The following is a 676,031-nucleotide window of genomic DNA, read 5'->3' as shown; positions in this document are numbered from 1 at the left end:
ATAACCCAAGTCACCCCAATAACTTTTGAGCTCAGATGTAGACAACCCCTTTTCGTCTTTCAGTTTCCCAAAAAGCGTTTGTACTTCTTTTTGAACCTCCGGTCCGGCTTTGTTTAGTGATTCTGCCAGCCCCGTCGAAATATTCATTCCAAACTGTTTGTAAGACGCCTGTAACACCTGCGCTGCTGTTTGCTATGTCGTAAGTCGCTGCTGTATGATTTTTCCAGATGAATCTTTTATAATACCGTAATCTTTGTTAAGAGCATTCTGTACGCCTTTCGGAAGGGTATCAAATTCTTCCTGCAATTTTTTCATGACAGTTGATTTATCGTTGCTATCCATGATGCTTTTGGCAATGACGTGGTAGGGCGTGCCATGTGTTGCAATGGCTCTGGCGAGGTCCATTTTTAAGTAGCCGTCCATAAAAGCTTTATTTGGCACTTCACCGGCCTTGACAATATCCTGGTAACTGTTTTCCATTTGGTCGCAACTTTTCTTGCAGTTGTTGTATGCTGTTGATAGGCTATTGCGTTCCGTCAAGCTCATGTTATCCCAGATTTGATTGTCTACTTGTCCATTTCATCTTGGATAGTTGACGCTTTAGAAGAAAACAGTTCTGTGATGCTGCTCCCGACTTTATTCAAATCAGATTCAAAACTGCGCATATTTGTGTCAAAGGATACTGTGAATCCCTTTAGCACAATATCTGTTTTTTGTGCATTTAATTGGCCTTGCGCCTCAGTTGTGAGTTCTTTTGCATCACTTTGGCTTATGGCCCCCTGCGAAAGTGCAAATTGAATTTCATCAACCGTCAACTGATATGATTGATTATATTTGTCCAGCTGAGACTGCGTTTTCTTTACTAACTTCTGCCGCAAGTTGCCCAGCACTTTGCAGACTAAGTCGTGTGTCAGTTGTTGTAATTTCCAATGCTTTAAGATGCGCATCGTACTTTTCATAACTAACCGTATCAACGACCGTCTGCATCTTGCTTTTGAGAGCTTCAATAGCTTTGCTCTCGTCCGCGTCAATCACACCGTCTTTCAGCGCAGCTGTAGTCAAGTTGTTCATCTGTTTTGACAGCTGAGACAACTTTGCGTTGTATGTACTATACAGACCATCCAGCGCGCTATTCAAACTACTGTAACTTTTAGATGTAGGGATAAATGAAGCGCTGATAGCAAGTTCCCCAGTTACTTGCTTTTGTCTCAAATATTCCTGGCAATCGCTTATGTACTTGCCTATAGCAGATTTGTATGACTGAGATTCATTGCCGGTAAGCTTAATACCGGCTGTTGCCATATAGTGATACTTCTCAATCTCTTTACCAGTGTCCTGTACTTGCTTTTTTGTTTCGTCCAATTTTTTCTTTGCATCGGTAACTAAACTTAACTTTGCGGACCATTTTGTATCAACAAAGTCCTTTGCTGCAGTGCTGCATTCTTCAGCAGAAAGAGTGATTTCCCCGAACCGTTTTGCCAAATCGGCTTGTGTAAGATGCTTTTCGAGTGCATAAGCAGCAATACCTAATGCAGCAACGCCTCCGGCAAAGGCACCGACACCGGCGGCAGATAGACCCGCAGATTTGGCTACGCCAGACAGTGCAAGATTTAATCCACTAGTTGATCCAGTTGCCTCCCCAGTAACAGCTGTCGCGGTTTTTGCGGCAGAGGATGCTCCTCCAGCCGCTTTTGCCGCTTCTTCCGCGGCGGCCGCAACGCCTTTTTTTCCGAGCTTTTCAGAAAGTTTTCCGACAGTTTTAGCCGCTTTTCCAGCACCAGAGATTACTCCACCGATGCCTTTCACAACAGGGCCAGTTGCAATCGCAAGCGCCCCTAGCTTTACAATGTTAGCTTGTATAGGTGAAGGAAGTTTTGAAAAGCTGTTTGCAAGATTAGTCACATCATCTGCAATCATTTTGACAGACGGCGCCATTACTTTCTGTAAAGTGATTCCGGCCGTTTCCAGAGAGCCTTTCATAGCTTCTATACTTCCTGCCGTATTGTCAAGCATGGTATTCGCCATGTCTTTTGCGGCCCCGTCACAATTCTTTAAACCGTTTGTTAATTTATCCAGCTCTGGTTTACTGGATCCCAGCAGCACCTTCCAACCGCTGAGCGACTCTGTACCGAAAATAGTTGCTAAAGCGTTATCGCGCTGCTGATCTGTCATCTTTGCAGTGCCTTTTTGCAAATCGTCAATGATTGTTGACAACGGTTTCATTTTGCCCTGGGCATCATAAAATTCTGTGCTGCACTGCTTCGTAGCCTTTTTCATGGCTTTGGTCGGCTGCATGAGTCGTGCCAATCCGCCGCGCAACGTAGTGCCTGCCTGATCACCTTTAATACCTGCGTCTGCAAGCTTGCCAATTGCGGTTGTAACTTCCTCCAAAGACCACCCCGCAGAATGCGCGACCGGGGCGATGTATTTCATTGCAGTGCCAGTATCTGAAATGGCCGCGTTTGTGTCTGCGACGTTCTTTGCCAACACATCCGCAACATGACCTGCTTGTCCTGCTTCTAGCCCAAAGCCTCTCAATGTTGAAGCCGCAATATCTGCACTGCTGGCAAGGTCTTCACCCGATGATGCGGCTAAATCGAGCATTCCCGGCATGGCTTCCATAATTTCATTTGTTCCAAAACCAGCCGAAGCTAAATTTTCCATCGCTTCTGCCGATTCGGTAGCTGAAAATGATGTTTGCGCGCCTAGGTCAATCGCTTGCTTTTCTAGTTTTTCGAACTCGGTTCCTGTTGCACCGGAAATTGCTTTGATGCGGCTCATTTGCGACTCAAAGTCATTGCCAACTTTCAATGCAGCCCCGCCTACGGCCAGAAGGGGAGTGGATACACCAAGGGTCAGCCCGTTTCCTATTTCGTTGACCTTTTTGCCCGCAGCTTCCCATTTTTTACCCACCTGCTGCGCTGCTGTGCCAAATGTAATAAGTTTGCTCTGCGCCGTTGCCAACTGACTGGACAGATTCTTTATTTCCGCCTGTGACCTGTTAAGTGCTGTCTGAAACTCAACAGTCTTGTCTTTGGCTCCTTCAATATCTAGCCTATAAGCTTCCTGCTTGCCATTTAGCTGCAGCAACTCATTTTTATACTTTTCCACGCTGCTGCGGGCGGAATTATAAGATTTTCCTGCTGCTTCTTCCGCCTGCGCCGCTGCCTTCGCTTCTTCGCTGTCTTCCCCGTGCGCTTTAACCGCTTCTTTGGTGGCGTTTGCAGCGGCCTTGTAGGTCTCTGATGCAGCTTTTATTTTGGCCTGCGCCCGTTCATATTGTGCGCTTACTTTTTCAATTTTCGGCGCCAGCTCCGCCTGCGCGGCCTTTGATTTCTCAATGACTGCATTAAGCCCCGCAATGCTCCGATTGTAAGTTTCAGCTTTTGCTTTGGCGGACTGTAGTTCATTTGAAAGGTATTGTGAGTGCTGTGCCGCCTGTTGAAAAGCGCAGCCAGACTGTTTTAACCCGGCCTCCAACTTTTTTAGGGACGATTCCTGCAGATTGTATTCGCTGCTTAGTCTTTTAAGTTGCTTAGTGGCAGATGCAACGCCGGTTTGCAAATTCCGAAAATCAATGTCGATATGGCCCTTTGCAACACCCATATCAATAGGCATCTAATCGCCCCCTGTTTGTTTCGCTCTTATCCCATGGTATATCGTCTTCTGATAATCCGTAAAATTCAGCAAGAGTAGACGCTTCTGACACGTAAACTGGTTCCTCCCCATCCTCCCGGCGCCTCTGTAAATATAGAGCTGCCTCATCGAAGCAATAGGCTGTGTAGTCGTCTAATCCTCCGACCAGTTCACTCGGCCTTTTGTGATACACTTGCGATACCGCCATCAGATTCAGCATCCGCTTTGACGCCACGAAATCGACGCATAGCGTCTACCCCCGTCTGTGTAAAGTTCCAAATGTACAAAAGTTGTTCGTCTGTTAAACTAACACCTGCTTTTTCAAGTTCCGTGTACGTCGGTTTAACAAGCGCAACCTTCGCCATCATGATATAAATTTCGGACATTTCCTTGAAGTTTTCGCCCATTTCCTTCTCAGTGTATTTCTTCTCATCACCGAAAAGCTTTGCAACAGGCCCTAACAAACCATTCGGAATCTTTCCTTCAGATACGAGGGCAAACATGGATGGGCGCCGCAAACTTGCAACAAATGGTGCATCAGGATCCCACCCCGGCAATTCAACTTCTCTATCGGAATATTTTTTATACTTTCAATTGACGTCACAGCCATATGATTACCTCATTTCTTCACTTAGTTGTAAACTGGTAAAGATTCCACTTTCGTGATTTTGTATGGCGCTTCATCCTTGCCGGGGGTGCTGTTGACCGTATACTCAGGAGCGAAGAATGTGTTATCCTCTGCGTTAATCGAAATTGGAGTGCCCTTGCAATGCAGGTAGGAAACCTTGTGATAATACATTACGTTGCTGCCTTCCATGACAGCCTCATATACATTTGTCGTAAACGCCGCACCGGATACTTGGCCGTTTATTGGTGGTGTATAAGATTTAAAAGACGTTCCATCCTCATCTTTTTCAATCGCGCCGCCCTGTAAAAGCGGCAGAGCATCCAGTAATAATGTGACACCGGTAAGCGTCAGTTTTGTTCCAGTTACAGTTGTTGTTTCGGGAATTGTTGCAAGAATTTGTCCCTTGCATTCGTTTGATACGGCATCTGTGGTCTTTGTCTGTGGCTCTGCACTGACCTTGTTGATAGTTTCTGTCGCAAACCCGGGGCTTGTACTATCCTCGGGAACAAATTCCACCATAGAGGCGTGTATTTCTGACTGCCCGGTCATTTTGCTAATTGTCTGTGTCATTTATATCATCCTTTCAAACTCTGTTTGTTGCTGAAAATTTTTGTACTTGGTAAGTCAGGCTCGTCATATATGCGTTTATGTCTGTGTCAAGGTAATGGACTCCCGGTCCGTCGGTCAGCTTGAGAGTGGGGAAGAGGGGGTTCAGAGCTTTTTCTATCCCATCAATGTAGCTTTCAAAATTGCTGTACTCTGCGGTGGGATAGTATAGCAGCAGCTCATACAGCGAATATTCTATGACGCCTGTTCTTGTCGACCCGTTATTACATAAAACAATATAAGGTGCGGTGCATTTCCCTTTGTGCTGCCCCATACTGTAAACGTCGTAACCGTGTTCCTTTAAGTACAGATAAAGTCGTTTCCAGTCCATAGACATTACAACCTCTCAAACAGCCCTGTAAGGCCATGCATAACTTTTCCCGAAAACAAGACGCAAAATTTGATACAATTCAGCGATTGCCCTCTGAGGGGTGTCGCTTGAGCTGAAGGGGTGTCGGTTTTTCCAGGCAGCAGAATTGACCCGAATTGGTAAAGGTTATAGGAATGTAAATGACACTGAAAGAGGCTAAACACAATTACTTAACGAGTCCAAATGATGAGACCTACCGGGATTTTTGCGCGGCATTGCAGAATTCCAAGATGTTCATGCTCGCAGAGTGGAATTTAACAAAGAGTGAGGAGCAACAATTCAAGGATTTCGAACCCGACGATGTGATACACATCGATACCAAGATGCTTCCGGTTGCATTTGAATTTGATGAGAACAGATGGATCATCCCGGTTTTTTCAGATAGGTCAAGCATAACTGACAGATACAGCAAGAAATATACAGTGCTGGAATGCAATTCGAGAACTGTACTTGTGACGTATAACGCTTATAAAAAAGTCACAGGGAAAGAGATACGCATATTATTGGATATGAATTCGGAGCCTCTGGATTTTGACGATGAGGAATTGTTGTATTCTAAATGAGAAATAGAAGTTCATTTTACAGACAGCAAAACAGCCCGACCGCCAGCATCGTTCACTGGTTGTCAGGCTGTTTTCTTATGCGCGGATTTCCTGTCCGTTGCGGAAAGTGAAGCGGATGTCGTCCTTGGCGTAGACGGTCAGGTGGTCGACCAGTCCGTTGAAGGCGTCGAGGGAGAATTCCGTCAGGCTGTCGGACGTGTTTTCAAAGGCTTTAAGGAAATCCTCATACCCGGCTTTCCGGGATTGGGTCTCTTCGATTTTCTCGCTGAGCTCGTCAATCCGTGCCTTGAGCTTGTCGTACCGGTCGGCAAGGTCGTCGTAACGCTTCTGGTAGGCGCTCTGGTCAAGGGCCGTCCGGGCGTTCTCCTCGATGTTCTTCTGGACTGCATCGGCTACGACCTGCGCCTCGTCCATGAGCCTGTCGCGCTCGGCTTCCAGCTCGTCGGTTTTGAAGAGGAGCGGAAGCATCGCTTTGCCGTTTGCGATGACCTCGGATTTCGTTTCGAGGAGCTTGTTTACCGCTGACAGGAACGCGGTCTTCACTTCGCTGTCGTCGATGGCTGGCGTCGTGCATTTCTTGCCGCCGTCGTACTTGTGGTTGCACCGCCAGATGGTCTTTCGGTATTTGCTGTTGCTGTGCCAGACCTTTGAGCCGTAGAAGGAGCCGCACTGGCCGCAGCGGATCTTGCTGGAGAAGACGTGGACGCCGCTGTGGTACATGACGCCGTTGCCGCGCTTCTTCATCTCGCGCTGAACAAGGTCGAACGTCTCCGGCGCGATGATCGCCTCATGGTCACCTTCCACGTAGTACTGCGGAATCTCGCCCTCGTTCATTTTCGTTTTCTTGGTCAGGTAGTCGACCGTATAGGATTTCTGCAGCAGGGCATCGCCCTTGTACTTCTCGTTTCCGAGGATGGACTTGACGGTGCTGATGCTCCAGTGGTCCATGCCGCCGGGCGTCTTGATGCCGTCATTGGTAAGCTGTCTGGCGATGCCGTTGTAGGTCAGGCCCTGCAGGAAAAGCCGGTAGATGCGTTTGACGGTTTCGGCCTCCTCGGGGTTTACGACGAGCTCGCCATGCGGTCCGCGATCGTATCCGAGGAACCGGTGGAACGGAACCGTCACCTTGCCGTCAGCGAATCGCTTCCGCTGTCCCCAGGTGCAGTTCTCGGAAATGCTCCGGGATTCCTCCTGAGCAAGGCTGCTCATGATGGTGATGAGAAGTTCTCCCTTGCCGTCGAAGGTCCAGATGTTCTCCTTCTCGAAGTAGCATTCGACGCCGTTTTCCTTGAGTTTCCGGATGGTGGTGAGGCTGTCGACGGTGTTCCGGGCGAATCGGCTAACGCTCTTGGTGACAATCAGGTCGATCTTTCCGGCGAGCGCGTCTTCGATCATGGTCTGGAAGCCGATTCTTTTCTTGATGCCGGTTCCGCTGATTCCCTCGTCCGTGTAGACGTTGACGAATTCCCAGTCGTCGCGGCCTTTGATGTAGTTCGTATAGTAGTCGATCTGCGCTTCGTAGCTGGTGAACTGGTCGTCATGGTCGGTTGAGACGCGGGCGTATCCGGCGACGCGGCGTTTCTTCTTCTCAGTGATGGGAGTGGAGGAAAATCGCGTCCGGGATGCCGGGATTGTGGTTACTTTCTTTTGCTGCTCCAATGTTTCTCACTCCTTATTCTCTTCATGTTTTCGCTGATTTTCTGCCTGCGCTCCGGTGTGAAGCTGTCCCGGATTGCCTCGGTCTGTTTTTCCCGGCGCTCATCTGTCCACGGCACGCCTTCCTTGCTGAACTCGTAGTCCCGCTCGGCGGTGCTGCCGTCCTTGAAATGGAAGGTCAGGTGCGTCAAGTCCCGGACGCTGATGTGGTCGATTCGTTCGAGGAAGATGTTCTCGTCGAATTCGTCGATGCCGAGGACCTCGGTGATGATTTCCTTCAAATGGTCCTCGCGCAGGCTCTTTCCCGGATGGTTCTTCTTATCGGCGCATTTCCAGTAGGCGTTCCTGTGCCCGTCGGCCATGACGCATGTCTGCTTCCGGTAGTTGCAGCCGCATTCCTCGCAGCGGATCTTCGTGGTGAAGCAGGTGATGTCGTCCCGTGTGGCCGGATGCCGTCTGCGGTACTGTGATGCGCGTTGCCGGTTCTCCTCGGTCCATGCTTCCTTCTTGGCGTTCCTGTACCAGTGGTGCTCCAGCGTGGTTCCGTCGGTAAATTCGAAGATCATGGTTCCGGTTTCTGGAACGGTGATCTGCTTGACTCTTTCGGAGAAGATGTCCTCGTCGAATTCCGGGATGCTGAGCACCTTGGCGCATTCCTCTTTCAGCACATCCTCGCGGATGATTCCGCTTGAGCAGGAGGAGCAGTTTGTCTTCTTGTGTGAGGTGCAGGTCCAGAAGGTATATTTCTCGCCGAGTCTGCTCATCTTCGCGCGGTTCCTTCGGGTGGAGCGGACGAAGCTGCGTCCGCAGAGTCCGCATTTGATTTTCGTGGAGAAGCAGTTCAGGTTGAGCGCCTTGTTGCCGAAGCAGCCGAGTTCCCTGCGCCGCGCCATCTCGGCCTGCACGTAGTCGAACGTCTCCTTGCTGATGATGGCCGGATGCGTGTTCTCCACGTAGTATTGCGGCAGCTCGCCGTGGTTCTTCCTGACCTTCTTCGTAATCGGGTCGGTGACGTATTCCTTCTGGTAGAGCATGTTGCCCGTGTAGGTGACGTTCGTGAGGATCACCTTCAGGTTGGAATCCACCCACGGAGCTCCGGCCCGTGTCTTGATTCCCTCGGCGGCGAATTCCTTCTCGGTCTCCTGACGGGATTTCCCGTCGAGGAAGTTCTGGTAGATGCGTCGCACGATGGCGGCCTCCTCCGGGACGATGACCATCTCATCGCCTTCCCAGCGGTAACCGTAGACGTTCATGTGTCCGTTCGCGTAGGGGATGCCCGCCTGCATGCGCTTCCGGATTCCCCATTTCACATTGTTGGAGATGCTCTCGGTTTCGGACTGCGCGAACGAGGCAAGCAGAGTGAGCATGACCTCGCCGTCGCCGGACAGCGAATTGATGTGCTCCTTCTCGAACCGCACCTCGATGCCCAGCTCCTTCAATTGCCGGACGGTTTCCAGCAGGTCGACCGTGTTTCGGGCGAATCGGCTGATGCTCTTGGTGAGGATGATGTCGATCTTCCCGGCCTCGCAGTCGGCGAGCATGCGCTGGAACTCTGGTCGCTTCATGGTGCTTGTTCCGGTGATGCCTTCGTCGGCGTAGACGCCAGCGTACTGCCATTCCGGATTCTTCTGGATCAGCTCCGAATAGTAGCTGACCTGCGCGGAAAGGGAGTGGTGCAAGCGCTCGGTCTCCATCGAGACTCTCGCGTATGCCGCCACCTTCTTCCGCTGTGGCAGAGCCTTGATTTTCGGCTCGATTTTCGTGATTTTCGGCATTGTATCACTCCTTTCGTCTTGTCTATCTATCACTCTGTTTCAGACACATAGCAAGCGTTACGGGGATAATAATGTGCCGATTATCGGCGTGTATTTCTCCTTCATTTTGGTGTCTATGACCGCGTATTCGTCCTCGGTGATGAGGCCCTGATCCAGCATCTTTTTGAACATCTCCATGCTGGCCTGATAGAGCTTTTCGCGTTCGAACTGCTCGTCACTCATGGCCGTCACCGCTTTTGAACCTGTCTGCGATATAGCAGGCGTGCGAGCAGTATTTCCGGTGCCGGTTCCCGTAGGCCGTGAACCTTCTGCCGCATCCGGCGCAGGTGAAGAAGTAGACGGCCTTCCGGTTGACCTGCTCGGGATGTGCGTTCCACCAGCTGAGGCGGCAGGCGTCACAGCAGAACCTGGCTTCCTTCCGTCCGGGCTTTTGCCGGATCGGTTTCCCGCAGAAACGGCAGTAGGAGCCGTCCGGCGTATTCTCGTCACCTGAGTCGGCGATCTGTCCGGTAAGGTTGTTCCTGCGGCAGAAGGCGGATACCTGATTCTTCGTAAGTCCCAGTGCATTAGCAATCGCAGCGTACCCGTGGCCGGAGCTGCGCAGTTTTCTGATCTGTTCTTTTTGCTCTGTATTCATGAGAAAACCTCCAGTCACTTTCCACTGGAGGCGAGCGGACCGTTTTGACGAAGCGGAAACGAAAAAAGGCCCACCGGCGATCCAAATAAAGGAAAGCCAGTGGGCCTGAGAAGGTGATGTGTTTATTTCACGCGAATCCGCCATCCGACCTGGATGAGGTTCACGTTCTTGATAAGCGAGCTGTTCAGCTTCTGGATCGCGGAGACGGTCGTGCCGTACTTCTTCGCGATGCCGGAGAGCGTGTCGCCGCGCTGAACCGTGTAATATGTTGCGGTTGATTTCTTGGAGGTTCCGAGCTTCTCGTTGACCTTGGCCTGCACGACGGCGTAGTCATATCCGGCTGCGGTCAGGCGGGACTTGCGGTCGGAGCCATTGCCCCATTTACCGGCGATGACCTCTGCCGCAATCTCGTCCACAGACTTCTTTGCGGTCGCTGTGCTGGCTGCGGCGCTCTTGCCGTACCCGTTGAATCCGCCGTTCCTGATCGCTGACGGGAAGTCAATGTACGAGTAGTCCATATCGACGTTTCCGCTGATGCCGCTGACCTTGCCTTTGGACGAGTACTGCCAGATTCCGTAGGAGCCGGAATAGCTGCACTTGCTCGACCACTGCGCCACCCAGACGGTGAAGCGCTTCTTGACGGCGTCCGACACCACGGAGTTCAGGCTTGAAAGCGAGGTGTAGAATCCGGCGTAGTAGCCGAGCTTCTCCAGCTCCGTGCAGAATGCGTTGATGAGCGATGAGCAGAAATCCTTCCCGCCCGAGAGCTGAGACTTCTCCTCGATGTCGAAGTAGACCGGATAATCCAGCGGCTTGCCGGACAGAACCTTGGCGCAGGACTGCGCTTCCTGAGTCGCTCCCACGGAGGATGTGGCATATGAATACCAGTACGCTCCAATGTGAAGCTCCGCGGCTTTTGCCTTCCGGTAGTTCTCCTCGAACCACTTGTCTTTGTTCCCGTTGCCGTATCCTGCGCGGATGATTACAAAATCAATACCGGCTGACTTGACCTTATTGAAGTCGATGTTTCCCTGCCAGACCGATACGTCGATGCCTTTGAATGCCATTACTGTTCCTCCTTGTCGTTTCTGTCGTGAAGCTGTTCGAGCACATCTTTGAGTTTTCCGGGAATCGGAAGCCCGAGGTGCGCGGCGTTCTCAGTGAGCGATAAACCTTCATTACTGATGTAGAAGAATATGATCGCGGTTCTCAGCACGCCCTCGTGACCGAGCACGTGGATGTCGAGGATGTTGGCGATGCCGACCAGAATGAAGATCAAAACTTTGCGGCAGATTCCCTTGAATCCGACTGCCGACGAGAGCTTCTTGTCCGCGATGGCGCAGAGCACGCCCGTGATGTAGTCGCAGACCACGAAGATGATCAGCGCAATGAGCAGTCCGTCGCATCCTCCGAGAAAGTATCCGAGCCATCCTCCGATTGCCGCGAAGATGAGCTGTATGGTGTTCCAGAATTCCTTCATCAATGTTTCCCTCCTTTGATTTTGAGCAAAAGTAAAGGCCGCCAGCGGTGTGCTGACAGCCTTGAAAAACTGCGTGATTTATGAAGTTATGAGGTGTCCGTTTGCTTTGGTAATGCCTCCCATAGTCGGAGATCTTCCTGTCCGAGCGACCAGATCGCGATGCCGCGGAGTCCCCAGTGGTAGGCGGCCTGATTTGCCCAGTAAACGAGCGAGTCCACATCCTGATAGTAGAGGATGGAGAAACCGTCCGCGTCTCCAAGGAACAGGCGCGATATCCAGATGTCGATGTCCTTCGGCGTGATCGTCATCGTGTAGTCCTTGCCGCATTCGAGGTCGAGCTGTTGCGAGTGGTAGAACTCGTAGTCCATCGATATGGATTCGCTTCTTGTCGCGGATTCCTCGACATCCGAGGTCAGCGTGAACACCTGGAATTCGTCGTCCCAGGTGCAGTTCGAGCGGCTGATTCTTCCGTACTGCGTAATGGTGCCGTCCGGGAAGGTGACGTCGAACCGTTCGTATGGCTCGTATGTCCATGCGTCGCCCATACGGAGCAGCTCGCAGATTGTCCTCTGGTCAGACTGGTAACCGGCGGTTCCTCCGGAGAATCCGCTGACCGTCGCCGTGAACCGGAGCGTGTTGGACGCGCCGGAGTAAACTCTGACGGTGCTGCCGCGAATCCGCATCTCGATGGTGTAGGTGGTCGGATCAGTGCGGAGACTTGCGGTCGCCGTCTGCTGAATCGACTGCGAATAGCTTCCGAGCTTGGTGCTGCCGTTCCACAGCTCCACGGTCTGACTGCTGTAGTTGAGACAGCAGAACAAACTGCCGCAGAAGATGCCCGCCTTGCCGGTGCTTCCCGCGGGAAAAGCAAGACGCGCCCGAAGGTGGACGTCCTTGAATCCGTCATAGTTCCACGCGAACTTGCCGCTGCCGTCGAGCTGCGAATAAACTCTGGACTCGGAGTATTCGTCCGACCGCCAGATTTTCCATGAGCCGGACAGCGTCTGCCAGTAGTTCGTTTCGAGCATGCCGTAGTCCTCGAAATCCTCGTACCAGATGAGCGCGGAGTCCGGCTTGCGGCGGAGCATTTCGCAGGTGAGTTTGAAGCCCTTGTCCGGCTGGCACTCGTTCCCGTCTACATCGATGAGGTGGCGCGGAGACAGGGTAAACGAAGCTGAACCGGCTGACGGCTCCTCGCTGAACGCCGAGCAGACGCGGAATCCGTAGAACTGCACGCCCTTTACATCGACCGAAACCGTGATGGTGTGCGTTCCGGCTGACAGGCTGATGCCGTCCGCGAGGCACGTCCAGAAGGTGCTGCGCCAGTACGGCCACCAGAGCCGCGACTCGTTGAAATGCTTCTGACTGCCGTCAATGCTGACGTAGATCCCGTTCTTGTCCCAGAAGGGATAGCAGAGCCGGACGGCAATATCGTAGGTTCCGGCAGAACTTACCGTAAAGGAATATGTCGCTTCTCCTGCGTCGCCCATGACTGCGATACCGTTCTCCGAGGAGACGATGCCCGTGTAGCTGTCCGGCATGCCGTCATGATCCACGTAGATGGTTCCGAACGAGGTCTTTTGCGTCTTGCTGTACGCGGTAAGATAACGCCTGCGATTGTAGGTTCCGGTCATCAGCGGGTATTCGTAGCTCGATGCGTCCTGACCTTCGGCGAAGTCGTAGACCTGCGGAAAGGCATATGGAACCTTGTTGTAATCGTCCCAGTAGGCCAGAATCGGGATGAATGGCTGCGGCGGCTTGTCGTCCGTGAAGTTGTACTTGCCCGTCATCCAGTTCTTTGCCGCGTAGTAGGTGTTCGATGTTCCGCGATAGGTTTTGCCGAGGTTCTCCGGCGTATCGTAGATCTGCCAGTTCCAGCCGTACGCGGGAAGTCCCATGAACACCTTTTCCGGCGTCATCGCCTTGACGGCGTAGTCGTAGATCCCGTCGAGCCAGTCCTTTGGGGAAACCGGCCCCGGAGCACTTCCAGCCCACGCCATCCCATAGCTCATGATGGCCGCCGTGTCGCAGTACTGATTCAGGTCCGCGTACACGCACCAGTTCTCGCCGCCGACCGAGCCGTTGACAGCGTTCATGCCGGGCAGGCAGATGTTGATCTTCTTCGTATTGTCGTAATTCTTGACCGCGTTCCAGATATTGCGGAACATCGCCGTCGACTTGGCGTGCGTGGAATAATCGCCGCCGCGCTCGAGGTCGATGTCGACGCCCGCGCACCACGGATACTTCTCCATGATCCGCACGAGCTCGGTGAGAAACTTGTCCTGTGCGCCGTCCGTATTCTCCCGAAGAGCTGTGAACACGCTCGACACGCCGTCGTTGCGGACGGTCAGAAGCCAAGTAATATGCAGGTATTTATTGATGTAGGTCAGCATGTCGCTGATGGCCACGCCGGTTTCGGTAATCGTTCCGGTCGCGTCCACCTTAAAAGAAAAGAGACCTACCTGTGACAGGCGGTCTCCGTAATTCTTCAGCGCGGTGTACATGCGGGCGTTTCCCATGAACGTCCAGACCATGCACTTGCGGCCCTTCAGTATATCCAATGCCATAGGCAGTCACCTCCGTGAGGGCATGAAAAAAGCGCCTCCGAAGAGACGCTTCTTTTGTCAAGCAGCCAAAACGTAATTCAGCCAATCTACAAACCGCTTATAAGCTAACGAGAAGAGATCTGCTCCAAGCTTTTCGACCTTGGGTTTTGCATCTTCCGCACAATCCTTAATAAAAGTAGAGCCGATTCTCTTCATTTCAGCATTATAGTCAATTCCGTTTTTCTGGGTTTTTGTTAATTCTGTGTTTGTCATAAGTTCTCCTCTGGTCTTTGCCGTAAGGGGAGGCATATAACTGCCAGCGGCCGTCCGGTCCCTGCTGCACTTTCGCATAATGACCTGTGGCAATGGCATCACAGCCCAGTTCTTCTGCACGGCGAAGCATTGCACCGAATTTAAGCCAGCGATTACAGCGGATGCAGGGATTTGGTGTGCGGCCGACGGCATATTCGGAGACAAAATTGTCAATTACTTTTTGCTCAAAGAGTTCTGTAAAATTAAAGACAAAATGGTCAATGCCAAGCGCATAACAAACACGGCGTGCATCCTGCACATCCTGAAAGGAACAGCATCCGCCTTCCCGCGGCGGGAAAGACGGGTCATCCAAGTGCAGGCGCAGCGTGCAGCCAACAACTTCCCAGCCGCTTTTCTGCAGCAAAAGAGCGGCGACGCTGCTGTCCACGCCGCCGCTCATGCCGACTAAAACTTTTCCCTTCAAGTTTCCGGCTCCTCTGGCGCAGCTTCTTCATCAGCCGGGGTTACGGCTGGCGCTGGCTGTGCGGAAGAAGCGGGTTTCTGCTGCGGCTGCTCAGTAGAAGGCTCCTGAACTGGCGGAGCAGATTTTTTATCCTTATCGGAGGATTCCGCATCCTGCTCGTCATCGTTATCCTCATAGAATTTGCAGGTACCGCAGTCATCTTTACAGTCGGTGCATTCTGTTTCATCAACAGAAGCAAAATTGGATTCGCGGATTTCATCCATGTGATCAAAGGCACGTTTCATACGGCGGTCGCTGTCATCGATGCAGGCGCAGAGCGCGTCCGTCTCAGCATTACCCTGATCGCGGAGGTGTTCATAAAAATATTTTCCGAGTGCAACATAAGCACGGGCACTGTTTTCGCGCTCATTTTGAATGACAATATGCAGGCGGTTAATCACAGCGGAGCGGTGGTTCTTTTCCCGCAGGCTGTTAAATGTGCTGGCCATCTGGCTTCCAAGAGAATCAAGTAATCCCATTTTGTTCCCTCCGTACCGCGACCGGAAACACTGCCGGTGCGGAAAAATTAAGACCTGCTTTTATTATAACGCATCTATCAGCTATTTAACAGCATAATTTATGGAGAAGAAAAATTTTTCTGAATATCCATGAAAAATTTCCAGAAAGAACGCTTTTGGGTAGGAAAGCTGGGTCACATGTGATATAATACAATTATTATTTTGAGAAGAAACACGGAGGTGTTTTTGCTTTATGTCTACTCAGGTAAGCAAGGATGTCTGCTGCCCGCAGTGTGGAAAGCCGGTACGCACAAAATTATGGACAGGCATCAGCGCAAATACAGAGCCGGTTTTGCGGCAGAAAGTTCTGGATGAAACGCTTTTTGACTGGCAGTGTCCGCACTGTGGCTATCAGGCAGAATTGGTCTATCCCTGTCTGTACCACGATAAAGAGAAAAAATTTATGGTGTATCTGGTGCCGGAGGGCAGTAAACAGGCTTTGCGGAAAGTTGAAGTAGACACGCGCTTCCCACAGCTTGCCGGGGTGCGGAAACGCGCGGTGACGTCCCCAATGGAGCTTAAGGAAAAAGTCCTGATTTTTGAGGCTGGGCTGGATGACGTTGGGGTGGAACTTGTCAAAGCCGGTCTTGCTGCAATTGTAGAGGAAAAACAGAATAAAACAGTGGAAATCGGCTGCTTCTGTTTTGCAAATCAGGAAAAGGACCGTATCGGGTTCCTGTTCTTTCTAGAGGGAGAAGAGAATCCCCTAAAAAAGGCAACCCGTTTTGCCACTTATCAGGAAGCGATGGAGATCAGCAAACAGTGCGGCGGCGAACTAGGCGACGACTTTGTTCGCGTGGACAGTCAGTTGGCGGCCCGTCTGCTGGAAAAATACCGGAGGCTATAACAGAGTTTGTCCTCTTAAAAATTTTTTAAAAACTATTGACAGATTTTTGAAGATGTGTATAATATAAAATAAAATTAATAATTTTCTTGCTAAACCGATGAAATGGAGATAAAAACGGCACAAGCGCGTACAGAGAGTCCGGGCAGATGAGAGCCGGACCGTGAGCGGGCTGTTAAATGGACCATTGAGGGCACAGCGAAAGGTGCTTCGCACTGAGTATCCTGTGACGCAGGGCCTGCGTAATGGGCTAGGGGTATGTTGGTACTCCGCAAAGGGTGCGGTTTTCATAACCGCAAAGCAAGGTGGCACCGCGAGCCGGATTTTTCAGGCCCGTCCTTGACAGACAGTATTCTGTTTGTCCTGGGCGGGCCTTTTTGTATGCCCCCCGGGAAAATCTATCGGGAGGGATCATCTATGATAAAACCAACCTTGGAAGAAGTCAAACGTTTTGCAGCACAGGGACAGTACCGGATTTTGCCGGTCAGCCGGGAAATTTATGCAGACATTAAAACACCGATCGAGGTACTGCGTATTCTGCAGGCGGAAAGCCACCACTGTTTCCTGTTGGAAAGTGCAGAGAGCAAACGGCATTGGGGCCGCTATACATTCCTCGGTTTTGACCCCAAACAGGAGATTACCTGTGCAGACGGAGAAATGTGTGTGCGGGGGGAAACAGAAGAGCACTTTCACACACAGGACCCGGGCGCTGTGCTGAAAAAGATTCTTGCAGCCAATAAAAGCCCGCGGTTTTCGGAACTGCCTCCCTTTACCGGTGGCTTAGTCGGTTATTTCTCCTATGACTATGTGAAATACAGTGAACCGGAACTGAAGCTGGATGCCGAAGATCAGGAAAATTTCAATGATGTGGACCTAATGCTCTTTGACCGTGTGATTGCATTTGACCATTTCCGCCAGAAAATTGTGCTGATTGCGAATATCCGCTTAGACGGGAATGTGGAAGCTGCCTATGCAGATGCACAGGAAGAATTAAAATACTTAGCCAACCTGATTCGGAACGGAACACCTGCGCAGCGGAAACCGGGCCGTATGACTTCTCCGGTGCGTCACCTTTTCACGAAAGAGGCATATTGCCAGATGGTGGAACGTGCAAAGCAGTATATTCGGGAAGGCGATATTTTTCAGGCTGTACTCAGCAACCGGCTGGATGCTGACTTTGAGGGCAGCCTGCTCAATACCTACCGGGTGCTGCGCACGTTGAACCCGTCTCCATACATGTTCTATTTCTCCAGTGATGACATTGAAATTGCGGGTGCTTCCCCAGAAACATTAGTAAAACTTGATAACGGCGTGCTGCAGACTTTTCCGCTGGCAGGTTCCCGGCCCCGCGGAGAAACAGAGGAACAGGACCGCCAGCTGGAACACGATTTACTGACGGATCCCAAAGAGCTTGCCGAACACAACATGTTGGTGGACCTCGGCCGCAATGATCTGGGCCGTATCAGCGAATTCGGTTCCGTAAAAGTAGAAAGGCATCTGCAGGTACTGCGGTTTTCCCACATCATGCACCTTGGTTCCACAGTCACCGGAACCATCAAGGACGGATTTACGGCACCGGATGTCATTGGCTCCGTCCTGCCGGCCGGGACCCTTTCCGGTGCGCCGAAGTTCCGTGCCTGCCAGATTATCAATGAACTGGAAAATAACCGGCGCGGGATTTACGGCGGCGCAATTGGCTATTTGGATTTTACCGGAAACTTGGATACCTGCATCGCCATCCGCATCGCGTTTAAAAAGAACGGAAAGGTCTTTGTCCGTTCTGGCGCAGGCATTGTGGCAGACAGCATTCCGGAGCAGGAATATCAAGAATGCATTAACAAAGCAAAGGCGGTTGTGGCTGCCCTGCAGGAAGCACAGGAGGAGATTGACGATGATTCTGCTGATTGATAATTATGACAGCTTTTCCTATAATCTTTACCAGATGATCGGTGCCATGGAGCCGAATATCCGGGTTGTGCGCAACAGCGAATTTCCAGTCAAGCAGCTGGCAGAGATGCAGCCGGATGCAGTGATTTTAAGTCCCGGCCCCGGTCGGCCGGAAAATGCAGGGGTGTGTGAAGAAGCGGTGCGCTTTTTCACCGGCAAAGTGCCGCTGCTGGGCGTGTGTCTTGGACACCAAGCAATCTGTCAGGCATTCGGAGGAAAAATCGGGTATGCGAAGCAGTTGATGCATGGCAAGCAGTCACAGGTGAAACTCAGCCAAGATTGTCCGCTGTTCTGCGGGCTGCCGGAAGTGATCGGTGCGGCGCGGTATCATTCCCTGTCCGTTCAGGAAGCAAACCTGCCGCCTGAACTGAAGGTTGCGGCACGCAGTTTGGATGACGGCGAAATCATGGCAGTGCAGTACCAGACCCAACCGGTATTCGGCCTGCAGTTTCACCCGGAGTCCATCCTGACACCGCAGGGGGAAAAAATCCTGCAGAACTTTTTAAAGCTTTGTCCCCAAAAATAAATTTTCATCTATCTAACCGAATCCGTGTTGAATGATTTTTATAGGAGGCTGCCGAAATGATTAAAGAAGCGATTGCACAGCTTGTTGAAAAAAAAGATCTTGACTACAAAACCGCCAATGAAGTCATGAACGAAATTATGAGCGGAAAAACGACACAGGCACAGATGGGGGCCTATCTGACTGCTCTGCGCATAAAAGGGGAGACGATTGAGGAGATTACCGCTTCTGCTGCGGGGATGCGTGCCCACTGCGTCAAATTGCTGCATGATATGGATGTGCTGGAAATCGTGGGAACCGGCGGGGACAACGCCAATTCTTTCAACATTTCGACTACATCCGCAATTGTGGCATCGGCGGCCGGTGTACCGGTAGCAAAACACGGCAATCGTGCCGCTTCCAGTAAATGCGGCGCTGCAGATGTGCTGGAAGCACTGGGCGTCAATATTACCCTGCCGCCGGAAAAAAGCACGGAATTGCTCAAAAAGATTAATTTGTGTTTCCTGTTTGCGCAGAATTATCATATTGCCATGAAATATGTTGCACCCGTCCGGAAAGAACTTGGAATCCGCACCGTGTTTAACATTCTCGGCCCACTTTCCAATCCGGCAGGCGCCAATATGGAGCTGATGGGTGTTTATGAGGAAGCGCTGGTGGAACCGCTGGCACGTGTGCTGACAAACCTCGGGGTTAAAAGCGGCATGGTCGTGTATGGGCAGGATCGGTTGGATGAAATTTCACTTTCTGCTCCCACTACCGTTTGTGAGCTGCAGGGGGGTCAGTATTGCTCCTATGTGATTCAGCCGGAAGATTTTGGCTTGACGCGCTGTCAGAAAGAAGACCTGGTCGGTGGTACACCGGAGCAGAATGCTGCTATTACCCGTGCAGTTCTGTCTGGTGAAAAAGGGCCAAAGCGAGATGCTGTGCTGCTGAATACCGCTGCTGCGCTGAAAATTGCGGGAAAAGTTTCCAGTATTGGCGGAGGTGTGCAGCTTGCTGCACAGACAATCGACAGCGGAGCGGCAAAAGCACAGTTGGAACAGTTTATCCGGCTTTCTAACGGAGAAAACGTATGATTTTGGATGATCTTGCCGCCGCCGCAAGAGAACGGGTGGCACAGCGGAAAACAAAGAAATCGTATGAATCTTTATTGGCAGAAGCGGAAGCGCTGCCGGCGGACCGGACATTCCCATTTGAGCGTGCACTGAAACAGCCGGGACTTTCTTTTATCTGTGAAGTGAAAAAAGCTTCCCCCAGCAAAGGGCTGATTATGCCGGATTTTCCGTATCTGCAGATTGCAAAAGATTATGAGGAAGCGGGTGCGGCTGCCATTTCTGTGCTGACAGAACCAAAGTGGTTTCTGGGAAGCGACCGGTATCTGCAGGAAATTGCACAAACGGTACAAATTCCTGTACTGCGCAAGGATTTTACGGTGGACCCGTACATGATCTGCGAAGCAAAGCTGCTGGGCGCATCGGCTGTGCTGCTGATTTGTGCCATCCTAACAGACCGGGAACTGCGGGACTATCGGGAGTTGGCACAGCGACTGGGCCTTTCCGCTTTAGTAGAAGCCCATACGGAAGAAGAAGTGCAGCGGGCACTGGCATCTGGTGCAAGGATTGTCGGTGTCAACAATCGGAATTTGAAAAATTTTACCATTGACCTTTCTGCAGGAGAACGGCTGCGCAGGCTGGTGCCGTCGGATGTGGCTTTTGTTTCAGAAAGCGGCGTGAAAGGGTCAAAAGAAATTGCCGACGTTTGCCGGATGCAGGCGGATGCTGTCTTAGTTGGGGAAGCGCTCATGCGTGCCCCGAACCGGAAACAGCGTCTGCGGGAACTGCGTGGGAAGGGGGGAGCCGAATGTGACGAAAATTAAAGTATGCGGTCTGACACGGATGCAGGATATTCAGGCTGTAAATGAGGCAGAACCGGACTATGTCGGGTTTGTATTTGCAGAAAGCCGCCGGAAAGTAACACCACGGCAGGCGGCAGAACTCCGTGCCGCACTTGCACCGGAAATTCTGCCGGTTGGTATCTTTGTCAATGCTGCAGTGGCAGAAATTTTGGCACTGCTGCAAAGCGGCACAATCACCATTGCCCAGCTGCATGGGCAGGAACCGGCAGAAAGCGTTCGGCAGATTCAGCAGGCCGGATTTCCAGTGATTCAGGCATTCCGCATACAAAGCGCGGCGGATATTGCCCGTGCGGAAGCCAGCCCGGCGGATTTTTTGCTGCTGGACAGCGGCGGCGGAACCGGAACGGCATTTGACTGGAGTTTGGTACCGCCGATTAACCGCCCGTGGTTCCTTGCAGGCGGGCTGACACCGGAAAATGTGCAGGAAGCGGTGCGGAAGCTGCATCCTTGGGGGATGGATGTTTCCAGCGGTGTCGAGACTGACGGAAAGAAAGACAGAAATAAGATCTTTACGATAATCAGGAGGATACGAAATGGCTAAAGGAAGATATGGCGAATTCGGTGGGCAGTATGTTCCGGAAACGCTGATGCATGAGCTGCACCGGCTGGAAGACGCCTACGAATATTATAAAAAAGACCCGCAGTTCAGGAAAGAACTGCATGACCTTTTCTGTAATTATGCAAACCGTCCGTCCCTGCTTTATTATGCAGAGAAAATGACAAAAGACCTCGGCGGTGCAAAAATTTACCTTAAGCGTGAGGACCTGAACCATACGGGTTCCCATAAAATCAATAACGTGCTTGGGCAGACGCTGCTTGCCAAAAAAATGGGCAAAACACGTATTATTGCAGAAACTGGCGCGGGCCAGCACGGTGTTGCGGCTGCAACCGGAGCGGCACTGCTTGACATGGAATGTGAAGTCTTTATGGGTGTGAAAGATACCGAACGGCAGGCGCTCAATGTTTACCGCATGGAGCTGCTGGGTGCCAAGGTACATCCGGTCACGACAGGAACAGGGACACTGAAGGATGCGGTCAATGAAGCCATGCGGAACTGGACCACCCGTGTGGACGACACCGCCTATGTAATAGGTTCGGTTATGGGGCCGCACCCCTATCCCATGATGGTGCGTGACTTTCAAAGTATCATCAGCAAAGAAGCAAGAGAACAGATCCTGAAGACAGAGGGCAAACTGCCGGATGCGGTGCTTGCCTGTGTCGGCGGCGGAAGCAATGCGATGGGGATGTTTTACAATTTTATACCCGATAAAGAAGTTAAACTCATTGGCTGCGAAGCGGCCGGTCGCGGTGTGAATACCGCGCAGACGGCAGCAACGATTGCCACCGGAAAATACGGCGTTTTTCATGGCATGAAGTCCTATTTCTGCCAGAACAAATATGGCCAGATTGCGCCGGTCTATTCGATTTCCGCCGGCTTGGATTATCCGGGAATCGGGCCGGAACATGCCTATCTTTACGAAACCGGTCGTGCGCAGTATGTGCCCATCACCGATGATGAAGCAGTGGACGCATTTGAGTACCTTGCCCGTACAGAAGGAATTATCTGTGCAATTGAGAGTGCACATGCAGTGGCCTATGCGAGAAAATTGGCCCCAACCATGCGGAAAGACCAAAGCATGATTATTTGTCTTTCCGGACGGGGCGACAAAGATGTGGCGGCAATGGCGCGTTACAGGGGGAGGAACGTTACAGAATGAACAGAATAGGAAAAGCATTTGAACATGGGAAAGCATTTATTGGGTTTCTCACAGCGGGGGATCCTTCCCTGGAAAAAACAGAAGAGTTTGCGCTGGAAATGGCCCGGGCCGGCTGTGATTTGATTGAAATCGGCATCCCGTTTTCCGACCCGATTGCAGAGGGGTCGGTTATTCAGGAGGCAGATTTGCGCTCACTTTCCGCCGGTACCACAACTGACGGGGTTTTTAAGATGGCTGCGGATCTGCGCAGTAAAACAGACGTTCCGCTGGTATTTATGACTTACTATAATCCGGTTTTCAGCTATGGCAACGAGAAATTTTTTGCCAACTGTCGGGAAAGCGGTATTGACGGAATTATTGTGCCGGATCTGCCCTTTGAAGAGAAAGGCGAAATTACAGAAGTTGCTGCAAAAAACGGCATTCAGGTCATTTCTATGATTGCGCCGACTTCTCAGGAACGAATCCGGATGATTGCTAAAGAATCGGAAGGATTTTTATATGTGGTGTCCTCTCTCGGTGTAACAGGTGTGCGGACAAAAATTGAGACAGACCTTAGTGCAATTCTGAAAATTGTGCGGGAAAGTACCGATACTCCTGCGGCGGTCGGTTTTGGTATCAGTACGCCGGAACAGGCGGAAAAAATCGGCAGGACTGCAGACGGCGTCATTGTGGGCAGCGCCATTGTGAAGCTGATTGCCAAATATGGGACGGATGCCGGAAAGTACGTTTATGATTATGTCAAGTCCATGAAAGATGCCCTGAAACGTATTTAGGCCTTCTCTTTGCAATAATATTGATACGCAGCGCCTATCTCTTTGATCCAGTCAGATCCAAGTTCCGTAGTTTCCTGAATATTCCCATCTCCATTAAATAGGTCGCCAAGTAATCGAAGCACATTTCGAGCAGATTCTTTCGAGGCGTATTTTTCAATAACCTGCTCGGCTTCTGCAACTGCCTGTTGAATCTCTGGCGAGCTCTTAGAATATCCTTCGGCATATAACTTTTTGATGTCAGAACAAGAATTGTTATAGTCGGGATCATTCAGGATCTTATTGATCATCTGCTCGCCGCGTTTAATAGTTTTCGGATCATCAAACTGCTTAAAATATGCTGCGTCCATGATGTCCTTCATTTTCATGAAATCTGGTGGGAGCAATCCGGTTTCATAAATGATTCTCGCCAGCTTGGTCAAGTGATCTAAACGAATGAGAAGATCATGGAGCATTTGATTGCGACTTCCTGCAGGACCATTCAGCAGCTTGCTAATGTCATCGTATGAGTAACCAAATTCTCTGTACCTTACAATTAACCATAGAGTGGTAATTGCTTCATCGTCATAGAAGCAATATTCCATGGTTCCATGCTGCTCCGTGCGAGAAGGGGAAATCAGTCCAGCTTGTTTAATCTTAAAAAGAACTTTTCTCTCTATATGAAGCTGCTTGGCGACTTCGGTTTCTCTGTAATCAGCCATTTGCTCACCTCCTTTCGTTGCTTGATGAGGCAAGTAAAACACTGCGACGACGTCGCAGTCAATGGCTTTTGTAAAAAAGTGAAGAAGGAAATTATGTTATTTCTCCATCCTCCATCTCCTGAAACTCCACATAGAGTCTTGCTGATTTCTTCTCCTCGACCGTAACCGGGTGCTTGCTGTCTCCGGCAGCGGAGTACTGGAAGAATCCGTCCTTCGAGGTGGTCGAGCCGTTTTTCAGGCACTGCCGGGTTGAGGCGAGAAGATCCAGTTCATCACCGGCGTTCGTTGATTCCGTGAACGTTGCCTTGTGCGCTCCGGCGCCGAGGGCGAGAGAAACGCTGCCTGCTTTCATGTTCTGGTTCGGATAGATCTTCCAGTCGAGACCGGTCGATGTTTTTCCGAGATTGAAGATAATGCAGGTCGCACTGCCGCGGACGACGCCGTTGAAGAACCGTTTTCCAGATACGGCGTACTCGTCGCCGGTCGCGTATTTCTTCTGCACAGTCTCTGTGTTGATGACATACCCGGAGAGCATCGCGCCTTCCTGCAGCATGAGATCGGTGAACCAGATGGTGCCGGTGCAGTCCGTGACGATTGGCTTTACGGATACGCTCACGATGCGTTTCTTTTCCTTTTTGTCGATTGTCTCTGTAAATCGTGTGAATATCGGCATAATCAGTCACCGTCCTGCGTCCATTGAATCTCGGAAACGTGTCCCACCCAGCCGGTCGCGATGGAGCCGCCTAGCAGGAACATGTCCGTGATGTAGATTGTGCCGGTGCAGTCGGTCACGCAGACGCGGATGCGGATTTTCTTCACGCGCCCGTTCTGAGGGCTGACCGCCTGTCCGACATGAGTAAATGATGCCACCTGCGCACCTCCTTAAATCAGGTCGATAAAACGTGTCTCCGTGGTCCCGTCTTCGTACTCGAACGTGACCTCGACGCCGACCTGCCCATTGTCTCCCATCTTCAAGTCTTCCGAAGCTATCTGGCAGGAGAAGGTGTAGCTGTCGCGATTTGCTGGAGTGACGGTCTGCGTCAGGCTCTTTGTCGTGTTCAGTGCTCCTTCGCATTTGAAGGAGGCTGTGCCGGACACGCCGTTCTCGGCATCCACCTCGAAGCCGGAGTTCTCCCAGTAGTTGAGACCGGAATCTGCTCTCGAATTCCTGAGATGGTTGAACGGCACAAGGTCCTTCATTTCCTGACTGTCCACCAGATCCGCACCGGAAAGCATGTCTGCGGCGGCGTCCCACTGCGAGGAGGAATCGCCGAGTTCACGGAGCGTTGTAGACAGTTCGAGAACCGTGTTCCATGGCTCCATCAGGTTGTATTCGCGGCGCACGATTCTGGTTTTGACGCTGATATTCAGCTCGTCGTCCCTGACCGTCACGATGTCGCCGAGCTTCCACGACTCATGCTCATAGCCAGTGAGAACCGACAGATCCATCGCGTTGAGAACATACGAGATCCTCGGCGCGGCGTAATCCGCAAGCCGCATCTCCGCGTATTCGAGCATCTGATACGGATTCGTGAAGTTGGAGCAGTCGAGCGTCGATACACGGATTTCATTGGTGTGGGTCGTGTCCTCCACATATTCCTTGCCGTCGTTGATGGACGCGAACGTCATGCCGTCCTTGCCGTAGGCATAGAGCCGGGTGATGAGGCTCTGCGTATCGATGACGCGCTTGATGGACTTCATGTTCTTCTTGTAGCAGAACAGCGCGCCGGAATCCGTGCCGCTGAAGGTCAGCAGGCTCACGGTCTTGTTCGCGTTGTCGAAGATCAGGTCTCCGCCGTGCAGATCCTGCACCTTGCGCAGAATCGCGAGCGCGTTTTTCTCCTGACAGGTCCAGGTGCGTTTCGTGCGCTTGTTGACGGTTCCGACTGTCCATCCGGTGTCCTGCAGCGCGTACGCCATCGGCACGTCCGCGGTGTCGGCATTGAAGGTGATCTCTGCTTTCTTCGTCGAGAATCCAAGGTCGTAGAAAGCGGCCTCGGCGTAAACTGAGGTGATAGCGGTTCCTTGCTCGTTCTTCTCGTCGGTGATTGTCCTAATCCTATAGGAATCATCCCCGACCTTGACCTGCTTCTCGTTCTCCAGATATTTGCGTTTCTCGTCCCGGAAGGGCAGGTTGAATTCCAAGGTGTCGATGCCGTTGATCTCGCCGGTGATAATGACGTCGTAGGCGTTTTCGAGCACAGCTTCCTGTTCGCCATTCAGATCGAGAACGGCCAGTAATTTCTTTTCAGCAGCCACGCGATCACCTCCATCTGCTGCGAGCCTGAATGGTCAGTTTCTTGAACGCCGACTCGCCGGGCGTCGAAAGCGCAATTCTTCTTACCGTCGGCGTTACCGATGAATCCGTTGTAGCAAGCGTTAGTCTGAATTTGATGTACTTTGCGGAATCCGACTGCACGGTGTTGTCCGCGCCGGGAGTCGCCCAGTCGCTCCACGTCGAGAGATCGTCTGAGGTAGAAGTCTCTATTGCCACAGCCGTTCCGGTCGGCGTATCAGCAGTCAGGGAGACATAGCACTTTCCGGTTATCCCGTATTCCACAGCGGCGGTTGTGAGGTAGCTGCTCGAAGCATAGGTCCCGCTTGTCGCCTTGAGCGTGACGGCGTTCTCAGTCGTCAGCCCGTCCACATCCGCGGTTGAATCCGCCGCGTTGCAGGTGAGAGATTCCTGGAACCAGAGTGCGATATCGTCCGCAGTCAGACTGGAATTGCAGTTCAGGAACCAGTCGTCGAAGTTGCCCGCGTACCAGTAGGATTCCGCGTGCATGCCCCAGATGAGGTCGGCTGTGCAGGAGCGGTTGAGCTCGCCAGTGAAGCTGACGGAATCCGATATCCAGACTTCGCCGGAGGATCTCGCACCAAGCACATACTGCGCCGTATGGTCGTCCGGCTTGATAACAGCCGCAATGAAGTACCACAGCCCGTTTGTCAGCGTGAAGCTCGGCGTGAAATCCTGGTCGAGGATCAGCGTGCCGGACGAGTTGTACAGCATCAGGCGCGGCTTCCCGGAATGGAGCGACAGGTAGAATATCGGGTTGCCGGTTCCCTGCCGGGTGTTGAGCAGCGGGCAGAAGGTGTTCCCGACCGAGTAGGTTGTCGGCATGAACCATCCGCCGACCGCGATTGTCTTTCCGATATTCGAGAACATCGTGCCGTCGTTGCTGACTTTGAGGTACGTCTGCTCGGTCGACGGGTTGTTGATGTTCATACGGAAGGAACGTCCGAGGTGTCCTGCCTGCAGGGACGCGGTGGTGCCGCTCCATTTATTGATATATGCGTTTCTGCCTTTGCCAGAACTGTCCGCGAGATTTGTGTCAGCGTCCGGCGCGGATTCGTTGAACCGCCACAGACCGTCCGTTCCCCATGATGCGGGAACCTGCCCGGTGAACTCGTCCTGTGTGTTGAGCGTCTGAACCGTCGTTTCCGTTGTGCTGTCGGCTTCTATCGTGATGGTGTTTGCGCCGACCTTGAGCGACGGGAAGTCGAGGCTTTCCAGCAGCGGCAGGCCGTTGCGCAGCGTGTTGCCGTCCGCGTCCGTGACCTTAGCCGTCATGAGCGAGGAGTCGATGACGAGCACTTCATCCTCGGTAAGAACGCCGTCGATTTTCAGGCTGCTCCCGTTGGTGGTGATGACCGCGTTCTTGCCCTTGGCGAGATCCGCCACAAGCGAATAGACCGGCAGGGAGTCTGCGTTGCCGAGCGTCCGGTTCAGTGAGAATGTTCCTGCCTCGGTTATCTCGAACGTCTCGTCCTTCTCCGCGTAGGCGTAGGGATCTGGGCAGAGGAACGTCAGGTCAAAGGTGCAGGAGTTCCGCACGACCTTGTCGAAGGAGAACCCGCTCTCGAGCCTTGCCCGGTAGACGCGGTTCGGCTCCTTGTCGAGAACCAGATCGCACAGCCCGATGTCCGGGTTCAGCCACGCGATGATCTCGTCCTTGCGCGTGAGAAAGTCGGCGTCGCTTTTGCCGGGAGGGATGAAGCAGGATATCTCGATCTTGCGCTCGCCGATAGTTTCCCCGAAGTCAAACACGCCCTCGCGTCCGGGAACGGTGATCGTGTTGTTGGTGAAGTCCGGCATGCGGTTTTCTTTTGTCATTCGGGTAGCCAGGCCAAAACTCTGACTTGTTCTGCCATTGAATTTGAATCCCATTAGATCACCGATCCTTTCGCGCGTCTGCTTCCGACAAGCAGAGTGTTGAGCTGCTGAGAAATCTTGCGGATGTCGTCGTCGCTTCGGACGCTCATGTTTTCGATGTTGATGAGCGGGCCGGAGTTCCCGGCGGTCTCGCTGACGGCGTCCCGGATCATGTTTTTGAGACTGTTCACGCCGACCACTGCTTCATCGCCCGCTTCTCCGCCACCGAGGAGCGTATTGCCGGACTGTCCGAAGATGGTCGCGTCCTTCAGGATCATGCCGCCGTCCATCGCCTTCTTGTACCAGGAGACGCTGAAATGCGGAATGCTCGGCGGGTTCAGGCTGAAAGAGCCGGAAACCGAGAAATGCGGGAGTTTGATTTTCGGCAGGCTCCACTTGAAGTTGAACACGCCTTTCAGCTTGTTCACAATGCCGGAGACGAAGCTCCAGATGTTGTTGAACACCGATGTGAAGGTGCTCTTGATGCCGTTCAGGATGCCGCTGATCGTGCTCTTGATCGTGTTGAAAGCAGAGGTGATCCCGGACTTCATCGTGTTCACGACGCTCATCACGGCAGACTTGATGCCGTTCCAGACCGAGGTCGCGACGGATTTTATCCCGTTGAACACGGTCGAGGTGACGGTCTTTATTCCGTTCCACGCGGTTGTGACGGCGGTCTTGATGCCATTCACCACAGTCGTAATCGCGGTTTTAATGGCGTTCCATACGGTGGTGACGACAGTCTGAATGGCGGTGCAGACCGTCGAAATCACAGTCTTTATCGCGTTCCATATCGTGGCCACCACGGTCTGAATTGCTGTGAGAACCGTCGTGATGACCGTCTTGTAGATATTGAAGTAGGTCGTAACGACCGTCTGTATCGCTGTAAAAATCGTGGTGAAGAATGTCTTGATGCCATTCCACACAGTCTGAATCACCGTGCTTATCGCATTCATCACAGTTGTGACGACAGATTGGATTCCGTTCCACGCGCCGGACAGGAAGCTTCTGATGCCGTTCACCGCAGAAGTGAATACGCCGGAAATCGCGCTCCAGATGGTCACGAAGAAGTCCTTGATCGCCGTCCAGACGGTTACCGCGACTTCCTTGATGTTGTCCCACAGGTTGATCCAGAAATTGCGGAAGCTCTCGCAGTTGTTCCACAGATAGATGAACGCCGCGACAAGCAGTCCGATTGCCGTGATAATCAGTCCTATCGGGTTCGCCGCCATTGTGGCGTTGAGCGCAGTCATGCCGGTTTTCACGACATTTATCGCCGAGACTATTTTCGGAGCAAGTGTCATCAGGGCTCCGACACCGGTCGCCATCTTGCCGACGACAATCAGCACGGGACCGATGGCAGCGACGATTGCCGTGATGGTCAGGATCATTTTCTGCGTCGCCGGGTCCATGTCCATGATGGCGTTCATCACGTCGATGATCTTCTCCATCAGACTCTGGAAGGCGGGAGCGACCGCCTGTCCGATGGTGACGGTCAGCACGTCAAAGGTGGATTTAAGCTGCTCGATCGTGCCGCCGGTCCCCGACATCAGGGCGTTCGACATGTTCTCTGCCGAGCCGCCGCAGTCGTCGAGCGCGTCACGGAGAGAAGAAACTTCCGACGGCGAGGTCTGGATCAGCGTCAGCCACTTGGACATCTGGTTCTTGCCGAAGATGTTGGCCGCGGCCTCGAGCTTCTCCTGATCGGTCAGCCCGGAGAACGCGGAGTTGAGGTTCGCCAGCACGGTCGGCATATCCTTCAAGGTGCCGTTCTCGTTGAAAATGGCGTAGGTCTGCCCGGTGGAAAGTCCGAGCTGATCCATCGCCGTCGCGCCTTCCTTGGCCGGAGAAGCGAGACGAGCGAGTCCGGTTTTCAGAGCGTTCGCGCCTTCACTTCCGGAAATGCCTGCGTTGCCGAACACGTCCGTAATCGTCGCGAGATCTTTGACGTCCCATCCAACGGTTTTGCAGATAGGGCCTGCGACGGACATCGCCTCGAACAGCTCCGAGGTCGTTGTGTTCGCCTGCGCCTGTGCCTTGGCGAGAACGTCGGCGTAGTTTGCCGCTTCAGAGGAGTCCGCGCCGAACATCTTCATGGCGTTGCCAAGTCCAGAGGTGGTCTCGGAAAGATCTGTGCCGGTACCGGCGGCGAGGTTCATCGCCGGAGTCAGCATGTCCGTGGCTTCCTTGGCGGTGAAGCCCTGACGCGCGAAGTTCAGCGTTGCGTCGGCTGCGTCCTGCATGCCGTAGACAGAGTTCTTCGCGGACGTTCCGATCTGGTCCCACAAGCCCTCGAAGTCCTCGGCGGAGTTCGCCGTGTCGCCCATCGTCTGCTTGACGAGGTTGAACTGCTTGTCCACATCGCCATAGGCTGTTACGGCGGCGGTTGCTCCTGCTACGACGGGCGCAGTGAAGCCCATCGTCATTTTCGTTCCGGCGCTCGAAAGGCTCTCGCCGACGGACTTGACCTTCTCACCGGCTGCCGCGATTTTCTGCGCGGAGACGGAGCCGAAGTTCTCATATTCCTTGGTCAGGCTTTTGAGATCCTGCTCGGTTTCGACGATTTCTCGCTGAAGCGCGTCATACTGGCTTTGCGACATGTCGCCGTTCGCGAGTGCCTGATCTGCCTGCTTTGCCGCTTCCTTGAGTGCTTCGAGACGCTCCTTGGTGGCGGCGATTTCCGTCTGGAGTCCTTTCTGCTTCTGGGAGAGGAGTTCCGTGTTGCCGGGATCGAGCTTCAGGAGCTTGTTCACGTCCCGCAGGCTTTTTTGCGTATTCGATATCTGTTTGTCGACCGATTTCAGCGATTCGGTCAGTTTGGTGGTGTCGCCGCCGATCTCGACGGTGATGCCCTTGATTCTGTTCGCCATGCGGATACACCTCCCTTCAAGGCTTTACATAGAATTAGCTGAACTTATACCCTCTGCTGGTAGCAGAGAAAAGCGTGAATTGTTATCCTCCAGACAGGAGGTAGTGCATATGTATAAGACATTTGTTATCGGATACAATCCGAAAGCACATAAAATGGCCGAAGAAATCGAGAAAAAGGCAAATGAGCTCGCTCAGGACGGCTACAAGGTTCTCTCGTTCTCCATCACGAACAGTGGGAAAGCCATCATTCTTGCGGATAATGGAAAGCCCAAGGATGATTAAAATCAGAATCTGTCCATCATTTCCTGCGTCGCGATTTCCGGGTAATCCCAGTCGTCGTTGCTCATTTCTGCGTACATGTCGTTGACCGTGCCGATGGTCAGCAGATCAAGCTCCGAAATGTGAAGCCCGATCTGCACGCAGCGCAAAAGAAAGAGCGGGGTTGTCATTTCCCGCTCTGTCGCGTGAGGTTTTTTTTAGCGGAAACCTGCTGCTCCGTGTTGATTCCCCACAGTTCGATAATCTGCGGTAGCACCTCATAGATCGAGAACGTATTGAAGCTGTCGAGCCATTCCTCCGGCGTATCCGGCACATCCTTGTCGGCGTGCTTTGCCATCAGCCACGCGATATTCTCGAACAGCTCCAGACTGAACGTATCCAGATTTGAGCTCTTCGCGTCGTTCTCGCTGATGCCTTTCTGCAGCTCATTCAGGTCACGGTAGATGTCCCGGTGGAACTTGTTCCGGTAGAGCCGCGGTATAGCAGCCGATGCTCTGAAAGTCACCGGCTGCCCGTCAATTTCTATTGTCTTTGTAACCGCCATCGCTTACTCCTCCTCGGTTGAATAGCTCGTGCTTGCCTTGGCACCGGATGAGGTGCCGGAGCCTGCCGCGGTGTCGCTCGGCTCGTAGACCTTGTCGTACCAGGCGTTGTAAACGGACTCGGCTGTGTTCGTTCCGGTCTTAACCTTCACAAGCCCTGACGGCAGCGGAGAAACCGTAATCGATAGCGTATCTGTCTGCACCTCGGTCGAGTCCTCCTTGGTCTGGCCGGAAACGGAAGGGCGAGTCGCTGAGCAGTAGTACATGCAGTGGCGGATCTTGCGCTGGTCGCCGGAGAACTCGAACAGGAGCGCGAAATGCTCCGGCTCCACATCCTTGTTCTCGGCGATGACGCCGTTGGCATCCTCGGTTTCGTGCATAACGTCCGTGAGGAAGCTCTCCGGGATGAGTGCCAGCTCGAAGTCGCCGGAGTACCCGTTGTTGTTCGACACCATGTAATAAACCGTGTCGTCAGCGTAGAACGGCTCGTTGTCGCCCTCGGCGTCAAGGGAAAGACTGACCGCGCCGGGCATCGCCACAGGCGTGCCGAATGTCACCGTTCCATCCTCGGCAAGCGTCGCGATGGCGTAGTGGCAGTTCTTCAGGCCAAACTTGACCTTGTTCTTCTTATTAGCCATATTCTTTAACCTCCAATAATCTGTGTTTGGTAGAGAACCTCGTACATCTTCTCGTCCTCGATCCAGACCTCCGACTTCTCATACGGCAATTCGTGAGAGGTGAGAATGTCCTCGATTTTCGATTCAGTGTCCGGGTCCTTTTTGTCTGTGTAAAGCTCGATGTTCAGCTCGTCGACCTTCTGCCAGACCACGTTGTCCGCGAAAATGTTGTCCGTTCCCGGAAACAGGAAGCAGATGAACGGCGGGTCCGGAGACTCGCCCTCGGCAAAGTGGTCGTAGGCGACGGGAAGTCCGGCTTCCTCGAGCATGGTTACGATCTCGTCATAGTTCATAGGCGTCATCCTTTCAGTTTGGATTCAATCTCGCGCACCAGCTTCTCATTGCCTGCCTGCTCGGCAGGAGCGATATGCGGTCTTGCGGCCACACGGCCTCCGCCGCGCTTGGCGTGACCATGCTCCAGAAGGTGCGCAATCTGATAGCGGTTCCGCGAATGAACCACCATGTCGATGGAGTCCGCACTTTCGCTGACGGTCTTGACCGACCATGACTTCTTGTACTTGCCGGTACGCACAGGAGCGTTCGCCTGAATATCCTTGCGGACGGATTTCGCCGTATCCCTGACCGCATCCTTCATGTCGTCGGCGGCAAGGTCGGCGTATTCCTGCAGGCCCTTCATCACGGCGTCACGCAGGCCGTCAATTGATACCTTCTCGTTCATGTCGTTTTCTCCAATGCGCAGTTGAATTTCAGCGTGTTCTTCTTGTAGCCCATCGGGTTCACATAGGTGATGTTGTACGTTTTGCCTTCCGCGAGAATCCGGTACTTCGTGGAGACGACCTCGGCAAGCTCGGAGCACCAGCGGCAGGTGAAGTTCAGCGATTCCTCCGAGTTGATCACCTCGCCGGAAGTCTCCGAACCGTAGGAGTCCGTACCGACCGTCGCCCAGCACTTGAAGTAGTCTGTCCACGACGCCGTATGGTTTCCGTACTTGTCCGTGGTTATTTCATTCTTCTGGAATGTGACCGGCACACGCATATTGGCGATCTTCATCAAAATCCCTCCTTGCGCACGCCGAACAGAAGCGCCCGGAGCGTCAGATTCAGCTGATTGTGGTCAGCGTCCTCGCGGTGCTCGTAGAGATAAGCCACGGTGTAGAGGATGGCGATGCGCATGCGGATGAGGATTTTCTCCTCGCCCGATTCCCATTCCTCATCGGAGAAGCGTGCGATGTCCTGAACGGTCGCGGTGGCCGATGTTATGAGATTCTGGATCAGCTCGTCCTCATCGGAAGAACTAACTCGCAGATAGGTTTTTGCTTCCTCAAGCGTTACTTCCATGAGACACCTCCAATAAAAGTGAAGCGGACACCCGTAATGGATGCCCGCCCACAACAAAGCGAAATCAATCAGCCCGCCGCCTTGACGGAAAGACCGCGCACGGCTTCCGGCAGGATCAGCTTGCCATCTACGCGCTCAGACGCGAGGAATCCGATCTGGCCGTTCGCCGCGTAGAGCTCCGACAGGCGCTTGAAGCTGCGTCCCTGACGGTCGGCAATCCAGTAATAGGAGAAGTCTCCGAACAGGATCGGCACATTTCCGGCTGCCAGCTCCGGCGCGTAGATGCTCGTGTGGTACGGACGGTTCAGGATGGTATCCGGCTGACCGGCTACGACGCTCGGCTGCCAGATGTAGTTTCCGTTGCCGTCCTTGATCTTGCGCAGCGCCTTGACGGTGGAGTCGTTCAGAATCCACACAGCGCGGTTGCGGTAGACCGAACGCAGGGAGTGGAACACGTCCATGATCTCGTCGAAGGTGATGTTCGTATTGGCAATTTCCGTAGTCGCGCCCTCAGTCGCCTTGACCTTGGTGAAGACGCCTTCCGGCTTCTTCTGGCCGTCGCCCACGAGGAATGCCTCCTCCTCGGCAGCGCCGATTCTGCGGGCAAACTCCGTGGAGATGTAGCTCTGCAGGTCGAACACCGAATCGTTCATCAGCTCCTCGGATACCTTGATCGCCGTTCCCAGCTTGTACGCGGAAAGCGTGATCTGGTCGAAGGTGTCGTCGGATTCCGGATAGAGCCCATTCTCCTCCATCCAGCTTGCCGTTCCGTGAGATGCGACAATCGGAATCGTGTGCGTTCCGCTGTCGGTCTGAATGACGTGCGCGAGACTTCTGAAGAAGTTCTCGTCGGTCAGCGCCTGCACCAGCTGATGCTCGTACTCATCCGGTACGAGGTACCCGCCGTTCGCGTCAGTGCCGACTTCGAGTACATTCTGTACGTCGTACCAGTTGCGCTTGCGGATCGAATCCCAGAAGGCGGTCTTGTACGCCTTGGAAGCAATGCCGGGCTTGTCGTCCGGTTCGTCCTTGGCACCGGGCTTGCCGGTGAGCGGTGCGGATGTCGGCGCGGAGAGCATCTTGTCGATCTGCTCCTGTCGCTGCAGGCGCTCGATGTCGTGCGTCAGATCGGTGACTTCCTTTTCCATCTTGTCGTAGGTGGCGGCGTCCTCCGCGGATACGTTGCCGCCGTTATCGGAGTGGGTGTCGAGAAAGTTCTTAGCCGCGTCCCACGCCTTGGCGCGTCTGTCCATGAGTTCCATAATCTTGGTCATAATAATTTCCTCCATTCATTAGTGGCTGAGAAGCGAGAGCCGCTTCTCAAGATCTGCGGCCTTCACAGTCGCTGTTTTCTTTTCAGGTTTACGTTTCGGTATCAGCTTCGAAAGCAGGGAGTCGGTGACGGCCTTGCGGGAGAAAAGCATCTCGATTTCCGTATCGTCGTCAGGCTCCTTGGTGTCGTCATCCGGCTCAGTGCCATCGGTGAAGAGTATCTCGTCGGCGAATCCCAGCTTCTTGGCTTCCTTCGCGTTCATCCAGGTCTCAGCGTCCATGAGCTTGCTGATCTTGTTCCGGGAGAGACCGGACTTGATCTCGTAGGCGTTCATGATGGATTCCTTGACCTCGGACAGCATGTCGATGGCTTTCTGCATCTCCTCGGAATCGCCGATTGCGATGGTCGCGGGATTATGCACCATCAGCATCGCGACAGGGCTCATGCAGACCTTCGTTCCGGCCATCGCGATGACACTTGCCGCCGAAGCCGCGAGTGCGTCGATCTTGACGGTTACGTCATACGGGTAGTCCATCAGCATGTTGTAGATCTGCGCCGCCGCGAAGACGTCGCCGCCGGGCGAATTGATCCAGAGCGTGATGTTGCCTTTTCCGCTGTTCAGCTCGTCCTTGAAGACCTGCGGCGTGACTTCGTCGCCGTACCAGGTCTCATCGGATATTTCCCCGTCGAGGTAGAGCGTGCGGTCGCTGCCGAAGCTGTCCGGCGTTTCGTTTCTGGTCCATCGCCAGAATTTTCTTGTCATAGGGACTTCCTCCTTTCCCGGAGCCGATTATCAGACTCCGATTGTTCCTGTGATTCTGTCTGTTCTTCCTGCGTTTCATCAGGCTGTTCCTCCGTTTCTGTTGAAGCTGATGCTGCGAAGATTCCGGCATCCTCGAGCTTGGTCATGTTGCCGTTGATGAGATACAGGTCGCCGCCCTTGTTCTCCGGAATGCGGTCGAGATTTTCAAGCTCGCGTATGTCGTTTGCCGACATCCATCCGTTCTGCCTTGCAGTGGCGTAGCCGTTCATGCGGCTTTCGTAGTCGCCGCGAAGCAGGCCGTCTACATTGAACTTGAAGAAGTATTCCTTCTTTTCCTCGGGCCGGAGGAGAGCACGTCGCATCGACTGCTCCCAGCGGGATACCCACGGGTCGAGCGTGTATTTGACGAATTCCAGCGACTGCTGTTCGATGTTCGAGAAGCTCGACTTCTCCAGGTCGCCGATCATGTGCGGCGGGATGCGGAATATCCTCGCGATCTCGTCGATCTGGAACTTGCGCGTCTCGAGGAACTGCGCCTGCTCCGGTGAAATGGAGATCGGCGTGTATTTCATGCCTTCCTCGAGAACCGCCACCTTGTTGGAGTTGGCGGAGCCGCCGAAGGCTGAGTTCCACGATTCGCGGACGCGCTCCGGATCTTTGACCACGCCGGGATGCTCCAGAATGCCGCCCGGCGTCGCGCCATTGGCAAAGAACTTACTGCCGTACTCCTCGGTGGCAATGGCAAGCCCTATGGCGTTCTTGGCCATCGCAATCGGCGAGTAGCCGACTAAGCCGTCGAAGCCGAGACCGGGAATATGCAGCACATCCATCGGAGACAGCCTTACCAGACTGCCGTTCATCGTGTGCGCCTCATCGGTCGAGGTCTGGTATTCGTAATAAAGCTGGCCGTTTTCGTCGCGGTCGACCGTCATGCGGTTTGGCATCAGCGGGTAGAGAGCCACGACTTCGCCTTTGCCGTTGCGGATGATCTGCGCGTAGGCATTGCCCCAGAGGAGCAGGTGCGTCATGAGCGTCTCGCGGAACACGAAGCTCGTCATCTCCGGATTCGGCTCGTCGTGCAGCAGCTCATAAAGCGGATGGTCAATGGCTTTCTCCTTCGAGCCGTTATCGGTGTAGCGATACAAGTGCAGCGGCAGGCCCGCGATTGCTTCCGAGAGGATTCGCACGCACGAGTAGACCGCCGTCATCTGCATGGCGGAGCGTTCCGTCACAGCTTTGCCGGAAGTGGTGCCTCCGAAGAAGAAGCGGTAACTACTCCCGGCGGTTGAATCTTTGGGAGCGTCTCGTCCTCTGAACCATCTGTTGAAAATGCTCATATCAAGTCCTCCATTTGATTAAGGGCCTCCCGCAGAAGCAGGAAGCCCATGATTGCTATCAAAAACATGCATTTGTACCTCAGATAAAAAGAATTCCGCGGCTGTCATAGACAGAAGCGGTGTTATCATTGCCCATTCGTATTGCCCGGTCGAGCGCCATGATCGTGGCGATTGCGCCGTCGATCTTCTCCGTGGATTTCTCCTTGTCGGCCTTAATGTTGCCCGCCGGATCGGTTCGGATGAAGATGTTGTCCATCATCCAGCGGAGCACCGGATGGCCTCCATGTGCTATTCGTTTCTCCAAGACCAGCTTCATCAGCTCCTTGGTCGGCGGAGACATGTCCTTGAAGCCCTGTCCGAAGGGAACGACGGTGAAGCCCATGCCCTCGAGATTCTGCACCATCTGGACGGCTCCCCAGCGGTCGAATGCGATCTCGCGGATGTTGAACCGTTCGCCGAGGTTCTCGATGAACTTTTCGATGTATCCGTAGTGGATGACATTGCCCTCGGTCGTTTCGAGGACGCCTTGTTTCTGCCAGAGGTCGTAGGGAACGTGATCGCGCCGGACGCGCAAATCCAATGTGTCCTCCGGCACCCAGAAGTATGGGAGAACCACATATTTGTCGTCCTCATCCTGCGGCGGGAAGACCAGCACGAACGCTGTAATATCCGTCGTGGATGACAGGTCGAGTCCGCCGTAGCAGACGCGGCCTTCCAAATCGTCCTCATTCACCGGGAATGCGCAGGCATCCCATTTGTCCATTGGCATCCACCTGACAGACTGTTTCACCCACTGGTTCAGGCGAAGCTGCCGGAATGCGTTCTCTTCGCCGGGATTCTGCTTTGCCGACTCACACGCGGCCTTGACCTTGTCGATGCCGACCGTGATGCCGAGGCTCGGATTGGCTTTCTTCCAGACCTTCGGGTCCGTCCAGTCCTCGGATTCATCGGCACCGAAGATAACCGGGTAGAAAGTCGGATCATGCTTGCGCCCGTTCATGATGTCAAGCGCCTTCTGGTGCTGCTCATAGCAGATCGAGTTCGTGTCGTTTCCGGCGGTCGTGATCAGGAAGAACAGCGGCTGCATCCGAGCATCGCCGCTTCCTTTTGTCATGACGTCAAACAGCTTCCGGTTCGGCTGCGTGTGCAGCTCGTCAAAGATCACGCCATGCGTATTGAATCCGTGCTTGTTTGCGACGTCGGCGGAGAGCACCTGGTAGAAGCTGTGCGTCGGAAGGTATTCGAGCCGCTTCTGCGATTCGAGAATCTTCACGCGCTTACTGAGTGCCGGGCAGAAGCGCACCATATCGACCGCCACGTCAAAGACGATCTTTGCCTGATTCCGGTCAGCAGCACAGCCGTAGACTTCAGCGCGTTCCTCACCATCGCCGCAGGTGAGCAGCAGCGCGATTGCCGCGGCAAGCTCACTCTTGCCTTGTTTCTTTGGGATCTCCACGTAGGCGGTGTTGAATTGCCGGTAGCCGTTCTCCTTGATCACGCCGAACAGATCGCGCACGATCTGCTCCTGCCAGTCGATCAGCTCGAACGGCTTTCCCGCCCATGTGCCTTTGGTGTGGCAGAGCTGCTCGATAAAGAGGCAGGCGTAATCAGCAAGATTCTGATCATAATGGGAGGTTTTCTCCATAAAGCGCGTGACCTTGTATTTCTTCAGCTTTCGTACTGCCAATGGAAAATCACTCCCTTCATGGCATAAAAATAACCGCATCGCTGCGGCTTCTATCAGTACGAGAGCGAGAGCCCGGTTGGGCTCTGCTTTCGGAATATTCAAATTCAGGTTGATGCTTAGTTGTACTGCTTCATGAGTACCGCGTAGGCAAGCTGACTGGCTTCGTCCTCGGGCTCGATGTCCCATCCGCGGTCGTAGTTGAGTGTGACCTTGCCGCCGACACGCAGTTCCATCTTGGAAATGCGTCCGCCGTCGATTCCGTAATCCTCGGAAGGCTCCGGGTAGTGCTTTACCCAGTACTTTACAACCGCTCCTTCGATGAGCAGTGATCCTTTTTCCCACATTGTCTTGTCCTCCTTCAGGCTTTTCTGACTTCGACCAGCCATCCGGTAGTCGGGTGCTGTTCGCCGGTTTCCTTTTCCGTTACCATCCAGTCTTCGTCGATGAAGCAAAGGTGCTTTCCGACCTTGATGAAGCGGATGCTCTCGAATCCGGGAATGTTGCAGCGGATGACCTTTGCGCTGCGACTTTCTCCGTCGTAGCTTTTGCCGTCCCAGCCGTTGAAGGTGAAGCGGATGCTTTCCTTTGTCTTTGTGAAGGCTTCCTCGAAATCCTCCCGGCTGATGCTGGTGTTGTAATCTCCAAGTGTGAAGTGGCTTCTGAGTTCGTCGTAAATGTTTGTCATGGTGGTTTCCTCCGTTTGCTTTGTTTTCCCTTTCGGTGTGTACATATATCACTCTGAACGGCCTTTATAGCAAGTCGTTTCCGGAGAATATATGTGACAATCTTCAGGGCAGTTTCGGCGGAGAAAATTGTATAGTTTACAGCTCGAATTCGATGCCGTTCTTGCGTTCCGGCTCCTTGCTGCCGAAGCGGTGGTTGTCCACTCTGGTGACGGTCTTGAGTCCGTTCATCCGGCAGCCGAATGCCGTCAGTCCATAGATGCCGTCCATCAGGCCGGTGCTCTGGTCGGTCACCACAATCGCGGTGATTCCGGCTTCCCGGAGCGTCCTGACGAAATCCTCAAGCTCGTAGTCCCAGGGCAGGTCGTCGGCCTCGAAGGCGTCCGCGCCGTTCCTGAGGCTCCGGTCGTAAAGGACCAGCGCCTTGTTCTGACCGGCGGTGAAGGGGTACGGAAATTCCTCTTTCTCGCGCCTGTCAAAGGCTTTCACGCTGTCCCAGTCGTCCGCGGCGATCATCGTGTCGCGTTCCTTTTCACGGATGGCCTGCGCCTCGTTGTAGGCGATCGCTGTGTCTCTCATCTGTTCGAAGTATGTGTTCTTTTCCATCGTGTTTTCCTCCTGATTTTCGCTTGTTTTCTGTGCCTTTCGGCATGTATATACATCACTCTTTCGAGGGGATATAGCAAGTCAATTCGGCCAGATAAATTGATAACTTTCTGTGTCTGAAAATCAGGATTCCTGCGTTTCGCCGGTCATGATGAAATGCACGTATTCTTTGCGATGCTCTTCGATGAAGATCACCAGCTCGTAGTAGTTCCGGTCGAAGGCGAGGCGCTGCACGTAGGGCAGGTCGAACATGTTCGCCAGCCCGGTGTCGCGGATCGCGAGGATCTGCTCTTTGACCTTCTCATCCATGTCAGTCCACCACCTTCCGCACGATGTCTTCGCCGTAGATCACGTTGAGTCCGCTGCCGTTGTCCCAGTGGACCAGCAGGCTGCCGGTGTCGTCGATGCCGTAGACGGTTCCGCGGGTTCCGGCAGGCGGTGCCTGAATGTCGTCCATTTGGACGAGCTCCACGCGCGTGCCATTCGGGTAGGTTTCCTTGAGCCTCTTGAGCTGTTCCGGTCTGATTATCCTCATGCCTGCACCTCCTCGGTATCCGTAGCTTCCGCAGCAGGTTCTTCGGTGGCTTCTTTCTTGGGAGCGCCGTTCTTCCAGCTTGAGTTGCCCTCAAGGTTCTGGAGCAGGATCTTGCGTTCCTGTTTGTATTCGCTGCCGATGAATCCAAGGCGGAGCAGGAAGCAGCGGAATGCGTATTTCTCGTTGGTGACCGGCGTTTCGGTCGAGCTCGCGCGTTTCAGTTCCTTGGAAAGCTTGCAGAGCTGGGCGATGAACATCGTGTACGCTCTGGTTTCCTCCGGCGTGGGCAGTTCCTTGAACCAGGGGAAGGCGATCTTGTCGTCCCTAATCTCGAACCGAAGGTCGTCGATGCCGAGCGCCTTCTTGATGAGCGTTCCCTTGGCTTCGAGGATGTTGGTCAATGTTCCGACCGCAACCTTGTCGAGCGGAAGCTCAACCGTCAGGCCCGCTTCGTTGCCCTGTGGCGCGTCCTGTTCGCTTGTTTCCGGCTCTTCGGATACTTCTCCGGCTTCGGCTTCAGCCGTTTCCTGCAGCTCGGGCTCGAATCCCGCGGCAGCGATGGCTTCGAGAACCTTCTCGACCTCCTCGGAATCCGCCATGTCGTCGAACTCGAGCGTGCCGTCCTTGGTGACGGTGAAATAGTCGATCTCGTAGTTGCAGGTCGGCATGAATTTGTATTCTGCCTTGGCTCCGGTGGTGTCGGAGATGACCTTGACCAGTTCTTTCCTCTGTGCTCCTGTTACGTTGTAGTTGATTCGCATTGTGTTTACCTCCTTGGTATGCGTCTGTCCGGAAGGCCCTGTGCCTTTCGGCATGTCTATACATCACTCTGAAGGCCTGTAATAGCAAGCGAATCTGCGATATTTCTCTGGTAGAAAATCTTCTGATTATCCGGCTCTGAAACTGTGCTTAGTACACAAAGGGATCACTCGCCGTCCGGCAGCTCGACCTCCTTCACAAGGTCGGAGTACATGAGTTTCTTGCCGTCGCGGACGACATGCACGTTCCCGGAATCGCCGGTGTCCTCGACGTAGCGTCGGAGGATGACGGAGGCGTATTTCGGATCAAGCTCGCACATATAGCAGGTGCGGTTGAGCTGCTCGCAGGCCATGAGCGTGGAACCGGAGCCGCCGAAAGTGTCGATGACGATGGCGTTCTCCTGCGTGGAGTTCTGGATCGGATAGCCGAGCAGGTCGAGAGGCTTGCTGGTCGGATGATCCTTGTTGCGCTTGGGTTTGTCGAAGTTCCATATGGTGGTTTCCGCGCGTCCTGCGTACCACGGATGCTTGCCGTTCTGGAGGAATCCATAGAGCACGGGCTCATGCTGCCACTGGTAATCGGAGCGACCGAGTACGAGGCTGTTCTTCACCCAGATGCACACGCCTGCGAGATGGAATCCAGCGTCGACGAAAGCACGCCGGAAGGTCAGGCCCTCGGTGTCCGCATGGAAGCAGTATGCCGCGCCGCCTTTCTCCAGATGGTCGGCCATGTTCTTGAATGCGGAGAGCAGGAAGTTGTAGAATTCCTCGCCCTTGAGGCTGTCGTTCTGGATCGTCAGGCCATCGGATGCCTTGAAGGAAACGCCGTACGGCGGGTCCGTGAGTACGAGGTTCGCTCGCTTGCCGTCCATGAGTGTATCTACATCTTCAGCGCTGGTGGCGTCGCCACACATCAGCCTGTGCCGTCCGACCGCCCAGATGTCGTCGCGCTCCACGAAGGAGGCCTTCTCAAGTGCAGCGGACAGGTCGAAGTCGTCATCCTCGATGTCCTTGTCGGATTCTCCTTTCAGCAGCTTCTCAAGTTCCTTGTCGTCGAATCCGAGCAGGGAGAGGTCGAAGGCGTTCTCCTGCAAATCGGAGAGTTCGACGGAAAGCATCTCCTCATCCCAACCGGCGTTCAGCGCGAGCTGATTGTCGGCGAGGATGTAGGCGCGTTTCTGCGCGTCCGTCAGATCCTCCGCAAACACGCAGGGGACGGTCTTGTATCCTTCCTCGCGAGCAGCAGCAATACGTCCGTGGCCGACGAGGATGTTGTAATCCTGATCAATGACCGCAGGCGATACGAATCCGAACTCCCGAAGAGAGGATCGCAGCTGCGCGATCTGTTCTTTTGAATGCGTCCGGGCGTTCCGGGCGTAAGGCACCAGCTTGTCAATTGGCACCTGTTCAAGTCTTTGTGTGTTCATTTACATTCCCTTTCTGGCGCGGAGCAGTCTTTCCATCACGTCGTCCTGCGGATTTGTGCCGCCGTACTCGGCGGAGCAGTTCTCCTTCACGATCTGGAAGATCTCGTCCCACAGTCGGTTTGCCTGATTCATGTAGTTGATGCCGATATTGATGAACGGCGACGGGATCGGCTTCCCGGTCGTCGGATGCTTCGACAGGTATCCGAGCTTGGTCGTCATTTCCTCGCACTGAATCCAGCGAGCCGAGCACATCGCATAGCGTTCCAGCAGCTGCGGCGATACGGCTTTCGCGACGCCGAGCTTGTCGAGCCATTCCCAGGTCTCTCGGTAGATGTCAGCCGCCTCCAGAGTGGAGCCATCATGCTGACGCGCCGAGAGGAACTCGTGCGGTTCTGGCATGTCCTCGCCCTCGGTGTCCGGGATGTCGAGCACTTCGAGCTTTCTGCCGCCCGGATTCCCGGCCTCGAACTTCTCCTTGACGGCGGTTTTCTTCCGGCCAGCGCCGGGACGTCTGCCGCCGCGACCGCCTGTGTTATTCGATTTTGTTGGCATTTCGTCACCGCCTTTCATGCGCACACGCGCGTAATAGATATAAGGACCGGGTTATTACCCGTTTGATTTCGCTTTTTTCGCACAGAAAGCCCCGCGCCGTTTTCCGGGAGGCCGCCTCGCAGAGATTTCGACCGCCCCTGATCCGTACCCCGAAATTTGGACAGTCATTGATTGAAATTCGAGAGTGTGAAATCAAAATCATCACACAAATCGCAGAGTTGGAAATCAAGTTTTCGGACAGATAATATAGTTTGCATCCACAGACCGGACAGATAATGCTATAATATCTGTATTTGAAATCATTTCTCTCTGCAAAAGGAGGAATTATCAATGGCAAACAGCAGTAATCGTGGGGGTTCACGTCCTGGTGCAGGCCGTAAGAAAAAGAATCCTGACGGCACATATGAGCATGCTGCGTTCTCTGCAGAACAACTCAAGGAACTCACGGACTCGCCTCATGTGGCATATGTCTCAAGCAAAACAGTGTCATACACAAAAGCTTTTAAAGATGCAGCTTGGCAACGGTACTGCGATGGGGTCGATCCGATACAGATTTTTTCTGAGGTCGGCCTCAACCCGGAGACATTAGGACGTGCACGCATTCTCGGCTTTTTTAAGCTTCTGCGGCAAGCAAAAGGACGTGGCCTCGAGTTTACCGAAGGAAATGATCCTTATCCGGATGACAACGAGGATGCACCTCCACTGCCAGCGCCGCCTCGTAGGGCAAACAAAGGGCATCCTCCATTGATGAGCGAGTCAGAAATAAACCATCTCGCTGCGAAGGTTGCCTACATGTCCCAAGAGATTGAGTTTATAAAAAAAATTATATTTGCGGAGAAGAAAGGGAAATAGCCATGTATATGAATGGTTCCCCAGAAGTCCGCTACCGCATCATAAATGAAACCATTAGCCAGGATGACAATCTTCTGAATATTTCTTATCTTTGTGAAATAGCAGGCGTATCTCGTTCGGGATTTTATTACTGGCGTGGACATCAGACCGAGCGGACAGCATCCGATGAGGCCGATCAAAGAGACTTTGACCTCATTGTGGCTGCATACAATTTCCGCGGATATTCAAAAGGCGCACGCGGTATACACATGAGACTGCGGCATCAGGATCCCCCGGTGCTTATGAACACAAAGAAGATTCGCAGACTGATGAAAAAGTATCACCTCGTATGTCCGGTACGAAAGGTAAATCCGTACCGCAAGCTCGGCAAGCGTCTACAGGAAAACAGGACAGCTCCGAACATACTAAACAGACAGTTTAAGTCATTTGGACCGCGCACTGTTCTGCTGACGGACATTACATATATTCCGAGACCGGTACACCGAGATAGCAGCCAACGAGCTTACTATTATTCATACGTCTGTGTGATCATGGACGCATTCACAAAAGAAGTTTTGGCCTGTACCTGCAGTAACTCCTGTGATACAGATTTCGTCTTGGACACCGTAAATCAACTGATGGAAAAGCATGGGTCTGAACTTCACACGGACGCCCTGATCCATTCAGATCAAGGATGCCAATACACCAGTTCTAAATTCGTTGCCATTCTGAATGATTACAACCTCCGTCAATCCATGTCCCGCAGAGGAAATTGTTGGGACAATGCACCGCAGGAAAGCCTATTTGGACACATGAAGGATGAACTGCCACCGGTTGGATCTTATGGACATGCAGTAATTGCTGAACGTGTTTACGCTTGGATTGAGTATTATAACAACGACCGGTATCAATGGAGCCTTGCCAAGCTCTCGCCGTGTGAGTACTACAAGTTTGTCATGACGGGAATTTATCCGTTGGATACATTTGGGGGCGCTGCCCCCAACCCCCCGGAGTTTAACGCTTTTGTTTCCGGGAAAGGCAAAGAAAAAGACGAAGCCAAAGCTCCGCCTTCCCCGCAAACCTGACAGCCCGCTCGGGTCGCTCTCCAGCGTTGCCCTATCCTGTCTGTCAGTAAAGCAGGAACATTATATCACGGATTCAGCTTTCGGATTTCAAGTTTGATTATTTTGTCCGAACAACGGGGTACACTTCACCCTGCAGCTTCTCGGCAGCAGTCTTGTCCTTCGTGTCATTAAGACTCAGGGAGTCAGAGAACCATTCGCCTGCGAGCCTCGCAATGAGTGTCGATTTCCCGATTCCCTGCGGGCCATTCAAAACCAACATGGAATCAAACTTGCAGCCGGGGTTTAAGACCCGGCATACAGCAGCACAGAGCGTTTTCCTTGTGACCGCTTTGACATAGTCGTTATTATCCGCACCTAGATAGTCAATCAAAAGCGTGTCCACACGCGGGATTCCGTCCCAGGTAGGCAGGTGCTTCAGATATTCTCGTATGGGATGGTAGGAACGGTCGTCGGCGACTTTCGTTACAGCAATCTGGTAGTTCCGCTGAGAGAAGGTTCCGTAATTCGTATCGATGTAACTCACGAGCTGCGCATCATCAGCGTCCCTCCAGTATTTGGACGGATGCTTCCAAGGCACATCGCCCTTGATCTCCATGCCATCGAGCTGCTGATTGAAGACGATGGATTTCAGGTTCTCGTCGTGCTCAAGAATCAGTGTCAGGTTCCGGAGACTGTTTTTCAGATTCCCGGCCTTGTCATATGTAAGCTGACCCTGCCAGTTGGAATCCGAGAAGTCTTCCTTGGCCTCGGCCTTTCGTTCCTCTGCGAGAAGTGTTTTGACCTTTGCATCCTTCAGGACTAGATCGGACATAGCCTTATAGGAAGGCAGCTTCGTAACCGGTGTATCCTCTGGGCAGTTGTCATCAAACTCCGAGAATTTGTGGAGTCGGACCAGATCGAATGCATTCAGGAGCTTTCCGCAGACAGGATCAGTGGCGTGGTGCGAATACACGAACTTATCATCGTAGATCACGACACCAGCGGCGGCCTCACCCGGAATATAGTCATAACGACCTTCCGTGGAAGAAGGCGCATAGATATCTGGCAGAAACGTGTCGATGGCATCCGTCATGGTGTAGGCGCGGCAGAAGGTTCCGATGATACCCGGCTTTGCCAGTGGATCGGCCATTTCCTTTGTGCCATGATGCTCGATAGCTGACTGCCGCGAAGATACCGGCCATGTGGACTCATCCTGCCAATCGTCGTAGCGGGAGAGATAATCGTCCGGATTCAGCTCCGGGCCGTCCTTTTCCTTATAGAAGAATACGCCGTTAATACTGGTGCTGGGCCAATACATCAGACGGTGAGCTTCGTAGGTGGAGTCATCGAATAGGTCGATACCGAGATCCTTTGCAATCATTCTGCCAAGGGCAGGGTATTCCGCTTCGCTGACTTCACGGGAGAGTGGAATGATGATACGGAGCCTCGGATTCTCCGGGGTATGCTTGTGCGTACTGTAGGCGCAGCAGCGGTAGGGCTGCTTAGCAATGACACTGTCCCAGACGCCAGGTGTTCCATAATCCATATCCAGTGTGACGGCGGAACGGCAGAGAACGTGCTTCTTCTTACGCCTGCCACCGCTTAAGTGACCGAAAACATAGCCGCCGACATCCTTGATTTCGGCCTGCTGGGCCTTTGTCATCTTTTTGAATTCTTCGATGGTCTCTGTGGTATTGATTGTATGGCTGACACGCTTATTGAAATCGTCCCAGCCGATATCGCTGTTTCGCCAGTGCGTTTCTTTGCGGCTGTTCCCGTAGGAGATCTTCATAATTCTGCCTCCTTGATTTGATCCTCGAGGACCTTGGTGATAAATTTCAGTGCTTCGATAATGGTGGAGAGTTCAGAATCACCGCCTAGTGCGATTTCCACACCGTGTGTATCTCCAAACCGGTCGGTGATGGTTCTGGCGCTGATATCTGTGCCTCCTTCATCAGAGATGCGAATATAGGTGCGGCTTCCATGACCGGTATCGCCGCCTTGATAGCCGTTTGTTCCGGCTTCGACAGACAGAATGTTCGCATCATAGATTTCACGCTCCCATGTCTCGATCTCCTTGCCATTGACTTTTCTGGTGTTCAGCTTTGTTTCGTACATTCCGATACCTCCTTGCATTCCGACGTGAAGTGCCGGATAGTCATGCTCTTTTGTTTTGCTTTTGTAATTTCGATTCCCATACCGGTTGAGATCCGGTCTCCGAATACCCAGAGCTCTGCGCACTTACTGAGCAGGACCAGATCCATGAAAATGGCGAGATCATGTTCTACCGGATCGTTGTCTCGCATGAACTGCGGAAGCAGCAGGTGCGGCGCAATCGGAATACATCCCTGATCGACGGCAAAGCGGCAGTAACGCCTTGCGTTCATGACATTCGTTTCGACGTCGCCTGAATAGGGGCTGCAGATGTAGACGACCGGCATGAACTTATGAGCAGAGACGTTCTTCAGGGCCTGATAAGCGGTCGGGTCAGGATAACCTTCAGAATTTCTCATTGACATGCATCGTTCCTCCTTTCCAAAAAGACTCAGAAGGTAAAAATTCCTCCTGAGTCTTCCGTCAAAGGTTTAGAGTCGAATTCGTACCCCTTACTTCATTAATCTGTTAAGTTCCGGGTCTTCCGCGATGGCTTTGCGGATCTTGTTGGTCGTCTTACGAACAGCAGATTCATTGACATCGCGCTCGCGGGCAATGGACACAATGGACTCTCCGCCAAGAAGGACGCGGTCATAGATTTCTTTCCAGCTATCCGACCAGGTATCCCGGAGCTCTGCCAGACGTTCCTCGGCAGGCGTTTTCTTGTGCGGGGCACCGAAGATGCTGCGTGCGCTGTCCATGATGGAGCTCTTGTCACCAAGACAGTCATCGTCTGCCTCACCTTCTGTGAGCTCCTCGATAGAAGCAGTCCAGTTCTTCGGAAAGATCTCGTCAAGAATGCTTGCAACATAAGCGGGGTCAGGATCATATCCGTTACGCTCTTTGAACTTCTTAATAAAGTCAGCTTGGTAATCGTCGATGATTTTCTGTTCCCAATCCTCGCGTTTCGGCTTTTTGGCCTTGAGATTCTCGTAGACATCGTGGTCGTCAAGCGAATGCAGAAACTTGATATCATCCTTTGTCACACCATCTTCACCAGGAATGAAAGTGACTTCCTCTGTGATGTCCTGAACCTTGGCGCCGTTTTTCTCTGTTCTGTGATAGCGATAGGTATATGTGGTTCTGTTCTTACGATCAGTTTTCTTGAGCTGATCAGCTCTGTTTTCAGTGCGGACATATACGTTTTTACGTTTCAACTTGTTTACCTCCTGTCCGTTGCCCGGACCGGAGGTTCCGCACGAAAAAAGAGCGTGGTTGACCATCCGGAACCGGGAATTGAATGGTTCCGAAAAGGCCAGCACACGCTCGTAGGCTGGTTTCTCTATTCAGTAGTGACCTTCACATCCGCTCGAGCCACTCTGTGCACCGGGTGAACGTTTGTGAGGGTGGGACGGTTTAACGACATGTCCGAGGTCAATTGGCTCCATCACTATACGGACAAATGCAGTCTGAATTGATGGGGCTTTCTATCAGTGCCGTTAAACTACTGATAAAATGAAATCAGAAGAATAATTAAGCGATAACACAAATAATTCTCAAAAAACGTAGAAATTACTTCGATAATTTGGTAAAATAAAAATACGTTTTAAGGTTTGTTCCCGCCTTCTGATTACATCTCAAGGATAAGGTTTTCAGAGGAGAAAGTATTTGCCTCCGTTTTGCCACTGTTTTGCCAGTGTTTGTCCGGAGCATGAGAAGGGAGATAGGTTTGATGAACGAATTGAACATGTCGTCTTATATCCAGATCATGCAGGAAGGACTGATGGAGCATGATAAACAGGAGGCGGCAGGTGTATTTTTACTGAGTTCGATAAATGATCAGGATTATGTGGCTGAGAATGGTTACAGCACAACAATTCTGAGCTCGAAAAAGATCAGTAGGATTGTCAGCAGGGAGGACAACGTACCGGATGGAATTAAGCAGGCTTCTGCAAAGCAGAATGTCATAGACGATACGATCAAATATTTCAGGGATGTGGTAGCCAAGGATCTGAATCCGCACATGACTGATGACACCATTGATAAATTGGTGAAGGTCATCGAGGCAGACGACAACATTCCTGTTAGCAAAAAGAAAAAGCTCATCGCCTTCCATGAGAAAGGTGACGAGCCAGGATTCCTGGCAGAGGTTTTCCTTTATGCTGTCAACAAGCCGAATAAAAAGGTCGGCGCAGAGGTAGAGTATGCCGATGCACCATTACTTGCGGAAGCAAACTACGAATGCCCGCTATGCCATAAGAAACTCGTAGATACGATTAAAGGGAAGGCAATCAAGCGGTATACGATTACACAAATCTTCCCTGATGATTTAGACGAAGATACCGCTGCAGCATTTAAAGCATTGCATCCTGCTCCTGCACATCTTGATAAGCCGGAAAACCTGATAGCGTTGGATGATGACTGTTCAGAAAAATATTCCATCGATCCTACGGTTGAAGAGTACGGCCAGCTTTATGAAATAAAGAAGGAGTTATCTCAAAACTATAAGGCCAAGATGGAAGTAAACGGTGTCCAGCTTGAAGAAGATATCCGAACTGTACTTGATGCACTTAGCCAGATAAAGGATGCATCTGAGCTTGTTGAGCTCGAATACAATGCGCTCCGGATTGATGAAAAGTTCAAGCCAGAGAATTTCATCCTGAAGAATGAGACCCAGGTGCAGGTGGTTACATACTACCGGTATATAGAGAAGGTCTTTTCAAATTCGACATCAGATTTTGACACCATTGCGGCTGAGGTGAAAATCAGTTCTTCAAAGTTGGAAAAGGCGGGACTACCGCAGGCGGATGTTATTACCAATCTGTCAGAGTGGATTCGTAACAAAGCAGGATTAGGAACGGAAAGCATACTGGCGTGCAATATTGTCGTTGCTTTCTTTATACAGAATTGTGAGGTGTTCCATAATGAAGCTTCCTAGTAAAGTGACTCCATACAAAGAGAGCACCATCGCGAAATTTCCGGTCGTGCTGGAGCTTCTTGAGAAAAGTGATATGACGCCGCAAGAACTTTATGCAAAAGTTCGAAAAAGCAAGATTAAGGATATAAGCGAGTTCGTAGAAGTCCTCGATTGTCTTTATGCCATGAACAAAATAGAAATTGACGAGGAGGTGCTCCACTATGTTGGTTGAAATTCAATGCGACAAATTTCAAAAGAACGGAGAAATGCGAGCACCGATTCGCTTTCATAAAGGATTGAATGCTGTTCTCGGTGATGACAACGGCTCAAATTCAATAGGAAAATCGACATTCCTTATGATTCTCGATTTCGTTTTTGGCGGTGACGATTATGTGAAGAAGTGCACTGATGTCCAAGATAATGTGGGCGAGCACACGATTAATTTTACATTCCGATTTGATAACAAGGATTATCACTTCTCCAGAAACACGGTCAAATATAAGGAAATCGTGAAGTGTGATGCAAATTATCAACCATTGCCGGATGAAGAACCATTATCAGAAAAAGCCTATGGTGCATTCTTATGTGAAAAATATGGCTTGACTGCTGACGGGATTACGTGGCGCGGGGCTGTTGGTCGATTTATCAGAGTTTATAAAAGAGAAACACTGGATGAAGAAAGACCTCTTCAGGCGGCAAAGGACGAAAAAGTATCTGATGCGATTAAGAGCTATATGAAGCTTTTCGACAGATATGCTGCGGTAGAAGCACAGATCAAACAGGCTGCGGCTGCAGATGATGAAAAAGAAGCATTCCGAAAAACCACCCAGCAGTACAACCACGTCAGAGCCGCGAAAACCCCGAAGGAAAAAGAAGCAAATGAGCTCCGAATTGCTGAGCTTGAAGAACAAGAGAAGAAACTTGCCCAGGAAAATAATCAGGGTCTGCTCGACCTAGATAGTATGACGGCGCAGCATTTGTCTGACCTTCAGGAAAAACTCATCAATTATCGACGGCAAAAGGCGGCTGTTCAGACGCAGCTTAATGCCGTAAGGCGTGATATGACCGGTCAGAAGAAAGGGTTCAAGAGAACATTCTCGGCATTGGAGAAGTTCTTCCCGGCAGAGGATTTTAAGACTCTTGAAGATATAGAAAAATTCCATCAGAAGCTGTCGAAGATTCTGAATGACGAATTCCAGGAGACAGAAAAGGATCTCTCAACCACATATGTTCTTCTGAATAATGAGATCGTGAAGATTAAGGATGAGATAACCAAGACGAAAACCGTCCCAAATGTGTCGCAGGCAATCCTGAAGGAATATGCAAGAATCACTACAGAGCTGAATAATCTGCATGAAGCCAACGACAACTTTGATAAACTAGAACGTCTGAAGAAAGTGGCATCAGATTATGCTTGGACTCGCGATGAAGTCATCAACCAGCAGCTTATGCAGATAGAGAGTTCTGTAAATCAGAAGATGCGTGAAATAACGCTGGAAATACTGCATGACGAACGGCACATGCCACCGATACTGCGTCTGGAAAAGTTGAATAGGTATACATTCAAAACACCAAACGATGGAGGAACCGGTGCACAGTACCGGGGATTGATAACATTTGATCTGGCGAACATGGCGATAGCACCTGTTCCGTTTGTGGTTCATGATTCAGTTCTTCTCAAGAATATAGAGAAGCCTGTGTTCTCGGAAATAATCAAGGTTTACGAGAAGCAAAAGGAAAGCGGCAAACAGGTTTTTATGGCTTATGACACGTTGGATTCATATAGCAAAGAGACGCAACGTATTGTGAACGAGAACGCTGTGTTGGAACTATCGCCTGAAGGAAATGAGCTCTTCGGATGGGCTTGGAATAAGGAGAGGAATGATGGCACAGACGAGAAATAAGAAAGAACTTAAATCTGAATTCAGTTACAACCGCTTATGGAAGCTGCTTATTGATAGGGATATCAAGAAAAAGGAGCTTCAAAAAATGAGTGACGTAAGTGCCACTTCCATTGCGAAGATGGGCCGTTGCGAGAATGTCACAACAGATGTTCTTTTAAGAATCTGTGAGGCTCTCGACTGTCAGGCCGAGGACATCATGGAGCGTGTTGACAAAGAAAAATGATTCGGCTGTAAAGCCGTTTGGAGGAATAAAACGATGGATAACCAGGAATACAATTCGATAGTCAGCTTTATTTGGGGAATAGCTGATGACTGCCTGCGCGATGTGTATGTGCGCGGAAAGTATCGTGACGTTATTCTGCCTATGACTGTTATCAGAAGATTAGATGCCATGCTTGAGGATACAAAGCAGGATGTCCTTGCAATGAAGAAACAGCTCGATGCTGCAAAAATTGATAATCAGTGGCCAGCACTTTGCAATGCAGCAGGACAAGCCTTCTGTAATAATTCGCCATTCCTTCTAAAAGATCTGACCGCAAAGGGCAAGAAGCAGACATTGCGGGCTGACTTTACAGCTTACCTGGATGGTTTCTCTCCCAATGTTCAGGAAATCCTAGATAAGTTCAAATTCCGTGATCAGATTAAAACAATGGTCGATGCAGACATCCTCGGAGCAGTTATTGAGAAGTTCACATCCTCTGATATAAATCTCAGCCCTAACCCGGTGTATAAGGATGCTGAAAAAAAGATAGTGAAACTGCCAGGACTCGATAACCACGGTATGGGAACGATCTTCGAAGAACTCATTCGTCGCTTTAATGAAGAGAACAATGAGGAAGCTGGAGAACACTGGACTCCTCGAGATGTTGTTGAACTGATGGCTGATCTTGCCTTTTATCCGGTGGAGGACAAGATTCTGGATGCCTCGTACTCTTGCTATGACGGAGCATGCGGCACAGGCGGAATGCTCACCGTGGCACAGTCACGACTTCTGACGCTTGCGGGCCGCCGTGGCAAAAACGTATCCATTCACCTGTTCGGTCAGGAAATCAATCCAGAGACATACGCCATCTGCAAGGCAGACATGCTCCTGAAAGGTGATGGTGAAGAGGCGGAGCATATCGCTTATGGATCTACTCTGTCGCTTGACGCTAATCCGTCACGGCAGTTCGACTTCATGCTTTCCAATCCGCCATATGGAAAAAGCTGGAAAACAGACGCAGACAAGATGGGTGGCAAGAGTGAAATCCTCGACACTCGTTTCAATGCATATCTTCCCGGAGGAGAGGAACTGAAGATGATCCCGCGCACAAGCGACGGTCAGCTTCTCTTCCTGCTCAACAACGTATCCAAGATGAAAACCGATACGGAGCTCGGCAGCAGGATTATAGAAGTACATAACGGCTCCAGCCTGTTCACTGGTGACGCGGGCAGCGGCGAAAGCAACGCCCGCCGGTACATGATTGAGCGTGACCTTGTGGAGGCTATCATCGCCTTGCCGGACAACATGTTCTACAACACCGGAATTGGCACATATATCTGGGTACTTTCCAATAAGAAGGAAGAACGTCGCAAAGGCAAGATACAGCTCATTGACGCTACGAATATGAAGTCTTCGCTGCGCAAGAACATGGGCAACAAGAACTGCGAGTTCACGCCGGAGATTCGTAAGGAAATAGTGCGCATCTTCCTTGACATGGAGGAAAGCAACGTCAGCATGATCTTCGACAACAGCGAGTTCGGATACTGGAACGTTACAGTAGAGAGACCGCTCCGCCTGCGCGTATTCCCGGAACGGGAAATCCCGGAAGACACGTTCAAGAAGCAGCCAGAACTTGATTCTGTCCGTAAAGCTATCGCCAGTGTTTCGGCAGGCACGCCTCTCGACGACTGGGACACATTCGCCAAGGCCACCGGCCTCAAGAAAACGCAGCTTAAGAAGATCCGTCCTTTCATAACTGAGGTTGATCCTGACGCGAAGGAAGTCGAAGGCGAATCCGATCCAAACCTGCGCGACTCGGAAAATATCCCGTTCAACTACGAAGGCGGCATTGACGCGTTCATCGAAAAGGAAGTCAAACCCTATGCGCCGGACGCCTATGTCGACGAAAGTAAGACCAGAATCGGCTACGAGATCAGCTTCACGAAGTACTTCTACAAGCCGGTGCAACTCCGTGATATGAAAGACATCCTTGCCTCACTTGAAGAGCTCGAAAAGGAATCGGATGGCGTCATGGGTGAGATCATGGAGGGACTGGAGTAATGGTTGAATACACAGATGTTATTAACACAGATGTAGCATGGCTCCCGCAGATCCCAGCGCATTGGCAATTGCAAAAAATAGACGTCCTCTTCACAGAGCGGAAGACAAAAGTATCGGACCAGGATTACGCGCCACTGTCAGTAACGAAAAAAGGTATTCTTCCTCAACTTGAGCACGCCGCAAAATCAAATGACAGCGATAACCGCAAACTGGTGAAAGCTGGAGATTTTGTTATCAATGGCCGTTCAGATCGAAAAGGCTCCTGTGGTGTATCCAAACTAGACGGATCAGTTTCACTTATCAATCTTGTTCTGACACCACGAAGCAAGCTGAACAATGACTATGTACATTACCTGCTTCGCAACTATAGATTCTCGGAAGAATACTATAGGAATGGCAGAGGAATTGTTGCTGATCTTTGGACCACTCGCTACAGCGAGATGAGGACCATTCTCCTTCCTGTTCCTCCCCGCGCCGAGCAGGATCAGATTGTGCGGTTCCTCGACTGGAAGGTCTCCGAGATCAACAAACTGATCGGAATCCGTCGGAAAGAAATACAGGAATTCAATCAACTGAAGAACACGGTTATTACTAAAACTGTAACTACAGGACTAAAACGAGAAGAACTTTGTGGGACAGATAATAGCTACTATCGGATGATTCCAAAAGGATGGCGAATTACGAAAACACTCCGTGTCCTTTCACAACCGCTGACGGACGGCCCACATACAACTCCACAGTTATATGAGGAGGGTATCCCCTTTGTTTCTGCAGAAGCTGTTTCGTGTGGTAATGGAAAAATTGATTTTAATCATATTCGAGGATTTATTTCTCAGGACTTTTATGAAGAATGTTGTAAGAAATATGTGCCTAAGATTGATGATATATACATGATCAAATCTGGCGCGACTACTGGACGAGTATCAATTGTAGATACAGACAGAATATTTACTATATGGTCTCCACTTGCCGTTTTCCGTTGCAATCAAGAAGTGATGTTACCGCGTTTTCTCTTTTACGCTTTGCAGGCTTTGCCATATCAACAACAGGTGCAGGATGGTTGGTCATATGGTACTCAGCAAAACATCGGCATGAGAGTATTGGAACAGTTAAAACTTGCTTATCCTGATGTTACTGAGCAAGAGAAAATTGCTTGTTATTTGGACGATAAATGCGACATGCTTGATAAAGCTATTCAATTAGCAGAAAGCAAAATAAAAGCGCTTCAGGAGCTAAAGTCAACAATCATCTCGGATGCTGTCACCGGAAAAATCGATGTCCGCAATGTCACTATTCCCGAGTATGAACACGTGGATGACATCGTTGACGATGATTCGGAGAATAACGAAGGAACAGAGACCGACGGAGAGGAGGCTTGATCATGGCTTTTACGGATAAAACCGAGAGGGGATTTGAGACGATCATCGTGAACTGGCTCGTGGAGCAGAATGGCTACGAGCAGGGAACGAATGACGACTACAGTAAGGAATACGCCGTAGACGAAACCCGCCTCTTCCGGTTCCTGAATGATACGCAGCCGAGGGAAATGGCAAAGCTTGGTGTAAATAACAGCGATCAGAAGAAGCGGCAGTTCCTAAACCGCCTTTCCGGAGAGATTGCCAAGCGCGGCATTATTGATGTGTTGCGAAACGGTGTGAAAGCGTATCCGGCTGACCTCATCATGTTCTACTTCACGCCGACTGAGAACAACGAGAAGTCAAAGGAGATGTTCGAGAAGAACATCTTCAGCGTGACACGGCAGCTCCGGTACTCATCCGACGCGACAAAACTTGCACTTGACTTGTGCCTGTTTATCAACGGTCTGCCGGTCATCACAATCGAGCTCAAGAACCACTTCACCGGGCAGACTACGGCGGACGCTGTCGAGCAGTATAAGGAAGACCGTAGTCCGCGCGACACGTTGTTCTCGTTCAAGCGGTGCATGGTGCATTTCGCGGTGGACGATCAGAGCATAATGTTCTGCACGAAGCTCGCCGGGAAGGACAGCTGGTTCCTTCCATTCAACAAGGGCTATAACGATGGTACAGGCAATCCGCCGAACCCGGACGGCATCATGACAGACTATCTGTGGAAGGACATTCTGACAAAGTGGAAGCTCTCCCGCATTATCGAGAACTACGCACAGGTTGTTGTAGATGAAGATCCGGATACGAAGAAGAAAACGGTGAAGCAGATTTGGCCGCGCTATCATCAACTTGACTGCGTGGAGAAGCTCCTCGCGGACGTGAAGCAGAATGGTGTCGGCAAACGGTACCTCATCCAGCACAGCGCAGGCTCCGGAAAATCAAACTCTATCGCTTGGCTTGCTCATCAGCTGATCGGGCTTGAGCAGGACGGCCACCCGATGATCGACTCTGTAATTGTGGTTACCGACCGGCGGATTCTGGACAAACAGATCCGCGACACGATCAAGCAGTTCATGCAGGTAAAGAACACGGTCGTGTGGGCGCAGCATTCTGGCGACCTCAAAAAGGCAATTCAGGACGGTAAGCGGATTATTATTACGACGGTTGAGAAGTTTCCGTACATCTCGCAGGAAATCGGTCAGGAGCACATTCATAATAAATTCGCTATCATTATCGATGAGGCGCACTCCGGCCAGAGCGGGCGCAATTCCGCGAATATGAATCTGGCGCTTTCCGGCATGGCTTCTGATAATGAAATGGACAACGAGGACAAGATAAATGCCATCGTCGAAGGTCGGAAGCTCGTAAAGACCGCGAGCTATTTTGCGTTCACCGCGACTCCAAAGAACAAGACCGAGGAGGTTTTCGGAACGCCATATGAAGAGGATGGCGAAATCAAGCACAGGCCTTTCCATGTTTACACGATGAAGCAGGCCATTCAGGAAGGCTTCATTCTTGACGTACTGAAGAACTATACGACGATCGACAGCTGGTACAAGATTGCCAAGAAGGTCGAGGACGATCCAATGTTCGACAAAAAGCGCGCTCAGAAGAAGCTGCGTTCCTTTGTCGAGGGGAATCCGGATGTCATTGCCAAGAAGGCTGCTATGATGGTGGATCACTTCCACGAGCAGATCATTGCCAAGAAGAAGCTGAATGGGAAGTCCCGCGCAATGGTCGTGACTGCGAGCATCCCTCGCTGCATCGAGACCTACTATGCGATCAACAAGTGCCTAGCCGAACGACACAGCCCGTATAAGGCAATTATCGCTTTCTCCGGCGAGTGCAAGTACAACGGACAGGAGCCAGCTCTTACCTCCGCCGATATGAATGGATTCCCGGATGCTAAGATACCAAAGGAGTTCAAGAAGGACCCTTACAGGCTGCTTGTCGTTGCGGACATGTTCCAAACCGGATTCGATGAGCCGCTTTTGCAGACCATGTATGTGGACAAACCGCTCTACGATATTGCAGCGGTACAGACATTGTCCAGATTAAACAGGGCCTGCCCGGGCAAGGATGAGGTCTACGTGTTGGATTTTGCTAACAAGACTTCGACGATCGAGGAAGCATTTTCTAAGTTCTACAGGACAACGATTCTGTCCGGAGAGACTGATCCAAACAAGCTATATGACTTGATATCAATAATGGAAGGATATCAGGTTTATGACAAGGATGATGTTGAGCATGTGATTGACTTGTTCCTGAATGGTGCAGAGAGAGATAGACTTGATCCGCTGCTTGATCCGTGCGTGGCCACCTATAACGAACTCCAAACGGACGATCAGATCAAGTTCAAGAGCGCAGCAAAGTCATTTGTCCGTACATACGGTTTCCTTGGTTCCATTCTTCCCTATGGGAATGTGGACTGGGAAAAGCTGTCGATCTTCCTGAATCTGCTAATACCGAAACTTCCGTCACCTCGTGAGGATGATTTGTCAGAAGGCATTTTGCCTACGATCGATCTGGACAGTTATCGGAATGAGGCACAGGAGGCAGTGGCTATAAAGCTGGAGGATGAGGATGCAGAGATCGCACCGGTTCCGGCTGGGAAGGTAGGCCATATCGTCGAGCCCGAGATGGATCCATTGTCCCAGATTATCTCTGACTTCAACGACCTTTTCGGAAATATCAACTGGAATGATGCAGACAATGTGCAGAGACAGATTCTGGAAATTCCAGTCATGGTTTCACACGATGAGAAGTACCAGAATGCAATGAAAAACTCTGACGAGCAAGAGGCCCGCACAGAGAGTGAACGTGCATTACAGAAGGTTATCTTCTCGATTATGGCCGATAACATGGAGCTGTTTAAACAGTTTCAGGATAATCTTTCATTCAAAAAGTGGCTCACAAATATGGTCTTCAACCTAACATACAACAAGGAAGGCAAACCATATGAGGAGCCCAAAGAAACTTCTATGTTAAGAACTATGAAAGGAAATCCGTCTAATTACAAATATCCTATTCATAGTTCAACTACAGCACAGATGGTAGCGGAACAACATAAAACATTCGGTGAAACAAAGGATAAGGAAAAACGGTAATGCAGAAAATCAATAAAACCGATACCCTTAGGAAGGTGCTAGAAAAACAACGTTTTACGGTGGATTATTTCCAGCGTGAATATCGCTGGGGGCAGAAGCAAATTGAACAGATGCTCGATGATTTTCAGAGCACATTCGAGGAATTTTATGATCCGGAGAAACATGATACGCCGGAAGAGGTAGCTGGGTATGGCTACTACTATATGGGGTGCATCATCTGTACCGGTGATTCGGTGAAGAAAATTATAGACGGGCAGCAGCGGCTTACTTCGTTAACGCTTCTGCTGATTTACTTGAATCATCTTCAGAAGAAAAATGTGAAGAACGAAGATGACCAGGTTCCGCTCGATGACATGATTTATTCGAAGCAGTTCAGCAAGAAGAGCTTCAATATTGACGTCGCTGACAGAACAGACTGTATGCGGGCACTGCTGAACGAGGATTCCACCTATGTTCCAACGAACGAGAGCTCAGAGAATATGCTTGTCCGCTATTCAGATATAGAGGATTACTTTCCTGATAAACTTAAGGGTGAGGCGTTACCGTTCTTCATTAACTGGGTGGTAGAGAAGGTTTTGCTGCTGGAAATAGATACACCCTCTGAAGACGAAGCACACACTATTTTCCTGACCATGAACGACAGAGGACTTAGCCTGAACAGTGCTGAAATGATGAAGGCATACATTATTCAGCAGGTCGCCGAGCAGGATCGGTTAGAAGCAAATCATAAGTGGCAGGAGAATATTAATAAAATCAAGAATGCTTCTTCCTATGACACAAGTGGCGTGGTTAATACCCAGGATGTAGAGTTTATCTCCATATGGCTGCGTGCCAAGTATGCCAATTCTATGCGTGACACGAAACGTGGCGCGAAGGATGAGGACTATGAACTTCTCGGTGATAAATTTCACACATGGGTACGAAACAATGCTCATGCCAAGATGGACCTTATCAAGCCGAAGGACTACAAAGAATTTGTACTCACTGAGATGACGAGAGTTACAGACCTGTATCTTCGTATGAAGAAGTATGGAACGAAACTTACGCCAGGATATGAAGAGGTCTTTTACAACGCAAATCGTGACCTTACATACCAGACAATGTTTGCTATTGCTGCTATTAGGAATGATGATCCGGAGGATATTGTAGAAAAGAAAATTCAGATGACGGCAAAATTTGTAGATGACTTTGCCACCATACGAATTCTGAATTTTAAGAAGGTCAACTGGAACACGAATAAATACCTCTTGTTCCATGTGATGCAGGATATTCGCAATGCCGACTGTAAGACAATCGGTATGGTTTATGTGCGGACATTGCGTCGTATGGATGTTTCGATTGAAGGAATAACTCGATTCAGTTTGAACCAGTTCTCTGGCCGGTACATGCTGCATATCCTTGCCCGTTTTACATCGTATGTAAATGTATTGATGGGCAACCCGTCACATTTCGAGGAATATGTTGACCGTAAGCGCCAGGGAAACACCTACGATATTGAGCATATTCTTCCGGACAAATACGAGGATTACAAAGACAGCTTCAAAGACTATGACGATTTTGAAGCTACTAGGAATCAAATCGGCAATCTGATCCTTCTTACGAGGGATAAGAACAGAAGCTACCAGGCGATGAAGTATACGGAGAAGGTACAGAAATACGCTGGTGATAATATTCTCGCGCAGGCACTGAATGATACGGCTTATACGAATAATCCGCAGTTTCTCCTTGTTGCAAATGAGTATGGTTTTCATGCCATTTCTGATTTTGAAAAACAAAGCATTGCAGATCGGGCAGAAATCTACCTGAAGATGGCCAGTGACATTTGGAATCCGGATGCAATTAAGCAGCTTGCTGGTGGCTGGTCGGATGATGAAGAAAAGGACTTTTTCAAGAATGAGAAGGGCCGTGATTTCACGGTCGGTTATGCGGACCGAAGCTGGCCAGACGCTTTAAAGTATGGATTCCTTTCCGCAAATCTAGGCGGCAGCGGAAAGTCAATCTATAACGTTCAAGTTGGAGATACTGTGTACTGCCATATTGCGGGCTCAGGTTTTGTCGGAATTGGCGAATGCACATCGACCGCCGTGCCAATGAAGAACTTTGTGGTGCAAGTCGACGGCAAGCCTACACCTATAGCGGATGCTCCTTGGGTATCTGAAGAAGCAAAACAAAAACTTGATTCAAACAAAGAGGTGTTTATTGGCGTTGATTGGAAGAAGTATGTAACTGATCCATCTGAGGGATACTGGGAAAAGGGCATGACCACAGTCCCTCTCGTGGCGTATATGCTTAATGATAAGACAACACACCAGAAGGTAAGAGAACATTTCGGGTATTCCAATGATGCGGAATAAACGATTTAACGAATTAACACTTTTTAACGTAATACATACATTTTAACGAATAGCAGATTCCACAGGAAGGAGGGGTGCAAAATGCCAAGTACAGCGACAGCGGGAAGAACACCTTTCCTTCCTTTTTGCTGCAATCAGGCAGCGGCGCGAGATGCCATGAACGCTGGAATCCTTTTATTTCAGGCTTTTACGCCCATTCTAGTGCAGAGGTCTACATACTGCGATTGTATCAAAGTCGGAGTGAAGATCGATCCTTCACGCAGCACCGGGTAAATTATGGCATACCTTTTTTCGTGCGCAAATTCGAGGTATACACCATAGGCAACACCATGCGAAAGGCTGATGCGAATTCCAGTATCAATGTGGGTGCAATCACCATGAAGGCGCTGCCTCGCCTGGGCTGTTCGGTCTGTCCAAGGGCGGTCCTTTTTAGCGTTGGCCTCGATTGCTTTGGCGGTGGTTTGGCCATAAGCTGCTACCGCTTTTTCAACTCTGCCCGGCAACGCGTTCAGGCTTGTATAAATCTCTGATAAATCAAGTGGCATTTTAAACCTCCTGCAGCGATATGTCGGTACACAGGTGAAGACCACCGACATCATCTGTACCGGTTACGCTGTACTTCCTGTTGTCCAGCGTGACGGTGTCACCCTGCTGTACTTTGTCGGTCGACAGAGTAAGCAGCCGCAACTCTTTCGCGGTACTGACAGCAGCAGATTCTTGAAGCGTAATGTTAAGGTATCTGCTGGATGTGTGGAACAGCCCGCGAAAAGAGCCCACCGGAATATTTCCGATGGGCTCCCCGTATTCGTTTGTGCCGAAACGTGTGACGGTGAAGTCTTTGCCCCAATGCTTTATGGCCTGTGTCAGCGTATAAGCGTTTTGTGTCAGCATGGTATCGTCACCCGCCTTTGATAATACAGGAAGCGGTAGGGCGCACCATAGCCGCCAGCCGCAGCCAATAGCGTGAAGTATCGGGGATGGTCATGCCGGACAGCTGCACAGTAGTGTTTTCAGCCTTTGCAATAAGACAGTGATATGCCGCAAATCTTATGTCACCCTGTGCAATGTCAAGCTGAAACTGTAGCTGTTCATCCGTAAAGTAGGGGACACGGTCTTCCTGACACAGCATTCTAAGCTGTCCAAGCGGGGTCATGTCAGCCATAATATGCCACCTTATTTCTTTCTTGAACTTTGCGAGGATAACACGGTTTTGGTCGGAGAGCGCCGCCGTATAGAACTTATCGGCGGAGATGTCTGTGGTCCGTGACAATGTGTGACGCTCAGTTTCAACATTGGTGTCGCGTTTGAGGTAGATGGTGAGCGCTGCAGTGTCGTCTTCGGTCTCGGTGTCATTGGTCAGCTTGACGAGTGGGCAGGTATAAAAAGCGCCGGTGCTGTCAAGCGTTACACGCCGAGTAGGTACAATATGAGTCTTTGCAATCATGCCGACCTCCCCAGTGACCATGACAAGGTTCGCCGCACCGTACTTATCCGCGCTGAGAAAATTGCTGTCTTTGCGTAGCTGGGTGAGCTGCTTCGGATTGATGAACAGGACCTTTTCGCTGTTGACTTCCTCATTGAATTCATCGATTGAGTCGATGATGCCGTTGTAGGAAATCTGTGCAGCAGAACCGTCGCGGTCAGCAGAGCGGAAATTGCGTCCGCATCGATGTGGGAAGCCATCGCTTTGGAAAGCTGCGACGTTGCTTCACCGACAGGATTGCCGAGACCGGAGAGAACCGACTCATCCGTGATAGAAACGGCCTTCATAGCCTTTTTGATTTTCACCTGAGTGGTGGAGGCTGTCAGCTTGCAGGTCGTAGCACTTGCTCCCTCGGCCACATCCTCGGCATCGCCGATGTAGGCATACTGCGGCACGGTGATGGTGTCGCCGGGCACACCAACAAGGGAACGGTCAATCTTTGCAAATGGGGTTACGACGATCTTGTTTTCAATCTTTGCCGAGATCATGTCGGACATGACTTGCGGGTCAATTAAATCGGTAAGTTTAGTTATTTGGTTTGTTGCCATTTAAAACAGTCCTTTCATTCTTTGGACAGCTCAGCATAAACATTGGGCTGCTCTATATGGAGCTTCAGGCGCTCCATATAGCCCATTTTGTCAAACTGTTCTTTTGTTACTTCCGGTTTAGCAGGTTCGCGAGAGCGGGGAAAGTTTCCCGCACTGCCGGTGCCGCCTGCGGGCTGCGGCTCTGCTTCAAACATTGCGGCGTAGTTCGTCTTGCAGTCCGTAATCAACTTTTCAACATTTTTCAGATTGCCGTCATCTGCATACTCAACTGTATCACCAAGCTTGTACATGACATAATCAGAGTCTTTACAGCCCGCTTTTGCAAGCGCAGCTTTCAGATTCCAATTCTGCCGGTCAGCTTTGCAGCCGGCCTTTTCCTCGTCCAGCTGCTTCTGCAAACCGGCAGTGTCCACCTTTTCAAGGTCTGCAACCTTGCCGTTGGTGGCTGTAAGGTCAGTGCGTAGGGTACTGATTTCGGTGTCCTTGGTTTTAAGCTGGGTGCGCAGCGCGGTTGTTTCCGCGCCGTTCTGGTCAAGAATTTTGTCAATAACATCTTTCTCAAGACCGAGGTCAGCTAAAAACTTTCTGTCCATAAAGTTCTCCTTTCACAACACACGTTTTTAACGAGGTTCCGATCCTCCGTTGCCCCGTAGTTTTGCGACTTCGGGCCGGTCAAATTTTGATATGAAAAAAGCAGCCTTTACAGGGCTGCTTCGTTCTGAAATTAGGCATAAAAATACCACCCTGCCATTTGGGGGGTGGTTTACTGATCTGGATTTGGCCAGTCTGTTAATTTTCTGCTTTCTTCGTCCGCTTTTCGGATACGTTCTTCGCGCTCTTCCGGGGTTAAATTGGGATGGGATATAAAGGTATCCGGCTGTTTTGGTGGGCTACCCTTTACATGGATTTTATTTCTGTCCATTTAATATCATACTCCTTTGCTACTTCATTAAGCGTTTGTTGAAAAGCCTGTTTAACATCTAAATCATACGGTGGGTGTTTGTATTTGTCAATGCGTTCATCAATAATTCGGGGCCCAAAAGCCTTACTACCCGGTGCGTACTTAAATACCTGCCCGTCATGGGTTACAACGATTCCAAAACAATATCTACGGTATCCAGATGCTGAAAAGTCAGCGCCGGTGGGAGGTAAATTTGTCGGGTGATTATGTAGTCCAATCATTTGGCCGCTATAATTTTTTCTCAAGAACTCAATCCTATCTGCTGGCGGAGATACTCCAAGTGCGTTCTTTGGCCCCTGTGCATTCAATAATAGTTTGCCCGTTTTAGCGTCAATAATGCATAAGTCCTCGCCATCCGTTCCGTTCTGATTAATCAGCATGGCCGTGGCGTGTCGGCGGATACTGTCATTGACTGCGCTGTTCTCTGTCAAACGGCTAAATTTGCTACGGAATTCGGTAGATTTTATATAGCTTAGATCAACTCTGTTGGAACCAATGCGGGAAATGTTTGTACCGGTATACCCGGATTCAGAAGGAAATATTCCCAGCCACCTATCGAGCGCCGGATTATCGCTTTCCCCGGCGGCCCAGTCGCCGAGTTCCGCACCGATTTCATCATAGCTTTTCGAAATGACCGCCGTTATGACACACATTCCGTTCGGGTGGTCAAGCGGTAGTTTGTCTCTGTCGTACAGTCTGCCATCGCGCTGACGGCAAAGGGGGCAGACGCGCCCACTGTTGCTGCTGTGCCACTGATACTTTTCAACGAATGGATTATCCTGTGTAGTGCGCTGAAAAGACAGCTGATAGGCATGAGAAACAGAGGTGCGGGCAAGGCGCTGTGCACAGTAGTCAACCTTCTGCGCACAACCGGGGTAAACAATTCCCCAGTTCCACGGTTTCTTTGCTTCCGGCCTTAAGTACAGTTCAAGATCCTTTGACAAGTCGAATGCCGACTTCTGCTGACTGATGCCCTGCGTGATAATAGTGCTGATGTCGCGCTTGTATTTCTTTTGGTAGTCCCATATTTTCGTAGATAACCCAACAAAGTTTTTATAGATTCCACCGGACATCAGTTCATCCGTCACTTGCTGCGGAATATTGGAGAACACATCCGAAAATTGGCGGGAGAGATAAGGTGCCATACTGGAATAAAATTGCCGTTCTGCCCCTGCGGCGGCCTGTGCGGCTTCCAAAGCAGAAGCCGCGGTTATCTTACCAATCTTTGAGTAAAGCACACGGGATCCACGCTGCAGCGCCCGCGCGTAATCGGTAAGCCAACGGTAAGTAAGAGAATCATGATCGTAATGAGATGCAGCTCTTGCGTATTCGTCCGCAGTCTGCAAATAGATTTTTGCAATCTGTTTTTCCTGTCGTAAAGTGATTTCAAGCCGCTTTTTCTGTGCCGTGGCAACAAGGTCAAGGTAATTTCCAAGGCGTCCCGACATTACTCAGCACCACCGATCAGCTCTGGTTCAGCAACAAAACTGTCGTTGAACATCTGCTGCTCCTTTGCAATCTGCTCCAGCTCTGCGTCTGCATCATCCGGGTCAGTGCCCTTGGTGGCGGCGCCACCCCATTTCATGATATAACTTTTTGCACTGCGTGTTTTATCGTTGACTTCGGACAGATCAAGCTGCTTTTCGTCGCCTTCATCTTCTGGCAGAGGATACTGATTGTCAATCGTAATAGCGTACGGTGCCGCCTTAAAGTCCCCATACACCTGATGCAGGGCAGGGAAGGCATCAGCAGCACTAAGCAGTAGCTCGGCAAGCCATTCAAGCGCTGGTTTCCAGGAAGCCATCTTTTCCTCGCAGCGGCAAATAAGCGGCCAGTACAATGCTTTCAGTCCTTTTCCGGAAGTAATCATATCTTTCGTGCTTTCCTGGTTAAGGTCTGGTATTCCCAGCAGGTCACGCATATCCTGCTTAATATTTGAAAGGCTGTTTTGAAAAGCAGCAGAATATTCAAACCCATTTGAGATTGTACCAACATGGACTGTCGCGGCGTTGCTGTCGCCGGAAGCTTGTGACGGGTCTGCCTTTATATCCCACAGTGCACCCGGAACGTAGCGGAAATTTTGACTCGACTCCGGGTCAACGCCGGACATCCAGGTGATCTGGTTCATTCCCTTGCGCAAGGCATCAATGTTGTAGCTTTTCAGTTTTCCGTACCAGGCATCATCATCGGAAAGCTCGGCAACTTCAGATTCACCATCGGTGTCGCCTGAAAGACCGTCATTCAAAATAACGTATGCCGGTATGCGGTCAAACTTTGTGTCAACATTTTCTTTTGTGCCGCCCCACTGCTGCTGCGCGCCGTAACCGTCTGTAATACGTTCACTGGTGAAACAGCGGCCGTTGTCCATCCAGTACTTTTGTACCCACATCCGCTATCGAGAACGGTCTTCATCATCAACCATGGTGTAGAAGAATACAATGCGTTCCAGTGTGTCAACGTCATCCATGGCGGTTTCGTAAACAAAGCCGTCGGCGGGCACAAACATAATTGACAATTTTTCTTCTGATACACTCACCTTTAGCGCTACTCGGCCACCAATACAGCAGTCATGCGCGCCCTGCACAAGCTTAACCGGCATTCGGTTCGATTTCATAACAGCATTTATGTAAGTTTGCATGGCAGCTTCGTTTGGCTTGTTGCCGTCCACTTTTGCTTCATCAGGGCAGGAGACAAGGAAGTCAGGAAACTTGCCGAACATAAACTGAGTTTCACGGCGTATAAGCTGCTTGATTTGGTGGCTGCGCAGCTTTGCCGGTGTGTAGTCGGCTGAACTGTCAACGGTAAAATCTGCACCGTTCTGATATGTATCATAGTAGGCTTCAATCTTTCCGAGTTTGTTAAGGACATCGTAACCATATGGACCAACTAATTCAGACTGTATAAAATCTGGTATCACATAATCACCTCCCATATTTTTTGTCTGTATAAATTCCGTATCTTATTGCATCTTGCACATCATCGTTTGTCTTTTCCGGTTTGTTAGCGTCTTTTTCCCAAACATAACCGTAAATTTCTTTTTGAAACTGCGGGGCAGAATCCTTAACGATAAACAGTTTCTTTTGCTTGTACAGTGTTGCAACCTCGGCAATTCCCGCCAGCACGTCTTTTCGTGCGTTGATTGCACGCAGACCGCCGACACGAAGCTGCTGAATTAAGTCCGGCCGTGCTGAATCACAGTAAAAGTTGATATTGCCGTGGCACTCTTTAATCTTTAGGCCAATTGCAATCCAGTCATTAATGTGCCGATGCTGTGCCGCCCACTCCTTTGTGAGGTAATACCGCCCGTCCTGGGTGCGGCCAATCAGCACGAATGCGCCCCAGTGCTCCCAGCCAAAATCAACGCCGACAAACCAGCGGCTGATTTCATCAATTGGAACCTGCTTAGCCGTGATATAGTGAATTTTTTCGTCAAAATCAGGGTATACCATGCCATCTGCGGACACCCATGCGCCATTGATATCACGGTCATAAAACATCCCGGACGGGGTGGATTCTTTGATATTTTGCCGATACCGGTCCGACAAGAATGTGTTGTCGTCAAGCGTCCAGTGAAATTCCACAATCGTTTTGCCGTTGGCTCTGTCAATGTAATCGGTTTTCATCCAGTGCGCCGGATTATCCGGGTTCGTGTCCATGATGATGCAGGCGCCGTCGCCGGAACAGCGGCACTGGGTAACTGATACACCACACCGCGCACAGCGGGCAGCCATGCTCATGATGTACGCTGGGCTGCGCAGGGGGGAGGCGACTGCGCTTACTTGGGCAGATGTTGATCTGCAGGCGGATACAATCAGAGTTGATAAAGCCGTAGAGATGATTGGGGGCAAGCCAAAACTTAAAAGCACCAAAACGGCTGCTGGTGTCCGCATCGTACAAATTCCGCAGATACTGACGAATTTTCTGACTACCGAAAAGGCCTCCGAACATCCTATTTGTATGTACGTTGTGCATACGGCAAAAAATCAAATGATGACTAATCAGGCATGGCGTGTACTCTGGCGCAGCTATATGACTGACCTAAACGTCAAGTACGGATACGGTGGAAAGAAAAATAAATTAGCGGCGCATAAAAAAGACGCGAATGGGAACTTACAGGGTCAGCTCCCTATGCGGATACAGACATTTACGCCGCACCAACTGCGCCATACGTTTTGCACGTTGATGTACCTTGCCAGCGTGGATGTGATGACCGCCCGTGACCAAATGGGGGCATAGTGATATTAAAATCACGTTAGAGATTTACACCCATCTTGACAAACTGTATAAGCGCAGCAGTATGCAAAAGCTTGATTCCTATTTATCTGATGCAAGTCAGATGCAAGTCAAGCAAGGATGAAAAGTCGCATAGCACCGCCGTTTTTAAGGCTTTTTAAGTTCGGCTCATAATCCGGTCGGTCCGGGGTTTGAATCCCTGATGGCCCACCAAATAAAAAAGCCCCGAAAATGGCAATCGCTGTTTTCAGGACCTTTTGCATGGACCCGAAAGGAAGAGAGCAAAGTGCAGGAACAAATTCTAACGATAGAGCAAATAATGCTTCACGCCATGCCAGCGGAAAAAGACCTCCAGGTAGGGGACTGGAAGCTTCGGCTGAATGGCCGGTATACGTATCGTGCAAATTGCGTATGTCCCTTTCATTATATGAAAACGGAGCAGACAGTGCAAAAAATCAGCTTATGTGAGAAAATCTTTTATCAGAACCGAATACCGGCTGTTTTTAAAGTGACACCGGTGCGGCAGCCTGGTCTTGCTGAACTGCTTACTGCCCGTGACTATCAGAAAGTAAAGACGGTCCATGTAATGGCTGCTTCTCTGAATATGATGTCCGCTGGCAGGTCGGCGGACATTTATGTTCAGTCAAGGCCCAGCGAAGAATGGATCTCCGCTTCTCTTGCCCTGTCAGGTGTATGGGAATCACATATGGCTGCGCTGCATTCGCAGATGATTTGCAGATGGTTTTTAGCCCTGTCCGTGTGCCGGAAGAAAAAGAAAAGGCCGATATTGCTACCAGCAAAGTAAATGCGATTGTACAGGCGCACAGCGAGGGCATTATCAGCACACAAATAGCACTGAAAGAGTTAAGTGAGCTTTCAGATGAAGACATTAAAGATGCAGACAATATGCCTGACATTGGAGATATTCCAACTGACACGCCAACAGATATACCAGAAAATACGCCAGATGAAGAATTTGCTGATGATGCGGATTTTGATGAAAATAAGCACCCGCGGCGGGAAGATGGAAAGTTTGGAGCAAAAGGAGAAAGCCCTGACGGTAAATTACCGAAAAGCCCCAACGAACAGTTGACAAATGAAGAAAATAGTGGTAAACTTAAATCTTATCAAAAAATAAGTGCCATAGGGAAAAACACTTTTCTTAAAGGATTTTCTAAGAGGAACCTTAACAGGCATTGGGATGGAGACAGCAAGCACCACGGCCATAAAGACATGTATCCAGAAATGACGAAAGAACAATATGCAAAAAGGGCGTTAGACTTAGTCCAAAGTGAAACTAATGAGCATATTCTTGGGTATGCTACAAAAGCAGGAGCGGTTGCAAGATACGATGTAAGGACCAACGATTTTGCAAAAGGAGATCCTAATGGCGGAATAGCCACAATGTTTAAACCAACATTAGGAAAGAAATATTTTGATAAATGGAAGAAAAGGGAGGGGATTTAATATGACTCGTAACAATCCTCGAGTTTGCCCTGTATGTGGCAAAGCGGTTTTTAAACATGCAGATGATTTCGAAATTTGTCCTGTATGTGGCTGGGAAGATGATGGGGTTCAATTAGATGAGCCCGACCTTGAAGGCGGTGCCAACGAAATGAGTCTGAATGAGGCACGAGAGGCATATCGGCAAGGAAAGCAATTAAGATAATTTCAGCAGAACAATTAACCGCCTTTCGAGGCGGCTTTTTTATGCCCTGCGTGAGGAAGTGAGATAAAGGATGAAGTTCAAGGCATGGGAAGCTAGAAAGCATATAGAAGCTTCTTATAAATCTGCCCTGCGGAAATTGGGCGGCTTTTTGTCAGATGGAATATTGGAAGGCGATACTTTCGACAAAGTCTTTAAAAAGCTGACTCATGCGCAGCAGTCAAAGCCTTTTAACCAATGGCCACCCTTCCGAAGATGTAACGGCAGATAATATACAGCTGTATGAAAAAGGGCACACACAAAACATAAGAAAAGGGACAGGTCCAAACGCTGGAATGACGGTAGCGGACCTATTCATAACAGACCCACAGCTGATTGACGAAATCCATAATATTGAGAGCAACGCACCAATTCAAGCGCTGTATGACCTTGGTGTGGAAATACAGGAAAACAGTGAATTTGACTTGCTGGTATCCAACTGTGCCCATAAGGATGATAGCCGCATGAACACCCGTGGCATTCCGGTTTCCTGTGAAGTGGACATTTGTGGCGCTCTGCTTGGGTACATCGGAATGTGCGTAACCGGTAGTACGGTGACTCTGCTGGATATTAACAATTCCGTGTCATGGGGCGGTGATTTTCCATCATTGGGGCAAAGCACTTTACAGTGCGTAAAATTTTTTAAAATTTCCGTGCAGTTTTATTCAAGTGCTTAACAAAATCATGGGAATGGTAAAAAATCCCGCGGCACCTGAATCTTTTTTGAATTTGGCTACTTAACAAAAATTAAGTTAAGTTAAATTTCAGTGCAATTTGTACACTTAAAATTGAAATAAATAGAAATAATTATGCAAAATGCTTGACAAAGAAAGGCACAAATGTTATATTTGTTTCGTACCGAGGAATCGAAAGTGGTGATAAAAATGGAAATACGTGATGGATGGATTTCAGAATAAGGGAAAGATGTCCCAGCCAAGGGGAAAGCTTCTGCTCCTCTTCCTGATTATTTTTGCAGCCTGCACGGTATGGCTGATTGCCTACCATGTCAGTGCCGCAGAGAATGAAGCGCAGATGACCGCTCTGCAGAAAGCTGCATTTTCTTCTCAGCAGGCTTCTTCTAGCCGGGAAATTCCCTCCGGCAGTTCTGCATGTAATTCTGCCACACTTTCTTCTAAAGTATCCAAAGCATCCAAGGCTTCCACTGCTTCCTCATCGGTACGCGCCCAACCGCGGTTTAAAAAGCTGCAGGAGCAGAACAGCGACATAGAAGCATGGATACAGATTGAGGGTACAAAGGTGAATTATCCGGTTATGCAGACGCCTAAGAATCCTGAATTTTACCTGCATCGCAATCTAAAAAAACAGGAGGAAAGCCGCGGACTTCCGTTTCTGGATGCAAAGTCCACACTGAAAAAGAGCAGAAACTACTTGGTGTATGGTCACAATATGAAGGATGGTACCGCCTTTGCCGGACTATTAGGATATTTGAACCAGAACTTTTGCAAAGAACACCCGATTATCCGTTTTGATACACCATACGGCATGGGGGACTATCGAGTAATAGCGGTTTTTCGTTCCAGAATTTACACAACAGACAGTAAAGCATTTAAGTATTATCAGTATGCGGATATTGAAACGCAGGAGGCTTTCAATACTTACATAACGAATGTGAAGAAGCGGGAGGACTACACTACCGGCATGACCGCTTCTTACGGAGACCAGCTGCTGACCCTTTCCACCTGTTATAAATATGTGGAAGATGGCCGGCTTGTAATCGTAGCCAAAAAGGTTAGATGAACTCCTAAAAGTTCACCTGACTCATTGGAAATAAAAACATTATTGATTCGGAAGGAGATTACAAATGAAAAGGTTTAAGAAGCTGGTAGCGGGCATCATGGCAATGGCTATGGTGATGACATCTGCGATTGCAATGACTGCTGTTCCCGCGTCGGCAGCAGGCAAGGAGGTAACCATCTATTTCCAGAACACAGAAAAATGGAGCAATGTATACGCCTATATGTGGGCAGGCTCCGGAAATATCAAAGGTACTCCGGCATGGCCCGGCAAACAGATGACCAAGGTTTCCGGCACAGATAACTGGTATGAACTGAAGTACACAGCAGGCACGGCTTTCAATGTTATCTTCAATGACAATGTGCAGCCAAAGCCGCACCAGACCGCAAATCACACACCGAAGGACCTTGCAGCTGACAAGGACGCTTACTGGTTTGTGCCGGGCGGTGCAACCGAATCCAACAACAATAATTATACACCGGCGGGTGCGGCAATTACCGTGTACACCGAAGCAAAGTCCGGATTCCCAAAGCCTGCAGCTACAGCGGCAACGACGAAAAACGGCACCACCGCGGCTTCCAGCAAGGCAGGCAGCACAGCCGCCGCAACAACTTCCACAGATTCTACGGCAACAACTGATGCTTCCCCGAAGACCGGTGACGCAAATGAAAACGCACCGATTATTGTTACAACCGCTGCGCTGCTTGCGCTTGCCGGTATGGGTACTATTCTCATCCGCAAAAGAGTAAAGGCTTAACAAATTTTACAGCCAAAGTTGCAAAAGCCGGGGGCACAGTAAAACACTGCAGCCCCCGGCTTTTATGAGAGTCATTCACTTTCCAGCAGAACACAGTTGGTGCTGTTGGCCTGATAATCCAGTGAGAGCATATCCAGCAGAATCTCCGTGGCGACCACCGCTTTGGTCCGGTTGGATATGTGTAGAATTTGTGAGCCGGTTTGGAAAAGGCCAGCACTTCCCAGACTCGCACAAATGACAAGGTCTTTGCAGGGGAAAAGCTGCTGTGCCTGCACACCTAGCAAATCCCCCAGCACAATACCGCGGCGCCCCCCGTGACTTTGCAGAAAAGCCGGGAGGCTGGCACTTGGGGAATTGATGAAGATGTCTTTTGTCAGAAAATACTGAGAAAATTCATCCATCAGGTACTGACAGCAGAAATCCTCCGTCAGAAGAAAGGGCTGCTTCGTTTGCAGCAGTGCTTTTGCCGTTGTAAACAGAGAACCATAGTTGGGTCGGATTTCACAGAATAGCGGGTCGTTCACCATACAGTCCATGAACAGGATGGGTACATAATAACCTTCGGTGATTTTTCGCACTGTCCGGTTGTCGGTGTCAATCATAAAGACGGCATCCAAACTGTGCTTTTTCACAACGCCCATATCCTGTGAAAGATTTCGGGTGGTGATGAGAATCGTTTCGTAACCCATGGTTCGCAGCTGATTGCTCAGTTCGGCGGCAAGGTCGTAGTAAAGCATTTTCTTTCCGGCGGAGTTGCTTTCTTTCAGGTTAATGATGACGCCAATCAGACCGCTTCTGGTCTTGCTGGAAGCACGCACTGCATGCGGTTCATAGTGCAGCCGTGTGGCAGATTCCATCACTTTCAGCCGTGTTTCATGGCTGATTTTCTCCTTCTCGGAATGATTTAGAACGTAGGATACCGTGGCGACGGAGATACCACAGTCTTTTGCAATATCTCGCATGGTGACTTTACGATTTTCCATATATAGCGCTCTCTTCCTTGTACTTATGTGGCTATTATAGCACCGGTAAAAATGAATGGCAATTTGAAAATTGTTTTTGTGGGAAGATATTTAGGGAGGTTGAAAAATGAAGAAAAAAGTCAGTTCTGTTATCCTTTCCTGCATTTTTTGGGGAAGCGGACAGTTTTTCATTGCAAAAAAGAAAGTTCGGGGAATTTTGTTCTTTGCGGTGCAGATATTGCTGGTGGCGATTGAGCTGCTTTCCGGCTATTGGCTCAACTGGTTTACCGGTGAAATTCAGAACTTTGACATAGGGATTTACGGCGGCTACTTCACCAAAGGGCTGTGGGGGTTGTTCACACTTGGCACAGTGCCGGGGGTTGGCGGCGACCATTCCACGATGCTGCTTATCAACGGAATTTTAGCGCTGATGGGACTGCTGGTGTTTGTGGGCATTTTCATCTGGAATATCCGGGACGCGTACCGGCTTGGACGGCAGCTGGATGAAACTGGGAAGATTGAAACGGTGTCAGGCCGTATCCAGCGGCGCAAGGCGTTTCCATATTTGGTGCTGCTGCCAATCGGTATCATTATTGCATTGGTCGTTTTTATGCCGATTGTGTTTTCTGTGCTGACAGCCTTTACGAACTATGATGCAAACCATATGCCACCGGCACAGCTGGTCAGCTGGGTGGGACTGAAAAACTTCGCCAAGCTTTTCAATGTGCCGATTTGGTCACAAACTTTCTTCAGTGTGCTGGGCTGGACAGTTGTCTGGGCAGTGTGCGCAACTTTTTCCACATACTTTCTCGGCTTGTTTCAGGCGCTTATTCTGAACAGCCGCCATGTCAAACACCGCGGTATTTTTCAGGCAATCTTTATCCTGCCATGGGCAATTCCGGGTATGATTTCACTTCTGGTATTCCGCAATCTGCTTAACGGGCAGTTTGGGCCACTGAATCAGTTCCTGATGGATATACACCTGATTCACAGCCGTATTCCGTTTCTGACTGACCCGACAATTGCGAAGATTTCTATAATTCTGGTAAACCTGTGGATGGGTTTCCCACAGTTTATGGTTATGCTGCTTGGCATTATGTCCAATCAGGATACCAATTTGTACGAAGCGGCAGAAATTGACGGTGCAAATAAGATGCAGGTGTTTGCACATATCAAGCTGCCGCTGCTGACCAACGCGACCGCACCGCTGATTGTTATGAACCTTGCGGGTAATTTCAATGCTTTTGGTTCCATCTACTTCCTGACAAACGGCGGACCGACCAATCCTTCCTACCAGTTCGCGGGCGATACGGATATTCTTATTTCATGGATTTACAAGCTAACACTGGACCAGCGGATGTACAATATGGCAGCGGTCATGAACATTCTGATTTTCCTCTTTATTGCTGCTGTGTCCATCTGGAACTTCCGCCGTACCAATGCATTTAAGGAGATGTGAGGTATGAAAAAAAGAGTAGATTCCTTTTTTGTGCATCTGGAACTAATACTTATGTCGGCGCTGGTGCTGATACCGATTGTCTGGATTGTGCTTTCCGCATTTAATCCGGGCAACGGTCTTGCAACCACCTCGCTGATTCCAAAAACACTGACGCTTGATAATTTCCGCCATTTGTTTCAGCAAACGAATTATAAGCGGTGGTTTTTAAATTCCCTGACAATCGCAGTGCTGAATACAGTTTTCAGTGTGGCACTGATTCTGATTACAGCATGGATTATGTCCCGGTTTAAATTCAAGGGCAAAAAGACCAGCCTGATGACGATTCTACTGTTGTCCATGTTTCCGACTTTTTTGTCCATGACAGCGCTGTATACGCTGTTCCTGAACTTCGGCCTGCTGGATAAACCTGTTGCATTGGTAATCATCTATGTGGCTGGTGCCATTCCTTATAATGTCTGGCTGGTGAAGGGCTACTTGGACGGCTTGCCGAAAGAAGTGGACGAAGCAGCCTACATTGACGGATGTTCGTATTTTGGAACATTTCGTAAAATTGTACTGCCGCTTTCTACGCCTATCATTACATATTGCGCGGTTTCCCAGTTTATGATGCCGTGGATGGACTATATTTTGCCGAATATGCTGCTTTCCAGCGATACCAGCAAAACACTGGCTGTTGGCCTGTATGGTCTGATTACCGGTCGTGAAAACACAAACTTCACCATGTTTGCCGCCGGTGCTGTAATTATTGCCGTGCCGATTACGATTCTGTTCATTGTTTTCCAGAAATATCTGGTACAGGGTATTACGGCAGGTGCAAACAAAGGCTGAAGTTATTTATACTAGGAGGCTATGATTATGAAATCGAAAAGAGTGCTTGCATTAACACTCAGCGTATTGATGGCTGGTTCTATGGCGGGCTGCGGAAAGCCTTTGCCGCAAAACGCAAAAACCGTTTCTGCGGCGGGCAGCGCAGCCGCTTCCTCCGCGACCGGTGAACTGAAACCGGAAAGCGGCGCAAAACTGACGTTCCGTACCAGCAGCGCAAGCCAGCTGAATTTTGCAAAAGCGATTGCAAAGAAATTTGAGGCAAAGTACGGTGTGCCGGTTACTGCTGAGGACGGCAGCGTCTATGACCAGAACAAAACGAATCTGGAAACTGTCTCTGGCAAAGGACCGGATGTCTTTATGAGCCCGCATGACAAAACCATTGAGAATCAGCGGGCGGGGCTTCTGCTGAAGTTGGATGGCCGCATTACTGCAAAAATGAAGCAGGATGTCAGCGACATTGCCATGAAGACGGTCACCGTGGACGGCGGTGTTTACGGTGTCCCGGTCTCCGTTGAAACCTATGTGATGTTCTACAACAAGAAGCTGGTCAAAGGTGCTCCGGCGACAAGTTTTGAACAGCTATTGAAGGAGTCAAAGAGCTTTAACAACGCATCACAGAATAAATTCTGGTTCCTTTCTAATGTCAGTGAAGGTGCAACTATTTATCCAATGCTGAGTACATACGGCTACAAGCCTTTTGGAAAAGACGGCACAGACAATGACAAACCTGATTTTGATACACCAGAATTTGAAAAGGGCTTGGAGGTACTTAAAAAGTATCATGATTTGATGCCTGCCGCGTCCGGTGACCTTGCAAACTGGGATTTCCTGACCAATCAGTTTGTTACTGGTAAGACTGCCTATCTTATCAGCGGCCCATGGAACGTCAAGACATTACGTGACTCCAAGACCGATTTTGGTGTAGCGCCGCTGCCAACATATGACGGTAAGAAAGAAACTTCCTTCGCCTTTGTACAGAATGCACAGGTTTCCGCTTACAGCAAGTATCCGAATGCGGCACAGCTTTTTGCACAGTATCTGGTTTCTGATGAGGGTGCAGAACTGCTTTACTCTGATGCTTCCTGCGTTACTTCCCGCAAAGACATTTCCAAGATTAAGGGACTGGCACAGGACAAACAGCTCAGTGCCATTGTAAAATGCTTCAACGAATCCACTCCAATGCCGACGGCCAAGCGCATCAGTTACTTCTGGACGATTTGTGCCAACGTTGGACCTTCAGTTTTTGACGGCCAGATGACGCCGAAGGCTGCTGCGACCAAGGCAAAAAGCGATTGGGATTCTTTCCTGAAAGAAGAATAAAATCTCGAATTTAGCTGCGGCTTCACGTTCCAAATAACAGGAAAGAAGGATAATATTTTGAATCTCCAGGGTTTTTGTCATATTCCAAAAAGCAACTACGCTTATGCGTACACAGACAAGGATTTAGACATCCGGCTGCGTACGGCGAAGGACGACTGTACAGAGGTGTGGGTAGTAATTTCGCTGAAGCATCGCTGGCAGGATAAAAAAGCATATAAAATGGAGAAAATTTTCTCCGACCGGCTGTTTGATTACTACCAGTATCGTTTTCATACAGAGGATTCACGGCTGGGGTACTACTTTGAAGTGAGCGATGGTACCCAGACGCTGGTTTACTCGGAATCCGGTTTTACGGATACGTTTGATGACCAGAATGCCTATTTCCATTACTTTCAGTACCCGTATATCAATGAAACCGACCTGCACCGCATTCCGGACTGGGTACATTCCACCATTTTTTATCAGATTTTTGTGGAGCGCTTCTGCAATGGTGACCGCACGAATGACCCTAAACCGCTGACACCGTGGGGACAGCCGCCAAAATCGCAGAGCTTTTACGGCGGTGATTTGCAGGGGGTGCTGGACAAATTGCCATATCTGCAGGAACTTGGTGTGAGTGGAATTTACCTGACACCGATTTTCCAGTCACCCAGTAATCATAAATATGATACAACGGATTACCGTAAAGTGGATGAGATGTTCGGCAGCAAAAAACTGCTCTGTAAACTGGTGCAGCGGGCACATGAGATGGGCATCCGCGTTGTGCTGGATGGTGTGTTCAACCACAGCAGCTGGTCATTTGCACCGTTTCAGGATGTGCTGGAGCGCGGGGAGCAATCTCCTTACAAAGATTGGTTCCACATCGACAGCTTTCCGGTGGGGCGCTTCACTGAGGAAGAAGCGCATGATTACACCAAGCCGCTTGACCTTTCCCGCCTGAATTACCGCGTCTTTGGTACCAGCCCCAGTATGCCAAAACTCAACACGGAAAATCCGGAACTGGAAGCGTACCTTTTGAATACTGTTTCCATGTGGACAAAGGACACTGGCATTGACGGTTGGCGGTTGGATGTATCAGACGAAGTGAACCATGGCTTCTGGCGCGATTTTCGCAAGACCGTAAAGGCGATAAATCCAGAAGCATTGATTATAGGAGAAAATTGGCACAATGCTTTTCCATGGCTGCAGGGTGACCAGTTTGATAGCGTAATGAACTACCCAGTCACAAAGTCGTGCATCCAGTTTTTTGCCCGGCGGGAGGTGGACGCCGCACAGTTTACGGAAGACCTTTCCGGCTTCCTAATGTGCAATTCCGAGCAAGCCGATTTTGCCATGCTTAATCTTCTGGACAGTCATGATACTATGCGCTTTTTAACATGGTGCGGCGGGGATAAGCGCCTGCTGCGTATGGCAGTATTATTTTTGTTCAGTTATGTGGGGATGCCCTGCATTTATTATGGAAGTGAGATTGGCATGGAAGGCGGCGGTGACCCGGACTGCCGGCGAACATTTGACTGGAACCGTGCAAACTGGGACGAGGATTTGTTTCACTTCTATCAGAGAATCATTGCACTGCGCAAAAAAGAAAAAGCACTGCAGTATGGAACAATTCGTATGTATGCAGAAGAAGGTGTGTTTTACCTAATCAGAGCCTGCGGAGAAAGCAGGTTGGCAACTGTGCTGAATAACACGGACCAGAAAAAAACGATTGCCCTGCAGGATGATTTTGAACCGTTAATCAGTACAGAGAGTTGGGAAAATGGGGTTTTAGAGCCATTTAGCGGATGTATTTGCAGGCTGTTTTAACCGGGAAGTGAGGCAGGCACACACAGGTTTTAGGCCGTTTTTAGGCGAACAATGCATCTGCTGACTATGGTGACGGCATCAATGTTTATCTGGTCGGCAGTGCCGCGCTGAATGCAGTTATATGGGAGCTGGCAAAAATAGTTGTGACCGCCAAAGCTGTTACGCCGCTTGCAGACACGATTGCCGATGGGGCAATTTGTATATATTAGCTTAGGACAGAACGACTGACGGCAGAATAGAATAGTTTGCTGCTGCAAACATAAAAAATGGACCAGGTGGGGAAAATACCGCCTGGTCCATTTTGATATCTGCTGTTTTTATTTAAGAAAGATAGGCTTGTTCCAAATGCAGCATCATGCAGGTGTAGCGCTGCAGGCAGCGAGCGTTTCTTCCTGCATGGACATCCTGCACACAGGGGAATATAGCCTGTTCCCAAAGGGAACGGTAAGTCTGTGCGCGGCTGGGGGAAGCATCAATGGCTTCTGCAATCGTCGGTGCAAACGTGTAGTATTCCTGTACCAGAAGATGACCTCCCGGCTGATGCAGAAGCCAGCTGTCACGAAAGCGGCGCAGCGTCTGCAGTTCGTCACAGTTGTCCGGCTTGCGCAGGGAGTGACAGACAGCCGTGGTAATATAGCACCCGTGCTTGCGCCAACCAGTGTTAATTTTATCAAAGCCAACGGCATTCAGCGGTTCTTCAGGATACCTGCTGTTCCATATTTTCAGGAAAGATTCCAGCACAGGGGACGCCTCCGGTACCGGACTGTCATGCAGTACGGGCAGCAGATAGACCGTTATCATCATGCGGTAAGCAAAAAAAGCACCGCTGCGGCTGCTACGGACATGGCGTGTTACCAGCTCGTCCGCAATGCGGGACATTATGGCATGGGCAAAGGACTCACAGTCTTCCTCTGTACCGCCGTGCAGGGCATTCAGGGCAATGCCAAGGCGGCTGCTGTAGGCGGCAAAACAGGTGGGATAGTCTTTTTTGGTAAAAGCGGGTTCTTCCTTTTCAAACCGGAACAAAGAGGGCTCCAGTGCGGTGAGGGCATGCTGCAGCCGCATTCCTCCGTCTGGTTCCAGCGTTGTGGAAGCAAACAGGGACTTAAGGTCAATCGGCTTGGCACAATACATACAGACGATTTTTCCGGTTTCTTCCGGCACATGCAGTTCCAGCCCGCAGTAAGGGCAGTGTATGATTTGATAATTCATAAAGGAGCCTCCTTTCGGCGGGATTTTTTATAAAATGAAATAATTATAGTATAACAGAATTCCTATATGAAAACAAGCGGGATGCCGTACATAGAAAAGTACGGCCCCGCCTGTTTACAAAAAATTTACATTGCACACATAAAGGCGTATTTGATTTCCTTTATACTAATTTTATAATTTTTTGCGGTAAAGCAAAAAGCAGTCATCAAACAGAAGGGATTTTTGAGAAAGAGAGTGAGCCACTTGGTTAAAACAAATACTGCCGGTGATTTCTTTGAAATTACACCAAAAATTAGAGAACTGACACAGCTAAGTGTACAGCATGATGCCCTTGACCCCTCCCTTTACATGAAGTACGATGTAAAACGCGGCCTGCGTGATATCAATGGGGAAGGCGTGCTCTGCGGACTGACTGACATCAGTGAGGTACGGGCAAAGAAGATTGTAAACGACAAAAAGGTTCCTATCCCCGGCGAATTATACTACCGCGGCATTTCCATCAATGACCTAACACGCGGCTTTCTTACGGAAAACCGCTTCGGTTTTGAAGAAACAGCATATCTTCTGCTGTTTGGTGAGCTGCCTTCAGCCGGTCAGCTGGAGGAATTTCGCGGATTGCTGAACAAATACCGCACACTTCCGACCAATTTTGTGCGGGATATTATTATGAAAGCGCCCAGCTGCGACATGATGAATACATTGGCACGCAGTGTGCTGACACTGTATGCCTATGACGAGCGCGCCAATGACACCAGTGTGGAAAATACGCTGCGTCAGTGTATTGAGATGATTGCGCTGTTCCCGCAGCTGGCGGTTTACGGCTATCAGGCGTATGCCCATAATGCGGACTCCAGTCAGCCGTTTTTCATTCATACCCCGCGTGATAACCTTTCCACGGCGGAAAATATTCTGTATATGCTACGTATCGACAACAAATACAGTGAGCTGGAGGCACGTATTCTGGACCTCGCTTTGGTGCTGCACGCTGAGCACGGCGGCGGCAACAACTCTACCTTTACAACACACGTTGTCGCCTCTTCCGGTACAGATTCTTACTCTGTCATTGCGGCGGCGCTCAGTTCCCTGAAAGGCCCGAAACACGGCGGTGCCAATATCAAGGTCGTGCAGATGTTTTCAGACATGATGGAAAAAGTGCATGACTGGAACGATGAGGAAGAGGTCGGCTGTTATCTGCGGAAGCTGCTGCACGGCGAAGCCTTTGACCACAAGGGACTAATATATGGCATGGGACACGCTGTATACAGCATCAGTGACCCGCGCGCCCTCATTTTCCAGAAATTCGTTGAAAAACTGTCCGAGGAAAAGGGCAGGCAGAAAGAGTACGACCTGTATGCTATGGTGGCGCAGCTGGCACCCAAAATTATCGGACAGGAACGGAAAACATACAAAGGCGTCAGCGCAAATATCGATTTTTATTCCGGCTTCGTTTATTATATGCTGGGCCTGCCTATCGAGCTGTTTACGCCAGTCTTTGCCATGGCGCGTATCGCGGGCTGGAGTGCACATTTGCTGGAGGAACGCATTAACGGCGGCAAAATTATCCGTCCGGCCTACAAATCGGTTGCACAGCACCGGCCGTATGTGCCGTTTTCGCAGCGGCAGTAATCGTTGCCTTGTACGAAATCAAAAAGGTGACTTGACAGCTTGCGAGAAAACTCGTATACTGTTCTAAACCCGCTCTGCAGGCGGCGCCGTTTTGTGCTGCCCAAAAGACTGGATTCCTTTATTCCCATCAAAAAGATAAGACCGCGGTACGGCAGTACCGTTTGTAAAGGAAAGGCTCATCCGAAGAGCAGGTTTCTTCGGGTGAGTTTTTTTTCTGCGCAGAAAAAGCCGTCCGCGGGAAAGGAGAAACAATGACTGTTGCTGAAAAATTAGAGGCGCTGCGTCAGCAGATGACACAGCATGGGGCAGATGCGGTAATTTTGCCGACCAGCGACCCGCACATGAGTGAATACATTCCGGCACACTGGGAGTCTCGGCGGTGGTTTTCCGGTTTTACCGGAGATGCCGGCACACTGGTTGTTACGAAAAAGGAGAGCTGTTTGTGGACAGACGGCCGCTTCTTTATTCAGGCGGACCAACAGCTGAAGGGCACACCGATTCGGCTGATGCGTATGCGTGAACCCGGTGTTCCTACTGTTGGCGCCTATCTTGCAAAGGCAATTCCCGGGGGAAAAGTGGCGGTGGACGGCCGCATTTTTTCGGAGCTGGAAGCTGAAAATGTACAGAAGGAACTGGATACCACCGGTGCTAAACTCATCAGTTTGGACCTCGTAGCGGACGTGTGGAAAGAGGACCGTCCGGCGCTGCCGGAAACACCGGTTTACTTGCTGGAGGACCGCTATTCGGGCTGCACCTGTGCGGACAAGCTGGCACAGGTTCGTGCAGAGCTTAAAAAGGCCGGAGCAGATGCACAGCTGTATAGCCTGCTGGACGATGTTGCGTGGGCAACCAATCTACGTGCCGCAGATGTTGACTATAATCCTTTTGCCATTGCATTCCTACTGGTCACGACAGAAAAAGCATACCTGTATCTTGACAAAAAGCGGATTCAGGCATCAGCCGCGGATTATCTTGCAAAATCCGGCGTAGAGGTACGTCCCTACAACAAGCTGGAAGAGGACCTGCGTGCTGGTGCTGCTGCCGGAACCGTGCTGGTCAGCCGGGCAAACACCAGTTTTGATATTTGCACCTGCTTAGCAGAAAACAAGGACCGGAAGTTAGTGGCCGGCGGGGACATCATTACCAACCTGAAGGCAGTGAAAAACAAGACAGAATGTGCCAATATGCGCATTTGCCATGTTTACGACGGTGTTGCACTGGTACGCTTCAAAATGGAACTGGAGCGCCGCATGGCAGCGGGGGAGCCACTGACCGAATGGGATGCTGCGGAAATTGCCCACAAGTACCGTGCACAGCAGCCGGACAACCGCGGCGAAAGCTTTGAAACCATTGCGGCCTACGGCCCGAATGCAGCGATGATGCACTATGGCCCCACAAAAGAGCAGCACTCTGACCTACAGCCGAAGAGCTTTCTGCTGGTGGATTCCGGCGGACAGTACCTGACCGGCACGACGGACGTGACGCGTACATTCGCCATGGGCCCGCTGACACAGGAAGAAAAAGAATGCTTTACATGGGTGCTGAAGTGCCATATCGATTTGGCAGACGCCAAATTCCCGCAGGGCACTACCGGTCATGAGCTGGACGCTCTTTCCCGTGTGCAGGTGTGGAAGCACGGGCTGGATTATCGCTGCGGCACCGGCCACGGCGTGGGATACATGGGTGCTGTACATGAAGGCCCGCACAGCTTCCGGTCCGCGATTCCGCTGGTTCCCGGCATGACTATCACCGATGAACCGGGTATCTATATGGAAGGCAAGTTCGGCATTCGTACGGAAAATACGCTGGAAGTTGTTATGGACGAAAAAACGGAATACGGTCAGTTTTACGCGTTCCACCCGCTGACCATGTTCCCCATAGACCATACGGCTATTCTGCCGGAGCTGCTTTCCAGTGATGAAATTGCTTATCTCGACCGCTACCATGCCACTGTTTACCAAACACTGGCACCGCATCTGACAGCGGAGGAACAGGCATGGCTGAAGAACGCCTGCCGTCCGCTTTGCCAAAAATAAAACCGCAGGAAAGCTTGTATGCCCAGAAAGCGGAACACAGATGACTGGCTCCCTTTCACCGCAGTCTGTTTCATGCAGGCAGGCTGCAAAAATACAGGAGGAAATATGGTAAGACATCTAATCGACCCGTTAGACCTGTCCGTTTCTGAAATTGATGATTTGCTGAACCTTGCAGATGACATTTCTGCGCATCCCCAGAAGTACGCACATGCCTGCGACGGAAAAAAGCTGGCAACTTTGTTCTATGAACCAAGTACCCGCACCCGCCTCAGCTTTGAAACCGCCATGCTGAACATGGGCGGCAGCGTTATGGGCTTTCATTCTGCTTCAACCTCCTCCGCAACCAAAGGGGAAAGTGTAGCAGACACCATTCGAGTAGTTTCCTGCTTCGCGGATATCTGTGCTATGCGTCACCCCAAAGAGGGTGCACCCCGCCGAGCCGCACACTTTTCCAAAATTCCGGTTATCAATGCCGGTGACGGTGGTCACCAGCACCCCACACAGACACTGACGGACCTGATGACCATTCGCTGCAAAAAAAGCCGCTTGCATGACTTAACCATCGGTTTGTGCGGTGACCTGAAGTTTGGCCGTACGGTACATTCCCTGATAAAGTCATTGGCACGCTATTCTGGCATTCGGTTTATCCTCATTTCACCGGAAGAGCTGCGGGTACCCGGCTATATTATTGACGAAGTCCTGCGGCCGCAGAATATTCCATTCCAAGAGGTCAGAAGTCTGGATGAGGTCCTGCCAAAGCTGGATATCCTGTATATGACCCGAGTCCAGAAGGAACGCTTCTTTAACGAAGAGGACTATGTCCGTCTGAAGGACAGCTATGTGCTAACGGCGGAAAAAATGAAAGCAGCCAAACCGGATATGTACGTTCTGCACCCGCTGCCGCGTGTCAATGAAATCTCACTGGACGTAGATGACGACCCGCGTGCCGCCTACTTTGACCAGGTCCAGAACGGTGTTTATGTGCGCCAGGCTTTGATTTTAAGACTGCTGGGGGTGAAGCTGCCATGCTGAATATTGATTCTTTACAGACAGGCATTGTCATAGACCATATCGAGGCCGGCACCAGTATGCGTATTTACGACCTGCTGCAGCTGGAAAAGCTGGACTGCTGTGTTGCTGTCATTAAAAATGCGCGCAGCAGCAAGTACGGCCGCAAAGATATTATTAAAATAGAGGGCAACGTAGATGTCGATTTGGACGTCCTGGGCTTTTTGGATCCAAACGTAACCGTTAACTATATTGAAAACGGACATATTGCGAAGAAAAAAACGCCGACACTGCCCAAGTATATTAAGAATGTTATCAAATGTAAAAATCCCCGCTGTATTACAACCATAGAAGAAGGCATTGACCAGGTTTTTCAGCTGTGTGACGAAAAAACACGCCGCTACCGCTGCATTTACTGCGAACAGGAATACAAGCGTCCTGTGGATTGATTAGAAAGAATGCAACAAAAGAGGAAAGGCAGACCACTAAAGCGGTGGCTTGCCTTTCCTCTTTTTCTATAATAAAGCGGCCGTGAATTATTTGCGAATCTTTTCTTTGCACTGGCCGGAACGGTAAGCTGCCAGGAGGTCTTCCAATTCCGCTATTTGCTGACGCAGTTCGGCGCCGGTGTCTGTGTCACCGACGGTCACGCGCTTTTTAACCGCTTCTACAATCTGTACCTTGGGGCTTTGCTCTTCCATTCGTTTGCCAGGAGCCAGCGGCATGTGCTGCGCCAGTGCTAGATAGTGTGAGTTGTAAACCAACGTATAGCCGCCGATGCCGGTCTGATTTTGGTAGGCTTTGCTGATGCCGCCGTCTATCATAAAGAGTTTTCCGCCAGCCTTAATGGGGGACTCTCCCTCTTTCAGACGAACGGGCACATGGCCGTTGATAATATGGCTGGTGGCGGGGTCCAGTCCGAACTCTTCCAGAATATTTTCACAGACTTTTTGGTCATCCAGATGGGTATAATAAGGATTCATGACCTCCACGCGTGTTTTCGGGTCGTCCAGAAAATACCGTTCAAACATGGACAGCTTGCTCTTTCCGAACAGAGGAGAAAGCGGACCGCACCACAGGTACCATGCGAAATCGGCGGCGTTTTGTTGGACGTGGCTGCCATGCGGCGAGAAGAACATCTGCCGCACAGTCGTATCTATGTAGTCAAAATAGGACTTGCCGCTGTATGTTTTGCCGTTAATGGAAACAGTGGCAAAGGAACCGTCCTTTTTCAGTGGAATGCAGCCATGATACAGCAGGTTTGAGTTACAGGACAGATACATGCTGCCGTTGGAGAACAGGAAGCGAATATGCCGCTGCAAGCGTTCCGAATGACTGAAAGAAGAAACCAGTGCGTGCATAAGCTCCTGCTCTTCCGCTGTCAGTTTCAGCGGGGATTTGGGGTTTACAGTGGGGAAGAGGGTGTCCCGCAGCGGATAGGTAGTACCATCTACCCGAGTGGTATTTGCGGTGAAGTCAATGCGTTCCAGCAGCAGACGGTTTTCCATATGGTATTCGGGGTGCCGGTGAATCAGCTGCTCTTCCAGCTTCAGCTGGATAATCGTGATGGCTTTGTGCATTTTTGCCGCCAGCGGCAGGTCAACGGGGTCATATTCGTTTGCATCCAGTGTGTGGGGAGAGAAGCAGGAGCAGGGGTCATCGGCATAAATGCGGGCTGCAAAATCGGACAGCGGGCGCAGGTTAATACCATAGCCGTCTTCCAGCACATCAAAGTTGTTGTAGCTAATGCCGAGGCGCACCACGTTGGCAACCAATGCCGGACTTCCGCAGGCGGCACCCATCCAGGACATATCGTGGTTGCCCCACTGAATGTCGATGTCTCGCTGCTCCATTAAGGCATCCATAATCACGTCCGCGTGTGGGCCGCGGTCGAACACGTCGCCGATAATATGTAGGCGGTCTACTAAAATGCTTTGAATCAGGTAGCACAGCGCAATAATGAAATCGTCCCCCATGCCGGTTTCCACAATCGTAAAAATGATTTCATGGGTATAATGCTGTTTGTTGCTGCCGCTTGCGTGCATCAATTCGTCTATGATGTAGGCAAAGTTTTCCGGCATTTTTTTACGGACTTTGCTGCGGGTGTACTTGCTTCCGGCATCTTTGCACAGCTCTACTAGGCGGTAAATAGTAATGCGTGACCAGTCGTCATAATTTTCTTTTTGGCGGTGTGCTTTTTCCAGTCCGGATTCCGGGTAATAGATGAGTGCAGCAAGCTCGTCCTGCTCATCGGTGCCAAGGCTCTGTTCAAATAAGTCGTTGATTTTCCGGCGGACAACACCGCTGGCGCTGCGCAGTTGGTATAGGAACGCACCGCTTTCCCCGTGCAGGTCACTGAAAAAGTATTCGGTTCCCTTTGGTAGGGTGAGAATGGCCTTTAGGTTAATAATCTCAGCGGCGGTGGCCTGTGCAGTTGGGTAGGTTCGGCTCATTAGCTTTAGGAAGCGTTCATCCTTCATGGTTACAAATCCTCTCCTTTTTTGGTGGCCTAATGCCGCCATGTCGAATGATTTTGTGACTGAAAAAAAGAAACAAATAAAATTTGCAAGCACTTTTTATAGATATTATACAATCTATTCATTATTGTAACCGCAAAGCACTAAAAAATCAATCTTAATCTGAATCTAATCCGCATTTAACATGGATTTTACACAGGATAAATAAAATGAAAATCGAACGCAGAGGGCAGAATAAAAGGAAACAAACAGAAAAGAGGGCCTTGGTTATGAAAAAAAAAGTAGGTTCTGTTTTAACAGGAGCCATGTGTATGGCGGTTTTCTTTGCGGGGTGTCAGTCGGCCGCGCCGTATTCCGGAACAGGCAGCGGTACAGGTGCTGTTTCCGGTACAGTGATTGGCTCCGGCTCCTCCGCACTGCTGCCGCTGGCGCAGAATGCGGCAAAAGCTTTTAAAGCCAAGAATCCGAATGTTTCGGTTACACTGAATGCCGGCGGTTCCGGCACAGGCCTAAAGCAGGTTGCCGACGGTTCGGTTGATATCGGCAATTCGGACGTTGCCGCCGCGGCCAAGCTTTCATCTGATAGAGCATCTGTACTGGTTGACCACAAAGTTTGTGTTGTTTCCATGGCAACGATTGTCAACAAGGACGTGGGGGACAAGGTTAAAAACCTGACCAAAGAGCAGTTAATTGATATTTTCACGGCAAAGACAAAGAACTGGAAAGAAGTTGGCGGGCCGGATGAACCGATTGTTCTGATGACGCGTCCAAAGACCTCCGGAACCCGCGCACTGTTTGCAAAATATGCGCTGGGGGGTAAGGAAGAGGCCTCAAATGCAGCCCTCGAAACTGACAACTCCGGAATTTTGCTGAAAAGCATTGAAGAGAATAAAGGCGCCGTCGGTTATGTTGCGCTCAGCTATCTGGTGGGCAACAACAAGGACCGTGTTTCCACCATTTCGATTGACGGGACGGCACCGACACTAGAAAATACCTACAACGGAAAATACCCAGTTTGGGGCTACGAGCATATGTACACAAAGGGTGAAGCCAAAGGCGCCGTAAAAGCATATCTCAATTATATTGTATCCAGTGAATACAGCGGCAAAATGGAGGAACTTGGCTATGGCGTAACTTCCAAAATACAATCGTCTGTTACCAACAGCCGCAACGCGGAAGAAAACAAATCCAGCAAGTAAAGAAACCCAGCGGAAAAAGGCGGACGTGCGCTGCCTTTTTTCATTGCAGAGAAAAGAGGAATGCAGAGCAAATGAAGGGAAAGCATAAGGTCAGGAAGGACAACGCCGGCCGTATTGTGGTGACCGCCTTCGGCATTTTTATGATTGCCATTACGTTCGCCATTGGAATTTTCCTTGCGTACAAAGGGCTGGGTACGTTTACAAAGTATGGACACAGTGTGGGGGAATTCCTGTTTTCTTCCCACTGGGACCCGGCGGATGATTTTACGGGCGGCGGCTCGGTCGGTGCGGCGGTTTTCATTGTCGGCTCACTGCTGACCTGCGGCTTGGCTTTGCTCATTGCGCTGCCGGGCAGCATCGCTTCCGCGGTGTTTATGACTGAAATTTCCCCGCGCTTTGGGGAACGTGTCTTTCAGCCCGCGGCGGAAATCTTTGTTGGAATCCCGTCCGTTGTGTACGGCTGGGTTGGCATGAGTGTGCTGGTGCCGTTTATCCGTCGTGTGTTTCACCTGCAGATGGGATACGGTGTACTCACGGCGGCAATCGTATTGGCAATTATGATATATCCGTCTATTACGACCGTTTCGGCGGATGCCATTCGCGGTGTTTCGCGCAGCTGCCGGGAGGCTTCCTATGGCTTGGGGGCCACCCGTTGGCAGACCATTTATAAAACGGTGCTGCCATCGGCTAAGTCCGGAATTTTTACGGGCATTATATTGGGGCTGGCACGCGCCTTTGGCGAAGCGCTGGCGGTGGCCATGGTCATTGGTCAGCGCAAAGCTTTTCCGGTCAATATCTTTTCACCGACGACCAACCTGACTGCGGCCATTGCCGCGGATATGGGCGGCGCGGCGGAAGGCGGCGAGTATAACACAGCATTGTGGACCATGGCACTGCTGCTGCTGCTGATTTCCCTCCTGTTCATTTTTCTGGTACATCTTATTTTGGGAAAGGCGGAAAAGGGAAAATGAAAAATAAAGAACAAGCACAGGCAGCAAGCCGACGCAGCCGCACAGCGGACCGCTTCATGACCGGTGTGTTTTACGCAGTGGCGGGCTTTTTCCTACTGTTGCTGCTCGCTTTTGTGGCGTACATTTTGATTAATGGCTTTCGGGATGCAACACCGCAGATGCTTTCCTTTACAGAGGACGGCGTGGGCAACCAACTGTTTAATACGCTTTATCTCGTCTTTTTAGCACTGCTTATCAGTGTCCCAATTGGCATTTTGGCGGGTATTTATTTGGCTGAGTACGCGAAGGACGGCCCACTAACACATTTTGTCCGCATTTGTGTGGAAGCGCTTTCTTCACTGCCCTCAATTGTCATCGGCCTGTTCGGCTATCTGGTATTCATTTTAATGACGCATTCCCAGTGGAACCTGTTTGCCGGTGCGCTGGCTGTTTCCCTTTTGTGTCTGCCGCTGATTACCACAACAACAGCAGACGCTTTTCGTGCACTGCCACAGGAGTATAAAGAGGGAAGCCTGGCGCTGGGCGCAACACACTGGCAGTCCATTACCAAAATGCTGCTGCCGGCCTGTGTCCCGCGCATTATGACCGGCGTCATTTTGGCCGCCGGCCGCGGATTTGGGGAAGCGGCAGCGTTGCTGTACACGGCGGGTATGAGTACCGACATCAACTGGAGCAACTGGAATTTGGCCTCGCCAACCTGTGCGCTCAACCCATTCCGCCCCGGTGAAACGCTGGCTTTGCAGGTATGGGCTTCCCGAACGGAATCGATTGCCGCCAATGCGACGCAGATTGCCAACTTCAGTTCCGCCATTCTTATCCTGTTGGTGCTGCTTTTCAGCCTGCTGGCACGTCTGCTTAACCGCCATTTGGACCGGAAAGCAACCGGTACCGAGTCATGAACCGAAAAATAGGGAGGTTGCGTATGAATAACGGAGAAATGACATGGAGCAGCAGTATCCGCACAGCGGCCGCTCCGCAGACAACGCAGCAGGAAAAAACTGCTGCACAGCTGGCAGATGGGGAAGAGGACAAAACGGTTTATGGGGAACTTTCCGGTATCGACCACGTCAAAGTCGGCATTGAAAATCTTAACCTGTACTATGAAAGTGCACAGGATTCCCTGCACGCGCTGAAAAATCTAACTATGCGGATTGCATCAAACCGCATTACGGCTTTTATCGGGCCTTCTGGATGCGGCAAGTCCACTTGCCTGAAAACGCTGAACCGTATGAATGATTTGGTCCCTGGCTGCCGCATTACCGGCTCCATTACAATAGACGGACAGGACATTTATGCACCGGATATGGATGTAACCCTGCTGCGCAAACGGGCAGGCATGGTCTTTCAAAAAGCCAACCCCTTTCCCATGAGCATTTATGATAATATTGCCTATGGACCACGCATTCACGGTACTAAGAACAAGGCAAAACTGGACGAGATTGTGGAAACCAGCCTAAAGGCAGCGGCCCTGTGGGACGAAGTAAAAGACCGGCTGAAAAAAAGCGCGCTGGGTATGTCCGGCGGGCAGCAACAGCGGCTGTGCATTGCACGGGCGCTGGCTGTGCAGCCAGAAATTCTATTGATGGATGAACCCACCAGTGCGCTGGACCCAATCTCTACACTGAAGATAGAGGACCTGATGGACGACCTGCGCAAAAAGTATACGGTCGTTATTGTGACACATAATATGCAGCAGGCGGCCCGCATTGCGGACAATACAGCATTTTTTCTGATGGGGCATTTGGTGGAATACACAAATACAACCGCTATGTTTAATAACCCCACAGACGCACGCACCGAGCGCTATATTACAGGCCGTTTCGGCTGACAAAGACCGGGCGGAGATTTGGACAGAATGCAGTCAGTATGCTATGATAAGGGAGGCAGTCAAGTTGCCCAGAAAACATTTTGACCAGGAGCTGGAACAGCTTACACAGAGAATTACCGAAATGGGAGATGCCATTCACGAACGGATTGTGTCTACTATCCGTGTGCTTCGTACCGGGGATACCGAACTTGCCCGGCAGATTGCAGGAAGTGACGGCAGCATTGACCATATGGAAAATGAAAACGAGAAGCTTTGCCTGAACCTAATTGTCAGTCAGCAGCCGATTGCCAGTGACCTGCGCACCATTGCCGGCAGTTTAAAAATCCTGACGGATATGGAGCGGGAAGCGGACCAGTGTGCGGACATCTGTGAAATGGTTGCTGCCGAGGGGTTGTCGGACAGCCAAAGCTTGCCGCTTAGCCATATCGTTGCCACACTGGAAAAAGTGGATAATATGTTTTCTGGAGCGATGGATGTTTTCCTAAGCCAAGATGTGGAGCGGGCCAGAGAAATTTGCCAAGCCGATGACGAAGTGGACGCTCTGTTTGGGAAAATTGTATTGGAAGTTTGCACGTCCATTGCGCAGAATTCGTCCCATGTCATGCGTGACGCGGATTTATTGTTCATTATTAAATATGTGGAACGCATGGGAGACCACGCAACCAATATCGCGGAATGGGTTATCTATATGGTAACAGGGGAACACAAAGATTTAAATAAAGGTGGGAAAATTATTCCCTGACGGGCTTTCCTGTAAGAGAAATGCCGGAAGAGGAGGAACAGGCAGTGGCACTGGTGTATATCGCAGATGATGAACGGAATATTCGAAAGCTGATTGCATTTGGCTTAAAAGACGCCGGCTTTGAAACCGGCGAATTTCCGGACGGAGAAACGCTGCTGCAGGGCATCCGTCTGCGGCGGCCGGATGCCGTCCTGCTGGACTGGATGATGCCGGGAATGGATGGTCTGCAGATATGTCGTGCTCTGCGGCAGAACGAGAAAACACACGCGATTCCCATTTTGATGCTGACCGCAAAAGGGGAGGAAATTGATAAAGTTCTGGGCCTGGAAATGGGCGCAGATGACTACATAACAAAACCGTTCGGCATAAAGGAATTGTGTGCCCGTGTGCGTGCGGTGCTGCGGCGTGCTTCTCGGCAGCCGAACGTGCCGGAGTCGGTCCTGAATGGGGCGGGCATTCATGTGGACGTTACCCGCCATACCGTACAAAAAGTTGGGCAGGAAGTGGAGCTGACCGCAAAAGAATTTGACCTTTTGTGTATGTTGATGCGTCACGCGGGCAAGGTTCTTACACGGGACACCCTGTTGGACAAAGTCTGGGGTGTGGCCTATTTTGGCGATACCCGCACTGTGGACGTTCATGTGCGTTACCTGCGTCAGAAAATAGAAGATAATCCGGACAATCCCACTCGAATCCTGACTGTGCGCGGTGTAGGCTACAAATTTTGTACACAGGAGGCGGCTGAGAACACTTGAAAAAGAAAATGGCGCTGCTGAATGTTCTGATTGTTGTGGTCAGCTTTGTGGCAGCTTTTTTGTTATGCGCTTTTCAGCTGCGCAGCCAGTATCAGCGGGAATTCAGCCGACGGCTGGACGCGGTTCTGTCCCTTTCTTCGTTGGAGTCCGAGCAGTTTGCAGAAAATCCGCAGAAGGAAGCACAGAGGCTTGGCAGTGCCCTGCAAAAAGCAGGGCAGCAGGTGCGTGTCAGCATTATTGAACGAAGCGGCCGTGTGATTGGGGACAGCGAATGTAAGGATATCCACGAAAACCACTTGCAGCGGCCGGAGGTACAGCAAGCCCTGCACAGCGGCCGCGGCTATGACCTGCGTCAGAGTGAAACCACACATGAAGGGTATTTGTATGCGGCACAGCGCGTGAATGCCCAGTATATTCTGCGTGCAGCGCTGCGCACAACCGAAATGGATACGGCCATGCGGAATTTGGCGGTCACAGCGGGTATTTGTTTGGCTGTCGGCATTTTCATTGCATGTGCGGCAACACTGCCGATGCTGTCCCACACGTTTCAGCCGCTTCAGGAACTGACCAGTGCGGCGGAGGAAATCAGCCGGGGAAATTACAGCAGCCGAATGTCTGTAAAGAATCCCAATGATGAGGTAGGCAGACTGGCACGCTCGTTTAATCGAATGAGCTGCAGTACCGAAAATGCCATACTAGAGCTGCGCCACAGCCAAAGCCGTCTGAAAAGTTTGCTGGAAGGCATGGACGACGGTGTACTTGCCATTGACGGGGAGGGACGCGTCCTGTTCTTTAATGAACGGCTTCGAAAGTTGCTTTCCTGTCCCAATCTGGCGGTCGGTTCGTCCCTTGACAGCAGCCTGCTGTTAAATCATGTTGGCAGAGTTATGCAGCAGGCACGAATAAGCGGCGTACCCTATAAGGAACAAATTGCCGGTGTGACGGAGGGCCAGCAGTTTACCGTGTATGCGGCGGTGGCGGAAGAGGATAAATGTGTTTTGGCTGTTGTCAGTGACATCAGCCGCATGAAGCGCTTAGAGCAGATGCGCAGTGAATTTGTGGGCAATGTCACCCATGAGCTGAAAACACCGCTGACCTCTATCCGTGCCAGCATCGAGCTGCTGAAAAGCGAAAATCGTGATGCCGAAACCCGAGCCTATTTTTACGATGTGCTGGATATGGAAGCGGAACGTTTGCAGCACCTGATTGACGATATGCTGGCGCTTTCCCGTTTGGAAAATATGCGGGAGGACCCGGCGGCGCACCCTGTCAGTGTAGCGAAAGCGGTTGCTGCCAGCGTGAAGCGGCTGAAGCCCGCCGCACAGAAAAATGAGGTCACTGTCAGCTGTCAGGTGGACCCTGCGCTTTATGTCTGCTGTTCTCCCATGCGGCTGGAGCAGCTGTTTGGCAACCTGATTGAAAATGCGGTCAAGTATAACCGGCCCGGCGGCACCGTTACGGTGACGGGTGCAGTACAGCGGGAGGCCGCTGCTGTGCGGGTACAGGATACGGGAATAGGGATTGCGCCGCAGCATATTCCGCGTCTGTTTGAGCGGTTTTACCGGGTAGATACCAGCCGATCCCGTGAAATCGGCGGTACGGGATTGGGACTTTCTATCGTGAAGCACATCGCCGTTTTATACGGCGGTGATATCAGTGTGGAAAGCAAGGTCGGGGAAGGCTCCACCTTTACGGTACGTCTGCCGCTGGCCTGCCCGAAAGCAGAAAACAATAGCCTGCCGGATTAAAAAAGAAGGTCCTCGCTGTTTTGCGAAGACCTTCTTTTACGCTTTTTTAATAAATTCTGTTTTACAGACTGGACATTTAATGCAGATCTTTCCGCGTCCACGCGGAACACGTAGGGTGGCTTTGCACTTTGGGCAACGGTAGTAGCGATAGACCTTGCGGTCTGCCCAGCGTGCGCGCCCGGTTTGAAAAGAACGGAAAACTGGCTGCATGATAGAAAGGAATTTTTGATTTTCCGCCCAGCGCTTTTCATTTTTACGGGACAGCATACGGTACAGTGCGAACAGCAGGACCGCAGTCGACAGAACTGCAAAAATCAGGTAGGGCAAACCGTGAAGGAACAGACAGACAACATTGAGGATAAGGAACAGTACAAACAGCCCCAGCATCAGTTGGTCAGGACCATGGCGCCCGTACATGAACCTCTGCAGCCAATTCATATAATACCACCTTCTATAAAAATGAAAAAATTCGTCTTTGTTATCGATTGTACAACAGGGACGGCGCTATTTCAATGAGATATAAAGTAATTTTAAACATTCTTTACAACTTGTTCAAGAAAGCCGGACAGGAATTTATCTGCATCTGCGGGAATGACTTTATATTTCAATAAAGGAATTATATATCCCTTTCCCATGCGGTATAATGTAGGAAAAGAAAATTTATACAGCCGAGGTGTTCGTGTTTTGGAAACTGCAAAACTGTATTATGAAAATAGCTATCAGCGTACTTTTCGTGCAAAGGTGCTTTCCTGTGAAAAAACAAAGTCTGGCTGGCAGATTGTCTTGAACCGCACTGCTTTTTATCCGGAAGGCGGCGGACAGCCGGGCGACCAAGGTGTGTTGGACCGCGTAAATGTGCTGGATACACATATCAAGGACGGCTTGATTCTGCACCAAACAGACGCACCTCTTCCGGTTGGCAAGCAGGTGACCGGCGGCATTAACTGGCCACTGCGCCGTTCGCGTATGCAGGAACATACAGGTGAGCATATTCTTTCCGGTGTGCTGCACCGCTTTTTCGGTGTTACCAATGTCGGCTTTCACATGGGCAGTACCTGTGTGACGCTGGATTTGGACAAGCCGCTGGATGAAAGCCAGATTCTGCTGGGGGAGCGTCTTGCCAATGAGGCCGTTTACCAAGACCTGCCGGTGCAGATAAGTTACCCGGACGCGGAAACATTGAAAACGCTGGACTATCGCAGCAAAAAGGAACTGACCGGCCGTGTGCGCATTGTAACGATTCCCGGCTATGATGTCTGCGCTTGCTGCGGCACACACGTCGCGCACACCGGTGAAGTCGGTATGGTCAAGGTGCTGAATTGGATGCACTACAAGGGCGGTGTACGCATCTTTATGCTGTGCGGCAGCCGCGCGCTGAAAGATTACAGCGGCCGCCTTGCTGACATCAGTGCGGTTTCCAATCTGCTTTCCGCAAAACCGGAGAAGGCGGCGGAAGCCGTACAGCATGTTCTCGAAGAAAAAGACACCCTGCAGCGCCGGCTGGATAGCGTACAGAACGAACTTTTCACTGTCAAGGCAAACGAAGCCACACCGGGTGAAAATGGCCTTCTGTGTTGTTTTGAAGATGGTTTGCGGCCGGATGATCTGCGCCATTATGCGTCACTGCTGGCGTCCAAGTGTCCGCGTGCAGCAGCTGTTTTCAGCGGAAAAGACGGCAGGTATCGTTTTGTTTTGGCCAGCGAAAAAGAGGACGTGCGTCCGCTGGGCAAAGAAATGAGTGCGGCGCTGAACGGCCGCGGCGGCGGCAAACCAAATTTCATACAGGGACAGGTACAGGCTTCCTGCACCAAAATTGAAAACTGGTTTGCACAAAAATAATCAATCAATTTTTGTCCTTTGGAAGGCAGCAAAGACTGGACAGAAAAAAGGCCTTGCAGAGAATACTCTGGCAAGACCTTTTTGTTTCAAAAATTTCTGCTTTTTATGACAAGGGACCGGAATAATTAGATGTCTTCCGGGTCGACAACTGTCTTATCTTCTGTCTTTGCGTAGGTCAGTTTATCAACAATGTCACGGGTATCGCGGGCAATCATCAGTTCCTCGTTGGTATTGATGACATACACTGGTACCAGAGAATCAAATGCGCTGATTTTGCCTTCTTTGCCAAGCTTTGTTGCATCGTTTGCCACACCGTCAATCTTAACACCCATGTAGTGCAGATAACGGCAGACGTTGTAACGCATGACAGGCTGGTTTTCACCGATGCCTGCTTCAAAGGTAATGACATCTACGCCGTTCATAGCAGCAGCGTATGCGCCGATGAACTTTGCAATCTGATAGTTCAGAATCTGATGAGTCAGGATTGAACGGTGTTCGCCGCGGATTTCTGCATTGGTGACATCACGGTCATCCGCATAGCCGGAAACACCCAGCATACCGGATTTGCGGTTCAGGATGTTGTCCATCTGGTCCGGTGTCAGGTTTTCTTCTTTCATAATATATGTAACAACGGAGGGGTCCAGGGAGCCGGAACGTGTGCCCATCATGAAGCCGTCCAGAGGCGTCAGGCCCATGCTGGTATCTACTACTTTGCCGCCCTCAATAGCTGTAATGGAGGAGCCGTTGCCAATGTGGCAGCTGATAATCTTCAGGTCTTCAATTGGTTCATGCATCAGGTGGGCAACATGCATGGAAACATAACGGTGGCTGGTGCCGTGGAAGCCGTAGCGACGGATTTTGTACTTTTCGTAGTATTCCCACGGAATCGGATAGATAAAGGCCTTTGCGGGCATGGTAGAATGGAAGCTGGTATCAAATACAACAACTTCCGGCATGTCTTTGCCAAAAACTTCCTGGCAGGCATTGATGCCGTCCAGTTCGGGGCGGTTGTGCAGTGGTGCCAGCGGAATAAGGCTTTCAATGCCTTTCTTCACTTCATCAGTGACAAGAACAGAGGACTTAAACAAATCGCCGCCCTGCACAATGCGGTGGCCAATCGCGGAAACCTCACTCAGGTCTTTGATGACGCCATAAGTTTTGTCCACCAGAACTTTTGTGACCATCTCAAAAGCGGCCTTATGATTGGGAATGGAAACATCCTCACCCATTTTGCGGCCGTCAGCAGTGGTCACACCAAAGTGACCATTTTCCTGACCGATGCGCTCACAGTTGCCTTTGCACATCATTTTTTCCGTATCCATATCAATCAGCTGATATTTCAAAGAAGAACTGCCCGCATTGATGACAAGAACTTTCATTTTTGGAACCTCCATTATTCATTTATTCATTTTCTATGTCATTCAGCTTGGAAAGAGCCTAAATACGGTATTATAATAATACAAAAAGCATAGAAATTCAAGTCCGGTAATTGTTAAAAAGGGAGAAAGGAACCCATGCAGCTGGCAATCATTATTGCAGAATATGACCCATTCCACCGCGGCCATATGGCGCTGGTGCGTGCGGTGCGTGCGGCGGGTGCCACCCATGTGGCGGCCATTATGAGCGGCAGCTTTTTGCAGCGGGGCGCGGCGGCCTGCTTTTCCAAGTGGGCGCGAACCCGACAGGCCCTTGCGGGCGGCGTGGATTTGGTCGCCGAGCTGCCGGTTCCATGGGCTGTTTCCGGTGCGGAAACTTTTGCGCGGGGCGGGGTGGCACTGGCGGATGCGCTGGGCGCGGATATGCTGGCCTTTGGAAGTGAATGCGGCAGTGCAGACCAGTTGCAGCGTGCCGCGGAAGTGCTGCTGTGCCCGGAATTCGGTTCCCGGCTGCGGCGGCTGATGAAAGACGGCACGCCGTTTGCCGTGGCCCGGGAAGCAGCCGTGACTGCGCTGGCAGGGGCGGATACGGCTGCACTGCTGCGTACGCCCAACAACATTTTGGGAATTGAGTATTGTAAGGCAATGAAAATACAGCAAAGCCGTATGCAGCCATTTACCATCTGCCGGCAGGGAGCAGAACACGGCAGTATGTCCGAAAGCAGCATTCCTTCTGCCAGCCGTATCCGAACATTGGTGCAGAGCCATGGAAACTGGGCCGATGCACTGCCGGAAGGAAGCGCCGCCGTTGTGCGGCGGGAACTGCAGGCGGGCAGGGCACCAGCCTCTCTTGACCGGCTGGAGCGTGCAGTCCTGTATCGTCTGCGCACTATGTCACGCGCGGAATATGCCAGCTTGCCCGACCTTTCCGAGGGGCTGGAAAACCGGATCTTCAAGGCGGCACAAAGGGCGTGTTCGCTGGAAGAATTGTTTCGCCTCACAAAAACCCGGCGCTACAGTCTGGCACGGCTGCATCGGGTGGTGCTTTCTGCTTTTCTTGGCTTGCGTGCGGCAGACAGTACCGATTATCCGCCCTATCTGCACATCTTGGGCTTCGGTCCCGGCGGCCGGCAGGTCCTTGCCTGTGCCGCGGGGAAGGGTGCACTGCCTCTGCTGACACATACTTCCGACAAACAAAGACTTGACAGCACGGGGCAAAACGTGCTTTCATTAGAACGCAGAGCAACAAATATCTGGGCACTGTGCTGCCCAAGACCATGTCCGGCAGGGCTGGATGAAACTGCTGGAATACTGGTACTTGAAAAAGGTGAGTGTTGTACATGAGTATCGATGTCAAGGAAGTGGAGTACAGTAACTACGGCCGATGCCTGCGCATCAGCAACCACTTTATTGATGTACTGGTTACCATTGACTTTGGCCCGCGCATTGCCCGTATCGGCTTTTTGGACGGTCCCAACCTGCTTTACTGGGATGAGGAGAGAAGCCACGTCTTTGCCAATGAAAAGCTAAAAGCCTATTATGGACCGAAAGCGGCATTTTATGAATATGGCGGTCACCGTATCTGCCCTGCGCCGGACCGAATGCCGCAAAGCTATTACCCGGACAACGAACCGGTTGTTTACGGCCTGCTGAACGGCGGTGTCAGCTTTACACCGCCGCAGCAGAAAAAAAATGACCTGCAGCTGTCCTTTGACGTTATGATGGGGGCAGATGCCTCTGACCTAATGATTGTCAATAAGCTGCGGAACTGTTCCCATGAAAAGAAGCGTTTGTCTTTATGCGGCAGCACCATGCTGGCGCCGGGCGGTATAGTGGTTATTCCGCAGAACGTTGGCAGTGAGGAAAAACACATGCCGAACCGGAACTTCAGCCTATGGCCTTTTTCCAGTTTCCGGGATGAGCGGCTGTCACTGGGGGATAAGTATATTTTGGTACGGCAGTCCCTGTATGGAAAGAATTTAAAATTCGGTGTGAATGACCTGCAGGGCTGGGTTGGATACTCCAATCACGGCTGTACGCTGGTTAAGCGCTTTGTTCATGCGGTGGGGCAGCCGTATCCAGACTTTGGTTCTTCGCTGGAAACGTATATCTGCGACGACTACGCGGACCTGCGCACGCTTTCGCCTCTCTACACAGTAGAGCCGGGGGAGGGCATTCGTCATGTGGAAAATATCGCATTGTTTCATTCGCCGGACCTGCAGATGAATCTGCCGGAAGCAACGGTAGATGACTTTGTGTGTCATTTGGGTATCTAGGTGTTTCCCGGCGGCAAAGTACAGCGGACGCACGTTTGCGGGCCTATTCGGTGGAATCGACGTCATTGCTTTCGGGTATGAAGAACCTCCTATATCCAGACGAAAATCTATTTGAAACGGCCGATTGATAGGCAAAACAGCACTTCGATATTTTATCGAAGTGCTGTTCTTTATCTAATCACATCAATTTAGTTTTTCAGGCTCTGCATGGGTGCGGGCAGACGGCCGCCGCGGTCGATAAATTTCTTTGGAGACCAGCGGTTGACTTCCATAACTGGGCTGTGACCAAACAGGCCGCCAAAGTTGAGGTCGTCGCCGGCTTTTTTGCCGATGGCCGGAATCACACGCACAGCGGTCGTTTTGAGGTTGACCATGCCGATGGCGGCTTCATCCGCAATAATACCAGAAATCACTTCAGGAGGCGTATCGCCCGGGATGGCTATCATATCCAGTCCAACACTGCACACGGCCGTCATGGCTTCCAGTTTGTTGATTGTCAGACAGCCGCACTTTGCCGCGTCAATCATACCGGCATCTTCTGATACAGGGATAAAGGCACCGGACAGACCGCCAACATGGGAGCTTGCCATAATGCCGCCTTTCTTTACAGCGTCATTCAGCAAGGCAAGGCAGGCGGTCGTTCCACAGGCACCACAGCGCTCCAGTCCCATTTCCTCCAGAATATGCGCGACTGAATCACCCACGGCTGGCGTCGGTGCAAGGGATAGGTCCACAATGCCAAACGGCACACATAGGCGGCGGCTGGCTTCCTGTGCCACCAGCTGTCCCATACGGGTGATTTTAAAAGCGGTCTTTTTCACAATATCCGCCACTTCACTAAGGTCGCCGTCCGGGCACTTGTGCAGTGCAGCGCGCACGACACCGGGGCCGGATACGCCGACGTTAATGACGCAGTCCGGCTCGCCAATGCCATGCATGGCGCCTGCCATAAAGGGGTTGTCCTCGGGTGCGTTGCAGAAAACGACCAGCTTGGAGGGACCGATGCAGCCCTGGTCCACGGTTGCTTCTGAACATTTCAGGACGATTTGCCCCATTTTTTTAATGGCGTCCATATTCAGGCCGGCTTTGGTGGTGCCGACGTTGACACTGGAGCAGACACAGTCTGTTTCCGCCAGAGCCTGCGGAATGCTGTCAATTAAAGCATAGTCGCCGGGACCGAAGCCTTTCTGCACCAGTGCGGAGTAGCCGCCAATGAGGTTGACGCCGACCGCTTTGGCGGCACGGTCCAGTGTCTTGGCAAAGCGCACGGGATTCCGGTCCTGACAGGCACCGGCCACAATGGCAATCGGTGTGACGGAAATACGCTTATGAATAATGGGAATTCCGTAGTCCTTGCTGATTTCTTCGCCGGTCTGCACCAGCTTGCCGGCATAGCGGCAAATTTTGTCGTAAATTTTATCACACGCGCGGTCCGGGTCGCTGTCGATACAGTCTAGCAGCGAAATACCCATGGTGATGGTGCGTATGTCGAGGTTATCATTGTCAATCATCTGGATAGTTTCCAGGATATCATGGGTGTCGATCATAATTCTTTATACCGCCTCACTACTGTATTTGCAGGTATTCAAATCTTGTGCATGGCATCGAAAATATCTTCATGCATAACGTGAATGGTCAGGTTCTCTTTCTTGCCCATTGCACTGAAAGAGTCAATCAGCTGGCTGAAAGGAACTTTCAGGTCAGTAATGTCTACCAGCATAATCATAGCAAACAGGTCCTGCAGAACGGACTGGGTGACCTCCAGCACATTCACACTGTTTTCCGCACAGATGGCTGAAACCTTTGCGAGAATTCCCACCATGTCCTTGCCCAGTACAGTTATAACGGCACGCCGCATAGATTTTTCCCTCCACTTTCTCTTTCTGCGCTTTTTTGTACGCAGAAGCCGGTATAGATTGCGTTTTGTGATTGAAATGACTGAAAGAAACAATAAAAATGCATAAGTTTATTATGAACGTGAATCGGTAAATTGTCAATGCCCTGTCAAAGTGTTCAAAATATTCGGTGGCATCTATGGCAAAAAAGGAACCTTGAAGGTAGGATTTTCTTTTTGGTTATGCTACAATAAAAAGAGTTGTTTTTGTACAGAAAGGTTTCTGTTATGGGGCGGAGGCCGTTCTGCGTTTATGTTATACCAGAGAGGAGCATTTGGTTTATGCGGTATCGCTATACATCGGATTCCCACTGCCATACGGACTGCAGCTTTGACGGCCACGACTCGGCTATGATGCTGTGCGACAGTGCTGCACGGCAGGGCCTCTTTTCTTTGACAATAGCAGACCACTGCGAGTGTAATGAGTACTGGACCAAAGAATACGACCGAGTAGCGCTGCAGTCTTATTTCGAGGCGCGCCGGGCACAGGCTGCCTTCCGCGGCAGATTGCATGTACGTGCGGGCATAGAGCTGGGGCAGCCGCTGCAGGACGTAAAGGCTGCACAGCATGTGTTGAGCCAGTGCAATTATGATTTCATTTTGGCCAGCATTCACAACGTCACGGGACAGCCGGATTTTTATGATTTGGATTATTCCACCTGTGACATTTATGCCCTTCTGCACCGTTATTTTGCGGAAATGCTGGAAACAGTGAAGTGGGGACAGTTCGATTCACTGGCACATATGACTTATCCATGGCGCTATACCGGCGGCGAGCATAATGCCATGCACATCGATTATGCACCCTTTCGGGAGGAAATCGATGCCGTGCTGCGGGAACTGATTGTCCGCGGAAAAAGTTTGGAGGTCAACACCAGCGGCCTGCGCCAGCGTATTGGGCGCACCCTGCCGGACAGCCCGATTCTGAAGCGCTACCAAGAGCTTGGCGGTAAGCGGGTAACACTGGGCAGCGACGCCCATCGCTGGGCCGACGTGGCCAGCGGCATTGAAGATGGCCTGCGTATGCTGGAAAATCTAGGATTTACACATTTTGCCCTTTATACAGGTCGGCAGGCGGAGATGTACCCGATTTCCTGAATAAAAAAGCGGCGAAAAGCAAAAAATGCAGCTGCTTATGAGGAACCGGTGTGCTATAATGGAGCAAATAAAAGAGAAACTGCATTTTTCTGTTTCAGACTGGAATAGAAAAACAACCTGAGGAGTGAATGAAATCAATGGATAGACTGCTGACTTTGCTGAATGAGAATGCTCGCCTGACAACCCACCAGCTGGCGGTTATGCTGGACAAAACCGAAGAAGAAGTGAGCAACGCCATCACCCAGTACGAAAAGAGCGGCGTTATCCGCGGCTACAAAGCTGTTATCAACTGGGAAAAGGTGGATGGGAACAACGCCATTGCCATTATAGAACTGCGGGTTTCTCCCAAACGGGAGCGTGGTTTTGATGAAATTGCCGGCAAAATTATGAGCCTGCCGGAAGTGGACAGTGTTTACCTTGTTTCCGGCGGCTATGACCTCGGTGTCATTATGCACGGCGGCAGTATGCAGGAGATTGCCATGTTTGTCATGCGCCGGCTTTCCACGCTGGACAGTGTCCTTTCTACTACCACGCACTTCGTCCTGACACGCTATAAGGCGGACGGTATTGTCATGAATGCCGCCGAGGAAAAGGACGAGAGGAGGGACCTGTTCTGTGATTGACTACACAGAACGCCTGAACTCAAATATTCAGGCACTGAAGCCTTCCGGCATCCGTAAATTCTTTGATATTGCGAGCGAGATGGAAGACGTCATATCCCTTTCTATCGGCGAGCCGGATTTTGTTACGCCGTGGCATATTCGGCAGACGGGCATTCGCTCTTTGGAGGACGGTAAAACATTCTACAGTCCAAACCGCGGTTTTATGGAACTGCGGGAGGAAATCTGCCGGTGGTTTCAGCGGCACTACCATATTGCCTATGAACCAAAAACCGAATGCTTGGTCACTGTTGGGGGAAGCGAAGCAATCGACAACTGTATTCGTGCACTGATTCAGCCCGGAGACGAGGTGTTGATTCCGCAGCCCAGTTTTGTCTGCTATCAGCCTTTAACGGAAATGGCAGGCGGTGTGCCGGTTATTCTGGAAACGAAAGCGGAAAACGGTTTTCGTCTGACACCTAAGGAATTGAAGGCAGCCATTACGCCCCGCACTAAACTGCTGATTCTGCCTTACCCCAACAATCCGACCGGTGCTGTTATGCGCCGGGAAAACCTGAATGCCCTTGCCGACGTGCTGCGCGGGACGGATATTCTTGTCATGTCCGATGAAATTTACAGTGAGCTGACATACGGGGATACCCGCCACGTCACTTTTTCAGATATTCCGGATATGCGTGAGCGCACAATTGTTGTCAACGGCTTTTCCAAGGCATTTGCAATGACCGGATGGCGCCTGGGCTATGCACTCGGGCCGGCACCTATTATTCAGCAGATGACAAAGCTGCACCAGTATGCTATTATGAGCGCGCCGACCATGAGCCAGCTGGCGGCGGTCGAAGCTATGCGCAACGGGGACAATGACTGCGTTTATATGCGGGAACAGTACGATATGCGCCGCCGTTTGATTGTAGATGGGTTCAACAAGCTGGGTCTGTCCTGCTTCGAGCCGGAAGGGGCTTTTTATGTATTTCCATGTATTCGTTCGTCCGGCCTTTCCAGTGAGGATTTTTGTGAAAAATTGATTCATGAAGAACATGTGGCCGTTGTGCCGGGCAATGCGTTTGGGGACTGTGGCGAGGGCTTTGTTCGTGTGTCCTATTCCTATAGTATTAAACATATTACAGAGGCCCTGTCCCGCATCAGGCATTTTATGCAGAGCCATCACGCGAATACATTGTAAGGAGGATGCTTCATGCTGCAGGAACCGGCTTTTGCCAAGCTGAATCTTTCGCTGGATATTACCGGCCGGCGCGTGGACGGGTATCATCTTCTTTCCATGGTCAATGTCAGTATTTCCCTGCATGACACGCTTTCTTTTTCCCGCGGCGGAGAGGGACTGCAGGTCCTTTGCAAACCGGATTCCGCTTTGTCCGCCGTACCCGGTGCCCCTAATGTGCCGGAAGGAAAAGACAACCTGGTCTTTCGTGCGGCGGAGGTGTTTTTTCAGCTAAGCGGCATACAGGACCAAGATGTGTGCATTGCAGTTCAAAAACGGATTCCCAGTCAGGCGGGGCTTGGCGGCGGCAGTGCAGATGCAGCGGCGGCGCTGCGCGGTTTGTGCCGTCTGTATGGTTGTGCGATTCCGGCGCCGCGGCTGTGCCGTGCGGCAGAGTCCATTGGTGCAGACGTACCGTTTTGTGTACAGGGAGGTACGGCACGTGTGGAAGGCATTGGGGAACAGCTGACGGAGCTGCCGGCCCTGCCGCCCTGCTGGTTTGTGGTCTGTAAACCTGCTGCCGGTATCAGCACAGCTATGGCATACCGCCGTGCCGATGAAGATGGCCTGCCCCCGCAGCGTGGAACACCAAGAGTGGAAGCGGCTCTGCGCCGCGGCAGCCTGGCAGCAGTGGGGCAATCTTTGTGCAATGCCTTTCAGACACTGATTCCATTGCCGGAAACAGCGGATATTCGTGCGCGGCTGTTGCGGGCCGGTGCGCTGGGTGCCTGTATGACGGGTTCCGGCTCTGCCGTTTTCGGTTTGTTCTGTACAAAACCGACGGCACAGAAGGCGCTTGAAGAGGTGCAGCAGAAGTATCCCTGCGCATTCCTATGCATACCGCAGGATAAGCTGCAGTTTTAATTAAAACCCATCAGAAAGCTTATCTGCCGAGCCTTTGGCCCGGCAGATTTTTTATGCTATTTTCTAAGCAGGGCGCCGCCTGATTCCATCAGGACCTGCTTCGGCAGGTCCATTTTATGCGCAAAAGGGATATGCAAGGCAGAAAAAATTCAAATATTGACAGAATAAATGGTTCGGTTTTCTGTGCAAAAACAATATGCCGTGGAATGGATGGGAAAATCTGGGATGCAATCAGCGCCATCAGCACGCTGACAATCACGGCCATTATCTTCGGATGAGATTTTTGATTTGTTAGCTGGGAAAAACCAGACAGCAGAACAGATTCAAGAAGTGCGATTTTGAAAAATTCAAGGGTTATCAGAATAACCGCATAAACAACGTCCATTCCCTGAAAAACTTCTGAAAATCCGGACAGGCGAAGTGTCTCATAAGCTGGAACAACAAACGACTTTGCCATATTTCCCCATACAGCAGTATCTCTGATAATTACTGCAATCATAAACAAGCTTCCAGTCCAAAGCCCTTTGGTCAGTATTTTGGAAATCTCATTAGGTTTGCAGACATTGGGAGCAACCATCTGTAAAACGGCACTGCTAAGCGGAATAAAGGAAGTAATCCAAGCACTTTGCAGGATGCTTTTCGGCGCAGTTGTTAAAACTGGAAGTAAGTTGTGCCAGTTCACTTTGCTGCTGACTAATATTGTTGTTACAATGAAAGCAATAAAAGTTATCCATGAGAAAGCGGCACTGTACCGAACAATAACCCTTAAACCTTTCATGACTGCCCAGCCGCAAACAATCATAAAGGAAACAAGGATTACAACAGTGGGTGTTTCAGGCAGAATGCTCAGGCCTACAAAGTCACCTATATCGTGTAAATTAACAGATGACAGGAACAGAAAATAAAGCAGATAAAAAAGCGAAAGGATTTTTCCAACTTTGCGACCATAAAGAATAGAATTGATCTCAACCAAAGTTTTACCGGGAAAATGTTGCATAATGGCTATATTTATTCGCAGAGACAGGAAGGCAATTCCGCTTCCTAAAAGGAGTGCAAACCAAGTATCTCTGCCGGAAATGCCGAATGAGAAATTCATAACAATCGAAAATGATTGTATATAGCATATTATGGTATAAAATAGTTGTGAACTGCTGATTTTCGTCTTTTTCATAGCCGCCCCTGATTAGCCGTAAGTTTTAGAAATTTCACCAGAATCTTTCACCTTGACCTCAACGCTCACTTCAGGAATGCTGTTCCGGTATAAAGTGTCCCATTTATCTTTGATATTGTCCCAATCCTGCGGATATTTTTCCTCTACCAACTTTCCAACTCCATAAATATCTGTTCCGTACAGCTGCGTTTCATGAAAACAGTCTGAAATCTTTTTCTGAATGAGGTGACTGACATCCTGTTCCAGTTGTTTGGACAACTCGTCATAACTGATGCCATCCTGATTTTTAATTTCGCGAATGCCAAGTTTGACACTGATGGGAAAATGAACGGTTAAATGATGATTCGCCTGCAGCACAGGTTTTATAGCCGCCCGGCTGCCTAGTATTTCAAGGCAGACAGGCTGAGAATGGGATTGAATATTTACAACACCGTTTTTCACTTTATTCATTGCCCACAAATATCCCCGTGTTTTTTCTTCATCCAATGTGCCAACCAATTTATCCTTTTTGAATACGGCAGTACCGGAAACAACAAATCTTGGTTTGCCATTGCTTTTGGAAAGATGAATCATGGATGCAACAGGACAGGTGGTTTCGCTGGCGAGAGCTAAGGAGAAGTCCATCAAATCAGTACTGACGGATTCAGCATTTGCCTGCTGCATTTCTAAAAGCTGTTTAATGCCCACTGCAGGCATATCATAGTCTTCTGTCTGTGTGCTTAAAATTTCTTCTGCGGTAGAATCGGAAACCAGAATGTTGACATCCATCCTAGCTTCGGAGTCACGCAGAAAAAAATCCAGCTGATTTTTAACACCTTTTTGTGCATCTTCCTTTCCAAAAACAATGCACTGGTTATGTCCTATAAACAGTCTGCGATTGCTTTCGTGTGTAATATCCCGAACCATGTCAAAAATTCCGTTCCCAGTTTTTTGATATAAAATTATCTGTGACTCGGCACTTTTCTTTTTGTTATCTGACTTAGAAGTGCTGGCGCTTCCAGCCTGAACGGTCAGTTTGGTTTGTCCGTTTTCTGCATTGTCAAGTCCGGTGCCGATAACCTGAACCATGTCCGTAAGTTCTTTACTGCCCCAGCAGCCGGTACAAGAGCAAAGAATTAGCACAGCTGCAAGAAATACGCCAATATATTTTTTTCGTTTCATTTTATCTCCTGCCGTTATGATTTATGATGAAAAAAAGGTGGCTTGGATCCCTTTTGACGCGTCCGGTCTTTACGCGCAAACTCTGGTGGACGTTCAGTCATTGACCAGAGCGGTGCCCGAACGAACAAATCTTCCATATCATGCGAGTGTGCCGGTGCTATGCCGGCAAAATAGGGGACACCAAAAGATTCCAGTGATGCCAAATCAATCAGCATTCCCAATGTACCGAGCATAATTCCGTAGCCACCTAAGGCTGCACTCAAAAGAAGAAATATTAGCCGCAGCAAAGTAATGGAGTCCTGATTTTCCGGAGTAACGAATTCAGCCATTGCAGATATGGCAACGGTGACAACGACCGGAGCCCCTACCAAACCAGCCGAAATTGCGGCATCTCCCATAACCAGTGCACCAACAATGCTTACCGCTTGTCCGACAGGCCGAGGCAATCGAAGTCCTGCTTCACGGAGTACTTCAAATGCAAGCAGCAAAATAAGGCTTTCTACTACTGCAGGGAAAGGTGTGCCCTCTCTTGCAGCGGCAATGGTAAAAAGAAGTTTGGTAGGAATCATTTCTTGGTGGAATATGGTCGCTGCCACATAAAATGCCGGAGCAAAGACAGCAATCAAAAAAGATAAGAAACGCATCAGCCGGATGGCGCTGGCGTAAAGAGTTCGGCTGTAATAATCCTCTGCGGTTTGAAAACTTTCTGTAAACAGCATGGGAGCGGTTAGAACAAATGGTGTACCATCTACAATGATTGCGGCACGTCCCTCTAAAATTTTTCCCGCAATTACATCGGGCTTTTCGCTTTTTCCGATTGTTGGGAATAGACTGAATGGTGCATCCTCGATATATTGCTCGATATAGCCAGATTCGAGTATGGCATCTACTTTCAGTGTGTTCAGTCTGCGCTTTATTTCTTCTATTAGTTTTTCGTCGGCAACTCCTTTTAGATAAGCCACGCAGACCATCGTGTGTGTCTTTTCGCCTATTGTAAAGCTGTCCATTCGCAGCGCGGGACTGCGAATTTTTCTGCGAAGAAGAGAAGTATTAGTTCTGAAATTTTCTGTAAAGCCTTCTCTGGGACCTCTTGCTACAGATTCTGTCTGCGGTTCCGTTACACTGCGTTTATCCCAACCTTTGCTGCTTACGACCAGACCCTGACAGGTTCCATCTAGCAGCAGAACTGTATCGCCGCGCAGACAGCTGGTAACTAAGTCTTCCACATAGGAATTTGCCGTTACATCGCCGGAACAAAGAACGCGCCTTTGTATCTGATTCATCAAATCATGGGCATTGTTTGTGGGAGTCTCCTGTAATGATTCATCATAGAGCAGAAGAGGTTTCATGATGCTTTCAGTGATGATTTCATTGCTGACCAGACCGTCAATGAAAATCAAAGCAGCATTTACAACACGTTTGTTTCCAAATGTAAATTCGCGAACCTTAATATCATCGCTTTTTCCCAGAAGCTCCTTAAACCATTTTATATTTGTGCTTAATGACAGACTGAGCTTCTTTTTTTCCTTCTTCACAGGTTTTTCGTCAGTGTTATTTGAATTTTTGATAAGCTGCCAGTATCTGATTTTTTTCAAAATTGCTTGTATCATGATTTTGTCTACACCTTTATTTTTAAAGCGATTTTTATTATTGTTTCAACTTTAAGGTCAAAAATACAGTGCTGACATTTATTAAGTGTAAATAAAAAATGTCCCCGGTAAAAAACCGGGGACAAAACATTAAAATTTCACTCGAGAAGCACAGCAGTCAATCCAGAAAAAGCCGCTGCCCAATATTATTCCGTTTGCGGTGGACCGCTACGCTTTCCACAAGGCCAAAGCCAAAATACAGGCACATGACAGAGGAACCGCCGGAACTAAAGAACGGCAGGGTTACGCCCATGACCGGCAGCAGATTAAGACACATGCCAATGTTAAACAGTGTCTGCGAAAAGATTATGGCGAAAAAGCCGACACAAATGCTACTGCCCAGCAGGTCTTCTGCGCGGCGCGCGTTGCGCAGGCATACAAGCATTAAGGCAATCAGCAGGACCAAAATGCCGACGCAGCCGACAAAGCCCAGTTCTTCACCAGCAACGGAGAAAATAAAGTCACTCCACTGCAGCGGTACGGAACTGGAATTGACACGTGGAGAAACGAAAAGCCCGCGGCCGGTCAGCTGTCCGCTGGAAATGCTCAGCTTGCCGGCAAGCTGCTGAAAGCCGTACCCTTGCGGGTCCGCTTCCGGGTGCTGGAAAGTTAGCAGCCGCGTCTTTTGATAATCTTCCAGCCCAAATTTCCACACAATTGGAATCATAACTGCCAGAACGCCCGCCAGCGCGGCGAAATAACGCAGCTGTACACCGGCGGCAAAGGCCATAAATAGGAACATAAAGGCAAAGATAACGGCAGCACCATCATCTTTCTGCAGGTGCGTCAAGACAATGGGGATCATTGCGTGGGCCGCCAACAGCAACACCTGCAGCGGCTGGTCCAGTTCTTCCCGGCGCCGCAGCTCGTCCAGATGCTTGCCGAAGGTGATGAGGAAACCGATTTTTACAAGCTCACTGGACTGGAACGTCATGCCGCCCGGCAGTTTCAGCCACGCCTTGGCGGCAACACCAGCCGTGCCCTCTATGGTAACACCCTTTACCAAAGTCAGCAAAATCAAGAAAATGCAGAAGCCACCTACCATGTACCAATAGTTTCCAATGGTGTGGTAGTCAACAAGGGAAAGAAGCACAGCACCAATATACCCCACAATTATAGCCATAAGCTGCACGGAAAGCCAGCTGCGGCCGCCGTCGGTTCGGGGGACGGTTTTCAGCAGAAGCAGGTTGTAGGTGGAGATTAAAAGCATGACTACCCACAGAAATTTGTCAGTGCGCCGAAAGTAATCGGCCGCACGGGCACCAAAGTGATTCATTACACACGTCCTTTCACCGCAGTGTGTGCGGCAGATTTCCTGTGCTATTATAGCACAAAACAGACCCGTACACTAGCCTGCGGCAGCCGCCGCTGCAGTTTGTTTTTCGGCTGTTCCAGCGGGAAAATGTCGCAAAAGCACAGAATCTGTACTTCCACCAGGGCCGCAGTTGTGTTATACTTAAAAACAAGAATGTGCTAGGAGGAATCGCATCGTGACGGATATCGAAATTGCACAGCAGGCAAAACTGCAGCCAATCACTGCAGTTGCCTCAAAACTTGGAATTCGGGAAGAAGAGCTGGAGCCTTACGGCCGATATAAGGCCAAACTGGACCAGTCGCTGTTTGACCGCCTGCAGGACCGGCCAAATGGAAAGCTGGTATTGGTGACAGCAATCAACCCGACTCCTGCCGGAGAGGGAAAAACCACTACCAGCATCGGTCTCGGCGAAGCAATGGGCAGAATCGGGAAGAAAGCGGTCATCGCTCTGCGTGAACCGAGCCTTGGTCCGGTGTTCGGCATTAAGGGCGGCGCGGCTGGCGGCGGCTATGCACAGGTTGTCCCTATGGAGGACATCAACCTACACTTTACCGGTGATATGCACGCCATTACAGCGGCAAACAATCTGCTCTGCGCCATGCTGGACAACCACATTCATCAGGGAAATGCTCTGCATATTGACACTCGCCGCATCCTGATTACCCGCTGCATGGACATGAACGACCGCGCCCTGCGCAGTGTTGTTGTTGGGCTGGGCGGAAAGCCGAACGGATTTGTCCGTGAGGATGGATTCTGCATTACCGTTGCCAGCGAAGTGATGGCTATTTTCTGCCTTGCTTCGGATATGCATGACCTTAAAGAGCGTTTGGGCCGTATCTTGGTGGCTTATTCTGTAGAGGGCAAACCGATTTATGCCAGCGACCTGCACGCACAGGGCGCCATGGCAGCTTTGCTGAAAGACGCTATTAACCCGAATCTAGTACAGACGCTGGAGAATACACCAGCTATTATGCACGGCGGACCGTTTGCCAATATTGCCCATGGCTGCAACAGTGTGCGTGCAACACAGATTGCGCTGAAGCTCGGCGACTACTGCATTACGGAGGCCGGATTCGGCAGTGACCTTGGTGCGGAAAAGTTCTTGGATATTAAGTGCCGTTTAACCGGACTGCATCCTTCGGCAATCGTGCTGGTGGCAACGGACCGTGCGCTAAAATATAACGGCGGCGTATCTAAGACCGACACGGCGGCACCAAATATGGAAGCGCTGAAGAAAGGCATTGTCAATCTGGGCGCACATATCGACAATATGAATCAGTACGGCGTGCCGGTCGTTGTCGCTATCAACCGCTTTAACAATGACCCGGAGGAAGAACTGCAGTATATCGGGAAATACTGTCATGAGCGCGGCGCTGATTTTGCGCTGTCAGAAGTTTTCGCCAAAGGCGGAGAAGGCGGCATAGCAGTGGCCGAAAAAGTAGTCAAGGCATGCGAACAGCCGAATCATTTCCATTTTCTCTATGAGGGTGACAGCCCGCTGGAAGATAAGATTTCCCGTATTGCCTCGGAAATTTACGGAGCCAAAGATGTGGTATATACCAAAAAGGCAAAGAAAGCGCTGAAAGAAATTAAGACACTCGGCGGGGACAAGCTGCCGGTCTGCATAGCCAAAACGCAGTACAGCCTTTCGGATGACCCATCGCTGCTGGGCCGGCCGCATGACTTTACACTGCATATCCGTGACCTGAAGCTTTCCAACGGCGCAGGTTTTGTGGTTGCTTATGCCGGCAATATCATGGTGATGCCGGGCCTGCCGAAGTCGCCTGCGGCAGAGCGTATCGACGTAACCGACGACGGCCGCATTATCGGGCTGTTTTAATATGAAAATGGAAAACAATCATACAGCTGTCCTGCAGACACACTCGGCCGCTGAAACGGAAACTTTGGGCAAAAAAATGGCGAAGGCCTTTTCCGGCGGCGAAGTACTGGCACTGTTTGGGCCGATGGGTATGGGAAAAACGGCTTTCACCCGCGGCATTGCGGCGGGATTGGGTACAGGGGGCGTTTCCAGCCCAACCTTTGCGCTGGTGCATGTCTATGACGGTGGCCGTCTGCCGCTTTATCACTTTGATATGTATCGGGTAGAGGGCTGGGATGACCTTTCCTCCACTGGATATTTTGATTATCTGGAGGACGGCGGCGTTATGGTCATTGAGTGGAGTGAAAATATCGAGGAAGCTCTGCCGCCGGAAGCCATACACATTACTTTTGCGCGCGGCAGCGGTGACGATGACCGCACCATTACCATGACTGGTCTGTCCGCTGCAGTTGTAGATTCTTTAAAGTAAGGACGATAGCATGAATATATTAGCAATAGACTGCTCGGCAGGGGCGGCTTCCGCCTGCGTTTGGCAGGATGGAAAAGTACTGGGTGAATGCTACACGAATGTAAAGCTGACACACAGCCAGACGCTGATGCCCATGATATGTGGTGTTTTGGAATACGCAAAAATACCGCTTGAGCAGGTTGACCTGTTTGCGGTTACGGCCGGACCTGGCTCCTTTACCGGTGTGCGTATCGGTGTTGCCAGCATCAAAGGAATGGCGTTTGCGGCAAACAAACCGTGCGCGGGTGTTTCCTCACTGGAGGCCATGGCGGAAAATCTGCGTGTATTGGACTGCACCGCCTGCTGTGTCATGGATGCCCGCTGCGCGCAGGTATACAATGCTGTTTTTTCCATTCGTAATGGAGAAATAAAGCGTCTGACACCGGACCGTGCTTTTTCCATTGAAGCACTTGCGAAAGAGTGTGCTTCTTATCCACAGCCGGTTGTGCTGGTAGGGGACGGCGCACAGCTTTGCGCACAATCGGCAGCTTTTGCACAGGCCGGTGTACATCTTGCGCCGGAGCCGATTCGCTTTCAGCGTGCCAGCGGTGCAGCCGAATGTGCCGCGCGTGCGGCCAAAGAGGGAAAGCTGGTTTCTGCCCGTGAGCTGATGCCGATTTACTTGCGTCCACCGCAGGCACAGCGTTCCTTAAAAAAGCGCCGCGCGGCAGAAAAACAATCATGACCGTGGATGCTGTCATTTCGGACATGAATGTGTTTCCCTTGGTCCGTCTTGCTTATAAAGCAGGCTGCATACAAAACATCTATTGAAAATGTGGTTTGCTTTAAAAATGATAATAACAATCAAACGGAGGAATCGAAAATGTTAGCAATCGGTTGCGACCACGGCGGTTTTCAGCTAAAAAAAGAAATTGAAGCATATTTGGAAAGCCGCAAAATCGAATACCGTGATTTTGGAACAGACAGTGAGGAAAGTGTTGACTACCCGCTGTTTGCGGCAAAGGTTGCACACAGTGTTGCCGACGGTACCTGTGACCGGGCAATCCTTTGCTGTGGGACAGGCATTGGCATGTCGATTGCGGCAAATAAAGTTCATGGAATAAGGGCGGCTGTTGTAACAGAGCCTTATGGCACTGAATTTACACGCCGTCACAACAACTGCAACTGCCTGTGCCTTGGCGGCCGCGTGTTAACAACAGAAAAGGCACTGGAGCTGGTGCGCATTTATCTGGATACGCCGTTTGAAGGCGGCCGCCACCAGCGCCGTATCGACGAAATTGCAAAAATTGAAAATGGAGAACTGTAAACATATCGGGAGGAGTATCATCTTTTATGCAGTACCCTGAAAATGTATTTGTTATGGACCACCCGCTGATTCAGCATAAACTGACCTACCTGCGGGATAAAAACACCGGCAGTAAGGATTTTCGTCAGCTGGTCAGTGAAATTGCCATGCTGGAGTGCTACGAGGCAACCCGTGACCTGCCGCTGGAAGAAACAGCCACGGAAACACCGGTCGCTACGGCAACAACGAAAGTGATTGCCGGCCGCAAGCTGGCTTTCGTGCCCATTCTGCGCGCGGGACTCGGCATGGTGGAAGGCGTGCTGTCCATGGTGCCGGCCGCCAAGGTTGGCCATATCGGCCTGTATCGAGACCCCAAAACACTGCAGCCGGTCGAATATTACAGCAAGTTGCCGCACGATATTGAGGAGCGGGAGGTCATTGTACTGGACCCCATGCTGGCAACCGGTGGTTCCGGCAAGGACGCTGTTTCCATCATTAAAAAGAGCCATCCGAAGAGCATTAAGTTTATGTGCATCATTGCCGCGCCGGAAGGCATTAAAGCCTTTACGGAGGCACACCCGGATGTACAGTTGTACTGTGCAGCGGTCGATGACCACCTGAACGAAAATGGATACATTGTGCCCGGCTTGGGCGATGCGGGCGACCGTATTTTTGGCACGCTTTAATCTTTACAGCAAACAAAAGAACACCTGCTTCTCGTTTCCAGATTGGAAATAGAAGCAGGTGTTCTTTTATATGTTAGTCAAAAATAGTTGCCGCGTAGCGGACCGCACCCATGGCGTCTTTGCTGTAGTTGTCCGCGTGAATTTTGTCGGCGTATTCCTGCGTCAGCACGGCACCGCCGATCATTACTTTGCACCACGGGCACTCTTTTTGCAGCCGTGTAATTGTCTTTTCCATGTTTACAACGGTGGTTGTCATCAGGGCGGAAAGGCCGCACAGCGGCGCATGGTGCTTTTTCACCGCATCTACAACTACCTGTGGGTCCACGTCACGTCCCAAATCAATGACTTCATAGCCGTAGTTTTCCAACAGCACCTTGACGATGTTTTTCCCAATGTCATGAATGTCACCCAGAACGGTGGCAAGCACGATAGTTCCCTTTTTGGTGTCACCCTTTCCCTGTGCCTGCAGAGAAGAACGAATGACGTCAAAGGCGGCGGTGGCGGCGTCCGCACTCATCAAAAGCTGTGGCAAAAACAGTTTTCCGCTTTCATAGCCGCTGCCCACTTCGTCCAGTGCCGGAATCAATTCGTTTTGAATAACGTCCAGCGGAGCGGTCGTTTTCAGGGATTCCGCGGCAGCAATACGGGCGCTGTCCTGCAGCCCTTTTGCAACCGCACGGTATAGTTCACTTTTTTGGTTTGGCTGGGCGGCAGGGGATTTTTTCGGGGCAGGGGAGGGGGAGATTGCCGCGCATGACTGCAAAGGTGCGCCGCCGGCTGCAGCGGACAATGCATTGCCGGAAGCAGCGGAAACAGGAGCTGCCGGTTTGGGTGTACCGGCTTTCGGCAGGTCTTTGTAGTATGCGATATACTGTACACAATTTTTATCATAGCACATCAGGGCGTTGAAACTGCGCCACGCGTCCATAACTGCCGCACTTTTCGGGTTAATAATGGCGGCGGACAGACCGGCCTGCATGGCCATGGTGAAAAAGGCGGCGGTTACCCGTTCACGGTGCGGCAGGCCAAAGGAAATGTTGGAAACACCCAGACTGGTGTGCAGGCCCATCTGCTGTGCCATCCGCAGCGCTTTCAGCGTGACCTGGGCGGCACCCTGCACCGCGGAAATGGTCATAGCCAGCGTGTCCACAATGATGTCCTTTTTCGGAATACCGTATTTTTCCGCTTCCCGCACAATCTTTTTGGCGATTGCCAACCGGCCTTCGGCGGTATCGGGAATGCCGCCTTCGTCCAGTGTCAGCGCAATGACCGTGCAGCCGTATTTTTTAACCAATGGGAAAACAGCGTCCATCACTTCCTGCTTGCCGTTTACCGAGTTCAGCAGCGGTTTACCATTGTAAATGCGCAGGGCCTGTTCCATAGCCAGCGGGTCGCTGGTGTCTATCTGCAGCGGCAGGTCCGTCACGCTCTGCAGGGACTGGACCGCTTTGGTAAGCAGCCGGGGTTCGTCGATGTCCGGCAGGCCGACGTTTACATCGAGAATATCGGCACCAGCGTCCTGCTGGGCAATGCCCTCACGCAGGATATAGTCAATATCCTCTTCGTGCAGCGCTTTTTGCAGGCGCTTTTTTCCGGTTGGGTTAATGCGTTCCCCAATCAGCTGAGCCCTGCCGCCGAACGTGACGGTATGACTGTAAGAGGAAACGATGGTGCGGTTGTGTACGGGCAGAGGCTTGGGAGCTTTTTCTTGCATTTGCCGCACCAGTGCCCGAATGTGTTTCGGTGTTGTGCCGCAGCAGCCGCCCAAGACCCAGGCACCGCCTTCCCAAAGGCTTTCTGCGTCCTGTGCAAATTCTTCCGGACCAACGCAGAATACAGTTTTTCCGTTTTCCACCTGCGGCAGTCCGGCATTTGGCTGAATGAGAATCGGCAGGTCCGTGTATTCCCTCAGTGTCGGCAGAAAGTCAATCATCTGTTTTGGTCCCAGCCCGCAGTTAAAGCCGATTGCATCCGCGTGCAGGCTTTCCAGCAGGACCACGGCCGCGGGAATGTCACCGCCGGTCAGCAGCTTACCTTTTTCATCACAGGTCATGGTCGCGAAGACAGGCAGGTTTGTGCTTTCCTTGCAGGCAAGAAGGGCGGCTTTCATTTCCAGCGTATCGCTCATGGTTTCAATAAGAATCAGGTCGGCACCGGCTTTTTCACCGGCCTTTGCCGCTTCGGTGAAAGCATGGTAGGCATCGTAAAAAGAGAGGTCCCCCATGGGTTCCAGCAGCCGTCCAGTCGGGCCGATGTCCAGTGCGGTCCATTTTCCAAGCGGTGTAGCCACCTGTTTTGCAAGGCGGATTCCTTGTGCGATAATCTCTGGGACAGAATATGTTTTGTCCTCCAGCTTTATCCCATTTGCACCGAATGTGTTGGCGGTTAGAATGTCAGCGCCCGCCTGTGCGTATGCGGTGTGAATCTGTGTCAGAACTTCCGGGTGGGAAAAGTTCCACAGTTCCGTTGTTTCGCCCGCTGTCAGGCCGGCCTGCTGCAGCATTGTGCCCATTGCGCCGTCACAGATGAGCATTCTTTTTCCCAGCTGACTGTGTACAGATACCATTTGCGGCCCCTCCTCTTATTGGATTCTTTTATATTTTTCGCAGTATAGATTGCAGTTTTGCAAAGTTGGCAGGAATGCCGTCATTTCGGTCAAAGTGCGGCGGCTTTGCAGCAAGTGTCTGCAGTGCCGCTTCTTCCGGGGCGAGTTCGGCGAGAAAAGTGAGTGCCTGCTGCAAATCGCTGAAATAGTAGAGCAGGGCAGGTTTTCCGCATGAAGTCTGCCAGTAAACAGGCCGCTTTTTGTATTGTTGGCAGTGGCTGCGAAAGAAAGTGCGGGTAAAGCGCCGCTTGAATACATAAGCAGTGCTGCCTTTTCCAAGGAAAGGTGCCAGTTCGTCCGCCGCGCCGGTGCCAAAGCGTGCTTCCAGAAAATCGGCAAAGAGCTGCGGTGCTTCCTCCAGCAGCAGGACCGGTTTTCGTTCTTTTGGCTGCCAGAAACGGCAGAACCAGCGGCCAAAGTAAACGCCGACAAAGTAGGAAAGCAAACTTTCCGCGTCCCGTTCTCGGCTGACGGGCGCAATGGACAAATCCCGTTCCGGTACGGTGGTAGGTGCGCCGGTTCCGTACAGGGTAGCAAAGTGCCGGTTGATGGTTTCCTCATTCTGTCGCAGCCGGTTCCAGCGTATGTTTGCTTCCTGTTCACGATTTGCCTGAGCTTCCGCCAGTGTATTACCTTCAGCAGTCAGCAGCGGCGGCATAGTAAAGTCCCAGCTTAATTCGCTGTCGTTCCAGTCAGCTTTGGAAAGTTCAATATTTTCCTGTACCAAATGGTCAATTTCCGTGTGGTCGTCTGCTTCCAGAACGGGCAGGCGGGAAATGTCGCCGACCTGGCAGTTCAGGGTTGGGTTCAGAATCTGCAAAAGCTGAAAAGCGGTGGAACTGCCCAGGAAGCCCAGCCGGTACAGCCGGTCCTTTGGTTCCGGGAACAAAGAAGAACCGGCAATATCAAAGACAAATCCGGGCGGATAGGCACGGACACCGAACCGGCTGGAACTAACAAAGCTCCAGCTTAGGCTCTCATGAAAATAGTATTGCCGTCCCGGCATGGCGGCACTCTGGCCGCTTGCTGTGCGGTAGCGCTGAATTTCCGCACCAAAGTCGGAAAAATCCACAACCCATTCCTGATTGCCGTACCATTTTCGGTAGGCGCCGCCTTTGTTGTAGGGGAACCAGCGGCAGGCGCTGCTGCGGCAGTCCTGCGCACTGGTACAGTAAAAGTCAATCGCAGTTCGGTCCACTTCCCACCATTTTCGCAGGAAGCGCCGGTTGCTGCAGGTGAAGAGTCCGTTGCAGACCGGCGTCATGCGGCCAAGAGGAGTGCCCTGCCGAAAGACACGAGCAATGCTGCCGCTGGCCCAGTAAGCAAAGGGACTGCCCGGTATCTGGCGGAAGTCGGACAGGCGTGCCTCAAAGTCCCAGCTATTTCCGGGATGTGCGGCTGCCTCCTGAACATATCGGCCCATTTCATCCATGCCGCCGGAAAAGCCGGTCAGCCTTAGATAACGTCCGGGGTCTTCCTCTTTTTTATTTTGCAGGACAAAGGTACACAGCGGCACAGTTGCTTCCTCGAAAGCGGAATATGCCAGCTGCACCAGTGACGAAACGGATTTTTCCTTTACTAGGAAGCGGCGCAGATTGACATAGCTTTTAATAAACATCCATACAAATGGGGTCATAAAACCGCAGTAGCTGCCGGGCTTGCAAAAGCCGAAACAGCGTACCATGAATACCGCGAACAGGTCATTGTTGCAGTGCGGCCAGTGCTTGTCAACAAAGCGGCGCAGCGGGCGGTCCATGTGGCTTAGGTAGGGGGGATTGGTTACCACGGCGTCATACTGTCCGGCAAGCACTTCCGTTTGTTTTACCAGCGGCAGCAGTGTTTCCAGTGCCAGCCGGCGGCCTTCCATTTGAAACAAGTTTCCGGTCTGCTGTGTCTGTTGAATCTCTTGAAATCGTTTTTTCAAAGCGGGCAGTTCTACCCGGGGTGCGGAAATCAGCGAACCGTATTGTTCCGCGCCGTGATACGCGTAAAGAATGCGCTGCAGGTCATCTTGCAGTGCTTCGTCGTGCTTTGAGGCAAAGTGCACCGCCCGGCGGGGTACATTTTTGCTGCTGTGAATGGTACACAGATGCAGAAGAGGATGCTGATTGAAAATATCTTTGTCACAGGCATATGCCCGCATCATCAATGCAAAAGCGGCCAGCTGCCTGCTGTGTTCGTCAATATCCAGTCCCCACAGATTCTTTTCCAGAATCAGCGGCGCAGCCTTTTGTGCAGGGATGCCGCATTCCGCGTATATATTTAACAATAGGTCAAAGGCATAAACCAAAATATGTCCGCTGCCCATGCAGGGGTCCAGCAGGTGCAGGTCCTCGGGATTCATAGGACTGCGTGTGGCTTTCTGGGGCGTATCCAAAAAATAGGGCATTTTTGTGCGCAGACGGCTGTCCGGGTGACCCTCCAGCCACACACGGCCAAGCGTATTCTGCACCATGTATTTTACAACCCAGTCGGTCGTGAAAAATTGCGTTGCGGCTGGTACGTCACGCATTTTCACGGCACCACGGTAAACATCAATAGCGGCATTCTTTTCCTGCAGGTGATAATATTGATACAGCCAGCCGATGATTTCAATTTGGTCTTTCCACGCGTCTTCCGGAAGGCTGTCCCGGAAAAGCGCCGCTGCGCCGTGCCGATAGCTTAAGGAAAGGAGCAGGTCTGTACAATCGGGCTTCGGGAAAAAATCGGGAACCAGCTGATGCAGGCGGGCACATTCCCGCCGGAAAAGCCGGGTGTATATCTCATCCCGGTCCAGTGTATCCGCATGGGTGGAAAGCCAGCTTTCCAGTATCTGCGGAAGTTCGTTTCCGGCGGCGGGGGAAAGAACACGCTGCGGCAGACAGCCGTTTACTTCCATATAGCGGATACCCGCCAGCTCCATAAAATAGCGGCAGGCAGCCTTCCGGCAGACGGTATCTTCACCGCGGCGGGATACCAGATGCAGCAGTTGGTCCTGCCGCAGGCCGGTACCGCCCGGCAGGCGTGGTCCCCGCAGTGCCTGTAGGCACAGATGTGCTTTTTTTTCAAGGTCCGTGCGTGCTGCCTGTGCCAGCGCACATATCGCTGCCTTATCCAATATTGGTTCCCCCTGTTTTGCGAATTCCTGTCTATTATAATAGAAAAGACAGGATTTGTCACGTTTGGCGCGAGGAAACTTCTGCGCTTTGCAGTAAAAAAGAATAGCACGTTTTTAGAATGTATGATATACTAAACGACATAGTTAAGGTTCACAACGCTTTACTGCAGACAAGAGAGGAAAATGAGGGACGGCAGATGAAAATTAAGAATTTACTGAAACCGGGGCAGGTTACTGTCAGCTGTGAGATTTTTCCGCCCAAACAAGGCACCGGACTGCCGCATGCGCGGGAGGTCGTTCACGCCATTGCGGCCCTGCAGCCCGCCTTTGTCAGTGTGACTTACGGGGCAGGCGGCACCAACTGTGCAAATTCCATTGAACTTGCGGCGGAAGTGGAAAAATGCGGGGTGCCGGCCCTTGCACATTTGACCTGCGTCTCCGCGGAAAAGCAGGAAGTTCTTGCGGTTGCACGCCGTTTTGCGGCAAACGGCATTGAGAACATTCTGGCACTGCGGGGAGATTTGCCCAAGGACGATTCCTTTCCGCGGGACGGGCAATACCGCCATGCCTGTGAACTGATTACAGACCTGAAGGAAATGGGAAACTTCTGCATTGGCGGTGCGTGCTATCCGGAAGGCCATGTGGAAAGCGCCAATAAGGCGGAAGATTTGCAGTATCTGAAGGAAAAAGCCGATGCCGGCTGTGACTTCTTTACCAGCCAGATGTTTTTTGACAATGACCTTTTTTATAATTTTCTTTACCGTGCGCTTGCGGTGGGAATTCATGTGCCTATCCTTGCGGGCATTATGCCGCTGACCAGCGCCAAGCAGATGCGCCGCTGCGTGGAACTTTCCGGCACTTATCTGCCGCGCCGCTTTTTAAGTTTGGTTGACCGTTTCGGCAGTGACCCGGCCACCATGAAACAGGCCGGCATTGCCTACGCGACCGAACAGATTATTGATTTGATTGCCAACGGCGTGGAACACATTCATATTTACACCATGAATAAGCCGGATGTGGCGGCTAAGATTCTCAGCAACCTGTCCCATGTCATTTCCAGTCATGCAGACTGACCGGCGGGAAATCTACCGCTACCTCGGCTGCGGCAGAGCGGACCCCGGCCCCACCATTCGGCAGCAGGTGGAGCGGGCGCTGGAATTGCTGCAAAAAACATGCACGCCACACTGGATATGGGCTTCTTATCCGGTTACTGTGCGGGGAAACCACACATTTGCGGCGAGGCTTAACCTTGTCAGCCAAAATCTGGCAGAACATCTGCAGGGGTGTACACAGGTGTGCCTGTTTGCGGCAACACTGGGGCCTGCACCGGACCGTCTGATGCAGCGTGCAGCGGCTTCAGCGGTGACACCGGCAGCGGTGCTGCAGGCTGCCGCCGCTGCTATGACGGAAACTTTTTGTGATGAATGCTGTGAAAAATTAGCGTCGCATTTTGCAAAGGAATCTCTGTTCCTGCGTCCGCGGTACAGCCCCGGGTACGGGGATTTGGACCTTTCCTGTCAGGACCGGCTGCTGCAGATTTTAGATGCACAAAAACGCATTGGCCTTTCCTGCACGCGGAGCCTTTTATTGGTGCCGACAAAAAGTGTAACGGCTATCGTTGGCGTTTCCCCGCAGCCGGTGAAGACGGGCGGAAAAGCCTGCGATGGGAAATGCGCGGCTTGTTCCAGAACAGACTGTGCCTATCGGCTTATTTAAATGGAAAAGATGCTATGGCACACAGCAAAAGAAAGGTGCGCCTTTTTGCTGTGTGAAAGCAGATAAAAGAAAATGCTTGACAAGATGAAAACGCTCTATTATAATAACAAAGTTTGTGTCAAACTGGATTGCATGCTGTAAAAGCATTGACAGAGCGAAAGGATAAGAAATGAAAAATACATATGATGTACTCATTATTGGTGCAGGCCCTGCCGGTATCTTTACGGCATTGGAGCTGGACCGTTTGGCGCCGGACAAAACCGTTCTGATGGTCGACAGCGGCAGTGCAATCGACGACCGGCGCTGTCCGGCAAGAACCGGCGGACGCTGTATGCACTGCAAAACCTGTAGCATTATGAACGGCTGGGCGGGAGCAGGCGCTTTTTCGGACGGCAAACTGTCCCTAAATGAAGACGTCGGCGGCAACTTGGTTGACTATATGCCGCGGGAACAGGCACAGGCGCTCATTCATTACTGTGACAGCATTTACCTGCACTTTGGCGCACCGGAAAAAGTGTTCGGCCTTGGTGACCGCACCGCGGACAAAATTGCCTATGAAGCGCGCCGGCAGAATATTCAGCTTATCCGATGCCCGGTACGGCACATGGGCACTGAGTACAGCTATCAGGTCCTGAAAGCCATGTACGATTACCTTGCGGAAAAACCACAGTTTACTTTTTTACCGCATACGACAGCGGAACGGATTCTTGTGGAAAATGGCCGTGCGGCCGGTGCGGAATTATCCCTTGCGGACGGGACTATCCGCCGTGTTGCGGCCGGAACGGTCGTTGCGGCACCGGGACGCGGGGGCGCCGCGTGGCTTACCCGCATTGCGCACGAAACCGGTTTGCAGCTGACCAACAACGAGGTGGACATCGGTGTTCGGGTAGAGGTGCCAAACGGCGTCATGGACTGCCTGACCAAAAGTTTATATGAGGCAAAATTGGTTTATTATTCGGATACTTTTGAAAATAAAGTCCGTACTTTCTGCATGAATCCGGGCGGTATTGTCAGCGAGGAACACTATGACGGTCCGGACGGCGGCCTGGCAGTGGTTAACGGACATTCCTACGCAAACGATGAACGTCACAGCGACAATACCAACTTTGCACTGCTTGTTTCCACAAAGTTTACGGAACCATTCCATCAGCCGATTGAGTACGGCCGTTACATTGCAAAGCTGGGCAATATGCTGACAGGCGGCGGCATTATGGTACAGCGTCTGGGCGACCTGCTTTTGGGACGCCGCAGCAGTGCTTCCCGTTTGGCAAAATCCACAACCGTCCCGACCTTAAAAACAGCCGTGCCCGGCGACCTCTCCTTTGTGCTGCCGCATCGGCATCTGACTTCGATTGTAGAAGCACTGAAAGCGTTTGATGCACTTGCACCCGGTTTGTACAGCAAGAATACACTGCTGTACGGCGTGGAGGTTAAATTCTATTCCTCAAAAATGGCGGTGGACAACACATTTTCCACCAAGATTCCGGGACTGTACGCGATTGGTGACGGCGCGGGCATTACCCGCGGTTTAATGCAGGCCTCTGCGACAGGTGTCGTTGTTGCCCGCACGCTTTCCGGAAAAGAACTGCCCAAAACCGAACATACAGGCAAATAAATTTCATAGGTGCATAAAAGGACCGGGTTCCACTTTTTGCGGTGGAATCCGGTCTTCTTTCTTGACTTTTTTTGCCCGTTACGATATAATCAGGGAGTAGAAAGATAGTATAGACTAACTATAGGTAGCATAGGCTAACACAAGGAGGAAACCATGACTTTAGATAAGCTTCCCATCAGCCATTCAGCTGTGATTGCCCAGGTAGGCGGGCAGGGTGCGCTGCGCCGCCACATGCTGGAAATGGGTCTTACCCCGCACACCCGTGTGACCATGCGTAAAGTTGCCCCAATGGGGGACCCTATTCAGCTGGAACTGCGCGGATATGAGCTGACCCTGCGGTTGGAAGACGCCCGCAATATTACTTTGGAAGCAGAAAAGGGGACTGAGAAATGATTTTTGCACTGGCAGGTAACCAAAACTGCGGGAAGACGACCTTATTCAATCAGCTGACCGGCAGCAACCAGCACGTCGGCAATTTTCCCGGTGTTACGGTGGAAAGAAAGGACGGCGTTATCCGCGGGCACAAGGGTGCAGTGGTGGTTGACCTTCCGGGTATCTATTCTCTGTCACCTTATACCAGTGAAGAAATCGTAACGCGTGACTTTATTTTTAAAAATCATCCGGACGGAATTATCAATATCGTGGATGCCACCAATATCGAGCGGAACCTGTATTTGACAATGCAGCTTATCGAATTGGATTTGCCCATGGTTGTGTGCCTCAATATGATGGACGAGGTACGCAACAACGGCGGAACCATACATATACAGGAACTGCAGAAAGAACTGGGCGTACCGGTCATTCCGATTGCCGCCAGCAAAAATGAGGGCATTGATGAACTGATTGAAGTTGCCCTGGAAACGGCAGAGGAAAAGCGCCGACCACAGCGGCAGGATTTTTGCAGCGGCCCCATGCATCGCTGCATTCACGCGGTGGCACACTTGATAGAGGACCATGCCCAGCGTGCAGGCATTCCACCCCGTTTCGCGGCAACCAAGCTGGTAGAGGGTGATGAACCCATGCTGAAGGTCTTGAAACTCAACCAGAATGAAATAGAGCTGCTGGGACATACCGTAAAAGAAATGGAATACGATATGAATACCGACCGGGAAGCGGCTGTGGCCGATATGCGGTATACCTTTATTGAAAAGCTGTGCGGCAATACCGTGATTAAGCCGAAGGAGAGTGCGGAGCACCGACGCAGTGTGCGGATTGATGAGGTCCTGACCAACAAATATGCGGCCATTCCCATTTTCCTCGGCATTATGCTCCTCATTTTTTGGCTGACCTTCAGCGTTATCGGCGCGGCGCTCAGCGACTTGATGACAATGGGAATCAGCGCACTTACTGACCTGACAGATACCGCATTAAAAGCCTACGGCATTAACCCTGTTGTCGAGTCACTGGTTGTCAACGGCGTTTTTTCCGGTGTGGGCAGTGTGCTTTCCTTCCTGCCGACCATTGTGGTGCTGTTCTTCTTCCTTTCTCTGTTGGAGGACAGCGGCTATATGGCGCGTGTAGCGTTTGTCATGGACAGCCTGCTGCGAAAAATCGGCCTTTCCGGCCGCAGCTTTGTTCCTATGCTGATTGGCTTTGGTTGTTCAGTTCCAGCAATTATGTCCACCCGTACACTTTCCAGTGAACGGGACCGCAAAATGACCATTTTCCTAACACCTTTTATGAGCTGCAGTGCCAAGCTGCCCATTTATACCATGTTCACCATGGCCTTTTTCCCGAAATATCGTTCGTTGGTCATGATTTGCCTGTATGTAGGTGGTATCCTCATGGGCATTCTCAGTGCTCTGCTGATGAAGCATACGGTTTTTCACGGGGAACCAGTTCCCTTTGTTATGGAGCTGCCGAATTATCGTCTGCCCACTCCGCGCAACACGGGCCTGCTGGTGTGGGAAAAGGCAAAAGATTTTCTGCAGCGCGCCTTCACCGTGATTTTCATGGCTTCGATTATCATCTGGTTCCTACAGACCTTTGACACGCACCTAAATCCCGTTTCTTCCAGCGGCAGCAGTATGTTGGCCGACATTGGCCGTTTTATCTCGCCGATTTTCGCGCCGCTTGGTTTCGGCGACTGGCGTACAAGCACGGCCCTGCTGGCGGGGTTCACCGCCAAGGAAGCAGTGATCAGCACATTCGCTGTTCTGACCGGTGCTACGGGCGCTGCTCTGCCGCATATGCTTTCCCAGATGTTCACACCGCTTGCGGCGGTTTCTTTCCTTGCTTTTACACTGCTGTATACACCCTGTGTGGCGGCTATCACAGCGGTCCGCCGCGAAATGCATTCCCGCCTTTCTGCACTGTCCGTTGTGCTGTACCAGACTGGCATTGGCTGGCTGGTGGCCTTCGCCATTTATCAGATTGGCTCCCGTGTGATTTGAGTGTTTCTCAGAAAGGAAACAAGATATGCAGATACAGGACTGGATTGTTCTGCTGATTCTATTGGTGCTGGCAGTATGTGCGGCGCGTTCCAGTTGGAAGCACCGCGGCTGCTGTGGCAGCTGCTCCCAGTGCAGTGCCTGCGGGAAATGCCACCGGGCTGCCGGCAAAAAAGAGAATGACCGCAGAAAATAGAAAACAGATTCCGCAGCTTTTGACTGCGGAATTTTTTCTGTTTACTTTCAAAACATAGAAAAAGAGGAAAACAGAAACACCCGTATTTTATACATCCCGTGCAGGGAAACCACGGTTCCGTTTGTGTAATATGACAAATTTTTATCTAAAGAAACAACTTTTTATATCCCAGCGTATTTTTATGTTATAATAAACCCAATATCGGTATGTTCCTGGCTGATATATTTTAGATAAATTCATCACTGTTAGAACAGAGGAGGTAACGTCATTATGGTAAAGCATATCGTTTTGTGGAAGCTGAAAAAAGCCCAGAGCGACAACGCTGCGGGGATTGCCGCTAGCCTGCGCAGCCGTTTCAAGGCTCTGTTGGGTATAGTGGATGGTTTGACCGCCATCGACGTCGGTGTCAACTATAACGGTGGCGAATATGATTTGTGCCTGGTTGCAGATTTTACAGATAAAAAGGCACAGGAAGCTTATCAGACACACCCGGAGCATCTGAAAATTAAGGAACTGGTGCATCAGGTTATCTGTGGGCGTACTTCGTTCGATTATGAATATACGGCATAAAAATTTCATTCAGACATAATAATGGATACGGCAGATGCCACGGAGAGTTTCTCTGTGGTATCTGCCGTTTTTTTGCTTTTGGACGGCAGTTCTAAGCAGTGCCTGTCCCTCATAAGATGTAGGGACATAGGAAAGGTGGGACAAACCAAAATGGCAGGAAAATTAGAAAATGCACAGAAGTTTAATCAGGCAGCAGGGGCACTTTGCCCGCGTTTACGGGCACTGCTGCTGCGTCTGCCGGAGGAAATTCGCAGCCGTGTGTCCGAGATACGTCTGCATGTAGGGCAACCGGTCTGCCTGTGGGACGGCGGCAGTACATGGTTCTTAAAGGAAGGCGGTGTCACGCTGTTGCCGCGGGACGGCCTGTGCGCCTCTAAGGCGGATTTGTACGAGAGCTTTCGGACTTTGTGCAGCTTTTCGGTTTACAGTTATCAGGAACAGATACGAAAAGGATACGTAACCCTGCGGGGCGGCCACCGCGCGGGGCTTGCCGGCACGGCGGTGATGACCGGCGGCACCATTACCGGTATGCGGGATATCACTTCCATTAACCTGCGGGTCGCACGGCAGGTAGACGGCTGTGCACAAGCACTGTTGCAGCGTGCAGGGAACCTAAGCGGCGGGCTGCTGCTGGCGGGACCGCCTGCCTGCGGCAAAACGACATTGCTGCGGGATATTGCGCGTCAGCTTTCCAGTGGTGCATGCGGGCGAATTCACAAGGTGACAGTGGTGGACGAACGCGGTGAATTGTGCGGAGCAAACCGTGCTGAGTACGGCAATAACCTTGGTCCCTGCTGCGACGTTTTGGACGGCTTTCCTAAAGCAGAGGGAATGCTGCTGGCACTGCGGTCCCTTTCACCGGAGTACCTTATTTGCGACGAACTCGGCAGCGGGCAGGAAGCGGAAGCGTTGCTGCAAAGCGTAAATGCCGGCGCCAGTGTGATTGCCAGTATACATGCGGGCAGTTTGGAACAGCTGGCCGCCCGGCCGCAGGCAAGGGCTTTGCTGCAGAGCGGGGCCTTTGCACAGGTAGCACTGCTGTCCGGCGGCCGGCCGGGGCGTGTTGCCAAATTGGTGAAGGCGGGTGATGTGCTTGCTCAGAATACTGGGAGCGCTCTGCCTTGTCTTCGCGGGAACGGCGGCGGGTTGCCTGCAATCGCGTAAGCTGCGCCTGCGGCGGGACCGTGCACAGGATTTTCTGCAGTTTTTGTCCGCGGCAAAGGCGGAAATATCCTGTACGGCGGCACCGGTGCAGGACATTGTTGAGCACCACGGCCGAAAGCTGGATTTTTTAGCACCGTATTTTACAGCAATTGAAGCAGGAGAACCTTTTACACAGGCGTGGCAGAAGGCATCGTCCGATTCCTCATTGACACCGCAGGAAAGGGTACTGCTGCGAAACTTTGGCGAAGGGTTCGGCGCAACGGATATGCAGGGGCAGCTGGCCCACTGTACTTTATATGAAGAACTAACACGGCAGGAACTGGAAGAATCACAAAAAACGTATCAGAAGGACGGAAAGCTTTACCGGATGCTGGGCGTCTGCGGCGGACTGATTTTTGCGCTGGTATTGCTGTAAAAAGAGCGGAGGTGCGCTGCATGAATGTGGACCTGATTTTTAAGATTGCCGCCATCGGCATTATTGTGGCAGTGCTGAACCAGCTGCTGATTCGCTCCGGCCGAGAGGAGCAGGCGATGATGACGACACTGGCCGGACTGATTGTGGTACTGATGATGATTATCCAGCAGATTGATGTTCTGTTCCGTACCATTAAGTCCACTTTTGGCTTATGAGTATTCATTTGGCGGGCGTTATCGGCGCGGCCCTTACGGCGGCAGTCTTTGCAGCCCTGCTGCGCCGGACAAACAGCGAATATGCCGTGGTGCTGCGCACAGCGGCTGGTGTGCTGATTGTGCTGGAGATTCTGCAGGCGGTGCTGCCTGCCCTGCGGGAGATTTCTGGTTTGCTGTCCTCAGCGGGTGTGGGCGGGGAATACAGCGGTATTCTTCTGCGCGCACTGGGGGTGGTGTTCCTTACACAGTTTGCGGCGGATGCCTGCCGGGATGCCGAAGAAACAGCATTGGCCAGCAAGGTGGAGCTGGCCGGCCGAGTGGGCATTCTGGTACTGGCGCTGCCGCTGTTTGCACGCGTGGCGTCCATTGCGTCAGCTTTGGTGAAAAAGTAGGGGGAAGTATGAAAAGCAAGGAGTGGAGGAAACGGTGCAGATTCCTTTTTGCGGGACTTGCTGCGGCCATGGTGCTTTTGTGTACCTGCATACCATGTACGGCGGCGGGAACGTCTTCTCTGCCGCCGTACTATGCACAGCAAATGCAGGGAAGCGGTGCGGACCAGCTGCCGGAAAAACTGCCGGCAGAAACACGGCGGCAAATTGCCGGCCTTGGTGTAGATGACAGCAATTTTCAAAGCGTTGGGGATATTAACCCCAAGACTTTCTTTTCCGCTGTCTTTGGTCTGGCCGGTACAGAAGGCAAAGGGCCGCTGCATGCGGCGGGCAGCTGTTTAGGCATTATCCTTCTCTGTGCGCTGGTCAATTCTATGAAATTGTCCTTTGGGGACCGACCGCTGGGAGGAGTAGCGGATGTCGTGGCGGCACTGTGCATCTGTGTTGGCATTGTGGAACCGGTTATCAATGTACTGGTGCGGGCATCTTCCGTTATTCATACGGCGTGCGGTTTTACGCTGGCGTCTGTACCGGTTGGCGCAGCCGTTTTGGCGGCGGCAGGACGGCCGGCTTCCGCTGCTTCTATGCAGCTTTTGCTGACAACGGCCGGGAATGCGGTACAGCTTTTGTCTGCCTGCGTGTTTGCTCCAGCGATGAAAATATGCCTTGCTATGGCCATTGTGTCCTCCATTTCGCCGGACGTAAATCTGCTTGGACTTTTCCGCTGTTTCAGCAAAGCAGTTAAGTGGCTGCTGGGCCTTTCCATGACATTGTTTACCGGTATTTTAGCGATGAAGCAGCTGACAGCGGACGGCGCGGATACACTGGCCGGTCGTGCGGCACGCTTTGTAGTCAGCAGTGCTGTGCCGGTGGTGGGCGGTACGCTCAGTGATGCCATGAATACCGTGACGGGCTGTATACAAATGCTTCGGTCAGGCGTCGGGGCGTTTATTCTTTTGGCACTGCTGGTTATGTTCCTGCCGGTCTTGATTAGCAGCCTTTTGTGGATGATGATGTTGCAGATATGCGCGGCGGTCAGCAAAGTGTTTTCCCTGCAGGAAGTGGCCGGCTTGCTGCAGGCGTGCAGCAGTGTACTGGAAATCCTTCTGGCTATTTTGCTGTGCTCCATGACGGTACTGATTGTTTCCAGTACCGTGCTGCTGAACATGGGGGGCGGAGCCACATGATACGCACATGGGCAAGCGGACTGTGCGCTCTGGCAGTGGCGGCAGCCATGGTACGGATTTTGGCACCGAGTGGCTCCATGGGAAAAATGCTGAAACTCATACTGGGTACCATGATGCTGTGTGTGGCAATTGGTCCATTTTTGCAGGGCGTTCCAAAGATGAATTTATCCAGCCTGCAGGACTCTGCCGCTTCTAATACTTCCAGCTTTTCCGCATTGGTGCAGCAACAGAAAACAGATGCCGCAAAAAAGCAAATACAGGAGATGGCAGAGGTGCGGCTGCAGCAGTCGGGCATTGCTTTTCGAAAAGTCGAGGTACAGCTGCTGTCCGGTACAGCGGAGGGTTCACATACCGCAAAAGTGACCGTAACGCTGCCGGACAGCAGCAATCAAGCGCGTGCGGAATCTCTACTGCGGGAGTCGCTGGGCATGGAAGTGGAGGTGAAAACCGTTGAATGACAGTGAAGCGAAAAAGACAGGCGTTCTGCAAAAGCTGGCCAACAATGATACTGGGCGGAAGGTAGTTTTCATTCTCGGCATTCTCGGCATTGCACTGCTGTTCCTTTCCAGCCTTTTCAGCGGCAGCGGCCATTCCTCTGCGCGGACGACACAAACAGCTTCCAGCGCGGCGGCCAGTTCGGTTTCCGATGACGCGTATGCGCAGACACTGGAACAAGAACTGACTTCTATAATAGGACAGATACAGGGGGCGGGTAAGCCGCACATTTTGGTGACGCTGGAAGAGGGAGAAACCGAGGTATACGCGCAAGGGGAAAAGCATGCGGCGCAGCAGCAGCAGGGCTCCTCCGGACAGAACACAAACAGTCAGGAAACCAGCTGCATTATTGTAAAGGATGCCGACGGCAGCGAACACGCACTGACGGTCACCCGCCGCCGTCCCAAGGTACAGGGCGTGGTGGTCGCCTGCCCGGGCGCTTCACAGCCCGCCGTGCAGCAGGCCGTACTGGACGCTGTTTCAGCGGCGGCCGGTATCAGCAGTGCCCGCATATGTGTTGTGCCATCAGCATAAGACATTGCTTTTCCTTGTCATCTTTTTACGGGCATACACATAAACATATTCATATAGAACGATTATGTATCCGGACAGAAAACAGGTTCCGGGAAAGCGAATGGAGGAGTACAGCATGAAAGTAGAAAAACGTCAGCTGGTACTGGCCGCACTGGTCGTGGCGCTCGGCGCGGCTGTTTATTTGAACTGGAGATTCTCAAACGGGAACCAGATTCTTGCCAAAGATGCAGCCGCGTCCCACGACTTGGGGCAGGTGCAGCTGGTCAATGCGGGGGAGGCATCCTCTGCCAGTTCGTCCCGGGCGCCGTCGTCCGCCGTTTCTTCTGCCAAAGCGGCCGCTTCTTCCAGCAGCGATTACTTTTCGGAAGCACGTCTAAACCGCCAAAAAGCGCGCGACAATGCTTCGCAGATGCTGGAAAAGACGCTGACCGATGCAGGTTCCAATGATGCGGCGAAAAAAGAAGCAGTGCAGCAGTCGGCAGCTTTGGCACAAATTGAGCTGCAGGAAAGCAACGCGGAAAATATCCTGAAAGCAAAGGGCTTTTCCGACTGTGTCGTATTTGTGCAAAATGGCGAATGCAGCGCAGTTGTAAAAGAGGGGAGCGCCAATATGGGAAATGCCGCTTTGCTGGTGAAAGACACGGTTTCCGGACAGACTGGCGTTTCCTTCGATAAAATTAAAGTGATTGAAAAAAAATCCTCTTAAGGCTGAAAACCACAGCTTCTGCCGTTTCTCTTGCAACTCTGCCGGAAAGCGTGGTATACTGTTTTTAGTGGAGTTTGACAAAATAACAGAAACAGATAGAAAGAATCCTCCACAGCGGAGGATTCTTTCTTTTTTGGGGGTAACTAATGAAACGACATGAAGCGCGCAGACAGGCTTTCTTCCTTTTGTTTGAGCAGAGCCTGAACGGCGGCACGATTGATGAATTGATTGATTACGCAAATGAAGCGGGTTCTTTTCAGGAAGAGGACAGCCCTGCACCGGTGCCGGTGGACGATTTTGCCGTACGGGTAGCACTGGGTGTTGAGCAGCACCAAAAAGAGCTGGACGAGTGCATCGGAAAATATGCCCGCGGCTGGTCCGTAAAGCGCCTGTCCCGTGTTTGCCTGGCACTGGCACGGCTGGCACTGTATGAAATGAAATGGGAGGCGGACATCCCAGTCAGCGTTTCCATCAATGAAGTAGTGGAACTTGCCAAACAGTACGGCGATGCCGGCGACGCACCTTTCCTTAACGGCATTTTGGGAAGCGCTGCAAAGGAGCTGCCGCGGAATGCCTGACATTTTAGCTTTTGATACCAGCAATTATACGACCAGCACGGCCCTGTTTCGGGACAGGAAAATTTATCAGCAGAAACATCTGCTTCCCGTTAAAAAAGGGGAGCTTGGCCTGCGCCAAAGTGACGCGGTTTTTCACCATGTGCAGCAGCTGCCGGACCTGCTGGAAGAACTTTTGAGGCAGACACCGCTGCAGGACCTAAAAGCGGTGGGCTGTTCCACCCGCCCGCGTACACAGCCGGGCAGCTATATGCCGTGCTTTACGGTAGGGCACGGTGCGGCGCGCCAGACGGCCGCCTGCTTTGGTGTGCCGCTGCATACCTTTTCCCATCAGCAGGGACACATCGCCGCGGCACTGTGGTCCGCCGGCCGGCTGGATTTGTTTGAGCGTCCGTTTCTCGCTTTTCATGTTTCCGGCGGAACGACCGAAGCAGTCTTGACTCAGCCGGGGACAGAGGAGCCGTTTACTGTCACACTGCTTGCACAGTCGCTGGACCTGAAAGGCGGGCAGGCTGTGGACCGGGTGGGCCGCATGCTTGGCCTGCCATTTCCGGCCGGACCGGAACTGGAAAAGCTGGCGGCGCAGTCGCAGGTACAGTTCCGCATTCATCCTTCTATGAAGGGAGCCGACTGCTCCCTCTCCGGCATTGAAAATAAATGCCTAAAAATGCAGAGCGATGGCCGACCGGCGGCGGACACGGCAAAATATTGTCTGTGCAGTCTGCTGGCTGCGCTGGATGCCATGGCGGCGGCTCTGCTGAAAGAACATCCCGGCCTGCCGCTGGTTTTTGCCGGCGGCGTGATGGCCAATCAGTTTATTCGGAAGGCGCTGACGGAAAAATACGGAGCCTGTTTTGCGGAACCGGCTTTTTCGGCGGACAATGCCGCAGGCGTGGCGGTGCTGACCGCATGCAGGGAGGGACTGCTATGATACCGAGCTGTGTGCTGACCGTCACACAAATCAATCTATATGTGAAATCCCTGCTGGAAGGGGACGAAAAGCTTCACTGCGTTTATGTGACCGGAGAAATCAGCAACTTTACGGACCACTACCGTTCCGGCCACTTGTACTTTTCCCTAAAAGACGAAAAGTGCGCAGTGAAGGCGGTTATGTTCGCTTCCTCCGCCCGCCGGCTGCGTTTTCACCCGCAGAACGGTATAAAAGTACTGGTGCGAGGCAGAATCTCTTCCTATGAGGTTTCCGGACAGTATCAGCTGTACGTGGAGGAGATGCAGCCGGTTGGCGCGGGGGAACGCGCACTGGCCTATGAGCAGCTGAAAGAAAAGCTCCGCCGAGAAGGTTTGTTTGATGCGGAGCGCAAAAAAGAACTGCCCCGTTATCCCACGAAAATCGGTGTGATTACGTCCCCGACCGGCGCGGTTATCCACGACATACAAAATGTAACAGCCAGACGTTGGCCGCTGGCGGAAATTCTCTTGTATCCGGTCGCTGTACAGGGAGAAGGGGCTGCACCGCAGCTGGTGCAGGCGCTGCAGTATTTCAGCAGCCGCAGCTGTGCCGATGTCCTGATTATCGGACGCGGCGGCGGCAGCGCGGAAGACCTGTGGGCTTTCAATGAAGAAGCGGTCGTGCGGGCCGTAGCTGCCTGTCCGCTTCCGGTTATTTCCGCGGTCGGTCATGAAACGGACGTTACATTGACGGACTTTGCCGCGGACCTGCGGGCACCTACCCCAAGTGCTGCGGCGGAACTGGCTGTGCCGGACGGTGAGAAGCTGAAAAACGCACTGCTGCAAACAGCGGTTTCTATGCACATGGGGCTGGAAAACCGTCTGAATGATGAGCGTATGCAGCTTGACTTATTATCGCAGTCCCTGCAGGAAGCGCTGGAAAAACCGACACAGCTGCGCCAGCAGGAACTGGGCGTACTTGCGGGTCGGCTGGAAGATTTGAATCCGCTGCGGGTGCTCCGCCGCGGTTATTCCGTTGTGACCAGCATAGATGGACAAGTCCTCATGAGCCCTGAAAAAATTCACACAGGGGAGCAGGTACAGGTTCGTATGGACCAGGGAACGCTGCTGTGTACAGTAGATAAAAAGGAGAACCTGCATGAATCAGAAAATGACATTTGAACAGGCTATGGATAAGCTGTCCGATATTGTGCAGCAGTTGGAAAGCGCCAGTGCGCCGCTGGACAAGACGATGAAACTTTACGATGAAGGTGTAAAACTGACAGCATTCTGCTACCACAAACTGCAGACAGCCGAACAGAAGCTGAAAACCATTTCCGAAGGAAAAGATAAAAACGAAACGGCGGATTGACTGCTTTTGACAGGGGGTATTTTTTATGCGCAACGAACAGGGATTTGATGAGTGGGCAGAAACCTACGACGAAAGTGTCAGCAAAAACGAACAGGAGGAATCCTATCCTTTTGCGGGGTATCATACCGTTCTGCAGACCATTTATAAAACCGTTACTACGGGTAAAGCACCGGCTGTGCTGGACATTGGCTTTGGCACCGGTGTCCTTACCAAAAAGCTGTATGACGCCGGCTGCCGGATTTCCGGTATTGACTTTTCTCGTAAAATGATTGACACTGCGCAGCCAAAGATGCCGAAAGCTACCTTGGTGCAGGCGGACTTTTCCAAGGGTGTGCCGCCGCAGCTTGCCGGGCAGACTTATGATGATATCATCAGCACCTACGCGTTTCATCACCTGACAGATGAACAAAAAGCGGTATTCCTTCGGGAACTGCTGCAAACACTCAATCCCGGCGGCCGTATTCTAATAGGGGACGTCATGTTTCCAACGGATAAAGAACGGCAGGCATGCCGTGAAAAAAGCGGGAGTACCTGGGACGAGAACGAACATTATCTGGATATTGCTTCCTTTACAAAACAGTTTCCAGAGGCTTCGTTCCACCGCATTTCCTTCTGTGCGGGTATCCTGACTTTTACAAAGGACGAAAAGTAAAAATATGCAATGACGGCAAAATGCCGGGGGAGCGGAAAAACATGAATCAGACAGAATTTCAGGCACAGATGAAAGAGTATGCGTGTCTGACGGAAGAAAAACTGAAAGAACTGGTGCCGGAGCAGCCACAACTGACGGAGGCCGTTTTGTACCAAGCCATGCGTTACAGTCTGCTGGCCGGCGGCAAGCGGGTACGTCCGGTGATGCTGCTTGCTTTCTGCTCGCTGTGCGGCGGGAACGCACAGGCAGCTGTGCCATTTGCTTGTGCGCTGGAAATGGTCCACACATATTCACTTATTCATGATGACCTGCCCTGTATGGACGACGACGACCTACGCCGTGGCAGACCTTCCAGCCACAAGGCTTTCGGCGAAGCCAATGCGCTGCTGGCTGGGGATGCCCTGCTGACCAAAGCATTTGAAGTGGCGACGGATGAAAAACAGGCGGCCGCTGTCGGAAGCAGCCGCGCATTGCAGGCAGCCTCCATTTTGGCGCAGGCCGCCGGTGACCACGGCATGGTGGCCGGTCAGGTGCTGGATTTACTGAATGAAAACAAAGACATCCGTGTGGAAGAGCTGGCGGACATCGATGCAAAAAAAACGGGTGCCATGATTCGTGCGGCGGCACATATGGGCTGTGCACTGGCCGGCGCTTCCCAGGAACAGACCGATGCCGCCGACCGCTATGCCCGGGCACTGGGGCTTGCTTTCCAGATTCAGGACGACATTCTGGACGTTGCGGGCAGCACGGAAGCACTTGGCAAGCCGACCGGCAGTGACGCACAGAACGAAAAGGGCACATATGTTACGCTGCTTGGCCTGACGAAGGCCCGTCAGGTGGCCGCGGACCTTACCCGTCAGGCGGAACAGGCGCTTTCTGTTTTCGGCGAACAGGCGGAATTCCTGCGTATGCTGGCGGACAGTCTTGCGGCGCGCAGACACTGAAAACAAAAGTTGACAAATAAAAAGCGGCATGTTAGAATATAAGAGCCGCATATTTTGGGTATAAGTGGGCCCGAATGGCTCCGCCCACGATAGCGAGTCTAAGGAAAGCAGGTTTTCTGTTTATGTATGCAATTATTGAAACCGGCGGCAAGCAGTATAAAGTAGAGAAAGACGATGTTGTCTTTGTCGAAAAGCTTGCAGCTGATGTCGACAGCTCCGTTGAATTCAAGGTCCTTGCGGTTGGCGGCGACGACGGCCTGAAGGTTGGCAAACCCTATGTCGAGGGCGTTGCAGTTAAGGGTAAGGTCCTGAAAAACGGCAAATCCAAGAAAATTAACATCTGGACTTACAAGCCGAAGAAGGGTGAGTCCCGCAAGATGGGCCATCGTCAGCCTTACACAAAGGTACAGATTGAATCTATTGAAGCCTGATGATTCGGTGCAGCTTTCTTTTAGATACTGACACACAGCAGCTGATTGGCTTTTCCTTTCGGGGACATGCCAATGACGCGGAAAGCGGGAACAGCATTGTGTGCGCGGCGGTTTCTTCCGCGGCTTACCTGACAGCAAACGGGATAACAGATGTTCTCCATGTTCCGGCCCGGGTAAGTGAGCAGGACGGCCTGCTTACCGTGCAGGTTTCAAATACAGCTGCACAGCAGTGCGGTCCTTTGCTGGAATCGCTGCGGCTGCATATCATCGGCCTAAAAGAACAGTATCCGAAACAGATTTGCATGAGAAATAAAGAGGTGTAAAAAATGCTGAAAGTAAATATTCAGTTATTTGCTCATAAAAAAGGTATGGGTTCCACAAAGAACGGCCGTGATTCCGAGTCTAAGCGCCTCGGTGTCAAGCGTGCGGACGGTCAGTTCGTTCTGGCCGGAAATGTTCTGGTTAAGCAGCGCGGTACACACATCCATCCCGGCCTGAACGTCGGCATTGGTTCTGATGACACACTGTTTGCAAAAATCAGCGGCACTGTTAAGTTTGAGCGCCTGGGCGCAGACCGCAAGAAGGTCAGCGTTTACGAAGTAGAACAGTAAACCGGCAAAGTAAATCCCAGGCCGTATGGCCTGGGATTTTTGTTGTATATCGGGCAGAATAAATTTCTGACGAAGTTCAAACAAGCTGATGAATGTTCTTTATCTTTTCTGCGGGGGACTGCAGTGCCGACTGGAGGTTTTTTATGTTTATTGACCAAGCAAAAATCCATATCAAAGCAGGTGACGGCGGCGCTGGCGCAGTTTCTTTCCGTAGAGAAAAGTATGTTGCCGCAGGCGGACCGGACGGCGGCGACGGTGGCCGCGGCGGAAACGTCCTGTTTCAGGCAGATGACAGTATTTCAACACTGTCGGATTACCGGTACCGCCATAAATTTGTGGCAAAGAGCGGGGAAGCCGGCCGCGGCAAACGCTGCTTCGGGAAAAAAGGAGAGGACCTTCTGCTGAAGGTTCCGCGCGGCACACTGGTAAAAGATGCGGCAAGCGGTCGGCTGCTGGCGGATGTTTCCAACGATGAGCCACAGGTTGTACTGCAGGGTGGCCGCGGCGGCTGGGGGAATACACATTTTGCCACCCCAACCCGTCAGGTGCCGCGCTTTGCAAAACCGGGTATGCCCGGGCAGGAAGCAGATGTTCAACTGGAACTCAAACTTCTGGCTGACGTTGGGCTGGTTGGTTTTCCGAACGTTGGCAAAAGTACACTGGTCAGTGTTGTCAGTGAAGCAAAGCCAAATATTGCAGACTATCATTTCACAACGTTAACGCCGGTTTTGGGTGTTGTTCACCTCCCGCAGGGACGTTCCTTTGTCATGGCGGATATTCCCGGTCTGGTGGAAGGCGCATGGAAAGGCGTTGGTCTGGGGCACCAGTTCCTGCGCCATGTGGAGCGCTGCCGTCTGCTTCTGCATATTGTCGATGTTTCCGGCAGTGAGGGCCGTGACCCGAAAGAGGATTTTCGCATTATCAATGAAGAACTGCGCCGCTTTAATCCGGAACTTGCGGAGCGTCCTATGATTGTGGCCGGCAATAAATGTGACTTGACAGATGAAGCGCACGTTGCCGATTTCCGTGATTTCATCGAGAAGCAGGGGTATTCTTTCTTCCCCATTATGGCGCCTATTCATGAGGGTGTGGACTCATTAATCAATAAAATCAGTGAGGAACTCAGCAAGCTGCCACCGGTCCGCCGCTATGAGCCGGATCCGGTGCCGCTGACAAAGCCGGAGGAAATTCCGCGCGGCGAGGTAAAAATCACCAAACAGGATGGCATTTATGTTGTGGAGGCACCGTGGCTTTTGCAGGTTATACAGTCCGTTAATTTTGACGATTATGAATCACTGCAGTATTTCCAGCGTGTACTTCTCAAGACCGGCGTGGACCAGCATCTGCGGGAAGCAGGTGTGCAGGACGGCGACACGGTTTCTATTTATGACGTACAGTTTGATTATGTTGAATAAATGAAAGAAATGAATGCTGTACGAGTGCCATGCAGGGACGCTCTGCACGGTGTCAGATGGAGAAAGGCGAAACATGGAACGTTTTTTAGATATCCCCTGTGACCCCAAAAAACTTAGCCCGCTAACGCTGGCTTTTGTGGGTGACTGTGTATTTGAACTTTTTGTGCGGGAAAAATTGGTTTGCGATTCCAACTGTTCCGTAAATACACTGCACGGAAAAGCTGTACAGCAGGTGTGCTGCACGGCACAGGCACAGGACTGTAAAATCCTGCAGCCAATATTAACAGAAGAAGAAATAGCTGTCCTGCATCGGGGACGAAACGCACATACGCATCATATTCCGAAAAATGCTTCTGTGGCAGACTATCATGCGGCAACCGGATTGGAAGCACTGTTTGGCTACCTGTACCTGCAGAGCCGTTTGCCACGTCTGCGCGAACTTTTTCAGGTTCTGCAGAATGCCAGAGAAAACAGGGGAGAGGTGTAGGTGGAAAATTGTCGGTAAAACAGAAAAACACTGTAAAAATAATGATAACGGATGTACTGTTGTATTTTGTCAGCGGCTGCATTTTTGCGGTGGCCGTCCGCGTTTTTACGGCTCCAAATAAAATTGCACCGGGCGGTGTTACCGGTATCTCTACAATGCTGAACTATGCGTTCGGTTTACCCATTGGCCTCGTGACCTTCCTGCTCAATGTACCAATTTTTATTTTCTCACTGATGGAGATTGGCTATAAAATTGTGACAAAGACGATTGTGGCATCTTTCCTGACCTCCTTTGCCATTGACTGGTTTGGCTCCATGCTGCCAGCCTATAAAGGGGACCCTATGCTGGCGGCCATTTTTGGCGGCCTGCTGGAAGGAGTCAGTTTGGCCATGGTCTTTCGGCGCGGCGCTACGACCGGGGGAACCGATATGGTGGCGCGTTTGCTGCAGCGTCACTTCCGACATTTAAGTACAGGCAGACTGATGATGTCTGTAGATGTTGTGGTCGTTATCAGTTCCGCAATCGTGTATCGTCGGATAGAAAGTGTCCTGTATGCAGTTATTTATCTGTTTGTTTCTACCAACGTGATTGATGAAATCTTGTACGGTTCAGACATTGGCCGGGGAAAGATCTTGTGGATTGTCACACAGTATCCGGACGGAATTTCCCAGCGTATCTTTAAGGAAGTGGACCGCGGCGTAACCGCTATTCATTCCAAGGGAATGTACAGCGGCCGTGAGGGCGAAGTCCTTATGTGTGCTGTCAGCCGGTCAGAGATTTATCAGGTCATGGATTTGGTGAAGGATGAGGATAAAGATGCGTTTATTATCGCCGGCGAGGCGGCCCAAATCCGCGGAGAAGGTTTTCGCAGTTCTGCCCCTGTGGACAAGACACTGCCGGAAATCTTGGCGGAACGCAAAAATAACGGGACACGAAAAAAATAATTTTTATATCCCATAAAATGGGGCCGGAGAGCGCCGCAGATTGTGTTCTGCAGTGCTCTCCGGCCCGGTTTGTTTTGTTACAAAAGGCTTCAGCCTTCTGTGTTAGAGGAAGAATTCTTGTTCTGTGCATTCTGCGCCTTTTTGTTCTGCGCATTCTGATTGCAACGATTCTGTGCGTTCTGGTTGTTACGGTTCTGTGCGTTCTGCTGTGCCTTATTCTGGCTGTTGGTGTGGGTGCAATTCTCGTATTTGTCAGAAGAGTAATTCTGGTTATCCAAGATACTCACCTCCTTACAACGTGTAGTATGGTCTGTCCTGAAAAAAATATACGAAATGAGTGATAAAATTGCAGCTGCCTACCGCTTTTATACAGCGCATGAAGGAACAGTTAGGTACTGAAGCTGAGGAGTTTTTTCCCAAATATCAGTGCCCAGCACTGCGTGCCCTGCGGCGAAATCCGCTGAAGTGTTCTCAAAAAATTTTGGAAGAATCGTTGCCTTTTCCGCTTAGGCAGGCGCCGTTTTCACCGCTTTCTTATTATGTGCCAGCTGAGTTCCGGCCCGGCAGGGAACCGCTGCATCATGCCGGCGCTTTTTATATGCAGGAACCAAGCGCCGCGGCAGCCGTGACGGCACTCAATCCGCAGCCGGGGGAACGGGTGCTCGACCTGTGCGCGGCGCCCGGAGGGAAAAGCACCCAGATTGCCGGTCAGCTCAGCGGACAGGGCCTTTTGTGGAGCAACGAATTGGTGCGTGGGCGCGCAAAAATTTTGCTCTCCAATATGGAAAGAATCGGTGTGCCCAATGCAGTTGTCAGTTCGTGTCAACCGGAAACATTGTGCAGTGCCCTGCAGGAGTTTTTCGACCGTGTGCTGGTGGACGCTCCCTGCTCTGGGGAAGGTATGTTCCGGCGTGACGCGAAAGCTATGGAAGAATGGAGCCCAGAGCACGTTTCTGCCTGCGCGGTGCGGCAGAAAGCCATTTTGGAGAGCGCGCAAAAAGCGGTGCGGCCGGGCGGTGTTCTGACATATTCTACCTGTACTTTCTCTGAAGAGGAAAATGAGGGCGTTGTCACGGCGTTTTTGCAGCGGCACCCCGACTTTCACCTGGTTGATACCGGCCTGCAGGGCGGCCGCCCTGCTCTGCGCTTTGCGCGGCGCATTTATCCCATGGATGGCGGCGAAGGACATTTTGTTGCCGTCATGCGGCGGGACGGGAAAACACCCGATACGACCTTTTCAGCATCCGGGCAAGCTTTTTCCACGGCGGCGGAACAGCTTGCGGCATCCTTATACAAGGGAACGCGCCCTGGTGTGCCGGCGCAAGTCGGAGAACGGCTGTACCTGCTGCCGGAAGGTCTGCCGCCGCTGCAGGGACTTGGCGTTCTGCGTGCGGGTATTCTGCTGGGCGAGGCAAAGCCAGTGCATCGCAAAAACGCACCGCCGCGGCTGGAGCCGGCACACGCGGCTTTTTTGGCATCACGGCCGGAACAGCTGCGGCAGTGCCTGCAGCTTGTTCATGATGACCCACGCGTATTTGCTTTTTTGCGCGGTGAGGAAATAGAAGTGCCAGATACCTTCCGCGGCTATTGCGGCGTTTCCGTTGCAGGCGTCACCGTTGGGTTCGGAAAATGCAGCGGCGGACGCCTTAAAAATCATTATCCCAAAGGTTTGCGTATGCTGCCGGAAAGCGAAAACAGAGGAACAGACAGGGAATAGTGCGCCGTTTGTTCCGATGCGATGGCAGAAAGGAATTGCCCATTTATGCATTTTCTTGAAAAAAGGAAGCAAAAACTGTAACACGCTTTACATTTTTTTCTCCGCGTTTGTGTCATAATACCTAATGTGCTGAAAAGCTTGTCAGCAGCGTGCTGACGTGATAAAATAATAGGCAATCAATAGAAAGAGGGCTTTTTTTATGCAGGAGATCCGCTATGAACTGACAAAAACGCCAAAGAAGAAACCGGCCCCGGGCGACCCGCTGCCGTTTGGTTCTATTTTTACGGACCATATGTTTGTCATGGACTATACAGCCGGCACCGGCTGGCACGACCCACGAATTGTGCCTTACGCGCCGCTGCAGCTGGACCCCGCTGCGATTGTACTGCACTATGCGCAGGAGTCTTTTGAGGGCCTGAAGGCTTACCGTACACCGGATGGTTCCATTCAGCTGTTCCGTCCGGACCGCAACGCGGTACGTTTTAAATCCACCAACGAACGTATGGTTATGCCGGTTGTACCGGAAGAGGACTTCGTCACGGCCGTTAAGGCACTGGTCAAGACAGAAAAAGACTGGGTTCCCAGCCAGCCGGGTGAATCCCTATACATTCGTCCTTTCTGCATTGCTACAGAAGCACACTTGGGCGTAAAGCCGTCCAATACTTATAAATTTATGGTTATCTGCTGCCCGGTGGCTGCCTATTATCCGACAGGCCTGAATCCGGTTAAGATTTATGTGGAGGACAAATATGTCCGTGCTACTCCCGGCGGAACAGGCTACATCAAGTGCGGCGGAAACTATGCGGCTTCTCTTATTTCCCAGGAGATTGCGGAATCCATAGGTTACAGCCAGACACTTTGGCTGGACGGTGTCGAGCGGAAGTACGTTGAAGAGGTTGGCTCTATGAACTGCTTCTTTAAGATTGACGGTACAATTTATACAGCGCCGACCATCGGCACGGTTCTGCCGGGAGTTACCCGTATGTCCTGCATTGACCTGCTGAAAAAATGGGGTTACAATGTTTCTGAGGAGCGTCTGCCGGTCGCTGACGTGATGAAGGCTTCCCGTGAAGGCAAGCTGGAGGAAGTTTTTGGCACAGGCACCGCAGCGGTTATTTCTCCGGTTGGAGTCCTGAAGTATAAGGATGAAGTTGCACAGATTAACAACGGTGAAATCGGTGAAGTGACACAGCGCCTGTATGATACCTTGACAGGCATTCAGTGGGGCCGTCTGCCGGACGATATGCACTGGACGACAAAAGTCTGCTGAGAAAACAACGAAAATAACGCAATGCCACTCTGCGTCTGCGGAGCGGCATTTTTTTGTGGAGGAAATATGCGTCAGTTATCTTTTACAGTACCGCCAAATTATGACGGCGTCAGTGTACGCGGCTTCCTGCGCGGGCCATGCGGCGTGTCGTCACGTCTGCTGGCACAATGCAAACGGGTGGAGCACGGCATTACCGCGGCGGGCCATCAAAAAATTGCTACGGACAAACTGCACGCCGGTGAAGTGATTACGCTGCGTCTGCCGCAGGAAAAAGAAAAGCTGGCGGTACATCCGAACGGCGCACCACCGCTTTCTGTTCTATATGAGGACGACTCCCTTATTGCGGCTGATAAGCCCGCCGGTATGATTATCTATGCACGCGCCGGTCAGCTGACCGGCACGCTGCGGGATATCACGCTGGATTATCTGCAAAAGAAAGGAGAAACACCGTCTTTTCATCCGCTGTATCGGCTGGACCGCGACACCACCGGTTTGGTTTTGCTGGCCAAAGACCGTTACACCGCCTGTTCGGTACCGCCAACCATACAGAAAACGTATTGGGCTGTGTGCGAAGGAATTCTTCACGGCAGCGGAACCATTTCGGCACCGATTGGTACAGCATCCGGCAGTAAAACGCGACAGCAGGTGATGCAGCAGGGACGTACGGCTGTCACGCATTGGCAGGCAGTGGGAAGCGCAAAGGAACATACATTGGTGCGCTGTGTGCTGGAAACCGGCCGTACACATCAAATTCGTGTGCATATGGCATACATAGGCCATCCGCTTGCCGGCGATGATTTTTACGGCGGCAGCCGAAAGTGGATTCCCCGTCAGGCGCTGCATTGCGGCAGCGCTCGCTTTCTTTCTCCTGCCGGCGGAGAAAAAACAGTAATCGCTCCTTTTCCAGCTGATTTCCGCGGCCTGCTGAAAGCACTTGACCTTTCCGCGGACGTGGCAAACCTGCAGGCATTTCTGCACAGTGGGATATAGTGGTATTCTTAGCTGGAATATGCTACAATGAACAGCGGCAAGGGAGGAATAACAATGCCTGCAGCGATTGTACAGTATCTGTTCGCGGAGCGCGAAAAAGCGGCTCTGGAAGCGTGTGGTCTGCCCGTACCTGATGAAAACAGTTTTCTTTGGGGTGCACAGGGAACGGCAGTTTTATCGGGTGAATCGAATTTGCAGGACTGCGCAAAAGCACTTCGTTCTCTGCCGCCGGAGCGGCGGCGCGCGCTGCTGTGCCAATATGCCGGCCAGCATTCGGAAGATACAGCAGTCTCCTGTGTATATGGCTTTTTGTGCGGCACAGAATTAGAAAGTGCGGCATCACCATTTGTCCGCTGGGCCGCCGTACAGCTTTCCGGTACGGATTCCTCTCAGCCAACGGAAGTTTGGGAGAAGGAAGAGGAGTCCGCACTGGACACCATTTTGCTGCGGTATGAGCGTGGTATGCTGCCTACGGAGTTCCCGCTTGTGCGGACATTGCCAAAGTCGGAAACGGCTTGCCGGCAAACCGCACATCTGTGCGCATTTTTGCTGGAAAGTTTGACCGGACATGCGGACGGTCAAGACCTTTGTGAAGCGGCAGCCGCGGAATGTCGTCGGCGGTACCGAAAAATGACAGACCGCACAGGACTAAAACGCATTTTCTTCCAACATAAAGAGGGCAGAGGCCCACACGAAAAGTCCAGCTGTCTGCATAGCTTTATGGAGGACGGCGGCTTCGATTATGCCAATCTGCAGGGGGCCGACTGGGGCACACCGGCGTGTCCGGACCGCCGTACTTTTTTGCAGTTATACGGGGATACAGTAACGCAGGTACAAAAAACCATTTGTGCCTGCGTCCCGTCCTGATTTTATGATGTCAATCCGTTAGAAAGGAAATTTAAAAATGAAACGCATTGCCAGTTTTTGTGTCAATCATAATACCCTGACACCCGGAATTTATACTTCCCGCATTGACGGGGATATTACTACGTATGATATTCGGATGCGCACACCCAATCAGCCGCCTTTTCTGGAGCAGGGCAGTTTGCATACCATTGAGCATTTGTTCGCAACAGCGGCACGCAACAGCCGGTTTAAAAATCAGGTTATCTACTTCGGTCCGATGGGCTGCCGGACAGGATTTTACCTACTGGTACGGGATATGAAACCTGCGGACGTCATTGCGCTGATTACGGAAACGTTCCGCCAAATTGCGGACTGGAGCGGAGAAATTCCCGGCGCAAAAAAGGCGGAGTGCGGCAACTATTTAGAGCACAACCTTGCGGGGGCCAAAAAAGAAGCGGAAAACTTCCTTCCGGTTATCGATAATTGGAAAACGGCGGATTTGGCTTACCGTCCGTAAACCAGTCCCAGAGTTCGTCAGCAGAGTCGAGAACGGCGCTTTTTGTCGACAAAAAATAATTGCAAAATTGTAATCTCTGCCTTATAATAGGAGCAATGAATGCAAATACTCTATTCAACCATTAAAAAGTCAGAAAGGATAATTCTATGCAGCAAAACAATCCAAAACAGCAGACAAAACCTGTGCTGTCTGAGAATGACTCTTTTCCGCCAAAGGCAGAAAAAACAGCAAATAATGGGCTGAAGCATAAAGCACGGTTCCTGGTTCCGATTCTTGCTTTGTTTGTGGCAGCGGGTGCCGCTTATGCGGCGCACACAGCATGGGAAAAACCACGTACAGCTAGTGTTTCGCTGCACGGTGCGGGCCAGCAGTTTTCCCAGAACTTTGCATCGGTCCGTCCAGCACAGCAGTACCGTCTGCGCTTTGCGCTGACGGAGAGTTCTGCCGCAAATCGGGCAGCGGAACAATCCCTTTTGCTTAACATCAATAAACCGGTTGTCAAACAGCAGGCGGTTGGTGTCTATGTGGACAACACCTTCATCGGCGCGGTTCAGGACGGCAGCGAACTGCAGTCTATGCTGAACACATTTCTTTCCCGTGCAGAATCCAACACGGGGTGTACAACTGCTTCTATCCTCAACAAAATCCGGCTTGTGCCGGGACAATATGACAAATCGGTTATCGTTACGGAAAATGCCATGCAGGTTCTGCTTTCCGGCGAAAAAACGGCGAGCAAAACTTATACAGTGGAGAACGGCGATACCATTGATAAAATAGCGAAGAAAAGCGGCGTAACGGCGGCACGACTGGCCGCAGTCAATCCGGGTCTTAACGTGAAAAGTCTGCAGCCGGGCGACGTTATTTATCTGGAGCCGCAGAAAAAACTGCTTTCCATTCAAACTGTTGGCAGCAAAACGGAAACTTCCAGTATCGCCTATTCGAAACAGACAGTGCCTTCCGCTTCTTTGAATAAAGGACAGAGGGTTCTGAAAACAAAGGGCACAGCCGGAACGAAGGCAACAACGTATCAGGTAACGTATGTCAATGGTGTGGAAACAGCCCGCAAAATAATCAGCCAAAAGACCGTGCCCCCTGTCACGGAAGTGACAGAACAGGGGACCAAAGAGCAGCCTAAGGCGCAGACGGTGACAACCAGTGCGGTTGGTATGGCGACCGGCAGTTTTCTGTGGCCGGTGCCAACGCTGACAACAGTTACTTCCGGCTATAGCGCGCGGTGGGGCAGATTCCACTACGGACTGGATATTTCCGGTGAGAACGCAATGGGACAGCCAATTTACGCGGCTGATGGCGGCACCGTGCAGTTTTCGGGTGTCGACCCGGGCGGATTTGGCAACTACGTTGTTATTGACCATGGCAACGGCTACTGCAGCATTTACGGACACGCCTGCAAACTGCTGGTTTCTCAGGGCCAAAAGGTTGCACAGGGCCAGCTGATTGCAATGGTGGGAAGCACGGGACATTCCACCGGTGCGCATTGTCATTTTGAGGTGCATAAAAACGGCGAAAAAGTGAACCCAACAAACCTAGTCCATGCTGATGTGGCCAAAACGGTTTCCTATTTGGGAAATAAGCTTACAGCGGAACAGATTACGGCGATGGATAAAGCGGCACAGCAAACCGCCAAACTGACACTGGAAACTTATCAAAAAAGTATCAGCACAGCTGCAGCCACCGCCGCAAATCAGTAAAAATAACGACTTTTTTCACAAAACCTGTTTCCCATGAAAAAGAAACGGCACTCTGTCTGTTTTTTGCAGGCGGAGCGCTGTTTTTTCGTCTGTTCCTCCATGCTGTTTTCTGTTGACAAGCGCCATTCCTTGCGTTATTATCATAAAGGTATATTTACATAATTCTAAATTGAGAATGAATATAATGGATACGGCACAGAATTTGGCAGCTCTTTCGAAAAAATGCCCTGTGCATCGGTAGCCATACCATAGATAAAGCCCAGAGTGGTGAAAAATGGCACAGCTTTTTATTCAAGTTATTGTAGGTTTGCGTCATACTATGAACGGAAGCCATGCGGGCGTGATTGCAGAAAGATTATCATGGAATGGAGTGGCGGAACTTGGATAAGCTCTTAATTAATGGTGGAAAACGGCTGGAAGGCAAAGTGCGAATTAGTGGTGCAAAAAATGCTGCACTTGCGATTATTCCTGCCGTTCTTTTATGTGACGATGTTTGCAGAATTGAAAATGTTCCCAATATTACAGATGTGAACGCAATGATTCACATTTTACACGATATGGGTGTCAATATTCACTGGATTAATCGCTCTACGCTAATTATTGACCCGCGGTCGTTGTCCACTTATGTGGCACCGGATGAACTGGCACGGCAGATGCGCGGTTCTTATTACCTTTTGGGGGCACTTTTGGGCCGCTGCCACCATGCGGTTGTTTCCATGCCGGGCGGCTGCAACTTTGGTGTGCGCCCTATTGACCTGCATTTAAAGGGTTTTGCTGCTTTGGGGGCAAGCCATACAGTTGAGGGCGGCATGGTCAATGTTTCCGCGGCGAAGCTAGTTGGCAGCAGCATTTATTTGGATGTTGTTTCCGTCGGCGCAACCATCAATATTATGCTGGCTGCTGTGAAGGCAGACGGCATGACAGTGATTGAAAATGCGGCAAAAGAGCCGCATATTGTCGATCTTGCCAATTTCCTGAATTCCATGGGTGCGGATATCCGCGGCGCCGGTACGGACGTCATTAAGGTATACGGCGTTAAACACATGCATGGTGTCACTTATCCCATTATTCCAGACCAGATTGAGGCGGGCACATACATGGTCGCGGGGGCAGCAACGCACGGTGATGTGACGGTCACCAGTGTCATCCCCAAACATTTGGAATCTATTATGGCGAAGCTTGAGGAAATGGGCTTAGAGATTACCGAATATGATGAGGCCGTACGGGTACGGTATACCGGGAAACTGGAAAAATGCAACATCAAGACCATGCCGCATCCCGGATTCCCAACGGATATGCAGCCGCAGATTACGGCACTGTTGTCTATCGCCAACGGCACCAGCATTGTCAACGAAAGCGTGTGGGACAACCGCTTCCGTTATGTTGAGGAACTCAAGCGTATGGGTGCGCAGATTTCTGTAAACGGCCGTTTGGCTGTGGTGGAGGGTGTGGACCACCTGACCGCTGCCCCAGTGAAGGCAACGGATCTGCGTGCTGGTGCAGCGATGATTATTGCTGCCCTTTCGGCAGAAGGTACTACAGAAATTGAACAGATTCGCAACATTGAGCGCGGCTATGAGAACATTGTGGAAAAGCTGCAGGAACTGGGTGCGGATATTCGCCGCGTCACTGTAAAGGACGGCGCGGCCGAGCAGGAAGCAGTATAAAACCATATAGCGGAAAATAAATAGACGGGGCGGGCGAAAAACAGCAGCGCAGTCCCGTCTTTTCTGCGTGGGATGGGGGACAGGCTTAGTTTATGGCAATTTTTTGTCCATTGTTTAGCGGCAGCAGCGGAAACAGCTATTACATAGGTTCTAAAACGGAAGGCATTTTGGTGGACGCCGGACGCAGCGCGAAACAAATCACGCTGAAGCTGGAAGCCTGCGGCATTTCGCAGAAGGCGGTACAGGCTATTTTTGTTACACATGAGCACACGGACCATGTGCAGGGCCTGCGGGTATTGGCGGGTCGACTGGGTGTACCGGTATATGCTTCTCCGGGAACGCTGCAGGCATTGGACCGGATGAAAATCCTCAATGGGAAATTTCCGTATCAAGTTATTGACCAGCAGGGTATGCAGTGCGCGGATATGTACATACAGCCTTTTCATACCTCACATGATTGCGCAGAAGGATACGGCTATTGTGTGGAAACAGCGGATGGCCGTCACGCTGCCTTTGCCACGGACCTCGGCTGTTTTTCAGAAGAGGTGCAGAAGAATATTACGGGCGCTGGGCTGGTCGTGTTGGAATCCAACCATGATGTGGGTATGCTGCAGAACGGCCCATATCCTTATCCGCTGAAACGGCGTATTTTGTCGAATCGTGGGCATCTTTCCAATGCGGCGTGTTCACAGGCCGTTACAGGGCTGGTGCACAGCGGCACGCAGCGTATTTTTCTGGCACACCTCAGCAAAGAAAATAATACGCCAGATTTGGCACACGCTACCAGTTTGTGTGCATTGACACAGATGGGCGCGCAGCAGGGCCGCGATTTCTTTTTAGAGGTTGCCCCACGGGAAAACCAGGGAAAGGTTACGGAATTTTAATGCAGAAAGTACAGATTGTCTGTGTTGGCGGACTGAAGGAAGCTTATTGGCGGCAGGCCTGCGCCGAATATGAAAAGCGTCTGCGTCCGTTTGCACAGTTCCGCATTGTCGAACTGTCAGAAAGCCGGCTTCCGGAAAATCCTTCACCGGCACAAATAGAGGCTGCCCTGCAAAAGGAAGGCAAACAAATTTTGGCTGCCTGCGGCAGCGGCGTTATCGTTCCTCTGTGTATTGAGGGAAAAGAAATGGATTCGCCATCTTTGGCAGCCTATCTGCAGAAGGCGGGTGTACGCGGGGCCGGCCGTATTTCCTTTGTTATAGGCAGCAGCTACGGCCTTGTGCAGGAAGTGAAGCAGGCCGGGCAGATGCGCCTATCTATGTCACCTATGACGTTCCCGCATCAGCTAACACGAGTCATGCTGTGTGAACAGATTTATCGCGCATATGAAATTTTGAATCACGGGAAATATCATAAATAAAAGGATAAGACGTCTCCAGGCACGCAATGGCTTGAAGACGTCTTGTCCTTTTATTTTCAATACAGCTCCTGCACAATCCCCAAAAAGGCAGGGTGTGGAAAAATGTAAACATTCCTCTGTCCTCTCCTTGGCAGAGGATGACCTGTTCGTTTGCTTTCTTCACAAAGCCAGGCAACTTTTTTCCATTGCTTAGTGTACCATAGCAAAACCGGAAATGCAATCGAAAATTCATAGAACGTCCATATTTATTGACTGTATTCATATATTTTTATAGCATTTCACCCTGCGGGCGGCGACAGGTACCGTGTGTTTTCCGAAGACTCCCTGTAAAATGCGTAGCATTGTGTAAAATCCTGCAAAATCAATTCAGCGTCTTTCTAAAATACAGCAGTTTTTCAGACAAAATGAGGGAAAGGCACAGCCTGCGACAGCAGTCTGAATGGGCAGCCGAGCAACTTTCCCTGCAAAAATGATTGACAGCTTACACAAAATAGAATAGAATAGGGAAAGCAGTCAAACAGACAGAAATACGGATTTTTGCGGCAGGGAGGTGCAGTTTTCGGACAGCAGCCTTGCCGCATTCTTTATTTTTACAGCTGGAGGCAATACATGAAGTTTACAAAGATGCAGGGAATCGGTAATGATTATATCTATGTCAACTGTTTTGAGGAGCAGGTTACGGACCCGGGCAAATTGAGCATTCGCCTGAGTGACCGCCATTTTGGCATTGGCTCTGATGGTGTGATTTTGATTAAACCCAGCAAAACGGCTGACTGTGAAATGGATATGTATAATGCGGACGGCTCCCGCGGAAAAATGTGCGGCAATGGGATTCGGTGCGTTGGCAAATATGTTTACGACCGCGGCATCTGCCGAAAAAATCCGCTGCGGGTAGATACCCAAAGCGGCATTAAAACACTGTATCTGCAGGTGGAAAATGGTGCCGTTCAATCCGTGCGGGTGGACATGGGTGCACCCGTTTTGGAGCCGGAAAACATTCCGGTACAGCTGCCGGGCAGCCATGCCGTGAATGTGCCGTACTCTGTTGCGGGAAAAGAACAGCATATTACCTGCGTTTCCATGGGGAACCCGCATTGTGTCCTGTTTGTGCCGGATACGGACAGCCTGGATCTGGAGAAAATTGGGCCGAACTTTGAAAACGCGCCGATTTTTCCGGAACGTGTCAATACAGAGTTTATCCAGCTCATCAGCCGAACAGAAATCAAAATGCGTGTTTGGGAGCGCGGCTCCGGCGAAACACTGGCCTGCGGAACAGGCGCATGCGCTTCTGTTGTTGCCTGTGTCCTCAACGATAAAACAGAGCGCCGGGTTCGGCTGCATCTGCTGGGCGGCGACCTTGTGGTCACATGGGACGAAAAGACCGGTCATGTTTTTCTGGAAGGGCCTGCAGCGTTTGTCTTTGACGGAACAGTAGAAGTATAACAGCCTTATTTTGAATAATGTTTTTTATTTGCAGAAAGGGGAACTGAACGAATGGTAAAAGTGAACGAAAACTTTGCGAAACTGCCTGCAAATTACCTGTTTGTTGATATTGCCAAGAAAGTGGACGCTTATCAGAAAGAGAATCCGGGCCGCGAGATTCTGCGGCTCGGTATTGGTGACGTAACCCGTCCGCTGGTAAAGCCAGTTGTGGATGCCATGAAAAAGGCTGCCGACGAAATGGGGTACGCGGAAACATTCCGCGGCTATGGTCCGGAAGCCGGATATGGCTTTCTGCGGGAAACCATCGCGGCGCATGATTATCAGAATCTGGATATTTCTCCGGATGAGATTTTCATCAGCGACGGTGCCAAGAGTGACACCAGTTCCATCGGTGATATTTTTGGACTGGATAATATCGTTGCTGTCTGCGACCCGGTTTATCCGGTGTATGTGGACTCCAACGTAATGGCAAGCCGCGCGGGTGATTACAAGGAAGGCAGCGGGTGGAGCAAAATTGTATATATGCCCTGCATGGAGGAAAATTCTTTTCTGCCGACGTTTCCCAAAACGGTACCAGACATGATTTATCTGTGCTTTCCCAACAACCCCTCTGGTGTCAGCATTCCGAAGGAACAGCTGCAGGCATGGGTGGATTACGCCAACCTGCACGGTTCGGTTATCCTGTATGACGCCGCATACGAGGCATTTATTCAGACACCTGGTGTGCCGCACAGCATTTACGAGTGCCAGGGTGCCAAGACCTGTGCCATTGAGTTCCGCAGCTTTTCCAAAACCGCTGGCTTTACCGGCGTGCGCTGCGCATTTACTGTTGTGCCAAAGGCGCTGCAGTTTGGCGGCACTTCTCTGAACCAGATGTGGGCACGTCACCAGTCTACCAAAATGAATGGTGTTTCATACCCTGTGCAGCGTGCCGCGGAAGCAGTCTACACAGAGGAAGGGCAGAAACTGGTCCGTGAGAATTTAGCGTATTATCACAAGAACGCAAAGATTATTCTGCAGGGACTGCAGCACGCCGGCTTTACCGTTTACGGCGGCGTAGATTCTCCCTATGTATGGATGAAAGTACCGGAAGGCCTGACCAGCTGGCAGTTCTTTGATGAACTGCTCAAACGCTGTGCTGTTGTTGGTACACCAGGTTCCGGATTTGGTACCCATGGTGAGGGCTATTTCCGCCTTACTTCCTTTAATACAACCGAAAATACAGAAAAGGCTGTTCAACGTATTGTGGAACAGTTCACATGAATCAATGAAAAAGCTCCCTCAGACCGCCTGACAGGTTTTGCCCGCGACTGAGGGAATCGTTCTGTCCGCGGTAAAGAACCTTTGCCTGCGGAAAAAGCTTGAGGATGTCTTCTGCGAAAATTGTTAAGCAGAATTGAATTTTATAGAAATGGCTGGTGATTTCATGAAAGGACTGCTGATGCTGGAAAATGGGGCGACCTTTGCCGGCACCGGTTTTGGCGATGAACACGATATCTTATGTGAAGTAGTGTTCAACAGCGCCATGTGCGGCTATCCGGAGCTGCTGACGGACCCCTCGTATGCGGGACAGGGAGTCGTCATGACGTATCCCATGATTGGCAATTATGGCATCTGCTATGAAGATGCAGAATCTGCAAAACCGTGGCTGCGGGCTTATATTGTCCGCTCCGTTTCCAATGTGGCAAGCAATTTCCGCTGCGACATTGACCTGAACAGCTATCTTACGGCACATCATGTGCCGGGCCTGCAGGGCATCGATACACGCGCGCTGACACGTATTCTGCGTGAAAGCGGCACCATGCGCGGCATGATTGCCTATGCCGACCGGCTGGAAGACATTGACCAGCAGGCAATGAAACAGAAGATTGCGGCTTATCGGCTGGAATCCTGTGTACCGCAGGTCAGTGTACGGGGAGGCAATGTGTACGGCGACGGTGCGGTGAAAGTTGCGCTGATGGACTATGGCGTTAAGAGCAACATCATTCGTTCCCTGGTGGCGCACGGCTGTACCGTGAAGTGTTTCCCGTGGGACGCTGCCTTCGAGCAGGTGATGGAGTGGAAGCCGGACGGCATCATGCTCAGCAACGGCCCGGGCGACCCCAAAGAGTGCAAAAAAGCGATTGCGGAATTAAAGAAAGTATATGCGGCGGATGTGCCGACCTTTGCCATTTGCCTGGGACATCAGCTGATGGCGCTGGCACAGGGCTTTGACACTTATAAGCTGAAGTATGGCCACCGTGGCATCAATCATCCGGTCAAGGACCTTGCGACCAACCGCGTTTATATTACGTCCCAAAACCATGGCTATGTTGTAGATGAAAAGACAGTGGACCCGGCAGTCGCCAGCATCAGCTTCGTCAGCATGAACGACGGCAGCATTGAGGGCCTGCGTTATAAGAATGGCCGGTGCTTCTCTGTGCAGTTCCACCCAGAAGCCTGCGGCGGCCCGCGTGATACGGCATTCTTGTTTGACCGTTTTATGAAAGTACTTGGAGGTGAGCGGCTTTGAGTAAACGTCCGGAAATTAAAAAAGTCATCATCATTGGGTCCGGCCCTATCGTGATTGGACAGGCGGCCGAATTTGACTATGCTGGCACACAGGCGTGCCGTGCCCTGCGGGAAGAGGGCGTGGAAGTCGTTCTAATTAACTCCAACCCTGCTACCATTATGACGGACAAGCAGATTGCCGATAAGGTCTATATTGAGCCGCTGACAACGGATACAGTCAAAAAAGTCATCATCAAAGAAAAGCCGGACAGCATTCTGCCGACACTCGGCGGACAGAATGCCCTGAACCTGGCAGTGGAACTGGAGGAGTCCGGCTTTCTGAAAGAGCACCATGTTGAGATGATTGGTACTAGTGCCAACACCATTCGTATGGCAGAAGATCGGGAACTGTTTAAAGAAGCCATGGAGCGCATTGACCAGCCCTGTGCGGACAGCGCGGTGGCGGAAGACTTGGACACCTGCTTTAAGATTGCTGACAAGATAGGCTATCCGGTTGTTGTCCGTCCGGCGTACACGCTGGGCGGTAGCGGCGGCGGTATCGCTGCCGACAAAAAAGAGCTGGAAGAAATCGCTACCCTTGGCCTGCAGCGCAGCCGCGTGCATCAGGTACTGATTGAACGCAGCATTGCCGGTTGGAAAGAAATCGAATACGAAGTTATGCGTGACCATAACGGCAACTGCATCACTGTGTGCAACATGGAAAACCTGGACCCGGTCGGTGTGCATACCGGCGACTCCATTGTGGTGGCACCCTGTCAAACACTGGAAGATAAAGAAACACAAATGCTGCGCACAGCGGCTTTGGATATTATCACGGAATTGGGCGTAGAGGGCGGCTGTAATGTACAGTTTGCATTAAATCCAGACAGTTTTGAGTATAGCGTCATTGAAGTCAATCCACGTGTCAGCCGTTCCTCTGCTTTGGCAAGTAAAGCAACCGGCTACCCGATTGCAAAGGTGGCCAGCAAGATTGCACTGGGCTATACGCTGGATGAAGTTAAGAACGCCATTACCAAAAAGACGTACGCCTGCTTTGAGCCGACACTGGACTACTGTGTCGTTAAGATTCCAAAGTGGCCGTTTGATAAATTTATCGGTGCCCGCCATACGCTGGGTACACAGATGCAGGCAACCGGCGAAGTGATGGGGATTGCCCCTAACTTTGAGATGGCACTGATGAAGGCTGTACGCTGCCTGGAGCAGAATCTTTACAGCCTGCGGGACCCATCACTGGCCAAGCTTTCTGATGAAGAAATCGTCAAGCGCCTGCACAATATTGACGACCGCCGTCTGTGGGTTTGTGCGGAAGCACTGCGCCGCCATGTACCCGTTCAGCAGATTCATGACATTACCAAAATTGACCTGTGGTTTATCGGCAAACTGCAGGCAATCGTCGAAACAGAAAATGATCTGCAGGCACAGCCGTTAACACAGGAACTGCTGCTGCACGCCAAAAACTTCGGTTTCCTGGACAGCACCATCAGTGAGCTTTGCGGAAAATCCGTGGAAGAAATCCGCAAGCTGGAGGACGACTGGAAGATTCATCCGGTTTATAAAATGGTCGATACCTGCGCGGCAGAGTTTGATGCCGAAACGCCATATTATTACTCCTGCTACGGCACGCAGAATGAATCCAGTCCCCGTTCTGACCGTAAGAAGATTATGGTCATTGGTTCCGGCCCTATCCGTATTGGACAGGGCATTGAGTTTGATTTCTGCTCGGTGCACAGCGTTTGGGCACTGCGTGACCTCGGCTATGAAACCATCATTGTCAACAATAATCCTGAAACGGTTTCCACTGACTTTGATATTGCAGACAAACTGTACTTTGAGCCGCTGACAGAAGAGGACGTCCTGCATATTGTACAACTGGAAAAGCCGGACGGCGCAGTGTGCCAGTTCGGCGGCCAGACGGCCATTAAGCTGGCAGCGTCCATTGAGCAGATGGGTGTTCCGGTGCTGGGCACTTCCAGTGACAGCATTGACCTTGCGGAGGACCGTGAACGCTTTGATGAGATTCTGAATGCCTGCCAGATTCCGCGTGCGGCAGGCCGTACCGTCTTTACCTGTGAAGAAGCTATTGCTGCGGCCCATGAACTGGGTTATCCAGTTTTGGTGCGCCCCTCCTATGTGCTGGGCGGACAGGGCATGCAGATTGCCTATACGGACCAGGATATTATCAATCAGATTGGCATTATCAATCGTATCGCACAGGAGCACCCCATCTTGGTGGATAAGTACCTGATGGGTACTGAAGTAGAAGTAGATGCAGTTTGTGACGGTACCGATTCGGTCATTCCCGGCATTATGCAGCATGTGGAACGTGCCGGCATTCATTCCGGCGACAGTATCTCGGTGTATCCTCCGATTAGCCTAAGCGAAGAGGCGCAGGAAACCATTGTTTCCTACACCCGCCAGCTGGCAAAAGCACTGCATGTAAAGGGCCTGCTCAATGTGCAGTTCATTGTCAAGGATGATCTTGTGTACATTATTGAGGCAAATCCGCGTTCTTCCCGTACGGTGCCGTACATCAGCAAGGTAACAGGTATTCCGATTGTCCCGCTGGCAGTCAATACTTTCTTCGGAAAGACGCTGCCGGAAATGGGGTATCGGTATGGTCTGCAGCGTCCGCACGATTATGTCGCTGTTAAAATGCCGGTGTTCTCCTTTGAAAAAATCCGTGAGGCGGAAATTAACCTCGGACCGGAGATGAAGTCGACCGGTGAAGTGCTGGGCATTGCCCGCACATTTGACGAGGCGCTGATTAAGGCATTTTACGGTGCAGGTGTACACCTCATTCAGAACGGCCGTGTCATCATCACCGTGAAGAACAGCGACAAGCCGGAAGTGCTGCCGATTGCCAAGGGCCTATATGACCTCGGCTGGACCATTTATGCTACGGCCGGTACGTCTGATTACCTGAACGACCACGACATTCCGACTATCCGTGTGTGTAAAATTGGGCAGGGAGAACGGGATACGCTTTCGCTGGTCACTTCCGGCAAAGCGGACCTCATTATCAATACACCCACTACAACCGCACAGCACAGCCGTGACGGTTTTACCATTCGGCGTGCCGCGGTGGAGTGCGGTGTTACCTGCCTGACTTCTCTGGATACGGCCAACGCATTCCTTACCTGCGCACGTCATGTGCAGACCACTCAGCTGAGTGTTGTGGATATTACCAGTGTCAACAGATTCCTGAATTTTGTCTGAACGGAACTCATTCCGTCAGACATTTCCCTTCGCCTTCCCGTAAATTTTATATAGATTTTCAAGCATAACGGAGGTATTTTTCATGGAAAAGACAGAACAGCTGTACGAAGGCAAAGCCAAAAAAGTTTTCGCTACGGATGACCTGGATTACTGCATCGTTTCTTACAAGGATGACGCAACCGCATTCAATGGCAAGAAAAAGGGAACCATCACTGGCAAGGGCGTTGTCAATAATAAGATGAGCAACTATATGTTCAAAATGTTGGAGAAACATGGCATCCTAACACATTATGTCAAGGAACTCAGCGACCGCGATACACTGGTGAAAAAAGTGCAGATTGTTCCGCTGGAAGTTATCATTCGCAATGTGGCAGCCGGCTCTTTCTCCAAGCGCCTTGGCGTGCCAGAAGGCAGCGTACTGAAGTGCCCAGTTCTGGAGTTCTGCTATAAGTCCGATGCTCTGGATGACCCAATGGTCAACGATTCCCATGTTCTGGCTATGGGCTGGGCAACCGAAGCAGAAGTGAACACCATTAAGGAAATGGCACTGCGTATCAATGAACTGATGAAGAAGTTCTTCCTGAGCGTCAACATTGACCTTATCGACTTTAAGCTGGAATTCGGCCGCTACAAGGGCCAGATTATTCTGGCGGACGAAATCAGCCCGGATACCTGCCGTTTCTGGGACGTTAAAACACATGAGAAGCTGGACAAGGACCGCTTCCGCCGCAACCTTGGCGGTGTGGAAGAAGCTTATGCCGAAGTTATGAAGCGCATTGGCCTGTAAAGCAGGGAGCACCTGCTTTGCTGACCTGACAAGGAGGGGAACCTTTTTGCTCAATGAATTTGCGTACGAACAGAAACCACATGAAGAGTGCGGCGTCTTTGGCATTTGCAGTCCGGACGCCTCCGTAAACGTCGCTTACGCTTCTTACAATGGTCTGCTGGCACAGCAGCACCGTGGACAGGAAAGCTGCGGCATTGTCACCAACGACCGCGGGGTTTTTTCTTCTTCCAAAAGCATGGGGCTGGTAACGGAGGCGTTTGACCAGCAGGTATTGGACAGCCTGCTGGGGCAAATGGCCTGTGCCCATGTACGTTATTCTACAGCCGGTGCCAGTGTGCGTGAAAACGCACAGCCGCTTGTTATGCGCTATATAAAGGGGACGATTGCCATTGCGCACAACGGCAACCTGACCAACGCCTACGAACTGCACGAAGAGCTGATACAGAAAGGCTGCATCTTCCAAACAACAATCGACACAGAAGCGATTGCTTATATCATTGCACAACAGCGCGTCACATCTTCTTCCATAGAAGAAGCAGTAATACGTACACTGCCGTACCTGCGGGGTTCCTATTCGCTGGTTGTTATGAGCCCGCAGAAGCTGATTGCCGCACGTGACCCCAACGGCTTCCGCCCACTGGTCATTGGCCGGATAGGGGAGAGGACCTACGTTTTCGCCTCTGAAACCTGCGCATTGGACGCCTGCGGCGCGACTTTTGTGCGGGACGTTGAGCCAGGTGAAGTTGTTATGGCGGACCGGGACGGTTTGCACGTTGTGCAGAAACCGACGGGACGGCACAAATCCCTGTGTGTATTTGAGTACATTTACTTTGCACGGCCGGACAGCGTCATTGATGGTATCAATGTCTATGAAGCGCGCAAGCGTGCGGGCTGTCTGCTGTGGAAGCAGAAACCTGTGGATGCTGATGTAGTCATCGGTGTGCCGGAATCCGGTATTGATGCGGCGATTGGCTATGCGGAAGCCAGCGGAATTCCTTACCAGAAGGGCATTGTTAAGAATTCTTACATTGGCCGTACGTTCATTAAACCAACACAGGGAGAGCGTGAAAAGAGTGTTCGGCTGAAACTGAACCTGATTCCACACGCCTTCCGTGGCAAGCGTGTGGTGTTGTTGGATGACTCCATTGTGCGCGGGACAACCTGTGCACGTTTGGTCAGTGTCCTGCGGGACGCGGGTGCCAAAGAAGTACATCTGCGCATCAGCTCGCCGCCGTTCCGGTGGCCCTGCTATTACGGCACGGATATTCCGGACAAGGACTGCCTGATTGCCTGCCAGCATACAGTTGAGGAAATTGGCAAAATGAGCGGTGCTGACTCGATTGACTACCTGCGTGTGGAAAATCTTGCGCCTATGCTTGGTGTAGAGGGCGGCTTCTGTGACGCCTGCTTCACCGGACATTACCCCGCGCCAATACCGAATGTTTCCGTTGCGGATAAAATGTATGATTATACCAAGCCTATCCAGCGGGTAAAGTAAAAGGAGGAACTCTGCACTTGAAAGATACGTATGAATCGCCGCTTTCTGCGCGGTATGCGGACAAGGAAATGAAATATCTGTTTTCCCCGGACAAAAAATTCCGTACTTGGCGGCGGCTGTGGATTGCGCTGGCTGAGTCGGAAAAAGAACTGGGCCTTTCCATTACGCAGGAGCAGATCGATGAAATGAAAGCGCACCGGGACGATATTAACTATGACGTTGCGGAAGCCCGTGAAAAAGAAGTCCGTCACGACGTTATGAGCCATGTTTATGCGTTTGGCGTACAGTGCCCAAAGGCAGAGCCTATTATCCACCTCGGTGCCACTTCCTGCTATGTTGGCGATAATACTGATATTATTATTATGACGGAAGCATTGCAGCTGGTTGAAAAGAAGATTGTCAGCGTGCTGCGGGTGCTGGCGAAGTTTGCTGAAAAGGAAAAGGACCAACCGACACTGGCATTTACGCATTTTCAGCCGGCCCAGCCAACTACAGTCGGCAAACGCGCTACACTGTGGATGCAGGACCTTCTGATGGACTTGGAAGATGTGCGCTACCAGCTGAGTAAGGCAAAGCTGCTGGGCAGCAAGGGAACCACCGGTACACAGGCAAGCTTTCTCGAGCTGTTTGACGGGGACCATAAGAAGGTAAAAGCGGTGGACTGCAAGATTGCGGAAAAGATGGGCTTCTCCGGTGTTTTCCCGGTTTCTGGTCAGACCTACTCCCGCAAACTGGACAGTCAGGTGCTGAATGTCCTTTCTGGTGTTGCCCAAAGCGCGGCGAAGTTCAGCAATGACATTCGCCTGCTGCAGCATTTGAAAGAGGTGGAAGAGCCGTTCGAGAAAAAGCAGATTGGCTCTTCTGCGATGGCCTATAAACGCAATCCTATGCGCAGTGAACGTATTGCGTCCCTTGCCCGCTATGTCATTGCCGATGCACTGAATCCGGCTATGACGGCTTCCACACAGTGGTTTGAACGTACATTGGACGATTCCGCAAACAAGCGAATTTCTGTGCCGGAAGCATTCCTGGCAGTGGACGGTATCTTGAACCTGTACCGCAATGTTGCGGACGGTCTGGTCGTATATCCAAAGGTGATTATGCAGCATTTGCAGCGAGAACTGCCCTTTATGGCAACAGAAAATATCATGATGGACGCTGTCAAGCGCGGCGGCGACCGTCAGCAGCTGCATGAGCATATTCGGCAGCATTCCATGGCGGCCAGCAAGGTTGTCAAGGAAGAGGGCGGGGAAAACGACCTTCTGCAGCGCATTGCGGATGACCCGATTTTTGGTGTCACACTGGAGCAGCTACAGGAAGTGGTGAAACCCGAAAAGTATGTGGGGTGTGCACCGCAACAGACAGAAGAATTTTTGAAGGAAACCGTGGCGCCGGTGCTGGCACAGTATGCGGAGTTTCCGGACGATGCGGTGGCCATAACGGTTTAATGGTTTACGAAAGATGATTTATGTGGTAGAATAAATTCTGTTCTGCTTCGTTAAATAAGCCGTGGACGGAGCAGTGACAGAGGCCGGATCCCTGTGTTCAGGAAAAGGACCATACTGTTACTTGTCAAGTGGCTGCAGCGGCGCAGCTGGATAGGAGTACTCTTATGGTAAAAGCTATTGTTGGCGCAAACTGGGGCGATGAGGGCAAAGGAAAAATCACCGATGTGGAAGCAGAGAAAGCAGATCTTGTTGTCCGCTTTCAGGGTGGCTGCAATGCGGGTCATACGATTGTTAACCAGTATGGAAAATTCGCACTGCATCAGCTGCCTTCCGGTGTCTTTTATGACCACGTCACCAATGTTATCGGCAATGGCGTAGCGCTCAGTCCGGAAAAACTGGTACAGGAAATTGCCGGTTTGGAGTCCCGCGGTGTGCCAAAACCGCACGTGGTCGTTTCTGACCGCGCGCAGGTTGTCATGCCGTATCATATTCAGCAGGACACCTTTGAAGAGGCGCGTCTGGCGGGAAAGTCTTTTGGCTCTACCAAAAGCGGCATTGCGCCTTTCTATTCGGATAAATATGCGAAAATTGGTTTTCAGGTAGCGGAACTTTTTGACGATGAAGCCAGCATTCGTGAAAAGATTGACCATGTGCTGTCGATTAAGAATGTCCTTTTCCGTGAGCTGTATCATCAGCCGGAACTGAAAGCGGACGATGTTTATAATCAGCTGATGCAGTACAGAGAAATGCTGGAGCCTTATGTGGCGGATACATTCTCACTGCTGCATGAGGCGCTGCAGGGTGGAAAGACCATTCTGCTGGAAGGCCAGCTTGGCTCTTTGAAGGACCCGGATTGGGGCATTTACCCCATGGTTACCTCCAGCTCCACGCTGGCGGGCTATGGTGCGGTTGGCGCCGGTTTGCCGCCGTATGCCATTCAGGATATCATCACGGTTGTAAAGGCATACTCCAGCGCGGTTGGCGCCGGCGAGTTTGTCAGTGAAGTCTTTGGCGATGAAGCAGACGAGCTGCGTCACCGCGGCGGTGACGGCGGAGAGTTCGGTGCAACAACTGGCCGTCCGCGCCGTATGGGCTGGCTGGACCTTGTGGCTACCCGTTATGGCTGCCGTGCGCAGGGCGCCACACAAGTTGCCTTTACCGTGCTGGACGTGCTGGGATATCTGGACGAAATCCCGGTGTGTGTTGCCTATGACCTGAACGGCAAGCGTATTGAGTCCTTCCCGCCGACACCACTGCTGAAACACTGTAAGCCGATTTACGAAAAGCTGCCCGGCTGGAAGTGTGACATCCGTGGTATTAAGAAGTATGAGGACCTGCCGGAAAATTGCCGCAAGTATATCGAGTTTGCGGAAAAAGCGGTCGGTGTGCCTTTTAAGATGATTTCCAACGGTCCCAGCCGCGATGACATTATCTACCGCTAAATTTTATAAAATCGAAGCGTCAGCACAGGGCAGAACCGGGTGCTGACGCCCTTTTATTTCAAAAGAGAAAGGGGCTATCAGGATGGTAAAGAATGAGGCCGTACTGGTGCTGGATTTTGGTGGCCAGTACTGCCAGCTCATTGCACGCCGTGTGCGTGAATGTAAAGTTTACTGTGAAATTAAAAGTTATAAGACACCTGTTACCGAACTTGCTAAAAAGCATTATAAAGGGATTATTTTAACTGGCGGACCAAAGTCCGTGTATGATGAAAAATCCCCGCACTGTGACAAAGCGCTTTTCGAAATGGGCGTTCCGGTATTGGGTATTTGCTATGGTGCTCAGTTAATGGCTTATACTTTAAACGGTAAAGTCAGCAGCAGCGAAGTGCGTGAATATGGAAAAACGCCGTTTCAGGTTAAAAATCTGCAGAGCCCGCTGATGCAGGAAGTGCCGGAAACTTCGGTTTGTTGGATGAGTCACACAGACCACATCAGCGAGGTGCCGGAAGGCTTTGAGACCATCGCTTCCACAAAGACCTGCCCGATTGCGGCCATGGAAAATCGTTCAGAAAAACTGTATGCTGTGCAGTTCCATCCGGAAGTGGAGCATACTGAATATGGTCAGCAGATTCTGCGCAATTTTCTGTTTCAGGTATGCGATTGCAGCGGGGACTGGATTATGTCTTCCTTTATTGAGCAGACTGTTGCAGATATTCGTGAGAAGGTCGGCAGCAAGAAAGTGCTCTGTGCGCTTTCCGGCGGCGTAGACAGTTCCGTTGCGGCGGTACTGATGCATAAAGCAATCGGCAAAAACTTAACCTGTATTTTTGTGGACCATGGTATGCTGCGCAAAGATGAGGGTGACCAGGTGGAAACTGTTTTCCGGAAACAGTTTGATATGAACCTGATTCGTGTCAATGCCGGCCCGCAGTTTTTAGAGAAACTGAAGGGCGTAACGGACCCAGAAAAGAAACGCAAAATTATTGGTGAGGGTTTTATCCGTACCTTTGAGATGGAATCCCGTAAATTGGGAAAGATTGAGTTTCTCTGTCAGGGCACCATTTATCCGGACGTTGTTGAAAGCGGCACCGGGGATGCGGCGGTTATCAAAAGCCACCACAATGTCGGCGGTCTGCCGAAAGATATTGGCTTTGAAGGCATTATTGAGCCGCTGCGGAACTTGTTTAAGGATGAAGTACGGGAAGTCGGCACACAGCTGGGCATTCCGGAAAACTTAGTCTGGCGGCAGCCGTTCCCGGGCCCAGGACTCGGCATTCGTATTCTCGGGGAAATCACCGCTGAAAAAATTGCAGTTCTGCAGGAAGCGGATGCTATTTTCCGTGAAGAGGTAGCGAAAGCGGGGCTGTCTAAAAAAATTAGCCAGTATTTTGCAGTGCTTACTAATATGCGCAGTGTTGGCGTTATGGGTGACGGACGTACGTATGATTATACGATTGCACTGCGCGGTGTTACGACCAGCGATTTTATGACTGCGGACTGGGCACGTATTCCATATCCTGTGCTGGAGCGTACCTCCGACCGTATTATCAATGAAGTAAAAGGCATTAACCGGGTGGTTTATGACATTACCAGTAAACCTCCGGCCACAATCGAGTGGGAATAACAAAACGAAACCCCAAAAGCCTTGTTCTTTCTAGGCTTTTGGGGTTCTTTTTTGTTTGTGAGTGCATTTTGAGTACACTTAATAGCAAATTACAACTTAACAGTGGTGCCATGATGTATCAAGATAAACAGATGCTTCTTTTTCAAACTCCCATTTTTCTAATAAAGTTTTAATAGATTTATCATGATTGCAGCGGAACTTTCAAAAATGCTTAATGTACCAGAAAGCCATGCATATAAAATTATTTGGAGCATGAATACTGAAATTAGAAAAGCAGGTTGCAACGGTATTGCTGTTCAGCTTTGCCATTAAAAAAGTCCAGTATAGCTGTCAATTGGAAAAAGAGTGGGTTTTACTGATTCTGTTTGTTAGACTAATCTTATTTGTTATGGTCAATCTTGTACGTAGCAATTTGGAAAAGCAATTGTTTTCACAGACGGATATTTTAAGCCGGTTTGCTCTTCTTGTACTACTTTGCCTTATCTTTTATATCATCCAAAGCATACGCCATTGACGCAATTATAGCGGTCGGTGATTTATCACAGAAAAAGCAAATAAGCTTCGGCATGGCGTTGGATTGAAAAATGTGCAGATGGTCGTCGATAAATATATCATGGAGATTTATCTTACCTGGACAGGATACATTTGGATTTTTAGTGCCTTTTTCGGATTATTCAGCAAAAAATCTACCAATTATTACAATCTGGCTTGAAATGGAAAAATTGGTGGTATAATATTAAAGAACAATGGTAGAAAGATGCGTTGAAAGCATGGAATGAAAGACTTGCGGATGAACTTGCTCCGAAAACGTTCCGTACAGAAGAGAAAAAAAGAATCTACCAATACGGGACTTCTCTTTTTAATTGGCGGTGTACGCTGCTCCTGCTTTTGCGGGAAGTGACGGTTGGACAAACTGTGAACTGAAAGAATGGCGGACACCAAACACTTTGGTTATTGCACCGGTTAGCGGGCATTATGAAAAAGGGGTTGGTGCAGTTTCAGATGCGTATTTGAATGACAAGCTTGATTGGAACAAAAAAATATATTTGGATATATATCAACTTGTTTGCAATGAACGTGTAGTAGATACATTTACAATGGGAAAAGGATCGGGGCATGCTCATTATAACTATCCCTGTGTTAAAAATCTAACACTCCATTATCCGGAACGTGTGATTTCGGTTAATTTAATGTAGTAGCTTGGAAGAGAGAAATTGCTTACAGGCAATTCCTCTCTTTATGCTTATAAATGCGCTTTTATGGGAGGAATTTTATGTTACGGCAAGAATTGAAACGAGATTTTAAAGACATGATGCGATGTAGAGAATTTTATTTTGCATTGTTGCTGTCTTTCGCACTTATTTTTGGTGTGCTTTTCTTTTGTCTATTTTCATTTTATAAAACCGATGTTACATATTTAAATCCAGCTTATGTTTACTGGGGACCGAATGGGACTGGTTTTTATTGGGGCGATAGTTATGGGGGAAATACATTTCCCAATTCAATTATGAATCAAGTCTTTGTGAGAATGGCAATGCCTTTCCTTGCTGCATTAGCCTATGCATATCACAGCTTTGATGACCGAAAGAGCGGCGTTGCCAATGTGGTGATTCCAAGGGTAGGAAAGCAAAATTATTATCTTGGCAATCTGCTGACTTCTTTTTTAGGTGCATTTCTAATTGTGCTGATTCCACTGGTTTTGGAGCAGGTCGTTTTGTTGATTTGCTGCCCTGCTAGTACACCATATATGATTGCGGACAGACCATATATAGACAATTACAGCCATATGTTTGGCAATACAATTGGTGGCAGCTTTACCGCATTTCAGCTAAACCATCCGTATCTAAATAATATCTAAATAATTTTTTGTATTGCCTCGTTCCAGCATTAACATCTGGCTTGTTTGGAGTCGTTGCATTTGCTCTATCCTTATTTTTACGCAAAAGTCGCTTTTTAGTGCTGACTTTGCCGGGAATTGTGTGGATGGTTGTGGGTTTCCTGATTGGGAAGTTCAACTTTAAAATGGATCCCAGTTATGCTTTATTTGCAAGTGGCAACATTATGCTGTTTCCAATTGTTGCGGCGGTGCTTGCTGGAATTTGTGCACTACTTGTGGTGTTGTACAAGCGCTTTCAGAAGGATGAGTCGTTATGATAAAAAAATATCTAGAACTGCGAATTCGTGAGCGAAAGTTGTGGGCTATCGTAGTACTTTTGCCGCTCTATTTTTCCTTATTCCTTTATTCTCTGATTTATTAAATGCAGCAACTTGGGACGAAGGAAAATTTGTTTTCTTCGACGCTACTTATGAATCTGTTTTTGGAATGTGGAGCGTTGCATTTATTGAGGTTCCATTTTTTATTCTCTGCCTGCTTTTTAGTCAAGACTTTTTCCTGAATTCTGCTGTGCGTGTCCGATTTGGAAGCAATCAGAAGTTTTGGTGCCAGTGGTTGAAAGTGATGCTGTTGGAAAGCGCTGCTTATGTAATTTATCTGTATCTGTTGCTTTTCCTTCGACTGGCAGTTGCAGGCCAGTGGAGCGGTATGCGGGGACAGAGAACCTTTTTACTGCAGGGATTTATCCTGCAAGTGTTGACTTTTCTTTTGATGGATATTCTATTTTGCGCGATTACTTTTATTGGAAGAAATAGTGTATTAGGTGCTGCAGTAGTGTATGCATTCGTGTTGTTGGATTATGTGGTTTCATCTACAAAAGCACTTATAGACCTCAAATTCTTTTTGAAAACTATTTGTGTTGCACCACCTTTTATGGATGACTTTCTGCCAGAGTTGTTGTTGCTGGTTGGTTTGACGGTGGGGCTATTTCTATTACTTCCGGTAATGTCTGACCATGTGGACAGCCTGAAAAAAGAGGTATCCTAGTATGCGCCGAAAGAAATATTTACGTGATTTTTTAGAGTGTTTGGCAGCTGCGGCTCTGTTTTTATTTATTATGGTTCGCAATTTATCCACGGTGCAGGACAGCCATATGGAACAGTATTTTATACAGAATTTTATGGGTATCGTTGTTTATGGTACAGATATATCACAGGTTTTGTTGCAAATTGTCCCGGAAATTGTTGTCTTTTATATCTTTTCAGGCGTGTTTTTGGCAGATTACGAGATTAACTTTGTGTATGTTTTTACAAGGGTTGGCAGCAAGCAACGTTGGTTGCTGAAAAAAGCAGTGGAACTTTTAATGAAAGTTGTTGTTTTATGGTTGCTGATTTTTGTCCTCAGTTTTCTTTTTGGAACGGTGGGTGGATTCACTCTATCTTCGGAAAGTATGAGTATATATGGACGGCTGTTCTTATTTCAAACGGTGTCGATGTTTTTTATGCTGTTTGTTCAGAATTTTGCTTCGTTGTCGATTGGCAGAAGCAAATCTTTTTTACTGCTTCTAATTTTTTATGCTGCCAGTTTGGCACTGGGAGTATTATTTTATAATAAGAGTTCACAAATTAATTTAATTCTTTCATTACTGCCGCCCAGTAGCCAGATGTATATCTGGCACAGCGACAGCCCGCTTGCAAATCTTTGGGATAAGCCACTCAAGGGATTTACCACTGCTTTTTCTATGATATGGATGGCAGTTTTGTTTGTTGTTTCTTATGTCCTATCAGCTGTTATTTTACAGAAAAAAGACCTAATCGAACTCGTGAAAGGGGAATCTGCATGACCGCGATTGAGATTCAGAATATGTCAAAAACAATAAAAGGCCAAACAGTATTATCCAATATTAACTTAACGCTGGAGACAGGAGGAAGCTACGAATTTTACGGTCACAATGGCTCTGGAAAATCCATGCTGTTTCGTGCAGTTTCCGGTTTAATTCATCCAACAGAAGGCAGTGTTAAGGTGTTTGGAAAAGAATTAGGAAAAGAAATCTCGTTTCCTGAAAGTATGGGACTAATTATAGAGAATGTTGGATTTTGGCCTTATTACACAGGTTTTGAAAATTTGCAGGTGCTGGCGTCCATCCGCCACATTATTTCAGATGAGGAGATTAAAGAAAGCATTCGCCGTGTAGGATTGAACCCGGAGGACAAGCGCACCTATAAAAAATACTCGCTCGGTATGAAACAGCGTCTTGCAATTGCGCAAGTGGTAATGGAAAAACCAGAGCTAATTATTCTGGATGAACCAACAAATGCTTTGGACGAAGAAGCAGTGGAAGCCGTGCGACATTTGATTCGTGAGGAACAGAAACGCGGGGCAACTATTTTGATTGCAAGCCATAATAGGGAAGATCTTAAACAGATGTGCGACCAGTACTATAAAATGACAGATGGCAAATTGGAAGAAGGCGAACTGCAGGAATGAAGTGGAAATGGTATCTGATACCTGCGGCTCTATGCTTGGCTTGCGTCGTCTTTGCGGGAATCATTCGTTTTTCCTATACGGACAGTGTGAAAAATGAAATTTCTTCTTATCTTTATTTGCCGGTTACAGAAAAAAGTTGGGAAACAGTTTTTAAAGATGCAGGTGTGAAAAATACGAACGATTTAGTAAAGCAGGCTGATTTAATTGCACGAGTTCAATTCAATGGAGAACGACTGGTTCGGGATAACGGCTTATATTCAACCATTCATGTGCAAAAAATTTATAAGGGCAACATACAAAAGGAAGGGCAGAATATTATTTTAACAGAAAGTATGTCCGTCTTTCAAAAAACGAAATTTTTTAAATTGTAATATGCCAATGTGGATTCCATTGCAAAAAAATTCGGAATATCTTGTGTTGCTTAAAAAATTACCTTTTGATAAGGCAAGAAAACTGAATGATTTTCAACAAAGACAATATTATCCTGTTACAAACAGTCCTGCAGGCTGCTTCTTACTTGGAAGTGCAAAAAAGACTTTTTTATCAAGTGACAAGGATGCCAAAAGTCCGAATCTGCAGACACTGGCTGGAGAGTCCCTATTTGCTTCCAGCCAGCAACAGATTGATGAGTATTATCAAATAAAGGAGCAAGTACTCCAGGAACTGAAAATTGCCGAAACAGGAGCATGATATCTGTTTGGGTATCCATAGACAGTTGGTCCAGTCTATCGTTCCAGTTGTGAAGTACATATTAAGTGCATTTTTCTGATAATCGTTATTTGTAAAAGTACAAAAGGTTTATATGAGCACAAAAAATTATATATATCAATTGTTTGGAATCAGATTGGATTTTCAAACACCGAGTGGGAATCACAGCAGGAGACTTATAATTTAATATAGTTTATTTCAAATGACAGGTAGTCCTCGGATTATCTGTCATTTTTATATTATCCCGAAGCAGACTCTTTCTTTATTTTTAAAACTTTCTCTAAAACTATTGACTGTTACGTTACGTAATAGTGTAAAGTATGATGATGGTTTGAACATAACACGAGAGATGTAAAAAGATGGGGACAGTTGGAATTGAAAATAAACGAGGTTGCAAAGCTGACAGGTGTTTCGGTTCGCACTTTGCACTATTATGATGAAATCGGCCTATTTGTGCAAACTGAGCATATATTATAGTTAAAGCCGAAATCCCGGAGATTTCAAGGGATTTCAGCTTTTTATCATGCCAAATGCATATGGAAAATTTTATTCAAAGAAGTCCTCGGATTTTTTATCCACAGCAATGGTAAGGCGCGGCCTTTTACATGGAGAGAATTTTATTTTAGGAGGCTTTTTGTGCGGCCCGTCTGACCATGTCCAGAAAATATGCGTGCACACGTGTATCCGCGGTTAATTCCGGGTGGAACGCGGTGACCAGCATATTTCCCTGCTGTGCGGCAACGATTTTGCCGTTTACTTCGGCCAACGGCTGGGCGGCACCAAAGGTGCGGGAAATATAGGGCGCACGGATAAACGTCATTGGGATGCTGTCAATGCCAGCGAACGGTGCTACAGTTGTGAAGCTGCCCAACTGCCGCCCATAGGCATTCCGCTTTGCCGCAATGTCCATTCGGGAAAGACAGGTGGGTCCATTTTCCACCTGCTTTGCAAGCAGCAGCAGACCGGCACAGGTTCCGAAAATCGGTACACCGTGGTCAAGCTGTTCTGAAAGCGGCTGTTGCAGACCGAGTTCCAGCAGCAGTTTACGCATGACTGTGCTTTCACCGCCGGGAAGAATAAACCCATCAAAAGAATCGTTCATATCTGCACGCTGACGAATTTCACGGCTTTCCACACCCAGACGGTGCAGCATGGCACTGTGTTCCGCAAAAGCACCCTGCAGTGCAAAAACACCTATTTTCATTTTTACAGTGCCTCCTTATTTGCCGCGTTCCGCCATTAACAGCGCAATTTCATCTGCGTTAATGCCGACCATTGCTTCACCCAAGTCCGTGGAAAGTTCAGCGAGCATTTTGGGGTCCTTGTAATTTGTCACAGCTTTTACGATAGCAGAAGCACGTTTGGCAGGGTTGCCGGATTTAAAAATGCCGGAACCGACAAATACGCCTTCAGCGCCCAGCTGCATCATCAGCGCGGCGTCCGCCGGAGTTGCAATGCCGCCGGCCGCAAAGTTGACAACAGGCAGACGGCCGTTATCGTGTACCGAGCGTACCATACGGTAGGGGACCTCCAGCTGTTTGGCGGCCTCGTACAGTTCATCTTCCCGCATACTTTGAATGCGGCGAATTTCACTGTTCATTTTCCGCATATGCCGCACGGCCTGTACAACATCTCCCGTGCCGGGTTCCCCTTTGGTGCGAATCATGGAAGCACCTTCCGCAATGCGCCGCAGTGCTTCACCGAGGTCCTTTGCGCCGCAGACAAAGGGGACTTGAAACTTTGTTTTGTCGATATGATAGACATCATCGGCAGGGGAGAGCACTTCACTTTCATCGATGAAGTCTATTTCAATTGCCTGCAAAATTTGGGCTTCTACAAAGTGCCCAATACGCACTTTGGCCATCACAGGAATGGACACAGCCTGCTGAATGCTGCGAATCATTTTGGGGTCACTCATACGGGAAACACCGCCGGCGGCCCGAATATCGGCAGGAATGCGTTCCAGCGCCATCACCGCACAGGCACCAGCCTGTTCCGCAATTTTGGCCTGTTCCGGGGATGTAACGTCCATAATGACGCCGCCCTTCAGCATCTGTGCAAGGTCTTTGTTCAGCTCATACCGGTTTTCCATAGCTCTATCCTCCATTATTTTCTTTAATTGCATTATATTATACAAGAATCTGTACTGATTACAATACACAGAAGATAGAAAACAATAGGTAACAGTTCATGTACAGCGCCGAACCGTGAATATCCGCTGCAATCATCCATTTCATAGAAACGCTTCTTTTTTGATAGGGTCAGTGTTCTTCCGGCAGCATTTGTTTCAGTGCCTTTGCCGCCATGCTCAGCGGTCGGGCAGTATCTTCAATTAAGCAGACCGAACGGGTAGGAACCGGTTCCGTCAGCGGAATTTGTACAATGCGTTTCTGTGCGATTTCCGGCTCGGCTAGCTCCGCCGGATAGAAGCCAATGCCGAGGTCGTACTGCACCATCGGCAGTACTTGGTCCATTGTCGCGGCTTCTACATCTGCCTGTAGAGGAAGGCCGTACTCTGCGAACCAGTGCCGGTACAGTTCACGGGTGCCGGTGCCTTCTCCCAGGCAAATGAACGGGCAATCCAGCAGGTCTCGCAGGGAGTGGGGCTTTTTTGCCAGTTCGGCATACTGCGGTCCGCCGATGAGAACTTCCCGAAAAGAATAGAGAATGCCTTCGTTCAGCGGCTTTCGCACATCAGCTGGAGTTGTCACAACCGCAAAGTCCGCCAGCCCATTCTGCAGGGCGGCGACAGCCTGCGGCGTAGAGTGATTGGAAATACGCAGACGAATGCCCGGATACTGCCGGTGAAACCGCTGCAGCTGTTTCAGTAAAAGCAGGTGCAGTGCTGTTTCACTGGCGGCGATGGAAACAAGCCCGTGCTTCATGCTGTGTTCACCCGCCAGCTCCTGCTGTCCGGCGAGGAGCTGCTCATAAGCAATGGAAACGTGCGCGTACAACCGACGCCCCTCCGGCGTCAGCTTTGTTCCCTTGTTGGAACGAACAAACAGGGTGCACCCCAGCTGCTGCTCCAACGCGTTCATGCAGCGTGTGATGTTTGGCTGACTGTTGTGCATAGCCCGCGCCGCTCTGGTAAAGCTGTGGTATTGTGCCGCGTAGTAAAAAATGCGGTAATAATCATAAGTGATTTCCATAAGCATTTCCGTCCTATCCATATCAATATCATATAGAAGCAATAGCAAATATAGTTTTTACAGACTGCGCTGTGCTTAGTATAATAAAAAGTACAGAGAAATGCAAATGGGTAGCAGAGAGTCATCTTTGTGGCAAAAGGAGCGTAAATGAATGATTGACGTTGTGCAAATCTGTGAAATTGCGATGCTTTGTACGTTTGGGGTATCCTGGCCGTTTAACATTGCCAAGTCGGTACATTCCCGTACTGCAAAAGGCAAAAGCGTTTTGTTCGAGATTTTGGTGGTCACCGGCTATGGATTTGGCTTGTTCAGCAAGTTGTGGACATGGGCACAAGGCGGTCAGTTAGCCTATTCTGTATGGTTCTACCTTGCGGATATTGCTATGGTCTGTATTGACCTGGTTCTGTATGCCCGCAACGTAAAGCTGGATAAACTTCGTGATGCCGCTGAAGAAGAGGCCATGGAAATGGGCGCCGTGGAATAAATCAAATATTGCTTCTTCAATGCACAAAAGCCGCTCCCTATACAGAAGGGAACGGCTTTTGCTATATAGCACATTTTATTTTGCTGTCATCTTTGCGGAGGAAAGCACATCTGCAAGGTCGGTGTCCGCAGCAAATGTATTCAGATTGTAGAGGAACAGAACATCGGTAACATTTTCGCCGGACATGATTTTTCCGACGTTTTCGTAGTAATACCGCGGGTCTACCAAAATGATTTCCTCATAGTAGGGAGTTAGGAACTGCACGAAGCAGTTGGCATAGGAATCCTTAAACAACAGTAGGCATTTGCGGTTGTTGTTGGTAGTGTGAATGGTCACAAGCGGGTGGTTACCGCCCAGAAATACCGTGTATTTGTCTTTTGCTTTCAGCGCCGCGCTTTGGTAAAGGGAGGCGCTTTTTTTATGGCTGTCCTCATAGGTTACATAGTAGCTGTTTTCACTGTTTTTAGGTATGTACACCTCGATGCTGTCCTGATAATCGTAACAGCCGCTTTTGGAAGCCATGGTGCCCTCAAAACGGTTGGTAACCGTGTAGATGTCGCATTTTTTCGGTGGATTTTGTATGCCGAGGCCGCCTGCCATGGCGTGAAACGCATAACTTGCACCTAGGCTGGTCCAATGGTGGTCGGTGTGGTAATAAATATTTTCCTTCTTGTGTGCGGAGAGGGCACTGGTCACATCGGTAAAAGAAACCTGCTGATTCAGGTGTGCCTTGATGTTTGCGAGGTCCGCTTTTTGGTCCCGTACTGGTGCGTTTTTTGGCAGTTTGTCGGATAAAACGCAGGCGGCATTGGGCACAACTGTCATGTGCATATGAACGCTGTTGTATTTTTCGGCAAAAGAATTGATAGCATCTATGCTTTTCTGCACCGCGCTGTTATCCGGTTCCGCCGGCTTTTCCATCAGATAGCCGTCTTTTCCGAGGTATACGCCGTTGGATTCCTGTACACCTTTTATCCGGTCCTGCTTCAGTTTGAATGTAATCCAGCCATCCCTGCCGAAGAACTGGTCTGAAACGTAGGACTGCAGCCCGGTGGTATAGCTGCCGTCTAATAGGCTCTGTACGGAAAACTTCGGCCATTCTGCCAGATTCCTGTTTTCGTTTACGGAAAAGCTTTTATCAGGCACTACAAGGTTTATGATTACTGTCAGCAAAACCACCACAAGCAGTGTCATTCCGGTTAAAATGGACAGACGTTTCTGCAGCAGTGCGCGCTTTTTCTGCGTTGCCCGACGCCGTGTTTCAATGGTCTCCTTCCCGGAGGCTTCTGTATCACTATCAATCATTTTTATAGCCTCCTGTCAGAATTTGAAGTAAAGGAATGTGCTGTAGGTTGAATTGACCATATAGGCCATGGACAGGACCAAAATCAAACAGCAGCTGACAATTCGCAATGCCAGCCGGTACTTTCCGCGTGCCATGGCGGAAATGCCGCGGCCGATTCGTGCGGCGGCCGGCGTGGCACCGAAGGCACCAATGATAATCAATGCCAGACTTTGTGTAAGATAATAGCGGCCGGCCGCGTCCGCTGCGGCGGGGGCACCGATGCCGAACATTCTTCCAACCCAGAGCAGACCAGAGGGGAGGGTGGGCGAGAAGAAAAAGACCCAGCCAATCATTACCATCAGCATGGTGAATATGTGCTTTACAGCCGCAGGTATCTTGGGCAAAAAATCTTTCAGAACAAATTTTTCAAGAAGCAGCAGCGCACCGTAGAAACCGCCCCAGAAAATGAAGTTCCAGGCGGCGCCATGCCACAGGCCGGTCAGCAGCCAGACAATGATGATATTCCGGATATTTTTGGCAAGGCCGTTCCGGTTGCCGCCCAGTGGAATATAGACATAGTCGCGGAACCACCGTCCAAGGGAGATGTGCCATCTCCTCCAGTATTCTGTAACGCTTTCAGAAATATAAGGGTAATCAAAGTTTTTGGCAAAGTCAAAGCCGAACATTTTCGCAAGGCCAATCGCCATGTCGGAATATCCGCTGAAATCAAAATAAATGACCAGTGTGTAAGTAATGCAGCCCACCCAGGCTGTCAGTGTGGAAATACCGTTTGCCGGCAGAGCTGAAACCGCAGTAAAGGTTGTGTTTAGGCCGTCGGCCAAAAGCACTTTTTTGCCAAGGCCGATAATAAAGAGTTTGGCGCCTTCACCGAACTTTACAAGGTCACAGCTGCGGTGAGTCAGCTGGTCCACCATGTCATGGTACTGCACAATCGGTCCGGAGGTGATTTTCGGGAAAAAGCTGACATAAACCGCAAAATTGATGAAATTTTCCTGTACAGGTGCTTTTTCCATGTAAATGTCAAAAAGATAAGAGAGCGCCTGGAATGTATAAAAAGAAATGCCAATCGGCAGCGGCAGCGGCGTATAGGTGAGGGACAGATGAAAAAGATGATTGATGTTTTCAATTAGAAATCCGTCATATTTAAAGAAGCCGAGCAGCAGCAGATTCACTACAGTGGCTATAACCATATAGGTCAGTGCCGCGTGTCGTTTGTCCGCTGCTTTGCTGCGGGCAATGCCAAGGCCGGCAAAATAGTTAAAAAAGATGCTGAAAGCAAGGAGCACCATGTATTTTGGCATGCCCCAGGCGTAAAAAAGTAGGCTGATTACAACGAGGGCCGTGTTCTTTGCTTTCTGCGGTACCAAATAGTACAGCAGAAGGCTGATGGGGAAGAAAGCAAAAAGGAAAATAAGACTGCTAAATGTCATTGCTTCTGCCCCCATTAGAGTGTTTTCTGAAAAGCAGCGTCCGCCGCTTTTGCGTTTTTGGTTGCTGCGAACAAGACATAGTTTCCGGAAATATCTGTAACGCTGTTTTGCAGCATTTCATATTGTCCGACACCATAGCCGTTAAAATTCTTTTTCTGCACGGCCAGCCGTGCTTCCACAGCGGCCTTTACTTCATCCTGCTGTTTGATGTCCGTCAACTTTACAATTAAAATTTCATTGGCAGTGGCGGCGGAAGTCGGGTAATAAAGCACAGTCCCGTTGTATTTCCCGGGTTCTAGACCATACAGCCGCTTTACCATGCTGTTGTCGCCCTCTTCCATCTGGGACATATCCGTAACCGAGGTAACGGCGTGCGAAACAGTCTTTATATCCGCTTTGCTGATTTTTCCCGATTTTTGCAGGAAACCTATAAATAGCAGAAGAACAGCGACACATACGGCCATCGCTGCAGGAATCAGAAAGCGTTCAGTCTTTTTCATGATTATAAACCTCAGATAAAATGGTGTTGGCCCAGAAGGGGTAAAATGTTTCTTTATAGTGAATGCCGTCCGGTTCAAACAGGTCAGTGTGCGCTTCACAGACAGCGGTTGCATCAATATAAGAAATGGAATTCTTTTTGCAGTATGCTTTGATGGCTGTGTTATATTCCGCTAGGCGGTAATAAGATGTTGACTCCTGATAGGCAGGGGACTGCACCGGCAGAATAGAGTTTACATAAACCGTTGCGCGCGGGCAAAGCTGCTTTAAAATAGATACAGTTTGACCAAGCTCTTCCGTATAGGCCTGTATGTTGTTCCAGTCACCGGATTCGATATCATTTAAACCATACATCAGAAAAATGCGGGACGGGTTGAGCGCTTTTAGCGCAGTAACCTGATTTTTTACATCTGTAATTTGAGAGCCGATTTTTGCGAGGACACGTCCTTTTTCCAGCAATCCATTTTCATAAAATGCAGATGCACGGGAGTCACCCAAAATCGCATAGTCCTGAAACTGGTCCCAAATGGAACCTTTCCCAGACGCGATTTTTGCCATCGTTTCCTGCTCCCGCATGGCCGAAACCTTTGCTTCCACAGCGGAAGTGCTCGCCTTTTCCATCTGCTCCAGATGTGCCGCACCAGCGGCCGCCGCGCGGTCCGAGGCGCTTTGCTTCTGCGCGCTTTTGTAGGCGGCGGAAACCGATGCCGGCACAATGATGACAATCAACAGGGCGGCTGCCGCCGCAAGAAAGACAGGCAAAATGTGCTTTATTTGTTTTTTCATAATACTTGATTCATTCTTCCTCTTCTATGAAGATAGCTATAGCCTGACAGGATTTCCCACCTATATATAGGATAGGCAGGACACGGAAATCCTGAGAAAATCTAAAGAACATTATGGCATATCTGACAGGTCGCGTCAAGGAAAGATGATGGCTTCATGCATCTGCATAAAAGTTGACCGCTTATTTTCCAATATACCGCATAGTTGCCCGCAAAGGCATAAAGATTTATTCGGGGCAGACAGCTGCCCATGCTTCCGGGTCGAATTTTTTGTCCCGATAGTAAAATCTTTTATCGTCTTCTGTAATGGGGCGCAGGACGCGGCACGGATTTCCCGCGGCCACAACATTGTCGGGAATGTCATGGGTAACAACACTGCCGGCACCGATAACGCTTCCGCTCCCAATGGTGACGCCGGGCAGAACAACAGCACTGCCGCCAATCCACACATCATCCCCAATTTTTACAGGTATGCCGTATTCGTACTGGGAGCGGCGGGCCGCCGGGTGAATGGGGTGGCCGGCCGTATAAATGGCAACGTTTGGGGCCAAAAGAACGTGATTCCCTATTTCAACACTTGCCACGTCCAGGATAGTGCAGTTGTAGTTAATAAATAGGTGACTCCCGACGGAAATGTGTGTTCCATAATCACAGTGAAAAGGCGGAATAATGTACAGCCCTTTTCCGGCTTTCCCGATGATTCGATAGGCCAGAGATGTTAGCTGGTCGGTCTGTTCTGCGTCCGTGTGATTGAAGGCATAAAGCAGTTTTTGAGTTGCTTTCATTTCGTTCTGTACGGCGTTGTCAGCTATATAAGCGAGCCCAAGGTCACGGCGAGTGCGGTTATCCATAATATAGCTTCCTTTCTGTTATGTTTTTACTTCTATTATAGCAGGTACGGTTGGACGGCAGCAAGTTACTGCAGCGCTTTTGGTGACACGGCCGGGGCCAGCAAAAATGCTCCCTGCTACAGGACAGCCTGTAAACAGAGAGCATTTAAGTGTCTTTATGCGGAAAGAGCGCTTATCTGCGGCGTTCCAGTTTCCGCTGGAAAAACTTTACGATTTCAACAACCGGAATGACCGAGAACGCCAGCAGCATAGCTGTGAAGTATTCTTCGGCGGAAATTTTCATGAAGCCAAAAGCGTTTGCCAACGGCGGAACAAAGATAACAACGGAAGTCAGTACCAGGGAGCCAAGCATAGCTCCAAGCAGGGCTTTGTTCTGACAGTGCAGGCTGAAAATAGAGTTGCGCTGCGAGCGCATATTAAAGGAGTGGAAAATTTCAGCCATAGACAGTGTCAGGAACGCCATGGTCATACCGTCCGGGCTTTCCGCAATCTCCCATACACCGTGTTCCATAAAATGGCCGACAAAGTAAGACACCAGTGTCACAATGGAAATTAAAACGCCCTGATAAATCAGGTCGGCGCCCATACCGCGCGCGAAAAATCCTTCTTTGGGGTTCCGCGGACTGCGGCTCATTAAGCCATTCTCTTTCTTTTCCAAGCCAAGAGCCAGCGCGGGGAAGCAGTCGGTAATTAGGTTAATCCACAAAAGGTGGGCAGGCTTCAAAATCGTGAAGCCAATCATGGTGGCTACAAAGATGGAGATAACTTCACTTATGTTGGAGCTTAATAGGAACTGAATAGCTTTGCGGATATTATCGTAAACGCGGCGGCCTTCTTCTACAGCAGAAACAATAGTTGCGAAGTTGTCGTCTGCCAGAATCATATCCGCGACGTTTTTAGTTACGTCCGTGCCGGTGATGCCCATACCAACGCCGATGTCGGCGCTCTTAATAGCGGGCGCATCATTGACGCCGTCACCGGTCATGGCGGTAATCATGCCGCGTTTTTTCCATGCGTTGACAATACGAACTTTATGTTCCGGCTGAACTCGTGCGAATACCGTATATTTATCAACGTTCTTTTCCAGCTTTTCATCACTTAGGTCGTCCAGTTCAGCACCGGTAATGGCCTGGGAAGGGTCCTTCAAAATGCCCAGCTGAGAGGCAATCGCCGCGGCGGTGTCCTTGTGGTCACCGGTAATCATGTTAACACGGATGCCAGCGCCCCGGCATTCGTTTACAGCAGCTTCCACTTCTGGACGGACAGGGTCAATCATACCGACAAGGCCAATAAAAGTAAGCTTTTCTTCCATATCACTGGATTTGTAAGAACTTGGTTTGGTGCTATACCTGCGGAATGCCGAACCTAGCACACGCAGCGCCTTATCTGCCATGCGCTTATTTTCGCCTAGAATCTGGCTGCGCATTTCCGGTGTCAGGGGAATTTCACGGCCGCCTTTGTAAACACAGGTGCAGTGTTTCAAAATAACGTCCGGTGCACCTTTTGTATACTGAATGAAGCCTTCCTGCGTGGGGTGTACGGTAGACATCATTTTTCTGCCAGAGTCAAACGGAATTTCACCTACACGCGGTGCGCTTTCTTCCAGTTCATTCTTTTTCAGGCCGAGAGAGGTCGCGTAGTTGACCAGCGCATTTTCTGTCGGTTCACCTACGGCTTTTCCATCGTGACCAAGGCGGGAGTCACTGCACAGTGCCAGCGCCGTAGCAAGCACACTTTCACTGTCCGTAAAATGGTCCACAACGGTCATGCGGTTTTGGGTAAGCGTTCCGGTTTTATCCGTGCAGATGACCTGCGCGCAGCCCAGTGTTTCCACAGCGGTTAAGCGGCGGATAATGGCATTGCGTTTTGACATATTAGAAACGCCGATGGAAAGCACAATGGTGACCACAGCGGCCAGACCTTCCGGAATGGCAGCAACAGCCAGGCTAATCGCAATCATAAAGACGTTAATGATAGATTTTTCGCTGAAGTTTCCGGAACGTATCAGGCTGAAAACGAAAATCACGGCACAGATACCGATAACCAGCCATGTCAGGATTTTGCTGAGCTGCTTCATCTTAATCTGCAGCGGCGTCAGGTTATGCTTGGCGTTGACAAGGACCGAGGCAATTTTGCCCATTTCTGTGTCCATGCCAACGGCGGTGACTACCGCTTTGCCGCGTCCGTAGACGATGGTGCTACCCATAAAGACCATATTGGTCCGGTCGCCAAGCGAAATGTCTTTTTGACCGTTTAAAGGAAGCGCGTCCGTCGCTTTTTCAACCGGCACTGATTCGCCGGTCAGGGAAGACTCCTCTGCCTTCATGCTGACGCTTTCCAGAACACGGCAGTCGGCGGGGACAGAGTCGCCGGCCTCCAGAAGGACCACATCGCCAACGGCAAGGTCTTCGCTCTTTACAGATGTGATTTCTCCGTTTCTGTAAACTTTGGAGGTCGCCGCAGTCATCTTTTTCAGCGCTTCCATCGCTTTTTCCGCTTTGCTTTCCTGTAATACACCCAATATAGCGTTGACAATTACGACAAACAGAATAATGAATACATCCGCGTAGGATTCGCCCGAATAAGCGGCTGTCACGCCGGATAGGATTGCTGCGACAAGCAGAATAATGGTCATCGGGTCACTCAGCTGTGCCAACAGCCGCTTCCACAATGGCACACGGTTTTCCTCTGCCAGCTTATTTTTTCCGTTTCGTTCCAGCCGTGCGGCGGCTTCCTCCGAGGAAAGGCCTTTCGATGTGCTTTTGCACTTCTGTAGGACGGAATCCTTGTTTTCCAGATAGAATCTCATATAGATCCTCCTTATAAAATATAGACAAAAAAACAAGACTCATGCGTTGGTAGCAAACCAGGCATGAGTCTCGTTTATCAGGGCAAGCCAGACCATTTTGGCCATGTATGTTGACTTGGCGCACGCATCGGCTGATGCGTGTAAACTACTCCCTCATTACACAGCTATTCTATCAGCTGTATGGCCTTTTGTCAATCTCTGACAGGAGTTTTCTGCATGAGACTTTTCTATTGTTCCATTCGGATGGGGGGATATACCGCCAGCGGAGCAGAAAATGCGGATGCAGGCCATATAGCGGAAAGAGTGTTTCGGAACGAAAAACTTTATAACGAAATAAATATAAAAGGCAGAGTGGTTGGCTCCGCCTTTCTCTTTAGGGCCTATAGAATTGTTTCATCATTCCCATGGCCATATAGTCACCCATTTGCAGGGCCTGTGCACTGATATCATCAAATTCCGCAATATCTTTTTCGTAGAGGCCGTCAATACGATAGTTTGTTTCTGCTTCGATCATTTTCAAATGGCAGTGCAGCATTTCTTCCCATTTTTCTTGTGACCAGAAACAGTTAATGCTGGCAAGAAAGCAGGCGATCTCACCTGCATTGACATACCATTTCTTTCGCGCATCGTCCGCAAGGTCCGTTTTGCCGTCCTTTGCGGCGTTGACGAGCTTTGACCCAATCATAAGGTGCTCTGTCAATAGGTCCTGAAATTTCTTTGCCTTTTGCCTGCCGTAATATTGACATAGAACCTTGGCAAAATCGTTTGGATTGCGCAAAAGGCGGTTGGTCACATATTTTAGGTCATTTAATTCGGACAACGTACTAATGATAAATAGCCTCGTCCATATAACGTGCTGTGTCCATAGGTCACGAAAGACAAGTGTCAAATTTTTCTGACTGCAACAGGTATTCATAGAACCTCCTTATCACATTTGGTTGCTGCTACGTTAAACGCATGGGTCATTATAGAATATGCAGCAATCAGAAACAGCGCAATAAAAAATTATGCTATGATAAAGAGGGCATACATAGAGCCGACGTCGCCGAGACCAAGCAAAGGGCTGCCTGCCGAGAGCATTTTTATTTGAAAAGTAGTCAAACTGTAGTCAAAACTCAAAACGGGTAAAAAACAACCGCACGGAAAAACCATGAAAAACGGCTTAACCATGCGGCTTATCGCTTTGGTGGAGCATAGGGGAATCGAACCCCTGACCTCAAGATTGCGAACCTTGCGCTCTCCCAGCTGAGCTAATGCCCCAAATGCAACAAGCTATATTATTGCATACTATTGGTATCTTGTCAAGGGATTTTACAAAAATTGCGACCAGCAAAAAACTAAAGAGAAATAAAGCGCCTGACTGCTTTCGCCAGCCCGTCATGGTCACAGTCGTCCGTTACGAAAGCAGCATGCTGCCGAATCTGCGCGTTGGCGTTTCCCATGGCAACACTTGTGCCGGCCCAATCCAACATTGTAATATCATTGTGTCCGTCGCCGACTGCCATGACCGCTTCCTGCGGGATATGCAGCAGACCGGCCAGCACCTGCAGACCATTTCCCTTAGTGGCGGTCGCGCTGGTAAGCTCTATCACGTTTTCCAGTGAAGTGGTCACAGCCAGCTCCGGCCATGTGCAGAACTGGTCCCAGCAGTGGCGGCATTCCTGCATTTCCTGGAAAATAGAAAAAACTTTTTCCGGACGCAGATGCTGGCTGCGGACAAACTGCTGCAGGTCGGGGACTGGTGTGCGGGAATCGAGAAAGCTCTTTAAATGAACGGGACTAATGCCGTATTTCATCGGGTCCTGATAATGCTCGATTGTGGTGTACGCTTTTCCGCCGATATATACGTCACAAGATACGTCGGGATAGCAACTTAGTTCATCCAGTACACGCAAAGCAAGGCTGCAGTCCATCAAATCCTGATACAATACCTTTTTTTGTAAGCAGTCATAAACCACGGCGCCGTTGCTGCAAAGGCAGTAACGAATGCCGTGTACTTTCTGCAGTTCCGGCGGCAGGCCGGAGTACTGCCGCCCAGTTGTGGGGACAACGTAAACGCCCGACTGAATGGCGCATTCCAGTGCGGCCTGGTTTTCGGCGGAAAGTGTGTTTTTGCTGTTCAGTGTGGTGCCATCCATATCAATTGCCAGTAACTTAATGTTCATAGGAATCCCCCACGATATGTATTTGCATTCCTTCCATGCAGTGAAGAGCTTCTACATTTTGACGGGCGTCTGCTGCGGCAGTACAGGAAGCATCCACAAAAACGGTGGCTTCCGGCAAGGCGGCTTTTGCAAGGACCGCATTAGAAAGAACACAAATGTTGCTGACTAGGCCCCCAAGTTCCACCTCATCATATTGCTTTTCCTGAAGAAAGGGGATAAGGTCCGCACAGCCAAAGCATGGCTTTTCAAATCTTCGGCAGCCCTGCAGCAGCTTTGCAGTGCGGCCATACAATTCCCACCCGGGTGTGCCTTTGACACAGTGGACTATCGGCAGTGCGTACCCTTCCGCGGTCTGCAGGTAAGAATCTGTGTGTGTATCCATAGTATAAATAACGTCCTGCCCGGCAGTACGGTACGCTTCAATCTTTTGGCAGATAGGCGCTTCCAGCTGTTCCGCACCGGGAAAACCAAGCGTGCCTGTTACAAAATCATTTTGGAAATCGACAACAATAAAAAGCCGTTTCATTTTTTGCTGTTTTCCTCCTGTTCCGCTAAATATGTTTTACAGAATGTGCGCATACAGCACAGATGACATTTCGGACTGCGGGCGGTACACACAGCCCGTCCGTGCAGAACCAACCGGTGGCAGAAAAGATTGCTTTCCTCCGGCGGGAGAACGGCACGAAGCTGTGTTTCCACCTTTCGGGGGTCCTTTCCGGAGGAAAGGCCCAGCCTGCCGCAAATGCGGATGCAGTGTGTATCGGTTACAATGGCCGGCTTGTGATAAATGTCGCCGAGGATTAGGTTGGCTGTCTTGCGGCCCACGCCAGGCAGCTTTGTCAGCTGCTCCATTGTGTCCGGCACTTTACCGCCGAAGCTATCCCGCAGCATACGGCACATGGCACAGATATCACGCGCTTTGGTCTTATAGAGTCCGCAAGAGTGGATATATTCACCGACTTCTTCCGGTTCCGCTTCACAGAATGTTTCCAGGGTGGGGAAGCGCGCAAACAGTGCCGGCGTTACTTTGTTGACACGGGCATCCGTGCACTGCGCAGATAGGCGGGTGGCAATCAGCAGCTGCAGCGGGTCCGTATAGGTCAGCGAGCAGGCCCCGTTCGGATATTCTTTTTTTAGGGCCTCTACTGCCAGTTGTGCCCGCTCCTTTGTAGCCATTTTGGTATCACCCTTTCCGATTTGTTTGCTGTACTATATCTTATCGCAAAAGAGAAAAATAGTAAAGGAAGCAAGGCCAAACGCGTAAAAATTCCTTTTCTGTACTTTCCCGCGGAGATGTGTTGAGTTTTTTTGCATCAAACGGTATAATGAAAAGAAAACTCAACAGGCAAGGAGAATGGATATGTACAAGGATTTGATAGACACCATTGGATTCGTCAAAAATGCCGACCCCGAAGTTGGCAATGCCATGCAGGACGAGCTTTCCCGGCAGCGCCGCAACCTGGAGCTGATTGCCTCTGAAAATATCGTTTCTCCAGCAGTTATGGCAGCCATGGGCAGTGTTCTTACCAATAAGTACGCGGAAGGTTATCCCGGAAAGCGGTACTACGGCGGCTGCCAGTATGTTGATGTGGTAGAAGAAATTGCCCGCAAGCGTGCCTGCCAGCTTTTTGGCGCTGAGCATGCCAATGTACAGCCGCATTCCGGCGCACAGGCAAACATTGCCGTTTATTTTGCGTTGCTGAAGCCCGGTGATACTGTCATGGGCATGAATCTTAATGAAGGCGGACACCTAACACATGGTTCTCCTGTCAACATTTCCGGCACTTATTTTAACTTCGTTCCGTATGGAGTCGATTCCAAAACCGGACGAATTGACTATGACAAGCTAATTGAACAGGCACAGCTGGTAAAGCCGAAGATGATTGTCGGCGGTGCCAGTGCCTATCCGCGTATCATTGACTTTAAAAAATTCCGGGAAGCGGCGGATTCCTGCGGTGCTATCCTGATGATTGACATGGCACATATTGCCGGACTGGTCGCCGCGGGCGTGCATCCCAACCCGGTAGAGTACGCCGATATTGTCACCACTACCACCCACAAGACACTGCGCGGCCCGCGCGGCGGCATGATTCTATGCAAAGAGAAATACGCGAAAGCCATTGACAAGGCTATCTTCCCGGGCACGCAGGGCGGCCCACTCATGCACATCATTGCTGGCAAGGCAGTTTGCCTGGGCGAGGCTATGAAGCCTTCCTTTAAGGAATATGGCAAAAAGATTGTTGAAAACGCACAGGCACTGGCCAAGGGCCTTCTGGACCGCGGCGTCAAGCTGGTTTCCGGCGGCACAGACAACCACCTTCTGCTGGTGGACCTGACCGGTATGGACCTGACCGGCAAAGAGCTGGAAACCCGCCTCGATTCCATCCGCATTACCGCGAATAAGAACACTGTGCCGGGCGAAACACGCAGCCCCTTTAAGACTTCCGGCCTGCGTTTGGGTACGCCGGCCGTTACCACACGCGGTATGCAGCCGAAGGACATGGATATTATTGCTTCCTGCATTGCGGACACCATTCGTGACTTTGACGGCACCAAGGAAGCTTCTTTGGCCAAAGTGGGCGCCCTGTGCAAAAAATACCCGCTGTACGAATAAAAAACGGATGTTTGTGCCCAAGCACGCATAAGAATAAAAGAACGGACAGCCGCCTGCCGGAAAGGATGTGTTCCTATGTCAGCTCCTCTCGCAGACCGTATCCGGCCCAAAACGCTGGATGACATTGTCGGTCAGCAGCATCTTTTGGGACCGGGACGGCCGCTGCGCCGCATTATTGAAAGCGGAGAGATTCCCAACCTGGTTTTTTATGGACCTTCCGGTGTAGGGAAGACAACGCTTGCTTCGATTATTGCCCGGCGTACTAAAAAGCATTTGTGTAAGCTAAATGGTACTTCCGCTTCCACTGCGGATATTCGTGCCGTCGTCAGCAAAGTTGGTACGCTGGAAGCTGTCAACGGGATTCTGCTGTATTTAGATGAGATTCAGTATTTTAATAAGAAGCAGCAGCAAACTCTTTTGGAGTTCATTGAAAACGGCGATATTACACTGATTGCCTCTACCACAGAAAATCCGTATTTCTATGTATACAATGCCATACTCAGCCGTTCAACGGTGTTTGAATTTAAGCCGGTTGAGCCGAAAGATATTGTTCCCGCTGTCGAACGGGCTTTCCGCTTCCTTTCACAGGAACGCGGGAAACCGATTAAAGCGGAGCCGGAAGCGGTTCGCCGCATTGCATTTTCCTGTGGCGGCGATGTACGCAAGGCGATGAATGCGGCGGAACTGTGCGCGCTGGCCGCGGAAGAAACGGACGATGCACTGCAGGTTACGCCGGAATTGGCTGCAGAGCTGACACAAAGCAGTGCGCCTCGTTATGACCGGGAAGGCGACGAACATTACGATATTGTTTCAGCCTACCAGAAATCCATGCGCGGTTCGGACCCGGATGCGGCACTGCATTATCTGGCGCGTCTGCTGGCTGCGGGTGACTTGCCGTCTGCCTGCCGCCGCCTAATGGTTTGTGCGTGCGAGGATGTTGGCCTTGCCTATCCGCAGATTATTCCAATCGTCAAAGCTGCCGTGGATGCGGCACAGATGGTTGGTTTGCCGGAGGCACGCATTCCGCTGTCCGATGCGGTCATTTTGGTTTCTCTGGCACCCAAAAGCAATTCTGGGGAAGCTGCCATTGATGCGGCGCTGACGGATGTCAAAGCGGGCAGAGCCGGTCCGGTTCCGCGCTGCCTGCAGAACAAACATTACGACAGTGCCGAAGTAAAGCGCAAAGGTCAGTTTTATAAATACCCGCACATATACCCGAATCACTGGGTGCAGCAGCAGTACCTGCCCGACACCCTGCAGGGAGCTGCTTATTACACCCCGGGGGAAAACAAGACAGAGCAGTCCTATGCGGCATATTGGCGCCACATTAAAAAGGAAGAAACACCGGATAAATAGGGTGGTGAATTTCTGCCTTTTGAAAAAGGGAGGTACAGGCTGCCATGAAAAATGAATCTCTTTTCAGTTTCACATATGGAATGTATGCCATTGGTGTGACAGACGGGAAACACCCTTCAGCCAGTATCGTCAACACCGTTTCACAGGTTTCCAATCATCCGAATTTGCTGACGGTCAGCATTCACCGCAGCAGTTACAGCTATGCGTGTATTCACAAAAACGGCCTGTTTACGGTCAGCGTGCTTAGTGAGGACACTTCCGGAGCGGTTATCGGGGCACTGGGGCTTACTTCCGGCCGCAGCAGCAGAAAGCTGGATAATATCCGCTACAAAATGCTGCGCGAAGGTGTACCGGTTATCCGGGAAAACAGCTGCTGCTGGTTCCTGTGCAAAGTGATTGATTCTATGGAAACGCCTTCCTACACTGTTTTTCTTGCGAAAGTCCTTGCTGGGAGCGATAGGGTTGTCGGCACACCAATGACTTATTCGTACTACCGCAACGTGATTAAAGGAAGCGCACCCCGCAATGCCCCGACATATCAGGAGCCGACACCGGATCGCTCCAACAGTGACGGCGAAGCGTTTGCCTGCACGGTGTGCGGTTATTTGTATCACGACGCCATTACACCCTTTGAGGAGCTGCCGGAGGATTGGGCTTGCCCTATCTGCGGCGCAACAAAATCTGCTTTTGTCCGCCAAACAGCGGAAATATAAAAAGACCGGCTGCGGCAATTCTAATTTGCCGCAGTCGGCTTTTGTGTTTTCTGCATAAAATACTTGTATGAAAAACGACATTAGAGTATAATGAAATCGCAAATGTGTTACATAACCTTCAGGAGGGATATCATGAACAGCACGGAAAAAAAAGCACTTGCGGTGACTGCCTGTAAAGTTCGTATGGGCATCATCGAGGGCGTTTATCATGCAAAGTCCGGCCATCCCGGCGGTTCCCTTTCAGCAGCCGATATGTTTACATATCTATACTTCCGGGAACTGCACGTTGACCCGAAAAATCCGAAGGACCCACAGCGCGACCGTTTTGTCCTGAGCAAAGGTCATGCTTGCCCAGGTCTGTACGCTGCTTTGGCGGAACGCGGCTTCTTCCCGCGTGAAGAGCTCAAGTCCCTGCGGCACATTGGTGCCATGCTTCAGGGCCATCCGGACATGAAACATACACCCGGCATTGATATGAGCACAGGTTCCTTGGGACAAGGTATTTCCGCTGCCTGCGGTATGGCTTTGGCTGGTAAAATGGACAAAAAAGATTACCGCGTTTATGCCCTGCTGGGGGACGGCGAAGTGGAGGAAGGTCAGGTCTGGGAGGCTGCTATGTTTGCCGGCCACCACGACCTGGACAACCTGTGCGAAATTGTAGATTCCAACAAGCTGCAAATTGACGGTCCTGTTTCTGAAGTTGGCGGTTCATATCCGATAGACAAAAAATTCGAGGCATTTGGCTTTGATGTACAGACCATTGACGGCCATGACTTTGACGCAATAGAAAAAGCCTTTGCGCACGCACGCACCGTTAAGGGCAAGCCTTCCTGCATCATTATGAATACCATTAAGGGCAAAGGTGTTTCCTATATGGAGAATCAGGTTGGCTGGCATGGAAAAGCCCCGGATGAAGAACAGTATCACCAGGCAATGACAGAACTTAAGGCAGAACTTGCCAGACTGGAGGCAGAATGATGGCTGAGATGATAAAAAAAGCAACTCGTGAATCGTTTGGTCTGGCTGTTACAGCTGCCGCAAAAGAAAATCCGAACATCGTCGTGCTGGACGCTGACCTTGCGCAGGCTACGAAGACCGCTATTTTTAAGAAAGCTTTTCCGGAGCGCTTTGTCGATGTTGGCATTGCGGAGTGCAATATGATTGGCATTGCGGCCGGTTTAGCGACTTGCGGCAAGATTCCGTTTGCGGCTAGCTTTGCCATGTTCAGTGCCGGCCGCGCCTTTGAGCAGGTCCGCAACTCCATTGGGTACCCTCACTTGAACGTGAAAGTGGTTGGTTCCCATGCAGGTGTTTCAGTTGGTGAGGACGGTGCAACGCATCAGTGCCTGGAGGATATTGCTTTAATGCGCTCTATTCCGGGCATGGTTGTTATCAATCCGGCGGATCACTATGAGATGACCGCGGCAGTTCGTGCACTTGTGGATTATCAGGGCCCCGCTTATCTGCGCTTATGCCGCCTGCCTGTGGAAAGCGTCAACAACAACGACGATTATCGTTTTGAACTTGGCAAGGGCATTACCCTGCGGGACGGCAGTGATATCACGGTCGCAGCCACGGGCTTGATGGTTTCGGAAGCGGTAAAAGCTGCGGATGCGCTGAAAGCAGAGGGCATTTCTGTTCGTGTGTTGGATATCCACACCATTAAGCCGCTGGACAAAGAACTGATTGCCAAGGCTGCACGCGAAACCGGAAAGATTATTACCGTTGAAGAACACAACATCATTGGTGGACTGGGTGAAGCGGTCTGCAGTGCGCTGTGTGAATCTTATCCAGCTCCGGTTATCCGCATGGGTACACATGACTGCTTTGGTCATTCCGGCCCTGGTGCAGAGCTGCTGAAAGAGTTTGGCCTTTGTGCAGAGGGCATTGCAAAAACGGTCAAGCAGGCACTTGGTAAATAAAGGAAAATATATATTTAGCAAGAATATAATAAAAGGACCGCTGCGTATTGCAAAACGCGGCGGTTCTTTTGCTGTTTTAACAGCTATTTTTTCTTTTTGAATGGCAAATGCAACTTTTTTCTCCCGCTTAGTACAGTGGGAAATAAAACTGTATGCCTGTCAGTATTTGGCTTTTCCCCGGACGTTTCGGTATGATAAAACAGCGGACAGGCTTTCCACAGAAAAATGCGGTTTCGCAACACAGGGTCCGTCTTGCTGCCGGTCAGCAGCAGCTTATCATAACCGTTTTGCTGCAGATACAGGTGAATCGTGCTGCGGCGAAACCCCTCATTCAGCAGGGTGTCAATGCAGGACAAAACTGTTTTGGGAATATACTCCTCTTGAAAAAGCGCCATGAGTTCTGGTGTACCGCACGAATATGTATGTAGAATGTCCAATACACGAACCATAGCATCCACTTTTTGCAGGACAGCGGTCCCGCGGCTGTGGCCGTCCGGCATCTGCGGCAGTTCATGTGCTGTGCCACGCTCCAAAAATACGGGGGACTGATACACGGTATCTGCCATAAATAGACAGCGCAGCAAAAATTCCTCCGCATAGCCGCAGCGGCATTCTTCCGAAAAAGTGATTCCGTTTTTCACAAGAAATTGAGAGCGAATCAAGACAGCGGAAAGGTCAAGCGCCAAACTGCCTTTCAGCAGCTGCCGAGCAAAGTCCGTTGTATCCGGTCCGGCACCGGGCAGCCGCTTTGCAGCATGACTGGCGGCTTCCGGTGTCCAGCAGCCGAAAATCAGGTCAGCGTGTGTGCGGGCGGCGGCCTGACAGTAGGCTGGCAAACTGTTTTTATAAAGCTTGTGTGCAAACAAAAAAGAAACATAGGTGCCGTTGGCACGTGCCAGCCCCGTATTCAAACCGGCGGCAACAGTGGTATCACCGTTTTGCATGACGCAGCCGCACAGGTCCTCTGCGTGCAGGGACTGAACCGCGGCTAGGACCGTGTTATCGGTAGAACCAATATCAATCATAATCAGTTCCGTTTTCGGCAACTGTTTTATCTGTGTTGCCAGAAAATGCATCAAGTCCTTCATTCCTGTTTCTGCATTTTTAATAGGCAGGATTAGGGACAGCGAAAAACGAGGTGTTGCTTCTTCGTCGGACACAGGTCAATCCTCCTTCTTCTGCAGGGGCCGCCTGTTCTGCACAACAATCTGCACAGCATGACGGGCAGAAGTTTTTGTTACAGTAATGATATTGTCGCCGTATACAAAGGAATCTCCTACGGCAGGAATTTTTCCAAGCTGTTCCATTATCCAGCCGCTGACGGTCATATAGTCAAAATCCTCTGCATCCAGTGGAATGCGGAAATACGTAAAAAAGTCATCCAGGTCGGCACTGCAGTTGACGGCATAGCGCTGGTTGCCAACTTTGCGGAAATATTGAATTGCCTGGTCGTGCTCGTCCCAAATTTCACCGACCAGTTCTTCTACAATGTCTTCAATGGTTACAATGCCCTCTGTTCCGCCGAACTCGTCCACTACAACGGCCATGTGTGTTTGGCTCTGCTGCAGTTCATGCAGCAGGTCGCTGACGGAAATGCCGGTTCCGACATAAATGATTTTTTTGATAATGCCGGAAATGGAAGTCATGCCGGTGTGCAGCCCGCGAAAGAAGTCTTTTTCGTGAATCATGCCAATGATATTGTCAATGGTTTCTTCATAAACCGGAATGCGGGAAAAGCCGTTGTGCAGGAACAAATCCGTAATTTCGTCCAAAGAAGCATCTTGGCTGATTGCCACCACGTCTACGCGCGGTGTCAGAATATCGCCGGCGTCCAGGTCGTTGAATTCAATAGCGGAACGAATCAAGTCACCGTTGCGTTCGTCAATGCCGCCGTCACTTTGCGCTTCGTCTACAATCGTCATCAGGTCATCCTGTGTCATCTTTGCCTCATCTGGGTGCTTGAACGCATGGGACAGCAGCGCTTTCCACAAAGAAAACAGCCAGTTCAGCGGGGTAAAGAGTGTAATAAGTCCATGCAGGACGGGTGCAACCGCCATAGCATAGCTGTCGGCAAATTCCTTTGCCAGCCACTTCGGTGTAATTTCCCCAAAAATCAGGACCACTATGGTCATAACAGCAGTGGAAATGGAAACGCCGTTCGTACCCAAAAGATAGGTGAAAAAAACCGTTGCAACAGAAGAAGCCAAAATATTGACAACATTGTTTCCTATTAAAATAGTGGAAAGCAGGTTGTCATAATTTTCTGCATTGCGCAGCGTCAGGGCGGCACGCTTATTACCGTCATTGGCCATATTCTTAATGCGGACGCGGTTTAGCGTATTATAGGAAGTTTCGGATGCCGAAAAAAAGGCAGACAGAAGAATGCATAAGATAATGACCAGCAATTCCCCTATCATTGTGTTGCTCATATTGGCTGTCAGTCTCCTATTTCAAAATAAACGGTTAAAAGTCTGTAACTGACATAAGTTTAACAGGTACAGGAAAGAAATGCAACAGGGAAAAGAATTGAAAAAACAGGACTTTTGGCCAAAATAAACGGCTGCTTTTATCTGCATTTCCGTCTTACAGCATATGTCCGTTTCGCTCCACAGCAATGCCGGAAAGTGCATAATCTGTACCGGCAAGGTACTGCGTCAGTGTTTTTCCGTCAGTGCTGATTCCTTTTCCGCTCATTTTGGTCACAGTGCAGCCCTCTTTCTGGTAATAAAACAAAAAATACCGCACAAAAGTTTACACTTGTGGAGGCACATCCTTTTATGTGAATTTATGTCCCAAATTTGCCAGAAGAATAGCATAATGACAACGTATGTCAAGCGGAATTCGTGAAATTGTTGTGAAAAATGAATTTTTATGGCCGCATTTGTTTAAACTATATAAATTCCATTTTTTTATTGTTTGGCTTTGCGGCAGGTAAAAGCACCGCTGCGAAAGTGGACCGCTGCCGGTCAGTTATTTGCAGGTTTCGTATAATAAAAGGTGCTTTTCTGGGGACAAGGGCTTGACAGCCGTTTTTTTAGTCGGTATAATATTTGATATGTAACAGGTATTGATTACAGTAACCCCTGCCTTTTGGCGGATGGGAGGGAAAATACATGGCTGAAGTTCGAGTGAAAGACAATGAATCTCTGGACAGTGCTCTGCGCCGGTTTAAAAAACAGTGCGCTCGTTCTGGTGTGATTGCCGAAGTCCGCAAAAGAGAGGCTTATGAGAAGCCTTCTGTTCGGCGGAAGAAAAAATCCGAAGCAGCCCGTAAGCGCAGATATAAGTAAGTTTTATCTGCCATCGGTTTCTTAGGCACATGGAAAGCGGGCTTAATGCCCGCTTTTTTCTCGCAAAGGAGGCACTTCCATGGCGCTGAAAATGCCCACCTGCTCTGTGAATCGGGTTACACAGATTACACCGCATCTGCTGCAGATGCTGGGCGTCAGTGCGGTTCTGCTGGATGTGGACAATACGCTTTCTCCGCCGGACAGTCCTGTCCCTTTCCCCGGAACTGTGCAGTGGGCACATGAAATGACGCGTCAGGGTTTTCACCTGGTGATTGTTTCTAATAACTTTCGCCGGCGGGTAGCTCCCTTTGCGGCGCAGTACAGCCTTCCGTTTGTCAGCTTTGCCATGAAGCCGCTGCCATTTGGCTATCTGCGTGCACTGCATACACTGAAAATTCCCCGTTCACAGGCCGTTATCGTGGGGGACCAGGTTTATACAGATATTATTGGCGCCAACATTGTTGGTATTCATTCTATACTAGTGACACCCGTTGTTACGGAAGAAAGTGTATCTTTTCTGCGCAGGCGGCGCGGGGAAGTGCCTATCCGCCAAAAATTAAAGGAAACTGGCCGCCATATTCGACCAAAGGAGTGACCGCTGTTGGCAAAGAAAAAAATTTTGCTCCTGCTGGGGCCAAACCTCGATATGGTTGGTGTACGTGAGCAGGGAATTTACGGAACAGAAACAGCAGAAAGCATTGCCCAGGAAACGAAGCGGGCCGCTGAGTCCCTTGGCTTTGAGCTGGCTGTTTATCAATCAAACCATGAGGGTGATTTGATTGATAAGATTCATGCTGTGCGCGGCGTGTATGACGGCTGTATCCTTAATGCCGGTGCGCTGACACATTACAGCTATGCCCTGCGGGACGCTATCTGCTGTGTACATGAGGTACCGTTTGTTGAAACGCATATGAGCAACATTTATGCCCGTGAGGAATTCCGTCACACCAGCGTGATTGCGCCAGTGTGTGCGGGCCAGATTTCCGGGTTCGGTAAAAGGAGCTATCTTTTGGCATTGTATGCCCTAAAGGGAATGCTGTAAAGCCCGTTTTTTGTAAAACAGCTTGAAATTTTGCTGAAAATACGGTACACTAATGAAGATGAATTTGTTATTTATTTGAATTGGAGGATATACCAATGATCTCTGCAGGTGATTTCAGGAATGGTGCGACCTTCGAAATGGAGGGTCAGGTCTATTCCATCATTGAGTTCCAGCATGTAAAGCCGGGCAAGGGTGCTGCTTTTGTCCGCACCAAGATTCGCAATATCGTTTCCGGTTCCGTGACTGAGCGTACTTTTAACCCGAATGAAAAATTCCCAGTTGCATATATCGAGCGCAAGGATATGCAGTACCTTTACAATGACGGTGACCTTTATTACTTCATGGATACCGAAAGCTATGAGCAGATTCCGATTAGCAAGGACATTCTGGGCGATAGCTTTAAGTTTGTCAAGGAAAACATGGAATGCAAGGTTCTGTCCTATAAGGACAACGTTTTTGGCGTAGAGCCGCCAAACTTTGTTGAGCTGCAGATTACCAAAACGGACCCCGGCTTTAAGGGTGATACTGCTACCAACGCAACTAAGCCTGCCACTTTGGAAACCGGCGCAGAAATCAAAGTTCCTCTGTTTATTAACGAAGGCGAAATGATTCGTATTGACACCCGTACAGGTGAATATATGGAGCGCGCATAAGCCATACTTGCTGTAGAGCGGCTTTGCTTTTTGTGGGACCGCTTGCACTTACACATATTAAAGAATTTGGTCATGATAAAGGAGGTTCCTTATGACAGTCACCGAGAAAGTTGCGTATATCCGTGGCCTGGCCGAAGGGCTGGAACTGGACGAAAACAAGAAAGAAGTCAAGGTCATCAATGCCATTATTGACCTGCTGGAGGACCTTTCCGAGTCCATTACTGACACAGAAGATGTTGTAACGGACGTGGAAGGTCAGCTGGATGAGGTAGATGAAGACCTCGGCAATCTGGAACGCTTTGTTTATGGCGACAACGAGTCGGAAGCGGATGATGGCTGCGGTTGCAGCTGTGACGATGGGGACGAGGATGACTACTATGAGGTAACCTGCCCAAATTGTCATGAAACAATTTGTCTTTCTCAGGATATCGTTGAAGACGGCCAGATGGAATGCCCCAACTGTGGGGAAGTTCTGGAGTTTGACTTGGAAGATGACGATGAGAATTCTGACGAGGACGATTCCGCTGAAGAAGACAAGGACTAAAAAGTATGGGATACTTGTAAGAATGCAGGCACTGCCCACGGGAAATGTCCCGCAGGCAGTGCTTTTTTGTTGCACAACTTGACAAAATGCGGGACACGGAGTACTATATAAATCTGAGTATTGTATTATATAATACAAATTGGAAGGATTACCCGTGCACCAGATAACAAAGAAAAGCCGATTTTTTGGAATGCTATGCAGGACAGCATTATTTCAGGACGTTTCCCCAAAAACAGCGCGTGCTGCCTTCGGGGATGATGGGTGCCGTTGCTTTTCCGTTTCTGCGGGCGAGGTGCTGCCTTTGTGGCGCAGCGTTGGGCTTGTGTGTGCGGGTGAGGTGCGCGCCTACCGATATACTGCGGCGGGCAGTAAAATCTTGCTGAATACGTTTCAGCGGGGTGATTTATTTGGAATGCCGACCGCTTTTTTACAAACATCGGTTCCATTGGCGCGGATTTATGCCAAGCGTACATCAACTATTCTGTATTTGGAAATGTCCTTAATGCGGAAATTGCTTGCGGAGGACGAAAAACTTTCGGAAAATTATATTGCCTGCCTTTCCAGCAAGGTTGCATTTCTGACGCAGCGGCTGGCGGTTGCTTCTGGTGGAACGGCCCAGCAGCGGTTGGCGGCATGGTTGTTGTCACAGCGTTTGAATGAGGACAGCAGCTTGTATTTGCCCTGCAGCATAGCAAATTTGTCCGGCCTTTTGGGCATCAGCCGGGCTTCGCTGTACCGTGCGATGGAAAATTTGCAAAGTGCCGGTCTGCTGCAGCAGCGTGGGCGGCGCATACAAATCACGGACCGCAGGGTAATGGCTGCCTTTTTGGGCTATACAGATTTGGAAAATGTCAATAGGGAAGAGGAACAACTGGAACCGCCTAAAAATCGACGAAGAGAAGCGGACTAGTTCTTTGTCCAGTGTTCTATGAATGAAAGAATCCGCTTTCAGGTGAGAAAACCTGAAAAGCGGATTTTTCTGTTTCATTTGATAAATAAATGTGGTATAATACTTTGGTCGGATTGCGACAATACTGCCTGCATTGGAGATTATCAAAATATGAAACAATCAAACCGGATTTTCCGGAATTTGTCCATGAAAAACCTGATTCCCCAGTTGGTTGCAGACTGCCTGGCAGTATATCTTGGTTATTGGCTGGCTTTTGCACTGCGATTTGATACAGTCATTTTTGACTATTATAACTGGGAAACCTTCACTTTCTGGATTCCATGGCTCATCCTTATTCACATCGGCTGCTTCTTTATGGCGCGCTTTTACAACACACGCTGGGAGTATTGCAGTATCGATGAAATCTTTCAGATCTTTTTGGGTACAACGGCGGCAGCTGCCATCTGTTTCCTGCTGGTTTGGTTTGCCAGCCCGCTGTTTGATGTGCGCAAGTTCTGGAGGAGCATTTACGTCTTTGCCTATGTACTCATTTTTGGGTTGGTATGCCTGACCAGAATTAGTGTACGATTTGTATATCGGTTGCGCCGGTCACACCGCTCCGGAAGTTTACTGGAAGAGTCCAAGCGTGTTATGATTGTCGGTGCCGGTGAAATGGGCTCTATGCTTATCAAGGATATGAAAAGCGCACCGGAAAGCCGCGGCACACCAATCGTCGCCATTGATGACGACCCAAAAAAGCGCGGCGCCCGCATTAACGGTGTTAAGATAGTGGGTGGCCGCCATGCCATTCCGCGCATGGCTGCCCGCTACAATATTGATGAAATTTTGCTGGCAATGTCTTCTGTGCCCCGTGCGGACAAGCAGGAAATCATGCATATCTGCTCTTCTACAGGGTGTAAGCTGAAAACAGTACCTGCCCTGTACGAACTGGTGGAGGGCAGTCCTGCTAGCATGCAGGTGCACGATGTGGACATTACAGACCTGCTGGGCCGTGATGAAATTCACCTGAATACAGAGGAAATCAGCGGCTACCTTGCCGGAAAAACCATTTTGGTTACCGGCGGCGGCGGCTCTATCGGCAGTGAACTCTGCCGTCAGATTGCACACTTTTATCCAAAGAAAATTGTTGTCTTTGATATTTACGAGAATAATGCCTATGACCTGCAGAATGAACTGAAGATGAAGTACGGCGATAAACTGGACCTGGAGGTTATCATTGGTTCCGTTCGCGACAAGGCACGTGTGGAGCACGTAATGCGGATTTACCAGCCGTCTGTTGTTTTTCATGCGGCGGCGCACAAACATGTGCCGCTGATGGAACTCAGTCCCGGTGAAGCGGTTAAAAATAATGTTTTCGGCACTTTAAATGTCGCGCAGGCATGCGACAAATTCGGTGTCAACCGCATGGTGCTGATTTCTACGGATAAGGCGGTTAATCCGACCAACATTATGGGTGCCACCAAGCGTATCTGTGAGCTGATTATTCAGTATATGAGCCGTCACAGTCATCATACAGAATATGCGGCGGTTCGTTTCGGCAACGTGCTGGGAAGCAGCGGCAGCGTCATTCCGCTGTTTAAACGTCAGATTGCGGCGGGCGGTCCGGTCACTGTTACGCACCCGGACATTATTCGCTACTTTATGACGATTCCGGAAGCTGCCCGTCTGGTCATTCAGGCCGGCGGTATGGCACAAGGCGGCGAAATCTTTGTACTGGATATGGGGCAGCCGGTCAAAATTGTCGATTTGGCGCGCAACCTGATTCGGCTTTCTGGATATGAACCGGATGTTGACATTAAAATTGTCTACACGGGTCTTCGTCCAGGTGAAAAGCTGTATGAAGAGCTGCTGCTGGACGCTGAGGGTAAATGCAAAAAGACAGAACATGACCTTATCTACATCGGTTCGCCAATTCGTTTCAATGAGAACAGCTTTTTGTCTGATTTGGAAGAACTGCGTTCGGCTGCAGGAGCGGACAACCATAAAATGGTTGGTATTGTCCACCGCTTGGTGCCCACTTATTCCGGCCATGCGGATAAAACTGACTTGCTGGCTGTGGAAGCGGACAAAGAGGGCGTTTGACAGGGATTTTTATAGGCAGGGCAGCGGCGACCAAAGCCGTCTGCCCTGTTTTTATGGAAGCAGCGTTCATATCCTCGTGAAAATAACAAATTTATAGGTGCATTTTTGCTGGAAAACAGTAAAAATTTCACGTTGACGGTTATATTTGTCAGTTATAAAACACTCCTCTTCACACAAAATAGGAATGCAAACGCAAGAAAAAAAGTTCCTGTTTAATAAAAAAGGAGTGTATTTGAAATGGCTAGCAATTCTAATGGCAGCAACAAACTCGTTGTTCCGGAGGCTCGCGCAGCACTGGACAAATTCAAAATGGAGGCAGCTTCTGAAGTCGGTGTCAACCTGAAGGACGGTTACAACGGCGACCTGACCAGCCGTGAGGCTGGCAGCGTTGGCGGCCAGATGGTTAAAAAAATGATTAAGTCCTATGAGGAAAACGTAAAGTAAATTCGCATTTTCCGGAGCGCTGCACCTTTTGGTACGGCGTTCCTTTACATAAAAAGTTCCCTATTTAGCTGACATAATCTTCTATGATTGTCTGCAGTTCTTCGGAGGACTGCACCGAAATACCACTGCGCAGCAATTCTTGATCGGCTTTTGGCAGGGAATTAACATTTACGTCGAGCACACGAAAAGGCTTGTCCGTCTCTACTCGGAAAATTCCGATTTTTCCATTGTAGGTTTTTACAAGGTATACAGCTTGTTTCCCTGCGGATACGGTGGAGGGCAGGCTCGCTGCTGCCGAGGCGCTGCCTTGACTTGAAAACGGTTTTGAGCTAGAATAAACAGACGTGCTGGATGGCATTTTTTCGGTTTCCCGGCTGCTTTCTGTCATGGCGAGTGACACAACCAGCACGGCCGCTAAAGCAACCGCACACGAGAGCATTCCTATATTTAGCTTTTTCACAGCAATCACCTCTGCTGTATTTTGTACATTATCTGGTAATTTATACATTTTCCATCACGGCGTTCAGCTGGAACCCGTAGAAATAGCTGGGATGCTGGAAAGCCGTTCTGGAACCCCAGCACTGGAGGACAATAAAGCATGAAGAAAACGGACCGGGATACCAGTTTCATCGACGGCCAGCTGCAGGACCGCACAGCAGCAGCCATTGGTGCTTCAGTTTCTCAGATTATTGGCAAAGTTCTGCTTACGCTGCTTGCCATTTTTCTGATTACCCTGTTGATTGTAGGTATTTCTCTGCTTTCTTTCATCTTCAGCATGAAAGATGAGGAAGTAAAGATTAATTTAGCAACCTACAAACAAACTTACACCAGTTACCTGTATGTAAATGGTTCTAATGATGATAAGAATCAGCCGGTACAGAAGCTTTCCCTGCACAGTGGGGAACAGCGCACTTGGGTGGATTACAGCAAGATTCCTACTTATATGAAAGATGCCATGGTATCCATTGAGGATAAGCGCTTTTGGGACCACAACGGGGTAGACTGGAAACGAACATTCAGTGCCATGGCGAATCTTGCCGGTGGTTCCGGCAACTACGGTGGTTCTACCATTACACAGCAGCTCATTAAAAACCTGACACAGGAAAATGAAGTCAGCTTAACACGAAAAGTCAAAGAAATTTTCCGTGCGCTGAATATGGAGAAAAAGTACAGCAAGGAGCAAATCCTGGAAGCCTATCTAAACTGTGTACCGTTTGGCTCTGGTACACAAGGCGTGCAGGCTGCGGCTAACCTATACTTTGGCAAAAACATTCAGGACTGTGACCTTGCGCAGTGTGCCGCTATCGCTGGCATTACGCAGAATCCGGCCAAGTATACACCGCTGGTGCATAGGGACAACAACCGGCAGCGTCAGCAGACTGTGCTGACCGCGATGCATGACCAAAAACGGATTACCGATACCCAGTATCAGCAGGCCGTGCAGGAAAGCAATCATATGACGTTCGTAGGCAAGAAAGCAGCTAATAACAGTCAGGTGTGGGATTGGTATACGGAAGCGGTTATTCGTGATGTGCAGTCCGCCCTTATGACAAAGTATAGCTGCTCTGCCAGCACGGCCAGCAATATGATTTATAATTCCGGCATTAAGATTTATTCCGCAGAAGATCAGGACTTTCAAAAAATTGCTGAAAACTATGTGCTAAAAAGCGGTGTGCTTAGTGATGATACACAAGTGCAGACTGGCTTTTGCGCGGTCGGATATGACGGTCGTGTTTTGGCAACAGTTGGCAGCCGCAATACAAAGAACGGGAACCTTGTCAATTCCTATGCCACTATGCTGAAGTTCCAGTCAGGTTCTTCTGTCAAGCCTATTTCTACTTATGGTCCGGCATTGGACAAGGGCCAAATTACGTATTCTTCACTTGTAAAAGATGAAAAAATTGAGAACTATTTTCCGGACGGCACTGCTGGGCCGAACAACTATAGCTCGGATACACAGTCGTCAGTGCTGCACGGAAATGTAACGGTGCAGGAAGCATTGGCGCATTCCTACAACTGTGCCGCAGCGCAGGTCTGTAGGGCGTATGGAGTCAGCGATAGTTATAACTTTATGGTGCAGAAACTGGGCTTTTCCAACTGCCTGACCAAAGAGGACAGCCAGCTGCTGGGCAATATGGCCCTCGGCGGCCAGACACAGGGTGTTACGGTGCTGAATATGGCAGCTGCCTATGAGATTTTCGGCAACGGCGGAAAATATTATAAGCCTTATACCTTTTATAAAGTGCTGGACCATAACGGCAATGTTATTTTGGACAATACCCAAACAACGCCAGTACAGGCAATTCAGCCGGTGTCTGCTTCTGTTATGAATCGCCTGCTGCGTACAGTTGTGACGGACGGCACTGGTTCTGCTGCCGACATCAGCGGCTGGGATATTGTTGGCAAGACCGGCACTACGGATAAAGATGTAAACAGCTGGTTCGTCGGCTGTACACCGTATGCCTCCGGTGCGGTATGGACAGGCTATGGCAAGAACAAAACATTGTCCAGTACGCAGTATTCCAAGGCCCTATGGCGCGGAATCTTTAAAACTTATCTGGCAACAAAAACGCAGAAAGATTTTACGTTTGATTCAGATATGGTTAAAAAATCCTACTGCAAAGATTCCGGCCTGCTGGCAGGCAGCGGATGTTTGAATATTCAGACAGGTTACTATGATAAGAATAATCTCCCTGCGGTTTGCAGTTCCAGCCATGCGGGCAGTGGTTCTGGAAACGGAATAGGGGAGGAAGACAACGATACCGGAAATAACGGATATAATAACGAAAGCAGCCAATATTCCAGTGACGGTGGAAATTCAAATTCCAGTGAAGCGGACAGTCAGCAGGGTGACACCAGCGAAAACGGCAATCAAAGCGCTGATAGTAAAAATGAAAATGGACAGTCCACTTCCTCTTATACGCATCATCAGTCGTCCTCTTCTGCCGGACAAAGCCAGCAGTCATCTTCCAAACAGCCGGCATCTGACAGCCAGCCCAGTACTTCTCATAAAGGGCAGGAACATGGGACTGCGTCGCAAAAAGGCAAATAAATAGGAACTGCTTTTTGAACAGGGTTCTGCAGATATTTCCTCGTTCTGCAGGTACCCTGTTCTTTTTATTCATATTACTTTAGCAAATAAAAACGCTAAAAGCAGGCAAAGAGGTTGAATCCTGTAAAGAAACATGGTACACTGATAAAGCATTTTATAAATTCGTCCATTTCATATTTTGCCTGTCAGGCTTTTGAAATATCTGTTAACAGAGCAGTAGTAAGGAGTGCTGAAATATGGTTGAGGTTGCAGTTATGGGCTACGGTGTCGTGGGAACCGGTGTTGTGCAGGTCCTTGCACAGCACGCAGAAGGTCTTTCTCATCGTGCACATGAAGGAATTCACATCAAGTACATTCTGGTGCGTCATGATTATCCGGAACCGCCTATGATGGGCACCTTTACTAGGTCCTTTGAACAGATTTTAAATGATCCGGAAATTCGCATTGTTGTGGAAGTTATGGGTGGGCTGGACCCCGCGTATAATTATGTGCGCCGCTGTCTGGCAGCAGGAAAGAGCGTAGTTACTTCCAACAAAGAGCTGGTTGCTGCCAAGGGCGCGGACCTTCTGCAGGTTGCAAAAGATCACAACGTCAATTTCCTGTTTGAGGCCAGTGTCGGCGGCGGTATTCCGATTATTCGTCCTATGAGCCAGTGCTTGGCGGCCAATATTGTTATTGGCATCGCGGGTATCTTGAATGGTACTACCAACTATATCCTTACAAAAATGTTTCAGGAGGGCGTGTCTTTCCAGGACGCACTGGCGGATGCTCAGCGGCTCGGCTATGCGGAACGTGACCCTTCCGCGGACATTGAGGGAACCGACGCTTGCCGGAAAATCTGCATTTTAACTTCCTTAGCTTATGGCAAGCACGTGTATCCCGAGCAGGTGCATACCGAGGGCATTACGCATATTACGTTAGCGGATGTTGAGTATGCACAAAAATGGGGCGGTGTCGTCAAGCTGATTGCAGAGGCGAGACGCACGGACAGCGGAAAAGTAGACGTCGTTGTCTGCCCAATGTTTATTTCTGGAGAAAGTCAGCTTGCTAATGTTGACGATGTCTTTAACGGCATTATGGTCCGCGGTGATATTACAGGAGACATTGTCTTTTATGGAAAAGGCGCCGGCAAGATGCCGACGGCCAGTGCTGTGGTAGCAGATGTGATTGACTGTGTGAAGCACTTAAAAGCCCGCAAGTACCTTTACTGGGCCGACGGTTCTCCAGACTATGTGGCGGACTACCGTGAAACAGCCCGTCAGTTCTTTGTGCGGGCGCATGCACAGGACACGGATGCGGCTTATGAGCAGGCCGTGGCATTGTTTCCGGGCGCTTCCCGTCTGTACCGGAAAGAGGCCGATGCAAAGGAGCTCGCCTTTGTAACGTCGCAGATACCGGAAAAGGACTTTGACACGGCACTGCAGCATCTGAAGGCAGTCGGCGTCACGATTGACAACAAGATTCGTATAGGCGATATGTAATTTTTTACCGCAAAATAGAAAACGATAAACAATTTGTCTTGTCAGGAGTAACTTTTATGATACGTATCCAAGTACCAGCTACCAGTGCCAATCTGGGTTCCGGCTTTGATTCTTTGGGCATTGCACTCAATCTGTTTAACCAAGTCTGGATGGAAGAAGCAGACACAATTGATATTTCCTGCAAAGATGATGTGCAGGTTCCAATAGATGAACATAATTTGATTTACTGGGCTGCCAGCCAGCTGTATGAAGAATGCGGTCGAAAGCTGCCGGGCATGAAAATCGTTCAGCTGAATAATATTCCAATGGCACGGGGTCTAGGCAGCAGTTCAGCGTGTATTGTCGCCGGCATTTTGGGAGCAAACCGCCTGTTGGGTACACCGCTGGACCAGAAGGACCTGGTTTCCTTGGCAACCAGAATAGAAGGACACCCAGACAATGTAGCGCCGGCCATTGAGGGCGGTTTGGTTGCCTCTGCCATAGAGGGCGAAAAAGTGTACAGTGTCAGTGTGCCGGTGTCAGAAAAAATTCGTTTTGTTGTCTTTATTCCGCCTTTTGAGCTAAAAACGGAGAAGGCCCGCTCTGTTCTGCCGGACACCTATTCCCGTGCTGATGCAGTTTACAATCTTTCCCGTTCAGCACTGATGACAGCGTCGCTCTTTTCTGGAAATCTTGAAAATCTGCGGGTCGCGGTACAGGACCGTATTCACCAGCCTTACCGCTGCGGCCTGATTGCCAATTATGATGATGTATACCGTATGAGTTACGAACTGGGTACACTGGGCACTTGTGTCAGCGGTGCCGGTCCCACCATAATTTCTATGGTTAAAACAGAGGAGGCAGAGGCTTTTGCACAGGCTGCAAAGGCGCGTTTGTCCTCTAAGGGGTTGGACGGATGGCAGGTAAAGCTGCTGCATACAGAACCTGACGGCGCGCAGATTTTCATTGAGTAACGAGTTCTATAACGAAACGGGGGATAAGAGGGAATGAGTCTAATTGTACAGAAGTTCGGCGGCAGTTCTGTAGCAAATGCCCAGTGCGTTTTTCATGTAGCGAAAATTATTACCGATACATACAAAGCGGGCAACGATGTTGTGGCAGTTGTTTCTGCACAGGGTGATACGACCGATGACCTGATTGCCAAGGCAAATGAAATCAACCCGAATGCCAGCAAGCGTGAAATGGATATGCTGCTGACAGCCGGCGAGCAGATGAGTGCGTCACTGATGGCTATGGCCATTGAGAAAATCGGCTGTCCCGTTGTTTCTCTATTGGGCTGGCAGGCGGGCTTTACCACTAGCACCGCCTATGGCAGTGCCCGCATTCATAAAGTGAATCCGGAGCGCATTTGCCGGGAACTGGACAAAAAGCATATTGTTGTGGTAACCGGTTTTCAGGGAATCAATCGGTTTGACGATATGACAACGCTTGGCCGTGGCGGCAGTGATACCAGTGCAGTTGCGCTGGCGGCGTCGCTGCACGCTGACTTGTGCCAGATTTTCACGGATGTTGAGGGTATCTTTACAGCGGACCCGCGCAAAGTGAAAAATGTCAGAAAGCTTGACTACATTTCCTATGATGAAATGCTGGAGCTGGCCACTTTGGGTGCGCAGGTGCTGAATAACCGCTCGGTAGAGCTTGCAAAAAAGTACGGAATTGAGTTGGAGGTGCTTTCCAGTATGACAAACGAACCCGGTACCATTGTAAGAGAAACCAGCCATATCGAAAAAATGCTTATCAGCGGTGTGGCAAAGGACGGCGACATTGCCCGTATTTCCATTATCGGTGTCCCGGACCGGCCGGGTCTTGCCTTTAAGATTTTCACTAAACTGGCAGCCAAAAATATCAATGTGGATATTATCTTGCAGTCCGTTGGACGCAATGGTACAAAGGATATCAGCTTTACAATTGGGAAAGATAACCTGAAAGCAGCCATGGACCTGCTGAATCCGTATGTGGATATGATAGGCGCCTCTTCCGTAGCCTATGATGACCATGTGGCAAAGGTCAGCATTGTCGGTGCCGGCATGGAATCCCACCCCGGTGTGGCATCCACTATGTTCGAGTCCCTGTTTGAGTCTGACATCAACATTCAGATGATTTCCACTAGTGAAATTAAGATTTCGGTGCTGATTGATGCAGACGATGCGGACCGTGCTGTATCAGTTATTCACGGTAAATTCTTTGATTGATTTTTGCTTATTTTAGGCTGCCACGGAGCCGGGGCTTTTGCCCTTTGGTTTGCGGCAGCCTTTTTGTCTGCGGGCAATATTCTGCTTCTCCGCCAATTCTGCAAAAAGCATGGATTTCCGTATTCTTTCGTTTCGTTTTTAAATAAAATGTGATATAATAAAAAGACTTATGATATGAAAGCAAGGAGGACCGGCTTTTGTCAGAACAGCTTTGTACATCGGTAATGGAAGAACAGAATTATATCCGGCAGCTGAGGCAGATTATGCAGGTGCGGAAACGTGGGGAAGTACCACTTGCCTTTGTGCACACCTACGGCTGCCAGCAGAACGTAGCGGATAGTGAAAAAATAAAGGGAATGCTTGTACAGATGGGCTTTTCCTTCACCCAAACACCGGAAGATGCCGACTTCATTTTATTCAATACCTGCGCCGTACGGGAACACGCTGAGGACCGTGTCTTTGGCAATGTCGGCGCGCTGAAAAACATCAAGCGCCGTCATCCCAGCCTAATTATTGCCCTGTGTGGCTGTATGATGGAGCAGGAACATGTTGCCCAGCGCATTCATGACAGCTACCCATTTGTCAGCCTTTTGTTTGGTACACATCAGATTTGTCAGTTCCCGAAGCTGCTGTTTACCTGCGTTACAGATGATAGGCGTGTCTTTGTGCGCGGCGGAGAGGAACAGGACCGTACCATTGCAGAGGGTCTGCCAACCTACCGCGACGGAAAAGTCAAGGCGTGGCTTACTATTATGTACGGCTGCAACAACTTTTGTTCCTATTGTATTGTGCCGTATGTGCGCGGGCGGGAACGCTCCCGTACACCGCAGGCCGTTCTTGCTGAATTTCAGGAATTGGTTGCGGCAGGATATAAGGACATTACCCTGCTGGGACAGAATGTCAATTCCTATGGCAAAAACAACGGCTGCGGGGTTAACTTTGCGCAGCTGCTGCAGATGCTGGACAAAACGCCCGGCGATTACCGCATTCGTTTTATGACCAGCCATCCAAAGGACTGCACACATGAGCTACTGGATACCATGGCAAATGGCAAGCATATTGCGCATCACCTGCACCTGCCGTTCCAGTCCGGCAATGACCGTGTGCTGAAAGAAATGAATCGCCACTATAATCGCAGCCAGTATCTGGAACTGGTCAGCTACGCGAAAAAAGTGATGCCGGACCTAAGCCTTACCAGTGATGTGATTGTAGGATTCCCCGGTGAAACCTATGAAGAATTCTGTGATACCCTTTCTTTAATACAGGAAGTGGACTTTACCAGCCTGTTTACCTTTATTTATTCTCCACGGGAAGGAACACGTGCCGCAAAAATGCCGGACCCCGTTTCCGCCGAAGAAAAGTCACGCTGGTTTCGGCAGCTTTGTGACACACAGGAACAAATTGCCGCACAGCGCTGCGCGGCGGCTGTCGGCACAGTACAACGTGTGCTGGTGGAGGGCAGAAACGCGAAGACAGGCCTGCTGACCGGCCGCACCGGCGGCAACATCATCGTTGATTTTCCGGGAAATGAAGATTTGTGCGGAACCTTTCAGCAGGTACGCATTACGCACGCGCGCAACTGGATTCTGACCGGCGAACTGCTCCCCTAACGGAACGGAAAATTTTGCTTATCAATTTATTTTTGATATAAATATTATTATTTAAGGAGAACACACATGAATATCATTGATGAAACCAGAGCACTTGGCCGCACTCTGCAACAGGACCCCCGCTATGACAGACTGCAGGAAGCCACTGCAAAATGTGATAAGGACAAAGAGTTGCAGGACCTGATTGGCAACTTTAATCTTCTGCGTATGAACCTCAACGCGGAAATGCAGAAGAACCCGCAGGACACTGACAAAATTAATCAGATGAAAGCGGACCTGCAGAAAGCCTATGACGCAACCATGGAAAATGCCAACATGACACAGTACAGCGTTGCACAGAAGGAAATGCAGGACCTGCTGAACCGTATGGCCGGTATCCTGAACCAGTGTGCACAGGGTGCAGACCCCGCTACAGCGGACTACAATCCCTGCACACACGACTGTTCCACCTGTGGCGGCGGATGCCACTGATTCGCACTGTCTGTCTGTTTTGAAAATGTAAGGAGGAAACCGGTTCATGGCAAGTCTTTCACCCATGATGAAACAGTATTTTGAAATGAAAAAGAAGTACCCGGATACGATTTTGTTTTTCCGCCTGGGTGATTTTTACGAGATGTTCTACGACGATGCCAAGCTGGTTTCCCGTGAATTGGACCTTACCTTAACTGGACGTGACTGTGGGCAGGAAGAACGTGCCCCTATGTGCGGCGTGCCTTTCCACAGCTATGAAACGTATTTGGCCCGTCTGGTTGCCAAAGGCTACAAAGTCGCTATCTGTGAGCAGATGGAGGACCCGGCACTGGCAAAGGGACTGGTTAAACGGGACATCATCCGCGTGGTTACACCCGGCACAGTGCTGGAAAGCAGTATGCTCGACGAATCCCGCAACAACTATATCAGTTCGGTCTGCGTCCGCGGGGAAACCGCGGGCGTCTGTTTTGCAGACATTTCTACCGGGGAACTGTACGCAACTTCCTTGCATAAAAATCTGGAGGAACAGCTGCAGAATGAACTGTCCCGTTATTCACCTAGTGAGATCCTTGTGAATCAGGCAGTGCTGGACTTTAAAAAGCTGCCGAAGTTTATTCACGACCGCCTTTGTGCCAGTGTGGAACTGCTGGACGAGGCGGACTTTGAACAGTCAGAGGCAGAAAAGAAGGTCCTGCAGCAGTTCCAGAAGGATTCATTGGAACAGCTGCAGCTGGACGATAAGCCGGAGCTTACTTCTGCGCTGGGCGCGCTGTTTGCCTATTTAAAACAGACGGAACGCACGGGAGTGGAGCGGATTGCCGCCATACAAATGTACAGCGGCGCACAATATATGCGGCTGGACCTAAACACGCGCCGCAATTTGGAACTGACGGAAACCATGCGCAGCGGGGAAAAGCGCGGTTCCCTTTTGTGGGTGCTGGACAAAACACATACGCCGATGGGCAAGCGCCTGATTCGCAGCTGGATTTTGCAGCCGCTGTTAAGCCCCGCCGCTATTAGCCGCCGTTTAAACGCTGTCGAAGAGTTGACGGAGGATTCTGTCCTGCGTGACACTATCGCCGAACAGCTTTCCGGCGTACATGATTTGGAGCGGGTGATGTCCCGTGTTGTTTACGGCAGTGCAAATGGCCGGGAACTGCGTGCACTGGAGGGTACAGCCCGCCGCCTGCCACCGCTGCGTACCGCACTGAAAAACGTGCAGTCCCAGCTGCTGTGCAAAATCTTGGAGGATATGGACCCGCTTGACGATATTGCGGATTTAGTGGACCGCGCAATCGTGGAGGAACCGCCGTTTTCCCTGCGGGAAGGCGGTATTATCCGTTCCGGTTTCAGCGAGGAACTGGACCTGCTGAAAGGGGACATGAGCAGTGGCCGCGGTGTGCTGGCACAGATAGAAACGCGTGAACGGGAAAAAACCGGTATCTCCAAGTTGAAAGTGGGGTACAACCGTGTCTTTGGGTATTACATTGAAGTACCCAATGCCTTTAAGGAGAAGGTACCGGAAACGTATATCCGCAAGCAGACTTTAACAAACTGTGAGCGTTACATTACACCGGAACTTAAACAGCTGGAAGGGCGCATTCTCGGCGCACACGACAAAAGCGTGCAGCTGGAGCATCAGCTGTTTGAACAGGTGCGTAAGCAGATAGCCGGTGAGATGGACCGGGTACAGCGTACAGCAGTAGCAGTAGCACAGCTGGATGTCCTGCTTTCCTTTGCACAGGTCAGTGTGGGCCATCAGTATACCCGCCCCATTGTGGATATGAGTGGAAAGCTGGAGCTGAAGGACAGCCGGCATCCGGTGGTGGAGGCCCTTCTGGAAGCGCCTTTTGTTCCAAATGATGTGACGCTGGACAAGGACCAGAATCGGGTGGCCATTATTACCGGCCCCAACATGGCGGGCAAATCCACTTATATGCGGCAGGCTGCCTTAATTACGATTATGGCACAGATTGGCTGCTTTGTTCCGGCAGCCTCTGCCAGGGTAGGTATTACGGACGCTATCTTCACACGGGTGGGTGCTTCCGATGACCTTGCGGCAGGACAGTCTACCTTCATGCTGGAAATGGCAGAGGTTGCAGATATCCTAAAAAATGCAACGCCGGACAGCCTGATTATTCTGGACGAAATTGGCCGAGGAACTTCTACATATGACGGCATGAGCATTGCCCGTGCAGTGGTCGAATATGTGGCCGACAAAAAAACGCTGGGCGCGAAAACACTGTTTGCCACACATTATCACGAACTGACCGCACTGGAAAATTTGCTGGACGGTGTGAAGAATTACAATATTGCCTGTAAAAAACACGGTGATGACATTACGTTCCTGCGACGGATTGTGCGCGGCGGTGCAGATGAAAGCTATGGCATTGAAGTAGCAAAGCTTGCCGGTGTCCCGAACAAAGTCATTCAGCGTGCAAAACGGATTTTAGCGGAACTGAATCGGAACGCACCCGCGGATAAAAAATCTGTGCGCAAGGCAAAGCCGCAGCTTGCAGAGGAATCCATGCAGCTTACTTTAACACCACCCGGTGAAAAAGAAGCACTGGAACGTCTGCGTAGCATGGATGTCAATACGCTGACGCCAATCGAGTGCATGAATCAGCTGTTTGAGCTTTCTAAGCTTGTAAAGGGAGAAAAATGATATGCCGCTTACCATACGGTCCATGACAAAAGAAGACTTTCCTGCGGTGAAGCTTATCTAAAGCGCGGGACCCGCTTCTTTATCTGGCAGGTATGTTCCATGATAATACCGCGGACCATGCGGTTTATGGTTGCGCCGGCGCTGTGCGTACCCGTCAGTTGCTTGGCGGGCGTCACAGCAAAAACGAAGCTGTTATTTGTCGCTGATGCACTTTCTGGTTTCTCGGCAGGAACTTTCTTATCGGCTGGACTTTGCGGCCGATTTTCTGCACAGAGCGGAAATGGAGTGCACCGGAGGATTGACTGTGGAAGGAAATGAACAAAATGCCTAAAATCCATGTCCTTGAAAAACATGTTGCCGAACTCATCGCGGCCGGAGAGGTAGTTGAGCGCCCCGCTTCCGTGGCAAAGGAACTGGTGGAAAATACAGTAGATGCGGGAGCAACCGCTGTTACAGTGGAAATTAAGCACGGCGGCATTCCGTTCCTGCGTGTCACGGATAACGGCTGCGGCATGGTAAGGGAAGATGTTCCGCTGGCATTTCTGCGCCATGCAACAAGCAAAGTACAGGGAAAAGAGGACCTTGCCGGTATCCACACGCTGGGTTTCCGGGGAGAAGCGCTGGCATCGATTGCGGCGGTTTCCCATGTGGAGCTGCTGACGCGCACAGCCAATGACCTTGCCGGAACGCGATACTTGATTTCCGGCGGCGATGAGGAAGGCTGTGAGGACGCCGGCTGCGCACAGGGAACGACTTTTGTCGTCCGTGACCTCTTTTATAATACGCCGGCTCGTATGAAATTCCTAAAAAAAGACGTAACCGAGGGCAATGCAGTGTCCGGTGTGGTCGACCATGAAGCGCTGGCGCACCCCGAAATTGCTTTTCGCTTCCTGCGGGACGGAAAAGAGACGCTGCATACGCCCGGTGACAATAAGCTGAAGAATGCAATCTTCGCGGTGTACAGCCGTGAATTCACACAGGGTCTGCTGCCGGTCCGCTATGAATTAAACGGCGTGAAGGTATGGGGCTATATCAGCAAGCCAGTGGCTTCTCGGCCGAACCGCAGTATGCAGAATTTCTTTTTTAATGGCCGGTATGTTCGTTCCCGAACCGCAATGGTCGCTATGGAGGAAGCCTTTAAAGGCAGTCTGATGGTGGGGCGGTTTCCTGCCTGTGTTCTTCATATCCAGTTGGCCTTTTCAGCGGTAGATGTTAACGTGCACCCCAGCAAAATGGAAATTCGCTTTATGAATGAACGTCCGGTCTTTGAGGCCGTTTATCATGGTGTCAAGACAGCTCTGCAAAAAGAGGACACTCCCAGTATTCTTAAGCTTCAGCCGCAGCCACAGAAACCAACACAGGTAATTTTCCCTACACCTGTTACAGGTCAGCAGATGCACCTGCAGCCGCAGCGACACCAGATGCCGGCAGTGCATGACAGTGTTACATTTGCTGATATTCCTGCGGTGCCCGCTGATAAAGTAGCTGTCCCGCCGCCCATCCAAACAACAGCGGCTGTTCCGCCTGCAAACGAACCGACCGCGGTGGAGTCGGACCTTGCACCGCAGACATCGGGGGATGCAGAGGAGAAACCGCAGAAGCTGATTGGTGAAGCTTTCGGCACTTATATTCTAGTACAGCAGGGGGACGACGAAATCCGCATTGTGGATAAGCATGCGGCTCATGAGCGAATGCTGTATGAACAGCTGAAGGCACAAACTGGTGACTTGCCGCAGCAAATGCTGCTGTCACCCATTACGGTAACACTTTCTAAAGAAGAGTATACAGCGGTATTGGAGCATACCGAGCTTTTGGCAAGGGCCGGATTTGACATAGAGGACTTTGGGCCGGGAACCGTGTTGGTACGCAGCGCGCCAGTTATGCTGCAGGAAAACATTTCATCTGCAGTGGAAGAAATGGCTGGATATCTGGCTGAAAACAGGACCAGCATTTTAACCGAAAAACTGGACTGGCTGTACCACAACATTGCCTGCCGTGCGGCAGTGAAAGCCGGAGATGAGAGTACACCGGAGGAACTGCTGGAACTTGTTCGGCGGCTGGAAAAAGAAGATGTTCGTTACTGTCCGCACGGCCGTCCCGTCTCCATTGTTTTGCGGCGCAAAGATTTGGAGCACCAGTTTGGCAGAATTTGACCATCATTTATTTTTTAGTGTCAGCACGTCTAAGATAAAACATAAATTGTCCGTATTTTACATTTGAAACAGGAACAGGGGAGGTTCAGATGAATAAAATTCCTTTGGCAGTGGTTGCTGGTCCTACTGCTTCCGGAAAGACACGCCTGGCGGTTTCCCTGTGCAAAGTCTTTCACGGCGAGGTCGTTTCAGCAGATTCCATGCAGATTTATCACGGTATGCAGATTGCAACCGCTAAACCAACCGCGGAAGAGATGAACGGCATACCGCACCATATGATTGATTTTCAGTCTCCACAGGAACCGTTCAGTGTGGCGGATTATGTGCGCCTTGCATCTGAAGAAATTAAGAACATCCATAATGCCGGTCATTTGCCGGTACTGACAGGCGGTACGGGGCTTTATATCCGCAGTCTTCTGCAGGGGATTTCCTATACACAGCAGAATGCTGATGCGTCGATTCGCAGTCAGCTGGAACAGCAGGCGGAAACGGAAGGCCCGCAGGCCCTGCATGCGGAGCTTATGAAGGAAGACCCGGGTGCGGCAGAAAAGATACATCCGCATGATATCAAGCGTGTGATTCGTGCGCTGGAAATGTACCGCACAACCGGAAAAACACAGGCGGAGAATGCAGATGCCTCCAGGCAGGAGATTCCATATCGCTCTTGCTTCCTTTGCCTGGGCTTCCGTGACAGGGAAAAGCTGTATCAGCGCATTAATGAGCGTGTAGGCCATATGATGCAGCAGGGCCTACTGCGGGAGGCAAGAGAAGTATTACAGACTGACTGCGCGACTGCACGGCAGGCAATCGGCTATAAAGAACTGCTGCCGTATATGCGGGGGGAATGTTCCCTGCAAGAGGCAGTGGCCTCTCTCAAGCGTGAAACACGCCGCTACGCTAAGCGCCAGATGACTTGGTTTCGCAGAGAAAAGGACGCCCGCTGGCTGTGGGTAGATGACTACGAAACTTTTGAGGACCTTTCCCAGGCGGCCCAGACAATCATCAAGAATTTTCTGAAAGGAAGCAGCCTATGAACAAGCTACTGGTTAAACGAATTTTGTCGCTGGCTGCGGCGGCTGTTATCCTTCTGTTTGTCGGGTATCAGATTTTTCAGGCAAGTTTTTCACATCAGAAAACAGAAACGGCTTTGTATAAAACCGTGGCGGATTCTATTACCGTCAGCGGATATGCGATTCGGCAGGAGTCGCTGGTCACCAGTCACACCAGTGGTGTTTTGCAGTACGATATTCCGGACGGTGGAAAGGTGGACAAAGGCGGTACAGTAGCCCGTGCCTACAGCAGTGTTGCAGATGCCGGGGTCCTGCAGAAAAAGGAAAGAATGACCAATGAAATGACAGCACTGCAGTCGCTGGCCAGCCAGGGCTCTTATGTAGGAGCGAACGCGGACAATGTGGATTCTTTACTGAGTGACCAGCTGCTGCGGGTTATCAAAGATGCCAACGACGGCGACGCGGATATTACAGATTCCCGTCAGCAACTTTTAAACTTAATGAATGAAAAGCAGCTTTCCAGCGGCCAAATCACCAACTTCTCTGCCCGTATCAGTGCACTGCAAAAGCAGATTGCCGCGCTTCCTGCCAGCAGCAGCGGTACATCACTTGGAAAAGTAACGGCCAATGCTTCCGGCTATTTTTCCAGCAAAACGGACGGATACGAATCGGTGTTCCCTTACCAGAATGCAAAGGAACTGCTTCCAGAAAATCTTTCGGATTCCGTGAAGCCAAAAGCTGTTCCCAAAGATGTTGTTGGAAAAGTCTGTTCTCAGTTTAACTGGTACTTTGCCTGTGTTGTCAGCGCATCCAATGCCTCTAAATTTCAGCCGGATACTTCTGTTACCATTACATTTCCCTTTGCCAGTTCCTCGGAAGTAAATGCGACGGTCCTGCGTGTGAACCAAAAAACGAAGGCTTCACCGGCAGCCGTTATTTTACAATGTAACACCATGAACAGCGCCCTTGCCAATATTCGACATGAAACTGCGAAGATTACAGTTCATACTTACAAAGGCATTCAAATCAACCAAAAAGCGGTTCATTTTGAAAAGCAGCAGCAGACGGTGCAGGAAAACGGAAAGACCGTTACCAAGGAAAAAACGGTAGAAGGGGTATACGTTTTATATGGCATCAAGATGAAATTCAAGCAGATTACGCCGCTGTACAGCGACGGTACCTATATTTATTGTTACTGTGACCCCAATCCGGATCCAAGCAAAAGTTCCACAAAGGAACAAATTCAGCTGTATGATGAAGTCATAATTGAAGGGAAGGATTTACGTGACAACAAAATCATTGAGTGAAGAAGATTTACAGCGTCGGTTCCGTGATGTAGAAGAAAACCTCAAAGTGGTGGAAGAGCGCATTGCTGCTGCGGCGGAACACGCTGGGCGCAAACGTGAGGACATTACTTTGCTGGCGGCCACAAAAACCGTGCCTGTGGAAATCATTAACCACGGGATTGAGGCGGGCATCCGCTGCATTGGTGAAAACCGCGTGCAGGAACTAATGGACAAATATGAAGGATACCGCAAGGACCTTGCAGACGTTCAGTTTATTGGCCATTTGCAGACAAACAAAGTGAAATATCTGATTGGTAAAGTCAGTTTGATACAAAGCATTGACAGCCGTAAATTGGCCGCGGAGGTTTCCCGCCTGTCCCAGCGTGCTGGCATTACGACCAATATTCTGCTGGAGGTAAACATCGGCAGGGAAGAAAACAAGTCCGGTGTCCTGCCGGAGAATTTGGAACAGCTGTTGGGTGAAGTATCACAAATGCCGAACATTCAGGTGCGCGGTTTAATGGCAATTCCGCCGGCAGGGGCTGAAAAGGAAGAAACTTTTGCGTATTTTACCCAAATGTATCAATATTTTATTGACATAGGCTCGAAAAAATTAGATAATGTCAGTATGCAACGTTTATCAATGGGAATGTCCGCCGATTATGAGCTGGCGATTGCAGCAGGTGCCAATATGGTGCGTGTCGGTTCCGCTCTGTTTGGACCCAGGGATTACTCCAAAAAATAAGCGCGTAAAACAGAAAAAAATTTAGGGGGCAACTTTCATATGCCAGGACTGATGCAGAAATTTAAGGACCTTTGGAATCCGCCCGAAGAAGAATATGATGATTACGATTACGAGGAAGAGCAGCAGGAAGAGCCTGCTCCACGCCCACATCAGGCACCGCGTGCGGAGCAGCAGTCTTCTCCTTCTGTTTCCCGGCGTGAACGTACACAAACAGCGTATGCCCGTTCCAATTCTGACGGAAAAGTGGTCAATATCAACAATTCTCGTCAGCTGCAGGTCGTCATCTTCAAGCCACAGCATTTTGGGGAAGAAACCTGTGCTGTTGCGGACGAACTGATTCATACCAATACTGTCGTTCTGAACCTTGAAGAAACGCAGAAGGATATTGCCCGCCGCATTATCGATTTTCTCAGCGGCGTTGCCTATGCCAACGGCGGAAAAATTAAGCGCGTTGCAACCAACACGTTCATCATCACTCCTTACAATGTTGACCTGATGGGTGAGGACAACGTAGAAGATTCCGACAACGGTGACAATGCTACATACTATTGATGCGTACAGATAGTCAGGATGCTGTACTGCAGGCCAAAGTGAAAGATGCTATCTATTCTGCCCAAAGCGGACGCGACGCACATTTTATCGGTTTTCTAGATGAGCGTCAGGCTGTACTGGTACGGCAGACAGCGAAACAGGCACGCTTTACACGTTATCTGCTTTGGGGCGGATATACGCAGGCAGAGCGCGTCTGTTTTGGTGCGTTTCCAGCATGGGAAGAACCTAACACTGTGTCATTTCCAATACACGCGGTAACAGCTGCGTTTCGTCCCTGCGACCAGCTGTCACATCGGGACTTTCTGGGTGCTCTGACGGGTGCTGGTGTCAGCCGTGAGGTGTTGGGGGATGTTTTACTGCAGGAGGGACGTTGCGTCTTTTTCTGCCGCAGTGAAATAATGGATTTTCTTTTAACACAAATGACAAAGGTCGGCAGAGTGGGTGTTCATCTTTCTCCGGATGCGCAGGAACCTCTGCCGCCTGCGCATCGGTATCGTCCTTTTTCAACAGTCATTTCTTCACCTAGGCTTGACTGTGTTGCGGCTGCCTGTACGGGGCTTAGCCGAGCAAAGGCACAGGAACTGCTGAAAAAAGAATGCGTACAGGTCAACCATCTGTTGGCAACTGACGCAGATGTTTCTGTAAAAGAGGGCGATTTGCTCTCTATCCGTGGCCGCGGCAGATATCGTATTGACACTTTTTCACAGCCAACCCACAAGGGCCGGTTGCGGCTGCAGGGCAGAAAATTTATTTGATGGAGGGTTAACAGATGCTGTCTTTAAATGATATTAAAAATAAAAGATTCCAAAAAGCCAGTCTGCGCGGGGGCTATATGCGCGAGGAAGTAGATGACTTTCTGGACGAAGTGGAGTCTTCCTATACTGCATTGATTCAAAAGACCGCTCAGCAGCACGATGAGTTGGAGCACAAAAAAAATGAAATGCGCCAAATGCAGGAAAAAATGAAATCAATGCAGGAGCAGATTCAAAAATATTGTGCTGAGGAAGATGAAATTAAGGAAGCGCTGCTCAGTGCACAGAAAATGCGGGATGCAGCTTTGCGAGAAGCGCGCCAGCAGGCTGACAGCATTGTTGCGGATGCCAACCGCAAAGCAAAAGGCATTGTAACTGAAGCTTCCCAGGAAATTGAAGGTGAACAGGAAAAGCTGCAGGCGATGAAGCAGGCTGTATCTGATTTCCGTTCGCAGCTTCTGCGTGTTTATAAGCAGCATCTGACGCTCATCAATGCATTGCCGCATATGGAAAAGAAGCAGCCGCAGCCTGCACCAGCTCCTGCGGTACAGCCACAGCCGGAAAAGGAGCCCTCGTACCCACAGGAAGCTGCAGCACCTGCGGCGAAACAAGAAGCACCTGCTGCGGCGGAAGCAGAGCCGGAAGAGGAGCCTTGTTACCCGCAGGAAGCCGCGGCGCCTGCGGCAAAGAAAGGCCCTGTGCCGGTCACTTTTGCCGATGAGTTGGACGAACCGGACTATTTAACAGCAAAACCGTTTGCTCCGGTAAAGAATGAAAACAAAGCGGATAAATCGGTATCTTCTTTTGCTGATGACTATGATTTAGACGATGAGGATGCTTCCGAAATTTTCAGTAAAAAGCATTGAGTCGGTAATAGCTTGTGTCGTGTAAATGTTGAAGGAGAATGAAAATCTGATGGATTACAAAAGCACTCTGAACTTGCCAAAAACGGACTTTCCCATGCAGGCACACCTGCCTAAGCGGGAACCGGAAACGCTGGCGGCGTGGGAAAAAGAGGACCTGTATGGGCAGGTCATGAAAAAGAACGAAGGGAAACCGGTCTTTGTCCTGCATGATGGCCCTCCGTATGCCAACGGTGACATTCATCTTGGCACAGCGCTTAACAAGGCCCTGAAGGACATTATTGTTCGGTCGAAGAATATGTCCGGTTATCAGGCACCTTATGTACCTGGCTGGGATACACATGGACTGCCTACGGAACTGAAAGCCCGCAAAAAAGCCGGCGTAAAAAACAGCGATACCATTTCTGACGTTGAGCTGCGCAAAATTTGCCGTGACTTTGCCCTGTCCTACATTGACGACCAGCGCAATGAATTCAAGCGTCTTGGCGGTCTGGGCGATTGGGATCACCCTTATGTTACGTTGACACATGACTATGAAGCCAAACAGATTGAAATATTCTCCAATATGTGCGAAAAGGGCCTGATTTATAAGGGCTTGAAGCCAGTGTACTGGTGCTCTGACTGCAAAACCGCTTTAGCAGAAGCGGAAATTGAGTATCAGGAAGACCCCTGTGATTCCATCTATGTAAAATTCCATGTAACAGACGATAAGGGAATGTTTACGGCAAAAGGGGCAGACCTTGCGCATACCTACTTTGTCATTTGGACTACCACAACATGGACCATTCCTGCCAATGAGGCGATCTGCCTTGGTCCGGAGTTCGATTATTCCCTGATTCACTGCGGCGATGAGTACTACGTTATGGCCAGCACCCTGTATGAGCAGGTTATGAAGGAAGCGGGCAAGACAGATTACTCGGTCATTGCTACCTTTAAGGGCAAGGACTGCGAGTACATGAAAGCACAGCACCCGTTCCTTGACCGTGAATCTCTGGTCATTATCGGCGACCATGTTACACTGGACAGCGGCACCGGCTGCGTTCATACTGCGCCGGGCCACGGCGTTGACGACTATAATGTCTGTCACGACCATTACCCGCAGCTGCCGATTCTAGTTCCGGTCGATGCGAACGGCCGTATGACTGAGGAAGCCGGCGAGCGCTTTGCCGGTTTGACAACACAGCAGGCAAATAAGGCAATCGCTGATTATTTGGTGGAAATCGGCGCTATGTTTGCGCGGAAGAAAATTATCCATCAGTATCCGCACTGCTGGCGCTGCAAGAAGCCGATTCTGTTCCGCGCAACGGAGCAGTGGTTCTGCTCCGTCGATGCCATTAAGGAGCAGGCTGTCAAGGAAATCAATCAGGTAAAATGGATTCCCGCATGGGGCCGTGATCGCATCACTTCCATGGTCCGCGAACGCAACGACTGGTGCATTTCCCGTCAGCGCCGCTGGGGTGTTCCGATTCCGATTTTCTACTGCAAAGACTGCGGTGAACCGCTGATGAGCAAGGAAGCCATGGCAAATGTTTCTGCCCTGTTTGCAAAAGAGGGCAGTGACTCGTGGTATACAACTGACCCGAAAGACATTCTTCCGGCGGGCACAAAGTGTAAAAAGTGCGGCTGCACAGAGTTTACCAAAGAGCACGACATTATGGATGTATGGTTTGACTCTGGCGTTTCTCACGCGGCAGTGGCGGATAAGCGTCCAGAACTGCATTGGCCGGCAGACCTGTATTTGGAAGGTGCTGACCAGTACCGTGGATGGTTCCAGTCCAGCCTGCTGACCAGTACCGCATGGCGCGGTCAGGCACCGTATAAAGCCGTTTGCACACATGGCTGGGTGGTTGATGGCGAAGGCCGCAAAATGAGCAAATCCATGGGTAATGGCATTCGTCCTCAGGAAATTATCGACAAATACGGCGCCGACATTCTGCGCCTATGGGTTGCGTCCTCCGATTATCATGCAGATATTCGTATTTCCAAAGCAATCCTAAAGCAGCTGTCTGATGCCTACCGCAAGATTCGCAACACGGCACGCTTTATGTTGGGAAACCTGCATGACTTTGACCCGGATAAAGATGCCGTGTCACAGGATAAATCGGAAGAGATTGACCGCTGGGCACTGCACTGCTTTGACAACCTGATTGATAATGTACGTGAAGGATACGATTCCCTGGAGTTCCACAACGCCTACCATGCAATCCACAACTTCTGTGTTGTCGATATGAGTAACTTCTATTTGGATGTTGCCAAGGACCGTCTGTATACAGAAAAAACAGACAGCCAGACACGCCGTGCGGCACAGACAGTAATGTATACCATTCTCAGTGGCTTAACACGTTTGGTCTCACCAATTCTTGCTTATACCAGTGAGGAAATCTGGAAGGCTATGCGTCACAGCAGCAAAGAAGACACTGCTTCGGTTATGCTGAATGAATTCCCGGATAAGACGGGCGTTCAGACAGATGAGGCTTTCCTGGCACGCTGGGACCGTATCCATGCAGTTCGGGACGACGTGAAGAAGGCATTGGAGCAGGCTCGGAAACAGAAGACCATTGGTTCTTCTCTGGACGCGAAAGTACAGCTGTTCTGCACCGGTGGCCTGTACGACTTCCTGAAGAGCGTACAGCAGGAACTGGTCAGTGTGCTGATTGTTTCAGCAGTAGAGGTTACAAACGGTGACACAGGCACCTTTACAGATGTTGCTTTGCCGGACTTTTCGGTTACCGTCACCCATGCAGAGGGCGAAAAATGTGCCCGCTGCTGGATGTACAGTGATACAGTCGGCAAGGACCCCGCACATCCAGACATTTGTGAGCGCTGCGCACACGTACTTGCATAAAATGAACAATAAAGAACGGGGCGGCAGATAAAACCGCTCCGCTTTTTGTATGATAGGGGGAAACAATTATGCCATTTATCGCTTTACTGCTTGCAGCGGCAGCGGTCGCGGTTGACCAAATTTTAAAGCTGCTGGTTGTCCGCAATCTGATGCCTGTCGGCATCATCACTTTGATACCGCATTTCCTTTCTCTGCAGTATCTTGAAAACCGAGGTGCGGCTTTCGGTATTCTGCAGAACCGGCAATGGGCGATTGCACTTATTACAGGCATTATTTGCGTTTTTATTGTCGTAGCTATGTTCCGCTATCAGGAGCGTACCAAATTATTTATGACGGTCTGCACGCTGATTCTGGGCGGCGGCGTCGGCAACATTTTGGACCGTCTGTTGCGGGGATATGTGGTGGACTACATTCATTTCCACTTTTTCCCGTTTATTTTCAACTTTGCGGATATCTGTGTCGTGGTTGGGGTAGCTCTGCTGATTATCAGTTTGTTCCTGCCAAGTCACGAGCCAAAGACCGAGGAAAATCATGCCTGAATATTATCATTTTACAGTAAAAGAAGAAGAAGCTGGCCTGCGGTTGGATAAATATCTCAGCCAGCAGGGAATAGGAGTGACTCGCTCCCTTGCAGAAAAGTATATTGGGCAGGGTTGTGTGACCAGTAACGGAAAAACACTCAGCAAGAGTTTCCGTGTCGCTGCCGGGGAGGAAGTGCAGGCGGTTATTCCGGACCCGCAGGTGCTGGACGTAAAGCCGGAAGCAATTCCACTGCATATTGTGTACGAGGATAATGACCTGCTGGTAGTCAATAAGCCGAAAGGTATGGTGGTGCATCCGGCGCCGGGCCATTATACAGGAACTTTGGTCAATGCACTGCTGGCATACTGTGGGGACACTTTATCCGGTATCAACGGTGTCATTCGCCCTGGAATTGTCCACCGTATCGACAAAGATACCAGTGGCCTGCTGATTGTCGCCAAGAATGATGAGGCACACAAGGGACTGGCAGAACAAATTAAGGTGCACAGCTTTACACGCATTTATGAAGCCGTTGTTCATGGTGTACTTAATCAGGACAGCGATACAGTGGATGCACCCATTGGCCGCAGCCCGGCAGACCGCAAGAAAATGGCCGTTGTACCAGACGGCCGTCAGGCGGTAACGCATTATCGGGTACTAGCGCGGTACCGCGGCTTTACCCATGTTCGTTTAAAGCTGGAAACTGGCCGTACACACCAAATTCGTGTACACATGGCATACATTGGTCATCCCGTCGCTGGGGACCCGGTGTATGGGCCTAAAAAAGCAGTTGCGGGACTACAAGGCCAGTGCCTGCATGCCAGAGTCATTGGATTTGTACATCCCCGTACAGGAAAGTATATGGAGTTTACCAGCCCGCTGCCGACTTACTTTACGGATTTTCTAAAAAGACTGCGTCCGTAATTTCTGCCGGCAAGGATAGACAAACGAGGTGGATGGCTGTGGATGAAGAGAAAGTGCATATTCGCATTCTTATTGGTATTGCGGCGGTGCTGCTGGCTCTGTGTATAGGATATACAGTTTTTTATGAGCCGCCCATCAGTGACCCGGCGGCAGTTATTGCGACGGATTCTGCCATTTCATCTGCAGCAAGTGGAAGTTACAGCAAAATCCACCTTAATACCGCAACAGCGGCGCAGCTGAAAAATTTGAAAGGCGTTGGTAACGCACTTGCCGGCCGGATTATTCAATATCGGAAGGAACATGGTGGATTCCATTCTGTGGAAGAGCTGAAACAAGTCAAAGGCATTGGTGATAAGCTGTATGTACAGATAAAAGACCAGCTGGTACTGTAAATCAAAACGGAGCAGGACTTTCCGGCATTTTGTGCCGTTAGGTTCTGCTCTGTTTTGTGTTAATAACAATAAAAAAGCCGCATTAAAACCCACGAATGGATTCTCCTGCGGCAACCTTTTTGGTGGAGCATAGCGGGATCGAACCGCTGACCTCCACACTGCCAGTGTGGCGCTCTCCCGAAGTATCGGGTGTGCACCACCACAAAACCCAACCCGCATATGTGGATATTTACTCAGCTGCAGAGAGTTTATTGAAGCTGCAGTAATTTACGACGCCACCGCAGGGTGCGGTTCTTCATCGCCGCTGATGCTGTCAAGACCATTCAGAAATTGCTGCACATTCAGGTTCAGCTCGATGTCCAGTTTATAGCCTTTGAATACGTTGACTCTCTTGATGATGTAGTTCGCGATCATCTTCTTGACTTCCATATCGCTGCCATCGAAAATTTCCGACCATGTGCGGATGCGGGAAAGCTCAGATTTCATTTCAGTTACCCTTGCATTGCCGCGTTCCAACTCAGCTGTTAATGAAGTCAACCGTTCACTGGTGGCAATCACCTTATCGCGGCACTCATTTACAACCTCTGACAATACATCTTTGGGCATATCGCTCGTGCCAAGAACAACCTTTACCATTTCAGCTTTCATGGATTCGTACTCGGTGGTAGCCTTGCTGTTCTCGGCCTTAGCCCGTTTAACCTCGGCTCGTAATTCCGCCATCCGGCGATCCTCCGTGCTTCCAAGAATCATGATGTCGGAAGCCGAATTCATGCGGTCAAAAATCTGATGCAGGATCTGAACCACCGCATCGTCAAGGATGTGCATAGTATAGCCTGTTTGTCCATCGCAGTCAAGACGGCGCCTCGTTTTGTTATAGCAGATATAACGAATGCGCTTGACACCCTTTTTTTCACCGTTTGCAAGCCTGACTACTTTGCCGTTGGTGGTTAGGACCAGGCGCCCGCCGCAATGTCCACAGAATACATTTCCGGACAGAAGCGATTGACCTGCGGTGTTTAGCGGAACCGTTCTTTCGTTTTTCTTCTCATTTACCCGCTCAGTCATAAGCCTTTGCGCTAAATCAAAAGTAGAGGGATCAACGATTTGAAGTTTCTCGAACGGCTCTGAGAAAGTGGTGCCGCTCCGGAGGACGCCCTTGTATATCACGTTGTGCAGAATCGCGCCTACCGATGCGTCATGCCAATTGGTTCCCTTGCGAGTCTTGATTCCCTTATCGTTCAGGAACATGGCAAGCCGCCAGCGTCCGTAACCTGCCGATACGCATAAATTAAACATCATGCGTACTACTTCGGCTTCTTCCTCGTCAATGACCAATTTGTAGACTTCATGCTTGCGCTTGTTGATGATGCCGCTTTTCTCGAGACAATAACCATATGGAGCAGTGCCGCCGCGGAAGCGTCCCTCCTGAACCATCTGTCCAAGAGCAGTTCTGGTTCTGATGGAGGTTTTCTGACTTTCGCCGTCAGCCTGCCAAAAGCGGATATAGTTTGTCAAGCGGTCGGTGTGGGACTCAAACCGCTGCTCTCCTTCATTGACGCTCCATACTCTGACACCCTTTTTTACAAACCATTCCACTACAAAGGGAGTTTCATCGGCTTTCCTGCCGAGCCTGTCGAACATAAAAACCAGAAGGATATCAAATTTGCCTTGCTCTGCATGTTCTCTTATGAGCTGGATTTTGTCACGCTGAGCGGCACTGACTTTATAGCCGGAAACACCGTCTTCCTGTTCTTCATGAACAATGGTCCAGCCCATGCGGTCTGCAAATTCATGGCAGGCTTTGCGCTGCATGGGAATGTCGGCCTGATTCTGTTCATCATGGTCTACCTGCTTTGCGGTAGATACTCTGTATAAACAATAAACTCTTTCAGCCATTTTGTATCCGTCCTCTCATATCGTTGGTGTTTTGTGTGAGAGACCGGACACTTGATTTTATTCAATTGTCAAGGAGCAGTTGGCTTTTTGCCAACGCCATTATCTCACACAAAGCAGGAAAAAGCTATACAAATAGCTGATTTTTCGCATATTGACATTAGAAAAAACCGCCTTTAAATTGTGCTTTGCGTTTATGCTGTCCTAACTACATAAGCATTTATCAAAGCCTTTTTTATGAAATCAGCCGCTTCTTTGTTCGGCTCCGCAGAAAAAAGCAATGTGACAGGTAGTCCATTTACTTGGATTCTTATAGTCTCAGCCCTTCTATCCGGCTGCTTTGCCTTCATAGTGAAGCCTCCTATTCCATGCCCATGGTGAGCTCATGGATTGCATTGATATCTCTGAACAATCTGATTTCTCCTTCCAGCGGTGAATAGAGCTTTATGCCCGACTGCTCCAGCTTCCGGAGAAAATCCAGCGTTTGTGCCGAATCTCTCCCGAGGTGGCTTAGTTGTTTTACTAATAAGACATCCATCCTGTCTTGTTCAGCGGCACGTTCGACTGCAATCAGGCCGGGGCGATTATATTTCAGGCCGCTTCCCAAATCCTCGGAACAGCCAACAATGATGAATCCCAGCTGATCCGCATAGTCATAGAGCTCTTTTTTCTGACCTTTCAACATGCCGTGGGCATCCTCCGGCGCGTCAATGCGGCAGTACAGCCACGCTCTTTTTTTCAGTCCCATTATAATAAAAACCTCCTGTTCCTAAATAATGTGGTTTGACCTCACAAGGGCGCGGCAGGACGCAATTGTCCTGCCGTGTAGTTTCTAAGGTCAAACGATTTGCTTGTTCTTCATTTCAATTTAGTGCTTCTATTCGGCACTGTTTCCCGAAGCGAGGGCGGCAACATAAATGGTTTGCCGGTTAAGCAAACACCATAGGGATTTCACCTCTCCGTGGTTCTCACCGAGCCGCCCCCATTGCGTGATCCCGCTTTCAAGCGGGGCTGTGGCTGGACGGAAGTAGCGTTGGCACTGTCCGTTTCATTGCGAAACAACCCACCACGGGCTGCTTTATAACCGGGCTTTGCCGCTCGTCGCCTTCGATGCCATCGGTTTGACGGATGTCTGTCACCCATCCGCAGGTAGTCTTGGCGCACCCGTCAATGTCGCTGCCGCTCATCACGGCCGGACAGATCATGTATTTATGCTGCCGGATATGAAATTTTCAAAGAGCAATGAGGGAAGAGTAAAACCCCCTCACTTATTTCCACGTTGAGCGAGGGGGTTGAGCGGAAAAGTTTTCACTTTTCCATAAGTTTTTTTAATTTCGCCAGGACTTTTGCCTTTCTATCGTGAATTGTCCGCTGCGCGATCCCGGTTTCTCTGGATAGCTGGCGCTCGCTCTTATCCATAAAAAAGAGAGCCGTGATCAACTCCTGTTCTTCCGGGGCGAGATGTTTGAGGCAGGCCAGCATTTTCCCGATCAGCACCGTCTTGATCGCGGCATCCTCAACACTTTCAATCTCGGTGACAAACTGTCTGTTTTCCTCCAGAAGCCGCTCGTAGGAGTCCTCCCGGCTTGGAATGTATGTAACGGTCCCACTGCCATAATCAATCCTGCACCGTTCGACTTTGATGTCGTACTGCTGGTATTCCATCAGGCGGTCGCTTTTCTCCAGAACCCCGATAATTTCTTTGCTTACATCGGAATATTTATCCCGGTAATTTGTTTTTCTCCGATACTTTGCCATAAGCTTGTCCTCCATTTCGTGATTGTTGAAATTCGGAAATGAAGAACAAGCGGAGGGGATCGGCAATGTCGATTCGACACGCTTCTACAAAAAGAAAAGAGCTTAAAATCGAAACTGTTCTTTAGCGGTCGAGGCGGGGCTTTTGTTGTCGAAAATAAAAAATCAGCACTTTGCCCGGGACGGCAAAGTGCTGATTTTTGAATATATTCAGTTAATGGAGGCGAGTGTGTACGGGATTCGCCGTCTTTATTTCAACCTCCGGAAAAGGAAGAAGTAAAGAATACTCATGGATTCCCCTTTCACCAAGGGACATAGCAGAGCCATGAATGATCTATGTTCAAATTATCCGTCAGAAGCTATAAAAACGATGAAAGCCTGCCCGTAAAAGGGCAAGCTTTCAAGTGTGACTTCCGGCAGCCAGGCTGTCATAGCGCACTTTTACGCACTTTAGACCCTATGGCTTTGCGTCCTCATCGTTAAATGGGTTTGCCCTTGGTTTGACTATTTTGTTTTTAACTTTTTTCGGTTTGCATTTCTTCGGATTTTTGGCAACCAACACAAACCAGCCGTTTTCCATATGATAAGCACATGTGTGGACTTACAAGGGGTGGGAGATGACCGGCAAGCAATGCATCGTGGGACCCACGATGCCCATTCCCCAATTTTTCGCTTCCGCGAAAACCGGGAAATTGCTTGTTGGTGGCAGCGCCCCCAATCCCCTTTAAATGCACAATAAATTGTGCGGCTGCGCGTCCCTCGGACGCTAAAAGGGTCCAGTTCATCTTTTACTGTTCCTCTTCTTTTTTCGGTGATAAGATATACCAGATCATTTAGAAAAGGGATGAAGGGGAATGTCGATAGAAACGCAGGTAGCCTGTTTCAACTCTTGTCGAAATAGGGCCCTGCGTAAAAACATTTTTTACCAAGATTATAAAGCGGCTTACCAGTATTTACAGCTTCAGCAACTCGTCACCTTTTATCTCATTTGCTTTCCAGCCAATAACAGCAAAATTTCCTTTTGAATGGCCCGAAACCTTGTTGATCCATTCAATTTCGTTGTTTACCTTCGCGGAAAGGACACGGTTTGTTGTACCGGTCCGGTAAAAGGAAGAGTTGATGACCCACCATTTCGCTTCTATGCCGGCGCGCCTTAAATCTTCCTCAAGGCGCAGTGCTTCATAGACAGGTGTATCCTCGGCCAAAGTTACGATGACGACCTCGGTTTCGTTAGGGTCGCGGAGGCGGGGCAGAAGTTTTTTTGCGGATTCGGGGATTTCGCCTTGGGAGCGTTTGATCTCCTGATTGTAGCTTTGTGTGGAATCCAGCAGCAAAAGGGTATGTCCTGTCGGAGCGGTGTCAATCACCACAGTCCGGTCTTCCGCTTTTTCCACAATCTCGGCAAAGGCCCGGAAAACCGCGATTTCCTGCGTGCAGGGGGAACGCAGATCCTCCTGAATATAGGCGACATCATCAGCGGACAGGGTCTTTCTCGCTTTGGAAAGCACTTCGTCCTGATATTTTTTCAGTTCGGCGCGCTCGTCGATACGGCTCATGGTGATGCCGCTGGATTCGTCGATCACGGATTCCAGATGCCCTGCCGGATCCGTGGTGGCCAGATGGACCTTCCTGCCTCTTTTTGAAAGGCCCAGGGCGATTGCGGCCGCAACGGTGGTTTTCCCGACGCCGCCCTTTCCCATGGTGAAGATGACTTTTTTATCGGCGCAGTACAGGTCGTTGATGACATCCTGAAGGCATGGAATCGTTTTGGCCTTGATTTTTTCGCTGCGGGTCTGACTGCAGGCCTGATACCGGTCCCGGGTCAGAAAAGCCCTGACATTGTCAATTCCGGTGATGTTATAAGCCCGGAGCGGAATCCGGTATGCGGCCAGTTTTTTCAAGCCTTGCGGGATGTCATGAAGCGCATCCTGCTGTTTCCGATACAGGCTTTCGGAAACGCTGTCATCATAGGAAGTCAGCACACCGTTGATCACCAGTGCCTGATTTTTGATTCCGATCTCCGCCAGTTCTCTGGATGCCCGTTCCGCTTCTTTCAAAGGCGCTTCTTCCGGACGTGAAACAAGAATCAGCGTCGTCAGCTTTCCATCGGACAGTGTTTCAACGGCTTTTTTGTAAACTGCTTTTTTACTTTCCAATCCCGAAAGCTGACCTAAACAGGAAGCCCCGTGTGTGTTTTCGCTGATGAAATTACTCCACGCAGACGGCAGTTGCAACATCCGGAGGGTATGCCCTGTCGGGGCGGTATCGAACAGGATATGGTCATATTCTTTCTGCATCGTTTCGTCCGTGATGAACTTTGAAAACTCGTTGAACGCGGCAATCTCCACCGTACACGAACCGGAGAGCTGTTCCTCCATATTTCTGATTACAACATCGGGCAGCTTGCCGCGATAAGGACCGATGACACTTTCTCTGTATTCCGCCGCCGCCTGGACAGGGTCGAGGTTGCAAACGATCAGATTGGGCACCCCCCGAATCACCACACCCTTGTTCGTAAGTTCGGTATGAAAAACATCCTGCAAATTTGAGGCGGGGTCCGTGCTGATTAAAAGGACCTTTTTTCCGCTATCCGCAAGGGTAACGGCCGTAGCACACGCCGTCGATGTTTTTCCAACTCCACCTTTTCCCGTGTAAAATAGATATTTTGTCAATCTGATCGATTGTGGATTAAAATTCTCCATGATGATAACCTCCAATTTTCGATAAAAAGAAGGAGCATTCTCGTCCCTTGTGAAAAATTCACAACATTAATTTGGGAAGATATGCTCCTATCATCTTGTTAGAAGTGCCAAATCTCTTTCTCAGCAGAAAGTATGAACCAAATCAGCAGCACTTTCCTCCCGAGCAACCGCATCCGCCCGACCTTCTCGGAGTGACCTTGACAGTCTTCGGCTTTCCGCCGAACAGAGTTTCCGGAACGCCGAGCAGGTTGGCAAACTCTTCATTGGTCGGATACCGGCCTGCAATCACGATTTCTCCATCCAAAACAGTGACGGGCAGCCCATCAACGCCCTTTGTGTTGATAAAGTGGTTGACTGCCTTATCGTTTACAAACTGCTGCGGAGCGTTGGACAAATTGAACCGTTCAACATTGATCCCGTTTTTCTTGAGCGTGTTCAGCACGGTGGAAACCCTGAGCAGTTCGGGGTCGACCCCAACTCCGCAAAGGCCGGTTGAGCAGCACATAGCGGGTTCAAAGATTTGCATTTTTTTCATATCAAACATCTCCTAAAATAAAATTAGTTGTGAACGGCAGGTTTAGAATGCCAGCCTTTGTAATACCAGTCTTTGGTTTTCGTAATGATTCTGACAAGCATCAGCATCACAGGGACTTCCGTAAGGACGCCGACGGTGCAAGCCAGCACGACTGGCGAGTTTGGGCCGAACAGCGAGATTGCTACCGCGACTGAAAGTTCAAAGAAGTCGGAAGCGGCAATCAGGGATGCCGGCGCCGCTATATTGTGCGGCTGTTTTGTCCATTTGCACAGCAAATAGGTAAACGTAGAGGAGATAAGATTCTGGAGGATCAGCGGTACGGCAATCATCAGAACATAAAGCGGTTTTTCCAAGAGAATGTTGCCTTGGAATGAAAAAATGATGATTAAAGTCAGCAGCAGGCCCAGCGTCGTTACATTGTCAAACTTGGAAACGAATTTTTCATTGAAAGCCGTTTCTCCCATTTTTTTGATCATTGTAACTCGTGTAACAGCGCCGCCGACCAAGGGGACCACGACGAAAAGCACGACTGAGAAAACAAGGGTATTCCAGGGGATCTGAACGTTGTTTACGCCGAGCAGGAAAGAAACCAGTGGGACAAACAGAACAAGAATCAGCAGATCATTGACCGAAACCTGTACAAGGGTGTGCGCCGGGTCGCCTTTGGCGAGATTGCTCCAGACAAACACCATCGCAGTGCAGGGAGCCGTCCCCAACAGGACCGCGCCTGTAACAAAATTTTGCGCCAGGGCGGCGGGGATAAAGGCGCTGAATACGATTTTAAGAAAGAGAGTCGCCAGCCCCAGCATCAGGAATGGTTTGATCGCCCAACTGCTCCCGCTCGATATGAGGATACCGAGGGGATGCTTTCCCACGTTTTTGATGGATTGGAAATTGATCTTCAGCATCATGGGATAAATCATGATCCAGATCAGAATCGCGATCGGAATATTCTGTTGCGCGTACTGAAGTTTTTCCAGAAATGCAGGAATTACCGGCAGAAATTTACTGATCAGAATGCCCGCCGCCATACAGAGAAGCACCCAAACCGTCAGATATTTCTCAAAGAAACCAATGCCTTGTGTTTTTTCATCACTCATCAATCATTGCCCCCAAATTAGCGTAAATATTTGGACTCACAGTTTTTTAAGCCCTTGTTGTGGAGTGATACAATCACATAGATTTTGACTATCATACTTTTTATATGCCTCCTGATCGGCCTGATAGGTCGGAAGTTCTTTTAAGCCGTCCTGGAGATAGCCCAAAAGTTTAGCATTTTCCTGCTTAAATTGGTCATTGATCCGATAATAAGTCCATTGCGCTTTTTTAAAGCTGTCGAGAATGCCGCACTGTTTCAACGCCGTGAGATGTCTGGACGCGTTCGACTGCGACAGGTTTAGCACCGCTTCGATCTCACAGACGCACATTTCACATTCCAAAAGAAGGGATAGGATTCTGAGTCTGTTTTCTTCCGACAGGGCCCTAAAAATTTCAACCATTCATTTCACCTTCTTTGCGTACCTACGATGGTTTCTGTAACCGGCGATTATATTATTGAATGCTCATATACGCATATTATATGTTCTCGTTGACCATTTGTTACAAGAACAAAATAACCGATTTATTTCTCTGAATGTATTTTGCAGTAATGCTTATATCCTCCCGAGAGGTTATATACTTTTTGAAATCCGTCGTTGATCAGGATGTTCTGCGCCGCGTTTCCGGTCACGCCCTTATTGCAGTAGGTAACCGTGATAACGTCCCGATCCAGCGCCTCAGCCGTGGCTCTTACTTGGGCATGGGGGACACTTTTCGCGGTTTCGATATGTCCCTGTTCATATTGCGCGGCAGCTCTGGCGTCGATCAACGTATAGGGTTTCCCAGACTGCATCAGGGTATCGAGCTCCTGCGCCGTGATCAGCGATCTGCCTCTGTGAATGGCGTTGTCCAGGATCATGCCGGTGTACATCACCGAATCCTTTGTGGTGGAAAACGGCGGGGCATAGGCCAGATCGAGATGGAAAAGGTCTTCCGCCTTCGCCTTGAAGGTAATCGCTGTCACAAACACGTCGATTCTCTTGTCCACGCCCTCATATCCGACAATCTGCGCACCCAGGAGCCTGCCGCTCACGCGGTCGGCGATTCCCTTGATGACCATTTCCCGGCCGCCCATGTATTCCGGCCTGTTGGGCTTGATGTTGTGGCAAACCTGGACTTGATAACCCAAAGCAAGCGCCTCATGTTCGGAAAGGCCGGTCTGCGCTACCGTCATATCAAATATTTTGAAGATTCCGGTACCGAGGATGCCTCTGAATTCCAGATCACCGCCCGTCATGCTGTCACCTGCGATTCTGCCGGTCTTGTTGGCCGTAGAACCCAGCGGCCGGTAAACTGGTTTCCCCGTCACCGCATGAAACTGCTCGATACAGTCGCCGCAGGCATAGATGTCCGGCTGGCTGGTTTGCATCTTTGTGTTCACACGGATCGCACCGGAAACGCCAAGCTCAATCTCCGCCGCTTTGGCCAATGCCGTGTTGGGGCGGACCCCGGCGGAGATCAGAACCAGATCCGCAGGAATCTCTTTGCCATCCGATAGGATGACACCGCTTTCCGTGATCTCCGTAATAGAAACGCCTGTCAGGACAGGGACGCCGTTCTTTTCGATATAGTCCTGCACATAGACCGCCATGTCGCTGTCGAGCCCCGGTGTTACTTGCGGCAGCTTTTCCAGCAGAATCACTTCCAAGCCGAGCTTTTTCAGATTTTCACAGACTTCCAGTCCGATGAAGCCCGTCCCGATGATCGCCGCACGCTTCGGGCTGTTTCCGTCGATATAAGCCTTGATGCGGTTCATGTCGTTGATATTGCGCAAGGTAAAGACGTGCCGTCCGTCCACGCCCTTGATCGGCGGAACAAACGCCTGCGCGCCGGTTGCGATCACCAGCTTGTCATACGAATCGGGAAACACCTCTCCGGTCGTAAGGTTTTTGACTTTCAGAACCTTTCGATCGGGGTCAATCGAGAGAACTTCATGGCGGGTTAAAATATCCACATTGTATTTGCTTTTGAAAAACGCGGGATCGCGTGGGGTGAGTTCATCTGCGTTTCCGACTTCGCCGCCGATGTAATAGGGCATACCACAGCCGGAATAAGAAATAAAGCTGTCCTTGTCATAGACGACGATTTCGGCGCTTTCGCTGTTCCTTCTTGCTTTTGCCGCTGCGGAAGTTCCGGCGGCAACTGCACCTATGATTATGATTCGCATTTTCCTGCCTCCTCGACATTATTACAGATACAATCCCGATGTTCCGATGTGATTCCGTCCCAGAAATTTTTTATGGCAGTAACTTTTTTGTCGTTGATCGTATACCTCATCCAGGCTCCTTCGCGCCTGCCGTTCACAAGGCCGCAATCCGTCAGGATTTTCATGTGGTAGGAAAGGGTAGGCTGCGTGATCTTGAAGGATTCCAGAATGTCACAGGCGCACATTTCGCCGCAGGAAAGCATCTCGACGATCTTCAGCCGCGTTTCGTCGGACAGCGCCTTAAACACCGGGGCATATTCCGCGTGGGAATATCTCATTTTCTGTACGCCTCCCAGTTCTGCATTAAGATAGACATGCATCGATTTCATTCAAATTCATCTATATTATATACTTATATCGATGAATGTCAATATGTCGGAGAAAAAATTTTATAAAATAGAACCCAAGGCGGCAAGCTGTTTCTGCAGCCTTGGGTTTAATTTAGTTCAGTTCCAAGTTACCCATTGCTTTTTACTGGTGCTGACTTACTTTCCCTCTCTAAAATATCAGTTAATATTTCTACAGCACCTCTGACATATTGCTCACAGAGCTGATGATGCTCCGGTTCTCCCCATTTTACTGATCTCGTCAGCACACGGCAGCAGGTAGCTTTATATCTTTTTTTAAACTCATTATGCAATTCCTGAGTTAAGGAAAACACCTCATCTACATTGCCTTCTGTACTTGTTCTGCCTTTCACGGCGCTTAAAACCATCACTGCACCTGTCAGCGAGCCGCAGCAGCATTTCGACGCACCTAAACCTGCGCCAAATCCGGTTGCCATTTTTATGGCAGTGTCATTCAATCCCAGGCCAAGCTCCTTATTAAAAACCTGAAGAATTGCTTCCGAACAATAGAGCCCATTTCTGAATAGATCAACGGCTTGGGTGGCCAACACTTCTTTTTGTAATGTCATTGCTATTGCTCCCCTCTAAATTAAAGTAATCAGATATGTAATATACAGTATAAAGTCAATATTCAATATCTTTAAATCGAAAAATCGAATTTATAAATATTTTTAGAACTGGTAAATGCCTGACAAGAAAAGGAGCTTCACGAATTTTGTTCGTGAAGCCGCCTTCTGACTAATTCGACGATTTCGGAAATCTCCTGCTCCAGCATTCCATCCGGCAATATTCCTCATAATCGGAGTTGCTTTCCCTTGGAGTTACCGCGACGATGATCAGTAAAGTTATGAAAAGAAGAACCATTTTATGCCACTGCTTTCTACTTGAAATAGATTGATTCAGCCAACAGCTTTGCTTCTGCGCTCCATTAAAACGACGTCATGCCATTTTTCATTTGACATCTGTCCTAATCTTTCTCTGAAGCCAAGCTCCCGAAACTCGCATTTCTGATGTAATTCTCGGCTGTGGGTATTTTCTTTGATGATTCCGGCTTGCAAAGACCAGAAACCTTCTTTTTCCGACTGCTGAATTAAATTTTTCAGGAGTTTAGTTCCTATGCCCTGATGTTTATATTCCGGATCGATGTATATGCTGACTTCGGCTACTCCCGCATAGACACATCTGCTGGAGGTTGGGGATAAAGCTGCCCATCCCAAAATCACATCATTGAATCGTGCAACAAAACGGCAGGAATTCAGATGGCTTTGATCCCACTCCTTCCAGCTTGGAACGTCTCTTTGGAAAGTTGCGATCCCGGTTTTGATGCCTGCCGAATAGATGGTAGAAACCTGAGGCCAGTCGGCCGGTTCCATCTTCTCAATCGTAAAGTCCATTTCAAAGCCTTTCTCTATTTATATGCCTTTACATGTGCGCCCGCAAAAGCACCGTCCAAGGCATCTTCGTTTAGGTGGGAGCAAATCTCACCAAGTTCCTTTTCTTCCGCAATACTTCGGATGATTTCTTTTGTATAGATATTGACAGGCGTAATTTCTACGTTTGTAAAGCCGACTTTTTTCAGAATTCGTTCATATTCTGCGACGCTCAATGCCCCGGAAATGCAGCCGACCCACATTTGGACGCTTTTGCGAATCTCATCCGGAACGGCTTTCAGTTCAACAATATCAGCAATCGCAAGTCTTCCGCCCTTTTTCAAGACCCGATAAGCCTCTCTCAGAGCGACTTCCTTGTTCTCAGTCAGGTTGATTACACAGTTCGATGTAACAACGTCAACAGATTCGTCTGGCAGTGGAATATTCTCAATGTATCCTTTAATAAATTCAACATTTTTCGCGCCGATCTTCTCCTTATTGCGATTCGCCAGTTCCAGCATTTCGTCGGTCATATCCAATCCATAGGCTTTGCCTGTTTCGCCCACAAATTTTGCGGAAATCAGCACGTCTATCCCGCCGCCGCTGCCCAAATCCAGCACCGTTTCACCCTTTTGCAGGTTTGCAAGGGCAACCGGATTCGCGCAGCCCAACGAGGCCCGGATCGCTTCTTCCGGCAATCCGGCAACATATTCTACGGAATACAGATCATTCGATATATCACCGCAGCAAGACCCGCCACCGCAACAGGAACTTTTTGCGGTTTCAGACACTTTTTTTGCAATATCGCCGTAATGCTCCTTGATTTCTTCCCGAATGTTCTTCGACATAAAGATAGCCTCCTTAAAATTAGCAATAAAATCATTTCCGATTAACAGCATTTGTTGCGTTGCGCCGCGTCCGCCAGGAGCTTCAAGCTTTCCAGCACCTGACTTCTTTTATCCTCTGGAATGGAACCGAATATCCCTTTGTAGTAGCTCTCCATGCTTTTTTCAATATTCCGGAATACATCTTTGCCCTTTTCTGTCAACTGAATTGTAACATATCTCCTGTTTTCAGCATCCAGTTCCCGCACCGCTAAATCCGCTTCCACAAGGTTATTGACAGTCCGGCTCATGGTACTTTTGTCCACGCCCAATAAGTCGGCAAGGTCCACCAGTGATATTTTTTCTTTCCGGCCAATTTCGACAATGGCGTGACATTGCGTGATCGTAACGCCGCAGCAAGAGGCATCGCCTTTTTCCAGGATGCCTAAGTTCCTTACAAGCACCCGGATCAGCTCTCTCAGGATTGCGCTCCCTTGGTCAATCATTTCATCACCTCGTGCATATTCTATCATACAACAGTTGTATATTGCAATAGTTAAATAAAAATATTTGCCTACGTTGGGGGTAGGGAGTGGGAGCCAGCTTGCTACCTCTGCCGGCAAAAGACTATCTGCGGCGGCGTCCGGCGTTTTTCGGAAGAAGACCTGGAGTGGCTTGGTCTGGTTTTTTGCCTGAAAAACACCGGAATGCCAATCAAAAAGATCAGGGAATTCGTCGATCTGAGCCGCAGGGCGGAGCAGACTCTGCCTCAGCGCTGCGAAATTCTAATGGCACATAAAAGGGATGTGGAAGGTCGCATCGCCTCCATGAAAAAGCAATTGGCCAAAGTGAACCAGAAAATTCAATGTTTCAGTTCCCAGTCCAAGGCTTTCTGTGTCAGCGGTAAAACCCAAAGGCCGTTGGTTTAAATTCTGCCTCCGCAACCAAACAGAAGGGGCTGTTGCAAAATAGCCCCTTTTCCTATGTCCGGGGCAAAGGCGAAAAATTGCTTTTTGCCCCATACCCGGCAAAAAGCGGCCCTTTTGCGGCGATTCTGCCCCACACGCTGGAGCAGTCCGCGAGGGGCCGTTTATTTTAAAAGCGCTACAGCAGTTGCTTTCTCTCATTGAAGAAGGTCCGGTAAGAGAGAAAGCAGGCCATAAATGAGGAAATCGCCGTCGTAGACAGCAGCATGAAGGTTACCATGATCTGGTACCGGATTGCCATGAGCGGGGATATGCCGGCAAGGATCAGCCCCGTCATCATGCCGGGAAGGGAGACGATGCCCAGCGTCTTCGTGGAGTCGATGGTGGGAACCATCCCCGTGCGGATCGAGTCCCGGAGGATATCCATCGAAGCCGGAAGAAGATCCGCGCCCAGTGAAAGCTTGATTTCCACCTCGTTCCTCCGGCTTTTGAAATCGCCTGTGAGCTGCCGGTAGCACAGGCCGATGGCGACCATGGCGTTGCTGATGATCATGCCGCTGATCGGAATGATCTGGTTCGCCTCGTACCGCACCGCGCCGGAGAGCACCAGAACGGAAAGCGTGGCGCCTGCGCCGACCAAAATGGAAAGGAAAGAAATCAGAATTCCGTTTTTGATCCCTTTTCCCCGCTTGGCCGCGTTCAAGGCCGCGTTGAAGGTCATGAAGAGCACAATCAGCGTCGTGACGGCCGGGTTGCGGAGTCCAAAGATAAATTGAAGGACATATCCCACCGCAAAGAGCTGGATGACCGCCCGGATCACGCTGATGAGGGTCTCTTTTTCCAGCCTGAGTTTCTGAAAATAGGAAAACAGCAGGGAAACGAGAACTAACGAAGACGCCATCAGAAGAGAGGCGTCGCTGATATTCGCACCGTTCATTTGATTTCCTCCAGGGATTGAATTCGGCCGTTTTCCAGAGTCAGCAGCCGGTCGGCGTATTTCCGGCTCTGGGCGGCGTTGTGGGTGACCCACAGGACCGTGACGCCCTTCCGGTTCAGCCGCAGGATTTCTTTTTCGATCAGCTCCGTGTTCTCGGCGTCGAGCGCGGAGGTCACTTCGTCCAGCAGTAATATTTCCGGCTCGAAAAGCAGGGTGCGGATCAGGGAGATCCGCTGTTTTTCCCCTCCCGACAGCCCTTTGACCTCATGCGAGAGGTAGCTTTCGTCCAGATGGAAGCGGGCGAACAGCGAAACGATCTTTTCCCGGTCGATCTTCCGGTCCCTGACGCGGTAGGGGAACGCGACGTTGTCTTCCACCGTATTCCCCCAGAGGATCGGTTCCTGAAAGCAATAGCTGATTTTTTTCCGCAGTCCGATCGGGTCTTCCTGAAGCATATCCTTTCCATGGAAGAAGATTTTTCCTTCCGTCGGGCTGATCAGATGGCAGCACAGCCGTAAAAAGGTACTCTTCCCGCTTCCGGAAGGGCCGACGATGGAGACAAAGTCGCCGGCTGAAAACTGTGCCGAAACGCCTTTGAGAATCTCTTTTCCGCCCTGCCGGTAGGAAACATCCCGGAATGTGAGCTGTTCCAATGCTTTCACCTCAAGATCAAGATTTTCCGCGGCCGCGGCGGCCGCTTTTTCTGAAGATTTCCTCCTGTTCCGGCTTCAATCCGGACGGTCCGCCGCTTTCCGCCCTTTCCCGGAGCGGAGGATGACGGCGATCAGCAGCGCGGAGACGATGCCCAGAACGCCGCCAATCATGGAGGAGAGCAGGAGGCCGAAGCCTTGCAGCATGCCGTAGATGCCGAGCACGGTCCCCTGATAGTCCGCCGGCGACGCTTCCGCGATCAACGCCCGTTCCGCTCCGCTGATAAAGGCGGTGTAAGCGCCGTAGGCGACAAACAGAATCAGCAGGGAAACCTTCGACGTCAGCAGGGCGAACCCCAGATAGACCAGGCCGTAGATCAGATAGCCGGGAATCAGGATTCTGCTTCTGCCGAACCGGTCCGACAGCCGGCCGGCCGGGATCGCCAGGATTGACGCGGAAACGCTGAAAATCAGATAGAGCAGCATCACCTCGGAGGTGGAAAACCCGCGCGACTGCGCCTTGAGCAGCAAAAAGACGTTGGACGAGTTGCCGAGGCAGAAAAGGAAGAGGACGGCAAAATACCATTTCAGCCTCGCGTCCAGCTTCAGGCCCCGCAAGGCCAGCCTCCGCCGGTTTGGGGCGGCTCCCTTTTCTTCCCGGATCAGCGGGATGATCGTCACGGCGACAACGCCCGGAATGACGGACCAGAGAAACGCCGCGCGATATTTCATTCCGAAGGCGATAAACAGGAAAGCGAAAAGGGCCCCGAGGGAGGACCCCGCCATATCGAGCATCTTATGTAGACCGTAGGAACCGCCCAGTTTTCCTTTTTCGCTCGACTGCGCCACCAGGGCGTCGCGCGGTGCGGTCCGGATCCCCTTGCCGGTGCGGTCGATCACCCGCGCCGCCAGCACGCCGCCCCACGAGCCGGCTATCAGAAGGACGAACTTATAGAGCACGGAAGCGGAATACCCGAGGAAAGCCAACCGTTTTTTATTTTGATACCGATCTCCGATGTAGCCGCTCGCCACTTTCAGAAGGGAAGCGACGCTTTCCGCAACGCCTTCGATCACGCCGACAATGGCCGGCGTCGCCCCGAGAACCGCCGTCAGGTAAAGAGGAATGATCGGGTAGATCATTTCCGTACTCATATCCATAAAAAAGCTGACCAGCCCGATCAGAAAAATGTTGGAAACCGCGGCTGTCCTTTTTTTCAACAAACGAACGCCTCCCCGTCTTTATGATGCTCTGTCAAAAAGCCGGCCGCGCCGGCGCGATCCGCCGTCATGCCGCCGTGAAAACAAAGAATTACAAATTTATCTTATGATAGCGCAAACATTGAATAAAGTCAACACAGAACGGAATATAATCATATGATAAGCGTACTTAGTGCCAATATCAATTACAATAGCGGAAAATTGAAAGAGCAAAGCCGACTTGTCCGCCGAAGATGCCGGAAAGGCGTTGGAAATAATCGAAAAGGCCGTCATAGTACTGTTAAATTCTTTTATAATGAATTTAATTTCCGTTCTGCTTGCCATTTTAAATTGGAAGTATTATAATATTTCCGCAGACGGTTCAGGAGGAGGAACAACATGGACAACGACATCTTAAATCTGAGTCAGGCATCGGAATTTTTGGGGATCAGCGAGAAGACGCTGATCAAGCTGCTCCGGGAGGAGCACATCCCCGCCCGGAAAATCGGCCGCGAATGGCGCTTCAGCCGGGAAGCGCTGGTCCGCTGGCTCGCCGCCGGGGATTCGACGAACTATATCAACCAAAACGAGCGGTACATGGTTTCCGAGGACACGCCCGGCAGGTCCCCCGACCTGCTCGACGGCATCGGAAGCAGGCTGGACTTTCTGCGAAAAAACGGAAACCGGATCCAGGCGCTGCTGCCGGAGCTCGGCAGGGACGTCACGATCCCGCGGGAAGCCACTCTGCGCGTCAGCTACAAGCAGCAGCGGGAGATCGAAAAGCTGGAGTTCAAAATTTTCTGGAGCCTGCGCGAGGAATGCAAACTGGAAGCAAATCAGAAATTCAAAGCGATTCCTCAAAAGAAAGATTGATAATACACCCGCCCGAGCTGCGCAAATAGCTGTCCTGCCGCGACTGCGCCGGCGCCGGCGCCGCCGTATTCCCGCCGGCCGATTCTCTTTGAAACGGCAGACAAACAAAGAGTAAAAACCCGGATTTTTGAAAAGGGAGTCAAAAATGCAGGAATGGGTCATCAATATCATGAATCAGTATGGATACGTGGGGATAGCACTGCTGATTGCAATCGAGAACCTGTTTCCTCCCATTCCTTCCGAGCTGATCCTGACTTTCGGCGGCTTCATGACCACTTACACCAGCATGAACATCTGGATCGTAGCCTTGTCCGCCACCATCGGGTCGGTGGCCGGGGCAATCGTCCTTTACGGTGTCGGACAGCTGCTTCCGGCCGAGAAAATGGACAGGTTCATCGGGAAATGGGGACATGTCCTCGGGCTGAAAAAAGGGGATGTGGAACGGGCGGATAACTGGTTTAATCGGCGCGGTGCCTCCACCGTCTTTTTTTGCCGGTTTATTCCATTAGTCCGAAGCCTCATCTCCATCCCCGCGGGGATGGCGCGGATGCGCAGAGGCAGGTTCCTTTTGTACACCACCCTCGGCTCCGCAATTTGGAATGTGGTTCTGGTGACTCTGGGCGCTTTTGCCGGAGCCGGGTGGGAACGCGTCAGCCAATCGATGAATCTCTATACCTACATTGCACTCACCGTGCTGGCCGTTGCCGTAGTCGGTTTTATCATTTGGCTTTCTAAAAAGAGGAAAAACAAACAATAGATTTTCCCTCAGGCGCCGCCGAAAAATTCATGGTGTGAATCTTATATTTTTGTTTTTAATCACTTGACGCTTGTAAACGAATATGATAGAATGTCTTTCATCTCTTTGCGCTGCATTTGATCTACAGTACAAACTGAGCAGGCGATAAACCCGAAATGGGTTTATGGGGCTGGGCCTTACGGCAACAGGGAATCGGAACCTGTGGGACAGTATGTTGTCCCACGGGTATTTTTATACCCTTTTGGGACTGCAGCTGGGTCTTTGCAATGCCATAGAGCTGTCGCATAAATGCTGAAATGCATGATGGAGGTAACTTTTATGACAGAACAAAAGAACACCGCAAATCCAACCGGCCTGACGACGGCAGAAGCCGAGGAGCGTCAAAAACAGTTCGGCAGAAACGAATTGATTCCTAAAAAGAAGAAGAATCTTTTTCGGGAGATTTTAAAAGCCTTGTCGGAACCCATGTTTCTGCTGCTTATCGTGACGGCGGTCATCTATTTTCTGCTGGGTGAGCCGCGCGACGGAGCGGTTATGCTGATTTTTGTGTTGGGCATGATCAGCATCGATGTGGTTCAGGGCTGGAAAACCGACAAGACCCTGAACGCCTTAAAAGATCTCGCGGCGCCGCGCATTACGGTGCTGCGGGACGGAGCGGAGCGGCGAATCGACAGCGCCAATCTTGTCCCGGGAGATATCATGCTGATTGCCGAAGGCGACAAGATCCCGGCGGACGGGGAGATCCTTCAGGCGAATGATCTGTGCGTCGACGAGTCGTCCATGACGGGCGAAGCGGAAGGCGTTTGGAAGGTCGCGCTCGGGACCGCCGATACAGACGGCGGGCACTGGCGGCGCGATTTCTGCTACGCGGGGACGCTTGTGACGCAGGGGAGCGCGCTGGTCCGCGTGAAGCGAATCGGAAAAGCCACCGAGTTCGGAAAAATCGGCGTGAATGTCGCCGGCGCGCCGGAAGCCCCGTCGCCGCTTCAGAGGCAGACCCGCGGGCTCGTGAAGCTCTGCGCGGCCATCGCGGCGGTCCTGTTCGTATTGGTAGGCTGTTTCACCTGGCTGAATATCCCGGACCACCAATTTACCGACAGACTGATTGAAAGCATCCTTTCCGGCGTCACGCTCGCCATGGCCATGATCCCGGAAGAGTTCCCGGTTATTTTAACAGTCTTCCTTTCCATGGGCGCATGGCGGCTTGCAAAAAGGCATTCGCTTATGCGCAGGCTGGCTTCTGTGGAAACGCTCGGCGCCGTGTCGGTTCTTTGCGTGGATAAGACCGGCACCATTACGACGAACCGGATGACCGTATGCGAAACGTGGGCGAACGAAGGCAAAGAGCGGGACCTCTGCGCGGTTATGGGGATGGCCTGTGAACCGGACGCATATGACCCTATGGAAAAGGCCATGATTTCGTATTGTGAAGGCAGGGGCCTGTCCAGGGATTTCCTGTTCGGCGGCAGGCTGATTCGGGAATATTCCTTCACTCATGAGGCAAAAATGATGGGCCATGTCTGGCGGCGCGGCAATGAAATCCTGATCGCCGCGAAAGGCTCGCCGGAAAAGATCCTCGCTTCATGTAATCTCAATTCGGACGAACGGGACAAAGCGCAGGAAAAAGCCGCCGGTATGGCGGCACGCGGGCTCCGCGTGATCGCGGTTGGCAGAATGGAAGTTGGAACAGCGGGCGAAGTTCCCGCTTCTTTGGCTCAGTGCCGCCTTCAGTTCTGCGGATTGGTTGGCCTTGCGGATCCTCCGAGGGAATCCGTAAAAGCGGATATCCTCCGCTGCAGGAAGGCAGGCGTCCGCGTTGTGATGATTACCGGCGACAACGGCATCACGGCAGGCGCGATTGCGAAGCAGATTGGCATGCCATGCGGGGAATCCGTCACTGGCGACGAGATCGACCGGATGACGGATGAGAAACTTCAGAAACGTGTCCGTTCCGTCAGCATTTTTTCCCGCGTCGTCCCGGAGCATAAGATGCGCATCGTGAAGGCTTTCAAGGCAAACGGCGAGATCGTGGCAATGACGGGCGACGGGGTCAACGACGCCCCCGCGCTCAAATATGCCGATATCGGCATCGCGATGGGAAAGCGCGGTTCGGAGGTGTCCCGCGAAGCCGCCGATCTCATCCTGCTTGACGATAATTTTTCGACGATTGTGGATACCATCAGGGACGGCAGGCGGATTTACGACAACATCAAAAAAGCGGTCGGATATGTGTTCACGATTCACATTCCAATCGCGTTTTCCTGTCTGCTGGCCCCTCTTCTGAAAGTAAATCCGGCGAACCTTATGTTACTGCCCGTCCATGTCGTCCTTTTGGAACTGATTATCGACCCGACCTGCTCCATCATTTTTGAACGACAGCCCGCGGAACAGAATGTGATGGAACGCGATCCCCGTGATCCGAAAGAAAAACTGATGAGAGCGAAAGGTCTCTTCAGAAGCATTCTGCAGGGGCTGACGGTTTTTGCCTCTTCTTTTGGAACCTATTATACGGTTCTTATGGCGGATCCGGCCGTAAACGCTCCGGTTGCCCGTGCGATGGGCCTTTCCATTATTTTTCTAAGCAATATACTTTTGGTTCTGGTCAACAGTTCCCAAACGAATTTTGCATTCCAGTCATTCCACCGTCTGATCAAAGACAAGGTGATGTGGGCGGCCTTTGCGGGAACCATTTTCATGCTTGTCCTGCTCTTATACACTCCGCTTTCAGCCTTTGTGAAGCTGGCTCCGCTGACCGGACCGGAAGCGATCGCCGTAATCGTAATGTCGGCGGCGTCGGTACTTTGGGTCGAAATCGTAAAACTTGTAAAACATCTGAGAAAGAAGTAACAGGAAAATCAGAACGGCCGTGACATCTCCGATGGATTTCACGGCCGTTCAAGTTTGCCGGTTCCCTGAAATGCCCGGAATCAGACCAATTCATCATACGGATCGACGTCATATTTCAGCAACAGTCTGGTAAGATGCTCCGCGTGGCCTTTTTCGTCGTCAATCACGGCCTGCAAGGTGGTGCGGATATCCCGATATGGATATTTTGGAAGCTGCGCTTCATACAGAATCACGGCCTCGAGTTCTCCCTTGATATCGTCCCGGATATCGTTCAGAATGGCCGCACCGCCGGACTGGGAATGGGAGAGCGACACCGGTGTTTGGGGCCCGGGGTTGTCGCCCTTATGAGCTAAAAACTGTTTATACTGCTCCGAATCATATTTGCGGAGCAGCTTCAGCACCCAGCCGTAATGCTGCTTTTCGTCGAGCATAATACTGTGCCAGGCATCGTTTATTTCAGGAATGTCCGAGTTGGCAATGTGGGTTTGGTAACCGTTAATCGCGATGATTTCACTGATCAGGATTTCCCTGAGTTTATCCGTAAACTTCTGTGCCGCGCCCTGCGGCTGTCCGTTCGGATGCGTATAGCTCATGATAATCCTCCGCCTTTCATATAAATCTGCCTTCAGCCGCTGAGAGGCCCTCCCTTTTCGCTTCAAAATTGGACAGGCAGGAATAGCGTACAGTAGGCTGTTCCTGCCTTAGTTCACACGAATGCTCATCAGCGTAAGCTGCAGATGATTCCCTGTCCATAAAGCGGTACGGAAGGTATCGTTTTGCTCCGTAACCGCTTCAATATTCACTACGATTGGTATGGGGCCATAGTCTCTTAATTCTTCATCAGGCATATCTTCCAATCCTCTCCCGTTGATTTTAACCCATTATATGAATGGTCTGCCGGAAAAGTGCTTTTCAAAACGATATGGGTTTCGAGCGTTGTTCCATGTTATTGCCGCGCGATTGGCTCAGTTCGCTTCAATGCTGGAATCCACTTGGATTGCAGTAACTTTCCCGCCCGAAACTTCGACCGTCACCGTCGTTGTGCCTCCCCGAAATCCGGCGCCAAGTCCATGATAAGTACCGTCCTTATACCGCCCCGACAACTGAGCGGAAAGTGTATGGACATAAAAGAAAGCACAGCATCCGGCCGGCAAAATATACGGCCAGTTGGGCGTGGATCACGCTCCAGTCCTGCCGCCTGCCGGTCAATTTTTTCGTGATGTCCATCATGGCCAGATATAGCATCTTGAGCAGGCTGTCATCCGTCGGAAAGACCGATTTCGCCTTCGTCACCTTTCAGAGCTGCCGGTTGAAGCCTTCAATAACGTTGGTGGTGTAGATCAGCCGGCGCACCCCCGCCTCATTTCAGCTAAACTTACCTGTATCATTATTTTTTGATATGCGTTATGCATAGATCAAACATCATTTTAATGTGTGCATCATTCAGTGAATAATAAGCGATTTTCCCGTCACGCCTGTATTTAATTAAGTGGGTTTGCCGTAACGATTTTAGATGATGCGAAATAGCAGGTTTCGACATATTCAGCAAAGCTGAAATATCACACACGCACATTTCAGAAAGCATAAGCGCATTTATAATTTTTAGGCGTGTAGGATCGCTGAGTACTTTAAATATACCAGCCATATTATACAAAGTATCATCGTCAGTTATTTCTTTTTTCACTTTATCTAATATATCCTGATGAACAATAGTGATATCACACATTGCATTTTCTTGATCTGTCATGTTTTCCTGGTTTTCAGACATTATAGCCACCCTTTCATATAAACAATATAAGATATAACCATAAAAAGATTCATATTTTTTTCGTATTCAGAGCTCTCATTGCGTTAACAACTGCAATCAGAGCAACCCCCATATCTGCAAACACGGCCGCCCACATGGAAGCTAACCCCAATGCTCCTAATACGAGGAATATGGCTTTAACTCCTAATGCAAACACGATATTCTGAGATACAATGTTTCTCGTTCTTTTCGCAATTTTTATCGCTGATGCTACTTTGTGAGGTTCATCAGTCATAATCACTACATCTGCGGCCTCAATCGCAGCGTCCGAGCCCAAGCCTCCCATAGCGATACCGATGTCGGCTCTTGCAAGTACCGGCGCATCGTTAATTCCATCACCAACAAATACAATCTTTCCCTTGTGAGATTTTTGGGCTTCCAGGGATTCAACTTTTTCAACTTTATCGGCGGGTAACAGTTCAGAATAAACCTTGTCTAAACCTAATTCCTTGCCGATATTGTCTGCCACCTTCTTCAAGTCGCCAGTAAGCATAACTGTTTTTCTAACGCCAAGCGCTTTCAACTCTTTAATTGTTTTTGCAGAGTCTTCTTTCACCTCATCTGAAATTATGATACTGCCCGCATACTTTTTGTCTATGGCCACATGTACTACTGTGCCTAACGTATCCACATCAGTGTATTGGATGTTTTCACTGATCATTAATTTAGTATTTCCAGCAAGTATTTCCTTTCCATTGACATTGACCTTAATGCCATTTCCCGCTATTTCCTGATAATTCTCAATTTTATCTTTATCAATTTCAGCATGATAAGCAGCTATAATTGAAAGTGCAATCGGATGATTTGAATAGCTTTCAGCATATGCCGCATATTTGATCAGTTCATCCTCTGTATAACCGTTTTCAGAAATCGCTTTTGTAACCTTGAATACACCTTTGGTTAAAGTCCCGGTCTTATCAAAAACAACTACTTCAACATTGTTCAACGCTTCAAGGTAGTTGCCGCCTTTTACTAATATTCCCTTTTTTGAAGCTCCTCCAATTCCCCCAAGGAATCCCAATGGTATTGAAAGCACTAACGCGCAGGGGCAGGAAACCACCAAGAATACTAACCCTCGGTAAATCCAGTCAGAGAAGGATGCTCCTGGAATAACCAAAGGCGGAATAATTGCTAATGCCAATGCTCCAAATACAACAACCGGAGTATAGTAACGCGCAAATTTTGTTATAAATTTTTCAGTTGGCGCTTTTTTGTTGCTGGCATTCTGTACTAAATCCAAGATTTTTGAAACTGTAGATTCTCCGAATTCTTTTGTAACTTCAATAGTCAAAACGCCATTTTTATTTACAAACCCGCTCAAAGCATCACTTCCGGGTTTTAACTCACGTGGAACGGATTCACCGGTCAATGCCGCTGTATCAACCATTGAAGTGTCTTCTATGACCTTGCCGTCAAGAGGAATTTTTTCTCCCGGTTTTACTACAATCTTATTACCGATATTTACTTCATCAGGAGATACTTTTTTGAGTTCTTCGCCAACCCGTAAATTTGCATAATCAGGTCTTATATCCATTAATTCACTGATTGACTTTCTGGAATTATCCACGGCCATATCCTCGAATAATTCCCCAACCAGATAGAACAACATAACGGCGACACCTTCCGGATACTCTCCAACAAAGAAGGCACCGATTGTAGCAACACTCATAAGGAAGTGCTCACTGAATACCTGACCTCGTACGATCCCCTTTATTGCGCTTAAAACAACTTTTCTGCCAACAATGATATAGCTTATTAAGAATATGGTAAGTTCAAGCCAGTTCTGGAACTTAAAAATCAATCCAACAACAAATAAAGTTCCTCCAATCACCAGTTCGACTATCTCTTTCTTATGATCTTCTTCATCGTCGTCATCGTCGTCATCTTTTTCTTCTATTTTAGGCTTAGAAGTGTTCTCCACTAAAGCAATTTTCACATCCGGTTCTATTTTTTTTACGATGCTTTCTATCTTCTCCACTAACATAGGAACATTGGTATTCGACTCAGCTTCCCAAGTAAGTCTCTTAGAAACAAAATCTACTGAAGCGAACTTAATCCCTTCAATATTTTTAATTTCTGTTTCTATTTTTGCGGCACAGTTGGCGCAGTCCAACCCATTAAGCATAAATACCTTCGTCGACATGGATGAGCCCCCTTAATATAACGATTAAACGATTGCTTAATCGTTATATTATCATTGACATAGATTATTGTCAATAGAAAAATAAAAAATATTCCGGATCTGTTGGATGCCATGTTTGAGGTTGAAAATCCTGGCCCACCGTTCGTAGCAGATGCCTTTTCCGGCGCGGAGTTTGGCCCGAATGTACACCAGCAGATTGACTCGTTTTCCCGGCGCGGATCTGATGACTTTATTGCGCGGCTTGTGTACCTTTTCCCGGAGAGTACGGCTCGAAGCACTGCTGGCCTGCAGCCAACCGGATGGAGAAATCATCGCCGACCCGCGAGTGGTATTTGCTGAACTGGATCCCCCAAAAGAGGCACCAACCACGGGAGCCGTCGTAACAACCCGCTTCGGGAAGCGGGGGTGGAAATACAGAATATGGCATCGGTTTCCACCATCAGCGATGTTCTGCGCGCGCTCAAAAGCAAATATCTTCCACCGGATTTGCCGGACATTCAGGGGCAATGAAAACTTAGCGCGACACCAATTGATTCTGTCAAGGTGACGGCGTTTTGACACTTACTTAAAAACAGTTGTTATCCCCGCTGCAATGAATACTGGTGAACCGCTCCGGCTCCGTTCTGGCGGTTTACAAAGAACAGATGCTCGTTTTTGTGGAATCTGCCGCTCATCTCATTACATATGCCAGAGAAAAGAACAAGGAAATTATTCTGATTGACCCGGATACAGCGGAGGTTACTCCCATACCGGTGAAAGAAAGGAAGAAAGAAAAAAAACCTTTCCGCTTGTCTTTTCTCTGATTTAGATCTGCTTAGAGTAGGAGGTTCGCTTTCATGGTTCAACATGAACCGTTCCACGGTTCACCTGTAGACAGACTTTCTCCCTGGCGGAAGTGATGCCTTTTTCAGCGTTATTTGATGTGATACAGGTTGGAGGATTTTCCGCCGTTTTCGCGCCACCTCGGCTCTTTGCAGAGATGGCCGCTTTTTTCAAGGTCGGAAATTGCCCGCTTGACCGTGCTTTTGGACAGCTTCAGTTCCCGTGCGATGGTACCGATCGCCGGGTAGCATTTGCCGTCCTTATCGGCTCGGTCGCGCAGGTACATATACACGGCAACCGCGCGGTGAGGAAGCTCAGAAGCGTAAAGGGATGTAAAATACCCCATGATATATCACTCCTATTCAATGCGAACGGGATCTTTTCTTCGCGGAAAATTGCGTATCTCCTGCGCAGGCGCATGCTCGATCCCACCGTGTGCACTGGGTTCACCTTCAGCTATGTCCGGGTCAACCGTATAAGCCGCATTCCTGCGGATGAGTTCTTCCTCCAGCTCGAACCGGTCGGCGTACTCCACCTTCCGGGCCGACTTTTCCTCAACCTCATAAGGTTTGCCGAAGGTGATACCCCAATCCTTAAACAGCTTGAGCCGGGTGCGCATTGGATAAGCGCCGGTTTTCGTCACAACGAATCTGCCCTTGGGCATGGATTTGAGTTCGTCCGGCGAAAGGAGCGGACGCTCGATCATTTCGAGGTTCTGCGAGCCGTCGCTTTTGCCTCGATTAACGGTCCCGCTCATCACCGTTCGGGTTCCCAGCGATTTGGACAGGGTTTCCGCCGACTCGCTGTTGGGCGCGAAACCTCCGAAAATCGTGTCCTGGCAGTTATCCACGATGATGGCGGCGCCTTCTTTTCCGTAATTTTTCTCCAACTGAGCAAGGCTCTGGATGATGGCTGTTATAGACACCCGCCGGGAGCGACTGGATGAGAACATCATCTCGGCTGACTCTATTTTTGGAATGGTCCCTATCTCATCAAGGTACATCATGACACGGTTGGGCAGCTTGCCGCCGTGCTCATCAGCTACGGCAAGAATTTCCCGGTAGAGCTGCTGGACAATCAGGCTGATAATGAAGTATTTGGTGGAATCCTCTTCAGGCATCACCAAAAATATCGCGGACTTGGTATTACAGAACTTCTCCGCGTCGATCGCAGTGTCAAAACACAGAACCTGCTCCAGTTCGGAATCCAGGAATGCGTTGAGCCTGGAAAGCGCCGTGGAAAGGACGCTCTGCATCGCCATATCCGCGCTGTTGAGCGCCGCGCCCGCGAACCATTTTGTCTTGTGGTCGTCCGGAAGATGCGCCATCAGCAACTGGAACAGAGTCCTGCCCTTCACGCCGCTCGGTGCGAGCAGGTCCTGAATCAGTTTGAAGACGGAGACGATATGACGCTTCTCCGGAGGGCAGAATTCCGCGAGCAGAAGGATGACCGAGGTCAGCAGACCTTCCGCCGCGTCGTAAAAGAAGGCGTTCTGGCCGGCCGTAGCGATATCGAAACCTCCCGACCCGATGATGGTCTTCGCCGTAATCTTAGCATACTTTTCGGCCTTTGCCTTATATGCCAGATTTGCATAGTCCCGCAGATAGGCGTCCATGTACCGGTTGACCAGATGATTCAGGTTGAACCCGTCGCTCCGGGTCGGGTTGCGCAGATCAATTACGGCCACGTCGTAACCGTAACACTCTTTTGCGATCCCCCCATAATTGCGATACAGATCTCCCTTGGTATCGGTCGTAAGAAAGCTCATGCCGGCCGCACATGCGTATTCGAGGTTGGGATATAAAAAATTTGCGGTTTTCCCGACGCCGGCCGCACCGATCATGAGGCAGTGGATATCGTCGTCATCAATCAGCGCGTAGCCGTGGGGAGCCGTCCGGTCAAACAGCGGCGCTTTATGCCAGCCAATAATCAGGCCCTGTGCGGAGGGAAGGTTTTTGCCCTGCCGCCAGAGTTCCGGCTCAAAAGGGACTTCCGAATAGGTGTGCTTGATTTCGGATTTGGTCGCCCAACGGGCCGTACCGTGCTGGCCGTCGCCCACCGTCCGGGATTTGATTCCGTTGAGGGTATAATAATGCGCCAGCAGGGACAGAAGCCCGATGACGGCGAACATCAGAAATCCGGCGATCAGCAGTGTGACAACCGGAGATATTTGCATAGAAAGACCTCCCTTACATGCTCATTCTAAAATTTGGCGCCGCTTCCTCCGGCGCCTGGAGCGGCTGGGACAGTTCCAGCCGGACAAAAAGCTGCGCCTTCACGCAGTCAAGCGCGAGGCGCCTGTAATCCGAAACCAATGCCAGCCGCTCCTGCAGCGTGCGGATGCCGGGTGCGAATAACTGCCGGTCTATATTCACCGCATCCTCGCGAATATCTTCCGCTTTGGTTCGCATCCAGCCCCGGTCCAGGTGGGGCCTGTAGCTGTCCCGCAGGTTTCCGACCAGCTGCCCGAGCGTTTCCGGTCGTTCCATTTGCCGAAGCTCCCGCTGAGCGGCCAGCAACGCGCCCGCCGCCATCTTCTGCAGACAGGCTCCCACGATTTCCGGATTCGCGGCAGCGAGCTTTTCGGAATCGACCAGCGGCGTCAGCCTCCGGTGATATTCCCGAATGACAGCGTTCGGATCCGGAACGGCCGATAGGGTTTCACATGCGGAGAACAGATTCTCGCAGATCTCCGGCAGCAGGACGAGCTTCGGATGCTCCCCGGCAGGGATGGGGGTAATGCCGTGTTTTGCCTTGATATCCTCGTTCCAGTCCTTGTACCGGGATTGCAAAACAGGAATGTCCATATAAGCGGGGGCGTAATAATCGTGTTCCGCAAGGATGTCCTTCAGTCTGCCGGTGGCCTCAATCCCGGCCTCGTCGTGATCAAGGCACAGCACAATCTTTTTCAGGTTCGAATGGCTTTTCAGCTGTTGCAGCATCGCGTGCTCAGACACACCGTCCAGCGTGACATAGCTGTGTTTTTGCCAGTCCTTCAGGTGAAGGGAAATAAAAGAGAGCATATCGATCGGCGCTTCGAACACATAAAGGGTGTCGTCCTCGCCAATGTAGTGAAAGCTGTATTTCGGATCGCTTCCCTCGACATTACCCTTGTAAGGCTCGCCCTTGGTATAGGTGCCGCGCTTGTGCGCATGCCGGGCGGCACCATCCTCATCCAGACCAACGAATACGGCGTTATGGTATTCTTTGTCCTCGTAGATCAGGTGTTCGCGCGCGAAATACGACAGCACGCTCGGGTCGATGAACCGCTGTTTGAGAAGATAGGCAAACACCCGGCGCATGTCCGGATTGGCCTCCGGAAGCGCGAAGTTCTTTTTGGGCGGCGGCGCGCTTTTCGCGGTCTGGTTCCATTCCAGGCCGCCTTCGCCTCCAAGCAGAAAGGTGACCGCTCCGGGGAAATCCATGTCGTAAAACCGTTGGACGAAGTCAATCGCGTGGCCTCCTTCCTTGCGGGAATGCCGAAACCACTCGCTGCCGCGGATCGTCACGCTGTCGTGCCGTTTCCAACGCCACTCATGCCCGGAGCGGACGAGCTGCTCGCCCTGCCTCTGCAAAAAATCCACCAGGTCAACCGAGTTGGCCCTTTGCTTTTCTTCCTCTGTGAACGGGATATAGGACATGAAGGATCCTTCCTTTCAGCGTTTGCGTTTCCCGCACCGGCGAAAAAAGGCCGTCCGCTGATGTACGGACGGCTTTTCCGGCACCATATTGATTTTGGCGGGCGGGATCTCTTTTGCCTGTGGATAATGCTTTTGCATCAGGTGTGCATCTCCTTTTAATAGGTTTGTTCGGGCGCCCGCTCGTCGGGCGCATGGCCCATTGCCATCTTCTTCTGTCGAAGCCGGCGGCGGAGCTTGCTGTCCGTCTCCATGGAGGGGCCTCCGTACAGTCTGCCTTGCTGCTGCCGGAAGATCCGGCTCAGATGGTGCAGGAGCCGGGTAACCGCCAGCATCGGGGACGGATCACGGAACGAGTCCAGATGATTGAGAAAAATTTGGGCGTATGGATTGCCCTGCCCGGCGGAAGCCGTCAGCCATCGGGCGGCGGCCTCGCGGTCGCGGGGAACATCCTGCCCCATCAGATAGAGCTTGCCGAGCATGTACTGGGCATATTGGTTGTTCTGTTCCGCTGCGTCTGTGAGCCACCGGAAGGCGGCATCCATATCTTTGGAAACTTCCTCTCCCAGAAGGTACAGCTTGCCGATCCGGTATTGGGCAAAGGAATTGTTCTGCAGGGCCGCCTTTGTGAGTAAATCCACCGCTCGCGGAACATCCTTTGGCACATCTTCGTCGGCCAGATACAGCTTTGCCAGCGCGTACTGCGCATACGCATTGCCGAGGCCGGCCGAGAATGTCAGCCATCTGGCTGCGGCACCCGTATCCTTTACGACAGCCGTTCCTTCGAGGTACAACTTTCCCAGGGCGTAGGCGGCGTAGGGGTTCTTCTGTTTGGCCGCCGCGGTGAACAGTGCGACGGCTTTTTCCGAGTTCCGCTCCACATACAGGCCGTCCCGGTAGAGCTTTCCTAATAGATACTCTGCGGAGTCATTTCCGGCATCCGCAGCTTTGGTGAGCCAGAAGATGCCACTTTCGGGGTTCGCATAGGAGTTTTCAACCGGATTCAACGGACTTTCAACAGCCAGATAAATTTTTCCAAGCAGACATTGGGCATAGGCATTCCCGAGCTTGGCCGATTTCTCGAGGTATTGCACCGCCGCGCCGATATTCTGTTCCGTTCCGGTGCCCGTATAAAGCATTTGTCCGAGGCGGTACTGGAGCTTATCGTCGCGGCTCTGAGCCTCCAGTTGCTGAAAGCCGAGAAAGGCTTCCCGGAAGCAGGCGGCGGCCGCATCATGATTTTTTGCCGTGCCGATACCGTCGCGGTACATCTTCGCCAGTTCGTAGGACGCATATGGGAAGTGCTGCCGCGCCGCTTTGTCATAGAGAACAAACGCCGTATTGTAGTTCTGTTCCAAGCCCTGGCCACGGTAATACAGGCCGGCGAGGGAATACTGCGCGTACTTGTAATTCTCCGAGGCAGATTTCTCAAACCAGCCCGCCGCTTCTTCATAATCCTGATCGGTGCCGTTGCCAGCCGCATGCATCTTGCCGATGCGGTATTCCACATAGCGGTGGCTTTTCCCCGTTTCAATCTCATAAAAGGCTGTGAGGGCCTTTTCGTACCAGGTGAAAGAAATCCCCGCATCGGCTTCTATCCCCAGTCCGTCTGCGTACATGCGTCCGAGATCATGCATGGCGAGTGCGTTTCCAGCATCGGCTTCTTCTTGAAACAGCCGGAGCGTCTGAGCTAAATCCGGCTCCATATCGTCTTTCCCGTACAAAAATTCACGGGCCTGTTTGTAGCGGTCGCTCCATTCGATATATGGGTGGGGTGTCGCGGGCGGACTTTCAATGGGTTCCGGGCCTTCTGATGTGCTGTCCGGAAAATTCCCGTCTTCTGGGGATTCATCGTCTGGCTCATCCTCCGGCTCATACACCCGATCGGCCTGATCAGCTGCCGTATCCGCCTGAGCCTCAATGCCCTCGTCGCCCTCAAACGTGATCTGCCGTTCATTGATGCGCAGGGCTTCCTCGATCACGATGTTCTTGATGTGCTTGAATTCCTTCTGTTGGGAAAGCGGAAGCGGGCCGGGCAGCTTGTCGGCGTAAGTGTGCAGAACCTCGTTTTGTAGTTCGTACCATGCCTGGTAGGCTTCCGCCACCCGCGCGTCCTTTGACAGCTCATCCACGATCTGATCGACGATGGTCTTGAGCTCGGCCTTGAGGTAACCGTACTGTTTTCTGCCCGAGGTGTATTTCAGGCGTTCGACAAGCCGGGAGATCAGATCTTCAATAACCTTGTTTTCGTAGACACCGGATTCCATCTGCCCGATGATTTCGGAAAGCGCGGCACGGCTCTGTTCGGCGAGCTCGTTGCGGCGTGCGGTCTGCTCCGGATAGATCTGCATCAGGTCCTGCTGGAAGATTTCATGCGCCAGCGTACTCCGCATTTTGTTGATGGCGGGTTTGGTAACGTAACCCTCACGGGGATCGATGGAATAGACGATCATGTGGCAGTGTGGATGATGGCCCTCATCGTGAAAAGCCGCGTACCAGCGCAGGTTTTCCGGGGAGATCTTCATCTGCTCGGAGAACAGGTTGCGCTGTTTGCGCAGAAGCGCCATCCACGCCGCGGCATGGTCATACCCGAGCCGGGCGGCGTCCTCCCGCCGCAGGCTGATAATCGGCGCCCAGACGTTTCCCGTGTGATGGGAGACTTCCTCCGCCACTTCGGACAATACTGGTGGCGCCCCGGCATCTGAAAACAGGCCGTGCGTGCCGGATTTCTCCACATGAGGGCGGGTGGCGATATATTGCACGTACACGTCCTTGTGCCCGAGCTGATCCAGATTTTGTTCCAACGCCGCCGTGATGAATTCCGAGGCGTTCTCAATGGTAGACCGCTTCTGGAAGTCCTCATATTCGAACAGGTCCGCGGTATCGGGAAACTGAGCCAACAGATCACCGATGAGCCGTTGCTGTTTTGCCGTGGAGGGCAGGGCGCGGATATTCGCCGGAAGCTTCTCCACGCCCTCGCGCGTCGCCATGTATTCCACGAGGTTGGCGGCATGGGTTCCGTCCTTGAGATACCGGCACTTAAAGATGATTTTCGGCATGGCCGTTACTCACCCTTCTGGAATTTCACCACATCCTCGAAGGTGACGGAACCGACAGACCTTTTAACGTCGTTCACGCACTTGCCACGCAGCCTGCGCAACATGGCTTCGTCCACATCTACGTTTGCCGCGAGGATGTTCATCATCATGCTCATCTCGACAGCCAGTTTGAAAATAAGGCGAGCCATCCGGCTTTCCAGACTGTCCACCATTCCGGTCATGGCGGACGTGATGGCGGCGGGCAGATAGCGCACGCCGTCCTCCGCCGAAATGTAGCCGCAGTAGAAACGGACGGCCTTTTCGATGAACTCGCTCTGGCTCTGGCAGTTGTCCTGTTTGTACCATTTCTCAATCAGAGTGCGTGTTTCCGGGTACATCCACAGCGGGAATTTCTTCTTGTTTACTCTTTCTTCCGGCATTGTTTTCCTCCATTCTGTTTTATACAAAAAGGGCCATGACTCCTGTCATGACCCCTCTGTAAAGGCGTAAAGATGCGGGTTTACGGTTGTTTTTTCAGCCGCCGACCCCGGAACCGACCCCAGGGGCCGAAATCCGACCCCGGAGCAAATCGTTCCCCGACCCGCATTGCGGGGCGGTGTGAGCCGCAGCGGGGGCGCACCGCGACCCCGCTGCTTTAACCCGCATCGTTTTCGACCCCATGGTTCACTCCCCGAAAGCGGAGCGTTTGGCTGTGCAGATTTCCGCACAAAGCCCCAGCACCGGGCCTTACCGTCTCACGGTGCAGCTGTGTGACCTCTGCGGAGAAAGTGCGACACGGGGCCACACGGGCGGCGACATGGGCGAGGAGCAGGCTTTTCTGTTTTCAAACCAACGTCTACGGCCTTTGATCCTATGTCGACACTTTACATTCGTATCTCGGGCGCCTGGGTCGGCTGGCTCAGGGAGGGATTATCTGTCAGCAGGTTCCAGCTTCGGTCAGCCGGATGGTAAGGGCAACTTTCGACAGTCTGGCCCCTCAATTCCTCCCAAGTGACCGGGATTTCCGTATTGGTCCTGCAACTGACAGAGCTTGAAGGGTACAAGGCCAGACACCTGACAGGGTGCATACAGAAAGTTGAGCAGGCGCGAATTGTTGCTCCAAACACCCAACAGGGCGCATGATACCGATATGCGATGCCTTCTCGTGAGAGTGCTGACGTCCAACAAGGCGTATGAGCGGAGTTATGGGTCATCCATCGCGTGGAGCAGGCTGTCCGGCACATCCGAAAGATTTGCCTCATCCAGTTGCAGAACAGCAGAGAAGGCAGGCGGGTCGGACGGCGCTTGGTAATCGGTGAAATACCGCAGTCCCTCCTGAATGGTCATGCGGACGATCTTTTCCAGTTTCACCGCCTGGTCATATCGCAGGATACAATCCACAATAAATTCCGTGCGCTGCCCGACGGGCTGCTCATCGAGCAGGCGGGCCGCTTCTCTGTGCCGCGCGGCTTGCAAATCGAAGGAGACATTGAAGCGTTTTCTCATCCTGCTCACCCCAACAGCAGACGATAACCGTCCGCATTGGCGAAGCGGTTCAGAACGGCCACTGTATTGACGCTGCTGTCACGCAGCATGCCGCCGAGCAGTTCCGCGCCGCCACCCGCGAACACGGTGGGGAGCTTCAGGTCGAGGCCCCGTTCCCGCAGCGTGTTGAACAATTCCCTGATATACTTCTGCATCTCCTGCTCCACGGTCTGCCGGATGAAATCCTGATCCGCGTGCTGAATTTTACCGCGGATGGCGTCGGTGACAAGCTCGTCGGTCAGCAGGATGTCCCGCCGCCGCAGGATGTCCTGAATGCGGGTATAGAGCGTAATGGTGCCCATCCGGAGGCTTGTGCAGTTTGATCGGTCCAGCTTGGAGCCATGCATGGTTAGAACATCTACCGTATACCCCCCGATGTCCGCCAGAGTGATGCTGCGGTATGCCCGGAGCTGAGGGTAATACCGGCACAGCGCCGCATGCCCCTGGGCGAACACCTTGCAGTCCGCAATGTGGCAGTGGTAATCCGTTCCTTCAAACCGGAAAGTCAGATTTCCGCGCAGAAAATATTGGCGGAAGGCGTCTTTCTGCATTCCGTATGCTTCGATGGGCAACCCTACGCCCAGAATGACATCGGCTTCCCGAACACCCGCCTTTTTCATGGCGGACGCAATGGCCGGCAACGTCAGAAGAAAGGTATCAGGAGCTTTCGTCTTATCCTGCTGAAACCGCACTCGCTTTTCACCGATGGCGTAATATCTGCCGCCATAGCAGAGCTGCATCTCATCCGTGATGAATTCCTTATCGCTTGCCGCGTACCCGGAGGCGTACAGCATCCCCTCTGAGGATTTGGTGTTGTAGTTTCCGTTATCCACACCGAGTTTGATCACCATCTGAATCACACCTCTTTTGAAAAATATAGACAAGTCGCATGGCCTGCCTCCATATGATTGCTTCTCGGATTACATGCCACTGAGGTTCAGCATGCTTTACCTCCTTCGAAGCACAAAAAGCCGCCTCCCAAGAGACGGCTTCGATCGGTTTATATTAAAAGGTCTCCTGTATGTACGGGGCTTGCTTTACGGCAGATACCCTCTGGGGTTGACTGCCTTGCCGCCGATGCGCACTTCAAAGTGCAGGTGGCTGCCTGTGCTGTGGCCGGTGTTTCCAGAAAGTGCGACGACGTCGCCGGCTTTGACAGCTTGCCCTGCATGGGCGATAATTTGGGAGCAGTGTCCGTACAGAGTGACCAGCCCGCCGCCATGGCCGATTATAAGATAATTCCCATAGCCGTCAGGATCCCAGGCAATCTTGGAAACAGTTCCATCCTTCGCCGCATGGACCTGTGTGCCGGTCGGTACGCCCAGATCGATGCCTGTATGGACAGTGGCTTTTCCGTTGATCGGGTCAATGCGGGGCCCGAATTCCGAGGTGACCAGTGCCCGCCAGTTACTTCCGACAGGGGAAATCAGGCCGGCAGTGGAGGGGACTTGCGATGAAACGGTAAGCCCTGTGCCGGTTTCGCCCAAAGCTCTTTGATGGATTTCATCGGCATTGGACTTTTCATCGTCCGTGACGGTCCGGCCGAGGAGTCTGTCAAGATTCTTAAAGACCTGATTGAGATCAGTCAGCGGAACAGCTGCGTCATAGCTCTGTTCAGTATGGGTTCCATCCGGATTCTGAACAGTGCGGGTGCGGGTTTCCGTTTTTGCAAAGCAGCCGGCAAACGAATCGTAGTCCACCCCCTGCAGGGAGTCGGCGCCGAAATACAGAGAATAAAAAACAGCCTTGACCCGAGTGGAGTCGAGGCTTCCGTCCCCGGATTCAATATGCAGCTGAGCGATCGCATCGTCCAGCTGGCTGAACGCATCTTGCATTTCTTCAATATGCTGCCGATATTCAGAGGGAACATCCGAGGAGATCGTCCCTCCGTGGAAGGCGAGATTCACAGCGTCGTTGTTGTGTGCCGCGCCCCCGGAGAGAAAACTCATGAGTAAAAGTACGGCAAGAATAAAGGGCATCAGGACAGCGGTGATGGTTACTGCGATCACCTTCCACGTCCGTTTGTCTGTGGCGGCGGCAACCGCCGCCTTAACTGCAAGGGCCACAGCGGGTGCGGCCATGAAGCATTCCTCCTTTGGGCAGAAAAGAACAGACACCCCGGCGGGTAGTAGGGCGTCCGCTTTACGCTCCTATTGCAATAATCGATTGAGCGTTATTTCCATTTCATATTGAACAGACTGCCTTGTTCCAGATCCGGTGATTCCTGTTCGGACTGCTCTTGTTCTTCGGCCAGCCGGATGGACTTTTCCACGGACCTTTCCAGAAAATCCGTATCAAAGTTCGCCGTTTTATAACCCTCCATGATGACTCCCAGGTAGTAATCCGAAGGGGTCCCGAAGGGATGCCTGTCGTTCATGATGTAGACCATGGCCGGTTGTGTCTTTCCCCCAAGTTGCACCGGCAGGATCTCTTTGTGATAAAAATGGGGGTATCCTTCATACCGGTCGAGTGCCTGCTCGTCGGCAGGCCGGATCTTCCATAACAGAATGGGAACATTCGCCCCCTTGAGCGGCTCCACGGTGGCAACCGCCCCACGGCGTCCGCCACGGAACAGCAGTTCATAATCCCTGATCTCGCTTGTTCCAACCACTTTGGCGGTCGGGCAGCGGTAAGCCATCTGCGGAAGGTTAAGGTTGCTGCCGTAAGCGATATACAGCATAGATTTGCTCACAAAAACACATCTCCTTTATATGTTTACATACGCATGACAAGGGCCGGGGACTCGTCCTCCCCGGCCGGTTCCTGCTGTGGAGTGGCCGTTGCAGTCTCCTGTTGGGCTTGGCTTTCTGCGGCCGATTCCAGTTCTTTTTCTTTTTTCTGCCGTAACCTTTGCTTTTGCTGTATAGCCTGCTCGGGGTTTTTCCACGCGATACAGCCGTCCAGATGCTCCAGCAGATGCAGCCGGGCGGTTTTGAATTCATCCCCAATCAGCCCAAGCCGTAAAAGCCAGGTGCGGAAAGTGTATTTTTCATTGGTGCTGTGGGTTTTCTGCCTGCTGGCGCAGCGCTGGTTGAGGGCCTGCGCGGAAACGGCGAGGCAGAACTGGATATATGCCTTGATCTTTCCGGCATGAGTGGTGGAATTAAAAAGCCTGAACTCAATTGTGCCCTTTTGGAACACGCTATGTAAGTTCAGGCAGTGGTAACGGGAATCGTCGTAATGGTGGTAGCTCCGGTCTGCACCTCCGTACCAGATGCGGCTGACCTCATTGAGCGTTCTGGGTTTTTTGCGATTGAGTTCTTCAAGAAAACGCTGATCGACCTTTCTGCAATATTGGTGCTCGCGGGCAACCTCCACCTGCATGGCCTTATAGATCAGATCCTCTTTCGCAGCCATGATATTGGTGATGTTGCGCAGAGTGTTCGCGTTGTGCGGAGAGGCGTCCACATGCACATGGATCCCACAGCTTTTATCGGCGATCATTCCGGCGCCGCGCAGTTTCCGCACGATTTCCTGGATGATTTCGATGTCACCCCAATGGCAGATGGGGCTGACCAGCTCCACACTGTAATCATGGTCCGCGGGAACAAGCCTGCCTCCTTCTTTTTTCTGACAGGTGATACTGCCGTCGCTCATGACCTTCCAGCGGCGGCTCTCACTGTCCAAAACAGAATATTCGCCGTAATACCCCCCGTCGCGGCTGACGGGATTCCCTAAATGTTCGGACAGCACACGTGCGGCAGCCTCACGGGTCAAGCCTGTCATCTCGATTTCAATCCCGAACCGCTGTTCTTTCATGTCCAAAATTTTTCATCTCTTTTCCGATGATCAGCGGCCTCCGGCCGTACCGAAGAGTTTTGATTTGTACTCCGGTGCGGTGACCATCAGGTTATACCGCTCGTTGCCGCATTTATACAAGCAGACGCCCCGCTGAGGGTAACGGATCAGGATGTACTCGGATTCCTCGAGCTGCAGGGAGTCGATGTAAAAATGCTTGTCGATGTTGCCAGCGTTGAAGAGGAACGCGTGCGTGGGGATGGAAAACAGCGGCTTCGTCAGCTCCCTGATGCCCTCGATGTTGAAATCTTCGAGATTCTGCGAGGCCAGAATCATGGCGGAGTCCTTTTTCCGTACCCGCTTCATGCAGCTTCGAATATACTCAATGACCACATAATTGTTACCGTTCCCGCCGCCATTGTTGGTCAGGAACAGATACAGCTCGTCGATGCTGGCGGCCGTATTGCCTTCGGTCAGCAGTTTGTCGGACATAAAGGAAAGGACGTTGAACAGGAGAGTGCTCTTGACATTCCGGCTGGCCTGCAGTAATCCCTTGACGCCAAACACAATAAAGCGGTTGGAAGTCACATTGGTATGGCCGTTGAAGAATTTGCTCTCGGCGCCCTGGCACATGGAGTGGAGCCCCAGCAGGATTTCCTGCAGGAGCTCGGCGGTGTAGAGCTGATATTTTGCCTGGTCGTAGCTTTTGTACTCATCCTCAATCAGCGCGTACAGGTCGGAAAGGATGGGGTAATCAGCGGCCTCCAGCTTGCTGAAATCGGTGCGGTCGCTGAGCCCCCATTTTTCATAGAGCTTACCCAGCATGATTTCGATAACATCGATGTGGCGGTCGGAAAAATTCTTGTAACAGCGGAAAAAGTCCTTCAGGAAAGAAACATGCTGGCTGAGCTTTGTCCGCTGCCGGAATGCCTGGGGCGCTTCCTTATCCTCGGGGCTGCCGCCTTCGTCCCAGGTCTTGGGCTCCAAAGGGTTTATCATATATTGACCGCTCATGAGGTCGGCAAAACACCCCCCGAGGTTTTCGGCCAGATCAACGTATTCATGTTCCGGATCGAGGCAGATCACGCTTTTTCCGGATTCAAGGATATTGCAGAGGATCAGCTTCAAAAGGTGGCTTTTGCCCTGGCCGCTATTGCCAAGGATCAAAATATTGCTGTTGGTTTTATCATCGTCCCGCTTGTCGAAGTCCACGATTATATTCGAGCCGAACTTATCGCGGCCCAGGTAAAAGCCATGGGGATCTGTTTTGCCCGAATAATTAAAGGGGTACAGGTTGGCGGCGGAGCTTGCGGGCAGGACCCGCTCAAATTGGCTGGAAAACGCATTCCAGCCTGAGGGGATGACGCTCTGGAATCCCTGCTGCTGGCGGAGCAGGAGTTTATCCACATTGAGCTTGGAACGAATGAGTTCTGTCAGCACTTCGGTTTGAAGCAGACCGAGCTGTTCCAGACTGTGGGCGGAGAGCTCGATGTAAACCGCCGTATGCAGAAGCGGCTCCTTACTCCGGTGCATTTGTGTGACAAGGGTGGTGACGTCTTGTAAATTCGACTCAGCTGTGACGGTTTGTTGAAGATCCTGTGTGCTGCTCCGCTGCATACGGTTTTTGTTCGCAGCATTTGAGATGATTTTCTTTTCCTCCATGGGTGTGACGTGCCTGGTGTAGAGGTGCAGGGTTACGCCGTCTTTTTCTCCGAGATAGCGTAAGATGGCCTGCTCATCGGTCGTCGTCGGGTATTCACGCAAAGCCCAAACGCACCGAAATGTGTTGCCGCAGATAAAATAATCCGTGAAAAACTTGATCACCGAGGGTGCAATCATGTCCAGAAATTCCTGCATGCGGACATCCTCCTGCGGCGGCGTTTTCGTCTTCTGCTGCTTTGCCATTTGGCATCTTCCTTCCCAATTGGATTTTGGATAAAAAAGCCGTCACATCTCTGTGACGGCACGGACCCTCTTGCGGTTAAGCATGGTATAATAAGTGCGATGTTAAATGCACTTTATCAGACATTGTGAAAACGCTGAAACAACTTGGTTTCTAATTTTAGGGTAATGTACTATATATTTCAACGAATGGTACCCCTGAAACGTGGTTTTTCATGAAGCATAGTGGGGAAACGTAAAATGGGAACTCTGTAATTTCAATCTGCAAACAGATGACTTTTAAAGGAGGAGGCCGGAGAATAAGCATGGAGAACAGGACCTATATCGCAATCGATCTAAAATCCTTCTACGCTTCGGTCGAGTGCGTGGAACGAGGGCTTGATCCGCTGACCACCAACCTCGTTGTCGCTGATGCAAGCCGCACCGAAAAAACCATCTGCCTCGCCGTCTCTCCTTCCCTCAAAGCATACGGCATCCCCGGCAGGGCGAGGCTGTTTGAGGTCGTACAGAAGGTCAAGGAAGTAAATGCAGGACGGCTGCGCAAAGCACCGGGACGAGCCTTTTCCGGTGCCTCCTGTAACGATACCGAACTGAAATCCTCACCGGGTCTTTCGTTGGATTATATTGTCGCAACGCCGAGGATGGCCTATTATATAGAGTACAGCACACAAATTTACAATATCTACCTGAAGTACATCGCGCCCGAGGATATTCATGTCTACTCCATTGACGAGGTATTTATTGATGCCACCGCATATCTGAACACCTACAATCTCTCAGCCCGTGAGCTTGCCAAGGAAATGATTCTGGATGTACTCAAAACAACTGGCATTACAGCAACGGCGGGAATTGGCGCAAACCTGTACCTCAGCAAGATCGCTATGGATATCCAGGCAAAGCACATACCGGCTGATAACAACGGTATGCGGATTGCCGAGTTGGACGAAATGAACTACCGACGCTCCCTATGGTCACATCGGCCCCTAACGGACTTTTGGCGCGTCGGAAAAGGATATGCCAAGAAGCTGGAGGAACACGGCCTCTTTACGATGGGGGATATTGCGAGATGCTCTCTCGGTAAACCTACCGATTACTATAACGAGGATTTACTGTACAGGCTGTTCGGCGTCAACGCCGAGCTGCTGATCGACCACGCCTGGGGGTGGGAACCATGCACGATTGCCGATATTAAAGCATATAAGCCAGGCTCAAACAGTGTTGGATCGGGGCAGGTGCTGCAATCCGCCTATACTTTTGACAAAGCGAAGCTGATCGTGCGGGAAATGACCGATCTGCTGGTACTCGATCTGGTGGATAAACGGCTTGTGACCGACCAGCTTGTCTTGACGGTCGGATATGATATCGAAAATCTGACAAATCCGACGATAAAAAAATCATATCACGGAGCAATTACCATGGATCACTATGGACGCGCCGTTCCGAAATCCGCGCATGGTTCAATAAATCTTGGCAGACCGACCTCGTCTACAAAGCTAATATTGGATGCCGTCGCAAAGCTGTTTGACCGCATCATTGACAAAAATCTCCTGATCAGAAGAGTCAACATTACAGCAAATCATGTTGTTGATGAGGGAACTGTTCAAAAGGCGGACAACTTTGAACAGCTTGATCTCTTTACGGATTACGCGGCTGCGCAGGCGAAAAAAGAGGATGAAAAATCCGAACTTGCACGAGAAAAAAAGGTGCAGAAAACAATGCTGGAGATAAAAAAGAAACACGGCAAGAACGCCATTCTAAGGGGTATGAATCTGGAGGAAGGCGCTACCACAATAGATCGGAACAGGCAGATTGGAGGGCACAAGGCATGAAAAGGACATATGACGACATCATCAATCTCCCTCACCATATCTCCGCGACACGTTCCCATATGACCGCTATTGACCGGGCAGCTCAGTTTTCCCCGTTTGCCGCACTGACCGGTTATGAAGCCGCAATCAAAGAAACCGCAAGACTGACTGACGAGAGAGTAGAGTTGGACGAATATGCGAAGGACGCTCTGCGAGAAAAGCTGCAAATCATAACAGATCGGATTAAAGAGCATCCCGAAATCACGATCACCTATTTCCAGCCGGATGCGAAGAAAAAAGGCGGTGCCTATGTTACTGCTGTCGGCTCAGCTAAAAAGATAGACGAATATGAACAGGTTGTCGTTATGACCGACGGCACAGTGATCCCTATTGACGAAACAATCAGCATAGATGGGCAGATATTTGAATTGATGGCGTTTCATGCTTGTGATGAGTGAACAGTATAAATCGGCTTTACGGTTACTCCTTTTGTGGCCTTAGCAACAAAAGAGCGGTATGGTGTCCGGATCCACAAATGCGCACGGCATCGAACGCCATGGATTCGCACAGCTGGGTAAATGCCGATTCAAAAACATTCATAATAGATTCTTTGCGATCCCTCCTGAATCATTTTGGGGGATGGTCTTGCCGTATGATCCTGAATACGGGCTGTATCGGGGGAACTTCGCCTCCCGCCGCCTTAAAACCCGCAATAAACGCTCTGCGGATGCCGGAAAAATGGTCGTTGAAGATCTCATCGGCCTCATAGGTTTCCAGATAGTCGCTCAGCGCCTCGTCAACATCCTTCATCGTTTTACACGTCCTTAACCGTAAATATGTAATCCAAGGGGACCCCTTTGGATACACAATATCCGAAATTCTGTGTCAAGTCTATTACCAAACCCAACAAGAACTGGCACCGCTATTCGTCTGGAATCAACCAACGCTCCCCGTCGAAATCCTCAAACTTTTCAGAGGTGACATTCTGTTCGAAGTAAACGGCCAAAAGGCATTTGATGTCCTCTGAATCTGCGCGTTTGGCGGAGAAGCCCTGTTCCCGCAGGGTCTTCTCAATGCGGTTAAGATAGGAATAAATTTCGCCTTGCTTCTCATTCCGCAGGCGCAGCACGACCAGAAATTCCCGCGCCGTCGCCATCTGCATCTGGATACGATCCAGATGGTTCAGGTCGGCCTCCAACAGAGCACGGATAGCCGGATTCTGTTCCTTTTCAAGCCGCGTGCGCAGAAATTGCTTGTTGCCCTCGAAATTTTCGCGGCTGTTTAAGCATATAAACTCCAATTCCGCAATCCCCTTGAGGACGGTCATCAGCGCATAGATCCGGGCGGACAGGCTTTCTTCAGACAGCACGGAGATATTTGTGGGCTGCACGATAAAATAGACCAGTTCGTCGTTCCGATAGGTTTGCAGGCTGTAATCGGTGATGGCTTTTGTGTTGATCAGCTGGCGGGTGGTCTGCCACTGCCTTGCCTGTTTTTTTGTTTGCCTGCTCATAAGTTTTTGCTCCTTCCACGCGGTCCCATATCAGGCGGATTCGCAGCGTCCGACAGCCCCCATTCAAAATACTGCTGTTTCGTGAGGAAGAAAGCCGCTGCATTCTTGATGAAATTCAAAATGCTGGTGTCGTCGAAGCGGATACTCAAAAAGGCGTAAAGCGCGACGAGGACAATAGGCGGCAGAAATCGCAGCTGAGCCAACGCAAGCACCGCGAGGAGAAGGCCGATGCCGATCACGCCGAGATCCCGCAACTCCCACAGCCAGAGGGTGGGCTTCGCCCGGAGATTATCCGGATAGATATACATGCAATCAGTCCTTTTTATTTCTGATTTTGAGCAAAAAATAAGCGATCCCCCGGAGCACATGCTCCACACAGGGGATCGCCACGCTGTTTCCGAGGGCTTTGTACCGCGCGCTGTCACATGCGCCGGGGATATCCGTCCAGTGATCGGGAAAGCCCTGGAGCCGTTCGCATTCGAGCGGTGTCAGCCGTCGGATGAGCTTTCCGGTTCGCACTGGATACAGAGTGTTGAACGAATAACCGCCGCCTGGATGAGACTGCGGCGTACCGCACAGGTCGCCGTTTTCCGATCCGGCACGGCAGTTGATTCCCGCGATGTCGGTGTCGCACACGAGATCGGTCGCGTCTTTATACTGGCGGGCACTTTGGGTGCTGACCACGCCGTTCGGCGTGTACTCGTCGCTTCGTTGCTGAGAAAAGACACAATGCCGGTCCGCGGTGTTCAGCGTGTAGCTGATGTTTGGTTGAACGCCGATCCCGTTGCCGCCGTTATGATCCTGCCGGTCGATAATGTTGCCGGCGATGCAGTAACTCTGACCGGTAGGAAGGTCGGAGCCGACCCCTTCGCTCGGCTGGCTGATCAGCGGCACGTTGTTGCCGCCCGTTCCGTACCGCGCGGATATTGTGGGCGCCACGCCGTGCGGCCCGGTGTAGCGGGAATCGATCCCGTGGTTTTTATATAACTCCGGTTCGCCCATCACGAGAGGCGTGTGCCCATGCTCTTGCGCCCGGAGCGTACCGGAGAGGTTGCCGCTCAGATCGATGCGGCTCCCGCCCTGATCGTTCAGACACAGAACGCCTGGCACCATGTTGCCGCCTTCGGTCGCTTTAAGGGTCGGCGCGCATTCCTCATGATATCCGATTCCGCCCGCCGCAGCACCGGCTCCCGTGGAAAAGGCGGCGGTCAGTACACATGGATATCCCTGGCCTGCCTGCCCGCCGCCCAATGAAAGGGCTGTATGCTGTTCCGGTGTGAGAAAACACTCGCCGTTTCCTTTGCTGACTACGCCCGCAGACAGCAGGAGGCCACCGGGGTTTCTGCCGCCGTTTCCATCCGCACCGGCAAGCGTCGGAGCGACACTTTTTTCCGTAAAGATCCGCTTCTGCTGGGTGTCCCATGAAGTCAGGCAGTTGGAAGTCTGCGTTTCCTTGGACGGATGTGCGATAAAAGTCTGCTGCTTCATCCCCGGCTGGGCTTGAATGGTGCCGGACACATTATGGAGATTCCGCACCTCGTCCCGCTGGTTGCAGGCAAAGGCAACGAAACTGCCATCCGCGCCTATGTTGACCGGATCCCTGCCTGAATCTCCAGAGCCATTTGCAGCACCGGCGGGAGGTCTTTCCCGCGTTTCCTCGCCCGGCGCAGGATCCCCAAACAGGCGGTCTTGCTCAAATAATATTTCGGGTGCGGTACAGTCTCCAAAATCCGCGACAAGGTACACCCTTTTGCGGCGCTGGGCGAGACCCCAGTATTGAGCGTTGTATATTCTCCAAGCGAGGGAGAATTGATCTCCCATAATGCACCCAGCAGCGTACCACACCCCGCCCGGAGGTCGAGGAACAGATATGGCGCTGTCGACAATTCGGCAGGTTTCCTCCAGCACGATACGGAAATCCTCTCCATCGGCGCTGGAGAAGGCGCCGGGTACGTTCTCCCAGACCATGTATCGGGGGCGAACAGCGTCAGCTGTCCGTCCGGTTCCTGCGTCATGTGTTCTCATCTCCTTGATCACCCGGATCTGTTCCATAAACAGCCCGGAACGCGCGCCCTGGAGCCCCGCCCGCTTTCCCGCAGTGCTCAGATCCTGGCACGGGCTGCCCCCGCAGACCATATCCACAGGGGGCAAATTTGCCCCGTTGAGCTGAGTAATGTCGCCTACGTGAATCATATTTGAAAAATGAAGTTTGGTCACCCGGATGGGAAACGGCTCGATCTCGCTGGCCCACAGAGGGGTGAAGCCCTGCCGGCTGCCAGCGAGGGGAAAGCCGCCTATCCCGTCGAATAGACTGCCCATGGTCAGTGAAGTGCTCATAGCCGCATGCTCATGCCGAAGACAAGCGTTTCTTCCGGCAGGGGACTTCTTTTCTGCGGAAAATATTCCACCGTCCGGTTGACGGGCCCTATTCCTTCATTAAGCCGCCCTGCTTCGGTGGCCGCTTCCTCGTAGGTGTCAAACGTTACCGGCTCTCCATCCTGTTTCACCCACGCCTCGGCGGAACCGCAGACCGACAAGGCGCTGCGGCGCGCCAGAATGCCGTACTGCCTGATGGCTTGTTTTTTCTGAATTTGTTCAGCCGATATCCTGCGGACCGGAATGCCGAGCCGCTTTGCTTCAGCAATTTCTTTTTCCATGCCCTCGCTGGTATGATTTCCACACACCCACAGTTCTTCGCAGGAGGCTAAAACCCGCAGCCCCATTCGGATACCGGCTTCTCTTTCCATGGGAACGGCATCGTTCAAAAACTGCGGGTACAGAAGGTGCGGGGCAATGGGTGCGCAGCCCTGCTTCATAGCGTACCGGCACGCGGCTTTGGCAAAGCGGACATTTTCCTCAATGCTCCCCGCGTATGGGGAACAGATATAGACCAGTTTCAAACTTCATCCCTTCTTTTCGTTTACTTCGCCACCGCCTTCGCAATGGTGCGGGTGATAGACACTGCGGTTTGTGCGGCATACGCCGCGCTCATGAGGTTGGCCTTGGTTGACGTATCAAGTCCGAAAGCCCCGGCAATGCGGGGAATCTCGCCGGCCGACAGCATCAGCCCAAGCCCCAGCAGGGCATGGTCTTTGACCACCAGCAGACCGGCGCAGAGGATGGTCGCCTGCAGAAACGTCGTCAGGCACAACCCGACGATCTGTTTGCACCATGATACAAATCCGTCAATGTAGCCGCGCGGGACGCTGAACATATACAGACTTCCCACTGCGATCTGGATCAGCAGGATTCCGCCGCGTTTGAGGTTGCTGAAAAATACTTTAATCACGGCGTACCCCATGAGAATGAGGATAAACAAGATCAGAATGGGGCTGGTAATGGCGCCGAGCCCGCCGAATACATTGGTGCTTGCCGCCTGTTCCAGTGTGCCTGCCGAGTTAAGCCCGGTGATGATTGAGCTTGCAAGGTCGCTGATTCCCGAACCATAACCGGTGATGCCCGCCGTCAGGCTGCTCTGCAGGGATACGGACAGCTTATACAACTCCACCGGTACGGTCGAAAAAAGCCCGACTGCCATAAACCCTTTGATCGCGTTGAGGGCTGTGTCTTTGATGCTGCCGCGACCGGACTGATACTCAATGGCGCACTCGAAAACCGCCACTACAAGACCCGTACCGTATAGTGCCCAGGCCAGGTAAACGAAAAAGAGAACGATGGACTTCACCCAGTCCATGTCGAACAGCTCGGCACCCATGTCACCCATCTGCGCGAAAAAGTTTCCAAGGAAACCGACGATCTGACTATAGATCCAGTCGATAATCTGATTGAGCACGGTTCCAGCTACGAAATTCCAGATGAACACAGCATTCACTTCCTTTGCGCAAAATAAAAAGGGGCTGTTGCAAAACTACCCCACTGGAAAATAATGCACAAAAATGCGCCTTGATTTGGCCCTCAAAAACCATTTCAAAGCGCATTTTTCTATTTGTTGGGCTGCTTTTGTTGTGCAATTTGCTATTGCAAATTCGTTTTGCAACAGCCCCTTTCAGAAAAGCAAAAGAGGCCGGTATCCTGCGCTTTTCGACAGGATGCCAGCCTCTCGTTTTTATGTTTTGGGATAGGTCACTTGGTTTTTATAGCAATCATTCCTCTGTCGGAGCCTTTTCCTTGAGCTTTTTTACAAGCTCCGCGGGAGATACTCCGGCCTTTTTTGCCGCTTCGAGAAGTGTCTGGATATCCTCCTGTTCCTTTTTTTCAAGAAGCTGCTTTTTCTGCTCGTTCAGTTCCTTGAGTTTCGAGTCAACCTCAGAAATCTGTTCTTCAATGGTCTTACGGCTGCCGCGAGGCATTTTCATCATCCCTTGTATGTAAATTTTACTATAGTATACCGAATTGCCCTTTACAAAGCAAGAAAATAACAAACAAAATATCGGAAACGCCAAGCGGTCTGCTGGTTAGACCTTATAACACCGGGATTAGGCTGACCGGTCAATTGGCTACATCCCGATGACACCCCAGATATAAAGGGGGGCCGTCAAGGTGAAAACTAAGCACGCAAACAAAATGGCTGGCGCGGCCCACTCAAATTGGCCCTGTTTTCTGTAGTCGAAATAAGCCGTGCCAAGTTTTGCAAAGAAGAAAACAGCGAGAATCAGATCAATAGCGGGGAAAACCACTTTGTTGACAACCGTCTTGATCTGCTGGGAAGCAGTCGACCAGGTACTCTGTACCGCCCCCGCCACGTCGCCGCTGCCGGCTGCGGACGCCGTGATACAAAACACGGAGAGCATCACTAAAGCCATGCAAATGAGAATCACAAACTTCTTCCGCTTTTTCATATATGCTTTCACACCTTTCATTGTAGGATAAAATTCAAGGCCGCAGAGCATGATGTCTGCGGCCTTCTTCTTTATCTGCGGATGGTTCAGGGTAATGCCGGGATGGCGCGCCAGTCCGACCACAGGTTTCCCCTAATTGTCACTGAGTCGGTCAGATTCATGCTGAGCATGCCGGTCGGGGTCCAACAATCTTCCAAAAAGGTGTATGGAGTATAGCTTCCGTCCGGCATCCAAAGCGGTGTGAAATGAGTGCGCCGGTTGTAGGTGGAATAGCGGTTGGGGGCAAATTCAAACCGTGCGTTGTACCCGCCGGCTGTTGGGTCCAGCAGGCGCCAATACGTCTTATACCCAAATTCGGGGAAGTAGGTGACGGCGGTTTGAGCGCCAGTTACCGCCGAGGAATGATTGGTGCTGACTGACGCCGCAGCGGTCTGATGGATTCCATATCCGCTTTTGATTGTTTCGTCGGATGCAGTCGGGTCTTTGCCGTCCGGCGTGATGCTCATGGACGCGGAAAGGCTTGCGGAATAGGTGTCGCAGGCAAAGTCCCACCAGCCGTGGTCAACCCAACTGCCGTTGTCCTCCCAAGAACCGCTGGTGTCGTCGCCGTGCCAAATCCAGTCCGAAACCCACACCCAATCGGCATGCCATACGGGCCGCCATACGTTCCATGAGGCCGAAGCTTTTTGTGGATTGCTTGGCATACTCGCCGGGGAATAGCCGCTGTTTCGGTCATCGGCGTTGGGATCAGGCGGGTCATGACCGGAAAGATCCACAATGCTCGCGTTGATTGTGCCTTCACTGGTGCTTCCTCCGCCCGTTGCAGACACATGAATGGCCATGGACTGCGGCGTGGAAGGCGTTGTCCAGCGCACCCAAGCCAGCTGACTGTCGCCGTCAGGATAATATACGTTGCCAACCGCATAGTTTCTGCCGCCGATATTGAATCTTACCGTTACCGGGTGGTCGGGATCCGACTGCCCGCCGCTGACAGTCACCGGTGTGATAACTTCGGTGTTGACATGGTAAGTGTAATTCTGAGTGCTGACCTGCGTTGGCGGTTCGGCTGCGGAAAAGCGGACGATGCCGAGACCGAGAGAGGAAATAATCGTGGAGTCGGACACGCGATCATCTCTGGAACCCGTCCAGGCGGGGTAACCAAGATCCGAGGTATCGAGAAACATAGAAAGCGGCAAATTCTTGTGCGTCAGGGACGCCATCTTGGAACGAAGGTCGCCTCCGAGTCTCTGATCGTACAATGCGGCTTCCGTAGCGGTCATCGCCACCCGTGCGCCATAAAAAGTGAAATATGCGATAGGTTCCAACAGAATTTTGTAATTGCCATTGGTAAGAATCGAGTAGCTAAAGCCAGTCAGGTTTGCAATACTTCGGAGCACCTGTTCGTCAGTGAAATAACTTTTTATTACTTCGATACTGGACTGCCCCTGATCGGAGTTGATGATCTTGGGAAGCGGCTGCGCTGGATTGACATAAGAATACCGGCCGGTATTCAGTGCCAGCGCATGGCCGTTGTTGTAGGCGATCTTGCTTACTTTTCCAAAGTTGATAATAATATTATCCGGATGCCTGTTGGTGAAATCCACGGAAGCTGACGCCACCGTGTGGTCGCTGGCCCGGATGACGGTTACTCGGACACCTTCGTCACCGGAGTTCCAGAAATTCTCGTCGCTTCCGTTTCCGAGCCCGCCGCCTCCATGATCGATGTTTCCGTCACCGTCCCCATCGGCATAGGCGCTGAGCGGAGTGCAAAGCGTCAGTAGCAATACCAGAGAAAGAAAGATGCTGAACAGCCGCTTCATAATTGCCTCCAAAATAGAAAAGACGCACAGCCTAACTATGCCGTGCGTCTTAAATACTGTTTTAAATTTTGAAATTTGACTCAGTCCATCTGTCCGACCTTGTTTCCGTTTTCATACATATCGCTCGCTGTACTTCCCGAGCCACCGCCGCCGTTGTTCGTTACCCATCCAAATCCGGGGACATAGATTTTCCCGTCTTTTTTCTGAAAGTTTTGATCTCCGGATCCCTTGCCTGGAGAAGTATCCTTCGAGCTATACGTCGGTGCCTTGGAAGGATTGGTGGTGCTGCCCTGTGCGGCAGGCTTGGAGGAAGGTGCCGCGGGTTTCGATACATCGGGCTGGATCGCCTGATCCGCCTTGCTTGAGGCTTCCGGTGCCTGGGAGGATGCCGACGAAGCGAGCGCCGCGCTTTTCGTTGTATTATCGTTTGTCCCGACAGCCGGGACGATCACTTCACTGGAAGTAGAAGATGAGGATGTCGCGACATCAGCGTCGTTGACTCCCTCCGCCTTAAGCTGATAGGAAATTCCGATCACAAAGACTGCGCACACCACGCCGATGCCGGCGATGGTCAATGATCTTTTGGTTTTATCCGATAATTTCTTCATGGAGTTTGACCTCCTTTTTTCTCTTTTCCGTTTGTTTCCTCTTGTTTCACACACTATCACAGAAAGGGTAAAAAGTCTATTGCTACTGCGATTTTTTAGAAAACAGGCATATATTTTGCCCGAACTTTCAATGTGGCGTGCATTGGAGGAAGCGTCTTACCGCCAAAGCTCACCGGTACTTCCAGCTGGACGGTTGCGTTTGCTACAAACCCCGGATTATTCGCCGGATTGGAGGGCGCCAGAGGCGCGTTTTGTATGGTTACCGACAGGCCGGATATCTTGAATTCCTCCGCACCGTCTGCTTCCTTTACATGGGCTCCGTTCTCATTTTTCAGGCCGAGGTTCCGGTCAAGCCGACCATAAATATCGCCGGTACTGACGCTTCCGACCCAGGAAGAGCCGCTGGGTCGATATCCACCGGAATATCCCTCACGGACTCCGTGATAAACGTTGCTGTAATTGTCGGTTACGGTAGCGACGACGGCAGACTGCACCGCATCCCGGACGCCCGACGCGATGATGCATAGACGCAGGTATTCGGAGATCCCGCACAGAATGAGTACCAGCGCGAGGGCGACCGCGACAACCAGCGGGAAGGAAAACCCGCGTCGGTCTTTCAGGATATGCTTCAGTTTTTTGCGCACGTTTTCCTTCACCTCATTTCCAGTAAATTTCGCTTTTCCCGTTGGCCTTTCCTTCCAGATTGATTGGAAAACTGCCGAATCCGCCGAACAGCCCGATATTTGCCTGTGCGGACACCGTCACTGTGAATTCCTGATCGAGCGGGATTTTACCTGTCCTTGACCAGTCGACAGACGGGTGCAGCCCGGTCTGTTCCTCCAGTTCCCGCGCCCGTGCGTCCGTTTCCGTACCGACGCGGCCTGAGATCTCCGCTTCCCGGCACAGCTCCGTGGCAAAGGAGTCCAGCTGGTTTTTCTCTATATACACGGGAAACAGTTTGACCGCGAAAGCGATGACCAGCATGGCGCAGAGCACCAGCACCGCGATGTCGATATAACCTTCCCCGCGGCGGGAGCGGAGCCGTTTCAGCACAGTTTCACCCCCTGCTGTTCCGGAGGGTGAAAATCCTCGTCAAGTTCATAACTCTGCTCTGCGTCGCTGCGGTCCGCGACCGACCAGAGAACATGCTCCATATCCTCATCGGGCGCATAGGATTCTTCCTCCATCCACTGATCCCGCACAACCTCCAGAGGGTTCCGGAATCGGAGCAGATATTCCATGTCCCTGAAATGGCTGGCCCGGAGCGCCTTGTATACCGTTTTGGTTGCGGCGATTTCCTCCGCTTTTTCGATCAGGGTCGGTGTGTCGAGATTTAACCATCCCTGCACAAAGGCATTGTAATTTTCATCGAGTTTTTCCTGAAGCTCCTGCAGCGTTTTCTGATGGTCCATCTATAAACCTCCCTTCCTCACATACATGGATATATTCAGGATCCCGGGCGCCTTGTTTTCCGCTGGATGCTGTCTGCACCCGCGTCATATCAGCGGCGGTTCGCCGCTAAAACATGGTGCCGAGGGATTTCATGATTGAGATCGCCATGACGGAGAGCCATGTGAACAGGAAACACATCAGCATCACAAAGGAATAGACGCGGATCTTCGGCGGAATTTTAAGCGCCTCGCCGCGCAGCCGCTGGAGCTCCAGCGCCTTGAAGTCGTGATCGAGCATCTGGAAGTATACCGCCCCGTCGTCGCCCCGCAGCACCCCGATCAGGCCGCGCGTCACATCGGATATACGAGGCGAATTGAACCTGGCCTCAAAGCGGGTCAGCGCCGCCTCATAGGAGGAGGAGCGCATGTCGGCGGTCAGGATTCCCAGCTCATTTGCAAAGGCTTCGCCCGCATTCTGCTTGTAATGCTCCAGCATCGCCAGCACGTCGCGGCTGGATTTGAGGGATTGCTCAATGGTCGCCACAAAGCGGGGCAGCTCGCTTTCAATCTGCTCGCGTTTCGCCTTGAGCTGCTCGTCCGCCTTTCGGATTTCTTTGAAATATACAAGGGCGGCAAGCAGCATCAGCACCGGAGCCAGCAGCGGAAATAAGAACAGACAGGGGATCACAAGGACAACGATCACTCCGCCTTTCACAATGGCATACGCGGTGTAGACCTCCGGCGTCATGGGAATCCCCGCCGCTTTGAGGGTGTTCTCCAACCGGCTGCGTTTATATTCGTCCATGCGGATAAGCCTTGCCAGCTTGCCGGCACACGTCATGAGGTAAGCCTCCACGCTTTTGGCGGCTTTTTTCCGGGGCTTCCCGGCGCTCAGCAGAGCCTTGGCCGCGGCCAGCGTCGGAAGCTTCAGCAAATCGGATAGAAGGAAAAACAGCCCCGCCGCAAGCAGGGCTGCAAAAAGAAACAGCAGACCCGTCATCCACGTCACCTCCTGTAGCGGATGGGCTTTGTCAGTTTGATCACGAAGGCACTGCTGATGAAAATTGCCGCGGCACAGGCCGCAAGGACGATCTGGCCCGCGAGGCTGTGCATCAGCGCCGCGTACCAGCTCCGGTTGAGGAAATACATGAGCGGGATGTTGCCGACAACCAACAGCGCCATGATGACGAATTCCTTTCGCGGTTCAAACACCAGGTAGTCCAGCTCGGCGTTGACCACGCGGACGTCGGAGAGCTTGGTAACAATCGGCGTCAGCGTGCTTTTCAGGCTCCGATCGTATTGACACACGGCGACGGCATCGCACCATTCCTGAAACACTTCGTTTTGAATTTTGGGCTTCATCTCCCGGATTGCCGCCTCCACGTCGGGGTCGATGAGCTTGACCCGCGCGGTAAATTCCGCAAAAACATTCTTCACCGGCGGGTTCAGATAGGGCAGGTTTTCCTCTATCGAGGTCATCAGATCCTCATTGCGCAAATAGGCCGATGTGACAATGGAGAGCGCCGTTTCCAGTTCGGTAGCGACGTTCTTTTTGAAGTGCTCCGCCGTTGTCCTGACATAGAGAAACGGCAGAAACGCAAGCCCCACCGCCAGAACCGGCACAAGAAACACATTCTGCATCAGAATGGCAACGCACGCTCCGAAAGCGAAGAACAGGAGCGACGCCGCACAGACCATGGAGAAGCGTTCGCTCCGTCCGGTCATACGGAGGATTTCCTGCGCCTCGCTGATTTCACGGTGCAGGAATGACGGCTTTTTTCGCCTGGTGGTTTCATTGATCTCATCCCGGATGCTCCGGGGCCGTTTCAGCAGAAAGCCGAACAGCCCGTCCGCGAATTCCAGCGGCGAGAGCTTCAGGATCATAAAAGCGCCGGCGATCAGGCCGGCGCAGGCAAACAATTCTATTGCGGTCATGCGGCCTCGCCTCCAATCTGCAGGATCCGTTTGAGGATGTCCTGCGGCATGCCGTTTTCAATGAGCTGCCTCTGCAGGCTCGGAGAGATACCCTGTACCACGCTGTGGCTGCCGCTGATGATGAACCGGCCGTCTTCGATACGGTTTTCATTGATGGCGAACTGGAAGATGGGGCGGAAATTCCTCGCGCCGTCCGGCAGGATTTCGCACTCCATCACTTCCATCACACGGCGCTGCCGGTTTTCGAGCTGTTTACAGAATACAATCAGCGGGAACGCCTCCGTGACATAGCCCATGAGGGTCGCGTCGGGCGTATCGACGGCGCGCTTGCACAGGGATACCATACGGGAATAGGTTGCCTGGCAGGAGTTGGCGTGGATTGTGGTGACGACCGCGATGCCGGTGCGGGCGGCCTCCTGCGCCGCGTCCGCTTCGGGCCCGCGCATTTCGCCAACCACGACATAGTCTGGGTTGAAACGCAGGGCGATATCCAGCAGGTCGGTCTGGTCGATGCGCTGCCGGCCGTTCTCGCTGTCGCGCGTCAGCGTGTGGATGACGCTGTTGCGGATTTTCCCGTTTGCATCCCTTCTCACCAGTGAAAGCTCGCGGCTCCCGGATTCAATGGTGAAAATGCGCTTATTGTCCGGTATAGTGGTCAAGAGCCAGCCCGCAAGTGTGGTCTTGCCGGATCCGGTTGGCCCCGCGACGCAGATGGAAACGCCGTAACGCAGGCACTCGGAGAGAAAATCCAGCATGTCCTCCGTCGCCGTGCCGAGACGGATAAAATCATCACGCCCCATGTTCTGCGGGTTGACAATCCGGATGGACGCGGCCACCGCCACGTCCTCATCCACCAGAGGATCCTTGAGCGTTGCGATGCGGATGTTTTTGCTCAAATGCCCCAGCACGGCCGGGCTGGCATTGTCGAGCACCATGCCCGATATGTGGAGCATGCGGCGGATGACGCTGACGGCGTGCGCCGGGGAATCGAAGCGTTCATCGAGTTTTTTTATGCTGCCGTCGCTGTACTGCACCTCCACGTCGTCCCAGGCGTTGACGTCGATTTCTTCAACGCCGGAGCCGAAAATGTAATGGGTCAGGAAACCGAACTCCGCCATTTCAGTGTGCAGCGCCTCTACGAGCCGGGGCTGATCCATGCCGGCGACGGCGATCCGGTTTTCCCGCACATACTGCGCGATGTACCGCTTGAGCTGCGCCTTGGATTCAAGGCCCGCCCCCGCCGAAAGCAGAGGGGCGTAGTGGGTGGAGATATACCCCTGAACTTCCCGCAGAACCCCTCCGAAGTCTCTGGATTCGTCCGCGGGTGTAAAAAACAGGTTCTGGCTGTCTGTCATATGAATGGGCTTCAAACGTCGAACACCTCCTTGCTGATTTTCTGAATTTCCCTGCGAAAGCCCCGGCTCTCCTTGAGCGACAACTCCCGGAACAGATCTCCGGCGAGCATCTGGCTTTCCAGCTCGTCGGAATGTGGAATTTTGAACGCAACGTTTCCGAGAACCTGTTCCATGTTTTCGCTGGCCTGATTGGGCTTAATGTTGCTTGCCGCCTTATACTGCTTCTCCGCATCCCATTTGTTATCTTTGAGGAGCGGAAGCTGGGAGGACAGGTAGCTGACGGATTTCAGATCGCAACCAACCAGCCGCAGAACGGCGTCGGACTCCATGAGCGCCACCGCTGACAGGATGTCATGGGCGATGGCGCTGCCGCAGTCGATGATTACATAGGGCGCGACCTCCCGCAGACCGGCGATCAGTTCCGCCGCAAGCTCGGAGGTATATGGCGGGTAGGTAAAGACGTTTTCTCCTTTGCGCATCCCGAGAATACTCAAGTGGCTGATGCGCTTATGGGTGATGCAGTTGTGCCGGATCAGGCTTGCGGTGATATGCGAAGCGGCAAGGACACTCCCAAGGGAGCACTCGCACTCAAGGTCCGCGGGCGGGCAGATGCAGGGCAGCATGGGAACCGTGCTGTCACAGAGCAGAAGCAGCACGTTGCGGCGCTGATCCGTCAGGTATTGGGCCAGCTTGACGCTGACCGTGGTCTTTCCGGAGGAAGGGCTTCCCCATACGGCCAGAATTTGTGCGGAAGGCTCCGGCTCGGGATCCGCCTTGGACGCGCCGGAGCTCCGGGAGAAAAGGCTTCCGGTCTGAAAATGGAACATTACTGTCCCCCCTCGCCGGAGAAAGCGGCGGTCTGGGAAGAGCTGCTTTCCTGAGCCGGGCCGGAGGAATCCGTCAGCGCCGTACTGGAGGCGTCCGGGTACAGCTCTTTCAGGGCCTTGTCCTGTGCGTCCAGGAATTTCTGAGCGTTGTCCTTGCTGCCCCGGTAGACAAGGGCAAGGTGCAGTTTCCCGTCCGCGTCCAGCCCCGCGAGGATGGCGCTCTGCTCCGGTGTCGCCAGCAGGGTGACGGTGCTTGGCAGATTCTTCGCATCATTCGTCGTTGTGCCGCCCGACGATGCGTTCTGGCCGATGTTTGCATTGGCATCCGCGCCCTCACTGGTGGTCACGCCGATGACTTCCACATACTGCAGTTCCTTCGGAGTGACGGTGCTGCCCTGGTTCTGGTAGTCCGGGGCGAGGACAGACACAATATCTCCCGGCAGCAGTTTGCCTGAAACCCCTTCCGCAAGGGTTTTAAGCGTCACGGAAATAGCCTGCCTGCTCCCGTTCAGGGCCGACAGATAGGCGTTTGACACGGTAGGAGTTCCGGTGACTTTCATGCTGAGGATATAGTCGCCGGGAACGAGCTCTGCGGCGGCGTATTTTCCGACAACACTGTCCGGGCTTTTCAGTACATTTGAAGGCAGGTTGTAACCGCCGACTTCCAACGTCTGCACCATGTCTTTGGTAATCTGCTGCCCGGCCTGGATGTCCTTCGTGACGCGCACAATGCTTGTCTTATGCGAAACCCCGGCGTTAAAAAGGGGCGTGACCGCAAAGCAAATGAGGAGTGAAAGCAAAATGCAGAGCGCCCCGAGAACGGTGCGGTTTTTGAAAAAGCTCACGAGATAATCCCTCCAATATTCATAGAAAATAGGCCGCGATAAAGCCGAATGAGATAAAAGGCGCAAGGGGGTACGGCTGGTTCAGCACCTTTCCATGCGGCCTGTACTTCCGATAGATCCGACAGCCAACGTAAAAAAAGAGCATGGAGCTGTAGGCGATGATCTGTGCCCACAGCCCATGCTCAAATCCAACGACGGACCCGGCCGCGATTGTCAGCCATACGTCTCCGAAACCCAGCCTGTCCTTACAGATCAGGGCGAGGATAAAAATTGGGGCGCCCGCGAGGGCGCCGAGCAGCCTGATCGGGTTAAAGACGAGGAGCCCGGCCAGGAATATGCCGGGAATGTCGCCCCTCGGGATCTCCCTGTTTTTGAGATCGCCGGCAGCAGCCGCCGACAGCAGAAGAAAAAAAGCGGCGGTTCGTATCCAGACCATGGCCTTTACCCGGCATAATTGAACATATCTTTGATCCGCTGGGTCACGGTCGGCAGAATCGTATTGCCGAACAGGGCATACAGGCCGGCGAGGAGCAGCGCACCGATGACGACGGCAATCAGGATTTTGATGGCGCTGTCAACGAATCCTTCCGCCTTCCGGGAGGATACTCTGGCATAAAACCGGAGCAGCTTGCACGCGAACTCCTTTTTCGCGCTGGATATTTTCTTTTTCATGACATACCTCCGTTATTCTGTTTATACTTTGGGGCGAAAAGATGGCGGGCGTCACACGCCCGCCATCTGCATTCCGGCTTCCTGCTTCGGAGCCTCGGGAAGATGCTGCCTGAGGGCTTCCTTCTGCCCCTGGATCAGCGCCTGGTGATAGGCGTCCAGCACCGCGCCGTTGAGCTGCTCCCGGAATTTCTTGGTGACCGGGAAGCAGATGTCCCGGTACTCGCCGTTCCCGGCCCGGTAGCTCGGCATGCTCACGAACAGCCCCTTGCTGCTTTCGAGCACCTTGACATTACGGATAGCAAAGCAGCCGTTCAGGTTGACTGAAGCGTAGGCTTTGACATTGCCCTCCGGCCGGATGGAGCCGATTTTCACATCCACCTGCATGGGCTGCGCCGGACTTTCGGGGGCGGCGGCCGGTACATTCTGCAGTTCACTCATGACTTGTTCCTCCTGTGTTTTCAAATTTGGGTATAAAAAGACAGCCTTCCGCTGTCAGTGGAAGAAATCCGTTTTCAATCTGTAAGATCGAAAAACAGCGAAAGGCTGTGAACCGAAGTGTAGGCTTTATCCCAGGCAAGACCGTATTTCGCCGTTAACTCCAGTGTTCCCGCGGCGCCGTTGGGGTTCAGGACACCGAGAGGAGTCTTGTCTGTGATATCTGAGGCATAGAGCGGGGCTGTCCGGTCGATCTCCGACCATGTGCCGCTTCCGGCTGCTGTTTCCCTGATCCCAAGCCCGAGGGCAATATTCGATCTGGTCTGCACGGTTGTCAGCTTGCTCCAGTCCGCATACTTGGAGGGCGATACGTCGTTCAGCGTGAGCGAGCCTCCGGTGGATGCGGACAGGCTTTGAACGGAAACCCGAATGGGAATCGTGGAATTGTTGACGATTTGGACATCTGGCGCCGTAAAAGGAGCCGCGCTGTTGGGGTTAATCGCATAGCCGACGCTGACCGGATGTGTGACGGAAACGAGCTCGTCCACATGATAGGTCGAGACTGCTGAAACATTTCCTACGTTGTCGGCAGCGGCAATGTGAACATAAAAACCGCTGCCGGATGGCCGCGCAAAAGTGTAACTTCCTGCTGTGGTGGTGATGGAGCCGTCAGGAACCCCGGATGGGTTATTGTCAACGGCAATGGAGTAACCCTTCATCCCGCTTTCGATGCTGGTACTGATGGTAGGCGAATCGTATTTCATACCATCGTTTTCACCGGTGCTTTCCACATAATACTGATAACCAGTAGCATTGTCCTGCGAGGAGTAGCTGACCGTGTATTGTGTTCGCCCGGAATTATGGGTGATGCCTGAAATGGCCGGCGCATTTGGCGCGTCCAAATCCTGCCCCTTGTGATCAGACCAACTCGTATCGGTGGTGATCTGGCTTAAATAGAAAAGCGTGTTCGCCGTCACCCGCTGCTCATCAGGGGTAGCGTCGCCATTGGAGTGACCTGTCTGGATCATTGCGGCATTGCTCCAGCTGGTGAGATAGAAATTGTTGGTGCCCAGACCCGAGGTAACAAGGGTGCTGTTCGGATAGGTAAAAGGCTGCTGGTAGGTCATCCAGATGTCGCCGAAGGCCATCTGGTTGGAGTGAGACATCGGCACGTTCAGCACCGTGCCGATGCCCCCAACCGGCCAGGGGTAGTTGGTCAGCAAGCCTTTTTTGAAAACCTTGATCTGCGTATTACCGAGTACCGTGTAATGGCTGATGGTCTGAACATTGCAGTAATGGGCCAGCTTGAAAAAATTCGGCATGGAGATGGTGTCGTTATTCACCATCGTATCATGTCCGAAAAGAACCCCTCTGCCGGTTTTTATGAAAGCATCGGTAACAGTTTCCGCCGCAGCGGAGAGATCCTCGCTGGCAAAGGCATCCCATGCTCCAAAATATAAGGTGTCATATTTATACAAGCCGTCTGAATTCTTCAGGTATGCGTTCGGATTGGCATTATAACTGGTGATGGATACAGGGTCGACCGAAATCAAGCCTTTGCCGAAGCCTTTGGGGTCGTATTGGTTCGGAGTTTCCATCCACATTTTCAGCGACGCGGATTTCGGAAGGGTATAGTTCTGCCCCTGCCACGTTGTGAAGGTCACGATCGGCGTCACGTCGGGGTAGATGTTCAGCACTTTCACGCTGGCCTTTGATGGAATGCTTTGAAACGCGGTCTCATGGGAAGATTTACTGTACAGCATGTAGCTGTACGGTTGGCTTTTGTCACTGTTTGTCCAGTTCAAAGCAACATAATTCCCTGCGGGATTCGGCGATGCGGAAAGTGTCAGGGTGGTCGCCGCGGAAGCTGTGACACCGGGCAAGGCAGACGAGAACAGCAGGAAGCAGGCAAGGAGCGGGACGCAACACAGGCGCTTGAAGCAACGCATGAAGAGTTTGACCTCCTTTCCGGGGACAAATAGCGGCCGGAAGCTGTATGCTTCCGACCGTCTGTCCGTTATCGGTTATGTGAGCTGGAACAGGAACACGAGACTGTGGTTTGCGGTGTAGGCTGCGTCGAAGGCAAGGCCGTAATCCGCCGTAAGCGTCAGGGTCCCGGTCGTGGCGGGATTCAGCGATCCGACCAGCAGCGGCGACGGGGTGGTCGCCCAATGGGTGGCGGTGCTGTAACCGGAGTTCCAGCCGGTGGAGTCCTTCGCTTTCACGCCGAGCGCGATGTATTTTTTGGAATCCGCGTTGTTCAGTGTATTCCACGACTTGGACGCGGGGTCGACATCGGTGAAGGTTAGCGTACCGCCGGATGCTGCGGCGAGGGACTGGACGGTGACGTTGACCGCCGTTTTGGTGTTGTTGGTGATGCCGATGTCCGGTGAAGTGAATGTGCCGGTGTCGGGGCTGATGGCGTAGGCGACGTTGATGGGGTGCGTCACGCTGATCGTCAGCGGCGAAATGGAGCCGTTGATGGTTACAGAGCCGGTGACGCTGCCGGTTCCCGAGTCGGTTGTGGTGGTCGCGGCAAACGCCGGAACCGCCGCGAGGGAAAGCATAGCGAGGGTGACGATGCCCGCAAGCAGTTTTTTGATACCCTTTTTCATTATGGGGAATCCTCCTTATAAATCTGATTGTAAGCCGGAAATCCGGCTTTATGAAACGGTGAGCTTGAGGCGGTAATCCGCCTGACCAAGCAGTGACTTGGTATCCGTGCTGTAATATTTGATATTTGCGATGACGTCGTAAGTACCGGAGGCTACTTTCTGGGAGAGGGTGATCTGCTCAATATGCTGGCCGGGATAGATCGGCACCGATTCCGCGACGGTCTGTCCGTTCAGTATGACAGCGCACTGCTCAATCACCTTGTTGGATGCCGGGTTCTCCACCGCCCATGTGCCGACTGTTCCCTTGACGCCGCTTGAAAAAGCGATCTGCTCGCTCACCTTGTCGGTGACTACGACCTCCTTTTTCCGCAGCTCGGACAGGATCTCCTGCCGGGATTTTGGGACGTACCCGCCCGGTAAGGCGTTGCCGTTATCGTCGAGGGAAGAAGAAGGGGCCGATTGGCTGGATGGGGACGGGCCGCCACCATTCGGTGTCCCGGCATGGCAAAAAGAAAAAGTGATGCCGATGATTGCAAGCAAAAGGATGAGCAGGATAATCAGCAGCACCCTTTTGCGCTTTTTATTTTTTTCCTTTCCGTCGTTGTTTTCGTGGTTCATTCCACACCTCCGTATTTTGTTTGAAATTTTGTAGCGCTCTTCAAGGACTCAGGGCGGGTCCCTGGCGCATCTCCTGCCCGGGTGGGCCAAATCCGATCTCTTTAAAGCCGAAATGGTCGATATAGTGGAAGGAGCTGCCCGTTTCGTCGTACAGCTCCACCACGTCCGACATGGAAAGGCTGTGCCCCTCGTAACCGGGCGGATGATCGACGTTGAATTTGGTGTAGAGTTCCTCCAGATCGTTGGTTTCCACCTGCCCGTCGTAGGCAATCTGGTAATTGCCGGGATCCGGCTCGCCGAAGTTCTTCAGCAGCTCGTCGTAGCCGACGAATTTCATGCGGACATCCACGTCCGGCTTCAGCTGCCATATCCGGCAGCTTTTCAGCGGCGGGCGGTCGGGGAAACCATGGGCCCGCCCGGCTGCGGGGACCTCCGCGCCCGCCGCCGAGGTTTCTCTCGCGGTGGTGAGTCGGTCGTAGACACCGTTGGTCCATAGAGTCTCGAGCTTCTCCTTTGCAAGAAAGTCCGAGAGTTCATCGCTTTGGAAGATGGGGTCGACCACGGCCCTGCCGTTTTCCACATAGCCCGCTTCATTGCTGTAATACAGGACGCGGCCGTTTCGGATTTCAATATTCTTCATTGCCGGATCGCCTCACTTTCTCGGAAACTCACGGTTTCATTTCCATCCCGCCGGACTCGGGCGCGTCCGGCGGCGTTTGTTCTTTATTAAAACGCTCGATGTCCTCCCGCGTGGGGAAAGTGACTTTGCCTGCGGTCATCTCGAACACACAGCTGTCTTCGCTGTCGCAGATCATGACGCGGTGCTGGTATCCGCGCTGCGTGTCGATGTACTCCCGCACCTCCATCTCATCGGAAAGAGGAACACCCGCGGCATAGCGCCCGTCCGGCAGGAAGCAGTAACCGAAAAATTGCGGCGCCTTGGGAACCTCCGAATCCAGGGGCCGGATCTGTGACAGCTGAAGCCGCGCGCGGTCGGGAAGCAGCTCGGTTTTCAGCAACCCAAGGATTTCGCTGCGTTTCCGGCGAACACATTCCCCGTTGGCGAGGGAAACGGCGCGCACGGAAGAACCGTCGGGCTCGTCCGGGCCGCTGCCCAATCCGCCTTCGCAGAAGAGGAGCTGACGGATACCGCGCTGATCTTGTGGCAGTGCTTCCGGCTTGAGGACGACCACAGTTCCGGCAATGAACATGCCGGTTCCGGTTTGGACGCAGTCTTCCCCGCCATAGGCCGATTTCTCATCCATGGCGGCCTTCCTTTCTCTGCTGGATCAGCTCCAGCAGCCGGGCGGCGATGGCGATCTGGCTATCCTCCGGCATCTCCCGGATGGCGGCGTGCACGAATGCTTCCACCGCCTCCGGAGATTTGTCCCCAACCTCGACGATGTTGACCTTTTTGACCGACACCCGGCCGTTCTGAACATCCAGACGGACAATGTCGCCGTAGTCCATGCCCGCGGCTGAGCGCGCTTCCCGCGGGATCAGCACGCGCCCCTTGGCGTCGAGGATCTTGTAAATCGGCTTATTCACGGAAATAACCTCCTTCCCGCATCACATTCCGAACCGTGTCGGGGTTGAATCCGAGATCACCGCACAGCCTGCGCAGATCGTTCGGCAGACTGACGAGAGGGTCGAGACGGCCGGGCGCTTCGTCCGAGGCCGTAATGACGATCTTCCGCTCGCCGCAGACGGCGTCAAGCTCGTCGCCGGCGCGGAACCCCGCCTGCGCCAGCATCTCCCCGGGAAGCACAACTTCCTCCAAAGCCTCGTTGTCAGCCGGATCCTGTTCATGCTCCACGCCGTGGCGGGAAACGAACTCCCGCCACAGAGCCTGCAGAGTGTGCGAATCGTCGCAGATCAGGGCACGGATTTCATCGCCGGGGGAAAGCTCCAGCTGAATGGAGACTTCCTCGGGAATTCTGAGGCGCCCTTTCCGGTCGACGGCGGCGCTGGTTTCAAGTAATCTCATTGCATTTTCCTCCTTGATTTGGGCCGTTTGGTCATAAAACTTCATGTGCGGATTATCGCGCGCCACGATGGATGCAAACAAGGCGGGAGCGCATGAAGTTTTCGCGCATGTGGCGCGGTTGAATTTATTTTTTTGCTATGCTTTTGCATAGCAAAAAAGGCCGGCGTCGGACGAACCGAAGAGGTTCATCTGCACCGGCAGTTCGCGCAGTCTTTCACTGGTGTCATAGTTGGCGATAAGGACTTCGGCGTATTCGCAGCCGCCGTCATACCGCTGGGCAAGGTTGCTCAGGCGGCTGACCGCCTCGATCTGAAAGTCATGGTAGAGCTCACGGATGAATGCGCAGTCGTTATAGCTCACCAGCCATTTCCCCTTGCAGGAAGCGAGCGTGTCCCGCAGACGGTAATGGTCCTCGAGGCCAAACGCCACGGCGTAATGACCTTCCGTCTGGTAATACGGCGGGTCGCAATAATAGAAGGCGTCATCCCGCTCGTACTGCCGGATGAGGGCATCAAAGTCTTTGTTCTCTATAACCGTGTCGCGGAGCCTCCGGCTGCCTTCCCACAACAAATGGAAGGTCTTGCGGATATCGAAGGGCTGGCAGCCGTAGCTGGTGCAGCCGCTACCGTAGCTCAGGCGGACGAGTTTGTAAAAGGCCGCGGCCCGCTTGACGTCATTCATCGTTGCGTTTTCGAGCAGGATCGGCTTGATTTCCTCATACTCCGGAGGAGCCAGGTAACGCTCGGCAATCTCCAGTTCCTCTTTCAGGTAAGGGCTGGTGAATTCCTCTTTTTCGAGGTACCTTTTGAGGACGCCGAATTCGTCCCGCCCGTTAAGGGGCAGAAAGTTCAGTTCCTTCAGAAGCGCGAACGGGCGGTCGCGGACGCAGCGAAAAAGGTTGACAAGATCGGCATTGAAGTCGTTATACACCTCCATAGCGGAGTCGGGCCTTCGTCCGAACAACACCCAGCCGCCCCCGCCGAACACCTCGACATATCGTCCTATCTGAATCGGCATCCGCTGGTAGATCTGGTCGCGCAGGGCTTTCTTCCCGCCGATCCAGCTGATGATGCTGTTCACTTGCGCCGCCTTCTTCCATCGCGGCGGTTCATTTCTTCCTCATCCGTGCGTATGCAGGTCCCGTCCGTGTTCCAGCAGATGAAGCCGATTCCGGGGTACGGGCAGCCTTTGCAGCGGGACAGCTCTTTGGGAAGCGGGAGGGTTACCGGCTTCGGAGGGCCCGCCGATCCTGTTCCGGGATTTTCTTTTGTTTTCTGATCCATGGTTCATCTCCTTATAACGGAAACGGCGCTGCCTTTTTGCAAAGGCGGCGCCGTTTGTTAACCGTATTCGATTGTCCTGCCAACACTTTTCCTCCTGAAACAAAAAAGTGCCTTTTGATCTTCGTTAAAATCAAAAGGCGACGCAAAGTTTATTCTGTTTACGGTTGCACATCTCTGGATAAAAGTATGATTCATTTACCTCATTTCCATTTGCGGTTCGGGTCGGTTCAGGCACTGTTCCACCGTCTGACCGCCCCGTGCGACGAGAATGCCGTATTCGGTAGAGGAAGCCTTGTCGTGCTCCATGAGCTTTTCACCGTAGTAACAAAGGGCAGCATCGCTGGCAAACAGTTCTTCTTTCAGCGGGATCGTACATTTCGCAAGCTCCGCTTTCGCGTAATCCGCAGGGGTCGCGGTTTCCCGCAGAAGCCTGAATTCGTCAGTCTGATACGCGAGGTCGAGCACTTCCTCCAGAGAGATGTCCTCGGGCGCCGACATCAGCATCGCCTTGCAAATGGGGACGCCGCCCTCGCGGTCAAGATGCCGTAGCTGTCCTGCCAGCTCATTGACCAGACCGTAGCAATCGCCATTTGTTGCTTCCAGCTCATCTGTGATTTTCTCCGTCAATTGCGGAATGGCGCAGTCCACGGCGACAAACGAGCAGTCCTCCGGCGATATCGCGTCCACCTCCTTCACCGCTTGAAAAAGCTCCTGATCGCCGGCGGGCAGCTTCAGAAGTGCGGAGAGACCGTTGTCAGATTCGGGATCGTTGAAATGCCCTTTGGTCACGCGCAGGAGCACCGTGTAGTCCGGCTTCTCGGCGGGGACGGCCTCTCCGCTCTGATACAGCCGCGCGATCATACCGTTCTGCACCACATAGCCGTGCGGGGTAAAGACGCCGCCTTCGCCCTCGCGCATCTCTTTTCCGATCTTGCCGAAGTCCAGCCATGCGTAGATATTGTCCGGCAGGCTGTCCAGTTGCGGCACGAAGCCGTTTTCCGCATAAAATTTGCCGAGGGATTCGTCGTTGTGTGCTTCGTAGGCGATCTGACAGTGCTCCATACTGGCGGTCATGTTGATCAGCCGCTCCACAGGGATCAAAGCATAGCTGTTCTGGATAGCATCCATCATCACCATCCCCTCGAAGCAGTCCAGCTCCCAATCGCTGAGTGAGGCCAGCCGCTGGGAGAGATGGTTCATTTCATACAGGTTGGAGCTGGGGCTGAGAAATTGGGGCAGGTAGTCCAGCTCGCAGCGCAGGATTTCCGTGGAGTAGATAACCCGTTCGTCGGTCACGCGCGCCCTGTCCAGTGCATCCAACAGCTCATAGGGGGTGGCGGGCAACGCAATTGTCGACGAAGTATTCGAGCCGAACGTACCGGGACGGCTGATCTCCAGCTCCATGATTCTTTTATTGTTGATCAAGCCGCATGCCTCCCATCTGCTGGCTCTGCTCCAGCTCATCCTGCGTCATGATGTTCCAGCCTTTCTCGCTGCTCCACAGGCTGACGTAAATCTCACCGTCCGGGGTCTTGATCGGCCGCTGCTCAAATCCTTCCCCAAACCCATCGGACGCCTGGCCGGAGATGTTCCCCTTTAGCCGTTCCAGTTCCTCAGCTGTCAGTTCGCTCTTGATGCGGCACTCAGCGACTCCCATCAATTGGCCCTGGACACGTTCCACCGTGAAAACATAAGACCTCACCTTGTCGTTTACAGCGTCGTCCGCGCCATAGTATTTCATGAGGCCGCGCTCCGCTTCCTCCGGCGCGCGCTCCTTCAGAATGGCGGCGAGGATATGATCCTCATAGGGAAGGACCGTCCGGCTGTCAAGCTCGACGGGATCGTTGTCCATGTCGCCGTATTCGTCGCGCTCATAGGTGGTGACGGTGAGCGGCATGTAGAGCTTGAGAGTCTGGAGCGGCCGCGGAATGACGGAAAAGTGATCTTCACTGGGGATGAGCGCGAGGGTGCGGCCGTTGTCCCAATTTATCTGGAACTGGCCCGCGTCGTCGATGTACTCGAGCGTCCCCTCGGTGCCGGGCGGCACGGGGGAATAGGGATCGTTCATCTGTGCGAGCCGGATACGTGTGCCCGGCGGGTACTGCTCGCGTAAAAACTCCAGCCATTTCGGATGCTGTCTCATCTCATAAGCCTCCCATCGTGATGCCCTGTTCGGGCGTCTGATCCCCGATTCTATCTTCAAGGCCGCAATCCTGCGCGGGCGTTTTCTGTTTCATATTCACCCTCTGTACCCGCAGATCGAAAGCTGTCAGGTACGCCTGATAATCTCCGGGACCGGGATTGCACCGCAGGCAGTAGCGGTAATGCTCCGTTTCCACGATGTAGCCATAGTTCTGCCGCCCGCCGCCCTCGATCTGGCCGCCATGCCCGCCGCAGTAGCCGGACATGGTGCTGAGACTTTTCAGCGGACCGGTTTCCTTCAGTTCATTCACCAGCTCTTTCATCTCCGCTTTGAATTCGGGGCTGTTCAATTCCTCGTCGCCCCTCGGCCACCATGTGTGCCAGAACTCCTTTCCTTCACCGCCGAAATCGATCCGCATATGGCCAATGGTTCCAAGCTCCGCGTCCCGTCCTTTCGGCAGGGCGAAAAAAAAGCCCGCCTCACTGGGAGAGGCAGGCCGCAGAATAAACTTCCGGTCGTCGGGTGGGAGCCTGAGATTTTGCTTTTCACAGAATTCCGGGAGCGTCAGACATTCACCGAGAAAGTTGAGGCCGCCGCGCAATCGGCGAAAGCCCTCCCTGGGAATGGTGATTGGCTCGGCTGTCAGCACCGTACCGGCGTGATGGACGGCCACCCGATTTTCCACCGTCGTCGGTTTTCCGGGGTCACGGTCCGAGCCGTGCAGGTCATAGCAGTGAAAGCCTTCCGGCACGGTGCCGCGGTCAATGCGGGAATTCGTAAAAAGCGCGGGCCGGCCGAACAGCTCCACATGCTCATATTCTTCTTCTCTGGCGTTTACGCTCACCAATATTCATCTCCTTTTTTTGATTTGTCAAGCACACAAGATACCACGAAGAGAACGGAATAGCTACTCCATTTTTATAACGCCCGCGATTATTAGGATTTTCGCGTTTGGATATAAAAAAAGAGCTATGTCCTCCAATTGGAAAACATAGCTCTTTCCTCGCTTTTGGTAATGGGATTGCTCTATGAAAATGAGGATATCAGGGAGTACCCATCATGCGATGACTGATCTCCGCATTCCCCTGATATTTATCAAGTGCCCAGTCGCTGTAAGATAAAACGCAAGCCACAAGGTTTTGGCCTTGTGGCTTATTGTTTTTGGTGGAGATAAGCGGGATCGAACCGCTGACCTCCTGCATGCCATGCAGGCGCTCTCCCAGCTGAGCTATACCCCCAAATATTGGAAAGCCCTTTACTGATGCGGCTTTCCGGGCTATTCGATTTTTCGCTTGTTCCTGACTCTGAGGTGTTGCTTACCGGATGCCCTGCGCTCCCAGCTGAGCTAATACCCCATATCATAGCTGTACTTTCTTGAAACAGCTTATACATAATAACACATATATATAGAAAATACAAGCTGTTTTTTCAAATTTTTTAAAATTTGAAAGCCGTTTTTTGAAAAAGAACAGTGCATAATAAATACAAGGCTCTTCCCACAAACTGATGCAGGAGCAAAATGAAAAAATGTATAGAGCGGGCATTTTCTGATGTTTGGTCTTATTGAAAAAATATTTTATTTTTTTTCAAAAAAGGGCTTTACAAATACCATGGGATGTGCTATTCTATAGCCATGGAACGAGAATAATTATTATTATCGTTTTCATCTGCCGCTCCTTTACACTCTATGTTCTGCATGATACAATATCTAACAGAAAATATGTATTTGATGGAGTATTGTCACATGGAAAAAAAGCAGAATTTCAGCCGTAAAAGAGAAGCAATTCTAGAAACACTAAAGGCGACCAAAACACACCCGACAGCGGAGTGGGTATATGAACAACTGAAACCGTCTTTCCCGGACCTTAGCCTCGGAACTATTTACCGCAATCTTGGCCGTTTTAAAAAGAACGGAACCATTATTACAGTTGGCGTTGTCAATGGACAGGAACGGTACGATGCAGATGTTTCTCCCCATTCGCACTTTGTATGTACACACTGCGGCGCTGTTTTGGACATCAATATGGAGTTTCTAGGACCGGAAGACAGCGCAAAGGTTTCCCGTATGCTGGGAGCCAAGGTGGAAAGTCACCAAATTGTTTTTCGGGGACTGTGTGCCGCCTGTGCTGCTGAATGCAAGACCAATCAGGGCGCATAAAAGCCCTGTATTCCTTACCAAATAGTCTAAATTTATTTTTATTATTGGAGGTATTGCTATGAAAAAATGGGTTTGTTCTGTATGTGGTTATGTTTATGAAGGTGACCAGCCGCCGGAGAAGTGCCCACAGTGTGGTGCACCGAAGAGCAAGTTTAAAGAGCAGGTTGCTGCAGCTGGCTTTGCCTGTGAGCACGAAGTGGGTGTCGCACAGGGCTGCGACCCGGAAGTCTATCAGGGCCTCAAGGACAACTTTAACGGCGAGTGCAGTGAAGTTGGCATGTACCTTGCAATGAGCCGTCAGGCAGAGCGCGAAGGTTATCCGGAAATTGCAGAAGCCTATAAACGCTACGCTTTTGAAGAAGCAGAGCATGCTTCCAAGTTTGCGGAGCTACTTGGTGAGGTAGTCACAAAGAGCACCAAGAAGAATCTGGAAATGCGTGTAGAGGCAGAGGCCGGTGCCTGCGCCGGAAAGCTGGCGCTTGCCAAGAAAGCAAAGGCACTGAACTACGATGCTATCCATGACACCGTTCACGAAATGGCGAAGGATGAAGCCCGTCACGGTTGTGGCTTTAAGGGACTTCTGAAACGTTATTTTGGGGAATAAAAAACGCCCTTTCTGTAAATCTTCATAAAAGCAGCTCCAGCCGCAAAACAGCTGGAGCTGCTTTTTGTGTGCAGCCACAAAAGTACCAATTTGACGTCGCCTAAAAGCGTGCAGGCTTGTATATCTATGAAAAATATGCTATTCTGTTGTATGAATTTGAAACAAAAATGCACGACGAACTGCGTTTGTGCGTACAGGAGGACAACAGATGAGGGACTGCTTAGTCATGCTGACAAAGACTTTTCCATTTGATAAAGGAGAAGAATTTATAGAAAATGAGCTGCCGGTTCTGGCAGAAAAGTTTGAGCATGTTTTTTTGATTGCAACCAGTACAGCAGACAACGCTGTACAGACGCGGCAGGTGCCGCAGAATGTAACGGTTTACCATATCCCGGCCAGTCAAGTAAAGCGGTATCTGCCGGGCGCGGCGGCCCGTCTGCTGTTTTCTCCCAGTATGCATGGATTTATAGAGCGGGACGAACTAAAGCAGGCACATGCAAAACTGAAATCGTGGGCATTTTTTTATTACTTTATTGCAAAGAGTGAAGTGCTGTTTAGTATCTGCCGCCGCATTCTGCTGGCGCACCGCATGAAAGCGTATGATGGTATCACATTTTATGCGTATTGGTTTTATGATGTCGCGGTTGTTGCCAATCAGCTGAAAAAATACTGCCCTGCACAAACAAGCAAAGCGGTGTGCCGGGCACACGGATATGACCTTTATCAGGAACGGCAGCCCAGTGGTTTTCTGCCGCTGCGTCCTTATCTGTTGAAAAATTTGGATGCGGTTTATCCCTGCAGCGAAAATGGAACCCGCTATATTCTACAGCACTGGCCTGCGGGAAAGGGAAAGGTGCACACCGCATATTTGGGTACACGTGACTATGGATTAGGTCCAGTGCCACGGGAAGACTGTTTCCACATTGTTAGCTGCTGCCACATTTCTCCGGTAAAACGTGTGGAATTGTTGGCACAGGCACTTTCTTTGCTACAGGGAAGCGGACTGAAACTAAAGTGGACGCATATTGGTGACGGCGATACACTGAAAGAATTGCGCAACTTCGCAAAGGAACACCTTGCTTTTATGGAAACGGACCTGCGCGGTGCACTTCCAAACCAGCAGTTGATGTCTTTTTATCAGTCCACCCCGGTCAGCTTGTTTGTCAATACCAGCAGCAGTGAAGGCTTGCCGGTTTCGATTATGGAGGCTTCCTCTTTTGGCATTCCATCCATAGCAACAGATGTAGGCGGCACCAGTGAGTTGATACGCACAGGGGAGACCGGGCAGCTGCTGCCCGCTGATTTAACACCGGAAGCATTGGCAAAGGCAATTCGGGATGCGGCTTCTCAGTCTGCCGAAAAAATGGCTGCTCAGCGCAAAGCCTGCCGCGCAGTTTGGGAACAATCTTTTCAGGCAGATAAAAATTTTGCGGCATTTGCGGAAAATATTTTGCCTTTTTAATAAAATCGGGAATAAAAAAGTGACTGTACGCCCTGTTTTTAGGGGCCGTACAGTCACTTCTTTATTTTTACGCAGTCAGGCGAAAGCAAGAATGCCTGAAACGATTTCATCTACGTGCATGCCGCGGGAACCCTTTACCAGAATGGTATCGCCTGGCTTCAGCAATTTGCGCAAATAAGCCCCTGCTTCTTGATTGCTGCTGCAAACAGTGCAGGGAAGGCTGGAATTAACCTCATGTGCGCCTTCTGCAATTGCCGCGGCTTCTTTGCCGATTGTAACCAGTACGTCCACGCCGGCCTGTGCCGCGTGTCTCCCACAGTCCTGATGGGCACGGCAGGAAGCGTCCCCAAGCTCCAGCATATCCGCCAGTACAGCGACACGCCGGTGTGGAAAACTGCACAGAACATCCAGAGCACCGCGCATAGCGTCCGGACTGGCGTTGTAGGAGTCATCAATGACGGTCATGCCGCCTGCCTCATGTATTTGCTGGCGCATGGCCAGCGGCTGATACTTGGCAAGTTCAGCCGCTGCATCCGGCAGAGAAACGTGCAGAATGTCGGCTATTGCCAATGCAGCAAGCGCATTGGTCACCTGATGCATACCGAGTACTGGAATGGTAACCGGCAGGCTTTTCCCATCGTGCTGCATGGAAAAGTGCATACAGCCGTTCTGGCTTTCTACCTGCACGGCCCGATAGCTGCACCACGGTGATGTACCCACAAATTCTGTATGGAACGGCAGCTTCCCGCGCAGGGTAGCGAGCATTTTATCATCACCGTTCAGTACCAGTACGGACTGCGGTGTAAAGCCGTCCGTGATGTGCAGCTTTTCCCGCATGATGTTTTCCTGTGTATGCAGATTTTCTATATGAGAGATACCGATGTTCGTCATAACCGCAAACTGCGGTGCCGCAATCCTGGCAAGGCGGGCCATTTCACCGAACTGACTCATTCCCATTTCCACAACTGCTGTTTCCGTGTCTGCGTTCAGCTGGAACATGGTTAGCGGCACACCAACTTGGCTGTTCTGGTTTCCCTGTGTTTTCATTACGTGATAGCGGGCGGAAAGCGCCAGGGCCACCATTTCCTTAGTCGTCGTTTTGCCGACACTGCCGGTTATGCCGACAACTGGGCCGGTATACCGGCGGCGGTAGGCGGCCGCCAAACGCTGTAGGGCAGCTGTTGTATCCGGCACAGCTATGAGTGCGCTGCTGTCCGGCGGAACAGCTGTTTCTTCCTGCGTAAAGGACGCCGCTGCACCCGCGGCAAAAACAGCTGGAATATAAATATGTGCATCTGTTTTTTCGCCCCGAATGGGCACAAACAAGGAACCGGGGCACGCCTCCCGGCTGTCGGTTACAATGGAAGTAATCCAACTGTCCGCATTTCCGCAGAGCAGCCGTCCGCTGCTCATTTCTGCTGCTTCTCTGACTGTTATTTTCATATTGCAAAATCCTTATCTTTTTCCCGCAAAAGCAGGAATTTCAAAAATGTTTTAACAGCAAAATGGCGCAGCCCAAAACGCTGCACCATGTTTATGCTTTTTAGTATTCTGCCGGAAGTTTTCCTTCCTCCTGCAGAATATCATGAATTACATCCCGTTCATCAAAGGGATATTTAACTCCCTTGATTTCCTGGTAATCTTCGTGACCCTTGCCCGCCAGGACAACAACGTCGCCTTTCTGGGCGTTGTCTATGCAGTACTTGATAGCCTGTTTGCGGTCCGGAACGACAATATACTTGCCGGTTGTCTTTTTCAGGCCCACTTCAATATCGGCCAGAATATCCATCACATCTTCATACCGGGAATTGTCCGCGGTAATCACGGAGAGGTCGGCCAACTTACCGCTGACTTCACCCATTTCGTAGCGGCGGAGTTTCGGGCGGTTGCCGCCGGCACCAAACATACAGATAAGGCGATTCGGGTGATATTCCCGCAGTGTTGTCAGAATGTTTTCCATGCTGACGGCGTTATGTGCGTAGTCAATCAGCAGGGTGTAGCCGCCGGGAACTTCCACCGGCTCCACGCGTCCCTTTACCTTCACAGTGTCCAGCCCTTTGCGCACGTTGTCCAGTGCAACACCGAACTGCTGACAGACAGCTACAGCACCGAGTGCGTTATAAACGTTAAATTTACCGGAAATATCAATGCGTACACGCCCCTGCATACTGCCGCACAGGTCAAAGGCAATGCCGAGGTAACCGGGCTGTGACACCAGTTCCGGACTTTCAGCATGCAGCTTGGCTTCCGAACCAAAGCCATAGCTTGTCAGTTCACAGGTATGTCCTGCGGTAATGCCTTTCCAGTTTTCGTCATCGATATTGATGACACCTAGACGGCATTTCTGGAACAGCATTGCTTTGCAGGCCATATATTCCGCCATGTCCTTGTGCTCCAGCCCGCCGATATGGTCCTCGCTAAAGTTGGTAAACAGCCCAATATCAAAGGTGAAACCGTCCACACGGTGGTCACGCAAGCCTATCGAACTGGCTTCCAGCACACAGGCACGGCAGCCAGCGTCTACCATCATGCGCATAAATTTCTGTATGTCGTATGATTCCGGCGTTGTGTTATTGGTTTTAATCAGCTGGCTGCCGATGACTGTACCAATCGTTCCGATAATGCCGGTCGTAATGCCTGCGGCTTCCAAAATGGAATGAATCATATAGGTAGAAGTTGTTTTCCCTTTGGTGCCCGTGACACCAATAACCTTCAGCTTTTCCGCGGGATGACCGAACCATGCTGCCGAAAGCAGTGCCAGTGCCTTACGCGTATCTTCCACACGAATTTCCGTGCAGGAAACCGGTGCAATATCATGCTGTGTTACAACGGCGGCCGCGCCGCCCTCCGCTGCCTGTGCAGCATAAACGTGACTGTCCGTCTTACTGCCCACCAGACAGACAAACACACAGCCCGGCTTCACCATGCGGGAGTCATAAACAATGCCGGTTACCGGTGTATCGACCGGTCCAGTCACTTTACATGGCATATCTTCCAGCAGTTCTTTGATTGTCATTTCTGTACACCTCATTATGTTTCATTTCAGTTTGGTTCTGCGGTACGGGAACCATTGAGAATGGCATAGAACTTTCTGATTTCCTCCATATTGGAATAGTCATGTGCGGCAAGTTCCGCGGAAAAGGATTGCCGCAGAGAAGCGTTCGTCAAAAGGCGTTCCAGCCCATTAGAAATTCCTTCCGGCGACATAGGTACAATCAATCCAGTCTTTCCGTCCGCAATTTGGTCTTTTGCGGTGGAAAAATCCGTCAGCAGAATTGGCCGGGAAAGTGCCATGGCCTCATCAACGGCAATGCTTTTCCCCTCAAAGCGGGAGGGCTGCATATAAATATCGCATGCCCGAACGAAGGGGTAGGGGTTTGCCTGTTCCCCCAGAAAGACGACGTCTTTCTGAAGGCCAAGCTTTTGTATCTGCGCGAGAAGAGACTCTTTTTCCGGGCCAACCCCAATAATATACCAACGAAAATCGAGTCCTTTCCGGCGCAGGGCCGCAACCGCCGGAAGTGCAAGGTCCAGCCCCTTCTGTTGGGAAAGGCGCGCAATTGACAAAACACGCAGGCCAGTGTACCCGCTATCCGGAAAAGCTGCCGGTTCCTCCGCCATTTGGCGTAGCAGGGAAGAGGAAAGTAAATTATACTGCACATGACATTTCTGCGCGTCCTGCGGAAAGTTCGTCTGCAAGGCTGTTTTGCATGACTCCGAAACGGTACAGACAGCATCCAGCTTTGCAAAATAGGGGGTGTCAAATGCACGGTCCAGGCCCATTGCGGTATAATCGCCATGCACAAAGCCAATTTTGCGTCTCGCATGCACATCATCGATACAATAATAGATAGGCTGGCCTTCCATATAGGCAACAGCTGCATCATACTGTACAGGATTTTTACGGACAAAGCATCGTTCGCAGCGCCACATTTTCACCAGCCGTTCTCCCATGGTGCCGTGCAGGCCGGCACATGTGACACCCGCCCGGCAAAGGGCAGTCAGCGGATGGCCGTTTTTTAGCAGAGCCGGCAGCGCCTGCCGGATATTCAGACGATATTCTTTTGGAAAAAGCGGCGGTAGCAAATGAACTTGTTTGGGGACCCGCGGCAGGAACAGACCATCATTGGCAAACAGCTGCAGGTCCACATCATACTGATTATAGTCGAACAGCGTCAGCAGGGTGACCAGACTTTTTTCAATCCCGCCACTGTGCAGGGAGTAATTGATAAAAAGGATTTTCTTCTTCGGCATAATTTCTCCTATTGCTTTTCTGTATGCTGGCGCAGTTTGTCTGCATACCAGCGGTAGAATGTGTAAACCAGCCCAACAGAGCCGGAACTAATCACGCGATAGATAACACGGTCAGCAGCCGTTCCTTTGCACAGATACCTGCTTTTTGCTGCACGTTTCAGCAGCGGGTCTGTCAGAATGTTCTGAATTTCTGCCTTTTTTCCACGTTTATCCCGTTTATTTCCGGTGCTGAAAACATTGACGAGGGCACTGTGCGCTGCATTCCGCAGATACCACGCCATGTGGCGGTCCCGCAGCTTTCCGTTGATGTTTTTATCCTTTAGAAAGGATTCCACCAGCTGGAAACAACAGGAAAGCTTCTGCATTTTTTCCGGCCGGTAGCGGGTGCTCAATGAATCCGGATTGTAGCGGTAGTGGTAAAGCGGAACATCTAAAAACAGAGTTTTCTTCGAGTAGAAGTGGGCCATAATGCTGACCGGCCGGTCCTCCAGCATGACTTTTTGTTCGTCTGGATAAGACAAATGATGCTGCAGGAACCATTCTCGGCGGTACAGGCGGCGCCACGCGCAGCCCAGCATATCCACACTGCGCCACGGGGTGCTGCCGGCATCCGGACCGATTTGTTCTTTTAGGACAATTTCGTTGATTGCAGCATCATCGGTTGGTGTATGAATCGGCAGAGTGCATAGCCGACTGATGCTGTCTGTTTCGTTTTCCCGTATAAAGTTAAAAACGGTTAGGTCTGCCTGCGCTTTCAGCGTTGGCTCCATTACTTTAAAGAGAGTATCCTCACCAATCCAGTCGTCTGAATCAATAAAAAGGAGGTACTCGCCCTGTGCACGCTGTGCACCAAAGTTGCGGGTGTCCCCCAATCCACCATGAGGTTTGTCGTACACCGTGATACGCGAATCCTGACGTTCCAAAGCGTGTGCAGCTTCCAGGGAATGGTCGGAAGAAGCGTCATTGACCAGCAGCAGTTCATAGTCTTTGAAAGGCTGTGAAAGAATGCTTTCCACACAGTTCTTTAAATACTGCTGGGTATTATACACGGGAACAATAATAGACAGTTTCAAATCAGCAGGCTCCTTTATTTTATTTGTATACCTTACTTCCGGCAAAAATACAGGCTGTCTGCACGAGAAAAAGGATAATGCATTCATTTTTATTATAGCATTCTGCTGCCGCTAATACAATGAAAAGTTGCTGCCGCGGGATTTGAAGGGAAAGCATGCAATGCGTTGCCTATATAAAAATGAAACAGGAAATGTCATGCCGGCGTTGCTTTTTTCGCGTGGAGTGTTTACAATAAGACAAAAAGGGAGGGCTTTTCTTGCCAAAAAGATATACGCTGGCCGTTGTAGGCGGCGGTGCATCCGGTTTGTTGGGAGCGGTCCGCGCGGCAGAATTGCTGGGCGGCGCCAATGTGGTTGTGCTGGAAGCCGCCGCACGGGTGGGAAAAAAACTGCTGATGACCGGAAATGGGCGCTGTAATCTTACCAATATGGGTGTGAATATTGCGCGTTATCATGGGGATACCGAACGTGCCGAGCAAATTCTGCAGGCATTTCCGCCCAAAAGAATACTGGCTTATTTTCAGCATATAGGGCTGCTTTGCCGTGAGCAGACACAGGGCCGTGTTTATCCGTACAGCCTGCAGGCCTCTACGGTATTGAATATTCTGCGGGCACGGCTAAAGGACCTCGGTGCGGAAGAGCGCTGCAATTTTGCAGTGCGTACTGTTCGCCGCACGCCAAACGGGTATGTCCTGTATTCCCAGGAGAAGGTACCGGTGTGTGCACAGTTCGTTATGCTGTGTACCGGCGGCACGGCTCACACCGGAGATGAAACAGGCTATCCATTGGTGAAACAGCTGGGGCACAGCATAACGCCGCTCAAACCAGCCCTGGCACCGATTTGGGTGCAGGAAACGAAAAAAGTGCGCGCCCTGAAGGGCGTACGTGCACCTGCGGCGGTGGTCCTGAAGTGCGGCGGAAAAATGCTGCACAGGACAGAGGGCGAGGTACAGTTTACAGAGCGCGGTCTGTCCGGCATTTGTATCTTTGAGTTGGCACGGGAAGCTCGGCACGGCGATATCATTTCTCTGGACCTTGTACCCGATTATACAAGTTCGGAACTGCGCAAAGCGACTGGCGGCCGCTTAGAGGGCGTTTTGCATAAAGCATTGGTGCAGAATTGTCCGTTTGAATTCTGCAAAAATTTCTGCTTTACTGTGGACCGTACAGCTGATTTTCAGCAGGCACAGGTAACAGCGGGCGGTGTGCCGCTTTCTCAAGTGGACGCTTCCTGCCAAAGTTTGCGTTCGCCCCATGCATGGCTGACGGGAGAACTGCTGAATGTAGATGGTGACTGCGGCGGCTTTAACCTGCACTGGGCATGGAGCACAGCACTGTGTGCGGCAGAGGCGGTTTATAAGGAGGCGCAGATGTCATGATGTACCATGTTTCGGAAATTTCGCTGGGCTTGCACAACGTAGAGGGGGAGTTGACTGCACGCGCAGCTAAACGGCTTCGTGTTCGTGACTCGGATATTGCGTCCTGCAAACTCTACCGCCGTTCGGTGGACGCCCGAAAGAAAAATGATGTTCATTTTATCTGTACAGCGGAAGTGACGCTTCGCCCGGGTGTACAGGTCAAGAAAAACGTTTTGCAGCGTGATCATAAAATTCAGCAGGCCTCTGTATACCAGTATCATTTGCCGGAAAGCAATCTTTTACCGGTGCGTCCGGTTGTTGCGGGCTTTGGCCCTGCCGGTATGTTTGCGGCGCTGACGCTGGCACAGGCCGGGCAGCGCCCGATTATTTTGGAGCGGGGTGCACCGGTGGAAGAGCGCAGCCGAGACGTGGAGCACTTTTGGAAAACGGGAAGTCTGAACACAAATTCCAATGTACAGTTTGGCGAAGGCGGTGCCGGTACTTTTTCAGATGGCAAGCTGACGACCGGTACTAAAAATCCACATATTCGCCATGTGCTGGAAACCTTTGTACAGGCCGGCGCGCCGGATTGTATCTTGTGGGAGGCAAAGCCGCATATTGGAACGGACCGCCTGCCTGGTGTTGTCCGCACCATTCGGCAGACGATTCTTTCCCTTGGCGGAGAAGTGCGTTTCCATTCTAAGTTGGACCATATAAAGGTACACAATGGAATTCTGCAAGGCGTTACGGTTTGTCAGGAGGACGGGACGCGGTACGATATGCCGTGCGGTCATTTGATTTTAGCGGTCGGGCATAGTGCCCGAGATACCTTTGAAATGCTGCTGCAGAGTCATTTGCAGCTGCAGCAGAAACCCTTTGCCGTTGGTGTGCGGATTGAGCATCTGCAGGAGAAAATTGACCAAGCTTTGTACGGACAGGCAGCCGGCGACCCGGCTTTAGGTGCTGCCAGCTATAAACTGGCGGTCCATTTCCCGGACGGGCGCAGTATCTATACGTTTTGTATGTGTCCCGGCGGTACAGTCGTTCCGGCAGCCAGCGAAGAAAAACGTGTTGCAACCAATGGCATGAGCTCCTTTGCACGGGATGGCAGGAATGCCAACGCCGCTTTGCTGGCGGGGCTGACACCGGCAGATTTTGGCGGCCCACATCCTTTGGCAGGTATTGCACTTCAACGGCAGTTAGAGTCAGCAGCGTATTTGACGGGCGGCGGCGCTTATTTGGCTCCGGTTCAGCGGCTGGGCGATTTTTTGGACAGAAAGCCATCACAGCGCTGTGGGAGCGTTCGGCCAACTTACAGCCGCGGCGTTACCTATACGGACCTGCACAAATGCCTGCCGCCTTTTTTGACGGAACCGCTGGAACAAGGCATACGCAAGCTGGCGGGACGCCTGCATGGCTTTGACGACGCGGACGCGTTGCTGACTGCCGTAGAAAGCCGTTCTTCATCACCAGTGCGTGTTGTACGCAGCAGTGCCCTTTTTGCACCGGACGCACGTGGATTATATCCCTGCGGGGAAGGCGCCGGTTATGCTGGCGGTATTATGTCGGCCGCGGTAGACGGCATTCGTTGTGCGGAAGCAATCCTGCTGGAATCACAGAACGCAGGGTGGAAAAGGTAACATCCCGAAAAAATTTCAACTTTTTAGAAAAAACGCTTGACAATTATCAAATTTTTGATATAATAATACACGTTGCTTCACTTAGTGCTTCTAAAGAAGCAGCGGATATTGCGGAATTGTGTAAAGGTAGCACGACAGACTCTGACTCTGTTTGTGAGGGTTCGAATCCTTCTTCCGCAACCAAACATGGCCCCATGCTTGGGGCTTTCTTTTTCGAGGTGTGGCTCAGCTTGGTAGAGCGCTACGTTCGGGACGTAGAAGTCGCTGGTTCGAATCCAGTCACCTCGACCACATAGGATTGTTGAAAGACCGCACTGTTAAGCTGCTTTTACGCTTTTCAGTGCGGCCTTTCGTTTGTAGTGGAGATTGTTTTGCGCAGTTTCAGGCGTTCATTAGTCTGGAACTGCTTTTTTCTTTTCTGGTGCAAATTTTTTTGCAAAATCAATAAAAACGGGGATACTATTTTAAGCTTTGCAAAATGAAAAAAAGGATGGTCAATATGAAACTGCAGATTCAAAAAATACACGCCCGCGAAATACTCGATTCACGGGGCAATCCAACGGTCGAAACAGAGGTAACGCTTGCCGATGGAACAACAGCAAGTGCGGCCGTGCCCAGCGGTGCCTCTACCGGTGCATATGAGGCAGTCGAGCTTCGAGACGAAGATTTACACCGTTATGGCGGGAAAGGCGTCCTGCAGGCCACTCAAAACGTCAATACGGTCATTGCTGACAACCTTTGTGGAATGGATGTTTCTGACATAGGAGCTATCGACCGCAGAATGCTGGTTTTGGATGCGAGTAAAAATAAATCCAGACTAGGTGCCAATGCGATTCTGTCTGTTTCAATCGCCTGTGCAAAGGCCGCTGCTGCAGCACTGGGAATACCGTTGTTCCGTTTTTTGGGCGGCAGCAATGCGGTTGTCCTGCCGGTGCCAATGATGAATATCCTGAACGGAGGTGCTCATGCAGCAAATACGGTGGATATTCAGGAGTTTATGATTATGCCGGTTGGGGCTCATTCCTTCCATGAGGGTCTACGTATGTGCGCGGAAGTTTTCCATGCACTGGCTGCCATTTTAAAAAAGGAACATCTTTCTACAGCAGTGGGGGACGAGGGCGGTTATGCGCCGAATCTGCAAAATGATGAGGAAGCGCTTCAATATTTGTCCCATGCGGTAGAGGCAGCAGGATATGTGCTGAAAAAAGATTTTGTTTTTGCGATTGATGCGGCTGCCAGTGAATGGTATACGTCCGGCGGCAATTATTTGCTGCCTAAATCACAGAAAGCGTATACCTCAAAAGAGCTGAATGCATATTGGGAGGGTTTGGTGGAACGTTTTCCGATTGCGTCTATTGAAGATCCGCTTGGTGAAGAGGACTGGTCCGGCTGGGCAGAGCTGACGCAGGCGCTGGGGGACAGGGTACAGCTAGTGGGGGATGACCTGTTTGTTACGAATGTACAGCGGCTGCAAAAAGGAATCGACCAGTCCTGTGCCAATGCGGTTCTAATTAAGTGCAACCAGATAGGGACACTTTCTGAAACACTGGAAACCATTCGTTTGGCGGACCGTACCGGTTATGCCTCGATTGTTTCCCATCGTTCCGGTGAAACCGAGGATACAACGATTGCTGATTTAGCTGTTGCCGTCAATGCGGGACAGATAAAGACCGGCGCACCCAGCCGAACAGAGCGTATCGCAAAGTATAATCGCCTGCTGCGTATAGAGGAACTGCTGGGAAACAATGCGGTCTATCTTGGACCTTGTTGCTTTTAAAATTTGTTTTATATCTTTTCCGCCAAAGTATTATACGGCGGAAATTTACATAATATTTGTAAAGAGGATCATTTTACAGATTTATTTCACAAGTAAGTATTTCCTGAATTTTAAAATAACCCATACAGATTTTCTACAAAAAGCATGTAAAATGCTGAAATTGCTGGGATATTAGACGTAAAGCGTTATACTTATCAAAATTGAACGCGTAAAGTACAAGAAAGACTAAAAGTGAAAATAAGTAAAGCAAAATACTTTACAGATGCAGAACGGTACGAATATATAAAAGCTCATACAAAAACCATAAAGTCCGCAATTCCCATAAAAAGGACGGGTAAAAGCTTTTCTTTCTGCATACATATCATGTGGAATAATCTGGAGGTGTCGGGAATGAAGGTTAAACAAATCACTGCCGCAGTTCTTGCTGTGGTCATGATTGCAGCGGCAGCACCAGTACGTGTGTATGCTGCAGATGAAACAAAAACAGACATTAAAGCGCCGGCCGCCGTTTTAATGGAAGCATCTACTGGGCAGGTACTGTACGAAAAAGCACCGCATGAAAAGCGTGCCTGTGCGTCAGTGACAAAAGTAATGACGCTGCTACTGGTTATGGAAGCACTGGATACCGGCAAAATCCACTTGACGGATATGGTTTCTGCCAGTGCGCACGCTGCCTCTATGGGTGGGTCGGATATCTGGCTGAAGGAAGGGGAGACCATGTCTGTCAATGACCTGATTAAGGCTACGGCAATCGCCAGTGCAAACGATGCCGCTGTGGCGTTGGCGGAACACGTTGCCGGTAGTGATGACGTATTTATTGCACAAATGAACGCCAAAGCAAAAACATTGGGTATGCAGGATACCACCTTTAAAAACTGCAACGGTTTGGATGAGGATGGGCATGTAACCAGTGCCTATGACGTTGCGCTAATGAGTCGTGCATTGATTCAGCATAAACAAATCTTTAACTATACAACCGTTTGGATAGACCACCTGCGCGGCGGAAAAACACAGCTGACCAATACCAACAAACTGCTAAAATCTTATAAAGGAATTACCGGGCTGAAAACAGGGACGACCAGCAAAGCCGGCAGCTGTATTTCTGCAACCGCGCAGCGGGACGGCCTTTCTCTGATTGCAGTTGTTCTCGGTGCGGGCAGCACAAAGGACCGCTTTTCCACAGCCGCGGCGCTGTTGAACAAAGGCTTTGCAGGCTGGTCTATGGTTCCTTTAAAGCAGCCAAAAGAAAACCTTGCAGCGGTTACTGTAGAAAACGGCATGTCAGACACGGTTCCAGTGAAAGCGGATTTTTCTGGAAAATTATTGGTACCAAAAGGCCAAGAAAAGGCAGTTTCCAGCAAGGTAACAGTTCAGCCGTCTGTGCGGGCACCGGTTGCAAAGGGACAGAAGCTTGGTGAAGTGACCTATACATTGGGTGGGAAAGTCGTGTGTGTCCGTCCCATTACGGCCACACAGACGGTTTGCCCGCTGTCTTTTCAGCGTGTACTGCATCTGCTCCTCCTGAATTTGCTTTATGTATAAATAAAAAGCAAGAAAAAAGTCATGCTGTGAACGGAATATAAATTCTGGCGGTTTCACTTGCAAATTATTACGTGATATTGTAAAATATGAACAAACACATAGACTGATAAAGCTTTTAAGGAGGAAATCCTATTATGTCTATTCGGCTGGAAACAAAATACCTGGATGGCTTTGCCATACCAGAGGAAATGACAAATCTGGCTCCTCAGGTCAAACTGGCGCATGAACTGCTTCATACAGGTACAGGTGCGGGAAATGATTTTACCGGTTGGGTCACTCTTCCGACAGATTATGATAAAGAAGAGTTCGCCCGCATTCAGGCCGCTGCAAAACGGATTCAAAACAATTCAGATGTATTTATTGTCATTGGTATCGGTGGTTCGTACCTAGGCGCACGCGCTGCAGTCGAATTCCTAAAGTCCAACAACTATAATGCACTGAAGAAAGATACACCGAATATCTACTTCGTTGGCAACAGCATCAGCTCCACGGCGCTTGCCGAAGTAGTGGAACTGTGTGAAGGCAAAAATGTTTCTATTAACATGATTAGTAAGTCCGGCACAACAACGGAGCCGTCCATTGCATTTCGTGTACTGCGTGATATGCTGAACAAAAAGTACGGCAAAGAAGGTGCACGCGAGCGCATTTTCTGTACAACAGATAAATCCAAGGGGACCTTAAAACATCTGGCGGATGAGGAAGGATACGAAACCTTCGTCGTGCCGGATAATGTCGGCGGACGCTACAGTGTTCTGACGGCGGTAGGCCTATTGCCGATTGCTGTTTCCGGTGCAGACATCGGCGCCCTCATGGCAGGTGCAGCAAAGGCACAGAAGCTTTACAATAATCCGAATCTTGCGGAAAATCCTTGCTATCAGTATGCTGCGGCACGCAACCTTTTGTACCGTAAAGGCAAAGAAGTGGAAATCTTGGTCAGCTACGAACCGTGCTTTACCATGATGAATGAATGGTGGAAACAGCTGTACGGCGAAAGTGAAGGCAAGGACAACAAAGGACTGTTCCCGGCTTCGGTGGTCTTTTCTACAGACTTGCATTCTATGGGACAGTACATTCAGCAGGGCCGCCGTATCCTCTTTGAAACGACCGTTTTGTTTGACAAGCCGAAAAAGGAAATCACGATTGGCAATGACCCGCAGAACATTGATGGCTTGAATTTCCTGGAAGGCAAGACAATGGCCTATGTAAACGAAAAAGCTTTTGAGGGTACTGTGCTGGCACATACAGACGGCAATGTACCGAATCTGGTTATTCGTGTACCAGACTTTTCAGAAGATTCGCTTGGTCGGCTGATATATTTCTTTGAAAAATCCTGTGCCATTTCTGGTTATCTGATGGGCGTTAACCCGTTTAATCAGCCTGGTGTGGAAAGTTACAAGAAGAATATGTTTGCTCTGCTTGGCAAACCTGGTTATGAGGCACAGAAAGATGCTTTGGAAGCTCGGTTAAACAAGTAAAGCAGGTTAGCACAAATAACATAAAGGGGATAGTTTTATGATTACATTCATTACAGGCAAAAAAGGCTCAGGAAAAACCAAAAAGCTGATTGAAGGCGCAAATGCTGCAGTTGCTTCCTCCAAGGGCAATGTCGTGGTCATTGAAAAGGGCCTGAAGCTTACCTATGATGTTGACCATGCAGCTCGTCTGATAGACATTGAGGCATACGGCATTAAGGGTGCGGAAGCATTGTTTGGCTTTATCAGCGGCATCTGCGCCGGCAACTATGATGTAACAGACATCTTTGTCGATTCCACCCTCAAGATTATGGGTCCTGACCTGCAGCAGCTGATTCCGTTTGCAGAAAAGGTCAATGCACTGGCAGCTATGGCAAACACAAATATCACCTGCCTTATCTCTGCGGATAAGGCAGATATTCCGGATGGCGTTCGTCAGTATATTACAGAAGTTTGACTTCTGCCGAGGGAAAATGCTGCCTACCGGCAGCATTTTCTATGTTTTTTCCGCGTTTCTTTTGCTTTTTTCTTGACATCGAACGGGACAGCGTCTATAATAATCAATTGTAGCGCGTATTGAGGTGTACTATCTATGCTTTTGAATTTGAAAAAGAAAATACAGGAAGACGGAACTTCGCTTCCTCTTCAGTATTCGTTTGACCTTTCAAAGCTTTCCTGTGATGCGGTATATCCTTTTGTTTCTCCTGTCCAGGTGGAGGGAACAGTAGATATGCACGGCGGCTTTGCACAGCTGCAGGCAGCTGTATCTTTCGATTTCTCAGTCCCGTGCGACCGTTGTACAGCCCAGATAAATAAGCGCTTGACCTATCGGTTTTCTCACACGCTGGTTCCATCGCTTACCAATGAACGGGATGCAGACGATGACCGGTACGTTGTTCTGCAGGAGGACGGTTCACTGGATTTGGACCATCTGCTGCAGGAAGACATCCTCTTGGCTCTTCCTAACAAATTTTTGTGCCGGGAAGACTGTAAGGGTTTGTGCCCTATCTGTGGCAAGAATTTGAATGACGGTCCCTGCGGCTGTAGCCACAAAGAGATTGACCCGCGCCTTGAGGTGCTGAAACAACTGATAAAATGACCAGAGTCATATAGAGTCATATAAGGAGGTGCTGAACATGGCGGTACCAAAAAGCAAACTTTCCAGTGCAAGACAGAATAAACGGCGTTCCAATGTTTGGAAAATTAGCGCTCCTGCTCTGATGAAATGCCCAAAGTGTGGTGCTTTTAAGGTTGCACATCAGGTGTGTGGTAACTGCGGCTATTACAATGGCAGACAGGTTATCAACAAAAAGGACGTTTGATTGTCCTGCTGGTTTTCCGGAAAATCCAGGGGTTGTCTCGTAAAACACAGCATTTGCTGTGTGGGGCAGCTCCTGTTTTTCTTTATTTGTATGCTTGTGTACAGTCAGGGGAATATTGATAGTAGGATTTTACTTTTTCGGCTGCAAGCAAGTGCTTTTTTGGAATCTCCGCTTGACGAACTGCGCAGAAAATGCCATAATCTTCTTATGTATCGTTTAGCCAGTTTCACGGCCGGCCCTGCTGTACTGAAGTGAGCACAGGACAAGCTGTGCTTTGCGCTATAAAAAAACTTTTTTAGATGATATCGCACGGAAACAGATACAGGCAGGAAAAAGATGCCCCTGTCCAAGCTGATTCCCTGTAGTAACTGGGAGTGAAAAAAATGTCGAAACCTGTTGTTGCAGTTGTTGGCCGCCCAAATGTTGGAAAGTCAACGCTGTTTAACAAGCTGGTAGGGAAACGGCTGTCTATTGTTGATGATACGCCGGGTGTTACGCGTGACCGTATTTATGGAAAATGTGAATGGTGCGGCCATTCGTTTACGGTGATCGATACCGGCGGTATTGAGCCAAATACCAGTGATATTCTGCTTTCACAGATGCGTGCGCAGGCACAGCTGGCGATTGATGCGGCAGATGTTATTTTAATGGTAACGGACCTGCATGCAGGTGTTACTGCAGCGGACCAAGAGGTAGCCTCTATGCTGCGCCGAAGCGGCCGTCCGGTCATTCTGTGTGTCAATAAATGTGACACAGTTGGCGAGCCACCTGTTGAATTTTATGAATTCTATAATCTGGGACTTGGTGACCCGATTGCTGTTTCATCCGTGCATGGTCATGGAACCGGTGACCTGTTGGACCATGTGGTTTCTTATCTTCCAAAGGAAGAAACGGAAGAAGAAGATACCGAAGCGATTCGTGTGGCCGTTATTGGCAAACCAAATGTCGGCAAATCATCGCTTATCAATCATATTTCCGGAGAAAATCGCTGCATCGTTTCCGATATTGCGGGCACAACGCGTGACGCGATTGATACGGAAGTCGATAATTCTTATGGGAAGTTTATTTTTATTGATACAGCAGGCCTGCGCCGGAAAAGTAAAGTGACTGACCAAATTGAACATTACAGTGTGCTGCGTGCACAAATGGCCATAGAGCGTGCGGATGTCTGCGTGATTATGATTGATGCACTGACAGGCTTTACCGAACAGGATTCAAAGGTAGCCGGACTTGCCCATGAGGCAGGGAAGGGCTGTGTAGTGGCAGTCAACAAATGGGATGCTGTTGAAAAAGAAACAGGTACTATGGAATCCATGCGTACAAAACTGCAGGGAGATTTTTCATTCATGAGCTATGTGCCTATTATCTTTTTGTCCGCAAAAACAGGGCAACATTTAAAGGACCTGTTCCAGACAATTTGCCAGTCAGCTGAATCGAACAAAAAGCGTATTGCAACGGGCATGCTGAATGACGTTTTGGCGCAAGCTACCGCTCGTGTACAGCCGCCGACTGACAAGGGCCATCGCTTGAAAATTTATTATATGACGCAGGCCAGTACCTGCCCACCCACTTTTGTCTGCTTTGTCAATTCGGCGGAATTGTTTCATTTTTCCTATCAGCGGTATTTGGAAAACCGCATTCGCGACACATTTGGCCTTACAGGAACTCCGGTCCGCTTTATCATTCGGGAACGTGACCGGCGCTCTTAAAATCTGGTTTTCTGGGGAGGAACCAATATGCAGTATCCTGTAAACTTTATTGTTGCAATTGCCTTATCCGCAATTATCAGCTACCTGCTGGGCAGTATTTCTTTTTCTATCATCTTTACAAAAATGTTTGAGAAAAAGGATATCCGCACCATGGGCAGCGGAAATGCCGGTATGACAAATGTTCTGCGGTCGGCGGGTATCAAACCGGGACTGCTGACGATTTTTTGTGATTTCGGCAAAGGCATTTTGTCCTGCTTTATAGGCATACAGATTTTTGTGGCACTGTTGGGCAGCGGAACGGAGCTTGCCCGCTACGGCGTTTATATTGCCGGTATTGCGTGTGTGCTGGGACATATGTTTCCCTTTTATTTTGGATTCCGTGGGGGAAAAGGTGTCCTGACTACCGCGGCGGTTTTGCTGATGATTTATCCGCCGCTGATTGCTGTCGATTTTTCACTGTTTTTGGTTATTGCAATTATCAGTAAATATGTTTCGCTCGGTTCGGTTATTGCAGCCAGTACATTTCCGCTGTGGGGCTGGATGTTCAACTATTTTCTGCTTTTCCGTACAGGGCAGGTTTCTCTTACGTATATGACGATTACCACGCTGCTTCTGTGCTTTCTTTCAGTCTGCATTGATATCCGTCACCGCGGAAATATCAGCCGGCTGATACATGGTACAGAAAAAAAGTTTTCTCTTCACCATGGCAGCCACTGAAAATAGGACTTTTAAAACCGAAACATAAAAAAGCACTGTATATGGCCTGCCCGCTGTGGGCAAAGCATATACGGTGCTTTTTACGTTCCTGAGAGTAAAAAACAATAAAAAAAAGAAGCCCGAAGGCTCCTTTATTTCTCACATAGCTCGTTTTACCTTGCCGGAACGCAGGCAGCGGGTGCAGGCGTAAATACGCTTCGGAGAACCGTTAACAATCGCTTTTACACGACGGATGTTTGGCTTCCAGGTACGGTTGGAACGACGATGAGAATGGGACACTCGAATACCGAAAGCAAGATCCTTGCCACAGATTTCGCACTTTGCCATGAGTCTGCACCTCCTTCTAAAAGGATTTTTGCATATTTGCATGTTGCGATAACAAAGTATATTATACAGGAACTCCCTTTAAAAAGCAAGACTTTTTTAGAATTTGTGCGTAGGCGGCACTTGCCTTGTATTTTATTGGCAGGCGTATTATAATAAAGCATATCTCATGTGCCGGCAGAATGGAACAAAGGAGAAAAGTTTAAATGCTATTTAATGTTATTCAATCCATGATTCAGGGACAGGGCTTCAATGCCATGAGCGCATTCGCTGATGTTGTGGCTTCCATCCTGATTATTATTTTCATTTTGCCGTTTCACGAATATGCGCACGGTTGGGCTGCCAAAAAACTGGGTGACCCTACGGCGGAAAATGCTGGTCGCCTTACTTTTAACCCATTGGCGAGTCTGGACCCTTTTGGTGCACTGTTTCTGATTCTTTTTGGCTTTGGTTGGGCAAAGCCTGTTCCAATCGACCCGCGCTATTTTAAGAACCCAAAAAAGGATATGGCATTGACAGCTGTTGCCGGCCCGTTGGCCAACTTGTTGGCGTCCCTGGCTTCCGGTATCCTTTTTAATGTCGTTCTGCTGGTAGGCGGCGGCAGTGTTACTTATGGCCTGTATCCGGAAAACAGCATTGTACAGTTTTTCCTGCTGTTTTTCGGTGCCTGCACCACCATCAACATTTCCCTTGCGGTCTTCAACTTGCTGCCAATTCCGCCGCTGGATGGTTCCCGTATATTGGGTATGTTTTTAAGTGACCGGGCCATGATGGCATATTATCGGTATGAAAAATATATTATGTTCGGTATTTTTGCGCTTCTTCTGATTGGTGCACTGGATGTCCCGCTGAATTTTCTGCAGCGTGTGTTCACTTTTGGCATTATGTCTTTGGCAAATCTGCCGTTTCGTCTGTTGGGTGTGTAATATTTGGAAACAATATGGAAAAGCTAACCTATAAACTGGACGCCTTTGAGGGTCCACTGGACCTGCTCTTATATCTAATACGCAAGAATAAACTCAATATTTGTGACATTCCAATCGCAGAAGTCCTGCAGCAGTATATGGACCATATCCACGCTGCACAGCAGAAAGATATGGATGTTTCCAGCGAGTTCCTGGACATGGCGGCCCGTCTTGTTTATATGAAGACAGTTTACCTTCTGCCAAAGCATGAAGAGGCTGAAACCATGCGTGCACAGCTTTCGGGACAGCTGCTGGAATATGAGGAATGCAAAAAAGTGGCGGCAGTTTTGGGCGGTACGCTTATGGTGGATACATCGTTTACAAGGGAACCGGAACCAGTTGCACCGGACTTCACTTACCGCCGGCCAATTAACCCGGAAAATCTGCAAAAAGCGTATTACGGTGCTGCCGGCCGGCGTATGCCGCCGCCAACGCAAAAGTCTTTCTCAAAATTAGTGGCACATCGAGTCGTTTCTGTTGCCTCCCAAATGGTTGGGGTAATGCGCTGCTTGTGGAAAAAAGGACGGGCAGCCTATCAGGAACTGTTCCGCCGTAAACAGAATCGTTCAGAAATTGTGGCGACTTTCCTCGCTTTACTGGAACTAATTCATGATAAACGTGTGCGTGTAGAGGGCGAGGGGAACAACCCCACTGTGAAATTAACGAAGGTGGGTGAACACAAATGGAATGCAAAGACATGACTGGTGCGCTGCAGGCAATGCTGTTTGCTAACGGCGAGCCGCTTCCTCTGGAACGAATTGCGGAAGTGTTGGGGCTAACACCACAGAAAGCTTTACAGCTAGCGGAAGAAACCCGCATGGCTTTTAATACAGCAAACCGCGGAATACAGATTATTCGCGTGGAAGACAGCTACCAAATGTGCAGTGCACCGCCTTTCGCTGGGCAGGTTCGAGCCCTGCTTAATATTCGGCACAATGCGCCGCTTTCACAGGCAGCACTGGAGGCCTTGGCAATTATCGCGTATAACCAGCCGGTTACAAAAGCATTTGTTGAACAGATTCGGGGAGTTGATTCGTCTAGTACGGTGAACAGCCTTTGCCAGAAAGGATTGGCAGAAGAATGTGGCCGTTTGGAATTGCCCGGCCGTCCTCTGCTTTACAGAACAACTTCTAACTTTCTGCGGTGTATGGGAATTGCTTCATTAGATGAACTCCCTCCGCTTAAACAGGACGAAAAGAGCGAAACAGAAGCAACTCCTGATTCTGTTTCGCAGGTGTCGGAGGCGGTGCCATGACGTTCTTAAAAGTATTTTTGATAATGAACGCTGTTTTTTTCCTGCTTTCCATGGCATCGGTGCGTCTGCGTTTTTCTTATTATGATACACTGCATATGAAAATCTCTTATCTTTTTTTCTCTTATACGCTTTTACCGCAAAAGGAGAAGAAAAAGGCAAAAAAGAAGCAGCCTTCTCCGAAAAAGGAGGAGAAGCCAAAGCAGAAAAAAGAGAATATTTTCCACAAAGCTTATCGGGAGCGGGGTCTGTCTGGCTTACTGCATTTGCTGAAAGGACTGGCGGATATGGCCAGCGGCGCATTGAAAACGCTGTTTCGGCATATTCGGGCAAAACAGCTTTCTCTGCATATATCCGTTGCAGAAAGAGATGCTGCAACGACAGCGGTTAAGTATGGCTATGTTTGTGCGGCAGTTTATCCTGCTTTTTCGGTTTTAACGCAGGCCATGCGATGCCGTGCGTTTGAAGTGGCGGTTGTTCCCAGTTTTCACGGTATCCAAACAAAAATACAAGGTACAGCTGATGTCAAAATTCGTGTAGTCTTTTTAATAACTGCACTTATACGTGCATTGATGGCATACATGAAACTTATGAAATCGGCTAAAATAAACAGTGACACACAAAATCAAAATAGAAAAGGCGGTGCAGAAAATGAGCGACAGCAACCATCCAATTGAAGGCATGATGGACACAACGCTCCAAAATATCCGGCAGATGGTGGATATTAACACAATCATCGGCGACCCCATTACGGCGCCGGACGGGACGATTATTATTCCCATTTCTAAAATCAGCTATGGTTTTGCTTCTGGCGGTTCTGATTTTGCCTGTAAAGCAAACCCCGACAAAGATTTCTTTGGTGGCGGTGCTGGTGCCGGTGTTTCCATTAGTCCGGTCGCGTTTCTCACAATTTCCAACGGCAATGTTAAGATGCTGCAGATTGACCCGTATAATTCTTCTACGGACCGCATTGTTGGTATGGTTCCGGATATTGTTGATAAAGTAAATGAAATGATTAACGGAAAAAAGAAGAAAAAAGACGAACAAGCGGCGGCAAAGCAGGAAAATACCGAAACACAGCCGCAGAAATAATCTTTTTACAACCGCCTGCATATAGGTATTTTGGGCAGGTGGTTGTTTTGTTTTATTAAGGGGGGAGAAGGTATTCGTTACATAAAAAAAGACGGGAAAAAATGGGCAGCATTTTTTCTTGCACTCTGTATTTTTTGTGGGACCGCTGTTGTCTGTTCAGCCAGAACAGCGGACGCTGTTCCAGTGGTTTCAGCGCAGTCGGCCATTTTGGTCAATGCGGATGATGGCAGTGTGCTGTGGGCCAAAAATGCCGCACAGAAACGTCCCATGGCCAGTACGACAAAGATTATGACGGCACTGCTGACACTGGAAACAGCTTCCTGCAAGGACCGTGTGGTTGACATTACAGCCGATATGGTACGGGTGGAGGGCTCCTCCATGGGGTTGCGCGCAGGTGACCGTCTTTCTCTCAGTGGACTGGCGGCCGGTATGCTCAGCACTTCCGGCAACGACGCCGCCACAGCAGCGGCCTATGCGTTGGCTGGCAGCCCAGCAGCATTTGTACAAAAAATGAATCAGCGTGCACAAGAGCTGAAAATGACCAATACGCATTTCGCTACCCCTTCTGGGTTGGATGACAGCCAGCATTATTCCACTGCAGAGGATATGGCAAAACTTGCTTGTGCAGCGATGAAGAATGCATCATTTGCGGCGATTACAGCGCAGAAAACCATACAGGTGCATTTTGTGCAGCCTGACTGTACACAGACGTTTACCAATCACAACAAGCTATTGTCTATGTATAATGGCTGCATAGGAGTGAAAACAGGCTTTACGAAGAAAGCAGGCCGCTGCTTTGTCAGCTGTGCACAGCGCAATGGCGTTCGATTGGTGGCTGTTACACTTTCCGCACCGGATGACTGGAAAGACCATCAGATTATGCTTGATTATGGATTTTCGCAGCTGAGATCGGTCCCAATTGATGACAGTGCCTACTCTGTTTCATTGCCGCTGGTAGGCGGAAGTAAGGAAGCAGTGCAGGTCCATGGCATGGCGGGCAGCACAGTCGTTATCCCCAAAGATGCCAATTTGAACCGCAGCGTACAGCTCCCTCATTTCTTGTATGCACCATTGGATAAAGAGGAACCGGTTGGCACTGTTCAGTACTGCTATGGGGGCAAAGTAGTAGCCCAAACCGTATTGACAGCCCAGAAAGAATCTGCCGCACCACCACAGGAAAGCAGCGTTTGGCAAAAAATCTGCTCTTTCTTTAGTTCCTTGGCAGAGTCCCTATTTGCTTCCTAAAAACTGATGAATTGAATTTTATAGATAAAACGAGGATGAAAAATGGCAGAAAAAATCAGACTGCAGAAAATACTGGCGGACGCAGGCGTTGCTTCCCGCAGAAAAGCGGAGGAAATGATCGCCGCCGGTGATGTACGGGTAAATGACCAGCCGGTGCAGGTGGGCGACAAAGCGGACCCAAAACACGACAAAATTACGGTTAAGGGCCGGCTTCTAAAGACGCACACACCGAATGTTTATTTGCTGCTTCACAAGCCGCGCGGCTTTATTACAACCATGTCGGACGAAAAGGGAAGAAAATGCGTTGCTGATTTGGTCAAAGATATTCCGGAACGTGTTTATCCGGTCGGCCGGCTGGATCGGGAAAGCGAAGGATTGCTCCTGATGACCAACGACGGTGCTTTTGCAAATGCTATGACGCATCCCTCCCGTCATGTGCCGAAAACGTACCGTGTTACGGTTCATCCCAGCATTACTGAGGAACAGCTGACACAGATGGCCGTTGGAATCGTTATTGACGGCCGCCGTACGGCGCCGGCACAGGTGCGCGTCCTAAAGCAGGAGCAGGGGCGCGTCGTACTGGAAATCATCCTGCATGAAGGGCGCAACCGGCAAATCCGCAAGATGTGCGAAGCATTGGGGCTGGAGGTAGCGCGTCTAAAGCGCACGGCGATTGGTCCGCTGCGTTTGGGAATGCTTCAGCCGGGTGATTATCGGGAATTAACAGCACAGGAAATAAATCAGCTGAATGCGGCGGCAAAGGCGGACAGGCAGTCCGACAGTACTTCTGCGCCGCGTCCCCATAACAGCAGGCGCTGAACCAGATGTATCCTTTCAAAAAGCGGCATATGCAAAAACCATCCAACAGGTACATTTGTTTTTCTGTTTATGCGATAAAATGACCTCCCAGACGGCCTTTTATTGACAAGCGGGGGACTTATCTGATACAATAATAAAGTATGTGAACAGAAGTGAATAAAGAAAACGAGATGGTTTTTTGATAAAGAGCATGACCGGCTATGGAAGATATGAAGCTATTATCAATGGTCGGCATATTCAAGCAGAAGTAAAGTCAGTCAATCACCGCTATTTTGAATTTTCCGCACGCATTAGCCGTGGATATGGCTTTTTGGAGGATAGAATTCGTACTTATCTGCAAAGCCGCATTTCCCGCGGCAAAGTGGATGCTATGGTGCTGATAGAGCCGGTAGAGGACGCAAATGTACAGATTTCCGTCAATCACGGCGTTGCTGCAGGGTATATTGCCGCGATGAAAGACCTTTGCAGCACCTATGGCCTAAAAAATGACCTTTCGGTCTCGGACCTCGCACATTTTGATGGCATTTTTACAGTCTTTCATGAGCCGGAAAATGAAGAGGAAGTTTGGACAGATGTTCAGAAAACGCTGGACCATGCGATGGATTCTTTTGCACAAATGCGTTTAGCAGAGGGCCAAAAGATGAAAGAGGATGTTGCTTCACGTGCACACGACATTCTGAAAATAGTGGAGAAAGTTGAACAGCGTTCGCCGGAGACAGTGGAAGCATATCGCAGACGACTGCAGGCGCGTTTGCAGGAAGTGCTGCAGGACCAGACGGTTGACGAGCAGCGCATCGTGACGGAAGCGGCTATTTTTGCTGACAAAGTCGCGGTGGATGAAGAAACCGTTCGGCTGCGCAGTCACCTTTCTCAGTTTTGTGCTATGCTGGAATCTGACGGTCCAGTAGGCCGCAAGCTGGATTTTCTGGTGCAGGAAATGAACCGGGAAGCCAATACCATCGGTTCCAAGTGCACTGATACACAAATCGCCTATCTGGTGGTGGACATCAAGGCGGAAATTGAAAAAATCCGGGAACAGATTCAGAATATTGAATAAATATTTTCTATCCTGAAAAACAGGGGGAATAAAGACTTTATGAGGTTGATCAATATCGGTTTTGGAAACATGGTTTCCGCAAACCGTCTGGTCGCTATTGTCAGTCCGGAGTCTGCGCCTATCAAGCGCATTATTCAGGACGCAAAAGAACGGGGTACGCTGATTGATGCGACTTACGGCCGCCGCACGCGTGCAGTGATTATTATGGACAGCGAGCATGTCATTTTGTCTGCAGTTCAGCCGGAAACAGTTGCAAACCGGCTGAACTGCAAAGAGAACGATATGGATGAAGAGGAGCTGGGTGAAAACAATGAGTAAAGGACTGCTGATCGTTTTTTCCGGTCCTTCCGGAACAGGAAAGGGTACGGTTTTAAGCGCCTACTTTGCAAAGCACCCGGAAGCCCAATTCTCAGTTTCTGCTACTACGCGCAAGCCCCGTCCGGGTGAGCAGGACGGCCGTGAGTATTATTTTGTATCCAGAGAAAAATTTATGCAGATGAAGCAGAATAATGAGTTGTTGGAAAGTGCGGAGTACTGTGGTAACTGTTACGGAACACCGCGTGCACCGATTGAAAAAGCCCTGAAAGACGGCAAAGACGTTTTTCTGGACATAGAGGTGCAGGGCGGTGCACAGATTCGCCGTCTGCTGCCGGAAAGCGTCGGTGTCTTTATTCTGCCGCCATCCATTCAAGTACTGGGAGAGCGTCTGAGGGGCCGTGGAACGGAAGCAGAAGAAGTTGTGGAAAACCGTTTGACAGCAGCCAGACGGGAAATTCCAAAGGCTGCAGAGTACGATTATGCGGTGGTAAATGATACCGTAGAAAAAGCGGCGGAGAACCTTGCAGCAATCGTCACTGCAGAAAAACACAAAACAAGCCGGAATCAGGCGCTGATAGAAAGGGTGCTGAATCATGATTAAACCGATTGCAGATCTTTTGACAGAACCGGGCCAGAGCCGTTATGCACTATGCGTGGGCGTTTCCAAGCGTGCTCGTGAAATTGCAGAAGAAGCGGAAAAAAACCACATCGTTTTGGATGAGCAGCCGGTCGAAATAGCTGTTCAGGAACTGACAGAGCATAAATATCATATTGTGGAATCCAACCGCAATGAGGATGAAGAAGCGGACGAGGCAAAGGTGCAGCAGCTGGAAGAACAGCGCAATGCTGAAATCGCCGCGGCTGAAGAAAATGCAAAGGTGAGCTCCGAAGCGTGGAACGAGGAAAACGCAGAACAGCCTGAAGAATAGAAGTAAGAGGGAGATAAGGCAAATGCAGGTTGTCAAAGTCGCTGTGGAAAAAACAGTGTATCATTTTGATAAAGACTTTGACTATGCAGTGCCGGACTCTCTTACCGGCCAGGCAGTGCCAGGGTGCCGCGTCTTGGTCCCTTTTGGCGCAGGCAGCCGCCTGCGCCAGGGCATGATTCTGTCCTCCGCCGAGGAATTGGACAGCGGCAAAAAGCTGAAATATATAAGAGCGGTGCTGGATGAAGCACCGCTTCTTTCGCATGAAATGCTTTTTTTGGTACCGTGGCTGAAACAGCGCTGCTTTTGTACACTGTTTGAAGCGGTACGATTGCTGCTGCCTGTAGGACTTACCTACCAGCTGCGCCGTTTTTATACACTGGCACCAGACGTTCGTCCGGCAGAGGTGCAGCGCCTTTTGCCGGACGAACAGATTGTAGTCGCACAGCTTGCAAATCATGCGGCAGTTGAACGAAAAAAGCTGCTGAAATGTGCGGGCTTGCCGCCGGATTCCAATGTGCCCGACCGTTTGTGTGAAGCGGGCATTTTGTCCTGTACACGCAATCCGGTTCGCCGCATGGGAGACGCTTTCAAGAAGATGGTACGGCTGTGTGCCGAGCTGCCGCAACAGTTTCGCCTTACACCGCGGCAGAAGGAAGTTTTTAAGGTCTTGCAGGACGTCGGGTGCGCGTCTGTCAAAGAAATTTGTTATTTTACAGGTGTTACACCGGTCGTTATTGAGAACATGGAAGCTCACGGCGTTTGTGAAACATACGAGCAGGAGCAATATCGCATTCCATATTCGAAAAATGGAATTGCAGCAGGTGAACAAACGCCGATTCATCTTTCCCCCGCACAGGAAACAGCCTTTACACACCTATATCAGCTTTCCTGCAAAGGAGATGCGTCAGCCGCGCTTTTGTACGGTGTGACAGGCAGTGGGAAAACCAGCGTGTATCTCTGCCTGATAGACAAAGCCTTAGAGGCGGGCCGTACGGCACTGCTAATGGTGCCGGAAATTTCCCTGACACCGCAGATGGTTCGCATTTTTCGGCAGCGTTATGGAAAGAAAATGGCTGTTTTTCACAGTGGCCTTTCTGTCGGTGAACGTATGGACGAGTGGAAACGTGTGCGCAGGGGGGAAGCCACGGTGGTTGTTGGCACGCGCTCTGCGGTTTTTGCGCCATTAGACCATATTGGACTTATTGTTGTGGACGAAGAACAGGAATCTGCTTATCAGTCGGAAAGTTCCCCACGTTATCATGCAAAAGAAGTGGCGTGGTTTCGGTGCCGGTACCATCATGCACTTTTGTTGCTGACTTCTGCAACGCCCAGTGTAGAAACTTATTATGCGGCGAAAACGGGAAAAATAGATTTAGAGATTCTTCCGGAACGCTATGGTCCGGCACAGATGCCGGAAGTACATGTCTGTGATATGAATGCAGAACTGCAGAACGGCAATGCTTCTATTTTAAGCCGCCCGCTTTTGGAAGCTGTGCAGGAGACACTGTGCGATGGACAGCAGGCCATTTTGCTGCTGAATCGCCGCGGGTATCATACCTTTGTGGTCTGTCCGGACTGCGGTCATGTAATGACGTGCCCCAACTGCAGCATTTCCTTGACTTACCATGCGGCCAACCATCGTCTGATGTGCCACTACTGTGGTTATTCTGTCCCTATGACGATGGAATGTCCGGCCTGTCACGGAACGCATTTGCAGTATCGCGGCTCCGGCACACAAAAAGCGGAAGAAGAACTGAAAAAGCTTCTGCCGCAAGCGCGTGTTCTGCGTATGGATGCGGATGCAGCCATGTCTCGTTATGCATATGAGGACAAGCTGCATGCCTTTGCAAACGGCAAGTACAACCTTATGATTGGAACCCAAATGGTCGCAAAAGGCCTTGATTTTGAAAACGTGACGGTGGTCGGTGTACTGAATGCGGATGGCTCCCTGTACAATGACGATTTTCGCAGTTCTGAGCGGACATTTGATTTACTGACGCAGGTTGTTGGACGAGCTGGCCGGGGCCGTCTGCACGGCAGAGCGTATCTGCAGACCTATACACCGGAAAATCCAGTATTTGCGCTGGCAGCCAAACAGGATTACCCCGCTTTTTATGAACAGGAGCTGCCGCTGCGCAAATGGATGCTGTATCCACCGTTTGCCGATTTGTGTGTGGTCGGTTTTGTCGGAAGTGAGGAAGCGCGCGTCCGCGGCGGCAGCAGTATTTTTCTGCAGATGCTGCGAAAGCTGGCGGCCAGTGAATATGGGAAGCTGCCGCTTCGGGTGCTGCGTCCTTCTCCGGCACGTATTGTCCGTATGGATGGGCGGTACCGCTATAAGCTTCTGATAAAGTGCCGGAACAGCCTTTTGTTCCGGAAAATGATCGCATGTTTGTTGGTTGCCTTTTCCAAACGGAAAGATACCAAAGGGGTTACCGCTTTTGCGGACATCAATCCGGACAGCATTCTGTAGATGTGCGGTTTTATTCATAAAAAAGAAATGAATTCCGTTTATAATCTTATTGATATTGATAAAGTCCTGCTGAAATTAAAAACATAAGGAGGAATTGCAATGGCAATTCGTAATATTCGTACAGGAAATGACCCTTGTTTAAAGACTGTCTGCCGTCCGGTGGAAAAATTCGATGATCACCTAGGCCAGATTTTGGATGATATGTATGAAACCATGAAACGTGCAAACGGCGTTGGCCTGGCTGCACCACAGGTAGGCATTCTGCGCCGCATTGTGGTCATTGATGTCGGTGACGGACGTGTAGAACTGATTAACCCGGAATTCCTGTTGCAGGAAGGGGAACAGCAGTGTGTAGAAGGCTGCCTGTCTTTCCCAAACCGCTGGGGCGTTACACATCGTCCGAATCATGTCAAAGTACGTGCACAGCGCCGTGATGGCACTTTCTTTGAATTGGACGGCACAGAAATGCTTGCACTTGCCTGTTGTCACGAGATTGACCACCTGAACGGCATTGTGTTCCTTTCACATGTTGAACATTTCCTGACAGATGAAGAACTGAAAAAATGAAATGAATGTCCCAGTAATGTATATTTTATCGAAACGGAAATAAACTCCTATCAGGATTGGTGAACAAAATGCGTTTGGTTTTTATGGGGACACCGGATTTTGCGGTGCCCTGTCTGCAGGCACTGCTGGATGCTGGACATACAGTGTGCGGCGTATATACACAGCCGGATAAGCCGAAAGGTCGCAAATATACCCTGACACCGCCGCCGGTGAAGGTTCTGGCGCAAAAATCCGGTATTCCGGTTTTTCAGCCGAAAACACTGCGTACACCGGAAGCGGCAGCGCAGCTGCGGCAGCTGGCACCAGAGGCAGTGCTTGTGGTTGCTTACGGAAAACTTCTGCCTAAAGAAATATTAGAGATTCCGCCAAAGGGGTGTATCAATGTGCATGCATCGTTGCTGCCGGCTTACCGTGGGGCAGCGCCCATTCAGTGGTCTGTGCTGAATGGAGATAAGGAAACCGGTGTGACAACCATGTATATGGCAGAGGGGCTGGACACCGGCGATATTCTTTTGCAGGAAAAAACGCCAATCGGGGCGGAAGAAACCGCGGGGCAGCTGCATGACCGTCTATCAGCGCTGGGGGCGCATCTTTTAGTGCGCACACTGGCAGAACTAGATGCTATTCAGCCTCGCCCGCAGGGAAAAGCAACTACAGCTTATGCTTCCATGCTGGACAAATCCATGAGTCCGATTGACTGGAGCCACACAGCCAGCCAGATTCACAGCTGGATTTGCGGGTTGAATCCGTGGCCAACAGCCTCTACCACTTATGGCGGCCGACAGCTGAAAATTCTTGCTGCTCGTGTTGTGAAACCAAAACAGGCGGGCCAGCAGCCCGGCACCGTGGACAGCGATTTGACCGTCTGCTGTGGAGAGGGGACGGCGCTGCAGGTAACAGAGGTACAGCTGGCAGGCAAAAAGCGTATGTCTGCTGTTGATTTTCTGCGGGGACATCCTGTGCCGGAGGGTGCTGTGCTGCCTTGCTGAAAGGAGAAATGCCGATGGGTTTTTACTACTATAATTACACTTATTTTTTATGGATGCTGCCAGCAATTTTGCTGACTGCTTTTGCACAGATGAAAGTACAGTCTACCTTTCGTCGGTACAGCAGGGTGCACTGCCTGCGTGGCTGTACTGGTGCACAGGCAGCTGAAACGGTTGCTTATTACGGAGGTGTCAGGGGACTGCAGATTCGCCGCATCGGCGGCAGCCTTACGGATAACTTTGACCCGCGCAACAATACTATCAGCCTTTCGCAGGACGTATATGACAGTGCTTCCATTAGTGCAGTCGGTGTAGCTGCCCATGAGGCAGGTCACAGCATACAGACAGCACAGGGATATCTGCCGAACCGCATTCGTACAGCGATTGTACCGGCAACACAGTTTGCATCCCGTCTTTCTTTTCCGCTTATTTTTATTGGGCTGATTTTACCGGTCCAGTACAGTTTTGTCGTCAACTTGGGCATCCTTCTGTTCAGTATAGCAGTGCTTTTTCAGTTGGTGACACTGCCGGTGGAGTTTAACGCGAGTGCTCGCGCACTGCGTTCCCTTGACGAAACAAATCTTTTAACATCAGATGAATTAAATGGGGCCAGAAAGGTACTTTCTGCAGCCGCTATGACCTATGTTGCGGCATCTTTTACAGCACTGCTGCAGCTTGTCAGGCTGCTGATGATTGCCAGTGGCCGGAGGAGCGATGATAATTGAATGCACGGGAAGTTGCACTGAAAGCACTTTTGCGCGTAGATGAAAATGAGGGGTATTCCAACTTAGTGCTGGACAAAGCGCTGCGTTCTTCGGAGCTTGCGCCGCGTGACAAAGCACTGACGTCCGCTTTGTTCTATGGGACGTTGGAACGCCGCATCACATTGGATGCTGCCCTACGGCCGTATCTGCGAAATCCGAAAGATAAACTGAATATAGCGGTCAAAGATATTCTGCGCATGGCGGCCTATCAAATTTATTATATGGACCGTATTCCAGACAGTGCAGCAGTCAATGAAGCGGTTTTCCTGACAAAGGAAGCCGGTAAAGAAAAAGCGGCCGGGTTTGTCAATGGATTGCTGCGAAACCTGCTGCGTCAAAAAGAAAAAACACCATTTCCGCCGCAGCAGGGCAGCCGCCTGCAGCAAATGTCCGTCCGTTATTCTTGTCCGGAATGGCTGATAGAGCGATGGGAGAAGACATATGGCACAGCTACTGTAGAAGCCATGCTGCAGGACAGCTTTTCCCGCCCGCCTCTATACGCGCGGGTGAACACCTTGAAAACCAGCAGTGATGCGCTGATAGATGCCCTGCAGGAAGAAGGTATTACTGCAAAGAAAATTTCGTGGCTGCCAGATGCACTGGAATTGACACACACAGGTTCTATTGCACAGAATGGATGTTTTCAAAAGGGGCTTTTCCATATACAGGACTTGGCGAGTCAGCTGTGCTGCCACCTTCTGGGGGCACAGCCGGGGGAACATATTTATGATGTATGTGCAGCTCCCGGAGGCAAAACATTTACCATTGCGCAGCTGATGCGGGATACCGGCGAGATTCACGCGTTTGACCAATACCGCGGAAAAGTCGGGCTGATACGTAAAGGGGCCGACCGGCTGGGAATTTGCTGTGTGACAGCTGCCATGCGGGACGCCGTGGGGGATTGCACTCCTTTGCCGCCAGCGGACCGGGTATTGTGTGATGTACCATGTTCCGGCTATGGAATCTTGCGCAGGAAGCCCGAAATCCGTTATAAATCAAGGGAAACTATTGACAGCCTGCCAGATTTGCAGTACCGTATTCTGTGTAAGTCCGCAGCGCTTGTGCGTCAGGGAGGTACTTTACTGTATTCCACCTGTACCTTAAATCCTATGGAAAACGGCGGGAACGCTGGCCGCTTTCTGCGGGAGCATCTTGACTTTAGGGGTGTGTCACTGTGTCTGTCAAAAGGCGTTTTGCGTACAATTTCAGAACCGGACAATCAGCTGACACTGTTTCCGCAGACCAATCATACAGATGGATTCTTTATCAGCGTATTCAGGAAGGAAGCATAAGTTGGAGCCAGAAGATATTCGTTCAAAAAATCAGCAGGAACTGTCACGGGTTTTATCAGATTTAGGGCAGCCTTCCTACCGTGCAAAGCAGGTGTTTTCCTGGCTGCAGAAAAATGGGATTCAAAAATTTTCGGAAATGACCAATGTCAGCAAAGCACTGCGGGAAGCACTGGCACAGCGGTATTACATAGCGAATGCCGAAATTGCACAGCGGCTGGTTTCTAAAATCGACGGCACCCGCAAGTACCTTTTTCAGCTGAATGATGGTGAATTGGTGGAAGCGGTTCTCATGGACTATCATCATGGGCGCACTATTTGTATTTCCACACAGGTTGGATGCCGGATGAACTGCACCTTCTGTGCAACTGGCAAAAGTGGTTTTTCCCGCAATATGACAGCGGGAGAAATGGTCGCCGAGGTGCAGGCTGCTCAGCGTGACGGCGGTGTCCGCATTTCTAATATTGTCTTAATGGGAATGGGAGAACCTTTGGACAATTATGAGAATGTTCTGCGCTTTTTGGAATTAATAACAAATATAGATGGCATGAACATAGGTATGCGCCATATTTCACTTTCCACTTGCGGCTTAGTTGACCGCATTTATGACCTCGCGGAGCATCGCTACCAATTGACACTGTCGGTTTCCCTGCATGCACCAAATGACCAGATTCGCAGCCAAACCATGCCAATTAGCCGCAAATATTCAATAGAAGAACTTTTAAAGGCATGTCGCTACTATGAAAAGGTAACAGGCAGGCGGGTTTCTTATGAGTATGCAATGATTTCAGGTATCAACGACAGTGAAGCCTGTGCAAAAGAGCTGGCGGAAAGGCTGGAAGGAACACTTTGCCATGTCAATCTTATTCCTGTGAACAGTGTAGCAGGAACGGGTTACCGCAAAAGCCCTCTGGAAAAACAGCAGCATTTTATCTCTATTTTGGAACATCACGGCATCACCGCCACCGTGCGGCGAACCTTGGGTTCAGATATCAACGCCTCCTGCGGACAGCTTCGACGCAGAAGACAAGAAGAGGTGTCCCATGTTTAAAGTATGTCATAAAACAGATATTGGTTTGGTCCGTCAGTCAAATCAGGATGCCTGCAAAAGCGGCCTGACTACCAGCGGAATTGCGTGGGCTGTGGTCTGTGACGGAATGGGAGGCGTCAATGGCGGCAATATTGCAAGCAGTGTTGCAGTAGAGGCCATGATGCGCCAATACCATGCTTTTTTTCGGGAAAATCAGTCCCATAATGACGATGCAATACGAGAGTTGATGGTTTCGGCTATTTATAAAGCCAACACAGCTGTTTATGACCGTTCCCGTGAAGATGAAGAGCTGAAGGGAATGGGTACTACCGTTGTTTCGGCGATTGTATGTGATGGCGTTGCACGTATTGCGCACGCTGGTGACAGCCGTGCCTATTTGGTAACACCGGATGAAGCTAAGCAGATTACTACGGACCATTCTATGGTTCAGGAGCTTGTAGACAGCGGTGATTTGACAGAGCAACAGGCAAAAGTACACCCGCAAAAGAATATTATTACGCGTGCGCTGGGGATAGAGCCCTCTGTACTGGTCGACTACAACGAGGTCCCCTTTGAGGGGAGAAGTCTGCTTATTCTGTGTACAGATGGGTTGTCCAATTACCTAGAAAAAGAGGACCTCTATACTTTTTCTCAGCAGTATACGGGACAGCAGCTTGCTGAAAAGTTGGTCAGCGCAGCAAAAGAAAGCGGCGGCAGTGATAATATTACTGTTGCTGTTATCGAAAACTGACGCGCAGGAGGTGCTTTCGGTAAATGGACAAATATACTGGGAAACGCCTTGATGGACGGTATGAAATCCATGAACTGGTCGGTATGGGCGGTATGGCACTGGTATACCGTGCATACGACACGCTGGATGAGCGTACAGTTGCCATCAAAATTTTAAAGGACGAGTACCTACACAACGCAGAATTCATTCGGCGTTTTAAAAATGAGAGCAAAGCGATTGCGCTGCTTTCGCACCCCAATATTGTAAAAGTATATGACGTCAGTTTTGGTGACCAGATTCAGTATATTGTTGAAGAATATATTGATGGAACTACGCTAAAACAGTACCTGGACCAGCAGCCCAATGTGGACTGGCATAAGGCACTGCACTTCACTATGGAAATTTTGCAGGCTCTACAGCATGCACATGAGCGCGGAATTGTCCACCGCGACATTAAACCGCAGAATATTATGGTCCTGCCAAATGGACATATCAAAGTCACTGACTTTGGAATAGCACGCTTTGCCCGCAGTGAAACGCGTACTATGACGGATAAAGCAATTGGGTCCGTTCACTATATTGCACCGGAACAGGCCCGCGGTGACCTTACAGACGAAAAAGCGGATATCTATTCTGTAGGTGTCATGCTGTATGAGATGACGACCGGACAGCTTCCGTTTGAGGCGGAAAATGCGGTTTCTGTCGCTATTATGCAGTTGCAGACGGACCCGCGCCCGCCGCGGGAAATCAATCCGGACATTCCGATGGGCCTGCAGGAAATCACTTTGAAAGCAATGCAGAAAGACCCAATGCAGCGCTATCAGTCTGCCGCACAGATGCTGCGGGACATCAGTACTTTTGAACAGGACCCGGGAGTACGGTTCCACTATCAGTATTATTCCAATAATGATAAACCAACGCATTATTTGGATACAGATACGACTGAAATCAATCCACAACATGGATATAACGACGATTTTGTTTATACAGAGGATGGGAATGCCGACAATCATCCGGATGAAACACAAACTCGTACAAAAACGCGCAGTAAGGCTCCCATTATTGCAACCGGAATTATCGCAGCGTTTTTGATTGTAGCGGCTATTCTGGTTCTTTCTGGTGCAATGCATTCACAGGCGAAAATTGCCCTGGATAATTTTGTTGGGAAAACGCTTTCTACCGTACAGGCGAACAATCCAAACAATTTTCAGTTCGATATTAAATATGTAACAGACAACAGCAAGGATGCCGGCACTATTACAGCCCAAGACCCCCAAAATGGTACAATGGTAACACCTGGTTCCAAAGTTTCGCTTTCTGTTGTGAAAAGTGTCGATTCCGCTGTCGTCCCGGATGTATCTAACCAGACAAGAGCAGCGGCTGAACAGACTCTGAAAGAAAGCGGTCTGCTGGCCTCTTTCCAGAATCACTCCAGTGATACGGTCGATATTGGGAATGCAATTTCTACCAGTCCTGCGGCAGGGTCCAGCGTTGAAAAAGGGAAAACCATTACGGTTTATATCAGCACGGGCCCCGGCTCCATGACGATTCCTGATGTTGTGGGAAAGACCTTAAGTGAGGCCAAAAAGACATTAGAAAGTGCTGGCTTCCATGTGTCGGCGGTTGCTCATGATAATACAAACAGAGAAGCTTATTATGTTACTTCTATTTCTCCGGGTGCAGGGAATACTGCGAAAAAGGGCGATACGATAACAGTTAACTATAGTTCTGGAAAGAATGAAAAAGAGGTAAAGGTCGTTGTTCAGCTGCCGACCAATGTTTCCCATAGTGTTGATTTATCCTATTATCTGGACGGCATTCAACAGGGAAGCGAAACGGTTAATCCGGCTTCTAATAATACTTGGACGGGCCGCTTTACAGACAGCAGTGGGATAAAGGAACTGCTGGTAGAGTTGGATGGGCAAAAATATATTAAGTATCGGCTGAACTTTGATACGGGTAATTGGGAGGTTACATGGCGTGGAGACTACCAGGATCAGCAGGTTTCTTCTTCAGCGGTGAGCAGCAGTGATGTTTCACAAAGCAACCAGTCTTCCTCCTCTTCTTCTTCCAATCAGTCTTCCTCCTCTACCTCTTCATCGTTTTCCAGTGGAGAGAATTCTTCCTCTTCATCGGCGGTGAAAAAATAATATGGAAATGTGTGAAGGTGTCATTTTAAAGAGTCTCAGCGGATTTTATCAGGTGGAAACGCCTGCAGGCATAGAAACAGAGTGCCGCGCGTGTGGGCGCTTCCGCAAAACCGGCGAGAAGCCAGTGGTGGGAGACCATGTCCGGTTTCGTCCGGAAAGCGGAAGCGGCTATATTGAAGAGCTGCTGCCACGGCGAAATTTTTTGGTACGCCCACCGGTTGCAAATATCGACCAATTACTGATAGTGGTGTCAGTATGTGACCCAACACCCAGTACGCTGATTATCGACAAGCTGATTGCGGCGGCGGAACAACAGCAGATTGAACCTGCTGTTGCCGTTTCTAAAACTGATTTGGAAAGCGGCGACTGGCTCTGCGATATTTATCGGCAGGCTGGTTTCCGGTGCTTTTCCATTTCTTCCGCGACTAATAGTGGAGTAGAGGCAATCCGCCCCTTTCTGAAAGGCAAAATAACAGTGCTGACGGGCAATACCGGTGCAGGCAAATCTTCTTTGCTCAATGCACTGTATCCGGAGCTGTCTTTAGCAACCGGCGAAATTAGTCACAAGCTGGGGCGCGGGAGGCATACGACGCGTCAAGTAGAACTGCTTCATCTTCCGGAAGGTGGACTGGTGGCAGATACGCCGGGTTTTTCCTCAATCTGTACCGAACGGTACCACGCTTTTCAGAAAGATGAGCTGCAGTACTGTTTTCGGGAATTTGCACCCCACCTTGGGCATTGTCAGTTTCAGGGATGTTCGCATATCTGTGAAAAAGGCTGCGCTGTTCTTAGCGCGGTGCGGAACGGAGAAATACCCCGTTCGCGCCATGACAGCTATGCCGCAATCTATCAGGAATTAAAGGATAGAAAGGAATGGAATCAAAAATGAATCAATGTATCGTCATTGGCTCTGCTCCAGTAAAAAACTTGTCAATTTTTCGGGAATATCATGTAGAGGATTCCTTTGTTATTTGTGCAGACGGCGGTTTGGATACTGCGCTTGCAGCCAAGATTAAGCCGAATCTGCTGATTGGCGATTTTGACTCTATAAAGGCGCAGCCACCGGCGGGCGTGGAAACCGTTCGTCTGATGCGTGAGAAGGACGATACCGATACTCTTTCTGCAGTTAAAGAGGGCCTGCACCGTGGGTATAAGGATTTTATCTTGTTTGGCGCACTGGGCGGTCGGTTTGACCATTCGTATGCCAATGCTGCGGTCCTGCAGTACATCAGCAACTTGGGTGGCCATGGAGTCATGGTGTCGGACAATGAAAAGCTTTTCTTCATGCCGGGTGGACGGCTGCACTTGCGGGGGATGAAGGGAAGCACAGCTTCTGTCTATCCTTTCGGTGCACCGAATGCTACAGTTTCCTATACTGGTATGAAGTACCCGTTGACAGAAAGCGTTATGACTTCCGACAACCCCATTGGTACCAGCAACATTATTGAAAGTGACGATGCAACTATTACCGTCCTTGGCGGCAATGTCATTATTTATGTACTTAGCGGCGAAAAAAATTAAACGAAAGATGCACAGATAATTCCGTCAGCGTATATACTGGGTTATCAACCAGTAAAGGCGGTGAGCCGATGCGTGGACATTTTCAGCAGTGCATGAAAGGGAAAGGAGTTCCCTGCGCGGTTGCGTTTGGCGTAGGACTGATGCTTTCCACCTTCTGCCCGATAGGGCTGATTCTCTTTATTGTGGCGGTTCTGCTGGTCTGCCTAGGTATCTCGCTTACCCGGCGCTGTGGTTAATGGGGGGATTTTCTGTGAAAATCGTAGTGGTACACAGTTCAAAGGTACTCAGCTTTTTCCTGAGGAAATGGTTCCATATTCAGAAGGAAAAACCAGATTCCCAACGCTGAGTGGGCGCGTATACGGATATTTGAATCTGCACAGTATTTAAAAAGGTCTGACATCTGTTTTCTAAACAGATGTCAGACCTTTTTGCAGTTTCCTGTCTTTCCTCTGCTGCTGGCAGGCATATTACAGGCACTTTTGGAATATGATGTGCCAGAAAAGGAAAAGGAGAGATTATCAATATGCTTAACCGTGAGGTGCTTTCTGCAAGCGAAGTCATTTATGACGGCTGTCAGGAACAGCCTATCGATCTGGACATCAGTCTGCCGGATTACTGCCCGGATATACAGCGTATTCTGAAGTGTCAGGTGTGCCCAAGCATTACTTCCCGCAGCGTGTCCGGCGATCGGCTGGAGGTAGAGGGCACCTGTGCAGTACGGGTGTATTATCTGGATGCAGGAGGAAAAGCGGTCCGATGCTACGAAACGGAAAGTCCGTATTTAACGGCCATTACCCTCAAGCAGCCGTCCGAACGGCCGCGCATTCTGACATCTACCCGGGTGGAATACATCAACTGTCGTCCAACAAGCCCGCGCCGTTTGGATATTCATGGGGCTTTTTCTGTCTGTGCACGTGTCTGTGGAAGCAGTGATATGGAAATTGTCACTTCTGCGGATGATAAAGATATGGAACAACAGACCAAAGAACTAAGCTGCAGTATGTTTTCCAGCTTTTCACAGCAGCCCTTTACTGTTGAAGATACACTGGAGCTGACACCAGGGAAAACCCCGGCAGAAACCATTCTGCGTACGGATACCTGTGCCGTTTTAAAGTCGGCCGAGCCTATGGAGGGGCAGGTAATGGCGGCAGGTGAAGTGCATTTGCATATTTTATATGCCTCTGGGAACGAAAATGCGGAACCGGAGTTTATGGAATATGTCATGCCGTTTACACAGCTGCTGGACTGCGACGGCATTTCTGCACAGACGACGTGCCGCATACAGCTGACTGTCTCCGGTGTTGAAATACAGGTACAGGAAGATTATAGTGGGGAATCCTCTGCTTTTGATACACATGTGCATCTTTTGGCATCTGTGACCTGCTTTACACCGAAGACTGTCACGGCGTTGGTTGACGCGTATTCCCGCACTTATGAGCTGAATATTACCCGCAAACAAAAAACACTGGAAAGTTTGAACAGCATTGTTAGCGACACTTGTTCCCATCGGTTTACTGTACAGTGTGACGATGGACTGACCAAAGTTTTGGATTTGTGGAGTGAACCGTGTACGGTGACAGCGGCGGTGGAAAATGGCGAGCTGAAGTTTGTGGGAAAACTCCCCATTTGTGTGTTGGCACTGAATAAGGACAATACACCCTTTTATTTTGAGCGTTCTACGGAATTTACCTGTACCAAGCCAATCGAAACACAAACCGATACCCGCTGTGCTGCGGAGGGCAGTGTACTTAGCCTGAACTATCATCTTGCAGGCGGTGAAATGGACTTAAAAGCCGAGATACTGCTGACAGCAGAGGTATATGGCCTGCAGACTTTTAAGTTTATCACAGAAATAGAAGAGGACACGGCGCATACGAAACAGCAGGATACAGCAGCTTTGTGCATTTACTTCGCAGACGCCGGTGAAAAGCTTTGGGACATCGCGCGCCATTACTGCACCAGTGTGCAGGCAATTCAGGAAGAGAACGGCCTGGCCGGTGAGACTGTGGAAAATCAGGGAATGCTGCTGATTCCTATGTAAAGCAAAACCGCACAGCAGCCATGGCAGCATCACAATACAGGAGGGCAGGAAATGGAAGAACATACGATTTACAGGGACATTGCTGAACGGACAAACGGAGATATTTATATTGGTGTCGTTGGGCCGGTGCGTACTGGGAAATCCACCTTCATCAAAAAATTTATGGATACCATCGTCATTCCAAACATTGATGAGGAAGCCCGTAAGGACAGGGCGGTGGATGAATTGCCGCAGTCCGCGGCCGGCCGGACAATTATGACGACGGAACCGAAATTTATTCCGGAACAGGCGGTACAGGTACACATTGGCGACAATGCCGTTTTCTCTGTCCGGCTGATTGATTGTGTAGGATATATTGTTCCCAGTGCTTTGGGATATGTGGAAGGGGAAAATCCGCGCATGGTCATGACGCCGTGGTTTGATGACCCGGTGCCGTTTAATATGGCTGCGGAAATTGGTACAAAGAAAGTCATTACGGAACACTCGACTATAGGGTTGGTTGTGACCACGGACGGCAGCATCAGCGATATTCCACGGGAAGAATATGAGGATGCTGAGGAACGCGTCATTACAGAGCTCAGAGAGATACATAAGCCTTTTATTGTCCTGCTGAACTCCACTGACCCCGGTTCAGCTGAAACGCAGCAGCTGGCACAGCAGCTGGAGGCAAAGTATGCAGTGCCGGTTCTCGCGGTGAACTGTCTGGAGTTGGAAGAGAAAGAAATTCGGCAGATTCTTTCTAAAGTACTGTTTGAGTTCCCAATACAGGAAATTCGTGTCGATATGCCTCATTGGGTTTCCACACTGGAGAAAGACCACTGGCTGCGTTCTGCCGTGTACACTTCCATTCGGGACAACGCCGCTGTGGTAAGCTGTATTCGAGAAATGACCAACATGACACAAAAAGTGTCTGAGTGCGAATACGTTGATAAAGCGGAGGTTTCTAATGTTGATCTCGGCACAGGCAAGGTCCGGATAGCAGTCACTCTGGCGCAGTCCCTGTTTTATAAAGTGTTGGGCGAAAAAACAGGGCTTTCGCTGGAAACCGAGGAAGACCTTCTGGATAGCATGATGCGTTTCGCTGATATGCAGAAAGAGTATGATAAAATTAAAGATGCCTATCATGATGTGCAGGAAACCGGATACGGTATTGTCATGCCGTCGACAGATGAGCTGACACTGGAGGAGCCGCGCATTGTTCGGCAGGGCGGCAAATACGGCATTCGGCTGAAGGCAACTGCACCGTCTATTCACATGATGAAAACGCAGATTACAACGGAAATTACACCCATTGTGGGTTCACAGGCGCAAAGTGAAGAGCTTGTTTCTTATATCCTAAAAGAATTTGAAGAAAATCCATCGAAGATTTGGGAGTCTAATATCTTTGGCAAGAGCTTGCATGAGTTGGTTAACGAGGGTATGCACAACAAGCTGTACCGTATGCCGCAGGACGCCCGTGAAAAGGTAAGGGAGACAATAGAGCGCATTATCAATGATGGCTGCAACGGCCTGATTTGCATTATTCTTTAATAAAATGTTCAAAAACACTCGGGCAAACAGGGCTTTCGGCTGTTTGCTCGATTTTTTCTTGCTTTTGCCTGCAAAGATAGATATAATAAAATTATGTCATGCGGCAAAAGCTAATCAGGCAAAGATAGGCAAATAACTGGTGAGGATGTGGAGTCATGTTTCAAATCGTAGGTAAACGCAAGCTGAACGATTCCATGACACTTATGGTTGTAGAAGCTCCGTTTATTGCAAAAAAGGCAAAACCGGGTCAGTTCATTATTCTGCGTGTGGATGAGCATGGTGAAAGAATTCCGCTGACCATTGCAGATTATGACCGCAAGACCGGTACGATAACGATTATTTATCAGGTTGTGGGCAAGACAACTATGAAGCTGGACCAGCTGCAGGAAGGGGATGCCCTGCTTGACTTTGTCGGCCCACTGGGGAAGCCAAGTGAACTGGAGGGTTATCACCGTGCAGCGGTCATTGGCGGCGGTGCTGGCTGTGCAATCGCTTGGCCTCAGGCCAAAGCGCTCCATCAGATGGGTACAAAAGTGGATATGATTGCTGGCTTTCGCAACAAGGATATTATTATTCTGGAAGATGAAATGCGCGCTGCCTGTGACAACCTGTATCTAATGACGGACGACGGTAGCAATGGCCATAAGGGATTTGTTACCAGCGCATTGGAAGAGAATATTAACAACGGCGCCGGTTATGACCTGGTGGTAGCCATTGGTCCACTGGTTATGATGCGCGCGGTTGTCGGCGTTACCAAGCCGAAAAACATCAAAACGATTGTCAGTATGAACCCTATTATGATTGATGGAACAGGCATGTGCGGCGGCTGCCGGTTGACGGTTGGCGGTAAAACAAAGTTTGCCTGTGTGGATGGCCCAGACTTTGATGGCTTTGAAGTTGATTTTGATGAGACTATTAGACGCAGCCACACCTACTATGATGAGGAACGCAGAATGGCCAGAGAAGAAAAATGCAAGTTGATGGAGGGTGCAAAAAATGCCTAATATGCAGCAGAAAAAGACACCGATGCCGGAGCAGGCACCAGAGGTTCGGTGCCATAACTTTGCAGAAGTGGCAGAGGGCTACACAGAGGAAATGGCAAAAAACGAAGCACAGCGGTGCTTGAACTGTAAAAATAAGCCCTGCGTTTCCGGTTGCCCGGTTGGCGTGCACATTCCTGATTTTATTGCTCATGTTGCCAATGGAGAGTATGAAAAAGCTTTTCAAATTATCAAACTGACAAATTCTCTGCCGGCAGTATGCGGCCGTGTCTGCCCGCAGGAGACACAATGTGAAAGTAAATGTGTGCGTGGACTGAAAGGTGAACCGGTCGGTATCGGCCGCCTGGAGCGTTTTGTGTCCGACTGGCACATGAAGCATGGAACAGAAGAAAGCACAAAAGTGCCTTCTAACGGACATAAAGTAGCCATTATCGGCGCTGGTCCGTCCGGCCTTACCTGTGCCGGGGATTTGGCGGCCAAAGGTTATCAGGTTACCGTATTTGAAGCACTGCATGTTGCAGGCGGTGTGCTGATGTATGGTATTCCGCAGTTCCGCCTACCAAAGGAAATTGTGCAGAAGGAAATTGATGCGCTAAAGGCAAAAGGCGTTGAAGTTAAGACAGATATGGTTATCGGCAAAGTGCTGGAAATTGATGAACTGTTTGATATGGGTTATGAAGCTGTGTTTATCGGTACGGGTGCCGGACTGCCGAATTTTATGAATATTCCGGGTGAAGCGCTGGTTGGTACTTATTCAGCGAATGAGTTCCTGACACGGGTCAATCTGATGAAAGCCTACAAGCCGGACTATGATACACCCGCCGTACCGGTCCATAAAGTGGCGGTCATCGGTGGCGGCAATGTTGCCATGGATGCGGCTCGTACGGCCCTGCGTTTGGGTGCGGAAGAGGTGCACGTCCTTTATCGCCGTGCCGAAGAACAGATGCCGGCTCGCAGGGAAGAAGTTCATCATGCGAAAGAAGAAGGCGTCATCTTTAATTTCCTGACCGCTCCCGTGCGCATTTTAGGGGACGATAAGGGACATGTACAGGAAGTAGAGTGTGTCAAAATGCAGCTTGGAGAGCCGGATGCCAGTGGACGCCGCCGTCCGGTAGAGATTCCGGGCAGTAACTTTAAACAGTCTGTGGACTGCGTTGTTGTCGCAATCGGCAACAGCCCGAACCCGCTTATTCGCTCCACTACCAAGGGACTGGAAGCAAATCACAAAGGCTGCGTTGTTGTTGATGAAGAAACTATGAAAACAAGTCGTGAGGGCGTTTACGCTGCCGGCGATGCAGTTTCCGGTGCGGCAACCGTTATTCTGGCGATGGGCGGCGGCAAAGCCGCGGCAAATTCCATTGACGCATTTATTCAAGGCAAAAACAAATAACAGGTAAACTTGATTAGCCTGCTGCTTGTAAAAGCGGCGGGCTTTTTGCTGTACTAGGTTCTATTCTTTCCATCGGTTACATATATCTGACTGGAAAAGAGAACAGGCAGGGGGCAGCTAAATGAAAGAAGAAAAACGGGTCTTATGGAGAGTCCGCCTTGTCCTGTGTATGGTGGTACTTTTGGTGGCACTGATTGTGCGCTTTGCAGTTGGTGGAAAAACTTATGCGGACAGCAAAATTTGGTATACCGGCCTGCTGCAGAATTCGGTTCTTCCGGATTCCACAGCGAAAAATCTGCAAAAAAAATTTGTGGAATGGTTTCCGCAGGCCGACTTTTCAAAACCTGTTTTGCCGCAGCAGTCTAGCCATACCCAGTCGGACGGCGGTTCGTCTAAAGGGAAATCAGCATCTTCAGTAGCCGCAAACAGCAAAAAAACATGATTTTTTTTACAGGAAACTGCCGTGTGGAAACAACAGTGCCTTTTTTTGCATTGATGGCATTCCTTCTACTGGCAGATAGGACCGGTGCGGCACTGTGCGGACTATGTGCGGCAGCACTACATGAGGGCGGACACCTCCTGGCCATGCACTTGTGCGGGCGGGCACCGATAAAAATCCGTTTCACAGCCCTTGGTGCAGAAATTTCCGCGGAGGGTGGGACGGAGTCTTATTTAGAGGACGCTTTTATTGCGGCTGCCGGTCCACTGGTGAATCTATTGCTGTATTTGCTCCTTTTATTATGCCGAATTTTGGCACCGGTCAGCCCGGCTGTGCAGCTTTTTGCTTTAGCAAATATCGTACTGGCAGTTTTCAATTTACTCCCTGTTCAGCCACTGGATGGGGGACAGGCACTTTTAAGTTTGCTGAGCTGTCATTGTAAAAGAGAGACTTCATATAGGATTGTGCAGATATGCTCTTTTATGACATTGGTACCGATTGGGGTAGCCGGTTTTCTGCTCTTGTTTCGCTCCCACTGGAATGTCACACTGCTGCTGGCAGACATTTATCTTTTTATTCTGCTGCTAATGAAGCCAGAAAGGTTTGGGCAGGCTTGAAGGGCAGCTGTATCTGGGGTATAATAAATAAGATTACAGCCATATCAGACTGGCTGCCCCAGGAGGATATATGATTAATCGAGAAACTGAAACGCTGCTAAGCCGTGTGCAGAAACCCGGCCGCTATGTTGGCGGAGAACTGAACAGCGTTGTAAAAGATAAACAGAATATCGAAGTCCGGTTTGCTTTTTGCTTTCCCGACACATACGAGGTTGGAATGTCCCATTTGGGTATAAAGATTCTATATAGTCAGCTGAATACACGGGATTATTTATGGTGTGAACGTGTCTTCACGCCGTGGCTGGACATGGAAGAAGAACTGCGGAAAGCAAATTTGCCGCTGTATGCATTGGAAAGCGGTGACCCGGTAGGAGACTTTGACATCATCGGTTTCACCTTGCAGTATGAACTTTGCTATACAAATGTTTTAAATATGCTGGAGCTGGCGGGTGTACCACTCCTTTCCCGTGACCGAAAGGGACTCAAAAACCTTGTCGTGGCAGGTGGCCCCTGCGTCTGCAATGCGGAACCAATCGCCGATTTCGTTGACCTTTTCTTTTTGGGCGAAGGTGAAGGAGTTGACTTGGAAGTTTGTGATTTGTATCGGGAATGTAAAAAAGCGGGTGCTACAAAGGAAGAATTTCTGACCCGGGCAGCACAGATCCAGGGCATTTATGTACCGGCTTTTTATAAGGTAACATATCATGATGACGGTACCGTACAGGCAATTACGCCGAATCACGGCGCACCGGCGCGTGTGAAAAAGCGTCTGATGATGGACATGGACAACAGCTTTTATCCGGATAAATTTATTGTGCCTTATATCGATATTATCCATGACCGTGTTGTGGAAGAAGTTTTTCGCGGCTGTATCCGTGGATGCCGCTTTTGCCAGGCGGGATTCCTGTACCGCCCGGTTCGGGAAAAAAGTCCGGAAGTTGTGGACAGGCAGTGCCATGAGCTGTGTGAGAGTACCGGCTACGACGAGATTTCTCTTTCTTCATTGAGCACCAGTGATTATACACAAATCAATCCTCTGCTGGACCGTATGCTGACGTGGTCAAAAGACGAAAAGACCAGTATTTCTTTGCCTAGTCTGCGTGTGGATGGCTTTCAGCCGCAGGTTATGGATAAAATTAAAACTGTCCGGCGCAGCGGCCTTACCTTTGCGCCGGAGGCCGGTACGCAGCGCCTGCGCAACGTTATTAATAAAAACGTAACGGAAGAAGAACTGATGAAAACCGTCAATACCGCTTTTTCCGGCGGGTGGAGTACCATTAAGCTGTACTTTATGCTTGGTCTGCCAACGGAAACGATGGAGGATGTAGAAGGTATTGCTCAGCTGGCACAGAAAGTTGTGGATGCGTACTACGCAAATCCAGCGCGGCATAAGGGACGTGGAGTGAAGGTCACGGTCAGCGCCTCTGCTTTTATTCCCAAACCACATACGCCTTTTCAGTGGGAACCGCAGGATACCATGGAACAAATGGAAGAGAAGCAGCATCATATGCTGTGCGCAGTCAAGTCACATAAAATCAATCCGACCTGGCATGATGCTTCTACCAGTCTGATAGAAGCTGTTTTTGCACGCGGTGACCGTAGGCTGGGACCAGCACTGTTGGAGGCACATCGCTGCGGCTGCAAAATGGATGGCTGGGAAGCGGGCTTTTCCTTTGAAAGATGGCTGGATGTTTTCCGGCGGAGCGGAATTGACCCTGCCTTTTACGCCAACAGACGGCGCAGCTTTGATGAGGTTCTTCCATGGGACCATATGGACTATGGCATTAGCAAGGAATTTTTAATACGAGAGTGTAAGCGTGCATATGCCGCACAAACAACACCGAACTGTCGTGAGGCCTGCTCTCACTGCGGAGCAGCACAGTTTGGGGGAGGTATCTGCTATGAGAGAGATTAGAGTGTGGTTTTCTAAGACCGGTTCTGCCCGCTTTATTTCTCATTTGGATCTTATGCGCTGCATGACTCGTGCTGCCCGCCGGGCACATTTACCGCTGTGGTATACACAGGGGTTTAATTCCCGTGTCTATATGACATTTGCGCTGCCTTTAAGTCTTGGTGTTAGCGGGCTGCGGGAAAGTATGGACCTGCGTTTGGAACAGGATATGCCGGTTGAAGAAATAACGAAACGCATGAACAAAGTTTTGCCGCCGGACATTCGGGTACTGGACGTGACGGAACCGAAAATGAGGCCTGGCGAAATTGAATTTGCGTCCTATCAAATTTTTCTGCCGTCAAAAAAACCGCAGTCGCTTTCACAGGGCATCCAGGAACTGCTTCAAAGGCAGCCGCTTTTGGTTGATAAAAAATCCAAACATGGTGTTCTGCAGATGGACCTGCACCCGGAACTTAACCGTACACAGGTCAGCGCAACGCCAGAGGGTGTTTGTATTCATGCGGTCTTGCCGGCTGGCTGCAATTTTAATCTTAACCCGCATCTGCTTGTCAACTGTATTGAAACATATTTAAAAATCACTTTGAATGCACAAATTGTGCGTACAGATTTATACAATGCGGGAATGCAGCCGTTTATATAAAGCATTTAAGTATGTATTCCCTTATATGGGAATACATAGATTTTGTTTTCTGTGACAGACTAGTGTCACAGGAGGCGGAAGCATGAAAAAAGATTATTACAACCAGATTTTGTCGGGAGGGCAACCGGATTTTGGGCCTGATGAGGAAGAAGGGGATCGTCCCTCTGATACGGGGACCATTATTACCGGCTCTGGGCATCATAAAATTCAATGCCTGACGATTATTGGACAGATAGAGGGCCATACCATTCTGCCCAGCAACAGCAAAACGACTAAATATGAGCATGTTATCCCACAGCTGGTCGAAATTGAAGAGGACGAGAAGACAGAAGGACTGCTTATGCTGCTGAATACCGTCGGCGGCGATGTAGAGGCGGGCCTAGCTTTGGCAGAACTTGTTGCAAGTATGAAAAAGCCAACGGTTAGTTTGGTATTGGGCGGTGGACACAGCATTGGCGTTCCGCTTGCGGTGGCGGCGAAGCACAGCTTCATTGTGCCGAGCGCAACTATGACGATTCATCCAGTGCGGATGAGCGGCCTGTTGATTGGAGTACCACAGACTCTTGACTATTTTCAGCGGATGCAGGAGCGTATTACACGTTTTGTCGCCGCCAACAGCCGGATGTCAGAAAAACGATTTATGCAGTTGGCAATGAATACCAAAGAATTGGTCATGGATGTCGGAACTGTACTGGATGGTGAAGACGCTGTAGCAGAGGGACTGATTGATTCATTGGGCGGTTTGTCTGATGCAGTAGACTATCTGTACCATATGATTGACCGTAACCACAAAAAAGCGGCTGGAACAAAATCTTCTAAACCCTCCAAAAAAGCACATAAATCTTAATATTCGGCGCACTGCGCCGTACATTCGTACTGGTTGGAAATTGCTCTTTTAAAACATAAGGGGAATGTTAAATTGGCACAAAAGAAATCAAATCGTTCACGTTCTTCCGGAAGGCGAAAACCTTCTGGAAGAACGCCAACAAAGGCAAAGCAGCAGCGAACGGCAAGCCGTACACCGCCGCGTCAGCGCACACGCAGTCCGGCGCCGCCAGTTAATCGCCGTACACTGGAAACAGAACAACGTCAGTGCCAAATATCGGCGGTCCTGCTGTTTGCACTGGCAATTTTACTTGCCTGCATTGCGCTTGTTCCAGGGGTACATATTTGGTTGATGCTGCACCACCTGGTGCGGGGATTGTTTGGCGATTGCGCCTTCCTGTGGCCGATACTGCTGCTTTATGTGGCCTTTACTACGGCTTTTGAGCGACAGGGCAGTTTTATGAGCACAAAAGTTGGGCTGTCAGCAGTTTCCATTGTTTTGTTTAGCGCGGTTGTAACTGCTTTTTTACAGCCATCTAATGTTTCCATTTCACATGGATTTGGAGAAAAGCTGCTTAGCCTTTTCCTTTCCTGCAAAGACCATGGCGGAGCTGGTCTGGTCGGGGGATTGATTGGCATTCCTATGATTGCAGGGCTTGGCAAAACTGGCGCATGCATTTTACTGATACTGTTGCTCTTTGTTACGCTGATGCTGCTGACAGGGACGACACTTGCAAGATTGTGGCATGGAATTCAAAAGCCGGCAAAAGCAGTTAGTCAGGCAGTAGGAGCCGTACATGAAAATTATGTAGAATCCGTACAAATTAAAAATCGGAATCGAGATATTGACATTCCATTGGATAATGAAGGAATGCCAATGCACCCAGTACAGACGCCGCAGCCAAAAAAGAGCAGAATAGCACGGCCTCGTTTGCAGGATATCTTTGGGTCTAGCGAAAGCAAAGAAAAGAAAACTTTTTCCCGGCAGGTACCGCCTTCCGCTATTGTGGAAAAGCCAATTCGTGACGACCGTGTCCATAAGAATGAGCCAGAACAGGAACAGCATCAAGAACAGCCAGACAGTGGGTCAGCACAGGCAGCAGAAAAGTTTATGGAACATGTCAAAAAACAGGTGGAAACAGTTCAGCAAGAACAGAATCATCCGCCGGAGACTCGTCCAGAAAACGGGGAACAGCCAGCAGCAAAATCAGAGCCTGTGCAGGAGCAGCAGGGACAGGACGGCTATCAGCGACCGCCGGTTTCTATGCTGGAATCATCCCCAATGCCCGACAATTCTTCAATACAGCAGGAGCTGAGCACGAATGGACAGCAGTTGGTGCAGGTACTCAACAGCTTTGGCGTGTCTACAAAGATTGTTAATATTAGCCGTGGGCCTTCTGTTACCCGCTATGAATTGCAGCCGGCTGCAGGTGTCAAAATCAGTAAGATTACCGGTTTGGCCGATGATATTGCCATGAATTTGGCAGCGTCCGGCGTACGTATTGAGGCGCCTATTCCAGGAAAAGCAGCAGTTGGCATAGAAGTCCCAAATAAGAAAAAAAGCATCGTACGTATGCGTGACCTAGTGGAATCCAACGCATTCTTGATGGCAAAGGGCAAGCTGACTGTTTGTTTAGGACGCGATATTGCCGGAGACCCACAGGTAGCGGACCTTTCTAAAATGCCGCATTTGCTGATTGCTGGTACCACCGGTTCTGGCAAATCGGTTTGTTTGAATTCCTTTATCATCAGCCTGCTTTATAAATCTACACCAAAAGATGTTCGTTTTTTGATGATTGACCCGAAAGTGGTTGAGCTGTCCATTTATAATGGCATTCCGCAGCTTTTGGTTCCGGTTGTAACGGACCCGCGCAAAGCTGCCGGTGCCCTTGGCTGGGCTGTAACGGAAATGCTGAAACGCTACAAGCTTTTTGCAAAATACAATGTACGCGATCTGAAATCTTATAATAGACTGGCCGCCCAGCACGATTATGTGGCAGAGGACGGTACACCCGTTGAATATATGCCGCAGATTGTCGTCTTTATCGAAGAGCTGGCAGATTTAATGATGGCGGCTCCGAATGAGGTGGAAGATAGTATCTGCCGCCTAGCACAGATGGCGCGTGCTGCCGGAATGCATCTGGTTATTGCTACCCAGCGGCCTAGTGTGGATGTTGTAACTGGCTTAATCAAGGCCAATATTCCAAGCCGCATTGCGTTGGCGGTTTCGTCACAGGTGGACAGCCGGACAATACTGGACACAGGCGGAGCCGAAAAACTGCTCGGTAATGGCGACATGCTTTTTTCTCCGGTTGGTGCACAAAAGCCGGTCCGTATTCAGGGTGCCTTTGTTAGTGATAGTGAAATTGAAAGTATTGTAGAATTTATTAAGCAATCGCAGAATCCTGGATATGACCCGCAGATAGCAGAAGAGATTGAAAAGAATGCAGTGGCTGATAAAAAAGAAACATCATCATCCTCTTCTTCTGCACCAGATGTGGACCCCATGCTGGAAGATGCAGTGAAATGTGTGGTGGAAGCTGGGCAAGCCTCTACTTCTCTGCTTCAGCGCCGTCTGCGTTTAGGGTATGCGCGTGCGGGACGAATTGTTGATCAAATGGAAGAAATGGGGATTATCGGTCCACGTGAGGGAAGCAAACCGCGGAAGGTGCTTATCACTTATCAGCAGTGGCTGGAACGCAGTGCGACAAAGCCACCGGAAGAAACCACTGAAAATGGATAAAAAATGGAGGTAACTATGAAAACTGTTTCTATTGACCGTTTTGAAGGCAAGTATGCAGTCTGTGAGGATAAAGATGGAGGACTCTTTGGCATTGAATCAGCTGAACTGCCGGAAGGTGCCAAAGAGGGTACCGTGCTGCAAATAGATGATACAGAGGGTATACTGCAGATTGACCAGCAGGAAACAGATCGCCGCCGCAAACAAAATGCTCGTCTGCAAAATGATGTCTTTTCTAGATAGAATTGCATAATATTTCCATTCTATGTGCATACTCCTGATAAAGAAAAGGGGGTATTTCCGCATGAAGTGGAAACTTTGGGAACGCGCTGTTGTATTGGGGCTGATACTGTCATTTGCTTTTTCCTGCACATCGGCAGTTGCGGCAAGTGAGGGGATTCCCGGACGCGTTCTGCGCCTGCATGTTTTGGCAAACAGCGATTCTGCTTCAGATCAGGCGTTGAAATATAAAGTGCGCGACTGTATTCTGCGCAGCAGCGATGTGTGGTTTTCCGGGGTACGCACCCGCAGCCAGGCAGAACAGGCGGCGGAGCAGCATTTGGCGGAAATACAAAAGCAAGCCACAGAAGAGCTTCGGAAAAATGGTTCTTCTGCACCGGTCCGCGTGAGTTTGGAAGACACATGGTTTCCAACACGTCAGTATCAGGCGGTTACGTTTCCTGCGGGAACTTATCGTGCCTTGCGTGTGACAATTGGCAGCGGTGCCGGACATAATTGGTGGTGCGTATTGTTTCCTGCCCTGTGTCTGCCCTGCGCCGAGCCAAAACAGACACTGCAGGACGTGCTGACACAGCCGCAGGAAGATTTGACTGGCTGTCCCTATCAAATTAAATTTAAAACAGTTGAGCTTTATGAGCAACTAGAAAACCATCTAAAAAGCGGAAAATAAAGAGTCATTTTTGAAACAGCAGAAAACCTGTATTAGCGGCTTCTGCTGCTTTTATTTTAAAGGAGGCTAATAAAATATGCTGCACTTATTGCTGGGCAGAGCCGGAAGCGGAAAGACATTTTCCATTCGGGAACGCCTGCATAGCATGGCAAAAGGAGGACAGACACAGCTATTCCTGCTCGTCCCGGAGCAGGCTTCATTTGACAATGAACGTGCATTGCTGAAACTGCTTGGGCCAAAAGATGCACAGCGTGTACAGGTACTCAGCTTTTCCCGCCTGTGTGATGCGCTTGCAAGAAGTTACGGCGGCGGCGCCGGGCGGCGGCTGACGGACGGCGGCCGTGTCATTCTAATGAGTCAGGCATTAGAACAAATAAAAGATACACTTCAATTTTATCGGCGCAGTGCACAGGGAACCGAACTGATTCAAATGCTGTTGGATGCCAACGCTGAATTTAAGTCCTGCGGGATTTCCCCACGGGACCTGCATAATGCAGCGATACAATCGGACAAGTCTGTTCTTCGGCAGAAACTGGAAGAACTCTCACAAATTCTAGATTGCTATGAGGCACTAGTTGCACAAAGTTGGGTAGACCCACAGGACGATTTAACACGTGCGGCCGCATGCCTTGGAAAACATTCGTTCTTTCAAGGAGCAGATGTTTTTATTGATGAGTTTCAAAGTTTTACAAAGCAGCAGTATGGCGTTCTGCGTTTCGTGATGCGTCAGGCACAGGAGGTAACGGTATCCCTCTGTACCGATACATTGGAGGATTCGGAACATGGTATGGGACTGTTTTCGATTGTACGTCAAACGGCTTATAGCTTCATTAGATTGGCAAATGAAGAAAATGTACCGGTAGCTTCTCCGGAAAAGCTGCCGGCAGGTATCCGGTATTATTTTGATGATTTGCGGGAATTGGAAGCATATTTCTACCGTACAGAGAATATCCAGTCGGCGGTAACAGCAAAACATGTTACTTTATATGAGGCGGCGAACCCGTATGAAGAAGCCTCTTTTGTCGCTTCGGCAATTCGGCATCTTCTGATGAAGGGACAGTGTCGGGCAAGGGACATTGCGGTTGTTGCGCGGGATATGGACAGTTACCGGGATATTTTGGATACCGCATTGGATACTTATGAAATTCCCTATTTTATGGATGAGGCTCGTGACATTACACATGAACCACTCATGCGTTTTGTTCTGGCTGCATTCGCAGCTGTGCGGACAGGCTATGACAGTGAAACGATTTTCACTTATCTAAAAACGAATCTTACAGGAATTACACCGGATGTTACAGCTGTATTGGAAAATTACTGCTTTACATGGCAGATTAGCGGGAAAACCTGGCATCAGCCGTTTACACTGAACCCGGACGGCTTTACCGGAAGTTTTACACCAGATGAACAGAAACGGCTGGAGGGCCTTGAAAAAGCACGGCGACAAATCATAAATCCGCTGGAAGCGTTTGCAAAGGTCACTTTACATACAGATGGAGTTTCTATAGCAAAGGCAGTATATCAGCTGCTGCAGGATGCTGAAGTTCCCAAACATTTGAAAGAGCTGGCAGCTGCTTTGGAACAGGCCGGTTCACCGTCTTTGGCTGATGATACACTTCGTCTTTGGGATGTGCTGATGCAGGTACTGGACCAGTGTGCACTGGTTTTAGGGGAGCAGCCTATTGCCCGCAGCCGCTTTGAAGAACTGCTGCGGATGGTGATTTCTGACAGCCAAATAAGCAGCATTCCACAGGGACTGGACCAGGTCACGGTGGGCGCAGCAGACCGAATACGTATAGAGTCACCTAAGGTTGTATTCCTTTTAGATGCAGCGAAAGAAGATTTTCCAAAAGCACCTGGTACAGCAGGAGTGTTTAGTTTTGCAGAGCGTCTGTCACTGATTGATGGAGGTCTGCCGCTGAACGATACAATGGCTGGTGTAGACGTACAGGAACGCTTTTTAGCGTATGCAGCAGTCAGCGCTCCTTCCTGTCATTTGTACCTTTCCTGGCCTACAGTAGACACCGGAGGAAATACAAAATTGCCTTCTTCGATTGTTACAGAAACGCAGCGCATTTTGAAAAATGTTTCTGTGCAAACAGCATTCACGCTTCCAACAGCTTTTTTCTCCAGCAGCCGAAAAGCGGCATTTTCTCAGTTGGCCCGCAGCTGGGGACAAAAAGCAGATGAACAGGAAGCTACTTTGCAGGCATTGTTTTCACAGGAGCAGGATGCTCCTCAGCTGGCGGCGGTTAGGCGCGCAGCAGAACATACGCCGCTGTGCTTTGCAGAACAATCCCGTGCCAAAGAACTTTTTCACGCGGATATGCGTATTTCGGCTTCTCAGGCAGAAACCTATGCGAAATGTCCGTTCCAGTACTTTTGCCAGTATGGCCTGCAGGCCAAAGAACGTCGTACGGCGGAACTAGACCCAATGGAATACGGCAGCTTAATGCATGATTTATTGGAGCGGCTATTTTCCAGCTTTTGTGCGCAAGAATTGAAAGATATGCAGGAGGAAAAGTTAAATCAGTTGATTCTTTCTTTTATTTACGACTATGTAAATGAAAAAATGGGTATACATGCAGAAAATATTCCAAGGTTTCAGCATCTTCTATTCCGTGCGGCGCAGGCAGCTTTTGTTATTGCCAGACATGTGGCGGAGGAACTTTGCCAAAGCGAGTTTGTACCATCGGATTTTGAGCTTCCCATTGGTCCGCAGGGGGTGCCGGGAATCCATTTGGCACTCCCGGATGGCGGAAGTGTAGAGCTCATTGGTAAAGTGGACCGTGTGGACACGTGGGAAGAGGAAGGCCATACTTGGATTCGCGTCATTGACTACAAAACGGGGCAGAAACGGTTTGCGCTGTCCGATGTTCTGTACGGAATCGATATGCAAATGCTTTTATACCTTGCTGCACTGTGTAAAAATGGGAAAGAGAAATATAAAAATCCGATTCCCGCTGGTGTCCTGTACATGCCCGCTTCTGTATCTGCGGTGCTGGTGGAACGTACCGAGGAGCACAAACGGGACAAGCAGCAAAAGCAACTGTGTATGAATGGCCTAATATGCAGTGATACAAAAGTTATTAAGGCGATGGAACAAGGCGCTGGCGGCAAGTACATACCCGTTAAGCAAAATAAAAATGGGGACTACCGCAAAACAGATGCAATGGTTACTGAAAAAGAGCTAAACAGCATTCTGCGGTATACCGAAAAACAACTTCAGGAAATGGGCAGACAGCTGCACAGCGGAAATGTACAGGCCATGCCTTTAGAAGATGCCTGCCAATGGTGTCCCTATACTTCTGTATGCGGGCATGAAGAAAATGGCCCGGTCCGGGAAGAAACTGTGCAGAAACAAAATGAGATTTTGCAGCAGATTCATAAAGAAGAGGGGGAAAAAGATAGATGAGCGATAAAAAGTGGACTCTTGAACAGCAGGATGCAATTTCTGCCCGTGGTGGCCCTCTGTTGGTGTCTGCTGCGGCGGGTTCGGGGAAAACGGCTGTATTGGTAGAACGTGTAGTTAGCTTAATATTAGATTCCAGTCAGGGAATTGCTGCGGACCGGCTGTTGGTTGTTACGTTTACAAAAGCGGCCGCAGCAGAAATGAAGGACCGTATTGACCGGCGTCTGTCCTTGGAACTGCAGAAACATCCAAACAGTACTTTCCTGCAGCGACAGAAAATTTTGCTCTCTCATGCCCAAATCGGTACTATTGATAGCTTCTGCAAAGAATTGATACAGGAAAATTTCAGTCAGCTTGGTGTACCTGTAGATTTCCGTGTAGCGGACCAGAGTGAAATGGAAGTTTTGCAGGCACAAACTATGACGCAGGTATTGGACCGGTATTATGCGGCAGACGATGCGAATTTCCTGCAGATGGCAGACAGCATTTCCTCCAGCAAGAATGACAGGCAGCTAACAGAAGTTATCCAGACATTATATCAGTTTGCCCGCAGTCATCCGTTTTCGCGCCGCTGGCTGCAGGAAAAAGCAGATATGTACAGAGAAACAAATCCAGATAGAACAGAGTGGGGTAGCTCTGTTCGGAAATATGCAGAAGCAGCGCTTTCGTATAGTATGCAGATGACAGAACAATCGGCTGCCCTTTTAGATAAACTTGGGGAAACAGATAAGCTGCGGGAAGCACAGCGGCCAGTTTATGAAGAAGACTGGAGCATTTTGCAGTGTTTGCGGCAGACAGTGCAAAAAGGGGACTGGGATGCTGTTTATCAGCAGATCCATTCAGTGAGCTGGGAACGGATGCCTTCTGTACGGGGTTATCAAGAAAGTTCATATAAATTAAAAGCAGATGCCAACCGTAAAGAAGTTAAAAAAACAGTAGAACAATTAAAACATCTCTTTTGCTGTAAAAAGGAAGAGTGCCGCGAAGATTTTGAGCGTTTGCTGCCCGTTGTCAGCAAGCTGGTTTCTGTTACCGAAACCTTTAGTGACCAACTGAATACGGTTAAGAAGGAGAAAAAAATATTAGATTTCAGTGACTTGGAACATTTGGCACTGCAGCTATTAGTACAGGAAACACCAGATGGCTGGAAACGTACGCCGGAAGCAGATAGCCTGTCACAGCGGTATGACGAAGTATTGGTTGACGAATATCAGGATACGAATGAACTTCAGGACTTGCTTTTTCGGGCTATTTCTCAGGAAGAGAAAAATTTATTTATGGTTGGCGACGTGAAACAGAGCATATATGGGTTTCGTCAGGCAGAAGCTGGGTTGTTTTTGGAAAGGCGCAGTCATGCTGAAATTTATTGTAGGGAAGCTCCCACATTTCCTTCCTGCATAACACTGGGGAAAAATTTTCGCAGCCGTGTAGGTATCATTGCGTTTGTCAATTTCCTTTTCCGTCAGCTGATGAGCAAAAATGCCGGAGGGCTGGAATATGCAGGCCCTGATGAATTGCTGTATGGTGGTTCTTATCCAGAAAGCCCTGTCCCAGATGCTGAGCTGGACGTATTAGAGTGCAGTACAGACGATGGGGACTTAGACCAGATAGAAGCGGAAAGCCGCCGCATAGCGGAGTATATAACGAATTTTCTTGAAAATGGAACGGTTCAGGAGAATGGCAGACGGCGTAAAGGACAGCTTCGGGACGTTTGTATCCTTTTGCGCAGTGCCAAAAAGTATGCACCACAATATGCGCGTATACTCAGCTCTTTTGGGGTACCGACATGGGCCAGTTCAGAAAATGGATTTTTTGAAACATCAGAAATACGTACGGCGCTTTCTTTTCTGCGCACAGCGGACAATCCACTTTTGGATATTCCGTTGCTAGCGGTCCTTGCGAGTCCGGTATATGGCTTTACGCCAGATGAACTTGCAAGTATACGGATGGAAAAGAAGAAAGGACCTGTTTATCTTGCTGTTCGTAAAAAAGCCGCAGCAGGAAATACACGCTGCCAGAATTTTTTGGAAGATTTGCAGGTTTACAGGGCACAGGCAGCCACATTGCCGGCGGACCGCTTCCTGCTGTTTTTCTTACAAAAAAGCGGCTATCAGGATTTAGTGTTAGCAATGGACCATGGCGAAACACGTCTTGCTAATTTACACCTTTTGATAGAATATGCCAGGAAGTATGAACAAAGCAGTGCAGGCGGTCTTTCCGGATTTATACATCTCATTGACCGCATGCAGCGGGAGGGTAGTGATTTAAGTGCAGCCAGCCCCGTTGCGGAAAGTGCAGATGTTGTACATATTATGAGCATTCATCACAGCAAAGGGCTGGAATTTCCTGTTGTTATTCTGGCAGGATGCAGCCGACGATTCCATCAGGAAACTAACAAAGTGTGTCTGAATGCAAAGCTTGGTTTTGGTTTGCAGTTGCAGGATGAAGAAAGCGGATGCCGTTATACAACTTTGCCGCATGAAGCTGTTTCACTGGAACAGAGATGCGATGGCATGAGCGAAGAACTGCGAGTTTTGTATGTTGCTGTTACGCGTGCAAAAGAAAGACTTTTGATTCTTTGCTCTGGGTCAAATGTCGAGAAAAAGCTTACTTCATGTGCTTCCAAATTAGGAAAGGAAGAAAAACTTCCTGCCTTTCTTGTACAGAAAGCGGGGAGCACTGCAGATTGGATTTTACTATGTGCTTTGCGTCATCCGAATGCCGGGGCTTTGCGAAAAGCGGCAGATGCAGTGGATTTGCCGATTGTTCCGTGCAGCCAAAAATGCCATTTCAAGATTGTTTCATTTTCCGGTCCTTTGCAGCAGACTGATGGAACGGAAAAAACAGAGCAGAATGTTTCTCCGAACCCAGAACTATACGAAAAATTGAAGAAGGAAACGGAATACATCTATCCGTATTTACGGCTGGGACAGGTACGTGCAAAAACCGCGGCCAGCGAAATCGCCGCGGCGCCGTTTGAACGGAAATACGCAGCTATGAGCAGGCCGGCTTTTTTGGGGAAGGGCGGCTTAACGCCGGCTGAGCGCGGCACGGCACTGCACGCCTATATGCAATATGTAGATTATAAAACAGCTGCTTCTAATCCGGAAGCAGAGCTGGAACGGCTGTATAAGGAAGCGTACCTGACAAAAGAACAGGCAGATGCAGTGGATATCAATAAAATCAAGCATTTTTTTGCGTCACCGCTGGCAAAACGAATTTTAAACAGCAAAAAAGTTTTGCGGGAATATCGTTTTACAATTGAGATACCAGCATCACGGCTGGATATTTCTTTGCCGCCAGACATGGGACAGGAGCCTGTTGTTGTACAGGGCGCAATAGATTGTGCATTTGAAGAAGCAGACGGGCTGGTACTGTTGGATTATAAAACCGACAGAGAAAAAAATCCGGACAAACTGCGTGACCGCTACCAGGTACAGCTGATGCTCTATAAAGAGGCACTGACACAATGTACAGGAATGCCTGTAAAAGAATGTCTTTTGTATACCTTTTCTTTGGGGAAGACGATTATTTTGTCTGATACATAAGAAATAGTTTGTACTGCGTCAGCAAAAAAGGACTTGCGTCAAAACATAGCTTGTGATATACTATATAGGCATTTGAAGTCCGCCGCTCCCGGCGGGAGTCAATGCCCGATTATATGTGACATTGAAGCGGGCAGTCCTCTGCTTACCCTAAAAAGGAAGCATGAATGCCTGAAACAGGAGGAAAAATCATGAACGCATTACAGTTAATTGCACAGGACTCTGTAAAAGAAGACAAGCCTCAGCTGGAAGTCGGCGACACCATCCGTGTAAGTGTTAACATCCGTGAAGGTGACCACGAAAGAATCCAGGCATTTGAGGGTACTGTCATTGCCCGCCGCGGTTCGGGTGTCAGCGAAACATTCACGGTACGCAGAGTTTCCTATGGTGTTGGCGTGGAGCGTGTTTTCCCGTTCCATTCTCCGAACGTCAAAAAAGTAGAAGTTATCCGCAAAGGCCACACTCGCCGCGCAAAGCTCTATTATCTGCGTGACCGTGTGGGCAAAGCTGCTAAACTGCGTGAAGTTGTTAAATAAAAGAAAAGCTGTGAATAGGCCGAAAAAGGGACATGAATGTGTCCCTTTTTTTAATATTCATCCTCATCATGTACCAGGCATAGAAGATTTATGAATTTGGCTTTGGAGGATAATTTCATGCAGATACGCAGTAACAAGGTTGGTTCGGCCCATCACAGCAAAGTACAGTCATGCTATGAGTGGGCTGATGCGCTGTTTATTGCGGTTGTCATATTGGTTTTGGCTTTTTCATTTTGTTTGCGGATTGTCAGTGTCAGTGGACCGTCTATGCAGCCAAATCTGTTTTCCAGTGATAAAGTTTTGCTTACTTATTTTGGAACATCACTGCAGTGCGGGGATGTTATTGTAATAGAACATACGAACAGCAGAGAACCTATCATTAAGAGAGTAGTTGCTACAGGTGGACAGACTGTTGACATCCATGCGGGAATAGTATCCGTTAATGGCCAAGCACTGGATGAAAGTGCTTATCTGGTAAAAGGTATAAAGACAGAGCAGGAAGGAACAAATGTTCATTATCCGCTGACCGTACCGGAGGGCAAGATCTTTGTTTTGGGAGATAACCGTTCTATTTCATTGGACAGCCGCAGCAGTGAAATTGGACTGATTGATCAGAAAGATATTTTGGGAAAAGCGCAGCTGGTTCTTTTCCCATTTTCACATTTTGGAAAGATTAAAGGGTGAAACATGAGCGAAGCACAATCTATACAGTGGTTTCCGGGTCATATGGCCCGTGCCAAAAAGCAAATTGAAAAATCCTTAAAACAGGTAGATGCTGTTGCTGAAATTGCGGATGCGCGGATTCCTGTCAGCAGCCGAAATCCAATCCTTGAACACATTATTCAGGGAAAGCCGCGAATCATTTTATTGAACAAACGGGATATGGCAGACCCAACTGCTACAAAACAATGGGTTTCTTTTTATCAACAAAAGAATATAGAAGCGGTAGATATCGACTGCAAGAGTGGAAAGGGGCTGGGTGCTTTTCAGCCCGCTGTGCGCAAAGTGCTGGCACCACAGATAGCTTCCTGGAAGCAGAAAGGCATGACGGGACGTACGATTCGTGTGATGGTTATTGGTATTCCAAACGTTGGAAAATCATCTTTTATCAATCGCCTTTCACATGGCAGTCATGCTGCAGTAGAGAATCGGCCAGGTGTCACTCGCTCGAATCAGTGGTTTTCGATTGGAAAGGGATTCGATTTGCTGGATACGCCCGGCGTACTATGGCCAAAAATTGAGGACAAAATGGTAGGCGAACACCTTGCGTTTACGGGTGCTGTGAAAGACGATATTCTCGATTTAGAGGACCTTGCATCGCGCCTTCTGGAACTGCTCTGCCGTTTATACCCGAATGCTGTACGTAGCCGCTACAAACTTGGAGAAACAGATTTTTCCGGTATGGAAGGTTGGCAGATTTTGCAGCTGGTTGGAAAGAAACGTGGTATGCTGGTTTCCGGCGGCGAGATTGACACAGAGCGTACTTCTAAAATGCTGCTGGATGAATTTCGTGCAGGTAAGATTGGACGCATTACGTTGGAACAGGCGGGGGGCGTACAATGACCAAACAGAATGAGCCTGTGGATTGGCTTTTGTATGAACGTGCTTATCTGCGGAAAGGGTATTCTGTTATCTGTGGGGTAGATGAAGCGGGACGCGGCCCACTGGCAGGTCCGGTTTTTGCTGGTGCGGTTATCTTACCGGAAGGGTGTGTTATAGACGGCGTCAATGACTCTAAAAAGCTGTCTCCGAAAAAAAGAGAAGCGCTGTATTCTTTGATTACCGAAAAAGCGGTTTCGTGGGGTGTCGGTTTTGCGACAGAAAAGGAAATTGACCAGATTAACATTTTACAAGCTACTTTTTTAGCAATGCGCCGTGCGGTACAAAAATTAACACCGCTGCCGCAGATGGCTTTGGTGGATGGCAATCAGATGCCACCACTTGGCATACCGGTTCAAACGATTGTAAAGGGAGACGGCTGCTGCGAAAGCATAGCGGCAGCATCTATCCTTGCAAAAGTTAGCAGGGACCGCTTAATGATTCAACTGGACGAAATGTACCCGCAATATGGGTTTGCAAAACATAAAGGATATGGAACAGTCCAGCATCGCCGTGCTTTATTGGAATATGGTCCATGTCCCATTCATAGAAAAACTTTTTTAAAAAAGATATTAGGAGAAGCGCATGCATAGGACTGGTGCAGTTGGGGAGGATTTTGCAGCTGCCTATCTGCAGCGAAAGCATTGCCGCATTGAGGCGCGGAACTATCATTCCAGATATGGGGAAATTGATGTGATTGCTTCCAATGAAATACATCTTATTTTTTTAGAAGTCAAAACCCGTTCAGCAAATGCAATGGTTTCTCCGCTGGCGGCGGTTACCCCACAGAAACAGCGCAGAATTTTCAAGACAGCGCAGACATATTTGATGCATTTTCCTACGCAGTTGCAGCCTCGTTTTGATGTTATGGGGATTACAGTAGGGAAGGATGGACTTACTGTACTGCAATATCAGTATTTGAAGAATGCGTTTACTGCAGATGGCATTTCTTAAGTTAAATCGGAAAAGCTTTTTGACAACAGCTGAAAAATATACTAAAATGATAACGCAATAAACCACCGGCCGGTTTCGCCATATTTGCATCCAGAAAGTGGGGGCTATTCTTTTATGCAGTATTTATCAACCCGTGATTTCGGGAAAAAGGTTTCTGCCGCTCAGGCGATTGCGCAAGGCATTTGTCAGGACGGAGGTCTGTTTGTTCCACAGGAGATTCCAAAATTAAGCAGCCACGATTTGGAGCAAATGCAGAAGTGCAGCTATGTGGAACGTGCCCAGAAAGTGCTGTCCCTCTTTTTAACAGATTTTTCAGAAAAAGAAATTGCAGACTGTGTACAGGCTGCCTATACGGAAAAAAAATTTCCGGGTGGACCTGCACAACTGTCAGCTCTGCAGGAACAGGATTGCAGCATGTATCTGCTGGAGCTCTGGCATGGCCCGACCTGTGCCTTTAAGGATATGGCTCTGCAGGTTTTGCCACATCTTTTGACAAAAAGCTGTCAGAAAATACACACCGATAAAACGGCAGTCATTTTGGTAGCAACATCAGGGGATACCGGAAAGGCTGCACTGGAAGGCTTTAAGGATGTGCCAGGGACGAAAATCCTTGTATTTTACCCGCAGAACGGCGTCAGCCCCATGCAGAAACGCCAAATGGTTACACAGGAAGGCGAAAATGTTGCTGTTTGTGCAATAGAAGGTAACTTCGATGATGCACAGACAGGTGTGAAAAAGATTTTTATCAATACTGATATGTGCCAAAAACTAGCGAAAAATGGAATGATGTTTTCCAGCGCCAATTCTATTAACCTGGGTCGGCTCTTACCACAGATTATTTATTACATTTCAGCATACTGTGACCTCATGGTGAATGGCAAGATTCAAGATAGGCAGGAAGTTAATGTGGCTGTTCCCACAGGAAACTTCGGGAATATTTTGGCCGCTTATTACGCCAAACAGATGGGCCTGCCAATTAAAAAATTGATTTGTGCCAGTAATGCCAACAATGTTTTGACAGAATTTCTGCGGACAGGCTGCTATAATCGCAACCGCGCATTCTATACGACTATTTCTCCGTCTATGGATATTCTTATTTCCAGCAATTTGGAACGCATGCTCAGTACTTTAACCGGTTCTGACGAACAGGTGAAGAACTGGATGCAGGAACTGTCACAGACCGGGACTTATCAGGTAAATGATGACGTCATGCAGAAGCTGAAAAATATTTTTTGGGCTGGATTTTGTGATGATCAAAAGACGAAAGAAGAAATCCACACTTTGTATCAGGAGGAGAACTACCTCTGTGATCCGCATACCGCAGTTGCAGTAAATGTATATAAGCAGTATGTTTCCAAAACAGGAGATGCCAGTACGCCGACAATCATTGCTTCTACAGCCAGCCCGTACAAATTTGCTGACAGTGTGCTGCAGGCCATTGGGGGCAGTGCGGCATCTGACGATGACTTTGCTAAGATACAGGAACTGGCTACTGTTACGGGAACACCGATTCCGCAGCCTATCCAGGCGCTGCGGAGCAAAACGGTCCGTTTTGCAAATTGCTGCAGACCGGATGAGATGTTTTCCAAGACACTGAAACTGATCGGGGCTGACTCGTGAATTTTAAAACCGGTCCGTTTTGCAGAAGGGACTAGAAGAGATGGCATTATATGCAATATCAGATTTGCATCTGTCATTTGGAACAGACAAGCCAATGGACGTTTTCCCAGGATGGGATAATTATACAGAACGACTTGAAAAGAATTGGGAAGCTGTGGTAAAGCCAGAAGATACAGTCGTTATCGCGGGAGACATCAGTTGGGCGATGAAACTGGAAGAGGCACAGGCAGACTTCAGTTATATTGACCGCCTTCCTGGACATAAACTGATTTTAAAAGGAAACCATGACCTGTGGTGGTCCACCCGTTCTAAACTGGAAAACTTTTTCACCGCATGTGGCTTTTCAACAATTTCCATCATACATAATTCAGCAGTAAGAGTTGGAGCACTGGCCGTTTGCGGCAGCCGCGGGTGGCTGTACAATCCTCAGACAGCACAGGATATGAAAATCGTTAACCGGGAAGTTGGCCGGTTAGAAGCATCTTTACAGGCGGGTGAAAAGCTTGGCGGTATTCCGGTCGCCTTTTTGCACTATCCGCCGGTTTATGATAATGCCTGCTGTGATGAAATTTTCGAGGTACTAAAAAAGCATAATGTTTCAGACTGCTACTTTGGCCATATCCATGGGAGTCAGGCTGCCAAACGTGCTGTTATTGGAGAATACCGCGGCATTCGTATGCACTTGATTTCATGTGACTACCTTTCTTTCTGCCCGCTGTTGGTGCGTGAGTAAGGCAGAATGTTACGCATTTTTAAATTCTTGTCAGTTTTTATGGAAAATCAACTATAAGTATGTTATACTGTTAAACGATAATTTGCAATTTTGCAGGAGGAAATCAATATGAGTCTGAAATCATCCAAGAAGGTCGATACAAATCGCTGGCAGTTAGAGGTTGCTGTTGATGCCTCAACTTTTAATGCCGCTGTCGACCATGCCTATAAAAAGCAGAAGAACCGCATTGCCGTTCCCGGCTTCCGCAAAGGCAAAGCACCGCGTTCTGTTGTTGAAAAGCTTTACGGCCCCAATATCTTTTACGAAGGTGCTGTAAATGAAGTGTATCCGGACGCTCTGGACGCAGCTGTGAAAGAAGCTAAGCTGGATATGATTCAGGACAAAATCGACTTTGACGTTGTTTCGGTCGATGAGAAAGACGGTTTGGTTTTTAAGGCCACCATTACGGTCAAGCCGGAAGTAACAATTGATGGGTATAAGGGAATTAAAGTTACCAAAAAATCCGAAAAAGTTATGGCCGATGAAGTAAATGCAGAGCTGAAAAAGGTTCAGGAACGCGATGCCCGTATGGTTACGGTTGATGACCGTCCTGCAGCAAAAGACGACATTGTTGATATTGACTTTGACGGTTCCGTTGACGGCAAATCTTTCGAAGGCGGAAAAGCCGATAACTTCTCTCTGACTTTGGGTTCCGGTCAGTTTATTCCGGGATTTGAAGACCAGATTATCGGTAAAAATACCGGCGATGAGTTCGATGTCAATGTTACTTTCCCGCAGGATTATCATGCTGAAGACTTGAAGGGTAAAGAAGCAGTCTTTAAAGTTAAAATTCATGAGATTAAAGTCCGTGAACTTCCGGAACTCGATGATGAATTTGCAAAAGATGTCAGCGAATTCGATACTCTGAAGGAATACAAAGCAGATGTTAAGAAGCATCTGGAGGCTGATAAGAAAGAGGCCGTTCGGGATGATATGGATAACCAACTGATTGATTCTTTGGTTGCTTCCCTAAAGGGCGAAATTCCGGCTGTCATGTACGCAAATAAGGCAAACGATGATATTCGTGACTTCAGCTATCGTCTGCAGAGCCAGGGACTGGATATTCGGACATACATGAAATACACGGGCATGGATCAGGAAAAATTGCGGAAAGCTTTTGAGCCGCAGGCTGAGCGTCAGGTTAAGGTTCGCTTGGCATTAGAGAAGATTGCAGAACAGGAAAAACTGGTTGCTTCTGATGAAGATATCGAAAAAGAATACAGGAAGATGGCTGACCAGTACAAGACAGACGTGGATAAGATTAAGGCAGTGGTAGAAAAAGAAGCACTGGCCTCCGATTTGGCTGTCGAAAAAGCAATCGATTTTGTGCGTGACCAGGCTGATGTAATGGATGCGCCGGCAGAGAAGAAAAAGAAATCCACAAAGGCAACTGCAGCAAAAAAGACAAAAGCCACAAAAAGCTCTGCAACAAAAAAAGCAGCAGACAAAAAGGACAGCGCTGAATAAGTTTATCCTGTAAGACCAATACTGCTTTTTGTGTGCAGTTCTATGGGAGGGTTTATCGTGAGCAATTTAGTTCCTTATGTTGTTGAACAAACAAACCGCGGAGAACGGCAGTATGATATTTTTTCCAGACTGCTGAATGACCGTATTATTATGCTGAATGAAGAAGTAACCGATGCAACGGCAAGCTTGGTGGTAGCGCAGCTCTTGTTTTTGGAAGGAGAGGACCCTTCAAAAGATATCAGCTTATACATTAACAGTCCTGGTGGCTCTGTAACCGCTGGAATGGCCATTTATGATACTATGCAGTATGTTAAGTGCGATGTTTCTACAATCTGCCTTGGATTGGCAGCAAGCATGGGCTCTTTTCTACTGTCTGCTGGTACCAAAGGGAAACGCTATTCCCTGCCGAACACAGATATTTTAATTCATCAGCCCAGTGCCGGTATGCAACAGTCACAGGTGTCTGATATTATGATTCATGCTAACTATTTGGAAAGCAAGAAAAAGTTGCTTAACCAGCTCCTGGCTAAGAATACGGGACAGCCGCTGGAAGTCATTGAACGGGATACTGACCGGGATAACTTTATGACACCCGAAGAAGCCTGTGAATATGGGCTGATTGATAAAGTTATTACACAAAGATAAGCAGGTGATTGCATGTCCAACAATGGTGATATTACCGACCGGGAGATATGCTGCTCTTTCTGTGGTAAACCGCAGAGTCAGGTGCGCAGATTAATCGCCGGACCAGGAGTATATATCTGTGATTCCTGTGTAGAACTGTGCCAGTCCATTCTGAACGATGAAATGAATCTCTCTACTCATCATCATACAGAACCCGCACAGGAGAATGCAGCAGAACTGCCAAAACCGCATGAGATTAAAAAACGCTTAGATGAATATGTGATTGGACAGGATGCTGCAAAGGTAGCATTGTCTGTTGCTGTGTACAATCATTACAAGCGCATCTATTATGGTGAAGACGACCATGTTACGCTTTCAAAGAGTAATGTGTTGCTGCTGGGGCCTACCGGTGTTGGCAAAACGCTTTTGGCACAGACACTGGCACGCATTTTGGATGTCCCCTTTGCTATAGCGGATGCTACAACCCTGACAGAAGCCGGCTATGTTGGTGAGGATGTAGAAAATATTCTGCTTCGCTTAATTCAGGCTGCTGACTACGATATTGAGCGGGCTGAACGCGGTATTATTTACATTGACGAAATAGATAAAATTGCGCGAAAGTCCGAAAACCCGTCTATTACCAGAGATGTTAGTGGTGAAGGCGTACAGCAGGCTTTGCTGAAAATCCTGGAAGGAACAGTTTCCAATGTTCCACCGCAGGGTGGCAGAAAGCATCCTCAGCAGGAGTTTCTGCAGATTGATACAAGCAATATTCTGTTTATCTGCGGAGGTGCTTTTGATGGCCTCGAAAAAATTGTAGAGGACCGGAATGTTTCCACTTCTCTGGGCTTTGGTGGGGAAGTGCACAGCAAAACGGAATTGGATGCAATGAACTGGATGTCCAAGGTCGAACCACATGACCTTGTGAAGTTTGGCATTATTCCGGAGCTAGTGGGCCGTTTGCCAGTCATTACTGCGCTAAGCGGTTTGGACGAAAACGCACTTGTGCGTATACTGACAGAACCCAAAAACAGTTTGGTCAGCCAGTATAAACGGCTGTTCCAGCTGGATAAGGTTGACCTCGAATTTTCCGATGATGCTTTGCAGGCAATCGCACATAAAACGATTGAACGCCATACAGGTGCGCGTGGCTTGCGTTCTGCCATGGAGGAATTGCTTACACAGTTGATGTATGATGTTCCTTCTGATTATACGGTGGAGAAAGTTGTTATTACTGCTGATACAGTTAACACTGGTGCAAAGCCAGAACTGGTTTACAATCCGGACCGTCAGCCGGTGAAGATAAAAATGGCACTTCCAAATCCTCCAAAGAATAAAGGACGTCGGGACACCGCTTGAAGCTTGTTCTGCTGTTATTTTAAAATATGAGGGCTGTTGTATGTGGTAACCCAGACTTTTGTTACCCGCAGCAGCCTTTTTTAGTAAGGAGACAGATAATGGTTATAGAAAAGGTGGACCCAGTGCAGCTTGCTCCCGAAGATACACAAATACTACCCACACTTGTTCTGCGTGGATTGGTTATTTTCCCGGGAATGATGCTGCAGTTTGACGTTGGCCGCAGAAAATCTATTCTTGCGCTTGGAAAATCCATGGAAGAAGGCCAGCTGATTTTTCTGGTTACACAAAAGGATTTGTCCGTGGATGATCCGGGCTCGAAGGATATTTACTCCGTAGGTGTCGTTGCCCGCATTCGCCAGATTGTTCGGCGTACAGATGATGGAATTCGTTTGTTTACCGAAGGATTGTATCGGGCAAAGGTATGTGCAGTTAAAACAGAAAATCCTTTCCTGTTAACAGAAGTAGAAAAAATAGAGGATAAAAAGCGGAACTCTACACCGAATTCTGAGGCATTGATTCGTTACACACAATCTTTATTTCAAGACTATATTCAGAACTACACCCATGTGGCTCCCGACATTGTTATGGGCGTTGTGCAGAAAAAGGATTGTGGGGAACTGGCCGATTATATTGCCATGAATGTTTCGCTGGATTACGATAAAAAGCAGGAAATACTTGAGGAGCTTCATCCCTACCGGCGCTTAAAGAAGCTGAGCGCTATGCTGAAATCGGAACTGCGGATTTTATCTATCGAATCCAAAATTTCTGAAAAGGCAAAGGACCAGATAGATGAAAACCAGCGAGATTATTATTTGCGGGAGCAAATGAAAGCGATTGCAGATGAACTCGGTGAAGTTGACAATCCTTTGCAGGAGGCCGACCAGCTTCGGGACCGCGTTAAAAAAGCCGGACTGCCGCAGGAACAGGAAGAGAAGCTGCTGAAAGAATGTGACCGACTGGCGAGAATGCCGGAAGGTTCTCATGAAGGCAGTGTCATTATTACTTATGTAGAAACCTGCCTATCTTTGCCGTGGAACAAGTCATCAAAAGACCATATTGACCTGCAAAAGGCTCGCCGCGTCTTAGATAGGGACCACTATGGCTTGACAAAAGTAAAGGACCGCATTATTGAGTCACTGGCAGTAAAAAAATTGAATCCAGATGTGCAGGGCCAAATTCTATGTCTTGTCGGCCCTCCGGGAGTTGGCAAGACCAGTATAGCGCATTCTGTCGCAGAAGCAATGGGACGCAAATATGTGCGTGTGAGCCTAGGCGGCGTGCATGATGAATCTGATATACGTGGGCACCGCCGAACCTATATTGGTGCTATGCCCGGCAGAATTATCAATGCAATTCAGAAAGCAGGAACAAACAATCCCGTCTTGCTGCTGGATGAGGTCGATAAGCTCGGTAATGATTACCGTGGTGACCCCTCATCTGCTTTGCTGGAGGTTCTAGACAGTGCGCAAAATAGCACATTTGAAGACCACTATGTTGATATGCCATTCGATTTAAGCAAAGTGTTCTTCATTACGACAGCAAATGATGCTTCCAATATACCGGAACCTTTGTATGACCGAATGGATGTCATTACCCTTGGCAGCTATACGCATGAAGAAAAATTTCAGATTGCGACTAAATATCTGGTCCCGAAGCAGCTGAAAAACAGCGGCATTTCCAATAAGAATCTGCGAATTGCTCCTTCAGCAATTCGTGCAGTCATTGGCGGCTATACGCGGGAAGCCGGCGTTCGTGGCCTTGAACGACAGATTTCTACTATTTGCAGAAAAAGTGCTGTGAAAATCGTTGAGGACCCAGAGCTTGTAGTTCGTGTTACGCCGAAAAATCTGGAGAATTTCTTAGGGCCCTGCAAGTTCCGTGACGAATCTTTAAATAAAAAAGATACTGTTGGTTTAGTAAATGGTCTTGCGTGGACTTCCGTGGGTGGTGTCATGCTGCCAATAGAAGTAGCGGTTATGTCTGGAACTGGAAAGATTGAATTGACTGGCTCATTAGGTGATGTTATGAAAGAATCCGCACGGACAGCTATCAGCTGCATTCGTACACGTGCTGATAAACTCGGCATACCGAGCGACTTTTACAGCAAATACGATATTCATATTCATGCGCCGGAAGGAGCTGTCCCTAAGGATGGCCCAAGTGCCGGTGCGGCTATGGCTACCGCTATCACCAGTGCGCTGACGAAAATCCCGATTCACCATGATGTTGCTATGACCGGTGAAATCACGCTGCTTGGGCGTATTTTACCTATCGGTGGTCTGCGGGAAAAAACGATGGCTGCTTACCGGGCAGGCATTAAAACTGTTTTAATTCCAAAGGATAATGTATCTGATTTGGAAGAGGTAGATAAGGTTGTTAAAGACTCTGTTGAGTTTTTGCCCATGGAACATATTGACCAGGTTTTAAAAAATGCTTTAATAAAGAATCCATTTCAGGCAGTTCAGCAGTAAGGAGTATATATGAAGATTGAATCGGCACAGTTCGAATTTGCTGCAGGGATAAAAGAACAACTGCCAAAAGGAACGCTTCCTGAAATCGTATTTTCCGGGAAATCAAATGTAGGAAAATCTTCGCTCATCAATAAGCTGCTTAACCGGAAGTCCCTTGCACGGGTGAGCGGGCAGCCAGGGAAAACAGCGACAATCAATTTTTATCGTTTAGATGGCTGTCGTTTCGTTGACCTACCTGGATATGGTTATGCAAAGGTATCCAAAGAAGAAAAGCTGCGCTGGGCCGAGCTGGTGGACGGTTATTTTGCCGAAGACCGTCCCGTTGTTCTGGTAATACAGATTTTAGATATGCGTCATGAACCAACGGAAAACGATATGCAGATGATACAGTTTCTTTTGCACAATCAGTTTCCGTTTTTGCTGCTGGCAACCAAAAGCGATAAACTGAACGTTTCACAGCGCAGGGAAAGGCAGTCGGCATTGCAGCAGTTGTCCGAGCAGACACATGCCCCACTTCACATCTTTTCCGCCCGCAGCGGGGAGGGCGTAGGAAATCTGCGTTCTGCTATCAAAAAGGCTTGTGAATCCACGAAATAATCATAAAATATAACACAGGATTGGTGGGAAAGATGAAAATGCTGAATGAAGATCTGAAAATCAATCAAGAAGGTCATCTGTTATTTGGCGGTGCGGATACAGTTGCACTGGCCAAACAATATGGCACGCCGCTCTATGTTATGAATGAGAACAGGATTCGTAAAATCTGCAATATGTACAAACAGTCCATTGAAAAATGCTACCATGGCAACGGACTACCGCTCTTTGCCAGTAAAGCATTTTGCTGCAAAGAAATCTGCCGCATTATGAACGACGAGGGAATGGGACTGGATGTTGTGTCCGGTGGAGAACTGTACACTGCCATGCAGGCAGGGTTCCCGCCAGAACGTATTCAGTTCCACGGTAACAATAAAACGACGGAAGAAATGAAATACGCGTTAACCTGTGGTGTCGGTCATTTTGTGGTGGATAATTTGACAGAGTTACATACGCTGGATAATCTGGCCGGTTGTATGCACGGTCATGCCAATATTCTGCTGAGGATTAAGCCCGGTATTGATGCCCATACCCATAAATTCATTCGTACCGGCCAGATAGATTCCAAGTTTGGCTTTGCACTGGAAACGGGCGAGGCTATGGCGGCGGTGAAAGAAGCCCTGCAGGCGAAAAATGTTACTTTGACTGGCCTGCACTGCCATATTGGTTCCCAAATTTTCGAGATTCAGCCCTTCCTGCTGGCGGCCAAAGTAATGCTGACTTTTATACGGGATATTAAGGCGGAAACAGGTGCAGAGTTGCAGGAACTCAATTTGGGCGGCGGCTTTGGTATTAAATATACCGAGCAGGACCAACCGGTTCCTTATGACCAGTACATGGAGCAGGTTTCAAAAACTGTACATAGTTGCTGCAGTGAATACAATCTGGCACTGCCTAAAATTTATATCGAGCCAGGCCGTTCCATTGTGGGAGAATCGGGTTTAACACTCTATACCATAGGTGCTGTTAAAAGCATTCCGAATACTCGGACCTATGTTTCGGTTGATGGCGGCATGACAGATAATCCCCGCTACATTCTGTATCAATCCACTTATGAAGCAATCGTTGCAAACAAGGCAGAAAAGCCACGGGATTATACCGTGACGATTGCCGGCCGCTGCTGCGAATCCGGCGATTTGATACAGGAACACACACCTATCCAGAAGTGCGCCCCCGGGGACATCTTGGCGGTTCTCTCCACCGGTGCCTATAACTATTCAATGGCGTCTAATTACAACCGTGTTCCACGCCCGGCGGTCGTCTTTGTAAAGGACGGCAGCCCGCGTGTCGCTGTGCGCAGAGAATCCTATGCAGACCTTGTGCAGAACGATTTGTAAGTCTTAGTGAATAGAATACAGCATGAGGTAAAGGGCAGCAAAATGCCCTTTACTTTTGCACTTTTTTAGAGTAAAATTTTAAATAGGAACAACGACAAAATATTGCAATGAACAATGTAGGAGTGAACTGATTTGAATTCAAAAATTAAAGATGACAGTGTAGATTTCCTTTTTCAGGCGGTACTTTCTTTAAAGACTCCAGAGGAATGCTATGCTTTTTTTGAGGATTTGTGCACCGTGCCGGAGATTAAGGCCATGTCACAACGCTTGCTGGTTGCGCATATGTTGAGTACAAAGCAGAACTATCAGCATATTGTACACATCACACATGCATCTACTGCAACAATCAGCCGAGTAAACCGTTCGTTAAATTACGGGTGCGATGGTTATAAGTTGGTTTTTGACCGCTTGGATAAAAAAGCAGAAGAAAACGACAAAAAAGAAACGAAGAATGACCAATAAACAATTTTGGCCATGTATACTTACGTAGATTTTACTGGAAACTCATAAAAAGGAAAGACCAAGTTTTATGGATAGAATGATTCGTTGCCTTACAGAAAGCAGCCACATTATGGCTTGTGCTGTAGATTCTACTTACATGGTAGCAACAGCACAGCAGATTCACCATACCAGTCCAACCGCAACAGCCGCTTTGGGCCGTTTACTGACAGGAACATCTATGATGGGTGCCATGTTGAAAGACCAGGGCTCCAGCTTACAAGTGAAAATCAGTGGTGGAGGCCCAATTGGGAGCTTAACGGCAGAAGCAGACTGCTTTGGAAATTGTCACGGATATGCTGTACATCCTGAAGCGGACCTTCCGCTGAAACCAAACGGAAAATTGAACGTAGGTGGAGTTGTTGGCCGTAATGGTCTGTTAACCGTTGTCCGCGATGATAAGGGCCATAAACCCTACTCGGGACAGACCCAGCTTGTGTCAGGAGAAATTGCAGAAGACTTGGCAGCGTACTATGCATATAGTGAGCAGATACCTACGGTGTGTGCTTTGGGTGTTTTGGTGGGAAAAGAAAACGAGGCGCAGATACTGGCCGGCGGCTTGCTGATACAGGGTATGCCGGGTGTTACAGGGGATGAGCTGGAACAGCTGGAGAAGAATGCAGCAAAATTGCCCGCCGTTACAAAAATGCTGGCTTGTGGGAATAGCATAGAAGATATGTGTGACCTGGCTTTACAGGGAATGCCGTTTAAAAAGCTGGACGAAAGCAAAGTAGCCTATGCCTGTGGCTGTTCAAAACAGCGGGTGCTGCGCGCGCTGTCAACGCTGTCTCCAGCAGACATTCGTTCTTTGGCAAATAAGAAAACTGGATATGCGGAAGCAACATGCCAATTTTGTGGGCGTAAATATCGTTTTTCCGAGGAAGAACTGCAGTGCTTGGCGGCTACTGTCGAAAAAAGCAAAAACAACAAATAATTTTTTAAAAAATCCCTTGACATTCATCAAATGATGGTGTATTATAATACACGTCGCTGATAAACAACAGCAGCGCAGCAAAAATTGGGAGCATAGCTCAGCTGGTTAGAGCACCTGCCTTACAAGCAGGGGGTCATAGGTTCGAGTCCTATTGTTCCCACCAGCAGTGGCTCGGTAGTTCAGCTGGTTAGAACGCTAGCCTGTCACGCTAGAGGTCGACGGTTCGATCCCGTTCCGAGTCGCCATTTTTGCCTCTGTAGCTCAGTAGGTAGAGCAGGGGACTGAAAATCCCCGTGTCAGTGGTTCGATTCCGCTCGGAGGCACCATTTGCGAACGTAGCTCATTTGGTAGAGCGCCACCTTGCCAAGGTGGAGGTAGCGAGTTCGATCCTCGTCGTTCGCTCCATGTTTGGCGTCATAGCCAAGTGGTAAGGCATGGGTCTGCAAAACCCTGATGCCCCAGTTCGAATCTGGGTGACGCCTCCATGTCGCAGTAAACAGAGAGCTTTGTTTTCTCTGTTTACTTTTTTTTTATCTGAATGGAGGAAGTAACCGGGAACATGAATACTCAAACAGTTGAACATCCGCTGCGACCTGTTTTTGCGGCTGATTCCCGTGTCCTGATATTGGGCACCATGCCATCGCCAAAGTCGCGTGAAACCGGATTCTATTATGGACATCCACAAAATCGTTTTTGGCGCGTATTGGCAACTGTCTTTCATCAGCCGGTACCAAGTACCATAAACGAAAAGAAAACCTTGCTGCTACAAAATCATATTGCACTATGGGACGTACTTCGTGCCTGTTCTATTAGTGGTGCAGATGATTCAAGTATCAAGGACCCACAGCCAAATGATATTCCAAAGCTGCTAAGCAGGACAAATGTATATGCCGTCTTTACAACAGGGAAGAAAGCATATTCCCTGTACCAAAAATTGGTTTTTCCTACGACGCATTTACAAGCGGTTTCTTTACCGTCCACTAGCCCGGCAAATTGCAGAGTTTCTTTTACTGAACTCGTACAGGAATATCGTTATATCGCGAAGAAAGTAGAAGAAGGAGAAGAAAAAGAAAAGAATGGAAACTGCTGTTAAGCAAATTGAATCAAAGCAAACACCACAGCCAAACCGTATGGGTGTACAAAAAATGGTGCCTTTAGTCATTAGCATGTCATTGCCTACTATTTTTTCTATGCTGGTGCAGGCGCTCTATAATATTGTAGACAGTATTTTTGTTTCTCGCATCAATGAAAGCGCTATTACAGCAGTTTCATTGGTCTTTCCAATACAGAATCTTTTAATTGCTGTCTGTATTGGTACTGGCATCGGCATGAATTCACTGATTGCCCGGCGGCTTGGCGAGAAAAAAATAAAGGAAGCAAATCTGGCGGCGGACCATGGCGTGCTGCTCAGTGCCCTTAACTATGTATTTTTTCTGCTTCTTGGCCTTTTTGCGGCAGCTCCATTTGCGCATTCTTTCACAAAAAATCCACAAATCCTAAAGTGGGCTGTGCAGTATATGCAAATTGTGTGCATTGGTTCTTTTAGCTTTTGCTTTGAAGCTAACCTTGAAAAAGTCATTGGCGCAACTGGAAACATGGTATATCCCATGATTTTCCAACTGACAGGGGCGGTTGCTAATATTATATTGGACCCAATCTTTATTTTTACATTGCATATGGACGTTGCCGGTGCAGCGATTGCAACGATTATTGGGCAGTTCCTTTCCCTTTTGGTGGCTGTGTATGTGATACGCCATAAGAAAATGGAAGTACATATTTCTTTGCGGGATTTCCATTTCAGCTGGCAGACAATTCGGGATATCTATACCGTCGGTTTGCCGTCCATTGTTATGAATGCGATTGGTTCTGTTATGACTAGTGGACTAAACGCAATCCTTATTACGTTTAAAGATATAGGTAATACAGCTGTAGCGGTTTTCGGTGTATATTTTAAATTGCAGATGTTTGTGTTTATGCCCGTTTTTGGGCTGAACCAGGGCATTATTCCGATTATGGGGTATAATTATGGTGCCCACAATAAAAGGCGCTTAAATAGCTGCTTGCGTATCGGGATTGTTATTGCTGTATGCATTATGCTGTTTGGCATGACTTTGTTTATGGCAATTCCGGGTCAGCTGCTGAAAATATTCGATGCGTCGCCAAGTATGCTTTCAATGGGCATTCCAGCACTGCGCACCATCAGCCTTTGTTTTCTTCCGGCTGCACTGGGAATTTTGTTGTCTGCCGAGTTTACAGCTGTAGGTAAAGGCACATACAGCCTGATTGTTACGCTTATGCGGCAGCTGTGTGTGCTGCTTCCAGCGGCAGCCATTTTGGCTCAAGTAACAGGACGGGTAAATGCAGTATGGTTTGCTTTTCCGATTGCAGAAGTTTCATCTCTACTTACAAGCATCATCCTTCATATTCGCCTAAAAAAGACTCTGCTTCAAAAGCTGTAAGGTTCTGCTCCTTCCTCTGTCAACATATAAATGTAAATGCGAAAGAGGAGGAATGAAAATGAAAGTAAAACATATCAATATTTGGATGCTGGCAGCTTTTATTACTGTCTGCGTCCTATTTTTATTTTTGCTCTCTGTTTCCTGTTTCCATACTGCACAAACAGCTGTGGCTGCGGCGGCTGTACGACCGCTTGTGGTTTTAGATGCAGGACATGGTGGAGAAGATGGGGGAGCAGTCGGTTGCTCGCCTGTGCCCGAAAAAGTTTTAAATCTATCGATAACGAAGAAAATTGAAAAAGGATTGACATCTGCAGGCTGCCGTGTTGTTATGACACGTACAGATGATACAATGTTGGGGGACAACACACTCTCCACTTTGCATGAACGGAAAGTGTCTGATATTCATAAACGGCTTTCTATTTTGCAGGAAAATCCGGGCGGTATCTTCGTTAGTATCCATCAAAACCATTTTGCAGATGGTTATTATAATGGTGCACAGGTGTTTTATTCGTCGAATCACCCCAAAAGCAAAATTCTTGCGGAATCTATACGGCAATCCATCGTATCCAGTGTACAGCCCCAAAATAAACGGGAAAACAAAGCTGCTACCAGTTCCATTTATTTGCTGGCACATGCAAAAGATCCGGCAATCCTAATAGAGTGTGGTTTCCTCTCAAATGCCTCAGAAGCAAAACTGCTAAACGATACTGCTTATCAGCAGAAAATGGCCGACGCTGTTACACACGGAATTTTGAATTATCAGAAGCAGGGTGCTGCAGTGTCCTCTGCTGTGTCTTCAAACCGCTTGTATTCCTCCGTATCCTCCGCTATAATAAAGTAATTAGGAAAAAATTAAACACAAATCCATTAGTCCATTAATTATTGGTATGAGGAATGAACAAACGATGGCAGGAAAACTAAAAAGTATTTATAGATGTACAGAATGCGGATATGAATCTGCAAAATGGTATGGAAAATGTCCGGAATGCGGTGCATGGAATACCATGTCTGAAGCGCTGCAGGAGCCAGCTGTTTCGATGCGGCGCGGTAGTATAGGGCAGGGAATTTATCATCAAACAGCGCCGCAGGCGACACCAATTCGAGAAATTAGCATGGAGGAGGAGCCACGCTATAAAACGGGCGTTTCGGAACTGGACCGCGTTCTAGGTGGTGGAATTGTAAAAGGTTCCATCATCTTAATTAGTGGTGAACCGGGAATCGGTAAGTCAACGATATTAACGCAGATTTGCGCTTATTTAGGAAATACTCTGAAAATTCTATATGTTTCTGGTGAGGAGTCCAGCCGACAGATTAAGCTAAGGGCAAACCGATTGGGAGTGGAGCCAGACAATCTTTATATTTTGACGGAAACAGATATACAAAGAGTTTTGGAGCAGGTCCGAACGGAAAAACCGGATTTATTGATGATTGACTCTATTCAAACGATGAATGATACAGAATTAAACTCCGCTCCCGGCAGCGTTACACAGGTTCGTGAATGCACAAATGCGATTATGCATATCGCAAAAGGAATGGAGATTCCTGCAATCATGGTAGGTCATGTCAACAAAGACGGAGCCATTGCTGGGCCGAAGGTCTTGGAACATATTGTTGATGCGGTTTTATATTTTGAAGGTGACCGTCAGATGAGCTACCGCATCTTGCGCGCGGTAAAAAACCGGTATGGCTCCACCAATGAAATTGGTGTTTTCGATATGGAAGAAACGGGGCTGCATCAAGTAGAAAACCCGTCAGCATCTATGCTGACGGGTCGGCCAACGAATGTTTCCGGTACTTGTGTTACCTGTGTGATGGAAGGCAGCCGTCCTATATTGGCGGAGCTGCAGGCACTGGTCACTTCGTCCGGCTTTGGGAATCCCAGAAGAATGGCAACCGGCTTTGACTATAACCGCATGAATTTACTCCTTGCGGTGCTGGAAAAGCGGGCGGGCTATTATTTTTCAAATCTTGATGCCTATTTAAATGTAGTAGGCGGTCTGCGTTTGGACGAACCTGCGTGTGATTTGGCGGTATCCATGGCGCTGGTTTCCAGCCTGAAGGATGTACCGATTGCCGATGATGCGGTCATTTTTGGAGAAGTGGGCTTAACGGGAGAGGTTCGTTCAGTTATGCATGCAGAACAGCGTATCAGAGAAGCAGAACGAATGGGTTTTCATCGATGCATTCTTCCGTGGTACAATTTAAAGTATCTTAGCGGCCGGCAGGCAAATACAACGATACAGCTGACCGGCGTTAAAAATGTGAGACAGGCTTTTGCGGCGCTTCAGCAGGAGTAGTGGTGTTTGCTTCATATACGGCGCGCGGTATTGTGCGAATACAGTGGATACAGCCGTTCGGTTCATAGTGCGTGATGGCCGAGGGCGGTTCTACCGTACAGTATCCGTCCTTTTGATAAGCACAGTCCTGGTCACAATGAACAAGCATTTTTGGTTACCTCACTTTTCCTTTTTTATTTCAGTATGAGGTAAAAAAATTGCTTTTATGCAGAGAGGAGAAGCTATCATTTCACGTGGAATTGAAATTCCAAATTTACCGCAGCAGCGTGTTACCTTAGTCGCGGTGTCAGAAATGACTCCAGCTTCTGTTGTGAAGGCATTACAGGCCCTTTCTATTAAAGTTATGAAAGTTACTGCGGATAACCGGTTCACAGGTTCGGTGTCTTCCCATGCAGATATGCGGTGCCACTTAACGGGCAGCCAAACAGGCTTTTGTACAGATGAATCCTTGCGAGCGGAATTTCTGCGAAGAGGTATTTCTCTTTTCAGAACAAATGTTCATAAATTTTCCAAATATCCAGAGGACTGCAGTTTGAATGCAGCCAGAGTCGGATCTTATGTTTTTGCAAATCCAAGATGTATGTGCAAAGAACTTCAAAAATTTTATAAAGAGGAGCAAGAACAACAAAAAATAGAATTCATACCGGTTCGCCAGGGATACACCAAGTGCAATATAGCAGTTGTAGATGAAAGGTCCATTATAACCGAAGACAATGGAATTGCGGCCGCAGCGCGAAAAGCTGGTTTGGACGTTTTGCAGCTGCGGCCTGGGATGGTTCAGCTGGATGGCTATCCATATGGATTTATTGGCGGCAGCTGCGGAAAATTAGCACCGAATGTTTTAGCGTTTGCTGGTTCAGTTTGGAGTCATCCACAGGTAGAACAAATTATTCGATTTTTAAAGGAACACCATGTTCGGGCGTTATCCTTAGGCAATGGACTGCTGCAGGACATCGGCGGTATTTTGCCTGTAAAAGAAAAAGAGTATAAGAAGAGATGAAAAATCAAAAAACGTAATTATACAAAATGAACATTTTGTATAATTTGGGGAGGCCGGAAGCACGTTATGAAAGAAAAATATATGAATGAAGCTCCAATCATCATTAAGCAATTTTTAGGCTACTTACAAACAATTAAAGGTAAATCTCCAAAAACGGTTGAAGAATATTATTTAGATTTGCGTACTTTTTTTCGGTATCTAAAACAGCATCGGGAGCCTTCGCTGGCGGATAAACCTCTAGCGGATATCTCGATTGCAGATATAGACCTCACTTTTGTTAAGTCGGTTACCTTGACGGAGGCCTATGAATTCATGAACTATTTGATGGCTGTTCGCCACAATGGTCCTGCGGCCCGATCACGAAAGTGCTGCAGTTTACGGGCTTTTTACAATTATCTAACGCACAAAGCGCATCTTTTGAAGGATAATCCCATTCAAGAGCTGGAATCTCCTAAAGTAAAGCGAAGCCTGCCCAGGTACTTAACACTGAACCAAAGTATTGACCTTTTAAAGCAAGTCAAAGGCCCCTTTAAGGAACGCGATTACTGCATTTTGATTCTCTTTTTGAACTGCGGAATGCGTTTATCTGAATTGGTCGGAATTAACATAAATGATATTAGACGCGGCAGCAATACCCTGCGAATCCTTGGCAAAGGCAATAAAGAACGAATTATTTACCTCAATGAAGCGTGTTTGCACGCGATTGACAATTACTTGAAAGTCCGCCCAAAGGACCACCTAAAGGACAAATACGCCCTGTTTATCAGCAAACAGAGAAAGCGAATCAGCCCTAAAACCGTGCAGTATCTCGTCAAAAAGTACCTATCCGGTATTCAACTGGGCGGTTCAGGATATAGTGTCCATAAACTGCGGCATACGGCCGCAACTTTGATGTATCAACAAGGAAAAGTAGATATCCGTGTTCTGCAAGAGATTTTGGGACATGAAAATTTGGGTACAACTGAAATCTATACGCATCTTTCCAATCAACAGATGGAAAAGGCAGCTGAGTCTAATCCCCTTTCTCACATAACGGAAAAGCAAATTGAATCTGAACAAGCAGAACAAGCAGAAACGGAAGGAGCAGCAGAAATAGAGCAACCGAAACAGCAGGATGATACAACTGCCACACAAACACAGCCAGCCCCTTCTGTTATACATATACAGCATCAGAAATAAAAAACTTCAGAAATAAAAAACTTCAGACAGATAAAAATTAAAAAAGCTTACCCTTGCTTTTTCAAGTTCAAGGGCAGGCTTTTTTCTGGTTAAATTTATTAGTCTTCTTCGTCATCATCGTCGTCGTTCGTGTCTTTTTTATGGATGGTATCCCAATCTGTAAAATCCGGGATTCCCTCCTCTTCCATCATGGAGGATTCATTTCCTTCGGAAGCTTCTTTTTCCTTCAATGCCGGCTGCAGCATATGCCGGTCAATAATAGGATAAACCAATGAGTTCACAGTGTAGGACCAGAAACTCCAGAGGAAAAACAGCGCGACTGCAAAAATAATCAACAGAAATAAGGCAATATATTGTCCTATCCACATAAAGGATAACAAGAAGAAAGCCAGTACCGCACTAATGGCAAATGCAATGAGGTTCCAACCCAATGCTGAAATTGCAAAAATACCTGCATTTTTGTACATTTGGGACAACTTCATATTGAAAGTAACAATTTGCAAAGGAATGTAAAACTGCATGGAAGTAAAGATAAATAGGATGGCAAAACTAATGGCAAAAGCGGCAATGATAATAGGCATACCCAGCTGTTTTTGATTCTGCGCAGAAGCGTAAAAAGGAATAGCAATGCTTAATGTGCCGTATACTAGATAGCAAATGATTCCGTTTGATAAAAACTGCTTCCAGTTTTCCTTTAGCTTCTGAAAAAAGTCATGTAAAATAAATACATGCTCTTCTCTGATGTAGTTTCGCGTTTCATAGGTGAGTCCGGCAAGAAACGGTGATAAAGCGATAAGCGGCAAACCGGCCAAAAGAATGCTTTTGGTTTTTGCATCAATCACTACGAAAGCAACCAGCAGAAGGATGGCCGGTACGGCAAACAGAAGATTCAATTTTATGAAATCCCAAAAATGCCGGCCGAAAATTTGCCAGTAATGAACAAATCTGTTTGGCTTTGGTTCGTTTTTAGATATGCCAGGACCAGGGCGATTATAGTTTGAAAAAAGACCCATAATGTGACTTCCCTTTAATAAAATAATCTTTCTTTTATGTTTATCATACACTCATTTAAAATATCCTGCAAGCAAGATATTCATCATCCCAATTTAGCCTTTGGATGACAATGACGGTAAACTTGCTTTACATGGTCATTTAGTAAATGCAGATACACTTGTGTTGAAGAAATATCCGCATGGCCCAACATGTGTTGAATATCTTTCAGGTCTGCCCCATTTTCCAATAGATGAAGGGCAAAAGAATGTCGCAGCGTATGCGGCGTAATTTCTTTTGCAATACCTGCCTGCCGGGTGTAGCCTTTGATGATTTTCCAAAAGCCTTGTCGTGTCAGTCGATGACCGTTTAAGTTTGTAAACAAGGCTTGTTTCTCTTTTGGGTCGGCGATTACTTTTCGCACATGAAATAAATAATCTGATACGGCCATAACAGCTTGGTGGTAAACAGGAATGATACGGCCTCCCCTTTCTCCCCTGCAGTATAAAATACCAGTGTGGAGGTTAATATCCCCTACATTTAGGTTTACCAATTCTGAGACGCGAGTACCGGTTGCGTATAAAAGTTCCAGCATAGCTTTATCTCGGCATCCTTTCGGCTGCGAAGTATCCGGCTGGGATAAAAGCAACTCGATTTCGTCCCCACTAAGGGTTTCAGGAAGTTTTGGTGGTGCTTTTTTAAGCTTAATCTCTTTTGCTGGATTGGTATCGGTCTCCCCGTTTTGCACGAGAAATTGATAAAAACAGCGGATAGATGCTACATGTCTTGTAATCGTTGCGGCAGATTTATTTTGGTTTTGCAAATGCAGAATATAGTTTTCTACCGTCTGTTGGTTCACTTGTGCCGGTGAAAAGATATGCTGTTCTTCTAAAAAATGCAGATAATCAGAAATATCACGTAAATAGGAATCCAATGTATTGGGAGAAACCCGTTTTACTTTTGAAAGGTATGTACCGAATTCTGAACAATACGCTTTCATTTTTCTCCTTCTCTCTTTATAACCAAGATATCAAATATCCCGCAAAGGCCCATGAAAAAAAAGTATCTGCGCCGGCGCCTAAAAAAGCCAGTGCCAAAATACGGGCAAACTGCGAGAGATACTTTATAAATTTAGGTGGTACGCCCTCTTCAGACAGTCCTGCACGGGAAAGGCGGTGAGAAAAGAGCTGCGCTTCTTTTGCAGCCCAGAGAATAGCAAGGCAGCTGCAGAAAGCTCCTGGCAGTAAGATAACTGCATAAAAAATGCCTCCATGCAGGCCATAGGATGTATACAAGTATCCGCTTGTCATGCCTAAACCGATTCCCCGAATAAAGGGTACAAAAGGAACCAGCAAAGCCCCCCACACTGACAGCCCACACAAAAAGCAGGTTAGGATAAATACGAAGGAAGAAGCTGCCGAAGCGAAAAAAACGGACAATAAAGACGAACCATTGTGAAGTGTATAGTTGCTGTTAAAAAGGAAATCCAGCTTTTTCAAAGTGGGAAGCCCCGCTTTTGCAGAGAGCAAAGCCCCGCAAACCACTCCTCCAAGAAGAACGGCTGCTAGAGCAGCTAAAATGCGATTTTGTGAAAGCGCTTCTTTCAGTTGTGTTTTATCCGGAAGTGATTGGGGTAAATGCTGCAAAACAATTTTCATAGGATTGCTGCCTTTCCATTTTTTCTTCTCGGTACTCGTCTGTTGTGTTACAGATAAATGTATGAATCAGGCAGTACAGATATGTCCCTTCCGTTCCTGCAGCACACAACGGAAAAGGTATCACGAAAGGCAGTCTTTTCCTATATTATACCTATTTTTTATTTGTTTCAACAGATAGCCGCAAATTGCCATAAAATTATGAGAAGTGCATAATTGGAAAGGCATAACATAATTGGAAAGGCATAAAATGATACAATTCTCTTATATGATAAACAAAAAGGCACCTGCTGTTTGTGCATAAGCAGGCGCAAAAAAGGATTTTATTCTGCCATTGCCGCTTGAATCATAATTGCACATTCCAGGCGTTTTTTCTCCAGCTGGCAGGCAATGCTGTGTGGCTTCAAGATGCTGCCCTCGTATTTTTGGTTGTTCGCATTGCAGCCGCCGCTGCAATAGAATTTTGCCCAGCAGTTTTTGCATTCCGATTTTGTATAAACGTTGGCGGCAGCGAAACGATTTTTCATTTCATGGTCATATGTTCCATCTAATACGTTTCCCATAATCCATTCATCATTTCCGACAAACTGGTGGCATGGGAAAATTTCTCCCAAAGGAGTTACCGCAACGTATTCATTACCGCAGCTGCAGCCGCGCAGACGCTTAATTGCGCACGGTCCTTGGTTCAGGTCAATCATAAAATGGAAAAAGTTAAAGCACTTTCCTGATTTCTTTTTTTCAATCATTACATTTGAAAGGTGCTCATATTCTTTAAATACAACAGGCAAGTCCTCTTCTTGAATGGAATATGGAAGCATAGGGTCAGAAACAACAGGCTCTACTGAAATCTCATCAAAGCCGAGCCGCTCCATTTCCAGAATATCATTTACAAAGTCAAGGTTATGCTTTGTAAATGTACCGCGGACATAATAGTCCTTATCTCCCCTGCCGGCAACGAGCTTTTGAAATTTTGGCACAATTATATCATAAGAACCGGTTTTGCCGTCCGGGCAGACGCGCAGCCGATCATTCACTTCTTTGCGGCCATCAAGAGACAGAACGCAGTTGGACATCTCCCGATTAATAAAATCTATTTTGTCATCATCAAGCAGCAAACCATTTGTGGTGATTGTAAAGCGGAAATTTTTATTGTACCTTTTTTCCAGGCTGCGTGCGTAGGCAACCGTTTGTTTTACAACATCAAAGTTCATCAGCGGTTCACCGCCGAAGAAATCGACCTCCAAATTATAACGGCTGGCGGATTCTTTAATGAGAAAATCAATAGCAGCTTTGGCTACTTTAAAAGGCATCAGCATACGTCCCTTGCCGAAGTCACCTTGTGCTGCAAAACAGTAGGCACAGCGAAGATTGCAGTCATGTGCAATATTCAAGCACATGGACTTAATAGGTGCGTCTTTCATCATACCGGCAAATTGTTCATAATCGTCGGAAGAGAACAGCTGTCCCTTTGCCTGCAGTGCCAGAAGCTCCTGATAAGCTTCATTTAAAGTGTCAGCACCGTATTTCGGCAAAAGCGCTTTTTTGGCAGCCTCAGGCATTTGCTCCGGAACGGAATCGTCCAGATAATCCAACAGGTCATATGGTGCGGGCTCAAATAGATGAACAGCACCGGAGTTTGTGTCCAGAACAATTTGGAAGCCGTTAAGTGTGTACTTATGTATCATTTTTTAAAACTCCATTATTACAAAAATAAAGGGGCAGACACAGCCTGCCCCTTACGAAAATTGTGCGTTTTTAACAGGACATTATGTCAGCTGTTTCAGCGATTTTTATTTTCGCACTTCTGGTTTGCAACTGTACAGGAAACTTTGCAGGCAGACTGGCAGGATGCCTGGCATTCACCGCAGCCACCCTTAACGCAGCTTTCCTTCAAGTTTGCCTGATTCAGTGTTTTAATCTGCTTCATGAAATTTTCCGACCTTTCCTCAAAGTTTCTTTCATTATAACACAAATCCAAAGTGAAAGGAAGAAATTTATCAGATTATCTGATTTTTGACCGACGGTAAATGGCAAGATATCCACCCAGCGCTCCAGACAAAACCATGACCATCATACGAGTAAGAGAGGAAATGCTAAGGACATCATGTGAATTCACTGCACCGCCAATCAGACACAGCAAGAACAAAAGCATACCACAGCCCATTCCAAGCAGCAGTCCCCTGCGGTGACTGACTTTTCCTGCAAAAAGACCAGCAAAGAAGGCACTGACTGCGGAGATAATCAGAATCATTGGCTGCAGCAAATCTTGTGGCAACTGTCCGCTGGACTGGACCGCTGCCGCTGCCAAAAGCAGAAGCAAAGCACAAATAGCCGCGCCACCAACGGTGCCAGTTAGGATAGAGCGAAATAAAAGAGTTCCAGGTTTTAAAGCAATCGTCCGGCTGGTTTTCATAAAAAAGGCCTCCCCCACCATTATCCTTCTGCAGATAATCTATGAGGGAAGCTGTTTCAGTATTCTGATTAGTTGGTTTTTTAGAAGAATTAGAAGAAAAGATTCGTTCTGTTTTCAAACATTTTACTTGACCTGCTGTTCCAGCTTCTCTTCTTTTGACTTTGCAGCAGAATCCTCTGCATCTTCTTTCTTTCCGAAAAACCTTCTCTTCTTTTTGGGTGGCTCTGCCGGTGCATCATGTACGGTGTCGACACTGCCAATTGCCCAGCGCTTAATGCGCAGCTTGATGCGGTCTGTACCGGTTTCGATAATCAGGGAATCATTATCTTCCTTGATACCGACAATACGTCCGCAAATGCCGCCGATTGTTGTAATATCATCGCCAATCTGCGCGTTTTTGCGCATTTTCTCTTCTTCTTTGCGCCGCTTGCTTGAAGGACGCATAACCAGCCACATCAATACGCACAGTAGGATGATGGGTACAAAGGTAACAAGTGCAGCAGACGAGCTGTTTGCTGAGCTGGCAGCGGAAGAAGATAGAAATACAGGGTTAAACATATTCTTTCAGCACCTCCAAGTGAATGTATTTATTATATCAATTCCTGGACGGGCTTGCAAGAAAAATTATAAAATCTTACAGCAGAAATAAAATCCGTTATATTCTTCGGCTGACGGAATCAATATGGCTGCGGTAGAATTCATCGAAATTTCCGGCATCCAGCGCTGCACGAATTTTCTCCATGAAGGTATTATAGAAGTAAAGATTATGCAAAACCATTAGCCGCATTCCAAGCATTTCTCTAGCTTTCAGTAAGTGATGAATGTAGGCGCGGGTAAAGTGCTGACAAGTTGGGCATTGACAGCCTTCCTCCAACGGATTTTGGTCCAGTGCATATTTCGCGTTCATCAGATTGCGAACACCTTCCATAGTAAAGGCGTGTCCATGGCGGGCGTTGCGGGTAGGCATTACACAGTCAAAAATATCAACGCCGCGGCGCACACCTTCTAAAATATTGGCGGGCGTACCAACCCCCATCAGATAACGCGGCTTATCCTTGGGCATATAAGGGTTCAGCACTTCAAGGATATGGTACATTATGTCAGCACTTTCCCCTACGGCGAGCCCCCCAATCGCATACCCAGGCAAATCAAGTTCCGCAATTTGTTTCATATGCTCCACACGCAGGTCATCATAGACACTTCCCTGGTTAATCCCCCAGAGCATCTGCTGCGGGTTGATTGTGTCAGGCTGCGCATTAAGCTGGGTAAGCTCTGCTTTGCAGCGGTGAAGCCAGCGCGTTGTGCGCTCTACCGAATGTTTTGCATAATCATATTCTGCAGGATTTTGCATACATTCATCGAAAGCCATGGCGATTGTGCTGCCAAGATGCGATTGAATACGCATACTTTCCTCTGGGCCCATAAAGATTTTATGCCCATCAATATGGGAAGCAAAGGTGACGCCCTCTTCGGTAATATTCCGAAGCTTGGCCAGCGAGAAAACCTGAAAGCCGCCGCTGTCAGTTAAAATTGGGCCATCCCAGCGGGTAAAACGCTGCAGACCGCCAAGCTGATAAACTTGTTCATCTCCCGGGCGCAGATGCAGATGATAGGTGTTACACAGTTGAACCTGACAGTGAACAGCCTTTAAATCCAACGCAGAAACAGCGCCCTTAATAGCACCCGCGGTAGCAACGTTCATGAAAGCCGGCATTTGAACAGTACCATGTGGTGTTTGAAAAGTGCCCCTGCGTGCAAGCCCCTCTTGTTTTAAAAGTGTATACATAGATTCAGACCCTTTATACAAAATAAAAATTTTGCGCAATTAATATATGAACATGGCATCTCCAAAAGAGAAAAAGCGGTATTTTTCCTGCACAGCAACCTTATATGCATTCATAATATGGTCATAGCCGGCAAAGGCGCTGACCAACATAATAAGTGTGCTTTCTGGAAGATGAAAGTTTGTAATGAGTCCGTCCAGAACTTTAAACTGGAATCCCGGATATATGAAAATGTCGGTCCAGCCTTCACTTTCCTTTATACAGCCTTCTTTTGCAGCGACACTTTCCAGTGTGCGGCAGCTGGTGGTACCGACAGCGATCACACGATTTCCGGATTTTTTCGTTTCATTGATAACATCGGCAGTGGACTGCGGCAGATAATAATGTTCAGAGTGCATTTTATGGTCCACTACTTTATCTGCAGTTACTGGACGGAATGTTCCCAGCCCGACATGCAAGGTGACAAATTCCACTTTTACACCCATTGCTTTTACTTTTTCCAGCAGTTCCTTTGTAAAGTGCAGACCGGCGGTTGGTGCGGCGGCGGAACCGACTTCTTTGGAATAAACAGTCTGGTAGCGTTCCTGGTCCTTTAGCTTTGTTTTGATGTACGGCGGCAGAGGCATCTGCCCAATCTGATCCAAAATTGAGAAAAAGCTGCCGGCGTAAGAAAATTTCACAATACGGTTTCCGTCATCGTGTACGTCAATGACTTCGGCCTTCAGCAGACCGTCCCCAAAGGAAAAGTGTGTTCCAATTTTTGCCTTTTTCCCCGGCTTGCACAGAACTTCCCATGTATCGTTCCCTTGATTTGTCAGCAGCAAAAACTCCACTCGGGCACCAGTGTCTTCTTTAATACCATAAATACGCGCGGGAAGTACACGGGAATCGTTCAGAACAAGGCAGTCACCTGGATGAAGCCAGTCTGTAATATCATGAAAATGGCAGTGGGCAATTTCCCCCGTCTTTTTATTCAAAGTCAATAGACGGGAAACATCACGCGGCTCCACCGGAATCTGCGCAATAAGTTCTTTGGGCAGGTCGTAATAGAAGTCTTTTGTCTGTAAATTATTAAGGTCTAATTGCATATCTTTCTCCTAAAAGTATGACTAAAAGCTGTGCTTCTTAGCTTTTAGAAAATTTATGAAATACGGCTGTTTCATTATGTTTTCTTTATTATAAATAAATTGACATCTAATAACAAGTCTGCTATGATAGGCAGAAGATAGAGGCGCGGATTTGAAGAGTAGCAGAGCTTGAGGCTGCCAAAGCCGGTGACAGTCTGTAAAAGGAAAATTCGCCGAAGGGATGGCTTGGAACAGCAATTCCTGGTTGAGTGTGTGAAACATCGACTCAACTGTCGTCATAGAATTATGATGGAGCGCTATCGGCAAGCAGTTCAATAATACGTTTGCCGAACCTCTCTATTATAAGAGCATGACGACCGGTTTGCAACCGGTCTTTTTCATTTCTGATCCCCAGATTTTTTCATACCCTTGAGGAGGCTTTTGTAAAAATGAGGCAGTTTAGTGTTGGAATCATCGGTGCAACAGGTATGGTTGGGCAGCGTTTTGCTACGCTTCTGGAAAATCATCCATGGTTTCATGTTACAGCCCTCGCAGCCAGTGCACGTTCCGCGGGAAAAACCTATGAAGAGGCCGTAGGCGACCACTGGCTGATGAAAGCACCAATGCCTGAATCTATGAAAAGCATGGTGATTTTCAACGCTGAAAAAGATGTGGAGAAAGTCATTGACTTGGTTGACTTCGTTTTTTGTGCAGTCAATATGCCGAAAGATGCTACGAAGGCACTGGAAGAGTTATATGCCAAACAGGAATGTCCGGTTATTTCCAACAACAGCGCCAACCGTTTAGTACCAGATGTCCCGATGATTATTCCGGAAATCAATGCGGACCATGCGGAAATCATTCCTGTTCAGCGTAAACGCCTGGGCACAAAACGCGGCTTCATTGCGGTGAAATCCAACTGTTCCTTGCAGAGCTATGTACCGGCTATTCAGCCGCTGATGGATTTACACGTGACAAAAGTCCTAGCTTGCACTTATCAGGCAATTTCCGGCGCAGGCAAAACTTTTGAAACGTTCCCGCAGATTCTGGACAATGTCATTCCCTACATCGGCGGTGAAGAAGGCAAAAGTGAAAATGAGCCTATGAAAATCTGGGGACATATTGAGAACGGGCAGATTGTAAACGCTGTGGAGCCGAATATTACTTCTCAGTGCCTGCGTGTACCTGTTTCGGACGGACATACCGCTGCCGTTTTTGCTACTTTTGAAAAGCCGGTCAGCATGGAAGAAATCATTGAACGGTGGGAGTCCTATAAGGGAGCGCCGCAGGAGCTAAAATTGCCAAGTGCACCTAAACAGTTCCTGCATTATTTCCATCAGGAGGATCGGCCGCAGACGCGTCTGGACCGCAACTTGGAAAACGGCATGGCTGTGTCGATTGGACGTCTGCGCCCAGACAGCCAGTACACCATTAAGTTTGTATGTTTGTCCCATAACACACTGCGCGGCGCTGCCGGCGGTGCGGTGCTGCTGGCCGAGCTGCTGGCAGCGAAGGGCTATTTGGATTAAATTTATCTTGGAGGCATTTCTGATGAAACATCCCATTTTTACTGGTTCTGCGGTTGCGTTGGTTACCCCTTTTTCGCAGGACGGGTCTGTAAACTATGAAATGCTGGATCGCCTGCTGGAGCTGCACCTTTCCAGCGGAACGGATGCTGTCGTTTTGTGCGCAACTACAGGTGAATCTCCGGTTTTAACTGCGGAAGAATATAAGAAGGTTCTTCAGCGTGGTATTCAAAAAGTGGCGGGACGTGTGCCGGTTATCGCGGGTGCAGGCAGTAATTGCACGGCAACCGCGTTGCAGCTTTGCAAAACAGCACAGGAAGCCGGTGCCGATGCACTGCTGGTAGTGACACCCTTCTATAATAAAACTTCTCAAAACGGATTGATTGCGCATTACACTTATCTTGCTGACAGAGTAAACAAACCTATTATTATTTATAATGTTCCTTCCCGTACAGGAGTGAATGTGAAGCCGGAAACTTATCAGATTCTTGCGAAGCATCCGATGATTAATGGCGTGAAGGAAGCCAATGGCGACATTACTTCTGTGGCACGCACGATTTCTTTATGCAAAGATAATTTTAATGTTTATTCCGGAAATGATGACCAGGCACTGCCGATGCTCTCGCTTGGCGGAAAAGGTGTTATTTCAGTGTTTGCTAACTGTTTGCCCCACCAGATGCACGAGCTGTGCAGAGCTTATCTAGATGGGGATACGAAACAAGCTGCATCGTTGGAGGCAAAATATCTACCGCTGATGGATGCGCTGTTTATGGATATTAACCCGATTCCGGTGAAAGAAGCACTGCGCATGATGGGATATGACTGTGGAATCTGCCGGCTGCCTTTAGTGGAAATGGACGATGCAGCAAAGAAAGAATTGGCAGCGGTCCTTAAACGGTATGGCCTAATTTCATAATATTTTGAAAGAAATGGGATGTAAAAAGCGATGATGAATGTTTTAATCAGCGGCTGCGGCGGAAGAATGGGTCATGTTGTCGCAAGCATGCTGGCTTCCCGTGAAGATATGCAGGCAGTCGGCGGAGTGGATTTGCGCCCGTGCGATGACTGCGGATTTTCGGTCTTTTCTTCTCCGGAAAAAGTGAATGTACCGGTTGATGTGGTCATTGATTTTTCTAACCCCTCTGCCCTGCTGCCGCTGTTGGACTATGCAGAAGCAAACAAGGTTCCTGTGGTCCTGTGCACCACAGGTTATAACAGCAGCCAAGTGGAAGCACTGAAAAAGGCTGCCAAAACCATTCCGGTCTTTTATTCGCGCAATATGTCACTTGGCATCAATTTGCTAATAGAACTGAGTAAAAAAGCGGAAAAGGTTTTAGGACCGGATTTTGATGTAGAAATTATTGAGAAACATCATAATCAAAAAATTGATGCACCCAGCGGTACAGCGCTGATGATTGCAGATGCGGTTTCTCAGGCGCGCGGAGAAGATATGCACTATGTTTATGACCGGCATTCCCAGCGAAAGAAACGGGAACCTTCTGAAATAGGAATTCATTCCATTCGTGGCGGAACCATTGTTGGTGAACATGAAGTAATGTTTGCTGGGAATCATGAAGTTATTACAATCTCTCACTCTGCACAGTCAAAAGAGGTATTTGCCGCTGGTGCTGTAAATGCAGCCGCATTTTTAGCGGGAAAAGCTGCGGGTCTTTATGATATGTCCGACTTACTGAAATAAGGAGTGAAAGTAGAGATGGCAGCAAAACAAACAATTCAAACGACCAGTGAAATCACACTGGTTACACTGCAAAACTGTCCAGCAAATCCGGCTTTTCTGGCAAATGTGTTTGTGAAAATTTCTGAGCTTGGAGTAAACGTTGACATGATTTCGCTTTCACCGAATCACGGCTCCAGTACAGCAGTTTCTTTTACAATCAATGATGAAGACCTTGGGAAAATTTTAAAGTTTACCTCTTCCCTGCAGAAAAAATCGAAGATAAAAACGATTGTCAGCAGTGGTAACTGTAAAATTAATGTTTTTGACCAGAACATGGTGAACACACCTGGTGTTGCCGCAAAAGTATTTGCCGCCATTTCTACAGTGAATACTGATATACGAATTGTGACCACTTCTGATGTGGATATTTCGGTGCTGATAACGGAAGCGGACTTTGGTACCACTTTAGAGGCCCTGCAAAAAGCACTTGACTGAAAACAAAGGATTCATTAAAAAGGAAGATACATTTCATCTCCTCTTTTTCGTAAAGAAAGGGCTGAAATGTATCTTCAATTTTTTTTGCTTTTCTGTTTACTGAGCCGGTCCTTTAGGTAATCAATCCGTCTTTCATGCGCACGAATAGAATTGAGTGCGCGGGCTAGTGTATCCGGTTCTTCGCTTTCATTGGCTTTAGCTTTTTGATAAAAAACTTTGATTTTTTTCAAACGTTTTGTGAATTCTTCAAGTTCTATTTCCAACGGAACTTTTTGTCCCAGCGTGTCGCCATAGATGGCAATTAACGTACGTTTGGCTTCTTCATAAGAAACACTGTCATTGTCCATGAGCGCCAATGCATGGACTGCTTTTAACAGGATCCGCTCTGCGGGCTCACCGACTTGCAGGCCCTGCATGATTTCATCTTTCAGCTGATTGGCTTCATCCAATTCTGACTTGCGTTCGGGTGTATTCTCTTCTGCCAAAGTGAGGTCCCCCTTTTGCCCTTTTATAACTTATAAACTAAAAAGTGCTTTTGCGAATTTCTCGTCATTCTTTTTACTGTTAAATGAATTAAACCATATTTGACGTGCATTTAAGCGAAGACTTGCCTGCATGGTAAATGAAGCACGGTGATAGTCTTGTAAGACCTGTGCAATCTGTTGGCTTTCAGGTTTGGCGGGCAGCAGATAGCCAATACCTGGATTGATGATTTCCGTGATAAAGTTTAATGTAGAAGCAGCGATTGTTGGTATACCATAAGAACAGGCTTCTATTACAAGTATAGCTTGCTTTTCATTTTGAGGAAAGGTTAAGTACAAATCAATCGAATGCGTTTGGAAATAGGCAGACCGTTCTTCCCCCGAGTGAAAACATTTTGTTTTCCATACAACATTGTCCGTATCAGACAAAAAAGAGCGACATGTTTTTTCTTGTTGCTCCAAAATATCCGCATCTAAACCGCAGTGACACCAGTGTATCGGAAAGTCTATGGAAGCTAAAGCTTGTGCGATTTTCTGCAGATGCAGCTCTGCATTTTCAGTGTAGTCCTCTGATAAAAGCTGCAAAGGTGTACCTTTTTTACCGGGCGGATTCAATCCGCGGTCCGGTACACCCATATAAGAAATTTTAATGTTTCCTCTTTTTTTAATATTTCTTTCTTGGCAGAATATGTCCCGACTGCCGCGGAAAGAAAAAGCAATCAGATTGAGATAAGGAAACATCCGCTGCTGAAAAAAACAGTTAGCCATAGCAAAGTCGGATTCCTGCACGCGCGTTGCAATTTTTAAATTTGGAAATCGTAGCTTTTCCAATACAAGTGCCATTGCCCCGATTCCATACCAATATGTATAGTAAACGCAATTCTCCCATGAAGAAAAGGTACCTTTCTTTTCCAGCCATCGGCGCAGCATTTCTGACTGAAACAAAAATTGGCGAATGTCTTCTTCGGACTGTTTTTGTGAACCTGATGTATTGTTTTCCTTTAAAAGCCGACGATAAATTGTCTTTGTCCGGTTTGGCAAAAAATAAAGCAACCGGTTTCCTCTTTTCTTCTGGCAAAAAGAAGATATAGGCAGCCCGCATAAATCCAGCCCATCCATCCTGCTGGAAGAGAACAAGGAAACAGAGAAACGCTGCTGTTCAGCAGCCAGCTCCGGCAACAGGAAAGGCAAGGCCCCCTCCTCTGCTGGGTTATGGTCAAGAAGTATCATTAGCTTTTTCATAGATATACTCCCTGCTGTTTCAGTTTTGTTGAATCTGCTGTTTAACAAGGGCAGTGTTGGGTGTCACATACAAAGTTTTTTGATTCACATAAATAACCATTCCAGGTTTGGCCCCTTTTGGCTTGCTGACATATCGGTCCAGCGTATAATCAACAGGGACCTTTGTGGCACTTTTTCCGCGGCTGTGATAAGCAGCCAGACAGGCGGCTTCCAGAATAGCTTTATCTGTCGGCGCCTTTCCGTCCGTCACAAGAATAACATGGGAACCCGGAATCTTTTGTGTGTGAAACCAAATGTCATTTTTGTGAGCCTGTTTCAGCGTTAGTTGGTCATTCTGCCGATTGTTGCGGCCAACCAGCACATGAAAACCGTCACTGGTCGTGAACTGCAGCGGTTTGGAGGCAATATCTTTCTGCCGCTTATTTTTAGGGCGACGGATATATCCCTCTTCCGCAAGTTCGGACCGAATCTCGTTTAAATCACACTCTTTTTCCGCGCGGGAAAGTTCCTCGAATACGGAATCCAAATAAGCAAGCTCAGCCTCTGCGTTTTGGATTTGCACGGTTAAGATGTCCTCTGCAGTACGTGCCTTTCGATAAGCCTTATAATATTTTTGTGCGTTTTGGCTTGGGGATAGCGCCGGGTTTAACTGAATGGTTACCAAAGGCTGCCCCTCTTCATAGAAATTTTCCAGGTGTACGCTCGTGCTGCCTTTTGAGATACGATAAAGATTTGCATTTAATAGGTCACCGCAGATACGAAGCTCATCGCGTTTGGCGCATTTTTTTAAATCAGCACGCTGATTGTTGATTTTGCGGCTGATGCGCTCGGTCGCCGTTGTAAGGATTCGAAGCAGGTCCTGGCTTTTGACATGCATACGTTCTATACGGTCCCTGTCACCGTAGAAAGAGTCCAGTAACTCTGAGAAACTGGATTTAATGGCACACTTTGCACGGTTACCATACTGCTGAATTGGTATGAAAGAAAAATCCAATGGCTTTTGTGGTCCAACTGCCATAGCAGGAACACCGGTCTGTTTGATAATGATTTCCTGTAGCCGCAATAATATATCCAGCAAAGCTGATTGCTGTGCCGGTGTCATTTGATGAATAAAGACATCTGCACCATGCCCAACGCGGAACTGAATTTCACGACAGACGACCGGTGACAGCCCCTGCAATGTGTGCAGCAGCGCTTTATGAAGCTGCATTTCTGCAGGGAGGGATTGTATTTGACACAATATCTGTTGTGGTGCTACTTCCAATAAACACAGCTTTTTTTGCGGCGGTGGTAAATGGTAGGTAAGGCCCGGCAGTACCAGCCGTTCCGAGCTCATTTCGGCGTCCACTCGTTTTAGAGCATCTATAATTTTACCATTCTCATCTATAAAAATAATGTTGCTATAGCGCCCCATGACTTCAATAGCTAAAGTGAGCCGTATGGTGTCACCAAGTTCGTTGGTCCCATCAAAATCAAGGAGCAATGCACGCTCAAGGCCGGGCTGACGAATTTGCACCAAATGTGCACCTGTCAAACGCTTACGCAGGAGCATGCAAAGCATTGGCGGATATTTTGGGTTTTCCGGCGTTTGCTTGACTAAATGGATGCGGGCACTGTTTGCGCGTGCAGAAAGCAGCAACTTTTGTGTACCTTCCCGACTGCGCATATATAGAAACAGTTCGTCGCGGTTTGGCTGATAAATGCGGTCTACTTTACAACCGAGCACGGATGTTTCCAATTCCTTTTTTAAATGATGCAGGTAGGCGCCGTCTAAGGCCATGCTTCTCCCTTCCCTTCTATATCAAAATACATGTTTAAGAAATGCAAACTGCAGGACTGTGCATGGTTTGGCTGATTACACAGTTTAATGCGGGAAAATGTATGGAAATACGCTGTATCAGCGGCTCCAAAACGACTACTTCCGTTTCATAATGTCCCGCGTCCACTAGCGTCAGCTGCAGCTGTTCCGCATCCAAAAGCAGGTTATGCTTGCTTTCGCCAGTGACAAAGCCCTCGCATCCGGCAGCAACCGCATCATACAGCAAATCTGTTCCGCCCCCGCTGCATAGGCCAACGATGCGAATTGGGCGCAGGCCATTTGTATAGCGCAGGCCACTACAATGCAGCTGTTGTTTTACCTGTGCGGCAAAGGCCGCTGGGGAAAGCGGGTGGTCAAGCTCCCCCATCAGAGCCTCTGAAAATCCGGGCCGGTATTCTTTTAGCGTATGTACGTTTTTTAGCTGCAACTGGCTGGCCAATGCGGTGTTTACGCCGCCTTCTGCCATGTCAAGGTTTGTGTGGGCACAGATGGCGTCGATTCCATACTGCGCCAGCAGATAAGGTGCAGACCCCTTTTTCAACTGACGAAGGGGATTAAAAATGACAGGATGATGACTGACAATTAATTGGGCACGTCGATTCTTGGCTTCTTCTACAACCGCAGGGGTAATATCCAGTGCAAACAGTACAGTCTGCACTGGCGTATTTCTGTCCCCTACCAATAATCCAGGATTATCAAAATCCATAGCCGACTGAAAAGGGGCAAAAGAATCAATAAAATTATAAATATCTCCGCTTGTCGTCATGTTTTCACTTCCTTTCCGTTTTCAAAGGCACATATCTTCTATTTTTTGCAGTGCGTCCACTAGGACTTTTGTCTGTGGCGAGTCCCCGCCGCGCAGTAAACCAAACAGCTTTTGTTGCAGATAGTGGCTCTGCCGCAGCAGATACTCCCGTTCTGCTGCGTTTTTTCCCGTAAGTGCACCTGTATAAATTTGTACGGAATCCGTTTCTTTACATTCCCGTGGGAGGTATCGATATTTCATCACTGTATAGACTCTGTGCTCATCGTAAACGGCTTCTTCCTGTAAAAGGGTGAATCCCCGCCCTGCCATTGCGGCGCGCAGATGAGATGGCTTTGTCATTGGCTGCAGAATCAAAAGCTTTTCCGGATGATACAGCCAAGGAGTTTCCGTAACGATTCTGGCAATCAAATCTCCGCCCATTCCGGCAATGACAATGTCCTCCACTTCCTGCGACTGAACAGCGCGCAGCCCGTCCGAAAGACGCGGCGTGATCAGTTTCTGCAGATGGAAGCGTGAAATATTTGATTTGGCGGTGGACAAAGGTCCTTCCCGCACGTCACAGGCAAGTGCAGAAATGATGCGGTTATGCAGGGCTAGCCAGATGGGCAGGTAGGCGTGGTCCGTTCCCACATCACACAAACGCGTGCCCTCCCGTACAAAAGAGGCACAAAGGTGCAGCCGCTCTCCCAGATGAATATCAGATTCTTTCATGCTTAGGCTCCAAAAGGAATACCGCCCGGAAACAAATGAAATACCGGACGGTAAAGTCAGTTTTTATTGTTCTGTGTTTTCCGCGTCATTTGTATCTGCCGGTTCTTTACCGGACAGATGCTGATTTAAGACCTGGACCAGTTCCTGCACATCTACGCCGTGGACGGCGCATGCCTGCGCCAATGTTTCGCCGCGGGAAGCAGGACAGCCAAGACAATACATACCCATTTGTAGGAAATAAGGAACGGTTGAATTGTCTGCGTCCAAGATGTCACCGATAATAGAATCTTTCGTTACGACCATTTTTCATCCTCCTTGTTTTAAAAAAGCCCCGGGAAAGTTCCCGAGGCAAAAACGCACATTGGAACGACTTCATTTTTTCCGCATTTTTTCAAAACATTCTTTACAGTAAACAAGTCGGCCCTCATGAGGCTGAAAAGGCACTTGTGTTTCTTTTCCGCAGTTTGCACATACAGCCGGGTACAATTTGCATGATGCCTGTGCATTATTTCTGCGCTTTTCACGGCATTCTTTACAGCGCTTAGGTTCATTGGTGAAACCTTTAGCTGCGTAAAATTCTTGTTCCGCTGCAGTAAAAACAAATTCTTTTCCACAATCCTTGCAGATTAGTACTTTATCTTCATACATAAGAAAATCCTCATAATATTTCGTTCAACAATGAATATTTAAAATTCAGAATGCTTTCTTAATTTCTGACGTACCCGTTGCAGTGCATTGTCTGCAGCCTTTTGCGTGATTTGCATTTTCTGTGCAATCTCCGCATAGCTGCATCCATTTAAGTAGAGATGCAAAGTCTTTTGTTCCATTTCGGTCAGCATATTCTGTATTGCAAAATGTACTTGCTGCAGACGTTCTTTTGATAAATACTGGGCCTCTGGGTTTGCAGTATCTGACGCGGAAAGATTGATTTCCTCATTGAGAGAAACAAACCCATCCAGAGGCTGATTACGCCCACATTTTGCGTTTCGGTATGCCATTAAAATGCGATTATGTATGCAAATGCTGGCATAGGTAGAAAAGCGGCTTCCCTTGTCTGTACGATAGGTACAGGCCGCCGTATACAGTCCCCATAAGCCTTCCTGGTAAAAATCATCATGGTCTAGGAAAGTACCATGAAAAGGAGCGGATTTTGCACGAATCAGCTCCACATACCGTGCGGTTAATTCCACAAAAGCATCTGAATTTCCTTCTTTTATAAGAGAAGAAAGCTGTGCATCTGTATATGCAGATAATCTTTTTTTCTCGGATTTCGCCTTATCAATCATTACAGACCGCCTATCCAAGTACTTTACGCTTATTTTACAGCATCCATAGTGGGAAGTCAAGGGAACGAAGCAATACAGGAATCCTAAGAAAAAGCGAACATATAAAAAAATAACATTTTTACAAAAAATGTCGTATAATAACTAATAAAATGATAGTGAAAGATTGCAATAGCAGATAAAAACCGTAAAACCACAGGGAGGTATGTTATGGTTTCGCAGGTATATAGTATGGGATTGTATGGAATGGACGCTTTTCCGGTTTTAGTAGAATCGGATATTTCCCGGGCACTTCCCTCTTTTGATATTGTTGGACTGCCGGACGCTGCTGTAAAAGAATCTAGAGACCGTGTGCGGTCAGCAGTGAAAAATTGTGGATATACTTTCCCAGAAGGAAAAATTACAGTCAATTTAGCCCCTGCTGATAAGCGCAAGGAAGGGCCAATTTATGACCTTCCCCTGTTTATCAGCCTACTGTGTGCTTCTGGACAGATGTCGGCAAATTTGGAGGGCTGCGCTTTTTTAGGAGAGCTTTCTCTTGGCGGAACTTTGCGTCCTGTCAGGGGCGTCTTGCCCATGACCATCGGGGCGCAGGAAAGCGGTTTTCAGCGTATTTTTCTTCCGGCAGAAAATGCAGCAGAAGCGGCGGCTGTAGCGGGAATCTCGGCGTTTCCGATACATAATGTTATGGAACTGATCAGCTTTTTGGCCGGACGCAAGGAAATTATGCCAGCAAAGCCTGCTCCGGTTCAGTTGGACGCTTTTGACCACACTTTGGATTTTGCTGATGTGCGTGGTCAGGTACAGTCTAAACGCGGACTTGAGATTGCTGCTGCAGGTGGACATAATGTTTTGCTAATTGGTCCGCCTGGTTCTGGCAAAAGTATGCTGGCAAAGCGCCTGCCGTCCATTTTGCCGGATATGACTTTATCGGAAAGAATGGAAACGACGAAAATCCATTCCATAGCAGGTGCTCTGCCGCATGAGACATCTCTAATTAGTTCTCGTCCTTTTCGGGCGCCTCATCATACAATTTCACCCTCTGGATTATCTGGAGGTGGTTCTATTCCGCGGCCAGGAGAACTTTCCCTTGCACATAACGGTGTGCTGTTTTTAGATGAATTACCGGAATTTGCAAGGAGCACGATGGAAGTTTTGCGGCAGCCGATTGAGGATGGCGTGGTGACAATTTCGCGTGTCAGCGGCACGGTGACGTACCCCTGTTCCGTTATGCTCGTGGCTGCGATGAACCCCTGCCCCTGTGGTTATTTCGGACATCCCACACGCAAGTGTACCTGCAAGCCAGACCAGGTAAATCGCTACCTCAATCGTGTAAGCGGCCCCCTGCTAGACCGGCTTGACCTGCACATAGAAGTGCCGCCAGTTGATTTTGAATCGCTGTCAGGTGAACAGAAGGCAGAACCCAGCGCCGAGATAAGAAAGCGCGTAAACGCGGCGCGTGCGGTGCAGAACGAGCGCTTTAAGGGCACAAACATCACCTGCAACGCACGCATCACACCGGACATTCTAAATGATGCCTGCCGCCTTTCCCCTGCTGGTAAAGCGCTGCTGAAGGCAGCGTTTGAGAAGCTAGGCTTGTCGGCCAGAGCCTATGACCGTGTGCTGAAGGTAGCACGCACAATAGCTGACCTTGCAGGCTCTAAAGATATTGAAGCGGAGCACGCCGCCGAGTCGGTACAATACCGCAGCCTTGACCGCAAGTACTGGGAGCGGCGGTAATAGAATATGAAAAAACGACCTCCTGTAAGAGGGAGGCCGTTGTCATATCTGGACGGTATTTTTACGCTTACTGTCAGTCATTTTAAAACAGCTGCTTTTTAATAATTGGTAATTTTCGTGGCGAAGTTCAAAGAAACTTTGTGAATAGCCACAGACCGGTCAAACATTCAGCGCTTTTAGGCCGGCTACAATCTTTTCTGGATTCTTTACAGCTTCATATTCATAGACTTCCGTAATACTGGCGGTTGGATATAGATGGATTCCAATATATAAATTTTAGTTTTCCTTGTATATTATGCTGCAATTTGCTACAATTTAATTGTGCATTTATTTAATCGATAGGAAAATTCTATCGGACTGGTTCGCAAACTTCCCAGGATAAAAAACCAAGTATCTCTTTGCTTTTTAAGCAAAAATATAATAAAAGGAGATTGGAGAATGAATGCAAAAAAAGTAGCCGCAGTCTGCCGTTTTGTTCCCCGACATGCAAGTCCTTATGTCCGTCAAAGGATTTTCCTTTCGGAGGGTAGCAGATGAGAAAGTTGGGTCCCTTCAAAATCTGTGTCATTGTGTTAATGGCTGTAGTCAACGTGATTGGCGCCAACATTGCTCTGGTTACGCGGCTTCCTATTTACCTTGACAGTATCGGCACCGTCATGTGTGCTGCCTTATTCGGACCTGCTTGTGGGATTGTCTCCGGCGTGTTGGGCAGCTTTACTTGTGGAATCACAACAGACATTTATTCGCTTTATTACATACCGGTACAATTTGCCACAGGTTTCTTTTCGGGCATGATTTTCAAGAAATGCAGGCCTCATGGTTGGGATATTATACTGAAGGCAGCCTGTGTTTCTATTCCGGCAACAGTAGTAGGTTCTGTTATTACTGCTTGTGTCTTTCACGGCATTACGTCTTCTGGTTCTGCATTGCTTGTACAGCTTTTGAATAAATGTGTCGGCATGAATTTGACACTGAGTATTTGCTTGGTGCAAGCACTGACAGATTATGCCAACTGTGCTGTAAGCATTGTTGCTGCCTGCGCAGTTCTGAAAGTTTTACCGGTTCAGATTAAAGATGCAGTAAGGAGAAGCAATATCAGTAATGGAACGATATAATCAGATTACAAATAAGAATATGCGTGAAATTGTCTTGCTGAAAGCGCATCCCTGTGCATGGGGAAAATGTCGCTTTTGTGATTACATACTGGATAATTCTAAAAATAAAATGGAAATGCTAAAACTCAACCATGAAGTCCTATCCCATGTGACAGGGAAATTTGGTGTTTTAGAAGTAATCAATTCCGGCAGCTGCTTTGAGCTTCCGAGAGAAACACTGGCCGAGATACGCAGTATTGTTCAGAAAAAACATATTCGTCGATTGTTTTTTGAAGCACATTGGATGTACAGAAATATGCTTCAAAAAATGCGGGATTATATGGGTGTGCCTATTACGTTCAAAATCGGTGTGGAAACATTTAACAACGATTTTCGAGAACAATATCTAAACAAAAATGCTGATTTCAGCAGTGCCGAAGAAGTTGCACAATATTTTGATTCCCCATGCCTAATGGTAGGCATCAAAGGGCAGACACGGGAAATGATTGATTATGATATCAAGATGCTGAAGAAATACTTTCAACTTGGTACCATCAATGTCTATACCAACAATAGTACAGATGTAAAACGTGATGAACAATTAGTATCATGGTTCCGCAAAAAATATGCCTGTCTGGATGAGGACCCATCTGTTGAAGTCTTGTATGAGAACACCGACTTTGGAGTTGGAGATTAGAAATACCATACAGCAGAATTTATACAATTAGCTGCAAAAAAGCATCTTCTTCCCTATGAGGGTGAAGCGCCTATTTGCGGCTTTTATTTTTTGCCATGATAATTTTCCTGCTGTTGTTACAATATAAAAATAAGTTTAATTTTTTACTTTCCTGTTTCGTTTTGCTATAATGGAACTAATAAAAAACGTTTCACGTAACACGTAAGCAGAATGAGGATTGGAGAAAATAATGACACAGAAAAAAGAAACTTTGTGGATTACACAGACAGCAGTTTGTATTGCATTGCTGGTTGGCCTGCAGGCAGCAACGGCACCTCTTGGCAGTACCATCTTAACGGGTTCTATCGTAAATTATTTACTGGTAGTTTCCGTTATGCTCTGTGGAGTTCGTTCTGGCTGTATAGTAGCAGTGGTGTCCCCTATTGTGGCAAAGCTTTTCGGCATTGGTCCTTTGTGGGCGTTAGTGCCTTTTATTATGGCGGGCAACCTCGTACTTGTTTTGCTGTGGAGCTTGATTGCAAAAAACGAATCCTCTCGAAAGTTTTTTCGAGGGGCCGCCGCTGTTGTCCTTTCTGCTGTAGGAAAATTTCTTGTATTATATTTTGGCATTGTGAAGCTGGCGGTTCCGTATATCCTAAAACTGAAGGGCACAAAGGCAAATGTGATTTCTATGATGTTTTCCTATCCGCAGCTTCTTACAGCGGTTATTGGAGGCATTGTAGCAGCTTTGACACTTCCGCTTCTGAAAAAAGCGATTCATACGCATACGGCATAAATGTTATTAAAGTGGAATCAGCGTAGCTCTTTTGTATGGCAGAGATAATTATGGGAATGCGGGCGGCATTATCTGCATTCTCGTTTTTAAGGCGCTTTTTTGGGAAGCAGGTTTTACGATGTTTCCTGTACACGAAAGATAAAGAACAGAAAATTTCTATTTTACAGAAAGGCACAGCATGAATGTATTTGATATATTAGGTCCTGTGATGATAGGTCCCTCCAGTTCTCATACCGCAGGTGCCGTAAAAATCGGTCTGGTTGCACGTCAACTGTTGGGAGATACGCCGAAAAAAGCAAAAATATTGCTGCATGGCTCCTTTGCCAGCACAGGGGTTGGACATGGAACAGATAAAGCGATTGTTGCCGGACTTTTGGGAATGCAGCCTGATGACAAGCGGATTCCAGACAGCTTTGCGGCCGCAAAACAGCAGGGTCTGGATTTTTCTTTCGATACGATTCATTTGCGCGGTGCGCACCCAAACACGGCTGTGCTTACTTTGGAAGATGGAAAAAAGCGCAAACTGGAAATTGAAGCGGCCTCTCTTGGAGGTGGCAGGATTCAAGTTCGTAAGATTGATGGAATTGATACGAACTTTTCCGGTGAATATAATACGCTGATTGTGCACAACCTGGACCAGCCTGGTCATGTTGCACAAGTGACCACTATTCTCGCTCAACGCAATGTGAATATTGCAACCATGCAGCTTTACCGCAATGTGCAGGGCGGGTATGCTGTTATGGTCATTGAGTGCGACCAGCCTATACCGGAAGACTTAGTGGACTGGCTAATGAAGCTGGACGGCATTATTAAAGTTTCTTATATCAATGTAAAACAGTGAGGAGCAGCAATATGGCTTATGATTCCATTAAAAAGATGCTGAAAGATGCACAGGAGAAAAATTTGCCGCTTTGGAAAGTTATTCTTCAGGAAGACACGGCGTCACAAAACGGAAGTGAAGAAGCTTCCATGCAGAAAATGTTGACGTTATGGAAAACCATGCAGACCACTACCTGCTCCTATCGTTCGGAAGAACGTTCTCACAGCGGATTAGTTGGCGGGGACAGTGCCCGTGTCAGCGATGCTGCTAAAAAAGGCAAACTGATTGGTGACGCATTCCTCAATGAAATGATTGCGCTGGCACTGCAGATTAGTGAGTGTAATGCCTGCATGAAACGTATTGTCGCTGCTCCAACGGCTGGTTCTTGTGGAGTGCTGCCTGCTGTTCTTATACCACTTGCAAAGAAAGAAAACCTGCCAGATACAGTTATGATACAGGCACTGTATATTGCGGCAGGTTTTGGAGAAGTTATCGCACAAAGGGCTTCGATTGCCGGTGCATTCGGCGGGTGTCAGGCGGAAATTGGTACAGCGTCTGCTATGGCTGCTGCTGCGCTGGTTTGGTTAAAAGGCGGCAGCGCCGAACAGTGCGCACATGCCTGTGCAATGGCCTTGAGCAATCTTTTGGGGCTGGTCTGTGACCCGGTAGCTGGATTGGTGGAAGTTCCGTGTGTACAGCGAAACGTAACTGGAGCATTGAATGCAGTGGGAGCTGCCAATATGGCATTGTCCGGTGTCATTTGTCATATACCGGCAGATGAAGTGATTGACGCTATGGGAAGTATAGGTGACCAGATGCCAACTTCTTTGCGGGAAACAGGAAAAGGCGGTCTTGCCGCCACACCCACGGGGCAAAAGATTGCAGAAAGGCTTACAGATAAAACAATATTATAACATTATAACGTTTACGGAAATTCGTTACTTTCCCTGAAAAGCAGGCAGCATTTTGCGCAAATATTGTCCGGTATAAGATTCTGGCACAGCTGCCACTTGCTCTGGTGTGCCCTGTGCTACAATGTTTCCTCCGGCATCTCCACCCTCAGGGCCAAGATCAATAATCCAGTCGGCTGTTTTGATTAAGTCCAAATTATGCTCAATAACAACGACAGTATTGCCGTTGTCCACTAACTTTTGCAGGACGTTAATCAGGCGATGTACATCAGCCATATGGAGCCCCGTTGTCGGTTCATCCAGAATATAGATAGTTCGGCCTGTAGGCCGTTTGCTTAGTTCTGCGGCCAGCTTGACTCGCTGCGCCTCTCCACCAGAAAGCGTTGTGGCAGGCTGGCCGATTTTAATGTATCCCAATCCTACTTCTTCCAATGTTTGCAGGCGCCGAGCAATACGCGGAATAGCCTGAAAGAACGTAAGTCCCTCTTCAACTGTCATTTCCAGTACATCGTAAATGGACTTCCCTTTGTACTTGATTTCCAGTGTTTCTCGATTATAGCGCTTTCCATGGCAGACATCACAGGGTACATAAACATCCGGAAGAAAATGCATTTCTATTTTAATGATTCCGCCGCCCTCACAAGCTTCACAGCGGCCGCCTTTTATATTAAAGGAAAATCTGCCGGGTGTATATCCACGCAGCTTGGCGTCCTGCGTACTGGCATACAGGTTACGGATATCTGTAAACATACCGGTATAAGTGGCAGGATTAGACCGCGGCGTACGGCCGATAGGACTTTGATTGATTTCAATCACTTTATCCAGTGCAGACAAGCCACGGATTTCTTTGAACTTTCCAGGGTGCAGTTTTGCACCGTTCAGCTGGGCAGCAAGATATTTGTATAGAATTTCATTGATAAGTGAAGATTTTCCGGAACCGGAAACGCCAGTGATACAAACGAATTTTCCGAGAGGAATGTCTACATTGATATGCTTTAAGTTGTTTTGTGCAGCACCAATAATGGACAGCTTTTTGCCGTTGCCTGGCCGACGTATGGAAGGGACCTCAATTTTTCGTTTTCCACTCAAGTATTGTCCTGTAATGGAAGCTTCACAGTTTACGATGTCTGCCGGAGGTCCGTTGTAGACGACTTCTCCTCCGTGAATGCCCGCACCAGGTCCAATATCCACCAGATGGTCAGCGGCGCGCATTGTTTCTTCATCATGTTCAACGACAATGACGGTATTTCCAAGGTCACGCAGATGCTTTAAAGTCGCAAGCAATTTAGCATTGTCACGCTGATGCAGGCCAATGCTTGGCTCATCAAGAATGTATACAACGCCCATCAGGGACGAGCCAATCTGTGTAGCCAAACGGATACGCTGGCTTTCGCCTCCAGAAAGTGTGCCTGCCGAGCGGGATAATGTCAAATATCCCAATCCTACGCTTTTTAAAAAAGTCAGACGGGAACGTACTTCTTTTAAAATCGGTTCGGCGATTAGCTTTTTGCGTCCGGTCAGTTGCAGCGTATTCAGAAAGTCCAGTGCCTGTAGGACCGACAAGCTGCAGAGCTCTGCAATATTCTTTCCGCCGACGGTTACGGCTAGGCTCATGGGGTTCAGTCGGTTTCCATGACAGGCATCACAGGGAATGGCACTCATGTAGGATTCGATTTCTTCTTTAATCCAGTTACTGCTTGTATCCCGAAAACGCCGCTCAAAATTTGGAATAATTCCCTCAAATGTGGCCATGTATTTGCTGTGCCCAAAATTAGTATCCCGTTCCACCTCTATTTTTTCTCCTTTGTTTCCAAACAGGAGAATATCTACGATTTTTGGTGACAAATCAGCAATCGGTGTATCAAGGGAAAAATGATAGTGTTTAGCAAGACCTTCCAAATACATAGAAGCAATCGAGTTTCCCTCCATTGCCCAGCCGCTGCCCCGAAGGCCACCTTTTCGGACGCTCAGCGATTTATCCGGAATAATCAGGTCCGGGTCAATTTTCATGAAAACGCCAAGCCCAGTACACTTTGGGCAGGCACCGGAAGGGCTGTTAAAAGAAAACATCTGCGGTGTCAGTTCGTCAATTCCAAGACCGTGTTCCGGACACGCGTAGTTTTGACTAAACAAAATATCGTCTTGTCCATTCGGGCTGATGACAACCAGACCTCCGGCCAGCGAAGCTGCTGTTTCTAAACTATCCGCCAAACGGGAACGTATTTCTGGTTTTACCATCAGTCGGTCTACGATAATGTCAATCGTATGCTTTTTGTTTTTTTCAAGCACAATTTTTTCAGATAAGTCGTATAGAATACCATCTACACGAGCACGGACAAAACCGCTTTTTCGTGCGGACTCTAGCTGTTTGGCATGTGTTCCCTTGCGGGCACGCACAACTGGGGCCATCACTTGAATTTTCGTATGTTCTGGCAGCTTTAGAACTTGGTCTACAATTTGGTCAATCGTTTGCTGCTGAATTTCTCTGCCGCATATGGGACAGTGTGGGGTACCGACGCGGGCATACAAAAGACGCAAATAGTCGTAAATTTCTGTTACCGTTCCAACCGTAGAACGAGGATTTTTAGATGTTGTTTTTTGGTCTATTGAAATAGCAGGAGAAAGTCCGTCTATAAAGTCAACATCCGGTTTTTCCATTTGTCCTAGGAACTGACGTGCATAAGAAGAAAGAGATTCCATATAGCGCCGCTGACCTTCTGCATAAATAGTATCAAAAGCCAGGCTGCTTTTTCCTGAACCAGACAGTCCCGTAAAGACAATTAGTTTATCACGTGGAATTTTCAGATTGATATTTTTTAGATTGTGCTCTCTAGCACCCTTAATAAAAATTGTTTTGGACGGCATGTCATTTTCCTCTCTGCAGGGTTTTGATGCGGTCACGCAAGGAAGCAGCGCGCTCAAATTCCAGCATCTTTGCTGCTTCTTTCATTTCTTTTGTCAGGCTGGAAATTTGTTCTTCCCTTTCAATCGGGGACAGATTCCTTTGTACTTTCTTTTTGGATTTCTGCTTGCCGCGACCTGTGGAAATTTCCAGCACATCCGCCACTTTTTTCGTGATGGTTTTCGGTGTAATGCCGTGTGCCTGATTATATGCTTTCTGCAAAGTGCGGCGGCGGTTCGTTTCGCGAATAGCAGCCTCCATACTAGGTGTTACGGAATCGGCATACATAATAACGTGCCCTTCCGCATTTCGTGCGGCACGGCCAATCGTCTGGATAAGGCTGCGTTCACTGCGCAGGAAGCCCTCTTTATCGGCATCCAAAATGGCGACCAAACTAACTTCTGGAATATCCAGTCCTTCACGCAGCAGGTTGATGCCAACCAAAACGTCGAACTTTTCGAGCCGCAGGTCACGGATGATTTCCTGCCGCTCAACGGTATCTATATCGTGGTGCATATACCGGACACGAAGTCCTATGTTTTCCAGATATGAAGTCAAGTCCTCTGCCATTTTCTTTGTCAGTGTTGTGACCAGAACTCTCTGATGTTTTGCTGCACGCAAGTTAATTTCAGAAATCAAGTCATCAATTTGTCCCTCTGTCGGTTTTACGTCAATTTCCGGGTCCAGCAGCCCAGTGGGGCGAATGACCTGTTCAACAACTTGAGATGCGTGTTCCAACTCAAAGTTTCCTGGTGTTGCGCTGACAAATACGACTTGATTGATATGCTGATAAAACTCTTGAAAATTCAGCGGCCGGTTATCATAGGCACTGGGAAGCCGAAAGCCAAAATCAATCAGATTCTTTTTTCGTGCCCGGTCCCCGCCATACATACCGCCAACCTGCGGCAGCGTAACATGAGACTCATCTACAAACATTAAAAAGTCGTCTGGGAAATAGTCCAGCAGGGTAAACGGAGCGCTGCCAGCGGGACGGCCGGACATAATACGTGAATAGTTTTCAATACCTTTGCAGAAACCAATTTCCTGCAGCATCTCCATATCATAAGTTGTACGTTCGCGTATCCGCTGCGCTTCAATCAATTTACCATGTGATTCAAAAAATTTGACACGGTCCTCCATTTCGGCCTGTATAGAGGAAATGGCGCGCTGCATCTTTTCACGTGGAACAATGTAATGGGAAGCTGGATAAATGGCAACGTGTTTTAAATCCGCTTTCCTCTCCCCAGTCAGAGCGTTCAGTTCACTGATACGGTCTATTTCATCCCCAAAAAATTCTACGCGAATGATTGTGTCATTGGAGTAAGATGGGAATATCTCGACAACATCACCACGTGCACGAAATTTGTTTCGTGTCAGTTCTATGTCATTTCGTTCATATTGTAGTTCTACCAGCTTTTTGAGCAGTTCATCCCGCTCCTTCTGCACACCCGGACGCAGTGAAATGACCATGCTGCGGTAATCAATTGGATCACCCAAAGAATAGATGCAGCTGACACTGGCGACGATAATAACATCCCGCCGTTCACACAGCGCTGAAGTTGCTGAATGACGAAGTTTATCGATTTCATCATTGATTGCGGAATCTTTTTCTATATAAGTATCCGTTTGCGCAATATAGGCTTCCGGCTGATAGTAATCATAGTAGGAAACAAAATACTCTACTGCATTGTTTGGAAAAAAAGTGCGGAATTCTGAACACAGCTGCGCTGCCAGTGTTTTATTGTGGGCCAGCACTAGCGTAGGACGGTTGACCTGCGCAATAACATTTGCCATGGTAAATGTTTTGCCGGAGCCAGTCACTCCTTTTAATACCTGCTCTTTATCGCCTTCCTGCAAACCATTTACCAATTGATTGATTGCCTGTGGCTGATCACCAGTTGCCTGATACGGAGAAACAAGCTGAAAATTCATGGCCTTTTTTCCTCCTTTGTGCTTTCTGCAACTTTATACTGGCAATTCTCATACTTTTCAGTAGATAGTATGTATTGAAAATAACCGCTTTGCTTTAAGGAAAGATAATCTTTCTGCGAAATAATGAAATGGTCAACCAACTGTACGTTTACGTTTTTTAAGGCTTGCGCAATCAGCTGTGTTGCTTCCAAATCCTGAACAGAGGGCAAAATTTCCCCGCTAGGATGATTATGTGCCAAAAAAGCAAACACAGCATCGTACCGAACTGCTTTCTGCACAATTCTACGAACATAAATGTTTGCTGTCGTAGCGGTTCCTTCACTGACTTCGTCACAAAACAAAACCTGATGTCGTGAATTCAGCAGCATAAGCAATACGCATTCCTGCTTTTTCCCAATAAAGCGGCTCTGCAAATAGGCTGCTGCATCGTTTTCTCCGGCAATTAGCTGTACATCTTTTTGCTGACTGATTTGATAACGCCGATAAATATCCGGCAAAATTTTAAGAAGTAAAGCAGCATTTTCACCAATTCCTTTTACTTTTAAAAGCTCTTCTTCCGGCGCATCCAGTACACCGGCCAGTGAACCAAAGCGTTCTAGCAGTCGATGCGCCAGCGGATTGGTGTCCTGATAGGGAATTGCATAAAACAGCAGCAATTCCAATACTTCATGGTCGGCAAACCCATCCAGCCCCTCCCTGCGGTAGCGTCCCCGCAGACGCTGACGGTGGCCATTGTGTAAATTTTCTGTTTTCCCCGCCATGATATTCAGCTGCTCCTTTTTACTGCTTTCGTGAGTTCCATTATACACGAAACGATGCAATTTGAAAAGGCTTTTTCGAAAGGATGTTCTGCTTTTTACCGATGTGTATCACTCTTTCCCTTTCATAGAGAGTATGATATAATAAAATTGATTTTAACAGTGGATGAGGCAATTTATGAAAACCATAACAATTCAAAAAAATGATGCTGGACAGCGGCTGGACAAGTTCCTGACCAAAACATATCCAAATTTGCCGCAGTCTATGCTTTATAAAGCGGTCCGTAAAAAGGATATCAAAATAAATGGGAAGCGCTGCAACCAGTTTTCTGCCCGCCTGCAGGAAGGAGATGTCCTTTCTCTCTATTTAAAAGATGACTTTCTGCAACAGGAGCCGGAATCCTTTGATTTTTTAAAGGCCCCTACGAAACTAAATATTCTGTATGAAGACAGCAACCTTTTGCTGCTGGACAAAAAGCCCGGTTTAATTGTACATCCGGATATACACTACCATTTCGATTCTCTAATTGCCCGTGTACAACATTATTTGTACGATAAAGGAGAATACAATCCACATGACGAACATAGCTTTGTTCCCGCATTGGTCAATCGAATTGACCGCAATACAGGGGGCATTGTTATGGCAGCCAAAAACGCAGAATCACTTCGCATTTTGAACCAGAAAGTAAAAGACCGTGAACTGCAAAAATTATATTTGTGTCTGGTACATGGTCATCTTCATCCAAAAGAAGCAATTCTGAAAGGTTATCTTACAAAAAATGAAGAACAGAACCGTGTATATATTTCAGCGCACCCTACTGCAGAATCAAGGACGATTCGGACAAAGTACCGGGTCCTGCAAGAAAAGAAAAATTGTTCTTTAGTGGAAGTGGACTTGCTGACAGGCCGCACACATCAAATACGGGCCCACATGGCGAGCATGGGACATCCGCTTTTGGGGGATGGAAAGTATGGAACCAACGCAGTCAACCACGCCTGTGGATTTCGGTATCAGGCCCTTTATTCTTATCGCCTGAAGTTCTGTTTTACCACGGATGCCGGTATTTTATCATACTTAAATGGGGAATCATTCCAGGTAAAAGACATTTGGTTCCTTCCGATTTTTCAGCAATGGCCCTAAGGAGCAAGTATGGATAAAAACTATGAATTATTGGGACTGCAGCCTGGATGTAGTAAAAAGCAACTGAAAAAAGCTTATCTAACTGCAATTCAGGAACTGGAAGATGATAACTTAGTTGGTGAACAAAAGTTGTCAGAAGCTTACAGAATGATTAAAGCAGAGCTCAAGCACGGCAATATCAAAAAAAAGCCGCGTGGATTTTGGAAAACTTCCAAAAAGACACGGGCATATTACACAGGTCCGCATGGCAGTGCAGCTGCACGCAGTGCCTTACGGCGTTTCGGGCTGCGTGATTTACTGTGCGCTATTTCTATTGTCCTATTATCTTGGCTGCTGTATTTTTTTTGTGAAGCTGTTACCCTCAACATTTTTCCTTCCAGTCAGTATCCCCTGCTTGCAAAAACGTTCAGTGGCCGCTTAGTGGCGGCTGTCGTTCGTCTGATTGCGTATATTGCAGCATATATTTTTTATTTTTATTATTTTTTGCTGCGAAAAGTAAATGGCATGCGCCGTTTGCGGCATGGTTTTGTTTTTGGTTTTTTCATTTTACTAATTTGTTTGTCCGTACCGCAGAATCAACTTTTTAATACCGGTATGCTTTTAAGCGATGTTTCAGCCATGAAGGAGAATCACTTTTCTGTTGTGCGGAATATTATACTGGAAGATTCCCCTGTACAGACAAATAATACTTTTGGCGATTTATATACGTACAAAATAAAGAGCAGCAGTGAATCTGTTTATATTCCAAAGCAACTTTTGGAGGATCCAAATGGAAAAGTCCACCAAGCTTCGGTTGCTTTTTTGCCGCATTCTCATGCGGCGGCAAAAGTGGATGTGCGTGCAACAGAGCATAAGCTGATAAGTTGTATTGGAGATTGCTTTTATATTGATTTAAAAGGAAATACAGATATAAAAAGTTTGTATTTGCAACGGAGCAGCAAAACGTTGGTAATTGAGCCAAAGACAGAATCATCTGAAAAGTCAAATATTATCCATGTCAATCTCGGCACCATTCCATTAAAAAATGCTTCTGGTAAGCAGACTGTCAATACTATTTCATCAGATAATATAGCTGCAGCTTTGCTGCCAAATGGAAAACTTCTTCTTGCTTTTTCTGCCGAAGACTCTACTGGCCAATATAAATGTGTTGCTGCTGTTATCCAACAGAAGACCGGACAGATTGTAAGCAGTTGGCAGCTAAACGGTGAATTTGTCTACAAGCTTTATTCCTGCAGTGGCAGATATTATATTTTCACGCAGTCACTGGTTGAAAATTCATTTACGGAACGTATGTATGCTTTACAGCTATATGACCCAGCAGCAAACCGTATTGTTTATACAGCAGATAAGCAGTACACACTTCCCTATTCTCCTCATATCGCAAACTTTGCAGAGGACGGTGTATGGATTTCCAAACACAGCAACGGCGCCAGTCCGATTGGTAAATTTTCTGTGCCGCAAATGTATATGAAATAACAAAGCAGAGGCTGCAAAGGGATATCCCTTTGCAGCCTCTGCTTTATGTGTCGGACTATTCGGTTAGGTGTTATGGTCCACCTGATGAAATTGCTTTAAATTTCCCGCTTTTTGGGTACGCTTGTCCAATTCTGTCTTTACATCGTCCAGCGTAATGTTTTCGTTAACCATCATTACTGTCAGATGATACAATAGGTCAGAAATTTCCCCGACAGTATCCTGTTTGATTCCGTTTTTGGCGGCGATAATAGTTTCACTGCACTCTTCCCCTACTTTTTTCAGGATTTTATCCAGTCCCTGATCAAAAAGGTAGCAGGTATAAGAACCTTCCTGCTTTGCGTTTTTTCGGCTGACAACGGTCTGATATAAATTTTCAAATGTATCATTCATCGTTCATAACCCCCATTATTTTCTGAAAGAAACAACTATGGTGCCCTGTGTGACAGGCCGCACCGGTTTGTATAACGGTTATTAGGAGAGTATCGTCATCGCAGTCGCCGTACATAGAAATAACTTTCTGCAAATGTCCGGAAGCAGCGCCTTTATTCCACAATTCCTTTCGGGAGCGGGACCAGAACCACGTATATCCGGTTTCCAGTGTCTTTTGCAGCGATTCCCGATTCATATAAGCAAGCATCAAGACTTGCCCTGTTTGGCACTCCTGTATAATCGCAGGAATCAACGGTCCTTTTTTAAAATATTTATCATAGTCAAAGGTTTGCAAATCAGGTTTCATCTTCTTGCCCTCCCGCCGCATACAATGCATCTTCCAGAGTTAATGAGCCGGCGTACAGTGACTTTCCGCAGATAGTGCCATATAGTCCAAGTTTTCGCAGGGCCTGTATGTCCTCCCGATTGCGAACCCCACCGCTTGCTATGACATTACAGGAAACAGACCGATTGAGTGTATCAAGCATTTCTATATTTGGGCCGGAAAGCATACCATCGCGCGAAATGTCTGTAAAAATTAATGTTTGCGCACCGAGCTGTTCCATTTCTTTGGCAAAGTCCAAATACGAAACAGAAGAAGTATTCAGCCAACCTTCTGTTGCAACCATACCATTTCTTGCGTCGATTCCAATGGCCACTTTTTCGACGTATGTGCGAATGGCTTCCTTCGCAAAATCGTGATTTTCCAGTGCTGCCGAACCCAGAATGACGCGGGAGACTCCACCATTCAGATAATACGCAATGGTTTCCATTCGGCGAATTCCACCGCCAACTTCTACTTTCAAATTTGTATTTTTAACGACTTGAAAAAAGAGCGGCGCATTTACCGGATGTGCATCCTTTGCACCATCTAAGTCGACCATGTGCAGCCATTTTGCGCCGCTTGCTTCAAAAGCTTTCGCTGTCTGTAAAGCATTTTCTGCGACCTGTTGTGCAGTTGCATAGTTTCCGCGCTGCAAACGAACGCAGCGGCCGTCTTTGATATCGATTGCAGGAAAAATCAGCATGGTTTCGTCAATCCTTTGCTTTTCTGTATTTTACAAAACGCCTTTGGTCGAAAGAGTTCCTTCCCGCAAAGCAGTTGCCTGCTGTAAGGCATGACCTAAAGACTTAAAGATGGCCTCAATTTCATGGTGTGCATTGCTGCCGTACAGGACACTGCAATGCAGTGTGATTCCTGCATGATAAGCAAACGCGCGCAGGAATTCTTCTGTCATGCAGGTGTCAAAATTGCCGACACGTTCCTGCTGAAAATCCGCATGAAAGACCAGGAACGGTCGTCCGCTGATGTCTAGGCTGGTAAAAGCGAGTGCTTCGTCCATAGGAATATAAAAAGAGCCATAGCGGGCAATATCACCTTTATCACCAAGAGCCTTCGCAAAGGTTTGTCCCAACACGATACCGGTATCTTCTACCGTATGGTGGCAGTCTACGAAAAGGTCCCCTTCCGCGTGCAGCTGCAGGCCAAATCCGCCATGAACAGCAAATGCAGTAAGCATATGGTCAAAAAATCCAATTCCAGTTGAAAGGTTGACTGAACCACCGTCTAGATTAACTTCTGCGGTGATTTTTGTTTCTTTTGTTTTTCGCGTGACAGATGCAGAACGCATGATTAGCCTCCCTTTTCTAAAGTGGATTTTTTATGAAAAAATGACTCCATAACAGCCAGAAATGCTTGATTTTCAGCCGGCGCTCCAGCCGTTATACGCAGAAATCCGGGGAACTGCCGCGCAGAAATTCCACACTCCATCAAATAGGTATACAGTTGTTCAGCTTCCGGAAAACGGAATGTCACAAAGTTGGTACAGCTGCGGTACAGCTGAAAAGCACCCGGATAACGAAATAGGATTTCTTCAATACCATGCAGCAGAGAATCTCTGGACTGCTGTATCTGTTTGATATGGCTTTGCAGACATTTCTTCTCACCCAGCACGAGTGCGCCAATTTCCTGTGTCAGACTATTGACATTATAAGGTGACTTTGCACTATGCAGAAGGCCAGTCAGTTTTTCGTTGGAAACAGAGAATCCCAAACGGAGCGCAGCAAGGCCCATTTTGGAGCAGGTCTTTAGGATAACCAGATTATCATAACGAGATTCCAGCCCCAGAACAGATTGTGTCTGTTCCCAGAAATCCATGTATGCTTCATCAACAACGGTCAAAACATCAGGCAGGGATTCGATAATCTGCACCACCTCCTCCCGGGTGAAACCAAGGGAAGTTGGGTTGCAGGGGTTACTGAAAAGAAGCATTCTTGCGTTGCTTTTCTTTACCGTATCGATTAGTTTTTGCGGCGTAATAGAGAAGGAGTTCCCTTTTACTGCTTCTACATCATTTGTTTCAGCCAGTTTTGGATAAAATGTGTACATGGAAAAATCCGGTGCGGTGGTAACGATTGTTTCGCCTTTCATCAGGAAGTTTGAAATTAGGAGGCTAATGAGTTCATCTGAACCGTTTCCAGCTGTAACATGTGTTGCATTTACGCCGTAATAGTTACCGAAAGCTTGACAGAGGTCCGCCGCATAGGGATCCGGATAGCGGTTAAATGCTGTATTCTGTACTGCATCAGCTGCATCTTGAATCAATTGGGGCGTAAGGTTTAGAAAAGATTCGTTGGCGTCCAGATGAATGACACCAGTGATTTCCTGCGTAGGTACGTAAGGCTTCAGTCCCCTTAATTTCCCATTTATCTTGTAAGCCATTCTCGGTTCCTCTTATTTTCTTACTTGAATACTGTTGGCGTGCGCTGTCAGGCCTTCCGTTTCAGCCATTTTAATAATATCATCACCGGCAGAAGCCAGAGCATCTTTTGTATAGTAAATAAAACTTGACTTTTTAATAAAACTGTCCACTGAAAGCGGAGAGAAGAAACGTGCTGTTCCGCTGGTTGGAAGGACATGGTTTGGACCGGCAAAATAATCGCCGAGAGGCTCCGGTGCGTAGTTGCCAAGGAACACGCTGCCGGCATTGTCTATTTTCCCAATAAATTCAATAGGATTTTTTGCGCATACTTCCAGATGTTCCGGTGCAATGTCGTTCGCAAACTCTACGGCTTCATCGAGTGTCTTGCATAAAATAACGGCGCCAAAGTGGTCCAGTGAATCTTCGATAATATCTTTTCGGGAGAGTTTTTCCACTTGCCGATAGATTTCTGCAACCGTAGCATCTGCAATTTTCTCACTGGTTGTCAGAAGAACGGCGGAAGCCAAACGGTCATGTTCTGCCTGGCTCATCAGGTCAGCGGCTAAGTACACAGGGTTTGCTGTTTCATCAGCAATCACTAAAATTTCACTGGGCCCCGCCACCATGTCGATGCCGACTGTGCCGTACAGCTGGCGCTTTGCTGTGGCAACATAGATATTGCCGGGACCAACAATTTTGTCTACCTTCGGAATGGTTTCTGTTCCGTATGCAAGCGCCGCGATTGCCTGAGCACCGCCGACAAGAAAAACACGGTCCACATCGGCCGTCAGTGCGGCAGCCATAATATTAGGGTTCGGTTTTCCGTCTTTTCCGGGCGGTGTGGCCATAATCAGTTCTTTTACGCCGGCAATTTTTGCAGGGATTGCATTCATCAGAACACTGCTGGGGTAAGCGGCTGTACCGCCGGGAACATACAGTCCCACTTTTGACAATCCACGGATACGCTGTCCCATCATAACGCCGTCGGGCCGATTCTCAACCCAGCTTTGCTGTTTTTGCCTTTCATGAAAGTCGTGGATATTAGTGGCCGATTTTTTCAGTGCAGAAAGGAATGCAGGGTCACAGCCAGCTGCCAATTCTTCCATCTGATGATGGCTAACTTCAAAAGAAGCGGGTACGGAACCGTCAAATTTCATGGTATAGGCTTTTACGGCAGCATCCTTATCTTTTTTGACATTTGCAAGGATTTCCGCTACGGCGGAATCTACCTGCCTGCCAGCAGCTTCACTGCGTTCCCGAAATTTTTTGACGAAGTCATAGGCAACGGCACCGCCCTGTTTTACAACTTGTATCATTGTGCTTCCTCCTTAGCCTGTTCCATACGCGCGGCCAGACACTCGATTTCCACTTTTCTCAGTTTTAAACTGGCTTCATTTGCAATCAGCCGTGCGGAGATGTGACAAATAGTATCAATAACGGCAAGGCCATTTTCTTTTAACGTCGTTCCGGTTTCCACAATATCGACAATCGCATCTGCCAAACCGAGCAGGGGTGCAAGTTCCACACTACCTTCTATTTTGATAATCTGTACATCCATTGCCTTACCTTCAAAGTAACTGCGGGCAACATTTGGATACTTACTGGCGATCACTTTGGTATGATACCCGGTGAAGAAATTTCTTCCGGTAGGTCCGGCCAATGCGAAGCGGCATTTTCCAAAGCCAAGGTCCAGCAGCTCGTAAAAACTGCCGCCGTGTTCCAAAATAGTATCTTTTCCTACAACGCCAAGGTCGCATACCCCATGTTCTACATATGTAATTACATCGGCGGCTTTGGCCAATACAACCTCTATGGAGCCATCACCGATTGGAAGAATCAGTTTTCTACCCTTGTTGTGTACATTGTCACAGTTCATGCCAACCTTTTCTAAAAGCGCAACGGTGTCATCTTCCAATCGTCCTTTTGTCAATGCAATCCGCAGCGGTTTCATAAAAGCACCTCCGATATACGTGCACCAACAACGTCGAGTCGGCAAATGCCCAACGAACGGGCATACGCTTCCGCTTCTTCTCTCGTCTCGGCTACACTGGTTTCACAGCGCAGGCCCTGATGTGTCAGTGCCCGTGCATGGGCCAGTGCCTTTATGGAATATCCATTTTCGCCATACACCAAAACTTGAGCCGCAGGCGGTGCATTATAATGACCTTTTGATAATGCAATCCGGGTCAATGCTTCTACGTCAATACCAAATCCAATCGCAGGCATTGGGCAGTGAAAACGGGCCAGTAGATTATCATACCGGCCGCCAAACAGAATCGAATCACCATATCCTTCTGTGTAGGCAGTGAAAATCAAATCGGTATAATAGTCATTGCGCTGTACTAATCCTAGGTCAACGATTACATGACTGCCAAGTCCAAGGTCCTGTACAGCATGATAGACTTGGTGTAGATAAGAAAGGGTTTCCAGTGCCGCCTTTGTTGGGCAAACCTCTTTTGCCTGCTGAAATACCTCTTCCCCGCCAAACAGCCGCGGCAGCTGCCGCATACCGCTGACGGCCATAGTTTGTGGTAGTGAATCCAAAATAGTATCCAGCGCAGCATAATTCTTAGTTTCAATCGCACACCGGATATCTTCCCGTTCTTCTTCAGAAATAGGAAGCTGCCGGGCAAACTCACGGAAGAATCCTGCATGACCGAGTTCCAAACGGAAATCCGGGCAACAGGAAGAGAGAGCCTCTACGGCTGTGGTTAGTACCTCCAAATCAGCCCGAATGCCGGAGGCACCCATCAGTTCAATACCAGCCTGTGCATTTTCATCCAATCGTCCGGCCAGGCCAGGATTGCTCCGATAAACGGGCTGATTATAGAACAGCCGAATCGGCAGCTGATGATTCTGCAAGCGGGTTGCGACCAGTCGGGCAATTGGCAGTGTAGAGTCAGGCCGCATAACAATTAACCGGCCGCGACGGTCTGTCATCTTGTACATTTCTTCTGGACTAATACCAGAAGCGTCCGGGTCAAATACATCATAGTATTCCAGGCATGAGGTCATTACTTCGTTATAGCCACGTGTGCGGAAAGCAGACGTCAGTTTATTTTCTACGGCCTGGCGTGCCAGGCACTCCTCGAACAAGAGGTCATGTGTGCCTTCAGGCGTGATTAAATTGTTCTTTTTCATACCAATCACTCAGTCCTTACATCGTCTGTGCTTTATCGTGCTAATATAATAACATGGTAAATTATTGCTGTCAACTATTTCTTCACGCAAACAGCGTCATCTGGCTGCTTTGCGGCAAACCATTTAGTGCTCCCGCGTCCCGCAAACTTTCAATAACGGATTTGCTGACTTTGCTGCGTGACTGTAAATCATCTACAGAGATATATTCGCCGCCATCCCGCGCCGCGGCCAAAGCCCGTGCTGCGGAATCACCTACCCCATTGATAGACGCGAAAGGTAGGCGAACTTTTCCGTCCTCTACCAAATACTTGCGTGCATCTGATTTATACAGGTCAATGGGCAGTACACCTATGCCTCGAGCAAGCATCTCGTTGACAATCTGCAGCGTACCGAAGGCGTCTTCTTCTTTTTTGCTTGCTTCTTTCCCCTTTTGCCGGATTTCCCGCATACGCTGCTGCACGGCAGCGCGGCCTTTCACAACAGTAGCGCCGTCAAAATCTTCACCGCGTACAGTAAAGTAGGCAGCATAATATTCCACTGGTTTATGCACCTTATACCAGCCAAGCCGCAATGCAGAAATCATATAAGCGGCGGCGTGCGCTTTCGGAAACATATATTTAATTTTAAAGCAGGAGTTGATATACCATTGTGGAACATTGTGTTCTTTCATGGCTTTTATGTGGTCCTCAGTCAACAATTTCGGTGCTTTGCCTTTTCGCGTAATTTCCATAATTTTAAAGGCCATCTTTGGTTCTAGACCCTTTTGCAGTAAATAGGTCATAATAGAGTCACGTGTACCGATTACCTGTGAAATGGTGCAGGTGCCATCTTTAATCAGGTCCTGTGCATTTCCAAGCCAAACATCTGTGCCATGTGATAAGCCGGAAATCTGCAATAGATCTGTAAAGGTTTTGGGTTGGGAATCAATTAACATTTGGCGTACGAAAGGGGTACCAAGTTCCGGCATTGAAAAAGTACCGGTCTGGCAATCAATGTCTTCCGGTGTTACGCCAAGAGCTTCCGGGGAGTGGAACAAACTCATCACTTTGGGGTCACTCATAGAAACTGACATGACCGGTATACCCGTATATTCTTCCAGATAACGATAAATCGTTGGTACATCGTGGCCAAGCTCATCCAACTTACAGATGGTATCATGGATGGAATGAAAATCAAAATGTGTCGTGACATTGTCGTTTTTCTGGTCGTTGGCGGGATGCTGCACCGGGCAGAAATCATAAATTCCATATCCACGTGGAACAACTACCATGCCGCCGGGGTGCTGGCCAGTTGTGCGTTTTATGCCGGTGCATCCCTGTGCAAGGCGCAGCTCCTCTGCGCTGTGCAGGGTGACGTTGTTTGTTTCCTGGTACTTTTTTACATAACCAAATGCTGTTTTATCTGCGACAGTAGCGATTGTGCCGGCCTTAAACACATGACCTTTGCCGAACAGTGTTTCCGTGTAGCGGTGAGCGCCGCTTTGATACTCGCCGGAAAAGTTTAAGTCGATATCCGGTGTTTTGTCGCCGTCAAATCCAAGAAAAGTTTCAAACGGAATATTGTGCCCGTCCTGCCGCAAAGGTGAACCACACACCGGACAGATTTTCGGCGGCAGGTCAAATCCGGAACCAACGCTTCCGTCTGTAATAAATTCGCTGTATTTACAGTAAGGACAGATATAATGCGGTGACAATGGATTTACTTCAGAAATACCAGACATACTGGCGACAAAAGAGGAACCAACAGAGCCACGGGAACCTACCAAATAGCCGTGGGCTTCACTGTCTGCTACCAGTTTCTGTGCGGTCATATACAAAACGGAGAAACCGTGCTTATTAATAGAACCGAGTTCCCGTTCCAAACGTGCCCTTACAATTTGCGGCAATGGTTCTCCATAAATCTGTTTGGCACGTTTCCAGCAGATTTCGTTCAGTTGCTTTTCTGCACCATCAATAAATGGTGGAAAGACACCGCTTGGAATTGGACGAATTTCTTCGCACATATCGGCAATGAGATTCGTATTTTTCACAACTACCTCATAGGCCTGATCTTTATCAAGATAATCAAATTCTTTTAGCATCTCAGCAGTCGTACGCAGGTACAATGGTGCCTGCTCTTCACTGGAATCAAAGCCCTGTGCAGTTTGTAGGATTTTTCGATAGTCTTTATCTTTGGGGTCCAGAAAATGGACATCACAGGTTGCAACCACAGGCTTATGCAGTGTTTTTCCCAAACGAATAATCGTTTTGTTAATTTCGTGCAGCTGCCCCACACTGGACAGTGAACCATTATGTATCATAAACATATTATTGCCGTCAGGCTGAATTTCCAAATAATCATAGAAATCTGCGATATCCAGCAGCTGATTCCACGGTTTTCCGTCAAAAACAGCCTGATACAGTTCACCCGCTTGGCAGGCACTGCCTATCAGCAGGCCTTCCCGATATTGAATTAGTTCACTCTTAGGAATCCGAGGATTGCGGTAAAAATACTGCAGGTGAGCCATAGAAACCAGTTTATACAGATTTTTAAGTCCAGTTTGATTGCGTACCAGAATAATTTGATGATAGGAGCGAAGTTTTTTTGCGCTTCCGTGATTATGATAAGTTGCCAAAGCAGTATTAATATCCGCGACTGTTTTGGCTTTGGAATCTTCCTTCAGCCTCTGCAGGAGTACAATGAAAATTTGTCCAAGCATGGCAGCGTCATCGCAGGCACGGTGGTGGTTGAATTTTCCGAGTTTCAAGTATTTCGCAACTGTGTCCAGTTTGTAATTCTTTATATCTGTTAGCATAGCCTGACACATGGGCAGAGAATCTATGTAAGTATATGGGAATTCCATCTCATGCCGACCGGCTGCAGCCCGCAGAAAAGATGTGTCAAATCCCGCATTATGTGCGACCAGTACAGCATCTTTGCCACAAAATGCATAGAACTGCTTCAGTGCTTCCTCTTCACTAGGCGCACCCTGGACCATATCATCTGTAATACCTGTTAGCTTTGTGATTTTTGCCGGAATAGGACGTTCTGGGTCTACAAAGGTGTCAAATTCTTCTACAATTTGTCCAGCACAAATGCGTACGGCACCAATTTCAGTAATGCGTTCTTCTTTTGCGGAAAGGCCAGTCGTTTCCAGGTCAAAAGAGATAAACTCACCATCTAGCGGGCGGTCACTTTCTCCCACTACAGCAGGAACTAAGTCGTTGACGAAGTAAGCTTCTGTTCCATAAATAACTTTAATGGGTTTCCCCTGTTTTTTTAGACTGTCAGCCGTATTCATTGCTTCCGGAAATGCCTGCACAACACCATGGTCCGTAACTGCGACCGCAGGCTGTCCCCACTCCGCCGCACGCGTAATCAAGTCAGAAGCAGAACTGACAGCATCCATCTGTGACATATTGGTATGCATATGCAGTTCTACACGTTTTGCTGGGGCATGGTCCTCTACCTTCATCTGCTGAACGGTTCCAATCCCTCGTGGGCGCATGACAATTTCATGGTCGTATTTATCGTACTCTACGTCTCCGCGTACGAGCAGGCTCATGCCATTGTGCAAAGTGTCCAGTGGACGGCTGTCCGGAATGTTTTCAAAAATTTTCAGCGTAATGGAACTGGTATAATCTGTAATATCGATTGAAAAGATTTTATGCTGTTTATCTCTGGTGAGGCGAGTTTCTATAGAAAAGATTTCTCCCCATACGGTTAAGGAGCCAATGTCTGGTGTAATGCTGCTGATAGGGGCAGGTTTGGATTTAGGCAGTGTTTTGTACAAAGGATGAGCTGTTTGCGGAAGAATCGTTGGATAAAGTGTAGTGCCCTCCCGAACTTCAATAACGCTAGGTGAAGTAGTATGTGCCTGAGAAATCTCGTAATCTTCCTGTCGGCTGACAATCTCTTCCCGATGTACCTTTTCTGTCTGGTGTGCCTGCATTTCCTGGTATTGCTTGCTCTCTCCGTCAATCTCCAAACGGCCGGTAAACTTTACGGGAATGTGTGTACCAAACTCCTCAAAAATCAGCTGGGACAAAATGGTGTCCGCGTGATGTGCCAGCAGGCGGGCATTGCCACCATGCCTCAATGTAATCATCATCGTTCCATTTTCAAGCGCCGCAGTTGAATCCTGCAGCGTTCCGTTTACGGTTGCTTCCCGCCGTTTCAGTTCCATAACCAAGTCGGGATAATACTGCAAAGAGAACAAAGATGACGCATATCGCGGCAAAAGATGGGCTGTCGCAATTTTTAGCTGTTTACAGTTGATTATACGCTTTTCTGCATCATACAGAGACTTTTGTGGAACAAGCTTTTCCAGAGTAATTTCAACCGAGATTGCTCTGTTTCCTGCACTAATTTGGATCTGCTGTAACTTACCGGTAAGAAGACTTTCCGCTAAACCAGTGCAGTTAATATATGTACTGAAAAAGTTTCCAAATGTGTCCATGTAAACCTCGTTTTATCTGGTAATGTGTGTCTTATACAGATACCCCGCGCAGAGGAAACACTGTCGCAGGGTATCTGTAAATACATTTATAATTTTTCTATTTCTTCCATTAAGGACAGCACCAGCCGATTTTCCGGCACACGACGGATAATTTTTCCTTTTTTAAAGAGCAGGCCCACTCCATCTCCACCAGCAATGCCGACGTCCGCTTCTCTTGCTTCTCCGGGGCCATTGACAGCACAGCCCATGACTGCTACGGTAATCGTTTTTTTGCATCCGCGAAGACGTTCTTCCACTTCATTTGCGATCTTAATAATATCAATGCGGGTACGGCCGCAGGTCGGACAGGAAATGAGTGTTGGTCCATGTTGTCCCATACCTAAGGCATGCAGAATATCCTGCCCTGCATATATTTCCCGTACCGGATCTGCCGTTAAAGATACACGAATAGTATCGCCAATGCCATGCTGCAGAAGAGAGCCGATTCCAATAGCTGATTTAATGATTCCCATTCGCTCGGTGCCGGTTTCGGTGACACCTAAATGCAAAGGATAGGAACATTTTTCTGCGCAGAGCTCATATGCACGAACAGTAGTGTTCACATTGGAGGATTTAATAGAGATGGCAATATCCATAAAACCGAACTTTTCCAATAGAGCGGCATGGTGAAGTGCACTTTCAACCAGTGCCTCTGGTGTAGGTCCGCCGTATTTCTGAAGCAGGTCCTTTTCCAGTGAACCGGAATTCACACCAATACGAATGGGCAGATGCTTTTCACGGCATTTATCTACTACAGCTTTGATACGGTCCTCGCCACCAATATTGCCGGGATTGATGCGAATTGCGTCCGCGCCGGCGTCCGCTGCAGCCAATGCAAGACGATAATCAAAATGAATATCGGCAACCAAAGGAATAGAGATTGCAGAACGAATAGCAGGAATCAGCGCAACCGCTTTCTGATTGGGGATTGCTGCACGCAAAATTTGACATCCGGCCTGTTCCAAACGCATGGACTGCTGTACACTGCCGACAATATCTGTGGATGGTACATTCAGCATGGACTGAACCGCAACGGGAGCATTGCCGCCAATTGGAACATGGCCAACCATTATCTGCTTACTTTTACGTCTCATTGCTTATCCTCCTAGGCCATGGCCAGTTGAAATCCGCATAACGTCGCTGACTGCAACGATGACCATAAAAATCATCAATGCTGCAAAAAAAGCAGATTCAATTGCTGCGGCATATTTAGGGTTCAAAGGTTTACGGCGAATAGCTTCAATTATCAGAAAAAGGATTTTGCCTCCGTCCAAAGCAGGAATGGGCAGTAAATTAATAATACCAAGGTTTACCGTAATAATCATAATGATATAGACGATATTATTCACTGCCGAAAGAAAACTCTGCTGCAGCCCTGCACTGGCAGATTCGCTGATAACCTGAACCAGACCGACTGGGCCCGTTACATCGTTGAGTCCAAAACGACCGGTGACAAGGCCTGCAAGACTAGCCCATACCTGACGAACAACCGATACAGTATCTGTAAATGTTTTCTGCAGCAGCGTCAGCGGGGTTTTCTTGATAGGCTGGACGTAAAAGTCCAGTTGGGTAGTTTGTTTCCCGTTCGACGCTGTTGCTGTATTTAATTTTACATTTGACAGTGTAATGGCCTTCCCTGCTCGTTTAACCTGAATTTCCACGGAGTTCGGATTAGCCAATGCCAATGCAAACATTAAATCTTTATCTGTTCGCACTTTATAGCCATTGATGCTGGTAAAATGATCCCCTACCTGCAGCCCAGCGCTTTGTGTGGCAGAATGACTGCTGAATTTACTGATTGTTGTTGAAGCAAATGCTGTTTCCTGTCCCAGAAGGATAGCCATAAGAACAAGCCCCAGTAAAATGTTCATTAGGCCGCCCATAATCAGTACTAGAAAACGCTGCCATTTTGGTTTGTTGCAAAAAGCATGTGGGTCCACACAAGGATTACCGTTTTCATCTTGACCATCTTCTCCAGGCATTGCACAAAAGCCGCCGATGGGAAGGGCCCGAAGCGAATAGTCCGTATCTCCTTTGTGAACATGAGCCAAACGAGGCCCCATGCCAATGGAAAATTCATCAACACGGATTTTACAGGCCTTTGCTGTGAAAAAATGTCCTGCCTCATGAATGAGAATACTCAGGCAAAAAAGCAGAACACCAATGATAATCAGTAAAATAATCTCCGCTGCTCGGATGGAAATCCCTCCTGTCAAATATGATTTCGTACATATTCCCGTGCATCTTTATCTGCCTTTAAAATAGTTTTTAACGTTAAATGTGAAACATTCGGCTGATTATCCATAGCGGCGCGCACCAAATCACCAATCTGCAGAAAAGAAATCTTTTTCTGCAGAAAGAGCCGTACAGCCTCTTCATTTGCACCATTCACGGCGGCAGGAGCGGCACCGCCCCGCTGCATAGCTTCCATACAGGCTGCAAAGCATGTAAACGTCGCTGGGTCAGGATTGTAAAAAGTCAGTTGCCCGACTTTCGCCAAGTCCAGTTCCTGTACGGGTCCCGCAACACGGTCCGGATAAGTCAGTGCATATTGAATAGGCAGACGCATATCGGTTGTGCCCAGCTGCGCAATAATTGCATTGTCCGCGAATTCAACCATAGAGTGAATGATACTTTCTCTTTGAATAAGGACCTGAATTTGAGAACATGGTACATGAAACAGCCATCCAGCCTCCATAACTTCTAGGCCTTTATTCATCAGAGTGGCAGAGTCGATTGTAGTTTTAGCACCCATGTTCCAGTTTGGGTGATTTAGTGCCTGTTCTGGAGTGACTGTCTCTAACTCAGGCCGTTTTTTTCCAAAGAATGGTCCACCGGAAGCTGTAAGCAGAATCTTTTTCAGTGATTTGCGGGGGGAACCTTGCAGACACTGAAAAATAGCACTGTGCTCACTGTCCACCGGAAGCAGGCGCCCTTTATGCTGTTTCAGCGCGTCCATTACGAGCGCGCCGCCTGCCACTAGGGTTTCCTTGTTTGCCAAAGCAATCTCTTTATCTGCCGCGACTGCAGCCAAGGTCGGCTGCAGTCCAACAATGCCAACCACTGCATTCACTACGGTGTCGGCCTCTGGCATGCAGGCTGCTTCACACAAGCCATCCATACCGACTAAGACTTTTGTATTTGTGTCTTGAATACGCTGTTGCAGTTCATGTGCGGCAGCCTCTTCATAGATGGCAGCTACCTGCGGATGAAATTCACGAACTTGCTGTTCCAACAAGGCTATATGGGAACGGGCGGCCAATGCACAAACCTGCAGCCCCAAGCTGCGTACTACGTCTAGTGTCTGTGTACCGATAGAGCCAGTAGAACCTAGCAGTGAAATCTTTTTTTTCATGGTAATATCTTCTCCCGTCTGTTATACAAAAATTTCCGGTTTTTCAGCGGTTCAGTGATATACCATTGGAAATACCTGCAAAAGGAGATATACAAAAGGAGATACAAAAATTACACTGTCGAAGCGGTCTAAGATTCCACCGTGTCCCGGTATGATTTCGCTGAAATCTTTGATATGGCAACTGCGTTTAATGATAGAAAAGCTTAAATCACCCAACATGGACAGCAAAGAACCAAACAGTCCAATAGCAGCCAGCACCCAGTAATTCACATGGACAGTGCCGTTCCAGTACAGGTTTTGGAAGATGAACCCGAAAAGAAGCATGATGAGAATATCTGAAATGATACCTCCCGCCGCACCTTCCACGGTCTTTTTCGGACTAATATTTGGACACATTTTATGTTTTCCAAACAAGCTGCCAAAAATATATGCACCGGCATCTGCTACCCATGCAGCAAAAATAGCAACAATGACATGGAACATACCATGCCTACCGCCTGCATCACGCAAAAGGATGAGTGTCTGCAGTGCTGTAGGAATGAGGATAGCCATACTGTAAATAATGGCAACTTCACGAAAGGTGATAACTGCATGGTAAAGAATCATCGCTCCAAATAATACAACTGTATAGATAAAAAAAGAAAGATACCTCACATATCCGTTTACGGTAAATGGAAGGACTGCTGCCAAAATCATACTGGGCACCACAAGGGCGATTTGCCGCGTCATTTGCAGGGCCGACGAGATTTCCCATACACCCATAAGGCTGATAACTGCAATGACAATATTCAGTGCCAGTGGAAAGCGGGCATTGCACAATACAACAGCAGCCATCAGAATGAGGATAGCAAGCGCTGAAATGAGCCTTTTCCTGATAGAATCCAGTACTTTCATACTTTAGATACCTCCGAAGCGGCGGCTGCGGTGTGCATATTCGTTCAGTGCATTGTCCAGGTCGTCCGTCGTAAAATCAGGCCACAGTACATTCATGGAAAGAAATTCTGTGTAGGCAGACTGCCATAGCAAGAAGTTGGATAGCCGATGTTCACCACTGGGTCGCAAAATTAAGTCAGGGTCCGGCTGACCGGCCGTATACAGTTCCTGTGAAATGGTGTCCTCTGTAATTTCTTCAGGCCGTAATGTCCCGGCAGCTGCCTTTGCAGCCATGGAACGGGCAGCACGCACCAACTCGGCACGTCCACCATAATTCATGGCAATATTTAGGACCATTCCTTTTCTGTCTTTGCAGACATCAGCTGTCTCAAAAATGAGTCGCTGAAGGGTAGGTGCAAATCGGGTCATATCTCCTATAAAGTTCACCTTGATATCATCATCACGGAAGTCCCGAAGGGATACCTGTAAATACTGTTTAAACAGAGCCATCAAAGCGCCGACTTCTTCCGGAGGCCGAGTCCAGTTCTCCGTTGAAAAAGCGTAAACTGTTAAATACGGAATCCCGATATTGCTGCAGTAACGTGCAATCTTTTTAAAAACGGCAGCACCAACTTTATGACCTATTGAACGCGGCAAGCCGCGCTTTTTAGCCCATCGGCCGTTTCCATCCATAATAATGCCCAAATGTCTGGGTAATAATTCCGGCGATAAGGCAGCTTTTTGCGTAGTTTTTTTCATGCGAACCCTCTAATAAAGTATTTGCTCCCCCGGACCATTCGACGAAGGGAGCAAAGCAAGTATTTAATTAAGCTGATAACACATTTTGAGATTTACTTTTACAGTTCCATAATACTCTTCTTTTTATCCTCGCAGAGTGTGCCAATTTTGTTGCAGTGCTTATCAGTTAAATCCTGCATCTTTTTTTCTGCCAATTTCAGGTCGTCTTCTGTAATTTCACTTTTTTTCTTCAGTTCCTTCAGCTTTTCCATAGCATCTCTGCGGATAGAACGTACCGCAACTTTTCCCTCTTCTGCACGTTTGGAAATTTCTTTTGCAAGGTCCTTGCGGCGGTCCTCCGTCAACGCTGGAAAAACCAAACGGATAATTTTTCCGTCCGACTGCGGATTGATACCAATATCCGAAGTTTGAATTGCCTTTTCAATCATTCGGCAGACAGACGGATCCCACGGCTGTACGGTTAGAACCCGTGCTTCCGAAACGGCAACGGCAGCCAGCTGATTGATTGGTGTTGGTGCACCATAATAGTCTACGCGAATTTTATTAAGCACGTTGGGATTTGCACGACCGGCACGAATTTCTGCATAATCTTCTTGTAGAAAGCTGACCGTCTTTTCCATCTTTTCTTCTGCTTGTTGAATAACTTGTTTCATAAAACATTTTCCTCCCTTATTTTACAATTGTACCAATATGTTCACCGCAGACAGCCCGTTCAATATTTTCAGGGTCTTCAATGCTGAAAACACAGATGGGAATATGATTATCACGGCACATGGAAGCAGCTGTGCTGTCCATAACCTTTAAATTTTTATCCAACACTTCAGTAAAGGAAAGTGTCTCGTATTTTTTGGCATTTGGGTTTGTCTTCGGATCAGAATCATAGACACCATCGACCATAGTTGCCTTTAAAATAACATCTGCATCAATTTCGGCAGCGCGCAGGGCTGCTGCTGTATCTGTCGAAAAGAACGGATTTCCGGTTCCGCAGCCAAAGACAACAACGCGGCCCTTTTCCAAATGACGCACAGCACGATTTCGAATATACGGTTCTGCTATTTGCTGCATAGTAATAGCTGTCTGTACACGGACCTGTACACCTAGCTGCTCCAAAGCATCCGCTACGCCCAGCGCATTGATTGCTGTGGCCAGCATTCCCATATGGTCAGCGCGGGTACGGTCCATTTTTCCACTGGAACGGCCGCGCCAAAAGTTGCCGCCCCCTACAACGATACCAATTTGCACACCCATCAGTGAACAGGCTTTTATTGGACCGCAGATTTTCATAACGGTATCGAAATCAATGCCATGTCCTTCTTTACCAGCAAGGGATTCACCGCTGAGCTTTAATAAAATGCGCTTATATTGTGGCTGCATGAAAAACACTCCTAAAATTCAATCAAAATATAATCATAATAAGACTAATTTATTCTACAATATTTCAAGGCATTTTACAAGTCCTGAAGTTTTTGCTTCTGTCTAAAGCAGCAATCTTAATTTTTCTTCTACTGCTACTGCTTTGTTTAGCCTATCTCACGCTTTTTATTGAACCAAGTCCCATACAGTGCAGCCAGGACTTGCTGAAATAGTGTTCCAATCATAACCGGAAACATAACGGCAGGTGGAAAATAGGCGCCTGCGAGCACGGCACCGGCACTAATATTGCGCATACCACTGTTGTATGCCATAGAAACGAGAGTATCTTTTGACTGATGCAGTACCTTTGCCGCTAGAATGCCCCACAAATAGCCAGAGGCGGATATACACAGTATCAGCACCGCAACGCCGACTAAAGTCGGCGTAAGATGTCTGATGTACGGGGCTACTCGGCTGGAGTTCCCGGAAACGACAAGAAACAGTGCTGCTTTTCCGAATGGTGCTAGGGCGGGCTTTACTCTTTTATTTGCATTCCCATGGCTTAGCTGATTGATTGTTATGCCCGCAACTGCCGGTACAGCAACCATCAGCAGCATATCCTTCATCATGCCTATGGTATCCATCTGTACGGAAGTACCCAGCAGGACTTTTAGGCTAGCAGGTACAATGATAGGTGCCAGCAGAGTGTCCAATAAAATAATAGACAGTGTAAGCGAACCATTTCCCTTATAAATATTCACCCACATGAAACTGACAATACCCGTTGGCACAATATATTCCAAAACGATGCCGGCTACCAGATTTGGGTTAAATCCAAAGAATACGCCACCAAGAAACCGGGCAAGACACGGTATCCAAATATGAAGCATTCCCAATGTAACAATCAGTGGCAGAAGATTACAAAACACTTTTTTTAACTGCCGAAAATCAGAGTCTAGACTTCCTTGAAAAGTCATAAATGCAAAAAAGCCGATAACATACGGAAGAAAACGGCCCGTCACTTGTGGAAATAGGACACCCAGTACCAGCGCAGTTGGGGTAAGGATGGGCATACATTTATCAAGAAACCGATTTAAATTAGAAAGATTCTTCACTTTGTTTTACACCTACTATTATGAAAGAAGAATATAAAAAAGGCCGTTGCCTTTGTGCAACAGCCTTTGTTATCAATATGTACGGTAAACATGTCCACATGGGAATTGACTGAAATAATCCGCCAATGTCTGATTGCCGTATCCAGGGTCGTTAATCAGGAACATAGAAGCAGACAAAGAAGTGGGACTCCCGCTGGAGTTCAGTGGTACATTCTGATAGCCTTTAATGATAATCCAATGGGAGCTTCTGGAGTTGGAGCCACCGACAATAACGGGCTTTCCAGACTTCAGCTGCTGATAAATTCCACTCAGGTTGGAGTCACTAACGCCAGACAGCGCATAATAGTTAGAAGGCCAATACAAACCGCCGCCGCTTGTAAAGTTACACTGATGTGCAATGTCATTTGGAGTTACGCGGCTTTGTGTGCGATAGCTTTCTGACATTGCAAGGCTTGTTACCAGACAACCAATCGCATGAATTGTGCCGCCATAGCTGCTTCCAATATAGGTATTAGCCCATTCAGAATCATACTGCTTGTACGCAGGAAGTCCATTTAGCACTTTGCTACTGCTATTTGAAGGATTGTTTGTCGTACTTCCGTCAATGGCCAAATAAGTGGAACAGCAATAACCTTTTGCACCGGCAGAAGTCTGAATATAAGACCAGCCATTACTGGCACTCAGCACGGTTACCGACTGCCCGTTTGAAAGGCTGCCAATTACCGTACTGCTGGTACTTGCCGCAGAACGAAGATTTAAGCTGTCATTGACTTTAACGGTTGCTTTTTTATTGCCGGACACACTGGAACTACCGTTGTTGGAAACCGGGGCAGAAGTGCTGCCGGCAGCCAGATAAGTAGAGCAACAGTACCCCTTCTGTCCTGCAGAAGTTTGAATATAGGACCAGCCATTGCTGGTGCTCAGCACAGTTACCGACTGCCCGTTTGAAAGGCTGCCAATTACCGTACTGCTGGTACTTGCCGCAGAACGAAGATTTAAGCTGTCATTGACTTTAACGGTTGCTTTTTCATTGCCGGACACACTGGAACTACCGCTGTTGGAAGCTGGGGCGGAAGTGTTGCTGACAGTCAGATAAGTAGAGCAGCAGTACCCCTTCTGTCCTGCAGAAGTTTGAATATAGGACCAGCCATTGCTGGTGCTCAGCACAGTTACCGACTGCCCGTTTGAAAGGCTGCCAATTACCGTACTGCTGGTACTTGCCGCAGAACGAAGATTTAAGCTGTCATTGACTTTAACGGTTGCTTTTTCATTGCCGGACACACTGGAACTACCGCTGTTGGAAGCTGGGGCGGAAGTGCTGCTGACAGTCAGATAAGTAGAGCAGCAGTACCCCTTCTGTCCTGCAGAAGTTTGAATATAGGACCAGCCATTGCTGGTGCTCAGCACAGTTACCGACTCTCCATTGGAAAGGCAGCTGATAATTTTGCTGCTGGTGCCTGCGGCCGAGCGAAGATTCAGGCCGCCACTTACCTTAACGGTCGCTTTACTTCCGCTAGATGCCGTAGAACTTCCAGAGCCGCTGGAATTCGTCTGGGAGGAAGAGGTGGTGGTAACGGTAATATAGCTGCTGCTGCAGTAACCGGTTTGACCAGACGAGGTCGTTACCTGCATCCAGCCGTTCGTATTTTTCAAAATGGTAACGGTCTGGCCATTGGTTAACCGCCCGATAATTTGGCTGCTGGTACTTGCGGCTGAGCGGAGATTCAGGCAGCTGGATACGTGTACTTTCCCTGTAGATGAAGCACCTGCACCATAGTTCACCGTTACACTTTTTGCCGTTAAAGTTTGCAACGTAGACTGCCTTCTTACCATAAGTGCTGAAGCCATTCCGGCCTTTGCCTTTACGGCAGATGAAGAACCTTCAGCAGCTGAAACAGAAACGGTCAGCATACTGGCCAGCAGAGCAGCTGCAATGGCGGCCGCTGTAAGTTTGCTTGCTGCATTGTGCTTGTTTTGCATAAAGCTGTACTCCTTTTCTATGTAAGATAGATAAAGCCGAACCCTTTGTTATCATTCCTTTACAATGATTACAAATTTGTAAGTAATGCTATTATAACATACTGCTTTCAAAAAAGCGAGTCCCATTTATAAAAAATTCACCGTTTGTTCGTAATTTTTTCATTGTCCGACAAATAAAATAAACCAAAACGGTAGCCGGTGGACTTGCAACAAACTTCCAGTATAGAACATAAAATAGAATATCGACAGCTTAAAAAAGGAGAATGCATATGCTGGAGTCAATGCTGTTGGGGATATTGTCCGGTTTGCTGTTTTTTGTTTTGCACGTTACAGGTTCCGGTTCCTTTCCGCATGCCCTTACGGCCGAGCAGGAGCGCGACTGCCTGCAGCGGATGGCACAGGGAGATAAAAAGGCCAAAGACGAACTCATTTCACATAACCTGCGTCTGGTGGCCCACATTATAAAAAAGTATGCTTCCGGAAAGCGTGTGGACCAGGAGGACCTCATTTCGATTGGTACAATTGGACTGATTAAAGCGGTTAACACATTCGACCCGAAAAAAGGCATTCGCCTTTCCAGCTATGCTGCCAGGTGTATTGAAAACGAAATTTTAATGCATTTTCGCAGCATGAAAAAATCCGCGCAGGATGTTTCCATGAATGAACCGATAGATAATGATAAAGACGGAAGTGCCCTTACGCTGATGGACGTGTTGGCCAGCGATGACAATATTTTCGACAATTTGGACCGAAAAATTAAGTGTGAAAAGCTGTACAAATACATACAAAATTTATCTTCCCGTGAGCAGACGATTATCCTGCTGCGCTACGGTTTAAATGGTACACGGCCGCGTACACAGCGGGAAGTTGCCCAAGTGCTCGGTATTTCACGCAGCTATGTTTCTCGAATTGAAAAAAAAGCGCTAGAAAACCTGCACAGGCAGTTTGAATCTCACATGCATCCTTCCGTGTAAGAAATGTATTCTGTATGCGGGCGCTTGCTCTTCCCCCTATTTTGGTTTATACTGAGCCAGTATAGAGATTCCGGCACTTTTTGTGCGGAACGGCAGAAGTTAATCATTGATATGGGGGTATCCACACATGAACAATCCTGTTGTCACATTTGAAACGACCGCGGGCACTATTAAAGCGGAACTGTATCCGGAGATTGCACCGAATACCGTATGCAATTTTATTAGTCTAGTGCATTCCGGCTTTTTTGACAGTACAATATTTCACAGAGTTATTCCTGGCTTTATGATTCAGGGCGGTGACCCGGATGGCACCGGCATGGGCGGCCCGGGATACAGCATCAGCGGCGAATTTTTAGCCAACGGTTTTGCAAACTCTTTAAAACATACCCGCGGTGTTCTCAGCATGGCCCGCACGATGGATCCAAATTCCGCCGGCAGTCAGTTCTTCATTATGGTCGCTGATGCTCCGCACCTAGATGGCCAGTATGCTGCTTTCGGAAAAGTAACAGAAGGGATGGAAGCCGCCGATAAAATTGTTTCTGCACGCCGGGATTATAATGACCGCCCACGGAAGGAACAGGTCATGACAAAAGTAACCGTAGAAACCTTTGGCAAAGAATACCCTGAACCTAAAAAGCAGTAATGAAGCCATTCTTTCCATCTTGCCCCGTTCGTTTGTTTATGGTATACTAAGAAATAGTTTTTTTGTCAGGAGGAAATACAAATATGTCTGGCCATTCGAAATGGAATAATATCAAACGAAAAAAGGAAAAAACCGATGGCGCAAAGGCAAAAGTCTTTACAAAAATCGGCCGTGAACTTGCAGTTGCTGTCAAAGAAGGCGGCGGACCGGACCCAGTCAGCAACTCAAAGCTAAAGGACTGCATTGCAAAAGCGAAAGCAGCGAATGTTCCGAATGATAATATTGAACGTATTATCAAACGTGCAGCTGGTGACGGCGACGAAAACAAATACGAAAATATTGTCTATGAGGGATATGGCCCCTGCGGTGTTGCTGTTATTGTAGAAGCACTGTCTGATAACCGCAATCGTACAGCAGCAGATGTTCGCCATGATTTTGATAAATATGGCGGGAACCTCGGCACAACGGGATGTGTTTCTTTCCTGTTTGAGCGCAAAGGTGTACTGGTCATTGAACGTGAAGGCCATGAAGAGGATAAAGTGATGGAAGATGCTTTGGAAGCCGGCGCGGCAGACCTGCAGGCAGACGAAGATGTCTTTGAAATCTTTACCGAACCGGATGACTTTTCCGGTGTGCTGAATGACTTAACCAATAAGGGCTATGAGTTTGAAACAGCTGAAATTCAGATGGTTCCCTCTACTTATGTAAAGGTTCCGGAGAGTAAGCAAAACAGTATGCAGAAATTGCTGGACACGCTGGAAGATTTGGATGATGTGCAGAACGTTTGGCACAACTGGGATATGTCCGATGTGGAAGACAACGAAGAGTAAAGCTTTTCACTTGCATCAAATGTATGAAAAGTGGAAAATCCAAAGCAGGATACAATTTTCTGTATCTGCTTTGGATTTTTTATTTTTCCTTGCCTCCCAATAAAGTCTTCCCCATAAAAAACAGGGGCCAGAGCATTGTTTGCCCTGGCCTCGTGTCAGTTAGGAGTACTGCCGGTGCAGCCAGCTCATGTGCTGTGCTGTCCGGATATATAGAGGAAATTATTATGTACAGCTGTCATTCCCCCGTACTCCTATAATATGCAGGAAAAAAGTGAAATACGACTGATAAAAAGAAAAGTCCTGAAAACCGCATACTTATGCGATATTTCAAGACCATACCTTGGTGCGCGAGACGGGACTTGAACCCGTACGTCATACAACACACGCCCCTCAAACGTGCCTGTCTGCCAGTTCCAGCACTCGCGCTTGTGACAACGTGGATTATTATATCATTACATTTAAGAAATGTCAACTGTTTTTCACTTTTCTGCGCAGGATTGTGGTCAAAAAGCACTAAAAAGAGAACAATAAAAACTTTATGTTGCAATATTGTACAAAAATGTATATAATTTAAAAGAAAGAATAGTTTATTTGTTACACGTTCCCTCTTGTACTTTTTAAAAGATAAATAATGAAAGGTCCCTTTATGTATGAAAATAATTTCATGGAATGTAAATGGTCTGCGGGCTTGCATTAAAAAAGGATTCCTGGATTTTTTCTCTTCTGTAGATGCAGATATATTTTGCGTACAGGAAACAAAAATGCAGCCGGGGCAAGTAGAACTAAATTTACCAGGTTATCAGCAACTTTGGAATTCGGCAGAACGAAAAGGATATTCCGGCACAGCTGTATTTACACGAAAACAGCCGCTTTCTACTGCTTATGATACATGTACCGGTGAAGGGCGCAGCATAACACTGGAATTCCCAGAATATTATGTCGTAACCTTTTATTCTCCCAATTCCCAGCAGGGATTAGCACGCATTGATTACCGTATGCAGTGGGAGGATACACAGCGGGAATATTTGATGAGGCTTGATGCCCAAAAACCAGTCATCCTTTGCGGGGACCTCAACGTAGCACACGAAGAAATCGACCTAAAGAATCCAGGTCCCAATCGTGGAAATGCTGGATTCTCCGACCAGGAACGTGCAAAATTCACTCAATTGCTGCAGTCTGGATTTACGGATACCTTTCGTGCACTGCATCTACAGCAAACTGGAGCATACAGCTGGTGGAGTTACCGTTTCCACGCACGCGATACCAACGCCGGATGGCGTATTGATTATTTCTTAACTTCCAATCGTTTATTTCCACGTATAGCAAAGAGTGAAATTTTATCAGATGTTTATGGCAGCGACCATTGTCCAATTTTGCTGGAAGTAAAAGATTAAGCGAATGCAAGTCCATATGTCCATCTTTACAGGCAGAATGGGCAACTTTACGTTATCGTAGTAACAGAAGAAAGCAGGGGGCTCTATGAATTTAACTTTTTACGGTGCTGATAAAGAGGTAACAGGCAGCTGTCACTGCCTAACAGTAAATGGAAGACATATTTTAATTGACTGTGGTATGCAGCAAGGCGAGGATGAAACAAATAATTGGGAATTTCCATTCCATGCGAATCTGGTAGACTATGTACTTATTACACACGCACATATCGACCATTCAGGCCGCCTTCCCCTGCTGGTCAAGCAGGGGTTCCAGGGGAAAATTATTGCAACCAGCAAAACGACCTATCTGATGCAGATTATGCTGCGTGACAGTGCACATATTCAGGAAATGGACGCTGCACAGGCTACCCGGAAGGGGCGTCGCGCTGGTCGACAGCCCAAACAACCGATGTATACATTAGATGATGCAGACGCTGCCATTCAGTTGATGGAAAGCTGTGAATACGGCGAAATAGTGGATGTATGCCCCGGTGTGCGTGCACGTTTTGTAGATGCCGGTCATCTGCTAGGAAGTTCTTCTATTGAGATTTGGGCAACAGAGGATGATGTAACACGCAAATTAGTCTTTTCCGGAGATATCGGAAACAAACAGCAGCCGATTATTCGCGACCCACAGTATATCAAAGAAGCCGATTATGTTGTTATGGAATCCACCTATGGTGACCGAGAACATGAGGAAGTGGAAAACTACCCGGAAGTTATTGCAAAAATCATCGATAATACGCTTGCGAATGGCGGTAATGTCGTTATCCCGTCCTTTGCAGTCGGTCGTACACAGGAACTCCTTTATTTTATACGACAGATAAAGGAGCAGCACTTGACATTGCAATGCCCAAATTTCCCAGTCTACGTGGATTCTCCCCTTGCTGCAGAGGCTACAGCTATTTACAGCGGCGACCTTCATGGATATGCAGATGAAGAAACGGCTGACCTAATTATGGATGGATTTGACCCACTCCAATTCCCTAATTTGAATATCACTGCCAGTGTGGAGGAATCAAAAGCCCTAAATGCAGATGGTGTTCCAAAGGTAATTATTTCTTCAAGCGGTATGTGCGAAGCTGGCCGTATCCGGCATCACCTGAAACATAATCTTTGGCGGCCGGAATGTTCCATCGTTTTTGTCGGATTTCAGGCAGCCGGAACGCTTGGCCGAATGCTTCTTGATGGTGTAGACAATGTTAAGCTTTTTGGTGAGCAGATTGCGGTAAAAGCGCATATCTATAATTTCCGGGCTTTATCCGGTCATGCGGACCACAGCGGTTTGCTGGAGTGGCTTGGTGCCTTTCAGAACAAACCCAAAAAGATATTTGTTGTGCATGGTGAACGTACTTGCTGTGAGGGATTTACAGCTGAATTGTGCACAAAAGGATATGATGCTTTTGCCCCTAATTTCCAGGCGAACTATGATTTGATTGCCGGACGGCTTACAGATGAGGGCATTACGCCAGAAAAATTGCACCCCGCCCGTCCTTCCAATTACAAAAATGAAAAGTATTACTCCCCCGCTTACGCACGATTGCTACAAGCACAGAAGCGGCTGGAGCAGGTTGTACAGCACAACGAAGGCGGTACAAATAAAGACCTTGGTCGATTTGCTGACCAGATTTTGTCCATGTGTGATAAGTGGGACCGCTAAAACATAGAAATAATAAAGCAGGACTGCCCCGAAGGTTTCACTCCAGAGCAGTCCTGCTTTATTATTGTAATATTGTAGTGGAATAAAAATTTAATCAGCAACATCTTCACTGTCAGTATTATCCGCGCCAGTACTGACCAGCAAAGTTACAGAATATTGATAATTTAGTTTGCTGCCGGCCTTTAAACCGTCTGCATAGCCAATTACTTGCCCTTTTGGAATGCTGTTACTGCTTTGCAGTGTTTTTCCATCCGGGACCAAGCCAACTGCGTCTACTTTTTTACATGCTGCATCATAAGAAAGTCCAGCAACATCAGGCAGTTCACGCAAAGCGGCTCCCTGACTAACCGTAACAGAGATAGCCGCGCCTTTTACCATCGTACCAGAAGATGATGGCGTTTGGGAAATAATGCAGCCCTCTTTAATACTGTCGCTGAATTCCTTACTTGTTAAAACGACTTGGTAATCCGAACTTTTACTCAAGCTGTAGTAATTTTTTCCGACAAGATTCGGCACCACGATTTGTCCTTCTGGTACAGAAGATGCCATAGAAGAACTGTTAGATGATGAAGTTAAGCTGCTAGGACTGGAAAGGCTGCTGGCAGAAGCGGTGCTTTCATTTTCAGCTGAATCCGATGCAGAAGAAATTACATCAGAGGAAGATACCGCTGATATAGCCGAGTGGTTTACTCCGCTGTTGGTTAAAGCAGATTCTGATGCATTGCCTGTAACGGGATTTTCTACTGAGGATGCAGCAGAAGTTGCCACAGCTAATTCACCAAGGCTTCCAGAGTGATTGGAGAGATAGGCAACAACACCGACTGTAACACATATCAGCACTGCCACGCAAATTAAGATAATACCCACGAACTTAGGAATGGGTTTCCGAATATTTTCTGCTTCCTGCTCCTGCTCCTGCTGCTGGGCCGCATGAGTTGCGCGGTCGGCAGAGTCATCATATGGACTGGAAATACGCCGCAGGCTTTGTGTTTCTTCCAGAGAAGCTGTTGCCGTTGGCGCAGCGGAAAGCTCTGCTCGAAATCGCTCAAAAGTAGGTGTCCGCTCACTGCGGCTTACCTGCAGTGCATTTGCCAGTGCAGTCACAACGTGCGGCGGAATACTTCGTAATGTACTGGCAGGCAGCAACAGGCGCGGGTCGCTGCGGCGGTCACGAGCATCTTTCGGCAGAACACCTGTCAAAGCGTAGAACAGCGTAGCTGCCATTCCATAAACATCGGTGTTTTCACCGAGTTTTGCGTTGGCATCATACTGTTCCGCAGCAGCACAGCCAGATTGTAGATTTGGTAATAAACAACCGCCTGATATACGGACGGCCGGTGAGCAAAAAGCTCCTAATTTCATACTTCCGTTTGGCATGATAAATAAAGTATCTGGGGAAATGCCATAATGACCGACACCGGCTGCGTACATCGCAGAAACAGCGCTGATAACCGGCATAAACAATTTCCATGCGGCATTCCAAGAAAGCGAGCCTCCGCTGCGCTCGACAAAATAGCGCAGTGTAATGGCCTCCTCCCATGGAGAAACCGCATAAGCAGTATAATTTTCCTCAAAAATGTCCTGCACTGCCAGTATGGCCGGCTGGTCGCGGAACTTTGCAATGGATTCCTGATAACTGATAAAGTCATTCAGATATTCATCAAAGGCGGTTTCGTTGCCGGCAATTACGGCAATGTCCGTGCTGCCGGTAATGCGTGCACAGATTTCATGCGGAAAGAACTCACGAATCTGTACAGTACAAAGTTGCTGCATATCAAAGGCAATATATGTGAATCCTTCTGGGTCGGATCGTTTTGCCCGTCCCACCATATAGCGTTCCTGCAAAACTGTTCGGTAAGGCAAAGCGTCTTTTCGCTGAGGTTCCTGCTGCGGAAAGCCGCAACGCGGGCACTTAGCTTGTCCTTCCGTGTCAGCCATGCAATTCATACACAGATGTTCATAGCCTGTCATAGGGTGCCTGCTCCTTCTTTCTGATTTATCACACCAATTTCCGTTAAAACAAAAAAGCAACGTCCGGCAGGACGTTTTGGTGTTCAGTAATATAATATCCCAGCAAATAGATTCCCATAAAATGATGGATGATTCTTCGTCTGAATCGTAGTTTATTATAGCACAGCTGTTGTATGTATTCAAGAGAAAGGCCGCTGCAGGTAATTACACTTCTGTTTCTTTTGCCATGCACAAGAGTGCAAAAAAGGAGACAGAGCGGTTTGCCCTATCTCCCCTATTTGCGATTATCGCTTTAAATAATATTCACTTACAGCATTTTTTAATTCTTCCGAAGAATGAATGTCACGCCTGAGGATAGCCTGCTGTGCTTCCTCCGGCAAGGACAGAAAAGAATTCTGTAATTCCGGTGCATCGTTGAAAAACCGGCTGTAAAACACAGGATAACCCAAACGCCCAAAATAAGTGCTGTCCAAAATGAATCACCTCTGCCAGCCAGTATGTGCAAAAATGATTCGTTTATGAATGGACGATTCCACCAGCAAGATGGTTATTCGACAGCGTGGTCTTTCAGCCACACCGCTGTTTCATCTGCCACACGGCGGACACAGCCTTCATCCAACGGTGACTGAAAATTGACAGAGTGTGCAATGTCAATAAAGGAAGCGGTCCCGCCCTGTTTTACAAACTTCAAATAGCGGTTCCACGCGTCCTTACGGTCACGGTTTGCCGCATTGAAAAACTGCAGGGACATCGTCTGTGCCAGGCAGTAGTCAATATAATAGAAAGGATACATATAAATGTGGAGCTGACGTTGCCAGCCTGCACCACGCTGCAAAACAGGAAGGCCAGTAAAGTCCATATAGGGTCGGTACATCTTTTCCAGCCGCAGCCATGTCTGATTCCGTTCTTCCGGTGTCATTTCCGGATGGAGGTAAATTTCTTCCTGAAAATGGTCTACTAAACAGCCATAAGGAATAAAGTCAATCGCATCTTCAGCATGGGCAAGTTCATATTTATCTGTCTGGTCGCCGAAGAAAAGGTGATGCCACGGCGCAGTCAGAAACTCCATACTCATGGAATGTGTTTCAGCAGTTTCATAGGAAGGTTCCCGCAGAGCCAGCAGCGGAACCGTACGCTGTGCAATAAAACTTGCAAATGCGTGACCTGCTTCATGTGTCAGTACGTCCACATCTCCGGAAGTGCCATTAAAGTTTGAAAAAATAAACGAGCAATGATAATCTGGCAAATCCGTACAATAGCCACCGGGTGCTTTACCTTTTTTGGCCAATACATCAAACAAATCCATGCGGAACATCTGTTCAATAAACTCTTCAGTCTCTTTGGAAAGTTCTGTGTACATCTTTTTTCCGGCTTGCATTATTTCTTTCGGGGTTCCCTGCGGTACAGCGCTGCCATCTTTGAATTTTAAATCGTTATCATAAAAGCGGAAATCCGTAACGCCAATGCGTGTTGCCTGACGTTTTTTAATCTTTATCGTCAGTGGAACTAGGTCACGTACAACCTGCTTGCGAAAATTGCGAATGTCATCTAGATTATATCCGTTCCGGTTCATGCGCAGCAGTGAAAGTTCCGCATAGTTGGAAAATCCAAGCCGATGTGCCTGCTCTGTACGATTTTTTACTAATTTGTCGTAAATGGTATCGAATTCTTCGCGGTGTTCCTCAAAAAAATCGAAATAAGCTTCTGCTGCATTGCGACGCACAGAACGATTCGTGCTTTGCAGATAAGGCCCTAACTGTGACAAGTTACAGGTTTTACCGTCAAAGTCAATGGCCGCACTTGCGTACAACTTTTGATATTCGTTGGTCAGATGATTGCCTTCCTGTAGAAGCGGAACAATCTTCAGTGAAAAGGCTTTCTGCTCCATTTCAAGCTTCTGGAACAGCATGCTGCCTAAATTTTTTTCAAGTTCTGGGCGATGGGGCGATTGAACCAGCGCTTTCTTAAAGGACTGCAGATGTTCGTTCAAAAGCGGTATGTGCTCATCATTATATGTCTGCTCTGTTTCGTAGAACTTGTCGAGCGTATCTACGCTGTTGCGAATCATGCAGATGGTGGCCTGCGTGACTACATTGGATTCCAGTGTTTCCACCTGTTTATAAATTTCCAGCTGTTCTGCAGTGGTTCCCTTCTGCAGTTTGGCTGTCATATCATCTATCTGCTGAAAAAGGGCAGAATAGTCTGGCCTTGTGTAAGGCATTTCTGAAAATTTCATAGCAGTGACTCCTTTGCTACTCTTATTAAATATAGAATAAATACAGTTTACCGCGATGCGAACAAAAAATCAAATTCTTGCTTCTTTTCTGCATTCAGCGTATACTGAATAAGTATATTGACAGATGAGAATACAGGAGATGCATCAATCATGAAAGCAGCACAAAGACTTTTAAAATATGTTAAAGTCTATACAACCTCAGACGGGAATTCCTCTACCACACCGTCTGCCGCACGGGAACTGGACCTTGCCAGCATGCTGAAAGACGAAATGAATCAGCTTGGGCTAGAAAATGTCCGCATTTCATCATCCGGCTATGTATACGGCGAACTTTCCGCAGTCCCCGGTATGGAGCAGGTCCCCGCGATTGGCTTTATTGCACACATGGATACAGCCCCAGATTTTAACGGAAAAGGCGTTCATCCACAGATTCATAAAGATTATGACGGCGGAGAGATTTCGTTGGGTTCCAGCGGCCGTGTCCTTTCGCCAAAGGCTTTCCCAGACCTTGCCAACATGAAGGGCAAAACGGTGATTACTTCAGATGGAACTACTCTGCTGGGTGCGGATGACAAAGCAGGCATTGCGGAAATCATGACCGCATGTGAAGAACTGCTGCAAAAAAAGCTGCCGCATGGTCGTATTTGTATCGCTTTTACACCAGATGAAGAAATCGGACAAGGTACACGCTCTTTTGATATTCCCGGCTTTGGTGCCAAGTATGCATATACGGTAGACGGCGGCGAGGTCAGTGAAATCACATATGAAAACTTTAACGCGGCAGGTGCAGAACTGACTTTTCATGGTTTTAATGTGCATCCCGGAGATGCAAAAGACATTATGAAAAATGCTTCTTTAATTGCAATGGAAGCCAATGCAATGCTCCCCGCCGCTGAAACACCATCACATACTGCTGGCAAAGAAGGTTTCTTCCATTTGTGCAGTATGGAAGGCTGCATTGAAGAAGCAAAGCTCACTTATATTATTCGGGACCATTCCAAAAAACATTTTGAGATTCGTAAAGATATGCTTCGCCATATCGTCCGTACGCTAAACGAGAAGTATGGTGAAGGCACAGTTGAATTAAAAATGGCTGATGAATATGAAAATATGCTGCCTTACATCCAGCCGTACCCCATGCTGGTGGAAAATGCGCGGGCGGCAATTCGAGAGCTTGGCCTGACACCATATGAAGAACCCATTCGCGGCGGAACAGATGGTGCTATGCTGAGTGTCAAAGGCCTGCCATGCCCCAATTTGGGTACCGGCGGTCATGCCTATCATGGGCCATATGAACACGTCGCAGCAGAAGATATGGATTTATGTACCGCGATTATTTTAGAAATTATTCATCGTTTTACGGCATCTTCTAAATAAAACTAAATTTAATGATTTCAACAATCATTAAGGGACTGCAGAGAATTCGGAAGTTTTCCGGTTTTCTGCAGTCCCTTTGTATATGATTTTATTTCAGCTTTTTCCGCGTGCGTTTACTTTCATTTTGTTGACGACGTTTTCTTTTAAGCGTTCCTGCATGACTTGATTGGCGTTATTTTCAATCGTATCATCCAGCGCTGGAAAATCATAGCCTTCTCCGTAGCGACGCGTCAGTGCGGTATGCAATAGGTAATCGCACACCTGTGGGTTCTTTGGCAGCAGTGGCCCATGCAGATACGTACCGATTACGTTTTTATAATGCACACCCTCGTAGCCGTCGGTGCCGTTGTTGCCGTATCCACCGGCGGAAATCACTTTGCCAAGAGGATGGCAGTCACCAAGATAAGTGCGCCCGCCATGGTTTTCATAGCCGACAATCGGCATTTTACAGATGTCGCTTTGAATCATAACGTTGCCAATCAGTCGGCCTTCTCCGCGCTCTGTTTTCAGGTCAACAACGCCCGTTCCCTTGACCAACTCATCCCCCAGCAGATAGTTGTGCCCCAAAAGCTGATAACCACCGCAGACAGCCAGCAGGACGCCGCCTGCCTCCACATAGGCGTGCAATTGCTCTTTTTCAGATAGCAGCGCGTCACAGACAATTTTTTGTTCCCGGTCTGTTCCACCGCCGATAAAAACAATATCAACGTCAGAAAAATCGGCCAGCTCTCCATTGTGTACCTGATAGACCTCAGCCTCTATGCCGCGCCATTCACAGCGCTTTTGCATACAGATGATGTTGCCGCCGTCCCCGTACAGATTCAGCAGTTCCGGATAAAGATGCGCAATTTTTAATTTCATTGTTTTTCCTCCCCGCTCAGGGTGCGCAATTCCCGCTGCGCAGGTGCCAGCGCAGAATAATTGGTAAGGATATATAGACGATGTTCTGTTGGCAGTGCACGCGTCTTTTCAGCTGCTTCTGCCACGCTTTCCACTAATTCTGCCGGGATGCCAGCATATTTCAGGCGTACCTGCAAATCATTCATACGGTGACCACCGGCATATACGACCATTTCTTTTTCTTTGGCCAGCCGTTCAAAGTCAACGTCCCACAGCCAAGAAATATCATTGCCGTCGTTATCATTATCATTGATAATGAAATAGATAACTTTCGGTCCCTGGTCCTGCAGCAATAACGCCATGTTTTGGTTAAAGCCAGTTGGATTTTTCGCCAGATTCAGCATGATAGGATGTCCCTGTACCATGAATTTTTCAAGCCGTCCGTTCTTGGGGTCATACTGGTCCAATGTATGCTGAAAATCCTGTGCACTGCAGCCCAGCATAGAAGCAGCCGAATATGCTGCCAATAAATTATAAACCATATAGACACCACTGTATTGTGTCTTAATCGTTGTATCCCCAACAGTAAAGGATATGCCGCCGCCCAGCTGCACATCAGTTGCTGCAAACTGTAACGGTGCCCGCTGAAAGCCGCATTTGGGGCAGTGGAATGCACCCAGCTGTCCATACTGACGATAATCATATTCCAACTCGGTACCGCATTTTAAGCAGAACCGGCCGCCAGTCACGCGGTCCTGCGGCAGATGCAGGTCCTCAGCAATACCAAACGGAATGGTATTCTTTACATGTGAGGCAATGTGAGAGCAAAATGGGTCATCTGCATTGTAAATCAAAATTGTTTCCGGAGATTTTTCCAGTGCGGAGATAATGGCGTTCATAACTGTGTCAATTTCCCCACAACGGTCCAGCTGGTCACGAAAGATATTGAGCAGAACCATATATCGGGGCTTTAAAAAAGGTACAATGTGCGGTGTAGAAAGTTCGTCCGCTTCCATTACTCCCCAGTCTGCTCCCTTGCCCGGCAGCAAAGCGGTCACAACACCAGATGCCATATTAGCTCCGGCTCGGTTACATAAAACTGAATTGCCGCAGCTTTCTACCGCTCGGCAAATAATATTATTCGTCGTTGTTTTGCCATTGGTGCCGCATACAACGATAGAACCTTTGTGCAGCTTCTTGGCAAGTTGCCCCAGAACCATTGGGTCGATTCGCAGGGCAAAGCGTCCCGGCATGGCACTGGCACCTACGTGCAGGATGTGCCGCTCCCCCCAGCTAACCGCACGGGCCAGCAGAACAGCAAATGAGCTTCTTAACCGCATAAACTTGTCCCCTCCAGCTGTTTCAAACAGCATTTGTGCTTAAAAATGAATGTGCATGAAAAACAGCAGGAAGATGCGGTTCTGCATCTGTCTGCTGTGTAAGTATATGTTGAATTATAGCAGTTTTTAAACCCTTTGTAAATAAAGAATCACATCTTCTGCTGTGTCAAGGAACAGCGGACGTGCGGGATGAACTGGATACAGCGGAGGAAGGAACGCTTGGCAAACCGGCGATTGCGGAGGACAGCATGATGAACTGCTGGGTGCGAGGCTGCCTGCCATTGACAGTAATCGTCAGTAAAGCAGTTCCTGCGGGGGTAAATTGTCCGCTGATTTGTGTTTTTCCACTTAATAAAGAAATATCACCGTTTTCAGAAATAGAGCCAGAGACTGCACGGCTTTCAAATGTCCCGGCAGGTACATAACGTGCCGTTAGGCTGCCAGCGCTGCAGGTATCAATCAGCAGTGCGTTTCCGTCCGTGTCATTCCAAGTGCCCGTCAGTTTCCATGTATCTGCGCCCCATGCGGTTACACGGGGTTTATCTATGGAAGACGGTGCTCCGGAAACGGCTGAGGAGTAACTGCTGGGAATACGTACCTGCATATGCAGCTGTACCATGGACTTTGTCACGGTAAATTCCACAAGGTCTGCATCTGTTAGTGACTGGCCATCCGTCTTAATAGAATTAATTTCAGATTCAGATACAGCAAACTGTTGAAATTCACTGTTGCGGACGGCGGCTGAAATATCCGCAGCCGTGTAATTTGGGCTAGTCTTTCGGGGAATCAGCGTTTGCTGGGAAGAAGAAACTGCCGCCTGTGAAACAGCAGACGAGGCGGTACCTATTAACCGTTCCCATGGCCATGTTCCTTGTTCCTGTTTCCATGCAACAGAAAAACTAATGCCAACGGCTACCACGCAAAGGAGGATAATAAGCGTGATGAACGGCCCATACGAATGATGTTTGGGCTCTTCATCTTCCTCTTCATAAGTGTCGTATTCATTGTCAGAAAGATGATTATTTAAAAATTCACTATCTTCTGCAGGCGGCACCATATCCTGAAAAGGCATTCCACATCTGGAACAGAAGCGTGCTTCTGCCGGGTTGTCATAACCACATTTTGGACAAATCAAAGTTGGGCCTTCTTTCTCCCTTTTCTACAGCAGGACGTCAGTATCAGGATAAGTACCGCACCGATTGCTGCACCAATCGTATCCAGCAGTACATCCCATGGAGACGGAGAGCGCAGTGCCGTAAAGGACTGGTGAAATTCATCGCCCACCGCATAGGCAGCACAAAAAGCAACTGTGACAAACAGCCAAACTGCCGGACGCAGCGAAAAGGAAGACAGCCACCCAGCAGTAAAAGCTGCCAACAGCATATAAATAGTGAAATGTGCTGCCTTCCGTATAAAATGGTGAACAGAAACATTAGAAGCAGAAAGACGCAAAGTCTTTTTTAACCAGACAGCACATGGCATACTGACGCTGTCACTTTTAGGACCATTCTGAGCGGAAAAATGAAAAATCAGTATCATACAGCAAACAGCCATCAGAAAACATATCCATCTGCGAACTTCCAGGCTGTATCCTACTCTTTTCTCTTTTACAGCAAGTGTCATATTTTCGTGCAGGCTCCTTTTTGTTCTGTAAAACGAATATAGTATATCACTTTTTGAAACCTGGTGAAAGTCAAAGAGACTTTTTAGGGGACCTTGTCAATCAGAAAACTTGGGTTTATAATAACATAAGATGAAATATTTGTTTTGTAAGAATCTGACGAACCAGAGGCGAACAGACTTGAAAATTGGAATTGTACTGGAAGGCGGCGGCATGCGGGGCATTTATTCCACTGGCGTGCTGGACTCTTTTTTACAGGCACAGTTTATGGCGGATGAGGTTATTGGTGTTTCAGCTGGTGCCTCTATTGGCATTTCCTATGTTTCCATGCAGAATGAGCGCGGACTGCGCACAACTGTTAATTATGCGGGAAAAGAAGACTATCTAAGCCTACATAACTTTGTGAAGACAAAATCCCTTTTTGGCATGGATTATATTTTTGGCGAAATACCAGAAAAACTGGACTCTTTTGATTATGACACCTTCCGCAGGAATCCATGCACTTTTTTTGCGGGCGCCACTGATGTTCGTACGGGAAAAACCTGCTATTTTGGGAAGGAGGAGATTGTGCCTCCCTGTACGGTACTGCGGGCGTCTTGTTCCCTGCCGGTTTTTTCTCCAATCGTGCATTATCAGAATGGAGAGTATTTGGACGGTGGGCTGCATGCACCTATTCCAATTGATAAAGCTTTAGCTGATGGCTGTGATAAAATCATTATTGTACTGACACGGGAACGTGGCTATCGCAAAAAGCCACAGGTTGGCCGACCGGTGTATGCACATAAATATCGCCACTATCCTGCTTTAGTGCACGTCATGGATACACGTCATAAAGTTTATAATACAACACTCGATATGATTCAACGCATGGAACATGACGGAGAAGCAATTATCGCAGCACCAGATGAGCCACTGCCTTTGGATCGTTTTGGCACAAATCATGACCAGCTGCTGACTGCTTATCGCATTGGACTGGAGAAAGGAAAAGAAGCACTTTATCGGGCACAGGAAAAATGGGGAATCACCCTTCCCCGCTGGCCAAAAGATTTTCCGCCTGCTAATTCTTCTGCACAGATATAGAAAAGTACAGTAAAAAGGCTGTCTGCGTTTACCGAAATACGCAAACAGCCTTTTGATTTGTTTGTTTATTTGTTTTCTTTGCTTGTGTCCTGGGATGCTTTTTCGTCTTGCACTACACAATGTGCTGTACATACAACCGCATGGCGGACCAGCGCGACAAACTTCTCTGGCTTCATATTCGGTAAGTCGAACAACCAACGACAAATGACTGTTTTGCACGCGTCTGTAAACAGCTGTACATAAAAGTCCAATTCCTCTTTGTTTTCATGACTGCCATTGAAGATTTCCTCAAAATATGGCTGGACGATTGCACGCATAACATCGGCAAAATAATCCGTAAAGGAATTCTGTCCGGTTACCTGCAAAGCATTTACGTAGAATGGCCGATTTGCATAGAAATAGGTACAGACATCCAGCAGCAAATCCCAGCCGCTAGTAGGTTCATGTTCGTACAAATGCTCAATCAGTTCTGTGTAGAAAATCCAGTTTACTAAATCATATTTATCTCGGAAATGATAATAAAAGCTTTGACGATTCATAGAGCAGCGGGCACAAATATCGCTGATGCTGATTTTTGAAAAGGGCTCTTCTGCCATCAGTGATTTCATTGCATCTGCAAGAGCCTTTTTGGTGATATTGGAATCCGCCATGCTATCATTTCCTCTTCTATTCTTAAAATACGAACACGGAACTTTTTATTGGCCCAGCGACAGAACAGCGCCCTGGCTGCCGGAGGTAACCAAGGCCGCATAACGAGCAAGATAGCCGGTTACATGCTGTTCTTTTGGTTTCCACCGTACTTTGCGTGCGGCCAATTCTTCATTTGAAACATCAATCTGAATGGAGTTGGAAGGAATATCAATTTCAATTTGATCGCCTTCCTGTACCAAAGCAATAGGACCACCTACCGCCGCTTCCGGAGAAATATGACCGATGGCAGCACCACGGGTAGCACCGCTAAACCGGCCGTCCGTAATCAGCGCAACACTGTCCCCCAGGCCACAGCCCATAATTGCGGAAGTTGGATTGAGCATTTCCCGCATACCGGGACCGCCTTTTGGTCCTTCATAACGGATGACAACAACATCGCCGGGATTGATTTTTCCGCCAAGGATAGCGGACATTGCCTCTTCTTCACTTTCAAAGACACGGGCAGGACCTTTATGCTGCAGCATCTCTGTAGATACGGCGCTGCGCTTAACAACACAGCCGTCCGGTGCAAGGTTGCCGCGCAGAACAGCAATTCCACCGGTTTTGCTGTAAGGGTTGTCCAAAGGACGAATGATTTCCGGATCCTTATTGACGCAGCCGGAAATGTTCTTTTTCACGGTTTTACCAGTGCAGGTTATACAATCAGTATGTAGAAGACCGGCGGAAGCCAGCTCGTTCATTACAGCGTAGACGCCGCCTGCCTCATTTAAATCTTCTATATAGGTATGCCCTGCCGGCGCAAGGTGACACAGGTTTGGTGTATGGGCACTGATATGGTTAAGAATATCTAGATTCAATTCCAGACCACATTCATGGGCAATAGCCGGCAAATGGAGTGCACTGTTTGTGCTGCAGCCAAGGGCCATATCTACGGTTAGTGCATTTTCAAAGGCGTCCATTGTCATAATGTCACGCGAACGAATATTTTGTTTAAGCAGTTCCATAATTTGCATACCAGCATGTTTTGCAAGTTGCAGGCGAGCAGAATAAACAGCAGGAATGGTTCCGTTTCCCTGCAGCCCCATGCCAAGTGCTTCCGTCAGACAGTTCATGCTGTTCGCTGTATACATACCGGAACAGCTGCCACAGGTAGGACAGGTGTTTGCTTCATATTCGTCTAGCACTTCTTTTGAAATACGGCCAGCCGCATATTCACCAACTGCCTCACTTGCGCTGGAAAAGCTGGTCTTCTTCCCCTGTACACGTCCGGCAAGCATTGGACCGCCGCTGACGAAAATTGCAGGGACATTCAGGCGGGCCGCCGCCATGAGAAGACCGGGAACATTTTTATCGCAGTTTGGTACCAAAACCAGTGCATCCAGCGCATGGGCAATGGTCATGGCCTCAGTAGAGTCGGCAATCAGTTCTCGGGTAACCAGGCTGTATTTCATGCCACGATGTCCCATTGCGATTCCATCACACACTGCGATTGCCGGGAAAACCAATGGTGTGCCACCTGCCATTGTAACACCAGTTTTTACCGATTTTACAATTTTATCAATGTTCATGTGTCCTGGTACAATTTCGTTGTATGAGCTGACAACGCCGATAAGAGGACGGTCAATTTCCTCATTTGTTAGGCCAAGCGCATGGAACAGAGCCCGTTTAGGCACGTCTTTTTTAATTGCATCACTGTTCATTTGTATGTTCCCTCCCAAGGTAGCAGACCACCATAAAATTTATACTTATTATAAAGAATAACAGTGAAACTGTCAAACTAATTGCAAAAGAGAGTTATAAACCGTATAAAACTGCATAAAATTTCATTTTGAACAACAAGTACATGAAAAATATAGGAAGTATTTTTCTGTATACAATTGATTTCTCTAAAAAAGCATCTCCATTTTGTCAGGCCTGTTCTTAGGGCCCAATAAAGTGGAGATACTTGCGAAGTAATCTTTCAGTTTTGTTATCCGGCGTTTTTCATGTGCAGCCGCAGCCGATCAGAAATCATGGCGATAAACTCCGAGTTGGTTGGCTTGCCGCGGGTATTGTGAATCGTGTATCCAAAATAGGAATTTAAAATATCGACGTCTCCGCGGTCCCATGCGACTTCAATCGCGTGACGAATAGCACGTTCCACACGGGATGGCGTTGTTCCGTATTTTTTCGCAACACCTGGGTATAATTGTTTTGTCACGGCATTGATAATATCCGGATTTTCCACTGCCATAATAATAGAATCCCGCAGATAATGGTACCCTTTGATATGCGCTGGAACACCAATTTGATGTAAAATTTCGGTTACCTGAATTTCCAGCGTTTCCTGGCAAGGTACTGTTGGATTTTCCATGGTCAGTAGCTGACGAATTCGCCGGGCAAGCTGAACAGTTTCATATGGCTGCACAGCTAAATAGGCAGCTCCTGCTGAAAGGACTTCCCTCTCCAGCGTAGGACTTGTAAAATTACTTTCCACAACAAAAGTAGGCAGCTTTGTCGGGTGATGTTCCTGCAAAGAATTCAACACACCGACTGCGTCCAACCCCGGCATGAAAATAGGAGCTAACACAGCTGCTGGCTGCTGTGTTTCTACAGCTTTCAGAAGACTGCTGCCGTCTTTTTCAGTATAAGATACGCAAAAACCATTTTCTTCAAAAACATGAGTATTTTCCTGTTGATACTCTGGACTCTCATTGGCAATCAAAAGTTTTATACTATTCTCCATATTTAGTCCCCCTAAGAATTTTTACATCAATATATTACCATATATTGGGATTATTGGCAACAGTTTAATGAGAATTTTTTCTTTTCTGGGGAAATTCATACGGAAAACAGCCGCTTCCCATGTTTTTGCTATGCTGCTGCTTTCTTTTCGGCAGACAACATATTTTCAGCCAGAATTCCATATCCACGTGTCGGATCATTTACAAATACATGAGTAACAGCACCTACCAACCTGCCCTGCTGCAGAATGGGGCTGCCGCTCATTCCCTGCACAATGCCTCCAGCACGGGCTAACAGTGTTTTGTCCGTAATGTGCAGCACCATGTTCTTGCTGCGTGCACCGCGCACGTTTAACAGCTCTATTTCTGCTTGATACGTATGCGGAGTGTTGCCATCTATCGTACAGACAATCTGTACCGGTCCGGCTTTCACTTCTTCTGCAGGACATACTGGAACGGCCGTATTATGCGGTGGTTGCTTCAGATTGCCGAATACACCCTGCTCGGAATTAGAATACAGCGTTCCAGACGGAACATCTGACGTAAAATAACCTTCCAATTCTCCTGGTACACCGGCGGAACCTTTTTGAACGCCGGAAATTGTGACAGGTACAATGTCTCCGCATCCAAACGGCATAATAGTATGCGTGTCCGGGTCTGTTATGCCATGCCCCAAACCCGCAAAGGCATGTGTTTGTGGGTCATAGAAAGTGAGCGTACCGACACCCGCAGCACTGTCTCTTACCCAAAGGCCCGCCCGGTAACTCCCTGCACTCTGTACTGGCAAAATATTTGCAGTTTGTTCTTTGCCACTGCGCAGCAAACCAAGTTTCAGCGCTTTCCCTCCGCTTTTTTGAATGGCCGCAGCTATCTGTTCATTCTTTGTAACAGGCTTACCGTTGACAGAGCGAATGATATCTCCCACCCGTACGTCCGCTTTTGCGGCAGGATTCACGGTTCCAGTGGGCGTTTCCAAATCTGCTGTACCGGCTACAACAACACCATTTGTAAACAACTTAATGCCAAAGGGCGTGCCACATGGGACCAGCATACAGACATGGGGACCGCTGACAGGTGCTGACGTCGGTTCCGCCGCTGAAGCAGCCGCACTGACGCTGAGCACCGCTGCTGCAAGAACAGCAGCAACTTGCCTTTCAACTTTTTTCATTTTTACATGCACCTCCTCAGGCCGCAGTTATTAATCTGCCTCATGGAGATGTATTTACGAATGGGAATTCTGCCGCTCGTCGGTATGATTTGGACAGAATAAACGCATTCTGCAAGCAAGGAGTGTCGGCTGTCATCTGTTGACATCCTGTTTTTCCAAAAATATTGCGAACGAAAAATGCAATAGAAACCCTGGACGGCATATCATTCCAGGGTTTCTATGAAGTCTTAATTTTTACCTTTTCCCAGATTTTCACGGGCAACAGCAAGCATTAACTTAATACGATTTTCCTGATTTACCTGTGTCGCACTGGGGTCATAGTCAATCGGGACAATATTGGCATTCGGGTGTATCTGTTTGATTTTATGAATCATTCCTTTGCCAACTACATGGTTTGGAAGACACCCAAACGGCTGCGCGCAGATAATGTTTTCAAAACCGCATTCACTGAGCTCCAACATTTCACCGGTCAAAAGCCAGCCTTCACCCATTTTAGCACCGTAACCAATCACACCTTTGACCAGTTCGCGGACATGAGAAAATTCGGTTGGTGCCAAGAACTGCGGATAAGGCTGGAATGTCTCTGTAATAATATGCTGCATTTTCGTAACATAATTGAAAAGGAGTTTCACAACAGCTGCCTTCGCAAAGCTGCCACCATACAGCCGCCTTTCGTCCAAGCCGTGACTGACCATAAAAAGCAAAAAGTTCATTAAACCCGGCACATTGACTTCGCAATCCTGCTCAGCGAGAAAATCTTCCAGATGATTGTTTGCGAAGGGCGCATATTTTACATAAATTTCGCCAACAATGCCAACATGAATTTTAGAGACCTTCTTGACTGGTATTTCCGAAAAGTCCTTCATAATGCCAGCCAAATTTTTACGCTGGTCGCCCATGCTGATACCCCGAGTGTGTACAAACTGTTCGTTGAGCTTTTCCACCCATTTGTCCAGTAGCGCTGCACTCTGCCCTTTTTCAATTTCATAGGGCTTTATCTGATTATTCAGACTCATCAGCGCATCGCCGTACACAACGCCTGCCATCATACGGCTTATCATGGGCAAAGTCATACTGAACCCGGGGTTTTTCTCCAGCCCAACAAGGTTTAGGCTGATAATAGGGATCTGGTCCATTCCAGCTTTATGCAGTGCTTTGCGCAAAAGAGGAATGTAATTGCTGGCACGGCAACCGCCGCCGGTTTGTGTCAGCAACAGCGCGGTGTGGTCCAAATCATATTTGCCGGAATGAAGGGCATCCAAAAACTGGCCAATGACCAAAATAGCCGGATAGCAAGCATCATTATGAACATATTTCAGGCCTTCCTGTACAATAGCCTGTCCGCTATTTTCCAACAATTCAATTTTATAACCGGCATTGCGCAAAACACCAACAAAAAGTTTAAAGTGAACCGGCAGCATCATGGGAATCAGAATGGTGTATTCCTTTTTCATTTCTTTTGTAAAAATGAGCCGTCCTGTGTTGTCATATACCAATTCCGCCATTATTCTATCTCCTTACTGTTCCAGCGCTGCAAACAAACTGCGCAGGCGGATCTTTACGGCACCCAAATTTGTGATTTCATCAATTTTAATTTGGGTGTAAATTTTGCCGTTCTCTTCAAGAATGCGGCGTACCTCATCAGTTGTGATAGCATCCAATCCACAGCCAAAAGAAACAAGCTGCACCAGGTTCATGTCCGGCTGTGTGGCGACATATTCGGCAGCGGAATAAAGGCGTGCATGATAAGTCCACTGATTCAGTACTTTGACCGGTTCCATATGTTCACAGGCAGCCACAACATCTTCACTGATAACAGCTGCTCCCAGGCTGGTAATTAGTTTATCAATGCCATGGTTGACCTCCGGGTCCAAATGATATGGCCGACCAGAAAGAACAATAATCGGTTTATGCTCCAGCCGTGCACGTTTTACAATTTCGCCGCCTTTTTTGCGAACGTCCGTCATATAATCGTTGTAAGACTGATAAGCAGCGTTGGCAGCTATCTTCACTTCTTTCAGTGTAAATGGTTGATTATGAAAATGGTAATTTAAAATTTTCAACATCTTTTTAGGAAAATCATGGGGCCTATGAATGCCAACGTAGTCATGGATGAATTTTTTACCTTTCAACTGATGCATGTTGGCTGCGATTACTTCCGGATAATAAGCAACAACCGGGCAGTTATAGTGATTGTCACTGCGGTTCTCATCAAAATTATAGCTTAGGCAGGGATAGAAAATGGTATCCACACCTTCATCCAACAAGCGCAGAATGTGACCATGTGACAGCTTTGCAGGGAAGCAAACCGTATCGCTGGGAATGGTGCTTTGACCCTCCAGATAAAGTTCTCGGTTGGAAAGCGGAGAAGTGACCACTTCAAAGCCAAGCATGGAAAAAAACGTGTACCAGAATGGAAGCATTTCATACATATTCAAACACATTGGAATACCGATTTTTCCACGTTTTCCTGCGGGCACTGGCGTATACGACTGCAGCTTCTGCAGCTTGTAAGTATATAAATCATACTCCGCACCCGTGCCGCTGCGCTTCGTTACAGGACGCTCACAGCGATTTCCACCGATAAACCGGCGGCCATTGTCAAAAATATTGATGGTCAAACGGCAGTTGTTGCTGCACATACCGCAGTTAGTTACTTTCACCTCATGTTTAAAGGTTTCCAGTTCTTCTCGGGAAATAAGCGTACTGGTTCCGGTTTCTTTATGCAGCGCTTTGTTCATCGCGTAAACTGCCGCACCATAAGCACCCATCAGGCCGGAAATGTCTGGACGGATAACGTTGACGTTCATTTCTTTTTCAAAGACACGCAGAACCGCATCATTTAAGAATGTACCACCCTGTACAACAATATTTTTGCCCAGCTCTTTCGCTGAAGATACACGAATAACTTTATACAATGCATTTTTGACGACACTAACGGACAAACCGGCTGAAATGTCTTCCGTCGTGGCGCCATCTTTCTGTGCCTGCTTGACCTGGCTGTTCATAAAGACGGTGCAGCGGCTTCCCAAATCAACCGGATGTTTAGCAAATAGGCCTAGCTTTGCAAAGTCCTCGATTTTATATCCCAGCGTATTGGCAAATGTCTGCAAAAAGGAACCACAACCGGAAGAACAAGCTTCATTCAAGAAAATATTGTCTATGGCCCCATTGTGAACTTTAAAACACTTCATGTCCTGCCCGCCAATGTCGATAACAAAATCCACATTTGGCATAAAGCGTTTGGCTGCTGTAAAATGTGCTATTGTTTCAACAACACCATAATCAATGTTAAAGGCATTTTTCAGCAGGTCTTCTCCATAGCCGGTAACAGCTGCTGCGGTAAAAGAAATATCTGGACGCTTTTGATACAGCTGCAATAGATAATCACGCATAATCGGTACCGGATTGCCAGTGTTTCCACGGTAGAAACTGTCCAGAATCTGTCCGCTGTTTCCCATAACAACGGCCTTGATGGTCGTAGAACCAGAATCTACACCGAGGTAAAAGGGGCCTTGGTAAGTTTGAAGATTACCGCGGGGAACTTTACTTTTGCTGTGACGCTCTACAAATGCACGATATTCTTCTTTGCTGTTAAAAAGCGGGTCGATACTGCGGAAGTTTCCGGTAACACCATAAGTGGAAATATTCTTTAATGCTGTATCCAAATCTATCTCGATTTCACTGCTGTATGCGGCGCCCAAAGCGACAAAGTAGAGACTGTTTTCTGGGCAGGTCCCCTTTGTTTTCAGGGCCATATCGAATGCACGGCGCAGACCTTTCAGAAAAGTAAGAGGTCCACCCAGATACAGGACATTTCCAGTAATCGGTCGGCCCTGTGCAAGGCCGGCAATCGTTTGATTTGCCACTGCAGCAAAAATGCTGGCGGCAAGGTCACTTTTTCGTGCGCCCTGATTTAAAAGCGGCTGAATGTCACTTTTTGCAAAGACACCGCAGCGGGAAGCAATCGTATAAATTTTCTCATAATGTTCTGAAAGGGAATCCATCTCCTCCAGGGAAACGTTTAGAAGAGTTGCCATTTGGTCAATAAAAGCGCCTGTACCGCCGGCGCAAGTGCCATTCATACGAACTTCAAGACCACCTGTTAAAAACAGAATTTTAGCGTCTTCACCGCCCAGCTCAATGATACAGTCGGTTTGCGGCAGAAGGCGCCCAGTAGCAATTCGCGTGGCATATACTTCTTGAACAAACGGCAGGTCACATGTTTCACTGATACCCATGCCAGCGGAGCCGGAGATTGTCAGTAGTGCATCTTCTCCATGCACTACTTCATCACGGATTTTAGTAAGCAGTTCTGTTATTTTCTCCGTAATCTGTGAATAATGGCGTTCGTAAGACTTGAAAACAATCTGATTATCGTCGTTCAATACCACACTTTTAATTGTCGTGGAACCAACATCAAGACCAATTTTCATTTAGATGGGACCCCTTTCTTCTGAATGGCACACAATAAATCTCGTCCATTTAGAAAAGCTTTGATGTGCAAAATTTGTTTATACATCAAAGCTGTATCTCCAAGCGGGACACAGCTGCATTTTATGTGAAAGAATCATTTTATTGTATCGTATTCCAACTTTTATGTCAAGGAAATCACCGGGTACCGTTCTGTATCAAAATGAAAACAGCAGCAGGTAGAAAAACGCATCCCGCTGCTGAAAACAATTTTTATTTTTAAACTTTTATAGGAGTCAATTCAAGCACCAAGACACCGCCAAGGCCTGCATACCAATATGAATGCTTAGTACCGGGCCCACTTCCTTACGCTGAATCTCTATCTGCGGAAAATGCTGCTGCAGCATATGTGCAAGACTTGACGCAATCGGCATTGTGCCAAAGCCCTGTACCATAATGCGCTGTGCGTTCTGTGGCACCAATGCAGACAGCATTCGTATCCGGTTCGCACGGCCGCGTGCCAGCTCCTTATAAACGATAGTCCCATCCTGTACCAGGAAAATAGGACGGCAATTTAAAATTGTTGTGACAGATTGACTCAGCGGTCCCAAGCGGCGGCTGCGGCGCAGGGCATGCATATCTTCTACAGAAAAGCCTAAACCGACACTGCTCCGTTGTGCGGCACAGTAGCTTGCCAGTTTATCCAACGATATTCCTGTATCTGCTAATTCACGGGCGCGCATAATCTGATAATAAAGCCCACCGGCCGTTGTAAGAGAATCCACAACGGCAATTTTATCGCCGCCGATTTCTCTTGCCGCGGTTACGGCGCTGTTCCACGCACCGCTTAAACGCGAAGAAATGACGATGCAGAGGACTTCGTATCCTTGTGAAAGAAGATGCTCAAACATGACCGCAAAAGCGGAAGATGTACACTGGTTCGTAGCTGTATGGTTCCCAGCATTGGTTAACCGCTGCGTATAGTTGTAATTTCGGTCTGTATAGTTTTCCAAATAAGTGGTTCCATTCACCTGATAGCTGTGTGGAACGATGCAGATGCCGTATTTTTCGGCTTCTTGCCGTGTGACAGGTGCTGTACTGTCTGTGACAATGGCAATCATTCTCCATACACCCCCATTTTCCGGAAACGGCGGTATCGTGATTCGGACAGTTCAGAGCCAGAAAGATTAGAAAGTTCAACAAGTTTTTGATGCAGAAGCAAAGGAAGGTCCTGCCACAACTGCTCCCAATCATTTTCCGGTAGGATACGCTCCACTACTCCCAAAAGCTTTAGATCCTCCGGGCAAATGTGCAGGCTGTCACTGGCTTCCCGCACCTTATGTGGGTCTTTCCACAGAATGCTTGCACAGCCTTCTGGACTGATAACTGAGTAAACAGCGTTTTCCATCATCCAAACTTCATTGGCTACTGCCAAACCCAAAGCGCCGCCGCTGCCGCCTTCACCGATAAAAAGAGAAAGAATAGGAACCTGCAGCGTCATCATTTCTGAAAGATTCTCTGCAATAGCTTCCCCCTGCCCACGTTCCTCCGCGCCGGTACCACAGTATGCACCGGCAGTGTCTACAATACAAAGAACCGGACGACCAAACTTTTCTGCCAGCTTCATTTGGCGGAGTGCTTTTCGATATCCCTCTGGATGTGCGCTGCCAAAATTCCGGTAGGTTCGCTCCTTCATCGTATGACCTTTTTCCTGAGCAATCACGGTGATAGGCTGGCCGCAAAGACGCCCGATGCCAGCTACAATAGCTGAGTCATCTGCAAAACGGCGGTCACCATGCATCTCAAAAAAATCTGTTAAAATGTGATTGATATAATCGAGGCCTGTTGGCCGGTTTGACTTTCTGGCAAGCTGCAGTTTTTTATAGGCTTCCACCGAGGTCACGCCTCCTTTTCATGTAGTTTTAGAAGATGAGACAATGTATGACGCATATCTTTTCTGGCAACGATATCATCCAGAAACCCCTTTTCCAAAAGGAACTCAGCGCTTTGAAATCCTTTTGGAAGTTTCTGACGAATGGTCTGTTCAATGACACGCGGACCAGCAAATGCAATCAGAGCTCCAGGCTCTGCGAGAAGGATATCCCCTTCCATTGCGAAGCTGGCTGTAACACCGCCAGTTGTTGGGTTTGTTAGAATTGTGATATACAGCAGGCCTGCATCACTGTGACGTTTAACAGCGCCGCTGGTTTTTGCCATCTGCATTAAGGACAGTGTTCCCTCCTGCATACGAGCCCCACCGGAAAGTGTAAATCCAACGACCGGCAGGTGCTGCTGTGTCGCACGCTCAAAAACGCGCGTTATTTTTTCCCCGACCACGCAGCCCATGCTTCCCATCATAAAACGGCCATCCATTGCAAACAAAGCACAGGGTGACCCACTGATTTTTCCATATCCAGAAATAACAGCTTCATTTTCACGGCTGTTCAGTCGGCTGCTTTTTAACTTAACTTTATAACCTGGGAAAGAAAGAAAGTCCTTACTATATAATGTAGAATCCCACTCTGTAAATGATTGCTCATCACACAAAGAAAGCAATCGTTTGCGGGCCGGCATCTTAAAATGATAGCTGCACTCCGGGCACACATTGTCATTCTTTTGGACGTCGATGGTAAAAAGCATTTTTCCACAGCCTGGGCATTTCACACACAGCCGGTCCGGAATTTGGGGTTGCTCCGGGGTACCGTTTGCTGCTGTTGCAATTCCGAAATTTTCTAATGTATTGCGGCTGGGTTTAAAGTTGGCACGTTTCAGCACAGCTTTTCCCTCTTTTCCATAAAGTCAGTATGATAGCTGCCATCCAGAAAACTGGGGTCAGATAAAATATCCATCTGCAGTTCAGCAGTATTGCTGACGCCTTCAATGACTAGTTCTGCCAGAGCAGCTTGCATCTTTCGAATGGCTTCTTCTCTGGTTTGTGCATAGACAATCAGCTTTCCCAACAGAGAATCGTAAAAAGGCGGCACCGTATAATCCTGATACAAAGCCGTGTCAAACCGCACCCATGGACCGCCTGGGATATGCAGCAGATTAATTTTTCCGCAGCTGGGCACAAACCCGTTTTCTGGGTCCTCAGCATTAATGCGGCACTCAATAGCATGTCCGCGCAAACGAACATCTTTTTGGGCAAAGGGAAGCTGTATACCGGAAGCAACACGGATTTGCCATTTTACAAGGTCCATGCCTGTTACCATTTCTGTTACGGGATGTTCCACCTGCAGACGCGTATTCATTTCCATAAAATAGAAACTGAGGTCACTGTCCACCAAAAATTCTATCGTTCCCAAACTGCGGTAATGAACAGCCTTTGCTGCTTTGCTAGCAGCTTCCATCATATTATGCCGCAACTGTGATGTGACGCAGACTGCAGGGCTTTCCTCCAGCAGTTTTTGATGTTTGCGCTGAATGGAGCACTCTCGTTCTCCAAGACAAAGGACGTTATCATAATTATCACATAAAATCTGCATTTCAATATGCTTGACTGGATTTAAGTATTTTTCAAGGTAGCAAGCACCATCTCCGAAAGCAATTTCAGCTTCTTTAGCAGAAGCATGCAGTGCTGGCAGCAGTTCTTCGGCGCTGTTCACCAGACGTATACCGCGGCCGCCGCCGCCTGCCCTTGCTTTAACAAGCAGAGGATAACCAATTTCCTTTGCCGCCGCTAATGCTGTTGCATCACTGTCAATCAGTCCGCTGCCTGGGACAACTGGAACCCCTGCAGCGCGCATTGTACGTTTCGCTTCATCCTTATCGCCCAACTTCGCAATCAGCCCAGAATCCGGCCCAATAAAGGTAATATGACATTCTTCACACAGCTGAGCAAATTTTGCATTTTCACTTAAGAGCCCATAGCCTGGGTGAATGGCCTGCGCTCCCGTTGTAACAGCGGCCGAAAGGATTGCCGGCATATTCAGATAGCTATCCTGTACACGGGCAGGACCAATGCAAACACTTTCATCGGCAAGACTTACATGCAGCGCATCCCGGTCTGCAGCGCTGAAAACCGCCACAGTGGCGATTCCCATTTCCTTGCAGGCTCGAATAATGCGTACCGCAATTTCACCACGGTTCGCAATGAGTATTTTGGAAAACACACCTTTTCACCTCATTTTTGTTACAGTCAGCCAATAATTGCAAAACTCAAGTCGCCGGTAACCGCCGTTTTTCCGTTCACAGTTCCACGGCATTTTGTAAAGTAAAATCCTTTATACTCTTTTGTTGGCCTGCAGGAAATTTCCAGTGTATCACCGGGCTTGACCGGACGATGAAACTTGACTTTGTCCATTCCTGTAAAATATGGCGTTTTCCCTTTCAACTTTTCTGCCAGCAGAACGCAGCAGGACTGCCCCATCATTTCACACAAAATGACACCTGGAACGGTCGGATTCCCTGGGAAATGGCCTTTTAAGAACCATTCATCCCCACGAACTGTGTATTTTCCCTGTGCTGTTCCGTCTGGCAGAAGGGTTGCTTCATCCACTAAAAGCATTGGTTCCCGATGTGGTAAAATTTGTTTGAGTTCTTCCCGATTCAAATAGAAGGTCCTCCTTTTATGTAAAGTAAATTGCCTTACACGTAATAATGTAAAGCAATTTACTTTATCAATAGATTTTAAACAGGCATTGGCCATACTCGACCAACTGACCGTCTTCAATGCAAATATCAACAATTTCGCCATCCTGCGGCGCTGTATATTCGTTCATCAGCTTCATAGCTTCTATGACACAGAGAACTTGCCCCTGCTTTACCTTATCCCCAACATGGACATAGGGCTTCTCTCCAGGCGATGGTGCTACATAAACTGTTCCCACCATAGGTGACTTCAGTTCTGTTACATCATTAAAATTGACGACACCATCCTCTGTGTTTGTTGAAACAGTATCTGTAGCAGATGGTGCAGGAGCCGCCGCTGCAGGTGCCGCGGCAGAGATTGTTGTTACCGGTGCAACTGGAGGCAAATCTTTTTTCAGACAGACACGTTGTCCATCCTGTTCTACTTCCAAAGAGGTCAGTCCAGCCTCTTCCATAACCTGCGTTAGTTCTTTGATTTCCTGCAAGTTCATCAGTTATTCCTCCTCTGCTTTACCAAACACCAAGCAACCATTGTGTCCGCCAAAACCAAGGGATGTGGAAATAGCTGTTTTTAAGTCTGCTTTCATTGCTTTACCTGGTGTATAGTTCAAGTCACAGTCCGGATCTGGTTCTGTTAAGCCAATTGTGGGCGGAACAGTTCCGGTCTGCAGCGCTTTCAGGCATGCCAGTGCTTCCACAGCACCAGTGGCACCCAATAGATGCCCAGTCATACTTTTCGTGCTGCTTATCTTGACCTGATGTGCTGTTTCTTCACCAAAAGCCTGCTTGAAAGCCAGTGTTTCACTCTTATCATTCAAAACTGTACTGGTACCATGCGCATTGATATAAGTATTGCTACCAACGTTGACGCCGGCTTCCTTAACTGCCAACTGAATGCAGCGGGTGATGCCCTCAGCTTCCGGCTGCGGAGCAGTAATATGATAAGCATCGCTGGTGTTGGCATAACCGAGAACTTCACCGTAAATTTTTGCTCCGCGCGCTTTTGCATGCTCGTATTCTTCCAAAAGAAGAATACCGGCACCCTCACCAAGAACAAAACCACTGCGATTTTTATCGAATGGACGGCAGGCTGTGTTGGCATCTGGATTAGTCGTCAGTGCCATGCAGGAAGAAAATCCGGCAACAGTAAGCGGATTGATAGCTGCTTCGCTGCCGCCAGCAATCGCTGCATCTGCATAGCCGTCCCGGATACAGTGAAATGCTTCGCCAATGGTATGTGTACTGGTAGCACATGCAGTAACAATCGGTACACAGGGGCCTTTGGCACCCGTGCGAATAGAAACAACGCCGGCAGCCATATTCACAATCATGCTCGTAATCATATGAGCGGAAACATGCTTTCCATTTAGTAAACGCTTATAATTTTCTAGTGTTGTAGAAATACCGCCAATCCCGCTGCCAATATAGATTCCTAAACGTTCTGGGGAAATTTTTCCTTTAATACCGCTGTCTTCCATTGCCTGCTCAGTTGCAGCGACTGCATACTGAATAAAAAGGTCATATTTACGCAATTCACTTCTGGAAAAATACTGCAGCGGGTCAAAGCCTTTTACTTCTCCTGCCAGATATACTTTTAAATCAGAGGAATCAAAATGGGTAATCCGCCCAATTCCGTTTTTCCCTTCTGTAAGGTTCTTCCATGTTTCGTCTGTTGTATTTCCAAGGGGTGTTACGGCACCCAAGCCTGTCACTGCTACTCTGCGCATAAAAAGCCTCCTTTTTTACATACCCATGCCGCCGTCTACGCGAAGGACGACACCAGTAATATAAGCTGCACGGTCACTTGCCAGAAACGCTACTGCCTGAGCAACATCTTCTGGAAGGCCAGGACGGCCGAGCGGCACAGCTGCAATTGCCTGACTGCGTGCCTGTTCTGATAAGGCAGCAGTCATATCAGACTGAATAAAACCGGGAGCGACAGCATTGCAGGTAATGCCGCGGCCAGCCAATTCTTTTGCTACACTTTTGGTCAGACCAACAACGCCGGCTTTGGCAGCTGCGTAGCTGGCTTGACCAGCATTGCCATGCAGCCCAACTATAGAAGATATATTGATAATATGCCCTGCACGTTTTTTCATAAAATTGCGGTACAAAGCCTGAATCATATAAAAAGCGCCTTTTAGGCTGACACTCAATACACGGTCAAGGTCCTCCTCTTTCTGTGCAAGCAAGAGATTATCCCGTGTGATGCCGGCATTGTTTACCAGGACATCTACGCCGCCAAAATCCTGCAGGACCTGCTTAACAGTCGCCTTAACCATATTAGAACTGGAAACATCACATTGGTATGCTTTTGCAACAGCACCGAGTGCCTGTAACTCTTTTACCGTTTCCTGTGCCGCAGATGTATTTCCCGCATATAAAATAGCAAGATTCATACCGTCCTTAGCAAGCTGCAGCGCAGTAGCATGCCCAATACCGCGGCTGCCGCCTGTAACCAGAGCAGTTTTTTTTGTATGACCCATGTTTCTATCCTCCCTTTTTTCTGATATCATCCCAAAACGGTTTGTACTGTCTGTTCTAGTTCCTCGGCTGTGCTTACCCGCAGAATCTGTACTTTGGACAGAGTCCGTTTTACAAAGCCAGATAATGTTTTTCCGGGACCAACTTCAATAAAGGTCCGGAATCCGTCAGCAGCCATGTTCTCCAATGTTTGCTGCCAGCGAACCGGATTTTCTATCTGGCGGGCCAGTACATTAACCTTCTCATTTCCATACGGTTTCGCCGTGTAATTGGCGTAAACCGGAATGGATGGCGCTTTCACACCTGTCTTTTGCAGCACTGATTCAAAAGATATCGAGGCCTGATGCATCAGTGGTGAATGGAACCCACCGCCAACGGCTAATTTTTTCGCACGTCCGCCGGCTTCAGCTACTTTGGCGCAGAACGCATCAATGTTTTCCTTTACACCGGCCGTGACCAGCTGTCCCGGACAGTTATAATTAACAGGATACATCTGTGAAAACTCCGCACAGATGGCCTCTACTTTTTCATTTGGCAGCTTTAAAACCGCGACCATGGAACCGGGATTTTCTTCATTGGTTTTCTGCATCAGACGGCCGCGCTCGGTTACCAAAGAGCACCCTAACGCATCATCTGCAAAAGCACCGGCAAAAGTTAATGCAGCAACTTCACCAAGGGAAAAACCTGCTGCACCGTCCGCGTGAATACCGGCCTCTTCCAGTGCGCGTGCTGCTGCAAGGTCAACAGAGAATACACACGGCTGGGTATTAGAGGTTTTCATGAGTTCTTCTTTCGTACCAGAAAAGCACTGTTGAATGGTACCCGGCCGAACCGATTCGACTGTATCAAAGACAGCCTTTGCAGCTGCGCTGCTGTCATATAAGGATTTTCCCATGCCTGGGTACTGCGCACCCTGTCCGGCAAAAAGAAATGCTATCTTACCCATTTTGGTGCCCCTTTCAGCATCTCTTCCGCTTGTGCACAAATTTCGTGGACAATCTCCGCCGCAGGCTGTTCTTTTTTTATCAGTCCGGCAATCTGTCCCGCAAGGAAGCAGCCGGTGGTTTCGTCGCCTTCCACCGCAGCGCGCCGCAAAGCACCGACACCGCGCTTTTCCAGCTTGGATACCGGAATATCCATTGACATTTCCGCTTTTGAGAAGTCCCGGCTGAAGCGGTTTTTCAGGCTGCGTGTTGCGTCCCCCTGTCGGCGCCCAGTGACGATTGTATCGATATCTTTGGCTTTTAAAATACGCTTTTTATAGTTTTGATGTACATTGCATTCATTGGCAACTAGAAAGCGTGTGCCCATCTGTACACCGCAGGCACCCAGCATGAATGCAGCTGCCATCCCGCGGCCGTCCGCAATACCCCCAGCGGCGATAACAGGAATCTTTACGGAATCACAAACCTGTGGCACCAGCGCCATAGTTGTTTCTTCGCCGATATGTCCGCCGCTTTCACTTCCCTCTGCTACGACTGCTGTAGCACCGCTGCGTTCCATCATTCGTGCAAGGCCAACACTGGCAACGACAGGAATCACCTGAATGCCTGCTTCACGCCATGCGGCCATATATTTGCCTGGATTTCCGGCTCCGGTGGTCAGAACTTTTACGCCCTCTTCTACAACGACTTTTGCAACTTCATCAGCAAAAGGACTCATCAGCATGATATTTACACCGAAAGGTTTATCTGTCAGTGTCTTTGCTTTGCGAATCTGTCCACGCAGCCAATCTCCGTTTGCATTCATGGCAGAGATAATGCCAAGACCACCGCCGTTGCTGACTGCCGCTGCCAAATCAGCATCTGCAATCCATGCCATGCCACCCTGAAAAACCGGATATTCTATTCCCAGAAGGTCACAAATTAGTGTATGCAGCATGGTTATTCCTTGCCGCCTTTCTGAATTAGATTCAGCAAGTCCTGTACATTTTTCAGGTTTGCATCATCTGGAATGTTAATGCCGAATTCATCCTCACAGGCCATGGCAAGGTCCACAATGTCCAGGGAATCCAGTTCCAGCTCCTCAAAGGTAGTTTCTGGCTTTAAAGAACCTGGCTTCAGGTCATCGTGATATTCGCGAAAGATTTTTTCGAGCTTTTCCATCGTTTCTTTGTTTTCCATTTTCAGTAGCTCCTTTGTTAGTTGTTGTTTATTATAGATAAATGAGTTTATTCTTTTTCCCAGCGGAGTACAGCTGTACCACTGGTCAGGCCAGAACCAAATGCACAGAGCATAAGTAGGTCATTCCGATGAAGGTGGCCCGCCCGCACTTCTGCATCCAGCAAAATTGGTATGCTGGATGCAGAAGTGTTTGCTGTATCTGCAATCGTTGTTGGGATTTTTTCTTTGGGTAGGCCGAGCTTTTTGGCTGCCGCGTTTAAAATGCGTTGATTTGCCTGGTGCAGCAGAAAATGGTCGACTTTCTCCAGCGGAATTCCGGTTGTCTCGCTGGCTTTTTGTAGCCCATGACAAATAGAGCGAACGGCAAACTTATAAACTTCTTTTCCATTCATGCATAGGCCCTGCGGCTGATAAGTGAACGCATCATATGGAGAGGTCCCAGCACTGCATGGAACGTTAATGGCAAGCGAGCCTTCAGCTGTCAGGTGGATATATTTGAGCGCGTCGCCCTCCCCCAGGACCGCTGCTCCCGCTCCATCACCAAACAAAACACAGGTGGAGCGGTCTTTCCAGTTCAGCAGCCGGCTGAGGCCTTCAACGGCAACCAGCAGTACGCGGATGGCCCTTTTGCGGACAAAAAGGCCGTCCGCCACGTCCATAGCATAAAGGAAACCACTGCAGGCAGCATTGATATCAAATGCCGGACAACTGGCCTGCAGCTCCTTTTGAATCATGCAGCCTGTACTTGGAGAAATCCAGTCTCCTGCTGCCGTGGCACAGATGATACAGTCTAACTCCTGTGGTGATGTATGTGCCATTTCCAGCGCCTTTTGTGCTGCCTGTACGGAAAGTTGCAAAATTGATTCTGTTGTCATCACATGGCGAGTATGTATTCCTGTTCGGGAATAAATCCATTCATCACTGGTGTCCAAAAAATTAGACAGTTCCTCATTAGAAACGGTATGAGCAGGCAGTGCACTGCCTGTGCCCAATATTGTAAAGCTCATTTTTCTTTATCCTCCCGGTGCAGCTTATCTGCAAAAAACTGATTGAGTTTTTGCACACCTTTCAGCATTGCTTCCTGTTCTTCTGTATTTAAAGCGCCGGAAACGGCCTTTACCATACGAGTATGAAAATAGCGATGTGCCATAACCGCCTTATGTCCTAATCTAGTCAGATGTACATTCACAACACGCAGGTCAGACGGACATTTCTTTTTCTCCACATATCCCTTCTTCGCTAGTTTATTTACAGCGGCTGTTGCGCTGGGCAAACTGACACGCTGATTGGCTGAAAGAGCGCTGATGGTGCAGTTGTCACCCGAATCGTACACAGCCTGCAGAAAATGGATCTCACTGATAGAAATATTTAGAACATGACTGTTTTTTAGCATGTCTTCTTCTATTTCCCGAACGGAACGAAAGGCCAGCGTCAGCAGATCATTTAATTCTGTTTCCAGCTGTGTCACTTAGTTCAGCCCCTCTTCTGTTATTTACTTAGTTAGACTAATTAAATATTATAATAAAAATGATTTTCCCTGTCAAGTGCAGGGTGAAAGTGCCTACACTTTCTCTGTGTATTTTTCGCTTTCTTGTCCATTCTATAGGATATGGGGGTGAAAAAATGCAGAACGATGTAAATCAAAACAAATCCAGTGAAAAACCGCAGCTTCCTATCTATTTACAGGAGGCAGTTTACCAAACAGCGCTGAGTGAAAAGACAGACGAAGAAATTCAAAAATTCGTACAGACTTTCACTCAGCAAGAAAAACAGAAGCCTGAAAATACCTAATTTCAAAAAGCAGCAGTGCGAAAAATGCAAGCTGCTGCTTTTGATGTACATAATATAATGATTTAATAATCGAAACCATGAACCCAGTCGGATTTCTTGTAATAAATTAAGAAAATGGCAGAACTGATGCTCCATGTAAGCGGATATGCCCAAAAGACCAATGTGATGTTGTGTGAAAAATGCATGGCCACCGAAATATAAAAGATTCGGAACACGCACCAAACTCCCAGCATCACCAGCATGGGAACTACCGCTTTGCCAGCCCCACGGCAAATGCCGGCAATACAATGAGAAAAGGCCAACACAAAGTAAAATAAGGTTTCAATATGTGCCTGCCGAACGCCATATGCAATTACGCCGGAGTCCTGATTGAATAGGCTGATTAGAAATGGTGCACTGCAAAAAATGATAACGCCTATGCCTTCTGCTAGCAAAATAGAAGTTAGAATGCCAAACCGTGCACCAGTTTTGGCACGGTCATGTTTCCCCGCACCAAGATTTTGACTGACGAAAGTAGAAAGTGCTATAGCAAAGCAGGTAATGGGCAAAAATGCGAATCCTTCAATTTTAATGTAAGAGCCATACCCAGCCATAGCATTTTCGCCAAAAGAGTTAATGTTTGTCTGCACAATGACATTTGCAAAGCCAATAACCGAGTTTTGTATACCTGTAGGAATACCATAATGAATCATTTCCCGCAGCGTATCTGTATGGAACCGTACTTTATGGAGAGAAACTTGATAAATGGTACCCTTCCGCGTCAGATGATAAAGACTTAGCAGCATACTTACAGTTTGAGAAATAGTTGTTGCAACAGCCGCAGAACCTACCCCAAGATGAAAGCCGCAGATAAACAGAAGGTCCAGCACGACATTGAGAATGGACGAAAAGATGAGGTAGTACAGCGGACGTTTACTGTCCCCTACCGCATTCATAATACTAGTAAAAATATTGTACAGGACGATTGACAGTGCACCGCAGAAGTAATAGCGAAAATAAACAATGGATTGTGGCAGTACCCGTGGGTCCGTTCCCATCCACCGCAAAATTTCCGGCGTTGCCCAAATGCCAACGATTGTCAGCAGGATACCGGCAACCACTCCAAATGCCACATTGGTGTGGATAGCTTTTGACATTTTCTCTTGGTCACCGGCACCAAAGTATTTGGAAATGGCCACACCGGCACCCATAGCCATTCCTGTAAAAAAGCTGACTAACAGAAAGATGAGGGTTCCGGAGGAACTGACTGCCGCCAATGCGCTTTTTCCTAAGTAATTTCCAACAATCACAGAATCAACCGTATTATATAGCTGCTGAAAAAGCTGGCTCAGAAAAATGGGAACAGCAAACTGAATAATCAGTTTTTGGGGGTTCCCTGAAGTCATATCTTTTGTGCTTTGTTGAGCCACCTGTGTATGTAACTGTAAATGCATGCATTTCTCCTAACTTTTTGTGATAGCAAATCTATTGTAACATTTACACAAAGAAACTACAACTACGAGAGATTTATCTTTTTATCGTTGATGGCTAGGGTAAGAAAAATGGCTGAAAAGCTCATTAAGCTCTCCAGTCATTTAAAAAGTTTGTCTATTATTTTTAGAATTTACCGGCTTCCAGACGGTAATGGTCTTGACTGTCCTTTTTTTCATTTATCATACGTTCCCGATACTCTGCAACCGCTGCGAAGAGAACATCTCCGGAAGAGTTGATGGCTGTTTCGCAGGCGTCCTGAATGACACCAATGATAAATCCGACGCCAACTACCTGCATAGCAATATCATTAGAAATTCCGAAAGTAGAACAAGCTAGCGGAATCATCAGCAAGGAACCTCCGGCAACGCCGGAAGCTCCACAAGCAGCGAGTGTAGAAAGCGCACATAGGAACAATGCTATAGGAATATTCACTGGGATTCCCAGTGTATGCACTGCTGCCAATGTCATTACCGTTATGGTAACAGCTGCGCCATTCATATTGATTGTTGCTCCTAATGGAATGGAAACGGAATACATATCTTTATCCAATCCAAGCTTTTCGCACAAAGCCATATTGATTGGAATATTTGCAGCGGAACTGCGCGTAAAGAAAGCGGGAATGCCGCTTTCTTTCAGGCATTGCAAAACCAGCGGGTACGGATTCTGTTTCAGGCAGATTGCAACAATCAGTGGATTCGTTCCTAATGCCACCATAGCCATGCAGCCAATCAAAACTGCAATCAATTTCCCATATGTAACGAAAATATTAAGGCCACTTGTAGAAATAGAGTGATAAATCAATCCCATAATACCAAACGGTGCGAAACTGATAATCCACTGAACGACTTTTGAAACAGCGTCAGAAATATCTCCTAAAGCAGATTTCGTTCCCCGAGAGGCTTGCCGCAGTGCCAGTCCAATCAGCAAAGCCCATACCAGAATCCCAATATAGTTGCCATTTGCCAGTGAATTTATGGGGTTTGCGACAATATTTTGAAGCAGTGTTGTAAAAACTTCTCCAATACCGCTGGGAGCTGCCTGAGAAACTTTCTCCTTTGTAAATGTAAGCGTAACTGGGAATAAAAAGCTTGCAAAAACAGCAACAGCAGCCGATACGAGAGTACTGAGAATATATAGGAAAATAACTGTTGCAAATTTATGTCCAAATTTTCCTTTTGCCTGAGCAATGGAACCAGTGACCAACACAAACACCAAAATAGGTGCGATAGCTTTTAATGCACCAACAAACAGCGTGCCAAATGTGCTAATCCAACTTGCTTTTGGAAATGCCAATGCCAGAACGAAACCGACAACCAACCCGCATAGTATTCGTATGATGAGATTGGTGCTGTTCCATTTTTGAATAATTTTTTTCATCTTTTGTCACCTTGTTTAATATTAGCTTGGAACCGCTTCTATTCTATTGTAACGCTTATATCTACTTTTGTCCATAATTGGTGGAAATCACTAAATTGTGTATATGGAAATACAATCCCAAAAACAGCATAAAAGCGAATGCTGTTTTATGCTGTTTTTTAAAAAATAATAAGGCCTGAACTTTATTAAAAGTAGGTTCAGACCTTAAAAAGTTAATTCTTTCTTTTTTTAATAAATGATCAATCCAATCTTTATTGTGTAACGCTGCTTTCAGCAGGCTCGGTCTTTACGGCATCGCTTGGCTCTTCCGCATCGTCGTAATCATTTGCCGCGTGGAATTTATCGATAATCCAGAAAATGAAGCCCATAATCATAGCGACGCAGGCACCCAGTGACATTCCCGTCAGCTGAATCTGACCGATTTGAATAAACGCACCAGAAAGGCCGGTCACCAAAATCACGCTGGTCATGGCAAGGTTGCGAGAACGGCTGTAATCGACTTTCTGTTCAACTAGCAGACGAATACCGGAGGTCGCAATCATGCCATAAAGCAGAAAACTGACACCGCCCATAACCGGGCTGGGGATAGCCTGTATGACAGCGGATACTTTGCCAAAGAAAGAAATGATAATAGAAATGACCGCCGCACCGCCGATTACCCAAACACTGTAAACACCGGTCATTGCCATAACGCCGATGTTTTCGCCGTAAGTCGTGGTTGGTACGGAGCCGACCAAGCCAGAAATCATGGTGGAAACACCGTCACCCATCAGCGTGCGGTGCAGACCTGGGTCCTTAATAATGTTGCGTCCAACAATTTTACTGGTTACAATCTGGTGTCCGATATGTTCTGAAACGACCACCAGCGTAGCCGGCAGAACAATGGAAATCGCATTCCAGTTGAACTTTGCCATCTGGAAATGCGGAATTGCAAAGACAGGAGCTGCATTCACTGCTCCCCACTGGACCATTCCGAGGCATGCGGATACAACGTAACCGACAACAATCGCAACCAGAATCGGAATAACTGCCAGAAATTTTTTAAACAAAACAGAACCAAATACCGCAACGCATAGTGTAATCAGAAATACAATCACCTGCTTGGGATCAATTTGCTTATAGTTATCATGCAGGACTAAACCGCCCATTTTGGCTGCCGTGCCGGAAAGTTCAAGGCCAATGAGTGCAACAACAGCTCCCATAGCGGCAGGCGGAAGAATCGCATCAATCCATTTTGTACCACAAAATTTGATAATAAGCGCTATTACACAAAATAAAGCACCAGTTACCACGAATCCGCCCAACGCGTAAGCATAACCAAGACCGGTGCTGCCGATGATGATGGTTGCCGGAGCAATGTACGCGAAGCTGGAACCGAGGTAAGCTGGTGCTTTTCCCTTTGTAACAAGAATGTAAATAAGAGTACCAACGCCATTCATAAATAGAACGACTGCGGGATTGATACCCAAAAGTGTCGGTACTAAAACGGAAGCACTGAACATTGCGAACAGATGCTGTAGACTAAGAGGAATAAACTGCTGAATAGGTGGCCTTTCCTCTACTTGAATGATGTGTTTCTTCATGTTACGACATACTCTCCCTCATAATACATTTTTAAGCCATTGCCAATTATACAGCAGTATGCGCACAAAATCAAATAACGGAGAAGTCTCTGTCCTGCATTTTAACTCGCCAGCCCATTTTGTCAGTCCATCGCTGTCCATTTCAATAAGTATAATAAGTAAGTAACATAGAGTCCCTGCCCTCCGGTTGCTGTATTAAAACTATTAATGCCGCTGCTTTGTTTTAGTACGGTCCATGAATTTAAAGCCCGCAAGATCTTTAATGAGTTTTTTGAACTCGTTTGAAAAGCACTTTGAAAACGAAAAAATCGCACTGCCAAGCCATTTTTGGCCTAACAGTGCGGTTTTTGATATGGTCCGAGTGGCGAGACTTGAACTCACGGCCTCTTGACCCCCAGTCAAGCGCGCTACCAACTGCGCCACACCCGGATATTCACTGACAACAAAAATATAATATCACAAATACTATAAAAAAGCAAGAAAAAATTTCTCCACTGTATAAAACGCGAAAAACGGAGCAATTCTTCAAAAAGGCTGCTGTCACGTTCCTCATATTTCGATTGATTTTTCGTTCGTATTTTACTTTACGGTTCAAACGCAAAATCGGTCTTCTCATTCTTTTCAAGATAATGGTAATCATATCCGCTGGTAAAAGAAACTGTAAAGATGTTTCAAGATATAAGGCCTTATATCAATAAAAAATCCGCTGGATGAATCAACATCCAGCGGAGATAAAACATATTTTTTGAAGTATAATTATTGCTTTGCTACCAAATTAACAAGTTTTCCTGGCACATAAATTTCTTTTATGATTTTCTTCCCCTGCAGGAAAGAATTCACACGGTCATTGGCCTTTGCCGACGCAAGGGCATCCTCTTTGGAAACGTCGGCGTCCAATGTTAAATGCGCACGAACCTTGCCGTTCACCTGTACGGCAATTTCAACAGAGGCTGCCTTGCACTTACTTTCATCATAGGAAGGCCATTCCTGCTGGCAGGCCATCTTACCGTTGTAGTGCAAGTTTGCCCATACCTCTTCTGTAACATGAGGGGAAAACGGATTCATCAGAAGTGTAAAGATACGCATTTCTTCACGCGTAATGCTACCGCTTTGGGCAGTTTCGTTAAGCAGGGACATCATAGCCGCAATTGCCGTATTGAATTTCAAGTTTTCAATATCTTCGCTTACCTTTTTTATTGTCCGGTTAAAGGGAATTTCCATTTCCGGACGAATGCTGTCACCGGGAACAACAATATCCTGCAGTGCAAAGTAGCGTTCTACAAAGCGGCGGCAGCCCTTCATGCTGGCAGTGCTCCACGGTGCCGCCTTCTCAAAGTCACCGATAAACATTTCATACAAACGAAGTGTATCGGCGCCATATTCATCAACAACATCATCCGGGTTCACGACATTACCGCGGGACTTACTCATCTTTTCGCCGTTTTCACCGAGAATCATGCCATGGCTAGTTCGTTTTGCGTACGGTTCTGATGTAGGCACTACACCAATATCATACAGGAATTTATGCCAAAAACGACTGTACAGCAGATGTAGTGTCGTGTGTTCCATACCGCCGTTGTACCAATCTACCGGCAGCCAATAATCCATTGCTTCCTTGCTGGCAAGTGCCTTATCATTGTGCGGGTCGGTGTAACGCAGGTAATACCAGGAGGAGCCGGCCCACTGTGGCATGGTGTCGGTTTCACGTTTGGCAGGACCACCGCACTTCGGGCAGGTTGTGTTTACCCAATCTGTCATTTTGGAAAGCGGAGATTCACCGTCATCCGTCGGCTCATAGCTCTCTACTTCCGGCAGACGCAGCGGAAGCTGGTCCTCCGGCAGCGGGACATAACCGCACTTGTCACAATGGACAATCGGAATCGGCTCACCCCAGTAACGCTGGCGGGCAAAAACCCAGTCACGCAGCTTATAGTTAATCTTGCGGTGACCAAAGTTCTTTTCTTCCATATAGGACTTAATCTTTTCCTTCGCTTCCTCAACGGACAAACCGTTTAAGAAACCGGAATTGACCATGGTACCGGAGGCACAGTCGGTATACGCTTCCTTTTCCACATTGCCGCCCTTTACAACCTCAATGATTGGCAGGCCGAACTTTTTGGCAAAGTCCCAGTCACGAGTATCATGTGCCGGAACAGCCATGATGGCACCGGTTCCGTATGTCATCAGCACATAATCCGAAATGAAAATAGGAATGGTCTTGCCATTAACTGGGTTTGTCGCTGTAACGCCTTCCAGCTTGACACCCGTCTTATCCTTGGCAATCTCGGCACGTTCAAATTCGCTCTTGCGGGCGGCTTTGGTCTGATAATCACGAATTTCGTCTATATTACTCAGACGGTCTTTCCATTTTTCAATGTATGGGTGTTCCGGAGAAATAACCATATAAGTAGCGCCGAACAGGGTGTCCGGACGGGTAGTGTAAACGGTCAGCTCATCACCAGCAGAAGTCTGAAAACCAACCTCGGCACCTTCACTGCGGCCAATCCAGTTTTTCTGCTGGGCCTTGACCCGCTCCGGATAATCAACGCCGTCCAAACCATCAATCAATTTTTGCGCATAGTCAGTAATTTTCAGCATCCATTGGCTTTTTACTTTATGGATAACCGGGTTGCCGCAGCGTTCACAAACGCCCTCTACCACTTCTTCGTTTGCAAGGACACATTTGCAGCCTGTGCACCAGTTGACATTCGTTTCCTTTTTATAAGCGAGGCCATGTTTAAAAAGCTGCAGAAAAATCCACTGTGTCCATTTATAATAGGACGGGTCAGTTGTGTTAATTTCCCGGCTCCAATCAAAAGAAATACCCAAACTTTTAATCTGCTCTTTAAAGCGGGCAACGTTCTTTTTCGTCACCTCAGCAGGGTGCACATGGTTTTTGATAGCATAATTTTCGGTAGGCAGGCCAAAGGCATCCCAGCCAATGGGATACAATACATTATATCCCTGCAGGCGGCGCTTTCGGGCAATAATATCCAGCGCGGTGTACGGACGCGGATGACCTACATGCAGGCCCTGGCCAGACGGGTACGGAAATTCAATTAAAGCAAAATATTTTGGCTTTTTACTGTTATTTTCCGCATGAAAAACGCCGGCTTTTTCCCAGGCGTCCTGCCACTTTTTTTCAACTGCCTTATGATCGTATTTCATGTTCTAACCCTCTATATCTTGTTTTTTGGAACAACTGCCATTTCAAAAAGGAAAAGGGCCTTAGTCGGCAGTCAGAAGTCCGGAAATATCCACCTGTTCGCCATCTTTCCACAGGCGGTCCAAATCATAAAAGTCACGGGCGTCCTGCGTAAAGATATGGATAACAACCGCACCATAATCCATTAAAACCCAGGAATGACTGCGGTAGCCTTCCACATGGTCTGGAACGATATTCTTCTGTTTTAGCTGATATTCTACTTCGTCTGCCAGCGCTTTTACATGGGTGCTGCTGGTGCCGTTTGCCAGAAGAAAATAATTGGCCAGCGAGGAAATATCCTCTATGCCAATGAGTTTGATGTTCTGTGCCTTTTTTTTATCCAGAATTTTAACAGCTTCTTGAGCCAGTGTAATCGGTTCCATGCAATCAGCCTTCCTTTTTTGAAATCTTCTGCAGTGTAATTTCGTTATATGCCGCCAGTGTATCGGGATGAATAGGCACCCCATTGCCGGCTAAATCAGAAATCGTATAGGCAAGTTCTTTCTCCATCACTTTTGAGAGGTCCTGCTTTGCCATTTGGCGGAACTCGTCCACACCACTGTATGTACGGTCTGCCGAAATAAAATCTGCAGTAAAAATGATTTTATCCATTAGGGTCATGCCGGCCCGCCCTGTTGTGTGGTAACGAATAGCATTCAAGATTTCCTTGTCCTGAATACCCAGTTCCTGCTGCAGATAAGCGCTGCCAAGAATAGCATGCCACAGCTTTGGTGCGTGCTGCTCCAGCGGTGTAAGTACAATGCCGTACCCTTCCATGCGCTGTACCTGCTCATCATGGGGAATATCTTTCATAATATCATGCAGGATTCCAGCTGTTTCCGCCTTGTTCTCGTCTGCACCATACCGTACAGCCAGAATTTTTGCTGACTGACTGACACAAACAGAATGATGATAACGATAATCTCCTAGCAGCGGACGAATCAGCTTTTTTCCTTCCTGAATAGTCAAGTTTTCATCGGCTCCCTGTACAAAGAATTCTGTGCAATATAGGACTCAACAGCTGACGGGACAAGTGCGTGCACATCTTTTCCGGCCCGCACCCGTGCCCGCACCTGTGTGGAGGAAACTGGCAGGTAACGTACATTACGCACCAGTGCATGCCCGCCCGCTTCCCGAATTTTATCCGCAAAATCGAGCATTTTGTCCATGCCAGTAAGGCTGCGCGGTGCCGCACAAACCGTAGCAAGCCGCAGAATGCACTGTGGGTCATGCCAAGAAAAGAGCGTAAGGAACATATCTTCCCCTGTCAAAAAATAAAGTTTGGTGTTGGGGTTCTCCTGTGCCAGTTCCGTCAGTGTGTCGGAGGTATAGCTGGGGGCCAGCCGGCGAAGCTCCATATCACTTACCTGCCACCCGCGCCGCTGTACTGCCAGTTGGCACATATCAAACCGCTGTTCTCCGGAAATGAGGTTCGGAGCCTCTTTATGCGGCGGCACACGAGTGGGAATCAACAGCACACGCTCTGCCTCTGTTATTTTTTCAAAGGCTGAAGCCAAATGCAGGTGCCCGTTGTGAATCGGATTAAAAGTACCGCCATATACCAGCAGCTTGTCCATTGTGCATCCCCCTGTCCCAGTGGTTGCCCCAGCAAACCGCTATATAAATTCTATTGTATTACTTTTTTCTGCTTTTGGGAAGAGTGATTTTCGGTTCTTTATCATTTCTCCTGTACAAAACGAAGCGGGAACCTATCACCTGCACCACTTCCGCATGGGCAGCCTGCGCCAGTATGTTGGCTGCTTCCTTTGCAGAAACGGGACAGGTTTCCGGCAGGACACGGCCCTTTATCAGTTCTCGTTTTTCCAAAGCGGTGTCCGCCTGATACTCTACATCAGATGAAATGCCGCCCTTGCCAACCATTAAAATGGTTTCCAATGGATTGGCAAGTCCACGCAGATAAGCGCGCTGTTTGCTGTTCAGCATATATATATCTCCTTATCTTTTCTGCTATTTTATATTTTAGGAAAGCATTTTCTGGAAATCGTTCTGTGACAGAACCGGAACACCCAGTTTTTGTGCCTTTGTAAGCTTGCTGCCAGCTTCCTCCCCTGCAAGAACATAGCTTGTCTTTTTGCTCACACTGCCGGTTACTTTGCCGCCATATTTTTCAATCAGTGCAGAAGCTTCCACACGGGTCAAATCCGGCAGCGTACCGGTAAGGACAAACGTTTTTCCAGCAAAGCGGTTGTCTTCCGATACCCGCAGTGCACTTTCCATGTTGACACCGGCGTCCCGCAAATGACCAACCAGTTCAGCGGTAGCGGAAAGACTAAAGAATTCCGTTACGCTTTTCGCCATGATATCGCCAAAACCGTCAATAGAAGCAACGTCTGCGGTATCTGCCTGGAATAGAGCGGACATACTGCCAAATCGGGCTGCCAGCAGCTTTGCCGCTTTTTGTCCGATGTGCGGAATGCCCATCGCAAAAAGCAGGTGGGAAAGGTCGTTTTGTTTGCTCTTTTCAATGCCATCCAGCAAGTTTTGCGCTGACTTCTCCCCCATGCGCTCAATACTGGTCAGCTGTGCTAGCGTAAGAGAGTACAGGTCCACTGGAGAATGCACCAATTCTTTGGAAATCAACTGTTCAATGACGGCTGGACCACAGCTGTCAATATTCATGGCGTCCCGGCTGACAAAGTGAATCAGATGGCGGGAGAGCTGTGCTGGACAGGCGGCATTTGTACAGCGGACCGCTGCCTCACCCGGTTCCCGAACAACTGGACTGCCGCAGGAAGGACACACCGCAGGCAGACGATATGGTTCCGAGTCAGGCGCATGGGAAACAACGCTGACAACTTCCGGTATGATTTCCCCTGCTTTCCGCAGTGTGACCATATCCCCAATACGGATATCTTTGTCTGTAATATAATCTTGATTGTGCAGTGTCGCACGGCTGACGGTGGTACCGGCCAACGCAACCGGTTCAAAAACACCGGTGGGCGTTAAGACACCGGTCCGGCCGACATTCACTTCAATATTTAGCAGCTTTGTCTGTTTTTCCTCCGGCGGATACTTAAATGCCTCTGCCCACTTTGGAAATTTTGCAGTGCTGCCAAGTTCCTGCCGCTGCGCAAAGTCGTTGACCTTGATAACGGCACCGTCTATAGAGTAACCAAGGCTACCGCGCACACTTCCAACCTTTTCCACCGCATCAATTGCTTCTTCGATTGTATGACAGATTTTATAGAACGGTGAAACCGTAAAGCCCAGCTGCTTTAAATAATCTAGCGCCTCATCGTGGTGGGACAGTGTTTTTCCTGTAATCTGCTGTACATTGAATACAAAAATGTCCAGTACACGCGCCGCTGTAATTTGACTGTTCTTTTGACGAAGGGAGCCCGCGGCGGCGTTACGCGGGTTTTTAAAGGGCTTTTCGCCGGTCAGCTCCTGCTGTGCGCACAACTTGAAAAAGCTGTCATGTGACATATACACTTCCCCACGTACTTCCAGATACGGAATCGGCTGTGTCAATGTTTTGGGGATGGTCCGAATAGTACGCAGATTTTCCGTCACATCTTCACCAACGGTTCCGTCACCGCGCGTGGAACCGCGCACAAAAATGCCGTCACGGTATTCCAGCGACACCGACAACCCGTCAAATTTTGGTTCCACAACGTAGGTAACCGGAGAAACCTCGTCACGCACACGGCGGTCAAACTCCTGCAGCTCCGCATGAGAAAAAGAATCGTGTAGACTTTCCATAACGACCTGATGATGCACTTTGCTGAACTGCGGCAGTGCAGCACCGCCCACCTGCTGGGTAGGCGAATCTGGTGTACGCAGCTCCGGAAATGCCGCCTCTAAATTCTGCAGCTGCCGATACAGTATATCATAAGTATAGTCGTCGATATCCGGCGCATCTTCCACATAATATTTGTGGTTATGATACCGAATTTGTTTCCGCAGCTCTACAACCTTTTTTCTGGCCTCTTCTTGCTGCATTTCTATAATCCTCACATTTTCTTAATAAACGATTGTATTTTAAACAGTGTATGAATTCTGCAGGGAAATATCCGTTGTTTCTCAGCTGTTTTTACCGGAAGGCTGTAGCACCACGCCGGGCACCGTGCCAACAATGACAGTTTCCGCAACTGGAATGTCTACTTCGGCGCGCTGATTCGCATCTTTACCTGCAAAATAGGTATACATATTAACCTCCACGCGCAGTGTCAGCCGATGGCGTGTTTGGTTGATGCCGGTACTATCAAAAGCGCTGACAATATGTGACTGCACTGTACTGCAAAGTGTGACATGTACAGGGATAACCGGACCGGTTCCATGCAGAAAAGAGCTGCCGGTCAATGTACCCAGCGGCACACCGACAGTTTCCTGCGGCTGACTGCTAACCAGATTCTGCACGGCCTGCGTCAGTTCCACCTGCAGAGCGTTCTGCTTCTGCACGTCACTGCTGATGGATTGAATGCTGCCGTCGGTATTGCGTACAATCTGCACGTAGCTGCCATGGTCCACATTCTTTCCGCCCAGTTCTTTCTGCACTGCGGCCTGCACCGCTTTGACTGCGTAATTTTTTGCCTCACAAGCCACCACGGCGGCGGCGTACGGACGCACTGCAATATCAAAGCCGACAACAGCGATGACCATGACCGCCACCAACAGGAGTATCCCCCATGCCGCTGGCCGACCACAGTGAAATCTGTGCATTTCAATGCCTCCTTTTCCGTAGTTCTCTGCCGTTAGTATAAGCAGAAATAGAAAAAAAGGTTCCGGCAAAAAGAAAAGGCGCGCAAAAAGGAACCGAAGTTCTTTTTTGCACGCCTGCATTTCAAACTTTATTCAGCAGAGTCTTCGGCTGTATCGGCAAGTTCGCCGCTTTCAATCAACTTGCGGATAGACAGGCTGACACGGTGACGGTCAAAGTCGATATCTGTGATAACAGCCTTCACAGTCTGTCCCATCTGCAGGACATCCTGTGGCTTCTCAATGCGGTGGTCCGCAATCTGGGAAATATGAATAAGGCCGTCAATGCCGGGGATAATGCGGGCAAATGCGCCGAATGTAGTCATACCAACAATGGTAGCCTCAACAACGGTGCCGGCCGGATAATCCCGCTTGAGAACCTCCCACGGGTTGTCCTCCGGGAGCTTATAGCCCAGAGAAATCTTGCCCTTTTCGTGGTCCAGGTTCTTGATGTACACATGAACCTTGTCGCCGATATTGACAACTTCGCTCGGATGCTTAATCCGAGTCCAGGACAGCTCACTGATATGAATCATACCGTCAATGCCGCCGAGGTCTACAAATGCGCCGTAAGAAGTAAGGGACTTCACAACACCGTCATATTCCTTGCCAACTTCTGCGGTTTCCCAGAACTTCTCGGCCAGCTTCTTGCGCTCATCGCGCAGGACAGAACGGATGGAACCGACCGCGCGGCGGCGGTTACGGTTCACTTCAATAATACGGAACTTTACTTCCTGGTGGAGCAGTGCGTCCAGCGGGTCGCTACGGGATGCAGTTGCCTGGGAAGCCGGAATAAAGACACGCACACCATGGGTAACAGCAATGACGCCACCCTTGACGATTTCAACAACATTGCCGGTCAGAACGGTCTGGTCCTCTTCCGCTGCGACGATCTCATCCCAGCCTTTTGCAGCATCCAAGCGGCGCTTGGAAAGCATGATTGTGCCCTCCTGGTCGTTTGTACGCATGATAAGCAAGTCCATCTCATCGCCGACTTTTACGATATCCTCAATTTTTGCATTGGGGTCGCTGGTCAGCTCGGCGCGCGGGATAAAACCAGACTGTTTGCGGCCGACATCTACCAGAACTTCTGTCGGGGTAACGCCGACGACAACGCCATGTACCTTCTCATCTGTATTTAAACTTTTCAGAGACTCCTCGAGCATCTCTGCAAAGTTGTCACCGCCGTCCGCGGTTTCCGGGCTGCTATTCACGCCCTCATTAATTTCTGCCATGGTAACTAGTACCTCCTTTATTATACTTGCCGGTGTGGAGGCACCGGCAGTAATACCTACATGATGCATCCCCGCAAAAGCACCGCGGGGCAAGTCGGCCGCTGACTGTGCAAAAAAAGTTTTTGTATATTTTTTGCATACATCGTACAGCTTGGCCGTATTGGAACTTTGACGGCCGCCCAAAACAATCATAGCGTCACAGGTGTGCGCCAGCTGTTCTGCTTCAGCCTGACGGCTTACAGTCGCATTACATATTGTATCAAAAATTTTTATGTTTGTATATACCCTATTCAGAATTTTTAGACAATTTCGCCATTCTGCTACACTAAAAGTCGTTTGAGCTGCGGCAGATACAGCAGTTTCCTGTGGAACCTGCCCGCTTTCCAGCAGATTTTGCAATTCCTTCGTTGAACGGAAAACATATGCCGGGCCAGTACAGTACCCCAAAATCCCCTGCACTTCCGGATGGTTCGGGTTACCAGCTACCAGCACCGTGCGTCCCTCTCTGCCCTGCTGTGCAACGATGCGGTGAATCTTTGCGACAAAAGGGCACGTAGCATCTGCGCACTGAACAGGAAGCTGCGCAATCCGCTCCCGCACCTGCCGTGAAACACCATGGCTGCGGATAACCAGTGTGCTTCCGACCGGTGCCTGTTCCGGGCGGTCCACAACGGACGCACCCATTTGCTCCATCTCCGCCAGTGTCTGCGGGTTGTGAATGATTGGCCCCAGTGTACAAACCTGCCTGCCCTTTTGCAGCAGGTCCTTCACCATTGTAACAGCACGGTTAACTCCAAAGCAGAAACCGGCTGATTTTGCTACTTCTACCTGCAACAGTTATGCTCCCTTTTCAAAGGTCTTCAGGTCTTCTTCCCGAATGGCGCGTATTCTATCCATAATAAGACGGCTGGCTTCCCGAAACTCACTGCTTTTTCCATCTTTCAGTCCCAGATCTTCCGGTATAATGGGTTTCCCGTAAGTCACACAGCATTTTTCAAATGTTTTCGGCAGATGCTCTCCCCTAGCTGTAATACAGCAGGGAATGACCGGAACATGGTAGCGCCACGCCAGCATAGCGGCACCAGCTTTTGGCTTGCCTAATGTCCCGTCTTTGCTGCGGGTACCCTCGATAAAGACGCCGAGCAGATCACCCCGCTGCAGATGCTGACCGGCGCTGCTAATGGCGCCAAGGTCACTGCGGCCGCGCTGAATAGGAATAACACCAACATTACGCAATACCCAGCTGATAAATTTATTTTTAAACAATTCCTGTTTTCCAAGGAAAAAGACCTGCCGGCGGCAAGAAAGAAAAATACGAACGGGGTCAGAGTTGCGAATATGGTTGATACAGAGAATCGCCGCGCCTTCCTTGGGAATATTCTCCCTGCCGCGCACACGGTACGGTACAATCGGCCGTGCAAACCACGAAGGAACGATTTTAGCGAACCGATAAAGAGGTGTCATTTTCATTGCAGGTTTCGTCCTTTCTTTCTGCCAAAAATCACAGTCCCAACTTTTTGCGAATGAACCGGGACAGACGGGTAACGCTTTCTTCCAGCGTATTGCCAGTCGTGTCCACCCGAACAGCATCAGCCGCCTGCTTGAGCGGTGCCACTGCGCGGTGCGTGTCCTGCTCGTCGCGTTTGCGAATATCCGCAAGAACCGTTTCATAGGAAACAGCCTGTCCCTTTCCCTGCATTTCCTGAAAACGGCGCTGTGCACGATCCTCCGGAGAAGCTGTCAGAAAGATTTTAACCTGTGCCTGCGGCAGCACCACTGTGCCAATGTCGCGGCCGTCCATGATTACATTGTTTTCCCGCGCCAGCTGCTGCTGCAACCCAAACAGGAACTCCCGCACCTCTGGAATGGCAGATACGGCAGAAACGGCTCGGCTGACCTGTGGCGTGCGTATTTCCTCGGAAACATTTTCACCCTGCAGATAAACTTCCTGCAGGCCGTTTTCGTACCGCAGGGAAATGTGAGCACTAGGCAGCAATGCTGTTACAGCGGCTGTATCCGCTGCAACTGCGCCTGCCCGCAAAACGTGCAGTGCAACCGCCCGGTAAAGCGCACCGGTATCTACATAGAGGAAACCCAGTTGAGCAGCAACTTTGCGCGCAATGGTGCTTTTCCCTGCTCCGGCCGGACCATCAATCGCAATTTGAATCATGTACAAGTCCTCCATATTAAAAGGGATTCATATAGAACAGATGGAAATGCATACCTGTTTAGTATACTACAATCAAGGTCAAAAGGCAAAGTGGATTCAGCTTTCTGGAGCATATGTGCCCTGCACATTCTCTCCGGCCACACGACCTGTGGAAAAAGCAATTTGCAGGTTGTAGCCGCCTGTATAGCCGTCCACATCCAAAATTTCACCTGCAAAGTAAAGACCGGGTATCTTTTTGGACTGCATGGTACGCGGGTCCACTTCTTTGGTGGAAACGCCGCCGCTGGTGACGATTGCTTCCTCCAGCGGACGGGAACCAGTAATCGTAAAAGAAAATGCCTTTAAAAGATGAATTAGGTCATGCCGCTGCTCCCGCGTGATTTCTCCGCACTTTGTAAATGCCGGAATGCCGGACCGTTGGACCACCACCGGAATTAGCTTATGCGGCAACAAATCCGTAAGTGCGTTGGAGAAAGCGCGAGCCGGATGTGCGGAAATGTCACGCAGCAGGCGTGCATCCAGTTTTTCCAGTGAAAGGGCTGGCTTTAAATCGATATCCATGCGATACCGACCTACGGACATTTCCCGCAGATGTGCACTGGCACTTAGAATAATGGGTCCGGATACGCCAAAGTGGGTAAAAAGCATTTCTCCAAATTCTCGGTGCACTTCTTTTTTACGAACATTATCGTAAAACGTACAGCTGACATTACGCAGAGAAAGGCCCATCATATCCCGGCATTCCTCACCCGCACAGGTCAGCGGTACCAGGGACGGCTTTAATGGCAGAATAGTATGACCCGCTTCTGCCGCAATCCGATAGCCGGAGCCATTAGAACCCGTGCTGGAATAGGATGCCCCGCCACAGCAAAGAATAACCTGTTCTGCTTCTATGCGGCGTCCATCCGACATCTGCACACCAGCAGCATGGCCGGCTCGTGTTAAAAGCCGTTCGGCACTGCCGCGTATCGTATAGACGCCCGTTTGTGTAACCCAGTTGGTCAGTGCATCTACAATATCAGATGCCTTATCCGACTGTGGGAAAACGCGGCGGCCGCGTTCGGTTTTCAACGGAACACCCAGTCCCTCAAAAAAGGCTTTGGTATCCGCAGGAGAAAAACGGTTCAATGCACCATACAGGAAACGGGGATTGGTAGGCACGTTTTCCAGAAACAGCGGAATTATGCAGTCGTTGGTAAGGTTGCAACGGCCTTTGCCGGTAATCCCCAGTTTTTTCCCGGGAGCAGCGTTCTTTTCAGCAAGCCAAACAGTCAATCCGCGAGATGCGGCTGTGCCGGCTGCCATCAAGCCAGCAGCCCCCGCCCCTACTACAAGCACATCAGGCTTCTGCATGTTTTGTATCATCCTTTTCGGTGTTTTCATTGTCTACTTTTTCGTAGACATGATATTCGTCCCAAATGGCCTCCAGCCGCTTAAAGGTTGGGTCCATTGTCTTTTGCTTTTTCAGAGAGAGAGTAACGACCAGCGCATCAATTAGGCTGAGCGGTGCAACCAAAGAGTCCACAATGGCGGCAATATCACTGCGTGCCAGCAGCGCGTAATCTGCGTGCTTTGCCACCGGCGATGCCGCAGTATCTGTAATGGCAATACCTTTGGCACCGCATTCATGGGCAAACTGCATTGCTTTTGTTGCTTTGCGGGAATAGCGCGGGAAACTAAGAACAATGACCACGTCGTTCTCATTGATATGGATGAGTTGCTGAAAGATTTCCGCTTCACTGGTAGCCTGCACCAGAATAACATCTTCCAATAAAAGGCCCAGATAATAGGCAAGAAAAGATGCCAGCGCCTGGCAGCTGCGCGCACCAAGAATGTACACTTTGCGTGCAGCCAAAATCGTATCGGCAGCTTTATAGAATTCATCATGGGACGTGTACTCCATGGTACGACGGATAACGTCACTGTCCTGACCGAGGACTGTGTCCAGAATATCGTTGTCACCGATGCGCTCCCGGGTAACGTCCATACGCTGTACAATCGTCAGCTTGCTGCGAATCATCTCCTGCATTGCACGCTGCAGTTCTGGATAACCATCGTAGCCAATCTCTGTTGCAAAGCGAACAACAGTAGATTCACTGACGCCCACTGTGCTGCCCAGTCGAGAGGCTGTCATAAATGCGACTTTGTCATAGTGTTCCATTATATACGTAGCTATCAGGCGCTGTCCTTTGGAAAAAGAGCGCATATTCTCCTGTATTCTCTGCGTTAAGCTGTCATTCATTAATTCATTCACTCCTATGAAAGCGGCCGCTGTTTTCATTATTCCCGGTTTTGGCACCTATCTTCTATGGCAGGACCGCAAGGTCAATATGTCCTGTATGATAAAAAATGCCATTTTGCTTTAGGCTTTATTCTTTTAACCATGTTTGCGGGCAGTAAACAGATGAACAAAAAGCCAAAGAACTGCTGGCCAAAAGAGGACCCCCGGAAGTGGCCGCTCCCGGGGGTCTATTTTATGTTTGCCCTATTGGGCCGCAAATTTCAAGCTTTATCAACCACATTATAAACTTGCCCATGAAATCTGTCAACTAAAAAAACTCTGCTGTCCTTCTGGTTTCTTATAAGTAAGTTTAGAACCTTCTGCCCCAAAAAGCAAGAAAAAGTTTTCCACCTGCATTTCCTCTGGTACGGCATCCGATCTCTTTCAAAAATTGGCACAAAAGTACCACTGCATTAACATCTCTGCAGTGGTACACTACGGGCAATTAAAAATTTCCAATCAGCCACTTGCTGATAAAGCGGTGCAATCGTGAAAAATAGAAAGCTGCCACACCACCAACCGCATAATCATAAAGCAAAAATACAAAATTCGCCAACAGAAGCAACACACCCGGCAAATAAATACCGGCAATAGAAAAAACCATTTTTGGTACATTCAAAAGGCTGACACTGATATAGAATGCCGCTATTGCCGCCGCATTGAAAAGCAACAGTTTGAAAAGCAGGCAAAGTAGGCGACTGTGAACCTTGTGTTCCAGCAGTGCCTTCACAATCGGGTAATAACCAAAAAAGAAAAGGAACAGTACAGCAGCGCTTTTATCCGGTCCTAGCAGTACGCCTAAAACAGACGATGCAAAGTAAACCGGCCATGCCCAGCCTGGGCCAAGCTCAACAACAGCGGGAATCAGCATAAGCCCGCCCAGCGCCGGCATGGCATATGTCATAGCCGGTAGAATACCGCCCAAACAGATAAACAGTAATGCCAGCGCGATTAAGATCCCGCTGAAAGCAACTTTCAGCGTATGCCCTCTTTTCATATCGGCAGCGCCCCCTTATCTACAGCCAATGCATGGAATCAGATTGCCGCCGAAACATTCACAGCAAGCGTCTGCACACACAAGATTCCCACAACAGTTACAGGCTTGGTCCATGTCAGACCGATTGTTCTGAACAGATGGATTATAGCCACCGTAATAGCCCCGGTACTGGCCGTTTATCTGGCTCATAGCTGCACGGTATTCGCCGTTGCCTGGGTCCATTTGACAGGCATGGCCGATGTAGTTGGATGCCTGTTCCAGCTGTCCACGGTTGTACAAAACAGTTCCCTTTAAAAAATACCACTCAGCGTTGCGGTTCTCGGCCGGTACACCGTCCAGTATCTGTTCTGCATCCGCCAAACGTCCGCCACGAATATAAGAACGCACATCTGAAAAGCCGGACGAAGACTGACTTTGTGTTCCAGCATAACCATAGTAGCTCCCCTGATAGGGATTCCCGGTAAAAGGCCCCTGCTGTGCCTGCTGTTTACGCTGGTTGACAATCGTATCATAGGACTCATTGATTTCCTTCATTTTTTCACTGGCTAAATCCGCCAGTGGACTGTTGGCGTAGTTGTCCGGATGATATTTTTTTGCAAGCTTATGGTAAGCCGCTTTTACTTCCTCATCTGTTGCACTTGGTGATACGCCAAGAACCTGATATGGATCTGACATTTATTTAGTCTCCTTTTTAAAAAGCAGCTGCTTCTGCATATTTGGAAGCCCCAGCTCTATGATATTGCGCAAAACGGAAGCAAAGCTGTTTAAATCCAGCAAATTAAAAGCGGCGCACAGCCGGGACATGGTCAGGTTCATGGCTGCATTGGCAAATGTGTGTACTTCCGTCAGCTTTTCCGGTGAGCTGTCCTTTGTTACCTGATAATGACGAACAAACCAGTTGAAATCTCCATCCGCCGCATCCTTTTCTACATCATCTGCTGCATCCATCAGATATACCCAACGGCCAAGATAAAAACCGGTTTCCTGCAGAACCCGCAGATAAAGCGGTTCCGTATCGGTGCCGCCCTCATGCGCCAGAATTGCTGACAACATTTCCGCCGTCGGCTGGGCGCAATCATCCAAAGTGGAATCCGGCTCTGCTTCCGCTTCCGCCTGCTGGCGCATACAGGTGCATACGGCCTGCTCCATCCATGGAAAATCCGCAGCGGCCTTCTTGTGGGCACCATGCAGAAAAGGAAGCAGAAAAAACGCTCGACAGCGTGGCCAGCGGCCGCGGTCACGGCGGTCATCCTGCAGTTTCTGCACAGAAAGCAGAATACTCAGTGCCGCCGCTTGCTTTAAAGAAGGCTGTGCATTGGTACAGTACATACATTTTTTCAGCGGATTGGCAGCACAGCGTCCACCCGCGAAACACGGAACATATTTTTTCTGCAGTGCAAGCAGAAGCAACGCGTAAAAAGTGCTGTCATAGCTGAGAATCAGCCGAGAGAAAATGCCATAGTGCCTGCCCAACACCCGGCAGATGCTACAGTAGACTGCCCGATATGCCTCATATTCCCGCACCCGCAATTCAGGCTTTTGGGGCCTGATGTAACCAAACAAGTGCATCCGTCCCCTTTTTGTATCTCAATTTCCGACATTTTAATTTTACTATACAATCCCATAAGAGTGAATTAATAAATTATGAACAATGATTTGAATCTGAAAAATTCTCCCGCTGGAATGTCAAAAAGTTCTTTTTATCTGTAAATTCTGGGCCTTTTTGTATGATTTTCAAAGAAAATATCTTCATCCTTAGTATATATCGTCTGTAAAGGATTACGCATAAGCACAGTGAAAAACAGGAAAAGGACCGTCCAGCGACAAAACAGCGGGCGGTCCCTTCTCTTTTTATTATACGAAGCCAAACAGTCTGGCACCATTTGCCAGCAGAGCGCAGAGAACAAGCCCGCAGGTGGTTGGCAAAGCCGCAGCCAATGCCGTCCATTCCCAGGAACCGCTTTCTTTGCGTATGGTCAGAATGGTTGTAGCACATGGCCAGTGCATAAGTGAAAATAACACAACACACACTGCTGTTACCCAAGTCCAACCGTTATGCAGGAGCAGTGCCTGCAGAGAAGCATAACTGCCCATCTCCGTCAGCTGTCCCATGCCAAGGTAACCCATGAGCATAATGGGTACCACAATTTCGTTGGCGGGGAATCCCAAAATAAACGCCAGCAGGATGACACCGTCCATGCCGAAAAAATGGCCGATTGGGTCCAGCGCCCCGGCACAAATGGACAAAAGTGTACTTTGCCCCACATGCAGGTTAGCCAGAAGCCAGAGGAAAAGTCCAGCTGGCGCCGCCACGGAAGCCGCGCGTCCCAGAACAAAAATCGTTCTGTCCAGCAAGGAGCGGACCAATACACGACCGACCTGCGGGCGGCGGTATGGCGGGAGTTCCAGCGTAAAGGATGACGGGATGCCCTTGAGAACTGTAGCGGAAAGCACTCGGGATGTTAAAAAAGTTGTTAGTACGCCCAGAACAACCACCGCCAGCAAAATAAGTGCCGCCGAAGTTGTTTGCAGCACGCCAGACATACTGCTGACAAAGAATATAGAAATAATTGCAATCAGTGTTGGAAAACGACCGTTGCAGGGAACAAAGTTGTTGGTTAGAATCGCAATCAGCCGTTCCCTCGGAGAATCAATAATGCGGCAGCCGGTCACACCGGCCGCATTGCACCCAAAGCCCATGCACACCCTTGGGAAATTTATGCGGCTTATTTTTCCGGCTTAGAAAAAGCATAAACAATCGTGATATGCTGTCGACGGTATGCACGGCCGCCCTGTATACAGACGGCCTGCCCTACATCAATGCGTTTAATAAAAGCAAACAGTAAATCCTGCGTCAGTTCCGGAACACGGCAGAAAGTCTCCAGCCAGTGTATATCGGCAATCTGAGACTTTGAAGCCGCTGTTCTCGGCCGCAGTACGGACAGCTGTGCCGTCAGAGCCCGCTGTTCCTTTCCAAAGGAAGCAAGCAAGTCTTGAAAGCGGCTGTCCGACAGCAAACCACTGACATGGTCCTCATACAGTTGACGCAAAATTTGCTTTAGCTTGCGCTGACGTGTCTGCAGGTCTGCTATTTCCTGCTGCTCGCTGTCCGATATGGCCTTCGGTATGTTCTGCTGCATGTCATGTAGGACCTGCTGCCGCTGTGTTGAGGACAAATTTAACTGCACACGCAGGTCCCTAAGCACCGCCTGACAAAGAACCGTATAGCGAATGAAATGGCTGGAACAAGTTTTTCTGCCATATAACTTATATCCGCTGCAAACCAAACCTTTTTTCCCTTTCTGTCCAGTCCCGCTGGAAGAAAGGTTTCGTCCGCAATCCGCACATTTTGCAAGGCCGGAGAAAAGATTTACAAAAGTTCCCTGTGCGGCCGGGCGGCGGGATACCGTATGCTTCTGTACCAAATCAAATACTCTTTGCGGAACAAGCGGTTCATGCGTGCTGCGAACCAGCACCCGATTTTCCGGCGCATTTTGCAGAACGACGGTGCTTTTAAAGGACAGCTTTGTCGTTTTTCCTTGTACCATATGGCCAAGATACACAACGTTATGCAGCATTTTACAAATGGTAGATGGCGACCAGCCTCGTTTGGAAAAATCCGGAGGCATTTGCTGTGACAGGCGCAGTGCTCGGTAAACCGACGGCGGCGGAATACCCTGCTGATTCAGTGCTTCGGCAATTTCAGAAGGGCGTCTGCCATCTGCTGCCATACGAAAAATTCGTTTGACCACTGGTGCGGATACCGAATCCGGAAGGAGGCGGTTGTGGTCCTGCGGGTCTTTTCGGTAACCATACGGCGCATAATTTCCAATAAAAGCGCCTGCCTCCATTTTCGTATGCAAGGCCCCGCGAATTTTTTGGGAGATGTCGCGGGCATACCATTCGTTCATCACATTTTTAAATGGGACAAGGTCCGTATAGGGGCCGGCGGAATCATACCCATCATTGACAGCAATACAGCGAACGCCGTGAGCCGGAAAGTATAGTTCTGTATACTGTCCCGCTGTGATATAATCTCTGCCCAAACGGGAAAGGTCCTTTGTCAGCACCAAATTTATTTTATGCTGCTCAATATCCGCAATCATTCGCTTCCACGCGGGCCGATCAAAGTTTGTGCCGCTGCAGCCATCATCTACATATTCATCAAAAATGATAAAGCCATGCTTTTGGGCATAACTACGCAGCATTTCCCGCTGTGTGCCAATGCTTGCGCTTTCCCCTATGCCGTCATCCCGCGATAAACGCATATACAAAGCGGCCGTGTACTGTTTTTGTTGTCCCACACCGTTGTTGTTCACGGCCGACCACTGTCCCCGGCAGCATTTTCTTCCTGAAAATAACGAACAATCAAATCCGGCAAAGGAATCTCCCCAACATAAATCCGTTCCACCTCTATCTGTGTGTTTTCCACTTCGTAAACTGCTGAATCCTGCTCTAAAATCATAACTGCATCACCCCACACAGCCTATTCCTGCTGGGTTGTACAATATACGGTAAATTGCCTTTTTCAGCAATTGCCGGGATACACATCATGCAGAAACTGGCGGGCGATTTCACACAAATGATAAATCACGTGTACCGGTGTCGGCTCCTTATCCTCTTCACGATACCGAGGAAAGAACCGACTGATATGAAGCGGAATATCCGGACTAAGGGAAGCAAGCCAAGAAGCTTCGGCACTCATTTCCTTCGCAGAATCACTCTCACCGGGCACAATCAGCGTTGTCACTTCAACATGACAAAACTGCAATGCCAGCACAATATTCTGCATGACTGTTTTCAGGTCACCGCCTAAGTGCCGATAATACTGAGGTGTAAAGCCCTTGAGGTCAATGTTAATAGCATCAATCAGCGGCAGAAGCTTTTGAAACGGCTCCTTACAAATCATTCCATTGGTTACAACAACGGTTTTTAATCCTTTTATATGTGCCAGTTGGGAGCAGTCCCGCACATATTCATATCCTACCAGCGGCTCATTGTAGGTAAAAGCAAGACCAATATTTCCACGCGGCGCATGCGCAAATTCCTGCGCTTTCTGCACAAGCTGTTCCGGTGAAACAAAAAGCGTGCCGCTTTCTTCTCCTGCCATGGATATGCTGCTGTTCTGGCAAAAGGGACAGCGCAGGTTGCAGCCATAGCTGCCAACGGACAAAATATAGCTGCCCGGATAAAAGCGGCGCAGCGGCTTCTTTTCAATGGGGTCCAACGCAAGAGCTGTCAGCTGTCCATAATTGTTGCACTGTATTGTGCCGTCCCGATTTTTTCGTGCACGGCACAGACCGGTCTGTCCCGATTCCAGTTGACAGTGATGCGGGCAAAGTGTACAAACTGTGCTCATGTGTGACGCACCACCCGAAAGCGCCACAGCTTAACTGGCTCATACGGAGAAATCCCCGCTTTCTGCCGGGCAATCGCAATCTGTTCTTCAGCCGTATCCACACCGGCAAGGTTCGGCAGCAGCAATCCGCTGCGGTTCCCATTCTGTACGATAACGCCATACCGTTTTGCGTCCAGTTCTTTGGAGGATGCAACCGCCTCCGGCATTTGCAGGACATCTACACTATAGACAAGTTGCGGCAGTTCTTCCGGTGTAACCGGACCAAAGCGTGGGTCATGAACAGCGGCGGAAACGGCATTGTTTAAAATTTCTTCCGCTACGCTTTTCTGTGTCGGTTGAACCGTTCCAATACAGCCGCGCAGGCGTCCATCTTTTTTAAGCGACACAAACGCACCGGCACGGGTACCGGCGAGTTCCGGCGGTAGATTTTTCGGCAGGGCAGCATACTGTCCAGTCCTTACATACGTTTCCAAACTCAAACGAGCAAGGCGCACCCATGGGTCTTCCGCCTGCTGCCGCACCGCAGCACGTCTCTTTTCCGCCGTAGCATACTGTTCCCCAAAATTCCGGGTATTGTCTTTACTTGTAACCAAAAAAGAAGCAACACCGTAGCCAACCCCGAATGGTCCCTCATACGACAGCAGTTCGCTTCGCAGAGCTTTACGGTCCAGCGCACCCGCCATAATCCAAAATGAGCGCAGCCCACACTCCGCAGCCGCCTCACAAAGGTCCGGGTCCATACTGAGCAGAGAAAGAAAATCGCCCTTTTGCAGCATGACCGTCGTCTCTTTATCAAACTGCGGTCCTTCCGGCGCATAGCCGTATGGGCCGTCCTGCGTCAGCTTATGCGACAAATCACCACTTGCAATGACGACCGTGCGGCGGCCAAGCTTTTCCGCTGTGTCAGCAATGCACTGTCCCAAACGATAATGCACCAACGGTGAAAGGCCGGATAAGCCAATCCGTACTACCCGAAAACTGGACGTAAATTCCTGCAAATAACGAAGAGGTATCATCGTTGCATGGTCCAGTGCACTGCTGCGCTCCCCAAATGTACCTGCAGGAATGTGGCGTTCGCCGCAGCGTTGCATCAGTGTTTTTGTGAACGCACTGTCATAGGAAACCTGCACCTCAACCTGCGGCGCACCAAACTGCAGAAAGCTGCCCTGTGCCTGTTCGCCCGGTGAGATATGAAAATAATCTGCATAAAGAACCGTATGTGGGCTGGTCACAACGACCGTTTCCGGGTGCAGCGCAGCCGCACGCCGCATAACTGTGCGGTAAGCGTCTATGGTACTCTGAATTTTGTGCTCTTCCCCGTGACCGATCTCCGGCATAAGGATTGGTGGATGTGGAACTGCAAATGCCGCCAGAATAGACATGATGAATCGCCTCCGATTTTTTTAAAATCTTTTGTCTATTATAACACAGTTTGTCTGCTTTCAGCTGCCGCCTTTTTCAGTAGTTTTTTGGCTTGGCTTTCGCCAAAAATTCGGACGCCATTCTTTGCCAGCAATTCCGCTGTGACACCGCTGCCTGCTACCAAACACCCTGAAAAGGAGCCGTCATATATTTGGCCAAATCCACACGACGGACTGCGTTCTTTCAGGACTGCATACGGGCAGTGATACAAATGCACGATTTTCAGCGCTTCCTCCGCACCGCGCTGATAAGCGGCAGTTACATCTTTGCCATTTTTACAGATGACTTGTGTTCCTTGCCTTTCGGCTGGACTGCGCGGTGTAGGCATTCCGCAGTAAATTTCCGGACAAAATGGCACCATATGGAAACGCTGCATCAATTCTGGCAAGCAGGAAAGCGTTTTCCCACCGCCGTCGTATCGGCAGCAAAGTCCGGTAAGGCAGGAACTGATAAGAATATTCATTTTGTATTCTCCTTATTTTCTCGTCGTCATTTATCATTCCATATGGCAAAAAGCCGCATACTTTTCCGCTGTCACATGGTTAGTGCCTGCTTGCCGCAGGCATGTGCCCGCTGGAAGCAGTGGTCCAAGTTAAAGGCGACCCGTGGCAGATAGCCGAAATCCTCCAATAGCGTAAAGCATGGGAAAAAGATTGCCATCGGCGGCAGCATGACACTGATAACCCATGCCAGCGTGCGGTATACCCCCAGAATCAGCGGCTTCATAAGCCACATGGGTGCCCCCGCATGCAGCAGCGCATTCCACAAAACATTCTGCAGGGAGAAAAGTCCAGCTGACAGGAGTTCTGAAGGATAGTTGGCTCCGGTAATGGTCAGCCAAAGCACCGCCGCCAGCAAAAGGAGCATAATAGGAATGCCGGTTCTGCGGCTGGTAAGAATGCGGTCCAGCTTTTGGTCACGTTCGGCCGCCGAACAGACCGTGCGTGTGACACATTTTTGATAAATTTTTTCCGCTCGGCTGACCAGCACAGCAGTAATCTGGTCCCGCAGTGTGTCACTGGAAAAGCCGTTCTGATGCAGATGGGACTTTACAGTATGCAGTGTCTGCTGAAGTTTCTGGTCCTGCAGAAGCTGGGGGCAGAAACGATGCAGACTTTCTGCAAAGCTTTTGTCGCTATCCAGCAGCCGCAGCGCCAGCCAGCGGGCACAGCAGTCCGGACAATGTTGCTGAACAAGCGGTAGCAGTTGAGCAACCACCTGTTCTATCTGGGGAGAATATTCCATGTGCATGGCTTCCCGCGGAGAAAGTGTATCCAGTGCATCTTCCAGCACAGAAAGACCACCGCTGCGGGCACTGACGCCTACAACCGGCGCGCCACCCAATTCACTGGAAAGCTGTTCTAGGTCGATATGGATATGCTTCTTTTCCGCTTCGTCCATTAGATTTACACATACGACTACGTTTCCGGTGATTTCCAGCGTCTGCAGGACAAGATTCAGGTTTCGTTCCAAACAAGTCGCGTCACAGACCACAACCGCGGCCCTGGCTCCGCCAAAGCACAAAAAGTCACGCGCAACAGTTTCTTCTGCAGAATGTGCAAACAACGAATAGGTTCCTGGAAGATCCACAAGCGTGTATTGCCGGCCACGGTACGAAAACTGTCCATGTGCGCTTTCCACTGTTTTTCCCGGCCAGTTACCCGTGTGCTGGTGCAGACCGGTCAATGCATTAAAAACTGTGCTCTTTCCGACATTGGGGTTGCCGGCCAGTGCAATGGTTTCGGTTTCGGCGGAGACGGTATCCGTGCGCATCGCCTATACCCCGGCCAGCAGCACATGCGCGGCGTCCCCCCTGCGCAGCGCAATGACCGCCCCTCGTATTGCGTAAGCTGTTGGGTCACCGGAAGGTGCCCGCAGTACACAGGACACCTGTGTACCTTCAATCAGCCCAATATCCTGTAATCGGCGGCGCATGGAACCGGTTGCCGTCAATGTGGCAACCTTTCCAGTCTGCCCCTGCGCCAGCGCGGTCAGCGGTGTTGTATTCAACATGAGCAGTTCCTCCTTTTTGTTCTCCTACCAGTATAGCAATTTTTGTTCCTCTGGTGCATCATTTTACAAGTCGGCTGTATTGGAAACCGTCCAAGTTGTTTTCCTCCGCAGAAAGTGCTAAAATGGCAGCCAGACAAATACAGAAAGGAAGTTTATTACATGAAAGTTGTTGCCGTATTGGGCAGTGCAAACGAAAATGGTTCTTCTTCCTCACTGGCAAGGGAGGTCCTCCGTGGAGCAAAAGCCGCCGGACATGAAACCATTGTCTATCAGCTGGACAAGATGAACGTACACGGCTGTCAGGGCTGTGGCTTCTGCCGCAAAAACCAGAAGGACTGCCGGATTCAGGACGACCTGACCGCCTACTGGAAGGACCTACACCAGTGCGGTGCGCTGATTTTAAGCAGCCCGAACTACTATTCGCAGGTGACCGGACCGATGATTACCTTTATGAACCGGCACTACTGCTTGACAGACGAAAAAGGCATCTGCCGCCTTCACCCCGGCATTAAGCTGGTAGGTGTGTTTGCACAGGGCAACACCGATGAAAAAGCCTATCTGGCACAATACAACTGGTTTTTGGGCATCTTCCGCAGCAAGGGTATGGTGCTGACCGATACCCTGATTTGTGCCGGCGAACAGAAGCTGACAGTGGACAGCCCGCTGATGAAAAAGGCTTTTGCCACAGGCAGAGCACTATAAAGATATATTGACGGAACACTTGATAAAAGCCGCTGACAGAATTTCTGCCAGCGGCTTTTGCTGTCCCACATTAAATATCTTTTAAATGTTTCGCACAGTATGCCTGTAGGTCTTTCTGAAATAAGCGTAGCGCATTTCCACGGTGACTGACCGCGTCTTTTTGTTCGGCATTCATCTGGGCAAAGGAACGCTCTCCGACCAAAAACACGGGGTCATAGCCAAAGCCATCGTTCCCCTGCGGTGCAAAAGCAATGGAACCTTCGCACTCACCGCGGGAAGTAATGATGTCACCGTTGGGAAAAACGCAGCAGATAACGCAGACAAACTTCGCCAACCGGTCCGGCTGCGGCACATTCCGCAGCGCGTTCAACAGTTTTACAATACGGTCCGCGTCCGTCGCGTATTCGCCGGCATAACGTGCCGAGTGAATGCCCGGCTGGCCGTTCAGTTCATGGACACACAAGCCGGAATCATCCGCAACGGCGGGTTTTCCGGTAAATCGGCAGGCGGAAGCCGCCTTGAGAAACGCATTTTCCTCAAAAGTTGTACCGTTTTCTTCTACTTCCGGCAGGCCATCCGGAACGGAAATGTCAATGCCAAGCGGTGCAAGCATTCTGGAAAATTCGTGCACTTTATTTTGATTATGTGTGGCAAGCACAAACTGCATATCAGCGCTCCTCCTTTTCCAGTTCTTCCATTTCGGCCGGGTCACGTTCAAACAGGGCACGGGCAAAGTCATCTGCGTCAAATGGCTGCAGGTCGTCCAGCTGTTCCCCTACGCCGACAAACTTAACTGGAATGTCCAGCGCATCCTTAATAGCAAGCACAACACCGCCCTTTGCGGTGCCATCCAATTTCGTTAAAACAATACCGGTAATGCCGGCGGCATTTTTAAATTCCCGTGCTTGATTGACGCCATTCTGACCGGTTGTTGCGTCCAGCACCAGCAGAACCTCTTTGTCTGCATCCGGCAGTTCCCTATCTATGACACGGTTGATTTTTGCCAGCTCGTCCATTAGGTTCTTTTTGGTGTGCAGGCGACCAGCCGTGTCACAGATAATGACATCGTTGCCGCGGGATTTGGCGGCAGAAATGGTGTCAAATACAACGGCTGCCGGGTCACTGCCTTCACTTTGTGAAACCATATCACAGCCAGCGCGGTCCGCCCAAACCTGCAGTTGCTCGATTGCAGCTGCGCGGAAGGTATCCGCTGCTGCCAAGATAACCTTTTTCCCCTGTTTCTGCAGCAGAGCAGCCATCTTGCCGATGGTTGTAGTCTTGCCAACACCGTTGACGCCAATCACCAAAATGACTGACGGCTTTGTGGAAATGTGCAGTTCTTCTCCTCCCTGCAGCATTTCCGCTACCGTTTCACGCAGAAGGTCAAAAATGGCATTTGGGTCCTTGATGCCGCGTTCCTTTACTTTGCCGCGCAGGATATCACAGATATGCTCCGCTGTAGAAACACCGACATCGCCCATAACGAGCAGTTCCTCTAACTCCTCAAACAGGTCCTCATCAATGCGCGTAAAAGAGTGCAGCATACGGTGCAGAGAATCGCTCATGTTCCGGCGGGTTTTTTTTAGCCCAGCCTTAATTTTTAAAAACAGCCCCATGGAATGGCTCCTTCCCATAGAATTTACTTTTTATGATTATTCCGTTACACCACAAATATTCTATTTGCCGAAAACCGGGCAGTGTTACTCCTCATGGTCATGATTAAATGCCACAATTTCGTTTGGATGCAGCACCAGCACCTGACTGATACCTTCATCCTGCATGGTGACACCATACAGGGTATCCGCTTCTTCCATACAGCCCCGCCGGTGAGTAATAACGATGAACTGCGTATTTTGGGACATACGGCGAAGATAAGCCGCAAATCGGGAAACATTGACATCGTCCAGTGCCGCATCAATCTCGTCCAGCATACAAAACGGCGGCGGAGAAACTTTCATAATGGCAAAATACAGTGCAATTGCAACCAAAGCCTTTTCTCCGCCGGAAAGGCTTTCCAAATGGGAAACAATTTTTCCGGGCGGTTGTACCGTAATATCAATTCCAGAAGTAAGAATATCGTCTGGATTAGAAAGTTCCAAGCTGGCGGTTCCACCGCCAAAAAGCTCCCGAAATGTTTCTGTAAAGTTGCGCCGTATCTGTGAAAAACGCAGTGTAAACTGCTCCTGCATTTGGTGAGTTAGGTCCCGTATCAGCTGCCGCAGCTCGTCCCTGCTTTTTTCAACGTCCTCGATTTGTACGGAAAGAAATTCGTACCGTTTGCTGACTTCTTTATATTCTTCAATAGCTGCCACATTGACCGTTCCCAACGCGCGTATCAGGCCTTTCAGCTCATTTAAACGGCGCTGTGCCTGCGGCATATCCGCCTCCTGCAGCAACGGCGTACTTTTCTGTGCCTCCCGGCGTGTCAGTTCATACTCATCCCATAATTTGGCAGCAAGGCCGTCATACTGTCTCTGCAAATTTGTCCGGCGTTCTTCCAGTCGGGTAAGCTCGTGGCCAATGGTTTCTTTTTCATCGCTTTTGTTCCGCTGCTGCTGACGCAATCGTGTATCCTGCTGCTCCAGCTGCATACGGTGCTGGTTAATCTGTTCTATCATGCTGCTGCCCGCAGCAGCCTCTTTGTGCAGGTGGACAGCGGCTTCCCGTGCCGTGGCTGCTTTTTGCTGAGCCGAAACAATTAACGCTTTTTGTTCTCTGATTTCCATCTGCAGTGTGTCTGCCTGAGAGGTGCTCTCCTGTTGACGGATTTCTAACTGCTGCAGGGCTTCCTGCAGATTTTCACGGTCTTTGCGTACGGACAGCAGCTGCAGCCGCAGCTGCTGTAACTGAGCCGTACAGGATTCACTCTGCTGTTCCAAACTGCTGCAGCTGTCGGTCAATTCCTTTGCTTTTTGCCGCAAAGCCGCCATCTGTTCCGCAAAGAGGGACGACTGTTTTCTGGCCTCAGCCTGTTTTTGCTTTTGGTCCGACAGACGCTGTGAAACAGTTGCCTGTTCTGCCTTTAGTGAACATATGTCTTTCTGTACATTGGAAATATCTTTTTCAAGCTGTGTACAGTTTGCTTTCATGCGAATACAGTCTTCTTGCCGAGCAGCTAGGCCAGAGCGCAGCGCAGAAAGTTCTGCTTCCGCTGCGGCGTCCTTTTTCATGCAGTTTTGATATGCAGCCGCCGCCTTTTCTGCCTCGGCTGTCTGGGCCTGCGCTTTTTCACGCGTGCGCGCAATTTCACTGCGGCGGCTTAAAAGGCCGGAATTGCGTGCAAGGCTGCCGCCAGTCAGAGAGCCGCCGGTATTGACAACCTGCCCGTCCAGTGTAACCACACGGAACCGGTAATGAAACCGGCGTGCAATCTCCACGGCAGCGTCCAAATCCCGTGCGACCGCAATTCGGCCGAGCAGATTTTCCCTTACACCACGGTAGGTTGGCTCACTGGTACACAATTCACTGGCAACACCGACAAATCCCTCGCAGTCCTTAAGACTTAGTTCCTGCAGCACACGGCTGCGAAGATTACCAAGCGGTAAAAAGGTAGCACGGCCGGCATCCCGGTGCTTTAGCATGCGGATAGCATCTTTGGCATTCTGCTCCGTCTGCACAACAATGTGCTGCATGGAAGCACCCAGAGCGGTTTCCAGTGCAACTGTATACGCTGGCGGCACTGTAATCAGCCGGGAAACAGGGCCACAAATACCGGAAATCGTTCCCCGGGCAGAGGCCTGCATAATAACTTTTACACTCCTGCTGAAGCCCTCCATATTTTGTTCCAGCGATTCCAGCAAAGATGCGCGGCGGATACTTTCACGGGCATCTATCTGCAGACGGTCTGCTTTTTGTTTCTGGTTTTCGGTTTGTCGGCGGTGCTGCTGCAGCTGCTGGGTCCACTGTTGTTCAGAAATACGCATGTCCTGTATGCGTGCCTGCATATCCGCCAATGTTTGGCTGCTGTCCTTTCGAGAGTCCTGCAGCTTATTGAAAAGTTCCTCTTTGCCGCTGATTGTACTGGCCGCGTGAGAAACACGGACAGCAATTTCAGACATGGCAGAAGCGGCAGTCATTTCCGCTACCTTGCTTTCTGTTGCATGGGAAGCAAGCTGAGAAAGCTGCTGGGAAATGTCTTCAGCATCTGCAGAACTTGCACGAATCTTTGCACGCAGGGATTCCAGCTTTTTATTTACATCATCTTCTGACTGTAAAAGCTGTGTCTCCTGCTGATTCTGTTCCGTGATTTTTGCCGCTTTTTCAGCCGCTTCCTGCTGTAGATGTTCCCTGCCCTGTGACGCTGCGGCAAGCTCAGTCTCCAACCGGCCAACGGTTTCTCTCCCATGGCGCACGTCACTATCCAGCACTGCCGCTTCGCTGTCCTTTTGTGCAGCCGCTTCTTCTTTGCTACTGCTCTGTTGACGGACCTCATCAATCTGTGCTGCACAGCCGGTAATTTTCTGAAAGTTCTGCTCTGCCGCCCGATCCAGCGCGTTCAGCTCTTTTTCTGCTTTCTCCTGCTGCGTGCGAGCAAGCATAATTTTATCGTCATGAGTATGTAGCGCCTTATCGGACTGGTCCATCTGGCGCAGCCAAAACGCTATCTGCAAATCTTTCTTCTCATTTGAGTAGGTAACAAATTTCTGTGCCTTTTCGCTCTGTTCCTTTAATGGGTCCACACGGCCCTTCAGCTCTGCCAGAATATCGTTGAGCCGCACCAAATTATCCTCTGCTGCGCTCAGCTGGCGTTCGCTGTCTTCTTTACGGTAACGACAGCGGGAAATGCCCGCTGCTTCCTCAAAAATTTCACGCCGGTCCTCGCTTTTGGCAGAAACAATCGCATCTATTTTTCCCTGTCCAATAATCGAATAGCCGTCTCGACCAAGGCCAGTGTCCATAAACAGTTCGTTGATATCTTTCAGACGCATGGCCACATGGTTTAACAGGTACTCACTTTCACCGCTGCGGTAGTACCGCCGAGTAACCGCAACTTCATCTTTATCAAAAGCAAGGGCACGGTCCGTATTGTCAATGTTGAGTGTAACTTCGGCATACCCCTGCGCTTTTCGCTGCGGCGTGCCGTTAAAAATGACGTCCTCCATTTTGGTGCAGCGCAGAGTTCGGACGTTCTGTTCCCCCAGCACCCAGCGAACGGCATCGCTGAGGTTGCTTTTTCCGCTTCCATTCGGTCCAACAACCGCCGTAATACCATTTTGCAGCTGCAGGACTGTTTTGTCCGGAAAAGTCTTAAAGCCCTGAATTTCCAAGGAACGGATGCGCATACGTACAAGTCTCCTTTATCAAAATCGGGCCGGCGCTACCGGACAGGCAAAAGTTCTTGCCCGCAGTAACGCTAACCCGGTACCCCAGACGTTCCAAAGCAGAAAGATTCGCTTTTTTCTGTCCCTTTGCCTGCGAAAGATACCTTGCCGGCACGGTGAATTGATAATCACCGGCAGGCTGCCCGCGCAGAACTTCCTGCATACGCAAAAGCCAGCGGCGGCTTTCGCACAATTCACGAAATGCCGGGTGCCACGGTCCCGCTAGGCGGTCTTTTTCCAGCTCCGGTGAGGCGTGCAGTCCCAGCCGGATAACCTGAATTTTCCGCTCTTCAAAATACTGGAGCAGGCCTGTACATAAATCGACCGCTTCTTCCAGTGTCTGCGGCGTGTACTGCCCCTTTTGGTACCACTCGGCCATCTGTGTATGCGGCAGTACAATTGCCGGATAGATACGCACATCTTCTGCACCAAGTGCCGCAAAGCACCGAGCTGTATGCCAAGCGCCTGCAGGCGTATCGCCGGGTAGGCCGGTCATCATCTGCAGACCCAGCCGAATGCCGCGGGCCTTAATACGGTGGGAAGCATCTGCCACTTGCTCTACCGTATGGCCGCGGCCATTTTTTTGCAGGACCGCATTATCCATGCTTTGTGCACCCAGCTCTATGGTAGTGACACCATACGAGCAAAGTTCATCCAGAATGGCTTCATCCACAGCGTCCGGCCGGGTAGAAAGACGGATACCGGCAAAACGGCCGCTGCGTACATACGGCGCCGCCGCCTCCAAAAGGCTGCGGCGATATGTGCCTTCCACTGCAGTAAAACTGCCACCGAAAAATGCAATCTCCGCTTTGGCCGCAGCAGGCCCCAGAGAAGACAGAGCTGTTTCGGCAGCGTCTTGTACATCCTGCGGAGAGGGCAGCAAGGTTTTGCCGGTAATCAGCCGCTGGTCACAAAAACTGCAGCGGTGCGGGCAACCAACGTGCGGCACAAAGATAGCTACATTTGCGTGTTTCAATAGCCCATCAGTTCCAGTGCTTCCCGTGCCGCCTGCTGCTCCGCATCCTTTTTGGTGTGGCCGCCGCCCTTACCGATAACATTGCTGTTCAAGTGGACTTCCACCGTAAAATGCTTATCATGGTCAGGGCCGCTTTCACCGGTGAGGACATAGGTTAGCTTTTCGCCGGGGTTATGTTGAATGATTTCCTGCAGCTTTGTTTTATAGTCATGGAATGGTGCCTTGCTGTGCAGAGTTTTTAGGACCGGCAGCGTGAAACGCAGAATAAAGTCCTTTGCCTTAGAAAAACCGCCGTCCAAATAAATAGCAGCCGTGATGGACTCAAAGGCATCCGCCTGAATAGATGTGCGGGTACGGCCGCCGCTGTTCTGCTCGCCGTGGCTCAAACGCAGGTAAGCGCCCACGTCCATCTCCTTGGAAAAATCACAGCACGCCTGTTCACACACCAAAGCCGCGCGGGTTTTGGTCAGGCGGCCCTCCGGCCATTCCGGAAAATTGCGGTACAAATAATCCGCTACAACAAAGCCCAAAATACTGTCGCCCAAAAATTCCAGCCGTTCATTGCTGCCGCCGGGCGCGTGCGTTTCATTGGCAAAAGACGAGTGCGTCAGGGCATTCAGCAAAAGCTGTTTGTCTTGAAACGTATATCCCAGATTTTTTTCCAAACCGGACAGGTCCTTCATTCTGCCGTCCCCGCTTTCTGCTCTGCTTCCTTTTGCTGATAAGCTGCAACGCTCTTTGCAATTTCGTCAGGCACATTGCCCTCTACATAGGATTTTGTCAAACGCAGCGCATTATACAGTGTCTTTGCCGTAGCACTGCCGTGCGCCTTAAAGACGGGTTTCGCACAGCCCAACAGCGGCGCGCCGCCGTATTCATTATAATCCATTCGTTTTTTCAATGCTTTCAAGTCACCCAGCACCATAGAAGCCGCCAGCTTGTTTTTCATGTTTTTCGTCAATACACCCTTAAACAGGCCAAGGACCATCATGGAAACACCCTCAAAAGATTTGAGAAACACATTGCCGGAAAAGCCGTCCGCAACCAGAACATTGGCTACACCGTCCGGCACATCACGGGCTTCCACATTGCCAATGAAGTTGAGCGGGCTGTCCTTTAACAGAGCAAAAGCTCCGTGCTGCAGCTCGCCGCCCTTGTGCTCCTCTGTACCGACGTTTAATAAGCCGACACGCGGGCTTTCCACCTGCATCACACGCTTCATATATATGGAGCCCATAATGCCGAACTGCTTGAGCATTTCCGGTTTACAGTCCACATTGGCACCGGCATCTACCAGCATGAAAAATCCCTTTTTGCAGGGAATGACCGGCGCGAATGCAATTCGTTTTACGCCCTTAATACGCTTTACCAAAAAAGTAGCGCCAGCAGTAACGGCACCGCTGTTTCCAGCGGTGACAAAAGCATCGCCATTCCCTTTTGCCAGCAGCTGCAAGCCAACTGCCATGGAGGAATTTTTACCGGAACGCAGAATTTCCGTTCCAGCAGCGTTCATGTTCATCACATCCGGGCAGTCCACAATTTCCATGTGGTCCAGTGAAACGGTATTTTCACGAGCAACATGCGCAATGGTATCCTTGCGGCCGGTCAGGATAATGTCTACCCCCAGCTGTTGCACCGCCTGCGCACAGCCTTTTATAATCTCCAGCGGTGCATTGTCGCCGCCGAACGCGTCTACAATTATTTTCATATGAATTTTGCTGCCTCCTGTCCGATATTCAAAAAGCGGTCGGTCCCGCACTTAAATTTCTTCTGTTGGAGCACTCCAGCCGTTCTCCTGCTGAAAGGTCTGTAAATCCTGCAGGGCACGCTGCGAAATAGCCGCATAACGTTCCCGTTTGTCCCGAATGTGCGGTTCTATCGGCGGCATGACGCCGAAATTGGCACCCATCGGCTGATAGTCCCCTTCTCCGCCGAACTGCACCCAGCGGGCCAGCGCACCCGTCATGGTCGTTTTTGGCGGCGTCAGCAGCGGCAAACCCTGCTGCAGCCGCAGTGCGTTTCTTCCCGCCAGCAAGCCGGAAGAAGCTGACTCCATGTATCCCTCCACGCCGGTCATTTGGCCGGCGAAAAACAGGCGCGGTTCCTTTCGCAGCTGAAACGTGCTGTCCAGCACTTTGGGTGCATTTAAAAAGGTGTTGCGGTGCATAACGCCATAGCGGACAAACTCCGCATGAGAAAGGCCCGGAATCAGGCCAAACACACGTTTCTGCTCGCCAAACTTTAGGTTTGTTTGAAAGCCCACCAAATTAAACAGCGTTCCGGCAGCATCCTCCCGGCGAAGCTGCACAACGGCCCACGGCCGGTGTCCGGTATGTGGGTCCCGCAGGCCAACCGGCTTTAAGGGACCAAAGCGGATGGTGTCCGGTCCGCGCTGGGCCATAACCTCCACTGGCATACAGCCCTCATACACTTTGGGGTCCTGTACATCGCACCCATGCAGCGGCGCGCGCTCCGCGTGGAGCAGTTCCGTGTAGAATGTTTCATACTCTTCTTTATTCATGGGACAGTTCAGGTAGTCCTCACCGCTACCCTTATTGTATCGGGATGCCGCAAAAATACGGCTGCGGTCCAAACTTTCCGCTGTGACAATCGGTGCAGCGGCATCATAAAAGCGCAGGCATCCACCGCACAGACGGTCAATCTGGGCAGCCAGCGCCTCACTGGTCAAAGGGCCGGTGGCAACCACAACAATGCCATCTTTGGGGATTTCTGTACATTCTTTCTGTACACAGTGGATATGCGGATTGCTGCGGATTTTTTCCGTTACCATTGTCGAAAACTGCGCGCGGTCTACAGCCAGCGCGCCGCCAGCCGGTACACGCGTATGCCGGGCACACGACACCAATAGTGAGCCCATACGGTACATTTCCTCTTTCAGCAAGCCAGCGGCACTGTCTATGCGCTCCGCCTTTAAAGAATTGGAACAAATCAGTTCTGCAAAATTGGGGCTTTGATGGGCTGGCGTATACTTCTGCGGCTTCATCTCCACAAGCTGCACTTCACCGCCATTTTGCGCAATCTGCCACGCAGCCTCACATCCAGCAAGCCCCGCACCAATCACCGTTATTTCCATAGGATTCCTCACGCTTTTGTTTCCTCTTCCGGTGCCTGCTGCTCTTCATCTGAAAAATCGTCGCCGAGATGTTCATAACCACAGTCCGGCGTGACGCAGTAGTAGCGCGGGTTCTTGCCTTTTTTACGCAGCAGTGTTTTGCCGCAGCGCGGGCAAAGTTTCTCTGTCGGCTCATCCCATGAAACGAAGTCACACTTGGGATAGTTTTCACAGCCATAAAAGATGCGGCCTTTTTTGGTATGCTTGATGACAACATCACCGCCGCATTTGGGGCATTTGGCACCGTTTTTCTCTACATATTTTTTGATGTTTTTACATTCTGGATAGCCGGGGCAGGCAATAAATTTTCCATAGCGGCCCGTTTTGATAACCATGCGGCGGCCGCACTTTTCACAGATGATGTCTGTTTCATCCTCTTTCAGATGAATTTTGACATCCTTCATTTCCTCTTTTGCTTTTTTCAGTGCCTCAGCAAAATCGTCATAAAAATCATGTACGGCCTGCACCCATTCAACTTTGCCGTTCTGCACTTCATCCAGTTCGTTTTCCACCTGTGCCGTAAACTTAACATTTACCACCTTGGGGAAGCGTTCCTTCATCAGTTTGGTGACCACTTCGCCCAGTTCTGTGGGTTTCAATGCCTTGCCTTCCCGCACAACATATTCACGGTTCAAAATGGTACTAATGGTAGTAGCATAGGTACTAGGACGGCCAATTCCGTTTTCTTCCAGCGCCTTGATTAAGCTTGCTTCGGTATAGCGCGCCGGCGGCTGGGTAAAGTGCTGGTTCCCTGTGATTTCCTTGCAGCGCAGCGGCATATCCTTTTCCAGCGGAGGCAGCAGACCGCTGCTTTCCTTTTCGCCGTCATCTTTTCTCTCTTCGTACAAAACGGTATAGCCATCAAAGGTGACGGTATAGCCGCTCGCTTTAAACAGGTACTTGTCACCGGCAGTGATTTCGGCCCGTGTGGTGGCCTGCAGGCAGTTGCTCATCTGGCAGGCAAGGAAGCGCTCCCAAATAAGTTTGTACAGCTTATACTGGTCGTTGGAAAGGCTGCTCTTGATTTTTTCCGGGTCAAGGCTGGGAACGGTCGGGCGAATGGCTTCATGGCCGTCCTGTGCATTGGCCTTTGCCTTATAGTGGCGCGGCTTATCGGGCAGGTACTTGTCCCCCCAGCGCTCTTGAATGTACGCAGAGGCCGCCTGAATCGCATCCTCACTCAGGCGCAGAGAATCCGTACGCATATAAGTAATCAGGCCAACAGCCCCCATGCCCTCAATTTCAATGCCTTCGTATAGTTCCTGCGCGGCTGCCATGGTACGGCGGGCCGTAAAACCAAGCCGGCGGCTGGCTTCCTGCTGCAGTGTAGAAGTAATGAACGGCGGTGCCGGACTTTTGCGGCGTGTACCCTTCTTGATGCTTGTAACCACATAGTCCGCATCTTTCAGTTCGTCGAGGATAGCGTCTGCTTGTTCCTTGTTTTCGATTTTTAATTTGCCTTTTTGTCCGGCAAGGCCATACAGGCTGGCAATGAACTGCCGGCGGGACGTTCCCTTTGCCGGGACAAACTTGCCGTCAATGCTCCAATATTCTTCTGGCTTGAATGCTTTGATTTCCTCTTCACGGTCTACAATGATGCGTACGGCCACGCTCTGCACACGGCCACCAGAAAGGCCGCGGCGTATTTTTTGGGACAGGAAGGGGCTGAGTTTGTATCCCACCAGCCGGTCCAAAATGCGGCGGGCCTGCTGTGCGTTGACCAAGTCCATATCAATGGTACGCGGATTTTCCATACCATTCTTGATACCGGTGTGGGTAATTTCGTTAAAAGTAACACGGTTGGTGTCATTTACGTCCAAACCGAGGATATAAGCAAGATGCCACGAAATGGCTTCTCCTTCGCGGTCAGGGTCCGTTGCCAGCAGTACACTGTCGCTTTTGGCAGCTTTCTTTTTCAGGTCCTCCACCAGTTTTTCTTTACCCTTGATAATGGAATACTGGGGTTTAAAATTATCATTTACTTTGACACTCAGGCGGCTTTTTGGCAGGTCCCTGACATGTCCCATAGAAGCGACGACTGTATAGCCATCACCTAAATATTTCTGAATGGTCTTTGCTTTTGCGGGTGACTCCACAATAACAAGCTTTGACACAGGAACACCTCATTTCACGGTATTTGACAGACCGAATGGCATAACACAAAGCAAAATGTCCGTATTTTTCCCTGCTGCCTCCGGTACAACAATTCATTGTACCCAAAGTGCTGTAAAAATGCAATGTTTTATTCGGCAGGAAGGGGACAATTTTCTGTAAAAATATAGATTTATCATAGTATTTATTCCATTATAGGATTTTCTACATGGCAGCATACCGCTGGCCCGCGCTGGCCTGTGCAAGACCAGCAAGCTCCAACTCCGTTGCAGCAGACAGAAGTTTTCCCGGCTGCATACCAGTACAGGCACAAAGTTCATCGATGGGCTTTGGCTGTGCCGAAAGGACCTGGTATAATGTTCGTGCTTCCTGCGAAAGTTTCGGCGGCGGTTCTCTTTTGGGCAGCTGTTTCGGTTCTGGAATAGGCTCCGGAAAAACATTAACACCTGGGTCCTGCGGGATGCGAATTCGATATTTTCCCTCATAACAACGCAGGACATCCAGCGCACAGGTTGCCGGTGCACAGCCCTGCTGCAAAAGGGCATTGGTTCCTCTTGCCTTTGGATTCTGTACGCTGCCCGGAACCGCAAAGACGTCTCGTCCCTGGTCACCTGCACAATCGGCAGTAATCATCGCACCGCTTTTAATAGGAGCTTCTATGACAACCGTGGCAGCACACAAACCGGAAATAATCCGGTTACGAATAGGAAAATTGGAAGCCATCGGCTGTGTACCGGGCGGATATTCGGACACCAGCGCACCATCCACCGCAACCGCTTCCCGCAGGGAAGCATTCGTTAACAGATAGTCCGTATCAATGCCGCAGCCCAGCACACAAATACTGCGGCCGCCGGCTTCAACCGCGCCGCGGTGTGCCTGTGTATCAATCCCCAATGCACCGCCGCTGACGACAATTACACCGGCTTTCGCAAGCTCATAAGACATGGTGTGCGCAATGCTGCACCCACTGTGGGTAGCCTTGCGGGTACCCACCATAGCAATAGACAGCATGAAGTCAACCGGCGGCAGCGTTCCCTTCACATACAGCACGCAGGGATAATTGTGTATTTCCCGCAGGCACTGCGGATAAGCACCCATATCTGGTGTCAGCACACGCTGTCCCAGCTTCTCTGCATACTCCAGCTGTGCCTGTGCCTGCTCCAGCGAAAAGCTCTGCAGACGCAGAATTTCCCGTTTCGTAAAATAACCATCCAGCCGCCAGCCTTCAGTACCAGCACGATAAAAATCTTCAATAGAAGCATACGTTTCAAAAATACGGCGGTGTTTGGAAGCACCGGGACCAAGTCCATGCTGCAGCCAAATCCACCACGCACGCTCATCCATTGTTCCGCCCCCTGCCACGCATCATTTCCCACATTAAAATGGACGCACTGGCGGAAGCGTTCAGTGACTCCGCTCTGCCAAGCATGGGAATGGTCACTCGGCGGCTGCAGGCAGCCACTGTTTCCGGCAAAAGGCCATTTCCTTCGTTGCCGACAGCCATAATGACCGGTACGGAAAAATCCACTTTAGTCACTTTTTCTGCATTGGTATCCGGCACTGCTGCCATTGTCTGCCAGCCGGCCTGATGAAACAGCGGGGCTGCAGCCGCAAAGGAAGAAAAATGCACCAGCGGCAAGCGAAACGCTGCACCCATGCCGCCGCGCAGAGCTTTCGGAGAAAAGGGATCACAGCATTGTCCACACAGCAAAACACAGTTAATACCGAGGGCCTCTGCTGTACGCAGCACGGTACCCAGATTGGCAGGGTCCTGCAGCTGTTCCAATGCTAAACAAGCCCCTGCAGCTGGGCGATGCAGAAAACTTTCCGGTGTGGTATCGGCTGTATTTGGGAACGCACAAACACAGAAAATCTCCTGGCTGTTTCGAGTATCAGCTAACAGCTGTGCAACGGACGGTTCCAGAAGATATTCCTTTCCTGCCGTATGCTGTCGGATGGTATCTAGGTACTGTGGATATTTCTGCAGTGCTTTCTGTGTGTAAAAAAAGGAGCGGATAGAAATGCCGCTTTCGGCAGCATCCGCGCACAGACGGGCCCCCTCACACAAAAAAGCCTGTTGTTTCCGGCGTGCTGACGCACTGCGCAGGGCTGCCACGGCACGAACCGTTTCGTTGCGGCGGCTGGTAATATGTTCCATATTTTTCCCTCCTTATGCCATACAAACGGGTAAAAAATATGCGTCCGGTTTTTCCCCGGACGCAAAAAAGATTTCTTTACAGTGCTGCCTTTGCCTGTGCAACAAGTCCCTTAAATGCTGCTTCGTCGCTGATAGCAATTTCAGAAAGCATCTTGCGGTTCAGGGTAACACCGGCTTTTTTCAGGCCATTCATGAAAGTGGAATAGGTCATGCCGTCAGCACGGCAGGCTGCGGATATACGAGTAATCCACAGACGGCGGAAGTCACGCTTACGGGCTTTACGACCAGCAAAAGCATAGTTGCCGGACTTCATGAGGGCTTCTTTAGCCATCTTAAAGTGACGGCTCTTGCTGCCCCAGTAGCCTTTAGCCAGTTTCAGAACTTTCTTTCTTCTTTTACGCGTAGCGAGTGCGCCTTTAACTCTTGCCATTTTATTATACCTCCAAATACGTGGAAATCATCAGTTTACCAAAGCAGAACGGAAGCTTATTTGTAAGGAATCAGGCGCTTCACGTGTGCTGTGTTGGTCTTGTCAGCTACGCAGGTGCCGCGCATGCTGCGCTTATACTTTGCACCCTTGTCATGACCGTTCAGAAAGTGGCCCATGTTTGCGTGGGCACGGATGACTTTTCCGTTTTTAGAGAGTTTGAAGCGCTTCTTTGCGCCGGAATGCGTTTTGATCTTAGGCATAATAAGGATCCTCCTTAATTTTCCAGGGTAATTCCCTTTTACTCAGCTTTTTTTGCCTTACCAGCAAACTTTTTCGCGGCATTTTCAGCAGGCTTAGCACCAGGACGGGCAACCGGCCGAACAGCAAGGAACATCAGCATATTACGGCCTTCTAACTTTGCGGGCTTTTCAACAACAGCGTATTCGTTCAGCGCTTCGGCGAATTTTTTCATAATGGTATAGCCCTGCTCCGGATGGCCCATTTCACGGCCACGGAAGCGAATGGAAGCCTTTACTTTGTTACCCTCTTTTAAGAAACGGATAGCATGATTCAGCTTGGTTTCAAAGTCATGGGTGTCGATATTTAAAGACAGGCGTACCTCTTTAATTTCGACAATATGCTGATTTTTACGTGATTCTTTTTCCCGCTTTGCCTGTTCAAAGCGGTATTTTCCGTAGTCAATTACCTTGCAGACAGGTGGTTTTGCCTGTGGGGCAATTTTGACCAGATCCAGATCTTTGGAGTAGGCCAGCTGCCGCGCCTGTGCGGCCGGCATAATACCCAGCTGATGGCCCTCCGCGTCTACTACACGGACCTCCCGGTCACGGATATCATCATTGATCTGCAGTTCCCTGTTGCTAATTGTTAAGCACCTCCACAAAAAGTTTGTCAGAATAAACAACGCGCAAGCAGAAATTTCCGCCCGCGCGCAACACAACAATCCCCAAAAGGTTAGGATCATAATATTGACCCAAGACGGACGGCACCGCTTAGGTGTGGGCATAACTACCCCGCTTTGTTTTGACTGTATTATTATAACACAACGGCGCAGTTTGTCAAGCCCTACTTCCGCTTTTTCTATCAACGCGTACATATATGTATTTTTCGCAATATCTGCATAAAAATTCCATTTGATGGTTCTATTCTTTGTGAATGGATTGACAAGCAGACGCTTTTTGTGGATAATAGAAAGCAGTATTTGTTGCTTTCATCCGGTATAACGCACATGACAAAACTAAAGATTTGTCCTGCTGCACTTTTTGCGGCCATGCTGCCTGTACATTTTCATCTATTCTATCTATCCATATATATTATAAAGGGTTAAGGGTTATAGAATAGAAAAAATAGGCAGCCAGAAAAGGGTGCAGCAGCAAAGGGGGATTTTTACACATGGGTCTGACCATTGCACAAAAAATCATTAAAAGTCATCTGGTGTCCGGCAACATGACTGTCAGCAGCGACATCGGGCTACATATTGACCAGACACTGACACAGGACGCAACCGGAACCATGGCATATCTGGAATTTGAGGCAATGGGGATTGACCGCGTCAAAACCGAAAAAAGTGTTGCCTATATTGACCACAATACCCTGCAAACCGGTTTTGAAAACGCGGATGACCATCGCTTTATTCAGACAACCGCCCAAAAACACGGCATCTGGTTTTCACGCCCGGGCAACGGTATTTGTCACCAGGTACACTTGGAACGCTTTGGTGTCCCCGGAAAAACACTGATTGGCTCGGACAGCCACACCCCCACCGGCGGCGGCATTGGCATGCTGGCCATTGGTGCCGGCGGATTGGACGTAGCGGTCGCCATGGGTGGCGGTGCCTATCATATCAATATGCCAAAAATGCTGCGCGTCAATCTGACCGGAAAACTGCCCGCATGGGTCAGCGCCAAGGATATTATTCTGAAAGTGCTGCAGGTCCTGACCGTAAAAGGCGGCGTTGGCAAAATTGTAGAATATGCCGGTGAGGGCGTTTCCACCCTAACCGTTCCGGAACGTGCAACCATTACAAATATGGGTGCAGAACTGGGTGCTACCACCAGCATCTTCCCCAGCGATGAAGTGACACGTGAATTTTTGGCGGCACAAGGCCGTGATGCGGACTGGAAGCCACTTGCCTCGGATCCGGACGCTGTGTATGATGAGGAGATTACGATTGACCTCTCCTCCCTGGAACCAATGGCAGCCTGCCCACACAGTCCGGACAACGTGCGCACTGTGCGCGAACTGGCCGGCATGAAAATTGACCAGGTCTGCATCGGCTCCTGCACCAATTCTTCCTATCTGGATATGATGCGTGTTGCTTCTATATTAAAAGGAAAAACCGTTGCGAACAACGTGAGTCTTGCGATTGCTCCCGGCAGCAAGCAGGTCTACAATATGCTGGCAAAGAACGGCGCGCTGGGCGACATCATCGGCGCGGGCGCACGCGTACTGGAGTGTGCCTGCGGACCGTGCATTGGCATGGGGCAGTCCCCCAACAGTGCTGGAATTTCCCTGCGTACATTCAACCGCAATTTTGAAGGCCGCAGCGGTACGAAAGACGGCCAGATTTATCTGGTCAGCCCGGAAACCGCGGCAGCCAGTGCTCTGGCCGGCGTGATGACGGACCCGCGGACACTCGGTGCGGAAAATGCCATTGCACTGCCAAAGACATTCCTCATTAACGACAATATGGTTATTGCCCCTGCTTCTCCGGAAGAAGCAAAAAATGTGGAAGTTCTGCGTGGACCAAACATCAAGCCGTTTCCGTCTACCACAGCGCTGGCACCTTCTATAGAGGCCAAGGCACTGCTGAAAGTCGGCGACAATATTACAACTGACCATATTATGCCGGCCGGTGCAAAAATTCTTCCTTATCGCAGCAATATTCCGCGTCTGTCTGATTTCTGCTTTACGGTATGTGACCCAGATTTTCCGGAGCGTGCCCGCAAGTATAAAAAGGGCATTATCGTCGGCGGACATAACTATGGCCAGGGTTCCTCCCGTGAACACGCCGCTTTGGTTCCCCTGTACCTCGGCATTAAGGCAGTACTGGTCAAGAGCTTTGCCCGCATCCACTGTGCTAACCTCGTGAATGCCGGAATTGTGCCGCTGGTGTTTCAGAACCAGAACGATTACGACCAGATAGACCAGATGGACGAGCTTTCTCTGCCGAATATCCGCGCCGAGTTGGAAAGCGGCCTGCCCGTAACGGTAAAGAATGAAACCAAAGGATTTGCTTTCCACGCGGACTCCCCTCTGACGGACCGCCAGAGGAAGATGATTCTGGCCGGTGGCCTGCTTAACTATACGAAAGCAAAACATCATTCTGTATGAATGTACAGAAATCGTATTCCCAGCGCGGCGGCCTTTCTGCCAGCACCATCAAGTGGTTTGCTGTTTTTTGTATGGCCATTGACCATATTGCGTGGGCCTTTGTCCCAACGTTTTCTGCTGTGGGAATTGTCATGCACGCTTTCGGCCGCATTACGGCCCCGTGTATGTGCTTTTTTCTGACGGAAGGATATGTTCATACGCATGACATTCGCCGTTATCTGCTGCGAATGGGCATTTTTGCGTTGCTCTCGTGGCCGTGCTTTGTGTTCTTTGAGCGTGGCCCCGGCATATGGGCGCTGGAGCCCGGCATGATTTGGTCACTGTTCTTTTCCCTGCTGGCCATTACAGCCGTTGACCGGCTGAAGGGACCTGTCCCTAAAATGCTGGCTGTCGCAGGCTGTATGCTGGCTACCCTAGTGGGCGACTGGCCTTTGTTCTGTGTTGCCTTTACACTGGTATTTTGGCTGGAACGCGGGCAGTTTTACAGGCAGGCAGCCGGCTTTGCCGCAGCCGCTGTATTGATGGCGCTCTTTTATGCCAGTGATAACGCCACACAGGCGGTTTCACCGCGCTGGTTTTTTCTACAGCTCTGCGTACTGCTGGCTCTGTTCCCGCTTTCCCGTTACAACGGAACCCGCGGCGATGAGCGGCACCCGAAATGCAGCAAATGGGGATTTTACATTTTTTACCCGGCACATCTTTTCCTGCTGGGTATCCTTCGGTACTTTGTATTTGTATAAATGATAAGAAGTGAAAAGACAGACACAGCATCTGCCCGGGAGGTACTTATGGAAAAAATCCAGATGAAAACGCCGCTGGTCGAAATGGACGGCGATGAAATGACCCGCATCCTGTGGAAACTGATTAAACAGATTCTTTTGGAACCATATATTGACCTAAAAACTGATTATTACGACCTTGGCCTGAAGCATCGCGACGAAACAGAAGATAAGGTAACGGTGGACGCCGCAGAAGCTACTAAAAAATACGGTGTCGGCGTAAAGTGTGCCACCATTACCCCGAACTCTGCCCGTATGAAAGAATACAATCTGCACCAGATGTGGAAAAGCCCAAACGGTACCATTCGGGCAATTCTGGATGGCACTGTGTTCCGCGCACCGGTTTTGGTAAAAGGTGTAACGCCATTTATTCCAACCTGGAAAAGGCCCATCACGATTGCACGTCATGCCTATGGTGACCTATACAAGAATGTGGAGCTATCCGTTCCGGCCGGTGCCAAAGCAGAACTGGTTGTAACCGATAAAGACGGCAAAGAAACACGCCGGACCATTCACGACTTTGACGGCGCCGGTATCGTACAGGGACTGCATAATTTGGACGGGTCTATTGCTTCCTTTGCGCAGGCGTGCTTTAACTATGCACTTGCTACACATCAGGACCTGTGGTTCGCTGCAAAAGATACCATCTCTAAAATTTATGACCATCGCTTCAAGGACATTTTCCAGGAAATTTATGAGAAAGAATATCAGAAGAAATTTGAAAAAGCGGGCATCACCTATTTCTATACATTGATCGATGATGCTGTGGCACGTGTCATCCGCAGTAACGGCGGCTTCATCTGGGCCTGCAAAAACTATGACGGCGACGTAATGAGCGACATGGTCGCTACTGCTTTTGGCAGCCTTGCCATGATGACCAGCGTGCTGGTTTCCCCCACCGGTGAATATGAGTATGAAGCAGCACACGGCACGGTACAGCGTCACTATTATAAATATTTGAAAGGTGAACCGACCAGCACCAACAGCATTGCTACCCTGTTTGCATGGACAGGTGCCCTGCGCAAGCGCGGTGAGCTGGACTGTCTGCCGAACCTGATGAGTTTTGCCGGCAAACTGGAAAAGGCCGCTATACAGACGATTGAAGACGGTATTATGACCGGCGATATGTATCGGCTTTCTACCCTGCGCAACAAGAAAAAGGTTGGCACAGAGGAATTCCTTCAGGAAATCAATGTCCATCTGCAGGAATTGCTGCAGGCATAATGAAACAGAACTTTTATTTTTGACGACTGCGGCCGTCTGCGGAAAGAAGGTGTATGCAATATGCCAAAGCGTTCTAAAATTTCTATGTCTGTTATCCGACGTCTCCCGCGGTATTATCGCTTTTTGAACCAGTTGGACCAGGACGGCGTAACTCGTATTTCTTCAACAGAGCTATCCGCTCGGCTCGGTTTGACCGCCTCACAGATTCGTCAGGACCTGAACTGCTTCGGTGGCTTTGGACAGCAGGGCTATGGCTATATGGTGCACCAGCTCGCCGGAGAGATAGGCCACATTCTGGGGGTAGAACATCGCTACCGTACAGTGATTTTCGGTGCCGGCAATATCGGGCACGCCATTGCTGCCCAGATGGACTTTGGAGAACTCGGATTTCAGTTGATTGGTATCTTTGATAATGACCCGCAGAAAATAGGCACTGTACTTCACGGCATAGAAGTAATGGACCTTGTTTGGTTCCAGGATTTCTACAAGAAGTATGTGCCGGAAATGGCCGCACTGTGTATTCCCCGTTCTGCCATAGAGGAAACCGTCAGCTTTCTGTACGGTCTGGGAATTCGCAATTACTGGAATTTCAGTCACTACGATATTTCCATGAAATATCCGGATGCTGTGGTGGAAAATGTTCACCTGAACGACAGTCTGCTGACACTGTGCTATGAAATCAGCCATCATGACAAAGCGAAAAAGCCCGTAGCATTGCTAAAGCACGAAAAATAACAAAAATAAAGCATAAGGAAACGGCCGGTACAGAGGAAAATTCTTCTGTACCGGCCGTTCTGTATAAAATGTAGTTGTATAAACGTTTATGCGTCCTTATGGTTGTTAGTATGATGATATTCCTTCGCCGCAGCTACCAAGCCCTTAAAGAGCGGATGCGGGCGGTTTGGGCGGGACTTGAACTCCGGATGGAACTGGCTGCCGATGAAAAATGGATGCGAATCAATCTCCATCATTTCCACAATACGGTCGTCCGGACTCTTTCCGCAGAATGTAATGCCTGCTTCTTCCATACGGGTACGGTAATCGTTGTTGACCTCAAAGCGGTGACGGTGACGTTCGTAAATCAGCGGCACATTGTCATACAGCTTCGCAGCCAGTGTACTGGGTGTCAGCTTGCAGGGATATTTGCCAAGACGCATGGTACCGCCAAGCTGTTCCACATCTTTCTGCTCCGGCATCAGGTCAATAACATGGTTCTGGCTCTGCGGGTCAAACTCGGCAGAATTTGCGTCGGCAATGCCCATAACATCACGGGCATATTCCACAATACTCAACTGCATACCCAGGCAGATGCCAAGGAACGGCACATTGTTTTCACGTGCCCAGCGAATAGCAACAATCATACCCTCGATACCGCGCTCGCCAAATCCACCCGGCACCAGCACGCCGTCTGCATCTTTCAGCGTCTGCGCTACATTGTCCTCAGTAATTTTTTCGGAGTCAATCCAGAGGATATTCACCTTGACCTTGTTGCCAATTCCGCCGTGTGTCAGCGCTTCTGCAACGCTTAAATAAGCATCACGCAGTTCCACATACTTGCCGACCAGCGCAATGTTAATGCTGTCCGTCAGGGAAAGTGCTGTATGCACCATGCTAATCCAATCCGAAAGGTCTGGGCCGCGGGTGTCCAGCGACAGGCGGCGGCAGACGATATCGTCAAGTTTCTCTTCATGCAATGCCAGCGGTACTTCGTACAGCAGTGGCAAATCCAAATTTTCAATAACACAGTCCTCACGGACATTGCAGAACAAAGCAATCTTCTGTTTAATATCATCGCCAATGGGGTGCTCGGAACGCAGGACGATAACGTCAGGCTGAATGCCGATAGACAAAAGTTCCTTAACGCTGTGCTGTGTTGGTTTGGATTTATGCTCATGGGAACAGTTCAGATACGGAACCAGTGTTACATGGATAAACAAGCAGTTTTCACGGCCGACTTCCGTTGCAAACTGCCGAATAGCCTCCAGAAACGGCTGGCTTTCAATATCGCCGACAGTACCGCCGATTTCTACAATCGCTACATCTACATTGTCGCGGCTGGCCGCAATGCGCTCCTTAATCTCATTGGTAATATGCGGAATGACCTGTACGGTGCCGCCGCCGTAGTCGCCATTGCGCTCTTTCTGAATGACATTGTAGTAAACACGTCCAGAGGTAACATTGCTGTTCTGTGTGAGGCTTTCGTCAATAAAGCGCTCATAATGGCCGAGGTCAAGGTCTGTTTCCGCTCCGTCATCTGTTACAAAGACCTCGCCGTGCTGAAAAGGATTCATTGTGCCAGGGTCCACATTTAGGTACGGGTCAAACTTCTGCATGGTCACACGCAGGCCGCGTGCCTTTAGCAGACGGCCCAGAGAGGCCGCCGTGATTCCTTTGCCCAGTCCCGAAACGACGCCACCTGTGACAAAAATATACTTTGCTCCCATAATGTCCTCCATCCGTATTGATTTGCGCTTTCGCCAGGATTCGATAAAAAACAATAACTTATAAATTATATCGCTATGCGGGCCCGCTTGTCAAGGTAAAAAAGGAACAAGCCTGCCCGCTGCACAAAAAAGGCGCAGCCGGGAAAATCTCCCGGCCGCGTCGCTGCGGTTTTCTTACAAAACAGCGTCCAGCATTTTGCGGTAATCGTCAATGGGGAACGCACCGACACGGCTGTCCGCAGGTGCACCATCCCGAAAAACATATACGGTTGGAATACTCATGATGTTGTACTTTTCGGCCAGTTTCTGATTCTGGTCAACATCCACTTTCATTACGGTGACGCGGCCGCTGTACTCTTGGGCCAGCTGCTCAATCGTAGGGGCCAGCATCCGGCACGGACCACACCATGTAGCCCAGAAATCGCACAGAACCACTTTATTCTCTTTCAGGGTTTTGTCAAAGGAAGCCTCATCTGCATGAATGACATCTGCCATTATTCTTACCGTCCTTTCCATTTGTACTGTTAGTTTATCAGAATAACCGGATTTTATGAAAAATTCATTCCGGCTGAATTGATTTATTGATAGGCTTCTAGCGAAGCTTTGATGATTTTAATCGCGGTTGTCGGTTTATCGCTGCTGTCCACTGGAGCAGCGGCAATCTTGTCTACCACATCCATACCGTCATACACCTGCGCAAAAACGGAATGGCCGCGCGGCGGCGTAAAGGCGTTGTAGGCACCATCCAAATTTGGGTTTCCACCCTGCTTCTGATACAGTGCCTTGTAGGCGCTTGTCAGCTTATTTGTATTCAAAATAGTGTACTGTGTCTGGGCAATTTGCGGCCACTGGCTCTTGTCATAAGACTGCAGCTGCTGGTATACAGAAGCCGCCTGCTGCCATGTGCTTTCGTTGACTGGTCCGGCCTGGTTAATGAAAAACTGGCTGCCATTTGTGTTGTATCCGCCGTTCGCCATGGCAACTGAGCCGCGCAGGTTGACTAAGTTGGCATTAAACTCATCTTCAAACGTACCGCCCCATACGCTTTTGCCGCCGGTGCCGTCCCCTTTGGGATCACCGGTCTGAACCATAAAATCTTTTATCACACGGTGAAAGGTCAAGCCATTGTAGTACCCCTTTTGAATGAGACCCTCAAAATTTTGTACGGTCTTAGGTGCTGCCTGCGGGAATAAGCGCAGGCGGATCGTCCCCATGGAAGTCTGCAAAACGGCTACTTTCTCCCCTGCCGTTGGTTTTTCCAGTTGGTAACCCAGCTGCTTGCCATCATTTGGCTGCACAGCACTGATGCCGGAAGAAGTGCTTTGGCTGGACAATGCCTGTGAGGAAGCCGCATCCGAGGATGCTGAACTGCCGCAGCCCGCCGCAGAAAGTGCAAACAGCAGCGCCATTATGCCGCAGGCAAAACGCTTTTTTATCTGCATGAAATCTATCATCTTCTCTTTCCTATATCGTCAGAAAGGCGACTATATTGGCCGCTGTCCTGCAATGAAATCCATTATACAAAATTATCCGAAAAAAAGCAAGCCCTGTCCGCTGGAATTCGCGGACTTTCTGCCGCATATAAGTAAAAGACAGCAGCAAAAAAGGAGGTAGTCTAATGTTTGGATATGAACCCGAGGGCTGGCGGATAAACCGAGTGGAAAATCGTGCAGCGCTGCACAGTCCGGCAGCACTGGAACGGGCAAAGCAGACCGGGCAGATACTGGAGGGACGCGCTGTACTGTGTGACAGCAGGCACAACCTGATGGTGGACTTGGGCTGTATGCAGGGAATGATTCCTCGTGAGGAGGGCGCCCTCGGCATTCGGGAGGGCACCGTAAGGGATATTGCGCTGCTTTCACGAGTAAATCGGCCGGTGTGTTTTACCGTCACCGGTTTTTCTGGTGAGGGCAGCAACAGCACAGCGCTGCTCTCTCGCCGCGCCGCACAGGAAGCCTGCTGGCAGAATTATCTTTCCCACCTTGTCCCGGGTGATGTACTGGACGCACGTGTAACACATCTGGAATCTTTCGGTGCTTTTGCGGACATCGGCTGCGGCGTAGTGGCGCTTATGCCAATAGATACCATCAGCGTTTCACGTATTGACCACCCGCGGGAACGTTTTTCTACCGGTATGGATATTCGTGCGGTTGTGCGCAGTATCGAGGGCAGACGTGTCACGCTGACACAGCGGGAACTGCTGGGTACATGGGAGGAAAACGCAGCACACTTTCATAGCGGTGAAACCGTCGGTGGAATCATACGCAGTGTAGAGCCATACGGCATTTTTGTGGAACTTGCCCCAAACCTTGCGGGATTGGCTGAATGCCGTGAAAATGTAAGCAGCAGCCAACAGGCAAGCGTGTACATTAAAAGCATTCTTCCCGCACGCATGAAAGTAAAGCTGGTCATCATTGATACGTTTGAAAATACACAAAAGCCAAAGCCGCCGCATTATTACTTCACCGACAGCCACATGGACCGCTTTCTGTACTCGCCACCGACGTGCAGCCGCGTTATTGAAACAGTATTCACTGAAAAAAATGAATAAAGGTCTTTACTGCTGCCGCATAGGTGCCAGCGCGCTGTTTACTAGCTGGGCACGCCGTGCCTGACGTCCATGCGGGTCCAGCGGCTTTCCCGCACGCAGTGCCATAGTAGCGGGCTGAACGGCGAAAAGCAGGCTGTCCAGCTGTTCCGGACGCAGGCCGTGCAGCAGGCCCGCGCACAGTCCCATCCGCACATTGGCGTACAGTTTTAGGAATTCACTAAATTCCAGCATACGCGCGCTGGACAGCACCGCAAACGAACGGGAAACAGCGTCCTGTGCTTCCATTGTCTTCAGCAGTTCTGTACGCGCACGGCGTTCCCGGTCCACCAGCTGTGCACCGATTGCCAGAAGGTTTTGCACCGCATTCTTTTCGCTGATTCCCAGTGTAATACGGTTAGTCAGTTCATAAATCGCACAGGTAGGCTCAACAGCACCGTCCACAATTCCCCGCAGAGAAAAGCCCAGTTGGGCAACATCATTGGAAAGACGCTCCGCTGCGCCGCCCTGCTGCAGGGCTGGCAAGTGCAGCAGCAGCGAGGGAATCATTCCGGTGCCCAAATCTGTTAGGTTCTGTGTCAGATAGCCAATGTCACGGTGAAAAGCAAAACGCAGATAACGGTCCAGCATGGTGTCAAGCGCGTCCGCACCGGACAGCGCCTGGCCCAGCTGGCTTCCCGGAAGGACAAGCTGGGTATGCACATGGTCACTGCCGTTTACCATAATGCTGATGCTCTCATCTGCCGTATAAAACAAAACATGGCCAACCGGATTGGCGATAAAATCCGGTGTACACAGCTGCCGCTCAACGAACGAAACGGCTGTGCTTTCATCACATTCCTCCATATCTGCGCACAGAAAAGTATGCTGTGCCGCGGGGTGCAGACGTGACAAGGCAGTTTCCATACGCAGGCGGCTGCGCTCCATATCTGAACGGGACATACGCGAGGGGAACGGCAGGTCTGCCATGTTGCGTACCAAACAGACCTTGGCTGCCAGCACCACATCGTTGTCTGGTCCGGCATTTTCATACCATTTATGGTTCATTTATCTGTTCCTCCCCCCAAACGGCGCAGGCTTTCCTGCAGCTGCCGTGTCTGGCATTCTTTTTTCTCCTGCTCCACAGCCTGCCGCAGAACCTCCTGCATTTCGACCATCTGGCTTTGCGGCTGTGGCTGCGGCAGATTTTCACCCGGCATTTTCCCGCAGTGAATATCACTGCCATACAGACGCTGGATAATCGGCAGCAGCCGGTCCTCAAACGCTTCATAGCAATGCGCACAGCCCACTTTACCCGTGCGGGCAATATCCTCGAAGGCAGCACCGCACCATGGGCAGCGCTCTTCACTCGGTTCGTTAGTATCCTCATCCCACAAAAAGTCGCTGAGGATGCTGCCAAAGCCGCGGTCAAGGCCGCTGAGGAGGGTAACATACCCCAACCGGCGGGCACACGCCGCACATAGGGCATATTCCGTAAGCCTGCCGTTTACAATCGTCTTCACTTTTGTTGTTGCGGGATTTTCCCCGCAGGACTGGCAGATCATAGCTTTCTCTCCTTTGCAGACGCACAGGTCTGATGAATTTGTCTCTGTTTTTATTATACCACAGATAGAGGCCACAGTCAGGAAAAAGGACCCGCGTAAAAGCTTTCACACAAACCACAGCAGTGCAATATACTGGATTGTAACAACAAATAAGGAGGCAATTCAATATGTGTAACTGTAGCAACAATTCTAACAACTGTTCCTGTATTGTTCTGATCATCATTCTTCTGCTGTTCTGCTGCGGCGGCTGGGGCTCCGGTGGCGGCTGTGGTTCCGGTGGTAGTGGCGGCTGTGGCGACAACTGTGGCTGCAACAATAACTGCTGCTAATAAACCCTTTTTCCAAATAGTCCGGTAATCAGAAGAGGGCTGTGGGAAATCTCCCACAGCCCTCTTCTTTGTTTGAAGATTCAGTGCTGCTGCTTTTGCAGCGCTTCAGTCAATGCCTTTGCCAGCTGGTCTGGGCAGGAAGTAGGTTTTAACCCACAGTGGATACCACTGCAGCGGCGGATGACGTCCTCCGCCTTCATTCCCTTGACCAGCGCCGCAATGCCCTTTAAGTTACCGTTACAGCCGCCGATAACCTGCACATCGCGGATAATATCACCATCCAGCTGCAAACGGATTTCTCTGGAGCACGTTCCCTTTGTCTTGTATACATAATCCACAGTTGGTCCCTCCAAAGCGTTGACACTCAGGCACTTTCTGCCATGCTTCTCAGCCGGCAAACTTCGGTATCATCCGTTGTATAAGTGCCGAGCGGATAATGATGTTCCGCATACATGCCGCGGAAGTCTGAGCCGCCGGTCATCAGCAGGCCATACTGTTTAGCCATAGCCCGCAAACCTTTGCGGTCCTCTTCGCTGTTTAGCGGATGGCACACCTCCACACCGTCCAGTTCATGGGAAGCCGACATCTCCAAGAAGATATCATAGCTGTCAAACTGCCCCGGATGTGCCATCACGGCCAAACCACCGGCACCATGAATTTGCTGAATAACCTCATGGGTTTCCGGATAGCTGACCGGAATGTAGGCCAGACCGGTCTTTGGGGCAAATAGCTGACGGTACAAATCGCCAAACAGTTCGTCCGTATAACCGGCATCCAGCAGCGCATGCATCACATGCTGCGGAAAGATATTGGTGCTGCCCTGTGCACGGCGGGTAATCATTTCCACCGGCATGGGATACAGGTGCAGGACCTTCTGCAGCATTAAGAGTGCGGCGTGCCGCCGCATTTCTGCAATCCGTTTGCATAGGCCCGCCAGCCGTGCTGGATGTGGGCAGCAGTAACAAAGAATATGTACCTGCCTGCCCGTTTTGCCGTCCGTAGTGGAAAATTCCGCACCCGGAATCACCTCTACGCCCTTGCGTTTCCCGTACATAACCGCCCGTCCGGTTCCAGCAAAGGTGTCCTGGTCGGTAACTGCAATGGTGCTGAGCCCCCGCTTTTTCGCCAAATCCACCAGTTCGTCAATGCACAATGTGCCATCTGACATTTTCGTATGACAGTGTAAGTCCGCAGCCAAAAAGATCCTCCTCTTTCTCTGATATAACAAAATCTTTACTTTATATATTATTATAAAACAAATTCCGATGGGAATCAACAAACTGTATGACAGATAAGGCACAAAAGGGCACCGCATTCCTGCGGCGCCCTAAAAAAGTCGAGCTTTTCTGGTGAAAATATCACTTTTCCTGCAGGCGGGACACACTACGAAAAGTGTCCGCGCGGGCAGCCAGTTCATACTGATGGGCCGCGTTGAGAATAATATCTTCATGTCCAGCACCACCAATAAGCTGCATGCCGACCGGCATTCCCTGCCCGTCAAAGCCACACGGCACACTGACTGCCGGCAGGCCGACAATATTGACCGGCACTGTGCAGATATCCGTCTGATAGGTTTCCACCGCGTCCTGTGCAGTGAAACCGAACGGAAATGCCGTACGCGGTACTGTCGGTGCCAACAGGAAATCACACTGCTGGAAAACCGACTCAAACGCATGACGGATTTTTCGGCGCAGCATCTGCGCTTTCTTATAATAAGCATCATAATAGCCAGCACTCAGCACATAGGTGCCCAACAGAATACGGCGCTTCACTTCTTTGCCGAAGCCGGCACTGCGTGTCTTGGCAATCATATCATTCACACCAGTGTAGTGTTCTGCCTTTATGCCATAACGAATGCCGTCATAGCGGCCGAGGTTGGAGGAGGCTTCCGCACAGGCAAGAATATAATAGACCGGCAGCGCATATTTGATTTCCGGAATTGATAGCGGCACCAGCTCGGCGCCAAGGCCCTGATACACTTTTTGTGCCTGCTCCAGTGCCACCTGCACATCTGGCTGCAGGCCGTCAAAATATTCGGCCGCCAAGCCAACCCGTTTGCCCTTTAGGCTCTGCTGCAAAGCCGGAACCGCCGCACAGCGCGCGCCGGTACAAGTGCTGTCGCACGGGTCCTTTTGGGACAGCACATCAAATAAGATAGCCGCATCTTCGGCACAGTTTGCCAGCGGGCCAATCTGGTCAAAGGAGCTGGCATACGCAATCAGGCCATAACGGGACACCGCACCGTAGGTAGGCTTCAGCCCGACAATGCCGCAGAAGGAAGCCGGCTGACGGATAGAACCGCCGGTATCGCTGCCAATGCCGTACGCCGCCAAACCGGCGGAAACTGCGCTGGCAGCGCCACCGGAAGAACCGCCTGCCACACAGCCTGTGTTGTGCGGATTGCGTGCACCGCCGTAGCAGCTGGTTTCACAGCTGGAGCCCATGGCGAACTCATCCATATTGCTCTTACCGAGAAGTACTGCCCCCTGCTGCTGCAAAATCTGCCAAACAGCGGCATCATACACCGGACGGTAGCCGGAAAGGATGCGGGAACAACAGTCTGTATCAATGCCACGGGTGCTGATGTTGGCTTTCAGCGTCATAGGAACGCCCTCTACTGGACCGAGCGGCTCACCGGCTGCCAGTTTCCGGTCCACCTTTTCGGCGGCCGCCAAGGCAGTCTTTTCCGTCACGCAGGTATAGGCCCGCAAGTCGTCATTTTCACGCTGGACCGTCTGCAGATAGCGGCGGGTAAGCTCTGTGCAGGAGCACTCCCTTTTTCGATATAAATCCTGTATTTTATGAATCGTACTGAATGACTGCATAGGCCCTCCTTACGCGTGCGGCCGAACAACAAAGCTGCTGCCGTCTGTGTCCGGTGCATTGGCCAAAACTTCATCGCAGGTAAGGCCGGACTTTACTTCGTCTTCCCGCAGGACATTTTCCAGTCCGTTCTGGTCAGCGTACGCTTCTTCTTCCACGCTGACGGAAGCAATGGTGTCAGCAAAGGAAATGATTTCATTCATATCTTTTGTCAGGCCGTCCAGCTCTTCCGGAGCGACCTCCAGCTTTGCCAGCTTTGCAATTTTTAAAACATCCTCATGGGTAACCACGCTGATCCCTCCTTACCTGAGCTTGATGTGGACTTCTCGCAGCTGCTGTTCTGTTACCTTTCCAGGTGAACCCATCATCATATCCTGTGCGTTGGAGTTCATAGGGAACGCAATCACTTCACGGATGTTTTCTTCGCCAGTCAGCAGCATAACCATGCGGTCAATGCCGGGTGCCATGCCAGCATGCGGCGGTGCGCCGTACTGGAAGGCGTTGTACAGTGAAGTGAACTTTGTCTGCAGGTCCTGCTCAGTATAACCGGCAATTTCAAAGGCTTTTTTCATAATTTCAATATCGTGGTTGCGCACAGCGCCGGAAGAAAGTTCCACGCCGTCGCAGACAATATCATACTGATAAGCCAGTACTTCTTCCGGTGCTTTGTGAAGCAGTGCGTCCATTCCGCCCTGCGGCATGGAGAATGGGTTGTGCGTAAAGATATATTTGCCTGTTTCCTCGTCGATTTCGTACATTGGGAAGTCGACAATGAAGCAAAGTTCAAAACGACTTTCATCAATCAGGCCCAAACGGTGGCCAAGCTCCGTACGAATCTGCCCTGCCATCTGCGGTGCATTGGCTTTATCGTCCGCAATAAAGAAGATAACGCCGCCTTTATCGAGTCCGCTGCGGCGGAGCATTTCAGCGCGCTGCTCTTCGGTCAGATACTTATCAATGGGTCCTTTGTAGGTGCCGTCGTCCAGCGCCTCAATGTAGCCCAATCCCTTCATGCCAATCGATTCTGAAAAAGAAAGCATCGCCGCAAAGAAAGAGCGTGGCTGCTTGACACAATCCGGCACAACAATAGCGCGTACACATTTTTTGCGGAATGGTTTAAAGGTTGTTTCCGTAAACAGGTCCGACAAATCAATAATTTCCAGCGGGTTGCGCAGGTCCGGTTTATCGGTGCCATACTTCAGCATACTTTCCGCATAGGGAATGCGGCGGAACGGTGCAGGTGAAACTGCTTTTCCTCCGCCAAATTTCCGAAACGTATCGCCAATCACCTGCTCGGCAATGGTAAAAACGTCCTCTTGGGTGGCAAAGGCCATTTCAAAGTCCAGCTGATAGAACTCGCCGGGTGACCGGTCAGCGCGGGCATCCTCATCACGGAAGCAGGGCGCCACCTGAAAATAGCGATCAAATCCGGAGACCATAAGCAGCTGCTTGAAAATCTGCGGTGCCTGCGGCAGCGCATAGAAACGGCCCTTGTGTTTGCGGCTTGGAATCAGATAATCGCGCGCACCCTCTGGTGAGGAAGTGCTTAAAATAGGCGTCTGAATCTCCAAAAAGCCGAGGTCAGTCATTTTCTGGCGCAGATAAGAAATGACATGACTGCGCAGGACGATATTATTATGGACTTGGGGGTTTCGCAGGTCGAGATAGCGGTACTTCAACCGGACATCTTCTTTTGTTTCCCGGCTGGTAACAACATCAAACGGCAGTACAGCACGGCATTTGCCCAGCACCTGCAGGGAAGCTGCCTTTACTTCCACAGTGCCGGTGGCAATTTTCGGGTTAACAGTGTCTTCATCTCGCAGAATCACTTCACCGGAAACCGTCAGTGTGCATTCTTTATTGACATCTCTGAGCATTGCCTCATCGTGTACAACAATCTGGACAACGCCGTACTGGTCCCGCAGATCAAGGAACTGGACCCCACCGTGGTCACGGATATTTTCGACCCAGCCTGCTACACGGACAACTGTGCCGATGTCAGCTTCGCTGATTTCTCCGCAGGATTTTGTGCGGTACTGGTTCTTACAGATCATTCCTAGATTCCCCCTAGTCTAACAAATACAAGCAGATTTTGCAGATGTCTGCCGCAGGAAAGGAGCATCTGCAGTGCTTTATAGTATTAAAGTATATCATCTATTGCAGAATGATTCAACACAAATTGCAAGATTATACGATTTTCCATGCATTCCGCAAGGCAAGAACACCGGGAGCAATCTGTTCCAGCGGAATTCCAGCAAATCCAAGCGTCACCTGATTCTCCGGCCCGGGACACACACGCACATCATGGGCCGCTGCTAGTTCCGCCAGACGTGCCGGGGAAGGTGCGTCCTGCAGATGCAGCGTGACGCAAAGCGGTGTTTCCTGCAGGTGCAGCTGAGCACGCGCACCAAAAGCCTGATGCAGACAGCGGAGAAGCTGACTGCTTTTTTGGGCATATACTTTGCGCAGCCGACGCAACTGGCGTTCCAACTGACCGCTTTTCACATAATCAGCCAATGCCAACTGCTCCACTTTAGAGGCTGTCTGATTATAATGGGACGCACGTGCAAGATACAAGGGCAGCAGCCGCGGCGGCAGCACCATATACCCTACCCGTACACTTGGCAGCAGCAATTTTGAAAAGGAGCCGAAATAAATGACACGGCCGTCCGCCGCCATGCCCTGCATGGACGGAATAGGACGCGCACGGTAGCGCAGCTCTCCGTTATAGTCGTCCTCAATGAGCAGACCGCCCCGCTGTGCTGCCCACTGCAGCAGTTCCTGCCGCCGCAGCAGCGGAATAGGATTGCCGCAGCCCTGCCGGCTGGAAGGAGAAACATATGCAATTTTGGCACCGCTCTGTCGAAGGGCCTCCGGTTCCATGCCGCTTTTATCACCGGGCAAATGAACAACATCCATGCCGCAGTCGGCAAAAACCTGTTCCGCCTGTGGAAAGCCGGGTTCCTCCAGCGCAACCGCCCCGACACTTCCCTGCAGCAGCCCACAAAGCAAATACAAAAGCGGCTGTGAACCGGCACCGATAACAACCTGTTCCGGAGAACAGACAACGCCGCGGGCACCGTAGCTGTAGGCACACAGCGCTTCCCGCAGCGGCAATTCTCCCTGGGGTTCACCATAGCTGACCAGTGCCTGCGGGCGGTTAAGCACCTCCCGAATATGGCGGCGCCAAATTTTCATATCTGCACAGGAGCTGTCTACAGAATCTGTGCCGAAGTTATAGCGTGGAAGATGACGTGGCGGGCACGTTACGGCTGCTGGCCGAGCCCCTCGGCGGCCTCCTCCAGTCAGGACAAAATAACCGCGCTGCGGGCGTGCTTCAATGTAGCCTTCTACACAAAGCTGCTGATATGCGCTTTCAATCGTTGTGCGGGAAAGGCCGAGGTCCTCACTTAGGCGGCGGATACTGGGCAGCTTCTGTCCGGGGCGCAGACTGCCACGCTGGGCGGCTGTGCGCAGCTGTTCATACAGTTGCTGATACAGCGGCTGTCCGTTCTTTTTGTCTATTTGAATATAGTCATATGTCAAAATGCTTTCCCCTTACTGAAACTGTGCTTCCTATTTTCTTCAGAAAGTATTTGTATATGCAGTACAGATGATTCATGTGCTGATTATAACAGACTTCAGCAGGCGTGTCAAAATACAAAAGGCGCTTTTGGAAAGCAGGATAAACCTGCCGAACCAAAAGCGTCTTTATGCTATTTATTTAAATGTAATGTATATGATATCCTAACTTTACGGAATGGCGTGCCATGCTGTTTCCAAAGCGACCTTCATCATATCATGGAAAGAATTCTGACGCTCCTCAGCAGACAGAGCTTCGCCGGTAAAGATGTGGTCCGAAATGGTCAGAATGCTCAGGGCCTTCTTATGGCAAGCCGCAGCAGTCCAATACAAACCGGCAGCTTCCATTTCAACCGCAAGGTGACCAAAATCGCGCAGTTTCTGATTCAAATCCGACTGCGGATAATAGAAAAAGTCAGACGAATAAACATTGCCGACAACGGCGTTTACTTTCAGTTCTTTCGCGGCTGCAACAGAATCTGCCAGCATTCCATAATCGGCAGCCGCAGCCAGCTGGCCGGGGATTCCATATGCATCACCATAAGACGAGTTGGTAGATGCGGCCATAGCAATAACAACGTCACGAACTTTTACCTTATCAGACAAACCGCCTGCGGAACCAATGCGGATGATGGCATCTACATCAAACTGGTTGTATAGTTCTGTAGCATAAATTCCCAGAGATGGGATACCCATGCCGCTGCCCATCACGGAAATCTTTTTGCCGCGGTAAGTGCCGGTGTACCCCAACATATTGCGTATCGTATTGAAGCAGACTGGATTTTCTAAGTAATGGTCCGCCACATGTTTTGCACGCAGCGGGTCACCAGGCATAAGAACTACTTTGGCAATGTCTGTGTTGTCTTTGACGGTAATGCTTGCTGATATTGAAGTCTTTGCCATAATTTTCCCCTTCTATTTAAAAATATAGCTATTTAAAAACTTATTTATTCTGCCCATAATGGTACAGCATGAAATCACGCATATAAGACACATCCTCTGCAGAAATGCTGCACGGCCGGCCAATGGTTAGCGCCTGCTGATAGACCTGCGCCGTCATTTCCAGCACCGTGCAAACTTTAAACGCCTGGTCCAGGTTGGCTCCAACGCACACAGCGCCATGATTTGCTAACAGGCAGGCTGTGCCTTCCTTTCCCAATGCTTTCTGCACATTTTCAGCCAGCTGCTGCGTTCCCGGAAGCGCATACGGCGCAACCGATACCGTACCGCCTAAAGTCTGCGCCGCTTCGTCCAAAATGGGTGGAATCGGCTGATGGAGCACAGCGAACACCATGGAATGCATAGGGTGTGTATGGATAATAGCCTGTACGTCCGGCCGTGCCCCGTAAATATCGCGGTGCATTCCCTCTTCTACTGTTGGTTTGCGTGTGCCCTGCACAATCGTGCCGTCCACACGCACGACAACGATGTCTCCTTCTGTAAGAGTATCATACGGCATAGCAGACGGTGTCAAATAGATAAGCCCTGTTTCCGGGTCCCGTACGCTGAGGTTCCCCCATGTTTCCACCGTCAGGCCACTGTGCAGCATTTTCCGTCCTGCCTGCAGCAGTGCTTCTTTATAACCGCTCTTTATTTCTTCTTCACACCTGCTCATTGTTTTCTCCTATTATCCTGTTTTTCCTTTTTTATTTTACCTGTGATTACAAAAACAGTCAATGCCCTCTTAGAAGAAAACAGAATAAATGCATTTTCTAAAAAGAATCTCTAAAAAATGCAAAATAATCCTTGACATCATAAATAAAAGGGTGTATTCTATTAGAGCCGGTTCAAAAGGGGCAACAAAAAATATGAATCATTAGCTCAGTCGGTAGAGCACCTGACTTTTAATCAGGGTGTCCGGGGTTCGAATCCCCGATGGTTCACCAAAGGGAATCCGCATGGTTAAGCCGTCTTTAAGGTTTGACCATGCGGATATTTTTATTTGCGGGCATAAAAAATGTGCTTCCAAAAGGAAACACATTTTCGAACTAATTATAATCTAATTTAGTCTCTATAAGAATTCATCTTATTACATATCCAATTATCTAATTTAGCAACTACTGAATCGCCTGTATTGGGACTGGCAGTCCAGTAGCTATGGATAATTCCGATAATTCGATTTTGACTCTCAAGGCACGGCCTGCCGCTCATTCCCCCTATGGATTGCTAGCTGGTCGAAATAATGCGAGAACTGTTTACAGCGTCAACGTTACAACGTTGTAAATACAGATAGGCAGAATTCTTTTACTATTCCCCATAATTTTCACATTTCCCCCAAATGTCATGGAATTCTAAATACAAGTAGGCTACTAACCGTCAATCTTTGTCACTTGCGATGTCACAATATCCTTTTTATAGGAGTAATTGTTTTTGGAAGATGGGAGCGTATTCTGTGACCATTGAGTGGCTTCACCGGGAACAGGTTTTGCATTTTCCATAATCCGATTAAATGTGATGCGGCCTTCTTCGCCACCTTTCGTAAGCAACAGTTGCAGTTCCTCAGATGTGATACCGAATCCACTATAGTTTGTCTCTTTTGCCTTTGTAATGATTTGTTGAAGGGAGTCCCCAACATATGCGGAAAAAATTTTGGATATTTTCCCATTGCTGGTCATATAAATTCCGGTTTCTCCTTTCTCTACACAAGAAAAGCCAAACAGATATGTCGTTGTTCCATCAGCATTTTTTGTAGGCTTTCCCGCAACAAATGTCTTTAGAACTTTTCCATTTCCAACGGCGTAACTGACTTTTGTACTTTTGATTTTTGGTGTGATTAGGAAACAATACTTTTCACCGACCGAAAACAATGTCCTGCTCGTTGTATCCGACTCAACATTGTCGGCCATACCGGCTGCATAGGAAGGCACCGCAACAAAGCTAACAAAGCTGAAAAGTAATGCGGCACATATCAGAATCTTCCCCATCCATTTATAAACTGATGATTCATTTTGCTCCTCCTTTTTTTAATGTGAAATGGTCCAATATCATCTATAAAAAGAATACAGCTTTTTATCCAGATGTCAATATGTGGAACACAAGGATTATAAAAGAATTTAGTATTTCTTTTTTATTAGTAACAGTTGTGCCGGTCATAGCAGCCGCACTGTCCAGCAACTCAATTGTTGAAGATGTTGGCCGGTTGTGGTTTCCATTAAATTCGCATACAAATTCCTGATACGCGATACCCCGATAATCTCATCTTTTGCGTATCCGTCTAGTGATGAATGCAATCAGAACTTCCTTAACAGTTGCTGCTATATGGTAAAGATGGGGACTTTTTGTAATCTTAATTGACAAATCAATCATAAAAGGGGTAAAATAACAGTAAAACGAGGAACAAAATGGATATAAAATACAAAACAAACTGGAAGATGAGAAAAAGGATCATACCAATCATAGGCACTACCATAATAATGGCTGCCGCAGTCATTCCTGCATCGGCAGCAGATGTTATTACGCAGAAAGTTGACTATACTCAGAACATACAGCAAATCTCCCGGCTGTAATTTGCGTACCATCTTTTTATATTGCGGCCTATTGAAATCCTTTCCAGATTGCTTATCTGTATAAATGCATCTATCTAAAACAGATTTTCTCATGCATTGCAATTCGTTGCCTATCTTCGTTTTGGTCCATGCTTGATACTCGAATATATCCATAAACTTTGCTTGCCATCTGTTGGCCTCCATTACGTATATCTAGTACATCGGTTTCATGTATGGTCAAACAAATATTTTACAAGATTATAGATGTATTGAATAGTCGTATGCTGATTTTCGAGTTGGTTCAGTATGGGCGGTATTTTCGTTCAGTGAACAAGAAAAGGCGGAGGAAAAGGACCTCCGCCTTTTCTTTGCTACTCTAGTCATTTATTATTCTTTTTTCTGTGCCGGGCGTACAAGAATGCCAGCGTCTGTTCCAACCATTTCAATGGCCTGGCCTTGGAACATCCCAAAGCGATCACGCAAACTTTTCGGGATAACCAACCTTCCCAACTTATCTATGCATCTGATTTCACCAATCGCATAAATGGTAATGTTTCCTTTTAAAGACTGATTCATAAAAGTTCATCTCCTTTATTTATAAAGAAGGTCCGCCATACTGGCGGACCTTCTGCTGCAATCTGGCAGGCTGCATCTGTTTCTCCAGTACAGCTGCGTTTCTTCTATAATCAACTAAGACGTCATTCCAATCGTTTAGGGCTGGAGTATGCACAAGGATGTTGATACTTATTCCCAAATTCTTTCTGTATACGAACCGTTGCATTTTGCCCGACTGTTATAGTGTGCCCATTTTCGGCGGTGTCCACGTTAAGACCCAAAATAATGTTCTTGACACTTGGATGATCTTTTAAAAACTGCGTAAGGACATACGACGTTGATACGCCGCCCAAAGAAATCATCGGATAATCCATGCGTGGACTCTGCAGCTCCTTACACATAGACCAGTAACTCATAGCTTCAATCGGACTTTCAAAGACACAGACCGTGCTGGCCGCAGGACCCGCAGCATTCTCGTTGATAGTAAAACCATAATCTTTGCGTGAACCTATAACATCCACTTTGTACTTACCGGACATAACGCGCAGAGGAGCATAATACGGCTCTTTCTGCAACGTATAGCCAACCATAATGACATTTTGATAGGCTGCCGTACGTCTGAACTGCACTAAATCATGTATCGTGCTAGCTGGAATGCATGGTACAACCCGTTCTCCTTTCGGATTGTGCGTGTAAAGCGTTACCGTTTGCAGCGGAATATCCTGAAACTTGTCCGCAAAACGTTCCTTTACAGTGTACCAGGCTTGTCCCTGGCCGTCATATCCTGCAATATCAAAGTGCGCATATGTTAATGCCTTGATAAACTTTTCCATCCCTTTGTAATGAAACATATAGCCTATATATGCTATATCTATATCATTTTTGTTGCATCAGTCTTAATTCCTGCTGATAATTACTCAAAACATTCCCTATACCGGGAAGCTACGTTAAAGTTATAAATACAGAAGGACATGGCAACCCTCCACATATAGAAGCTGAAACAGGAGTAAAAATTGTGATGTTACATTTAGTAACGGGGAATATCACAGATGGCTGGCTAACTTCGAATTGGCAAATCCAGTGTAAATATAATTCCACCCATATTCTAACAGTTTACTGATGAATATGGGTGGAATGTTGCTTCGGGTAGATGCTTTTCTACTCGGATAATCATTATATTTATTTAGATATCACATTATTGAGTATGAATCCGCTTTTCGGCAAAGTCGGTATTCTTGCCATATTATAACCTAAATTCTGATCCGGCACTTTGTAATCAATCTTATTCATAAGAAAGTTAAGTGTAGCTTTCATAATTTCAACGGTAATACTTTCTCCAGGGCAGCGGTGTCCGTTGGCAGGATCACCCCCACCATGTGGGATAAACTCAAACGGATTGTATTGCCAATTTCTGAACCGTTCCGGCTGAAATTCATACGGCTTATCCCATATACGTGAATCGTGATTTATGCCGTATACATCAAGAAGTACGAGTGTTCCTGTTTTAAACTCGCAACTATTCCAGACAAATTCTTTTTTTACTTTTGCCCCGACAAAAGGGGTAAAGGGGTAAAAACGCCGCACTTCCTGCACAAACATGTGGGGCGCATCGGCATCGCTTAGCAACATATTTTTATACTCAGGATGTTCATGCAATGCCAAAGCCATAAACGTAATATAAGTTGAAATGGCGACTATAGGGCGAATTAAGTTAATCAGTTCCTTTGCCGCCATATTAATCTCCAGCAAATTACCGTCAAGTTCTTTATAATTCGCCACCTTATAAAGCGCTGATACTTCAGGGACATTTAACCTGCCTGCCCGTACATTATCTACAATATTTTCTATCCATTTTTCTGTTTTTGTCCTCGCTGCTCTCCCTTTCCAATACCTTGGTCCAACAGCTCCAAAAGCGTCAATCATTTTAGCAAAATCGTCCGCATATTCCTTAGTTTCAGATTCTAATAACGGAACGCCAGCCCATTTGCAGGCCGTTTTACATAAAACAATCTTTGCTTCGTCAAAAAGTTTAATCTTTTCAGCCGTTTCCCATCTGGGTATAACAGCTTCCCATTCCTTATAGGCAAGATCGGCAAGCGTCTTTGGATGCTGATTATTTGTCAGCGACATAAAAAGAGATTTGCGGTGTAAATGCGCCTCGCTATCCATTCCCTGTATAGCATTTTCACCGGTAAGGGTTTTTTGTACCCGTTTAGGCGCCGCACCACTGCGCACAAACCGTTCCGTATCGTAGAATATTTCCGCTGCTTCTTTTCCGGTTATACATATTACTTCCTGTCCCAATAAGTGTGTTTTAAATAAATCAGATTTATGTTTATCCATCCTGTTTTTTATATACAGATAACCTTCTTGTGACAGGGCAAGGGTTTCATCCATATTTTTTTCATGTGGAGTATTGGTTTTTGGCATAGGCGAATTGTTCCTTTCTATACCTAAATAAATATATTGGAATACACTTGATACAGTAAAACCAGTTTTACTGATATGATCCCTTTATTTTGCTGCTGCCATCATATTGCATTCATTTGCACAAGTACGGCATTCATCAGCACATTTTTGGCAATGTATGTCTTTAAACATATCGCATTCCGTTGCACAATCATTGCACATTGTAGCACAAAGTTTGCACAAATCCATTGCATACTTAGCGTCCATTGACATAAAAGATGCCGCTTCTTTACAGATGCAGGCACATTCGTTTAGCATTGCAATACATTTTTTTCTTGCGGTGACATCCGGCTCACTGAGGCACATTGTCATACATTCCATACAAGCCTGTGCGCACCTGTTACAAGCATCAATACATTTTTGATATTTGTCAATTGCCTTGTTAACAATTCCCATAATTAAGATTACCTCCTTTTCGGTTTATATTAGCATTACTAATAAAATATAAAAAATACATTGACCTAACCAATAAAAACCTTACACCGTAATCTCCGTTCCGTTCACGAGCTTAAGGTGGTCATTCCATACATCGAGTGAGGAGCTCACGGTCTCGGTCGGTGCGCCTTGAGCATCGTATCTTGTGACCCCCTCGTTTTCCCTGAAGGATTTTTTGACCGTCTTCTCGACTACTTCAATTTCCTGCTGCAATAAAGCCGACCGGCAGACCATTTTTCAGCACAAGCAGAAAGCACTTCATTTTCCCTTGCTTCTCGACGGTATAACCAATTTTTCAAGGTATTCAACAATCTCATCCATATCACTTGTTTCTTTCTTCCACGCCCTGCTGCGGCTGTATCCTTGCGTTATTGATGCGGTTGGCTTCCATTTGTGCGTCCTTTAGGTTCTCGTCAAGAGTTGCTGCCTTTTCAAAGTCGCCATGCTCCAGTTTTTGCTGAAATTCCTTGATGTCCGTAGTCCCAAACGCTTGTACCATTTTCTGCTGCAAATTCGCTCGCCTCGGCATTGGAAATCCGTTACTTTGTTCCCGCTAATTCAAGTTCATGATGAACCATTGTGGCCTTATGCGGCCGAGATACTGCAGCAAGCGCCGCAGACAGTGCCTGTACCTTATCACTGCATTGCAGCGCGTTACTAACAAGCAGATTGTCAACATCCGTCTGGCTGATAGCCAAGCCACCGGGACAGGTGTCCCTGCTGGCCGAGGTCAATTAACAGCACCTTTTTCCAAGTGACTGAAGTCCGGCACCAATGTTCAGTGCCGTTGTTGTTTTGCCAACTCCACCTTTTTCGATTGCAGACGTTATCCGGCACTTTCCTAGCAATCCAGTGACGGCCGCCGATGGTTTCAAATCACAGGCTGTCCGTCCTGCGCCGGATAATACTTAACCAGTGGGTCCGCTCCCAACACCCGCGGATCAGAAGTAATGTTTTCCGTAGCTGGCATCTCAGATGCCCACTTCCTCCACAGCATTTGGTACAGCCGTAAACCGCATGAGATTTTGAGGCAGTTTAATAGTCACACGGGAAAGTACGGATTGATAAGTTGCGTACTATTCCCCGGGATGAATCGTTACGAATTTTTTGGGTTAAAAAATGTCCCAAACTGGAATTATCGTTTCGTGCAATCATAGTTGAACCGTCATAAGAAGCTTCTTTCAACCAGAATTGCTATACAAGCCATAAGTATCTATCCTCACCATTATCTTTTATGTATATGTAGTAGCGTTTAAAGCCTCCGTTCCAAGGACTGCGTTCTGATATTCCATTGTTCCTGCCGAGTTTTTCATGTAAGTATTCCCCTTTTGCTTTACCATATTGTGATTCACTTCCCTATGTGACCAAAAACTCACAAAACATCTTCCAATGTTTTTATTTTATAGTATAATAAGATAAACAGATAGGAGACGGAGATGATAAAATGGAAAAAAGCAGGCCGTATGCAGCGCATATCAGAGAAACAGACGGAACTGTACAAACTGTCCAGGAACACTTGAAAAATGTCGCCGCAATGGCACGCACGTTTGCGGAACCTTTTGGTGCAGGTGATATGGCGTACCAATGCGGGCTGGCACACGACATTGGGAAATTCTCGGCGGGCTTTCAGCACCGTATTTGGGACAACGATTCCAAAAGAGACCACTCCACAGCAGGTGCGCAGGAACTGATGCATTTGGCCGGAAACGTATGTACCCTGCTGCCAGCCTACTGCATCGCCGGACATCACGCCGGGCTGATGAACGGCGGCGGACGGTATGATAAGAGTGAAACTTCCGGAACACTGATGGGGCGGCTTCAGAAAAAGCTGCCGGAAGACTATCAAATATATAAAAAATTTGTGCAGCTGAAAGTTCCACAGCCGCCGAAACTGCAGCTGCTCGGTCAAAAGGGCTTTACCCTCTCCTTCTTTACGCGAATGCTGTTTTCCTGCCTTGTGGATGCCGATTTTCTGGATACCGAAGCATTTATGAAAGGCAAAGACGCTGGGCGTGGCAGCGGCAGCAGCATTCCAGAGTTGTCGCTGAAACTGAATAACTATGTCCAAGAAAAGCATTGGCTAAATGCAAAGGAAGGGCTGAACGGAAAGCGCAGCGAAATCCTAAAAGCCTGCATGGATACAGGTAAAAACGCCGACAAGGGACTGTTTACACTGACCGTGCCGACCGGCGGCGGAAAAACCGTTTCTTCCCTTGCATTTGCGCTTCATCACGCGGAGAAGCACCACATGAAGCGGGTCATTTATGTTATTCCGTATTGCTCAATTATTGAACAGACCGTTGATGTTTTCAGCGAAATTCTCGGCAGCGAAAACGTACTTGCTCATTACTCCGGTGCGCAGTACGACGACGACCAGAATGAAAAAATCTCCCCAAAACGTCTGGCGGCCGAAAACTGGGATATGCCTGTCATTGTAACGACCGCTGTGCAGTTTTTTGAGTCACTGTTCTCCAATCGGACTTCTGCCTGCCGCAAACTGCACAACATTGCAGACAGCGTGATTATCTTTGATGAAGCACAAACGCTGCCGCTGTATTACTTAAAACCATGTATAGACGCAATTGCTGAACTCACAGTGAATTACGGTACCTCCTGTGTGCTGTGCACCGCGACGCAGCCAGCCCTCGGAAACCTTTTCCATACATATGCTCCCACACTAAAAGCAACGGAAATCTGCCCAAACACACAGGAACTTTACAAACTATTCCGCCGCGTACAGTACCAGCAGCTTGGGGCCCTAACGGATGAAGAACTGGCGCAGCGGCTGAACCGCTGTGAGCAGGTGCTGTGCATTGTTTCCACCCGAAAACAGGCCAGAAATCTTTATGGCCTGCTGGACAAGCCCGGCAGTTTTCATCTGTCTACTTTGATGACGCCGGAACACAGGCGGACCGTCTTAAAAACAATACGAAAGCGCCTGCAGGCAGGCCAGTCCTGCCGTGTGGTTTCCACCAGTTTGATAGAAGCCGGCGTCGATGTTGACTTTCCCACCGTTTATCGTGCTTATGCCGGCCTTGATAGCGAAATCCAGGCAGGTGGCCGCTGTAACCGGGAAAACAAACGTCCGCCGCAAGACAGTATCGTTTATCTATTCAAACCAGAAAACAAATATAAAACAAATGACACCATGAAGCGTCCGGCAGAAGAAGCATATGACGTAACACGTGACAGAGATGATATTGACTCGCCAGACGCAATAACGGAATACTTCAGCCGCCTTTATAAGGATACTGGTCATGCACTCGATCTGAAAGACATTGTAAAGGGCTTTGAAGACGGCGTGCAGCAGGGCTTTCGGTTTCCGTTTCAAACAGCCGCCCGTGATTTCTGTATCATTGAAAACAATACATGGACGGTGCTTATCCCGCGTGACGACAACAGCCGCCGAATCGCTGTGCTGTTTGACCAGCCAGGGTTCCAGCCGAGCCGCCGCACTTTCCGTAAGATGGGACCATACTGTGTCAGCATTTATCCAGACCATTTTAAGGAACTATCCCCCTCTCTGCACATCATTGGCGACCAACTCGCCGTGTTGACTGTTCCGAACCTATATGACGAAGATACCGGACTTCAGTTTCAAAATGACGGTGGGTTTGGATACATAGAGTAAACATAAAAAGAGCCGGTTAGGAAGTAAAAGAGATGATACTGCGAATGACTGTTTCCATACACTTATCCAAAATTGTAAAATTTTCAGAAAGGAAGCGACTGCCTTTTGAGTTACGGTTTACAGGTAGAGGTCTGGGGAGATTACGCTCTCTTCACCAGACCAGAACTAAAAACGGAACGAATGAGCTATGAAATCATTACGCCGTCGGCCGCACGGGGGTTGATTGAAAGTATTTACTGGCATCCAGGCTTGCACGTGGTGATAGACAGGATTTATGTTCTCCGGAAATTTGGCACAGAACTGGCTGACCCGTCCATCTCTGCGGAAGAAAATCCGATTCAGTTTACGAATATTCGGCGAAACGAAGTGAAAAGCAAAGTACAGGCGGCACAGGTAAAGCGCATGATGGAGGGCGGCCCTGTGCCAATGATTAACACCAGTGATGACATTCAGCAGCGTGCCTCCACCGTACTGCGGGATGTTCATTATGTACTGGAAGCACACTTTGAAATGACCGACAAAGCTGCCCTATGCGATAATGAAGGCAAATTCAAAGATATTTTCCGCCGCAGGCTGGAAAGCGGCAAGTGCTACTCTCAGCCGTACTTTGGCTGCCGTGAGTTTCCGGCACATTTTCGTGCATGGTCGGGCGGAGAAATTCCTGCTGTGAACTACACAAAGGATTTGGGACTGATGCTGTATGACCTGGATTACAGCAATCCTCAGGACATACAGCCCATGTTCTTCCACGCCATGCTGAAAAATGGTGTTGTGCAGGTCTCCGGAGAGAGGGTGCTGAAATGATTCTGCAGTCATTGGTCAGGCATTATGATGCACTGGCGGCCGGAAATCTCATCTCCCCTGCCGGTTGGTGTACAGCAAAAGTTTCGCTGGCGCTCCGGATTGCGCCTGACGGCACCCTGTTAAACATGATTTCCCTAAAAGTACCATCTAAAAATGGGAAAAAAGAAGTTCCGCAGCCCATGCAGGTACCGGAACAAGTTAAAAAGACTTCTGGTGTTGCCGCTAATTTTTTATGTGACAATGGCAGCTATCTGCTGGGAATAGACGACAAAGGAAAGCCAGAACGTACCCAAAAGTGCTTTGAAGCAGCAAAAGAGCTGCATCATGCCGTACTAGACCATACAGAAAGTGAAGCCGCCAAAGCAGTCCTTCACTTTTTTGACACATGGGATATCAATACTGCGGCAGAAAATGAAAAGCTGACCGATTATTTGGACGAAATCGAAGCCGGAGCGAATCTCGTTTTTGAAATGCCGGACGGCACAAGAGTGCATGAGGACTCTGCTGTTCGAACAGCGTGGGAACAGTACCACACAAAAATACCGGACGATGCAGTACGGATGCGCTGCCTAGTCACGGGAGAAGAAGCCCCTATTGCCCGGCTTCATCCAAGCATTAAGGGAATTAACGGTGCGCAGCCTTCCGGCGCTTCTTTGGTTTCCTACAACGCACCCGCTTTTGAGTCCTATGACCACACGCAGGGCCTAAACGCACCGGTCAGTGAAATAGCAGCATTCAAATACGGCACTGCGCTAAACTATATGACCGCGGACAGGGACCATATCCAGCATATTGCGGATACAACGGTCCTGTATTGGACCGAAGGCGCTGAACCATTGGAACAGGATATTTGGAACACCGCTGTGTTTGGCTCTGACAGCAAAGTTACAGAAGCGGACCTAAAAGGAATCATTGATGCACTGGCAAACGGCGGCAGCACGATCTTTCAGGACACGGTGATTCAGTACGATACTCCCTTCTATGTCCTTGGGTTGGCACCGAACGCTTCCCGCCTGTCTGTACGGTTCTTCCTGCAGAACAAGTTTGGCCGTATGCTGCAAAACCTTATGGAACACAATGAGCGCTTGAAAATCATTCAGCCCATGGGCGAAACGCATGAGCTGCCCCTCTGGACGCTGCTAAATGAAACAGCAAATCAAAACTCCAAAAACAAAGCGCCGCCTGCGCCTATGGCTGCCGCTGTGCTGACGTCTATTCTAATGGGGACAGACTATCCTTCTTCCCTTTTTGAAAATGTTATGCTGCGCATACGCGCAGAGCACGACATCAATTGGAAAAAAGCCGCGATTATAAAAGCCTATTTCCTGAAAAACAAAGAAATCACAATACCAGAGGAGGTATTAAAAGTGGAACTGAACAAAGATAGTGACTATATGCCGTACGTTCTCGGGCGGCTGTTCGCCGTACTCGAAATGGTACAAAAGACGGCAACCCCGGGTATAAAAGCAACCATTCGTAATAAATACTTTACCAGTGCCAGCGCAACGCCATCAACTATTTTCCCGTTGCTGCTGAGCCTTTCTCAGCACCACCAGCGCAAACTTTCCGAAGGTTCTAAAATCTATTACGATAAAATTATCACAGAGCTGGAAAACCGCATCCATAAAACACTGCCGACACGTTTTTCTCTGCAGGAACAGGGTGCCTTTTACCTTGGCTATTACCATGAAAAGCAGGACCTTTTCACTTCTAAAAAAGAGAAAGAAAACAGCAAAGCTGAGGAGGATAACTGATTATGAGTGAGCCTATCAAGAACCGCTATGAATTCGTTGTACTTTTTGATGTGGAAAACGGCAATCCAAACGGTGACCCGGACGCCGGAAACATGCCGCGTATTGACCCAGAAACCGGCCTTGGGCTGGTAACAGACGTCTGCCTGAAACGCAAAATCCGCAACTATGTGGAAACGGTAAAAGACGATGCCCCGGGATATCGCATCTATATTAAAAAAGGTGTGCCGCTTAACCGCAGCGACGACGAAGCGTTTGAGCAGGTCGGCATTTCAAATGCAGCTGAAACAAAAGACTTGAAAAAGCTGATTAAAGAAGCAAAGAAAAATAATGATGTTGATAGAGCTGTTCGTGACTATATGTGCAGTCAGTTTTACGATATCCGCACGTTTGGCGCCGTTATGACAACCATGGTCAAGGGTGCACTGAATTGCGGACAGGTCCGCGGCCCGGTTCAGCTTAGTTTTTCACGCTCTGTGGACCCTGTAATTGCGCAGGAAATTTCCATTACCCGCGTTGCAATCTCCACAGAAGACGATGCTGAAAAGAAAAACAATGAAATGGGCTCAAAGTACATTGTTCCATATGGCCTTTATCGCTGTGAAGGATATATTTCCGCCAACCTTGCGCGCAAATCAACCGGTTTTTCTGAGGAGGACCTAAACCTGCTGTGGGATGCTATCATCAATATGTTTGAGTATGACCGTTCCGCCGCACGCGGCCAGATGGCCGTACGCAAGCTGATTATCTTTAAGCACAACTCTGAATTAGGCTGCGCGCCGGCCCATAAACTCTTTGACCTAGTAAAGGTGGACAGAAAATACCTGACGGAAGGCAGAACCGCTCCGCGCAGCTACAGCGACTATACCGTAACGGTAGATGAAGCAAATCTGCCGGACGGCGTAACCTGCGAACAGAGGGACTGATGATGCCCGCGGCGGAAGAGGATTATCGGCAGCTTTCTGAACTGCAGCATTTTTCGTTTTGCCGCAGACAGTGGGCGCTGATACACATTGAACAGCAATGGTCGGAAAATCTGCGCACAGCAGAAGGCAGCCTAATGCACAACAGAGTACATGACGAAAGTCAAACCGAGCTGCGCGGTGACACGCTTGTGGTACGCGGTATGCGGGTAAAATCGGATAGACTCGGTGCAGTTGGTATCTGCGACGCAGTTGAATTTCATAAAGATGATGCTGGTATTACTCTGTACGGCAGAGAAGGCCGTTGGCTGCCACGCCCAGTGGAATATAAGCACGGCAGGCCAAAATCGTATGATGCGGATAAACTGCAGCTGTGCGGTCAGGCAATGTGCCTGGAGGAAATGCTCTGCTGTAGGATTGCGTCCGGCGACCTTTTCTATGGCGAACCGCACCGCAGAACAGAAGTGCTTTTTACACAGGAGCTGCGCAGCGAAGTGGAATCTTCCCTAAAAGAAATGAATGAGTTGTACCGCAGAGGTTATACACCGAAGGTAAAACGCACCAAATCCTGTAATGCCTGTTCCCTAAAAGATGTTTGCCTTCCGGAACTAAATAAGGCCGGTTCCGCAGCATCATACCTGAAGTCACATACTCAGGAGGACGAATGAAGCATTTGTTAAATACACTCTTTGTATTGAGTGAGGACAGCTACTTATCTTTGGAAAATGAAAATGCCGTTATCCATGCAGGAGATGGTACACGAAAAATGCTGCCGCTGCTGGGGCTTGAAAATATTTTCTGTTTTTCATATAAAGGAGCAAGTCCCGCCCTTGCGGGAGAATGCGCAAAGCGCGGTATTGGACTGACATTCTTAACGCCAACCGGCCGCTTCCTCGCCAGGGTCAGCGGAAGGTCACAGGGAAACGTGCTGCTTAGAAAAAAACAGTACCGCATTTCCGACAATACTGCTGAAAGCTGCCTTGTCGCGAGATGCTTCATTTTTGGAAAACTTTACAACAGCCGCTGGTGCCTGGAACGCATTGCCAGAGACCATGCCATGCGGGTAAATGCAGCACTGCTGAAGGACACTTCACAGTTCCTTGCGGAAAAGTCAAAGCAGATTCTTACCGTAACGGACCTTGATACCCTACGCGGATTGGAAGGAGAAACGGCAGCGAGATATTTCAGTGTGTTTGACCAAATGATTATCAATCAGAAAAAAATGTTTTCGTTTTCCGGACGATCCAGACGACCTCCGCTAGACAGAGTTAATGCGATGCTGTCTTTTGGCTATCGGCTGCTCGCCAGCGACTGCGCCGCCGCACTGGAAAGTGTTGGCCTGGATTCCTACGTTGGATTTATGCACCGCGACCGTCCCGGCAGAGAATCCCTTGCTCTTGATTTGATGGAAGAACTCCGAAGTGTGCTGGTAGACAGACTGGTCATTACAATGATTAATACCCGTGAAATTAACGCAAAGCAGTTTGAAAGAATGGAAAATGATGCCGTTCTGCTGAATGACTCAGGCCACCGAACATTTATAAAAGCGTGGCAGACACACAAACGGGAAGAAATCAAGCACCCATATCTGCACGATAAAATGCAATGGGGTCTTGTCCCCTATGTTCAGGCACTGCTGCTCGCCCGCTATTTGCGCGGCGACCTAGACGCTTATCCGCCCTTCCTGTGGAAATGAGGTAGCTTAGATTGCTGGTACTGATTACCTACGATGTTAATACAGAAGATGCTGCTGGCAGAAAGCGCTTGCGACACGTTGCCAAAGAATGTGTGAAACACGGTCAGCGCGTGCAGTGCTCTGTTTTTGAATGTCTGCTTGACAACGCACAGTGTAAGGTACTGCAGGCAACATTATGTAAAATAATCGATATAGAAAAGGATAGTCTGCGATTTTACTATCTTGGCAAAAACTATAAGAATAAAGTTGAGCATTTTGGTGCAAAAGCAGGTTATGACCCGGAAGGAACGTTGATTTTTTAATGCGAACCGGTATCAATCATAGAAATGCCCTATCTTTCGCACCTGAAAACTGCAGAAAAGCAATACTGGGAGGTCAAAAAAGAATAAAAAGGACGATACTAAAATGAGTCCCTTTGTGTTTTTACAGAAAATGTACAAATGTTAAAATAAGTGTTTGTATATTTTTACTGTCGCTCCCTACACGGGAGCGTGGATTGAAATAATCTTCATCACCTCTGCTCCCGCCGTTTTCTTGTCGCTCCCTACACGGGAGCGTGGATTGAAATTAATCCATCCCGTTAGAATCACCTCAAATCATCGTGTCGCTCCCTACACGGGAGCGTGGATTGAAATTTTGCTCAGCGCTCCGGAATCCAGCAGAGACTTTGTCGCTCCCTACACGGGAGCGTGGATTGAAATGAAACACATCGACGAAGTGCCAGTGGACGAATACACGTCGCTCCCTACACGGGAGCGTGGATTGAAATAGATGCCCATGCCATTTAAGTCACCTCATTATCCGGTCGCTCCCTACACGGGAGCGTGGATTGAAATTACACCAAGGCCGGGATTTATGATGCTGAAAGCGGTCGCTCCCTACACGGGAGCGTGGATTGAAATAATCGCCTTAATCTTTGTGTCCAAATGCTCCTGCGTCGCTCCCTACACGGGAGCGTGGATTGAAATCACCTTGTCAGAGGTTGTAAAACCGTCTTTAAGCGTCGCTCCCTACACGGGAGCGTGGATTGAAATATCTAACCGCGCCAGCACTCTATATCCGGTATCTGGTCGCTCCCTACACGGGAGCGTGGATTGAAATGACGATGCGCTGGGCAATCGTCGTCGGAATCACGGCGTCGCTCCCTACACGGGAGCGTGGATTGAAATCCGAAGTTACCCACCAAGTGAAGCTTTGGGAGCAACGTCGCTCCCTACACGGGAGCGTGGATTGAAATGGTTCCTCAAGCAAAAACCGGATATAGGCATCCGGGTCGCTCCCTACACGGGAGCGTGGATTGAAATTTCAATCAAATCCACAAGGTAAAGCTGCCCGGTGAGTCGCTCCCTACACGGGAGCGTGGATTGAAATATCACCTCCGCTCTCTTCCGTCGGCTGAGTATCCGTCGCTCCCTACACGGGAGCGTGGATTGAAATCGCTGTAGTAATAAAATATCCCGATGCTCCGGGGTTGTCGCTCCCTACACGGGAGCGTGGATTGAAATCGGCATTAACACGCCGACACATTCAAAACCGGTGTCGCTCCCTACACGGGAGCGTGGATTGAAATCGGGAATCCAGCTCGTAGATAAACGGCAGGAAATGGTCGCTCCCTACACGGGAGCGTGGATTGAAATCGGCTTTTTTTAAACCGGTGAATTAAATTTTATATGTCGCTCCCTACACGGGAGCGTGGATTGAAATCGGCTTGCGAACTCCCAGATGGGCCCGACGCAAGTCGCTCCCTACACGGGAGCGTGGATTGAAATTGAAATGACGAGAAAGCAGGAACAGATTGACAGGTCGCTCCCTACACGGGAGCGTGGATTGAAATAGACTCGCAGCCATCCGCGTCTAGCACATCACATGTCGCTCCCTACACGGGAGCGTGGATTGAAATATTGCTTGGTTCAGCGCTTTATACAAAGATGTTGGTCGCTCCCTACACGGGAGCGTGGATTGAAATATACACGATATTTTTTGTGCGGCAATCCCACATTCGTCGCTCCCTACACGGGAGCGTGGATTGAAATATGCCAGCTTTGTATAACCGGACAAACTGACTGAGTCGCTCCCTACACGGGAGCGTGGATTGAAATTATATTTCTTTGGAGTGCTTTTAATCTCTCCATACGTCGCTCCCTACACGGGAGCGTGGATTGAAATTGTATGGCACTTATAAAACGACAGTAATTGACCTGTCGCTCCCTACACGGGAGCGTGGATTGAAATACCCTCGTCGCTTTCGGGGTCGTTACCCTCGGCCAGTCGCTCCCTACACGGGAGCGTGGATTGAAATATGACCGTGTGTGCGTTATCCGTGAGTCTGCCATGTCGCTCCCTACACGGGAGCGTGGATTGAAATATGAGCTGATTCGTCTATCATGTGTTTTCCTCCTCGTCGCTCCCTACACGGGAGCGTGGATTGAAATCACGACGGCAAGCGGCTACTCCTCCCATGCGGAAGTCGCTCCCTACACGGGAGCGTGGATTGAAATGCACAAGGAATTTACCAATGCCTTTATTTGCATGGTCGCTCCCTACACGGGAGCGTGGATTGAAATTTAACAGCTTAACAGACGATGACCTGCTAGCCTTGTCGCTCCCTACACGGGAGCGTGGATTGAAATGTTTCCATCCAGCCGGAGGTTGCTCCCTCCAGCAGTCGCTCCCTACACGGGAGCGTGGATTGAAATCTCATCTGTTGTGATATTCGTTATTACCGTTTCAAAGTCGCTCCCTACACGGGAGCGTGGATTGAAATCTGTCCAAGCCACTCCCGCGGTACAGTCAAGTATGGTCGCTCCCTACACGGGAGCGTGGATTGAAATATCCATGCCTTAATTGGCTTGGGGTCGTACCCCGTCGCTCCCTACACGGGAGCGTGGATTGAAATCAGCGTCAGATTGCTTACAATCATCTTGAAAATGTCGCTCCCTACACGGGAGCGTGGATTGAAATATTGACTGACTCGGATATTGTTTTATTGTCTACCAGTCGCTCCCTACACGGGAGCGTGGATTGAAATTTACCGAAAAATACACCTGTTCCACTTTTTCCGGTCGCTCCCTACACGGGAGCGTGGATTGAAATAATGGCGCAGGCAAACAACAAGACATTAAATTTACGTCGCTCCCTACACGGGAGCGTGGATTGAAATGTACACATAAATGCTCGCACTGCAGCAGACAGCTGTCGCTCCCTACACGGGAGCGTGGATTGAAATTTGACTGCGATTGGTGAAAGTACATCAAACTGGATGTCGCTCCCTACACGGGAGCGTGGATTGAAATATATCCGGGCTGCCCGAATTGAAAATAGTCTGTAGTCGCTCCCTACACGGGAGCGTGGATTGAAATCATGTCCCATCCACAACAATCTGGAAATGCAAATGTCGCTCCCTACACGGGAGCGTGGATTGAAATACGACATCTGGAAGTATATTTATGATAACAAAATGTCGCTCCCTACACGGGAGCGTGGATTGAAATAAGGATTCTGGAAAAATGCCACTTTACTGACGATGTCGCTCCCTACACGGGAGCGTGGATTGAAATTTGAGTATCCGAGCCCCACTCAAACGATACAGCGTCGCTCCCTACACGGGAGCGTGGATTGAAATCTGCTGATAGGACTGAATCAGTGCCTTCGTATGAGTCGCTCCCTACACGGGAGCGTGGATTGAAATCAAGCGACCGGTAAAAACGTCTTAACTACACTAACGTCGCTCCCTACACGGGAGCGTGGATTGAAATTGTTTTTCAAAAGCCTTGACGGTCAGGCAGCGCTGTCGCTCCCTACACGGGAGCGTGGATTGAAATAGAATTAAAACAAGCCATATTTGATGAGCTGAAAGTCGCTCCCTACACGGGAGCGTGGATTGAAATCAGTTTGCACGTTGCGGAGATTGGCGTTATTACGAGTCGCTCCCTACACGGGAGCGTGGATTGAAATAGAGGCGTTTGTGACGGCAGCGCAACGCTTAAGTGTCGCTCCCTACACGGGAGCGTGGATTGAAATTCAAGCAGCATAAATCGTTTGCGAAATTATCGGGTCGCTCCCTACACGGGAGCGTGGATTGAAATCTCATTATAGTGCCATATTGAAAAATCAGAAATCGTCGCTCCCTACACGGGAGCGTGGATTGAAATTCACTCCACAATATGGCTGGTACACAGTTTCAAAGTCGCTCCCTACACGGGAGCGTGGATTGAAATAATGTCATCTGCCGTCATTCCGGACAGGTTCCCAGTCGCTCCCTACACGGGAGCGTGGATTGAAATGTTTTGAGCAGCTAATGTTTGACTCGGATGTACCTGTCGCTCCCTACACGGGAGCGTGGATTGAAATGTAAATTTGATATGTCCAAATTAGCCCCGATTGAGTCGCTCCCTACACGGGAGCGTGGATTGAAATATTGCGGCGCATCTTGGAACCGAGGAAGATATTCTGGTCGCTCCCTACACGGGAGCGTGGATTGAAATTATCCTGTTCACTCATGGGGGACAGCAAAATCAGTCGCTCCCTACACGGGAGCGTGGATTGAAATATACGCTGGGCCGCCAAGTGCGGCATCCGCGCTGCGTTGAAGTGTACCCCGTTGTTCGGACAAAATAATCAAACTTGAAATCCGAAAGCTGAATCCGTGATATAATGTTCCTGCTTTACTGACAGACAGGATAGGGCAACGCTGGAGAGCGACCCGAGCGGGCTGTCAGGTTTGCGGGGAAGGCGGAGCTTTGGCTTCGTCTTTTTCTTTGCCTTTCCCGGAAACAAAAGCGTTAAACTCCGGGGGGTTGGGGGCAGCGCCCCCAAATGTATCCAACGGATAAATTCCCGTCATGACAAACTTGTAGTACTCACACGGCGAGAGCTTGGCAAGGCTCCATTGATACCGGTCGTTGTTATAATACTCAATCCAAGCGTAAACACGTTCAGCAATTACTGCATGTCCATAAGATCCAACCGGTGGCAGTTCATCCTTCATGTGTCCAAATAGGCTTTCCTGCGGTGCATTGTCCCAACAATTTCCTCTGCGGGACATGGATTGACGGAGGTTGTAATCATTCAGAATGGCAACGAATTTAGAACTGGTGTATTGGCATCCTTGATCTGAATGGATCAGGGCGTCCGTGTGAAGTTCAGACCCATGCTTTTCCATCAGTTGATTTACGGTGTCCAAGACGAAATCTGTATCACAGGAGTTACTGCAGGTACAGGCCAAAACTTCTTTTGTGAATGCGTCCATGATCACACAGACGTATGAATAATAGTAAGCTCGTTGGCTGCTATCTCGGTGTACCGGTCTCGGAATATATGTAATGTCCGTCAGCAGAACAGTGCGCGGTCCAAATGACTTAAACTGTCTGTTTAGTATGTTCGGAGCTGTCCTGTTTTCCTGTAGACGCTTGCCGAGCTTGCGGTACGGATTTACCTTTCGTACCGGACATACGAGGTGATACTTTTTCATCAGTCTGCGAATCTTCTTTGTGTTCATAAGCACCGGGGGATCCTGATGCCGCAGTCTCATGTGTATACCGCGTGCGCCTTTTGAATATCCGCGGAAATTGTATGCAGCCACAATGAGGTCAAAGTCTCTTTGATCGGCCTCATCGGATGCTGTCCGCTCGGTCTGATGTCCACGCCAGTAATAAAATCCCGAACGAGATACGCCTGCTATTTCACAAAGATAAGAAATATTCAGAAGATTGTCATCCTGGCTAATGGTTTCATTTATGATGCGGTAGCGGACTTCTGGGGAACCATTCATATACATGGCTATTTCCCTTTCTTCTCCGCAAATATAATTTTTTTTATAAACTCAATCTCTTGGGACATGTAGGCAACCTTCGCAGCGAGATGGTTTATTTCTGACTCGCTCATCAATGGAGGATGCCCTTTGTTTGCCCTACGAGGCGGCGCTGGCAGTGGAGGTGCATCCTCGTTGTCATCCGGATAAGGATCATTTCCTTCGGTAAACTCGAGGCCACGTCCTTTTGCTTGCCGCAGAAGCTTAAAAAAGCCGAGAATGCGTGCACGTCCTAATGTCTCCGGGTTGAGGCCGACCTCAGAAAAAATCTGTATCGGATCGACCCCATCGCAGTACCGTTGCCAAGCTGCATCTTTAAAAGCTTTTGTGTATGACACTGTTTTGCTTGAGACATATGCCACATGAGGCGAGTCCGTGAGTTCCTTGAGTTGTTCTGCAGAGAACGCAGCATGCTCATATGTGCCGTCAGGATTCTTTTTCTTACGGCCTGCACCAGGACGTGAACCCCCACGATTACTGCTGTTTGCCATTGATAATTCCTCCTTTTGCAGAGAGAAATGATTTCAAATACAGATATTATAGCATTATCTGTCCGGTCTGTGGATGCAAACTATATTATCTGTCCGAAAACTTGATTTCCAACTCTGCGATTTGTGTGATGATTTTGATTTCACACTCTCGAATTTCAATCAATGACTGTCCAAATTTCGGGGTACGGATCAGCGTCGCTCCCTACACGGGAGCGTGGATTGAAATTATTGGCATCCGGACACAAACGACACCGCGATTGCTCGTCGCTCCCTACACGGGAGCGTGGATTGAAATTTGCCACAAAAGATGAAGTCAATATTGGTAAGCGTGGTCGCTCCCTACACGGGAGCGTGGATTGAAATAGTGCTGAACTGTAAAGCAGAAAACAGAGAACGCGTCGCTCCCTACACGGGAGCGTGGATTGAAATCGCGCAGGCTGTTAATGCCCTTGCGGGTGCTGCGGTCGCTCCCTACACGGGAGCGTGGATTGAAATCATGTGTTGCAGCGGGAGAAAACCCACATACGGTGTCGCTCCCTACACGGGAGCGTGGATTGAAATCAGAGTTTGAGCCGAAGACTTATGACCGACTGTTGTCGCTCCCTACACGGGAGCGTGGATTGAAATTAGCGGTAGATGGGGTAACGCGGTCCAGAGTATAGTCGCTCCCTACACGGGAGCGTGGATTGAAATGTATTATTTTGATGTCACCTATCATGAGACACATGTCGCTCCCTACACGGGAGCGTGGATTGAAATAAAATCACAGAAGAAGCGAACGACGCAAAGAATATGTCGCTCCCTACACGGGAGCGTGGATTGAAATACGGGCTGTACATAGAACTAAAGACAGCAAAAGGCAAGGTCGCTCCCTACACGGGAGCGTGGATTGAAATCGATTCCGGGATTGCGATTCCAGAATCAGGTGATCCGTACCCCGAAATTTGGACAGTCATTGATTGAAATTCGAGAGTGTGAAATCAAAATCATCACACAAATCGCAGAGTTGGAAATCAAGTTTTCGGACAGATAATATAGTTTGCATCCACAGACCGGACAGATAATGCTATAATATCTGTATTTGAAATCATTTCTCTCTGCAAAAGGAGGAATTATCAATGGCAAACAGCAGTAATCGTGGGGGTTCACGTCCTGGTGCAGGCCGTAAGAAAAAGAATCCTGACGGCACATATGAGCATGCTGCGTTCTCTGCAGAACAACTCAAGGAACTCACGGACTCGCCTCATGTGGCATATGTCTCAAGCAAAACAGTGTCATACACAAAAGCTTTTAAAGATGCAGCTTGGCAACGGTACTGCGATGGGGTCGATCCGATACAGATTTTTTCTGAGGTCGGCCTCAACCCGGAGACATTAGGACGTGCACGCATTCTCGGCTTTTTTAAGCTTCTGCGGCAAGCAAAAGGACGTGGCCTCGAGTTTACCGAAGGAAATGATCCTTATCCGGATGACAACGAGGATGCACCTCCACTGCCAGCGCCGCCTCGTAGGGCAAACAAAGGGCATCCTCCATTGATGAGCGAGTCAGAAATAAACCATCTCGCTGCGAAGGTTGCCTACATGTCCCAAGAGATTGAGTTTATAAAAAAAATTATATTTGCGGAGAAGAAAGGGAAATAGCCATGTATATGAATGGTTCCCCAGAAGTCCGCTACCGCATCATAAATGAAACCATTAGCCAGGATGACAATCTTCTGAATATTTCTTATCTTTGTGAAATAGCAGGCGTATCTCGTTCGGGATTTTATTACTGGCGTGGACATCAGACCGAGCGGACAGCATCCGATGAGGCCGATCAAAGAGACTTTGACCTCATTGTGGCTGCATACAATTTCCGCGGATATTCAAAAGGCGCACGCGGTATACACATGAGACTGCGGCATCAGGATCCCCCGGTGCTTATGAACACAAAGAAGATTCGCAGACTGATGAAAAAGTATCACCTCGTATGTCCGGTACGAAAGGTAAATCCGTACCGCAAGCTCGGCAAGCGTCTACAGGAAAACAGGACAGCTCCGAACATACTAAACAGACAGTTTAAGTCATTTGGACCGCGCACTGTTCTGCTGACGGACATTACATATATTCCGAGACCGGTACACCGAGATAGCAGCCAACGAGCTTACTATTATTCATACGTCTGTGTGATCATGGACGCATTCACAAAAGAAGTTTTGGCCTGTACCTGCAGTAACTCCTGTGATACAGATTTCGTCTTGGACACCGTAAATCAACTGATGGAAAAGCATGGGTCTGAACTTCACACGGACGCCCTGATCCATTCAGATCAAGGATGCCAATACACCAGTTCTAAATTCGTTGCCATTCTGAATGATTACAACCTCCGTCAATCCATGTCCCGCAGAGGAAATTGTTGGGACAATGCACCGCAGGAAAGCCTATTTGGACACATGAAGGATGAACTGCCACCGGTTGGATCTTATGGACATGCAGTAATTGCTGAACGTGTTTACGCTTGGATTGAGTATTATAACAACGACCGGTATCAATGGAGCCTTGCCAAGCTCTCGCCGTGTGAGTACTACAAGTTTGTCATGACGGGAATTTATCCGTTGGATACATTTGGGGGCGCTGCCCCCAACCCCCCGGAGTTTAACGCTTTTGTTTCCGGGAAAGGCAAAGAAAAAGACGAAGCCAAAGCTCCGCCTTCCCCGCAAACCTGACAGCCCGCTCGGGTCGCTCTCCAGCGTTGCCCTATCCTGTCTGTCAGTAAAGCAGGAACATTATATCACGGATTCAGCTTTCGGATTTCAAGTTTGATTATTTTGTCCGAACAACGGGGTACACTTCAGGAGGTCGCTCCCTACACGGGAGCGTGGATTGAAATTTTGGGACGACAAATGACACTGATTATTTAAAAGGTCGCTCCCTACACGGGAGCGTGGATTGAAATAACAATCCCTCAACAGTTCGCTGGCGTTAATGCGTCGCTCCCTACACGGGAGCGTGGATTGAAATGTGCACAGTCATAATGCCGTCGAGCTTGTCTAGTTGTCGCTCCCTACACGGGAGCGTGGATTGAAATACACAGGGAGGCGATACCGGATAACCGCCGCAGGGTCGCTCCCTACACGGGAGCGTGGATTGAAATATAAGTCAAAAAGGCGACTATGTAGACCTGTCCGTCGCTCCCTACACGGGAGCGTGGATTGAAATCTTGTTTCGACGCCTAAAGTCTCCCAAATAGATAAGTCGCTCCCTACACGGGAGCGTGGATTGAAATCTCCTCCCAATCAGCTAACGGGGCTTTAATCCGGTCGCTCCCTACACGGGAGCGTGGATTGAAATACGACTACGAAGAGGAAATAAAAAAAGCAGAATCAGGTCGCTCCCTACACGGGAGCGTGGATTGAAATACCAAGGGTCGCGGTGGTTTTTGCGGAGTAGGCCGTCGCTCCCTACACGGGAGCGTGGATTGAAATTCAACCGGCTAAAAAAGTGGGTTGACAAAACTTTGTCGCTCCCTACACGGGAGCGTTACAAGTTCACTATACCACTACACACCGGGGCAAGTTTATTTGAAGCGTGGCTTGCCGTTTGTCCGGCGATTAGATTCGGATGTAATACGTAGTTTTTTTCCTCAGACAGGGCAATACATCAATCCGGAAGCAGAGCGTTTGTTCTTCTATGAGGACGATTGTATTTTTCTAAGATGGCATTAAGAACGTTTTGCGTATCAATCCAATCCTTGGGGCTGATATACCCTTCGTGCCTGCCCACAGAAACAATCCATTCTGTTATAGGCTTTCGAGATAAAAGCTGAGAAAAATCTCGGATTAAAGAATGTGGAGTTTTCATCTTCAACTTTCATTTGGTCTGTTTTATTGTGAGAGGATAAGCCCTGCTTTCCGTCAAATTTCTCCTGTTCGCCAAAGATGTTCCTGCCATGCTCCAAACTGCGGTTGAAGCTGCGCGGGGACTTTATTCTTATGTTCCCACAATTTGTATTCAGTAATGTTGACTTTCCGGAACTGGAGGGACCAAGCAGGACGCAGATGCTTCCTTTATCATCCCGCAGGTTATTCCGCACAGTACCTCCGTACAATTTCCGCCATCGCCAAAGGATTTATGAAGTTCGATTAATTCAAGATACATGACCTTTTCCGCTTTCTTCCTATTTAATTCGGTCACACATTTCTTCCAGATGTTCCGGCTCTACCTCTGCCATAAGCGCACAAGCAGCAGAACCCACATCGGATTCATCTGGTAATAACACTCGGAGATAACTGCACAGAACCTCATAGTATTTACTGTATTTTCGTGCAAGTTCCCGCCCAGTATCCGTAAAAGAAACGGCACCGTATAAATCTTTGCGTACCAGTTTCATCTCCTTTAGCGTATCTATCATAGCGTGGACACTCGGTTTTGTGATACCAAGTGCTTCCGCAATTCGTACACAGCGTGTGCCGGAACCATCCGAATTGAGTGCATACAGTGCCAGCAAGTATTTGATATTTGAGGCAGTTAATATTTGTTTCCGGTTAGTCATCGCTTACCTCCTGCTAAAAGATAAGGGAGGCACAGTGTGTTTTCTGCGTCTCCCCTAGTAACATCATTGCTTGTGGCAGGAGCCGCCCATCGGACAATGCCCGCAATTGCCGCCACAGGTGGATTTGCCTTTCTTTTTATCTCTTCTCATGACAACAATAATTCCGATTACGATAACGACAAGCGCAAGAGAAATAAGAATTGTTGCGATATTTGCACTAAGCCATGTGAGCATTTCAATCGACTCCTTTCAAGAGTATCATTTGTTTTATTTTACTTTCACTTTTGCAGTTAATTTCGTGGCTTCTTTATACGGACGAACCAGCATATAAATCATACCTGCGAGAAATGCAAAGGCGAAGATTAAGCCAACTACATTCACATTGCCTGTGAACATACCGCCGAACTGATTGATCATCAGTGCAATTACATAAGCAAATCCGCACTGATAAGCAATGGCAAACCATGTCCACTTGGCGCTATTCATCTCATGCTTAATTGCACCGATAGCCGCAAAGCAAGGAGCGCACAAAAGGTTGAACACAAGGAATGAGTATGCACTGATACCGGTGAATACGCTGCCAAGTGTTGCATACACATTGCCGGAAGCACCGTAGAGGATACCCATGGTGCCGACAATATTCTCTTTGGCAACAAGGCCGGTAATGGAAGCGACAGCCGCTTCCCAAGTTCCCCAACCGAGAGGCTTGAATATCCATGCGATGGCTCCGCCGATAGCTGCAAGAATGGAAGAATTGATTTCATCCTCTGCAAGCATACGGAAGGTTCCGTCAACAAATCCGAAGTAAGTGGTAAACCAAACAACGATGGTGGAGAGAAGAATGATTGTTCCGGCTTTCTTGATGAAAGACCAGCCGCGTTCCCACATGGAGCGAAGCACATTCTTGACAGTCGGCCAGTGATAAGCAGGAAGCTCCATAACGAAGGGAGCCGGTTCTCCGGAGAACATTTTCGTCTTTTTCAGAATAATGCCGGAGATAACAATTGCCGCCATGCCGATAAAGTATGCCGATGTGGAGACAATTGCGGAACCGCCGAACAGTGCGCCTGCAATCATAGCGATAAACGGAACCTTTGCACCGCAAGGGATAAAAGTGGTAGTCATAATCGTCATACGGCGGTCACGCTCGTTTTCAATTGTACGGGATGCCATGACGCCGGGAACGCCGCAGCCCACGCCGATGAGCATCGGAATAAAGGATTTACCCGAAAGCCCAAACTTACGGAACACACGGTCAAGAACAAAGGCGATACGGGACATATAGCCGCAGGCTTCAAGGAATGCAAGCAAGAGGAATAGAACGAGCATCTGCGGAACGAAACCCAGCACCGCACCGACACCGGCGACGATACCGTCATTGATGAGTCCTGAAAGCCAATCCGCTGCACCCGCAGCTTCCAGTCCGTTACCAACCAAAACAGGGATACCGGGAACCCATACACCATAAGTGGATGTATCAGGTGCGCCATAGGATTCTTTATAATTGGTATTCAGATAAGCGGCAACCGCATTTTTCAAATCCGTTTTTGTCGTATTCGGGTGGTCGGTTGCTTCAAGAGTTTCTTCGTTCTCTGTCTGGTAGGTTACGCTTGCATTTGAAGGAGTTTCGCTTACAAGCTGTTCAAGTGCCGATTTAGCAACCGCTTCATCATAATTTTCAGATTTCGTATCTATGGCAGCTGAGATGTTCTTATCACCGTATTTAGCGACAAATCCTTTAATGATCTGATCGCTGTCACCGTAGGTGTCGGCGGCTTCACTATATGTGCTGGAGCCAATGCCAAACAGGTGCCAGCCGTCACCGAACACGCCGTCATTCATCCAGTCAGTTGCAGCCGTACCGACAGAAACCATGGAAATATAGTAAACAAGGAACATCACGGCTGCAAAAATAGGAAGTCCAAGCCAACGGTTTGTTACAACACGGTCAATCTTGTCGGAAGTTGAAAGCTTACCGACATTCTTCTTTTTATAGCAGGCTTTGAGAATTGAGGCGATATACACATAGCGCTCATTGGTGATGATACTTTCCGCGTCATCATCCAGCTCTTTTTCCGCCGCTTTGATATCTTCTTCAATATGGGCAAGGACACCGCCATTCAGTTTAATCTGTTCAAGCACCTTATCATCGCGCTCAAAAATCTTGATTGCGTACCAGCGCTGCTGTTCTTCCGGCATATTATGTACGGCAGCTTCTTCAATATGGGCAAGCGCGTGTTCCACAGCTCCGGAGAAGGTATGCTGCGGAACGGTTTTAGCGTTCTTCGCCGCATCAATCGCAGCTTCTGCCGCCTCCATGATTCCTTCGCCCTTCAGGGCGGAGATTTCGACGATTTTCACACCAAGCTCGCGGGACAACTCGGCAATGTTAATCTTATCACCGCTCTTTTTCACCACATCCATCATATTGATTGCCATAATGACTGGGATACCAAGCTCTGTAAGTTGAGTGGTGAGATAAAGGTTTCTTTCAAGGTTTGTGCCGTCTACGATGTTTAGAATGACATCGGGGCGCTCACCAATCAAATAATTTCTTGCAACAACCTCCTCCAAGGTATACGGAGAAAGTGAGTAAATACCGGGAAGGTCGGTTACGATAACACCGTCATGCTTTTTTAATTTGCCTTCCTTTTTTTCAACTGTAACGCCCGGCCAGTTTCCGACGAACTGGTTGGAACCGGTAAGAGCATTAAAAAGTGTCGTCTTACCACTGTTGGGATTTCCCGCAAGAGCAATCTTTAAATCCATCTCTATGTTCCTCTCCTTCACGATTAGCGGTTTCTAACCTACTGCCCTAAAAAATAGGAGTTGCCAAAACTCCTTATTACTCAATCTCTATCATTTCCGCATCCGCTTTACGAATAGAAAGCTCATAGCCACGGACATTAACCTCAATCGGATCGCCCAACGGAGCAACCTTACGGATATGTACCTCAACGCCTTTTGTGATACCCATATCCATAATTCTGCGCTTGACCGCACCTTCGCCGTGAAGTTTCACGACCTTTATGCTATCACCGACCTTGACCTGCCTAAGTGTTTTCATGCCTTTGTCCTCCTTAGTTTATTTACGCTTTATAAATACAAATCAAATCATGATTTTTTGCGCCATTTCTTTGCTGATTGCTACCCGTGCTTCTTTGACATTTACAATCACATTACCGGACATCGCGGCAGCCACCGTTACATTTCCTCCGGCAACAAAACCGAGATTCTTAAGGTGTTTCTTGACCTCCGGACTTCCTCCAATACGCTTAATCATGTTTTCTTCGCCTACATTTGCAAGTGTTAGCGGCATCATAAATCATCCTTCTTCACAATCTGTTTTTGTGATTAGCTCCCGCTAACCATATATACATTAGCACCGACTAACTGAATTGTCAAGAAGTTATTCGTTTGTTTTGATGATCCGTTACAATTTTTGGCAAACTGCAATATCAGTTAGCGTAATATATCTACAATTTTATATATATTATCCTACCTCTTTTTTGACGTATTTTACGTCTATTCCTTTATCGACTATGACAGATAGCATAAAGTAACCTTGATTTATTCATGATTTGTGCTATCAAATATAAATTAAATGAAGCAAGGAGGAAAAGAGAAGTATCAGCCGTGCTGTGGGACTGTTGAAAAACGGGAATCCGCATAGAGAATGCTTGAGGTTCTTTATCACATGGCGGGTCTGTTCGGTCAGCGTCTTTGGTTTTATGGAAAAACGACAACGTATAAACAAAAACCAGTGGTTTCCTACATACAAAAACAGGCGCTTCCGGATGGAAGCGCCTGTTTGCCTGTACACTATGTATTTCATTCAGCTTCTTTTCTGTACAAGGGAATTTTAACTTCAACCTGTGCCTTTTCCGCCCAATCCAGCAGCGTGTTCGCTGCCGACCTCGTAATGGCAGCATCCTGTTTAATATCTGCAATATCTGTCTGCATATCGGATATCTTCGCATCCATGCTGTCTAAACGTGTATCCATATTATCCAATCGTGTATTGACTTGACCAAACTGTTGGTCCAACATTTGCTGAATGGCAGCAAGCATTTCTTCATCGGTCATGGTTTTCACTTCTCCCCCCTTTTGTATCTACCATTAGTATATACGCTGCGGTATGGCAAAACAAGTTGTAACTTTTACAAAAGGTGTGTACTTGCATTTCCTTTTATAATATCTTATACTGGTGAAGTAAATATAAGACAAGAGGAAGCACATCTGATTTATGGATACAATCACAATATATGCTTACAAGAGTACAGAAGGAATGATTTGGTCTTCTTCTCCGAAAGACATTTACGAAAAATACGTTGCAGAACTACCGGAAGGCTGGGCCCTGCACAAGTGTTCCTGTGGAAGAATTGGCTTAAAAACACCCTTTGGCAGTGTAATTGCCCCGCACACAGCACTGGTCACACGTAATGGAATACCCTTCCTTGCTGCCTGCAACCAGACTAAATGCGTCTTTAAGTACCATTACTATAGATTTACAACCATAAAAAAATTTGTAAGGCTGCGGCAAAAAAATCTTCAATTGTGCAGTCCGCAGAAAGGATTGCCCTTCTCCTTTCTGCAAAACAGAAAAGGAACCGGTTCAAAATAATGAATCGGTTCCTTTTCCTCTGCCAAAAGCAAAAAATGGGATATCATACGTTTTGCTTTATCTCCGGTAAAGACCGTTTTGGTCAATCATACGGGAAATCATTTCAACAGATCCCTGAATTCCATAGCTTGCGCTATTGATACACAAGTCATAGTTTTCCGGGTCGCCCCATTTGCGGCCGGTAAAGAAATGATAATACTTGCTGCGCTTGTGGTCCAGCTGCTTCAGCAGATTGCTGGCATGCTTGCGGTCCAGCGAATGCGTTTTCATCACACGCCGTACACGCTGTTCAAATGGCGCCGTAATGAAGACGCTGACATGCGGGATACGGCCACCCGTTAAAATAACATCTGCGCAGCGTCCCATAACGACAAAATCTTCTTTGGCAGCCATTTCGCAGAGAAGCCCGCTCAAGTTAAAGAATACCGCGTCGTTTTCGGGCAGTCCATGGTAACGGTGGAAGTTGTCCAACGTCTGACCCTTCTGTGGCTTTCTCACCTTATTGGGCACTGCATTAGCGCTGGAGATATCTTCAATAGAATTCTTGTCCGCATCCAGATGTTCCAAGACGGTATTAAATATCTTCTGATCATAAAAATTGATTTTCAGCGCATTTGCCAGTGCAAAACCAATATCTGTACCTGCACAGCCAAGTGTACGGCTGATGCAGACAATCAGATGATCTTTGTCAGTAAAGCGTTCATGCAGATGAATAGCGTTCAGTTTTGCACGGCTTTCATCCAAAATATCGACCGTACCAAAGCTGGTGGGAATGCTTTTAATCTCCACTAAAATGTTGTTGTACTCAGCCATTAAACGGGCACGTGTTTCCTCATCGGGAATGGTGCGGGCCATATTTGCTACCAAGGCCATTTCACTGCGCAGCAAATAGGATTTCCGGCTGCCGCACATTAGCTCCGCAAGGCTTTCCACACATTCGTCACGGCTACCGGTAAAAACCCGTCCCAGAGAGGACCCCAGGCACTGATAAACCTCGCCGTCCAATTCATAAATCCGTTCAGCGAGCTTCATACATTTTGCACGATTTTCCTGCATCGTTTTATCTTGCATAGTTGAGTCCCCCCCTTATAAGAAGAATATGAGCGTATCCAGCAGGAACACTGGAATGAGGAATGCCACAGACCACAGCATATAGCCGAAGAAAGAAGGCATACGAATACCGTTTTCATCCGAGATGGATTTAACCATAAAGTTCGGCGCATTGCCAATGTAGGTGTTGGCACCCATGAACACGGAACCACAGGAGATAGCCATGAGCATTTTGAGCGGAATCATACCTACAGAAGTAGACAGACCGCTGGTAAAGCCCAGAGCACCCGCCGTGGTGAGGAACACCAGATAGGTCGGTGTATTGTCAAGGAAGCTGGAAAGTGCACCGGCTGCCCAGAACATCTGCGCTGGCTGGTTGAGACCCAGTTCTGCACCATGCAGTTTCAGCAGAATCAGCGCAGGCTGCATGGTGATGAAAATGCCGATGAACAAAGTGGCCACTTCCTGAATAGCACCCCATGTAAAATGGTTCTTTGTACGAACCGTTTTATCGGTTGTGCGGAAGGACAGCCATGCTGCTAACAGGATAATAGCAACTTCAATAATAGACGGGAATCCCAGTGTAACATTGCTTGTAATATGAATGCCCAGTACATTACCGGAAGCATCCTTAAAGGCAGGTATGGTCGGCAATGTACCACTAAGGATAACGCCGATAACAATCATAATCAGGAAGAAGATATTGTGCAGACCGTGAATCTTGACTTTTCCGCCGGGTTTGCTGATGTCCGGTTTCCAGCCTTCTGCAATATCTTTCCGATAATTGTAGCGGTCAATCCAGTAGAAAATAAGCAGCAGCACCGCTGCGTTGAAAGCAAGCACCGGGAACAGGTGCAGGCTCCAGAAGAACGGCACGCCACGCATAAAGCCCATCAGCAGCGGCGGGTCGCCGATAGGTGTCAGGCAGCCGCCAAGATTGGAAATAAGGAAAATGAAGAATATCATGATGTGACTTTTGCGTTTCCGCCAAGAATTCACTTTAATGATTGGGCGAACCATCAGCATGCTGGCACCGGTCGTACCAATCCAGCTGGAAAGCAATGTACCAATCAGAAGAAGAATTACATTGATGCGTGGTGAACCGGCAAGGTCACCCTCAAGGGTAATATTGCCTGACACACAAAACAGGCCAAACAACAGGATAATAAAGGTCAGATAGTCGTTAAAGATACAGTCCAAAACAACGTCTGTTGTCCTTCCTATACCACAGGTGATGGCAAAAGGAATAATAAACAGCAGTGACCAAACCAGCACAGCCTTTCCCTTATTGCGATCCCACCAGTCTGGTTTGATAAGCGGAACAATCGCAATGGAAAGCAGAAGCCCTACAAATGGAATGCAGAGCCACGGTGGAATGGATGCAGAAGCCGCAGCAGCCGTCGCTTTCACATGCGTTGTTGCGGAAGCTGCAGCCGGGAACCAGTGCAGAAAGGCTACTGCAAGTCCACCGGATGATAGATTGAAAATATTCAAGAAACGAGCCTCCTTAATAAAACAGCGAAAAGACTGCAGATTCCCTGCCGTGCGGAAGTCTGCAAAAGCTGCAGGACAACAGACCTGCCGGGTATTAGGGCAGCCTTTGGCTGATTAATGAACAATCCCTAAAGTAAGTGAAATTTTTAAGGAGAGTTAACTGAAAGGATTATCCTGACACACAGGAAATGAAATTTCCGGGCAGCATAAAACATAATAAAAGAGGCGGTTCCTCTGTAGATATTCCCTGGTGCTGCTGACAGGGAATATGAAACAAAAAGCGAAACAGCGGACCTGCTTAACAGATCCACTGAATGACGTATTTTATATATTATATATAGATAATTGCCGAATAAACCCGCTTAACCTAATACCGCACAAATGAACATCTTTGCAGAAAAAATGCGGAGAGATACTCCGCACCGTTTTATATTTCCCCAGCGGAACTCTTTATTCGACAATTGAAAATCTTTTGCAACAGAGATTATAGCACATCCCACCCCATTGCGCAAGCAGACTGGAAAAGGAAAAATATAAATTTTTGGAGAAATTGTACTGTCGGCATCTGCAAAAGCGGTACCTGCAAAATAATTCAGCCGCTCCTTATGAGAAAAGAACGACTCAGCGCGTTTTTTTCCGTACTGCCCGCAAAACAACTAATCCAGCCGCACTAGCACCAGCTACCGGAATACATGGTTTTGCGGAAACTGAGCCGCCGGACGCAGCCGGACGGGAAACGGCTGAGGTTGAAACGGTCAATGGAATACGTGAAGCGGCAAATTCCACCGGCTCGGTCAGACTGTCCACAAACGAAACGGTTTCTGTCTGTTTTCCATTCCTTTTTGCATGAAACGCCGCTGAAAGCCTGCCGGAATCTGTGCGCGTAACCTGCACTGTCACTGTATAAACAGAGTCATCATACTGGCAGTGTGTCAACGTGCCTTGTTCCTGCTGAATTTGATAAACATAGCTGCCGGTATGCTGATAAAAAATAGGACCAAAGGAAGCCCTTCCGCCACCCTGTATGGTTAGTTGTGATGTCGGCGGCATCGGTGTAGATGAACACCCTTCTGAAATGGTATACCGAAATGCGGGTACTTTGCCCGGCCGCATACCCGTGAAGGTGCTCTCGACCGGAATGAACAGGACTGCTGCTGTTTCTTCCGCAGATACGGGAACCGCAAACAATACTGAAAACAGAAACGATAGAAGCAGGACTGCACAAACTGTTTTTTTAACAGCCATGTTCCGAACACCTTCTTCCCTTTTTTGCGGTATGCTGTTTCTGGTATAGTGCCCATATGGCAAGACCGGCTGACGCTGTCAGCAGAGCTGGTGCTGCACCGCCGGAAGCATCTGCCGATGGGGCAACAGCCTGCCGGTTTTGAAAGTTCAGTGTGGTTTCTTTCATCAGCGTACCGGTGCACGCCCTGCCCTCTATGAAGCGGCCGCTGTCCGTATGTACCGTTGTCCGACAATTCCGTATTTGCTCCTCCTCAACCGTACAGCGGCAATTTTTGGGCAGACTAAAAAGGACCTTATCCCCATCCTGCAAAGAAAAAATATAGCGGCCGCTTTGGTCAGGATACAGTGTACATATCTGTCCGGCAGGGCCATCACAATACCGCAGGATATCACCGCAGGTCCTGCCTTTTGTATCGGTAACGGTCATATAAAATGTAAATTCGCGCCGCTGGGTATGACCAATGACTGTCTGCTGAATCAGCAGTGTACTTCTTGGGGCAGCCGCAGGTGTGCGAAATAATGCTTTTTGCGGGAACTTCTCAGCAGGTTCTGACTGATGCGATACGGACGGCGCACAGAACGCCGCACTGGCAAACGTAATACCGACACCCACGGTAACCGCCGCCAAAAGGATTAGTGACAATATTCGGTGAAAGCGGCTTTTCTTTTGAACTTCTTTTTTCAATAAACTCTTCTCCTCTCTTCCACTGTAGAATTGCCCGGTTTCTGTTTTTTCAGCAGGAATATGTTTTATCATACTTTTTTGGCAGACATAAATTTGTCGGTTTGTCTGCTGAACCGACAAAAGTGTCCGAAAAAAAAGATTTCCAGTCCTACAGACAAAAAAATGAGAAAAGTGTTGACATTTGCGCAATAACATGGTATTATTATTTTCGCGCTTGGGAGTTACCCTCACCAACGTAAGAACAATATAGGGGCATAGCTCAGTTGGTAGAGCAGTGGTCTCCAAAACCACGTGCCGAGGGTTCAAGTCCTTCTGCCCCTGCCATACGGCTCGGTAGTTCAGCTGGTTAGAACGCTAGCCTGTCACGCTAGAGGTCGACGGTTCGATCCCGTTCCGAGTCGCCATTTGCTGCTATGGCTCAGTTGGCAGAGCACATCCTTGGTAAGGATGAGGTCACGCGTTCGAATCGCGTTAGCAGCTCCATCAAGTAAAGCTAAGAAATCCGCGGATTTCTTAGCTTTTTTGTTTGTCAGAAAAGTACGGCACTTCTCCTCCCTGCGTTTACCAGCCTGCAAAGGCTGCCAAATGCAGGAATTTTTTTATTTGAAAATTCTGGCGGCCGCCGTCTTCTTATATTCTCTTTGGCAGTGCACACACTACTTTATGCGGCTTTCGATATGCTGCAAACGGAGGGAAATGATGGAACCACTCAAAGAACTGCCAATGGGGTTTGGCATGGCGCTGTTTGAAAATGAGCAGGCAGCCCACAGATTCGCAGAAATGCGGCCTGAACAGAAGCAGAAAGTCCTGCAGCAGGTGCACCAGGTGGACTCCAAGGCGGAGATGCGGGCATTGGTGCACCGCCTGGGAGGAGAAGAAGAAAATGGATAGACTGGACAGTTCACCGGCACCGGGGCGCGGGCAGCACCTGTGCCTAACAGACCTTTTAGACCAAGACACGACCAGCTATGAGTTTTTCTATGCACAGCCGGAATCCGTTCGTCAAAAAATACGCACGGCAGACCCATCTTCTTTTGAAGAAATGCAGCAGGTTGTCAGCACACTGGCATAAAAAAGACACCGACAACAGCAGAAAGCTGTTTGTTCGGTGCCTTTTTGTATTTTGTGTATTATCCGATAAAAATCAGATGGAAATGCTCAAAGCAACATCATACAAAGCCTTATTGAATGTACGCTTCATGTTCAGTGCCTCTGTAATGTCGAGGTCCACAACCTTGCCGCCACGCACAACAACCACGCGGTTGCCCTGGCCCTCTTCCAACAGTGTCACTGCATGGTAGCCCATTTCACTGGCAACGACACGGTCACGCAGGTTCGGAGAACCGCCGCGCTGTACATGGCCCAAAATGGTAGCACGTGTTTCAATTCCGGTTTCCTTCTGAATGCGGTTAGCAATCTCATTTGTGCCGCCGACACCCTCTGCTACCATGATAATAAAATGACGCTTACCGGTCTTCTGCGCCAAACGGATGCGGTCAATGATATCCGTCTGAAAATCCCATGGCATTTCCGGCACAAGAATAGAGATAGCGCCAGTTGCCACACCGACCTGCAGTGCTAAGTCGCCGCAGTGACGGCCCATAACCTCAACAACGCTGCAGCGGTCATGGGACTCTGCCGTATCACGGATACGGTCAATCATATCTACGGCTGTGTTCATGGCTGTATCAAAGCCGATGGTATATTCGCTGGAAGCAATATCATTGTCGATGGTACCGGGAATGCCGATGCAGGGTACGCCGGCATTCGTCAGGTCCCGCGCCCCGCGGAAGGAGCCATCGCCGCCAATGACGACTACACCCACAACATTCAATCTGCTGCAGACCTCTGCTGCCTTCTTTACGCCCTCTGGTGCATTGAACTCTGGGCTGCGGGCGGTGTAAAGGATGGTGCCGCCACGGCCGATGATGTCCGAAACACTACGCAGATTCATCTCGTATACGTCGCCGTTCAGTAGGCCGTTGTATCCGCGGCGCACGCCAAGGACACTGAACCCTTTGGAAATACCAGAACGTACAACGGCACGGATTGCAGCATTCATGCCCGGCGCATCCCCGCCGCTGGTTAAAACAGCAATGGACTTTGCACTCATTATAATGAAACCTCCAATACCATACTGCCGGTGCCCGCTGACATAAAAAGCGAACGCCGGCGTTTTTCAACTAAGTATATATTATATGCTTTTTCGCGGTGCTCTACAAGAGAGTTATATGGACAATCGTCCCATAGTCATAGAAAATTATTTCACGAAGGCAACATTGCCATTGCCCAGTACACGGCGCAGTTCCTGCAGCAGAATGTCATTTACAGCCACACCTTCTACAGCTGGCGCGCGGTACAACTTTTTCTCCTTTTGAAAAGCAACATACAGCTGTGTGCGCCCGTCAAAAATAGCGATATACTTTTGTGCGCGCAGCCATGCGGGGGCGGCTTCACTCTGTACCCGCAGGTACAGCCCCGGCTTTACTTGCTTCCCGCTTTTTGTCTGTCCAGTATCACTGCTGTCCGTCTGCTTCAGGTGTTCCGCTGACTGCATCTCATCACACAACAGCTTGGGCTCCTCTTCCTCCCGTACACTTAGGTGTCCGGAAGCACACAGCACATTTCCATCCTCCAGCAAAGGTGAAAAACGGGACAGCGTCTGCGGAAAAACCAACATTTCCATAGAACCGTTAAAGTCCTCCAGTGTTACAAAAGCCATTGTGCCGCCGCTTTTTGTCACCTTTGTTTTAATATCAGACACAATTCCTAAAATTGTAACATGGTCTCCATCGTGCCAGCGGTTGTCCCCTGCCGACGAAAAGCATTCCAGCAAATCGCCAATCTTTACAGCACCCAGCTTTTGGTACAAATCGGCGTATGCCGCCATGGGGTGGCCGGAAAGGAACATGCCTGTTGCTTCCTTTTCCATTTTCAGCTTGTCCTGCAGACTGTAGTCCGGCATCGGTGCTATTTGGAAGGCTTCATCTTCCCCACCGTTCATCTGGCTGAAGAAACCAATTTGTCCCTCCACATTGCGCCGGCGGTCATTGCCCAGCGTTTCTAGTACCAACGGCACAGCTGTCATCATTTCGCGACGGTTATTGCCCAATCCATCCAGTGCACCGCAGCGGACAAGGCTTTCCAGCGCACGGCGGTTCATTTTATCAAAAGTACGCTTACAAAAATCATAAAAGGAATGAAACGGACCGGCCTGCCGCCGTTCCTGTAAAACGAAATCAATCAGCCCGCGGCCAAGGTTCCGAACCGCCAACAAACCAAAACGAATGTCATTCCCTACAACTGTAAAGGATGCCTCACTGGAGTTGATTTCCGGCGGCAGAACACGGATATGCAGGCGGGAACACTCTGCAATATAAGAAGAAAGCTTGCCGGAATTGTCCAGCACACTGGTCATCAGGGCAGCCATGTATTGACGCGGATAGAAACACTTGAGGTATGCTGTTTGATAAGCAAGATACGCATACGCGGCCGCGTGGGATTTATTAAAGGCATAGGAAGCGAAGTTTTCCATCTCACCGTATATTTTCAGTGCGGTTGCTTCGTCCACGCCGTTGTTCAAACAGCCGGGGACCTCCCATGTCCCGTCTTCCCGCTGCAGGCCATGCAGGAAAATTTCCTTTTCCCTATCCATTACGTCGTGCTTTTTTTTACTCATGGCACGGCGCACAATGTCAGCACGACCAAGGCTGTAGCCCGCCAAGGAGCGGAATATCTGCATGACCTGTTCCTGATAGACAATACAGCCATATGTTACCTTTAGAATTGGTTCCAGCAGCGGGTGTGCGTAGGTAACCTGCTTTGGATGGTGACGGTTTTGGATATAGCGCGGAATGGACTCCATAGGACCGGGGCGATACAGTGAAATAACAGCGATGAGGTCTTCCATTCCTTCCGGCCGCAGCTGCATAATCACACTGCGCATACCTGCCGACTCAAACTGGAACACACCCTCGGTGCTGCCGGCAGAAAGCATTTCATATACTTCCGGTGCATCCAGCGGAACCTTGTCTACATGAAACTCCGGCTGCTGCTGGCGAATCATTTCCTCCGCCGCGTGAATAATGGTTAAGTTGCGCAGGCCGAGAAAGTCCATCTTCAGCAGTCCCAGTTCCTCCAAAGTGGTCATGGTGTACTGACACACTGTCGCATCTCCGTTTTTGGCCAGTGGCACGTACTCGGCAACCGGCTTGTCCGTAATGACAACACCGGCAGCGTGCGTAGAAGCATTTCGCGGCATTCCCTCCAGCTTGCGGGCCATATCCAGCAGGCGGTGAACCTGCTGGTCTTCATTGTATCGGCGTCGCAGCTCCGGCGACGTTTCCAATGCGCGGTCCAGCGTAATGCTCTTGCCCGGCACCGTAGGAATCATTTTTGCAATGGAATCCACCATGGCATACGGCATTCCCATTACACGGCCCACGTCACGAACCGAGGCCCGCGCCGCCATGGTGCCGAACGTGACAATCTGTGCCACATGGTCGGCACCGTATTTCTGTGTGACATACTCGATCATTTCTGGGCGGCGGTCATCGGCAAAATCAATATCAAAATCCGGCATACTGACACGTTCCGGATTTAAAAAACGTTCAAACAGCAAATCATACTGAATGGGGTCAATTCCGGTAATGCCAATGCAGTACGCGGCAAGGCTGCCCGCACCAGAACCACGTCCCGGCCCGACCGGTATGCCTACTTCTTTAGCATGACGGACAAAGTCGTGCACAATAAGGTAATAATTAACATACCCCATCTTTTCAATCGTATTCAGTTCATACTCCAGCCGATGCACAATTTCTGGCTTTGGGTGTTCCCCATAGTGCTCGTGCAGACCAGCGTAGCACTTTTCACGAAAATAAGCGACATTATCCTGTCCGTTCGGGGTGTCAAATCGGGGCAGCTTCGTTTTGCCAAACTCAAACGTTACATTGCAGCGCTCAGCAATCTTAACAGTGTTGTCGGCTGCCTCCGGATGCTGCGGAAACAGCGCGCGCATCTGCTCCTCGGTTTTATAGTAAAATTCTGTACTGCCAAATTCCAGCCCGCCCGATTCCTGCAAGGTGTGGTTGGTTTGGATACACAGCAGCACGCGGTGCATCTCACTATCCTCTTGATTGATATAATGGCAGTCATTGGTGACCACCAGCGGCAGACCGGTTTCGTCGGCCAAACGAAGCAGGCCGGCATTGACGCGTTTTTGTTCCGGTAGTCCGTGATCCTGCAGCTCCAAATAAAAGTTACCATTGCCAAAAATATCCGCATAGCGCAGAGCAGCTTTTTTGGCGCGCGGATAGTCCTCAGCCGAAAGGACGCGCGGAATCTCACCAGACAGGCAGGCTGATAATGCAATCAATCCCTTATGATATTTTCGCAGCAGTTCCATATCTACGCGGGGCTTGCGGTAGAAGCCCTCCAGCCATGCACGGCTGACCAGCTGAATCAAATTTTGATAGCCCTCGTTGTTCTCGCACAACAGCACCAAATGGTAATTTTCGCCATCCAGTTCCCGTGTGCGATCCATACGGCTGCGCTGTGCCACATACACTTCACACCCGATAATGGGCTTAATTCCGCGGGCTTTGGCGGCTTTATAAAAATCAACTGCGCCATACATGACACCGTGGTCAGTAATGGCAACTGCGCGGTCTCCACGGGCTTTGGCGGTATCCAGCAGCCGTTCCATACGGCAGGCACCGTCCAACAAACTGTATTCGGTATGAAGATGTAAATGGACAAACATAGAGCAGGGCACCCTTTCTTTCCGGCAGCAGCATACCGGATAATTTGAAATATAGGCAATAAAAAAGGGAGCGCTTCAGTCGCTGTTGCGCTCCCGGTAGATTTTTTCTGAAAGTTCAGTAATCCGCTGTAACCGATGATTCACCCCGGAGCGGGAAAGCGGCGGCGTCAGCTGCTTGCCTAGTTCCCGCAGGGAAAGCTCCGGATTCTGGCAGCGCAGGCGGGCCAAATTCTGCAGTTCGGCAGGCAGCGCAGAAATGCCGGCACCGCAGTCCTGCAAACGCTTTAGTGCGTAAATTTGCCGCGCGGCCGCCGAGGCGGTCTTGTCCAAATTGGCAGTTTCAAAATTCGTGCGGCGGTTGATATGGTTGCGCACTTCCCTCAGCATTTTTACCTGCATCATCTGCATGGCGGCGTGCGGCGCACCCATCAGTGTCAGCAGATCCGCAGTATGGCTGCTGCCCTTAATATATACAACATACAAGCTCCGCCGCCGGGACACGCCAGGCTGCAGTTCCAGCGGCAGTTCCCCCAGCAGCGCCGACATATCGCGGGAAAGATGCATATGCGGTGTTACAAATTCCAGCCGGTAATCTTTCTGCGGATCAAAAACGGTTCCGCAGGAGAGAAACGCACCGCGTAAAAAAGACGCTGGGCAGCACTCCCCCTCCAAATTGGCACGGTTCAGCCGCAGCGGCACTTCACTGCCGCTGTGCCCAAACGCAGAGAGTACACGCATTCGATCCCGCTCATCTTCTACAGACACGGTCCCTGCCGGATGAGAAGCACGACGCAGCATGGTGCGGGTGGAAACAATAGCACCGGTGAGCGCTGCCGTTAACTGGGCCGCCCGCCGGGCCGTAGGTGTGTGTTCGGTCGTCAGCGAAACCGCGCTTCTGGAAAAAGAGTGGCCAAACAAAAGCATTCCGTAGCACTCTGCTTTTTCACAGCAGGGCTGCCGATTCTTTGTTTTACAGAGTTCATTTTTGACATCGGAGGAAAAAGACAACGGAAATCACTTCCCACTTTTATGCGTTTGCAGAAAGGCCACTGTTCAGCCCTTCCGAATATCCCGGTGGTTGACACTGGCGCGCAGGCCCTTTTCCAGCAGATGTTCATACAAAAGCTGCGCAATCGTTACTGAGCGGTGGTGGCCGCCTGTGCAGCCAATGGCAATAACCAGCTGGCTTTTGCCTTCATTGCAGTACAGCGGAATCATATAGTCGATAAGGTCTAAAAAGCGGGAAACAAAACCCTTAGTCTGCTCCCATTTCAGCACATAGTCCCGCACCGGGGCGTCCAAACCGGTCTTGTGCCGCAGCTCCTCCACATAGTAGGGGTTCGGCAGACAGCGCACATCAAAAATGAGGTCCGCTTCGGTGGGCGTACCAAACTTAAAGCCGAAGGACATACAGTGAATCTGCAGCGCAGAAGTGGCATCTCCCAGAAAAAGGCTGGAGATGCGCTCCTTCAGCTGGGCCGGCGACAGCAGAGAGGTATCTATAATGTAGTCCGCACGCTCACGTACCGGGCGCAGAATCTCCCGCTCCAGCTTGACAGCCTGTTCCAAACTGGTGGTGTCTTCCGAAAGCGGGTGCTTCCGGCGGGTTTCTTTGAATCGGTTGATGAGTACCGTATCGCCGGCGTCCAGAAAAAGAATTTTGTAGGTCTTATGTTCTACACGCAGGCCCTCCAGCGTTTCAAACAGGCTGGAGAACATGCCGCCGCCGCGAATATCCGTGACAACCGCCACCCGTGAAAGGGAATCCTTCGCCTGCATACACAGGTCGTACACGGCTGGAATAAGCTTTGGCGGGATATTGTCCATGCAGTAAAACCCAATATCTTCCATAGCATGGACCGCGCGGGACTTGCCCGCACCGGAAAGACCGGTAACAATGATAAAATCCATGACTGCACACTTCCTTATGAGATAAACCGCACTTCACACTCCAGGGATACGCCGGTCTTTTTCAGAACGGTTTCCTGTATTTTTTCAATCAGTGCCTGTACGTCACTGCAGGTAGCGTCGCCTGTGTTGACAATGAACCCAGCGTGTTTTTCGCTGACCATGGCACCGCCGACTTTTTCCCCTTTCAGACCACACTGCTCAATGAGTGCGCCCGCATAAGCACCGTCCGGCCGCTTAAAGACGCTGCCGGCGCTGGGCAGCTCCAGCGGCTGTTTTTCTTTGCGGCGGCGGAAGTTGTCGTCCATTTGCATGGAAATCTGTTCCTTGTTGCCCTGCTCCAGACGAACAACCACTGAAGTAATGATGCATTTGTTCTGTAAGTAGGCACTTTTGCGGTAATCCATTTCCATCTCCGGTCCCAAAAGGGAATCCGTATGGCCGGTGCTGGTCACATGTGTAGTGGATACCAGCACATCACTGAACTGGCCGTCATAGGCGCCCGCGTTCATAAAGGCTGCACCGCCTACGCTGCCGGGAATGCCCCATGCAAACTCCAGTCCACTCAGAGCATTGCGCTGAGCAAACTTGCACAGCCCCGCCATGGTTGCCCCTGAACCGCAGGAAACGGTCGTAGGGTCAGACAGTGTAATGCGGCGGAAATCCCCCGTAAGGGAAAGGACCACGCCGCGCACGCCCTCATCGCTTACCAGCACATTGCTGCCATTTCCCAGCGGCAGCAGCGGCAGGTTCAGCGCGGAAGCCATGCGTACAATGTCCTTCAGGGCAATGATGTCCTTCGCGGCAATATATAAATCCGCAGGCCCGCCTATCTGAAAGGTCGTGTGCCGGCTCATAGGCTCATCCCTCAGCACCAGGCAGCCGGCATTTTCTGCCGTTTTTTTCAGGGCCTCTAATTTTTCCATTGGATTATCCTCCTAAAATTCATTCTGACACAAAGCTGCGAAACACATCGGTATATTTCGTCAAATAGGCGCGCAGCTGTTCCGCACTGGAGTTGACCACCAGTTCCTCTGGAAAGTCAAGCTCCTGCAAAAGCTGCTGTGCCCGCGGAAAACAGCCAACCTGCGTGGAAAAATGCGCGTCGCTGTTTACGACCACCGGCACACGGTATTTTTTGCACAGTGCCGCAATCTTCCGGCAGTTCAGAATGGAATCCGGCCGGCTGCGAAACGTGCCTTCGTTGATTTCCACCAACTTGCCTGCCGCACCAAACTGCGGAATAACGCGCTCGTAGTCAAAAGCAAAGCGGCGCAGGCCACAGTGCCCAATGACATTGACATGCGGATTTCTGCATACCTGTTCCCACAGGTGCGTCACTTTTTCCGGTGACGGAGATTCCCCCTGCGGCATACACTCATCGTGGATAGAGGCAATCAGCCAGTCCAGGTCATGAACGCAGTCGGCCTGCTGGTCGGTATGTCCCTCATAGTCAATGATATTCGTTTCCTGCCCGCGCAATACCATTACGCCCTTATAATAACGCGGGACAACACCTAAATTATGAAAATACCATCTGCCCGGCGCACCCGGCATGGCCACACCGTGGTCCGTAATGGCGATTGCCTCCAGGCCGCGCTGCGCTGCCGCTTCCACCATTTCCTGCAATGTACTGTACGCATGGGTGGAGGCTGTCGTGTGTGTGTGCAGATCCGCAATGAAATTCATCTGCTGTATACCCCCTGTTTCTGACCGTCTGTTTTTCCGCCTGCACATAAGCCCTGCCCGGGACCCTGCCGCATGGCCCTGCGGGGCTTCTCTCTGTTTTTAATTTATAGTTTGTTAAATATCTAGTTTCAGCTTAGTTTCCTGTTGCTTGACCATGGAAAGGTCCATGCCAAGTCCCTGCAGCAGTTCCTCTGCCGCATTATAACCCATCTTCTTCTGCCGGTTGTTCATGGCAGCAACCTCAATGATAACAGCAAGGTTCCGCCCGGGCTTGACCGGAATAGTCAGCACCGGCACCTTAATGCCCAAAAGTTCCGTGTATTCACTGTCTATGCCCATACGGTCATAGACTTTGTGGCCATCCCACAGCTCCATGTTAATAATCAGGTCGATTTTTGAGGAAACTTTGACAGCGCCGATGCCGAAAATGCGGCGGGCATTGATAATGCCAATGCCGCGCAGCTCAATGAAATGGCGAATATTGGCTGGTGCCTGACCGACCAGTGTTTTGCCGGACACACGGCGGATTTCGACTGCGTCATCGGCAATCAGCCGGTGACCGCGCTTAATCAACTCGATAGCCGTTTCACTTTTGCCCACACCACTGTCGCCGACAATCAGCACTCCCTCGCCGTATACCTCTACCAGCACACCATGACGAGTGACGCGCGGTGCCAGTTCCACGTTCATATAGGCGACCAGTGAAGCCACCAGGCTGCTGGTTGTTTCAGCAGTAGCGAGCACCGGTACACCGTATTTTTTGGTTGTCTCCAGCAGCTCCGGCACAGGGCTTAAACTGCGGGCGATGATGACTGCCGGCGGCTTTTTGCTGAAAATAGCGTTCAGCACCCTGGCGCGGTATTCGGGTGGGCGGTCGTTTAGAAAAGCAGTTTCCGCATTTCCCATGACAATGATACGGGAAGAATCGTAATACTCATAAAATCCATTCAGCTCCAGACCGGGACGATTGACGTCTGTAGAGGTGATAAGCACCTTCTGCGGGTCGCAGGGCATATAGACGGTTTTCAGAGAAAGCTCTTTCATTACTTTGTCCAGTGAAACACTAAATTTTGTAGCCATATTAATAAGCACCTGCTCTTTCTCTTATCTGCGCACGGTAAAAACAGTATGATCGTTTATATTATATCCTATAGCAGAAAAAGTTTAAAGACCAAATCCGGCAAAAGATGCAGGAATCCACCTCGTTTCAGCTTGAACCATACAAATATTGTGTTATAATGTAAATTGATTCTGATTTTGTTCGGGCAAACGTATCCTTTTTGTTTTGCCCAAAGTGCCCGGGCAGAAATCCTACCGGAGGTCCATTTATGAAAATTGCCTTGTTTTCCGGGGCCGGCGCTGTCAAATGCGCTGCCTCCACATATACTGCGGTCCTGAAAAGCGGACTGGAAAAAGCCGGGCACCAGATAATGGTGGTAACTGCCGACCCGGCCATAGACGACTGTTTTACACAGGACGGCAAAATTTACTGTCCCGCAAAGGTAACTCCCAGCCTGTACGGTATGTCTGTGCGGGTCAGTTTGCTGGGACCTATGGAAAAAATGCTGAACAGCTTCCGCCCGGAAATCATCCACGTCATTACTCTGGACGAAATGGGATTGGCCGGCCTAAAATACGCTCAGCGCCACCAGCTGCCGTTGGTTACCACTATTCATAACCTGCACGATGCACTGAAAGGTTACGGCACCAATAAAGCATATGACAATCTTGCCAAAATGAAAGTACGCAGCACAGTGCGCAAGATTTTGACGGAAAGCGATGTGGTCTGTTCCCCCTCTGCACAAACGCAAAGCCTTTTGGAAACACTGGATATTCAGTGCAAAGTAAAGCGCTCGCCTTTCTGTGTGGATTTATCAAACTTTTTGCCGACACAGCCTACCCCCGCTTTTAAAAAGCGGCTGGATATTGCCGAAGACGCCTTATGCTATGTGTATGCGGGCCGTTTGATGGAAGACTGCGGCCTCGATTCTCTGCTGAAAGTTTGGAGCGACGCAGCCGGTGGCAACGCCCGCCTACACCTGCTGGTTGTGGGCACTGGGCCTGCAGCTGCTCATTTTGCTGAAACGGCGAACAGTCTTTCCCTTTCCAATCAGGTTACATTTATCGGTGAACTTTCACCGCGTGACTTGAATAGCTGCTATGCCTGCTGCCGGGCCTTTGTCAGCGGCGCCACTTCTTCCGCTGTGAAGGCTTCTCCCCTGGAAGCTCAGGCTGCCGGTCTGCCGGTACTGCTGCCAAGGCAGTGTGCCAATGCTGACTTGGTGCATGATGGTGTAAACGGATTCCTATATGACACAGCCGAACAGTTCGGCGAAAAGCTGTACATTCTGACACAGCTGGACTCGGAAGGCGAAGTCCTCCTGCGGCGGCTGGTCAGCAAAAGTGCCATGAACCTTTCGGATAAAAACCTTGCTACCATTATGGCAGATACCTATGCGGAAGCAAAACACAGCTATACAAAAAATACGCGCAGCCTGTAAATCAAACTGTGCCACGAATATAGAAAGAGCAGGACCACCAGACACGAAATGTGTTGACGGTCCTGCTTTTTAGTTTGTATATTCTTTTCGATTCCATACGCCTGTTTCAGGAAAATAGGACTTCCAGATTTGCTGCCAGATAGACTGCAACCGGGAACAGATACAGCAGAATGCTGACCACAGCAGTGACTATATCAAACACAACCTGTGCCGGTTTTTCCAGCTTGCGTAGGCATTTGGTTCCCTTCTTTTTCAGCAGACGCAGGAACAGCAGCGCCGCCGCAAATCCAGCCATACTGCAAACGGCGCCCGCGGCAAGTCCCGGCGGCAGATACTGAACCTCCACACGGTTCTGCCCTGCCTGCAGCTGAACCGCGAGGAACATTCCTGCCGCTTCGGCTGTCTGTGCAGGTTTGCCGTTGACCGTAGCAGTAAAGCCGCTGCCGCCGCGCAGAGGCAACACCAGCCAGCCGCTGTTTCTGGCTGCAGCAGTGCCGGACAGCATATTGCCGGACGCGGAAAGAGACACTGCCTGCGACTGTGTATTTTGCAGAGCGCTCTGCAGCTTTGTGAGGTCCATCCCTGCCACACCGAAGGAACGACAGTTAACCGGGTGCAGAACCGATACGCGTACTTCTACCATTTGATTCTCAAAAGTGCCTAAGTCCACCAATCCATTGTCATCGGCTGAGGGATACAATGAACGTATCATTCTGCCGTTAACGGAAATGCTGAGAGAATTATAGTTGGAACTGGTAAGGTCCCGCGACGCCTTTGTATAACAGTCGAAGTACAGCGCTGTCTTCCTTGTGACCTGTATATGATACAGCAGGCTGCTGTATGCCGCGCCAGTAACCGTGACACTGCCATCCTTCGCCTTGCTCATTTGGGCAAAGTCAGAAATATCCGGTGAATAGCGTGTCATCAAAGAATCCGACCGACCGAAAAAAGTATGGTATAGCATATCCTGTGCACCAAAACGGTCACCATCCGGAAGAGCGCTGCCGCAGTTCTGGGCAACAAACCCAAAGGGCAGGCTGTACGGCTGACGCACCAGGGAATACTGATGATTGCTGTAAAGCGGTGTGCGGCCGTTTTCCTCCCCCAGCCGGGTAATGCTGTACTTCTGTGCCAGCAGGGAATCGGTCAGGGCCGTACCGCCGCTGGAGTGGCTTTCCATCCAATGGGCGGAGTAACCCATCTTCTGCAGAGTATCCATATAGGTGCCGTCCGTCAAAGAAGTGTAGTGGTCCAGCACCGGATATCCCAATGCACCCATCAAGTCGGTATCAAAATACAGTCCATCCGTCTTGACACGGTACAGGGAACTGTCCTTTAACCGCCCGCTGAGGTCCAGCGCTGTATCATAGGCATGCCCGTCCGATGCAGCAGGCGCAACATAAACCTGCAGGTTAAAGCTGACTTCCGCCGCGGTTACAACGCACAGCAGAACACACAGCACCCGAACCGAGATTTTCTGTGCATGAAACAACAGGAACAGGACTAAATAAACGCCGGTCGCCGACAGTGCGAAAAGCAGTCCCAGCTGCAGCGCTGTTTGGTCGTTCCAAAGATTATTGACATAATGTGAAAGCATTGTACGCATGGCAGGCCGTGACAGCATCTCGCCCGCAATGGCAATCAGCGCGGCGGCAGCGGCCCCCGCAAAGAACAGCGGCAGCGGACGGCTTTTCTGCTCTGGCTGGAGCGGCTGTACTTCGCTTAAATAGCTGCCCGTAAGCAGAAGCCCTGTCAGCGTAAGGATATACCCAAAGCGTACCGGAAACGCCTGATAACTGCCCAAGTGCCACATCCGGTCAATGGGGTCAATAAACAGCGGCAAAATCAGCAGCAAATAGCTGACAAACAGCGCACGCTGCCGGCTGCCCTTACGCTTCAGTAGGAAAAACAGCGGTACAGCTGCCACGGCGGCACCGGTACAGTACCAAACTGGCAGCGTGGTCTGCACACCGGTCAGGATGCTGCCGCTGCTTAGGCTGGAAATAAGGTCCACTACACGGCCGGAACGGCCGCACTGCAGCAAGGATGGCAGCCATACTACTGCTGTAAGCAGCAAAGCCGCACCGGTACTCAATCCCAATAGGACTATCTGCCGTCTGCAGCGGGTACGGTTGACCACAAAAGAGGACAAAATGGAAAACAGCAGCACCAGCCAGAACAGCACCATGGCGCTTAGGTAATAGTCCACAACAATAATCGCCGATAATGTCCAAAGAAACAGCGCTGGTTTTTCCGCTTCCCGCAGCCTGCACACGCCCAACACTAAAAGTGGAAACAGACAGGCAATGTCCAGCCAGACGATATTCTGATAATACATCAGTGCAAAGCCGGAACACGCGTACATAACTGAAAGACAGGAAATTCGCACACCGTCCAGCCGAGAAAACGTGTGCAGAAACAAAATGGATGCCGTGCAGGCACAAAGGGACATTTTCAACAGCACCAGCACGTTCATAAACAGGTAAAAAGATGCTTTGGGTAGAAAGGAAATCAGGAAGGTAAACGGACTGGACAGAAAAAAGAAAAAGACGCCCCAAAAGCTCATACCGCCCGCATTCTGCAAGTTCAGCAGCATAGAGGATTTTCCCCTCAGGATATCCTGAAAATCCATCAGCAGCGGGACAGTCTGGTGATTCATGTCACACCAAGACAGGGTTTTTGTTCCAAACGGGTACAGTCCGGCGGACGCAAAGCAGGCACAAAGCAGGACCAGCACCGCCAGCGGTGCCGCCCAAACTGCCCACTTTTTCCGTTTTCGCAAGCGCTCATCTCCTTTATAGGACCAATGCCGGCCGTGTATTCTAAGTACATTCAGTATACCATAAAAATGTGGTTTAGCGGCAAAAAACAGCGGAGCCGTTTCCCCCCACTGGAAAACCGCTTCGCTGCCCCGCCGTCCTTTTTATTTAAGCAGAACTTTGTGATATGCTTTTTTACCCTTCCGAATAATAGCTGCACCATTCGGAAAATCAGCGGCAGTCAACACGGCCGCAGGGTCCTTCACCTTGCTGTCGTTCAAAGTCAAGCCGCCCTGCTGAACCAAACGCCGGCCCTCACTCTTGCTGGAAACCAACTTTGTTTTAACCAGCAGGTCCAGCACACCAATGGAACCATCTGTCAGGTCAGCGGCCGTCAGTGTACTGGTGGGCATATTGTCGGTATTGACACCGCCGCCAAACAGCGCACGCGCGCCTTCACGGGCCTTGTCTGCTTCCTCTATGCCGTGAATGGACTTTGTCACCTCATAAGCAAGAACTTCCTTCGCCTTATTCAGTGCACTGCCCTCACAGTTTGTCAGGTCTTCGATTTCCTCCACCGGCAGGAACGTGAGGAACTTCAGGCAGCGTTCCACGTCTGCATCACCGATATTGCGCCAGTACTGGTAAAAATCGAAGGGACTGGTCTTTGCGGGGTCCAGCCACACGGCGCCCTTTTCGGTTTTGCCCATCTTTTTGCCCTCACTGTTTGTCAGAAGGCCCAGTGTCAGGCCGTAAGCCGGCCGATTCTCTTTGCAGCGAATCAGATTGACGCCACCGATAATATTACTCCACTGGTCATCACCGCCGACCTCCAGCACACAGCCGTAACGGCGGTTCAACTGCAGAAAATCATAGCCCTGCATCAGCATATAGTTCATTTCAAAGAAGGTCAGTCCGCGCTCCAGCCGCTGCTTGTAACACTCGGCTGCCAGCATACGGTTCACGGAAAAATGAACACCGATTTCCCGCATAAACTGAATATAGTTAAGGCTCAGCAGCCAGTCGGCGTTGTTTGCCATAATAGCCTTGCCGTCTGAAAAATCAACCAACGGTGCCATCTGTTTGCGGAAGCACTCCACATTATGGTCAATTTCTTCACGTGTCAGCATTTTGCGCATATCCGTTTTGCCGGTCGGGTCACCAATCATGCCGGTGCCGCCGCCAAACAGCGCAATGGGTGTATGCCCGGCTTTTTGCAGGCGGGACATGGTCATAACGGTAACAAAATGCCCAACGTGCAGACTGTCCGCGGTGGGGTCAAAGCCGATATAGAATGTACACTTGTGGTTGTCGAGCAGGTCACGCACGGCCTCCTCGTCTGTTACCTGCGCAATAAGGCCGCGCGCCTTTAAATCCTCGTACACTTTCATACAAAAATACCTCCTGAATATCTGGCAGAAGGCTGCAAAAAAGCCCTCTGCACATAAAATCTGCAGAGGGCGGAAATTCCGCGGTACCACCTCAGTTCACCGTCCCCTCACGAAGACGGCCTTACGGGTACATTTTATAGGACAAGCAAATAAAAGATACCTCCGCGCGGTAACGTGCGCACACGGCCCGGCTTACACGGCAAAACGCTTTCGGCGGGCAGCTCCAGGATGTAATTTGGGCGGAAAAGAGCACCGGCTCACACCAGCCGCCGGCTCTCTGCAGGCATCTTTTCCCGCTTACTTCATTTCCCTTCACAGCTATTCAAATTATATTATAGTGATTTTAAACACAGATGTCAAGGTGAAAGCCGCCATGCGGTGTCAGCAGCCGGTATCTTTGACGGCCAGCTGCAGCATTTCCTCGGCATTCTGCAGTGTCAGCGGTGTAATCTGCGTACCGCCGATAATGCGTGCCAGTTCCTGCCGGCGGCCCTTGTGATCCAAAAGAGTTACCTGTGTATAAGTACGTCCCTTTTCAGTATGTTTCTCAATTTTATACTGTCGGTCCCCTAATGCCGCAATCTGCGGCAAATGCGTGACACACAGCACCTGACGTCCGCGCGCTGTCTGACGCAACTTTTGGCCGATTTTCTGGGCCGCACTGCCGGAAACGCCGGTGTCTACCTCATCAAAGATGAGGGTTCCAACGCTGTCCCTGCCGGAAAGGACCGACTGTATCGCCAGCAAAATACGCGACAATTCACCGCCGGAAGCAATCTTTGCCAACGGCCGCGCGGGTTCACCCGGGTTGGCGGAAATGAGGAACTGCACATCATCACAGCCACTGGGGCTTGGCACACAGGGTGTCTGCTGTACGGTAAAAATGACGCCCGGCATATCGAGATAGGTAAGCTCCCGCCGCACTTGTTCCGAAAATCCAGCGGCGGCTTTGCGGCGGCTGGACGAAAGCTGCCGGCCCAGCGTGCGGACCTGTTTTTCGGCAGCGTCATTCTCTTTCTGCAGGCGCTGCATTTCTTCCCCGCTGTGCTGAATGGAACTTAGCTGCTGGCGGCACTTCTGCAAAAACTGCAGCATTTCTTTTTCTGTTTTGCCGTACTTTAGCGACAAATGATAGTACACATCCAGCCGTGTCTCAATCTCCTCCAGCTCCTGCGGGTCATAAGCATCCGTCTCGCACTGGCTGCGAATTTCCTCCATGCAGTCCTGCAAGTCGTATCCAAGGCTTTCCAGCCGGCCGGACAAGCCGCTTAGTTCCGGCAGCAGCTCGGCGGCGTCTGCTAAGTGGCGTGACGCCTCCTGTACCGCCGCACAGGCACCCGGCATCTCGCCGTCACCATCCAGTATCTGCACTGCTTTTTGCAGGGACGCAGTGATTTTTCCGCCGGAACGAATACGTTTGTGGCGGTTTTGCAAATCCTGTATTTCCCCGGGCTTGATGTTTGCCTTTTCCAGCTCGTTTATCTGATAGGTCAATAGATCCGTTAAGCGAACTTTTTCAGCTTCATCTACATCCAGCGCCGTCAGCTGCTTTTGCACCTGCTTCCATTGGCGGTAAGCCCCACGGTACTTTTGCAGCAGTGTTTCCGGCACGCCCATGCGGTCCAAATAACGCAGATGGTTATCCGGCGAAAGCAAGCCATAACTTTCATGCTGGCCATGAATATTTATCAGCTGTGCCCCCAGCTGCCGCAGCGCTGCGACAGAGGCAGGCCGGCTGCCAATGTGGCACACCGTGCGCCCGTCTTCGCGTATCTGCCGCTGCAGCAGAAGAGTGCCGTCTTCCTCCGGTGAAAAGCCGAGCTGGTCCAGTATCTGCAAAACCTGTGGTGTCAGGCCGGAAAAACTCGCACTGACAAAGGCGCCCTTCGCACCGGCACGCACCAGTTCCCGTGAAGTCCGCTGGCCCAGCACCGCATGAATGGCGTCAATGATGATGGATTTGCCCGCGCCGGTTTCACCGGTGAGAACATTAAAACCGGGACCGAAATCAATCGTTGCTTTTTCAATCACGGCGATATTTTCAATATACAGTTCATCCAGCATGGAATCACCCCATCATTCTGGTGAGTTCTGCCGCAAACTGCTGGGCGGCGTGCTCACTGCGCACAGCAACAAAAATGGTATCATCACCGGCGAGCGTACCGACCACTGCTTCCCAGTGCATGGTGTCCATTGCAGCGCAAATAGCCTGTGCCATACCGGAAACCGATTTGATAACAACAAGGTTCCCGGTACAGTTGATAGATGTAGCAGAATCCTGCAGCAGCGAGTAAAATTTGGAGGAAATATCCCGATTGTCCTCTTTGCCGGTGGAATACCGATACTGTCCGTCCGTCGACAGCGTCTTCACCAGACGCAGCTCTTTAATATCGCGGGAAACGGTGGCCTGTGTCACCTCAAATCCGGTGTCACGCAGACGGCGCAGAAGCTCCTCCTGCGTATCGATATCATATTGGCTGATTAGTTCCAAAATTTTCGCATGGCGGCGTGCCTTCATATTAGGTCCTCCTCTCTATCAGTTTTTTATTGACAACTTCGTAAAAATGATTTTGCTTCAGCTTAATAAACTGTGCTGTATAGGGGGAACGACTGACTATTACCTGCTGGCCCGCCTGCAGCGGAATGGCGTCGTCGCCGTCCACCGTCAGGTAGTTTTGCTCCTCTGCTGCGGAAAAAGTCTTTACAGTCAGGCAGGCGTCCGGACTGAAAACCACCGGACGGCTTGCCAGCGAAAGGGAACAGATGGGTGTCAGCAGAAAGGCACTGACGCCCGGGTCCAATACTGGACCGCCTGCAGAAAGCGAATAGGCGGTGCTGCCGGTCGGTGTTGCAAAAATGAGGCCGTCTGCCCGGTAGTGTGTCATTTCATTGTCGTTAAAACCAACTTCAAAATCAATAATCTTTGAGCGCGTACCACGGGCAATCACAACATCATTTAAAGCGTCTGTTTGGCGGGTAACGCCGTCCGTCTCAAACCGGGCACGCAGCATCAGGCGGTTTTCCAGTGTATAATTGCCCCGCACCAGATTTTTTAACAGGCCCAGTTCATTTGGTTCCAGCCCAGCCACAAAACCGAGCCGGCCAGTGTTGACACCAAGAATCGGCCTGCCCGCAATAGCGGTATGCCGCGCTTCATGAATGATGGTGCCGTCGCCGCCGACCGCAATGGCTGCGCTGCAGGAACCTAGCAGCTCCTGAAAATCGTCAACCCAGCGGTCCGCGTCATAGGCCTGCTGCCGGTCAGAAGCACGCATATATATTTTTGCACCCAGCTCATGCAGGCATTTGATAATTTCATGTGTGCAGCGCGGAGCATGCGCTTTTCTTAGATTGGGCAGCAGAGCGATAATCATTTCTTTCCACCACCATTCAGTACACGATGTGACTCAGCAACCAGTGCGGGAATATCCAGCGGCACCGAAGAAGGTGTGTCCGCTTTCTGCAAATAGAGTAAGTACTCAATGTTCCCCTCCGGCCCGCGCACCGGCGAATAAGTAAGGCCCCGCACGGAAAAACCGTTGTGCAGGACAAAATCCGTAATGTTTGCAATGACCTCCTCATGAACTGCCGGGTCACGCACAACACCTTTCTTCCCCACCTTTTCCCGGCCGGCCTCGAACTGCGGTTTAATCAGGCATACAGCCTGTCCGCCGTCCTTCAAAAAGCCGTGGGCAACCGGCAAAACCAGCCGCAGAGAGATAAAAGCTACGTCCACGCTGAAAAAGTCCACCTGCTCCGGCACCTGTTCGTGTGTCAGATAGCGCACATTGGTGCGTTCCAGATTCACTACACGAGAGTCCGTACGCAGTTTCCACGCAAGCTGCCCATAGCCAACATCCACAGAATAAACACGGCTGGCACCGTTTTGCAGCATGCAGTCCGTAAAGCCGCCAGTGGAGGCCCCAATGTCCATCGTGACCTTTCCCGTCAATGTAATCGGAAACGAGGCCATGGCTTTTTCCAGCTTCAGTCCGCCGCGGCTGACATAGCGCGGTCCGCCACGCACGTCCAGCTTTGCGTCTGCTGGCACCAGCATACCGGGTTTATCATACCGCTGATTCTGAATAAATACATCTCCGGACATGATAATGGCCTTGGCCTTTTCTCTGCTTTCCGCAAAGCCGTTCTGTGTCATTAAAACGTCCAGCCTAACTTTATTACTCAATTTTTACACTCCGTTGTTATGGTTTGTATCATACCGTCCGCGTCCAGTCCCAGGGACTGCAGACACTGGGCCGCCGTGGCATGCGGGACAAAATCCTGAATGCCATGCAGGTAAGCATGCCCACAAAACTGTTTGCTAAACAGCAGGTACAGAAAATGTTCACCGATACCGCCCTGCTGCATTCCTTCCTCGAAGAAGAAGGCCGTCTGTTTATCCGCTGCCGCCTGTACAGCGCCGTCGGCAATCGGTTTAATGCAGTTAAGCTTAATGATTTCCACGGGAATGCCTTTCTCCTGCAGTGCCTGCTGTGCACGGCAGGCATTGGCAAACAACCGCCCATAGGTAACAATGGCACAGGAAGCATCTGCCGGGCCATAGCGGTCGTAGTCACGGCCGGTACGCAGAAAATCTGCCGGACGGAACGGTTCCGCACCGCGCGGATAACGCACCGCCACCGCGCCGGGCACTTCATACAGCGCGCGGTGCAGGTCCGTGATTAGTTCGTCGTAGTAGCAAGGTGAAAATATCGTAATACCGGGAATGGTATTGAGAAAGGCAGCATCAAAAATGCCCTGATGCGTTTCGCCATCCTCCCCGACAATACCTGCACGGTCCACACCAAAAACGACCTTTACTTTCTGTATCGCTACATCATGGATAATCTGGTCATATCCGCGCTGTAAAAAAGTAGAATACACCGCAAAAACCGGCAGCATTCCCTGGCTGGCAAGGCCGCCTGAAAAGGTGACCGCATGTTCCTCGGCAATGCCGGTGTCGAAAAAGCGCTTTGGAAAGCGCCGGCTGAAAGTCTCTAGGCCAGTACCGGTTTTCATGGAAGCCGTAATGGCACAAATGCGGCTGTCCTTTTCCGCCAGGCTGCACAGTGTGCTGCCAAACACACTGCTGAAATTGTCACCGCCTTTGGCGTTTGGCTTACCCGTCAGAATATTGAAACTGGAAACGCCGTGGTAGGTGTCCGGATTTTCCTCTGCATAAGAGTATCCCCTGCCCTTTTTGGTAACAACGTGCAATAAGATCGGGTGGTCAATCTGTCCGGCATTTTCCAGCACTTCAATCATCTGCGGCAAGTTGTGCCCATCAAATGGGCCATAGTAGTTAAAGCCCATATCCTCAAAAAAGGTGCTGTTGTAAAGCACCGAACGCACCATGGTTTTTGCCACGGTAATGCTGTCACACACCGGCCCGCCGATAACGGGAATATGCTGCAGTGCGTCCTCTACATGGGATTTTGCCCGCAGGTAAGCTGGTTTTGTCCGAATTTGTGCCAGATACCGTGCCATTGCACCCACACTGCGGGAAATGGACATTTTATTATCATTTAATATAACAATAAAATTTTTACCGAAGCGGCCGGCATTATTCAGGCCCTCATAGGCCATGCCGCCGGTCAGCGCTCCGTCACCAATCACCGCAATGACGTGCCCCGGCTTGCCGGAAAGCGCCTTTGCCTCGGCAATGCCGAACGCGGCCGAAATAGAAGTGCTGCTGTGTCCGGCGGTAAAAGTGTCCCACTTACTTTCCTGCCGATTAGGGAAGCCGGAAAGGCCACCTTTGCAGCGGATGGTTGGGAACTGTTTCCGGCGGCCGGTCAACAGCTTGTGTGTATAGGACTGATGGCCAACGTCCCAAACAATGGCATCGTCCGGTGAACTGAACACCCGGCGCAGCGCCACTGTCAGCTCAACACAGCCAAGGTTGGAGGCGAGATGTCCGCCGTTTTTGGAAACAGTATGAATAATGGCCGACCGTATCTCGGAACACAGCTGCTGCAGCTGCGCTAAATTCAATTTTTTTAGGTCATCCGGAGAATCAATATGATCTAGGAGCTTGGACATATTTTCTGCTCCCCCGTTTTATCTGGCCGTTGTTACGCCGTGGTGCAGGCGCGCCGCTGTCAAAGTATTTTGAAGCAACATGGAAATCGTCATGGGGCCGACACCGCCCGGCACCGGCGTAATATAAGAAGCAATCGGTTCCACGGCGTCATAATCCACATCGCCGCAAAGCTTTCCGTTTTCGTCCCGGTCCATGCCCACGTCAATGACTACGGCGTCGGGCTTGACCATTTCACGGGTAATGAACTTCGGCTTCCCGACAGCTGCCACCAAAATATCCGCCTGCCGGCAAATGCCCGCAAGATCCCGCGTTTTGCTGTGACATACTGTAACAGTGCCGTTGGCGTGCAGAAGCAGCATGACCATTGGTTTGCCGACAATGTTGCTGCGGCCCACAACCACACAGCGCTTTCCCTGTATGTCTATCTTTTCATGGCGCAGCATCTCCATAATGCCCGCCGGTGTACAGGGCAGGAACGAATAGTCACCTATCATAATGTGGCCGACATTGGAGGGATGAAATGCGTCCACGTCCTTCGTGGGGTCAATGGCATTGATGACCGCATCCTCGTCCAATCCCTTCGGCAGAGGCAGCTGTACCAAAATGCCGTCGATTTCCGGACGGGCATTCAGGCTCTGCACCAGTGCCATCAGCTCCTGCTGCGTTGCCGCAGCAGAAAGCGTGTACACTTCACTGTAAATGCCAGTTTCCACACAAGCTTTCTTTTTATTGCGTACATAAGTATGAGAGGCGGCATCATCGCCGACCAGCACAACTGCCAGGCCGGGCGTAATGCCCGCCGCTTTCATCTGCGTAACCTCTTCTTTCACCCTGGCGCGCACTTCGGCAGAAATTGCTTTTCCGTCTATCCGTTTGCCCATTTGTGGTAGCCTCCCGATTTTTATTGTTTTTGTTCCGGTATATCCGTTTCACTGACCGGTTCGGTCTGCTGTTTAGTGGCAGGCTGTGTGCCGTCTATCAGTTTTTGTACCGTATCATCCGTTACCAAATCCTCCGGAATGCTGTCGTCAATGGCGTTCAGCGCTACGACACGTGGGCTGCCGGCACCGGTCAAAACAGTACGGCGCCGGAAAATGACCAGCAAGGCTATGCTGAAGATGACCAAAGTGCCCGCCAGCACCTGTGACACACGCAGCAACGTTCCCGGCAGCAGCAGGCTATCTGTACGCAGGCCTTCTACAAAGAAGCGCTCTATGCCGTACCACAATAGGTACAACAGGAAGACCTGTCCGTCGTAACGGCGCAGCTTGCGGCTGAAAAAGTGCAACAGAATGAAACCCAGCAGGCACCACATGGATTCATAGAGAAAGCATGGATGTACTGTAACAAAGCTAGTGTTCTCGCTCGCCATACCCCACGGCAAGTCCGTCTGTACACCAAACGCTTCCTGATTGATAAAGTTTCCCCAGCGGCCAATACTCTGGCCAATAAGGAACCCGAGCGACGCAATGTCCAGCAGGGACGTGATTTTCTGCCTGCAGATTTTTGCTGTGATGCAGCCGCCCAGCAGGCCCCCGATAATACCGCCGTAAATGGCCAGTCCGCCGTCGTGAATATTCCATATCTCAGAGGGATTGCGCAGGTACATATCGCCTGGGTAAAAGAGAACAAAATAAAGGCGTGCACCGACAATTCCACACAGAATGCCTACCAGAATGCAGTTCATCAACTTGTCGGGGTCCAGCCCAAACTTGCGGGCGCTTTTCATGGCGTAAAAAACTGCCAGCAGGAACCCGGCAGCAATCAGAATCCCGTACCAGTAAATATGAAATGAACCAATACTGAATGCGGCACGCTGTATCGTCAGGTAAATCCCCAGTCCAGGGAACTGAACGTGATACATCATTTATCCTCTCTCCTCCCGCAGTGCCAGTGCCGAAAATGCATCGGCAGGCAGGGCTTTTCTCATAGTTTACGGCTCCACAATGGACAGAACCGCATTCTGCGGCAGCAGCTGTGTCTGCAGCCGCTTTTCCGCCGCCGCTTTGGTCACAGCAGCCGCTGCGTTTACATCTGCTACCAAACTGCGGCCCGCAAAACAGTCGGCTATCATGCCATTTGCAAGGCTTTCCACACTGTTGAACCCGGAAATAATGCGGCCATAAACGGACCGCTTGGCGTTCTCAAACAGCTCTGGGTCCAACCCGTCCTGACGGACACGTTCCAGCTCCTGCAGAATCTGCGCAGCAACTGCGTCCGCGTCTTTGGATTCGCCGCTGAACAAGACGCTGGCATAGCCCGGGCCTTCAAAGTATTCACTGTCAAAGCTCGCCTCGTTAATAAGGCCAGCGTCCAGCAAACGGCGAAATAGCGGAGAGCAGTCGCCGCTGACTGTCTGCAGCAAGATCTCGGTTTCAGCCATCTGCTGTACCGTTGGCCGGTGAGCGGCGTCCTCCTTAAAGCCAAAGTAGAACATCGGGTTGGCAACGCTGCCCTTCACACACACCCGCGGTTTTAGGACGGACGGAGGCTCCGGCTCAAAATAGCGCTGCACCTGCATATCTTGGCTTGGTTTCAGCAACTTGTCACATAAAGCCAGCACTTTATCCGGCTCCACATTGCCGACCACACACAGGGCCATATTATTGAGATTATAAAATGTATGGTAACATTCATACAGCAGCTCCGGTGTGATTTTCGCAATGCTTTCCACACTGCCGGCAATGTCCAGCTTGACCGGGTGCGTGTGGTACATGGCGCCCAGCATATTGAACAGGACCTGCCAGCCGGGATCATCGTCATACATCTGAATTTCCTGGCCAATAATCCCCTGCTCTTTCTGCACTGTCTGGGCCGTAAAATACGGTTTCTGCACAAAGTCCAGTAAAATCTCCAATGACTCATATACATGGTCACTGCAGGAGAACAGGTAACAGGTTTTATCAAAACTGGTGTAGGCGTTGGCATTGGCACCGGTTTGTGCATAGCGGGCAAATGTATCCACGCCGTCCTCATTTTCAAACATCTTGTGTTCCAGAAAGTGGGCAATGCCGTTTGGCACACGGGTAACCTCTGTTTCGCCCGAACGGCGGAACGCGTTGTCAATGGAACCGTAGTTGGTGCCGAAAATGGCATAGGTCGAGTGGCTCTGCGACTTTGGATAAACAAATATCTGCAAACCGGACGCATGACGTACCTCATAGTAAGACTCGCCTACCCGGTCAATCTTTCTTTCCTGCATTGTGCTCAATGGTTTTCCCCCTCCTGCCCCTTCAGGCAATACACCGTATCCGGGCGAACGCCCTTGGCTGCCTGTATGATTTGTTCACGGCTGACAGCACCCACCAGTGCCGCATATTCTTCCGGTGTATATACCTTTTTCATAAAGGACTGTGAAAGGTACCAACTGTCCAATGCACCAAGAGAATCTTCCGCTGTGCAGTAACCGTTTTCCAGCGCCAGCTTGGCCGCTGCGATGTCCGCGTCAGTAAAGCTGCCGTCCTGCACTGCCTTCAGCTGTTCCAGGATTGCCTGCTCCGCTTTCTTCATATTGCCAAACTCTACGCCGCTTTGAACAAAAAGAAGTCCGGCCGTGGAATTGTACCCGGCACCGCAGTAATAGCACAGGCTCATCTTCTCGCGGACGATGAGGAACAGGCGGCTGTTGGGGGTGCCGCCGTAAAGAGCGCTCATCAAACGTGCAGCCGGCACCAGTTCCGGCTGTGTCAGCTGAGAAACCTCTACCCGCATGCCGAGGACCATTTTGCCCTGTGCAACGTTCTGGTGGTCGATAACATAGGAAATTTCCGTGTTATGAGAAATCGGCTTTGACAATGTCAGTGGTTTGTACTGCCGCTGTACACAGCCAAATGCCTGTGAAAAGATTTTGGCAACTGGTTCCGGGTCGATATCGCCCAATACCAGAATTTCCACCCGTGCGGTACGCAGCATATCTTTCCATGCCTGTGTCACACGCTCGCCGGTCAGTGCCTGCACCTGCTCCCGTGTACCAAAGCGGCTGATGCCATATGGCTCCCCGGCACACATGGACTCCGCGCAGCGATTGAGTGCAAAAATGCGCTTATCACTGTATTCGGAAGCAATCTGCTCCAGTGTCTGGCGCTGTTCCTGCCGGAAATCTTCTTCCCGGAAGAGGCCGTCCTGCAGAGCTGGATGAAACAGTGCGCCGCACAGCACACGCGTCAGTTCGGCGGTTACGCTTTCCCCATGCAGGGCATAGCGGTCAGCAATACCGCCTGCAGAAACGGTCAGCATCTGCATATTGCCAAGCTTTCCTACATCCGCGCCCAGAGTGGCACCGTACAGAGAAGCCATCTTCCGGCTCATCAGGGTATAATCCGGATACTCCTCCGAACAGCGGCTAAGCAGGAACGGCAGCAGTGCGTTGGGTGCCGCCGTGTCCTTTTGCAGCGGAAGCAGAAAATTCACCGATATGCGGAAAGTCTTAAACTTCGTATTACAGACGCTTCTGAAATGGACGCCCTCGTGCAGCATAGACTGCTCGATTTTGTTCATAAAGCGGGTCATCTCCTATTTAAAAATATAATCCGTTTAATCCGTTTCAATCTTTTGCAAACTTCTTTATTATATCACACAAGGTCAGGTGTGAAAAGGAAGGAAGCTTTGAATATTCTGTGAATTTGCATATTCTTGCATTTGTACAAAAAAGCTTTCTCCGGTATTGCGGGCGGCAGTCAGGCTGTGCTATACTGAAAACGACTTCATTTTCAGCCACTTTTGGGGCTGTTCTGCGGAAATTTGAGGTATTTCAGTATGCATGTTTTAAGAGGGGGAAAAATCTTGAAAGAAAAACGGCGCATCCGTCTGAGTGAACTGGGGCTGGTGTTGGCGGCCATCCTATGGGGTACGGCATTCGCGGTGGTAAAAGATACCAATCATCTGATGCCGCCTTCCTGGCAGATAGGCATCCGGTTCACCTTTGCGGCGGCATTGATGCTGCTGCTGTTTCATAAGCGACTGAAAAGCATGAACCGGAAGGCACTGTTGCTGAGTATCCTCATGGGTACCATTTTGTTTATCGCCTATTTGGTACAGACCATCGGGGTAAAATACACCACAGCCGGAAGGAATGCATTTTTGACTGCTATTTATGTGGTTATTGTTCCATTTTTGTCGTGGGGTCTGCACCGTGCACACCCCGGTGCAGTCAATTTGTTTGCCGCTGTGCTGTGTCTGACCGGTATCGGAATGCTGTCCCTGGCCGGAGGACACTTCGGACTGGGTCTGGGTGAGGGGCTGTCCATTGTCAGCGGCATTCTGTATGCGGTACATATTATGATTACCTCATCTGCCATTACGTCCGGCGACCCTATGGCTGTCAATACCGTTCAGTTCGCAGTCTGCGGCGTGCTGGCACTGCTGTGTGGCGCGTTCACCGAGCCGCCGCCAACGCTGAACCAACAGGCGGTCCTTTCGCTGGGATACCTTTCCATCTTCAGTTCGGCCATCGGCATGGGCCTGCAGAGTGTCTGCCAGCGGTATGTGGAAACCAGCAAGGCTTCCCTTTTGATGTCGCTGGAAAGTGTCTTCGGCTGCCTTTCCGGCATTCTGCTGCTGGGAGAAACGCTGACCATACAGACAGTCATTGGATTTGTGCTGATTTTCGCCGCCATTGTACTGACGGAAATGCCGGCCGAAAAGCACAGCCGCCTGCCCGTCCCTGCCAGTTCCGCTGCAGGTCAATCTTAACTGCTACCACATAATAAATATATGAAAAAGCTGCCGGGCCAGCGTTTTACGCATATCCGGCAGCTTTTTTGTTTATCATTTTTGCATATTTGTATTTAAAAAGGCATGCGGAAACAGTTCCTTCAGCATATACTTTCGTGCGCCTCCCTGCCCGTCCGCCAAATAAACAGGGAATTCCGGCCCGCAGAACTCAGACATAAACTGCAGACAAATGCCGCAGGGCGGACAGGGAGCAGCTGCTTCTTTTCCACCCGGTGCGCCGGCTACGGCGATGGCCTCAAAACTGCGTGCGCCGCTGCTGACAGCGGAAACCAGTGCGGAACGTTCTGCACAGATAGTGGCCCCCAGCGAGCTGTTCTCCACATTGGCACCAAGAAAGACACGGCCGTCTTTGGTCAGCAGCGCTGCACCTACGCGGAAATTGGAATACGGTGTGTAGGCATTTTTGCGTGCCCGCTGCGCAGCCTGCAGCAGTTCCAGTGGCTTCATTTCTACAAGACCTCCTTTTTAGGGTACAAATGTACCCGGGCAGGAACCCAAGTTCCTGCCCATTCGTATGTTTTTACTGTAGACTATTATAATCCACCCATGGCGGAAGGGCAAGCCTCTTTGTCTAGCATTTGCTTTCTATGAGTGCTAGAGTTTTTATTTTGTCCATATGTCCCAGTATGATGAATCTTGTCAAGCGAGAAACCACAGCGAGCCGGATGGCACCACAAGAAATCATAATTTTGCAACTAAGTTTTCCCTGTTTTCTGTGCGGTCAAGGCTGGACCGCTTTGGCCGCACTGCATAATTCTTTATAGAAAAGCAAAGCCGATACAGGCCTCTACAGGTCTGTACCGGCTTCGTTTTTGTTAGATTGGATTATCCAAAATAATTGGTTGCCGTTTTCGTTTGATCATCGTCCGGCAGCATCCGCGCTCGCAGGGCCTTAATCGGCACACCCTTTTCGGTAAACATCTTTTCATGTTCGGTCATGACATCAATGGGGCTTTGCGGGTGCGGGAATTGATGCAGGTCTTGTGTCTGTTCCAGCACCTCAAAGTGAGACTCCTGCAGGTAACACAGTGTCGCCCGAAAAAGCGGCTCATCATCTGTTTTAAGCCACAGCTCCGCATCTGGTTCCAAAAGCGGCCGATACAGGGCCAGCTGACGCGGGTGTGTCAGGCGGCGCTTATAGTGACGTGGTCGCGGCCATGGGTTGCAGAAGTTGATATACAGCCGCGAAATGCGGTCCTGTGGGCCCATAATGTTCGGCAGACGGGAAATATCATAAGCGGTAAGCACCAGATTATCAATTGGCTTTTCGTCGTAAGCCTCTTCAATCAGCCTCTTGCCCGGGGCAAGGACCGCATCCTTCATATCGATACCGAGGTAGTTGATTTCTGGGTGCAGCGGCGCAAGTCCGGCCAAAAACCAGCCTTTGCCGCAGCCAAGCTCCACATGCAGCGGCTGCTGGCGCGGGAACCACTGCAGCCATTGATTTTTCATTCTCTGTGGGTTACGCAGAAAAAACGGGCAGGCGTCCAGTTCCGGACCGGCCCACGGTTTTGCACGCATTCTCATTGGACTGTCCCCTCTTTCCGCGGTGTCATTGGTTTACAGACGTCCACCCAGCCGGTGCTGTGGCCGGCACGCTCCAGTTCCGCACAAGTAAGCGCTGCAACAGAGTTGGAGGTTCCTGCCGCCGGATAAACACGGCTGAACCGCCGCAGGGAAACATCCAGCCAAACTTGTGCCGTATCCGCGCAGCAGAACGGGCACACGCTTCCAATTGGATACCCCGTAAGCGGCAGCACCTCATTGGTGGAAAGCAGCTTTGCCCGCAGGCCAAACGTGTGCTTAAATTTGGCATTGTCTATTTTGCGGTCCCCGCTGGTGACAATCAGGACACAGCCGTCCCCTTTTTTCAGCGAGATTGTCTTTGCAATACAGCCAGGTCCCACTTGCAGTGCCTGCGCGGCCTGCTGTGCCGTGGCACTGGTCTGGTCAAGTTCTTTTACACGGTCGGCCAAGCCAAAGCCGGCAAGGTATTTCTGTACTTTCTGAAGTTCCGGCGCCAATTTTTTCTCTCCTTTCAGACTGCCGTACAGGCAGCCCTGCATAAAAAATAGTATAGCACAGTTTGACGAAAAAAGGAATGTGAGAGCAAAAAGTCAGCTGACCGGAGCATCCCGTACTTATATATGGATTCCATAAGTATTATTTTCGGCCTCTGGACAATTTTTTTAGTTGTGCTATAATGTGGATGTTCATTTTTGGCTCGCTTTTTTGCCGCACTCTGCGGCAAACCGGAATGAGAAAATTCCTTTCTAATATAAATAACTGAGGTAACGAGAATATGTCCAAGCAAAAAAAAATCGTCGTCACACTAAGCTGTATTCTGGCCGGTGTTGTCGTTGTGCTGGCTGTACTATGGGCACGTTACGGATACCGTGCACAGAGCTACAGCAACACTTCTTACGCAATGGGCACCTATATCCAGCAAACAACCTATGGCAAAGAAGCACAGGCCGCTGCAACAGCAGGCGCACAGGCTGTGACCGATTTGGAGGACAAAATCTCCTGGCGGGTAGACAACAGCGATATCGCCAACCTCAACAATGCTGCCGGAACGGTATGGAAAACACAGGACAGCTACACCATATCGCTGCTGCAGATGTCCCTAAAGCTGGCACAGCAAACCGACGGTGCTTTTGACCCAACAGTTCTTCCACTGACAGCCCTGTGGGATTTTGACGGCAAGAAGCACGTTCCCACGGCCGCTGAACTGAAATCCATTCTGCCGCGTATCAACTATAAGGACCTGCGTATTAACACCAAGGACAACACAGCTTCCCTAAAGATGCACTATGAAGGAGTGGATCTCGGCTCGATTGGAAAGGGCGCTGCCTGTGACAAGGTTGTGGAAGCCTACTCCAAAAAGAAAATTCAAGCGGCTGTGGTAGCGGCTGGCGGCAGTATTGGCCTGTATGGCAACAAGCCGGACGGCTCCGGCTGGAGTGTCGCCGTGCGGGACCCCAAAACCAATGACAGCAATGCCGGCAGTGTTGGCCTGCTTTCGCTGGAGGGCGGACAATATGTGTCCACTTCCGGTACCTATGAAAAAGCATTTACTCAAAATGGAAAGACCTATCATCACCTGCTGAACCCAAAAACCGGAATACCGGAAAGCAATGGGCTGGTTTCTGTAACCATTGTCTGTAAAAACGGTGCTTTGAGTGATGGACTTTCCACTGCCTGCTTTGTCCTCGGCAAAGAGAAAGGTTCCGCACTGGCAAAGAGCTACGGTGCTGAAACCATTTATATTGATACGGCCGGAAATGTAACGGTTTCCCCCGGGCTGAAAAACCGCTTTCAGCTGACCAACACCACTTCTTATCGGCTGATGAAATAATTATGAAAAAGAAACTGTTTCAAAAGAAAGACCTGCTGCTGATTCTGCCTATATTGGCAGTGGCAGTGGGTCTGCTTCTCTGGAATACCTTTCGCTCCTCCGGTCAGGAACTGACAGCAGTGGTGGAGGAAAACGGCCGTGTAACACATACCTATGACCTTTCCTGTCAGCAGACGGCACAGGTGGTTGATATCGGCGGCAGCTACCATGTAAAGCTGCTGGTGGAACCGGGAAAAATTTCTTTTTCCCATTCGGATTGTCCGGACCAAATTTGTGTGCGCACCGGTAAGCTGGCAAAAGCGGGACAGACCGCTGTATGTCTGCCCGCAAGGGTAAGTGTGCACATTCGGAGCAGCGGAAATGAGGTGGACGGCACCACAGGCTAAACGTTATGAAAGATAAACTGCGTATTTCCCGGACAACTCGGCGCGTTGCCTTTATCGGGATGCTTGCCGCACTGGCGCTGGTTCTTTCCGCGCTGGAGGCGATGATTCCGCCGCTGCCCATGCTGCCCCCCGGGGCCAAGCTGGGCCTTTCCAATATTGTAACGATGTACGCCGCCGGTACAGTTGGTCTGGTACCGGCGCTATGTATTGCCCTTTTAAAAGGTCTGTTTACCGGCAGCATACAGGGGGCCATTGCCTTCTTTATGAGCACCGCTGGCGGTTTGGCCAGCACATTGGTTATGTGGCTGCTGCTGCAGCCGAAAAAAAAGCCTTTCGGTCTATTGGGGCTGGGTGTTGCCGGCGCACTGACGCACAATATGGCCCAGCTAGGCGTAGCGGCCCTGCTGACTACACCAGCCATCGGTTACTATGCACCGTGGCTTTTGCTGTTTGGTATAGGTGCCGGTATTGTGACCGGCTTGGTACTGCGTACGGTTGCCCCGCTGCTGGAACGTTTTCATCCCTGACGGAATCGGCTGCAACCGCTTTATTTTCTTTATTAATTTTTATTAAAAGGCATTTACAAGTCATCTCTTTTGTGCGATATTATATCAGGCTGTTCATCATTTATTCAATCTTTAACAACATCTTTTTCATTTTGTATGTTCCTGCCCCACAAAAAGAGCAGTGGATATAGACTCAAGTGATGTAGTATTGGAGGGAAAATTATGGAATTGAGCTTTCCAACAAAGCCGTTCCGAACGCACGGCGGCGCTGCGGTTCCTCACCGGAAGAACACCGCCCAGGTGCAGTCCGTGGTTATGCCGGCTCCAAAGGAAGTAGCCATCCCCATGCAAATGCACGTGGGTGCCCCCTGCTCCCCGCTGGTAAAACCCGGTGACCTGGTAACGGTAGGTCAGAAAATCGGTGATAGCAAGGCCTTTGTCAGTGCGCCGATTCACGCAAGTGTTTCCGGCAAGGTAAAGGCAATCCAGAAGATTCAGCTGTCCAACGGCGGCTATGGTGATGCAGTCATCATTGAATCCGATGGAAAAATGGAGCCTTGTCCTGACCTGAAGGCCCCTGAAGTCACTGACCTAAAGAGTTTTCTGCAGGCCGTACGTGATTCTGGTTTGGTCGGCCTTGGCGGCGCTGGTTTTCCAACGCACGTCAAGCTGAACGTTCCAGAAGGAAAAAAGGTAGATACCCTGATTGTCAACATTGCAGAGTGTGAACCCTACCTGACCGCGGACAACCGCGAAGCACTGGAAGACACAGCAAATGTTCTGGACGGTGTTTTCACCGTAAAGAAAATGCTGGGCCTCTCTCGTGCAATGATTGCCGTGGAAAAGAACAAGCCGGAGGTTATCAGCCAGCTGAACACCCTGCTGACAACTGACAGCCGCAACGACGGCCAGACTGTCCGTGTAATGCCCCTGAAGGCCACTTACCCACAGGGCGCTGAAAAAGTGCTGATTAAAGCCTGCACGGACCGTGTCGTTCCCATGGGCAAGCTGCCGGCAGATGTCGGCTGTATTGTCATGAACGTCACCAGTATTGCTACGCTGGCCAATTACCTGAAGACCGGCATGCCGCTGGTGAAAAAGCGTCTGACCATTGACGGCGGCGCAGTAAAGGACCCCAAGAATGTCATTGTTCCAATCGGCACAAGCATTCACGACATTATGGATTTTGTCGGTACCAAGAAAGCACCGGCAAAGGTCCTTATCGGCGGTCCAATGATGGGTATGGCTGCGGCTACTATAGACGCACCCGTACAAAAGCAGAACAATGGTCTGCTTTTCCTTTCGGAAGAGGAAGCTCATCTGCCGCAGCCAACCGCCTGCATCCGCTGCGGGCGCTGCGTACAGGGCTGTCCCATGCACTTAATACCCACGAAACTGGAAGAGTATGTGAAAGTCCAGGATGTGGGGGCGCTGCAGAAATTTGACGTAATGGACTGCATGGAATGCGGCACCTGCGCCTACAACTGCCCCGCTCACCGGCCGCTGGTACAGGCGATTCGGCTGGGCAAATCGCTCGTCAAAGCAGGAGGTGCTAAAAAATAATGGAGAAACTGATTGTATCCTCTTCCCCGCACCTGCACACAGCGACGAACACACGGCGCATTATGGCGGATGTTATCATTGCACTGATTCCAGCCATGATTGCTTCAGTCATTCTGTTTGGCTGGCGTGCCCTGTGCCTCCTTGTCATTTCCGTACTGACCTGTGTGCTGTGCGAATACATCTGCCGGAAGGTTATGAAGCGGGACAACACGGTTGGTGACCTTTCCGCCGTGGTCACCGGCGTTCTGCTGGCAATGAATGTTCCGTCTTCACTCAACCCGCTGATGCTGATGTTCGGCGACATTGTTGCCATTGTCGTTGTCAAGCAGATGTTCGGCGGCATTGGTCAAAACTTTGTGAACCCGGCCCTGATGGCCCGTATCATTCTGATGAACTCTTTCCCTGGCCCGATGGCCAGTTGGCCAAAGCCGATGGCGGCAGATGCGGCAACTTCCGCTACTCCGCTGGGTTTGCTGAAAGAGGGCGGCCACTATAACTCGAACTACCTGCAGCTGTTCCTTGGCTACCGCGGCGGCTGCCTGGGTGAAACCTGTGCACTGGCTTTGCTGATTGGCTTTGCCTATCTGCTAATTCGCCGGGTAATCACCCCAACCATTCCGCTGTGCTACATAGGCACCGCCATGCTGCTGTCCCTCCTGATGGGCCGCGACCCGCTGATGGACCTGCTGTGCGGCGGCCTGCTGCTGGGCGCTATCTTCATGGCAACTGATTACACCACCAGCCCCATTACCTTTAAAGGTCAGATTATCTATGCGGTTGGGTGCGGCTGCCTGACGATGATTATCCGTCGTTTTGGCTCCCTGCCGGAAGGTGTTTCCTTCTCAATTATCATTATGAATATTCTTACCCCGCTGATTGAACGCGGCACGCATCCCCGTGCTTTCGGCAAATCGAAAGAAACTAAGAAGGAGGCGGCACGGCAATGAAAGAAAAGATTGATACTAAAAAAGAAATTGTAAAACCCATCGTCGTGCTATTTCTTATTTGCCTGATTGTTACATTGGCCTTGGCTGTTACAAACCAGGTAACCAAAAACAAAATTTTGCAGATGAACCAGCAAACCGAAAATGCCAGCCAACAGCAGGTGCTGCCCACAGCAAATTCTTTTACAAAAAAGACTAGTGGTGACAAGACCTATGCGATAGGCAGCAAAGACGGCAAAGTTACCGGCTATGTCTTTACGACCACCAGCACCAGCTACGGCGGCGACGTAAAAGTGATGACCGGCATCAGCGCAGACGGCAAAGTGACCGGTGTCAATCTGCTGAAAACCAGCGATACCCCCGGCTTGGGCCTGAACGCAAAGAAAGAATCCTTCCGTGACCAGTACAAACAGGCGGTTCCCGCCAGCGGCTCTTTCACCGTTATTAAGAACGGCAAGGCCGGTCAGGGAGAAATCAGCGCGCTGACTGGTGCGACCATTTCCAGCAAAGCGGTCACAACCGCAGTAAATGAGGCTGTTTCCACCTATTATAAAACTGTGAAAGGAGGCGCCTGAGGATGGCAGAAGGGAAAGAAAAGACAAGTCTTTGGCATGAATTTACAAAAGGACTGATTAAAGAGAACCCGGTCCTGCGTCTGGTCCTCGGCTGCTGCTCTACGCTGGCGCTCTCTACCGCTGCCAGCAACTCCATTGGCATGGGCATTGCTACCACGTTTGTTTTGGTTTGCTCCAACGCCGTTATTTCCGCCCTGCGCCACGTCATTCCCGACAAGGTTCGTATTCCCTGCTACATTGTAGTTATTGCCGGCTTTGTGTCGGTTGTGCAGATGCTGATTGAAGCATTCTCCCCCGCACTAAAAGACGCCCTGGGTATTTACCTGCCCCTGATTGTTGTTAACTGCATCATTCTGGGCCGTGCAGAAGGTTTTGCAAACAAGCATAAGGTTCTGCCAAGCATTATGGATGGTTTAGGCATGGGCCTAGGTTTCACATTTACGCTGCTGGTTATGGGCACCATTCGTGAAATCATCGGTTCCGGTACTTTCTTTGGTATGCAGGTTACCCCATCCATGTATCCTGGCATCATCATCTTCCTACTCCCTCCCGGTGGCTTCTTCGTTTTCGGTATGTTGATGGCGGTCGCAAACCGCATCACCGAACATCACGGCGGCAAGCCGGTAGAGGACATCAATTGTGCCTGCTGCCCAATGGCCGTTGCCTGTGGTCATGTTGAGGTCGGTTCTAAGCAGCCCTCCGAAAAATGTGAGCGGAACGGCAGCTCCGCACAGAACAAGTTTCTGAGAGGTTCCGTACCGCCGCTGCAGGACGACACGCAGCCAAAGGATGGTGACACGAAATGAGTGCATACGCAATTCAACTGCTGTCTATTTTCCTCTCTGCTATTTTAACAGAGAACTATATTTTGAACCAGTTCCTCGGCATCTGCCCGTTCCTGGGTGTTTCCAAGAAGCTGAAAACAGCCGTGGGCATGAGCCTTGCCGTTATTGTGGTTATGTTCATTTCAACCGCTGTTACCTATCCTATCTACAGCAAGATTCTGCAGCCACACGACATGGACTATCTGCAGGTCGTTGTGTTCATTCTGGTCATTGCTGCACTGGTACAGCTGATTGAAACAATCCTGAAAAAGTACATTCCGTCCCTGTATAAGGCCCTGGGCATTTATCTGCCGCTGATTACCACCAACTGCGCTGTTTTGGGTATTACACAGCTGGTTATCAGCAAAGGTGAAGATTATACCCAGGCGCTGGTAAACGCCATTGGTTCCGGTGTTGGCTTCCTGGTGGCTATGGTCATCTTCTCCGGTGTGCGTGAGCGCATTGAGAACAATGACTACCCGAAGTTCCTGAAAGGTCTGCCCAGCACCCTGATTGCAGCATCCCTTGTGGCAGCGTCCTTCCTTGGCTTTGCCGGCGTTGTCAAAGGCATGCTGGGTTATTAAGGGGGGCAGAAAAGAATAATGGATACGAATGCGATTTTATTTGCCATCCTCATCGTCTGTATCATCGGCCTTATCTGCGGCGTAATGCTGGCAGTTGCCTCTACCTTTATGGCAGTGCCGAAAGACCAGAAAGAAGAGGATATTCGAGCCCTGCTGCCCGGCGCCAACTGCGGTGCCTGCGGTTTTTCCGGCTGTGACGGCTATGCGGCTGCCATGGCAAAGGGTGAAGCAAAGCCCGGCCTGTGCGCACCCGGCGGTGCTGCTGTTGCAAAAGCAATCAGTGACTATCTGGGTGTTGGCGATGCCGGTATCGAAGAAAAGGTTGCCTGCGTACAGTGCTTTGGCAATGATGACAATACGACCAAAGCAGATACCTATGAGGGCATCGAGCGCTGTGCGGCTGCCAATAACGTAGCCGGCGGCGGAACTTCCTGCCAGTATGGCTGCTTAGGCATCGGCGACTGTGTGCGTGCCTGCAACTATGATGCTATCAAAATTTGCAACGGTGCTGCCTCTGTCGATGTCACTCGCTGCGTCGGCTGCACCATGTGTGCACAAGCCTGCCCGCGCCATCTGATTACTATGGTGCCTAAAAAGCGCCAGGCTGTCAATCACTGCAGCAACTGCGACAAGGGCGCTGCAACCAACAAGGTCTGCAAGGTTGGCTGCATTGGCTGCGGCAAGTGTGTGAAGGTCTGCCCAAAGGGCGCTATCACGATTGAAAACTTCCGTGCGAAGGTTGACCCTGAAAAGTGCGTAGGCTGCGGTCTATGCGCAAAAGAGTGCCCGCGTCACTGCCTAACCGTTATGCTGGTACCGAAGAAAGCAATACCTGCCGCAAAGTCCTAATCTCCGTACTGTGACAGAAATGTGCAAACAAAAGGACCGGAACAGTTCACCAAAATGGCGGCTGTCCGGTCCTTTTACTATGTTCTTTTTACTGTACCAATACCTGCCCACCGGCGGCAGCTGCTACACAAAGCACTACACTGAGTACCATATAGGCTGCCCCCAGCAAACACTTGCCGCTCTGCAGAAGGCCGAGCGCCTCCAGTGAAAAAGTAGAGAACGTTGTAAATCCGCCGCAGATGCCAACCTTTAAGAACAGCACCAAATGCGGATTCAGCGTGCCATACTTCCCCGCCAGCGCAGCAATCAACCCAATGAAGAAAGCACCGATAACGTTAATGAGCATGGTCCCGGCGGGGAAGCCATTCTGCGGTTTCAGCGGTAAAAATCCCATGAGGTAACGCGCCACAGCCCCCAGCATTCCGCCACAACCAACAAACAGACAGTTCAGCAGTACATTCATGATAAGACCCCCTCAATCAAAATTTTGACAGCAAAAGAGCTAATGACTCTGCACAAAACCGCAGAAGTCATCAGCTCTTTTGAAAGCAGTTCCGGTTTTTCACCATGGGAGAACTTCATTCCCATATTCTATTCTTACAGAAGCGGTCCTGTTAGCAGTGGCCGCACCTCTCCGGCAAGATACAACGAACCGCACATAATAACCGCGCCATCCGGTCCGGCGAGCTGCCGCGCAAGTTCCAGCCCAGTGCACGGAGAAGATGCCATTTGGGTTAACACACGTTCCCTCTGCCAGAGTGAAGCAAGCTCCCGTGGACGCATTCCACGCGGATTTTGCAGCGGCACCATCACCGCCCCGAAGAAGAGCGGCGCAAGGGTACGCACAAACTGTGCGGTGTCTTTATCCGCACACATACCGGACAATGCCACCAGCCGCCGGTTTGGAAGATACCGCCGCAGGCACGCGGCCAGTGCCTGTGCACCGTCCGGATTATGCGCACCGTCCACCACCGTAAGCGGACTGCCCGAAAAAATCTCGAACCGGGCAGGCATACGCACAGCAGCCAGCCCATCCGCACACCCTTTCGCACTGATGCCGGAAAAGCCATGATATTGGTGCAGGACCTCCATACAGGCAAGTGCTGACGAAGCATTCACCACTTGATAATCTCCCAGCAAACGCATCTGCAGCGGCTGTCCCCGATACTGCATGGCGGTACCGGAAAGTGTTTCGGCTGTCACATGCAGCAAAGAAGCATCCGCTTCTGTCAAACGGCAGTGCCGCTCTTTCGCGGTGCGGCGAATAACCGCCAATGCTTCCGGGTCCTGTCCCGGTGCACAGACTACATCGCATCCCTCTTTCAGAATACCACACTTTTCCCCTGCAATCTCCGTCAGTGTACTGCCGAGTATTTCGGTATGGTCATAGGAGATATGCGTAATGACCGCGCACAGAGGCGCCGCTATCACATTGGTGGCATCTAAACGGCCGCCAAGGCCCACCTCCAGTACCACTACATCACATTTCTTTTGGGCAAACCAGTACAGCCCCAGTGCTGTGACAGCTTCAAACTCGGAAAAATCCTCTCCCCTATGCTCCATTTCCATCAGCGGCGGCAGGACGGCCTGCGCTGTCCGTACCAGCTCTTTACGCGGAATCATTCTGCCGTTCAGCTGAAAGCGTTCCCGGAAATCCACCACAAATGGAGAAGTAAACAGCCCTGTACGGAAGCCGCTGTGCTGCAGCATGGCGGCAATCATAGTACTGGTAGAACCTTTGCCGTTCGTCCCAGCCACATGCACAAAACGCAGGTAGTCCTGCGGGTCCCCCAGTGTGTGCAGCAGTGTCCGCAGATGCGCAAGCCCCGGCACTTTTTTAAAGCGGTGCAGGGCGTGAATCTGCTGCAGAACCTCTTCGTAAGTCATTTCAGTGCTTCCAAGCTGGACGAAATCAAATCCATACGTTCTTTTAGTTTTTGCGCGTTGGCACGAACACCGGCCACCACTTTCTCCGGTGCCTTGGTCATAAACTTTTCGTTCTGTAGTTTTGCCTGCGCGTTCTGATAGCCTTTCTGTGCGGAAGCAAGTTCCTTGTTCAGCCGCTTCTTTTCCGCTTCTTTATCTACCAATTCGTTCATTTGAATGTAGACTTTGGCGTCCGAAGTGACAATGGTCACGGCGCCATCTAGCGTAAACGATGGTGCAACCTGAATCTCCGTTGTGTAAGCGAGGCGTTTGAAAATCTCCTCGCCAGAACGGAATGTGTCCTGCTTTTCCGTTGCGATATACAGTGCTGTTTTGCGGGAAGGAGCTACGTTCATCTCGGAACGGCGGTTGCGGACACCACGCACGGCAGCCATAATGCTTTCCATCTTGTCGGCTTCCTCTGGGAATGCCAGCTGTGCATCATAGGCTGGATACGGTGCCATGATAAGCGCTTCCCCTGTATGCGGCAGTGCCTGCCAAATTTCCTCGGTAATATACGGCATAAAGGGATGCAGCAGCGCAAGCGTGCGCGTCATAACCCACACCAAAACCTGCCGTGCCTGCTGTGCGGCAGCCTCATCACTGCCCTGCAGACGAATTTTAGAAATCTCAATATACCAATCGCAGAACTCGTCCCACAGGAAGTCGTGCAGCTTCTGTGCAGCAATGCCAAACTCAAATTTTTCCAGATTATCGTTAATTTCCTGTGCCAGGCGATTGAAGGAGTCAAGAATCCATTTATCCTCCATGGTCAGGGTATCCGGCAGTGCATTTGGCACATTCTTCCCTTCAATATTCATCAGGATAAAGCGGGAAGCGTTCCATATCTTATTGGCAAAGTTCCGGCTGGCCTGCACACGCTCGTCCGAATAACGGGTATCGTTACCGGGGCTGATGCCGGTAATCAGTGTAAAGCGCAGGGCATCCGCGCCATACTGGTCAATGACCTTAATGGGGTCAATGCCATTGCCAAGGGATTTGCTCATTTTGCGTCCCTGGCTGTCCCGCACAAGGCCGTGGAAAAATACCGTATGGAACGGCACCTCACCGGTCTGCTCCAAACTGGAGAAAATCATGCGCGCAACCCAGAAGAAAATGATATCGTAGCCGGTTACCAGTGTATTGGTTGGGAAATAATAGTCCAAATCTTTGGTCTTGTCCGGCCAGCCCAGCACACTAAACGGCCACAGCGCGGAACTGAACCAGGTATCCAGTGTATCCTCGTCCTGGTGCAGATGATGACCGCCGCACTTGGGGCAGGTGTCCGGGTCCGTACGGGCAACAACTGTTTCACCGCAGTCGTCACAATACCACGCCGGAATCCGGTGGCCCCACCACAGCTGACGCGAAATGCACCAGTCACGGATATTTTCCATCCAGTTATAATAAATTTTTTCCATACGTTCCGGAATAAAGCGAACTTTGTCGGAGCGAACCGCATCGATTGCCGGTTTTGCCAGCGGTTCCATTTTAACAAACCACTGCTTGGAAACGCGCGGCTCAATGGTGCTGTGGCAGCGGTAGCAGGTACCCACGTTATGCTTGATGGGCTCAATGCTGACCAAATAGCCCTGCTCGTCCAGCTCTTTGACGATTTGTTTACGGGCCTCCATGCCGGACAGTCCCGCGTATTTGCCGCCATTTTCGTTAATGGAGCCGTCCTCGTTCATCATATTGATGACTTCCAAATGATGACGGCGGCCAACCTCAAAGTCGTTGGGGTCATGTGCCGGTGTGATTTTTACAACACCAGTACCAAAATCCTTTTCAACGTATTCGTCCGCCACAACCGGAATTTCACGGCCGACCAGCGGCAAAATTAGCGTTTTGCCAACAATATCTTTGTAGCGCTCATCGTCCGGGTGCACTGCCACGGCCGTATCACCCAGCATTGTTTCGGGGCGGGTAGTAGCGAGCTCCAGGTATCCGCTGCCGTCCTTAAAGGGGTAGCGAACGTGCCAGAAGGAACCGTCCTTTTCCTCGAACTCCACTTCAGCGTCAGAAATGGTTGTCTTGCAGTGCGGACACCAGTTGATAATCCGTTCGCCGCGGTAAATCAGTCCTTTTTCATACAGACGTACAAAAACTTCCCGTACGGCCTTACTGCAGCCTTCGTCCAGCGTGAAGCGTTCCCGCTGCCAGTCACAGGAAACACCCAATTTGCGCAGCTGCTGGTCGATGCGGCCACCAAACTTGTCCTTCCATGCCCACGCACGCTTTAAAAAAGCGTCCCGGCCTATCTGTACCTTGGTCACGCCCTCTTTGCGCATAGCCTCTACAATCTTTGCCTCGGTGGCAATGGAAGCGTGGTCCGTTCCGGGCACCCACAAGGCGCTGTAGCCCTGCATACGGCGCCAGCGGGTAAGAATGTCCTGCAGTGTTTCATCCATTGCATGGCCCAAGTGCAGCTGCCCGGTGATATTCGGCGGTGGAATAACAATGGTGTATGGCTTTTTCTTTGGGTCCGGCTCCGCGTGAAAATAACCGCCTTTTATCCAGAAGTCATAGATGCGATCCTCCACTTCGCCGTGATTATACGTTTTTGCAAGTTGTCTGCTCATTTGATTTTCCTCCTGCAATTTTGGATACCATGGGCTTAACAAAGCGTAAGATACAAAAAAGCCCCGGACAGGAACGGTTTCTTCCTGTCCGGGGCGAAATTTGCAAATTCCGCGGTACCACCCGCATTTGGCCCTATATGGGCCCTCTCTGCCGGTAACGCTGGCACACGGACTGCCCTACTATCCTTTTGGCTTTAGGCAGCCAGCTCCGGGGCGACGCATACGCATCTGCACACGCACAGGTTTCCACCGAAATGCCTGCTCTCTGCGGCTATATACAGATACCTTGTTCCCATCACTGCTTTTATCGATATAAATTTATTATAGGCGCAGCCAAACGCATTGTCAAGCATTGGTGCCCAGCTGTCCGTTGTTTAAACGTGTTAAAAGCGGCGGTACTTCCCGCAGTGACGGTAGCACTGCATCCGCCAACACACGAATTTCCACATTTGGCTGCATTAAATCCGGCACCATCACGGTGTACATACCGGCAGCGTGGCCGCTGCGAACACCGTTAAAGCTGTCCTCTACAACCATACACTGGTCCTGCGTACAGTCAAGGCGGCGGGCCGCTTCCAGAAAGATGTCCGGTGCGGGTTTACCATGGGTAATCTGATCCCCCGTAACAAGGCTTTGAAAATACGGTACCGTGCCGGAACCGTTTAAAATATCTTTAGCCCGCGATTCATACGAAGATGTCACCACAGCCATGCGGTATTCCTGTTTCTGCAGGGCATCCAGCATTTGATGCAGACCTGGCCTGGGAGGAATTCCGGTTTCCTTTAGGTGGCGGGCTGCTTCCTCATGGTAGCGGGCATACAGCGGCTCCGGCTCCTGGTGCAGACGGTCTTTCATCAGCGAAAGAATCTCTGTGCGGTCACGGCCAATGCAGTGCCAATAAAGCCCTTCCGGCAAACCAACCGCTACCCATGCGTCGTGGTTAACTCGTTCGGTATCGAACAGTGTTCCATCCATATCAAAAAGGACTGCAGTAATCATTCTTTTTCCTCCGACGGTGCTGTCAGGTCGTGGATAACGGCGCTTGCAAGCACCAAGCCCTCCACGCTGGGCACAAAGCTGACACTGCCAGGTGTTACCCTGCGGCCAGGTGCCGGCGTTTCTTTACTTTGCAGCGGCTTTTTTGCCGGTTCATCACTGTAAACAACTTTTAGACGGGGCACACCGCGTTTCCGCAACTCCCGGCGCATAACACGCGCCAGCGGGTCCGCCTGCGTTTCAAAAATATCCGCAATGCGGAAACGTGTGGGGTCCAATTTGTTTCCGGCACCCATGGCGCTGATAGACGGTATACCGCACTGGTAGGCTGTCTGCGCAATCAGGAGCTTGCTGCTGACTGTATCCACCGCATCTATAATATAATCGTATTTTGTAAAATCAAATTGTTCTGCGTTTTCCTCGGTGTAAAAACAGCGGCAGCTTTCTACCTGCACCATCGGGTTAATGTCCTGCATTCGCCGCTCCATGACATCTGTTTTATACTGCCCAATGGTGCTGTGCAGGGCAATGACCTGTCGGTTCAGGTTTGTCAGGCTGACGGTGTCACTGTCTACCAGTGTAAACTGGCCCACGCCGCAGCGGCACAGTGCCTCAGCCGCAAATCCGCCAACACCGCCGACGCCAAACAACAATACGGAACAATCCTCCAGTTTCTGCATGGACTGCCGCCCCAAAAGCAGCTCGGTCCGTGAAAATTCATTTATCATCTGGTTTTTCATCCTTCTTTGCCGCGCATTTCGGGCACAATCCCGAAAGCTCCAATCTGTGGCCGGTTATCTGATAGCCGGTCTTTTCTGCCCATTGTTTTTCCAGCGGTTCTATCGGGCAGCCGGAAAGTTCGATCACTTCCCCACACCCCGTACACCGCAGAATGTGACAGTGCCGGTGGTCATTCAGGCGAAAATACGCCTTGCCGTCCTGTCCCACTTCTTTCATGACAATTTCCTTTTCGAACAAAGTTGCCAGCGTGCGGTAAGCGGTTGACACACTCATATGCATATTCGGCAGGACCGCCAGATAAACCTCTTCCGCTGTCAGCGGCTTCTGCGCCGTACGCAGGACCGTCAAAATTGCCTCGCGCCGGCATGTCGTTTTCAGTTCTTTGGCTTTCAGCATTTCGTCTGCCATAGGTACACCTCCCCGCTGTCCGCTTTCTACCTGCAATTATAGACAGCGGTACAAAAAAAGTCAACAATTCCGCATACGCAACGGCATTCGGGCTATTTTTTTGGCTCCGTCATCAGCCAGTAATGTTCCGCCGTGGGAATGGAAAATCCCATGGACCGCTGCAAAGCAAAAGAAGCGTCATTGCCGAGAATCACATCGCCGAAAGGGACCTGTCCTTTTGCAAGGCTGCGATTCACCGCGTCTGCTTCCAGGGCAATACCGACACCCTGCCGTCGGAACTTTGGATATACTTCCAGCATACCCAGCGCACCCTCTGCGTGCTTCCCGATAAATCCCGCAAGCTCCTCCCCGACAAAGGCGCCGTAAAAGACGCCCGCACGCACCAGTTTTTCAATATACGGCGAGTCGTTAAACAAATGGTACTGCTGATTGACTGCCGGCGCATAGTGAAGTGTCAGCTGCCGAATTGAAAACACCGGAGAAACCGGCAGCGGCTTTTTGGATGTATAGACGGCAAAGCGGCAGGGGTTGCAGCTAAGGCCGCCGAATGTGTCTGCTCCGCAAAAGTACTTTTCAAAGGCTGCTTTATCCCACAGCTTGTGCGCCGTAAACAGTTTCGGTGCCTTTTGCAGGCGCCGGACCAGCCGGTCGGCCGCCTGTTCATTCGCCGCGCGCTGCATAATGGTCCCGTGCACGTCCAGCTGTACGCCGTCTTTTCCAACATACAATACCCGCGCAAAACCGCGCCGCAGCGGCTCCTGCATATCTATGCTTTCTAAAGCGTCCTGCTCCAAAAAAGCAAGTGCTTTCTGCTCTGTTGCTGTCATTCTTAAAAACTCTTCTTTCTGCTTGCCGCAGCAAAACTAAAAACAGAAGCGATTATAACACAAGTCCTTTGACAGATGCAAAAAAATTTGCAGTAAGACGGCTTTTTTGTTATACTATAGAATACTGTAAAATTTAGAAATATGGGAGGGTCCCCCTTGTAGAGCAGAATATATTACCGCATTTTTATAAAATACCAATGGAGGACTTTCATAAATGGCAGACTATAAAAAGGAAATTGAGCGCCGGCGCACGTTCGCAATCATCTCTCACCCAGACGCCGGCAAAACAACGTTGACGGAAAAGCTCCTGCTGTACGGCGGTGCCATTCAGCAGGCCGGTATGGTTAAAGGCAAGCGCCACATGCGCCACGCAGTTTCGGACTGGATGGATATTGAAAAACAGCGTGGCATTTCGGTCACTTCTTCTGTCATGCAGTTTGAATACAACAATTATTGTATCAATATCCTGGATACCCCCGGGCATGCGGATTTTTCCGAGGATACCTACCGTACCCTGATGGCCGCGGACAGCGCCGTCATGGTGATTGATGCCGCCAAGGGCGTAGAAAAACAGACACGTAAGCTGTTTAAGGTTTGCACACTGCGCCATATTCCAATTTTTACGTTTATCAATAAAATGGACCGCGATGCCCGCAGTCCCTATGACCTGACGGACCAAATTGAACAGGAACTGGGCATTAAAACGTATGCCATGAACTGGCCAATTGGCAGCGGCCGTGAATTTAAGGGCGTGTATGACCGTGCAGCAAAAAAGATTTTGACTTTCACGGCGGAGGAAACCGCCAACGGAAAACATCAAATAGAAGAATCCGCCAGTGACCTGTCAGACCCGAAGCTTTCCGACCTGCTGGGGGAAGACCTGCTTTCTACTTTAAAAGACGATGTGGAGCTGCTGGATGGTGCCGGTGCAGACTTCTCACTGGAAGATGTGCGCCGAGGAAAGCTTTCACCTGTATTCTTCGGCTCTGCACTGACGAACTTCGGCGTAGAACCATTCCTGCAGGAATTTCTGCGCATGACTACGACACCTCTGCCGCGCAAAGCGGACATCGGTGAAATTGACCCGATGGATTCCCATTTCTCCGCTTTTGTCTTTAAAATCCAGGCAAATATGAACAAGGCCCACCGCGACCGTGTTGCATTTCTGCGCATTTGCTCCGGTGAATTTGACCGTGGCATGGAAGTTGTGCATATGCAGGGCGGACGCAAGATGAAACTGATGGCGCCACAGCAACTGATGGCGGAGCAGCGGGAAATTATCGACCATGCCTATGCGGGTGACATCATCGGTGTCTTTGACCCAGGCGTCTTTTCCATTGGCGACACCCTGTGTGCCTCCGATAAAAAGTTCTGTTTCGGCGGCATTCCCACCTTTGCGCCGGAACACTTTGCCCGTGTTTCCCCAAAAGATACCATGAAACGCAAGCAGTTTGTAAAAGGCATGACACAGATTGCACAGGAAGGTGCTATCCAGATTTTTCAGGAACTGAACGGCAGCATGGAAGAAGTTGTCGTTGGTGCGGTTGGTCAGCTGCAGTTTGAAGTGCTGGAATACCGGCTGGAAAACGAATACAAAGTGGACATCCGCATGGAAAACCTGCCGCACGAATATATCCGCTGGATTGAAAATGAGGGCCTCGACCCCAAGTCACTGGACCTTACCAGCGACACGCGCTGCATTCAGGACCTAAAGGGCAACCACCTGCTTATTTTTGTCAACGAGTGGAACATCACATGGGCCCTGCAGCATAATCACGGCCTGCAGCTAAGTGAATTTGGCGGTGCAAAACTATAAGCACAACAAATAAAATAATATAGAAAGCGGACACTGTCAGTGTGGATAACTGACAGTGTCCGCTGTTTTTTTATTTGATATGTATTCCGGAAAAAGTCCACCTTCCGCACAGTTCCGAAATAGAAGCGGATTTTTTCCGTTTCTTTCTTGTTTTTTTGCAGTGCGAAAGCAAATACTGAATAATAAAATGTGTGGTGTATGGGGTACGTAAAGCGAATTGTATAAAGTGCTTTGCTATTTTAAGTAACGGTCAATCATAGACTGTGTAATGCCATCGTTCTGAATAATCTCATGATAAAAGTGCGCACTGGGACGAATGGAGCGCTTTTGCGTTTTAAAATCGCAGCCTATCAGGCCAAAGGCAGCGGTTTCGCCTTCCGCCCATTCAAAGTTATCCATCAATGTCCAATAATAGTACCGCTCCACCGGCAGGCCGCTAATAGCAATCTGCCGCAGATGTTCGTAAATAAAGCGGCAGCGCTGTTTGTCGTTCCGCGCGGCAATGCCGTTTTCCGTAATCCAAATAGGAGCACACAGGTGGCGGTAACGCCGGCGCATAAGGAGGCTCAGTCCCTCCGGATAAACTTCCCAACCAAGGTCCGTTTGCTCACTGTCCGGCTTGCTGCCAATATATTTGCCGCTTACCCATAAACGAGTGTAGTAATTGATGCCAATATAATCATAGAAACGGCCATCACCAAAAGGCGCCTCTACACCCAGCGGAGCCGTAAGCCGCCCTGTGTACATAGCATTGGTTAAGCCCTGAAACAGATAGTCCATGGCACTGGCCAGCGGGCGGTCCTTGGGACGCGCCGCCGAAAAGACCCGCATATGTTCCGCAAAACCAACCATGGTGCGGCCGGAGAATCCGCGCTCCTCCCGAATGCGGTGAATACGGCGATAGGATGCCAGATGGCAGTACACCAGATTGCGCATGACACGGATAGAAATCGCCGGATTATGCTTTGCCGGCGGCCACTGTGCCAAAAAATAACTGAGCGTCACATAAGTGTTTGGCTCGTTCAGCGTAACATAATCGCTGACAATATCCCCGATAGATTCCACTACATAGGTGACATAACGCAGAAATATCTGTGGGCTGTCTTTACGCAGAAAACCGCCTTGACTTTCAAACCAAGTTGGGTTGGAAAAGTGATGCAGTGTCACCAGCACTTTTACGTTTCTTTTTTGCAGGTCCAGTATCTCCTCCCGGTAGCGGTTCATTGCTTTCCGGCAAAAACGGCCTGGCGTTGGTTCAATGCGGCTCCACTCCAGACCCATACGGTATACCTGCAGGCCCAGCTGCTGAATGAGGACATTGTCCTCCCGCCAGCGCTGCCAGTGCTGGTTGGCATTGCAGGGACTGGAACGATCTTTCATTCTTCCCGGCTTTGCTGCCCAGTCGTACCAGCTGTTTCTGGTTGGGCTGCCCTCTGTTTGTGTAGCGGAAGTGGAACAGCCGAGCAAAACACCTTTTAAAGAAAATGGTGTATACAAAAAATTCCCTCCTACAAGCTGCCCCGCATCAGACCTGGGCAGTGACAAAATCAGATCAAATTTCTCCGTATTTATTTTACGCTGTACCGCATGGAAATGCAACCTTTCCACGGCCCGCTATCGCGGAACAGTTGCCAGCTTTTATGCACTATGTTATAATTTATCCGACGAAAAACAGAAGGGACCGGACGGAAAAATTTTGCAGGAAAGGTCGTAATTTTATGAATATTTTGATTATAGATGGACAGGGCGGCGGCATTGGAAAGCAGCTTGTAACCGCCATAAAATCTGCTCTGCCGCAGGCTTCTGTAAATGCCGTAGGCACCAACAGTGCCGCTACTGCCGCTATGCGCAAAGCCGGCGCAAACTGCACTGCCACCGGCGAAAACGCGGTGCTTGTTGCCTGCCGCAAAGCGGACGTTATTGCCGGCCCTATCGGCATTGTCATTGCGGATTCCCTGTTCGGTGAAATCACACCTGCTATGGCGTCGGCAGTTGGGCAGAGCAGTGCCACCCGCGTACTGATTCCCGTGAACCACTGCGACAATCTGATTGCTGGAATTGGCGATATGCCGATGAGCCGGCTGGTACAGGATGCCATCCGCGAAATTAAAAATCTCGCATGACTTTTATTGCTTTTATTCCATTATAATACGTATTTGCGCCCGAGAAGGCCCGCTTCATTCCTGCCCGCTACCCAAAGCGGGCCTAACGGCATAAAAAACACCCCATTTGTTTTCAGTATATCATACTGTCTAATAAATGGGGTGCAGTTCAAATTATAGATAAAACAAAAGTTTTCTTTTTTGAATCTTGTACCAACATGGGACGCCCGCCTGCTATGAAAGCCGACATTGTCCGTTCCAATGTGCGTTTTTACACTTGTATCCGGCAAAAAACTTTTAAAGGAATGATTGTATGACTGTTCAGGATTCCCTACTGCTGCAGAACAAGCTCCACCCCTCTCTTCAGCCGCAGGACGTGGTCAAATTGTGCTATCAGGCTGCTTTCGGCGGGGAACATCTGCTGAAGGACAAGGCCATCGCGCAAACGTACCTGATGCGTGAATTTTCCGCTGTGCCTGCCGAAAATGCAGCGCTGTATGAGGAGATTTCCCCGGAAATATGTCGTGTCAGCCTTCCCTCATGGAAAGGACACGGGCTTCCGCCGTAGTGGCTGTTTCCGTTGTTTGTACTCTCCGCCGACAGAATGACAAACAACCGTCAGCTGTTTGAACAGGCTCTCTCAACAGCGGGAAAACTGGTCAGCGCAGGCAGGCTTTCTTTTTCGCCCGCCGCGTGGCAGCAGTATCTGACACAGTACTGGACCGTCGGCTGTCATCCGGTACATCACAGTTCCATTTACCGTGAAAAGGAACACCCGTCTTACCGGCTGGTACAGAAGCGCTTTGTCCGTCTTTTCCCGCTGCTTGAAAGAATGGCGGCCCTCCCAAAGACGGATGGCACCCGTGTTCTTGCCATAGATGGACGCTCCGCCTCCGGCAAAACCACAGCTGCATCACTGTTGGAACAAATTGTCAGTGCGTCAGTTATTCATATGGACGATTTCTTTCTTCCTCCGCAGCTGCGTACAGACAGCCGCCTTTCCCAGCCCGGCGGCAACGTTCATTATGAACGCTTTCAAAAAGAGGTACTGCCGCACCTTGGTCTGCGGAAAGCGTTTTCTTACACGGCCTTTTCCTGCCAAAAGATGTGTCTTTCCGGCCGACGGACTGTACCGGAAAGTGAGTGGCAGATTGTGGAAGGTGCCTACAGCTTTCATCCTGTTTTCGGTGATTATGCGGACCTGCTGGCTTTCTCTGACATTGGTCCGCAGGAACAGATGCAGCGTATCCTTAAACGAAACGGCAGCAAAGCGGCACAGATTTTCGCCGACCGCTGGATTCCGCTGGAAGAGCAGTATTTCAAGGCGTTTTCCATTCCGCAGAAGGCAGATATCTGCTTTTAGATGGCCCTTTCTGCCGGCTTCTTCCTTTTTCCCGATGGTGTCTTTACCTTTTCTTCTTTCCGTGGTATATTATTAGGTGTATATGCTGGAAGGAGAAACATGATGAAAAAGAAACTAATGCGATGGGCCTGCGCCGCGTTTGCGGCGGTTCTGGTCGCTGCCGCGGCGGTCATACCTGGACAGGCAGCCACTGGACTGGACCCCGGCTTTATTCCCCAGAGCAGTGCCCTGGAGCTGATTGACCTGGATAGCGGCGGTACGATTTATGCAAAAGATGCAGATAAAAAAGTCAGTCAGGCCTCTACTACGAAAGTTATGACATTTATCGTTGCCAATGAACTGATTCACGACCCGGCGAACACAATGGCAACTATTTCTGCGGATGTACAACAGCAGCTTCCGAACCGCTCCTTTGTCACTGTGCAGCTGGCGGTCGGCGAAAAAATTTCCGCATTGAACCTGATGTACTGTATGCTGGTTCCCTCCGGAAATGATGCCGCCATTGCGCTGGCAGAGTCCGCCTCAGGCAGCAACATGGCACAGTTTGTCAAACTGATGAACGCAAAGGCCAAAGCACTTGGCTGTACAAATACCAACTACACCAATGTGTTTGGCAACTACAACAAGGACCACTACACCACAGCACATGACCTGGAGAAAATTTATAAATACGCCTACTCCCTGCCGCTGTTCCGGAAAATAGCCTCCTGTGCTTCCTACACCGTGCCGGCGACCAACTACAGCAAAGCCCGCCAGCTAGCTGCCTCCAACAAGTTGCTGGTTAAAAACAGCAACTACTATGACGCTTCCTGCACCGGCGGCAAATCCGGCACATCCGACCAAGCGGGATACTGTCTGGCGTCAACTGCCTCCAAAAACGGCATGAATTACCTGTGCGTTGCCATGGGTGCCCCTAGTGTAAAGAACGGCAAAAGCGTCCTTACCAACGGTGCTTTCGAGGATTCCCGTCAGCTGTACGACTGGGCGTTCAGCTCTCTGAAAAAACAGAGTGTCCTGTCAAAATCCAAATCGGTCGCAAATGTAACCGTACAGCAGACAAAGGACCACAGCCAGCAGCTTGCTGTAATGCCAGCGCAGGACTTCAGTGCCATGCTGCCAACAGACGGCGGCAAAGTTACAACGAAAGTTTCCCTGCCGAAAAGCGTTGCCGCCCCGGTAAAAGCCGGACAAAAAATCGGCACGATTGCGGTTTCGTACAATGGCCAGACTATGGCAAACGTTGACTTGGTTGCTTCGCAGGAAGTGTCCCGCCACATTCCGTTTTATCTGCAGCCATGGTTCAAGGTTGTGGCAATCATTGTGATAGTGGCGGCGGCAGCGGTGCTTATCTTCCTGCTGATTCGTTTTCTGCGCAGCCATGGTCACCGCGGCGGCGGATATGGCGGCCGCAGCTGGAACCGCCGTTCCACACGCTATTCGCCAAAGCGCGGACATCACAGCAAGCGCCGTTCCCGTTATAAAAGCAATTATCATCTCTATCGCTAAAGCGATACATATGGAAAACGGTGCACCGGAAAAGCTGCACCGCTTTTTTACGCCAAATTTCAGGAACCACCCATTGAGGAGGATTTTATGCGGCTTTTTAAAAAATTCATTCAGTACTACAAGCCCTACAAAGCGGTATTCTTTATGGATATGTTCTGTGCCCTCATTGTCAGCGCAGTGGACCTCGCCTTTCCGCAAATCCTAAGCTTCCTGACAAAAACACTTTTTACCCGTCAGCCAGACATTATCCTAAACAGCCTTGTAAAATTGGGCATTGCCCTATTTTTTATGTACTTCATTCGTATGCTGTGCCGTTTTTATGTCACCTATCAGGGCCATGTGATGGGCGCAAAGATGGAAAGCAATATGCGGCAGGACCTGTTTGACCAATATGAACGCTTTTCTTTTTCGTACTACGACCGCAGCAATACCGGTGAAATGATGAGCAAGCTGATTTCTGACCTGTTCGATATTTCCGAGCTGGCACACCATGGACCGGAAAACGTGTTTATCTCCGCCATTAAAATCATCGGTTCCTTTATCCTTTTGCTGATGGTAAATGTACCACTGACACTCATTCTTTCCGCTGTGGTAGCGGTCATGGTCATTTTCAGCGTTCACCAAAACAAAAATATGCAGGGTACCTTTATGGACAACCGCCGCAAAATAGCCGATGTAAATGCCAGTTTGCAGGACAGCTTGGCGGGCATTCGGGTAGTTAAGTCCTTCGCCAACGAAGATGTGGAACAGAAGAAGTTTCGAAAGAGAAATCAGCAGTTTCTGCACTCCAAAGAAAGCAACTACCTGCGAATGGGCATTTTTCACGCGGGCAACAACTTTTTCGAGGGAATGCTGTTTCTAACTGTACTGGTCGCCGGCGGCTTTTTCATTGCGAAAGGTTCTCTTTCTCCGGCAGACCTCGCTGTATATGCCCTGTACATCAATATTTTTGTACACCCCATTGAGGTACTGATTGAATTTACCGAAATGCTGCAAAAAGGTGTTTCCGGTTTCCGCCGCCTAACTGAAGTGCTAGACACCGTTCCGGAGATTCAGGATGCACCAAACGCAAAGGAACTGACCGATGTAAAAGGCACGCTGGACTTTAAAAATGTTACTTTCCGGTACAACGACGAAGAATCCGTTCTGGAACACATTAACATTCACGTTGACGCTGGCCGTTCGGTTGCATTGGTTGGACCATCCGGCGGCGGCAAAACCACACTGTGCTCCCTGCTTCCCCGTTTTTACGATGTGACCAGCGGTGCCGTGTGCATTGACGGCAAAGATGTGCGTACACTGACACAAAAAAGTTTGCGCAGTGCAATCGGCATTGTACAGCAGGACGTTTACCTATTCGATGGCACTGTAAAAGACAACGTTGCTTACGGCAAACCAGAAGCCGGCATGGAAGAAATCGTGCAGGCCGCAAAGGAAGCGGACATTCATGACTTTATCAAGTCACTGCCGGACGGCTACGACACCTATGTTGGCGAACGCGGCACACGCCTTTCCGGCGGACAGAAACAGCGTATTGCCATTGCCCGCGTGTTCCTGAAGAATCCACCCATTTTGATTCTGGACGAAGCCACCAGCGCCCTGGACAACGAAAGTGAACGGTACATTCAGCACAGTTTGAACAAGCTGGCCCACGGCCGCACAACGATTACCATTGCGCACCGGCTTTCCACTATCCGCAGTGCCGACGAAATCATTGTCATTGACAACGACGGCATTCGTGAGCGCGGTACCCATGCGGAACTGTTGGCCAAGAATGGCCTGTACGCCAAATACTACAACATGCAGTTTGAGGACCGCTGAAAACAGCAAAAAGGTTCGGCAGACGGAGAAATTCTCCGACCTGCCGAACCTTTTTCTTTGCCTTGTTCCTGTTAACCGGTTTAGGCCCTAACCATTTGACGACGCGCCTTAAAGAGTGCCCCGCACACCGGAATGGCAATGACAACACCAATGACCATTTCAATCAGGCCATTCACCGTAATGATGGAGCCGATGAGGAAAGCAATGGCAGAGCCATGCGTCAGTTTTGCAATTTCATTGTGGTACACCAGTACCAGCATGGACAGTGTCAGAACCGTACTGCACAGTTTGCCAATCGCCGCCGCCAGACCGATGCTGACGGACTGCGACACTTTGCCGTGAATCGCCTTGGAAAGTCCTGCATACAGCAGACCAACGATAATTCCCAGCGCCACACGGGACGGAATAGCGACAATGGGGTTCTGGAAGAACACATCCATGGCACCGCCGGGCGCGATGAGTGCACGAACCATACTGGACACACCCATAACAGCACCCAATACGGCGCCGCCCTGCCAACCAAGCAGAATAGCACCCAAAATAACCGGAATATGTACCATGGTGATGGATACAACACCGGTAGACACATACCCAATGGGAGTAAATGCCATTAGAATGATGAGCGCGCTGAAGAGTCCCAACAGCGTCAAACGAAACGTTTTTTGCTTTTTCATAAAATCCTCCTTGCTACCGCTCTTTTATAAAGATGCAGTGCAGAATAATATAATATTTGACCGGGGAAGAAATTCCCGTATGTCCGGGTAAAGCAAAGGATGTGGTCAGACCATCTGCCGCATCTTATTCCTCTTTCGGAATTTTATTATAGCACAGTGCACAAAAGTTGCAAGCATAAATTACAAAATGCGCACAGGAATTTCACGTTCCTTCAAATACGTCTTCAGCTGAGGAATGGTGATTTCCCCAAAGTGAAACAGAGAGGCAGCCAGAACCGCATCTGCCTTCCCTTTTGTAAAGGCATCATAAAAGTGTTCCAGCTTTCCCGCACCGCCGGAGGCAATCACCGGCACGTGCACCCGCTCACTGACTGCGGCGGTCAGGGGCAGGTCGTAGCCCTGCTGCACGCCGTCCTCATCCATACTGGTCAGCAAAATCTCACCCGCACCCAGCGCAACTGCCTTCTGTGCCCATTCAACGGCGTCTAAATCGGTGCGTGTGCGGCCGCCGTTGATATAAACACACCAACCGCCCTCCGGCTTGCGCTTGGCATCGATGGCACATACCACACACTGACTGCCAAATTTCCCTGCCGCGTCCGTTATCAGCTCCGGATGCTGTACGGCGGCACTGTTGACCGACACTTTGTCAGCACCGGCACGCAGCAGAACCTGAAAATCCTGCACGGTTCGGATACCGCCGCCAACCGTAAACGGAATAAAAATTTGGCTTGCTACACTGCTGACATAAGAAAGCTGTGTGCCGCGTGCCTGCGCCGAAGCAGTAATGTCCAACAGAACCAGCTCATCGGCTCCCTGCTGGTCATATTCTGCCGCACACGCTACTGGGTCCCCCGCATCACGCAGATGCACAAAGGAAGTGCCTTTTACAACTCGTCCATCTTTCACATCCAAACAAGGAATAATTCGTTTCGCATACATCGTTCATCTGCCCTCCTTTGCCAATGCCGCAAAGTTCCGCAGCATTTGCAGTCCTACTCGGCCGCTTTTCTCCGGGTGAAACTGTGTCGCGTACAGGCTGCCCTTGTGTACAGCCGCATCTATCCGCACACCATACTGTGTAGTGGCCGCCACGACTTTTCGGTCCTCCGCTTTCAGATAATAAGAATGGACAAAGTAAACATATGGTTCTTTCGGCAGGTCCGCAAAAATGCCGGAGCAATCCAATACATGGAGGCTGTTCCAACCGATATGCGGCGTTTTCAATCCCGGGCCGGCGGGAATGCGGCATATTTTCCCACGCAGGATACCCAATCCCGGCACACCCGGTGCTTCTTCGCTGCTCTCAAACAGCAGCTGCAGCCCAAGACAGATGCCGAGGAACGGTTTGCCGGAAACTGCCAGCTGCTGCACGGTTTCCACCAGTCCCGCCGCCCGCAAATGGCTCATGGCATCCGCAAAAGCACCGACACCGGGCAAAACTACCGCATCCGCCATCCGCAGCACAGCCGGGTCTGCCGTAACTTGTACACTGCTGCCAATGTACTGAAAGGCTTTCAGCACACTTTGCAGATTCCCCGCACCATAATCAATGACTGCTATCATGGTAAGCCTCCTGTTCTAATTCAAACATTTTAATTGTCCTATAGATTAGCATATTCCAGTGCTAAAGTCAATTTGCTTCCCCTATTTTTGACTGTCCGACGACGACGAAAAACAAGCTTTCAAGTATGCTGTCTTTTATACATATATATCTATATCGAATTTCCACATAAAAGGAATTGACAAATGATATGTCACCTCCTATGATAAAGAAATAAGTCCCTTTTAAGGAGGATTTTTATGGATTATGTTTCCCTTATCGGCATTGCCGTAGGGCTAAGTATGGACGCCTTTGCTGTCAGCCTGGCAAACGGCGCTGTTACCCGCAAAGTGCGCCCCGCCTTTGCATTGAAAGTTGCCGGATGCTTTGGTCTGTTTCAGTCCCTAATGCCAATTATCGGCTGGCTGATTGGCAAGGCCGGCGCTTCCATCATCAATGCGGTGGACCACTGGATTGCGCTGATTCTGCTTTCTATTATCGGCATTCAAATGCTGCGGGAGGCACACAAATGTCACGGCGGTGAAGCCTGTCTGCAGGACAACATTCCGACCAGAACGCTGCTGGTGCTTGCGGTAGCCACCAGCATTGACGCGCTGGCCACCGGCATTCTGCTGCCCAGTGCGGTAGGTGCCTCCACCACACAGTTGATGCTGCTTTCTGTCTGTTTAATTGGCGTTGTGACACTGGTTTTATGCTATATCGGTGTATATATCGGCAAAAAATTCGGTGACCGCTTTACAGGCAAAGCACAGATTATCGGTGGATTGGTCCTGATTGGCATTGGCATCAAAATCTTTGTAGAACATATGTGGTTCTCGTAAAGCGTTTCAGCTGTCCGTTTCCTGCGGCGGCTCTTCCTCACCGCCTTCTTCCGGCACGGCAAGCCGATATAAGCTATACAAATCACGAATGCGGTGGCGCATTTCGTCCCGCACATAAGTCGGCGACAAGACTGTCAGCCGCGCGCCGCACTGCAGCAGCCATTCATACAGACCCTCACTAACACGGACCTGTACATGTGTGGTGAATGTTTCTCCGCTGCTTTCCAGCACCTCTGCTTCCGAACCAAAACGGTCTGTCAGCACGTCCAACAGACTGCTGTCACACCGCAGCAGCAGCTGTTCCACCTTGCCGCCATACAAATAGAACGCACTGTGCAGATAGTCCGCTGTATCGAAACGTTCACGGTACGGGGTAACCTCTGAAAAAGGACGGACTGGCTTTTTCAGCATCTTGGCTTTGTACATGCGATCCAACCGATAGTTGCCGACCGTGTTGTATTTTTCGTAATTGCCTGCCAAATAATAGTGGTCGTTTTTCCAAAAAAGAGCATATGGACTTAAGACAAACTGCCGCCCGTCATTCAACTGGATATGGTTATTTTTCAGCGTTCTGTGGTAGTACCAAAAGGAAACTTTTCTTCCCTGCGCGATTGCCCGATGCAGAACGTCAATACTGCAGCAGATTTCTGTATTTTGCTGTTTACAGCTAGGGTCATAATAGATTTGTTTCTGCAGTGCGGCACGTTCCCGCCGGTTTACCAATGTCTGTAATTTTTCGGTAAGCTGTTCTGTCATATCCGCTGTTAAAAACGGGGCTGCATCCACTGCATCAATCAGAATGCGCACCTCGGCTGTATTCAGCGCACGGGAGGTAAGATAATAGCCGGCGTACGGTGTACGAGTAAACACAATCGGGTATCCAAACCGGCGCAGAGCCGCTATATCCCGCCCAACCGCTTTTCTTGCACAGACAATTCCCCTCCGTTTCAGTGCCAGCAGAATGCGACGCATGGGCAGTGGATGTTCCGGTGAAGCCTCCTGCCTTAAAAATTGCAGCACTATCAGCAGCCGCTCATTTTTTCGTTCTGTCAAAGACATATTTTTCACCCTATTCCAGGAAATAAATGTTTGCTCTTTTTATTGTACGGCAGCGCTGCATTCATGTGCAAGGACTAAAAATATGTTCGACAAAATGCCATAAAGAGCTTCGCTTTTTTGTATAAAAAGGTCGTGCTTTTTTTACAAATATAGAACAATTCGATAAACGGATTGTTGTCTTTTGTGTAAAAAAGTGCTATAATATAGTTACTTTATTAACAAGCAGCGCAGTTCATCTGCAACGCAATTTTTGCTTTAAAAAAGAAAGGCAGTTGATATTCATGAGTTTTCAAGAAGAATATGCACAAAAACTGACGACCGCTGACAAAGCGGTACAGGCTGTCAAATCCGGCGACTGGGTGGACTACGGTTTTAACTGCGGTACCGTACACGATTTGGATATTGCTTTGGCAAAATACATTCCAAACCTGAAGGACGTAAAAGTTCGTGTCGGCATTGAAATGGAAACACCGAAAATTTTTGATGTTCCGGACGCGCAGGACCACTTTTCCGTTTATTCCTGGTTCTACACAGGTTCCGAGCGTCACTATGCTTCCAAACGATTCATTACCACCGTGCCGCACCGCTTCTCTGAAATGCCCGGCTACTACCGCAATGAGCTGCCGCCCATCGATGTAGCAATGTGCCAGGTTTCTCCCATGGACAAACACGGCTACTTCAGCTTTGGTCCTTCCGGTGCTATGCAATACTCTGTCTTCCAGCGTGCAAAGCACATCATCGTGGAAGTGAACCCGAAGCTGCCGCGCTGCCTTGGCGGTTATCAGGAAAGTGTTCCGATTTCCAAAGTTGACGCGATTGTAGAAATGCAGGATCCATATGTGCGCTGTATGCCGGACTCCAAGCCTTCCACCGAAGTGGATTTGGCCGTGGCAAAACAGATTGTCAAGATGATTCCAAACGGCGCCTGCCTGCAGCTGGGTATTGGCGGCATGCCGAACACTGTTGGTTCCCTGCTGGCAGAGTCTGACCTGAAGGACCTGGGTGTTCATACAGAAATGTATGTTGATGCCTATGTTAAAATGGCAGAGCGCGGCATCATCAACGGCAGAAAAAAGAATGTCAACCCGGGTATGCAGGTCTACGCATTTGCTTCCGGTCATCAAGAAATGTATGACTATTTGGATGATAACGCCTCCTGCATGGCAATGCCGGTTGACTATGTCAATGACCCCCGTATCATCGGTCAGCATGATAATATGATTTCCATTAACAATATCGTAAATATCGACCTATATGGCCAGGCAAACGGTGAATCCAGCGGCTTCCGCCAGATTTCCGGTGCCGGCGGACAACTCGACTTCGTACTGGGTGCTTATCTCTCCCACGGTGGTAAAAGCTTCCTGTGCTGCTCCTCCACTTTCATGGACAAACAGGGCAAGGCTCACTCTCGTATCCTGCCGGTACTGGAGCCCGGCTCCATTACAACGGATACACGTCCCAACACACAGTATGTCGTAACAGAATTCGGCATGGTTAACCTGAAAGGTGTTTCCGCCTGGGGCCGTGCTGAAAGACTGATTAGCATTGCTCATCCGGACTTCCGTGAACAGCTGATTAAAGCTGCTGAGAAACAGGGCATCTGGCGCAGAAGCAATAAAATTTAATTAGGCCATCCATTCATTTATTTGTTCATAAAAAACGACTCCCGAAGCGACTGTTTCGGGAGTCATTTTTTATGCCGGCAATGTAATGTTGAACCGATGAACAAGCTCTTTCATACCGTCAGCGATTTCTGACCTCTCAAAGTCTGCCGCATCCAGTTCTGCATCAGTTTTTTGGTTTAACTTCATATAAAAGTCAATACCCATTTCCAGATATCGATAATTGCGGGTATCCATTTTTTCGTACAGAAGGTCCTCCGCCTCATTCAGCCGGTTCTGCTGCCACAGTGTTTTCAGTTCCGCATACAGTGCATTCACATTTTTATCCCGCTCATGCTCCAGCGGAAGATAATTGGGTGTTTCCTTATTGAAGATGATTTTTGCCAGCAGCTTTGCGTCAACGTCAATCTGTTTCTCTTCCCAGTCATTTTCCAGCATTGCATTTACCCCTTGCCTTTTTATTCTCATTTTTTATTATAACACAGAAAAATCCGGCTGCAAGGATTTCTCTTCACAGCCGGATTTTTATAGGAATTTCTCTTCCGCAGCAGTAGGAGCTGCTTGATGCCCCATCGTCATCTACCAAAAAGTCTTCTGTATGTCAACAGCAGCTTGGAACAATCCGACAGGGACAATACCTGCCGCGAAAGTGTTCATTGCATGAATCCGATGAATATAGGAGAAGAAACTTATGCCTAATGGATATGCTCGACTTCACATAGCGCCAGAACAGCACGGGGAAATTTCCGTTACACGTTACATGGAAACAAAGTGCTTCGTGTAAAACTTACTTCGTGTAGTCGTAGAAGCCCTTGCCGGACTTTCTGCCAAGCAGGCCGCCACGGACCATCTTGCGCAACAGCGGAGCCGGACGATACTTGGAATCGCCAGTCTCGTTGTACAGGACTTCCATAACATCGAGGACGATATCGTTGCCGATAAGGTCGGACAGAGCCAGCGGGCCCATCGGATGGTTTGCACCCAGCTTCATAGCGGTATCAATATCCTCAGCAGTAGCAGTGCCCTCGGACAGCACAACAATGCCTTCGTTAATCATCGGGACCAGGATACGGTTAACAACGAAGCCAGGAGCTTCCTTAACCTGTACCGGAGTCTTGCCAATTTCCTTGGAAATTGCCTTAACCTTCTCGACAACCTCGTCCGGGGTGTTGATGCCGGCAATAACTTCGACCAGCTTCATAACAGGAGCCGGGTTGAAGAAATGCATACCAATAACCGGATGCTTGATGCCATGGCCAATCTCTGTGATAGACAGAGAAGAAGTATTGGAAGAGAAGATGCACTCGGGTTTGCAGAGTTCGTCCAACTGTTTGAAGATACCCTGCTTAATGTCCATCTTTTCCAGAGCAGCTTCAACAATCAGATCACAGTCAGCAGCAATTTCATTTGTGCCGGTTGTGACTTTTGCAAGGATAGCATCCTCGCGTGCCTGATCCATTTTGCCCTTCTTTACCAGATGATCCAGGCTCTTCTGGATCTTGCCCTTGCCGCCTGCAGCCCATTCGGGTTTCACGTCGCAAAGACGAACTTCATAACCATCTGTCTGAGCAAAAGCCTGTGCAATTCCGGAGCCCATGGTTCCGGCACCAATAATGCCAACGATCATGAGAAAATCCTCCAATCAAGATTCAAATTTTTTAGAAATGTGCAACAATTACTTGTTGATAAACGGATCGTGCTTCCGCTTCTCGCAGAAAGCAGTCATCGCGTTGTGCTGGTCCTGTGTGCCACAGCATGCAGCAAACATTTCCGGCTCAAAAGAAGCTGCCGTATCAATATCCATCTGCAGGCCCATGTTAATGGCCTTCTTGCACTGACGGACAGCGATAGGTGCATTGCCGGCAATACGCTGAGCCATCTTCATGGCCTCATCCATAAGCTGGTCTAACGGGTAAACGGCATTGACCAGACCCACACGATAAGCATCGTCAGCCTTAATATTGCGGGCAGTATAAATCATTTCCTTGGCCTTGCCTACACCAATGGTACGGGCAAGACGCTGTGTGCCGCCAAAGCCGGGGGTAATGCCCAGACCAGCTTCAGGCTGTCCGAAAACAGCGTTGTCAGCAGCAATGCGGATGTCGCAGCTCAGGGACAGCTCGCAGCCGCCGCCGAGTGCATAACCGTTGATTGCAGCGATAACAGGCATCGGCAACTTTTCAATTTTACGGAAAACATCGTTGCCGTTTGCGCTGAATGCGCGGCCCTCTGCAGGGCCCATGGTGCTCATGGCACCAATATCTGCGCCAGCAACAAATGCCTTTTTACCAGCACCTGTAACGATTACGCAGCGGGTCTTGTCCGCATCAATAGCGTCAACGACAGCTTCCAAGTCAGCCAGCACTTCAGGATTTAAGGCGTTGAGGGATTTCTCGCGGTCGATGGTGATAATGCCGACAAAGTCTTTCTGTTCATATTTTACATAGCTCATTATTAACAGCCCTCTTTACAATACAATTCCAGAAAGAGATTATTCGTATCTCTTAACGATTGTAGCAACACCCATGCCGCCGCCAACACACAGAGTAGCCAGACCATACTCGCTCTGTCTTCTCTGCATTTCGTACATCAGGGTTGTCAAGATACGGCAGCCAGAGCAGCCAACCGGATGGCCCAATGCGATAGCGCCGCCGTTGACGTTGACCTTGTCCATATCGAAGTTCAGTTCGCGGCAGACTTCGATGGACTGTGCAGCAAATGCTTCGTTTGCTTCGACGAGGTCCATATCCTTTACGGACATGCCACTGTGTTTCATAACTTTCTTGGTTGCGTCGATCGGGCCCAAGCCCATGTAAGCCGGATCAACACCAGCAGAAGCACCGTCAATCCAAAAAGCCAATGGCTTGACGCCCAGCTCTTTGGCCTTTTCTTCTGTCATTACGACAACAGCGGAAGCTGCATCGTTGATGCCGGAGGAGTTAGCAGCGGTAACAGTGCCGCCCTCTTTGAAGCAAGGTTTCAAACCGGAAATGCTTTCAGCAGTAATGCCAGCACGCGGGGCTTCATCCTTGTCAATCAGAACGGTCTTCTTTCTCTGCTTGACTTCGACCGGAACGATTTCATCGTTGAACTTGCCGGCAGCAAGAGCCTTCTGGCACTTCTGCTGGCTGTTTGCGGAGAATTCATCCTGCATCTCACGGGTGATACCATACTTCTCAGCAACATTTTCAGCAGTGATGCCCATAGGATAATGATGGAAAGTATCCCACAGACCATCGTTCTGCATGGAGTCAATGAGAACACCGTCGTTCAGGCGATAGCCAAAACGTGCTTTTTTCAGCAGATAAGGAGCGTTGGACATGTTCTCAGCGCCGCCGGCGACAATAATGTCAGCCTGGCCAGCCTGAATGAGGCCTGCAGCAACGTTGATGCTCTTCAGACCGGAGCCGCACAGGTTGTTCAGTGTGAAAGCAGGAGTGCTAATCGGGATACCTGCATAAACAGCAGCCTGACGGGCAACGTTCTGGCCGATGCCGCCCTGGAACACGCAGCCCAGGATAACTTCATCAACAGCCTCTGCTGGAACACCGGAACGCTTCAGAGCTTCCTTAACTACGATAGTAGCCAGTTCAGGGGTGTAGGTATTCACGAACATGCCGCCCATTTTTCCGATAGGCGTACGGCAGGCACCTGCTAATACGATTTTTCTAGACATCTTTGTTTCCTCCATTCATTTATATGGCTTTGCTTTATAATAGGCTGGTTTGGCCGCCCGATTTACGGGTTCGGCAACGCAGCTTCTTAACACAAGTTAAATATATCACAAACGGATGCCGAATGCAAGGATTTTGTTAAAGTTTTAGCAAACTTTTTACAAAGTTTTCACGAAAATTACGCATTCGGTCCCCCGGCTTTCGTCTAAATGCTTATTGCTTACTATATCATATTTTCTTCATTCTGTCCCGTATTTTTAAAAAAGTTCTAAAATTTTTAATAAATAATCAGAAACAATATCTTTTTATTTGCTTTTTTTAAGAGAAAGTCCGACCACTTGTGTAATTTTTCTATAAGAACGATTTATTTTTAGGCATTTACACAATTTATCTGTATGAGAAGTTGGATTTCGTGCTCTTTTGCCTTTTTGGCATTGTTTTTTTGCCGGCTGGCACAGAAAGCCGCCTGTCCCTTGTTTTGGAATACGTAAAGGTCCTACCTTTTTATAGGCAGGTTATAGGCAGGACCACTTCCTGATTACAAAAATGAAAATATCCGCATTTTTCTGCGGTAAACAGACTAAGTTTTGTGTTTTCTCCTATGCCGCATCTGCCAGAGGAAAAAGTACCTGAGAGCTGCCGAAATAGCTGAAATATAAGATTGCACTGTGTGTCCTTTTTCGGTATAATAGAAAGACGTACATGAAAAGGGGTAATTTTTTATGGAAAAACAGACTGTCAGGACCCGCTTTGCACCAAGCCCCACTGGTTTTATGCACGTGGGAAACCTGCGCACTGCCCTGTTTGAATATCTGATTGCAAAGTCACAGGGTGGCACCTTCGTTCTTCGGATAGAAGACACGGACCAGGAACGTTTCGTGGAAGGTGCCACGGACGTTATTTATCATACACTGCAGCAGGTAGGCCTGCAGCACGACGAGGGCCCAGACGTCGGCGGCCCTTACGGTCCCTATGTGCAAAGCCAGCGCAAAAACATCTACCTGCCCTATGCGCAGCAGCTAGTAAAAGAAGGAAAAGCATACTACTGTTTCTGCAGCAAAGAACGTCTGGCTACCCTGCATGATGAAAACGGTCTGGGCGGCTATGACCGCCACTGCCGCAACCTGCCCCAGGCAGAAGTGCAGCAGCTCCTGCAGTCCGGCAAGCCATGGGTCATTCGACAGAAAATGCCGCTGGAAGGCAGCACCTCCTTTACGGACAGCGTGTTTGGCACCATCACCATTGAGAACAGCGAGCTGGAGGACCAGATTCTAATTAAGTCAGACGGATACCCGACCTACAACTTTGCCAATGTCATTGACGACCACCTGATGCACATTACGCATGTGGTGCGCGGCTGTGAATACCTGACTAGTACACCAAAGTACAATCTGCTGTATGAAGCCTTTGGCTGGCAGGTGCCAACATATATCCATCTGCCGCTGATTATGGGCCACAACCCGGACGGTAGCACCAGCAAGCTTTCTAAGCGCCATGGCTCCACCGGTTTTGCCGATTTGGTCAAAGAAGGCTACTTGCCGAAGGCAATCATCAATTATATTGCTCTGCTCGGCTGGGCTCCAAAGGACACGCAGGAACTGTTTACCCTTCCCGAACTGGAAAAAGCGTTCTGCATTGACGGTATCAGCAAAAGTCCGGCTATCTTTGATTATGACAAGCTTGCGTGGATGAACGGCGAGTATATTAAGAAAATGCCAAAAGAAACCTTTATTCAGAAATCCATGCCTTACTTCCGCGAGGTATTCGGAGATGCTGAAAAGGACTGGACCATTCTGGCGGATATGCTGCAGCCGCGTGTGACTCGGCTGCCGGAGATTCCAGGAATGCTTGCTTTCTTCAAAGAACTGCCGCAGTATGATGCTGACCTGTTCATCAACAAAAAGAGCAAAGCAACCATGGACAACGCCCCCGTTATGCTGAAGGCCGCACTGGAGGACCTGACTGCCCTTTCTGACTGGAGTGTGGATTCCCTGCACAGCAACCTGCTGAAGCTTGCCAAAACACTGGGTGTAAAGAATGGTACTCTGCTGTGGCCTGTGCGCATCGCGGCGGCCGGTCAAAAGGTAACCCCCGGCGGTGCCATGGAGATTCTCTCCCTGCTGGGAAAGGAAGAATCTTTGCGGCGGCTGCAGGCCGGCTTTGAAAAAGCAGAAGCGGCAAAAACGACTGCTTGATTTTACAGCAAACTGCCTATCCTATATAAGTATATAAAAATAATGGACAGGCGGGCAAAATACAGGAGGAACTTTCATGAGTGAAACCAATGAAACCCGCCCTGCCGAAGAAACAGGCAGCGGCAATTTCATTCATACCTTTATTACAGAAGACATTGCAAAAAACGGCCGCTTTGCCGGACAGCGTGTACACACCCGCTTTCCGCCGGAACCGAACGGCTATCTGCATATTGGTCATGCCAAAGCGATTTGCGTGGATTTCGGCACCGCAGAAAAATTTTGCGGTCTGTGCAACCTGCGCATGGATGACACCAACCCGACCAAAGAGGGCACCGAATATGTCAACGCTATTCAGGAGGATATCCACTGGCTTGGCTTTGATTGGGGCAGCCGCTTCCATTATGCTTCCGACTACTTTGACACGATGTATGAACTGGCCGTTAAGCTGATTCAAAAGAGTCTCGCCTATGTGTGTGAACTGACACCGGAGCAGATGCACGAAAACCGCGGTGACTTGACACATCCAGCAGTCAGCCCATACCGGGACCGCCCAACAGCGGAGAATCTGGACCTGTTTGCCCGCATGAAGGCCGGCGAGTTTGAGGACGGCCGTATGACACTGCGCGCAAAAATCGACCTCACCTCCGGCAACTTTAACCTGCGTGATCCTGTGCTGTACCGCATCAACCATATGCCCCACCACCGCACCGGCGGCAAGTGGTGCATTTACCCCATGTATGACTTTGCCCACCCGATTGAGGACGCCATTGAGGGCATCACCCACTCCCTGTGCACACTGGAGTTTGAGGACCACCGTCCATTGTACGAATGGGTGATTAACAACATCGACCTGCCGGCAAAACCGCGTCAGATTGAGTTTGCCCGTCTGGGCATTAATAATACCGTTATGAGCAAGCGTAAACTGCGCAAGCTAGTGGAGGGCAACTATGTAACCGGCTGGGACGACCCCCGTATGCCCACCCTGTGCGGCCTGCGCCGCCGTGGCTTTACGCCGGCCTCTATTCGCACTTTCTGCGAACGCATCGGCGTTTCTAAGGTAAATTCCACTGTAGAGTATGGTTTCCTGGAACACTGCCTGCGTGAAGACCTGAACCAAACGGCACAGCGCACCATGGCGGTTCTGCACCCGATTAAGCTGGTGCTGACTAACTACCCTGCCGACAAAACGGAAACCTTTGAGATGGAAAATAACCCGGAGCGTCCGCAGGATGGCTCCCATACTGTTACGTTTTCCCGTGAGTTGTGGATAGAAGCGGGCGATTTTCTGGAAATGCCGGTTAAAGGTTATCGCCGGCTTTTCCCTGGGAATGAAGTTCGTTTGAAGGCCGCCTACATTGTGCGCTGCACCGGCTGTGAAAAGGCGGAAGACGGCAGCGTTACAACCGTATATGCTGAGTATGACCCTGCTACCCGCGGCGGAGATACGCCGGACGGCCGCAAGGTGCGCGGCACAATCCACTGGGTAGATGCTAAAAACTGTGCCGATGCGGAAATCCACCTGTACGGCAGCCTGTTTACAGTACCGGAGCCGGAACAGGAGGACGACTTCTTAAAAGTTTTGAATCCGTCTTCTCTGGAAGTACTGCCGAACTGCAAAGTGGAACCCACCCTGCAGCAGGCAGACGCAAAGACACCGTTCCAGTTTATGCGGGAGGGATATTTCTGCTTTGATAAGGATTCCACCCCGCAGCACATGGTCTTTAACCGTTCTGTTTCTTTGAAGGACAGCTTTAAGCCGCGTAAAAAATAAAATCCTTTTGGCGCCCCGGCCGGATTTTGTGTGGCTTTCGGGGCGCTTTTTGCACATTCCTATGGAATTATATTCTTTTTTCAAAAAATTATATTGACATTTTCACAAAGATTGTCTATACTATAACATAGTTCAACAAACTGAATAGGTAAAATCTTCAGGGCAGGGTGCAATTCCCTATCGGTGGTAAAGCCCACGAGCCGCAAGGCATGATTTGGTGAAATTCCAAAGCCGGCAGTAAAAGTCTGAATAAAAGAAGAGTAAAGCTGTGTGAAAATAGGTCTGCCTGTATTTCATACGTTTATTTGTCCTGGAATGCGCTGTCATTCCAGGACTTTTTTGTATGTGCCGCAGCAGGATATCCTTGCACGCCGTCAAAAACTGTCATACCCTGAATGGTCAATTCTATTCAGGGCATTTTTATACATGAGGTGATTTTTCATGACGGATGAAGCGTATATGCGTTTGGCCCTTTCCCTTGCCAAAAAAGGCAGTGGAAAAGTGGACCCGAACCCAATGGTCGGCGCCGTTATTGTAAAAGACGGGCGCATCATTGGGCAGGGATTCCACCAAAAGTACGGCGGGCTGCACGCCGAGCGCAACGCGCTGGCTGACTGCACAGAATTGGCCAGCGGCGCAACCCTTTATGTCACACTGGAACCCTGCTGTCACTGGGGCAAAACACCACCCTGTACGGACGCGGTTATTCAAAACGGCATTCGCCGCGTGGTGGTCGGCTCCCCTGACCCGAACCCGTTGGTAGGCGGAAAGGGTGTGCGCATTCTGCGGGAACACGGCATTTCGGTAACGGAAGGCGTCCTTCGGGAAGAATGTAACCAGCTCAACGAACCATTTTTCTATTTCATTCAACATCATGTTCCTTATGGTATTTTAAAGTATGCCATGACTATGGACGGAAAAATAGCAACTGCGACCAGCCTTTCCAAGTGGATTACTGGAGAAGAAGCCCGCGAGCAGGTTCATCGGGACCGGAACCGCTATACGGTCATTTTAGTGGGTGTCGGCACTGTGCTGGCGGACGACCCACTGCTGACCTGCCGACTGCCGGAGGGCGGACAAAATCCAGTGCGCGTCATCTGTGATACACATCTGCGCACACCGCTCACCGCAAAGGTGGTGACAACAGCCGGTCAGGTCCCCACACTGCTGGCAACCTGCTGTGCGGACACGCAACGACAGGAGCCCTATCGCAAAGCCGGGTGTGAAATCTTACAGATACCGAAAAAAAACAGTCATGTGGACCTTGCCCAGCTGATGCAGGAGCTGGGTCGACGAAAATTGGACAGCGTTATTGTAGAGGGCGGTGCGGAACTAAATTGGTCCGCCCTGCAAAGCGGCATCATAGAGAAAGTACAGGCATATATCGCGCCAAAGCTTTTCGGCGGTGCCGCCGCAAAATCCCCCATTGGCGGTACGGGCGCTGCTTCACCGCAGGACGCCGTCCGTCTCTCCCCGCCCACGATTACCCGTCTGGGTGATGACCTGCTGCTGGAAAGCCGGGTGCTGTGATGTTTACAGGAATCATTGAAGAAGTGGGTACTGTACAGGCTATCCGACAGGGTGCCGCTTCCGCATCCCTGACAATCCGCGCAGACAAAGTGCTGCAGGGCAGCCATCTGGGCGACAGCATTGCAGTAAACGGCGTTTGTCTGACCGTAACCGCCCTGTCCCCTACCACCTTTACGGCAGACGCTGTACATGAAACCATGAACCGCACTTCTTTCCATCTGCTGCATCACGGCAGTCCAGTTAATCTGGAACGTGCCATGGCTGCAAACGGACGCTTCGGCGGGCACTTGGTGACAGGCCATGTGGATGGCACCGGAACAGTAACTTCTGTATCCCGTGACGACAACGCTGTCTGGTACACCATTCGTGCTGGGAACGAGCTTCTGCGGTATATTGTGGAGAAAGGTTCCATCACCGTGGACGGTATCAGCCTGACCGTAGCCAATGTGACAGGCACTGATTTTTCCATTTCCGTCATTCCTTTTACAACGGCACATACGACGCTGCAGTACCTGCGGCGCGGCAGTACCGTTAATTTGGAAACCGATATCATCGGGAAGTATACAGAAAAATTTTTGAACCTTTCCCCACCCAACCACTCCCACAAAAATATAGTTTACCAGGATTTGAAATACAGAATGGAGGATTAACGTATGTTTGAGTTCAGCACGATTGAAGAAGCACTGGAAGATTTGAAACAGGGAAAGCTTATCTTAGCCACAGACGACCCGGACCGGGAAAACGAGGGTGATCTAATTTGTGCAGCCCAGTTTGCGACAACTGAAAACGTGAATTTTATGGCTTCTCATGCCAAAGGGCTCATCTGTATGCCCATGAGCAACGAGATATGCGATAAACTGCTGCTGCCGCAGATGGTCAGCAACAACACCGACAACCATGAAACCGCTTTCACAGTGTCCATTGACCATGTCAGCACCACCACCGGTATTTCTGCCGAGGAGCGTGGCATAACTGCCCGCAAATGTGTGGAAGACGATGTTCATCCGGAAGACTTCCGCCGCCCAGGCCATATGTTCCCGCTGCGTGCCAAAAAAGGCGGCGTGCTGGAACGCAGCGGTCACACGGAAGCAACCGTAGACCTGCTGCGCCTTGCTGGCCTGAAACAGTGCGGCTTGTGCTGTGAAATTATGCGTGAGGACGGCACCATGATGCGTACCGCCGAACTGAAGAAAATGGCACAAAAATGGGGCATTAAATTTATTACCATTAAAGCACTGCAGGACTACCGCAAAAAGCACGATAAGTTGGTTGAGTGCGTTGCAAAGGCAAAACTGCCCACTAAGTACGGCAACTTTGTAGCCTACGGCTATGTCAATGAATTAAATGGAGAACATCATGTGGCGCTGGTAAAGGGTGACATTGGCGACGGCAAGAACCTGCTGTGCCGCGTTCATTCCGAGTGCCTGACCGGAGATGCCTTTGGTTCGGCCCGCTGTGACTGTGGCCAGCAGCTGGCCGCCGCCATGCAGATGATTGAGCAGGAAGGCCGCGGTATTCTTCTGTATATGCGGCAGGAAGGACGCGGTATTGGCCTTATCAACAAGCTGCGTGCCTACGAACTGCAGGACCAAGGTATGGATACTGTGGAGGCAAACCTCGCCCTCGGTTTTGCCAGTGACCTGCGTGAATACTATATCGGCGCGCAAATCCTGCAGGACCTCGGCGCAAAGACGTTGCGCCTGCTGACCAACAACCCGGACAAGGTTTATCAGCTGGAAGACTACGGTATGAAAATCATCGAACGAGTGCCAATACAGATTCCTGCAAACCACTATGACCTATTCTACCTGCAGACGAAAGAAAAAAAGATGGGCCATATTCTCAACTACTGAACTTTATGAAAAGAACGGTGCGATAAAGTAAAGATATAAAAGGAGATCTGCATCATGCGTACTTTAGAAGGAAAACTGGTATCGGAACACATCAAGGTCGGTATTGTCGCTTCCCGTTTCAATGAACTAATTACCAACAAGCTGATTGGCGGCGCACTGGATGGTCTGAAACGTCACAATGTAAATGACAATGATATTGACCTTGCGTGGGTACCCGGCGCATTTGAAATTCCGCTGATTGCTTCCAAAATGGCAACCAGCGGCCGCTATGAAGCCGTTATCTGTTTGGGCGCCGTTATCCGCGGCAGCACCAGCCACTATGATTATGTCTGCAGTGAGATGTCCAAAGGAATCGCGCAGGTATCCCTTTCCAGCGGTATTCCGGTAATGTTTGGTGTGCTGACAACGGAAAACCTGGAGCAGGCGCTGGAGCGTGCCGGTTCCAAGGCCGGCAACAAGGGCTTTGAGTGCGCCAGCGGTGCCATTGAGATGGTTAACCTGATTCGGGAACTGAAAGCCTAACTTCCAAAAAACAGCAAAAAAGCGATGCATCTGTTTTAGAAAGCAGATACATCGCTTTTTATTAGCTGCAGGCAGGTCTGAAGACCCGTCTTCTTTACTGATAATACTTTACGGTCCGCGGTGACTGGTGGTAATAGCTGTGGGATACGGACAGCGAAGTCTGACGGTTCCTCTGCAGCGAAACGCCCGTGGCAGAGAACAAAATAAAGAACAGCATACCTGTCTGCGTCCAGGAAATTGTCACATCTGTGCAGCCGTGTACTAATGTCATAATGAGTACAGTCAAAAACAGCAGGTCTGCATTGCAGGCCCGACGGCCACGAATACGGCGGATAATGCCACGCAGATAATACCAGCCGAAAATCAGCATCACTGCACTGCCCAGAATACCAAAATCCAGCAGACAGTCAAGGTACAGGTTATGGCAGTGATATGTGGGATAGGTACCAAATAAATCATGCACTATGCTATAGGCACGCATTCCGCGGCCAAACAGAGGTGTCTGCAGAATGCCGGAAACAGCTCCGTGCCAAATAGACAGGCGCTGATCCGTTGTATAAGAGATTGCCTCTGTGCGGGGGAACAGTGCCGGCACCACCTTGTTGACTGCAAAGAAAGCCACCAGCACGATACCGTACAGGCCAGCCAATTTGCGGCGGTGCTTGCACAGCAGAAAGACAAAAATACCACAGGACACAGCCGCCAGCGCCGACATGGAACCACACAGATACAGTCCCAGCATGTTTACACCCAACAGGACCGTGTACATGGACAACGCACGGCGGTTGCGCAGGGCACGGTACAGAATGATTGCCACCGTAAACTCAATCATCATGCCGAAATAGTTTGCGTTATTAAAGAAGGACACCGGGCGGTAACTGGGATCGGCGGCAAAAGTCACTGCTTTCTGCAAGACAGCCGCCAGCACTGCGGGCACACTCATCAGGCACGCAAGATCCAGCATTTCGTCCAGCAGGCCGCGCGTCATCACGCTGCGCAGATACATGCCGTATACCATCATGGCCAGCAGCATCAGCGTCATAGCCATACCCATATAGTTCCGATAAGAAGCCGATATAAAAAATGAAAAAACAAAAGAACCAAACAACAGCTTAAAATATGGCGCGCCAAACACCTTTCCCCGGCGCTGATAGTTTGCCATGACATAAAATGAAGCTGCAATAATAGTGAAACCGCTGACCGTACTGGGCAGATATAATGAACCGATGACCACCAGTGCAAGGCATTTGTCGGCAAAAGCCGCGTTTGTCTGCAATTTTTGCAGGCCCCGTTTTGCCGCCGCCACCAGGTCCTTTACCTGTGCGATATGGACCAGCTCCTTTCCTGTATCCGGGCGATAAAAAGCCTTTCTGGCAGAAATAATCCTGCCAAAAAGGAAAAAGCGCCGACGCATACATGCAAATCTCTCAATGATGTAACCTAATTATAACATTCCCTCGCAGAAAGGCAAGAAAGAAAGTGCTGAAAATGTCAATTTTTTATTTCTCCTTTTGTGAATTATTTTCTTTTCAGCGTCAATCAGCATCAATTTGTGAATTTTCAGAAAAGCTTTGCAAAAAAAACCTTTTTTCCTGTACCCTGCCTTGCGGAATATAGTATAATAACTTTCAGTATAGATTTTCTGTCGGATAAGGAGTGCAAGATATGGAACGTTTACCGACCGACACCCAAACAGGGCTGTCGCGTGAAGAAGTGCGCACGCGCACCCAGCAGGGACTCATCAACGGCGAAGAGGAAATGAAGACGCAAAGTGTCGGGCAAATTGTCCGCAAAAATATTATTACCCCTTTTAATATATTAAACCTCATTTTAGGTGCGCTGGTTTTTTCCGTTGGTTCCTATAAAAATATGCTGTTTATCGGCGTGGCGGTGTGCAATACCATTGTGGGCTGCTTTCAGGAGATACGCGCCAAGAAAACGATTGACAAACTTTCCCTCATTTCCTCCCCCAAAGCCCATGTTCTGCGTGACGGCAAGCTGTGGGATATATCGGTTTCTCATATCGTTCTGGATGATATTTTACAGCTGACAACCGGCAACCAAATTTGTTCCGACTGTGTGGTGGCATCCGGTAGCTGTGAAGTCAACGAATCCTTGATTACCGGCGAAAGCGACCCTATTGTAAAGCAGGTTGGTGACCACCTGCTTTCCGGAAGCTTCATCGTTTCCGGTACCTGCCGTGCACAGGTAGAACACGTTGGCAAAGAAAATTACGCCGCCAAAATTACCGGCAGCGCAAAATATGTAAAAAAGACAAACAGCGAGATTATGAAAAGTATCAATCTCATTATCCGCATTATCGGCTTCGCCCTAATCCCGGTAGGGCTGGTGCTTTTTTACAAAGAAATGGTCGTGTCAAATTCCAGCTATGCACAGGCAATCGTCAGTACGGTAGCCGCTCTGGTCGGCATGGTTCCGGAAGGACTGGTACTGCTGACTAGTATCGTGCTGGCAAGCAGTGTGGTACGCCTTTCGTTCCATAATGCCCTCGTACAGGAGCTGTATTCTATAGAAATGCTGGCACGGGTGGACACAATTTGTCTGGATAAAACCGGCACCATCACAGAAGGCGCCATGCAAGTGGACGAGATGGAGCCACTGATCAATACACTGACACCAGAACAGATGGGGGCTGCGGTCGCCGCGGTCACATTCACCCTACAGGACCAAAACCCGACCGCGCAAGCCATGCGGGAAAAGTATCCGGATAACCCCGGCTGGGAAAGCCTGTCCACTGTTCCGTTTTCCTCCGCACGCAAATGGAGCGGCGTCAATTTTGCGGACCATGGGACATTCGTTATCGGTGCCGGTGAGTTTATTATGGGTGAACGGTTTGCATCGCTGCATGAAAAAGAGGACAAAGCAGCCGCAAAGGGCCAGCGTGTTTTGCTGCTGGCACACAGTTCCCTGCCATTTGAAGCGGACGGCAGGGAACTGCCAACGGACATTCAGCCCATTGCCCTGCTGTATCTCAGCGACCGTATCCGCAAAAGTGCACGCGAAACGCTGCAATACTTTGCGGACCAAAACGTGGACCTGAAAGTCATCTCCGGTGACAGTGCCGTCACGGTCGCCAATATTGCCAAAAAGGCCGGCTTAGAACATGCTGACCGCTGGGTAGACGCCACAACGCTGCATACCAACGAAGAAATTCAAGCCGCTGTACGAAAATACACGGTGTTTGGGCGTGTGACACCACAGCAGAAACTGCAGATTGTTAAGGCATTAAAAGCGGACGGTCACACAGTAGCAATGACCGGTGACGGCGTCAACGATGTGCTCGCACTGAAAGAAAGCGACTGCAGCATCGCCATGGCCTCGGGCAGTGACGCTGCCCGCACGGTTTCCCAGATTGTGCTGCTGGATTCTGATTTTGCTTCCATGCCGCATATTGTGGCAGAAGGCCGGCGTTCCATCAACAACCTGCAGCGCTCCTCGTCGCTGTTCCTCATCAAAGCATTTTTCAGCACCATTTTGGCTGTTTGTTTTATCTTTATCCAAAGCCGTTATCCGTTCCAGCCCATTCAGTTTACGCTTTTGAATGCGCTGGCAATTGGCTTCCCGTCCTTCGTCCTTTCCCTGGAACCAAACCGAGAACGGCTGCACGGCCGATTTATGTTAAATATCATTAAAAAGGCCATTCCCGGCACATTGACGATGGTGTTCAGCGTGCTTCTGTTGGAAGCCGTCAACTTCTACGTTAAACTTCCCTATGAGCAGCTTTCAACCGCGGCGGTGGTTCTCATGGCTTTCACTATGTTTATGATTCTATTCCGCGTATGTATGCCCTTTAACGGCAAGCACGTTCTGTTGTTTGTCACAATGTGTGTAGCCTTTGTGCTGGCTTATATCTTTATGGGAAATATGTTCAGCTTGACACCGCTGAACGCACCCATGCTGCTGATTCTGCTTCCGCTGATTTTCGCTTCGGTCAGTATGTTTATGATGTTCCTACACCTGATTGAACGCATTTTAATGCGTCGTGTAAATTAACCGATGATATAGAAAAAGGTACTCTTCCCACAACTGCACTGTAGGAAGAGTACCTTTTTTATTTCAGCTTTTGCCCCGCCGGAAGAATCTTTTTGGCAAAAAACTGTTCCGGCGTGATGTCCGGCGGGCGCAGATAACGGCCCAAACCATATAGGCACTCCGGGTCCCGTGTAATAACATTAATATGCTCCGTGCAGGTCATGGTCGCCTGGAAGCCGAGCGAACGGATCACGTCCCCGGTGGCCTCACTCATGGCGCCAAACGGATAGACAAAGGTGTTCATATGCACGCCTGTATGCTGATACATCAGGTCCTGCATATAGGAAAGGTCACCGCGCAGCATTTTCTGATAGTCAGCAACACTTTCACTGCGGCGCTTACTGACACCCAGCCGGCCGCTTTTGCGGTCATGGTGCAGGTTATAAGTATGGTTCTGCACTTCAGTCGTGCCGCTTTTCAGCATCTCGTCCAATTCTTTCCACGTCACATGGGAATATGTCCAATGGTCACTGTCCCCTTTGCTGTACTGTTCCGTACAGATGCCAATAGGCGAAAAAATCATTTTCATATGATACTTTTTCAGCAGCGGATAAGCATATTTGTAGTTGTTATAGTAGCCGTCATCAAAGCTGATGATAATCGGCTTCTGTGGCAGATCCCCTTTCCCATGAACATAGTCCAGCAGGTTCTGCATGGTAACCGTCGTGTATTTCTCTTTTTGTAGATACTGCAAATCTTTCTCAAAAAGGGATGGCGAAACAATATACTTGCCGCGCAGAACAGACGGCGGCAGCATACTGTGATACATTAAAATCGGCAGCTGCACACCGGACGCCGTCAGCTTTGTCGGTACCGCTGACGTCTGCACTGTGCCGGAAGTATGCAGGCAGCCCGCCGCTGCCAGCACAACGGCAACCGCCACAAGTGTAGTGGCCGCACGGTGTATCCGGTACCGAATAAAATTCATGTCGCAATCCCCCCCTCTTTCTTACATACGGGGGAAACTTTTACTTTATGCTGTTTCTAAAAGATATTTTACACACCCGTTAAGTCAAACTGCGGGATATACTCTTTTTGGGCAGAAGATAGTTCCTGCACATAGCCGTTTAAATTGAGGTCGAACAAATGCTGCTGTACTTTATTGTACTCGCGGGCAGTCACACGGCGGTTCAGTTCCGGATAATCGGCAATTTTGCCGCAGGGCGTATATTGTCCCATCAGGCTGACCCGTGTGCCATCCGGCAGGTTTTTCGCCAGCCAATCCAGCGCCGCGAGAGAATCCCGGGTATGCCCCGGCAGCAGCAAATGCCGGACAATCGTCCCTCGCTGCAAAATGCCATTGCCGTCAAATTGACAGGGACCGGTCTGACGGGCCATTTCCAAAATGGCGGCACGGGCCGTATCCACATAGTCCGATGCACCGGAAAAGCATCGTGCCAACTCCACATCATCGTATTTATAGTCCGGCAGATAAATCTGCACCAGCCCATCCAGCATTTTCAATGTTTCCAGCGTTTCATAGCCGCCGGAATTGTACACAACCGGCACTGGCAGCGGCCGAATAGACAGCGCCTCCACAATGGCCGGTACGAAATGCGCGGCACTGACTAGATTGATGTTAAGTGCCCCCGCGTCAATCAACCGGAAAAATACATCAGACAGCTGCCGCGGCGTCAGCTGCTTTCCAACAGCGCGTTCGGTACTGATTTGATGATTTTGGCAGAAAATACACTGCAGCGAACAGCCGGTAAAGAAGACAGCACCGCTCCCCTTCTTTCCGCTGATGCACGGTTCTTCCCAATAATGCAGTGCCGCACGTGCCACCACCGGCAGCGTTCCCATGCCGCAGTATCCGTTTCCAGCGCTTTCCGTACGTTCCGCACCGCAGTGCCGCGGGCAAAGATCACAGCCGTTCTTTTGTGCCATTAGGAAAGCGCCTCCGTAATACAAAGAATACCGCACATACCGCCGCGCTTCCCATTGGTTGCCCGATGGGACCACAGCAAATCCGGATGACAATGGGTGCAGAGCATTCCCTTTTCTATTTTCTGTACGCCCGCACTGCGCAGCAGCTGGGCATTCGCCTCCCACAGGTCAATGTTCCATTTGCCGCCGCCCTTTTCCGTCATGCAGTCTTGTGGGAACAGCAGCGGGTTCGCCAGAAATGCCTTTACAACCGGCTCGTCTACTTCAAAGCAGCAGGGACCGATAGAGGGACCAATGCCAACCAGCAGGTCAATGGGATTCGTGCCAAAGGCCTGCTGCATCGCAGCCACCACAGTGCCCGCCATGTTGGCTGCGGTACCGCGCCAACCGGCGTGTGCTACACCAATGGCATGGTGCACCGGGTCCGCCAGCATAAGCGGTACACAGTCCGCGCCATAAACGCACAGCGCAACATGCGGTTCGTTGGTAATCAGTGCGTCAATGTCATGCCATGGTTTGGACCGCAAGATACCCGCCCCGCGGTCTTTTTGGCCTACCCGCAGGACCTCGGTTTTATGTGTCTGTGCAGTAGCCACAAGGTCCTCCACACAAAAACCGGCCACCGCACAGAACCGGCGGTAATTTTCCAGTACGTTTGCATCTGTGTCGCCGCGACCAAAGCCGAGATTCATGGTAGCGTAAATGCCGCTGCTGATGCCGCCCTGCCGTGTGGCAAAGGCATGGTGCAGCCATGGCTGTTCCCGAAAGGAAGACAGTTGTAAAAATGGAACGCCATTTACTTTGGACAAAAGCATATTACCGGCAGTTTTCATCGTTTCCTCCTGTATTCATTTTCTATGCCTGTCAGTTTACCATTCTACCCCAAGAAAAGCAAGGCAGTAAAAAAGCTGCCATATGGCAGCTTTTTTGGGGGCAGATATTATCTTATAATGATTCCGTACCGTTCAGGTCATTGGATTTCTCCGTATGTTCTGCATTCTCTTTCAGCTGCAGCAAATGCGTAGTCCTACGCACAGAAAGTCCCTCATATTTCAGCTTAAACTGCATACGGGCGTGAAAAGCTCTGCCGCATACAGAGCAGTGAAACACTGCGTGAAAACTTTTGTTGTGCAGCGACCATGCCGTCTGCCGCTGGGCAGCCGCCCCACAAACCGGACAATCAAAATCCATATTTGTCTGTTTCACAAGCGGGTTATCCAAATCGCACAGAATAACCGTGCGGAATTCCATACGGTCATAAAAATCTTTTGTGCGGGCATTCTGCACAAAAGGCCGCATACGGTCAGGCCGATACAGCTTCCGCAGGCACTGCAGAGAAAGCAGACTGTCGTCCAGTGCACGGTGGTGGTCAAACGTTTCCTCGCTGATGTTCAGCATCTCCGCCGCAGTGGAAAGGCCTATCTGCTGTCCTTTTTTATAGGAAAGGCACTTTTCACAGTACGCCTGCAGGTCCACATATTCTTCCAGAAACGGAATGCGGTCACTGCCATTAAAGTAACGGCAGTTTTCAATAAGCGCCTGAATATCGGAGGTGCCCCACGTCATGAGCAGGCAGTCACCTGCCCAGCGGCGGAATCGGCTGACCACCTGCATAAAACGGCCGCCGTGCTCCAGGTCCTCGTCCGTAATGCTGGTAAGTTCCGCAATTTTCTCGCTGATTTTCTTGCCGACCTGCGGACGAACCAACATAGAAAATGTGTCCATCCTCTGCAGGCTATCGTCCACCTTGACCGCACCAAACTCAATGATTTCATTGATGAAGCCTTTCAGTCGCCTGCTGTAAGTGCCGTTCCACTCCAAGTCCAAAATGACGATTGGTTTCATAAGATTTCCTTCTGCGCAGGCGTTATTTCTTCTTGCTCAGGTTCTTCATGCGCTGTTCTTTGTTCAAAATCTTTTTGCGCATACGCAGGGACTTGGGAGTGACTTCCAGCAGTTCATCGTCCTGGATGAATTCCAGGCACTGTTCCAGGCTGAGGTTGTCCGGCGGTGTCAGCTTCAGTGCTTCATCAGAACCAGCGGCACGGGTGTTGGTAACGTGCTTCTTTTTGCAGACGTTAACGGCAATGTCCTCATTTTTTGGGTTGGAACCGACAATCATACCCTCATATACTTCCACGCCAGGTCCGATGAACAGACGGCCGCGGTCCTGTGCATACCAGAGGCCATAGCCGGTGGTAGTGCCGTTTTCAAAGGCAACCAAACTGCCGGTGTTGCGCACAACGATTTCGCCCTTGTACGGCTCATAGCTGTCGAACACACTATTCATAATGCCGTTGCCGTTGGTATCGGTCAGGAACTCCTGCCGATAGCCCATCAAGCCACGGGCCGGAATACGGAACTCCATGTGTGTAATGCCGGTGTCACGTGTGCCCATGTTCACTAGTTCTGCCTTGCGGGAACCGAGCTTTTCCATAACAGGGCCGACATAATCGTCCGGTACTTCAATCATCAAAAGTTCCATAGGCTCACAGCGCTTGCCGTTTATTTCTTTATAGATAACCGTTGGGCTGGAAACCTGGAACTCATAACCTTGACGGCGCATTTCCTCAATGAGAATGGACAGGTGCAGCTCCCCACGGCCGGAAACTTTAAAGGTATCCGCAGAATCAGTTTCTTCTACGCGCAAAGCCACGTTGGTCTGTATTTCACGGGCCAGACGGTCGCGCAGGTTTCGGGAAGTGACAAATTTGCCCTCCCGGCCGGCGAAGGGGCTATTGTTGACCATGAACATCATAGAAACGGTCGGCTCATCAATCTTGACGAACGGCAGCATATCCAAATGCTCCGGGTCACAGGCTGTTTCTCCGATGTTTAGGTCCGGCATACCGGAGACGGCAACAATATCACCCATCTTCGCGGTTTCTGCATCTACTCGCTTCAGGCCCTCAAACTGATACAGTTTGGTAACACGTTCGGTGTGTGTTGTGCCGTCGCGGTGGCACAGCGTCATCATCTGACCTACATTAATCTGTCCGCGTTCCACACGGCCAATGCCGATACGGCCCACATAATCATCATAGTCAATATTGCTAAACAGAACCTGTGCCGGGCCATTTAGTTCACCCTTCGGTACAGGAATATACTTAAGGATTGCGTCGAACAGCGGCTTCATATCGACGCCCTTTTCCTCCGGGTCATTAACTGCATAGCCGTCACGGCCAGAAGTGTAAACCACCGGAAAGTCCAGCTGGTTGTCGTTGGCACCCAGTTCAATGAACAGATCCAGCACTTCATCTACTACTTCTGCAGGGCGGGCGCCGGGACGGTCAATCTTGTTGACAACAACGATTGGCTTTTTGCCAAGAGCCAGTGCCTTTTTCAGAACAAAGCGAGTCTGCGGCATACAGCCTTCAAAGGCATCTACCAGCAGCAGAACACCGTCGACCATCGTCAGAATACGTTCCACTTCGCCGCCGAAGTCGGCATGGCCGGGAGTATCCACGATATTGATTTTTATATCTTTATACATGACGGACGTGTTCTTAGAAAGGATTGTAATGCCGCGTTCTCTTTCCAAGTCGTTGCAGTCCATGACACGTTCTTCGACCTCTTCGTTGCTTCGAAAAACACCGCTCTGCCGCAGCAGCTGGTCGACCAGCGTCGTTTTGCCGTGGTCAACATGGGCGATAATTGCAACATTGCGAATGTCATTTCTTGTATCCATTTGTCATACCTCATTTTACTTTTATCTACCCCGCAGCAGCCGGGATAGTAGGGACTACAGAAAAAAGTGTCCGGGTGCCCGAAAATCCGCCTTTTTCTACAGGTAAAATTTATTATAGCACACTTGGCGGAAAATGAAAACCGGGCAAAAAGAAGCCGCGTACCAACCAGATACGCGGCAAAAGCCTGGAGCGAACGACGAGGATCGAACTCGCTACCTCCACCTTGGCAAGGTGGCGCTCTACCAAATGAGCTACATTCGCACTGAACAAGTAGTATAATACTACAGCAATTTGAATTTGTCAACATCTTTCTATCAATTTTTTTAAAAAATTCAAAGATTTTTCACGGATATGCTGCCCGCCGCTTTTCATTGTATTTGCCACGGGGTATTTGCCACGGGGAAATGTTATGTTATAATAATGCTACAAGAAATGACTTTGTTAATGGAGGCTTGATTCCATGCAGTATCAGACAAAAAGCGGGATTTGGGACAGTGTGTTTGCTGTGCCGACGGCCGTGGTGGACCAGAACCTAAAGCTTGCCGGCAGTGTACAGCTGAAAGCACTTCTTTGGGTTCTGCGGCAGGGCGGCGCCTCTTTTTCCGATAAAGACCTGTCCCAGGCACTGGGGGTAAGCCCCGCGGATGCCCGCGACGCACTCTCCTATTGGCAGGAAACCGGTGTGCTGCAGCTGCAGGCATCCGGCATGAAACAGCAGACGGAAAAAGAAAAGCCCGCTCCCTCCCCTGTCCCGCAGAAAGCGCCCGCTTCCGCACCGGTGGCACACTTTTCACCGCTGCCTCGTCCGGAACGTCCCGGCCCTGCCTTCGTCAGCAAACGGCTGGAAGAAAACAAGGCACTGCAATGCCTGATGCTGGACACTGAACAAATTTTAGGACATACGCTGTCCGCTTCTGACATGGGCAGCCTGCTGCTTATCCACGACAATTACGGACTGCCGTGCGATGTTATCCTAATGCTGGTGCAGTACGCCGCCAGCAGCGGCAAGGGCAATATGCACTATATTGATAAGGTCGCGCTGAACTGGGCCGATGAAGGCATTACGACACATCTGCAGGCAGAACAGCGCCTGCAAAAAATGACGGACCTCAGTCGTGCATGGAGCACCGTACAGCAGGCAATGGGCCTGCCGGAACGTGCCCCGACCGAGCGGGAAAAGAAATACGCGGAAAGCTGGGTACTGCAGTGGCACTTCCCCGCACCAATGTTGAAGCTGGCGTATGACCGCTGTGTAGATGCCATTGGTGCGTTCCGGCCCGGCTATGTCAACAAAATTCTGGAACGCTGGCACCGGGAAGGAATTTCCACTGCCGAGCAGGCCGCAGCCGAAACTAGCCAGCACCGCCAAAACCGGCAGGATGCAAACAAGCCCTCTTTTGACCTTGACGCCTACGAAAAAGAAAGCATGCTGAAATTTACAGGAGGCGGACGCTGATGGGATATGATCGTGCCGTTTATGATGCTGCAAATGAAATTCTGGCAGCACGCCGCCTGCACGCAGAACAGGAAGCGGAGCGCCGCCGGGCAGACTTGTATCGGGTACAGCCGCGTGCACAGGAAATCGACCGGAAACTGAGCCGCGCGGGCACCGCCGCCGCACGAGCTGTTCTGCACGGCGGAGATGTTCGTCAGAATCTGGAGCAGCTGCGCCGCCGCAGCCATGCGCTGCGGGAAGAACTGCGGGCGCTGCTGGCACAGCAAAACATGACAGAGGCGGATTTGGAGCCGCACTATCACTGTCCCCTGTGCCAGGACCGCGGCAATATAGACGGACGAATGTGCCGCTGCATGAAATCACTGCTAAAAGAAGAAGCGCTGCGCCGACTGAACGCGGACACCCCGCTGAAACTGTGCAGCTTTGAAAGCTTTGACGTTTCTTATTATCCGGAAACGCCCCAAATAAACGGCAGCTCCCCCCAGCAAATGATGGAACGCATTTTTTTATACTGCCGAAAATACGCCGAAACTTTCAATGCGCACACCACAGAAAGTCTATTGATGACCGGCAAAACCGGCCTTGGCAAAACACACCTATCCCTTGCCATTGCCGGCCGGGTAACCGAGCGGGGCTTTGGCGTGGTATACGGTTCCGCCGAGAACTTGCTGAAAAAGCTGCAGGACGAACACTTTGGCCGCAGCAGAGGTGACACCATGAACAGCCTTTTAAACTGTGACTTGCTGATTCTGGATGATTTGGGCACAGAGTTCCGGAGCAGTTTTACCGTTGCCGCTATCTATAATATCATCAATTCCCGCCAGCTGACGGAAAAGCCCGTTATCATCAGCACAAACCTTTCTTTAAAAGAATTAACTGAATATTACACCGAGCGGTTCTCCTCCCGTGTCATTGGCAGCTATACCTGTATTCCTTTCGTAGGAAACGATGTAAGACAAATGAAGCACCGCTGAAAACCGCAAAAAGGCTGCCGGAAGTTTTACCCTTCCAGCAGCCTTTTTTTATTTATAAAATAGGTACTTAGGATTCACTGCCTGCCGCAGCGTTCAGTTCATTCTGGCTCAATGCCTTCAGATAAGCATTGATGAATCCATCCAGATTGCCGTCCATGACATCATTCACGTTGGCGGTTTCGTAATTGGTGCGGTGGTCTTTTACCATCGTATACGGCATAAAGACATAGGAGCGTATCTGGGAACCCCATGCAATTTCTTTCTGCACACCTTTAATATCGTCAATCTTTTCCAGGTGCTCACGCTCTTTAATTTCCATCAGCTTACTTTTCAGCATACGCATAGCCACATCACGGTTTTGGTACTGGCTGCGTTCCACCTGACACGCAACCACAATACCCGTGGGAATATGCGTCAGACGGACAGCGGAGCTGGTCTTGTTGACCTTCTGTCCGCCGGCACCGCTGGCACGATAAACGTCCATTTTAATATCCGCAGGGTCAATATCCACTTTGATGGTGTCATCAATTTCCGGCATAACCTCTACAGATGCAAACGATGTGTGCCGTCTGCCGGAAGCGTCAAATGGAGAAACACGCACCAAACGATGAACGCCGTTCTCCCCTTTCAGGAATCCGTACGCATTTTCGCCCTCAATCAGAATACTGGCACTCTTCAAGCCGGCTTCTTCGCCGTCCAGATAATCCAATAGCTTAACCTTAAAGCTGTGGCGCTCACTCCAGCGTGTATACATTCGGTACAGCATTTCCGCCCAGTCCTGTGCTTCCGTACCTCCTGCGCCCGCGTGGAACGTAAGGATTGCATTCTTAGTGTCATACTCGCCGGTCAGCAATGTTTGCAGACGCTGCTGCTCCAAAGCATCCTCCAGCTCTTTGACCGTATTCTCCGCTTCCGGCAGAAGAGAAAGGTCGTTTTCCTCATCAGCCAAATCACACAGTGTCATGGCGTCGTCCCATTTGCTGCGCAGCTTTTCATAGGAATTGATTTTATCTTTCAGGTGTGCGGAACGCTGCAGAATTTTCTGTGACCTTTCCATGTCGTCCCAGAAACCCGGTTCGCTCGCCTTCATGTCCAGCTCCTCAATTTCGTTGTGCATGGCTTTGAGGCCCAGGGCGTCCTCCAGGTCATTCAGCGCTGGAAGCATATCGTTTAACTTTTGTCTGAGTTCTTCATATTGCAGCATACCGTTTCCATCCTACTTTCTAAAAGAATGCGTTATAATTGTCGCAGCATTTTGTCTGCCCCGCCGCAGGGCTGTCGCCGCTTTTCACAGGACCATCATACAGCCGTAACATTTTTTTACTTTAATAATGGTATTATTATAAGCGATTCCCCCGTAATTGTAAAGGAAACGCCGCAGTGTCTTTTGGGAATGCGCAGCTGGCCGCAGAATTCACGAACTGAAGAAGCAGAAAGAAATTGTGAATAGAAATTAAAACTTCACCGTAAAAACTTGCAGTATGTCACAAAAACCGATACAATAATATGGATACTGCGATAGTTGCAGTAGGTAAATGGTACCATTATGATATGGGAGGATATAAACATGACCGACTTGAGTGGAACAAAATGCCCCGTATGCGGCAAGCCTTTTCTTCCAAAAGATGATATTGTTGTCTGCCCGGAATGCGGTGCTCCCTACCACCGCGCCTGTTACCAAAAGGTCGGTCACTGCCTTTTTGAAGACAAACACGGCAGCGGCTGGTCCTGGGAGCCGCCGCAGGACCAGCAGACTGACGGAGAAGCACTCCGCTGCCCGCACTGCGGTCACAGCAATGCAGCAGGCGCTCTGTTTTGTGAGCACTGCGGCACACCGCTGCCCCGTGCAGTGGAAAACGGCGGCACAGACAACAGCGCTGTGCCGCCGTATGGGCAGGGACCGACCGGTCAGCGGCCGGGGCAGACACCCTATGGGCAGACACCGCCGAACGGCTGGCCTTATGGGCAAATGCCCTTTGTCTTTGACCCCATGGCCGGCGTCAGTCCGGATGAATCAATCAACGGCGCAAAAGCCGGAGAAGTAGCGAAGGTTGTACAGAGCAACACCAGCTACTATCTTCCTGTATTTGTCAACGCGGTGAAATTCCACAAACGGCGTTTCAATTTTGCCGCTTTCCTGCTGGGCGGTGCATGGATGCTGTACCGCAAACTGTACCGGCTGGGTGCCATTCTGACTGTCATTGTTTTGGCACTGGAGATAACAGGCCAATTCCTGACTGCCCGCTTTTCCAATCCACTTCTGCTTCAGATTATGAACAGTCTGGGCTTTTCCAGCACCACATCCCTGTCCATGCAGCAAATGTATCAGGTAGCCGGTAAGGTGATGCAGCTTCCTGCCGGACAACAGGCCCTGTTCTTCCTGCCAGAAATCATGCCGATTGCCGTTTTGGTCATTCACATTATTATCGGCTGTACCGCCAATAAGATGTATCGAAAACACTGTGTTGGCATTGTCAAGGAAATTGACGCATCCGCCACCGACGAAAATGAAGCTATGATTCAGTATCAGGAAAAGGGCGGCGTCAGCATCGTCTGGCTAACCATCGCGCTGGTCTGTTCCCTGATTGCCTCCAATTCCATCTATTTCTTGATGTAGTGGAAATTCAGCGGCAAAAGATACTTTTTATATTGTGGATTCTTTTCTATTTTTTTTAACAGGAGTTGAAATATATGAAAATCACCAAAGCAGTTATTCCTGCGGCTGGTCTGGGAACCCGTGTTCTGCCCGCAACCAAAAGTATGCCCAAAGAGATGCTTCCGATCGTAGACAAGCCCGCTATCCAATATATTGTAGAAGAGGCGGTCCGGTCTGGCATTACCGACATTCTCATTGTGACAAACCGTGGCAAGGGCCTGATTGAGGACCATTTCGACCGTGTACCGGAACTGGAGGAAAAGCTGAAGAATGGCGGACCGCAGAAGGAAGCCATTCTGAAGGAAGTAACAGACATCGCGCATCTGGCAAACTTTTATTTCGTCCGCCAGAAAGAGACCCGCGGTCTGGGACACGCCATCAGCCGTGCACGTTCCTTCGTCGGGAACGAGCCGTTTGCCGTGCTGTACGGGGACGATGTGATTATCGGCAAAGACCCCGCCTGCGGCCAGCTGATTCGTGCCTATGAGGAATTTGGCAAGGGCGTGCTGGGCGTAAACAAAGTGTCACCGGCGGATATCTCCAAGTACTCTTCCCTGAAGGTAGAGCCGCTGCATGACAACTATTTCTCCTGTACCGATATGATTGAAAAGCCCACCCCTGACAAAGTGCTGAGCCTGTACTCCATTTTGGGCCGCTGTGTCCTGCCGCCGGAAATTTTTGATATCCTTGACCAGACACCTCCCGGAGCGGGCGGTGAGATTCAGCTGACGGACGCCATGCGTACCCTGGCACGTTCTCAGGGTATGGTTGCTGTGGAATTCACCGGCAAGCGTTATGACATGGGCAATAAACTGGGAATTCTGAAAGCACAGGTGGAAGTTGGCCTGCAGCATCCGGAAATCGGCGAGGATTTTCGCGCTTATCTGAAAGGCATTGCCAAGGACCTATAAAGATTATATTTTCTAAACAAGAAACGGCTTGTCCCATAAGATTCATCTTGACGGGACAAGCCGTTTCTGCTATACTAGTTTTGTTAGTCTGTTTTGACTGACATATCCTTGCCCCGGGATATTTCCGGGGCCATAAGTCCAAAAGGAGGTGCTTTTATCAATGGAAAACAAAACCAAAGCCTATGAAACCGTATTTATCCTTTCCAGCAAGCTGGACGAGCAGCACACCGCTGCACTGGTAACAAAGTTCAAGGACCTGATTGCCGCGAACGGCACGGTTGATGGAGTTGACGAATGGGGCAAGCGCAGACTTGCTTATGAAATCGACAAGGAAACAGAAGGCTATTATGTGCTGATTAACTTCACCAGCGCACCGGCCTTTACAGCTGAGCTGGACCGTGTTTATAAAATCACGGACGGCGTGCTGCGTTCCCTCATCATCCGCAAGGAAGACTGAGCCGCTGTAAAGAAAGGATGTGCGTGAATTGCTAAACGTTGTTGTTTTAATGGGCCGTCTGGTGGCAGACCCGGAGCTGCGCCACACACCGAATGATGTTGCTGTAACCAGCATCCGCATTGCGGTAGACCGCAACTACTCCCGGTCCGGTGCAGAAAAGCAGACGGACTTTATCGACGTGACTGCGTGGAGACAGACGGCGGAATTTATCTGCCGCTACTTCAGCAAAGGTTCCATGATTGCCATTCAGGGCTCCCTGCATGTGGACAATTATACGGACCGTGACGGCAACAAGCGCACCCGGTACGAGGTCGTTGCTGATAACGTCCAGTTCTGCGGCGGCAAGCGGGAATCCGGTACCTATGGCGGTGCCGCTGCCCCTGCACCCAGACAAAGCTCTTATCAGCAGCCTGCACCGGCTGCCAGCACACCTGCAGCACCAGCCCCTGCCGCCGCACCGGCCTCTCCGGCCTATTCCAGCGGCGACACCGGCGACTTTCAGCCGCTTCCTGATGACGACGACCTGCCGTTCTAAGGAAATTTGACTGTTCTTTTACTTTAACTTAAGGAGGTTACCAGTATTATGGCTGATAGAGATAATCGCCGCGGTGGACGCAAGGGCCGCCGCAAAGTTTGCAGCTTCTGCATTGATAAGGTCGAGCATATCGACTACAAAGATGTCGCAAAGCTGCGCCGCTTCATTTCCGAGCGTGCAAAGATTCTGCCTCGTCGTGTGACCGGCACCTGTGCCCGTCATCAGCGTGAGCTGACCATTGCCATCAAGCGTGCCCGTCATCTCGCACTGCTGCCGTTCAGCAGTGACTGAGTTCGGCTTTTAGAAGAATACAGAATCCGGTATCCGATGAAAATCGGGTACCGGATTCTTTTCTGTTTCGGCTTGGTGTATGGCCGCACACATTTCTGCGCATACTACTGCCGGTGATAAAACATGACGATTTCGTTCATCCGCACTCTTTTATTGTATATCCTGATTATTGCGGCCGTTCGGCTGATGGGCAAGCGGCAGATAAGTGAACTGCAAACCAGCGAGCTGGTGGTAACACTGTTGATTTCCAATATTGCCGCCATTCCTATGCAGGACAGCGGACAGCCACTGGTCAGCGGTGTTCTGCCCATTATGGTTCTGGTTGTATGCGAACTTTTTACTTCTTGGTCTATGATGAAAAGCGGAAAATTCCGAAAACTCATCTGCGGCAAACCCATTGTGATTATTGATGATGGCACTGTTCAGCAGTCCGAAATGCGCAAGCTGCGCCTGACAACAGAAGACCTGTTTGAACAACTGCGTGAAAAAAACGTTTTTTCCCTGAAAGATGTTGCCTATGCCATCGTGGAAACAGACGGACGCATAAGTATTATTAAAAAGCCGGACAAGGAGCAGCCCACGGCAGGAATGCTGGGTATTGCCGTACCGAACCCCAGCATTGAAACCGTTGTCGTCAGTGATGGCGTAGTCAGCAACACTTCCCTGCAGGTGTGCGGAAAAAGCGAAAAATGGCTGGAGGAAACCCTGCGGCACCAGAATGTGCGTGCAGAAGATATTTTCATTATGACGGCCAATACAAAAGGTGATTATCAAATCATACCAAAGGAGAAATGCGTATGAAGCGGATGGTAGTTGGCGCCGTACTGTTTGCCGTATCCCTTGCTTTGTGCTCCGCCGGACGGAGAACAACACAGACATTGACCAACGACTTGACGAAAACACTGCAGGAAGCGGATCATGCAGCCCAAACCGGCGACACACAAAAGGCATATACACTCAGCAAAAAAGCCTTTGAAGAATGGGAAAAAGACCACCAGATTTTATGCACATTTCAGCCGCACTCCCGTCTGGAGGTAATTGACCAAACGCTTGCCACCCTGCCGGACCTGTCAAAGTGTGACAACCCCGGCCAGTTTGAAAGCGAATGCGCACGGGGAGAAACACTGGCACGAAATCTGCAGGAAAGCGAATTTCCACTGCTGCAGAACATCTTATAATTATCCATCAAAATCAAGCAATAAAAAAGCTGCTCTGCGGCATCCATTTCAAAAATGGAATGCTTGCGGCAGTTCTTTTTTACTGTTTTTTATTATTGTCCGTTTTCCGCTTTTTTTGACGGGTACGAAGGATGTCGTTTAATTCGTCCATGAACGTGTTGATATCCTGAAACTGACGGTAAACAGAAGCAAACCGCACATAGGCCACTTCATCAATATCCTTAAGCTTTTCCATGGCATATTCACCAATCTGGGAGGACTCCACTTCCCTGTCCAAAGAATTCTGCAGCTTTGCTTCAATTTCATCCACCAGATGCTCCAGTGTTGCCAGAGAAACCGGACGCTTCTCGCAGGCACGCAGCAGCCCGCGCAGCAGTTTGCTACGGTCAAATACTTCACGGGATTTATCTTTTTTAATGACAATCAGTGGCACCGTTTCAATGACTTCATAGGTTGTGAAACGCTTACCGCACTTCATACACTCCCGACGCCGGCGAATGCGCTCTCCCTCGTCCGTTGGGCGGGAATCAATTACTTTGCTTTCATCATAACCGCAGTACGGGCATTTCATGTTTCTTTCTCCCTCTCTGTCAGTAGGAACACGCCCCCGCCGCGGGGGTATCCGCCGTTTTCTCCGAACTGCAGGCGCACGGTACAGCCGTCAGCTGCTCATATTCCTTCTGCAGCTGCTCCGTTGTCTGCTTTGCCTGCAGCAGGTCCTCTTTTCGGTGAAAGCTGGACCGATAAACCTCCATCATACAATCACCCTGGAAATTCTGGCGTGCCATCTGATGCAGCAGCCTGTGATAATCCATTTGGCCAAATCCGGGCAGCAGGCAAGTCCTGCCGGGACAGTTATCATTGATGTGTACGTGTACCAGCTGCTCCCCCATGGCCGCACAGGTTTGAAACGGGCTGTACCCTGCCCGCACGGATTGTTTGATGTCCAGCACAAAGGCACAGTCATCGTGCAGATACTGCCGCATCTGCGTTAAAAATGCCGGGTCACTGCTGCGGAAGCGGTTCACATTTTCCTGCGCAACGGTCACACCGAACGAGCGGCCGGTTTCCAGCAGTTTATGGTAATGCTCGAAATACGCTTCCTGTGTCATATCACTTTGCCGTTCCAGCCGTTGACCATGCAGAACCAGCAGGTCCGCACCCAAAAGATTAGCCGCCTCAAAATAAGACTTGTAAAACTCCAGTGTGTCATCGAAGCGTCTTTCATACCCGGAAAACAGCAAAAAACTTTCGTATCCGGAAGTAAACGGATGCACGCTTTTCGCGGTTGCACCGTACTGCTGCATCATATGGGACAATCTGCGCACATACGCTGGCTGCAGCTCACTAAATGTATTGAAAAAAAACTCGAAATGCCGAAACCCCATCTCCAATAGTGCCGCCAAACTTTTTTCCAGCAAAGCCGGATACAGGCACGCAGTCGAAATTCCTACTTGCAAAAGAGCACCCCCTGTTTTTTCTTGTCAAATCAAAGCAAGTGCTGGTTTTCTATGTTGAAGCAGGTACAGAAAAAATCACTGCACCCAGAGGACGTCATAATTGATGGTTTGGTAGAACAGCCGCTGTACTTCCTGCAGGTCATGCGTTTGGGCAAGCACCCACATCAGTTTGGTCACGGTGGACTCTATCGTCATATCATACGTTTCCAGCAGGCCAAAGCGTTTCTTGGCAACATGGCCGACACGATACACCGCCATGTCGCTGCCCTCATGTGCAACCTGTGTGGCTACAACGACGATTTTTCCATCACGGGTAAGGCGTTCCAGTGCGCAGGAATACAGGTCCGGAATACCGCCGACACCGTAGCTTTCCACAATCAGCCCGTCACACAGGTTTCCAACCGCCGCAAACGTTTCCTCCGAAAGGCCCGGCGTCAGTTTCAGCACAGAAACACTGCTGTCCAGCTGGCTGGAAAAGAACGGTCCTTTGGCCGGCTGTGGACAAATATACCGGATGATGTTTCCGTCCCGAATAACCGCGAGGTCCGGAAAATTGATGCTGGAAAAGGCATTGTAGCTTTTGGTGCGGCTTTTGCGCGCTCTGGTTCCGGCAATGACCTTTCCACCGAACACAATGCACACACCGCCGCTTCCCCTGCAGGCCCACAGCAGGCTGTCCTCCAAATTTGTTTTGGCATCGGTTACATCCACATCAATGGGCTTTTGAGAGCCGGTAATGACCACCGGTTTGTCCGGGTCACGAATTAGATAAGACAGCGCCGCCGCTGTATAAGCCATGGTATCGGTACCGTGACAGATGACAAATCCGTCGTATTCCCGATAGTATTTCTGCACAGTGCGAGCCATCAGCAGCCAGTGCCGCGGCTGGATATTGGTGCTGTCCAGGCTGAGAATCTGCTGGGTATCCACCTGACAAAATTCCGCCGTTTTGGGTACATAGTGAAGCAGTTCCTCCGATGTAAGGGACGGTGTCAGCCCATCTTTTGTTTTGTGGGAAGCTATGGTGCCCCCCGTGGCGATTAGCAATATTTTTTTCATAAATGATTTTTGCAAAGCTCTTTTACCTATATTTAGACATTGTTTATTATACCACAGGAAAAGGTCTTCCGTCCAGATTAAACTGCCCCGCAGCGGGCAGAATAAACACGGGAGGCGATTATTTTGCCGGAAGAAAACACAGAAATACTAGATGAAATCTGCAAAGTATGCTCTATGGGACAGGAAGCCGTAAATCTGCTGCTGCCAAAAGTGCATGACGACCAAATGCGCACACAGCTTTTTTCACAGCGCAAAACCTATGAACAGACCGGCTACAAAGCCCGGCAGATGCTGGAGGAAAATGGTGAAGAGCCGAAAAATGAAACCGGCCCTATGAAGAAAGCCATGCTGTGGAGCGGCGTGCAGATGAACACGCTGGCGGACAGCTCCGCCGAACACATTGCGGAAATGATGGTGCAGGGTACGGGAATGGGTATTATCAGCCTGCAGCAGTGCCTGAACGATATGCCAAAATCAAACAGCAACGCACGCACGCTGGCCGAGAACCTTATCCGGAAAGAAGAACAAACGATAGAACAGCTGAAAGGAATGCTGTAAACTTGCTTTTACCGACAGGTTTCAGTATAATAACAAAGATAGGCCCTATTGGGCCTGTACATATTGTTCTCTTTTATCATTTGAAAAACAGATTCAAAATACATATTGGAGCGAAAAAAGCATGGCACTACTTGGCGTAAGCAACCTTGAAAAAAGCTTTGGAACAAATGTCATCTTTCAGGATGTATCCTTTGAGGTACAGCAGAGTGACCATATTGGGCTGGTCGGCGTCAACGGCTCCGGCAAAACAACGCTGTTTAAAACACTGACCGGTGAATATACACCCGACGCGGGCAACTTTTACAAGGCGAAAAATACGGTTCTCGGCTATATGGAACAGCACGTCTGCCGCGACCTGGACCACACCGCCTACGCCGAGGTATTAACCGTATTTTCCAACCTGCTGAAAATGGAAGCCGAACTAAATGAACTAAACAACGCCGTAACCGCCCACCCCACCGAGAAGCTGATTGAGCGGCAAACCACGCTGAATGACCGTTTCGTACAGGGCGGCGGACTTACCTGCCGTGCACGGGCACGCAGCGCCCTGCTGGGGCTGGGCTTTACTGACCAGCAAATGGGGCAGCCGGTTCGGGTGCTCAGCGGCGGTCAGCGGGCAAAGCTGCAGCTGGCAAAAATGCTGCTCTCCGGTGCGAATCTGCTGCTGTTGGACGAACCGACCAACCACCTGGACATCACCAGCGTCGAGTGGCTGGAGGACTTTCTGCGCAGCTGGAACGGTGCCTTCATCGTCATTTCTCATGACCGTTATTTCCTTGACCGGCTGTGCGGACGCATTTTTGAAATGCACAGTGGGCACCTAACTACCTATAAAGGCAACTACACTGCCTTTCAGGAACAGAAAGATTTAAATGACCTTTCGGAAGAACGGCAGTATGAAAATACTCAGCGGGAGATTCACCGGCTGGAGGGCGTTGTCACCCAGCTGCGCCGCTGGAACCGCGAAAAGAGCATTAAAACAGCGGAAAGCAAAGAAAAAGCCATTGCCCGTCTGGAAAGTACGCTGGTTACACCGGAGGCAAAGGCAGAACACCTGCAGTTCTCTTTCCCTACGCCGGAACGCAGTGGCAACGATGTGCTGACCGCGGAAAATCTTTCCCTGTCCTTTCATAAGCGTCCCCTTTTCCGCAACGTTTCCATGAATCTGCACCGCTGTGAGCGCGTGTTCCTGCTGGGGCCAAACGGCTGCGGCAAGACTTCTTTATTAAAAACACTGTTGGGAAAATACAAACCGGACAGCGGAACGATTCGTTTCGGTGCCAATGTACATATTGGCTACTATGACCAGCTGCAGACCGGCCTGAATATGCAGAACCGTGTCATTGATGAAATATGGGATCTGTACCCGCAGATGACGGAAACCAAGGTCCGCTCTGCTCTGGCTATTTTTCTATTTCACGGCGAGGATGTATTCAAGCCCGTTTCCGCCCTTTCCGGCGGCGAACGCGCCCGTGTGCTGCTGCTGCATCTGATGCTGGGAAAAGCAAACTTTCTGCTGCTGGACGAACCGACCAACCATTTGGACATCACCTCAACGGAGGCATTGGAAAGTGCCTTGCAGCAGTACGAGGGGACTCTGTTTATTATCTCCCATGACCGATACCTTATCAATCAGCTGGCTGACCGCATTTACTGGCTGACATCGGAGGGCGTCATTCCCTATACCGGCAGCTATGACAGTTTTCTGCAGCAGCGCAAAGAACAGCAGGAGCAGGAAGAAAAAGTGCAGAAAGCGGGACAGCCAAAGACAAACGACTATCAGCAGCGCAAGGCACGGCAGTCCGTCCTGCGCAAACAGAAGGCACAGCTGCGGCGGCTGGAAGACCACATTGATGAAGTGGAAAAGCAAATGGAAATACTGAACGGGCAGCTTTCCAGCCCGGCAACCGCCAGCGACTATGAAAAGGCTATGGACCTGACAAAACGGCTGGAAGAAGCCAAGGCGGAGAACGACCACCTGCTTCAGGAGTGGGAAACTCTGACACAGCAGGTGGAGGACGCCGAAGCCGCACAGGGATAACTGTGTTTTTATTGATACGTTATATAAAGAAGAAGGTTTCTCATTTTGAAAGTATCCGCCATAACACTTGGCTGCAAAGTCAACCAATACGAAACACAAGCCATGCTGGCGCAGCTGGCACAGGCCGGTTTTACCATATGTGATGGTCCAGCCGACGTCATTCTAATCAACTCCTGCACCGTAACCGCTCAAAGCGACCACAAGGTTCGGCAGGCCCTGCACCGTGCCCGTCGGGAAAATCCAGACGCCGTGCTGGTACTGACCGGCTGTATGCCACAGGCTTTTCCGGAGCGGGCGGCGTCCCTTGCGGATGCCGATATTGTGTTGGGAAACGCCAACCGGTCCGGACTGACACAGCATATCCTTAATTACCTCTCCACGCACCAGCGCATTGTGGATATTGAGCCGCACGGTAAAACTTTTGAAAAAATGCAGGTTACTGATTTTTATGAGCGCACCCGTGCTTTTGTAAAAATTGAGGACGGCTGCAACCGTTTCTGCACCTACTGCATTATTCCCTATGCCCGCGGCCGTGTGCGCTCCAAACCGCTGGAAGACCTGCGGTCGGAACTGGCGCAGTTAGGAAAACATGGTTATCGGGAAGTTGTGCTGACGGGCATTAACCTGCCGGCTTACGGGCAGGACTTGGGCCTGACGCTGTGTGATGCCGTGGACGCCGCCTGTGCTGTCCCGGAAATTCAGCGTGTCCGGCTCGGCTCGCTGGAGCCGGAACAGCTTTCACCGGAAGTAATCGCCCGCTTGGCCGCCCAGGAAAAGCTGTGTCCGCAATTCCACCTGTCCCTGCAAAGCGGCTGTGACGCTACCCTAAGACGCATGAATCGCCATTATACAGCGGACGAGTACCGGACCATTGTGCAAAACCTGCGCCGGGTGTTCCCCAATGCTGCGATTACGACCGATATTATGGTGGGGTTTGCCGGTGAAACGGAGGAGGAGTTCCAGCAAAGTCTTGCTTTTGCCCGGGAAATAGCCTTTGCAAAAGTACACGTTTTCCCCTACTCCCAGCGTCCTGGCACCCGCGCGGCAGATTTCCCGGGACAAATACAAAAGTCGGAAAAAGAAAACCGCTGTCACCAGATGATTGCCGTCACACAGGAAACGCGCCGCGCGTTCCTACAGCAGCAAGTCGGCCGAACTGAGCCGGTCCTGTTTGAGCGCCGCCGGGAAAACGGCGCCTTGGAAGGCTATACGCCGAACTACACGTCCGTACTGGTTTCCTCTGCCGAAGAGCTGACCGGAAAAATTCTGCCGGTTAAGGTCACCGAAGCGCTGGAGGACAGCTGCCGCGGCACACTGACAGGTCAGCTTTAAGAGAACATCTTCATCACATTCTGCACCTCCTGCTGACGGCCGGGCGCCATCATATCATCATACGCAAACAGCATAAACCCATCACAGTGCTGCGCGCGCGCGGTTTTTATTTGGCGCGCAATAATGTCCGTGCTGCCGCTCCAGGAACCGCTGTCCGCACTGGTGTCCGCCTTGTACATTCCCAGACCAAAGTAAAGCTTCACACCTTTTGCCGTAACCAGGCTGCGCCAGGAATGCACGGCCTTTTCATACGGCAAAATGGGGTTGTTATAATTATAATAGACCTGCGGGCAGACATAATCCACATACCCCTCTGCCTGACACCATGCTGCCGCATCCGCGCCGATTTTTCGGTCATTTTCTAAGTTGCCCTGCGGTGAAACACCAAAAACCGCCTGCGGGCGGCTTTTTTTTATGGCGCGATATGTGCGGGAAATCAGGTCGTTGATATTGGCACAGCGCCAATCCTGCCGGGAAAGTACCTCCCCAGCTTTTTTTCCGGCACAATATGCGCGGTAGGAAGCAGCGTCAAACGAGTCATCGCTATCCTCCGGATAAAAATAGTCGTCAAACTGAATGCCGTCCACATCGTAATTTGCCGCCACCTCGGCGGCGCCGTCCGCGATATACTGCCGTACACCCTCCCAGCCGGGGTCCAAATATTTTCCGCTTTTGCAGCTGGCCGCCCAGCCGGCCTTCGCCGAATCTTTGGAAAAGCGGTTCCACGGGTTGCCTTCCGCCAAAATGGAGGGCGCCGCGCCCAGCTGCACCCGCAGCGGGTTAATCCACGCGTGAAACTGCAGTCCCGCGCCGTGTGTAATACGCACCATCTCTTTCAGGGGGTCATATCCGGGCGCAGTGCCCTGTGTACAACCAGTCAAGTGTGACCACGGGTACAGCTTAGAGGGATACATAGCGTCACTGAAAGCACGCACATGCACCACCAGTGCATTCATGCCGCGTGCCTTTGCATTCTGTACAATCTCCGTATAGTGTTTCAGAAAAACGTCTTTTCCCTTCTGCTGTTGTCCAGACATATCCAGCGTGTAATATGGCACCCACACCGCGCGCATTTCCTGACCTCCGGTTGCCGCCGCCGCAGCTGTTTTTCCGCTGGCGGCTGCGCCTGACGCAGAAGATGCCGGCGGTGCGCTTTCCGCCGTACTGGAAACAGGCGAACTTTTTCCGGCAGACGATATATCCGCCCGTTTTACGGCCATCGTTACCAAAACCGCCGCTGCCAGCATGAGCACGGCCAGTCCCTGCCTGTGTCTGTGAAAAAGTGAAATGACCATCTTCCCATCTCCCGTATCTTTTTTCCGGGCCGCACGGCCCATTCCTTTGTTCGGTTGTCCTTTCTCCTTCCAGTATATGAATGGTATGGAACGAAAAAGCACAGATTCTCCTCCGAAAAAACCGATTGCATCACAGCCTGCTTTTGGTGCGGTCCGCGGTTTATTTCAGCTGCTTTTTCTCCTAAAAGTGGCAAAAGGCGCACTTTTTTCGTGAAGATTGTTCTTCTTCTTTCATGCTTCATTGCTATAAAGTGTGGAACATGCTATAATAAATTCCAAATTGCGGATTTTGCACTTCATTGACGGAGGGAAGAATGATGGAAAACGAACTAAACGCATGGCTTTCGAAAATTGACAGTTGTATCTGGGGAATTCCACTCATCGTGCTAATTCTTCTGGTCGGCGCTATCTTGACCATTCAGCTGAAAGGGATTCAGTTCCGGCATCTGCCGGAAGCGTTCCATTTCATGATGTGGAAAGGCAAAGGAAAAGGGGAAGTTTCCAGTTTCGGTGCATTATGCACGGCTCTTTCGGCAACTGTAGGCACGGGCAACATTGTCGGTGTTGCCACGGCTATTACGGCCGGCGGACCGGGCGCACTGTTTTGGATGGTCCTGGCCGCCTGTCTCGGTATGGCCACCAAATACGCTGAGGCTACGCTTGCGGTGCGGTACCGCAGCATTGACAAGGACAACCACGTCCTTGGCGGGCCATTTTACTACATTGAACGCGGCATGAAAGAAAAATTCGGGGGCAGCTTCAAATGGCTGGCAGCTTTGTTTGCCGTTTTCGGCTGCCTGGTCGGTCTGATGGGTATCGGCACCATGACGCAGATGAACAGTATTACCAGCGGTATACAGAACTTTTTCGACCCGAAAAAGGCCAACACTGTTTCCCTTTTCGGCAGCAATTATTCCTGGACAATCGTTATCGCGGCAGTAGTCATCACGCTGCTGGCCGCGCTTGTCATCATCGGCGGTCTGAAGCGTATTTCCGCTGTGGCGACTAAAATCATTCCCACTATGTTTGCGATTTATATCATTAGTGCTGTGTATGTCATTTGTTACAATGGCGCAAACATCGGCAGCGCATTTGATCAAATCTTCCACGGTGCCTTCAGCGGAACAGCCGCAGCCGGCGGGTTTGCCGGTGCTGTGGTGGCAGAAGCTATCCGCAACGGCATTGCACGCGGAATCTTTTCCAACGAATCCGGCCTTGGCAGCTCCCCCATTGCAGCGGCCGCCGGCAAAGTGGCTTTCCCTGCACAGCAGGGACTGGTTTCCATGCTTGGTACTTTCTTTGATACCATTATCATCTGCAACCTCACGGGCCTGTGCATTGTTTCCTCTGGTGCCTACAAAGTGAAGGGACTGGAAGGCTTCTTCGTTACCGACAACGCTTTCCGGAAAGCCTTTTTCTTTGCACCGGACGTCGGCTCTTTCCTACTGATGATTTGCCTGACACTGTTTGCTTTTACAACGATTCTTGGCTGGAACTATTACGGTACCCGCTGCATTTCTTACCTGTCCTCCGGCAGCAAAAAGGCCATCATTGCCTACAACTGGCTGTACATTATTGCGCTTGCAGCAGGTCCTTTCCTCGCCCTAAATTCCATCTGGACATTGGCAGACATTGTAAACGGCCTAATGGCTTTCCCAAACCTGATTGCACTGTTCTCTCTTTCCGATGTTGTAAAAAAGGAAACGGATCATTTCTTTGATTATCTAAAGAAAAATCCTTACAAAAAGAAAAAGCAGCAGAAAATATGCGCTGAAGAATAGCGCTTTCCACTGTTTTTGTTTCCCCGGCCGCTGTGCCGGGGATTTTTTATGTATTTTCTGATGCTTCTCAGCAGAGTGCGTAGGAACCGTGGCCCTCCTCGCGAAGAGCCATGGAGAAAAAGGTGCGCATGGCCTGCGCCAGATAAGCCGGGTCTTGGCTGCCGGCCGTTTCATATGGGGAATGCATGGCCAGCTGTGCCAGACCGATATCAACTGTATTCAAGGAAACATGCGCGTTTGAGATATTGCCCAGCGTCGAACCGCCGGCCATATCGGAACGGTTGAGGAACTCCTGCCATGGCACATCTGCCTTCTCACATACAGCCTTAAAAATGGCGGCGGATACGGAATCCGTTGTATACTTTTGATTTGCATTGTATTTGATGACAATGCCGCCGTTCATACGGGGACGGTTGACCGGGTCTGCCCTATCCGGATAATTGGGGTGCATCGCATGTGCATTGTCCGCGGAAATCATAAAGCTGGAAGCAATGGCCGTGCGGTTCTGCTCCGCTGTACGGCCGCAGGCAATACCGATGCGCTCCAGCGTATCCGACAGGAACGTGGAATCGGCCCCCTGTTTGGTGCCGCTTCCGACTTCCTCGTTGTCGAATATCGTAAAGACAGGAACGCTGTTTGGATTCTCCTTTGCGTCCAAAAAGCCACGAAAATCCGCGTAGCCGCACTCTAGGTCATCTAAATGGCCCGCCGAAAGGAATTCCCGATGCGCACCCCATATGGTGCCGGGGGTCCGGCTGTACAGGAACAAGTCGCTGCCCACAATCGCGCTTTTGTCCACTTCGGCACTTTCAGCGATAAAATCCATAAACGTCCCCTTAGCACTGAAATCGCCCAAAACCGGCAGCATATCTTTCTGTGGATTATAGGCATGGCCACTGTTCGCATTGCGGTCCATGTGAATTGCCAAACTCGGAATCATGACAAAGTCGCGGTCGACATTGACAAGCCGGCTGACAAATTGGTTTCCTTTCCGCAGGATAAGCTTGCCCGCAACAGACAGAGGCCGGTCAAACCACGGCGCACACAGCATACCGCCATATTTTTCGACGTTCAGCCTGACATATGCGTTTTCAACCCCCATCTCTGGGTTTTCTTTGATTTTAAAACTGGGAGAATCACTGTGTGAAGCGGCTATTTGGTAACCAATAAAGTCCTTTTTCGGAACACGGAACGCAATGAGTGACGATTCATTGCGTGCAACAAAATATTTGCCTCCCTCCGCAAGGGACCAATGTGCCCCCTCGGAAAGTTCCGTGTAGCCAGCCTTCATAAGCACTGTTCGCAGATTTGCTATTACATGATAGCAGGTCGGGCTTTTCTGCAAAAAATCCAGTAGTTCTGTTGTCATATGTTCATACATGGTGTGAAATTTCCTCTTTCATCTGAAAATATGCGGCAGTGTAAAAAATGCCGTTTGCTGTCGTACAACAATCAGTATACCTTTCCCTCCGTTAAAAAGCAATGGAACAGCAAACAGCACTGTACGCCGAGGCGTCAGTGCCGCCGAAATGAAAATTAAAGCGTACCTAAAAATCCCTGCAGCCGCCGGGCAATGAGACAATGTCCTGCGTCATTCGGGTGCAGGCCGTCCGGGCAATAGTTTTCCCGCAGCACGCTGTTTTTCGGCTGAATGCCGCTGACAGCATACAGGTTCAGTACCGGAATGGCATAATCCTGCGCCACCTCCTGAATGATACGCACATAAGCGGAAAGCGGCCCATAGTCCGTCTTTTTATAGCCTTCTCCCCTCGGATTGTCCTCGTCCATTCGGTGCAGCGGTGTCATGAATACAATCGTCGCCAGCGGGAACTTGCGGATAAGCTGTTCCATCAGCAGACGGCATGCACCAGAAAATGTAAACATGGTACGGTCCCTCAGCGAGCCCAAAGGAGCATCGCCATGCCCAAAGTCGTTGGTCCCACCAAAGACCACAACGGCATCCGCGCTGTTGTCCATCGCGTTCGCCCGCTCAGCAAAATACTGGACGTCCCAGTCCGGATACATGGAGGGATGCAGCTGGCCAGCAATGCGTGTACCGCTCACCGAGTAATTATTTGCCTTAGCAAGGGGAATGTTTCTCTTTAATACGTTCGGATAAATATTCTTTTCATCTGTGACACCGTCCCCGGCGGTAATGCTGTCACCCAGAAAATCGATTACTTTATTTGTGAAGTCCACATCATCACTCCCTGTTTTCATGGAACTATATCGTCGGTTTTCGTCAACAACCCATGATATGCAGTATTCACGGACCAGATATAAATCACAGATACCGTTCCTTGTTTACTTTGGATAAAAATCCGCCCGCGGGAATTCTATTTTGCGGAAGTATGCACAGCTATCCGCCGGCAGACTGCTGCACGTCCGTGGCACGGTACATTTGTACGACAGCCGACAGCAGGTACTGCGCAGCAATCGGACGGAACTAAGCAGTCCGGCTGTTACATATACATGTAAACACGGTTCTTCATAGGCGCCGCAGGCACAGCACGCAGGCTTTAACCGCAAACGAAGCGGCAGTGCGGCCGCCTCCACCGCAAATCGTGGACTTTTTTCACCGAACCGGGCACCCATAGGCGCCGTAAAAATGCGGATTGGCGGTTCTTTTCCACCGTAAAGCATCACCGTCCGGCGGTACTGTATGCCTGCCTGAAGATACATTTTTTCTATTTGATGGGGCTTTGGTTCATCAAACGCGTTTGAAAAGCATACAATTTTAAATGGCTTGCCATTAAAGTCAAAAAACTGCAGAAAAAATTCAAAAGAAAAAAGAAGTTCAGCCTGCCAGTATCCCTGACAGAGCGGCGATGGAAGCGTATTCAGAACCTCTATGCGGCTGACATGAAAGCTGCCCTTCCTAATTTCTGCCCGTGAGGTACAGATGGGTACTGCCACTGGATGGTCCGGCAGCAAAATCCGGCCAAACTGCCCGCAGCCGCTGTCTGCAGTGAGAAACAGGCATTTACAGGATTCCTTTGAAACAGCAGGCCCCAGTTCTTCACACAGTTTCAGCCGGCAGCTGTCCTGCAGCATCCAGATGGAAAAATTGTCTGCATTCATGGTTCCGCCTATCTCCTTCCTAATATTTTTTTCGGAAATATTTACTACACAATATGAAATAAATGAAAAGCGGTGAAGGAAAGATAGGCAAAATCCTTTTTCTCTGCATCAGAAGCGATTTTCTTACAAACTTTGCGGGCGACTCAAAGTTTCTGCTGAAAACGGCGGATTTTTTAAGCCGGAACGGCTTTTCTGTACATATCTGTCGTTCCGTGGACGAGGACCTCAGCCGCTGTGACGCAGTCTGGCTTTTTAATCTCACCCGCCTAACGGAAACGTATGCCTTTTTTACGGCATCACAAAAGCTGAAAAAACCGCTTTTGCTGACACCAATTTTCTGGGACCTCAGCCGCTACTACCAGTACAGCGGGGATACCGAAAAACTGGCACAGTGGGAATATGACCGACAGTTCCGCCGAGAGATTCTGTCCAGCTGCAGCATGGTCTTTCCAGCCAGTACTGCCGAATACGCATGCCTGAAAACCGACTGCCAAACGGACTTTCCCTGTACCATTGTGTACAGCGGCGCTTCGGAACCAGTGCAGAAGCTCCCCCTTCCCCGGGAAATTGCCGCCCGAAAGCCATATGTGTTCTGTTCTGCCCGTATCTGCAGACGAAAAAATCAGCTTGTCCTGTGCCAAGCTGCCGCTGCCGTCGGCTGGAATGTGCTTCTTGCCGGAAAAGCGGAGGACCTGCCGTATCTACAGCAGTGCCTTGCACTGCCCCATGTTTTTTATCTCGGTTTCCTGCGGGAAACAGCGCTTTGGCCGGTTTTTGAAAATGCCGCACTGCATGTACTGTGCAGTTTTGTGGAAACGCCCGGACTCGCAAGCCTAGAGGCCGGATTGGCCGGCACAAAGGTCCTGACGACAAAGATAGGAAGTGCACACGAGTACTTTCAGGACTTGGCTGTTTATTGTAATCCATACCAAAAAGACAGCCTTTCCAATACTTTGGCTGCGGCACTTTCCCGCCCTTCGCAGCCTGCCCTGCAGCAGCATATCCGCAGCTTTTTTCTATGGGAAAACTGCCTGCAGCCGCTCCTGCCATGCCTGCACCGGCTGGGGCTGTAAAACACCATTCCGCATAAGAAACATATAATGAACTCGAATGAATCATTCCACTTTTTATTTTCGGGGGTGCACATGAAACAGAGTGTTCTGGCTATTTTCGGCACCAGACCGGAGGCCATTAAAATGGCTCCGCTGGTACAGGAACTAAAAACAAGGGACTCTCTAAAAACAATGGTCTGCGTAACGGCACAGCACCGTGAAATGCTGGACCAGGTACTGCACATCTTCCGCATAAAGCCAGATTACGATATGAATATCATGCAGAAAGGGCAGACGCTTTCGGACATTACCACCCATGTCCTACTGGGCCTTCCCGCTGTTTTAGAGGACGCAAAGCCCGCGCTGGTCCTTGTGCACGGCGACACAACCACTTCCTTCGCCGCGGCACTGTCCGCGTTTTACCGCCACATTCCCATAGGACACGTGGAAGCAGGTCTGCGGACCTACCATAAGGACTCCCCTTTCCCGGAGGAAGCAAACCGGCAGTTTGTCGATACCGTTACGGACCTGTTTTTCGCACCGACCGAGCAATCCCGGCAGAATCTTTTGCAGGAACACAAACCAGACAGCCACATTTTTGTAACCGGCAATACCGCCATAGATGCCCTGAAGACGACCGTGCAGCCGAACTTTTCCAATCCGGTGCTGGATTGGGCCGCGGGCAGCCGGCTGCTGCTGCTGACCGCCCACCGCCGCGAAAATCTAGGGACAAATATGCAGCATATTTTTCATGCTGTCCGGCGCATTGTAGAAAAGTATGACGATGTAAAAGCCGTATATCCAGTGCACCCGAACCCGGCCATTTCCGGCGCCGCAAAAGAAGCCTTTGCGGGCTGTAAAAATGTTTTGCTGACGGAGCCGCTGGACGTTGTGACCTTTCACAACCTGATGAGCCGTGCATACCTCATTTTAACAGACAGCGGCGGCATACAGGAGGAGGCACCTCACCTAGGGAAACCTGTGCTGGTGCTGCGAGACACAACGGAACGGCCGGAAGGCATTGCCGCCGGTACCCTTCGCCTAGCTGGCACTGCAGAAGATTCCATTTTCTGTGCCGCCGACAAACTGCTGTCGGACACAGAAGCGTACCGCCGTATGAGCGGCGCCGTAAATCCATACGGTGACGGCCGCGCCAGTCAGCGCATTGCCGATGAAATCGTCCGCCTGCTTTGCTGAAACCCCATACCGGCAACACTAAACAGAAAGGTATTTTTACATGAAAAAATCGTTGACTCTGTACCCCACCGCTGATACTTTTACAGACAGCTCCATCCCGGACGGCAACTTTTGCAGGGATGATTTTTATTTTTTAGGATATTTTCGATACAAAATTATTTACCGTGTTTTTCTTCAGTTCCGTCTTGACCAGATTCCCCAAAACGCGTTTATCAGCAAAGCGGTTCTCAAGCTGTACTGCACCCGAAACGACGAACTGAAACAGCAAAACCTGTTTGAGGTGCACCCCATCACTGAACCATGGAACAACATAGACATTACCGACAGCCATCAGCCGAACTGTGACAAACAGTATGTGCCGCTGGAAGCGGGCTGCTCCGTTTTTGAGCCGGTCTGTGCGGACGTGACCTCCATTGTGCGTATCTGGCAAAAACACCCGGAAGCAAACTATGGCCTCATGCTGAAAGCTGCAGACGAAACACAAAATGATTCTCTCTTGGCCCTGCTCAGCAGCAGAAAAACATACGGAGAACAACGGCCCCGGCTGGAAATAACGCTTGACCTGCCCGAACCGGTGAAAGCAGAATCGAACCGAACGAAAAAAATAGCCATTGTAACGCCGCAGTTTTTGGAGTGGGACGGCAAAAGGTGCATTTTTGGCGGCGGTGAACGCTATCTTGCCGAGCTGGCAGAGCTGCTGGTCAGTATGGGATGTCAGACGGACGTCTTTCAGCCCTCCAGTGAACAGCAGTGGAAAAAGGAGTACCACGGATTTACAATTTACGGCATTGGAGATGCCGGTTTTGATGAGGATTTCTTCCTAACGCTGAACCAGCGGTTCTGTGAACTGACCGGCAGCTATGACCTGCACATCTACCTAAGCATGGACCTCACCTATCCGTATGTTTTTCCGAATTCAATATGTATCAGCCACGGCATCTGGTGGGATTCACCGGAGCGGCCGTGGTGGAGGTCCGAAAAATGGTACAGCAGGCTGTTCACCGGTCTCAGCCAAACTGATACGCTGGTCAGTGTGGATACCAACACCATCAACTGGCTAAAAGCCGTCAATCCGGAAATTGACTGTAAAAAAGTGTATATTCCAAATTATGCCGACCTCAGCATCTTTAAACCGGAAGAAACCGGCCGACAGGAGGATGGAAAAATCCGGGTGCTGTACCCGCGCCGGCTGGTGGCGGGCCGCGGCTGGAGCGTAACAAAAGAAATTGCGGAGGAATTGGCGGATGAACGTCCGGATATCGTTTTTTCGTTTGTCGGCCGCGGACTAGAGCAGTCCGAACTGCAAATGAGGATTCTTGCCCAAAAATATCCCAATATCGAATACTGCTGGTACCGCATGGAAGATATGCATTTGGCGTATCAGAATACGGACATTGTTCTCATTCCCTCTTATTACACGGAGGGAACGTCTTTTTCGCTGATTGAAGCCATGGCCTGCGGCAAGCCCGTCATTGCCGGTTTGGTGGGCGGGCTGACCGACCTTGTAATCAATGGCTTTAACGGCCTGCTGATTCAGGTATCCAAGGACACTCTAAAAGAAGCGGTGCTGTGCCTTGCGGATAACGCAAAACTGCGTGAGGAAATGGGCCGTCATGCACAGGAAGTGGCACAGTGCTTTTCAAAGCGGCTGTGGGAACAGCGCTGGAAGCAAGTGATTGAGAGCCATCTATGTGTTTCAAAAAAGAACATCACTTAAAAACGCCGTGCTTTTATAAAAAGCTATGCATCCGGTTTCCGCGGAACCGGCAGAATCGGCGTGATGCCAGGCTCATTCCATGAATAAGCAAAGTGATGAATGGTATGTGTGTTCGGCGTCATTTTAATTTCCCGTGTTTCCCACACCATCGGACAGAAATAGTCATTGGAAAAGATATGCACGTCGTCCTTTAATACCTGTGTTTCGTTTCCTCGCTTTAGGCCGAACTCTTTTTCGGCAAGTTCCGTCATAAACACAACGTTCGGGGAAAGATCCATGGTGCCGTCCGGCTTAAGGAAAGCCCGCTGGCGGTAACAGCGGAGCATGCGCTCAATCCACGGATGACGCGGGACCGCAGCCATAATGCCCGTTGGAATATAGTTCGCCTGCTCAAAGCCCGAGAAGGCATGGAAATTCATAAAACCGCCGAGGTCTTTCAGCACTTCCACGTCTGTATCCATGTAAACACCGCCGTAATAGTAAAGTGCCCACAAACGAACATAGTCACTGACAAAAGCGTATTTTCCACAGCTGTACGCTTCCCGTGTGTATTGGCTGCTTTCCACATCAAACAGTCGTTCATTCCAAACAATAATATGGTATCCCGGTAAATACTTTTCCCAGCTGTCCATACATTTCCGTGCCAGCACGGTCAGGGGCTTTCCCCCAAACCAGCAGCAATGTATGGTGTGTGGAATCAAACTCATGACAGGTGCTCCCTTACAATATAATTTTACTCTATTTTATGTAGGGGAGCTGTACCGTGACAGCATGGTTCCGCGTTCTTTCTCGTCTTAAAAAATCCGTAAAAAAGTTTTCCCGGCTGAAGGTGTCAGTATGAAAAATTATTTTATCGCGCTGAATCCGTCCCACGAAAATACCGCCTGGAGCAAAGCCGCTGAAGATGTTGAATTTTTTTGAGTCAAATGGGTTTTCACCCAATTCCGGTGCAGCGTTTTCTTGCCGGCATGGAAAGCTGTCTTGCTGAAACGCTGCCCGCTGATGAGGACGGCATTTTGCTCCTGCAGTACCCCAAAATTTTATTTGAGGATTTTAATTTTGACTGGTTTCTTCACTGCATGCGGGTACACTTTCCGCAGTATCGGCTGGTGGCCCTCATTCATGACTTGGATTCTATCCGCTTCGGCGACTTCTTTACGACCGGCAGAATCGCTGAAATTTCCACCTTAAATCAATTTGATTTTCTCATTGCCGTAAACGACAGCATGAAAACGGTGCTGGAAAGACACGGCGCTCTTCCCCGCATTTATTCCATGTCCCTTTTCGACTATACCCTAAAAAGCGGCTGCCGCAGGGTACGACACAAAACGCCGACGATTGCGTTTGCCGGGAACCTAAAGTATGAAGCGTTTCTGTATCAGCTGGATAAAATCGACTGGAAAGGTACTGTGCTGCACCTGTACGGACCAAATCTCAACACCCAAAAGTGGAAGCCGTCCGCAGGCTGCCGCTTTTGCGGTGAGTTTCCGCCGGACGAACTGCCGGATGCAGTAACAGACAGTTTCGGGCTTTGTTGGGAAGGGAACAGCCTGGATGGCTGCCACGGAAAAATCGCGGAATACCTGAAATACACAAATTCACACAAGACCTCTTTTTATCTGGCGCTCGGACTGCCGGTCATTCTTTGTGAGCAGATGCCTACGGCTGCCTTTATCAAACGGAAACACGCAGGCATTGTCATTTCTTCGCTGCATGAACTGCCGGACGCAGTCAATAGCCTGTCAGAGGAGGATTATCAAGGCCTGCACAAAAATTGCCTGCGGCTTTCACACAAACTGCGGCATGGCTGTTTTTTGGGAAATGTCATTCTCCAGGTAATGCGGGATATGCAGAACTGCTCATCTTCTGCCTGAAAGGAGTTGCCCCATTGTCGGTTTACTTAAATGAAATGGAACTCCTAAAAAAATGGGAGGAAATCATCACGGACGGTGGCGCACACGCTTCCGTCCGGCTTGGTGACGGAGAAGCGACGGTTGCGGCACACGGTGCCATCCTAACCATGGACTTTGTCCAAAAAGCCTATCCGTGGGTGGCACAGCGCGACCGTTCTTACTGTGGTGTACTTCTGCCCAATGAAGACGCCCGGCTGCGGCTGGTGGAAGCACTGCGGCAGACCGATTTTCTCGGCATTCTTTCCCAAACAAACAGTTGGATGTTCCGCCCTTTGGCTGAAATGGTACTGCAGTTTTATGATATCCGCCCACCGTACACGTTTTACGCTTTTGATAATTATATTTTAAGTACAAAAAAGGAATTCTACGACTTTTTCAAGGAACAAAGTGTGCTTCTGGTCGGGCAAAAGGCCCGCTGTCTGCGGCGGGTGCTGGAAAACCGGTACGGCTGGAGCGGTATTGTCGGTACGGTGGACTGTCCGGACTGGGATTCCGTTGATACAGCCGCCTCCAAGATGAGCCGATATGCATACCGCACGGCGCTGGTCAGCGCCGGTGTTCCCGGGAAAGTGCTGACGGTGTACGCCAAAAAGTGCGGGCACGTCGGCATTGATTTCGGCTGCGGAACGGACCTCTGCCTGGAGGCCGACGAAGCCGGCCTCTACGCCTGGGAAATGGCAGCCGGCCCGCAGCGAACCTATATTTGCAAAGAATAAATACACAAATCATGGTTATAAAAAGAAAAGAACCAGCTACTTATAGGGAAGCCGCGCTCCAATTGCGCGGGGTCTTTATAAGTGCTGGTTCTTCTTTAATTGTTAGTATATCGAAAATAAAAAATCGGGAAATTGTTATACCTCGTTCAGTCCTAACAAGCAAAGCCACTGGAATAAAAAAACAAACCACTTAAAAAGCAGTTACACTCAAGAAGCTTTTAAACTTTTTTCGAAATCATCACCTCCTTGTGATAAATATTATATACTTTCATGTACTTATGTACCGATACAGAAAGTTCTAAGCAAAAAACAATTTAAGCAATATTGGGAATATTTGTTAGTTTGTGCGATAATATATCATGTTGTTGAAATTATGTCAACCTATTTTTAGATAAGTTGGGATAAAATATAACAATTAGATAGCGTTAGATATGGCAGTCAACGCAGAGCAAATTTATACTTCTAAGTATTTAGGAGTTACCTTGGGGAATATCCAGGTAGCACCAAACCTCACGATGGAAAGGATCAGTGTAGACGTTGAAGTGCGGCATTTGGTGGAAATGAACATTGACAGACAAGCGGTCGCCAGAAGTGACAAAAGGGCAGCTGAAAATGTGACGAACTGTGCCTGTAAAAAATTCAGTGAAGTAAGATTGTTTGTTGGAATATAAAGTTGGAATATAAATTAGTATGGACCGAATGGTTCCTTCTTTAATGGATGCTGCTTTATTTAACGCTTTACAGAACGTGCCATGCCAAGGCATCCGGAATCGCCCAAATGATGAATATCTGTTCCGGTCATTTTACACATAAGCGCAATTTGCCGTATTGTATTTCTGTCTGCCCCTTCCTGCGAAGTACCGACAGAAGTACAAAATAAGCAGCTTCAAAACTAAGCACCGTTTCATCTTTTAAGATAGAATTTGCTTTTACCTCACGAATTGTCCACCTCTAATAACTGAAACTATGTTCCACTCTTTGTCCATCACAACAAGGTCGGCCTGCTTTCCAGCTTTTATGCTTCCGATTTTTCGGTCTTCACCGATTTCACGCGCCGAGACTACGGTGATGAAGTCCGCTTATGGCATTGAACAGATGCGTCGCATGCGTGACCCCATGGCGAAACGCTTTCTCCAGCCGGATTGATACCAGTCAGCGTTACAGATGGCTTTCCGGCGCCAGCATCCCAATCCCGGTCTAGTTTGCCATTGTGGTATTGCCGCAGGAAGTTCTTTACTCCCTGTTTACATGGCTTTATGATATCAAATAAAGAATTTTTACCGAATGCTTGTAATCTATTCCCTGCCGTGGTAAAGTTTGTTTGAAGAAATTTATGACTGCTTTAAATAGCAATTTAATAAGATTTGAAAAGCTTTCCTAATTCAGTATATCCTAGCGATAATTACAGCCTTGATGCTTGGCGGCGTTTTTGCTCTCTTATTTCAGAATACGCAGATCCTAATGCCACTCGGGCTGGTTGTTATGTTTGTAGCCTGCATGTTCTGCGGCGTGTTCATTACATTTGACCAAATGCCGGGTGCATTCAAGAAGATTGCTTCCTATATTCCCATGAAATATGCAATGAACGATTTTTTCGATATCTGGACCAAAAAAATTTATTGGGACCGGACTTTTCTGATTTTATCGATTATCTACATGGCTATCCTCACCGTTGCTTTAACGATTTTTCTGAAACGTAATGAGAAACTGAAGACAAAGAAAATTGTTAGAAACGGTGCTTCACAGAATCCAGCTCAGGATTCCGGGCTTTCATCAACATCTAAATAATATAAAAAAGGGGAATTTCTTATGAAACGACAGGTGAAAAACAATCTGCTGTTACGCATCGTTCTAGAATTCGTGGTTGGAATCATTATTTCAATGGTACTGTGTTGTATTTTGATTTTTATCGGTTATTTCCACACACATTCCGCCGACCTGACGGCATATACAGTTCGGTTCTTCCAATTTCCAATCTATGAGATCACGACAACAGGCGGAAAAATGACTGGAACAGCATTAAACCAGAATATGTCGGTGATTAGTATTATCTTTTCCGTAGTTTGCATTATCATTTTTGAGGCAATTCATTTCGTCAAGGCAAAGAAGCAGCATTCGGAAGCCTAAGCAATGGACACAGATTACAAAATCAAGGGATTATTTCATCAACATCCCAAAATCCATTGGGGAGTAATTATGGATATCGCCGTAAATGATTTGGTAGTAAAATACGGTGACTTTACTGCTGTTAATCGAATTTCGTTTGGGGTGGAAAAGGGGCAGATTCTGGCAGTTATAGGCCCGAACGGTTCGGGAAAAACTTCCACGATAGAATGTATAGAAGGGCTACGAAAAATTGATCCCCCTGCCGACTACAGATTGCTGCTGAATCAATTCCATCTGGAGGGGAAAAAGCGGAAATACGTTTCTTCTCTTTCCGGTGGTGAAAGGCAGAAATTGTCCATAATACTTGCGCTTATACCCAATTCTGCCATCCTGTTTCTCGACGAATTGACAACCGGACTTGACCCGGAGACAAGGCACAATCTGTGGAGTTACATAAAGGACATCAATTCTCAAGGCATCACTATTTTTATGATTTCACACTTTATGGATGAAGTTGAATATCTTGCAGATAAAGTTATTTTGCTGAAAAATGGCGGTATCCTTGAAACTGGAACCGTTGATGAACTTAAGCAAAAATCCGGAGTGTCACAAAAGTCACATTCTATGCTTCTGGAAGCAACGAGGCAATGTTTAACAATATGAAATCAATCGATGGAATCACAAATATTTACAATTATAGAAACCAAATCACCGTTTACGGAAATGAATTTGGACTGATGGCGGCCGTTTCCCATTTTTTACCTGATTTATTTTGCGTTGATTTTTCTCGGAAGGGCAACTATTCCCTATGAAATATTCCCGGACACCATGAAAAAATTGGATAAATGAAAAAGTAAAAAATCGTTGGTTCAAAGTAAAGCATTTTGGTACACACCATCATCTGGTTTGAATGTCTGTTCCAGCTTTTAATAAATTTTGGGCAGCTGTCTATTTTATGCGATTTATGGCAATGGCTTCTGTTCACTTCATATACTGCCTGCCCGCGTTTCATCGAATATCCGGTCTTTCGTCCGCGGCTGCCTTTACGTTCCGGCGTGCGGCGGCGCAGCTTCATTTTACAATCAGCCAATAAAAATTTGTGTAATGTTGTAACGAAATACGAACTCAACGGTCTTATATAGGAAAGGCGGTGAAAATGTGACTGAATTTGAAGAAATATACTCCAACTATTTTAAGGATGTATACAGATATTCGTTAGTTCTTTCAAAAAATAAAAGCATCGCGGAGGATATCACGCAAGAAACGTTTTTTAAGGCGCTGAAAAAAATCGATGCCTTTAAAGGAGATTGTAAAATCAGTGTCTGGCTCTGCCAAATCGCGAAAAACACATATTTTTCATATTTAAAAAAGCAGCCCTACCTGCTTGAAGATATTGATAATGTGGTTAATATCCCAGGCGATGATTTCGAACAAAAAATAATCGCGGATGGAAATGTTTATGAAATCCACAAACTCATCCATGGTTTAGAGGAACCATATAAAGAGGTGTTTATGCTCCGCTTTTTTGGGGCTCTGTCATTTCGTAAGATTGCCGAGTTGTTTGGAAAAACGGAAAGCTGGGCAAGAGTCACTTATCATCGCGCGCGAGCAAAATTAAAGGAGGCATTGTTATGAAAATTCCATGTGAAGTTATTAAAGATTTGCTGCCACTCTATTATGATAAGGTCTGCAGCAAAGAAAGCTGTTCATTGGTTGAGGAACATTTAAACCAATGCCCGCAGTGCGCGGATGAATTGCAAAAACTGAAGATGAGCTTAGAAAAGCCATCGGCGTCAGAGGAAGATGTAAACGTCATGAAACGAATTTCCGCGGCATGGAAAAAGGATAAGAGAGTTTCATTCGCAAGAGGTTCTATGCTTGTTTCAGCTTTGGCGGCAATGATTTGCTTTATTTCCTACCATATTATCGGCGCGGAGGTTTTGCCGGGTGGGAGATTGGCTGAACCGTTTGCACTTTTACCAATCGGTTATCTATTCGTTTTAGTGTTTATGATTTCCATAGTTTTCAACTTTATATTTTTAAAAAAGCAAAAATAAAATGAGCTTAAAACGAAGCTGTTCGGTTTTTAACCGAACAGATATTTGTTTGTGAGATTTACAGTATCCTTTTTAATTCATTGGGATTCTCCCTTCAAATTGCGAACTTCCCATGCCTTGAACTTCATTTTACGAAATACGAAGCCGGTAGAGCATGTGCTGATAAACGACAACACACCATCTGAAATTCAAAAAGCTTTCAAGAATTTACAGCAAAACGATAGGTTCGTTTCTATCGGCCGTGCTGCCCGCGCACGGGCGATTTGCGACTACATCTTTGGAATTAACTACAGCCGCTTTTTCGGCCTTACACTCGGCGTGAAAGGGCTTTCTGTTGGCCGGGTGCAGACTCCTACTTTGGGACTCGTTGTCAACCGCGACCAGCAGATTGAAAATCACATAAAGCAGGAATACTTTGAATTGACCGCAGATGCTTCTCTGGACGAAAGGAGCGTAAGTTTTGCCTTTAAGCCAGATAAACCCTATTTGGACAATGCCGGACATATAACGGACCAGTCCTTTCTTTCAGATATTTCTGCCCATGTAGCGGTTCCCGCTTCTGCCACTGTTGTAAAATTGCAGAAAACAGAAGCTCCTCCCCTGCCCTTTAACCTTGTAAAATTGCAGGCACATATGAACGAAAAATATAATCTCCCGGTTTCACGCACGCTGGAAATCACACAGGAACTGCGCGACAAATACAAGGCAATTACATACAACCGATCAGACTGTCAATATCTAAACGCTGAACAGCACGCTGCGGCGCCGCAGGTACTGCCGGGTGTTATGGAACGCCTTGGTCTGCAGCTGCCGCTCAATTATGGTATTCGGTCAAAATGCTTTAACGATGCAAACGTGACAGCACATCATGCTATTATTCCAACCGCCGCCAAGTTTGATCTTTCTTCCCTATCCGATGACCAGAAAGCAGTTTACACGGAAATTGCAAAACGGTATCTCATACAGTTTTTACCTCCTATCGCGCCGGAGGAAACAAAGGCCGCCGTTTCTGTTCCGGGCAAAGGAACCTTCCAGGCCAATTCCGTTCACGTTCTGGATAAAGGATTTGCAGCCTTTTATCCGGCAAAGTCATTTAAAGAGACAGCCTTGAGTGGCATACCAACTGGCGGTTATTCCGTGAAGCTGGAAAATTATCGAATAGCAGAAAAATACACTGCACCGCCGAAGCGGTACACCCAAGCGACCCTGATTACAGATATGACACAGGTAGCAAAGTATGTGACCGATCCGCAGGCAAAGGCCGCGCTGCAGGCGAAGGATAAAGACAAAAAGGGCGAAAATGGCTCTATCGGTACACCAGCGACACGCGATAAAATTATCGAAACGCTGATAAAACGCGGGTATGCACAAGATGACGGCAAGCATTTGGTATCTACGCAGTACGGACGCCAGCTCTATGACCTACTGCCGGACGACATTAAAAAGCCAGACCTGACAGCTCTCTGGTGGACAATTCAGGAAGATATTAAATCTGGCAACGCAAAAATCTCTGATATGACAAATTCTGTGCTTTCGTCTATTCGCAGCCATCTGAAAGATGATTATTCCACTGCCCATGTTGACCATGCAGATGATAAAAAGGAAATCGGAAAATGCCCTCTCTGCGGAAAGCCGGTCTATGAAAATCAAAAAGCTTTTGGCTGCTCCGGTTACAAGCAAGGCTGCAAATTTGCTATCTGGAAAGACAACGGATTTTTCAAGCACTTTGGCAAGAGGGTAACGCCCTCTGCGGCAAAAGCACTGCTGGGACCACATCATCGTTATTTGGAAAAGAATCTAACAGGAAAAACCGGCCGGAAATATGACGCCTACTTCGTTATGAAAATAAAAGACAATCGGCCGGACTTTTCATTGGAGTTCCCTCAGAAAAGGAAGGATGAAGGAGGAAGAAAACAAAAATGAAAAAGCGGACTTGAATTTTTATAGCAAAAAGGCGAAGGGAAAAAACCTCCACCTTTTTGCTGTTCACTGAACGGAAATACCGCCCATACTGAATCCTTAAACAATTTCAGTATGGGCGGTATTCCTTTATTTATCAATATTATTTTATAAAACTCATGGAGGAATAATCATGCAAAACTATTATATAGCTTCCACCGCCGCCTATCAGGTCCCCATCAGCAGCACAGCTTATAAAGTATTGTCTTATTTGCAGCAATGTGCGGATTACAAGACACGCACCTGCTTCCCTAAACGCAAAACCATTGCGGCAAAGTGCGGTATCAGTGTACGCAGCGTTGTACGATCCATAAATAACCTTTGCGCCGCCGATCTGCTGAAGCGTACTTTTCAGTTCGCACGTTTTGCTGGGGACAATGCCATCAGGCAAAAGGAGAATCTATATACTGTCATAGATGAGCCACAAGAGGCTCTGCCATGCGATTATATCAATAATCATGGTGTGAATATGGTAAATAATAAAAGTCTCTCTAATGGCCGTACAAAGCCCGTTAGGCTGTACGCAGCTAAAACTGCTAATTTCTCCACTCTCACAGGCAACGAATTGAAAGTGTACAATTATATAACTCTACGTGCGGGGAAACAAGGAAGCTGCTATCTGTCTAAAAAAGCAATTGCCACTGCCTGCAACTGCAGCACTATTACCGTATATCGCTGCATTAAGTGTTTAGCTAATCAGGGCCTGTTGTGCGTTCAGGCACAGACTCGCAAAGAATTCGCGGGAAACGATGGTACAGCCTGTAATCTATACACAGTCGTCCACTATTCCCAGCGTTTCCGCCTGGCTTCCATAAAGCTCCTGTTTGCGTGTTTGTTAAACCAATCTTTGTGCTGCACCCCCATTTCATCTCTATTTGTCACGGGGGGCCATATCACGGTTGTCACCCCAGGAACACCTACCCTAAAGAACATGACCTCAAATAGAAAAAGAACTTCTAAAAATAAAGATTAAGTTAAAAGGATGGACCCGAAATATTTGCAAATATGCTGTAAATTTGACAGAGCATTCTTTATTTCATTATTGTTAATTTTACAACAAATTAATGAAATCTCAAAAGAATCTTACCGTAACAGCGTGGCTGAACAAATGGCTTGATACACACGTACAGCCAAATTTAGCACACAAAACGTATATATCTTACCGGATCGTAACAAATATATTGGAACGATCTTTCCCGGAGTTAGAGAATGTTCCGGTAAGCCAAATGAACAGTTTTCATGCACAGCGAATCATTAACAGCCTTGCGGATAAATACTCAAAATCCACGTTAAATGAAATGCGTGTCATTTTTCATCAGTCCTTTGAAGCTGCCAGTCAAATCCCTTCCATGCATGTAAATCGAATTGGGAAGATGCGCATCCCGGATCGCGCTTCACAAAAGCACGTTCGCGCGTTGACACGTGCAGAGCAGGAAGCGGTAGAAGAGGCTGCTCAGCACGTTTATATGGGCTATCTGGCTATCTTCTTTCTGCGAACTGGATTACGGTCAGCTGAGTTGTGCAATCTGAAGTGGCAAGATTTTAACGAAAAAAGGAGGATGATTTTCGTCCGTAAAAGTAAAACCCCCTCTGGTGTTCGATTCATTCCATTGCGGAATGAGGCTTTGCAAATTATTTTAATGCAACCCAAAAACACAGCCGTGATAATGCTATTTTTCACTAGGAGCGGTATGGAACTCCTATTACAGCATCTGTACTGCAGAATTGTATATGCGTTTGCGCAGAGAAACTGGCATTAATTTTTTAACGACTCATGTTTACAGACATACGTTCGCTACGCGAGCTTTGGAAGATGGCATGAATGTAAAAGCGCTGTCTAAAATTCTCGGCCATACGAACGTTGCCTTTACCATGCAGCGCTACTGTTCCCCTGATATTGAATTTCTGCAGGAGCAAACGGATATGCTGGACCAGAAATAAGCTATGTAAAAAAGGGCTTACAGTTATTTCTGTAAGCCCTTTTTGCTAGTGTGCCCGGCAAGGGCGATAACTTGGCGTTGAACGTCCGCTATGCGCTCGGTAACAGGAAGCGTTAGCCGAAGGCAAACGTTCTGCATCAAACGGAACTGCAAAGCGAAATTTGTGCCGTAGACCGCCATGACGCCTATCGCTTCACTGCCGCGCAACGGTTTTTAGAAATCGTGAAACAAGCGCGGGAAACTAAATGTACGCCATCGTGAATAAAATTTATCGACTGCACTATCGGTGCACCCATTGTTTCACTTTATCGAGCATTCCAAGGGAGGACAAAGTCTGTTTAATTGCACCCTTCGTTTTCCTTTTTATTTTAGTAGAGAAGGAATCAGACCCATATTTTTTAAGCACTTCTTCAAATGGCTCTTTTTCTAAATCGGTAAAAAAGGATTCCCGTTTGGGGCTTGCTTCCACTGACTGGCCGATTGCCGGATTATATTGAATTGCTTGATTGAAATCCACAGGCTTTACAATAACGGAATCGGAAATGCTGTCGAACAATTTTTTCCCTTTGTCTGTGTTGACAATCACCAAGGACGTACCTTTGTCATCAAACATAGAGGGCATCATCTGGTTAACTCCCCAAAAATCCGCCAATGTAATATCACTTTGCCGGTCTAACCCTTTAAAAGCACAGTTACTGCAGGAAGGACGCAAGCAGACATTTGATAAAAACAAATGAAGGTAACTGTCGCAGTCTAAGGTCTGGCGATATTCAGTGCCATTGATAAATTGAAACAACAGTGAAAATTTTTGCCAACCTTGTGTTTTGTTTCTAAAGGAAATTTTATGCGCAGAACTCTGTGCAGTATCTTCGCGAAATCGCACATAGTTACGCCAAACTTTCGGTGACGGTGTTCCATGACAAATTAAATCCTGACAAACTAAATTTTCATAATCTTTTTCTAAATAAGTTTTAAGCCCACTTATTTGACAAGGTGTTCCACTAAAATATACTTTTCGCCCTTCTTTTAAAAGTGCCTCTGTTTCTGCATAGGCATCCCCTATACTGCTCTGAACATACTTCGAACCCCGCAATTTGTTAAGGTCCTGTGTATTTTGCACATAGGTATGTACCACATGAAAGCAATCATCAAAGCTGGCCCCGAAGACTGCCCCGCCGCTTTGAAGAACCTGCTGCGCAAGTTCTGTAAACAACCCTCCAGAGGAACTCGCCTCGCGTACAGAATCATGTTTGCTGTAAGCTGCAAAAGCCTTCGGTTTTCTCTGAACTTTCCGCTGCTGAAAAACAGGACAGCGGCTTTTACATTTGCCACAGTTGATACACTGTGTATCATCAATAAAAGGATATAAAAATCCCTCTTTATCTTCTTTCATTGTAATACAATGGTTCGGACAAATACTGGCACAAGCACTACAGCCGGAACAGTTCTGCTTTTGTTTAATTAATTTCATTTTTCTTTTCCTTCATCTTATGCCAACACTGCTTTGCGGCTTCATAAGGGAAGCGCAGTCCCTTATGCCTTCCTACAAAGTATGCCAAATTATCCTTGGGTCCTAATTCTTTGTGGCTAAGCAAACATTGATATGCATTTTTCAGTAATGCCAAGTCGGGTAGTTCCGGTGCCAGTCTTATTTCTCGATGTGCATATTTAATTTCAAGCATATCTAAAATTTCTTTCTCTTCTGGAATTTTCATGTCCTTTATAACATGAAAAAGAAGATCTTTAAAGCCTTCATATCGTTCAAACCACTGTTCCGGTGTACGAAAGATATGTGAATGGCTATTTCCCCTGTTCACCACCACATACAGGGGTTCTTCTACATATCCACATTTGTAGTAATAAGCGACAGGAAGCATTAGCTGCCAATTCTGTCCTTCTCTAGACGGGTATATTTGTCTGGTAGGACATACTTTACAAAACGAATCTTTGCGAATCATCATGCCTCCACCGCTCTCAAATACGACATTTGTTTCTGTTAGTAAATCTATAAATAAGTTGTCTTGCCCTATTGGCTTTTTACGATATCTTATATCAACGACTTTCCTAATATCTCTTTCATTCACATTTTCTGCCGGACAAATACAAAATCCATATTGTAAGTTGTTTTCTAAAAATTTGACACGCTGAATAATTGAATTTGATTTGAAATAATCGTCAGAGTCCAGCCATGTAAGATAGTCCCCATGAAACAAATTAAGCGCTTTATTCATTGCAGCTGCTTGTCCAGAATGCTTCTGATAAATATAATGGAGCTGCATTCCTTTCATCTGGAATTGTTTTATGTAGCTGTAAACTATATTTTTGGTATTGTCTGTTGATCCGTCGTCCACTACGAATAGTTCTATATTGGGATAGGTTTGTGCCAATACTGAATTCAAAAAACGGCCAATGAATTTTTCACCATTATAACAAGGGGTTATAATACTTACCAATGGATTAGTGGTCATGAGATTTAAGCCTACCTTTAAGGAATTTCACTGTCTTTAGAAGCACTTTGCACTCACTGTTTCGATGAAAAATGAAAATATAAATTACGTTAGGAACTATAAATGTGATGAGTGCCATTAATATGAAATTTAAAATTGTTACTGTGCTCATAACAAAGTGTTTAATAAGTTCAAGTAAACATATCATTGCGAAAGTAATCGCTAAATTTCTTAACATCCTAATGAAATATGAAATGGAGCTTTTATGAAAAAGATACTTATACAGAACGATTGGCTTCCAAATAGTTATAACTATGCCTG

652 protein-coding genes, 16 tRNA genes, 7 pseudogenes, 3 CRISPR repeat arrays, 6 riboswitches and 2 other annotated features (2 of these 686 only partly in view) are annotated in these 676,031 nt (G+C 49.4%); of the genes and pseudogenes, 320 read left to right on the top strand and 355 right to left on the bottom strand.

The window, feature by feature from the left end:
• From GJQ69_RS07275 to GJQ69_RS07245, 7 genes are all read right to left on the bottom strand, one after another.
• Positions 1–147, bottom strand: partial view of a peptidoglycan-binding domain-containing protein gene (locus GJQ69_RS07275; protein ID WP_174193402.1) — the start only. Its footprint begins 1,041 nt before the window's first position; the window shows 147 of its 1,188 coding nt (coding positions 1–147); it begins with the start codon at positions 145–147; its stop codon lies off the left edge, out of view.
• A 45-nt stretch (positions 148–192) separates the two neighbouring features.
• Positions 193–480, bottom strand: coding sequence for a hypothetical protein (locus tag GJQ69_RS07270; protein WP_174193400.1), 288 nt, complete (start codon positions 478–480; stop codon positions 193–195).
• A gap of 86 nt (positions 481–566) precedes the next feature.
• Complete coding sequence (locus tag GJQ69_RS07265) at positions 567–815, bottom strand: hypothetical protein (protein WP_174193398.1); 249 nt, start codon at positions 813–815, stop codon at positions 567–569.
• A gap of 13 nt (positions 816–828) precedes the next feature.
• Positions 829–3,618, bottom strand: coding sequence for a phage tail tape measure protein (locus GJQ69_RS07260; RefSeq protein ID WP_086035374.1), 2,790 nt, complete (start codon positions 3,616–3,618; stop codon positions 829–831).
• A 188-nt stretch (positions 3,619–3,806) separates the two neighbouring features.
• Positions 3,807–4,139, bottom strand: coding sequence for a hypothetical protein (locus GJQ69_RS07255; RefSeq protein WP_086035375.1), 333 nt, complete (start codon positions 4,137–4,139; stop codon positions 3,807–3,809).
• A gap of 128 nt (positions 4,140–4,267) precedes the next feature.
• On the bottom strand, positions 4,268–4,834 hold the full coding sequence (locus GJQ69_RS07250; RefSeq protein ID WP_086035376.1) for a hypothetical protein: 567 nt from the start codon (positions 4,832–4,834) through the stop codon (positions 4,268–4,270).
• A gap of 13 nt (positions 4,835–4,847) precedes the next feature.
• The gene (locus tag GJQ69_RS07245; RefSeq protein WP_157658899.1) at positions 4,848–5,201 is read right to left on the bottom strand and encodes a hypothetical protein; all 354 of its coding nucleotides are present in this window, start codon (positions 5,199–5,201) and stop codon (positions 4,848–4,850) included.
• 179 nt (positions 5,202–5,380) lie between these two features.
• Here GJQ69_RS07245 and GJQ69_RS07240 point away from each other — a divergent pair, with 179 nt between their 5' ends.
• Positions 5,381–5,803 carry an SseB family protein gene (locus tag GJQ69_RS07240; RefSeq protein WP_174193396.1) on the top strand — a complete coding sequence of 141 codons (423 nt, stop codon included), beginning with the start codon at positions 5,381–5,383 and terminating at the stop codon, positions 5,801–5,803.
• Positions 5,804–5,878: 75 nt separating this feature from the next.
• On the opposite strand, the gene GJQ69_RS07235 is transcribed toward GJQ69_RS07240, so the two are convergent.
• The 10 genes from GJQ69_RS07235 to GJQ69_RS07190 form a co-directional block, all read right to left on the bottom strand.
• The gene (locus GJQ69_RS07235) at positions 5,879–7,462 is read right to left on the bottom strand and encodes a recombinase family protein (RefSeq protein ID WP_086035479.1); all 1,584 of its coding nucleotides are present in this window, start codon (positions 7,460–7,462) and stop codon (positions 5,879–5,881) included.
• Complete coding sequence (locus GJQ69_RS07230; RefSeq protein WP_086035478.1) at positions 7,441–9,234, bottom strand: recombinase family protein; 1,794 nt, start codon at positions 9,232–9,234, stop codon at positions 7,441–7,443. The genes GJQ69_RS07235 and GJQ69_RS07230 overlap by 22 nt, the downstream gene beginning before the upstream one ends.
• 57 nt (positions 9,235–9,291) lie before the next feature.
• Positions 9,292–9,456, bottom strand: a complete 165-nt coding sequence (locus GJQ69_RS07225; protein WP_174193395.1) for an SHOCT domain-containing protein — start codon at positions 9,454–9,456, stop codon at positions 9,292–9,294.
• Positions 9,449–9,871, bottom strand: a complete 423-nt coding sequence (locus tag GJQ69_RS07220; protein WP_086035477.1) for an RNA polymerase subunit sigma-70 — start codon at positions 9,869–9,871, stop codon at positions 9,449–9,451. Before GJQ69_RS07220 ends, GJQ69_RS07225 begins: the two co-directional genes overlap by 8 nt.
• A gap of 122 nt (positions 9,872–9,993) precedes the next feature.
• Positions 9,994–10,938 carry a GH25 family lysozyme gene (locus tag GJQ69_RS07215; protein ID WP_086035476.1) on the bottom strand — a complete coding sequence of 315 codons (945 nt, stop codon included), beginning with the start codon at positions 10,936–10,938 and terminating at the stop codon, positions 9,994–9,996.
• Positions 10,938–11,351 (bottom strand): phage holin family protein, encoded by a 414-nt coding sequence (locus GJQ69_RS07210; RefSeq protein ID WP_013485727.1) that lies wholly within the window; start codon positions 11,349–11,351, stop codon positions 10,938–10,940. The genes GJQ69_RS07215 and GJQ69_RS07210 overlap by 1 nt, the downstream gene beginning before the upstream one ends.
• An 86-nt stretch (positions 11,352–11,437) precedes the next feature.
• Positions 11,438–13,918: a glycosyl hydrolase family 18 protein gene (locus tag GJQ69_RS07205; protein WP_274379837.1), complete on the bottom strand. Its 2,481-nt coding sequence runs from the start codon at positions 13,916–13,918 to the stop codon at positions 11,438–11,440.
• Positions 13,919–13,975: 57 nt separating this feature from the next.
• A complete protein-coding gene (locus GJQ69_RS07200; protein ID WP_086035474.1) occupies positions 13,976–14,170 on the bottom strand; it encodes a hypothetical protein in 195 nt (64 codons plus the stop codon).
• Positions 14,127–14,633, bottom strand: coding sequence for a tRNA-specific 2-thiouridylase (locus GJQ69_RS07195; protein WP_174193393.1), 507 nt, complete (start codon positions 14,631–14,633; stop codon positions 14,127–14,129). The genes GJQ69_RS07200 and GJQ69_RS07195 overlap by 44 nt, the downstream gene beginning before the upstream one ends.
• On the bottom strand, positions 14,630–15,151 hold the full coding sequence (locus tag GJQ69_RS07190; protein ID WP_174193391.1) for a hypothetical protein: 522 nt from the start codon (positions 15,149–15,151) through the stop codon (positions 14,630–14,632). The genes GJQ69_RS07195 and GJQ69_RS07190 overlap by 4 nt, the downstream gene beginning before the upstream one ends.
• Positions 15,152–15,383: 232 nt before the next feature.
• Between GJQ69_RS07190 and GJQ69_RS07185 the strand changes: the two genes are divergently transcribed.
• The 8 genes from GJQ69_RS07185 (at position 15,384) to trpA (ending at position 22,910) form a co-directional block, all read left to right on the top strand.
• The gene (locus tag GJQ69_RS07185) at positions 15,384–16,037 is read left to right on the top strand and encodes a CpXC domain-containing protein (protein WP_174193389.1); all 654 of its coding nucleotides are present in this window, start codon (positions 15,384–15,386) and stop codon (positions 16,035–16,037) included.
• 414 nt (positions 16,038–16,451) lie between these two features.
• Positions 16,452–17,942 carry an anthranilate synthase component I gene (trpE, locus tag GJQ69_RS07180; protein WP_174193387.1) on the top strand — a complete coding sequence of 497 codons (1,491 nt, stop codon included), beginning with the start codon at positions 16,452–16,454 and terminating at the stop codon, positions 17,940–17,942.
• Complete coding sequence (locus GJQ69_RS07175; protein ID WP_174193385.1) at positions 17,926–18,507, top strand: anthranilate synthase component II; 582 nt, start codon at positions 17,926–17,928, stop codon at positions 18,505–18,507. Before trpE ends, GJQ69_RS07175 begins: the two co-directional genes overlap by 17 nt.
• 56 nt (positions 18,508–18,563) lie before the next feature.
• Complete coding sequence (gene trpD / locus GJQ69_RS07170; protein ID WP_174193383.1) at positions 18,564–19,580, top strand: anthranilate phosphoribosyltransferase; 1,017 nt, start codon at positions 18,564–18,566, stop codon at positions 19,578–19,580.
• Positions 19,577–20,380 carry an indole-3-glycerol phosphate synthase TrpC gene (gene trpC, locus GJQ69_RS07165; RefSeq protein WP_174193381.1) on the top strand — a complete coding sequence of 268 codons (804 nt, stop codon included), beginning with the start codon at positions 19,577–19,579 and terminating at the stop codon, positions 20,378–20,380. Before trpD ends, trpC begins: the two co-directional genes overlap by 4 nt.
• Positions 20,367–20,960 (top strand): phosphoribosylanthranilate isomerase, encoded by a 594-nt coding sequence (locus GJQ69_RS07160; protein ID WP_174193379.1) that lies wholly within the window; start codon positions 20,367–20,369, stop codon positions 20,958–20,960. Before trpC ends, GJQ69_RS07160 begins: the two co-directional genes overlap by 14 nt.
• Positions 20,953–22,137 (top strand): tryptophan synthase subunit beta, encoded by a 1,185-nt coding sequence (gene trpB / locus GJQ69_RS07155; protein WP_174193377.1) that lies wholly within the window; start codon positions 20,953–20,955, stop codon positions 22,135–22,137. The genes GJQ69_RS07160 and trpB overlap by 8 nt, the downstream gene beginning before the upstream one ends.
• Positions 22,134–22,910 (top strand): tryptophan synthase subunit alpha, encoded by a 777-nt coding sequence (gene trpA, locus GJQ69_RS07150; RefSeq protein ID WP_174193375.1) that lies wholly within the window; start codon positions 22,134–22,136, stop codon positions 22,908–22,910. Before trpB ends, trpA begins: the two co-directional genes overlap by 4 nt.
• Here the strand turns inward: trpA and GJQ69_RS07145 are convergent.
• The 6 genes from GJQ69_RS07145 to GJQ69_RS07120 all read right to left on the bottom strand — a co-directional run bounded on the left by GJQ69_RS07145 (position 22,907) and on the right by GJQ69_RS07120 (position 30,631).
• Positions 22,907–23,608 (bottom strand): MerR family transcriptional regulator, encoded by a 702-nt coding sequence (locus GJQ69_RS07145; protein ID WP_174193373.1) that lies wholly within the window; start codon positions 23,606–23,608, stop codon positions 22,907–22,909. The two genes, trpA and GJQ69_RS07145, sit on opposite strands and share 4 nt — an antisense overlap.
• Positions 23,609–23,699: 91 nt before the next feature.
• Positions 23,700–24,281, bottom strand: coding sequence for a hypothetical protein (locus GJQ69_RS07140; RefSeq protein WP_174193371.1), 582 nt, complete (start codon positions 24,279–24,281; stop codon positions 23,700–23,702).
• A 2-nt stretch (positions 24,282–24,283) separates the two neighbouring features.
• The gene (locus tag GJQ69_RS07135; RefSeq protein ID WP_174193369.1) at positions 24,284–24,478 is read right to left on the bottom strand and encodes a hypothetical protein; all 195 of its coding nucleotides are present in this window, start codon (positions 24,476–24,478) and stop codon (positions 24,284–24,286) included.
• 12 nt (positions 24,479–24,490) lie between these two features.
• Positions 24,491–25,867 (bottom strand): phage tail spike protein, encoded by a 1,377-nt coding sequence (locus GJQ69_RS09960; RefSeq protein WP_174192566.1) that lies wholly within the window; start codon positions 25,865–25,867, stop codon positions 24,491–24,493.
• A 4-nt stretch (positions 25,868–25,871) separates the two neighbouring features.
• A complete protein-coding gene (locus tag GJQ69_RS09955; protein WP_476695778.1) occupies positions 25,872–27,776 on the bottom strand; it encodes a distal tail protein Dit in 1,905 nt (634 codons plus the stop codon).
• Positions 27,776–30,631: a phage tail tape measure protein gene (locus GJQ69_RS07120; protein ID WP_086035471.1), complete on the bottom strand. Its 2,856-nt coding sequence runs from the start codon at positions 30,629–30,631 to the stop codon at positions 27,776–27,778. The genes GJQ69_RS09955 and GJQ69_RS07120 overlap by 1 nt, the downstream gene beginning before the upstream one ends.
• A 109-nt stretch (positions 30,632–30,740) precedes the next feature.
• On the opposite strand from GJQ69_RS07120, the gene GJQ69_RS07115 reads away from it, so the two are divergent.
• On the top strand, positions 30,741–30,914 hold the full coding sequence (locus tag GJQ69_RS07115) for a hypothetical protein (protein ID WP_157658908.1): 174 nt from the start codon (positions 30,741–30,743) through the stop codon (positions 30,912–30,914).
• Between the two features lie 2 nt (positions 30,915–30,916).
• On the opposite strand, the gene GJQ69_RS07110 is transcribed toward GJQ69_RS07115, so the two are convergent.
• The 19 genes from GJQ69_RS07110 to GJQ69_RS07020 form a co-directional block, all read right to left on the bottom strand.
• Positions 30,917–31,081, bottom strand: coding sequence for a hypothetical protein (locus GJQ69_RS07110; RefSeq protein ID WP_168099034.1), 165 nt, complete (start codon positions 31,079–31,081; stop codon positions 30,917–30,919).
• Complete coding sequence (locus GJQ69_RS07105; protein WP_086035051.1) at positions 31,078–31,455, bottom strand: hypothetical protein; 378 nt, start codon at positions 31,453–31,455, stop codon at positions 31,078–31,080. The genes GJQ69_RS07110 and GJQ69_RS07105 overlap by 4 nt, the downstream gene beginning before the upstream one ends.
• A gap of 3 nt (positions 31,456–31,458) precedes the next feature.
• On the bottom strand, positions 31,459–32,091 hold the full coding sequence (locus GJQ69_RS07100) for a major tail protein (protein ID WP_086035050.1): 633 nt from the start codon (positions 32,089–32,091) through the stop codon (positions 31,459–31,461).
• A gap of 5 nt (positions 32,092–32,096) precedes the next feature.
• Complete coding sequence (locus GJQ69_RS07095) at positions 32,097–32,423, bottom strand: hypothetical protein (RefSeq protein WP_086035049.1); 327 nt, start codon at positions 32,421–32,423, stop codon at positions 32,097–32,099.
• 5 nt (positions 32,424–32,428) lie between these two features.
• Complete coding sequence (locus GJQ69_RS07090; protein WP_086035048.1) at positions 32,429–32,809, bottom strand: HK97 gp10 family phage protein; 381 nt, start codon at positions 32,807–32,809, stop codon at positions 32,429–32,431.
• Complete coding sequence (locus tag GJQ69_RS07085) at positions 32,806–33,141, bottom strand: phage head closure protein (protein ID WP_086035047.1); 336 nt, start codon at positions 33,139–33,141, stop codon at positions 32,806–32,808. The genes GJQ69_RS07090 and GJQ69_RS07085 overlap by 4 nt, the downstream gene beginning before the upstream one ends.
• Positions 33,141–33,428: a head-tail connector protein gene (locus GJQ69_RS07080; RefSeq protein ID WP_174193367.1), complete on the bottom strand. Its 288-nt coding sequence runs from the start codon at positions 33,426–33,428 to the stop codon at positions 33,141–33,143. The genes GJQ69_RS07085 and GJQ69_RS07080 overlap by 1 nt, the downstream gene beginning before the upstream one ends.
• Before the next feature lie 68 nt (positions 33,429–33,496).
• The gene (locus GJQ69_RS07075; RefSeq protein WP_086035045.1) at positions 33,497–34,702 is read right to left on the bottom strand and encodes a phage major capsid protein; all 1,206 of its coding nucleotides are present in this window, start codon (positions 34,700–34,702) and stop codon (positions 33,497–33,499) included.
• Positions 34,703–34,720: 18 nt separating this feature from the next.
• The gene (locus GJQ69_RS07070) at positions 34,721–35,464 is read right to left on the bottom strand and encodes a head maturation protease, ClpP-related (RefSeq protein ID WP_174193365.1); all 744 of its coding nucleotides are present in this window, start codon (positions 35,462–35,464) and stop codon (positions 34,721–34,723) included.
• Positions 35,461–36,801: a phage portal protein gene (locus GJQ69_RS07065; RefSeq protein ID WP_174193363.1), complete on the bottom strand. Its 1,341-nt coding sequence runs from the start codon at positions 36,799–36,801 to the stop codon at positions 35,461–35,463. The genes GJQ69_RS07070 and GJQ69_RS07065 overlap by 4 nt, the downstream gene beginning before the upstream one ends.
• Positions 36,802–36,880: 79 nt before the next feature.
• Complete coding sequence (locus GJQ69_RS07060; protein WP_174193692.1) at positions 36,881–38,527, bottom strand: terminase large subunit; 1,647 nt, start codon at positions 38,525–38,527, stop codon at positions 36,881–36,883.
• 77 nt (positions 38,528–38,604) lie between these two features.
• On the bottom strand, positions 38,605–38,832 hold the full coding sequence (locus tag GJQ69_RS07055; protein WP_132379933.1) for a DUF7678 domain-containing protein: 228 nt from the start codon (positions 38,830–38,832) through the stop codon (positions 38,605–38,607).
• Positions 38,833–38,846: 14 nt separating this feature from the next.
• The gene (locus GJQ69_RS07050; protein ID WP_207670379.1) at positions 38,847–39,173 is read right to left on the bottom strand and encodes a hypothetical protein; all 327 of its coding nucleotides are present in this window, start codon (positions 39,171–39,173) and stop codon (positions 38,847–38,849) included.
• A gap of 136 nt (positions 39,174–39,309) precedes the next feature.
• On the bottom strand, positions 39,310–39,777 hold the full coding sequence (locus GJQ69_RS07045; RefSeq protein WP_132379937.1) for a DUF7698 family protein: 468 nt from the start codon (positions 39,775–39,777) through the stop codon (positions 39,310–39,312).
• 123 nt (positions 39,778–39,900) lie between these two features.
• Positions 39,901–40,086, bottom strand: a complete 186-nt coding sequence (locus tag GJQ69_RS07040; protein WP_132379939.1) for a DUF5049 domain-containing protein — start codon at positions 40,084–40,086, stop codon at positions 39,901–39,903.
• A gap of 1 nt (position 40,087) precedes the next feature.
• Positions 40,088–40,312 carry a DUF4314 domain-containing protein gene (locus tag GJQ69_RS07035; protein WP_132379941.1) on the bottom strand — a complete coding sequence of 75 codons (225 nt, stop codon included), beginning with the start codon at positions 40,310–40,312 and terminating at the stop codon, positions 40,088–40,090.
• Positions 40,309–41,073, bottom strand: a complete 765-nt coding sequence (locus GJQ69_RS07030; protein ID WP_132379943.1) for a virulence protein — start codon at positions 41,071–41,073, stop codon at positions 40,309–40,311. Before GJQ69_RS07030 ends, GJQ69_RS07035 begins: the two co-directional genes overlap by 4 nt.
• Before the next feature lie 164 nt (positions 41,074–41,237).
• Positions 41,238–42,497: a site-specific DNA-methyltransferase gene (locus GJQ69_RS07025; protein ID WP_174193361.1), complete on the bottom strand. Its 1,260-nt coding sequence runs from the start codon at positions 42,495–42,497 to the stop codon at positions 41,238–41,240.
• Entirely contained in the window at positions 42,498–43,049 is a 552-nt protein-coding gene (locus GJQ69_RS07020; RefSeq protein ID WP_174193359.1) for a P27 family phage terminase small subunit, read from the bottom strand.
• A gap of 330 nt (positions 43,050–43,379) precedes the next feature.
• Here GJQ69_RS07020 and GJQ69_RS07015 point away from each other — a divergent pair, with 330 nt between their 5' ends.
• Both GJQ69_RS07015 and GJQ69_RS07010 read left to right on the top strand, forming a co-directional pair.
• Positions 43,380–43,901, top strand: coding sequence for an HTH domain-containing protein (locus tag GJQ69_RS07015; RefSeq protein ID WP_174192708.1), 522 nt, complete (start codon positions 43,380–43,382; stop codon positions 43,899–43,901).
• A 2-nt stretch (positions 43,902–43,903) separates the two neighbouring features.
• The gene (locus tag GJQ69_RS07010; protein WP_174192710.1) at positions 43,904–44,965 is read left to right on the top strand and encodes an IS3 family transposase; all 1,062 of its coding nucleotides are present in this window, start codon (positions 43,904–43,906) and stop codon (positions 44,963–44,965) included.
• A 97-nt stretch (positions 44,966–45,062) separates the two neighbouring features.
• Here the strand turns inward: GJQ69_RS07010 and GJQ69_RS07005 are convergent, their stop codons facing one another.
• The 4 genes from GJQ69_RS07005 to GJQ69_RS06990 all read right to left on the bottom strand — a co-directional run bounded on the left by GJQ69_RS07005 (position 45,063) and on the right by GJQ69_RS06990 (position 48,255).
• Positions 45,063–46,736 (bottom strand): VapE domain-containing protein, encoded by a 1,674-nt coding sequence (locus GJQ69_RS07005; protein ID WP_174193358.1) that lies wholly within the window; start codon positions 46,734–46,736, stop codon positions 45,063–45,065.
• On the bottom strand, positions 46,733–47,062 hold the full coding sequence (locus GJQ69_RS07000) for a hypothetical protein (protein ID WP_174193356.1): 330 nt from the start codon (positions 47,060–47,062) through the stop codon (positions 46,733–46,735). The genes GJQ69_RS07005 and GJQ69_RS07000 overlap by 4 nt, the downstream gene beginning before the upstream one ends.
• The gene (locus GJQ69_RS06995; protein WP_174193355.1) at positions 47,044–47,463 is read right to left on the bottom strand and encodes a DUF7768 domain-containing protein; all 420 of its coding nucleotides are present in this window, start codon (positions 47,461–47,463) and stop codon (positions 47,044–47,046) included. The genes GJQ69_RS07000 and GJQ69_RS06995 overlap by 19 nt, the downstream gene beginning before the upstream one ends.
• Before the next feature lie 87 nt (positions 47,464–47,550).
• Positions 47,551–48,255, bottom strand: a complete 705-nt coding sequence (locus GJQ69_RS06990; protein ID WP_174193354.1) for a hypothetical protein — start codon at positions 48,253–48,255, stop codon at positions 47,551–47,553.
• Between the two features lie 515 nt (positions 48,256–48,770).
• On the opposite strand from GJQ69_RS06990, the gene GJQ69_RS06985 reads away from it, so the two are divergent.
• Genes GJQ69_RS06985 through GJQ69_RS06950 form a run of 8 tightly spaced genes read left to right on the top strand, consistent with a single transcriptional unit; the run spans position 48,771 to position 60,950 of the window.
• Positions 48,771–49,976: an ABC-three component system protein gene (locus GJQ69_RS06985; protein ID WP_174193353.1), complete on the top strand. Its 1,206-nt coding sequence runs from the start codon at positions 48,771–48,773 to the stop codon at positions 49,974–49,976.
• Positions 49,963–50,187: an ABC-three component system middle component 7 gene (locus GJQ69_RS06980; RefSeq protein ID WP_174193352.1), complete on the top strand. Its 225-nt coding sequence runs from the start codon at positions 49,963–49,965 to the stop codon at positions 50,185–50,187. Before GJQ69_RS06985 ends, GJQ69_RS06980 begins: the two co-directional genes overlap by 14 nt.
• Positions 50,177–51,859 (top strand): DUF2326 domain-containing protein, encoded by a 1,683-nt coding sequence (locus GJQ69_RS06975; protein ID WP_174193351.1) that lies wholly within the window; start codon positions 50,177–50,179, stop codon positions 51,857–51,859. Before GJQ69_RS06980 ends, GJQ69_RS06975 begins: the two co-directional genes overlap by 11 nt.
• Positions 51,840–52,082: a helix-turn-helix domain-containing protein gene (locus tag GJQ69_RS06970; RefSeq protein WP_174193350.1), complete on the top strand. Its 243-nt coding sequence runs from the start codon at positions 51,840–51,842 to the stop codon at positions 52,080–52,082. The genes GJQ69_RS06975 and GJQ69_RS06970 overlap by 20 nt, the downstream gene beginning before the upstream one ends.
• A gap of 33 nt (positions 52,083–52,115) precedes the next feature.
• On the top strand, positions 52,116–54,122 hold the full coding sequence (locus GJQ69_RS06965) for a type I restriction-modification system subunit M (protein ID WP_174193349.1): 2,007 nt from the start codon (positions 52,116–52,118) through the stop codon (positions 54,120–54,122).
• Complete coding sequence (locus GJQ69_RS06960; RefSeq protein WP_174193347.1) at positions 54,122–55,501, top strand: restriction endonuclease subunit S; 1,380 nt, start codon at positions 54,122–54,124, stop codon at positions 55,499–55,501. Before GJQ69_RS06965 ends, GJQ69_RS06960 begins: the two co-directional genes overlap by 1 nt.
• Positions 55,502–55,503: 2 nt before the next feature.
• Positions 55,504–58,596 (top strand): type I restriction endonuclease subunit R, encoded by a 3,093-nt coding sequence (locus GJQ69_RS06955; RefSeq protein WP_174193345.1) that lies wholly within the window; start codon positions 55,504–55,506, stop codon positions 58,594–58,596.
• Positions 58,596–60,950 (top strand): DUF262 domain-containing protein, encoded by a 2,355-nt coding sequence (locus GJQ69_RS06950; protein WP_174193343.1) that lies wholly within the window; start codon positions 58,596–58,598, stop codon positions 60,948–60,950. The genes GJQ69_RS06955 and GJQ69_RS06950 overlap by 1 nt, the downstream gene beginning before the upstream one ends.
• Positions 60,951–61,129: 179 nt before the next feature.
• On the opposite strand, the gene GJQ69_RS06945 is transcribed toward GJQ69_RS06950, so the two are convergent.
• The 10 genes from GJQ69_RS06945 to GJQ69_RS06905 form a co-directional block, all read right to left on the bottom strand.
• Positions 61,130–61,495 carry a hypothetical protein gene (locus tag GJQ69_RS06945; protein ID WP_174193341.1) on the bottom strand — a complete coding sequence of 122 codons (366 nt, stop codon included), beginning with the start codon at positions 61,493–61,495 and terminating at the stop codon, positions 61,130–61,132.
• Position 61,496: 1 nt separating this feature from the next.
• Positions 61,497–61,841, bottom strand: a complete 345-nt coding sequence (locus GJQ69_RS06940; protein WP_086035379.1) for a hypothetical protein — start codon at positions 61,839–61,841, stop codon at positions 61,497–61,499.
• Between the two features lie 7 nt (positions 61,842–61,848).
• Positions 61,849–62,496 carry a N4-gp56 family major capsid protein gene (locus GJQ69_RS09855; protein ID WP_274379852.1) on the bottom strand — a complete coding sequence of 216 codons (648 nt, stop codon included), beginning with the start codon at positions 62,494–62,496 and terminating at the stop codon, positions 61,849–61,851.
• Positions 62,391–62,930 carry a N4-gp56 family major capsid protein gene (locus tag GJQ69_RS09850; RefSeq protein WP_274379836.1) on the bottom strand — a complete coding sequence of 180 codons (540 nt, stop codon included), beginning with the start codon at positions 62,928–62,930 and terminating at the stop codon, positions 62,391–62,393. Before GJQ69_RS09850 ends, GJQ69_RS09855 begins: the two co-directional genes overlap by 106 nt.
• Positions 62,931–62,995: 65 nt before the next feature.
• Positions 62,996–63,574 (bottom strand): phage scaffolding protein, encoded by a 579-nt coding sequence (locus GJQ69_RS06930; protein WP_086035380.1) that lies wholly within the window; start codon positions 63,572–63,574, stop codon positions 62,996–62,998.
• Between the two features lie 170 nt (positions 63,575–63,744).
• Positions 63,745–63,903: a hypothetical protein gene (locus GJQ69_RS06925; protein WP_157658900.1), complete on the bottom strand. Its 159-nt coding sequence runs from the start codon at positions 63,901–63,903 to the stop codon at positions 63,745–63,747.
• Positions 63,879–65,390 carry a structural protein gene (locus GJQ69_RS06920; protein WP_086035381.1) on the bottom strand — a complete coding sequence of 504 codons (1,512 nt, stop codon included), beginning with the start codon at positions 65,388–65,390 and terminating at the stop codon, positions 63,879–63,881. Before GJQ69_RS06920 ends, GJQ69_RS06925 begins: the two co-directional genes overlap by 25 nt.
• Positions 65,390–66,331: a phage portal protein gene (locus GJQ69_RS06915; protein ID WP_086035382.1), complete on the bottom strand. Its 942-nt coding sequence runs from the start codon at positions 66,329–66,331 to the stop codon at positions 65,390–65,392. Before GJQ69_RS06915 ends, GJQ69_RS06920 begins: the two co-directional genes overlap by 1 nt.
• 3 nt (positions 66,332–66,334) lie before the next feature.
• Positions 66,335–66,859: a phage portal protein gene (locus tag GJQ69_RS06910; protein ID WP_086035383.1), complete on the bottom strand. Its 525-nt coding sequence runs from the start codon at positions 66,857–66,859 to the stop codon at positions 66,335–66,337.
• A 4-nt stretch (positions 66,860–66,863) separates the two neighbouring features.
• A complete protein-coding gene (locus GJQ69_RS06905) occupies positions 66,864–67,598 on the bottom strand; it encodes a PBSX family phage terminase large subunit (protein ID WP_236849664.1) in 735 nt (244 codons plus the stop codon).
• On the opposite strand from GJQ69_RS06905, the gene GJQ69_RS06900 reads away from it, so the two are divergent.
• Positions 67,597–68,178, top strand: coding sequence for a site-specific integrase (locus GJQ69_RS06900; RefSeq protein ID WP_086036821.1), 582 nt, complete (start codon positions 67,597–67,599; stop codon positions 68,176–68,178). The two genes, GJQ69_RS06905 and GJQ69_RS06900, sit on opposite strands and share 2 nt — an antisense overlap.
• Before the next feature lie 107 nt (positions 68,179–68,285).
• On the opposite strand, the gene GJQ69_RS06895 is transcribed toward GJQ69_RS06900, so the two are convergent.
• Positions 68,286–68,579 carry a hypothetical protein gene (locus GJQ69_RS06895; protein WP_157658902.1) on the bottom strand — a complete coding sequence of 98 codons (294 nt, stop codon included), beginning with the start codon at positions 68,577–68,579 and terminating at the stop codon, positions 68,286–68,288.
• Here GJQ69_RS06895 and GJQ69_RS09935 point away from each other — a divergent pair.
• From GJQ69_RS09935 to GJQ69_RS06870, 7 genes and pseudogenes are all read left to right on the top strand, one after another.
• Entirely contained in the window at positions 68,495–68,980 is a 486-nt protein-coding gene (locus GJQ69_RS09935; protein ID WP_420808737.1) for a hypothetical protein, read from the top strand. The two genes, GJQ69_RS06895 and GJQ69_RS09935, sit on opposite strands and share 85 nt — an antisense overlap.
• The gene (locus tag GJQ69_RS06890) at positions 68,869–69,642 is read left to right on the top strand and encodes a hypothetical protein (protein WP_157658903.1); all 774 of its coding nucleotides are present in this window, start codon (positions 68,869–68,871) and stop codon (positions 69,640–69,642) included. The genes GJQ69_RS09935 and GJQ69_RS06890 overlap by 112 nt, the downstream gene beginning before the upstream one ends.
• A 1-nt stretch (position 69,643) precedes the next feature.
• A complete protein-coding gene (locus GJQ69_RS06885) occupies positions 69,644–69,844 on the top strand; it encodes a CPCC family cysteine-rich protein (RefSeq protein ID WP_086035387.1) in 201 nt (66 codons plus the stop codon).
• A 206-nt stretch (positions 69,845–70,050) separates the two neighbouring features.
• Positions 70,051–70,227 (top strand): annotated as a pseudogene (locus tag GJQ69_RS09795) (DUF2213 domain-containing protein); the annotation flags it as partial.
• A gap of 15 nt (positions 70,228–70,242) precedes the next feature.
• A pseudogene (locus tag GJQ69_RS09790) lies at positions 70,243–70,464 on the top strand (hypothetical protein); the annotation flags it as partial.
• A 313-nt stretch (positions 70,465–70,777) separates the two neighbouring features.
• Entirely contained in the window at positions 70,778–71,638 is an 861-nt protein-coding gene (locus GJQ69_RS06875) for a class B sortase (protein ID WP_086035388.1), read from the top strand.
• A gap of 64 nt (positions 71,639–71,702) precedes the next feature.
• Positions 71,703–72,392 carry a starch-binding protein gene (locus tag GJQ69_RS06870; RefSeq protein ID WP_086035389.1) on the top strand — a complete coding sequence of 230 codons (690 nt, stop codon included), beginning with the start codon at positions 71,703–71,705 and terminating at the stop codon, positions 72,390–72,392.
• Between the two features lie 71 nt (positions 72,393–72,463).
• Here the strand turns inward: GJQ69_RS06870 and GJQ69_RS06865 are convergent, their stop codons facing one another.
• Entirely contained in the window at positions 72,464–73,375 is a 912-nt protein-coding gene (locus GJQ69_RS06865; protein WP_086035390.1) for a LacI family DNA-binding transcriptional regulator, read from the bottom strand.
• A 106-nt stretch (positions 73,376–73,481) separates the two neighbouring features.
• On the opposite strand from GJQ69_RS06865, the gene GJQ69_RS06860 reads away from it, so the two are divergent.
• From GJQ69_RS06860 to GJQ69_RS06845, 4 genes are read left to right on the top strand one after another with little or no spacing between them, the layout of a single operon-like run.
• Complete coding sequence (locus GJQ69_RS06860) at positions 73,482–74,813, top strand: carbohydrate ABC transporter permease (RefSeq protein WP_086035391.1); 1,332 nt, start codon at positions 73,482–73,484, stop codon at positions 74,811–74,813.
• A gap of 3 nt (positions 74,814–74,816) precedes the next feature.
• The gene (locus tag GJQ69_RS06855; RefSeq protein WP_086035392.1) at positions 74,817–75,641 is read left to right on the top strand and encodes a sugar ABC transporter permease; all 825 of its coding nucleotides are present in this window, start codon (positions 74,817–74,819) and stop codon (positions 75,639–75,641) included.
• A gap of 27 nt (positions 75,642–75,668) precedes the next feature.
• Positions 75,669–76,961: a sugar ABC transporter substrate-binding protein gene (locus GJQ69_RS06850; protein ID WP_174193340.1), complete on the top strand. Its 1,293-nt coding sequence runs from the start codon at positions 75,669–75,671 to the stop codon at positions 76,959–76,961.
• Positions 76,962–77,018: 57 nt separating this feature from the next.
• Positions 77,019–78,767, top strand: coding sequence for a glycoside hydrolase family 13 protein (locus tag GJQ69_RS06845; RefSeq protein WP_086035394.1), 1,749 nt, complete (start codon positions 77,019–77,021; stop codon positions 78,765–78,767).
• Positions 78,768–79,088: 321 nt separating this feature from the next.
• On the opposite strand, the gene GJQ69_RS06840 is transcribed toward GJQ69_RS06845, so the two are convergent.
• On the bottom strand, positions 79,089–79,979 hold the full coding sequence (locus GJQ69_RS06840; protein ID WP_174193338.1) for a CFI-box-CTERM domain-containing protein: 891 nt from the start codon (positions 79,977–79,979) through the stop codon (positions 79,089–79,091).
• 243 nt (positions 79,980–80,222) lie between these two features.
• On the opposite strand from GJQ69_RS06840, the gene GJQ69_RS06835 reads away from it, so the two are divergent.
• The 4 genes from GJQ69_RS06835 (at position 80,223) to GJQ69_RS06820 (ending at position 85,098) form a co-directional block, all read left to right on the top strand.
• The gene (locus GJQ69_RS06835; protein WP_086035396.1) at positions 80,223–81,605 is read left to right on the top strand and encodes a citrate/2-methylcitrate synthase; all 1,383 of its coding nucleotides are present in this window, start codon (positions 80,223–80,225) and stop codon (positions 81,603–81,605) included.
• 251 nt (positions 81,606–81,856) lie between these two features.
• Positions 81,857–83,641: an aminopeptidase P family protein gene (locus tag GJQ69_RS06830; protein WP_086035397.1), complete on the top strand. Its 1,785-nt coding sequence runs from the start codon at positions 81,857–81,859 to the stop codon at positions 83,639–83,641.
• Between the two features lie 105 nt (positions 83,642–83,746).
• On the top strand, positions 83,747–84,673 hold the full coding sequence (pyrB, locus tag GJQ69_RS06825) for an aspartate carbamoyltransferase (RefSeq protein ID WP_086036822.1): 927 nt from the start codon (positions 83,747–83,749) through the stop codon (positions 84,671–84,673).
• The gene (locus tag GJQ69_RS06820; RefSeq protein ID WP_086035398.1) at positions 84,667–85,098 is read left to right on the top strand and encodes an aspartate carbamoyltransferase regulatory subunit; all 432 of its coding nucleotides are present in this window, start codon (positions 84,667–84,669) and stop codon (positions 85,096–85,098) included. The genes pyrB and GJQ69_RS06820 overlap by 7 nt, the downstream gene beginning before the upstream one ends.
• 87 nt (positions 85,099–85,185) lie before the next feature.
• Here GJQ69_RS06820 and GJQ69_RS06815 read toward each other — a convergent pair whose 3' ends face one another.
• A complete protein-coding gene (locus GJQ69_RS06815) occupies positions 85,186–87,129 on the bottom strand; it encodes a fructose-1,6-bisphosphatase (protein WP_174193336.1) in 1,944 nt (647 codons plus the stop codon).
• A 266-nt stretch (positions 87,130–87,395) separates the two neighbouring features.
• On the opposite strand from GJQ69_RS06815, the gene GJQ69_RS06810 reads away from it, so the two are divergent.
• From GJQ69_RS06810 to GJQ69_RS06780, 7 genes are all read left to right on the top strand, one after another.
• Entirely contained in the window at positions 87,396–88,325 is a 930-nt protein-coding gene (locus GJQ69_RS06810; protein ID WP_174193334.1) for a phosphate ABC transporter substrate-binding protein, read from the top strand.
• 71 nt (positions 88,326–88,396) lie between these two features.
• Entirely contained in the window at positions 88,397–89,296 is a 900-nt protein-coding gene (pstC, locus tag GJQ69_RS06805; protein WP_086035401.1) for a phosphate ABC transporter permease subunit PstC, read from the top strand.
• Positions 89,293–90,195 carry a phosphate ABC transporter permease PstA gene (pstA, locus tag GJQ69_RS06800; RefSeq protein WP_174193332.1) on the top strand — a complete coding sequence of 301 codons (903 nt, stop codon included), beginning with the start codon at positions 89,293–89,295 and terminating at the stop codon, positions 90,193–90,195. Before pstC ends, pstA begins: the two co-directional genes overlap by 4 nt.
• Positions 90,196–90,218: 23 nt before the next feature.
• The gene (pstB, locus tag GJQ69_RS06795) at positions 90,219–91,124 is read left to right on the top strand and encodes a phosphate ABC transporter ATP-binding protein PstB (protein WP_174193330.1); all 906 of its coding nucleotides are present in this window, start codon (positions 90,219–90,221) and stop codon (positions 91,122–91,124) included.
• A 64-nt stretch (positions 91,125–91,188) separates the two neighbouring features.
• Positions 91,189–91,866, top strand: a complete 678-nt coding sequence (gene phoU, locus GJQ69_RS06790) for a phosphate signaling complex protein PhoU (protein ID WP_086035403.1) — start codon at positions 91,189–91,191, stop codon at positions 91,864–91,866.
• Positions 91,867–91,910: 44 nt separating this feature from the next.
• Positions 91,911–92,621 (top strand): response regulator transcription factor, encoded by a 711-nt coding sequence (locus GJQ69_RS06785; RefSeq protein WP_236849663.1) that lies wholly within the window; start codon positions 91,911–91,913, stop codon positions 92,619–92,621.
• Entirely contained in the window at positions 92,618–94,369 is a 1,752-nt protein-coding gene (locus GJQ69_RS06780; protein WP_236849662.1) for a HAMP domain-containing sensor histidine kinase, read from the top strand. The genes GJQ69_RS06785 and GJQ69_RS06780 overlap by 4 nt, the downstream gene beginning before the upstream one ends.
• Positions 94,370–94,405: 36 nt before the next feature.
• On the opposite strand, the gene GJQ69_RS06775 is transcribed toward GJQ69_RS06780, so the two are convergent.
• Positions 94,406–94,807 carry a UbiA prenyltransferase family protein gene (locus GJQ69_RS06775; RefSeq protein WP_086035405.1) on the bottom strand — a complete coding sequence of 134 codons (402 nt, stop codon included), beginning with the start codon at positions 94,805–94,807 and terminating at the stop codon, positions 94,406–94,408.
• A 246-nt stretch (positions 94,808–95,053) separates the two neighbouring features.
• Here GJQ69_RS06775 and GJQ69_RS06770 point away from each other — a divergent pair, with 246 nt between their 5' ends.
• Complete coding sequence (locus tag GJQ69_RS06770) at positions 95,054–96,208, top strand: alanyl-tRNA editing protein (RefSeq protein ID WP_174193328.1); 1,155 nt, start codon at positions 95,054–95,056, stop codon at positions 96,206–96,208.
• A gap of 125 nt (positions 96,209–96,333) precedes the next feature.
• On the opposite strand, the gene GJQ69_RS06765 is transcribed toward GJQ69_RS06770, so the two are convergent.
• Positions 96,334–97,587 carry an acetate/propionate family kinase gene (locus GJQ69_RS06765; protein ID WP_086035407.1) on the bottom strand — a complete coding sequence of 418 codons (1,254 nt, stop codon included), beginning with the start codon at positions 97,585–97,587 and terminating at the stop codon, positions 96,334–96,336.
• A 135-nt stretch (positions 97,588–97,722) separates the two neighbouring features.
• Here GJQ69_RS06765 and GJQ69_RS06760 point away from each other — a divergent pair, with 135 nt between their 5' ends.
• Positions 97,723–98,928 carry a tRNA(Met) cytidine acetate ligase gene (locus GJQ69_RS06760; protein ID WP_086035408.1) on the top strand — a complete coding sequence of 402 codons (1,206 nt, stop codon included), beginning with the start codon at positions 97,723–97,725 and terminating at the stop codon, positions 98,926–98,928.
• The gene (locus tag GJQ69_RS06755; protein WP_086035409.1) at positions 98,925–99,860 is read left to right on the top strand and encodes a hypothetical protein; all 936 of its coding nucleotides are present in this window, start codon (positions 98,925–98,927) and stop codon (positions 99,858–99,860) included. The genes GJQ69_RS06760 and GJQ69_RS06755 overlap by 4 nt, the downstream gene beginning before the upstream one ends.
• A 188-nt stretch (positions 99,861–100,048) precedes the next feature.
• Here GJQ69_RS06755 and GJQ69_RS06750 read toward each other — a convergent pair whose 3' ends face one another.
• Entirely contained in the window at positions 100,049–101,407 is a 1,359-nt protein-coding gene (locus tag GJQ69_RS06750; protein ID WP_086035410.1) for a PFL family protein, read from the bottom strand.
• Between the two features lie 38 nt (positions 101,408–101,445).
• Positions 101,446–101,718 (bottom strand): ACT domain-containing protein, encoded by a 273-nt coding sequence (locus GJQ69_RS06745; RefSeq protein WP_174193326.1) that lies wholly within the window; start codon positions 101,716–101,718, stop codon positions 101,446–101,448.
• A gap of 318 nt (positions 101,719–102,036) precedes the next feature.
• On the opposite strand from GJQ69_RS06745, the gene GJQ69_RS06740 reads away from it, so the two are divergent.
• The 4 genes from GJQ69_RS06740 to ispE all read left to right on the top strand — a co-directional run bounded on the left by GJQ69_RS06740 (position 102,037) and on the right by ispE (position 105,552).
• Positions 102,037–102,852 (top strand): histidinol-phosphatase HisJ family protein, encoded by an 816-nt coding sequence (locus GJQ69_RS06740; protein WP_086035412.1) that lies wholly within the window; start codon positions 102,037–102,039, stop codon positions 102,850–102,852.
• 137 nt (positions 102,853–102,989) lie between these two features.
• On the top strand, positions 102,990–103,475 hold the full coding sequence (locus GJQ69_RS06735; RefSeq protein WP_086035413.1) for an Lrp/AsnC family transcriptional regulator: 486 nt from the start codon (positions 102,990–102,992) through the stop codon (positions 103,473–103,475).
• Complete coding sequence (locus tag GJQ69_RS06730) at positions 103,429–104,652, top strand: pyridoxal phosphate-dependent aminotransferase (RefSeq protein ID WP_086035414.1); 1,224 nt, start codon at positions 103,429–103,431, stop codon at positions 104,650–104,652. Before GJQ69_RS06735 ends, GJQ69_RS06730 begins: the two co-directional genes overlap by 47 nt.
• A 12-nt stretch (positions 104,653–104,664) precedes the next feature.
• The gene (ispE, locus tag GJQ69_RS06725; protein ID WP_086035415.1) at positions 104,665–105,552 is read left to right on the top strand and encodes a 4-(cytidine 5'-diphospho)-2-C-methyl-D-erythritol kinase; all 888 of its coding nucleotides are present in this window, start codon (positions 104,665–104,667) and stop codon (positions 105,550–105,552) included.
• A gap of 88 nt (positions 105,553–105,640) precedes the next feature.
• Here the strand turns inward: ispE and GJQ69_RS06720 are convergent, their stop codons facing one another.
• The 4 genes from GJQ69_RS06720 to GJQ69_RS06705 all read right to left on the bottom strand — a co-directional run bounded on the left by GJQ69_RS06720 (position 105,641) and on the right by GJQ69_RS06705 (position 110,809).
• Entirely contained in the window at positions 105,641–106,723 is a 1,083-nt protein-coding gene (locus tag GJQ69_RS06720; RefSeq protein ID WP_086035416.1) for a GerAB/ArcD/ProY family transporter, read from the bottom strand.
• A gap of 12 nt (positions 106,724–106,735) precedes the next feature.
• Positions 106,736–107,884, bottom strand: a complete 1,149-nt coding sequence (locus GJQ69_RS06715) for a Ger(x)C family spore germination protein (protein WP_174193324.1) — start codon at positions 107,882–107,884, stop codon at positions 106,736–106,738.
• A 14-nt stretch (positions 107,885–107,898) separates the two neighbouring features.
• Positions 107,899–109,494, bottom strand: a complete 1,596-nt coding sequence (locus tag GJQ69_RS06710) for a spore germination protein (RefSeq protein WP_086035418.1) — start codon at positions 109,492–109,494, stop codon at positions 107,899–107,901.
• A gap of 157 nt (positions 109,495–109,651) precedes the next feature.
• Positions 109,652–110,809 carry an FtsW/RodA/SpoVE family cell cycle protein gene (locus GJQ69_RS06705; protein WP_174193322.1) on the bottom strand — a complete coding sequence of 386 codons (1,158 nt, stop codon included), beginning with the start codon at positions 110,807–110,809 and terminating at the stop codon, positions 109,652–109,654.
• A gap of 211 nt (positions 110,810–111,020) precedes the next feature.
• On the opposite strand from GJQ69_RS06705, the gene GJQ69_RS06700 reads away from it, so the two are divergent.
• The 5 genes from GJQ69_RS06700 to upp all read left to right on the top strand — a co-directional run bounded on the left by GJQ69_RS06700 (position 111,021) and on the right by upp (position 115,128).
• Positions 111,021–112,688: a formate--tetrahydrofolate ligase gene (locus GJQ69_RS06700; protein WP_086035420.1), complete on the top strand. Its 1,668-nt coding sequence runs from the start codon at positions 111,021–111,023 to the stop codon at positions 112,686–112,688.
• Position 112,689: 1 nt separating this feature from the next.
• The gene (gene tsaE / locus GJQ69_RS06695) at positions 112,690–113,157 is read left to right on the top strand and encodes a tRNA (adenosine(37)-N6)-threonylcarbamoyltransferase complex ATPase subunit type 1 TsaE (protein ID WP_236849661.1); all 468 of its coding nucleotides are present in this window, start codon (positions 112,690–112,692) and stop codon (positions 113,155–113,157) included.
• Between the two features lie 10 nt (positions 113,158–113,167).
• Positions 113,168–113,881, top strand: a complete 714-nt coding sequence (gene tsaB, locus GJQ69_RS06690; RefSeq protein WP_174193321.1) for a tRNA (adenosine(37)-N6)-threonylcarbamoyltransferase complex dimerization subunit type 1 TsaB — start codon at positions 113,168–113,170, stop codon at positions 113,879–113,881.
• 138 nt (positions 113,882–114,019) lie between these two features.
• Entirely contained in the window at positions 114,020–114,463 is a 444-nt protein-coding gene (rpiB, locus tag GJQ69_RS06685) for a ribose 5-phosphate isomerase B (RefSeq protein ID WP_086035422.1), read from the top strand.
• 26 nt (positions 114,464–114,489) lie between these two features.
• The gene (gene upp, locus GJQ69_RS06680) at positions 114,490–115,128 is read left to right on the top strand and encodes a uracil phosphoribosyltransferase (protein WP_086035423.1); all 639 of its coding nucleotides are present in this window, start codon (positions 114,490–114,492) and stop codon (positions 115,126–115,128) included.
• A gap of 73 nt (positions 115,129–115,201) precedes the next feature.
• Here upp and GJQ69_RS06675 read toward each other — a convergent pair whose 3' ends face one another.
• Together GJQ69_RS06675 and pglX are read right to left on the bottom strand one after the other, a co-directional pair.
• Positions 115,202–117,694 carry a homocysteine S-methyltransferase family protein gene (locus tag GJQ69_RS06675; RefSeq protein ID WP_174193319.1) on the bottom strand — a complete coding sequence of 831 codons (2,493 nt, stop codon included), beginning with the start codon at positions 117,692–117,694 and terminating at the stop codon, positions 115,202–115,204.
• A gap of 28 nt (positions 117,695–117,722) precedes the next feature.
• A complete protein-coding gene (pglX, locus tag GJQ69_RS06670) occupies positions 117,723–120,935 on the bottom strand; it encodes a BREX-1 system adenine-specific DNA-methyltransferase PglX (protein WP_274379850.1) in 3,213 nt (1,070 codons plus the stop codon).
• A gap of 92 nt (positions 120,936–121,027) precedes the next feature.
• Between pglX and GJQ69_RS06665 the strand changes: the two genes are divergently transcribed.
• From GJQ69_RS06665 to GJQ69_RS06535, 27 genes are all read left to right on the top strand, one after another.
• Positions 121,028–121,903, top strand: a complete 876-nt coding sequence (locus GJQ69_RS06665; protein ID WP_174193315.1) for a methylenetetrahydrofolate reductase — start codon at positions 121,028–121,030, stop codon at positions 121,901–121,903.
• Positions 121,878–122,546 carry a vitamin B12 dependent-methionine synthase activation domain-containing protein gene (locus tag GJQ69_RS06660; protein ID WP_086035483.1) on the top strand — a complete coding sequence of 223 codons (669 nt, stop codon included), beginning with the start codon at positions 121,878–121,880 and terminating at the stop codon, positions 122,544–122,546. The genes GJQ69_RS06665 and GJQ69_RS06660 overlap by 26 nt, the downstream gene beginning before the upstream one ends.
• A gap of 169 nt (positions 122,547–122,715) precedes the next feature.
• Positions 122,716–124,161: an NAD(P)/FAD-dependent oxidoreductase gene (locus GJQ69_RS06655; protein WP_086035484.1), complete on the top strand. Its 1,446-nt coding sequence runs from the start codon at positions 122,716–122,718 to the stop codon at positions 124,159–124,161.
• A 153-nt stretch (positions 124,162–124,314) separates the two neighbouring features.
• Positions 124,315–124,554, top strand: coding sequence for a FeoA family protein (locus tag GJQ69_RS06650; RefSeq protein WP_086035485.1), 240 nt, complete (start codon positions 124,315–124,317; stop codon positions 124,552–124,554).
• Positions 124,551–126,554, top strand: coding sequence for a ferrous iron transport protein B (gene feoB / locus GJQ69_RS06645; protein WP_086035486.1), 2,004 nt, complete (start codon positions 124,551–124,553; stop codon positions 126,552–126,554). Before GJQ69_RS06650 ends, feoB (GJQ69_RS06645) begins: the two co-directional genes overlap by 4 nt.
• Positions 126,555–126,579: 25 nt before the next feature.
• The gene (locus GJQ69_RS06640; RefSeq protein WP_086035487.1) at positions 126,580–126,747 is read left to right on the top strand and encodes a FeoB-associated Cys-rich membrane protein; all 168 of its coding nucleotides are present in this window, start codon (positions 126,580–126,582) and stop codon (positions 126,745–126,747) included.
• A gap of 270 nt (positions 126,748–127,017) precedes the next feature.
• Positions 127,018–127,317, top strand: coding sequence for a Dabb family protein (locus tag GJQ69_RS06635; protein ID WP_086035488.1), 300 nt, complete (start codon positions 127,018–127,020; stop codon positions 127,315–127,317).
• A gap of 150 nt (positions 127,318–127,467) precedes the next feature.
• A complete protein-coding gene (locus GJQ69_RS06630) occupies positions 127,468–128,481 on the top strand; it encodes a hypothetical protein (RefSeq protein WP_086035489.1) in 1,014 nt (337 codons plus the stop codon).
• Positions 128,411–128,896: a stage III sporulation protein AB gene (locus GJQ69_RS06625; RefSeq protein WP_157658910.1), complete on the top strand. Its 486-nt coding sequence runs from the start codon at positions 128,411–128,413 to the stop codon at positions 128,894–128,896. The genes GJQ69_RS06630 and GJQ69_RS06625 overlap by 71 nt, the downstream gene beginning before the upstream one ends.
• Before the next feature lie 20 nt (positions 128,897–128,916).
• Positions 128,917–129,111: a stage III sporulation protein AC gene (spoIIIAC, locus tag GJQ69_RS06620; RefSeq protein ID WP_086035491.1), complete on the top strand. Its 195-nt coding sequence runs from the start codon at positions 128,917–128,919 to the stop codon at positions 129,109–129,111.
• Entirely contained in the window at positions 129,108–129,503 is a 396-nt protein-coding gene (locus GJQ69_RS06615) for a stage III sporulation AC/AD family protein (protein ID WP_236849660.1), read from the top strand. The genes spoIIIAC and GJQ69_RS06615 overlap by 4 nt, the downstream gene beginning before the upstream one ends.
• Positions 129,504–129,511: 8 nt before the next feature.
• Positions 129,512–130,687 carry a stage III sporulation protein AE gene (locus GJQ69_RS06610; protein ID WP_086035492.1) on the top strand — a complete coding sequence of 392 codons (1,176 nt, stop codon included), beginning with the start codon at positions 129,512–129,514 and terminating at the stop codon, positions 130,685–130,687.
• A complete protein-coding gene (locus GJQ69_RS06605; protein WP_086035493.1) occupies positions 130,684–131,145 on the top strand; it encodes a stage III sporulation protein AF in 462 nt (153 codons plus the stop codon). Before GJQ69_RS06610 ends, GJQ69_RS06605 begins: the two co-directional genes overlap by 4 nt.
• Complete coding sequence (locus GJQ69_RS06600) at positions 131,138–131,716, top strand: hypothetical protein (protein ID WP_086035494.1); 579 nt, start codon at positions 131,138–131,140, stop codon at positions 131,714–131,716. Before GJQ69_RS06605 ends, GJQ69_RS06600 begins: the two co-directional genes overlap by 8 nt.
• A 115-nt stretch (positions 131,717–131,831) precedes the next feature.
• Positions 131,832–132,422, top strand: a complete 591-nt coding sequence (locus GJQ69_RS06595) for a SpoIIIAH-like family protein (protein WP_086035495.1) — start codon at positions 131,832–131,834, stop codon at positions 132,420–132,422.
• A 146-nt stretch (positions 132,423–132,568) separates the two neighbouring features.
• Positions 132,569–133,000, top strand: coding sequence for a transcription antitermination factor NusB (nusB, locus tag GJQ69_RS06590; RefSeq protein ID WP_174193313.1), 432 nt, complete (start codon positions 132,569–132,571; stop codon positions 132,998–133,000).
• The gene (locus tag GJQ69_RS06585) at positions 132,993–133,928 is read left to right on the top strand and encodes a tRNA (adenosine(37)-N6)-threonylcarbamoyltransferase complex transferase subunit TsaD (protein ID WP_086035497.1); all 936 of its coding nucleotides are present in this window, start codon (positions 132,993–132,995) and stop codon (positions 133,926–133,928) included. The genes nusB and GJQ69_RS06585 overlap by 8 nt, the downstream gene beginning before the upstream one ends.
• A complete protein-coding gene (xseA, locus tag GJQ69_RS06580) occupies positions 133,925–135,088 on the top strand; it encodes an exodeoxyribonuclease VII large subunit (protein WP_086035498.1) in 1,164 nt (387 codons plus the stop codon). Before GJQ69_RS06585 ends, xseA begins: the two co-directional genes overlap by 4 nt.
• Positions 135,066–135,278: an exodeoxyribonuclease VII small subunit gene (gene xseB, locus GJQ69_RS06575; RefSeq protein WP_086035499.1), complete on the top strand. Its 213-nt coding sequence runs from the start codon at positions 135,066–135,068 to the stop codon at positions 135,276–135,278. Before xseA ends, xseB begins: the two co-directional genes overlap by 23 nt.
• Before the next feature lie 25 nt (positions 135,279–135,303).
• Entirely contained in the window at positions 135,304–135,930 is a 627-nt protein-coding gene (locus GJQ69_RS06570) for a class I SAM-dependent methyltransferase (RefSeq protein ID WP_086035500.1), read from the top strand.
• A 41-nt stretch (positions 135,931–135,971) separates the two neighbouring features.
• Positions 135,972–136,874, top strand: a complete 903-nt coding sequence (locus GJQ69_RS06565; protein WP_174193311.1) for a polyprenyl synthetase family protein — start codon at positions 135,972–135,974, stop codon at positions 136,872–136,874.
• Between the two features lie 122 nt (positions 136,875–136,996).
• On the top strand, positions 136,997–137,305 hold the full coding sequence (gene rplU / locus GJQ69_RS06560) for a 50S ribosomal protein L21 (protein ID WP_086035502.1): 309 nt from the start codon (positions 136,997–136,999) through the stop codon (positions 137,303–137,305).
• Positions 137,305–137,628 (top strand): ribosomal-processing cysteine protease Prp, encoded by a 324-nt coding sequence (locus GJQ69_RS06555; RefSeq protein ID WP_086035503.1) that lies wholly within the window; start codon positions 137,305–137,307, stop codon positions 137,626–137,628. The genes rplU and GJQ69_RS06555 overlap by 1 nt, the downstream gene beginning before the upstream one ends.
• Positions 137,629–137,631: 3 nt before the next feature.
• Positions 137,632–137,916 carry a 50S ribosomal protein L27 gene (gene rpmA, locus GJQ69_RS06550; RefSeq protein WP_086035504.1) on the top strand — a complete coding sequence of 95 codons (285 nt, stop codon included), beginning with the start codon at positions 137,632–137,634 and terminating at the stop codon, positions 137,914–137,916.
• 143 nt (positions 137,917–138,059) lie between these two features.
• Positions 138,060–139,331 carry a GTPase ObgE gene (gene obgE, locus GJQ69_RS06545; protein WP_086035505.1) on the top strand — a complete coding sequence of 424 codons (1,272 nt, stop codon included), beginning with the start codon at positions 138,060–138,062 and terminating at the stop codon, positions 139,329–139,331.
• Between the two features lie 73 nt (positions 139,332–139,404).
• On the top strand, positions 139,405–139,818 hold the full coding sequence (locus tag GJQ69_RS06540; protein WP_174193309.1) for a Mini-ribonuclease 3: 414 nt from the start codon (positions 139,405–139,407) through the stop codon (positions 139,816–139,818).
• An 8-nt stretch (positions 139,819–139,826) separates the two neighbouring features.
• A complete protein-coding gene (locus tag GJQ69_RS06535) occupies positions 139,827–140,762 on the top strand; it encodes a YitT family protein (protein WP_236849659.1) in 936 nt (311 codons plus the stop codon).
• Between the two features lie 89 nt (positions 140,763–140,851).
• Here GJQ69_RS06535 and GJQ69_RS06530 read toward each other — a convergent pair whose 3' ends face one another.
• Positions 140,852–141,040, bottom strand: a complete 189-nt coding sequence (locus tag GJQ69_RS06530; protein ID WP_174193307.1) for a hypothetical protein — start codon at positions 141,038–141,040, stop codon at positions 140,852–140,854.
• Positions 141,041–141,099: 59 nt separating this feature from the next.
• Here GJQ69_RS06530 and GJQ69_RS06525 point away from each other — a divergent pair, with 59 nt between their 5' ends.
• From GJQ69_RS06525 to GJQ69_RS06400, 26 genes and pseudogenes are all read left to right on the top strand, one after another.
• The gene (locus GJQ69_RS06525) at positions 141,100–142,479 is read left to right on the top strand and encodes an RsmB/NOP family class I SAM-dependent RNA methyltransferase (RefSeq protein ID WP_274380228.1); all 1,380 of its coding nucleotides are present in this window, start codon (positions 141,100–141,102) and stop codon (positions 142,477–142,479) included.
• A 199-nt stretch (positions 142,480–142,678) separates the two neighbouring features.
• Complete coding sequence (locus tag GJQ69_RS06520) at positions 142,679–143,749, top strand: branched-chain amino acid aminotransferase (protein ID WP_086035509.1); 1,071 nt, start codon at positions 142,679–142,681, stop codon at positions 143,747–143,749.
• 66 nt (positions 143,750–143,815) lie between these two features.
• Positions 143,816–144,739 (top strand): RluA family pseudouridine synthase, encoded by a 924-nt coding sequence (locus GJQ69_RS06515; RefSeq protein ID WP_157658911.1) that lies wholly within the window; start codon positions 143,816–143,818, stop codon positions 144,737–144,739.
• A 54-nt stretch (positions 144,740–144,793) separates the two neighbouring features.
• Positions 144,794–145,606: a hypothetical protein gene (locus GJQ69_RS06510; RefSeq protein WP_086035511.1), complete on the top strand. Its 813-nt coding sequence runs from the start codon at positions 144,794–144,796 to the stop codon at positions 145,604–145,606.
• A 37-nt stretch (positions 145,607–145,643) separates the two neighbouring features.
• Positions 145,644–146,102, top strand: a complete 459-nt coding sequence (locus tag GJQ69_RS06505) for an S-ribosylhomocysteine lyase (protein WP_086035512.1) — start codon at positions 145,644–145,646, stop codon at positions 146,100–146,102.
• Positions 146,103–146,248: 146 nt separating this feature from the next.
• The gene (locus GJQ69_RS06500) at positions 146,249–147,811 is read left to right on the top strand and encodes a peptidoglycan DD-metalloendopeptidase family protein (RefSeq protein WP_086035513.1); all 1,563 of its coding nucleotides are present in this window, start codon (positions 146,249–146,251) and stop codon (positions 147,809–147,811) included.
• Between the two features lie 380 nt (positions 147,812–148,191).
• Positions 148,192–149,478, top strand: a complete 1,287-nt coding sequence (locus GJQ69_RS06495) for a UDP-N-acetylglucosamine 1-carboxyvinyltransferase (protein ID WP_086035514.1) — start codon at positions 148,192–148,194, stop codon at positions 149,476–149,478.
• Positions 149,479–149,570: 92 nt separating this feature from the next.
• Entirely contained in the window at positions 149,571–150,362 is a 792-nt protein-coding gene (locus tag GJQ69_RS06490; protein WP_086035515.1) for an MBL fold metallo-hydrolase, read from the top strand.
• Positions 150,362–150,841, top strand: coding sequence for a 23S rRNA (pseudouridine(1915)-N(3))-methyltransferase RlmH (locus GJQ69_RS06485; RefSeq protein ID WP_086035516.1), 480 nt, complete (start codon positions 150,362–150,364; stop codon positions 150,839–150,841). Before GJQ69_RS06490 ends, GJQ69_RS06485 begins: the two co-directional genes overlap by 1 nt.
• 609 nt (positions 150,842–151,450) lie before the next feature.
• Positions 151,451–152,284 carry a diaminopimelate epimerase gene (dapF, locus tag GJQ69_RS06480; protein ID WP_086035517.1) on the top strand — a complete coding sequence of 278 codons (834 nt, stop codon included), beginning with the start codon at positions 151,451–151,453 and terminating at the stop codon, positions 152,282–152,284.
• A gap of 51 nt (positions 152,285–152,335) precedes the next feature.
• On the top strand, positions 152,336–153,547 hold the full coding sequence (locus GJQ69_RS06475; protein ID WP_086035518.1) for an LL-diaminopimelate aminotransferase: 1,212 nt from the start codon (positions 152,336–152,338) through the stop codon (positions 153,545–153,547).
• 163 nt (positions 153,548–153,710) lie between these two features.
• Positions 153,711–154,796: a carbamoyl phosphate synthase small subunit gene (locus GJQ69_RS06470; RefSeq protein ID WP_086036831.1), complete on the top strand. Its 1,086-nt coding sequence runs from the start codon at positions 153,711–153,713 to the stop codon at positions 154,794–154,796.
• Positions 154,793–158,011 (top strand): carbamoyl-phosphate synthase large subunit, encoded by a 3,219-nt coding sequence (gene carB, locus GJQ69_RS06465; RefSeq protein ID WP_086035519.1) that lies wholly within the window; start codon positions 154,793–154,795, stop codon positions 158,009–158,011. Before GJQ69_RS06470 ends, carB begins: the two co-directional genes overlap by 4 nt.
• Before the next feature lie 82 nt (positions 158,012–158,093).
• On the top strand, positions 158,094–158,798 hold the full coding sequence (gene purC / locus GJQ69_RS06460; protein ID WP_174193305.1) for a phosphoribosylaminoimidazolesuccinocarboxamide synthase: 705 nt from the start codon (positions 158,094–158,096) through the stop codon (positions 158,796–158,798).
• 46 nt (positions 158,799–158,844) lie between these two features.
• Entirely contained in the window at positions 158,845–160,296 is a 1,452-nt protein-coding gene (purF, locus tag GJQ69_RS06455) for an amidophosphoribosyltransferase (protein ID WP_086035521.1), read from the top strand.
• Between the two features lie 17 nt (positions 160,297–160,313).
• Positions 160,314–161,744 carry an adenylosuccinate lyase gene (gene purB, locus GJQ69_RS06450; RefSeq protein WP_086035522.1) on the top strand — a complete coding sequence of 477 codons (1,431 nt, stop codon included), beginning with the start codon at positions 160,314–160,316 and terminating at the stop codon, positions 161,742–161,744.
• Between the two features lie 164 nt (positions 161,745–161,908).
• Positions 161,909–163,186: an adenylosuccinate synthase gene (locus GJQ69_RS06445; protein ID WP_086035523.1), complete on the top strand. Its 1,278-nt coding sequence runs from the start codon at positions 161,909–161,911 to the stop codon at positions 163,184–163,186.
• A gap of 82 nt (positions 163,187–163,268) precedes the next feature.
• Positions 163,269–164,810 carry a glutamine-hydrolyzing GMP synthase gene (guaA, locus tag GJQ69_RS06440; RefSeq protein ID WP_086035524.1) on the top strand — a complete coding sequence of 514 codons (1,542 nt, stop codon included), beginning with the start codon at positions 163,269–163,271 and terminating at the stop codon, positions 164,808–164,810.
• A gap of 863 nt (positions 164,811–165,673) precedes the next feature.
• Positions 165,674–166,006, top strand: a complete 333-nt coding sequence (locus GJQ69_RS06435) for a hypothetical protein (RefSeq protein WP_157658912.1) — start codon at positions 165,674–165,676, stop codon at positions 166,004–166,006.
• Between the two features lie 77 nt (positions 166,007–166,083).
• Positions 166,084–166,668 (top strand): hypothetical protein, encoded by a 585-nt coding sequence (locus GJQ69_RS06430; protein WP_174193304.1) that lies wholly within the window; start codon positions 166,084–166,086, stop codon positions 166,666–166,668.
• 336 nt (positions 166,669–167,004) lie between these two features.
• Positions 167,005–167,691, top strand: a complete 687-nt coding sequence (locus GJQ69_RS06425; protein ID WP_174193302.1) for a hypothetical protein — start codon at positions 167,005–167,007, stop codon at positions 167,689–167,691.
• A gap of 1 nt (position 167,692) precedes the next feature.
• Positions 167,693–168,487 (top strand): DUF2705 family protein, encoded by a 795-nt coding sequence (locus GJQ69_RS06420; protein WP_086035528.1) that lies wholly within the window; start codon positions 167,693–167,695, stop codon positions 168,485–168,487.
• Complete coding sequence (locus GJQ69_RS06415) at positions 168,484–169,131, top strand: ATP-binding cassette domain-containing protein (protein WP_086035529.1); 648 nt, start codon at positions 168,484–168,486, stop codon at positions 169,129–169,131. Before GJQ69_RS06420 ends, GJQ69_RS06415 begins: the two co-directional genes overlap by 4 nt.
• The gene (locus tag GJQ69_RS06410) at positions 169,128–169,502 is read left to right on the top strand and encodes a hypothetical protein (RefSeq protein WP_086035530.1); all 375 of its coding nucleotides are present in this window, start codon (positions 169,128–169,130) and stop codon (positions 169,500–169,502) included. Before GJQ69_RS06415 ends, GJQ69_RS06410 begins: the two co-directional genes overlap by 4 nt.
• A gap of 19 nt (positions 169,503–169,521) precedes the next feature.
• A complete protein-coding gene (locus GJQ69_RS06405; RefSeq protein WP_086035531.1) occupies positions 169,522–169,821 on the top strand; it encodes a hypothetical protein in 300 nt (99 codons plus the stop codon).
• A gap of 393 nt (positions 169,822–170,214) precedes the next feature.
• A pseudogene (locus GJQ69_RS06400) lies at positions 170,215–170,304 on the top strand (MerR family DNA-binding transcriptional regulator); the annotation flags it as partial.
• Positions 170,305–170,461: 157 nt separating this feature from the next.
• On the opposite strand, the gene pdxT reads toward GJQ69_RS06400, so the two are convergent.
• The 3 genes from pdxT to GJQ69_RS06385 form a co-directional block, all read right to left on the bottom strand.
• Positions 170,462–171,043, bottom strand: coding sequence for a pyridoxal 5'-phosphate synthase glutaminase subunit PdxT (gene pdxT, locus GJQ69_RS06395; RefSeq protein ID WP_086035533.1), 582 nt, complete (start codon positions 171,041–171,043; stop codon positions 170,462–170,464).
• Between the two features lie 15 nt (positions 171,044–171,058).
• Positions 171,059–171,931 (bottom strand): pyridoxal 5'-phosphate synthase lyase subunit PdxS, encoded by an 873-nt coding sequence (gene pdxS, locus GJQ69_RS06390; RefSeq protein WP_086035534.1) that lies wholly within the window; start codon positions 171,929–171,931, stop codon positions 171,059–171,061.
• A 169-nt stretch (positions 171,932–172,100) separates the two neighbouring features.
• Entirely contained in the window at positions 172,101–172,991 is an 891-nt protein-coding gene (locus GJQ69_RS06385; RefSeq protein WP_086035535.1) for a LysR family transcriptional regulator, read from the bottom strand.
• A gap of 151 nt (positions 172,992–173,142) precedes the next feature.
• On the opposite strand from GJQ69_RS06385, the gene GJQ69_RS06380 reads away from it, so the two are divergent.
• A complete protein-coding gene (locus GJQ69_RS06380; protein WP_236849658.1) occupies positions 173,143–173,475 on the top strand; it encodes a hypothetical protein in 333 nt (110 codons plus the stop codon).
• 75 nt (positions 173,476–173,550) lie between these two features.
• Here GJQ69_RS06380 and GJQ69_RS06375 read toward each other — a convergent pair whose 3' ends face one another.
• The 11 genes from GJQ69_RS06375 to nth form a co-directional block, all read right to left on the bottom strand.
• Positions 173,551–174,780, bottom strand: a complete 1,230-nt coding sequence (locus GJQ69_RS06375; protein WP_174193298.1) for a DHHW family protein — start codon at positions 174,778–174,780, stop codon at positions 173,551–173,553.
• A gap of 15 nt (positions 174,781–174,795) precedes the next feature.
• A complete protein-coding gene (locus GJQ69_RS06370) occupies positions 174,796–176,211 on the bottom strand; it encodes an MBOAT family O-acyltransferase (RefSeq protein ID WP_086035537.1) in 1,416 nt (471 codons plus the stop codon).
• A gap of 14 nt (positions 176,212–176,225) precedes the next feature.
• On the bottom strand, positions 176,226–176,711 hold the full coding sequence (locus tag GJQ69_RS06365) for a DUF4358 domain-containing protein (RefSeq protein WP_157658916.1): 486 nt from the start codon (positions 176,709–176,711) through the stop codon (positions 176,226–176,228).
• Positions 176,698–177,495: an SGNH/GDSL hydrolase family protein gene (locus GJQ69_RS06360; RefSeq protein WP_086035539.1), complete on the bottom strand. Its 798-nt coding sequence runs from the start codon at positions 177,493–177,495 to the stop codon at positions 176,698–176,700. Before GJQ69_RS06360 ends, GJQ69_RS06365 begins: the two co-directional genes overlap by 14 nt.
• 226 nt (positions 177,496–177,721) lie before the next feature.
• Positions 177,722–178,345 (bottom strand): sugar O-acetyltransferase, encoded by a 624-nt coding sequence (locus tag GJQ69_RS06355; RefSeq protein ID WP_086035540.1) that lies wholly within the window; start codon positions 178,343–178,345, stop codon positions 177,722–177,724.
• Positions 178,346–178,517: 172 nt separating this feature from the next.
• Positions 178,518–181,154: a calcium-translocating P-type ATPase, PMCA-type gene (locus tag GJQ69_RS06350; RefSeq protein ID WP_174193297.1), complete on the bottom strand. Its 2,637-nt coding sequence runs from the start codon at positions 181,152–181,154 to the stop codon at positions 178,518–178,520.
• A gap of 373 nt (positions 181,155–181,527) precedes the next feature.
• Positions 181,528–182,070 (bottom strand): acetylglutamate kinase, encoded by a 543-nt coding sequence (locus GJQ69_RS06345; protein ID WP_174193287.1) that lies wholly within the window; start codon positions 182,068–182,070, stop codon positions 181,528–181,530.
• Between the two features lie 268 nt (positions 182,071–182,338).
• Positions 182,339–182,414: transfer RNA gene (locus GJQ69_RS06340), tRNA-Ala, on the bottom strand.
• A 77-nt stretch (positions 182,415–182,491) separates the two neighbouring features.
• Complete coding sequence (locus GJQ69_RS06335; protein ID WP_174193286.1) at positions 182,492–183,319, bottom strand: Cof-type HAD-IIB family hydrolase; 828 nt, start codon at positions 183,317–183,319, stop codon at positions 182,492–182,494.
• Positions 183,309–183,845, bottom strand: a complete 537-nt coding sequence (locus GJQ69_RS06330; protein WP_086035544.1) for a cysteine hydrolase family protein — start codon at positions 183,843–183,845, stop codon at positions 183,309–183,311. The genes GJQ69_RS06335 and GJQ69_RS06330 overlap by 11 nt, the downstream gene beginning before the upstream one ends.
• Positions 183,842–184,495 (bottom strand): endonuclease III, encoded by a 654-nt coding sequence (gene nth, locus GJQ69_RS06325; protein WP_086035545.1) that lies wholly within the window; start codon positions 184,493–184,495, stop codon positions 183,842–183,844. The genes GJQ69_RS06330 and nth overlap by 4 nt, the downstream gene beginning before the upstream one ends.
• Positions 184,496–184,679: 184 nt before the next feature.
• Here nth and GJQ69_RS06320 point away from each other — a divergent pair, with 184 nt between their 5' ends.
• From GJQ69_RS06320 to GJQ69_RS06300, 5 genes are all read left to right on the top strand, one after another.
• Positions 184,680–185,933: a serine hydroxymethyltransferase gene (locus GJQ69_RS06320; protein WP_086035546.1), complete on the top strand. Its 1,254-nt coding sequence runs from the start codon at positions 184,680–184,682 to the stop codon at positions 185,931–185,933.
• 75 nt (positions 185,934–186,008) lie between these two features.
• Positions 186,009–187,289: a replication-associated recombination protein A gene (locus GJQ69_RS06315; RefSeq protein WP_086035547.1), complete on the top strand. Its 1,281-nt coding sequence runs from the start codon at positions 186,009–186,011 to the stop codon at positions 187,287–187,289.
• 44 nt (positions 187,290–187,333) lie between these two features.
• On the top strand, positions 187,334–188,002 hold the full coding sequence (locus GJQ69_RS06310; protein ID WP_086035548.1) for a flavin reductase: 669 nt from the start codon (positions 187,334–187,336) through the stop codon (positions 188,000–188,002).
• Between the two features lie 132 nt (positions 188,003–188,134).
• Positions 188,135–188,980 (top strand): transketolase, encoded by an 846-nt coding sequence (locus GJQ69_RS06305; RefSeq protein ID WP_086035549.1) that lies wholly within the window; start codon positions 188,135–188,137, stop codon positions 188,978–188,980.
• Positions 188,980–189,924: a transketolase family protein gene (locus tag GJQ69_RS06300; RefSeq protein ID WP_086035550.1), complete on the top strand. Its 945-nt coding sequence runs from the start codon at positions 188,980–188,982 to the stop codon at positions 189,922–189,924. Before GJQ69_RS06305 ends, GJQ69_RS06300 begins: the two co-directional genes overlap by 1 nt.
• A gap of 83 nt (positions 189,925–190,007) precedes the next feature.
• Here the strand turns inward: GJQ69_RS06300 and GJQ69_RS06295 are convergent, their stop codons facing one another.
• The 3 genes from GJQ69_RS06295 to GJQ69_RS09950 all read right to left on the bottom strand — a co-directional run bounded on the left by GJQ69_RS06295 (position 190,008) and on the right by GJQ69_RS09950 (position 192,627).
• A complete protein-coding gene (locus GJQ69_RS06295; RefSeq protein ID WP_086035551.1) occupies positions 190,008–191,084 on the bottom strand; it encodes a glycosyltransferase family 2 protein in 1,077 nt (358 codons plus the stop codon).
• 3 nt (positions 191,085–191,087) lie between these two features.
• Positions 191,088–192,353 carry an HlyC/CorC family transporter gene (locus GJQ69_RS06290; protein ID WP_174193284.1) on the bottom strand — a complete coding sequence of 422 codons (1,266 nt, stop codon included), beginning with the start codon at positions 192,351–192,353 and terminating at the stop codon, positions 191,088–191,090.
• Between the two features lie 154 nt (positions 192,354–192,507).
• Positions 192,508–192,627 carry a ubiquitin family protein gene (locus GJQ69_RS09950; protein ID WP_476695777.1) on the bottom strand — a complete coding sequence of 40 codons (120 nt, stop codon included), beginning with the start codon at positions 192,625–192,627 and terminating at the stop codon, positions 192,508–192,510.
• A gap of 410 nt (positions 192,628–193,037) precedes the next feature.
• On the opposite strand from GJQ69_RS09950, the gene rpsU reads away from it, so the two are divergent.
• The 8 genes from rpsU (at position 193,038) to GJQ69_RS06250 (ending at position 198,889) form a co-directional block, all read left to right on the top strand.
• Positions 193,038–193,214: a 30S ribosomal protein S21 gene (rpsU, locus tag GJQ69_RS06285; protein WP_086035553.1), complete on the top strand. Its 177-nt coding sequence runs from the start codon at positions 193,038–193,040 to the stop codon at positions 193,212–193,214.
• 79 nt (positions 193,215–193,293) lie between these two features.
• A complete protein-coding gene (locus GJQ69_RS06280) occupies positions 193,294–193,809 on the top strand; it encodes a YqeG family HAD IIIA-type phosphatase (protein WP_174193282.1) in 516 nt (171 codons plus the stop codon).
• A gap of 6 nt (positions 193,810–193,815) precedes the next feature.
• Entirely contained in the window at positions 193,816–194,256 is a 441-nt protein-coding gene (gene aroQ, locus GJQ69_RS06275; RefSeq protein ID WP_086035555.1) for a type II 3-dehydroquinate dehydratase, read from the top strand.
• A 95-nt stretch (positions 194,257–194,351) separates the two neighbouring features.
• Entirely contained in the window at positions 194,352–194,909 is a 558-nt protein-coding gene (efp, locus tag GJQ69_RS06270; RefSeq protein ID WP_086035556.1) for an elongation factor P, read from the top strand.
• Between the two features lie 91 nt (positions 194,910–195,000).
• Positions 195,001–195,453, top strand: coding sequence for a CD1247 N-terminal domain-containing protein (locus GJQ69_RS06265; RefSeq protein ID WP_086035557.1), 453 nt, complete (start codon positions 195,001–195,003; stop codon positions 195,451–195,453).
• Between the two features lie 301 nt (positions 195,454–195,754).
• Positions 195,755–196,363: a Crp/Fnr family transcriptional regulator gene (locus GJQ69_RS06260; RefSeq protein WP_174193280.1), complete on the top strand. Its 609-nt coding sequence runs from the start codon at positions 195,755–195,757 to the stop codon at positions 196,361–196,363.
• 150 nt (positions 196,364–196,513) lie between these two features.
• The gene (locus tag GJQ69_RS06255; RefSeq protein WP_236849657.1) at positions 196,514–198,445 is read left to right on the top strand and encodes a polysaccharide biosynthesis protein; all 1,932 of its coding nucleotides are present in this window, start codon (positions 196,514–196,516) and stop codon (positions 198,443–198,445) included.
• Between the two features lie 237 nt (positions 198,446–198,682).
• Positions 198,683–198,889, top strand: coding sequence for an alpha/beta-type small acid-soluble spore protein (locus GJQ69_RS06250; RefSeq protein ID WP_086035559.1), 207 nt, complete (start codon positions 198,683–198,685; stop codon positions 198,887–198,889).
• A 64-nt stretch (positions 198,890–198,953) separates the two neighbouring features.
• Here the strand turns inward: GJQ69_RS06250 and GJQ69_RS06245 are convergent, their stop codons facing one another.
• Positions 198,954–199,349 (bottom strand): BofC C-terminal domain-containing protein, encoded by a 396-nt coding sequence (locus GJQ69_RS06245; RefSeq protein WP_157658918.1) that lies wholly within the window; start codon positions 199,347–199,349, stop codon positions 198,954–198,956.
• A 138-nt stretch (positions 199,350–199,487) separates the two neighbouring features.
• Here GJQ69_RS06245 and GJQ69_RS06240 point away from each other — a divergent pair, with 138 nt between their 5' ends.
• From GJQ69_RS06240 to GJQ69_RS06155, 18 genes are all read left to right on the top strand, one after another.
• Positions 199,488–201,941 (top strand): transglycosylase domain-containing protein, encoded by a 2,454-nt coding sequence (locus tag GJQ69_RS06240; RefSeq protein WP_174193278.1) that lies wholly within the window; start codon positions 199,488–199,490, stop codon positions 201,939–201,941.
• A gap of 236 nt (positions 201,942–202,177) precedes the next feature.
• Positions 202,178–203,422, top strand: coding sequence for a homoserine dehydrogenase (locus GJQ69_RS06235; RefSeq protein WP_086035562.1), 1,245 nt, complete (start codon positions 202,178–202,180; stop codon positions 203,420–203,422).
• Positions 203,423–203,478: 56 nt separating this feature from the next.
• Positions 203,479–204,375 (top strand): homoserine kinase, encoded by an 897-nt coding sequence (thrB, locus tag GJQ69_RS06230; RefSeq protein WP_086035563.1) that lies wholly within the window; start codon positions 203,479–203,481, stop codon positions 204,373–204,375.
• A gap of 33 nt (positions 204,376–204,408) precedes the next feature.
• Positions 204,409–205,614 (top strand): aspartate kinase, encoded by a 1,206-nt coding sequence (locus GJQ69_RS06225; protein WP_086035564.1) that lies wholly within the window; start codon positions 204,409–204,411, stop codon positions 205,612–205,614.
• A 197-nt stretch (positions 205,615–205,811) separates the two neighbouring features.
• Positions 205,812–207,224 carry a tRNA (N6-isopentenyl adenosine(37)-C2)-methylthiotransferase MiaB gene (miaB, locus tag GJQ69_RS06220; protein WP_236849656.1) on the top strand — a complete coding sequence of 471 codons (1,413 nt, stop codon included), beginning with the start codon at positions 205,812–205,814 and terminating at the stop codon, positions 207,222–207,224.
• A gap of 66 nt (positions 207,225–207,290) precedes the next feature.
• A complete protein-coding gene (locus tag GJQ69_RS06215; protein WP_086035565.1) occupies positions 207,291–207,695 on the top strand; it encodes a YlbF/YmcA family competence regulator in 405 nt (134 codons plus the stop codon).
• 46 nt (positions 207,696–207,741) lie between these two features.
• Complete coding sequence (gene mutS / locus GJQ69_RS06210) at positions 207,742–210,360, top strand: DNA mismatch repair protein MutS (RefSeq protein ID WP_174193271.1); 2,619 nt, start codon at positions 207,742–207,744, stop codon at positions 210,358–210,360.
• Positions 210,361–210,683: 323 nt separating this feature from the next.
• Positions 210,684–212,513, top strand: a complete 1,830-nt coding sequence (gene mutL, locus GJQ69_RS06205; protein ID WP_086035567.1) for a DNA mismatch repair endonuclease MutL — start codon at positions 210,684–210,686, stop codon at positions 212,511–212,513.
• Between the two features lie 89 nt (positions 212,514–212,602).
• Positions 212,603–213,547: a tRNA (adenosine(37)-N6)-dimethylallyltransferase MiaA gene (gene miaA / locus GJQ69_RS06200; protein ID WP_086035568.1), complete on the top strand. Its 945-nt coding sequence runs from the start codon at positions 212,603–212,605 to the stop codon at positions 213,545–213,547.
• Complete coding sequence (locus GJQ69_RS06195; RefSeq protein ID WP_086035569.1) at positions 213,544–214,830, top strand: biotin/lipoyl attachment domain-containing protein; 1,287 nt, start codon at positions 213,544–213,546, stop codon at positions 214,828–214,830. Before miaA ends, GJQ69_RS06195 begins: the two co-directional genes overlap by 4 nt.
• Positions 214,808–215,554, top strand: a complete 747-nt coding sequence (locus GJQ69_RS06190) for a YggS family pyridoxal phosphate-dependent enzyme (protein WP_086035570.1) — start codon at positions 214,808–214,810, stop codon at positions 215,552–215,554. Before GJQ69_RS06195 ends, GJQ69_RS06190 begins: the two co-directional genes overlap by 23 nt.
• A gap of 39 nt (positions 215,555–215,593) precedes the next feature.
• Positions 215,594–216,106: a cell division protein SepF gene (locus tag GJQ69_RS06185; protein WP_086035571.1), complete on the top strand. Its 513-nt coding sequence runs from the start codon at positions 215,594–215,596 to the stop codon at positions 216,104–216,106.
• Positions 216,106–216,861 carry a YlmH family RNA-binding protein gene (locus GJQ69_RS06180; RefSeq protein WP_086035572.1) on the top strand — a complete coding sequence of 252 codons (756 nt, stop codon included), beginning with the start codon at positions 216,106–216,108 and terminating at the stop codon, positions 216,859–216,861. Before GJQ69_RS06185 ends, GJQ69_RS06180 begins: the two co-directional genes overlap by 1 nt.
• Before the next feature lie 14 nt (positions 216,862–216,875).
• Positions 216,876–217,724 (top strand): DivIVA domain-containing protein, encoded by an 849-nt coding sequence (locus tag GJQ69_RS06175; protein WP_174193269.1) that lies wholly within the window; start codon positions 216,876–216,878, stop codon positions 217,722–217,724.
• A 49-nt stretch (positions 217,725–217,773) separates the two neighbouring features.
• Positions 217,774–220,566, top strand: a complete 2,793-nt coding sequence (gene ileS / locus GJQ69_RS06170; RefSeq protein ID WP_086035574.1) for an isoleucine--tRNA ligase — start codon at positions 217,774–217,776, stop codon at positions 220,564–220,566.
• A gap of 68 nt (positions 220,567–220,634) precedes the next feature.
• Positions 220,635–221,105, top strand: coding sequence for a signal peptidase II (gene lspA / locus GJQ69_RS06165; RefSeq protein WP_086035575.1), 471 nt, complete (start codon positions 220,635–220,637; stop codon positions 221,103–221,105).
• The gene (locus tag GJQ69_RS06160) at positions 221,098–222,012 is read left to right on the top strand and encodes an RluA family pseudouridine synthase (protein WP_086035576.1); all 915 of its coding nucleotides are present in this window, start codon (positions 221,098–221,100) and stop codon (positions 222,010–222,012) included. Before lspA ends, GJQ69_RS06160 begins: the two co-directional genes overlap by 8 nt.
• 38 nt (positions 222,013–222,050) lie before the next feature.
• Positions 222,051–222,404, top strand: a complete 354-nt coding sequence (locus GJQ69_RS06155) for a ComEA family DNA-binding protein (protein ID WP_157658919.1) — start codon at positions 222,051–222,053, stop codon at positions 222,402–222,404.
• A gap of 267 nt (positions 222,405–222,671) precedes the next feature.
• Here the strand turns inward: GJQ69_RS06155 and GJQ69_RS06150 are convergent, their stop codons facing one another.
• The 14 genes from GJQ69_RS06150 to GJQ69_RS06085 all read right to left on the bottom strand — a co-directional run bounded on the left by GJQ69_RS06150 (position 222,672) and on the right by GJQ69_RS06085 (position 235,640).
• Complete coding sequence (locus GJQ69_RS06150; RefSeq protein WP_086035578.1) at positions 222,672–224,300, bottom strand: recombinase family protein; 1,629 nt, start codon at positions 224,298–224,300, stop codon at positions 222,672–222,674.
• 191 nt (positions 224,301–224,491) lie between these two features.
• Positions 224,492–224,647 carry a hypothetical protein gene (locus tag GJQ69_RS06145; protein ID WP_157658920.1) on the bottom strand — a complete coding sequence of 52 codons (156 nt, stop codon included), beginning with the start codon at positions 224,645–224,647 and terminating at the stop codon, positions 224,492–224,494.
• Positions 224,648–224,658: 11 nt separating this feature from the next.
• Positions 224,659–225,045: a recombinase family protein gene (locus GJQ69_RS06140; RefSeq protein ID WP_086035579.1), complete on the bottom strand. Its 387-nt coding sequence runs from the start codon at positions 225,043–225,045 to the stop codon at positions 224,659–224,661.
• A gap of 560 nt (positions 225,046–225,605) precedes the next feature.
• Positions 225,606–226,055 (bottom strand): sigma-70 RNA polymerase sigma factor region 4 domain-containing protein, encoded by a 450-nt coding sequence (locus GJQ69_RS06135; RefSeq protein WP_086035580.1) that lies wholly within the window; start codon positions 226,053–226,055, stop codon positions 225,606–225,608.
• A 409-nt stretch (positions 226,056–226,464) separates the two neighbouring features.
• A riboswitch (cyclic di-GMP riboswitch) is annotated at positions 226,465–226,556 on the bottom strand.
• A 449-nt stretch (positions 226,557–227,005) separates the two neighbouring features.
• Positions 227,006–228,754, bottom strand: a complete 1,749-nt coding sequence (gene arsA / locus GJQ69_RS06130; protein ID WP_086035582.1) for an arsenical pump-driving ATPase — start codon at positions 228,752–228,754, stop codon at positions 227,006–227,008.
• A 142-nt stretch (positions 228,755–228,896) separates the two neighbouring features.
• The gene (gene arsD / locus GJQ69_RS06125; protein WP_086035583.1) at positions 228,897–229,289 is read right to left on the bottom strand and encodes an arsenite efflux transporter metallochaperone ArsD; all 393 of its coding nucleotides are present in this window, start codon (positions 229,287–229,289) and stop codon (positions 228,897–228,899) included.
• A 23-nt stretch (positions 229,290–229,312) separates the two neighbouring features.
• A complete protein-coding gene (arsB, locus tag GJQ69_RS06120) occupies positions 229,313–230,389 on the bottom strand; it encodes an ACR3 family arsenite efflux transporter (RefSeq protein ID WP_086035584.1) in 1,077 nt (358 codons plus the stop codon).
• 36 nt (positions 230,390–230,425) lie between these two features.
• Positions 230,426–230,788, bottom strand: coding sequence for a metalloregulator ArsR/SmtB family transcription factor (locus tag GJQ69_RS06115; protein WP_174193267.1), 363 nt, complete (start codon positions 230,786–230,788; stop codon positions 230,426–230,428).
• A 122-nt stretch (positions 230,789–230,910) separates the two neighbouring features.
• Positions 230,911–232,554, bottom strand: coding sequence for an FAD-dependent oxidoreductase (locus GJQ69_RS06110; protein ID WP_086035586.1), 1,644 nt, complete (start codon positions 232,552–232,554; stop codon positions 230,911–230,913).
• Positions 232,542–232,871 carry an ArsR/SmtB family transcription factor gene (locus GJQ69_RS06105; protein WP_086035587.1) on the bottom strand — a complete coding sequence of 110 codons (330 nt, stop codon included), beginning with the start codon at positions 232,869–232,871 and terminating at the stop codon, positions 232,542–232,544. The genes GJQ69_RS06110 and GJQ69_RS06105 overlap by 13 nt, the downstream gene beginning before the upstream one ends.
• A gap of 179 nt (positions 232,872–233,050) precedes the next feature.
• Positions 233,051–233,509 carry a C-GCAxxG-C-C family protein gene (locus GJQ69_RS06100; RefSeq protein WP_086035588.1) on the bottom strand — a complete coding sequence of 153 codons (459 nt, stop codon included), beginning with the start codon at positions 233,507–233,509 and terminating at the stop codon, positions 233,051–233,053.
• A gap of 330 nt (positions 233,510–233,839) precedes the next feature.
• The gene (locus GJQ69_RS06095) at positions 233,840–234,334 is read right to left on the bottom strand and encodes a GNAT family N-acetyltransferase (RefSeq protein WP_066648717.1); all 495 of its coding nucleotides are present in this window, start codon (positions 234,332–234,334) and stop codon (positions 233,840–233,842) included.
• Between the two features lie 14 nt (positions 234,335–234,348).
• Positions 234,349–235,158, bottom strand: coding sequence for an arsenite methyltransferase (gene arsM / locus GJQ69_RS06090; RefSeq protein WP_086035590.1), 810 nt, complete (start codon positions 235,156–235,158; stop codon positions 234,349–234,351).
• Positions 235,159–235,199: 41 nt separating this feature from the next.
• Positions 235,200–235,640, bottom strand: a complete 441-nt coding sequence (locus GJQ69_RS06085; protein ID WP_066648712.1) for a MarR family winged helix-turn-helix transcriptional regulator — start codon at positions 235,638–235,640, stop codon at positions 235,200–235,202.
• Positions 235,641–235,694: 54 nt separating this feature from the next.
• On the opposite strand from GJQ69_RS06085, the gene GJQ69_RS06080 reads away from it, so the two are divergent.
• Positions 235,695–236,063 carry a MerR family transcriptional regulator gene (locus tag GJQ69_RS06080; protein WP_157659006.1) on the top strand — a complete coding sequence of 123 codons (369 nt, stop codon included), beginning with the start codon at positions 235,695–235,697 and terminating at the stop codon, positions 236,061–236,063.
• 175 nt (positions 236,064–236,238) lie between these two features.
• Here the strand turns inward: GJQ69_RS06080 and GJQ69_RS06075 are convergent, their stop codons facing one another.
• From GJQ69_RS06075 to GJQ69_RS06065, 3 genes are all read right to left on the bottom strand, one after another.
• Positions 236,239–236,997: an ABC transporter permease gene (locus GJQ69_RS06075; protein WP_086035592.1), complete on the bottom strand. Its 759-nt coding sequence runs from the start codon at positions 236,995–236,997 to the stop codon at positions 236,239–236,241.
• Positions 236,994–237,659 carry an ABC transporter ATP-binding protein gene (locus GJQ69_RS06070; protein WP_338031341.1) on the bottom strand — a complete coding sequence of 222 codons (666 nt, stop codon included), beginning with the start codon at positions 237,657–237,659 and terminating at the stop codon, positions 236,994–236,996. The genes GJQ69_RS06075 and GJQ69_RS06070 overlap by 4 nt, the downstream gene beginning before the upstream one ends.
• Positions 237,660–237,725: 66 nt before the next feature.
• The gene (locus GJQ69_RS06065) at positions 237,726–238,868 is read right to left on the bottom strand and encodes an MFS transporter (protein ID WP_236849655.1); all 1,143 of its coding nucleotides are present in this window, start codon (positions 238,866–238,868) and stop codon (positions 237,726–237,728) included.
• Positions 238,869–239,243: 375 nt separating this feature from the next.
• Between GJQ69_RS06065 and GJQ69_RS06060 the strand changes: the two genes are divergently transcribed.
• From GJQ69_RS06060 to GJQ69_RS06050, 3 genes are all read left to right on the top strand, one after another.
• Positions 239,244–239,717, top strand: a complete 474-nt coding sequence (locus GJQ69_RS06060; protein ID WP_086035595.1) for a helix-turn-helix domain-containing protein — start codon at positions 239,244–239,246, stop codon at positions 239,715–239,717.
• Positions 239,718–239,862: 145 nt separating this feature from the next.
• Positions 239,863–240,474, top strand: a complete 612-nt coding sequence (locus GJQ69_RS06055) for a DedA family protein (RefSeq protein WP_086035596.1) — start codon at positions 239,863–239,865, stop codon at positions 240,472–240,474.
• Between the two features lie 123 nt (positions 240,475–240,597).
• Positions 240,598–240,686: riboswitch (NiCo riboswitch) on the top strand.
• 106 nt (positions 240,687–240,792) lie between these two features.
• Entirely contained in the window at positions 240,793–243,321 is a 2,529-nt protein-coding gene (locus tag GJQ69_RS06050) for a cation-translocating P-type ATPase (protein ID WP_174193265.1), read from the top strand.
• Positions 243,322–243,401: 80 nt separating this feature from the next.
• Here the strand turns inward: GJQ69_RS06050 and GJQ69_RS06045 are convergent, their stop codons facing one another.
• The 17 genes and pseudogenes from GJQ69_RS06045 to GJQ69_RS05970 all read right to left on the bottom strand — a co-directional run bounded on the left by GJQ69_RS06045 (position 243,402) and on the right by GJQ69_RS05970 (position 261,957).
• Positions 243,402–243,914, bottom strand: coding sequence for a ferritin-like domain-containing protein (locus GJQ69_RS06045; RefSeq protein ID WP_174193263.1), 513 nt, complete (start codon positions 243,912–243,914; stop codon positions 243,402–243,404).
• Positions 243,915–244,028: 114 nt separating this feature from the next.
• A pseudogene (locus GJQ69_RS06040) lies at positions 244,029–244,157 on the bottom strand (cupin domain-containing protein); the annotation flags it as partial.
• Positions 244,158–244,407: 250 nt separating this feature from the next.
• Positions 244,408–244,674: pseudogene (locus GJQ69_RS06035) on the bottom strand (transposase); the annotation flags it as partial.
• Positions 244,675–244,708: 34 nt separating this feature from the next.
• The gene (locus GJQ69_RS06030) at positions 244,709–245,089 is read right to left on the bottom strand and encodes an ArsR/SmtB family transcription factor (protein WP_066648661.1); all 381 of its coding nucleotides are present in this window, start codon (positions 245,087–245,089) and stop codon (positions 244,709–244,711) included.
• A gap of 49 nt (positions 245,090–245,138) precedes the next feature.
• Complete coding sequence (locus GJQ69_RS06025; protein WP_174193261.1) at positions 245,139–247,271, bottom strand: heavy metal translocating P-type ATPase; 2,133 nt, start codon at positions 247,269–247,271, stop codon at positions 245,139–245,141.
• Between the two features lie 913 nt (positions 247,272–248,184).
• Positions 248,185–248,439, bottom strand: coding sequence for a helix-turn-helix domain-containing protein (locus tag GJQ69_RS06020; protein ID WP_066648644.1), 255 nt, complete (start codon positions 248,437–248,439; stop codon positions 248,185–248,187).
• Between the two features lie 12 nt (positions 248,440–248,451).
• Positions 248,452–250,269, bottom strand: a complete 1,818-nt coding sequence (locus GJQ69_RS06015) for a VirD4-like conjugal transfer protein, CD1115 family (RefSeq protein WP_086035600.1) — start codon at positions 250,267–250,269, stop codon at positions 248,452–248,454.
• 13 nt (positions 250,270–250,282) lie between these two features.
• Entirely contained in the window at positions 250,283–251,734 is a 1,452-nt protein-coding gene (locus tag GJQ69_RS06010; RefSeq protein ID WP_086035601.1) for a DUF3991 and toprim domain-containing protein, read from the bottom strand.
• Positions 251,735–251,749: 15 nt separating this feature from the next.
• Positions 251,750–251,872 (bottom strand): hypothetical protein, encoded by a 123-nt coding sequence (locus tag GJQ69_RS09845; RefSeq protein ID WP_274379835.1) that lies wholly within the window; start codon positions 251,870–251,872, stop codon positions 251,750–251,752.
• A gap of 17 nt (positions 251,873–251,889) precedes the next feature.
• Positions 251,890–254,790 carry a MobP3 family relaxase gene (gene mobP3, locus GJQ69_RS06005; RefSeq protein WP_086035602.1) on the bottom strand — a complete coding sequence of 967 codons (2,901 nt, stop codon included), beginning with the start codon at positions 254,788–254,790 and terminating at the stop codon, positions 251,890–251,892.
• Positions 254,791–254,795: 5 nt separating this feature from the next.
• Complete coding sequence (locus GJQ69_RS06000) at positions 254,796–255,209, bottom strand: hypothetical protein (RefSeq protein WP_086035603.1); 414 nt, start codon at positions 255,207–255,209, stop codon at positions 254,796–254,798.
• A 763-nt stretch (positions 255,210–255,972) separates the two neighbouring features.
• Positions 255,973–256,275, bottom strand: coding sequence for a hypothetical protein (locus GJQ69_RS05995; protein ID WP_086035604.1), 303 nt, complete (start codon positions 256,273–256,275; stop codon positions 255,973–255,975).
• Positions 256,276–256,280: 5 nt separating this feature from the next.
• On the bottom strand, positions 256,281–257,165 hold the full coding sequence (locus tag GJQ69_RS05990) for a ParM/StbA family protein (protein ID WP_236849654.1): 885 nt from the start codon (positions 257,163–257,165) through the stop codon (positions 256,281–256,283).
• A gap of 186 nt (positions 257,166–257,351) precedes the next feature.
• Positions 257,352–258,395, bottom strand: coding sequence for a M23 family metallopeptidase (locus GJQ69_RS05985; protein WP_174193259.1), 1,044 nt, complete (start codon positions 258,393–258,395; stop codon positions 257,352–257,354).
• 92 nt (positions 258,396–258,487) lie between these two features.
• A complete protein-coding gene (locus GJQ69_RS05980) occupies positions 258,488–258,994 on the bottom strand; it encodes a gamma-glutamylcyclotransferase family protein (protein WP_086036837.1) in 507 nt (168 codons plus the stop codon).
• Positions 258,995–259,029: 35 nt separating this feature from the next.
• Positions 259,030–260,079 (bottom strand): amidoligase family protein, encoded by a 1,050-nt coding sequence (locus GJQ69_RS05975; protein ID WP_086035605.1) that lies wholly within the window; start codon positions 260,077–260,079, stop codon positions 259,030–259,032.
• 24 nt (positions 260,080–260,103) lie between these two features.
• Positions 260,104–261,957 carry a VirB4 family type IV secretion system protein gene (locus GJQ69_RS05970; RefSeq protein ID WP_174193255.1) on the bottom strand — a complete coding sequence of 618 codons (1,854 nt, stop codon included), beginning with the start codon at positions 261,955–261,957 and terminating at the stop codon, positions 260,104–260,106.
• 302 nt (positions 261,958–262,259) lie between these two features.
• Here GJQ69_RS05970 and GJQ69_RS05965 point away from each other — a divergent pair, with 302 nt between their 5' ends.
• Positions 262,260–263,783 carry a Y-family DNA polymerase gene (locus GJQ69_RS05965; protein WP_086035607.1) on the top strand — a complete coding sequence of 508 codons (1,524 nt, stop codon included), beginning with the start codon at positions 262,260–262,262 and terminating at the stop codon, positions 263,781–263,783.
• On the top strand, positions 263,780–264,220 hold the full coding sequence (locus GJQ69_RS05960) for a YolD-like family protein (RefSeq protein WP_086035608.1): 441 nt from the start codon (positions 263,780–263,782) through the stop codon (positions 264,218–264,220). Before GJQ69_RS05965 ends, GJQ69_RS05960 begins: the two co-directional genes overlap by 4 nt.
• Positions 264,221–264,389: 169 nt before the next feature.
• Here GJQ69_RS05960 and GJQ69_RS05955 read toward each other — a convergent pair whose 3' ends face one another.
• The 34 genes from GJQ69_RS05955 to GJQ69_RS05790 all read right to left on the bottom strand — a co-directional run bounded on the left by GJQ69_RS05955 (position 264,390) and on the right by GJQ69_RS05790 (position 289,846).
• On the bottom strand, positions 264,390–264,572 hold the full coding sequence (locus GJQ69_RS05955) for a hypothetical protein (RefSeq protein ID WP_086035609.1): 183 nt from the start codon (positions 264,570–264,572) through the stop codon (positions 264,390–264,392).
• A gap of 112 nt (positions 264,573–264,684) precedes the next feature.
• Positions 264,685–265,275 carry a hypothetical protein gene (locus GJQ69_RS05950; protein ID WP_086035610.1) on the bottom strand — a complete coding sequence of 197 codons (591 nt, stop codon included), beginning with the start codon at positions 265,273–265,275 and terminating at the stop codon, positions 264,685–264,687.
• Positions 265,272–265,583 carry a hypothetical protein gene (locus tag GJQ69_RS05945; protein WP_086035611.1) on the bottom strand — a complete coding sequence of 104 codons (312 nt, stop codon included), beginning with the start codon at positions 265,581–265,583 and terminating at the stop codon, positions 265,272–265,274. The genes GJQ69_RS05950 and GJQ69_RS05945 overlap by 4 nt, the downstream gene beginning before the upstream one ends.
• Before the next feature lie 4 nt (positions 265,584–265,587).
• On the bottom strand, positions 265,588–267,612 hold the full coding sequence (locus tag GJQ69_RS05940) for a DNA cytosine methyltransferase (RefSeq protein WP_174193247.1): 2,025 nt from the start codon (positions 267,610–267,612) through the stop codon (positions 265,588–265,590).
• Positions 267,609–268,175, bottom strand: a complete 567-nt coding sequence (locus GJQ69_RS05935) for a DUF7768 domain-containing protein (protein ID WP_174193245.1) — start codon at positions 268,173–268,175, stop codon at positions 267,609–267,611. Before GJQ69_RS05935 ends, GJQ69_RS05940 begins: the two co-directional genes overlap by 4 nt.
• A 20-nt stretch (positions 268,176–268,195) precedes the next feature.
• Positions 268,196–269,098 carry a conjugal transfer protein TrbL family protein gene (locus tag GJQ69_RS05930; RefSeq protein WP_086035614.1) on the bottom strand — a complete coding sequence of 301 codons (903 nt, stop codon included), beginning with the start codon at positions 269,096–269,098 and terminating at the stop codon, positions 268,196–268,198.
• A gap of 280 nt (positions 269,099–269,378) precedes the next feature.
• A complete protein-coding gene (locus GJQ69_RS05925; protein WP_157658922.1) occupies positions 269,379–269,585 on the bottom strand; it encodes a hypothetical protein in 207 nt (68 codons plus the stop codon).
• Between the two features lie 147 nt (positions 269,586–269,732).
• Positions 269,733–270,074 (bottom strand): DUF3852 domain-containing protein, encoded by a 342-nt coding sequence (locus tag GJQ69_RS05920; RefSeq protein WP_086036838.1) that lies wholly within the window; start codon positions 270,072–270,074, stop codon positions 269,733–269,735.
• Between the two features lie 86 nt (positions 270,075–270,160).
• A complete protein-coding gene (locus tag GJQ69_RS05915) occupies positions 270,161–271,894 on the bottom strand; it encodes a DUF8193 domain-containing protein (protein WP_174193243.1) in 1,734 nt (577 codons plus the stop codon).
• 80 nt (positions 271,895–271,974) lie between these two features.
• Complete coding sequence (locus GJQ69_RS05910) at positions 271,975–272,502, bottom strand: DUF6550 family protein (RefSeq protein ID WP_174193241.1); 528 nt, start codon at positions 272,500–272,502, stop codon at positions 271,975–271,977.
• A 95-nt stretch (positions 272,503–272,597) separates the two neighbouring features.
• A complete protein-coding gene (locus GJQ69_RS05905; protein ID WP_174193239.1) occupies positions 272,598–273,146 on the bottom strand; it encodes a hypothetical protein in 549 nt (182 codons plus the stop codon).
• 13 nt (positions 273,147–273,159) lie between these two features.
• Complete coding sequence (locus GJQ69_RS05900) at positions 273,160–273,555, bottom strand: DUF4320 family protein (RefSeq protein ID WP_174193237.1); 396 nt, start codon at positions 273,553–273,555, stop codon at positions 273,160–273,162.
• Complete coding sequence (locus GJQ69_RS05895; RefSeq protein ID WP_086035619.1) at positions 273,549–273,914, bottom strand: hypothetical protein; 366 nt, start codon at positions 273,912–273,914, stop codon at positions 273,549–273,551. The genes GJQ69_RS05900 and GJQ69_RS05895 overlap by 7 nt, the downstream gene beginning before the upstream one ends.
• 106 nt (positions 273,915–274,020) lie before the next feature.
• Complete coding sequence (locus tag GJQ69_RS05890) at positions 274,021–274,893, bottom strand: secretion protein F (RefSeq protein ID WP_086035620.1); 873 nt, start codon at positions 274,891–274,893, stop codon at positions 274,021–274,023.
• Between the two features lie 5 nt (positions 274,894–274,898).
• Complete coding sequence (locus GJQ69_RS05885) at positions 274,899–275,828, bottom strand: type II secretion system F family protein (protein ID WP_174193235.1); 930 nt, start codon at positions 275,826–275,828, stop codon at positions 274,899–274,901.
• Positions 275,825–277,183 carry a type II/IV secretion system ATPase subunit gene (locus GJQ69_RS05880; RefSeq protein ID WP_174193678.1) on the bottom strand — a complete coding sequence of 453 codons (1,359 nt, stop codon included), beginning with the start codon at positions 277,181–277,183 and terminating at the stop codon, positions 275,825–275,827. Before GJQ69_RS05880 ends, GJQ69_RS05885 begins: the two co-directional genes overlap by 4 nt.
• Positions 277,184–277,194: 11 nt before the next feature.
• Entirely contained in the window at positions 277,195–278,010 is an 816-nt protein-coding gene (locus GJQ69_RS05875) for a CpaE/TadZ family protein (protein WP_086035622.1), read from the bottom strand.
• Positions 278,010–278,855, bottom strand: coding sequence for a Flp pilus assembly protein CpaB (gene cpaB / locus GJQ69_RS05870; protein ID WP_086035623.1), 846 nt, complete (start codon positions 278,853–278,855; stop codon positions 278,010–278,012). Before cpaB ends, GJQ69_RS05875 begins: the two co-directional genes overlap by 1 nt.
• Before the next feature lie 19 nt (positions 278,856–278,874).
• Positions 278,875–279,291 carry a prepilin peptidase gene (locus GJQ69_RS05865; RefSeq protein WP_086035624.1) on the bottom strand — a complete coding sequence of 139 codons (417 nt, stop codon included), beginning with the start codon at positions 279,289–279,291 and terminating at the stop codon, positions 278,875–278,877.
• 5 nt (positions 279,292–279,296) lie between these two features.
• Positions 279,297–279,527 (bottom strand): DUF6133 family protein, encoded by a 231-nt coding sequence (locus GJQ69_RS05860; RefSeq protein WP_086035625.1) that lies wholly within the window; start codon positions 279,525–279,527, stop codon positions 279,297–279,299.
• 51 nt (positions 279,528–279,578) lie between these two features.
• Complete coding sequence (locus tag GJQ69_RS05855; RefSeq protein WP_086035626.1) at positions 279,579–279,965, bottom strand: SpoVG family protein; 387 nt, start codon at positions 279,963–279,965, stop codon at positions 279,579–279,581.
• Between the two features lie 74 nt (positions 279,966–280,039).
• On the bottom strand, positions 280,040–281,911 hold the full coding sequence (locus GJQ69_RS05850) for a DUF5057 domain-containing protein (RefSeq protein WP_174193233.1): 1,872 nt from the start codon (positions 281,909–281,911) through the stop codon (positions 280,040–280,042).
• 75 nt (positions 281,912–281,986) lie between these two features.
• Complete coding sequence (locus GJQ69_RS05845) at positions 281,987–282,577, bottom strand: hypothetical protein (RefSeq protein WP_086035628.1); 591 nt, start codon at positions 282,575–282,577, stop codon at positions 281,987–281,989.
• Between the two features lie 48 nt (positions 282,578–282,625).
• Entirely contained in the window at positions 282,626–283,195 is a 570-nt protein-coding gene (locus GJQ69_RS05840; RefSeq protein WP_086035629.1) for a hypothetical protein, read from the bottom strand.
• A 40-nt stretch (positions 283,196–283,235) separates the two neighbouring features.
• Entirely contained in the window at positions 283,236–283,835 is a 600-nt protein-coding gene (locus GJQ69_RS05835) for a YodL domain-containing protein (RefSeq protein ID WP_086035630.1), read from the bottom strand.
• 28 nt (positions 283,836–283,863) lie between these two features.
• Positions 283,864–284,460, bottom strand: a complete 597-nt coding sequence (locus GJQ69_RS05830) for a hypothetical protein (RefSeq protein WP_086035631.1) — start codon at positions 284,458–284,460, stop codon at positions 283,864–283,866.
• Entirely contained in the window at positions 284,453–284,749 is a 297-nt protein-coding gene (locus tag GJQ69_RS05825; RefSeq protein WP_433406858.1) for an AbrB/MazE/SpoVT family DNA-binding domain-containing protein, read from the bottom strand. The genes GJQ69_RS05830 and GJQ69_RS05825 overlap by 8 nt, the downstream gene beginning before the upstream one ends.
• Positions 284,736–285,182: an AbrB/MazE/SpoVT family DNA-binding domain-containing protein gene (locus GJQ69_RS05820; protein WP_086035633.1), complete on the bottom strand. Its 447-nt coding sequence runs from the start codon at positions 285,180–285,182 to the stop codon at positions 284,736–284,738. Before GJQ69_RS05820 ends, GJQ69_RS05825 begins: the two co-directional genes overlap by 14 nt.
• 135 nt (positions 285,183–285,317) lie before the next feature.
• Positions 285,318–286,262 carry a DNA adenine methylase gene (locus GJQ69_RS05815; RefSeq protein ID WP_174193231.1) on the bottom strand — a complete coding sequence of 315 codons (945 nt, stop codon included), beginning with the start codon at positions 286,260–286,262 and terminating at the stop codon, positions 285,318–285,320.
• Positions 286,259–286,465 carry a hypothetical protein gene (locus GJQ69_RS05810; protein ID WP_086035635.1) on the bottom strand — a complete coding sequence of 69 codons (207 nt, stop codon included), beginning with the start codon at positions 286,463–286,465 and terminating at the stop codon, positions 286,259–286,261. Before GJQ69_RS05810 ends, GJQ69_RS05815 begins: the two co-directional genes overlap by 4 nt.
• Before the next feature lie 195 nt (positions 286,466–286,660).
• The gene (locus GJQ69_RS05805; protein WP_338031340.1) at positions 286,661–287,890 is read right to left on the bottom strand and encodes an antirestriction protein ArdA; all 1,230 of its coding nucleotides are present in this window, start codon (positions 287,888–287,890) and stop codon (positions 286,661–286,663) included.
• Positions 287,877–288,608 (bottom strand): DUF4314 domain-containing protein, encoded by a 732-nt coding sequence (locus GJQ69_RS05800; RefSeq protein ID WP_174193227.1) that lies wholly within the window; start codon positions 288,606–288,608, stop codon positions 287,877–287,879. The genes GJQ69_RS05805 and GJQ69_RS05800 overlap by 14 nt, the downstream gene beginning before the upstream one ends.
• 1 nt (position 288,609) lies before the next feature.
• Positions 288,610–289,452 carry an LPD28 domain-containing protein gene (locus GJQ69_RS05795; RefSeq protein WP_086035638.1) on the bottom strand — a complete coding sequence of 281 codons (843 nt, stop codon included), beginning with the start codon at positions 289,450–289,452 and terminating at the stop codon, positions 288,610–288,612.
• Positions 289,453–289,770: 318 nt separating this feature from the next.
• Positions 289,771–289,846 (bottom strand) — tRNA-Ala (locus GJQ69_RS05790).
• A gap of 506 nt (positions 289,847–290,352) precedes the next feature.
• Here GJQ69_RS05790 and GJQ69_RS05785 point away from each other — a divergent pair.
• The 3 genes from GJQ69_RS05785 to GJQ69_RS05775 all read left to right on the top strand — a co-directional run bounded on the left by GJQ69_RS05785 (position 290,353) and on the right by GJQ69_RS05775 (position 292,832).
• Entirely contained in the window at positions 290,353–290,766 is a 414-nt protein-coding gene (locus tag GJQ69_RS05785; RefSeq protein ID WP_174193225.1) for a Fur family transcriptional regulator, read from the top strand.
• A gap of 58 nt (positions 290,767–290,824) precedes the next feature.
• The gene (locus tag GJQ69_RS05780; protein WP_174193223.1) at positions 290,825–291,370 is read left to right on the top strand and encodes an NADH peroxidase; all 546 of its coding nucleotides are present in this window, start codon (positions 290,825–290,827) and stop codon (positions 291,368–291,370) included.
• A gap of 208 nt (positions 291,371–291,578) precedes the next feature.
• Positions 291,579–292,832, top strand: a complete 1,254-nt coding sequence (locus GJQ69_RS05775) for a glycosyltransferase (protein ID WP_086035641.1) — start codon at positions 291,579–291,581, stop codon at positions 292,830–292,832.
• 75 nt (positions 292,833–292,907) lie between these two features.
• Here the strand turns inward: GJQ69_RS05775 and GJQ69_RS05770 are convergent, their stop codons facing one another.
• From GJQ69_RS05770 to GJQ69_RS05755, 4 genes are all read right to left on the bottom strand, one after another.
• Positions 292,908–294,275 carry a UDP-N-acetylmuramoyl-tripeptide--D-alanyl-D-alanine ligase gene (locus GJQ69_RS05770; RefSeq protein WP_086035642.1) on the bottom strand — a complete coding sequence of 456 codons (1,368 nt, stop codon included), beginning with the start codon at positions 294,273–294,275 and terminating at the stop codon, positions 292,908–292,910.
• Between the two features lie 100 nt (positions 294,276–294,375).
• A complete protein-coding gene (locus GJQ69_RS05765) occupies positions 294,376–295,848 on the bottom strand; it encodes a UDP-N-acetylmuramoyl-L-alanyl-D-glutamate--2,6-diaminopimelate ligase (protein WP_086035643.1) in 1,473 nt (490 codons plus the stop codon).
• Positions 295,849–295,874: 26 nt separating this feature from the next.
• A complete protein-coding gene (locus tag GJQ69_RS05760) occupies positions 295,875–297,086 on the bottom strand; it encodes a glycosyltransferase (protein WP_174193222.1) in 1,212 nt (403 codons plus the stop codon).
• 8 nt (positions 297,087–297,094) lie between these two features.
• Positions 297,095–298,159 carry a glycosyltransferase family 2 protein gene (locus GJQ69_RS05755; RefSeq protein ID WP_157658923.1) on the bottom strand — a complete coding sequence of 355 codons (1,065 nt, stop codon included), beginning with the start codon at positions 298,157–298,159 and terminating at the stop codon, positions 297,095–297,097.
• Between the two features lie 257 nt (positions 298,160–298,416).
• Between GJQ69_RS05755 and GJQ69_RS05750 the strand changes: the two genes are divergently transcribed.
• The 12 genes from GJQ69_RS05750 to plsY all read left to right on the top strand — a co-directional run bounded on the left by GJQ69_RS05750 (position 298,417) and on the right by plsY (position 309,696).
• On the top strand, positions 298,417–299,538 hold the full coding sequence (locus tag GJQ69_RS05750) for an aminoacetone oxidase family FAD-binding enzyme (protein ID WP_086035646.1): 1,122 nt from the start codon (positions 298,417–298,419) through the stop codon (positions 299,536–299,538).
• Complete coding sequence (locus tag GJQ69_RS05740) at positions 299,535–301,157, top strand: NAD(P)/FAD-dependent oxidoreductase (RefSeq protein WP_338031339.1); 1,623 nt, start codon at positions 299,535–299,537, stop codon at positions 301,155–301,157. The genes GJQ69_RS05750 and GJQ69_RS05740 overlap by 4 nt, the downstream gene beginning before the upstream one ends.
• 109 nt (positions 301,158–301,266) lie before the next feature.
• Positions 301,267–301,340: transfer RNA gene (locus GJQ69_RS05735), tRNA-Gln, on the top strand.
• Positions 301,341–301,371: 31 nt separating this feature from the next.
• Positions 301,372–301,448, top strand: a tRNA-Pro gene (locus GJQ69_RS05730).
• Positions 301,449–301,656: 208 nt separating this feature from the next.
• Positions 301,657–302,934 (top strand): phosphopyruvate hydratase, encoded by a 1,278-nt coding sequence (gene eno / locus GJQ69_RS05725; RefSeq protein WP_086035647.1) that lies wholly within the window; start codon positions 301,657–301,659, stop codon positions 302,932–302,934.
• Positions 302,935–303,324: 390 nt separating this feature from the next.
• Positions 303,325–304,476: a D-alanyl-D-alanine carboxypeptidase family protein gene (locus GJQ69_RS05720; RefSeq protein WP_086036842.1), complete on the top strand. Its 1,152-nt coding sequence runs from the start codon at positions 303,325–303,327 to the stop codon at positions 304,474–304,476.
• Between the two features lie 134 nt (positions 304,477–304,610).
• A complete protein-coding gene (locus GJQ69_RS05715) occupies positions 304,611–305,951 on the top strand; it encodes a glucose-6-phosphate isomerase (RefSeq protein ID WP_086035649.1) in 1,341 nt (446 codons plus the stop codon).
• A 37-nt stretch (positions 305,952–305,988) separates the two neighbouring features.
• The gene (locus GJQ69_RS05710; protein WP_086035650.1) at positions 305,989–306,405 is read left to right on the top strand and encodes a hypothetical protein; all 417 of its coding nucleotides are present in this window, start codon (positions 305,989–305,991) and stop codon (positions 306,403–306,405) included.
• A 135-nt stretch (positions 306,406–306,540) separates the two neighbouring features.
• Complete coding sequence (locus tag GJQ69_RS05705; protein ID WP_086035651.1) at positions 306,541–307,047, top strand: YceD family protein; 507 nt, start codon at positions 306,541–306,543, stop codon at positions 307,045–307,047.
• Between the two features lie 37 nt (positions 307,048–307,084).
• Entirely contained in the window at positions 307,085–307,270 is a 186-nt protein-coding gene (rpmF, locus tag GJQ69_RS05700; RefSeq protein WP_086035652.1) for a 50S ribosomal protein L32, read from the top strand.
• A 383-nt stretch (positions 307,271–307,653) separates the two neighbouring features.
• Positions 307,654–308,979, top strand: coding sequence for a ribosome biogenesis GTPase Der (gene der, locus GJQ69_RS05695; protein WP_086035654.1), 1,326 nt, complete (start codon positions 307,654–307,656; stop codon positions 308,977–308,979).
• Between the two features lie 27 nt (positions 308,980–309,006).
• Positions 309,007–309,696, top strand: a complete 690-nt coding sequence (plsY, locus tag GJQ69_RS05690; protein ID WP_174193220.1) for a glycerol-3-phosphate 1-O-acyltransferase PlsY — start codon at positions 309,007–309,009, stop codon at positions 309,694–309,696.
• 138 nt (positions 309,697–309,834) lie between these two features.
• Here the strand turns inward: plsY and rpmB are convergent, their stop codons facing one another.
• Positions 309,835–310,023, bottom strand: a complete 189-nt coding sequence (gene rpmB, locus GJQ69_RS05685; protein ID WP_086035656.1) for a 50S ribosomal protein L28 — start codon at positions 310,021–310,023, stop codon at positions 309,835–309,837.
• 203 nt (positions 310,024–310,226) lie between these two features.
• On the opposite strand from rpmB, the gene GJQ69_RS05680 reads away from it, so the two are divergent.
• The 62 genes from GJQ69_RS05680 (at position 310,227) to GJQ69_RS05375 (ending at position 371,909) form a co-directional block, all read left to right on the top strand.
• Entirely contained in the window at positions 310,227–310,946 is a 720-nt protein-coding gene (locus tag GJQ69_RS05680; protein ID WP_086035657.1) for a site-2 protease family protein, read from the top strand.
• A gap of 14 nt (positions 310,947–310,960) precedes the next feature.
• Positions 310,961–311,686, top strand: coding sequence for a segregation and condensation protein A (locus GJQ69_RS05675; protein ID WP_174193218.1), 726 nt, complete (start codon positions 310,961–310,963; stop codon positions 311,684–311,686).
• Positions 311,668–312,240: an SMC-Scp complex subunit ScpB gene (gene scpB, locus GJQ69_RS05670; protein WP_086035659.1), complete on the top strand. Its 573-nt coding sequence runs from the start codon at positions 311,668–311,670 to the stop codon at positions 312,238–312,240. The genes GJQ69_RS05675 and scpB overlap by 19 nt, the downstream gene beginning before the upstream one ends.
• Positions 312,237–312,914: a DUF2953 domain-containing protein gene (locus tag GJQ69_RS05665; RefSeq protein WP_086035660.1), complete on the top strand. Its 678-nt coding sequence runs from the start codon at positions 312,237–312,239 to the stop codon at positions 312,912–312,914. The genes scpB and GJQ69_RS05665 overlap by 4 nt, the downstream gene beginning before the upstream one ends.
• On the top strand, positions 312,889–313,329 hold the full coding sequence (ytfJ, locus tag GJQ69_RS05660) for a GerW family sporulation protein (RefSeq protein ID WP_086035661.1): 441 nt from the start codon (positions 312,889–312,891) through the stop codon (positions 313,327–313,329). The genes GJQ69_RS05665 and ytfJ overlap by 26 nt, the downstream gene beginning before the upstream one ends.
• A 183-nt stretch (positions 313,330–313,512) precedes the next feature.
• Positions 313,513–314,574 (top strand): serine hydrolase, encoded by a 1,062-nt coding sequence (locus GJQ69_RS05655; protein ID WP_174193216.1) that lies wholly within the window; start codon positions 313,513–313,515, stop codon positions 314,572–314,574.
• Between the two features lie 42 nt (positions 314,575–314,616).
• A complete protein-coding gene (locus GJQ69_RS05650) occupies positions 314,617–315,393 on the top strand; it encodes a pseudouridine synthase (protein WP_086035663.1) in 777 nt (258 codons plus the stop codon).
• A 178-nt stretch (positions 315,394–315,571) separates the two neighbouring features.
• Positions 315,572–316,450, top strand: coding sequence for a YicC/YloC family endoribonuclease (locus GJQ69_RS05645; RefSeq protein WP_086035664.1), 879 nt, complete (start codon positions 315,572–315,574; stop codon positions 316,448–316,450).
• 39 nt (positions 316,451–316,489) lie between these two features.
• Positions 316,490–316,768, top strand: a complete 279-nt coding sequence (gene remA, locus GJQ69_RS05640) for an extracellular matrix/biofilm regulator RemA (RefSeq protein ID WP_086035665.1) — start codon at positions 316,490–316,492, stop codon at positions 316,766–316,768.
• Positions 316,761–317,369 carry a guanylate kinase gene (gene gmk / locus GJQ69_RS05635; RefSeq protein ID WP_174193215.1) on the top strand — a complete coding sequence of 203 codons (609 nt, stop codon included), beginning with the start codon at positions 316,761–316,763 and terminating at the stop codon, positions 317,367–317,369. The genes remA and gmk overlap by 8 nt, the downstream gene beginning before the upstream one ends.
• The gene (locus tag GJQ69_RS05630) at positions 317,362–317,697 is read left to right on the top strand and encodes a DNA-directed RNA polymerase subunit omega (protein ID WP_086035667.1); all 336 of its coding nucleotides are present in this window, start codon (positions 317,362–317,364) and stop codon (positions 317,695–317,697) included. Before gmk ends, GJQ69_RS05630 begins: the two co-directional genes overlap by 8 nt.
• A gap of 22 nt (positions 317,698–317,719) precedes the next feature.
• Positions 317,720–320,170, top strand: a complete 2,451-nt coding sequence (gene priA, locus GJQ69_RS05625) for a replication restart helicase PriA (protein WP_236849653.1) — start codon at positions 317,720–317,722, stop codon at positions 320,168–320,170.
• Between the two features lie 99 nt (positions 320,171–320,269).
• A complete protein-coding gene (def, locus tag GJQ69_RS05620) occupies positions 320,270–320,737 on the top strand; it encodes a peptide deformylase (protein ID WP_086035669.1) in 468 nt (155 codons plus the stop codon).
• Positions 320,738–320,805: 68 nt separating this feature from the next.
• Positions 320,806–321,726 carry a methionyl-tRNA formyltransferase gene (gene fmt, locus GJQ69_RS05615; protein WP_086035670.1) on the top strand — a complete coding sequence of 307 codons (921 nt, stop codon included), beginning with the start codon at positions 320,806–320,808 and terminating at the stop codon, positions 321,724–321,726.
• A gap of 14 nt (positions 321,727–321,740) precedes the next feature.
• Entirely contained in the window at positions 321,741–322,448 is a 708-nt protein-coding gene (locus tag GJQ69_RS05610; protein ID WP_086035671.1) for a zinc metallopeptidase, read from the top strand.
• Entirely contained in the window at positions 322,445–323,779 is a 1,335-nt protein-coding gene (gene rsmB, locus GJQ69_RS05605) for a 16S rRNA (cytosine(967)-C(5))-methyltransferase RsmB (RefSeq protein WP_086035672.1), read from the top strand. The genes GJQ69_RS05610 and rsmB overlap by 4 nt, the downstream gene beginning before the upstream one ends.
• 1 nt (position 323,780) lies before the next feature.
• Positions 323,781–324,827, top strand: coding sequence for a dual-specificity RNA methyltransferase RlmN (gene rlmN / locus GJQ69_RS05600; RefSeq protein WP_086035673.1), 1,047 nt, complete (start codon positions 323,781–323,783; stop codon positions 324,825–324,827).
• Positions 324,820–325,557 (top strand): Stp1/IreP family PP2C-type Ser/Thr phosphatase, encoded by a 738-nt coding sequence (locus GJQ69_RS05595; protein WP_086035674.1) that lies wholly within the window; start codon positions 324,820–324,822, stop codon positions 325,555–325,557. Before rlmN ends, GJQ69_RS05595 begins: the two co-directional genes overlap by 8 nt.
• A gap of 23 nt (positions 325,558–325,580) precedes the next feature.
• Positions 325,581–327,686: a Stk1 family PASTA domain-containing Ser/Thr kinase gene (pknB, locus tag GJQ69_RS05590; protein WP_174193213.1), complete on the top strand. Its 2,106-nt coding sequence runs from the start codon at positions 325,581–325,583 to the stop codon at positions 327,684–327,686.
• Between the two features lies 1 nt (position 327,687).
• Positions 327,688–328,575 carry a ribosome small subunit-dependent GTPase A gene (gene rsgA, locus GJQ69_RS05585; RefSeq protein WP_086035676.1) on the top strand — a complete coding sequence of 296 codons (888 nt, stop codon included), beginning with the start codon at positions 327,688–327,690 and terminating at the stop codon, positions 328,573–328,575.
• Entirely contained in the window at positions 328,560–329,207 is a 648-nt protein-coding gene (locus tag GJQ69_RS05580; protein ID WP_086035677.1) for a thiamine diphosphokinase, read from the top strand. The genes rsgA and GJQ69_RS05580 overlap by 16 nt, the downstream gene beginning before the upstream one ends.
• 68 nt (positions 329,208–329,275) lie before the next feature.
• Positions 329,276–329,443: a hypothetical protein gene (locus tag GJQ69_RS05575; RefSeq protein ID WP_174193211.1), complete on the top strand. Its 168-nt coding sequence runs from the start codon at positions 329,276–329,278 to the stop codon at positions 329,441–329,443.
• A 287-nt stretch (positions 329,444–329,730) separates the two neighbouring features.
• Complete coding sequence (locus tag GJQ69_RS05570; protein WP_174193210.1) at positions 329,731–331,248, top strand: DUF3794 domain-containing protein; 1,518 nt, start codon at positions 329,731–329,733, stop codon at positions 331,246–331,248.
• A gap of 51 nt (positions 331,249–331,299) precedes the next feature.
• Complete coding sequence (gene spoIVA, locus GJQ69_RS05565; RefSeq protein ID WP_086035679.1) at positions 331,300–332,778, top strand: stage IV sporulation protein A; 1,479 nt, start codon at positions 331,300–331,302, stop codon at positions 332,776–332,778.
• Positions 332,779–332,933: 155 nt separating this feature from the next.
• On the top strand, positions 332,934–333,782 hold the full coding sequence (locus GJQ69_RS05560; protein WP_086035680.1) for a sulfide/dihydroorotate dehydrogenase-like FAD/NAD-binding protein: 849 nt from the start codon (positions 332,934–332,936) through the stop codon (positions 333,780–333,782).
• Positions 333,775–335,169: an NADPH-dependent glutamate synthase gene (gene gltA, locus GJQ69_RS05555; protein WP_086035681.1), complete on the top strand. Its 1,395-nt coding sequence runs from the start codon at positions 333,775–333,777 to the stop codon at positions 335,167–335,169. The genes GJQ69_RS05560 and gltA overlap by 8 nt, the downstream gene beginning before the upstream one ends.
• Before the next feature lie 121 nt (positions 335,170–335,290).
• On the top strand, positions 335,291–335,611 hold the full coding sequence (locus GJQ69_RS05550; RefSeq protein WP_086035682.1) for a hypothetical protein: 321 nt from the start codon (positions 335,291–335,293) through the stop codon (positions 335,609–335,611).
• A 23-nt stretch (positions 335,612–335,634) separates the two neighbouring features.
• Complete coding sequence (locus GJQ69_RS05545) at positions 335,635–336,225, top strand: site-2 protease family protein (protein ID WP_157658926.1); 591 nt, start codon at positions 335,635–335,637, stop codon at positions 336,223–336,225.
• Positions 336,226–336,295: 70 nt separating this feature from the next.
• Positions 336,296–338,140, top strand: a complete 1,845-nt coding sequence (locus tag GJQ69_RS05540; RefSeq protein ID WP_174193208.1) for a TIGR03960 family B12-binding radical SAM protein — start codon at positions 336,296–336,298, stop codon at positions 338,138–338,140.
• On the top strand, positions 338,127–338,777 hold the full coding sequence (locus tag GJQ69_RS05535) for a TIGR03936 family radical SAM-associated protein (protein ID WP_157658927.1): 651 nt from the start codon (positions 338,127–338,129) through the stop codon (positions 338,775–338,777). Before GJQ69_RS05540 ends, GJQ69_RS05535 begins: the two co-directional genes overlap by 14 nt.
• Before the next feature lie 82 nt (positions 338,778–338,859).
• The gene (locus GJQ69_RS05530) at positions 338,860–339,624 is read left to right on the top strand and encodes a ClpP family protease (RefSeq protein WP_086035686.1); all 765 of its coding nucleotides are present in this window, start codon (positions 338,860–338,862) and stop codon (positions 339,622–339,624) included.
• A gap of 72 nt (positions 339,625–339,696) precedes the next feature.
• Positions 339,697–342,345: an FtsK/SpoIIIE family DNA translocase gene (locus GJQ69_RS05525; RefSeq protein WP_236849652.1), complete on the top strand. Its 2,649-nt coding sequence runs from the start codon at positions 339,697–339,699 to the stop codon at positions 342,343–342,345.
• Positions 342,346–342,360: 15 nt separating this feature from the next.
• Positions 342,361–342,585 carry a DUF3006 domain-containing protein gene (locus GJQ69_RS05520; protein WP_086035687.1) on the top strand — a complete coding sequence of 75 codons (225 nt, stop codon included), beginning with the start codon at positions 342,361–342,363 and terminating at the stop codon, positions 342,583–342,585.
• A gap of 61 nt (positions 342,586–342,646) precedes the next feature.
• The gene (locus GJQ69_RS05515) at positions 342,647–343,252 is read left to right on the top strand and encodes a stage II sporulation protein R (protein ID WP_157658928.1); all 606 of its coding nucleotides are present in this window, start codon (positions 342,647–342,649) and stop codon (positions 343,250–343,252) included.
• A 76-nt stretch (positions 343,253–343,328) separates the two neighbouring features.
• Positions 343,329–346,667 (top strand): PD-(D/E)XK nuclease family protein, encoded by a 3,339-nt coding sequence (locus tag GJQ69_RS05510; protein ID WP_086035689.1) that lies wholly within the window; start codon positions 343,329–343,331, stop codon positions 346,665–346,667.
• On the top strand, positions 346,664–350,212 hold the full coding sequence (addA, locus tag GJQ69_RS05505) for a helicase-exonuclease AddAB subunit AddA (protein WP_174193206.1): 3,549 nt from the start codon (positions 346,664–346,666) through the stop codon (positions 350,210–350,212). Before GJQ69_RS05510 ends, addA begins: the two co-directional genes overlap by 4 nt.
• Positions 350,213–350,400: 188 nt before the next feature.
• Entirely contained in the window at positions 350,401–350,745 is a 345-nt protein-coding gene (gene rplS / locus GJQ69_RS05500) for a 50S ribosomal protein L19 (protein WP_086035691.1), read from the top strand.
• 117 nt (positions 350,746–350,862) lie between these two features.
• Complete coding sequence (gene lepB / locus GJQ69_RS05495; protein WP_174193204.1) at positions 350,863–351,429, top strand: signal peptidase I; 567 nt, start codon at positions 350,863–350,865, stop codon at positions 351,427–351,429.
• A 3-nt stretch (positions 351,430–351,432) separates the two neighbouring features.
• Positions 351,433–352,308, top strand: a complete 876-nt coding sequence (gene ylqF, locus GJQ69_RS05490; protein ID WP_086035693.1) for a ribosome biogenesis GTPase YlqF — start codon at positions 351,433–351,435, stop codon at positions 352,306–352,308.
• Positions 352,305–352,937 (top strand): ribonuclease HII, encoded by a 633-nt coding sequence (locus GJQ69_RS05485; RefSeq protein ID WP_086035694.1) that lies wholly within the window; start codon positions 352,305–352,307, stop codon positions 352,935–352,937. The genes ylqF and GJQ69_RS05485 overlap by 4 nt, the downstream gene beginning before the upstream one ends.
• A complete protein-coding gene (locus GJQ69_RS05480; RefSeq protein ID WP_086035695.1) occupies positions 352,930–353,298 on the top strand; it encodes a YraN family protein in 369 nt (122 codons plus the stop codon). Before GJQ69_RS05485 ends, GJQ69_RS05480 begins: the two co-directional genes overlap by 8 nt.
• Before the next feature lie 114 nt (positions 353,299–353,412).
• Positions 353,413–354,918, top strand: coding sequence for a threonine synthase (gene thrC, locus GJQ69_RS05475; RefSeq protein WP_086035696.1), 1,506 nt, complete (start codon positions 353,413–353,415; stop codon positions 354,916–354,918).
• A 40-nt stretch (positions 354,919–354,958) separates the two neighbouring features.
• Positions 354,959–355,651, top strand: coding sequence for a metallophosphoesterase (locus tag GJQ69_RS05470; RefSeq protein WP_086035697.1), 693 nt, complete (start codon positions 354,959–354,961; stop codon positions 355,649–355,651).
• 108 nt (positions 355,652–355,759) lie between these two features.
• Positions 355,760–357,157 (top strand): trigger factor, encoded by a 1,398-nt coding sequence (gene tig / locus GJQ69_RS05465; RefSeq protein WP_174193202.1) that lies wholly within the window; start codon positions 355,760–355,762, stop codon positions 357,155–357,157.
• Positions 357,158–357,214: 57 nt separating this feature from the next.
• The gene (locus GJQ69_RS05460; RefSeq protein ID WP_236849651.1) at positions 357,215–357,802 is read left to right on the top strand and encodes an ATP-dependent Clp protease proteolytic subunit; all 588 of its coding nucleotides are present in this window, start codon (positions 357,215–357,217) and stop codon (positions 357,800–357,802) included.
• A 12-nt stretch (positions 357,803–357,814) separates the two neighbouring features.
• Complete coding sequence (gene clpX, locus GJQ69_RS05455) at positions 357,815–359,140, top strand: ATP-dependent Clp protease ATP-binding subunit ClpX (protein WP_086035700.1); 1,326 nt, start codon at positions 357,815–357,817, stop codon at positions 359,138–359,140.
• Positions 359,141–359,238: 98 nt separating this feature from the next.
• Positions 359,239–361,611: an endopeptidase La gene (lon, locus tag GJQ69_RS05450; protein ID WP_086035701.1), complete on the top strand. Its 2,373-nt coding sequence runs from the start codon at positions 359,239–359,241 to the stop codon at positions 361,609–361,611.
• 9 nt (positions 361,612–361,620) lie between these two features.
• Complete coding sequence (gene yihA / locus GJQ69_RS05445) at positions 361,621–362,208, top strand: ribosome biogenesis GTP-binding protein YihA/YsxC (RefSeq protein WP_174193201.1); 588 nt, start codon at positions 361,621–361,623, stop codon at positions 362,206–362,208.
• 38 nt (positions 362,209–362,246) lie between these two features.
• A complete protein-coding gene (lysA, locus tag GJQ69_RS05440) occupies positions 362,247–363,542 on the top strand; it encodes a diaminopimelate decarboxylase (RefSeq protein WP_086036844.1) in 1,296 nt (431 codons plus the stop codon).
• A gap of 132 nt (positions 363,543–363,674) precedes the next feature.
• Positions 363,675–364,004 carry a YerC/YecD family TrpR-related protein gene (locus tag GJQ69_RS05435; protein WP_086035703.1) on the top strand — a complete coding sequence of 110 codons (330 nt, stop codon included), beginning with the start codon at positions 363,675–363,677 and terminating at the stop codon, positions 364,002–364,004.
• A gap of 67 nt (positions 364,005–364,071) precedes the next feature.
• On the top strand, positions 364,072–364,974 hold the full coding sequence (gene hslO, locus GJQ69_RS05430; RefSeq protein WP_086035704.1) for an Hsp33 family molecular chaperone HslO: 903 nt from the start codon (positions 364,072–364,074) through the stop codon (positions 364,972–364,974).
• Positions 364,975–365,060: 86 nt separating this feature from the next.
• Positions 365,061–365,137 (top strand) — tRNA-Val (locus GJQ69_RS05425).
• Between the two features lie 5 nt (positions 365,138–365,142).
• Positions 365,143–365,219, top strand: a tRNA-Asp gene (locus GJQ69_RS05420).
• 5 nt (positions 365,220–365,224) lie between these two features.
• Positions 365,225–365,300: transfer RNA gene (locus GJQ69_RS05415), tRNA-Phe, on the top strand.
• A gap of 3 nt (positions 365,301–365,303) precedes the next feature.
• A tRNA-Gly gene (locus GJQ69_RS05410) sits at positions 365,304–365,379 on the top strand.
• 5 nt (positions 365,380–365,384) lie between these two features.
• Positions 365,385–365,459: transfer RNA gene (locus GJQ69_RS05405), tRNA-Cys, on the top strand.
• Between the two features lie 74 nt (positions 365,460–365,533).
• Complete coding sequence (locus GJQ69_RS05400; protein WP_086035705.1) at positions 365,534–366,067, top strand: DNA-deoxyinosine glycosylase; 534 nt, start codon at positions 365,534–365,536, stop codon at positions 366,065–366,067.
• Positions 366,051–367,433: an MATE family efflux transporter gene (locus GJQ69_RS05395; RefSeq protein ID WP_086035706.1), complete on the top strand. Its 1,383-nt coding sequence runs from the start codon at positions 366,051–366,053 to the stop codon at positions 367,431–367,433. Before GJQ69_RS05400 ends, GJQ69_RS05395 begins: the two co-directional genes overlap by 17 nt.
• 58 nt (positions 367,434–367,491) lie before the next feature.
• Complete coding sequence (locus GJQ69_RS05390; RefSeq protein ID WP_157658930.1) at positions 367,492–368,274, top strand: N-acetylmuramoyl-L-alanine amidase; 783 nt, start codon at positions 367,492–367,494, stop codon at positions 368,272–368,274.
• A gap of 64 nt (positions 368,275–368,338) precedes the next feature.
• Positions 368,339–369,730, top strand: coding sequence for a DNA repair protein RadA (radA, locus tag GJQ69_RS05385; RefSeq protein ID WP_086035708.1), 1,392 nt, complete (start codon positions 368,339–368,341; stop codon positions 369,728–369,730).
• Between the two features lie 205 nt (positions 369,731–369,935).
• Entirely contained in the window at positions 369,936–370,730 is a 795-nt protein-coding gene (locus GJQ69_RS05380; protein WP_086035709.1) for a DUF6873 family GME fold protein, read from the top strand.
• 66 nt (positions 370,731–370,796) lie between these two features.
• The gene (locus tag GJQ69_RS05375) at positions 370,797–371,909 is read left to right on the top strand and encodes a tyrosine recombinase XerC (RefSeq protein WP_174193199.1); all 1,113 of its coding nucleotides are present in this window, start codon (positions 370,797–370,799) and stop codon (positions 371,907–371,909) included.
• 98 nt (positions 371,910–372,007) lie between these two features.
• On the opposite strand, the gene GJQ69_RS05370 is transcribed toward GJQ69_RS05375, so the two are convergent.
• The 9 genes from GJQ69_RS05370 to queA all read right to left on the bottom strand — a co-directional run bounded on the left by GJQ69_RS05370 (position 372,008) and on the right by queA (position 379,839).
• The gene (locus GJQ69_RS05370) at positions 372,008–372,973 is read right to left on the bottom strand and encodes a DUF624 domain-containing protein (protein WP_157658931.1); all 966 of its coding nucleotides are present in this window, start codon (positions 372,971–372,973) and stop codon (positions 372,008–372,010) included.
• 32 nt (positions 372,974–373,005) lie between these two features.
• Positions 373,006–373,899: a site-specific tyrosine recombinase XerD gene (gene xerD, locus GJQ69_RS05365; RefSeq protein WP_086035712.1), complete on the bottom strand. Its 894-nt coding sequence runs from the start codon at positions 373,897–373,899 to the stop codon at positions 373,006–373,008.
• A gap of 16 nt (positions 373,900–373,915) precedes the next feature.
• On the bottom strand, positions 373,916–374,557 hold the full coding sequence (locus tag GJQ69_RS05360; protein ID WP_086035713.1) for a stage II sporulation protein M: 642 nt from the start codon (positions 374,555–374,557) through the stop codon (positions 373,916–373,918).
• 320 nt (positions 374,558–374,877) lie between these two features.
• Entirely contained in the window at positions 374,878–376,239 is a 1,362-nt protein-coding gene (gene scfB, locus GJQ69_RS05355) for a thioether cross-link-forming SCIFF peptide maturase (RefSeq protein WP_174193197.1), read from the bottom strand.
• Between the two features lie 95 nt (positions 376,240–376,334).
• On the bottom strand, positions 376,335–376,481 hold the full coding sequence (gene scfA / locus GJQ69_RS05350) for a six-cysteine ranthipeptide SCIFF (protein WP_086035715.1): 147 nt from the start codon (positions 376,479–376,481) through the stop codon (positions 376,335–376,337).
• Between the two features lie 75 nt (positions 376,482–376,556).
• Positions 376,557–376,967: a TIGR04086 family membrane protein gene (locus GJQ69_RS05345; protein ID WP_157658932.1), complete on the bottom strand. Its 411-nt coding sequence runs from the start codon at positions 376,965–376,967 to the stop codon at positions 376,557–376,559.
• A 123-nt stretch (positions 376,968–377,090) separates the two neighbouring features.
• The gene (yajC, locus tag GJQ69_RS05340; RefSeq protein WP_086035717.1) at positions 377,091–377,525 is read right to left on the bottom strand and encodes a preprotein translocase subunit YajC; all 435 of its coding nucleotides are present in this window, start codon (positions 377,523–377,525) and stop codon (positions 377,091–377,093) included.
• Between the two features lie 97 nt (positions 377,526–377,622).
• Positions 377,623–378,753: a tRNA guanosine(34) transglycosylase Tgt gene (gene tgt, locus GJQ69_RS05335; RefSeq protein ID WP_086036845.1), complete on the bottom strand. Its 1,131-nt coding sequence runs from the start codon at positions 378,751–378,753 to the stop codon at positions 377,623–377,625.
• Between the two features lie 39 nt (positions 378,754–378,792).
• On the bottom strand, positions 378,793–379,839 hold the full coding sequence (queA, locus tag GJQ69_RS05330; RefSeq protein ID WP_174193195.1) for a tRNA preQ1(34) S-adenosylmethionine ribosyltransferase-isomerase QueA: 1,047 nt from the start codon (positions 379,837–379,839) through the stop codon (positions 378,793–378,795).
• A gap of 130 nt (positions 379,840–379,969) precedes the next feature.
• Positions 379,970–380,146: riboswitch (Lysine riboswitch) on the top strand.
• A gap of 121 nt (positions 380,147–380,267) precedes the next feature.
• Here queA and asd point away from each other — a divergent pair.
• Genes asd through GJQ69_RS05310 form a run of 4 tightly spaced genes read left to right on the top strand, consistent with a single transcriptional unit; the run spans position 380,268 to position 383,517 of the window.
• The gene (gene asd, locus GJQ69_RS05325) at positions 380,268–381,347 is read left to right on the top strand and encodes an aspartate-semialdehyde dehydrogenase (protein ID WP_174193193.1); all 1,080 of its coding nucleotides are present in this window, start codon (positions 380,268–380,270) and stop codon (positions 381,345–381,347) included.
• A 22-nt stretch (positions 381,348–381,369) separates the two neighbouring features.
• Positions 381,370–382,260 carry a 4-hydroxy-tetrahydrodipicolinate synthase gene (gene dapA / locus GJQ69_RS05320; RefSeq protein WP_174193192.1) on the top strand — a complete coding sequence of 297 codons (891 nt, stop codon included), beginning with the start codon at positions 381,370–381,372 and terminating at the stop codon, positions 382,258–382,260.
• 30 nt (positions 382,261–382,290) lie between these two features.
• On the top strand, positions 382,291–383,043 hold the full coding sequence (gene dapB, locus GJQ69_RS05315) for a 4-hydroxy-tetrahydrodipicolinate reductase (RefSeq protein ID WP_174193190.1): 753 nt from the start codon (positions 382,291–382,293) through the stop codon (positions 383,041–383,043).
• 15 nt (positions 383,044–383,058) lie between these two features.
• Positions 383,059–383,517: an ACT domain-containing protein gene (locus GJQ69_RS05310; protein WP_174193188.1), complete on the top strand. Its 459-nt coding sequence runs from the start codon at positions 383,059–383,061 to the stop codon at positions 383,515–383,517.
• A gap of 74 nt (positions 383,518–383,591) precedes the next feature.
• On the opposite strand, the gene GJQ69_RS05305 is transcribed toward GJQ69_RS05310, so the two are convergent.
• From GJQ69_RS05305 to GJQ69_RS05270, 8 genes are all read right to left on the bottom strand, one after another.
• Positions 383,592–384,002, bottom strand: a complete 411-nt coding sequence (locus GJQ69_RS05305) for a hypothetical protein (RefSeq protein WP_086035723.1) — start codon at positions 384,000–384,002, stop codon at positions 383,592–383,594.
• A 30-nt stretch (positions 384,003–384,032) separates the two neighbouring features.
• Positions 384,033–385,241, bottom strand: a complete 1,209-nt coding sequence (locus GJQ69_RS05300; protein WP_086035724.1) for a glycosyltransferase family protein — start codon at positions 385,239–385,241, stop codon at positions 384,033–384,035.
• Positions 385,242–385,260: 19 nt separating this feature from the next.
• On the bottom strand, positions 385,261–387,021 hold the full coding sequence (locus GJQ69_RS05295) for an Rqc2 family fibronectin-binding protein (RefSeq protein ID WP_086035725.1): 1,761 nt from the start codon (positions 387,019–387,021) through the stop codon (positions 385,261–385,263).
• Between the two features lie 34 nt (positions 387,022–387,055).
• On the bottom strand, positions 387,056–387,826 hold the full coding sequence (locus GJQ69_RS05290) for a Nif3-like dinuclear metal center hexameric protein (RefSeq protein WP_174193186.1): 771 nt from the start codon (positions 387,824–387,826) through the stop codon (positions 387,056–387,058).
• Positions 387,827–387,847: 21 nt separating this feature from the next.
• Entirely contained in the window at positions 387,848–388,537 is a 690-nt protein-coding gene (locus GJQ69_RS05285) for a class I SAM-dependent methyltransferase (protein ID WP_086035727.1), read from the bottom strand.
• A gap of 63 nt (positions 388,538–388,600) precedes the next feature.
• The gene (locus tag GJQ69_RS05280) at positions 388,601–388,840 is read right to left on the bottom strand and encodes a DUF1858 domain-containing protein (protein ID WP_086035728.1); all 240 of its coding nucleotides are present in this window, start codon (positions 388,838–388,840) and stop codon (positions 388,601–388,603) included.
• A 69-nt stretch (positions 388,841–388,909) separates the two neighbouring features.
• Positions 388,910–389,185 carry a zinc-ribbon domain containing protein gene (locus tag GJQ69_RS05275; RefSeq protein ID WP_086035729.1) on the bottom strand — a complete coding sequence of 92 codons (276 nt, stop codon included), beginning with the start codon at positions 389,183–389,185 and terminating at the stop codon, positions 388,910–388,912.
• A 38-nt stretch (positions 389,186–389,223) separates the two neighbouring features.
• Positions 389,224–389,823, bottom strand: a complete 600-nt coding sequence (locus GJQ69_RS05270; RefSeq protein WP_086035730.1) for a sigma-70 family RNA polymerase sigma factor — start codon at positions 389,821–389,823, stop codon at positions 389,224–389,226.
• 207 nt (positions 389,824–390,030) lie between these two features.
• Here GJQ69_RS05270 and GJQ69_RS05265 point away from each other — a divergent pair, with 207 nt between their 5' ends.
• From GJQ69_RS05265 to sdaAA, 6 genes are all read left to right on the top strand, one after another.
• Positions 390,031–391,560: a YifB family Mg chelatase-like AAA ATPase gene (locus GJQ69_RS05265; protein WP_174193176.1), complete on the top strand. Its 1,530-nt coding sequence runs from the start codon at positions 390,031–390,033 to the stop codon at positions 391,558–391,560.
• Between the two features lie 351 nt (positions 391,561–391,911).
• Positions 391,912–391,956, top strand: a riboswitch (PreQ1 riboswitch).
• Positions 391,957–392,093: 137 nt separating this feature from the next.
• Complete coding sequence (locus GJQ69_RS05260) at positions 392,094–392,675, top strand: ECF transporter S component (RefSeq protein WP_086035732.1); 582 nt, start codon at positions 392,094–392,096, stop codon at positions 392,673–392,675.
• Entirely contained in the window at positions 392,662–393,351 is a 690-nt protein-coding gene (locus GJQ69_RS05255) for a radical SAM protein (RefSeq protein WP_086035733.1), read from the top strand. Before GJQ69_RS05260 ends, GJQ69_RS05255 begins: the two co-directional genes overlap by 14 nt.
• A 229-nt stretch (positions 393,352–393,580) precedes the next feature.
• Positions 393,581–394,126 carry an ECF transporter S component gene (locus GJQ69_RS05250; RefSeq protein ID WP_086035734.1) on the top strand — a complete coding sequence of 182 codons (546 nt, stop codon included), beginning with the start codon at positions 393,581–393,583 and terminating at the stop codon, positions 394,124–394,126.
• Between the two features lie 178 nt (positions 394,127–394,304).
• Complete coding sequence (sdaAB, locus tag GJQ69_RS05245) at positions 394,305–394,967, top strand: L-serine ammonia-lyase, iron-sulfur-dependent subunit beta (protein ID WP_086035735.1); 663 nt, start codon at positions 394,305–394,307, stop codon at positions 394,965–394,967.
• A gap of 11 nt (positions 394,968–394,978) precedes the next feature.
• Positions 394,979–395,860, top strand: coding sequence for an L-serine ammonia-lyase, iron-sulfur-dependent, subunit alpha (gene sdaAA, locus GJQ69_RS05240; RefSeq protein WP_086035736.1), 882 nt, complete (start codon positions 394,979–394,981; stop codon positions 395,858–395,860).
• A 24-nt stretch (positions 395,861–395,884) separates the two neighbouring features.
• Here sdaAA and uvrA read toward each other — a convergent pair whose 3' ends face one another.
• From uvrA to GJQ69_RS05225, 3 genes are read right to left on the bottom strand one after another with little or no spacing between them, the layout of a single operon-like run.
• Complete coding sequence (uvrA, locus tag GJQ69_RS05235) at positions 395,885–398,722, bottom strand: excinuclease ABC subunit UvrA (RefSeq protein ID WP_086035737.1); 2,838 nt, start codon at positions 398,720–398,722, stop codon at positions 395,885–395,887.
• Position 398,723: 1 nt separating this feature from the next.
• Positions 398,724–400,691 carry an excinuclease ABC subunit UvrB gene (gene uvrB / locus GJQ69_RS05230; RefSeq protein ID WP_086035738.1) on the bottom strand — a complete coding sequence of 656 codons (1,968 nt, stop codon included), beginning with the start codon at positions 400,689–400,691 and terminating at the stop codon, positions 398,724–398,726.
• Positions 400,688–401,452: a JAB domain-containing protein gene (locus GJQ69_RS05225; RefSeq protein ID WP_174193174.1), complete on the bottom strand. Its 765-nt coding sequence runs from the start codon at positions 401,450–401,452 to the stop codon at positions 400,688–400,690. The genes uvrB and GJQ69_RS05225 overlap by 4 nt, the downstream gene beginning before the upstream one ends.
• Before the next feature lie 175 nt (positions 401,453–401,627).
• Between GJQ69_RS05225 and GJQ69_RS05220 the strand changes: the two genes are divergently transcribed.
• Entirely contained in the window at positions 401,628–402,590 is a 963-nt protein-coding gene (locus GJQ69_RS05220) for an RluA family pseudouridine synthase (RefSeq protein WP_086035740.1), read from the top strand.
• 9 nt (positions 402,591–402,599) lie between these two features.
• Positions 402,600–404,066, top strand: coding sequence for a J domain-containing protein (locus tag GJQ69_RS05215; RefSeq protein ID WP_086035741.1), 1,467 nt, complete (start codon positions 402,600–402,602; stop codon positions 404,064–404,066).
• 63 nt (positions 404,067–404,129) lie between these two features.
• On the opposite strand, the gene hisE is transcribed toward GJQ69_RS05215, so the two are convergent.
• The 18 genes from hisE to GJQ69_RS05125 form a co-directional block, all read right to left on the bottom strand.
• A complete protein-coding gene (hisE, locus tag GJQ69_RS05210; RefSeq protein ID WP_086035742.1) occupies positions 404,130–404,456 on the bottom strand; it encodes a phosphoribosyl-ATP diphosphatase in 327 nt (108 codons plus the stop codon).
• Positions 404,449–404,802 carry a phosphoribosyl-AMP cyclohydrolase gene (hisI, locus tag GJQ69_RS05205; RefSeq protein ID WP_086035743.1) on the bottom strand — a complete coding sequence of 118 codons (354 nt, stop codon included), beginning with the start codon at positions 404,800–404,802 and terminating at the stop codon, positions 404,449–404,451. Before hisI ends, hisE begins: the two co-directional genes overlap by 8 nt.
• Positions 404,792–405,523 carry a 1-(5-phosphoribosyl)-5-[(5-phosphoribosylamino)methylideneamino]imidazole-4-carboxamide isomerase gene (gene hisA / locus GJQ69_RS05200; RefSeq protein ID WP_086035744.1) on the bottom strand — a complete coding sequence of 244 codons (732 nt, stop codon included), beginning with the start codon at positions 405,521–405,523 and terminating at the stop codon, positions 404,792–404,794. The genes hisI and hisA overlap by 11 nt, the downstream gene beginning before the upstream one ends.
• A 30-nt stretch (positions 405,524–405,553) precedes the next feature.
• On the bottom strand, positions 405,554–406,126 hold the full coding sequence (gene hisB / locus GJQ69_RS05195) for an imidazoleglycerol-phosphate dehydratase HisB (RefSeq protein WP_086035745.1): 573 nt from the start codon (positions 406,124–406,126) through the stop codon (positions 405,554–405,556).
• A gap of 2 nt (positions 406,127–406,128) precedes the next feature.
• Positions 406,129–407,217, bottom strand: a complete 1,089-nt coding sequence (locus GJQ69_RS05190) for a pyridoxal phosphate-dependent aminotransferase (RefSeq protein WP_086035746.1) — start codon at positions 407,215–407,217, stop codon at positions 406,129–406,131.
• A gap of 12 nt (positions 407,218–407,229) precedes the next feature.
• A complete protein-coding gene (gene hisD, locus GJQ69_RS05185; protein ID WP_086035747.1) occupies positions 407,230–408,513 on the bottom strand; it encodes a histidinol dehydrogenase in 1,284 nt (427 codons plus the stop codon).
• Positions 408,510–409,148, bottom strand: a complete 639-nt coding sequence (gene hisG / locus GJQ69_RS05180; protein WP_086035748.1) for an ATP phosphoribosyltransferase — start codon at positions 409,146–409,148, stop codon at positions 408,510–408,512. The genes hisD and hisG overlap by 4 nt, the downstream gene beginning before the upstream one ends.
• Entirely contained in the window at positions 409,145–410,338 is a 1,194-nt protein-coding gene (gene hisZ / locus GJQ69_RS05175; RefSeq protein WP_174193172.1) for an ATP phosphoribosyltransferase regulatory subunit, read from the bottom strand. Before hisZ ends, hisG begins: the two co-directional genes overlap by 4 nt.
• Positions 410,339–410,420: 82 nt before the next feature.
• A complete protein-coding gene (locus GJQ69_RS05170) occupies positions 410,421–414,776 on the bottom strand; it encodes a PolC-type DNA polymerase III (RefSeq protein ID WP_174193170.1) in 4,356 nt (1,451 codons plus the stop codon).
• Positions 414,777–414,862: 86 nt separating this feature from the next.
• A complete protein-coding gene (ispG, locus tag GJQ69_RS05165; RefSeq protein WP_086035751.1) occupies positions 414,863–415,909 on the bottom strand; it encodes a flavodoxin-dependent (E)-4-hydroxy-3-methylbut-2-enyl-diphosphate synthase in 1,047 nt (348 codons plus the stop codon).
• A gap of 3 nt (positions 415,910–415,912) precedes the next feature.
• On the bottom strand, positions 415,913–417,031 hold the full coding sequence (locus GJQ69_RS05160; protein WP_236849650.1) for a M50 family metallopeptidase: 1,119 nt from the start codon (positions 417,029–417,031) through the stop codon (positions 415,913–415,915).
• Positions 417,028–418,170 carry a 1-deoxy-D-xylulose-5-phosphate reductoisomerase gene (locus GJQ69_RS05155; protein WP_086035752.1) on the bottom strand — a complete coding sequence of 381 codons (1,143 nt, stop codon included), beginning with the start codon at positions 418,168–418,170 and terminating at the stop codon, positions 417,028–417,030. The genes GJQ69_RS05160 and GJQ69_RS05155 overlap by 4 nt, the downstream gene beginning before the upstream one ends.
• A 51-nt stretch (positions 418,171–418,221) precedes the next feature.
• Positions 418,222–419,064, bottom strand: a complete 843-nt coding sequence (locus tag GJQ69_RS05150; protein ID WP_236849649.1) for a phosphatidate cytidylyltransferase — start codon at positions 419,062–419,064, stop codon at positions 418,222–418,224.
• Positions 419,065–419,067: 3 nt separating this feature from the next.
• Positions 419,068–419,802 (bottom strand): isoprenyl transferase, encoded by a 735-nt coding sequence (locus GJQ69_RS05145; RefSeq protein WP_086035753.1) that lies wholly within the window; start codon positions 419,800–419,802, stop codon positions 419,068–419,070.
• A 98-nt stretch (positions 419,803–419,900) separates the two neighbouring features.
• Positions 419,901–420,455 (bottom strand): ribosome recycling factor, encoded by a 555-nt coding sequence (gene frr / locus GJQ69_RS05140; protein ID WP_086035754.1) that lies wholly within the window; start codon positions 420,453–420,455, stop codon positions 419,901–419,903.
• A 16-nt stretch (positions 420,456–420,471) separates the two neighbouring features.
• Positions 420,472–421,176, bottom strand: a complete 705-nt coding sequence (pyrH, locus tag GJQ69_RS05135; protein ID WP_086035755.1) for a UMP kinase — start codon at positions 421,174–421,176, stop codon at positions 420,472–420,474.
• Positions 421,177–421,322: 146 nt separating this feature from the next.
• Positions 421,323–422,270 carry a bile acid:sodium symporter family protein gene (locus GJQ69_RS05130; protein WP_236849648.1) on the bottom strand — a complete coding sequence of 316 codons (948 nt, stop codon included), beginning with the start codon at positions 422,268–422,270 and terminating at the stop codon, positions 421,323–421,325.
• 72 nt (positions 422,271–422,342) lie between these two features.
• Entirely contained in the window at positions 422,343–424,250 is a 1,908-nt protein-coding gene (locus tag GJQ69_RS05125) for an SH3 domain-containing protein (protein WP_174193168.1), read from the bottom strand.
• A 269-nt stretch (positions 424,251–424,519) separates the two neighbouring features.
• Here GJQ69_RS05125 and sigK point away from each other — a divergent pair, with 269 nt between their 5' ends.
• From sigK to GJQ69_RS05110, 3 genes are all read left to right on the top strand, one after another.
• Positions 424,520–425,224: an RNA polymerase sporulation sigma factor SigK gene (gene sigK / locus GJQ69_RS05120; RefSeq protein WP_086035757.1), complete on the top strand. Its 705-nt coding sequence runs from the start codon at positions 424,520–424,522 to the stop codon at positions 425,222–425,224.
• A 127-nt stretch (positions 425,225–425,351) separates the two neighbouring features.
• Entirely contained in the window at positions 425,352–425,867 is a 516-nt protein-coding gene (locus GJQ69_RS05115; RefSeq protein ID WP_174193166.1) for a peptidylprolyl isomerase, read from the top strand.
• Positions 425,868–425,950: 83 nt separating this feature from the next.
• Positions 425,951–426,697 (top strand): YebC/PmpR family DNA-binding transcriptional regulator, encoded by a 747-nt coding sequence (locus GJQ69_RS05110; RefSeq protein WP_086035759.1) that lies wholly within the window; start codon positions 425,951–425,953, stop codon positions 426,695–426,697.
• A 341-nt stretch (positions 426,698–427,038) separates the two neighbouring features.
• Here the strand turns inward: GJQ69_RS05110 and GJQ69_RS05105 are convergent.
• Positions 427,039–427,123 (bottom strand) — tRNA-Leu (locus GJQ69_RS05105).
• A gap of 224 nt (positions 427,124–427,347) precedes the next feature.
• Between GJQ69_RS05105 and GJQ69_RS05100 the strand changes: the two genes are divergently transcribed.
• Both GJQ69_RS05100 and GJQ69_RS05095 read left to right on the top strand, forming a co-directional pair.
• Positions 427,348–428,091: an exodeoxyribonuclease III gene (locus tag GJQ69_RS05100; protein WP_174193164.1), complete on the top strand. Its 744-nt coding sequence runs from the start codon at positions 427,348–427,350 to the stop codon at positions 428,089–428,091.
• 85 nt (positions 428,092–428,176) lie between these two features.
• A complete protein-coding gene (locus GJQ69_RS05095) occupies positions 428,177–429,790 on the top strand; it encodes an MBL fold metallo-hydrolase RNA specificity domain-containing protein (protein WP_086035761.1) in 1,614 nt (537 codons plus the stop codon).
• A 90-nt stretch (positions 429,791–429,880) separates the two neighbouring features.
• Here the strand turns inward: GJQ69_RS05095 and GJQ69_RS05090 are convergent, their stop codons facing one another.
• Both GJQ69_RS05090 and GJQ69_RS05085 read right to left on the bottom strand, forming a co-directional pair.
• The gene (locus GJQ69_RS05090; RefSeq protein ID WP_174193161.1) at positions 429,881–431,761 is read right to left on the bottom strand and encodes a PASTA domain-containing protein; all 1,881 of its coding nucleotides are present in this window, start codon (positions 431,759–431,761) and stop codon (positions 429,881–429,883) included.
• Positions 431,762–432,308: 547 nt separating this feature from the next.
• The gene (locus tag GJQ69_RS05085) at positions 432,309–433,997 is read right to left on the bottom strand and encodes a M3 family oligoendopeptidase (protein ID WP_174193158.1); all 1,689 of its coding nucleotides are present in this window, start codon (positions 433,995–433,997) and stop codon (positions 432,309–432,311) included.
• Between the two features lie 150 nt (positions 433,998–434,147).
• On the opposite strand from GJQ69_RS05085, the gene pepT reads away from it, so the two are divergent.
• Complete coding sequence (gene pepT / locus GJQ69_RS05080) at positions 434,148–435,374, top strand: peptidase T (RefSeq protein WP_086035765.1); 1,227 nt, start codon at positions 434,148–434,150, stop codon at positions 435,372–435,374.
• 93 nt (positions 435,375–435,467) lie between these two features.
• Here pepT and GJQ69_RS05075 read toward each other — a convergent pair whose 3' ends face one another.
• From GJQ69_RS05075 to GJQ69_RS05060, 4 genes are all read right to left on the bottom strand, one after another.
• Positions 435,468–436,235: a type 1 glutamine amidotransferase gene (locus GJQ69_RS05075; RefSeq protein WP_086035766.1), complete on the bottom strand. Its 768-nt coding sequence runs from the start codon at positions 436,233–436,235 to the stop codon at positions 435,468–435,470.
• Positions 436,232–437,554 carry a MurT ligase domain-containing protein gene (locus GJQ69_RS05070; protein ID WP_086035767.1) on the bottom strand — a complete coding sequence of 441 codons (1,323 nt, stop codon included), beginning with the start codon at positions 437,552–437,554 and terminating at the stop codon, positions 436,232–436,234. Before GJQ69_RS05070 ends, GJQ69_RS05075 begins: the two co-directional genes overlap by 4 nt.
• Before the next feature lie 166 nt (positions 437,555–437,720).
• The gene (locus GJQ69_RS05065; RefSeq protein WP_086035768.1) at positions 437,721–438,689 is read right to left on the bottom strand and encodes a zinc ribbon domain-containing protein; all 969 of its coding nucleotides are present in this window, start codon (positions 438,687–438,689) and stop codon (positions 437,721–437,723) included.
• A complete protein-coding gene (locus GJQ69_RS05060; protein ID WP_274379848.1) occupies positions 438,686–439,108 on the bottom strand; it encodes a VanZ family protein in 423 nt (140 codons plus the stop codon). The genes GJQ69_RS05065 and GJQ69_RS05060 overlap by 4 nt, the downstream gene beginning before the upstream one ends.
• A 247-nt stretch (positions 439,109–439,355) precedes the next feature.
• On the opposite strand from GJQ69_RS05060, the gene GJQ69_RS05055 reads away from it, so the two are divergent.
• Positions 439,356–440,255 (top strand): patatin-like phospholipase family protein, encoded by a 900-nt coding sequence (locus tag GJQ69_RS05055; protein ID WP_086035770.1) that lies wholly within the window; start codon positions 439,356–439,358, stop codon positions 440,253–440,255.
• A 65-nt stretch (positions 440,256–440,320) separates the two neighbouring features.
• Here GJQ69_RS05055 and dhaS read toward each other — a convergent pair whose 3' ends face one another.
• The 19 genes from dhaS to GJQ69_RS04960 form a co-directional block, all read right to left on the bottom strand.
• Entirely contained in the window at positions 440,321–440,905 is a 585-nt protein-coding gene (gene dhaS / locus GJQ69_RS05050) for a dihydroxyacetone kinase transcriptional activator DhaS (RefSeq protein WP_174193155.1), read from the bottom strand.
• 45 nt (positions 440,906–440,950) lie between these two features.
• A complete protein-coding gene (ilvD, locus tag GJQ69_RS05045) occupies positions 440,951–442,606 on the bottom strand; it encodes a dihydroxy-acid dehydratase (RefSeq protein ID WP_086035772.1) in 1,656 nt (551 codons plus the stop codon).
• Between the two features lie 269 nt (positions 442,607–442,875).
• Positions 442,876–443,631, bottom strand: a complete 756-nt coding sequence (spo0A, locus tag GJQ69_RS05040; protein ID WP_174193152.1) for a sporulation transcription factor Spo0A — start codon at positions 443,629–443,631, stop codon at positions 442,876–442,878.
• A gap of 128 nt (positions 443,632–443,759) precedes the next feature.
• Positions 443,760–444,797, bottom strand: a complete 1,038-nt coding sequence (spoIVB, locus tag GJQ69_RS05035; protein ID WP_174193150.1) for a SpoIVB peptidase — start codon at positions 444,795–444,797, stop codon at positions 443,760–443,762.
• A 227-nt stretch (positions 444,798–445,024) separates the two neighbouring features.
• Positions 445,025–446,302 carry a 2-hydroxyacyl-CoA dehydratase gene (locus GJQ69_RS09875; protein ID WP_086035775.1) on the bottom strand — a complete coding sequence of 426 codons (1,278 nt, stop codon included), beginning with the start codon at positions 446,300–446,302 and terminating at the stop codon, positions 445,025–445,027.
• 12 nt (positions 446,303–446,314) lie between these two features.
• Positions 446,315–449,233: an acyl-CoA dehydratase activase gene (locus GJQ69_RS05025; RefSeq protein ID WP_174193148.1), complete on the bottom strand. Its 2,919-nt coding sequence runs from the start codon at positions 449,231–449,233 to the stop codon at positions 446,315–446,317.
• 273 nt (positions 449,234–449,506) lie between these two features.
• Complete coding sequence (locus GJQ69_RS05020) at positions 449,507–450,331, bottom strand: DegV family protein (RefSeq protein WP_086035777.1); 825 nt, start codon at positions 450,329–450,331, stop codon at positions 449,507–449,509.
• On the bottom strand, positions 450,328–451,104 hold the full coding sequence (locus GJQ69_RS05015; RefSeq protein WP_086035778.1) for an acetyl-CoA carboxylase carboxyltransferase subunit alpha: 777 nt from the start codon (positions 451,102–451,104) through the stop codon (positions 450,328–450,330). Before GJQ69_RS05015 ends, GJQ69_RS05020 begins: the two co-directional genes overlap by 4 nt.
• A 5-nt stretch (positions 451,105–451,109) precedes the next feature.
• Positions 451,110–451,985, bottom strand: coding sequence for an acetyl-CoA carboxylase, carboxyltransferase subunit beta (gene accD / locus GJQ69_RS05010; protein WP_086035779.1), 876 nt, complete (start codon positions 451,983–451,985; stop codon positions 451,110–451,112).
• Positions 451,979–453,322, bottom strand: coding sequence for an acetyl-CoA carboxylase biotin carboxylase subunit (accC, locus tag GJQ69_RS05005; RefSeq protein ID WP_086035780.1), 1,344 nt, complete (start codon positions 453,320–453,322; stop codon positions 451,979–451,981). Before accC ends, accD begins: the two co-directional genes overlap by 7 nt.
• Before the next feature lie 26 nt (positions 453,323–453,348).
• On the bottom strand, positions 453,349–453,762 hold the full coding sequence (gene fabZ / locus GJQ69_RS05000) for a 3-hydroxyacyl-ACP dehydratase FabZ (RefSeq protein WP_086035781.1): 414 nt from the start codon (positions 453,760–453,762) through the stop codon (positions 453,349–453,351).
• Positions 453,763–453,829: 67 nt separating this feature from the next.
• A complete protein-coding gene (gene accB / locus GJQ69_RS04995; protein ID WP_086035782.1) occupies positions 453,830–454,291 on the bottom strand; it encodes an acetyl-CoA carboxylase biotin carboxyl carrier protein in 462 nt (153 codons plus the stop codon).
• 3 nt (positions 454,292–454,294) lie between these two features.
• Positions 454,295–455,527: a beta-ketoacyl-ACP synthase II gene (gene fabF / locus GJQ69_RS04990; RefSeq protein WP_174193146.1), complete on the bottom strand. Its 1,233-nt coding sequence runs from the start codon at positions 455,525–455,527 to the stop codon at positions 454,295–454,297.
• 15 nt (positions 455,528–455,542) lie between these two features.
• Complete coding sequence (gene fabG / locus GJQ69_RS04985; protein ID WP_086035784.1) at positions 455,543–456,286, bottom strand: 3-oxoacyl-[acyl-carrier-protein] reductase; 744 nt, start codon at positions 456,284–456,286, stop codon at positions 455,543–455,545.
• Between the two features lie 26 nt (positions 456,287–456,312).
• Complete coding sequence (locus GJQ69_RS04980) at positions 456,313–457,230, bottom strand: ACP S-malonyltransferase (protein ID WP_086035785.1); 918 nt, start codon at positions 457,228–457,230, stop codon at positions 456,313–456,315.
• Positions 457,218–458,165, bottom strand: coding sequence for an enoyl-[acyl-carrier-protein] reductase FabK (fabK, locus tag GJQ69_RS04975; protein ID WP_174193144.1), 948 nt, complete (start codon positions 458,163–458,165; stop codon positions 457,218–457,220). Before fabK ends, GJQ69_RS04980 begins: the two co-directional genes overlap by 13 nt.
• A 2-nt stretch (positions 458,166–458,167) precedes the next feature.
• Positions 458,168–458,407 (bottom strand): acyl carrier protein, encoded by a 240-nt coding sequence (locus GJQ69_RS04970; protein ID WP_086035787.1) that lies wholly within the window; start codon positions 458,405–458,407, stop codon positions 458,168–458,170.
• A gap of 47 nt (positions 458,408–458,454) precedes the next feature.
• Positions 458,455–459,414 (bottom strand): beta-ketoacyl-ACP synthase III, encoded by a 960-nt coding sequence (locus tag GJQ69_RS04965; protein ID WP_174193135.1) that lies wholly within the window; start codon positions 459,412–459,414, stop codon positions 458,455–458,457.
• Positions 459,411–459,875, bottom strand: a complete 465-nt coding sequence (locus GJQ69_RS04960) for a MarR family winged helix-turn-helix transcriptional regulator (protein ID WP_086035790.1) — start codon at positions 459,873–459,875, stop codon at positions 459,411–459,413. The genes GJQ69_RS04965 and GJQ69_RS04960 overlap by 4 nt, the downstream gene beginning before the upstream one ends.
• 155 nt (positions 459,876–460,030) lie before the next feature.
• Here GJQ69_RS04960 and GJQ69_RS04955 point away from each other — a divergent pair, with 155 nt between their 5' ends.
• Positions 460,031–460,198: a hypothetical protein gene (locus tag GJQ69_RS04955; protein ID WP_157658934.1), complete on the top strand. Its 168-nt coding sequence runs from the start codon at positions 460,031–460,033 to the stop codon at positions 460,196–460,198.
• Between the two features lie 62 nt (positions 460,199–460,260).
• Here GJQ69_RS04955 and GJQ69_RS04950 read toward each other — a convergent pair whose 3' ends face one another.
• The 27 genes and pseudogenes from GJQ69_RS04950 to GJQ69_RS04820 form a co-directional block, all read right to left on the bottom strand.
• Positions 460,261–461,631, bottom strand: a complete 1,371-nt coding sequence (locus tag GJQ69_RS04950) for an MATE family efflux transporter (protein ID WP_174193134.1) — start codon at positions 461,629–461,631, stop codon at positions 460,261–460,263.
• Between the two features lie 163 nt (positions 461,632–461,794).
• A complete protein-coding gene (gene sstT, locus GJQ69_RS04945; RefSeq protein ID WP_174193132.1) occupies positions 461,795–463,048 on the bottom strand; it encodes a serine/threonine transporter SstT in 1,254 nt (417 codons plus the stop codon).
• 251 nt (positions 463,049–463,299) lie between these two features.
• Complete coding sequence (uraA, locus tag GJQ69_RS04940) at positions 463,300–464,631, bottom strand: uracil permease (RefSeq protein ID WP_086035792.1); 1,332 nt, start codon at positions 464,629–464,631, stop codon at positions 463,300–463,302.
• Positions 464,632–464,984: 353 nt separating this feature from the next.
• A tRNA-Pro gene (locus GJQ69_RS04935) sits at positions 464,985–465,060 on the bottom strand.
• 327 nt (positions 465,061–465,387) lie between these two features.
• Positions 465,388–467,799 carry a leucine--tRNA ligase gene (gene leuS / locus GJQ69_RS04930; protein WP_086035793.1) on the bottom strand — a complete coding sequence of 804 codons (2,412 nt, stop codon included), beginning with the start codon at positions 467,797–467,799 and terminating at the stop codon, positions 465,388–465,390.
• A gap of 60 nt (positions 467,800–467,859) precedes the next feature.
• Positions 467,860–468,219 carry a ribosome silencing factor gene (rsfS, locus tag GJQ69_RS04925; protein ID WP_086035794.1) on the bottom strand — a complete coding sequence of 120 codons (360 nt, stop codon included), beginning with the start codon at positions 468,217–468,219 and terminating at the stop codon, positions 467,860–467,862.
• A gap of 4 nt (positions 468,220–468,223) precedes the next feature.
• On the bottom strand, positions 468,224–468,805 hold the full coding sequence (gene yqeK / locus GJQ69_RS04920; RefSeq protein ID WP_086035795.1) for a bis(5'-nucleosyl)-tetraphosphatase (symmetrical) YqeK: 582 nt from the start codon (positions 468,803–468,805) through the stop codon (positions 468,224–468,226).
• On the bottom strand, positions 468,802–469,413 hold the full coding sequence (nadD, locus tag GJQ69_RS04915) for a nicotinate (nicotinamide) nucleotide adenylyltransferase (protein WP_086035796.1): 612 nt from the start codon (positions 469,411–469,413) through the stop codon (positions 468,802–468,804). The genes yqeK and nadD overlap by 4 nt, the downstream gene beginning before the upstream one ends.
• Positions 469,414–469,471: 58 nt before the next feature.
• A complete protein-coding gene (locus tag GJQ69_RS04910; RefSeq protein ID WP_086035797.1) occupies positions 469,472–469,780 on the bottom strand; it encodes a YhbY family RNA-binding protein in 309 nt (102 codons plus the stop codon).
• 36 nt (positions 469,781–469,816) lie between these two features.
• Positions 469,817–471,799: an NAD-dependent DNA ligase LigA gene (gene ligA / locus GJQ69_RS04905; RefSeq protein WP_174193130.1), complete on the bottom strand. Its 1,983-nt coding sequence runs from the start codon at positions 471,797–471,799 to the stop codon at positions 469,817–469,819.
• An 81-nt stretch (positions 471,800–471,880) separates the two neighbouring features.
• Entirely contained in the window at positions 471,881–472,519 is a 639-nt protein-coding gene (yunB, locus tag GJQ69_RS04900) for a sporulation protein YunB (protein ID WP_174193128.1), read from the bottom strand.
• Positions 472,520–472,647: 128 nt separating this feature from the next.
• Entirely contained in the window at positions 472,648–474,624 is a 1,977-nt protein-coding gene (locus GJQ69_RS04895) for a bifunctional 4-hydroxy-3-methylbut-2-enyl diphosphate reductase/30S ribosomal protein S1 (RefSeq protein ID WP_086035800.1), read from the bottom strand.
• A 3-nt stretch (positions 474,625–474,627) separates the two neighbouring features.
• Positions 474,628–475,260 (bottom strand): lysophospholipid acyltransferase family protein, encoded by a 633-nt coding sequence (locus GJQ69_RS04890; RefSeq protein WP_157658936.1) that lies wholly within the window; start codon positions 475,258–475,260, stop codon positions 474,628–474,630.
• 31 nt (positions 475,261–475,291) lie between these two features.
• A complete protein-coding gene (cmk, locus tag GJQ69_RS04885; protein WP_086035802.1) occupies positions 475,292–475,960 on the bottom strand; it encodes a (d)CMP kinase in 669 nt (222 codons plus the stop codon).
• A 96-nt stretch (positions 475,961–476,056) separates the two neighbouring features.
• Positions 476,057–477,313: a BaiN/RdsA family NAD(P)/FAD-dependent oxidoreductase gene (locus GJQ69_RS04880; RefSeq protein WP_236849647.1), complete on the bottom strand. Its 1,257-nt coding sequence runs from the start codon at positions 477,311–477,313 to the stop codon at positions 476,057–476,059.
• Positions 477,300–478,202, bottom strand: a complete 903-nt coding sequence (locus GJQ69_RS04875) for a MurR/RpiR family transcriptional regulator (RefSeq protein ID WP_086035804.1) — start codon at positions 478,200–478,202, stop codon at positions 477,300–477,302. The genes GJQ69_RS04880 and GJQ69_RS04875 overlap by 14 nt, the downstream gene beginning before the upstream one ends.
• A 484-nt stretch (positions 478,203–478,686) precedes the next feature.
• Positions 478,687–479,238, bottom strand: coding sequence for a hypothetical protein (locus tag GJQ69_RS04870; protein WP_174193126.1), 552 nt, complete (start codon positions 479,236–479,238; stop codon positions 478,687–478,689).
• A gap of 15 nt (positions 479,239–479,253) precedes the next feature.
• Positions 479,254–479,913, bottom strand: coding sequence for a J domain-containing protein (locus GJQ69_RS04865; RefSeq protein WP_086035806.1), 660 nt, complete (start codon positions 479,911–479,913; stop codon positions 479,254–479,256).
• Complete coding sequence (locus GJQ69_RS04860) at positions 479,914–480,801, bottom strand: DUF5685 family protein (protein WP_086035807.1); 888 nt, start codon at positions 480,799–480,801, stop codon at positions 479,914–479,916.
• A gap of 291 nt (positions 480,802–481,092) precedes the next feature.
• Positions 481,093–481,944: pseudogene (locus tag GJQ69_RS04855) on the bottom strand (nucleoside recognition domain-containing protein); the annotation flags it as partial.
• 20 nt (positions 481,945–481,964) lie between these two features.
• Positions 481,965–483,557 carry a recombinase family protein gene (locus tag GJQ69_RS04850; RefSeq protein WP_174193124.1) on the bottom strand — a complete coding sequence of 531 codons (1,593 nt, stop codon included), beginning with the start codon at positions 483,555–483,557 and terminating at the stop codon, positions 481,965–481,967.
• Positions 483,554–483,721: a hypothetical protein gene (locus tag GJQ69_RS04845; protein WP_157658937.1), complete on the bottom strand. Its 168-nt coding sequence runs from the start codon at positions 483,719–483,721 to the stop codon at positions 483,554–483,556. The genes GJQ69_RS04850 and GJQ69_RS04845 overlap by 4 nt, the downstream gene beginning before the upstream one ends.
• A 45-nt stretch (positions 483,722–483,766) precedes the next feature.
• On the bottom strand, positions 483,767–484,597 hold the full coding sequence (amrS, locus tag GJQ69_RS04840) for an AmmeMemoRadiSam system radical SAM enzyme (protein ID WP_174193122.1): 831 nt from the start codon (positions 484,595–484,597) through the stop codon (positions 483,767–483,769).
• Complete coding sequence (gene amrA / locus GJQ69_RS04835) at positions 484,594–485,979, bottom strand: AmmeMemoRadiSam system protein A (RefSeq protein WP_174193120.1); 1,386 nt, start codon at positions 485,977–485,979, stop codon at positions 484,594–484,596. Before amrA ends, amrS begins: the two co-directional genes overlap by 4 nt.
• 38 nt (positions 485,980–486,017) lie before the next feature.
• Positions 486,018–486,482, bottom strand: a complete 465-nt coding sequence (locus GJQ69_RS04830) for a 2-thiouracil desulfurase family protein (RefSeq protein ID WP_174193118.1) — start codon at positions 486,480–486,482, stop codon at positions 486,018–486,020.
• 71 nt (positions 486,483–486,553) lie between these two features.
• The gene (locus GJQ69_RS04825) at positions 486,554–487,792 is read right to left on the bottom strand and encodes a FeoB small GTPase domain-containing protein (RefSeq protein ID WP_174193116.1); all 1,239 of its coding nucleotides are present in this window, start codon (positions 487,790–487,792) and stop codon (positions 486,554–486,556) included.
• Between the two features lie 3 nt (positions 487,793–487,795).
• The gene (locus GJQ69_RS04820) at positions 487,796–488,032 is read right to left on the bottom strand and encodes a FeoA family protein (RefSeq protein ID WP_174193114.1); all 237 of its coding nucleotides are present in this window, start codon (positions 488,030–488,032) and stop codon (positions 487,796–487,798) included.
• 159 nt (positions 488,033–488,191) lie between these two features.
• On the opposite strand from GJQ69_RS04820, the gene GJQ69_RS04815 reads away from it, so the two are divergent.
• The gene (locus GJQ69_RS04815; protein WP_174193112.1) at positions 488,192–488,734 is read left to right on the top strand and encodes a flavodoxin family protein; all 543 of its coding nucleotides are present in this window, start codon (positions 488,192–488,194) and stop codon (positions 488,732–488,734) included.
• 70 nt (positions 488,735–488,804) lie between these two features.
• Here the strand turns inward: GJQ69_RS04815 and rdgB are convergent, their stop codons facing one another.
• The 13 genes from rdgB to infC form a co-directional block, all read right to left on the bottom strand.
• A complete protein-coding gene (rdgB, locus tag GJQ69_RS04810) occupies positions 488,805–489,401 on the bottom strand; it encodes an RdgB/HAM1 family non-canonical purine NTP pyrophosphatase (RefSeq protein ID WP_086035815.1) in 597 nt (198 codons plus the stop codon).
• Position 489,402: 1 nt separating this feature from the next.
• Complete coding sequence (ftsY, locus tag GJQ69_RS04805) at positions 489,403–490,350, bottom strand: signal recognition particle-docking protein FtsY (protein ID WP_174193110.1); 948 nt, start codon at positions 490,348–490,350, stop codon at positions 489,403–489,405.
• Between the two features lie 84 nt (positions 490,351–490,434).
• The gene (smc, locus tag GJQ69_RS04800) at positions 490,435–494,016 is read right to left on the bottom strand and encodes a chromosome segregation protein SMC (RefSeq protein ID WP_174193108.1); all 3,582 of its coding nucleotides are present in this window, start codon (positions 494,014–494,016) and stop codon (positions 490,435–490,437) included.
• Positions 493,982–495,031: an elongator complex protein 3 gene (locus GJQ69_RS04795; protein WP_086035818.1), complete on the bottom strand. Its 1,050-nt coding sequence runs from the start codon at positions 495,029–495,031 to the stop codon at positions 493,982–493,984. Before GJQ69_RS04795 ends, smc begins: the two co-directional genes overlap by 35 nt.
• Positions 495,028–495,714, bottom strand: coding sequence for a ribonuclease III (gene rnc / locus GJQ69_RS04790; protein WP_086035819.1), 687 nt, complete (start codon positions 495,712–495,714; stop codon positions 495,028–495,030). Before rnc ends, GJQ69_RS04795 begins: the two co-directional genes overlap by 4 nt.
• Complete coding sequence (gene plsX, locus GJQ69_RS04785) at positions 495,711–496,739, bottom strand: phosphate acyltransferase PlsX (protein ID WP_086035820.1); 1,029 nt, start codon at positions 496,737–496,739, stop codon at positions 495,711–495,713. The genes rnc and plsX overlap by 4 nt, the downstream gene beginning before the upstream one ends.
• A 51-nt stretch (positions 496,740–496,790) precedes the next feature.
• Entirely contained in the window at positions 496,791–498,125 is a 1,335-nt protein-coding gene (gene trmFO, locus GJQ69_RS04780; protein WP_086035821.1) for a methylenetetrahydrofolate--tRNA-(uracil(54)-C(5))-methyltransferase (FADH(2)-oxidizing) TrmFO, read from the bottom strand.
• A gap of 8 nt (positions 498,126–498,133) precedes the next feature.
• Entirely contained in the window at positions 498,134–500,278 is a 2,145-nt protein-coding gene (gene topA / locus GJQ69_RS04775) for a type I DNA topoisomerase (RefSeq protein WP_086035822.1), read from the bottom strand.
• 202 nt (positions 500,279–500,480) lie between these two features.
• The gene (dprA, locus tag GJQ69_RS04770; protein WP_086035823.1) at positions 500,481–501,620 is read right to left on the bottom strand and encodes a DNA-processing protein DprA; all 1,140 of its coding nucleotides are present in this window, start codon (positions 501,618–501,620) and stop codon (positions 500,481–500,483) included.
• The gene (locus GJQ69_RS04765) at positions 501,613–502,434 is read right to left on the bottom strand and encodes a TrmH family RNA methyltransferase (RefSeq protein WP_086035824.1); all 822 of its coding nucleotides are present in this window, start codon (positions 502,432–502,434) and stop codon (positions 501,613–501,615) included. The genes dprA and GJQ69_RS04765 overlap by 8 nt, the downstream gene beginning before the upstream one ends.
• Positions 502,435–502,510: 76 nt before the next feature.
• Complete coding sequence (gene rplT, locus GJQ69_RS04760) at positions 502,511–502,864, bottom strand: 50S ribosomal protein L20 (protein WP_086035825.1); 354 nt, start codon at positions 502,862–502,864, stop codon at positions 502,511–502,513.
• Positions 502,865–502,920: 56 nt separating this feature from the next.
• Positions 502,921–503,124, bottom strand: coding sequence for a 50S ribosomal protein L35 (gene rpmI / locus GJQ69_RS04755; RefSeq protein WP_086035826.1), 204 nt, complete (start codon positions 503,122–503,124; stop codon positions 502,921–502,923).
• 38 nt (positions 503,125–503,162) lie between these two features.
• On the bottom strand, positions 503,163–503,765 hold the full coding sequence (gene infC / locus GJQ69_RS04750) for a translation initiation factor IF-3 (protein WP_236849740.1): 603 nt from the start codon (positions 503,763–503,765) through the stop codon (positions 503,163–503,165).
• A 509-nt stretch (positions 503,766–504,274) separates the two neighbouring features.
• On the opposite strand from infC, the gene GJQ69_RS04745 reads away from it, so the two are divergent.
• From GJQ69_RS04745 to GJQ69_RS04730, 4 genes are read left to right on the top strand one after another with little or no spacing between them, the layout of a single operon-like run.
• Positions 504,275–506,215 (top strand): aconitate hydratase, encoded by a 1,941-nt coding sequence (locus tag GJQ69_RS04745; protein ID WP_086035827.1) that lies wholly within the window; start codon positions 504,275–504,277, stop codon positions 506,213–506,215.
• Positions 506,212–506,955 (top strand): TraX family protein, encoded by a 744-nt coding sequence (locus GJQ69_RS04740; protein WP_086035828.1) that lies wholly within the window; start codon positions 506,212–506,214, stop codon positions 506,953–506,955. The genes GJQ69_RS04745 and GJQ69_RS04740 overlap by 4 nt, the downstream gene beginning before the upstream one ends.
• Before the next feature lie 48 nt (positions 506,956–507,003).
• Positions 507,004–508,218 carry an NADP-dependent isocitrate dehydrogenase gene (locus tag GJQ69_RS04735; RefSeq protein WP_086035829.1) on the top strand — a complete coding sequence of 405 codons (1,215 nt, stop codon included), beginning with the start codon at positions 507,004–507,006 and terminating at the stop codon, positions 508,216–508,218.
• 60 nt (positions 508,219–508,278) lie between these two features.
• The gene (locus GJQ69_RS04730; protein ID WP_086035830.1) at positions 508,279–508,953 is read left to right on the top strand and encodes a redox-sensing transcriptional repressor Rex; all 675 of its coding nucleotides are present in this window, start codon (positions 508,279–508,281) and stop codon (positions 508,951–508,953) included.
• Positions 508,954–509,039: 86 nt separating this feature from the next.
• Here the strand turns inward: GJQ69_RS04730 and GJQ69_RS04725 are convergent, their stop codons facing one another.
• The 3 genes from GJQ69_RS04725 to GJQ69_RS04715 form a co-directional block, all read right to left on the bottom strand.
• On the bottom strand, positions 509,040–510,662 hold the full coding sequence (locus tag GJQ69_RS04725) for a CTP synthase (RefSeq protein WP_086035831.1): 1,623 nt from the start codon (positions 510,660–510,662) through the stop codon (positions 509,040–509,042).
• A 174-nt stretch (positions 510,663–510,836) separates the two neighbouring features.
• On the bottom strand, positions 510,837–511,214 hold the full coding sequence (gene trxA / locus GJQ69_RS04720) for a thioredoxin (protein ID WP_476695781.1): 378 nt from the start codon (positions 511,212–511,214) through the stop codon (positions 510,837–510,839).
• A gap of 26 nt (positions 511,215–511,240) precedes the next feature.
• Complete coding sequence (locus GJQ69_RS04715; RefSeq protein ID WP_236849739.1) at positions 511,241–512,116, bottom strand: peptidylprolyl isomerase; 876 nt, start codon at positions 512,114–512,116, stop codon at positions 511,241–511,243.
• Positions 512,117–512,280: 164 nt separating this feature from the next.
• Here GJQ69_RS04715 and GJQ69_RS04710 point away from each other — a divergent pair, with 164 nt between their 5' ends.
• Complete coding sequence (locus GJQ69_RS04710; RefSeq protein ID WP_086035833.1) at positions 512,281–513,213, top strand: S1 RNA-binding domain-containing protein; 933 nt, start codon at positions 512,281–512,283, stop codon at positions 513,211–513,213.
• A 6-nt stretch (positions 513,214–513,219) separates the two neighbouring features.
• Here GJQ69_RS04710 and GJQ69_RS04705 read toward each other — a convergent pair whose 3' ends face one another.
• Both GJQ69_RS04705 and GJQ69_RS04700 read right to left on the bottom strand, forming a co-directional pair.
• Positions 513,220–514,257 carry a hypothetical protein gene (locus GJQ69_RS04705; protein WP_086035834.1) on the bottom strand — a complete coding sequence of 346 codons (1,038 nt, stop codon included), beginning with the start codon at positions 514,255–514,257 and terminating at the stop codon, positions 513,220–513,222.
• Entirely contained in the window at positions 514,254–514,754 is a 501-nt protein-coding gene (locus GJQ69_RS04700; RefSeq protein ID WP_086035835.1) for a hypothetical protein, read from the bottom strand. Before GJQ69_RS04700 ends, GJQ69_RS04705 begins: the two co-directional genes overlap by 4 nt.
• A 167-nt stretch (positions 514,755–514,921) precedes the next feature.
• Here GJQ69_RS04700 and GJQ69_RS04695 point away from each other — a divergent pair, with 167 nt between their 5' ends.
• On the top strand, positions 514,922–515,083 hold the full coding sequence (locus GJQ69_RS04695) for a hypothetical protein (protein WP_174193106.1): 162 nt from the start codon (positions 514,922–514,924) through the stop codon (positions 515,081–515,083).
• An 80-nt stretch (positions 515,084–515,163) separates the two neighbouring features.
• Here the strand turns inward: GJQ69_RS04695 and GJQ69_RS04690 are convergent, their stop codons facing one another.
• The 8 genes from GJQ69_RS04690 to GJQ69_RS04655 all read right to left on the bottom strand — a co-directional run bounded on the left by GJQ69_RS04690 (position 515,164) and on the right by GJQ69_RS04655 (position 523,103).
• On the bottom strand, positions 515,164–515,421 hold the full coding sequence (locus GJQ69_RS04690; protein ID WP_086035836.1) for a TIGR03905 family TSCPD domain-containing protein: 258 nt from the start codon (positions 515,419–515,421) through the stop codon (positions 515,164–515,166).
• Between the two features lie 26 nt (positions 515,422–515,447).
• The gene (locus GJQ69_RS04685) at positions 515,448–516,281 is read right to left on the bottom strand and encodes a PHP domain-containing protein (RefSeq protein ID WP_174193104.1); all 834 of its coding nucleotides are present in this window, start codon (positions 516,279–516,281) and stop codon (positions 515,448–515,450) included.
• Positions 516,282–516,441: 160 nt separating this feature from the next.
• Positions 516,442–517,908, bottom strand: coding sequence for an Asp-tRNA(Asn)/Glu-tRNA(Gln) amidotransferase subunit GatA (gene gatA, locus GJQ69_RS04680; protein WP_086035838.1), 1,467 nt, complete (start codon positions 517,906–517,908; stop codon positions 516,442–516,444).
• Positions 517,909–517,917: 9 nt separating this feature from the next.
• Positions 517,918–518,196 (bottom strand): Asp-tRNA(Asn)/Glu-tRNA(Gln) amidotransferase subunit GatC, encoded by a 279-nt coding sequence (gatC, locus tag GJQ69_RS04675; protein ID WP_086035839.1) that lies wholly within the window; start codon positions 518,194–518,196, stop codon positions 517,918–517,920.
• A 12-nt stretch (positions 518,197–518,208) separates the two neighbouring features.
• Positions 518,209–519,960 (bottom strand): aspartate--tRNA ligase, encoded by a 1,752-nt coding sequence (gene aspS / locus GJQ69_RS04670; RefSeq protein WP_086035840.1) that lies wholly within the window; start codon positions 519,958–519,960, stop codon positions 518,209–518,211.
• A gap of 133 nt (positions 519,961–520,093) precedes the next feature.
• Positions 520,094–521,452, bottom strand: coding sequence for a MocR-like pyridoxine biosynthesis transcription factor PdxR (gene pdxR / locus GJQ69_RS04665; RefSeq protein WP_157658938.1), 1,359 nt, complete (start codon positions 521,450–521,452; stop codon positions 520,094–520,096).
• A gap of 207 nt (positions 521,453–521,659) precedes the next feature.
• On the bottom strand, positions 521,660–522,391 hold the full coding sequence (deoD, locus tag GJQ69_RS04660; RefSeq protein ID WP_086035842.1) for a purine-nucleoside phosphorylase: 732 nt from the start codon (positions 522,389–522,391) through the stop codon (positions 521,660–521,662).
• 40 nt (positions 522,392–522,431) lie between these two features.
• Entirely contained in the window at positions 522,432–523,103 is a 672-nt protein-coding gene (locus GJQ69_RS04655; RefSeq protein WP_086035843.1) for a class II aldolase/adducin family protein, read from the bottom strand.
• A gap of 195 nt (positions 523,104–523,298) precedes the next feature.
• Between GJQ69_RS04655 and GJQ69_RS04650 the strand changes: the two genes are divergently transcribed.
• Positions 523,299–523,374 (top strand) — tRNA-Lys (locus GJQ69_RS04650).
• 423 nt (positions 523,375–523,797) lie between these two features.
• On the opposite strand, the gene GJQ69_RS04645 is transcribed toward GJQ69_RS04650, so the two are convergent.
• The 6 genes from GJQ69_RS04645 to GJQ69_RS04620 form a co-directional block, all read right to left on the bottom strand.
• Complete coding sequence (locus GJQ69_RS04645; protein ID WP_174193102.1) at positions 523,798–524,295, bottom strand: hypothetical protein; 498 nt, start codon at positions 524,293–524,295, stop codon at positions 523,798–523,800.
• Positions 524,296–525,360: 1,065 nt separating this feature from the next.
• Positions 525,361–525,549, bottom strand: coding sequence for an AbrB/MazE/SpoVT family DNA-binding domain-containing protein (locus GJQ69_RS04640; protein WP_086035845.1), 189 nt, complete (start codon positions 525,547–525,549; stop codon positions 525,361–525,363).
• Positions 525,550–525,671: 122 nt separating this feature from the next.
• Positions 525,672–526,379 carry a toprim domain-containing protein gene (locus GJQ69_RS04635; protein WP_086035846.1) on the bottom strand — a complete coding sequence of 236 codons (708 nt, stop codon included), beginning with the start codon at positions 526,377–526,379 and terminating at the stop codon, positions 525,672–525,674.
• A gap of 328 nt (positions 526,380–526,707) precedes the next feature.
• The gene (locus GJQ69_RS04630; protein ID WP_086035847.1) at positions 526,708–527,958 is read right to left on the bottom strand and encodes a CYP152 family fatty-acid peroxygenase CypC; all 1,251 of its coding nucleotides are present in this window, start codon (positions 527,956–527,958) and stop codon (positions 526,708–526,710) included.
• 84 nt (positions 527,959–528,042) lie between these two features.
• Positions 528,043–528,393 (bottom strand): four-helix bundle copper-binding protein, encoded by a 351-nt coding sequence (locus GJQ69_RS04625; protein WP_086035848.1) that lies wholly within the window; start codon positions 528,391–528,393, stop codon positions 528,043–528,045.
• A 361-nt stretch (positions 528,394–528,754) separates the two neighbouring features.
• A complete protein-coding gene (locus GJQ69_RS04620) occupies positions 528,755–528,943 on the bottom strand; it encodes a hypothetical protein (RefSeq protein ID WP_086035850.1) in 189 nt (62 codons plus the stop codon).
• A 933-nt stretch (positions 528,944–529,876) separates the two neighbouring features.
• On the opposite strand from GJQ69_RS04620, the gene GJQ69_RS04610 reads away from it, so the two are divergent.
• The 7 genes from GJQ69_RS04610 (at position 529,877) to cas2 (ending at position 537,539) form a co-directional block, all read left to right on the top strand.
• Positions 529,877–532,063 (top strand): CRISPR-associated helicase/endonuclease Cas3, encoded by a 2,187-nt coding sequence (locus tag GJQ69_RS04610; protein ID WP_086035852.1) that lies wholly within the window; start codon positions 529,877–529,879, stop codon positions 532,061–532,063.
• A 105-nt stretch (positions 532,064–532,168) separates the two neighbouring features.
• The gene (gene cas5c / locus GJQ69_RS04605) at positions 532,169–532,867 is read left to right on the top strand and encodes a type I-C CRISPR-associated protein Cas5c (RefSeq protein ID WP_086035853.1); all 699 of its coding nucleotides are present in this window, start codon (positions 532,169–532,171) and stop codon (positions 532,865–532,867) included.
• Complete coding sequence (cas8c, locus tag GJQ69_RS04600) at positions 532,864–534,621, top strand: type I-C CRISPR-associated protein Cas8c/Csd1 (RefSeq protein ID WP_174193100.1); 1,758 nt, start codon at positions 532,864–532,866, stop codon at positions 534,619–534,621. The genes cas5c and cas8c overlap by 4 nt, the downstream gene beginning before the upstream one ends.
• 2 nt (positions 534,622–534,623) lie before the next feature.
• Complete coding sequence (cas7c, locus tag GJQ69_RS04595; protein WP_086035855.1) at positions 534,624–535,544, top strand: type I-C CRISPR-associated protein Cas7/Csd2; 921 nt, start codon at positions 534,624–534,626, stop codon at positions 535,542–535,544.
• Between the two features lie 2 nt (positions 535,545–535,546).
• Complete coding sequence (gene cas4, locus GJQ69_RS04590; RefSeq protein WP_086035856.1) at positions 535,547–536,209, top strand: CRISPR-associated protein Cas4; 663 nt, start codon at positions 535,547–535,549, stop codon at positions 536,207–536,209.
• On the top strand, positions 536,206–537,237 hold the full coding sequence (gene cas1c, locus GJQ69_RS04585; protein ID WP_086035857.1) for a type I-C CRISPR-associated endonuclease Cas1c: 1,032 nt from the start codon (positions 536,206–536,208) through the stop codon (positions 537,235–537,237). The genes cas4 and cas1c overlap by 4 nt, the downstream gene beginning before the upstream one ends.
• An 11-nt stretch (positions 537,238–537,248) precedes the next feature.
• Positions 537,249–537,539 (top strand): CRISPR-associated endonuclease Cas2, encoded by a 291-nt coding sequence (cas2, locus tag GJQ69_RS04580; protein WP_086035858.1) that lies wholly within the window; start codon positions 537,249–537,251, stop codon positions 537,537–537,539.
• Positions 537,540–537,708: 169 nt separating this feature from the next.
• Positions 537,709–541,786: direct repeats of the CRISPR family, unit length 32 nt; unit sequence GTCGCTCCCTACACGGGAGCGTGGATTGAAAT.
• A 165-nt stretch (positions 541,787–541,951) separates the two neighbouring features.
• Here cas2 and GJQ69_RS04575 read toward each other — a convergent pair.
• Both GJQ69_RS04575 and GJQ69_RS04570 read right to left on the bottom strand, forming a co-directional pair.
• The gene (locus GJQ69_RS04575) at positions 541,952–543,013 is read right to left on the bottom strand and encodes an IS3 family transposase (RefSeq protein WP_174192710.1); all 1,062 of its coding nucleotides are present in this window, start codon (positions 543,011–543,013) and stop codon (positions 541,952–541,954) included.
• Positions 543,014–543,015: 2 nt separating this feature from the next.
• The gene (locus GJQ69_RS04570) at positions 543,016–543,537 is read right to left on the bottom strand and encodes an HTH domain-containing protein (protein WP_174192708.1); all 522 of its coding nucleotides are present in this window, start codon (positions 543,535–543,537) and stop codon (positions 543,016–543,018) included.
• Between the two features lie 194 nt (positions 543,538–543,731).
• A CRISPR array of direct repeats spans positions 543,732–544,433; the repeat unit is 32 nt; unit sequence GTCGCTCCCTACACGGGAGCGTGGATTGAAAT.
• Between the two features lie 222 nt (positions 544,434–544,655).
• Between GJQ69_RS04570 and GJQ69_RS04565 the strand changes: the two genes are divergently transcribed.
• Together GJQ69_RS04565 and GJQ69_RS04560 are read left to right on the top strand one after the other, a co-directional pair.
• Positions 544,656–545,177, top strand: a complete 522-nt coding sequence (locus GJQ69_RS04565; RefSeq protein ID WP_174192708.1) for an HTH domain-containing protein — start codon at positions 544,656–544,658, stop codon at positions 545,175–545,177.
• 2 nt (positions 545,178–545,179) lie between these two features.
• Positions 545,180–546,241, top strand: a complete 1,062-nt coding sequence (locus GJQ69_RS04560; RefSeq protein ID WP_174192710.1) for an IS3 family transposase — start codon at positions 545,180–545,182, stop codon at positions 546,239–546,241.
• 132 nt (positions 546,242–546,373) lie between these two features.
• Positions 546,374–547,000: a CRISPR direct-repeat array (repeat unit 32 nt; unit sequence GTCGCTCCCTACACGGGAGCGTGGATTGAAAT).
• Between the two features lie 692 nt (positions 547,001–547,692).
• Here the strand turns inward: GJQ69_RS04560 and GJQ69_RS04555 are convergent.
• The 6 genes from GJQ69_RS04555 to GJQ69_RS04530 all read right to left on the bottom strand — a co-directional run bounded on the left by GJQ69_RS04555 (position 547,693) and on the right by GJQ69_RS04530 (position 552,153).
• On the bottom strand, positions 547,693–548,067 hold the full coding sequence (locus GJQ69_RS04555) for a metal-dependent transcriptional regulator (RefSeq protein ID WP_086035864.1): 375 nt from the start codon (positions 548,065–548,067) through the stop codon (positions 547,693–547,695).
• A gap of 63 nt (positions 548,068–548,130) precedes the next feature.
• Entirely contained in the window at positions 548,131–548,301 is a 171-nt protein-coding gene (locus tag GJQ69_RS04550) for a FeoB-associated Cys-rich membrane protein (protein WP_086035865.1), read from the bottom strand.
• A 33-nt stretch (positions 548,302–548,334) separates the two neighbouring features.
• Complete coding sequence (gene feoB, locus GJQ69_RS04545; RefSeq protein WP_086035866.1) at positions 548,335–550,836, bottom strand: ferrous iron transport protein B; 2,502 nt, start codon at positions 550,834–550,836, stop codon at positions 548,335–548,337.
• A 76-nt stretch (positions 550,837–550,912) separates the two neighbouring features.
• The gene (locus GJQ69_RS04540; protein WP_086035867.1) at positions 550,913–551,134 is read right to left on the bottom strand and encodes a FeoA family protein; all 222 of its coding nucleotides are present in this window, start codon (positions 551,132–551,134) and stop codon (positions 550,913–550,915) included.
• Between the two features lie 42 nt (positions 551,135–551,176).
• Positions 551,177–551,389 carry a FeoA family protein gene (locus tag GJQ69_RS04535; protein ID WP_174193098.1) on the bottom strand — a complete coding sequence of 71 codons (213 nt, stop codon included), beginning with the start codon at positions 551,387–551,389 and terminating at the stop codon, positions 551,177–551,179.
• Between the two features lie 509 nt (positions 551,390–551,898).
• Entirely contained in the window at positions 551,899–552,153 is a 255-nt protein-coding gene (locus GJQ69_RS04530; protein WP_086035869.1) for a hypothetical protein, read from the bottom strand.
• Positions 552,154–552,313: 160 nt separating this feature from the next.
• Between GJQ69_RS04530 and GJQ69_RS04525 the strand changes: the two genes are divergently transcribed.
• Positions 552,314–552,691, top strand: a complete 378-nt coding sequence (locus tag GJQ69_RS04525; protein WP_086035870.1) for a hypothetical protein — start codon at positions 552,314–552,316, stop codon at positions 552,689–552,691.
• Between the two features lie 57 nt (positions 552,692–552,748).
• Here GJQ69_RS04525 and GJQ69_RS04520 read toward each other — a convergent pair whose 3' ends face one another.
• From GJQ69_RS04520 to GJQ69_RS04505, 4 genes are all read right to left on the bottom strand, one after another.
• Positions 552,749–553,762 carry a cytidylate kinase-like family protein gene (locus tag GJQ69_RS04520; RefSeq protein WP_236849738.1) on the bottom strand — a complete coding sequence of 338 codons (1,014 nt, stop codon included), beginning with the start codon at positions 553,760–553,762 and terminating at the stop codon, positions 552,749–552,751.
• Between the two features lie 15 nt (positions 553,763–553,777).
• Positions 553,778–555,235, bottom strand: coding sequence for a sodium:proton antiporter (locus GJQ69_RS04515; RefSeq protein ID WP_338031368.1), 1,458 nt, complete (start codon positions 555,233–555,235; stop codon positions 553,778–553,780).
• Between the two features lie 621 nt (positions 555,236–555,856).
• Positions 555,857–556,480: a Spy0128 family protein gene (locus tag GJQ69_RS04510; RefSeq protein WP_174193096.1), complete on the bottom strand. Its 624-nt coding sequence runs from the start codon at positions 556,478–556,480 to the stop codon at positions 555,857–555,859.
• Positions 556,470–557,165, bottom strand: a complete 696-nt coding sequence (locus tag GJQ69_RS04505) for a DUF7601 domain-containing protein (RefSeq protein ID WP_086035872.1) — start codon at positions 557,163–557,165, stop codon at positions 556,470–556,472. Before GJQ69_RS04505 ends, GJQ69_RS04510 begins: the two co-directional genes overlap by 11 nt.
• A gap of 248 nt (positions 557,166–557,413) precedes the next feature.
• Here GJQ69_RS04505 and GJQ69_RS04500 point away from each other — a divergent pair.
• From GJQ69_RS04500 to GJQ69_RS04480, 5 genes are all read left to right on the top strand, one after another.
• Positions 557,414–557,489: transfer RNA gene (locus tag GJQ69_RS04500), tRNA-Trp, on the top strand.
• A gap of 3 nt (positions 557,490–557,492) precedes the next feature.
• Positions 557,493–557,569, top strand: a tRNA-Asp gene (locus GJQ69_RS04495).
• A gap of 3 nt (positions 557,570–557,572) precedes the next feature.
• Positions 557,573–557,648 (top strand) — tRNA-Thr (locus tag GJQ69_RS04490).
• Between the two features lie 216 nt (positions 557,649–557,864).
• The gene (locus tag GJQ69_RS04485) at positions 557,865–558,056 is read left to right on the top strand and encodes a hypothetical protein (protein ID WP_157658940.1); all 192 of its coding nucleotides are present in this window, start codon (positions 557,865–557,867) and stop codon (positions 558,054–558,056) included.
• Positions 558,049–558,237 (top strand): hypothetical protein, encoded by a 189-nt coding sequence (locus tag GJQ69_RS04480; protein ID WP_086035874.1) that lies wholly within the window; start codon positions 558,049–558,051, stop codon positions 558,235–558,237. The genes GJQ69_RS04485 and GJQ69_RS04480 overlap by 8 nt, the downstream gene beginning before the upstream one ends.
• Before the next feature lie 72 nt (positions 558,238–558,309).
• Here GJQ69_RS04480 and pfkA read toward each other — a convergent pair whose 3' ends face one another.
• The 7 genes from pfkA to hprK all read right to left on the bottom strand — a co-directional run bounded on the left by pfkA (position 558,310) and on the right by hprK (position 567,603).
• The gene (gene pfkA / locus GJQ69_RS04475; protein ID WP_086035875.1) at positions 558,310–559,278 is read right to left on the bottom strand and encodes a 6-phosphofructokinase; all 969 of its coding nucleotides are present in this window, start codon (positions 559,276–559,278) and stop codon (positions 558,310–558,312) included.
• 147 nt (positions 559,279–559,425) lie between these two features.
• Complete coding sequence (locus GJQ69_RS04470; protein WP_174193095.1) at positions 559,426–562,926, bottom strand: DNA polymerase III subunit alpha; 3,501 nt, start codon at positions 562,924–562,926, stop codon at positions 559,426–559,428.
• Between the two features lie 75 nt (positions 562,927–563,001).
• A complete protein-coding gene (gene whiA, locus GJQ69_RS04465) occupies positions 563,002–563,934 on the bottom strand; it encodes a DNA-binding protein WhiA (RefSeq protein WP_174193093.1) in 933 nt (310 codons plus the stop codon).
• A gap of 45 nt (positions 563,935–563,979) precedes the next feature.
• Positions 563,980–564,837 (bottom strand): RNase adapter RapZ, encoded by an 858-nt coding sequence (gene rapZ, locus GJQ69_RS04460; RefSeq protein ID WP_086035878.1) that lies wholly within the window; start codon positions 564,835–564,837, stop codon positions 563,980–563,982.
• A 14-nt stretch (positions 564,838–564,851) separates the two neighbouring features.
• The gene (gene murB / locus GJQ69_RS04455) at positions 564,852–565,760 is read right to left on the bottom strand and encodes a UDP-N-acetylmuramate dehydrogenase (RefSeq protein WP_086035879.1); all 909 of its coding nucleotides are present in this window, start codon (positions 565,758–565,760) and stop codon (positions 564,852–564,854) included.
• Positions 565,761–565,779: 19 nt separating this feature from the next.
• Entirely contained in the window at positions 565,780–566,523 is a 744-nt protein-coding gene (locus GJQ69_RS04450; protein WP_086035880.1) for a phosphatase, read from the bottom strand.
• Between the two features lie 114 nt (positions 566,524–566,637).
• Positions 566,638–567,603 carry an HPr(Ser) kinase/phosphatase gene (gene hprK / locus GJQ69_RS04445; protein ID WP_086035881.1) on the bottom strand — a complete coding sequence of 322 codons (966 nt, stop codon included), beginning with the start codon at positions 567,601–567,603 and terminating at the stop codon, positions 566,638–566,640.
• Positions 567,604–567,851: 248 nt separating this feature from the next.
• Between hprK and GJQ69_RS04440 the strand changes: the two genes are divergently transcribed.
• Complete coding sequence (locus GJQ69_RS04440; protein ID WP_086035882.1) at positions 567,852–569,024, top strand: glycosyltransferase; 1,173 nt, start codon at positions 567,852–567,854, stop codon at positions 569,022–569,024.
• Between the two features lie 106 nt (positions 569,025–569,130).
• On the opposite strand, the gene GJQ69_RS04435 is transcribed toward GJQ69_RS04440, so the two are convergent.
• From GJQ69_RS04435 to yfmF, 11 genes are all read right to left on the bottom strand, one after another.
• Positions 569,131–571,806 (bottom strand): YfhO family protein, encoded by a 2,676-nt coding sequence (locus GJQ69_RS04435; protein WP_157658941.1) that lies wholly within the window; start codon positions 571,804–571,806, stop codon positions 569,131–569,133.
• A 141-nt stretch (positions 571,807–571,947) separates the two neighbouring features.
• On the bottom strand, positions 571,948–573,174 hold the full coding sequence (gene tyrS, locus GJQ69_RS04430; RefSeq protein WP_174193084.1) for a tyrosine--tRNA ligase: 1,227 nt from the start codon (positions 573,172–573,174) through the stop codon (positions 571,948–571,950).
• Positions 573,175–573,236: 62 nt separating this feature from the next.
• Positions 573,237–573,499 (bottom strand) — a binding site (T-box leader).
• Between the two features lie 56 nt (positions 573,500–573,555).
• Positions 573,556–575,238, bottom strand: coding sequence for a DNA repair protein RecN (gene recN / locus GJQ69_RS04425; RefSeq protein ID WP_174193082.1), 1,683 nt, complete (start codon positions 575,236–575,238; stop codon positions 573,556–573,558).
• A gap of 4 nt (positions 575,239–575,242) precedes the next feature.
• On the bottom strand, positions 575,243–575,692 hold the full coding sequence (locus GJQ69_RS04420; protein WP_086035886.1) for an arginine repressor: 450 nt from the start codon (positions 575,690–575,692) through the stop codon (positions 575,243–575,245).
• Position 575,693: 1 nt separating this feature from the next.
• Entirely contained in the window at positions 575,694–576,548 is an 855-nt protein-coding gene (locus tag GJQ69_RS04415) for an NAD(+)/NADH kinase (RefSeq protein ID WP_086035887.1), read from the bottom strand.
• A complete protein-coding gene (locus tag GJQ69_RS04410) occupies positions 576,545–577,360 on the bottom strand; it encodes a TlyA family RNA methyltransferase (RefSeq protein WP_086035888.1) in 816 nt (271 codons plus the stop codon). Before GJQ69_RS04410 ends, GJQ69_RS04415 begins: the two co-directional genes overlap by 4 nt.
• Positions 577,357–579,216: a 1-deoxy-D-xylulose-5-phosphate synthase gene (gene dxs / locus GJQ69_RS04405; protein WP_174193074.1), complete on the bottom strand. Its 1,860-nt coding sequence runs from the start codon at positions 579,214–579,216 to the stop codon at positions 577,357–577,359. Before dxs ends, GJQ69_RS04410 begins: the two co-directional genes overlap by 4 nt.
• 18 nt (positions 579,217–579,234) lie before the next feature.
• A complete protein-coding gene (gene folD, locus GJQ69_RS04400) occupies positions 579,235–580,098 on the bottom strand; it encodes a bifunctional methylenetetrahydrofolate dehydrogenase/methenyltetrahydrofolate cyclohydrolase FolD (protein ID WP_086035890.1) in 864 nt (287 codons plus the stop codon).
• Positions 580,099–580,118: 20 nt separating this feature from the next.
• Entirely contained in the window at positions 580,119–581,084 is a 966-nt protein-coding gene (gene lgt / locus GJQ69_RS04395; protein WP_236849737.1) for a prolipoprotein diacylglyceryl transferase, read from the bottom strand.
• A 66-nt stretch (positions 581,085–581,150) separates the two neighbouring features.
• Positions 581,151–582,419, bottom strand: coding sequence for an EF-P 5-aminopentanol modification-associated protein YfmH (gene yfmH, locus GJQ69_RS04390; RefSeq protein ID WP_086036855.1), 1,269 nt, complete (start codon positions 582,417–582,419; stop codon positions 581,151–581,153).
• A 5-nt stretch (positions 582,420–582,424) separates the two neighbouring features.
• Complete coding sequence (yfmF, locus tag GJQ69_RS04385; RefSeq protein WP_157658942.1) at positions 582,425–583,714, bottom strand: EF-P 5-aminopentanol modification-associated protein YfmF; 1,290 nt, start codon at positions 583,712–583,714, stop codon at positions 582,425–582,427.
• 285 nt (positions 583,715–583,999) lie between these two features.
• Here yfmF and GJQ69_RS04380 point away from each other — a divergent pair, with 285 nt between their 5' ends.
• On the top strand, positions 584,000–584,908 hold the full coding sequence (locus GJQ69_RS04380; protein WP_174193071.1) for a DMT family transporter: 909 nt from the start codon (positions 584,000–584,002) through the stop codon (positions 584,906–584,908).
• Positions 584,909–584,983: 75 nt separating this feature from the next.
• On the opposite strand, the gene cdd is transcribed toward GJQ69_RS04380, so the two are convergent.
• From cdd to GJQ69_RS04365, 3 genes are all read right to left on the bottom strand, one after another.
• Complete coding sequence (gene cdd / locus GJQ69_RS04375; protein ID WP_086035893.1) at positions 584,984–585,397, bottom strand: cytidine deaminase; 414 nt, start codon at positions 585,395–585,397, stop codon at positions 584,984–584,986.
• Positions 585,398–585,775: 378 nt separating this feature from the next.
• Positions 585,776–586,477, bottom strand: coding sequence for a tRNA (guanosine(46)-N7)-methyltransferase TrmB (gene trmB / locus GJQ69_RS04370; RefSeq protein ID WP_086035894.1), 702 nt, complete (start codon positions 586,475–586,477; stop codon positions 585,776–585,778).
• A complete protein-coding gene (locus GJQ69_RS04365) occupies positions 586,474–586,974 on the bottom strand; it encodes a YbaK/EbsC family protein (RefSeq protein WP_236849736.1) in 501 nt (166 codons plus the stop codon). The genes trmB and GJQ69_RS04365 overlap by 4 nt, the downstream gene beginning before the upstream one ends.
• Positions 586,975–587,252: 278 nt before the next feature.
• Between GJQ69_RS04365 and GJQ69_RS04360 the strand changes: the two genes are divergently transcribed.
• The 9 genes from GJQ69_RS04360 (at position 587,253) to GJQ69_RS04320 (ending at position 594,539) form a co-directional block, all read left to right on the top strand.
• Positions 587,253–588,308 (top strand): FAD:protein FMN transferase, encoded by a 1,056-nt coding sequence (locus GJQ69_RS04360; RefSeq protein WP_086035896.1) that lies wholly within the window; start codon positions 587,253–587,255, stop codon positions 588,306–588,308.
• Positions 588,309–588,310: 2 nt separating this feature from the next.
• Complete coding sequence (locus GJQ69_RS04355; protein WP_086035897.1) at positions 588,311–588,694, top strand: NusG domain II-containing protein; 384 nt, start codon at positions 588,311–588,313, stop codon at positions 588,692–588,694.
• Between the two features lie 5 nt (positions 588,695–588,699).
• The gene (locus GJQ69_RS04350; protein ID WP_086035898.1) at positions 588,700–589,221 is read left to right on the top strand and encodes a Gx transporter family protein; all 522 of its coding nucleotides are present in this window, start codon (positions 588,700–588,702) and stop codon (positions 589,219–589,221) included.
• 201 nt (positions 589,222–589,422) lie between these two features.
• Complete coding sequence (rsxC, locus tag GJQ69_RS04345) at positions 589,423–590,763, top strand: electron transport complex subunit RsxC (RefSeq protein WP_086035899.1); 1,341 nt, start codon at positions 589,423–589,425, stop codon at positions 590,761–590,763.
• Positions 590,763–591,710, top strand: coding sequence for an RnfABCDGE type electron transport complex subunit D (locus GJQ69_RS04340; RefSeq protein WP_086035900.1), 948 nt, complete (start codon positions 590,763–590,765; stop codon positions 591,708–591,710). The genes rsxC and GJQ69_RS04340 overlap by 1 nt, the downstream gene beginning before the upstream one ends.
• On the top strand, positions 591,707–592,282 hold the full coding sequence (locus GJQ69_RS04335; protein WP_086035901.1) for an RnfABCDGE type electron transport complex subunit G: 576 nt from the start codon (positions 591,707–591,709) through the stop codon (positions 592,280–592,282). Before GJQ69_RS04340 ends, GJQ69_RS04335 begins: the two co-directional genes overlap by 4 nt.
• 2 nt (positions 592,283–592,284) lie before the next feature.
• Positions 592,285–593,088, top strand: coding sequence for an electron transport complex subunit RsxE (gene rsxE, locus GJQ69_RS04330; protein ID WP_174193067.1), 804 nt, complete (start codon positions 592,285–592,287; stop codon positions 593,086–593,088).
• A complete protein-coding gene (locus GJQ69_RS04325) occupies positions 593,085–593,690 on the top strand; it encodes an electron transport complex protein RnfA (protein WP_174193065.1) in 606 nt (201 codons plus the stop codon). Before rsxE ends, GJQ69_RS04325 begins: the two co-directional genes overlap by 4 nt.
• An 18-nt stretch (positions 593,691–593,708) precedes the next feature.
• Positions 593,709–594,539 (top strand): RnfABCDGE type electron transport complex subunit B, encoded by an 831-nt coding sequence (locus tag GJQ69_RS04320; protein ID WP_086035903.1) that lies wholly within the window; start codon positions 593,709–593,711, stop codon positions 594,537–594,539.
• Positions 594,540–594,627: 88 nt separating this feature from the next.
• Here the strand turns inward: GJQ69_RS04320 and crcB are convergent, their stop codons facing one another.
• From crcB to GJQ69_RS04285, 7 genes are all read right to left on the bottom strand, one after another.
• Positions 594,628–595,002 carry a fluoride efflux transporter CrcB gene (crcB, locus tag GJQ69_RS04315; RefSeq protein ID WP_338031367.1) on the bottom strand — a complete coding sequence of 125 codons (375 nt, stop codon included), beginning with the start codon at positions 595,000–595,002 and terminating at the stop codon, positions 594,628–594,630.
• Positions 595,003–595,056: 54 nt separating this feature from the next.
• Positions 595,057–595,134, bottom strand: a riboswitch (Fluoride riboswitch).
• A 2-nt stretch (positions 595,135–595,136) separates the two neighbouring features.
• Positions 595,137–596,426: a bifunctional folylpolyglutamate synthase/dihydrofolate synthase gene (locus tag GJQ69_RS04310; RefSeq protein WP_174193063.1), complete on the bottom strand. Its 1,290-nt coding sequence runs from the start codon at positions 596,424–596,426 to the stop codon at positions 595,137–595,139.
• Complete coding sequence (locus tag GJQ69_RS04305; protein WP_174193061.1) at positions 596,423–599,047, bottom strand: valine--tRNA ligase; 2,625 nt, start codon at positions 599,045–599,047, stop codon at positions 596,423–596,425. Before GJQ69_RS04305 ends, GJQ69_RS04310 begins: the two co-directional genes overlap by 4 nt.
• An 86-nt stretch (positions 599,048–599,133) precedes the next feature.
• Positions 599,134–599,355: a binding site (T-box leader), on the bottom strand.
• A gap of 37 nt (positions 599,356–599,392) precedes the next feature.
• Positions 599,393–600,046: an HAD family hydrolase gene (locus GJQ69_RS04300; protein WP_086035906.1), complete on the bottom strand. Its 654-nt coding sequence runs from the start codon at positions 600,044–600,046 to the stop codon at positions 599,393–599,395.
• The gene (locus GJQ69_RS04295) at positions 600,043–600,771 is read right to left on the bottom strand and encodes a tRNA threonylcarbamoyladenosine dehydratase (protein ID WP_086035907.1); all 729 of its coding nucleotides are present in this window, start codon (positions 600,769–600,771) and stop codon (positions 600,043–600,045) included. The genes GJQ69_RS04300 and GJQ69_RS04295 overlap by 4 nt, the downstream gene beginning before the upstream one ends.
• Entirely contained in the window at positions 600,761–601,192 is a 432-nt protein-coding gene (locus GJQ69_RS04290) for a Fur family transcriptional regulator (protein WP_086035908.1), read from the bottom strand. The genes GJQ69_RS04295 and GJQ69_RS04290 overlap by 11 nt, the downstream gene beginning before the upstream one ends.
• A 92-nt stretch (positions 601,193–601,284) precedes the next feature.
• Positions 601,285–602,019, bottom strand: a complete 735-nt coding sequence (locus GJQ69_RS04285) for a GNAT family N-acetyltransferase (RefSeq protein ID WP_086035909.1) — start codon at positions 602,017–602,019, stop codon at positions 601,285–601,287.
• A gap of 214 nt (positions 602,020–602,233) precedes the next feature.
• On the opposite strand from GJQ69_RS04285, the gene GJQ69_RS04280 reads away from it, so the two are divergent.
• Complete coding sequence (locus GJQ69_RS04280) at positions 602,234–603,835, top strand: peptide chain release factor 3 (RefSeq protein ID WP_086035910.1); 1,602 nt, start codon at positions 602,234–602,236, stop codon at positions 603,833–603,835.
• A 234-nt stretch (positions 603,836–604,069) separates the two neighbouring features.
• On the opposite strand, the gene GJQ69_RS04275 is transcribed toward GJQ69_RS04280, so the two are convergent.
• Positions 604,070–605,332, bottom strand: coding sequence for a glycoside hydrolase family 1 protein (locus GJQ69_RS04275; protein ID WP_086035911.1), 1,263 nt, complete (start codon positions 605,330–605,332; stop codon positions 604,070–604,072).
• 221 nt (positions 605,333–605,553) lie between these two features.
• Here GJQ69_RS04275 and GJQ69_RS04270 point away from each other — a divergent pair, with 221 nt between their 5' ends.
• The 5 genes from GJQ69_RS04270 (at position 605,554) to GJQ69_RS04250 (ending at position 610,627) form a co-directional block, all read left to right on the top strand.
• Positions 605,554–605,958, top strand: a complete 405-nt coding sequence (locus GJQ69_RS04270; protein WP_086036858.1) for a DUF3842 family protein — start codon at positions 605,554–605,556, stop codon at positions 605,956–605,958.
• Positions 605,959–606,250: 292 nt separating this feature from the next.
• Positions 606,251–606,505 carry a hypothetical protein gene (locus GJQ69_RS04265; RefSeq protein WP_174193053.1) on the top strand — a complete coding sequence of 85 codons (255 nt, stop codon included), beginning with the start codon at positions 606,251–606,253 and terminating at the stop codon, positions 606,503–606,505.
• Positions 606,506–606,541: 36 nt separating this feature from the next.
• A complete protein-coding gene (locus GJQ69_RS04260; RefSeq protein WP_174193051.1) occupies positions 606,542–607,300 on the top strand; it encodes a nucleoside/nucleotide kinase family protein in 759 nt (252 codons plus the stop codon).
• 102 nt (positions 607,301–607,402) lie between these two features.
• On the top strand, positions 607,403–608,806 hold the full coding sequence (locus GJQ69_RS04255; protein WP_174193049.1) for a D-alanyl-D-alanine carboxypeptidase family protein: 1,404 nt from the start codon (positions 607,403–607,405) through the stop codon (positions 608,804–608,806).
• Positions 608,807–608,893: 87 nt separating this feature from the next.
• Positions 608,894–610,627: an ABC transporter ATP-binding protein gene (locus GJQ69_RS04250; protein WP_174193047.1), complete on the top strand. Its 1,734-nt coding sequence runs from the start codon at positions 608,894–608,896 to the stop codon at positions 610,625–610,627.
• An 80-nt stretch (positions 610,628–610,707) separates the two neighbouring features.
• Here GJQ69_RS04250 and GJQ69_RS04245 read toward each other — a convergent pair whose 3' ends face one another.
• The 3 genes from GJQ69_RS04245 to hisH form a co-directional block, all read right to left on the bottom strand.
• Positions 610,708–611,301: an ECF transporter S component gene (locus GJQ69_RS04245; protein WP_086035915.1), complete on the bottom strand. Its 594-nt coding sequence runs from the start codon at positions 611,299–611,301 to the stop codon at positions 610,708–610,710.
• Positions 611,302–611,481: 180 nt separating this feature from the next.
• Positions 611,482–612,243 (bottom strand): imidazole glycerol phosphate synthase subunit HisF, encoded by a 762-nt coding sequence (hisF, locus tag GJQ69_RS04240; RefSeq protein ID WP_086035916.1) that lies wholly within the window; start codon positions 612,241–612,243, stop codon positions 611,482–611,484.
• A 3-nt stretch (positions 612,244–612,246) separates the two neighbouring features.
• Positions 612,247–612,867 (bottom strand): imidazole glycerol phosphate synthase subunit HisH, encoded by a 621-nt coding sequence (gene hisH / locus GJQ69_RS04235; protein WP_086035917.1) that lies wholly within the window; start codon positions 612,865–612,867, stop codon positions 612,247–612,249.
• Between the two features lie 237 nt (positions 612,868–613,104).
• Between hisH and GJQ69_RS04230 the strand changes: the two genes are divergently transcribed.
• Positions 613,105–613,686, top strand: a complete 582-nt coding sequence (locus tag GJQ69_RS04230; protein WP_086035918.1) for a manganese efflux pump MntP — start codon at positions 613,105–613,107, stop codon at positions 613,684–613,686.
• Between the two features lie 6 nt (positions 613,687–613,692).
• On the opposite strand, the gene GJQ69_RS04225 is transcribed toward GJQ69_RS04230, so the two are convergent.
• Entirely contained in the window at positions 613,693–614,745 is a 1,053-nt protein-coding gene (locus tag GJQ69_RS04225) for a helix-turn-helix transcriptional regulator (protein WP_086035919.1), read from the bottom strand.
• A gap of 281 nt (positions 614,746–615,026) precedes the next feature.
• Here GJQ69_RS04225 and GJQ69_RS04220 point away from each other — a divergent pair, with 281 nt between their 5' ends.
• Positions 615,027–616,370: a butyryl-CoA:acetate CoA-transferase gene (locus tag GJQ69_RS04220; RefSeq protein WP_086035920.1), complete on the top strand. Its 1,344-nt coding sequence runs from the start codon at positions 615,027–615,029 to the stop codon at positions 616,368–616,370.
• A gap of 69 nt (positions 616,371–616,439) precedes the next feature.
• On the opposite strand, the gene GJQ69_RS04215 is transcribed toward GJQ69_RS04220, so the two are convergent.
• The 4 genes from GJQ69_RS04215 to GJQ69_RS04200 form a co-directional block, all read right to left on the bottom strand.
• Complete coding sequence (locus GJQ69_RS04215; protein ID WP_086035921.1) at positions 616,440–616,805, bottom strand: DUF6483 family protein; 366 nt, start codon at positions 616,803–616,805, stop codon at positions 616,440–616,442.
• Between the two features lie 349 nt (positions 616,806–617,154).
• Entirely contained in the window at positions 617,155–617,994 is an 840-nt protein-coding gene (locus GJQ69_RS04210; RefSeq protein WP_174193045.1) for a 3-hydroxybutyryl-CoA dehydrogenase, read from the bottom strand.
• A 48-nt stretch (positions 617,995–618,042) separates the two neighbouring features.
• The gene (locus GJQ69_RS04205; protein WP_086035923.1) at positions 618,043–618,819 is read right to left on the bottom strand and encodes an enoyl-CoA hydratase-related protein; all 777 of its coding nucleotides are present in this window, start codon (positions 618,817–618,819) and stop codon (positions 618,043–618,045) included.
• A 39-nt stretch (positions 618,820–618,858) separates the two neighbouring features.
• Positions 618,859–620,043: an acetyl-CoA C-acetyltransferase gene (locus GJQ69_RS04200; protein ID WP_086035924.1), complete on the bottom strand. Its 1,185-nt coding sequence runs from the start codon at positions 620,041–620,043 to the stop codon at positions 618,859–618,861.
• 720 nt (positions 620,044–620,763) lie between these two features.
• Between GJQ69_RS04200 and gltX the strand changes: the two genes are divergently transcribed.
• The 6 genes from gltX (at position 620,764) to ribH (ending at position 627,912) form a co-directional block, all read left to right on the top strand.
• Entirely contained in the window at positions 620,764–622,236 is a 1,473-nt protein-coding gene (gltX, locus tag GJQ69_RS04195; RefSeq protein WP_086035925.1) for a glutamate--tRNA ligase, read from the top strand.
• A gap of 76 nt (positions 622,237–622,312) precedes the next feature.
• On the top strand, positions 622,313–624,007 hold the full coding sequence (locus tag GJQ69_RS04190) for a glutamine--tRNA ligase/YqeY domain fusion protein (protein ID WP_086035926.1): 1,695 nt from the start codon (positions 622,313–622,315) through the stop codon (positions 624,005–624,007).
• A gap of 149 nt (positions 624,008–624,156) precedes the next feature.
• Positions 624,157–624,272: riboswitch (FMN riboswitch) on the top strand.
• Between the two features lie 176 nt (positions 624,273–624,448).
• A complete protein-coding gene (gene ribD / locus GJQ69_RS04185) occupies positions 624,449–625,537 on the top strand; it encodes a bifunctional diaminohydroxyphosphoribosylaminopyrimidine deaminase/5-amino-6-(5-phosphoribosylamino)uracil reductase RibD (RefSeq protein ID WP_086035927.1) in 1,089 nt (362 codons plus the stop codon).
• Positions 625,537–626,187 (top strand): riboflavin synthase, encoded by a 651-nt coding sequence (locus GJQ69_RS04180; protein ID WP_086035928.1) that lies wholly within the window; start codon positions 625,537–625,539, stop codon positions 626,185–626,187. The genes ribD and GJQ69_RS04180 overlap by 1 nt, the downstream gene beginning before the upstream one ends.
• Positions 626,188–626,190: 3 nt before the next feature.
• The gene (locus GJQ69_RS04175) at positions 626,191–627,390 is read left to right on the top strand and encodes a bifunctional 3,4-dihydroxy-2-butanone-4-phosphate synthase/GTP cyclohydrolase II (RefSeq protein ID WP_086035929.1); all 1,200 of its coding nucleotides are present in this window, start codon (positions 626,191–626,193) and stop codon (positions 627,388–627,390) included.
• 54 nt (positions 627,391–627,444) lie between these two features.
• On the top strand, positions 627,445–627,912 hold the full coding sequence (gene ribH / locus GJQ69_RS04170; RefSeq protein ID WP_086035930.1) for a 6,7-dimethyl-8-ribityllumazine synthase: 468 nt from the start codon (positions 627,445–627,447) through the stop codon (positions 627,910–627,912).
• A 94-nt stretch (positions 627,913–628,006) separates the two neighbouring features.
• Here the strand turns inward: ribH and GJQ69_RS04165 are convergent, their stop codons facing one another.
• Positions 628,007–629,326 carry an O-antigen ligase family protein gene (locus GJQ69_RS04165; RefSeq protein WP_174193044.1) on the bottom strand — a complete coding sequence of 440 codons (1,320 nt, stop codon included), beginning with the start codon at positions 629,324–629,326 and terminating at the stop codon, positions 628,007–628,009.
• Positions 629,327–629,577: 251 nt separating this feature from the next.
• Between GJQ69_RS04165 and GJQ69_RS04160 the strand changes: the two genes are divergently transcribed.
• Positions 629,578–631,926: a cation-translocating P-type ATPase gene (locus GJQ69_RS04160; RefSeq protein WP_174193042.1), complete on the top strand. Its 2,349-nt coding sequence runs from the start codon at positions 629,578–629,580 to the stop codon at positions 631,924–631,926.
• A gap of 58 nt (positions 631,927–631,984) precedes the next feature.
• Here the strand turns inward: GJQ69_RS04160 and GJQ69_RS04155 are convergent, their stop codons facing one another.
• The 6 genes from GJQ69_RS04155 to GJQ69_RS04130 form a co-directional block, all read right to left on the bottom strand.
• Entirely contained in the window at positions 631,985–632,893 is a 909-nt protein-coding gene (locus tag GJQ69_RS04155) for a polysaccharide deacetylase family protein (RefSeq protein ID WP_086035933.1), read from the bottom strand.
• A gap of 68 nt (positions 632,894–632,961) precedes the next feature.
• Positions 632,962–633,852, bottom strand: a complete 891-nt coding sequence (locus tag GJQ69_RS04150) for a radical SAM protein (protein ID WP_086035934.1) — start codon at positions 633,850–633,852, stop codon at positions 632,962–632,964.
• Entirely contained in the window at positions 633,852–634,685 is an 834-nt protein-coding gene (pgeF, locus tag GJQ69_RS04145) for a peptidoglycan editing factor PgeF (RefSeq protein WP_174193040.1), read from the bottom strand. The genes GJQ69_RS04150 and pgeF overlap by 1 nt, the downstream gene beginning before the upstream one ends.
• Before the next feature lie 112 nt (positions 634,686–634,797).
• Positions 634,798–635,697 (bottom strand): 3'-5' exonuclease, encoded by a 900-nt coding sequence (locus tag GJQ69_RS04140; protein ID WP_086035936.1) that lies wholly within the window; start codon positions 635,695–635,697, stop codon positions 634,798–634,800.
• 22 nt (positions 635,698–635,719) lie between these two features.
• Complete coding sequence (gene typA / locus GJQ69_RS04135) at positions 635,720–637,540, bottom strand: translational GTPase TypA (protein ID WP_086035937.1); 1,821 nt, start codon at positions 637,538–637,540, stop codon at positions 635,720–635,722.
• 186 nt (positions 637,541–637,726) lie between these two features.
• Positions 637,727–637,802, bottom strand: a tRNA-Gly gene (locus GJQ69_RS04130).
• Between the two features lie 199 nt (positions 637,803–638,001).
• Between GJQ69_RS04130 and GJQ69_RS04125 the strand changes: the two genes are divergently transcribed.
• Together GJQ69_RS04125 and GJQ69_RS04120 are read left to right on the top strand one after the other, a co-directional pair.
• Positions 638,002–638,997 carry a DnaD domain protein gene (locus tag GJQ69_RS04125; RefSeq protein WP_086035938.1) on the top strand — a complete coding sequence of 332 codons (996 nt, stop codon included), beginning with the start codon at positions 638,002–638,004 and terminating at the stop codon, positions 638,995–638,997.
• Complete coding sequence (locus GJQ69_RS04120) at positions 638,997–639,971, top strand: ATP-binding protein (RefSeq protein WP_174193038.1); 975 nt, start codon at positions 638,997–638,999, stop codon at positions 639,969–639,971. The genes GJQ69_RS04125 and GJQ69_RS04120 overlap by 1 nt, the downstream gene beginning before the upstream one ends.
• A gap of 67 nt (positions 639,972–640,038) precedes the next feature.
• Here the strand turns inward: GJQ69_RS04120 and prfB are convergent, their stop codons facing one another.
• A complete protein-coding gene (prfB, locus tag GJQ69_RS04115) occupies positions 640,039–641,175 on the bottom strand; it encodes a peptide chain release factor 2 (RefSeq protein WP_174193036.1) in 1,137 nt (378 codons plus the stop codon).
• Positions 641,176–641,538: 363 nt separating this feature from the next.
• Here prfB and GJQ69_RS04110 point away from each other — a divergent pair, with 363 nt between their 5' ends.
• The 7 genes from GJQ69_RS04110 (at position 641,539) to GJQ69_RS04080 (ending at position 645,999) form a co-directional block, all read left to right on the top strand.
• On the top strand, positions 641,539–642,588 hold the full coding sequence (locus GJQ69_RS04110) for an RING finger protein (protein ID WP_086035942.1): 1,050 nt from the start codon (positions 641,539–641,541) through the stop codon (positions 642,586–642,588).
• A gap of 74 nt (positions 642,589–642,662) precedes the next feature.
• On the top strand, positions 642,663–643,538 hold the full coding sequence (locus tag GJQ69_RS04105) for a UTP--glucose-1-phosphate uridylyltransferase (RefSeq protein WP_086035943.1): 876 nt from the start codon (positions 642,663–642,665) through the stop codon (positions 643,536–643,538).
• Positions 643,539–643,698: 160 nt separating this feature from the next.
• Positions 643,699–643,995, top strand: a complete 297-nt coding sequence (rpsF, locus tag GJQ69_RS04100) for a 30S ribosomal protein S6 (RefSeq protein ID WP_086035944.1) — start codon at positions 643,699–643,701, stop codon at positions 643,993–643,995.
• Between the two features lie 28 nt (positions 643,996–644,023).
• Positions 644,024–644,530 carry a single-stranded DNA-binding protein gene (locus GJQ69_RS04095; protein ID WP_086035945.1) on the top strand — a complete coding sequence of 169 codons (507 nt, stop codon included), beginning with the start codon at positions 644,024–644,026 and terminating at the stop codon, positions 644,528–644,530.
• Positions 644,531–644,578: 48 nt separating this feature from the next.
• Positions 644,579–644,821: a 30S ribosomal protein S18 gene (gene rpsR, locus GJQ69_RS04090; protein ID WP_086035946.1), complete on the top strand. Its 243-nt coding sequence runs from the start codon at positions 644,579–644,581 to the stop codon at positions 644,819–644,821.
• 123 nt (positions 644,822–644,944) lie between these two features.
• A complete protein-coding gene (locus tag GJQ69_RS04085; RefSeq protein ID WP_086035947.1) occupies positions 644,945–645,622 on the top strand; it encodes a DUF421 domain-containing protein in 678 nt (225 codons plus the stop codon).
• A complete protein-coding gene (locus GJQ69_RS04080; RefSeq protein ID WP_157658943.1) occupies positions 645,619–645,999 on the top strand; it encodes a DUF4363 family protein in 381 nt (126 codons plus the stop codon). The genes GJQ69_RS04085 and GJQ69_RS04080 overlap by 4 nt, the downstream gene beginning before the upstream one ends.
• 79 nt (positions 646,000–646,078) lie before the next feature.
• Here GJQ69_RS04080 and nrdR read toward each other — a convergent pair whose 3' ends face one another.
• The 3 genes from nrdR to GJQ69_RS04065 all read right to left on the bottom strand — a co-directional run bounded on the left by nrdR (position 646,079) and on the right by GJQ69_RS04065 (position 648,518).
• The gene (gene nrdR / locus GJQ69_RS04075) at positions 646,079–646,570 is read right to left on the bottom strand and encodes a transcriptional regulator NrdR (RefSeq protein ID WP_086035949.1); all 492 of its coding nucleotides are present in this window, start codon (positions 646,568–646,570) and stop codon (positions 646,079–646,081) included.
• 19 nt (positions 646,571–646,589) lie between these two features.
• On the bottom strand, positions 646,590–647,459 hold the full coding sequence (locus GJQ69_RS04070) for a sugar phosphate isomerase/epimerase family protein (protein WP_236849735.1): 870 nt from the start codon (positions 647,457–647,459) through the stop codon (positions 646,590–646,592).
• A 75-nt stretch (positions 647,460–647,534) separates the two neighbouring features.
• Positions 647,535–648,518 carry an asparaginase gene (locus tag GJQ69_RS04065; RefSeq protein WP_174193034.1) on the bottom strand — a complete coding sequence of 328 codons (984 nt, stop codon included), beginning with the start codon at positions 648,516–648,518 and terminating at the stop codon, positions 647,535–647,537.
• Between the two features lie 123 nt (positions 648,519–648,641).
• Between GJQ69_RS04065 and GJQ69_RS04060 the strand changes: the two genes are divergently transcribed.
• The 3 genes from GJQ69_RS04060 (at position 648,642) to mtaB (ending at position 652,449) form a co-directional block, all read left to right on the top strand.
• Positions 648,642–649,076 carry a hypothetical protein gene (locus GJQ69_RS04060; RefSeq protein ID WP_174193032.1) on the top strand — a complete coding sequence of 145 codons (435 nt, stop codon included), beginning with the start codon at positions 648,642–648,644 and terminating at the stop codon, positions 649,074–649,076.
• Positions 649,077–649,197: 121 nt separating this feature from the next.
• A complete protein-coding gene (locus GJQ69_RS04055) occupies positions 649,198–651,117 on the top strand; it encodes an ABC-F family ATP-binding cassette domain-containing protein (RefSeq protein WP_086035952.1) in 1,920 nt (639 codons plus the stop codon).
• Between the two features lie 45 nt (positions 651,118–651,162).
• The gene (gene mtaB / locus GJQ69_RS04050) at positions 651,163–652,449 is read left to right on the top strand and encodes a tRNA (N(6)-L-threonylcarbamoyladenosine(37)-C(2))-methylthiotransferase MtaB (RefSeq protein WP_086035953.1); all 1,287 of its coding nucleotides are present in this window, start codon (positions 651,163–651,165) and stop codon (positions 652,447–652,449) included.
• Here the strand turns inward: mtaB and GJQ69_RS04045 are convergent.
• Positions 652,446–653,744 (bottom strand): glycoside hydrolase family 10-like protein, encoded by a 1,299-nt coding sequence (locus GJQ69_RS04045; RefSeq protein ID WP_157658944.1) that lies wholly within the window; start codon positions 653,742–653,744, stop codon positions 652,446–652,448. The two genes, mtaB and GJQ69_RS04045, sit on opposite strands and share 4 nt — an antisense overlap.
• Before the next feature lie 317 nt (positions 653,745–654,061).
• Between GJQ69_RS04045 and GJQ69_RS04040 the strand changes: the two genes are divergently transcribed.
• Positions 654,062–655,525: an alanine/glycine:cation symporter family protein gene (locus GJQ69_RS04040; protein WP_174193030.1), complete on the top strand. Its 1,464-nt coding sequence runs from the start codon at positions 654,062–654,064 to the stop codon at positions 655,523–655,525.
• A gap of 67 nt (positions 655,526–655,592) precedes the next feature.
• Here GJQ69_RS04040 and GJQ69_RS04035 read toward each other — a convergent pair whose 3' ends face one another.
• The 3 genes from GJQ69_RS04035 to GJQ69_RS04025 form a co-directional block, all read right to left on the bottom strand.
• The gene (locus GJQ69_RS04035; protein WP_086035955.1) at positions 655,593–656,906 is read right to left on the bottom strand and encodes a M18 family aminopeptidase; all 1,314 of its coding nucleotides are present in this window, start codon (positions 656,904–656,906) and stop codon (positions 655,593–655,595) included.
• Positions 656,907–657,061: 155 nt separating this feature from the next.
• The gene (locus tag GJQ69_RS04030; protein WP_086035956.1) at positions 657,062–657,745 is read right to left on the bottom strand and encodes an SGNH/GDSL hydrolase family protein; all 684 of its coding nucleotides are present in this window, start codon (positions 657,743–657,745) and stop codon (positions 657,062–657,064) included.
• A gap of 84 nt (positions 657,746–657,829) precedes the next feature.
• A complete protein-coding gene (locus GJQ69_RS04025; RefSeq protein ID WP_086035957.1) occupies positions 657,830–658,606 on the bottom strand; it encodes a hypothetical protein in 777 nt (258 codons plus the stop codon).
• Positions 658,607–658,668: 62 nt separating this feature from the next.
• Here GJQ69_RS04025 and GJQ69_RS04020 point away from each other — a divergent pair, with 62 nt between their 5' ends.
• The 3 genes from GJQ69_RS04020 (at position 658,669) to GJQ69_RS04010 (ending at position 662,572) form a co-directional block, all read left to right on the top strand.
• Positions 658,669–659,679, top strand: a complete 1,011-nt coding sequence (locus tag GJQ69_RS04020) for a glycosyltransferase family 4 protein (RefSeq protein ID WP_086035958.1) — start codon at positions 658,669–658,671, stop codon at positions 659,677–659,679.
• 72 nt (positions 659,680–659,751) lie between these two features.
• Entirely contained in the window at positions 659,752–660,855 is a 1,104-nt protein-coding gene (wecB, locus tag GJQ69_RS04015; protein WP_086035959.1) for a non-hydrolyzing UDP-N-acetylglucosamine 2-epimerase, read from the top strand.
• Between the two features lie 40 nt (positions 660,856–660,895).
• The gene (locus tag GJQ69_RS04010; RefSeq protein ID WP_174193028.1) at positions 660,896–662,572 is read left to right on the top strand and encodes a glycosyltransferase; all 1,677 of its coding nucleotides are present in this window, start codon (positions 660,896–660,898) and stop codon (positions 662,570–662,572) included.
• A 23-nt stretch (positions 662,573–662,595) separates the two neighbouring features.
• Here the strand turns inward: GJQ69_RS04010 and GJQ69_RS04005 are convergent, their stop codons facing one another.
• On the bottom strand, positions 662,596–663,279 hold the full coding sequence (locus GJQ69_RS04005) for a glycosyltransferase family 32 protein (RefSeq protein WP_086035961.1): 684 nt from the start codon (positions 663,277–663,279) through the stop codon (positions 662,596–662,598).
• A gap of 219 nt (positions 663,280–663,498) precedes the next feature.
• On the opposite strand from GJQ69_RS04005, the gene GJQ69_RS04000 reads away from it, so the two are divergent.
• From GJQ69_RS04000 to GJQ69_RS03990, 3 genes are all read left to right on the top strand, one after another.
• Positions 663,499–664,446: a glycosyltransferase gene (locus GJQ69_RS04000; protein ID WP_086035962.1), complete on the top strand. Its 948-nt coding sequence runs from the start codon at positions 663,499–663,501 to the stop codon at positions 664,444–664,446.
• A gap of 14 nt (positions 664,447–664,460) precedes the next feature.
• Positions 664,461–665,201, top strand: coding sequence for a GT-D fold domain-containing protein (locus GJQ69_RS03995; RefSeq protein WP_086035963.1), 741 nt, complete (start codon positions 664,461–664,463; stop codon positions 665,199–665,201).
• A 482-nt stretch (positions 665,202–665,683) separates the two neighbouring features.
• On the top strand, positions 665,684–665,872 hold the full coding sequence (locus tag GJQ69_RS03990; RefSeq protein WP_086035964.1) for a hypothetical protein: 189 nt from the start codon (positions 665,684–665,686) through the stop codon (positions 665,870–665,872).
• 59 nt (positions 665,873–665,931) lie between these two features.
• Here GJQ69_RS03990 and GJQ69_RS09945 read toward each other — a convergent pair.
• A pseudogene (locus GJQ69_RS09945) lies at positions 665,932–666,069 on the bottom strand (DUF7916 family protein); the annotation flags it as partial.
• 61 nt (positions 666,070–666,130) lie between these two features.
• Positions 666,131–666,271, bottom strand: coding sequence for an amidohydrolase family protein (locus GJQ69_RS09930; RefSeq protein ID WP_157659008.1), 141 nt, complete (start codon positions 666,269–666,271; stop codon positions 666,131–666,133).
• A 310-nt stretch (positions 666,272–666,581) separates the two neighbouring features.
• On the opposite strand from GJQ69_RS09930, the gene GJQ69_RS03980 reads away from it, so the two are divergent.
• From GJQ69_RS03980 to GJQ69_RS09830, 9 genes are all read left to right on the top strand, one after another.
• Positions 666,582–666,989 (top strand): ABC transporter permease, encoded by a 408-nt coding sequence (locus GJQ69_RS03980; protein ID WP_274379847.1) that lies wholly within the window; start codon positions 666,582–666,584, stop codon positions 666,987–666,989.
• A 21-nt stretch (positions 666,990–667,010) separates the two neighbouring features.
• Positions 667,011–667,328: a DUF5963 family protein gene (locus GJQ69_RS03975; RefSeq protein WP_086035966.1), complete on the top strand. Its 318-nt coding sequence runs from the start codon at positions 667,011–667,013 to the stop codon at positions 667,326–667,328.
• Positions 667,329–667,331: 3 nt separating this feature from the next.
• On the top strand, positions 667,332–667,970 hold the full coding sequence (locus GJQ69_RS03970) for an ABC transporter ATP-binding protein (protein WP_236849734.1): 639 nt from the start codon (positions 667,332–667,334) through the stop codon (positions 667,968–667,970).
• Positions 667,971–668,465: 495 nt separating this feature from the next.
• Complete coding sequence (locus GJQ69_RS03965) at positions 668,466–668,942, top strand: RNA polymerase sigma factor (RefSeq protein WP_086035969.1); 477 nt, start codon at positions 668,466–668,468, stop codon at positions 668,940–668,942.
• Positions 668,939–669,364, top strand: a complete 426-nt coding sequence (locus tag GJQ69_RS03960) for a DUF3955 domain-containing protein (RefSeq protein ID WP_174193026.1) — start codon at positions 668,939–668,941, stop codon at positions 669,362–669,364. The genes GJQ69_RS03965 and GJQ69_RS03960 overlap by 4 nt, the downstream gene beginning before the upstream one ends.
• A 156-nt stretch (positions 669,365–669,520) precedes the next feature.
• Complete coding sequence (locus GJQ69_RS03955; protein WP_174193024.1) at positions 669,521–671,287, top strand: type IA DNA topoisomerase; 1,767 nt, start codon at positions 669,521–669,523, stop codon at positions 671,285–671,287.
• Between the two features lie 169 nt (positions 671,288–671,456).
• Complete coding sequence (locus tag GJQ69_RS03950) at positions 671,457–672,296, top strand: helix-turn-helix domain-containing protein (protein ID WP_174193022.1); 840 nt, start codon at positions 671,457–671,459, stop codon at positions 672,294–672,296.
• 253 nt (positions 672,297–672,549) lie between these two features.
• Complete coding sequence (locus GJQ69_RS09835) at positions 672,550–673,083, top strand: site-specific integrase (protein ID WP_274379846.1); 534 nt, start codon at positions 672,550–672,552, stop codon at positions 673,081–673,083.
• A complete protein-coding gene (locus GJQ69_RS09830; protein WP_174193019.1) occupies positions 673,055–673,264 on the top strand; it encodes a tyrosine-type recombinase/integrase in 210 nt (69 codons plus the stop codon). Before GJQ69_RS09835 ends, GJQ69_RS09830 begins: the two co-directional genes overlap by 29 nt.
• Before the next feature lie 279 nt (positions 673,265–673,543).
• On the opposite strand, the gene GJQ69_RS03935 is transcribed toward GJQ69_RS09830, so the two are convergent.
• The 3 genes in view from GJQ69_RS03935 to GJQ69_RS03925 are tightly spaced (each overlapping or abutting the next) and all read right to left on the bottom strand, a layout consistent with a single transcriptional unit that may run on beyond the window.
• Entirely contained in the window at positions 673,544–674,734 is a 1,191-nt protein-coding gene (locus GJQ69_RS03935; RefSeq protein WP_174193017.1) for a Coenzyme F420 hydrogenase/dehydrogenase, beta subunit C-terminal domain, read from the bottom strand.
• Positions 674,721–675,731 carry a glycosyltransferase family 2 protein gene (locus GJQ69_RS03930; RefSeq protein ID WP_174193015.1) on the bottom strand — a complete coding sequence of 337 codons (1,011 nt, stop codon included), beginning with the start codon at positions 675,729–675,731 and terminating at the stop codon, positions 674,721–674,723. The genes GJQ69_RS03935 and GJQ69_RS03930 overlap by 14 nt, the downstream gene beginning before the upstream one ends.
• Positions 675,721–676,031 carry the 3' portion of a lipopolysaccharide biosynthesis protein gene (locus GJQ69_RS03925; RefSeq protein WP_174193013.1) on the bottom strand. 1,231 nt of this gene lie beyond the right edge of the window, so the window shows 311 of its 1,542 coding nt (coding positions 1,232–1,542); the start codon falls outside the window, past its right edge — the gene reads right to left on this strand; the stop codon is at positions 675,721–675,723. Before GJQ69_RS03925 ends, GJQ69_RS03930 begins: the two co-directional genes overlap by 11 nt.

Source organism: Caproicibacterium lactatifermentans (assembly GCF_013315815.1).
GTDB lineage: Bacteria > Bacillota > Clostridia > Oscillospirales > Acutalibacteraceae > Caproicibacterium > Caproicibacterium lactatifermentans.
This window is presented reverse-complemented; position numbering and strand designations above follow the sequence as displayed.

Coding starts and splice junctions, on each gene's coding strand:
- lspA (WP_086035575.1), top strand. CDS start 220,635: ATGCCATTTATCGCTTTACTGCTTGCAGCGGCAGCGGTCGCGGTTGAC.
- GJQ69_RS04530 (WP_086035869.1), bottom strand. CDS start 552,153: ATGACCGATGAAGAAATGCTTGCTGCCATTCAGCAAATGTTGGACCAA.
- GJQ69_RS04610 (WP_086035852.1), top strand. CDS start 529,877: ATGGAAAAAAGCAGGCCGTATGCAGCGCATATCAGAGAAACAGACGGA.
- GJQ69_RS07270 (WP_174193400.1), bottom strand. CDS start 480: ATGGAAAACAGTTACCAGGATATTGTCAAGGCCGGTGAAGTGCCAAAT.
- GJQ69_RS06740 (WP_086035412.1), top strand. CDS start 102,037: ATGCGGTATCGCTATACATCGGATTCCCACTGCCATACGGACTGCAGC.
- GJQ69_RS04870 (WP_174193126.1), bottom strand. CDS start 479,238: ATGAAAAGAGGGCATACGCTGAAAGTTGCTTTCAGCGGGATCTTAATC.
- GJQ69_RS07050 (WP_207670379.1), bottom strand. CDS start 39,173: ATGACAAACATTTACGACGAACTCAGAAGCCACTTCACACTTGGAGAT.
- GJQ69_RS04225 (WP_086035919.1), bottom strand. CDS start 614,745: ATGTCTTTGACAGAACGAAAAAATGAGCGGCTGCTGATAGTGCTGCAA.
- cas4 (WP_086035856.1), top strand. CDS start 535,547: ATGCCCGCGGCGGAAGAGGATTATCGGCAGCTTTCTGAACTGCAGCAT.
- GJQ69_RS06750 (WP_086035410.1), bottom strand. CDS start 101,407: ATGATCGACACCCATGATATCCTGGAAACTATCCAGATGATTGACAAT.
- addA (WP_174193206.1), top strand. CDS start 346,664: ATGAGCGATAAAAAGTGGACTCTTGAACAGCAGGATGCAATTTCTGCC.
- GJQ69_RS04655 (WP_086035843.1), bottom strand. CDS start 523,103: ATGAGCAGGTGTGAAGAAGAAATAAAGAGCGGTTATAAAGAAGCACTG.
- ispE (WP_086035415.1), top strand. CDS start 104,665: ATGCTGCAGGAACCGGCTTTTGCCAAGCTGAATCTTTCGCTGGATATT.
- GJQ69_RS05820 (WP_086035633.1), bottom strand. CDS start 285,182: ATGAGATTACTTGAAACCAGCGCCGCCGTCGACCGGAAAGGGCGCCTC.
- GJQ69_RS05310 (WP_174193188.1), top strand. CDS start 383,059: ATGGCAGCAAAACAAACAATTCAAACGACCAGTGAAATCACACTGGTT.
- rplU (WP_086035502.1), top strand. CDS start 136,997: ATGTATGCAATTATTGAAACCGGCGGCAAGCAGTATAAAGTAGAGAAA.
- GJQ69_RS06370 (WP_086035537.1), bottom strand. CDS start 176,211: ATGACATTTAGCAGTCTTATTTTCCTTTTTGCTTTCTTCCCCATCAGC.
- dxs (WP_174193074.1), bottom strand. CDS start 579,216: ATGTCCAAGCTCCTAGATCATATTGATTCTCCGGATGACCTAAAAAAA.
- GJQ69_RS05945 (WP_086035611.1), bottom strand. CDS start 265,583: ATGTATATCTATCCGGATAATCTCCGGGCGAAGCCCACCCTCTGGCTG.
- GJQ69_RS07000 (WP_174193356.1), bottom strand. CDS start 47,062: ATGTACGAAACAAAGCTGAACACCAGAAAAGTCAATGGCAAGGAGATC.
- GJQ69_RS07105 (WP_086035051.1), bottom strand. CDS start 31,455: ATGGCGGTTACAAAGACAATAGAAATTGACGGGCAGCCGGTGACTTTC.
- GJQ69_RS05190 (WP_086035746.1), bottom strand. CDS start 407,217: ATGGCTTACAAGATAAATGGGAAATTAAGGGGACTGAAGCCTTACGTA.
- GJQ69_RS05855 (WP_086035626.1), bottom strand. CDS start 279,965: ATGAGTGAACTGCAGAATGTACCGGCCGCCGCCCCCGAAAGTCCGGCG.
- spoIVB (WP_174193150.1), bottom strand. CDS start 444,797: ATGAAAAAAGTTGAAAGGCAAGTTGCTGCTGTTCTTGCAGCAGCGGTG.
- nadD (WP_086035796.1), bottom strand. CDS start 469,413: ATGGACAAGCTGCTGGTATATGGCGGTACTTTTAATCCGATTCACAAC.
- pgeF (WP_174193040.1), bottom strand. CDS start 634,685: ATGAAAACTGCCGGTAATATGCTTTTGTCCAAAGTAAATGGCGTTCCA.
- cas8c (WP_174193100.1), top strand. CDS start 532,864: ATGATTCTGCAGTCATTGGTCAGGCATTATGATGCACTGGCGGCCGGA.
- GJQ69_RS06105 (WP_086035587.1), bottom strand. CDS start 232,871: ATGAGATATTCCCACGCGGAATATGCCCCGGTGTTTAAGGCGCTGTCC.
- GJQ69_RS04470 (WP_174193095.1), bottom strand. CDS start 562,926: ATGTTTGTCCATTTACATCTTCATACCGAATACAGTTTGTTGGACGGT.
- GJQ69_RS04105 (WP_086035943.1), top strand. CDS start 642,663: ATGAAAATCACCAAAGCAGTTATTCCTGCGGCTGGTCTGGGAACCCGT.
- GJQ69_RS04045 (WP_157658944.1), bottom strand. CDS start 653,744: ATGGTCATTTCACTTTTTCACAGACACAGGCAGGGACTGGCCGTGCTC.
- GJQ69_RS07095 (WP_086035049.1), bottom strand. CDS start 32,423: ATGAACTATGACGAGATCGTAACCATGCTCGAGGAAGCCGGACTTCCC.
- GJQ69_RS06265 (WP_086035557.1), top strand. CDS start 195,001: ATGACAGTCACCGAGAAAGTTGCGTATATCCGTGGCCTGGCCGAAGGG.
- fabK (WP_174193144.1), bottom strand. CDS start 458,165: ATGCTGCATACACTAATTTGTGACCTTCTGGGAATAGAATATCCGGTT.
- GJQ69_RS06240 (WP_174193278.1), top strand. CDS start 199,488: ATGAAGAAAACGGACCGGGATACCAGTTTCATCGACGGCCAGCTGCAG.
- tig (WP_174193202.1), top strand. CDS start 355,760: ATGAGTCTGAAATCATCCAAGAAGGTCGATACAAATCGCTGGCAGTTA.
- GJQ69_RS06075 (WP_086035592.1), bottom strand. CDS start 236,997: ATGAACGGTGCGAATATCAGCGACGCCTCTCTTCTGATGGCGTCTTCG.
- GJQ69_RS05875 (WP_086035622.1), bottom strand. CDS start 278,010: ATGTTCCATTTTCAGACCGGAAGCCTTTTCTCCCGGAGCTCCGGCGCG.
- GJQ69_RS04765 (WP_086035824.1), bottom strand. CDS start 502,434: ATGGAACATATTACCAGCCGCCGCAACGAAACGGTTCGTGCCGTGGCA.
- GJQ69_RS06995 (WP_174193355.1), bottom strand. CDS start 47,463: ATGTCAATGAGAAATTCTGAAGGTTATCCTGACCCGACCGCTTATCAG.
- dapA (WP_174193192.1), top strand. CDS start 381,370: ATGAAACATCCCATTTTTACTGGTTCTGCGGTTGCGTTGGTTACCCCT.
- GJQ69_RS04510 (WP_174193096.1), bottom strand. CDS start 556,480: ATGGCTGTTAAAAAAACAGTTTGTGCAGTCCTGCTTCTATCGTTTCTG.
- ftsY (WP_174193110.1), bottom strand. CDS start 490,350: ATGGGGCTGTTTTTAAAAATTAAGGCTGGGCTAAAAAAAACCCGCCGG.
- GJQ69_RS05540 (WP_174193208.1), top strand. CDS start 336,296: ATGATTAATCGAGAAACTGAAACGCTGCTAAGCCGTGTGCAGAAACCC.
- GJQ69_RS03975 (WP_086035966.1), top strand. CDS start 667,011: ATGAAACGACAGGTGAAAAACAATCTGCTGTTACGCATCGTTCTAGAA.
- GJQ69_RS05025 (WP_174193148.1), bottom strand. CDS start 449,233: ATGAAAATTGGTCTTGATGTTGGTTCCACGACAATTAAAAGTGTGGTA.
- GJQ69_RS07120 (WP_086035471.1), bottom strand. CDS start 30,631: ATGGCGAACAGAATCAAGGGCATCACCGTCGAGATCGGCGGCGACACC.
- gmk (WP_174193215.1), top strand. CDS start 316,761: ATGAGTAAAGGACTGCTGATCGTTTTTTCCGGTCCTTCCGGAACAGGA.
- GJQ69_RS06585 (WP_086035497.1), top strand. CDS start 132,993: ATGCCTGACATTTTAGCTTTTGATACCAGCAATTATACGACCAGCACG.
- hisF (WP_086035916.1), bottom strand. CDS start 612,243: ATGTATGCGAAACGAATTATTCCTTGTTTGGATGTGAAAGATGGACGA.
- GJQ69_RS06605 (WP_086035493.1), top strand. CDS start 130,684: ATGATACGCACATGGGCAAGCGGACTGTGCGCTCTGGCAGTGGCGGCA.
- GJQ69_RS04880 (WP_236849647.1), bottom strand. CDS start 477,313: ATGCAGAAGCCTGATGTGCTTGTAGTAGGGGCGGGGGCTGCTGGCTTG.
- fabF (WP_174193146.1), bottom strand. CDS start 455,527: ATGCGCAGAGTAGCAGTGACAGGCTTGGGTGCCGTAACACCCCTTGGA.
- GJQ69_RS04820 (WP_174193114.1), bottom strand. CDS start 488,032: ATGTTGAATACAACACCGCTGACCGCGCTGGCGCAGGGGCAGACTGGA.
- GJQ69_RS05265 (WP_174193176.1), top strand. CDS start 390,031: ATGGTTTCGCAGGTATATAGTATGGGATTGTATGGAATGGACGCTTTT.
- scpB (WP_086035659.1), top strand. CDS start 311,668: ATGGAATGCAAAGACATGACTGGTGCGCTGCAGGCAATGCTGTTTGCT.
- wecB (WP_086035959.1), top strand. CDS start 659,752: ATGAAACAGAGTGTTCTGGCTATTTTCGGCACCAGACCGGAGGCCATT.
- rapZ (WP_086035878.1), bottom strand. CDS start 564,837: ATGGATTTTATCATTGTTACCGGTCTTTCCGGTGCGGGCAAGTCCCGC.
- pfkA (WP_086035875.1), bottom strand. CDS start 559,278: ATGAGTGCAAAGTCCATTGCTGTTTTAACCAGCGGCGGGGATGCGCCG.
- lon (WP_086035701.1), top strand. CDS start 359,239: ATGGTTATAGAAAAGGTGGACCCAGTGCAGCTTGCTCCCGAAGATACA.
- GJQ69_RS07145 (WP_174193373.1), bottom strand. CDS start 23,608: ATGGCTGATTACAGAGAAACCGAAGTCGCCAAGCAGCTTCATATAGAG.
- hslO (WP_086035704.1), top strand. CDS start 364,072: ATGGATAGAATGATTCGTTGCCTTACAGAAAGCAGCCACATTATGGCT.
- GJQ69_RS07200 (WP_086035474.1), bottom strand. CDS start 14,170: ATGACAAACACAGAATTAACAAAAACCCAGAAAAACGGAATTGACTAT.
- GJQ69_RS05250 (WP_086035734.1), top strand. CDS start 393,581: ATGACACAGAAAAAAGAAACTTTGTGGATTACACAGACAGCAGTTTGT.
- GJQ69_RS06775 (WP_086035405.1), bottom strand. CDS start 94,807: ATGAATTGGCTGCAGAGGTTCATGTACGGGCGCCATGGTCCTGACCAA.
- GJQ69_RS06145 (WP_157658920.1), bottom strand. CDS start 224,647: ATGAAGGCAAAGCAGCCGGATAGAAGGGCTGAGACTATAAGAATCCAA.
- GJQ69_RS06085 (WP_066648712.1), bottom strand. CDS start 235,640: ATGATTGACCAAGGGAGCGCAATCCTGAGAGAGCTGATCCGGGTGCTT.
- tsaB (WP_174193321.1), top strand. CDS start 113,168: ATGAATATATTAGCAATAGACTGCTCGGCAGGGGCGGCTTCCGCCTGC.
- GJQ69_RS05880 (WP_174193678.1), bottom strand. CDS start 277,183: ATGACAGACAGCCAGAACCTGTTTTTTACACCCGCGGACGAATCCAGA.
- GJQ69_RS05270 (WP_086035730.1), bottom strand. CDS start 389,823: ATGATTGATAAGGCGAAATCCGAGAAAAAAAGATTATCTGCATATACA.
- GJQ69_RS05800 (WP_174193227.1), bottom strand. CDS start 288,608: ATGAGACAGCATCCGAAATGGCTGGAGTTTTTACGCGAGCAGTACCCG.
- GJQ69_RS04280 (WP_086035910.1), top strand. CDS start 602,234: ATGGCAGACTATAAAAAGGAAATTGAGCGCCGGCGCACGTTCGCAATC.
- GJQ69_RS06610 (WP_086035492.1), top strand. CDS start 129,512: ATGAAAAGCAAGGAGTGGAGGAAACGGTGCAGATTCCTTTTTGCGGGA.
- GJQ69_RS05375 (WP_174193199.1), top strand. CDS start 370,797: ATGAAAGAAAAATATATGAATGAAGCTCCAATCATCATTAAGCAATTT.
- GJQ69_RS05390 (WP_157658930.1), top strand. CDS start 367,492: ATGAAAGTAAAACATATCAATATTTGGATGCTGGCAGCTTTTATTACT.
- GJQ69_RS05960 (WP_086035608.1), top strand. CDS start 263,780: ATGAAAAGGACATATGACGACATCATCAATCTCCCTCACCATATCTCC.
- GJQ69_RS05940 (WP_174193247.1), bottom strand. CDS start 267,612: ATGAGCACTTCACTGACCATGGGCAGTCTATTCGACGGGATAGGCGGC.
- pstA (WP_174193332.1), top strand. CDS start 89,293: ATGAAAAATAAAGAACAAGCACAGGCAGCAAGCCGACGCAGCCGCACA.
- GJQ69_RS06950 (WP_174193343.1), top strand. CDS start 58,596: ATGCAGAAAATCAATAAAACCGATACCCTTAGGAAGGTGCTAGAAAAA.
- GJQ69_RS05145 (WP_086035753.1), bottom strand. CDS start 419,802: ATGAAAAAAACTACGCAAAAAGCTGCCTTATCGCCGGAATTATTACCC.
- GJQ69_RS04285 (WP_086035909.1), bottom strand. CDS start 602,019: ATGACAGCAACAGAGCAGAAAGCACTTGCTTTTTTGGAGCAGGACGCT.
- GJQ69_RS07250 (WP_086035376.1), bottom strand. CDS start 4,834: ATGACACAGACAATTAGCAAAATGACCGGGCAGTCAGAAATACACGCC.
- GJQ69_RS06555 (WP_086035503.1), top strand. CDS start 137,305: ATGATTCGGTGCAGCTTTCTTTTAGATACTGACACACAGCAGCTGATT.
- GJQ69_RS06335 (WP_174193286.1), bottom strand. CDS start 183,319: ATGAACATTAAGTTACTGGCAATTGATATGGATGGCACCACACTGAAC.
- rpmA (WP_086035504.1), top strand. CDS start 137,632: ATGCTGAAAGTAAATATTCAGTTATTTGCTCATAAAAAAGGTATGGGT.
- GJQ69_RS06505 (WP_086035512.1), top strand. CDS start 145,644: ATGAAACGCATTGCCAGTTTTTGTGTCAATCATAATACCCTGACACCC.
- asd (WP_174193193.1), top strand. CDS start 380,268: ATGAGGCAGTTTAGTGTTGGAATCATCGGTGCAACAGGTATGGTTGGG.
- GJQ69_RS06810 (WP_174193334.1), top strand. CDS start 87,396: ATGAAAAAAAAAGTAGGTTCTGTTTTAACAGGAGCCATGTGTATGGCG.
- GJQ69_RS06820 (WP_086035398.1), top strand. CDS start 84,667: ATGCTGAATATTGATTCTTTACAGACAGGCATTGTCATAGACCATATC.
- GJQ69_RS04150 (WP_086035934.1), bottom strand. CDS start 633,852: ATGGCACAAAAGAACGGCTGTGATCTTTGCCCGCGGCACTGCGGTGCG.
- GJQ69_RS05630 (WP_086035667.1), top strand. CDS start 317,362: ATGATTAAACCGATTGCAGATCTTTTGACAGAACCGGGCCAGAGCCGT.
- GJQ69_RS07020 (WP_174193359.1), bottom strand. CDS start 43,049: ATGCCAACAAAATCGAATAACACAGGCGGTCGCGGCGGCAGACGTCCC.
- GJQ69_RS07015 (WP_174192708.1), top strand. CDS start 43,380: ATGGCAAACAGCAGTAATCGTGGGGGTTCACGTCCTGGTGCAGGCCGT.
- GJQ69_RS06490 (WP_086035515.1), top strand. CDS start 149,571: ATGGCAATTTTTTGTCCATTGTTTAGCGGCAGCAGCGGAAACAGCTAT.
- GJQ69_RS07055 (WP_132379933.1), bottom strand. CDS start 38,832: ATGTGGGAAAAAGGATCACTGCTCATCGAAGGAGCGGTTGTAAAGTAC.
- GJQ69_RS06305 (WP_086035549.1), top strand. CDS start 188,135: ATGAACAGCACGGAAAAAAAAGCACTTGCGGTGACTGCCTGTAAAGTT.
- xseB (WP_086035499.1), top strand. CDS start 135,066: ATGAATCAGAAAATGACATTTGAACAGGCTATGGATAAGCTGTCCGAT.
- miaA (WP_086035568.1), top strand. CDS start 212,603: ATGAATAAAATTCCTTTGGCAGTGGTTGCTGGTCCTACTGCTTCCGGA.
- GJQ69_RS04950 (WP_174193134.1), bottom strand. CDS start 461,631: ATGCATTTACAGTTACATACACAGGTGGCTCAACAAAGCACAAAAGAT.
- GJQ69_RS05810 (WP_086035635.1), bottom strand. CDS start 286,465: ATGGATCAGAAAACAAAAGAAAATCCCGGAACAGGATCGGCGGGCCCT.
- GJQ69_RS04970 (WP_086035787.1), bottom strand. CDS start 458,407: ATGGAAAACAAAGAAACGATGGAAAAGCTCGAAAAAATCTTTCGCGAA.
- GJQ69_RS05890 (WP_086035620.1), bottom strand. CDS start 274,893: ATGACGGGTCTGCTGTTTCTTTTTGCAGCCCTGCTTGCGGCGGGGCTG.
- upp (WP_086035423.1), top strand. CDS start 114,490: ATGCAGTACCCTGAAAATGTATTTGTTATGGACCACCCGCTGATTCAG.
- GJQ69_RS06760 (WP_086035408.1), top strand. CDS start 97,723: ATGCAGCTGGCAATCATTATTGCAGAATATGACCCATTCCACCGCGGC.
- GJQ69_RS04085 (WP_086035947.1), top strand. CDS start 644,945: ATGACGATTTCGTTCATCCGCACTCTTTTATTGTATATCCTGATTATT.
- GJQ69_RS07070 (WP_174193365.1), bottom strand. CDS start 35,464: ATGACAAGAAAATTCTGGCGATGGACCAGAAACGAAACGCCGGACAGC.
- GJQ69_RS06330 (WP_086035544.1), bottom strand. CDS start 183,845: ATGAAACGGCTTTTTATTGTTGTCGATTTCCAAAATGATTTTGTAACA.
- GJQ69_RS03970 (WP_236849734.1), top strand. CDS start 667,332: ATGGACACAGATTACAAAATCAAGGGATTATTTCATCAACATCCCAAA.
- GJQ69_RS07215 (WP_086035476.1), bottom strand. CDS start 10,938: ATGGCATTCAAAGGCATCGACGTATCGGTCTGGCAGGGAAACATCGAC.
- GJQ69_RS05550 (WP_086035682.1), top strand. CDS start 335,291: ATGAAAGAAGAAAAACGGGTCTTATGGAGAGTCCGCCTTGTCCTGTGT.
- GJQ69_RS06050 (WP_174193265.1), top strand. CDS start 240,793: ATGACAGAACAAAAGAACACCGCAAATCCAACCGGCCTGACGACGGCA.
- eno (WP_086035647.1), top strand. CDS start 301,657: ATGAAACTGCAGATTCAAAAAATACACGCCCGCGAAATACTCGATTCA.
- hisI (WP_086035743.1), bottom strand. CDS start 404,802: ATGAAACCTGATTTGCAAACCTTTGACTATGATAAATATTTTAAAAAA.
- nusB (WP_174193313.1), top strand. CDS start 132,569: ATGAAACGACATGAAGCGCGCAGACAGGCTTTCTTCCTTTTGTTTGAG.
- GJQ69_RS05970 (WP_174193255.1), bottom strand. CDS start 261,957: ATGGCAAAGCAGCAGAAGACGAAAACGCCGCCGCAGGAGGATGTCCGC.
- GJQ69_RS06930 (WP_086035380.1), bottom strand. CDS start 63,574: ATGGACAGAAAGTTTTTAGCTGACCTCGGTCTTGAGAAAGATGTTATT.
- GJQ69_RS04160 (WP_174193042.1), top strand. CDS start 629,578: ATGGAACGTTTACCGACCGACACCCAAACAGGGCTGTCGCGTGAAGAA.
- cdd (WP_086035893.1), bottom strand. CDS start 585,397: ATGAAGCCACTGGAACTGCTGCAGGCTGCGCAGCGGGCACGCAAAAAT.
- GJQ69_RS05925 (WP_157658922.1), bottom strand. CDS start 269,585: ATGCCTCGCGGCAGCCGTAAGACCATTGAAGAACAGATTTCTGAGGTT.
- GJQ69_RS06960 (WP_174193347.1), top strand. CDS start 54,122: ATGGTTGAATACACAGATGTTATTAACACAGATGTAGCATGGCTCCCG.
- GJQ69_RS04190 (WP_086035926.1), top strand. CDS start 622,313: ATGAGTGAAACCAATGAAACCCGCCCTGCCGAAGAAACAGGCAGCGGC.
- GJQ69_RS06865 (WP_086035390.1), bottom strand. CDS start 73,375: ATGGAAAATCGTAAAGTCACCATGCGAGATATTGCAAAAGACTGTGGT.
- GJQ69_RS06815 (WP_174193336.1), bottom strand. CDS start 87,129: ATGAAGGATGAACGCTTCCTAAAGCTAATGAGCCGAACCTACCCAACT.
- GJQ69_RS06250 (WP_086035559.1), top strand. CDS start 198,683: ATGGCTAGCAATTCTAATGGCAGCAACAAACTCGTTGTTCCGGAGGCT.
- GJQ69_RS07205 (WP_274379837.1), bottom strand. CDS start 13,918: ATGGCATTGGATATACTGAAGGGCCGCAAGTGCATGGTCTGGACGTTC.
- spo0A (WP_174193152.1), bottom strand. CDS start 443,631: ATGGAGAATAGTATAAAACTTTTGATTGCCAATGAGAGTCCAGAGTAT.
- GJQ69_RS07060 (WP_174193692.1), bottom strand. CDS start 38,527: ATGCGGTTATTTTTATGCCATGAAGGGAGTGATTTTCCATTGGCAGTA.
- GJQ69_RS04570 (WP_174192708.1), bottom strand. CDS start 543,537: ATGGCAAACAGCAGTAATCGTGGGGGTTCACGTCCTGGTGCAGGCCGT.
- GJQ69_RS04865 (WP_086035806.1), bottom strand. CDS start 479,913: ATGTCAGATCCATATCAGGTTCTTGGCGTATCACCAAGTGCAACAGAT.
- GJQ69_RS05280 (WP_086035728.1), bottom strand. CDS start 388,840: ATGGTCGTAACGAAAGATTCTATTATCGGTGACATCTTGGACGCAGAC.
- obgE (WP_086035505.1), top strand. CDS start 138,060: ATGTTTATTGACCAAGCAAAAATCCATATCAAAGCAGGTGACGGCGGC.
- GJQ69_RS04125 (WP_086035938.1), top strand. CDS start 638,002: ATGCAGTATCAGACAAAAAGCGGGATTTGGGACAGTGTGTTTGCTGTG.
- GJQ69_RS07025 (WP_174193361.1), bottom strand. CDS start 42,497: ATGAACACACAAAGACTTGAACAGGTGCCAATTGACAAGCTGGTGCCT.
- GJQ69_RS04710 (WP_086035833.1), top strand. CDS start 512,281: ATGTTTGGATATGAACCCGAGGGCTGGCGGATAAACCGAGTGGAAAAT.
- GJQ69_RS04565 (WP_174192708.1), top strand. CDS start 544,656: ATGGCAAACAGCAGTAATCGTGGGGGTTCACGTCCTGGTGCAGGCCGT.
- GJQ69_RS04230 (WP_086035918.1), top strand. CDS start 613,105: ATGGATTATGTTTCCCTTATCGGCATTGCCGTAGGGCTAAGTATGGAC.
- GJQ69_RS06710 (WP_086035418.1), bottom strand. CDS start 109,494: ATGATACAAGCAATTTTGAAAAAAATCAGATACTGGCAGCTTATCAAA.
- GJQ69_RS06345 (WP_174193287.1), bottom strand. CDS start 182,070: ATGAATACCTGTTGCAGTCAGAAAAATTTGACACTTGTCTTTCGTGAC.
- GJQ69_RS06470 (WP_086036831.1), top strand. CDS start 153,711: ATGAAAGGACTGCTGATGCTGGAAAATGGGGCGACCTTTGCCGGCACC.
- GJQ69_RS05775 (WP_086035641.1), top strand. CDS start 291,579: ATGAGGGACTGCTTAGTCATGCTGACAAAGACTTTTCCATTTGATAAA.
- GJQ69_RS04725 (WP_086035831.1), bottom strand. CDS start 510,662: ATGGGAGCAAAGTATATTTTTGTCACAGGTGGCGTCGTTTCGGGACTG.
- xseA (WP_086035498.1), top strand. CDS start 133,925: ATGATACCGAGCTGTGTGCTGACCGTCACACAAATCAATCTATATGTG.
- murB (WP_086035879.1), bottom strand. CDS start 565,760: ATGGAAAAATTAGAGGCCCTGAAAAAAACGGCAGAAAATGCCGGCTGC.
- GJQ69_RS05395 (WP_086035706.1), top strand. CDS start 366,051: ATGGAAACTGCTGTTAAGCAAATTGAATCAAAGCAAACACCACAGCCA.
- GJQ69_RS05665 (WP_086035660.1), top strand. CDS start 312,237: ATGACGTTCTTAAAAGTATTTTTGATAATGAACGCTGTTTTTTTCCTG.
- GJQ69_RS07045 (WP_132379937.1), bottom strand. CDS start 39,777: ATGGAAAAGAACACATACTTCGAACAGATGAGAGACACAGCGATCGCC.
- feoB (WP_086035866.1), bottom strand. CDS start 550,836: ATGGATTTAAAGATTGCTCTTGCGGGAAATCCCAACAGTGGTAAGACG.
- GJQ69_RS06185 (WP_086035571.1), top strand. CDS start 215,594: ATGCCAGGACTGATGCAGAAATTTAAGGACCTTTGGAATCCGCCCGAA.
- feoB (WP_086035486.1), top strand. CDS start 124,551: ATGATTTTTGCACTGGCAGGTAACCAAAACTGCGGGAAGACGACCTTA.
- GJQ69_RS04695 (WP_174193106.1), top strand. CDS start 514,922: ATGTGTAACTGTAGCAACAATTCTAACAACTGTTCCTGTATTGTTCTG.
- GJQ69_RS04025 (WP_086035957.1), bottom strand. CDS start 658,606: ATGAATGCAGACAATTTTTCCATCTGGATGCTGCAGGACAGCTGCCGG.
- GJQ69_RS06150 (WP_086035578.1), bottom strand. CDS start 224,300: ATGGCTGAAAGAGTTTATTGTTTATACAGAGTATCTACCGCAAAGCAG.
- scfA (WP_086035715.1), bottom strand. CDS start 376,481: ATGAAGCAGATTAAAACACTGAATCAGGCAAACTTGAAGGAAAGCTGC.
- nrdR (WP_086035949.1), bottom strand. CDS start 646,570: ATGAAATGCCCGTACTGCGGTTATGATGAAAGCAAAGTAATTGATTCC.
- GJQ69_RS05705 (WP_086035651.1), top strand. CDS start 306,541: ATGCTTTTGAATTTGAAAAAGAAAATACAGGAAGACGGAACTTCGCTT.
- trmFO (WP_086035821.1), bottom strand. CDS start 498,125: ATGGAAATAACGGTGATTGGTGCGGGGCTTGCTGGATGTGAGGCTGCG.
- fabG (WP_086035784.1), bottom strand. CDS start 456,286: ATGGGTCATACAAAAAAAACTGCTCTGGTTACAGGCGGCAGCCGCGGT.
- GJQ69_RS07185 (WP_174193389.1), top strand. CDS start 15,384: ATGTCTACTCAGGTAAGCAAGGATGTCTGCTGCCCGCAGTGTGGAAAG.
- GJQ69_RS04325 (WP_174193065.1), top strand. CDS start 593,085: ATGAGTGCATACGCAATTCAACTGCTGTCTATTTTCCTCTCTGCTATT.
- GJQ69_RS04715 (WP_236849739.1), bottom strand. CDS start 512,116: ATGATAGATTTCATGCAGATAAAAAAGCGTTTTGCCTGCGGCATAATG.
- GJQ69_RS05100 (WP_174193164.1), top strand. CDS start 427,348: ATGAAAATAATTTCATGGAATGTAAATGGTCTGCGGGCTTGCATTAAA.
- GJQ69_RS07115 (WP_157658908.1), top strand. CDS start 30,741: ATGTATAAGACATTTGTTATCGGATACAATCCGAAAGCACATAAAATG.
- GJQ69_RS05070 (WP_086035767.1), bottom strand. CDS start 437,554: ATGCGGTTAAGAAGCTCATTTGCTGTTCTGCTGGCCCGTGCGGTTAGC.
- GJQ69_RS04305 (WP_174193061.1), bottom strand. CDS start 599,047: ATGAGCAGACAACTTGCAAAAACGTATAATCACGGCGAAGTGGAGGAT.
- GJQ69_RS05215 (WP_086035741.1), top strand. CDS start 402,600: ATGGATAAAAACTATGAATTATTGGGACTGCAGCCTGGATGTAGTAAA.
- amrA (WP_174193120.1), bottom strand. CDS start 485,979: ATGTCTATTCTGGCGGCATTTGCAGTTCCACATCCACCAATCCTTATG.
- GJQ69_RS04890 (WP_157658936.1), bottom strand. CDS start 475,260: ATGAAAATGACACCTCTTTATCGGTTCGCTAAAATCGTTCCTTCGTGG.
- yihA (WP_174193201.1), top strand. CDS start 361,621: ATGAAGATTGAATCGGCACAGTTCGAATTTGCTGCAGGGATAAAAGAA.
- GJQ69_RS04000 (WP_086035962.1), top strand. CDS start 663,499: ATGGGTTTTCACCCAATTCCGGTGCAGCGTTTTCTTGCCGGCATGGAA.
- GJQ69_RS06030 (WP_066648661.1), bottom strand. CDS start 245,089: ATGTCTGAAAACCAGGAAAACATGACAGATCAAGAAAATGCAATGTGT.
- GJQ69_RS06635 (WP_086035488.1), top strand. CDS start 127,018: ATGGTAAAGCATATCGTTTTGTGGAAGCTGAAAAAAGCCCAGAGCGAC.
- yajC (WP_086035717.1), bottom strand. CDS start 377,525: ATGTTTAACCCTGTATTTCTATCTTCTTCCGCTGCCAGCTCAGCAAAC.
- GJQ69_RS06175 (WP_174193269.1), top strand. CDS start 216,876: ATGCTGTCTTTAAATGATATTAAAAATAAAAGATTCCAAAAAGCCAGT.
- GJQ69_RS05995 (WP_086035604.1), bottom strand. CDS start 256,275: ATGAGAAAACGCTTCAATGTCTCCTTCGATTTGCAAGCCGCGCGGCAC.
- GJQ69_RS05610 (WP_086035671.1), top strand. CDS start 321,741: ATGGGTTTTTACTACTATAATTACACTTATTTTTTATGGATGCTGCCA.
- GJQ69_RS06115 (WP_174193267.1), bottom strand. CDS start 230,788: ATGGTTGAAATTTTTAGGGCCCTGTCGGAAGAAAACAGACTCAGAATC.
- GJQ69_RS07100 (WP_086035050.1), bottom strand. CDS start 32,091: ATGGCTAATAAGAAGAACAAGGTCAAGTTTGGCCTGAAGAACTGCCAC.
- GJQ69_RS06410 (WP_086035530.1), top strand. CDS start 169,128: ATGAAGTGGAAATGGTATCTGATACCTGCGGCTCTATGCTTGGCTTGC.
- GJQ69_RS05150 (WP_236849649.1), bottom strand. CDS start 419,064: ATGAAAGTACTGGATTCTATCAGGAAAAGGCTCATTTCAGCGCTTGCT.
- GJQ69_RS05845 (WP_086035628.1), bottom strand. CDS start 282,577: ATGAAAAAGGGTATCAAAAAACTGCTTGCGGGCATCGTCACCCTCGCT.
- GJQ69_RS04540 (WP_086035867.1), bottom strand. CDS start 551,134: ATGAAAACACTTAGGCAGGTCAAGGTCGGTGATAGCATAAAGGTCGTG.
- GJQ69_RS09830 (WP_174193019.1), top strand. CDS start 673,055: ATGCGTTTGCGCAGAGAAACTGGCATTAATTTTTTAACGACTCATGTT.
- gltA (WP_086035681.1), top strand. CDS start 333,775: ATGCCTAATATGCAGCAGAAAAAGACACCGATGCCGGAGCAGGCACCA.
- GJQ69_RS04450 (WP_086035880.1), bottom strand. CDS start 566,523: ATGAATTTCATTGCGGATCTGCACACACACACGACAGCCTCCACCCAT.
- GJQ69_RS06945 (WP_174193341.1), bottom strand. CDS start 61,495: ATGCCACTTGATTTATCAGAGATTTATACAAGCCTGAACGCGTTGCCG.
- GJQ69_RS06970 (WP_174193350.1), top strand. CDS start 51,840: ATGGCACAGACGAGAAATAAGAAAGAACTTAAATCTGAATTCAGTTAC.
- GJQ69_RS04290 (WP_086035908.1), bottom strand. CDS start 601,192: ATGGCAGACGAAATGCTGAAAGCCAAAGAACTGAAAACGACATGCCGG.
- GJQ69_RS06900 (WP_086036821.1), top strand. CDS start 67,597: ATGATGATGCAGGCGCCGTCGCCGGAACAGCGGCACTGGGTAACTGAT.
- rpsR (WP_086035946.1), top strand. CDS start 644,579: ATGGCTGATAGAGATAATCGCCGCGGTGGACGCAAGGGCCGCCGCAAA.
- GJQ69_RS06180 (WP_086035572.1), top strand. CDS start 216,106: ATGCGTACAGATAGTCAGGATGCTGTACTGCAGGCCAAAGTGAAAGAT.
- GJQ69_RS06735 (WP_086035413.1), top strand. CDS start 102,990: ATGGATAGACTGCTGACTTTGCTGAATGAGAATGCTCGCCTGACAACC.
- GJQ69_RS04310 (WP_174193063.1), bottom strand. CDS start 596,426: ATGACTTACGAAGAGGTTCTGCAGCAGATTCACGCCCTGCACCGCTTT.
- GJQ69_RS04350 (WP_086035898.1), top strand. CDS start 588,700: ATGAAAGATAAACTGCGTATTTCCCGGACAACTCGGCGCGTTGCCTTT.
- GJQ69_RS04040 (WP_174193030.1), top strand. CDS start 654,062: ATGGAAAACGAACTAAACGCATGGCTTTCGAAAATTGACAGTTGTATC.
- GJQ69_RS04110 (WP_086035942.1), top strand. CDS start 641,539: ATGACCGACTTGAGTGGAACAAAATGCCCCGTATGCGGCAAGCCTTTT.
- arsD (WP_086035583.1), bottom strand. CDS start 229,289: ATGAAAAAAATGCAAATCTTTGAACCCGCTATGTGCTGCTCAACCGGC.
- dapF (WP_086035517.1), top strand. CDS start 151,451: ATGAAGTTTACAAAGATGCAGGGAATCGGTAATGATTATATCTATGTC.
- deoD (WP_086035842.1), bottom strand. CDS start 522,391: ATGGCAAAGACTTCAATATCAGCAAGCATTACCGTCAAAGACAACACA.
- gatA (WP_086035838.1), bottom strand. CDS start 517,908: ATGCAGTCATTCAGTACGATTCATAAAATACAGGATTTATATCGAAAA.
- rpsF (WP_086035944.1), top strand. CDS start 643,699: ATGGAAAACAAAACCAAAGCCTATGAAACCGTATTTATCCTTTCCAGC.
- rsxC (WP_086035899.1), top strand. CDS start 589,423: ATGGAATTGAGCTTTCCAACAAAGCCGTTCCGAACGCACGGCGGCGCT.
- GJQ69_RS04360 (WP_086035896.1), top strand. CDS start 587,253: ATGTCCAAGCAAAAAAAAATCGTCGTCACACTAAGCTGTATTCTGGCC.
- GJQ69_RS05285 (WP_086035727.1), bottom strand. CDS start 388,537: ATGAAAGAATCTGATATTCATCTGGGAGAGCGGCTGCACCTTTGTGCC.
- GJQ69_RS05560 (WP_086035680.1), top strand. CDS start 332,934: ATGTTTCAAATCGTAGGTAAACGCAAGCTGAACGATTCCATGACACTT.
- GJQ69_RS04215 (WP_086035921.1), bottom strand. CDS start 616,805: ATGCTGGAAAATGACTGGGAAGAGAAACAGATTGACGTTGACGCAAAG.
- GJQ69_RS05785 (WP_174193225.1), top strand. CDS start 290,353: ATGGAAAAAAAGCAGAATTTCAGCCGTAAAAGAGAAGCAATTCTAGAA.
- GJQ69_RS06360 (WP_086035539.1), bottom strand. CDS start 177,495: ATGAAAAAACAAATAAAGCACATTTTGCCTGTCTTTCTTGCGGCGGCA.
- crcB (WP_338031367.1), bottom strand. CDS start 595,002: ATGAATGTACTGCTGAACTGTCTGTTTGTTGGTTGTGGCGGAATGCTG.
- GJQ69_RS04005 (WP_086035961.1), bottom strand. CDS start 663,279: ATGAGTTTGATTCCACACACCATACATTGCTGCTGGTTTGGGGGAAAG.
- folD (WP_086035890.1), bottom strand. CDS start 580,098: ATGGGCAAACGGATAGACGGAAAAGCAATTTCTGCCGAAGTGCGCGCC.
- uraA (WP_086035792.1), bottom strand. CDS start 464,631: ATGAAGAAACACATCATTCAAGTAGAGGAAAGGCCACCTATTCAGCAG.
- GJQ69_RS06380 (WP_236849658.1), top strand. CDS start 173,143: ATGATTGACGTTGTGCAAATCTGTGAAATTGCGATGCTTTGTACGTTT.
- GJQ69_RS06290 (WP_174193284.1), bottom strand. CDS start 192,353: ATGAGCAACACAATGATAGGGGAATTGCTGGTCATTATCTTATGCATT.
- GJQ69_RS05060 (WP_274379848.1), bottom strand. CDS start 439,108: ATGGCTGTTTGCTGTATGATACTGATTTTTCATTTTTCCGCTCAGAAT.
- GJQ69_RS05515 (WP_157658928.1), top strand. CDS start 342,647: ATGAAGTGGAAACTTTGGGAACGCGCTGTTGTATTGGGGCTGATACTG.
- GJQ69_RS06870 (WP_086035389.1), top strand. CDS start 71,703: ATGAAAAGGTTTAAGAAGCTGGTAGCGGGCATCATGGCAATGGCTATG.
- GJQ69_RS09955 (WP_476695778.1), bottom strand. CDS start 27,776: ATGGGATTCAAATTCAATGGCAGAACAAGTCAGAGTTTTGGCCTGGCT.
- GJQ69_RS04630 (WP_086035847.1), bottom strand. CDS start 527,958: ATGCCAAAAACCAATACTCCACATGAAAAAAATATGGATGAAACCCTT.
- rpmI (WP_086035826.1), bottom strand. CDS start 503,124: ATGCCTAAGATCAAAACGCATTCCGGCGCAAAGAAGCGCTTCAAACTC.
- uvrA (WP_086035737.1), bottom strand. CDS start 398,722: ATGCCGTCCAAAACAATTTTTATTAAGGGTGCTAGAGAGCACAATCTA.
- leuS (WP_086035793.1), bottom strand. CDS start 467,799: ATGAAATACGATCATAAGGCAGTTGAAAAAAAGTGGCAGGACGCCTGG.
- ilvD (WP_086035772.1), bottom strand. CDS start 442,606: ATGAACAGTGATGCAATTAAAAAAGACGTGCCTAAACGGGCTCTGTTC.
- GJQ69_RS04210 (WP_174193045.1), bottom strand. CDS start 617,994: ATGATCGTTGGCATTATTGGTGCCGGAACCATGGGCTCCGGAATTGCA.
- nth (WP_086035545.1), bottom strand. CDS start 184,495: ATGGCTACAAAGGAGCGGGCACAACTGGCAGTAGAGGCCCTAAAAAAA.
- dapB (WP_174193190.1), top strand. CDS start 382,291: ATGATGAATGTTTTAATCAGCGGCTGCGGCGGAAGAATGGGTCATGTT.
- trmB (WP_086035894.1), bottom strand. CDS start 586,477: ATGAGAATGCGTGCAAAACCGTGGGCCGGTCCGGAACTGGACGCCTGC.
- GJQ69_RS06980 (WP_174193352.1), top strand. CDS start 49,963: ATGAAGCTTCCTAGTAAAGTGACTCCATACAAAGAGAGCACCATCGCG.
- purC (WP_174193305.1), top strand. CDS start 158,094: ATGGAAAAGACAGAACAGCTGTACGAAGGCAAAGCCAAAAAAGTTTTC.
- rpiB (WP_086035422.1), top strand. CDS start 114,020: ATGTTAGCAATCGGTTGCGACCACGGCGGTTTTCAGCTAAAAAAAGAA.
- GJQ69_RS04010 (WP_174193028.1), top strand. CDS start 660,896: ATGAAAAAATCGTTGACTCTGTACCCCACCGCTGATACTTTTACAGAC.
- GJQ69_RS03935 (WP_174193017.1), bottom strand. CDS start 674,734: ATGAAATTAATTAAACAAAAGCAGAACTGTTCCGGCTGTAGTGCTTGT.
- plsY (WP_174193220.1), top strand. CDS start 309,007: ATGCAGTATCCTGTAAACTTTATTGTTGCAATTGCCTTATCCGCAATT.
- rpsU (WP_086035553.1), top strand. CDS start 193,038: ATGGCTGAAGTTCGAGTGAAAGACAATGAATCTCTGGACAGTGCTCTG.
- yfmF (WP_157658942.1), bottom strand. CDS start 583,714: ATGAACAAAATCGAGCAGTCTATGCTGCACGAGGGCGTCCATTTCAGA.
- GJQ69_RS05595 (WP_086035674.1), top strand. CDS start 324,820: ATGTTTAAAGTATGTCATAAAACAGATATTGGTTTGGTCCGTCAGTCA.
- GJQ69_RS06385 (WP_086035535.1), bottom strand. CDS start 172,991: ATGGAAATCACTTATGATTATTACCGCATTTTTTACTACGCGGCACAA.
- GJQ69_RS05780 (WP_174193223.1), top strand. CDS start 290,825: ATGAAAAAATGGGTTTGTTCTGTATGTGGTTATGTTTATGAAGGTGAC.
- GJQ69_RS06570 (WP_086035500.1), top strand. CDS start 135,304: ATGCGCAACGAACAGGGATTTGATGAGTGGGCAGAAACCTACGACGAA.
- def (WP_086035669.1), top strand. CDS start 320,270: ATGGCAATTCGTAATATTCGTACAGGAAATGACCCTTGTTTAAAGACT.
- GJQ69_RS05860 (WP_086035625.1), bottom strand. CDS start 279,527: ATGAAAAAGAAAATATCCAGCGCGAAAAAGGAGTTCGCGTGCAAGCTG.
- mutS (WP_174193271.1), top strand. CDS start 207,742: ATGGCAAGTCTTTCACCCATGATGAAACAGTATTTTGAAATGAAAAAG.
- GJQ69_RS06985 (WP_174193353.1), top strand. CDS start 48,771: ATGAACGAATTGAACATGTCGTCTTATATCCAGATCATGCAGGAAGGA.
- GJQ69_RS06890 (WP_157658903.1), top strand. CDS start 68,869: ATGGGAATCACATATGGCTGCGCTGCATTCGCAGATGATTTGCAGATG.
- GJQ69_RS04340 (WP_086035900.1), top strand. CDS start 590,763: ATGGAGAAACTGATTGTATCCTCTTCCCCGCACCTGCACACAGCGACG.
- GJQ69_RS06730 (WP_086035414.1), top strand. CDS start 103,429: ATGCCGCCGAGGAAAAGGACGAGAGGAGGGACCTGTTCTGTGATTGAC.
- GJQ69_RS05865 (WP_086035624.1), bottom strand. CDS start 279,291: ATGGTCTGGATACGAACCGCCGCTTTTTTTCTTCTGCTGTCGGCGGCT.
- trpC (WP_174193381.1), top strand. CDS start 19,577: ATGATTTTGGATGATCTTGCCGCCGCCGCAAGAGAACGGGTGGCACAG.
- GJQ69_RS05535 (WP_157658927.1), top strand. CDS start 338,127: ATGAGAGAGATTAGAGTGTGGTTTTCTAAGACCGGTTCTGCCCGCTTT.
- GJQ69_RS03930 (WP_174193015.1), bottom strand. CDS start 675,731: ATGACCACTAATCCATTGGTAAGTATTATAACCCCTTGTTATAATGGT.
- GJQ69_RS04265 (WP_174193053.1), top strand. CDS start 606,251: ATGACTGTTCAGGATTCCCTACTGCTGCAGAACAAGCTCCACCCCTCT.
- GJQ69_RS09845 (WP_274379835.1), bottom strand. CDS start 251,872: ATGCAAAAGCATTATCCACAGGCAAAAGAGATCCCGCCCGCCAAAATC.
- GJQ69_RS06975 (WP_174193351.1), top strand. CDS start 50,177: ATGTTGGTTGAAATTCAATGCGACAAATTTCAAAAGAACGGAGAAATG.
- GJQ69_RS04065 (WP_174193034.1), bottom strand. CDS start 648,518: ATGAAAAAAATATTGCTAATCGCCACGGGGGGCACCATAGCTTCCCAC.
- GJQ69_RS03960 (WP_174193026.1), top strand. CDS start 668,939: ATGAAAATTCCATGTGAAGTTATTAAAGATTTGCTGCCACTCTATTAT.
- GJQ69_RS06375 (WP_174193298.1), bottom strand. CDS start 174,780: ATGATTGATAGTGATACAGAAGCCTCCGGGAAGGAGACCATTGAAACA.
- GJQ69_RS04815 (WP_174193112.1), top strand. CDS start 488,192: ATGAAAGTTGTTGCCGTATTGGGCAGTGCAAACGAAAATGGTTCTTCT.
- GJQ69_RS05910 (WP_174193241.1), bottom strand. CDS start 272,502: ATGAAGAAATTATCGGATAAAACCAAAAGATCATTGACCATCGCCGGC.
- GJQ69_RS07225 (WP_174193395.1), bottom strand. CDS start 9,456: ATGAGTGACGAGCAGTTCGAACGCGAAAAGCTCTATCAGGCCAGCATG.
- GJQ69_RS06485 (WP_086035516.1), top strand. CDS start 150,362: ATGCAGAAAGTACAGATTGTCTGTGTTGGCGGACTGAAGGAAGCTTAT.
- GJQ69_RS05840 (WP_086035629.1), bottom strand. CDS start 283,195: ATGAACCACGAAAACAACGACGGAAAGGAAAAAAATAAAAAGCGCAAA.
- GJQ69_RS06045 (WP_174193263.1), bottom strand. CDS start 243,914: ATGAGCTATACGCATCCGAACGGACAGCCGCAGGGCGCGGCACAGAAG.
- yfmH (WP_086036855.1), bottom strand. CDS start 582,419: ATGCAGGAAAGAAAGATTGACCGGGTAGGCGAGTCTTACTATGAGGTA.
- GJQ69_RS04520 (WP_236849738.1), bottom strand. CDS start 553,762: ATGCAAGATAAAACGATGCAGGAAAATCGTGCAAAATGTATGAAGCTC.
- GJQ69_RS07010 (WP_174192710.1), top strand. CDS start 43,904: ATGTATATGAATGGTTCCCCAGAAGTCCGCTACCGCATCATAAATGAA.
- pstB (WP_174193330.1), top strand. CDS start 90,219: ATGAATAACGGAGAAATGACATGGAGCAGCAGTATCCGCACAGCGGCC.
- GJQ69_RS05575 (WP_174193211.1), top strand. CDS start 329,276: ATGCGTGGACATTTTCAGCAGTGCATGAAAGGGAAAGGAGTTCCCTGC.
- recN (WP_174193082.1), bottom strand. CDS start 575,238: ATGCTGGATGAACTGTATATTGAAAATATCGCCGTGATTGAAAAAGCA.
- GJQ69_RS06225 (WP_086035564.1), top strand. CDS start 204,409: ATGAGTCTAATTGTACAGAAGTTCGGCGGCAGTTCTGTAGCAAATGCC.
- plsX (WP_086035820.1), bottom strand. CDS start 496,739: ATGAAAATAATTGTAGACGCGTTCGGCGGCGACAATGCACCGCTGGAG.
- GJQ69_RS04255 (WP_174193049.1), top strand. CDS start 607,403: ATGAAAAAGAAACTAATGCGATGGGCCTGCGCCGCGTTTGCGGCGGTT.
- GJQ69_RS06885 (WP_086035387.1), top strand. CDS start 69,644: ATGACTCGTAACAATCCTCGAGTTTGCCCTGTATGTGGCAAAGCGGTT.
- GJQ69_RS07090 (WP_086035048.1), bottom strand. CDS start 32,809: ATGAACGAGAAGGTATCAATTGACGGCCTGCGTGACGCCGTGATGAAG.
- GJQ69_RS06135 (WP_086035580.1), bottom strand. CDS start 226,055: ATGGCAAAGTATCGGAGAAAAACAAATTACCGGGATAAATATTCCGAT.
- GJQ69_RS06630 (WP_086035489.1), top strand. CDS start 127,468: ATGGCAGGAAAATTAGAAAATGCACAGAAGTTTAATCAGGCAGCAGGG.
- GJQ69_RS05095 (WP_086035761.1), top strand. CDS start 428,177: ATGAATTTAACTTTTTACGGTGCTGATAAAGAGGTAACAGGCAGCTGT.
- ylqF (WP_086035693.1), top strand. CDS start 351,433: ATGAGCGAAGCACAATCTATACAGTGGTTTCCGGGTCATATGGCCCGT.
- prfB (WP_174193036.1), bottom strand. CDS start 641,175: ATGCTGCAATATGAAGAACTCAGACAAAAGTTAAACGATATGCTTCCA.
- GJQ69_RS06920 (WP_086035381.1), bottom strand. CDS start 65,390: ATGTCGGGACGCCTTGGAAATTACCTTGACCTTGTTGCCACGGCACAG.
- GJQ69_RS06475 (WP_086035518.1), top strand. CDS start 152,336: ATGGTAAAAGTGAACGAAAACTTTGCGAAACTGCCTGCAAATTACCTG.
- amrS (WP_174193122.1), bottom strand. CDS start 484,597: ATGAGCACAGTTTGTACACTTTGCCCGCATCACTGTCAACTGGAATCG.
- GJQ69_RS05990 (WP_236849654.1), bottom strand. CDS start 257,165: ATGGTGATCAAACTCGGTGTGGATAACGGAAACTACAACACCAAATCC.
- GJQ69_RS07245 (WP_157658899.1), bottom strand. CDS start 5,201: ATGGACTGGAAACGACTTTATCTGTACTTAAAGGAACACGGTTACGAC.
- GJQ69_RS04955 (WP_157658934.1), top strand. CDS start 460,031: ATGCAGAACGATGTAAATCAAAACAAATCCAGTGAAAAACCGCAGCTT.
- rpmB (WP_086035656.1), bottom strand. CDS start 310,023: ATGGCAAAGTGCGAAATCTGTGGCAAGGATCTTGCTTTCGGTATTCGA.
- GJQ69_RS05510 (WP_086035689.1), top strand. CDS start 343,329: ATGCTGCACTTATTGCTGGGCAGAGCCGGAAGCGGAAAGACATTTTCC.
- rsgA (WP_086035676.1), top strand. CDS start 327,688: ATGGAAATGTGTGAAGGTGTCATTTTAAAGAGTCTCAGCGGATTTTAT.
- arsM (WP_086035590.1), bottom strand. CDS start 235,158: ATGTCGAAGAACATTCGGGAAGAAATCAAGGAGCATTACGGCGATATT.
- GJQ69_RS07210 (WP_013485727.1), bottom strand. CDS start 11,351: ATGAAGGAATTCTGGAACACCATACAGCTCATCTTCGCGGCAATCGGA.
- GJQ69_RS04245 (WP_086035915.1), bottom strand. CDS start 611,301: ATGAAAAAGCAAAAAACGTTTCGTTTGACGCTGTTGGGACTCTTCAGC.
- GJQ69_RS06365 (WP_157658916.1), bottom strand. CDS start 176,711: ATGAAAAAGACTGAACGCTTTCTGATTCCTGCAGCGATGGCCGTATGT.
- GJQ69_RS06430 (WP_174193304.1), top strand. CDS start 166,084: ATGTTACGGCAAGAATTGAAACGAGATTTTAAAGACATGATGCGATGT.
- GJQ69_RS06010 (WP_086035601.1), bottom strand. CDS start 251,734: ATGTCCTATATCCCGTTCACAGAGGAAGAAAAGCAAAGGGCCAACTCG.
- clpX (WP_086035700.1), top strand. CDS start 357,815: ATGTCCAACAATGGTGATATTACCGACCGGGAGATATGCTGCTCTTTC.
- GJQ69_RS07140 (WP_174193371.1), bottom strand. CDS start 24,281: ATGCCGATATTCACACGATTTACAGAGACAATCGACAAAAAGGAAAAG.
- GJQ69_RS05715 (WP_086035649.1), top strand. CDS start 304,611: ATGTCTATTCGGCTGGAAACAAAATACCTGGATGGCTTTGCCATACCA.
- GJQ69_RS05020 (WP_086035777.1), bottom strand. CDS start 450,331: ATGATTGCCATTGTCACAGACAGTACAGCACCTGTCACACGGCAAGAA.
- GJQ69_RS06720 (WP_086035416.1), bottom strand. CDS start 106,723: ATGAAAAAGACGAAAATCAGCAGTTCACAACTATTTTATACCATAATA.
- GJQ69_RS04980 (WP_086035785.1), bottom strand. CDS start 457,230: ATGGGTAAGATAGCATTTCTTTTTGCCGGACAGGGTGCGCAGTACCCA.
- rnc (WP_086035819.1), bottom strand. CDS start 495,714: ATGAAGGACCTGTCCGGTTTGGAAAAAAATCTGGGATATACGTTTCAA.
- GJQ69_RS04270 (WP_086036858.1), top strand. CDS start 605,554: ATGAATATTTTGATTATAGATGGACAGGGCGGCGGCATTGGAAAGCAG.
- hisH (WP_086035917.1), bottom strand. CDS start 612,867: ATGATAGCAGTCATTGATTATGGTGCGGGGAATCTGCAAAGTGTGCTG.
- GJQ69_RS04180 (WP_086035928.1), top strand. CDS start 625,537: ATGTTTACAGGAATCATTGAAGAAGTGGGTACTGTACAGGCTATCCGA.
- GJQ69_RS05765 (WP_086035643.1), bottom strand. CDS start 295,848: ATGACAATCAAAGAACTGCTGGAAGATATGCCATGTAAAGTGACTGGA.
- trpB (WP_174193377.1), top strand. CDS start 20,953: ATGGCTAAAGGAAGATATGGCGAATTCGGTGGGCAGTATGTTCCGGAA.
- tgt (WP_086036845.1), bottom strand. CDS start 378,753: ATGTATACACTTTTAAAACAAGAGGGGCTTGCACGCAGGGGCACTTTT.
- GJQ69_RS05485 (WP_086035694.1), top strand. CDS start 352,305: ATGACCAAACAGAATGAGCCTGTGGATTGGCTTTTGTATGAACGTGCT.
- GJQ69_RS06675 (WP_174193319.1), bottom strand. CDS start 117,694: ATGGTATCTGTACACAGTCAGCTGGGAAAAAGAATGCTCATCTGTGAC.
- GJQ69_RS04295 (WP_086035907.1), bottom strand. CDS start 600,771: ATGATAAATGAATTTTCACGGACCGAGCTGCTTTTGGGGCGGCAGTCC.
- GJQ69_RS06860 (WP_086035391.1), top strand. CDS start 73,482: ATGAAGAAAAAAGTCAGTTCTGTTATCCTTTCCTGCATTTTTTGGGGA.
- GJQ69_RS06745 (WP_174193326.1), bottom strand. CDS start 101,718: ATGCGGCGTGCCGTTATAACTGTACTGGGCAAGGACATGGTGGGAATT.
- GJQ69_RS06095 (WP_066648717.1), bottom strand. CDS start 234,334: ATGGACTTTACGATTGAGAAGATGGAACCGGCCGACTGGCCTCAGGTT.
- GJQ69_RS06755 (WP_086035409.1), top strand. CDS start 98,925: ATGAGTATCGATGTCAAGGAAGTGGAGTACAGTAACTACGGCCGATGC.
- hisG (WP_086035748.1), bottom strand. CDS start 409,148: ATGAAACCGCTGCGGATTGCATTGACAAAAGGACGATTGGAAGATGAC.
- GJQ69_RS04825 (WP_174193116.1), bottom strand. CDS start 487,792: ATGCGCACGGATACCGTCTCCGCCGAAACCGAAACCATTGCACTGGCC.
- GJQ69_RS06350 (WP_174193297.1), bottom strand. CDS start 181,154: ATGAGATTCTATCTGGAAAACAAGGATTCCGTCCTACAGAAGTGCAAA.
- GJQ69_RS05275 (WP_086035729.1), bottom strand. CDS start 389,185: ATGTATGAAGATAAAGTACTAATCTGCAAGGATTGTGGAAAAGAATTT.
- GJQ69_RS05915 (WP_174193243.1), bottom strand. CDS start 271,894: ATGAAGCGGCTGTTCAGCATCTTTCTTTCTCTGGTATTGCTACTGACG.
- queA (WP_174193195.1), bottom strand. CDS start 379,839: ATGCAATTAGACCTTAATAATTTACAGACAAAAGACTTCTATTACGAC.
- mobP3 (WP_086035602.1), bottom strand. CDS start 254,790: ATGCCGAAAATCATCTTTAAGTGCCGGTATCTCAAGGACGGAACCCAT.
- GJQ69_RS09875 (WP_086035775.1), bottom strand. CDS start 446,302: ATGGCGGAATTGGTATATGACAACACAGGACGGCTCATTTTTACAAAA.
- hprK (WP_086035881.1), bottom strand. CDS start 567,603: ATGGCTACAAAATTTAGTGTTTCACTGGACAAAGTAATGAAAGAGCTT.
- GJQ69_RS09835 (WP_274379846.1), top strand. CDS start 672,550: ATGAACAGTTTTCATGCACAGCGAATCATTAACAGCCTTGCGGATAAA.
- GJQ69_RS07175 (WP_174193385.1), top strand. CDS start 17,926: ATGATTCTGCTGATTGATAATTATGACAGCTTTTCCTATAATCTTTAC.
- GJQ69_RS06715 (WP_174193324.1), bottom strand. CDS start 107,884: ATGAAACGAAAAAAATATATTGGCGTATTTCTTGCAGCTGTGCTAATT.
- frr (WP_086035754.1), bottom strand. CDS start 420,455: ATGAAACAAGTTATTCAACAAGCAGAAGAAAAGATGGAAAAGACGGTC.
- gltX (WP_086035925.1), top strand. CDS start 620,764: ATGGAAAAACAGACTGTCAGGACCCGCTTTGCACCAAGCCCCACTGGT.
- GJQ69_RS05680 (WP_086035657.1), top strand. CDS start 310,227: ATGCTATTTAATGTTATTCAATCCATGATTCAGGGACAGGGCTTCAAT.
- rsfS (WP_086035794.1), bottom strand. CDS start 468,219: ATGGAACCGATTACACTGGCTCAAGAAGCTGTTAAAATTCTGGATAAA.
- GJQ69_RS06955 (WP_174193345.1), top strand. CDS start 55,504: ATGGCTTTTACGGATAAAACCGAGAGGGGATTTGAGACGATCATCGTG.
- pdxT (WP_086035533.1), bottom strand. CDS start 171,043: ATGAAAATAGGTGTTTTTGCACTGCAGGGTGCTTTTGCGGAACACAGT.
- rsxE (WP_174193067.1), top strand. CDS start 592,285: ATGGCAGAAGGGAAAGAAAAGACAAGTCTTTGGCATGAATTTACAAAA.
- GJQ69_RS06100 (WP_086035588.1), bottom strand. CDS start 233,509: ATGACATTACAAAAAGAAGTGTTGGCCACCCAAGCCGTTGATCTATTC.
- GJQ69_RS05225 (WP_174193174.1), bottom strand. CDS start 401,452: ATGGCGGGGAAAACAGAAAATTTACACAATGGCCACCGTCAGCGTCTG.
- GJQ69_RS06615 (WP_236849660.1), top strand. CDS start 129,108: ATGAGTATTCATTTGGCGGGCGTTATCGGCGCGGCCCTTACGGCGGCA.
- cmk (WP_086035802.1), bottom strand. CDS start 475,960: ATGATTCAAATTGCGATTGATGGTCCGGCCGGAGCAGGGAAAAGCACC.
- GJQ69_RS05720 (WP_086036842.1), top strand. CDS start 303,325: ATGAAGGTTAAACAAATCACTGCCGCAGTTCTTGCTGTGGTCATGATT.
- hisB (WP_086035745.1), bottom strand. CDS start 406,126: ATGCGTTCTGCATCTGTCACGCGAAAAACAAAAGAAACAAAAATCACC.
- GJQ69_RS07230 (WP_086035478.1), bottom strand. CDS start 9,234: ATGCCGAAAATCACGAAAATCGAGCCGAAAATCAAGGCTCTGCCACAG.
- GJQ69_RS06655 (WP_086035484.1), top strand. CDS start 122,716: ATGAAAAATACATATGATGTACTCATTATTGGTGCAGGCCCTGCCGGT.
- GJQ69_RS04635 (WP_086035846.1), bottom strand. CDS start 526,379: ATGTTTCATTACAAAGGGATGGAAAAGTTTATCAAGGCATTAACATAT.
- GJQ69_RS06300 (WP_086035550.1), top strand. CDS start 188,980: ATGGCTGAGATGATAAAAAAAGCAACTCGTGAATCGTTTGGTCTGGCT.
- GJQ69_RS05400 (WP_086035705.1), top strand. CDS start 365,534: ATGAATACTCAAACAGTTGAACATCCGCTGCGACCTGTTTTTGCGGCT.
- GJQ69_RS04355 (WP_086035897.1), top strand. CDS start 588,311: ATGAAAAAGAAACTGTTTCAAAAGAAAGACCTGCTGCTGATTCTGCCT.
- GJQ69_RS05920 (WP_086036838.1), bottom strand. CDS start 270,074: ATGAAAAAGCGGAAGAAGTTTGTGATTCTCATTTGCATGGCTTTAGTG.
- ispG (WP_086035751.1), bottom strand. CDS start 415,909: ATGAGACGTAAAAGTAAGCAGATAATGGTTGGCCATGTTCCAATTGGC.
- GJQ69_RS04830 (WP_174193118.1), bottom strand. CDS start 486,482: ATGAATATTCTTATCAGTTCCTGCCTTACCGGACTTTGCTGCCGATAC.
- remA (WP_086035665.1), top strand. CDS start 316,490: ATGAGGTTGATCAATATCGGTTTTGGAAACATGGTTTCCGCAAACCGT.
- GJQ69_RS04705 (WP_086035834.1), bottom strand. CDS start 514,257: ATGAACCATAAATGGTATGAAAATGCCGGACCAGACAACGATGTGGTG.
- GJQ69_RS06855 (WP_086035392.1), top strand. CDS start 74,817: ATGAAAAAAAGAGTAGATTCCTTTTTTGTGCATCTGGAACTAATACTT.
- GJQ69_RS06540 (WP_174193309.1), top strand. CDS start 139,405: ATGGAACGTTTTTTAGATATCCCCTGTGACCCCAAAAAACTTAGCCCG.
- mutL (WP_086035567.1), top strand. CDS start 210,684: ATGCCTAAAATCCATGTCCTTGAAAAACATGTTGCCGAACTCATCGCG.
- GJQ69_RS07260 (WP_086035374.1), bottom strand. CDS start 3,618: ATGCCTATTGATATGGGTGTTGCAAAGGGCCATATCGACATTGATTTT.
- thrC (WP_086035696.1), top strand. CDS start 353,413: ATGCAGTATTTATCAACCCGTGATTTCGGGAAAAAGGTTTCTGCCGCT.
- GJQ69_RS06875 (WP_086035388.1), top strand. CDS start 70,778: ATGGATGGATTTCAGAATAAGGGAAAGATGTCCCAGCCAAGGGGAAAG.
- GJQ69_RS06215 (WP_086035565.1), top strand. CDS start 207,291: ATGAATATCATTGATGAAACCAGAGCACTTGGCCGCACTCTGCAACAG.
- GJQ69_RS09850 (WP_274379836.1), bottom strand. CDS start 62,930: ATGTCCGACATGATCTCGGCAAAGATTGAAAACAAGATCGTCGTAACC.
- GJQ69_RS05125 (WP_174193168.1), bottom strand. CDS start 424,250: ATGCAAAACAAGCACAATGCAGCAAGCAAACTTACAGCGGCCGCCATT.
- GJQ69_RS04415 (WP_086035887.1), bottom strand. CDS start 576,548: ATGATTATCGCTCTGCTGCCCAATCTAAGAAAAGCGCATGCTCCGCGC.
- aspS (WP_086035840.1), bottom strand. CDS start 519,960: ATGATCTGTAAGAACCAGTACCGCACAAAATCCTGCGGAGAAATCAGC.
- sdaAB (WP_086035735.1), top strand. CDS start 394,305: ATGAATGTATTTGATATATTAGGTCCTGTGATGATAGGTCCCTCCAGT.
- GJQ69_RS04055 (WP_086035952.1), top strand. CDS start 649,198: ATGGCACTACTTGGCGTAAGCAACCTTGAAAAAAGCTTTGGAACAAAT.
- GJQ69_RS06015 (WP_086035600.1), bottom strand. CDS start 250,269: ATGCAAATATCTCCGGTTGTCACACTGCTGATCGCCGGATTTCTGATG.
- GJQ69_RS05955 (WP_086035609.1), bottom strand. CDS start 264,572: ATGAAGGATGTTGACGAGGCGCTGAGCGACTATCTGGAAACCTATGAG.
- priA (WP_236849653.1), top strand. CDS start 317,720: ATGCAGGTTGTCAAAGTCGCTGTGGAAAAAACAGTGTATCATTTTGAT.
- GJQ69_RS07255 (WP_086035375.1), bottom strand. CDS start 4,139: ATGTTTGCCCTCGTATCTGAAGGAAAGATTCCGAATGGTTTGTTAGGG.
- GJQ69_RS07030 (WP_132379943.1), bottom strand. CDS start 41,073: ATGCGAATCAACTACAACGTAACAGGAGCACAGAGGAAAGAACTGGTC.
- GJQ69_RS04260 (WP_174193051.1), top strand. CDS start 606,542: ATGACAAACAACCGTCAGCTGTTTGAACAGGCTCTCTCAACAGCGGGA.
- GJQ69_RS06320 (WP_086035546.1), top strand. CDS start 184,680: ATGTACAAGGATTTGATAGACACCATTGGATTCGTCAAAAATGCCGAC.
- GJQ69_RS07040 (WP_132379939.1), bottom strand. CDS start 40,086: ATGGATGAGAAGGTCAAAGAGCAGATCCTCGCGATCCGCGACACCGGG.
- GJQ69_RS06705 (WP_174193322.1), bottom strand. CDS start 110,809: ATGAATCACTTTGGTGCCCGTGCGGCCGATTACTTTCGGCGCACTGAC.
- lysA (WP_086036844.1), top strand. CDS start 362,247: ATGCTGAATGAAGATCTGAAAATCAATCAAGAAGGTCATCTGTTATTT.
- GJQ69_RS05710 (WP_086035650.1), top strand. CDS start 305,989: ATGATTACATTCATTACAGGCAAAAAAGGCTCAGGAAAAACCAAAAAG.
- radA (WP_086035708.1), top strand. CDS start 368,339: ATGGCAGGAAAACTAAAAAGTATTTATAGATGTACAGAATGCGGATAT.
- GJQ69_RS06160 (WP_086035576.1), top strand. CDS start 221,098: ATGCCTGAATATTATCATTTTACAGTAAAAGAAGAAGAAGCTGGCCTG.
- GJQ69_RS04220 (WP_086035920.1), top strand. CDS start 615,027: ATGAGTTTTCAAGAAGAATATGCACAAAAACTGACGACCGCTGACAAA.
- GJQ69_RS06445 (WP_086035523.1), top strand. CDS start 161,909: ATGGTAAAAGCTATTGTTGGCGCAAACTGGGGCGATGAGGGCAAAGGA.
- xerD (WP_086035712.1), bottom strand. CDS start 373,899: ATGAAAGCGTATTGTTCAGAATTCGGTACATACCTTTCAAAAGTAAAA.
- GJQ69_RS06020 (WP_066648644.1), bottom strand. CDS start 248,439: ATGGGGTATTTTACATCCCTTTACGCTTCTGAGCTTCCTCACCGCGCG.
- GJQ69_RS06355 (WP_086035540.1), bottom strand. CDS start 178,345: ATGGATAACCGCACTCGCCGTGACCTTGGGCTCGCTTATATAGCTGAC.
- rpmF (WP_086035652.1), top strand. CDS start 307,085: ATGGCGGTACCAAAAAGCAAACTTTCCAGTGCAAGACAGAATAAACGG.
- GJQ69_RS04700 (WP_086035835.1), bottom strand. CDS start 514,754: ATGATCTGCCAGTCCTGCGGGGAAAATCCCGCAACAACAAAAGTGAAG.
- GJQ69_RS04175 (WP_086035929.1), top strand. CDS start 626,191: ATGTTTGAGTTCAGCACGATTGAAGAAGCACTGGAAGATTTGAAACAG.
- GJQ69_RS05290 (WP_174193186.1), bottom strand. CDS start 387,826: ATGACGACAAGCGGAGATATTTATAATTTTATTGATTCTTTTGCCCCT.
- GJQ69_RS05170 (WP_174193170.1), bottom strand. CDS start 414,776: ATGGACACATTTGGAAACTTTTTCAGTACATATATTAACTGCACTGGT.
- GJQ69_RS05650 (WP_086035663.1), top strand. CDS start 314,617: ATGGCAGAAAAAATCAGACTGCAGAAAATACTGGCGGACGCAGGCGTT.
- GJQ69_RS06940 (WP_086035379.1), bottom strand. CDS start 61,841: ATGCTGACACAAAACGCTTATACGCTGACACAGGCCATAAAGCATTGG.
- der (WP_086035654.1), top strand. CDS start 307,654: ATGTCGAAACCTGTTGTTGCAGTTGTTGGCCGCCCAAATGTTGGAAAG.
- GJQ69_RS05360 (WP_086035713.1), bottom strand. CDS start 374,557: ATGAAAATTGTTTTGCAGCATTTACCCCAATCACTTCCGGATAAAACA.
- GJQ69_RS05380 (WP_086035709.1), top strand. CDS start 369,936: ATGCAGAGAGGAGAAGCTATCATTTCACGTGGAATTGAAATTCCAAAT.
- GJQ69_RS06025 (WP_174193261.1), bottom strand. CDS start 247,271: ATGTCGACGAAGGTATTTATGCTTAATGGGTTGGACTGCGCCAACTGT.
- GJQ69_RS06255 (WP_236849657.1), top strand. CDS start 196,514: ATGAAACAATCAAACCGGATTTTCCGGAATTTGTCCATGAAAAACCTG.
- spoIIIAC (WP_086035491.1), top strand. CDS start 128,917: ATGAATGTGGACCTGATTTTTAAGATTGCCGCCATCGGCATTATTGTG.
- GJQ69_RS06415 (WP_086035529.1), top strand. CDS start 168,484: ATGACCGCGATTGAGATTCAGAATATGTCAAAAACAATAAAAGGCCAA.
- pdxS (WP_086035534.1), bottom strand. CDS start 171,931: ATGGAAAACCGGTATGAGCTGAACAAAGACCTTGCACAGATGCTGAAG.
- thrB (WP_086035563.1), top strand. CDS start 203,479: ATGATACGTATCCAAGTACCAGCTACCAGTGCCAATCTGGGTTCCGGC.
- ribD (WP_086035927.1), top strand. CDS start 624,449: ATGACGGATGAAGCGTATATGCGTTTGGCCCTTTCCCTTGCCAAAAAA.
- hisD (WP_086035747.1), bottom strand. CDS start 408,513: ATGATACAAGTTGTAAAACAGGGCGGTGCCGTTGCCTATGACTTCGTC.
- hisE (WP_086035742.1), bottom strand. CDS start 404,456: ATGAATGATACATTTGAAAATTTATATCAGACCGTTGTCAGCCGAAAA.
- tyrS (WP_174193084.1), bottom strand. CDS start 573,174: ATGAAAGTGTACGAGGATTTAAAGGCGCGCGGCCTTATTGCGCAGGTA.
- GJQ69_RS06830 (WP_086035397.1), top strand. CDS start 81,857: ATGACTGTTGCTGAAAAATTAGAGGCGCTGCGTCAGCAGATGACACAG.
- GJQ69_RS07005 (WP_174193358.1), bottom strand. CDS start 46,736: ATGAAGATCTCCTACGGGAACAGCCGCAAAGAAACGCACTGGCGAAAC.
- GJQ69_RS05155 (WP_086035752.1), bottom strand. CDS start 418,170: ATGAAAAAAAAGATTTCACTGCTAGGTTCTACTGGCTCTATCGGTACA.
- rdgB (WP_086035815.1), bottom strand. CDS start 489,401: ATGCAGTTTGTGCTTGCCACACATAATCAAAATAAAGTGCACGAATTT.
- GJQ69_RS06515 (WP_157658911.1), top strand. CDS start 143,816: ATGCGTCAGTTATCTTTTACAGTACCGCCAAATTATGACGGCGTCAGT.
- GJQ69_RS05260 (WP_086035732.1), top strand. CDS start 392,094: ATGAGAAAGTTGGGTCCCTTCAAAATCTGTGTCATTGTGTTAATGGCT.
- GJQ69_RS07075 (WP_086035045.1), bottom strand. CDS start 34,702: ATGACCAAGATTATGGAACTCATGGACAGACGCGCCAAGGCGTGGGAC.
- GJQ69_RS05580 (WP_086035677.1), top strand. CDS start 328,560: ATGGAATCAAAAATGAATCAATGTATCGTCATTGGCTCTGCTCCAGTA.
- fmt (WP_086035670.1), top strand. CDS start 320,806: ATGCGTTTGGTTTTTATGGGGACACCGGATTTTGCGGTGCCCTGTCTG.
- GJQ69_RS05085 (WP_174193158.1), bottom strand. CDS start 433,997: ATGAAATTTTCAGAAATGCCTTACACAAGGCCAGACTATTCTGCCCTT.
- GJQ69_RS04440 (WP_086035882.1), top strand. CDS start 567,852: ATGAAAATTGCCTTGTTTTCCGGGGCCGGCGCTGTCAAATGCGCTGCC.
- cas7c (WP_086035855.1), top strand. CDS start 534,624: ATGAGTGAGCCTATCAAGAACCGCTATGAATTCGTTGTACTTTTTGAT.
- GJQ69_RS04485 (WP_157658940.1), top strand. CDS start 557,865: ATGGAACCACTCAAAGAACTGCCAATGGGGTTTGGCATGGCGCTGTTT.
- GJQ69_RS04625 (WP_086035848.1), bottom strand. CDS start 528,393: ATGGGAATTGTTAACAAGGCAATTGACAAATATCAAAAATGTATTGAT.
- lgt (WP_236849737.1), bottom strand. CDS start 581,084: ATGATGTATCACGTTCAGTTCCCTGGACTGGGGATTTACCTGACGATA.
- lepB (WP_174193204.1), top strand. CDS start 350,863: ATGCAGATACGCAGTAACAAGGTTGGTTCGGCCCATCACAGCAAAGTA.
- hisZ (WP_174193172.1), bottom strand. CDS start 410,338: ATGAAAAAGAACAATTTAATCACGCCTGAAGGCACACATGACCTCTTG.
- tsaE (WP_236849661.1), top strand. CDS start 112,690: ATGAAAATGGAAAACAATCATACAGCTGTCCTGCAGACACACTCGGCC.
- GJQ69_RS04300 (WP_086035906.1), bottom strand. CDS start 600,046: ATGATTACTGCAGTCCTTTTTGATATGGATGGAACACTGTTCGATACC.
- GJQ69_RS05950 (WP_086035610.1), bottom strand. CDS start 265,275: ATGAGCAGGCAAACAAAAAAACAGGCAAGGCAGTGGCAGACCACCCGC.
- GJQ69_RS06420 (WP_086035528.1), top strand. CDS start 167,693: ATGCGCCGAAAGAAATATTTACGTGATTTTTTAGAGTGTTTGGCAGCT.
- arsA (WP_086035582.1), bottom strand. CDS start 228,754: ATGGAGAATTTTAATCCACAATCGATCAGATTGACAAAATATCTATTT.
- GJQ69_RS06000 (WP_086035603.1), bottom strand. CDS start 255,209: ATGCCGGAAGAAAGAGTAAACAAGAAGAAATTCCCGCTGTGGATGTAC.
- GJQ69_RS05220 (WP_086035740.1), top strand. CDS start 401,628: ATGAAAACCATAACAATTCAAAAAAATGATGCTGGACAGCGGCTGGAC.
- GJQ69_RS04745 (WP_086035827.1), top strand. CDS start 504,275: ATGGGTCTGACCATTGCACAAAAAATCATTAAAAGTCATCTGGTGTCC.
- GJQ69_RS04250 (WP_174193047.1), top strand. CDS start 608,894: ATGCGGCTTTTTAAAAAATTCATTCAGTACTACAAGCCCTACAAAGCG.
- sstT (WP_174193132.1), bottom strand. CDS start 463,048: ATGAAAAAAATTATTCAAAAATGGAACAGCACCAATCTCATCATACGA.
- GJQ69_RS06640 (WP_086035487.1), top strand. CDS start 126,580: ATGCAGATACAGGACTGGATTGTTCTGCTGATTCTATTGGTGCTGGCA.
- GJQ69_RS05295 (WP_086035725.1), bottom strand. CDS start 387,021: ATGGCCTTAGACGGCGCCTACCTGCATCATTTAAAAAAGGAATTGGAA.
- hisA (WP_086035744.1), bottom strand. CDS start 405,523: ATGCTGATTTTTCCTGCAATCGATATCAAAGACGGCCGCTGCGTTCGT.
- GJQ69_RS05980 (WP_086036837.1), bottom strand. CDS start 258,994: ATGCTGTATATCGCTTACGGCAGCAACCTTAACCTTCCGCAGATGGCT.
- GJQ69_RS06280 (WP_174193282.1), top strand. CDS start 193,294: ATGGCGCTGAAAATGCCCACCTGCTCTGTGAATCGGGTTACACAGATT.
- GJQ69_RS07065 (WP_174193363.1), bottom strand. CDS start 36,801: ATGAGCATTTTCAACAGATGGTTCAGAGGACGAGACGCTCCCAAAGAT.
- GJQ69_RS05835 (WP_086035630.1), bottom strand. CDS start 283,835: ATGAAGAATATTGAAATCCGAAACGGCCGCGTCCTGTATTACAGCAAT.
- GJQ69_RS06965 (WP_174193349.1), top strand. CDS start 52,116: ATGGATAACCAGGAATACAATTCGATAGTCAGCTTTATTTGGGGAATA.
- GJQ69_RS04740 (WP_086035828.1), top strand. CDS start 506,212: ATGAATGTACAGAAATCGTATTCCCAGCGCGGCGGCCTTTCTGCCAGC.
- GJQ69_RS06905 (WP_236849664.1), bottom strand. CDS start 67,598: ATGGACACGAACCCGGATAATCCGGCGCACTGGATGAAAACCGATTAC.
- GJQ69_RS05885 (WP_174193235.1), bottom strand. CDS start 275,828: ATGACCGCAATAGAATTGTTTGCCTGCGCCGGCCTGATCGCCGGCGCT.
- GJQ69_RS05570 (WP_174193210.1), top strand. CDS start 329,731: ATGCTTAACCGTGAGGTGCTTTCTGCAAGCGAAGTCATTTATGACGGC.
- trpD (WP_174193383.1), top strand. CDS start 18,564: ATGATTAAAGAAGCGATTGCACAGCTTGTTGAAAAAAAAGATCTTGAC.
- GJQ69_RS05520 (WP_086035687.1), top strand. CDS start 342,361: ATGAAAACTGTTTCTATTGACCGTTTTGAAGGCAAGTATGCAGTCTGT.
- ribH (WP_086035930.1), top strand. CDS start 627,445: ATGCGTACTTTAGAAGGAAAACTGGTATCGGAACACATCAAGGTCGGT.
- GJQ69_RS06195 (WP_086035569.1), top strand. CDS start 213,544: ATGAACAAGCTACTGGTTAAACGAATTTTGTCGCTGGCTGCGGCGGCT.
- GJQ69_RS06660 (WP_086035483.1), top strand. CDS start 121,878: ATGTCATTTCCAGTCATGCAGACTGACCGGCGGGAAATCTACCGCTAC.
- GJQ69_RS04165 (WP_174193044.1), bottom strand. CDS start 629,326: ATGCGTCGGCGCTTTTTCCTTTTTGGCAGGATTATTTCTGCCAGAAAG.
- GJQ69_RS05675 (WP_174193218.1), top strand. CDS start 310,961: ATGGAAAAGCTAACCTATAAACTGGACGCCTTTGAGGGTCCACTGGAC.
- arsB (WP_086035584.1), bottom strand. CDS start 230,389: ATGAGTGATGAAAAAACACAAGGCATTGGTTTCTTTGAGAAATATCTG.
- GJQ69_RS05895 (WP_086035619.1), bottom strand. CDS start 273,914: ATGGACCATCAGAAAACGCTGCAGGAGCTTCAGGAAAAACTCGATGAA.
- GJQ69_RS07190 (WP_174193391.1), bottom strand. CDS start 15,151: ATGGGATTACTTGATTCTCTTGGAAGCCAGATGGCCAGCACATTTAAC.
- GJQ69_RS04640 (WP_086035845.1), bottom strand. CDS start 525,549: ATGAATCAGTCTTTAAAAGGAAACATTACCATTTATGCGATTGGTGAA.
- GJQ69_RS05770 (WP_086035642.1), bottom strand. CDS start 294,275: ATGAAAATAACAGTCAGAGAAGCAGCAGAAATGAGCAGCGGACGGCTG.
- GJQ69_RS05850 (WP_174193233.1), bottom strand. CDS start 281,911: ATGCGTTGCTTCAAGCGCCTGTGTTGCGTCCCGCTCCTTGCCTGCTTC.
- GJQ69_RS06110 (WP_086035586.1), bottom strand. CDS start 232,554: ATGCGAATCATAATCATAGGTGCAGTTGCCGCCGGAACTTCCGCAGCG.
- GJQ69_RS06595 (WP_086035495.1), top strand. CDS start 131,832: ATGAAAGTAGAAAAACGTCAGCTGGTACTGGCCGCACTGGTCGTGGCG.
- pstC (WP_086035401.1), top strand. CDS start 88,397: ATGAAGGGAAAGCATAAGGTCAGGAAGGACAACGCCGGCCGTATTGTG.
- GJQ69_RS04035 (WP_086035955.1), bottom strand. CDS start 656,906: ATGTATGAACATATGACAACAGAACTACTGGATTTTTTGCAGAAAAGC.
- GJQ69_RS06765 (WP_086035407.1), bottom strand. CDS start 97,587: ATGAAAGTTCTTGTCATCAATGCGGGCAGTTCTTCTTTGAAATATCAG.
- GJQ69_RS07085 (WP_086035047.1), bottom strand. CDS start 33,141: ATGAAGATCGCCAATATGCGTGTGCCGGTCACATTCCAGAAGAATGAA.
- GJQ69_RS03950 (WP_174193022.1), top strand. CDS start 671,457: ATGCAAAACTATTATATAGCTTCCACCGCCGCCTATCAGGTCCCCATC.
- GJQ69_RS06840 (WP_174193338.1), bottom strand. CDS start 79,979: ATGAATTATCAAATCATACACTGCCCTTACTGCGGGCTGGAACTGCAT.
- GJQ69_RS06500 (WP_086035513.1), top strand. CDS start 146,249: ATGCAGCAAAACAATCCAAAACAGCAGACAAAACCTGTGCTGTCTGAG.
- GJQ69_RS05075 (WP_086035766.1), bottom strand. CDS start 436,235: ATGAAATTAAAAATTGCGCATCTTTATCCGGAACTGCTGAATCTGTAC.
- GJQ69_RS06510 (WP_086035511.1), top strand. CDS start 144,794: ATGCCTGCAGCGATTGTACAGTATCTGTTCGCGGAGCGCGAAAAAGCG.
- GJQ69_RS05115 (WP_174193166.1), top strand. CDS start 425,352: ATGAACAATCCTGTTGTCACATTTGAAACGACCGCGGGCACTATTAAA.
- pyrB (WP_086036822.1), top strand. CDS start 83,747: ATGGTAAGACATCTAATCGACCCGTTAGACCTGTCCGTTTCTGAAATT.
- GJQ69_RS04560 (WP_174192710.1), top strand. CDS start 545,180: ATGTATATGAATGGTTCCCCAGAAGTCCGCTACCGCATCATAAATGAA.
- GJQ69_RS04555 (WP_086035864.1), bottom strand. CDS start 548,067: ATGACTAACCGGAAACAAATATTAACTGCCTCAAATATCAAATACTTG.
- GJQ69_RS07080 (WP_174193367.1), bottom strand. CDS start 33,428: ATGGAAGTAACGCTTGAGGAAGCAAAAACCTATCTGCGAGTTAGTTCT.
- GJQ69_RS04525 (WP_086035870.1), top strand. CDS start 552,314: ATGGATACAATCACAATATATGCTTACAAGAGTACAGAAGGAATGATT.
- GJQ69_RS09935 (WP_420808737.1), top strand. CDS start 68,495: ATGCTTCACGCCATGCCAGCGGAAAAAGACCTCCAGGTAGGGGACTGG.
- typA (WP_086035937.1), bottom strand. CDS start 637,540: ATGGATACAAGAAATGACATTCGCAATGTTGCAATTATCGCCCATGTT.
- GJQ69_RS06235 (WP_086035562.1), top strand. CDS start 202,178: ATGGTTGAGGTTGCAGTTATGGGCTACGGTGTCGTGGGAACCGGTGTT.
- sdaAA (WP_086035736.1), top strand. CDS start 394,979: ATGGCTTATGATTCCATTAAAAAGATGCTGAAAGATGCACAGGAGAAA.
- GJQ69_RS04140 (WP_086035936.1), bottom strand. CDS start 635,697: ATGAAACCAATCGTCATTTTGGACTTGGAGTGGAACGGCACTTACAGC.
- smc (WP_174193108.1), bottom strand. CDS start 494,016: ATGCGCATCCGTTCCTTGGAAATTCAGGGCTTTAAGACTTTTCCGGAC.
- spoIVA (WP_086035679.1), top strand. CDS start 331,300: ATGGAAGAACATACGATTTACAGGGACATTGCTGAACGGACAAACGGA.
- GJQ69_RS04965 (WP_174193135.1), bottom strand. CDS start 459,414: ATGAGCTTTACAATATTGGGCACAGGCAGTGCACTGCCTGCTCATACC.
- ligA (WP_174193130.1), bottom strand. CDS start 471,799: ATGCAGCAAGAAGAGGCCAGAAAAAAGGTTGTAGAGCTGCGGAAACAA.
- GJQ69_RS06060 (WP_086035595.1), top strand. CDS start 239,244: ATGGACAACGACATCTTAAATCTGAGTCAGGCATCGGAATTTTTGGGG.
- GJQ69_RS06650 (WP_086035485.1), top strand. CDS start 124,315: ATGACTTTAGATAAGCTTCCCATCAGCCATTCAGCTGTGATTGCCCAG.
- guaA (WP_086035524.1), top strand. CDS start 163,269: ATGGTAAAGAATGAGGCCGTACTGGTGCTGGATTTTGGTGGCCAGTAC.
- GJQ69_RS05480 (WP_086035695.1), top strand. CDS start 352,930: ATGCATAGGACTGGTGCAGTTGGGGAGGATTTTGCAGCTGCCTATCTG.
- GJQ69_RS04155 (WP_086035933.1), bottom strand. CDS start 632,893: ATGAATTTTATTCGGTACCGGATACACCGTGCGGCCACTACACTTGTG.
- efp (WP_086035556.1), top strand. CDS start 194,352: ATGATCTCTGCAGGTGATTTCAGGAATGGTGCGACCTTCGAAATGGAG.
- GJQ69_RS05090 (WP_174193161.1), bottom strand. CDS start 431,761: ATGACAGGCTATGAACATCTGTGTATGAATTGCATGGCTGACACGGAA.
- GJQ69_RS06850 (WP_174193340.1), top strand. CDS start 75,669: ATGAAATCGAAAAGAGTGCTTGCATTAACACTCAGCGTATTGATGGCT.
- GJQ69_RS04420 (WP_086035886.1), bottom strand. CDS start 575,692: ATGAAGGCACGCCGCCATGCGAAAATTTTGGAACTAATCAGCCAATAT.
- GJQ69_RS04120 (WP_174193038.1), top strand. CDS start 638,997: ATGGGATATGATCGTGCCGTTTATGATGCTGCAAATGAAATTCTGGCA.
- GJQ69_RS04335 (WP_086035901.1), top strand. CDS start 591,707: ATGAAAGAAAAGATTGATACTAAAAAAGAAATTGTAAAACCCATCGTC.
- trpE (WP_174193387.1), top strand. CDS start 16,452: ATGATAAAACCAACCTTGGAAGAAGTCAAACGTTTTGCAGCACAGGGA.
- GJQ69_RS04735 (WP_086035829.1), top strand. CDS start 507,004: ATGGAAAAAATCCAGATGAAAACGCCGCTGGTCGAAATGGACGGCGAT.
- GJQ69_RS04205 (WP_086035923.1), bottom strand. CDS start 618,819: ATGAGCTATGTAAAATATGAACAGAAAGACTTTGTCGGCATTATCACC.
- pyrH (WP_086035755.1), bottom strand. CDS start 421,176: ATGCAGCCACAATATAAGCGCATTTTATTAAAGCTCAGCGGTGAATCC.
- GJQ69_RS05830 (WP_086035631.1), bottom strand. CDS start 284,460: ATGGATGAGAAATCGGCCTATGGCGGGGAAGACTGCGTCCAAACCGGA.
- GJQ69_RS06915 (WP_086035382.1), bottom strand. CDS start 66,331: ATGTGGGTACAAAAGTACTGGATGGACAACGGCCGCTGTTTCACCAGT.
- GJQ69_RS06315 (WP_086035547.1), top strand. CDS start 186,009: ATGTCAGCTCCTCTCGCAGACCGTATCCGGCCCAAAACGCTGGATGAC.
- GJQ69_RS07035 (WP_132379941.1), bottom strand. CDS start 40,312: ATGAGGATAATCAGACCGGAACAGCTCAAGAGGCTCAAGGAAACCTAC.
- GJQ69_RS06140 (WP_086035579.1), bottom strand. CDS start 225,045: ATGGGACTGAAAAAAAGAGCGTGGCTGTACTGCCGCATTGACGCGCCG.
- GJQ69_RS04480 (WP_086035874.1), top strand. CDS start 558,049: ATGGATAGACTGGACAGTTCACCGGCACCGGGGCGCGGGCAGCACCTG.
- dhaS (WP_174193155.1), bottom strand. CDS start 440,905: ATGGCGGATTCCAATATCACCAAAAAGGCTCTTGCAGATGCAATGAAA.
- GJQ69_RS04575 (WP_174192710.1), bottom strand. CDS start 543,013: ATGTATATGAATGGTTCCCCAGAAGTCCGCTACCGCATCATAAATGAA.
- GJQ69_RS04535 (WP_174193098.1), bottom strand. CDS start 551,389: ATGATGCCGCTAACACTTGCAAATGTAGGCGAAGAAAACATGATTAAG.
- GJQ69_RS06925 (WP_157658900.1), bottom strand. CDS start 63,903: ATGGACAGAAATAAAATCCATGTAAAGGGTAGCCCACCAAAACAGCCG.
- uvrB (WP_086035738.1), bottom strand. CDS start 400,691: ATGAATTTTCAGCTTGTTTCTCCGTATCAGGCAACTGGTGATCAGCCA.
- GJQ69_RS05345 (WP_157658932.1), bottom strand. CDS start 376,967: ATGAAAACCAGCCGGACGATTGCTTTAAAACCTGGAACTCTTTTATTT.
- GJQ69_RS07110 (WP_168099034.1), bottom strand. CDS start 31,081: ATGACAACCCCGCTCTTTCTTTTGCGCTGCGTGCAGATCGGGCTTCAC.
- GJQ69_RS05110 (WP_086035759.1), top strand. CDS start 425,951: ATGTCTGGCCATTCGAAATGGAATAATATCAAACGAAAAAAGGAAAAA.
- ileS (WP_086035574.1), top strand. CDS start 217,774: ATGGATTACAAAAGCACTCTGAACTTGCCAAAAACGGACTTTCCCATG.
- accB (WP_086035782.1), bottom strand. CDS start 454,291: ATGAACTTGCAGGAAATCAAAGAACTAACGCAGGTTATGGAAGAGGCT.
- GJQ69_RS04030 (WP_086035956.1), bottom strand. CDS start 657,745: ATGAAAACAGGGAGTGATGATGTGGACTTCACAAATAAAGTAATCGAT.
- GJQ69_RS04200 (WP_086035924.1), bottom strand. CDS start 620,043: ATGTCTAGAAAAATCGTATTAGCAGGTGCCTGCCGTACGCCTATCGGA.
- scfB (WP_174193197.1), bottom strand. CDS start 376,239: ATGATACATAAGTACACACTTAACGGCTTCCAAATTGTTCTGGACACA.
- GJQ69_RS07240 (WP_174193396.1), top strand. CDS start 5,381: ATGACACTGAAAGAGGCTAAACACAATTACTTAACGAGTCCAAATGAT.
- ytfJ (WP_086035661.1), top strand. CDS start 312,889: ATGAGCGACAGCAACCATCCAATTGAAGGCATGATGGACACAACGCTC.
- GJQ69_RS05300 (WP_086035724.1), bottom strand. CDS start 385,241: ATGAAAAAGCTAATGATACTTCTTGACCATAACCCAGCAGAGGAGGGG.
- rplS (WP_086035691.1), top strand. CDS start 350,401: ATGAACGCATTACAGTTAATTGCACAGGACTCTGTAAAAGAAGACAAG.
- GJQ69_RS05985 (WP_174193259.1), bottom strand. CDS start 258,395: ATGGCCGCACCCGCTGTGGCCCTTGCAGTTAAGGCGGCGGTTGCCGCC.
- GJQ69_RS06310 (WP_086035548.1), top strand. CDS start 187,334: ATGAAAAATGAATCTCTTTTCAGTTTCACATATGGAATGTATGCCATT.
- GJQ69_RS05470 (WP_086035697.1), top strand. CDS start 354,959: ATGGCATTATATGCAATATCAGATTTGCATCTGTCATTTGGAACAGAC.
- yunB (WP_174193128.1), bottom strand. CDS start 472,519: ATGCACAGATTTCACTGTGGTCGGCCAGCGGCATGGGGGATACTCCTG.
- cas1c (WP_086035857.1), top strand. CDS start 536,206: ATGAAGCATTTGTTAAATACACTCTTTGTATTGAGTGAGGACAGCTAC.
- GJQ69_RS04320 (WP_086035903.1), top strand. CDS start 593,709: ATGGATACGAATGCGATTTTATTTGCCATCCTCATCGTCTGTATCATC.
- dprA (WP_086035823.1), bottom strand. CDS start 501,620: ATGGATGAGCGTGCGTGGTGGATTTGGCTGCAGCATGGACTTGGTCCC.
- GJQ69_RS05965 (WP_086035607.1), top strand. CDS start 262,260: ATGGAGAACAGGACCTATATCGCAATCGATCTAAAATCCTTCTACGCT.
- GJQ69_RS06665 (WP_174193315.1), top strand. CDS start 121,028: ATGAAAATTAAGAATTTACTGAAACCGGGGCAGGTTACTGTCAGCTGT.
- GJQ69_RS04080 (WP_157658943.1), top strand. CDS start 645,619: ATGAAGCGGATGGTAGTTGGCGCCGTACTGTTTGCCGTATCCCTTGCT.
- GJQ69_RS05530 (WP_086035686.1), top strand. CDS start 338,860: ATGAAAAAAGATTATTACAACCAGATTTTGTCGGGAGGGCAACCGGAT.
- GJQ69_RS05740 (WP_338031339.1), top strand. CDS start 299,535: ATGATGTACCATGTTTCGGAAATTTCGCTGGGCTTGCACAACGTAGAG.
- GJQ69_RS05255 (WP_086035733.1), top strand. CDS start 392,662: ATGGAACGATATAATCAGATTACAAATAAGAATATGCGTGAAATTGTC.
- GJQ69_RS04020 (WP_086035958.1), top strand. CDS start 658,669: ATGAAAAGCGGTGAAGGAAAGATAGGCAAAATCCTTTTTCTCTGCATC.
- GJQ69_RS04875 (WP_086035804.1), bottom strand. CDS start 478,202: ATGAATGACAGCTTAACGCAGAGAATACAGGAGAATATGCGCTCTTTT.
- GJQ69_RS06055 (WP_086035596.1), top strand. CDS start 239,863: ATGCAGGAATGGGTCATCAATATCATGAATCAGTATGGATACGTGGGG.
- pknB (WP_174193213.1), top strand. CDS start 325,581: ATGGACAAATATACTGGGAAACGCCTTGATGGACGGTATGAAATCCAT.
- GJQ69_RS06565 (WP_174193311.1), top strand. CDS start 135,972: ATGAATCAGACAGAATTTCAGGCACAGATGAAAGAGTATGCGTGTCTG.
- trpA (WP_174193375.1), top strand. CDS start 22,134: ATGAACAGAATAGGAAAAGCATTTGAACATGGGAAAGCATTTATTGGG.
- sigK (WP_086035757.1), top strand. CDS start 424,520: ATGCTGGAGTCAATGCTGTTGGGGATATTGTCCGGTTTGCTGTTTTTT.
- pepT (WP_086035765.1), top strand. CDS start 434,148: ATGAAAGCAGCACAAAGACTTTTAAAATATGTTAAAGTCTATACAACC.
- GJQ69_RS04550 (WP_086035865.1), bottom strand. CDS start 548,301: ATGCTCACATGGCTTAGTGCAAATATCGCAACAATTCTTATTTCTCTT.
- GJQ69_RS07220 (WP_086035477.1), bottom strand. CDS start 9,871: ATGAATACAGAGCAAAAAGAACAGATCAGAAAACTGCGCAGCTCCGGC.
- GJQ69_RS06520 (WP_086035509.1), top strand. CDS start 142,679: ATGCAGGAGATCCGCTATGAACTGACAAAAACGCCAAAGAAGAAACCG.
- GJQ69_RS04730 (WP_086035830.1), top strand. CDS start 508,279: ATGCCAAAGCGTTCTAAAATTTCTATGTCTGTTATCCGACGTCTCCCG.
- rplT (WP_086035825.1), bottom strand. CDS start 502,864: ATGGCAAGAGTTAAAGGCGCACTCGCTACGCGTAAAAGAAGAAAGAAA.
- GJQ69_RS04910 (WP_086035797.1), bottom strand. CDS start 469,780: ATGCTGAACAGCAAACAGCGCGCTTATCTGCGTGGACTTGCCAATCCA.
- GJQ69_RS05760 (WP_174193222.1), bottom strand. CDS start 297,086: ATGCCGAAGAAGAAAATCCTTTTTATCAATTACTCCCTGCACAGTGGC.